The 916,287-nt window shown below is 66.5% G+C and carries 846 protein-coding genes, 5 tRNA genes, 11 pseudogenes and 2 riboswitches (1 of these 864 only partly in view); of the genes and pseudogenes, 412 read left to right on the plus strand and 450 right to left on the minus strand.

Annotated elements, in window-relative coordinates; genetic code table 11:
* Positions 1 to 554, minus strand: partial view of a hypothetical protein gene (locus G6N67_RS06105; protein WP_131524704.1) — the 5' portion only. It extends 457 nt beyond the left edge of the window; 554 of the gene's 1,011 nt are visible here — the first part of the coding sequence; the start codon lies at positions 552 to 554; its stop codon lies beyond the left edge, outside the window.
* On the opposite strand from G6N67_RS06105, the gene G6N67_RS06110 reads away from it, so the two are divergent.
* The gene (locus G6N67_RS06110; RefSeq protein ID WP_131524702.1) at positions 537 to 896 is read left to right on the plus strand and encodes a hypothetical protein; all 360 of its coding nucleotides are present in this window, start codon (positions 537 to 539) and stop codon (positions 894 to 896) included. The genes G6N67_RS06105 and G6N67_RS06110 overlap by 18 nt on opposite strands.
* Before the next feature lie 269 nt (positions 897 to 1,165).
* Here the strand turns inward: G6N67_RS06110 and G6N67_RS06115 are convergent, their stop codons facing one another.
* Positions 1,166 to 3,208 carry a hypothetical protein gene (locus G6N67_RS06115; protein WP_036433582.1) on the minus strand — a complete coding sequence of 681 codons (2,043 nt, stop codon included), beginning with the start codon at positions 3,206 to 3,208 and terminating at the stop codon, positions 1,166 to 1,168.
* Between the two features lie 369 nt (positions 3,209 to 3,577).
* Between G6N67_RS06115 and G6N67_RS06120 the strand changes: the two genes are divergently transcribed.
* From G6N67_RS06120 to G6N67_RS06135, 4 genes are read left to right on the plus strand one after another with little or no spacing between them, the layout of a single operon-like run.
* Entirely contained in the window at positions 3,578 to 3,856 is a 279-nt protein-coding gene (locus G6N67_RS06120) for a type VII secretion target (RefSeq protein ID WP_163642127.1), read from the plus strand.
* Complete coding sequence (locus G6N67_RS39090) at positions 3,853 to 5,160, plus strand: hypothetical protein (protein WP_063835123.1); 1,308 nt, start codon at positions 3,853 to 3,855, stop codon at positions 5,158 to 5,160. Before G6N67_RS06120 ends, G6N67_RS39090 begins: the two co-directional genes overlap by 4 nt.
* A gap of 57 nt (positions 5,161 to 5,217) precedes the next feature.
* Positions 5,218 to 6,273: a hypothetical protein gene (locus G6N67_RS06130; protein ID WP_036433580.1), complete on the plus strand. Its 1,056-nt coding sequence runs from the start codon at positions 5,218 to 5,220 to the stop codon at positions 6,271 to 6,273.
* Between the two features lie 10 nt (positions 6,274 to 6,283).
* Entirely contained in the window at positions 6,284 to 7,054 is a 771-nt protein-coding gene (locus tag G6N67_RS06135; RefSeq protein ID WP_036433579.1) for a DUF2185 domain-containing protein, read from the plus strand.
* Between the two features lie 19 nt (positions 7,055 to 7,073).
* On the opposite strand, the gene G6N67_RS06140 is transcribed toward G6N67_RS06135, so the two are convergent.
* The 6 genes from G6N67_RS06140 to G6N67_RS06165 form a co-directional block, all read right to left on the minus strand.
* Positions 7,074 to 8,156, minus strand: a complete 1,083-nt coding sequence (locus G6N67_RS06140; protein ID WP_051578784.1) for a hypothetical protein — start codon at positions 8,154 to 8,156, stop codon at positions 7,074 to 7,076.
* A 375-nt stretch (positions 8,157 to 8,531) separates the two neighbouring features.
* Positions 8,532 to 8,693, minus strand: a complete 162-nt coding sequence (locus G6N67_RS06145; protein ID WP_163642130.1) for a hypothetical protein — start codon at positions 8,691 to 8,693, stop codon at positions 8,532 to 8,534.
* A gap of 60 nt (positions 8,694 to 8,753) precedes the next feature.
* Positions 8,754 to 9,416: a recombinase family protein gene (locus G6N67_RS06150; protein WP_230021840.1), complete on the minus strand. Its 663-nt coding sequence runs from the start codon at positions 9,414 to 9,416 to the stop codon at positions 8,754 to 8,756.
* A 100-nt stretch (positions 9,417 to 9,516) separates the two neighbouring features.
* Positions 9,517 to 9,590 (minus strand) — tRNA-Phe (locus G6N67_RS06155).
* A 41-nt stretch (positions 9,591 to 9,631) separates the two neighbouring features.
* A tRNA-Asp gene (locus tag G6N67_RS06160) sits at positions 9,632 to 9,708 on the minus strand.
* 36 nt (positions 9,709 to 9,744) lie between these two features.
* A tRNA-Glu gene (locus tag G6N67_RS06165) sits at positions 9,745 to 9,817 on the minus strand.
* A gap of 155 nt (positions 9,818 to 9,972) precedes the next feature.
* Here G6N67_RS06165 and G6N67_RS06170 point away from each other — a divergent pair.
* Positions 9,973 to 10,048 (plus strand) — tRNA-Lys (locus tag G6N67_RS06170).
* A 19-nt stretch (positions 10,049 to 10,067) separates the two neighbouring features.
* On the opposite strand, the gene G6N67_RS06175 is transcribed toward G6N67_RS06170, so the two are convergent.
* The gene (locus G6N67_RS06175; RefSeq protein WP_036433578.1) at positions 10,068 to 10,433 is read right to left on the minus strand and encodes a group I truncated hemoglobin; all 366 of its coding nucleotides are present in this window, start codon (positions 10,431 to 10,433) and stop codon (positions 10,068 to 10,070) included.
* Between the two features lie 145 nt (positions 10,434 to 10,578).
* Between G6N67_RS06175 and G6N67_RS06180 the strand changes: the two genes are divergently transcribed.
* Positions 10,579 to 10,944: a DUF732 domain-containing protein gene (locus G6N67_RS06180; RefSeq protein WP_036433577.1), complete on the plus strand. Its 366-nt coding sequence runs from the start codon at positions 10,579 to 10,581 to the stop codon at positions 10,942 to 10,944.
* Positions 10,945 to 10,954: 10 nt separating this feature from the next.
* Here G6N67_RS06180 and G6N67_RS06185 read toward each other — a convergent pair whose 3' ends face one another.
* Positions 10,955 to 11,965 carry an oxygenase MpaB family protein gene (locus G6N67_RS06185; protein ID WP_036433576.1) on the minus strand — a complete coding sequence of 337 codons (1,011 nt, stop codon included), beginning with the start codon at positions 11,963 to 11,965 and terminating at the stop codon, positions 10,955 to 10,957.
* A gap of 80 nt (positions 11,966 to 12,045) precedes the next feature.
* Here G6N67_RS06185 and G6N67_RS06190 point away from each other — a divergent pair, with 80 nt between their 5' ends.
* Positions 12,046 to 12,630, plus strand: coding sequence for a TetR/AcrR family transcriptional regulator (locus G6N67_RS06190; RefSeq protein ID WP_036433575.1), 585 nt, complete (start codon positions 12,046 to 12,048; stop codon positions 12,628 to 12,630).
* A gap of 3 nt (positions 12,631 to 12,633) precedes the next feature.
* Here the strand turns inward: G6N67_RS06190 and G6N67_RS06195 are convergent, their stop codons facing one another.
* Together G6N67_RS06195 and G6N67_RS06200 are read right to left on the minus strand one after the other, a co-directional pair.
* Positions 12,634 to 13,059: a hypothetical protein gene (locus tag G6N67_RS06195; protein WP_036433574.1), complete on the minus strand. Its 426-nt coding sequence runs from the start codon at positions 13,057 to 13,059 to the stop codon at positions 12,634 to 12,636.
* 164 nt (positions 13,060 to 13,223) lie between these two features.
* Complete coding sequence (locus G6N67_RS06200) at positions 13,224 to 13,586, minus strand: hypothetical protein (protein WP_165572169.1); 363 nt, start codon at positions 13,584 to 13,586, stop codon at positions 13,224 to 13,226.
* Positions 13,587 to 13,847: 261 nt separating this feature from the next.
* Between G6N67_RS06200 and G6N67_RS06205 the strand changes: the two genes are divergently transcribed.
* From G6N67_RS06205 to phoU, 4 genes are all read left to right on the plus strand, one after another.
* Entirely contained in the window at positions 13,848 to 14,852 is a 1,005-nt protein-coding gene (locus G6N67_RS06205; RefSeq protein ID WP_036433572.1) for an acyl-ACP desaturase, read from the plus strand.
* Positions 14,853 to 14,881: 29 nt separating this feature from the next.
* Positions 14,882 to 16,015, plus strand: coding sequence for a tRNA dihydrouridine synthase DusB (gene dusB, locus G6N67_RS06210; protein WP_073914003.1), 1,134 nt, complete (start codon positions 14,882 to 14,884; stop codon positions 16,013 to 16,015).
* A 238-nt stretch (positions 16,016 to 16,253) separates the two neighbouring features.
* On the plus strand, positions 16,254 to 18,584 hold the full coding sequence (locus G6N67_RS06215) for an LCP family protein (protein ID WP_036433570.1): 2,331 nt from the start codon (positions 16,254 to 16,256) through the stop codon (positions 18,582 to 18,584).
* A 77-nt stretch (positions 18,585 to 18,661) separates the two neighbouring features.
* On the plus strand, positions 18,662 to 19,330 hold the full coding sequence (gene phoU, locus G6N67_RS06220) for a phosphate signaling complex protein PhoU (RefSeq protein ID WP_036433569.1): 669 nt from the start codon (positions 18,662 to 18,664) through the stop codon (positions 19,328 to 19,330).
* On the opposite strand, the gene G6N67_RS06225 is transcribed toward phoU, so the two are convergent.
* Complete coding sequence (locus G6N67_RS06225; RefSeq protein ID WP_036433568.1) at positions 19,314 to 19,847, minus strand: MarR family winged helix-turn-helix transcriptional regulator; 534 nt, start codon at positions 19,845 to 19,847, stop codon at positions 19,314 to 19,316. The two genes, phoU and G6N67_RS06225, sit on opposite strands and share 17 nt — an antisense overlap.
* 81 nt (positions 19,848 to 19,928) lie before the next feature.
* On the opposite strand from G6N67_RS06225, the gene G6N67_RS06230 reads away from it, so the two are divergent.
* Entirely contained in the window at positions 19,929 to 20,903 is a 975-nt protein-coding gene (locus G6N67_RS06230) for a quinone oxidoreductase family protein (protein ID WP_036433567.1), read from the plus strand.
* Positions 20,904 to 21,022: 119 nt separating this feature from the next.
* On the opposite strand, the gene pstB is transcribed toward G6N67_RS06230, so the two are convergent.
* From pstB to G6N67_RS06260, 6 genes are all read right to left on the minus strand, one after another.
* Positions 21,023 to 21,799, minus strand: coding sequence for a phosphate ABC transporter ATP-binding protein PstB (gene pstB / locus G6N67_RS06235; protein WP_036433566.1), 777 nt, complete (start codon positions 21,797 to 21,799; stop codon positions 21,023 to 21,025).
* 8 nt (positions 21,800 to 21,807) lie between these two features.
* Positions 21,808 to 22,725: a phosphate ABC transporter permease PstA gene (gene pstA / locus G6N67_RS06240; protein WP_036433565.1), complete on the minus strand. Its 918-nt coding sequence runs from the start codon at positions 22,723 to 22,725 to the stop codon at positions 21,808 to 21,810.
* Entirely contained in the window at positions 22,725 to 23,780 is a 1,056-nt protein-coding gene (gene pstC, locus G6N67_RS06245; RefSeq protein ID WP_036433564.1) for a phosphate ABC transporter permease subunit PstC, read from the minus strand. Before pstC ends, pstA begins: the two co-directional genes overlap by 1 nt.
* 49 nt (positions 23,781 to 23,829) lie before the next feature.
* A complete protein-coding gene (gene pstS / locus G6N67_RS06250; protein ID WP_036433563.1) occupies positions 23,830 to 24,957 on the minus strand; it encodes a phosphate ABC transporter substrate-binding protein PstS in 1,128 nt (375 codons plus the stop codon).
* A 112-nt stretch (positions 24,958 to 25,069) separates the two neighbouring features.
* A complete protein-coding gene (gene mshD / locus G6N67_RS06255) occupies positions 25,070 to 25,969 on the minus strand; it encodes a mycothiol synthase (protein ID WP_036433562.1) in 900 nt (299 codons plus the stop codon).
* A complete protein-coding gene (locus G6N67_RS06260) occupies positions 25,966 to 26,730 on the minus strand; it encodes a winged helix-turn-helix transcriptional regulator (protein WP_036435737.1) in 765 nt (254 codons plus the stop codon). The genes mshD and G6N67_RS06260 overlap by 4 nt, the downstream gene beginning before the upstream one ends.
* Positions 26,731 to 26,891: 161 nt before the next feature.
* Here G6N67_RS06260 and lmeA point away from each other — a divergent pair, with 161 nt between their 5' ends.
* The 9 genes from lmeA to G6N67_RS06300 all read left to right on the plus strand — a co-directional run bounded on the left by lmeA (position 26,892) and on the right by G6N67_RS06300 (position 31,599).
* Positions 26,892 to 27,707: a mannan chain length control protein LmeA gene (lmeA, locus tag G6N67_RS06265; protein ID WP_036433561.1), complete on the plus strand. Its 816-nt coding sequence runs from the start codon at positions 26,892 to 26,894 to the stop codon at positions 27,705 to 27,707.
* The gene (locus G6N67_RS06270) at positions 27,704 to 28,126 is read left to right on the plus strand and encodes a thioredoxin family protein (RefSeq protein WP_036433560.1); all 423 of its coding nucleotides are present in this window, start codon (positions 27,704 to 27,706) and stop codon (positions 28,124 to 28,126) included. Before lmeA ends, G6N67_RS06270 begins: the two co-directional genes overlap by 4 nt.
* Before the next feature lie 50 nt (positions 28,127 to 28,176).
* Entirely contained in the window at positions 28,177 to 28,248 is a 72-nt protein-coding gene (locus G6N67_RS39625) for a putative leader peptide (protein WP_369010607.1), read from the plus strand.
* A gap of 88 nt (positions 28,249 to 28,336) precedes the next feature.
* Positions 28,337 to 28,804 carry a DUF4395 domain-containing protein gene (locus tag G6N67_RS06275; RefSeq protein ID WP_036433559.1) on the plus strand — a complete coding sequence of 156 codons (468 nt, stop codon included), beginning with the start codon at positions 28,337 to 28,339 and terminating at the stop codon, positions 28,802 to 28,804.
* Positions 28,805 to 28,840: 36 nt separating this feature from the next.
* A complete protein-coding gene (locus tag G6N67_RS06280; protein WP_036433558.1) occupies positions 28,841 to 29,677 on the plus strand; it encodes a sulfurtransferase in 837 nt (278 codons plus the stop codon).
* Between the two features lies 1 nt (position 29,678).
* The gene (locus tag G6N67_RS06285) at positions 29,679 to 29,981 is read left to right on the plus strand and encodes a DUF1416 domain-containing protein (protein WP_036433557.1); all 303 of its coding nucleotides are present in this window, start codon (positions 29,679 to 29,681) and stop codon (positions 29,979 to 29,981) included.
* 238 nt (positions 29,982 to 30,219) lie between these two features.
* Positions 30,220 to 30,876, plus strand: a complete 657-nt coding sequence (locus G6N67_RS06290) for a heme-binding beta-barrel domain-containing protein (RefSeq protein WP_036433556.1) — start codon at positions 30,220 to 30,222, stop codon at positions 30,874 to 30,876.
* Positions 30,876 to 31,142, plus strand: coding sequence for a hypothetical protein (locus G6N67_RS06295; protein WP_036433555.1), 267 nt, complete (start codon positions 30,876 to 30,878; stop codon positions 31,140 to 31,142). Before G6N67_RS06290 ends, G6N67_RS06295 begins: the two co-directional genes overlap by 1 nt.
* Before the next feature lie 61 nt (positions 31,143 to 31,203).
* Entirely contained in the window at positions 31,204 to 31,599 is a 396-nt protein-coding gene (locus G6N67_RS06300) for a hypothetical protein (RefSeq protein ID WP_036435735.1), read from the plus strand.
* Positions 31,600 to 31,831: 232 nt separating this feature from the next.
* On the opposite strand, the gene G6N67_RS06305 is transcribed toward G6N67_RS06300, so the two are convergent.
* Positions 31,832 to 32,710, minus strand: a complete 879-nt coding sequence (locus tag G6N67_RS06305) for an aminodeoxychorismate lyase (protein WP_036433554.1) — start codon at positions 32,708 to 32,710, stop codon at positions 31,832 to 31,834.
* Between the two features lie 64 nt (positions 32,711 to 32,774).
* On the opposite strand from G6N67_RS06305, the gene ygfZ reads away from it, so the two are divergent.
* On the plus strand, positions 32,775 to 33,863 hold the full coding sequence (gene ygfZ, locus G6N67_RS06310) for a CAF17-like 4Fe-4S cluster assembly/insertion protein YgfZ (RefSeq protein ID WP_036433553.1): 1,089 nt from the start codon (positions 32,775 to 32,777) through the stop codon (positions 33,861 to 33,863).
* 140 nt (positions 33,864 to 34,003) lie between these two features.
* Positions 34,004 to 34,177: a DUF3073 domain-containing protein gene (locus G6N67_RS06315; RefSeq protein WP_073914304.1), complete on the plus strand. Its 174-nt coding sequence runs from the start codon at positions 34,004 to 34,006 to the stop codon at positions 34,175 to 34,177.
* Positions 34,178 to 34,215: 38 nt separating this feature from the next.
* Here the strand turns inward: G6N67_RS06315 and purM are convergent, their stop codons facing one another.
* Both purM and purF read right to left on the minus strand, forming a co-directional pair.
* Positions 34,216 to 35,307, minus strand: a complete 1,092-nt coding sequence (gene purM, locus G6N67_RS06320; protein ID WP_036433552.1) for a phosphoribosylformylglycinamidine cyclo-ligase — start codon at positions 35,305 to 35,307, stop codon at positions 34,216 to 34,218.
* A 50-nt stretch (positions 35,308 to 35,357) separates the two neighbouring features.
* On the minus strand, positions 35,358 to 36,890 hold the full coding sequence (gene purF / locus G6N67_RS06325) for an amidophosphoribosyltransferase (RefSeq protein ID WP_036433551.1): 1,533 nt from the start codon (positions 36,888 to 36,890) through the stop codon (positions 35,358 to 35,360).
* Between the two features lie 290 nt (positions 36,891 to 37,180).
* Here purF and G6N67_RS06330 point away from each other — a divergent pair, with 290 nt between their 5' ends.
* The gene (locus tag G6N67_RS06330; RefSeq protein WP_036435733.1) at positions 37,181 to 38,443 is read left to right on the plus strand and encodes a hypothetical protein; all 1,263 of its coding nucleotides are present in this window, start codon (positions 37,181 to 37,183) and stop codon (positions 38,441 to 38,443) included.
* A 1-nt stretch (position 38,444) separates the two neighbouring features.
* On the opposite strand, the gene G6N67_RS06335 is transcribed toward G6N67_RS06330, so the two are convergent.
* Positions 38,445 to 38,837 carry a sterol carrier family protein gene (locus G6N67_RS06335; protein ID WP_036433550.1) on the minus strand — a complete coding sequence of 131 codons (393 nt, stop codon included), beginning with the start codon at positions 38,835 to 38,837 and terminating at the stop codon, positions 38,445 to 38,447.
* Between the two features lie 16 nt (positions 38,838 to 38,853).
* Here G6N67_RS06335 and G6N67_RS06340 point away from each other — a divergent pair, with 16 nt between their 5' ends.
* From G6N67_RS06340 to G6N67_RS06350, 3 genes are read left to right on the plus strand one after another with little or no spacing between them, the layout of a single operon-like run.
* Complete coding sequence (locus G6N67_RS06340; protein WP_036433549.1) at positions 38,854 to 40,062, plus strand: MCE family protein; 1,209 nt, start codon at positions 38,854 to 38,856, stop codon at positions 40,060 to 40,062.
* Between the two features lie 39 nt (positions 40,063 to 40,101).
* Positions 40,102 to 40,524, plus strand: coding sequence for a PPOX class F420-dependent oxidoreductase (locus G6N67_RS06345; RefSeq protein WP_036433548.1), 423 nt, complete (start codon positions 40,102 to 40,104; stop codon positions 40,522 to 40,524).
* A 19-nt stretch (positions 40,525 to 40,543) separates the two neighbouring features.
* Complete coding sequence (locus G6N67_RS06350; RefSeq protein WP_036433547.1) at positions 40,544 to 40,990, plus strand: hypothetical protein; 447 nt, start codon at positions 40,544 to 40,546, stop codon at positions 40,988 to 40,990.
* A 6-nt stretch (positions 40,991 to 40,996) separates the two neighbouring features.
* On the opposite strand, the gene G6N67_RS06355 is transcribed toward G6N67_RS06350, so the two are convergent.
* From G6N67_RS06355 to G6N67_RS06375, 5 genes are read right to left on the minus strand one after another with little or no spacing between them, the layout of a single operon-like run.
* Positions 40,997 to 41,614 carry an Rv0804 family intramembrane glutamic endopeptidase gene (locus tag G6N67_RS06355; RefSeq protein WP_036433546.1) on the minus strand — a complete coding sequence of 206 codons (618 nt, stop codon included), beginning with the start codon at positions 41,612 to 41,614 and terminating at the stop codon, positions 40,997 to 40,999.
* A complete protein-coding gene (locus G6N67_RS06360) occupies positions 41,614 to 43,341 on the minus strand; it encodes an alpha/beta hydrolase (protein WP_036433545.1) in 1,728 nt (575 codons plus the stop codon). The genes G6N67_RS06355 and G6N67_RS06360 overlap by 1 nt, the downstream gene beginning before the upstream one ends.
* Positions 43,338 to 45,632 carry a phosphoribosylformylglycinamidine synthase subunit PurL gene (gene purL, locus G6N67_RS06365; RefSeq protein WP_036433544.1) on the minus strand — a complete coding sequence of 765 codons (2,295 nt, stop codon included), beginning with the start codon at positions 45,630 to 45,632 and terminating at the stop codon, positions 43,338 to 43,340. The genes G6N67_RS06360 and purL overlap by 4 nt, the downstream gene beginning before the upstream one ends.
* Positions 45,629 to 46,837 carry a cation:proton antiporter gene (locus G6N67_RS06370; protein WP_036433543.1) on the minus strand — a complete coding sequence of 403 codons (1,209 nt, stop codon included), beginning with the start codon at positions 46,835 to 46,837 and terminating at the stop codon, positions 45,629 to 45,631. The genes purL and G6N67_RS06370 overlap by 4 nt, the downstream gene beginning before the upstream one ends.
* A gap of 26 nt (positions 46,838 to 46,863) precedes the next feature.
* Positions 46,864 to 47,211 carry a VOC family protein gene (locus tag G6N67_RS06375; protein WP_036433542.1) on the minus strand — a complete coding sequence of 116 codons (348 nt, stop codon included), beginning with the start codon at positions 47,209 to 47,211 and terminating at the stop codon, positions 46,864 to 46,866.
* 79 nt (positions 47,212 to 47,290) lie between these two features.
* Between G6N67_RS06375 and G6N67_RS06380 the strand changes: the two genes are divergently transcribed.
* On the plus strand, positions 47,291 to 47,674 hold the full coding sequence (locus tag G6N67_RS06380; protein ID WP_036433541.1) for a nuclear transport factor 2 family protein: 384 nt from the start codon (positions 47,291 to 47,293) through the stop codon (positions 47,672 to 47,674).
* On the opposite strand, the gene G6N67_RS06385 is transcribed toward G6N67_RS06380, so the two are convergent.
* Positions 47,671 to 48,918, minus strand: a complete 1,248-nt coding sequence (locus G6N67_RS06385; protein ID WP_036433540.1) for a M18 family aminopeptidase — start codon at positions 48,916 to 48,918, stop codon at positions 47,671 to 47,673. The two genes, G6N67_RS06380 and G6N67_RS06385, sit on opposite strands and share 4 nt — an antisense overlap.
* Positions 48,919 to 48,967: 49 nt before the next feature.
* Here G6N67_RS06385 and G6N67_RS06390 point away from each other — a divergent pair, with 49 nt between their 5' ends.
* A complete protein-coding gene (locus G6N67_RS06390) occupies positions 48,968 to 49,996 on the plus strand; it encodes a Dyp-type peroxidase (RefSeq protein WP_036433539.1) in 1,029 nt (342 codons plus the stop codon).
* Positions 49,993 to 50,790 carry a family 1 encapsulin nanocompartment shell protein gene (locus G6N67_RS06395; protein WP_036433538.1) on the plus strand — a complete coding sequence of 266 codons (798 nt, stop codon included), beginning with the start codon at positions 49,993 to 49,995 and terminating at the stop codon, positions 50,788 to 50,790. Before G6N67_RS06390 ends, G6N67_RS06395 begins: the two co-directional genes overlap by 4 nt.
* A gap of 18 nt (positions 50,791 to 50,808) precedes the next feature.
* Here the strand turns inward: G6N67_RS06395 and G6N67_RS06400 are convergent, their stop codons facing one another.
* From G6N67_RS06400 to G6N67_RS06430, 6 genes are all read right to left on the minus strand, one after another.
* Positions 50,809 to 51,795, minus strand: a complete 987-nt coding sequence (locus G6N67_RS06400; RefSeq protein ID WP_036433537.1) for a hypothetical protein — start codon at positions 51,793 to 51,795, stop codon at positions 50,809 to 50,811.
* Positions 51,795 to 53,432, minus strand: coding sequence for a C39 family peptidase (locus G6N67_RS39095; RefSeq protein ID WP_063835122.1), 1,638 nt, complete (start codon positions 53,430 to 53,432; stop codon positions 51,795 to 51,797). Before G6N67_RS39095 ends, G6N67_RS06400 begins: the two co-directional genes overlap by 1 nt.
* A 138-nt stretch (positions 53,433 to 53,570) precedes the next feature.
* Complete coding sequence (locus tag G6N67_RS06415) at positions 53,571 to 55,340, minus strand: hypothetical protein (protein WP_131524698.1); 1,770 nt, start codon at positions 55,338 to 55,340, stop codon at positions 53,571 to 53,573.
* A gap of 61 nt (positions 55,341 to 55,401) precedes the next feature.
* Entirely contained in the window at positions 55,402 to 56,076 is a 675-nt protein-coding gene (gene purQ, locus G6N67_RS06420) for a phosphoribosylformylglycinamidine synthase subunit PurQ (RefSeq protein WP_036433536.1), read from the minus strand.
* Positions 56,073 to 56,312 (minus strand): phosphoribosylformylglycinamidine synthase subunit PurS, encoded by a 240-nt coding sequence (purS, locus tag G6N67_RS06425; protein ID WP_036435726.1) that lies wholly within the window; start codon positions 56,310 to 56,312, stop codon positions 56,073 to 56,075. Before purS ends, purQ begins: the two co-directional genes overlap by 4 nt.
* Positions 56,313 to 56,322: 10 nt before the next feature.
* On the minus strand, positions 56,323 to 56,985 hold the full coding sequence (locus G6N67_RS06430; RefSeq protein ID WP_036435725.1) for a hypothetical protein: 663 nt from the start codon (positions 56,983 to 56,985) through the stop codon (positions 56,323 to 56,325).
* Positions 56,986 to 57,016: 31 nt separating this feature from the next.
* On the opposite strand from G6N67_RS06430, the gene G6N67_RS06435 reads away from it, so the two are divergent.
* Positions 57,017 to 57,655, plus strand: a complete 639-nt coding sequence (locus tag G6N67_RS06435) for an MBL fold metallo-hydrolase (RefSeq protein ID WP_081812652.1) — start codon at positions 57,017 to 57,019, stop codon at positions 57,653 to 57,655.
* A gap of 48 nt (positions 57,656 to 57,703) precedes the next feature.
* On the opposite strand, the pseudogene G6N67_RS06440 reads toward G6N67_RS06435, so the two are convergent.
* The 4 genes and pseudogenes from G6N67_RS06440 to G6N67_RS06455 all read right to left on the minus strand — a co-directional run.
* Positions 57,704 to 59,326, minus strand: a pseudogene (locus G6N67_RS06440) (FAD-binding dehydrogenase); the annotation flags it as partial.
* Positions 59,327 to 59,347: 21 nt separating this feature from the next.
* Positions 59,348 to 60,052 carry a DUF2334 domain-containing protein gene (locus G6N67_RS06445; RefSeq protein ID WP_036433535.1) on the minus strand — a complete coding sequence of 235 codons (705 nt, stop codon included), beginning with the start codon at positions 60,050 to 60,052 and terminating at the stop codon, positions 59,348 to 59,350.
* A 67-nt stretch (positions 60,053 to 60,119) separates the two neighbouring features.
* Positions 60,120 to 60,614 carry a glutathione peroxidase gene (locus tag G6N67_RS06450; protein ID WP_036433534.1) on the minus strand — a complete coding sequence of 165 codons (495 nt, stop codon included), beginning with the start codon at positions 60,612 to 60,614 and terminating at the stop codon, positions 60,120 to 60,122.
* An 18-nt stretch (positions 60,615 to 60,632) separates the two neighbouring features.
* Entirely contained in the window at positions 60,633 to 61,178 is a 546-nt protein-coding gene (locus tag G6N67_RS06455) for a TetR/AcrR family transcriptional regulator (RefSeq protein ID WP_036433533.1), read from the minus strand.
* Positions 61,179 to 61,258: 80 nt separating this feature from the next.
* On the opposite strand from G6N67_RS06455, the gene G6N67_RS06460 reads away from it, so the two are divergent.
* A complete protein-coding gene (locus G6N67_RS06460) occupies positions 61,259 to 61,708 on the plus strand; it encodes a DoxX family protein (protein ID WP_036435722.1) in 450 nt (149 codons plus the stop codon).
* On the opposite strand, the gene G6N67_RS06465 is transcribed toward G6N67_RS06460, so the two are convergent.
* Both G6N67_RS06465 and G6N67_RS06470 read right to left on the minus strand, forming a co-directional pair.
* A complete protein-coding gene (locus tag G6N67_RS06465) occupies positions 61,634 to 63,772 on the minus strand; it encodes a S9 family peptidase (RefSeq protein WP_036433532.1) in 2,139 nt (712 codons plus the stop codon). The two genes, G6N67_RS06460 and G6N67_RS06465, sit on opposite strands and share 75 nt — an antisense overlap.
* On the minus strand, positions 63,769 to 64,656 hold the full coding sequence (locus G6N67_RS06470) for a phosphoribosylaminoimidazolesuccinocarboxamide synthase (protein WP_036433531.1): 888 nt from the start codon (positions 64,654 to 64,656) through the stop codon (positions 63,769 to 63,771). The genes G6N67_RS06465 and G6N67_RS06470 overlap by 4 nt, the downstream gene beginning before the upstream one ends.
* A 30-nt stretch (positions 64,657 to 64,686) precedes the next feature.
* Between G6N67_RS06470 and G6N67_RS06475 the strand changes: the two genes are divergently transcribed.
* Both G6N67_RS06475 and G6N67_RS06480 read left to right on the plus strand, forming a co-directional pair.
* Complete coding sequence (locus G6N67_RS06475; protein WP_036433530.1) at positions 64,687 to 65,310, plus strand: hypothetical protein; 624 nt, start codon at positions 64,687 to 64,689, stop codon at positions 65,308 to 65,310.
* 102 nt (positions 65,311 to 65,412) lie between these two features.
* On the plus strand, positions 65,413 to 66,312 hold the full coding sequence (locus G6N67_RS06480; RefSeq protein WP_036433529.1) for a type IV toxin-antitoxin system AbiEi family antitoxin domain-containing protein: 900 nt from the start codon (positions 65,413 to 65,415) through the stop codon (positions 66,310 to 66,312).
* On the opposite strand, the gene G6N67_RS06485 is transcribed toward G6N67_RS06480, so the two are convergent.
* Genes G6N67_RS06485 through purB form a run of 4 tightly spaced genes read right to left on the minus strand, consistent with a single transcriptional unit; the run spans position 66,260 to position 70,344 of the window.
* Positions 66,260 to 66,835: a DUF1707 SHOCT-like domain-containing protein gene (locus tag G6N67_RS06485; protein WP_036433528.1), complete on the minus strand. Its 576-nt coding sequence runs from the start codon at positions 66,833 to 66,835 to the stop codon at positions 66,260 to 66,262. The genes G6N67_RS06480 and G6N67_RS06485 overlap by 53 nt on opposite strands.
* On the minus strand, positions 66,816 to 67,730 hold the full coding sequence (locus G6N67_RS06490; protein WP_235684110.1) for a tellurite resistance/C4-dicarboxylate transporter family protein: 915 nt from the start codon (positions 67,728 to 67,730) through the stop codon (positions 66,816 to 66,818). Before G6N67_RS06490 ends, G6N67_RS06485 begins: the two co-directional genes overlap by 20 nt.
* Positions 67,727 to 68,929, minus strand: a complete 1,203-nt coding sequence (locus G6N67_RS06495; protein WP_036433527.1) for a cytochrome P450 — start codon at positions 68,927 to 68,929, stop codon at positions 67,727 to 67,729. Before G6N67_RS06495 ends, G6N67_RS06490 begins: the two co-directional genes overlap by 4 nt.
* Positions 68,926 to 70,344, minus strand: a complete 1,419-nt coding sequence (gene purB, locus G6N67_RS06500) for an adenylosuccinate lyase (protein ID WP_036435720.1) — start codon at positions 70,342 to 70,344, stop codon at positions 68,926 to 68,928. Before purB ends, G6N67_RS06495 begins: the two co-directional genes overlap by 4 nt.
* 50 nt (positions 70,345 to 70,394) lie before the next feature.
* On the opposite strand from purB, the gene relZ reads away from it, so the two are divergent.
* The gene (gene relZ / locus G6N67_RS06505) at positions 70,395 to 72,107 is read left to right on the plus strand and encodes a bifunctional ribonuclease/(p)ppGpp synthase (RefSeq protein WP_036433526.1); all 1,713 of its coding nucleotides are present in this window, start codon (positions 70,395 to 70,397) and stop codon (positions 72,105 to 72,107) included.
* On the opposite strand, the gene G6N67_RS06510 is transcribed toward relZ, so the two are convergent.
* Both G6N67_RS06510 and G6N67_RS06515 read right to left on the minus strand, forming a co-directional pair.
* The gene (locus G6N67_RS06510) at positions 72,104 to 73,525 is read right to left on the minus strand and encodes an APC family permease (RefSeq protein WP_036433525.1); all 1,422 of its coding nucleotides are present in this window, start codon (positions 73,523 to 73,525) and stop codon (positions 72,104 to 72,106) included. The genes relZ and G6N67_RS06510 overlap by 4 nt on opposite strands.
* An 18-nt stretch (positions 73,526 to 73,543) precedes the next feature.
* A complete protein-coding gene (locus tag G6N67_RS06515) occupies positions 73,544 to 74,173 on the minus strand; it encodes a TetR/AcrR family transcriptional regulator (RefSeq protein WP_036433524.1) in 630 nt (209 codons plus the stop codon).
* A 111-nt stretch (positions 74,174 to 74,284) separates the two neighbouring features.
* On the opposite strand from G6N67_RS06515, the gene G6N67_RS06520 reads away from it, so the two are divergent.
* Positions 74,285 to 75,175: an alpha/beta hydrolase-fold protein gene (locus G6N67_RS06520; protein ID WP_036435718.1), complete on the plus strand. Its 891-nt coding sequence runs from the start codon at positions 74,285 to 74,287 to the stop codon at positions 75,173 to 75,175.
* A 110-nt stretch (positions 75,176 to 75,285) separates the two neighbouring features.
* Here the strand turns inward: G6N67_RS06520 and purD are convergent, their stop codons facing one another.
* A complete protein-coding gene (gene purD, locus G6N67_RS06525) occupies positions 75,286 to 76,554 on the minus strand; it encodes a phosphoribosylamine--glycine ligase (RefSeq protein ID WP_036435716.1) in 1,269 nt (422 codons plus the stop codon).
* Positions 76,555 to 76,614: 60 nt separating this feature from the next.
* Between purD and G6N67_RS06530 the strand changes: the two are divergent.
* From G6N67_RS06530 to G6N67_RS06540, 3 genes and pseudogenes are all read left to right on the plus strand, one after another.
* Positions 76,615 to 76,824: pseudogene (locus tag G6N67_RS06530) on the plus strand (steroid C27-monooxygenase); the annotation flags it as partial.
* A 21-nt stretch (positions 76,825 to 76,845) separates the two neighbouring features.
* Positions 76,846 to 78,048 (plus strand): cytochrome P450, encoded by a 1,203-nt coding sequence (locus tag G6N67_RS06535; RefSeq protein WP_036433522.1) that lies wholly within the window; start codon positions 76,846 to 76,848, stop codon positions 78,046 to 78,048.
* A gap of 5 nt (positions 78,049 to 78,053) precedes the next feature.
* Positions 78,054 to 78,245, plus strand: a complete 192-nt coding sequence (locus G6N67_RS06540; protein ID WP_036433521.1) for a ferredoxin — start codon at positions 78,054 to 78,056, stop codon at positions 78,243 to 78,245.
* A gap of 76 nt (positions 78,246 to 78,321) precedes the next feature.
* Here the strand turns inward: G6N67_RS06540 and G6N67_RS06545 are convergent, their stop codons facing one another.
* The 3 genes from G6N67_RS06545 to G6N67_RS06555 are packed head-to-tail and all read right to left on the minus strand — an operon-like array spanning position 78,322 to position 80,925.
* Positions 78,322 to 78,984, minus strand: a complete 663-nt coding sequence (locus G6N67_RS06545) for a hypothetical protein (protein WP_179976806.1) — start codon at positions 78,982 to 78,984, stop codon at positions 78,322 to 78,324.
* A 19-nt stretch (positions 78,985 to 79,003) separates the two neighbouring features.
* Positions 79,004 to 79,633, minus strand: coding sequence for a PaaI family thioesterase (locus G6N67_RS06550; RefSeq protein WP_036433520.1), 630 nt, complete (start codon positions 79,631 to 79,633; stop codon positions 79,004 to 79,006).
* Positions 79,630 to 80,925 (minus strand): adenylosuccinate synthase, encoded by a 1,296-nt coding sequence (locus G6N67_RS06555; protein ID WP_036433519.1) that lies wholly within the window; start codon positions 80,923 to 80,925, stop codon positions 79,630 to 79,632. The genes G6N67_RS06550 and G6N67_RS06555 overlap by 4 nt, the downstream gene beginning before the upstream one ends.
* A gap of 84 nt (positions 80,926 to 81,009) precedes the next feature.
* Here G6N67_RS06555 and G6N67_RS06560 point away from each other — a divergent pair, with 84 nt between their 5' ends.
* Together G6N67_RS06560 and G6N67_RS06565 are read left to right on the plus strand one after the other, a co-directional pair.
* On the plus strand, positions 81,010 to 81,600 hold the full coding sequence (locus tag G6N67_RS06560) for a hypothetical protein (RefSeq protein WP_036433518.1): 591 nt from the start codon (positions 81,010 to 81,012) through the stop codon (positions 81,598 to 81,600).
* A gap of 29 nt (positions 81,601 to 81,629) precedes the next feature.
* Positions 81,630 to 82,409 (plus strand): site-2 protease family protein, encoded by a 780-nt coding sequence (locus G6N67_RS06565; protein ID WP_036433517.1) that lies wholly within the window; start codon positions 81,630 to 81,632, stop codon positions 82,407 to 82,409.
* Positions 82,410 to 82,413: 4 nt separating this feature from the next.
* Here G6N67_RS06565 and G6N67_RS06570 read toward each other — a convergent pair whose 3' ends face one another.
* Entirely contained in the window at positions 82,414 to 82,806 is a 393-nt protein-coding gene (locus G6N67_RS06570) for a hypothetical protein (protein WP_036433516.1), read from the minus strand.
* Between the two features lie 159 nt (positions 82,807 to 82,965).
* Between G6N67_RS06570 and G6N67_RS06575 the strand changes: the two genes are divergently transcribed.
* The gene (locus G6N67_RS06575) at positions 82,966 to 83,865 is read left to right on the plus strand and encodes a cation diffusion facilitator family transporter (RefSeq protein ID WP_036433515.1); all 900 of its coding nucleotides are present in this window, start codon (positions 82,966 to 82,968) and stop codon (positions 83,863 to 83,865) included.
* Here G6N67_RS06575 and G6N67_RS06580 read toward each other — a convergent pair whose 3' ends face one another.
* Complete coding sequence (locus G6N67_RS06580; protein WP_036433514.1) at positions 83,866 to 84,282, minus strand: DUF3151 domain-containing protein; 417 nt, start codon at positions 84,280 to 84,282, stop codon at positions 83,866 to 83,868. It lies immediately after the preceding gene.
* Positions 84,283 to 84,347: 65 nt separating this feature from the next.
* On the opposite strand from G6N67_RS06580, the gene G6N67_RS06585 reads away from it, so the two are divergent.
* Complete coding sequence (locus G6N67_RS06585) at positions 84,348 to 85,109, plus strand: Rv0361 family membrane protein (RefSeq protein ID WP_036433513.1); 762 nt, start codon at positions 84,348 to 84,350, stop codon at positions 85,107 to 85,109.
* Positions 85,110 to 85,133: 24 nt separating this feature from the next.
* Complete coding sequence (locus G6N67_RS06590) at positions 85,134 to 85,682, plus strand: CHAP domain-containing protein (protein ID WP_051578779.1); 549 nt, start codon at positions 85,134 to 85,136, stop codon at positions 85,680 to 85,682.
* Between the two features lie 79 nt (positions 85,683 to 85,761).
* On the opposite strand, the gene fbaA is transcribed toward G6N67_RS06590, so the two are convergent.
* Positions 85,762 to 86,799 carry a class II fructose-bisphosphate aldolase gene (gene fbaA, locus G6N67_RS06595; RefSeq protein ID WP_036433511.1) on the minus strand — a complete coding sequence of 346 codons (1,038 nt, stop codon included), beginning with the start codon at positions 86,797 to 86,799 and terminating at the stop codon, positions 85,762 to 85,764.
* 129 nt (positions 86,800 to 86,928) lie between these two features.
* On the opposite strand from fbaA, the gene G6N67_RS06600 reads away from it, so the two are divergent.
* On the plus strand, positions 86,929 to 87,582 hold the full coding sequence (locus tag G6N67_RS06600; RefSeq protein WP_179976851.1) for a DedA family protein: 654 nt from the start codon (positions 86,929 to 86,931) through the stop codon (positions 87,580 to 87,582).
* Here G6N67_RS06600 and G6N67_RS06605 read toward each other — a convergent pair.
* From G6N67_RS06605 to G6N67_RS06615, 3 genes are read right to left on the minus strand one after another with little or no spacing between them, the layout of a single operon-like run.
* Positions 87,579 to 88,481, minus strand: coding sequence for an LLM class F420-dependent oxidoreductase (locus G6N67_RS06605; RefSeq protein ID WP_036433509.1), 903 nt, complete (start codon positions 88,479 to 88,481; stop codon positions 87,579 to 87,581). The two genes, G6N67_RS06600 and G6N67_RS06605, sit on opposite strands and share 4 nt — an antisense overlap.
* Positions 88,478 to 89,638 carry an XdhC family protein gene (locus G6N67_RS06610; RefSeq protein ID WP_036433508.1) on the minus strand — a complete coding sequence of 387 codons (1,161 nt, stop codon included), beginning with the start codon at positions 89,636 to 89,638 and terminating at the stop codon, positions 88,478 to 88,480. The genes G6N67_RS06605 and G6N67_RS06610 overlap by 4 nt, the downstream gene beginning before the upstream one ends.
* A 46-nt stretch (positions 89,639 to 89,684) precedes the next feature.
* Positions 89,685 to 90,314 (minus strand): TetR/AcrR family transcriptional regulator, encoded by a 630-nt coding sequence (locus G6N67_RS06615; protein WP_036435713.1) that lies wholly within the window; start codon positions 90,312 to 90,314, stop codon positions 89,685 to 89,687.
* A gap of 247 nt (positions 90,315 to 90,561) precedes the next feature.
* Here G6N67_RS06615 and G6N67_RS06620 point away from each other — a divergent pair, with 247 nt between their 5' ends.
* From G6N67_RS06620 to G6N67_RS06645, 6 genes are read left to right on the plus strand one after another with little or no spacing between them, the layout of a single operon-like run.
* The gene (locus G6N67_RS06620) at positions 90,562 to 91,392 is read left to right on the plus strand and encodes an SDR family oxidoreductase (RefSeq protein ID WP_051578778.1); all 831 of its coding nucleotides are present in this window, start codon (positions 90,562 to 90,564) and stop codon (positions 91,390 to 91,392) included.
* On the plus strand, positions 91,389 to 93,449 hold the full coding sequence (locus G6N67_RS06625; protein WP_036433507.1) for an acetate--CoA ligase family protein: 2,061 nt from the start codon (positions 91,389 to 91,391) through the stop codon (positions 93,447 to 93,449). Before G6N67_RS06620 ends, G6N67_RS06625 begins: the two co-directional genes overlap by 4 nt.
* Positions 93,450 to 93,489: 40 nt before the next feature.
* Positions 93,490 to 94,689: an acyl-CoA dehydrogenase family protein gene (locus tag G6N67_RS06630; RefSeq protein WP_036433506.1), complete on the plus strand. Its 1,200-nt coding sequence runs from the start codon at positions 93,490 to 93,492 to the stop codon at positions 94,687 to 94,689.
* A gap of 4 nt (positions 94,690 to 94,693) precedes the next feature.
* The gene (locus G6N67_RS06635) at positions 94,694 to 95,473 is read left to right on the plus strand and encodes an enoyl-CoA hydratase/isomerase family protein (protein ID WP_051578777.1); all 780 of its coding nucleotides are present in this window, start codon (positions 94,694 to 94,696) and stop codon (positions 95,471 to 95,473) included.
* Entirely contained in the window at positions 95,470 to 96,837 is a 1,368-nt protein-coding gene (locus G6N67_RS06640) for an MFS transporter (protein WP_036433505.1), read from the plus strand. The genes G6N67_RS06635 and G6N67_RS06640 overlap by 4 nt, the downstream gene beginning before the upstream one ends.
* Positions 96,830 to 97,441 (plus strand): NUDIX hydrolase, encoded by a 612-nt coding sequence (locus G6N67_RS06645; RefSeq protein ID WP_051578776.1) that lies wholly within the window; start codon positions 96,830 to 96,832, stop codon positions 97,439 to 97,441. Before G6N67_RS06640 ends, G6N67_RS06645 begins: the two co-directional genes overlap by 8 nt.
* Before the next feature lie 10 nt (positions 97,442 to 97,451).
* Here the strand turns inward: G6N67_RS06645 and G6N67_RS06650 are convergent, their stop codons facing one another.
* Complete coding sequence (locus G6N67_RS06650; RefSeq protein ID WP_036433503.1) at positions 97,452 to 98,582, minus strand: glycoside hydrolase family 76 protein; 1,131 nt, start codon at positions 98,580 to 98,582, stop codon at positions 97,452 to 97,454.
* A 190-nt stretch (positions 98,583 to 98,772) separates the two neighbouring features.
* Here G6N67_RS06650 and G6N67_RS06655 point away from each other — a divergent pair, with 190 nt between their 5' ends.
* From G6N67_RS06655 to G6N67_RS06670, 4 genes are all read left to right on the plus strand, one after another.
* Positions 98,773 to 100,248: an NCS1 family nucleobase:cation symporter-1 gene (locus tag G6N67_RS06655; RefSeq protein WP_051578775.1), complete on the plus strand. Its 1,476-nt coding sequence runs from the start codon at positions 98,773 to 98,775 to the stop codon at positions 100,246 to 100,248.
* Between the two features lie 98 nt (positions 100,249 to 100,346).
* Complete coding sequence (locus tag G6N67_RS06660) at positions 100,347 to 101,024, plus strand: GntR family transcriptional regulator (protein WP_051578774.1); 678 nt, start codon at positions 100,347 to 100,349, stop codon at positions 101,022 to 101,024.
* 98 nt (positions 101,025 to 101,122) lie between these two features.
* On the plus strand, positions 101,123 to 102,559 hold the full coding sequence (locus G6N67_RS06665) for an amidohydrolase family protein (RefSeq protein WP_051578773.1): 1,437 nt from the start codon (positions 101,123 to 101,125) through the stop codon (positions 102,557 to 102,559).
* 43 nt (positions 102,560 to 102,602) lie between these two features.
* On the plus strand, positions 102,603 to 103,442 hold the full coding sequence (locus G6N67_RS06670; protein ID WP_036433501.1) for a bifunctional allantoicase/(S)-ureidoglycine aminohydrolase: 840 nt from the start codon (positions 102,603 to 102,605) through the stop codon (positions 103,440 to 103,442).
* 1 nt (position 103,443) lies between these two features.
* On the opposite strand, the gene G6N67_RS06675 is transcribed toward G6N67_RS06670, so the two are convergent.
* The 3 genes from G6N67_RS06675 to G6N67_RS06685 are packed head-to-tail and all read right to left on the minus strand — an operon-like array spanning position 103,444 to position 105,755.
* Complete coding sequence (locus G6N67_RS06675; RefSeq protein WP_110798542.1) at positions 103,444 to 104,088, minus strand: TrmH family RNA methyltransferase; 645 nt, start codon at positions 104,086 to 104,088, stop codon at positions 103,444 to 103,446.
* Positions 104,085 to 104,975, minus strand: a complete 891-nt coding sequence (locus G6N67_RS06680) for a hypothetical protein (RefSeq protein ID WP_036433499.1) — start codon at positions 104,973 to 104,975, stop codon at positions 104,085 to 104,087. The genes G6N67_RS06675 and G6N67_RS06680 overlap by 4 nt, the downstream gene beginning before the upstream one ends.
* A gap of 3 nt (positions 104,976 to 104,978) precedes the next feature.
* The gene (locus G6N67_RS06685) at positions 104,979 to 105,755 is read right to left on the minus strand and encodes an SDR family NAD(P)-dependent oxidoreductase (RefSeq protein WP_036433498.1); all 777 of its coding nucleotides are present in this window, start codon (positions 105,753 to 105,755) and stop codon (positions 104,979 to 104,981) included.
* Positions 105,756 to 105,848: 93 nt separating this feature from the next.
* Here G6N67_RS06685 and G6N67_RS06690 point away from each other — a divergent pair, with 93 nt between their 5' ends.
* Together G6N67_RS06690 and katG are read left to right on the plus strand one after the other, a co-directional pair.
* Entirely contained in the window at positions 105,849 to 106,301 is a 453-nt protein-coding gene (locus G6N67_RS06690; RefSeq protein ID WP_036433497.1) for a Fur family transcriptional regulator, read from the plus strand.
* Positions 106,302 to 106,334: 33 nt separating this feature from the next.
* Positions 106,335 to 108,533, plus strand: coding sequence for a catalase/peroxidase HPI (gene katG, locus G6N67_RS06695; protein ID WP_036433496.1), 2,199 nt, complete (start codon positions 106,335 to 106,337; stop codon positions 108,531 to 108,533).
* A gap of 50 nt (positions 108,534 to 108,583) precedes the next feature.
* Here the strand turns inward: katG and G6N67_RS06700 are convergent, their stop codons facing one another.
* The 6 genes from G6N67_RS06700 to clpB form a co-directional block, all read right to left on the minus strand.
* Positions 108,584 to 109,648, minus strand: coding sequence for an ABC transporter ATP-binding protein (locus tag G6N67_RS06700; RefSeq protein WP_036433495.1), 1,065 nt, complete (start codon positions 109,646 to 109,648; stop codon positions 108,584 to 108,586).
* Positions 109,645 to 110,448: a carbohydrate ABC transporter permease gene (locus G6N67_RS06705; RefSeq protein ID WP_036433494.1), complete on the minus strand. Its 804-nt coding sequence runs from the start codon at positions 110,446 to 110,448 to the stop codon at positions 109,645 to 109,647. The genes G6N67_RS06700 and G6N67_RS06705 overlap by 4 nt, the downstream gene beginning before the upstream one ends.
* On the minus strand, positions 110,445 to 111,317 hold the full coding sequence (locus tag G6N67_RS06710; RefSeq protein ID WP_036433493.1) for a carbohydrate ABC transporter permease: 873 nt from the start codon (positions 111,315 to 111,317) through the stop codon (positions 110,445 to 110,447). The genes G6N67_RS06705 and G6N67_RS06710 overlap by 4 nt, the downstream gene beginning before the upstream one ends.
* Positions 111,314 to 112,510, minus strand: a complete 1,197-nt coding sequence (locus tag G6N67_RS06715) for an ABC transporter substrate-binding protein (protein WP_230021828.1) — start codon at positions 112,508 to 112,510, stop codon at positions 111,314 to 111,316. Before G6N67_RS06715 ends, G6N67_RS06710 begins: the two co-directional genes overlap by 4 nt.
* A 288-nt stretch (positions 112,511 to 112,798) precedes the next feature.
* Entirely contained in the window at positions 112,799 to 113,659 is an 861-nt protein-coding gene (gene ttfA, locus G6N67_RS06720) for a trehalose monomycolate transport factor TtfA (RefSeq protein WP_036433492.1), read from the minus strand.
* Between the two features lie 147 nt (positions 113,660 to 113,806).
* Positions 113,807 to 116,353: an ATP-dependent chaperone ClpB gene (clpB, locus tag G6N67_RS06725; protein WP_036433491.1), complete on the minus strand. Its 2,547-nt coding sequence runs from the start codon at positions 116,351 to 116,353 to the stop codon at positions 113,807 to 113,809.
* A 109-nt stretch (positions 116,354 to 116,462) separates the two neighbouring features.
* Between clpB and G6N67_RS06730 the strand changes: the two genes are divergently transcribed.
* The 3 genes from G6N67_RS06730 (at position 116,463) to G6N67_RS06740 (ending at position 119,050) form a co-directional block, all read left to right on the plus strand.
* Complete coding sequence (locus tag G6N67_RS06730) at positions 116,463 to 117,647, plus strand: macrolide family glycosyltransferase (RefSeq protein WP_036433490.1); 1,185 nt, start codon at positions 116,463 to 116,465, stop codon at positions 117,645 to 117,647.
* Positions 117,648 to 117,696: 49 nt separating this feature from the next.
* Entirely contained in the window at positions 117,697 to 118,314 is a 618-nt protein-coding gene (locus G6N67_RS06735; protein ID WP_036433489.1) for a CYTH domain-containing protein, read from the plus strand.
* Between the two features lie 67 nt (positions 118,315 to 118,381).
* Entirely contained in the window at positions 118,382 to 119,050 is a 669-nt protein-coding gene (locus G6N67_RS06740; protein WP_036433488.1) for a GAP family protein, read from the plus strand.
* On the opposite strand, the gene G6N67_RS06745 is transcribed toward G6N67_RS06740, so the two are convergent.
* On the minus strand, positions 119,045 to 119,674 hold the full coding sequence (locus G6N67_RS06745) for a TetR/AcrR family transcriptional regulator (protein WP_073914467.1): 630 nt from the start codon (positions 119,672 to 119,674) through the stop codon (positions 119,045 to 119,047). The two genes, G6N67_RS06740 and G6N67_RS06745, sit on opposite strands and share 6 nt — an antisense overlap.
* Before the next feature lie 100 nt (positions 119,675 to 119,774).
* Here G6N67_RS06745 and G6N67_RS06750 point away from each other — a divergent pair, with 100 nt between their 5' ends.
* Genes G6N67_RS06750 through G6N67_RS06760 form a run of 3 tightly spaced genes read left to right on the plus strand, consistent with a single transcriptional unit; the run spans position 119,775 to position 122,900 of the window.
* Entirely contained in the window at positions 119,775 to 120,779 is a 1,005-nt protein-coding gene (locus G6N67_RS06750; protein WP_036433486.1) for a membrane protein, read from the plus strand.
* Between the two features lie 11 nt (positions 120,780 to 120,790).
* The gene (locus G6N67_RS06755; protein WP_036433485.1) at positions 120,791 to 121,957 is read left to right on the plus strand and encodes an FAD-binding oxidoreductase; all 1,167 of its coding nucleotides are present in this window, start codon (positions 120,791 to 120,793) and stop codon (positions 121,955 to 121,957) included.
* Positions 121,958 to 121,997: 40 nt separating this feature from the next.
* Complete coding sequence (locus G6N67_RS06760) at positions 121,998 to 122,900, plus strand: aldose 1-epimerase (protein WP_036433484.1); 903 nt, start codon at positions 121,998 to 122,000, stop codon at positions 122,898 to 122,900.
* On the opposite strand, the gene G6N67_RS06765 is transcribed toward G6N67_RS06760, so the two are convergent.
* The 6 genes from G6N67_RS06765 to dnaK form a co-directional block, all read right to left on the minus strand.
* The gene (locus G6N67_RS06765) at positions 122,897 to 124,057 is read right to left on the minus strand and encodes a PDR/VanB family oxidoreductase (protein ID WP_051578771.1); all 1,161 of its coding nucleotides are present in this window, start codon (positions 124,055 to 124,057) and stop codon (positions 122,897 to 122,899) included. The two genes, G6N67_RS06760 and G6N67_RS06765, sit on opposite strands and share 4 nt — an antisense overlap.
* Positions 124,050 to 124,991 (minus strand): metal-dependent hydrolase, encoded by a 942-nt coding sequence (locus G6N67_RS06770; protein ID WP_235684111.1) that lies wholly within the window; start codon positions 124,989 to 124,991, stop codon positions 124,050 to 124,052. Before G6N67_RS06770 ends, G6N67_RS06765 begins: the two co-directional genes overlap by 8 nt.
* 90 nt (positions 124,992 to 125,081) lie before the next feature.
* Positions 125,082 to 125,459 (minus strand): heat shock protein transcriptional repressor HspR, encoded by a 378-nt coding sequence (locus G6N67_RS06775; RefSeq protein WP_036433483.1) that lies wholly within the window; start codon positions 125,457 to 125,459, stop codon positions 125,082 to 125,084.
* On the minus strand, positions 125,456 to 126,634 hold the full coding sequence (dnaJ, locus tag G6N67_RS06780; protein WP_036433482.1) for a molecular chaperone DnaJ: 1,179 nt from the start codon (positions 126,632 to 126,634) through the stop codon (positions 125,456 to 125,458). The genes G6N67_RS06775 and dnaJ overlap by 4 nt, the downstream gene beginning before the upstream one ends.
* 40 nt (positions 126,635 to 126,674) lie before the next feature.
* The gene (gene grpE / locus G6N67_RS06785; RefSeq protein WP_036433481.1) at positions 126,675 to 127,304 is read right to left on the minus strand and encodes a nucleotide exchange factor GrpE; all 630 of its coding nucleotides are present in this window, start codon (positions 127,302 to 127,304) and stop codon (positions 126,675 to 126,677) included.
* Entirely contained in the window at positions 127,301 to 129,163 is a 1,863-nt protein-coding gene (gene dnaK, locus G6N67_RS06790; protein WP_036433480.1) for a molecular chaperone DnaK, read from the minus strand. Before dnaK ends, grpE begins: the two co-directional genes overlap by 4 nt.
* A 266-nt stretch (positions 129,164 to 129,429) precedes the next feature.
* On the opposite strand from dnaK, the gene G6N67_RS06795 reads away from it, so the two are divergent.
* Together G6N67_RS06795 and G6N67_RS06800 are read left to right on the plus strand one after the other, a co-directional pair.
* The gene (locus G6N67_RS06795; protein WP_036433479.1) at positions 129,430 to 129,657 is read left to right on the plus strand and encodes a type II toxin-antitoxin system VapB family antitoxin; all 228 of its coding nucleotides are present in this window, start codon (positions 129,430 to 129,432) and stop codon (positions 129,655 to 129,657) included.
* A complete protein-coding gene (locus tag G6N67_RS06800; RefSeq protein WP_036433478.1) occupies positions 129,654 to 130,049 on the plus strand; it encodes a PIN domain-containing protein in 396 nt (131 codons plus the stop codon). Before G6N67_RS06795 ends, G6N67_RS06800 begins: the two co-directional genes overlap by 4 nt.
* A gap of 30 nt (positions 130,050 to 130,079) precedes the next feature.
* Here G6N67_RS06800 and G6N67_RS06805 read toward each other — a convergent pair whose 3' ends face one another.
* The 11 genes from G6N67_RS06805 to G6N67_RS06855 form a co-directional block, all read right to left on the minus strand.
* Positions 130,080 to 130,379, minus strand: a complete 300-nt coding sequence (locus tag G6N67_RS06805; RefSeq protein ID WP_036433477.1) for a hypothetical protein — start codon at positions 130,377 to 130,379, stop codon at positions 130,080 to 130,082.
* 6 nt (positions 130,380 to 130,385) lie between these two features.
* Positions 130,386 to 131,912: a TFIIB-type zinc ribbon-containing protein gene (locus tag G6N67_RS06810; protein WP_230023100.1), complete on the minus strand. Its 1,527-nt coding sequence runs from the start codon at positions 131,910 to 131,912 to the stop codon at positions 130,386 to 130,388.
* A 3-nt stretch (positions 131,913 to 131,915) separates the two neighbouring features.
* Positions 131,916 to 133,211, minus strand: a complete 1,296-nt coding sequence (locus G6N67_RS06815) for an SPFH domain-containing protein (RefSeq protein ID WP_036433476.1) — start codon at positions 133,209 to 133,211, stop codon at positions 131,916 to 131,918.
* A 376-nt stretch (positions 133,212 to 133,587) separates the two neighbouring features.
* On the minus strand, positions 133,588 to 134,955 hold the full coding sequence (gene lpdA, locus G6N67_RS06820; protein WP_036433475.1) for a dihydrolipoyl dehydrogenase: 1,368 nt from the start codon (positions 134,953 to 134,955) through the stop codon (positions 133,588 to 133,590).
* On the minus strand, positions 134,952 to 135,893 hold the full coding sequence (gene lipA / locus G6N67_RS06825) for a lipoyl synthase (protein ID WP_036433474.1): 942 nt from the start codon (positions 135,891 to 135,893) through the stop codon (positions 134,952 to 134,954). Before lipA ends, lpdA (G6N67_RS06820) begins: the two co-directional genes overlap by 4 nt.
* Positions 135,894 to 135,898: 5 nt before the next feature.
* Positions 135,899 to 137,272: an L-serine ammonia-lyase gene (locus tag G6N67_RS06830; protein WP_036433473.1), complete on the minus strand. Its 1,374-nt coding sequence runs from the start codon at positions 137,270 to 137,272 to the stop codon at positions 135,899 to 135,901.
* Positions 137,273 to 137,274: 2 nt separating this feature from the next.
* Positions 137,275 to 138,543, minus strand: a complete 1,269-nt coding sequence (gene glyA / locus G6N67_RS06835; protein WP_036433472.1) for a serine hydroxymethyltransferase — start codon at positions 138,541 to 138,543, stop codon at positions 137,275 to 137,277.
* Positions 138,544 to 138,545: 2 nt separating this feature from the next.
* Complete coding sequence (gene gcvH, locus G6N67_RS06840; RefSeq protein WP_036433471.1) at positions 138,546 to 138,944, minus strand: glycine cleavage system protein GcvH; 399 nt, start codon at positions 138,942 to 138,944, stop codon at positions 138,546 to 138,548.
* Positions 138,945 to 138,954: 10 nt separating this feature from the next.
* Positions 138,955 to 140,070, minus strand: a complete 1,116-nt coding sequence (gene gcvT, locus G6N67_RS06845; protein ID WP_036433470.1) for a glycine cleavage system aminomethyltransferase GcvT — start codon at positions 140,068 to 140,070, stop codon at positions 138,955 to 138,957.
* Positions 140,067 to 142,901, minus strand: coding sequence for an aminomethyl-transferring glycine dehydrogenase (gene gcvP / locus G6N67_RS06850; protein ID WP_051578770.1), 2,835 nt, complete (start codon positions 142,899 to 142,901; stop codon positions 140,067 to 140,069). Before gcvP ends, gcvT begins: the two co-directional genes overlap by 4 nt.
* Before the next feature lie 53 nt (positions 142,902 to 142,954).
* Positions 142,955 to 143,055, minus strand: a riboswitch (glycine riboswitch).
* A gap of 292 nt (positions 143,056 to 143,347) precedes the next feature.
* Positions 143,348 to 143,521: a hypothetical protein gene (locus G6N67_RS06855; RefSeq protein WP_163642134.1), complete on the minus strand. Its 174-nt coding sequence runs from the start codon at positions 143,519 to 143,521 to the stop codon at positions 143,348 to 143,350.
* 126 nt (positions 143,522 to 143,647) lie between these two features.
* Between G6N67_RS06855 and G6N67_RS06860 the strand changes: the two genes are divergently transcribed.
* From G6N67_RS06860 to G6N67_RS06875, 4 genes are all read left to right on the plus strand, one after another.
* Positions 143,648 to 144,484, plus strand: a complete 837-nt coding sequence (locus G6N67_RS06860) for an Abi-alpha family protein (protein WP_179976807.1) — start codon at positions 143,648 to 143,650, stop codon at positions 144,482 to 144,484.
* A gap of 83 nt (positions 144,485 to 144,567) precedes the next feature.
* Positions 144,568 to 145,791: a DUF445 domain-containing protein gene (locus tag G6N67_RS06865; protein WP_235750276.1), complete on the plus strand. Its 1,224-nt coding sequence runs from the start codon at positions 144,568 to 144,570 to the stop codon at positions 145,789 to 145,791.
* Positions 145,792 to 145,887: 96 nt separating this feature from the next.
* The gene (locus tag G6N67_RS06870) at positions 145,888 to 146,727 is read left to right on the plus strand and encodes an oxidoreductase (RefSeq protein ID WP_036433469.1); all 840 of its coding nucleotides are present in this window, start codon (positions 145,888 to 145,890) and stop codon (positions 146,725 to 146,727) included.
* Positions 146,717 to 147,358, plus strand: coding sequence for a TetR/AcrR family transcriptional regulator (locus tag G6N67_RS06875; protein WP_036433468.1), 642 nt, complete (start codon positions 146,717 to 146,719; stop codon positions 147,356 to 147,358). The genes G6N67_RS06870 and G6N67_RS06875 overlap by 11 nt, the downstream gene beginning before the upstream one ends.
* A 33-nt stretch (positions 147,359 to 147,391) precedes the next feature.
* Here the strand turns inward: G6N67_RS06875 and G6N67_RS06880 are convergent, their stop codons facing one another.
* Positions 147,392 to 148,393 (minus strand): LacI family DNA-binding transcriptional regulator, encoded by a 1,002-nt coding sequence (locus G6N67_RS06880; RefSeq protein WP_230023103.1) that lies wholly within the window; start codon positions 148,391 to 148,393, stop codon positions 147,392 to 147,394.
* Between the two features lie 155 nt (positions 148,394 to 148,548).
* On the opposite strand from G6N67_RS06880, the gene G6N67_RS06885 reads away from it, so the two are divergent.
* Genes G6N67_RS06885 through G6N67_RS06900 form a run of 4 tightly spaced genes read left to right on the plus strand, consistent with a single transcriptional unit; the run spans position 148,549 to position 152,443 of the window.
* Positions 148,549 to 149,868 (plus strand): aryl-sulfate sulfotransferase, encoded by a 1,320-nt coding sequence (locus G6N67_RS06885; RefSeq protein WP_036433466.1) that lies wholly within the window; start codon positions 148,549 to 148,551, stop codon positions 149,866 to 149,868.
* Positions 149,865 to 150,701 (plus strand): ABC transporter permease, encoded by an 837-nt coding sequence (locus G6N67_RS06890; RefSeq protein ID WP_036433465.1) that lies wholly within the window; start codon positions 149,865 to 149,867, stop codon positions 150,699 to 150,701. The genes G6N67_RS06885 and G6N67_RS06890 overlap by 4 nt, the downstream gene beginning before the upstream one ends.
* 1 nt (position 150,702) lies before the next feature.
* Positions 150,703 to 151,461 (plus strand): ABC transporter ATP-binding protein, encoded by a 759-nt coding sequence (locus G6N67_RS06895; protein ID WP_036433464.1) that lies wholly within the window; start codon positions 150,703 to 150,705, stop codon positions 151,459 to 151,461.
* A gap of 16 nt (positions 151,462 to 151,477) precedes the next feature.
* Entirely contained in the window at positions 151,478 to 152,443 is a 966-nt protein-coding gene (locus tag G6N67_RS06900) for an ABC transporter substrate-binding protein (RefSeq protein WP_036433463.1), read from the plus strand.
* A gap of 8 nt (positions 152,444 to 152,451) precedes the next feature.
* Here G6N67_RS06900 and G6N67_RS06905 read toward each other — a convergent pair whose 3' ends face one another.
* Positions 152,452 to 153,258 carry a DUF3159 domain-containing protein gene (locus G6N67_RS06905; RefSeq protein ID WP_036433462.1) on the minus strand — a complete coding sequence of 269 codons (807 nt, stop codon included), beginning with the start codon at positions 153,256 to 153,258 and terminating at the stop codon, positions 152,452 to 152,454.
* Between the two features lie 76 nt (positions 153,259 to 153,334).
* Between G6N67_RS06905 and G6N67_RS06910 the strand changes: the two genes are divergently transcribed.
* From G6N67_RS06910 to G6N67_RS06950, 9 genes are all read left to right on the plus strand, one after another.
* Positions 153,335 to 154,039, plus strand: a complete 705-nt coding sequence (locus G6N67_RS06910) for a FadR/GntR family transcriptional regulator (RefSeq protein ID WP_036433461.1) — start codon at positions 153,335 to 153,337, stop codon at positions 154,037 to 154,039.
* Positions 154,040 to 154,150: 111 nt separating this feature from the next.
* Positions 154,151 to 155,650, plus strand: coding sequence for an amino acid permease (locus tag G6N67_RS06915; protein ID WP_229478528.1), 1,500 nt, complete (start codon positions 154,151 to 154,153; stop codon positions 155,648 to 155,650).
* A gap of 11 nt (positions 155,651 to 155,661) precedes the next feature.
* Complete coding sequence (locus G6N67_RS06920; RefSeq protein WP_036433460.1) at positions 155,662 to 155,844, plus strand: hypothetical protein; 183 nt, start codon at positions 155,662 to 155,664, stop codon at positions 155,842 to 155,844.
* 39 nt (positions 155,845 to 155,883) lie between these two features.
* On the plus strand, positions 155,884 to 156,606 hold the full coding sequence (locus G6N67_RS06925; protein WP_036433459.1) for an MBL fold metallo-hydrolase: 723 nt from the start codon (positions 155,884 to 155,886) through the stop codon (positions 156,604 to 156,606).
* A 38-nt stretch (positions 156,607 to 156,644) separates the two neighbouring features.
* The gene (locus G6N67_RS06930) at positions 156,645 to 157,193 is read left to right on the plus strand and encodes a hypothetical protein (protein WP_036433457.1); all 549 of its coding nucleotides are present in this window, start codon (positions 156,645 to 156,647) and stop codon (positions 157,191 to 157,193) included.
* Between the two features lie 18 nt (positions 157,194 to 157,211).
* Positions 157,212 to 157,835, plus strand: coding sequence for a TIGR03085 family metal-binding protein (locus G6N67_RS06935; RefSeq protein ID WP_036433456.1), 624 nt, complete (start codon positions 157,212 to 157,214; stop codon positions 157,833 to 157,835).
* 21 nt (positions 157,836 to 157,856) lie between these two features.
* A complete protein-coding gene (locus G6N67_RS06940; protein ID WP_036433454.1) occupies positions 157,857 to 158,786 on the plus strand; it encodes an LLM class F420-dependent oxidoreductase in 930 nt (309 codons plus the stop codon).
* A gap of 85 nt (positions 158,787 to 158,871) precedes the next feature.
* Positions 158,872 to 159,342: a hypothetical protein gene (locus tag G6N67_RS06945; protein WP_036433453.1), complete on the plus strand. Its 471-nt coding sequence runs from the start codon at positions 158,872 to 158,874 to the stop codon at positions 159,340 to 159,342.
* Between the two features lie 21 nt (positions 159,343 to 159,363).
* Positions 159,364 to 159,840, plus strand: coding sequence for a hypothetical protein (locus G6N67_RS06950; RefSeq protein ID WP_036433452.1), 477 nt, complete (start codon positions 159,364 to 159,366; stop codon positions 159,838 to 159,840).
* A 105-nt stretch (positions 159,841 to 159,945) separates the two neighbouring features.
* Here the strand turns inward: G6N67_RS06950 and G6N67_RS06955 are convergent, their stop codons facing one another.
* From G6N67_RS06955 to G6N67_RS06975, 5 genes are all read right to left on the minus strand, one after another.
* Entirely contained in the window at positions 159,946 to 161,760 is a 1,815-nt protein-coding gene (locus tag G6N67_RS06955) for an Hsp70 family protein (RefSeq protein ID WP_322790861.1), read from the minus strand.
* A 62-nt stretch (positions 161,761 to 161,822) separates the two neighbouring features.
* Positions 161,823 to 163,316: a dynamin family protein gene (locus G6N67_RS06960; RefSeq protein ID WP_036433449.1), complete on the minus strand. Its 1,494-nt coding sequence runs from the start codon at positions 163,314 to 163,316 to the stop codon at positions 161,823 to 161,825.
* Between the two features lie 24 nt (positions 163,317 to 163,340).
* On the minus strand, positions 163,341 to 165,212 hold the full coding sequence (gene iniA, locus G6N67_RS06965) for an isoniazid-induced dynamin-like GTPase IniA (protein ID WP_036433447.1): 1,872 nt from the start codon (positions 165,210 to 165,212) through the stop codon (positions 163,341 to 163,343).
* 95 nt (positions 165,213 to 165,307) lie between these two features.
* Entirely contained in the window at positions 165,308 to 166,438 is a 1,131-nt protein-coding gene (locus G6N67_RS06970) for an IniB N-terminal domain-containing protein (protein ID WP_036433446.1), read from the minus strand.
* Positions 166,439 to 166,734: 296 nt separating this feature from the next.
* The gene (locus tag G6N67_RS06975; protein ID WP_036433445.1) at positions 166,735 to 167,274 is read right to left on the minus strand and encodes an Rv0340 family IniB-related protein; all 540 of its coding nucleotides are present in this window, start codon (positions 167,272 to 167,274) and stop codon (positions 166,735 to 166,737) included.
* Positions 167,275 to 167,502: 228 nt separating this feature from the next.
* Between G6N67_RS06975 and G6N67_RS06980 the strand changes: the two genes are divergently transcribed.
* The 8 genes and pseudogenes from G6N67_RS06980 (at position 167,503) to G6N67_RS07015 (ending at position 181,496) form a co-directional block, all read left to right on the plus strand.
* On the plus strand, positions 167,503 to 169,320 hold the full coding sequence (locus G6N67_RS06980; protein WP_036433444.1) for an Hsp70 family protein: 1,818 nt from the start codon (positions 167,503 to 167,505) through the stop codon (positions 169,318 to 169,320).
* 8 nt (positions 169,321 to 169,328) lie between these two features.
* Positions 169,329 to 171,806 carry an isoniazid response ATPase/transcriptional regulator IniR gene (iniR, locus tag G6N67_RS06985; protein ID WP_036433443.1) on the plus strand — a complete coding sequence of 826 codons (2,478 nt, stop codon included), beginning with the start codon at positions 169,329 to 169,331 and terminating at the stop codon, positions 171,804 to 171,806.
* Positions 171,807 to 172,086: 280 nt separating this feature from the next.
* Positions 172,087 to 175,151, plus strand: a pseudogene (locus G6N67_RS06990) (heterodisulfide reductase-related iron-sulfur binding cluster).
* 121 nt (positions 175,152 to 175,272) lie between these two features.
* Entirely contained in the window at positions 175,273 to 176,547 is a 1,275-nt protein-coding gene (locus G6N67_RS06995; RefSeq protein WP_036433439.1) for a pyridoxal phosphate-dependent aminotransferase, read from the plus strand.
* A 58-nt stretch (positions 176,548 to 176,605) separates the two neighbouring features.
* Entirely contained in the window at positions 176,606 to 177,835 is a 1,230-nt protein-coding gene (locus G6N67_RS07000) for a YibE/F family protein (protein WP_036433438.1), read from the plus strand.
* Between the two features lie 42 nt (positions 177,836 to 177,877).
* On the plus strand, positions 177,878 to 178,399 hold the full coding sequence (locus tag G6N67_RS07005) for a 2Fe-2S iron-sulfur cluster-binding protein (protein WP_036433436.1): 522 nt from the start codon (positions 177,878 to 177,880) through the stop codon (positions 178,397 to 178,399).
* Positions 178,396 to 179,388 (plus strand): FAD binding domain-containing protein, encoded by a 993-nt coding sequence (locus G6N67_RS07010; protein WP_036433435.1) that lies wholly within the window; start codon positions 178,396 to 178,398, stop codon positions 179,386 to 179,388. The genes G6N67_RS07005 and G6N67_RS07010 overlap by 4 nt, the downstream gene beginning before the upstream one ends.
* The gene (locus G6N67_RS07015) at positions 179,385 to 181,496 is read left to right on the plus strand and encodes a xanthine dehydrogenase family protein molybdopterin-binding subunit (RefSeq protein WP_036433433.1); all 2,112 of its coding nucleotides are present in this window, start codon (positions 179,385 to 179,387) and stop codon (positions 181,494 to 181,496) included. The genes G6N67_RS07010 and G6N67_RS07015 overlap by 4 nt, the downstream gene beginning before the upstream one ends.
* Before the next feature lies 1 nt (position 181,497).
* Here G6N67_RS07015 and G6N67_RS07020 read toward each other — a convergent pair whose 3' ends face one another.
* From G6N67_RS07020 to G6N67_RS07040, 5 genes are all read right to left on the minus strand, one after another.
* Entirely contained in the window at positions 181,498 to 181,866 is a 369-nt protein-coding gene (locus tag G6N67_RS07020) for a nuclear transport factor 2 family protein (protein WP_036433432.1), read from the minus strand.
* A gap of 18 nt (positions 181,867 to 181,884) precedes the next feature.
* Positions 181,885 to 182,637, minus strand: coding sequence for a maleylpyruvate isomerase family mycothiol-dependent enzyme (locus G6N67_RS07025; protein WP_036433430.1), 753 nt, complete (start codon positions 182,635 to 182,637; stop codon positions 181,885 to 181,887).
* Between the two features lies 1 nt (position 182,638).
* Entirely contained in the window at positions 182,639 to 183,955 is a 1,317-nt protein-coding gene (locus G6N67_RS07030; protein ID WP_051578769.1) for a cytochrome P450, read from the minus strand.
* 38 nt (positions 183,956 to 183,993) lie between these two features.
* Entirely contained in the window at positions 183,994 to 185,352 is a 1,359-nt protein-coding gene (locus G6N67_RS07035) for a UDP-glucose dehydrogenase family protein (protein WP_036433428.1), read from the minus strand.
* 92 nt (positions 185,353 to 185,444) lie between these two features.
* Positions 185,445 to 185,813, minus strand: a complete 369-nt coding sequence (locus G6N67_RS07040; RefSeq protein WP_036433426.1) for a VOC family protein — start codon at positions 185,811 to 185,813, stop codon at positions 185,445 to 185,447.
* A 63-nt stretch (positions 185,814 to 185,876) separates the two neighbouring features.
* Here G6N67_RS07040 and G6N67_RS07045 point away from each other — a divergent pair, with 63 nt between their 5' ends.
* Positions 185,877 to 186,356: a MarR family winged helix-turn-helix transcriptional regulator gene (locus G6N67_RS07045; protein WP_036433423.1), complete on the plus strand. Its 480-nt coding sequence runs from the start codon at positions 185,877 to 185,879 to the stop codon at positions 186,354 to 186,356.
* Between the two features lie 33 nt (positions 186,357 to 186,389).
* Here the strand turns inward: G6N67_RS07045 and G6N67_RS07050 are convergent, their stop codons facing one another.
* The 4 genes from G6N67_RS07050 to G6N67_RS07065 all read right to left on the minus strand — a co-directional run bounded on the left by G6N67_RS07050 (position 186,390) and on the right by G6N67_RS07065 (position 191,529).
* Positions 186,390 to 188,048, minus strand: coding sequence for a DUF7159 family protein (locus tag G6N67_RS07050; RefSeq protein ID WP_036433421.1), 1,659 nt, complete (start codon positions 188,046 to 188,048; stop codon positions 186,390 to 186,392).
* A 220-nt stretch (positions 188,049 to 188,268) separates the two neighbouring features.
* Complete coding sequence (locus G6N67_RS07055) at positions 188,269 to 189,594, minus strand: ammonium transporter (protein WP_036433417.1); 1,326 nt, start codon at positions 189,592 to 189,594, stop codon at positions 188,269 to 188,271.
* A gap of 170 nt (positions 189,595 to 189,764) precedes the next feature.
* Positions 189,765 to 190,334, minus strand: coding sequence for a dCTP deaminase (gene dcd / locus G6N67_RS07060; RefSeq protein ID WP_036433415.1), 570 nt, complete (start codon positions 190,332 to 190,334; stop codon positions 189,765 to 189,767).
* Positions 190,335 to 190,350: 16 nt separating this feature from the next.
* Positions 190,351 to 191,529, minus strand: coding sequence for a DUF7159 family protein (locus tag G6N67_RS07065; protein ID WP_036433412.1), 1,179 nt, complete (start codon positions 191,527 to 191,529; stop codon positions 190,351 to 190,353).
* Positions 191,530 to 191,898: 369 nt separating this feature from the next.
* On the opposite strand from G6N67_RS07065, the gene G6N67_RS07070 reads away from it, so the two are divergent.
* Positions 191,899 to 191,972: transfer RNA gene (locus tag G6N67_RS07070), tRNA-Gly, on the plus strand.
* A gap of 144 nt (positions 191,973 to 192,116) precedes the next feature.
* Here the strand turns inward: G6N67_RS07070 and G6N67_RS39630 are convergent.
* From G6N67_RS39630 to G6N67_RS07085, 3 genes are all read right to left on the minus strand, one after another.
* Positions 192,117 to 192,548 carry a tyrosine-type recombinase/integrase gene (locus G6N67_RS39630; protein WP_081812549.1) on the minus strand — a complete coding sequence of 144 codons (432 nt, stop codon included), beginning with the start codon at positions 192,546 to 192,548 and terminating at the stop codon, positions 192,117 to 192,119.
* A 199-nt stretch (positions 192,549 to 192,747) separates the two neighbouring features.
* Positions 192,748 to 193,953 carry a PIN domain-containing protein gene (locus G6N67_RS07080; protein WP_110798420.1) on the minus strand — a complete coding sequence of 402 codons (1,206 nt, stop codon included), beginning with the start codon at positions 193,951 to 193,953 and terminating at the stop codon, positions 192,748 to 192,750.
* A 341-nt stretch (positions 193,954 to 194,294) separates the two neighbouring features.
* Positions 194,295 to 195,569 carry an IS256 family transposase gene (locus tag G6N67_RS07085; protein ID WP_036429281.1) on the minus strand — a complete coding sequence of 425 codons (1,275 nt, stop codon included), beginning with the start codon at positions 195,567 to 195,569 and terminating at the stop codon, positions 194,295 to 194,297.
* A gap of 192 nt (positions 195,570 to 195,761) precedes the next feature.
* On the opposite strand from G6N67_RS07085, the gene G6N67_RS39635 reads away from it, so the two are divergent.
* Complete coding sequence (locus G6N67_RS39635; RefSeq protein WP_407663372.1) at positions 195,762 to 195,980, plus strand: GIY-YIG nuclease family protein; 219 nt, start codon at positions 195,762 to 195,764, stop codon at positions 195,978 to 195,980.
* 349 nt (positions 195,981 to 196,329) lie between these two features.
* Here the strand turns inward: G6N67_RS39635 and G6N67_RS07090 are convergent, their stop codons facing one another.
* Positions 196,330 to 197,247: a DUF1828 domain-containing protein gene (locus G6N67_RS07090; protein ID WP_036433404.1), complete on the minus strand. Its 918-nt coding sequence runs from the start codon at positions 197,245 to 197,247 to the stop codon at positions 196,330 to 196,332.
* Positions 197,244 to 197,777 (minus strand): hypothetical protein, encoded by a 534-nt coding sequence (locus G6N67_RS07095; RefSeq protein WP_131524693.1) that lies wholly within the window; start codon positions 197,775 to 197,777, stop codon positions 197,244 to 197,246. The genes G6N67_RS07090 and G6N67_RS07095 overlap by 4 nt, the downstream gene beginning before the upstream one ends.
* Before the next feature lie 458 nt (positions 197,778 to 198,235).
* On the opposite strand from G6N67_RS07095, the gene G6N67_RS07100 reads away from it, so the two are divergent.
* Positions 198,236 to 199,150, plus strand: coding sequence for a PmeII family type II restriction endonuclease (locus G6N67_RS07100; RefSeq protein WP_036433402.1), 915 nt, complete (start codon positions 198,236 to 198,238; stop codon positions 199,148 to 199,150).
* Here the strand turns inward: G6N67_RS07100 and G6N67_RS07105 are convergent.
* Positions 199,147 to 200,442 (minus strand): DNA cytosine methyltransferase, encoded by a 1,296-nt coding sequence (locus G6N67_RS07105; RefSeq protein WP_197747952.1) that lies wholly within the window; start codon positions 200,440 to 200,442, stop codon positions 199,147 to 199,149. The genes G6N67_RS07100 and G6N67_RS07105 overlap by 4 nt on opposite strands.
* A gap of 115 nt (positions 200,443 to 200,557) precedes the next feature.
* Between G6N67_RS07105 and G6N67_RS07110 the strand changes: the two genes are divergently transcribed.
* Entirely contained in the window at positions 200,558 to 201,136 is a 579-nt protein-coding gene (locus tag G6N67_RS07110) for a maleylpyruvate isomerase family mycothiol-dependent enzyme (RefSeq protein ID WP_036433400.1), read from the plus strand.
* 4 nt (positions 201,137 to 201,140) lie between these two features.
* Here the strand turns inward: G6N67_RS07110 and G6N67_RS07115 are convergent, their stop codons facing one another.
* The 3 genes from G6N67_RS07115 to G6N67_RS07125 are packed head-to-tail and all read right to left on the minus strand — an operon-like array spanning position 201,141 to position 205,952.
* Positions 201,141 to 202,964: an ABC transporter ATP-binding protein gene (locus tag G6N67_RS07115; RefSeq protein ID WP_036433398.1), complete on the minus strand. Its 1,824-nt coding sequence runs from the start codon at positions 202,962 to 202,964 to the stop codon at positions 201,141 to 201,143.
* A gap of 27 nt (positions 202,965 to 202,991) precedes the next feature.
* The gene (locus tag G6N67_RS07120) at positions 202,992 to 203,705 is read right to left on the minus strand and encodes an SGNH/GDSL hydrolase family protein (RefSeq protein ID WP_036433396.1); all 714 of its coding nucleotides are present in this window, start codon (positions 203,703 to 203,705) and stop codon (positions 202,992 to 202,994) included.
* A gap of 3 nt (positions 203,706 to 203,708) precedes the next feature.
* Positions 203,709 to 205,952: an MMPL family transporter gene (locus G6N67_RS07125; RefSeq protein ID WP_081812548.1), complete on the minus strand. Its 2,244-nt coding sequence runs from the start codon at positions 205,950 to 205,952 to the stop codon at positions 203,709 to 203,711.
* Between the two features lie 325 nt (positions 205,953 to 206,277).
* On the opposite strand from G6N67_RS07125, the gene G6N67_RS07130 reads away from it, so the two are divergent.
* Both G6N67_RS07130 and G6N67_RS07135 read left to right on the plus strand, forming a co-directional pair.
* On the plus strand, positions 206,278 to 207,480 hold the full coding sequence (locus G6N67_RS07130) for a flavin-containing monooxygenase (RefSeq protein WP_036433395.1): 1,203 nt from the start codon (positions 206,278 to 206,280) through the stop codon (positions 207,478 to 207,480).
* A complete protein-coding gene (locus G6N67_RS07135) occupies positions 207,480 to 208,229 on the plus strand; it encodes an O-methyltransferase (RefSeq protein WP_036433394.1) in 750 nt (249 codons plus the stop codon). Before G6N67_RS07130 ends, G6N67_RS07135 begins: the two co-directional genes overlap by 1 nt.
* Before the next feature lie 9 nt (positions 208,230 to 208,238).
* Here G6N67_RS07135 and G6N67_RS07140 read toward each other — a convergent pair whose 3' ends face one another.
* The gene (locus G6N67_RS07140) at positions 208,239 to 208,916 is read right to left on the minus strand and encodes a VldE C-terminal domain-containing protein (RefSeq protein WP_036433392.1); all 678 of its coding nucleotides are present in this window, start codon (positions 208,914 to 208,916) and stop codon (positions 208,239 to 208,241) included.
* A 138-nt stretch (positions 208,917 to 209,054) separates the two neighbouring features.
* A complete protein-coding gene (locus G6N67_RS07145; protein ID WP_036433390.1) occupies positions 209,055 to 209,771 on the minus strand; it encodes a GntR family transcriptional regulator in 717 nt (238 codons plus the stop codon).
* A gap of 155 nt (positions 209,772 to 209,926) precedes the next feature.
* On the opposite strand from G6N67_RS07145, the gene G6N67_RS07150 reads away from it, so the two are divergent.
* The 4 genes from G6N67_RS07150 to G6N67_RS07165 are packed head-to-tail and all read left to right on the plus strand — an operon-like array spanning position 209,927 to position 214,284.
* Positions 209,927 to 210,895 (plus strand): phosphate/phosphite/phosphonate ABC transporter substrate-binding protein, encoded by a 969-nt coding sequence (locus tag G6N67_RS07150; RefSeq protein ID WP_036433388.1) that lies wholly within the window; start codon positions 209,927 to 209,929, stop codon positions 210,893 to 210,895.
* Position 210,896: 1 nt separating this feature from the next.
* Positions 210,897 to 211,697 (plus strand): phosphonate ABC transporter ATP-binding protein, encoded by an 801-nt coding sequence (locus G6N67_RS07155; protein WP_036433387.1) that lies wholly within the window; start codon positions 210,897 to 210,899, stop codon positions 211,695 to 211,697.
* Complete coding sequence (phnE, locus tag G6N67_RS07160) at positions 211,694 to 213,280, plus strand: phosphonate ABC transporter, permease protein PhnE (protein WP_036433385.1); 1,587 nt, start codon at positions 211,694 to 211,696, stop codon at positions 213,278 to 213,280. The genes G6N67_RS07155 and phnE overlap by 4 nt, the downstream gene beginning before the upstream one ends.
* Positions 213,256 to 214,284: a zinc-binding dehydrogenase gene (locus G6N67_RS07165; RefSeq protein ID WP_036433383.1), complete on the plus strand. Its 1,029-nt coding sequence runs from the start codon at positions 213,256 to 213,258 to the stop codon at positions 214,282 to 214,284. The genes phnE and G6N67_RS07165 overlap by 25 nt, the downstream gene beginning before the upstream one ends.
* Positions 214,285 to 214,308: 24 nt before the next feature.
* Here the strand turns inward: G6N67_RS07165 and G6N67_RS07170 are convergent, their stop codons facing one another.
* A complete protein-coding gene (locus tag G6N67_RS07170; protein WP_036433381.1) occupies positions 214,309 to 215,040 on the minus strand; it encodes a hypothetical protein in 732 nt (243 codons plus the stop codon).
* A gap of 166 nt (positions 215,041 to 215,206) precedes the next feature.
* On the opposite strand from G6N67_RS07170, the gene G6N67_RS07175 reads away from it, so the two are divergent.
* Positions 215,207 to 216,058: a helix-turn-helix transcriptional regulator gene (locus G6N67_RS07175; RefSeq protein ID WP_036433379.1), complete on the plus strand. Its 852-nt coding sequence runs from the start codon at positions 215,207 to 215,209 to the stop codon at positions 216,056 to 216,058.
* A 124-nt stretch (positions 216,059 to 216,182) separates the two neighbouring features.
* A complete protein-coding gene (locus G6N67_RS07180) occupies positions 216,183 to 217,349 on the plus strand; it encodes a hypothetical protein (RefSeq protein ID WP_036433377.1) in 1,167 nt (388 codons plus the stop codon).
* Between the two features lie 47 nt (positions 217,350 to 217,396).
* On the opposite strand, the gene G6N67_RS07185 is transcribed toward G6N67_RS07180, so the two are convergent.
* Both G6N67_RS07185 and G6N67_RS07190 read right to left on the minus strand, forming a co-directional pair.
* On the minus strand, positions 217,397 to 218,287 hold the full coding sequence (locus G6N67_RS07185) for a glycoside hydrolase family 16 protein (protein ID WP_036433376.1): 891 nt from the start codon (positions 218,285 to 218,287) through the stop codon (positions 217,397 to 217,399).
* Positions 218,288 to 218,396: 109 nt separating this feature from the next.
* A complete protein-coding gene (locus G6N67_RS07190) occupies positions 218,397 to 218,837 on the minus strand; it encodes a cupin domain-containing protein (protein ID WP_374762507.1) in 441 nt (146 codons plus the stop codon).
* A 388-nt stretch (positions 218,838 to 219,225) separates the two neighbouring features.
* On the opposite strand from G6N67_RS07190, the gene G6N67_RS07195 reads away from it, so the two are divergent.
* The 5 genes from G6N67_RS07195 to G6N67_RS07215 are packed head-to-tail and all read left to right on the plus strand — an operon-like array spanning position 219,226 to position 224,765.
* Positions 219,226 to 220,866 carry an ABC transporter substrate-binding protein gene (locus G6N67_RS07195; protein ID WP_036433372.1) on the plus strand — a complete coding sequence of 547 codons (1,641 nt, stop codon included), beginning with the start codon at positions 219,226 to 219,228 and terminating at the stop codon, positions 220,864 to 220,866.
* Positions 220,866 to 221,843 carry an ABC transporter permease gene (locus tag G6N67_RS07200; RefSeq protein WP_036433370.1) on the plus strand — a complete coding sequence of 326 codons (978 nt, stop codon included), beginning with the start codon at positions 220,866 to 220,868 and terminating at the stop codon, positions 221,841 to 221,843. The genes G6N67_RS07195 and G6N67_RS07200 overlap by 1 nt, the downstream gene beginning before the upstream one ends.
* Entirely contained in the window at positions 221,843 to 222,805 is a 963-nt protein-coding gene (locus tag G6N67_RS07205) for an ABC transporter permease (RefSeq protein ID WP_036433368.1), read from the plus strand. Before G6N67_RS07200 ends, G6N67_RS07205 begins: the two co-directional genes overlap by 1 nt.
* Complete coding sequence (locus tag G6N67_RS07210) at positions 222,802 to 223,788, plus strand: ABC transporter ATP-binding protein (RefSeq protein ID WP_036433366.1); 987 nt, start codon at positions 222,802 to 222,804, stop codon at positions 223,786 to 223,788. Before G6N67_RS07205 ends, G6N67_RS07210 begins: the two co-directional genes overlap by 4 nt.
* Entirely contained in the window at positions 223,785 to 224,765 is a 981-nt protein-coding gene (locus G6N67_RS07215) for an ABC transporter ATP-binding protein (protein WP_036433363.1), read from the plus strand. The genes G6N67_RS07210 and G6N67_RS07215 overlap by 4 nt, the downstream gene beginning before the upstream one ends.
* Before the next feature lie 250 nt (positions 224,766 to 225,015).
* Here G6N67_RS07215 and G6N67_RS07220 read toward each other — a convergent pair whose 3' ends face one another.
* Genes G6N67_RS07220 through G6N67_RS07230 form a run of 3 tightly spaced genes read right to left on the minus strand, consistent with a single transcriptional unit; the run spans position 225,016 to position 229,123 of the window.
* The gene (locus G6N67_RS07220; protein WP_036433361.1) at positions 225,016 to 226,626 is read right to left on the minus strand and encodes an amidohydrolase; all 1,611 of its coding nucleotides are present in this window, start codon (positions 226,624 to 226,626) and stop codon (positions 225,016 to 225,018) included.
* Positions 226,623 to 227,705: a C45 family autoproteolytic acyltransferase/hydrolase gene (locus tag G6N67_RS07225; RefSeq protein WP_036433359.1), complete on the minus strand. Its 1,083-nt coding sequence runs from the start codon at positions 227,703 to 227,705 to the stop codon at positions 226,623 to 226,625. Before G6N67_RS07225 ends, G6N67_RS07220 begins: the two co-directional genes overlap by 4 nt.
* Positions 227,702 to 229,123, minus strand: a complete 1,422-nt coding sequence (locus G6N67_RS07230; protein WP_230021693.1) for a purine-cytosine permease family protein — start codon at positions 229,121 to 229,123, stop codon at positions 227,702 to 227,704. The genes G6N67_RS07225 and G6N67_RS07230 overlap by 4 nt, the downstream gene beginning before the upstream one ends.
* Before the next feature lie 129 nt (positions 229,124 to 229,252).
* On the opposite strand from G6N67_RS07230, the gene G6N67_RS07235 reads away from it, so the two are divergent.
* Positions 229,253 to 230,272 carry a LacI family DNA-binding transcriptional regulator gene (locus G6N67_RS07235; protein WP_036433355.1) on the plus strand — a complete coding sequence of 340 codons (1,020 nt, stop codon included), beginning with the start codon at positions 229,253 to 229,255 and terminating at the stop codon, positions 230,270 to 230,272.
* A 74-nt stretch (positions 230,273 to 230,346) separates the two neighbouring features.
* Here G6N67_RS07235 and G6N67_RS07240 read toward each other — a convergent pair whose 3' ends face one another.
* A complete protein-coding gene (locus G6N67_RS07240; protein ID WP_036433354.1) occupies positions 230,347 to 232,176 on the minus strand; it encodes an Hsp70 family protein in 1,830 nt (609 codons plus the stop codon).
* Positions 232,177 to 232,373: 197 nt separating this feature from the next.
* Between G6N67_RS07240 and G6N67_RS07245 the strand changes: the two genes are divergently transcribed.
* A complete protein-coding gene (locus G6N67_RS07245) occupies positions 232,374 to 233,873 on the plus strand; it encodes an FAD-dependent oxidoreductase (protein WP_036433351.1) in 1,500 nt (499 codons plus the stop codon).
* Between the two features lie 53 nt (positions 233,874 to 233,926).
* On the plus strand, positions 233,927 to 234,385 hold the full coding sequence (locus tag G6N67_RS07250) for a nuclear transport factor 2 family protein (RefSeq protein ID WP_036433349.1): 459 nt from the start codon (positions 233,927 to 233,929) through the stop codon (positions 234,383 to 234,385).
* Positions 234,386 to 234,387: 2 nt separating this feature from the next.
* On the opposite strand, the gene G6N67_RS07255 is transcribed toward G6N67_RS07250, so the two are convergent.
* Entirely contained in the window at positions 234,388 to 235,041 is a 654-nt protein-coding gene (locus tag G6N67_RS07255; protein WP_036433347.1) for a L,D-transpeptidase family protein, read from the minus strand.
* A 98-nt stretch (positions 235,042 to 235,139) separates the two neighbouring features.
* Here G6N67_RS07255 and G6N67_RS07260 point away from each other — a divergent pair, with 98 nt between their 5' ends.
* A complete protein-coding gene (locus G6N67_RS07260; RefSeq protein ID WP_036433345.1) occupies positions 235,140 to 236,615 on the plus strand; it encodes a bifunctional phosphatase PAP2/diacylglycerol kinase family protein in 1,476 nt (491 codons plus the stop codon).
* Here the strand turns inward: G6N67_RS07260 and G6N67_RS07265 are convergent.
* The gene (locus tag G6N67_RS07265; RefSeq protein ID WP_036433343.1) at positions 236,569 to 237,234 is read right to left on the minus strand and encodes a phosphatase PAP2 family protein; all 666 of its coding nucleotides are present in this window, start codon (positions 237,232 to 237,234) and stop codon (positions 236,569 to 236,571) included. The genes G6N67_RS07260 and G6N67_RS07265 overlap by 47 nt on opposite strands.
* 56 nt (positions 237,235 to 237,290) lie before the next feature.
* On the opposite strand from G6N67_RS07265, the gene G6N67_RS07270 reads away from it, so the two are divergent.
* The 3 genes and pseudogenes from G6N67_RS07270 to G6N67_RS07280 all read left to right on the plus strand — a co-directional run bounded on the left by G6N67_RS07270 (position 237,291) and on the right by G6N67_RS07280 (position 240,242).
* On the plus strand, positions 237,291 to 237,773 hold the full coding sequence (locus G6N67_RS07270; RefSeq protein WP_036433341.1) for a hypothetical protein: 483 nt from the start codon (positions 237,291 to 237,293) through the stop codon (positions 237,771 to 237,773).
* Between the two features lie 44 nt (positions 237,774 to 237,817).
* Positions 237,818 to 238,812: pseudogene (locus tag G6N67_RS07275) on the plus strand (AurF N-oxygenase family protein).
* Positions 238,812 to 240,242 carry an FAD-dependent oxidoreductase gene (locus G6N67_RS07280; RefSeq protein ID WP_036433339.1) on the plus strand — a complete coding sequence of 477 codons (1,431 nt, stop codon included), beginning with the start codon at positions 238,812 to 238,814 and terminating at the stop codon, positions 240,240 to 240,242. Before G6N67_RS07275 ends, G6N67_RS07280 begins: the two are co-directional and overlap by 1 nt.
* Here G6N67_RS07280 and G6N67_RS07285 read toward each other — a convergent pair.
* Positions 240,218 to 240,952 (minus strand): TetR/AcrR family transcriptional regulator, encoded by a 735-nt coding sequence (locus G6N67_RS07285; RefSeq protein ID WP_036433337.1) that lies wholly within the window; start codon positions 240,950 to 240,952, stop codon positions 240,218 to 240,220. The two genes, G6N67_RS07280 and G6N67_RS07285, sit on opposite strands and share 25 nt — an antisense overlap.
* A 103-nt stretch (positions 240,953 to 241,055) precedes the next feature.
* Between G6N67_RS07285 and G6N67_RS07290 the strand changes: the two genes are divergently transcribed.
* From G6N67_RS07290 to cysC, 4 genes are all read left to right on the plus strand, one after another.
* Positions 241,056 to 242,435 (plus strand): sulfatase family protein, encoded by a 1,380-nt coding sequence (locus tag G6N67_RS07290; protein WP_036433335.1) that lies wholly within the window; start codon positions 241,056 to 241,058, stop codon positions 242,433 to 242,435.
* A 78-nt stretch (positions 242,436 to 242,513) separates the two neighbouring features.
* The gene (stf0, locus tag G6N67_RS07295; RefSeq protein WP_036433332.1) at positions 242,514 to 243,317 is read left to right on the plus strand and encodes a trehalose 2-sulfotransferase; all 804 of its coding nucleotides are present in this window, start codon (positions 242,514 to 242,516) and stop codon (positions 243,315 to 243,317) included.
* Positions 243,314 to 244,228 carry a sulfate adenylyltransferase subunit CysD gene (gene cysD, locus G6N67_RS07300; RefSeq protein WP_036433329.1) on the plus strand — a complete coding sequence of 305 codons (915 nt, stop codon included), beginning with the start codon at positions 243,314 to 243,316 and terminating at the stop codon, positions 244,226 to 244,228. Before stf0 ends, cysD begins: the two co-directional genes overlap by 4 nt.
* Positions 244,228 to 246,087 (plus strand): sulfate adenylyltransferase subunit CysN, encoded by a 1,860-nt coding sequence (gene cysC, locus G6N67_RS07305; RefSeq protein ID WP_036433326.1) that lies wholly within the window; start codon positions 244,228 to 244,230, stop codon positions 246,085 to 246,087. Before cysD ends, cysC begins: the two co-directional genes overlap by 1 nt.
* Here cysC and G6N67_RS07310 read toward each other — a convergent pair.
* On the minus strand, positions 246,084 to 246,926 hold the full coding sequence (locus G6N67_RS07310) for an alpha/beta fold hydrolase (protein ID WP_063835121.1): 843 nt from the start codon (positions 246,924 to 246,926) through the stop codon (positions 246,084 to 246,086). The two genes, cysC and G6N67_RS07310, sit on opposite strands and share 4 nt — an antisense overlap.
* Positions 246,927 to 246,979: 53 nt before the next feature.
* Positions 246,980 to 247,744 carry a trans-aconitate 2-methyltransferase gene (locus tag G6N67_RS07315; RefSeq protein ID WP_036433322.1) on the minus strand — a complete coding sequence of 255 codons (765 nt, stop codon included), beginning with the start codon at positions 247,742 to 247,744 and terminating at the stop codon, positions 246,980 to 246,982.
* A 56-nt stretch (positions 247,745 to 247,800) separates the two neighbouring features.
* On the opposite strand from G6N67_RS07315, the gene G6N67_RS07320 reads away from it, so the two are divergent.
* The gene (locus tag G6N67_RS07320) at positions 247,801 to 248,679 is read left to right on the plus strand and encodes an amidohydrolase family protein (RefSeq protein WP_036433319.1); all 879 of its coding nucleotides are present in this window, start codon (positions 247,801 to 247,803) and stop codon (positions 248,677 to 248,679) included.
* A gap of 24 nt (positions 248,680 to 248,703) precedes the next feature.
* Positions 248,704 to 249,903, plus strand: a complete 1,200-nt coding sequence (locus tag G6N67_RS07325; RefSeq protein WP_036433316.1) for an alpha/beta hydrolase family protein — start codon at positions 248,704 to 248,706, stop codon at positions 249,901 to 249,903.
* Here the strand turns inward: G6N67_RS07325 and eccE are convergent.
* The 13 genes from eccE to G6N67_RS07390 form a co-directional block, all read right to left on the minus strand.
* Entirely contained in the window at positions 249,859 to 250,788 is a 930-nt protein-coding gene (eccE, locus tag G6N67_RS07330; protein ID WP_036433313.1) for a type VII secretion protein EccE, read from the minus strand. The genes G6N67_RS07325 and eccE overlap by 45 nt on opposite strands.
* A complete protein-coding gene (gene mycP, locus G6N67_RS07335; RefSeq protein ID WP_036435696.1) occupies positions 250,785 to 252,170 on the minus strand; it encodes a type VII secretion-associated serine protease mycosin in 1,386 nt (461 codons plus the stop codon). The genes eccE and mycP overlap by 4 nt, the downstream gene beginning before the upstream one ends.
* A gap of 7 nt (positions 252,171 to 252,177) precedes the next feature.
* Positions 252,178 to 253,590 carry a type VII secretion integral membrane protein EccD gene (gene eccD, locus G6N67_RS07340; protein ID WP_036433311.1) on the minus strand — a complete coding sequence of 471 codons (1,413 nt, stop codon included), beginning with the start codon at positions 253,588 to 253,590 and terminating at the stop codon, positions 252,178 to 252,180.
* Entirely contained in the window at positions 253,572 to 254,453 is an 882-nt protein-coding gene (locus G6N67_RS07345) for an ESX secretion-associated protein EspG (protein WP_036433308.1), read from the minus strand. Before G6N67_RS07345 ends, eccD begins: the two co-directional genes overlap by 19 nt.
* 12 nt (positions 254,454 to 254,465) lie before the next feature.
* On the minus strand, positions 254,466 to 254,753 hold the full coding sequence (locus tag G6N67_RS07350) for a WXG100 family type VII secretion target (protein ID WP_036433306.1): 288 nt from the start codon (positions 254,751 to 254,753) through the stop codon (positions 254,466 to 254,468).
* A 35-nt stretch (positions 254,754 to 254,788) separates the two neighbouring features.
* Positions 254,789 to 255,082, minus strand: coding sequence for a type VII secretion system protein EsxG (gene esxG / locus G6N67_RS07355; protein ID WP_036433303.1), 294 nt, complete (start codon positions 255,080 to 255,082; stop codon positions 254,789 to 254,791).
* Positions 255,083 to 255,134: 52 nt separating this feature from the next.
* The gene (locus tag G6N67_RS07360) at positions 255,135 to 256,697 is read right to left on the minus strand and encodes a PPE family protein (RefSeq protein WP_036433300.1); all 1,563 of its coding nucleotides are present in this window, start codon (positions 256,695 to 256,697) and stop codon (positions 255,135 to 255,137) included.
* A 2-nt stretch (positions 256,698 to 256,699) separates the two neighbouring features.
* A complete protein-coding gene (locus G6N67_RS07365) occupies positions 256,700 to 257,011 on the minus strand; it encodes a PE family protein (protein WP_036433298.1) in 312 nt (103 codons plus the stop codon).
* On the minus strand, positions 257,011 to 260,967 hold the full coding sequence (locus G6N67_RS07370; RefSeq protein WP_036433296.1) for a type VII secretion protein EccC: 3,957 nt from the start codon (positions 260,965 to 260,967) through the stop codon (positions 257,011 to 257,013). Before G6N67_RS07370 ends, G6N67_RS07365 begins: the two co-directional genes overlap by 1 nt.
* A 28-nt stretch (positions 260,968 to 260,995) precedes the next feature.
* Positions 260,996 to 262,543, minus strand: coding sequence for a type VII secretion protein EccB (gene eccB, locus G6N67_RS07375; RefSeq protein WP_036433293.1), 1,548 nt, complete (start codon positions 262,541 to 262,543; stop codon positions 260,996 to 260,998).
* Positions 262,540 to 264,309: a type VII secretion AAA-ATPase EccA gene (eccA, locus tag G6N67_RS07380; RefSeq protein ID WP_036433291.1), complete on the minus strand. Its 1,770-nt coding sequence runs from the start codon at positions 264,307 to 264,309 to the stop codon at positions 262,540 to 262,542. Before eccA ends, eccB begins: the two co-directional genes overlap by 4 nt.
* Before the next feature lie 186 nt (positions 264,310 to 264,495).
* Entirely contained in the window at positions 264,496 to 265,389 is an 894-nt protein-coding gene (locus G6N67_RS07385; RefSeq protein WP_036433289.1) for a class I SAM-dependent methyltransferase, read from the minus strand.
* A gap of 30 nt (positions 265,390 to 265,419) precedes the next feature.
* Positions 265,420 to 266,322, minus strand: a complete 903-nt coding sequence (locus G6N67_RS07390) for an oxygenase MpaB family protein (protein WP_036435695.1) — start codon at positions 266,320 to 266,322, stop codon at positions 265,420 to 265,422.
* A gap of 81 nt (positions 266,323 to 266,403) precedes the next feature.
* On the opposite strand from G6N67_RS07390, the gene G6N67_RS07395 reads away from it, so the two are divergent.
* Genes G6N67_RS07395 through G6N67_RS07405 form a run of 3 tightly spaced genes read left to right on the plus strand, consistent with a single transcriptional unit; the run spans position 266,404 to position 268,712 of the window.
* Entirely contained in the window at positions 266,404 to 267,027 is a 624-nt protein-coding gene (locus G6N67_RS07395; RefSeq protein ID WP_036433287.1) for a TetR/AcrR family transcriptional regulator, read from the plus strand.
* On the plus strand, positions 267,024 to 267,833 hold the full coding sequence (locus G6N67_RS07400; protein ID WP_036433284.1) for a helix-turn-helix domain-containing protein: 810 nt from the start codon (positions 267,024 to 267,026) through the stop codon (positions 267,831 to 267,833). The genes G6N67_RS07395 and G6N67_RS07400 overlap by 4 nt, the downstream gene beginning before the upstream one ends.
* A 54-nt stretch (positions 267,834 to 267,887) precedes the next feature.
* Positions 267,888 to 268,712: an SAM-dependent methyltransferase gene (locus G6N67_RS07405; RefSeq protein WP_036433282.1), complete on the plus strand. Its 825-nt coding sequence runs from the start codon at positions 267,888 to 267,890 to the stop codon at positions 268,710 to 268,712.
* 7 nt (positions 268,713 to 268,719) lie between these two features.
* On the opposite strand, the gene G6N67_RS07410 is transcribed toward G6N67_RS07405, so the two are convergent.
* Together G6N67_RS07410 and G6N67_RS07415 are read right to left on the minus strand one after the other, a co-directional pair.
* Positions 268,720 to 269,373: a TetR/AcrR family transcriptional regulator gene (locus tag G6N67_RS07410; RefSeq protein ID WP_036433279.1), complete on the minus strand. Its 654-nt coding sequence runs from the start codon at positions 269,371 to 269,373 to the stop codon at positions 268,720 to 268,722.
* 36 nt (positions 269,374 to 269,409) lie between these two features.
* On the minus strand, positions 269,410 to 269,991 hold the full coding sequence (locus tag G6N67_RS07415; RefSeq protein WP_036433277.1) for a VOC family protein: 582 nt from the start codon (positions 269,989 to 269,991) through the stop codon (positions 269,410 to 269,412).
* Positions 269,992 to 270,096: 105 nt separating this feature from the next.
* Between G6N67_RS07415 and G6N67_RS07420 the strand changes: the two genes are divergently transcribed.
* From G6N67_RS07420 to G6N67_RS07445, 6 genes are all read left to right on the plus strand, one after another.
* Positions 270,097 to 270,726: a TetR/AcrR family transcriptional regulator gene (locus tag G6N67_RS07420; protein WP_036433274.1), complete on the plus strand. Its 630-nt coding sequence runs from the start codon at positions 270,097 to 270,099 to the stop codon at positions 270,724 to 270,726.
* A complete protein-coding gene (locus G6N67_RS07425) occupies positions 270,723 to 271,865 on the plus strand; it encodes an alpha/beta hydrolase (RefSeq protein ID WP_036433272.1) in 1,143 nt (380 codons plus the stop codon). The genes G6N67_RS07420 and G6N67_RS07425 overlap by 4 nt, the downstream gene beginning before the upstream one ends.
* Positions 271,841 to 272,821, plus strand: coding sequence for a 2-hydroxyacid dehydrogenase (locus tag G6N67_RS07430; RefSeq protein ID WP_051578764.1), 981 nt, complete (start codon positions 271,841 to 271,843; stop codon positions 272,819 to 272,821). Before G6N67_RS07425 ends, G6N67_RS07430 begins: the two co-directional genes overlap by 25 nt.
* An 84-nt stretch (positions 272,822 to 272,905) precedes the next feature.
* Positions 272,906 to 275,104: an acyl-CoA dehydrogenase family protein gene (locus tag G6N67_RS07435; protein ID WP_036433269.1), complete on the plus strand. Its 2,199-nt coding sequence runs from the start codon at positions 272,906 to 272,908 to the stop codon at positions 275,102 to 275,104.
* Between the two features lie 126 nt (positions 275,105 to 275,230).
* Positions 275,231 to 275,515 carry a hypothetical protein gene (locus G6N67_RS07440; RefSeq protein ID WP_308289817.1) on the plus strand — a complete coding sequence of 95 codons (285 nt, stop codon included), beginning with the start codon at positions 275,231 to 275,233 and terminating at the stop codon, positions 275,513 to 275,515.
* A 6-nt stretch (positions 275,516 to 275,521) separates the two neighbouring features.
* Positions 275,522 to 275,830, plus strand: a complete 309-nt coding sequence (locus G6N67_RS07445) for a hypothetical protein (protein ID WP_036433264.1) — start codon at positions 275,522 to 275,524, stop codon at positions 275,828 to 275,830.
* 6 nt (positions 275,831 to 275,836) lie between these two features.
* On the opposite strand, the gene G6N67_RS07450 is transcribed toward G6N67_RS07445, so the two are convergent.
* Positions 275,837 to 276,619 carry an SDR family NAD(P)-dependent oxidoreductase gene (locus G6N67_RS07450; protein WP_036433262.1) on the minus strand — a complete coding sequence of 261 codons (783 nt, stop codon included), beginning with the start codon at positions 276,617 to 276,619 and terminating at the stop codon, positions 275,837 to 275,839.
* A gap of 145 nt (positions 276,620 to 276,764) precedes the next feature.
* Positions 276,765 to 278,453, minus strand: coding sequence for a long-chain-fatty-acid--CoA ligase FadD2 (gene fadD2, locus G6N67_RS07455; protein WP_036433259.1), 1,689 nt, complete (start codon positions 278,451 to 278,453; stop codon positions 276,765 to 276,767).
* A 66-nt stretch (positions 278,454 to 278,519) separates the two neighbouring features.
* Between fadD2 and ligD the strand changes: the two genes are divergently transcribed.
* Positions 278,520 to 279,749, plus strand: a complete 1,230-nt coding sequence (ligD, locus tag G6N67_RS07460; protein WP_036433257.1) for a non-homologous end-joining DNA ligase — start codon at positions 278,520 to 278,522, stop codon at positions 279,747 to 279,749.
* A gap of 1 nt (position 279,750) precedes the next feature.
* Here ligD and G6N67_RS07465 read toward each other — a convergent pair whose 3' ends face one another.
* Both G6N67_RS07465 and G6N67_RS07470 read right to left on the minus strand, forming a co-directional pair.
* Positions 279,751 to 280,176, minus strand: a complete 426-nt coding sequence (locus G6N67_RS07465; RefSeq protein ID WP_229479887.1) for an Rv0361 family membrane protein — start codon at positions 280,174 to 280,176, stop codon at positions 279,751 to 279,753.
* Positions 280,143 to 280,871 carry a FadR/GntR family transcriptional regulator gene (locus G6N67_RS07470; protein WP_051578763.1) on the minus strand — a complete coding sequence of 243 codons (729 nt, stop codon included), beginning with the start codon at positions 280,869 to 280,871 and terminating at the stop codon, positions 280,143 to 280,145. Before G6N67_RS07470 ends, G6N67_RS07465 begins: the two co-directional genes overlap by 34 nt.
* 79 nt (positions 280,872 to 280,950) lie before the next feature.
* Here G6N67_RS07470 and G6N67_RS07475 point away from each other — a divergent pair, with 79 nt between their 5' ends.
* Genes G6N67_RS07475 through G6N67_RS07485 form a run of 3 tightly spaced genes read left to right on the plus strand, consistent with a single transcriptional unit; the run spans position 280,951 to position 283,753 of the window.
* The gene (locus G6N67_RS07475) at positions 280,951 to 281,685 is read left to right on the plus strand and encodes a (Fe-S)-binding protein (protein ID WP_036435691.1); all 735 of its coding nucleotides are present in this window, start codon (positions 280,951 to 280,953) and stop codon (positions 281,683 to 281,685) included.
* Positions 281,682 to 283,148, plus strand: coding sequence for a LutB/LldF family L-lactate oxidation iron-sulfur protein (locus G6N67_RS07480; protein ID WP_036433255.1), 1,467 nt, complete (start codon positions 281,682 to 281,684; stop codon positions 283,146 to 283,148). The genes G6N67_RS07475 and G6N67_RS07480 overlap by 4 nt, the downstream gene beginning before the upstream one ends.
* Complete coding sequence (locus G6N67_RS07485) at positions 283,145 to 283,753, plus strand: LutC/YkgG family protein (protein ID WP_036433254.1); 609 nt, start codon at positions 283,145 to 283,147, stop codon at positions 283,751 to 283,753. The genes G6N67_RS07480 and G6N67_RS07485 overlap by 4 nt, the downstream gene beginning before the upstream one ends.
* A 68-nt stretch (positions 283,754 to 283,821) precedes the next feature.
* Here G6N67_RS07485 and G6N67_RS07490 read toward each other — a convergent pair whose 3' ends face one another.
* Genes G6N67_RS07490 through G6N67_RS07510 form a run of 5 tightly spaced genes read right to left on the minus strand, consistent with a single transcriptional unit; the run spans position 283,822 to position 290,793 of the window.
* The gene (locus G6N67_RS07490) at positions 283,822 to 284,814 is read right to left on the minus strand and encodes a LacI family DNA-binding transcriptional regulator (protein ID WP_036435690.1); all 993 of its coding nucleotides are present in this window, start codon (positions 284,812 to 284,814) and stop codon (positions 283,822 to 283,824) included.
* A gap of 17 nt (positions 284,815 to 284,831) precedes the next feature.
* Positions 284,832 to 286,283: a rhamnulokinase gene (locus tag G6N67_RS07495; RefSeq protein WP_036433252.1), complete on the minus strand. Its 1,452-nt coding sequence runs from the start codon at positions 286,281 to 286,283 to the stop codon at positions 284,832 to 284,834.
* Entirely contained in the window at positions 286,280 to 288,316 is a 2,037-nt protein-coding gene (locus G6N67_RS07500; RefSeq protein ID WP_036433249.1) for a bifunctional rhamnulose-1-phosphate aldolase/short-chain dehydrogenase, read from the minus strand. Before G6N67_RS07500 ends, G6N67_RS07495 begins: the two co-directional genes overlap by 4 nt.
* Positions 288,317 to 288,319: 3 nt before the next feature.
* The gene (gene rhaI / locus G6N67_RS07505) at positions 288,320 to 289,483 is read right to left on the minus strand and encodes an L-rhamnose isomerase (protein ID WP_036433247.1); all 1,164 of its coding nucleotides are present in this window, start codon (positions 289,481 to 289,483) and stop codon (positions 288,320 to 288,322) included.
* On the minus strand, positions 289,480 to 290,793 hold the full coding sequence (locus G6N67_RS07510; protein ID WP_036433245.1) for an MFS transporter: 1,314 nt from the start codon (positions 290,791 to 290,793) through the stop codon (positions 289,480 to 289,482). Before G6N67_RS07510 ends, rhaI begins: the two co-directional genes overlap by 4 nt.
* Before the next feature lie 273 nt (positions 290,794 to 291,066).
* Here G6N67_RS07510 and G6N67_RS07515 point away from each other — a divergent pair, with 273 nt between their 5' ends.
* Positions 291,067 to 291,516, plus strand: a complete 450-nt coding sequence (locus tag G6N67_RS07515; RefSeq protein ID WP_036435689.1) for an STAS domain-containing protein — start codon at positions 291,067 to 291,069, stop codon at positions 291,514 to 291,516.
* Positions 291,517 to 291,723: 207 nt separating this feature from the next.
* Here G6N67_RS07515 and G6N67_RS07520 read toward each other — a convergent pair whose 3' ends face one another.
* From G6N67_RS07520 to G6N67_RS07580, 13 genes are all read right to left on the minus strand, one after another.
* Complete coding sequence (locus tag G6N67_RS07520; RefSeq protein WP_036435688.1) at positions 291,724 to 292,938, minus strand: CaiB/BaiF CoA transferase family protein; 1,215 nt, start codon at positions 292,936 to 292,938, stop codon at positions 291,724 to 291,726.
* A gap of 61 nt (positions 292,939 to 292,999) precedes the next feature.
* Positions 293,000 to 293,734: a FadR/GntR family transcriptional regulator gene (locus G6N67_RS39475; protein WP_051578761.1), complete on the minus strand. Its 735-nt coding sequence runs from the start codon at positions 293,732 to 293,734 to the stop codon at positions 293,000 to 293,002.
* A gap of 13 nt (positions 293,735 to 293,747) precedes the next feature.
* Positions 293,748 to 294,068 carry a putative quinol monooxygenase gene (locus tag G6N67_RS07530; RefSeq protein WP_036433243.1) on the minus strand — a complete coding sequence of 107 codons (321 nt, stop codon included), beginning with the start codon at positions 294,066 to 294,068 and terminating at the stop codon, positions 293,748 to 293,750.
* 2 nt (positions 294,069 to 294,070) lie between these two features.
* Positions 294,071 to 295,111, minus strand: a complete 1,041-nt coding sequence (locus G6N67_RS07535) for an Ldh family oxidoreductase (protein ID WP_051578760.1) — start codon at positions 295,109 to 295,111, stop codon at positions 294,071 to 294,073.
* Entirely contained in the window at positions 295,108 to 295,731 is a 624-nt protein-coding gene (gene otnC, locus G6N67_RS07540) for a 3-oxo-tetronate 4-phosphate decarboxylase (RefSeq protein ID WP_051578759.1), read from the minus strand. The genes G6N67_RS07535 and otnC overlap by 4 nt, the downstream gene beginning before the upstream one ends.
* Positions 295,728 to 296,978, minus strand: a complete 1,251-nt coding sequence (gene otnK / locus G6N67_RS07545) for a 3-oxo-tetronate kinase (protein ID WP_036433240.1) — start codon at positions 296,976 to 296,978, stop codon at positions 295,728 to 295,730. Before otnK ends, otnC begins: the two co-directional genes overlap by 4 nt.
* Complete coding sequence (locus tag G6N67_RS07550; RefSeq protein ID WP_051578758.1) at positions 296,975 to 297,625, minus strand: aspartate/glutamate racemase family protein; 651 nt, start codon at positions 297,623 to 297,625, stop codon at positions 296,975 to 296,977. Before G6N67_RS07550 ends, otnK begins: the two co-directional genes overlap by 4 nt.
* Positions 297,622 to 298,704, minus strand: coding sequence for an isocitrate/isopropylmalate dehydrogenase family protein (locus G6N67_RS07555; RefSeq protein WP_036433239.1), 1,083 nt, complete (start codon positions 298,702 to 298,704; stop codon positions 297,622 to 297,624). The genes G6N67_RS07550 and G6N67_RS07555 overlap by 4 nt, the downstream gene beginning before the upstream one ends.
* A 22-nt stretch (positions 298,705 to 298,726) precedes the next feature.
* Positions 298,727 to 299,164: a cupin domain-containing protein gene (locus G6N67_RS07560; protein WP_036433238.1), complete on the minus strand. Its 438-nt coding sequence runs from the start codon at positions 299,162 to 299,164 to the stop codon at positions 298,727 to 298,729.
* Entirely contained in the window at positions 299,161 to 300,576 is a 1,416-nt protein-coding gene (locus tag G6N67_RS07565) for an NAD-dependent succinate-semialdehyde dehydrogenase (RefSeq protein ID WP_036433236.1), read from the minus strand. The genes G6N67_RS07560 and G6N67_RS07565 overlap by 4 nt, the downstream gene beginning before the upstream one ends.
* The gene (locus G6N67_RS07570; protein ID WP_036433234.1) at positions 300,573 to 301,676 is read right to left on the minus strand and encodes an ABC transporter ATP-binding protein; all 1,104 of its coding nucleotides are present in this window, start codon (positions 301,674 to 301,676) and stop codon (positions 300,573 to 300,575) included. The genes G6N67_RS07565 and G6N67_RS07570 overlap by 4 nt, the downstream gene beginning before the upstream one ends.
* A complete protein-coding gene (locus tag G6N67_RS07575) occupies positions 301,669 to 303,438 on the minus strand; it encodes an ABC transporter permease (RefSeq protein WP_036433231.1) in 1,770 nt (589 codons plus the stop codon). The genes G6N67_RS07570 and G6N67_RS07575 overlap by 8 nt, the downstream gene beginning before the upstream one ends.
* Before the next feature lie 19 nt (positions 303,439 to 303,457).
* A complete protein-coding gene (locus G6N67_RS07580) occupies positions 303,458 to 304,615 on the minus strand; it encodes an ABC transporter substrate-binding protein (protein ID WP_036435684.1) in 1,158 nt (385 codons plus the stop codon).
* 283 nt (positions 304,616 to 304,898) lie between these two features.
* Here G6N67_RS07580 and G6N67_RS07585 point away from each other — a divergent pair, with 283 nt between their 5' ends.
* The 6 genes from G6N67_RS07585 to G6N67_RS07610 all read left to right on the plus strand — a co-directional run bounded on the left by G6N67_RS07585 (position 304,899) and on the right by G6N67_RS07610 (position 313,682).
* Entirely contained in the window at positions 304,899 to 305,822 is a 924-nt protein-coding gene (locus G6N67_RS07585; RefSeq protein ID WP_197747953.1) for a GntR family transcriptional regulator, read from the plus strand.
* 344 nt (positions 305,823 to 306,166) lie between these two features.
* Positions 306,167 to 307,237, plus strand: a complete 1,071-nt coding sequence (locus G6N67_RS07590; protein ID WP_081812401.1) for an IS110 family RNA-guided transposase — start codon at positions 306,167 to 306,169, stop codon at positions 307,235 to 307,237.
* 81 nt (positions 307,238 to 307,318) lie between these two features.
* The gene (acnA, locus tag G6N67_RS07595) at positions 307,319 to 309,961 is read left to right on the plus strand and encodes an aconitate hydratase AcnA (RefSeq protein ID WP_036433229.1); all 2,643 of its coding nucleotides are present in this window, start codon (positions 307,319 to 307,321) and stop codon (positions 309,959 to 309,961) included.
* Positions 309,962 to 310,102: 141 nt separating this feature from the next.
* The gene (locus G6N67_RS07600) at positions 310,103 to 311,506 is read left to right on the plus strand and encodes a GntP family permease (protein ID WP_036433226.1); all 1,404 of its coding nucleotides are present in this window, start codon (positions 310,103 to 310,105) and stop codon (positions 311,504 to 311,506) included.
* A 26-nt stretch (positions 311,507 to 311,532) separates the two neighbouring features.
* The gene (locus G6N67_RS07605; RefSeq protein WP_036433223.1) at positions 311,533 to 312,744 is read left to right on the plus strand and encodes a CaiB/BaiF CoA transferase family protein; all 1,212 of its coding nucleotides are present in this window, start codon (positions 311,533 to 311,535) and stop codon (positions 312,742 to 312,744) included.
* Positions 312,741 to 313,682: a hydroxymethylglutaryl-CoA lyase gene (locus tag G6N67_RS07610; RefSeq protein ID WP_036433220.1), complete on the plus strand. Its 942-nt coding sequence runs from the start codon at positions 312,741 to 312,743 to the stop codon at positions 313,680 to 313,682. Before G6N67_RS07605 ends, G6N67_RS07610 begins: the two co-directional genes overlap by 4 nt.
* Before the next feature lie 21 nt (positions 313,683 to 313,703).
* Here G6N67_RS07610 and G6N67_RS07615 read toward each other — a convergent pair whose 3' ends face one another.
* A complete protein-coding gene (locus G6N67_RS07615; protein WP_036433217.1) occupies positions 313,704 to 314,489 on the minus strand; it encodes an IclR family transcriptional regulator in 786 nt (261 codons plus the stop codon).
* A gap of 137 nt (positions 314,490 to 314,626) precedes the next feature.
* On the opposite strand from G6N67_RS07615, the gene G6N67_RS07620 reads away from it, so the two are divergent.
* Positions 314,627 to 316,516, plus strand: a complete 1,890-nt coding sequence (locus G6N67_RS07620) for an acyl-CoA dehydrogenase family protein (protein WP_036433214.1) — start codon at positions 314,627 to 314,629, stop codon at positions 316,514 to 316,516.
* Positions 316,517 to 316,670: 154 nt separating this feature from the next.
* Positions 316,671 to 316,958: a hypothetical protein gene (locus G6N67_RS07625; RefSeq protein WP_230023496.1), complete on the plus strand. Its 288-nt coding sequence runs from the start codon at positions 316,671 to 316,673 to the stop codon at positions 316,956 to 316,958.
* Here the strand turns inward: G6N67_RS07625 and G6N67_RS07630 are convergent.
* Genes G6N67_RS07630 through G6N67_RS07640 form a run of 3 tightly spaced genes read right to left on the minus strand, consistent with a single transcriptional unit; the run spans position 316,948 to position 319,891 of the window.
* Complete coding sequence (locus tag G6N67_RS07630; RefSeq protein WP_081812543.1) at positions 316,948 to 317,748, minus strand: acyl-CoA thioesterase; 801 nt, start codon at positions 317,746 to 317,748, stop codon at positions 316,948 to 316,950. The two genes, G6N67_RS07625 and G6N67_RS07630, sit on opposite strands and share 11 nt — an antisense overlap.
* Positions 317,749 to 317,800: 52 nt before the next feature.
* Positions 317,801 to 318,871, minus strand: coding sequence for an NAD(P)H-dependent amine dehydrogenase family protein (locus G6N67_RS07635; RefSeq protein ID WP_036433211.1), 1,071 nt, complete (start codon positions 318,869 to 318,871; stop codon positions 317,801 to 317,803).
* A gap of 6 nt (positions 318,872 to 318,877) precedes the next feature.
* Positions 318,878 to 319,891 carry a Rieske 2Fe-2S domain-containing protein gene (locus tag G6N67_RS07640; protein ID WP_036433208.1) on the minus strand — a complete coding sequence of 338 codons (1,014 nt, stop codon included), beginning with the start codon at positions 319,889 to 319,891 and terminating at the stop codon, positions 318,878 to 318,880.
* A 105-nt stretch (positions 319,892 to 319,996) separates the two neighbouring features.
* Between G6N67_RS07640 and G6N67_RS07645 the strand changes: the two genes are divergently transcribed.
* Positions 319,997 to 320,551: a TetR/AcrR family transcriptional regulator gene (locus G6N67_RS07645; protein WP_230023502.1), complete on the plus strand. Its 555-nt coding sequence runs from the start codon at positions 319,997 to 319,999 to the stop codon at positions 320,549 to 320,551.
* Positions 320,552 to 320,925: 374 nt separating this feature from the next.
* Here G6N67_RS07645 and G6N67_RS07650 read toward each other — a convergent pair whose 3' ends face one another.
* The 4 genes from G6N67_RS07650 to gabT all read right to left on the minus strand — a co-directional run bounded on the left by G6N67_RS07650 (position 320,926) and on the right by gabT (position 325,802).
* Positions 320,926 to 321,501 (minus strand): TetR/AcrR family transcriptional regulator, encoded by a 576-nt coding sequence (locus tag G6N67_RS07650; protein ID WP_036433203.1) that lies wholly within the window; start codon positions 321,499 to 321,501, stop codon positions 320,926 to 320,928.
* Positions 321,502 to 321,697: 196 nt separating this feature from the next.
* A complete protein-coding gene (locus G6N67_RS07655) occupies positions 321,698 to 323,152 on the minus strand; it encodes an NAD-dependent succinate-semialdehyde dehydrogenase (protein WP_036433200.1) in 1,455 nt (484 codons plus the stop codon).
* Positions 323,153 to 323,172: 20 nt separating this feature from the next.
* Entirely contained in the window at positions 323,173 to 324,465 is a 1,293-nt protein-coding gene (locus G6N67_RS07660) for a Glu/Leu/Phe/Val family dehydrogenase (protein ID WP_036433197.1), read from the minus strand.
* A complete protein-coding gene (gene gabT, locus G6N67_RS07665) occupies positions 324,462 to 325,802 on the minus strand; it encodes a 4-aminobutyrate--2-oxoglutarate transaminase (protein ID WP_036433195.1) in 1,341 nt (446 codons plus the stop codon). The genes G6N67_RS07660 and gabT overlap by 4 nt, the downstream gene beginning before the upstream one ends.
* Positions 325,803 to 325,914: 112 nt before the next feature.
* Between gabT and G6N67_RS07670 the strand changes: the two genes are divergently transcribed.
* A complete protein-coding gene (locus tag G6N67_RS07670; RefSeq protein ID WP_036433194.1) occupies positions 325,915 to 327,378 on the plus strand; it encodes a PucR family transcriptional regulator in 1,464 nt (487 codons plus the stop codon).
* A 1-nt stretch (position 327,379) separates the two neighbouring features.
* On the opposite strand, the gene G6N67_RS07675 is transcribed toward G6N67_RS07670, so the two are convergent.
* Positions 327,380 to 330,160: an aminotransferase class I/II-fold pyridoxal phosphate-dependent enzyme gene (locus G6N67_RS07675; protein WP_051578756.1), complete on the minus strand. Its 2,781-nt coding sequence runs from the start codon at positions 330,158 to 330,160 to the stop codon at positions 327,380 to 327,382.
* 185 nt (positions 330,161 to 330,345) lie between these two features.
* Here G6N67_RS07675 and G6N67_RS07680 point away from each other — a divergent pair, with 185 nt between their 5' ends.
* From G6N67_RS07680 to G6N67_RS07695, 4 genes are all read left to right on the plus strand, one after another.
* Positions 330,346 to 330,657 carry a hypothetical protein gene (locus G6N67_RS07680; protein ID WP_063835156.1) on the plus strand — a complete coding sequence of 104 codons (312 nt, stop codon included), beginning with the start codon at positions 330,346 to 330,348 and terminating at the stop codon, positions 330,655 to 330,657.
* Positions 330,641 to 331,636, plus strand: coding sequence for a CobW family GTP-binding protein (locus G6N67_RS07685; protein ID WP_036433192.1), 996 nt, complete (start codon positions 330,641 to 330,643; stop codon positions 331,634 to 331,636). Before G6N67_RS07680 ends, G6N67_RS07685 begins: the two co-directional genes overlap by 17 nt.
* Positions 331,633 to 332,640, plus strand: a complete 1,008-nt coding sequence (locus G6N67_RS07690) for a WD40 repeat domain-containing protein (RefSeq protein ID WP_051578754.1) — start codon at positions 331,633 to 331,635, stop codon at positions 332,638 to 332,640. Before G6N67_RS07685 ends, G6N67_RS07690 begins: the two co-directional genes overlap by 4 nt.
* A 114-nt stretch (positions 332,641 to 332,754) precedes the next feature.
* Positions 332,755 to 333,264 carry a hypothetical protein gene (locus G6N67_RS07695; protein WP_036433189.1) on the plus strand — a complete coding sequence of 170 codons (510 nt, stop codon included), beginning with the start codon at positions 332,755 to 332,757 and terminating at the stop codon, positions 333,262 to 333,264.
* 183 nt (positions 333,265 to 333,447) lie between these two features.
* On the opposite strand, the gene G6N67_RS07700 is transcribed toward G6N67_RS07695, so the two are convergent.
* Both G6N67_RS07700 and G6N67_RS07705 read right to left on the minus strand, forming a co-directional pair.
* Positions 333,448 to 336,333 (minus strand): MMPL/RND family transporter, encoded by a 2,886-nt coding sequence (locus G6N67_RS07700; protein ID WP_036433187.1) that lies wholly within the window; start codon positions 336,331 to 336,333, stop codon positions 333,448 to 333,450.
* Positions 336,330 to 336,761 (minus strand): MmpS family transport accessory protein, encoded by a 432-nt coding sequence (locus tag G6N67_RS07705; protein ID WP_036435670.1) that lies wholly within the window; start codon positions 336,759 to 336,761, stop codon positions 336,330 to 336,332. The genes G6N67_RS07700 and G6N67_RS07705 overlap by 4 nt, the downstream gene beginning before the upstream one ends.
* Before the next feature lie 341 nt (positions 336,762 to 337,102).
* On the opposite strand from G6N67_RS07705, the gene G6N67_RS07710 reads away from it, so the two are divergent.
* Positions 337,103 to 337,741 carry a sigma-70 family RNA polymerase sigma factor gene (locus G6N67_RS07710; RefSeq protein WP_063835120.1) on the plus strand — a complete coding sequence of 213 codons (639 nt, stop codon included), beginning with the start codon at positions 337,103 to 337,105 and terminating at the stop codon, positions 337,739 to 337,741.
* Here the strand turns inward: G6N67_RS07710 and G6N67_RS07715 are convergent.
* The gene (locus G6N67_RS07715) at positions 337,702 to 338,319 is read right to left on the minus strand and encodes a sigma-70 family RNA polymerase sigma factor (RefSeq protein WP_051578752.1); all 618 of its coding nucleotides are present in this window, start codon (positions 338,317 to 338,319) and stop codon (positions 337,702 to 337,704) included. The two genes, G6N67_RS07710 and G6N67_RS07715, sit on opposite strands and share 40 nt — an antisense overlap.
* 256 nt (positions 338,320 to 338,575) lie before the next feature.
* Between G6N67_RS07715 and G6N67_RS07720 the strand changes: the two genes are divergently transcribed.
* Positions 338,576 to 339,988 (plus strand): NCS2 family permease, encoded by a 1,413-nt coding sequence (locus G6N67_RS07720; protein ID WP_036433183.1) that lies wholly within the window; start codon positions 338,576 to 338,578, stop codon positions 339,986 to 339,988.
* Positions 339,989 to 340,001: 13 nt separating this feature from the next.
* Here the strand turns inward: G6N67_RS07720 and G6N67_RS07725 are convergent, their stop codons facing one another.
* The gene (locus G6N67_RS07725) at positions 340,002 to 340,646 is read right to left on the minus strand and encodes an FMN-dependent NADH-azoreductase (RefSeq protein ID WP_036433181.1); all 645 of its coding nucleotides are present in this window, start codon (positions 340,644 to 340,646) and stop codon (positions 340,002 to 340,004) included.
* A gap of 71 nt (positions 340,647 to 340,717) precedes the next feature.
* On the opposite strand from G6N67_RS07725, the gene G6N67_RS07730 reads away from it, so the two are divergent.
* Positions 340,718 to 341,203, plus strand: a complete 486-nt coding sequence (locus G6N67_RS07730; RefSeq protein WP_051578751.1) for a MarR family winged helix-turn-helix transcriptional regulator — start codon at positions 340,718 to 340,720, stop codon at positions 341,201 to 341,203.
* 62 nt (positions 341,204 to 341,265) lie between these two features.
* On the plus strand, positions 341,266 to 342,213 hold the full coding sequence (locus G6N67_RS07735; RefSeq protein ID WP_036433178.1) for a DUF808 domain-containing protein: 948 nt from the start codon (positions 341,266 to 341,268) through the stop codon (positions 342,211 to 342,213).
* A 62-nt stretch (positions 342,214 to 342,275) separates the two neighbouring features.
* Here the strand turns inward: G6N67_RS07735 and G6N67_RS07740 are convergent, their stop codons facing one another.
* Complete coding sequence (locus tag G6N67_RS07740) at positions 342,276 to 342,998, minus strand: hypothetical protein (RefSeq protein ID WP_230023537.1); 723 nt, start codon at positions 342,996 to 342,998, stop codon at positions 342,276 to 342,278.
* A 130-nt stretch (positions 342,999 to 343,128) separates the two neighbouring features.
* On the opposite strand from G6N67_RS07740, the gene G6N67_RS07745 reads away from it, so the two are divergent.
* Positions 343,129 to 343,863: an SDR family oxidoreductase gene (locus tag G6N67_RS07745; protein WP_229479789.1), complete on the plus strand. Its 735-nt coding sequence runs from the start codon at positions 343,129 to 343,131 to the stop codon at positions 343,861 to 343,863.
* A gap of 115 nt (positions 343,864 to 343,978) precedes the next feature.
* The gene (locus G6N67_RS07750; RefSeq protein ID WP_036433169.1) at positions 343,979 to 344,182 is read left to right on the plus strand and encodes a cold-shock protein; all 204 of its coding nucleotides are present in this window, start codon (positions 343,979 to 343,981) and stop codon (positions 344,180 to 344,182) included.
* A gap of 62 nt (positions 344,183 to 344,244) precedes the next feature.
* Here G6N67_RS07750 and G6N67_RS07755 read toward each other — a convergent pair whose 3' ends face one another.
* A complete protein-coding gene (locus G6N67_RS07755; RefSeq protein ID WP_308289878.1) occupies positions 344,245 to 344,754 on the minus strand; it encodes a DUF5994 family protein in 510 nt (169 codons plus the stop codon).
* Positions 344,755 to 345,172: 418 nt separating this feature from the next.
* Between G6N67_RS07755 and G6N67_RS07760 the strand changes: the two genes are divergently transcribed.
* The 6 genes from G6N67_RS07760 (at position 345,173) to G6N67_RS07785 (ending at position 350,261) form a co-directional block, all read left to right on the plus strand.
* Positions 345,173 to 345,430: a hypothetical protein gene (locus G6N67_RS07760; RefSeq protein WP_036433166.1), complete on the plus strand. Its 258-nt coding sequence runs from the start codon at positions 345,173 to 345,175 to the stop codon at positions 345,428 to 345,430.
* A gap of 88 nt (positions 345,431 to 345,518) precedes the next feature.
* Complete coding sequence (locus G6N67_RS07765) at positions 345,519 to 346,724, plus strand: sensor histidine kinase (protein ID WP_051578930.1); 1,206 nt, start codon at positions 345,519 to 345,521, stop codon at positions 346,722 to 346,724.
* The gene (locus G6N67_RS07770; protein WP_179976809.1) at positions 346,706 to 347,383 is read left to right on the plus strand and encodes a response regulator transcription factor; all 678 of its coding nucleotides are present in this window, start codon (positions 346,706 to 346,708) and stop codon (positions 347,381 to 347,383) included. The genes G6N67_RS07765 and G6N67_RS07770 overlap by 19 nt, the downstream gene beginning before the upstream one ends.
* A 138-nt stretch (positions 347,384 to 347,521) precedes the next feature.
* Positions 347,522 to 348,568, plus strand: coding sequence for an LLM class flavin-dependent oxidoreductase (locus G6N67_RS07775; protein ID WP_036435657.1), 1,047 nt, complete (start codon positions 347,522 to 347,524; stop codon positions 348,566 to 348,568).
* A gap of 23 nt (positions 348,569 to 348,591) precedes the next feature.
* Positions 348,592 to 349,344: a DUF1684 domain-containing protein gene (locus tag G6N67_RS07780; RefSeq protein WP_036433162.1), complete on the plus strand. Its 753-nt coding sequence runs from the start codon at positions 348,592 to 348,594 to the stop codon at positions 349,342 to 349,344.
* Positions 349,341 to 350,261, plus strand: coding sequence for a 2-hydroxyacid dehydrogenase (locus G6N67_RS07785; RefSeq protein ID WP_036433156.1), 921 nt, complete (start codon positions 349,341 to 349,343; stop codon positions 350,259 to 350,261). The genes G6N67_RS07780 and G6N67_RS07785 overlap by 4 nt, the downstream gene beginning before the upstream one ends.
* A gap of 15 nt (positions 350,262 to 350,276) precedes the next feature.
* Here G6N67_RS07785 and G6N67_RS07790 read toward each other — a convergent pair whose 3' ends face one another.
* The 6 genes and pseudogenes from G6N67_RS07790 to G6N67_RS07815 form a co-directional block, all read right to left on the minus strand.
* Positions 350,277 to 350,453, minus strand: coding sequence for a hypothetical protein (locus tag G6N67_RS07790; protein WP_163642139.1), 177 nt, complete (start codon positions 350,451 to 350,453; stop codon positions 350,277 to 350,279).
* Positions 350,454 to 350,616: 163 nt separating this feature from the next.
* On the minus strand, positions 350,617 to 351,480 hold the full coding sequence (locus tag G6N67_RS07795; RefSeq protein ID WP_036433154.1) for a LysR family transcriptional regulator ArgP: 864 nt from the start codon (positions 351,478 to 351,480) through the stop codon (positions 350,617 to 350,619).
* A gap of 125 nt (positions 351,481 to 351,605) precedes the next feature.
* Positions 351,606 to 352,040, minus strand: a complete 435-nt coding sequence (locus G6N67_RS07800; RefSeq protein ID WP_036433146.1) for a lipoprotein LpqH — start codon at positions 352,038 to 352,040, stop codon at positions 351,606 to 351,608.
* Positions 352,041 to 352,232: 192 nt separating this feature from the next.
* Positions 352,233 to 353,105: a sugar phosphate isomerase/epimerase family protein gene (locus tag G6N67_RS07805; RefSeq protein ID WP_036433143.1), complete on the minus strand. Its 873-nt coding sequence runs from the start codon at positions 353,103 to 353,105 to the stop codon at positions 352,233 to 352,235.
* A 1-nt stretch (position 353,106) separates the two neighbouring features.
* A complete protein-coding gene (locus tag G6N67_RS07810) occupies positions 353,107 to 354,126 on the minus strand; it encodes a Gfo/Idh/MocA family protein (RefSeq protein WP_036433140.1) in 1,020 nt (339 codons plus the stop codon).
* 6 nt (positions 354,127 to 354,132) lie between these two features.
* Positions 354,133 to 355,557 (minus strand): annotated as a pseudogene (locus G6N67_RS07815) (sugar porter family MFS transporter); the annotation flags it as partial.
* A gap of 141 nt (positions 355,558 to 355,698) precedes the next feature.
* Between G6N67_RS07815 and G6N67_RS07820 the strand changes: the two are divergent.
* From G6N67_RS07820 to crp, 3 genes are all read left to right on the plus strand, one after another.
* On the plus strand, positions 355,699 to 356,688 hold the full coding sequence (locus tag G6N67_RS07820; protein ID WP_081812541.1) for a LacI family DNA-binding transcriptional regulator: 990 nt from the start codon (positions 355,699 to 355,701) through the stop codon (positions 356,686 to 356,688).
* A gap of 206 nt (positions 356,689 to 356,894) precedes the next feature.
* Positions 356,895 to 357,233: an MmcQ/YjbR family DNA-binding protein gene (locus G6N67_RS07825; RefSeq protein WP_036433134.1), complete on the plus strand. Its 339-nt coding sequence runs from the start codon at positions 356,895 to 356,897 to the stop codon at positions 357,231 to 357,233.
* A 139-nt stretch (positions 357,234 to 357,372) separates the two neighbouring features.
* A complete protein-coding gene (crp, locus tag G6N67_RS07830; RefSeq protein ID WP_036433133.1) occupies positions 357,373 to 358,050 on the plus strand; it encodes a cAMP-activated global transcriptional regulator CRP in 678 nt (225 codons plus the stop codon).
* A 9-nt stretch (positions 358,051 to 358,059) separates the two neighbouring features.
* Here the strand turns inward: crp and G6N67_RS07835 are convergent, their stop codons facing one another.
* The gene (locus tag G6N67_RS07835) at positions 358,060 to 358,548 is read right to left on the minus strand and encodes a MarR family winged helix-turn-helix transcriptional regulator (RefSeq protein WP_036435655.1); all 489 of its coding nucleotides are present in this window, start codon (positions 358,546 to 358,548) and stop codon (positions 358,060 to 358,062) included.
* Positions 358,549 to 358,633: 85 nt separating this feature from the next.
* Here G6N67_RS07835 and G6N67_RS07840 point away from each other — a divergent pair, with 85 nt between their 5' ends.
* Positions 358,634 to 359,050, plus strand: coding sequence for a DUF5313 domain-containing protein (locus G6N67_RS07840; protein ID WP_036433131.1), 417 nt, complete (start codon positions 358,634 to 358,636; stop codon positions 359,048 to 359,050).
* On the opposite strand, the gene G6N67_RS07845 is transcribed toward G6N67_RS07840, so the two are convergent.
* The 5 genes from G6N67_RS07845 to G6N67_RS07865 all read right to left on the minus strand — a co-directional run bounded on the left by G6N67_RS07845 (position 359,047) and on the right by G6N67_RS07865 (position 363,972).
* Entirely contained in the window at positions 359,047 to 359,892 is an 846-nt protein-coding gene (locus tag G6N67_RS07845; RefSeq protein ID WP_036433130.1) for a hypothetical protein, read from the minus strand. The two genes, G6N67_RS07840 and G6N67_RS07845, sit on opposite strands and share 4 nt — an antisense overlap.
* 195 nt (positions 359,893 to 360,087) lie before the next feature.
* Positions 360,088 to 360,339, minus strand: a complete 252-nt coding sequence (locus G6N67_RS07850) for a CDGP domain-containing protein (RefSeq protein ID WP_036433128.1) — start codon at positions 360,337 to 360,339, stop codon at positions 360,088 to 360,090.
* Between the two features lie 89 nt (positions 360,340 to 360,428).
* The gene (locus G6N67_RS07855) at positions 360,429 to 361,364 is read right to left on the minus strand and encodes an alpha/beta hydrolase (protein WP_036435653.1); all 936 of its coding nucleotides are present in this window, start codon (positions 361,362 to 361,364) and stop codon (positions 360,429 to 360,431) included.
* 23 nt (positions 361,365 to 361,387) lie between these two features.
* Positions 361,388 to 362,410 carry an alpha/beta fold hydrolase gene (locus tag G6N67_RS07860; RefSeq protein WP_197747954.1) on the minus strand — a complete coding sequence of 341 codons (1,023 nt, stop codon included), beginning with the start codon at positions 362,408 to 362,410 and terminating at the stop codon, positions 361,388 to 361,390.
* Complete coding sequence (locus G6N67_RS07865; RefSeq protein WP_036433124.1) at positions 362,407 to 363,972, minus strand: GMC family oxidoreductase; 1,566 nt, start codon at positions 363,970 to 363,972, stop codon at positions 362,407 to 362,409. The genes G6N67_RS07860 and G6N67_RS07865 overlap by 4 nt, the downstream gene beginning before the upstream one ends.
* Positions 363,973 to 364,055: 83 nt before the next feature.
* Between G6N67_RS07865 and G6N67_RS07870 the strand changes: the two genes are divergently transcribed.
* Positions 364,056 to 364,955, plus strand: a complete 900-nt coding sequence (locus G6N67_RS07870; protein ID WP_036435649.1) for a LysR family transcriptional regulator — start codon at positions 364,056 to 364,058, stop codon at positions 364,953 to 364,955.
* Positions 364,956 to 364,965: 10 nt separating this feature from the next.
* Here G6N67_RS07870 and G6N67_RS07875 read toward each other — a convergent pair whose 3' ends face one another.
* Entirely contained in the window at positions 364,966 to 365,337 is a 372-nt protein-coding gene (locus tag G6N67_RS07875; protein WP_036433121.1) for a hypothetical protein, read from the minus strand.
* A 204-nt stretch (positions 365,338 to 365,541) separates the two neighbouring features.
* Between G6N67_RS07875 and G6N67_RS07880 the strand changes: the two genes are divergently transcribed.
* Positions 365,542 to 366,285, plus strand: a complete 744-nt coding sequence (locus G6N67_RS07880; RefSeq protein WP_036433117.1) for an SDR family oxidoreductase — start codon at positions 365,542 to 365,544, stop codon at positions 366,283 to 366,285.
* A gap of 118 nt (positions 366,286 to 366,403) precedes the next feature.
* The gene (locus G6N67_RS07885) at positions 366,404 to 369,862 is read left to right on the plus strand and encodes a serine/threonine-protein kinase (protein ID WP_036433115.1); all 3,459 of its coding nucleotides are present in this window, start codon (positions 366,404 to 366,406) and stop codon (positions 369,860 to 369,862) included.
* Positions 369,863 to 369,944: 82 nt separating this feature from the next.
* Here the strand turns inward: G6N67_RS07885 and G6N67_RS07890 are convergent, their stop codons facing one another.
* The 9 genes from G6N67_RS07890 to G6N67_RS07930 form a co-directional block, all read right to left on the minus strand.
* Positions 369,945 to 370,922, minus strand: a complete 978-nt coding sequence (locus G6N67_RS07890) for a cyclase family protein (protein ID WP_036433113.1) — start codon at positions 370,920 to 370,922, stop codon at positions 369,945 to 369,947.
* Entirely contained in the window at positions 370,919 to 371,167 is a 249-nt protein-coding gene (locus tag G6N67_RS07895; protein WP_036433111.1) for a hypothetical protein, read from the minus strand. The genes G6N67_RS07890 and G6N67_RS07895 overlap by 4 nt, the downstream gene beginning before the upstream one ends.
* A 13-nt stretch (positions 371,168 to 371,180) precedes the next feature.
* On the minus strand, positions 371,181 to 372,518 hold the full coding sequence (locus G6N67_RS07900) for a TRAP transporter large permease subunit (protein WP_036433108.1): 1,338 nt from the start codon (positions 372,516 to 372,518) through the stop codon (positions 371,181 to 371,183).
* A gap of 10 nt (positions 372,519 to 372,528) precedes the next feature.
* On the minus strand, positions 372,529 to 373,317 hold the full coding sequence (locus G6N67_RS07905) for an NAD(P)-dependent oxidoreductase (protein ID WP_036435647.1): 789 nt from the start codon (positions 373,315 to 373,317) through the stop codon (positions 372,529 to 372,531).
* A 20-nt stretch (positions 373,318 to 373,337) separates the two neighbouring features.
* Positions 373,338 to 373,967 (minus strand): RraA family protein, encoded by a 630-nt coding sequence (locus G6N67_RS07910; protein ID WP_036433102.1) that lies wholly within the window; start codon positions 373,965 to 373,967, stop codon positions 373,338 to 373,340.
* Complete coding sequence (locus G6N67_RS07915; RefSeq protein WP_197747955.1) at positions 373,967 to 374,935, minus strand: tripartite tricarboxylate transporter substrate binding protein; 969 nt, start codon at positions 374,933 to 374,935, stop codon at positions 373,967 to 373,969. Before G6N67_RS07915 ends, G6N67_RS07910 begins: the two co-directional genes overlap by 1 nt.
* 74 nt (positions 374,936 to 375,009) lie before the next feature.
* Complete coding sequence (locus tag G6N67_RS07920; RefSeq protein WP_036433097.1) at positions 375,010 to 376,509, minus strand: tripartite tricarboxylate transporter permease; 1,500 nt, start codon at positions 376,507 to 376,509, stop codon at positions 375,010 to 375,012.
* 1 nt (position 376,510) lies between these two features.
* Positions 376,511 to 377,056: a tripartite tricarboxylate transporter TctB family protein gene (locus G6N67_RS07925; RefSeq protein WP_051578750.1), complete on the minus strand. Its 546-nt coding sequence runs from the start codon at positions 377,054 to 377,056 to the stop codon at positions 376,511 to 376,513.
* Between the two features lie 203 nt (positions 377,057 to 377,259).
* The gene (locus G6N67_RS07930; protein WP_036433095.1) at positions 377,260 to 378,036 is read right to left on the minus strand and encodes an IclR family transcriptional regulator; all 777 of its coding nucleotides are present in this window, start codon (positions 378,034 to 378,036) and stop codon (positions 377,260 to 377,262) included.
* A gap of 426 nt (positions 378,037 to 378,462) precedes the next feature.
* Between G6N67_RS07930 and G6N67_RS07935 the strand changes: the two genes are divergently transcribed.
* The 3 genes from G6N67_RS07935 (at position 378,463) to G6N67_RS07945 (ending at position 381,074) form a co-directional block, all read left to right on the plus strand.
* Positions 378,463 to 379,206: a TMEM165/GDT1 family protein gene (locus tag G6N67_RS07935; protein ID WP_036435643.1), complete on the plus strand. Its 744-nt coding sequence runs from the start codon at positions 378,463 to 378,465 to the stop codon at positions 379,204 to 379,206.
* Positions 379,207 to 379,324: 118 nt separating this feature from the next.
* Entirely contained in the window at positions 379,325 to 379,975 is a 651-nt protein-coding gene (locus G6N67_RS07940) for an HD domain-containing protein (protein ID WP_036435642.1), read from the plus strand.
* A gap of 85 nt (positions 379,976 to 380,060) precedes the next feature.
* Entirely contained in the window at positions 380,061 to 381,074 is a 1,014-nt protein-coding gene (locus tag G6N67_RS07945; protein WP_036433092.1) for an alcohol dehydrogenase catalytic domain-containing protein, read from the plus strand.
* Between the two features lie 50 nt (positions 381,075 to 381,124).
* Here the strand turns inward: G6N67_RS07945 and fahA are convergent, their stop codons facing one another.
* From fahA to G6N67_RS07975, 5 genes are all read right to left on the minus strand, one after another.
* Complete coding sequence (gene fahA / locus G6N67_RS07950) at positions 381,125 to 382,417, minus strand: fumarylacetoacetase (protein ID WP_081812540.1); 1,293 nt, start codon at positions 382,415 to 382,417, stop codon at positions 381,125 to 381,127.
* Complete coding sequence (hmgA, locus tag G6N67_RS07955) at positions 382,414 to 383,715, minus strand: homogentisate 1,2-dioxygenase (protein ID WP_036433088.1); 1,302 nt, start codon at positions 383,713 to 383,715, stop codon at positions 382,414 to 382,416. The genes fahA and hmgA overlap by 4 nt, the downstream gene beginning before the upstream one ends.
* The gene (gene hppD / locus G6N67_RS07960) at positions 383,715 to 384,932 is read right to left on the minus strand and encodes a 4-hydroxyphenylpyruvate dioxygenase (protein WP_179976810.1); all 1,218 of its coding nucleotides are present in this window, start codon (positions 384,930 to 384,932) and stop codon (positions 383,715 to 383,717) included. Before hppD ends, hmgA begins: the two co-directional genes overlap by 1 nt.
* Before the next feature lie 181 nt (positions 384,933 to 385,113).
* Entirely contained in the window at positions 385,114 to 386,280 is a 1,167-nt protein-coding gene (locus G6N67_RS07970) for a metallophosphoesterase (protein WP_036433083.1), read from the minus strand.
* Positions 386,281 to 386,318: 38 nt separating this feature from the next.
* Entirely contained in the window at positions 386,319 to 386,777 is a 459-nt protein-coding gene (locus G6N67_RS07975; protein WP_235750059.1) for an Lrp/AsnC family transcriptional regulator, read from the minus strand.
* Positions 386,778 to 387,071: 294 nt separating this feature from the next.
* Here G6N67_RS07975 and G6N67_RS07980 point away from each other — a divergent pair, with 294 nt between their 5' ends.
* Genes G6N67_RS07980 through G6N67_RS07995 form a run of 4 tightly spaced genes read left to right on the plus strand, consistent with a single transcriptional unit; the run spans position 387,072 to position 391,585 of the window.
* Positions 387,072 to 389,423, plus strand: a complete 2,352-nt coding sequence (locus tag G6N67_RS07980) for a thiamine pyrophosphate-binding protein (protein WP_036433081.1) — start codon at positions 387,072 to 387,074, stop codon at positions 389,421 to 389,423.
* Positions 389,420 to 390,481: a 2-oxo acid dehydrogenase subunit E2 gene (locus G6N67_RS07985; RefSeq protein WP_036433078.1), complete on the plus strand. Its 1,062-nt coding sequence runs from the start codon at positions 389,420 to 389,422 to the stop codon at positions 390,479 to 390,481. The genes G6N67_RS07980 and G6N67_RS07985 overlap by 4 nt, the downstream gene beginning before the upstream one ends.
* Positions 390,478 to 390,801 (plus strand): hypothetical protein, encoded by a 324-nt coding sequence (locus tag G6N67_RS07990; protein WP_131524687.1) that lies wholly within the window; start codon positions 390,478 to 390,480, stop codon positions 390,799 to 390,801. Before G6N67_RS07985 ends, G6N67_RS07990 begins: the two co-directional genes overlap by 4 nt.
* 37 nt (positions 390,802 to 390,838) lie before the next feature.
* A complete protein-coding gene (locus tag G6N67_RS07995) occupies positions 390,839 to 391,585 on the plus strand; it encodes an IclR family transcriptional regulator (protein WP_036433073.1) in 747 nt (248 codons plus the stop codon).
* Between the two features lie 579 nt (positions 391,586 to 392,164).
* On the opposite strand, the gene G6N67_RS08000 is transcribed toward G6N67_RS07995, so the two are convergent.
* From G6N67_RS08000 to G6N67_RS08065, 14 genes are all read right to left on the minus strand, one after another.
* Complete coding sequence (locus G6N67_RS08000) at positions 392,165 to 392,986, minus strand: SDR family oxidoreductase (protein ID WP_036433071.1); 822 nt, start codon at positions 392,984 to 392,986, stop codon at positions 392,165 to 392,167.
* A 49-nt stretch (positions 392,987 to 393,035) separates the two neighbouring features.
* Positions 393,036 to 394,685 carry a long-chain fatty acid--CoA ligase gene (locus G6N67_RS08005; RefSeq protein ID WP_110798418.1) on the minus strand — a complete coding sequence of 550 codons (1,650 nt, stop codon included), beginning with the start codon at positions 394,683 to 394,685 and terminating at the stop codon, positions 393,036 to 393,038.
* Positions 394,686 to 394,750: 65 nt separating this feature from the next.
* Positions 394,751 to 395,866: a 3,4-dihydroxy-2-butanone-4-phosphate synthase gene (locus G6N67_RS08010; protein ID WP_051578749.1), complete on the minus strand. Its 1,116-nt coding sequence runs from the start codon at positions 395,864 to 395,866 to the stop codon at positions 394,751 to 394,753.
* Positions 395,863 to 396,384 (minus strand): flavin reductase family protein, encoded by a 522-nt coding sequence (locus G6N67_RS08015; protein ID WP_036433069.1) that lies wholly within the window; start codon positions 396,382 to 396,384, stop codon positions 395,863 to 395,865. The genes G6N67_RS08010 and G6N67_RS08015 overlap by 4 nt, the downstream gene beginning before the upstream one ends.
* A 25-nt stretch (positions 396,385 to 396,409) precedes the next feature.
* Positions 396,410 to 397,165, minus strand: a complete 756-nt coding sequence (locus G6N67_RS08020; protein ID WP_036433067.1) for a creatininase family protein — start codon at positions 397,163 to 397,165, stop codon at positions 396,410 to 396,412.
* An 8-nt stretch (positions 397,166 to 397,173) separates the two neighbouring features.
* Positions 397,174 to 399,081, minus strand: coding sequence for an AMP-dependent synthetase/ligase (locus tag G6N67_RS08025; protein WP_230022500.1), 1,908 nt, complete (start codon positions 399,079 to 399,081; stop codon positions 397,174 to 397,176).
* A 2-nt stretch (positions 399,082 to 399,083) separates the two neighbouring features.
* A complete protein-coding gene (locus G6N67_RS08030; protein ID WP_163642141.1) occupies positions 399,084 to 400,304 on the minus strand; it encodes an ABC transporter substrate-binding protein in 1,221 nt (406 codons plus the stop codon).
* 67 nt (positions 400,305 to 400,371) lie between these two features.
* The gene (locus tag G6N67_RS08035) at positions 400,372 to 401,091 is read right to left on the minus strand and encodes an ABC transporter ATP-binding protein (protein ID WP_036433063.1); all 720 of its coding nucleotides are present in this window, start codon (positions 401,089 to 401,091) and stop codon (positions 400,372 to 400,374) included.
* The gene (locus G6N67_RS08040; protein WP_051578748.1) at positions 401,078 to 401,860 is read right to left on the minus strand and encodes an ABC transporter ATP-binding protein; all 783 of its coding nucleotides are present in this window, start codon (positions 401,858 to 401,860) and stop codon (positions 401,078 to 401,080) included. The genes G6N67_RS08035 and G6N67_RS08040 overlap by 14 nt, the downstream gene beginning before the upstream one ends.
* Positions 401,860 to 402,849 (minus strand): branched-chain amino acid ABC transporter permease, encoded by a 990-nt coding sequence (locus G6N67_RS08045; RefSeq protein ID WP_036433058.1) that lies wholly within the window; start codon positions 402,847 to 402,849, stop codon positions 401,860 to 401,862. The genes G6N67_RS08040 and G6N67_RS08045 overlap by 1 nt, the downstream gene beginning before the upstream one ends.
* Positions 402,846 to 403,712: a branched-chain amino acid ABC transporter permease gene (locus tag G6N67_RS08050; RefSeq protein WP_163642143.1), complete on the minus strand. Its 867-nt coding sequence runs from the start codon at positions 403,710 to 403,712 to the stop codon at positions 402,846 to 402,848. Before G6N67_RS08050 ends, G6N67_RS08045 begins: the two co-directional genes overlap by 4 nt.
* Positions 403,706 to 404,512: an enoyl-CoA hydratase/isomerase family protein gene (locus G6N67_RS08055; RefSeq protein ID WP_036433053.1), complete on the minus strand. Its 807-nt coding sequence runs from the start codon at positions 404,510 to 404,512 to the stop codon at positions 403,706 to 403,708. Before G6N67_RS08055 ends, G6N67_RS08050 begins: the two co-directional genes overlap by 7 nt.
* Positions 404,513 to 404,515: 3 nt before the next feature.
* On the minus strand, positions 404,516 to 405,379 hold the full coding sequence (locus G6N67_RS08060) for an enoyl-CoA hydratase/isomerase family protein (protein ID WP_036433051.1): 864 nt from the start codon (positions 405,377 to 405,379) through the stop codon (positions 404,516 to 404,518).
* A complete protein-coding gene (locus tag G6N67_RS08065; RefSeq protein WP_230022502.1) occupies positions 405,376 to 406,638 on the minus strand; it encodes an LLM class flavin-dependent oxidoreductase in 1,263 nt (420 codons plus the stop codon). Before G6N67_RS08065 ends, G6N67_RS08060 begins: the two co-directional genes overlap by 4 nt.
* Positions 406,639 to 406,896: 258 nt before the next feature.
* On the opposite strand from G6N67_RS08065, the gene G6N67_RS08070 reads away from it, so the two are divergent.
* A complete protein-coding gene (locus tag G6N67_RS08070) occupies positions 406,897 to 407,496 on the plus strand; it encodes a TetR/AcrR family transcriptional regulator (RefSeq protein WP_036433049.1) in 600 nt (199 codons plus the stop codon).
* A 103-nt stretch (positions 407,497 to 407,599) separates the two neighbouring features.
* Here G6N67_RS08070 and G6N67_RS08075 read toward each other — a convergent pair whose 3' ends face one another.
* From G6N67_RS08075 to G6N67_RS08085, 3 genes are all read right to left on the minus strand, one after another.
* Positions 407,600 to 408,328 (minus strand): sulfite exporter TauE/SafE family protein, encoded by a 729-nt coding sequence (locus G6N67_RS08075; protein ID WP_036433046.1) that lies wholly within the window; start codon positions 408,326 to 408,328, stop codon positions 407,600 to 407,602.
* Between the two features lie 84 nt (positions 408,329 to 408,412).
* A complete protein-coding gene (locus tag G6N67_RS08080; protein ID WP_036433044.1) occupies positions 408,413 to 409,201 on the minus strand; it encodes an SDR family NAD(P)-dependent oxidoreductase in 789 nt (262 codons plus the stop codon).
* Between the two features lie 220 nt (positions 409,202 to 409,421).
* Entirely contained in the window at positions 409,422 to 410,138 is a 717-nt protein-coding gene (locus G6N67_RS08085) for a GntR family transcriptional regulator (protein WP_036433042.1), read from the minus strand.
* Positions 410,139 to 410,370: 232 nt separating this feature from the next.
* Between G6N67_RS08085 and G6N67_RS08090 the strand changes: the two genes are divergently transcribed.
* From G6N67_RS08090 to G6N67_RS08135, 10 genes are all read left to right on the plus strand, one after another.
* Positions 410,371 to 410,934, plus strand: a complete 564-nt coding sequence (locus G6N67_RS08090) for an HD domain-containing protein (protein WP_051578747.1) — start codon at positions 410,371 to 410,373, stop codon at positions 410,932 to 410,934.
* Positions 410,935 to 410,939: 5 nt separating this feature from the next.
* Positions 410,940 to 411,863 (plus strand): phosphate acyltransferase, encoded by a 924-nt coding sequence (locus G6N67_RS08095; RefSeq protein ID WP_230021499.1) that lies wholly within the window; start codon positions 410,940 to 410,942, stop codon positions 411,861 to 411,863.
* A gap of 77 nt (positions 411,864 to 411,940) precedes the next feature.
* The gene (locus tag G6N67_RS08100) at positions 411,941 to 413,326 is read left to right on the plus strand and encodes an MFS transporter (protein WP_051578745.1); all 1,386 of its coding nucleotides are present in this window, start codon (positions 411,941 to 411,943) and stop codon (positions 413,324 to 413,326) included.
* A 13-nt stretch (positions 413,327 to 413,339) separates the two neighbouring features.
* Positions 413,340 to 414,236 carry an oxidoreductase gene (locus tag G6N67_RS08105; RefSeq protein WP_036433040.1) on the plus strand — a complete coding sequence of 299 codons (897 nt, stop codon included), beginning with the start codon at positions 413,340 to 413,342 and terminating at the stop codon, positions 414,234 to 414,236.
* Positions 414,237 to 414,262: 26 nt separating this feature from the next.
* Positions 414,263 to 415,420, plus strand: a complete 1,158-nt coding sequence (locus G6N67_RS08110) for an alpha-D-ribose 1-methylphosphonate 5-triphosphate diphosphatase (protein ID WP_036433038.1) — start codon at positions 414,263 to 414,265, stop codon at positions 415,418 to 415,420.
* A gap of 294 nt (positions 415,421 to 415,714) precedes the next feature.
* Entirely contained in the window at positions 415,715 to 416,677 is a 963-nt protein-coding gene (locus tag G6N67_RS08115; protein WP_036433036.1) for a thiamine pyrophosphate-dependent dehydrogenase E1 component subunit alpha, read from the plus strand.
* A gap of 12 nt (positions 416,678 to 416,689) precedes the next feature.
* Complete coding sequence (locus G6N67_RS08120) at positions 416,690 to 417,721, plus strand: alpha-ketoacid dehydrogenase subunit beta (RefSeq protein ID WP_036433035.1); 1,032 nt, start codon at positions 416,690 to 416,692, stop codon at positions 417,719 to 417,721.
* A complete protein-coding gene (locus G6N67_RS08125; protein WP_036433034.1) occupies positions 417,718 to 419,238 on the plus strand; it encodes a dihydrolipoamide acetyltransferase family protein in 1,521 nt (506 codons plus the stop codon). The genes G6N67_RS08120 and G6N67_RS08125 overlap by 4 nt, the downstream gene beginning before the upstream one ends.
* Before the next feature lie 11 nt (positions 419,239 to 419,249).
* On the plus strand, positions 419,250 to 420,644 hold the full coding sequence (gene lpdA / locus G6N67_RS08130; RefSeq protein WP_036433033.1) for a dihydrolipoyl dehydrogenase: 1,395 nt from the start codon (positions 419,250 to 419,252) through the stop codon (positions 420,642 to 420,644).
* Positions 420,645 to 420,683: 39 nt separating this feature from the next.
* A complete protein-coding gene (locus G6N67_RS08135; protein ID WP_036433032.1) occupies positions 420,684 to 421,877 on the plus strand; it encodes a helix-turn-helix domain-containing protein in 1,194 nt (397 codons plus the stop codon).
* A 218-nt stretch (positions 421,878 to 422,095) separates the two neighbouring features.
* On the opposite strand, the gene G6N67_RS08140 is transcribed toward G6N67_RS08135, so the two are convergent.
* The 7 genes from G6N67_RS08140 to G6N67_RS08170 form a co-directional block, all read right to left on the minus strand.
* A complete protein-coding gene (locus G6N67_RS08140; protein WP_051578744.1) occupies positions 422,096 to 422,719 on the minus strand; it encodes a chromate resistance protein ChrB domain-containing protein in 624 nt (207 codons plus the stop codon).
* A 43-nt stretch (positions 422,720 to 422,762) separates the two neighbouring features.
* Positions 422,763 to 423,641 (minus strand): fumarylacetoacetate hydrolase family protein, encoded by an 879-nt coding sequence (locus tag G6N67_RS08145; RefSeq protein WP_036435632.1) that lies wholly within the window; start codon positions 423,639 to 423,641, stop codon positions 422,763 to 422,765.
* A 774-nt stretch (positions 423,642 to 424,415) separates the two neighbouring features.
* Positions 424,416 to 425,507: an IS630 family transposase gene (locus G6N67_RS08150; protein ID WP_036429724.1), complete on the minus strand. Its 1,092-nt coding sequence runs from the start codon at positions 425,505 to 425,507 to the stop codon at positions 424,416 to 424,418.
* Between the two features lie 508 nt (positions 425,508 to 426,015).
* Positions 426,016 to 426,591 carry a TetR/AcrR family transcriptional regulator gene (locus G6N67_RS08155; RefSeq protein WP_051578743.1) on the minus strand — a complete coding sequence of 192 codons (576 nt, stop codon included), beginning with the start codon at positions 426,589 to 426,591 and terminating at the stop codon, positions 426,016 to 426,018.
* Positions 426,592 to 426,672: 81 nt separating this feature from the next.
* Complete coding sequence (locus G6N67_RS08160) at positions 426,673 to 427,533, minus strand: alpha/beta fold hydrolase (RefSeq protein ID WP_051578742.1); 861 nt, start codon at positions 427,531 to 427,533, stop codon at positions 426,673 to 426,675.
* A complete protein-coding gene (locus G6N67_RS08165; protein ID WP_063835119.1) occupies positions 427,530 to 429,161 on the minus strand; it encodes an FAD-dependent monooxygenase in 1,632 nt (543 codons plus the stop codon). Before G6N67_RS08165 ends, G6N67_RS08160 begins: the two co-directional genes overlap by 4 nt.
* A 57-nt stretch (positions 429,162 to 429,218) precedes the next feature.
* Complete coding sequence (locus G6N67_RS08170) at positions 429,219 to 431,153, minus strand: acyl-CoA synthetase (protein WP_051578740.1); 1,935 nt, start codon at positions 431,151 to 431,153, stop codon at positions 429,219 to 429,221.
* A 394-nt stretch (positions 431,154 to 431,547) separates the two neighbouring features.
* On the opposite strand from G6N67_RS08170, the gene G6N67_RS08175 reads away from it, so the two are divergent.
* From G6N67_RS08175 to thiD, 4 genes are all read left to right on the plus strand, one after another.
* On the plus strand, positions 431,548 to 432,147 hold the full coding sequence (locus G6N67_RS08175) for a VOC family protein (protein WP_036433029.1): 600 nt from the start codon (positions 431,548 to 431,550) through the stop codon (positions 432,145 to 432,147).
* A gap of 585 nt (positions 432,148 to 432,732) precedes the next feature.
* The gene (locus G6N67_RS08180) at positions 432,733 to 433,953 is read left to right on the plus strand and encodes an MCE family protein (protein WP_036433027.1); all 1,221 of its coding nucleotides are present in this window, start codon (positions 432,733 to 432,735) and stop codon (positions 433,951 to 433,953) included.
* Positions 433,954 to 434,159: 206 nt separating this feature from the next.
* The gene (locus G6N67_RS08185; RefSeq protein ID WP_036433025.1) at positions 434,160 to 434,411 is read left to right on the plus strand and encodes a hypothetical protein; all 252 of its coding nucleotides are present in this window, start codon (positions 434,160 to 434,162) and stop codon (positions 434,409 to 434,411) included.
* Positions 434,412 to 434,583: 172 nt separating this feature from the next.
* Positions 434,584 to 435,396, plus strand: coding sequence for a bifunctional hydroxymethylpyrimidine kinase/phosphomethylpyrimidine kinase (thiD, locus tag G6N67_RS08190; protein WP_036433022.1), 813 nt, complete (start codon positions 434,584 to 434,586; stop codon positions 435,394 to 435,396).
* Here the strand turns inward: thiD and G6N67_RS08195 are convergent.
* The 3 genes from G6N67_RS08195 to ripB form a co-directional block, all read right to left on the minus strand.
* Positions 435,382 to 436,314 (minus strand): M56 family metallopeptidase, encoded by a 933-nt coding sequence (locus tag G6N67_RS08195; RefSeq protein WP_036433020.1) that lies wholly within the window; start codon positions 436,312 to 436,314, stop codon positions 435,382 to 435,384. The genes thiD and G6N67_RS08195 overlap by 15 nt on opposite strands.
* Positions 436,311 to 436,685, minus strand: coding sequence for a BlaI/MecI/CopY family transcriptional regulator (locus G6N67_RS08200; protein WP_036433017.1), 375 nt, complete (start codon positions 436,683 to 436,685; stop codon positions 436,311 to 436,313). Before G6N67_RS08200 ends, G6N67_RS08195 begins: the two co-directional genes overlap by 4 nt.
* A gap of 71 nt (positions 436,686 to 436,756) precedes the next feature.
* On the minus strand, positions 436,757 to 437,407 hold the full coding sequence (gene ripB / locus G6N67_RS08205) for an NlpC/P60 family peptidoglycan endopeptidase RipB (RefSeq protein WP_370466336.1): 651 nt from the start codon (positions 437,405 to 437,407) through the stop codon (positions 436,757 to 436,759).
* Positions 437,408 to 437,604: 197 nt separating this feature from the next.
* Here ripB and G6N67_RS08210 point away from each other — a divergent pair, with 197 nt between their 5' ends.
* Together G6N67_RS08210 and G6N67_RS08215 are read left to right on the plus strand one after the other, a co-directional pair.
* Positions 437,605 to 438,093, plus strand: coding sequence for a 2-thiouracil desulfurase family protein (locus G6N67_RS08210; protein WP_036435623.1), 489 nt, complete (start codon positions 437,605 to 437,607; stop codon positions 438,091 to 438,093).
* A 101-nt stretch (positions 438,094 to 438,194) separates the two neighbouring features.
* A complete protein-coding gene (locus G6N67_RS08215; protein ID WP_163642503.1) occupies positions 438,195 to 438,824 on the plus strand; it encodes a DsbA family protein in 630 nt (209 codons plus the stop codon).
* A gap of 10 nt (positions 438,825 to 438,834) precedes the next feature.
* On the opposite strand, the gene G6N67_RS08220 is transcribed toward G6N67_RS08215, so the two are convergent.
* Entirely contained in the window at positions 438,835 to 439,191 is a 357-nt protein-coding gene (locus G6N67_RS08220; RefSeq protein WP_036433015.1) for a heme-binding protein, read from the minus strand.
* A gap of 239 nt (positions 439,192 to 439,430) precedes the next feature.
* On the opposite strand from G6N67_RS08220, the gene G6N67_RS39110 reads away from it, so the two are divergent.
* Complete coding sequence (locus G6N67_RS39110; RefSeq protein ID WP_229479728.1) at positions 439,431 to 440,273, plus strand: SHOCT domain-containing protein; 843 nt, start codon at positions 439,431 to 439,433, stop codon at positions 440,271 to 440,273.
* Between the two features lie 70 nt (positions 440,274 to 440,343).
* Here the strand turns inward: G6N67_RS39110 and G6N67_RS08230 are convergent, their stop codons facing one another.
* A complete protein-coding gene (locus G6N67_RS08230) occupies positions 440,344 to 441,591 on the minus strand; it encodes a threonine/serine exporter family protein (protein WP_051578736.1) in 1,248 nt (415 codons plus the stop codon).
* Between the two features lie 442 nt (positions 441,592 to 442,033).
* On the opposite strand from G6N67_RS08230, the gene G6N67_RS08235 reads away from it, so the two are divergent.
* On the plus strand, positions 442,034 to 442,690 hold the full coding sequence (locus tag G6N67_RS08235; RefSeq protein WP_229479726.1) for a DUF4396 domain-containing protein: 657 nt from the start codon (positions 442,034 to 442,036) through the stop codon (positions 442,688 to 442,690).
* On the opposite strand, the gene G6N67_RS08240 is transcribed toward G6N67_RS08235, so the two are convergent.
* The gene (locus tag G6N67_RS08240) at positions 442,691 to 443,566 is read right to left on the minus strand and encodes a pyridoxamine 5'-phosphate oxidase family protein (protein WP_036433013.1); all 876 of its coding nucleotides are present in this window, start codon (positions 443,564 to 443,566) and stop codon (positions 442,691 to 442,693) included.
* A gap of 13 nt (positions 443,567 to 443,579) precedes the next feature.
* On the minus strand, positions 443,580 to 444,053 hold the full coding sequence (locus G6N67_RS08245) for a VOC family protein (RefSeq protein WP_036433011.1): 474 nt from the start codon (positions 444,051 to 444,053) through the stop codon (positions 443,580 to 443,582).
* 121 nt (positions 444,054 to 444,174) lie between these two features.
* On the opposite strand from G6N67_RS08245, the gene G6N67_RS08250 reads away from it, so the two are divergent.
* Both G6N67_RS08250 and G6N67_RS08255 read left to right on the plus strand, forming a co-directional pair.
* Positions 444,175 to 444,744, plus strand: a complete 570-nt coding sequence (locus G6N67_RS08250) for a CGNR zinc finger domain-containing protein (RefSeq protein ID WP_163642145.1) — start codon at positions 444,175 to 444,177, stop codon at positions 444,742 to 444,744.
* 71 nt (positions 444,745 to 444,815) lie between these two features.
* Positions 444,816 to 445,031: a hypothetical protein gene (locus G6N67_RS08255; protein WP_036433009.1), complete on the plus strand. Its 216-nt coding sequence runs from the start codon at positions 444,816 to 444,818 to the stop codon at positions 445,029 to 445,031.
* Between the two features lie 43 nt (positions 445,032 to 445,074).
* Here the strand turns inward: G6N67_RS08255 and G6N67_RS08260 are convergent, their stop codons facing one another.
* Positions 445,075 to 446,232: an iron-containing alcohol dehydrogenase gene (locus G6N67_RS08260; RefSeq protein WP_036433007.1), complete on the minus strand. Its 1,158-nt coding sequence runs from the start codon at positions 446,230 to 446,232 to the stop codon at positions 445,075 to 445,077.
* A 169-nt stretch (positions 446,233 to 446,401) separates the two neighbouring features.
* Between G6N67_RS08260 and G6N67_RS08265 the strand changes: the two genes are divergently transcribed.
* Complete coding sequence (locus G6N67_RS08265) at positions 446,402 to 447,295, plus strand: LysR family transcriptional regulator (RefSeq protein ID WP_036435612.1); 894 nt, start codon at positions 446,402 to 446,404, stop codon at positions 447,293 to 447,295.
* A gap of 4 nt (positions 447,296 to 447,299) precedes the next feature.
* Here the strand turns inward: G6N67_RS08265 and G6N67_RS08270 are convergent, their stop codons facing one another.
* The 6 genes from G6N67_RS08270 to G6N67_RS08295 form a co-directional block, all read right to left on the minus strand.
* The gene (locus G6N67_RS08270; RefSeq protein WP_051578734.1) at positions 447,300 to 448,715 is read right to left on the minus strand and encodes an amidase; all 1,416 of its coding nucleotides are present in this window, start codon (positions 448,713 to 448,715) and stop codon (positions 447,300 to 447,302) included.
* Positions 448,716 to 448,750: 35 nt separating this feature from the next.
* Positions 448,751 to 450,217: a purine-cytosine permease family protein gene (locus tag G6N67_RS08275; RefSeq protein WP_036433005.1), complete on the minus strand. Its 1,467-nt coding sequence runs from the start codon at positions 450,215 to 450,217 to the stop codon at positions 448,751 to 448,753.
* A gap of 489 nt (positions 450,218 to 450,706) precedes the next feature.
* On the minus strand, positions 450,707 to 451,324 hold the full coding sequence (locus tag G6N67_RS08280) for an IMPACT family protein (protein WP_036433003.1): 618 nt from the start codon (positions 451,322 to 451,324) through the stop codon (positions 450,707 to 450,709).
* Positions 451,325 to 451,373: 49 nt separating this feature from the next.
* A complete protein-coding gene (locus G6N67_RS08285; protein ID WP_036433002.1) occupies positions 451,374 to 452,552 on the minus strand; it encodes an acetyl-CoA C-acetyltransferase in 1,179 nt (392 codons plus the stop codon).
* Positions 452,552 to 453,208, minus strand: coding sequence for a 3-oxoacid CoA-transferase subunit B (locus tag G6N67_RS08290; protein ID WP_036432999.1), 657 nt, complete (start codon positions 453,206 to 453,208; stop codon positions 452,552 to 452,554). Before G6N67_RS08290 ends, G6N67_RS08285 begins: the two co-directional genes overlap by 1 nt.
* Before the next feature lie 2 nt (positions 453,209 to 453,210).
* Complete coding sequence (locus G6N67_RS08295) at positions 453,211 to 453,972, minus strand: CoA transferase subunit A (RefSeq protein ID WP_036432997.1); 762 nt, start codon at positions 453,970 to 453,972, stop codon at positions 453,211 to 453,213.
* Between the two features lie 168 nt (positions 453,973 to 454,140).
* On the opposite strand from G6N67_RS08295, the gene G6N67_RS08300 reads away from it, so the two are divergent.
* The gene (locus tag G6N67_RS08300) at positions 454,141 to 454,899 is read left to right on the plus strand and encodes an IclR family transcriptional regulator (RefSeq protein WP_036432996.1); all 759 of its coding nucleotides are present in this window, start codon (positions 454,141 to 454,143) and stop codon (positions 454,897 to 454,899) included.
* Between the two features lie 23 nt (positions 454,900 to 454,922).
* Here the strand turns inward: G6N67_RS08300 and G6N67_RS08305 are convergent, their stop codons facing one another.
* Positions 454,923 to 456,770: a sigma-54-dependent Fis family transcriptional regulator gene (locus G6N67_RS08305; protein WP_036432994.1), complete on the minus strand. Its 1,848-nt coding sequence runs from the start codon at positions 456,768 to 456,770 to the stop codon at positions 454,923 to 454,925.
* Positions 456,771 to 456,961: 191 nt separating this feature from the next.
* Here G6N67_RS08305 and G6N67_RS08310 point away from each other — a divergent pair, with 191 nt between their 5' ends.
* From G6N67_RS08310 to G6N67_RS08335, 6 genes are read left to right on the plus strand one after another with little or no spacing between them, the layout of a single operon-like run.
* Positions 456,962 to 458,866 carry a hydantoinase/oxoprolinase family protein gene (locus tag G6N67_RS08310; RefSeq protein WP_036432992.1) on the plus strand — a complete coding sequence of 635 codons (1,905 nt, stop codon included), beginning with the start codon at positions 456,962 to 456,964 and terminating at the stop codon, positions 458,864 to 458,866.
* Between the two features lie 28 nt (positions 458,867 to 458,894).
* Positions 458,895 to 459,323, plus strand: a complete 429-nt coding sequence (locus G6N67_RS08315) for an acetone carboxylase subunit gamma (protein ID WP_036432990.1) — start codon at positions 458,895 to 458,897, stop codon at positions 459,321 to 459,323.
* A 33-nt stretch (positions 459,324 to 459,356) separates the two neighbouring features.
* The gene (locus tag G6N67_RS08320) at positions 459,357 to 461,486 is read left to right on the plus strand and encodes a hydantoinase/oxoprolinase family protein (protein ID WP_036432988.1); all 2,130 of its coding nucleotides are present in this window, start codon (positions 459,357 to 459,359) and stop codon (positions 461,484 to 461,486) included.
* A 25-nt stretch (positions 461,487 to 461,511) separates the two neighbouring features.
* Positions 461,512 to 463,824, plus strand: a complete 2,313-nt coding sequence (locus tag G6N67_RS08325; RefSeq protein ID WP_036432986.1) for a hydantoinase B/oxoprolinase family protein — start codon at positions 461,512 to 461,514, stop codon at positions 463,822 to 463,824.
* 59 nt (positions 463,825 to 463,883) lie between these two features.
* Complete coding sequence (locus tag G6N67_RS08330; RefSeq protein WP_036432984.1) at positions 463,884 to 464,678, plus strand: hypothetical protein; 795 nt, start codon at positions 463,884 to 463,886, stop codon at positions 464,676 to 464,678.
* 16 nt (positions 464,679 to 464,694) lie between these two features.
* Entirely contained in the window at positions 464,695 to 465,738 is a 1,044-nt protein-coding gene (locus tag G6N67_RS08335; protein ID WP_036432982.1) for a zinc-dependent alcohol dehydrogenase family protein, read from the plus strand.
* Between the two features lie 5 nt (positions 465,739 to 465,743).
* On the opposite strand, the gene G6N67_RS08340 is transcribed toward G6N67_RS08335, so the two are convergent.
* The 20 genes and pseudogenes from G6N67_RS08340 to G6N67_RS08435 form a co-directional block, all read right to left on the minus strand.
* Positions 465,744 to 466,682: an aromatic alcohol reductase gene (locus tag G6N67_RS08340; protein ID WP_036435608.1), complete on the minus strand. Its 939-nt coding sequence runs from the start codon at positions 466,680 to 466,682 to the stop codon at positions 465,744 to 465,746.
* Positions 466,683 to 466,736: 54 nt separating this feature from the next.
* Positions 466,737 to 467,810, minus strand: a complete 1,074-nt coding sequence (locus G6N67_RS08345) for an SDR family oxidoreductase (RefSeq protein ID WP_197747956.1) — start codon at positions 467,808 to 467,810, stop codon at positions 466,737 to 466,739.
* Positions 467,807 to 470,482, minus strand: coding sequence for an excinuclease ABC subunit UvrA (locus G6N67_RS08350; RefSeq protein WP_179976811.1), 2,676 nt, complete (start codon positions 470,480 to 470,482; stop codon positions 467,807 to 467,809). Before G6N67_RS08350 ends, G6N67_RS08345 begins: the two co-directional genes overlap by 4 nt.
* Before the next feature lie 83 nt (positions 470,483 to 470,565).
* Positions 470,566 to 471,921, minus strand: a complete 1,356-nt coding sequence (locus tag G6N67_RS08355; protein WP_051578733.1) for an MFS transporter — start codon at positions 471,919 to 471,921, stop codon at positions 470,566 to 470,568.
* 33 nt (positions 471,922 to 471,954) lie between these two features.
* A pseudogene (locus G6N67_RS08360) lies at positions 471,955 to 473,099 on the minus strand (DUF993 family protein).
* A gap of 14 nt (positions 473,100 to 473,113) precedes the next feature.
* A complete protein-coding gene (locus tag G6N67_RS08365) occupies positions 473,114 to 473,836 on the minus strand; it encodes an SDR family NAD(P)-dependent oxidoreductase (protein ID WP_036432978.1) in 723 nt (240 codons plus the stop codon).
* The gene (locus G6N67_RS08370; protein WP_229480123.1) at positions 473,833 to 474,573 is read right to left on the minus strand and encodes an enoyl-CoA hydratase/isomerase family protein; all 741 of its coding nucleotides are present in this window, start codon (positions 474,571 to 474,573) and stop codon (positions 473,833 to 473,835) included. The genes G6N67_RS08365 and G6N67_RS08370 overlap by 4 nt, the downstream gene beginning before the upstream one ends.
* Positions 474,570 to 475,601, minus strand: coding sequence for an aldehyde dehydrogenase family protein (locus G6N67_RS08375; protein WP_036432976.1), 1,032 nt, complete (start codon positions 475,599 to 475,601; stop codon positions 474,570 to 474,572). Before G6N67_RS08375 ends, G6N67_RS08370 begins: the two co-directional genes overlap by 4 nt.
* Positions 475,602 to 475,642: 41 nt before the next feature.
* Positions 475,643 to 476,727, minus strand: a pseudogene (locus G6N67_RS08380) (IS630 family transposase).
* Positions 476,728 to 476,750: 23 nt separating this feature from the next.
* Positions 476,751 to 477,167, minus strand: a complete 417-nt coding sequence (locus tag G6N67_RS08385; RefSeq protein ID WP_036432974.1) for an aldehyde dehydrogenase family protein — start codon at positions 477,165 to 477,167, stop codon at positions 476,751 to 476,753.
* Between the two features lie 30 nt (positions 477,168 to 477,197).
* Complete coding sequence (locus G6N67_RS08390) at positions 477,198 to 478,352, minus strand: acyl-CoA dehydrogenase family protein (protein ID WP_036432972.1); 1,155 nt, start codon at positions 478,350 to 478,352, stop codon at positions 477,198 to 477,200.
* A complete protein-coding gene (locus G6N67_RS08395; protein ID WP_036432970.1) occupies positions 478,352 to 479,485 on the minus strand; it encodes a Zn-dependent alcohol dehydrogenase in 1,134 nt (377 codons plus the stop codon). The genes G6N67_RS08390 and G6N67_RS08395 overlap by 1 nt, the downstream gene beginning before the upstream one ends.
* A gap of 1 nt (position 479,486) precedes the next feature.
* Positions 479,487 to 481,067, minus strand: coding sequence for an acyl CoA:acetate/3-ketoacid CoA transferase (locus G6N67_RS08400; protein ID WP_036432968.1), 1,581 nt, complete (start codon positions 481,065 to 481,067; stop codon positions 479,487 to 479,489).
* A complete protein-coding gene (locus tag G6N67_RS08405; RefSeq protein WP_036432965.1) occupies positions 481,064 to 481,777 on the minus strand; it encodes an SDR family oxidoreductase in 714 nt (237 codons plus the stop codon). The genes G6N67_RS08400 and G6N67_RS08405 overlap by 4 nt, the downstream gene beginning before the upstream one ends.
* Entirely contained in the window at positions 481,770 to 483,293 is a 1,524-nt protein-coding gene (locus G6N67_RS08410; protein ID WP_036432963.1) for a sugar ABC transporter ATP-binding protein, read from the minus strand. The genes G6N67_RS08405 and G6N67_RS08410 overlap by 8 nt, the downstream gene beginning before the upstream one ends.
* Positions 483,290 to 484,315, minus strand: a complete 1,026-nt coding sequence (locus G6N67_RS08415; protein WP_036432961.1) for an ABC transporter permease — start codon at positions 484,313 to 484,315, stop codon at positions 483,290 to 483,292. Before G6N67_RS08415 ends, G6N67_RS08410 begins: the two co-directional genes overlap by 4 nt.
* 36 nt (positions 484,316 to 484,351) lie before the next feature.
* Positions 484,352 to 485,464, minus strand: a complete 1,113-nt coding sequence (locus tag G6N67_RS08420) for a substrate-binding domain-containing protein (RefSeq protein WP_036432960.1) — start codon at positions 485,462 to 485,464, stop codon at positions 484,352 to 484,354.
* Positions 485,464 to 485,865 carry a MaoC/PaaZ C-terminal domain-containing protein gene (locus G6N67_RS08425; protein WP_235684112.1) on the minus strand — a complete coding sequence of 134 codons (402 nt, stop codon included), beginning with the start codon at positions 485,863 to 485,865 and terminating at the stop codon, positions 485,464 to 485,466. Before G6N67_RS08425 ends, G6N67_RS08420 begins: the two co-directional genes overlap by 1 nt.
* A 29-nt stretch (positions 485,866 to 485,894) precedes the next feature.
* Positions 485,895 to 486,707, minus strand: coding sequence for an IclR family transcriptional regulator (locus tag G6N67_RS08430; protein WP_051578732.1), 813 nt, complete (start codon positions 486,705 to 486,707; stop codon positions 485,895 to 485,897).
* A gap of 211 nt (positions 486,708 to 486,918) precedes the next feature.
* Complete coding sequence (locus G6N67_RS08435; protein WP_131524683.1) at positions 486,919 to 487,446, minus strand: hypothetical protein; 528 nt, start codon at positions 487,444 to 487,446, stop codon at positions 486,919 to 486,921.
* An 88-nt stretch (positions 487,447 to 487,534) separates the two neighbouring features.
* Here G6N67_RS08435 and G6N67_RS08440 point away from each other — a divergent pair, with 88 nt between their 5' ends.
* The 4 genes from G6N67_RS08440 (at position 487,535) to G6N67_RS08455 (ending at position 493,916) form a co-directional block, all read left to right on the plus strand.
* Entirely contained in the window at positions 487,535 to 488,230 is a 696-nt protein-coding gene (locus G6N67_RS08440) for a response regulator transcription factor (protein ID WP_036432957.1), read from the plus strand.
* A complete protein-coding gene (locus tag G6N67_RS08445) occupies positions 488,223 to 489,332 on the plus strand; it encodes a sensor histidine kinase (RefSeq protein ID WP_036432956.1) in 1,110 nt (369 codons plus the stop codon). The genes G6N67_RS08440 and G6N67_RS08445 overlap by 8 nt, the downstream gene beginning before the upstream one ends.
* 394 nt (positions 489,333 to 489,726) lie before the next feature.
* On the plus strand, positions 489,727 to 491,760 hold the full coding sequence (locus G6N67_RS08450; RefSeq protein ID WP_036432952.1) for a toprim domain-containing protein: 2,034 nt from the start codon (positions 489,727 to 489,729) through the stop codon (positions 491,758 to 491,760).
* A gap of 11 nt (positions 491,761 to 491,771) precedes the next feature.
* Positions 491,772 to 493,916: a DNA gyrase subunit A gene (locus G6N67_RS08455; protein ID WP_036432950.1), complete on the plus strand. Its 2,145-nt coding sequence runs from the start codon at positions 491,772 to 491,774 to the stop codon at positions 493,914 to 493,916.
* Between the two features lie 102 nt (positions 493,917 to 494,018).
* Here the strand turns inward: G6N67_RS08455 and G6N67_RS08460 are convergent, their stop codons facing one another.
* Entirely contained in the window at positions 494,019 to 494,663 is a 645-nt protein-coding gene (locus G6N67_RS08460) for a TetR/AcrR family transcriptional regulator (RefSeq protein ID WP_036432948.1), read from the minus strand.
* 105 nt (positions 494,664 to 494,768) lie between these two features.
* Here G6N67_RS08460 and G6N67_RS08465 point away from each other — a divergent pair, with 105 nt between their 5' ends.
* Genes G6N67_RS08465 through G6N67_RS08485 form a run of 5 tightly spaced genes read left to right on the plus strand, consistent with a single transcriptional unit; the run spans position 494,769 to position 499,551 of the window.
* On the plus strand, positions 494,769 to 495,899 hold the full coding sequence (locus G6N67_RS08465; RefSeq protein WP_036432946.1) for a VOC family protein: 1,131 nt from the start codon (positions 494,769 to 494,771) through the stop codon (positions 495,897 to 495,899).
* Entirely contained in the window at positions 495,896 to 496,834 is a 939-nt protein-coding gene (locus tag G6N67_RS08470; protein ID WP_036432945.1) for a fumarylacetoacetate hydrolase family protein, read from the plus strand. Before G6N67_RS08465 ends, G6N67_RS08470 begins: the two co-directional genes overlap by 4 nt.
* Positions 496,831 to 497,040: a hypothetical protein gene (locus G6N67_RS08475; RefSeq protein WP_036432943.1), complete on the plus strand. Its 210-nt coding sequence runs from the start codon at positions 496,831 to 496,833 to the stop codon at positions 497,038 to 497,040. Before G6N67_RS08470 ends, G6N67_RS08475 begins: the two co-directional genes overlap by 4 nt.
* Positions 497,033 to 498,580: a bifunctional 3-(3-hydroxy-phenyl)propionate/3-hydroxycinnamic acid hydroxylase MhpA gene (mhpA, locus tag G6N67_RS08480; RefSeq protein WP_036432940.1), complete on the plus strand. Its 1,548-nt coding sequence runs from the start codon at positions 497,033 to 497,035 to the stop codon at positions 498,578 to 498,580. The genes G6N67_RS08475 and mhpA overlap by 8 nt, the downstream gene beginning before the upstream one ends.
* A complete protein-coding gene (locus G6N67_RS08485) occupies positions 498,577 to 499,551 on the plus strand; it encodes an enoyl-CoA hydratase/isomerase family protein (protein WP_051578730.1) in 975 nt (324 codons plus the stop codon). Before mhpA ends, G6N67_RS08485 begins: the two co-directional genes overlap by 4 nt.
* 123 nt (positions 499,552 to 499,674) lie before the next feature.
* Here the strand turns inward: G6N67_RS08485 and G6N67_RS08490 are convergent, their stop codons facing one another.
* Positions 499,675 to 500,502 (minus strand): helix-turn-helix transcriptional regulator, encoded by an 828-nt coding sequence (locus G6N67_RS08490; protein ID WP_230021490.1) that lies wholly within the window; start codon positions 500,500 to 500,502, stop codon positions 499,675 to 499,677.
* A gap of 157 nt (positions 500,503 to 500,659) precedes the next feature.
* On the opposite strand from G6N67_RS08490, the gene G6N67_RS08495 reads away from it, so the two are divergent.
* Positions 500,660 to 501,082, plus strand: coding sequence for a nitroreductase/quinone reductase family protein (locus tag G6N67_RS08495; RefSeq protein ID WP_374762504.1), 423 nt, complete (start codon positions 500,660 to 500,662; stop codon positions 501,080 to 501,082).
* Between the two features lie 74 nt (positions 501,083 to 501,156).
* Here the strand turns inward: G6N67_RS08495 and G6N67_RS08500 are convergent, their stop codons facing one another.
* The gene (locus G6N67_RS08500) at positions 501,157 to 501,429 is read right to left on the minus strand and encodes a hypothetical protein (protein WP_036432934.1); all 273 of its coding nucleotides are present in this window, start codon (positions 501,427 to 501,429) and stop codon (positions 501,157 to 501,159) included.
* Between the two features lie 85 nt (positions 501,430 to 501,514).
* Between G6N67_RS08500 and G6N67_RS08505 the strand changes: the two genes are divergently transcribed.
* Both G6N67_RS08505 and G6N67_RS08510 read left to right on the plus strand, forming a co-directional pair.
* Positions 501,515 to 501,961 (plus strand): MarR family winged helix-turn-helix transcriptional regulator, encoded by a 447-nt coding sequence (locus tag G6N67_RS08505; protein WP_036432932.1) that lies wholly within the window; start codon positions 501,515 to 501,517, stop codon positions 501,959 to 501,961.
* A gap of 108 nt (positions 501,962 to 502,069) precedes the next feature.
* Entirely contained in the window at positions 502,070 to 503,032 is a 963-nt protein-coding gene (locus G6N67_RS08510) for an alpha/beta hydrolase (protein ID WP_036432931.1), read from the plus strand.
* A 179-nt stretch (positions 503,033 to 503,211) separates the two neighbouring features.
* Here G6N67_RS08510 and G6N67_RS08515 read toward each other — a convergent pair whose 3' ends face one another.
* The 4 genes from G6N67_RS08515 to G6N67_RS08530 form a co-directional block, all read right to left on the minus strand.
* Positions 503,212 to 504,618 (minus strand): NAD-dependent succinate-semialdehyde dehydrogenase, encoded by a 1,407-nt coding sequence (locus tag G6N67_RS08515; protein ID WP_036432930.1) that lies wholly within the window; start codon positions 504,616 to 504,618, stop codon positions 503,212 to 503,214.
* A gap of 35 nt (positions 504,619 to 504,653) precedes the next feature.
* A complete protein-coding gene (locus G6N67_RS08520) occupies positions 504,654 to 505,133 on the minus strand; it encodes a hypothetical protein (protein WP_051578729.1) in 480 nt (159 codons plus the stop codon).
* Positions 505,130 to 506,485 carry a GMC oxidoreductase gene (locus tag G6N67_RS08525; RefSeq protein WP_338100213.1) on the minus strand — a complete coding sequence of 452 codons (1,356 nt, stop codon included), beginning with the start codon at positions 506,483 to 506,485 and terminating at the stop codon, positions 505,130 to 505,132. Before G6N67_RS08525 ends, G6N67_RS08520 begins: the two co-directional genes overlap by 4 nt.
* Before the next feature lie 405 nt (positions 506,486 to 506,890).
* Positions 506,891 to 508,048, minus strand: a complete 1,158-nt coding sequence (locus tag G6N67_RS08530) for a LacI family DNA-binding transcriptional regulator (protein WP_197747957.1) — start codon at positions 508,046 to 508,048, stop codon at positions 506,891 to 506,893.
* Between the two features lie 57 nt (positions 508,049 to 508,105).
* On the opposite strand from G6N67_RS08530, the gene G6N67_RS08535 reads away from it, so the two are divergent.
* Genes G6N67_RS08535 through G6N67_RS08560 form a run of 6 tightly spaced genes read left to right on the plus strand, consistent with a single transcriptional unit; the run spans position 508,106 to position 512,266 of the window.
* The gene (locus G6N67_RS08535) at positions 508,106 to 509,293 is read left to right on the plus strand and encodes a Gfo/Idh/MocA family protein (RefSeq protein ID WP_051578727.1); all 1,188 of its coding nucleotides are present in this window, start codon (positions 508,106 to 508,108) and stop codon (positions 509,291 to 509,293) included.
* A complete protein-coding gene (locus G6N67_RS08540; RefSeq protein ID WP_051578726.1) occupies positions 509,290 to 510,486 on the plus strand; it encodes a dihydrodipicolinate synthase family protein in 1,197 nt (398 codons plus the stop codon). The genes G6N67_RS08535 and G6N67_RS08540 overlap by 4 nt, the downstream gene beginning before the upstream one ends.
* Complete coding sequence (locus G6N67_RS08545) at positions 510,483 to 510,806, plus strand: hypothetical protein (RefSeq protein ID WP_131524681.1); 324 nt, start codon at positions 510,483 to 510,485, stop codon at positions 510,804 to 510,806. Before G6N67_RS08540 ends, G6N67_RS08545 begins: the two co-directional genes overlap by 4 nt.
* Positions 510,803 to 511,828 carry a DMT family transporter gene (locus G6N67_RS08550; RefSeq protein WP_036432926.1) on the plus strand — a complete coding sequence of 342 codons (1,026 nt, stop codon included), beginning with the start codon at positions 510,803 to 510,805 and terminating at the stop codon, positions 511,826 to 511,828. Before G6N67_RS08545 ends, G6N67_RS08550 begins: the two co-directional genes overlap by 4 nt.
* Before the next feature lie 17 nt (positions 511,829 to 511,845).
* Positions 511,846 to 512,115 carry a hypothetical protein gene (locus G6N67_RS08555; RefSeq protein WP_036432925.1) on the plus strand — a complete coding sequence of 90 codons (270 nt, stop codon included), beginning with the start codon at positions 511,846 to 511,848 and terminating at the stop codon, positions 512,113 to 512,115.
* Position 512,116: 1 nt separating this feature from the next.
* Positions 512,117 to 512,266, plus strand: coding sequence for a hypothetical protein (locus G6N67_RS08560; protein ID WP_163642147.1), 150 nt, complete (start codon positions 512,117 to 512,119; stop codon positions 512,264 to 512,266).
* Between the two features lie 297 nt (positions 512,267 to 512,563).
* Here G6N67_RS08560 and G6N67_RS08565 read toward each other — a convergent pair whose 3' ends face one another.
* The gene (locus G6N67_RS08565) at positions 512,564 to 513,592 is read right to left on the minus strand and encodes an SGNH/GDSL hydrolase family protein (protein WP_036432924.1); all 1,029 of its coding nucleotides are present in this window, start codon (positions 513,590 to 513,592) and stop codon (positions 512,564 to 512,566) included.
* A 382-nt stretch (positions 513,593 to 513,974) separates the two neighbouring features.
* Between G6N67_RS08565 and lysE the strand changes: the two genes are divergently transcribed.
* Positions 513,975 to 514,574: an L-lysine exporter gene (gene lysE / locus G6N67_RS08570; protein ID WP_036432923.1), complete on the plus strand. Its 600-nt coding sequence runs from the start codon at positions 513,975 to 513,977 to the stop codon at positions 514,572 to 514,574.
* A 75-nt stretch (positions 514,575 to 514,649) separates the two neighbouring features.
* On the plus strand, positions 514,650 to 515,528 hold the full coding sequence (locus tag G6N67_RS08575) for a crotonase/enoyl-CoA hydratase family protein (protein ID WP_036432921.1): 879 nt from the start codon (positions 514,650 to 514,652) through the stop codon (positions 515,526 to 515,528).
* Between the two features lie 56 nt (positions 515,529 to 515,584).
* Here the strand turns inward: G6N67_RS08575 and G6N67_RS08580 are convergent, their stop codons facing one another.
* A complete protein-coding gene (locus G6N67_RS08580) occupies positions 515,585 to 515,914 on the minus strand; it encodes a hypothetical protein (protein WP_163642040.1) in 330 nt (109 codons plus the stop codon).
* A gap of 242 nt (positions 515,915 to 516,156) precedes the next feature.
* Here G6N67_RS08580 and G6N67_RS08585 point away from each other — a divergent pair, with 242 nt between their 5' ends.
* The gene (locus G6N67_RS08585; RefSeq protein ID WP_051578927.1) at positions 516,157 to 518,364 is read left to right on the plus strand and encodes a S9 family peptidase; all 2,208 of its coding nucleotides are present in this window, start codon (positions 516,157 to 516,159) and stop codon (positions 518,362 to 518,364) included.
* Here G6N67_RS08585 and G6N67_RS08590 read toward each other — a convergent pair.
* The gene (locus G6N67_RS08590) at positions 518,319 to 519,083 is read right to left on the minus strand and encodes a helix-turn-helix domain-containing protein (RefSeq protein ID WP_036435591.1); all 765 of its coding nucleotides are present in this window, start codon (positions 519,081 to 519,083) and stop codon (positions 518,319 to 518,321) included. The two genes, G6N67_RS08585 and G6N67_RS08590, sit on opposite strands and share 46 nt — an antisense overlap.
* Positions 519,084 to 519,195: 112 nt before the next feature.
* Here G6N67_RS08590 and G6N67_RS08595 point away from each other — a divergent pair, with 112 nt between their 5' ends.
* Entirely contained in the window at positions 519,196 to 519,828 is a 633-nt protein-coding gene (locus G6N67_RS08595) for a DUF3159 domain-containing protein (protein WP_081812532.1), read from the plus strand.
* A gap of 4 nt (positions 519,829 to 519,832) precedes the next feature.
* On the opposite strand, the gene G6N67_RS08600 is transcribed toward G6N67_RS08595, so the two are convergent.
* From G6N67_RS08600 to G6N67_RS08635, 8 genes are all read right to left on the minus strand, one after another.
* Positions 519,833 to 520,801 carry a hypothetical protein gene (locus tag G6N67_RS08600; protein WP_051578725.1) on the minus strand — a complete coding sequence of 323 codons (969 nt, stop codon included), beginning with the start codon at positions 520,799 to 520,801 and terminating at the stop codon, positions 519,833 to 519,835.
* Positions 520,798 to 522,213, minus strand: coding sequence for a glutamine synthetase family protein (locus G6N67_RS08605; RefSeq protein ID WP_051578724.1), 1,416 nt, complete (start codon positions 522,211 to 522,213; stop codon positions 520,798 to 520,800). Before G6N67_RS08605 ends, G6N67_RS08600 begins: the two co-directional genes overlap by 4 nt.
* Positions 522,214 to 522,312: 99 nt before the next feature.
* Complete coding sequence (locus G6N67_RS08610) at positions 522,313 to 523,791, minus strand: flavin-containing monooxygenase (protein ID WP_036432915.1); 1,479 nt, start codon at positions 523,789 to 523,791, stop codon at positions 522,313 to 522,315.
* A gap of 61 nt (positions 523,792 to 523,852) precedes the next feature.
* Complete coding sequence (locus G6N67_RS08615; protein ID WP_036432913.1) at positions 523,853 to 524,593, minus strand: SDR family NAD(P)-dependent oxidoreductase; 741 nt, start codon at positions 524,591 to 524,593, stop codon at positions 523,853 to 523,855.
* Positions 524,590 to 525,543 carry an alpha/beta hydrolase gene (locus G6N67_RS08620; protein WP_036432911.1) on the minus strand — a complete coding sequence of 318 codons (954 nt, stop codon included), beginning with the start codon at positions 525,541 to 525,543 and terminating at the stop codon, positions 524,590 to 524,592. Before G6N67_RS08620 ends, G6N67_RS08615 begins: the two co-directional genes overlap by 4 nt.
* Positions 525,544 to 525,593: 50 nt before the next feature.
* Positions 525,594 to 526,352: an SDR family NAD(P)-dependent oxidoreductase gene (locus G6N67_RS08625; protein ID WP_036432907.1), complete on the minus strand. Its 759-nt coding sequence runs from the start codon at positions 526,350 to 526,352 to the stop codon at positions 525,594 to 525,596.
* Positions 526,349 to 527,617, minus strand: a complete 1,269-nt coding sequence (locus G6N67_RS08630; protein WP_235684113.1) for a YlbE family protein — start codon at positions 527,615 to 527,617, stop codon at positions 526,349 to 526,351. Before G6N67_RS08630 ends, G6N67_RS08625 begins: the two co-directional genes overlap by 4 nt.
* Complete coding sequence (locus tag G6N67_RS08635) at positions 527,614 to 528,336, minus strand: SDR family NAD(P)-dependent oxidoreductase (protein WP_036435584.1); 723 nt, start codon at positions 528,334 to 528,336, stop codon at positions 527,614 to 527,616. Before G6N67_RS08635 ends, G6N67_RS08630 begins: the two co-directional genes overlap by 4 nt.
* A 200-nt stretch (positions 528,337 to 528,536) precedes the next feature.
* Between G6N67_RS08635 and G6N67_RS08640 the strand changes: the two genes are divergently transcribed.
* The gene (locus G6N67_RS08640) at positions 528,537 to 529,280 is read left to right on the plus strand and encodes a FadR/GntR family transcriptional regulator (RefSeq protein WP_036432900.1); all 744 of its coding nucleotides are present in this window, start codon (positions 528,537 to 528,539) and stop codon (positions 529,278 to 529,280) included.
* On the opposite strand, the gene G6N67_RS08645 is transcribed toward G6N67_RS08640, so the two are convergent.
* The gene (locus G6N67_RS08645; protein WP_235684114.1) at positions 529,281 to 530,804 is read right to left on the minus strand and encodes an APC family permease; all 1,524 of its coding nucleotides are present in this window, start codon (positions 530,802 to 530,804) and stop codon (positions 529,281 to 529,283) included. It lies immediately after the preceding gene.
* A gap of 289 nt (positions 530,805 to 531,093) precedes the next feature.
* Here G6N67_RS08645 and G6N67_RS08650 point away from each other — a divergent pair, with 289 nt between their 5' ends.
* Genes G6N67_RS08650 through G6N67_RS08660 form a run of 3 tightly spaced genes read left to right on the plus strand, consistent with a single transcriptional unit; the run spans position 531,094 to position 534,605 of the window.
* Positions 531,094 to 531,840 carry a gamma-glutamyl-gamma-aminobutyrate hydrolase family protein gene (locus G6N67_RS08650; protein ID WP_163642149.1) on the plus strand — a complete coding sequence of 249 codons (747 nt, stop codon included), beginning with the start codon at positions 531,094 to 531,096 and terminating at the stop codon, positions 531,838 to 531,840.
* A 25-nt stretch (positions 531,841 to 531,865) separates the two neighbouring features.
* Positions 531,866 to 533,488, plus strand: coding sequence for an AMP-binding protein (locus G6N67_RS08655; RefSeq protein ID WP_036432898.1), 1,623 nt, complete (start codon positions 531,866 to 531,868; stop codon positions 533,486 to 533,488).
* Positions 533,489 to 533,519: 31 nt separating this feature from the next.
* A complete protein-coding gene (locus tag G6N67_RS08660) occupies positions 533,520 to 534,605 on the plus strand; it encodes an NADP-dependent oxidoreductase (protein WP_036432896.1) in 1,086 nt (361 codons plus the stop codon).
* A 137-nt stretch (positions 534,606 to 534,742) separates the two neighbouring features.
* On the opposite strand, the gene G6N67_RS38770 is transcribed toward G6N67_RS08660, so the two are convergent.
* Positions 534,743 to 534,910, minus strand: coding sequence for a hypothetical protein (locus tag G6N67_RS38770; RefSeq protein ID WP_110798527.1), 168 nt, complete (start codon positions 534,908 to 534,910; stop codon positions 534,743 to 534,745).
* 386 nt (positions 534,911 to 535,296) lie between these two features.
* Here G6N67_RS38770 and G6N67_RS08665 point away from each other — a divergent pair, with 386 nt between their 5' ends.
* The 10 genes from G6N67_RS08665 (at position 535,297) to G6N67_RS08710 (ending at position 547,127) form a co-directional block, all read left to right on the plus strand.
* Positions 535,297 to 536,199 carry a PhzF family protein gene (locus G6N67_RS08665; protein ID WP_036432892.1) on the plus strand — a complete coding sequence of 301 codons (903 nt, stop codon included), beginning with the start codon at positions 535,297 to 535,299 and terminating at the stop codon, positions 536,197 to 536,199.
* Between the two features lie 133 nt (positions 536,200 to 536,332).
* Positions 536,333 to 537,292 (plus strand): GlxA family transcriptional regulator, encoded by a 960-nt coding sequence (locus tag G6N67_RS08670; RefSeq protein ID WP_036432890.1) that lies wholly within the window; start codon positions 536,333 to 536,335, stop codon positions 537,290 to 537,292.
* A 36-nt stretch (positions 537,293 to 537,328) separates the two neighbouring features.
* Positions 537,329 to 538,024 carry a DJ-1/PfpI family protein gene (locus G6N67_RS08675; protein WP_036432888.1) on the plus strand — a complete coding sequence of 232 codons (696 nt, stop codon included), beginning with the start codon at positions 537,329 to 537,331 and terminating at the stop codon, positions 538,022 to 538,024.
* A 36-nt stretch (positions 538,025 to 538,060) separates the two neighbouring features.
* On the plus strand, positions 538,061 to 538,813 hold the full coding sequence (locus G6N67_RS08680; RefSeq protein ID WP_036432886.1) for an SDR family oxidoreductase: 753 nt from the start codon (positions 538,061 to 538,063) through the stop codon (positions 538,811 to 538,813).
* 155 nt (positions 538,814 to 538,968) lie between these two features.
* Positions 538,969 to 540,879 carry a flavin-containing monooxygenase gene (locus G6N67_RS08685; protein WP_036432884.1) on the plus strand — a complete coding sequence of 637 codons (1,911 nt, stop codon included), beginning with the start codon at positions 538,969 to 538,971 and terminating at the stop codon, positions 540,877 to 540,879.
* Between the two features lie 2 nt (positions 540,880 to 540,881).
* Positions 540,882 to 541,907 carry an alcohol dehydrogenase catalytic domain-containing protein gene (locus G6N67_RS08690; RefSeq protein WP_036432882.1) on the plus strand — a complete coding sequence of 342 codons (1,026 nt, stop codon included), beginning with the start codon at positions 540,882 to 540,884 and terminating at the stop codon, positions 541,905 to 541,907.
* Between the two features lie 217 nt (positions 541,908 to 542,124).
* Positions 542,125 to 544,140, plus strand: coding sequence for a universal stress protein (locus G6N67_RS08695; protein WP_051578721.1), 2,016 nt, complete (start codon positions 542,125 to 542,127; stop codon positions 544,138 to 544,140).
* Between the two features lie 290 nt (positions 544,141 to 544,430).
* Positions 544,431 to 545,144, plus strand: a complete 714-nt coding sequence (locus G6N67_RS08700) for a response regulator transcription factor (protein WP_051578925.1) — start codon at positions 544,431 to 544,433, stop codon at positions 545,142 to 545,144.
* Between the two features lie 5 nt (positions 545,145 to 545,149).
* On the plus strand, positions 545,150 to 546,682 hold the full coding sequence (locus G6N67_RS08705) for a sensor histidine kinase (RefSeq protein WP_374762484.1): 1,533 nt from the start codon (positions 545,150 to 545,152) through the stop codon (positions 546,680 to 546,682).
* A gap of 154 nt (positions 546,683 to 546,836) precedes the next feature.
* Entirely contained in the window at positions 546,837 to 547,127 is a 291-nt protein-coding gene (locus tag G6N67_RS08710) for a hypothetical protein (RefSeq protein ID WP_110798416.1), read from the plus strand.
* On the opposite strand, the gene G6N67_RS08715 is transcribed toward G6N67_RS08710, so the two are convergent.
* Positions 547,106 to 547,546 carry a MarR family winged helix-turn-helix transcriptional regulator gene (locus G6N67_RS08715; RefSeq protein ID WP_036432877.1) on the minus strand — a complete coding sequence of 147 codons (441 nt, stop codon included), beginning with the start codon at positions 547,544 to 547,546 and terminating at the stop codon, positions 547,106 to 547,108. The genes G6N67_RS08710 and G6N67_RS08715 overlap by 22 nt on opposite strands.
* Before the next feature lie 116 nt (positions 547,547 to 547,662).
* Here G6N67_RS08715 and G6N67_RS08720 point away from each other — a divergent pair, with 116 nt between their 5' ends.
* Entirely contained in the window at positions 547,663 to 548,082 is a 420-nt protein-coding gene (locus tag G6N67_RS08720) for an organic hydroperoxide resistance protein (RefSeq protein WP_036432875.1), read from the plus strand.
* Positions 548,083 to 548,121: 39 nt separating this feature from the next.
* Here G6N67_RS08720 and G6N67_RS08725 read toward each other — a convergent pair whose 3' ends face one another.
* The 3 genes from G6N67_RS08725 to G6N67_RS08735 form a co-directional block, all read right to left on the minus strand.
* The gene (locus G6N67_RS08725) at positions 548,122 to 549,468 is read right to left on the minus strand and encodes an APC family permease (protein ID WP_036432873.1); all 1,347 of its coding nucleotides are present in this window, start codon (positions 549,466 to 549,468) and stop codon (positions 548,122 to 548,124) included.
* A complete protein-coding gene (locus G6N67_RS08730; RefSeq protein ID WP_110798526.1) occupies positions 549,465 to 551,042 on the minus strand; it encodes an amidohydrolase in 1,578 nt (525 codons plus the stop codon). Before G6N67_RS08730 ends, G6N67_RS08725 begins: the two co-directional genes overlap by 4 nt.
* Before the next feature lie 87 nt (positions 551,043 to 551,129).
* Positions 551,130 to 552,143 (minus strand): agmatine deiminase family protein, encoded by a 1,014-nt coding sequence (locus tag G6N67_RS08735; RefSeq protein ID WP_036432871.1) that lies wholly within the window; start codon positions 552,141 to 552,143, stop codon positions 551,130 to 551,132.
* Positions 552,144 to 552,246: 103 nt separating this feature from the next.
* Between G6N67_RS08735 and G6N67_RS08740 the strand changes: the two genes are divergently transcribed.
* Positions 552,247 to 552,855, plus strand: a complete 609-nt coding sequence (locus G6N67_RS08740; RefSeq protein ID WP_036432869.1) for a TetR/AcrR family transcriptional regulator — start codon at positions 552,247 to 552,249, stop codon at positions 552,853 to 552,855.
* Between the two features lie 16 nt (positions 552,856 to 552,871).
* Entirely contained in the window at positions 552,872 to 553,573 is a 702-nt protein-coding gene (locus G6N67_RS08745; RefSeq protein WP_036432867.1) for a maleylpyruvate isomerase family mycothiol-dependent enzyme, read from the plus strand.
* Here G6N67_RS08745 and G6N67_RS08750 read toward each other — a convergent pair.
* The gene (locus G6N67_RS08750; protein ID WP_036432865.1) at positions 553,570 to 553,884 is read right to left on the minus strand and encodes a heme-binding protein; all 315 of its coding nucleotides are present in this window, start codon (positions 553,882 to 553,884) and stop codon (positions 553,570 to 553,572) included. The genes G6N67_RS08745 and G6N67_RS08750 overlap by 4 nt on opposite strands.
* A 39-nt stretch (positions 553,885 to 553,923) precedes the next feature.
* Positions 553,924 to 554,199, minus strand: coding sequence for a hypothetical protein (locus G6N67_RS08755; RefSeq protein WP_051578719.1), 276 nt, complete (start codon positions 554,197 to 554,199; stop codon positions 553,924 to 553,926).
* 210 nt (positions 554,200 to 554,409) lie between these two features.
* On the opposite strand from G6N67_RS08755, the gene G6N67_RS08760 reads away from it, so the two are divergent.
* The 10 genes from G6N67_RS08760 to G6N67_RS08805 all read left to right on the plus strand — a co-directional run bounded on the left by G6N67_RS08760 (position 554,410) and on the right by G6N67_RS08805 (position 563,846).
* On the plus strand, positions 554,410 to 555,516 hold the full coding sequence (locus G6N67_RS08760; protein ID WP_036432864.1) for a YeiH family protein: 1,107 nt from the start codon (positions 554,410 to 554,412) through the stop codon (positions 555,514 to 555,516).
* 23 nt (positions 555,517 to 555,539) lie between these two features.
* Complete coding sequence (locus G6N67_RS08765) at positions 555,540 to 556,490, plus strand: ABC transporter substrate-binding protein (protein WP_036432862.1); 951 nt, start codon at positions 555,540 to 555,542, stop codon at positions 556,488 to 556,490.
* A gap of 12 nt (positions 556,491 to 556,502) precedes the next feature.
* On the plus strand, positions 556,503 to 557,186 hold the full coding sequence (locus G6N67_RS08770) for a queuosine precursor transporter (protein ID WP_036432860.1): 684 nt from the start codon (positions 556,503 to 556,505) through the stop codon (positions 557,184 to 557,186).
* A gap of 74 nt (positions 557,187 to 557,260) precedes the next feature.
* The gene (locus G6N67_RS08775) at positions 557,261 to 557,926 is read left to right on the plus strand and encodes a 5-oxoprolinase subunit B family protein (protein ID WP_036432857.1); all 666 of its coding nucleotides are present in this window, start codon (positions 557,261 to 557,263) and stop codon (positions 557,924 to 557,926) included.
* A gap of 10 nt (positions 557,927 to 557,936) precedes the next feature.
* A complete protein-coding gene (locus G6N67_RS08780; protein WP_036432855.1) occupies positions 557,937 to 558,818 on the plus strand; it encodes a 5-oxoprolinase/urea amidolyase family protein in 882 nt (293 codons plus the stop codon).
* Positions 558,819 to 558,934: 116 nt separating this feature from the next.
* A complete protein-coding gene (locus G6N67_RS08785) occupies positions 558,935 to 559,507 on the plus strand; it encodes a GNAT family N-acetyltransferase (protein WP_063835118.1) in 573 nt (190 codons plus the stop codon).
* A 112-nt stretch (positions 559,508 to 559,619) separates the two neighbouring features.
* Positions 559,620 to 561,020 carry a nitrate/nitrite transporter gene (locus G6N67_RS08790; RefSeq protein ID WP_036432853.1) on the plus strand — a complete coding sequence of 467 codons (1,401 nt, stop codon included), beginning with the start codon at positions 559,620 to 559,622 and terminating at the stop codon, positions 561,018 to 561,020.
* A gap of 34 nt (positions 561,021 to 561,054) precedes the next feature.
* Positions 561,055 to 562,221: a uroporphyrinogen-III synthase gene (locus tag G6N67_RS08795; protein ID WP_036435571.1), complete on the plus strand. Its 1,167-nt coding sequence runs from the start codon at positions 561,055 to 561,057 to the stop codon at positions 562,219 to 562,221.
* A complete protein-coding gene (locus tag G6N67_RS08800; RefSeq protein WP_036432851.1) occupies positions 562,218 to 562,913 on the plus strand; it encodes a sirohydrochlorin chelatase in 696 nt (231 codons plus the stop codon). The genes G6N67_RS08795 and G6N67_RS08800 overlap by 4 nt, the downstream gene beginning before the upstream one ends.
* A 696-nt stretch (positions 562,914 to 563,609) precedes the next feature.
* On the plus strand, positions 563,610 to 563,846 hold the full coding sequence (locus G6N67_RS08805; RefSeq protein WP_036435570.1) for a Fur family transcriptional regulator: 237 nt from the start codon (positions 563,610 to 563,612) through the stop codon (positions 563,844 to 563,846).
* 346 nt (positions 563,847 to 564,192) lie between these two features.
* On the opposite strand, the gene nirD is transcribed toward G6N67_RS08805, so the two are convergent.
* The 3 genes from nirD to hutH form a co-directional block, all read right to left on the minus strand.
* The gene (gene nirD, locus G6N67_RS08810) at positions 564,193 to 564,564 is read right to left on the minus strand and encodes a nitrite reductase small subunit NirD (RefSeq protein ID WP_036432850.1); all 372 of its coding nucleotides are present in this window, start codon (positions 564,562 to 564,564) and stop codon (positions 564,193 to 564,195) included.
* Positions 564,561 to 567,125, minus strand: a complete 2,565-nt coding sequence (nirB, locus tag G6N67_RS08815; protein ID WP_036432847.1) for a nitrite reductase large subunit NirB — start codon at positions 567,123 to 567,125, stop codon at positions 564,561 to 564,563. Before nirB ends, nirD begins: the two co-directional genes overlap by 4 nt.
* Positions 567,126 to 567,230: 105 nt before the next feature.
* A complete protein-coding gene (hutH, locus tag G6N67_RS08820) occupies positions 567,231 to 568,808 on the minus strand; it encodes a histidine ammonia-lyase (RefSeq protein ID WP_036435568.1) in 1,578 nt (525 codons plus the stop codon).
* A 206-nt stretch (positions 568,809 to 569,014) separates the two neighbouring features.
* On the opposite strand from hutH, the gene G6N67_RS08825 reads away from it, so the two are divergent.
* From G6N67_RS08825 to G6N67_RS08850, 6 genes are read left to right on the plus strand one after another with little or no spacing between them, the layout of a single operon-like run.
* Positions 569,015 to 569,848 (plus strand): MurR/RpiR family transcriptional regulator, encoded by an 834-nt coding sequence (locus tag G6N67_RS08825; RefSeq protein ID WP_229480209.1) that lies wholly within the window; start codon positions 569,015 to 569,017, stop codon positions 569,846 to 569,848.
* Between the two features lie 41 nt (positions 569,849 to 569,889).
* Positions 569,890 to 571,548 (plus strand): urocanate hydratase, encoded by a 1,659-nt coding sequence (gene hutU / locus G6N67_RS08830; protein WP_036432843.1) that lies wholly within the window; start codon positions 569,890 to 569,892, stop codon positions 571,546 to 571,548.
* Positions 571,545 to 572,762, plus strand: coding sequence for an allantoate amidohydrolase (locus G6N67_RS08835; protein ID WP_036432841.1), 1,218 nt, complete (start codon positions 571,545 to 571,547; stop codon positions 572,760 to 572,762). The genes hutU and G6N67_RS08835 overlap by 4 nt, the downstream gene beginning before the upstream one ends.
* On the plus strand, positions 572,759 to 574,090 hold the full coding sequence (locus tag G6N67_RS08840) for a formimidoylglutamate deiminase (RefSeq protein WP_051578718.1): 1,332 nt from the start codon (positions 572,759 to 572,761) through the stop codon (positions 574,088 to 574,090). Before G6N67_RS08835 ends, G6N67_RS08840 begins: the two co-directional genes overlap by 4 nt.
* Complete coding sequence (gene hutI / locus G6N67_RS08845) at positions 574,087 to 575,277, plus strand: imidazolonepropionase (RefSeq protein WP_036432837.1); 1,191 nt, start codon at positions 574,087 to 574,089, stop codon at positions 575,275 to 575,277. Before G6N67_RS08840 ends, hutI begins: the two co-directional genes overlap by 4 nt.
* Complete coding sequence (locus G6N67_RS08850; RefSeq protein ID WP_051578717.1) at positions 575,274 to 575,864, plus strand: HutD/Ves family protein; 591 nt, start codon at positions 575,274 to 575,276, stop codon at positions 575,862 to 575,864. The genes hutI and G6N67_RS08850 overlap by 4 nt, the downstream gene beginning before the upstream one ends.
* Here the strand turns inward: G6N67_RS08850 and G6N67_RS08855 are convergent.
* On the minus strand, positions 575,830 to 577,242 hold the full coding sequence (locus G6N67_RS08855; RefSeq protein WP_051578716.1) for an aminotransferase-like domain-containing protein: 1,413 nt from the start codon (positions 577,240 to 577,242) through the stop codon (positions 575,830 to 575,832). The genes G6N67_RS08850 and G6N67_RS08855 overlap by 35 nt on opposite strands.
* Positions 577,243 to 577,270: 28 nt before the next feature.
* On the opposite strand from G6N67_RS08855, the gene G6N67_RS08860 reads away from it, so the two are divergent.
* A complete protein-coding gene (locus G6N67_RS08860; protein ID WP_230021294.1) occupies positions 577,271 to 578,155 on the plus strand; it encodes a DMT family transporter in 885 nt (294 codons plus the stop codon).
* Positions 578,156 to 578,244: 89 nt separating this feature from the next.
* On the opposite strand, the gene G6N67_RS08865 is transcribed toward G6N67_RS08860, so the two are convergent.
* Positions 578,245 to 579,018, minus strand: a complete 774-nt coding sequence (locus tag G6N67_RS08865) for an isocitrate lyase/PEP mutase family protein (protein ID WP_036432834.1) — start codon at positions 579,016 to 579,018, stop codon at positions 578,245 to 578,247.
* Between the two features lie 108 nt (positions 579,019 to 579,126).
* On the opposite strand from G6N67_RS08865, the gene G6N67_RS08870 reads away from it, so the two are divergent.
* The 5 genes from G6N67_RS08870 to G6N67_RS38775 all read left to right on the plus strand — a co-directional run bounded on the left by G6N67_RS08870 (position 579,127) and on the right by G6N67_RS38775 (position 583,278).
* A complete protein-coding gene (locus G6N67_RS08870; RefSeq protein WP_036432831.1) occupies positions 579,127 to 579,417 on the plus strand; it encodes an Rv0250c family protein in 291 nt (96 codons plus the stop codon).
* Positions 579,418 to 579,476: 59 nt separating this feature from the next.
* A complete protein-coding gene (locus G6N67_RS08875; RefSeq protein ID WP_036432829.1) occupies positions 579,477 to 580,307 on the plus strand; it encodes a succinate dehydrogenase subunit SdhC in 831 nt (276 codons plus the stop codon).
* A gap of 31 nt (positions 580,308 to 580,338) precedes the next feature.
* Positions 580,339 to 582,246 carry a fumarate reductase/succinate dehydrogenase flavoprotein subunit gene (locus tag G6N67_RS08880; RefSeq protein ID WP_036432827.1) on the plus strand — a complete coding sequence of 636 codons (1,908 nt, stop codon included), beginning with the start codon at positions 580,339 to 580,341 and terminating at the stop codon, positions 582,244 to 582,246.
* Position 582,247: 1 nt separating this feature from the next.
* A complete protein-coding gene (locus tag G6N67_RS08885; protein ID WP_036432825.1) occupies positions 582,248 to 582,997 on the plus strand; it encodes a succinate dehydrogenase/fumarate reductase iron-sulfur subunit in 750 nt (249 codons plus the stop codon).
* Positions 582,998 to 583,116: 119 nt separating this feature from the next.
* Complete coding sequence (locus tag G6N67_RS38775) at positions 583,117 to 583,278, plus strand: hypothetical protein (protein WP_110798413.1); 162 nt, start codon at positions 583,117 to 583,119, stop codon at positions 583,276 to 583,278.
* Between the two features lie 13 nt (positions 583,279 to 583,291).
* Here G6N67_RS38775 and G6N67_RS08890 read toward each other — a convergent pair whose 3' ends face one another.
* Entirely contained in the window at positions 583,292 to 583,777 is a 486-nt protein-coding gene (locus G6N67_RS08890; RefSeq protein WP_036432823.1) for a flavin reductase family protein, read from the minus strand.
* A 145-nt stretch (positions 583,778 to 583,922) separates the two neighbouring features.
* Here G6N67_RS08890 and G6N67_RS08895 point away from each other — a divergent pair, with 145 nt between their 5' ends.
* Positions 583,923 to 584,582: a GAP family protein gene (locus G6N67_RS08895; protein ID WP_036432821.1), complete on the plus strand. Its 660-nt coding sequence runs from the start codon at positions 583,923 to 583,925 to the stop codon at positions 584,580 to 584,582.
* 23 nt (positions 584,583 to 584,605) lie between these two features.
* On the opposite strand, the gene G6N67_RS08900 is transcribed toward G6N67_RS08895, so the two are convergent.
* The 4 genes from G6N67_RS08900 to G6N67_RS08915 all read right to left on the minus strand — a co-directional run bounded on the left by G6N67_RS08900 (position 584,606) and on the right by G6N67_RS08915 (position 592,071).
* Entirely contained in the window at positions 584,606 to 586,342 is a 1,737-nt protein-coding gene (locus G6N67_RS08900; RefSeq protein ID WP_081812529.1) for an AMP-binding protein, read from the minus strand.
* 47 nt (positions 586,343 to 586,389) lie between these two features.
* Entirely contained in the window at positions 586,390 to 587,514 is a 1,125-nt protein-coding gene (pe, locus tag G6N67_RS08905) for an acyltransferase PE (protein WP_036432817.1), read from the minus strand.
* A gap of 86 nt (positions 587,515 to 587,600) precedes the next feature.
* Complete coding sequence (locus tag G6N67_RS08910) at positions 587,601 to 590,579, minus strand: MMPL/RND family transporter (RefSeq protein ID WP_036432816.1); 2,979 nt, start codon at positions 590,577 to 590,579, stop codon at positions 587,601 to 587,603.
* A 70-nt stretch (positions 590,580 to 590,649) separates the two neighbouring features.
* Positions 590,650 to 592,071 (minus strand): condensation domain-containing protein, encoded by a 1,422-nt coding sequence (locus G6N67_RS08915; protein WP_036432814.1) that lies wholly within the window; start codon positions 592,069 to 592,071, stop codon positions 590,650 to 590,652.
* Between the two features lie 237 nt (positions 592,072 to 592,308).
* Between G6N67_RS08915 and G6N67_RS08920 the strand changes: the two genes are divergently transcribed.
* Positions 592,309 to 603,258, plus strand: a complete 10,950-nt coding sequence (locus tag G6N67_RS08920; RefSeq protein WP_036432812.1) for a type I polyketide synthase — start codon at positions 592,309 to 592,311, stop codon at positions 603,256 to 603,258.
* Positions 603,259 to 603,306: 48 nt separating this feature from the next.
* Here the strand turns inward: G6N67_RS08920 and G6N67_RS08925 are convergent, their stop codons facing one another.
* Positions 603,307 to 604,386, minus strand: coding sequence for an NAD(P)H-dependent amine dehydrogenase family protein (locus G6N67_RS08925; protein ID WP_036432810.1), 1,080 nt, complete (start codon positions 604,384 to 604,386; stop codon positions 603,307 to 603,309).
* 237 nt (positions 604,387 to 604,623) lie between these two features.
* Here G6N67_RS08925 and G6N67_RS08930 point away from each other — a divergent pair, with 237 nt between their 5' ends.
* Positions 604,624 to 606,459 (plus strand): acyl-CoA dehydrogenase, encoded by a 1,836-nt coding sequence (locus tag G6N67_RS08930; RefSeq protein ID WP_036432808.1) that lies wholly within the window; start codon positions 604,624 to 604,626, stop codon positions 606,457 to 606,459.
* A gap of 108 nt (positions 606,460 to 606,567) precedes the next feature.
* Here G6N67_RS08930 and G6N67_RS08935 read toward each other — a convergent pair whose 3' ends face one another.
* The 11 genes from G6N67_RS08935 to G6N67_RS08985 form a co-directional block, all read right to left on the minus strand.
* Entirely contained in the window at positions 606,568 to 607,338 is a 771-nt protein-coding gene (locus G6N67_RS08935; protein ID WP_081812528.1) for an ABC transporter ATP-binding protein, read from the minus strand.
* On the minus strand, positions 607,331 to 608,326 hold the full coding sequence (locus G6N67_RS08940) for an ABC transporter ATP-binding protein (protein ID WP_163642151.1): 996 nt from the start codon (positions 608,324 to 608,326) through the stop codon (positions 607,331 to 607,333). The genes G6N67_RS08935 and G6N67_RS08940 overlap by 8 nt, the downstream gene beginning before the upstream one ends.
* Before the next feature lie 32 nt (positions 608,327 to 608,358).
* Positions 608,359 to 609,240, minus strand: a complete 882-nt coding sequence (locus G6N67_RS08945) for an ABC transporter permease (RefSeq protein ID WP_051578714.1) — start codon at positions 609,238 to 609,240, stop codon at positions 608,359 to 608,361.
* Entirely contained in the window at positions 609,237 to 610,256 is a 1,020-nt protein-coding gene (locus G6N67_RS08950; protein WP_036432806.1) for an ABC transporter permease, read from the minus strand. Before G6N67_RS08950 ends, G6N67_RS08945 begins: the two co-directional genes overlap by 4 nt.
* Before the next feature lie 2 nt (positions 610,257 to 610,258).
* The gene (locus tag G6N67_RS08955; RefSeq protein ID WP_081812526.1) at positions 610,259 to 611,848 is read right to left on the minus strand and encodes an ABC transporter substrate-binding protein; all 1,590 of its coding nucleotides are present in this window, start codon (positions 611,846 to 611,848) and stop codon (positions 610,259 to 610,261) included.
* A gap of 175 nt (positions 611,849 to 612,023) precedes the next feature.
* Positions 612,024 to 613,598: an ABC transporter substrate-binding protein gene (locus G6N67_RS08960; protein ID WP_081812525.1), complete on the minus strand. Its 1,575-nt coding sequence runs from the start codon at positions 613,596 to 613,598 to the stop codon at positions 612,024 to 612,026.
* A gap of 52 nt (positions 613,599 to 613,650) precedes the next feature.
* The gene (locus tag G6N67_RS08965; RefSeq protein WP_051578713.1) at positions 613,651 to 615,096 is read right to left on the minus strand and encodes a serine hydrolase domain-containing protein; all 1,446 of its coding nucleotides are present in this window, start codon (positions 615,094 to 615,096) and stop codon (positions 613,651 to 613,653) included.
* Between the two features lie 14 nt (positions 615,097 to 615,110).
* Positions 615,111 to 616,532 (minus strand): aldehyde dehydrogenase family protein, encoded by a 1,422-nt coding sequence (locus G6N67_RS08970; RefSeq protein WP_163642153.1) that lies wholly within the window; start codon positions 616,530 to 616,532, stop codon positions 615,111 to 615,113.
* Positions 616,533 to 616,616: 84 nt separating this feature from the next.
* Complete coding sequence (locus tag G6N67_RS08975; RefSeq protein ID WP_036432800.1) at positions 616,617 to 617,507, minus strand: SMP-30/gluconolactonase/LRE family protein; 891 nt, start codon at positions 617,505 to 617,507, stop codon at positions 616,617 to 616,619.
* Positions 617,504 to 618,424 carry a hypothetical protein gene (locus G6N67_RS08980; protein ID WP_036435556.1) on the minus strand — a complete coding sequence of 307 codons (921 nt, stop codon included), beginning with the start codon at positions 618,422 to 618,424 and terminating at the stop codon, positions 617,504 to 617,506. The genes G6N67_RS08975 and G6N67_RS08980 overlap by 4 nt, the downstream gene beginning before the upstream one ends.
* A 47-nt stretch (positions 618,425 to 618,471) precedes the next feature.
* Positions 618,472 to 619,224 (minus strand): SDR family NAD(P)-dependent oxidoreductase, encoded by a 753-nt coding sequence (locus G6N67_RS08985; RefSeq protein ID WP_036432799.1) that lies wholly within the window; start codon positions 619,222 to 619,224, stop codon positions 618,472 to 618,474.
* Between the two features lie 98 nt (positions 619,225 to 619,322).
* Between G6N67_RS08985 and G6N67_RS08990 the strand changes: the two genes are divergently transcribed.
* Both G6N67_RS08990 and G6N67_RS08995 read left to right on the plus strand, forming a co-directional pair.
* Positions 619,323 to 620,585 (plus strand): alanine racemase, encoded by a 1,263-nt coding sequence (locus tag G6N67_RS08990; protein ID WP_036432797.1) that lies wholly within the window; start codon positions 619,323 to 619,325, stop codon positions 620,583 to 620,585.
* Between the two features lie 20 nt (positions 620,586 to 620,605).
* Entirely contained in the window at positions 620,606 to 620,980 is a 375-nt protein-coding gene (locus G6N67_RS08995; protein WP_036432795.1) for a Rid family hydrolase, read from the plus strand.
* Between the two features lie 41 nt (positions 620,981 to 621,021).
* Here the strand turns inward: G6N67_RS08995 and G6N67_RS09000 are convergent, their stop codons facing one another.
* Entirely contained in the window at positions 621,022 to 621,834 is an 813-nt protein-coding gene (locus tag G6N67_RS09000; protein WP_081812524.1) for a FadR/GntR family transcriptional regulator, read from the minus strand.
* 52 nt (positions 621,835 to 621,886) lie between these two features.
* Here G6N67_RS09000 and G6N67_RS09005 point away from each other — a divergent pair, with 52 nt between their 5' ends.
* The 3 genes from G6N67_RS09005 (at position 621,887) to G6N67_RS09015 (ending at position 624,208) form a co-directional block, all read left to right on the plus strand.
* Positions 621,887 to 622,636: an SDR family NAD(P)-dependent oxidoreductase gene (locus G6N67_RS09005; RefSeq protein ID WP_036432791.1), complete on the plus strand. Its 750-nt coding sequence runs from the start codon at positions 621,887 to 621,889 to the stop codon at positions 622,634 to 622,636.
* 147 nt (positions 622,637 to 622,783) lie between these two features.
* Positions 622,784 to 623,419 carry a DUF1361 domain-containing protein gene (locus G6N67_RS09010; protein WP_036432788.1) on the plus strand — a complete coding sequence of 212 codons (636 nt, stop codon included), beginning with the start codon at positions 622,784 to 622,786 and terminating at the stop codon, positions 623,417 to 623,419.
* A 195-nt stretch (positions 623,420 to 623,614) separates the two neighbouring features.
* Complete coding sequence (locus G6N67_RS09015; RefSeq protein ID WP_230022843.1) at positions 623,615 to 624,208, plus strand: class I SAM-dependent methyltransferase; 594 nt, start codon at positions 623,615 to 623,617, stop codon at positions 624,206 to 624,208.
* 93 nt (positions 624,209 to 624,301) lie between these two features.
* Here G6N67_RS09015 and G6N67_RS09020 read toward each other — a convergent pair whose 3' ends face one another.
* Genes G6N67_RS09020 through G6N67_RS09040 form a run of 5 tightly spaced genes read right to left on the minus strand, consistent with a single transcriptional unit; the run spans position 624,302 to position 629,316 of the window.
* Positions 624,302 to 624,664 carry a cupin domain-containing protein gene (locus tag G6N67_RS09020; RefSeq protein ID WP_036432784.1) on the minus strand — a complete coding sequence of 121 codons (363 nt, stop codon included), beginning with the start codon at positions 624,662 to 624,664 and terminating at the stop codon, positions 624,302 to 624,304.
* A 28-nt stretch (positions 624,665 to 624,692) separates the two neighbouring features.
* Complete coding sequence (locus tag G6N67_RS09025; RefSeq protein ID WP_036432782.1) at positions 624,693 to 625,901, minus strand: cytochrome P450; 1,209 nt, start codon at positions 625,899 to 625,901, stop codon at positions 624,693 to 624,695.
* Between the two features lie 44 nt (positions 625,902 to 625,945).
* The gene (locus G6N67_RS09030) at positions 625,946 to 627,457 is read right to left on the minus strand and encodes an APC family permease (protein ID WP_036435554.1); all 1,512 of its coding nucleotides are present in this window, start codon (positions 627,455 to 627,457) and stop codon (positions 625,946 to 625,948) included.
* Between the two features lie 60 nt (positions 627,458 to 627,517).
* Positions 627,518 to 627,964, minus strand: a complete 447-nt coding sequence (locus tag G6N67_RS09035; RefSeq protein ID WP_036432780.1) for a flavodoxin domain-containing protein — start codon at positions 627,962 to 627,964, stop codon at positions 627,518 to 627,520.
* Entirely contained in the window at positions 627,952 to 629,316 is a 1,365-nt protein-coding gene (locus tag G6N67_RS09040; protein WP_063835116.1) for an FAD-dependent oxidoreductase, read from the minus strand. Before G6N67_RS09040 ends, G6N67_RS09035 begins: the two co-directional genes overlap by 13 nt.
* 362 nt (positions 629,317 to 629,678) lie before the next feature.
* On the opposite strand from G6N67_RS09040, the gene G6N67_RS09045 reads away from it, so the two are divergent.
* Positions 629,679 to 630,242, plus strand: coding sequence for a TetR/AcrR family transcriptional regulator (locus G6N67_RS09045; protein ID WP_230022840.1), 564 nt, complete (start codon positions 629,679 to 629,681; stop codon positions 630,240 to 630,242).
* Between the two features lie 14 nt (positions 630,243 to 630,256).
* Here G6N67_RS09045 and G6N67_RS09050 read toward each other — a convergent pair whose 3' ends face one another.
* From G6N67_RS09050 to G6N67_RS09065, 4 genes are all read right to left on the minus strand, one after another.
* Positions 630,257 to 631,027: a FadR/GntR family transcriptional regulator gene (locus tag G6N67_RS09050; protein ID WP_051578710.1), complete on the minus strand. Its 771-nt coding sequence runs from the start codon at positions 631,025 to 631,027 to the stop codon at positions 630,257 to 630,259.
* 83 nt (positions 631,028 to 631,110) lie between these two features.
* On the minus strand, positions 631,111 to 632,520 hold the full coding sequence (locus tag G6N67_RS09055; protein ID WP_036432776.1) for an APC family permease: 1,410 nt from the start codon (positions 632,518 to 632,520) through the stop codon (positions 631,111 to 631,113).
* A complete protein-coding gene (locus G6N67_RS09060) occupies positions 632,513 to 633,715 on the minus strand; it encodes a type I glutamate--ammonia ligase (RefSeq protein ID WP_235684115.1) in 1,203 nt (400 codons plus the stop codon). The genes G6N67_RS09055 and G6N67_RS09060 overlap by 8 nt, the downstream gene beginning before the upstream one ends.
* Positions 633,716 to 633,857: 142 nt before the next feature.
* A complete protein-coding gene (locus G6N67_RS09065) occupies positions 633,858 to 634,874 on the minus strand; it encodes a phosphotriesterase family protein (RefSeq protein WP_036432774.1) in 1,017 nt (338 codons plus the stop codon).
* A gap of 178 nt (positions 634,875 to 635,052) precedes the next feature.
* Between G6N67_RS09065 and pdxS the strand changes: the two genes are divergently transcribed.
* From pdxS to G6N67_RS09085, 4 genes are read left to right on the plus strand one after another with little or no spacing between them, the layout of a single operon-like run.
* Positions 635,053 to 635,967 (plus strand): pyridoxal 5'-phosphate synthase lyase subunit PdxS, encoded by a 915-nt coding sequence (gene pdxS / locus G6N67_RS09070; RefSeq protein WP_036432772.1) that lies wholly within the window; start codon positions 635,053 to 635,055, stop codon positions 635,965 to 635,967.
* Positions 635,968 to 635,999: 32 nt separating this feature from the next.
* Positions 636,000 to 637,373: an aminotransferase family protein gene (locus G6N67_RS09075; protein ID WP_036432771.1), complete on the plus strand. Its 1,374-nt coding sequence runs from the start codon at positions 636,000 to 636,002 to the stop codon at positions 637,371 to 637,373.
* A gap of 6 nt (positions 637,374 to 637,379) precedes the next feature.
* Complete coding sequence (locus G6N67_RS09080) at positions 637,380 to 638,114, plus strand: gamma-glutamyl-gamma-aminobutyrate hydrolase family protein (protein WP_036432769.1); 735 nt, start codon at positions 637,380 to 637,382, stop codon at positions 638,112 to 638,114.
* Position 638,115: 1 nt separating this feature from the next.
* A complete protein-coding gene (locus tag G6N67_RS09085; RefSeq protein ID WP_036432767.1) occupies positions 638,116 to 639,477 on the plus strand; it encodes an aldehyde dehydrogenase family protein in 1,362 nt (453 codons plus the stop codon).
* On the opposite strand, the gene G6N67_RS09090 is transcribed toward G6N67_RS09085, so the two are convergent.
* Positions 639,435 to 639,689 (minus strand): hypothetical protein, encoded by a 255-nt coding sequence (locus G6N67_RS09090; RefSeq protein ID WP_131524677.1) that lies wholly within the window; start codon positions 639,687 to 639,689, stop codon positions 639,435 to 639,437. The genes G6N67_RS09085 and G6N67_RS09090 overlap by 43 nt on opposite strands.
* Before the next feature lie 204 nt (positions 639,690 to 639,893).
* Here G6N67_RS09090 and G6N67_RS09095 point away from each other — a divergent pair, with 204 nt between their 5' ends.
* Both G6N67_RS09095 and G6N67_RS09100 read left to right on the plus strand, forming a co-directional pair.
* On the plus strand, positions 639,894 to 640,982 hold the full coding sequence (locus G6N67_RS09095) for an S-(hydroxymethyl)mycothiol dehydrogenase (RefSeq protein WP_036432763.1): 1,089 nt from the start codon (positions 639,894 to 639,896) through the stop codon (positions 640,980 to 640,982).
* Positions 640,983 to 641,202: 220 nt separating this feature from the next.
* Complete coding sequence (locus G6N67_RS09100; protein ID WP_163642155.1) at positions 641,203 to 642,522, plus strand: APC family permease; 1,320 nt, start codon at positions 641,203 to 641,205, stop codon at positions 642,520 to 642,522.
* A gap of 116 nt (positions 642,523 to 642,638) precedes the next feature.
* Here the strand turns inward: G6N67_RS09100 and G6N67_RS09105 are convergent, their stop codons facing one another.
* The 4 genes from G6N67_RS09105 to G6N67_RS09120 form a co-directional block, all read right to left on the minus strand.
* Positions 642,639 to 643,286 carry a LuxR C-terminal-related transcriptional regulator gene (locus G6N67_RS09105; protein WP_036432759.1) on the minus strand — a complete coding sequence of 216 codons (648 nt, stop codon included), beginning with the start codon at positions 643,284 to 643,286 and terminating at the stop codon, positions 642,639 to 642,641.
* A complete protein-coding gene (locus tag G6N67_RS09110; protein WP_230021313.1) occupies positions 643,283 to 644,569 on the minus strand; it encodes a sensor histidine kinase in 1,287 nt (428 codons plus the stop codon). The genes G6N67_RS09105 and G6N67_RS09110 overlap by 4 nt, the downstream gene beginning before the upstream one ends.
* A gap of 94 nt (positions 644,570 to 644,663) precedes the next feature.
* Positions 644,664 to 645,575 carry a TIGR03564 family F420-dependent LLM class oxidoreductase gene (locus G6N67_RS09115; RefSeq protein WP_036432757.1) on the minus strand — a complete coding sequence of 304 codons (912 nt, stop codon included), beginning with the start codon at positions 645,573 to 645,575 and terminating at the stop codon, positions 644,664 to 644,666.
* Between the two features lie 323 nt (positions 645,576 to 645,898).
* A complete protein-coding gene (locus G6N67_RS09120) occupies positions 645,899 to 647,200 on the minus strand; it encodes an acetyl-CoA C-acetyltransferase (RefSeq protein ID WP_036435545.1) in 1,302 nt (433 codons plus the stop codon).
* Positions 647,201 to 647,309: 109 nt separating this feature from the next.
* Here G6N67_RS09120 and G6N67_RS09125 point away from each other — a divergent pair, with 109 nt between their 5' ends.
* Both G6N67_RS09125 and G6N67_RS09130 read left to right on the plus strand, forming a co-directional pair.
* Complete coding sequence (locus tag G6N67_RS09125) at positions 647,310 to 648,659, plus strand: 3-oxoacyl-ACP reductase (protein ID WP_036432755.1); 1,350 nt, start codon at positions 647,310 to 647,312, stop codon at positions 648,657 to 648,659.
* Positions 648,660 to 648,672: 13 nt separating this feature from the next.
* A complete protein-coding gene (locus G6N67_RS09130; protein WP_051578921.1) occupies positions 648,673 to 649,491 on the plus strand; it encodes a MaoC/PaaZ C-terminal domain-containing protein in 819 nt (272 codons plus the stop codon).
* Between the two features lie 59 nt (positions 649,492 to 649,550).
* Here G6N67_RS09130 and G6N67_RS09135 read toward each other — a convergent pair whose 3' ends face one another.
* Genes G6N67_RS09135 through G6N67_RS09150 form a run of 4 tightly spaced genes read right to left on the minus strand, consistent with a single transcriptional unit; the run spans position 649,551 to position 653,138 of the window.
* The gene (locus G6N67_RS09135; RefSeq protein WP_036432752.1) at positions 649,551 to 650,336 is read right to left on the minus strand and encodes an ABC transporter ATP-binding protein; all 786 of its coding nucleotides are present in this window, start codon (positions 650,334 to 650,336) and stop codon (positions 649,551 to 649,553) included.
* Positions 650,336 to 651,334 (minus strand): FecCD family ABC transporter permease, encoded by a 999-nt coding sequence (locus G6N67_RS09140; RefSeq protein WP_051578920.1) that lies wholly within the window; start codon positions 651,332 to 651,334, stop codon positions 650,336 to 650,338. Before G6N67_RS09140 ends, G6N67_RS09135 begins: the two co-directional genes overlap by 1 nt.
* A gap of 29 nt (positions 651,335 to 651,363) precedes the next feature.
* Positions 651,364 to 652,134: a class I SAM-dependent methyltransferase gene (locus G6N67_RS09145; RefSeq protein ID WP_036432750.1), complete on the minus strand. Its 771-nt coding sequence runs from the start codon at positions 652,132 to 652,134 to the stop codon at positions 651,364 to 651,366.
* Positions 652,131 to 653,138 (minus strand): ABC transporter substrate-binding protein, encoded by a 1,008-nt coding sequence (locus tag G6N67_RS09150; RefSeq protein WP_036435542.1) that lies wholly within the window; start codon positions 653,136 to 653,138, stop codon positions 652,131 to 652,133. Before G6N67_RS09150 ends, G6N67_RS09145 begins: the two co-directional genes overlap by 4 nt.
* Positions 653,139 to 653,207: 69 nt before the next feature.
* Positions 653,208 to 653,394: riboswitch (cobalamin riboswitch) on the minus strand.
* 102 nt (positions 653,395 to 653,496) lie between these two features.
* Here G6N67_RS09150 and G6N67_RS09155 point away from each other — a divergent pair.
* On the plus strand, positions 653,497 to 654,585 hold the full coding sequence (locus G6N67_RS09155) for a methyltransferase (RefSeq protein ID WP_036432748.1): 1,089 nt from the start codon (positions 653,497 to 653,499) through the stop codon (positions 654,583 to 654,585).
* 4 nt (positions 654,586 to 654,589) lie between these two features.
* Here G6N67_RS09155 and G6N67_RS09160 read toward each other — a convergent pair whose 3' ends face one another.
* From G6N67_RS09160 to G6N67_RS09170, 3 genes are read right to left on the minus strand one after another with little or no spacing between them, the layout of a single operon-like run.
* Entirely contained in the window at positions 654,590 to 655,228 is a 639-nt protein-coding gene (locus tag G6N67_RS09160; protein ID WP_036432746.1) for a TetR/AcrR family transcriptional regulator, read from the minus strand.
* Between the two features lie 16 nt (positions 655,229 to 655,244).
* On the minus strand, positions 655,245 to 656,120 hold the full coding sequence (locus G6N67_RS09165; protein ID WP_230021314.1) for a MurR/RpiR family transcriptional regulator: 876 nt from the start codon (positions 656,118 to 656,120) through the stop codon (positions 655,245 to 655,247).
* Positions 656,121 to 656,125: 5 nt separating this feature from the next.
* A complete protein-coding gene (locus G6N67_RS09170) occupies positions 656,126 to 656,923 on the minus strand; it encodes a class II glutamine amidotransferase (protein WP_036432744.1) in 798 nt (265 codons plus the stop codon).
* A gap of 115 nt (positions 656,924 to 657,038) precedes the next feature.
* On the opposite strand from G6N67_RS09170, the gene G6N67_RS09175 reads away from it, so the two are divergent.
* The 4 genes from G6N67_RS09175 to G6N67_RS09190 are packed head-to-tail and all read left to right on the plus strand — an operon-like array spanning position 657,039 to position 662,339.
* The gene (locus tag G6N67_RS09175; RefSeq protein ID WP_036432742.1) at positions 657,039 to 658,349 is read left to right on the plus strand and encodes a type I glutamate--ammonia ligase; all 1,311 of its coding nucleotides are present in this window, start codon (positions 657,039 to 657,041) and stop codon (positions 658,347 to 658,349) included.
* A 42-nt stretch (positions 658,350 to 658,391) separates the two neighbouring features.
* Complete coding sequence (locus G6N67_RS09180; RefSeq protein ID WP_036432740.1) at positions 658,392 to 659,888, plus strand: APC family permease; 1,497 nt, start codon at positions 658,392 to 658,394, stop codon at positions 659,886 to 659,888.
* Positions 659,885 to 661,180, plus strand: coding sequence for an aspartate aminotransferase family protein (locus tag G6N67_RS09185; RefSeq protein ID WP_036432738.1), 1,296 nt, complete (start codon positions 659,885 to 659,887; stop codon positions 661,178 to 661,180). The genes G6N67_RS09180 and G6N67_RS09185 overlap by 4 nt, the downstream gene beginning before the upstream one ends.
* Positions 661,167 to 662,339 carry an amidohydrolase family protein gene (locus tag G6N67_RS09190; RefSeq protein WP_036432736.1) on the plus strand — a complete coding sequence of 391 codons (1,173 nt, stop codon included), beginning with the start codon at positions 661,167 to 661,169 and terminating at the stop codon, positions 662,337 to 662,339. The genes G6N67_RS09185 and G6N67_RS09190 overlap by 14 nt, the downstream gene beginning before the upstream one ends.
* Positions 662,340 to 662,342: 3 nt before the next feature.
* Here G6N67_RS09190 and G6N67_RS09195 read toward each other — a convergent pair whose 3' ends face one another.
* Positions 662,343 to 663,494, minus strand: coding sequence for a glycoside hydrolase family 3 N-terminal domain-containing protein (locus G6N67_RS09195; RefSeq protein WP_396917431.1), 1,152 nt, complete (start codon positions 663,492 to 663,494; stop codon positions 662,343 to 662,345).
* 84 nt (positions 663,495 to 663,578) lie between these two features.
* On the opposite strand from G6N67_RS09195, the gene G6N67_RS09200 reads away from it, so the two are divergent.
* Positions 663,579 to 663,752, plus strand: a complete 174-nt coding sequence (locus G6N67_RS09200) for a DUF2613 domain-containing protein (RefSeq protein WP_018602702.1) — start codon at positions 663,579 to 663,581, stop codon at positions 663,750 to 663,752.
* A 48-nt stretch (positions 663,753 to 663,800) separates the two neighbouring features.
* Positions 663,801 to 668,036, plus strand: coding sequence for an alpha-(1->3)-arabinofuranosyltransferase (locus G6N67_RS09205; RefSeq protein ID WP_179976854.1), 4,236 nt, complete (start codon positions 663,801 to 663,803; stop codon positions 668,034 to 668,036).
* Positions 668,037 to 668,052: 16 nt separating this feature from the next.
* On the opposite strand, the gene G6N67_RS09210 is transcribed toward G6N67_RS09205, so the two are convergent.
* Genes G6N67_RS09210 through G6N67_RS09220 form a run of 3 tightly spaced genes read right to left on the minus strand, consistent with a single transcriptional unit; the run spans position 668,053 to position 671,327 of the window.
* The gene (locus tag G6N67_RS09210) at positions 668,053 to 668,991 is read right to left on the minus strand and encodes a R2-like ligand-binding oxidase (RefSeq protein ID WP_036432732.1); all 939 of its coding nucleotides are present in this window, start codon (positions 668,989 to 668,991) and stop codon (positions 668,053 to 668,055) included.
* A gap of 13 nt (positions 668,992 to 669,004) precedes the next feature.
* Positions 669,005 to 669,679, minus strand: coding sequence for a TetR/AcrR family transcriptional regulator (locus G6N67_RS09215; protein ID WP_036432730.1), 675 nt, complete (start codon positions 669,677 to 669,679; stop codon positions 669,005 to 669,007).
* A gap of 55 nt (positions 669,680 to 669,734) precedes the next feature.
* Positions 669,735 to 671,327: an MFS transporter gene (locus G6N67_RS09220; RefSeq protein ID WP_036432728.1), complete on the minus strand. Its 1,593-nt coding sequence runs from the start codon at positions 671,325 to 671,327 to the stop codon at positions 669,735 to 669,737.
* Between the two features lie 53 nt (positions 671,328 to 671,380).
* Between G6N67_RS09220 and G6N67_RS09225 the strand changes: the two genes are divergently transcribed.
* On the plus strand, positions 671,381 to 671,719 hold the full coding sequence (locus G6N67_RS09225) for a GNAT family N-acetyltransferase (RefSeq protein ID WP_036432726.1): 339 nt from the start codon (positions 671,381 to 671,383) through the stop codon (positions 671,717 to 671,719).
* 51 nt (positions 671,720 to 671,770) lie between these two features.
* Here the strand turns inward: G6N67_RS09225 and G6N67_RS09230 are convergent, their stop codons facing one another.
* Positions 671,771 to 672,706, minus strand: a complete 936-nt coding sequence (locus G6N67_RS09230) for an AraC family transcriptional regulator (protein WP_051578708.1) — start codon at positions 672,704 to 672,706, stop codon at positions 671,771 to 671,773.
* A gap of 197 nt (positions 672,707 to 672,903) precedes the next feature.
* Here G6N67_RS09230 and G6N67_RS09235 point away from each other — a divergent pair, with 197 nt between their 5' ends.
* Together G6N67_RS09235 and G6N67_RS09240 are read left to right on the plus strand one after the other, a co-directional pair.
* Positions 672,904 to 673,377: a nuclear transport factor 2 family protein gene (locus G6N67_RS09235; RefSeq protein ID WP_051578707.1), complete on the plus strand. Its 474-nt coding sequence runs from the start codon at positions 672,904 to 672,906 to the stop codon at positions 673,375 to 673,377.
* A 57-nt stretch (positions 673,378 to 673,434) separates the two neighbouring features.
* Positions 673,435 to 673,842, plus strand: a complete 408-nt coding sequence (locus G6N67_RS09240; RefSeq protein ID WP_036435534.1) for a pyridoxamine 5'-phosphate oxidase family protein — start codon at positions 673,435 to 673,437, stop codon at positions 673,840 to 673,842.
* 72 nt (positions 673,843 to 673,914) lie between these two features.
* Here the strand turns inward: G6N67_RS09240 and G6N67_RS09245 are convergent, their stop codons facing one another.
* The 5 genes from G6N67_RS09245 to tcuA form a co-directional block, all read right to left on the minus strand.
* The gene (locus G6N67_RS09245; RefSeq protein WP_036432725.1) at positions 673,915 to 675,417 is read right to left on the minus strand and encodes an aldehyde dehydrogenase; all 1,503 of its coding nucleotides are present in this window, start codon (positions 675,415 to 675,417) and stop codon (positions 673,915 to 673,917) included.
* Complete coding sequence (locus G6N67_RS09250) at positions 675,414 to 677,087, minus strand: GMC family oxidoreductase (RefSeq protein WP_197747958.1); 1,674 nt, start codon at positions 677,085 to 677,087, stop codon at positions 675,414 to 675,416. Before G6N67_RS09250 ends, G6N67_RS09245 begins: the two co-directional genes overlap by 4 nt.
* Positions 677,084 to 677,545 carry a hypothetical protein gene (locus G6N67_RS09255; protein WP_036432723.1) on the minus strand — a complete coding sequence of 154 codons (462 nt, stop codon included), beginning with the start codon at positions 677,543 to 677,545 and terminating at the stop codon, positions 677,084 to 677,086. Before G6N67_RS09255 ends, G6N67_RS09250 begins: the two co-directional genes overlap by 4 nt.
* A 78-nt stretch (positions 677,546 to 677,623) precedes the next feature.
* Positions 677,624 to 678,967, minus strand: coding sequence for an MFS transporter (locus G6N67_RS09260; protein ID WP_063835115.1), 1,344 nt, complete (start codon positions 678,965 to 678,967; stop codon positions 677,624 to 677,626).
* A 249-nt stretch (positions 678,968 to 679,216) separates the two neighbouring features.
* Positions 679,217 to 680,710, minus strand: a complete 1,494-nt coding sequence (gene tcuA / locus G6N67_RS09265; protein WP_036432721.1) for an FAD-dependent tricarballylate dehydrogenase TcuA — start codon at positions 680,708 to 680,710, stop codon at positions 679,217 to 679,219.
* Positions 680,711 to 680,928: 218 nt separating this feature from the next.
* Here tcuA and G6N67_RS39480 point away from each other — a divergent pair, with 218 nt between their 5' ends.
* A complete protein-coding gene (locus tag G6N67_RS39480) occupies positions 680,929 to 681,591 on the plus strand; it encodes a FadR/GntR family transcriptional regulator (protein WP_036435529.1) in 663 nt (220 codons plus the stop codon).
* 30 nt (positions 681,592 to 681,621) lie between these two features.
* Here the strand turns inward: G6N67_RS39480 and G6N67_RS09275 are convergent, their stop codons facing one another.
* Both G6N67_RS09275 and G6N67_RS09280 read right to left on the minus strand, forming a co-directional pair.
* Entirely contained in the window at positions 681,622 to 682,209 is a 588-nt protein-coding gene (locus tag G6N67_RS09275) for a hypothetical protein (RefSeq protein ID WP_036432719.1), read from the minus strand.
* Between the two features lie 64 nt (positions 682,210 to 682,273).
* Complete coding sequence (locus tag G6N67_RS09280; protein WP_073909257.1) at positions 682,274 to 683,392, minus strand: acyltransferase family protein; 1,119 nt, start codon at positions 683,390 to 683,392, stop codon at positions 682,274 to 682,276.
* A 237-nt stretch (positions 683,393 to 683,629) separates the two neighbouring features.
* Here G6N67_RS09280 and G6N67_RS09285 point away from each other — a divergent pair, with 237 nt between their 5' ends.
* Together G6N67_RS09285 and G6N67_RS09290 are read left to right on the plus strand one after the other, a co-directional pair.
* Positions 683,630 to 684,826, plus strand: coding sequence for a cell envelope lipid trafficking protein PgfA (locus tag G6N67_RS09285; protein WP_036432716.1), 1,197 nt, complete (start codon positions 683,630 to 683,632; stop codon positions 684,824 to 684,826).
* Positions 684,827 to 684,876: 50 nt separating this feature from the next.
* Positions 684,877 to 686,442, plus strand: a complete 1,566-nt coding sequence (locus G6N67_RS09290; RefSeq protein ID WP_036435527.1) for an MmpA family trehalose lipid delivery protein — start codon at positions 684,877 to 684,879, stop codon at positions 686,440 to 686,442.
* Here G6N67_RS09290 and G6N67_RS09295 read toward each other — a convergent pair.
* A complete protein-coding gene (locus G6N67_RS09295) occupies positions 686,439 to 687,440 on the minus strand; it encodes an NADP-dependent oxidoreductase (protein ID WP_230021317.1) in 1,002 nt (333 codons plus the stop codon). The genes G6N67_RS09290 and G6N67_RS09295 overlap by 4 nt on opposite strands.
* Positions 687,441 to 687,504: 64 nt before the next feature.
* Entirely contained in the window at positions 687,505 to 688,665 is a 1,161-nt protein-coding gene (locus G6N67_RS09300; protein WP_036432715.1) for a glycosyltransferase family 4 protein, read from the minus strand.
* Positions 688,666 to 688,698: 33 nt separating this feature from the next.
* Between G6N67_RS09300 and G6N67_RS09305 the strand changes: the two genes are divergently transcribed.
* From G6N67_RS09305 to G6N67_RS09315, 3 genes are all read left to right on the plus strand, one after another.
* Positions 688,699 to 689,463 (plus strand): class I SAM-dependent methyltransferase, encoded by a 765-nt coding sequence (locus tag G6N67_RS09305; protein WP_036432714.1) that lies wholly within the window; start codon positions 688,699 to 688,701, stop codon positions 689,461 to 689,463.
* Between the two features lie 55 nt (positions 689,464 to 689,518).
* Positions 689,519 to 690,994 (plus strand): aldehyde dehydrogenase, encoded by a 1,476-nt coding sequence (locus G6N67_RS09310; protein WP_036432713.1) that lies wholly within the window; start codon positions 689,519 to 689,521, stop codon positions 690,992 to 690,994.
* A 146-nt stretch (positions 690,995 to 691,140) separates the two neighbouring features.
* Positions 691,141 to 691,362: a hypothetical protein gene (locus G6N67_RS09315; RefSeq protein WP_036435523.1), complete on the plus strand. Its 222-nt coding sequence runs from the start codon at positions 691,141 to 691,143 to the stop codon at positions 691,360 to 691,362.
* Between the two features lie 78 nt (positions 691,363 to 691,440).
* On the opposite strand, the gene G6N67_RS09320 is transcribed toward G6N67_RS09315, so the two are convergent.
* Positions 691,441 to 692,244, minus strand: a complete 804-nt coding sequence (locus G6N67_RS09320; protein WP_036432712.1) for a crotonase/enoyl-CoA hydratase family protein — start codon at positions 692,242 to 692,244, stop codon at positions 691,441 to 691,443.
* A gap of 194 nt (positions 692,245 to 692,438) precedes the next feature.
* Between G6N67_RS09320 and G6N67_RS39485 the strand changes: the two genes are divergently transcribed.
* Together G6N67_RS39485 and G6N67_RS09325 are read left to right on the plus strand one after the other, a co-directional pair.
* Positions 692,439 to 692,573 carry a hypothetical protein gene (locus tag G6N67_RS39485; RefSeq protein ID WP_268951271.1) on the plus strand — a complete coding sequence of 45 codons (135 nt, stop codon included), beginning with the start codon at positions 692,439 to 692,441 and terminating at the stop codon, positions 692,571 to 692,573.
* A gap of 23 nt (positions 692,574 to 692,596) precedes the next feature.
* Positions 692,597 to 693,226, plus strand: coding sequence for a TetR/AcrR family transcriptional regulator (locus G6N67_RS09325; protein ID WP_036432711.1), 630 nt, complete (start codon positions 692,597 to 692,599; stop codon positions 693,224 to 693,226).
* On the opposite strand, the gene G6N67_RS09330 is transcribed toward G6N67_RS09325, so the two are convergent.
* The 3 genes from G6N67_RS09330 to G6N67_RS09340 are packed head-to-tail and all read right to left on the minus strand — an operon-like array spanning position 693,223 to position 695,548.
* Positions 693,223 to 693,750 (minus strand): dihydrofolate reductase family protein, encoded by a 528-nt coding sequence (locus G6N67_RS09330; protein WP_036432710.1) that lies wholly within the window; start codon positions 693,748 to 693,750, stop codon positions 693,223 to 693,225. The two genes, G6N67_RS09325 and G6N67_RS09330, sit on opposite strands and share 4 nt — an antisense overlap.
* A gap of 3 nt (positions 693,751 to 693,753) precedes the next feature.
* Positions 693,754 to 694,668, minus strand: a complete 915-nt coding sequence (locus G6N67_RS09335; RefSeq protein WP_036432708.1) for a helix-turn-helix transcriptional regulator — start codon at positions 694,666 to 694,668, stop codon at positions 693,754 to 693,756.
* Between the two features lie 49 nt (positions 694,669 to 694,717).
* Positions 694,718 to 695,548 carry an arylamine N-acetyltransferase family protein gene (locus G6N67_RS09340; RefSeq protein WP_036432706.1) on the minus strand — a complete coding sequence of 277 codons (831 nt, stop codon included), beginning with the start codon at positions 695,546 to 695,548 and terminating at the stop codon, positions 694,718 to 694,720.
* 58 nt (positions 695,549 to 695,606) lie between these two features.
* On the opposite strand from G6N67_RS09340, the gene G6N67_RS09345 reads away from it, so the two are divergent.
* The 4 genes from G6N67_RS09345 to G6N67_RS09360 all read left to right on the plus strand — a co-directional run bounded on the left by G6N67_RS09345 (position 695,607) and on the right by G6N67_RS09360 (position 700,019).
* A complete protein-coding gene (locus G6N67_RS09345) occupies positions 695,607 to 696,179 on the plus strand; it encodes an HD domain-containing protein (RefSeq protein WP_036432704.1) in 573 nt (190 codons plus the stop codon).
* 161 nt (positions 696,180 to 696,340) lie between these two features.
* Entirely contained in the window at positions 696,341 to 697,150 is an 810-nt protein-coding gene (locus G6N67_RS09350) for a 1-acyl-sn-glycerol-3-phosphate acyltransferase (RefSeq protein WP_036432702.1), read from the plus strand.
* A 54-nt stretch (positions 697,151 to 697,204) separates the two neighbouring features.
* On the plus strand, positions 697,205 to 698,773 hold the full coding sequence (gene fadD12 / locus G6N67_RS09355; protein WP_230021319.1) for an acyl-CoA ligase FadD12: 1,569 nt from the start codon (positions 697,205 to 697,207) through the stop codon (positions 698,771 to 698,773).
* Positions 698,766 to 700,019 carry an alpha/beta hydrolase gene (locus G6N67_RS09360; RefSeq protein ID WP_051578704.1) on the plus strand — a complete coding sequence of 418 codons (1,254 nt, stop codon included), beginning with the start codon at positions 698,766 to 698,768 and terminating at the stop codon, positions 700,017 to 700,019. Before fadD12 ends, G6N67_RS09360 begins: the two co-directional genes overlap by 8 nt.
* On the opposite strand, the gene G6N67_RS09365 is transcribed toward G6N67_RS09360, so the two are convergent.
* Complete coding sequence (locus G6N67_RS09365; RefSeq protein WP_036432698.1) at positions 699,984 to 701,192, minus strand: FAD-dependent monooxygenase; 1,209 nt, start codon at positions 701,190 to 701,192, stop codon at positions 699,984 to 699,986. The genes G6N67_RS09360 and G6N67_RS09365 overlap by 36 nt on opposite strands.
* A 72-nt stretch (positions 701,193 to 701,264) precedes the next feature.
* On the opposite strand from G6N67_RS09365, the gene G6N67_RS09370 reads away from it, so the two are divergent.
* The 5 genes from G6N67_RS09370 to G6N67_RS09390 all read left to right on the plus strand — a co-directional run bounded on the left by G6N67_RS09370 (position 701,265) and on the right by G6N67_RS09390 (position 709,024).
* On the plus strand, positions 701,265 to 701,846 hold the full coding sequence (locus tag G6N67_RS09370; protein WP_036432696.1) for a TetR/AcrR family transcriptional regulator: 582 nt from the start codon (positions 701,265 to 701,267) through the stop codon (positions 701,844 to 701,846).
* A 27-nt stretch (positions 701,847 to 701,873) separates the two neighbouring features.
* A complete protein-coding gene (locus tag G6N67_RS09375) occupies positions 701,874 to 702,380 on the plus strand; it encodes an Lrp/AsnC family transcriptional regulator (protein ID WP_036435521.1) in 507 nt (168 codons plus the stop codon).
* An 8-nt stretch (positions 702,381 to 702,388) separates the two neighbouring features.
* Complete coding sequence (locus G6N67_RS09380; RefSeq protein WP_036432694.1) at positions 702,389 to 703,753, plus strand: FAD-binding oxidoreductase; 1,365 nt, start codon at positions 702,389 to 702,391, stop codon at positions 703,751 to 703,753.
* A 106-nt stretch (positions 703,754 to 703,859) separates the two neighbouring features.
* Complete coding sequence (locus G6N67_RS09385; protein WP_036432691.1) at positions 703,860 to 707,324, plus strand: indolepyruvate ferredoxin oxidoreductase family protein; 3,465 nt, start codon at positions 703,860 to 703,862, stop codon at positions 707,322 to 707,324.
* A gap of 347 nt (positions 707,325 to 707,671) precedes the next feature.
* Positions 707,672 to 709,024, plus strand: coding sequence for an HNH endonuclease signature motif containing protein (locus tag G6N67_RS09390; RefSeq protein WP_163642158.1), 1,353 nt, complete (start codon positions 707,672 to 707,674; stop codon positions 709,022 to 709,024).
* A 114-nt stretch (positions 709,025 to 709,138) separates the two neighbouring features.
* On the opposite strand, the gene G6N67_RS09395 is transcribed toward G6N67_RS09390, so the two are convergent.
* A complete protein-coding gene (locus G6N67_RS09395; protein ID WP_110798409.1) occupies positions 709,139 to 710,320 on the minus strand; it encodes an ROK family transcriptional regulator in 1,182 nt (393 codons plus the stop codon).
* Between the two features lie 141 nt (positions 710,321 to 710,461).
* Here G6N67_RS09395 and zwf point away from each other — a divergent pair, with 141 nt between their 5' ends.
* The 3 genes from zwf to eda are packed head-to-tail and all read left to right on the plus strand — an operon-like array spanning position 710,462 to position 714,380.
* Positions 710,462 to 711,934, plus strand: a complete 1,473-nt coding sequence (zwf, locus tag G6N67_RS09400) for a glucose-6-phosphate dehydrogenase (RefSeq protein WP_036432688.1) — start codon at positions 710,462 to 710,464, stop codon at positions 711,932 to 711,934.
* A complete protein-coding gene (edd, locus tag G6N67_RS09405) occupies positions 711,931 to 713,760 on the plus strand; it encodes a phosphogluconate dehydratase (protein ID WP_036432686.1) in 1,830 nt (609 codons plus the stop codon). Before zwf ends, edd begins: the two co-directional genes overlap by 4 nt.
* Positions 713,757 to 714,380 carry a bifunctional 4-hydroxy-2-oxoglutarate aldolase/2-dehydro-3-deoxy-phosphogluconate aldolase gene (eda, locus tag G6N67_RS09410; RefSeq protein WP_036432683.1) on the plus strand — a complete coding sequence of 208 codons (624 nt, stop codon included), beginning with the start codon at positions 713,757 to 713,759 and terminating at the stop codon, positions 714,378 to 714,380. The genes edd and eda overlap by 4 nt, the downstream gene beginning before the upstream one ends.
* A gap of 18 nt (positions 714,381 to 714,398) precedes the next feature.
* On the opposite strand, the gene G6N67_RS09415 is transcribed toward eda, so the two are convergent.
* Positions 714,399 to 715,817 (minus strand): WS/DGAT/MGAT family O-acyltransferase, encoded by a 1,419-nt coding sequence (locus G6N67_RS09415; protein WP_036432680.1) that lies wholly within the window; start codon positions 715,815 to 715,817, stop codon positions 714,399 to 714,401.
* Positions 715,818 to 715,841: 24 nt separating this feature from the next.
* Complete coding sequence (locus G6N67_RS09420) at positions 715,842 to 717,065, minus strand: alpha/beta hydrolase (RefSeq protein ID WP_036432678.1); 1,224 nt, start codon at positions 717,063 to 717,065, stop codon at positions 715,842 to 715,844.
* 136 nt (positions 717,066 to 717,201) lie between these two features.
* Between G6N67_RS09420 and G6N67_RS09425 the strand changes: the two genes are divergently transcribed.
* Entirely contained in the window at positions 717,202 to 719,361 is a 2,160-nt protein-coding gene (locus tag G6N67_RS09425) for an acyl-CoA dehydrogenase family protein (RefSeq protein ID WP_036432676.1), read from the plus strand.
* Between the two features lie 86 nt (positions 719,362 to 719,447).
* Here G6N67_RS09425 and G6N67_RS09430 read toward each other — a convergent pair whose 3' ends face one another.
* On the minus strand, positions 719,448 to 720,026 hold the full coding sequence (locus tag G6N67_RS09430; protein ID WP_036432673.1) for a TetR/AcrR family transcriptional regulator: 579 nt from the start codon (positions 720,024 to 720,026) through the stop codon (positions 719,448 to 719,450).
* A 52-nt stretch (positions 720,027 to 720,078) separates the two neighbouring features.
* On the opposite strand from G6N67_RS09430, the gene G6N67_RS09435 reads away from it, so the two are divergent.
* Together G6N67_RS09435 and G6N67_RS09440 are read left to right on the plus strand one after the other, a co-directional pair.
* Positions 720,079 to 720,933 carry an SDR family oxidoreductase gene (locus G6N67_RS09435; RefSeq protein ID WP_036432671.1) on the plus strand — a complete coding sequence of 285 codons (855 nt, stop codon included), beginning with the start codon at positions 720,079 to 720,081 and terminating at the stop codon, positions 720,931 to 720,933.
* A 59-nt stretch (positions 720,934 to 720,992) separates the two neighbouring features.
* Positions 720,993 to 721,343: an HNH endonuclease gene (locus G6N67_RS09440; protein ID WP_036432669.1), complete on the plus strand. Its 351-nt coding sequence runs from the start codon at positions 720,993 to 720,995 to the stop codon at positions 721,341 to 721,343.
* A gap of 94 nt (positions 721,344 to 721,437) precedes the next feature.
* On the opposite strand, the gene G6N67_RS09445 is transcribed toward G6N67_RS09440, so the two are convergent.
* From G6N67_RS09445 to G6N67_RS09470, 6 genes are read right to left on the minus strand one after another with little or no spacing between them, the layout of a single operon-like run.
* The gene (locus tag G6N67_RS09445; protein ID WP_036432666.1) at positions 721,438 to 722,235 is read right to left on the minus strand and encodes an ABC transporter permease; all 798 of its coding nucleotides are present in this window, start codon (positions 722,233 to 722,235) and stop codon (positions 721,438 to 721,440) included.
* Complete coding sequence (locus G6N67_RS09450; RefSeq protein WP_036432664.1) at positions 722,210 to 723,103, minus strand: 2-aminoethylphosphonate ABC transporter permease subunit; 894 nt, start codon at positions 723,101 to 723,103, stop codon at positions 722,210 to 722,212. The genes G6N67_RS09445 and G6N67_RS09450 overlap by 26 nt, the downstream gene beginning before the upstream one ends.
* Positions 723,100 to 724,272 (minus strand): ABC transporter ATP-binding protein, encoded by a 1,173-nt coding sequence (locus G6N67_RS09455; protein WP_036432662.1) that lies wholly within the window; start codon positions 724,270 to 724,272, stop codon positions 723,100 to 723,102. The genes G6N67_RS09450 and G6N67_RS09455 overlap by 4 nt, the downstream gene beginning before the upstream one ends.
* A 1-nt stretch (position 724,273) precedes the next feature.
* On the minus strand, positions 724,274 to 725,320 hold the full coding sequence (locus G6N67_RS09460; RefSeq protein ID WP_036432659.1) for a 2-aminoethylphosphonate ABC transporter substrate-binding protein: 1,047 nt from the start codon (positions 725,318 to 725,320) through the stop codon (positions 724,274 to 724,276).
* A gap of 16 nt (positions 725,321 to 725,336) precedes the next feature.
* Positions 725,337 to 726,020: a phosphonatase-like hydrolase gene (locus G6N67_RS09465; protein ID WP_036432657.1), complete on the minus strand. Its 684-nt coding sequence runs from the start codon at positions 726,018 to 726,020 to the stop codon at positions 725,337 to 725,339.
* Between the two features lie 14 nt (positions 726,021 to 726,034).
* A complete protein-coding gene (locus G6N67_RS09470) occupies positions 726,035 to 727,150 on the minus strand; it encodes a TIGR03364 family FAD-dependent oxidoreductase (protein WP_036432655.1) in 1,116 nt (371 codons plus the stop codon).
* Positions 727,151 to 727,259: 109 nt separating this feature from the next.
* On the opposite strand from G6N67_RS09470, the gene G6N67_RS09475 reads away from it, so the two are divergent.
* The 3 genes from G6N67_RS09475 to G6N67_RS09485 all read left to right on the plus strand — a co-directional run bounded on the left by G6N67_RS09475 (position 727,260) and on the right by G6N67_RS09485 (position 729,561).
* Positions 727,260 to 727,775, plus strand: coding sequence for an HD family phosphohydrolase (locus tag G6N67_RS09475; protein ID WP_036432653.1), 516 nt, complete (start codon positions 727,260 to 727,262; stop codon positions 727,773 to 727,775).
* Positions 727,776 to 727,845: 70 nt separating this feature from the next.
* Positions 727,846 to 728,493, plus strand: coding sequence for a GntR family transcriptional regulator (locus G6N67_RS09480; protein ID WP_051578916.1), 648 nt, complete (start codon positions 727,846 to 727,848; stop codon positions 728,491 to 728,493).
* Between the two features lie 75 nt (positions 728,494 to 728,568).
* Positions 728,569 to 729,561, plus strand: coding sequence for a helix-turn-helix transcriptional regulator (locus G6N67_RS09485; RefSeq protein WP_081812519.1), 993 nt, complete (start codon positions 728,569 to 728,571; stop codon positions 729,559 to 729,561).
* Here the strand turns inward: G6N67_RS09485 and G6N67_RS09490 are convergent.
* Both G6N67_RS09490 and G6N67_RS09495 read right to left on the minus strand, forming a co-directional pair.
* Entirely contained in the window at positions 729,558 to 730,331 is a 774-nt protein-coding gene (locus tag G6N67_RS09490) for an SDR family NAD(P)-dependent oxidoreductase (RefSeq protein ID WP_036432652.1), read from the minus strand. The two genes, G6N67_RS09485 and G6N67_RS09490, sit on opposite strands and share 4 nt — an antisense overlap.
* A 30-nt stretch (positions 730,332 to 730,361) precedes the next feature.
* A complete protein-coding gene (locus G6N67_RS09495; RefSeq protein WP_036432650.1) occupies positions 730,362 to 731,699 on the minus strand; it encodes an ArgE/DapE family deacylase in 1,338 nt (445 codons plus the stop codon).
* 221 nt (positions 731,700 to 731,920) lie between these two features.
* Here G6N67_RS09495 and G6N67_RS09500 point away from each other — a divergent pair, with 221 nt between their 5' ends.
* Entirely contained in the window at positions 731,921 to 732,832 is a 912-nt protein-coding gene (locus G6N67_RS09500; protein ID WP_036432647.1) for an alpha/beta hydrolase, read from the plus strand.
* Here G6N67_RS09500 and G6N67_RS09505 read toward each other — a convergent pair.
* Together G6N67_RS09505 and G6N67_RS09510 are read right to left on the minus strand one after the other, a co-directional pair.
* The gene (locus G6N67_RS09505; protein WP_036432645.1) at positions 732,816 to 733,058 is read right to left on the minus strand and encodes a hypothetical protein; all 243 of its coding nucleotides are present in this window, start codon (positions 733,056 to 733,058) and stop codon (positions 732,816 to 732,818) included. The genes G6N67_RS09500 and G6N67_RS09505 overlap by 17 nt on opposite strands.
* A 15-nt stretch (positions 733,059 to 733,073) precedes the next feature.
* Positions 733,074 to 734,609 carry an APC family permease gene (locus G6N67_RS09510; RefSeq protein ID WP_036432643.1) on the minus strand — a complete coding sequence of 512 codons (1,536 nt, stop codon included), beginning with the start codon at positions 734,607 to 734,609 and terminating at the stop codon, positions 733,074 to 733,076.
* Positions 734,610 to 734,795: 186 nt separating this feature from the next.
* On the opposite strand from G6N67_RS09510, the gene G6N67_RS09515 reads away from it, so the two are divergent.
* From G6N67_RS09515 to G6N67_RS09560, 10 genes are read left to right on the plus strand one after another with little or no spacing between them, the layout of a single operon-like run.
* Positions 734,796 to 736,076 carry a class-III pyridoxal-phosphate-dependent aminotransferase gene (locus G6N67_RS09515; RefSeq protein ID WP_036432641.1) on the plus strand — a complete coding sequence of 427 codons (1,281 nt, stop codon included), beginning with the start codon at positions 734,796 to 734,798 and terminating at the stop codon, positions 736,074 to 736,076.
* A complete protein-coding gene (locus tag G6N67_RS09520) occupies positions 736,073 to 737,620 on the plus strand; it encodes an aldehyde dehydrogenase family protein (protein ID WP_036432638.1) in 1,548 nt (515 codons plus the stop codon). The genes G6N67_RS09515 and G6N67_RS09520 overlap by 4 nt, the downstream gene beginning before the upstream one ends.
* A gap of 4 nt (positions 737,621 to 737,624) precedes the next feature.
* Positions 737,625 to 738,224 carry a BMC domain-containing protein gene (locus G6N67_RS09525; RefSeq protein ID WP_036432637.1) on the plus strand — a complete coding sequence of 200 codons (600 nt, stop codon included), beginning with the start codon at positions 737,625 to 737,627 and terminating at the stop codon, positions 738,222 to 738,224.
* Positions 738,221 to 738,724 carry a hypothetical protein gene (locus G6N67_RS09530; protein ID WP_036432635.1) on the plus strand — a complete coding sequence of 168 codons (504 nt, stop codon included), beginning with the start codon at positions 738,221 to 738,223 and terminating at the stop codon, positions 738,722 to 738,724. The genes G6N67_RS09525 and G6N67_RS09530 overlap by 4 nt, the downstream gene beginning before the upstream one ends.
* Positions 738,725 to 738,749: 25 nt before the next feature.
* Positions 738,750 to 739,001 carry a EutN/CcmL family microcompartment protein gene (locus G6N67_RS09535; RefSeq protein ID WP_036432634.1) on the plus strand — a complete coding sequence of 84 codons (252 nt, stop codon included), beginning with the start codon at positions 738,750 to 738,752 and terminating at the stop codon, positions 738,999 to 739,001.
* Between the two features lie 12 nt (positions 739,002 to 739,013).
* A complete protein-coding gene (locus G6N67_RS09540; protein ID WP_029373255.1) occupies positions 739,014 to 739,295 on the plus strand; it encodes a BMC domain-containing protein in 282 nt (93 codons plus the stop codon).
* Between the two features lie 2 nt (positions 739,296 to 739,297).
* A complete protein-coding gene (locus G6N67_RS09545) occupies positions 739,298 to 739,969 on the plus strand; it encodes a microcompartment protein (protein ID WP_036432631.1) in 672 nt (223 codons plus the stop codon).
* Positions 739,970 to 740,956, plus strand: coding sequence for a phosphotransferase enzyme family protein (locus G6N67_RS09550; protein WP_036432629.1), 987 nt, complete (start codon positions 739,970 to 739,972; stop codon positions 740,954 to 740,956).
* A gap of 22 nt (positions 740,957 to 740,978) precedes the next feature.
* Positions 740,979 to 741,758: a 3-oxoacyl-ACP reductase FabG gene (gene fabG / locus G6N67_RS09555; RefSeq protein ID WP_036432627.1), complete on the plus strand. Its 780-nt coding sequence runs from the start codon at positions 740,979 to 740,981 to the stop codon at positions 741,756 to 741,758.
* 50 nt (positions 741,759 to 741,808) lie between these two features.
* Positions 741,809 to 742,576, plus strand: coding sequence for a GntR family transcriptional regulator (locus tag G6N67_RS09560; protein ID WP_036432625.1), 768 nt, complete (start codon positions 741,809 to 741,811; stop codon positions 742,574 to 742,576).
* Here G6N67_RS09560 and G6N67_RS09565 read toward each other — a convergent pair whose 3' ends face one another.
* From G6N67_RS09565 to G6N67_RS09575, 3 genes are read right to left on the minus strand one after another with little or no spacing between them, the layout of a single operon-like run.
* Positions 742,577 to 742,903: a hypothetical protein gene (locus tag G6N67_RS09565; protein ID WP_036432622.1), complete on the minus strand. Its 327-nt coding sequence runs from the start codon at positions 742,901 to 742,903 to the stop codon at positions 742,577 to 742,579.
* A 38-nt stretch (positions 742,904 to 742,941) separates the two neighbouring features.
* Positions 742,942 to 745,044, minus strand: a complete 2,103-nt coding sequence (locus tag G6N67_RS09570) for a catalase (RefSeq protein ID WP_036432620.1) — start codon at positions 745,042 to 745,044, stop codon at positions 742,942 to 742,944.
* 25 nt (positions 745,045 to 745,069) lie between these two features.
* On the minus strand, positions 745,070 to 746,092 hold the full coding sequence (locus tag G6N67_RS09575; RefSeq protein WP_051578700.1) for an alpha/beta hydrolase: 1,023 nt from the start codon (positions 746,090 to 746,092) through the stop codon (positions 745,070 to 745,072).
* 76 nt (positions 746,093 to 746,168) lie between these two features.
* Between G6N67_RS09575 and G6N67_RS09580 the strand changes: the two genes are divergently transcribed.
* Positions 746,169 to 746,804, plus strand: a complete 636-nt coding sequence (locus G6N67_RS09580; protein WP_036432619.1) for a UdgX family uracil-DNA binding protein — start codon at positions 746,169 to 746,171, stop codon at positions 746,802 to 746,804.
* Here G6N67_RS09580 and G6N67_RS09585 read toward each other — a convergent pair.
* On the minus strand, positions 746,801 to 747,337 hold the full coding sequence (locus G6N67_RS09585) for a MarR family winged helix-turn-helix transcriptional regulator (protein ID WP_036435511.1): 537 nt from the start codon (positions 747,335 to 747,337) through the stop codon (positions 746,801 to 746,803). The two genes, G6N67_RS09580 and G6N67_RS09585, sit on opposite strands and share 4 nt — an antisense overlap.
* Positions 747,338 to 747,416: 79 nt before the next feature.
* Here G6N67_RS09585 and G6N67_RS09590 point away from each other — a divergent pair, with 79 nt between their 5' ends.
* Complete coding sequence (locus G6N67_RS09590) at positions 747,417 to 748,139, plus strand: SDR family NAD(P)-dependent oxidoreductase (RefSeq protein ID WP_036432616.1); 723 nt, start codon at positions 747,417 to 747,419, stop codon at positions 748,137 to 748,139.
* 4 nt (positions 748,140 to 748,143) lie between these two features.
* Here G6N67_RS09590 and G6N67_RS09595 read toward each other — a convergent pair.
* Positions 748,144 to 748,905 (minus strand): annotated as a pseudogene (locus G6N67_RS09595) (Orn/Lys/Arg family decarboxylase); the annotation flags it as partial.
* A gap of 169 nt (positions 748,906 to 749,074) precedes the next feature.
* Here G6N67_RS09595 and G6N67_RS09600 point away from each other — a divergent pair.
* The 5 genes from G6N67_RS09600 to G6N67_RS09620 all read left to right on the plus strand — a co-directional run bounded on the left by G6N67_RS09600 (position 749,075) and on the right by G6N67_RS09620 (position 754,974).
* A complete protein-coding gene (locus G6N67_RS09600; protein WP_049234150.1) occupies positions 749,075 to 749,788 on the plus strand; it encodes a hypothetical protein in 714 nt (237 codons plus the stop codon).
* A 115-nt stretch (positions 749,789 to 749,903) separates the two neighbouring features.
* Positions 749,904 to 751,109 (plus strand): ImmA/IrrE family metallo-endopeptidase, encoded by a 1,206-nt coding sequence (locus G6N67_RS09605; protein ID WP_051578699.1) that lies wholly within the window; start codon positions 749,904 to 749,906, stop codon positions 751,107 to 751,109.
* 22 nt (positions 751,110 to 751,131) lie between these two features.
* Positions 751,132 to 752,337, plus strand: a complete 1,206-nt coding sequence (locus G6N67_RS09610; protein WP_036435507.1) for a tyrosine-type recombinase/integrase — start codon at positions 751,132 to 751,134, stop codon at positions 752,335 to 752,337.
* Positions 752,324 to 754,564: a tyrosine-type recombinase/integrase gene (locus G6N67_RS09615; protein ID WP_072279042.1), complete on the plus strand. Its 2,241-nt coding sequence runs from the start codon at positions 752,324 to 752,326 to the stop codon at positions 754,562 to 754,564. The genes G6N67_RS09610 and G6N67_RS09615 overlap by 14 nt, the downstream gene beginning before the upstream one ends.
* The gene (locus tag G6N67_RS09620) at positions 754,561 to 754,974 is read left to right on the plus strand and encodes a DUF6262 family protein (RefSeq protein WP_036432609.1); all 414 of its coding nucleotides are present in this window, start codon (positions 754,561 to 754,563) and stop codon (positions 754,972 to 754,974) included. The genes G6N67_RS09615 and G6N67_RS09620 overlap by 4 nt, the downstream gene beginning before the upstream one ends.
* An 80-nt stretch (positions 754,975 to 755,054) precedes the next feature.
* Here the strand turns inward: G6N67_RS09620 and G6N67_RS09625 are convergent, their stop codons facing one another.
* On the minus strand, positions 755,055 to 755,414 hold the full coding sequence (locus G6N67_RS09625) for an Rv2640c family ArsR-like transcriptional regulator (protein WP_036432606.1): 360 nt from the start codon (positions 755,412 to 755,414) through the stop codon (positions 755,055 to 755,057).
* A gap of 100 nt (positions 755,415 to 755,514) precedes the next feature.
* Here G6N67_RS09625 and G6N67_RS09630 point away from each other — a divergent pair, with 100 nt between their 5' ends.
* The 11 genes from G6N67_RS09630 (at position 755,515) to G6N67_RS09680 (ending at position 761,170) form a co-directional block, all read left to right on the plus strand.
* The gene (locus G6N67_RS09630; RefSeq protein ID WP_036432603.1) at positions 755,515 to 755,991 is read left to right on the plus strand and encodes an ArsI/CadI family heavy metal resistance metalloenzyme; all 477 of its coding nucleotides are present in this window, start codon (positions 755,515 to 755,517) and stop codon (positions 755,989 to 755,991) included.
* Between the two features lie 63 nt (positions 755,992 to 756,054).
* Positions 756,055 to 756,567, plus strand: coding sequence for a DinB family protein (locus G6N67_RS09635; RefSeq protein WP_036432600.1), 513 nt, complete (start codon positions 756,055 to 756,057; stop codon positions 756,565 to 756,567).
* Between the two features lie 42 nt (positions 756,568 to 756,609).
* Entirely contained in the window at positions 756,610 to 756,990 is a 381-nt protein-coding gene (locus G6N67_RS09640; protein WP_036432596.1) for an ArsR/SmtB family transcription factor, read from the plus strand.
* On the plus strand, positions 756,987 to 758,105 hold the full coding sequence (gene arsB / locus G6N67_RS09645; protein ID WP_036432593.1) for an ACR3 family arsenite efflux transporter: 1,119 nt from the start codon (positions 756,987 to 756,989) through the stop codon (positions 758,103 to 758,105). Before G6N67_RS09640 ends, arsB begins: the two co-directional genes overlap by 4 nt.
* The gene (locus tag G6N67_RS09650) at positions 758,098 to 758,766 is read left to right on the plus strand and encodes an arsenate reductase ArsC (protein WP_036432590.1); all 669 of its coding nucleotides are present in this window, start codon (positions 758,098 to 758,100) and stop codon (positions 758,764 to 758,766) included. Before arsB ends, G6N67_RS09650 begins: the two co-directional genes overlap by 8 nt.
* A gap of 27 nt (positions 758,767 to 758,793) precedes the next feature.
* Positions 758,794 to 759,252 (plus strand): arsenate-mycothiol transferase ArsC, encoded by a 459-nt coding sequence (locus G6N67_RS09655; protein WP_036432587.1) that lies wholly within the window; start codon positions 758,794 to 758,796, stop codon positions 759,250 to 759,252.
* Between the two features lie 73 nt (positions 759,253 to 759,325).
* On the plus strand, positions 759,326 to 759,670 hold the full coding sequence (locus G6N67_RS09660) for a hypothetical protein (RefSeq protein WP_036432584.1): 345 nt from the start codon (positions 759,326 to 759,328) through the stop codon (positions 759,668 to 759,670).
* Positions 759,667 to 760,119, plus strand: a complete 453-nt coding sequence (locus G6N67_RS09665) for a MerR family transcriptional regulator (protein ID WP_036432581.1) — start codon at positions 759,667 to 759,669, stop codon at positions 760,117 to 760,119. The genes G6N67_RS09660 and G6N67_RS09665 overlap by 4 nt, the downstream gene beginning before the upstream one ends.
* Positions 760,106 to 760,438 (plus strand): hypothetical protein, encoded by a 333-nt coding sequence (locus tag G6N67_RS09670; protein ID WP_036432580.1) that lies wholly within the window; start codon positions 760,106 to 760,108, stop codon positions 760,436 to 760,438. Before G6N67_RS09665 ends, G6N67_RS09670 begins: the two co-directional genes overlap by 14 nt.
* Before the next feature lie 10 nt (positions 760,439 to 760,448).
* Positions 760,449 to 760,781 carry a YnfA family protein gene (locus G6N67_RS09675; protein ID WP_036432578.1) on the plus strand — a complete coding sequence of 111 codons (333 nt, stop codon included), beginning with the start codon at positions 760,449 to 760,451 and terminating at the stop codon, positions 760,779 to 760,781.
* 23 nt (positions 760,782 to 760,804) lie between these two features.
* The gene (locus tag G6N67_RS09680) at positions 760,805 to 761,170 is read left to right on the plus strand and encodes a SpoIIAA family protein (RefSeq protein ID WP_036432576.1); all 366 of its coding nucleotides are present in this window, start codon (positions 760,805 to 760,807) and stop codon (positions 761,168 to 761,170) included.
* Between the two features lie 598 nt (positions 761,171 to 761,768).
* On the opposite strand, the gene G6N67_RS09685 is transcribed toward G6N67_RS09680, so the two are convergent.
* Both G6N67_RS09685 and G6N67_RS09690 read right to left on the minus strand, forming a co-directional pair.
* Complete coding sequence (locus G6N67_RS09685) at positions 761,769 to 763,745, minus strand: heavy metal translocating P-type ATPase (protein ID WP_036432573.1); 1,977 nt, start codon at positions 763,743 to 763,745, stop codon at positions 761,769 to 761,771.
* Complete coding sequence (locus tag G6N67_RS09690; protein WP_047036712.1) at positions 763,742 to 764,113, minus strand: ArsR/SmtB family transcription factor; 372 nt, start codon at positions 764,111 to 764,113, stop codon at positions 763,742 to 763,744. The genes G6N67_RS09685 and G6N67_RS09690 overlap by 4 nt, the downstream gene beginning before the upstream one ends.
* Before the next feature lie 101 nt (positions 764,114 to 764,214).
* Here G6N67_RS09690 and G6N67_RS09695 point away from each other — a divergent pair, with 101 nt between their 5' ends.
* The 4 genes from G6N67_RS09695 (at position 764,215) to G6N67_RS09710 (ending at position 766,829) form a co-directional block, all read left to right on the plus strand.
* Positions 764,215 to 764,877 (plus strand): DsbA family protein, encoded by a 663-nt coding sequence (locus tag G6N67_RS09695; RefSeq protein WP_036432571.1) that lies wholly within the window; start codon positions 764,215 to 764,217, stop codon positions 764,875 to 764,877.
* A gap of 81 nt (positions 764,878 to 764,958) precedes the next feature.
* On the plus strand, positions 764,959 to 765,570 hold the full coding sequence (locus tag G6N67_RS09700; RefSeq protein ID WP_036432568.1) for a methyltransferase family protein: 612 nt from the start codon (positions 764,959 to 764,961) through the stop codon (positions 765,568 to 765,570).
* A gap of 20 nt (positions 765,571 to 765,590) precedes the next feature.
* A complete protein-coding gene (locus tag G6N67_RS09705) occupies positions 765,591 to 766,226 on the plus strand; it encodes a class I SAM-dependent methyltransferase (RefSeq protein ID WP_036432566.1) in 636 nt (211 codons plus the stop codon).
* A gap of 54 nt (positions 766,227 to 766,280) precedes the next feature.
* Positions 766,281 to 766,829 carry a hypothetical protein gene (locus tag G6N67_RS09710; protein WP_036432564.1) on the plus strand — a complete coding sequence of 183 codons (549 nt, stop codon included), beginning with the start codon at positions 766,281 to 766,283 and terminating at the stop codon, positions 766,827 to 766,829.
* A gap of 138 nt (positions 766,830 to 766,967) precedes the next feature.
* Here the strand turns inward: G6N67_RS09710 and G6N67_RS09715 are convergent.
* From G6N67_RS09715 to G6N67_RS09750, 8 genes and pseudogenes are all read right to left on the minus strand, one after another.
* Positions 766,968 to 767,666 (minus strand): annotated as a pseudogene (locus G6N67_RS09715) (aminotransferase class I/II-fold pyridoxal phosphate-dependent enzyme); the annotation flags it as partial.
* Between the two features lie 46 nt (positions 767,667 to 767,712).
* Positions 767,713 to 768,834, minus strand: a complete 1,122-nt coding sequence (locus G6N67_RS09720; RefSeq protein ID WP_036432562.1) for an MFS transporter — start codon at positions 768,832 to 768,834, stop codon at positions 767,713 to 767,715.
* Complete coding sequence (locus tag G6N67_RS09725) at positions 768,831 to 770,102, minus strand: amidohydrolase family protein (protein ID WP_036432558.1); 1,272 nt, start codon at positions 770,100 to 770,102, stop codon at positions 768,831 to 768,833. Before G6N67_RS09725 ends, G6N67_RS09720 begins: the two co-directional genes overlap by 4 nt.
* The gene (locus G6N67_RS09730; protein ID WP_036432556.1) at positions 770,096 to 771,193 is read right to left on the minus strand and encodes a CoA transferase; all 1,098 of its coding nucleotides are present in this window, start codon (positions 771,191 to 771,193) and stop codon (positions 770,096 to 770,098) included. The genes G6N67_RS09725 and G6N67_RS09730 overlap by 7 nt, the downstream gene beginning before the upstream one ends.
* 29 nt (positions 771,194 to 771,222) lie before the next feature.
* Positions 771,223 to 772,134 carry a MaoC family dehydratase gene (locus G6N67_RS09735; RefSeq protein ID WP_230021388.1) on the minus strand — a complete coding sequence of 304 codons (912 nt, stop codon included), beginning with the start codon at positions 772,132 to 772,134 and terminating at the stop codon, positions 771,223 to 771,225.
* Positions 772,135 to 772,220: 86 nt separating this feature from the next.
* Complete coding sequence (locus G6N67_RS09740; protein ID WP_036432550.1) at positions 772,221 to 773,111, minus strand: enoyl-CoA hydratase/isomerase family protein; 891 nt, start codon at positions 773,109 to 773,111, stop codon at positions 772,221 to 772,223.
* Positions 773,108 to 774,634 carry a fatty-acid--CoA ligase FadD4 gene (gene fadD4, locus G6N67_RS39015; protein WP_036432547.1) on the minus strand — a complete coding sequence of 509 codons (1,527 nt, stop codon included), beginning with the start codon at positions 774,632 to 774,634 and terminating at the stop codon, positions 773,108 to 773,110. The genes G6N67_RS09740 and fadD4 overlap by 4 nt, the downstream gene beginning before the upstream one ends.
* A gap of 72 nt (positions 774,635 to 774,706) precedes the next feature.
* Positions 774,707 to 775,273, minus strand: coding sequence for a TetR/AcrR family transcriptional regulator (locus tag G6N67_RS09750; RefSeq protein WP_036435503.1), 567 nt, complete (start codon positions 775,271 to 775,273; stop codon positions 774,707 to 774,709).
* Positions 775,274 to 775,358: 85 nt separating this feature from the next.
* On the opposite strand from G6N67_RS09750, the gene G6N67_RS09755 reads away from it, so the two are divergent.
* A complete protein-coding gene (locus G6N67_RS09755; protein ID WP_036432544.1) occupies positions 775,359 to 778,388 on the plus strand; it encodes an MMPL family transporter in 3,030 nt (1,009 codons plus the stop codon).
* A gap of 65 nt (positions 778,389 to 778,453) precedes the next feature.
* Positions 778,454 to 778,876: a helix-turn-helix domain-containing protein gene (locus G6N67_RS09760; RefSeq protein WP_036432542.1), complete on the plus strand. Its 423-nt coding sequence runs from the start codon at positions 778,454 to 778,456 to the stop codon at positions 778,874 to 778,876.
* Here the strand turns inward: G6N67_RS09760 and G6N67_RS09765 are convergent.
* The 4 genes from G6N67_RS09765 to G6N67_RS09780 all read right to left on the minus strand — a co-directional run bounded on the left by G6N67_RS09765 (position 778,821) and on the right by G6N67_RS09780 (position 784,158).
* A complete protein-coding gene (locus G6N67_RS09765) occupies positions 778,821 to 779,699 on the minus strand; it encodes an LLM class flavin-dependent oxidoreductase (protein ID WP_036432539.1) in 879 nt (292 codons plus the stop codon). The two genes, G6N67_RS09760 and G6N67_RS09765, sit on opposite strands and share 56 nt — an antisense overlap.
* Positions 779,700 to 779,840: 141 nt before the next feature.
* On the minus strand, positions 779,841 to 781,670 hold the full coding sequence (locus tag G6N67_RS09770; protein WP_036432537.1) for a phosphoenolpyruvate carboxykinase (GTP): 1,830 nt from the start codon (positions 781,668 to 781,670) through the stop codon (positions 779,841 to 779,843).
* Between the two features lie 158 nt (positions 781,671 to 781,828).
* Positions 781,829 to 783,295 (minus strand): hypothetical protein, encoded by a 1,467-nt coding sequence (locus tag G6N67_RS09775; RefSeq protein WP_051578697.1) that lies wholly within the window; start codon positions 783,293 to 783,295, stop codon positions 781,829 to 781,831.
* Positions 783,292 to 784,158, minus strand: a complete 867-nt coding sequence (locus G6N67_RS09780) for a hypothetical protein (protein WP_230021386.1) — start codon at positions 784,156 to 784,158, stop codon at positions 783,292 to 783,294. The genes G6N67_RS09775 and G6N67_RS09780 overlap by 4 nt, the downstream gene beginning before the upstream one ends.
* 257 nt (positions 784,159 to 784,415) lie before the next feature.
* On the opposite strand from G6N67_RS09780, the gene trmB reads away from it, so the two are divergent.
* From trmB to G6N67_RS09795, 3 genes are all read left to right on the plus strand, one after another.
* The gene (trmB, locus tag G6N67_RS09785; RefSeq protein WP_036435497.1) at positions 784,416 to 785,204 is read left to right on the plus strand and encodes a tRNA (guanosine(46)-N7)-methyltransferase TrmB; all 789 of its coding nucleotides are present in this window, start codon (positions 784,416 to 784,418) and stop codon (positions 785,202 to 785,204) included.
* A gap of 14 nt (positions 785,205 to 785,218) precedes the next feature.
* Positions 785,219 to 785,887 (plus strand): NYN domain-containing protein, encoded by a 669-nt coding sequence (locus G6N67_RS09790; RefSeq protein WP_051578914.1) that lies wholly within the window; start codon positions 785,219 to 785,221, stop codon positions 785,885 to 785,887.
* A gap of 76 nt (positions 785,888 to 785,963) precedes the next feature.
* Positions 785,964 to 788,963, plus strand: coding sequence for a trehalose monomycolate exporter MmpL3 (locus tag G6N67_RS09795; RefSeq protein WP_036432532.1), 3,000 nt, complete (start codon positions 785,964 to 785,966; stop codon positions 788,961 to 788,963).
* Between the two features lie 72 nt (positions 788,964 to 789,035).
* On the opposite strand, the gene G6N67_RS09800 is transcribed toward G6N67_RS09795, so the two are convergent.
* Positions 789,036 to 790,175, minus strand: coding sequence for an AI-2E family transporter (locus G6N67_RS09800; protein WP_036432527.1), 1,140 nt, complete (start codon positions 790,173 to 790,175; stop codon positions 789,036 to 789,038).
* A gap of 72 nt (positions 790,176 to 790,247) precedes the next feature.
* Here G6N67_RS09800 and G6N67_RS09805 point away from each other — a divergent pair, with 72 nt between their 5' ends.
* The 3 genes from G6N67_RS09805 to G6N67_RS09815 are packed head-to-tail and all read left to right on the plus strand — an operon-like array spanning position 790,248 to position 792,893.
* Entirely contained in the window at positions 790,248 to 791,330 is a 1,083-nt protein-coding gene (locus G6N67_RS09805; protein ID WP_036432523.1) for a lysylphosphatidylglycerol synthase transmembrane domain-containing protein, read from the plus strand.
* Between the two features lie 8 nt (positions 791,331 to 791,338).
* Positions 791,339 to 792,538, plus strand: coding sequence for a M23 family metallopeptidase (locus G6N67_RS09810; protein WP_036432520.1), 1,200 nt, complete (start codon positions 791,339 to 791,341; stop codon positions 792,536 to 792,538).
* Complete coding sequence (locus G6N67_RS09815) at positions 792,525 to 792,893, plus strand: DUF3054 domain-containing protein (protein ID WP_036432517.1); 369 nt, start codon at positions 792,525 to 792,527, stop codon at positions 792,891 to 792,893. The genes G6N67_RS09810 and G6N67_RS09815 overlap by 14 nt, the downstream gene beginning before the upstream one ends.
* On the opposite strand, the gene G6N67_RS09820 is transcribed toward G6N67_RS09815, so the two are convergent.
* From G6N67_RS09820 to G6N67_RS09835, 4 genes are all read right to left on the minus strand, one after another.
* Positions 792,881 to 794,227, minus strand: a complete 1,347-nt coding sequence (locus G6N67_RS09820) for a HAMP domain-containing sensor histidine kinase (RefSeq protein ID WP_036432514.1) — start codon at positions 794,225 to 794,227, stop codon at positions 792,881 to 792,883. The genes G6N67_RS09815 and G6N67_RS09820 overlap by 13 nt on opposite strands.
* A gap of 7 nt (positions 794,228 to 794,234) precedes the next feature.
* Complete coding sequence (locus G6N67_RS09825) at positions 794,235 to 794,903, minus strand: response regulator transcription factor (RefSeq protein WP_036435496.1); 669 nt, start codon at positions 794,901 to 794,903, stop codon at positions 794,235 to 794,237.
* Between the two features lie 76 nt (positions 794,904 to 794,979).
* Positions 794,980 to 795,366: a heme-binding protein gene (locus G6N67_RS09830; RefSeq protein ID WP_036432512.1), complete on the minus strand. Its 387-nt coding sequence runs from the start codon at positions 795,364 to 795,366 to the stop codon at positions 794,980 to 794,982.
* A gap of 160 nt (positions 795,367 to 795,526) precedes the next feature.
* Positions 795,527 to 796,099: a hemophore gene (locus G6N67_RS09835; protein WP_036432510.1), complete on the minus strand. Its 573-nt coding sequence runs from the start codon at positions 796,097 to 796,099 to the stop codon at positions 795,527 to 795,529.
* Positions 796,100 to 796,392: 293 nt separating this feature from the next.
* On the opposite strand from G6N67_RS09835, the gene G6N67_RS09840 reads away from it, so the two are divergent.
* The 4 genes from G6N67_RS09840 (at position 796,393) to G6N67_RS09855 (ending at position 801,628) form a co-directional block, all read left to right on the plus strand.
* Positions 796,393 to 799,254, plus strand: a complete 2,862-nt coding sequence (locus tag G6N67_RS09840; RefSeq protein WP_036432508.1) for an MMPL family transporter — start codon at positions 796,393 to 796,395, stop codon at positions 799,252 to 799,254.
* On the plus strand, positions 799,251 to 799,817 hold the full coding sequence (locus G6N67_RS09845; RefSeq protein ID WP_036432506.1) for a hypothetical protein: 567 nt from the start codon (positions 799,251 to 799,253) through the stop codon (positions 799,815 to 799,817). The genes G6N67_RS09840 and G6N67_RS09845 overlap by 4 nt, the downstream gene beginning before the upstream one ends.
* A gap of 72 nt (positions 799,818 to 799,889) precedes the next feature.
* Positions 799,890 to 801,173 carry an O-acetylhomoserine aminocarboxypropyltransferase/cysteine synthase family protein gene (locus tag G6N67_RS09850; RefSeq protein ID WP_036432504.1) on the plus strand — a complete coding sequence of 428 codons (1,284 nt, stop codon included), beginning with the start codon at positions 799,890 to 799,892 and terminating at the stop codon, positions 801,171 to 801,173.
* Positions 801,170 to 801,628, plus strand: coding sequence for a CoA-binding protein (locus G6N67_RS09855; protein ID WP_036432502.1), 459 nt, complete (start codon positions 801,170 to 801,172; stop codon positions 801,626 to 801,628). The genes G6N67_RS09850 and G6N67_RS09855 overlap by 4 nt, the downstream gene beginning before the upstream one ends.
* A 31-nt stretch (positions 801,629 to 801,659) precedes the next feature.
* Here G6N67_RS09855 and G6N67_RS09860 read toward each other — a convergent pair whose 3' ends face one another.
* Together G6N67_RS09860 and G6N67_RS09865 are read right to left on the minus strand one after the other, a co-directional pair.
* Positions 801,660 to 802,349, minus strand: coding sequence for a hypothetical protein (locus G6N67_RS09860; protein WP_036432499.1), 690 nt, complete (start codon positions 802,347 to 802,349; stop codon positions 801,660 to 801,662).
* Positions 802,346 to 802,981, minus strand: coding sequence for a hypothetical protein (locus tag G6N67_RS09865; protein WP_036435494.1), 636 nt, complete (start codon positions 802,979 to 802,981; stop codon positions 802,346 to 802,348). Before G6N67_RS09865 ends, G6N67_RS09860 begins: the two co-directional genes overlap by 4 nt.
* 66 nt (positions 802,982 to 803,047) lie before the next feature.
* Here G6N67_RS09865 and G6N67_RS09870 point away from each other — a divergent pair, with 66 nt between their 5' ends.
* Positions 803,048 to 805,024: a M13 family metallopeptidase gene (locus G6N67_RS09870; RefSeq protein ID WP_036432496.1), complete on the plus strand. Its 1,977-nt coding sequence runs from the start codon at positions 803,048 to 803,050 to the stop codon at positions 805,022 to 805,024.
* Positions 805,025 to 805,102: 78 nt separating this feature from the next.
* On the opposite strand, the gene G6N67_RS09875 is transcribed toward G6N67_RS09870, so the two are convergent.
* From G6N67_RS09875 to G6N67_RS09890, 4 genes are read right to left on the minus strand one after another with little or no spacing between them, the layout of a single operon-like run.
* The gene (locus tag G6N67_RS09875) at positions 805,103 to 805,975 is read right to left on the minus strand and encodes a sugar phosphate isomerase/epimerase family protein (protein ID WP_036432494.1); all 873 of its coding nucleotides are present in this window, start codon (positions 805,973 to 805,975) and stop codon (positions 805,103 to 805,105) included.
* Positions 805,972 to 806,955 (minus strand): sugar ABC transporter substrate-binding protein, encoded by a 984-nt coding sequence (locus G6N67_RS09880; RefSeq protein WP_051578696.1) that lies wholly within the window; start codon positions 806,953 to 806,955, stop codon positions 805,972 to 805,974. Before G6N67_RS09880 ends, G6N67_RS09875 begins: the two co-directional genes overlap by 4 nt.
* Before the next feature lie 4 nt (positions 806,956 to 806,959).
* Complete coding sequence (locus G6N67_RS09885) at positions 806,960 to 807,958, minus strand: sugar phosphate isomerase/epimerase family protein (RefSeq protein ID WP_036432493.1); 999 nt, start codon at positions 807,956 to 807,958, stop codon at positions 806,960 to 806,962.
* A 17-nt stretch (positions 807,959 to 807,975) separates the two neighbouring features.
* On the minus strand, positions 807,976 to 809,154 hold the full coding sequence (locus tag G6N67_RS09890) for a Gfo/Idh/MocA family protein (protein WP_036435491.1): 1,179 nt from the start codon (positions 809,152 to 809,154) through the stop codon (positions 807,976 to 807,978).
* Between the two features lie 112 nt (positions 809,155 to 809,266).
* On the opposite strand from G6N67_RS09890, the gene G6N67_RS09895 reads away from it, so the two are divergent.
* On the plus strand, positions 809,267 to 810,262 hold the full coding sequence (locus G6N67_RS09895; RefSeq protein WP_036432492.1) for a LacI family DNA-binding transcriptional regulator: 996 nt from the start codon (positions 809,267 to 809,269) through the stop codon (positions 810,260 to 810,262).
* Positions 810,263 to 810,335: 73 nt separating this feature from the next.
* Here the strand turns inward: G6N67_RS09895 and G6N67_RS09900 are convergent, their stop codons facing one another.
* Entirely contained in the window at positions 810,336 to 811,367 is a 1,032-nt protein-coding gene (locus G6N67_RS09900) for a L,D-transpeptidase (protein WP_036432491.1), read from the minus strand.
* A 142-nt stretch (positions 811,368 to 811,509) separates the two neighbouring features.
* Complete coding sequence (locus tag G6N67_RS09905; protein ID WP_036432488.1) at positions 811,510 to 812,727, minus strand: MFS transporter; 1,218 nt, start codon at positions 812,725 to 812,727, stop codon at positions 811,510 to 811,512.
* Positions 812,728 to 812,791: 64 nt separating this feature from the next.
* Here G6N67_RS09905 and G6N67_RS09910 point away from each other — a divergent pair, with 64 nt between their 5' ends.
* Both G6N67_RS09910 and G6N67_RS09915 read left to right on the plus strand, forming a co-directional pair.
* On the plus strand, positions 812,792 to 813,181 hold the full coding sequence (locus G6N67_RS09910; protein ID WP_036432486.1) for a PPOX class F420-dependent oxidoreductase: 390 nt from the start codon (positions 812,792 to 812,794) through the stop codon (positions 813,179 to 813,181).
* Position 813,182: 1 nt separating this feature from the next.
* Positions 813,183 to 813,485 (plus strand): MTH1187 family thiamine-binding protein, encoded by a 303-nt coding sequence (locus G6N67_RS09915; RefSeq protein ID WP_036432484.1) that lies wholly within the window; start codon positions 813,183 to 813,185, stop codon positions 813,483 to 813,485.
* 13 nt (positions 813,486 to 813,498) lie between these two features.
* Here the strand turns inward: G6N67_RS09915 and ricR are convergent, their stop codons facing one another.
* Positions 813,499 to 813,798, minus strand: a complete 300-nt coding sequence (ricR, locus tag G6N67_RS09920) for a copper-sensing transcriptional repressor RicR (RefSeq protein ID WP_036432482.1) — start codon at positions 813,796 to 813,798, stop codon at positions 813,499 to 813,501.
* Positions 813,799 to 813,911: 113 nt separating this feature from the next.
* On the opposite strand from ricR, the gene ilvD reads away from it, so the two are divergent.
* Both ilvD and G6N67_RS09930 read left to right on the plus strand, forming a co-directional pair.
* Positions 813,912 to 815,612 (plus strand): dihydroxy-acid dehydratase, encoded by a 1,701-nt coding sequence (ilvD, locus tag G6N67_RS09925; RefSeq protein WP_051578695.1) that lies wholly within the window; start codon positions 813,912 to 813,914, stop codon positions 815,610 to 815,612.
* A gap of 145 nt (positions 815,613 to 815,757) precedes the next feature.
* On the plus strand, positions 815,758 to 816,981 hold the full coding sequence (locus tag G6N67_RS09930; RefSeq protein WP_036432478.1) for an ankyrin repeat domain-containing protein: 1,224 nt from the start codon (positions 815,758 to 815,760) through the stop codon (positions 816,979 to 816,981).
* 2 nt (positions 816,982 to 816,983) lie between these two features.
* Here the strand turns inward: G6N67_RS09930 and G6N67_RS09935 are convergent, their stop codons facing one another.
* Both G6N67_RS09935 and G6N67_RS09940 read right to left on the minus strand, forming a co-directional pair.
* A complete protein-coding gene (locus G6N67_RS09935; protein WP_036432476.1) occupies positions 816,984 to 819,593 on the minus strand; it encodes a helix-turn-helix transcriptional regulator in 2,610 nt (869 codons plus the stop codon).
* 186 nt (positions 819,594 to 819,779) lie between these two features.
* Positions 819,780 to 820,220 (minus strand): SPW repeat protein, encoded by a 441-nt coding sequence (locus G6N67_RS09940; RefSeq protein ID WP_036432474.1) that lies wholly within the window; start codon positions 820,218 to 820,220, stop codon positions 819,780 to 819,782.
* A gap of 113 nt (positions 820,221 to 820,333) precedes the next feature.
* Between G6N67_RS09940 and G6N67_RS09945 the strand changes: the two genes are divergently transcribed.
* Both G6N67_RS09945 and G6N67_RS09950 read left to right on the plus strand, forming a co-directional pair.
* On the plus strand, positions 820,334 to 821,761 hold the full coding sequence (locus G6N67_RS09945) for a hypothetical protein (RefSeq protein ID WP_036432473.1): 1,428 nt from the start codon (positions 820,334 to 820,336) through the stop codon (positions 821,759 to 821,761).
* 117 nt (positions 821,762 to 821,878) lie between these two features.
* Complete coding sequence (locus tag G6N67_RS09950; protein WP_036432470.1) at positions 821,879 to 822,859, plus strand: NAD(P)H-dependent flavin oxidoreductase; 981 nt, start codon at positions 821,879 to 821,881, stop codon at positions 822,857 to 822,859.
* 150 nt (positions 822,860 to 823,009) lie between these two features.
* On the opposite strand, the gene G6N67_RS09955 is transcribed toward G6N67_RS09950, so the two are convergent.
* Positions 823,010 to 823,744 (minus strand): TetR/AcrR family transcriptional regulator, encoded by a 735-nt coding sequence (locus G6N67_RS09955; protein ID WP_051578694.1) that lies wholly within the window; start codon positions 823,742 to 823,744, stop codon positions 823,010 to 823,012.
* A gap of 90 nt (positions 823,745 to 823,834) precedes the next feature.
* Between G6N67_RS09955 and G6N67_RS09960 the strand changes: the two genes are divergently transcribed.
* On the plus strand, positions 823,835 to 824,920 hold the full coding sequence (locus G6N67_RS09960) for an oxygenase MpaB family protein (protein ID WP_036435487.1): 1,086 nt from the start codon (positions 823,835 to 823,837) through the stop codon (positions 824,918 to 824,920).
* A gap of 1 nt (position 824,921) precedes the next feature.
* Positions 824,922 to 826,613 (plus strand): aldehyde dehydrogenase family protein, encoded by a 1,692-nt coding sequence (locus G6N67_RS09965; protein ID WP_036432469.1) that lies wholly within the window; start codon positions 824,922 to 824,924, stop codon positions 826,611 to 826,613.
* On the opposite strand, the gene G6N67_RS09970 is transcribed toward G6N67_RS09965, so the two are convergent.
* Positions 826,610 to 827,188: a TetR/AcrR family transcriptional regulator gene (locus tag G6N67_RS09970; protein WP_036432468.1), complete on the minus strand. Its 579-nt coding sequence runs from the start codon at positions 827,186 to 827,188 to the stop codon at positions 826,610 to 826,612. The genes G6N67_RS09965 and G6N67_RS09970 overlap by 4 nt on opposite strands.
* A 144-nt stretch (positions 827,189 to 827,332) precedes the next feature.
* Between G6N67_RS09970 and G6N67_RS39130 the strand changes: the two genes are divergently transcribed.
* The 3 genes from G6N67_RS39130 to G6N67_RS09985 are packed head-to-tail and all read left to right on the plus strand — an operon-like array spanning position 827,333 to position 831,259.
* Positions 827,333 to 828,064, plus strand: coding sequence for an SAM-dependent methyltransferase (locus G6N67_RS39130; protein WP_081812517.1), 732 nt, complete (start codon positions 827,333 to 827,335; stop codon positions 828,062 to 828,064).
* On the plus strand, positions 827,958 to 828,356 hold the full coding sequence (locus G6N67_RS09980; protein ID WP_235684117.1) for an MmpS family transport accessory protein: 399 nt from the start codon (positions 827,958 to 827,960) through the stop codon (positions 828,354 to 828,356). Before G6N67_RS39130 ends, G6N67_RS09980 begins: the two co-directional genes overlap by 107 nt.
* A complete protein-coding gene (locus tag G6N67_RS09985) occupies positions 828,353 to 831,259 on the plus strand; it encodes an MMPL/RND family transporter (RefSeq protein ID WP_036432465.1) in 2,907 nt (968 codons plus the stop codon). The genes G6N67_RS09980 and G6N67_RS09985 overlap by 4 nt, the downstream gene beginning before the upstream one ends.
* Before the next feature lie 14 nt (positions 831,260 to 831,273).
* Here G6N67_RS09985 and G6N67_RS09990 read toward each other — a convergent pair whose 3' ends face one another.
* The 7 genes from G6N67_RS09990 to G6N67_RS10020 all read right to left on the minus strand — a co-directional run bounded on the left by G6N67_RS09990 (position 831,274) and on the right by G6N67_RS10020 (position 839,431).
* Complete coding sequence (locus G6N67_RS09990) at positions 831,274 to 831,930, minus strand: O-methyltransferase (protein ID WP_036432464.1); 657 nt, start codon at positions 831,928 to 831,930, stop codon at positions 831,274 to 831,276.
* A gap of 10 nt (positions 831,931 to 831,940) precedes the next feature.
* Positions 831,941 to 833,176 carry a glycosyltransferase gene (locus G6N67_RS09995; RefSeq protein ID WP_036432462.1) on the minus strand — a complete coding sequence of 412 codons (1,236 nt, stop codon included), beginning with the start codon at positions 833,174 to 833,176 and terminating at the stop codon, positions 831,941 to 831,943.
* Positions 833,177 to 833,178: 2 nt separating this feature from the next.
* Positions 833,179 to 836,232 carry an ATP-binding protein gene (locus G6N67_RS10000; RefSeq protein ID WP_235684118.1) on the minus strand — a complete coding sequence of 1,018 codons (3,054 nt, stop codon included), beginning with the start codon at positions 836,230 to 836,232 and terminating at the stop codon, positions 833,179 to 833,181.
* A gap of 144 nt (positions 836,233 to 836,376) precedes the next feature.
* Entirely contained in the window at positions 836,377 to 836,850 is a 474-nt protein-coding gene (locus G6N67_RS10005) for a TIGR04338 family metallohydrolase (protein ID WP_036432458.1), read from the minus strand.
* Positions 836,847 to 837,590, minus strand: coding sequence for a DUF2786 domain-containing protein (locus G6N67_RS10010; protein ID WP_036432456.1), 744 nt, complete (start codon positions 837,588 to 837,590; stop codon positions 836,847 to 836,849). Before G6N67_RS10010 ends, G6N67_RS10005 begins: the two co-directional genes overlap by 4 nt.
* Positions 837,591 to 837,599: 9 nt before the next feature.
* Complete coding sequence (locus G6N67_RS10015; RefSeq protein WP_036432454.1) at positions 837,600 to 838,595, minus strand: alpha/beta fold hydrolase; 996 nt, start codon at positions 838,593 to 838,595, stop codon at positions 837,600 to 837,602.
* Positions 838,592 to 839,431 carry an alpha/beta hydrolase gene (locus G6N67_RS10020; protein WP_036432453.1) on the minus strand — a complete coding sequence of 280 codons (840 nt, stop codon included), beginning with the start codon at positions 839,429 to 839,431 and terminating at the stop codon, positions 838,592 to 838,594. Before G6N67_RS10020 ends, G6N67_RS10015 begins: the two co-directional genes overlap by 4 nt.
* 54 nt (positions 839,432 to 839,485) lie before the next feature.
* Here G6N67_RS10020 and G6N67_RS10025 point away from each other — a divergent pair, with 54 nt between their 5' ends.
* Entirely contained in the window at positions 839,486 to 840,502 is a 1,017-nt protein-coding gene (locus tag G6N67_RS10025) for a sigma-70 family RNA polymerase sigma factor (protein WP_036435484.1), read from the plus strand.
* 84 nt (positions 840,503 to 840,586) lie between these two features.
* The gene (locus tag G6N67_RS10030; RefSeq protein WP_036432451.1) at positions 840,587 to 841,615 is read left to right on the plus strand and encodes a LacI family DNA-binding transcriptional regulator; all 1,029 of its coding nucleotides are present in this window, start codon (positions 840,587 to 840,589) and stop codon (positions 841,613 to 841,615) included.
* A gap of 12 nt (positions 841,616 to 841,627) precedes the next feature.
* Here the strand turns inward: G6N67_RS10030 and G6N67_RS10035 are convergent, their stop codons facing one another.
* Both G6N67_RS10035 and G6N67_RS10040 read right to left on the minus strand, forming a co-directional pair.
* Positions 841,628 to 842,410: an enoyl-CoA hydratase/isomerase family protein gene (locus tag G6N67_RS10035; protein WP_230022997.1), complete on the minus strand. Its 783-nt coding sequence runs from the start codon at positions 842,408 to 842,410 to the stop codon at positions 841,628 to 841,630.
* On the minus strand, positions 842,407 to 843,579 hold the full coding sequence (locus tag G6N67_RS10040) for a CaiB/BaiF CoA transferase family protein (RefSeq protein ID WP_036432449.1): 1,173 nt from the start codon (positions 843,577 to 843,579) through the stop codon (positions 842,407 to 842,409). The genes G6N67_RS10035 and G6N67_RS10040 overlap by 4 nt, the downstream gene beginning before the upstream one ends.
* A 205-nt stretch (positions 843,580 to 843,784) precedes the next feature.
* On the opposite strand from G6N67_RS10040, the gene G6N67_RS10045 reads away from it, so the two are divergent.
* The 6 genes from G6N67_RS10045 (at position 843,785) to G6N67_RS10070 (ending at position 850,762) form a co-directional block, all read left to right on the plus strand.
* Entirely contained in the window at positions 843,785 to 845,167 is a 1,383-nt protein-coding gene (locus G6N67_RS10045) for an MFS transporter (RefSeq protein WP_051578691.1), read from the plus strand.
* 266 nt (positions 845,168 to 845,433) lie between these two features.
* Entirely contained in the window at positions 845,434 to 846,213 is a 780-nt protein-coding gene (locus G6N67_RS10050; RefSeq protein ID WP_036432445.1) for an ABC transporter ATP-binding protein, read from the plus strand.
* 43 nt (positions 846,214 to 846,256) lie between these two features.
* Positions 846,257 to 847,090 (plus strand): ABC transporter permease, encoded by an 834-nt coding sequence (locus tag G6N67_RS10055; RefSeq protein WP_036432443.1) that lies wholly within the window; start codon positions 846,257 to 846,259, stop codon positions 847,088 to 847,090.
* A gap of 2 nt (positions 847,091 to 847,092) precedes the next feature.
* Positions 847,093 to 848,127 (plus strand): ABC transporter substrate-binding protein, encoded by a 1,035-nt coding sequence (locus tag G6N67_RS10060; RefSeq protein ID WP_036435481.1) that lies wholly within the window; start codon positions 847,093 to 847,095, stop codon positions 848,125 to 848,127.
* 2 nt (positions 848,128 to 848,129) lie between these two features.
* Entirely contained in the window at positions 848,130 to 849,659 is a 1,530-nt protein-coding gene (locus tag G6N67_RS10065; RefSeq protein ID WP_036435479.1) for an amidase, read from the plus strand.
* Positions 849,656 to 850,762: an acetamidase/formamidase family protein gene (locus G6N67_RS10070; RefSeq protein WP_036432441.1), complete on the plus strand. Its 1,107-nt coding sequence runs from the start codon at positions 849,656 to 849,658 to the stop codon at positions 850,760 to 850,762. The genes G6N67_RS10065 and G6N67_RS10070 overlap by 4 nt, the downstream gene beginning before the upstream one ends.
* Before the next feature lie 281 nt (positions 850,763 to 851,043).
* On the opposite strand, the gene G6N67_RS10075 is transcribed toward G6N67_RS10070, so the two are convergent.
* Positions 851,044 to 851,655 carry a TetR/AcrR family transcriptional regulator gene (locus G6N67_RS10075; protein ID WP_036432439.1) on the minus strand — a complete coding sequence of 204 codons (612 nt, stop codon included), beginning with the start codon at positions 851,653 to 851,655 and terminating at the stop codon, positions 851,044 to 851,046.
* Positions 851,656 to 851,719: 64 nt separating this feature from the next.
* On the opposite strand from G6N67_RS10075, the gene G6N67_RS10080 reads away from it, so the two are divergent.
* Together G6N67_RS10080 and G6N67_RS10085 are read left to right on the plus strand one after the other, a co-directional pair.
* The gene (locus tag G6N67_RS10080; protein WP_197747959.1) at positions 851,720 to 852,940 is read left to right on the plus strand and encodes an FAD-dependent oxidoreductase; all 1,221 of its coding nucleotides are present in this window, start codon (positions 851,720 to 851,722) and stop codon (positions 852,938 to 852,940) included.
* A gap of 102 nt (positions 852,941 to 853,042) precedes the next feature.
* Entirely contained in the window at positions 853,043 to 854,500 is a 1,458-nt protein-coding gene (locus tag G6N67_RS10085) for an MFS transporter (protein ID WP_051578689.1), read from the plus strand.
* A gap of 47 nt (positions 854,501 to 854,547) precedes the next feature.
* Here the strand turns inward: G6N67_RS10085 and G6N67_RS10090 are convergent, their stop codons facing one another.
* The 3 genes from G6N67_RS10090 to G6N67_RS10100 form a co-directional block, all read right to left on the minus strand.
* The gene (locus G6N67_RS10090; protein ID WP_036432437.1) at positions 854,548 to 855,381 is read right to left on the minus strand and encodes an SDR family oxidoreductase; all 834 of its coding nucleotides are present in this window, start codon (positions 855,379 to 855,381) and stop codon (positions 854,548 to 854,550) included.
* 77 nt (positions 855,382 to 855,458) lie between these two features.
* Positions 855,459 to 856,019 (minus strand): TetR/AcrR family transcriptional regulator, encoded by a 561-nt coding sequence (locus G6N67_RS10095; RefSeq protein ID WP_230022991.1) that lies wholly within the window; start codon positions 856,017 to 856,019, stop codon positions 855,459 to 855,461.
* Positions 856,020 to 856,258: 239 nt separating this feature from the next.
* Positions 856,259 to 857,149 carry a helix-turn-helix domain-containing protein gene (locus G6N67_RS10100; protein WP_051578688.1) on the minus strand — a complete coding sequence of 297 codons (891 nt, stop codon included), beginning with the start codon at positions 857,147 to 857,149 and terminating at the stop codon, positions 856,259 to 856,261.
* Between the two features lie 127 nt (positions 857,150 to 857,276).
* Between G6N67_RS10100 and G6N67_RS10105 the strand changes: the two genes are divergently transcribed.
* Both G6N67_RS10105 and G6N67_RS10110 read left to right on the plus strand, forming a co-directional pair.
* Positions 857,277 to 858,182 (plus strand): MBL fold metallo-hydrolase, encoded by a 906-nt coding sequence (locus G6N67_RS10105; protein WP_036432433.1) that lies wholly within the window; start codon positions 857,277 to 857,279, stop codon positions 858,180 to 858,182.
* A 23-nt stretch (positions 858,183 to 858,205) separates the two neighbouring features.
* Positions 858,206 to 859,642 carry a carboxylesterase/lipase family protein gene (locus tag G6N67_RS10110; protein WP_051578687.1) on the plus strand — a complete coding sequence of 479 codons (1,437 nt, stop codon included), beginning with the start codon at positions 858,206 to 858,208 and terminating at the stop codon, positions 859,640 to 859,642.
* A gap of 48 nt (positions 859,643 to 859,690) precedes the next feature.
* On the opposite strand, the gene G6N67_RS10115 is transcribed toward G6N67_RS10110, so the two are convergent.
* Genes G6N67_RS10115 through G6N67_RS10125 form a run of 3 tightly spaced genes read right to left on the minus strand, consistent with a single transcriptional unit; the run spans position 859,691 to position 864,169 of the window.
* Entirely contained in the window at positions 859,691 to 861,034 is a 1,344-nt protein-coding gene (locus G6N67_RS10115) for an MFS transporter (RefSeq protein ID WP_036432429.1), read from the minus strand.
* A 34-nt stretch (positions 861,035 to 861,068) separates the two neighbouring features.
* The gene (locus G6N67_RS10120) at positions 861,069 to 862,760 is read right to left on the minus strand and encodes a dihydroxy-acid dehydratase (protein ID WP_036432428.1); all 1,692 of its coding nucleotides are present in this window, start codon (positions 862,758 to 862,760) and stop codon (positions 861,069 to 861,071) included.
* Positions 862,757 to 864,169 carry an FAD-dependent oxidoreductase gene (locus G6N67_RS10125; RefSeq protein ID WP_051578913.1) on the minus strand — a complete coding sequence of 471 codons (1,413 nt, stop codon included), beginning with the start codon at positions 864,167 to 864,169 and terminating at the stop codon, positions 862,757 to 862,759. Before G6N67_RS10125 ends, G6N67_RS10120 begins: the two co-directional genes overlap by 4 nt.
* Before the next feature lie 60 nt (positions 864,170 to 864,229).
* On the opposite strand from G6N67_RS10125, the gene G6N67_RS10130 reads away from it, so the two are divergent.
* Positions 864,230 to 864,886, plus strand: a complete 657-nt coding sequence (locus tag G6N67_RS10130; RefSeq protein ID WP_036432427.1) for a GntR family transcriptional regulator — start codon at positions 864,230 to 864,232, stop codon at positions 864,884 to 864,886.
* 101 nt (positions 864,887 to 864,987) lie between these two features.
* On the opposite strand, the gene G6N67_RS10135 is transcribed toward G6N67_RS10130, so the two are convergent.
* Together G6N67_RS10135 and G6N67_RS10140 are read right to left on the minus strand one after the other, a co-directional pair.
* On the minus strand, positions 864,988 to 865,446 hold the full coding sequence (locus G6N67_RS10135; protein WP_036432425.1) for a DUF3237 domain-containing protein: 459 nt from the start codon (positions 865,444 to 865,446) through the stop codon (positions 864,988 to 864,990).
* Positions 865,443 to 865,925, minus strand: a complete 483-nt coding sequence (locus G6N67_RS10140) for a nuclear transport factor 2 family protein (protein ID WP_081812515.1) — start codon at positions 865,923 to 865,925, stop codon at positions 865,443 to 865,445. The genes G6N67_RS10135 and G6N67_RS10140 overlap by 4 nt, the downstream gene beginning before the upstream one ends.
* A gap of 200 nt (positions 865,926 to 866,125) precedes the next feature.
* Between G6N67_RS10140 and G6N67_RS10145 the strand changes: the two genes are divergently transcribed.
* Positions 866,126 to 867,166: an NADP-dependent oxidoreductase gene (locus G6N67_RS10145; RefSeq protein ID WP_036432421.1), complete on the plus strand. Its 1,041-nt coding sequence runs from the start codon at positions 866,126 to 866,128 to the stop codon at positions 867,164 to 867,166.
* Positions 867,167 to 867,255: 89 nt separating this feature from the next.
* Here G6N67_RS10145 and G6N67_RS10150 read toward each other — a convergent pair whose 3' ends face one another.
* A complete protein-coding gene (locus tag G6N67_RS10150) occupies positions 867,256 to 868,740 on the minus strand; it encodes a long-chain-fatty-acid--CoA ligase (RefSeq protein WP_036432420.1) in 1,485 nt (494 codons plus the stop codon).
* Positions 868,741 to 868,968: 228 nt separating this feature from the next.
* Here G6N67_RS10150 and G6N67_RS10155 point away from each other — a divergent pair, with 228 nt between their 5' ends.
* Positions 868,969 to 869,679 carry a TetR/AcrR family transcriptional regulator gene (locus G6N67_RS10155; RefSeq protein ID WP_235684119.1) on the plus strand — a complete coding sequence of 237 codons (711 nt, stop codon included), beginning with the start codon at positions 868,969 to 868,971 and terminating at the stop codon, positions 869,677 to 869,679.
* Positions 869,680 to 869,714: 35 nt separating this feature from the next.
* Here the strand turns inward: G6N67_RS10155 and G6N67_RS10160 are convergent, their stop codons facing one another.
* The 4 genes from G6N67_RS10160 to G6N67_RS10175 all read right to left on the minus strand — a co-directional run bounded on the left by G6N67_RS10160 (position 869,715) and on the right by G6N67_RS10175 (position 873,200).
* Positions 869,715 to 870,581 carry a mycofactocin-coupled SDR family oxidoreductase gene (locus tag G6N67_RS10160; protein WP_036435471.1) on the minus strand — a complete coding sequence of 289 codons (867 nt, stop codon included), beginning with the start codon at positions 870,579 to 870,581 and terminating at the stop codon, positions 869,715 to 869,717.
* 81 nt (positions 870,582 to 870,662) lie between these two features.
* A complete protein-coding gene (locus G6N67_RS10165; protein ID WP_051578686.1) occupies positions 870,663 to 871,088 on the minus strand; it encodes a VOC family protein in 426 nt (141 codons plus the stop codon).
* A complete protein-coding gene (locus tag G6N67_RS10170) occupies positions 871,085 to 872,590 on the minus strand; it encodes a CoA-acylating methylmalonate-semialdehyde dehydrogenase (RefSeq protein WP_036432416.1) in 1,506 nt (501 codons plus the stop codon). Before G6N67_RS10170 ends, G6N67_RS10165 begins: the two co-directional genes overlap by 4 nt.
* A gap of 49 nt (positions 872,591 to 872,639) precedes the next feature.
* Positions 872,640 to 873,200: a cupin domain-containing protein gene (locus G6N67_RS10175; RefSeq protein WP_036432414.1), complete on the minus strand. Its 561-nt coding sequence runs from the start codon at positions 873,198 to 873,200 to the stop codon at positions 872,640 to 872,642.
* A gap of 239 nt (positions 873,201 to 873,439) precedes the next feature.
* Here G6N67_RS10175 and G6N67_RS10180 point away from each other — a divergent pair, with 239 nt between their 5' ends.
* The 3 genes from G6N67_RS10180 (at position 873,440) to G6N67_RS10190 (ending at position 876,426) form a co-directional block, all read left to right on the plus strand.
* Positions 873,440 to 873,898, plus strand: a complete 459-nt coding sequence (locus G6N67_RS10180; RefSeq protein ID WP_036432412.1) for a DUF3237 domain-containing protein — start codon at positions 873,440 to 873,442, stop codon at positions 873,896 to 873,898.
* A complete protein-coding gene (locus G6N67_RS10185; RefSeq protein ID WP_036432411.1) occupies positions 873,895 to 874,827 on the plus strand; it encodes an alpha/beta hydrolase in 933 nt (310 codons plus the stop codon). Before G6N67_RS10180 ends, G6N67_RS10185 begins: the two co-directional genes overlap by 4 nt.
* Before the next feature lie 309 nt (positions 874,828 to 875,136).
* Entirely contained in the window at positions 875,137 to 876,426 is a 1,290-nt protein-coding gene (locus tag G6N67_RS10190) for a lipase family protein (protein WP_036435468.1), read from the plus strand.
* 98 nt (positions 876,427 to 876,524) lie between these two features.
* Here G6N67_RS10190 and G6N67_RS10195 read toward each other — a convergent pair whose 3' ends face one another.
* On the minus strand, positions 876,525 to 877,067 hold the full coding sequence (locus tag G6N67_RS10195; protein ID WP_051578685.1) for a TetR/AcrR family transcriptional regulator: 543 nt from the start codon (positions 877,065 to 877,067) through the stop codon (positions 876,525 to 876,527).
* 84 nt (positions 877,068 to 877,151) lie between these two features.
* Between G6N67_RS10195 and G6N67_RS10200 the strand changes: the two genes are divergently transcribed.
* Together G6N67_RS10200 and G6N67_RS10205 are read left to right on the plus strand one after the other, a co-directional pair.
* A complete protein-coding gene (locus tag G6N67_RS10200; protein ID WP_036432408.1) occupies positions 877,152 to 878,069 on the plus strand; it encodes a TIGR03564 family F420-dependent LLM class oxidoreductase in 918 nt (305 codons plus the stop codon).
* Positions 878,070 to 878,106: 37 nt separating this feature from the next.
* On the plus strand, positions 878,107 to 878,952 hold the full coding sequence (locus tag G6N67_RS10205) for an LLM class F420-dependent oxidoreductase (RefSeq protein ID WP_036432406.1): 846 nt from the start codon (positions 878,107 to 878,109) through the stop codon (positions 878,950 to 878,952).
* Positions 878,953 to 879,071: 119 nt separating this feature from the next.
* Here G6N67_RS10205 and G6N67_RS10210 read toward each other — a convergent pair whose 3' ends face one another.
* From G6N67_RS10210 to G6N67_RS10220, 3 genes are all read right to left on the minus strand, one after another.
* Positions 879,072 to 879,731, minus strand: coding sequence for a DUF4241 domain-containing protein (locus G6N67_RS10210; protein ID WP_036432404.1), 660 nt, complete (start codon positions 879,729 to 879,731; stop codon positions 879,072 to 879,074).
* Positions 879,731 to 881,290 (minus strand): DUF4262 domain-containing protein, encoded by a 1,560-nt coding sequence (locus tag G6N67_RS10215; protein WP_163642161.1) that lies wholly within the window; start codon positions 881,288 to 881,290, stop codon positions 879,731 to 879,733. Before G6N67_RS10215 ends, G6N67_RS10210 begins: the two co-directional genes overlap by 1 nt.
* Positions 881,291 to 881,417: 127 nt before the next feature.
* Positions 881,418 to 881,933: a VOC family protein gene (locus G6N67_RS10220; protein WP_230022193.1), complete on the minus strand. Its 516-nt coding sequence runs from the start codon at positions 881,931 to 881,933 to the stop codon at positions 881,418 to 881,420.
* A 140-nt stretch (positions 881,934 to 882,073) separates the two neighbouring features.
* Between G6N67_RS10220 and G6N67_RS10225 the strand changes: the two genes are divergently transcribed.
* A complete protein-coding gene (locus tag G6N67_RS10225) occupies positions 882,074 to 883,198 on the plus strand; it encodes an NDMA-dependent alcohol dehydrogenase (RefSeq protein WP_036432400.1) in 1,125 nt (374 codons plus the stop codon).
* 90 nt (positions 883,199 to 883,288) lie between these two features.
* Here the strand turns inward: G6N67_RS10225 and G6N67_RS10230 are convergent, their stop codons facing one another.
* Positions 883,289 to 884,065 (minus strand): SDR family NAD(P)-dependent oxidoreductase, encoded by a 777-nt coding sequence (locus tag G6N67_RS10230; protein WP_051578684.1) that lies wholly within the window; start codon positions 884,063 to 884,065, stop codon positions 883,289 to 883,291.
* Positions 884,066 to 884,138: 73 nt separating this feature from the next.
* Here G6N67_RS10230 and G6N67_RS10235 point away from each other — a divergent pair, with 73 nt between their 5' ends.
* The 3 genes from G6N67_RS10235 (at position 884,139) to G6N67_RS10245 (ending at position 887,490) form a co-directional block, all read left to right on the plus strand.
* The gene (locus G6N67_RS10235) at positions 884,139 to 884,852 is read left to right on the plus strand and encodes a pirin family protein (RefSeq protein ID WP_036432398.1); all 714 of its coding nucleotides are present in this window, start codon (positions 884,139 to 884,141) and stop codon (positions 884,850 to 884,852) included.
* Positions 884,830 to 886,092, plus strand: coding sequence for a PQQ-dependent sugar dehydrogenase (locus G6N67_RS10240; RefSeq protein ID WP_036432396.1), 1,263 nt, complete (start codon positions 884,830 to 884,832; stop codon positions 886,090 to 886,092). Before G6N67_RS10235 ends, G6N67_RS10240 begins: the two co-directional genes overlap by 23 nt.
* 318 nt (positions 886,093 to 886,410) lie before the next feature.
* Complete coding sequence (locus tag G6N67_RS10245; RefSeq protein WP_179976814.1) at positions 886,411 to 887,490, plus strand: phosphodiester glycosidase family protein; 1,080 nt, start codon at positions 886,411 to 886,413, stop codon at positions 887,488 to 887,490.
* A gap of 2 nt (positions 887,491 to 887,492) precedes the next feature.
* Here G6N67_RS10245 and G6N67_RS10250 read toward each other — a convergent pair whose 3' ends face one another.
* The 3 genes from G6N67_RS10250 to G6N67_RS10260 all read right to left on the minus strand — a co-directional run bounded on the left by G6N67_RS10250 (position 887,493) and on the right by G6N67_RS10260 (position 888,961).
* Positions 887,493 to 888,050: a nucleotidyl cyclase domain-containing protein gene (locus G6N67_RS10250; protein ID WP_051578683.1), complete on the minus strand. Its 558-nt coding sequence runs from the start codon at positions 888,048 to 888,050 to the stop codon at positions 887,493 to 887,495.
* Between the two features lie 225 nt (positions 888,051 to 888,275).
* Entirely contained in the window at positions 888,276 to 888,554 is a 279-nt protein-coding gene (locus G6N67_RS10255) for a barstar family protein (RefSeq protein ID WP_036432394.1), read from the minus strand.
* Positions 888,551 to 888,961, minus strand: coding sequence for a guanyl-specific ribonuclease (locus G6N67_RS10260; protein ID WP_036432392.1), 411 nt, complete (start codon positions 888,959 to 888,961; stop codon positions 888,551 to 888,553). The genes G6N67_RS10255 and G6N67_RS10260 overlap by 4 nt, the downstream gene beginning before the upstream one ends.
* Positions 888,962 to 889,024: 63 nt before the next feature.
* On the opposite strand from G6N67_RS10260, the gene G6N67_RS10265 reads away from it, so the two are divergent.
* Together G6N67_RS10265 and G6N67_RS10270 are read left to right on the plus strand one after the other, a co-directional pair.
* Positions 889,025 to 891,175: an acyltransferase family protein gene (locus tag G6N67_RS10265; RefSeq protein WP_179976815.1), complete on the plus strand. Its 2,151-nt coding sequence runs from the start codon at positions 889,025 to 889,027 to the stop codon at positions 891,173 to 891,175.
* 50 nt (positions 891,176 to 891,225) lie between these two features.
* Positions 891,226 to 892,170, plus strand: coding sequence for a MerR family transcriptional regulator (locus G6N67_RS10270; RefSeq protein WP_036435459.1), 945 nt, complete (start codon positions 891,226 to 891,228; stop codon positions 892,168 to 892,170).
* Positions 892,171 to 892,178: 8 nt separating this feature from the next.
* Here the strand turns inward: G6N67_RS10270 and G6N67_RS10275 are convergent, their stop codons facing one another.
* Positions 892,179 to 893,726, minus strand: a complete 1,548-nt coding sequence (locus G6N67_RS10275) for a serine/threonine-protein kinase (RefSeq protein WP_051578680.1) — start codon at positions 893,724 to 893,726, stop codon at positions 892,179 to 892,181.
* A 155-nt stretch (positions 893,727 to 893,881) separates the two neighbouring features.
* Here G6N67_RS10275 and G6N67_RS10280 point away from each other — a divergent pair, with 155 nt between their 5' ends.
* Complete coding sequence (locus G6N67_RS10280) at positions 893,882 to 894,301, plus strand: hypothetical protein (RefSeq protein WP_036435455.1); 420 nt, start codon at positions 893,882 to 893,884, stop codon at positions 894,299 to 894,301.
* 37 nt (positions 894,302 to 894,338) lie between these two features.
* On the opposite strand, the gene G6N67_RS10285 is transcribed toward G6N67_RS10280, so the two are convergent.
* The 3 genes and pseudogenes from G6N67_RS10285 to G6N67_RS10295 all read right to left on the minus strand — a co-directional run bounded on the left by G6N67_RS10285 (position 894,339) and on the right by G6N67_RS10295 (position 897,006).
* The gene (locus G6N67_RS10285; protein ID WP_036432390.1) at positions 894,339 to 894,833 is read right to left on the minus strand and encodes an isoprenylcysteine carboxyl methyltransferase family protein; all 495 of its coding nucleotides are present in this window, start codon (positions 894,831 to 894,833) and stop codon (positions 894,339 to 894,341) included.
* Positions 894,834 to 894,838: 5 nt separating this feature from the next.
* A pseudogene (locus G6N67_RS10290) lies at positions 894,839 to 895,838 on the minus strand (type III polyketide synthase).
* Between the two features lie 817 nt (positions 895,839 to 896,655).
* Positions 896,656 to 897,006, minus strand: a complete 351-nt coding sequence (locus tag G6N67_RS10295; protein WP_036432388.1) for a nuclear transport factor 2 family protein — start codon at positions 897,004 to 897,006, stop codon at positions 896,656 to 896,658.
* Between the two features lie 89 nt (positions 897,007 to 897,095).
* On the opposite strand from G6N67_RS10295, the gene G6N67_RS10300 reads away from it, so the two are divergent.
* Complete coding sequence (locus G6N67_RS10300; protein WP_051578679.1) at positions 897,096 to 897,911, plus strand: MerR family transcriptional regulator; 816 nt, start codon at positions 897,096 to 897,098, stop codon at positions 897,909 to 897,911.
* Positions 897,908 to 898,678, plus strand: coding sequence for an SDR family oxidoreductase (locus tag G6N67_RS10305; RefSeq protein WP_036435453.1), 771 nt, complete (start codon positions 897,908 to 897,910; stop codon positions 898,676 to 898,678). The genes G6N67_RS10300 and G6N67_RS10305 overlap by 4 nt, the downstream gene beginning before the upstream one ends.
* 10 nt (positions 898,679 to 898,688) lie before the next feature.
* On the opposite strand, the gene G6N67_RS10310 is transcribed toward G6N67_RS10305, so the two are convergent.
* The 4 genes from G6N67_RS10310 to G6N67_RS10325 all read right to left on the minus strand — a co-directional run bounded on the left by G6N67_RS10310 (position 898,689) and on the right by G6N67_RS10325 (position 904,462).
* Positions 898,689 to 899,801 carry a hypothetical protein gene (locus G6N67_RS10310; RefSeq protein WP_131524675.1) on the minus strand — a complete coding sequence of 371 codons (1,113 nt, stop codon included), beginning with the start codon at positions 899,799 to 899,801 and terminating at the stop codon, positions 898,689 to 898,691.
* Between the two features lie 490 nt (positions 899,802 to 900,291).
* Positions 900,292 to 902,451 (minus strand): hypothetical protein, encoded by a 2,160-nt coding sequence (locus G6N67_RS10315; RefSeq protein ID WP_036432384.1) that lies wholly within the window; start codon positions 902,449 to 902,451, stop codon positions 900,292 to 900,294.
* 401 nt (positions 902,452 to 902,852) lie between these two features.
* A complete protein-coding gene (locus G6N67_RS10320; RefSeq protein WP_036432383.1) occupies positions 902,853 to 903,626 on the minus strand; it encodes a fructosamine kinase family protein in 774 nt (257 codons plus the stop codon).
* Complete coding sequence (locus G6N67_RS10325) at positions 903,623 to 904,462, minus strand: SDR family oxidoreductase (RefSeq protein ID WP_036432381.1); 840 nt, start codon at positions 904,460 to 904,462, stop codon at positions 903,623 to 903,625. The genes G6N67_RS10320 and G6N67_RS10325 overlap by 4 nt, the downstream gene beginning before the upstream one ends.
* Before the next feature lie 64 nt (positions 904,463 to 904,526).
* Between G6N67_RS10325 and G6N67_RS10330 the strand changes: the two genes are divergently transcribed.
* Both G6N67_RS10330 and G6N67_RS10335 read left to right on the plus strand, forming a co-directional pair.
* On the plus strand, positions 904,527 to 906,245 hold the full coding sequence (locus G6N67_RS10330) for a BamB-related PQQ repeat family beta-propellar protein (RefSeq protein ID WP_036432379.1): 1,719 nt from the start codon (positions 904,527 to 904,529) through the stop codon (positions 906,243 to 906,245).
* A complete protein-coding gene (locus G6N67_RS10335; RefSeq protein WP_308289835.1) occupies positions 906,232 to 906,717 on the plus strand; it encodes a protein-tyrosine phosphatase family protein in 486 nt (161 codons plus the stop codon). The genes G6N67_RS10330 and G6N67_RS10335 overlap by 14 nt, the downstream gene beginning before the upstream one ends.
* On the opposite strand, the gene G6N67_RS10340 is transcribed toward G6N67_RS10335, so the two are convergent.
* From G6N67_RS10340 to G6N67_RS10355, 4 genes are read right to left on the minus strand one after another with little or no spacing between them, the layout of a single operon-like run.
* Complete coding sequence (locus G6N67_RS10340) at positions 906,705 to 907,604, minus strand: EamA family transporter (protein ID WP_197747960.1); 900 nt, start codon at positions 907,602 to 907,604, stop codon at positions 906,705 to 906,707. The two genes, G6N67_RS10335 and G6N67_RS10340, sit on opposite strands and share 13 nt — an antisense overlap.
* Positions 907,601 to 908,266: an FMN-binding negative transcriptional regulator gene (locus G6N67_RS10345; RefSeq protein ID WP_036432375.1), complete on the minus strand. Its 666-nt coding sequence runs from the start codon at positions 908,264 to 908,266 to the stop codon at positions 907,601 to 907,603. The genes G6N67_RS10340 and G6N67_RS10345 overlap by 4 nt, the downstream gene beginning before the upstream one ends.
* A complete protein-coding gene (locus tag G6N67_RS10350) occupies positions 908,260 to 908,985 on the minus strand; it encodes a B3/B4 domain-containing protein (RefSeq protein WP_036435451.1) in 726 nt (241 codons plus the stop codon). Before G6N67_RS10350 ends, G6N67_RS10345 begins: the two co-directional genes overlap by 7 nt.
* Positions 908,978 to 909,586 carry a helix-turn-helix domain-containing protein gene (locus G6N67_RS10355; RefSeq protein WP_197747961.1) on the minus strand — a complete coding sequence of 203 codons (609 nt, stop codon included), beginning with the start codon at positions 909,584 to 909,586 and terminating at the stop codon, positions 908,978 to 908,980. The genes G6N67_RS10350 and G6N67_RS10355 overlap by 8 nt, the downstream gene beginning before the upstream one ends.
* Positions 909,587 to 909,680: 94 nt before the next feature.
* On the opposite strand from G6N67_RS10355, the gene G6N67_RS10360 reads away from it, so the two are divergent.
* Complete coding sequence (locus G6N67_RS10360; RefSeq protein WP_036435449.1) at positions 909,681 to 910,268, plus strand: TetR/AcrR family transcriptional regulator; 588 nt, start codon at positions 909,681 to 909,683, stop codon at positions 910,266 to 910,268.
* 32 nt (positions 910,269 to 910,300) lie between these two features.
* Here G6N67_RS10360 and nhaA read toward each other — a convergent pair whose 3' ends face one another.
* Positions 910,301 to 911,644, minus strand: coding sequence for a Na+/H+ antiporter NhaA (gene nhaA / locus G6N67_RS10365; RefSeq protein ID WP_036432373.1), 1,344 nt, complete (start codon positions 911,642 to 911,644; stop codon positions 910,301 to 910,303).
* Between the two features lie 391 nt (positions 911,645 to 912,035).
* Here nhaA and G6N67_RS10370 point away from each other — a divergent pair.
* A pseudogene (locus tag G6N67_RS10370) lies at positions 912,036 to 912,257 on the plus strand (winged helix-turn-helix domain-containing protein); the annotation flags it as partial.
* A gap of 18 nt (positions 912,258 to 912,275) precedes the next feature.
* Here the strand turns inward: G6N67_RS10370 and G6N67_RS10375 are convergent.
* The 3 genes from G6N67_RS10375 to G6N67_RS10385 are packed head-to-tail and all read right to left on the minus strand — an operon-like array spanning position 912,276 to position 914,643.
* Positions 912,276 to 913,034 (minus strand): Rv2686c family ABC transporter permease subunit, encoded by a 759-nt coding sequence (locus tag G6N67_RS10375; RefSeq protein ID WP_036432371.1) that lies wholly within the window; start codon positions 913,032 to 913,034, stop codon positions 912,276 to 912,278.
* Positions 913,031 to 913,744, minus strand: a complete 714-nt coding sequence (locus tag G6N67_RS10380) for a fluoroquinolone export ABC transporter permease subunit (RefSeq protein ID WP_036432369.1) — start codon at positions 913,742 to 913,744, stop codon at positions 913,031 to 913,033. Before G6N67_RS10380 ends, G6N67_RS10375 begins: the two co-directional genes overlap by 4 nt.
* Positions 913,741 to 914,643, minus strand: a complete 903-nt coding sequence (locus tag G6N67_RS10385) for an ABC transporter ATP-binding protein (protein ID WP_051578911.1) — start codon at positions 914,641 to 914,643, stop codon at positions 913,741 to 913,743. Before G6N67_RS10385 ends, G6N67_RS10380 begins: the two co-directional genes overlap by 4 nt.
* A gap of 237 nt (positions 914,644 to 914,880) precedes the next feature.
* On the opposite strand from G6N67_RS10385, the gene G6N67_RS10390 reads away from it, so the two are divergent.
* Together G6N67_RS10390 and G6N67_RS10395 are read left to right on the plus strand one after the other, a co-directional pair.
* Complete coding sequence (locus G6N67_RS10390) at positions 914,881 to 915,282, plus strand: GbsR/MarR family transcriptional regulator (protein WP_230022197.1); 402 nt, start codon at positions 914,881 to 914,883, stop codon at positions 915,280 to 915,282.
* A gap of 90 nt (positions 915,283 to 915,372) precedes the next feature.
* The gene (locus G6N67_RS10395; protein WP_036432365.1) at positions 915,373 to 916,236 is read left to right on the plus strand and encodes an SAM-dependent methyltransferase; all 864 of its coding nucleotides are present in this window, start codon (positions 915,373 to 915,375) and stop codon (positions 916,234 to 916,236) included.
* Positions 916,237 to 916,287 lie beyond the last annotated feature (51 nt).

Here is a 916,287-nt window from a genome sequence, read left to right on the forward strand (position 1 = left end):
CCTCCGGGACGCTCGACGCCGGAGTTACAGCCCCAACCGAGGATCTCGGTGCTGAGCGCCGTCCCCTGTGCCGTCGGGGCATCGGGCAACTCGTACCGCTGTCCATTCATCCGCACGAACTGGCGGCAGCTGTCCGTCCACCGGTACGGGACACCCGCCGCGCTCGCGGCGTCGGCGGCCACGCTGTCGAGGCCGGCCGGGATGCTCGCCGCCACGCCGCGCACGGTGCACCCGATCGTGACGCGTGCGCCGGGCGTCGTGCGGAACAGCTTCTCGCGTTCGCCGTCGCGGGTGAGCGCACCGCCTTCGCCACTCAGGCTCCACAGCGCGCGGTCTGCGGTACGCAGCCACGCACAGTCGCCGACGCTGAACGCCATCGGCACCTTGTCCTTGTCCGCAGCCTCGACCAGGGCGAGGTCGACCTCGGGCGGCACGCCGAGATCGCCGGCACGCACCAGCTTGGCCCGGTTGGCGAGTGCGACCTGGTGCTCTCCGAGGACGCCAACACCGCGGTGGTCGCCGTGTACGCCGGCCTCGTGGCAACGCTTGACCACCTGCTCGGCGGTGATGCGGACCTCGGCAGGTTCCCGGAGGACGCGGTGCTGCAGGCGGCGATCGCTGAGCTGCGGACGGAGGCGCGGGACTTCATGGTCGAGTGGCTGCTCCGGAACGCGGAGTGGGCCGAGAACGCCGCCGCGGTGCTCGACCAGATGGACGAGCTCGAGGATCCGTTCCCTCCCCTCCCCCCGGCGCCGACGCCTATCCGCAGGCGGCCGAGGAGATGGTGGCGAAGGCCGGTCACTGCTGCGCACCCGTCGTGTGGGCCGGAGTGGAAGCCGCCTACGAGTTCACGCGCCTGTACACCGCGCAGGATCCGGACCTCCACGGGCTGCTGACGCGCGATCCGGTGGCCACCGCCGCCTTCCGGAGCCTGTCTGTCCGATGACGAGCTCCGCGGGGCGCGCGCGTGGGTGCGCGAGAACTGGGAGCGGATCGACGAGGCGGCGACGCAGGTCGCTGCCTGATCCGGCGAGCGGCGGTGCGGTGCAGGCGCAGACTCTGCACCGCGACCTGTGACGGCCGACCGCTAGCGAGCTGAACAGCACCGTGCCCCTGCCCACTCGGCGGGGGCACGGTGCTATCGGAGCCGCCCCGTAGCCGAGCCTTAGCCGGAGGGCAGGCCCAGCTTGTCGAAGAAGGCGCGGTTCCGCTCAGTGGCTGCGTTGACCAGCCCGTCGAAGCTCATGACCTCGATGTACGCCCTGGCGGCATTGTTGTAGCCGAAGTAGCCGAGACCGTCATGGGTGGGCCGCAAGTCTGAGATCTCACACCGCTCGATCATCTTCTCCGTGAGGTCGGCGATGATGTAGCAGAACGCCGGCGGATCCTGAGTCGGCGGGATCGGCCTACCCGCGGCGGTCAGCACTCCTCCTGCGCGGATCCTCTTCACGTAGTCGAGGCACTGCTGGATCGGGTTCTTGTCCTCGGTGGCGTCCTTGCGCATCGGCCGCTTGATTTCGACCACGACTATCGACGGCAGCGGCAGCTTCTGCCCTTCGGCTGCGAGTACAGGCGAGTCGACGAGCCGCGTCGCGAGGATGTCGGGCTCCTTGGTCGATTCGGAGCCCGTTATCGGCATGCTTTTCAGCGTCTTGTCGGAGGCGAGGTAGTCGTGGAACGCGAGCCTCTCATCGACGATCCACAGGTTCGACCCATCGGAGGCCACGTCGTTGGACTCTGTCCGCATCGGGACGATCAGCGAGTGGATCGCGTCCTCTCGGCTGTACTTCCCCTCCTTATCAGCGCGGATCAGCCGCCCAAGCAGGTCCAGCACCGTGCGGCGGCGCGAGACATATGCCGCGAGGTCTGACTGGTTGATCTCGCTGACGGTGGCGAGGTAGGCCGCAAGACGCTCGGCGTAGTCCTCCGCCGGCTCAGAGTCGGCCTCCGCGAAGATCTCCTGCCCCTGAACGAACGCCTCGGACTCGATCTTCTGCAGGTGCCGGTGGAGTTGGAGTTCGAGCTCCTGGTCCTTGACCGACGGATCGACCGTGATGCCGCGCTGCTCGATCGTTGCGAGCACCGGCCGATACCGCGGAGCACGCTTGGTTACGAAGTCGTGGACCCTCTGCTTTCCCTGCTCGCGCGCCAACGCGAGCGGGCCCTTCAAGATCTCACCGATCTTTTCGGCGACGGCATCACGGATGTCGTCCAGCGAGAGGTCGTCGAGTAGCGGTTCCCCTGCGATGTAATCGGCGATGTCGAAGGCCGTCCGATCAGACCGGACGCGTTCATCCAGGAAGTCTGAGGTCAGATAGCAGGCGTAGACGAACTCACCTGAGGCCTCGTCTTTGAGCTTGCCGTGGAGCCCGGGCACCTTCCCGCTCAGGTTCTCCTCGATGACGACGCGGCTTGCCGCGCACCAGTGGAGGCGGGGGACAGAGTTGCGCGCGGTCGCCTTCAGTCGGAGGTTCAGCATGTCGAACTTCTGCCCCTTGACCTCGATCGTCGACGACGACATCGCCGAGTCGACGAACTCGTCCATCAGGCCGGCCAGCGACACTGACTCGTCGTCGTCCGCGATCGTCACCACGGACGCACCGCCGGGGCGGAGGAAGTACCAGATGCAGTGTTCGAACACCTCGCGCGCAATGGCGTCGATGCCCTTCGGCGCGTGCTGCTGGAACGACTTCTTGAAGCCGTCGAGGCTGACCACTGCGCCCGGGCGTACGAACCCGTCAGCGTCCCCGTCGTGCTCGACTTCGTGCTCGACCGAGAACTTGAACTGCCGCCCCCGGAGTTCGCCCTGCTCGTCGGTGTATGCGCTCCGCACAGACACCCTGTCGAAGGCCTTGAGCCAAAGAAGCCGGCCTACGCCGCGGCAGCCGAGGTCCGACTTGTAGTCGCTGTCGAGTGTCTCGAAGGAGCACATATTCTGCGGCGTGAATCCCACGCCATCATCGGCGATGGTGAAGCCGACGATTGGCTTCATGGGCGCTCGCCCAGGACCTGCGGAGCCGAAGTCCAGCTCCGCCTGGGCTTCGCGGTGCACCCTCACTTCGATCCGGCCAGGTGATTCCGGGTTCCCGGGACGCGCATCGATCGCCTGAATGCTGTTCACGATGGCCTCGAGGAGCGGCAGGAGTGCGTGGCTCTTCGGCAGGCTTGTGTTCCGGACACGGCCTGCCAGTGATGTGGTCAGAGCCATAGCGCCCCTTACTTCGATCCGACCCTGGGAGAGTATCGCCCCGCACCGTCACCGACGGCCCCGTCTCCGGTCCGAAGCTCTGGCGAATCGGCTGCCCGAAACCCTCGGCGGGGTCGATGGTCCTTGCGGCTCGATCACCTGGCGGTACGCGTCCATAAGCGTCAGCGGCCAGCAGCGTCTCAGCCCAGTCGGGCAGCCGCGGTTCGTCGAGGTGCTCGCTGTACTCGTCCGCAACAGGGTTAGACGCGCGCCGACCGTGATCGGTTCCACTCAGTTCCGAACCAGGCCCCTGCACCCAAAACTCCCGTCCGCCCCGGCCAAATCCTGAGGTAACCTCACGACCAGGGTGTACGTCGGGTGGGGGATCACGTGGCAAACGGACTGGAAGTCGATGCAGCTGGCTTGCGCACCGCAGCTGCGAACGGTGAAGGCACGGCGGCGGAGCTCGCCACCGGAACCGTGGAAGCCGGGCGGGGCACGACGCCGAGTCAGGCCGGCGTGGCTGCGATCCTCGCCGCTGCCCAGTCCGCCCGCACCCGCCAGTCCGGCCGCATCTCCGGCCAGTCCGATGATCTCTCAGTGAGCGCCACCCGCTACGACACCACGGACGACGACGGCCGCGACGCCATCACCACGGTGAGCGTGTGAGCCCTGCGGCCTCCCCTGGCGGTGCGGGCGCGCTGCCCACCCGTTCGGAGATCGAGGACTGGCCGACCCAGCACCTCGACGACGCAGCCACACAACTACGGACGCTGGGCAGCCAGTCCGTTCTCCTGTTCGACGAGCACCGTCGGGGGATCGCCGCTCCCGGCGGGACCACCTGGGCGGGCGACGGCAAGGACGCCGCGCTGAATCGGGCGGCGGCTGACGCCGCGGTGGTGGGCCGGCAGCGCGACGTTCAGGCCGAGGCCGCCGACATCGCCGAGAACGGTGGCTATGACGTGAGGGCCGCCAAGCGGGAGGTGCTCGAAGCGATCACCGCCGCCGAGGACGACGGGTTCAAGGTCGGCGAGGACTTGTCGGTGACCGACACCAAGCGGGTGGACGTGCTCGAGATGGCCGCGCGGCGGACCGCTGCCACCGAGCACGCCGAGGACATCCGCTGGTTCGCCGAGAGACTCGTCCAAGCCGACGCCTTCGCTGGCGAGCGGTTGGAAACCAAAGCCGCTGAGCTGGAAGCGATTCGGTTCGACGGCGAGGGCGAGGGCGAGGGCGACGGAAAGGGTCACGGCCCGGCGATCCACCTGGTCGACAACGAGATCAAGCTGGACCCACCACCTGATCCGGGTCTGCCGCAGCCACCCGGTGGGTGGAGTCGCGATCCCGTGATGGAGGACGCGCAACGCATCGCCTACGGCCACGCGTGGCAGAAGCACCTCAGCGACTTCAAGGGGATGACGCAAGACGAGCTGGCCCAGCTCGTGCACGGCATGCTTACTGGAGATCCTCGAGCCGATCCGTCGTTGCATGTGGGCGCGATTCCGGGCCGGTCCTCGACGGCGATCTATAAGGATGGGATCCTGGTGATCCACGACCCGCTGAGCGGTGACGGCGGCACGGTCTATCGGCCGACCGGAGGGTTCGACGAGTTCCTGCGACTGATCGGAGGCGCCGGGGGCGCTGCGCCGATCATCGGCGCACCTCCGAACCTCCCGACGACTGTGCCGCACCCGATAGAGAACCCTGTGCCGGCACCAGCCCCGCACGCGCCCGTCGCGCTACCGCCCGTGCTGCCCGCCGACCAGAGCGGGCTCCCGCCGTGGTTGGCGAATCCCGCGCCGCCCGCCACCCCGGTGTCCCCGGTGGGGCCGTTGATCCTGCCGAACACGCCGTTGGCGCCGCCCAGCCTTGGTGGGGATCTGGGCCCGGGGCAGGTGAGCGCGCCCGCGGCGGCGGCCGGTGGTCTGAGCCTCGCAGCGCTACTGGGGCTGCTGCTGTTGTCGCCGGGATGAGTGTGATCGTCGTGAAGGAGATGCGGATGCTGGAACCTGGAATCGGGGTGATGCGCGATGAGTGAGACCGCCGCGTCCGGGGATCCCCACGGGGACCAGTCCCCGTGGGGCCGTGTGCTGGGCGAGTCCTCACTGCTGGACCTCATCTCGGCCCAGGTGCGTGGGTGGGCTCCGTTGTCCCCCGCGGAGGCCTCGTGGCTGACCGACACCCCAGTACCTGCCGGGTGGCGGACGTTGACGATCCCTGACGACGCCGCCGCGCCGCTGCGAGTCGTGGGAACGACCGTCGATGGACGACCGGGATGGGCGGCACTGCAGGCGCTGAGCGCGTTCCGGTTCACCGGTGTGCCGGATCCCGCTCAACTGGTCGCCCACGCGGACAAGGGTCTTCGAAACTGGAACGCCGAGGGAATCCGGACCAGCGAGATCGTGCTGCCGAGGCTGCCGGGAGTGTGCGGAGTGCGGTCCAGCGGTTACATCGCAATGAGCGACGAGTCGTTGTGGGTCGAGTACTGCACGCACCTTCGGGGCTCGGCCGAACCCGGTCAGGGGCTGGTGGTCGAGCAGATCTTCGCGGCGGCCGCCGGACCACGGATGCGGCTCGGTCCAGGAATCGGTGCGCTGAGCACAGCCACCAGCGACGCGTTCATCGCACACATCGGGTCCACGCCGGATGAAGTCGCGACAGCGGTCACCGACCACGGCGAGCAGCTGCGACGCGACGCTGCCGCCGGCCCCGTGTTGTCGTCGGAGCAGAAGCGTTTCCTGGCCACTGCGTTGTCGGTGTGGGGCGGGATCGCCTCTGGGCGGTCGCTGCCTATCGAAGCGCTCGGCTACGCCGGCAGGGCCGACTTCGACGCCGATGTCGCCCGGCTCCGGGACCAGCTCGGCCGTGACAAGCCGGAGCTGTCGACGAGGGACTGGTCCCGTATTCAGTTCCTGGCCGAGATCAGTTGGGCCAGCGACATGTTCGGCGCCGGGGTGGAGTTCGAGTTGGTCAGCCCGTTCACCGACCCCGAAGCCCTGGTGCTGCTGCGATCCGTTCAGCGCGCACTTGCCCGCACGGTGGATCCGGCGCTGCTGTTCCCGCGCGCTGACACCGGCCGTCGTTAGCAGGTTGGGGGTGGCGAACAAGAAGTTCCGCTTGTCGGCCGAGGACATCGTGCCGGGCCTCGCTGCCGACGATGGTTGCTTCGCTACGGACCGAATCCTGGTGGACGGCAGCCCGGTCGGCTACATGTACCGCGACGGCTCGGGCTGGGTGTTCACCGCTGGGGATGAGACCCCCGAGTATTTGGCGGACTCCGGCCACGTGAACCTGTTGTCGCTCAACGAGATCGCCAACTACGACCGCGCGATCCTGCCGTACCTCCAGGCGCCGCCCGGCTCAGCGTTCGTCCGGCACGAAGACGCGTTCGTCGAAGACCCCGAGGGCGCCCCGCGTGATCCGGATGAGCCGACACCGCCGGCGCTCAACCCGCAGTTCCCCGTCGTGAACGCCTACCACGAGCTCACCGCGGACTGGGTGCTCACGGTGCCCGAACCGATGAACTTCCGCATCGACCAAGACGCGGGCTCGTCGCGCGCGGTGTTCTGGCGCCCGGGTCTGACGGCGATGCTCAGCCCGTGGGGCAACCCGAGGGGCGACGCCCCCGCCGTTCGCCTGCAACAGGTGAAGGCCCATGTGTCGCCGCGGGGGTTCGACGACGCCGAGTGGTCGGAGAACGGCGTGCACTACCTGACGTACCGCCTCGCCGAAGATGGGCGGCTGCCGGCGCTCTACGGCTTCGTGGTGAGCAGCGCCGGCCACCTGCAGGTGGCCGCGTACTTCGACAGCGGAGACGACCTGACGTCGGCGCAGGCACTGGTGCGGTCGATCACGATCAGGCGATGAACTCGGCCGGTCACGGGGTTTACCGCAGGTCGATGTAGCCGCCGTCGGCGGTGTACCCCTCGACCGGCCGCAGCACGTAGCCGTCGCCGATGGTGTCGGTCCGGTAGAACCGCTCGAACATCTCGGCGGCTTCCTCCGCGGTGAACACCTCGTGACGGCTGATCGTCTGGACGCTGCGCGGCAGCACGATGTCGACGTCGAGCTCCGCGGGTCCGGTGTGCGGGTGGCCGACGACCGAACGCACCGACACCGCGCCGATGTCGGCGCCGCCAGGACGGCAGAACTCGATCTGTATGGCGTCGGCGGTGCCGGCGGCCTGCAGGTACAGCGACGTCGAGAAGTCCGCCGGCACTCCGGTAGGAGGGCGGGCACTGAGCACGATGGCCCACGGGTCGGAACCGTTCATGCTGCGCAGGTGGTGGCCGATGATGCCTGGGTGGTGCTCGCGGATCAGATCACTCGAGATGGTGCGCTGGGTCTCGCACAGCACCTGGTAGTCGTGCGTCGGGGTCAGGCTCGCGGTGAACGCCGCGTAGGCCTCGGGGCCCTTTGCGTAGGCGGCCAGGTATTTGAGCACGTCCACCGTCGAGGACATCCCGCCACGCTCACCGCGTGCAACCGCGTCGTCGGCCATCCGGGCTGCGTCAGCGTTGCGGCCGGCGGCGATCAGCGCGGTGACGGTGCGGGTCAAGGCCCGGTTCGGGGCGATGCCGTCGGGGTGTTGCTCCACCACCGCTGCGTAGTCGTTGGCCGTCGGGTGCATGGTGATGAACTCGGCACGGATGCGGTCGAACTCATCGAGTACCGGATCCCAGTCCGGGTCGTCGGTCGCAGGGACGTCGCGGTGGCCGCTGCCGATCCGCAACGGCTGGACCTTGAAGGCCCCGTTCACGCGGCGGTTGATCCGCTTCTGCGGACCCATCACCTCATCGGGCATGAAAGCGGCCCACAGGATCTCGTCGACGGCGAGCGGCTTGATGTCGACGGTCCAGGTGATCCGCAGCCGGTCCGGATCCTTGTCCGGGTGAAACACCTGGGGATAGAAGAGCTCGGTCAGGTAAACCTTGTCGAGGACAAACCCGGTCGCAGTGACGAACCGCATCCCACGGCTGCGGCACGAAGGTTTGAAGGCATCGTTCCACGCCCGAAGGATCGGCGATCCCTTCGCCACGGTTCCCCCTCACCGCGGTCCCCCGACCGCTACCGCAGAAGTACACCAGACGGTATCGGCGCCGCGTGTCGGTGCGTCACGTGTTCGTAACTGCTGTGCCGGTTCGGGTTACGCCGCCCGGCGCTGTCCACGTCTTCGGCACGGATTAGCCACGCGCCCGGAGTCGGGGTATCAGCGCCGGCCCGCACCGTGACCTGCTGCCCCCTCTGGATCCTGACGTTCAGTGCTTGACGCGTGATGCCGAGCTCGGCGGCTGCTTCGGCCACGGACAGGTATCCGTTCTCCCGACGCCACGCCGCGGCGTCCTTACTTTTGCACGGCGGCGATCCACCCGCGCCGGGTGACGACGCGGTCATCGACCCGCTCGACCCGCAGCCTCCCGTCACCGATCATCCGGGTAACCGTGAAGCGGGCGACGCCGAGCAGCTCCATCGCGTCGGCGATGGTGAGGTAACCCGCGGCGTGCACGGCCGCTTCCTCTCGGCGGAACCGTGCACGGAGCGCTTCGGCGGCAGGGGTCGTGGGCGGTCATGCCACCTTCTCCTCTGTCTCGGGACCGTCGAGGGCAGCGTCCTTCACGATCCGGTACGCCGAAGCGCGGCTGATCCCGAATGCCTCGGCGGCCATCGCGACCGGCTCCCCGGCGCGAACCAGTCGCACGAGCTGCGCTGCCTTCGATTCGCTCAGTGCCTTGGGCCGGCCGATGGACTGGCCACGGGCTTTGCGGGCGGCCCGGCTCGCTGCGCGGCGCTCCTTGCCGTAGGCAAGCTCGATCCCGCCCACGGCGATGAGGAGGTTCAGCATCGCCTCGCCGACCGGCGTGCTGCTGTCGAGGACTTCGCGGAGTGCGCGGACGGTGATCGCCTTCTCCCGGAGCTCCCGGATCGTGTTGCTCATCTCCGGCACGTCGCGGCCGAGACGATCCGCTGCGGCGACCACGATGACGTCACCCGGGCGCGCGTGCTCGAGGCTGTCCGCCAAACTCTTCGCTGTAGACGGCCTCCACAGACAATGCCCGGCCGCCGATCCGCCAAGAGGTTCTGCACCCAGTTGCCGGGCCGCGGCCTCGGCGGCGTGGTGCGTGATGAAGTTCGACTCCCGACCGCGTTCAGTCACGGTGTACGCCACCTTCCACACCGTGGTTCCGGCCAGCGTGATCCGGATGCGGACGGCGTGCCGGGTGATAACCACGGCGGGAGGTTACGCGCGGCGAGTGACAGGGCGGTGGGACTACTTCTTCGTCCGCTTCTTAGACACAGAAAAACCCACCGTCGCCAGTGGGTTCTCTCAGTGGCCAGGGCCGGGATCGAACCGGCGACCTTCCGCTTTTCAGGCGGACGCTCGTACCAACTGAGCTACCTGGCCGGAAGGCGTCGGCTCTTGCAAACCGAAGTGCCTCGCCGTGATGGCGACCCTGACGGGACTTGAACCCGCGACCTCCGCCGTGACAGGGCGGCGCGCTAACCAACTGCGCCACAGGGCCTTGCTTTTCCTGCGTGCTCCGCGTTTCCGCGTTGCGTACCCCCAACGGGATTCGAACCCGTGCTACCGCCGTGAAAGGGCGGCGTCCTAGGCCACTAGACGATGGGGGCCTAATCCGAATCTCTCCGGGGTACTCGCGACGTTGTCCGTTGGGAGCTTCGATAGCTTAGGGTACGAATGCCCAAATCCTCAAACCCAATGGTCGCAGGCCTGTTCCGGGCGGCTGGAGACACCGCTTCGCACACCAAGTATCCTGTTTCTCCGCGCCCCTATAGCTCAGTTGGTAGAGCTACGGACTTTTAATCCGCAGGTCCCAGGTTCGAGCCCTGGTGGGGGCACCACTTCAGCCATCAGCGCAGGTCATGCGCTGCGCGCAGTCGCAATCTCGTTCGCCAGCGGTGCGATCGCACCGAGGATCTGGTCCACGATGGCTTCCGGGACGCCCACCGCCGCCAGGCTGTCGGCGAGATGCCCGGCCACCAAGTCGAAATGCCCCATGGTGATGCCGCGGCCCTGATGGACCTGACGCATCGGTGCGCCGGTGTACGGGATCGGTCCGCCAAGGGCGGCCGCGAAGAACTCCACCTGCTTGCCCTTGAGCCGGGCCATGTTGGTTCCGGTGAAGAAGCCCGCCAGGCGTTCGTCGGCCAGCACACGGTCATAGAAATCGTCGACCACCGCCTCCAACGACTCGGCCCCACCGATCTGGTCATAGATGCTCGACATGCGACCAGGTTCGGCGAACGCCGTTGCCGCGCAATTACCGCCGCGTAGCCGACCCGCAAAAGCCATCTCACGGTCGCCGCACGACGGCGGCCGGCTGGCCGTATCGTTTATCGACAGGCTCGGCAATTGAATCGAAGGAGCGACGATGCTGTCCCTGCGTTCTCCGCGGCACCTGCCCGCTCGGGTCATCGCCACAGCGCTCAGCGCGTGCGCGCTGTCCGCGGCCATGGCGTTCGGAATCGCGCCGGCACATGCCAGCACCGAGGACGACAGGTTCCTCGAGATCGTCAAGCAGCTCAACGTCCCCATGAACTCCCCCGAGGAAGCCATCCAGGCCGGCCACGGGATCTGCGACAAGGTCGCAGCGGGCAAGATCGAGCCGGCCCGCACGGTGCGCAGCATCCTGAGCCAGCTGACCTCCAACGGCCTGGAGAAGGGCGTGGCCGTCAATCTGATCTGGGGTGCGGTCGACGTCTATTGCCCGCAGTACCGCTCGCTCGTGGGCCGCTGAGCGGGCGTTCTCAAACCTTCGGGCAGTAGTGCATTCCGTTGTCGCGGTGCCCGATCGGCGGCAGATTGCGCGCGGGCGTGTGCACCAGCGGAGTGTCGGCGGGAATGCGGCCCGTGGCGCGGTCCCACCCGGCGCGGGCCCGCGGGTGCATGCGGCGTCGCACCGGCACCAGCTTGAAGATGTGACCGATCACCTTGCCGAGCAGGCGGTGCCGCCGCTCGTCGCGCTCGGACCACGTGTAGCCCATCAGTTCCCGCACCGCGGGGTCATACAGGCCGACCGTGAACCACACGAACAGCGGGTGCACGATGTAGCGGCGCTGCAGCGCCCACAGCCAGTCCGGCATCTTCGACGCGAACGGCGGCTTGGGCAACTCGGACAGGTCGAGCACGTCACGCGCGGCCTTGTTGTTCTCCAACACGTTGCGGCACATGTGGTCCCAGTAGATCTGGAAGTCCTCCCAGGTCTCCGGCACCGGCCGCATGCTCATGCCGTACATCGAGTACCACTGCTTGTGTTCTTCGAACAGCTGGCGCTTCTCGGCCTCGGTGATGCCGCCGGCCAGCCGGTCGGCCACGATGATCGTGCCGACGAAGAACGTCGAATGCGCCCAGTAGAAGACGTCGGGGTTCAGCGCGTGATAGCGGCGCCCCTGGGAATCGACACCTTTGATGTTGACGTGATAGTCGCGTACCTCGGCGCCGGTCTGCGGGGCGCGGTCGGTGTCGAACACGACACCGCCGATCGGGTACAGCGAGCGCAGCAGCCGCGGCCAGCGCTCCTGGAAGAAGATCGAGTGCTCTTCGACGGCCGCACCGAGTTGCGGGTGCATGTTCTGCATGGAGCCGGCCCACGGCCCCTGCAGCATGCCGCGCCAGTCACCGAAGTACTTCCACGTCAGCGAGTCGGGGCCGAGCGGCGTGGGCGGCGCGTCGTACCCGCCGGGGCCGACCGGGCACCCAGTCGCCAACGCAGCGGAACCGCTGGTCACCGGGCATGTCTCAGAAGTATCTTGAGTCACAGGTGCACTTTCTGCCGCAGGACGAAAATGTCCACTCGATTTTGACTACAGATGTTGTCACGAAGAGCTTAGGAGCACACGTGCCGTCCGGTCAACGCTCGCGCCGATGGTCAGGCGTCCCCCTGGGGGAACGTTCGGCCTTACGCCGCGATGAACTCATCGCCGCCGGCGTGAAATTGCTCGGCAGCGCCGAGGGCCCGGCTCTGACCGTGCGCGCGGTTTGCCGAGACGCCGAGCTCACCGAACGATACTTCTACGAGAGCTTCGCCGACCGCGACGAGTTCGTCCGCGCGGTTTACGACGACGTCTGCACCAAGGCCATGGCGGCGCTGTCGACCGCACAGACCCCGAGGGAGGCGGTGGAGCGGTTCGTGGCGCTGATGGTCGACGACCCGACGCGCGGACGCGTGCTGCTCCTGGCCCCGGAGTCCGAGCCGGTGCTCACCCGCTCAGGCGCGGAATGGATGCCGAGTTTCATCGACCTGTTGCAGCACAAGCTGACCCGCATCGCCGACCCGGTGCGACAGGCCATGGTGGCCACGAGCCTGATCGGCGCACTGACGGCGCTGTTCACCGCCTACCTCAACGATCGGTTGCCGGCCAGCCGCGAACAGTTCATCGACTACTGCGTGGATCTGCTTCTGGGCCGCGTGCCCAGCTTCTGAGAGCTACTCGTCGGGCGTGCTGGCCTCGGCGAGCTCTTCTTCCTCGGCAGCGGCGGCTTCGTCGGCCGCGGCCTTGGCCTCGCGCCCGGCCGGGCTGGCCATCGACGCACCCGGGTGCGTCGCCGTTGCATAGCCGCCGTCGCAGTTCAGCGACAGCATGACCTCACTGTCGGCGTGGGTGTACTCGTCGCCGGCGTCGCGCACGAACGGCGCGTCCCACGCGTTGGTGACCACGCACTCGTCCTGCGGCAGCTTGCTACCCACCGTCACAGCGACCTTGGGAGTGCCGCCGTCGTCTTCGATCGCCGTCGAGGCGTCGGAATACGTCTGGCCCACCACATCCGGTGCAGCGGCCGCGGTACCGGCCCCGAGCAGTGCCAACACCGTGAAAGCACCGGCACCGACGCTCGTCACCATCAGTTTCTTCACGTCGACCTCCGCGCGTAGTTCAGTTGATCGCCCACGGCACGCAGCCGCAGTCCGTAGTCCAGTGGCCAGGGACTCTCCAGGAACTCCCCAGGACACTGACGGAGTGGGTTTATCTAACCGCGGATTCCAGGCAGCTTCAACATGAACAGCACCGAACCGTTCGGTTACTCGTCGGGGGTGCTGACCTCAGCGAGCTCTTGCTCCTGAGCTGCCTGCGCCTCGTCAGCGGCCGCCTTGGCCTCGCGCCCGGCGGGGCTGGCCACCGACGCGCCAGGGGTGGTGGCCGTGGCGTGGTCGCCGTCGCAGTTCAGGGACACCATCACGACGCCACCGGTGTGCTCGAAGGTCGGTGCGTTCCAGGCGTTGGTGACGATGCAGTCGCTCTGGGACAGCTTGCTGCCGACCGTCACAGCGATCTTGGGCGTACCGCCGTCGTCTTCGATGGCCGTCGCGGCATCGGAGTAGGTCTGACCGACGACGTCGGGAGCCGCGACGGCGACACCCGCTCCCACCAGAGCCGCCGACATCGCGGCACCGGCAGCGACGACTGTCCCCCCGAAAACGACGAGCTTCTTCACTTGTGAATGACCTCCGAGTCTGAGGGGAATGCAGTGGGTGGTGAGAACTGCGCGTGAGCTGGGTCGCACGCGTCAGGGAATCGTAGCGGTCACAGCGGTTTCCGGTACCGAGTACGTGCGACATGCGCCCGACACAACTTGATGTCACCGGGATACACAGATATATTGACTGCAACCAACAGGTACAGATAACTGGGAGGCCACGGACTGATGTCGAAGGAATACACCGACCTCCAGCTCCTGCACGAGCTTGAACCCGTCGTCGAGACGGCGATCAACCGGCACATGCGGATGCGCAAGGACTGGAATCCTCACGACTACATCCCGTGGTCCGACGGCAAGAACTACTACGCGCTGGGCGGTCAGGACTGGGAGCCCGGGCAGTCGAAGCTCTCCGAGGTCGCCCAGACCGCCATGGTGCAGAACCTGCTCACCGAGGACAACCTGCCCTCGTATCACCGCGAGATCGCGATGAACATGGGTATGGACGGCGCCTGGGGACACTGGGTCAACCGCTGGACCGCCGAGGAGAACCGGCACGGCATCGCGCTGCGGGACTACCTCGTCGTCACCCGCGCGGCCGACCCGGTTCAGCTGGAAGAGCTGCGCGTCGAGCAGGTCACCCGCGGCTTCTCCCCCGGCCAGAACCAGCAGGGCGACCTGTTCGCCGAGAGCCTGTTCGACTCCGTCATCTACGTGACGTTCCAGGAGCTCGCGACGCGCGTGTCGCACCGCAACACCGGCAAGGCGTGCGACGAGCCCATCGCCGATCAGCTCTTGCAGCGCATCTCCGGTGACGAGAACCTGCACATGATCTTCTACCGCGACGTCTCTGCCGCGGGCCTGGACATCGCCCCCAACCAGGCGATGGCGTCGCTGCACCGGGTGCTCGACAACTTCAAGATGCCCGGGTTCACCGTGCCCGAGTTCCGCCGCAAGGCCGTCATCATCGCCGTCGGCGGTGTGTACGACCCGCGGATCCACCTCGACGACGTCGTGATGCCGGTGCTGAAGAAGTGGCGCATCTTCGAGCGTGAGGACTTCACCGGCGAGGGCGCGCGGCTGCGCGACGACCTCGGCCGCCTGGTCAAGGAGCTCGAGGACGCCTGCGAGAAGTTCGAGGTGGCCAAGGAACGCCGCCTGGAGCGCGAGCGCAAGGTGGCCGAGAAGAAGGCCATGAAGAACCTGTTGGTGTCGTCATCGTCGTCGCCGTAAACCCGCCGGAAGCGTCGGCCCGATCCCAGCTGCGGATCGGGCCGTTCGCGTTGCCCAGTCCCGTCGTGCTCGCCCCGATGGCCGGGGTGACCAACGTCGCGTTCCGCACGCTGTGCCGCGAACTCGAGATCGCCAGGGCCGGAACCGTGAGCGGTCTGTATGTGTGTGAGATGGTCACCGCGCGCGCCCTGGTCGAGCGCCATCCGGTGACCATGCACATGACGACGTTCGCCCCCGACGAATCGCCGCGCTCGCTGCAGCTCTACACCGTCGACCCGGAGACCACGTTCCGTGCGGCCAAGATGATCGCCGACGAGGGGTTGGCCGACCACATCGACATGAACTTCGGCTGCCCGGTGCCCAAGGTCACCAAGCGCGGCGGCGGTGCGGCCCTGCCGTACAAGCGCCGGCTGTTCGGCCAGATCGTCGCGGCCGCCGTGCGCGGCGTCGCGGGCACGGACATCCCGGTGACTGTCAAGTTCCGGGTCGGCATCGACGACGCTCACCACACGCATCTCGACGCGGGCCGCATCGCCGCCGAAGAGGGCGCAGCCGCTGTCGCGCTGCACGCCCGCACAGCGTCGCAGCGTTACTCCGGCACGGCCGACTGGAACCAGATCGCGGCGCTCAAGGCGCACGTCACGAGCGTCCCGGTGCTGGGCAACGGCGACATCTTCGAAGCCGACGACGCGCTGGCCATGATGGCTGCCACCGGGTGCGACGGCGTCGTGATCGGCCGGGGCTGCCTGGGCAGGCCGTGGCTGTTCGCCGAGCTGTCCGCGGCGTTCACCGGACGAGAAATCCCCACACCGCCGACGCTCGGCGAGGTCGCCGACATCGTCCGCCGCCACGGCGAGCTGCTCAGCGCGCACTTCGGTGAGGACAAGGGCATGCGCGACATCCGCAAGCACGTGGCCTGGTACCTGCACGGCTTCCCCGCGGGCGCCGACCTGCGCCGTGCCCTGGCGTTGGTCAAAACTTTGCGAGAACTCGACGAGTTGCTCGATCAGGTGGATCGTGACGCGCCGTTCCCGCCCGCGGCAGGTGGCCCGAGGGGCAGGCAGGGGTCTGCCGCGTCGGTGTCGCTGCCCGAAGGCTGGCTCGACGATCCCGACGATTGCGCGGTGCCCGCGGGAGCCGATGTCATGCACTCCGGCGGGTGATTGAAAACGCAATGGTGTTGACGGACGCGGTCAACGGGCCGAGACAACTTTGAGATAACCCCGTCACCTCGTCTGACTGGTTGTCGCGCAGGGTTCGTCAGTACGATGAGGATCTTGTCGCAGCGGGCTCCCGAGTGGCGCAGACACCCCGAACGCTGCTAGACAACCATGACAACAACGTCAGACGTAGACAGATGCGCGCCGACGCGCACCCCACAGAGTCGGAGGCCGGTTGGACATGAGTGACGGTGACAACGCCACTCCTGGTCGCCGACGCCACCGAGCCCCCGAGGACGAGTCGGACAACCAATGGCTTACCCGATCGCCGCAACCATTGCCAGGAGCCGCGCCGTGGGAACGTCTAGATCATCTCGATAACCTCGATTACGGGTATCCCGAGCAGCCCACAGCCACGCCCGAGCAGCCGTCGGGAAACCACACCGACGGTGTCACCGTCGCCGACCTGATCGCCAAGATGTCGGGTGACGGCGCCGAGCCCGCCCTGCGGCCCCGCCGCCGGCGCGCCGAACCTGAACCCGAACCGGAGCAGGACCCCGAGCCCGCCTACGAATACCCGTTCACACCCGAGCAGGCATTCGCGCCGGACTATTCGGAGTACGCCGCCGAGCCGGAGTACGTCACCGAGCCGGAGTCGGAACCGGAGTTCGAACCCGAGTACGTGGCCGAGACCGAACCCGAACCGGCCGAGCCGGAGTACGAGTACGAGTTCGTCGCCGCGCCCGTCCCCGAACCGACCGAGGTCATCCCCGCAGTATCGGAGCCCGACGAGGACGCGCAAGCCACCGAGGTCATCCCGGCCGTTTCGGGCATCGACGACGACGCCGACTTGGACCACGCGCGCCCGGCACACGCCGTGTGGCGGGCCGGCCGCGTGCCGCCCGCTCGTGCGGCCCGCCGCGCGCCCGCCGATCCGCCGACCGAGATCACCCCGCTGGTCGTGCCGCGCCACAGCAGGGCCATGCTCGCCGGCCGCGTCGCCGCGGCTTTGATCGCGGTGCTGACGCTCGTGCTGACCGGCAGCGCGTGGCAATGGCAGTCGTCGAAGAACAACCTGCTCAACAAGGTCTCCGCGCTCGATCCCAACTCACGTGACATCGTCGACGCCAACGCCCAGTTCGGCGACGAGAACTTCCTGATCGTCGGCGTGGACAGCCGCTTCGGCGAGAACGCGGGCATGGGCGCGGGCGGCACCGAGGACGCCGGCGGCGCCCGGTCGGACACCATCATGCTGGTGAACATCCCGGCCAACCGGGAACGCGTCGTCGCGGTGTCGTTTCCGCGCGACCTCGCGATCAATCCGATCGAGTGCGAACCGTGGAACCCTGAGACCGCGCAGTACGGCCCGCTGTACGACGAGGAGACCGGCACCTACGGCCCCGACACGGTCTACACCGAGAGCAAGCTGAACTCCGCGTTCGCGTTCGGTGGCCCGAAATGCCTGGTGAAGGTCATCCAGAAGATGTCGGGCCTGTACATCAACCGCTTCATGGCGGTCGACTTCGCCGGCTTCGCCAAGATGGTCGACGCGCTCGGCGGGGTCGAGGTGTGTTCGACGACGCCGCTGGAGGACTACGAGCTGGGCACCGTGCTGCCGAACGCCGGCAGGCAGATGGTCGACGGGCACACCGCGCTGAACTATGTGCGGGCCCGCCAGGTCACGACGGAGTTCAACGGCGACTATGGCCGCATCAAACGCCAGCAGCTGTTCCTGTCCTCTCTGTTGAGATCGCTGATCTCCAAGGACACGTTCTTCTCGCTGAACAAGCTCAACAACGTCGTCAACATGTTCATCCAGGACAGCTTCGTCGACAACATCAAGACCAAGGATCTGGTGGATCTCGGCCAGTCCGTGCAGGGCGTGAACGCGGGCCGGATCACGTTCGTGACGGTGCCGACAGTGGGGTACGCCGACGAGTACGGCAACGAGACGCCGCGCACCGATGACATGAAGGCGCTGTTCGACGCGATCATCAACGACGATCCGCTGCCGGGCGAGAAGAATGCCGACAACACCCCGGTTCCCGGAACGCCCGAGTCGACGGCGGCCTCGCCGCACGATCAGGCCGCGCAGTCGGAGAGTCCATCGACTGTCACCGAGACCCCCGCACCCGCGGAACCCGGAGCCGCCGAGCTGGTCAACGCCGTCACGACCGACCCGCAGCACATCACGGTCCAGGTGTCGAACTCGACCGGCCAGAGCGGCCTGGCCGCGACCGCGGCCACCGAGCTGCAGCAGCACGGCTTCCAGGTCTCCACGCCCGACGACTATCCCGGCCAATTGCCCGCCACCACGGTGTTCTTCTCCCCCGGCAACGAGGAGGCCGCCGCGACCGTGGCGTCGTCGTTCGCCAACCCGACCATCGAGCGGGTGAACGGCATGGGCGACACCGTGCAGGTGGTGCTCGGTTCCGATTTCAACGCGGTCAACGCGCCGACGCCGAGCGGATCACCCGTGCAGGTACACGTGGTGCACGGCTCCAGCACCCAGCCGACGCATCTGCCGGACGACCTGGCCGTCACCAACGCGGCCGACACGACCTGCGAATAAGGCACGCCGAACGGCATTCACCGTCCGTTCACCACTGGCATCGTGACTATCGGTCGGTGCATGCCTAATCTTGGTACATGCGTACCCAGTACCACGAACAATTGGATTCCCTGACGGATCAACTCGGCGCGATGTGCGAGTTGGCGGGTACCGCGATGGAGCGTGCCACCCAGGCCCTGCTGCAGGCCGACCTGGTGCTGGCCGAGCAGGTCATCACCGACCATGACCAGATGACGGCGTTGAGCTCCAAGGCCGAGGAATCCGCGTTCGTGCTGCTGGCCTTGCAGGCCCCGGTGGCCGGGGATCTGCGTTCGGTGGTCGGCTCGATCCAGATCGTGGCCGACGTGGACCGGATGGGCGCGTTGGCCCTGCATGTCGCCAAGATCGCCCGTCGTCGGCACCCGCAGCACGCGCTGCCCGAGGAAGTCAACGGCTATTTCGCCGAAATGGGCCGGGTCGCAGTCGAATTGGGCCACGCTGCGCGTGAGGTTCTGGTCACTCGGGATCCCGAGAAGGCCGCCAGGATCCAAGAAGAGGACGATGCGATGGACGATCTGCACCGTCACCTCTTCACGGTGCTCATGGACCGCGAGTGGAAGTACGGCGTCACCTCGGCGGTCGACGTGACGCTGCTGAGCCGGTTCTACGAGCGGTTCGCCGACCACGCCGTCGAGGTGGCCCGCCGGGTCATCTTCCAGGTGACCGGCCGGTACCCCGACGGCGAAACCGTCACGGCCCAGCAGTGATCGGGGCCTGATCGGCCGCCACCAACCGGATGCCGTCCTTGCTGGCGGCCGCGAGGTCACCCAAGACCTTTACCAGTACCTGTAATTCGGCGCTGCTGTAGCGCCTCAGGAAATCCCGGAAGCCGCCGTTCATCTCGTCGTGCAGCTGCCGGTGTACGTCGGCGACACGTTTGCCGTCGGGCGTGAGCACGAGCTCGACCTCTTTGCGGTTTCCGGGAATCGGGTTGCGGGAGACCAGGTTTGCCTCGACCAGGCGGTGCACGTGCTTGGACACGGTGCCCTTGAGCTGCCCGGACCTGGCGGCCAGCCCGACCACGCTCACCGGACCGTCGGCGATGGCCGCCAGCAGGTGCATCGACAGCGTCGGCAGTTCCCTCGCCGTGGCCTCCAGCCGGGCCGGCAGCCTGCCTGCGATGAAGTCGCGTTCGGCGTCACCGTCGTCGTCACCGTCGAACCTGTCTCCGACCACACCGATGAGCTCGGTGATGGCGTCGATCAGCTCGAGCTTGGTTTTCATGGAAACCATATTGCCATCCCCGCGGCGGCGTCGTACATTGTTTCCACAGAAACGATATCCACCGAAACCAAAGGAGCCGCCATGTTGGCCGCGGTCGTCAACGAGTGGGGCGCCGTCCCCGCCTACGCCGAATTCCCCGAACCACAGCCGCGCGACGGCGCCGAGGTGGCCGATGTCGAGGCCGCCGCCCTGACCAATCTCACGCGCGGCCTGGTATCAGGAAAGCACTACGCCAGCAAGGAAATTCAGCTGCCCGCCATCCCCGGCGTGGACGGTGTGGCGCGCCTCGCCGACGGCCGTCGGGTGTACACCGGAGCGTTGGGCTCACAGGGCACCATGGCGCAGCGCACGCTGGTCGATCCGGCCGGCGCGGTCGAGGTGCCCGCCGGCCTCGATTCGGTCACCGCCGCCGCGATCCCCAATCCCGGCGTCTCGGCGTGGCTGGCCCTGTCGCACGCCGCGGCCGTCACACCTGGCGCGCACGTGTTGATCCTGGGCGCCACCGGGGTCACCGGCTCGATGGCCGCCCAGCTCGCCAAGACCGAGTTCGGTGCGGGCCGCGTGGTGGTCGCGGGCCGCGACCGCGGACGGCTCGACTGGCTGCGCTCGGCGGGTGCCGACGACGTGATCGCCCTGGGCACAGAGGAATTGGGTGAGCGTGTCACCGCATTGCATGCCGAGCGCCCGTTCGACGCGGTGCTCGACTATCTGTGGGGTGAGCCCGCCGCGACGACGCTGACCGCGCTGGCGGCGAGCCACTCCGCCGCGCACTATCACGCCACCCGGTTCGTGCAGATCGGTTCGATGGCAGGCCCGACGCTGCCACTGGACGCGGGCGTGCTGCGCGGTACCGGTATCACGCTGTGCGGCGTGGGCATCGGCAGCATCCCGCCCGACGCGCTCGTGCAGGCCCGCACCGAGGGCTTGGCGCGCCTGTTCGCACTGGTGGCGGCCGGTGAGCTCGAACTCCGCACGGTGGCGCGGCCACTGGCCGAGGTCGCCGACGCGTGGACCGCCGCCGAACCCTCCGGCACCCGCGTGGTGTTGACCCCCTAGTTCCCACGCCCTAGTTCCCATGCCGAGCAGACGCCGCGGTACCCGGGAAAGCGCTTCCAGGGGTACCGCGGCGTCTGCTCGCGGGAGAAATCTCGCGGCCAAAAAGCCGGAGAGTGAACTCAGCCGAAACGGCCCGAGATGTAGTCCTCGGTCGCCTTCTTGCTGGGGTTGGAGAAGATCTTCTCGGTGTCGTCGATCTCGATCAGCCGGCCGGGCTTGCCGGTGGCTTCGAGATTGAAGAACGCGGTCTGATCGCTCACGCGCGCGGCCTGCTGCATGTTGTGCGTGACGATGACGATGGTGTAATCGAGCTTGAGCGTCGCGATGAGATCCTCGATCGCCAGCGTCGAGATCGGGTCGAGCGCGGAGCACGGCTCGTCCATCAGCAGCACGTCGGGCTGCACGGCGATGGCGCGGGCGATGCACAACCGTTGCTGCTGACCACCCGAGAGCCCGCCACCGGGCTTGTCCAGCCGGTCCTTGACCTCGTTCCACAGGTTGGCGCCCTGCAGCGAGCGCTCCGCCACCTCGTCGAGGGTCTTCTTGTTGCGCACGCCCTGCAGCTTCAGGCCCGCCACCACATTGTCCCGAATCGACATGGTGGGGAACGGGTTCGGCCGCTGGAACACCATGCCGATGGTCTTGCGCACGCCCACGGGGTCGACCCCGGCGCCGTAGATGTCCTCACCGTCGAGCAGCACCGAACCCTCGACCCGCGCACCGGGGATGACCTCGTGCATGCGGTTGAGCGTGCGCAGTACGGTCGACTTGCCGCATCCGGACGGGCCGATGAACGCCGTCACGCTGCGCGGCTGCACCGACAGCGCGACGTCGGCCACCGCGTGGAACGAGCCGTAGTAGATGTTGACGTCTTTGAGATCCAGCCGCTTGGCCATGGGAGCTCCTATACCTTCTTGGGGGCGAAGAATCGGGCGACCAGCCGCGCGCCGACATTGAGCAGCGCGATGAGCAGGATGAGCGTGAGCGCCGCACCCCACAGCCGGTCGGTGGGCACCGGGTTCGCGCCCGCGCCCGCCGAGATCTGGTCGTACATCATGCCGGGCAGCGACCCCATGAACCCGCCGAACATGTCGAAGTTCATCGCCTGGGCGTAGCCCACGAGGATCAGCAGCGGCGCGGTCTCACCCATCACGCGGGCCAGCGCCAGCATCACGCCCGTGACGATGCCCGACAGCGCCGTCGGGATCACGATGCGCAGGATGGTCTTCCACTTCGGCACGCCGAGCGCATAGCTGGCCTCACGCAGATCCATCGGCACGATGCGCAGCATCTCCTCGGTGGCGCGCACGATGACAGGGATCATCAAGAGCACCAAGGACAGTGACACCGCGAAGCCTGAGCGCTGGAAGCCCAGCGTGGCAACCCACAGCGCGTAGATGAACAGCGCGGCCACGATCGAGGGCACACCGGTGAGGATGTCGACCATGAATGTCGTGAGCCGGCCCAGCCGGGTGCCGCCGCCGTATTCGACGAGGTACACCGCGACCATCACGCCGATCGGGATCGAGATCAGCGAGCACACCAGGCCCTGCAGGACAGTACCGACGATCGCGTGGTAGACCCCGCCGCCCGGCGAGAACGCCGTCATGCCCGCCTGCGAGTTGGTGAACCACACGGGCGACGTGATCGCCGCGAAACCCTTGGTGATCACCGAGTACAGCACCCACAGCAGGGGTACCAGCGCGATCAGCACCGACAGTGTCACCAGGCCGGTCGCGAGGTTGTTGGTCAGCTTGCGGCGCAGGCTCACACCCTGGAACGTGGGCGCCTTGACCGGTTGGTCGAGCGCTGCCGTGGTCATCATGAACGTCCCTTCCCGGCAACCGCGGCGCGGGCCAGCGAGTTCACCACGAACGTGAGGATGAACAGCACCAGGCCGGCGGCGATGTAGGCACCCGCCTTGTACTGGTCGTTGAATTCGCTTGCGGTGGCGGCGATCTTGCTCGCGAACGTGTAGCCACCGTCGAACAGCGTCCAGCTGAACGCGGTTTGGGTGCCCCGCAGGATGATCAGCAGCGCGATGGTCTCACCGAGGGCACGGCCGAGGCCCAGCATGGCGCCGCTGATGTAGCCCGAGAGCCCGAACGGCAGGACCGTGGTCCGCACGACTTCCCAGCGGGTCGCGCCCAGCGCCAGGGCGGCCTCGATCTGGCCGCGCGGAGTCTGGATGAACACCTCACGGGTAACCGCGGTGATGATCGGCAGGATCATCACCGCGAGCACGATGCCCGCGGTGAAGATGGTGCCGCCGCCTGCCACCGACGCGTTGCCGGTCTTGAACAGGAACAGCCACGACATGTTGGTGTTGAGCCACACCGCGAGCGGTTTGAGCACCGGGGCCAGCACGTACAGGCCCCACACGCCGTAGACGATCGACGGCACCGCGGCGAGCAGGTCGACCATGTACGCCAGCGGGCCCGAAAGGCGTCGCGGTGCGTACTGGGTCAAAAAGATCGCGATGCCCAGCGCCACCGGCATGGCCAGCACCAGCGCGAACACCGACACGAACACGGTGACCTGCAGCAGGTCGAGGATGCCGAAGTGCATCGCCGACGTATCGGTGGTGATCCAGTTGCCGCCGTAGAGGAAGAAGTTCTCCTCGTTGCGGGCCAGCGCCGGGATGGCCCGCCAGAGCAGGAACACCCCGATCGCCGCGATCAGCGCGATGATCAGGATGCCCGCGCCCTCGGCGAGTCCCTTGAAGATGCGGTCCGCGGCGCGGACCTTGGCTCCCCTGGAGGGATTCGTTGATATCGGCTCTGGTGCGGGGAAGGGCGAAGCGAGAACTTCGCCCGACCCCGACTCAGATGGATTCGGTGTCGTCACTGTTGTCCCGTCCGGGCCCCTGTCGGTCATTTGGTCCGAATTCCATCCTCATCCAGATTCGTACTGTCTGGCTAGCTGGCTAGCTGATTGCGTTGATCGACGTGACCAGACGCTCTTTGAAGGTGTCCGGCAGCGGCACGTAGCCGGCAGCGGACAGGTTTGCCTGTCCCTGGTTGGCGGCCACCGTCAGGAACGACTTCACGGCGGCGGCGGTGTCGGCGTCGTAGCCCTTGGAGCACACGATCTCGTAGGTCGCGAGCACCAGCGGGTAGGCACCGGCCTCCTTGGTGCCGTACAGCGACTTCAGGTCCAGCGCGAGGTCGTTGCCCTCGGCGGCGAACTTGGCGGCGTCGATGGCCTTCGCGGCCGACTCGTCGGTCAGCTCGACCGCACCGGCACCGCTGTCGATCTGCGCGAACGGAAGCTTGGCCTGCTCGGCGAAGCCCTTCTCCACGTAGCCGATGGCGCCCGGCGTGGCCTGCACGGCCTGCACGACGCCCGACGACTTCTGGGCACCCTCGCCCGCGCCGCCGTTGAACTCGCTGCCGTCACCCTTGGTCCACGCCTGCGGGGCAGCCGCGGCCAGGTACTTCTGGAAGTTGTCGGTGGTGCCCGACGAATCCGAGCGGTAGATCGGCTTGATGTCGACGTCCGGCAGGGTGGTGCCTGCGTTGAGCGCGGCGATCGCCGGGTCGTTCCACTTGGTGATCTGGCCCTGGAAGATCTTCGCCAGCACCTCGCCGTTGACGACGAGCTTGTCAACGCCCTCGAGGTTGTAGGCCATCGCGACGGGACCAAACACCAGCGGCAGGTTCCATGCCGGGTTGCCACCGCAGCGGTCGGCCGCGGCCTTGACCTGGTCGCCCTTCAGGGCCGAGTCGGAGCCGGCGAAGTCGACCTGCTTGGCGATGAACTGCTCACGGCCGGCACCCGAGCCCGTGGGGTTGTACGACAGGTTCTTGCCCGAGCAGGCCTGGCCCCACGCCTTGTTGAACTCCGCGATGGCGTTCTGCTGCGCGGTCGAGCCCTCTGCGGTGACCGCACTCTTGCCACCGCACTCCGCCGACGCCGCGGCGCTGCCCGAAGCGGCCGAGCTGGAAGCGGTACCGGCGTTGTTGTCGCTGCCGCACGCGGTCAGCGTGAGGGCCGCGATCGCGGTTGCCGACAGCGCGGTCCCGACGGTCTTGCCAATGCTGTTGAGCTTCACTGATCCCACTTTCCGTTGACGGCTGCAGACTCCCCGGCAACGTATGCGGCCGCAGTGGACGGCTCGCGGATGGAAAGTGAACGGACAGTGAACAGGTTTGGCGATTTCACAGCTAGTCGGGCTGCGCGGCGGCGTACGCCACATCCGCGACAGCCACCTCGAAACCCAATTTTCGGTAGGTGTTCACCGCCGCAGAGTTATCTGCCTCGACGTAAAGCATCACCACAGGCTGTGAACTTGCTGAAAGCCGTTGCGCGAGATGGTCCAACCCGACCAACGTCAGCACCGAGCCGAGCCCGCGGCCCTGTGCGGCCGGGTCGACGCCGACGACGTAGACCTCGCCGAGATCGGGATTGTGCACCTTGGTCCAGTGGAATCCGAGCAGCCGGCCGGTGTCGTCGTCGAACGCGAGAAACAAGCCGTCGGGGTCGAACCACGGCTCGCCGCGTCGTTCGGCGATGTCGTGCTCGGTCCAGCCGCCCTGCTCAGGGTGCCACGAGAACGCCGCATTGTTGACACGGAGCAGTTCGGCGTCGTCGGCGGGCCCGCCATAGGTTCGGATGGTCACCCCGGCGACGTCGCTGAGCTCGGGCAGCCCGATGGCGGACCGGCGCATCTGCAGCAGCTCCCGTACCGGCACCAGGTTCGCCGACGCGGCCAAGGCCCGCGCGGGCTCGAGATTGCCGTGGGCCCACACCCTCGCCGTAGCACCCCCCTGCGCCAGGCCGGTGGTCAGCAGTTGTGTGCCGATGCCGCGGCGCCTGGCCTGCGGGTGGACCGCGAGTTCCGCCATCGCCGGGTCGTCGCCGTCGGCAGGGGCCAGGTTCAGGTAGCCGACCAGGTTCGCGCCATCGGCGGCCAGTAGATGACGCGTGCGGTCGCGGCCGAGCTCACGCAGCACCTGATCACCGACCGGAGCGATGCCGTCATGGTCCGTGGCCGCCGCGATGAGGTCGCGAACCTGCCGCTGGTCGGCGTCGGACAAGCCTGTGCGCCAATCGATCTGGGTCACTGACTGGTCAGCCGATCGGCCAGAGGTTCGTCGACGTCACCGAGTTCGGGGTCGTAGTCGTCCTCGTGTGCGTCGGCGGCCGGCGGCCGCCCCCGCGTCGGGCGCACCGCCTTGTATCCGACGTTGCGCACGGTGCCGATCAGTGACTCGTACTCGGTTCCGAGCTTTGCGCGCAGGCGCCGCACATGCACGTCGACGGTGCGGGTGCCGCCGAAGAAGTCGTACCCCCACACCTCCTGCAGCAACTGAGCCCTGGTGAACACGCGGCCCGCATGCTGAGCCAGATACTTCAGCAGCTCGAACTCCTTATAGGTGAGGTCGAGCGGCCGCCCGCGCAGCCGGGCCGTGTAGGTGCCTTCGTCGATCACCAATTCACCGAGCGTGATCTTGCCGACGTTCTCCTGGTTTGCGGTGCCGCCGCGGCGGCCGACCAGCAGGCGCAGCCGCGCGTCGATCTCGGCAGGCCCGGTGCTGGGCAGCAAAATCTCGTCGAGACCCCACTCGTGGTTGACGGCGACCAGGCCGCCTTCGTTGATCACAGCGACGACCGGCACCGAGGTACCCGTGGTGCCGAGCAACCGGCACAGGCCGCGGGCGGCGGCCAGATCGGTCCGCGCATCGACGATCGCCACGTCCGAGTTACCAGCCTCCAGCAGCGACGACACCTCCGTCGGCGCGGTGCGCACGACGTGGGCCAAAAGCGATAAGGAAGGCAGGACCGACTCAGGGTGTGGATCGACGGTCAGTAGCAGTAGGTCCAACTGGTCCTCCGGCGCGCCGGGAATCACCTGGCACACCGCTGGACGTCGATGTCCGGGCGGCCAAGTTTCATGACTGACATCTAGCCGTTACCGGCTATTCGCCTCCTAACGATAGCGCCTCACCTGCTGATTAGCCGCACGGAGCGGATTGCCGGCGCCCGGTGGGCAACAATGTGCCGGTGCGGAAACTGCTGATCGGAATCGTCGCGACCGTTCTAGCGCTCGTCGTCGGCGCCGTCGGGACCGATTTCGGGGCGGCCATCTACGCCGAGTACCGGCTGTCGCGCAACGTCCGCAACGCGGCCCAGCTCAGCTGGGATCCGTCGGTGGCCATCCTGGGCTTCCCGTTCATCACGCAGGCCAGGAGCCATCACTACAAGGAGATCGAGATCCGGGCCGGTGCGGTCGATCATGCCGTGGTCGGCAAGGCCTCGCTGGAGGCGACGCTGCACGACATCGACCTGACGCACACCTCATGGTTGATCCGCCCCGACGCGCCCATGCGCGTCGGCAAGCTCGAGAGCCGCATCATCATCGACTCCACGCATGTCGGCCGGTTCATGCACATCGACGACCTGCTGGTCGAGGCGCCGTCGCGGGAGACCAACGACTCGACCGGGGGCACCACCGAATCTGGTATCTCCGGCAGCCAGGGTCTGGTGTTCACCGGCACCCCGAAGGCCTCGGGCCTGGACAAGCGGGTCAGCGTCTCGGTCGATCTGTCCCTGACCGGACCCGACCAGACCACCCTGGTGCTGACCGCCACCGGCATCCTCACGGGCCCGAACACCGCCGACCAGCCCGTGCCCGACGACAAGCTGGCCGCGGTGCTCAAAGAGTTCAGCACCACGATCACCGGCCAGAAGCTGCCCTTCGGCATCGCGCCCACCAGCCAGGGCGCGCGCGGCTCCGACATCATCATCGAGGGCATCGCGCAGGGAGTAACCGTTGACCTGAACGGGTTCAGACAGTCATGAGCTCATCGATGTTCGCGGTGATCGCGGTGATCATCGCCGCACTGGGCACGGCTTACGTGATCGGCAAGGTGATCACTCTTCGCACGGGACGGCTCAAGGCGGCCGCCGAACCCGTCGAGGTCGACACCGAGGATCTGGAGTTGTCCCGCACGGGGCCCACCATCGTGCATTTCAGCGCGGTCTGGTGCGGACCGTGCGCCGGGGTGCGCCGGGTCGTGGACCAGGTATGTGCCGAGCTGCCCGCGGTGGCCCATGTCGAGATCGACATGGACGCCAATCCGGAGGCGGCCCGCCGACTTTCGGTGCTGTCGCTGCCGACGACGTTCATCTTCGACGCCGACGGACGCCAGCGCTACCGTGCCAGCGGAGTGCCCAAGGCCGCTGACCTGCGCACGGCACTCGAACCGCTGTTGGCTTGACAAGCTGGTCATTGGGTAAGCTGTCGCACGTGTCCGCCCGCCTTGAGCTTGTGCTCACCAAGCGCCGCGCAGTCGATCTGTGCCGCACCGCGGGCTGCTGTTGTTGTTGTTGTTGCTGTTGAGCGCAGCTGCGCGTTCTGACGCGCCCGCTCGGAGCTCGAGCTCCGGCCTGCCCACAACCGGCCTATCCAACAACAGGAGTTTCTTTCCATGTCAGTTGCAAAAACAGCGGCATCCGCGCAGGCCGACGTGCGCGGTCCCCGCTTCACCGCATGGGTGACCACCGCAGTCTTGATCGTCACGCTGCTGGTCTCCGGCGTCAGTAGCGCCGCCGCGGCCGCGCTGCTGGCCGCCCAGGCCGTCGTGTTCGCGATAGGCGCCGTCGGCGGTCCCCGCAGGCACCCCTACGGACGGCTGTTCGCCACGCTGGTGGCTCCGCGGCTCGGTCCCGTGACCGAACGCGAACCCGTGCCGCCGTTGAAATTCGCCCAGCTCGTCGGATTCCTCTTCGCCGTCGTCGGGGCGGCCGGATTCGCGTTCGGTGTCACGGCACTCGGCCTGACCGCCACCGCATTCGCATTGGTCGCGGCCTTCCTCAACGCCGCTTTCGGCATCTGCCTCGGCTGCCAGATCTACCCGCTCGTCACGAGGTTCCGTCGTACACCCAGTCCCGCCTGATACCTCAAATCTCAAGCAATCGAAAGGAATTCGTACATGGCACGTTCCGACGTCCTGGTCTCCACCGAGTGGGCCGGGAACAATCTCGACACTGCCGGCGTGGTGTTCGTCGAGGTCGACGAGAACACCAGCGCCTACGACGACGAGGGCCACATCCCCGGCGCCGTCAAGCTGGACTGGAAGACCGACCTGCAGGATGCCGTCAAGCGTGACTTCGTCGACCAGCAGCAGTTCTCGAAGCTGTTGAGTGACAAGGGAATCAGCAATGACGACACCGTGATCCTCTACGGCGGCAACAACAACTGGTTCGCGGCATACGCCTACTGGTACTTCAAGCTGTACGGCCACAACGACGTCAAGCTGCTCGACGGCGGCCGCAAGCGCTGGCAGCTCGACGGCCGCCCACTGGTCACCGACGCCGTCAGCCGCCCGGCGACGTCGTACTCGGCCAAGGCGCCCGACAACAACATCCGCGCCTTCCGCGACGAGGTCATCGCCGCGATCGGCGAGAAGAACCTGGTCGACGTGCGTTCGCCCGACGAGTTCTCCGGCAAGATCCTGGCCCCGGCGCACCTGCCGCAGGAGCAGAGCCAGCGGCCCGGGCATATCCCCGGCGCCATCAACGTTCCGTGGAGCAAGGCAGCCAACGAGGACGGCACCTTCAAGTCCGACGAGGAGCTGGCCAAGCTGTACGCCGAGGCCGGCCTGGACGGCGAGAAGGAGACCATCGCGTACTGCCGGATCGGTGAGCGGTCCTCGCACACCTGGTTCGTGCTGCAGGAGCTGCTCGGACACCAGAACGTCAAGAACTACGACGGCAGTTGGACGGAATACGGCTCCCTCGTGGGTGCCCCGATCGAGTTGGGAAGTTGATATGTGCTCTGCACCTAAGCAAGGTCTGACATTGCCCGCCGGCGTCGACCTGGAGAAGGAAACCGTCATCACCGGTCGTGTGGTCGACGGTTCGGGCCAGGCGGTCGGCGGTGCGTTCGTGCGCCTGCTGGACGCCAGTGACGAGTTCACCGCAGAGGTCGTGGCCTCGGCGACCGGCGATTTCCGGTTCTTCGCCGCCCCGGGCACCTGGACGCTGCGCGCCCTGTCCCCCGCGGGCAACGGCGACGCCAGCGTGGCACCGACCGGCGCGGGCATCCACGAGGTCGACGTCAAGGTCGCCTAGCGACGCCTGTTGGCACCCGGGTATCGATCGAGCATCGATACCCGGGTGCTTTCTGCTTCGAGGGCGTCCCCGAGTTCGACGACGTCCGGGGAGTTGCCCGGTGCGGTACAGGTCACACCGCCACCACCGCTAGACTGCTTGCCGTGGTGCTGTTCTTCGAGATCATGCTCGTCGCGGCCGTCGTGGTCATCACGTGGTTCGCGTTGTACGCGCTGTACCGCCTCGTCACCGACGAGTCGTGACGTCCACCGGGGACGTCCCTGAACGGGGCTCGGGTGACCGGGCCGTGGCCGACGCGGCCGAGCGCGCCAAGGAAACCGGAGCGCGCAACGTTCCGGCATTCCAAGACCTGCCGCTGCCCGCGGATACAGCTAATCTGCGCGACGGGGTCAACCTCAACGATGCGCTGCTGGCACTGCTGCCGTTGGTGGGGGTTTGGCGCGGCGAGGGTGAGGGGCGCGACGCCGACGGCGACTACCGGTTCGGTCAGCAGATCGTGGTGTCCCACGACGGTGGTGATTACCTGAACTGGGAAGCCCGGTCCTGGCGGCTCGACGAATCGGGTGACTACGCATCACCCAGCTTGCGCGAAACCGGCTACTGGCGCTTTGTGAACGATCCCGCGGATCCGTCCGAGACCCAGGCCATCGAACTGCTGCTCGCGCACTCCGCGGGCTATGTCGAGTTGTTCTACGGCCAGCCGCTCAACCAGGCGTCCTGGGAGCTGGCGACCGATGCGCTGGCACGCAGTCGCTCGGGGATTCTGGTCGGTGGCGCCAAGCGGCTCTACGGCATCGTCGAGGGCGGCGACCTGGCTTATGTCGAGGAACGCGTCGACGCGGACGGCGGCCTGGTGCCGCACCTGTCCGCCCGGCTGTCGAGGTTTGTCGGCTGATGCGGCGCATCGGGTTCGCGGTGGCAGCGGCCGCCGCGGCGCTGGCCCTCGGCGCCTGCTCGTCGGGCGAGTCCGAGCCGGCGCCCGCTTCTCCGGCTCCCGCCGAGCACGGCTCGTTCGCGCACTGCCTGTCCGAGCACGGCGTGCCGTCGGCGCCCGGCCCGGTCGCGGGCGCGCCACCAGGGGTCGACCCGCAGACCTGGCAGCAGGCCATGCAGGCATGTTCGACGCTGGCGCCCGGGCCCGAAGACTCGTCACACAGCTGACGCATAGCCGGCAACAATCGGCGGCTCATCCGGCCCGCTTACGGTCACCGGTGTGAAGCACATGATTGTTCGATCCACGGTCGCGGGCCTCGCGGCGTTCGCCCTGATCGGCTCGGTGGCGTCGTGTTCGTCGGCCGAATCGGCGAAGGAAGAGGCGCCGTCCGCAGCCACGTCGACCACGTCGTCCACGACATCCACGTCCGGTTCCGTGGCTGCGGAAGCGCCCGACGCGTACACCCAGTGCCTCGTGGAGCAGGGCATGCCCGCGCCACCCGGCGGGTTCGGCCAGCACCCGCCCGGGCCGCCACCCGAGGGTGCGCCGCCACCCGGCGCTCCGCCTGAGGGCGCGCCGCCGCTCGATGGCGCGACTCCGCCCGCACCACCCGGAGTCGACCAAAACGCCTGGGAGACTGCGCAGAAGGCGTGCGCGTCACTGGCACCCACACCGCCGCAATAGCCCGCAGACATGAAGCGGCCCCCGAGCCTTGGTTCCTTGGTTGGACTGACCGAGGGGCTCGGGGGCCGGGTGGCTGCGGGGAATTCGCCAGCGCGCGCAGGCAATTCACCCTGGCGCTGCTAGCGGGCAGCCACCTCACATGTCCATAAATCAATCAATTTGTCGGACCACCTCCTTCCCTGTGTACGAGCGACCGTACTCGCGTGTCCAGGGACCGACAAGCGATTTTCTCTCAGCGATCGCTGACAATCGCGGCGTCGACCAGGCCGGTGATCTCGGCGGCCAGCGGGGCGTCGGGCAGCCGCCGGCCGTCCAGGGTGTGCACCCGAGCAGCCAGCGTGATGCTGGAGATCAACCAAACCCCTTGTGCGGCAAAAAGATCGGCGGGCCGAAGGGCGCGGTAATCGCAGTCGTAGCCCTTGCTGCGCGCGACTTCGAACAACGCCTGCTGGGTGGTGCCCCGCAGGATCGGGTACCACGGCGGCGGGGTCAGCAACACCGGCTCACCGTCGTCGCCCTCGACCGCGATCACCACGGTCGAGCGGGGCCCTTCCAACACGAAACCGTCGGAGCTGACGAAGACGACGTCGCCCGCGCCGAGCCGGTCGGCGTGTCGCAGCGCGGCCATGTTCACCGCATAGGACAGCGTCTTGGCCCCGGCCAGCAGCCACGGCAACTCGGCCGCGTCGGCGGGCAGGCCGCGGTCCAGCGTCACGGCGGCGACGCCGTCACGCCGTGCGCCCGCCACGCGGTCGGCCAGCGCGCCGATGGTCGCGAACGACGTCGGCGGTCCACCACTTTCCCGGCCGCGCGTGTAGACCAAGCGCAATACCCCGTCACCGGTGTGACCGGCCGTCCAGCGCTGCGCACCGGCCGCGACCGCGGCGCGCCAGGCAGCCAGATCCGGTGCCGGCAGATCAAGCATCGCGGCCGAGTGGGTCAACCGCGCCAGATGAGCTTCGAGCAGGCACGGACGACCGTCACGAATCAGCAGGGTTTCGAAGATGCCGTCGCCGCGCACCGCTCCCAGCTCGTCACCGTGGAGCAGGGGTGCATTCGGATCGTGGAACTGACCGTCGAGGGTGATCAGCACTGCCGGTTGGCTCGCCATGGGGACTCAGCGTAGCCGCGGGCACACGAGCCGCTTACCCGGAGAGCGACCGTAGAGTTGACTCATGCCTGTCGTTCCGCCCGCCGTTCCCGCACCCGATCCTGGTCCCGACGCCGGCGCGGTGTGGCACTACGGCGATCCGCTGGGTGAACAGCGCGCGGCGGCGCACGACGCGGTCTGGGTCGACCGTTCCCACCGGGCCGTGCTCACGTTGACGGGCAAGGACCGGCAGAGCTGGTTGCACAACATCTCCAGCCAGCATGTGAGTGCCCTTCCGGACGGCGCCGTCACCGAGAATCTGAGCCTCGATCTGCAGGGCCGCGTCGAAGATCACTGGATCCAGACCGAACTCGACGGCGTCACGTACCTCGACACCGAGCCGTGGCGCGCCGAGCCGCTGCTGACGTACCTGCGCAAGATGGTGTTCTGGGCCGAGGTGACGGTCGAGCCCGCTGACCTGGCAGTGCTGTCACTGCTGGGCCCCGCGCTCGACGGCACCCCGGTGCTGACCGCCCTCGGGCTGGACAGCCTGCCCGCCGAACTGTCGGCCGTCGCGCTGCCCGGCGGCGGCTTCGTCCGGCGGATGCCGTCCGAAACCACCGAGCTGGCCCTCGTGGTCCCCCGCGAGCACGTCGGCGACTGGACGAATCGGCTGACCGCGGCCGGGGTGCAGCCGGCCGGGGTCTGGACGTACGAGGCGCAGCGGGTGGCGGCGCAGCGACCCCGCCTCGGGGTGGACACCGACGAACGCACCATCCCGCACGAGGTGGGCTGGATCGGTACCGCCGTGCACCTCGACAAAGGCTGCTATCGCGGCCAGGAGACCGTCGCGCGGGTCCACAACCTCGGCAAGCCGCCGCGCATGCTGGTGCTGCTGCACCTGGACGGCGGTTCGGAGCAGCGGCCGGCGACCGGCGACCCGGTGACCGCCGGTGGACGCACGGTGGGCCGCATCGGCACGGTCGTCGACCACGTCGACGAAGGTCCGATCGCATTGGCGCTGCTCAAGCGGGGTCTGCCGGTGGACACTGAGCTGGTGACGGGCGGGGAAGCCGCGGTACCTGCGGCGATCGACCCCGACTCCATGCCACCCGAGGACAGCGCGGGCGCCGGACGCCTGGCCGTGGAGCGGCTGCGCCGCGGCGCGGGTTGAGGTACATCACCTACTCCGGGGTAGGGCCTGGCAGCACTTCGCCGCCGGGCACGGTAAAGTGTTGGCAGGACAATAAAGACACTCAGATCGGAGCCGCCTAGCAATTGGGCCGCTCCGTTATTGCGCGAGGGGGTCCCCCCATGGGCCGCGGCCGGGCTAAGGCAAAGCAGACCAAGGTTGCACGTGAGCTCAAGTACAGCTCACCGCAGACCGATTTCACCCAACTCCAGCGTGAGTTGTCGGGAGCTCCCGATGCCGAGGATGTCAACGACGACGCTGACGAGTGGGCGAACGAGGACGACTGGCGGCGTTGAGCTGACCAGCGTCCCCGCGGGGGCTTCCCCAGGAAGCCCTAGAACCTCGGGTGACGGCCGACGAGCTGGGCGCGCAGGGAGTCACCGCCGCCCTTCTTGACGGTGCCCAGCGTCCAGCAGTTCAGATGGCGGGCGGTCAGGATGGCCAGTGCACGGTCGGTGTCCTCGGGAGCAACAACCGCGACCATGCCGACGCCCATGTTGAACGTCTTCTCCATCTCGGCCCGCTCGATCCGGCCGCGCTGGGCGATCATCTGAAACACCGGTGCGGGCGTCCAGGTACCCCGATCCAGTTCCGCGGTCAGTCCGTGCGGGATGACGCGTTCGAGGTTGCCTGCGAGGCCACCACCCGTGACGTGGCAGAACGTCCGGATCTGCGTTTCGGCGGCCAGCGCCAGGCAGTCCTTGGCGTAGATGCGCGTCGGCTCCAGCAGCTCTTCACCGAGCGTGCGGCCGAACTCCTCGACGTGGCCGGCCAGGTTCATGTGGTCGATCTCGAGCAGCACGTGCCGCGCCAGCGAGTAGCCGTTGGAGTGCAGCCCGCTGGACGCCATGGCGATGATCACGTCGCCCGGCTTGACGCGGTCGGGCCCCAGCACGTCGTCGGCTTCGACGACACCCACGCCGGTCGCGGAGATGTCGTAGTGGTCGGGCTCCATCAGGCCAGGATGCTCGGCGGTCTCCCCGCCCAGCAGCGCGCAGCCGGCCAGCACACAACCGTCGGCGATGCCGGACACGATGGCGCTGACGCGTTCGGGGACCGTGCGTCCCACGGCGATGTAGTCCTGCAGGAACAGCGGCTCGGCCCCGCACACCACAAGGTCGTCGACCACCATGGCGACCAGGTCGAGGCCCACGGTGTCGTGCTTGTCCATGGCCTGGGCGACCGCGAGCTTGGTGCCCACCCCGTCGGTCGACGAGGCGAGGACCGGCTCGCGATATCCGCCGCGTAACGCGAACAGGCCTGCGAACCCGCCCAGGCCGCCGCGAACCTCGGGTCGGGTCGCCTTCGCGGCGAGTGGTTTGAACAATTCGACGGCGCGGTCACCGGCTTCGATGTCCACCCCGGCCGATGCATACGAAATGCCCTTTTGTTCGGCGATGCCGTGCTGTGCGGCGCCTTTAGTCATCGCAAGTAAGGCTACCGTCCCGCCGATGGGCCGGTACAGCGCAGGAGGCGTTAAGGCCTGCGCAGGGCGGACGCGTTGTCGTTCTCGGCCTGCAGCGGGATGCCGGACCGTGCGGCGGTGGCCAGCATGTGCTCGATGACGTTCTTGCCGAGCGCGTTCTCACCCGGCAGTTCGATCGGGTAGTTGCCGTCGAAGCACGCCGAGCACAACCGGGTCGCGGGTTGTTCGGTGGCCGCGATCATGCCCTGCTGCGAGATGTAACCGAGGGTGTCGGCGCCGATGGCGTGCCGGACGGCCTCGAGCATCTCGCCCTCGTGTTCCTGGGGCGCGGCGTTGGCGATCAGCTCGGCCGGCGTCGCGAAGTCGATGCCGTAGAAGCACGGCCACTTGACCGGCGGCGAGGCGATGCGCACGTGGACCTCGACGGCGCCGGCTTCGCGCAGCATGCGGATCAGGGCACGCTGGGTGTTGCCGCGCACGATCGAATCGTCGACGACGATGAGCCGCTTGCCCCGGATGACCTCACGCAACGGGTTGAGCTTGAGCCGGATGCCGAGCTGCCGGATGGTCTGCGAGGGCTGGATGAAGGTGCGGCCCACGTAGGCGTTCTTCATCAGGCCCTGACCGAACGGGATGCCGGATTCCTGCGCATAGCCGACGGCCGCGGGCGTGCCCGATTCCGGCACGCCGATCACCAGGTCGGCGTCGATCGGATGCTCCCGGGCCAGCCTTCTGCCGATGTCGACACGCGTGGCGTGCACCGAACGGCCCACCAGAGTGCTGTCGGGGCGCGCCAGGTACACGTACTCGAAGACGCAGCCCTTGGGCTCGGGGTTGGCGAAGCGGGTGGACCGGACGCCGTCGGCGTCGATCGCGAGCAGCTCACCGGGCTCGATGTCGCGCACGAACGAGGCGCCGACGATGTCGAGGGCGGCGGTCTCGGACGCGACCACCCAGCCGCGATCCAGCCGGCCCAGCGACAGGGGCCGCACGCCGTGCGGGTCGCGCGCGGCGTACAGCGTGTTCTCGTCCATGAAGGTCAGGCAGAACGCGCCACGCACGGTCGGCAACAGGTCGAGTGCGGCCTGCTCGAGCGTGGCGTCGGCGGCACCGTGGGCGAGCAGCGCGCCCAAGATGTCGGAATCCGTCGTGGCGGCAGGCGCGCCCTTCATGTCGATCAGACCCGCTTCGCGCGCCCGGCCGGCAAGTTCGGCGGTGTTGACCAGGTTGCCGTTGTGGCCGAGCGCAACACCGGTCCCCGCCGAGGTGTTGCGGAACACGGGTTGTGCGTTCTCCCACGTGGTGGAGCCGGTGGTCGAGTAGCGGCAGTGGCCGACGGCGACGTGGCCCGGCATGGCGGCCAGGGTCTGCTCGTCGAAAACCTGGCTGACCAGGCCGAGATCCTTGAACACCAGGATCTGCGAACCGTCGGTGACCGCGATGCCCGCGGCTTCCTGACCACGGTGCTGCAGCGCGTAGAGGCCGTAGTAGGTGAGCTTGGCGACGTCCTCGCCGGGCGCCCAGACTCCGAATACGCCGCACTCTTCGCGGGGTTCGTTTTCGACGAGTTCCTGATCGGTCACGATAGGGCTGCTCCCGGGGCGGCGGTTGGTGACATGAGCGAGTCTACGGTCCAGGTGGGCCTACCACGGAATCGAATGGCCGGTCTGGTACCGCAGATTTGCAACAGCCGGCCCGCCGATCGCATTTCCGCCGGTGCCCGGCCGGTGTGGCCAGCCGTACCCCGATGTGGCGGGATAACCCCATCGACCCACCACATCTCGGACGCCACGATGGGTTTGTGACGACGCAACTGTCGGAGAAACCGACCGCCGATCCGTGCCCCGAACCCTCCCCACAGCGGTGGTCCGGAGTGACGAAAATCGCATTCCGATTCTCGTTCGTCTACTTCGGATTGTTCTGCCTGTTGTTCGCACAGATCACGTTCGCGTTCGCCGGGATCGTCGGCCGGTGGTTGCCCGAGCGGGCGGTGATGTGGCAGATGACGCTGCTCGAGCCGGTGCTCGGCTGGGTCGGGCGCGTGGTGTTCGGCACCGACGTCGTGTTGCACCGCGATTCGGGCAGCGGCGACCAGGCCGCGATCTGGGTGATGGTGTTCTGCCTGCTCGTGGTGGCGGTCGTTGCCACCGCTGTCTGGTCGGTATTGGATCGCGAACGCGCGGAGTACACGCGATTGTGGGCCTGGTTCCTGACCTTCCTCCGGCTGTGCGTGGCCGGGCAGATGTTCTTCTACGGGTTCGCCAAGCTGATCCCGGCCCAGATGCCTGCCCCGCCGTTGACGGCGTTGCTGCAGCCGTACGGCAATCTCAGCCCGGCGTCGGTGTTGTGGCTGCAGGTGGGCAGCTCGACGCCGTACGAGATGGCGCTGGGTGCCGTCGAGGTGCTCGCCGGCGTGCTGATGTTCGTGCCGCGTCTCGCGACACTGGGTGCCCTGGTCGGGCTGATCAGCATGGCCCAGGTGTTCCTGCTGAACATGACCTTCGACGTGCCGGTCAAGATCCTGTCGGGCCATCTGCTGCTGATGAGCCTGGTGCTGCTGGCACCGCAAGTCGGACGGCTCACGAATATCTTTGTGTTGCAACGGCCGTCGGAGCCCGTGAGCCAGCCCACGCTGTTCACCGGAGCCCGGGCCAACCGGATCGCCGCGACGGTGCAGGTCGCGCTGGGGATCTGGGTGATGATCGGCTGCATCTTCGACAGCTGGCAGGTCTGGCACGAATACGGTGGCGGCCGCGCCAAACCCGAGCATTACGGCATCTGGGCAGTCACCGAGTTCAGGGTCGACGGCAAGCCGGTGCCGCCGTTGACCACCGATCAGACGCGTTGGCAGCGGGTCGTTTTCGAGGCACCTGACTCGGTCACCTACCAACGGATGAACGGCGAGTTGGTCGACGCGCCGGCCAAGATCGGCATGGACTCGATCGCGTTGTCGGCGCCCGACGGCGCCCCGCTGGCCGATCTGACGGTGACGCGGCCCGCACCTCAGCGGCTGACGTTGGCCGGGCACCTCGAGGGTCGTGCGGTACAGATGTCGCTGGAGCACGTCGATGCCGACGGTTTCACGCTGCGCAGCCGCGGCTTCAACTGGGTTCAGGAGTACCCGTACTTCCGCTAGCTCAGTCCGGCTGCCCCAGCGGAACCAGCGGCAACCACTTGGCGATCTCCGCGGCGCGTGAGCCCGACATCTGCACCGCCCCGGCGGCGGCAGTGATGTCGACGAGGCCGGTCGCCAGCAGCAACCACGTGCGCGGATCTGTTTCGACGACGTTCGGTGGATTGCCGCGGGTGTGGCGTGGGCCCGGGATGCATTGCACGGCAACGAACGGCGGCACCCTGACCTCCACGCTGGCTCCCGGCGCGAGCGCGGCCAGGGTGCGGGCGGTCAGCCGCACGGCCTCGGCCAGCTCGGCACGGCCCGGCTCGGGGGCGTCCTCGTCACGCAGCCAGGCCTCCACGGCCGACACGGCGGTGCGGGTCTTCGCCGGATCGGCACTACGACGCGCTGCCATACCTTAGTGTCTCAAAGTGTTTGCCGATCGCCACAATCCGCCGTACAAGGCGGCCGGTGCGGTGTTCGCGGCGGTCCTCCTGCTGGTGTTCGCGCTGATCATCCTGCAGTTCCGGGGCACGTTCGAACCGCGCACACAGCTGACGCTGCTGGCGGCGCGCGCCGGGTTGGTGCTGGATCCCGGCTCGAAGGTGACGTACAACGGCGTGCCGATCGGACGCGTCGCGGGTGTCGGCTCCGACGACAGCCAAGGCCTGCGGGCCAGGGTGCTGCTCGACATCAAACCGCAGTACCTGAGCCTGCTGCCCGCCAACGTCGAGACCACGATTCAGGCCACCACGGTGTTCGGCAACAAGTACGTGGCCTTTCGCTCACCGCAAACCCCAACTCGGGAGCGGGTTTCCACGGTCACCCCGATCGACGTGACGGGCGTGACGACGGAGTTCAACAGCCTTTTCCAGACCATCACCGAGATCAGCGAACAGGTGGATCCGATCAAGCTGAACGAGACCCTCACCGCGGCCGCGCAGGCGTTGACCGGATTGGGCGACAAGTTCGGTGGATCGCTGACCGACGGCAACACCATCCTCGACGATCTCAATCCTCGCCTGCCGCAACTGCGTCAGGATGTCTCCGCGCTGGCCGACCTCGGCGACGTGTACAGCCAGGCCGGGCCGGACCTGTTCGACGGACTGAGCGACGCGGTGCGCAGTGCCGCGACGTTCAACGCCGAGCGCAAGAACATCGACGCGGCCCTGATGTCGGCGATCGGGTTCTCCGACACAGGTGCCGACATCATCGAGCGCGGCGGCCCGTACCTCGAACGCGGCGCGCAGGATCTGCTCCCGACGTCGAAGCTGCTCGACGACTACCGCGGGATGATCTTCTGCACCATCCGCAACTACCACGACGTCGCACCTGAGCTGAACGAGGCGCTCGGCGGGGACAACGGCTACTCGCTGGCCTCCTCCGGCACGCTCTACAGCATCGGCTCGGCCAACGCCTTCGTGTATCCCGACAACCTGCCCAGGGTGAACGCCAAGGGCGGTCCGGAGGGCCGGCCGGGTTGCTGGCAGAAGATCACCCGCGACCTGTGGCCCGCGCCTTACCTGGTCATGGACACCGGATTGTCGATCGCGCCCTACAACCACTTCGAGTTCGGCTCACCGATGTTCGTCGACTACGTGTGGGGCCGCCAGATCGGCGAGCACACGATCAACCCGTGACGTTGACATCAACAATTGTTCAGGTTCTACGTTGACGGTATGACGTTCAAACCGCACGAAATCGAGTTCCTGCGCAACGCCGACCTGGGCCGGCTGGCCACCATCCAGCCCGACGGGACGCCGCAGAACAGCCCGGTCGGGTTCACGCTCAACGAGGAGCTCGGCACCATCGACATCGCCGGCTACCGGATGTCGCAAAGTCAGAAGTTCCGCAACATCGCGACCAACGACAAGGTCGCATTCGTGGTCGATGACATCACCTCACGCAACCCCTGGCGGGTCCGCTGCCTGGAGGTTCGCGGCACGGCCGAACAGGCCGAGGTGCCCGCGGCGGTCGGCGCGGCAGGCGATGAACTCGACACCGCGATCATCCGCGTGACCCCGCGCAAGATCATCAGCTTCGGCATCGACGACCAGGAATCCGAACCGCACCAACTCATTCCCGATATCCGAAAAGTCTGATCCGCTCTACGATCGAACCGTGGGGGGAAGCCTGCGGGGCAGAGCCGCGACCGGGTCGATCGCCGTGCTGGCTGCGCTGGCCGTCGTGCTGGCCGGGTGCGGGTTGCTCGGACCTGACCCTGTCGCGGATCGCTTCGCCAAACCAGGCGCGCCGAAGGTTTCGCCGTCGGGCGGCTACACCGTCGTGGTCGACAACGGTCCAGTGCAGAACGGGGTCGAGACGTGGGTGGCGACCATCATCGACGGCACCGGCACCGAGGTGTTCCGCGACGATCACGCCTACAGCACGCGCCACGGCATCGGCATCACGTGGCTTTCCGACGGGGACCAATTGTGGCTGCTCTCAGGCGATGTCGGCACCGCCTACGTGGATCGACAACCCGACGGCCGGTGGACCAAGACCGCGCTGACGCCGGACACCCGCGGCACGGTTCCTGCCGAGATCCAGCAACTCATGGACGCCTGAGAGCCGTCAGCGGCGTTGCGCGGCCAGCACGGCCAGCGCGCCGGCCTCGTTGATCGCCAGGTGTGCCAGCATCGGTGCGGCGACGCTGCCCGAGCGCTCGGCGAGCCAACCGAACAGCCACCCGGCCACCCCGGTGACCAGCACCGTCCCGACGATGGGTGCGCCCGCCGCCCGTGCGTCGGCGATGTGGGACAGGCCGAACGCCGACGCCTGCAGCATGCGGCCCGCGGCCGGACCGAACGCGTCGGCCGCCAGGTGTCGCAGGGCCCCGCGGAACACCGCCTCTTCCGGCCACACCGTGCCGACCGGGATCCGCAGCAGCACCCAGTGCGCCGGCGCCGTCGGCAGTTGGCGCTGACGCATCGCGGCGCGGACAGCCGGGATCGCGGTCGTCGCCGCGACACCGGCCGCGACCGTGCTCGCCACCGCCGCCCCGAGTCGCACACCCGACCGCAGCGCGGGAGGGCGCAGGCCCAACCCGGGCTGAATGATCACCACCAGCGCGCCGCCCAACGCCGCCCGCAGCAGCGGCTGCCATCGCGCGGGCAGTCTCGGATCCACCAGGCCGTTCCACGCCACCACGGCGGCCGCCATGGTCAACGCACGTATCCGATTGGTGCGCATCAGTTTTCGGGGCCATCCTCGGCCGCGGTCTTCTGCAATGCGATGCGGACACGCTCGGTGTCGTCGCGTGTCCAGCCGTCGGGCGGCGCCACCGCGACCCACCCGTCGAGCATCGATTCGCCGTAGTTGTGCCCGTGTCCGGCGGGCACGCTCGACGCATTCGTGATGTCGGCGGCGACCTGCCAGAACGTGATGATCGGATACCACCGCATGGAGGCGGTGCGGTCACCGGCGGGCGGTTCCACCAACCAGTCCGGGCGGGAGAACAGCAGATCCGTCGACCACCAGATGATCGGGTCCGACGGATGCTGCAGGAACAGCACCCGCGTGCCTTCCCACGGTTGGTCGGTGTCACTGGCTATCTCGCCGGCGTCGACGGCATTGGAGAACCGCACAGTGCGGCCGTTGTCGTAACGGGGCTGCACTTCGGGTGTGCCCGGATCACGCCGGACGGTCAGACCGCGCCAGAGCTGGCTGGCGTAGGGCGGGCCCACCCACAGCACGCCGGTGAAACCCATCCGCGCAATGTCCGGCAGCCAGCCGAACGCGGCCTGCCCGGCCATCGAGCCCAGACTCTCTCCGTAGAGCAGCAGTTCCGGACGGTGTTCGGGCGGCAGTTGCTCCCAGCGCGCATGGATCGCGTTGATCATCATGCGCCCCGAGTTCATCGACTTCTCCCGGTCGCCCAAGAACGAAATCCAGCTCGGCAGATAGGAATACTGCATGCCGACCATTGCGGAGTCACCGTTGTAGATCAGTTCCAACGCGCGGGCCGCCACGGGGTTGACCCAGCCGGTGCCGGTCGTCGGCACGATCACAAGCACTTTGCGGTCGAATGCGTGGGTGCGCTGAAGTTCGCTGAGTACCACCGCGATTCGTTGTTCATCGGTGTCAGCGGTCTGCAGCCCGGCGTACACCCGGATCGGTTCCTTGGCGGGCCTGCCGTTGATCTGTGCCAGCTCTTCGGCGCTCGGCCCGGCCGCCACGAAGTTTCTGCCCTGAAACCCGAGAGTGTCCCACGGCGCGAAAGACTCTGGGCTGCCGGATCTTTCGAATTCAGTCGGCTGGCTGACGCCTTCACGGGTGGTGGTGTTCTGCGGCTGGAACACTCGGCTGGCACCGGCCAGGAAGCCGCGGTAGAGCACACCGTTGACGAGCGTGACCACCAGCACGACCACGATGGCGGTGCCGATGAACTGCGCGACCTCGCGGTGCAGGTGCCAGCGCCGGATGAAAAGGCGCGCCAGGAGCCGTACCGCATCACGCAGTACGCGGGCGGTGGCGATCAGGGCACCGCCGACCGCGATCGCGATGATCACGGTGCGCAGGTACCCGAGGGTGGCGGGGCCTTCGATGCCCATGAGGGCAGACACCTGCCGTTGCCAGGCCGCCGCGGGGATGAGCATCAGCACACACGCCGTGGCCGATCCGGTCACGGTGAGCGTCTTGAGCCAGTACAGCACGCGCCGCGGCGGCGGCCACCAGGCACGGTTGCGTAAGACGAAGCGGTGCAGCACTTTTCCCAGCAACACCCCGAGGCCGTAGCCGATGGCGGCGTTGATGCCGCCGATCAGCCCGGCGAACAACCAGTCCCGCGGCAGCAGCGACGGTGTCAGCGACACGCAGAAGAACAGCGCTCCGACGGCGATGCCGACGAAGTCGAGGCGGACCAGGCTCCACGCCCAGACCAGTAACGGGTGGCGTTCGTTTTCGGTTTCGACCCTCACCCGAACAGACCGGGCAGCACGCCTTCCGACGTACTCCGCAGCTCTTCCAGCGTGATGCTGAACTGGCCCTGGACCTCGACACTGTCGCTGCCCTGGTCGGTCACACCGATCCGGGTCACGGGCAGGCCCCTGGCCTCGCACATCGACCGGAACCGGCTCTCCTCGGTGCGCGGCACCGCCACCAGCACACGGCCCGCAGACTCCGAGAAGAGCATGACAAACGGGTCTGAACCTTCGGGAAGGATTACCCGGCAACCGGTTTCACCCGCAAGCGCGGCCTCGACCACGGCCTGGATCAACCCGCCCTCGGAGAGGTCGTGCGCCGCCGAGACCAGCCCGTCGCGCGACGCCGCGGTGAGCACCTCGGCCAGCAGCTTCTCGCGGGCCAGGTCGACCTTGGGCGGCACGCCACCGAGGTGGTCGGCCGTGACCTGAGCCCAGATGGATCCGTCGAACTCGTCGTGGGTGTCGCCGAGCAGCAACAGCGTCTCGCCGGGTTCGGTGCCGAGACCTGTGGGGATGCGGCGCTTGACGTCGTCGATCACACCGAGCACGCCCACCACCGGGGTCGGCAGGATCGCGGTGGTGCCGGTCTGGTTGTAGAAGCTCACGTTGCCGCCGGTGACCGGAATGCCAAGGGCCGCACAGCCGTCAGCGAGACCACGGACGGCCTGGCTGAACTGCCACATCACGCCGGGATCCTCGGGAGAACCGAAGTTGAGGCAGTTGGTCACCGCGACGGGGGTGGCTCCGGTGACCGCGACATTGCGGTACGCCTCGGCCAGTGCCAGCTGCGCACCGGTGTACGGGTCGAGCTGGGTGTAGCGGCCCGACGCGTCGGTGGACACCGCGATGCCGCGGCCGGTGGTCTCGTCGATGCGCAGCACACCACCGTCGGCATGCTCGGCCAGCACGGTGTTGCCGCGCACGTAGCGGTCGTACTGCTCGGTGATGAACGCCCGGCTGCACAGGTGCGGGCTGCCGATCATCGCGAGCAGCGTCGCTTTGAGCTCGTCGCCGGTCTGCGGTCGCGGCAGCTTCGCCGAGGTGTCGGCGATCAACGCGTCCTGGCTCTCGGGCCGGGCCACGGGGCGCTGGTACACCGGACCTTCGTGGGCCACGGTGCGCGGCGGCACGTCGACGACGGTCTCGCCGTGCCAGGTGATCTGCAACCGGTCGCCCTCGGTGACCTCACCGATCACGGTGGCCAGCACGTCCCACTTGCGGCACACCGCCATGAACTTCTCGACGTTGTCGGGGGTGACGACGGCGCACATGCGTTCCTGCGATTCGCTCGACAGGATCTCGGCCGGGGTCATGTTCGCGGCGCGCAGCGGCACGGTGTCCAGCTCGACGCGCATGCCGCCGTCGCCCGCGGACGCGAGTTCAGATGTGGCGCAGGACAATCCCGCGCCGCCGAGATCCTGGATGCCGACCACCAGGCCGGCCGCGTACAGCTCGAGACAACACTCGATGAGCACCTTCTCGGTGAACGGGTCGCCCACCTGGACGCTCGGCAGCTTCTTGCGGCCCGGGCCGGTCTCGTCGCCACCGAACGTGTCGGAGGCCAGCACCGAGACCCCGCCGATGCCGTCGAGGCCCGTACGGGCGCCGAACAGGATGATCTTGTTGCCCGTACCCGAGGCGAACGCGAGGTGCAGATCCTCCTTGCGCAGCGCGCCCACGCACAGCGCGTTGACCAGGGGGTTGCCTGCGTAGGACGGGTCGAAGATTGTCTCGCCGCCGATGTTGGGCAGGCCAAGCGAGTTGCCGTAGCCGCCGACGCCGCGCACCACGCCGTCGAGCACGCGGCGCGTGTCGGGTGCGTCGGCCGCCCCGAACCGCAGCTGGTCCATGACCGCGACGGGGCGGGCGCCCATGGCCATGATGTCGCGGACGATGCCGCCGACGCCGGTGGCCGCACCCTGGTACGGCTCGACGTAGGACGGGTGGTTGTGGGACTCGACCTTGAACGTGACGGCCCAACCGTCGCCGATGTCGACGACACCGGCGTTCTCACCGATGCCGGCCAGCATTCCGGCGCGCATCTCGTCGGTGGTGGTCTCGCCGAAGTAGCGCAGATGCACCTTGGAGGACTTGTACGAGCAGTGCTCGCTCCACATCACCGAGTACATCGCCAGTTCGGCATCGGTGGGGCGCCGGCCCAGGATCTCGCGGATCCGCTGGTATTCGTCGTCCTTGAGGCCGAGTTCGCGGTAAGGCTGGGGATGGTCGGGGGAAGCGGCTGCCCGTTGCACCGAGTCGATGTCGTGGGTGAGCTCAGACGTCACGGAGCCAGTTTAGTTTGTGATCGTTGATAGGCGCGGACAGCCGCGGGTGCGCCGACTCCGTGGATGACGACGCTGCCCAGCACCGCGACCACCATGACCAACGCCACGGTGTGCTCGGCCACCCCTTCCAGCGCGTTGAACGCCAGCAGACCGAACACGATCGACGTCGTCCCGCGGGGCCCCAACCAGCCCAGCAGCAGCCTTTCCCGCCAGCTCACGCGGGAGCCGAGCATGGCCAGCAGTACCGGGACCACTCGCGCAACGGTCAGCACGAGCAGGCAGAACAGCACCAGCCCGAGCGGTACCCCGAAGCCGAGCGCCACCACTGCGGTGAGGCCGAACACGAACCACATCACGGCCGCGAGCAGGAATCCGACATCGTCGACGAGCTCGAGTTCGGTGCGAAATCCGGCAGACGAGCGAAAGTAGTTGAACGCGATGCCGCACACGAAGGCCGAGACGAAGCCGTTGCCGCCGATGCCGAGGCTCGATCCGAACGCCAGCAGCGGTGCCGTCACCAGGATCAGCCGTTTGGCCTGACTCGTCATGAGCTCGTGCCGTTCGGCCGCATTGGTCAGCATCGCCAGTCCTGCGCCGACCACAACGCCCGCCAGGAGCGCCTTGAGGGCCTCCGGCACGGCATGCCCCAGCGCGTCGAGCGGGGTCTCGGCATGCGTGTGGTCGGCGGCCAACGTGACGGCGAACAGGAAGATCGGTGACACGATGCCGTCGTTGTAGCCGGCCTCGACGTTGAGCAGGCCGCGCACGCGTTCTGGGATCTGCGGATCGCGCAGCAGCGACGATGCCGGCGCGAAGTCGATCGGGATCACCACGCACGCGATGACCAGCAGCACCGCCCACGGCTGACCGGGCAGCAACCACAGACCCAGCAGCACCGATACCGCGAGGCCGATCGGCATCGCGATGAGCAGCATCCGCAGCGCCGACCGAGGATCAGCGCCGAAGAAGCCGCCGCGCACATCGGTGGCGTCGACGAACAGCAGCACCGCGAGGATGATCTCGGCCGCGTGCTGCGCGGTGTCGGTGTTCAGCGTGACTGCCAGGACGTCCTGTGTGGTGAATCCCACCGCGACCCCGGCGAGCACCAACACCATCGGTGCGGTCAACCGCAGCCGCTCGAGCCCACGCGACAGCAGTGACCATGCAGCCAGTACGACCGAAACCGCAAGGAGCGACAACAGCACGCGGCTGATCTTTCCAGCCGGGGGCGCTACTCCCCGGCGATACAGAACGCGTTGCCCGCCGGGTCGGCCAGCACCACCCAACGGAACTCGTCACCGAAGTCATGCCTGCCGGTTTCGGTGGCGCCCAAACCGACCAGCCGGGCCACTTCGGCCTCCATGTCGGCCGCATGGAAGTCGAGGTGCACGCGGTTCTTGCCCGGCGTCGGATCGGGCACCCGCTGGAAGCCGAGGTTGGGGCCGTCAGGCCGCTGCACGAGGACGAATTCGCCTGGCGCAAAAGCATTTAACGAACCGTCGACGGCCTGTGCCCACCAGCCGGCGAGCGTGTCGGGATCCGCGCAGTCGAATGTGATCATTTCCACGGAGAGCGTCATGCCTCGACCCTAGGACGGGCCACCGACAACTACCTCGCACGTAATTGAGCCGCGAAGGTCCGCCCCGCAGGCTGAACACATGACTGACACCACGCACAGAACATTCAGCGCCGAGCTGTGGGCGGCGTTCTGGGCGGCACCCGATCCGGTCCGGGTCGGTGACGTGCTCGCCCCCGACATCGTCGGCTACTGGCCCGGAGATCCCACGCCGGTACGCGGGCTGCCTGCCTACGTCGGCAAGATCGCCGAACTCGTCGCCGCCATCCCCGACCTCACGGTCACGCTGCTCGACAGCGCGACCGTTCCGGGCAACGCGCCCGGCGAAGAGCTCGTCTATCTGCACTATGTAGGCCGCGGCACAGGCCCGGACGGACCGGTCGCGATCCGCGGCCTCGACCGGGTCCGCACCCGCGACGGCCTGGTGGTCGAGAACGTCATCCGCTACGACCGCGACGAACTCTAGGCCGGCGCCAGGAAGGCCTGCAACGCCGCCGAGTACGCGGCCACGTCGTCGGCACCCATGAACTCCCGTGCCGAATGCATGGCCAGCTGAGGGGCCCCGACGTCGACGGTCGGGATGCCGGTGCGGGCCGATGTCATGGGCCCGATCGTCGACCCGCACGGCAGGTCGGCGCGGTGCTCGTAGCGCTGCAACGGCACCCCGGCCTGATCGCACGCCAGCGCGAAAGCCGCTGCGGTGCGGCCATCGGTGGCGTACCGCAGGTTGGGCTGCACCTTGAGCACCGGGCCGCCGTTGAGGGCGATCTGATGGCCGGGCTCGTGGCGGTCGGGATAGTTGGGATGCGTCGCGTGCGCCATGTCGCCCGAGGCCACCATCGACCCCGCGACCCGGCGCAGGTAGTCCTCCCGGCTGCCGCCGGCGGCAAGGACGATGCGCTCGAGGACTGTCGGCAGGAGTTCGGACTGCGCGCCGTGGTCGGAGGTCGAACCGACCTCCTCGTGGTCGAACAGCGCGAGCACCGGGGTGTGCGTGTCGGTCTCCGCGGCCAGGAAGGCCTCCAGGCCCGCGTAGCAGGTGGCCTGGTTGTCCAGCCGCGGCGCGCTGACGAACGCGCCGTCTGCACCCGTGACCGCGGACGGCGCGAGGTCGTGCGTCATGAGGTCGAACCCCAGCACGTCGGCCGCCGCGACGCCGGCCCGCTCGGCCACGAAAGCCACGAACGGCCGGGGCCGCTCGCCCAGGCCCCACACCGCGTTGACGTGCCGTTGCGGGTCGGGGGTCACGCCCTTGCGGTCCTCGGAGAGGTGGATCGCCAGTTGCGGCACGCGCAGGATCGGATCGTCGACGCGAACCAGGCGGTGCTCGACGGAGTTTCCGCTGCGCACCGAGAGCCTGCCGCTGATCCCGAGGTCGCGGTCGAGCCACGAGTTCAACCAGGCGCCGCCGTAGGGCTGCAACGCCACCACCTGCCATCCGGCGACGACCCGGTCCGGGTGCTGCTTGACGCGCAGGTTGGGGCTGTCGGTGTGGCCGCCGACGATGCGAAACGGCCCCGCGCCACCATGCCAGGCCACCAGCGAACCCGCCCGCACCGTGAAGAAGCGGCCGCTGGACGGCCATGCATCGGTTTCGTCCAGCTCGGTGAAGCCGGCATGGACCAGGTGTTGCGCAGCGGTGGCGCACACGTGGAACGGGGATGGAGACGCGTCGACGAACTCACACAGACCATGGGGGCTAGCTGCCATATCTCTATCTTGGCCTGGATTTCGGGCCGGTCCGCGTTAGGGTCCTGATGTGCCCGCACTACAGCCGCAGCCGATTCTGGCCCCGTTGACGCCTGCCGCCGTGTTCATGGTGTCGACGATCAAGCAAGGTGAGGAGGCGACGGTCCACGACGCGCTGGCCGATATCTCGGGTCTGGTACGCGCGATCGGATTCCGTGATCCGACCAAGCATTTGTCGGCGATCGTGTCGATCGGATCCGACGCATGGGACCGGTTGTTCTCCGGCCCGCGCCCCGCCGAATTACATCCGTTCATCGCGATCGACGGCCCCCGCCACCACGCGCCTGCCACGCCCGGAGACCTTTTGTTCCATCTGCGTGCCGAGTCGATGGACGTGTGCTTCGAACTCGCGACCAAGCTGGTCGACGCGATGGCCGGTGCGATCACCATCGTCGACGAGGTACACGGATTCAAGTTCTTCGACAACCGGGATCTGCTCGGATTCGTCGACGGCACCGAGAACCCGAACGGCCCCGTCGCGACCAACGCAACCCAGATCGGTGACGAGGATCCGGATTTCGCCGGCGGCTGCTACGTACACGTGCAGAAGTACGTGCACGACATGGCATCGTGGAACTCACTGTCGGTCGAGGAGCAGGAGCGGGTGATCGGACGCACCAAACTCGACGACATCGAAATGCCGGATGCGGTCAAGCCCGCGAACTCACACGTCGCCCTCAACGTCATCGAGGACGAGGACGGCAACGAGCTGAAGATCATCCGGCACAACATGCCGTTCGGTGAGATCGGCAAGGGCGAATTCGGCACGTACTACATCGGATATTCCCGCACCCCGACCGTCACCGAGCGAATGCTCGACAACATGTTCATCGGCGATCCGCCCGGGAACACCGACCGCATCCTCGACTTCTCGACGGCCATCACCGGCGGGTTGTTCTTCAGCCCCACCATCGACTTCCTGGATGATCCACCACCTCTTCCGACTTCGGCGCACCGGGAGGACGAACCGGAACCGGTTCCAGTGCGCGCAGATGACAGCTCGTTGGCGATCGGCAGTCTGAAAGGAACACCGCAATGAACAACCTCTACCGTGAGCTGGCCCCGATCACCGAGTCCGCATGGGCCGAGATCGAGACCGAGGCGACCCGGACGTTCAAGCGCCACATCGCCGGTCGCCGAGTGGTCGATGTGACGGGGCCCGGCGGTCCGGTCGAGGCCGCGGTCAGCACCGGTCACCTGCTGAACGTGGACGCGCCCGCCGACGGTGTGCACGCCAACCTGCGGGCCAGCCAGCCGCTGGTGCGGTTGCGGGTGCCGTTCACGGTGTCGCGCACCGCCATCGACGACGTCGAGCGTGGGGCACAGGATTCCGACTGGGATCCGGTCAAGGACGCCGCCAAGAAGCTTGCGTTCGTCGAGGATCGGGCGATCTTCGAGGGCTACGGCGCCGCCTCGATCGAAGGCATCCGCAGCGCGAGCTCCAACCCCGCGCTGGCCCTGCCCGACGATGCCCGAGAGATTCCCGACGTGATCGCGCAAGCCCTTTCGGAGCTGCGTCTGGCCGGTGTCGATGGCCCGTACTCGGTGCTGCTGTCGGCCGAGACCTACACCAAGGTCAGTGAGACCACCGCACACGGATATCCGATCCGCGAGCACCTCAGCCGGCTCGTCGACGGAGACATCATCTGGGCGCCCGCGATCGACGGCGCGTTCGTGTTGTCCACCCGCGGTGGGGATTTCGACCTGCACCTGGGGACCGATGTGTCGATCGGCTACCTGTCACACGACGCCGAGAGTGTCCAGCTGTACATGCAGGAGACACTGACGTTCCTGTGCTACACGGCCGAGGCCTCGGTCGCACTCACTGCCTGAGCAGCCGGAGCACCGGACTCAGGCCGCCATCCGGGCCCGGACCGACGTGCACAGCGCGTTGACGTGTCCGACCGCGTGCGCGATGTGATCGACACCGGGCACCGAATGTGTTGTGTCGTAAGTGACGTGGGGCCCGGTGCCGGAGGCGATGAACTGCAACGCCAGCACAGCGGCCTCGATCGCGTCGGCGACCGTGACGCCCTGAACCCCGCCCGTGGGCAGCGACGGCACGGCGGCCGACGTGAGCAGCTGGCCCGCCAGACCTCCGAACCCACCGAGGCCGGCCACACCGCCGAGTCCCGCCAGCGGCCCCAGTAGATCGGTGAGCAGCTGCACGATGCCTTTCGCGATCGCCTGCACCATCGGCAGCGGCGTCGGCGCAAGCCCGATGTCCACGCCCATGAGGTAGAACGTGCGGATGATCCGCCCGGCTCCGTTCAACGGCGTCGCCGTGTACAGGTCGATCCCGTTGGCGCCGTTGGCCGGACCGTTGGCTTCGTACCACCAGCGCGGGTCGGGACGCTCCACGCGGGCCGGGCTGATGCCGGCACCGCCGGGATCAGGGGCGCCCCCACCCGTGACTCCGGCGGGCCGCATCGGATCCCCCAGGCTGAATCCGCCGACGAAATCATCGAAGCGGTGCGCCAACTGGCCACCGGGGAGCAGTTCGAGGTACAGCTCGCCCGCACATTGCGCACCTTGGCTGTAACCGGCCAGCCCGAACGTCTGCCGCGGGTGCGCGTTGATCCAGTCGATGGCCCACTTTCTGCCGATGGCAACGCTCTGGTTGTAGCTCGGTGCGTTGGGATCCGGGCCGTTGACGGGACCGAAGCTCCACGGCGCGATCACCGGCACTTCGTAGACCAGGTCACGGTCGGCGTTCTGGACCACCCACGAGCAGTACCCCGTGCCCGGGGCCGCCCAGGTGCCCGAGCACGTCAACCACGCGTGCCGGACGCGACGCACCCCGCGGATGTCCGCGAGCAGGTCGCCGAACTCGGTCATCAGGCGTGCACCAGCCGCGCGGGCGCTTTCTTGGCGACCGCCTTCTTGACGGCCTTCTTGGCGGGCACCTTCTTCGCGGGGCGCTTCCTGGGCACGACGGCACCGTTGACCTCGACGAAGGCACTCGTCGGCAGGTCGTTGGCCTGCCGCCACTGAATCGCGAACTCCATCAATTCCAGCAGCACGTCGCCCGAATCACGTTCGATGCCATCGGAGAACACGTGCGTCCAGGCGATCTGCTCGTTGATGGGCACGATCTGCTCATACGCGTCGGTGTGGCCGGCGTGCTGCGAACCGTCGGGCATCACACGGCTCCACGGCCCGCGGGAAGGGTCGTCGACGATCTGGTTGAAGTCGCGGGGGTGACGCGAGTACGCCCACCTCCAGTCGAACGGCCAACCGTTGGCCGCGACTCCCGCAGTGGCATCCTTGATTTCCTGTGCTTCAGGCATCGTCAGTACTCCTGTCGTGATGGTGAGCAGTGCCGCACCCATTGCGCGGCAACGGTTCCAGCGGGCGATTCGATCCTCGATCCCATTGGCACGCCCGGTGTCCTTGTTTCTGCCGTTGACCGCGATCGAACCGCCTTCGATGTCGGCGTGGTCGGCGAAGTCGTTCATCGGCCGCTGCGTGGTCCAGTACCAGACCAGGCCCAGGAAGGCGTACTGGTCGGTGGCGAGTTGCTCGGGCTCGTCGACGAAGAACGTGGGGGTGGGCACCTTGCCTTGGCGGTGAGCCCATTTCGACAACTCGGTGTAGTTGCTGCGCCCGGTGACCTGGATGGGCCCGCGGCCCTTGAAGCGCCGGCCGTCGCCCGGTTGTAGGTTGCCGAGGTCGGCGCGCCCCTGATAGGCACTGCCGTCGGCGATCTCCTCCATGTACTTCAGGCCGCCGGACTCGTGGCCCACCTGGGCCATCCACATCGCCACGCGGTCGACCGTGTTGCACTGGCACTCTTCGAGGGATTGCGCCACCGCGGGCAGCAGGGCACGGTACCGATCGAACGGCACGCCACCGCCCATGGCCCTCAGCAGGGCCTCGATGATCTGGTCGGCGGGCGTGTCCGGCGCCTCCTGCGCGACACCGGTGTCGGCATACGCGTACGCCTTGTCCGGGATCAACGTGGCGGCCTGCTCGAAACTGATCCAGTACCCGTAGGGCCGAAAACCGCTGTCAGCGATCCACAGTGCCCGCTCGGCAGGATTGTCGTCGTAGCCCATGCATGCCACGTAGTGGTAGATCGTGTTGCCGCCACGGTATTCGGGAGTCGGCGAGCCCTTCACGCCACGCGGGAAGTTCCGCGGCGGTGCGACCCAGTTCATCACCACACCGAATCCGCCGTCGATCGACTGGACGATGTTGCGCCACAACAGATCCTTCTGGTCCTGTGTCGGCGGGTCCGTGCGCATCTCCACCGACGTGTAGCGCGCGTCGGGCACGATCACATCGAGCACCCGTTCGATCAGCCCCACATAATTCGTCCCGTTGACGGTGGTGCCGATCTTGCGGATGAGGTCGTCTTCCGTGCGGATGATGTTGCGGGAGTTCAGGACCACCTGCGCGGACGCCGGGCCGCAGTCCCAGGGCTTCTCCTGCGGAACGATCGCGTGGTCGTACGGCAAGACTTTCTCGGTCATCTCGGCACCTCTCTTGCTGCGGTGCTGTCGCCGGCATCTGGCCGGGCGACATTACGTCGGTTCGACGTAATGATCTTCCGCCGGGCTCAAGCCCAGCCGCACGAGTAGCGGACTACTCCTTTTACGCTGCTTGACATCTCAGCTCTGCGCCGCGAGAGCCACGGGCCGCATCGGTTCAGCGACGGCTTCCGGTTGGGCAGCCCGGGCGAGCTTCAACCACGGAAGCGAGCCCGGGCGCCGGCCGGCCGACCACGGATCCAACGGGACACCTTCGGCGGTCCACACCTTGTTGAGTTCGCGTTGCAGATGGAAGACCAACAGAGGCGGACAGAGCACCAGGAAGGGCGCCGCCCAAGGCGGCATCGCGCTGCCGCGACAGCCCGCTCGATGCTGAGCGCGGCGAGTGTGCGCACACGCCCGGAAGATCGCGATGAACGGTGGCAGGATCAACAACCACCCCACGGTGACCATCAGTGTTTGACTGACCGGCCCAGGGCCGTTGCCACACAACGGATATCGCCGGTTGAGGTCGCGCAGTTCCCGGTTGATCCGGTACCACCACGGCAGGTTCAGGCACAGATAGATCGCCAATACGGTGAGCATCGCCGGGATCGCCATGACCAGGACGGCGAACGCAGTCGGAACGGCGTAGCCGTACTCGCGCAAGGACACCGCGAGGAATTCCATCGCCAGTAGGGTGCCGCCGCCATACATCATGACCACCCAGGTCATGACGGCGAACCGCCAATCGACAGGACTCTGCACGCGGGCAATGGAATTCGTGCCGCGGATGTTCACCTCGTAGGGCAGGTAGGGCCCGGACTCACCGAGCCGCCGGCGACGTACCACGCGAAGTAGCCACAACCAGCGCCACGTCGTCAGCCCCAGGACGCAGACCGCCGTCAGGATCGACGAGATGCCCAGCATGCCCGAGACAGCTGACACCATCTTGGCTTCGACCTCATCGGCGACGGGGCGACCGCCGGTCAGGGCATACTCGGCGCCACCGGTGAGAGCCAGGATCGCGATCCTGGTCTGCAGCGCCACGTAGCCGAGCGGAAACGCGGTCGCCAGGGTCGACACCGCGAGGTCGAGCGGGAACTCGCGGGGTGCGTGCCCGCCGAGAGCCGCGAACATCATGCGTTCCTGCGCGTACAGGCCGGTCGACTGGGTGATGCTCCAGCGGCTGACGGCCGAGCGCCCCGCCAGTGCCTCGTCGGGTGTGCTGAGGTTGAACAGCATGCGCTTGAGCCGGAAGCCCGAAATCATCGGGCGCAGCACGACGTAGGACGACATGGCGATGCACAGCGCGGCGGCGACAAGGTGTTGCACACCCCCGCTGATCAGTGCATCGACGGCGTCACTGACCGAGGAGACGTTGGCGCTCAGCGCCGACCCCACGTCGTGCACGGTTTCCAGAAGTTGCCTGCGCAGACCGTCGCCCAGTGCGGGATCGGTTGCGTCGCGCGCGGTGAAGTTGACGACCGCCGGGCCGACGAGACCGATGACGGGACGGCAGAAGATGACGATCGCTGCGATCAGGAGAACGAGGTAGAGCTTGTTGCGGTCCGGGGTGAGCGATGCCTCGAATTCCCTTATCGCGTCTCGTTCCGACTGCTCGCCATCGTCGACCGCGCCTATGGCGGCACGGGCACTGTAGCGGCGAGACAGCGCGCCGAGCGTCCGTCGCATATGCCGCACCGCGAGATGACGTACGGGCCACTTGAGCCGAGGCAGGTAATGCAGCCGGCCCCGATGCCTGGTGAGCACCATCGGAACCGGCGACAAGCCATCGATGGTGTCGAGGACTTCCTGATAGGCCCGCAACAGTTCGCGCAGTTGAGCCCCACGAGCCGTCGCAGGCAAGGCTTGCGCCTGGTCTGCATGCGGGCTCGGGCACCCTGTCATCGCCCAAGCATGGCGCCGCCGCCGGCGCATGCGCGTGAGTAGTGGACTACCCCACGCGCGATCAGACCGAGAGCACCGCGTCCAACGCGGAGTAGAACATGCCGAGGCCGTCGTCGGAGGGCCCGGTGAGCGCTTCGGTCGCGTGTTCGGGGTGCGGCATGAGGCCGACGACGCGGCGGTTGGCCGAGCAGACGCCCGCGATGTCACGCATCGACCCGTTGAGGTTGTCGCGGTAGCGGAAGACCACGCGGTCCTCGCCCTCGAGTTCGTCGAGCACGTCCTCCGACGCCACGTAGCGGCCCTCGCCCGACTTGAGCGGCACCAGGAGGTCTGCACCAGCCTCGTAGCGTGTGGTCCACGCGGTGGTGTTGGACGCCACCTGCAGCCACACGTCGCGGCAGATGAAGTGCAGGCCGGCGTTGCGCGTCAGCGCTCCGGGCAGCAGCCCCGCCTCGCACAGCACCTGAAAGCCGTTGCAGATGCCCAGCACCGGCATGCCCTTGCCGGCCGCGTCGATCACCGAGCCCATCACGGGCGCAAATTTGGCGATGGCTCCGCAGCGCAGATAGTCGCCGTATGAGAAGCCGCCGGGAACCACCACGGCGTCCACGCCACGCAAGTCGGCGTCGGCGTGCCACAGGTTCACGGCCTCGGCCCCGGCCAGCCGCACGGCCCGGGCCGCGTCGATATCGTCGAGGGTGCCGGGGAACGTGATGACCCCGACGCGGGCGGTCACGAGTCCTCCCGGCTCACGGTGAAGTCTTCGATCACGGTGTTGGCCAGAAGTGATTCGGCGATCTCGGTGAGCGCCTCGTCGGCCACGGAATCGTCGACCTCGAGCTCAAACCGTTTGCCCTGCCGGACGTCTGAAATACCGCCATGGCCGAGGCGGCCCAGCGCCCCGACGATGGCCTGCCCCTGCGGGTCGAGAATCTCAGCCTTGGGCATCACATGCACAACCACCTTTGCCACGGCGCACACTCTACCGGCACGATCCGATGTAAGCGGTGCACAGTGGCCTGGCCATCGCATCGAAGACCTGGCTATCAGGGATCGACGGCCAGGGCACCTGCGGCGGCGTCGTTGACCACATGGCCAGCTCCACCACGGTGCTGTTGCGCACATCGGCCAGCAAATATTCGTGCAGGACGCGGTTGCCGTCGATGCTCACCACCGCGGCCAGCCGGCCCGGCGCGTCGGTGGTGATCGACGGTGAATTCTGGGGCGCGGTCAGCTGGCACGCCCGCAGCGCCTGCGCCGCGACCTGGACAGCGCCGCTGGCCAGCTGGCCGCCCCGCCACGTCTCGCCACGCCAGTGCAGCACCTGAGCCTGCAACTGCCATTGCCCCTCGGGTTGCGGTACCAGCGCCCGCGCCGTGACCGCGAAACCGCGGGCGTCCCCGGGTAGCGGCGGCGTCGCGCAGTCCTCCTCGAACCGGAACCTCGGCCCGGCCGTGCTCACGGCCTGTCCGGCCAGCTCAGGCCACCGATAGGCGCGGTGCAGCGGAATGTCGGCGGCCGCGATCCAGGCCGAGTCGGGGATCTGATCACACAGCGGCGGGCAGTCGTAGGGCTCCGCCCACGCCGGGGCGGGTCCGACAGACAGCGCGCTGACCGCGAACCCCACCGCCCAGATCATCCGCATGAATCCACCCACTGAGCGCCACAATATATCCATGCAATTGACGCATTTCGGACATTCGTGCCTTCTCGCCACAATCAACGACACCAGCGTGCTGTTCGATCCGGGCAATTTCTCGCACGGATTCGAGGGCATCACGGGATTGTCGGCGATCCTGATCACCCACCAGCACCCCGACCACGCCGACACCGCGCGGCTGCCCGCATTGCTCGACGCCAACCCGCAGGCGGCGCTGTACGCCGATCCGCAGACCGCGGCGCAACTCGGTGCACCGTGGCAGCCGGTGCACGTCGGCGACGCCTTCCGCGTCGGCTCGCTCAACGTGCGGGGCGTCGGCGGCAGGCACGCGGTGATCCATCCGGAAATCCCTGTCATCGACAACATTTCGTACTTGATCGGTGACGACGAGCATGCGGCACGGCTCATGCATCCCGGCGATGCGCTGTTCGTGCCCGGTGAGCCCGTCGACGTGCTGGCCACCCCGGCCGCCGCGCCGTGGATGAAAATCTCGGAGGCCGTGGACTTCCTGCGCGCGGTCGCACCGGCCCACGCCGTGCCGATCCATCAGGGCATCATCGAACCGAACGCCCGCGGCATCTACTACGGCCGGCTCGCCGAGATGACCAGGACCGACTTCCAGGTGCTCGAGCCGGAGAACGGCACGCAGTTCTGATCGCCTGACACGACGGCGATCTAGGCGATGTCGGCCGCCGCTCCCCGGCCCGCGGCCCGCGGCCCGCCCGGAGAATATGCAGCCGCCCAGGAATGTGCCTTCCAGCGAGCGGTATCCGTGCACGCCGCCACCGCCGAATCCGGCGGCCTCGCCTGCGGCGTAGAGCCCGCTGAACGGTGCGCCGTTGGCCTTGAGCACCCGGGAGTCCAGATCGGTCTCCAGTCCGCCCAACGACTTTCGGGTCAGGATGTGCAGCTTCACCGCAATCAACGGGCCGGCTTTCGGATCGGTGAGGCGGTGCGGCGCGACGACGCGGCTGAACCGGTCGCCGAGATAACCACGGGCCGCGCGGATCGCGGTGATCTGGCCGTCCTTGGTGAACTTGTTGACCACTTCGCGGTCACGCGCGGTGACCTCGGCCGCGACGGTGGCATAGTCGAGCGGTTCGACGTCGGGCACGGCGTTCATCGCGATGACCAGTTCGCGCAGCGAGTGCGCGCTGACGAAGTCGACGCCGCGGTCCACGAAAGCCTGCACGGGCCCGGGTGCGCCTGGCCGTACCCGCGAGAGCACGTCGCGCACGCTGCGTGAGGTCAGGTCGGGGTTCTGTTCCTGCCCCGACAACGCGAACTCCTTGGCGATGATGCGCGCGTTGAGGATGAACCACGTGTAGTCCTGGCCCGTGCGGCAGATGTGTTCGAGCGTGCCCAAGGTGTCGAACCCGGGGTACAGCGGAACGGGCAGTCGTTTTCCGTTGGCGTCCAACCACAGTGAGGACGGCCCCGGAAGGATGCGGATGCCGTGGTCGGGCCAGATCGGGTCGTAGTTGGTGATGCCTTCGGTGTAATGCCACATGCGGTCGCTGTTGATGACGCGTGCGCCTGCGGTTTCGGCGATTCCGATCATCCGCCCGTCGACGTGCGCGGGCACGCCGCTCAGCAGCTGCTCGGGTACCCGGCCCATGCGGGCAGGCCAATTCTGGCGCACCAGCTCGTGGTTGCCGCCGATGCCGCCACTGGCCACTATTACCGCCGACGCGTGAAACTCGAATTCTCCGACGACGTTTCGCGACGACGCCGCACCCCGCGGCGCATCGGACGGTTCCAACACCGAACCCCGCACGCCGGTCACCATGTTGTCGGAGACGATCAGCTCGTCGACGCGGTGGCGATGCGCGAACCGCACCAACGGGTTGTTGCGCACGCGGCGCGCGAAGACCTCGACGATCGCCGGTCCCGTGCCCCAGGTGATGTGGAACCGCGGCACCGAGTTGCCGTGGCCCAGCGCGTCATATCCGCCACGCTCGGCCCACCCGACCAGAGGAAAGGTCTGCAGGCCCCGTGCCCGCAGCCAACTGCGCTTCTCCCCCGCTGCGAAATCGACGTAGGCGTGTGCCCACTCCCGGGGCCAGTGGTCTTCGGGACGATCGAAGCCCGCGGTGCCGAGCCAGTCCTGCAGGGCCAGCTCCTGGCTGTCCCGGATGCCGAGCCTGCGCTGTTCGGGGCTGTCGACGAAGAACAGTCCCCCGAACGACCAGAAGGCCTGCCCACCCAGGTTGGCCGCGTTCTCCTGGTCCACGATGAGCACGCGGTGCCCACGCTCGACCAGTTCACATGCGGCCACCAGGCCGGCCAGACCCGCCCCAACCACGATGACATCGGCGTCTGCCATGAGACGCAAGACTAGCGCGAGTCAGGCGGCGTCGGTCAGTGCCTGATCAGGTCGCCACTGGTAGACCACCGGCACGCACCGGTGCAGCAAAGACAGATCGATCGCGTCGAGCATGGCCTGGCGCGGTCCGGGTTTACGCAGGTGCCGCGCAGCGACCGCGACGCGTACCACCCCTTCGCGCCGCGCGGTGCGTTCAGCGGCGAGCACGAGCGTGCGGCACCACCACGGTTCGGTCAGGAAGCCCTCACCGATGCCCAGCACGCGGGACCGTACAGTGCTCTGCCGGACCAGATCGGTGATGCCGCTCAGCCCGGCCAGCAACCGAAAACCGTTGCGGGGCAACACGGTCACCGTGCCGGGCGACACGGTCCAGCCGGGAGCGGCAAAAAGCCTGGTCCGCAGCCCGAGATGCTCGAGAACCCGATCGGCACCCATGAGCCTCAGATTGGCCTCGTGCGCGGGCAGGCCGGCGAACTCGCCACGACGCTTCTTGGTGGCGGCCTCGTCGTAGCCGTGCAGCACCACGGCGGCGCCCGCGGCGCGGCGCGCGATCAGCCAGTCGACCGTGGGTGCGTCGTGTTCCAGCCGGTAGCCGCCCTTGAGCCGTGGAGCCACCAAGAACGAAGCGGGCACGCCGCGCGAGTCGAGTTCGGCACAGAACGACGCGACATCGTCCAGCGTGCGATCGCTGATCTGCGATATCGAGACGATGAGTTGTCCGGTCACGCCCCCAGTGTGGCAACGTCACATGTCGCAACGGTTTCCAACACTCTGACGCAGGGTGTCCATTGGGCTATTGGGGCAGGACCGCCTCGATGGCGGCGACGACCTCGGGGGCGTCGGGTTCGGTGCGCGGCCGGAACCGGTTGACCACCTGCCCGCCCGGCGCGAGCAGAAACTTCTCGAAATTCCACTGGATGTCACCGGCTTCACCACTCGCATCGGCAGCCTTGGTCAGCTCGGCGTACAGCGGGTGCCGTTCTGGTCCGTTGACGTCGGTCTTGGCCAGCAGCGGGAAGGTGACACCGTAGGTGGTCGAGCAGAACGTCTGGATCTCCTCGGCCGTGCCGGGTTCCTGGCCCATGAACTGGTTGCACGGCACGCCGATCACGGTCAGGCCGCGGTCGCGGTAATCCTGCGCGAGCTTCTCCAACGCCGTGTATTGCGGTGTCAGGCCACATTTCGAAGCCACGTTGACCACCAGCGCGGCCCCGGAGGCCAGTTCGGCCAGCGTCGTGGCGCTGCCGTCGAGGGTGGTCAGTGGGATGGCGGTGAGGCTGGCGGTCATGGCCGCACGCTACCGCACCTATCCGTCGAACAGGATCGCCGCCAACCGTTCGACGGTCGCGACCGGATCGCCCGCGGTGTCGATCGCGTCGTTGAGCCACAACAACGAGAAGCCGTGCACCAGTGACCATGCGGCCAGCGCGGCGCCCACCGGGTCCGCCTTGGCCTTGGGGTCGACGAGTGTGCCGACGCCGCGGTTGAGTTCGGCACCTGCGGCGCTTGCCGCCGCGAGCAGGTCCGGATCGGTGTCGTCGTAGAGCGACTTGTCGAACATCACCTCGTAGTAGCCGGGGTGGTCGAGGGCGAAGCGCACATAGGCCTTGGCCGCGTCGATGAACTGGGGGCGGGCACCGGTCAGCGCGTCGGCGAGGAGCTCAAAGCCCTCGGTGGCCAGCGCGGTGAACAGACCGCGGCGATCGGTGAAATGGTGCGCCGGCGCGGCGTGCGACACACCTGCGGCCCGCGCGAGTTCGCGCAGCGAGATGCCGTCGGCGCCCCGTTCGGCGACCAGCACCGCGGCCTGCTCCAGGATCACGGCTTTCAGATCTCCGTGGTGATAACCCATGCCGGCATCCTATCCCGCCATCTTGACAGCGCCTAGATTAGGCGTACGTTGATCTAGACAATGACAAGATGGGGGTTTTCATGGCGGTCCTGCTGACGCTCGTCCTGGGTAGTGCCGCGGCCCGGGTCGCCGGGTTGTTCGGCGTCGGCTACGTCGACACCTGGCCCGAGGCCATCGCCGTCGGCCTCGCGGCGATGTTCGTGATGACCGGGGTCGCCCACTTCGTCAACCCGCTACGCCGCGACATGGTCGCCATCGTGCCGCCGCGCCTGCCGGCGCCTGCGCTGCTCGTGACGGTCACGGGCGTGCTGGAACTCGCCGGGGCCCTCGGGCTGCTGTTCCCACCCACCCGGGTGGCGGCAGCGACATGCCTGTTCGTGCTGATGCTCGCGATGTTCCCGGCCAACGTCTACGCGGCGCGCATGCCCGACCCGCCGAAGTCGATGACCTCGCGGCTAGGTGTGCGGACCGCCGAAGAGGCTGTCTACCTGGCCGCTGCCGTAGTTGTCGCGGTCGGCGGTGGCCAGTAGCCACGAGTACTGGAACGCGGCCTCCTTCCACCGCTCGTAGCGGCCGCTGATACCGCCGTGCCCGGCCACCATCTCGGTCTTCAGCAGCACGGGATGCCCGTCGGTCTTGGTATGTCGCAGTGCGGCAACCCATTTCGCCGGCTCCACGTAGAACACCCTGGTGTCGTTGAGCGACGTCATCGCCAGGATGGCCGGGTAGTCCTGCGCGGTGATGTTCTCGTAGGGCGTGTAGGACTTCATGTACCGATAGACTTCGGCGTCCTCCAACGGGTTACCCCACTCGTCCCATTCGGTGACGGTCAGGGGCAGCGACGGGTCGAGGATGGTCGTGAGCGCGTCGACGAACGGCACCTGCGCGAGAATTCCCGCGAACAGCTCGGGTGCCATGTTGGCGACCGCGCCCACCAGCAGACCGCCCGCGCTACCACCGAGCGCCACCAGGTTCTGCGGGCGGGTCAGCCCGCTGTCGACGAGATGCTTTGCCACCGCGATGAAATCGGTGAAGGTGTTCTTCTTCTCCAGCAGCTTGCCGTGCTCGTACCAGGGCCGGCCCAGTTCGCCGCCACCGCGGACGTGGGCGATGACGAACACCATGCCCCGGTCGAGCAACGACAGCCGGGCGATCGAGAACCGCGGATCCTCGCACGACTCGTAGGCCCCGTATCCGTACAGCAGCGTCGGCGCGGGGAACTGCAGGCCCGCCCGGTGGATGATCGAGATCGGCACCCGCGCGCCGTCGGGTGCGATGGCCCAATCCCGGCGCTCCACATAGTCTTCCGGCCGGTAGCCGCCCAGCACGGGCTGCTCCCGTAACAGCGTGCGTTCGCCGGTGGCCAGGTCCAGGTCGTACACGCGCGCCGGCGTGATGAACGACGTGGCCGCGATGCGCAGTTTGGGCGTCGACCAGTTGGGGTTGCCGCCAAGGCCCGCCGCGGTGAGCTCCGAATCGAACGTCAGTTCCTCGGGGCTGCTGTACCCGCCGTTGGCGTTGATCGACCACAGCTGGATCTTGGGCAGCGCCTCACTGCGGTAGCTGACCACCAGGAAACCGTCGAACGCGTCGACGGCATCCAGCCGGACGTCGTCGCGGTGCGGGATCAGCGTGTGAAAGTCGTTGGGCTCGTTGACGGGAGCCTCGACCAGCGTGAAGTTCTCGGCGCCGTCGTTGTGCAGGATCAGGAACCGGTCCTCGCCGCCGACCACCGCGTGCTCGACGGAGTACTCGACCAGATCCCGGCGCCCCCACACCGAGGTGAACTCGGCGTGCGGATCTGTCGCGTCGGCATAGCGGACCTCGGACGTGACCGCGCTGCCCGACGCGATGAACAGGTACTTGTCACTGCGGCTGCGGCCCACGGCGACCCAGAACCGCTCGTCGGGCTCGTGATACACCTTCTCCGAAGGCAATCCGGAGCCCAACCGGTGGCGCCACACGGTGTCCGGCCGCCACGCGTCGTCGACCGTGGAGTAGTACAACGTGTGACTGTCGGCCGCCCAGGTGGCACCCGCGCCGATTCCGACGATCGAGTCGTCGTACAGCATCCCGGTCCGCAAGTCCTTGAACTTCAACGTGTACCGCTCGTCGCCCTTGACGTCGACCGAGTACGCCAGCACATTGCCGTCGAGGCTCACCGAGGCCGCGCCGAGCGCGAAGTACTCGTGGCCGTCGGCTTCCGCGTTCTCGTCGAGCAGCACCTGCTCGCCGGGAATCTCGGTGTGCTCGTCGAGAACCGGCGGAACCCAGTCGTCGGGATGGCCGACCGGGCAGCGGCAGTGCACGCCGTACTGCTTACCCTCGAAACTGCGGGCGTAGTACCACCAGTCGCCGCGCCGCATCGGAACCGACAGGTCGGTCTCCTTGGTGCGGGCCTTGATCTCGTCGAAGATCTTCTGGCGCAACGGCTCCAGGTGCGCCGTAGCCTCGGCGGTGTAGGCGTTCTCGGCTTCCAGGTAGCCGATCACCTCGGGATTGTCCTTGTCGCGCAGCCACTCGTACGGGTCGACGAAAACGTCGCCGTGGAACTCCCTGCGGTGGTTTGCGCGCTTGGCGACGGGCGGTTTCATGCGCCGATCCAATCGGCGAACCGCAGACCCGAGATCCGTTCGTAAGCCTCGATGTAACGGTCCCGCGTGGCCGCGACGATCTCCTCCGGCAGCGGTGGCGGCGGGGCGTCGCCGTGGCGGTCCCAGCCGGAGTCCGGTCCGGTCAGCCAGTTGCGCACGAACTGCTTGTCGAAGCTGTTCTGCACCACGCCCTGCTGGTAGGACTCCGCGCGCCAGTACCGCGACGAGTCGGGTGTGAACACCTCGTCGGCGAGCACCACGTCGCCGTCCTTGTCGACGCCGAACTCGAATTTGGTGTCGGCGATGATGATGCCCTTGGTCAGCGCGTGGTCGGCACCCTGCAGATAGGTCTGCAGCGTGCGTTCCTTGAGCTGATTGGCCAGCACCGGGCCGACCTGCTCGATCACGTCGGCGAACGAGATGTTCTCGTCGTGCTCCCCCAGTTCGGCCTTGGTGGCCGGGGTGAACAGCGGCTCGTCGAACTTGCTGGCCTCGCCGAGCCCGGGCGGCAGCGCGATACCGCACACCGAACCGGTCTTCTCGTAGTCGATCAGGCCCGAACCGGTGAGGTAACCGCGGGCCACGCACTCCACCGGCAGCATCTTGAGCTTGCGCACCACCAGCGCACGGCCCAGCACCTCTTCGGGGATGCGCTCGTCATCCGGCGGGCCGGCCAGGTGGTTGGGCGCGCTCACCAGGTCGAAGAAGAACACGCTCATCGCGGTGAGGATGCGGCCCTTGTCGGGGATCGCCGATTCGAGGATGTGGTCGTAGGCCGAGATGCGGTCGGTTGCTACGAAGAGCAGGTGCTCGTCGTCGACGCGGTACAACTCACGGACCTTGCCACTGGCCAGGTGCTGGTAGTCGGACAGAGCGGGGCGCATCGGGCCAGCCTATGTGTTGGGATCGGTTCCATGAGATCGCGGTACCTCCCATACGCCACCCGGCCCGGTCGCTTGCTGGCCCAGTTGCTCAGCGATGTCGCCGTCGTGGTCTGGATCGCGGTTTGGGTGCTGGTCGGGTTGGCCGTGCACTCCGCGGTCGCGACCATCGCCGAGGTCGGCAGACAGGTCCAGGACGGTGCCACCGGCGTGTCCGGGAACCTGAACTCGGCGGGCGACAGCGCGGACGGAATTCCCCTGGTCGGCGACACCCTGGCCAAGCCACTGCGCGCCGCCAGCGAGGCCGCGCTCGACATCGCCGGTGCCGGCCAGAACCTCGACAACACCGCGAGCTGGCTCGCCTGGGTTTTGGCCCTGGCCGTCGCGGCCACGCCCATCTTCATCGTCGCGACGCCATGGCTGTATCTGCGGGTGAGGTTCTTCCGGCGCAAGTGGACCGCGATCACCCTGGCATCGACGGCGGCCGGCGAACAGCTGCTGGCACTGCGGGCCCTGGCCAACCGGCCGCTGAGCAAGCTGACCGCGGTGTCCGACGATCCCGTCGGGGCGTGGCGGCACGAGGATCAGCAGGCCATCCGCGGTCTGGCGGCCCTCGAACTGCGCTCGGCGGGCATGCGCCTGCGCCGCCTCGACTGATCTCGAGTGATTTGTGTGCGTTTGGCGGCGCTTACCGCCTGCAAACGCACACAAATCACTCGGGTGGGAACCGTTTGATAGCGAGACACCGTCCAAACGCATGTGCTTGACGACTACCTGCGTGACCATGACGGCGTGATAACCCTGGCCCAGGCCAAGCAAGCGGGTTTGAGCCAAGATGCCGTGAACCGTCGAGTCCGGTCTGGACGCTGGCTGCGTTGTTCGCGAGGCGTGTATTTCGCCAACGATCGACCGTTCACCGATGCTGCACGTGTGCGCGCGGCTGTGTGGTCGCTCGGTCCCCACGCGACAGCCAGCGGGCTGGCGGCGGCTTGGTGGCATGGGGTGACCACCTATTCGCCTGATCCGGTCGAAGTGACAGTACCGAGGGCCAGTCACCACCCTCACCGGCCAGGCATCCGCATGCGGCGGCGCGACCTCTGGCCCACCGACATCGTGGAACGCCGCGGCCTTCGGGTCACATCGCTACCGCTGACGGTCGTCGAGGCCGCGGTCCGGCGCGGCGGCGGTGCCAAACTCATGGACTCTGCGTTGCAGCGGCACGTCGAGCTGCGTGACCTGTGGCGGGTGCACATCCGCAACAAGGGCAGATACGGCTCGCCGGCGGCCCGCATCTTGCTGCAGGCCGCGGCCGACGGCGCCCGCTCAGCGGCTGAACGGCTGCTGGTCAAGCTGCTCAAGGAAGCACGCATCACCGGGTGGAAGGCCAACCATCCCGTCGGCCGGTACGTGGTCGACGTCGCATTCCCGCACTCGACGCTGGCGATCGAAACCGACGGCTGGGCTTTCCACCATGACCAGGAGGACTTTCAGAAGGACCGGGTCAAGCAGAACGAGATCGCGCTGTTGGGCTGGCAGGTTTTGCGGTTCACCTGGCTGGACCTCACTGAGTACCCGCAGCGGGTCATCACCGAGATCCGGTCCGCGCTCAGCTCCCGTGCAGGCGCCGCAGCCAGCTCCCCCACGCGTGCCGCACGGTGACCGACCCCATCCGGACCTTGCCGCGCACGATCAGGTGCAGCTCCCGCGACGGCGGGCTGGTGCGCACCTTGACCGTGGCGCTGCCTGCGACGGCATCGACACCGTTGAGGTCTGCGGTGGCCGACGCGGGCACGATGAGCTCGGTCGAACTGCAGTAGTCGTCGATGAGGACGGTCACCACGGGGCCCGCCAGAACGGCCGACGTGAAATCGAGCGTGGTGCTGCACAGCCGGGTGTTCAGCTGCAGGGTCGGCGCGACGTTCCACTGACCGCGCCGCACGATCGACGACATCCGGCCCCGGAGCACCTCCGGCGGCCGCGCGACCTGAGGCGAGACCAGCGGCAGGTCGGCAACCACGACACTCAACTCACCGCGCGTGCGGGCAGCCAGCGCGGCGTCATAGCGGTCGCTGAACTCGTCGAGGGTGATCATGCCTTCGGCGACCGCACGTTCCAGCAGTTGTCCTACCTTCGCGCGGTCGGCGTTCGAGACTCGAAGGTGGTCATTCGGGCCTGAGTCCATATCCCGAGGTTAGGCGAACGACCTGGCGCACCACGATGGTCATGACCAGAAGCCACGCCACCAACGCGATCCAGAAGAACACCTGGGAGACCACATCCAACGGCTGCCAACCGGTTTCGACGAAGATCGCGTAGGTGGCCGCCGAGTACATGCCCAGCGGGAACACCGCGGGCCAGTCGAGCATCTGGCGCCAGCTGGTGACGGCCAGCGGCAGTATCTGCACGGTGGCGACGCCCAGCGTCACAAGGGTCGTGCCGCGTACGGCGGCGGCGAGCGGGCCCGGATGCAGTTCGGCATGGATGTGTTCGCCGGCCAGGGTGGCGATCGCGAGGCCGCCCATCAGGATCCAGTGGTCGGGCGGAACGTTGCGGCGTGCCTCGGGCTCGCCCAGCGCGCGCCACGCGATGAGCGTCGTCATGACGCAATACAGCCCGAGCGCCAACACCCAGAAGATGAATGCCCAGAACATGATTCCGCCGGCCATGAACACGATGGACAGCCCCGACGTCGCGACGCTGGCCAACTCCCAGGTGCCGTGAGCGCGGTCGCGCAGACCGGTCAGGCCGAGTCGGCGCATGCGCATCCACAGCATCGGCATCAGGGCCGTCCAACCTTGCAGCGCCATCACCCCGAATACCCACACGACCCAACGATGCTCGGCGAATCGGGACGCCAGCACCGAGCACGCCGCCACATACGTGAACAGTCCCACCACGGTGTCGATGTCCTGCAAGTCATAGGAGCGCCATCGAACGGCCGTGAGGTACATCAGAACCGGAAGGCTCAGGACCGCCACCGCGGCCAGCGGAACGCTGAGATAGTCGAGCCCGTGGTCCGCGGCGGCGATCGACACGATGCCGGTCGCCATGACCGCCGCGAACGCCTCGGGTTTCACGCCAGCTCGACCACGAGGTGCCGGATGCCGGTATGGCGGTTGCTGCGGGTCCATTCGACGGGCCGCACCAACCGGGCCGACCCGAAACGCGTCAGTAATTCCTCGAACAGCACCCGCAGTTCAAGGCGGGCCAGATTGGCGCCGAGGCAGTAGTGGATGCCGTAGCCGAAACCCAAGTGCGGGTTCGGTTTACGGGTGATGTCGAACACCGAGGGATCGGCGAACACCAATTCGTCCCGGTTGGCCGAGCCTTCCCACACCTGAACCTTCTGTCCCGCTTCGATCGAGCAGCCGCCCAGCGTCACCGGCCGGGTTGCGGTGCGCCGCTTCGACGGGGATGGCGACGTCCAGCGCACCATCTCTTCGATCGCGGTCGGCAGCAGCGACAGATCCGAACGCAACAGCGCCAGCTGCGAAGGGTTTTCGACCAAGGCCAACAACCCGCCGGCCACCGCGTTACGCGTGGTCTCGGCGCCCGCGCTGAACAGCAGGCTGAAAAAGAGGTACAGCTCCAGGTCGCTCATCGCGGTGTCCACCGCGTTGGCGACGACCGACAGCATGTCGTCGGTCGGCTCGGCGCGCTTGGCCGCGATCAGTTCCTGTCCGTAGGTGTACATCCGCGTGCCGGCTTCCTCGGCCGACAGCTGCCCCACATGAGCGCTGCGTCCCGAGAAGTCGAACTGCGGCTCGATGGCCTCGAACAACCAATGCCGTTCGGATTCGGGAACTCCCAGCAGGATGCAGATCATCTGCATGGGGAGTTCGGCCGCGACGTCGACCAGGAAGTCGAACCCCACACCGGGTTCCACCGCATCGAGCAGCCGTCGGGCCCGCGCCCGCAGGTCGTCTTCCACGCGCCGGATCATGCGGGGCGTCAACCCCGAGCTGACCAGCCGGCGGATCTCGGCATGCCGAGGGTCGTCCATCATGTTGAGCACCTGGCCGGCGACCGCCAGATCCTGCAGCAGGGTGCCGCCGTAGGGCCGCGCGCCGCCGGTCACCGACGAGAACGTCGACGGATCCCGCAGCACCGCATGGGTTTCGGCGTGCGTGGCCACCGACCAGAAGCCCTCGCCGTCAGGAGTGTGTTCCGTCGGCGGGTGCCAGTACACGGGCGCCTCCCGGCGGTGTACCGCGAACAACTCATGGGGAAACCCCTGAGCGAAATTGTCCAGATCGGTCAGATCCGCCAAGCTCACAAGATGGCACCCGAGGTGTACTTGGCGGCCTCGGGGTACCGGCCGACGAGGGCGTCGACGGCTGCGACGACACCGTCGACCTGGGCACCGGCCGCGCCGGTGAACGCTTGCTTGTCGGCCAGTGCGGCCTCCAGCGCGACGCGGTCCAGCGGCAGCCGCGGGTCGGCGGCCAACCGGTCCAGCAGGTCGGGCTCCTGGCCTTGCTCGCGCATGGCCAGTGCCACCGCGACGGCGTGCTCCTTGATGACCTCGTGCGCGGCCTCCCGGCCAACCCCGGCGCGCACCGCGGCGATCAGGATGCGCGTCGTCGCCAGGAACGGCAGGTAGCGGTCCAGTTCACGCTGGATCACCGCGGGGTAGGCACCGAATTCGTCGAGCACGGTCAGGATGGTCTCGGTCTGCCCGTCGATCGCGAAGAACGCGTCGGGCAGCGCGACGCGACGCACCACCGAGCAGAAGACATCGCCCTCGTTCCACTGTGCGCCGGCCAGTTCGGCCGCCATCGACGCGTATCCACGGAGCACCACCTGCAGGCCGTTGACGCGCTCGCACGAGCGGGTGTTCATCTTGTGCGGCATGGCCGACGATCCGACCTGCCCCGGAGCGAAGCCCTCGGTGACCAGCTCGTGCCCGGCCATCAGCCGGATGGTGTGCGCGAGTGAAGACGGACCGGCACCGAGCTGGACCAACGCGGACACCACGTCGTGGTCGAGCGAACGCGGATACACCTGGCCGACGCTCGTGAAAACATCGGTGAAACCGAGGAATTGGGCGATCCGTCGTTCCAGTTCCGCCAGTCGCGCGGTGTCCCCGTCGAACAGGTCGAGCATGTCCTGCGCGGTGCCCATAGGGCCCTTGATGCCCCGCAGCGGATAGCGGTCGATCAGTTCGCGTACGCGCTGCAGCGCGACCAAGCTCTCTTCGGCGGCCGACGCGAAGCGCTTGCCCAGCGTCGTGGCCTGAGCCGCCACATTGTGCGAACGTCCGGCCATCACGAGATCCCGGTAGACGACGGCCCGCTCGGCGAGCCGGGCCACCACCGCGATGCCGTGCGAGAACACCAGCTCGAGCGACTGGCGGATCTGCAGCTGCTCGACGTTCTCGGTGAGGTCGCGGCTCGTCATGCCCTTGTGCACGTGCTCGTGGCCGGCCAGCGCGTTGAATTCCTCGATGCGGGCCTTGACGTCGTGGCGGGTCACGCGCTCACGCGCGGCGATGGACGCGAGGTCGACGTCTTCGAGCACGCGCTCGTAGTCTTCGATGACCCCCGCCGGCACGTCAACGCCCAGCTCTGCCTGGGCGCGCAGCACCGCGAGCCACAACCGTCTCTCGGCGATGATCTTGGCTTCGGGCGACCAGATCGCGACCATCTCGTCGCTGGCGTAGCGGTTGGCCAGAACATTCGGAATCGTCACGAACACACAGCTTACGGTCCAGGCGGGCACTCCAATGAGACAGTGGACGGATGCACTTCGTCGGGCTCGACCTCGCCTGGGGTGAGAAGAATCAGACCGGTGTCGCGGCGATCGACTCCGACGGGCGGGTTCTCCACGTCGGCGCGGCGCTGGATGACGACGAAATCGCGGCGGCAGTCAAGCCGTACGTGAGCGGGGACTGCCTGGTGGCCATCGATGCGCCCCTCATCGTCAAGAACCCGTCGGGTTACCGACCGTGCGAACGGGCGCTCAATCGCGACTTCCAACGGTTCGACGCCGGCGCCCGCCCGGCCTTCACCGAACGTCCCGAATTCAAGCACCCGCGGGCCGAACGCATCGCGTCGATGCTCGGCCTCGACGTGGATCCGGCCTCGTCGTCGGGCCGCCGCGCGATCGAGGTGTATCCACATCCGGCGACCGTCGTGCTGTTCGGGCTCGACAAGACGTTGAAGTACAAGCGCGGCGCGTTCGAGGATCGGCAGCGTGAGCTTCTGAAGCTCATGACGCACGTCGAGGATCTCGACCGGGCGACGCCGCGGCTGCGGGCCAACCGCAACGTCAGCTGGGTCGAGCTGCGCAGGCGCATCGGGGCCGCCACCCGGCCCGGCCAGCTCGACCGCGACGAAGACCCGGTCGATGCCATGATCTGCGCATACATCGGGCTCTACTGGTATCACCGGCCGGAGGACGTGACGATCTACGGCGACGTCGCGTCGGGCTACATCGTCACACCGTCCCTGCCCGCGGACCGGAGCCCGCAACCACGATCCGCACCGGCACCGGCCGCAAAGACCGCAGTCGACGAATATCGGGAGCGACGCCCGGCGCTGGTCAGCGCCACCGAGCATTATCTGAAGCACGTGACCGCGCTGCTCGACGACGCAGGCATCAACTACCTCAGCATCACCGCGCGCACCAAGAGTGTCGAGTCGTTCGCGGCCAAGGTCGAGCGCACCGTCGACGGGCGCCGGCTCTACACCGATCCGCTGGTCGAGATCACCGACCAGGTGGGCCTGCGCGTGATCACCTATCTGCGCGAGGACGTCGCGGCGGTCGCCAATCTGCTCGGCGATGAGATGCGCTTGCTCGACGACCGCGACATGGGGCTGGAGACGGCCCGCGAGGGCAGGTGGGGGTATGCCAGCCGGCACCTGCTGGTCGGCGTGGAAGGCGAGCAGCAGCCGGCGTCCATCCAGGTCCGCACGGTGCTGCAGCACGCGTGGGCGGAGTTCGAGCACGATGTGCGCTACAAGGGCTCGATTCCCGCTGCGCACGGCGCCGAACTCGACCGGCGTTTCACGCTGGCGGCCGGTTTGCTCGAGCTCGCCGACCGCGAGTTCACCGCCATCCAGGACCGCCTGCGCGCGACGATGCACAACGAGCCGAGTGACGAGGAAACCGCGTGGTCGACGGACGCGCGCATCGCCACGCCGGTCTTGGCGACCTACCTCGGCAACCGGTACGCCGACGCCGGATGGTCGCGCACCGAGCACTACCGCTGGATCTCGGGGCTGCTGCTGGAGCTCGGGATCACCTCACTGGATGCGTTGACCGTGGTGCTCGATTCGGTCGACGAGGACGCCATCAACCGTGCGATGGATTACCGCTACCCGGCCGGGGCCGTACGCCGCCTGGACGACACGCTGCTGGCCCTGTTCACCGAGCGGTATCTCGGCCTGGAAGGCAATGCGCATCGAATCGCGCTCCTGCAGAACCGGATCCAGCGGTTGCCCACGGATTAGGGCGCGTCACCCAGATGCGTCGGGTCGGTGATGCCTGCGCCCTTGATGCCGAGCTGACGGTTGATCACCATGGTGAGCAGGAACAGCAGCACGCCGACCACGATGAGGATCCCGGCCAGGATGTACTGCTGGACCGGCCGGCCCGAGAACGGCAGCACGAGGTAGGCCGACGCAATACACCCGATGATCGGCAACGCGGTCGGTGTCTTGAAGTGCCCGCCCTTCTCCCGGACGTCGCGCCGCAGCACCAGCACCGCGACGTTGACCATCGCGAAGACCGCGAGCAGCAGCAGTGACGTGGTCCCACCCAGGATCGCGACGGCGTTGCCGCTGGCGAACACCGACACGTAGATGATCAGGCCGAATGCGATGAGGGTGGTGAATCCGATTGCGACCCAAGGTGTGAGCCGCCTCGGGTGCACCGAGCCCAGCACCGGCGGCAGCACGTGTTGGCGCGACATGCCGTAGATGAGGCGGCTGGCCATGAGCATGTTGATGAGCGCGGTGTTGGACACCGCGAACATCGAGATGAACGGGAAGATGTCGTCGATCGGCAAGCCGGGGGCGCCGGCCTTCACCACGTCGATCAGCGGCGCCTTGCTGGCGGCGAGGTCACCCACCGGCACCAGAGCCACCGCGACGATGGCGACGATGACGTAGACGATGCCGGCGATGGCCAACCCCGACAGCAACACCTTGGGGAAGGTGCGGACCGGATCCTTGGTCTCCTCGGCCATGTTGACCGAATCCTCGAACCCCACCATGGCGAAGAAGGCCAGCGAGGTGGCGGTGGTGACGGCCAGGAAAACGTTCTTGTCCGATGCCGTTTCGAACGCGACCACCCGTGAGAAATCGACCTCGGCGCTGCTCGTGAATGCCCACAGCCCCACCAGGATCACGATCGCGAGGCCGGTGATCTCGACGATCGTGAGCACGACGTTGAGCTTGACGCTCTCACTGACACCACGGAAGTTCACGCTCGCGATGGCGGCCATGAACAGCAGCGCGACGAACGCGATGGCCAGTTTGCCCCAGTCGAGATGGAAGGCAATGTTGAAATTGTCGGCGAAGAACCGCGAAGCCGTTGAGGCCGAGGTGATTCCGGAACACATCACAACGAACGCCACCAGGAAGGTGACGAACTGCACGCCGAATGCCTTGTGCGCGTATAGAGCTGCACCGGCAGCCTGCGGATACTTGGTGACGAGCTCGAGATAGCTGAACGCGGTGATGGTCGCGATGGCGAAGGCCAACAGGAACGGAAGCCATGCTGCGCCACCGACTTCCTTCGCGACCTGGCCGGTCAGGGCGTACACCCCGGTGCCGAGAATGTCACCGACGACGAACAACAGAAGCAGACCCGGGCCCATCACCCGTCTCAACTCAGGCTGCTGCTCAACAGTTTCGGGTTGAGACATTCCCCCTCCTTCGCTCGGTCAGATACGTACCGCCCGTTCGTCAACCGGCGCCAGCACGTCGATGACGTCGATCAGCGTGGCGCGGGCACTGGCCCGTGGCCCGTCCCCTTCGTCCACCAGTGATGCAACCACGGCGCCGTCGACCGCGCACACCAAAGCGGTCAACAGCTCGGCCCGCACCGACCGGCCGGACCGTTCCACTACCTCTACCACGGCGTCGGTGCGTTGCTGCAGTATCCGGCGTTGCACGTCGCGCAAGCCGGGCTGACGAGCACAGGCGATGTAGCGCTCATAGCGGGAGATCAACTGCTCGGTCACCCGGGACTCCGGCGACTCGCCGACCAACAGATCGACCAGGATGTCGGCCGTCGATTCGGCACCGCGACGGCGGCGCGACAAGGCGGCGACGCCGGCCCGCAGCTGCTCGGCTTCCCTGGTGCCGATGTACTCGACGGCAGCCGCAATGAGGTCATCGAGGGAGGAGAAATAGTACGTCGTGGAGGCCAGCGGAAGGCCCGCGCGGCGCGCGACGGCGCGGTGCCGGACGGCGTCGAAGCCGCCCTCATACAGCAACTCAGCGGCCGCCCTGACCAGGGCGTACCGCCGACGCTCCCCCTTTGGAGTGACCGCTGCTGTCACCATAAACATGGTGCCAGCCGGGCCCCTGCCACATCGGGCTTTCGGCTAATCATCAGCCTTTACTCAGCTTTTGGCGCCGGGACACCGCCATTGGCCGATGTCGGTGTCCGCGATGGCAAGATGGCCCGCATGCCTACCTTGAGCCGCCGCGCCATACTGCGCCTCGGTGTGGGCGCGGCCGCGGGTGCGGCCGGAGCCTATGCGCTGGGAACCGCGCCCGCCGCGATGACGAGTCCGCCCGCCGCCCCACCAGCACCGCCACTCGCGCCGCCACCACCGCTGGAGCCGGCTCCGGCCGCGGCCCCCACGTTCGTCAACGGTTCGTTCACGTCGGCCGCCCGCGGCGGCGTCAACACCAACTGGGCGATCGCGCGCCCACCGGGCCAGACGGGCAAGCTGCGTCCGGTCATCGCCCTGCACGGCAAGGGGCAGGACGCCACCGGGGTGATGGCCGGCGGCGTGGAGCAGGGCCTGGCCGAGGCCGTCGCGTCGGGGCTGCCACCGTTCGCGGTCGTTGCGGTTGACGGAGGCGGAAGTTATTGGCACAAGCGAGCATCCGGTGAGGATTCCGGAGCCATGGTGCTCGACGAGTTGATTCCGCTGCTCGGGGAGCAAGGCCTCGACACCTCACGCGTCGCGTTCCTCGGATGGTCCATGGGCGGGTACGGCGCGTTGCTGCTCGGCGGCCGGCTGGGGCCCGCGCGTACCGCAGCGATCTGCGCTGTCAGCCCCGCACTGTGGACATCGTCGGGTGCGGCCGCGCCCGGCGCGTTCGACAGCGCCGACGACTACGCCGCCAACTCGGTGTGGGGCATGCCCGCGCTGGGTTCGATCCCGATCCGGATCGACTGCGGCAACAGCGATCCGTTCTATTCGGCGACCAAGCAGTTCATCGCACAGCTGCCCAATCCGCCGGCCGGAGGGTTCTCCCCCGGTGGTCACGACGGCGCGTTCTGGAGCTCCCAGTTGCCTGCCGAGCTGACCTGGATGGCCCCGCTCCTGGTCGCGTAATCCGCGCATCTTGCTCCGCGGTTACCTTTCCCCGCCGAGCAGACGCCAAAGTACCCGGTACGGCGCCGTTCCGGGTACCGGAGTGTCTGCTCGCGGGAGAACTCAGCCCGCTACAGCGCGATCCGGCCCTCGGCTGCGGCGAGCCCGATGTCGGTGCGGAAGTGACTGCCCGGCAAGCGAATTGACTTGAGCAACGTGTACGCGGCATCGCGGGCCGCGTCCAGGTCGGCGCCGGTGCCCACGACGGACAGCACCCGGCCGCCGGACGAGACGATCGCGCCGTCGTCGCGTCGGGTCGTGCCGGCATGCAGCACACCGTCGGCCTCCGACCCGGCGATCACATCGCCCACGCGGGGCCGTCCCGGGTAGTTCTCGGCCGCGACCACGACGGTTACGGCGTAGCCGTCGTGCCACTGCAGCGGCGGGAACTGCGCCAGCTCGCCGGTGGCCGCGGCCCGCAGCAGCTGCCCGAGCGGGGATTCCAGCAGCGCCAGCACCGACTGTGTTTCCGGATCGCCGAAGCGGCAGTTGAATTCGACCACCGCGGGCCCGTTGCTCGTGATCGCCAGGCCCGCGTAGAGCAGGCCCGAGAACGAGCTCCCCCGCGCAACCAGTTCGGCGGCAACGGGTTTGACGATTTCCTCGACGATCTGCGTCGTCACGGATTCGGGCAGCCACGGCAGCGGCGCGTAGGCGCCCATGCCACCTGTGTTGAGCCCGGTGTCGCCGTCACCTGCACGCTTGAAATCCTGTGCGGGCAGCAGCGGCACCACGGTCTCGCCGTCGACGATGCAGAACAGCGACACCTCGGGCCCGTCGAGGAACGATTCGAGCAGCACGGGGTGCCCGGAGTCCAGCAGGCTCGCGGCGTGCGCGCGTGCGTCGTCACGGTCCGCGCTGACCACCACACCTTTGCCGGCCGCCAACCCGTCGTCTTTGACCACCCAGGCGGCCTGCCCCGCGGGCGGGCCGAACCGGTCCAGCGCCGCGTCGAGGTGGGCGGGATTGTCGACGATCTCGCTGGTCGCCGTGCGCACACCCGCCGCGGTCATGACGTCTTTCGCGAATGCCTTGGAGCCCTCGATCCTGGCCGCGTCCTTCGTCGGCCCGAAGCACGCGATACCCGCGGCCCGCACCGCATCGGCGACGCCGAGCACCAACGGCACCTCGGGCCCGATCACCACCAGATCTGAGCCGATGCGCTTGGCGAGCGCGACCACGGCCTCACCGGAGGTGATGTCGACGTCGTACTGGTCGGCGATGATCGCCGTCCCGGCATTGCCGGGCGCGATGGCCAACTCCTCGACCTCGGGATCCCGGCGCAGAGCCAGGAGCAAGGCGTGTTCACGGGCACCGGATCCGATCACGAGGACGCGCACGGTCGTCAGCCTAGCGGCAACCTCGGCCATACACTTGACAAGAGAGTGTATGGTCAAACTATGACGCAGAGCACATGTCCGTTCGGCACCGGCTTCGACTTCACCGACCCGGACGTCCTGCTTCGGGGCATCCCGGTCCGTGAGTTCGCCGAGCTGCGCAAAACCGCTCCCGTCTGGTGGAACGAGCAGGGCGAATCGATCTTCGACGACGGCGGCTACTGGGTGATCAGCCGCCACGAGGACATCAAGACCATCTCCCGCGACGGCGGCGCAGTGTGGTAGCGTCGAAGCATGACTGGGCCGGCCACGATGCCGTTGTACATGCGGCGCAACAACTTCGACCCGACGGCGGAGTTGCGGGAGATCCGCGAATCCGACGGCGTCCGCACCGTGCGCAGCGTGCTCGACATGCCGGTCTACCTGGTGACCCGCCACGACGATGTCAAGACTGTGCTCGCCGATCACGAACGGTTCTCCAACAGCAGGCCCCCGGGTTTCGTGCTGCCCGGCGCGCCCGAGATGACGCCCGAAGAGGAGGCCAGCGCGCGGGCAGGCAACCTGCTCGGCCTCGATCCGCCCGAACATCAGCGGCTGCGGCGGATGCTCACCCCCGAGTTCACGATTCGCCGCATGAAGCGGCTCGAACCCCGCATCGTCGAGATCGTCGACGCGCAACTGGACGCCATGGCGGCCGCGGGGCCGCCCGCCGATGTGGTCGCCGACTTCGCGTTGCCCATCCCCTCGTTGGTGATCTGCGAGCTGCTCGGGGTGCCCTACGCGGACCGCGAAGGCTTTCAGCAGCGCTCCGCGCGGCAGCTCGATCTGTCCCGGCCGATCACGGAACGCATTGCGCTGCAACGCGAGGGCCGGGATTACATGCGCACGCTGGTCGGGCAGGCCCGGCGCGATCCCGGCGAGGACATCCTGGGCATGCTGATCCGCGAACACGGCAGCGAACTCACCGACGACGAACTCGTCGGCATCGCGGGGCTGCTGCTGCTCGCCGGGCACGAAACCACGTCCAACATGCTGGGGCTGGGCGTGCTGGCATTGCTGCGGCACCCCGATCAGCTCGCGGCCGTGCGGGACCACGACGCCGCCGTCGGCCCCGCCGTCGAGGAGCTGCTGCGCTGGTTGTCCATCGTGCAGAACGCCATCCCGCGCGTCACCACCACCGACGTCGACCTTGCCGGCGTACGAATTCCCGCCGGACAGTTGGTGTTCGCCTCACTGCCCGCCGGCAACCGGGATCCGGATTTCATCACCGATCCCGATGTTCTCGACATCCGCCGCGGCGCACCCGGACACCTGGCGTTCGGGCACGGCGTGCATCACTGCCTGGGCGCACCCCTGGCACGCATGGAGATGCGCATCGCCTTCCCGGCGCTGCTGCGCCGCTTCCCTGACCTGGCGTTGGCCGAACGGTTCGAGGATGTGCAGTTCCGGTCCTTCCACTTCATCTACGGGTTACGGTCATTGACGGTGAGGTGGTGAGTGCCATGAGGATTGAAGCCGACCACGACCTGTGCATCGCATCGGGCAACTGCGTCATGGTCTCCGATGCGCTGTTCGATCAGGACGACGACGGTGTCGTGGTGGTGCGGGTCGACGAGGTGCCCGACGCCGAAGTGGAGCATGCGCGCGAAGCGGTCCGGCTGTGCCCGGCAAGCGTGCTGAAGCTGGTCGACTGAGCCGTCAGACCCCGAGTTCGACGAAAACGTCGTAAAAGCGCTTAGGCGAGCAGCATTTTCGTCGAATTCGCGATACCTAGTCGGCGGTCCGGCTCTCCCCGATCACACCGGCCCGCACGAGCAGCAGCACGCTGACCACCAGCACCCACGCCGGGAACACCAGGGCCAGCCACAACGAGACGTCGGCGGCGATCAACAGGGCCACCGCCATCGCATACGTCGAGAAGACCAGCCAGCGCGGCATGAGCCCGGTCTTGAGCCAGATGGTGGCCAGCGAGATCATGAACACCGCACCCATCCGGATGGCGTAGGTCTTGCTCAAGGCAACCAGCAGCATGGCCGCGAACGTCACCACCTCGGTGCGGGCCGACTCGTCGGACACGTGGGCGCTGCTGTGCGCCAACGCCATTCCCACCGACGTCGAGACGAAGACCATGGCCAGGAACAGCAAGCCACTGCCGAGGAAAACCGACGCGAAAAACTTGTCCTCGAACCGGCCGAAGCCGTCGCGCACCACCCCGATGAACCACAGGAACGTGATGCCCGCGAACGGCATGAGCGTCGAGGCCAATCGGATCTTGGTGCTGCCCGTGACGGTCCACTGCGTGCCCGGCACGTCGCCCTCCGGCAGCGCCGACCAGATCATCACGACGGCGGCGCCGAACAGCAGGGCGAACAACACGCCGGCCAACGCGGCCGCGCGAGGCGTCGACAACCGGTGCAGATGCTGCTGGATCACCGCGTCATAGTGACACGGCTCAGGGCTGGCCGGGCAGCAATCTGATCATCAACCCGTTGGCCTCGGCGAGCAGGTTACCGTCCGGATCCCGCAACTCGGCGTTGACAAATGCCTTGCGCCCCTCGGCTTCGCGGACCCAGCCGCGCGCGGTGAGCACGGTGTCGATCGGAGTGACCTTGCGATAGTCGACGTGCAGGAACGCGGTCCGGCTGATCGGCCGGCCCGCGGCGTGGATGACCATGCCGAACACCGAGTCGAACAGCAGCGGCAGCACGCCGCCGTGCACGGCATAGTTGCCGCCCACGTGGTACCGGCTGAACTCGACCTTCAACTCGACACCCTCGGGCTCGAACGTCGCCACAGTGAACGGCGGCATCAGCAGACTGCCGACACCCGGCAGGGCCGGCACCCGGTTGGCCGGGCCGACACCCTCGGCAGCCTCGTACGGCGCGAGCAGCTTGACGAGCTCTTCGACTCGGTCAGCCGCGTCGTCCCAGGTGTCGGAGTCAGGGTTGGCCGACACGGCGAGATCCTGCGCCCGGCGCATCGCGGTCAGGAAACGCGCGAAACCCGGTCCGGGGTCGGCGGCCTCGAAAACCGGGAAGCCGCCGTGCTGAGAGAAGACGGACTCTCGTCGCTCGTCCGTCACTTCTCGGCCAGGATGTCGCGCCGCACGATCGTCTGGTCGCGGCCGGGACCCACGCCGATGCACGAAACATGCGCGCCGGCAAGCTCTTCGAGCCGCAGCACGTAATCCTTTGCCTTGGCGGGCAGGTCGGAGAACTCGCGGGCGGTCGAGATGTCCTCCCACCAGCCGGGCAGCTCCTCGTAGATGGGCTCGGCGCGGTGGATGTCGCTCTGCGTCATCGGCATCTCGTCGGTGCGCTTGCCGTCGACCTTGTAGCCGACGCACACGGGCACGGTCTCCAGGCTCGACAGCACGTCGAGCTTGGTCAGGAAGTAGTCGGTGATGCCGTTGACGCGGGTCGCATAGCGGGCGATCACGGCGTCGAACCAGCCGCAGCGCCGGGCGCGGCCCGTGGTCACGCCGACCTCACCACCAGTCTTGGCCAGGTAGGCACCGTGGTCGTCGAACAACTCCGTCGGGAACGGCCCGGACCCCACCCGCGTGGTGTAGGCCTTGAGGATCCCGAGCACCGTGGTGATCCGCGTTGGCCCGATGCCCGAGCCCACCGCGGCGCCGCCGGCCGTCGGGTTCGACGACGTGACGAACGGGTACGTGCCGTGGTCGACGTCGAGCAGCGTGCCCTGCGAACCCTCCAGCAGCACGGTCTCACCGTTTTCCAGGGCCTGGTTGAGCAGCAGCCGCGCGTCGGCGATGCGGTGCTTGAAGCCCTCGGCCTGCGCCAGCAGGTTCTCGACCACCTCGGCCGGCTCCAGCGCCTTGCGGTTGTAGATCTTGACCAGCACCTGGTTCTTGAATTCCAGGGCAGCCTCGATCTTTTCGGCCAGCAGCTGCTCGTCGAGCACGTCGGCCACGCGGATGCCGATGCGGGCGATCTTGTCCTGGTAGCACGGACCGATCCCGCGGCCCGTGGTGCCGATCTTCTTGCTGCCCGCGTACCGCTCGACGACCTTGTCGATCGCGACGTGGTACGGCATCAGCAAGTGCGCGTCGGCCGAGATCAACAGACCCGACGTGTCGACCGCGCGGTCCTCGAGCCCCTTGAGCTCGGTGAGCAGCACGCCCGGATCGACCACGACACCGTTGCCGATGACGTTGGTGACCCCTGGGGTCAGGATGCCCGAGGGAATGAGATGCAGGGCGAAGTTCTCCCCGGTGGGCAACACGACGGTGTGTCCCGCGTTGTTGCCGCCCTGGTAGCGAACCACCCATTGCACCCGGCCACCGAGCAGATCGGTGGCTTTACCTTTGCCCTCGTCGCCCCACTGGGCGCCGATGAGGACGATTGCCGGCATGGCGTAATCTCCCGCCTATCTCCGCGTCTAATGTGACGCAGCCGGTAGGTCACCTTATCCCAGGGCACGCGAGGAGCACACATTTTGTCCAACCGGACGCGCGACGTGCCTGGTGTCGCGGTCTTCGGCACCGGCGCGCCGGGCCCGCTGCGGGGCCTGCCGAGAGTCGAGCTCGACGACGTCGCCGATCAGCGCCGGATCGTCGTGACCGGCCCGGCCGCCGAGCTGGCGGCGGTGCTCGCGGCGTTGCTGCGGGCCGACCGGCTCGATGTCGAGGTCGCGCACGCCACCGGCGCATGGTCGGCACGCCGCGCCCTCACCGCAGCCGCGCGCCGCGTGCCGCTGATCCGCGACGAGACGGGAGCGGTGATCGTCGCGGCAGCCGAATGGCGTGGCAGCGAGGGCACGACGCTGCACGGCGAGGCCGTCGTCGACGACACCGTGCTGTTCGACGGCGAGGTGCCCGGCGTCCGCATCGAGCCGACGTCGAGCCTGCCCGGCCTGCGCGCGAGCGTGCTGTCGCCGCGTGGCCGTCCCCGTGGCTGGGTGACCGGGCGGGCTGCGCAGCTGGGCACCACGGGCGTGCTCGTGACGCGTGACGGCGTGGCCGCACCCAAGCGGCTGCGCCGCTCGACGTTCTACCGGCACACCGAAGGATGGCTGCGGGTCGGCTGAACTGCGCCGGGAGCCGGTAGCGTCGAATCGTGAACATCCGCCCGTTGCATCAGTCGGTCCGGCCGAGCCCGGTCTTCCTGGCCGTCGTCGCGCTCACCGCAGCGGGCGGGGTGATCGCCTGGCTGGCCGCCGACACCGTGAAGCCACTGTCCTACGTCGGCGTGTTCATCCTGGTGATCGCGGGCTGGTTGGTGTCGCTGTGCCTGCACGAGTTCGGCCACGCCTACACCGCGTGGAAGTTCGGTGACCACGATGTGGCCGTGCGCGGCTACCTGACGCTCAACCCGCTGAAGTACTCACACCCCATGCTGTCGCTGGGGTTGCCCGTGCTGTTCATCGCGCTCGGCGGCATCGGGTTTCCCGGTGGCGCGGTGTACGTGCGCACCTGGGGTATGACGGCGCGGCAGAAGACCCTGGTCAGCCTGGCCGGGCCGGCCGCGAACCTGGTGCTCGGGGTGGTGCTGCTCGTGGCGACGCGGTTGTTCTACGACGCCGCCCACGGCGTGTTCTGGTCCGGACTCGCGTTCTTGGGGTTCCTGCAGATCACCGCGCTGGTCCTGAACCTGCTGCCCATCCCCGGTCTGGACGGATACGGGGCCCTCGAACCGCACCTGAGCCCCGACACGCAGCGCGCGCTGGAGCCCGTCAAGCAGTGGGGGTTCCTGATCCTGCTGGTGCTCCTGATCGCGCCTGCGCTCAACCGCTGGTTCTTCGGGGCGATCTATTCGATCTGCGACCTGTCCGGCGTGTCGCCGTATCTGGTGCAGATCGGTGGTCAGCTCACCCGGTTCTGGTCGGCTTGGCTCTGAGCCGTCACAGGTCGGCGATCACGGCGCGCAGCGCACCGGCCAGATCGCCCGGCTGGTAGAACGGCCCGAGCCCGTCGGAGAGCAGCATGCGCAGGCGCGCGACGCCGTGCGCACGTACGGGCCATGGCCCTTCCAGCAGCGCAACGACGTCATCGAGCTCCGGTACGGCCTCGATGATCGTGGTCTGGTCGAGCGGGATGCGCGACGAGACCAGCCCGGGCCTGCGCTGGGCACCGGGCCGCACGAATCGCAACGTCGCGGCGAGCTGTCGCCGTTCGGCATCCGACGTCAACCGCGCGATGTGCGCGGCCAGCGCACTGCCCGGCTCGGCGATCACCCCGGCGACCAACTGCTGGTCGTACCGCCAGGCGAGCAGGCGCGCCAGCAGCCGCACCACCGGTGTGCCGGGCCGGACGGACCAGGCTGAACGCGGGACTGCGGGGGCGGTGACATCGGACCTCACACTTTGGCCAACGGGCAGGTGAGGGGCCGGATTCCAGATCGGCGGCAAAGGTGACTGTTGCAACATATGCGATTATGCGCATATATTGCTGCCATGGGCGCAGGCCACGATCACAGCCATCACAACACCGACACCCGGGTCAGTCGCATGCTCATCGCGGCCGCGATCCTGTCGGCGTTCTTCGTCATCGAGCTCGTGACCGCGCTGCTGATCAACTCCATCGCGCTGCTCGCCGATGCGGGCCACATGCTGACCGATCTGGTCGCGATGTTCATGGGGCTGACAGCGGTACTGCTCGCGCGCCGCGGCAGCTCGTCGCCGGACCGGACCTACGGCTGGCATCGCGCCGAGGTGTTCACCGCGGTGGCCAACGCCGCCCTGCTGCTCGGCGTGGCGGGATTCATCCTCTACGAGGCGTTCGAACGGCTCGGCGACGCGCCCGAGGTGCCCGGCGTGCCGATGATCGTCGTGGCCCTGGCGGGCCTGATCGCCAACGCCGTCGTCGTCCTCATGCTTCGGTCGGATTCCGAGCACAGCCTGGCCGTCAAGGGCGCCTACATGGAGGTCGTGGCCGACACGGTCGGCAGCATCGGCGTGCTGATCGCAGGCATCGTGACCGTCACCACGGGCTGGCCCTACGCCGACGTCGTGGTCGCGGTCCTGGTGGCGCTGTGGGTGCTGCCGCGGGCGTTCGCGCTGGCCCGCGCGGCCCTGCGCATCCTGAGCGAGTCCTCCCCCAGCCACATCGACGTCGAGGAGCTGCGGACGGCGCTGGGCGCGGTCGACGGCGTGACGGGCGTGCACGATCTGCACGTGTGGACGCTGGTGCCGGGCAAGGACATGGTCACGGCGCACCTGACCAGCAGCGCCGACAGTGCGCAGGTGCTCGACGATGCCAGGGCCGTGCTGACCGCGCACGGCCTGGAGCACGCGACCGTGCAGGTCGAACCGCCCGACAGCGCGGGCGACTGCAAGTGCGAAGCGAAGTGGTAGCTAGCCGAGCCCGAGCTCGGCGCGCGCCGACGGATCGCAGTCGTCGAGCAGATCCAGGCACCGCTGGAACTCGTCGGTCTCGCCGATGTCGTCGGCCGCCCGCGCCAGCGCAGCGACACAGCGCAGGAACCCCTGATTGGGCTCGTGGCTGAACGGCACCGGGCCGAAGCCCTTCCAGCCGTTGCGCCGCAACTGGTCCAGCCCGCGGTGATAGCCCGTGCGGGCGTAGGCATAGGCGGTGACGGCCTTGTCGTCGTCGAGCGCCTCCTCGGCCAGCACGGCCCAGGCGATCGACGCCGACGGGTGTGCGGCCGCCACCACAGCGGGCTTCTCACCGGAAGCGAGTTCGTCCTCGGCTGCCGGGTCACCCGGCAGACGCACCGGCTCCGGACCCAGCAGATCACCCATGCGTGTCATGGGGCCTATTGTGCACCGACCGATAAGCTCCACCGGTAGGGACGTACGGGAGGACCGCAGCAGGGATGTCGAATCCAACGGGACCGGACGAGAACAACACACCGGAGGCGGCAGACGAGCGGACCGAACACATCGAGGTCGACCCGGTATCTGAGCCCGCCACCGAGGTCATCGGCTCACCGACCGCGATCACCGAGGCAGTCGAACAGTCCGACGAACGTCGCTACACCGCACCGTCGGGCTTCGACGGATCAACTCAGAAGATCGACACGCCGCCGGACCCGGAAACCGAGGTCTTCGCGCCACCCTCCGGGAAAGGCGCGGCACCACAGGTCATTCCGGCCCGCGAGGAACCGCCGCGGCCCCCGCAACCGGCTGCGACGCGCCGCAGCTGGGGCTGGGTGGTGGCCGTCGTGCTGGTCATCGCCGCGCTGGCCGCCATCGCGGTGCTCGGCACCGTACTGCTGACCCGCAAGTCCTCGTCGGCGTCCTCGCAGGAGGACAAGGTCCGCGCGACCATCCAGGATTTCGACGGCGCGATCCAGCGCGGTGACCTGGCCGCGCTGCGCTCCATCACGTGCGGCAGCACGCGCGACAACTACGTCAACTACGACCAGAAGGCGTGGGACGAGACCCACGCGCGGGTCGCCGCGGCCAAGCAGTACCCCGTGGTCGCCAGCATCGACCAGGTCATCGTCAACGGCGACCACGCCGAGGCCAACGTCACCACCTTTATGGCCTTTGCACCGCAGACGCGGTCGACGCGCAGCTTCGACCTGCAGTTCCGCGATGATCAGTGGAAGGTCTGCCAGGCCCCCGCCGGGTAGCCTGATGCGGTGGTCACGGGGGGAATGAAGCTGTGGGCAGCGCTCTGCGCTGTGGCCGCGGTGGCGGCCGTCGGAGTGGCGGCCCTGCTGGTCCGCGATGCAGGTTCGCCACGTGACACGTTCCCACGACTCGATGCGGCTGCACTGAGCCCGTCGGCACGCAGCGTCATCGACGTGCTGCGCGTCCAGTACGACTCACAGCCGCCCGGCGAGCATTTCTCCGAAGGCGTGTCCGAGCCGTGGTGTGCCGACTTCGTCAGCTGGGTGCTCAACGAGGCGGGGCAGCCCTTGGCCAACCCGAACTCAGGGCACTGGCGCATCCCCGGCGTCTACACGCTGCAGGAGTATTTCCATGCCGCGGGCCGCTTCGCCGACGCCCGCCACCGCCCGCAAGTAGGCGATGTGGCCCTCTACGCCGAAGGCAGCCCGATGGGGTTGCACACCAATTTCGTTGTGGCCGTTGATGACAACACCATCACCACGGTCGGCGGCAACGAGGAGGGCGGGATCCGCGTGCGGTCGTTCACGCCAGGGCCCGCCGCGGGGCTCCTGGGTTACGGGCGGCTGGTTTAGCTCCCGCCGAATCTGAGCTTGTGTTCCATTTTCGGGCGGTAATTGACAAACAAGCTCAGGTTCGACGGGCTCGCGCGGACTAGCCGGCCGTCACGCTCCGGCCCGCGCTGTGCAGGTCGTTGCAGGCCTCGACCACGCGCTCGGACATCGAGGCCTCGGCCTTCTTGAGGTAGCTGCGCGGGTCGTACGTCTTCTTGTTGCCCACCTCGCCGTCAACCTTGAGCACCCCGTCGTAGTTGGTGAACATGTGCGCCGCCACGGGGCGGGTGAACGCGTACTGGGTGTCGGTGTCGACGTTCATCTTCACCACGCCGAACTTGAGCGAATCCTCGATCTCAGACTTCAGCGAGCCTGAGCCGCCATGGAAGACGAAATCGAAAGGCTTTGCACCACTGGGCAATCCGAGCTTCGCCGCAGCCACCCGCTGCCCCTCGGCAAGCACCTCGGGCTTGAGCACCACGTTGCCGGGCTTGTACACGCCGTGCACGTTGCCGAACGTCGCGGCCAACAGGTACTTGCCGTGCTCCCCCGCGCCGAGCGCGTCGATGGTCTTCTCGAAATCCTCCGGCGAGGTGTAGAGCTTCTCGTTGATCTCGGCCTCGACGCCGTCCTCCTCGCCTCCGACCACACCGATCTCGACCTCGAGAATGATCTTGGCGGCCGCGGCGGCCTTCAGCAGTTCCTGGGCAATGGTCAGGTTCTCGTCGATGGGGATCGCCGAGCCGTCCCACATGTGCGACTGGAACAGCGGGTTGCGGCCCGCGGCCACACGTTCGGCCGAGATGGCCAGCAGCGGACGCACATAGGTGTCGAGCTTGTCCTTCGGACAGTGGTCGGTGTGCAGCGCGACCGTGATCGGGTACTTCTCGGCGATCACGTGCGCGAACTCGGCGAGCGCCACGGCGCCCGTGACCATGTCCTTGACCCCGAGCCCCGAACCGAACTCCGCGCCACCCGTCGAGAACTGGATGATGCCGTCACTGCCCGCATCGGCGAAGCCCTTGATGGCCGCGTTGATGCTCTCGGACCCGACGCAGTTGATCGCCGGGAACGCAAACGAGTGCTCCTTGGCCCGGCCCAACATCTCGGCATACACCTCAGGGGTGGCAATCGGCATGGGCTCTTCTCCCTTCCAGTCCTTTACGGACGTGGATTCTCGCAGGTACGGGCCGGTGACCGGGCACAGGTACCCTTGTGAGTCGTGATCGACACCGCTGTCCCAGAGGTTACGACCAATCTCGCGCTCATGCCGGATTTCATGGATCCGCTGCACCTCATCGGATCCTTCGGCACGTGGGCCCTCGTGGGCATCCTGGTCGTCGTGTTCGTCGAGTCGGGCGTGCTGTTCCCGATCCTGCCCGGCGACTCGCTGTTGTTCGTCGCGGGCATGCTCGCGGCGGGCACGGCCGCCGAGGCCAGTGAGGCCTCGCAGGCCAACTTCGAACTCTGGCACCTGCTGGTGTTCATCCCGATCGCCGCGATCCTCGGCGGCCAGGTCGGCTACTTCGTCGGGCGGACCATCGGCACCTCGATGTTCAAACCCGACGCCCGATTCCTCAAGCAGAAGTACCTCGACGAGGCCCACGCGTTCTTCGAGCAGCGCGGGCCGTTCGCGATCGTCATCGCGCGCTTCGTGCCGATCGTGCGAACCCTGGCGCCGATCGTCGCGGGCGCGGCCCGCATGCGCTACGCGGTGTTCAGCTTCTACAACATCCTCGGTGCCGTGGTCTGGGGCGTCGGCCTGGTGCTGCTGGGCTACTGGCTGGGCAGCTTCGAGATCATCCAGAAACTGCTCGAGCCGATCTTCATCCTGATCGTGCTGGCCTCGGTCGCCCCGATGTTCATCGAGTGGTACAAGCGGCGGCGGGCGGCCAAGAAGGCCGCCGAGCCGACCCCTTAGCCGAGACCGAGCACGGCGGCCAGCTCGGTCAGCGCAGGGCGCGGATCCGCGGTCGGACCCGCTCCGAGCACCTGGACGACCACATGATCGGCACCCGCGTCGAGATGCGCGGTGACCGCGGCAGCTGCCTGTTCGGCGCCACCCATGCCCACCAGCGCGCGGGCCAGCCGGTCCGAACCCCCACGCACCAGGTCGGACTCGTCGAAGCCCTGCCGCAACCACGAGTTGCGGTAGTTCGGCAGACCGCTGTAGACCTCCAGATGGCTGTGCGCTCGCGCGAGTTGATCGGCGTCGTCACCACCGATCGCAACGGCCTGCTCCGACACCACCCAGCGGTCGGGACCGAGGATTTCGCGTGTGGTCTCGGTGTGTGCCGGCGTCACCAGATACGGGTGTGCACCGTCTGCGTGCGTACCGGAGACTTCGATCATCTTCGGGCCCAGCGCGGCCAACAGCCGTGGCGGGCGCCCGACCCCGGGCTCGACCTGCTCGGGCACCGCAGCCATGCGGTCGAGGTAGCTGCGCATGGTCGCGAGCGGCTTGTCGTACGTGCCACCGAGACCGCGTTCGACGAGCGGGCCGTGACTCACCCCGAGCCCGAGCACGAAGCGGCCGGGATACAACGCGGTCAGGGTTCGCGCGCCGGACTCCGCCGCCGACGGAACCCGCACGTGGATGTTGGCGATGCCGGTGCCGACCACCAGGCGATCGGTCGCCGCCAGAAACGCTGCCGATTGGGTCAGGGCTTCTTTGCCGACGGTTTCCGGCAGGAACAACGAGCCGTAGCCGAGGGCCTCGACATCTCGCGCCACCTTCTGGGCTTCCGGCATGGACCAGGTGTCACTGGCCCACCAAACTCCCACGCGGGCAGGGAAGTCGATGTGTGCTCGTGCGGTCAATGCGCGCTCCTCGATTCGGTCGGTTTCTGATCGTCGGCATGTTCGTGATGTATCCGTCCACCTGTTTCGGCCAGGCGCCTGCCGGTGCCGCCCCACCGCTGCGCGATGATCTCCGCGGCGATCGAGACGGCGGTTTCCTCCGGTGTGCGCGCCCCCAGGTCGAGACCGATCGGGCTCGACAAGCGCCCGATCTCGTCGTCGGTCAGGCCGGCTTCCCGCAACCGCGCAATCCGGTCGTCGTGCGTCCGCCGCGAGCCCATCGCGCCTATGTAACCGATCGCGGGCAACCGCAGCGCCACCTCGAGCAACGGCACATCGAACTTCGGGTCGTGCGTCAGCAGACAAATCACGGTACGACCGTCGATCGCCCCGGCGGCGGCTTGTTGTGCCAGGTACCGGTTCGGCCATTCGACGACCACTTCGTCGGCGGTCGGAAACCGCGCCTGCGTGGCGAACACCGGCCTCGCGTCGCACACCGTCACCCGGTAGCCCAGCAGTGAACCCTGTCTGGCGACCGCCGCGGCGAAGTCGATGGCACCGAACACCAGCATCCGGGGACGCGGCGCGAAACTCGCCACGAACACGTCCATGCCCTCGCCGCGCCGTTCACCGTCCGGGCCGAACGTCAGCACGCCGCTTCGGCCCGTGTCGAGCAGGCCACGGGCATCGTCGGTGACGGCGGCGTCGGCCCGCTCGGTGCCGAGCGTGCCGGTGACCGCATCGGACCGGATCACCAGCCGCCGGCCGACTCGCGCCGGGTCCGGATGCGCGATGACCGTCGCGATCGCCGCAGGCCGGTGTGAGTCGATGTCGGCGAGCAGCATCTCCAGTTCGGGAAAAGTCCTCTGAGACACGGCTTCGACGAATACGTCGAGCACGCCGCCGCAGGTGAGCCCGACCGCGAACGCGTCGTCGTCGCTGACCCCGTAACGCTGCAGCACGGGTGCGCCGTCCGCGACGACCTCGCCCGCCAGCTCGTAGACCGCGCCTTCGACGCAGCCGCCAGACACCGATCCGCTGACCGTTCCGTCCGGTGCCACCACCATCGCGGCGCCGGGCGGGCGTGGCGCCGACCGGAAGGTGCGCACCACTGTCGCGACTCCGGCCGTGCCGCCGGTGCGCCAGACCTCGATCAAATCGGCCAGCACATCTCTCACGCGTTCAAGGTATCCCGAGACTGTGCGGGTGCTCAGGTTGAGCCCGTCAGGCGCTCGCGCCCCGGTTCACCGCGGGCGACCGCGGGATGAGCGCGTCGTGGATGTACTCCACGAGGACTTCCTTCATGGCGCTGACCGTCATGTTCGGCGTGCCGGTGAGCACCTGGATCGCCATGCCGTCGGTCAACGCCGACAGTCGGTGCGCGATGGTCTCGGGATCGACGTCGGTACGGAACACCTGCTGACGCTGGCCGCGCTCGACGACGCGCCTGATGGTTTCGCGCCACCGCTCGTAGTACGCACCGTGGATCGGCCTGAGTTCGGGACGGATCATCGCCTCGGCCCAGAACTGGATCCACACCGACCACTCTTCGCGCACGGGCCCCACCCGGGGCAACTGCATGTCGATGAGCTTGAGCAACCTTTGATGCGCGTCGTCGATGGCCTTCAGTTCGACGCTCTGCCTGCTGAACGCATGATCGATCGAGTGCTTGAGGGCCGCGGTCAGGACGTCGTTCTTGCCGGGGAAGTAATAGTGCACGGTCCCGGTGCTGGTACCGACCACCTGCGCAATGTCCGCGATGCGGACCGCGTGATAACCCCGCTCGGCGATGAGCTGTGCCGCGGCGTCGAGGATCGCGGCTTTCCGGGAATCGTCGGCATTCTCAGCAGTCACGTCGGTCTTCTCTTCCGGGTTCGCCTGACTCAGCAATCAAACCACAACTTGCAATCTGACGCGTCAGTCAGACGGCAGGTGGGCGAGCAACCTGGAGGCAACGTTGAGGCTAGAAGGAGATTTGGACACAAACAGCCAGTTCAATGCCACTTTTACAACGACGATATCCTGTGATGTGGCTCACAAGTATTGACTGAGGTGTGGGCAGTCACGTTATAACTGATGCATCAGTCAGTCGTAAGGAGTCATGGTGGGAGAGCCGTCGACGCGCACAGCCGGCGCCCTGAGCCCTTCGTTGCACCGCGGCAACGTCGTGTTGATCACGGGCGGGGGCACCGGAATCGGCCGGGCGACCGCGCTGGAATTCGCCCGCTGCGGCGCCGATATCGTGGTGGCGGGCCGGCGGGCCGAACCGCTCAAGGACACCGTCGCCGAGATCGAGGCCATGGGTGCCCGTGCGCTGGCAGTGCCGACCGACATCCGCGACGAGGAACAGGTCGCCGAGATGGTCACCCAGACGCTTGATCGGTTCGGCCGCATCGACGTGCTGGTGAACAACGCGGGCGGACAGTTCTCGGCCCCCGCCGAGGACATCAGCCTCAAGGGTTTTCGGGCCGTGCACCGGCTGGCGGTCGACGGTTCCTGGGCCGTCACCCGCGAGGTCGCGGTGCGCGCGATGATCCCGCAGCGCAGTGGCGTGATCTTCTTCATGGCATTCTCGCCGCGCCGCGGCATCGCGTCGTTCGTGCACGCGACGTCGGCCCGCGCGGCCCTGGAGAACCTCGCCAGCGGGCTGTCGCTGGAGTGGAGCAAGTACCGGATCCGCACCATCTGCATCGCCCCCGGCACCATCGCGACGGCCGGCATGGACGCCAACTACGCCGAGGACGCCCGGGCCCAGTGGGCCGCGGCGGTCCCGCTCGGACGCCTCGGCACCGCCGAGGACATCTCGCCCACCATCGCCTTCCTCGCCTCCCCTGCCTCCTCCTACATCACCGGCACCACCGTCGTGATCGACGGCGGTGCCGACGCCTGGGGCAACGCCCAACCCGCTCCGCAATTGAAGGACGACGAATGAACCGGCCCCTGCCCCGCGATCTCACCGCGCTGTTCGACCCGCGCTCCGTCGCGATCATCGGCGCAAGCAACGACGAGACCAAATACGGCAACTGGCTCAGCGTGCAGGCGCTCCGCATGCCCGGCGACCGGGCTCTGCATCTGGTGAACCGGCGCGGTGAGCCCGTGCTGGGCCGGCAGACCGTGACAGCGCTCGCCGAGGTGTCCGATCCGGTCGACCTCGTCGCCGTTGCGGTCCCGGCTGCCGGTTTCGAGCAGGCCGTCGAAGACGCCCTGGCCGCGGGAGCCCGCGCAATCGTCGGTGTCACAGCGGGTTTCGCCGAGCTCGGCGCCGAAGGCCGGGTGCTGCAGGAACGCATCGTCAAGCGGGTCCGCGACGCGGGCGCGCTGCTGCTGGGCCCGAACTGTCTCGGCGTGCTGGACTCCACGACCCAGCTGTACCTCGCGTCGAACCCGATGCCGGCCGGACGCGTCGCACTACTGTCCCAGAGCGGCAACATGGCGCTGGAGCTGTCCGGGTTCCTGGCCGCGCGCGGTCACGGCTTCTCGCGCTTCGTATCCCTCGGCAACCAGGCAGATCTCGGCGTCGCCGACGTCATCCGCTCGTGCGCGGCGCACACCGGCACCGATGTGATCGCGGTGTACTGCGAGGACTTCGGCGACGGCCGCGCGTTCGTGGCGGCCGCCGCGGAAGCCGCCGCGGTGGGCAAGCCCGTGCTGCTGCTCACCGTCGGAGGCAGCGAAGCCTCCGTCCGCGGCGCCCAATCCCACACCGGCGCACTGACTTCCGACAGCGCCGTGATCGCCGCCGCGTGCCGCGCCGCGGGTGTCCGCCGGGTGCACTCCCCGCGTGAACTCGCCGACGCCGCGGCCGCACTGCTGAGCTTCGGGCCCACCGGGGTTCGGCGCGTCGGCGTGGTCGCCGACGGTGGTGGTCACGCCGGCGTCGGTTCGGACATCGTCGAGGCCGCGGGCCTGAGTGTGCCCGAGTTCGACGCCTCGGTGAGTGCCGCGCTGCGTGCCCTGCTGCCACCGTCGGCGGCCGTGACCAACCCGGTCGATCTGGCCGGGGCAGGCGAACAGGACATCACGTCGTTCGCCAAGGTGCTCGAGACGACGCTGTCCAACGAACACCTCGATGCCGTGCTGATCACCGGATACTTCGGCGGCTACGGGGGTTACGGCGACACGCTGGCCGCCCGCGAGATCGAGACCGCCCATGAGATGACGCGCATCGCCAAAGCCCACGGCAAGCCCGTCGTGGTGCACACCATGCACCACGGCAGCGAGGCCGCGCGGGTACTGGCCGAATCCGGTCTTCCGGTGTTCGCCGCGGTCGAGGACGCCGCCCGGACCCTGGCCGTATTCGGTGACGGGAAGACCCCGCCCCCGGTGCCGCAGCTCGCCGAAACCGCCGAGCGGGCAGCCGAATCCGACAGTTACTGGGAGGCTCGAGAGCTGTTCCGCGCGGCCGGGCTGAGCTTCCCCGGCGCGGCACTGGTGGAATCGGCCGACGCCGCCGCCGACGCCGCGGCACGCATCGGATATCCCGTCGTCGTGAAAGCCATGGGCCTGCTGCACAAGTCGGACTCCGGCGGCGTCGCGCTCGGCCTGGCCGACGAGGACCAACTCCGAGCCGCGGTGCTGGACATGCAGGAGCGCCTGCAACCGCCGGGATTCTGCGTGGAGGCGATGGCCGATCTGCGCGACGGCGTGGAACTCATCGTCGGCGTGCAGAGCGATCCGCGGTTCGGCCCGGTCGCCATGGTGGGCCTCGGCGGCATCTTCACCGAGGTGCTCAAGGACGTCGCGTTCGCGCTGGCTCCCGTCGACCAGGCGACCGCCCGCGACATGCTCGACGGCCTGCGCGCGGCTGCCCTGCTGCACGGCGTCCGCGGCCGCCCGCCCGTGGATCTGGATGCGGCAGCGGCCGCGATCGCGGCGGTCACCTCGGTGGCCGCGCACCATCCCGAGATCACCGAGCTCGAGGTCAACCCGCTGCTGGCCACGCCGACCGGCGCGCTGGGCCTCGACGCCCGCATCGTCCTGAACCCCTGATACCCCCGCGACCCACAGTTACGAAAGGAAGCATCCCACAATGGAATTCGCATACACCCCACGGCTGGCCGAACTCAAGGAACGCGCCCGCGCGCTGACCGAGAAGATCATCCCGTTCGAGCTCGAATGCGAGCACAACAACGGGCTGTCCGCCGAGTCACACGCCGTCATCAAGGCCGCGGTGCTCGACGCCGGACTGCAGGCCATCAACACCCCCGTGGAGTTCGGCGGCGCGGGCCTGAGCGTGCTGGAGCAGGTCGTCGTGCAGGACGAGCTGGGCAAGCTGACCAACGCGCTGTGGGACGCGGTGTGGCGGCCGGCCAATCCGCTGGCGCACGCCACGCCCGAACAGCGTGAGCGCTACCTGATCCCGGGTGCCCGCGGTGACCGCCGCGACGCCGTGGCCATCTCGGAGGCCGATGCCGGCTCCGACTTCTCCGCGGCCAAGACCACCGCGACGCCGGACGGCAACGGAGGCTACCGCATCAACGGCGAAAAGTGGTTCGTCACCGTCGGTGACGTCGCGGACTACCTGATCGTGCTGGCCTACGTGCAGCCCGACAACGCCCCGACGATGTTTCTGATCGACGTGCCGAGTCCCGGCGTGAGCATCACCAACGTGCCTCGCTTCACGCACACCTTCGTCTACGAGCACCCCGAGTTCACCTTCAAGGACGTCAAGGTCGGTCCGGAGGCGGTACTCGGCGGCATCGGCCAAGGCCTGGAGCTCACCCGCGACTGGTTCACCGAGGAGCGCCTGATGATCGGGGCCCGGACTATCGGTGCGGCCGAACGCGCACTGACGCTGGCCGTCGACTGGGCCCGCGAGCGCGTCCAGGGCGGCGACACGCTGATCAACCGCCAGCTGATCCAGGGCATGATCGCCGACTCGGTCGTCGACATCGCCACCAACCGGGCCCTGACCCACCAGGTCGCGTGGGAGTTCGACCAGGCCGACCCGAACGACGCCGACCAGCGGAAGACGTTGCACGCCAAGGCCGCAACAGTCAAACTGGCCGCCTCCGAGGCATCCAACCGCGTCGCCGACCGGGCCGTGCAGATCTTCGGCGGTCGCGGCTACATCCGCGACTACCCGGTCGAGCGGCTGTGGCGCGAGCTGCGGGTCGACCGGATCTGGGAAGGCACCTCCGAGATCCAGCGCCTGGTCATCGCGAACGAGACCAACAAGCGCGGCCTCGAGAAGCTGTTGTCCTTCCCCTACGCCACGGACGGGAAGTAAGACGATGGCGGCCGGGGCAACCAGCAGCGCGGAACACCAAGGCAGTGTCCAGGTCCGACGCGAAGGCGACGTCGCCGTCGTGACACTGTGTCGTGAACGTAAGCGCAACGCGCTGTCCACGCATATGGAGACCGAGCTGCTGCGCGCCCTGCGGACGGACGAGGTCACGTCGAGCCGGGCGGTCGTGGTCACCGGCGGGGACACGGTGTTCTCGGCCGGCGCAGACGTCACCGAGCTGCGCGACATGTCCCCGGCCGCCATCGCGCGCTACTACCGCGAATCCGGATCGGTCTACGAGGTCTTCGCCGCCCTCCCCCAGCCGACGGTCGCGGCCATCACCGGTTACTGCCTCGGCGGCGGGCTCGAACTGTCGCTGGCCGCCGACATCCGCGTCGCCGACCCCGCAGCGGTTTTCGGATTCCCCGAGGTCGGGATCGGCATCCTGCCGTCGTCGGGTGGCGTCACCCGCGCAACCCGGATACTCGGGCCGGGCCGAAGCCGCGACCTCATCCTGCGGGGACGCCGAATCGATGCCGCCGTCGCGGAAGCCTGGGGCCTCGTCACCGAAATCGCGCCGGCGGGTGAGCATGTCGCGACCGCACTGACCGTCGCCGCCGAGCTGGCCCGGTTCCACCCGATGACCATGTCGGTCACCAAGCAGGTACTCGACGCCAGCGTCGACGCCTCCCGATCCGCATCGCTGGTGCTCGAACAACTCGCCTACGCCCTGCTCAACAACACCGCCGGCCACGGCGCCGAACCATCCCCTGGAGAAGCTCGATGAACCCACTCGACGTCCTGGACCGGCCCACCAACCGTGGGTTCCTGACCAAACTCCTCATCGCCTGCTGCGGCGGCCCGTTCCTCGACGGATACGTCATGAGCATCATCGGGGTGGCCCTGATCGGTGTCGGTGAGGACATGAACCCCACCACCACCGAGTCCGGACTGATCGGCGCCGCATCGCTGATCGGTATCTTCTTCGGCGCCACGGTCTTCGGTGTGATCACCGACCGCGTGGGCCGCGAGAAGATGTACGCGCTCGATCTGCTGGTGCTGGTCGTCGGCTGTGGCCTGTCGGTGTTCGTCACGGCCCCTTGGCAATTGATCGTGCTGCGCTTCGTCATCGGTGCCGCGATCGGTGCCGACTATCCGATCGCGACATCGCTGCTGACCGAGTTCACGCCGTCGAAGAAGCGCGGCGCCATGGTCGGCATGTCCGCGGTGGCGTGGTCGGCCGGTGCGGTCGCCGCCTACGTCGTGGGCGCCGTCGTCGTCGGCGCCTCTGGCGGCAACCACAACTGGCGCTGGCTGCTGGCGTCGAGCGCCATCCTCGGTGTCGTCGTCATCCTGATCCGCCGGGGTATCCCGGAATCGCCCCGCTGGCTGATGAACAACGGCCGGGTCGCCGATGCCGAGGCCGTCGTGGAGCGCATCTACGGCGTCAAACTGGACCTCAGCCAGGTGACCGCCGACGTCGACGAGCCCAAGGCCAAGTTCCCGCTGTCGTCGATCCTGAAGGGCCAGTACGGCCGTCGGCTGATCATGTGCTCCGCGCTGTACCTGGCCGTCGTCACGCCGCTGTACGCGTTGCTGACCTTCCTGCCGACGATCCTGGAGGGGTTCAACATCTCCGGTGAGGGCCCCATGGGCCTCGTGGTCGAGACCGTCATCATCGGTCTGATCGTCGCAGGCTCGATCCCGGCCCTGTGGCTGGTCGAGCGCTGGGGACGCCGTCCCATCGCGGTGGTGCCGCTCGGCCTCATGGTGCTGCCGCTGGCCGGTCTGTGGCTGTGGGCCGGCGGTCCGCTGTGGTTCATCGTCGGCTGCTTCTGCGTGTACGCATTCATCTCCGGCGGGCCGAGCATCCTGGTGTGGATCTATCCCAACGAGCTCTTTCCCACCGAATTGCGGGCCACGGCAGTCGGTTTCGCGACCGGCGTGAGCCGCTTCGGCGCGGCCACCGGCACATACCTGCTGCCGCTGAGCATCTCGGCTCTTGGCACCGGCACCACGATGCTGTTCGGTGCCATCCTCACCGCGGGAGCCTTCGTGGTGTGCCTGTTCATGGCGCCCGAGACCAAGGGCAAGAGCCTGGAGGAGGTGTCGAGCCTGACACCGGAGCGCGCGAAGGTCACGCATGCCTGAGCCGATGGCCACGGCATGGACCGACATTGTTCGGCGCAACCTCGCCGGCTTCACCCGCGTGCCCGCCCGTGCGGCCGGCCGAGCGGCCGCCGTCACGGTGTGCGTCCTGGACGCCGAGCGTGATGCGACGATCCTGATGATCAAACGCGCGCCGCGCGGCCTCAACAGCGGCCAGTGGGCGTTGCCCGGCGGGCGGATCGAACCCGGCGAGACGGCCGTCGAGGCCGCGGTGCGGGAACTGCACGAGGAGGTCGGCCTGCGGCTGACCGAGCAGGACGTGGTCGGGCAGCTCGACGACTACGTCACCGATTCCGGTTTCGTGATCACACCCGTCGTCACCATGACGACGGGATCGCCCAGGCTGCAACGCAATCCGGCTGAGGTGCACTCGCTGCACCGGATTGCGTTGAGCCGGCTGGTCAGTGCCGAGCTGCCCCGCTGGACGACGACCGCTGCCGGTCCGTTGCTGCAGATGCCGTTGCGCAGCAACATGGTGGTGCACGCCCCCACCGGCGCCATCCTGCTGCAGTTCCGCGAGGTTGCGCTGCTGGGCCGGTCGATCAGCGTCGCCGATCTGCTGGAACCCGAGTTCACGCGCGTGTAGCAGCCGCGGATCAGGCTTCTGAGGATTCCTCGGCCGCGTCGTCCGCGGCCGCCAGGGTGTGCGCCGCCTCCATGAGCATCCATCCGGACAGCTGCACCGACAGGTCGCGCTCGGGTATCGCCGACGCGTTGACCGCACCCTCGACGAACTCGGCCTCCTTGCCTTCCGCGGTCGGCACCTCGGCATTGCGGTCCCAGAACGGGCCGAACAACGGCAGACCGTCGACCGTCTGGCGGTAGTCCCACGCCGACTGTGCCGACTTGAGCACGAGCGATTTCGCGGTGTCGCGGGCCGCGACATCCTCGGCCGAGTCGCCCGGCAGCGACGTGGCCACCAATGCCAGGTACCGCGCCAGGATGCTGTTGAACAGGCCGCCGTCGCCGCCACCGGCGCCTTTGATGACACCCTCGGTGGTCATCTCCTTGGCGACCGCGGAAACCAGCCTGCGCACCCGTTCGCCGTGACGAGGATCCTGGGTGCGTACCGCGAGTTCGGTTTCCAGCCCGAGCACCACCCCCTGGCAGTACGTGTACTGCGCGCGGACCATCGAGCCGGCCTTGATGCCGTCGAACACCAGGTGGGTCTCGGGGTCGATCAGCGTCTCGTCGATCCAGTCGGCCATCTGCTGCGCCCGCCGCAACCGGTCGTCGTAGCGGGCCAGGAAGATGCCGGCCGGGCCGTTGGCGGGCGCGTTGAAGAACTGGTCTTGTTTACGCCACGGGATACCGCCGCCGTCCTCGGGCACCCACGCGTTGACGAACTGCTCACACAGCTTCTTGAGCGCACCCGGCTTCTCCACCCCGGCCAGGCGCCCCGCGCGCTCCAGTGCCAGCGCCAGCCAAGCCATGTCGTCGTAGTAGTCGTTGGTCCACCCGGTGTTGCGTAGCCAGTGCGCCCGAATCTGGCGTTCGATGCGGACCTTCCGATCCGGTTGCGGATCCCGCACCTCGGCGTCGACGAGGCAGTCCAGCAGATGCGCCTGCCACCAGTAATGCCAGGTGCCGAAATGCCGGTATTTCTTGGTCGACGGCCATGCCACCACACCGAGTTGAGTGCCCGGCAGATACCAGAGTTTGGCGAGATGTCGTTGGATGATCGCAGCTTCGGCGCTGCCTGCACGGTTTGCCCATAGCTGATCCATGCCCCTGATCCTGCCTCACCAGGGCGCCGAACATCACGTAGCTCGCCCGGAAGTTCGTCCTCCCGATGCCGGCAACCGTGCGCACCAGAACCATTGACTTTCCAAAATGTGATCCGGCACACTTCACATGGGATCCCAAATTGGGATCCCATAGCTGGCCGAGCGGCACCCGACATTCACAGGAGTCACCGTGGATACAGACCACCGATCTTTGGCCGCGCTCGACCCGACAGGCCGGCTGTACAACGAGGATCTCGCCCCCGCGACAGAGCGGAAATGGAGCTCCTACAGCTTCTTCGCCGTCTGGATGTCCGCGATCCACAACATCGGCACCTACACGTTCGTCGCCGGCCTCTTCGTCATCGGCCTCACCGGCTGGCAAGTGCTCGCCGCGATCTTGATCGGCACCGGCATCCTGTTCTTCGGGATGAACTGGGCCGGCCGGATGGGGCAGCAGACGGGCGTGCCCTTCCCGGTGATGGCGAGAATCAGCTTCGGCATCTGGGGAGCCAACGTGCCCGCGCTCATCCGGGCCGTGATCGCCATCTGCTGGTACGGCATTCAGACCTATCTCGCGTCGATGGCCGTGGTGGTGCTGCTGCTGCGGACCGATCCGGACCTCGAACGCTGGCAGAACCAGAGTTTCCTGGGGTTGTCGGTGCTCGGCTGGGCCTGCTTCCTGCTGCTGTGGGTGCTGCAACTGCTGGTGATCACCCGCGGAATGGAGGCCGTGCGGCGATTCCAGGACTGGGCCGGACCCATCGTCTGGGTGGTCATGCTGGCCATGGCCGTCTGGCTGTTCGCGCTGGCCGACTGGCATCTGCCGATGAACATGTCCATCAAGCCGTTGGCCGGCGGCGACGTCTTCCGCGGAGTCCTGACCGGGGCCTTCCTGCTGGTGGCGACCTACGCCACGATGCTGCTGAACTACTGCGACTTCACGCGTTTCGCCAAGTCCGACCGCGCGGTGATCCGGGGCAACTTCTGGGGCATCCCGGTCAACTTCGCCGCGTTCGCGGCGATCAGCATCACCATGACGATCGGCACCGTCGTGGTGTTCGGCGAAGCCATCACCGACCCGGCCCTGATCCTCGCCAAGGTGCCCAACACGTTTGCCCTGGTGCTCGGCGCGATCATGTTCATCGTCGCGACGATCGGGGTGAACGTGGTGCTCAACTTCGTATCGCCCGCCTACGACCTCGCCAACGTGTGGCCCAAGCACATCACCTTCCGCCGTGGCGGCATCATCAGCGCGATCCTGGCCCTGCTGGTGATGCCGTGGAATCTGTACTCGAACCCCGTGGTGATCAACTACTTCCTCGGCGGCCTCGGCGCCTTCCTCGGCCCGCTGTTCGGAATCATGGCGGTGGACTACTACCTGATCAACCGTGGCGCCATCGCGATCAGAGATCTCTACCGCTCCGACGCAAACGGCACGTACTTCTTCCGAAAAGGCGTCAACCGCAAGGCGATTGCCGTCTTCGTCCCCACCGCGTCGCTGGCCGCGATCATGGCGCTGGTGCCCGGACTGCAAGCCGTCGCGGCTTTCTCGTGGCCCGTCGGCGTCGTGACGGCCGGACTGGCGTACTACCTGGCGATGGGCAGGCACGCCAAACGCGCCGACCTCGCCACCGAACCCGACGGCGATCTCATGCCCGTGGAATGACGCCGGGGCGACGCGCCGCGGGCCGCCAGACGCGTCCGCCGCGCGAGAAGTCGCTAGCCTGGCCTCGTCGGCTTGTGGGAAACGGAGTGCACCAGGCCATGGATCATGCGTCGAGCCGGCTGTACCGGAACGACAAGCCTCTCCGGGAGATCATCGGAGACGAGATTCGATCGCGCATCTTCGACGGCCGGTTCCAACCCGGCGACCGGCTGGTGGAACGTGATCTGGCAGAGATGTTCTCGGCTTCGCGGCACCCGGTGCGGGAGGCCTTGCGCACACTGCAGCGGGAAGGCCTTGCCGAGAGCCTGCCCTCCCGCGGCCTCGTCGTCAGCACGCTCGATCAGCGTCAGGTCACCGATCTGTTCGGCATCCGCGAAGCACTCGAGGTCCACGCGGTCCGGGAGGCCACGGTCCGGATCGCACAGGGCACGCCACACCACTTGCACGACGCGCTGGCCGATGCGCGGACGGCCATCGCCTCGGGGGATGTCGACGCCGCGCACGCCGCCAACGCCCGGTTCCACGACGAGATCATCGCGCTCTCGGGCAATGTGCTGCTCGAGGGGATCCTGGAACCGCTCATGGGGCGGCTGCACTGGCTGTTTCGCCAGATCCTCGACGTCGAGATGGTGATCGACGAGCACCAACGCCTCTGCGACGCCATGGTGGCGGGCGATCCGGAACGAGCCGCGACGCTGGCCCGGGCGCACGTGCTGACCTATCGGGCGCACACCCTCGACTACCTCTTCGGTGAGGACTCGACCCGGGCGCAGTAACCGGTCGGCGGCATTGACACTGTCTTTGGGATCCCATTATCGTCACTTGGGATCCCAATGTGACGTGGGTCGCAGTACCAGACCCGGAGGCAAGACCGATGACCTTGGACCTGCTCATCACGAACGCGACCGTCGTGAACGCAGACGGCGTCACACGTGCCCACGTCGGCGTCTCGGAAGGCACCGTCGCCGCCCTGTACGCCGTGACCACGAACGCACTGCCGGACGCGCGCCAGACGATCGACGCGACGGGAACCCTGCTCGTTCCCGGCGGAGTCGACGCGCACTGCCACGTCGAACAGATGACCGGCAGCTACATGTCGCTGGACACGTACCAGACCGCGACCATCGCCGCGCTGCACGGCGGGACCACCACCATCATCGACTTCGGCATCCCCGCCCACGCAGGCGAGAGCCCGATCGAGGCGCTGGAGAACAAGCTGCGACTCATGACGGGTGCGCGCTGCGATGTCGCGTTGCACGGCTCGGTCATCGCGTGGGACGAAACGGTGCCGGCCCAACTCGAGCAGATGGCGGCCCGCGGCGTGCGCTCGGTCAAGCTCTACACGACCAACCGCGGCACCACCATGGCCGACGAGGACACCATCCTCAACGTCATGAAGGAGATGGTGCGCCTGGACGGGCTCACCTACATCCATTGCGAGCACGACGCGATCATCGTGGACCGGACGTCGGCGTGTGCGGCCGACAACCACGTCGGCATCGCCCACCTCCCCGACACCCGGCCCGCGATCTCCGAGGACGCCTCGGTCCGGGAGATGCTCGCGATCGCCGAATACACCGGTGCGCCGGTGTATTTCGTGCACCAGACGACACAGGCAGCCGTCGACGCCGTCGAACAGGCGCGCGCCCGCGGCCAGGTCGCCTTCTCCGAGACCTGCCCGCACTACCTGCTGCTCGACGAATCGGTGTACGACTCCGCGGCACCCGAGAAGTTCGCCTGCTGCCCGCCGATGCGTCCGGCCGCCGACGTGACCGGCCTGCTCGACCACATCGCCCGCGGCCACATCGACGTCGTCGCGTCCGACCATTCCTGCTACGACCTGGCGCAGAAGCGCGAGTGCAGCCACGACGTCCGCCGCATGCCGCACGGGCTGCCGGGAGTCGAGACGCGGATGCCTGCCGCCTACACCGCGCTGGTCACGCGTCGCGGCCTCAGCGTGGAACGCTTCGTCGAGGTGTTCGCGACCGCGCCGGCCCGGATCAACGGCCTACCGACGAAGGGCGTGATCGACGTGGGGTTCGACGCCGACCTGGTCCTGTTCGATCCCCGGGAAACCCGCACGGTCGACGGTTCGGCGCTGCATCAGGGCAGCGACTTCTCGCCGTTCGACGGCATGACACTGACCGGCTGGCCGAGCACCGTCGTGAGCGGCGGGCACGTCGTGCTCCACGACGGCGAGTTCACCGACCCCGGCCCGGTCGGGCGGTTCCGGAGCCGGACCGGGTTCACCGATCGGGCCAATGTCAAAGTTCCCGACACGAAAGCCGTTACCGTAGGGGCATATTCGTGACGACATTACCCTCGCGGAATCGGCTCTCGACTGGAGGAATCTCATGAGCAGCGACACCCGGCGGTACTACGCACCGACGGGCGGGCACCCGCCGCAAAGCCAACTCACGACCGACCGCGCGGTGTTCACCGAGGCGTATGCGGTACTCCCCCGCGGCACCATGCGCGACATCGTCACGAGCAACCTGCCGTTCTGGGACAACACGCGGCTGTGGGTGATCGCGCGGCCGCTGTCCGGATTCGCCGAAACGTTCTCGCAGTACATCGTCGAGGTGGCTCCCGGCGGCGGCAGCGACCGGCCTGAACTCGATCCGGCCGCCGAAGGCGTGCTGTTCGTCGTCGACGGCGGCTGCACGGTGACGATCGAGGACGACGACCATCACCTCACGCCGGGCGGCTACGCGTTCCTGCCGCCCGGCTGCCGATGGGCGCTGCACAACAACGGCACCGAACCGGTCCGCTTCCACTGGATCCGCAAGGCTTACGAACGCGTCGACGGACTCGACATGCCCCAGCCGTTCGTCACCAACGAATCCGACGTCGACGGCGTCGAGATGCCCGGCACCGAGGGCCGGTGGAGCACACAGCGATTCGTCGATCCGCTCGACGTCCGCCACGACATGCACGTCAACATCGTCAGCTTCGAACCCGGCGGCGTCATCCCGTTCCCGGAGACCCACGTCATGGAGCACGGTCTCTACGTGCTCGAAGGCAAGGCCGTCTACCTGCTCAACAAGGACTGGGTCGAGGTGCAGGAAGGCGACTTCATGTGGCTGCGCGCATTCTGCCCGCAGGCCTGCTACGCCGGCGGGCCCGGACGCTTCCGCTACCTGCTCTACAAGGACGTCAACCGGCACGCCAAGCTGAGCAGGCAGTTCGTCTGACCTACCACGCCTTCGAAAGGTCGGCGTGCCGAGTTATCCAGGCGTGCATCGCGATTCCAGCGGCCACCCCGGCGTTGATACTGCGCGTCGAGCCGAACTGGGCGATCGACACCGTGATTGCCGCTCCTGCCTGCGCCTCCGGCGTGATGCCGGGCCCCTCCTGGCCGAAGATCAGCAGGCAGTCGCGCGGCAGTTCGGTCTCCTCGAGCCGCACCGAGCCGGGCACGTTGTCCACCGCGACGACCGTCAACCCCGCATCGGCGGCGAACTCCAGCAACTCGGCCGTGCTGTCGTGGTGGCACAACCGCTGGTAGCGGTCGGTGACCATGGCGCCGCGGCGGTTCCACCTGCGCCGCCCCACGATGTGGACGGTGTCCACCGCGAAAGCGTTGGCGGTGCGCACCACGGCGCCGATGTTGGCGTCGTTGCCGAAGTTCTCGATCGCGATGTGCAGCGGGTGCCTGCGTCGGTCGATGTCGGCAATGATCGCCTCCCGCGTCCAATACCGGTACGCGTCAACGACATTGCGGGTGTCCCCGTCGCGCAGCAGGTCCGGGTCGTACCGTGCGGCGTCGGGTCCGGACGGCGGCGGCCCCGGCCACGGACCGACGCCGGGACTCTCACCCCACTCGCTCGGGCCCGTCACCGGCTGGTCCACAGCGCGGCGTGCGTGCCGATCACGGACACCGACGGGTACAGCAGAGCCGCGTTGATCTCGCCCTGCGTGCACAGCGACGCCCGCACGTTGACGGCCTCGCGGGATTCGTCGGGCAGGATCAACAGCGATGCGCCGTACGCCGAACACGCCGGATTGAGCCCCGGGGCCGGCCGGGTCGGAGCCACCACGATCATCAGCGGACCACCACGTTTGTCCGAGTCCTCGCGATACCGCTTGGCCAGACCGTCGATCTGCAGCCCGAGCAACATGTAACCGTCGCCCGTGAAAGCTTCCGGCGCACCCAGTGCCGTCGGCGCCAACTGGGCACCATCCGCGCTGAACGCGTCCACGGTCGTGGTCTGCAGCGTCAGGCCCGTGTCGTTGGCGTTGGTGGGCATCAGCCCCACCGGAAACGCTGCCGGGTAGGCCACCGTGGTGCCCGCGATCCGGTCGCGAGCCGAATACACGTACACCCCGCGCACCTGACTCTGGTCCCGCAACGGCCCCAAACACACTGTGCCGCTGAGCTTGTCTGGCGACGGCGCGGCCAGCGGTTGCAGTGCGAGGCTGGGCACAGAACTGCACGCGCCCAAACCGTCGGCCTCGATGGGATGCGCGAGCGCACCGTATAGCCCGAACCGGAGATCCTCGGGTTTGGCGTGGGTGTCGGACGCGACCGAGGCGTCGACGTCGACGAGCACGCGCTCGGCGTCGAACCGCAGATTTGACAGCGTGACGCGCCAGCCCAGGATCTCGACGGCGTCGCCGAATGCCGCGGTCGGCGCGGCGAAGGTGTTGTCGAGAGCACGGTCGGACGAGCACGCGGTGGCGACCAGCAGAACTACCGCCACCACGGCCGCGATCAGCGCCCGCATGAGTTACGTTCTGCCACGACCCTTGCCAACCACCTTGTTCACGGCACGCACCAGATTTCGCGGAACCATCCGACCACCGGTGGTGAGCGCCTTGTACTGCATTCCCGGCACGATCACGACCTTATCCCGCGCCACATCCGCCAGACATTCGCGCACCACGTCGTCGACCTCGAGCCACAGGAACGCTGGCGTGTCTGCCATGTCGATGCCCGCACGCGCGTGGAACTCGGTCCGCACGAACCCGGGGCACAGTGCGTGGATGCCGACGCCGGTGCCTGCCAGACCGTTGGCCAGGCCTTCCGAGAATGCGATGACCCAGGCCTTGGACGCCGAGTACGTTGAACCGCGGCCGGGCAGCAGCCCGGCCACGCTGGCCACGTTGATGACCGTGCCCGCGTGGGCCGCGACCATCGACGGCAGCGCGGCGTGGGTGAGTTCCATGACGGCCGTGACGTTCACGTCCAGTTGGGCCTGCAGGGCCGCGAAGTCGGCGGTCCAGAATTCACCCGACGTGGCGAAGCCGGCGTTGTTGACCAACACCCGGACGCCGTCACGCAGCCGTGCGGCGACCTTGGCCCGGTCTGCGGCCTCTGCCAGATCGGCGGGCAGCACCTCGACGTTCGCACCCGCCTCGTCGTGCAGTTCGGCTGCGAGCTGCTCAAGCCGCGCCGTGTCCCTGGCGACCAGCACCAGGTCGTATCCCTCGCGGGCGTAGCGACGGGCGAATCCCGCTCCGAGCCCCGACGTCGGTCCGGTGATCAATGCGACGGGGCGTGGCATGCCCGACACACTACTTAACCGCGGGGACGCGCTTTATGCGCAGCACCGCATCAAAATATTTAGTGATTCCAGATAGCCCGCAATAGTGGTGCGGTGGCTTCGACGGCGGATTACGCGGATCAGCTGCGCGCCGCCCGGTTGCGGGTCACCCGGCCCCGGATCGCGGTGCTCGACGAGGTTCGCACGCATCCGCACGCCGACACCGAAACCATCTTCCTGGCGGTGCGCGACGTTCTCCCCGAGGTCTCCCGCCAGACCGTGTACGACGTACTCAACGCCTTGACCTCGGTCGGGCTCCTGCGCCGCATTCAGCCGCTCGGCTCGGTGGCCCGCTACGAGACCCGCGTCGGCGACAATCACCACCATGCCGTGTGCCGCGGTTGCGGCAGGATCGTCGACATCGACTGCGCCGTCGGCGCGGCACCGTGCCTGGCCCCATCCGACCTCGACCACGCCTTCGAAGGTTTCGCGCTCGACGAGGCGGAAGTCATCTACTGGGGCCTTTGCCCTCAGTGCTCGGCCTCAGTTTCCCGATCGCAACCGTGATCACAGCCCCATCACCAACCGGAAGGAAAAGTTGTGTCATCCGAGACGACCACTCACCCCAGCGACAGCGAGAACCCCGCAATCGCCTCGCCGACACCCAAGGCTCACGCGCCACTGACCAACCAGGATTGGTGGCCCGAGCAGATCGACGTGTCGAAACTGCACCCGCACTCACCCGCGTCCAACCCGCTCGGTGAAACATTCGACTATGCAACAGAATTCGCCAAACTCGATGTCGATGCGCTCAAAGCCGATCTGCTGTCGCTGATCACCACGTCCCAGGACTGGTGGCCCGCCGACTACGGCAGCTACGCAGGCCTGTTCATCCGGCTCAGCTGGCACGCCGCAGGCACCTACCGCATCTTCGACGGGCGCGGTGGCGGCGGCCAGGGTCTGCAACGTTTCGCACCGCTCAACAGCTGGCCCGACAATGCCAACCTGGACAAGGGCCGTCGCCTGCTCTGGCCGATCAAACAGAAGTACGGCAACAAGATCTCCTGGGCCGACCTGCTGGTGCTGGCAGGCAACGTCGCGCTCGAGTCCGCGGGCTTCGAGACCTTCGGATTCGGCTTCGGCCGCGAAGACGTGTGGGAGCCCGAAGAGGTGCTCTTCGGCGAAGAGGACACCTGGCTGGGGACCGACAGGCGCTACTCCGGCGAGCGTGAACTCGCGCAGCCCTACGGCGCCACCACCATGGGCCTGATCTACGTCAATCCTGAAGGGCCCGAGGGCAAGCCGGACCCGCTGGCCGCCGCCATCGACATTCGCGAAACTTTCGGCCGCATGGCGATGAACGACGAGGAGACCGCGGCCCTGATCGTCGGCGGGCACACCTTGGGCAAGACCCACGGCGCGGCTTCGGGAGACCTGGTCGGCCCGGAGCCCGAGGCCGCGCCGATCGAGCAGCAGGGCCTGGGCTGGAAGTGCCCGTTCGGTTCGGGCAACGCCGGCGACACGATCACCAGCGGGCTCGAAGTGGTGTGGACGCCCACCCCGACCAAGTGGAGCAACTCCTTCCTGGAGATCCTCTACGGCTACGAATGGGAGCTGACCAAGAGCCCGGCCGGGGCCTGGCAGTTCCAGGCCAAGGACGCCGAGGCGATCATCCCCGATCCGTTCGGCGGGCCGAACCGCAAACCGTCGCTGCTGGTCACCGACGTGGCGTTGCGGGAAGACCCGATCTATCGCGAGATCACCCGGCGCTGGCTCGACCACCCCGAGGAGCTCAACGAAGCGTTCGCCAAGGCCTGGTACAAGCTGCTGCACCGCGACCTCGGGCCGATCACCCGCTACCTCGGCCCGTGGATTCCCGAACCGCAGCTGTGGCAGGATCCGGTGCCCGCGGTCGAGGGCGAACTGATCGACGATGCCGACGCGGCCGCGCTCAAGGGCAAGATCCTCGACACCGGGCTCACGGTGCCGCAGCTGATCAAGACCGCGTGGGCTGCCGCGTCCACCTTCCGGCGCACGGACAAGCGCGGTGGGGCCAACGGTGCCCGGCTGCGCCTGGAGCCGCAGAAGAGCTGGGAGGCCAACGAACCGTCCGAGCTCGACAGGGTGTTGCCCGTCTTGGAGAAGATTCAGCAGGACTTCAACGCCGGCAGCGCCAAGAAGGTGTCCCTGGCCGATGTGATCGTGCTGGCCGGCAACGCGGCGATCGAAAAGGCCGCCAAGGACGGCGGCGTTTCGGTCACGGTGCCGTTCAACCCGGGCCGCACCGACGCCACCCAGGAGAACACCGACGTGGAGTCGTTCGCGGTGCTGGAGCCGCGGGCCGACGGGTTCCGCAACTATGTGCGGGCCGGCGAAAAGGCGCCGCTGGAACAGCTCCTGCTGGAGCGGGCGTACCTGCTGGGCGTCACCGGTCCGGAGCTGACGGTGCTGGCCGGTGGCCTCCGCGCGCTCGACGCGAATCACGGCGGGAGCCGGCACGGTGTGTTCACCGACCGTCCCGGCACGCTGAGCAACGACTTCTTCGTCAACCTGCTCGACATCGGCACCGAGTGGAAGCCCTCGGAGTCGGAGGAGAACGTCTACGAAGGCCGGGACCGGGTCTCGGGCGAGCTGAAGTGGACGGCGACGGCGAATGACCTGGTGTTCGGCTCGCATTCGGTGCTGAGAGCCCTTTCGGAGGTCTACGCCCAGACCGATGGCGCCGAGCGTTTCGTCAACGACTTCGTCGCCGCGTGGGTAAAGGTGGCCGAAGCCGACCGGTTCGACCTCAAGAAGTAGCGCGAATTGTGTGCGTTTACCGGCGGTGTGCGCCGGTAAACGCACACAAGTCACTGGGGCAGGCGGGCTCCGGTCACGGCATCGAAGAGGTGTTCGCGCCCCGAGCGGACGCGTACACGCACCGGATTGCCTGCTGCCGCAGCACCCTGCCAGCCCGCCACCACCGATGCCTCCACCACCGCGGTGAGCCGGCGCGCCCCGACCTTCACGATCACCACATAACGCGGGCCGAGCAGCTCGACCAGCTCAACCCGCCCCTCGCCGTCAGCCGCTGGTTCCACGATCAGATCCTCAGGCCGTACACCGAACGTCACCGGGCCGCTGACTCCGGGCGGTGCCGGCCAGGCCACCCCGTCGGCCTCGAACACACCGTCACAGACGGTGCCGTCGACGAGATTCGTGCTGGGCGAGCCGATGAACCCGGCGACGAAGGTGTTCGCCGGGGTGCGGTAGAGCTCCTCGGGAGTGCCGCGCTGCGCGATACGGCCTGCGTTGAGCACCACCAGCTGATCGGCGATGGTCATCGCCTCCTCTTGATCGTGCGTCACGTAGAGCGCGGTGATGCCGAGCTCCTGCTGCAGTCGCCGGATTTCGGAGCGCAGCTCGACGCGCAGCTTGGCATCCAGATTGCTCAGCGGCTCGTCGAACAGGAACACCGACGGGGTGCGCACGAGCGCGCGGGCAATGGCCACCCGCTGCTGCTGGCCCCCGGAGAGCTGGCGGGGTTTGCGGTCCAGCAGGTCTTCGATGCCGACCCGGGCCGCGGCCGCCCGGGCCCGTTGCACCGCCTCGCCCTTACCGACGCCGGCATTGCGCAACGGGAACGCGATATTGCCCGCGACGCTCAAATGCGGATATAGCGCGTAGTTCTGGAACACCATCGCCACATCGCGCTCCCGCGGTGTTGCCGCGGTGACGTCATGCCCACCGATGTGCACCCGTCCGCCGTCGGCAGTCTCAAGCCCGGCCGCGATGCGCAACGTCGTGGACTTGCCGCAGCCCGAAGGCCCCACCAACACGGTCAACGACCCGTCCGGCAGGGTCAGATCCAGCCCGTCGACCACGGTAGCCGTACCGTATGTCTTCGTGATGGCTTGCAGTTCAACGCCACTCACTTGGTTGCTCCCGCGGTCAGCCCGCCCACCAGAAACCGCTGCGCGACCAGCGCCAGCACGTAGACCGGCAGGATGCCCAGCAGCCCGGCTGCCGCCTGCTGACCGAACTGCACGTTGCGGTCCCCCTGGAACAGTGACAAACCGACGGTCAACGTCTGACTCTCCTTTGTGACTGCGAGATACACGGCAAACAGAAAATCGTTGTAGCTCAAGAAGAAAACGACCAGCAGCGCGGCGATGATCCCCGGCCACAACAGCGGCAGCACCGCTTTGCGGAACGCGCCTGCCACCGTGAGCCCGTCGATCACGGCCGCCTCGTCGATCTCGACGGGTATGCGGCGCACGAAACCGTCGAGCAGCCAGGCCGCCACAGGCACGTTCGCCACCCCGTTGACGACAATCAACCCGAGCACATTATTGGTCAGGCCGACATCGCGCAGCAGGAAGAACAGCGGGATGATCGCGACGATCGGCGGGGCGCAGTAGGCGGCCAGCAGCGCGGTCAGCAGTCGCTCGCCGCCGAGCCGGCGCGCGGTGAAATACGCTGCCGGCGTGGCGATCAGCACGGCCAGCACCGCTGCCCCGACGGCTGAGACCCACGAGTTCCGCAGCATGGTGCCCAGCGCGATCGTGTCGAACACCGACACGAAGTTCCGCCACGTCCACTGCGTCGGCAGCAGGCTGGAGTTCAGCACATCGCCGGGCGGGCGCACCGACAGCGAGACCAGATACCCGATCGGCACGAGCGCGACGACGAGCGCGGCGGCCAGTCCCGTCCAGACCAACCAGCGGGCTCTCATGACTGCTCGGCTTTCACCACGTGTGCCCTCACCTTGGTGAGCACTGTCGCCACCACCCCGACGACGAACGCGAACACGAGCGTTTGCGCTGCGGCGGTGCCCATGTCGAAACTGCCGCGCAGACCTGTCTGATAGATGACGTAGGGGGCCAGCGACGTGGCGAAACCCGGTCCGCCTGAGGTGATCACGACGATCAGGTCAAAGACCCTGTAGCCGATCACCAATTGCAGCACCAGCACCGCAAGTGCGGTCGGCGCGATCGCAGGCCACGTCACGGTCGTGAAGCTGCGCCATGGTCCGGCGCCGTCGATCCGAGCGGACTCGACCAGTTCCTGCCGCACCACCCCGAGAGCGGCGAACAGGATGAGCACGGCGAACGGGGTCCATTGCCAGACGTGGATGATCAGCAGCACGGCGAACGCTCCCGTGCCCGAGCCCAGCGGATTGAACCCACCCAGTCCGACCGCGGCGAAAACATCGGCCAGACCGCCGCCTACCGGTGCGAGCAACAGTTTCCACGACACACCGATCAGCACGGGTGCTGTCACCAGCGGCAGCAGTAACAACACTCCGACCGCACCGAAGCGAGTTCCCCGGCTCCGCAGCAACAGCGCCAGCGCCAGACCGACGCCGGTGGTCAGCACGGTGGCGGTACCGGCGAACAAGGTCGAGCGCCCCAGCGACGGGGCGAAAGCCGGTGCAGCGAAAGCGCTCTGGAAGTTGTCGGCGCCGCTGAACGTGCGCAGTGGGTGGGCCAATGACGAGTCGGTGAGCGCCAGCGCGACCAGATACGCGGTCGGGTAGACCAGGAACACCACCAGTCCGGCGATGGCGGGAAGGGCCAGCCAGAGCGGGACGCGTCGCGTCATGTCGCGGCGCTCTCCCAGCTCTTCTGTGCGTTCTCCAGGGATTGTTCCACGGTCTGGGTACCCGTGATGGCGAGCGCGAGCTGGTCGACCAGATCCTGCAACAGTTTCGGGGCACCCTTCGCCTTGGGCCAGACCAGTGGATCGCCGCCAAGGCCTTCCCGGATGGGTGCGATGGCCTTGGTGACGACCTTGGCGTATCCGTCCGAGTTGAGCACGTCGCCGCGCACCGGGTCGATACCGGCGCCGGCCGTCGAGGACACCTTGAGGTTCTGCGGGGTGGCGGTCGCCCAGTTGAGGAACGCCGCCGCGGCGTCCTGATGCTTGGAGGCCGTCGAGATGCCGAGCCCGAAACCGGCGTCCAGCGCGGCCCGCGGTGTGGTGTTGGAGCCGCCCACCGGCAGCGATACCGCACCCCACCGGCCGGCGATCTTGGAGGCCGACGGATCTTCGGCGCGCAGCGCCATATCGGTCCAGGTGTCCAGGAGTGCGCCCTGTCCGGTGAGGAAGGCGGTGTTGGCCTGGTCGAAGCCGATCTGCAACGGGGTGGGCAGCGCCACCGGCGCGACGTCGACGAGGTGCTTGAGCGCGGCGATCGACGCATCCGAGGTCAGCGTGGGTTTCCCGCTGCCGTCGACCAATTCGCCGCCGTAACCGGTGAGTCGGTTGATGTAGGAGCAGCCGAGGATCATCGGAACCTGCTGACCGGACACGATGGCGCCGTACGCCGCACCGCGCGAGTCCTTGGTGATCTTGGCGGCGATCGTGTCGTAGTCGTCCCAGGTTCTGGGTGGTTCGAGCTTGTGCCGTTCCAGCAGTTCGGCGTTGTAGAACAAGATGTGTACGTCACCGTCGTAGGGCAGGCCGTATCGCTTGCCGTCCAGCAGCGTATAGGGGTCGTAAATGGACTTCAGGTAGCCGTCCACCCCGATCGCGGACTTGTTCGTGTCGATCCAGTCCGAGAGATCCACCAGAGCGCCCGCATCGACGAGGTCGCCGAGACCGAAGTAGAAGTAGTCGAACACGTCGAATTCGCCTGTCCCGCTCTGCACATCGAGGATCTGCTTGCTGGTCAGCTGGTCATACGGTGCCGCCGTGACCTCGAGCGTGCCGCCGGTCGCCTGCTGCCACGCCGGTGCCAGCACATCGCGGAAGGACGTCACGTGCGGTTGGTTGACCAGCAACTTGACTGTCACGCCGTCGAATTTGCCGGACACCGCCGTATTCGAAGCCAATGCGTTACCGCCGCCGGATGAGCCACAGGCGGCCAGGTCTGGGCCTAGAAGTGCCGCTCCTCCGGCGAGTCCGAACAGTTGCAACGCACGACGGCGCGAGAGAGCGGAAGACATCACGCGGCATGACAGTAGGAAAAAGACCGGGATCCGCACGAGGGAAAAACTCACGGCGATCTTGAGCAACCGACCGGGCCCCGGAATCTTCGGCGGTTGACACCCCAACCGGCCATGCCGACGGCGCCCGTCGAACTACCGCTGGTAGTGCGGAGCCTGCCTGCCGTTGCGCGCGGGCGGCGGCATGCGGCGGATCGAGTCGGAACGGCCGGGTTCCTGACGCTGCTGGATGTACCGGTTGACGTCGTTGCGTCCCGGCGGCGCGTCCGCGCGTCCGGGCGGTAGCTCGCGACGACCGGCCGGGGCGGCTGCCAGCGGACGGCTCGGCGAACCCGCGCGGCGCGCCAGCGCGGCCTGGCTGGCCGGACCGCCGGGAGCACCGTTCTGCGGGACTGGCGGCAGCACGCGCAGCAGGTCGTTGAACTGCCGCACGGTGCGCAGCCCTTCGTCCCACTGGGCCCGTGTGCTCGTGACCGGCATGCTGACCAGCGTCCAGTTCTGCTCGTTCCACATGATCTCGGCACAGTCCGGCGCAGTGTGCGCGAACGTCACCATGCGGCGGTCACACGCACGGCGCGCGGCATCGAGGTTGGTGGAGTACACCATCCGCGGGCCGATCGCACCGAGCAGCCAGACATCGTTCTCGCGCGGCTCCTTGATGCCCTTGAGCCGGAGGTCGACGACGACGTTCGTGCCGACCTTGCGGTGCAGCGCGATCACGGTTGCGACCTCGTCGATGTCGAAGATGAACACCGCCTCGCCACGAATCTGGCCGAGCACGACGTTCTTGGCCGTGACGTCGCCGACAGTCGACATGACCCCGCGCTTCCAGCGCTTGAGGATCTCGTCCGACTCGTGCTCGTAGTCGAAGCCGTGCGACTTCGCCCACGATTTGCGGCGCCGTCCCAACCCACGCCGACGATCAATGTCGACATACAGCAGCACCGCCGCACCCACGAAACAGAGTGCGGACAGCGTGAACCAGAGCGGGACCATCGGGCATAGCCTACTTGTTAGTAGGCCGGTTGCTCGAACTCTATGAGGTCACAACCCGATTACTTGCGGTTTCTCTGATGCCGAATGGCCACTTGTTGCACAGGTTCACCAAAAAACCGTGCAGCAAGTGGCCACTCGAACGGCGAATCAACCCAGGACGAGGCTTTCGCCGTCCGCACTGACATTGACCGGCACCACGTCGCCGTCGTGCACCTCACCGGCCAGCAGCATCTTGGCGAGCTGGTCACCGATGGCCTGCTGCACCAGGCGGCGCAGCGGACGGGCCCCGTAGAGCGGGTCGAACCCGCGATGGGCGAGCCACTGCTTGGCCGGCAGCGACACCTCGAGCGTGAGCCTGCGCTGCGCGAGCCGCTTCTGCAGCTGCTGCAGCTGGATGTCGACGATGGACACCAGCTCGCCGGGTTCGAGGCCGTGGAAGATGATCACGTCGTCGAGCCGGTTGATGAACTCGGGCTTGAACGCGGCCCGCACCGCCGCCATCACCTGCTCCTCGGTGCCGCCGGCACCCAGGTTGGAGGTCAGGATCAGGATCGTGTTGCGGAAGTCGACCGTGCGGCCCTGACCGTCGGTCAACCGTCCCTCGTCGAGCACCTGCAGGAGCACGTCGAACACGTCCGGGTGGGCCTTCTCGATCTCGTCGAACAGCACCACGGTGTACGGACGCCGCCGCACCGCCTCGGTCAACTGACCACCCTGGTCGTAGCCGATGTAGCCCGGAGGCGCACCGACCAGGCGAGCCACCGAGTGCTTCTCGCCGTACTCGCTCATGTCGATGCGGACCATGGCGCGCTCGTCGTCGAAGAGGAACTCCGCCAACGCCTTGGCCAGCTCGGTCTTACCGACACCGGTCGGGCCCAGGAACATGAACGAGCCCGTGGGCCGGTTGGGGTCGGCAACACCGGCGCGTGACCGGCGCACGGCATCCGACACCGCGGTCACCGCGGCCTTCTGGCCGATGACGCGCTTGCCGAGCTCCTCTTCCATACGCAGCAGCTTGGCGGTCTCGCCCTCGAGCATGCGGCCGGCCGGGATACCGGTCCACGCCTCGACCACCTCGGCGATGTCGTCGGGGCCGACCTCTTCCTTGAGCATCACGTTTTCGCGGGCCTCGGCCACCGGCAGCGCGGCGTCGAGCTTCTTCTCGACCTCCGGAATCCGCCCGTAGCGCAGCTCGGCCGCCTTGGCCAGGTCGCCGTCGCGCTCGGCCCGGTCGGCCTCGCCGCGCAACGTGTCCAGCTGCTCCTTGAGCTCACGGACCACGTCGATGGCACCCTTCTCGTTCTGCCAACGGGTGGTGAGTTCTGCCAGTTTCTCTTTGTAGTCGGCCAGCTCGCCGCGCAGCTTCTCCAGCCGCTCCTTCGACGCGTCGTCCTCTTCTTTGGACAGCGCCATCTCTTCGATCTCGAGACGACGGACCAGCCGCTCGACCTCGTCGATCTCGACGGGCCGCGAGTCGATCTCCATGCGCAGCCGCGACGCGGCCTCGTCGACCAGGTCGATGGCCTTGTCCGGCAGGAATCGCGCGGTGATGTAGCGGTCGGACAGCGTGGCCGCCGCGACCAGCGCGGAGTCGGTGATGCGCACACCGTGGTGCACCTCGTAGCGGTCCTTGAGGCCACGCAGGATGCCGACGGTGTCCTCGACCGAGGGCTCGCCGACGAGCACCTGCTGGAAGCGCCGCTCCAGCGCGGCGTCCTTCTCGATGTACTTGCGGTACTCGTCGAGCGTGGTCGCGCCGACCAGGCGCAGCTCGCCGCGGGCCAGCATGGGCTTGATCATGTTGCCCGCGTCCATCGCGGATTCGCCGGTGGCACCGGCGCCGACGATGGTGTGCAGTTCGTCGATGAAGGTGATGACCTGCCCGGCCGAGTTCTTGATGTCGTCGAGGACGGCCTTGAGCCGTTCCTCGAACTCACCGCGGTACTTGGCTCCGGCCACCATCGAGCCCAGGTCCAGGCTGATGACGGTCTTGTCGCGCAGACTTTCCGGCACGTCACCGGCCACGATGCGCTGCGCCAGGCCCTCGACGATCGCGGTCTTGCCGACACCGGGCTCACCAATAAGCACCGGGTTGTTCTTGGTCCGCCTCGACAGCACCTGCACGACACGGCGGATCTCGTTGTCACGTCCGATGACGGGATCGAGCTTGCCTTCGCGGGCGCGCGCGGTCAGGTCGGTCGAGTACTTCTCCAGCGCCTGATAGCTGCCCTCGGGATCGGGGCTGGTGACGCGGGCGCTGCCGCGCACCTTGACGAAGGCCTCGCGCAGGGCCTGCGGCGAGGCGCCGTGGCCCGTGAGCAGCTTGGCGACCTCGGAGTCGCCCGTGGCCAGGCCGACCATGAGGTGCTCGGTGGAGACGTATTCGTCGTCCATCTCGGTAGCGAGTTGCTGTGCCGTGGTGATCGCGGCGAGCGATTCGCGGCTCAACTGCGGTTGGCTGCTGGCGCCGCTCGCGCTGGGCAGCTGGTCGAGAAGTCGCTGCGTTTCGGTGCGAATGGTCGCGGGGTCAACGCCGACGGCCTCCAACAGGGGTGCGGCAATGCCATCATTCTGGGTGAGCAGTGCCATCAATAGGTGCGCGGGCCGGATCTCCGGGTTGCCTGCGGAGCTGGCCGCCTGCAACGCTGAGGTCAGCGCCGCCTGAGTCTTGGTCGTCGGGTTGAACGAGTCCACGACACCTCCCTTTTCTGATAGAGAAAATGCTTGTCGCGATGTACAACGTAGTCAAGGTTGAGTCTGTTCCGCTCAAGTCTGGAAATTTTTCGGAGGCAGACTCGACTGCGTGCACATCGCTGTAGTTGCCGCCTCCGCACCCAGTCACATGTACCCACATCTGGCCGTCGTCCACGAGCTGGTGCGCCGCGGCCACCGGGTCAGCTACCTGGTCGGGGCCCATATGTCATGGCTGGTTCGCCCGACCGGCGCCGACATCGTGGAATGCACGTCGGTGCTGCCCGGCGCCCCGGGAGCGCCCGAAAGTTGGGGTGACGAGAACGATCCGGTAACCGGCATGCGGATGTTCCTCGACGAGGCCGTCCACGTCCTGCCGCAACTTCACGCCGCGCTGGACCACGACCGGCCCGACCTCGTGCTCTACGACATCGGCGGCATGGCCGGTCCGGTGGCCGCCGAACGGTGGGGCGTGCCGTGTGCACAGCTGTCCCCGAGTGAGGTCGCGTGGGAGGGCTACCACGACGACATGGCCGATGTCCTGGATCCGATCCTCAACAGTCCGAGCGGCCTGGCGTACCGGCAGACATTCGAAGAGTGGCTGGCGGACTCCGGGACGGGGCTGACGTTCGACGAGGTCACCGGCGCACCTCGGCGTTGCCTGGCCCTGCTGCCGCGCGTGATGCAGCGGCATGCCGACCGGGTCGGTGACCGCTACCGGTTCGTCGGGCCGTGCATCGACCCGCGCCGCGAGGATCCGCGCGACTGGACCGAGCCGCCCGGCGACGGCCCGCTCGCGCTGCTGGCCTTCGGCACCGCCTACACGCACCGCGCCGACGTCTATCGCAACGTCATTGCCGCACTCGACGGTCTGGGTTGGCGGCTCGTGATGGCGACCGGGCGCGCGCCGGTCGCGGAACTGTGCCCGGTGCCCGCGTGGGTTCAGTTGCGCGACAAGGTTCCCCAGCCCGCGGTCTTGCGGGTTGCCGACGGCTTCGTCACGCATGCGGGCATGGGTTCGTGCGCCGAAGGTCTCTGGTACGGCGTGCCCATGGTGGCCGTTCCGCAGGCCGTCGACCAACCCGCCAATGCCGCCCGGCTGGAACACATCGGCGTCGGTCGCCACCTGAAGGCACACTTGCCGACCCCCGTCGAAATCCGGGACGCACTGCTCGCGGTCACATCGGACCCGCAAGTCAGGTTGCGGGTCAACGCCGTTTGGGACGAGATCCATGCCGGCGGCGGGCCCGCACACGCCGCCGATGCCGTCGAGGACGTCGCGACCGGTCGTTGGTAATCCGCGCAGGTTCCTGCCGATTCAGGACCAGCGGGACTACGGTCTACCCATGTCCGAATCCGGGGATTTCGAATTCGAGCGGAAGTTCTTCGTCCGCGAGTTGCCCGCCGTGGCGGCGTCGGATCCCACCCCGGCCCTGATCGTCCAGGCATACCTGTTCGCATCGGACGGATACGCGGTCCGTATCCGGGTCCAGGGGCCCTCCCCCGCCGACCTGGACCGGACGCCCGGGGCCCTCGTCGAGGCGTTGGGCGACGAGTCGATCGGGACCATGACCGCCAAGGGCCCCGCGGTCGGCGGCACGCGCTATGAAGCCGAACGCGATCTCGACCCGGTGGTGGCGGGCCAGATCGTGCGCCGGGCCGAGCATGTGGTCGCCAAGGTCCGATATTCGGCGTGGCTGGGCGAGGACGGCTGGGTCATCGACCGGTTCCTCGGGGGAAACGCCCCGCTGATCCTCTCCGAGGTCGAACGCGGTGGACCCGTCGTCGACCTGGCGATACCCGCGTTCTGCGTCACCGAGGTGTCCGACGACGAGCGCTTCCGCAACGAATACCTCGCGCACCGGCCGTTCGGCGCCTGGGCCGACGCGTACCTGCACGAGCTCGACGCGACCGGTCCGGCCTTCATCGAAACCTTGGGCCGCAACCAGTTCGACGGCACCTGACCCGCGCGCCCGTCGACCAGTCGCTGCTACCTTCTGCCGTACAACATCCAGCGAGAGGGCGCACAAGATGACGGGCAGTTGGGGATCGGTGCTCACCGAACTCATCCCGCTGGCACTCGTGGTGGCGCTGTCACCGCTGTCGATCATCCCGGCGGTGCTCGTGTTGCACACGCCCCGGCCACGCCCGACCGGGCTGGCGTTCCTGGCCGGTTGGCTGATCGGCCTGGCCGCGCTGACCCTGATCTTCGTCGAGGTGTCCAATCTGCTGGGCGGACTGGACAAGCCGCCCGCCTGGGCGTCGTGGCTGCGCATCGTGCTCGGCGTGGCCCTGATCGTGTTCGGCATCTACCGATGGCTCATGCGCGCCAAGTCCGAGCACAGCCCCAAGTGGATGCAGAGCCTGAGCAAGCTCACGCCCGTGCGGGCCGGCGCGGCAGGCGCCGCGCTCACCGTGGTCAACCCCAAGGTGCTGTTCATCTGCGCCGCAGCGGGTTTGGCCATCGGCACGGCAGGGTTGGGCGAGACGCGCGTGTGGCCCGCGGTGGTGTATTTCGTGGTGTTCGCGGGTTCTACCGTGGCGCTGCCGATCCTGGCGTACGCGGCTTCCGGCGAGCGGCTCGATCCGGCGCTCGCGCGACTCAAGGACTGGATGGAGCGCAACCACGCCGTGCTGGTGGCGGGCATTCTCGTGGTGATCGGACTTCTGGTGCTGTACAAGGGCATTCACGCGCTATAGCTCGGGCAGGCCCAACTCGTCCGCGTCGGCGGTGAGATAGCGCGTCACGGTCGGCGCGATCAGTCGCACGACGTCGTCGCCCGGCAACGTCGCCAGCGGCGGCACCTCCATGACGTAGCGCAGCATCGCGGTGCCGACGAGGTTGGCGGCCGCGAGCATCGCGCGGAGCTTGGCCTGCTCACCGCCGCCGAGTACACCTGACACCGCGGCCAGCACGTAATCCTGCATGAAGTCGCGGAAAGCTTGATGCGCATCGGAATTCGAGGTGGCCGATTGCAGCATCGCGCGCATGCTGGCACCTGTCTCGGGTGATTCCCAGATGCGCAGGTAGGCCCGCACCATCCGGTCGCCGACCTCCTCGGCGGGTCCCGTCAACGCCGCGACCAGCATGCTCGGGTCGAGGATGAGCCGCAGCGACTCCCGAAACAGGTCCGCCTTGGACCCGAACAGGTACAGCACCATCGACGGATCCACGTGGGCGTCCCTGGCGATCGCACGCAGCGTCGTCTTTTCGTAGCCCTCGGCGGCGAACCGCTGCTTGGCGGCCGCCAGGACGGCGTCGCGCGACACCGGGTCACCTTGCCTCCGCCCCCGCCGCTTGCTTGTTTCCGCAGGTGAAGCCATCACCCGACATTATCATTTCAATGGCTGTTGAAATTATGCCCGCACGGCGATACGCTTCCGCCACAGGCGTAATTCAACATCGGATGAAAAGGCAGACACGATGACCGCGCTCACCACCCCCACGCACCACGCCGCCCCCGCACACGAACCACCGGCCGCACTGCGCGCCACCGGCATCATCGCCGCACTCACCGTGGCGATCGCGATCGTCGCGATCGCGTTCGCCCTACCCGCCGCGCGCTCCAAGCCGCACGATGTCCCGATCGGGGCCGCCGGGCCGCAGGCCGCCAGCAGTCAGGTCGCGCAACGCCTCGAACAACAGGCCCCGGGCGCCTTCGCGGTCACCTACTACCCCGGCGAGGCCGCCCTGCGCGAAGCCATCCGTAACCGGAACGTCTACGGCGGCATAGCCTTCGGGCCCGACGGTCCGACCCTGCTGACCGCGACCGGCGCGAGCCCGGCCGTCGCGCAGCTGCTGAGCCAGGTCGGTTCGGGCATCGCCGCGCACTCGGGCATCACCCTGCACACCGAGGATCTGGCCCCGCCCACGCCCGACGATCCCCGTGGCATGGGCCTGGCGGCGTCGGCCCTGCCGATCACCCTGGCCGGGATGCTGCCGGCCGTTGCGCTGGTGTTCGTCCTCAAGCGCGAGGTCTGGACCCGGCTGATCGCGACCATCGTGTTCGCGGCGGTCGCGGGCACCACCATCGCCGCGCTGCTCTACTACGTCTTCGGCGCCGTCACCTCCAACTTCTGGGGTGTGGCCGCCGGGCTGACGCTGGGTGTGGCCGCAGCGGCGCTGCTCATGCTGGGCCTTGGATCGGTGTTCGGGAAGGCCGGGCTGGCCGTGGGTGCGCTCGTCGCCCTGCTGCTGGGCAACCCGCTGTCTGGGCTGACCGGTGCCCCGGAACTGCTGCCGGCCGGCTGGGGTCAGCTCGGTCAGCTCCTGCCCCAGGGCGCCAACGCCACGCTGCTGCGTTCGACCGCGTTCTTCGACGGGGCAGGCGCCGCGCTGGCGATCCTGGTGCTGAGTGGCTGGGTCGTCGTCGGGGTGACTCTCGTGGTGATCAGCGCTTCGCGGCACTCGGCCAGAGCACGCGCATAGAATGCAGCCGCGTGGGACTCGAAGACCGTGACGCACTGCAGACGCTGCGTGATGCGGTCGACCTCGACAACGGGTCCGACGCCCTGATCCGCGACTTCTACACGCACTGGTTCGCCACCGACCTCTCGGCGCGTGACCTGTTCCCGCCGGACATGAGCCACCAGCGCACGGTGTTCGCCCGGGCGGTCAGCTGGCTGTTCGGGGAGCTGATCGCCCAGCGCGCCGAGGAGCCGGTGGCATTTCTCGCACAACTCGGCCGCGACCATCGCAAATACGGTGTGACACAACAGCATTACGACACCATGCAGGACGCGCTGTACAGCACGTTCCAGAAGCACCTGGCGCGGGACTGGGACGACCGGCTCGCGCAGGCCGCGCACGACGCGGTCGCGCTGATGATCGGTGTGATGCGCGGGGCCGCGGATGCCGAGCAGGCCCCGGCCTACTGTGACGGCACCGTCGTGGAGCACATCAGGGCCACGCGCGACGTGTCGGTGATCCGGCTGCAGTTGGACCAGCCGCTGTTCTATCACCCCGGGCAGTACGTCAACGTCCAGGTGCCGCAATGGCCACGGCGCTGGCGTTACCTGAGCCCCGCCATCCCCGCCGACCGCTCGGGTGCCATCGAGTTTCACGTCCGCTCGGTGACCGGTGGCATGGTCAGCACCGCGATCGTCGGCGAGACCCGGCCCGGTGACCGGTGGCGGCTGTCCAGCCCGCACGGCGGCATGCACGTGGACCGCGACGGCGAAGACGTCTTGATGGTGGCGGGTAGCACCGGGCTCGCCCCACTGCGCACACTGATCATGGACATGACGCTGTACGGCGTGAACCCACGTGTCCACCTGTTCTTCGGCGGCCGCTTCCCGTGCGATCTGTACGACCTGAAAACCCTGTGGCAGATCGCTTCCACCAACCCCTGGCTTTCGGTGACGCCGGTGTCGGAGTACAGCAGCGACCCGCCGTGGGCCGCCGACTACCCCGACGTGCAACCGCCCCGCGGCCTGCATGTGCGTCAGACCGGGCGACTGCCCGAGGTGGTGACCCGCTACGGCAACTGGGGCGACCGGCAGATACTGATCTGCGGCGGCCCCGACATGGTGGAGGCGACCAAGAGCGCGTTGATCGCCAGAGGCGCGCCGGCAGAACGCATCCAGCACGATCCGCTCACCGACTGAACGGGTATCCGACGCGGCGGCCGCATGACAGACTGGCGCCATGGCCGACTTTCAACCCGTCACGCTGCATGACCCGTCGTCGTCGCTCACCGCGACGTACGTACCCGTCGCGGGCATGGTCTGCACGTCCCTGGCCGACGACGGTGTCGAGTTCCTCGGGCAGCGCCGCGGGCTGCAGGCCTACATCAGCAGCGGCAAGACCATGGGCATCCCGATCCTGTATCCGTGGGCAAACCGGTTGAGCGCCAGCAAGTACGGCATCAACGGTGCCGTGGTCACCCTGACTCCCGGGGTGGCAGGCGTGCGCACCGACGAGCACGGCGTGCCCATTCACGGTGTACTGGCCGCCAACCCGGGATGGCTCGTGATCGAACAGACCGACAACAAACTGGTCGCGGTCCTGGACTGGGGCGGCAAGCCCCGCCTGCTCGCGACGTTCCCGTTCCCGCACATCCTGACGATGTCGGTGACGCTTGCCGACCGGACGCTCACGGTCGACACCACGGTGATGCCGTCGACGGCGGCCTCGGTGCCGCTGTGTTTCGGCTACCACCCGTACCTCAAGCTGCCCGATGTGCCGCGTGAGCAATGGCAGCTGCAGACCCCCACCATGCGGCACCTGCCGGTGGACAACTGGGGCATCCCGACGGGCGAAACCGCGGAATGGCCCGGTGGCACTGAGCTTCTCAAGACCACCGAACTCGACCACGGCTTCGATCAGGTGCGCGACGGCTCGGTGTTCGCGATCTCCGGCGGCGGCCGCCGGGTCGAGGTCACGTTCAACCGGGGTTACCAGGCCGCCCAACTGTTCGCGCCAGGCAACGACGACGTCATCGGTATCGAGCCCATGGCCGCGCCGACCGACGCATTGCGGCGCGGCAACTACCCGATGGCCGTGCCGGGAAAACCGGAGACCAGCACGTTCTCGATCAAGGTCGGCTAGAGGTCCAGGATCAGCCGTCCCCCTTCGGTTTTGGCCCTGGACACACATACCAGCATCTGACCGCTCGCACGCTGCCGATCGGTCAGGAAGCGATCGCGGTGGTCCACCTCGCCGTCGAGCACGCGTTGCACGCACGTGCCGCAAAACCCTTGCCGGCACGAGTAACTCAGATTCGGCCGGACTGCCCGCAGGGCCGTGAGGGCGCTCTGCTCCCGGCCGACCCGCACCAGCTCGGCACCGCGGGCGAGCTGCATCTCGAACGGCGAGCCGTCGACCACCGGGAGCGGGGAGAACCGCTCGAAGTGCAGCTCGGCGCCGGGCGAAACACCTTGTCGGACAGCCGCGAGCATCGGCGGCGGGCCGCACACGTACACCGCGGTCCGTACGTCGACGCCGGCCAGTAGCTCGCCGACCCCAGGCACCCCGGCCGCGTCGTCGGTGTGCACCTGCACCTTGTCGCCGAACCTCGACAGCTCGTCCAGGAACGGCATGCTGTCGCGGTGTCTGCCGCAGTAACACAGCGACCATGCGAGACCGACTCGTTCGGCAACCCGCACCATCGGCAGGATCGGCGTGATCCCGATACCGCCCGCGACGAAGCGCAGCTTTTCGGCACGCGAGCCCGACCCCGGCAACGGCATCATGAAAGCGTTTCGTGGATCGCTGATCTCGATTGTCTGTCCAACAGACAGGGCGTGCACCTCGACCGATCCCCCACCGCCCGCGGGGATCCGGCGGACCGCGATCCGATACTCCCGTTCCCGGTCCGGGTCTCCGCACAACGAGTACTGCCGGGCGCGTCCCGAGGGCAGGTACACGTCGATGTGCGCGCCTGCGTGCCAGCCCGGCAGTTTCGCGCCGTCGGGCGCAACCAGGGTCAATTGCACGACGTCGGCGTCGCGTGCGATGCGCCGCCGGTCCACGATCCGCACGGGCCTGCGGTTGACGGCTGCCGCGAGCTCGGGCAGTTCCCGGTCACCGCCGAGGCGCATCACGACCGAAAGCAGATGCGGTAGGGCCGTGCCCGCGAGCCGGACCAGCAGATCCGGGCGGCCGGCCCGGTAGAGCCCTGGCGGAGGCTCGCCGGTGTAGGGGCGCAAAAGGCTCGAGGTTCGTGCGGACAAGCGCTGGGCCCGCCCGTCGGTGCGCTCAGCCATCGAACGCGCGCGCCGCGCGTGACGTGGCCAGATATGCGACCGCCTGCGCGGTGTTCCCTTCGTGGACGGGGTGATAGTCGGGCCGCAGCAACCGCAGCCCGGAACGCACGAGAAACGTCGTGGTGGGCAGCGCGCCGGTCTTGCCGGACGCGTGGATCTTCCACCACAACCGCACGTACCCGAGGTTTGGCAACGCGTCGTCCTCGTGCACCAGGAACTTCATGCCGCGCAGGATGATCGTGAAGAACGCGAAGCTCACCAGCACGCCCGCAACGGCCTGGGCCACGTAGTCCATGCCGAAGTATTTGGCCACGTGGTAGGACACGTGGCGGTGCTCGACTTCTTCGGCACCGTGCCACCGGTAGAGGTCGGCCATCGTCGGATCCGCACCCAACGCGTCCCACGTATTGTTGAGCGCCCAATGGCCGAGCACACCGGTGAAATGTTCGGCCGCGCTCAGCGCGTGCGTGCCGGAGGCGAGCGCCTTGCGCCGGTTTCGTGGCGTGGCCGCGGCGACCCGCTGGTCGTACTGGCCGGCCAGCCATTCCAGTTGCCCGAGAAACGGTGCGGGCTCGATACCGTGCCTGCGCAGGTATTCGACAAGAACCTCGTCATGGGTCTTGGCGTGCACCGCCTCCTGCCCGATGAAGCCGATGATCTCCTCACGCAGGCGCTCGTCGCGCACGTGTTCCAGGGCGTCGGACAGCAACCGGCCGAACCAGCGCTCAGCGACCGGCAGGAAGAGGTTGAGCGCGGTCGCGGCATGGGATGCATAGGGATCCCCCGGAATCCAGTGCAGCGGGGCGGTGTCCCAACGAAAATGAACATTCCGGGGCCGGAGCGCGATTTCTTCGGGAGAGACCCGATCCGCCTCTGCCCCGGCCGCAGGATCTTCGATCGCCATACGTCCCTTCTGTTGGAAGAAGGGTGCCACAGCTGAGAGTCTGCTGTGAAGCGCAACCGTCAAAGCCGTCAGAATGTAGTTGCGTAGTCACACAACGGATGCCGGCTCGACGAAGGGCGGCTAGCGACTACCGCGCCGCGGCTGCCAGACCACGACCGCCTTGGACGCGACACTCACGTCGCGGCGCTGGTTGGCGCTGAGCTGTTCGACCTGCTGGGTCAGCTCGGAGACCCGGGCCCGGAGCGCGTCGACCTGGTTGGTGAGTTCGATGATGCGTTTGATGCCCGCCAGGTTGACGCCCTCATCCTGGGAGAGCCGCTGCACCTCGCGCAGCAGATCGACGTCACGCTCCGAATAACGCCGTCCCCCACCGGAACTGCGCTGGGGAGTGACCAGGCCGAGCCGGTCGTACGTGCGCAGGGTCTGCGCATGCATACCGGCCAGCTCGGCGGCCACCGAGATCAGGAACGTGCGGGCTTCTTCTTTCCTCTTGCTCATAGGTTGCCTGCCCATCCGGCCCGTGGATCAAATCCACTGGCCCGCTCCGCTTTCGCATAAGCTTCCAGAGCCTCGGCCGCTTCCCCTTCGAGGTTCGGCGGCACCGCGACCTTGACGGTGACGAGCAGGTCACCGTGGCCGCCTGAACGCTTCGGCACGCCACGCCCACGGACCCGCAGGATGCGGCCGTCCGAGGTGCCCTTGGGCACGCGGACGCCGACCTTGCCGTCCAGCGTCGGCACGGATAGCGTTGTACCGAGCGCCAATTCGTGGAAACTGACCGGAACTGCAACGGTCAGGTCGTCACCGTCGCGGCCGAACACCTTGTCCGGACGCACGTGCACGGTGACGTAGAGATCGCCGGACGGCGCACCGCGCAGCCCGGCTTCACCCTGGCCGGCCAGCCGGATCCGCTGCCCGTCCTCGACGCCCGGTGGGATGCGGACGTTGATGGTCCGGGTCCGGGTGGTGACGCCGGTACCTTTGCACTCGTCACACGGGTGCTCGATGATCGATCCACTGCCCCGGCATTCGGTGCACGGCTCCGAGAAACCGAACGCACCCTGGTTCCGGTTGACCACACCCGAGCCGTTGCAGTTCGGGCACACCTTCGGGCTGGTGCCCGGGCGTGCGCCGCTGCCATGGCAATTGGTGCAGGGTGCGGGGCTGGTCAGCCGCAGCGGCATGGCCACCCCCTTGGTGGCCTCGAGGAACGACAGCTCGGTCTCGGTCTCCAGGTCGTTGCCCCGCCGGGGGCGGCTCGGCCGTGGTTGCGCACCACGGCCGAACAGCCCACCGAACAGGTCGCCGATGTTGGCGCCGCCGCTTTGCCCGGCGGCGTCGAACAGGTCACCGAGATTGAATTCGGCCCCGTCGGAGCCGAATCCACCACTGAAGCCGCCGCCACCCCCGCCGTTGAACCGGCGGCCGAAGCCGCCCCCGGCAAACAGCCGCCGGGTTTCGTCGTACTCCTTGCGCTTCGCGGGGTCCGACAGAACGCTGTTGGCTTCCGAGACCGCCTTGAACCGCTCGGCCGCGCCCGGATCGGGGTTGCGGTCGGGATGCAGTTCGGCGGCCAGCTTGCGGTAGGCCTTCTTTATTTCGTCGGCGCTGGCGTCAGAGGAGACGCCAAGCTCCTTGTAGAAGTCTTTCTCGACCCATTCACGCTGGGCCATACTGCGCCACCTCCTTACCTCATCTCTCTAGTTGGACTGTCTAATTGTCTGATTCTGCGGCCTGAGTGCTCGCGCCGTCCGCGCTTTCCGCCGGGTTGGTCGCGGGCTCCGCATCCGGAACGGTGTCGACGACACCGACCATGGCGTGGCGGACCACCTGATCTCCGACCTTGTAACCGCGGCGCATCACGGTCCCGACGATCGGGTGCGTGCCCTCGCCCTCGTGCTGCACGGCTTCGTGCAGCGAGGGGTCGAACTCGTCGCCCTCTTCGCCGAATGCGGAAAGCCCCAGCCCCTCAAGGGCGCCCGCGAGCTTGTCCGCGACCGACTTGAGCGGCCCGGATTCCAGATCCCCATGGCTGCGGGCCCGGTCCAGGTCGTCGAGGACACCCAGCAGCTGGGTCACCACGGCAGCCTTGCTGCGCTCGGCGATGAGCTGCTGATCGCGCAGGGCGCGCTTGCGGTAGTTGTCGTACTCGGCCTTCACGCGTTGCAGCGTGCTCTTGAGCTCGGCGACCTCGTCGCTATCGCCCGCCGTCTCCGGTGCGCCGGCCGCGGCCGGTGCCGCCCCCTCAGGGGTCGGCACCGCCTCACGGACCTCACCGGTTTCGGGATCGATGCGCCGTTTGTCGGTGATGGTCACCGGCTCGTGCGAATCGTCCTGGCTCACTTGGTCTCCCGGTCATCGTCGACTACTTCTGCATCAACCACGTTGTCGTCCGCGCTGGACGAGCCCGCGGCTGCGTCCGATCCGCCCGCGGCCTGCTCGGCCTGGGTGGCCTCGTAGATCGCCTGGCCCAGGCCCTGGCTCTCCTGGCCCAGCTTCTCCATCGCGGCCTTGATCGCGGAGATGTCGGTGCCTTCGAGCGCCTTCTTGGCGTCGGCGATCGCGGAATCGACCTTGGTCAAGGTGTCCTCGGGAACCTTCGATCCGCCCTCGGCCTCGCGCTGCTCCTTGACGAACTTCTCCGTCTGGTAGACCAGCGACTCGGCCTGGTTGCGGACGTCGGCCTCTTCGCGACGCTTGCGGTCCTCCTCGGCGTGCGCCTCGGCGTCCTTGATCATCCGGTCGATCTCCTCCTTGGACAGGCCGGAGCCTTCCTGGATCTTGATCGTGTTTTCCTTGCCGGTGCCCTTGTCCTTGGCCGTGACGTGCACGATGCCGTTGGCGTCGATGTCGAAGGTGACCTCGATCTGCGGCACGCCGCGCGGGGCCGGCGGGATGCCGGTCAGTTCGAAGGAGCCGAGCAGCTTGTTGTGCGACGCGATTTCGCGCTCACCCTGGAACACCTGGATCTGCACCGACGGCTGGTTGTCGTCGGCGGTGGTGAAGGTCTCCGACCGCTTGGTGGGGATGGTGGTGTTGCGTTCGATGAGCTTGGTCATCACACCGCCCTTGGTCTCGATACCAAGGGACAGCGGGGTGACGTCCAGCAGCAGAACGTCTTTCACCTCGCCCTTGAGCACGCCGGCCTGCAGAGCCGCGCCGACGGCGACGACCTCGTCCGGGTTCACGCCCTTGTTGGGCTCCTTGCCACCGGTCAGTTCCTTGACCAGGTCGGTCACGGCGGGCATGCGGGTGGAACCACCCACCAGCACCACGTGGTCGATCTCGGACACCGAGATGCCGGCATCCTTGATCACCGACTGGAAGGGCTGCCGCGTGCGGTCCAGCAGATCCTGGGTGATGCGCTGGAACTCGGCGCGGGTCAGCTGCTCGTCGAGGAACAGCGGGTTCTTGTCAGCGTCGACCGTGATGTAGGGCAGGTTGATCGAGGTGCTCTGCGAGCTCGAGAGTTCGATCTTGGCCTTCTCGGCGGCCTCACGCAGCCGCTGCATGGCCATCTTGTCCTTGGTCAGGTCGATGCCAGAGGTGGCCTTGAACTTGTCGACCAGCCATTCGACGATGCGGTCGTCCCAGTCGTCGCCACCGAGGTGGTTGTCACCCGAGGTGGCCCGGACCTCGACGACGCCGTCGCCGATTTCCAGCAGCGAGACGTCGAAGGTGCCGCCACCGAGGTCGAAGACCAGGATGGTCTGTTCCTTCTCGCCCTTGTCCAGGCCATAGGCCAGGGCCGCCGCGGTCGGCTCGTTGACGATGCGCAGGACGTTCATGCCCGCGATCTGGCCGGCCTCCTTGGTGGCCTGACGCTGGGCGTCGTTGAAGTATGCGGGCACGGTGATGACGGCGTCGGTGATGTCCTCACCGAGGTAGGACTCCGCATCCCGCTTGAGCTTCATGAGCACACGCGCGCTGATCTCCTGCGCGGTGTATTTCTTGCCGTCGATCTCGACGGACCAGTCGCTGCCCATGTGGCGTTTGACCGAACGGATGGTCCGGTCGACGTTGGTCACCGCCTGGTTCTTGGCGGGCTGGCCGACCAGCACCTCGCCGTTGCGCGCAAATGCGACGACGGACGGGGTGGTCCGGGAGCCCTCGGAGTTCGCGACGACGACGGGGTCGCCACCCTCCAGAACCGCGACGACGGAGTTGGTGGTCCCGAGGTCGATGCCGACCGCACGAGCCATAGTGTTGCCTCCTGATAGACATATAGGGGTCTGAGCGGACTGCGCTCAAGCCTGCTCCGGTTGCCTATCGATTGTCAACCCAGACTTGAGTCTGTATCACTCAACTTGTTGTCGATCAGCTCAACGTGGGTTCCTGCGGATTTGTTCCCCGAGCGGTCAAATCCCGCCCAATTCGACGAAACTGCTGCTCGCCCGCCCCGACAGCGACGTTTTCGTCGAACTCGACGTCGCTCCAGTATGTACAGTGCCCCGGGTAATATGTACGTATGCCGGTCAAGCGAACCACCATCGAGCTCGACGAGGATCTCGTCAAGGCCGCTCAGCGGGTCACGGGCCAGACGGTGCGATCGACCGTCGAGGAGGGCTTGCGAAGACTGGTCGCTGCCGCCGAATTCGAACGCGAAGCCAGACGTTCGCGAGTGGCCGCCCACTTCAACGACGCACGGAACACCGTCGACGCCGATGTCCTCCAGAGGGATGAGGCCTGGCGATGACTTTGTGGGTGCTGGACAAGAGCGCCCACGTTCGGCTCTTGAACGGCTCCTCGCCACCCGCGGACATCGACCTCGCCGACCTCGTGCTGTGTGAGATCGGGGAGTTGGAGTGGCTGTACTCGACTCGCTCGGCGGCCGACTACGAGCAGCAGCGGTCCGCTCTACGTGACGTGTTTCCAGTCCTGAAGGCACCGGCCGACATCTTCGACCGGGTACGACGGCTCCAACGCGAGCTCGCACACCATCACGGCATGTGGCATCGCACGCCCATCCCAGACCTGTTCATTGCGGAAACCGCACTGTCACACGAAGCCGGGGTTCTCCACCACGATCGTGACTACGCCCGGATCGCCGAAGTCCGCCCCCGACTGGTCGAGCGTCGGTTCGACTAAGAATTCGGCACCCAGAAGCGAATTGCGGCCTTACCCGCGCACCTCCCGCTCATTGGCGCCCGACATGCGCGAGTTGCGCGAGTTGCTCACACTGTCCACGCGCTGGTCCAGCACCCGCAGATTCGCAATGTCCGAGAGCGTCTCCGTCTCGTGATGGTGACGCTTGTTCTTGTTGCGATAGCGCGTGTACTGGTACATGAAAAACGCCGGACCGGTGAGCAGGAACAGCAGGGGAATCCAGCTGCCGTCATCCGACGATGATGACGACGACGCCTGAAGACTCGCCGCGACGACGGCGTCGACAGCGGTCGACAACACTGAGAAGTCCATCGTTTCCTACCAGAAGATCAGGCCCGACACGATGGTCGCGGCTATCCCGAACACCTCGGCCACACCCGACGCCACCCACAGGCGCGTGGTGTTGATCGGCACCGAGCCCATGGTCTCGCCGGTGCGTCCGTTCACGGCGATGTAGTGCAGCAGCTCTCGGCCGTTGCCTTTCCGCTCGTAGTAGCTGTAGAGCCACACCGGCAGGTAGGCAGACACCCAGCGTTCACCGTGAACATCGATACGCTGCTGGTCCCAGCGCACGCCCCGGTCGTAGAAGTCCAAGGTCTCGACCGCGCGGAAGCGGCCGATGTCCTGAGTCTGCAGGCGAGCCGGGCCGAACATCGCGTCGACATCGAGATCGCGCCGCTGCGAGGTGAATCCCGAGAGGTAGTTGGGGTCGTAGCGTACGGCGTTCTTAGTGTCGAACGGCATGATCGAATTGATGATGTTGTTGGTGTTGCGATCGGTGTGGAAATCGCGTTTGTCGGCGGCCGATTCGATCGTGAGGTCGTCAACGTAGAGGTTGAAACTGCGGGCGACTCGATACACGTCGTAGTCGTAACGGGTTTCGGTCGTGTTGTCGTCGACGCGCACGCTGTAACTGCGGGTCGTGTGTTCGCCGACTCCGACGAACTCGACCGAGGTGTTCATGTCGATGATCAAGTAGGGCAGATAGACGCCCATGACATTCTCGGGTGCGAACTCCGCGGTGAAACGCCTGCTTGCGAAGAACTTTCGCGCTGAGACGAACGCGGAGATCCGTGCAACGGCCTCTTCCTTGGGGAGCGAGAACGGCAGCACGACATCGGGGACGGCGCCGTTGGCGATCTGCTCGTTGACGGAAAGCCTGTTGCGGCACCAGTGACAACGCGCCTGTACGGCATGGTTGGTGTCGATCGACACCTCCGCACCGCACGCGCCGCACTTGAAGCTCACGACCTCGTCGACTCCCGGCACGATGTTGCCCGTCCCCGAACCGATCTGGCGGCCGCGCAGCTCGCTGATGGGCGAGTTGAGATTGAACAGCTCGGCTGCGTTCTTCTCGCTCCACGCGAAGCGGCAGTATCGGCACACCAGGTTGCTGCTCTTGATGTCCAAGACGATGTCGGTGGCCCCACAGCGCGGGCACTTGTTGAGTCCGTCTGTGCGGTCGGACGTGGTCTGGATGACCTGCGGCCCGCCGTGCTTGTCATACGTCACGACCGGCGCCTCGCCGGGGCCGTAACCCGCGTTGCGCTCTGCCTCCCGTGCGCGGTTCACGTCGTCCCACGTGGCGTTGCCGAACTCGCCCGGTGGCGTCACCTCGACGGCCCGATCACGCGGGATGACGCCACCGGGTTGCGCATATCCGTGTGCCTGCGGCGGTGGCGCTTGCACGAACTGCTGGGGTTGGCCCGGATAGGGCGGGTACGGCCGGGGCGGGCCAGGGGCATACGGCGGTGCCGTGTGCGGATACGGCGGTGGGGGCTGACGTTGGCTCTGGTCGGGCGGGTGACCGCCAGGCCGGTTGCCCCCGTGATGCGGGCCGGTCATGGCCTACAGCCCGAGCGCCTTCGCCTTGGCGGCGTCATAATCCGCCTGCGTGATGAGGCCCTGATCGAGCATGCTCTTGAACTGCGCGAGCTTGGCCACCGGATCCTCGCCCGCAGGCGCCTGCTGGGGTGCGCCCTGAGGAGGCGGGCTCGGCGGGTAACCCTGCTGTTGCGGGTAGCTCTGGTGTGGATAGCCCTGCTGCGCATACCCCTGTTGCGGCGGATACCCCTGCGGAGGCGGCGGCACCTGCTGGTATGGCGCCGGCCCGGGAGGCTGCTGAAGGCCACCCATCGCACCACCTGCGGCGTTCATCCCCATCCCCATCATCGCGATTCCGGCGGCTCCCCCACCGCTCTCTCCCGCGGCCTGCATACCGCGCGCAACCGACTGTTGCAGGAAGGAGTTGCCCCGCGAACCGCTCAATGCGTCCGCCTTCTTGACATCCGAGAGCAGCCTGCGGGTGTCCTCGTCGTACTCGATCGACGCGATCGCGACGTTGACGATCGTGATACCCCGCCCGCTCGTCCAGCGGTACGCACTTTCGACCGCCCCCGAGAGCGACTGGGCGAAACCGATTGAGTCGCCCTGGATCCGGGCCATGCGGTTACCCTTGGCCGGATCGTTCGTGTAGTGCGAGAACGCCGGTGCGAGTGAAGACACCACCTCGGTGAAGAGTTGGCTCGCGGCAGCGTTGTCGAAGTCGGTGAAATCGAAGACCGCGCCGCCGGGTTGCAGGTATGTCAGCGGCACGAACTGGGTGGCGAACAGGATCGGGTCCACGATGCGCATCGTGTACGTGCCGCGCGTGATCGCACCCACCTGGGCGCCGAGATACGCGTCATCCCAATAGATCTCCGACTGTGTCCCGAAACGGTTGTTGGGCAGCTCCCGCAGGTTGACGTAGAAGACAAGCTGCTGGCTGCCGGGCTGGCCGCCGAACTTGAACCGCTCGAACGACTGCGTGATGAGTGGGCTCACGATGCCGTCGCCGGCGAAGATCGACTGCGAGTTCAGGTCATCGGAACGCCACACATAGCCACCGGGCTGCGCGATGAAGCCCGTGATCTTGCCGTCCTGGAATGTCAAGAGGCCCGTCCCCTCGGGCACGAGGAGCTTGGAGCCGTTGCTGATGATGTTCTGCGAGCCACGGGTGTTGGAGCCACGGCCGGCGTTCTGTCCGACCGCAACGCCGGGGAAGATCGCCGCCGTCGGGGCGACCTGCGGCGGAACGACGAAATCCTTCCACTGGTCGGCGAGTGTTCCGCCGAATGCACCCGCGAAGGCCTGGATGAATCCCACGAGTCTGCTCCTTTGACCTCGCAGCGATCCGACAGCAACCGGCCATGAATCGCATCGACGGGAGAGGACACCTGTCCTCAACTGGCAGCAAAAGCGTACTCGCGCAAACCCATGATCGGCGGCGGCAATTTCCAGTTGATCGGGCAAGTACCTGCCCGAGCGACCGTGGTCGGATGAACCGGGCGAAGGCCCCATCCGTTGCCGGCTGATCGCGCTGACTGCAGCAATGCTGAAGATCGCAGCTCAATGCTGACTGAGGTCTTCAACATTGTTGCGCATCGCGAGCGGGCAGCCGTTCCCGCCGATCCACGAAACTCGCCCGAAAGTCTGCACTTTCGTCACAGTGCGGCGGTCGGACGGCGGTGCTGCGACCTGATCAGCCGTGCAGGTGCAGCGGCGCGCCGGACACCGCCATCAGCGCCTCGCCCAGCGCTTCGTTCTGTGTCGGGTGGGCGTGCACGAACCGGGCGGCCTCGGCGGCCTTCACGCCCAGGTTGTACAGCAGCTGCGCCTCACCGATCAGCTCCGATACGCCTGCGCCGATCATGTGCACACCCACCACTGCCCCGGCGGGGTCCACCACGAGCTTAACCGCGCCGGACGCCTTGAGGATCTGGCTGCGGCCGTTGCCCGCGAGATCGTAGGTGACGGTTTCGACGCCGTCGCCGTACTGTTCGCGCGCCGCTTCCTCGGTGAGGCCGATGGACGCGATCTCGGGATGGCAGTAGGTGACGCGCGGGATGCCTGCGTCGGCGACCAGCTCGGCGTCGCGGCCCGCGATGCGCTCGGCGACGAAGATGCCGTGCTGAAACGCTCGGTGCGCCAACTGCAGTCCACCGACGATGTCGCCGATCGCATAGACGCTGGGCACGCTCGTGCGCAACTCGTCGTCGGTCACCACGAGTCCGCCGTCGACCGTCACCCCGATCTCCTCAAGGCCGAGCCCCACGGTGCGCGGTGCGCGGCCGACCGCGACCAGCAGCACGTCGGCGTTGAGCACGTCACCGGATTCCAGCGTCACCTGCACGGCCTCGTCGTCTGACTTGACCGCGGTGACGCGTGCGCCGGTTTTGGCGGTGATCCGGCGACGGCGCAACAGCCGCTCCAGGTAGGTGGAGATCGCGACGTCCTCGTTGGGCACGAGCCGGGGCAGCGCCTCGACGACGGTCACCTTGGTGCCGAACGACGCCCAGAGACTGGCGAATTCGACGCCGATGACACCGCCGCCGAGGATGATGGCCGACTCGGGGATGCGGTTGAGCTCCAAGGCCTGATCACTCGTGAGCACGCGGTCGGACATCTCGATGGCGCCGGGCACCTTGGGAGCGGATCCGGTGGCCAGCACGATCGAGCGGCCCGTGATGGTGGTGCCGTCGACCTCGACGGTCGTGGGTCCGGTGAGCCGACCCCTGCCGTTGACGACCGTGATTCCGAGCGCCGCGATCAGCCCGGAAAGCCCCTTGTGCAGGCGGGACACCACGGTGTTCTTGAAGCCGTACAGCTTCTCGGGGTCGACGCCGTCGAACGTGGCGTTGACACCGAATTGCGCTGCGGTGCGGGCGGCGTCGGCGATCTCGGCCGCGTGCAGCAGCGCCTTGGTCGGGATGCAGCCGCGGTGCAGGCACGTGCCCCCGATCTCGGCCTCGTCGATCAACACGACCGAGAGACCGAGTTGCGCCGAGCGGATCGCGGCGGCATATCCGCCCGGCCCGCCGCCGAGGATGACAACGTCTGATGAGGTCACGAAAAGCTCCTTGAGTGTTCGATGGCGGTGCGGGCTTGGTGGTAGAGGGTTCCGGCCCGATACGACGAGCGCACCAACGGTCCGGACATCACGCCGAGGAACCCGATCTCTCGGGCGATGCCGTCGAGTTCGGCGAATTCGGCTGGCGTGACCCAGCGTTCGACCGGGTGGTGACGCGGCGTGGGCCGCAGATACTGCGTGATGGTGATCAATTGGCATCCGGCGGCGTGCAGATCGCGCAGGGCAGCCACGATCTCGTCGGTGGTCTCACCCATGCCGAGGATCAGGTTCGACTTCGTGATGAGGCCTTGCGAGCGCGCGCGTTCCAGCACCCCGAGCGAACGTGTGTAGTCGAAGCCGGGCCGGATCCGACGGAAGATGCGGGGCACGGTCTCGAGGTTGTGTGCCAGCACTTCGGGCGCGGCGGCGAAGACCTCGTCGAGCTGGGCGGGGATTCCGGTGAAGTCCGGGATGAGCAGTTCCACCCCGGCGCCCGGGCAGGCCGCGTGGATCTGGCGCACGGTCTCGGCATACAACCATGCGCCGCCGTCGGGCAGGTCGTCGCGCGCGACCCCGGTGACGGTCGCGTAGCGCAACCGCATGTGCGCCACGGATTCTGCGACGCGGCGGGGCTCGTCACGGTCGAGCGGCTCCGGCCTGCCGGTGGCGATCTGGCAGAAGTCGCAGCGCCGCGTGCACTGATCGCCGCCGATCAGGAACGTCGCCTCCCGGGCTTCCCAGCATTCGAAGATGTTGGGACAGCCCGCTTCCTGGCATACCGTGTGCAGATCGTTGCTCTGCACGAGCGCGGCCAGCTCGCGGTATTCGGGTCCGGTCCGCAGCCGCGTCTTCATCCAGGACGGCTTGCGTTCGACCGGGGTCTGGGCGTTGCGGGCCTCCAGCCGAAGCAGGCGGCGGCCCTCCGGGGCGACAGTCATATCTCTCAGCATTCGACGACGTTGACGGTGACGGCGAGCCCCCCGGTCGAGGTCTCCTTGTACTTGGCGCTCATGTCCATGCCCGTGGCCCGCATGGTCTCGATGACCTGATCGAGGCTCACGCGGTGCGTGCCGTCACCCCGCAGCGCCATGCGCGCCGCGTTGATCGCCTTGCCCGCCGAGATGGCGTTGCGTTCGATGCACGGGATCTGTACCAGGCCGCCAATCGGGTCGCATGTGAGACCGAGACTGTGTTCCATCGCGATCTCGGCGGCGTTCTCCACCTGCTCCGGTGTGCCACCGAGAATTTCGGCCAGGCCACCGGCGGCCATCGACGCCGCGGAGCCGACCTCGCCTTGGCAACCGACCTCGGCTCCCGAGATCGACGCCCGCTCCTTGTACAGCGAGCCGATGGCTCCCGCGGTGAGCAGGAAGCGGACAGCGGTGTCGTCCGGATCGGCACGGCCCGCGGGCGTGTAGTGCAACGCGTAGTGCAGCACCGCCGGAATGATGCCGGCCGCACCGTTGGTCGGCGCGGTCACGATGCGGCCACCCGATGCATTCTCCTCGTTGACCGCGAGCGCCACCAGGTTCACCCAGTCCTCGGCGAAGGCCGGGTCACGGTCAGGATCCTCGGCCGCCAGACGCACATACCAGTCCCTCGCGCGCCGCCGCACCCGCAGGTTGCCGGGCAGGTAACCGTCGCGCGACATCCCGTTGGACTGGCATGCGACCATGACGTCGCGGATGTGCAGCAGGCGTTCCCGAACCTCGGTTTCGGTGCGGGACAAGCACTCCTGCCGCATCATCGCCTGGCTCACCGAAAGCCCGTCGCGGTGGGTGAGTGCCAGCAGATCGGCGGCCGAGCGGAAGCCGCCACCGGCAGCTGTCGACCCTCGCCCGGTGGGCTCGGATTCGGTGACCACGAAACCGCCGCCCACCGAGAAGTACGTCTCGCGGTAGAGCACGTCGCGCTGAGCCGAGAGTGCCGTGAGCGTCATGGCATTCGGGTGTTGCGCGAGTTGCCGGGCCGGTTCCAGGCGCATGTCGGATTCGGTCAGCGCGATGACGATCCGACCGCCCAACTGAATCTTGCCGTCGGCTCGCATCACCGCAAGCCGACGCTCCATCTCGTCGGTCTCGATGGTTTCGGGCCGGTACCCTTCGAGGCCCAGCAGAATGGCCGGCATCGTGCCGTGTCCGGCCCCGGTCGCGGCCAGCGAGCCGAAGAGGTCGACCCCGACATCCGCGACCTGATCGATCACGCCGCGGCCGGTGAGCTCGTCGACGAACATGCCCGCGGCCCGCATCGGCCCCACCGTATGGGAACTGGAAGGTCCGATGCCGACCGAGAAGAGGTCGAACACGCTGACGGCCATGCCTACAGCTCCGGATACAGCGGGAACTGCTCGGCCAGCGAACGCACCTGCGCGGCAAGCGGTTCGGTGTCGGCGTCAAGTGCGGCGATCAGCGCCGCCGCGATGACGTCGGCGACACGCGCGAACTCGTCGTCGCCGAAGCCGCGGGCCGCCAGCGCCGGGGTGCCGATGCGCAGCCCGGAGGTGACCATCGGCGGCCGGGGGTCGAACGGCACGGCGTTGCGGTTGACGGTGATGCCGACGGCATCGAGCCGGTCCTCACCCTGCTGCCCGTCGATCGCGGCGTTGCGCAGATCGACGAGCACCAGGTGCACGTCGGTTCCACCGGTGAGCACCGTGATGCCTGCGTCCTTGACATCAGGCCGGCTCAACCGCTCCGCCAGGATCTGCGCACCGCGCAGCACCCGCTGCTGGCGTTCGGCGAATTCCGGCTGGGCGGCCATCTTGAAGCCGACCGCCTTGGCGGCGACGACGTGTTCGAGCGGCCCGCCCTGCTGGCCGGGGAACACCGCCGAGTTGATCTTCTTGGCGATGTCAGCCTCGTTGGTGAGGATGACTCCACCACGCGGCCCGCCCAGGGTCTTGTGTGTCGTGGATGTGACGACATGCGCATGCGGCACCGGCGACGGATGCAGCCCGGCCGCAACCAGTCCGGCGAAATGCGCCATGTCGACCATCAGGTAGGCCCCGACCTCGTCGGCGATCTCGCGGAACCGGGCGAAGTCGAGCTGCCGCGGGTAGGCCGACCAGCCCGCGATGATCAACTGCGGCCGGTGTTCGCGGGCCGCGTCGGCCACGGCGTCCATGTCGATCAGGTAGTCCTCTTTGGACACCCCGTAGGCCGCGACGTTGTAGAGCTTGCCCGAGAAGTTCAGCCGCATGCCGTGGGTCAGATGACCACCGCAGTCCAGCGACAGCCCGAGGATCGTGTCGCCCGGCTTGATCAGCGCGTGCATCACCGCGGCGTTGGCCTGCGCACCCGAATGCGGTTGCACATTGGCGAATTCCGCGCCGAACAATGCCTTGACCCGCGTGATCGCGAGCCGCTCGATCACGTCGATGTGCTCGCAGCCGCCGTAATAGCGCCGCCCCGGATAGCCTTCGGCATACTTGTTGGTGAGCACCGAGCCTTGGGCCTGCATGACCGCGAGCGGTGCGTGGTTCTCCGAGGCGATCATCTCCAGGCCGAGGCGCTGCCGGTGCAGTTCGTCACCGATCGCGGAGGCGATCTCGGGGTCGAAGTCGGCGAGATGTCGGTCGAGGATGCTCATGTCTAGGCCTCGCTCTTCTCTGCGTATTCGGCTGCGGTCAACAGGTTTCCGGCTGCGGTGGGCTGGACCTCGAACAGCCAGCCGTTTCCGTAGGGGTCGGACGTGACGAGTGCGGGATCGTCGACGGCGGTGGTGTTGACCGCGGTGACGGTGCCGCTCACCGGTGGGTACAGCTCTGACACGGTCTTGGTGGATTCCACCTCGCCGCAGGTTTCGCCGGCCGTGATGGTGGCGCCGACCTCCGGCAGGTCGAGGAACACCAGGTCACCCAGTGCCGCGGCCGCGACCGAGGTGATGCCGACGCGGACGGGGGTGGCGGGCAGGGGGGCGCCGGGCGCGATCAGCACCCATTCGTGTTCCTCGGTGTAGCTACGGTCGTCAGGAATCGTGTTGTCTGCCATGTCAATCCTTTCAGTTGCGGCGGTAGAACGGCGCCGGGGTGACTTCGAACTGCTCTTTGTTGCCGCGGATGTCGACCTGCACCACGGTTCCCGGCTCGGCCAGCGCAGCGTCGAGATAGGCCAGGGCGATCGGATATCCGAGCGTCGGCGACAGTGCACCCGATGTCACGCTGCCGACCGCGGTCTCGTCGCCGTTGCGGTGGACGGTGTAACCCGCGCGCGCCGCGCGCCGGGTCGAGCCCTTCAGACCGACCAGCACACGGTCCGCAGGCTTTTCGGAAAGCTGCTGCAGCGCATCGCGTCCCACGAAAGGCTTGCCGAGCCGCACCATCTTGCCCAGCCCTGCTGCGTAGGGGTTGGTGTCCTGGCTGAGTTCGTGGCCGTAGAGCGCCATGCCGGCTTCGAGCCGCAGGGTGTCGCGGCAGGCCAGGCCGGCCGGCAATCCGCCGGCCTCGGTCGTGGCAGCCAGCAGCGATCGCCACAGGGCCACTGCGTGGACGTTGGGCACGTACAGTTCGAAACCGTCCTCGCCGGTGTAGCCCGTGCGGGCCAACAACACATCGATGCCGTCGACCTGCGCCTCGGTGACCGCGTAGTACTTGAGTGCGGCCACGGCCTCGGTCTGGGTCTCCGGAACCAGCGATCTCACGATGGCTTCGGACGCGGGCCCCTGCACGGCGATCAACGCGGTGGTGGTGGATTGGTCGTCGACGTGCGCGTCGAACTGTTCGGCCCGGGAATTCAGTTCACGCGCCACGGTCGGGGCGTTCGCGGCGTTGGCGACCACCAGGAAACGGTCGTCGGCCAGCCGATACACCACCAGGTCGTCGATCACGCCGCCGTCGGCGTCGCACATGAGCGAGTACTTGGCGCGCCCGACGGTGATCTTGGCTGCCTCGCCGACCAGCGCGAAGTCCAGCGCCTCTGCGGATTGCGGTCCGGTGACGTGTATTTCGCCCATGTGCGACAGGTCGAACAGGCCCGCCGCCTCGCGCACCGCCCGGTGCTCGGCGAGTTCACTGCCGTACTTGAGCGGCATGGCCCACCCGGCGAAGTCGGTGAAAGTTGCGCCCAGTGCGCGGTGTTCATCCTGCAGCGGTGATGCCGGGGTGTGTTCGGTGCTCATACGAGGGCCTCCTCGAGGAGTTCGGCGGTTTCGGTCTGGAATGCCTCGGGCGCGGGGCACGAGCACGCGAGGTTGCGGTCGCCGTGTACGCCGTCGATACGGCGGACCGGCGGCCAGTACTTGTTCTGCCGCAGGGACGCAACGGGATACACCGCGTACTGCCGGCTGTACGGCAAAGTCCACTCGGCGTCGGTGACCTGTTCGGCGGTGTGCGGGGCCTGGCGCAGCGGGCTCTGTTCGAGTGCCCACTCGCCCGCCTCGACCCGGCTGATCTCGTCGTGGATGCTGATCATTGCCGCGATGAACCGGTCCAGTTCGGCGAGGTTCTCCGATTCGGTGGGTTCGACCATGAGCGTGCCGTTGACGGGGAAGGACAGCGTCGGAGCGTGGAAGCCGTAGTCGATCAACCGCTTTGCGACGTCTTCGGCGGTCACCCCGGTCCGCTTGGTGATCTCGCGCAGGTCGAGGATGCACTCGTGCGCGACCAACCCGGATTCGCCGGTGTAGAGCACGGGGTAGTACGGGGACAGCGACGTCGCGACGTAGTTGGCTGCCAGCACTGCGGCCTTGGTGGCCGCGGTCAACCCGTCGGGCCCCATGAGCGCCAGGTACGCCCAGGTGATCGGCAGGATGCCGGCCGATCCGTAGTTGGCCGCCGAGACCGGGGCCGGACCGTCCTGCAGCGGATCACCCGGCAGGAACGGCGCCAGATGCGCGCGGACCGCGACGGGCCCGACGCCTGGGCCGCCACCGCCGTGCGGAATGCAGAACGTCTTGTGCAGGTTGAGGTGCGAGACATCGCCACCGAACTCACCGGGTTTGGCCAGGCCCACAAGGGCGTTCAGGTTGGCACCGTCGACGTAGACCTGCCCGCCCACAGCGTGGACCAGGTCGCACACCGTGCGGACGTCGGTTTCGTAGACACCGTGGGTCGACGGGTAGGTGAGCATGATCGCCGCGACCTTGCCGTCGTGGTCGGCCAGTTTGGCCCGCAGGTCGTCGAGATCGATGTTCCCGTTGGCTGCGGTCTTGACCACGACGACGCGCATGCCTGCCAAGACCGCCGACGCCGCGTTGGTGCCGTGCGCGGATTGCGGGATGAGGCACACGTCGCGGTGGTCGTCGCCGCGTGACCGGTGGTAGGCGTTGATGGCCAGCAGGCCCGCGAGCTCACCCTGGGATCCGGCGTTGGGCTGCAGGGAAACCCGGTCGTAGCCGGTGATCTCGGCCAACCACGTCTCGAGATTGCCGATCAGCTCGAGGTAGCCCGCGGTCTGTTCGGCGGGCGCGTACGGGTGGATGCCCGCGAATTCGGGCCAGCTGATCGGTTCCATCTCGGCGGCCGCATTGAGTTTCATGGTGCAGGATCCGAGCGGGATCATGGTGCGGTCCAGCGCCAGATCCTTGTCGGAGAGCTCCCGCAGGAATCGCAGCATCGCCGTTTCCGAGCGGTGCTCGTGGAACACGGGGTGCGTGAGGAATTCCGACGTGCGCAGGAGCTCGGCAGGCAACACAGAGGAGCCGGTGCCGGGTGTCGCGCCGAAAACCGCGAGCACACGCCGGATCACGTCGTCGGTTGTGCATTCGTCGCACGCGATGCCGACGTGGTCGGCGTCGACCAGCCGCAGGTTGATGCCCGCCCGCTCGGCGGCCGCGACGATCTCGCGGGCCCGGCCCGGCACCTGCACCAGCACGGTGTCGAAGAACCGCTCGTGTACGACGGTGTGGCCGGCCTGCCGTAGACCGGCCGCGAGCGATACGGCGTGACGGTGGACGCGGGTTGCGATGGCGCGCAATCCTTCCGGGCCGTGGTATGCCGCGTACATGGCGGCGACGTTGGCCAGCAGAGCCTGGGCGGTGCAGATGTTGCTGGTGGCCTTGTCCCGGCGGATGTGTTGTTCGCGGGTCTGCAGCGCCAGCCGGTAGGCCGGCTTGCCGTCCACGTCGACCGACACCCCGACCAGCCGGCCGGGCAGCATGCGCTCCAATCCGGACCGGACGGCCAGGTACCCGGCGTGCGGGCCGCCGAAGAACAGCGGAACCCCGAACCTCTGGGCCGAGCCCACCGCGATGTCGGCGCCCTGCTCGCCGGGCGCGGCAATCAAGGTCAGCGCCAGCAGATCGGCCGCGACCGTGGTGAGCGCACCGCGGTCACGGGCCGCGGCGATCACCGGCGCGAGGTTCCGCACGGCACCACTGGCACCCGGGGACTGGAAAACCACGCCGAAGGCGTCACCGTCGGGCAATCCGTCGGTGAGGTCGGCGACCACCACGTCGATGCCGACGGCTTCGGCCCGCCCACGCACCACCGCAAGCGTCTGCGGCAGGCAATCCGTATCCAGCACAACGCGTTCGGACTTCACGGTCTTGTTGGCCCGCCGCATCAGCAGCACGGCCTCCATGACCGCGGTGGCCTCGTCCAGCAGGGAGGCACCGGCCACGGGTAGTGCGGTGAGATCGGCGACGAGCGTCTGGAACGTCAGCAGCGCTTCGAGCCTGCCCTGTGAGATCTCGGGCTGGTACGGCGTGTAGGCGGTGTACCAGGCCGGCGATTCCAGCATGTTGCGCCGCAGCACGGCCGGGGTGACGGTGTCGTGATACCCCAGACCGATCATCTGGATCCGCGGCTGGTTGCGATCGGCCAGCTCGCGCAGGGCCGCGAGCACGTGCTGTTCGGACCGCGCGGCAGGCAGGCGCAGGCCGTCTGAGCAGCGGATCTGCTGCGGCACCGCGCTGTCGATCAATTCGTCGATTGAGCCGTATCCGAGCGCATCCAGCATGTGCTGCTGAGCGCTGCCGTCAGGACCGATGTGACGATCGGGGAAATCCATGAGGTGACTCCGGTTTCGGGCATCGCAGTTACGCGATGCGTCGGGTGGTGACACCTCCCCGCTCTGTCCTGAAACCTGAGAGTTTTAGCGCGCTGCGCTGTTCCCCTTCGGTAAGCGTGACCGGTGGGTCGCGCTGTTCTCCAGAGTTGCCTCGACACTGCGGTATTGGGCCTGAGAGATTCCCGGGGAGGGACTTGCTCCTACGGCACCTCCGAAATCGGAGGTTCTCCCACAGTGCGTCGTCGACGTATTGAGTTGTGTGATGCATGCTACTCGACTACCCGGCGGTTACCGCAACCCCACCGTCGACGGGCAAGCCCGGCTTCGCTGTCGCAACTATGCGCGACACGATGTCGAAAACCACCGTTGCCGCTGCTACGCAAGTGATTTCGGCGTGGTCGTGCGCAGTCGGACCCGCAGTTCGGTGCGGCCGAAGAAGCCACCGATCAGGCCCGGCCGGCGCGTTCGAGGTCGGCCTGGACCGAGTGCGCGCGCCGGATCAGCATGACCGCCTCGTCCAGGTCTGCCGCGTCCTCGGAGTACAGGTGGGTGTCACCGAGCCAGCGCGGCGGTGTCGGCGTGGTCGGCAGCCTCCGGGCCGTGACCGGCAGGCAGAGCACGCTGCAGCGAACAGACCGGTGTGGCCATCCCGTCATCCACCGGGGACTTGGGCGCCGCACCGGGTGACCAGGTACGGTGCCCACATCTCGGACACACCCGGTAGGTGGGGAGGCGATCGGTCAGCGATGTCACAGGAACTGTCGAAGAAGGGTCCGGACGACAAGGACGACCACGTGGGCGATGAGGTTCCGGTACGTCGCAAGGACATGCAGCGCCGGGCCTTCAAGCTCGCCACACCGGTCGGCGAGATCGCCATCGCGATCCGCACCCCGCGCAACCAGCGCCCGCTGCTGCCCAAGCGGTTCGACCCGTTCGGCATCGCCGACCGTGCGCTCGACGCCGCGAAGACCGGGGTCAAACTGGCCGTCTGGGGCGAGGAGCAGTTGGCCACGCTGGTGAAGAACCGGCTCGAAGCCATCGACTCGGGTCCGCAGCCGGTGCCGCTGGCCACCCCCGAGGAGCCGACGGCCGAATCGCTCAACTCCAAGATGGACCGGCTTCTCGACCGTGCCCTGGACCAGAGCACGGTCGGCAGCCAGGTCGAGTTGTACCACCGGCTGCTCGACCAGCTGGTGGCCGACGAGGCCCGGATCATCGGTGCGCTCTCCGAGGGCGCGACTTCGCCACTGGTCAACGTCCACACCTGGACGCGATCCCGCACCCCAGGTCAGGCCGTACTGGAGAACGCATGTCTGATCGGCCGCACGGCCAACGTGGCTTTGCCCAATATGGTCCCGCAGTACGTCGGCCATCTGCTATCACTGGGATTGGTTGAGACCGGTCCGGAGGATCCGTCACAGAAGGCGGACTACGAGGTGCTCATGGCCGAGCCCATGGTGTTGCGGGCGGTCAAGAACGCATCGCGTGGGCCCCTCACCGCACGGGTGGAGAAGCTGACCCTGTCCCTTTCGGGTCTGGGTCGTGGCTTGTGGGAGGCCGCGGTGAAACAGGACGGTTCGTGACCGCCAGCGAGACGATTCTCGCTATCCAGACGTGGCAGGAGATCCAGGCCGATTTCAGTGTCAACTGGCTGATCTACCTGTCCATGCCCTTTGTCGCCGCCTTCGTCGGGTGGAGCACCAAGATCGTCGCGCTGGAGATGCTCTACCGGCCGATGGAGTTCAAGGGCATCGGGCCGTTCGGCTGGCAGGGCATCGTGCCCCGCCGCGCAGGCAAGGTGGGCTCGAAGACCATCGAACTGCTCACCCAGAAGCTGCTCAAACCCGAGGAGCTGCTCGAAAAGGTCGACGCCAAGGAAGCTGTCAACGCGTTGCGGGAGCCGCTGACTCAGGCGGTCGACGAGATCTCGCGCGACATCGCCGAGCAGATCCGCCCGGGCCTGTGGGACTCACTGCCCGAGGCCGCGCGCAATGCGATCCAGGCCCGCATCCACGACCAGACCCCCAAGGTCGTGGAGAAGATGCTCAACGAGATGCGGGCCGACCTCAACCGGTTCGTCGACATCCAGTACCTCGCGGTCACCACGCTGGTCCGCAACAAGGACAAACTCAACAAGCTCATGCGTGGGCTCGGCGACAACGCCATGGCCTTCGTGCGCCGCAGCGGCATCTACTTCGGGCTCGTCATCGGTGTCGTGCAGATGTTCGCGTGGGCGCTGTTCCAGAACCCGTGGATCATGCCGGCCTTCGGCTTCGGTGTCGGTTTCATCAGTGACTACATCGCGCTCAACATGTTGTTCCGGCCCATCCATCCGACGAAGTACCTCGGCTTCATCCCGTTCCAGGGACTTCTGCACGCGCAACGCGACACCATCACCAAGGATTACGCGCGGATCCTGGCCGAGGATCTGTTCTCCCCCGAGATCCTGTTCGACGGCGTGCTCCGCGGCCCGGGCGCCGACAAGCTGTTCGCCCTCGTCGGCAAGGAGGTCGAGGCGGCCATCGACGCGCAGACTGGCATCGCGACGCCGCTGGTCAAGTTCGCGGTCGGCACGCAGCGCTACAACGCGCTCAAGGACAGCATGGTGAAGATGGTGCTGGAGCGGCTGCCCACCACGCTCGTCGAGGCGCAGGACTACGCCATGAACGCCCTGGACCTGGAGAAGACCATCATCGACAAGATGGGTCAGCTCACCAATGAGGAGTACGAGTCGATCCTGCGGCCCGTGTTCAAGGACGACGAGCCGACCATGATCGCGGTCGGTGCGATCCTCGGTGGCATCGTCGGCGAGATCCAGGTGCAGCTGATCGAGCACTTCGGGCACGAACCCGAGCCGGTCAGCGCGCTGCGCGTCTTGCTCCGTCAGTAGGCCGGAATAACCCCGCAACCCACCCGGTTACATCCAGCGTCCAACAAAACTAAACTGATCGTACAGTTCAGTTAAGCAGAGAACAGGTGGCATGACATGAGCGTTTGGTTCATCACCGGAGCATCCCGCGGATTCGGCCTGCAGATCGCCCGCGACGCGCTGGCCCGCGGCCATCAGGTCGTCGCGACCGCGCGGGACGCCGCGACCGTCACCGCCGCGCTCGGCGACGACGACAACGTCCTGGCCGTCGCGCTCGACGTGACCAACGAAGACCAGGCACACCAGGCCGCGAAGGCTGCCGTGGACCGTTTCGGCCGCATCGACGTACTGATCAACAACGCCGGGCGCGGCCTGCTCGGCGCCGTCGAGGAAGCCACCGACGCCGAGGTGCGCGCGGTCTACGAGACCAACGTATTCGGCCTGCTGACCGTCACGCGCGCGGTCGCCCCGGTGCTGCGGGCCCAGCGCTCTGGCACCATCGTCAACATCTCCTCGGTCGGCGGATTCGTCGGCTCACCCGGCTGGGGTGTCTACGCGTCGACCAAGTTCGCCGTCGAGGCGCTCACCGAGGCCCTGCACGCCGAACTGCAGCCACTGGGCGTGCACGTGATGGTCGTCGAGCCCGGCTACTTCCGCACGGACTTCCTCGACTCGTCGAGCCTGCAGACCCAGCAGAACGTCATCGCCGACTACACCGACGGCCCCGCGGGCAAGATGCGCGTCACCGCGGGCGAGCGCAACCACGACCAACCCGGCGACCCGGTCAAGGCCGCCAAGGCCATCATCGACGTCGTGGAATCCGCGCAGCCGCCGCTGCGCCTGCTGCTTGGCAACGACACCATCGCGGCGGTCGAGGGCAAGATCGCCCACGTGCAGGCCGAGCTGGCGCAGTGGCGCACCGTCGCCGAGTCCACCGACTTCGACGATGTCGCCTGAAAACGGCAGTGGGGCGGGCGAATACACCTTCGTCCGCCCCACCGGCGCGCGCAGCGACCGCATCCACCAGGCCATCCTCGACGCCACCGCGACACTGCTCGACGAGGGCGGATACCCGGCCACCACGGTCGACGCGATCGCCGCCCGGTCCGGCGCCAGCAAGGCCACCATCTACAAACACTGGCCCTCGCGAACGGCGGTGGCGGCCGAGGCATTCGGCACCATGATGGCCCAGAATCTGCCGCTGCCCGACACCGGAAGCACCACAGGCGATCTCACCGAACAGGTGGTCCGGGTCTCGGCGTTCTACGCCAGCGCGCGCGGCGAGGTGTTCACCCAGTTGCTCGCGGCATGCGTCGACGACGCGACCGGCGCGGCGTACTTCCGCGAGTACTTCCTCAACGGCCGACGGGCCGCGATCACCGAACTGTGGCAGCGCGGCGTGGCCCGCGGCGACGCCGACGCGAACATTGCGATCGACGACGTCATCGACATCCTGTTCGGCCCGCTGATCTTCCGCCGCATGACGGGTCATTACACGCTCACCGAGGAGCACGCGCGACGGCTCGCCGAGACCGCGCTGCGGGGACTGCTCCCCGAGTTCGACGAAAACGCTGCTCCAACACGATGATCACGACGTTTTCGTCGAGTTGGACGGCGCACGTCACGTGCAGCCGCAGGACTCCCCTGTTCGCAGCGACGGCACCGCGGCACCTTCGTCCGGATCGCCGAGCAACCGACCGAGCGCCCGGCGGGCCAAAGCGTCGACAGGCTGCTGCGCCGCGGTGAGCCGCGGCCGGCCATAGTCGGCGGCGCTGCCGTCGAAACCCACGACCCGAATGTCGTCGGGAACCCGCAGGCCCGCGTCGAAGACCGCCCGGACCGTCGCGGCGGCCTGCCCGAACGTCGCGACCACCAACGCTTGCGGCAGCCGCGTGCGGCCCCGCAGGAATTCCCCGACCGCCGCGTAGGCACCGGCCGGGGTGAGGTCGGTGCGGATCTGCCGGACGCCCTCGCCTGCTACCGACCGGACGCCGGCGAACCGCTGCTCGACGGTTTCCCGGTCGCCGTGGCGCACATCGGCTTCGGTGAAGCCGCCGACGAACGCGATGTCCCGGCATTCGTGCGCGTCGAGCAGGTGCCGGGTGACGAGCGCACCGGCCAGCACGTGGTCGACGCCGACGATCTCCGCGGCGACCTCGCCTCGGATGTTGTGCATCCACACCACGGGGATGCGCTCGTGGCGGCACAGTCTGGCCGTCTCGGGCGCGTTCGCGGCACCGATCACCAGCAGGCCGTCGATCCCCACCTCGGCGAACGCGGTCGCGAATTCCAGCTCACGTTCCGGGTCGTAACCGGTGTTGCCGATCACGGTGAGGTGGTCGCGCGCGCGGGCCTCCACCTCGATGCGCCCGACGAACTGCCCGAACAGCGGCAGCGTGAGGTCGGGCACGAGTAGTCCGATCTGCCGCCAGCGCCGCGGCCGGCGCAGCGCGCGGGCTCTCAGGTCGGGGCGGTAGTTCAACTCGTCGATCGCGCTGATCACCTTGGCGCGCAAGGATTCCGACACGGGCCGTGGCCCGTTGTTGAGTACGTAGCTCACCACGGCCGTCGACGTACCGGCACGGCTCGCCACGTCGGCCAACGTCGGGCGTTTTCCACTCACACCTGTTGTCCTCGCTCCTCGAAAATGCTTTCGCCACCTTTTCGATCACTGCGATTGTGACGGTTCCGCGCATGCTCGCGCTCGTTACGCTAATCGATTAGAACCGTTACGCGGAGGATCCGCGGACGTAACACGACGTTGGTGGAGTAACTCGCATGGCATATGTACGACAGTCCGGGGTGACCTACCTCGACCCTGAACTCGTTCACGACAGCTTCGTCCTGTTCACCGGCGCCGATTCGGTCACCCGCGTCATCGACCTCAACGGCACCGTCGTGCACGAATGGCCCTACGCCGGCGTGCCGCCCCGCATCCTCGACCCGGCGCTCAACGACGGCCGCATCGGCGACGTGGGCGTCCAGTTGTCCGACAGCGGCGACGCCCGCGGCGGCATCTACGCCAACGGCACAGTGGGGCAGCTCAGTTGGTCGGGCGAGCGGGTGTGGTCGTGGGGTGAGCAGGCCCCGGGTGGGGCAGCCCGGCAGAACCACGATTGGGAGCTGCTACCGAACGGCAACCGGCTGATCCTGGTGACGGTACCCCGCGTGGTACCCGCGCTGGGCGATCACGTGGTCGGCGACCAGGGCCTCTACGAGGTCACCCCGGCAGGCGAGATCGTGTGGACCTGGCTGGCCGGTGACCACCTCGACGAGTTCGGGTTCTCCGAGGCGGGGTGGGCCGCACTGCGCGAGACCGTGGCCCGCGACCCCGAGGATCCGTGGGGCTACCTGGAGATGAACAGCGCGAAATCTCTTGGCCCCAACCGCTGGAACGACGCGCAACCCGACAGCGTGTTCCGGCCCGACAACATCCTGGTGAGCTTCCGCAAGGCCAACATCATCGCGCTCATCGACAAGGCCACCGGCGCCGTCGCCTGGAAGGTCGGCCCCTACTACACCGCCGAGGCCGGGGCCCAGCACCAGCGGATCAACGCCCACAAGGTGCCGCGCGCGCTGGATCAGACCTCGGGACAACACAATCCGCACATGATCGCGCCCGGCCTGCCCGGCGCGGGCAACATCCTGGTGTTCGACAACCAGGGCGGGGCCGGCTACCCGCCCGCACCCATCGGCATCTACGCCGGGTCGCGAATCCTCGAAATCGATCCGGTCACCAGGGAAATCGTGTGGCAGTACACCGCCGAGGACTCGGGCAGGCCGTCGTGGACGTTCTTCAGTTCGTTCGTCAGCAACGCGCAGCGGCTTCCCAACGGCAACACGCTGATCACCGAGGGCATGCACGGCAGGCTGTTCCAGGTGACGTCGGACGGCGACGTCGTCTGGGAGTACCACAGCCCATACCAGGGTTACGGCGTGGCCGGAGAGCCCGAGGTCAAGCAGCCCCGCGTGCCCGGGGTCGACCGGCTCACCCTGACCGCCCTGGTGTACCGGTCGCAGGCCGTCCCGTTCGACTGGACCCCGGCCGGCACCCCACGCACGCCACTGCGGGCGGTAGGTCTCGGAGACCGGCCATGACAGCGGGATTGGCGATCCGGGCGCGGGCCGCGAGCCCGCCCCGCCCGGCACCGGCGCGCCTGAGGTCGGCACTGGCCCGGTTCGGGACGCTCGGCTGGACGGTCGCCGGCCTGGCGCTGGCGGCGGCGGTGTGGTCGCTCGCGGTGGCCACCGGCCGGTTCCCCCGGCAGCTGTTCCCCAGCGTGCCGGAGATCCTCGCAGCCGGGCACACGCTGTGGGTCGAAGGGCTGTTGCTCGATGACGTGACCGCGAGCTTACGCAGGGCCGCAGTCGGTTTCGTGATCGGCGCGGTCGTCGGCGTGGTGGTCGCGGTGCTCACCGCGACCACGGCGGCAGGCCGCAATCTGCTCCAACCGGTGCTGCGGGTCTTCTCCCCTATTCCGACGATCGGATTGGTGCCGCTGGCCATCCTGTGGTTCGGCCTTGGCGAGAACAGCAAGACCCTGGTGATCGCGCTCGGCGTGTTCGTGCCGGTGTGGATCAACAGCCACGCCGGGCTGGCAAGCACACCGGCGGACTACCTCAAGGCCGCGCGCTGCCTCGGCGCCGGCCGGTGGCAGACGCTGCGCAAAGTAGTGCTGCCCGAAGCCGCCCCGGACATCGCGTCGGGCCTGCGGGTCGGAGCCGCAATGGCGTTCGTGTTGATCGTGGTGGCCGAGATGACCGGCACCACAGCTGGTATCGGTTACCGCATCTATCAGGCGCAGCTGTTCTCACAAGCCGACCGGCTCATCTTCTGCCTGATCATCCTGGGCGTCGTGGGCGCGCTGTGCGACGTGGCCGTCAGCTCTGCCACCGCACCGTTCACCCGCTGGGCCAAGGAGGAACGCTGACATGGCACTGGAAACCCAGAATCTCGTCGTGCGGTTCGCGGGCAAGCCGGAGCCGACGCTCAAGGGCATCTCACTGACCATTCCCGACGGTGCGTTCGCGGTGCTGGTCGGCGCGTCCGGCAGCGGGAAGTCGACGCTCCTGCACTGCCTGGCGGGTTTGATCTCGCCGTCGTCGGGTACCGTGACCGACAACTGCGTCACCGTGACCGAGCCCCAGCCCCGGCGCGGCGTCGCATTCCAGCGGGATGTGCTGTTCCCCTGGATGAGCGTCGCCGACAACATCGAATTCGCCCTCGCGGCACGCAATCTCGCGAAGTCCGAGCGGCAGGCGGAAATCCGCGAACTGCTCGATCTCGTGGGCTTGCGCGCGGACGTGGCAGCGCAACGCCCCACCGAATTGTCGGGCGGCATGCGTCAGCGGGTCAGCATCGCGCGCGTGCTGGCCGGGGAACCGGCCGTGATGCTCATGGACGAACCGTTCGCCGCGCTCGACGCGCTGACCCGGCTGCGGATGCAGGATCTGCTGATCGACCTGTGGACCCGGTTGAACCGCACCATCGTGTTCGTCACACACGACATCGACGAGGCGATCCGGCTCGGAGACACCGTGAGCGTGCTGCGCGACGGGCAGATCGTCGATCACCTCACCAACCCCCTGTGTCGGCCGCGGCCCGCCGACGCGCTGGCAGATCAGCCCGGCTACAGCGAGTTCCGCAAGACCCTGCACCACCAGCTCGGCATCGACCACCCCGTGCCCTGATCACCCGAGGACCATCGTGAAGACATCCCTGCGCCGACTTTTCGCCGCCACCCTCACCGCCGCCGCGGCGCTGACGGCGGTCTCCTGCTCGAATTCTGATGCCGCACAACCTGACACCCTCACGGTCGGGTTCGTCGTCGACCCGTCCTGGGCACAGGTTCCGGTCGCGGCGGACACGGGCCTGTTCAGCAAACACGGCGTGACCGTCAAGGTGGTGAACTTCTCCTCCGGCGTCGAAGCACTGCAGGCCGCCGCGGCAGGCCAGGTCGACATCACCACGGCCGCGGATGTCCCGACGTCGGCGGCCCTGACCCGGACACCGACCCTGCGTGTCGTCGGCGACGGCTCGCGCTGGGAAGGGTCGCGGATCGTCGCCCGGCGCAACGCAGGCATCAACTCGGTCAGCGATCTGGCCGGCAAGTCGATCGGCACACCGCTGGGCACCAGCGCCGCGTACTACATCTCGAACGCACTCGCGCAGAACAAGATCGACGCCAAGCTGGTCCAGGTGTCGCCGTCGGCCATCGTCACCGCGATCACGCAGCACAACGTCGACGCGGTGTCGATCTTCCAGCCGTACCAGGCACAGTCGATCGCGGCCCTGCAGGGCGACGCCGTCGAACTCTCCGGTGGCACGTACCACCAGCACAGCCTGTTCCTGGCCACCGAATCCGCCCGCAGCGCGAAGGGCGACGCCATCACCGCGTTCTTCGCCGCACTCGCCGACGCCGGAACCGCACTGGCACAGCAGGACAACGCGGCCGTCGACGCCGTGGCCAAGGCCACGCAGCTGGACCCGCAGCTGCTGCGCACGGTGCTGGCCGAGTTCGACTTCACGCTCCAGCTCAAGCCCAACCTCGCCGCCAAGCTCACCGAGCTCGGCGAATGGGCCAAGACGCAGAAATCGATCGAACCGTCGACCACACTGCCCGACTACGCCACGTTCCTCGACAGCCAGTTCCTGCCGAAGACCACGCCGTAGAGCCGGCGTCAGATCCCCACGTTGGCCCGCAACTCACCGACGGCGTCGCGTCGGACGAGGCGATACCGGACGACGGCCGTGCCTGCGCCCCCGAGCAGCACCAGCAGCAGGCACGCGACGTCGGCCACGGCGCCGAAGACCCACCCGGCGACACCGGTCCCCAGCACGAACGGCGGAATCCAGTGCAGCACCCTCGTCCACGACGGCAGCGGATGCTCGTCTGACGCCACGGCCTTGGCCCGGGCGTACTCGGGATAGAACTCGGTGAATGCGACCGCGAACGACAGCGCGGCCAACTGAAGGATCCAGCCGGTCCAGAAGTTGTCGGTGTCCCCGTAGATCACGTCGCCCGCGAAGCCCACGGCGGCCGAGAAGCCGAAGGCGCCCGCCCACACCGCGGTGAGCACCATGTTGTTGTGCTTGAAAAGCGGTGTGTCCCACCGTTCCCGCGGTGTGACGTCTCGCGCGTAAGCCATGGTGTACGGCCTGCGGATCACCAGCGAGGCCACGGCGAACACGGCCATCGCGGCGTTGGTGATCTCACCCGACCACATCTCCAGCCACGCTTTCGTGCCACTGGACGCCGCAAGCCCGATGAGCGCGAGCAGCACGAAATACGAGACCCCGAACACCTCGAGCACGTGGACCGTGATGCCACGGTGTCTACTGAGGACCAGCACCACCAGCGATATGGCCAGCGCGCCCAGCACGGCGACCTCGTATCGACCGGGCCCGGCGAGGATGGCCATGAGCGCCCACGGCCCTATCCCGGACAGCGGCGAATCGAGGAACGCGTCGAGGGTCTTGCCGAGCACGCGACGACTGTATTGGCCCGGGCTGAGAGGAAAGCGGTCGGTTGACAGGTGACACTCAGACAGGCACCCTGACGGCATGAATCTGCCCGATAGCTGGACAGATCGCCCGGTGGCCATCGTGCGCCGAAACGCCGCGGAGACGGTGTTCGAGGATCTGTGCTCAGCTATCGAGAACGGCGACCTTCCCGTCGGGGTCAAGCTGCCGCCCGAGGCGGCCCTGGCCGAACGCTACGGCGTGAGCCGCTCGGTGATCCGCGAGGCCCTGCGGTCCTGTCAGACCCTCGGGCTGACCGAGACCAAGACCGGCTCGGGCACCGTCGTGATCTCCGCGCACGCCGCCACGCCCCATTACGGCCGCTTCTCGGCCCGCGATCTCGTCGAAGCCCGGCCCTACATCGAGGTGCCCGCGGCAGGCTGGGCCGCGCGCCGCCGCACCGAAGCCCAACTGGCAGAGCTCACAAGCATTGTCGACCGGATGGAGGGCGAGGTCGATCCCGCGCGGTGGGTGCGGCTGGACACCGAATTCCATCTCGGCATCGCGAAGGCGTCGGGCAACGAGGTGTTCGCCACCGTGGTCGCGGCGATCCGCGGTGCGTTGTCGATGCAGTCCCGCATGCTCAACGCGAGCATCCACGAGCGGCGAGCGGCCTCCAACCGCGAGCACCGCAGGATCCTCGACGCGATCGCGTCGGGCGACTTCGCCGACGCGTCCGACGCCATGCGCCAGCACCTGGACCGGGTCGAGGATGCCGTGAACAAGCTCGCCACGATCACGCCCTGATGCGCTTCGAACCCTGAACCGAAGTTCACACCGTTGACGCCGGGACGTGATGGGTGTCACACTTCCTCAGTCAAGCTGTCTGACAGCCGTACAGCTGAGATTGGACCTCCCATGCCGCCGAGCTCGCCACAGTCGGAAGCCGTCCGCCCCGGCGTATCCCATGAGCAGTTGACCCGCGAGGACGCGGGCTATCACAAGGGCCTCAAGCCTCGCCAGCTGCAGATGATCGCCATCGGCGGGGCCATCGGCACCGGATTGTTCCTCGGTGCGGGCGGCCGCCTCGCGTCGGCCGGCCCCGGCCTGTTCCTCGTGTACGCCGTGTGCGGCGTCTTCGTGTTCCTGATCCTGCGTGCCCTCGGCGAGCTGGTGTTGCACCGGCCGTCATCGGGCTCGTTCGTGTCCTACGCGCGGGAGTTCTACGGCGAGAAAGCCGCCTACGCCGTCGGCTGGCTGTACTTCCTCAACTGGGCGATGACCGCGATCGTCGACACCACCGCGATCGCCACGTACTTCCACTACTGGAAGACGTTCAACGTGATCCCACAGTGGCTGCTCGCACTGATGGCGCTCGGCATCGTGCTCGGAGTCAACCTGATCTCGGTGAAAGTGTTCGGGGAGATGGAGTTCTGGGCCGCGCTGATCAAGGTCGTGGCACTGATGACGTTCCTGGTCGTCGGCACCATCTTCCTGGCCGGCCGGTACCCGGTCGACGGCCACAGCACGGGCCTGAGCATCATCGGCCAGAACGGCGGCCTGTTCCCGACCGGTGCGCTCCCCCTGCTGATCGTCACCTCCGGAGTCGTGTTCGCTTACGCCGCAGTCGAATTGGTGGGCACCGCAGCGGGCGAGACGGCAGAACCGGAGAAGATCATGCCGCGCGCCATCAACTCGGTGGTGGCCCGCATCGCGATCTTCTACGTCGGGTCGGTCGTGCTACTGGCCCTGCTGCTGCCCTACACCGCCTACGACAAGCACGAGAGCCCGTTCGTCACGTTCTTCTCCAAGATCGGCTTCGACGGCGCGGGCGACATCATGAACGTCGTGGTGCTCACCGCCGCGTTCTCCAGCCTCAACGCGGGGCTGTATTCGACCGGCCGCATCCTGCGGTCGATGGCCATGAACGGCAGCGCCCCCAAGTTCACCGCACGCATGTCGCGCAACGGCGTGCCGTACGGCGGCATCGTGCTGACCTGCGTGATCTGCCTTTTCGGCGTGGTACTCAACGCTTTTCAGCCCGGCGAGGCCTTCGAGATCGTCCTCAACATGGCCGCGCTCGGCATCATCGCATCGTGGGGCACCATCGTCTTGTGCCAGCTGCGACTCGTCAAGATGGCCGACGCAGGCATCATGAAACGGCCCAGCTTCCGCATGCCGCTCACGCCCTACAGCGGATACGCCACACTGTTGTTCCTGTTCGCGGTGCTGGTGCTGATGGCGTTCGACGCGCCGATCGGCACCTGGACCATCGGCACCCTCGTGGTGCTCGTCCCGGCTCTGATCGGCGGCTGGTATCTGGTGCGCGGCCGGGTCATGGAAGCCGCGCGCGAACGAATGGGCTATACCGGCGAATTCCCGGTGGTGGCGAACCGTCCGGTGGATCCTGATGAGTAGGAGGTGCACCGATGACCCGTAACCGTTACGCCGCCCGTCCGCCGCTGTACGGCATGGTGATGGTCTTCCTCGCCATGGCCATCGTCGCCGTGACCGCGTACTACCACCTCGGCTGGTGGTCGATCATCGGCTACGCGATCGCCGCGGTGGTGGCCGTCACCGGCTTCGCGTTGGCGTTCCGGGATCTGTCCTGACCCTGGACGACGACCCGCCCCACGGGGCACCCTGGCGGTATGGATCTCGAAACCGAAGTCGACGAGATCGCCGACGGCATCTTCCGCTTGTCCACCTGGGTGCCCGACATCACCGAGCGTGGCTTCACGTTCAACCAGTTCCTGCTGACCGGTGACGAGCCGTTTCTGTTCCACACCGGCATGCGCCACCTGTTTCCCCTTGTCTCGCAGGCGATCGGCCGTGTCATTCCGCTGGACACGCTCCGGTGGATCTCGTTCGGCCACCTGGAGGCCGACGAATGCGGAGCGATGAATCTGCTGCTGGCTGCCGCACCCCATGCCGAGGTGGTCCACAGCCCATTGGCCATCTCGCTGTCACTGGCCGACATGTGCGACCGGGCCCCGGTCGCGGCACCCGAGGGCGGGCTCGACATCGGCGGGCACCGGTTGCGGTTCATCGCCACGCCGCACGTGCCGCACAACTGGGAATCCGGGCTGTGGTTCGACGAGACCACCGCGACCCTGCTCGCCGGCGACCTGTTCACCCACTCCGGGCGCTCTCCGGCTCTCACCGAATCCGATTGTGTGGCACCCGCGTTGGCGGCTGAAGGGCTTTTCCACGCCACGGGGTTGACGACGAACCTGGTGCCCACCATCGAACGGCTCGCCGAGCTCAAGCCCACGACGCTGGCGATCATGCACGGCTCGTCCCACCATGGTGACGGCGCAGCCCAGCTTCACGCATTGGCCAGCGGTTACACAGCCATGTTCGGCGCGTCATAACCGCACTGCCCCGCCCGTGATGCGTAGCCTTGTCGGCGATGAACGCGCGGCTTGTGCTGGCGGGCCTGCTCTTGGCCGGTGCCGCACTGGCAGGCTGCCAGAGCGCCATCGAAGGCGCCCCGGCCACCAGCCCGCAGTCGCCCACCGAACCGAGCTTCCCGACCACGCGGCCCACGCGGTCCAGTCCCCCACCTCCGCCGAGCGCTCCGCCGTCGCCGAGCACGTCGCACGCCGCACCGCCCGGCGGCGCGACAACGCTGCAACCGGAGAACGGCTACGTCTTCATCCAGACCAAGTCGGGCAAGACCCGCTGTCAGGTGTCGAAGCAGGATGTCGGGTGTGAGGCGCCGTTCACCGACTCGCCCGTCGTCGACGGGGCCCCGGCCAACGGCGTGCGGCTCACCGCCGACGGTCGAATACGTTGGGTGCTGGGCAATCTCGGCGCCATCCCGGCCGTGACACTGGACTACCGGACCTATGCGGCGCTGGGCTGGACGATCGAAGCCGGCACGTCGGGCACCCGGTTCACCAATGACGGCACCGGCCACGGAATGGTCGTCGCGGTCGAGGGCGTCGAAACCTTCTGAAGCCTTTACAGTGAAGCGATGACGGCAGCTCAGCGCGAACGTGCCTCACTTGTCGAATCCATGCGGGCCGCGGGGCCGGACGCCCCGACCCTCTGCGAAGGCTGGACCGCGCGTGATCTGGCTGCCCACCTGGTCGTGCGAGAACGGCGCCTCGACGCCGCGCCCGGGATCCTGGTGCCGCAACTGGCCGGCTACACCGCCAAGGTCCAAAAACAGGTGACCGCCGCGACCGACTGGGCTGAACTGGTCGACCAGATCGCCGCGGGGCCGCCGCTGTACTCACCGTTCAAGCTGCTCGACCCGCTGGTCAACGTCGGCGAGATGTTCATCCACAACGAGGATGTGCGTCGCGCGCAACCCGATTGGGAACCACGAGAACTCGATGCCGACACGGCGAAGGCGCTGGCCCGGATGGTGCCGAACATGGCGCGCATGGCGATGCGGCACCCGCCCGCACGGGTGTCGTTGACCACGCCGGACGGCCGGACATTGGCGACCGTGGGCAGCGGCGCCGCGGTGACGGTCACCGGCGACCCCGGAGAGCTGCTGCTGTTCGCGGCGGGGCGGGAGCCCGCGCGCGTGACGTTCTCGGGCGACGACGACGCCGTCGCGGCCGTGCGGTCATCGCGGCGCGGGCTGTGAAACTTCTCTAGGGTGGCATCCGTGGACTTCCGCGTATTCGTCGAACCTCAGCAGGGCGCTACCTACTCTGATCAGCTCGCCGTCGCGCGGGCTGCCGAAGACCTGGGGTACTCCGCGTTTTTCAGATCCGATCACTACCTGGCCATGAGCGGTGACGGGCTGCCCGGTCCCACCGACTCGTGGGTCACGTTGGCAGGCATCGCCCGCGAAACATCGACGGTCCGGCTGGGCACCATGGTCACCTCCGCGACGTTCCGCCACCCGGGGCCGCTCGCGATCTCGGTCGCGCAGGTCGACGAGATGAGCGGGGGCCGTGTCGAATTGGGTATCGGGGCGGGTTGGTTCGAGGCTGAACACCAGGCCTACGCCATCCCGTTCCCGCCGCTGGGCGAGCGGTTCGACCGGCTGACCGAACAGCTGCGGATCCTCACCGGCCTGTGGTCGACGCCCGTCGGCCAGACCTTCGACTTCACCGGCAAGCACTACACCGTGGTCGACTCACCTGCCCTGCCCAAGCCCGCGCAGGCGAACCTGCCGATCATCATCGGTGGCGGCGGCCCCAAGCGCACACCCGCTCTGGCCGCCGAGTTCGCGGCCGAGTTCAACATCCCGTTCGTGCCGATCGACACCCTCAAGACGCAGTTCGAGCGGGTGGCCGCGGCGGTCGCCGACGCCGGCCGGCCCGCGGACTCGCTGACCTATTCGGCGGCGTTCGTGTTGTGCGTCGGCCGCGACGACGCCGAGATCGCCAAGCGCGCCGCCGCGATCAACCGTGAAGTCGACGAACTGCGCAGCAATTCACCACTGGTCGGGACCCCCGCCGAGGTCGTCGACAAACTCGGTCCGTTCGTCGAGGCCGGGGTGCAGCGGGCCTACCTGCAGTTGCTCGACATGTCCGACCTCGACCACCTGGAGCTGTTCGCCAGCGAGGTCATTCCCCAGTTGAGCTGACCCAGGCGAGGTTTGCAAGGACGAACCCGCACGTAGAACGCACTCACCGGCAGCGGCATTTCGGCCGGGATTAGGATCGGAGCCCGTGACCGCTGACGACGATGACCATGGGACTCCTGAGCAGCCCTGGCATCATTCGACGCCGGCGGTACTCGGTGCCAGCGTCGCCGCATTGGCAGTGATCGCGCTGGTGGTCTGGGGTGTGGTGGCGTTGACCGGCGAGGCCGACAAGCCACAGGACGCCCCGATCAACTTCGTCGACCCCACCTTCTCGTCGACGTCGACCAAGACCACGGCGTCGACCACCCCGACCATCACGAGCACCCGCCCGCCGCTCACCTCCGAGATCATGGGACCGGCCGACCCCTCGGCGGGATCGTCGACGCCACCGTCGGACTCCACGTCGGGCAGCACCACACCGAGCACCTCGCCGCCGTGGACGTCTCATGAGCTGCCGACCACGCGCGAAACCGAGAACGGGGACGCCACCACACAGACCCGCAACCGGCCCCGCACGAACGTGACACGCACGCTGTATCCCGCACCCGGCAACTGAGCCCGCCTACCATCGGTTCGCGTGGCAAACAACTACTCCGACGACGAGCCGACCGAGTACGCGCAGAGCTACGGCGACTACGGCGGGTACCAGCAAGAGCCCGCGGCACCGGCGCCGGAACCCGTTCCGTGGTACCGCAAACCGCCGGCGCTGATCGGCCTGGGTGCGCTCGGCGCGGTCATCCTGGCACTGGTCGTCTATGCGCTGGTCAGCCTGTTCTCTTCGGACGACACCACGCCCACGCCGGTGACCACCACGACCACGACGTCGTCGACCGCGGTGACGACGACGTCGGCCGCGCAGAACCCGGCACCGGTGCCGCCGCCGACGCAGACCGTCACCGAGACCACCGCACCCACTACGACGGAGACCACGCCGTCGACCACAACCACAACGACGACCACCTCCACCACGACGACCACGACGCCGCCGTCGACCAGCACCGTGACCGAAACAGAGACGATCACGGTTCCGGTGGAGCCGCCCGGCGAGAACTAGTGGACTATGCCGAGGATTCTGGTCAGCAGGTGGCTGTGATCCTCTGCTTAGTGCAAAACGCAACACGCCTACCGGACGCGGCCCTTCGAGAACCGCGCCACCCGCTCACGGCGACGGCGGAGTCGACGTCGCGGTAGCTTCGGGCTCCGGTTGCACGGTCGCGGTGTGCGTCGGCTCGGGGGCCTGCGTGGGCTCGGGCGCGTGGGTCGGCTCCGGCGCCTGGGTCGGCTCCGGCGCCTGGGTCGGCTCGGGCGCCTGCGTGGGCTCGGGGCTTGGAGTCGGCTTGGGCGTGGGTGTCTGCGCCGGCGGTTCGAACGTCGGAATCGGCAACTGCGGCAACGGGATTTGCGGTAGCGGGAACTGCGGGACCGGGAACTGCGGCACGGGCAGAGCCGGCGGTGGGGCCGCTGGGGGCGGCGCCGCGGGCGCGGGTGCCGGACGGGGCGCTGCGGGAACCGGACGCGGGGCTGCGGGCGCAGGCGCGGCCTGCTGTCGCTGCACCACCCGCGGCGCGGCCGCCGGGCGCGGGGCCGCCTGAGGTGCCGCCTGCGGCGCGGGAGCGGAATCCTGCACCACCACTGTCCGGGTCGGCGGCGCAGGTGCGACCTGCGCGAGCGGCGACTCGGCCGGCCGCGGGACCGCCGCGGTCGCCCCGGTTGCGCCTGGGGCGTCCATCCGGTCGGCGCGGGCCGAGAAAACCAAGCCGACCGTCCCGACCACGGCGAGGAACGCCGCGGCGTACACCAGCACACCACCGCGCCGGTACCACGGCTTGGTCACGGCGGCCGTCGGTTCGGGTGCGACGTCGGTGAACACGAACGCGGGGCGCGCGGCCTCTTCCGACACGGATTCCGGGACGTACTCGGCGATCTCGGCAACGTCGTCGGCCATCGACCACGCCACCGCGGCGGGCGCCACCGCGGAGGCCGCCACCGTCCCGGTCAGCGACGCGGGCGCCATGAGTGCCTGGCGGGTCGCGGTCTCATCCTCGCCGCGGCGCGCCAGCAGGCCTGCGCCGACGGCGGCGATCACCTGAGCCTGGGGCACGGTGGTGACCGGCATCCGGAACGTCTCCGAAAGGCGTTGCGTGACAATGGGCATGCGAGCTCCCCCGCCCACGGTGACCAAAGCCGCCAGCTGCGCGGGATGTATCCCGTTGCGGCGCAACAGGTCCAGCAGGGCGTCGAGCAGTCCGTTGAGCGGGCCGGACACCACGGACTCCAGTTCGGCACGCGTCAGCCGGATCGACCGCCCGGGCAACGATGTCGCACTCTGGTAGCTCAGTTGTTCCTTGGCGATGCGGCACTGCTCGCGCAGCTGCGACAGCGCGGCTACCGCGGCCGTGCCCGACGGTTCACTGTTCAGGTTGGCCAGCACGTGCCGCAGCAGTTCCTGGTCGATCAGGTCACCGGAGAATTCGTCGTAGCGCACGGTCTCCCCGATGGGCGCGAAGCCCGCGCCGGCGTCGGCGAGGGTCAGGTTGGTGCCGGTGGCACCGAAATCGCACAGGGCGACGACGCCACGGGCCGGCAGGCCCGGATGGGCCTGGATCGCGGTCAGCGCTGCCACGGCGTCGGAGACGAGCCGCACCCCCGGCACCGTGCGCCGGAGGGCGTCGAGTGCCGGGCGCTGCCAGTGGGCGGGTACCGCGAGCACGGTGGTGTCCGGGCGGCGGGCCGGGCTCGCCGCGCGCGTCATCGCCTCCACAGCTTCGGCCAGCAGGTACTCGCCGCGATACGCCGAGCCGTCGGCCGCCACGAGCGGCACCGGATCACCGACCCGATCCACGAAGTCGGTGATGACCAGGCCGCCACCCGAGGGGGCGCCGACCTCTGGCCTGCGATCCCCGAACAGGGTGAGGACAGCAGGGCGCACGACCGGCTCCCGATCGGCGACGGCCACCAGGTTGGTCGTCCCCACGGACAATCCCAGGCAACCACGCATACCTGTTATGTCGCCGGAGCGCCCCGATTCGTTAAGCGTCAGCGACCGCGAGCGCCGAATTCAGCAACCAACGCCTCGGCACTGCGCACCGCGGCCCGGCACGCGCGGGTGGTGAACGGGTCGTTGAGCGGGTGATCAGCGCGGCGACGCCAGCGCTGCGCCGCCGCGAACGCGGCGCGGGGACCGTCGTAAGGCTGGTCGGGCTGCAGCCCGAGGCGGCTCGCCGCATCGGTGCCGGACCCACCGATGATGCGGCGCAGCGACGCCATCTCGTCCTCGTTGAGCGTCGTGGGCCGTGACCGCAGTTGACTCAGCAGCCGCAACTCCTCGAACGCGTGCGTGTCGGCGAGCAGCGGATCGATGTCGGCGAGGATGTAGGGCGTCGCGTAGATGGGGTTGACCTGCACGAACTGCCGCAGCGACAGCAGCGCGGTGTGCGCCTTGAGCAGGTCCGAGCGTTGCGCGAACTGCTGGTCGATCACGTCGCGCAGGGCGATCAGACCGCTGCGCTCCAACAGCTCGTCGGCCAGCGCGACGGAGTCGGACACCCCCGCGCGCAGCACCGCGATCGAGATGCGGATGCCGAACATGCCGAACCGGTCGAGCAGCGCCGCGCGGGTCGCCGCGTCCACCGGCAGCGAGCTGTCCTCACGCACGAACCGGTCGACCGAGAGCATCGCCTTGGCGAGCTCGCCGGCGTCGGCTCCCGCGAGTTTCTCCAGCGCGACGAACTCACTCTGCCGCAACGTACGGGCGGTCAGCGCGAGCAATCCGGACACCGGGACGACGGCCTGGCAAATTCCGGTCTTGTCCATCTCGGCCGTGAACCGCTTGGCGACGTCCTTGGCCGACATCATGGCGTCGATGCGGCCTGCACCGATCTCGTCGGCACGTGACGCGACGCCGATCACGCCCAGCGCGCCGGACGATCCGCCGACCAACTCGCCGATCTGTTTGAGCAGTGCGATGTCGGCCGCGTTGAGCGTGCGCAACAGGAACACCACCGCGTCGACACGCGGCACCCCGTCCTCGGGAACCAGCAGCCGGTGGGTGCGTTCGGAGACGTCCCGCGACAGCGACGACGTGCCGGGCGTGTCGATGATCGTGGTGTCGATGAGTTCGGCGGCGGGCCATTCGACGTCGAGATCGACCACGTCGACCGGATCAAGACCGGCGAAACTGAATGTCAGACCTCGGTCATTGGGGTCGCGCGCGATAGGCACGTTCGACCGCCTGCCCCCGCGGTGGTTGGCCGTGACCTTGGGCGTCGGCCCGTGCCGGAACCACGTGACGATGCGGGTCGCCTCGGTGGCGTCGGTGGGTGCGATGTCCTCCCCGACCAGGGCGTTGACCAGGGTGGACTTCCCAGCCTTGAGCGTGCCCGCCAGGGCGATGCGGATGGGCTGGTTGAGCCGGCGCCCGATGCGGTCGAGCTCGTTGTGGACGTCGGGCCGGTTCCGGTACGCCGGGTCGTTGCGATACGCCTGGATGGTGCCACCCAGAATCGCGCGCACCTGATCGCCCGTGCTCACCCTGCGAAGTCCTCCTGCCGACGGTTAACCCTTGGAGCCTAGTGGGGCGGGTTGAGCCAGTTTGTCGGCGTGGTCGACGACCTGTTTGAGGATGTTGAGCTGACGTTCCAGCTCCCGCACCCGGGCGTTGCGCTCGTTCTCCTCGACCTTGGCGGCCGCGATCGTGGCCTGCAGCGACTCGTTGAGTGAACGCGTGGTCTGGTTGGCGATGCCGCGGTAGTGGTCGCGCAGCTGACGCTGGATGCCCTTGAGCCGGTCGCGGGATTCCTTGCCGACCACGAACGCGACGTCGTCGACGAACTTGCGCATGTTCATCTTGGCTTCGCTGCGGACCCGCATCATGCGGTTCTCCATGTCCTCCTTGTAAGCCTTGCGGCCGAGGACCAGGCCCGCGCCCAGCGACAGCGGGTTGAACATGCCCAGCCCGGCGAAGGAGGTCAACATGCCGAACATCAGCACACCGCCGTACGAGCCGCGCATGCCGGTGATGACCTTGTGCCCGGCCTTGATGGGCTTGGCCTCAAGCCGGGCAAGCGATTTCATCTCTCCGAACCCGGCGCCCATGTCGCGCGCGTCGATCTGCGGCAGCTGCACCGCATCGAGACCGGCTTCGGTGAACGTGCGGGCCACCTCGGCGGCCAGCGCCTCGGCCCGTTGATAGGCCCACACGAAGTTGTCCCCGACCGCGGTGGCCACGGCCTCTTCGAGCTCGGCGCCGATCTCGGCCCAGTGCAGCGTCGGATCGCCCGAGTCGATCACCTTCTCGGTGTGGGTGGTGATGTTGCGGAACCGGTGGCGCAGATCGTGATCCACGTCGGCGGTCAGGTCCGAGATGCCGTCGTTGAGCACCTGTTGCCACAGCGCGGTCTGCTGCAGCGCGTCCTGCGCCTCCTGCTTGCGGCGCTCCAGGTCCGCGGTGAGCCGGTCCCGTTCGCCCGGGTCGTTGAACGCCGACAGCTCGGATTCCACCGCGAGCAGCAAATGCTCTGCCGCCGATTGGATTTCGGCCACCACCTGGTCGCGGATGCGATCGTTCTCCCGCGACAGCACGCGGTCGGACAGGAACTTCACGATCGCCGGAAAGTTCGATTCCTCGTTGAGTTCTTTGTCGTTGAGCTGGATGGCGTGGCTGCGCAGCACGCTCGAAACCGGAGTGACCGGGACGTCGAGCCCCGCGCGCTGCAGGTGCGCGACGTTGGCCCCGACGATCTGCCGCCAGTGCGGGTACAGGTCGGTCTTGGTCGCGACAATCGTTGCGACGGGGCAGATTTCGAGTGCCTGACGGATGAAGTTCAGCTCCGGCTCGGTGAACTCCTGGCTGGTGTCGCTGACCATGAGCATGGCGTCGGCGTCGGGTAGGAGACCCAGCGTCGCCGACAGGTGGGGCTGGCCGTGCCCACCGACACCAGGGGTGTCGACGAACGCCAGCCCGCCCTTGAGCAGTGGGCTCGGCGCGGTCACCTCGACGCGCAGCACCTCCCGGCCGCCGGCCTGCGGCGCGCGGCGCAGGTCGTTGGTGACTTCGGACGGCGGGATCTCGATCAGTTCGGGCTCGGCGCCGTCGGGCCGCGCCACGACCAGCCGGGCCGAGGGTTGCTCGCCGTAGGCGACGACGGTGGCCAGCACCGTGGACTCGTCGTCGCCGACGCGCGCGACGGGAATGTTGAGCAGCGAGTTGAGCAGCTGGCTCTTGCCCTGCTTGAGCTGACCTGCGATGACCACGCGGATCTGTGGATCGCTGATGCGTGCCTTCGCCAGCCGCAGCCGCTCCACCAGGTCACCGCGGTCTTTGGCGGCCGCGATCGTGCTGGTGTGGTCGATCAGTTCGACGATCACCTTGACCGGTCTGGCCGGCCCGCCCGCCGCTGCCTGGCGCTGGTCATTGGGTTGCGTCATGAAGGTTCCTCCTGCTGCCGGCTCAACGGTAGGCGCGCCAACGGAGCGGGGACCACCCGAGTATCGGATGGCCCCCGCTCCTTGTGCGTGGTCGATCAGAAGGCGTCGAAGCCCGTATCGGTCGCGTTGTGCGATGCGACGTCGGTGTGGGACTGCGACTCGTAGCTGTTGCCCGAGCCCAGCGCCGAGCTGGTGTCGTTGTGCGACCCGAACGACGTGTCGTTGTGCGACGCGACATCGTTGTTCGAGGCGAACGCGGTGTCGTTGCCCGAGCCGATGTTGGACTCGTAGCTCGACGAGTTGTCCTCGATGCTGTGCGTGGTCTCGGTCTGCACCGAGGTGTTGACCGAGTTGTCCTGCGTGTTGTCGCTGCCGTAGTCGCCGCCGACCGTGGTCTGGTTGCCGCCGACGGCGTGCGTCGAGGCGTCGGTCAGGATGATCGAGCCGCCGTTGCCACCGTCGCCGCCGGATGCGCCACCGCTGCCGATGCCGATCAGGCTGTCGCCGCCGGACGCGCCACCACCGTGGCCGCCGCTCATGTCGACGTCGCTGATCACCGGGCCGTCATTGCCCGAGATCAGGTCGCCGCCGGCGTGCTGCGAGCTGTCCTCGATGTTGTTGTCCTCACCGATCGCGACGTGCGATCCGGAGCCGGCCCAGACGTCACCGTTGTTGGTGGTGTTGCCGTCGCCGAGCACCGCGCCGTCACCGCTGACGATGTCGCCCTTGTTCTCGCCGTCGACCACCACGCCGCCGTTGGTGGCGGTGTTGGTGCTCTTGTCGCCGAGGGTGATGTCACCGAAGCCCAGGTTGAACGCACCCTGCTGGGCGTTGGCGCCGGCGTCCTGGTTGGGGCTCATGATCGGGACGTTGTTGTGGCTGGCCAGATCGGTGTCGTTGTGGCTCGCGAAATCGGTGTTGTTGCGGCTGGCCACCTCCGGCGCGAACTGCGTCTGCGGGGAGAAGGGCGAAGCCACCTGGTTCGCGAACTGCGCGGGGATGCTGTGGTGGTCGGCGACCGCACGCTGCAGGCCCAGCACCGGGTTGCCACCGCCGAGCAGCGCGCCGGCCGGGGCCGCGGTCGCGGCGACGGCGTGCAGCTGGGCCGCGGTGACGTTGGGCAGACCGGCGTCACGCAGGCTGCCGTCCGGGTCGGCGATGAACGACGCGGCCGAGGCCGGGCTGCGGAACAGGTCGAGGATGAAGTCGATCAGAGAGATTGCCATTGCTCCAACCCTTTCGGTTGTTGTCGGGAAGTCTGGTTCGAAGTCCCCCGCCGGGCTGTCCGGCGATCTGGAGACAACGTTATGGGCCCGTCGACACACCGGAAACGGGGTCGATTCCCCTCCCTGCCGCGCACCACCCCGGGGTGGCCGGGGGTACCCCGTTAGGGGGTTAGGGGATCCCCAGGGGAACATGTTGGCAAAGTGACTCACCCGTGATTGGACCGATATTTACGCAGCTAGAAACAAAAAAACGCGCACGGCCGGATGGCCGTGCGCGAATTTCCTTGTTGGAGTTGTCAGTCGAAGAGGTCGAAGCCGGCACCGCCGTCGTTGTGGTGAAGGTCGTCGATGTTGTCGACGACGGGCTGGGCCCAGTCGGTATCGATCACGTGGTCGACCGCAGCGGGTGCTTCATCAATCAGTGGCTCACTGAACTGCAGCGATGCGTCGTGGAGGGGTTCCTGGGGCAGGCCCGCATCACTGATGGTGTCCATCCCGCTCGACACCACGTGGTCGGGCTGGTCGATCACCTGCCGGGTGAGGTCGTGCGCGGTGCCGACGGGAACATGGTCATCGAACGCGTCGAACGCCGCTGTCGCGGCGCCACTGGCCCACACGTTGCCTGCCGGCTCGGCCGCGAAGCTGTCGAGCCCGCCGGTCGGCGCGGTCATCGACAGCGACTCGGACACCACCGGGATCAGATTGTTCACATCGACGCTGGTCACGTCGGTCAGATGGGCGTCTGCGATAGCCTGTGACGGATCAGCCGCATAGCGGGCCGCCGCGTCGGGATCTCGCACCAAGGACATCACGAAGTCCAACAACGAGTTAGCCATCACACACCTCCTCCGCGGCTGCTGAGATTGTCGGAACACCCATGTCGGGCTCGGTTCCGATGCTATCCACCCGTAGCTCCGCTGGGATCGGTGCCGAGCCCACCCCGCAGGCCGACCCATTAGGGGACGGACCATTAGGGGATTCGCGCCACTAGGGGATCAATGCCGGGCTTCGCAGGGCCGAGCCGCTAGGGTGAAGACCGGCCCAGACAACAGGAGTGACGCCTGATGACCGACTCACTGGGGTTGTCGATCGGGATGACCAACCTCGTGGCAGCCCGCGAAGGCCGCCCACCGGTGCTTCGCCGATCGATCCTCACGCTGTTCAATGACCGTGCGCCCGTGGTCGGCGACTACCCCGGGCACGGGTTGGCGTTGACAGGTTTCGTCGACCGCGTGGGTGATCCGGTGCCCATCGTCGCGGCCGACGGCTCCCAGCACCGCGGCGAACTGGTACTGGCCGAGGCCTTGGATGCCATGGCCCGCACGGTCGACGGTGGCGCCCCGATCACCATCGCGGTGCCCGCGTACTGGGGTCCGGGGGCGGTCGGCGCACTGCGCGGTGCGCTGCGAAACAAGCCGTCCCTGGCTCCCGACGGCGTACCGGCGACGTTGGTGCCCGATTCGTTGACCGCACTGGCCGCGCTACGTGCCAACCCCGGATTGCCCGCCGACGGCGTGGTGGTGTTGTGCGACTTCGGCGGCAGCGGTACCAATGTCACGTTGGCCGACGCAGGCGCCGACTTCGCCACCATCGGGCAGACCGTCCGCTTCCCGGAGTTCTCCGGCGATCAGATCGATCAGTCGCTGCTCAACCACGTGATCGCCGGGGTCGCCGCGGCGGGCAACGCCGACCCGGCGGGCACCGCAGCGGTCGGTTCCCTGGCACGGCTGCGCGACGAATGCCGTCAGGCCAAGGAACGGCTTTCGGCGGAGACCACCGCGGTGGTGCCCGTCGATCTGCCCGGGTTCACCTCCGATGTCCGGGTCACGCGTCCCGAGCTCGAGCAGCTGGTCGCCGAACCACTGTCCGGTCTGCTGAGCACCATCGAAGACACGTTGCAGCGCAACAACATTCCGCAGAGCAGCATCGCCGCCGTCGCGACCGTCGGCGGTGGTGCCGCGATTCCGGTGGTGACGCAACGCCTTTCGGAGCGGCTGCAGGCACCGGTGGTCACGGCGCCGCTACCGCAGTTCGTCGCGGCAGCCGGGGCCGCGGTGGTGGCCGATCGGGTCGCCGAAGCCGGCGCGCCCACCGGGATGGCGCCCGGGATCGTCGCGGCCGACGCCCCGACCGGCATGGCGCCCGGGATCACCGCGGCCGACGCGCCCACCGGGTTGGCACCGGGCCTCAGCGGCGCGGACGCCCCCACGGGCATGGCCCCCGGCGCGGACCCGTCGAACTTCAGCGCGTTGGCCTGGTCGCAGGACGACGTGCCGACCGAGGAACCCGTGCCGTACGCGGGTGCCGACTACAGCTCTGATTACGCCGACGCTGCTACGGGCGCCACCGCGGCGCGTCCGCCGATCGCGTTCACCCATGACGAGGAGACGTTCGAGGCCGAGCCGGGCCCGCTGCCCTGGTACAAGCGCCCGCCGATTCTGTTCGGCGCGGCCGCCGCGGCCGTGCTGCTCGCGGCAGGCGGGCTTGCGGTGACGCTGACCAGCGGCACCGGTGATTCCACGCCGGTGACCGAGACCAGCACCACCTATTCGATGGGTCCGTCGCCGGAAGGCCCACCGCCCGAACCGATCACGACCGTGACGGTCGGCCCGGACGGCCAGGGCACCACGACCGTCGTAGTGCCTCCGCCGCCCCCGCCGAGCAGCACCACGACCACCGAGTCGACCACGAGCCCTACCACCACGACGACGACCACAACCACGACGACCACAACGACCACCACGACGACACCGACGACCACCACGACGCGGACCACAACGACGACGACCCAGCCGCCGACCACCACGAAACCGCCGACCACGACGCAGCCGCCGGTCACCACGACGGTGGAGGTTCCGGACAACTCCGGCGAAGGCGCCTGACAGTCGCGATGGCCGAGACCGGGCCGGAGCGCCTCGCGAATCTGCCCCCGGCCGCCCGCGGGGCTGTCGGAGCCGTGTTGGACGCCCCCGCACTGCCGGTCAAGCTGCTGTTCTCCGGCGGTATCGGCACCGGCAAGAGTTCGGTGCTCAGCGTCGTTCGCACGGCGCTACGCGATGCCGGGCAGGTGGTGCTGACCCGGCCGCCACGTCCCGAAGACGCGCCCGATGCCGCGTTCGTGGTCGACGACGCGCACCTGCTCGACGACGCCGACCTCGACCTGCTCACCGAACGGGTCAGCGACCCGGCCGCGACCGTCGTCGCAGCAACGGCGCCGTTGGTGCATCGGCAGGCGTTGTCGGCGTTGATCACGGCCGCCCAGCGGGAAAACCCGGTGGTGTCGCTGGGTGCCCTACCGGCCGCGGAGGTGAATCGCATCGTCGGGGCCGCGACTCCGGAGGCCGGCAGGTCGGTGCTGGCCGCGACCGCAGGCTTGCCGTTCCTGGTCGACGCCGCGGCGAATTCGCCCGCCGCAGCCGAGGACGCCGCCCGGTACGCGTTGATCGAACGGTTGCGCGGCATCGACGACCGCACCAGGGACACCCTGCTGATCACGTCGTTGAGCCAGGATCTGGGGTCCGACGACGTCGCGGCAGCCCTGCACCTGACGGGCGCCGAGGCACTGGCGGTCGTCGACCGGGCGCGGGCCAGCGGCCTGCTCGAGCCGTCCCACGACCGTGCGTTCCTGCGCCTGGTGCACGCCTGCATCGCCCAGATCGCCGGCACCGCGCGCCATCACGAGCTCGAAACCTCGCTGCTGACTTCACAACTGGAGTTGTCGACGCTGTCGGCCGACCTTGCGGTACGGCTGGCCGAGCACGGGCTGCGCGATGACCGTCTGGCCGAGGCCCTGGCCGAGTACGCGGCACGGGCGCGCACCCGTCCGGCACAGGCCGCGCGCCTGTACCGCGCCGCGGCCAGCGCGGGCGCCACAACGCTGAGCCCGCGACTGGCCGACGCGTTGGCGCTGACGGGCGACTGCGCGACCGCCGGACGGATGACCGACGAGCTGCTCGGGTCCGACGATCCTGCCGAGCGCGCAACCGCTGTCCGCATCGCCGCGAGCATCGCGATGCACGACGGCAGCGCAGCCCAGGCCGCCGATCTGTTCCGCTGGCTGGGTCCGTATCCGGATGCCGGGGTCAGTTCGGCCGGCGCGACGGCTTTTCTCGCCGCGGGCGACCTGGCCTCGGCGCGCACCGCGCTGAGTGCCGAGGACGCCGGTCCGCCCACGTCGACCGCACGGGCCGCGCGCAGCCTGGCCGACGGCCTGGTGATGTCGCTGGATCAGCCGTTCGCACTGGCCATCGCGCGCCTGGGCCAAGCCATCACCGCCGAACAGCAGGTCACCGCGGTGTCGCCGGACACCCCCGCGGCCCTGGTGACGCTCGGCGCGTTGCACGGCGGCGACGCAGTGCGCGCACGCAGCGTGATCAGCCGGGCCGTGCGCGCACACGACGGCGATACCGCGTTTTCGCAGCACCGACATCGACTTTTGCTCGGCTGGGTGCGCATGCAGGACGGCCAGCTCGCGGCCGCTACCGCGGACGTCTCGGCGGTCGACACGGCAGCGCTGCACCGGCGCGATGCGTTGTGGGCGGCTGCGCTGCGCACCGGGATCGCGCGGCGCAGTGGTGACAGCGGGGCAGTCCAGAAGCACTGGTATGCCGCGATGGAAGTGCTCGCCGAATACTCGATCGACCTGTTCGCACTGTTGCCGCTGGGCGAGCTGTGGGTCGCCGGCGCCCGGATGCGCCAGGTCGACCGGTTGCAGCACTCCCTGAACGAGGCCTTTGCGCTGCTGGAAGCCCTGGGTAAGCCCGTGCTGTGGTCGGTTCCGCTGCACTGGGCCGGGGTACACGCCGGGATCCTGTCCAACTCCCCCGACGCCGTCGCGCCGCACGGGCAGGCGTTGACCGCAGCCGCGGGCCACAGCACATTCGCCAGGGCATTGGCACATGCCGGACGCGCGTGGCTGCGTGTGCTGGCCAACCACGTCGACACCGACGAGGTCACCGCAGCGGCGCGGTCGCTCTCGCAATTCGGCCTGACCTGGGACGGCACGCGGTTGGCGAGCCAGGCCGCGCTGCAAACCCCCGACGCCCGCATCTCGCAGGCCATGCTGCAGCTGGCCCGCGACCTCAAACAGACTTCGGCCGTCGACGAGCCCCCGGCGGGCGAGATCGTCACCGCCGCGGCACCGATGCCTGCGGCGCCCAGCGGTTCACCGGCGAAACTCTCGGATCGGGAGCGCGAGGTGGCCGAACTACTGTTGCTCGGGATGCCCTACCGCGACATCGGCGGCCAGCTGTTCATCTCGGCCAAGACCGTCGAACACCACGTGGCCAGGATCCGCAGGCGGCTCGGCGCGGAGTCCCGCTCCGAAATGCTGTCGATGTTGCGAACGATGCTCGCGGCCGAGAACTGACGGCGCGAGTCGGTGCCACGGATCGACGGCAGCGACGAAGATCACACGGGATCGTGGCGTAACTACACAGATGGCGTGTGACGAGGACCGGAGTCGATCAGGGCGAAACGCTGCCGTGCCCCGTCACCCTGCCGCTTCCCGTGCAGATAGTTAGTTAGGTCAGCCTTCGTAGCGGTCTGCGGGCCCGTGATGTAACTATGAGCAGGCATTGAGCCTAAGTTACCCACTGGTAACATAGTGCATGTTACTGACGGGTAACCGATAAAACCGGAGGCAAGCGGTGGAAAACACCCTCGAACACACCCTAGTTTTGTCGCGGCTGATTGTCGGGCTGCTGGCCACGGTGGTGGTGTTGGGTTTCGCTGCCAAGCGGGTGTGGTGGCTGACCAGGCTGATCAGCTCGGGGCAGAAGGTCGGCGATGAGCGGGGCCGCAAGGACCATCTGGTTCAGCGTTTCCTGAATCAGAACAAGGAAGTCTTCGCCCAGTCCAAGCTGCTGAAGTGGTCGATCCCGGGCCTGGCGCATTTCTTCACCATGTGGGGCTTCTTCGTGTTGGCCACGGTGTATCTGGAGGCTTACGGGGTGCTGTTCGACCCCGAGTTCCACATCCCGCTGGTCGGGCGCTGGGCGGTGCTGGGCTTCCTGCAGGACTTCTTCGCCGTCGCGGTGCTGGCCGGCATCATCGTCTTCGCGATCATCCGCATCCGCAAAAACCCCGAACAGCTGGGCCGCGAGTCGCGCTTCTACGGCTCCCACAACGGCGGCGCCTGGACCATCCTGATCATGATCTTCCTGGTCATCCTCACCTACGCGATCTTCCGCGGCGCGGCGGTCAACGTGTTGGGCGAGAACTTCCCCTACCAGTCCGGGGCGTTCTTCTCCGACGCCATGGCCGCCCTGTTGGCCCCGCTCGGGCACACCGCCAACGTGTGGATCGAAACCCTGGCGTTGATGGGCCACATCGGGGTGATGCTGGTGTTCCTGCTGATCGTGCTGCACTCCAAGCACCTGCACATCGGCCTGGCCCCGATCAACGTCACTTTCAAACGCCTGCCCGACGGGCTGGGCCCGCTGCTGCCCATGGAATACAAAGGCAACAAGATCGACTTCGACGATCCCGCCGAAGACGCGGTGTTCGGCAAGGGCCGCATCGAGGACTTCACCTGGAAAGCCAACCTCGACATGGCCACCTGCACCGAATGCGGCCGCTGCCAATCCCAATGCCCGGCCTGGAACACCGGCAAACCCTTGTCGCCCAAGCTGGTGATGATGAACCTGCGCGATCACCTGTTCGCGAAGGCCCCCTACATCATCGAAGGCACACCGATGCCCGAGGACGGCTCGGTCGACTTCGCCGCCCTGGGTGACAGCCTGCACGGCCACGGGGTACCCGAGGACGGCTACGCCCGCATCGAAGGCTCCGGGCCCGCCCAGGCGCTGCGCCCCCTGGTCGGCACCGCCGAACAGGGCGGCGTCATCGACCCCGACGTGCTGTGGTCGTGCACCAACTGCGGCGCCTGCGTCGAGCAGTGCCCGGTCGACATCGAGCACATCGACCACATCGTCGACATGCGCCGCTACCAGGTCATGGTCGAATCCGAATTCCCCGGCGAACTCGGCGTGCTGTTCAAAAACCTGGAAACCAAAGGCAACCCCTGGGGCCAGAACGCCAAAGACCGCACCACCTGGATCGACGAGGTCGACTTCGACGTCCCGGTCTACGGCCACGACGTCGAGTCCTTCGACGGGTTCAGTACCTGTTCTGGGTCGGCTGCGCCGGCGCCGAAGACCGCGCCAAAAAGACCACCAAAGCCGTCGCCGAACTGCTGGCCACCGCCGGGGTGAAATTCCTGGTGCTGGGCACCGGGGAAACCTGCACCGGCGACTCCGCCCGCCGCTCCGGCAACGAGTTCCTGTTCCAGCAGCTCGCCGCGCAAAACGTCGAGACCATCAACGAACTGTTCGAAGGTGTCGAAACCGTCGACCGCAAGATCATCGTCACCTGCCCGCACTGCTTCAACACCATCGGCCGCGAATACCCGCAGCTGGGCGCCAACTACACCGTCGTGCACCACACCCAGCTGCTCAACCGCCTGGTCCGCGACAAGAAACTCATCCCGGTCACCTCCACCGGCGGCCCCGAAGTCACCTACCACGACCCCTGCTTCCTGGGGCGGCACAACAAGGTCTACGAAGCTCCGCGCGAACTGGTCGAAGCCTCCGGGGTGACGCTCAAGGAAATGCCCCGCCACGCCGACCGCGGCCTGTGCTGCGGTGCCGGTGGCGCGCGGATGTGGATGGAAGAACACCTCGGCAAACGCGTCAACGTCGAACGCACCGAAGAAGCCATGGACACCGCCTCCACCATCGCCACCGGCTGCCCGTTCTGCCGCGTCATGATCACCGACGGTGTCGACGACGTGGCCGCCGCCCGCAACGTCGAGAAGGCCGAAGTGCTCGACGTGGCCCAGCTGCTGCTCAACTCCCTGGACAAGAGCGCCGTCACGCTGCCCGAAAAGGGCACGGCCGCAAAGGAATCCGAGAAGCGGGCCGAGGCACGTGCTGCGGCCGAGGCCAAGGCCGAAGCCGCTGCGGCTGCGGCAGCGCCGGTGGTCGAGGAACCCGCTGCCGAGACGGCGTCGGAGGCTCCGGCCGCGGAGGCCAAGCCGGTGACCGGTTTGGGCATGGCCGGCGCCGCCAAACGTCCCGGCGCCAAGAAGGCTGCTCCGGCTGCCGAGGCATCGGCACCTGCCGCGGCCCCCGTCAAGGGCCTCGGCTTGGCCGGTGGTGCGAAGCGTCCGGGGGCGAAGAAGACCGCGTCACCGGCAGCCGAGGCCGCCCCTGCCGCCGAGGCACCGGCCGCTCCCGCGGCACCGGTCAAGGGTCTGGGCATCGCCGGTGGTGCGAAGCGTCCCGGCGCGAAGAAGACCGCGGCTCCGGCAGCCGAAGCTGCCCCCGCCGCCGAGGCACCGGCCGCTCCCGCGGCACCGGTCAAGGGTCTCGGCCTGGCCGCGGGCGCCAAACGCCCCGGCGCCAAGAAGACCGCGGCCGCACCTGCCCCGGCAGCATCCGCACCCGCTGAGGCACCCGCCGCCGAGGCACCGGCCGAGCCGGCCAAGCCCGAACCGCCGGTCGTCGGGCTCGGGATCGCCGCGGGCGCACGCCGCCCCGGCGCCAAAAAGGCCGCGCCCGCCGCGCCGAAGCCCGCCGCCGAGGCACCGGCAGCCGCTGCGCCCGAGGCTCCTGCGGAGACACCTGCAGAGCCGGCGGAGCCCGCCAAGCCGGAACCGCCGGTCGTCGGCCTCGGCATCAAGCCGGGCGCTCGGCGGCCTGGCAAACGCTAGACAGGCATGGTCGAGTGGCCAGTCCTGACGCATGTTCGCCGCGAACTGTGCGTCATGGCTGGCCACTCGGTTTATGTGGGCTTCACCGCAAATTTCAAAACAATTGGACTGCGGTGAGACCATGGTGGACGTGACTACCCATCAGCTGCCGTGGCAGGGCACCGGGCACCACCCCAAGCCACGTGTGTTCGCGCAATCGACCAAGTTGCAGGACGTCCTGTACGAGATCCGCGGACCGGTACACGAGCACGCCTCGCGGCTGGAGGCAGAAGGTCACCGCATCCTCAAGCTGAACATCGGCAACCCGGCGCCGTTCGGCTTCGAGGCCCCCGACGTGATCATGCGCGACATGATCCAGGCCTTGCCGTACGCGCAGGGCTACTCCGACTCCAAGGGCATCCCGTCCGCGCGTCGCGCGGTGTTCACCCGGTACGAACTGGTCGAGGGCTTCCCCCGGTTCGACGTCGACGACGTGTTCCTCGGCAACGGTGTGTCCGAGCTGATCACCATGACGCTGCAGGCCCTGCTCGACAACGGCGATCAGGTGCTGATCCCCGCGCCCGACTACCCCCTGTGGACGGCGTCGACCTCGCTCGCGGGTGGCACCCCGGTGCACTACCTGTGCGACGAGACCCAGGGCTGGAACCCCGACATCGCCGACCTGGAGTCCAAGATCACCGACCGCACCAAGGCGATCGTCGTGATCAACCCGAACAACCCGACGGGCGCGGTGTACAGCCGCGAAACCCTCACCCAGATCGCCGATCTGGCGCGCAAGCATCAGCTGATGCTGCTGGCCGACGAGATCTACGACAAGATCCTCTACGACGACGCCAAGCACATCGCCTTGGCGTCGGTCGCACCCGATGTGCTGACCTTGACGTTCAACGGCCTGTCGAAGGCCTACCGGGTGGCCGGCTACCGCTCGGGCTGGCTCGTCATCACGGGCCCCAAGGAGCACGCGGGCAGCTTCATCGAGGGCATCAGCCTGCTGGCCAACATGCGCCTGTGCCCGAATGTCCCTGCGCAGCACGCGATTCAGGTGGCCCTCGGCGGTCATCAGAGCATCGACGATCTGGTGTTGCCTGGCGGGCGCCTGCTCGAGCAGCGCGACACCGCGTGGGCGAAGCTCAACGAGATCCCCGGCGTCTCCTGTGTGAAGCCTTCGGGTGCGCTGTACGCGTTCCCGCGGCTGGATCCCGAGGTCCACGACATCCACGACGATGAGCAGCTGGTGCTCGATCTGCTGCTGCAGGAGAAGATCCTGCTCACCCAGGGCACCGGATTCAATTGGCCCACACCGGATCACCTGCGTATCGTGACGCTGCCGTGGTCACGTGACCTGACCGCCGCGATCGAACGGCTGGGCAACTTCCTGGCCAGCTACCGGCAGTAACCCGGCGCGGTGACTGTGCGCCCAGTAGGCGGACAGCCCCACCCCATACGCTGACCACGTGACGCATTCGCATTCCCACTCACACTCGCTGAGTGGCCCGGCTCCGCTGGGCCCGCTGGCCGCGAAGATCGTCGTCGGCCTGCTGGTGGTCATCGGGGTGGCGGTGCTCGCCGGTGCGGCGCTGCTGTGGCCCAGCCAGCAGAAGGTCGACATCCCGCTGCCGTTCCAGAATGCCGCGGGCGGTGCGGTGACCACTGAGGCGGGCCATGTGCTGTCCAGCAGCCTGGCCGACTGCGGCAGCCCGTCGGCAGGCGCGGTGCTGACCGCAAATCCCGTGGCCGCGACGCCGGGCGGCGGGCAGTGCGTGCAGAACCTGGTGGCCATCGACTCGGGGCCCAACAAGGGCGCCAAGACCCTCCTGGAATTCAGTGGCGGGCCGGGCCAGCCGAATCTGGCCGCCGGTGACGACATCCGGCTCAGCCGCCAGGTCGACGACTCCGGTGCCACCAGCTACGCGTTCTTCGACTACGAGCGGACCTGGCCGCTCATCGCGCTGGCCGCGGTGTTCGCGATCGTGATCGTCGCGGTCGCCCGCTGGCGCGGATTGCGGGCCCTGGTCGGCATCGTGGTGGCGTTCGTGGTGCTGGTGGCGTTCCTACTGCCCGCGCTGCGCGACGGCGCTCCGGCCGTGCCGGTGGCCCTGGTGGCGTCGGCGGCCATCCTCTACGCGGTGATCTACCTGGCCCACGGCGTCAGCTTGCGTACCAGCGCCGCGTTGCTGGGCACCCTGACCGCACTGCTGCTGGCCGCACTACTGTCCTGGGCCGCAATCGAATTAGCACACCTGACCGGCCTGTCGGAAGATCAGAACAACGAGGTCGCGGCCTATCTGGGCAACGTGTCGATCACCGGATTGCTGTTGGCCGGGTTCATCATCGGCTCCCTCGGTGTGCTCAACGACGTGACCATCACGCAGGCCTCGGCGGTGTTCGAGCTGGCTGAGCACGGCGGAACGCGGCGGTCGATCTTCGTCGGCGCCATGCGGGTGGGCAGTGACCACATCGCCAGCACGGTCTACACCCTGGTGCTCGCCTACGCCGGTAGTGCACTGCCGCTGCTGCTGTTGTTCAGCGTGGCCAACCGCTCGCTCGGCGACGTGCTGACGGGTGAGAGCGTGGCCATCGAGATCGCCCGCTCCGCGGTGGGCGGCATCGCGCTCGCGCTGTCGGTGCCGTTGACGACGGGCATCGCCGCGGTGCTGGCCACACCGACCCCGGCCACCCGCTGACCGCTCGCGTTTGGCATCTCGCTGCCTGGGTATGCGGCGACGGTGAGCCCGCCTGACCACACCACCGACGTCACCTTCGAAGTCGACGGCACCGAGCGCCACCTGACTGTCGACAACCGGACGACGCTGCTCGACGCGCTGCGGGAACAGCTCGGCGTGACCTCACCCAAGAAGGGCTGCGACCACGGCCAGTGCGGATCGTGCACAGTGTTGATCGAAGGCCGTCGCGTGATCAGCTGCCTCGCGTTCGCGGTGACCGCCGACGGCTTGCACATCACCACGGCCGCCGGTCTCAGTCACGACGGCGAACTGCACCCGATGGCACAGTCCTTCTACGACGAAGACGCGTTCCAGTGCGGCTACTGCACGCCCGGCCAGATCTGTTCGGCGGTCGGCATGCTCGACGAGGCCAAGGCCGGCGCCCCCAGCTACGTCACCGAAGACCTGGAGCTTCCGCCCACGCTCACCGACGACGAGATCCGTGAGCGCATGAGCGGCAACCTGTGCCGGTGCGCGGCCTACCCGAACATCGTGGCAGCGATCGAGCGGGCGGCCACACAGTGAGAACCTTCGACTATCACCTGGCCACCAGCCCCGCCGACGCCGTGGCGACCATGGCGCAGCATCCGGACGCGGCGTACCTGGCCGGCGGCACCAACCTCGTCGATCACATGAAACTCGGTGTGGCAGAACCCGACATGCTCGTCGACGTGAGCCGGCTCGAGCTGACGGAGACCGTCACGACCGACGACGGCGTCCGCATCGGGGCGAACGTGCACAACAGTGATCTGGCGGCCGACCCGGTGATCCGCGCGCACTACCCGATGCTGTCGCGCGCCCTGCTGTCCGGCGCGTCGGGTCAGTTGCGCAACGCGGCGTCGACCGCCGGAAACCTGCTGCAGCGCACCAGATGTGTGTACTTCCAGGACGTCACCACGCCGTGCAACAAGCGGACTCCTGGCAGCGGCTGCTCCGCGCTGGGCGGCTATGTGCGCTACCACGCGATCCTGGGCGCCTCACCGCACTGTGTGGCCGTGCACCCGTCGGACATGGCGGTGGCGATGACCGCGCTGGACGCCGTGATCGTCGTCCAAGGTGCCGACGGCGAACGCCGCATCCCGATCGACGACTTCTATCGGCTTCCCGGCGACGAGCCGGACCGCGACACCGTGCTGCGACACGGCGAGCTGATCACCGCGGTCGACCTGCCCGCTGCCCCGCACGACGCGGTCTCGGACTACCGCAAGGTCCGCGACCGCGCGTCGTACGCATTCGCCCTGGTGTCCGTCGGCGTCGAGCTCACCTTCACCAAAACCTTCCAAATCGGTTCGGCACGAATCGCTTTGGGAGGCGTGGCGCACAAACCGTGGCGGGCGCGTCGGGCCGAGGAGATGCTGGCGGGTGATCAGCCGTCGGATGAGACCTTTGCCGCCGCGGCCGACGCCGAACTGGCCCAGGCACAACCGTTGCCCGGCAACGAGTTCAAGGTAGAGTTGGCCCGCCGCACCCTGATCGCCCAACTCCGGGCGCTGGCCGCCAGGGGGCTGCGATGACGTTGCTCGCACCGCACGCGATCGGCACTCCGGTGGCCCGTAAGGACGGGCGCGCCAAGGTCACCGGCACCGCTCCATACGCCTTCGAACAGCACGTCGTCGGGCCGGCTTACCTCCATCCGGTCCAGGCCACGATCGCGCGCGGCCGGGTGGTCGCGATGGACGTCACGGCCGCGCGGGCCGTGCCCGGTGTGCTCGATGTTCTCACGGTGTTCGACGCGCCGCGACTGGCCGACGCCTCCGACGGCGAACTCGCGATCCTGCAGGACGACCGGGTACATTTCCGCGGCCAGCTGATCGGCGGCGTGGTCGCCGAGACCGCCGAGATCGCCCGCAACGCAGCGGGTCTGGTGAGGACCGAGTATGCCGAGGAGTCCCACGACGTCGAATTGACCGGTAACCATCCCGGTCTGTACACGCCCGAATCGGTCAACCCGTCGTTCCCGCCCGACACCGACGACGGTGACGTCGACGCCGCGTCCGCCGCCGCGGACGTCGTGGTCGATGCGATCTACACGACACCGATCGAGCACAACAATCCGATGGAACCGCACGCGTGCATCGCGCAATGGGTGGTGCGGGACGGTCTGCCGGCCATCACGATGTTCGACTCGACGCAAGGCGTTCATGTGGTGCGGAAGACGCTGGCTCCGATGTTCGGCGTGGAACCCGGGCAACTGCATGTGATTTCACCTCACGTCGGCGGCGGCTTCGGGTCCAAAGGTGCGCCACATGCGCACGACGTGCTGGCCCTGATGGCCGCGCAGCGCGCCGGCGGCCGCGCGGTGAAGCTCGCGCTGACGCGCCAGCAGATGTTCGCTCTGGTCGGCTACCGCACTCCGACGATCCAACGGGTCCGGCTGGCCGCCGGCAAGGACGGCCGACTCACCGCGATCGTGCACGATGTCGTCGAACAGACTTCGACGGTCAAGGAATTCGCCGAGCAGACCGCGGTGACGTCACGCAAGATGTACGCCTCACCGAACCGGCGCACGTCGCACCGGCTGGCGGCGCTCGACGTGCCGGTTCCGTTCTGGATGCGGGCGCCCGGTGAATGTCCGGGGACGTATGCCTCCGAGGTCGCGATGGACGAGCTGGCTGTCGCGTGCGATCTCGATCCGATCGAGCTGCGGATCCGCAACGAACCCGAGGTCGACCCGGAATCCGGCAAACCCTGGTCCGGGCGTCATCTCGTCGAATGCATGCATGCCGGCGCGCAGCGCTTCGGCTGGGCGCCACGCGATTCCCGCCCCGGCGTGCGGCGCAGCGGGGACTGGCTGATCGGCACCGGCGTGGCGGCGGCCACCTATCCCGGCATGGCGATGCCGGGCAACTCCGCGAGGATCACCTACGGCGCGGCCGGTCGCTACACCGTGCAGATCGGGGCCGCCGACATCGGAACGGGCACGTGGACCGCGTTGACGCAGATCGCGGCCGACGCGCTGGACTGCGGCGTGGCGGCGGTCGACCTGCAGATCGGCGACACCGACCTGCCGCCCGCGTCGGTGGCCGGCGGCTCGTCGGGCATCACCTCGTGGGGTTCGGCGATCGTGGCCGCGGCCCGGCAGTTCCGCGGCGATCACGGTGAGAACCCAGCCGAGGGCGCGACCACTGTGGCCGAGGCGCCGGAGAATTCGGTCGCCGACAGGTTCACGGTGCAGTCGTTCGGCGCGCATTTCGTCGAGGCCCACGTCAACGCCGACACGGGCGAGATCCGTATCCCGCGCATGCTGGGAGTGTTCTCGGTCGGCCGCGCCATCAACCCGCGCACGCTGCGCTCGCAGCTGATCGGCGGGATGACCATGGGGATGTCGATGGCCTTGCATGAGGAAAGTGTCCGCGACCCACGGTTCGGCCACGTCGTCACACAAGACCTGGCGAGCTATCACATCAGCGCCCACGCGGACGTGGCCGATGTCGACGCCATCTGGCTCGATGAGGTCGACGACGAGTTCAACCCCATGGGATCGCGCGGCGCCGGTGAGATCGGCATCGTCGGCGCGGCCGCGGCCGTGGTCAACGCCGTCTACCACGCCACCGGGGTGCGGGTGCGCGATCTGCCGGTGACACTCGACAAGGTTCTTGCCGGCCTGCCGGGCCGGCACTGACTCAGCCGGCCAGATCCCGCTCGGTCAGGTCGGTGGCCGCCAGGGCGGCGGCCAGGGTGTCGTGGCGGAACACCGAGGTGACGTGATCGCGCACGACCCGAAACGCTGACGCACTCGTGCTGGTGGTGCCGTCGGGTGCGGTGATGGTCTGTTCGGCCACCACGACACCGTCATGGACGTACATCCGGCCGGGTTCGACCGTCGCCCCGAGCGCCTCGGCCCAATTCCTCAGCGCGGCATGGCCTTGGGCGGCCCCGGCGGAGTCGCCCACCTCGATGTCGTCGCTGCACAGCCGGTCCAGGGTGTCCAGATCCCGCGTGTTGAGCGCGTCATGCCAGGCCAGAACCGTCGCGATCTCCGATGTGGTCATGAACGAAAACTACGCCACTCAGAACGGTGTGCGCTCGAGCCACGCGTCCCACACCGCGGTGTCGCCCAACACTTCCACGCCGAGATCGGCCGCGGTACCCCGGCGTGTGGTCGCGAGCAGCAGGGCCTTGGCCGACCCCCGCAACGCCACGTCGCCCTTGCCGTGGGCGTGCGACCACGACACACCGTCTTCGTCGTTGACCACCGTCCACTCCCCCGTCGGCCCGAGTTCGGCGTCGGTGGCGTGCAGGTGCAGGCGCTGCCCCGGCTCGACCGGTGACCCGTGATGTTTGGTCGCTTCGACACAGACCCGGTCCAGCCACTCGCTGATCGCATCGGCCGCGAGATCGGCAGGCAGATCGAACGTGGTGCCCAACGCCAGTGCCGCGTCGGCCCGGTGCACGGTGGCCTCGTGCACGCGGCGTCTGATCCACCACCCCGCGGGTTTGGCGCCCAGGAAGGTCCACACCCGCGCGTCGGTGCCGACCTGGTCGACGGCTTTGAGGATCAGTTCTGCGCCCTCGTTGAGCCACGCGATGGCGCCGTCGGGGTCGTCGGGCGGCTTGCCGTCACGCACCTCTCGCGGATCGAGTTCGGCGACCCGCCGGTCGCCGATGATCTGTGCAGCCCAACGGTTTCCGCGGCCGACGTGCCGGAACAGCTGCTTGAGCGTCCAATCCGGACAGGTCGGGACGGGCGTGGCCGGATCGCCGGTGGCGATCAGATCCCCGAAGGCTTTGGTCTGGTCGAGCAGAGCGGCTCGGAAGTCCACATCACGAACCTACCGCTGCGCGCGCCTTCCCGAGTGCGATCGGCAGAGTCGACCACCCGCGCAGCACCCGCGTGTCGCGTCGCACCCCGGTTCCGGCGAGCCGCGCATCGGGGTACCGCTCGAAGAACGACCGCAGCCCAACCTCGCCCTCGGCGCGAGCGAGCGCCGCACCCAGGCAGAAGTGCCGGCCACCCGAGAACGACAGGTGCTTGCCTGCGTTGTCGCGTTCGATGTCGAACCGGTGCGGGTCGGTGAACACCTGGGGATCGCGGTTGGCGCCGGCCAGGTGGATGACGATGAGCTCACCGTGCCCGATGGACGTTCCTGCCACCTCGGTGTCGCGGGCGGCCACGCGCGCGCTCATCTGCACCGGTGAGTCCAGCCGCAGGATCTCTTCCACGGTGTTGGGCCACAACTCGGGCCGCGCGGCGAGCGTCTCAAGATGCTCGGGGTGGTCCAGCAGCATGCGGATCCCGTTGCCCAGCAGGTTCACCGTGGTCTCGAAGCCCGCCGCGAGCACCAGCCCGGCAAGCGCCTTGAGCTCGCGCTCGGTGAGCGGTTCACCGGCGGCACCGCCGTCGGAGGCCGCGATGAGCTGGCTCATGAGGTCGTCGCCCGGGTTTCGACGCAGGTGGCTCAGGTGGTCGGTCAGCCACCTGTCGAAACCCGCGATGCCCGCGTTGACCTGGCGGTATTGCGACCAGGTCAGGCCGATGTCGAGGCTGGGCGCGGCGAGCTCACCGAAGTGCAGGATTTGCGGCCGGTCGGCTTCGGGCACACCCAGGATGTCGCCGATGACCGCGACGGGAAGCTTCGCGCAGTACCGGTCGACCACATCGGTGGCCCCAGCCGTCTCGCCCAGCCCGTCGAGCAGCTCGATCGCGGTTTCTTCGACGCGTTCCCGCAGCCGCGCCACCGCCCGGGTGGTGAAGACCGAGGAGACGAGCTTGCGCATGCGGGTGTGGTCGGGCGGCTCGATGGACAGCAGCGACGGCGGTTCGATCGGGTGCAGCAGGCCCGTGTCGGTCTTCTCGACGACCCACCGCAGTGGTTTCGGCAGGCCGCCGCCCAGCTTGCTGACCCGGAAGTCCTCGGACCGCAGCAGCTCGTGGCCGACGGTGTGATCGAAGGTCAGAAGCACCCTGCGGCAACGGATCACCGGACCCTGGCCGCGCAGTTCGTCGGCGAACGACGCCGGGTCCGCACGGACCCGCGGATCGGAGATGAGCCTGGCCTGGGGATCTCCCTGACGCGTCCCGACCGCGGACATGCCGCGAATCACGCCGTGCAGGGCAAACCAACGGATCCGTTCCCGCATGAGCCGAGACTACGACTGCGAGCGTTGTTGGACAAGTGTCAAACAGCAGCTACCGCGCGGCCCAGCGCGTACATCCGCCAGCCGGCCTGCTGCCACCTCGCCGCATCGAGGCAATTGCGCCCGTCCACAACCACTTTGGCGCGCACCGTGCCGGCCAGCTCGGCCGGATCGAGGTCGACGAACTCGGCCCACTCGGTGAGCACCAGCACGGCATCGGCTCGTTCGCACGCCTCCACCACCGACGTCGAGTAGTTCAGCGTCGGGAACACCCGCTGCGAGTTCTCCATCGCCTTCGGGTCATAGACGTTCACGGTCGCGCCGTTGAGCTGCAGCATGCCCGCGACGTTGAGCGCGGGCGAATCGCGCACATCGTCGGATTCGGGCTTGAAGGCCGCGCCCAGCACCGCGATGTTCGCACCGAGCAGGGATCCGCCGCAGGCCCGGGTGGTGAGTTCGACCATTGCGGTGCGGCGGCGCATGTTGATGCTGTCGACCTCGCGCAGGAAGGTCAGCGCGTGGTTGGCGCCCAGCTCACCCGCGCGCGCCATGAAGGCCCGGATGTCCTTGGGCAGGCAGCCACCGCCGAAGCCCAGGCCCGCGTTGAGGAACCGGCGCCCGATGCGCGGGTCGTAGCCCAGTGCGTCGGCGAGCATCGTGACGTCGGCGCCGGCGGCCTCACACACCTCGGAGATCGCGTTGATGAACGAGATCTTGGTCGCCAGAAAGGCGTTCGCGGAAACCTTGACCAGCTCGGCGGTCTGCAGGTCGGTTACCAGGAACGGCACGCCGTCGGCGAGCAGCGGCGCGTACAGTTCCCGCACCGCGGCCTCGGCGCGTGACCCGTTTGTCCTCCTCGCGTGCGGGGCCGAGTCGTGTTGCACGCCAAGGACGATGCGGTCGGGGTGCAGCGTGTCGTGCACGGCAAATCCCTCCCGCAGGAACTCCGGGTTCCAGGCCACCTCGACGTCGACGCCTTCGGGCGCGAGGCGCCGTGCCCGCTCGGCCAGGTCAGCGGCGGTGCCGACGGGGACGGTGGACTTGCCGACGATCACGGCAGGCCGGCGCAACCGCGGCACCAACGTGTCGATCACGGCGTGCACGTGGCGCAGGTCGGCGCCGTAGTCGCCCTTCTTCTGCGGGGTTCCGACACCGAGGAAGTGCACGTCGGCGAAGTCCGCGGCGTCCTCGTAGTCGGTGGTGAACCGCAGCCGGCCCGCGGCGAGATTGTCGTTGAGCACCTTCCGCAGACCCGGTTCGTAGAACGGGATGTCGCCGGAGGCCAGCTTGGCCACCTTGCCGGGGTCGATGTCGACGCCCACGACCTCGTGACCGAGCTCGGCCATACCCGCGGCGTGAGTGGCCCCGAGGTACCCGGTTCCGAATACGGTGCATCTCATACTGCCTGGATAGGCGGCGCGTATGAGCGAGCCGCTACGTGACACTGAGCGGCAGACCAACGTCAGGTAACAGTTGGTGGCGGGGACACGGATCAGGCGCGGTCGTGCAGCGTCACCTGGTAGCCGTCGGGATCGGCGAAGGTGAATGTCCGACCGAAGGGGCCGTCGAACGGCTCGGTGACGATCGTGTGACCGTCGGCAGCGAGGGCATCGTGAATGGCCTGGACGTCGGTGGCGTGCAACCAGATCGCGGCACCGATGCCGGGCTGCGCAACGGATGAGAGATCGGTGCCGGGAATGACATCGCGGAGCGCGAACGCGATCGGCTTCGTCTCGAACACGACAGCGTGCGGCGGTCCGGCCTGCGAGCGGACCAGGCCCAGGTACCGCTCGTAGAAGGTTTGCGACGCGGCGAGGTCGCGCGCCTGCAGGGAGATGAAGTCGGGGCCGGTTGCGGGCATTTCGAAGCTCCTCCAGTTCGTGTCAGTTTTCTGACACAGGTCAATCTATGTCAGAATACTGACATGAGTCAAGACGGTGTCGACCTCCACACGTCGCTGGGATATCTACTGAAAGAGGCGTCGAGCGTCCTCCGCGCAGCCATGGAGGACGTGCTGCGGCCGCTCGGGATGAGTGTGACCCACTACGCCTGCCTCGAGCTGCTGGCTCAACGCCCGGGATTGTCGAACTCCGAGCTCGCGCGGGGCGCGTTCGTGACCCGGCAGTCGATGAACGTGCTGCTCCAGAACCTGGAGCGGGACGGCTACGTGACCAGGCCCGCGGAGGCGCCGGTCGGCAAGGTTCTTCCCACGCGGCTCACGCCCCGCGGGCGGCGGAGCCTGGAGAAGGCGTCGGCGGCCGTGCGGTCCGTCGAAGTCAGGATGCTGGCCGGCCTGACCGAGACCGAGCAGTCAGACGCGTTGCGGATCCTGCAGAGCATGATCCACTCCCTGCGCGCGGAGACTAACGCCAAATCGACGAAAGGGTCGTCGTCACACGCGTGACGCGACCCTTTCGTCGATCTCGATGCTCTCCGGCTAGTGACCGCCGCCGAACGGGAACGGCCAGATGGGCGAGCCACCATTGCCGCCGCCGGATCCACCGCGGCCACCCGAGCCGCCGCGACCGGAGTCCGAACCACCGGGGTTCCAGCCACCGGAACCACCCGAGCCGGAGCCGGGCCAGTCACCCGAGCCGCCACGGCCCGAGCTCGGCGGATCCCAATCACCCGAGCCTGAGCCATTACCGGAGCCTGAGCCCGGGAACGGCCACTGCGGTTCCTCGTGCGACGGCGGCTGCCACGGCGGCGTCTCCGGCTTGTCCCGCGGCGGGCGAGGCTGCCACGGCGGGCTCCACGGCGGATCGTCGTTCACCGGGGGCCGGAAGATCGGAATCCTCGGCGCCGGCGGCAGCACCACTAGCGGGGGGACGTACGGCGGCGAGTAGATCGGCGCAGGCGCGGGCAACACCGGCGCGGGTGCCACCGGGGCGGGCGCAGGCGGTGGTGCCGCGGGCTCGGGGGCCGGAGGCGGCGCTGCCGGCGCAGGCGCGGGAGCCTGCGGCTGCTCGACGTACACCGTCCGCGGCGGTGCCTGCGGGGCCGGAGCCTCCTGCACGACCGGAACCGGGGCCTTGATGGTCTCCGGCGGCGGTGCGGGCGGCGGCGCCTGCACCGGCTGCGCCTCGGGAGCGGGGGCCGGCGGCTTGGCCGGTGCGCTCGGGATCACCGCGCTCTGTCCTGGCGCGGGCCGCTGATCGACCGTCGGCCGGATGCTCACGGCGAGCGAAATGACCAGGGCCACAACACCAACCACGAAGATCGAGGTGAGCGCGCTGCCGACCAGCAGGAACGGCTTGCGCCCCTCGTCGGCCGGCAGGTCGTCGAAGGCCGCGTCGTCGACCACGTCGGCACTCGCGGGCGCCATCTCGGTGGCCAGACCGGCCAGCCCCGCGTACGCACTGCCCGCGGTGGTGCCGTCGGGATCCTGCGAGTAGGCCAGGCCCACGGTCGAGGCCTCGAACGCGGGCGCGTTGGCCGACGCCAGCGCCGCGCCACGGGCCAGCGCCAGTTCGGGTTCGTCGGGGGCACTCACCGGCAGCGAGACGAGATTTTCCAGATGCGCCTTGACCGAGCTGACGTCCACGCCGGAGCCGACGACGAACATGCCCTGCGGCGGCGAATCCTGCGCATCAACGGCGGCCGCCATGTCGGTCAGCACGGCCATCGCGTCAGCGCTGTGCAGCGTGCTGCTCAGCACCTTGACGACCGACCCGTCGTCGGTCTTCACCACCGACAGCGTCGCGGTGTCCCGGTCGATGAACAGCAGCGCCGTGGTGTCGTATCCGACGGCCCGGCCGACGGCTTGCGCCAAGGCCCCGGCCGCGTGACTCTCCGACACCAACATGACGTCTTCGATGCCGTTGGCGGTCAGCGCGTCGCGCAGCGCCGAAGCATCGGAATGGTCGGTCCACGTGACACCGATCGACTTGAGATGGTGCCCGCCCGCGGTCGCGCTCTCCTTGGTTCCGAGCACCGCGGCGACCACCTGATCGGCCGCACTCGAGGTAGCTGAACCGTCGCCGCCGGTGACGTCGAAGACGTCGTGATCAACCGTGATGCCGTCGGCCTTCTCCCCCTCGACCAGCACCATGCGGACCGTCGTAGGTGCCATCGACACACCTAATACGATGTCCACCAAGCCCTCCAAATTGTTTGCTGCACTGCCTTAGTCGCCTTTGGGCACACGTCCGCACGAGCCGACAACTAGAACTTTCATCGGCGCAATCAGCTCGATCGTTACATCGGTGCGCGTTAGCTGGTTGCGCTGACGTTCTGGTCGGACCGCGACGGCAGGTGCTCGCCGACGCCGGTGAGTTCGACCCTACTCGGCAATACGACAAATGGCGCCGGGCGGTTCAGCCGGGCTGCTCTCCCTCGGCCGATTCCGGCCGCTCCGTCAGCTGGCCCAGCGTGCCGCCGAACGGTCCGGGACGGCGCAGCGGCGAGTGCCCGTGCACGCCCTCGGCGTACGCGGTTTCGGCGTGCTGGGTGAAGTCGACACCCGTGGTTTCGTCCTCGGGGCTGAGCCGGAAGCCCATGAACCGGTCGATGAGTTTCGCGAGCCCGTAGGACACACCGAACGCGTACACCGCGACCACCACCGCGGCCAACAACTGCTTACCGAGCTGGGTCAGGCCGCCGCCATAGAAGAGGCCCTGCGCGCCGCCCGTCATCACCTCGGTGGCCAGCAGACCGATCAGCAGCACGCCGACCACGCCGCCGACGAAGTGCACGCCGACCACGTCGAGCGAGTCGTCATACCCGAACCGGAACTTCAGCCCGATCGCGAACGAACACACCACGCCGGCCGCGAGGCCCACCACGACCGCGCCGAGCGTGTTGACCGTGCCGCACGACGGCGTGATCGCGACCAGACCGGCCACCACACCCGAGGCCGCACCGAACGTCGTCGGCTTGCCGTCGCGGATCTGCTCGACGGTCAGCCAGCCGAGCATGCCGAGGCAGCCCGCGACGAGCGTGTTGAGGAAGATCGCGGCCGCGGTGCCGTTGGCGGCCAGCGCCGAGCCGGCGTTGAACCCGAACCAGCCGAACCACAGCAATCCGACGCCGAGCAACACGAAGGGCAGGTTGTGCGGGCGCATCGCGTCCTTCTTGAACCCGATCCGCGGGCCCAGCACCAGCGCGAGCGCCAGCGCCGACGAGCCGGACACGATCTCGACGACCAGGCCGCCCGCGTAGTCGAGCGCGCCGAGCTTGAACAGCCAGCCGCCCGGGGCCCACACCCAGTGCGCGACGACGGCGTACACCGCGATCGCCCACACCGGCACGAACACCATCCACGCCGCGAACTTGGCGCGGTCTGCGATGGCCCCGCTGACCAGGGCCGCGGTGATGATCGCGAAGGTCAGCTGGAACGTCGCGAACAACAACTCCGGCACCGAGCCGTGCGCGGTGCTCGGATCGATGCCGAGCATGCCGAAATGCTCCAGGCCGCCGATCAGCCCGCCGCCCGCGTCGTCGGAGAACGCCAGCGTGTAGCCGACCAGCAGCCAGGCCACCGTGACGAGCGGGATCGAGATGAAGCTCATCATGATCATGTTGAGCACGCCCGTGGTGCGGACCATGCCGCCGTAGAAGATGGCCAGGCCGGGGGTCATCAGCAACACCAACGCGGTGCTGGCCAGAAGCCACGCGGTGGCGGCCGGATCGATCTCGTTCAACTCGAGCTCCTTTGGTCCCGAACGAGAATGTCGACCTCGAGTTTCGGCGGCGCGGCGATCATGTTTCCGACGTGTTTCTGACTTCTCACGCCGTGCAAAAGCCGACCGTGGGTGCTATGCACGCCTTCCGGCGGAAACCGGTACACAGCGCCCACGCTCGGGCGTGTGGGCTACGACTTGATGAAGTTCAGGTGCGAGCGCGACGGCGTCGGGCCCCGCTGGCCCTGGTACTTCGAGCCCACCTTGGCGCTGCCGTACGGATGCTCGGCCGGACTGGTCAGCCGCAGCAGGCACAGCTGGCCGATCTTCATGCCCGGCCACAGGATGATCGGCAGGTTGGCGACGTTGGAGAGCTCCAGCGTGATGTGGCCCGAGAAGCCCGGGTCGATGAATCCCGCGGTCGAGTGCGTCAGCAACCCGAGCCGGCCCAGCGAGCTCTTGCCTTCGAGCCGGCCCGCCAGGTCGTCGGGCAGCGTGCACAGCTCCAGGGTGGAACCCAGCACGAACTCGCCCGGATGCAGCACGAACGGCTCGCCCGTGGCGGGCTCGACCAGGCTGGTCAGCTCGTCCTGCTGAACCGCCGGGTCGATGTGGGTGTAGCGGGTGTTGTTGAACACCCGGAACAGGCTGTCGAGCCGGACATCGACACTCGACGGTTGCACCAGCGCGTCGTCGAACGGCTCGATGCTCAGGCGGTTCGCGGCGATCTCGGCCCGGATATCGCGATCGGAGAGCAGCACCCGACGAGCGTATCGGTTAGCGACCGATCACCTGCGTCAACGGCGGCAAGGTGATGTCGGTGTGCGGCACCGTGATGGGTGTCTGGGCCGCGTGCACCGCGGGTGGCACGACCTTCTGCGCGACGGCGTTGATCCGCGGATCGCTGAGCGCGGCCGCGATCAGCGGGGGTGGCGGCTGCGGCGGCGGCGCGGCCATCGCCGGCATGGCCGCCTGCGCGGCATCGGGCGCAGGCGCGGGCGGTGGCTCGACCGGCACGGGTGACGGCGGCAGCGGGTCCGCATGGTTGGCCGGAGCCGACACCTGCACTTCCGAATCACCTTGCGCGCCATCGTTTGTCATCGCGAAGAACAACGACACCGCGAGCGTCAGCACCGCGGCGGCGACGACGGCGCTCAGCGTGCGCACCACAGGGTCGCCCTTGTGTGCGGGCGCATTGTGCTCGTCGGTTTCGACCAGCTCGGGTGCGGCCGATAGCCGGGCCGCGCGCGGCACGAACACCGACGCCGACGTGTCGACGCTCTCGCCGCGCCTGGAATCCGCGCTGGCGAGCAGCGCGCCGCGGCCCAGCAGCAGTGCCGCCTCGTCAGACCGCTTCACCGGCCGGGAGTCGGAGCTCAGCTTGTCGACGACGCGGTCCACGTCGTCGGCCGAGCCGCCGATCACGACCGACGTGACCGGCTCGGAGAAGCTGTCGCACATACCGCGTAGCGCCAGGACCGTCGTCGCCACGTCGGGAGCGTCGAGGCGCCGGCTGCGCTGCGGGCGCGTGCCGTCGACCTCGGCGCCGAGCACGGCCAGCATCGTGGTGTCGGGTTCGACGACGCACAGCGCGACGGACCCGTCGCCCGCCATGTGCTGGGCGGCCGCGTCGACCGCGTCGGACGCGCCGATCACCGCGACATTGGTGATGCCGAGTTGGTCGAGCGCCTCGATCACCAGGTCGGCCTCGATCGCCACGGCATCGGTCCAGGTCAGCGCGACCCGGGCGACCGTGTTGCCATTGGCCGAGGCCGCGGCATAGGTACCGAGGACCGCACTGACCACATGCTCGCTGAAGCCCGGTTGCTCGACGCCCACGCGCGTGTCGGCACCGAATGAGTCGTGGTCGATCACCGCACCGTCCCCGCGGCTGCCCTCGACCAGGAGGATGCGGGCATCGTGCGTGGTCATGGCAATTCCGATAACGACGTCCATGTGTTGAAACCCCTCGATTGTCGGCTCGTGAATGCGACCCTCTGCTCCACCCAGCGCTGGATGAGCCCCCGGGAATTGACGCTAACGACGGTGTTTGAGAACGGTCGCCTGAGTCATTACCGGACTCTCAGAGTCTCGCCCGCGCGGGACGGCCCGCCAATGCTGCTCTGCGGTAATCAGTTTCGCCGTGGCCGGCCGTGAGCCGCGTCGCGCCTACGTAGCCGCGACGCGACGAGTGCGGTCAGGTTCGCCACCCGCCGCTAACCGACCTCGGGCCGTCCACCCTGGTTTTTCTTAGAGTCCGGGGCCACGCGGCGCACCACGTTGACCACCGCGCCGGTCGAGTTGGTACTCTTCGTCCGCAACCATGCCGATGTAGTTCAATGGCAGAACATCAGCTTCCCAAGCTGAATACGCGGGTTCGATTCCCGTCATCGGCTCCACGATGAGCAGCGGAAACGCTGTTCGAACGTTTGACTACACCGCGTCACTTTCACGAGATATCACAACTCGGTCCAAAGTCGCACCAGCATATTTAAGCGCAGATCGTGCGAGTGGGCGTACAGCTTGATCGTGAGGCTGGTGTTCTAATGCCTAATCCAGGCGGCGATCACAGCGGCGGGAATCCTGTTGAGATGCATCAGGGTCGCGCAGGTGTGCGGCGCAGCATGCAGCTTGATGTGCCGGACGCCAGCAGCCCGCACCGTGTCACGCCAGTAGCGTGACAAACCGCAGGAGCATAAGGTCGCCCGACTTCGTTGCAGAGCACGTGGTCCCACGGACCGCTCGCAGCCCGCAGAGCTAAGCGTTCTTTCGCTTGACGGGCCTTCCGAGCGCAAGGCCACAAGCGGCCGTTCCGGCAAGGGCAGAGCGCGACGCGGGGGGACGGACTGGGAATCGTTCTCAACAGTCCGACCGTCCGCCGCCGCGCGATTATTTCTGATCGTGAGGGTGCCAGATTCCAGGTGAATGTCGACCCACCTAAGCCCCGCTACCTCGCCACGGCGCAGCCATGACAACGCAAGTTCCCAAACGTGCGCGAGCGTGAACCTTTCACCCTCCGACCTGGGCTATTGGACCGTCCTCTATAAATATCTACGGGAATTAGCCAATTGGAGGCTGTTTTAGAGAATGCTGTTCGATTCACATACTTCACTGTTCCATAAATAGTCACGACAAACGCCTCACATCTCGGTTGCTTAACAACCGATTAGGGGTTTAACCGTCCTTCGGGACGAACTCAAGCGCCAGCAGAGCTGCCGGGTTCGCAACATAGCGGAACTCAAGCTCAGTTTCGAAGCTGCCGGTCACCCTGAAATAGTGGTCGTTCCAATCGCTATCGACGAGCTGCCACTCACCATCAGAGCCGTAGTAGTCAGCCTTATGAATCAACCCCTCGTACTCGACCGTCGCTTCTACGGTGGCAGAACCGATCTCTGTTCCACTTTCGAAAGTCTCATGTTCGTCCAGAGCAACCGTCCCGAGATCGGGCAGCACCTCGTTGACGGTCGGATCCGAAATATCCGAGCTGATCTTTTCACCGAACAACAGTGGATCCCCATCGCTTTCGTGTCCATCGAATCGCAGATGTTCTCCGTAGAACCTGCGCTCGCACAGGTCGGCGATTCCATCCTGGACCAACTGGAGGATGCCTGGCGGAGACACTTCACCCGGAAAATCCTCAGCTGGTCTAGACGAGGACGCCTCACTTGCACCAGCTGGGGACTCGTCATAGCGGTTGGTGCGCACGCCTTCGTGCTCAATCGCACCGCGAATCTTCTGGGCAATTCCCACAGCGACACTGGCGCAGATCCGATGGTCAAATTCTTCCACCAGTTTTGGGTGCAGATGCTCCGCTCCTTCTTCGCGGAAGTCCTTGTCATTCGTTACCAGGACCACAACGGCACCATCGGTCGATTCAGCAGCCAGCTCGCAAACTGTTTCCCAAATCAGCGCATCTCGATAGCCTTTGTCTGTTTCGTCGAACGGGGGATGCTGGACCAGCGACTTGCGCACCATTTCCAAATGAGAACGTCCCTCAGGAACTGGCCACAGACGAATGCCGCGTTCGGCCAACTTCTTGCGCATGTCGCCGCCGACATCGTCCAGCGACATTGGCTTTAACGTCGCGAGATCAACTGACGAATCTACGATTTCAGGGATACTGACTCCTGCGTACCGGAGTGCCCCCAGCGCCTTGCTCCACTGCTTCGACAGGGCGGTGAACGACCTTTGTTGTCGATCCGCTTCCTGGCGTGCAAGTTCGAGCACTACGACTTCTGGCACGACGAACTCGACATCAGGTCGGTCCTCAGCCCAAGTCAGTAATTCTTGCCACCCGACTCCTTGCTCGAATTCACCGGAGGACCACAGGACATTGGTATCGACAACTACGAATCGCGTGCACTGGCTAGCGGCTGTCATGTGCTTAGGCTATGCCCGCCGCCCTAACCCACTTCCGAGCGGCGCGCCCCGAAGGTGCCCATCATCGCGATAAAGCGATCACCGTGAGCGCAACCGCCAAGCCGTGGGCCTACGTAAAATTGGCACATTCTTGCACTCGAGTGAAACTCGTCGTCGATGCACCTGCGTGCGATCACCCCACACCACGGATCAACACGGTATTGACAAACGATATGGAGTCGATCCTCGACACGCGCATCTACACACCTACAGAAGTCCTACGCCGTCCCTGCCGAGTACCGAAGCTGCCGGGTTCACGGGTGGTGGTTGAGATATTGTCAAGACTTGTGGATGAGCGAGTTTCAGGCGGCCTCCTCGGTGGGTGAGGTGGAGTCGGTTTCGGCGAGTTTTCCCTTCTCGAAGGTGGCGCCGTCGCGGACCAGTTTCACCAGGTGGGGTGCGTTGACCGCTCGCCATTTCGCCTGTGCGGCCTCGATCAGCTTGTAGGCCATCGCCAGACCCGCAGCGCGGGATCCGGGGCCTTTGGTGACCTTGGTCCGCAGTCGCACGGTCGCGAAGGTGGATTCGATCGGGTTAGTGGTGCGCAGGTGTATCCAGTGTTCGGCCGGGTACCGGTAGAACTCGAGCAACACGTCGGCGTCATCGATGATCTTGGCCACAACCTTGGGGTACTTGGCGCCGTAAGCCTTCTCGAAGGCCACGATCGCTTGGCGTGCGTGCGTGTCGTCTTCGGCGTTGTAGATTTCCTGCATCGCTTTGATCGCGTTGGGGTGTGCTGATTTCGGCAGTGCAGCAAGCACATTGGCTTGTTTATGGAACCAGCAGCGTTGCTCACGCGCTTGTGGGAACACCTCCCGCAGCGCGGCCCAGAACCCGAGCGCCCCGTCCCCGACCGCCAGGGCCGGCGCCGTCATGCCGCGGCGTTTGCACGAGCGCAGCAGATCGGCCCACGACTCGGTCGATTCCCGATACCCATCAGCCAGGGCGATGAGTTCCTTCTTGCCGTCGGCGCGGACCCCGATCATCACCAGCAGGCATAGTTTCTCCTGCTCCAAACGCACTTTGAGGTGGATGCCGTCGACCCACAGGTACACATAATCGGCGGTGATAGCCCGGTCGGCGAAGGCGGCGGCCTCTTTCTGCCATTGACTGGTCAGCCGGGTGATCGTGGCTGCTGACAGCCCCGCGCCCGACCCCAGGAACTGCTCCAGGGCGGGCCCGAAATCACCGGAGGACAGCCCATGCAGGTACAGCAACGGAAGCACCGCAGAGATCTCCGGGCTCTTGCGTGCCCACGCAGGCAGGATCTTCGACGAAAACTTCTGCCGCTCACCGGTTTCCGGGTCGACACGCTTGTCGTTGACCCGGGGTGCTTTCACCGCGACCGCACCGGCGGCGGTCATCACCTCACGTTCGTGGTGATACCCGTTGCGCACCACCAGCCGGTGCCCATTCTCATCGACCTGATCGACGAACTGGTCGATATAGGCGGCGACCTCAGCGCGCAGTGCCGCGGCGAGCATCTGCCGGGCCCCGTCACGCACGATCTCATCGAGGATCGAGCGGTCTTGGCCGGCCGGGTTGGAACCTTCGTTGTTGTTGACTACCGTGAGCACGAAGCGTGCCTTTCCGCCAGCGCTGCAACGCTGACTTGATCAAGTGACTACCGGGATCATATTTGCGGGAAGGCACGCCCTCCCAGATCCACAAGTCTTGATCATTCCTCGTGGTGGTTTCGCGAAATTCCCAAGAATATTGACACCGCACAGTGTCAGGGAGGGACGGACTCACTTTGGGATTACACAGGTATCAGCCCTTCGCGTCCGCCGTCCAGTGGTAAGCCGCCAAGCAGCCAGAGCCTCTACAACCGGATTCTCTACCACTACAGAGACAACGCCTACGGTTCGACATTCCGTAACACAGTTGGCGTACTGCTAGCCCACCAGTTGGGTATCCGATTGCGGCGAGTGGGTTCGGGAACCCGGCTGACTTTTACACCGAGCGGAGAGGAAGAAATACACCGCTGATGACCCACAACGCTCTCGTCTCCTTGGTTGCATGTCGCGAGCCTTAGATGCTCGAAGAGGAATTGATCGCCAGGCTTGACTTACCCCTCAACCTGCCGGGGAACAGCCATAACAATGTCTATTTATCGTTGAAACGGCTTAGAGCAGAGGCGGTCGCGGCGACACGGTCAGTCATAGTTGTTGCGAACGGTCGCAGCGTTATTTGCCGCTTCGTCTATCCCGAGTTGAGGGCGTGGGGAGAACCCCGAAGAAGACTCATACGGTTTGCCTCGAACTGCCAGCACCCCATCTCTCTCCAAACAACGGCGCATGGAGACGGCTTTTGCGGTTTGCTCGCGTTCCTAACCGTCTACTTGCCAGCGTGGGGCGGTTCGATTGCCTCAGGATCCCCGGCGTCATTAGCTCGGCTGCCGCCGATAAAGACTCCGGATAGTTGGCCCAACGATTCGAAAACAAAGTCGCGAGTCCCAGGCAGCTCCGACGCACCCAGGAACCGCTGGACCGAAAGCTGCCCCTCGAACGAGCCAACGTAGCTGGACTCAGAAATTCGGCGTACCAGGCTCCGTAACGTGTCCTCGCTCGAATTACGTCCAGGCACTGACTCAAGCAAGGTCAGGCGGTTCCCAAGCGGGTGGTCGTTCTCTCCAAGCCCTCCCATCACCCAGAACGCGTGCTCCAAAGATGACCGTAGGTCGCTCAGTTTTCGCCCACTGGCACCCTGGATGATGACTTCTCCGCGCGGGCTATCAACAACAGCAGTCACCGTTTGCGGGCTGCCGTACTTGTCAACAACGCTTGTCCTTTTGACCGTGTAGCCAGCTTCCTCTTTGAGCCACGAACGAACCTTGTCCGCGAACGTGCGCCGTTCACCCGCGGTTAGCAGATGAATACTGTCTAGGGCAATGCACGCATCGGCCAATATTGAAATTCCCGCTGCGGCTGTCTCGTGGGTCGCCTGAACGAACACACGACTGCCCGCTTCGCGGACGCCGAACTCGGCCAGGATGTCCTTCCATAGTGACTTCGCACGCGTAGATCCGAGGCCCGGCCCTGAAAGGTCCAGACGAGCACTGGCCAGCCCGCCGTCGCTGATTATGACGCGAGCACCATCGTCCGACGGACGCACAAGTAGCTCTACCGCATCCCCGTCTGAGAAAAATCGACCAGTGGTAACAATCAGCGTCGACTCATCGTGGGACAAACGGCAGCTGATGTCGCCGCGCAGCACCTGGAGAGCCGTCGCGAAGTCCATGCAGTTTGCGGTCATGGAATCACGTCTCCGTCCTCGGTTGTTGCAGTCGGCTCATCAGGGATCAAGGCCAGAGGGTCTGTCCAATCGTATGCATCACCCAATTTAACGTGAAACATCTGACAAAACATCTCAAAAATCTCCCTGAGCTGCTCAGATGTCACCTCAGTGTCATCATCCTGGAACCACGCGGGAGGCCATGGCGGGATCGGATCAATCGCATGTGCTTCCAGGCAGTCATCACGCCAGAGGTGCAGGTGTGACTGGTTAGTCCATACCTTCTGGTCTGTGCGCCTGTTGCGATGGGTTCCTCGAACGTCTAATCGACATGCATTGTTCTTGCCCGCAGCACCATCGTGGATCACGAATGTAGGGCGATGCGGCTCAAACGTCCCTACCAACGCAACGAGCGTCATTGGCACTGTCAGCACCGACCGGAGACGATGTGTCGCGCGGAGCCGCGTGCCCTTCAGTTCCCAAGCAAGTCGTTCATTGAGTTCAAGATTCGCGTCCCCTAGTCGGATTGCTTCAAAGGTTGCGAATTCCACCGCTACCTCTTCCTTCGGCGCCCTAGGTCAAGGTAGATCCTGCACGTTGACCTTGCGGTGCGAGTGGTGGGCAGCGGCACCCTTGCCTGTGCCGCTGCAGAGCGAATCTAGGTGTCTAACTGGCCAGATTAGGTCCGGATTGAGGCAGATAGGTGCATCCACCGAGCGTGTGTCTCGCCTGGCGAAGCACCTACCCCAAGGTCTCACCGCTAAACGACGCGGCGTACTGCAATAGACCGCCGGTGTCGCCGCAGTGTCACAAGGCGAGATCAGACGAGGATCCCCACGGACATCCAAGGGCGAGTTATTGCAGGTCAAACCGTATTGCGATCACACACAAACACCGGTGGCCAGCGCGGACCAGCTTCCCAAGCTGAATACGCGGGTTCGATTCCCGTCATCGGCTCCACACACGCAGGACGCCCAGCCCTGTCACACCCCACCCATACACTCCACCCGTGGACAGCTCGGACTCGGAGACAGCACGCGTCGTCACGACTGAGGGCGATGTGGTCGTGGTGCCGCCGGTCCCCGACGACGAGGCGCCGGAGGTAGCGCAGACCGCCGAGTTCGTCCGCCCGACCCCGCTGGCTGACGCGATGCCCGACGACCAGTTCCGCGAGGTTGTCAACGTCACGCGTGATTTGATCGACCGCCGGTTCCAGAAGGTCCGGGAGATGACAGACGTCAACTCGGTCGACGTCAACATCAACCCGTTCCTGATGTTGGCCATGGCGCCGGCGTACAACATCTTCTCGCCGTTCGAAGCCGCCGAGTATGTGCAGAACTCGAAGCTGCCCCACGGTGACGCCACGGCGTTCGGCAAGTTCGTGGAGGACAAGATCTTCCCAATCTTCGGAGCGAAAACCCCGCCGGAGAAGACCGTCGCCGCGACGTCGAACCTGTGGAGCCCGATCGACAAGGAGATCGAGATCGCGGGCGTGCGGTTCCTGCTCACGCTCAAGGCCGGCCCGTGGACCATGAACCAGGACCACGCGCACAACATGATCGCCCGGTTCCCCGAGATTCGCGACACCACGGGCTGCGACATCGTCATCGGCATCACCTACGGCACGCCGGGCTCCCTCAACAACAAGCCGGCCATGGTGGTCCGCGGGACGGGCGATTATGTCCACACCCTGGTGGGCAAGGAGCTGTGGGAGTTCGTCACCGGCGTCACCGACGCGCACAAGTGGGTGTTCCGCGCGATCCGGCAGGCGCAGAAGGAATTCGCGCAGGCCCACGGCGGCAAGACGTTCTTCGAGCACGTCGTCGAGGCGCGCCTGCAGCTGGCGGAGTCGTTCCGGCAGGCATTCAACTTGATTGGGGCAGAAGACGATATGTGGGAGCGGATCTTCAACGGCTCGTTCTAGGCGCGCTCGGGTTCCCGGTAGCGGCCCACCCCGGCGGCCGCGTCGAAGATCACGGCTTGTCCGTTCTTCCACCACGACCTGGTGCGCACGTGGGAGTTCACATAGACCCGCCGCATGACCTCGCGGGCCTCGGATCGGTTGCGACCCAGCGCGGGCCGGTCGAGGTGCTCGGCGATCAGCTCACCGGCGACCTCGCCGAGCTTGACCGGGACGGCGTTGCCGACTTGGGCCATCTGCTGCTGCGGGGTGCCGTCGAACACCCAGCCGTCCGGAAACTCCTGGATCCGGGCACATTCGGCGACCGAGAGCACACGGGTCTCGGTGGGGTGGCACATGCTGGTGCTCGAATGGTTGGGCAGCGTCGTGATGGTGGGGCTCGGCAGATCCCACGACAGCCGCCGCCACCAGCCCGAGCGACCGCCTTTCGCGAAGTACGCGGCGCCCATCGACGCGCGGGCCACGTCGTCGGGCAGGGACCGCCAGTTGCCGCCAGGCGGAACGAGCGACAGGAACTGCTTCTTGCGCGGCGAGAAATCCATCAGCACGGGTTCGGTGTCGACGAACCCGTCGAGCGCTTCGCCCATGGTCTTGTGCGGCGCCAGCCCGGGCTCGAATCCGTGTGTCGGGGATGGGAAATCGATGACCTTGTTGAGCCGGTTGCCGATGAAGAGCACGCGCTCACGCAGCTGGGGCGCACCGTAGTTGACCGCGTTGACTTCGAACACGTCGACGCGATACGCGCCGTTGTCGATCTTGTGCAGGTCTTCGGCCCACGCCGCGATCGCCGAACCCGGTAGCTCCTCCGGACGGAGCTCGGGACCACCCTTGTTGGGCCGGTCCTTGATCGGGCGGTGCACCAACGCCCCAGACAGGAGACCGCGCACGTTCTCCATCAGAAACATCTTGGGTTTCAGCGCATCGACGAATCGCAGGAAGTGCCAGATCAGTTGGCCCCGAGGATCGCCCACCGTGCCGCGCTTGCCTGCGGTGGACCACGACTGGCACGGCGGCCCACCGACCAGCACATCCAACTCGCCCTGCTCCAGGCCCAGCTCGTCCATGAACTCGAAGGGATCGAGCGTCGAGAGATCGGCGCACACCACGGCGGTGCCGGCATGTCCGAAGTGGCCGGCGTCCCGGTTGATCTCCAACGTCCGGCAGAACGTCGACTCCAGCTCGACCGCGCTCAGCAGCTCGAACCGGCCGGTGCGGTCCAGCCCGACGTCGAGGCCACCGGCACCGGAGAACAGCGACACCACGCGATACCGATCGCCGCCACCCTTCCCTTGCACGAACCCATCGTGCACCATGAACAACCTCGCCTTTCGAACCGCCGCGCCGCCACCTCCTCGAAGGTACGTTCGAGGACCGACAGATAGCCCTGCAGAACGACGACGAGGAGCAGCCATGGACTCTGACACGATCTGGCGCACCATCGACGAGCAGCGCAACGAACTCGCCGACCTGCTCGACACCTTCACACCGGAGCAGTGGTCGACACAGTCGCTGTGCACGGCCTGGACGGTGCGCGATGTCGCGGTCCACATCACGCAGTCGCACCTCGGGCGCAAGGAACTCGCGGTGGCCGCGCTGAAGTCGGGGTTCAACTTCGACGCCATGGTGCGCCGCGCGGCCCTCGCTGATCCGGCCACGCCGCAGGACATCACCGCGCGCCTGCGGGCCATGGCCGGTTCCCGGCGGCGGCCACCCATGACCAAGGAGGTCGACCCGTTGATGGACGTCCTGGTGCACACGCAGGACATCTGCATGCCGCTGGGGATCGACCGTCCCATGCCCGCCGACGCCGCCGTGGCGGTGGCAGAGCGGTTGTGGCACATGAAGTTTCCGATCAATCCGCAACGCGACTTGCCGGGCTACCGCTTCGTGGCCACCGATGCGGCCTTCGCCGCGGGCCCGGAGTGGGGCGCGCTGCGCGAGGAGCCCATCCGCGACATCGTCATGACGCTCGCACGCCGACGCCCCTGAACCGTCACCCCGCGACGGCGTGCTGCGCCTCGTGCAACCTCTTGTAGAGGCCGTCGACGGCCAGCAGCGATCGATGGTCGCCGACCTGGGTGATCCGGCCGTCCTCGAGAACCAGGATGCGATCGGCCACCGCGGCGATGAACGCCATGTCGTGACTGATCACCATGCACGTGCGATCCCGCGCGTAGCCGCGGATCACGCCGATCAACCGGGCCCGCTCGTCGGCGTCGAGATTCTCGGTCGGCTCGTCGAGCAGCAGCACCTCGGGCCGGCGCAAAAGGCAGCGGGCCAGTGCGATGAGCCGCTTCTGTCCACCGGAGGGCACCTGCACATCCACCACGGTGTCGTAGCCGTCGGCGAGCCTGCCGGGGTCGGTGATCACCGAGTCGATGTGCGCCTGGGCGCATGCCTCGGCGATGTCCGCGTCGTCCGCGGATGGCCGGGCCAGCCGGATGTTCTCGCGGATGGTGTCCTTGGTGAAGAACGGGAACTGGGCGAGTTTGGAGACCTGGTTCCGTAGCGATGCGATGGTGACGTGCGTGATGTCGTGGCCGTCGAGCAGGATCCGGCCGCGCTGCGGCTCGAGGAACCGCAGCATGAGGTTGAACACCGTCGACTTGCCCGACCCGATACCGCCGACCAGGGCCACCGTCTCGCCTTCCGCGACCGAGAAAGACAAGCCGTCGAGCACGGGCCGCTCCTTGGTGTAGCCGAACACCACGTCCTCGAACACCAGGTTGCCGTGCACGTCGCCGAGCGCGACGGCATCGGCCGGTTCTCGGACCGACGGCCGGGTGTCGAGTAGCTCGTAGGTCGAGGCCGCGTTCGGCGCCACCGACTGGTAGGTGGTGTAGGCGCCCAGAACACGTTGCGCCGCACCGAACATCGTCGGCACCATGCCCGCGAACACCAGGAGCCCGGCAAAGGTCAGGCCGAAGGTGGCACTGAAGCTGACGCCGACGATCAGCACCACGACGGTGCTGAGCGCGACGAAGATCTGCGATCCGTTGACGGTGGCCTGCATCCACACCACCGACGCCGCATCGCTCTTGGCCGCCGTGTCGGACGCGGCGTGGAACCGCTTGCTGCGCACCGGTTGTGCGTTGAACAACTGGATCTCGGCGATCCCGCTGACGGTCTGCTCGACCTCGGAGGCCATGGTGCGCTCGGCATTCATCACCCGCCGCATGACCGCCTGCACCTGGCGGCCCGCAAGCCTCAGGGTCAGCAAGGCCAGCGGTGTCAGCAGCAATGCCGCGACCGTCATCTGCCACGAGATCGCCACCAGATAGCTGATCACCACCGCGAGCACCACGGCGTCGATCACCGGTGGCAGCAAGCAGTCCGTCAGAAGGCGTTGCACGCCAGCGGATTCTGTGGTGACGCGCTGGATCAGTTCGCCGCTGCGCGAGCCGGTGAAGAAATCCAGCGACAAGGTCTGCATATGGTCGTGCACCCGTTGGCGGATGTCGGTCAACAGCACCCGTTCGACCTTCGCGCCGACCCACGCGTTGACGAAGTACATCAGCTGGGTCGCCACGAGTGATCCGGCCCAGACCGCGACCAGCACCGCGAACGGCACCGGACCTGCCAGCGACCGCAGCAGTCCGTCTTCCCGCGCGACCAGCGGTCCGCGTAAATCCCATACCCCGCTGAGGTTTCCGCTCTGCCCTGCGTCGGCGACCACCTGCACCATGGGTCCGAAGGCCGCGACGGTCACGTACGGCAGCGCTGCCGCGACCACTCCCAGCAGCAGGAGGGCCACGAGCAGGCCCCGCACCGCGCGGAGCATGCGCAGGCTCCGCCAGATCAGATGATGCGACTGCATTGCCACAGTCGCATCATCCTCGATGAATCAACGCAGCACGAACTCTTCGATGAGGTCGGCGATCATCGTTGCACCCCGCGAGTTTTGGTGGAGCAGGTCCGTGGTCAGTTGCAGCCCCCGGCGCCGGGAGATGTCGTCCAGCGAGCGGCGCAGCGCGAAGTGCTGGAACGCGCCGCTGCCCATCAGGACGAGGCCGTCGCGGTAGCGCGTGCCGGAGTGGTGACCGCTGGTTGTCAGGTAGGCCAGCTGACGTTCGTGCAGTGGCAGGTACGCCACCCCGTGGTCGTCGGCGATCTTCTTGAGCACCTCGCTGTACCGGCCGGACTGTCGTACCGATTCCGACTCGATGTCCTCGCCCAGGATCGGCAGCGACAGTAGCCCGATCCGCGCGGATGTTTCCGAGGCCAGCCGGTCGATGATCGCGCCGACGTTGTCGGCGAACCCTTCGATCGTCGGCGGCGCCGCGAGCTTCTGCATGCGGGTCGTCCGCGAGCTGTTCTTGGCCGACATGCTCGCGTTGGCGTCGTTGCTGCCGATCAGCACGGTCACCACGTCGGGCTGCTGGTTGATCACCGTGTCGAGGCGCCGCAGCACGTTCTCGGCGAGGTCACCGTTGACGCCGGCATTGCCGAACACGAACGGCGCCAACGCACTCCGGCCACCGAGCAGCTTCACATAGTCGACACTGAGTTGGCCCCGGGTGATGCTGTCACCGAGGCAGACGACACGACGCCGGGGCATTGGTTACGGCACCTCCTCATCCTGCTGCTGCGCCGCCACGGCCCGGTGACCGTCGCTGATGCTGATGTGTCGATGCAACCACGCCAGCGGCGCGGGCGCCCACCAGTTCCACTTGCCCATCACATGCATGAACGCCGGCACCAGCACCGTGCGCACCAGGGTGGCGTCGACCAGGATGGCCAGGGTCAGGCCGAGGCCGAACATCCGCATGAACGACACGTGCGCTGCGGTCAGCGCCGCGAACGAGATCGACATCACCAGCGCGGCCGCCGTGATCACGCGACCCGTGTGCGCGACGCCCAGGGCGATGCTCTCGTCGTTGTCGGCGCGGGTTCGCCCGGACGCCAGCCAGAATTCCCGGATCCGCGAGACGAGGAACACCTCGTAGTCCATCGACAGGCCGAACGCGATGCAGAACAGCACGACGGGCATGTTGGTGACCAGCGTGCCGGTGGCCGTGGTACCCAGCGCGCCCAGGTGGCCGTCCTGGAATATCCACACCATGGCACCGAACGCCGCGCTGAGCGACAACACGTTGAGCACCAAGGCTTGCAGCGGCAGCAGCACACTGCCGGTCAGCAGGAACAGCAGTCCGAGGGTGATGGCGGCGATCAGGCCGAGCACCATGGGCAGCCGAGACATGATCGCGTACACCGTGCCCCGGTTGGTCTGTGCGGTTCCGGTGATGTCGACCTCCCGACCGCCTGGGCCGGGGACCGCGTGCAACTGGTCGAGTTGGGTCTCGGATGCCGACGAGAACAGCGGCGCCGCGCTTGCCGCCGTGAGGAATACGCTGCCCTGCGCCTCGCCGGTCGGTGCCGACGGCGGGCCGGCGTGCACACCGTCGACGAACGACCCCGTCGGGGCGGAGACGGCGGTGATGCCGGGTACCCGCGAGACATCGGCGGCGTATCGGCTGATGTCCGAGGGCCTCAGCCCGGCCGCGTCGGGAACCACGATGGTGACCGAGGTCGCGGGGTCGGCGCCGAATTCGCTGCGGAGCCGATCACCCACCTGGTGGGCCTGCGCGGAGCTCGGTAGCACCCGATCGTCGGGGAAGCCCCACTTGACGCCGAGGAACGGCGCCCCGAGCAGCACGAGGAGTGCGACGCCCGCAAGCCCGATGGGGACGGCGTGGCGGATGACGAATACCGTTGAGCGGTACCAGAACTGTTGTTCGACGGGACGAAGGACCGGCGCGGTCCGCCGGAACGCCCGACGCACGTCCAGCGAGTCCAGGCGGGTGCCGATCGCCACCATCGCGGCAGGGGTCACCACCACTGCCACGATCGCGGCGAAGGACACCGTGGTGATTCCCGCGTAAGCCAACGATTTCAGGAAGTGCATCGGGAACAACAGCAGGGCTGACATCGACAGCGCGACAGTCGTCGCGGAGAACAGCACGGTGCGCCCGGCCGTCACCAACGTACGCTCGAGGGCGTCGTCGCGAGGTGCGCCCTGGGCCAACTCGTCGCGGAACCGGCTGATGATCAGCAGCGTGTAGTCGATCGCCAACGCGAGCCCCATCGCGGTGCTCAGGTTCAGCGCAAAGACCGACACGTCGGTGGCGAACGTGATCAGGCGCAACACCGCGAGCGATCCGGCGATCGCCATGACCGCGACCATGACCGGCAACGCCGCTGCCAGCAGGCCGCCGAAAACCCAGACCAACACCAGGAAGCTGAGCGGGATGGCGATCGACTCCATCACGAGCAGGTCGGTCTGCGTCTGCCGGGTGATCTGCGAGTTGACCATCGCGGGGCCGCCGGATCGGACGGTCACTTCGCCGTGGCCGCGCGATATCCGGTCGGCCAGCATGTTGGCGCGTTCCGGCGCGTCCCGCTCGCCACCGGTGATGCCCGCGACGATCAATCCCGATCTGCCGTCGGTGCTGATCAGCTGGGCCGCGGCCGCGGGCGGCGCGGTCCACGCCGAGGTCACGGTCGCGACATGCGGCGAGCGCCGCAGCTCGTCGACGATCGCAACGCCGGCGCCGCGGACCGCCACACTGTCGACACCGTCCTGCCCTGACAGGAGTATCACGAGCTGTTGATCGCCTTGACCGAACCGCTCGGCGAGAAGTCGTGTCGCGACGGCTGATTCGGAGTTCGGATCCTCAAACCCGGTCGGGGAAAGAAGGTTTGCCACCGGGATGCCGAAGATGGCCGCAACGACGGCCACCACCGCCGCCACGGCGATGGTCAGGCGCGGTGCCGCGATGACTAGGCGGGCAATGCGGTGCAGCAGGTTGGTGCCCTTTGCCGACGACAGTGCTAGCTACGGTGACGAATTGCGATGTTACAGCCGCACATCTCGATTCCGCGGGCGCTTGCGCCGATCCGGGCCGGACCGCCGGGACGCAGCCCGGCCGTAATTCTTTGATCAGGAAAATACCAAGGGACAGAACACATGCCAGGTGAGCACGGACATTCCCAAGGGAACGACTCCGCGATAGCGTCAATCATGGACGGCGGGCTTGCTGGGAGTTTCCTTCGGTTACGCTGTGAAGCACTGATGCCGCAGCGCCAGCTCCTCCTGGCAAACCGTGATCGCTGAGCGAACGGAGGTGTGAATGACCACGGAGGCCCGGGATCCATTCGACGCCGTCGTGATCGGCGCGGGTCCATCCGGTCTGGCAGTGGCGCGCGAACTCAAGCACCGGCACGGTGTCGGCACACTGGTGATCGATCGTGCAGCGGCACCGGCGATTTCGTGGCGGACCCGCTACGACAACTTCCGCCTCAACACCACGGGCTTCATCTCGCATCTGCCGGGCCAACGGATCCCCCTCACGGCCGGCCGGTGGCCGACGCGCGAGGACATGATCGCCTACTTCGACCGCTATGTGCAGCGCCAGAAGATCCCGCTGCAACTCGGGTGCGAGGTCCACCGCATCGACCACGCGCGGGGCAGCTGGCAGCTCGACACGTCGTCGGGCGTGATCGAGGCCCCGATAATCGTGCTCGCCACAGGTAATTACCGGACGCCGACCGTCCCGCCGTGGCCCGGGCTCGGCCGCTTCACGGGCGAGTTCGTGCATTCGGGTGACTTCGTCAGCGCCCGGCCCTATCAGGGCCGCGACGTCCTCGTCGTCGGCGCCGGGAACTCGGCGGCCGACATCGCGGTCCAACTCGCCGAGAACAACGCGGGCCGCATCTGGCTCGCGGTCCGCACTCCGCCGCATCTCGTGCGGCGCGCCATGGGCCCGATCCCGTCGGACATGTTCCTCGAGCTCTCGGCCCGGGTTCCTGCGAGCGTCATCGACCCTCTGATCTCCCGCACGCATCGACTCATGTGGCGTGCCGACCTGTCGGCCTACGGCTTTCACCGGCCGCCGTTGGGACTGAAGGCCACCGTCGAACAACGCGGACGTATCCCGACGTTGGCCGACGAGCTCGTCGGCGCGGTCCGCGCCGGGCGCATCCAGGTGGTCGCCGCGGTGGATGCGATCGAACCGGACCGCGTGGTTCTCAGCGACGGATCGTCGGTCGAGCCCGAGGTGATCATCGCCGCGACCGGCTTCAGCGCAGATCTCGACGGCCTGATCGGGCATCTCGATGTTCTTGACGACCGCGGCAATCCCCGCGGCGGTTTCGCCGGTCACGTCCGTGACGGGATGTTCGCCATCGGCTACGGCATCCCGCCCAACGGTCCACTGCGGTCGATCCGTCGGCACGCCCCGCGCCTGGCCAAGCAGATCGCCCGCTACCTCGCGACCAACCATGCGCCAACCGTTGCGCCCCAGGATGTTCCGTCGAGCGAGGGTAAACGCTGATGGCGGTGAAACGGCTCTTGGCTCCGTTGCGCTGGTCGGTGATCAACACGTTCCTGTTCCCGCGCACGTTCGCCCGCACCGGCCAGTTCGGCGACGGACGCGAGGCCGCGGTCGCCGAGTATGTCCTCACCAACGCGCGCCAGGGTGACATCGACGCCGTGCTCGACGCCATGGACCGGTTCGCGTACGACGAGACGTTCCTGATCAGCGTCGGCGATGAGAAGGGTGAACTGCTCGACGCCGCGGTACGACGGGCCGACACTCGCCTCGCCCTCGAACTCGGCACCTACTGCGGTTACGGCGCGCTGCGCATCGCCCGGGCCGCGCCCACCGCCAGGGTGTTCTCGGTCGAGTGGGCCGAGGCCAACGCCGCGATCGCGCGCCGGATCTGGGCCCACGCGGGTGTCGACGACCGGATCACCTGCGTGGTCGGCATGATCGGCGACGGTGGACGCACGCTGCGGGTGCTCGAAGAGCACGGCTTCGCCGCGGGCGCATTGGACCTGTTGTTTCTCGATCACATCAAGAGCGCGTATCTCCCGGATCTGCACAGCATCACCGAGCGAGGGTGGTTACACCCCGGGTCGATCGTGGTCGCCGACAACGTACGTATCCCGGGCGCGCCGAAGTACCGCGAGTACATGCGGCAACAGCAGGGCACGGGGTTCGACACGATCGAGCACAAAACCCACGGCGAGTACCAGACGGTGGTCCGGGATCTGATGCTCGAATCGGTCGTATTGGGCTGACGGCCGAGTTCAGCGCAGGTAGACCTCGCCGCCGGTCGGATAGCCGCCGCCGTACGTGGTGAGGTGCACGTGGTCGTAATGACCGTAGCCGCCGCTGCGCGGACCGCTCGGGGTGTAGTAGGTGCCCCGCCAGATCGCGTCCTGCAGCGCGAATCGCTCGGCGTTGCGCAGCGCGAACTGCACGATGGCGTTGCCCAGCGCGATGCCCGCCGCGCTGCTGGGGTTGGGGATCATCACGTCGATCGCGAGCCCGTCCGGGTGCCAGCGCAGCGCGTCCGGCCGCACCCCACCGATCTCCACGATCTCGGGGAAGGCCGCGCTGACGGCGCGCGCCGCGAGAATGGTCTTGACCTGCAGGCCGCGTTCGTTGGCGACGCCGACGGGCAGCGGGCGGGGTATCTGGGCCTCAGGGACGACACGCCACCGCGACGCGGAGATGACGTGGTCGGAGACCAGGCTCAATCCCGATTCGGGTGGCGGAGGTGGCGGCGCGGGCTGCGCCGGCGGTGCGGCGACGAGTTCGACGCGCGCGGGCGCCGCATCGTCGGCACCGGACAGGGTCGTGCCGTGGCCGGCGAGTGGGCACGCACTTCCGCCTACGACGAAAAAGAGGGCTGCGGGAGCGACGAGTGCAGCCATGCCGATCGACGGTTTCCGTCGCTTGGAGGCTAAGGCGTGTCGACCCACACGAGCACCATACGGGTAGCTGGCCGTCGACGCAGCAACCGAGTCAACGATCTGAGAGATTCCTCAGAGTGATGTCAACACCCAATATTCGGCGTTTCCGCAGGTCAATAGTCACAAATAGGTCACAAATGCGCATCCTTACGGCGCATGCATTACAGCGGTGAAAGTCATGCGGTCACCACGGTACAACGAGCGTCTTTGCTCGATGGCGACGCCGCGCTGGTCGTAGGACAGCCGGTTGAGCAGGAACATGGGTGTGCGGATGTCCACGGTCAGTAGTGCCGACTCCCGCGAATCCGGCAGCGTCGTCTCGATGGTGTCGACCGTGCGCTCGAATCGGATCCCACGGCTGCGGATCTCCGCGTAGAGCGAGGCCTCGTAGTCGAAGCTCTCCCGCAGCCCCGGATAACGCGCCGCGGGCAGCTTCGTGGTCTCCAGCCCGACGCGCACCCCATCCGTGATCAGCACGCGCTCCAGCTGCAGGATCGGATCACCGACCGCGATGCCCAGCTGATCGGCCAGCACGTCGTCGGCTTCCAGATCGGTCCAGCCCACCAGGACGCGGCCTGCGCTGAGGCCCTGCTCCTTGGCCGCCTCGGTGTACGAGCCCATCGCCAGCGGCTGCTGGATCTTGGGCCGGGCGACCACGGTCGTGCGGCCACGGCGTTCCACCCGGCCGGCCAGCAGCAGTTCGCGCAGGGCCTGCCGGACGGTCTCGCGGGCGACCGCGAACTTCTCGGCGATCTCACGTTCGGCAGGAAAGGGGTCTCCGACCTGCATTCCGTCGAGCATGCGATCGAGCTGTGCACGGACGACTTGGTGCTTCAGAACCCGAGGTTCTGCGCTCGCGGTCACGCGGCAACGATACCAGTCCTTGGTATAGACCAAGGCGTTCCGTGTTGTTCACCTTCCGTTTCGCGACGATGCATCTGCTGGTATAGACCAAGCGCCAGGGTGTGGGGCAGACCACGCACATCCGCTCCCCCGCTCCTTGAAAGGTTCAGCGCGCCATGAAGTTTCGCCGCATCTCGGCCGCAGCCGCGGCCGTCGCCGCCATAACCCTCACCCTCTCAGGATGTTCGGGCTCCGACTCGGGGTCCGGCACCACCACCGCGCAGGGCTTCCCCGAGACCCTCACGCTCGCGGCAATCCCCGCGGAGAACTCGTCCGACCTCAAGGCCAGCTACGACCCGTTGATCAAACTGCTGGAGAAGGAGACCGGCGCCAAGGTCGAATTCGTGCAGGCCTCCGATTACGCAGGCGTGGTCGAAGGCATGATCGCCGACAACGTCGACCTCGCGTTCTTCGGACCGTTCGCCTACGTGGTCGCCGGTGTCAACGGAGCCAAGATCACGCCGGTCGGGGCCGTCATCAAGGACCAGGGTGCGCCGCCCGGATACCAGTCGTACGGCCTGGCCCGGGCTGACGAGGCAAACATCAACGGGCTCAAGGACTTTGCCGGTAAGAAGGTGTGCTTCGTCGACCCGGGCTCGACGTCGGGATTCCTGTATCCGACAGCCGGCCTGATCGAGGCAGGGGTGCTCAAGTCGGGCTCAGAAGCCGACATCTCCGCGGCGATGTCCCCGGTGTATGCCGGTGGCCACGACTCGTCGGCGCTGGCGATCGCCAACGGCGACTGCGACGCCGGGTTCGCGTTCGACACAATGGTCGACAAGACCATGATCGCCAAAGGCGACCTCAAACCCGGCCAGCTCAAGACCGTGTGGAAGTCCGAGATGATCGCGGGCTCGGTGTTCGCAGCCAACGATTCCCTCGGCACCGAGGCCATCGACAAACTCAGATCCATCTTCACGACCAAGGCCAACGTCGCCAACTTCGAGGCAGAAGGCTTCTGCACGGGCGACGCGTGCCGCATCACCGATGAGCGGGCGTGGGGCGTCGCACCGGTCGACAACTCCGACTACGACGGCGTCCGCCACGTCTGCGACGTGACCGGCTCGGACAAGTGCAAGGGCTGACGTGGGCACCGACCATCCCGTCGCGGGCGACGACCTCGTCGTGGGCGCCCGCGACGTCACCAAACGGTTCGGGGACACACTCGCCCTCGACGAGGTGTCGCTCGACGTGCACCGCAGCGAGCTGTTGATGCTGCTCGGGCTGTCCGGGTCCGGCAAGTCCACGCTGCTGCGCTGCCTCAACGGCCTGCACCCCGTCACCTCAGGCACCGTCGACGTCGGCGGCATCCGGGTGGACCAGGCGTCGTCCGCCCAGTTGCGTCGCCTCCGGCGCCGCGTCGGCTTCGTCTTCCAGCACTTCAATCTGGTGGGCCGGCTGAGCTGCCTGGAAAACGTTCTCATCGGCGGCCTCGGACAACTGCGGCTGCCCCGCTACGGCACGCTGACCTATCCGAAGCGGATGCGCACCGAGGCGCTCGCGCATCTCGACCGGGTCGGGTTGGCCGACTTCGCCGAGCGTCGCGCCGACACGCTGTCCGGAGGCCAGCAGCAACGGGCCGCCATCGCACGCACGCTGATGCAGAAACCCGCGCTGCTGCTCGCCGACGAGCCCGTCGCATCGCTGGATCCCGAGAATGCCGGCGTCGTGATGGATCTGCTGTTCCGGGTGTGCATCGAGGAGAAGCTGACCGTGGTGTGCACGCTGCATCAGGTCGATCTCGCGCTGGGCTGGGCACACCGGATCGTCGGCCTGCGCGGCGGCCGGAAAGTGCTCGACCGTCCAGCCGTCGGGATGACACGCGAGGACGCCATGGCGATCTACCAGCGCGTCGATCCCGCAGTGTCGCGGGCTCACCCGTCATGAGCACCGGCCTCACCGAGCGCACAGCGGCCCCGGCACTGCCTCGACGCACGCTGCCGGGCCTTTTGCAGCTCATCGCGGTTGCCGCCGTCGTGGCGACGATCGGGTCGGCGTGGGCGATCGATTTCGCCCCGGCCGCGCTGCTCGACGGGCTCGACGAGGTCGTGGCGCTGTTGGAACGCATGGTCCCGCCGCGGCTGGACGATCCGGGCCGGATCGCGGGGCTGGCGGTCGAGACACTGCTGATGGCGGTCCTGGGTACGGCGCTGGCCGCCGTCGCGTCGGTGCCGCTGGCGTTCATGGCGGCCCGGAACACCACCCCGCACCCCGCGGTGTACACCATGGCCCGCGCGGTCATCACGTTCTGCCGGGCCATGCCGGATCTGCTGTTCGCAGTGCTGTTCGTGCGGGCGCTCGGGATCGGTGTGCTGCCAGGGGTTCTCGCGCTGGCGCTGCATTCGATCGGCATGCTCGGGAAGCTGTTCGCCGACGCGATCGAGCAGACCGACCCGGGACCGCGGGAAGCCGTGCGCACCACGGGCGCAGGCTACTTCCGCGAGATGCTCAACGCGGTCGTTCCCCAGGTGGTCCCGTCGTGGATCGCGACCTTCGTCTACCGCATCGACATCAACCTGCGCATGTCGGTGGTGCTGGGGTTCGTCGGGGCCGGCGGTATCGGCTTCGCGCTCCAGGATGCGTTGCGCGGCTTGATCTATCCGCGTGCCCTCGGCATCGTCTGCGTGATCCTGGCGATCATCGCGGTCATGGAGCTGCTGGCGATCCTCATTCGCAGGATGTTGCTGTCGCCCACCGACGGCCATCCGTTCCGGGACCGCGTCGTCCGGTTCACGTTGACGGGTCTGCTGCTCGGCACGTGCCTCACGGCTCTCGTGGTTCTGAAGATCAGCCCGCTGTCGCTGTTCACCTGGGTGGGGCCGTCCGTCGAGATCTTCACCCGGATGCTGCCGCCCAATTTCACCGCGCTGGGTGCCGAGTTGTTCACCGCCGCAGCGCAAACCGTAGCGATCGGCGTGGTCTCGACCGCCATCGGTGTCGTCCTGTCCATCCCGGTCGGCGTCCTGGCGGCCCGCAATGTCACGCCGCATGCCGCGGTGTACTGGGCGGCGCGGAGCTGGATCCTGGTGGTACGCGCGGTGCCCGAGTTGATTCTCGCGGTCGTGTTCGTCGCGGCGCTCGGGCTCGGGCCCGTCGCCGGAACGTGTGCGCTGGCCATCGGATCGGTGGGCTTCCTGGCGAAGCTGGTCGCCGATGCCGTCGAGGAGATCGATCCCGGCCCCATGGAAGCCGTCAGATCCGTCGGCGGCGGCTGGTGGAACACGTTGTTGTCCGCGGTGATTCCGCAATCCGTCCCCGCGATGGTGGGGGCGAGCCTGTACCTGTTCGACGTCAACATCCGCACCTCGACCATCCTCGGCATCGTCGGCGCGGGCGGCATCGGGTACCTGCTCTTCGAGTCGATCCGGACCCTGAACTTCGATGTCGCCGGGGCCATCGTGATCGTCATCTTCGTCATCGTCTACGCCATCGAAAGGTTGTCCGGGTGGATCCGTTCACGCCTCGTGTGACCATGGCCGCGGTCTGGACCGGGGGCACCGGCATCGAGTTGCGCAAAGTCGACATACCCGAGCTGGTTGACGGCGACGTGCTGGTGCGGGTGCGGCTGGCCACGGTGTGCGGCAGCGACCTGCACACCGTCACCGGACGACGGCCCGCGGCCTGCCCGTCGATCCTCGGACATGAGGCCGTGGGCGACGTGGTGGCGGCCGGCGCGGATGCGACGGTCGAGATCGGCCGGCGGGTGGTCTGGTCGGTCACCGTCGCATGCGGTGAATGTCCGCGCTGCCTTTCCGGTTTCACCGCCAAGTGCCGTTCGGTACGTAAGGTGGGCCACGAGCCGTTCGACGGAAGCTGGGCGTTGTCCGGTTCGTATGCCGAACATGTCCTGCTGCCCCGCGGTACGGCGATCGCCGCGGTTCCCGACACCTTGCCGGACGCCGTGGCGGCGCCTGCCGCGTGCGCGACCGCGACGGTCATGGCCACGCTCGAAGCCGCGGGTGCACTCGCCGGCCGCCGGGTGCTGATCGGCGGTGCCGGCATGTTGGGCCTCACCGCTGTCGCGGCGTGTGCGGATGCCGGTGCCGACGCGCAGGTGGTCGATGTCGACGCCGAACGCCTCGCGCTCACCACACGGTTCGGCGGTAGACCATCCGACGGCACCGCGGTCGACGTGGCGATCGACTACACCGGATCCACCGGCGCCGTCGCAGCCGCGCTCGATCGGCTCGACGTCGGCGGCATCCTCGTGCTTGCGGGTTCGGTGCGGCCCGGCCCCGCATTGCCCATCGACCCGGAAACCGTTGTGCGGCAGTGGCTCACCATCACCGGCGTGCACAACTACGAACCGCGCCACCTCGACCGGGCCGTGGCGTTCCTGGACCGCACCCGGGATCGCTACCCGTGGCAGTCTGTGGTGGCCGCGCCGGTCCCGCTCGCAGAGATCGCGTCGGCGCTGCGGCCGCCGCCCGCGGGCGTGCTGCGGACGGCGGTGCAGCCGTTTCAGGACTCCTGACGGTCGCTACGTCAGCCCGCCGGATCACTGCGCGCGCAGGCCGGTGACGGCGAACTTCTCCACCGTCGCGACATGCCCGCCGGTCCACACGACCAACGTGAGAGCGCCGGGCTGCGGCGGCGAGGTCATGGTGACCCGCGCCGACCAGGGTTGCGCCTCTCCGCCGGCCGCAGCGCAGCAGTCTTCCCCCAGCACGCCGGCTTGCGTGCTCTGTCGCACCTGCAGGTGCATGCTTTCGTCCACGCCGGTGATGACGCCACCCGCCTCGATGACCGAGGCCGCGGTGCTGCCGTACGGCGGGGTCTCCAGCGTCAGCACGTCGTCGCGAGTGCCGACCACCTCCCATGGCGCATCGGGCCGCGGGCCGAACCGCGCCAGGTGGATGGTCGCGACGGTCGCTGAGCGCGCATCGGGCAGCGGGTAGCCGACGCCCACCCATGCCTCGCCCGGTTCCTCTGCCACGGTGGTCGTCCGGTCGACCTCGGTGAAGCCGAGATAGTTCTGGGTGAAGAACAGCGCCGTGGCCTTGGCGTCGGCGTGCCAGGGCGAGTGACCCGCCGCGGCTTGGCCGTTCAGCCAGTCGTCGGCCTCCTGCTGCGAAGCGAACGGCCACAAGGGTTGGAAGGCAAAGGCGCTGGGCGCCGGAGACGGTGACGGTGTTGCGGTCGGAACACCGCATGCGACGAGCATGACCGCAACCAGCACCGCGCCTGCGCGGCGTACCGTGCGGCGATGGGCGCTCCGTTCCGTCGCCATCCGCAATCCCCCAGACCGAGGTCACGACCGGTTGCCGTCGGCAACGTGACCGCTCAGCGAGTCTATCGAGGGATGCCCGCAATCGACTGAAATCGATGTCCCGCTCAAACGCACTGGCTTAAACTCCTGCCCGATTGACGGAGTCGTCAACGGAGGTGTCGCGCGCATGAAACCGTGGGACGGTGATCGGCCGCTGACACCGCGCATCGTGCTCGGTGAGAAGACTGTCGCCGCTCGCGGCATGACCTTCAGGTACGCCACCGAACAGATTCGCGCCTCGACCGATTGGTGCTGTTTCGACGACAGCAGGCATCTGGTCTACGTTCACCGCCTCGGGCACCTGCGGTCGATGGAAACCGACCTCGACTGGGGCCCGTCCGGCCGGACGCTGCCGACTGCCGGCGATATCTGGGTGGTGCCCGCGGGCAATCGGTGCGCGGCCCTGGTCGAGGGTGATGCGGCCGGATACTGCGAGATCGCGATCCCGCATCGACTGCTGGGGTCGACACCGCTGATCCCCCGCATCAAACACCGCGACCCGTTGATCCATCAGTTGGTCGACAAGATCGCCGGCGCCGCAGACCGCGACGACGCGCTCGCGCGCCTGCTTCAGGACACGCTCGCCGAAACGGTCCGCCTGCTGATCACCGACAAGTACACGGTGACACCGCCCGAGCGGGCTCGCGGCGCATGCACACTGGACGCCCGTGCCCGCTCACTGCTTGTCGAATTCCTTGAGGACAGCCTGGACTCGGAGATCCACCTGGAAGCGCTTGCCGCGCTGGTCGGCATGCCCGTGAGCAAGTTCATCAAGGCGTTCCGGGCCGCATTTCACACCACGCCGTACCAGTTCGTGCTCGACCGCCGGATCGATCGCGCCAAGACGCTGCTCTTGACCACAACTCGGACGATCACCGATATCAGTGCAGCCGTCGGCTTTTCGACGCCCAATCACTTCGCGACCGCGTTCAGCCGCCGCGTCGGGGTCTCACCGCGGTCCTACCGCAACAACCACTGATCCAAACCCAGGATTTTCATAATTGGAACGTGTTACAGAATGCGAATGTTCTTCGCCGACTTCCCGGATACCTTCACGCGGTCAGTGATGGCTGACACCCTCACCTGAACCGAAGGAGACCGAGTTGCCACTCGCTCTACGACCGTACGCCACGGTCGGCATCGCCCTGGTCGGCGCCGGCGTCATCGCCGTCACTCCCGTCGCCGCTCCCCCGCCCGAAATCCAAAGCCACTCGGTGCAACTCACCGCAGCCGTCGACAACCCCGTCGACGTCTTCACCCCGGTCTTCGAGAAGGCCGCAGCGTTCATCCAGACCACGATCGCGAACGAGACCGCCAATCCGCTGCCCATCGTCAACGCCGTGATCGCCAAGGGCACGGCCGACGCCCAAACCCTCGGCGAGATCGCCGAGGCGCTCGCGCCGGTCGTCAAAGCCGTGATTCTCAATTTCCCCCCGACCGCCGCGGCTGCGCTGCAGAAGGCTGCCGCGGGTGATCTCGACGGCGCGATGTCGACCTTTGTGCCGCTGTTCATCGGGCCTGTCATCGGCGGGTTCCAGCAGTACATGAAATTGACCGATCTCGTGCGCGGCGAATTCGAGGTCGTGGCACGGCTGGCCGAGGCCACCATGTATCAGGCATGGGGAACCGCGCTGGGCACTGCGTTGGCGGGATTCACCGTTGCCACCACGACGGCCGCCGGCATCGAGGCCGTCGGCACCGCGATCGTCTCAGGGGATCCGGCGAACGTCGTCAACGCCGCACAGCACAGTGTCGCGAACATCGCCTCGGCGGGCATATCCGCTGTGGACACCACGATCAATCTCAACGTCGCGCTCGCTCGCCAGGCCTTCGCCAAGGCCATCAACCCACCACCCCCGGAACCCGAGGAACCGCTCACCGTGGGGACGGCAGAACCCCTTTCGCTGCCGGCTACCACTCCGGCCGTTGAAAAGGTCTCCGCGGCAACTGCTCCGGCCACCACCGAAACCCCTGCGGCCGCGGCCACCGACGAGCCGTCGAAGACCCCGCCACCGGAATCCGACCGGGAGACAACCAAACCGCTGGTCCGCGACAGCGCGATCGCCGTACCGGGCACGCCCGGGGTGAAAGGCAGCGCGGGCGAGCGCTCGACCAAGCCTGTGACGGCGCTCGGTGAACGAGTCTCGGCCGCGGTCAACAAGATTGGCGAAGGCATCAAGAAGGCCTTCGCCAGGCCCACCTCGAAGACATCGAGCACCACCGAGTCGTCTGCCGACAGCGGTACCGGCGCTTCGGGGGACGCCGAGTAGCGCATGAGAACGGCCCCCTCCGGCGGGAGGGGGCCGTTCGTCGTTCGTCAGCCCTGGAAGACCCTGATCCAGTCGACCAGCATCTCGGCCGGGTAGTTGCCGCCGCTCGGATCGCGCCCGCCCGAGCCGCCGACCGCGATGTTGAACACCGGCACCAAGGTGTAACCGGGATCGTTGAACGGCCAGTCCTGCAACGAGTTGGCCGGAACCTCGAAGTACGGTTCCATGCCGGGCGCGTAGTCCTTCCAGAAGTACATGCCCTGCGGCGTCCACGACATGCGCCAGGTGTGCCATCCGCTGTCGATGGGATGCGGGTCGGTGGCGAACGATTCCCCGTCCAACCGCGCGTGCACCGTGGTGCCCGACGGCCAGTCACGGTTGCCGTACCACTCGACCAGGTCGACCTCGCCACCGCGGACCGGGTCGTCGTTGAGCAACCAGAACGCGGGCCAGGCCCCGTCGGTGAGGCAGTTGAGCTTGACGCGGGCCTCCCACGTGGTGCCGATGCCGCCGCGCCAGTTGCCGACGACCTTGGCGCTGGCGTACTTCTCCTGGATCGTGGTGCCCGGGCCGCGCGTCGCGCGGATCACCAGGTTGCCCTTGCCGTCCTGGAAGGCGTGCTCGGTGTCGGTGACGTAGCGGCCCATGTTGAACGGCTTGTCCCACTCGACCGGGTTCTTGATGGTCTCGCGCTCCGGGATCAGGTGCCACCACGCCGGGTCGGGCGGAGAGCCGGCCGGGCCGTTGAACTCGTCCTGGAACAGGAACGTCGGTGCAGCATTGGCTGCCGCCGGTGTCGGCGATCCGGGGGCCGGCGCAGCCGGCCCGGGTCCGGGCGGGTTGTCCCCGATCGCGGGGTCGGCGTTGGCGACCCCGGCAGGCAACGCAGCGGCTGCCACCCCCAGACCCATCATGAACATCACACTGCGACGATCCATCTCAGGCACAGCCACACAATAGAGGGCAGGCGAGGGATACGGGGTATTTAGGTGCGGTAAACAAGGTCGTGGCCGCCGCGCGGTTCGGTTTTCCGACGCAAACCCGCAGCTACTGGCAGATTGCCGGGGCATCCTCGCGGGGTGCGGCGTCGGCCGGAAGCGTGTAGGTCACGACCACCTCGGCATCCGCGGTGCCTTCGTTGACCACCTCGTGGGCGATCCCGCCGAGGATGAACACGGCCTGCCCCTCGGTGTAGACCACGGGTGCGCAGTTGGCTGCCGTACGCAGCACCACCGCGCCCCTGGTGATCACCGATTGTTCGGGACCGGGGTGCGCATGCCAGCCGCTGCGGGCACCCGGTTTGAGCACCAGGTTCTGCACATAGAACGTGGTGGGCTGGCCCGCGGTGACGATCCAGATCGGCGAAGTCGTGGTGCCCTTGGCCAGATCGGTCCGTTCCACGTCGCCCTCCGCGGGTGTGGCCCCGGCCGAGGCGGACAGCAGGCCCGCGGCGAACAGAGTCATGGCGCCGACGGCACCAGCATGCATGCGCTTCATGAGCCCTCCCGGGGTTTTCGCAAACGTAGCGCCGACCCAACTCCCGCGCCAGCGCATTGACCAAAACCCTTACGGCAGCGCCCCGGTGGCGTCGCCGGTGGACCGTGCTACCGGATTGCCAAGCGCCGAGCCGACATTGAGGGCCCCTGCGGACCGGCGCTGTACGGACGGTGTCACAAATTCGTCATACTCACGTCAAATATACGGCCGACCACGGCAGATTCACCCCGAACTTCTGCTCACACTCTGTTACGCAGTAGAAACTTCGGTTGCCCAAGTTGCGGGCCGTGAATTTTCCCGAAAGATGCTCAACGGCGCACCGAAATGGCGTACAGCTGTATCGGGAGTCGTCCAGGACGCATTTTTCAAGGGGAGTCGCATGATCATGCCGCGCAGAGTTCTGACCATCGCCAGCATCACCGCGCTTGCGGTATTCGGTGTCGCCGCTTGCGGCGGAGGCGGGGGCTCTGGCGCCAAGGAGGGCGGCGAGATCAACGTGAGCATGACCTCGTTCCCGGACTACGTGGACCCCCAGCTGTCGTACACGCTGGAAGGCTGGGAGGTGCTGTACAACACCTACACCCCGCTGCTCACCTACAAACACGCCAAGGGTGAGGACGGCACCGACATCGTGCCGGGCCTGGCGAAGGATCTGCCCGAGGTCTCGTCGGACGGCAAGACCTACAAGCTCACGTTGCGCCCGAACATGAAGTACTCGGACGGAACACCCATCAAGGCATCCGATTTCACGTACGCCATCCAGCGGTTGTTCAAGGTCGATTCGGGCGGCTCGGTGTTCTACGGCGTCATCGCCGGCGCCAACGACTACGCCGACGGCAAGGCCGACACCATCAGCGGAATCAAGACCGACGACGCCACAGGCGACATCACGGTCACCCTGACCGAGCCGAACGGCACGTTCGACCACATTCTCGCGCTGCCGTTCGCCGCGCCGGTCCCGCCGACCACCCCGCTCGACAAGGATGCGACCAACAACCCGCCGCCCAGCAGCGGGCCGTTCACCATCACCAAGGTCGACGCGCCGCACACACTGACCATGGAACGCAATCCCCAGTTCAAGACGGTCAAGGACGCGGGCGCCGACGAGGTCGCCGATGCGCACGTCGACAAGATCATCGTGACGCAGAACAAGAGCAACAGCGCGCAGGTCACCGGCGTGCAGCAGAACAAGATCGACTTCATGACGGATCCGCCCGACGCCGACCGGCTGCCGGAGGTCAAGGCCCGGTACGGAAACCGGTTCCGGCTCGAGGATTCCATCAACACCTACTACTTCTGGATGAACACGCAGCAGGCGCCGTTCAACGACCTGCGCGTGCGCCAGGCCATCAACTACGCGATCGACCCCGAGGCCCTCAACCGCATCTTCGGCGGCCGCCTGCACCCGACCCAGCAGATCCTGCCCCCGGGCATGCCGGGCTACGAGGAGTACAAGCTGTATCCCGGGCCGGACGTGAACAAGGCCAAACAGCTGATCGCAGAGGCCAATCCGGCCGACCGCAACATCACCGTGTGGACGGACGACGAGCCGGACCGCAAGCGGATCGGCGAGTACTACCACGACGTGCTGACCCAGCTGGGCTTCAACGCGACCCTCAAAGTCATTGCCGGTGACGTCTATTGGACGACGATCGGCAACCAGACCACTCCCGATCTCGACACCGGGTTCGCCGACTGGTTTCAGGACTTCCCGCATCCCGACGACTTCTTCCGCCCGCTGATCAACGGCAAGAGCATCCTGCCGACCAACGGCAACAACTTCTCGCGGGTCAACATCCCCGAGTTGGATGCCAAGATGAACCAGCTTCTCACCCAGCAGCTTTCCGATGAGGTGAAGAAGGGTTACGCCGAGCTGGACCGGTCCTTCATGGAGCAGGCGATCTGGGCACCGTACGGCAACGAGCAGTTCACCACGTTCGTGTCGGACCGCATGGACTTCGACACCAGCTATCACCATCTGTTGTTCAACCAGGACTACACGTCGTTCGCGCTCAAGTGATGGCGGTCGCCGTACAGGGACGCAGCCCCTGGTATTTGGCGTGGATCCGGCTGCGCCGCAACAAGGTTGCCCTGGCTTGCGGTGGACTGTTCGTGGTGATCGTGCTGTGCTGCCTGGCCGCCCCGCTGTGGGCCGACCACGTGGCACACACGTCACCGAACGAGAACCACATCACCGACAAGGTGCTGATCGACGGCGAGGAGACCTACGTGGTGTCGCCGGACGGCACTCCCATCGGTCCGGGGCTGCACGGCCGGTATCTGCTGGGTGCCGACCAGAACGGCCGCGACGTCATGGTGCGGTTGCTCTACGGCGGTCGCACGTCGATCTACATCGGCCTGGCCGCGGCGCTGACCACTACGGTGCTGGCGGTGATGATCGGCCTGCTCGCCGGCTACTACCGGGGCTGGATCGACGCGCTGCTGTCGCGGGCGATGGACGTGGTGTGGGCCTTTCCCGTGCTGCTGCTCGGGATAGCGCTGGGCACCGCTCTGGCACTCGGGGGCGTCAAGCTCGGCCCGGTGCAGGTCGCCGGGGACTCACTGTGGATTCCGATCCTCATCATCGGCTGCGTGTACGTGCCGTACATGGCCCGGCCGATCCGTGGCGAGGTGCTGGCGTTGCGGCAGAAGGAGTTCGTCGAGGCCGCGGTGGCCATGGGCAAGGGACCGCTGCGCATCATGGGCTCCGAGCTGCTGCCCAACATCATCTCCACGATCATCGTGTTCTTCACGCTCAACATCGCCAACAACATGCTTTTGGAGTCGGCGCTGTCGTTCCTCGGGGCCGGGGTGCGGCCCCCGAATGCGTCGTGGGGCACGATGATCGCCGACGGGTACCAGACCATCTACACCGCGCCGCATCTGACGATCGTGCCCGGCCTGATGATCGTCATCACGGTGCTCTCGCTCAACGTGTTCGGCGACGGGTTGCGTGACGCGCTCGACCCGAAGGCCCGAATCCGGTTGGAGCACTGATGGTCAGATTCGTCGTCCGGCGGCTGCTGGGCATGGTGGCCGTGTTGTTCGCCATCTCGGTGCTGGTGTTCGTCATCTTCAACGTGATCCCGAACTCGGACCCGGCCGCGCGCATCGCGGGCAAGAACGCCAACCCGGCACTCATCGCCCGGGTCAGCCACGAGCTCGGGCTCGATCAGCCGTTGCCCGTGCAGTACCTGACCATGATGAAGCAGATCTTCACCGGCCAGCTCACCTCATACGCCAGCAATCGCAATGTCGCCGAACAGATCTGGGAAGGCCTGCCCGCGACACTTTCGCTGTGCATCGGCGCGGCGGTGTTGTGGATGGCACTGGCCATCTGGTTCGGTTACCTCAGCGCCGTGCACGCGGGCAAGTTCACCGACCGGGCCCTCACGGTGCTGTCGCTGGCCGGCATCTCGATGCCGGTGTTCTGGTTGGCCGCGATCCTGCTGTACTTCCTGAGTTACAAGCTCGAGCTGTTCCCGTCGAGCAGCTACGTGCCACTGGCGGAGGATCCTTTGCAGTGGGCGTATCACCTGATCCTGCCGTGGATCACGCTGGCCGTGCTCTACGTCGGGTTCTACAGCCGCGTGCTGCGCACCAACATGCTCGACGCGGCGCACGAGGACTACGTGCGGACCGCTCGCGCCAAGGGCATCAGTGAACGGCAGGTGCGGGTCCGGCACATCCTGCGCAATTCGCTGATCCCGATCGTGACGTTGTTCGGCCTGGATTTCGGCGCCGTGGTGGGCGGTGGCGCGATCCTCACCGAAACCGTCTTCAACATCAACGGTGTCGGGCTGTATGCGGGCGAGGCCATCCGCACGCTGGATCTGCCGCCGCTCATCGGCGTGACGATGTACGGAGCGTTCTTCATCGTGCTGTTCAACACGATCGTCGACCTGGCATACGCCTACCTCGATCCGCGGATCCGACTGGGAGAGGCGGCACCGGTATGAGTGAACTCCTTGAGGTCAAAGAACTGAGCGTCAGCTTCACCACCGACGACGGCGTCGTGCAAGCCGTCGACGGGGTGTCGTTCTCCCTGGGCAGTGGCGAAATCCTCGCGGTCGTCGGTGAATCCGGGTCGGGCAAGAGCGTGACCGCGCAGACCTTGATCGGGTTGACCCGCGGTTCCAACACGGCCATCGCGGGCTCGGTCGAGTTCGACGGACGCGACATCACGGCCCTCGACTCCGCCGCCATGCGTTCCGTGCGCGGCGAGCACATCGCGATGATCTTCCAGGATCCGATGACCTCGCTGAACCCCGTGTACCGGGTCGGTGACCAGATCATCGAGATGATCCGGGCGCATCGCGACATCTCGAAGGCGCAGGCCCGCGAACGCGCGGTGGAACTGCTCCGTTCGGTGGGCATTCCGCATCCCGAGCGCCGGGTCCGGGACTACCCGCACGAGTTCTCCGGTGGTATGCGGCAGCGCGTGATGATCGCGATGGCCCTGGCATTGGAACCCGAGCTGCTCATCGCCGACGAGCCGACGACGGCCCTCGACGTCACGGTGCAGGCCCAGATCCTGCGCCTGGTCGAAAAACTCAACGCCGACCGCGGGTTGGCGGTCGTGTTGATCACGCACGATCTGGGTGTGGTGGCCGAGGTGGCCGACCGCGTCGTCGTCATGTACGCCGGTCAGATCGTGGAGGACGGCACGCTCGACGAGATCTTCTACGATCCGCAGCATCCGTACACCTGGGGCCTGTTGGGGTCGATGACGCGGCTCGACCAGCCACGCACGGCACGGCTGACCCAGATCTCCGGGCAACCGCCGTCACTGCTCGATCCCCCGACGGGGTGCCGCTTCGCCCCGCGCTGCCCGCATGTGTTCGAGAAGTGCGCCGAGCCTCCGCCGCTCGAAGCCCGCAACGGCGGCGCACATCTGGATCGATGCTGGTTGTCCTTGGACGAGAAGAGGACTCTGCGGTGACTGCACTGTTGGAAGTGACCGATCTGGTCAAGTACTTCCCCGTCAAGGCCGGGGTGGTGATCGACCGTGAAGTGGCGCAGGTGCGGGCCGTCGACGGGGTGAGCCTGACGCTCAACGAGGGCGAAACCCTGGGCCTGGTCGGCGAATCCGGCAGTGGCAAGTCGACCCTGTGCCGTGCCATCCTGCAGCTGATCCGGCCCACGTCGGGGTCGGTCCGGTTCGACGGTGAGGAGCTCGTCGGACGGTCCCCGCGCGAGCTGCGGCCGCTGCGGCGCCAGATCCAGATGATCTTCCAGGATCCCTATGCATCGCTGAATCCCCGCAAACGCGTGGGCCAGATCATCGGCGACCCGTTGGAACTGCACGGCCTGGCCAGCGGCGCCGACCTCAAGCGCCGGGTCCAGGAGTTGCTCGACCGGGTCGGACTGCGTGCCGAGCACTACAACCGGTTTCCACACGAGTTCTCGGGCGGGCAGCGCCAGCGCATCGGGATCGCCAGAGCCGTTGCGCTGCAACCCAAGCTGGTCATCGCCGACGAGCCGGTGTCGGCGCTCGACGTTTCGGTGCAGGCGCAGATCATCAATCTGCTCAAGGAACTGCAGGAAGACTTCGGGCTGTCCTACCTGTTCGTGGCGCACGACCTCGGCGTGATCCGGCAGGTGTCGGACCGGGTCGCGGTGATGTACCTCGGCAAGGTCGTCGAAAATGCCGAGGCCGACAGCCTCTACGGCAAACCGCTGCACCCGTATTCGAACGCGCTGCTGTCAGCGGTGCCCATCCCGGACCCCAGGCGCAACGTGGAGCGTGAGCGCCTGGTCCTGGAGGGTGACGTGCCGAGCCCGATCAACCCGCCCTCGGGCTGTAGCTTCCACACGCGCTGCCCGTGGTGCACCGAGGTGTGTGTCACCGACGCCCCTCCGTTGGAGGAGCTGGAACCGCGCCATGCCGCGGCGTGTCATCATCCGCGAAATCTGTAGGCCCCCGGCTGGACGATGCGGGAGCTGCCGGTGATGTTGTGGGCTGGCACTGTGGCGAACGTGCAGGCTTGCGTGGTAATTTCGCGATTTTCGTGACAACAGGCTGCACGCTCGCCACAGTGCGCCAGAGGGGATCCACCTCGCTGGCCGGGGCCACAGAACACGACCAAGGCATCCAGGCACTTAGTTTGAAGATCGCGGTTATCAGGTAGCCACGATCTTCAACGTAAGTGCACCAGAGACGCTGCAGTCAGCCCGCGTGATGTTCCCGGCCCGCGGACACGGTCGTGCGCACTTTCGCCGTCAGCAGTGCATCGGCACCGACGGTGAACGGATCGCTGTCGAGCACCACGAAGTCGGCGGCGTGCCCGGCCATGAGGCGCCCTGTCACGCCTTCCCACCGGCACGAGTACGCGGCATCTCGGGTGGCGTGCGCTATCGCCTCGGCCAACGGCAGCGCGTAGTCCGGCAGGTTCGGCGCAAGTGCCGGGTCGCAGGCGGACCGCCGTGTGGTGGCCACGTACATGTTGGGCAGCGGCGGGTACGGCGCGGTCGGCGCATCTGAGCCGAATGCCAATGTGGCTCCGGCAGCTGTGAATTCGGGCCACGGAAAGCCGCGGTCAGCGCGGTGGTCGCCGAGCATGGCGCGCCAGTTGTCGGTGATCGCCGGATCGGCGTGCACGGGCTGCATGGATGCGACGACACCGAGGCCGGCCAAGCGCGCGACGTTGGCCTCGGTCACGGTCTCCAGATGCTCGATGCGGTGCCTGCGGTCGCGCGGCCCGTTGACCGCGATCGCGTGCTCAAGAGCCGAGAGCGCGATGTCGGAGGCTTGGTCGCCGATGGCGTGCATCGCGACCTGAAGACCCGCGGCGTCGGCGGCCGCGACCACGGGTGCAAGGGACTCGAGATCCCAGATGGGTTCGGGGTGACTGCCGTTGGCGTAGGGCTCTTTCATCGCGGCCGTGCAGCTGTCGATCACACCGTCGACGAGGATCTTGATGCCCGTGACACGCAGCCACGGCCCGGGCACGCGTCGGCTCAGCTCGGCCGCTTCATGCACCTGGGCCACGTTGTCGGCGGTCGACGCGGTCCGGTTGACCAGCCAGTGCCCCGCGATCCGCAGCGGCAACGTGCCATCGCCCGCGGCCAGCGCGCGTTCGAGCGCGGACAGATCGGCACTGTCGAGCCCCATGTCGACGGCTCCGGTCACACCGGCGGCCAGATAGTGGGCGAACGTCGCGGCCAGCGCGGCGTCGCGCTCGTCGTCGGTGACGGTGCTGTCGAGGAACGTCCGCATGAGCCCCAGTGCCGCCGTCTCGTACAACATTCCGGTGGCATTGCCGTCGCCGTCGCGTTCGATCGTGCCGCCGATGGGGTCGGGAGTGGCGGCGTCGATGCCGAGTTCGCGCAGCGCCGCGGTGTTCACCCACGCCGAGTGCACGTCGTTGGAGGCCAGGTACACGGGCCGGTCGGCAACGGCCGCGTCGAGCATGTGCCGGTCCGGCGCACGGCCCGCCAGCGGAGGGTACAGCCAACTGCGGCCCAGGATCCGCGGTGCGGACGGATCCGCCGAAGCGGCTGCCGCCAACCGGTTCTGGATGTCGGCGAGGTCGACGGCGTCGAACAGGTCGACCTGCTGGAGCGCCTGCCCCATCGACACCAGGTGGGTGTGGGCGTCGATGAAGCCCGGTAGCACCAGGGCGCCGTCGAGTTCGACTGTGCGGGTGATGCCGGGCAGCGCGTCGGCCGCCGCGGTGTCACCGACGAACATCAGCTCCGATCCCGAGACCACAAGGGATTCGGCCCATTCCGGTTGTGTCGCGGTGAAGATCCGTCCGCCCCGGTAATGCGTCGTCATCGGGCAGCCACCTGCGTGGTCTCCACGGTGTTCCAGTTGCCGTCCCGGGCCTGCAACGGCGTGCCCGCGAGGATGCGGGCCCGGCGGTGCTCGGGTTCGAGCAGTACGGTCGCCAACGTCGCCCAGCGTTGACCGAACACCGCGCCCGGCGCGGGTGTGCAGCACAGTTGCGGCTGGCCGGGATCGGACTGCAGATATGGGATCAGGTCGACGGCCTGCTCTGGTGTCGGGTAGCGCACGAGCCGGGACGTGATGAGCTGCAATCGTTCCTGCGAATCCGGGTCGTAGAGTCCGGGTTTCTCGAACGGCGTGTTGCGAGCGTCCAGGAAGTGGTTGGTGTGTGGCAGGTAGCCCCCGCGCTGCGACAGCACGGTGACTCCGCGTGGGCTCAGTTCGGCACACACCGCGGTGGTCGGATCGAGCAGGGTGAAGGCGCCCGACGTGCGGATCGGCGCCCCACGCAACACCTCCAGCGCCTCGGCCACACTGCCCGCAGTACCGAGAACCGCCGCCGCGAGCACATGCACCGGCACACCCGCCGGCGCGTCGTCACGGTGCCCGAGGATGTTGAAGAACAGCCCGAGGCCCGCGCTGTTGACCCCGATCTTGCCGAGCATGCCGTGTTCGGTGAGGCCGACGTACGCATGCGTGGTGCCCCGCACGTCGTGCAGATGCCAGAACGGGTCCAGCTCCTGGTGCCAGTCCCAGGTCTGAATACCGAAGGGCGCACCGGTTTCCGGTACGCAACCGATCGTCGAGCATTCGCCGGGCCTGCTTCCCAGCGCCTGAGCCAGGATCTCGGTGCGGGCATTGACGGCCATCACCCGCCAAGGGTCGAGACCGGCACCGTCTGCGACCCCGACGATCTCGTCCACATAGCGCGAGTCCCAGCGCCCGATGACGTCGGTGATCCGCTCGGCATCGGAACACACTGTCGCTTCATCGATTCCGACGGTCCGGAACAGGTCGAAGTACAGGTCGACGGCCGCGGGCAGGTCAGCGCGCAACGCATGCCCGCGGGCCCGGCCCCGTTCGGTGGGAGCCACGCCGTCGACGACGATGATCTCGTGCCCGGTCATGCCGGGACCGCCTTACGTCGGCCCATCAGCACGACGTACAGCACTGCAGGAACCAGGAGTCCGACGGGAAGCGAAAGATCCACGCCGCCAATCGCTTCCGCGATCGGACCGGTGTACACCGGGGCGGCCACACACAGCAGGCTCAGGCCGATGCCGATCAGCACCGCGACGGCACCGGCCCGGTTGACGCCGGCGGTGTACCAGTACGGGCTCGCCGGGGTCTGATCGGTCAGCCCCGGGCCGTCGTATGCGTTGCGCCGCCACAGCACGTCGGCCACGTACACCGCCATCACCGGCCCCATCACGGTGACCACGAGCTGCATCATATTGCTCACGGTGTCAAGAAAGTTCGAGACCAGCAGGGCGTACATGGTCATGGCGGCACCGATCGAACCGTCCAGCAGCACACTGCGCGACCGGCGCAGGCGCAAACCGACGGCCTGCAGCGCCAGGCCCGAGCTGTAGGCGGTCATGGCGTTGTTGGCCATGGTCCCGAGGATCACCGCGATCAGGAAGATCGGCACGAACCACGACGGCAACGCACCCTCGAGGGCCGTCTCCGGGTCTGCCATGTCGAGCGCGGTCGCGGCGAGCGCGCCCAGCCCGGTGATCAGGACGCTGGGCACGTACGCGCCCAGCGTGGTCCAGCCGGCCACGGCGAACGGCGAGGAGGCGGTGGGCAGGTAGCGCGCGAAGTCGGCGCTGTTGGTGTAGGACAGCGGGGCCGACGCGACGATCGCCAGTCCGGCTGCCACGGTCGCCCAGAGTTCGATCCCGTGCAGCGGCTGGCCGGGCTGGTATCCCCAGTTGGCGCTGCCGAGGACGTATGCCGCCATCACGACGAACACCGCGGTGAGGACCAGGGCGAGTGGCTGGTACAGCCGGACGATCGTGGCGTGGCCGTACACGCTGATGGCCAGCGTGATCACGGCGACGGCCAGGATCAGCCCGATCTTGACGGGCAGCGTCACCGCGACGCCGAACCGCTCGGCCAGCCGGAATGCCGTGTAGGAGGCGGCCGCCCAGTTCAGCGCCAGGTAACAGACGCTGATGAACCAGCTGGTCACCACGATGTTCACGCGATTGCCGCGGATACCGAACACCGCGCGCGTGATGACCTCGCTGGGCGTGCCCGACGCAGGCCCGCTCGCGGCCACGATGCCGGTGAGGATCGAGAAGAGATTGCCGACGACGATGACGGCCAGCGCCTGCCACAGGCTCAGGCCCATGAGGATCAGCGTCCCGCCGACCACGAGTGCCAGGTAGCCCACGTTCGGCGCGGCCCATACCGCGAACAGTTCCCGCGCCCGGCCGTGCCGCTCGCTCTCGGGGATGTAGTCGATCCCGTGGGTCTCGACGCGGCCCGCCTGGTCGGCGGCCGCCGGGAGATCGGTGGTGGCGGCGGGGTCTGCCGTCATGGGTGCCATGGCTCCTCCAGGGTGCGTGATTGCGATCACGCTACGTACCCAAATCGATTTGGACAATAACGTCTCCAAACTTTTTCAAAATCGATTTGTACGAGGTCCAGCCGTTGTTAGCCTGATCTCGTGCCCGAACGCCGCGTACGCCCGACGATCCACGACGTCGCCCGCCGCGCCGGGGTTTCCGCGACCACCGTGTCACACACGTTCAGCGGCAAAGGCGTCGTCGCCGCCGCCACCCGCGAGCACGTGCGCGAGGTCGCCAGAGAGCTGGGCTACCGGCCCGACGCGGTCGCGCGCGGGCTGCGCAACAGCAGGCTGGGGGTGCTGGCGCTGGTGCTGCGCCCGCTGGAGACCCTCGACTCGTTCCTGCCCGAAGGCGTGGACTACTTCCTGAGGTTCGCCGGGCAGGCCGCACTCGCCGCGATGCAGCTCGGATACGGGCTCATGCTCGTATCGGACCCGACGCAGGAAAGCTCACCGTCGGCCGCGCTGGCATGCGACGGCTTCCTGATCACCGAGCCCGTTCAGGGCGACCCACTGGTGCGGATGCTGATCGACGAGCGCATCCCGTTCCTGACCGTCGGGCGGGATCCGGCGAATGCCGATTACGACACCTGGATCGACACCGGCACGACGCAGATGACATACGAGGTGCTGCGCCACCTGACCGAGGCAGGCGCGTCGCGCGTCGCACTGGTCACCGGAACCGACCGCAACTCATGGAACATCGACGCCGAGAATGCGTACCGCGCGTGGGCTGCCGACCGTGGGCAGGAGCCGCTCGTCGTACATCAACCGGAGACCGCGGGCGAATCCGGAGGAAGCGCGGCAGCCCACGAATTATTGCGTGCCGCAAGCCCTCCCGATGCCGTGTACTGCCTCACCGGCAGGCACGCGGCCGGGCTGCTGCGCGCCGTGACCGAACGCGGCTACACCGTCCCCGGAGACATCAGGATCGTCGCGGGATCGGATTCCGAGCACAGCCGATCGACCACTCCCCCGATCACGTCGGTCGACCTCGGGCCGGAACTACTCGCCCGCGTCGCGGTCACCATGCTCGTCAATCGCCTTGAGTCGCTTGACCGTCCGATCCCGCCGGGCGATCTTCACGGCCGCCTCATCGTCCGGGGTTCGACCGCTTAGACGTGCACCCCGAACTCGACGAATACGCTGTTATCCGGCTGTGCGGACGACATTTTCGTCGAACTCGCGCTGGTCTACGGATACGGCTGATACGGGTACTGGGGCTGCTGCGGGTATTGCGGATACTGCGGCTGCGGCGGCCCGGTGTTCGGCACCTGGATCGGGATCGGCACGGGCACGAACGGCACGGTCACGTACGACGTGGTCATCGGGTTCGTCGTGGTGGTGGTCGTCGTGGGTGTCGTCGTGGTCGTGGTGGGCGTCGTCGTTGTCGTCGTAGTCGTCGTGGTGGTGGTGGTGGTCGTTGTCGTCGTGGTGGGCGGCGTGGTGGTCGTCGTCACGACATGCGTGGTCGTCACCGGCGGTGGCGGTGGGGGCGGCGGCGCTTCCTGGGTCACGGTGACCGGCGGAGGCGGCGCCTCGGTGACCGTCACGGGTGGTGGCGGTGGCGGCTCCATCGGACTGGGCGCGGGCTCTTCGATGAGCGGCTTCGGTTCCGCGGTACGCACTTCCGAGGTCGGTGCGGTGCCGGTCGAGCTGGTCAACGCGTAGGCCACGCCGCCGATGGCCACCAAAACCAATGCCGCGGCGACGCCGAACACCGCGAGCGGCAGCCGCTGCCACGCCGACCGCGGCGTCTCGATCGGCCCTGTCGGTGGCACGTACTGCACTGCGGGGCGGGCTGATGTTTCGCTGCCGTACGACTCCAGCGCGTCGGGACCGGTGTAGGGCACGACGTCGTCGTCGGTGTCGTCCTGCGACCAGGCCAGCGCCCGGAAGGTGGACGAACCTTCTGCGCCAGAGGGTGTTTCAGGAACCGCCGCGGCTCCGAGAGTCGGCGCGGTCGCCACGCCCAACGTGGGTGCCACGCCGGTCTGCGCGTCGGAATCGGCTGCGAACGCGGCCGACAACGCGGCCCCGATCGCCGCATCCAGTGCGGGCTGCGGCGTGGTCACGACCGCCGCGCGCGATTGTTCCGACAAGCGTTGCGTGATCAACGGGATGCTCGCGCCGCCGCCGATAGTCACCACGGCCGCCACCGATGACCAGCTGATCCTGTTGCGGTCCAACGCATTTTCGAGCGCGTCCAGTGCACCGCCGAGCGGTTGCTGCATGAGCGCTTCGAGTTCGGTGCGGGTGACGCGCACCGTGGCGGAGTATCCGGGCAGCTCGACCGGCAGGTCGGTCGCGGTCACGGCCGACAGCCGCTCCTTGGCCTGCCGGCATTCCTCCCGCAGCAGCGCCAGTGATCCGACGGCGGCGGTACCCGAAGGGTCGATTCCGCCGGCCTGCGCGGCACCGTCGAGCACGTGCGTCAGCAGGGCCTGGTCGATCTGGTCGCCCGAGAAGTCGGGGAAGCGGGTTGTCTCGTCAATCGGTTCGAACGAGGCCGCGGCGTCGGTGAGGGTGATGCTCGTGCCGCCGCCACCGAAATCGAGCAGTGCCACCACACCGGTGGCCGGCAAACCCGGGTTGGCCCGCAACGCGGTCAACGACGCGACCGCGTCCGACACCAGCCGGGCAGGCATGCCGTCGCGGGACAGGTTCGGATTGGTGCGCAGCGCGTTGCGCAACGCCCGCAAGGTCGGTGCGCCCCAATGTGCGGGCACCGCGATGGTCAGCTGGGGAGATGGTCCTCCCGCGAGGTCCACCATCGCGTCGAGCGCCTCGACGAGCAGGGTGTCCGCGGGATAGGCGGATCCGTCCGGTGCGACCAGGGGTACCGGATCCCCGACGCGTTCGACAAACCCGCCCAGCGTGACGCCGGGCGAATCGGGCACGCCGACTTGCGGCGTCCGGTCGGTCGACAAGGTCAACACCGAGCGCCGACTCACAGGTTGATTGCCGACGCGCGCCGCAACCAAGTTGGTGGTCCCGATCGACAACCCCAACGGGTCGCTCATAACGCTGCCAAGGATAGCGGTTGTCGGCACCGGCACCCGTCAGACACTCCGCGACCTGGCGAAGGTTGTTCGGCCACCGTGCTTTTGGCGCCGCAACCACTTTGCCACGGATACGTAAATTTGCAGGCCAGCCCCATTCCGCACGGCAGCAATCTTTGCGGGCGTTTGATTCGTCCGCACGCGGGTACAGATCACCCATGACGTCTCTATGGCTCGCCGACCGCGTCGAGAGGCCACTCACCCACGACCCGCTCGAGAGCGACACGGCCGACGTGGTCGTGGTCGGCGCAGGTATCACCGGACTGATCACGGCGGTGCTGCTGGCGCGGGCCGGCAAGCGCGTGGTGGTCATCGAGGCCTACACCGCGGGCGCAGGCGCCACCGGCAACACCACCGCCAAGATCAGCCTGTTACAGGGCACCAAACTGTCGAGAATCCTCGGTAAGCACGGGCCCGAGATCGCCAAACAATACGTGCAGGGCAATCTCGAAGGCCAGCAATGGCTGATCGGGCACTGCGAGGCCAATGGCATACCGGTGCAACACGAAGATGCCTTCACCTACGCCCAATCCGAAGAGGGCGTGCCGAGCGCGCGGGACGAGTTGGAGGCGTGTCAGACCGCCGGGCTCGACGCCGAGTGGGTCACCGAGGCCGACGTGCCGTTTCCGTTCCACGGCGGCGCTCGGTTGCCGAACCAGGCCCAGTTCGACCCGATGCCGTTGCTCGACAACCTGATCGACGAGCTGCACGCGCGTGATGGCCGGCTGCTTGAAGGCATCCGCGTCCATCAGGTCGCCGACGACGGCGACGCGTTGAAGCTGCATGTACGTACCGACGGCGCATCGGAATTCGACATTCGCGCACATCGATGTGTGCTGGCCACCGGGATTCCCATTCTCGATCGCGGCGGCTTCTTCGCCCGGCTCACGCCACATCGCTCGTACTGCATGGCTTTCCGCGTGCCGGGGAACATGACGCGCGGGATATACATCTCGGCAGATTCACCGACACGCTCGGTCAGATACGCGCCGACGGTCAACGGTGACCGCCTCATCGTCGGCGGTGCAGGACACCTGGTGGGGCGCGGCAGCAACGCGTCGATGTCGGTGCAGGAGCTGGCGTCGTGGGCGAAGGTGCACTGGCCCGGGGCGATACAGACGCATTACTGGTCGGCGCAGGACTATGCGCCGGTCGACGAGCTGCCGTATGTCGGCCCGATCCTGCCCGGCCACGACAAGATCTACGTGGCAACAGGTTTCGACAAATGGGGCATGACCAACGGGGCGGCCGCGGCCCTGGCGCTGTCCAGCACGATGCTGGGCGGCCGGATGGATTGGGCCGCGGCGTTCGCCAGTTGGAGTCCGCACGAGCTGTCCGGAATTCCCGCAGCCATGCGGGTCAACCTGGAGGTGGCGCTGAACCTGGCCAAGGGCTGGATCGCACCGGTCGCGCGCATGGGCAACCGCAGTCCGGACGACGGCGGTGTGGTCAGCGGGCCTCCGTGGCACATGGAGGCGTGCAGCGTGATCGACGGCGTCGAGCACCGAGTGTCCCCGGTCTGTCCGCATCTGGGCGGGATCGTCAACTGGAACGACTCCGACGAAACCTGGGAGTGCCCGCTGCACGGCTCGCGGTTCGCGCCGGACGGCACGCTGCTGGAGGGCCCGGCCACCCGTAACCTCACCGCCGCGGACTAGCCAGATGGCCGGTCTGCACCCGGAGCCCACCGGGTCTGTGCTGCAATGTCGGCATGGGTGACATCGACGAGATCAAGCGAGTCAAGTATCGGTACCTGCGGGCGCTGGACACCAAGCACTGGGACGAGTTCGCCGAAACCCTCACCGAGGATGTCAACGGCGATTACGGGCAGTCGCTCGGCGAGGCACTGCATTTCAGCGACCGCGACGCACTCGTGGAGTTCATGAAGCGCTCGCTGGGGCCGGAGATCATCACCGAACATCGCGTCGACCATCCCGAGATCGAGGTGGCCGGTGACGAGGCCACCGGCACCTGGTACCTGCAGGACCGGGTCATCGCGCCCGACTTCAACTTCATGTTGATCGGCGCGGCGTTCTACCACGACCGCTACCGGCGCACGGCCGACGGATGGAAGATCTGCGCGACGGGCTACGACCGCACCTACGATGCCACCATGACGCTCGAAGGGCTCAACTTCAAGCTGAAACCCGGTGCCGCGCTGAATATCTGACGTTATTTGGCGACCGCGATCAGTGCGCCAGGCCGGAGCCACTGCATGATCTTCACGAGCGTCGCGTCGTCGATCGACACACAGCCCGCAGTGGGGCCGCCGTCGGTGGTGTGCACGAAGAACGCGCCGCCGTTGCCAGGCACCCTGGCCTTGTTGACCCCCATCACCACGGCGTGCTTGTACTGCGGGATTTGCAGGTTCTCGGTGCCGCTGCTCGGGTCGGTGTTGAAGGGGCACTGGGCTTTCTTGCACACCTGCATGGTGTTGTACGTCGGGCTCTTCATGTCGCCGTCCCACCAGTGGTCCGGGCCCACCTGAACGTATTGCAGTCCGCTGCCCGGATTCGGCGCGGTGCCGAACGCGAAGTCGAGCGTGAAGATCCCCATCGGGGTGAGCATTTGGCCGTCGTGGGTCTCGGGCGCCATGCCGTTGGCGCCGATGTGCGCGGGGATACCGACGCCGACGGGTTGCCAGCCGGCAGGACCGCGCTGCCACACGTCCATCTTGGCGTTGGATCCACCCGTGCCGACGACGGAGATGACCTGGGTCGCGTTACCGACCGACCGGGCGAACCACGGCGGATCGACCGCGTGCGCAGCGGGAGCCGACGCCAGCGCCAGGACCGCAGCACACAGCACAATCAGCAGTCGACGCACCCGTCCATCGTCGACGGGCAGGCTATCGCTGACGTAAAGGTTCAGACACGATCAGGTCGCGGCTCACGCCGTCGAACGCGCGCCGCTACGTTCGAAGCATGAACCTTCGACGGATCGGCCGGGGCCTGGGCACATTGGACCGCGAGGTTTTCGAGGCGGTCGCGGAGTCTCCCAGCCCCCTGCTGGACACCGTGATGCCCAAGCTGACGTCAGCCGCGGACCACTCGAAACTGTGGCTCACGCTCGGCGCGGTCCTCGGTGTGTTGGGCGGCCCCGCCGTGCGTCGCGGCAGCGCCCGTGGCGTGGTGAGCCTGGCGGTCACGAGCCTGCTGACCAATCAGGTGGCCAAGCGGGTGTGGCGGCGGCCCCGCCCGGATCACCGCCTGGTGCCGCAGGTCCGCCGCTCGCGCCGCATGCCGACCTCGCACTCCCTGCCCTCGGGGCATTCCGCGAGCGCGGCCGCGTTCGCGGTCGGCGTCGGGCTCGAAAGCCCGCCCGTCGGGCTCGGTCTCGCGCTGCTGGCCGGCCTGGTCGGGCTGTCCCGGGTCGCGACGGGTGCGCACTACCCCGGCGACGTGTTCGCCGGATTCGGTATCGGCGCGGGAATCGCCATCCTCGGCGGCCGGGTGATCCCACCGATCCCCACCGCGAGCCTGCCGAGCGCCGCACCCCTGCGGTTCCACACGCCGGCGCGTCCCGACGGCGCGGGCGTCGTCCTCGTCATCAACCCGGCGTCGGGCGGCGGCACGGGCGCGAGAGTGGTCGACGAGGTGCGCGACGCGCTGCCACGCGCCGAGATCATCGAGGTGAACGAAGGCGACGACGTCGCCGAGGTGCTTCGCGCCGCGGCCGCCCGTTGCGAGGTGCTCGCAGTCGGCGGCGGCGACGGCACGGTGGCGTGTGCGGCCGGTATCGCCGTCCAGGCCGATGTCCCGCTCGCGGTGTTTCCCGGCGGCACCTTCAACCACTTCGCCAAGGACATCGGCTGCGACAGTGTGGCCCGGACCGTCAACGCGATCCGCGAGGGCAGCGCGGCGTATGTCGACCTGGTGAGCCTCAACGAGGACGACGGACAGAACACCATGGTGATCAACACCGCCAGCATCGGCGCGTATCCGAGGTACGTGCGGGTGCGGGAGAAGCTCGAGCACCGGCTCGGCAAGAAACTGGCGGGCGCGTACGCGCTCTATCACGTGCTGCGCCGCGACGAGCCGGTGCGCATCACCTACGACGACAAGACGCTGCAGACTTCGCTGTTCTTCCTCGGCAACTCGACCTACTTCCCGTCGGGCTTCGCGCCGTCGCACCGCCCGCGCCTCGATGACGGTTTGATCGACGTGCGGATCCTGGAGACCGGCAGGCGGCTGAGCCGGCTGCGGATCGCGACCGCCATCGCACTGGGCCGGCTCGAACGCAGCCCGCTCTACCACGAGCTGCAGGTGCCGAAGTTCCGGTTCACCACCGTCGACGGGCCGACGGTGCTCGCGCACGACGGCGAGGTCGGCGAGTCCTGCAGCGAGGCGAGCTTCAGCGCGCGCTATCGAGCGCTGCCGGTGTTTCGTCCGCTGCCCTGACCGGATACGGCGGCGCCAGCAGGACGCACAGCACGAAGTACGCGTAGCCGAGGGCCCAGCCCGCCATCACGTCGGAGGGGTGATGCACGTTGAGCACTACGCGGCCCACACCGATCAACACGATCACCACCGCGCCGAGCACGCACAGCCAGCCGCGCCGCGCGGACAGCACGGGCCAGGCAAAGCACAGCAGAGCCAGGACGCTGACCATGACGCCGAGCGCATGCCCGGACGGGAACGACGACGACAGCGCATAGACCATGGCCGTGTCGGGCCGCGGACGGTCGACGAGAGCCTTGACCAGTTCCGTGACGATTCCGCTGAGTTCGACGGTCAGCACGAGGAACAACGCCACGCGGTAACGCCTGCGCACCAGCGCGGCCACGATGATCGCCAGGCCGACCAGGCGGAAGCCCAACGGCCCCAAGACCGTGCAGAACACGTCCCATGCCGTCACCCACCCGGGCCGCGCGACACCGTAGGAGTACGCCGCGGCCAACGCGGTGTCGTCGAGCTCGGTCAACCAGCGCCAGTGCAGTTGGTAACCGAGCCACATCGTCGCAAACACCGCGAGCGCGAGCACGGCCGTGCCGATGAGCCAACGGTTGCGGATCGCCATCGGTCCATCTGTACCAGCTCCAACCGGTATCCAAGCTCAAGAGCTACCGTGCAGGAATGGCAGTCTTATTCCGCAAGCTGCTGCGTATCGGGGCATTGCCGGCCGAGCTGCGTGCCGACGCCGAACGCGAAGGCATCCTCTATCTGGCCGAGTACGTCCCGGTCACCCGGCGGTTCACCGGTTCCATACCTGGCAAGCGTTCGTCGGGCAGCGTCGCCAGCTACTCCGGCGCGGTGGTGCTCACCGAGCACCGCGTGCTCGCCACGATGTCCACGGTGCCCAAACTCGCGGGGCGCAGTATCGACCAGGCATGGACCGAGGGCCAACAGGGCGCCGTGAAGGCCGAGATCACCGGGTCCGGACTCACGCTGGACGTCGATGTCGCCGACGTCGATCCGCGCTGTCACGGCCACCTGTCCCTGCACTACAAGACGCCGATCGACGCCGAAACGCTGATGCGGCTGCCGCGCCGTTCGTTCGCGTTCGACGTGCCGCCGGAGTACGTCTTCCGCGCCGTGGGCGTGCCGTACCACCCGTGACCACGGGTATTTACTGGGACATGATGTCCCGGTAAATTGGCGGCATGGCTTCCACCTCGCCCGATGCCGCGCCGCTGGGTGCGGACTACCAGGATCTGTTGCAGACGCTGTCCGAGGGTTCCGTACGCCGCCGCTTCGATCCGTATCTGGACATCGCATGGGACGCCCCGACATGGTGATCGACCTCGACGATCCCCGCTGGGTGCTCTCGCCGAACGTCGATCCGCTCGGCGCCACCGCGTGGTACCAGGCCCAGCCGCTGACCCGGCAGATCGAGATCGGCCGCTGGCGCACGCTCAACTCGGTCAAGGTCGGTGCGGCGTTCGAGAGCATCCTGATCCGCGGGTTGATGGCCTTCATCATGAAGCTGCCCAACAACTCGCCCGAGTTCCGGTACGCGTTGCACGAGATGACAGAGGAGTGCAACCACATCCAGATGTTCCAGGAACTGGTCAACCGCAGCGGCGTCGACGTTCCCGGTATGCGGCCACTGTTCCGGCGGCTGTCGCCGTACATCGGCCTGGTCGGCCAGTACTCCCCCACCGCGTTCATGGCGGGCATCCTGGCCGGCGAAGAACCGATCGACCACTTTCAAAAGGGCCTGATCCGCGAGGGCGCCAACATTCCACCCGCGGTGCTGCGCACCATGCAGATCCACATCGCCGAAGAGGCCCGGCACATCTCGTGGGCCCACGAGTTCCTGAAAACGCATCTGCCGGAACGGTCCTGGCGCATGAAGGCGTTTGCGTCCGTGGCCTTCCCGCTCACCCTGCGCTGGCTCGCACACGAGATCGTGGCTCCGCCGAAGTCCTTCGGCGAGGAATTCGGAATACCGCGCGAAGTGATCAAGGATGCGTTCTGGCGCAGCCCGCAGTCCCGCAAGATCTTGTCGGGCTACTTCGGTGAGATGCGTGCGCTCAGCGAAGAACTCGGGCTGATGAACCGGGTCGGCCGGTGGGTGTGGAAACGCTGCGGCATCGACGGCGACGCCGCTCGCTACCGTGGTGTGCCGGACCGCGAAGCCGTCGCCATCGCCTGATGCCCCACGTCATCACGCAGTCCTGTTGCAGCGACGCCGCGTGCGTCTACGCCTGCCCGGTCAACTGCATCCACCCCACGCCCGACGAGCCCGACTTCCACACCGCGCAGATGCTCTACGTCGACCCCGCGGAGTGCGTCGACTGCGGCGCGTGCGTATCGGCGTGCCCGGTGGACGCGATCAAACCCCACACCAAGCTGGCCGGCGAGGAGAACGTGTTCGCCACGCTCAACGCCGACTTCTACACCACACCGCGGCCGCGCCCGATTTTGGCGCCCGTGGTCCCACCCCTCGAAGTGCGCTCCGGCAGCGATCTGCGGGTCGCGATCGTCGGGTCGGGGCCGGCCGCGATGTATGCCGCCGACGAGGTGCTGACCATCCCCGGCGCACGGGTGCGCATGTACGAACGACTCACGCAGCCATACGGTTTGGCCCGGTTCGGGGTGGCCCCCGATCACCGCCGCACGCGCGGCGTGGCCAGGCAGTTCGACCACATCACCGCCAACCCCCGGCTGGACCTGCGGCTCGGTGTCGAGGTCGGCGCCGACGTGAGTCATGACGACCTGCTGGCCGAGCACCACGCCGTCATCTACGCAGTCGGCGCTTCGACCGACCGCCGTCTCGACATCCCCGGTGCCGACCTGCCCGGAGTCACGTCGGCCACCGAATTCGTCGCCTGGTACAACGGCCACCCCGATTACGCCGGCCGGTCATTCGACCTGTCGAGCAGCCGCGTGGTCATTGTCGGCAACGGCAACGTCGCGCTCGACGTCGCACGCATCCTCACGATCGACCCGGACCGGCTCGCTGACACCGACATCGCCCCGCATGCCCTGAAAGCCCTGCGCGACAGCCGCATCGCCGAGGTGGTCGTGGTGGGCCGGCGCGGTATCGAACAGTCCGCGTTCACGGTCCCCGAACTCGTCGGGCTGTGCTCGACGCCCGGGGTCGACGTCGTCGTCCGCGACGAGGATCTTCGGACACTGCCGGACACCGATCCGCGGGCCGCGATCCTGCGGGATGTGCGGAGCCAGGTGGGCAACCGTCGGATAGCCCTCGAGTACCTGTTGTCGCCCACGACCGCGCTCGGCGAAACCGCAACGCGTGGCGTCGAATTCACCTACAACGAGCTGATTACCGCGCCCGACGGTTCGCCCCGGGTGAAATCCACCGGGCGGCAACGGGTCATCGAGGCAGGCCTGGTGCTCACCTCGATCGGCTACCGAGCCACGCCCGTGCCGGGTTTGCCGTTCGACGACAGCACCGCGACGGTTCCGCACGACGCCGGCCGGGTGCCCGGCGTCCATGGCGCGTTCGTCACCGGGTGGATCAAGCGGGGCCCTACCGGGTTCATCGGCACCAACAAGTCCTGCGCCCAGGAGACCGTGCGCAGCCTGGTGGCCGACTACAACTCGGGGCTGCTCGGCTGACGGGTGGTCAGTGCCGCGATCACCGCGGTCAGCTCGTCGTCGCGGCTGATCTCGAGCCCGATCGACCGGGCCGCGCCGTCGAGGACGTACCAGGCGAAGTCGGCCAGGTGCGTCACGATCTCCTCGCGCGACCGCTGCGGCGCCGCGCCGCGGATCCACGCCGACAGCGTGGCCTCCACCATGGTCACGACCGCGAACGGAACGGTCTTGAACGCGGTGTCGTCCATGCCGATGGTCTGCGCGATCGCGGAAATGATGCCCTCGGACTGCCGGGTCATGCGCAGCTTGAGCTCACTCACCGCGTCGAGCGAACCGTCACCGTCGAAAATGGGCCCGCGCCGGGCGAATTCGTCGAGCCGCGGGTGCTCCAGCATCCAGTCGGCGACGGCCGCCACGGTGCGGGTCAGGATTTCGCGCAGCGATCCGTTGGTGACGTCGAGTTTGGCGTCGAGAACCCCTGCGAAGTCGTCGAACACGTAGGAGCGGACCCGGCGCTCGAGCTCGTCCTTGCCTGCGAACTGGCGGTACATCACCGACTTGGCCACGCCCGCGCGTTCGGCGATCCGCACCATGGAGATCTCTGCCCCCGGCGGACTCTCTTCGAGCAACGCGACCGCGGCCTGCAGGATGTGGCCGCGGCGTTCGGCGTTGTGTTGTTCCCAGCGCGCCTCATAACCGCTGACCACGGTGGGTTCGGCGGCTGTCGGCATGGCGCCAAGCCTACCGGCTGGATAGGTTGGCTCTTGATGAGTCAAATGGTTGCGCGTCGGCAGCCAAGGCTGTTCGGTCGTCGAGGACAGGAAAGGGCGTGACGTGACCGAGCCGCAACGGCAGAACGTGCTGATCGTGCACTGGCATGACCTTGGGCGCTACCTCGGCGTCTACGGTCACGACGACGTGTCGAGCCCGCGGCTCGACCAGCTCGCGGCCGAGGGCATCGTGTTCACCCGCGCGCACGCCACCGCACCGCTGTGCTCGCCGTCGCGCGGCTCGTTGTTCACCGGCCGCTACCCACAGAGCAACGGCTTGCTCGGGCTCGCCCACCACGGGTGGGAGTACCGCGCCGGGGTACGCACGCTGGCCCACCTGATGTCCGAAACAGGTTGGTACACCGCATTGTTCGGCATGCAGCATGAGACGTCGAACCCGGCCAGGCTCGGCTTCGACGAGTTCGACGTGTCCAATTCGTACTGCGACTACGTCGTCGAGCAGGCCACGAGGTGGCTGGCCGATCCGCCCCGCGAGCCGTTCCTGCTCACCACGGGTTTCTTCGAGACGCACCGCCCCTATCCGCGGGACCGCTACGAGCCCGCCGATGCGGCGACCGTGGACGTTCCGGACTACCTGCCCGACACCGTCGATGTGCGTGACGACCTCGCCGAGTTCTACGGATCCATCGCGGTTGCCGACGCGAAGGTCGGTGAACTGCTCGACGCCCTCGGTGCTGCCGGTCTCGACGAGAACACGTGGGTGGTGTTCATGACCGACCACGGCCCGGCCCTGCCCAGGGCCAAGTCGACGCTGTACGACGCCGGGACGGGCATCGCCCTCATCGTGCGTCCCCCGCGCGCGGCCCGCATCGCGCCCCACCGTTATGACGAGCTGTTCAGCGGCGTCGACCTGCTGCCGACGCTGCTCGATCTGCTCGGCGTTCCGATCCCCGCGGAAGTCGACGGCCTGTCGCACGCCAGCAACCTTGGCAACTCCGCCGAGGCGCGGCACCAGGTGCGCTCCGAGGTTTATACGACAAAGACGTATCACGATTCTTTTGACCCCATTCGTGCCATTCGCACGAAGGAATACAGTTACATCGAGAATTACGCTGTGCGGCCATTGCTCGACCTGCCGTGGGATATCGCCGACAGCCCGCCCGGGCGCCTGGTGGGACCGCAGGCGGCCGGGCCGCGCCCGGCACGCGAACTGTACGACCTCATCGAAGACCCGACCGAGACCAACAACCTGCTCGGGCCCGATGCCACCGACAAGGCCGAGGCCATCGCCAACGAGCTCGCGCTACTGTTGAACGACTGGCGCGAGAAAACGCACGATGTCATTCCTTCCGAATTCGCAGGCACGCGAATATCGGAGCGGTACACCACGACATATCTGCGCATTCACGGCCGTCCGGCGACCAGTCGATCCGCTATCGCGGCAGAGCGCGGCATCTCCGAAAACAGCGAGACAGAACAATAGTTTTCGTCACGGTGAATTTAAACTCTTGACGAGTTCTGAAATAGGCGCCGCAAATGAATTGCGGTTAGAGTCACGCGCATGCCAGACCATCCGACCGCCTATCTGGTGCTCGCATCCCAACGCAGCGGCAGCACGCTGCTGGTGGAGTCCCTGCGCGCGACCGGCGTGGCAGGCGAACCGCAGGAGTTCTTCCAGTACCTGCCGACCACCAGCCAGTCCCCGCAACCCCGGCAGTGGTTCGCCGATGTCGAGGACGAGTCGATCCTGCGCCTGCTGGATCCGCTCGACGAAGGCAAGCCAGACCTGGCCCCACCCGCCATCTGGCGGGACTACATCCAGACCGTCGGCCGCACGCCCAACGGCGTCTGGGGCGGCAAGCTCATGTGGAACCAGACGCCGCTGCTGCTCGACCGGGCCAGCGGCCTGCCGGACCGCTCCGGCACGGGCCTGCTGTCAGCCATCCGCGACGTCGTCGGCAGCGATCCGGTCCTGATCCACGTGTACCGGCCGGACGTGGTGTCGCAGGCCGTGTCGTTCTGGCGCGCGGTCCAGACACGGGTCTGGCGCGGCAGGCCCGACCCGGTGCGCGACGCGCGAGCCGAGTACCACGCGGGCGCGATCGCGCATGTCATCAAGATGCTGCGGGCGCAAGAGGAAGGCTGGAACGCCTGGTTCGCGGAAGAGGACATCAAACCCATCGACATCTCCTACCCCTACCTGTGGCGCAACCTGACCACGGTCGTGGCCACGGTGCTCGAAGCGCTGGGGCTGGACCCTCGGCTGGCGCCGGCACCGGTGCTGGAACGCCAGGCCGACCAGCGTTCGGACGAGTGGGTGGACCGCTATCGATCCGACGCAGAGAGGGAGGGGCTGCCGCTATGACGCAGACTGACACCGTGCAGGTCGACGAGCTGCGGTTGCTGGAAGCCGAAGCCGTGCACATCATCCGCGAGGTGGTCGCCGAGCTGCAGCGGCCGGTGCTGCTGTTCTCCGCGGGCAAGGACTCGATCGTGCTGCTGCGGTTGGCCGAGAAGGCCTTTCGGCCGGCACCACTGCCCTTCCCGGTGCTGCACGTCGACACGGGCCACAATTTCGGTGAGGTGATCGAGTTCCGCGACCGGCGCACCACCGGCGAGGGCCACAAGCTCATCGTCGGCTCGGTGCAGGAGACGATCGACAGTGGCCGGGTCGCCGACCCGGGGCCGGGGGCATCGCGCAACCGGCAGCAGACCCGGACTCTGCTCGACGCACTGGAGGCCGGCGGTTTCGACGCCGCGTTCGGCGGCGCCCGGCGCGACGAGGAGCGTGCCCGCGCCAAGGAACGCATCCTGAGCTTCCGCGACGAGTTCGGGCAGTGGGATCCGCGGGCCCAGCGGCCCGAACCGTGGTCGCTGTACAACGGCCGGATCCGCAAGGGCGAACAGGTCCGGGTGTTCCCGCTGTCCAACTGGACCGAGCTCGACATCTGGCGCTACATCCAGCTGGAAAAGCTTGAGCTGCCGTCGATCTACTTCGCCCACGAGCGCGAGGTGTTCGAACGCGACGGCATCCTGCTGGCGGTCTCCGAGTACGCCCAGCCGACCGCCGACGAGACCTCCGCGGTGGAGTGGGTGCGGTACCGCACCGTCGGCGACCTCACCATCACGGGCGCGGTGCGGTCGCAGGCCACCGACATCGAGCGCGTGATCACCGAAATATCCGCCGCCACGGTGTCCGAACGCGGCGAAACCCGCGCCGACGACCGTACTTCGGTGGCGGCCATGGAGGACCGCAAGCGAGAGGGCTACTTCTGATGACTACGCGCCAGCTGCTCCGCATCACCACGGCCGGGTCGGTCGACGACGGCAAGAGCACCCTGATCGGGCGCCTGCTGCATGACACCGACAGCCTGCCACTCGACCACCTCGAAGCCGTCACCGACGCCGAGGGTGTTGCCGATCTCGCGGCGCTGTCCGACGGCCTGCGGGCCGAGCGCGAGCAGGGCATCACGATCGACGTCGCCTACCGGTTCTTCTCGACCGACACCCGCAGCTACATCCTGGCCGACACCCCGGGCCATGAGCGCTACACCCGCAACATGTTCACCGGCGCGTCCAACGCGCACGTGGCCATCCTGCTGGTGGACGCCCGTGCCGGGGTACTGCGCCAGACCCGCAGGCATGCCCGCATCGCGAAACTGCTTGGCATCAAACACTTTGTCGCGACGGTCAACAAGATCGACCTGGTCGACTTCGACAAGGGCCGGTTCGCCGAGGTGGAACGTGAGCTGCACCAGGTCGCCGACCGCCTCGGCGGTGCGGACCTCACGGTCATCCCGATCGCCGCCAAGCTCGGCGACAACGTGGTGAACCGCTCGGAGAACACGCCGTGGTACGACGGCCCCACCCTGCTCGAGTATCTCGAGGGCATCGAGCTGACGGCGCCGCACCCCGAGCCCGCGAGCCTGCGGTTGGCGGTGCAGTGGGTGTCGCGCCCGACCTCCGAGCAGCGGCGCCGCTACACCGGCCGGCTGTCCGCGGGCACGCTGAGCGTGGGCGACCCCGTGGTGAGCCTGCCCGCGGGCACGCGTTCCACGGTCACGGTCGTGGACACACTTGACGACGACCGCACCGTAGCCGTTGCACCACTGTCGGTTTCGATCGAGCTGGCCGACGACATCGACGTGGGCCGCGGAGACGTGTTCGTCAGCGGCACCGATGAGGCCGTGCTTCCGGTGCTGGCCCGCGAGATCGACGCCACCGTGTGCTGGTTCTTCGACGCGCCGCTGCGGGCCGGGGACCGGCTCGCCCTCAAGCAGGGCACGCGCACGGTCCGGGCCACGGTGCAGGAACTGCACACCAAGCTCGATCCGGAGACCCTCGACGAGCTCGACAACCCGGTCGAGTTGGCGCTCAACGACATCGGCGCTGTCACACTGCGCACGAGCTCGGTCGTCGTCGCCGACCCCTACGCCGACAACCGTGACAACGGCGCGTTCATCCTGATCGACGAGGTATCCAACGACACCGTCGGCGCGGGCATCATCGTCGAGGCCCGCGAGGTCAAGCCCAGCGGCCACAACCGCTCCGACATCAAGTGGCATCCCTCGTCGCTCGACCGCGAATACCGCTGGAACAGCACGGGGCAACGCGGTGCGACCATCTGGTTCACCGGGCTGCCCGCGTCGGGCAAGTCGACACTGGCGGTGGCCGTCGAACGTGCGCTGGTCGAATCGGGCCAGGTCGCCTACCTGCTCGACGGCGACAATCTGCGCCACGGGCTGTCCGACGACCTCGGCTTCTCGGCGGGCGACCGGACCGAGAACATCCGCCGCGTCGGGCATCTCACTCGACTGCTCGCCGATGCGGGTGTGGTCGCGCTGGCGTCGCTGGTGTCGCCGCTGCGCTCGGACCGGGAGACCGCGCGCGCCCTCAACGACGCCGCCAAACTGCCGTTCATCGAGGTGCATGTCGCGACACCTGTCGAAGAGTGCGCGCGGCGCGACCCCAAGGGGCTCTATGCGCGGGCCCGGGCCGGTGAACTCAAGGGCCTCACCGGTGTCGACGCACCTTACGAGGCGCCCGAGAACCCCGACCTCGTGGTCGACACCACGGGCGCCGACATCGACCAACTCGTCGAACAGGTCGTCGCGCTGCTCGAAACCCGCTGCTAACGAGTGATTTGTGTGCGTTCAGCGGCGGTCGGCGCCGGTGAATGCACACGAATCGCGTCGATGATGCGGTCGGCGTGCGTGACATAAAGCCCGTGGGCGGCGCCGGGGATCTCGATGAGCCGCGCGTTCGGCAACAGCGCGGCCGTGCGCCGACCCGTGAGCTCGATGGGGGCCGACACGTCGGCGTCGCCATGGATCACCACAACGGGCAGATCGAGGCCCGCGAGGTCGGCGCGGTAGTCGGTGTGGGCACCCATCCACTGGGTCGCGGCCAGGGTTTCCACGGGCACGGCCGCGACCTGGTCCACGGTGGACCCGGCCACGTCGGGTGGCACCGGGTGGTCACCGAAGAACGGCGCGAGGTTGTCGATGCACCATTGCCGCACATCACTTTTGAGTGCCGTCAACACGGCTTCGAGCATGGCCTCGTCGACACCGTCCGGATTGTCGGCGGTCTTGACCACCAGCGGCAGTTGAGGCGCCACCAACACCGCGCGGCTCACGCGTGCCGTCCCGTGCCTGCTGAGGTACCGCACGATTTCGCCGCACCCCAGGGAATGGCCGACCAGTGTCACGTCGCGCAGGTCGAGTTCGTCGAGCAGGCCTGCCAGATCGTCGGCCAGCAAATCCACTGTCCACTCGCCGGCGTAGGCGCCCGAGTCACCGTGCCCGCGCCGGTCGTAGCTCACGCAGCGGAAGCCCTTGTGCACCAACTGCTCGATGATGTCACGCCACTGTCCTGAGTTGAGCCCCCAGGAATGCGTGAACATCAGGACAGGGCCTGCACCGGCATCGGTGTAGTGGATTGGCGTGCGATCTGCGGTCAATAGCGTTGGCATGCGTCAATGGTCGGACGCGCACGTACGCATGTCGATTACGTCATAGGTAATGACTACCGCACTTGACCGACCACGAACACCCGGCGGAACGGGAAGAACGTGATGCCGTCGGGGCGGGCGGGATAGGCCTCGGCGAGCAACGGGATGATGGCCTGCCGGTACTGCTGCCATGCCTCCTCGGTCAACCTGCCCTTGACCTGGGTCAAGGCCGTCCCGGTGATCCAGTCCAAAACCGGTGTGTCACCCGTCAATTGGTGCACATAAGTGGTCTCCCAGGCATCCACGGTGCAGCCCGCGTCGGTGAGCAGCCCCGCGTACTCGGCCGGGGCGTCCACCACATGTGCCTCCCGCCAGGGCATGTCGCGCAGCGGCGTGGCGAACGGTTTCCGGCGGGCCACCTCGCGCACGGCCTGATGCGACGGCGAATCGAAGTTTCCCGGTACCTGGAAGGCGATCCACGCGCCCGCATCCAGTTGGGAGACCCACCGCGTCAACAGCTCGCGATGCTCGGGCACCCACTGCAGTGCGGCGTTGGATACCACGACGTCGGTGTCGGGCCGCGGAACCCACTCTGCGATGCCGCCGACATCGGCGTCGACGCCACGCTCACGCGCAGCGGCCACCATTTCCGGCGAGTTGTCCCAGGCCTCCAGCGCGGCGTCCGGCCAGCGCTCGGCCAGCGTGACGGTCAGGTTCCCGGGGCCGCAACCGAGGTCGACGACCCGCCGGGGTGACTGCGCGCCGACCCGCGACAGCAGGTCGAAGAACGGGCGGCCACGGTGATCGGCGAAGGCCAGGTAGGTGTCGGGATTCCACATATCTCGATCATGCCCGTGATGGACGGCCGAGATGCGGCCGATATCGTCTGAACACGATGGACGAATCGGAATCGGTACGTGCGATCTGGTCGGGACTGGGCCTGCCCGGCATGGTCGACGTGCACACCCACTTCATGCCGAAGAACGTCATGGACAAGGTGTGGCAGTACTTCGACAGCCAGGGCCCGCTGATCGGCCGCGAATGGCCGATCAACTACCGGGCCGACGAGGCGCAGCGGGTCGCGACCCTGCGGGCGTTCGGCGTGCGCCGGTTCAGCTCGCTCGTCTACCCGCACAAGCCCGGGATGGCGGCCTGGCTCAACCAGTGGGCGGTCAGCTTCGCCAGGCAGACGCCCGACTGCCTGGCCACCTCGACGTTCTATCCCGAACCCGAGGCGGCCGGCTACGTCGCCGACGCCATCGCGGCCGGAACCGAGGTGTTCAAGGCCCACGTCCAGGTGGGCAACTACGATCCGAACGACCCGTTGCTCGACGAGGTCTGGGCGCTCATCGAGGACGCCGCGGTCCCGGTGGTGATCCACTGTGGGTCCGGCCCGGTGCCCGGGGACTTCACGGGCCCGCAACGGATCGAGCGGCTGCTGCGCCGCCACCCCCGGCTGGTGCTGATCGTGGCCCACATGGGCATGCCGGAGTACAGCGAATTCCTGGACCTGGCAGAAGAATTCGACCAGGTCTGGCTCGACACCACGATGGCGTTCACGCCGTTTGTCGAGTCCACCATGCCGTTCCCGCCCGCTGACACTCAGCGATTGCACGCCATGGGTGAGCGGATCTTGTTCGGCAGCGACTTCCCGAACATTCCCTACGGCTACGTCGATGCCATCCGGACCCTGACCGTCCTGCCGGGTGTCGACGACACCTGGCTTCGCAACGTGCTGCACGACAACGCCGCGCGGTTGTTCGAACTTTCTTGACACCTGACCACTTACCATCGGGGCGTGGAGCCGTTCAGCGTTGATCCGGTCGATACCCCGATCCCCGTTCCCGACGTCCCCGGGGCTGACGCGACTGCCCGTGGCCTGCCGCGACGTGTCGATCTGACGTTGCGCCAGCGCGCGATCGTCGACGTATCGGCGGCTGCCGACATCGCATTGCGTACCGGGGTCGCATCGGTGGTGGCAGCGTCGATGGTGCCGAGGACGCTCGCGTCGATCCTGCGGCCCGCGACGTCCCGCATGGAGCACGACCACATGCGGTTCTACGCCGAACTCGCGTCCGCACAGGATCCGGCGGTCTCGTTTCCCGCTCCGACCGAGCCGCCCCGCGTCGCGGCGCGGCCGGCCAACCCGGTCGCCGAGTGGATCGCACACGGCCGCGTCGAGAACATCTCGTTCTCCAGCAGTTTCACCGCGGTCAATCCCGCGCTGCGGGAACAGTGCCGTGGGTTCACCCGCAACAACGTGGCGCGGTCCCAACATTGGCGCCACAACGACGGTCCGCACCCGACGCTGTGTGTGATCCACGGGTTCATGGGTTCGCCGTATCTGGCCAACGGACTGTTTCTGTCGCTGCCGTGGTTCTACCGGTCGGGTTACGACGTGCTGTTGTACACGTTGCCATTTCACGGTCGTCGGGCCGAAAGGTTCTCTCCGTTCAGCGGTTACGGCTACTTCGCGCACGGTTTCGCGGGGTTCGCCGAGGCCATGGCCCAAGCGGTGCACGACTTCCGGTCCGCCATCGACTATCTGGAGTACACCGGGGTGGACCGGATCGCGCTGACGGGTATCTCGCTCGGCGGTTTCACGTCGGCACTGCTGGCCAGTGTCGACGACCGTATCCAGGCGGTGATCCCGAACGTTCCCGTCGTCACCCCGGATCGCACGGTCGACGAGTGGTTCCCGGCCAACAAGCTGGTGGCGCTGGAACGGCTGGCCGCCCGGACCGATCCGGAGCTGTCGGCCGCGGCCACGGCGTACGCGTCACCGCTCAACTACCGGCCGTTGGTGCCGAAGGACCGCAGGCTCATCATCACCGGATTGGGTGACCGGCTGGCGCCGCCGCAACAGGCACAGTTGTTGTGGGAACACTGGGATCGCTGCGCGTTCCACTGGTTCCCGGGCAATCACCTGCTGCACGTGAGCCAGCCGGACTACCTACGCCGGATGACCCGCTTCCTGCGGGGTTTCATGTTCGACTGAGGTCCGGCTGAGCAGCGACTTCGGCGGTTGCGCGGGAGCGGCCTCGAGCCGGTCCACCGACAGCGGGCTCAGCGCCTCCAGCGCAGGCCGGTGCCTGCCCCGCGCCGGGGTCAACCGGGCCACGGGGGCTTTCGCCTTGGGCTTCTCCGCCGAGCGCACGGCGCAGCCCACCGAAATCCTGGGCCGGGCCGGGTCTCCCGTGAACTCCAGTGCGGTCCAGACCTCAGGGGCCGCCAGCGCCGCGATCTCGGCCAGGGTGTCGTCGAGTTTGTCGGTGACCGCGACACGGTACGCCGAGACGAAGCCCGCGTCGTCCTTCATGCCACGCCAGGTCTCCTTGGCCGGCGACGGCACCGGGGTGTCGACACCGTCGACGATGGTGACGTTCCAGCCGTCCTCACGCAGCTGGTCGGCCAGTCGGCGGCCGACCACTTCCGCGGTGCCGCGCAGGGGAATTCGTGAAGACCGAGCCTGCAGGGCCGGGAGGTTGTCGGTGGCCGCGACGGTCAGGCTGATCCAGCTGCGCCGGGAGCCGTTGGCATCGCGGTGCGTGACGCGAACCTTGTCGCACACAATGCCGTAGCGATCGAGGAAGCTGACCGCCACCGGCAACTGGGCGGGATCCGCCGGGTCGACCCGCAGCACCACGGTCTCGCGCGACGGGTCGGCCGTCTTGCTGTGGTTGCCCTTCGAGTGGTTGCGCCGCCAGATCGCCATGCGGTAGCGGAGCATCGTGGTGCAGAACAATCCGCCCCACCACGCGAGCAGCACCACGACCGCGGCGACGGACACGCCGAGAACCCAGCGTTCGAGATCGGTCTGCCAGGGCCGGGCCAGCACGGCCGCCACGACGAACAGTGATGCCAACGCGATGCGGGCGGTCATGTGGTCTTGTCCTTCCGTCGGTATGCGCCGTAACAGGCCCATGCGATGACCGCCAGCGCGAGTAGGCCGGTGCCGGCGAACGCGACGTTGCGCGGCGTGTGGTCCGGCGGGATCGGTTCCGGTGGCGCGGCAATGGGTTTGCCCTTGGGCGCGTCCGGTCCGTCGACGGGCACGTCGGAGACGTCCCACGTCAGCGCGGCGACCGGATCGACCCCGCCGGCGCCGATGATGTTCGACGGGTTCCGCGACGCACCCTGGGCCGTCGCGGTCAGCCGGTGCACCACCTGTCGCGCCGAGAGATCCGGGTACTTGCTGCGCACCAGGGCCGCAACGCCGGACACGTAGGCGGCTGCGTAGCTGGTGCCGTTGAGCGGAACCAGCTTGTCGCGGTCGCTCGTCATCGCGTTGGACAGACCGCCGTCGGGCGCGTTGCTCACCGAGGTGATGTTCTCGCCCGGCGCCGCTATACCGACCCACGGGCCCGCCATGGTGAAGCTCGAGGGTTGCCCGTTTGCGGTCAACGACCCGACCGACAGCACGTACGGCTGCCACCACGACGGGATGGACACCGTGCCCACTGCGCCCCAGTTGCGCGGATCGCTCGGGGTGCTCGCATTGGACAGCGGATTGTTCTGGCACGCGGACCCGGTTGTGACGCCGCCGCTGGTGTTGCCCGCGGCCGCAACGATCACGGCGTCCTTCTCGACGGCCGCGTATCGCAGAGCGGCGCCCAGTTCGTTCTGATCGATGGGCTTGTCGGCGGGCAGGCACGTCACGACCGAGATGTTGATGACGCGGGCGCCCATGTCGGCGGCGCGGACCACGGCCCGGGCCAGGCTCGCGACATCAGCCGCCACGCGCCCCTCGACCGCGTCGGTGCCGGGCGTGCGCGGTGCGAAGCGCGGCGAGTTCTGTCTGATCGAGATGAGCCGAGCCGCAGGCGCGACACCCGAAAACCCGTCAGGCCCAGGCTGTCCGGCGATCAGCCCGGCCACGGACGTGCCGTGGCCGTCGCAGTCGGTCAGCCCGTCGGTCGATTCGATGAAGTCGCCGCCGGGCTCGACGTTGGGCAGGCGCGGGCCGGGGTGCACACCGGTGTCGATCACGGCCACGGTCTGCCCTTCGCCGCGGCTGTGCTGCCACGCCCCGGAGAGGTTGAGCGCCAGCTGATTCGGGCTGGGTGCGCCGGGATCGGAACCGGGCAGCACACCCGTGGTGCCACACGCTGAGTTCTGCATCATCGGCTGCACCGGGCCCGCGGTTCCGGGCGGCGGGGCGACCTGCGCGTCGACCTCGGGCCGCGTGATGGCCGCCGCGGGTGGGCAGCCGATCAGGGTCACCAGGCCCGTGGCCGCGACGAGCGCCACGTGTTTGCGTATCACCGGCACCTCACCGGTCGAGCACAAAACTGAAAAGGCCCACCAGGTAGGCCATCACCGGGATCAGTGACGCGTCAAGACCCGACGCCACGAATCCCACCACGCGCCGCATGGGCAGCGAATAGCTCTCAGGGGCAGCGATTCTCGGGTTGAGCGCGACCACGACCCAGGCCAGGGTCAGTGCGGCGAGCACCGCAAGGGCAAACCATGCCGCCTGGTACCGCCCACCGAATGCGAACACCGTGAGCAGGCCGACGGTCAGCAGGTAGGGGTGCGCCAAGAGCCACGCCTTGCACGGCGCGGAGTCCCACACCCGGGCGCGCAGTGCGGCTGCGGCGGCTGCGGCGACCGCGACGTACCAGGCCCACGGCGACGCGGTCGGCGTGCCCACGAGGATCAGCGAGCCCGCGACTCCCAGCAGCACGCCCGCGGCGATCACACCGGTCTGATGGGACTGGCTGACGCGGACGCGGCGCGGCAGGTCTTCGAGGACCGACAGGGGCTGCGCGGCAGGCGTCGGATCGCCCGGCGCCGGGATCACCGGCAGCGGGAACCGGGCCCACATCGCCGACAGTTGGGCAGCCTGCACGGTGACCAGCAGGCCGATGAGGACGAGGGCGCAGCCGATGGTCGTGGCCGACAGCTCCCACAGGGCTGCCACCGCTGCGGTGAGCAGCACACCGGCCCCGGTGACCGCGGCGGCCGTGAACACCGAGATGCCGCGGTCATCAGGCGAATTGGCCATGCTGATCAGCGACCACGCGGTGACGCCTGCGGCAGCCAGCAGCACCGTGGCGGCGCCGAAATCACCGGGGACCGCGAGCGCGAACGCCGCGGCAACGGGCACCAGCGCGGTGACCGCCAGCGTGGTGGACAGCACCGGGGACCGGCCCCGGCAGGCCAGCGCGGCGATCACCGTGGCAGCGGCGATGCCGCTTACCACGAACAGTCCGAGCAGTTCACCGGTGATCACGCGGTGTGCTGCGCCGAGTCCCGTCCCGACCAGGATCAGCGCGATCAACGCGAGTGTCGCGGCCCGCGCAATGTTGGCCGGCCCCCACGGGTGTTGACGTGCGGCCGAGAAGATGACCGCGGCGTCGGCAATGTCCTCCACGATGCGTGGCGCGGGTGGCCCGGCCGGAATCGCCTGCAGCGCCAGCAGATCGCCGTCCACCACGCCGACGGTGTCGAGGGTGGCGTCCAAGCTGAACGGCGCACCGCCGACCGGGGCGAGGCTGAGCCGCACGGGGTCCGGGGCGGCGGCTTGCTCCCCCTGCGCAGGCAGCACGATGCGCTGAACCGCTGGCAGGATCTCGCGCAGCGGCAACTCCGAGGGCAGCGCCATCTCGGTCAGCCGACCGCCATCGTCGCCGGCGGCCAGCACCGCCACCCGCACGATCGGCATCACAGTGTTGTCGGACATTCGTTCTCTCTGGGTCTTTCTCGATAGGTTGCCGCGGCTTCGTCGAAGTCACGGGTGAGCGGTTGGTCGGGGAACCAGGATCCGCCGGGCAGAGCTGCGGTAAGCCGTTCGACCGCGATCGCGATCGCATCGGGCGTACCCGGGGTGAAGGTCGAAACCCACTCCCCGTCAAAAGCTTTCGTCGGAGCCACCAGTATCCGGCCCCGGACGGCGTCGACGATGCTCACGCCTACGTCGGTGCTGACGCGATGACCGTCGCGGTGCTCGCCCGCGACGATCTCGACGTAGGTGCGCCCTCCTTCGAACACCGACTCCACCACGGGCCGCGCCGAGGGTGGCACGCCGAGGAAGCCCATCACCTCGGCCGGCGACGTCCCGTTGCGGATCTGCTCGTCGGCGCGCGCACCGGCCTGCGCCGGGAGCGCGAACTCCTCGAACTGAACCGGTTTGCGTTGGGACAGACCGGCCGTCAGGACCGGAACCAGCGCCCGCGGGTGGCTGATGTCCATCTCGGTGAAGGTGACCAACTGCGCGTTGCGAAGCGCCACCACGGTGCGTCCGCGCCTGGCAATGATGCCCCGCAGCAAGTCACCTCCACTCGAGACGAACCTCAGATCAAGCCACTGTGTCGCCCGGCAGATCACCCGGATCCATTCGGCGACCGTGGGATTGACCTCGCCTGCACTGTTGAGCACACCCATCCGGGTCAGCTCGGCGGTCTGCTCCGCCACGAAGCCCGACCGCTGCGCCGGTTCGCTGTACGGCGGCGTGATCGCCAACACCCACGGGAACGGGCCGGCACCCAACACGTCGGCGAGGTACCAGGCCTGCCCGGCGGTCAGCTCGACAGCGTTAGCTCCCACTGGTTCGGGTGCTCAGCCCCACTTGGCGCCTTCGGCCTGGTCACGCGCGTTCATGGCCATGGTGTTCATCTCGTGGGTGGAGGCCATCGATCGGTAGGCCCGCACGAGCTCTTCCATGGCCATGTTCCACTGGGCCTGCCACGCCTGGTACGTCATACCCGTGTCACCCTGCCAGGCACTGGCCAGCGCCGCCTGCTCGCTGGCGATATCGGCGCCGACCGCATGCAGTGCACCCGAGTAGGCGTTCATCTCGCCGGCGTGGGCCAACATCGCCGGGTAGTTGTACATGATCTGCGACATCAAAACTCTCCTTCAAAACCCTCGGTCGTCGGATATCAGATCGCGGTGTAGCTGCTGGCCGCGGCGGCGTCCTGAGCCACGTAGCTGCTGGCTGCGTCACCGAGGTTGAGCTGCGCGATGTCAAGCAGCGCATTGACTTTCGCCGACACCTCGACGAATCGGGCGTGCGCGGCCTGGAACGCGGCCGAGGCCTCACCCTGATGGAACGCCTGCGACGACATCGCAGCCTGCTCGGCCTGCGCGTTGGTGGACCGCATCAGCGCCGCCTTGGCGCCGAACGTCGCCTCCGACGCGACCAGCTGCGGGATATGGGCATCCAACAAACTCATGAACCTTCTCCTTTTCGATCGACAACAAAAACCTTGTGGGAGTGCGGAATGTTCAGGTGCGCGGACCCCCTTCATCCCCGTCGGGGCGGTCGGCGGGATCCCAGGTTCCCGGCAGCATCGGCACCACCGGACCGTCCTGCAGGCCTTCGTTACCCAACGTGGCCAGGCCGGCGGCGGTCGTATCCGACTTGCCCGCGGTACCGGTGAAGCCCATGGGCCCGGCGCCGCGTTCCGATGCGCTCACGCGCGGCTGCGGGGCGGAATCCGAACCCGCATCGGGATCTTCGTAATCCATGTACGCGTCGGCGTAGCTGTAGTCCTGCAGTTCCGCGGAGCGCTTGCGGCGCCGCTTGCGCCGCTCGGCCACCGACGCGGCCACGCCGGACGCCGCCGCGGGAATCCCCGAAGCCGGTGCCGACGCACTCGTCTTGTCTCGCACGGTCGGGCTGAAGCCCTCCTCCGGGCCGCCGCCCGCCACCGCGTACATCAGCAGCGGCGCCGCGGGGGCTGCCGGAACAGCCGGGCCGGCAGCGCTGGCCGCGGCGCCTCCCGACGTGGCCACGCCCGCAACGCCACCCGCGCCTCCGGGCACACCCGCCAGCGAGTAGATCGACGGTTGGTCGGCCCGCGGCGTGACCGCGTCCTGCGGTTCCTCGGCCGGTGCGGGTTCCTCGGCAGGCGGTTGCATCACGTGGTCGACCAGCAGCACCAATCCGGTGATGCCCAGCGCGGCCAGCGCCGGGATCAGGAACGGGGACGCGAGGATCATGCCCCACGTCGGCCACCCCACCAGGTTGAAGAACACCTGGTAGGCCACCGCGAACAGGAACGGCCACCACGTCACCAGTGCCTGACCGGGGTTGGTGAGGAAGTCGTTGATCAACTTCATCAGGTTGCCGAGCGGATCCTTGAGGAAGTCGATGATCTCCTGGCCGCCCGGGACGCCCTGCAGGTACTGCTCGAGCAGGTCGGAAAGCCAGTCGGAAATGTTGAGCGCCGACCCGGAATCGGTCGCCTGCGCCTGCGTGGTCAGCTGTTGCGCACTGGCCGAGGCGTTACCCGCCTCTCCCACACCGGGTTTGAGCAGGAACGGCGACGGGCTGCTCACCGGCACCGCGGCCACCGCCGCGCCGGAAACCGCCTGATACGTGCTCATCGATGTCGCGGCCTGAATCCACATCCGCACGTAGTCGGCCTCGTTGAGCGCGATCGGGATCGTGTTGATGCCGAAGAAGTTGGTCCCGACCAGCACGCCGTGCATCACGTGGTTGAGCGCCAGTTCGGGCAGCGTCGGCATCATCGCGAGCGCCGACGAATACGCGGCCGCCGCCGTCTCGTGCTGAACCGCGACCGCTGCGCTGTTCGCCGACTGCTGGGCCAGCCAGGCCAGATACGGCGAGTGGGCCGCGACGTACTGCTCGGCGCTCGGGCCCTCCCAGGATCCGGCCTGCACCGCACCCAGCACACTGGTCAATTCTGCGGCCGCAGCGGCGTATTCGGTGCTCAACGACTGCCAGGCCCCCGCGGCGGCCAGCAGCGGCCCGGGGCCAGGGCCGCTGGACAGCAGCGCCGAGTGCACTTCCGGGGGCAGGGCCATCCAGATGGGGGCAGTCATGCTCAGACGCCGCGCGCGATCAGGTACGACGAAGCCGCCATGGCGTCACCGGTGACGTAGCTCGCGCCGGACTCGCCGACACCGGCGCCGGAGCGCCCGAGCTCTTCGACGCCTTGGGCCGCAACCACATTGTGCTGCGCGCCGTGAGCGCTGAAGCCGGTCGCCGTCTGCAGCGACACCGCGTCGGCGGCCGGCGGTACGACCGCCGACACCACGGGAGCCGCCGCGGCGTGTGCCGCCGCCAGCCGGGCCGTCAACGCCTCCACCGCCGAACTGGCTGCGGTCAGACCCTCAGGTACCACACGAAGTGTCATCAGTATTCCTTCCTGCCGTTCTTCGCGGACAACGCCGTCTCGCCGGCGAGCGGGTTGACCAGTTGGACGAACTCGGGTGTGTCGCTGTCAGCCAGCAACATGCCTCGGCCTGCGGGGAATCGGACGAACCGATGCCCACGGATCTTGCCGCTGTCTGTCGGGTTGCCCGACAGCATCAGCGTCGTCGCCTGCAGATCGTTGAGGCGACGCAGGAGCGGCGCGGTCATCACCGCGTGCGCCGACCCGGTGGCCCGCGCGGTCACGATGACACGCAGCCCGAGGTCGGACGCCTCGGCCAGCAGGCCGATGATGTTGGTCCACGGCCGCTGTCCGGCGAACGGGCCGCTCATGGCCGGGCCGTCCGGGATCTGGTCGACGTCGTCGATGATCAGGTAGTGCGTGTGCCCCGTATAACCCCACGCGCTGAGTTCCTGCGGGCTCAATCCGGCCGGCGGACGGCGCTTTTCGATCAGCGCCGACAGCCCGAGCATGGCCGGTAGGACGCGATCGATGTTCGCGGTGTATTCGTTGTCGGGGAACAGGGGTTCGTCGACCAGGTGCAGACGCCGATCGATCACCGTGAACGCCACCTCGTCAGGCCGCGAGTTCTCGCGGATGGTCCTGATGATGTGCCGCAGCAGCGTGGTCTTGCCGGACTTCGCGTCACCGAACACCGTGAGCAGCGGGTTGTGGGTGAAGTCGACCGCCACCGGGGCCAGGTCTTCTTCGCGCTGACCGATGACCACCTGTTCGGGTGCCGGGTACAGCGGTGCGATCGCCGCGGGCGCCAGGTCGGTCGGCAGCAGCCGCACGGGCGGTGCGCTGATGCCGGGGTAGCGCGAGTTGATGACGGCGATGTCGCTCAGCGTGGGCGCGGCGAACAGGAAATGCTCGGCGGCCATGGTGAGGCCGCGGCCCGGCTGATCAGCGGGCACCGCTTCGGCGGGCCTGCGCAGCGCGCCGACCACGCGCACGATGCTGTCGTGCGCGTCGTGCAGCTTGAGTTCCAGCCGCAGGCCCAGGCCGTCACGCATGGCCAGCGGCACCTCAAGCCAGTTCGGCGTGGTGATGACGACGTGGATGCCGTAGGCCATACCGCTGTTGACCAGCTCGGTCACCTTGGCCAGCAACGGGTTACGCGTGTTGAAGGTGTCGGTGTTGTCGCGGCTGAACGCGTACAGGTTGTCGATCACCAGGAAAACGGCACCGTAGCCGTCGGCGTAACCGCCGCGACGGCTCACCGCACCCTGCTGCTGGCGCGCCCGCAGCAGCTGCTCGAGTTCACCGAAGGTGCGGCGGATGCGCTCGGGCTCCAGCGGCGTTGCGACGCTGCCGACATGCGCGAGGTCGCCGAGATCGGCGAGCTTTCCGCCGCCGTAGTCCAGGCAGTAGAACGTCACGTCGCGAGGTGAGTGCAGTGCTGCCGCCGACAGGATGAACGTCTGCAGCGCCGTTGACTTGCCGGACCGTGGCCCACCGTGGATGAGCACGTTCGCGGCAGCCGAGTTGGCGTCGAAGACCAGCGGATCCCGGCGCATCTCGAACGGCTTGTCGATTTCGCCGAGGGGCCAGCGCAATTGGCCAGCGTCGACGTCGGAGCGGGCCAGCAGGTCGGCGAGCGGGATCGTCTCGTCAAGCGGTGGCAGCCACAGCTTCGGAGCGCGCGGGCCGTAGGTGGCCAGCTGATCGCCGATCGTGGCGATCAGCTTGCGCGGCGGCAGTACCTCGACGTCCGCGCCGTTGGTCACGATGACGGTGTCGGGCTCAGGCTCGACCCGCGACGCGGTGAACAACTGCGGCTGCGGAAGTGCCCGCACCACAATCGATTTCTCGGCGCGTGGCGGATCGTAGATGCCGTCGACGTAAGTGCTGCGGAACTTGATCGGCACGGCACCCGGCGCGGGCACCAGGAAGCCTTCACCTTTGTGCTCGCGGCCGGACTCGATGTGGTACGCGTCCTCCACGCCGATGATCTGCCGCGAGATGCTGGGGCTCGCGACCTTCAGACCGATGCGGTACGACGTGTTCTTGTCGATGTCCTTGATCCGGCCCACGTCCAGCGTCTGCGACGCGAACAGGATGTGGATGCGGAACGAACGACCTTTACGCGCAACGTAATCGAACAGGTCGGCGTACTCGGGGTGATCAGCCAGCATGAGCGTGAACTCGTCGGCGACCACGAACAGCGTCGGCATGGGCGGCAGGTCGTGCCCGGCCGCGATCGCGGCTTCGTACTCGGTGACCGAGTTGAACGCGCTGCCCTGCACGCGGCGGCCGGCTTCCTTGAGCAGTTGCTCGCGCCGGGCCACCTCACCGCGCAGCGTGTCGGCGAACCGGTCGGCCAGCGACCGCTTCTCGGCCATGTTCGAGATGACCGCCACGACCTGCGGGAAGTTGCGGAAGATGTCGGCCCCGGCCTCGCCCTTGAAGTCCGCGTAGATCACGATGAGCCGGTCGGCGGAGTGGGTGGTCAAGAGCGACAACAGGATTGACATCAGGGTCTGCGACTTGCCGGAGCCCGTCATACCGATCATCAGTCCGTGCGGGCCCATGCCGCCCTCGGCCTCGTCCTTGAGATCGAAGTACAGCGGTTCGCCGGTGGCGGTGACGCCGATGGGTACCCGCAGTTCTTCGTCACGCGGACGCGGTGCCCACAGCCCGGCCACGTCCAGTGCCGAGGCGTCGGGAATGTCGAGCAGCGTGGTGAACGTCGCGCCGCCGGTCGAGGTCGACCGCACGTAACCGGGATTGGAATCCCAGCGGGACAGCCGGCGCGCGATATGCGCGGCTTCGGCGGCAGGCATGGCGTCGGCCCGGTCGACGTAGGGCTGCCACCCGCTGCTCTGCCAGCGCACGATGCGGCCGTCGGCGACCCGCAGGATGGGCCGCTCCGGATCCGGGTACTGGTCGCTGTCGGGCAGTTTGGTGGAGTGATGGATCACCGTCACCCCGGTCAGGCCGGGCCTGCGCGCGATGTCGTCGGGATCGGCGTCCGGGTCGTCGATGATCACCAGTAGGTGCTTGAGCGCGTGATCGGGCTCGGCCGGGAACGGCGGCCGGTCGGCGAGCACCGGGTCCAGCTTGTCGCGCAGCTCGGCCACCCCGGTGGTCAGATACCTGGCCGGACCGACACCGTCAGCTTCGCCTGAGACATCCACGTGCGGAAGCCATTTGAGCCACGACCAGTCGTCGGAATCGACGCCGGGCGACGCCAGCGCGACGCCGAGCATGGTCGGGTCGTGCCATGTGACGGCCTGAGCCACCCAGGAGCGCACGGCATCACGCACGTCGTCGGCTTCCCCGAGCACCGTGATGCGGGCGAGTTTGGTGACATCGATGCCGGTCGGAGCATCGCGCACGGTGCGCTGAACGTCGAGCAGACCGCGCAATGTGCTGTGCGAGACCGGCTCCAGGTCGATCTCGTCGACGGTGTCCTTGACCCGCAGGGCCGCATCGAGCGGCACGTCGTGCAGGCCGGCACGCAGTACCAGGAAGTCACGGTCCCGCGGATCGCGTTCCCACTGCCTGCGGGTGCCGGGCACGGTGGCGAGCACCTCGGGGTCGGGATGCGACCACTCCAGTGCCGCACGCTGTTCGGCCGCGTGGGCGCGGACGTTGTCGCGGACAACGGACAAGTAGCGCAGGTAGTCGGCGCGCTCGGCGTCGACCTCTTCGGTCCGCATCTTGTTGCTGTCCCCGCGGTACAGCGCGGTGGCGGCGAGCAGCATCACGAACGGGAAGAACAGGATGGTCGGCGAGATCAGCCGCATGCCGGTGGCCACCAGGGCCACGATGATGCCGACGATCAGGATCACGATCAGGTACGGCAGCACGCGGCGCAGCAGCGACGGCGGGATCACCCGGGGCAGCTCGGGCGGCGGCTCGATGGTGATCGTGCCCTTGCGGCTCGCGGGCGGCGCCAGCCGGCGCTGGTGCTCGAAGATCAGCCTGCTCATCGGGTTTGTCTCCTCTTCGCGCAGGCGCTCATCGGGTCGCCTCCATGCGCGCAGCATTCGAATCGGGCGACAGCGCGTCGTGCGCAACCAGAGCGTCGCCTCGGGACAAGGTCGGGCCTGCGGCGAACTGCGTCAGGATCGACCATGGAACCGGCACGGCCGGTGTGGTGAGGCCAAGCGCGGCAACGGCTTTGTCGTCACCCGCGGTGTCGATGCCGTACCGCACGCCGGTATCGCTCACCCAGAACAACGACCCTGCGGTCGGCGAACCGGGCTCGGCGCCCACGGTCTGCACGAAGTATCCGCTGCCGGGCGTCAGTGCCACCCGGTTGGCGGCACCGTCCCGGCCTGCGCCCACCAGATCCACGGTGCGCAGTCCGTCGGGCAGCGGCAGCGCGGCGCCGGACAGCACGGTCAGCGAACTCTCCGTGGCGTCAGCAGGTTTCGCCCACCGGGCACACGTGACCGGGTCGGCCGACGCCGATACGAGGGTGACCGGATCACTCGGGTAGACGGTGGTGTCGATGGCGCGCGAGACGGGCATCCGGGCCACTTCGTCGACGCCGAGCCGGGGCGGCTGATCCAGGCCGTAGGAGTTGGTGTTGCGCAGGATCGAGGCCAACACGGGTGACACCGGCTGCAGGCCGTCGACCAGAACCGCGTAGTAGCGAATGGTGTTGTCGGCCTCGTAGGCCGCGACCACCGAGCCGACCGGCACCGGGGTCGACAGCCCGTAGTGCGTCGGCGCCCCCGCTTCGGCGATGGCGGGTGCTGCCAGGGCCGGGGCCTCCGGGATGGCATTGAAGAGTCCGGCCGCGACCGGACGCGGTGCCGGGATCTCGCCGCGCAGGCCGAGCGCATCGGTCACCGCGAGATTGGCCAGGTCGATCGGGCTGCGCTTGCCGTCCCACAGCAGCCAGTCCCCCGGGTTCGGGCCGACGCTGTTGTGCACGAGCACAGCGTGATTCGGGGCCAGGGCGACCGCACGCTCGCCGCCGTCGGCGAGGGGACCGGCGATGACGGTGACGCCGGCGTTGCTGCCGGACACGCTGTCGCACACGGTCCAGTCGGCATCGCGCGACGCGCTCTGCACCATCCGTTCGGGCGCACCCGGGATGCCGAGCAGGTTGCCCCGTGGATACTTGTCAATCTCACTGGTTTTCACGCTGCTCGGGTTGTCCGGCGCACCGGTGATGAGCCGGGCCGAGGTGAGGTTGAGCACCGGGTGCAGTTGGTCGCCGACCCGCACGTACAGCGCCGCGGTCGAGCGGTCGGCGAGCACCTTGTCCTCGCCCGCCACCCCGCCGGGCCGGATGAACGAGAAGACGAAACAGCCGATGAGGCCGGTGATCACGATCAACGCGCCGGTGACCACCGCCCGGCTCTGCGAGCGCAGCGGGTCGACCAGCATGCGGGTGTCGTGCAGCGCAACGCCGGATGCGATGCGGCGCATGACAAATCGCCAGCCCGACACCTGGTGGCGCGTGACGAACCCGCGGCGGTAGACCACGCGGTCGGGGTTCTCGTTGTTCGGCGTGCGGGACGTGAAGGACCGCCGATCCTCGGGACTGGTCATGCGGGCACCGACAGACCCAGGCCACGCAGCAACGGGGCGGCCGAGTTACGCACGTCACCGGCGGTGATCGTCATCATCTCCTCGTCGGTGAAATCGTCGGATTCCATATGGTCCAGCCGGTATTCGCGCTCCTCCTCGGAACGCTCGACCAGGTTGCGGACGAAGCGGCCGTTGCCTGCGATGTCGAGGCTGCGCCGCTGGACGCCGTTGGCGTCGGGCATGGTGGCCTCCGCCAGGTAGCCGAACAGCCGCTCCATGTCGTCGTGCGCGGCCTTCTCGAACGTGCTGTCGCGCTTCTCGGCCATACGCTCGGCGATCTCGACGAGTTCGGACGACGAGTACGACGGGAAGTCGATGCTGCGCGTGAATCGGGAGCGCAGACCTTCGTTGGTGTCCAGGAACATGTCGAGGTCCTTGCGGTACCCGGCGACGATCACCACGAGCCGGTCGCGGTCGTTCTCCATACGGGCCAGCAGGGTGTCGATGGCCACGAGCCCGAAGTCGTTCTTGGCGCCCGTGGACACCAGCGCGTAGGCCTCGTCGAGGAACAGCACGCCGTCGAGCGCGCTGTCGATGATGGCGTTGGTCTTGGCTTCGGTCTCGCCGATGTGCTGGCCAATGAGGTCGGCGCGGTGCACCTCGCGGACCGTCTCCTTCTTGAGAAGCCCCAGGCCGCAATAGATCTTGGCGACGACGCGCGCGATCGTGGTCTTACCCGTACCGGGTGGGCCTGCGAACACCAGGTGGTTGGCGCGCTGCGCCACGGCCAGGCCACGTTCCTGGCGCCGGATCGACATCGCGACCGAGCTCTTGAGGCGGGCGACCTGGTACTTGACTTCCTCGAGGCCGATGAACTCGGCGAGTTCGGCCTCGGCCTCGATCAGCAGGTGCGCCTTGCGTTCCTTGGCCCCCGGATCGACGAACTCCGACTCGGACGGCTCGGTCCGCGGATCCCACGGGTCGGTCCTGGCGTCGATGCGCGCCGCGGTCGTGGTCAGCATCCCGAAGGTGGGATCGAGCAGCGCCTCTTCGGCCTGAGCGTTTTCCGGGTGTGCGGCGAAGAGATCCTGCAGGACGTCGTTGGCGTCCTCATCCTCACCCTGCCCGCGCAACGTGAGCGCCTTGGCCAGCGCGCCGTCGACGGCCGCCACCGCGATCGGTCCGGCGGGCTCCTCGAGGTAGGACAGCGCGGGCCCGAACATTCCGAGCCGGGCCAGCGAGATACCAAGCGTGATCCGCACGGCGTGCGAGGTGACCTCGTCGAGAGTTTCGTCGGTGACCACGGGGGTCAACAACCGGATGACGTCGGACCAGCGCTCGGCGCGGTAGTTGATCGCCACGCGCAGCCATTTCGCGTTGAGCCAGCCGGGCCTGCGTCCGAGTACCTCGGACACGAGCGCGTCGGCCTCGGCCAGCTCCCCGGCCTGGCAGCGGTGCGCCGCGTAGGCGAGCTGGAAGTCGTCGGGTTCGGTGGCCCGGAACTGCAGGTACAGCCCGGTGTCGTAGGTGAATCCGAGGTCGCCCGCCGCGAGGTCGATCTCGCGCTGCAGCCGCCCGGCACTCGCGACCGTCCGCCACACCGCGTCGATGACCTCAGGCGACACCTCACCCGCGGCCGCCAGACCGATCCACGCGTCGCACTGGTCGTGCGCGATGTGGGTCAGCCCAGCAAACCCGGACCTGGCTGCGGTCAGGTCGGCGGGGCGTTGCCGGTCGTTGACCGTCAGGCCGAGCGCGCGACAGCAAGTGGCAAAACGGCTGACCACATCACGGTCGAGCCGGGGTGCTCCCTGAGACGGAGCTGCGAGCGTGTCACTACCCATATTTGTGCGCGGCAGCGACTCTCGCCCCCGCCTTCTCCCTTATGTATGGCTAAGCTAACTTTTGCTGAAGTTAGCATTACATAAGTTCGCTGTCGAGATGCACCCGATGGGGTCAGAACGTGAACCGGGTCACGTCTTGTTGGCGGTCACCAGGCTGATACTGCTGGTCATCTGACCGGCCTCGCTGTCCGGCCCAGGCACCGGTCGCCCGACGTCTCGCAGATAGTCCTGCAGCGGTGTGGCCTCCGCGCGCCAGCCGCGCCGCGAAAACCACTCCTCCGCGGGCGCGTGCTGCTCGTTGTAGACGAGGGAAAAGAACGCGTTCTCGTCACCGGAGGCCCGCGCCTCGGCTCGCTTGGCCTCGACCACCTCGTGCGGCCACGGCACGGATTCCTCGACCGCCACGAAGCTGCCTGGCGCGGCGAGACCGTCGATGCCAGCGAACAATTGTTCCTGCGCCGTGGCGGGCAAATAGATGAGCAGCCCCTCGGCAATCCAGGCCGAGGGCTGCGCCGGGTCGAACCCGTTTGCTCGCAGCGCCCGGGGCCAGTCGTCGCGGAGGTCGATCGCGATCTCGCGACGCTCGGCCGTCGGCTCCTCTCCGAGCGACGCCACCACATCGCGTTTGAACTGCAGGACGCGGGGCTGGTCGAGTTCGTAGACAACCGTGCCATCGGCCCATGGCAACCGGTAGGCCCGCGAGTCCAGGCCCGCCGCCAGCAATACGATCTGACGCACACCGGCCTGCGCGACCCGGCGGAAATAGTCATCGAAGTACTTGGTCCTGGCCCCTTGGAAGTTCACGAAATGTTCGCCGAACTCGGTACGCAGCGGGTGCTCGGGGTCGGTGCCGTCGAGCGCGGCGGCCCACATGCCGCCCGCGGCGCGACAGAACTCCTCGGCATACCTGTCGACGGCAAGCGGTTCCGGTTTTCGCGCTTCCAAAGCCCTTGAGGCGGCGACGAATAACGCCGTCTGCCCCACGCTCGTAGTGATGTCCCAGCTGTCGTTGTCGGTACGCACGGGCGCGAGGGTACGCCCGAAAACTGACAACTAGACCAGCGGACGCCCCGTACGCACCCGCCAGTCCAGATCCTTGAGCAGCACGTTGAACGGGAACTGCCGCACCGGTGATGGCAGCAGGTTGTTGACGGTGCGCAGCACCGCGATGAGCCGGTCGAACCGGCGCTGCCGCACCTGATCCCACGGCAGCCGCATCTCGTCGCGGAACCGCTGGGGCAGGAATCCGGTGGTGATCAGGGCCGCGACGCTCTCCGGGATCCGTCGCAGCGGGCCGGGCAGTGCCATGCCGCGCATGCGCGCCACCGCGATCGGATACAGATATTCACGCACGGCGTCGTCGATGTGCACCAGGTCGAGCGACTCCTGCCAGTACTTGTCGAACGCGGCCCGGTCGGCCGGCCACATCTCCGGCGGCACCTGCAGCGTGGTGGCCAGGGTCATGCTCTCGCGGTAGTGCCGGTCGGCGGTTTCGTCGTCGACCTCGCCGATGAACATCCGCTGCACATCGACGGCACCCTTGTAGAGGCAGGCGGCCACCCACAGCTGCAGATCCTTGTCGAACGCGTGGTACGACACCGGGCTTTCCTCGGTCGAGTACACCTGCGCGTGGGCGCCGTTGACGGCCCTGCGAAACGCCGCTTTCTGCTGGTCCGAGCCCCTGGTGGCGACGGCGAGGTAGGTGAAGGTGGTCCTGGCGCGCTTGATCGGATGCCGGTCGACGCGACCGCTCTCGACCCGGCTCTCCATCACGCCGTACCCGACACCGGGGCGCGCCAGCTGCATGATCACGTTGGCGGGCCCCGCCAGCAGGGCGACCCCCATCAGACCGTCGGCGATGCCGGCCGCCCGCGAACGACGCCGCACCGCGGCGCCCGGTCGTGCCGTATCGCTCATGGCCCGCTCAACGTGTGGGATCGATTCCCTGACCGCCATGGTCACACCCCTTGTCGCAAAACTGAGAACGTATGTTTCCTGATATTGGCCTGTACGGCTGACGGGTGTCAAGATGTTCACGTGACACCGGTGCGTCCGTATCGCGGAGTCGAGGCGGCAGCGCGTCTCGCGCAGCGGCGCAGCCAGCTCCTGGCCGCGGGCCTCGAACTGCTCGGCGGTGAATCCACCGAAGCGGGCGACCTCACGGTCCGCGCCGTCTGCAAGGAATCCGGCCTGGCCGCGCGGTACTTCTACGAAAGCTTCACCGACAAGGACCAGTTCGTCGCGTCGGTGTACGACTGGGTGATCACCGACCTCGCCGCATCGACACAGGCCGCGGTCAACGCCGCCCCGCTGCTCGAGCAGACCAGGGCCGCCATGACCACCATCGTGCGCACGATCGCCGGGGATCCCCGGGTGGGCCGGCTGCTGTTCAGCACAGAACTGTCCAACGAGATGCTGGCCCGCAAACGCGTCGAGTCGAGCGCGTTGTTCGCGATGTTGCTGAGCCGCCACGCTGGCGATGCACTCAATCTCGAACAGAACGACCGCCTCACGGCCACAGCGCATTTCGCGGTCGGCGGGGTCGCGCAGACCATCAGTGCGTGGCTCGCGGGCGAGGTCGATTTCACCCCCGATCAGCTGGCCGAGCAGCTGCGCTCGTTGCTGGACGGCCTGGCCGGCCTGGATACTCAGGGGCGATGACGCCTTCCGCACCCGCGATGTTCCGCCCGTGTGCGGCGCTGGCCGGCCACGTGGAGTTCTTCGGGTACTGGGAGCGCAGTTCCGGCACCACTCACCGCAGCCGGGCGCTGCCTCGTGGCGCGGCCACGGTGATCATCGACCTCAGCGCGCGCCAGCGGGTCGACTTCTTCGCGGCCGACGGCACGACGCGCCTGCCTGTCAGCCCGGCGTTCGTCGCCGGCGCGGGCAGCGTTTCCTACGTCACCCAGATCGACACCGCCCAGACCGTGATGACCATCCATTTCCGGCCCGGCGCCGCGGTGCTGTCGCTTCCGTTGGGCGAGTTGGAAAACCGCTGCGTGGGGCTCGCCGAGGTGTGGGGCCGCGACGGGATCCGGCTGCACGAACAGCTGATCGACGCGCCGTCGGCCGCGGCACGGATCGCGCTGGCTCAGAACTTCCTGTTGTGCCGCCTCACGCCCCGCCGGCCCGCCGTAGCGGCGGTGCTCGCCGCCGCGGAGCGGGATCCGGGGCTGCGCGTGTCCGAAGCCGCTGAGCTGACCGGTCTTTCGGCCAAACGGTTGATCACGCAGTTCCGGTCGGACGTCGGGCTGGCACCCAAGGCCTATCTGCGGGTGCGGCGGTTGCAGGCCGCGTTGCGCCGCCTCGACACCGGTACCGTGCCGGGCGCCGAGATCGCGGCCGACCTCGGATACTTCGATCAGGCGCACTTCGTGCGCGATTTCCGGTCGTTCACCGCGATGACGCCCACGCAGTACGCCGCGCGACGGATGTGGTTGCCCAGCCACGTCGGCCTCGCGTCATGACCGACGGCAAAAATATCCAAGACGCGTGCTGACCCGCACCCGCAAGATGGGGATATGCAGAATTCCGGACAGGCAGTGGCCAACACGGGCCTTCTGGTGGCAGCGATCCGCGCCGAGGAATCCCGCCGACCAGATCGGCTGTTCACCGACCCGTACGCCGAGAAGCTCGCTGGCGAGGTGGGCCGTCGGCTCCTCACCGACGCGCTCGGGACGGCCGGTGAGAAGAGCACGCTGCAGATCGTCGTGCGGACCCGCTTCTGGGACGAGGCCCTACTGCGCGCGGCAGGCCACATCAGGCAGGTCGTGGTGCTGGCCGCGGGCATGGATGCCCGGGCCTATCGCCTGCCCTGGCCCGACGGCACCACGGTCTACGAGGTGGATCAGCCCGCGGTGATCGAGGCCAAGGCGACCGTGCTGGCCGACGACCAGCCCCGCTGCCGTCGGGTACCGGTCGGCATCGACCTGGCCGACGATTGGCCGCAGGCGTTGCGATCCAACGGTTTCGACCAGAAGGCCGCGACCGTCTGGTTGATCGAGGGCTTGTTGCAGTATCTCGACGAGACCGCCGTGCGAGCCTTGTTCGCGCGCATCGACGATCTGTCCGCGCCCGGGTCGGTGTTGCTCTACGACATCGTGGGCAAGACCCTGCTGGACGCGCAGATGCTGTCCGGATTGCTCGAGTCCATGGCCAGAAGCGGCGCGCCGTGGCTGTTCGGCACCGATGCGCCCGGGGAACTCGCCGAGCGGCACGGCTGGTCGGCCGTGGTGACCGACGTGGCAGAGCCGGGCAACGCGTGGAACCGGTGGTTCGCGCCCGTGGTGCCGCTGGATGTTCCCGGCGTCCCGCGCGGTTATTTCGTGGAGGCGACCAAGCCGTAGTCCGCGGTCAGCGCCCGCCCGCGGCGCGTGCGGGATCGACCGCGCTGACAGCCTCGAACAGGGCCACCAGCACGTCGAGCAGATGGTCGCGGTCGACATCGAGATCGTCCTGCAGCACCGCGCCCATCGTGCTGACCACACCGCCGATGAGAAATTGCGATATGAGCCGGACGTCGGTGGGCAGGCTGCCGGGTTCCAGGCCTGGGTCGCCGCCGCTGGACGCGGTCGATGCGACCATGCCGGCGAATCGGCGGCTCTCCTCGAGGCTGCGGCGTCCGAGCGCGGGTGACGCGGTGGACTCGAGCGCGAGGATCCGGCCCTTGCGCGGATCGGTCAAGATCACGTCGACCACCTCGGCGAGCACGGCGCGCGTCCGCGAGTGGGCGTCGGCGGGCGCATCGGCCAGCGCCGTGACGGATCGGCGCGCGGTCTCCTCGATCACCTCGTCGTACACCGCGACGTGGAACGCCTCGATGTCGGGGAAGCTCTCGTAGAAGTACCGCAGGGCCACGCCCGACGCCTCGGTGACGCCACGCACGGTGGTTCCCGCGGTGCCGCGCGTGCCCATGAGTTCCAGCCCGGCCGCCAACAACCGCGAGCGGCGTTCTGCGACGCGGTCCACCGCGTCCTGACCGCCGTAGCGGCGGGTCACCTTGGGCATCGCCCCATCTTGGCACGTACGCCCGGGCCGCCTCCGCTACGGGGTGCCGGCCGCCGCCGGGCTGCGGTCAGCCGCGGTCCTGGGCGCCACCTTTGCGTCGTTCTCAGTGAATTCCTTGGTCCAGCAAGCAAACTCGAGGGTTATCCCGTCGGGGTCGAAGAAGTAGAAGGAGCGCACGTACACCCCCGGGTGCACGGTCGGCGACACCTGCATGTCACTCTCGTCGTGGTTGAGGATCGGGCCGACCCGCACCCCCTTGGCCTTGAGCTTCTGCCGGTACTCGTCGAACTTCTCCGCGGGCACGTGCAACGCGAGATGGTTCATCGACCCCGTGGCACTGACGATTTCGCCGATGCCGGGGATGGCGGCGGGTGCGGACACCCCGGGCACACCGTCCGGTGCGTCGCGGAACCAGAAGAACGCGACGCAGTCACCGTTGCCTGCATCGAAGAAGAAGTGCTGCCCGATCCCGCCCGGCAGGTCCAGGGACTTGATCAGCGGCATGCCCAGCACGTTGCTGTAGAAGTCGACCGTGCGCTCCATGTCCGAGCACACCAGTGCCACATGGTTGATTCCCCCGAGTTCGAACTCGTTGTTGGGATTGTTCGGCTTGATCACGTCGCGACTCCTCCGGTGCGAACCCGCCATCGACTGGCGCATCTCCAAATCTGAATCTAACATCAGATTCAGGTTTGGACAATGGCGCTGCAAGCAAGGAGCCCGATGACGATCAGCCCGCGCGAGCAGCTGCCGACCGCCCGCGGCAGGCAGACCCAGGCCGCCATCGACGCCGCGGCGCGGACGGTGATCGCCCGCAAGGGCATCCTGGCCACCACGATCGCCGACATCGCGGCGGAGTCGGGCCGGTCGGCGGCGTCGTTCTACAACTATTACGACTCGAAAGAGGCCATGGTCCGCGAGTGGGCGCTGCGGTTCCGTGACGAGGCACGGGAGCGCGCCCGCTCCGCGGCCGATCCCGGTCTCGACGACTGGGAACGCTCCTATCAGGCGGTCTCGGCGCACTGGAAGACCTATCGCCACCGGCTGGCCGAGATCATCAGCGTGTCGCAACTGGCGATGATCAGTGACGACTTCGCGCAGTACTGGGCCGAGATCTGCGAACTGCCGATCGCGCTCATCACCGGCATGGTCAAACGCGCCCAGCAGCACGGGTTCTGCGCCGGCGACGATCCGCACCTGACCGCGGTCGCCCTGGTGTCGATGCTCAACCAGTTCTGCTACACCCAGCTTTCCGGCGGAAACGCCGATGATGTCGACGACGAAGCGTGCATCATCACCCTGGCCAACATCTTTCACCGAACCATCTACCACAAGGAGACCCCGCGCACATGAGCAGAACAGCTGGGGCGTCGGCAGCGGCGGGGGTGGCCCGCGAGTTCGTCGGGGTGGAATCGCCGACCGCGCGGCGCGCGGGTGCCGGCGGTTATCCGTGCCAGGGCATCTACTACCGCGGTATCGGCCGCAAACCCAAGGTGGCGATGATCGCCACGCATTACCAGATCGATTTCTCCGAGCACTATCTCGCCGACTACATGGCGACCAGGGGCATCGGCTTCCTGGGCTGGAACACGCGGTTCCGCGGCTTCGAGAGCAGCTTCCTGCTCGACCACGCCCTTGTCGACATCGGCGTCGGCGTGCGCTGGCTGCGCGAAACGCAGCACATCGAAACCGTTGTCCTGCTGGGTAACTCCGGTGGCGGTTCGTTGATGGCGGCATACCAGGCCCAGAGCACCCACCAGCACGTCACGCCGCTGGAAGGCATGCGTCCGGCCGCGGGCCTCACCGAGCTGCCGAGCGCCGACGGATACATCGCGAGCGCTGCACATCCCGGGCGGCCCGACGTGCTGACCGCCTGGATGGACGCCGCCGTGGTCGACGAGAACGACGCCGTCGCGACCGATCCGGACCTCGACCTGTTCGACGACCGCAACGGCCCACCGTTCTCGGCGGATTTCGTCGCGCGCTACCGCGCCGCCCAGGTCGCGCGCAACCACGCAATCACCGATTGGGCCGAGCAGGAGCTCAAACACATTCAGGCGGCGGGCTATTCGGACCGCCCGTTCACCGTGATGCGCACCTGGGCCGATCCCCGCATGGTCGACCCCACGATCGAACCGACCCGGCGCCAGCCCAACCTCTGCTACGCCGGGGTTCCGGTCAAGGCCAACCGGTCGGCCCGCGGCATCGCCGCGGCAACGACGTTGCGCAACTGGCTGGGCATGTGGAGCCTGCGGCACGCCCAGACCAGGGCCGAACCACACCTCGCCAGGATCACGTGTCCCGCGCTGGTGATCAATGCCGACCAGGACACCGGCGTGTACCCCTCTGATGCGCAACGCATTTACGACGCGCTGGCCGCCACCGACAAGACCCGGTGCTCGATCGACACCGACCACTACTTCACCACGCCCGGCGCCCGCAGCGAACAGGCCGATACCATCGCACGATGGATCGCGAAACGGTGGCGGTGACCCCGGGCCCGGTCCGGGTGCTCGCACACTTCATCCCCGGTGACCAGGTGCTGGATTTTCTTGCCCCGCACAAAGATTGGCTCGACGTCCGGTTCTGCGCCGAGAACGACGACAAGACCTTCCAGCGTGAGCTGCCCGAAACCGAGGTGCTCTGGCACGTACTTCGGCCGATATCCGGCGACGACCTGCAGCGGGCCCTGCGCCTTCGGCTCGTGCACAAGATGGGCGCCGGGGTCAATACCATCGACGTGGACACCGCGACCCGGCTGGGCATCCTGGTGGCCAACATGCCGGGGGCCAATTCCGCGTCCGTGGCCGAGGGCACGATCCTGCTCATGCTCGCGACGTTGCGCCGGCTGCTCGAACTCGACCAGTACACGCGCGCGGGAGAGGGCTGGCCCGCCGATCCCACCCTGGGGGAGACGGTGCGTGACATCGGGGGCTGCACGGTCGGGTTGGTCGGCCACGGCAACGTCGCGCGCCGCGTCGAGCAGATCGTCACGGCCATGGGCGCCGACGTCGTGCACACCACCACCCGCGACACGGGTCACCCGCGCTGGCGCAGCCTGCCGGAACTGCTCGCGACCAGCGACATCGTGTCACTGCATCTCCCGCTCACCGATGCCACGCACGGCCTCCTGGACCGAGCGGCACTCGCGACGATGAAACCGGGATCGGTGATCGTCAACACCGCGCGCGGTCCGATCATCGACGAGGCGGCGCTGCTCGACGCACTCGGAACCGGACACATCGCGGCGGCCGGGCTGGACGTGTTCGAGGTCGAGCCGATCCCGGCCGGGCACCCGCTGCTCGACCTGGAGAACGTCGTGCTCACGCCGCACGTGGCCTGGTACACCGTGGACACCATGCGTCGTTATCTCACCGCGGCAGTGGAGAACTGCCGACGGATCCGCGACGGGGAACCGCTCGGGAACGTAGTAAACGAAGTTAAATAGGGCGCCGCAGTGGCGGCGATCACGTCGCGGTACCCTCGATTCAACCGACTGGTTATTCGGGAAATGCCGCCATGGAGGTAACGCATGCCTGTTGCGATCACGTCCGAGCACAACGACCTGGCCGATTCCGTTCGGTCGCTGGTGGCGCGGGTGGCGCCGTCAGAAGTGCTGCATGACGCGCTGGACGCCGATCCGGCAGCGCCCATCCCCAATCCCCCGTCCTACTGGAAAGCCGCGGCCGACCAGGGACTGCAGGGCGTGCACCTGTCCGAATCGGTTGGCGGACAAGGCTTCGGCATCCTGGAACTCGCGATCGTGCTGGCCGAGTTCGGCTACGGTGCGGTGCCGGGCCCGTTCGTCCCGTCCGCGATCGCGAGCGCGCTCATCGCCGCGAACGATCCCGACGCCAAGATCCTCGGCGAGTTGGCGTCGGGTGACGCCATCGCCGCATACGCGATCGACTCCGGGCTGACCGCGACCCGCCACGGCGACGGCCTGGTGATCCGGGGCGAGGCGCGCGCGGTGCCCGCCGCGGCGCAGGCATCGATCCTCGTGCTGCCGGTTGCGATCGACTCCGGCGAGGAATGGCTGATCCTCGACGCCGATCAGCTTGAGATCGAGCCGGTCCGCAGCGTCGACCCGCTGCGGCCGTTGGCACACGTGCGGGCCAACGCGGTCGAAGTTTCGGACGACCGCGTGCTGGCCGATCTGAGCCGCCCGCTGGCTCGCGCGCTGATCTCCACGCTGCTGTCCGCGGAGGCCGTCGGCGTGGCCCGGTGGGCCACCGACACCGCCGCCGAATACGCCAAGATCCGCGAACAGTTCGGCAGGCCCATCGGCCAGTTCCAGGCCATCAAACACAAGTGCGCAGGCATGGTCGCCGACACCGAGCGGGCGACCGCCGCGGTGTGGGACGCGGCCCGCGCACTCGACGAAGTGCGGGAAAGCGATTCGACAGCCACCCATTTCGAGTTCGCCGCGGCCGTCGCGGCAACTCTGGCGCCCGCCGCCGCACAGCACTGCACGCAGGACTGCATCCAGGTGCACGGCGGCATCGGCTTCACGTGGGAACACGACGCCAACATCTACTATCGCCGGGCGCTGGTGCTGGCGGCCGGTTTCGGCCGTTCCGCCGACTACCCGCAGGCCGTCGTGGACACCGCGACCACCACGGGCATGCGCCCGGTCGACATCGACCTCGATCCCGACACCGAGAAGCTGCGTGCGCAGATCCGCGCGGAAGTCACTGCGCTCAAAGAGCTTCCACGCGAGGAGCGCACCGTCGCCATCGCCGAGGGCGGCTGGGTGCAACCGCACCTGCCCAAGCCGTGGGGCCGTGCGGCCGAACCCGTCGAGCAGATCATCATCGCCCAGGAGTTCTCCGCGGGCCGGGTCAAACGCCCGCAGATGGGCATCGCGGCGTGGATCATCCCGTCGATCGTGGCCTACGGCACCGACGAGCAGAAGCAGCGCTTCCTGCCGCCGACGTTCCGCGGCGAGATGATCTGGTGCCAGCTGTTCTCCGAACCGGGCGCGGGCTCGGACCTGGCCAGCCTGACCACCAAGGCCACCAAGGTCGACGGCGGCTGGCGCATCACCGGCCAGAAGATCTGGACCACGGGTGCACAGTACTCGGCGTGGGGCGCATTGCTGGCCCGCACCGACCCGAAAGCGCCGAAGCACAACGGCATCACGTACTTCCTGCTGGACATGAAGGCACCCGGGGTCGAGGTCAAACCGCTGCGGGAACTGACCGGCAACGCGATGTTCAACACCGTGTTCATCGACGACGTGTTCGTACCCGACGCCTTGGTGCTGGGCGAAGTCAACCGCGGCTGGGAGGTCAGCCGCAACACCCTGACCAACGAGCGCGTCTCGATCGGCAGCAGTGAGCCGCCGTTCCTGGCCAATCTCGATCAGTTCGTGGAGTTCCTGCGGGACGGGCAATTCGACCAGATCGAGCAGAACCGGGCCGGCCAGTTGATCGCCGAAGGCCACGCCGCCAAGGTGCTCAACCTCCGGTCGACGCTGCTGACGCTGGCCGGCGGCGACGCCATGCCTGCTGCGGCGATCTCCAAGCTGCTGTCGATGAAAACCGGTCAGGGCTATGCGGAATTCGCGGTGGCGTCGTTCGGCACCGACGGTGCGATCGGCACCGGCGAACCCGGCCGCTGGGCGGACTACCTGCTGGCCAGCCGCGCCACCACGATCTACGGCGGCACGTCCGAGGTGCAGCTCAACATCATCGCCGAGCGCCTGCTCGGCCTGCCGCGCGACCCGTAGCGTCTTCCGCGCGAGCAGTCGTGTTGGTACCCGGGTAACGGCGTTCTCGGGTACCGACTTGTCTGTTCACGCCGTATTTCGGCGCGTACCGTCGAAATAGGTGACGCTCGGAAACGGTTGGCATTGATGATGAGCATTTCTAAGCAACGTTTCATCCGCCTCGCGGGCGCGGCGGCGGCGTCGTTCGCACTGATCGCCGGGCCCACCGCGGTGGTGAGCCAGACCACGCCGACCGCACATGCCGATCCATGTGTAAACGGCGTCATTCCGTGGAACCCGTATGTCGTGAACTGCAACCTGCCACCTCGAACCGGTCCCAAAGTCCGCGGCGCCGCCCCCGACGCCGGAGCCATCATCGCGTGCCGGGGCAAGCCGGGCTGTCTGTCGTGGTACGTCAACGGGCCCTGGTGAGCCGTGATGACCAACGACGTCGAGAAGCGTTGGCACGATCCCCAGATGTTCCGCTCGGCAGTGACCTATGTCGTGTGCGTCGTGGCGGTGGCCGGAGTCGCATTCGCGTCGTACGCATTCGTCGGTGATCACTCGGTGATCTCGGCGGTGCTGGTGCCGACCATCTTGTTCTTCGGTGGGGTCGGCGCATTCGTGCGCACCTACCAGGTCTGGCGAGCCGAGGGCACATGGCCGATCTGGCAGGGCGCGGGTTGGTTCCTACTCGCTCTGTCGCTCGTGTGCCTGGCCGTTCCCGGCTCCGCGATGCACTCCTGACTCCCGCTACGGCAGGATCGAGTCGACGTAACCGCCGTCGACCCGCAGCGCACCACCGGTGGTCGCCGAGGCCAACGGCGACGCGAGATATGCCACCATGTTCGCGATCTCTTCAGGCTCGATCAGGCGCTGGATCAGCGACTGCGGCCGGTACTTGATCATGAACTCGCGCTGCGCCTCGTCCCACGGCAGCGACTTGTCCACGAGCTGATAGACGAAATCCTCGACGCCTGCGGTGTGCGTCGGCCCCGCGATCACCGAGTTCACAGTCACGCCGGTACCCGCGGCCTCCTTGGCGAACCCGCGCGACACCGCCAGCAGCGCGGTCTTGGACACGCCGTAGTGGATCATCTCCGCAGGGATCACGATCGCCGAGTCGCTCGCGATCTGGATCGCCCGGCCCCAGCCACGCTCGGTCATGCCCGGCAGGTAGCTGCGGATAAGCCGAACCGCCGCAAGGACATTCACGTCGAAGTAGGCCCGCCACTGCTCATCGGTGATCTCCATCGGGGGCACCGCGCCGAAGATCCCGAGATTGTTGACCAGCACATCCACGGCAGGCAGTTGCCGCAGGAGATCGGCCGTGCCCTCCTCCGTCGCGACATCAGCCGCCACGCCGATCACGTCGAAGTCCCCCAGCTTGGCGACGGCCTCGTCGACGCGCGCGGCCGTGCGGCCGTTGACGGCGACCCGCGCGCCGCTACGGGCCAGTTGTTCGGCGATGGCCAGGCCGATGCCCTGGGTCGAGCCCGTGACGAGTGCGGTCTTTCCAGTCAGGTCGATGTTCACGAGCCAGTACTACCACCGATCAGCCCGAACTATTCCGCGTCGGCTCTCACCGTTCTCGGCGAGCAGACACTCGCGTACCCCGTAACGCCGTTACCCGGGTACCTACGCGACTGCTCGCCGGAGCGCGGCATGCGGATTACTCCACTTACTCCACTTCGATGTCGCGCAGCTCGCGCTTGAGGATCTTGCCGGTCGGGTTCCGCGGCAGCTCGTCGAGGAAGATGACCTCGCGCGGCACCTTGTACCGCGCGAGATGGTCTTTCACGTACTTCTTGATGTCGTCCTCGTCGACGCTGGCGCCCTCGGCCTTGACCACGAAGGCCCGCAGCCGCGCGCCCCACTCTTTGTCCTCGACGCCCAGTGCGGTCGCCTCGATCACCTCGGGATGTCCGCTGATGAGATCTTCGACCTCCGCGGGGAACACGTTCTCACCGCCCGAGACGATCATCTCGTCGTCACGGCCACTGACGTAGAGCAGGCCGTGCTCATCGAAGTAGCCGACGTCGCCCGACGACAACAACCCGTCGATGATCTGCTTGCCGCCCCCGCCCGTGTAGCCCTCGAACGGGAACGTGTTGCCGACGAAGATGCGGCCGACCTCCCCCTGCGGCACCTCGTTGCCGTTGTCGTCGATGATCTTGACCCGCACGCCCTTGACCACGGGCCCGACCGTCGCGGGATTGATCGACAGATCCTTGGGCCGGGCGATGGTGGCGAACGCGATCTCGGTCGAGCCGTACAGGTTGTAGATCACCGGACCCAGATCCTTGAGCGCCCGCGTGGCAAGCTCGGCGCCCAGCTGCGAGCCCGAAACGAACACGATCCGCAGCGACGACAGGTTGGGCTTGGGCACGGTCTGGTCGAGCGTGTCCAGGATCCGCGACAGCATGACCGGCACCACCACCATGGCGGTCACCTTGTGCTTCTCGATGTCCTCGAGCACCGTCGCCGGCTTGAACCGCCGGCGCAGCACCAGTGTGCTGCCCAGCATCATGGCAATCGTGCCGTGCAGGAATCCCAGCGCGTGGAACATCGGCGCGGGCAACGAGGTCACCTCGCGGGCCCGGAACGGCACATGCGACAGCACGCCACCGATCGGCGCCAGCGAGGGCGGGGTGCCGCGGTTGGCGCCCTTCGGCGTGCCCGTGGTGCCGCTGGTCAAGATGATGATCGACGAGTGCTTGGTGGCCTTGGGCGCGGGCTGGCCGCTGCTGCGCGCGATGAGGTCTGCGAGGGTTTCGTCGGTGCTGCCCGACGGTTCGTCCTTGTCAGGGTTCTTGCCGAGCGCGCGTAGCTTGCCGAGCTCGGGTTCGGCCTGCGACACGGCCGCGGCATATTCGTCGTCGTAGATGATCACCTTCGCGCCTTCGCGCTCGGCGACCTCCTTGATCTGCGGCCCGGAGAACTCGCTGTTGAGCAAGATGATGCGGGCGCCCGCGCGGGCCGCGCCGTACACCGACACCAGGAACCAGCGGTGGTTGCGGGCCAGGATCGCGACGCCGTCGCCGCCCCTCACGCCCAGCGCCAGCAGACCGTTGGCGGTCGCGTGTGCCGCGGCGTCGAGTTCGCCGAACGTCATCTCGCCGTCGTCGTCGATCACGGCCGTGCGGTTGGGGTGCCGCCGGGCGTTGAGCGCCGGGATCATCCCGAGCTCACCCCACCGTCTGATGTCGGCGAGCATGGCCGCCATGTGCTGCGGCGATTCCAGCTTGAGCGCGCCCGCTTCGAACATCTTGCGGGCGTAGTGCAATTCCGCGGCGCCGCGATCGAGGTATTGCTGAGCTTTCGCAGCTACTTGCGCCGGCAGATCGGGCAAATCGGACAGACTTGGCATGACGCCACAATATGTGACCCGGGTCGCAGCCGGGGGTAGTAACTACCGGCTCGTTAGGATGAGGTGATGGCCGGTGCACTGTCGCTGGAGTTGGACGGCCAGGAAGTGTCGGTCACCAACCCTGACAAGGTGATCTTCCCGGATGCCGGGGTCACCAAGCTCGATTTGGTGCGTTACTACGAAGCCGTCGCCGGCGGTGCGTTGCGTGGCGTCGCCGACCGTCCGATGATCCTCAAACGGTTCGTCAAGGGCATCTCGACCGAGGCCATCTTCCAGAAGCGCGCGCCGGAGAAGAGGCCGGATTACATCGCCGTCGCCGAACTCAAGTACCGGTCCGGCACGTCGGCGAAGGAAGCGGTCCTGACGACCGTCGCCGGGCTGGCATGGGCCGTGAACCTCGGGTGCGTCGACCTCAACCCTCACCCGGTACGGGCCGACGATCTCGATCATCCCGACGAGCTGCGCGTCGACCTCGATCCGATGCCGGGCGTCGACTGGCAACAGATCGTCGCGGTCGCGCAGGTGGCCCGCGAGGTGCTCACCGACCATGGCCTGACCGCGTGGCCCAAGACATCCGGTTCGCGCGGCTTCCACATCTACGCGCGGATCCACCGGCAGTGGCCGTTCCAGAAGGTCCGGTTGGCGGCCCAGACCGTCGCCCGGGAGGTGGAACGCCGCGCACCGGACCTGGCCACGGCGCACTGGTGGAAGGAGGAGCGCGAGGGCGTGTTCGTCGACTTCAACCAGAACGCCAAGGACCGCACGGTCGCGTCGGCCTACTCGGTGCGCGCGACGCCGGATGCCAGGGTGTCCACCCCGTTGCGTTGGGACGAGGTGCCGGGCTGCCGGCCGGAAGCGTTCACCATCGCCACGGTGCCCGCCCGGTTCGCCGAGCTGGGCGATCCGTGGGAGGGCATGGACGACGCCGCGGGCAGCCTCGACGAATTACTGGCGCTGGCAGACACGTTGGGCCCGGCCGAGAAAGCGCCCAAGGGGGCGTCACGCGACGGCCGCAGGCAGTCGACCATGCCACTGATCGAGATCGCCCGGACCAAGACCAAGGACGAGGCCATGGCCGCGCTCGACGTCTGGCGGGAACGTCATCCCGCGGTCGCCGAACGCCTTGAGCCCGTGGATGTTCTGGTCGACGGCATGCGCGGCCCGAGTTCGATCTGGTACCGCATCAGGATCAACCTGCAGCACGTGCCCGAAGCCGACCGGCCACCTCAGGAACAGTTGATCGCCGACTACAGCCCATGGGAGAACTACTCCGGCGCGCAGTGGCGGCGGGGCTGACCTACGGCTCGAACGGACCCGGCAGTGGGCCGAAAATGCCGTTCCCCCGGCGTATTTCGCAGATCTTCCAGCCGTCCCGATCCTCGACGGTGAACGAGATCTCCAGATCGGTGGCATTGGTGTAGTGCCCGGTGACGGTACGTTTGACACCCGGCGACTCGGGATCGACGGACAGCACGTCGGGGCCCGCCTGATACAGGCTCGCAAACTCCTGCCGGACCTCGACGTCCGAGCGCGGTTGCATCATGGCGGCCAACGCGCCGCAGGTGCCCGAGCGCAGCGCGCTGACATCGCCGGCTTTCGCGGCCGCGATATGCCGTTGCACTGCGTGCTCCGGGGAATCCTCCGACGAACCGCTGGGGCCGCAGGCCACCAGCACGCCCGCCATCGCGATCAGCGCCGACCAGTGACTTCGCCCGATGAGCATGAACCACGGTAACCGTCGACGAGCTCGACGAACCCTTGGATGTGCGCACGGGCCAGGTCCGCTGCCTTGGTGCCGTGGCCACGTGCCAACGCCGCGACGATCCCGCGGTGCTCGCAGCGCAGGTTCGACGCGACGGCCGCCCAGTCGTCGAGCTGGGGCACTCCCGCCAGGACGTAGCCCTGGATGGGACCGCGCAGCGCCGCCATCATCGCCTCGACCACCACGTTGCCGGCCAGCGCCACCAACGCCACGTGAAAGTCGGCGTCGAGCCGGTGGAACTCCTCCGGCTGCAAACCCGGATCGTCCATGGCGTCGAGCATCGCGGTGACCCCGGCCAGGTCCGGCCGCGGATCGCGGGCAGCGGCGTCACGTAATGCCGCGGTTTCCAAGAGGATTCGGGTCCGCACCAGATCCTCGATGGGCAGCGCGCGGGTCGCGGTGTGCAGCCGCAGCGCCGATCCGATCGACGTCGCGGCGTCGGCGGTGACGATGGCGCCCGCATCCGGGCCGGATCCGGCAGCCGTGCGGATCACGCCCATGGCCTCCAATACCCGGATCGCCTCACGCACCGAGGCCCGGCTCACCGACAGGCTCTCGGCCAGCGCGCGTTCGGCGGGAAGCCGGTCCCCGACCGTCAGCGTGCCCGCGACCAGATCGCGTTCGATCCGCTCCAATACGAGCTCGTGTGCGCGCATGGCGATGAGAATAGCGCGTTTGACTGGTGTGGTCAGACCTTACGCGATAGTGTGGTCAGACCACAGCCTAGGAGTGTTCATGCGAATCGCCCTGTTCGCGACCTGCCTGGCGGATGCCCTCTTCCCGCCTGCCGCAATCGCCACCGTCGAGCTCCTCGAACGGCTCGGCCATGAGGTCACCTTTCCGCAAGGTCAAACATGTTGCGGCCAAATGCACATCAACACCGGCTACCTCAAGGAGGCCGTCGCCGTCGTCCGCAACCACGTCGAGGCGTTCGAGAGCGCGAACTGCGACGCCGTGGTGGCCCCGTCGGGATCGTGTGTGGGCTCGGTGCGCCACCAGCACGCCATGGTCGCGCGGCGCGCGGGCGACCAGGAGCTGGCGACGCGCGCCGAGGCGGTCGCGGCACGGACGTACGAGCTGTCCGAGTTCCTGATCGACGTGCTCGGCGTGGACGACGTCGGCGCCTACTATCCGCACCGCGTCACCTACCACCCGACCTGCCATTCGCTGCGGATGCTCGGCGTGGGCGACAAGCCCCTGCGCCTGCTGCGCAACGTGCGCGGACTCACGCTCGTGGAACTGCCTGCCGCGCAATCCTGCTGCGGTTTCGGCGGCACCTTCGCGATCAAGAACTCGGACACCTCCACCGCGATGCTGGCCGACAAGATGGCCCACATCCTCGACACCGGCGCCGAGGTCTGCAGCGCGGGCGACTCGTCGTGCCTGATGCACATCGGTGGCGGGTTGAGCCGGTTGCGGTCCGGCGTGCGGACCGTGCACCTGGCGGAGATCCTGGCGAGCGCGTCATGACGACGTTCCTCGGCACCCCCGGAGTGGGCAATCTCCGTGGCACCGAATCGTTTCCGGCCGCGGCCCGCACCGCGCTGGCCAACTCACAGTTGCGCCGCAACATCGGTCACGCCACGCACACCATCCGCGCCAAGCGCCTCAACGCCATAGCCGAATGTCCCGACTGGGAGGATCTGCGTGCCGCGGGCAGCGCGCTCAAGCAGGACGTCATGGCGCGCCTGCCGGAGTTGCTCGAGCAGCTCGAACGCAACGTCATCGCGCAGGGTGGCGTGGTGCACTGGGCCCGCGACGCCGACGAGGCCAACCGGATCGTCACCGACCTGATCCGCGCCACGGGCTCCGACGAAGTCGTCAAGGTCAAGTCGATGGCCACCCAGGAGATCGGCCTCAACGAGCACCTGGAAGCCGAGGGCATCGCGGCGTTCGAAACCGACCTGGCCGAGCTGATCGTGCAACTCGGCCACGACAAGCCCAGCCACATCCTGGTGCCGGCGATCCATCGCAACCGCGCCGAGATCCGCGAGATCTTCGAACGCGAGATGCCCGACGCCGGCGACCTCACCGACGAGCCGAGGGTGCTGGCGATGGCGGCTCGCGCACATCTGCGGCGCAAGTTCCTCACCGCGAAAGTCGCTGTGAGCGGCGCGAATTTCGGGGTGGCCGAGACCGGCACGCTCGCGGTCGTGGAGTCCGAGGGCAATGGCCGGATGTGCCTGACGCTCCCGGAAACCCTGATCACCGTCATGGGCATCGAGAAAATCGTGCCGACGTTCGCCGATCTCGAAGTGTTCATGCAGCTGCTCCCCCGGTCGTCGACGGCCGAGCGCATGAACCCGTACACCTCGATGTGGACCGGTGTACATCCCGGCGACGGCCCACGCGAATTCCATCTGGTGCTGCTCGACAACGGCCGCACGAAGGTGCTGGCCGACGAGGTGGGCCGCGCTGCGCTGCACTGCATCCGGTGTAGTGCGTGCCTCAATGTGTGCCCCGTCTACGAGCGCACGGGCGGGCACGCCTACGGCTCGGTGTACCCCGGTCCGATAGGCGCGATCTTGAGCCCGCAGCTGACCGGGACCACCGGCCATGACGATCCCAACGCGAGTCTGCCCTACGCGTCTTCGCTGTGCGGCGCGTGCTTCGAGGCGTGCCCTGTGCGCATCGACATCCCGTCGATCCTCGTGCATCTGCGCGCCGAACAGGTGGATTCGGAACGTGACGGGATTCCCTCCGGGCAGGATCTGGCGATGAAAGCCGCCGGGTGGGCCATGGCGGGCGCACGACGCTTCTCGTTGGCCGAGAAGGCGCTCGGCGCCGGCCGGTTGCTCGCCGGCAGGGACCATCGCATCTCGACGTTGCCGTGGCCTGCGTCGAAATGGACTGCCAGTCGCGACATTCCCGAGCCACCCCGCGAAACGTTCCGGCAGTGGTGGCAGCGCACGCACGAAGGGAGCGGGCAGTGAGCGCAGCACGCACCGCGGTGCTGGACCGGATTCGCGCGGCCCTGGCCGCGGCACCGCCCGGACCCGTCGCGGTGCCGCGGAACTACGATCGCGCCCCGCTCACCGCTCCGGGCGATGTCGAGCGGTTCGCCGAGGCCGTCGCCGAATACCGTGCGCGCGTGCACCGCATCAGCGGATCGGACATCGCCACGACGGTCCGCGATCTCGTGGGAAACGGTGCTACCGTGGTGATCCCGAGCGATGTGCCCGACGAGTGGGTGACCGGTATGACGACCCTCGCAGACACGCCCACCTTGGGAGTCGACGTCCTCGACAGCACCGATGCAGTGCTCACCGGGTGCGCGGTCGGTATCGCGGCCACGGGAACCATCGTGCTCGACGCGGGCCCGACGCAGGGCCGCCGCGCTCTGACCCTCGTGCCGGACCACCACATCTGCGTCGTGCGCACCGATCAGATCGTCGACACCGTGCCGCAGGGATTCGCCGCACTCGACCCGACGCGCCCGCTGACGTTCATCTCGGGGCCCAGCGCCACCAGCGACATCGAACTCGAACGCGTGGAAGGCGTGCATGGCCCGCGCACCCTGGATGTGCTCATCGTCTAGGTCACTGACGTGAAGATTGCAGTCACCAGGTGGCTGCGATCTTCACCGTAAGCGCTTGGCAGCCAAGGTCAGACCGTCGACTCCCGGACGATCAATTCCGGTTGGAACAGCACGTGTTTGGGCATTCTGGCCGCCGATCCGTCGGCCGCCTCGATCAGCAGATCGACTGCGGTGGCGCCGATGTCGGCGGTCGGCTGCGCCACCGACGTCAGCGGAACCACGCCCGAGCGGGCGAATTCGATGTCGTCATAGCCGACCAACGCGATGTCGTCCGGCACCCGTACGCCGCCGATCACCGTCAGCGCCTGCAGCACACCGATGGCCAGCAGGTCGTTGGCGCAGAACACCGCATCCGGGCGCGCACCGGGGTTCCGCCCGAGCAGCGACTCCCCCGCTGCCCGGCCGGCCAGCACGGTGGGCGCGGGGGTGTCGATGCTCTCCAGCCGTGCGCCAGGGGTTTCCGCGACCACTGTCATGGCGCCTTGCCGCCGATCCCGGATCTGGCGCAGCGTGTCCGGGCCACCCACGAACGCGATGCGGCGCCTGCCCGTCGCACACAGATGCCGTACCGCCAGCATGGCGCCCGCGACGTCATCGACGGCCACCGAGTCGAACGGCGTACCAGTCCCGTCGCGGTCCACCAGGACCACGGGCGTGCCGCGATCCCGCAGCGCGGTCAACCGCTGCAGGTTCTCGCCGACCGGGGAGACCAACAGCCCGAACACCCGCTGCTCGTCGAACGCGTCGACGTAGGTTCGTTCCCGGTCCTCCTCCTCGTCGGACGTACCCAACAGCACCGTGAGATTGTGTTCGCCGGCGCGGCGTTCGGCGGCCCGGGCGACATCGGTGAAGAACGGGTTGCCGATGTCGAGCACCACCAACCCGATGCTGCGCGAACGGCCGGCCTTGAGTTGGCGGGCCGCATCGTTTCGGACGAAGCCCAACTCGTCGATCGCGGCCTGCACGCGGGCGACGGTCGCGGGCGCGACCTTGTCCGGGGAGTTGAGCACGTTGGAGACCGTGCCCACAGACACCGACGCCGCTGCGGCAACCTCGCGCATGCTCACCACGGTCACCATCACACCATCAGGGCGGCCCGATTCGTGCGCGGGACATAGCGTCGCGGGGAAAACCATCGCGCGGTGCGTTCGCGGAGCTCGGGCAGCCCGCCGCTCACGATGCCTTGGGCCCGGGCGGTCAGCAGGATGTTGCCCAGCGCGGTGGCCTCGACCGGCCCGGCCAGCAGCGGCAGGCCGACCCGGTCCGCGATGAGCTGGCACAGCAGTTCGTTCTGCGCGCCGCCACCGACGATGTGCACCGTGCGCACCGGGATCCCCGACAGCTCGGCCGCGGTGGTCACTGCGGACGCGAAGGCTGCCGCCAGGCTCTCCAGGATCGTGCGCACCACCGCTGCCGGACCGTGCGGCACAGGCAGGTCGCGTTCGCGGTACCACTGGGCGATCCGGTCGGGCATGTCACCGGGTGGCAGGAATCTCGGGTCGTCGGCGTCGAACACGTGGACCGGTGCGGGTTGCTCGGCGGCCTGCTCCAACAGCACGGCGAGATCGAAGGTGCGACCGTCGCGTTCGTAGTGCCGCAGGGTCTCACTGAGCAGCCACAAACCCATCACGTTGTGCAGGAATCGAATCCGGCCGTCAGCACCGACCTCGTTGGTGAAGTTGGCGGCGCGACTGGCCTCGGTGGTCACCGGCTGCGCAAGCTCCACACCCACCAAACCCCAGGTGCCGCACGATATGTAGGCCGACTGGTCGTCGTGCATGGGGATCGCGGCGACCGCCGATGCCGTATCGTGCGACGCCGCCGATGCCACCTCGGTCTGGAATCCCAGCTGCGCGGCGACCTCCGGTAGCAGCGGTCCCCGCCTGCTGCCTGCCTCGACCAGCTCGGGAAACAGTGTGTGCGGCAGTTTCAGTCGGTTCATCAGTTCGTGGTCCCACCCGCCGTCGAGGCCCAATAGGCCCGTCGTGGACGCATTGGTCCGCTCGGCCACGCGTTGACCGGTCAGCCAGTAGGTGATCAGATCCGGCACCAGGAGCACGGTGTCGGCCAGTTCGAGCAGCCCGTTGACGCGTTCGTCGGCGAGTTGGTACACCGTGTTGAACGGCAGGAACTGAATCCCGTTGCGCTGGTAGAGCTCTTGGGCGGTGATCACGTCGTGGACCAGTGCGACACCGCGCTCGGATCTGGCGTCGCGGTAATGCATGGGTAGTGACAGCAGCCGTCCGTCTCGCAGCAGACCGTAGTCGACCGCCCATGAGTCCACACCGATCCCGGCCAGGTTGTCGCAGGCGCGTCCGGCCTGGGTCAGGCCTGCGACGACGTGGCCGTACAGCCCCGGGATGTCAGCGTGCAACGCGGTGCGGCTGCCGTCCCACAGCGTAACCGGGCCGTTGGGGAACCGGGCGATCGTGCGCATCGTCAGCCCGTCGGCACCGAAGTCCCCGACGACGACCCGGCCGCTCGTAGCGCCGAGGTCGACGGCGACAACCTGGGCGCTCACCGCGCTCATCGCAGGAAGGCCGCGGCCACACCCGCGTCCACCGGCACATGCAGACCCGTCGTGTGGGAGAAGTCCGACGTGCACAGCGCGAACGCCGCGTTGGCGATGTTCTCCGGCAGCACTTCGCGTTTGAGCAGCGTGCGCTGCGCGTAGAACTTCCCGAGGTCTTCTTCGGCCACGCCGTACACCGCGGCGCGCTTGGCCCCCCAGCCGCCGGCGAAGATCCCCGAGCCGCGGACCACACCGTCGGGGTTGATGCCGTTGACCTTGACGCCGTGTTCGCCGAGTTCGGCTGCCAGCAACCGAACCTGGTGGGCCTGATCGGCTTTCGTCGCCGAGTAGGCGATGTTGTTGGGGCCCGCGAACACCGAGTTCTTGGAAGAGATGTAGAGGATGTCGCCGCCCATCTTCTGGTCGATCAGGGCCTTGGCGGCGGCCTTCGACACCAGGAAGGATCCGCGCGCCATGACGTTGTGCTGCAGGTCCCAGTCGGCTGCGGTGGTGTCGAGCAGGGATTTCGACAGCGACAGACCCGCGTTGTTGACCACGAGGTCGATGCCACCGAAGGCCAGCACCGTGGCGTCGACCGCGTGCTGCACCGCGTCCTCGTCCGTGACGTCGGCCGCGATACCGATCGCGACGTCGGCGTGGCCGATCTCTGCCGCTGCCGCAGCGGCCTTTTCGGCATCCAGGTCGGCGATCACGACGCACGCCCCTTCGGCCGCGAGCCGGGTCGCGATGGCCTTGCCGATGCCGGAGGCCGCGCCGGTGACAAGAGCGATGCGCGTGGCCAACGGCTTGGGCTTGGGCATCCGTGCCAGCTTGGCTTCTTCGAGCGCCCAGTATTCGATCCGGAACTTCTCCGATTCGTCGATGGGCGCGTACGTGGAGATGGCTTCGGCGCCACGCATGACGTTGATGGCGTTGAGGTAGAACTCGCCGGCCACTCGCGCGGTCTGCTTGTCCTTGCCGTAGCTGAACATTCCGACGCCCGGGATCAACACGATCGCCGGATCGGCGCCTCGGATCGCGGGGCTCTCGGGTGTGGCGTGCCGGTCGTAGTACGCCTGGTAGTCGGCGCGGTAGGCCTCGTGCAGTTCGGCCAACCGGGCCTTGCTGTCTTCGACGGTGGCGTCGGCGGGCAGGTCGAGCACCATGGGCTTGACCTTGGTGCGCAGGAAGTGGTCGGGGCAGCTGGTACCGAGCGCGGCCAGACGCGGATGCTCACTGCCGGCGAGGAATTCGAGCACGCGGGGATCGTCGGTGAAATGACCCACCTGCGGCTTGTCGGTCGAGGCCAGACCGCGGATGAAGGGCGCGAGTTCGGCTGCCTTGGTGCGGCGCTGCTCGTCGGGAAGGGCGCCGTGGCCCGGCAACGCCGCGCCGAACGGTTCCGGACGACCGTTCTCGGCGATGAACCGCTCGGCGGTCTCGATGATCTCCAGCGAGTGCGCTTCGGCTTCGGCCGACGTCGTGCCCCATGCCGTGATGCCGTGTCCGCCCAGGATGGTCCCGATCGCCTGCGGGTTGCGCCGTTTGATGTCGGCGATGTCGAGGCCCAACTGGAAGCCGGGGCGCCGCCACGGCACCCACACCACGCGGTCGCCGAAGATCGTCTTGGTCAGGGCTTCTCCGTCGGCCGCGGTGGCCAGCGCGATGCCCGAGTCGGGGTGCAGGTGATCGACGTGGTCGGCGTCTACCAGGCCGTGCATCGCGGTGTCGATCGACGGGGCCGCTCCACCGCGGCCGTGCAGGCAGTAGTCGAACGCGGCGACCATCTCGTCCTCACGGTCGACGCCGGGATACACGTCGACCAGCGCACGCATCCGGTCCAGCCGCAGCACCGCAAGGCCGTTCTCGGTCAACGTGCCGAGATCTCCGCCGGATCCCTTGACCCACAACAAGTCCACAGGCGCCCCGGTGACGGGGTCGGTGTCCGTGCCCTTGGCCGACGTGTTGCCGCCGGCATAGTTGGTGTTCTTCGGGTCCGCCCCGAGCCGGTTGGAGCGTGCGATCAGTTCGGCGACAGTAGGATTGGTCATGCGTCATGCTCCCCATGATGATTGCGTTCCGCCGATGCGCTCGGCGTTGATGGTGTCCTGATATCCCGATGCCGCGAATGCGGCCATCGGATCGCCGGGTAGGCCCCGGTCTTCGCGCCGGCGGGCCAGCGCGGGTCGGACGTCGGTGTAGAAGGCGTCCATGAAGATTCCGTTGGCCCCCAAGACGTCTCCGCTCTCCTGCGCTACGGCCAACGCCTGGGTGTCGACGAGCAGGGCCCGCGCGGTCATCTCCTGCACGTTGAGCACCGAGCGGATCTGCCCCGGGATCTTCGCCTCGACGTTGTGACACTGGTCGAGCATCAGCGCGACCTGAGAAGCCGGATCCAGCCCCCCGCCGCGCACCACCTCGAACATGACGCGGAACAGCTGGAACGGGTCGGCAGCTCCGACGATCAGGTCGTCGTCGGCGTAGAACCGGGAGTTGAAGTCGAACGATCCGAGTTTCCCGAGCCGCAGTAGTTGAGCGACGATGAACTCGATGTTGGTGCCCGGCGCGTGGTGTCCGGTGTCGAGGCACACCATGGCCCGCTCGCCGAGCGCACTCACCTGCGCGTACGAGGTACCCCAGTCCGGCACGTCGGTCATGTACATCGCAGGCTCGAAGAACTTGTATTCCAGCACCATTCGCTGTGCGGGACCGATGTGCTGGTAGATCGAGGCGAGGGACTCGGCCAGCCGGTCCTGACGGCCGCGGATGTCGCCCTGTCCCGGATAGTTCGTGCCGTCGGCCAACCAGATCTTCAGATCACGCGAACCGGTCTGGTTCATGATCTCGATGCACGCCAGGTGGTGGTCGATGGCCTTCTGCCGCACTGCCTTGTCGGTGTGGGTGAGGCTGCCGAACTTGTAGTCGTCGTCCTGGAAGGTGTTCGAGTTGATGGTGCCCAACCGCACGCCCTGCTCGGCGGCGTAGCGGCTCAGCGCCGCATAGTCGTCGACGGCGTCCCACGGGATGTGCAGGGCCACCGTGGGCGCCAGGCCCGTCAGGCGGTGCACGGTCGCGGCGTCGGCGATCTTCTCTTCGACGGTGCGTGGCGTGCCCGGGCTGCCGAAAACCTTGAACCGGGTGCCGGAGTTCCCGAATGCCCATGACGGCAGTTCGATGGCCAGGTTGTCCAGCATCGGGTGCAATGCGGGCGTGCTCATGCCACGCTCCTCTCAATCGGCTGGTCGGAAATCGGGGCGCCGTAGCGTTCGAGTTCAATCTGCCGCAACGTCTTGCCGCGGGTGGCGGGTGCGCCGACGGCGCCGATCACGAGCGCGACGGTCAACAGCGCGACGAGCAGGATGCCGACGGCCGTGAGGCCGGTGACCGCGAGCAGCGTCGGGAAGAAGTAGCTGAGCAACCCGGTGGCGGTGCGGACGACGAAGAACATGACGCCCTGGGCGCTCGCGCGGTACGGGGTCGCGAACAGTTCGCTGGCCCACAAGCTGTAGAACGCCTGAGCACCGATGCCGCTCGAAACGCCCCACAGCACCGCGAACGCCAGCATGGTCGGCACGCCGTTGTCGGTGAACGCCACCAGCACCACCCACGCGACGATGCCGAGCGCGGCACCGATGACGTAGAGCAGACGTTGGCTCATCCGGTCGGCGTACGGCATGAATCCGAAGTAGGTGGCGACCACGGTGCAGCCCCACACCAGAACCTGCAGCAGGTTCTGGGCGACCGGGCTGTGCAAGCCTGCGGTGTCGTACACGCGCGGCATGAAGATGCCGGCCTGCCCGGCCACGGTGTTCCAGAACAGGTAGATGCCGCCGAGGAAAAGCAGCGCGGTGATGTTGACCTTGCGCGAGAACAGCCCGCGCAAGCCACGCGTCCCGACCGTCGCGGCCAGACCCGCGGTCTCGTGGCGCCCTTCGTCGGTCCAGATCTGCGACTCGGCCAGACCCTGCCGGACCCACCACACCACCGCGGCGACGAGGAACAGGTGACCGAAGATCAGCCGCGACCCGGTCAGCCCCAATGGCGCCAGCCCCGCGGCAAGCGCGAATCCGACCAGCGGCCCGACGGACCAGGCCAGCTGAGCGGTGCCGACATGCTTGGCCCGGTCGGTCGACGGCGCCTGCTCGGCGATGTAGGTCCACGACGCGGGCACACCCGCACCCACGGCCATCCCCGTGATCACGAAGGCCGCGAGCAGCATCAGGTAGTTCACCGCGAAGGCCGCGAGCAGCACACCGGCCATGTACACCACCAGGTCGTAGGTGTAGATCGCCTTGCGCCCGAACCGATCACACAGCGGGCCACCGAGGATCGCACCGATCGCGGCACCAAAAGCGTTGGCGCTCAACGCTGCCAGCAAACCGACAGCGAAATTGCTGATGCCGAACTCGGCCTGCCAGAACGCGAGGCTCGTGGCGATCGCGATGATCGACCCGGCCTCGATGTAGTTCGACATGGCGACCGCGATGGTGGCCCGCCAACCGGTGGTGGACCGTGCTCCGATTTTCATGGGCTGCCTCTCCGGGGCCGGCGGTGGGAGTCTCGCTGCATTGAAACGTTTCAATACGTGATGCCGGTCACGTTAAGCCATGCGGGGTGGTCCAGTCAAGACGCCGCGGCGGTCAACGCACCCCTTTTGAGCTACCGGCCAGTACGAATTGGCGTTCTTAGCAAAGTATTAACGGCAGCTCCCAGCCGCCTTAGATTGCCCGCTTAGCGTGATTGTCAGGTTGACGCGACGGTGCTCGACCCCAACTCAGGAACCACCGACGGGAGGCTGGTCATGACTATCACGAGCAACACCCCCGCTTCAGATCGCGGCTTCAGGTACGTGAATCCTGCGCTGATCTGCGATGGGGCCTCGATGCGGGCACAGTGCCGTCAGCTCGCCACCGTGATCACGGTCAAGGGCGTCGTCGACGGCGGCAACATCGAGCGCGTCACGGACTTCATCAACCGCTACGTCCTGCCGGAAAAGCCGGTGGTGATCGACCTCAGCGGCGTGAACGGCTTTGCCCCGCATTGCATCTCACTGTTCTACGACGTCGATGAGCGGTGCTCGGCCCGCGGCGTGGACTGGGCCGTCATCGCCAGCCCGTCGGTGATCGCCGAGCTGCGACTCGAAGACGCCGGTGTCCCGCTCACCGCTTCGGTGCCCGAGGCGCTGCATCACTTCGCCGAAGGCATCCTGGCGCGCCGCCGGCTGCTTCCCCTGCTCACCAAGAGCGCCTGAGAGAAAGGCCCACCCCATGTTGATCGATATTCGCTGGCTGACCTCCCTGCTGGGCCGGAGGCGCCGCGCGCTGCATCCGCAGCTCGTCGCGCACTAGAGCAGCCCTACCGGCGGGTAAGCCGGCAACTTCAGCGCCGAGGCGACGGTTTTCTCGCGGAATTTCGATTTCGCACCGGGAATCGTCGCCTCGGCGTTGTGGGTCAGGGCCTACGCGATCGCGCCGGAATCCTTCAACGCCTCGATGCGGTCCCAGTCCAGCCCCAGTTCCATCAGCACCACCTCGGTGTGCTCGGAGGCCTGCGGCGCACACGTGGTCTCGAGCGGCTCGTGGTTGAACTGCACGGGCCCGCGCACGACCTTGAACGGTTTGCCACCGTCGGCCGCGTCCACCTCGACGATCATGTCGTTGGCGACGGCCTGCTCGTCGGACGCCAGGTCGACCAGGCTCTGGAACGGCGCCCACTGCCCCTTCATGGTCTTGAGGTGTTGACGCCAGTATTCGAACGGCTTGCTGCGGATCGCCTCCGAAATCAGCTCGGCCGCGGCCTCGGCGTTCTCGATGAGCGGCAGCACCTCGGAGAACCTCGGGTCGTCGGCGAGTTCGGCCAGGCCGAGATGCTCGAACGCGTCGCGGATGTAACCCGTGGGGCTGACGATGCACAGGTTGATGGTTCCGCCGTCTGACGTCAGGTAGTTGCCGAGGAACGGGTTGACGGTGGGCCCGATCGAATCCGGCATGAGCGAGCGCATCGTCTCACCGGACTCCATCCCCTGCGTCACGCTCGCGCCGGCAGCCCACCACGCGGTGCTCAACAGCGAGACGTCGACCTCCAAGGCCTCACCGGTGCGTTCGCGGTGGAACAACGCCGCCGAGATGCCGCCGGCGATGTTCATCCCGCCGATCGAGTCACCGAACGCGGGAATGCCTTGGGACAGCGCGCCTCCCAGGCCTTCTGGGGTCAGCGCGTGCCCGACGCCGCTGCGGGTCCAGAACGCCGTGCCGTCGAAACCACCGATCAGCCGCTCCGGCCCCTTGTCCCCGTAGGCACTGCCCCGCGCGTAGATGATGTCGGGGTTGGCCGCGCGGATGTGCTTGACGTCGAACTTGTTCTTCTGCCGCGCTTGCGGCAGGTAGTTGGTGAGAAACACGTCGGCAGTCTTGGCGATCTCGTAGAGCACTTCCTGGCCGTCGGGCTTCGAGACGTCGATGCCGACGCTTCGCTTGCCGCGGTTGGGATGTTCGATGAGCGGATGCCGGTTGGGATCGAGCTCGAAGCCACCCATGTTGATGAAGCCCCGCTGGGTATCGCCGCGGACCGGATGTTCGACCTTGATGACGTCGGCACCCCAGTCGGCGAGAATGGCCCCCGCGGCCGGGACGAACGTGAACTGTGCGACTTCCAGAACCCGGACGCCCTGCATGACCTTGATCAACGCGGCCCCTAACCGTTGGACTTACGGTAAGTGTAGCGAGATCTCTGGTTCAGGATTCCCGCAGGCTCTTGCCGTGTGCGGCCAGGGCGGCGTTGAGCCGGCAGGTCGCGCCCTCCATGTGGGCGGCCATCGCGGCAGCCGCCGCGTCGCCGTCGCGCACCTCGATGGCCTCGTAGACCGGGACGTGTTCCAGGTAGGACGGCTCTCGTGATTCCGCGGCGTCCACCACATTGCGGATCCACACCTTCAGCAGGGACGCGATGCTCGTGAGCATGTTCGACAGCACGGTGTTGTCGGTGGCGGCCGCGATACCGAGATGGAACGCCACGTCGGACTCGACGAAGGACTCGGTGTCGTGCGCGTCGCGCATTCCGTCGAGGTGCGTGCGGATCGTCACAAGGTCTGCGTCGGTACGCCGCTCTGCGGCCAACCGCGCGGTCACCGGCTCGAGATGCTTGCGGGTCTCGACCAGGTCACTGGTGCGTTGTTCGCCGACGAGCAGGCCCCACTCGACCACGCGTGGCAGCAGGCTCGAATCGGGGGGGCGCACGTACGTGCCGTCGCCCTGCCGGACCTCCAGCAGCCCGAGCAGGCCCAGGGATTTGAGCGCCTCGCGCACCACGAAGCGGCCGACGCCGAAGGACTCCGCGAGCTGCCGTTCGGACGGCATCCGGGTGCCCGGCTGAATCTGGCCCGAGAACACCGCCTCCAGCAGCGCCTTGGCCACCTCGGCGGACAGCGGTTCTCGCGGTGCCTGCTCGATCCGCGCAAATTGGTCGCCCACCCAACCACTGTACTCAACCCGTTGCCGCGGTACCGCCCAGATGTACCGGATGAGCGAACGTGTTGCGATGGCTGCCGTCGACCACGCAGCGCTTGGCCGCGTCCTGCCATCGGGCATAGTGCGGGGCGCCGCGATGCGCGACACGGAACGCATCCTCGTCGGCGTAGATCTCGTAAAGATAGAAACGCGTGGGGTTTTCCGCGTCGCGATGCACGTCGAAGGCCAGGCACCCTGGCTCGTCGCGCAGTGACGCGGTGGCATTGACGGTGATCGCGTCGAGGAACTCGTCGACGCGATCGGCGTGGACGTCGAGCATCACGAACAGCGTATACACGACTACTCCTCGGTCAGTCCCGGAACACCGGCCACGGCGGCCAGGGCGTTGAGTTCGGCAACAGTCGCGGGCGGCAACCCGACGACGCCGCCCGCCCGCTCGATCGCGCGGTTCTCCAACTCCCCGGGAACCAGGACCTCGGTGTCGGGCGCGGCGGGGCAGTTCTTGATGGATTCGATGTAGTCGTCCATCCGAGCACCGAACTCGTCGGGTGCCATGATCGCCCGGATGTCGATGGCCACCACCAGGTGTCCGCACCCGCTGCGATGGTCGGGCACGTACGGGCCGACGACGCCGGTGCCGTAACGGCTTCCGGTGAGGACACCGGAGAGCACATCCATCATGAACGAGATCGCGTAGCCCTTGTGGCCCGCCATCGGCAAGATCAGGCCGTCGAGCGCCGCCTGGGGGTCGGTGGTCGGCAGTCCGGACGCATCGACGGCCCAGCCTGGTGGGATCCCCGTGCCTCTTTCTTTGGCGGCGTAGATCTTGCCCCGGGCCACGCCCGTGTTGGCGATGTCGAGCACCACGGCCCCGTGAGATCCACCGGGCACCGCGATCGACCACGGATTGGCGCCGACCATCTTGCGCAGCCCGCCCCACGGCGCCATGGCGGGGCTGCCGTTGGTGGTGAGAATGCCGACGCAGCCGCGCTCGGCGAGGATCCGGGTCCAGTACGCGGCCGTGCCGAAGTGGTTGCTGTTGCGCACCGCCACCACGGCGACCCCGTGGGTTGCGGCATTGTCTGCCGCCAGCTCGACGGCGCGGGCCGTGACGATCTGGCCGACGCCGTCGCGGCCGTCGAGCACCGACACCGCGCCGAACGCGCTCACCACCTCGGGTTCGGTGACGGGGTTCATCGCGCCGGATTGCAGTCGTGCCACATACCAGGGCAGCCGCAGCATGCCGTGCGAGGGATGACCCCACAGGTCGGCGGTGACCAACGATGCGGCCACCGTGCACGCGTCGGCATCGGGCACCCGATGTGCTGTCAAAATTGCTGTGCCGCAATCTGTTACGGCATCAGCGGAGAATGTGTTCACCGGTATTTCTCCTCAAGTCGTCGGGCTTCGTCGTCGGGTACCGGTGCCACCGCACGCCCATGCAGCAACAGATACACCTTTGCGGTTTCCTCGATCTCTTCGAGCGCATCGGCAGCCTCGGCCAGGTCGGCGCCCGCGACGATCGGCCCGTGATTGGCCAGCAGCAACGCGTGGTGATCGGCGGCGACCAGTTCAGCGGTCGGGCCGAGTTCGGGATCACCGGGTGCGTAATACGGCAGCAGCGGCAACGCGCCGACGCGCATCGCGTAGTACGCCGTGAGAACCGGAAGCGCATTGCTGCGGTCGACGTCGCGCAGGCACGACACCGCTACCGAGTGCGTGCTGTGGGTGTGGACGACGGCGCGCGCCGTCGGCCGGGCCCGGTACAGCGCGAGATGCAGGAAGGCCTCCTTGGTGGGCGCGGGACCGTCCAGGTGGTCACCGCCAATGGTGATGCGCGACAACGCCTGCGGGCGCAGGCGGTCCAGTGCCACACCGGTGGGTGTGCACAGCACGGTACCGTCGGCGTCGACGGCGCTGATATTGCCCGTGCGACCGAACGTCAACCCGCGCCGAAAGAACGATGCGCCCAGTTCGGTGATCTCGGCGGCGATGCTCACGTGAGAACCTCTGCCGTCGCGGCCCGCACCAGCAGGTCGGGCGAACCGAAGTTCCCCGATTTCAGCAGCAGTGACACACCGTGATCGGTTGTGCTGCACCAGGGCACGCCGCGGTCGGCCTCGGCGTCCACCACCACCGAGCGGATGCCAAGCGCGTCGACCACCGCACCGGAGGTCTCCCCACCCGCGACGACGATGCGCCGAGCTCCCGCCTCGACCGCTGCCTGGGCCAGCGCGCCCATGGTCGCTTCGAGCTGGTCGGCGACCACAGGGTCGGCGGGGCCCCGTTCGTGGGCCGCCGCTGAGGAGTAGATCAGCACCGGCTCCGCACCGAGGTGTTCGCCGAGCCAGGCACGCGCGGGCGCCAGCAGATCCGCCGGGGACGCCACGGTGCGGGGATCGAGCCGGTGTGACGAAAAGCGTTCGCGCGCCTGCGCGACCTGGCCGAGCGTGGCCTTCGAGCAGCTTCCGGCGAGCACGACGGTCGGGCCCTCCGGGGCTCGCACGGTCGCGAACTCCACAGGCTCGCTGTCGTGTTCGTGTATCACCGCACCGAGCGCACCCGCCAAGCCGGCACCGCCGGTCACGACGCTCATCCCCTCGACCGCGCGGGCGATGACGTCGAGATCATCGTCGTCGATCGCGTCGACCACGACGTGCCTTGTGCCGTCTGCCCCGCGCACCGCATCGGCAACGGCCTCCGCACCGCGTCGGACATGGTGGCGGGACAGCAGTTTCACCGGGTGCGGCGTCTGCGCGGCCATCAGGCGCACCACATCGGATTCGGTCATAGGGGTCAGCGGGTGGTACCGCATCGACGATTCGGCAAGCAGTTGCTCACCGACGAACAGGTGGCCCTGATAGACGGTGCGGCCGTGTTCCGGTGTGGCAGGGCAGATCACCGTGGCCGGCGCGCCCGCCGCGTCGAGCAGTGCGTCGGTGACCGGACCGATGTTGCCTGCCGGGGTGGAGTCGAACGTCGAGCAGTACTTGAAGTAGACCGTCCGCACGTGCACGACGTCGACGAGCCAGCGCTGCGCGGCCAGCGACATCGCCACGGCGGTCCCGGCGTCCAACGCCCGGGTCTTGAGCGCCACCACGACCGCATCGCAGTCAGTCGCGCTGAAACCGTCGTCGGGCGGCCCGAAGAACAGCATCACCCGCAGCCCCCGCCGGCGAAGTGCCGCGGCGACGTCGGTGCCGCCGGTGTAGTCGTCGGCGATGCAGCCGAGCGCAGGGGCACTCATGCTCGCAGCCGTGCCGCGACCGCGCGCGCCGCCAAGCGGGTCGGGCTCACCACAGGCACACCGGTTTTCGTGGCCAGCTCGTCGGCTGCGGGGCTCAGCGAATACTGTGCGAGGCACAGCAGATCGAACTGGCACGTGCCGGCACCTGCGGCGAGTGCCCCGACCAGGCCGGTCAGGTCGCCCGAGGCTGCCGCCCGCGCGGCTCCCTCGCAGTACACCGGCACCACGTCCGCGTCCGGTAACACCGCTGCCACCCGGGCGGTGGTGTCGGAGGTCGCGGTGCGCAGCGATGCCAGCACCGCGACCCGGCGCGGTGCCTGCCGGACGATCTCGTCGAGCATGTCCGAGTCCGAGCTGAACACCGGTGTGGCGAAGACCTTCTCGGCAATCGCACGCACTTCGCCGTACATCGAGCACGCCATCACCACCGCGCTCGCACCACCGGTGACCGCGTGTCGGATCAGATTGAGCATGCGGTCCCGCAACTGCGGGCTCAGCTCGCCGAGGGCGTCGGCGTCGGGTCCGAGCCGGTCGTCGACCAGATTCCACAGCTTCGCATCCGGCAATTCGGTGGCGAACGCGGCGGTTATCGGTCCGATCGACGCCGGCGCCGAGTGCACGACCGCGATCAACGGACTTTCGGTCACGCCTGCCCCTTGATGGTGGCGGCGACCGCTTCACCGAACTCGCGCGTGCCGGTCGAACCACCCATGTCCGGTGTCATCGTCCCGGCCCGCACGGTCGCCTCGACACCACCTTCCACGAGCGCCGCGGCCTTGATGAGGCTCGCGTCGTCCCGCCGCGCGCCGAGCCACTGCAGCAGCATGCCCGACGACAGGATCATCGCGATGGGGTTGGCGATGTCGCGGCCGGCGATGTCGGGCGCCGAGCCGTGTGCGGCCTGTGCCATCGCCTTGTCCAGGGACGCGTTGATGGACGGCGCGATGCCAAGAGAGCCCGCGAGCTCGCCCGCGAGGTCCGAGAGGATGTCACCGAACATGTTCTCGGTGACGATGACGTCGAACTTGTCGGCGCTGCGCACGAGATGCACTGTCATGGCGTCGATGTGGTAGTCGTCGACCTCGACATCGGGATAGCCCGTGCCGATCTCGCGGCACACATCGCGGAACAGGCCGGTGGTCAGCCTGAGCACATTGGCCTTGTGCACGATGGTCAGCTTGCCGCGCCGCGCCTGCGCGAGATCGAACGCGACCTTGGCGATGCGTTCCACCGCCGAGCGCGTGATGATGCCCATCGCGATCGCGGTGTTCTCGTCAGGCATGTACTCGCCGGTCCCCGCGAACGTGTTGCGGTCGGCGTAGAACCCCTGGGTGTTCTCCCGCACGATCACCAGGTCGGCGCCGGGAACCACAGCCTTTGCCCCTTCGAAAGCCTTGGCCGGCCGGATGTTTGCGAACAAACCGAAGTGTTTGCGGATCGTGCCGCTCGGATTGAGCTGCGACTTGAACGGCTCGGGGTAGGCCGCACTGTCGTGCGGTCCGAGCAGCCAGGCGTCCATTCCGGCCAACGCATCCAGCGTCTCTGTGGGGATGTGGCTACCGTGCGTGTCGATCGCCGAGCGTCCCAGCGGCAGGGTCACCCACTCGGCGGCCGGCGCACCCGCCGCGGCGAGCGCTGCCTCGACCACCGCGACGGACGCAGGCACGATCTCCGGTCCGATGCCGTCGCCCTCCAGGAGGCCCAGGCGCAGTGTGCTGTCGGTCATGATTGTTCCCTTCTCTGAAAGCTCAGCTGATGTTGGTGCCGTGTTCTTCGTCGATGCGCGTGGTCACGCCGGTCGCGACGATGGTGCGGTTGGCGTCGACCGACGCGTAGGTCCAGAAGATGTGCAGTTCCTCGGTGTCGGAGGAGTTTCGGAAGAAATGCGGAATCCCCGCAGGGATGAACGACGTGTCGCCCATCCCCACCGGGTGCGTCTCGCCGTCGATGTGCGCGACAGCCGAGCCGCGCAGGATCAACACCGACTCGTCGCAGTTGTGGAAGTGCTCGGGTATGGCGGCGCCGGGCCCGAACATCGTGATGCCGTTGAGGAAATCCCTGGCACCCACGTGCCGGCTGACGAGCGGGATGGTGCGGGCCCCTCCGCCGCGCTGGCGCGGTTCGATCTCGGAGGGCCGCAGGATCGCTGCGGTGCGGGTGGTGTTGATCATGTCGTTCCTGTTCATTCGGACACCGGGGCGTGTGTCTGCGGTTCGGTCATGGCCCACCAGGTGCGGATGTTGACGAACTCCCGGATACCGGGAGCGGCCAGCTCGCGGCCGTAGCCACTTCGTTTGGTGCCGCCGAACGGCATCCGGGCGTCAGAGGCCACGAGTGCGTTCACGAAGCATGCGCCCGAGGTGATCCGCCGCCCAACCGCGACCGCGGCATCGACGTCGGCGCTCCATACACTCGCACCCAACCCGAACGGGGTGTCGTTGGCCACCTCGACCGCTTCGTCGGCATCGGCCACCGTGATGATGGAGGCGACCGGACCGAAGACCTCCTCGGCGTAGATCGACATGCCTGGCGTGACGTCGACGATGACGGTGGGCTGATAGAAGAACCCGTCGAGGTCGTCACGAATGTAACCGCCGCACAACACGGTTGCGCCCGCGTCGACGGCGGCCTGCACCTGCGCGGCCACGCCGTCCCGCAGGTCTTTACGCGCCATCGGCCCCACGTCCGTTCCCGGCGCTTCCGGGTCACCGACCGCCAGCGCCGCGGTGTGTTCGACGACGAGCCGCGTGAACTCCTCGGCCACAGCCGCTTCCACGATGAAGCGTTTGGGTGAGATGCAGCTCTGCCCGGCGTTGAGGAAGCGGCCCTTGACAGCAAGCGCCGCGACCCGCGGCAGGTCGGCATCGGCCAGCACGATGAATGGATCAGATCCGCCGAGTTCGAGTACCGACTTCTTGATCTCGCGACCGGCGATCGCGCCCACCGCGCTGCCTGCCCGCTCGCTGCCGGTGATCGTGACGGCCCCGACCCGCGGATCGGCGATCAGGCGTTCGGTTACGGCGGGCACATCGGGTTCGGCGACCAGCAATGTGGTGAACAGCCCGTCGGGCAGGCCCGCGTCGGTCAGGATCCGCTGACACACCAACGCTGCTCCGGTGGTGTTCGGAGAGTGCTTGAGCAGTGCGGCGTTTCCGGCCATCAGAGCCGGCGCGGCGAACCGGAACACCTGCCACAGCGGGAAGTTCCACGGCATCACCGCAAGCACGACGCCGACCGGTTCATACGACACCCAGGCGCGGTCGGCGTCGGTGTCGTAGTGCTCGTCGGCCAGGTAGGTAGCGGCGTTGTCGGCGTAATACTCCAACCCAGTGGCACACTTGTGCACCTCGGCGCGAGATTCGGCCAGCGGCTTGCCCATTTCCCGCGTGATCAGCACCGCGAGCTCCTCGTCGCGCTCGCGCAGCAATGCCGCCGCAGCGCGCAGTACCTCGCCGCGTACCTTCATATCCTCTGCGGCCCAGGCCGTTTGCGCGCTCGTCGCGGCTTCGAGTGCGGCGTCGATCTGAGCCGGGCTCATCGCGGGATAGGTGGCCAGCTCCGCGCCGGTCGCCGGATTGACGGTGACGATGTGGGTCACGAAGCACCCGCCATCTGCTTCTGCGGGTACAGGAAGATGTTCTCCGGATCGATGACCAGGTCGACCTCGCCCTGGTGCCCGGCCTTGAGGCAGTCGGCCGTGATGGTCGAATTGCCGACAGTCAAAAGGTATTCATACTTGCGGCCTACATAGAGCACGCTGCTGACCGAGGCCCGGACCACGTTGTGCCCCTCGGCGTGGGTGGTGCCCACGGCGGCGATGTTGACGCGTTCGGGTCGGACAGCGACGCTGACGGTGTCGCCGGTGTGAACATCCATCCGGCCCGTCGCGTGGACCACCTGCCCGGTGGCCTCCAACTGCACCCTGGCATCGGCGTCGCTGGCCTCGACGACCTTGCCCGCCAGAAAGTTACAGCTACCCACGAAGCCGGCGACCTCGCGCGCCGCGGGCTGTTCGTAGATCTCGGTGGGAGTGTCGATCTGGACCATCTCGCCTTTGGACATGACCGCGATCCGGTCGCTCATCGCGAGGGCTTCGTCCTGGTCGTGCGTGACGTAGATGGTCGTGATCCCGACCTCGGACTGTAGCGCCTTGAGCCAGGCCCGGGCCTGTTCACGCAGTTTGGCGTCCAGGTTGGACAGTGGCTCGTCGAGCAGCAGCAGCCGCGGCGAGTAGACCAGGGCGCGGGCCAGCGCGACACGCTGCTGTTGGCCGCCCGACATCTCATGCGGGTAGCGGTCCCGCAGGTGCAGCAGGTCGACCTTCTCCAGGGCGTCGTCGATGAGGCCGTTGCGCTTGGACTTGGTCACCTTGCGGAGTTTGAGTGGCAGGGCAAGGTTGTCGGCGATGGTCATGTGCGGCCACAGCGCGTAGGACTGGAACACCATGCCGAGGTTGCGTCCCTCGGGCGCGACGAAGGTGCCGTCGGCCCCGCTGAAGAACACTGTGTCATCGAGTTCGATGGTGCCCTCGTCGGGCCGCTCAAGGCCTGCAATGCAGGACAGCGTCGTCGACTTGCCGCATCCGCTGGGGCCGAGCAGTGTGAAGAACTCACCGTCGTGGACATCGAAGTTGATGTCTTGCAGCACTTTCGACCCGTTGAAGGTCTTGTTGACGTTGCGGACACGTAGATCAGGCATGTGAGGTCGAACCTTTCAGGAGGCGGGTGGCGACGGTGACGAAGACGAGGGTTATGGCGATCTGGATGGCCGCCAGCGCGGCCACCGATCCGGCGTTGCCCTCGGCCCAGAGCTGCAGCGCCGTGGTGCCGATGACACTGGTCTTGGAGTTGGCCGGGAACACAGCCGGGGAGTACTCCTTGATCATCGTGACGAACACCAGGACCAGGGCTCCCGCGAAGGCCGGCGCGATGAGCTTGCCCAGCACCCGCGTGAAGGTCCGGAACCAGTCGGCGCCGCTGACCCTGGCCGCGTTGTCGAGCTCGGCTCCGATCTGCATGAGCAGCGGCGATATGTTGCCGTACGCGGTCGGCAGCGCACGCAACCCGAAGGCGATCACCAGGATCCAGATGGTGCCGCTCAGCAGTCCCGAGATCCAGCCCGGCGAGTATGCCAGCGCCCAGAAGAAGCCGATGCCGACGATCAGCCCGGGCATGGCCTGCGGGGCGAGGGCCAGATACTCGACGAGCTTGCCCGCCTTCATGTTCGATCGCCGCGACACCAGCACGGCCAATGTGCCGAGCACGCTGATCACAACCGCACCCACCACGGCGATGACGATGCTGTTGACGATCGACATGTAGTAGGCGGTGTAGCTGAAGATCGGCTTGTAATTCTCGACCGTCATGGTGGAGAACGGTGATTTGAGCGGCGTGAGCACCAGGGTGAACGAGCGGAAGATGAGCGCGCCGATCGGGAGTACCGCACCGAAGATCAGGTAGACCGCGATGAAGAACACCGAAATCCATTTGATCCAGCCGAGATCGAACACCCGCGGCCGGGTCGCCTTCCCCCGCACCGAGACGAACCGCTGTGAGTCCTTGAGCAGCTTGGACTGGACGGCCACCAGCGCCACGGTCACCAGCAGGATGATCACCGAAGCCGCACCCAGCACGCCGTAGTCGGGGTCGATCGACTGCAGGCCGTTGGTGTAGAGGAACGTGGAGAACACCGTGATGTCGGCAGGCTGGCCGTACAGCAGTGGCACCGAGAGGGTTTCGATCGCCATGCTGACGATCAGCACCGAGCTGTAGACGATCGGGGGCCGCAGCATCGGCACCACGACCGACCAGATGATGCGGACAGGTCCGGCGCCGCACACCTGCGCGGCCGATTCCAGTGAGTTGTCGGACTGGTTGAGCGCGCCGACGCAGAACGTGAACGCGATCGGTGCGAGTGCGACCGCTTCGGTCAGCGCCATCCCCGGTATCGAGTACAGGTTCCACGGCACGAAGCCGAGCGCTTCCCGCAGTTGCACGCTGGCGAATCCGGCGGGACCGTACAGGATGATCCAGCCGAAGCCGAGCAACAGCGACGAGATGTAGAAGGGCCATCGCATGGATCCCGCGACCAGCCGGCCCAGCGGCAGTTTGGTGCGGGTGACGACGATCGCCATCGGTACCGCGAACAGCTGGGCCAGGATGACGGTCAGCCCCGCGAACAGGATGGTGTTCACGATGACCTGGCCGAAGCCGGCCTCGGTGAACAGCCGCCCGTAGTTGGCCAGGGTCAGAATGCCGCCTGCCTCGTACAGCGGCCGGTCGACGATCGACTGGTACAGCGTCGGGATCACCGGCGCCAGGACGAACACTGCCAGCACGATGAGCACGGCGTACTGGATGACGTTGTCCCGCCCCATGTTCCGGAAGCGTCGGTAGTGCGGGCTGCCGAGTTCGCCGGGTGCCGGGCGATCGGTGCTGAGGGTTTTCTCAATGGTGGTCATCGCGGGTCGCTATCTCGGCTCAGTCGGCTTGCAGGGACTTCCAGCGTTCGGAGAAGGCATCGATCTCCTCGTCGCCGGCTTTGGTGTAGGGCACGAAGATCAGGCTCTTGGGGCCGACGGAATCGACTACCTCCTGATAGGTGGCGACACCGTCCTCGGCGCGTTGCACACCGTCGCGGTACGCGGTCAAACCGCCTTCGGACACGGCCTTCTGGCCGGCTTCGGACAACACGAAGTCGAGGAACAGCTTCGCGGTCGCCTCATGCGGTGCCCCATGGGCGATCCCGATGCCACGACGCAGCAGCGGCGTGCCGTCGGTCGGGAAGACCGCCTTGATCAGGCCACCGGTGCGCTGCTCGGCGGTCAAAGCCGGTGAGCCCATGAAGAATCCGACCGAGTACTCACCCGAGGTGACCTTCTCGACCATGCCGCCCGTGGATGTCTCGTTCTTGCTGAACGGCAGGATCTTGGCGAAGTCCGCCCACGCGGCGTCGGGATCGTTGTTGACGAAGGCCGAGGTGACGGTGAATCCGAAGGCGCCGGCCGGGTTTCGCACCGCGATCATGCCGTTGAAATCGTCGGGGTGGGCGGTGACCTTGGCAGCGAGGTCGGCGATGCTCGTGGGCCGCTCATCCTGCGGGATCAGCGCAGTGTTGTACACCATCGAGATCGGATCCACCGACAGCGAGTACACGTTGGGCAGCGGTGATGCCCAATCCGGGAGATGGCGGAGTTCCGGCGACGCGTAGGACACGAGCGTGTCCGGGCGCTCGGCGAAGTCGGCCCACGCGTCGGCGGCGTTGCTCACCACGATGTCGGCGCTGTCCTGACCGGTCGCCTGCTCGGACAGCGCCCGCTGGAACACCTCGTCTGAGTCGAGGTTGGTGGCGTTGATACTGCCCACCCACGGGAACTTGTCCTGGAACGCGTCGATGATGGGCGCCCAGCTCTGCTGATCGGTGTTGGAGTAGATCGTCAGCTCGCCGCCCTCCTGCTTGGAAGCGTCGACCAACTGCGCGTAGCCGGCCGGGTAGTAATCCGGCAGTTCAGGCTTGACATCGGAGTAGTCCCCTCCGACACCACAGGCCGCGAGTGCGGCGACAAGTGCGGTTCCGCCCAGCATGGTCGCGATGCGGCGGCCAATCGGTGAGCGGTTCGCAATCTGGTGAGTGGACACGGTCCTGGGTGCCTCCTTGTTCTCCAACGCCCGTCTTTCGGTGTGTTGCGCATCACCTCGTGGGCGCGTCCTGAAGTCTGCGCCGAAATTGGTCGCCCTGTCAACCGGTTGACCACTCTGATGCGCCTGCGATGTTTGTACTGTTTTGCGGATTAGTACAATATGACGCACACCACATCGACCGTCAAGGCCCGAGGTAAACCGCGCTTCGCCCAGGCACAGCGGCACCCGTCCGCCTTGTACGATCACCACAGAAAGAACATCGTGGTCAGAGGAGCCCAGCGTGAGCGTCAACGGTGGCCCGCCGCCAGGCGGATTGCTGTCGACGCGCGTGTCCCCCAACTCGATGGCGATGCGCGTCGTCGATCTGATCCGTCGCCACGAACTCCAAGAGGGTGCCCACCTGACCGAGCAGTGGGTCGCTGACGCGCTGGACATCTCGCGCACGCCGGCGCGCCGCGCGCTGGCGTACCTCACGGAGATCGGACTCGTCGAGCGCACCCCGCGCCGCGGTTTCCACCTCGCGATGCCGGCCTCCGAACTGGCGCGCGTGGCGCTCGACGCCGACGACGACGAGGACGAGCAGCTCTATTTCCGCATCATCGACGACCACCTCGGCGGCCGGTTCACCGAAGACTTCACCACCACCGACCTGTGCCAGCGCTACGGCCTCACCACGCGGCAGGCCAATCTCGTGCTGTCCCGCATGGAGTCCGAGGATCTGATCCGCCGGCGCGCCGCACGCGGCTGGGAATTCGTGCGCACACTGTCGACCAAAGAGGCCCACGACCAGAGCTACCGCTTCCGGCTCATCGTCGAGCCTGCCGGGTTGCGCGAACCCGGTTATTCGGTCGATCCCGAAGCCTTCGCCCTGCATCGTCGGCAGCAGGAATCACTCCTGCACGGAAACATCGTATTGCTCTCGCGCAGTGAGCTTTTCCGCTACAACGCGACGTTTCACGAGATGCTGGCCGAATGTTCGGGCAATGCCTACCTGGCCGACGCCGTGCGGCGCGTCAACCGCATGCGGCGGATGATCGAGTACAACCACCAGGCCGACCGGTCGCGGCTCGTCACCCAGGCCCGCGAACACCTGCACCTGCTCGACCTATTGGAAGCGGGCGAGAACGACAAGGCCGCCGACTTCATGTACACGCACCTCGACGTCGTGCGCGAGCTCAAGACCGGCATCAAGTCCCGCGGCTGACTCACCCCTTCCGCACCACTTTCTCCCGCCGCACCACTTTCTCCCGCGAACAGACGTGGCGGTACCCGATTTTCACGCATATGGGGTACCTACACGTCTCAGTGTCATGGTGAGTGTGCCGGGTTTACGGCGTGTCTGCGTGACAGGCGTTGTAGCGCGGTGGTTGGTTGCGTTTCACCTGGTGTCTGGCTCGGTACGCGTCTGCCGCCCTTTGGAGTTGGCGTTGAGCAGTAGTGCCGGCACCAGGTGAGACGGACCGGCCGACCTGACTTGATAGGAGCGTGGCATCGCCCCGACTGAGATGTGTCGGCCGACCGGTCCAACCTCAACAACCTCTCCCACGCGTGAAGGAGGCATTCACCATGATTGTTGTTGGCGCCGATGTACACAAGCGCTCCCACACCTTTGTCGCCGTTGATCAGGTAGGCCGGCGCCTCGGTGAGAAGACCGTCAAGGCCACCACCGAGGGCCACCACGCGGCCCTGATGTGGGCGCGTGACCAGTTCGGCACCGAACTGGTGTGGGGTATCGAAGACTGCCGCAACATGTCCGCGCGGCTGGAACGCGACCTGCTCGGTGCCGGGCAGAAAGTGGTGCGGGTACCCACCAAACTGTCGGCCCAGACGCGCAAGTCCGCCCGCACCCGCGGCAAGTCCGACCCGATCGATGCCGAGTCGGTCGCACGGGCGGTGCTGCGCGAACCCGACCTGCCCATCGCTTCCCACGATGAGCAATCCCGGGAGCTCAAACTGCTCACCGACCGTCGCGATGTCCTTGTCCGGCAACGCACTCAGACGATCAACCAACTGCTGTGGCGTGTGCATGAACTCGACCCCGACCAGGCCCCGCCACCTCGCGCGTTGAAAACCCGCACCCATCAGCAGGCGTTGCAGACATGGCTGAACATCCAGCCGGGTCTGGTGGCTGAACTGGCCCGCGATGAGCTGGCCGACATCATCCGACTCACCGGCGAGATCGACAAGCTCGAGCAGCGTCTGGCCGCTCGGGCCCGCGAAGTGGCGCCCAGCCTGCTGGCCATCGACGGGTGCGCGGAGCTGACCGCGGCCAAGATTGTCGGCGAGGCCGCCGGCATCGACCGGTTCACCAGCGAGGCCGCCTTCGCCTGCCATTGCGGGGTCGCACCCATCCCGGCATGGTCGGGCGCCAACGCCGGCCAGATGCGGTTAAGCCGCTCAGGCAACCGCCAACTCAACGCCGCCATCCACCGCATCGCCGTCACCCAAGCCCGAATGAAAGGCAGCGACGGCCACGCCTACTACCACCGGCTCATCACCGCCGGGAAAACCAAAGCCAAAGCCCGCCGCTGCCTCAAACGCCGCATCTCCCGCCGCATTTACCAGGCCCTCCACTACGACAACCACACCCACAATCAACACCTAACCGCCGCGGCTTGACATAGGAGCTATTGCTCGCGCGGTGTGGCCGCGCCCCAATCCCACTTGTACTTTTACGCGAATTAGTACAAACTGGCCCGCATGAGTGCAGCGACCATCGCCGACGGCCGCCTCGTCGTTGCCGGGCAGACCTACCGCTATGTGCCGCTGTCGGAGGTACTGACCGAGGCCGAACTCACCACGACGCCGTACGCCCTTCGAGTGCTGATCGAGAACGTCGCCCGCCGCGCACCGGCCGCGCTGCCCGCCGTGCTCGCCCGGTTGCGCGGCGAACTCGACACGTGCGAGGTGCCGCTGCATCCGAACCGAATCATGTTGCACGACACCACATGTCTTCCGGCACTGGCGGACTTCGCCGGGATGCGCGACCGGGTGGCCGAACTCGGTGGTGATCCGGCGGCGTTGCAACCCGCGATCCCGGTCGACCTCACCGTGGACCACTCGGTGATCGCCGAACACTACGCGCGTCCGGACGCAGTCGAGGCCAATCTCGCGATCGACTTCCGGCGCAACGACGAGCGGTACCGCTTCATCAAGTGGGCTCAGAACACGCTCGACCATTTCGGCGTCATCCCGCCGGGCACCGGCATCATCCACCAGATCAACATGGAGTCGCTGGCCACTTCGGTGTGGGTCGACGCCGCGACGGAGCCGGCCACGATACACCCGGATACGTTGGTGGCCACCGACAGTCACACTCCGATGGTGAACTCGATCGGGGTGGTCGGCTGGGGCGTGGGCGGCTTGCAGGGCCAGGCCGCAATGCTCGGCGAGCCCGTCACCATCGCCTATCCGACGGTGGTCGGGGTGCGTCTGACCGGACGGCTGCAGCCGGGTGTGACGGGCACCGATCTGGCGCTCACACTGACCGCGATGCTGCGGGCGCACGGCGTCGTCGACAAGTTCGTCGAATTCCACGGCGACGGCGCCCGCAACCTGGCGTGGGCCGACCGCGCCGCGGTGTCGAACATGGCACCCGAGTACGGCGCGACCGTCGCACTCTTCCCGTCCGACGACGAAACACTGCGTTTCCTCGAGGTCACCGGCCGGCCATCCGCCCACATCGCCCTGGTCCGTGAGTATCTGGCTGCCAACCGCCTGTTGTGCACAGCCGACGCACCCGCGCCGCAGTACGACGAAAACCTGCCCCTGGCACTGGAATCCGTGCAGACCACGCTGGCCGGGCCGTCGCTGCCGCACGAGAAGGTCGCGCTGCGCGACGTGCCGGCATCGTTTCGCACCGCCGCGGGTTCGCCGAGCACTGTGACGGGCGAGACCGACCCCGTGTTCGGCGAAGTGGTGCCCGCCGGGCCCGTCGCGGTCGCGGCCATCACGAGCTGTACCAACACCGCCAATCCCGCGCTCATGCTGCAAGCCGGTCTGCTGGCGCGCAACGCGCTTCGCGCGGGTCTGACGGTCAAGCCGTGGGTCAAGACCACGCTGTCTCCGGGATCCCGGGTCACCACCGAATATCTCGACGCCGCAGGGCTTCTCGCCGACCTGGCCGAGCTGGGGTTCGCCACCGTCGGCTACGGGTGCATGACGTGCATCGGCAACTCCGGCCCGCTGCACCCGCGAATGGAGGAACTGGTCGCCCAAGGCACCGTCCCGGCCGCGGTGCTGTCCGGCAACCGGAACTTCGCGGGGCGCGTGCATCCCCGGCTGCGGTTCGGTTACCTCGCGTCACCGCCCCTGGTGATCGCCTACGCGCTGGCAGGCACGGTGCTGCACGACTTCGGCACCGAACCCCTCGGTGAAAGCCCCGACGGCACCCCGATCTATCTGCGTGACATCTGGCCCGCCGACGTCGACGTCGCAGTGATATCGGCAAAGGCGCTGCGCCCGAGCATGTTCGAGCGCAACACGGCAGCGATTCGGACCGGCACCGAAGCCTGGCGCCTGCTGGAGGGCCAGGACGGGATCCGCTTCGACTGGGATCCTGCCAGCACCTATATCCGCCGCCCGAGCTTCCTCGAGGACGTGCCCGCCGATCCGGAGCCGCTGCCTCCAGTGTTGGAGACCCGTGCACTGCTGGCGCTCGGCGACAACGTCACCACCGACCACATCTCGCCGGCAGGCGCGATTCCCGGCGACAGCGCCGCAGCCGCATACCTGCGCAGCGCCGGGGTGGCCGAGCGAGATTTCAATCAGTACTCGACGCGCCGCAGCAACTTCGAGGTCATGCTTCGAGGAGCGTTCACCAATCACGCAGTGCACAACAGGCTGCTACCCGACGGCGCGGGCGGCGACGGAGCCTGGGCGTACACCAAGGATCGCAGCCAGATCCTGCCCGTGTACGACGCCGCCGCGACCTACCGTGCCGACCGGACCCCGCTGGTCATCATCGCGGGCGCCAATTACGGTGCCGGTTCCAGCCGGGACTGGGCCGCGAAAGCGCCCGCGCTGCTGGGCGTCCGGGCCGTCATCGCCGAGAGCTTCGAGCGCATCCACCGGTCCAATCTGATCGGCATGGGCATCTTCCCGCTGGAGTTCGCGTGCGGAGAGCACGCGCCGGCCCTCGACGGCACCGAAACGCTGCGGCTGCACGGGCTGAACGACCTGACCCCGGGTACGACGAGCGTCGCGATGGAGATCGCGCGTGCCGACGGCACTACCGACCGCATGACGCTGCGGCTCCGGCTGGACACCGGCAACGAGGTCGCCTATCTGCGCCACGGCGGCACGCTGCCGTACGTCATCCGCAGGACGCTCGCGAACACCTGACAGAAGCCGGACGCTTTCTTGCTTATATTGTGAGCGTATGTTCATATAGTAAGCATGACGTGACTCGCGTCATACCCTGCCGACAATGCGGCCTGGGCCATACCCCGCACTCGGCGAGTGCGACCCGATGGAGAAAAGCGCATGTCAGACGTCGCCATCATGATCAACACCGCGGTGGCCATCCTTGCCGTCGTCGTGTTGATCGTGCGATTCAAGTTCAACCCCGTGGTCTCGCTGGTCCTCGGATCCCTGTACCTGGGGTTGGCCACCAAACTCGGGGTCGAGAAGACGGTCGAAACCGTCGCGGGCGGCTTCGGCGACATCATGGCCGAGGTAGGTCTGCTGATCGCGTTCGGCGTGCTGATGGGCGCCATGCTGCAGGAGATGGGCGCAATACAACGCCTCGTCGGCACCTTGCTGCGCATCTTCGGGCCCAACCGGATGCCGTACGCGATGTCGTTGACCATCGCCACGGCACTGCAGTCGATCTTCCTCGACGTGCTGCTGGTGATGTCGGCGCCGCTGGCCCGCAATCTCGCCGCGAAGATCGGCAAGAACGGCACCGCCCGGATGGCCACCGCGATGGCGATCGGCCTCGAGTGCGGCATCGTGCTCACGGTTCCCGGTGTCGGAGCCCTCGCGCTGGCCGGTCTACTCGAGGTGCCGCTCGGCAAGATGCTGCTGTGCGGCGTCGCGCTCGTCATCCCCACGGTCGCAATCTCCGTCGCCATCATGATCTTTCTGTTCAACCGCGGGTGGTGGAATCCTGAGCGCGACGAACAACCGTTCCTCGGCGCTGAACCGGATACCGGCGGCGCCGAGGTGACCGACGAATCCGACACGGCAGGCGGCGGTTCGGGTTCGGTCGCCGTCGCCACGAAGACCGTTCCGGTGCGCCAGCAGACACCGCTGATCGTCCTGCTCGGACCTCTGCTCGGCTCACTGCTGCTGATCGCCACCGGCGCCATCCTCGACGTCGCGGGCATCCACAACCCGATCATCGCCTTCATCTCCGAACCGATCGTCGCGTTGCTGCTCGGCCTGATCGGCACCAGCATGGTCGGTCGATATGCCTTCGGCGCCAAGCACGTCGAGCGTGCGATCGCGACCGGGTTCAAGGAAAGCGGTCAGATCCTCATCCTCACCGGCGTCGGCGGATCACTGGCGGCCACTATCAAGGCCACAGGTTTGGGCGACATCCTCGGCGAGTACTTCACCGCGAGCCACGCGGCCCCGCTGCTCATGGTGTGGGTGGTCGCGGCGATCCTGCACATCGCGGTCGGTTCGGTGACCATCTCGGCCATCACCTCAGCCGGCATCCTCGCGCCGGTCGCACCCGTGCTCGGCCTCGACCCGGTTCTGCTGGCGCTGGCCGCCGGTGCAGGCTCGCTGTTCGCAGTGCACGTCACCAGCAACACCTTCTGGCTGTTGCAGTCCCTGCTCGGACAGACCACCCGCGGAACACTCAAGACCTGCACGGTCGGCGTATCGGTCGCCTCTGTGGTGGCGATCCTGCTGATCCTGCCCGCAAGCGCGCTGTTCTGACCGATCTCGACCGCTTAGGAAAAACCATGACCGACAACGACATCCGCCCGCTCGACGGGGTCCGGGTTCTCGAGCTCGGCAACTACATCGCCGCCCCTACCGCCGGTCGCATGCTCGCCGACTTCGGCGCCGAGGTCATCAAAGTGGAACGACCGGGCACCGGTGACGAATTGCGCAACTGGCGGCTGTACGCGGGTGACACGTCGATGCTCTACCGCACGATCAACCGCAACAAGAAGTCGATCGTGCTGGACCTCAAGACGCCGGAGGGTCGCCGGCTCGTGCTGGACCTGGTGCGGCACTGCGACGTGCTGCTGGAGAACTTCCGGCCCGGAACCCTGGAGAAGTGGGGTTTGGGTCCGGAAGTCCTCAACGAGGCCAACCCCGATCTGGTGATCACGCGCATCTCGGCATTCGGGCAGACCGGCCCGCTTGCGGACCGGCCCGGATTCGCCGCGGTCGCCGAAGCCGTCGGCGGCATGCGGGAACTGGTCGGCGACCCTGACCGTGCCCCGGTGCGCGTCGGCGTCTCGATCGGTGACTCGATCGCAGGCATCTACGCCGCCTTCGGCACTGTGATGTCATTGTTCCAGCGCGAACACAACCGCACAGGCACGCCAGTTCCGTTGACACAGCGCATCATCGACGTCGCACTCAACGAATCGATCCTGTCGGTCATGGAGTCGCTGGTGCCCGATTACCTCGCCTACGGCGTGAAGCGCGAACGCGTGGGCGGCCGCATGGAGGGCATCGCGCCGAGCAATGCCTATCCGTGCAAGGACGGCACCAGCATCATCATCGCGGGCAACGGCGACGCCATCTACGGCCGCTACATGCAGACCATCGGCCGGCCCGATCTGGCCGACGACCCCGACCTGCAGACCAACGCCGGGCGCTGGCTGCGCCGCGACGAACTCGATGCCGCGATCGGTGAGTGGACCATGCAGCACACGCGCGACGAGGCACTCGCACTCCTCGATGAAGCCGGCGTGCCTTCTGGGCCCATCTACACGGCCGCCGACATCTGCGCCGACGCTCAGTATGCGGCGCGAAACATGATCCAGGACTTCACCGTCGACACCGGAGGGGACCGGCCGGCACAGGTGGGCTTCCCGGGCATCGTGCCCGTGATCGGTGGAACGTCACTGCCCATCCGCAATGTCGGCCCGGACCTCGGCGAGCACACCGAACAGGTGCTGTCCGAACTGCTCGGAGCCGACGCAGGAGACCCACGATGACCTACCCCTACGCCCCGCAACCGACCTTGCGCGACGTCACGCTGCGCGACGGCCTGCAACTGACCGGGAAGCTGCTGTCCACCGAACGCAAAGTCGAAATCGCCCGTCAACTCCTGGCATTCGGCGTCCCGGAACTGGAGATCGGGTCGATGGCCCGCGGTGACCTGGTGCCACCGATGGCCAACACGCTGGAGGTGATTGCCGAACTGACACCGGACGAGCTGCGGCGCTGCTGGGTGTGGGTGGCCACTCCCCGCCACGTCGAGAAGGCCGCGGCGGCCGGAGCCCGCAACTTCCAGTACTGCCTGTCGGCATCCGACAAGCACAACCAGGCCAACATCGGTCGAAGCACCGACGCGAGCCTGGCTGCATTTCCCGACGCCGAACAGATCAGCCGCGATGTCGGCGGCACGATCGAGCTGTGCATCGCGACGGCCTTCACGTGCCCGTTCGACGGCGAGGTTCCGATGGACCGGGTGATCTCGATCGCCGACGATCCGCGGACCGACGGCGCGGCCGACCTGGTCCTCTGCGACACGCTGGGGCAGGCGGTACCCGCGCAAGTGAGCCGACTGTTCCGCATTGCCCGAGAACGGACTCCGCAGCGGCGCATGGTGTTCCACGGCCATGACACGTGGGGCCTGGGTGTGGCCAACACCCTGGCCGCTGTGGATGCGGGGGCCGCCATGGTCGACGGGTCTCTCGGCGGGCTGGGCGGCTGCCCGTTCGCCCCTGGCGCCAGCGGTAACACGTCCACCGAGGATCTGCTGTTCGCCACTCAACCCGCCTGGTTCACGCCCGACGTGCTCGAAGCGATGATCGGCCTGACCGACAAGATGCTGGCCGAACTCGGCGAACCGAACCGGTCGAAGACCGCACAGGGCGCCCGGTCGGAGGCGCATGCGTTTCCGTGGGTGATCACCGCACCACCGAGCTGAACCGGCGCGAGAACGCCTCGGTCACACCGCTGTTCGGCCACCAAGGGTCCGCGTCACCTGCTCGGCATAGCCCACCAGCAGGTCAACCCACGCCTCACACTGCTCACGCGGCATCCGCAGGGTCGGGCCGCTGATCATCAGCGCGCCCACGATCTCGCCGGACGCGTCGAACACCGGGGCCGACAGACCCGAAGCCGAGTCCTCACGCTCGCCCGCACTGATCGCGTAGCCGTCGGCACGGGCCTGGTTGATCAAGGCCCGCAACTCGTCGGGGCTGGTGACCGTGCCGTCGGTCATGGGTTCCAACGGGCCGGCCAGGATCTCCTCGGCGAGCATCGGGTTCCAGGCCAGCAGAATGCGCCCGGCCGAGCCGGCGTGCAGGGGAATCAGTTTGCCTACGTACATGTTTCGTCGCAACGCGTGGTGCGTCTCGGCAATCGCTACACACACCCGGTAGTGCTGCTCGGCGCGAAAGAAGCACGCCGTCTCGCCGGTCTTGTCGCGCATCTCCGCGAGCACCGGCTTGAGCACCTGCAAGATGTCGATGTCTTTCATCGCCGACGACGCCCAGAACGCCATGCGGGTTCCGATGCGGATCTGATCGCCCACGCGGTCCAAGAAGCCCTGCGCCGCCATGTTGGTGACGAGCCTCTGCACCGTCGAGGTCGGCAGCCCGGTCGCCTGCTGCAACTCACCGAGGGTCATCGAGGGTTTGGCGAGCGAGAAGGCGTCCAGGATCTCGGTGATCTTGCCGAGAACCAGCAGCGGCTTGTGCTTGCTCGACCCGTTGTCGACATCTGCTGGCATCCCGACATTTTATCGTCCGCCGCCCCGGCATCCGTGCCGCAACGATCGGCCCTGGACGCATGACCGTGGTGATTGCCGGGTATCCCACCACCGAATGGAGTTACCGTCGAGTAGGGCCCGACATACGGAGGTCGGCGATGACCGTCACCAAAGAAGTCAACGAACGACAAGCCAGGCAGGTAGCCGAGGAGGCACGGGAGGCGCAGTGGCGCCAGCCCAGTTTCGGCAAAGAGCTGTTCCTGGGCCGACTACGACTGGAATTGGTGCATCCGCACCCTCGCGGCCCGGCTGCGGCAGCACAGCGCGGCGAGGCGTTCCTGGCCAAGCTCCGGGAGTTCTGTGAGACACAGATCGACGCCGCGGTGATCGAACGCGACGCGCAGATCCCCGACTCGGTGATCTTGGGCTTGAAGGAGCTCGGCGCGTTCGGCATGAAGATCTCGACCGAGTACGACGGGCTCGGGCTGTCGCAGGTGTACTACAACAAAGCGCTCGCGTTGGTCGGCTCCGTCCATCCCGCGCTCGGGGCCTTGCTGTCCGCACACCAGTCGATCGGCGTGCCGCAACCGATCTCGATGTTCGGCACCGCCGAACAGAAACGTACCTGGCTGCCGCGGTGCACCCGGGAGATCAGCGCGTTCCTGCTGACCGAGCCCGACGTCGGCAGTGACCCCGCCCGGCTGCACGCCACCGCGACCCCGGACGGTGACGACTATGTCCTCAACGGGGTCAAACTCTGGACCACCAATGGCGTCATCGCCGATCTGTTGGTGATCATGGCCCAGGTGCCTGCGAGCGAGGGACACCGGGGCGGCATCACTGCGTTCGTCGTCGAAGCGAACTCACCCGGCATCGTCGTGACCAACCGCAACGCCTTCATGGGGCTGCGCGGCATCGAGAACGGTTTGACCAAGCTGACCGATGTGCGGGTGCCGGCCGCGAACCGCATCGGCCGCGAAGGAGAAGGCCTACGGATCGCATTGACGACGCTCAACGTCGGACGGCTGTCTTTGCCTGCGGTGTGCACTGGAACGGCGAAGTGGTGCCTCAAGATCGCCAGAGAATGGTCGAAGGAGCGTGTGCAGTGGGGCCGGCCGGTCGGCGAGCACGATGCGGTGGCCGGCAAGGTGGCGTTCATCGCCGCCACCGCCTACGGCATCGAGGCGATGGTCGAACTGGCCGGCGAACTGGCCGACGCGGGCCGCACGGACATCCGGATCGAGGCCGCGCTCGCCAAGCTGTACGGCTCGGAGATGACGTGGCTGATCGCCGACGAGCTGGTGCAGATTCGGGGCGGCCGTGGCTTCGAGACGGCCGAGTCCCTGGCCGCCCGCGGTGAGCGAGGCGTGCCCGTCGAGCAGATCCTGCGCGACATGCGCATCAACCGAATCTTCGAGGGCTCCACCGAGATCATGCATCTGATGCTCGCCCGTGAGGCCGTGGACGCCCACCTGTCGGTGGCGGGCGACATCATCGACCCCGACGCCGACCTCAAGCACAAGGCCAAGGCGGCCGCGCAGGCCGGCAAGTTCTATGCCCGCTGGTTGCCCACGTTGGTCACCGGCAAAGGCCAGCTGCCGATGTCGTTCACCGAGTTCGGCCCGCTGGGCGAGCACCTGCGCTATGTCGAGCGCGCCAGCCGCAAGCTCGCGCGCAGCACCTTCTATGCGATGTCGCGGTGGCAGGGCAGGCTCGAACACAAGCAGCGTTTCCTGGGACGGATCGTCGACATCGGCGCGGAGCTCTTCGCGATCACCGCGGCCTGTGTCCGCGCGCAGCGCGACGCCCCGGAAGCCGCTGTCGAACTCGCGGACGCGTTCTGCCGTCAGGCCCGGTTGCGCGCCGACCGGCTGTTCGCCGAGCTTTGGGACAACAGCGACGATTCTGACCGTCTCCTGGCCCGTGGCGTGCTCGCGGGTCGCTACACCTGGATGGAGGACGGCATCATCGACCCGTCGATCGACGGCCCCTGGATCGCGCAGGAAGGCGGTGACGTCACCGGCGATGTGCATCGCGTCATCCGGTGACTGAAAGTTTGCTCGCGGCCTACCGGTGGCACCCGGGCCGAATTAAACTCAATGAGTTATGGCGCGTGCGAGCGCGCATCACGACGAGTGGGGATACTGGCCGCACCCGGCGTACATGCGCGATCATTGCCTCAGCCGCCGGCAAGCATGGTCCATGAGCCGGCGGTTCGCCGGTGTCGGCGTCGGTATCGGGGCGGCACGCCTTCGTGAGATCGCGAGCGGGTCGCCCGCCTCGGCCGCCGAACTGGCCGACGTCGATTTCGCTGTCGCGGCCTCAGAGTTCAAGCACCAGGAGCGGGTCGCGAAGTTCGAGCGGGGCAAGCGGCAGTGTGTGAACTGCCTCGTGATCGTACTGATGGCCCTCGTGCTGCTCGGCGCCCTGCTGTTCGTGGCGCTCACCGTACTGAGCTTGGCGTTGCACACCACACCGTTCAGCCTTTGAAGTACACCATCTGGTGCGTCGTCGCCAACAGCGTGCCGGCCCGGCCCCAGATCTGCGCCGACTGGTCGAAGTGGCCCGCCGAGAAGCGTTGTGCCCGTGCCGTGCCCAGCAGGTAGTCGTCGCCCTGCTCGGCCAGTTGAGCTTCGTCGGCGTGGAAGTACACCGTGAACGAGATGGTGCCGGCCGGGACGAATCCGCCACGGCGCAAGAACACGCGCGGGTAGAAGATGTCGCAGACCGCGGTGAGCGACGCGAAGTCCAGCGGCCAGGGCGGGTTCCCGCGAACCCACAGCGTCGTGGTCGAGGACTCGGATTCGCCGTCTCCGGGGACCGGCGCGGCACCGTCGACAAACCGTACGTCGTAGTTCTGCAACCACGTCACGTCCAGGAACCCGGGCCGCAGCGGGACATCTTCGGGTGCGGGCGCGGGCGGCGGCGCCGGTTCGGTGTCCGACCAACTGTCCCGCCGCACTCCGAATACCGCTGTGGCCGTGGCTTTCACGTCGCCGTCCTGAGCGAGCTCGACGGTCCAGTGCTGATTGGACCGGTTGGTGCGCACCACACGAGCGTCGACGTCGAACGCACCGTCGACGATCGGCGCGAGGTAGTTCACCGTGACCGCCACCGGCAGACCGAGCACGTCGGGCTGCAACTCGATCGCACGCACCATGGTCGCCGCGGTGATACCGCCGAACGGGCCGACCATGTTTGCCCATTCGGGCACCGTGCGGCCGCGCAGACGTCGGTCACCGGCGGATTCGAGCGCGATTCCGTTGTCAAAGACGTTCACAGCCCGGACTTTACCCAGGGCCGCCGGGCGGACCAGAGCCGGTCGCCCACCGTCAGGTGAAGCGGCCCGCAAAGGCCCGCAACGGAAGGTCGGCGCTCGTGAGCAGCCCCGGCGGCGCCTCGACCACCGACTTGATGGCGTTCAGCGCGGGCAGTCCGGTGACCGTCATCCCGATCGATGCGAAGCTGCTGGGGTCCGACAGGTCCACCCCGGGCTTCGGGAAGATCATGTGCTTGTTGTAGATGCACGGATCGCCCATGATCTGAGTGATATAGCAGCCCTTGATATCCCAGCTGGGATCGGTGTGCGGGGTCATCTGCCATTCCAGGTGTGTCTCGATCTTGGGCACCCCGTCCACCAGGCCCTGGTACTTGATGTAGTTGCCGCCGAGCGAGCCCTTGGGCAGGTGGTACCAGCCGAGGTCGACATCTTTGGTGCACGCCCCGAGCTCGTAGCTGAACTTCACCTCGTCGAGCCGCACATCGAAGCAGTCCGCCATCAATAGCACGCTGTCGGCGAACACCCGGGTGTACTTCTCCAGCATGCTCGGCAACCGCGGATCGTCGACCGGCAGCCCGTAGCCGACCTCCTTCCAGGTGTCGGCAGAATGGTGGCAGGACACGTCGACGGATTCGATGGTGGTGACGTTCTCGATCTCGGCCACGTCAGCCGAACACACCACGCCCAGAATCTGATTGAGGCCGGGGTTCATGCCGGTGCCATAGAACGTCGAACCGCCTTTTGCGCACGCGGCGGCGAGCACCTGGGACACCGGTTTGCCGGACGGGTGCGCGTGATTGGTGTCGCGGTGCCAGCCGGTGATCCAGTCGGCCGTGGTGACGATGTCGATACCCGCCTCAAGGACTTTCACGTACAAGTCCTCGTCGGGAAACACTCCGTGAAACGTCACGACGTCGGGCTTGGCCGCGATGATGTCGTCGACGGATCCCGTCGCGGTCACACCGTTCGGCTCGAGCCCGGCGATCTCGCCGGCATCCCGGCCGACCTTTTCCGGTGTGTAACAGTGCAACCCGATGAGCTCCAGATCGGGGTGGGCCGCAATGCGTTTGATCATCTCGGTGCCGACATTGCCGGTGGCGACCTGGAAGACGCGTATGGTCATGGGATCTCAGCCTCTCGTGGCAAGGTCTGCGGCAGAACCGCCCAGACCGTCAGGGTAAAACTGCATGGCCCACTTGCGAATTGCGGTGAAACCCTCGTACTCCGCGGTGGCCAGCGCGGGCGGGTCGGAATAGCGCTGGTGCGACCAGATGTGGATGTCCTGGGTGAACTGGCGGATCACCTCGTCACCGAACAGCCGCGCCCGGTCCGCGGTCTTCTGGTCGTCACGTCCGGGTGTGCGCCCGATGTACACCATGAACCGCACATCGGAGGTGCGGTCGTCGACCGGGGTGACCGCCGAGATCGTGCGGTTGTCGATCATGCCCCAGCTCTTGGTCACCGCGATGCCCAGACCGCCGTTGATGGCCTCGACACCGCTGTTGACGTCCTCGATCTTCTGGGCGTCGTCACCTTCGAAGGTGATCGTGAAATCGACGTAGGACCACGGTTCACCGAAGTCGTGCCGGGTGAACACGGGCACGATCGGCGTTTGGTGCACGAACTTGAAATGCGCGAAGTCCACACCGTTTTCGAGGACGTACTGGGGGTGCAGTTCGAGCTGTTCACGGAACAGGCGTTGCTGCGGGTAATAGTCGGCCGCGGTCTTGTCACCGAAATCGGCAAAGATGTCGGGTACGTCGAAGTGCGGTGCCCGCCCCTCGGCGTCGTGCCAGATGTAGACCGACGCATTGCGCTCGACCACGGGATACGTGCGCATGCGCCTGCCGCGGTTCGGCCTGTCCTGGTACGGGATGCACACGTTGCGGCCTTCGTGGTTCCACTGCCAGCCGTGGAAGGGGCACTGGATCACCTCGCCCACCACGTGGCCGCCGAAGCCCAGGTGCGCGCCGAGGTGCTCGCAGTAGGCGTCCATGACCGTCAACTGCCCGGATTGCGCACGCCACGCGATCATTTCGCGATCGAAGTACTTCATCCGGTGCACGTCGCCGACCGCGACCTCATCCGACCAGGCGACCTGAAACCAGCCTGTCGGTTTCATCGACAACGGCGGCTTTGCCATGACCCCTAGAATCACAGAGGGTTCTATCAAAGTCAATACTCGCGTAGCATCCCGGAGGTGACCGAGCGGCGCACCAACCGGCGGGGGCAGGCCAGCCGCGAGAGCATGCTGGACGCGGCGTTGCATGCGCTCGCCTCCGGCGCCCCCGGCTCGGTTTCGGGCAATCGCATCGCCAAAGATGCTGGGGCAACGTGGGGCACGGTCAAATACCAATTCGGCGACATCGACGGACTCTGGGCAGCCGTGCTGCGCTACACCGCCGAACGCCGGGGACAGATGCCGTCACACGCGGTGCCGCACGGAACCCTTCCGGAGCGTGTCGCCGGGATCCTCGACGCCATGTACCACGGGCTGACCGCTACGGATTCCCGCGCGATCGAGAACCTGCGCGCCGCGCTGCCCCGGGACAGGGCGGAATTGGAGCGCCTTTTCCCGCAGACTGCCGCGGAGCTCTCGTCGTGGCAACGGACGTGGATCGAGGCCTGCCAGAAGGCTTTTGCCGATCTCGACGTCGATCCCGACCGGGTGCGCGAGGTCGCGCTGTTCATCCCCGGCGCGATGCGCGGCATCACGTCGGAACGGCAGTTGGGCACCTACATCGACCTCGACGAGGCGAGACGCGCACTGTCCAATGCGATCGTCGCGTATCTGGAGAACTGACAGGCCCGGCGTGTCGCGCCCGGCCGGCGCCTATCGTTTCGCCCGCCTGTTAGCGACAAAGTCGCGGAGTTCGCCGCACGGGCACCATCGGCAACTGCCGTCACAGATGCGATCGACACTTGTGCCCCGTCCCGCCCTATTCGCCTCGTAGGCAACAGATTTCGGCGTGCCCGCCTACGCGCGACAAAGTCGCGGACAGCCGGGCCCGGGGCAGGTGAGCAACAACTCGATTCCTGAGGCTGGCCGGACTGGTGGGATGTTTCCCTTGGGACATAAGCGCTTCAAGTGCCTCAAGGGGCTGATTCTGCGACTTTGTCGCAAACAGGCGGGCACATCGGTAGTACGCCCGGATCTTGGGACGGGTGTGGCACCAACTACGTCGGCTCATCGAGCATTTGCTGCAACCGCTCGCCCACGCGATCCAACGGGTCGGTGCTGCGCTCGGCGCGGCACATGGCCACGGCTCCTTCCACCGCCGCGACGATCAAGGTGGCCGTCCCCGTGGCGTCGTCACGACCGGCGCCGTGGTCGCGCAACGCCGCCGCGAGGATCGAGACCCAGTTGCTGAACGCGAACACCGCCGCTTCACGTGGGGCACTGCCGTCGTCGGGCACGTCCTCGACACAGACCGCGAGCACGGGGCACCCGGCGCGGAACTCGCTGTCCACCAGGATTTCCCGCCACATCCCGAGAAACTGCCGCAAGCCTTCGCGGGGACCGGCGGCCATGGCGTCGGAAAGCGCTCGGGCCGTGAGGTCGTCGGCCCAGCGCACGGCCTCGGCAGCGAGTTGATACTTGCCGCCGGGAAAATAGTGATAGGTCGAGCCCAGCGGGGCGCCCGCATGCTTGGCCACTTCCCGCACACTGGCGGCATTCAGGCCCCGCCGCCGCAGCATGTCCGCGGTTCCCGCGACCAGGCGCCCGCGCGCGTCACCCGTGGCCTCCGGCATTCCGCCCTCCTCGCCTATAACAGTCGTCATAGTCTAGCCTGCCAGCCAGTTATGACGAGTGTTATAGAGGATGGTGCGCGAGTTGCATTTCGTCCGTAGCGGCGAGCCCGGCGTGCAGTCCGGGCTCAAGAATCGGACGTAGCTCAAGACTGAAGATTGCAGTCACTGGGTGACGGCAATCTTCAGCTCAAGCGCGTCACGCGAAATCGACGCTGAAGTACTGCGTTTCCTGGAACTCGTGCAGGCCTTCGCGGGCGCCCTCGCGGCCCAGTCCACTCTGCTTCATGCCGCCGAAGGGTGCCGAAGGATCGGACACGATGCCGCGGTTGATGCCGATCATGCCCGCGTCGAAGGACTCGGCGAGACGCAGCGCGTCCTGCAGCCGGCCTGCGTAAACATAAGCAGCCAAGCCGTATTCGGTGTCGTTGACCCAGCGCAGCAGCTCGTCCTCGGTCTCCCACACCACGACGGGCGCAACCGGGCCGAAGATCTCGTCGCTCAGGATGGCCGCATCGGGTGCAACCCCGGTCAGCAGTGTCGGCGGCACGAACCAGCCACCGGAGGGCGCGTCTGCAGAGGCGGCGACCACGGCTCCGGCCTCGACCGCGGCGGCGATCGCGGCACTCACCCGCTCGGCCGCGCGGGCGCTCACGAGCGGTCCGATCTCCGACGCGGGATCCGATGCCGGGCCGACGCGCAGCGCGGCAACCTCGGCACCGAAGGCCGCGACGAACTCGTCGACCACGGACGCGTGCACGTAGAACCGGTTGGCCGCGGTGCAGGCCTGCCCGCCGCCGCGGAACTTCGCGATCATCGCGCCCTGCACGGCCGCCGCGACATCGGCATCGGCGGTCACGACGAACGGCGCGTTGCCGCCGAGTTCCATGCTGGCGTTGACGATCCGGTCGGCGGCCTGCTTGAGCAACACCCGGCCGATCCCGGTGGACCCGGTGAACGAGATCTTGCGGACCCGCTCGTCGGCCAGCCACTCCGACACCACCGCGGCGGCATCGGTGGTGGGCACCACGTTGACCACACCGTCGGGCACCCCCGCGTCGGAGAGGATCCGGGCCACCGCCAGCGCGGTCAGCGGGGTCTCGGCGGCGGGTTTGAGCACCACGGTGCAGCCCGCGGCGAGCGCGGGAGCGATCTTGCGCGTCGCCATGGCAGCCGGGAAGTTCCACGGCGTCACCAGGGCCGCCACCCCTACCGGCTTGTGCGTCACCAGGGTTCGGGCCCCGCCCGCCGGGCTGACCCCGTAACCGCCGTCGGTACGCACCGCTTCCTCGCTGAACCAGCGGAAGAACTCGGCGGCGTACATCACCTCGGCGCGCGCGTCGGCCTGCGACTTGCCGTTCTCGGAGCAGATCAGCGCGACCAGCCGGTCGGCGTCGGCGACCATCAGATCGTATGCGCAGCGCAGGATTTCACTGCGCTTGCGCGGCGCCACCGCGGCCCAGCCGCGGAACGCCCGGTGTGCGGCGTCGACCGCCGAGCGGGCGTCGGACACGGTGCCGTCGGCGACCTCGACGATGACCTTGCCGGTGGCCGGGTCGTGGACATCGAAAGTCGAAGCGGCCCCGTGGGCCTGGCCGTCGATGAGGATGCCGTGCTTGGCGTCCAGTTCGGCGATCACGGTGTGGGTGTTCACGGTGTTCCTGTCTATCGAGATTACGGGTAGAGCCCGCGCAGCTGGGCGGCCTGCGCGACGCGTTCGACGGCCAGGCACGTGGCCGCGGTGCGCAGCGGCAGGTTCAGTTTCGCGGCGTGCGCGCTGACCTCGTCCCACGCGGTGAGCATGCGTTCGGCCAGTCGGGACTCGACCTCGTCGGCCCGCCACCAGTACGCCTGATTCGCTTGCACCCATTCGAAATACGACACGATGACGCCGCCGGCATTGGCCAGGATGTCCGGCACCACGAGTCGGCCCGCGTCGTTGAGCACCAGGTCGGCCTCCGGGGTGGTGGGGCCGTTGGCGCCCTCGACGATCACGCGAGCGCGGATGCGGTGGGCGTTGCCCTCGTGGATGACGCCTTCGATCGCGGCGGGCACCAGCAGATCGACGTCGCTCTCCAGCAGGTCGGCACCGGAGATCTCGACGCCGCCTGCGAAGCCGACCACGGATCCGGTTGCCGCGACGTGCTCTTCGAGCGCGGGCACGTCGAGACCCGCGGCGTTGGCGACCGCTCCGTACTGGTCGGAGACCGCGACGACGCGGACGCCGTTATCGAACAGGAAGCGCGCCGCGTGGCTGCCGACCTTGCCGAAACCCTGTACGGCGGCCGTGGATCCGTCGACCGTGATGCCACGCGAACGCAGCGCGGCCAGGGCCACGTGCACCACACCGCGCGACGTCGCGGTGGCACGGCCCAGTGAGCCGCCGAGGCTCACGGGCTTGCCTGTGGTGACGCCGAGGACCGTATGTCCCTTCTGCACCGAGTAGGTGTCCATGAGCCACGCCATGGTGTTCTCGTCGGTGCCGACGTCGGGCGCCGGGATGTCGTGCGCGGGCCCGATGATCGGGCTGATCTCACTGGTGTAGCGGCGCGTGACGCGTTCCAGTTCGGCGGCGCTGTACTGGCGCGGGTCGATCCGGACGCCGCCCTTGGCACCGCCGTAGGGCACGTCGAGCAGCGCACACTTCCAGGTCATCCACATCGCCAGGGCCCGCACCTCGTCGAGCGTGACGTCGGGCGAGTAGCGCAGACCGCCCTTGGCGGGGCCGCGGGACACGTTGTGCTGCACGCGATGTCCGATGAGCAACTCGATCTCACCGTTGTCCCGGCGCAGCGGGATCCCCACGGTGACCTCACGGCGCGGAGTGGCCAGCACGGTGTACACGCCATCGTCGTAGCCGAGGATCGTGGTCGCCTCGCGCAGCTGCGAGCGCGCGTCGTCGAGCGGGCTCAGCGCGACGGTCGCTTCAGACGCGACGGCCTGAGGCGCTCCGGTGGTGACGGTCATCGGATCTCTCCGAAGGTTTCGGCCAGGATGTCGAGGCCCTCGGCAAGCAGGTGGTCGGGCATCGACAGCGGCGGCAGGAAGCGCAGCACGTTGCCGTAGGTGCCACAGGTCAGCACCACGAGACCTTTCGCATGCGCGGCGGCCGCGATGCGCTTGGTCAGGTCGGCGTCGGGTTCGACGGTGCCCGGCTTGACCAGTTCGATCGCGATCATCGCACCGCGGCCACGGACGTCGCCGATACGCGGATCGTCAGCGGCCATCGCGGTGAGCCGGCCGATCATGGTCTCGCCGATCTGGGCCGCGCGGGCCACCAACTGCTCCCGCTCAATGGTGTCGATCACCGCGAGCGCCGCGGCGCACGCCAGCGGGTTGCCGCCGTACGTGCCGCCGAGCCCGCCGGCGTTCGGGGCGTCCATGATCTCGGCGCGGCCGGTGACGGCCGACAGCGGCAGACCACCGGCGATGCCCTTGGCGGTGACGATCAGATCGGGCACCACGTCCTCGTGCTCGCACGCGAACATCGCTCCGGTGCGGGCGAATCCGGTCTGCACCTCGTCGGCGACGAAGACCGCGCCGGCCTGGGTGCACCAGTTCTGCAGGTCACGCAGGAAGCCAGGGGCGGGGACGATGAAGCCACCCTCGCCGTGGATCGGCTCGATGACGACGGCGGCGACGTTGTCCGCGCCGACCTGCTTCTCGATCAGGTCGATGGCCCGCGCGGCCGCGGCTGCGCCGTCGATCTCACCGTCGCGCAACGGGAACGACGTCGGCACCCGGTACACCTCACCGGCGAACGGCCCGAAACCGTGCTTGTACGGCTGGTTCTTGGCGGTCATCGCCATGGTCAGGTTGGTGCGGCCGTGGTAGGCGTGGTCGAACACCACGACGGCCTGGCGACGGGTGTGCGCGCGGGCGATCTTGACCGCGTTCTCGACGGCCTCGGCGCCGGAGTTGAACAGCACGGTGCGCTTGTCGTGATCGCCGGGCGTGATCCGGTTGAGTTCCTCGGCCACGCGCAGGTACCCCTCGTAGGGCGTCACCATGAAGCACGTATGGGTGAACGCCGCGACCTGCTGCGTGACCGCGTCGACCACGGCAGGCGCACTGTTGCCGACGGTGGTGACGGCGATGCCGGAGCCGAAGTCGATCAGCTGGTTGCCGTCGACATCTGCCAGCACGCCGCCGGCTGCCGCGACGACGTACACAGGCAGCGTGGTTCCCACGCCGCGGGCGATCGCGGTGTCCTTGCGGGCCTGCATCTGCTGCGAGATCGGTCCGGGGATGGCGGTGACAAGTCGACGTTCCTGGGTGAGCGCCTCAAGCTCCGTGATGGTCACGTGCTCCTCCTACTGCTTGCGGTATTGCTGACCCACGCTAGGGACGACGTGACGGCAATCGCAGGGCAGGAATGCACAATCTCCATGTCGGAGACTGTGCGAAACTGTCATCGTGGTCACCATCGAGACAGTGCTTGCCGTCGAGCCCCTCGGCCTTCACGGTCTCCACACGTGCGACCCGAAAGCGGTGGTCAGGTGGGTCGCGACCAGCGAACTGCCAGATCCGGCGCCCTTTCTGGAAGGCGGCGAGATCCTGCTGACCACAGGTCTGGAGACCGGGCAGTGGGATGCCGAATGGGACGGCTACGTGCAGCGGCTGGCCGAGGCGAGGGTCTCGGCGATCGGCATGGCCGCGGGCTTGACACACGCCAAGACGCCCCCCGGCCTGGTCGCGGCCTGCCGTGCGCACGGGGTCAACGTGTTCGAGGTGCCGCGACAGACACCGTTCGTCGCGGTCAGTCGACACGTCGCGCAGTTGCTCGAAGAGCAGGAATCGACCGCCGCGCGCGAGACGCTCAAGACGCAGCGCCGCTTGATCTCGGCGGCGGCCCGGCCCGATCCCACCGCGGCCGTCATCACGGCGCTGGCTCAGGCCGTCAACGGCGCAGTGTGCCTCATGTCGCCCGATGGTCGCGTGCTCAGCGGACCCGTCGGCCCGCGCCGGGCCGACTTCCCGCTCGGCGAGGTCGCCGACGACGTCCGACGGCTGCAGGCCCACGGGTTGCGTTCGGCCGCAGTCCAGTCCCGCCCCGGTCTGTCAATTTCGGTGCACCCCATCGGCTTGCGGGGCAAGCCGTCGACCTACCTGGCGGCGATGGGCCCGATGCGGCTGTCCGACGGGCAGCGACACGCGGTCACCACGGCCGTCGCGGTACTCGGCCTGGTCGACGAGCAGCACCGCAGCCGGGCCAGGACGCGCAGGCACCTGCGCAGCCGCGCGGTCGAGCTGATCGCCGGAAACGACGCCAGGACAGCGGAGTTGGTGCTCGAGGTGGACTGGCCGAGCGCGGCACTGCCGGAGCGGATCAGGATCCTGCGGGCGGCGGGCAGCGAGTCCGAACGGGACGACGCGATCGCGGCGCTGGAGCACCGCGACATCCTGGTCGGCACACACGCCGACGAGGTGTGCGCGGTCGTCCAACCGCAACAGGCCGAAGCCATGGCCGCGGTGGCGGTCGACGCCGGGCTACAGGTTGGAGTGGGCGACGCCGTGGCGCTGAGCGACGCCGCTTCCAGTTACCGAACGGCCGGGCTGGCACTCGCGCAGGCCACGCCGACCGCAGCACTCGTCGTGTGGGACCGGGTGATCAGCGACGGCCCACTCGGCCTCATCGACCCTACGCGAGCTCGAACGTTCGCCGAATCCTGGCTTCGCGACCTGGATTCCGAACAGCTGGACACGCTGCGCTGCTTCCTGCGCCACCACGGATCCCGGCTCAAGGTCGCCGAGGAACTCGGCCTGCACCGCAACACCGTGCGCAACCGACTCGAAGCCATCGAGGCGGCGCTACCGGGTCAGCTCGACGATCCGCAGACCCGCGTCAGCGCCTGGATCGCCTTGCAGTCGCTCGACTGATTCACGAAAAGTCGTGCATCAGTTGGCCGCGCGGCAGTTCCGTGTCGGACGCTCCCAGCCGCGCCGCCGTGAGCCGGGCGACGGTCTCTTCGGTGAAGACCGACAGGCCCAGATCCGGGTTGTAACCGTGGATCTCTTTGACGTCGAGCTGAGCCAGGAAGTACAGGATCTGTTTCGAGATCACCTGGCCCGGCACCAGCACGGGGAAGCCGGGCGGATACGGCACCACGAACGTCGTCGACACCAGGGTCTTGCCCTCGGCGATCCGCCGGCCGGCCGCGCCAAGCGGGACGTACTCGCGGTCGGACTCCTCGTAGCCCGCGTAGAACGCCGACCGCATGTCCCCGAACGCGCTTGCGCCGTCGGGCCGGAACGCGATGTCGAATTCGCTGAAGTCGGGCAGCGGCGGCAGATCCTCGGTGATCTCCTCGATGCGCCGGGCCTGCAGCTCGCGGTCAGCCTTGCTGGCGGACTTGAACTTTCGGTCCAGATCGGTCGCGATGCGGCGCAACGCGTCGAGCAGATAGTGCACGCTCGACCAGGTGACGCCGATGGTGAAGATCAGCAGCACGCTGTTGATCGAGGTCTTGTTGATCTGGATGCCGAACCGCTCCATCAGCACCTTCTCGCGGAAGTCGTAGCCGTTCATGCCGGTCTTGCCGATGAACAACGTCACCCGCGTCGGGTCGAGCACGAACTCGTCGGTCTTCCACGCCTCGTTCCAGCCCTCCAAAGCACCTTGGCTGACCTGGCGGTACGACCGCACCTTGGAATCGCGGTACTCCTCGGGCACCAGGTCAGACTCGTCGAGGATCCGGAACCACTTGCTCACCAACGGGTCGATGCGCACGCGGTGGCGGAACACCAGCGACATGTTGTACGCGTAGCGGACCAGCTGGAAGCCCTCGAGGTCGACCTGGCGGCGGGCGAGGTCCAAAGACGCCAGCAACTGCTGGTTGGGCGAGGTCGAGGTGTGGGTCAAAAACGCCTCGCCGAACGCGTCGCGGTTCTTGGTGTTGAAGTCCTCGTCGCGAATGTGGATCATCGACGCCTGCCGCAGCGCCGAGAGCGACTTGTGGGTGGAATGCGTCGAGTACACCCGGATGCGGGCCTTGGCCGGGTCGGGCAGCAGCCGATGGTCGACCCACTGCTCGCGCGGCACATCCTTCATCGACTCGCGCCACGCGCGGTACTCAGCCGCGTACTCCCGCGACTCCAGCATGTTCTCCAGCCGTTCCGCGGAGATCATCGCGGTGCGCTGGCGCGACCACGGCACCGCGGTGGCGAACGCATACCACGCCTCGTCCCACAGGAAGCAGATGTCGGGCTTGATCGCGAGGATCTCCTCCATCACCCGCTGCGGGTTGTAGACCACGCCGTCGAATGTGCAGTTGGTCAACAACAGCATGCGCACCCGGTGCAGCTGCCCGGCCGCTTCGAGATCCAGCAACGCCTTCTTGATGGTGCGCAGCGACACCGCACCGTAGATCGCGAACGCTTCCAGGGGATAGGCGTCCAGATACAGCGGGCACGCCCCGGCCAGCACCAGGCCGTAATGGTGCGACTTGTGGCAGTTGCGGTCGATCAGCACGATGTCGCCGGGCCGCACGAGTGACTGCACGACGATCTTGTTCGCCGTCGACGTGCCGTTGGTGACGAAGTACGTCTGGTTCGAACCCCACGTCTTGGCGGCCTTGTCCATCGCCTTCTTCAGGTTGCCGTGCGGATCCAGCAGCGAATCCAAACCGCCCGAGGTCGACGACGTCTCGGCCATGAAGATGTTGCGGCCGTAGAACTCCCCCATGTCCTGCAACGACTTGGAGTTGAAGATGCTGGCGCCGCGGGCGACCGGCAACGCATGGAACTGCCCGACCGGCGACGCGGCATACAGCCGCAGCGCATCGAAGAACGGCGTCGCGAACCGGTTGCGCATCCCGGCCACCACCGTGCTGTACAGGTCGGTGGCGTCGTTGAGCCGGTAGAACGTGCGGTGATAGATGTCCGGTTCGTTCTCGCTCGGTGACGCGATCGACTCGTCGGTGACCAGATACCGGTCGATGTGGGGCCGCAGATCCCGGATCCACTCACCGCACTCCACCCAGTCGTGCGTGCGGTCGGTGGCCACGGTCAGGTCGTTGGCGCCCAGCAACCGCGCCATCACCGGCAGCCGGTCCTTGGCCCGCAACGGCAGATCGTGGCGGATGATCGCGGCCTGGATCTCACCGTTGAGCGCCACCGCGGTGATCGCGTCTTCGACGCTGGGCACCACCAAGAGTTCGAACTGCACGTCGTCGTCGGGACTGCGCAGCGCACGCAGGTTCTCGGCCAGGCTCTCAGGCCCCGATGACGGTGAGTCGTCGGCGAGCAGCACGGTGTAGTACTGCTGGCGCTTGGCCCGCACCTCCAGTTCCTGCTCGGGCAGCGAGGCCGACGTGTCGAACAGCGCGGCCTGGTCGCCGTACTCGGACAGCAAACGCACCGCGAGTGAGACCTCGTCGCTGAGCAGTTCGGTGGCCAGATCGGCCAGGTATCCGCGAAAGTCCTCGACCTTGTCCGCACCCGGGTAGAGCCAGTACCGCTCGTAGGCGCCGAGGCGGTCGAGCAATCGTTTCGCGCGGGTGGCCACATGCCTGGTGTCCAGGCCGGCCCGGTGGATCGCCAGCAGTTGTCTGCACGCGTCATCGAGAAGGTTCCAGGTGTCGATCCGCGAATACGACGGATTCGCGACGGCCGCCAATGAGGAGACCCGCAACCTTCTCTCACGTCCGCTTTCCCGCTCCATGTTGCGATCCTCGTCCAGCGTCCGGCTCTTGCCACCGTTTCGCGGAAAACCGATGCAATAACGTGGCCGCGCCGATGGGGGCTACCGGCGCGTACGAGGTGGCTCGTCAAGCCGGTCACGGCGCGGGTGCAGTCCGCGATCAGCGTGATACCTTGTTGAAAATCATTTTCATTAAGGTGGTGTCCATGCCCGGTTTGGTGAACCCCGGCGGCAGCACACGCTCAACCGCGCTGCCCAAGGCGACCCGCGAGCACATCGACAACCTCAAAACAGCCGTGCGGTCCGCTCTCGGAATCCCCGACCACACCACGGTGCTGGTCCAGCAGCTCGCGTGCACCGAACCGGGTTGCCCGCCGGTCGAAACGGTTGTCGCGGTCCTCTCCACCCCCAGAACAGTGTGGAAGCTGCCCAGCGCCACGCCCGACCTCACCATCGCCGCGCTGCGGCGGGCGATCGAAGAACACCCGGAAGGACACGATCATGCCGACCACGACTGACGAACGGGTACCTGTCACCGTCATCACCGGATTTCTCGGTGCAGGCAAGACCACCCTGGTCAACCGGATCCTCACCGAACAGCACGGTAGGCGGATCGCGGTGATAGAGAACGAGTTCGGGGAAGTCGGCATCGACGACGCGCTCGTACTCGACGCCGAAGAAGAGATCTTCGAGATGAACAACGGCTGCATCTGCTGCACGGTGCGCGGCGACCTCATCCGCATCCTCGGCGCACTGATGCGTCGCCGGGATCGCTTCGACCACATCCTCATCGAGACCACGGGCCTGGCCGACCCCGCACCCGTCGCCCAGACGTTCTTCGTCGACGACGAGATCCGCGGGCAGCTTCGCCTCGACGCGATCGTGACCGTCGTCGATGCGGCACACGTGCTCGACCACCTCGACGAAATCAAGCCCGACGACGTCGAGAACGAGGCCGTCGAGCAGGTGGCCTTCGCCGACCGGATGATCCTCAACAAGGTCGATCTCGTCAGCGCCGAGCGACTCGCCGCGGTCGAAACCCGCCTGCGCGGCATCAACTCCGGTGCCGACATCGTGCCTGCGCAGAACGCAAAGGTCGAGCTCGACCGCATCCTCGACGTCGGCGCATTCGATCTCCAGCGCGTGCTCACCGACGATCCCGCGTTCCTCGAGCAGCAGGACCACCAGCACGACCAGACCGTGACCTCGGTCGGAATCGAACTCGACGGCGATGTCGACGTCGAGAAACTCAACTCGTGGCTCGGAGAACTGTTGGCCACCAAGGGAATCGACATCTTCCGCAGCAAGGGCATCCTCGCCCTGGCCGACCAACCGCGGCAGTACGTCTTCCAGGGCGTGCACATGCTGTTCGACGGCACCGAGGGCAGGCCCTGGCGGGACGGGGAAGCGCGCACCAACCGACTCGTCTTCATCGGACGCCACCTGGACAGAGCCGAACTCGAATCCGGCTTCCGAGCCTGCCTGGTGAACCAGTGAGCCGATCGGTACTGGCCGGCGACACCTGGCGGCTCAGCGTCGACGATGCGGTGGCCGCGTTGGCCGCGTCACCGCAGGGCCGGATCGCCGTCGCGGGTGCGGAGGGTTCGGTCACGATTCTGGCGGCCGACGGCATCGTCGAGTCCCGGCAGGAACTCTCGCTCGGATGCCTCACCGTGGCATGGTCACCGGCAGGTGACCGGCTCGCAGTCGGATCGGTTCACGGAGTGGACGTGCTCGACGCCCACGGCAGCGTCATCGGCGGACGGCACGGAGGCTGGTGCTCGTCGGTCGCGTGGAGTTTCGACGGAGCGCGGCTGGCCGCCGCGGTGGGCCGCACCGCGATCGTCCTCGACTCGCACGGCACGGAGCTTCTCTCTGCCGAGCGGGCCAGCACTGTGACCGGCGTGGCGTGGGTCAACCGCCGGGTGGCCAGCGCCGCCTACGGTGGCGTGCGCGTCCACCCTGTCGCGCGTGATTCGGCACCGGATGTGTTGCCGTTCAAGGGATCACTGCTCGCACTCGCCGTCAGCACCGACCGAAAGTGGGCTGCCAGCGGCAATCAAGATGCGACACTGCACGTCTGGCGGATCGGCCGGCGCGGCGAGGAGCTCGGCATGTCCGGGTATCCGACGAAGATCACCGCACTGGCCTTCTCGCCCGACTCGGCGCTGCTGGCCTCGGGCGGCGGCGAGGACGTCACGGTGTGGGATTTCACCGGCCGAGGCCCGCGGGGCAGCACACCGCGGATACTGCGCGGTCATGACGACGCCGTCACCTCCATCGCGTGGTCGGCCCGCGGCGACCTGCTCGCTGCGACATCCGACGACGGCCGGGCAGCGGTGTGGTCGCCCCGCTCGGCAGTGCCGGGCCGGCCGCTCACCCCGACCGATTCGCTGAACCGGGACTCCCCGGCGACCGCCGTCACCTGGGACGCGGCGGGCCGACTGCTCGCGGGCTGGGCGGATGCCACGGTTGCGGCTCACGTGGTGGGCGGTGCCTGAGATGGCTCCGTCCGCAGACGCCGAAACCTGATCCGTCCGGGTGCGGCGGCGGTAGCGTTTGGCCATGTCCAAGGCCTGTAGCCGATCAGGATCGTTGCTCATGGGGCCGCTGTCATGACAACGGCTGCCGCGGAGGCGCCCGTCGAGCACGTTGTCGCCTTGCTCCGCGAACGCCTATACGGTGCCATCTCCTGCCTCGCGACGCTGGCGGTGCTCGCTCGGTACACCGACGAAAACACCAGTGCGTGGGCACGAATCCTCGACGTCGCGGTCGCCGCCGGCGGATTGTGGGCGGCCAGCCTACTGGCCGAGTTCGTCGCGCGACTGGGTGTCGAGGGCCGCGCCCCGCGGGGCCCCGCCGCATGGGGCATGTTGCGCTCGTCGGGCCAGATCCTCGAAGCGGCCGTCGGCCCCATCGTCATCCTGATCGTCAGCGCAATCGGTGTGCTCAAAACCCCCACGGCCGTCTGGCTTGCCATGTGGTTCCTGGTCATCGAGATGGCGCTGATCGCGTTCCTGGCGGTGCGCCGGACGAACCTGCGATGGTGGCAGCAGGCGCTGGCCGTGGTCGCCCTGTCAGCCCTCGGCGCCGCGGTGGTGGCGATCAAGATGATCGCGCACTAGTCAAGCTTGCTCAGCCAGGCACAAGGCTGAAGATCCCAGCCACCCAGTGACTGCAAACTTCAACGTAAGGGCGTGTCCCACACGGAATATCGGCGAAGCGGTCTGAACACTACTTAACTTGAAGATCCCAGCCACCCAGTGACTGCAAACTTCAACGTAAGCACCTCGAAGCCCAGCGGCGGGTCAGCTCGGCACCGGGATGGCCGCGGTGTCTTCGTCGTCATCGCGGCGTTGCGGTTGCGGTTTGCGGAACTGGTTGTCGCCGCGCGGATAGACGACCTGCGGCCACCAGAACCACCGGCCCAACAAGGTTGCGATCGACGGCATCAACAACGACCGCACGATGAGGGTGTCGAGCAACAACCCGATCGCGATGGTCGAGCCCATCTGGGCCAGCACCACCAGTTCGCTGCCCAGCATCGCCGCCATGGTCGCGGCGAACACCAAGCCCGCCGAGGTCACCACGCCGCCGGTCCCGGCCATCGACCGGACGATGCCGGTCTTGAGGCCCGCGTAGATCTCGTCCTTGAACCGGGACACCAGCAGCAGGTTGTAGTCCGATCCGACCGCCAGCAGGATGATCACCGACATCAGCATGACCAGCCAGTGCACATGGATGCCGAACAAGTCCTGCCACAACAACACCGAGATGCCGAAGGACGCGGCGATCGAGCTGGCCGCGGTGCCCACGATGACCAGCGCCGCCACCGCACTGCGGGTCAGGATGAGCATGATCATGAAGATCAGCGTGAGGGCCGACACCACGGCGATCATCAGGTCGTAGCGGGCCCCGTCGCTCATGTCCTTGTACGTGGCCGCGACGCCGCCGAGGTAGATCTTGGCGTCCGACAGCGACGACATCTTCAAGCCCTCCTGGGCCGCCGTACGCTCGGCGTTGACACGGGCGATGCCCTCGGGTGTCGCGGGATCGCTCTGGTGCGTGATGAACATGCGCGCGGATTTGCCGTCAGGTGACAGGAACATCTTCAGGCCGCGCTCGAAATCGGGATTCTGGAACGCCTCCGGCGGCAGGTAGAACAGATCGTCGTTCTTGGCTTCGTCGAAGCTCTGCCCCATGGCCAGCGCCGTGTCGTTCATCGCCTGCATCTGGTCGAGCAGGGCCTTCTGCGAGTTGTACGACGCGAGCGACAGATCCCGGCTGGTCTTCATCGAGGCGATCGTCTGTGGCAGCAGCGCGGTCAGTTTCGGTGCCAGGTCTGCCAGTTGGTCGGTGTTGACCTGTACAGAGGCCGTCTTGTCGGTCAGCTCGTCGATGCCGTCGAGCGAATCGAAGACCGACCGCGCCGCGGCGCACATGGGTATGTCGAAGCAGTGCGGTTCCCAGTAGAAATAGTTGCGCAGGGGCCGGAACTGGTCGTCGAAGTTCGCGATGCTGTCGCGCAGTTTCTTGGTGACGTCGAGGATCTCCTGCGACTTGGCGGCCGAGTCCTGGGTGAGCTTGGTCTGTTGGAGCGACAGTTGGTACTGCTCCTCCAGGATCGAGATCGAGACGTTCATCGCATCAACCATTTTCAGCTGGTTGGCCAGTTGATCGCGCTGGAACGGCAGGTTCAGGTTCTGCGTCTGCCCCTGGATGGCGGTCTGGAACGGAATCGAACTGTGCTGGATGGGGATACCCAGTGGCCGGGTGATGCTCTGCACCATCGCGATGCCCTCCGTCCGCAACACGTTCTTGGCCACGCGGTCCAGCACCAGCATGTCGGCGGGGTTGCGCATGTCGTGGTCGGCCTCGACCAGCAGGATGTCGGGGTTCATGCGGGCCTGCGTGAAATGCCGGTCGGCCGAGGCGAATCCGATGTTCACCGGGGCGTCGGCGGGCAGGTACCACCGATCGTTGTAGGCCGGCTTGTATCCCGGGACGGCCACCACGCCGATCAGCACGATGAACGAGCTGGCCACCAGGATCGGCGCGGGCCACCGCACCACCGCAGTGCCGACCTTGCGCCAGAACCGGCCTTTGGGCGGCTTTTTCGCCTCGTAGAGGCCCACCTTACTGCCGAGGAACAGCACAGCGGGGCCCATCGTCACCGACGATGCCACCACCACGATCATGCCGATCGCGACGGGCGCACCCATGGTGCTGAAGTACGGCAACCGGGCGAAGCTGAGGCAGTACGTGGCGCCGGCGATCGTCAGGCCCGAACCGATGATGACCGGCGCGACCGACTTGAACGTCGTGTAGTAGGCGTCCTCGCGTTCCTCGCCGGCGCCGCGGGCTTCGCGGTAGCGGCCGAACAGGAAGATGCCGTAGTCGGTGGCGGCCGCAATTGCCAGCATCGTGAGGATGTTCCCGGCGAAGGTGGTCAGTCCGAACACGTCGTGAGTGGCCAGGACCGAGATCAGACCGCGTGATGACAGCAGCCCGATCGCGGTGAGCAGCAACTGCACCAGGGTGGTGCGGATCGAGCGGTAGACGATCAGCAGCATCACCGCAATCGCCACGAGCGTGTAGAGCGTGATCTGGCCGAGGCTGGCGTTGCCGATGACGTGCATGTCGTCGGTGAGGGCAGCGGGTCCGGCGACGTATGCCTGCACACCCGGCGGCGCGGGCGTGTCCTTGATGATGTCGCGCACCTTCTGCACGCCTTCATTCGCCAGCGTCTGGCCTTGCTGCCCAGCCAGATTCAGCATCACGTACGAGGCTTTGCCGTCGGCGCTCTGGGCACCGGCAGCGGTCAGCGTATCGCCCCAGAAGTCCTGGATGTGCTGGATGTGCTCGGGGTCTTCGCGAAGTTTGCGGATGATCTCGTCGTAGTAGCGGTGGGCATCCGGGCCCAGGGCCTGCTGCCCCTCGACCACCACCATCACCGTGCTGTTGGAGTCGAATTCCTTGAAGTTGCCGCCCATCCGGTGCATTGCGATCATCGACGGCGCATCTTCGGGGGCCATCGGGGCGGAGTGCTCCTCGCCCACGATCTCGAGCTGCGGTGCGATGACGTTCACGACGACGGCGAACGCGACCCAGAACAGGATGACCGGGATGGCGAAGATGCGCAGGCTGTGCGCGACGAGCGGCCTGCGGGGATGTGCGTGAGTGTTCTTTGTCATGCGGACTTCACCAGGCAGTACGTCTGGGCGTTGATGCCATCGGCTGATTTCTCCTCGCGGACAATGCCGTTCACGGTGACCCGGCATCCGATTGCGTCCCCCTCTGCGCGCGCCATCAGGTTGGCGCTGACCGTGGGCAACGTGGTCTGCAGCGTGATCGACCACGGCAGGGTCGCGGTGATCTCGTGAACCTTGGCGTCGGGATCGAAATAGCTGATCTGGGCGGTTGCCCCGGCAGGACCGTATACGTCATAGACGAGGATTTTCGGGTTGAACTGGACGATCTCGATGCCGGCGCCCGCGTTCGCGTTGAGGTCTTCGGAACCGAACATCCGATGCAGTCGCGATACGACCAACCCAGAGATGGCCAGCACCACCACCAGCACCAGCGGAATCCACGCATGCTTGAACAGCCGTGCAACCGGCATGGCCTTCACCAACACCTCCCCGACATCACTCGACCACGCCCGTGGAACGCGATAACGACACTCGTTCATTTCCACGGCGAATTAGTTCGAATAACTATGTACAGCGGGGAGGAACTTTACACCGGTCGAAATGGAGACGCACCTTCAGGCAACTTCCTGTGAAGTCGCTGAAAAGTGGCTGGGCGCAGCGTCTTCAAGCTAGGCGAATGCCCAGCACCGCACCGACATTGACGATCGCCACCCCCACGCAGGCAAGCCGCAGCGGGGTAGCCCTTACGTCGGCTAACTAGCTGGGCTAGACTATATGTATAGTTTCTCTATATATAATTAGTGAGGGCGCCATGCATGACACCACATTCGATTGCAGCCGGTCGTATCCCGAGATCGATGCCCGCTTCGTGATCCAAGCGCTGCCGCACATCGACCAGATCTCCAGAGGCGCCCGTCGCCTGACCATCAACACCTACGACGCCGAGGATCTGGTGCAGGACACGTTTCTCAAGGCTTACAGCGGTTTTCGCACCTACCAGGACGGCACCAACATTCGGGCCTGGTTGTTCCGCATCATGTACAACACCTGGACCAACAACTACCGCATCCGACAACGACGGCCGCAAGAGGTGCTGTGCGAGCAGTTCACCGACTTTCAACTCTCGGCCGAGCAGAATCACACCTCAGCCGGCCTGCGATCGGCTGAGATCGAAGCCCTCGACGCACTGGGCGACGACGAAATCGCACACGCGCTCAGGGCGATACCGCCGGCCAACCGGCTCGCGGTATACCTTGCCGATGTCGAGGGCTACCAGTATCGCGAGATCGCCGCGCTCATGGGAATCCCCATCGGCACCGTGATGTCCCGACTTGCCCGGGGCCGCAGGCGATTGCGCGAACTGCTCGCCGATGTCGCCGCCGAACGCGGGATGGCACGGCGCAGTGACGGCTATGCAGCAGCGCCGTTCGCCGCACGCCGACCGAGATAGCCTCGTGCAGTGCCGAGTTCGGCGAGCAGATCACGCAGATTTCGCCGGCCACGATGCAGTCGCGACATCACCGTGCCCACGGGAATCTGCAGAATGTCGGCGATCTCCTTGTACTGGAAGCCTTCGACGTCGGCGTAGTAGACGACGATGCGCTGGAAGTCGGGCAGTTGCCCCAGGGCCTGCCGAACCTCGTCATCCCCCATGGCGTCGAGCGCGGCCAGTTCCGCGGACGCCAACTCGACCGAGGAACGTCGCGCGACAGCCGCGAGTTGGGCATCGTTGATCGCGTCGGCGAGCACCTCTTCGGGCCGCCGTTGCGCAGTGCGATACGCGTTGATCCACGTGTTGGTCAGGATGCGGAACAGCCAGGCCCGAATGTTGGTGCCGTCCCGATAGGTGTGAAAGCTCGCGTACGCCTTGACCATGGTCTCCTGCACCAGATCCTCGGCATCGGCGGCGCTGCGCGTGTACCGGCAGGCAGCCGAGTACAGCTGATCCAGCAGCGGCAACGCGTCGCGTTCGAAACGCTTTGTCAGATCGTCATTTTCGAGCACTTTTGCCCGACCGGTTGATGGCATGGCCCCGCTCCCGCCATTGGTCGTATGCCTGGTATCGGATACGTCGCTATCTGAAGCTATCTCGCACGGCCAACCGGCCCCAGGGGGTTTCCCTCCGGATTCGAGACGGTTTACCGCAGAAGTCATGTTCGGAGCATGGCACCTCAACTTAACTTGAGGTCAACTCCTCCCTCTCCCCGACGCGATAACGACCAAGAAACAAACACTCACTCCAACGCAACACGCGGAGCGCACGCTGCCTTTAGGGTCATCAGCTATGAATCGCCTCGATCGCTTCTTCGAGATCTCGGCCCGTGGCTCCACGGTCTCCTCCGAGGTCCGCGGCGGCCTGGTCACCTTCATCGCGATGGCCTACATCATCGTGCTGAATCCGGTGATCCTGTCGGGCTCTGCCGATGTCGACGGCAACAAGCTCGAATTCGCGCAGGTTTCGGCCACCACGTGCCTCGCGGCGGGCGTGATGACGATCCTGTTCGGCATCATCGCGCGCCTGCCGTTCGCGTTCGCCGCGGGTCTTGGCATCAACTCGTTCCTGGCCACCACCGTGGTGGGCTCGATCACCTGGCCCGAGGCGATGGGCCTCGTGGTCATCGACGGCCTGATCATCGTGGCATTGGCGGCCAGCGGGTTTCGCCGCCTGGTCTTCGACGCCGTCCCCATGCAGCTCAAACTGGCGATCACCGCGGGCATCGGGCTGTTCATCCTGTTCATCGGCCTTGTCGATGCCGGGTTCGTCGGCTCGACCGGGCTGCCATCTCCCCCGGTGGGGCTCGGCACCGGCGGCGTCGGCTCGATCAACACCGTGCCGACGGTGGTCTTCGTGTTCACCCTGCTGGTCACCGGAATCCTGGTGGCGCGAAAGGTGCGCGGCGGCATCCTGATCGGCCTGGTGACGGGCACCGTCGCGGCCGTCGTCGTCGAGGCGATCTGGCACCTCGGGTCAGCCCAGGAAAAGCCCGGCGGATGGGGTTTGTCGGTCCCGACACTGTCCGGCTCGCCGTTCGCGCTGCCCGATCTTTCGCTGGTCGGCGAGGTCAGCCTCGGCAGCTTCAGCCGGATCGGCGTCCTGGCCGCGATCATGCTGGTGTTCACCCTGGTGTTCGCGAACTTCTTCGACGCCATGGGAACCATGACGGGCCTGTCCCGCGAGGCCGGGCTGTCCGACGACAAGGGCAACTTTCCACGGCTCAAATCGGCACTGATCGTCGAAGGCGCCGGAGCCGTCGTCGGCGGATCCGCGTCGGCCTCGTCGAACACCGTCTTCATCGAATCCGGCGCGGGTATCGAGGAGGGTTCCCGCACCGGATTCGCCAACCTGATCACGGGCCTGCTGTTTCTGGCAGCCATGTTCGTCGCCCCACTGGCCTCGATCGTGCCCACCGAGGTGGCCGCGGCCGCCCTGGTGATCGTCGGCGCGATGATGGTGTCGCAGCTGCGCCACATCGACCTTTCCGAATTCTCGGTGGCATTGCCCGTGGTGCTCACCGTGGCGACCATGGCGTTCAGTTACTCGATCGCCAACGGCATCGGGGTCGGTTTCGTGGCATGGGCGGTGCTGCGCTCGGCCGCGGGAAAGGCCCGGGAAGTCAGCCCGTTGCTGTGGATCGTGGCCGCGGGCTTCGTGCTGTACTTCGCGCGCGGCTGGATCGAGTCCCTCATCGGGATGTAGGGCCCGGTTGCGCTCAGGCGACGTGCTCGTTGGCTTCCCACAGCCCATCGATTTCGGCGATCGCCCGCTGCAGGCTTTCCCTGGCCAGCGGTTTGAGGTCGGCCATGGCCGGATTGCTGTCGGCCATGGTGAGCTCGGCGATGATGAACCTCGGTTGCATGCCGGTAAGTGACACGGCGTGCGGCAACCACGTTTCGGCGTGATCCCACCCGTGTCGCGGGGTACCGGCCCCGTAACCGCCGCCGCGGCTTTCGATCACGACGAAGTCGGCATGCCCGAGCAGGCCCGTCCCGTCCTCGCCGATAGACAGTCCCGGGGCCACGAGGTGATCCACCCACGCCTTGACAGTGCTCGGCGGTCCGTAGTTGTACAGCGGCAGCCCGAGCAGGACCGTGTCGGCACGCTTGATCTCGTCGATGAGTTCCTCGCTCAGCGCGAACGACGCGTGCTGTGCCGGCGTGCGCTCTGCGGCAGGCACCAGACGCGCCATTCCGGTGCCGGCGTCCAGATGCGGAATCGGGTCGGCGGCCAGATCGCGGTAGGTCACCGCGCCCCCGGGATGCGTGTCGCGCCACCGCTCAACCGCATGCGCGGTCAACCGGCGGCTCACCGAGTTCGGCCCCTGAACTGACGAGTCGAGGTGCAGAAGGTGCGCCATGAGTCTCCCATCGTAGATAATGAATGCTACAACGATCATATATACACCATTGATTATTATTTCATTCCCGTATGCTGGCCGACGTGGCCAAGAGCAAGCACCGGACGCAGAACGTCCAGCTTGCGGGCCCACTCCTGGACTATCTGGCCCGCCGCATCCGCGCCGAAGCCGAGCTGGAGTTCCGCCAGTTCAACCTCCGCGCACGCCACGTCATCGCGCTGACTCTGTTGCGAGACTTCGGCGAACGCAGCCAGTCGGATCTCGCCGAGGCGTTGGGCGTCGAGCCCACCAACCTGGTCATCCTGCTCAACGAACTCGAAGCATCCGGGCTGGTGGAACGCCGACGCTCGACCGAGGACCGACGCCGCCACATCGTCCTGCTGACCGACGCCGGTGCGCGCAAGCTCTCAGACGTCGAGGACGTGGTGGCAGACATCGAGGATCGGATGTTCTCGGCGCTCGACACCGACGAGCGCGCCACCCTCTACACGTTGTTGCAGCGCGCAGCCGCGGCCGCATCAGGCGGGCCCGAGGTGCCTGCAGCCTGCTCGGGCTGAGCATGGCCGGTAATCTTCACAGGCATGGGGACGAGCCGCTTGCGCGATGAGAGAACGTACCGGTGAGCGCCGGTTTGTTCGGTTTGCTCGACGACATCGCCGCCCTGGCGCGACTCGCGGCCGCGTCGATCGATGACATCGGCGCGGCGACGGGCAAGGCGACCGCCAAGGCCGCAGGCGTGGTCATCGACGACACCGCGGTCACACCGCAATACGTGCACGGGATCACCGCCGACCGGGAACTGCCGATCATCAAGAAGATCGCGATCGGGTCGCTGCGCAACAAGATCCTCTTCATCTTGCCCGCAGCACTGCTGCTGAGTCAGTTCGTACCGTGGCTCCTGACGCCGATCCTGATGCTCGGCGCGACCTACCTCTGCTACGAGGGCGCCGAGAAGGTGCTGGGCTGGCTACCGGGACAGCACGGGCACGACGCACATGCGGCACCCACCGCGGCGGCCGGAGCCGACTCCGAGAAGTACATGGTGACCGGCGCGATCCGTACCGACTTCATCCTCTCAGCCGAGATCATGGTGATCGCGCTCAACGAAGTGGCCGACCAGTCCTTCCTGCCGCGGCTCATCATCCTGGTCATCGTCGCCCTGGTGATCACGGCCGCGGTCTACGGCGTCGTCGCGGGCATCGTGAAGATGGACGACATCGGACTGAGCCTCGCCCAGCGCACGTCGCGGATTGCGCAGACGATCGGGCGCGGGCTCGTCGCCGGAATGCCCAAGCTGCTGTCCGCGCTCTCGATCATCGGTACCGTGGCCATGTTGTGGGTCGGCGGCCACATCCTGCTCGTCGGGACGGACACCCTCGGTTGGCACACGCTCTACGGGCTCGTGCACCACGCCGAGGAGTGGGTGCACCACGCGGTTCCGGGTGTCGGCGCGGTGCTGGCGTGGCTCACGAACACGGCCGCCTCGGCCGTCATCGGGTTGATCGTCGGAGGCGTGGTGGTGGCGATCATGCATGTCCTGCCGTTCGGCAAGAAGTCCCACCGTTGAGTCCGCGCTGACGGCGTAACGCACTCGCACTTTCACGCCGTACCCGCAGAGTCAATGGGGTGCTAGCTCGCGTTCTGAACGATCCACCGCTGACCGGCTTCAGCGGCCCGTACCAGCGCGCCGAACTCGCCGAAATAGCCGGCGACGGCTCCGACCCACGGCAACATGCCGAGGTAGTGGAAAACCCCTCGCGGATGCGGTCGCTTGCCGAGTTCGTCGCCGATCGCGTTCAGAATGCCCGCAAGCTGCCAGAGCTTCCTGGGCAGCGACATCTCCGCCCAGTCGGCCGACCACTCCGGCGCGGGCACCGCACCGGGCTCATCGACCAACTCGCGCCCGCACAGCACCGAGGCCAGCAGGCGCACCTGTGTCGAGTGGTCGGTGACCCCGTATTCACGGGCCACCGCGCACAACACCAGGGCCTGGTTGGCGAATCCGAACAAGTCCTGCACAGGCAGCCGGCTCGCGAGTGCGCCGAATACCCCGGGAAAGGCCACGACCACGGTGTCCAACGCCCCCACCCGGCGAACCCACCAGTGGATGCGGGCTGCGCGGTCCTTGCGCTCCCATGCCTGTGTTCCCGGCACGTCAGCGCAGTTGAGCAGGCACGCCAGGAAATCCAGCGCCTTGCCGGTGACTCCGGTTCCAGCCCCGAGATCGTGCGAACGCCGGCGCAGTCCGAGCGGATCCACTTCGGCCAACACGTCGAGAATCACGTCGATCAGTCCCACGGCCCGCCCGAGGGCGTCGGCGACGTCGGCGTCCGTCAGGTCTGCTTTCGGCATCGGAATGACACTCACGGGCCCATCTTGGTGCACTTCGGCTCGGCGTGGGTGAAACCAAAACGCGTGGCGAGGCTCTCGTGGGCCGGTCTTGCGGCCACTTTCCGGGTGTCGCGATGGCTAACGTCGCGGCGTGACCTATCTGTCCGAGCATGCGTTTGCGAACCGCACGGTCGTCCTGATCGGAGGTGCGACCGGCATCGGCTTCAGCGTCGCACAGCTGGTCAGCCAGGCCGCCGGCACCGTGGTGCTCGGCGGGCGGACGGCTGCCAAGCTGGAGTCGGCGGCCGCCACGCTGGGCGCACGCACCAGCTGGCAGGTCGTCGACACAGCAGATCCAGCGAGCATCGACCGCTTCTTCGAGCCGGTCGACTCTGTTCACGGACTGTTCACCACTGCTGCGACGTACGTCACGGGATCTATTGCCGAATTGTCGGTCGAGGACGCCGCAACACCGTTCGAGTCGAAATTCTGGGGTCAGTACCGGGTGGTGAAGTCGGCATTGCCGAAGCTGGCCACCGACGCGTCGATCGTGCTGATGTCCGGTGCGGCCAGTGTTCGGCCGGCCGGCGACGCTCCCGCCTACGTCGCCGCCAATGCGGCGATCGAGGGCCTGGCGCGCGGCCTCGCGGTCGAACTCGCACCCGTGCGGGTCAATGCGATCGCCCCGGGCACCGTGAACGGGAACCTCTGGCACCAACGCGATTCCGACGTTCGCGCCGCAGCTTTCGAACACTTCTCAGGAGCGTCGGTGCTCGGCCGGCCGGTCTCCGAGGACGAGGTCGCCCTGGCCGCTGTGCACCTGCTGCTGAACGCCGCGACCACGGGTTCGACGGTCTTTCCTGACGGCGGATACAGCCTGCGCTAGCGATCTGCATGAAACTGCAACGAACACAATTATTTTCGGTAATCAGCGCATTCACTGCTACACTGCTGCACGGACGCTCTCTCGCGTCCACAGCACAATGAGAGAAGCAAGAAATATGGCACAGGGAACTGTGAAATGGTTTAACGGCGAAAAGGGCTTCGGCTTCATCGCTCCCGACGGTGGTGCGCCGGATGTATTCGTGCACTACTCCGAGATCACCGGAAGCGGATTTCGGTCACTCGATGAGAATCAGCGCGTCGAGTTCGAGGTCACGCAGGGAGCCAAGGGCCCCCAGGCGGTAGGCGTCACCGCCATCTGACCGACCCAAGACTCGCGAATGGGCTGGCGCGGATATATTCCGCACCAGCCCATTTCGGTATTTCACACCTCTGCCGCGCCCGTACTCGACACCGTCCCCAGCCATCTCGTGGACTCGACCTGCGCGACGCGCAGCACACCGTCGGCGGCTTCGAGCAGAGGACTGTACCGAACCTCGTCCGTGATGTGCATCGCCGCCGCACGGCGCATCACCAGCCCACCCAGGGACTGTGATGTCTTGCACGGCAATACAAGGAGTTTCACGCACTGGCTGCGCCCGGCCACCAGCATCAACCGCGGTCGCCGCGTTTGCGTTCCGATGGCCCAGCGGTTGCCGGTCGCGATCGTGTCCAGATCCAGTTGTGCATCGGCGTTAGACCAGTTGACGCGAATATCGACGATCTCGCCCAACGGTCGATGCAGGATCGACACCAGCTCAGGAAGTTCGTGAGCCAGTGAGTCCGAGTGCGGCCACCATGCACCGTCGATGCCTTCGCCGAGCCTTTCGGCGAGCGTCAGCCTGACCGGGCTCGCAAGCCGTCGCGTTCCACTCAGACCATTCACGAAGACCACGGCATATCAGCGCCTGGCTGCGAGTCCTCGCGGTCGGAGAATACTGGCATCGCCGGCAGCTGCGCCGTGCTCACGACATTCGCGGCGGGCTCCTGATGCTCGGAATGTGAAAAAAGATTGGACGAAACCATAAGTTTTCCTTGAGAATTGGCGGGACCAAACCGCACATGCAGTTTGATTGCCTGCGCTGATCGTCTGCAAGTTGAAGTAGCAGTCTGTCAACAAATCTACACCCATCCACCCGGACGGCAGCATCTGAACGGCGCAGGTCCGGATTCGCTTGCCCGAGGCGGGGTCACATTGACCGGTAGGGGATCCCTCCTGCTGCGGTTCGGCGTCGTTGTCCTACCACGGTCGTACTTCAAGATCGGACACCAGCGCGATGTGTGAAGGGCCGCCTGCTTCATAGCGTCGAGCCATGACACAAGCACAGCCCTTCCGGGCCAACCAGATGGTGGACGTGGCGCGTGCATGGCCACGAATCCCCGCCCAGACCTCACGTGCCCGTGCACGCCAACATCCGATCACGGGGCTGTGGCTCCGTACCCGGGCCGCGCTTCGCGGGATTGCGCGGGCCGCGGCGCCGCGGCCGCGTTCGGAACGGCCTTACTACCCGCCCCGACGCGAGAGTTTCATCGAAGACGCCGCGATGGCGCGTGAGATGCTGCGGCTCTGACCGCGCGATGGATTACGACCGTGGTAGGAGCCCCGACTACCGCCACGGCGGGATGCGCGCGGGCCTCAGATCCTTCTACCATGGCACGATGCGGGGTGCGATCGCGCGCTACGTGCGGGGCCAGATCCGACGGCGGGGCGAGATAATCCCGGTCGGCCACAACTGGGCGTCCGTGGTGGCGATCGATGCGACAGTGGTCGGCGCCTGCATCGTGGCGGGCCTGCAACGCCCCGCCGCGGATATTCCGGTTTCCTTCCTGGCACTCGTCATCGCCGTCGCACCGTTCGTCCAGTTCTTCGTGGCCGGTATCAAGTTCAAGGCGCCCGTGGTGTGGGCAACCTGGACTGCCGCGACCGCACTGCTACTGTTCGCGACGGCAACGCCGGTCGCCACCGATTTCGCGCCGCTGCTGCTGGTCCTGATGGTCGGTGAAGTCTCATCGAGCGCGGGCATGCTCGGCGGATTGCTGTCGACCATGTCGGCGATAGCCCTGTTGCTGGCGGCATCGAATCTGCACCGCCTCGACAACGTCGCGTTGTACCTGGGAATACTCGGAATGGGTTGGCTCGTGGGCTATCTCATGCGGATTCAGCAGCAGCTCATGGAACAGCAACAGCGGGCCCAGGCCGCCCTTGCCACCCACGCCGCCGCCGACGAACGCCGCCGCATCGCCCGCGAGGTGCACGACGTGATCGCCCACTCGCTCAGCGTGACGTTGCTGCACCTCACCGGGGCCCGCCGCGGCCTGCAGCAGGACCGCGACATCGATGATGCCGTCGAAGCCCTTGAGCAGGCCGAACGCCTTGGCAGACAGGCGATGACGGATATTCGGCGGACCGTCGGGTTGCTCGACGCGGCTCCGATGAACATGGCCCCCGAGCCGGGCATCGAGGACATTCCCGGTCTGGTGGACGACTTCGTCCAAGCCGGGCTGAACCTCACGTTCGAGGCATCCGGCAGCACCGAATCAGTCTCGGCCGGCGCGGGTCTGGCGCTGTACCGCATCGTGCAGGAGTCTCTGGCCAATGTCGCCAAACACGCGCCGGACGCCCAATCATCTGTGACACTACGGATTTCCCGCACATCGGCGACGCTGACGGTCGTGAACAAGCTTCCGGTGGCAGTAGTTGCGGCGTGCACCGAAGGCCGAGGTGTCCGTGGCATGCGCCAGCGCGTGGAGCGGCTCGGCGGGATCATCAGCATCGGTCCCTCAAGTGACGGCTGGGCCGTGCGGGCCAACATCCCGTTGAACGACTCCGGCCTGGGAGAGCGGGCATGTCCCTGGGCGCAGTGAACGACCATGCGGGCGACGTCGCCGTGCTCCTCGTCGACGATCAAGATCTCGTGCGCTCGGGCCTGCGCCGGATCCTTCGCCGCAAAGACGGCTTCGTCATCGTCGCGGAATGCGCCGACGGCGACGAGGTGCCCACGGCCGTGCATCAGCACAGCCCCGACGTGGTCGTGATGGATCTGCGGATGAAGAGAGTGGACGGGATCGAGGCGACCCGGCAGTTGGTCGCTGCCGGCGGGCCACCCGTGCTCGCATTGACCACGTTCAACGATGACGAACTGCTCTCGGGCGCCCTGCGGGCAGGCGCTGCCGGCTTCGTCCTCAAAGATTCGTCGGCCGAGGAGCTCATCCGGGCCGTGCGGGCGGTGTCGGCGGGCGACAGCTATCTCGATCCCGCCGTGACGTCACGGGTTCTCACCACCTACCGCAAGGCGGCCAAGCCACCTGATACCCATGCCGTCGGCGAACTCACCGCTCGCGAACTCGACGTCCTGGTGTTGATAGCCAGGGGGCGATCGAATTCCGAGATCGCCGAAGAGCTCAGCATTTCTGGCCTCACGGTGAAAAGTCACATCGGCCGGATCTTCCTCAAGCTCGACCTTCGCGACCGCGCGGCGGCGATCATCCACGCTTACGACCACGGCCTCGTCACGCCCAGGTGAGTTTCCGTTCAGTCGGATTCAAACCACTTCCAGCTCGTGAGCTGCGCGGCCGTCGTCCCCGGATCGGCCGGTCCGGGACTAACGCGCGCTGCGATGCGTTGATCTACACATGCGGTTGGACGTGGATGGGTGCTGCGCATGAAATTCCTGTTGCTGACGCTGATCGCCCATCAACCCGATCCCCTCACCGGCATCAAGAAAAGCCCGGCCGAGCGGCTGCGCGAGGTCGTCGACGCCGCGGTGACTGCCGAGGAGCTGGGCTTCGACGGGTTCGCGGTCGGCGAGCGGCACGAGGATCCGTTCATCTCGTCGTCCCCGCCGGTGGTGTTGAGCCACATCGCGGCGCGTACCTCCAGGATCGGGTTGTTCACCGCGGTGACGACGCTCAGCCTGCTCGATCCGGTGCGGGCGTTCGAGGACTACTCGACGCTGGACAACCTGTCGGGCGGCCGCCTCGAGCTGATCATCGGCAAAGGCAACGGCGCCGCCCAGGCCGAACTGTTCCGCGTGACCACCGAAGATCAGTGGGATCGGAACCGCGAAGGTTACGAGCTGTTCCGGGCCCTGTGGGACAGCGAGGACGTGACGTGGTCGGGCCGGTTCCGGCCGCCGTTGGCCCATGCCAAAGCCCTCCCCCGGCCCTTGCAGAAGCGCATCCGCATCTGGCACGGGAGCGCCACCAGTAGAGATTCGGTCGATCTGGCCGCGCGCCATGGCGACCCGGTTTTCTCCGCCAACGTGACCTACCCGATCGAGCCCTATGCCGAGCTGGTCCGGCACTACCGGCAACGGTGGGAGTTCTACGGCCACCGGCCCGAGGATGCCCTGGTGGGCGCGGGCACCGCCGGATTCCACGTCGCCCCGACCACGCAGCAGGCCATCGCCGAGTACCGGCTGACCTTCGACACCCGGTTGGCATTCGCACGGCGAACCGGGTTGCCCGTGGTGTTCGATTCGATCGAGGACTTCGTCCAACGCAGTTCGGCGCTGATCGGCAGCCCGCAACAGGTGATCGACAAGGTCGGCCGGTATCACGAGCAGCTGGGCCACGAGGTCATGCATCTCAGCGCCGACGCCGACGGTGTGACGGCCGTTCAGATGCGCCGCAGCCTGGAGTTGTTCTCGTCCGACGTCGCCCCGGTGCTGCGCGAAACGATTCCGAGCAGGCCGCTGGCTGCGGCCTAGCCGCAATGTCGAGAGGAGAAACCATGACAACCACCACATCGTTCGAAACCGCGTGGCAGGCCTGGCACGCGGAGCGCGAGCGCTACTACGGTGACCCGCTCGGTTGGGTGAGCATGACCGGTTTGTATTGGCTCACCGACGAATTCGAGTCGGTCGCCGATCTCCCCGGACGGTGGCGCGCGGATGCCGACGCCGTGTATGTCGAGGGCATCGACGGGACCGAGCGGCTCGAACCCGTCGAGGGCGCGCCGGGATTGCTCGTCGAAGACGGTGACCGGCGCATCGAGGTGATCCGCCGGACGGGGTCGGTGGCGCTGCGGGTCCACGATCCGAAATCGCCGACTCTTGCCCAGTACCACGGCATTCCGGTGTATCCGCCGAACGAGCGCTGGCACGTCAGGGGCATCTTCACGCCGTATCCGCAGCCGCAGACCGTGACCACGGGCGCCGTCGTCGCCGGTCTCGAGCACCATCACAACGCCGTGGGCACCATCGATTTCGAGCTGGACGGCGCGACGCATCGGCTGATCGCCTTCGGCCGCGCGACAGACGGCTTGCAGGTGCTGTTCACCGATGCCACGAGCGGAGTCACGACCTATCCCGCTGCCAGGTCTTTGGCGATTCCGGCACCGGAAGACGACGGTTCGGTCACCCTCGACTTCAACCGCGCGTCCAACCTGCCGTGCGCCTTCACCGACTACGCGACCTGCCCGGTCGCCCCTGCCGAGAACCGCCTGCCGGTCGCCGTCGAAGCGGGCGAGAAGAACCCGCGATGAAAGTCCTTGTCCCAGACGATCTCGGGGTCAAAATACTCGACGAATCGGCCGACATCGAGCCCGTCCGGTACGCGCCCGGCGACCCCTGGCCCAGCGATCATCTGGATGCCACGACCGTCGTGGTCGGTTACGAATCGGCCGCGGCGGTCGGTGCCAGGTTCGTCGAGTTGCCCAACCTACGCCTCGTACAGACCCTCAACGCCGGCTATGACCAGTGGTTGCCGCTGCTGCCCGATGGCGTCATGCTGTCCAACGGCCGCGGTGCCCACGGCGGCTCGTCAGCCGAGTGGGTCGTGGCGGTGCTGCTGGCCATCTACCGCGACCTGCAGTTGTTCAACGACCAACAGGACCAAGGTGTTTGGCGGGCGAAGTCCACTGAAACCCTGATCGGCAAGCGGGTGGTCGTGCTGGGCGCGGGCGACCTCGCGGTCAACCTCGCGTCGCGGCTTACGCCGTTCGACACCGAGGTCACGCTGGTGGGTCGGCGGGCGCGGCCCGGTGTCCACCCCGTGACCGATCTCGACGACCTGCTACCGACCGCCGATGTCGTGGTCGCCATGCTGCCCGCGCACGACTCGACCTACCACATCATCGACGCCGGTTTCCTGGCGAAACTCCGCGACGGTGCAGTGGTGGTCAACGTGGGCCGCGGTGGGGCGGTGGACACCGAAGCGCTGTTGGCGGAGCTGACGTCGGGTCGCCTGCGGGCCGCACTCGACGTCACCGAGCCCGAGCCGCTGCCAGCCGACCACCCGCTGTGGTCCGCGCCGGGCCTGGTGCTCACCCCGCATGTAGCGGGCAGCACGACGGGTGCCTGGGAACGCGCGTGGGCGATTGCCCGCGAGCAGATCGAGGTCTACGTCGCCGGCGACCGGCCCCCGAATCTCGTGGCCGGCCCTGGAGCGCCGCAAGATTGACGCCCGGTGACGTGACTACGTCACATCACCGGGGCCCACTGTCACGTGGAACCGCTTGGTTCCCCAGACATCGGACACCGCGAAGAACACGGTCTTGGGCCTGCCGAGCACCGTTGTCGCGACCACCGTGCCAGGCGTTCCCGCAGGCACCGGCGGCACATCCATCCCCTCGATCCGTCTTCGGGCGGTCACGGTATCGCCTTTTCGACAGCGCATCATCATCCCCCTTGGTAGTGAAACCGCTGGGCAGACCGCAGAATGGTTCGCGCACACAGCCATACCCGGCATTTCCGATGATGACGATTCGAAAGCCGGGGCCGCAACCGATTTTCGTGGCCGGGCGCCTCAGGCGCAGCTACTTGCGCCCTCGCAAACTCACCGCGGCCGCACGCACCGCGTCGGTGACCGCCGCGACCAGTGGGCTGTCGAGCTTCCAGCACTGCCAGAACAACGGCACATCGAGGTGGTGGCCCGTGATCGGCACGAACGACTCGTCGATGCTCTGCTCGGGATACATGCCCCATCCCAGCCCGGCCTGCACCGCGGCACCGAACCCCTCGGAAGTCGGGATGTAATGCGCCGGCCTCGCGATGTCTCTGCGGAACGCCTTGCGCACCAACTGGTCCTGCAGTGCGTCGTCGCGATTCCACGCCAATGACGGCGCCACCGCGACCGCCTCGCGGGTGAACCCGTCGGGAAAATAACGTTGCACGTACGCGGCGGTGGCCACCGGGATGTACCGCATCGCCCCGAGCGGATATACCCGGCAGCCCGGAACAGGTGCGCGCTCGGTGGTCACCGCGCCCATCACCACGCCCTCTCGCAGCAGGCGTGCCGACAGATCCTGGTCTTCGATCCGGATCTCGAAGAGCACCTCGGTCAACTCGCCGAACACCCGGGTGAACCACGTGGCCATCGAATCGGCGTTGACCGCCAAGGCAATCCGGGTCTGCTGTGAGGCGCCGCCACTCATCTCGGCGAGCGCTTCAGACTCCAACAGCGCGGTCTGCGCTGCCAGCCGAAGCAGTGGAACCCCGGCAGCCGTTGCCGTGCAGGGTTTTTCGCGCACCACCAGCACCTGGCCGACCCGCTGCTCGAGTGCCTTGATGCGCTGGCTGACCGCCGACGGTGTCACATGCAGCCGCTGCGCCGCGGCGTCGAAGCTGCCCAGCTCGATCACCGCGGCGAAGGCAGCCAGCTGCTGACCGTCGATCTGCACGTATCGAATGGTAGTGCTGCCCCCTTCTTCGCCGAGCAGACGCGTGGGTACCCGTACGCGGCCGTTCCGGGTACCTAGGTGTCTGCTCGGCGGGAGCCCGCGAGCAGGGCGGTCGTCCAGTTCCCTCAACCGATCGATTTGCAGGTGAACGACGCCGTAAAGGGCTTGAACACGGCCGGCTCGACATCCCAACTCTGCGCGACGCCTTCGATGGTGTAGCGGTCGCCATCGTGTGTCACCGACGCTTTTGTATTCGGCCGGTTATCGGCGGCGCTGTATTGCACCCCGTCAAGCTTGAACGAGAAGCTCTCAAGGGTGCGCGGTTCATCGACGGAGAGGGTCAACCCCAGCCCACCGTCTTTGACGTCGGGCCCGCTCAGAATGATTCGCTGTCCAGGCTTGTCCTGACAGGTGAACATCTTTGGGTCCAGCCCGGCCAACGGCGCGCCGTCGACCACGACTTGTGGTTCCGCATACGGGAGCCCGATCGGCTTCGGGCGGTCGTCGGCCCTACCGTCCCGTCCGCCGTCGGCGCCGCAGGCCGTAAGCAGCGTGCCCACTGCGGACAAGGTCGTGAAAGCTAGCAACGTACATCGGCGCATCAGTCTGAGACCCCCGAGTCGATGGAAAGATGCCGTCACGACGACATTACTTCAACCCCAACCCGCGGTCCGACACTTCCGCGCGAGCAGACGCGTGGGTACCCGGTACGCGGCCGTTCGGGTACCTAGGTGTCTGCTCGGCGGGGGAAGTTACCGGTACTTCTGGACGTAATCGGTCATGGTGGCCAACTGGTAGCGCGACACCTCCGCGGCGTTCTCGTTCTCCGCGAACACACTCGACACCATCACCGTGTCATCACGATCATAAAACCCCAACCCCGCCAAGCCGGCGAAGAACTCGTCCCAGTCGATGTCCCCATCACCGATCTTGAGATGCTGATGCACCCGCACCGGATTACCCGGCGGATTGGTGATGTAGCGCAACCCATGCGACGCACGATGATCCATCGTGTCGGCCACATGCACCAACCGCAGCCGCTCCCCCGCCGCGGCCATGATCTCGGCCATGTTCGCCCCCATGTGGAAAGCGTGGCACGCGACAAACACAAAGCCCACATTCGGCGAATTCAACCCCCGGATGATCCGCACGGCCTCCACACCGTCCTCGACGAAATCGTCGGGATGCGGATCGATACGCACATCGATGCCCTCACGCTCGAAGATCGGCAACAACTCCTCCATGGACCGGAAGAACGCCCGCTCAGACTCCTCGGCTTTCTCCGGACGCCCGGAGAACTCGGTGTTGATCACATTGACCCCGAGATCCACCGTGATCTCGATGACGCGCTTCCAGTACCGCACCGCCGCCTCCCGGGCATCGGGATCCGGGCTCGACCACCGCAACACCGGCAACACCGACGCGATCCCCACCCCCGCCTCGACACACGCCTTGCGGAATGACGCCACCAACGCGTCATCGGCGCGGGGATGGTTGAAGAACGGAATGAAATCCCGATGCGGCGTCAACTGCAACCACTCATACCCCAACTCCGCCACCACCCGCGGAAACTCCAACAACGAGTGCGAATGATGAAACGGCGTCGGATCCAACGCAATCCTCATGTCAAGCTCCTGGGATCGATTCGCGGGCAACGAGGTTGACATCGACCGGCAGGCCGGTCTGCAGGGATTCGACGCCGGCCGCGCATACCGCGGCGGCCGCATAGCCGTCCCACGCGGTCGGGCCGTCGACGTTCACACCGGCATGGACGGCGTCGACCCACCGCTGGATCTCGGTGTCGTAGGCGCGGCCGAACCGTTCCCGGAAGCTGGGCGTGATCTGTCCGCCCCAGATGCCGGGGCCAGTCCTGCGCACCAGTCCGACATCCAAACCGATCATCGCCGAACCCTTTTCACCGACGACCTCGGTGCGAACCTCGTACGCGACGCCGGTGTGGACGAACAGTTCCACGTCGACATGCCTGCCGCTCGCGGTGCGCAGGATCGCGATCTGGGGATCGGCGAGACCTTCGGGGCCGGACGGGTTGGGGGCCGGCTTGATGATCTGGATGGCGACGATCTCTTCGTCGAACAGGTAGCGGGTCACGTCGACCTCGTGCACAAGGGAATCCCGCACCACCATGGCACTGTCGAAACCGTGTGGCACGGCGGGATTGCGGTGCGCGCAGTGCAGCACGAGCGGCCGGCCCAGCCCGCCGTCGTCGATGAGGGCCTTCAACGCCATGTACTCGTCGTCGAAGCGGCGCATGAAACCGACCTGGATCAGGCGCTTACCGAGTTCGGCTTCGCGCCTCACGACCTCCAACGACGTCTCGACATCGGTGGTCAGCGGCTTCTCGCACATCACCGGCTTGCCGTGCTCCAGGCAGGCCAGCAGTTGCTTCTCGTGCGTTGCGCCCGGGGTTGCCAGCACGACAGCGTCGACATCGGTGTCGGCGATGGCGTCCAGCGGATCGGCGATGGCGCGGCAGCCCGGGATGCGGTCGGCGATCTCCTCTGCCTTGTCGGTCAGGTAGTCGTTGACCACCGAGACCCGGGCGCCGGAGATCCGGTCTCTGATCCGGACGACGTGGTCGGCACCCATCAGACCGACGCCGAGGACGGCTACGCGTAGATCGGACATGGTTTTTCAGATTCCTTTCGATGCGGTGGTGAGCGGCTGGGTGCCGTGGGCCTCGAAGCGCTCCTCGAGCTCCTCGAGCGTGGTGCCCTTGGTCTCGGGGACGAAGCGCCGAACGAACACCCACGATCCGATGTTGATGGCGACGAACAGGGCGAAGGTTCCGGTGGAGCCCAGTGCCGAGTTCAGCAGCGGGAACAGGAACGAGATGATCGCGTTGGTGCACCACAGCACGAAAACCGCCAGCCCCATGGCGAATCCGCGGATGCTGAGCGGAAAGATCTCCGCGAGCAGCAACCACACACACGTTCCGATGAACATCTGCACGAACGCGACGAAAGCCACCATGCAGGCCAGGATCACGTAGCTGCGGGTGGTCGACTCCGGCAGCAGGAAGACCATCGACAGTGCGGCCTGCGACCCGGCGACTCCGGCGAACCCGATCAGCAGCATGGTGCGCCGGCCGACATAGCCGAGCAGGACGATCCCGACGATCGTGGTGACCACGGACGTGACACCTACCGCGATGGTGGCGACCAGCGCCGCGCTGACGCCGAGCCCGCTCTGTTCGAGAATCGTTGGCGCGTAGTAGTTCACGGTGTTGATGCCGGTGGCCTGTTGCACGATCGCCAGGCCGCAGCCGATCAACACCACGCGGCGGATCCACGGTACGTCGCGGATCACCGACAACGACGGCGACGTGCTCTTGAGCATGTGCGCGGTGTGTTCGACGATAAGGTCGTACTCGGCGTCGGCTTCCGCAGGCGTCCGGCTCAGCCCCAACACCGACCGGGCCTCGACCATGCGCCCCTTCAACCCGTACCAGCGCGGCGAGTCCGGCAGCACCAGCATGCCCACCAGCAGTGCGACCGCCGGGATCGCCGCCACCGCCAGCATCGTGCGCCACACATGCGGGTCGTGGATGAGGCGGTCGAGCAGCGCGTTGGTGGCGAAGGCCAGCATCTGGCCCGTCACGATCATCAATTCGTTGATCGTCACCATGCGCCCACGGCGGTCGGCCGGTGCCATCTCGGCGAGGTAGAGCGGGCACGTCACCGCGGCCGCGCCCACACCGAGCCCGAGGACGATGCGCGCCGCAACCATGATCTGGACATTGGGTGCCACCGCACAACCGAGCGCGCCGGCCAGGAACAGCCCCGCGCACACCAGCAGCGTTCGCTTGCGTCCGATCCGGTCGGCGACCCGGCCGCCGAACAGCGCGCCGAACGCCGCGCCGGGAAACAGCAGGCAGCTGACCACGGTCGCCTCGCCGAACGCACTGAGCCCCAGGTCGTCCTTCATGTACAGCAGGGCGCCCGAGATGACGCCGGTGTCGTATCCGAACAACAGCCCGCCGAGGGTGGCGATAACCGTGAGTTGGGTCAGGAATCTGCCGTTCGAGCGGGCGTCCCCCGGTGTGCGAGACATGTGCGACCTCGTTTCTAGCCTCGAACTAACGCGCGTTAGTAACGCGCGTGAGGTCTACTATGGGCCTGTGGTCCAGATGTGTCAACCGTCACTTCCCGGGCGTGCGCCGTGACTCCGACGCCGCGCGCAGGACGCCGCAAACCGACCATGGCCGATGTCGCCACGGCAGCCGGGGTATCGCGCACGCTGGTGTCGTTCATCCTCGACGGCAAGCCCGGCGCCAGCGAGGAGACCCGCCAACGCGTGCTGGCGGTCGCCGAGGAGATCGGTTACCGACCCGATGCGGCAGCCCGACTCCTTGCGCAGGGGCGCAGCCGCACCATCGGCGTGCTCACCGATGTGCACCAGCTGTTCCAGGCCGAGTTGGTGACGAACATCTATCCGGCCGCCGAGCAGCGCGGCTACGACATGCTGTTGTCGGCCAACCTCCACGACCACGCCGAGGCCACATTCGTCGAATCACTACTGAGCCACCGCTGCGGCAGCCTGATCTTGTTGGGGCCCAGGTCAAGTCAAGACTATCTGCACCAACTGGCCGACCGCGTGCCGACCGTCGTGGTGGGCCGCAGGATGCCGAACATCCTTGAGGCATCCGGCACGCTCGCGACCGTCCGCACCAATGACGCCAAAGGCATGCGCCTGGCTGTCGACTACCTGGTCGGCCTCGGGCACCGCGACATCCACCATGTCGACGGCGGTGACGATCCCGGCTCGGCCGACCGCAGGCGTGCCTACCGCGCCGCGATGCGCAGCCACGGCCTGGCCGACCACATCGCCGTCATCCCCGGTGCCCACAACGAGCAGGCCGGGGCGTCGGCCGCGCGCACGATGCTCGACGCCGGGAAGCTGCCCACCGCAGTTCTGGCCGGCAACGATCGTTGCGCGCTCGGCCTGCTCGACGTGTTCACCCGCGCCGGGATCGCCATTCCCGGCGAACTGTCGCTGATGGGCTACGACGACAGCCACCTGTCGGACAACCCGCGCATCGACCTCACCACCATCCATCAGGACGCCCCCGAACTCGCCCACCATGCAGTGGATCTGGCGGTGGAAATGCTCGAGGGCCGACGCGCCGAACCGACGGACGTGGTGCTCGAGCCCAAGCTTGTCGTGCGTTCCACGACGGCTCCCGCCTGAACGCCGAAACTACGGTTTCTGGCGAGAATACGGCCGAAAGCCGTCAGAACCCGTAGTGTCGGCGAACTCGCACTTCAAAAGCACGATCTCACAATGGAACTGGGCGATCATCACATCGTGGCCGCCCGCGCCCTCCACAGCCGGGCCAGACACGTTCGACGCTCGCAGGTAGGCTTCGCTCAGGTTTTCATCGGAGGTCAACCACCGTGCTCGACGCCGACGACGTGCGCCGTATCGCACTGTCCTTTCCCGAGACCACGGAGAAGGTGCGCTGGCACCACCCCACGTTCGACGTGGCGGGCAAGATGTTCGTGACCGTCCCGGATGACGAAACCTCTTTCGCAGTCCGCTGCCCCAGGTTCGACCGCGAGGAGTTGATCGCGGCCGAGCCACACAAATTCTGGGTGCCACCTCACGAGGCGCCGTCGGCATGGGTGCGGGTTCGGTTGGCTGCGCTCGAGGATTCGCAAGAGCTGCGCGACATCCTGTATGACTCCTGGCAACAGGCCGCCCCCGGCCGGCTCACCGAGGCCGAGGATTCCTGACCCGTCGAACGCCCGTCCTCGACATTACATCGTTTGAAATGGTTGTAATGGTCTGGCACTGCCGCGCCAGCCCCCGCGCGCGGAGCCAGTAATGTGGCAGTCGACACAGTCGGGCGCGTGAGCACACAAAGGGGGGCAAATGGACGAGGTTCTGGCCCGGGCAGGCATCTTCCAAGGCGTACAACCAAGCGCTGTTGCCGCTCTCGCCAAACAGTTGGAACCCGTGTCGTTTTCCCGCGGGCAGGTTGTGTTCACCGAAGGAGAGCCCGGCGACACCCTGTTCATCATCACCACGGGCAAAGTGAAGATCGGGCGCAAGACGGCCGACGGCCGCGAGAGCCTGATCACGCTCATGGGACCGTCGGACATGTTCGGCGAACTGGCGATTTTCGATCCGGGTCCGCGCACCTCGACCGTGACGGCCCTGACCGACGTGCAGGCCGTGACGATGGATCGCAATGCGTTGCGCAGCTGGATCGCCGATGAACCCGAGATCGCCGAGCAGCTGTTGCGCGTGCTGGCGCGGCGGCTGCGCCGCACCAACGACAACCTGTCCGATCTCATCTTCACCGACGTGCCGGGCCGCGTCGCCAAGCAGTTGCTGCACCTCGCGCAGCGGTTCGGCACCCGTGAGGGCAATTCCCTGCGGGTCGACCATGAACTCACGCAGGAGGAGATCGCCCAACTGGTCGGCTCCTCGCGCGAAACGGTGAACAAGGCCCTGGCCGATTTCGCCCAGCGCGGGTGGATCCGGGTTCAGGGTAAGAGCATCCTGATCGACAACGCCGAACTGCTGGCACGCCGGGCCAAGCGCTGAACCCGACCGTCAGTCCGTTTCGGCGTCGAGCGCGCCCGCGGCCACGGCTGCCGCGTTGATCCGGGTCAGCACCTCGTGCAGGTGCTCGAGTTCGCCGAGCTCGACGCCGAGCCGTTCCACCACGGCGGGCGGGATCTTCAGCGCCTTGCGCCGCAACCTGCTCCCCTGCGCCGTCAGCGCGACATTGGTCGTGCGCTCGTCGGCCGCACTACGTGACCGGGTGATCAACCCGAGCGCCTCCAGCCGCTTGAGCATGGGAGACATGGTGGCCGAGTCCATTTGCAGCAGCGCAGCAATCTGCTTGACCGACAACGGTTCCTGACTCGATTTGGCGTTGTCCCACAAGGCCAGCATCACCAGATACTGCGGATGCGTCAGGCCGAGCGGCGCGAGCAACGGCCGGTACACCGACAGCACCGCCCGGTTGGCCACCGCGAGAGCGAAGCACACCTGCCGTTCCAGTGCGAGCGGATCGACGTCTTCGAAGACTGCGGTCATGCTCACAGCCTAACCCTTGGTTAGGGCACTAACCATATGGTCAGCGATATTGTTAGTACGCTAATGATTAGCGTACTATCTAATTATGGCCACCGACCGCCCCAGCCCGCTGCAGCACCTCGCCTACGCATACGGCAAGCGCCTGCCCGACACGATGCGCGCCTGGGTTGCCCAGGATCTCGCGGGCGACGGCGCGGTGCGCAGGCACATGATCCGCATGGCGATTCCGCCGCTGATCGTCCTCGCTCCGTTCTGGCTGTTGCCCGCGTCGCTGTACGTCCACCTCGAGATGACGGTGCCGATCTACATCTGGGCACTGCTCATGGCGCTCGCCCTCAACAAGATCTGGCGCAGGCACCGGCTGGCCCAACACAGCCTGGATCCGAATCTGGTCGACGTGATCCAGCGCCGGAAGGATGCGCAGATCCACGAGGACTACATCCGCCGGTTCGGTCCGCGTCCCGAATCCGCGGCCGCCCAGTCGAACAGCAGCCCGTTCTAAGCGGGGTGCAGCCAGGCCGCAATGTTGCGCACGTAGTCCTTGAAGACGTCGAGTCGCGCCGGATCGTCCTTGATCTGTGTGCCGGGCGCCTCCGTGACGAACGACGGTGCCCCACAGCCGAGATCCCAGTTGTAATCGGCGAAATGGTGGAACGTCGACGCAGCCAGCGCGCGGCCCATCGGCCTGCCGTCGGGCGCGAGCTCACCTTCGATCGCCACCGCGAGGTTGAACAACCGGCCGGTCGCGGTGCTGCGGCCCTGCGCCAGCACTGTGGCGAACGGTAGGTCCGCCGACACCGCGCCTTCATGCGGGTGCGCTGGGAACCATTCGATCCGTCCGCTCGCCGTCCGGCCGGTGGCGAGCAGTGCGTGCACCGGGGCACTTGCGAGCACGGGCTGGTAGTCACCGTTGGCACCCGAGTGGTAATTGGGCCACGAGATGTCGGGGTTGTCCTGGTCGTCGCACAGGGCTGCGGTGTCGACGCCCGGGTCGTGGAACTGGTTCACGGCACCGAGCGAGCCCAGCTGCAACAGGCAACACCCCAGATCCTGGTGGTCGCGCGCGGTGAGCACGCCGCCGCGGCTCTCGCGGAAACGCACGATGGCCGCAGACTCGGCGGCGGTCAGCCCGTCGCCCGTGTCGACCGCCATGAGCCACAGTTGGTCGAACTCCAACTCGTCGAGACGGCTCAGCACGGGGTCGTCGCCCGCCTTGAACAGCCGGTTTCGCGCCACCACGTCGTGGCCGGCCATGCGCAGCTCGTCAGCCAGCAGGGTGAACCGGTGGATGTCCCAATCCTCCGGATTGGCCACGATCGTCGTCTGCAGCAAGATCCTCGACACTTCACACTCCCGTTCACCCAGTCGATACCGACTTCAGATTGGCAGTGGCGCGGTCCGCGCGGACCCTTGGAAATGCGTGGTCGGATGTCCGTAGCGGCAGCTGGTTCGCCTACGTCAGCCCGTCGGCCGGGCAGGGGCCGATTGGGGAAGTCGTACCGGGACGAGATCCGGCGCACCGGACGGATTTCGCAACAACTACGCGGGCAACGGCGGCGCGGGCGGCGGGACGAGGTAGCAGTTGGTGCCGCCGAAACCGAGCACGTACACGGTGGTGCAGCGCTGGAAGCTCCCGTCGGGATAAAACGGCCCGTCGCACTGGCCGCCACCGTTGCCCCACACGACGACGTTGCCGCAGCCGTCAGCGTGCGCCGGCGGTGCCGCCGTCAACCCCGCGATTCCGAGTGTCGCCACCGCCGCGGAAGCCGCGATGGCCGCCAACGCCTTCATAGTTCATGCCAGTCCGCTCGTGAGAATTAATTAGCTCTACTAGCATTCTGGTCGCGCGCACGGGCACCGGCAAGGAAACGTCGGCCAGATCACCCTGCCGCGCAGGCTGTGTCGCAGCACAGGCTGGTGCGGTAGAACGAGACCAGTCGGCAGACGGCCACGTCGACGAATTCGGGTTTGTCGTAGAGATCGACATGGCTCGCACCGTCGATCCAGAACAACTCTTTCGGTCCGGTCACCGTCTGATAAGCCTCGACCGACATCCACGCGGTGACGGCTTCCCGGCCGGCGATCATGAGAAGCGGTCGCGGCCCGAGCATTTCGAGAGCACTGAAGGCGTCGAAGGTCGCTATCCGGTCAACGCTCGACCACGGCAGTGCCTTCGCTGAACGCGGATGGCCGGCCCGGTCGGTGCAGTAGTACTCGAAACCTTCGATACCGTGCCGCCCGCCTGCGGCCGCGGCCTCTTCGACGGTGTCGGGAAACAACCGGAAGCTCTGGACCCCCGCGCCGTGCGCCTCCCGGGTACGCGCGGCCGCCGCCGCGGACAGCATGTCCTGGAGAACCGCCGGATCCTGGGCACCGTCGGCACCGAATCGAAACTGGCGTGCGATATCGACTGCACAGACCGTGCCGATGGCCCGGATCCGCTGATCTGTGGCTGCAGCCGCCAGCCCGTATCCACCGGACGCGCAGATGCCAAGCACGGCGATCCGCTCGGGATCGACATCCTCCCGGGTGCCGAGGTAGGACACCGCCGCCTTGATGTCTTCGATCCGGTGCGCCGGATCTTCCAGACCGCGGGGCTCTCCCCCGCTCTCGCCCTGGAACGCGGCGTCGTACGCCAGCGTGACGAAGCCGTGCTCGCTGAGCCGACGGGCGTACAGGCCGGCGGCCTGTTCCTTGACACCGGTGCCGGGGTGGCCGACCACGATGGCCGGCGCCCGCGTGGCAGGCTCAGGCACATAGAGATGGCCTGCGACTGCGACGCCATCGCTGTCGAATGTGACGTCGAGTATGGTCATTTCGCCTTCACCGGACTTTCCTCTCATTTCATGCGGCTCACGTCGACGATCGCCGTGGCGAACTGGGTGGGCGCCTCCTGCGGCACGTTGTGTCCGATGCCGTCGAGGATGCGGTGTTCATATGGGCCGGTGTACTGGTTGCGGTACCCGCTGCCGTCCTTGGCCGGACCGTCGAAGTCGCTGGAGACGGTGATGGTCGGGACGGTGATCGCGGGCTTGCCGGCGAGCCTTTTCTCGTCGGCGTCGTAGCGGGCCTCGCCCGGGGCCAGGCTCTGCCGCCACCGGTAGTTGTGCAGCACGATGTCGGCATGGTCGGGGTTGTCGAACGCGGCTGCCGACAGGTCGTACGTGGAATCGTCGAAATGCCAGAGCGGCGACGCGTTCTGCCAGATGAGCCGGTTGAACTCCTTGGTGTTCTGGCGGTAGCCGAGCGCGCCGCGCGGCGTCGCGAAGTAGTACTGATACCACCACCCGTACTCGGCCTTCGGAGTCAGCGGCTGCAGGTTGGCGGCGAGGTTGACGATGATGTAACCGCTCACGGCGACGAGACCGGTGACCCGCTGCGGCCAGAGCGCGGCCACCACGTTGGCGGTCCGGCCACCCCAGTCATATCCGCCGAGAATCGCGTCGGGGATCTTCAACGCGTCCATCAGGTCGATCACGTCGTGTGCGAGGGCCGCCTGCTGGCCGTTGCGGAACGCGTCAGCGGCGAGAAATCGCGTGGAACCGAATCCGCGCGCGAACGGCACGATGACCCGGAAGCCCTGTGCGGCAAGATCAGCGGTGACGTCGGCGTAGCTGTGGATGTCGTACGGCCAGCCGTGCAGCAAGATGACAGGTTGCCCGTCGGACGGGCCGGCTTCTGCGTAACCCACGTTGAGCAGGCCGGCGTCGATCTGCTTGACGGGCCCCAGCTCGTGCTTCGGCTTGGCGGGCGGGGTGGCCGGTGGCGTTCCCGGACCAGATTCGGATGCGCATGCGGCCAGGGTCAGAGCTCCCGCGGCCACCGTGGTGATACGCCCGAAGTTTCGCCGGCTGATGTTCACAGTGCGTGCTCCGTTCTGATGAGATCGGCGGCCCGTTCGCCGATGACGACACAGGGCGCCATGGTATTGCCGGTCGTGACCCGGGGCATGATCGAACCGTCGGCGATCCGAAGCCCTTGCACTCCATAGACTTTGAGGTTCGCATCCACCACCGACATGGCGTCGCGGCCCATTTTCGCGGTGCAGGTCTGATGCCAGTAACTCGAAGCGGCATCCCGGACAAATCGTTCCAGCTCGGCACCGGTGAGGTTGCCCGGCATGACCTCTCGTTTGGCGAAAGGCCCCAGGGGCGAGGAGTTTCCGATCTCACGACACAGTTCGACCGCGGCCACCGCGGCCTTGACGTCGTCGGGATGCGACAACATGTTGGCGTGGATGTCGATCGGTTCGAGGGGGTCGGCCGAACGGAGCGTGAGGTGGCCGCGGCTCTTCGGCCGCACCACCCCGGCGAACAGTGTCCAGCCGAACTCCGGGAGGCCGAACCGGGCGATGTTCTCGGCGCTGGCCTTGGGTACCTCGGCCTGACAGGTCTGCAGGTCGGGTGCCGCCTGCCCGGCCGTGCTGCACGCGAAGAACGTGACCTCGGAACCGTTGTTGCGCGGCGCGAGTGGATCGCGGTACTCCCAGACGCAGTCGAAACCAGGGTGGTCCTGCAGGTTCTGCCCCACTCCGGGCAGGTGCACCCGCAGCGGAACACCGACGCGGCGAAGTTCGCCTTCCGGGCCGATACCGGAGTGCAGCAGCACTTTCGGAGTATTGATCGCGCCGAGCGACAAGATGACTTCCGCGCCTGCGGTGATGCGCTGCGTTCGGCCGCCGCACATGACCTCGACGCCGGTGACCCGGCTTGCGTCGAACGTCAGCCGGGCGACGAGAGCCGACCTCAGCACATCGAGATTCCGATGGTCGACGACGGGCCGCACATACGTACCGAACACGGATTGGCGTACTCCCGCGCGGGCTCTGATGTCGGTGATCGACACACCGGCCGCGACCTCCATCATCCGCCCGTTCTGGTTCTCGAACACCGGGATACCCGCAACGCGCGCGGCCTCGACGGTGGCCAGTGCGAGCGGGTTGGGATCGGGCGCGGGCTCCACGTGGACCAGCCCGCCGGTCCCGCGGTACTGCGGATCGGGCACGCCCCGGAAATCCTCGATCCGCCGATAGATCTCCAGTACCGATGCGTAGTTCCACGCCTCGTCGCCCGCTTCGAATGCGAAGTAATCCCAGTCGGCGCGGTGCCCGCGGGCCCACACCATGAGGTTGATACTCGACCCGCCACCTAACACCTTGCCCATCGACAGTGGCACCGAGCGGCCGTTGACATGGTGGGTGGGGGTGGCGGTGAAGGCCCAGTCGCGCTCACCGCCGAGGTTGGCCGGCCATTGGTCGGCGGCGGTGATGCTGGGTATCTGATCGTCTCCGCCCGCCTCGATGAGCAGCACCGAGGCAGCCGGGTTGTCCGCGATACGGCGCGCTACGACGGAACCGGACGAACCAGCGCCGCAGACGATGAAGTCATACGACGACTTCAGGTCGGAGCCGTGGATGAATGGCATGCGACCATCAGACCGCGATGAGGTCATCACGTCCAACGATTGCTTTTGATACCAGTAATCGATGATCTTGATAGGTTGAAGTGGTGGAGCTTCGTCAGATCGAACACTTCGTCGCGGTCGCCGCCGAGATGAGCTTCTCGCGCGCCGCGTCGCGCGCGCATGTCGTCCAGTCGGCGCTGTCGACGTCCATCGCGAAGCTCGAGCGCGAGCTCGGTGTGCAGTTGTTCGACCGGTCCCGTCAGCAGATCAGCCTCACCGCGGCGGGCGAGCGGTTCCGCTCCCACGCCTACGAGGTACTGCGGAGCGCCCGCGCCGCGACTGAGTCCATCTGCGAGTTCCGTGGAACACTCTCGGGCACAGTCGAATTCGGGTCACTCATCTCGTTCGGCCCACTGGACGTGGCAGCCGCCCTCGGCGACTTCCACCGCGCTCATCCGCATGTGCGGCTGCGCCTGCACCTCAGCCAGACCGGAGCGTCGACCTATCTGTCCAACCTGGTCGAAGGTTCGCTCGACCTGGCCCTGGTGTCGGTGCCCAACCGGTTTCCACCACAGCTCGACATGCGGTTGATGTTCGAAGAACCGATGGTTTACGTCTGCCCCGAGAGCCACCCGCTGGCCGCCAACACCCGCATCGAGCTGACCGACCTCGCCGACGAGGAGATCATCGGGTTCCCGCCGAACTTCGGTCTGCGCCACCTGATGGACGACGCGTTCCACGCCGCCGGTGTGCACTGCCAGACGCAGTACGAGGTACCGGCCGGATTCGCGACCATCGCCGAACTCGTCACCAACGGGCTCGGCACCGCGTTCATGCCCAGCTCGGAGGCCAGGCGCTTCCCGGACCTTCGTCCGGTGGAACTCACGAACCCGGTCACGTGGCAGGTGTACCTGGCTTCACCCCCGGTCAGCCAGATGACACCGGCGACGGCTCGACTTGCCGGCACGCTGCTCGACGCGGCCGCCCGCGTCCGCTCGGCCTGACTCCACGCACCTATTGAGCATCGCGACGTTCGACGGCCGGGTCGAGCGTGTCGGCGTGCTCCCTCAGGTTGTCGAGTTCCGCACGTGACTGCGATGCCTCACGTTGGCGGGCCGCCGCCTGTTGCTCGAGATTGGCGGCCTGCGCGGCCTTGACGTCGGCCTCGGCCTTGGCGGCACGCGCCTTGGCCGCGGTCTCGTCGGCGAGCGCCTCCCGCCGCAGCACGTCGTGCGAGTCCTGCTCTGCCTGTCCGCGAATCTGCTCGGCTTCTGCACTACGCCGTTGCCGCCGCTGCCTGCTGACCAGTGCCCACAGCAGCGCTATGAGGACCACTGCCGCGGCGACGGCGAAGCAGATGATCGCGATGGTCGTCCCTGTACTCATTTCGGGCTCCTTTGACCGGGGCGTTTCCCGTGCGAAATACCCGTGCCGAGACCGTGTGAAACCGTGCCGACGAGGCCGCTCCGACTCCAGGGACCATTGCCTTATCGTGACCTTACGTATCTCTTATTTTTCTTAATTCCGGTGTAGGGTGAGTCGCTATACCCGCCGAGACCGGCACCAACACGACCGACGGAAGGGCGCGATATGCCGTCATATGCAAGTCCGCGGATTGCCCTCGTGACCGGAGCGTCGCGTGGCATCGGCGCCGAGGTCGCCCGCCACCTCGCACATCCCGAGACCCACGTCATCGTGAACTACCGCGAGAAGACCGACCACGCCAACTCCGTCGCCGACGCCATCCGGGATGCCGGCGGAAGCGCGTCGACCGCGGCAGCCGACATCTGCGACGAAGCGGCGGTGGCCGCGATGATCGACGACATCGGTCAGCGCTTCGGCCGGCTCGACACCCTGGTGCTCAACGCGGCGGGCGGACTCGTGCACGGCGCGGACTCCGCCAGCGCGATGCGCGTCAACCGCGCCGCCCAGCGCCGCCTGGCCCAGTTGGCCCTCGAGCTCATGCCGACCGGCGGGCACATCGTGTTCGTCACGAGCCACCAGGCCCACTTCTACCCCAACAAGGCAGTCCCCAAGGGATGCGCGCCGCTGGCCGCCAGCAAGCGCGCCGGTGAAACCACCCTGCAGGCGATGCGGTCCGAATTCCACCGGCACGGAATCCACTTCACGGTGGTCTCGGGCGAGATGATCGACGAGACGTTCACTCCCCGGTGGGCCCAGCAGCGCGAGCCGGCCCACGCCCGGCACAGCTACGCGCCGCTGCCCACCATTTCCGAGTTCGCCGCCGCCGTCGCGACCGCGGCGACGGCTCCCAGCCCCGCCGGCATCGTCTACGTGGGTGGGCCCGACTGCTTGCACCGCACGTCCGCATAACCTGCGATTACCCAACCGGCGCGGCTCGCCGATTGCGACTCTCGCCGGCAGTACCGGCGCTATCCTCGGTGAGGTAGCAGCGGTGCTGCCATGACGCCACGGGAGTTCGAGGCGAACGATGGGCCGCAACGATCCGTTGCCTACGCAACGGGATCTGACCGCCGGTATCCCGGCGGAATTGGCGGCAGCCGGTTTTGAGGATCCCGAGGAGATCGGACGCGGCGGCTTCGGCGTCGTCTACCGCTGCAATCAAACCGCCCTCGGCCGCACGGTCGCGGTCAAGGTGCTGACCGCCGACCTCGAGCCCGACAACGTCGAGCGGTTCGTCCGTGAGCAGATCGCGATGGGCAAGCTGTCCGGACATCCCAACATCGTCAACATCTTTCAAGTCGGCGCCGTCGCCAGCGGGCGGCCCTACATCGTGATGCAGTACCACCCCCACGGCTCGCTCGATTCCAAGATCCTCGAGGACGGGCCCATCGGCTGGCAGGACGCGTTGCGCGTCGGCGTGAAGATGGCGGGCGCGCTCGAGACCGCACACCGCCGAGCCACGCTGCATCGGGACGTGAAGCCGGCCAACATCCTGCTCACCGAATACGGTGAACCGCAGCTGACCGACTTCGGCATCGCGCGCATCATCGGTGGATTCGAGACGTCCGACGGCGCGGTCACCGGCTCCCCCGCCTACACCGCGCCGGAAGTCCTGCTGGGCCAACCCCCGGGCGTCACCTCCGACATCTACAGCCTCGCGTCCACGCTGTTCAGTGCCGCGACCGGACACGCAGTCTTCGAGCGCCGCAAGGGTGAGCAGATGGTGGCCCAGTTCCTGCGGATCACCCGGCAACCGATGCCAAACCTCGGCGAATCGGGTTTGCCCGCCGACGTGTGCACGGCAATCGAGCAGGCCATGTCCCGCAACATCGAAGACCGTCCGGCCACGGCCGAGGAATTCGGCGAGCAGCTGCGGGAGCTGCAACGCAGGCACGGGCTGCCGGTCGACGACATGCCCGTGCCGATTCCGGCACCGGCCATCCGGATGGAACCGACGACGCCGCCAGGCACGCCGTCGAGCGGATCGCGGCTGCGAACCATGACACCACCCGCCCCCGCCACCCGCTTCCGGTTGCCGGTGTCAACCAGGTCACTGGTCGAACGCACCCGCTTGATCGACGTGCTGCGCACCCAGCAGCACAAGAAGCTCACCGTCATCCACGGCCCGACCGGGTTCGGCAAGAGCACGCTGGCCAGCCAGTGGGCCAAGGCACTGGTCGCCGACGGTGTCGTGGTGGCGTGGCTCACGGTCGACCATGACGACAACAACGTGGTCTGGTTCCTGTCCCACCTCATCGAGGCCATCCGCACCGTGACGCCCGCGCTCGCGTCCGATCTGTGCGACGTGCTCGAGGAGCACGGCGACGAAGCCGAACGTTACGTGCTGACCTCGCTGATCAACGAGATCCACCAGAACGACACCAGGATGACGCTGGTCATCGATGACTGGCACCGCGTCACCGACCCGGCCACCATCGCCGCACTGCGCTACCTCGTCGACAACGTCGCGTCGGGGCTGACCGTGGTGGTGACCAGCCGGAGCCAGAGCGGGCTTCCGATGAGCCGCATGCGAATGCAAGGCGAGCTCGTCGAAATCGACTCCACCGCTTTGCGTTTCGACGTCGCCGAATCCGAGCATTTCCTGGTGGACCTCAGCGGGCTGGACCTGGACCACACCGACGTCGAGGAACTCACCGCCAAGACCGACGGCTGGGTGGCCGCGCTCCAGCTGGCCTCGCTGTCGCTGCGCGATCGCGACGATCCTGTCGAGCTCATCGGGACGATGACGGGTCGCCACCACGCGATCAGCGAGTTCCTCGCCGAGAACGTGCTCGACACCCTCGAGCCGTCCATGCTCGACTTCCTGCTGGCCACGTCGATCACCGAACGGATCTGCGGCGGCTTGGCGGCCGCGTTGACCGGGGTGCCCGACGGGTTGGCGATGCTGGAGCGTGTCGAGGAGCGCGACCTGTTCCTGCGCAGGATCGACGAACAATGGTTCCGGTATCACCAACTGTTCCGTGACTTTCTCCGCCACCGGCTCAGTCGGGACACTCCCGAGCGCGTGACCCGCTTGCACCGGCTGGCCTCGGACTGGTGCGCCGAACACGGATTGATCAGTGAGGCAGTCGATCACGCGCTGGCGGCCGGAGACGAACAACGCGCGGTGACCATCGTCGAGAACGACGGCCTCACCATGGTGGCCAACTCCCAGATGGCCACGCTGATCGGACTGGCGGGCAAGCTGCCGCCCGCCGCCGTGCAGTCCCATCCCCGGCTGCAGCTCGCGCTGGCCTGGGCCAACATCGTGCTGCACCGCATCTCCTCCGCCGAGCAGGCTTTGGAGTTGGTGGACTCGACGTTGGACGGCTGCGGGTTGTCCGCCGACGAGATCGCCGACATCCGCGCCGAAGCCGGTGTCGTGCGCGGGGTTTCGGACCTGCGCTCCGACCGGCTCGCAGGCATCGACGGCCACATCGCCCTGTGCCTGCAACGCCGGGACCGCCTGCGGCCGTTCAGTGTTGCCTCTGCGGCCAACGTCGCCACGTTCGCCGCCGCCTACCGGTACGACCTCGACGAGGTCAACCGGATTCAGGCGTGGGCCGCACCGTTCTACGAACGCAGCGGTGACGCGTTCACAATCGTCAACGGATTGTGCTTCACCGGATTGGCATATCACCTGGTGCTCGACAACACCACGGCCGAGCAGTACTTCCGCAGGGCGCTGCGAATCGCCAAACGGTCCGGCGGCGTCCACTCCTACACCGCCCGGCTCGCGAGTTCGCTTCTGGGCGAATTGCTTTATGAACGGGGCGATCTCGACGAGGCCGAACGCCTGCTCGACGAGGGCTACAAGCTGGGCCCCGAAGGCGGCTCCGTCGACTTCAAGATCGCCCGGTACGTGATCAACGCCCGCATCAAGGCATTGCAGGGTGATCGGCTGGCGGCCGCGCAGCGACTCGACGAGGCCACCCGGGTCGCACGCAATCTGTCGTTGAACCGGCTGCGCGCATTGGCCGAGCACGAGCGCATCCGTCTCGGGCTGCCCCCGCACCCGGAATTCGGTCCGATGCCGGTGACGCCGTATGACGCGCGCAGGCAACCGGTCGACGCGATGGACGAGATCGCCGTGCAGTTCGAAGAGGCTTCGGCGATCCGCACGTTGATCAAAGCGGACGACCCGGCCAAACGCGATCTGGCCTGCCGGTGGGCGCGCGAGTGGGTGGATCGCCTGGCGCAGCAGAACCGGCCCCAGGCGATGCTGCGGGCGCGGCGGCTCCTGGGCGCGTGCTTGGCGGCCGACGGGCGGACCGCGGAGGCAAAAGCCCTGATCGCGGGCGTGGCGGCACAATGCGCACAGTTGCAGATGCTCCGTTACCTGGTTGACGGCGGCCCGCATGTCGTCGCGACCCTGTCGGCACTACGCGCCGCGCAACGGGCCGGTCGATGGGATCCGGAGTGGCCTGAGGTGCCCGCCGAGTTTCTCGACGAAGCGATCAACGCCGTGGTACCGCAACGGGTTTGAGCTCATCCCTCGCGCCGAGACTACGTGTTCTGGCGAGAAAATCGGTAATACCTGCCAATTTGCGTAGTCTCGGCGCAGACATTCACAGGATCGCCGTTGCATTGGCCGGAGACCCGGTGCCTCCGATCACGTTCAACGGTTTGACGATGAGCAGGGACTCCCAACGACCGAGTTCACGCATACGCCGGGCGAGCGGCCCGAGTTTCCAGAGTTCGCCGAGCGGGATGCCCAGCTTCGCAAGAAATTCCTGATGCATCATGCCCTTGTCGTGCGGCGCGGATTCGGCGAAGGGTGAATCGCTCAGCGGGGGAAGGCATTCGACGGCGAAATTGTCAGCCGCAAGGAGCGCCACGCCCGTGTCCCAAGCCCAGTCGAGAAGCTCCTCGCTCTGGGCCAGCCCGGACGCGCGCCCACTGGCCTGTTGGTCAAGCCGAGCACTGGGTGGAAGACCGAGAAACCACTCGCTCCACCCGGTATGGAACATTATGACGTCGCCGCGACGAGGCTCGACGGACTGCGCGGCGAGCGTCTCGCGGATCGTTTCGTAGCCGAGTGCCTGGCCCTCGCGGTGATCGACCCCCGTCCCTGTGGACTCCAGGTGGCCGGCAAGGTCAACGAGCAATCCACGTGTCACTATCGGATCGTCGGCCCACACCTGGATACCAAGGTCGGCGGTGTCTGCGGTGATGCGTTCGTCCGGCACCCCGCCGTAGAAACCCGCACCGTCTGCTCTGCGATGTCTCAGCCCATCGACCTGGGTGGAGGCCTGAAGGTAGTACCCGTCCAGATAGTCGTCGCGATGCGCGGGATGATTGGCGTATACGACATGCCTGGCCGGCTTTCTCGCCTTCGACATTCCCGGCATGAATGCGTCTATCGGGTAATCCAGACCGAACACCTCACCCCGCGTGACGGACCGGACCGCGTCGATGACGGTGTCGCTGTTGACGAACGAGGGGGCTCCCCGCCACGGATCGGGGAACAGTCCCCACGACGTGCCGCTCAACTGACCCGGCCGGCGCTTCAGTTCCTGCCGCCGGGGAAGAGAGTGCTTGGTCATCGCACCACGCCCTTTTCGTGCGCAACCGGCACTTCATGCTTCAGGTAGCCGAGCAGAAACGCGGCGATGGCGGCGACCGATCCCGCGATACACAAGATCGTCTTGGCGATTCCGTTGGGACCATCGACCAGGGCGGGTGCTCCAACGGCCAGGCCGATCGCTTGGCATCCCACGAATACGAGGCCACCGAGGAGCGCGAGCGCAGCGGAAATGACGAAGATGATTCTGGTGATCGAGTAGGCCATCGCCTGTCTCCTGTCAAACGGGAAGGATTCCGGATGCGACGAGTATTCCGATGCCGAGAAGCGGTAGGGCGTAATAGAGAAACATCGGCCGGAAGGTTCGAAGTGGGTCCACTCTGGCGATTCCGCACGCGACGTAAAGCGGTGCGCCGCCGGGAGGTACGGCCGCCTCACACGAGGAGAAGATCAGCACGGCGACTGCGGCTGTGGTCGCTGGTACCCCGGCCGCAGCGAGCGCAGCAACACCGATGGTGCCGACTGCCGCCATGGTCGCCGTGGACGACAGCGGCGCCGCGACAGCGATCACGATGATTCCGATGATCAGAGCAAGAAGCGCCACCGGGAGGTCGAGGCCGTCGAGCAGGCCGGCAAGTTCTTCGGGCAAACCGGTGGTCGCCAGACAATTGGCGCCGGCAAAAGCGAAGATCACCGTCATCCCCACCAGGCCGAACCGCGGCGCCGAATCGCACAGGAGGCCAACCCACTTCGCTGCTGTGGTGGGAAGCTGTCCACGGCCGAGCAACAGCCCCGTGGCGATCAGCAGCACGGGCATCCAGAAGATCAGGCTCACCGACTCAGTGATGTCGACGCCGACGTGGTCGCTGAGAACGCGCGCGACGGCGCCTGTGGTGAGGATGATGGGCACAGCGATGACCACGAACAACAGCAGCGTCGACCATCCGTTGCGGAACGCGTCGCCGAGGCGGACCCGCTCTGGTCGCTGCGAGTCGGCAGCCGAGGACCGCCGTACGAAGATCGTGGTCACGATCAGCCGGTGAAGCACGCACCAGAGCCCACCGGCCACCAGAGGCATGATGAGCGAGTTCAATTCGAGGGCCGCGCCACCGGCGGACGCACCCACGAGAACGAACATCGACGCGCTGAACGGGAAGGTGATGCCCATCCCGGCATTGCCGGCAACTATGGTCGCCGCCGTTGTGCGATCGACCTTCTCACGTTCCATCCAAGGGATCGTGACCGATCCGACTGTCGCGGCGATCGCTGCCTGGTTATGGACGATACTGCCGAGCCCCGCCGACGCGAGAGTCGAAACATATGCCGGCCCACCGCGACGTTGACCGATCAACGCATCCAACAGATTGATCATGCGGTAGGTCACGCCGCTGCGCTCAAGGAGGAATCCCATGAACACGAATATCACCGTGGCGTAAACGATCTCGTCGGTCAGCGCTTTGTACAAGGCCTGCCAGCCCGTGGTGAGCGCCGCGCTGCCGCCGAAGGCAGCCGCGACGATGAAGCCGAGCACCATCGCTTCGCCGACGTTTCGCCGGAGAATCGTCGTCCAGATCAGGATTGTGGCGAGATACACGCCGAGAGCCCAGAGCCCGATCATCGTCTCGCCTTTACGCCGTTCGATCCGACACGGGATGCTCCGCTGCGATACGACGCAGGGCCTGCTCGGTCGCTCGGGTCAGCTCGGCCGGTGACCCGAGTTCATCGAGATACTGCGCAGTTTCCCGCATCTCCTGCGCCCGCCGCTCGGCATGCTTGCGCGTGCCGGTCAGCAATCGATCGACGACGGCGTGTCCGTCGCCTGCAAGTTGTGCGGCGATCTGATCGCGGATCCACGTCTCGTAGCCGGCAGCTGCGCCGGCGGTCACCGCTTCGGTGACAACTCCGGCGAGACCTTTCATCAGCACACTACGCAACAGCTTGTGCGCCATCGCAGATCCCGCCGGCCCGTCGACGACCTCGAACGGAGCTTGCCAGCCCGTCGCCAACTCGGCGATGCGAGAGGCTCCGCTGCCGGCCAACATGAGGGGCGTTCGGGCACCGTGCCATGAGACCGGTCCGAGGATCGCAACGTCACAGAACTCGGCGCCGGTCTGCTCGACCAGGTCGGCGATGTCGCGCATCGCTGCCGGGGCGGAAGACGTGAAGTCGGCGTAACAGACGTCGGAGTCGAGCGCCGGTACGCAGGCTTCGGCGACGGGTCGAGCGGCCTTGGCTGCGGTCAGCACGAGTACGATCTTCGCACCGCGAACGGCGTCTGCGACATCTCCGCTGCGGTGCACACCCAACGGTGTCGGTACGGGGCTCGGGTCAAACCCGGTGACGGAGTACCCGTTGTCTACGAGCGCTGCGGCGTACTTCGCACCCGCCTCACCGAGGCCGATCACAGCGCACTGCATGGGAGAACTGTTGTGCGCGTTCATTTTCGTCCTGCCTTGATGTCGGCGCGTCGTGCGGTCTCGTCGGCGAACTTGGCTTCGGCACGAGTCAGCACCTCAGCCGCAACACCCTGTGGCACGACGACGACGCCGTCAGAGTCTCCGAGCACGATGTCACCGGGAATGACTGCCACACCGCCCACCGCGACTGTGCACGCCAGCCGCCCAGGGCCGTGCTTGTAGGGACCAGCGGGTGTGATGGCGCGAGCGAAGACCGGCACTTCGATCTCGCCGATCGTATCGGCGTCGCGGACGGCGCCGTCGATCACGAATCCGGCGATGCCTCTCGTTTTGGCGCGTTCAGCCATGAGTTCGCCGATGAGCGCGCGGGATTCGTCGGCTTCACCGTTGACGACAAGTACGTCACCGGGGGCGGCCAACCGCAGTGCCTCGTGCAAGAATTTGTTGTCCCCGGCGCGGGTCCACACGGTAAAGGCCGGGCCGACGATGGTAGCGCCTGCCCACACGGGTTTGATCCGGGAGTCCAGAGCGCCCAGGCGGTCCATGGCATCCGCAACGTTGGCCGTCGGCAACTTGGCGAAGCTCTCGAGCAGTTCGGCGGAGGGACGCCGAAAACGGTTGGCGGCGTTTTCAGTCGCAGAGATGGTCATCAGGCGCCTTCCTTGGTCACTGCGGGCATGAGGTTCTTGTAGGTGGTTTCCTGCTCTGTCCACAGGTCTTCGTACTTCTGGGAGTCGAGGTAGCGGGTTTCCAGGCCAAGGTCGGTCATTCTTCTTTTCACCGTTTCGTTCTCGATTGCCGCCTTGAGAGCGGTCTGCAGCTTGCCCGACACCGCCTCGGGCACCCCGGCGGGTGCGGAATAGCCACGCGCAGTGGCGGAGACGACGTCGAAGCCGGATTCCTGGAATGTCGGCACCTCGGGCAGAAAGGCGCTGCGCTGGGAATCCATCACACCCAGCACCCGGATCTTGTTCTGCTTCACCAGGTCGATCACATCGCTGGCACTTCCCACATAGACCGGCACATGGTTACCGAGAAAGGCGGCGACGGCTTGTGATTGACCTTCGGAGAAATGCACGGGCGCCAGTTCGGCGCCGGTCGCCTGTTTGATCTGGGCGATCGCGAAGTGTTCACCGGTTTGGATTCCGGTGGTGGTCGCGGTGATCTTGCCGGGCTGCGCCTTGGCTGCATCGATCAGTGCGGCGAGCGAGGTGTAGGGACTATCGGGTGCGACGCCGACGACGGCCGGGTCGACCACCTGCATACCCAGCGGCTGGAAGCTATCGCGCGTGAACTTTGCGCCGCGTGCTGGATCGAGCGGCGAGACGACGACTGACGGCGATCCGGTTGCCCCGATCGTGTAGCCGTCGGGCTTGGCACTCGTCAGCTCGGTGTAGCCGATCTGGCCGCCGGCCCCTGGCCGGTTGACCACCTCGACATTGGTACCGAGCTCCTTTTCCAGCTCAGGCGCGACCAGCCGCGCCGCGGTGTCGACGGCACCGCCGGGTGCGAACGCGACGACCAGCTCGATCGGCTTGTTGCCGGGCCAGCCATCGCCGGAGCTGGCGCCTTCGGTGGTGGGCCTGCCGCAACCGGCAAGCGTCAGCGACGCGATCACCGCGGTGACGGCGGCAACACGTAGTCGTCTGGGGGACATGACTTCTCCTTTGTCGATGAGTCGATGCGGACTGCTCAGGTTTCGGGGTCGTCCTGCAGCACACGAGGTTTGCGCAGTTTCAGCAGGGGGCTCAACACGATCAAGCCGGCAACCACAATGAAGACAGCACTGATCGGCCGGGTGATGAAGACCGTCGGGTCACCCTGCGACAGTTCCAACGACTCCCGCAGCGAACGCTCCATGAGGGGCCCGAGAACGAGGGTGAGAACCAGCGGCGCCAAAGGGATGTCGAGTTGGCGCATGACTAACCCGAGGACGCCTGCGCCGATCATGATGTACACGTCGAAGACCGTGAGGTTGATCGTGTACGAGCCGACGACGAGGAACAACAGGATGAAGGCGGCCAGGATCGGATAAGGCACCCGAAGAATCGACGTCCACACCTTCACGAGCGGAACGTTGAGCGCGAGCAGGATGACGTTGCCGATGAACAAGCTGGCGATAATCGCCCAGGCGACGGTGCTGTCCTCGGCGAACAACGTCGGTCCCGGTGTCAGTCCCTGCTGCAGGAATGCGCCCATGAGCACCGCAATGGTGGGCGAGGCCGGCAGACCGAGGGTGAACAGCGGTATCAGCGCGCCGTTGGCGTGCGCGTTGTTCGCTGTCTCCGGCCCCGCGACGCCTTCGATGGCGCCGTGGCCGAGTTGGTCGCGGTAGCGCGAGAACCGCTTCTCCGCACCATAGGACAGCAGCGACGACACCGATCCGGTCATGCCCGGGATCAGGCCGAGCGCCGAGCCGATGACCGTTCCGCGTCCGATCGCGGGCGCGCTGCGCCGAAAATCCTCACGCGTCGGCAGCAGCGAGCGAAAGCCGGGCGCCCTCGCCCCAGCGATCTTGGTTCGACCGGCCATCAGCAGTTCGGACAGTCCGAACAAGCCGACGACGATCGCCACGAAGCTGACGCCGTCGAGCAGGCGCTCGGAGCCGAACGTGAATCTCGGGGCGCCCGCGACGGGATCGATGCCGATCATCGCGATGATCAGGCCGAGCACCCCGGAGATCAATGCCCGCACCATGGACCGTCCGGACAACGCCACCAACAAGGACAGCCCCACCAGAACCAAGGCAAAGAACTCGGGCGGGCCGATCTTCAAGCCGAGTGAACCCAGCGGGCGGGCGGCCACCACGAGGAGGATCGTGGCGACTGTTCCCCCGACGAAGGATCCGACCGCGGCGATGGTCAACGCCGTGCCGGCGCGCCCCTGTTTGGTCATCTCGTAACCGTCGATCGTGGTGATCGCGGACGCCGCCTCACCCGGCGTGTTCAACAAGACGCTCGTGATCGTGCCGCCGTAAGTGGTTCCGTAGAAGATGGCGGCGAGCATGATGATCGCGCTGGCCGGGTCCAGGTTCATGGTCAGTGGGATCAGCAGCGCGACGCCCGCGACGGGCCCGATGCCGGGTAGCACGCCGATCAGCGTGCCCAGGAGACATCCGATCAGCGCATAGGCGAGGTTTTCCAGGGTCAGCGCTGTGGCGAAGCCGTTCGCCAGATCGAGCAGAACGTCCATGTCAGAGCCCCAAGCCGGACAGGAACGGCAGCGCGGACATGGGCAGTTGGAGTGCCAGGACTCGATCGAACAGCGCGAAGATGCCGAATCCGCCTACCGCGGCGACCCCGGCCGCAAGCCACCAGCGCTGCCGACCCAAGAACACGAGCTCGGCGAACAGGAACGCCGCCATCGAGATCTGGAAACCCAGCACCTCCATCAAGGCCGCGAGAAGGATCAGCCCGCCGACGACACCCAGGATGTACGGACGGTCGAGCCGTTCGGCCACTTCAGTGTGGTCATCACCGGCGCTGGCTGCGCGCCGCTCGGCCATCGATTGGACGGCCCACACCGCCGTGAGCCCGAAGAGGGCGACACCCAGTATCAGCGGCAACAACCCAGGGCCGGGACCGAGATTGGTCCACAAGCCGAGCGACGTTGCCTCGACAGCGACGTACGCGCCGAGTGCAGCCAGCGCGAGCTGACCAGCCGGTACGAGCACGCGCTGAGTCCGGCCAGGGTGCGGGAATCCCGCGGGTGGCGTATCGGGATCGTGGTGCGTCACCATCGGCTACTCTCTCACTCTATGATAGCTTCTATCAGTTAGTAGAGTAATGGTGGTCACACCGGGACGCTGATGTCAAGGGCGTTACAACTGAAGGCCGGCAGACCCGCGGTATCCGACCAGCCCAGAGCAGCGTGTGCGGTGATATGAAACCCGTTACTCTGCAACGAGTTTGGGTCAAAGGGCTGAGCCGCCCTGGTCTCAGATCAGCCGGCGTCAGGAATCCGCGCACCGAGCGCGGCCGCGGCGCGGCGAACCTCGGTGATCAGGCGTGCGACCTGCGAGTCACTGAGTTCGTCCGCGGGTCCGGTCACCCCAAGAACAGCAGCGAGTGCTCCGTCAGCCGAGCGCACCGGAGCCGTGATCGATGCGATGCCATAGTTGCGTTCACTGACAGAGACAGCGTGACCAGCCATTCGAATCTCCTCGAGCTGAACGAACAACTCGTCCTTGGTGATCGATTTGCCCGACGCCAGGTCGATACGTCCAGAGTCGGGGAGGATGGCCTCGATCTCTCCTCTGGCCATTTCTGCCAGAAAGATCTTTCCCGCACTCCCCAGATAGAGCGGCAGACGCTCGCCGACCGGGAGCACATAACTCAGCGGACTGCCGCTTTCCACACGTGCGACGAGTACGCGTGAATTCTCCACCCGCACATACAGAGAGGCGGTATAGCCCGTACTGGCGGCGAGTTGCTGGAGTGTGGTTTGCGCCAACAGGTTCAGCGGGCTGGTGACCATGAAGGCATGCGCCACCGCCAACGCTGCCGGCCCGGCCGTATACGCGTCGCCTGTGCGTGCCGCATATCCCCGATCGAGCAACACGTTGAGGATCCGCTGGACGGTAGCGATATGAAGACCGCACGCCCGCCCAACCTCGCTGAGCCGCAATGGCTGCTTTGCTTCCTGCAAGACGGCGAGAACATCGAAGGCACGCTCCAGCGAACGCATGTTGCTGGTCGGCTTACCGTCCGGCGTCGCCATCGCATCTCCAAAAGAGGCCTCTACGTACTGATCGGAAATATCATCCTACGAGACAGTGCCTGAGGGATGGGGACGCACGGCAACAGTGATGCCGCGGTGCGGAATACCAGATCCGGATCCCCTGCCCCGACGAATCAGGGATCCCGAACTTAATCGGCCTAGAGCCCAAACTTATTGGCAGTGAGGGGATTTCGCTCACACCGAGTTGCACGGTGGGTCGCCGGGTGGGTAACCTGGGCAACGACGAAGGGGAGTAGCCCCCGAATCGGGCAATCGACATACTGGCCGCGCGGCATCACGCCTGGCCCGGTTGCTCGAACCGGATCATCATCCGGTGGGCGAGACCTTCGGCCGAACAGACCGTATTCGGTTGCCGGCCGGAGGCTTTTCACGCCCCGAACGGCAGCCACCGAACAAGGAGTTGTGGTGTTCGCCGCCGTGCTGCTCAGCTTCGCTGTGATCTTCGTGGCCGAGCTGGGCGACAAGTCCCAGCTGATGGCCATGACGTTTGCCCTGCGTTATCGCTGGTGGGTGGTGCTCGGCGGGATCACCGCCGCGACCACCGCCGTCCACATCCTCTCCGTCGCCATCGGCCACTACCTCGGCGCGGCCCTGCCGACCCACCTCCTCGGTCTCATCGCCGGCGTCGCGTTCGTCTTCTTCGGGCTGTGGACGCTGCGCGGTGACCGGCTCACCGACGAGGAGGCCACCCGGGCTCAGCGGGCCACCGCTCCGGCGTTCTTCGTGGTCACATCCGCGTTCATGCTCGCCGAACTCGGTGACAAGACGATGCTCGCGACCATCACGCTAGCCGCGGACAACGACTGGGTGGGTGTGTGGATCGGGTCGACCGTGGGCATGGTGGCGGCCGACGCTCTCGCGATCCTGGTCGGAGCCATCGCCGGCAAGCACCTGCCCGAGCGGTTCATCCAGCTCGGCGCGGCCACGCTGTTCCTGCTGTTCGGCGCATACATGCTGCTGGAGAACATCTTCTCCGGGGCCCCGGACATACTGGTCGCCGTCGGTGCGCTGGTGGCCGTCCTGGCGTTCGGCGGCGTCCTCTACGCACTTCCGCAGCGGTGGCGTCCAGCGGTTCTCCGGCCGTCGTCGGCCGAATCCGCAGCACCCACGACAGGCCTCGAGCCGGTACCGGACCAGCGCAGCGCCTGATGGCGTGATGTCGCATTCTGTGGGATAGATGGCGCATCGGACAGGAGCAGTCGGACCGGCCGTCGCCGCAGACTGGCGGAGGTAGTCAGCCGGTCCGAATTCCGAAATGGAGCCCGCCATGTCCACCACATCCGCCGAAACCATCGCCGATATCGTCGTGCCCGACACCGAATTGGTGCGGGACGTCACCGCGTTCATCCGCGACGCGGAAGACGACCTGCTGTTCCACCACTCGCGCAGGGTGTTCCTGTTCGGCGCACTGCAGGGACGCCGGCTGGGGCTCGAACCCGACCTGGAGTTGCTCTACGCCGGAGCGATGTTCCACGACATCGGGCTCACCGAGGGCTACCGCGGATCGATGTTGCGCTTCGAGGTCGACGGCGCGAACGCCGCCCGCGACTTCCTGCGGGAGCGCGGCGTCGACGAGGAGTCCATCCGCAAGGTGTGGCTCGGCATCGCACTGCACACCACCCCGGGCGTGCCGGAGTTCCTCGATCCGGAGATCGCGCTGGTGACCGCGGGCGTCGAAACCGATGTCCTGGGCATCGGGCGTGACGCTCTCACGCCCGAAGCGCTGCAGGCCGTGACGGCCGCGCACCCGCGCCCCGATTTCAAGCGGCGCATCCTCAAGGCCTTCACCGACGGCAACGTGCACCGGCCCCGCAGCACCTTCGGCAATGTCAACGCCGACGTGTTGGAGCACTTCGACGACACGTTCGTCCGCGACGACTTCGTACAGATCATCCTCGACAACAGCTGGCCGGAATAACGTGACATTCCCGTGAATCCGCTCCCGGGCAGCCTCTGGTGGTGGCAACGTCGCTGCCAGTTCATCCGACCACAGGAGGCCAGACATGGGCATGCATCGTGCGGTACACGTCAACGCGGCTGACAGCCCGCTCGAGCTCGTCGATGTCGAGACCGCCCCGCCCCCACCCGGACATGTCCGCATCGCGGTGCGCGCGTGCGGTGTCTGCGGCACCGACCGCGAGTTCGTCCACGGCAACTTCCCCGGCATGACGTGGCCGCTGACCCTCGGCCACGAAATCGCGGGCACCATCGACGAACTCGGTGACGGCGTGGAAGGGTTCGCGGTGGGCGACCGGGTGGCGGTCGGCTGGTTCGGCGGCAATTGCAACCACTGCGAACAATGCCGCAAGGGCTGGCTCATCCATTGTGAGAACGGCCAGGTTCCCAGTTGGCATTACCCCGGCGGATACGCACAGTCGGTCACGGCCCCCGCAACGGCGCTCGCCCGGATCCCGGACGGGCTGTCGTTCACCGAGGCCGCGCCGATGGGATGCGCGGGTGTCACGACCTACCACGCGTTGCGGAGCACCGGCGCCGTCGCGGGTGACCGCGTGGCCGTTCTCGGCGTCGGCGGCCTCGGTCATCTCGGCATACAGTTCTCACGCGCCATGGGTTTCGAGACCATCGCCATCGCGCGCGGGCCCGAAAAGGCCGAAGACGCTTACCGGTTCGGAGCCCAGCACTATGTCGATTCGACCGCCGGCGACGTCAGTGCATCGTTGCGGAAGCTCAAGGGTGTCTCGGTCGTGCTTGCGACAGCGGCGAATTCGCAGGCCATCGCGCAGACCGTCGGCGGCCTGAATCCCCGTGGCGAACTGGTGGTGATCGGCGTGTCGGGCGAGCCGCTGCCGATCAGTCCCGTCCAGCTCATCACGCCGGCGCTCAGCGTGGTCGGCCACCCGAGCGGCACCGCGGCCGATGTCGAGGACACCATGAATTTCGCACTGCTCAACAACATCCGGGCGCAGATCCAGGAGTGCCCGTTGGAAGAGGCAGCCCGGGCCTACGCCGACATGGCGGAGGGCCGGGCTCGCTATCGGATGGTGCTCACGATGTAGTCCATGCCCGCCGAGACTACGGATTATTGTGGAAAATCCCTGATTTCGGGTCAAAAACCGTCCTCTCGGCGCAGTGGAGGGTGCACCACCGCGGCGCATTCGCCGAAGCCGATCGTGGCGAGACCCGGGCGGCGCGCATGTGCGGTCAGGGTGATCTCGTCACCGTCTTCGAGGAACGTGCGGGTTTCCCCGTTCGGCAGGGTGATCGAGTCTTTGCCACCGTGACTGAGCTCCATCAGGCTGCCCGCGGAGCCAGGCTCCGGCCCGGAGAGAGTGCCGCTCCCCAGCAGGTCGCCTGGCCGCAGGTCGCATCCGTTGCTGGTGTGATGGGTGATCATCTGTCCCACGCTCCAGTACATGTGCCGCGTGGAGGACCGCGCGATGATGTGCGGTGCGGCACCGGCCTGGCGCATCTGTGCGGTGCGCAGCAGCACTTCAAGTTCGAGGTCGAGTCCGCCGTGGGCACGGTGCGCCTCGCTGTCGAGATGGGCCAGCGGCTCCGGGTCGCCCGCCGGCCGCGTCACCGGGATCCGGAACGGCGCCAACGCCTCCGGGGTGATCACCCACGGTGAGACCGTGGTACCGAAGTTCTTCGAGAGAAACGGCCCCAGCGGTTGGTACTCCCAGGCTTGCACGTCGCGCGCGGACCAGTCGTTGAGCAGGCAGTAGCCGGCGACGTGGGATTCGGCCTGCGTAAGGGATATCGGCTCACCGGGCCGATTCCCCGGCCCGATCCAGACCCCCAGTTCCAGCTCGAAATCCAGCCGGCGCGTCGGCGCGAACGTGGGTGTCTCCGCGAGCTTGAGCTGGCCGTGCGGACGCATGATCGGCGTGCCGCTGACTCGAACACTCGAGGCCCTGCCGTGGTAGGCGATGGGCATCCACTTGTAGTTGGACAGCAGCGGGTCGTCGGGCCGGAACAGCGCTCCGATGTTGCGGGCATGATGAATTCCGACGTAGAAGTCGGTGTAGTCGCCGATCCGGGCAGGCAGCAGGACATCGACTTCCGATACCGGAGTGAGGAATTCAGCGACTGCACGTTGTCGTGGTGAACCTTCGATGAGCAGCGATTGGAGCGCTGCACGCAACGCGATGCGGGGTTCGGCGCCGAGTGCGAACAGCTCGTTGAGTGCGCCGCCGGCCGCGGCGTCGGCGGCAGACTGAGCCGGTTCGTCGAGCAGTCCCGAGGCCACGAGCCCCTGCAGGTGGACTACCTCGTCGCCGATGCGGACGACACCGTGCGGTTGGTCCCCCGCCCCGGCCACCACCCCGAACGGCAGGTTCTGCAAGGGGAAATCACTGCCGGGGGCCGCGGAGGCGACCCAGCTTCTCGGCAATGTCACGGCCGGCTCGGGTCGAATCGTTTGGTCAGGCCGCTCCAGCAGTCCGCATAATCGAGTTGTCGCTCCGGAACGTCGGCCGCGTAACGCGTAACCTTCTGCGGGAAGCGGGTTTCGAACATGAAAGCCAGGGTGTTCTCCTGTTTCACCGGCTTCAGCGCCACGGTGCTGGCGGCTTCGAAGGCCTGGGCATCGGGTCCGTGTGGCATCATGCCGTTGTGCAGGCTGAAGCCGCCCGGCACGAAGCCGTCGGGTTTGGCGTCGTAGACACCGCGAACGAGTCCCATGAACTCGCTCATCACGTTCATGTGGTACCAGGGGGGCCTGAAGGTGTCCTCGGCGACCATCCAGCGCTCCGGGAAGCAGACGAAGTCGATGTTGGCGGTTCCCGGGGTCTCACTCTGCGAGGTCAAGACCGTGAAGATGGACGGGTCGGCGTGATCGAACAGCACGGGCCCGACCGGTGAGAACCGTCGTAGATCGTATTTGTACGGCGCGTAATTCCCATGCCAGGCAACCACATCGAGTGGCGAATGGCCCAGTTCGGTCTGCCACAGGGTGCCGCCCCACTTGACGTAGAGGGTGGACGGGACATCGCGGTCCTCGTACGCCGCGACGGGGGTCAGGAAGTCTCGCGAATTCGCCAGACAGTTGGCACCGATCGGGCCACGCTCGGGAAGGGTGAATGCCCCGCCGTAGTTCTCGCACAGGTAGCCGCGCGCAGCACCGTCGGGCACCTCGACGCGCAATTTCACGCCTCGCGGGATGACGACGATCTCGCTGGGTTCCGCGTCGATGATGCCGAATTCGGTCCAGAACCGGACATTTCCGTGTTCCAGGACGAACAGCATCTCTGCGTCACCGTTGTAAAAGCAGCTGTCCACCATAGAGTTGGTGATGAGGTAGACGCTGCACGCGAATCCTGTGCGGGTTCCGGCGTCACCGCCGGTGGTGATGGTCCTGATCCCGGTGATGAAAGTGGCTTCGTCGGTGATCGGTAGTGCGTTCCACCGCATTTGGGCGATCGGCACGGGCGGAGCGTCGTCCGGCGCCGTACGCCAAAATGCGACCCGCTCGGTGTCCACGGCCGTGAATCGGCCCGAGTGGGCCACACTGGGGCGGATCCGATACAGCCACGACCGTTCGTTGTGAGCGCGCGGTGCGGTGAAGGGCGATCCGCTGAGCTGTTCGGCGTAGAGACCATACGCACAGCGCTGGGGCGAGTTTCGACCGACAGGAAGCGCTCCCGGCAAGGCCTCGGTTTCGAAACTGTTGCCGAAGCCGGACTGGTATTCGGTCATCAGAGGTTGCCGCGCTTTTCCTGCTCGCGCTCGATCGACTCGAACAGTGCCTTGAAGTTGCCCTTGCCGAAGCCCAGCGATCCGTGCCGCTCGATGAGCTCGAAGAAGACCGTCGGCCGGTCGCCCAGTGGTTTGGTGAAAATCTGCAGCAGGTACCCGTCGTCGTCCCGGTCGACCAGGATGCCCCGCTTGTGCAGTTCTTCCACCGGTACCCGAACTTCGCCGATACGGGCGCGCAGTTGCGGATCCTCGTAGTAGGCGTCGGGAGTGTCGAGGAATTGCACGCCCCGGCTGCGCAACTCATCGACGCTGCGCAGGATGTCGTCGGTGGCCAGCGCCAGATGCTGCGCTCCTGGGCCGCGATAGAACTCCAGGTACTCGTCGATCTGGGACTTACGTTTGGCGACGGCGGGTTCGTTGAGGGGGAACTTGACCCGGTGGTTGCCGTTGGCGACGACCTTCGACATCAGCGCCGAATAGTCGGTGGCGATGTCGTCGCCGATGAACTCCGCCATGTTCACGAACCCCATGACACGGCGGTAGAAGTCGACCCAATCGTCCATCTTGCCGAGTTCGACGTTGCCGACGATGTGATCCAGTGCCTGGAAGAGTCGCTTGGGCGCACCGGCGCGCTTGACGTAGGTGCTCGTCGTCGGCTGATAGCCCGGTAGATAGGGACCGTGGTACCGGACACCATTCACTTCGCGCTGGACGAGGGTGTGCCTCGTTTCGCCGTATGTCGCGATGGCCGCGACCCGCACGGCGCCATGTGCGTCGGACAGGTCGTGTGGTTCCTCAAGAACGGTCGCGCCGGTGCGCCGCGCATGGCGGATGCACTTGTCCACGTCAGGAACCTCTAGTGCGATGTCGACGACGCCGTCGCCGTGCTTGGCGTGGTGGGCCACGAGCGGGCTGCCGGGACTCACCGCGCCCTTCAGGACAAACCGGATCGAACCCGAGCGCAGGACGAACGCCTTGTGGTCACGGTTGCCGGTCTCCGGGCCCGAGTAGGCGACCAACTCCATGCCCCATATCGCCTGGTAGTAGCCGGCGGCCTGAGTGGCATTACCGACGACGAAAACGATGGCGTCCCAGCCGTTGACGGGAAAGGGATCGTGGCTCTGGTCGTAGTCGACCAGGCCGACAAGCTGTTTGAGCTGGTTGAGGTCGAGCTCAGCCTGCTTTTCCTGTTCGCTCAAATCGATCTGGTCGGTCATGATGCACTCCGCTCCAATCGCCATGGTAGTGCGGGATCACGTGTTGTGGGCGCAGGCTCGGCCGAGGCATGCCGACAGCGGGTTGGGTGGATGACATGAACCCGACCTAGGACTTCACAGGCCAGGTCGCGATGGTCACCGACGCCAGTTCCGGCATGGGCCTGGCCACGGCCAAAGCGATCTACTGGTCCGACCGCAATGTCAGCAGCGAGATGTCCGGTGGTGCGCCGATGCGGACCGGAGGCCCCCAGAAACCGGCACCCCGGGTGACGTAGAGCTGGGTGTGGTCCACTGTCGACAATCCGGCCAGCGTCGGCTGCGCGAGTCGGACGACGTAGTGGAATGGCCACATCTGACCACCGTGCGTGTGACCCGACAGTTGCAGGTCCACTCCCCGCGCCGCGGCTTCGTGGACCTGAACCGGTTGGTGGGCAAGCAGAATCGTCGGGCGGTCGGCGGCTACGCCGGACAGGGCGCGGTCGAAGTCCGGCGGATCAGACCGGTTCTTCCCCGCGACGTCGTTGACCCCGGCCAGGTCGAACGCCGCGGCGCCGCGCGATATCGCCGTGTTCTCGTTGCGCAGCGGCTGCAGACCGAGGCGCTCCAGCTCCCTTAGCCACGATGCCGTGTCGTCGACGAAGTACTCGTGGTTGCCGGTGACGAAGAACGTTCCTTCGCGGGAGTGCAAGTCGCGCAGAGGTTCCGCCGCCGCCCCGAGCTCCTCGACCGTGCCGTCCACCAGGTCACCGACGATCGCCACGAGGTCGGGCTCGGTCGCATTGATCATCTCGACGATGCGCTCGGTGTGCGCGCGACCGCTGAGCGGGCCCAGATGGATATCCGACACCACAGCGATCCGGAAGCCGTTGAATGCGGGGTCGAGTCGGCGCAGGTGCACGGGAACGCGCAGCAGATCAGGCGAACCGAGCGCGTTGGCCGCGCCGACCCCGACCAATCCGACCGACGCGGCACCCGCCACGACAGCGCCGGACCGCGCCAGGAACAGACGACGGTTCAGCTGCGCATCGGTGCTGTCCGACGCCGCCGGTGGTCTACCCCTCGCCCAGCGCCGCAACAGCAGCCGGACGGGCTCCAGTACAAGCAGAATCAAGAACAGGTACGAGGCCAGGCCGAACCAGACATATCCCGGCCACGCGACCCATGCGGACTCGCGCGGCCCGATCACGCGGGGCAGCACCAATGCGCCGATCAACATTGCCGCGGCCACCACCAGCGCGGCGGTAGAGAGCCAACGGGCACGTCCGGGCAGCGTCGTGTCCTTGACCAATCGCTTCCACAAGTAGGTATGGATCAACGCCAAGACCGCGCTCAGTATGACGATGAACATTCATATCCTTCGCGCGTCAGCCGACCTCGCCGCGAATTTCATCTCGCTTCCTCAGCCAGCATGGCCAGAAGCGGTGTCAGTCTGAAGTCGACCAGTTTGCGCATGACCAGCGAAGTGGTGGTCTGCTCGACACCGTCGATGTCGAGTATCCGGCCCGCCACTCGATAGAGGTCGTCGGCCTCACGCGCGACCACGTGTACCAGGAGATCGGTTGCGCCTGCGAGCCCCTGCACTTCCACCACCTCGGGAACCTGCTCCAGCGCTCGGGCGATGGCGGCGAGCTTGCGCTGCGTGACGCGGGTGAGGATGAACGCGGTCAACGGGTAGCCGAGGGTGGCTGGGTCGATGCGCCGCTCGAACGAGCGGAGTACGCCGAGCCGCTCCATCTTGTTGATCCGCGCCTGGACGGTGTTTCGCGAGAGCCGGGTCTTGTCGGCCAAGGCGATCACGGTGGCCCGAGGATCGTCGTTGAGTGCCGTGAGGATCCGAGCGTCCAAGGCGTCAACTCTCGTTTCTGTGGTCAAAATGACAACCTCCAACCGTCTGTTCGACCACCATCGTCAGCAGAATGCTCAGCCAACCGGATCGAACTTGTTCAAAGTGTAGTTCGATGGTCGACTTGACAGCGAGTTCTGCACCCCATGGAGCTCCATTGACCGTGTCACCCCGGTCAGCATCGGCTGCGCTCCCACCCGAGCCGGCTTGCCGCGACGCGTCGTCGCCGTGCTCACGACCTGAGCACGGCGAAGGCCGGTCGAACGATCTGGAACTCCCACGCAAGGAAGCCACTGATGGACCGTTTGCAATCAGCCGAGACCCGAGCCCGGGTCATCGACCCGTCAAGAGATGCTGCCCTCCGCGAAATCGAGGACCGCATTCTGTGGCTGTCGACGTCGATCATCCACCACGCCAACCGAGTTCGCCCCAACCTCACCGGGCTGAAGGTGGGCGGCCATCAGGCCTCGTGTGCCTCCATGACCTCGATCATGACATCGCTGTGGTTCGAACAGCTCCAACCAGGCGATCGGGTGTCGGTGAAGCCGCATGCCTCACCCGTGCTGCACAGCATCAACTATCTACTGGGCGAACTCGACCAGAAGTACCTGACCACCTTGCGTGAGTTCGGTGGTCTGCAATCCTATCCGAGTCGATCGAAAGACCCTGATCCCGTTGACTATTCGACCGGCTCGGTGGGAATAGGGGCGACCGCCCCGATATGGGGTGCGATCGCCCGCCGCTACGTCGACACTCAGATCGGCGCTGCGGGCAAAGGACGCCAGTACTCGCTGGTCGGCGATGCCGAACTCGACGAAGGGGCGGTGTGGGAAGCCATTCTGGACAACTCCGTCGCCGAGCTCGGAGAGATCGTCTGGATCGTCGACCTCAACCGCCAGTCCCTCGATCGCGTCGTACCGAACATCGCCGCCGGACGGTTGGAGGCGATGTTCACGGCCGCCGGCTGGCAAGTGATCAACGTGAAGTTCGGCGCCCAGCTTCAGTCATTGTTCGAACACCATGGGGGGACAGCGCTGCGCACTCGCATCCTCGAGATGCCCAACCCCGAATACCAACGCCTACTGCGCTGCTCAGCTGAGGAGCTACGGGACAGGCTGCCCGGCAAGGGAACAGGCGCCGAAGAGATTTCGGCGCTGATCCGCGACCTCGACGAGAACGCATTGCTGGCCGTGATCCGCAATCTGGGCGGCCACGATCTCGATGCATTGCGCGCGGCCTACGCCCAAATCGACGACACCCGTCCGACGGTGATCATCGCCTACACCATCAAAGGTCACCGGCTGCCGACCCAGGGCCATCCTCAGAACCATTCGTCACTGCTCACGGTCGAGCAGTATGAGCAGTTCGCCGCCGAACTCGGCATGGACCCGGCCAATCCCTGGCCGCGATTCGACATCGACAGCGCGCCCGGAGAACTCTGCACCCAGACTGCTCAGCGGCTGCAGCGCGAACCGCCGGCGCTGTCGGCTCCTCCGGCTGTTCCCGCCGACACCGGCCGCACGCCCTCGGGCACGTCGTCTACCCAGGCGGCCCTGGGCCGGGTTCTGCTCGACCTGAGCCGTCAAGCTCCTGACGCAGCCAAGCGGGTGGTGACTGTGAGCCCCGACGTCAGCTCGACGACGAACCTGGCGGGTTGGCTCAACAAGGTCGGTGTGTGGTCACCCAATGAACGCCGGAACTGGTTCGACGACGACCCGGAGACCATCATGCACTGGCGGGAAAGGCCGACGGGACAACACATGGAACTCGGCATCGCCGAGACCAACCTGGTCGGCCTGATCGGCGAACTCGGCGCGACCTGGAGTCGGTGGGGCCAGCCGCTGTTTCCTATCGGTGTGGTCTACGACCCGTTCGTGGAACGTGCCTTGGAGCCATGGTCCTACGGCATTTACGCCGGCGGACAATCGATCCTGGTCGGAACCCCCTCCGGGGTGTCACTCGCGGCCGAGGGCGGCGCGCACCAATCCATCAAGACCCCGTCGATCGGCCTGGAGCAGCCTGGCTGCATCAGCTACGAACCGGCATTTGCCATCGACGTCGAGTGGACATTGTTGTCATGCATCGGTCGATTGGGGCGGCCGGATGGCTCATCGTCGTATGTGCGGCTGTCCACACGGCCCGTCGATCAGACGCTGGCAGCGGTTCCCAGCGATCCTGCCGCCCGGGAACGCCGCAGGAAACAAGTGGTCGCCGGCGCGTACCTGCTGCGCCGCGCCGGTGGCGCACCCCAAGTCACTCTGGTCGCGATGGGAGCGATGATCACCGAATCTCTGCAGGCCACCCAACGACTAGCCGAGCAGGGCATCGATGCCGATGTCATCTGCGTGACCAGCCCCGGCCTGCTGTTCGACGCATTGCAGGCTCGCCGAGGGCTTTCCGACAGCCCCTCCTGGATCCTCGATCAGGTCTTCCCGGCCGACCGAGCCGCCCCCATGGTGACGGTGCTCGACGGACACCCGCACACATTGGCGTTCCTCACCAGTGTCAACAACGTGGCGGGAGCAGCACTCGGGGTCAGCCGCTTCGGCCAGGTCGGCTCGCTCGACGACGTCTACCGCTACCACGGAATCGACACCGACAGCATTGTCAGCGCAGCACTCGACGTTGCCGAAAAGGGCGTGAAATGACCACCAGCACAAGCATTACCAACGTGGAACTGCCTTCCCTTGGTGAGGCGGTCACCGAGGCCACCATCACCCGGTGGCTCAAAGCCGTAGGCGATGAAGTACAGCACGACGAGCCCCTGCTCGAGGTCGCCACCGACAAGGTCGACACCGAAGTCTGCTCCCCCGCAGCCGGGATCCTGACCCAGATCATCGAACCCGAGGACGCCGTCGTCGAGGTCGGCGCCATCATCGCCGTGATCAGCGCGTCCGACGCCACGCCCACTGAGGATGCAACCCCTGAGCCGGTGAGCGTTCCGCCGGTGGCCGAACCCGAGCCGGCATCCGAGCAGGCCGAAACACCAACAGGGCGAGTCGAAAAACTGCCGCGCATCCGGCGCACGATTGCCCAGCGCATGATGGCATCGCTGCAGACGTCGGCGCAGCTGACGACGGTGGTCGAAGTCGACCTGACCAATGTCGCGCTGGTGCGCAGCCGCAACAAGGCGGAATTCGAGGCACGCACCGGGCAGAAGTTGTCGTACCTGCCGTTCGTCGTCGGCGCAGCCGTGGAAGGCCTTGCTTCACACCCGATCATCAACTCCTCCGTGAACGCCGACTGCACCGAGGTCACCTATCACAATGCCGTCCATCTGGGGGTTGCTGTGGACAGCGAGAAGGGTCTGATGGTGCCGGTGATCCGCAACGCGGAGTCAATGACATTGGCCGGCTTGGCAGAAGCGATCGCGGCATCGGCCCTTGCGGTGCGATCGGGAACAGCACGACCTGACGATCTGTCCGGCGGAACTTTCACAATCACCAACACCGGTAGCCGCGGCGCGCTGTTCGACACCCCGATAATCAACCAACCGCAGTCGGCCATCCTGGGTGTCGGAACAGTGGTCGAACGACTCGTGCCCGGACGCGACGAACTCGGCAACCTCGTTGTGAAGACCAGTTCGATGGCGTATCTGTCGCTGTCCTACGACCACCGGATCATCGACGGTGCCGATGCGGCACGCTATCTCGGCACCGTGCGCCATCGCCTGGAGCGCGGCTTCGACGACGCGGACCTTCGATGATCAAGGAACCCTCAAACTCGAGGCAACCAGTGCAACGAGCTACAAACGTCAACTCGCATGCGCTTGCTGAATACGGCCGCATGCTCTCGTTCGTGGCTCGATGGGCGCCGTTCGATCACGGCGACGAGTACATCTTGCCGGAGTTCGGCATCGCACCGTCGACCTTCTATCGTCGAGTGCTGGCGTTCGTTCAAAAAGCACCACCCCAGGCGATGCGCGAATCCGATCGTGAACGTGTGCTCGGAATCTGTTCGGCGAAACTCGCCGAACTCGGCTTTTCCGATCAAACTCACGCGGCCAGTCACCCGCAGCGCTCTTGACCACCGAGGCCGAATGCCCTCTCATACGTAGGGCCGCATGGTGCTGAACACGATCGACCGCACCGGGAAGGTGCTCGATCTCTTCACGGCTGAGACACCTGAGTGGGGTGTGACAGCGGTATCCGCGAGGCTGCAACTGCCGAAGTCGACGACCTTCGACATCATGTCCAGTCTCGCGGCAATTGGTCTGTTGCAACAGACTTCAGACGACCGCTATCGACTCGGCTGGCGCGTTCTGCTCATCAGTCGCCGGCTCATGAGTTCCAGCTGTTTCGACGCCAATACAAATCGCCGGGTGGCAGCGCTCGCCCACCAGCTCTCGGCTGTGGTGACCGTAGGCGCTTGGGATGGTCGAGGCGTTGTCTGCATCACCAACGCGTCCACAGATCGGACAGACCCGATAGTTACTCGCGGAGTTCGCATTTCCGGTCACACTTCGGCACTCGGGAAGCTGCTCATGGCACACCTACCGTGGTCTACGGTTGAAGAACTCATCGACCGAAACGGATTGCCAAGGCTCACAGAGAACTCGGTGGTTGAAGTGAACATGTTGCGTGCGCAGCTCATCTCCGCACGACGCGACGACATCGCGATAGAGCACGGCGAAACCATCCAGGACCAGTCATGCATCGCCGTAGGCATCCATCAGCGTGACCACCGGGCGGTTGCGGCATTATCGATCAGCGCACCGACGGAACGCCTTCTGAACCGTAGAGAAGAGTACTGTCGCATCGCCCGCCGGACAGCGCGCAACCTCGTCCAGAACGCGGTTCCGCCGCACTGAAGCCCCAAAGTCGGCTGACCAATCCCGTTGTGCGGGAGTGAGCCGCAAGCCCGCTTGTCAGCAAGGCAAGGTGGCTCTCGCCGCACACGGTTGAGCGGTGTGGGTCGGTCGGGCGAACGAGGTTGCCAGCTCCTTCGGTGCCGTAGACCGAGTCACGGTGGCCGACGGCAGATCGTCGGTACGCGCCAAGCTGATCCCCGTGGCGTCACTTCCATGGGGGACACACATCGCACCCATCGTTACTGCTGCCGCCACACCCATCACCGCTGACAGCGCCTTGACTAGTCCAATATTGCTGGCTCCCATAGTGTTCTCCCGTCGAACGTGACCGCCGGCCGATATGCCGGAAGGCCGGTAACAGTGATGGGAGCCACACTGCACGTGAAACATGATGCATGTCATTGACCGTCCGACTATTTCGGATGAGCTTCTTCTCCGCGTATACCGGGGAATGCCTGGCCGGATTCCTCTGCACCCCAATATGTCTGACCACCAGCGTCGACGTGATCCGATGCCCGCGCAACAGCGAGACCCCCGTCTGGTCTGCTGGATTGACTGGTGTAGAGCCCTTCTCTGTCGCTAACCGTCACTCGGTGCTGCGGCACCGCCGCTCAGGGACCGCTGCAGGCGACGCATTCTCGCAATCCACCAGTCATAGTCCGCGCCCTTGCCGCGGAACATATCCAGAACCTCCGGGTGGGGTAGAACCATGAATCGCTCCGCGCGTACGGCGCCGATCGTCTCCGCCGCGACCTCTGCTGCGCTGATGACGCTGCCCGACTTGATGATCGACTGTGCGCCGATCCGGCGCGACAGGCCTGAGGAGGAGCACACTGCGGCGAGAAGGGGCGTGTCGACTCCGAGTGGACACACACAGCTCACTCCTATTCCCTCCTCGCCGTGGGTGATTGCAAGCCATTCAGCGAATCCGATCGCGGCGTGTTTGGTGACCGCGTACCCCGCCGCGCCCAGTTGCGTCAGCAGGCCGGCCGCGGATGCGACCGACACGAAGTAGCCGCTGCCGCGGCTGCGCCATCCCGGTAGCAGCAGCCCGGCGGCATTGACATGAGCGCGCAGGTTGATCGCAAGGATCTTGTCCCAGTCGGCGGAGTCACCGAGGCCCGCAGCTCCCACGATGCCGGCATTGGCGACGAAGATGTCAACGGGCCCGAAGTGCCGTTCGGCCTCGGCGATCAAGCTTGTGACGCCGTCAACGGTCGATGCATCCGCCCGGATGCTCGTCGCCGCGTCACCGATGCTCCTGACCGCTTCGGCAGCTACACGCTCGTCGAGGTCGCCGATGACGACCTGTGCGCCATTCCTGGCGAGTTCGACGGCCAGTGCCCGGCCGATTCCTGATCCACCGCCGGTGACGACAGCAACCTTGTTCTCGATCTGCATTCTGATCCCATCCCCGTCGGTTTGAGGTGCCCGCAGTGGCGATGTCGATTCAGCGGGGCAGCACGGTGACGGGAATCTCGCCGGAGTGGTATCGCCGCCGCATCAGCTTCTTGTCGTACTTGCCGACGCCGGTGCGCGCGATGTTGTCTACGATTGCCCACCGCTCGGGCAACCACCACCGCTGCACGCGTTCCTCAAGCCAGGCCTTCAGATCTTCGGCCCGCGCGGCAGAACCGGGGCGCAAGGTCACCAATGCCAATGGTCGCTCATCCCAACGGGTGTCGGGTACGCCGATCACCGCAGCTTCGACCACATCGGGATGGCTCACGAGAGTGGTTTCAAGGTGCACGGAGCTGATCCATTCGCCACCGGACTTGATCACGTCTTTGGCCCGGTCAGTGAGCGTGAGGTACCCGTCTGCGCTGATATGTCCGATGTCGCCGGTGTGGAGCCAGAGTTGCCCGTCGGGGTCGGCGGAGAAGCTCTCGGCGTCGATTCCGCCGTGATAGCTGCCGGTGATCCAGGGGCCACGCACCTGTAGTTCGCCAACTGATCGGCCGTCGCGGGGCAGAACAGTGCCTGCCTCGTCGACGACACGTCCTTTGGCGCCGAACAGGAATCGGCCCGTGCTGTTGCGCTTTCGCTGCTGATCGGTAGTGGTCGCATTGTCGGGAACATCGGCGATCGTCACGATGGGGCTGGTTTCGGTCATGCCCCACGCTTGCACCAAAGGAACTGCGAATTCGTCACGATACGCGGCGACAAGAGACGCCGGCACTGCGGCGCCGCCGCACAACACTCGACGCAACGAGTCGATGCGATGACCGGGGTTGTCGCGCAGCCATTGCAACATGTCGTTGAAAATCGTAGGGACACCCCCAGACAACGTCGCGCGGTGCTCGGCGATCATGTCCACGAGCGTGTCGGGCTTGAGGTGGCGGTCCGGCAGAATCAGTGTTGCGCCGGCCATCAGCGATGCGTACGGAATGCCCCACGCGTTGACGTGAAACATCGGGACTATGGGCAGCACCCGGTCATGGGATGAGATTCCCGCAACGTTGGCCGTGCAGACGGCAAGGGCGTGCAGATAGACCGACCGATGACTGTAGACCACGCCTTTGGGATCCCCGGTGGTTCCGCTGGTGTAGCACATCGCGGCTGCACTGCATTCGTCGAGCACGGGCCACGCGAAGCTGGTCGGCTGGCTGTTGACGAGTTGCTCATAGGCGATCGCGGTGGGTACCAGTCGTGATACGTCAGCAAGCTGAGCGTCGTCCGGGTCACCGGCGATCACCAGCGCTGCAAGTTCCGGCATGAGCGGCAACGCCGGACGCAACGTGTCGAGCAAGCTGGCGTCGACGATGATGATCTTGTCGCCGGCATGGGAGGCGACGTAGCCGAGTTGCTCCGGAGTGAGGCGAATGTTGAGTGTGTGCAGGATCGCGCCAGAACAGGGCGCGGCAAGGTATGCCTCGAGGTGCCGCTGGTTGTTCCACATGAAGGTTCCGACTCGGTCACCGGCTTCGATTCCGAGACCAGCCAGCCCGTTCGCCAGTTGAGCTGCGCGCGTGGCTATCTCGGAGAATGTGGCAGTATGTGCGCCGGTGTTCGGGCCTGTATAGGTGAGAACCTGTGAATCGCCGAAGGTGCCGTCGATTCCGTCCAGGATCGCGGTGAGCGTCAGCGGGACGTTCTGCATAGTGGCGCGGATGGCCATGGATGTGGTCTCTCCGATCGTCTATCGCGTTCAAGAAGCGTGTGGTATCAATGCGCGGCGGCGGAGAGCCTGCACGACGGGGAGGCCGCGGGAGGCCCCGAGACCACGAGGTCACACCTGGACGTCAGATACGCGTGCTGTCCGCGGTCGGCCAAAGTCACTGCCGTGTAACCGAGCTCGATCAGCATCGCGGTGACGGAACCTGCTAGCAGCTCCGTCTGCGGCGCCGAGAACCGCGGCGCTGACGTGATAGGCGGCCGCAGATACACGAGGATTCCGCCGTGTTCAGCGATACGGTCGTGACACCTCTGAAAATCGACTCTGCATTCGCAGCCAGAGGCGAGAAGGGGGTCGCCATGGACGCATTCCTTGAGGACATACACGGGTGGATCGATGTCCGGCACCGCGGCGCCAACGAACACCGTATGCCGAGCGCCCGTCAGCTGGTCTTCAAAGTCGACTGCTCTGAGCGGCCGGCCTCCCAGTTGGTCAAGCCGATTCTGAACCAGCACGACCCGTTTACGACGTCCGTCGCCATGAAAAAGCCGGTGGTGTACGACGGTGTCGATGTGCATCATCGGCAAGCGATGGTGCTGAGCGAATGCACTGACTGCGGGTTCCTGCAGCAGTTCGCCATCCTCCCCGAGTAGGGCAGCAGTCAGTCCTACCGGTGGGAGCCCTGCTATCTCACAGAGATCCACCGTCGCCTCTGCGCTCCCCGGGCGCTTGAGCACCCCGCAGCACGCAACCTTCACGGGGAGAACATGACCGGGCCGCACCAAATCACTGGGCCGGGAACTGTCGCTCGCCAGAACACGCGCAGTGCGGGCGCGGTCGGTCGCGCTGATCCCGGTGCCGATGCCGGATGCGGCGTCTACCGCGACCGCGAACGCGGGCGCTGCCACATCTGAGTCATCGTCATGGGGCATGGCCGGCAGATCCAGTTCGTCTGCTCGACGTGCGGGCATCGCAGCGCAAATCAGCCCGGACGTGAACCGCACCAGCCATGCGGTCCATTGCGGCGTGGCGCGAGCAGCCGCGATCACCACATCGGCGACCACCTGGTCATCGGCACCGCTGGCGATCACAACCGGAGTCCCGGCGCGCAGAGCCGCAACGGCGCGATCGATCGCGAGCCGAGACACACAGCTGTGCGCCGTCATGAGTCGTGTCCGACTGCGAGTGTTCGAAACCGGCTGTCGTGAAAGACAAGCGGCGACGCGTCGACGTCCGCCGCGGCGGCCTTCACTTCCAGAAGAACCACATCATGGTCACCGGCGGAAATGGACGTGGAAATCTCGCAATCGAGATGCGCCACCGCGTCCGATAACAGGACCGCGTCGGATTCAGTGGCGAACCAAGACACTCCGGCAAATCGATCCACGTTCTTTGCCGCAATCTGACGGCACGCGGCTTCATGCCGCGATGCCAAGACGGAGACGCCCAGGTGACGCCCGTCAGCCAGCTGCGGCCACGTCGTCGACGTGTGCTGCACGCAGATCGACACCAACGCCGGGTCGATGGAGACCGGCGTGAACGAGGTGGCGACAATCCCGACCGGTTGTCCATCACGCAGCGCGCACACCGCCGCGACCCCCGTCGGATAACGACCGTAAAGCCTGCGCAGTCTCGACACATCGCGGTCAGTGTTCCCAGAAGAAACGGGATCGAGGGTCATCATCGCTTGCACTCCGTTCTCGTGAAGGTCACGCGCCCCTGGCGCGGGCGTAGCCGGCAATAAGGGACGTGACCGCGTCGAGGCACGCCACCCCGATCGATTCCGAGGCACCTTCTGGGTCACCCAGAACGCCGTTGGGAGAGACTGCTCCGATTCCATCTCGAAATGCCCGATCGAGTAGCTGCTGGTCTACCTTTCCGGTGTAGCCGCGGGCGAACCGGTCGAAGCGGATTTTTTGTGGGTGAAGGGCCAGCATCACCGACGTTTCTGCGACGTCAGCGTGCCCACCTACGTTGGCGCCCAACGATGCCACGCTGTCTACCGCCCGCCGCCACGCGTTCAAGATGGCCTCGGTATCGGAGAAGACGATGACTGTCAGCGGTGCGAGTGCCGCCGCGAGTCGCGCCTCGAAGCCACGCATCACGGGATGGTTCCCGATATGCCCGGAGAACATGACGATTCGTTCGAAGCCATCCTTGGCGAGGTGCCGACAGTAGTCTTCGCACACCGATTCCAGCGTGGACGCACGAAGCGACAGGGTGCCGGTGAACCCGAGGTGGTGCGGTGAATACCCCACCCGTACGGTCGGTAGCACCAGCGCGCTCCCAAGAACGCGCGCGACCCGCACCGCGAGCTCGTCAGCATGATCGGCATCCATCGACAGCGGTAGGTGCCCACCGTGCTGTTCGACCGCGCCCAACGGCAGAACTGCTGTGCGTGCTCCGTCCGAGATCGCCGCGTTGATCTCGGCGCTTGTCATGAATTCGATCCGTACCTCGTTCATCCGATCACCTACTTCAGATCGCCGCCGGCGAACCGCGCCTGACGGGCAATCTCCCCCTGCTCACCGGCGTCGTACATTTCGTCGACAAGGTCTCTGAAAGACGCGAGAATCGCCGAGCGCCGTATGGTGCCCTTGAGTGTCAGCTCGCCGTCGGCGGCCGACAGCAGCCGTGGCAGTACCCGGAACTTCTTCAATTGCAACGGCCTTGAGAGCTCAGAGTTGACCTCGTTGATCCAGGTGGCAAGCGCGGCATCACGGTCAGCTGTGGGCATGGCCTGCGCTTCGGCACTCACGCTGACCAGCACTGTCAGATACTTGCGTCCCTCACCGACGACAATCGCCTCATCGATGAGTGGACTCGCCTTGAGGCGAAGCTCGATCGGCTGGGGGCTGACGGTTTTTCCGCCGCTGGTCTTGAGGACATCCTTGATCCTGCCGATGATCCGCACTTCCCCATCGCGATCCATCTCCACCAGATCGCCTGTGCGATACCAGCCGTGGTCCATCGCAGCGGTCGTCGCCTCAGGATCGTTGAGGTAACCCCCGAACAGGCAGGGGCTGCGCAGCTGCAGCTCACCCTCTGCTGATACGCGCGCCTCCCACCGTGGGTCGGGCATGGATTTACCGATCGTGCCGGGCGGCGGGAACGCACGATCCCACTGGGCAATAACCGACCCGCAGGTTTCCGTCGTTCCGAACAGCTCACGAAGGTCGAGTCCCCACATCTGCCACAACGCTGTTACCTCTGGCGACATGCTGCCCGAAGCGGTCCAGGCAACCCTGATGCGGTCCATGCCAACCTTTGCGCGCACCGGAATGAACACCCGACGGAGGCACGCGTTGTACAGATAGTTGAAATACCAAGGGACATTGCGATTTCTCCAGCGCATCTCGCTTACCCTGCGAGCGATCCGCATCGCTATGGCGTACCGCAACCGGAAGGCGGCGCCCGCCTCCGAGAGCTGCTGCAGCACCTCGCCGGCCAGTTTTTCGTGCATCCGCGGTGGCCACAGGACCGCTGTCGGTCGCACGCCGACGAGCGCGTCCAGACGTTGATCCATGGTGCAGTAGGTAATGACCAGTCGAGTCATGATCGGGGTGAATACGCCGATCAGCGCGGGCGCCACGTGTGAGAGGCCGAGAAACGCGACAAGGTCGTGCCTGATCTTGCCGACCTCCGGGTACGACATGGCGAAGGCGAGCACCGAGTACTGCAGCGTGCGGTGCGTGTGGATAACACCTTTGGGCGCACCGGTAGATCCAGACGTGTAGAACAGGGCCGCGGGCTGGTCAATGTCACCCGCCTCGACCAGCGCCGCAAACAGCTCAGGTTCGGTCACCCCGAGGGATCGACCACGACGACGCAGTTCTCCCCAGTGCACGGACTGCACAGATTCCGCCAGGCCCTGCGGTTGTGTGTCAAACCCGATCGTCGCACGCAGTCGTGGCAACTCGCCCGATACGGCGGCAACTTTCGCGACATCCGCCACGTTCTCCGCGAAAACAACTGTGGCCTCCGAACTCTCCAGCGCCTGTTTGACTTCGGCGACCGAACTCGTGGGGTACACGCCCACCGGGACGCCGCCGAGACTGAGTATCGCCAGGGCGGCCACAACCCACTCGTGGCGGGTTGCCGACACGATGGCGACCCGATCGCCTGGCACGGCACCGAGATCATGTAACCCGAGCGCGACCTCCCGCACCTGCCGGAGATATTCGCTCCATGTGGTCGGTCGCGCTGCGCCGCCGGCCCAGCTGCAATACGCGACGACGTCGGGTTCACGCTCAGCGCGGTCGCAGAGCATCTGAGCGAAAGTCCGATTCACTGCCTCGAACTCCGCCAGTGTTTCCAGCACTGGCACCTGATCAGGTCCGGTCGGCGAAGACGCCGGCGCACTTGAATTCTGCATCTTCATATTCAGCCCAATTCCTCAGCCAGGTCATAGAGTTCGGTGCCGGTATAGCGGCGGGTGACCTGCCACTTGCCGTCGATGACCTGGAAAACGCCATAATCGGGGGCCGCGGTGTTGGTCGAAGTGAAGTCCACCGGACCAGATGCGCCCTGGTAGTCGATTTTCTCGCCTTTGGCCAGTAATTGCAGCCCATCGTCCAGTGTGTAGACCGGCTTACCACCGGAATCAGTCACCTTGTGCAGGTTTTCGGCGATCGCGACTCCCGTTGCTTGTTCCCCGGCAGCCATCGCCAGAACAGCTGAGACGATTGCGTCGTACGTCAGGCCGGCCGTCGGCTGTTCAGCAATCTCGTTGCCTTCTTGCTCTCCGTACTCTTCGGTCAGCAGCTTCCGCATCCCTGGGTTGGCCGGGGAATCCGCGGCCATGGGCGTCTGACCGAACGCGCCTTCCAAGTATTGGGCACCCACCTCCTTGAGCAAGACCGGGTAGGTCAGCTCGGAGATGACAGACCAATTGCCGGGAAGGCGCAACCGTGCCCACTCACGCAAGATCGGCACGGCCGGCTCGACAGAGCCTGCGAGGAACACCATATCGGGCTTTGGCTCGAACGCGCTGCGGACCTCTGGGAGGTAAGAGCTTTGACCACCGTTGAACGCGACCTTCGCGACGACCTTGCCGCCGAGCTTTGTGTAGAAGTCTTCAACCCAATTAGAGGTACTACGCGCAGAGTCCACGTTCTCGTACAAGATCGACAGGGTCTTGAAACCCTGGTCCCACAGGTTCTTCGCCACGGTCAGACCGTCGAAGGTGTCCGGCCCGACGGTGCGGAAGGTGTATGGATTGGCTCGTGAGTCGAATTCGACCATGCCTGCATACGGTGACGCGATCACCACTTCGCTGCGCTCGGCCTGATCGAGGGTTGCCATGAAGGTCGCCGATGTCGGCCCGATGATGAATTGAGCGTTGTCACTGTTGATGAGCTTGGTGACGGCACGGACACCATCCTCCGCGTTGAATTTCTCGTCCTCGCTTACCACTTTGAGCTTCGTTCCGTTGATACCACCGAGCTCGTTGACATGGTTCACAACGGCGCGGGCTATCGAATCGACCGGGCCGCCCCATACCGCCGCTTCTCCGGACAGCGGTGCGGCGACACCGATCACTGCCGTCCCGTCTCCCCCGCCGCATCCGACGAGCGCCGTGCCCGTAGCCACAACCACGGCCATCGCCGACACCTTGCGCACTGCCGTAGCGAGTCTGTCCATCTGTCAAATCTCCTGTACCAGAACCAATTCAGGCGGTCGGAATTCGGGCGCCCAGGAAAATCTCGGCGAAGTTGGGGTCGGCCAGCAGTTCCGGCCCGCTCGCCTCGTGCCGTATCTGACCTGAGTCCATCAGGAACACGCTTTTGCACAAGGGCAGAATCTGGCTCGGATGCTCCTCGATAACCCAGAGGACACCAGTTCCCCCGCGCTCGATGCGACAGATCTGGTCGATGAGGGAATCGACAATCTGGGGAGCGAGCCCCGTCGTGGGTTCATCGAGAATCAATAGTTGTGGTCGCATCAATAAGGACGAGGCAATCGCGAGCTGCTGGCGCTGGCCACCCGAAAGCGTTCCCGCTCGTTGCTTGCGCCGCTCGGCAAGGATCGGAAAGGTGTCGAACGCCTCGTCGAGCCGCTCACGCGGCAATCTCATCGCGCGGGTGACAACCTCGAGGTTGTCCTCAACCGACAACGCCCCAAAGACATTGCGTAACTGAGGTGTATAGCCGAGACCGCGGCGTGCCCGCGCGCGCGCAGACATCCCTTCGAGGTTCTGCCCGTCGAGTGTCGCGGACCCGCCGCGAGCATCAACTACCCCGGCGATGGTCTGCACGAGCGTCGTCTTACCCGCCCCGTTGGGACCGATGATGGCTGTGATGGACCCGTGTTCGGCGCTGAGGGTGACGCCCCGGATGATGTTGTTGCGACCATACCCGCTGGTCAGATTCTCGACATCAAGCAGTGACATGACGCGCCCCCAGATAGGTCTCGACAACGACGGGATTGCTGATGACCTGGGCCGGCGGACCGTTCGCGATCACCCGGCCCTCGTACATGACGTACAGTGCATCGGAAATCGCGTTGAGAAACGACATGTTGTGCTCGATCACCAAAACCGTCATGTTCTCGTGGGTGCAGAGATCCCGCACAGTCATCGACAGCCGGTGCTGATCGTCGGGGTTGAGCCCAGACGACGGCTCATCGAGCATCAGCAACGACGGCGGCTCCATGAGCAGACGCCCGATCTGGAGCAGGCGTCCTTGCCCGATGGACAGGTCACCCGCGCGGGTGTTCGCCAGATGCGCCAGTCCCATCCGGTCCAGGAGTTCCCAGGCACGTTCGACCAGAGCACGTTCCCCGGCCACCACGTCCCGTGGCGACGTGAAGAGGCGCCAGAGGCGCTCGCCGGGCGCCGAGCGGGCTGACGTGAGCAGATTCTGCAGAACCGACATGTCGGTGAAATCGGCGGTGTTCTGGAATGTCCGTTTGAGACCCATCCGCGCGAGCCGATGCGGCGGCATACCCGTGATGTCACGGCCGTCGAACATCACCGCTCCCGCGTCAGGTCGGAGGAACCCGGAGATCGCGTTGAACAGCGTCGTTTTCCCGGATCCGTTTGGGCCGATCAGGCCGGTGACCACACCCGGGCTGATCTTCATCGCTACGCTGTCGAGAGCCCGCAACTGGCCGAAAGCCTTTACCAGCCCGACAACTTCGAGTGCAGGCTGCGGGGCCATCATCGGTCTCCTGCCGCGACCGTGGCCAACACAGGAGTGGAGGGGCTTGTCTGGTCGGGTCTCGGATAGCTGACCGATCGCGGCCGGAACAGACCACCTGGCCAGAACAGCAGTATCACGATCAAGACGAGCCCCTGCAGGGCATCCTGCAGACTGGCCATGATTTCAGAGGTGAGAAAGTCCGCTTCGATATAGGTAAGTCCTTCTCGTAGGCCGAGAAGCACCACCGCACCGAGCACCGCACCCGCATTGCTGCCGATCCCACCGATGATCAACGCGATGAAGACGGTGAAAGTGATGTTCACGTTGAAGAAGGACGGCGTCAATATCGACAGGTACCACACGTACATGACCCCAGCCAGGCCCATGAAAAACGACGCGAACACAAAGGCTTTGAGTTTGACCGCGTAGACGTTGATCCCGAGCGAGCGGGCAACGGCCTCGTTCTGGTTCACCGCAAGCAGACTTCGGCCGTACGCCGACCGCGTCACACGACGGAAGACCAGGAAACTGACTCCCAATACCGCCAACACAAGTGCCGCGACATACAGCGACTGGGCTCGGCCCGGGATGCTGTCAAGACCGGGCACAGGGGCGTCTAAGAGGCCGCGCGCGCCATTTGCGATCGCCGGCTGGTTGACGAAGAGCTGGCGCATCACCTCGGCCAACGCCAGCGCCACTACCGCGAGGTACTCGCCGCCGATCCTCAGCAGACCGCACCCCACCACGAGGGCGAGGAGTGCCGCGGTCAGGCCGCCTATGACGGTGCCGACCCACCACGGCAACCCCAGCCCGAGAATGTAGGTATACGAGCCGGACTGGGCGGGCATCACCGCGAGCGCGTAGGCGTACGCTCCGATTCCGAAGAACGCCGCCACGCCGAAATTGACCATGCCGCCAACACCGAACTGCAGGTTCAACGCCAGAGCCGCGACCGCGTAGATACCCATCAGGATGACCAGCCCGCCGACAATCAGCAAGGTGCTCACGCGACACGCTCCTTCGGACCGGTGAAAAGTCCCTCGGGCCGGACGAAGACGACCAGGGCGATGGCGGCAAAGACCACCATCTGGGTGTACTCCGAGGGGATTGCCAAGGTGGCCAAGCTCGACGTGAGACCGACCAGAACGGCGGCGAGCATCACACCGTAAATGCTCCCGAGCCCACCGATGATCGCAGCGGCGGAGATGACCAGCACCTGATCCCAGCCGAGTTCCGGATAGATGCGTGCCGTGAGCGCAATCAGAGTGCCCGCCAGCGCCGCCAGTGCGCTGGCGACTGCCCACGTGAGGTACTGCAGATATGTTGTGTTCACACCCCGAATCTGCGCAAGTGCCTGATTGTTCGCCATAGCCCGCAACGCCCTGCCGCTGTAGGACTTGGAAAGCCAAAAGTGCAGTGCCACAACGGCTACTGCGGCAGTGCCGATGACAGCGATCTGGTCGGCACCGGCCACCGCGACACCACCGACACTGATGGTCTTCTGCAGCGGCACATCGAGTGTCTTCACGCCGAAACCGGTGAAGAGCTCGATCATCGCATGTAGGAAGAACGCGAGCCCCACGGATGCGATCATCGGAATGTAGTGCGGGCGTTGGCGCATCGGCCAGAAGATCGCTCTTGCGGTCACCACGCCCACCAACGTCGTGACGATGATCGCCAGGACGCAGGACACGATCCAGTGCAACCCGACCAAGACGTTGAAGCCGTATGCGCTGAAGCCGCCGAGCACGATGAGCTGCGGATGCGCGATGTTCAGGAACCCCTCGACCCGGCGCAGTAGTTCGAAGCCCACTGTCGCGAGCAGCAGAACCGCACCGCTGACCAGTCCGGCGACCACGACGGTCAACACGACTGCACCTTGGCGGCGGGAGCCCTTCGGCCACTCCACCGTTGCCGCAGCTCTCGTGCGACCGGATCGTCGAAATAGGCGGCAGCGGCCCTCAGTGTGCGTTGGAGGGACGCCTCATCACGCACGTCGTCAGCGTCGTTGACGCTGCTCTTCAAGGCGCCGTAAAGCACCGGAGCCTTCGAACCGGCGGTGCGCGCCGTTGCGACGGCCACGGGGATCAGTTCCCCGGGATCGGTGACGAGTTCGTCGACGAGTCCGATGTCGAGAGCGTGCTGTGCGTCGAAAAGCTCTCCGGACAGGATGATTCGCCGGGTGACGCGCACACCGAGCACCTGGTTGGCTCGTTGGATTCCCTTGTCTGCAGGCAGCAGTCCGTGATTGATCTCCGGAAACCCGAACCGCGCCGAACTGACGGCCAACACACTGTCCGAAAAGACCGCGACCTCCATACCGCCGCCAACACAGTGCCCATTGATCGCGCTGACCACCGGACGCGGGTAGCGATCCATCGCCACGAGTAGTGCGTGGAATTCCCGCATGCGGATCTCGATCTCACCGGCGTGCGCACCCTCAAGCTCCTTGATGTCACCGCCGGCGCTGAAGAACCGCTCGCCCTGACCGGTCAACACGATCGGTGGTGCGTCTGGCCTGGCGCGGAGGTGCTCGAACAGGCCGGCAAGATCGTGGATGAGCTGGCGGTTCATCGCATTTGCCGGCGGCCTGTCCAGCGCCACCACCAGAACGCCGTCGTGGTCAGCGGTGGCGAGAGTGGCGGACTGGCCGGTCGCGAGTGGGCTCATAGGTCACCCGGCTACGTTCGCCGGTTGCGGTCCAAGGACAGAGCGCCCTTCGCCGCGTGCGGACGGATACTCCGGCGGACGGCCTTCGCGGAAGGCCTGCCGGGCCTCGAAGTAGTCTGCACCCGCGAAGCCGATGACCTCCAAAGCCGCGGAAAGCTCGTGCTGCGGCAGGGCGTTGGTGAGCCAGCCGGTGTTCAGGGACCGCTTTGTCCAGCGGATCGCCTGCTGCGAACCCTGCGCGAGTTCGTCGGCGACCTCGAGGGCGCGATCCAGCACGTTCTCCCTCGGTACGGCCAGACTCACCAAGCCGATGCGCTCGGCCTCGGCACCGGTCATGCTCGCCGAAGTCAACTGGTAGTACTTCGTTTTGGCCATCCCCACGAGCAATGGCCAGATGAGCGAGGAATGGTCGCCCGCGACCACGCCGACACGGGTGTGCCCGTCTCGAAGCAGTGCATCCTCGGCAGCGACGCTGATGTCGGCCAGAAGCGCCATCGACAGACCCCAGCCGACCGCGGGGCCGTTGATCGCCGAGATGAGCGGCTTGTCCATGTTGAGGATGGCCGTGATCCGCCTGCGCTCACTTTCCATGAGCGCCACCGCTTCGTCCAGCGTGGGCTCTGGCTGGCGTACGTCCATGCCCGTACAGAAGCCACGGCCTGCACCGGTGATGACGGCAACCCGGGTTTCCGGGTCTCGGTCGACGTCCACCCAGATGTCCGAGAGATGATCGAACATCGGCATCGTCAAGGCGTTGAGCCGGTCGGGCCTGTTGATCGTGATGAGCAGAACACCATTGGGCCTGCGCTCGATCAGGATCTCCTCGGGGTAGCGGCTGAAGATGTCATCAGCGGCCAATGTGCTCATCGCGTTTCTCCTACCTTGACTACACTTTTGTGCGAATTCGATTGGGACTTCGACTGTTCGAACGCTTCAAGCTCCGCATAGTGAGCGGGCCGTGCCGTGCGGATATCGGCCAGAATCGCGTCAGCGGGACGCACCACAGCCCGTGGGTTCTTGAACCTGGGGATGACGTATTTGCCGAAGAGTTCGATGGACTTCATCAGTTCCCGGTGCGGGAGTCCATCGATTCTCATGACGATGGCGTCCGCGCCAAGGTCGGCGAACCGCTGCACCTGTGCCGCACAGTCATCCGGGTCGCCCACGATGAATCCGGACGAGTCCTCGAACATGTACCGCTCATCGTCGAAGTCGACGTTCCGCACCGCACCCATGTACTGGTAGTCGGCCGACAACTTGGACAGGCGCTCATACGCGTCGGTCGAAAGAGCCACCGTCTCCTTGAGACTCCGTGCCCACTTGAGGGCTTCCGCACGCGTCTCGGCACAGTGCATCCCGCCTCCGACCGCGACGAGCTTCTGCGCTTGGAGCGGATAGGTATGCGTCGCGCTGTCGAGGGCCTCGTCGTAGATGCGCAACATGCTCTCGACAAAATCGAAGCCCAAGTAGAACCCACCCACGATCGCTCCGATACCTAGCTCGGCGGCTTTGCGGACCGACTCGGGACTTCCGGCCGCCATCGAGATGGGTGGATACGGATGTTGAATTGCCTTGGGCACCAAGCTTCGCGGCGGGATCTTGTAATGCTCGCCGACATACGAGAACACGTCATTGTGCAGGGCCCGGCGAATGACCTCCAGGCCTTCGATGAGCTGAGCCTTGTTCTCGCTCGGTTCAACTTCGAAGGCACGCAACGCAAGTGTCGTGTTCCCTCGGCCAACTCCGAGTTCCACTCGGCCGCTGGACAGGATGTCTTCTGTTGCCAACCGTTCGGCGACGCGAAGGGCATGGTTGATGCGCGTGGGCAAGAGGGTGACCAAGTGCATGAACCGGATGCGCTTGGTCAGCGCCATCAGGTAGGGATAGATGACCTCGGGTGCGGAGGTGGTCGCCGTACCGATCGCGACGTGCTGCTCGGATGTCCCGAACGCGTCGAACCCCACCTCCTCGGCAAGTAGGACTTCGTCCACGAGCTCGCGGTAGCGGTGCTCATGGGTATGCCCCGGGACCGTCTCGCCTTCGCTCATGAAAATGAACCGCATATTCACACCACTTTCCACTAGGTGAACGCTTATTAACGTAGGTCTGGGTCGTTCGATTGTCAACGCCGAACATCCACGCGGCCGTCAGCCCGCCTCGATATACCCCTTCACTACCTATGGACTGCTCATACACAGCCCGCAAGGGGTAGTCCTGTGGCGCCTTCAACCCACCGAGGACAGGAGTCTCTCCGTGCATGCATATTAATGATTATTAATATGATGAGTGCGCCACGTCCGGCCACCGAAGGTTCAGCGCGGTCCGGCCTCCCGACCGCTTCCCGGGCTCGGCACTGCCCAGCACCGCGGTTATCGTTGTTTGCCATGACCACTGACGCTGCAGCGCACGAGCCGTCTGCCGGCACCTCACGCCGAGATGTGTTGCTCAAGGTGGCCGCCGACCTGTTCCTGCGAAACTCCTACGACGGAGTGACCGTGGACATGATCTGCACCGCTGCCGGAATTTCCGGTCCGGGCCTGTACAACCACTTCGAAAACAAGCTGGCCCTCCTGGTCGCGGTCGTGGAGAGTCCCCTGGCAGCCCTGCACCAATTCGCCAGAGAAACCGCCGAGGCGGAGCCCGATCCACGGACCGCGCTGGAGATTCTCGTCGACTTCCACATCAGAAGCGTCATCGGCGCAGCTCCGACGACGCTGATCTTCATGAAGAACGAACATGCCTTGCCGGAGAAGGATCGGCGCCGCATCCGGCGTGAGATGAATCTCTATGCCGAGGAATGGATCTCGATCGTTTCCATACTGCGACCCGATCTCTCCGAACCGGAGGTTCGGCTACTCACCCATACGGTGTTCTCAATGCTCAATTCCGTGGCGACCCTCAACAAGGGCCTGGACCACGATTCCATCATCAAGACCATGTCGACCGCAGCAATCAAGGCGCTCACCTCGCCCAGCGGCGAATGACGTACCAGCCAGCGGAGTACTCGCGTAGATGGGCACTCTGCCCGAATCCGTTGTAGCGCTGATTTTTTCACCGTAGCGGCTGGTCGGCCGCCGCCGCTACGCGTCAATGCTGTTGCACGGCGATGAACATCCCGCCGGCAGCTGCGATCAGAACAGCATCGATGAGGTAGCCATAGGCGCGAGGGCGCAATCCCTGCACCATTCTTCGGATGATGAACGGGCCGATCATCAAGGCCGCACCGACGATCAGTCCGCGAGTGACGACGCTCATCGTCAAGGCTCCGAGTTGACCGAACGTGGCTAGTTTAGCGATGTACAGCAGCAGTGCACTGGCCGCTTCGGACCCGAGAAATGCACCACCGCTCAGGCCATATCCGGTGAAGACTGGAACACTCAGTGGCCCGGTCGACAGCACCAAGCCGGTCAGAAAGCCAACAGCCGCACCGGCGATGCCGAGGTGCCACAGTCGCACGTGCCACGCCCGAACTGCGGCGATCTTGCGAACCGGGATCATCGCCAGAAAGAACGCACCCAGGGCAGCGTCCACGACCCTAGGCGAGATGGTCAACAGCGTGTGCGCACCGAGAACGGCTGCCGGGACACCGGGCGCGGCATACGCAAACACGGGGCGCCAACGAACTTGTCGCCACCACACGACCACACGGCCTACGTTGGCCAAGACCGCCGCGATGCCCATCATCGGTACCGCTTCCCGCGGCCCATACAACAGCACCAGTACCGGCAGTAGTACCAATGACGAACCCGTTCCGACCAAGCCCCCGAGAACACCGGCCGCCACGGCGAGGGCGAAGACGCAACTGAGAGCGAGCATCCACGTCCTCCACACGCTTACTTGGTTGCCAGCGAATCCGCCGCAGCGATGGCTGCAGAGGCTCTCGCGGCCCGCGGTCGCGGTTCAGGCCGACGCTTTTGTGTAACCACCGTCGATGTTGTATGCGACGCCGGTGATCCAGGCGCCATGATCTGATGCAAGGAAGGCAGCCAACGCAGCCACTTCCGCAGGCCGACCGAATCTGGCCATCGGTACGTCACGTTTCGCGATAGCGTCCAACACGGCATCGATTGTCGGTGTCGCTGCGTCCACCAGCGGCTCGGCCATCCGCCGCCATAACGGGGTGTCGATGCGTGCTGGGCAGATGCTGTTCACCGTGATGGTAGGCGCCAGTTCGAGTGAGAGTGTCTTGGAGAACGCCAATACTGCGGCTTTTGCCGCGTTGTAGTCGACACGGCCCGCCGGCGGTTGGTGGCCGTTGACCGAGGAGATATTGATGATTCTGCCGTACTGGCTCTTGAGAAGGTACGGTATCGCAGCCCTTGAGCAGCGCACTGCACTCATGAGGGAGGTCTCTAGCATGGCCGCCCATTCAGCGTCCGATGTACGCCAGTCATGGCCCATGACCGAGTCGCCGACATTGTTGACGAGCATGTCGATCTTGCCGTAGCGACCGGCGACTGTCTCGGCCATCTTTTCGACCGTTGCCGTGACGCAAAGATCACCTTGAAAGACAAGCGGCGCCTCGCCTTCGACAGTGATTTCAGCCTCGGTCTCCTCCAGGGCTTCTCGACCACGTGCCCCGATCGCGACCCGCGCACCCAGCCGCGCAAACTCAAGCGCAACGGCGCGACCGATTCCTTTACTACCGCCGGCGACGAGAGCGACGCGACCGGTGAGATCGATGTTCAACTGGACTCCTGGCTGTCGATCGTCAAAGCTAAACTTTTCATCTTGACTAGTCAAGTAGTAGACAGCGGAAACACTCGGGGTCGATACATCAGCGCGGCTCGCAAGGTTCTCATCGTTTCATGCGATCGGCGGCATCCTGGCAGAAGTCGGCCCACCCGATATGCGATCCGAGGCCATGCGCTGTTCGATCGGGCCACCACCCGCCGCCGGTGCTGTGTTGCTAACGTCTCAGTTCGATCACCAGGTCGACCGCGTCTGGTCGCAGCCACGTCTCCCCGAACTCGATCACGCGACCCAGCCTGGGATCTTCGAGGAGCGCAGAAAGCCGATGCACCATGGGAGCACCGCGGAGCTCAAGTTGCATCGCGATATCCGCTGGAGCGGGACGCAATTCGACCTTTGCCCAGGCTCGAACCGGTTCGATTCCATAGTGCTCAGCCAGCACTTCATGTAGTGAGGCCTCGTTTGACAGGCGCGAGCGAAATCGGGGCAGTAGGTCACCTGGCATGTAACTCGTAGTGCACCCGGCGATGAGGCCGTCGACGAATCTCCGACGCACCACGACGAATACTCGCTGCCCTTTGTCGATCTTCAACTGGTCGGCAAGCCCCTGCGAGGCGGGACGCTCCCGAACGGAGACTGTGGCGATGCCCGGGGTTCCGCCGGCCGCGCGCACACTCATACTCCAACTCGGCGACGAATTCGAGCTGACCACATACGGCAGGCGACGCGCAACGAACGTCCCTTTGCCCTGACTTCGTCGCACCACGTACCGACGCTCGAGCTCCTCCAAGACTGCCTTGGCCGTAAGGCGGTTCATCCCGAACCGCTTCGCAAGTTCGTGTTCCGACGACACCTGCGTCCCCGGTTCCATCAACGCAAGCTCTTGCTGGAGCAGGTTGGCGATCGACTGATAACGCGGGCCCTCGTCAACCAAGAAGCATCCCGTCCTTTCCCAGCCGGCGCGGCGCTGCGCTCCAACGCTCGCACCGTGCTCGGAAAAACTTTACTGCACCAGCGCAGCCGGAGCCCTCGCCGACCCGCTCGCACTCCATCTGAGGCGAGGGACCACCACATCGCCACTCCTGCCGGGCCATAACCTGACTTGACTAGTCAAGTGTGCGATGTTTTAGTGGTCTGCAGCCCAGATCACAGAAAGGCCCACTGAGTTGTCCAGCCCTCACTTTTCCGTCGAAGACACCCTCGGCATCCTGCGACTCGCCGAGCAGAGCCCCTATGAGGACGAGGCGGTGAACCAGTTACAGCACGCGCTGCAAACTGCACAGCAGGCCCGAGACAATCACCGCGACGACGTCATGATCGCAGCAGCTCTTCTGCACGACATCGGCCGTGCACCAGCAGTTCTCGATTACTACGGGAGCGGTGCACATGAGGACATCGGTGCGAGGTTCTGCGCCGAACACATTTCGGAGCGGGCAGCATACTTGGTCGGCCAGCATGTTCCAGCCAAGCGCTATCTCGTCGCAACACAGCCGACGTATGCCGACACCCTTAGTCCCGCTTCTGTCAGATCGCTTGCACGCCAAGGTGGTCCGATGACGGCCGCGGAAGTTGCCGACTTCCGGGCGCACGAGTTTCATGAAGATGCAGCACAGCTGCGCTACTGGGACGATCGGGCGAAGGATTCCACCGTCACTACTGACGATCTGTCGTCCTATGCCGAAGTGTTGCAGCGGGTTTGGATACACGCGGCACGTCATGAGCGGTCGTGACACTCATGTCCGAATCAACACTCCTATACGAGCCGCCACCAGTAGATCTTGGCCCCGCACCGACTGCGGTAGTACAGCCTTCGAGCGGTACGTCGCTGCGAGCTGTCCACGGCGCATATGCCGCCGGCCTCATCGCACCTACCGTAATCGGTGACCGCCAAACAATCGTAAGGCTGGCCGCCAAGGACGAACTCACTGTTGATGGCTGGGTGTTCCACGAGGTAGACGGCGACGAGCCTGCCGCTGATCTGGCTGCCTCACTGGCAGCCGGTGGCGACGTGGCGATGATGGTCAAGGGAAACATCAAAACAGACGTCCTGATGCGAGCCGTGCTGCAGAACCGACGTGAATCAGGGGTCTCGTCCGGCCGTCTCAGCCACATTTTCGCCGTCTATCTGCCAGAAGAGATATACCACAAGCCCCTTTACGTCACTGACGGAGCCATCAACGTCGCACCGTCCCCGGATCTCAAGCAGGTCATCGCGAACAATGCAATTGATTTCGTGCAGTCGATGGGAATCCGCCGTCCCAAAGTGGTGGTGCTGTCGGCCACTGAAACGGTGAGCGCTGCCGTCCCGTCATCGATAGAAGCTGCGGACGTCGGTACACGAATCGCGGATCGGGCAGACGTATTGGGCCCCGTAGCGCTGGATATCGCACTCTCGGGCGCCGCCGCAGCCGTCAAAGGGATCACGTCGCCAGTCGCCGGTGACGCCGACGTGCTGATCTGCCCAAACATCGAAACGGCGAACGGCGTTGTGAAGATGGCGGCTCGCAATCCTCGAACGGTCATCGCTGGACTTGTGGTGGGTGGGAGCTACCCGATCGTGCTTCCGTCGCGCGGCGACTCTCATCAGTCACAGCTGGCTTCCTGCGGGCTGGGTCGCAAGTACCTCGCATGGATGCAACACAACCCGAAACCCCTCTGAGAAGCACTGCGTCAACACGTTCGTGCATTCAGTCACCTCTGTCGCCACTGATGACATACCCAGAATTGAAGGCTCCCATGGCATTGTCGCCTGATCTCCAGCACTCCAGTATCAAGCCCCTGGATCAACTTCGTCGTTGGCGCATCCAGATATTCGCCGTGACCTGGCTGGTCTACTTCGCTCTCTATTTCACTCGCCAAGCGTTCTCCACGGCGAAGGTGGGGATTCTCGATGATCCATCAATGTCAGCAATGACAGAACCGTTAATGGGCGTTCTCGATGCGACCTATCTGACGGCATACGCAGTCGGGCAGTTCGTGTGGGGCACGCTTGCCGACCGGTTCGGTCCCCGCCGTGTCCTGCTGGTCGGTCTGACCGTGTCCGCAGCTTCCGCAGCGCTGATGGGTTTCACGACCGCAATCATCGGGTTCGGGCTTCTCATGGTTGCGCAAGGTCTGGCACAGTCCTCGGGCTGGGCGCCATTGTGCAAGAACATGTCTGCGTTCTTCGCTGTCAGCGAGCGCGGACGGGTGTTCGGATGGTGGACAACCAACTACGCTCTGGGCGGGCTGGTAGCTGGACCGTTTGCAGGTTGGTGGGCATACAGCGTCTTCCATAACTGGCGGGCAGCATTCATATCAACGGCAGCTGTCGTCGCTCTTGTTCTGGTGATCACCGCTGTAGCACAACGGGATACACCGAAGGCAGTCGGTTTGGGTGATGTCGATATCGACGACTGGGCGTCCCGACGTAAGGGACAGCAGAAGTCGCAAGGCGTTGCAGATTCAGTTCAGGTTGTCGAGGGTCCTGACGAATCGGTCGTAGGCGATGCTAACCAGGCTGAGGTCGGAATCCTCCGAGGGATCCGTGACTCGTTCCTCGTCGCTGTCCGTGACCGGATGGTCCTGCGTCTCGGTCTCGCCTACTTCTTGCTGAAGCCGTCCCGCTACGCCATCCTCCTGTGGGGGCCGATAATCGTACTGAAACGCGCCCCACAGGTGACAGACCTTGAGGCAGTGATCGTCCCTGTCACATTCGGCGTTGGCGGTGTGTTGGGGCCGATTCTCATCGGGTGGGCCTCCGACCGCTTATTCCAGTCACGGCGTATTCCGGCCACCGTCATCAGCGTGGTCATCTTGGCCGTGGCGTCGGCCGCCTTCGTTCCACTCACCTCAACGGGCGACATCGCAATGATCGCAATCATTCTGGGTCTGATCGGCTTGAGCATGTACGCAGCAGATTCGGTCCTCTCCGCAACCGCGGCCGTCGATTTCGGGACGAAGGAGCATGCAGGGGCCGCCGTAGGATTCGTCAACGGCTCGGGATCCGTCGGTGCCATTCTGGGCGGACTCATCCCGGGGTTTGTCGGCCCCGAGGCACTGTTCTACTCCTTCGCTGCGCTGGCCCTGCTCACCGGTGTTCTGCTGCTCCCGTCATGGCGCTTACGTGCAGCAACGGCATAGGATCAAACGCAGGATGATGACGTCAGAAATCCCAACAGTTGCTCTGATCGGTCCGGGAGCAATCGGAACGACCATCGCGGCGGTACTTCATGAGGCCGGGCGCACGCCGACCATTTGCGGCCGCTCGATGCGCGACTATCTGGAGCTACGCGATGACGACCGTCGAGTGGTCGTTCCCGGACCCGTACGGATTGATCCCGCGGAAATCAACAACACGTTCGACCTGGTCTTCGTCGCAGTCAAATCGACGCAAGTGCAGTCGGCCGCACGTTGGCTTGCCGCACTGTGCGGTACCAAAACCGTAGTCTGCGTGCTGCAGAACGGCGTTGAGCAGAAATCGCTCTTCGCTCGGTACTCGTCCGGTGGCCCAGTCCTGCCCTCGGTGGTGTGGTTTCCCGCTCAACGCGAATCTGACGGTTCGGTGTGGCTACGCGGCGAACCACGGCTGACCTTGCCGGACGCACCCGGGGCCAGTGTGGTGCAGTCGGCTTTGCGCGGCACCCGATGCTCGGTCGATGTCGCGGTGGACTTCACGTCCCTCGCATGGCGAAAACTGCTACAGAATGCGGTCGCGGGGCTGATGGCTCTGGCAGGTCGCCGTGCGGGCATGTTCTCCCGAACTGACATCGCCAACCTGTCTCTGGCTTACTCGCAGGAGTGTCTTGAGGTTGCGCGTGCCGAGGGCGCGATATTGGACGACGGCGTACCCCAAGAGATCGTCGACAAGTTTCAGAGTTTCCCAGCCGACTTGAGCACCTCCATTCTCGCCGACCGACGGGCCGGCCTGCCCCTCGAATGGGACAGTAGGAACGGGGTCGTCCTGCGACGTGGACGTTGGCACGGTATCCCCACGCCGATCAGCGATCTGGTCGTGCCACTCTTGGCCGCCGCCAGCGACGGGCCCGGCTAGATCGTCGCGGCGGTTACTCTGGCGAAATGGAACGTCACGGCCGCTTCACTTTGCGGGCGAAGCGCGCCGCGGTCGACGGTGTGGCGATCTCGAACTGCTATGTCACGATCCACAACGGTGTAATCGAGGCGGTGAGTCAGAACGCACCGCCAGGGTCGTCGGTTATCGATCTCGGGCACGTCGATCTCATCCCGGGTCTCGTTGACCTTCACTCCGACGCGCTCAATCCTCGCAGTCAGCCGCGCCCTCGAACACGATTCCCGCTGGGCGCCACCCTTCTACAGGTCGACGCGGAAGCCGTGGCAAACGGAGTTACGACCCAATGCCTCTGCCTGACAGTCGATGACGACCTGCAAACTTCGAACGACATTGTCGATCCCACTGATTGGCTGACAACACTTCAGTTGCACAAAAAACACCTCCGCACCGACTCGATGCTCCACGTCAGATTCGAGCTGAGCGCCGAACGATGGCGTCTCAGCGAGCATTTGGCTGACCCGGCTTTAACCAAGCTCGTCTCCTACATGAACCACGCCCCTGGTGTCGGACAGTACAGCCGAGACAGTTCGGCGTGGGACGAGGCCTTTCTTCGCAGCCACGACGGAGGCCCCGAAGACCGCAAACGAATCAGCAACGCGCGGGCCCTTCGCGCGCGCGACGTGTCGTCACGACGACGAGAGACGGCCATGTTTGCAGCGGACGCCGGAATCCCGCTTGCTTCACATGACGACCTGACCCGCCAGGACGCGATGGAGGCGGCCCGAGTCGGCGCATCGATATGTGAGTTCCCGCTAACCCTCGAGGCAGCTGTCGAAGCCCGGCGCACCGGTATTCACGTTGTGATGGGTGCACCCAACGCGTGGCGCGGCAGCTCGCACCTGTCATGGCTGTCAGCCCGGGACGCAATATCGGAAGGTGTCGTCAGCGCCCTGGTGTCCGACTACCACCCAGCCTCACTGATTCACGCGGTCTACAGCCTCGCCGAGGCCGGCGATGTTCCGTGGGCGGCCGCCGTCAGGCTGGTCACCGAAGGACCCGCCGTGGTAGGTGGCTTTCACGATCGCGGCCGGATCGCGAAAGGGTTCGCTGCCGATCTCGCTGCCGTTGATTCATCTGCCGGCTTGCCGATCGTGAAGCAGACCTGGCGCTCCGGCCGACCCCTGATGGGCATTTGCACCGAATGAGTGGGCCTCGCCGGCCGCACCGCGCCGACGTCCACAAGTGGCTCCAGCTGCTCAAACAATCCGCGTCGCTCGTATTTCCACGGGCGACTCTTGCCGAGGCCAGAGGTTGACAGATCGACTATCCAGCCAGACCTAGGGCATCTGCGGTGGCGTTGCAATCCCTTGCAACGGTAGTGACCGCGCTCTCATCTCCATAGCATCTGTGACCGCGACCGGCGCCGACGAGAACCACTGCGCGGCGTCGGCATCGGGGCACCGACCAGAGCACCTCTGGTCGAATTGCGAAGGAGAGACATGGCGTTGACCAAGGCGGAGTTGCTACACGCGTATCGCAAGATGGCCGAGATCCGGGCATTCGAGGACCGGCTGCACGAAGAGAACGCAACGGGCGACATTCCGGGGTTCATCCACCTGTACTCGGGTCAAGAGGCGATCGCGGTCGGAGTATGCGAGAACCTCGGTGACCGCGACTACATCGGCTCTACGCATCGCGGGCACGGGCACTGCATTGCCAAGGGCTGCGACATCCGGGCGATGATGGCCGAGATCTTCGGCAAAGACGACGGCTTGTGTCACGGCAAGGGCGGCTCGATGCACATCGCCGACCTGTCCGTCGGCATGCTCGGCGCCAACGCGATCGTCGGCGGTGCCCCCTCGCTGGCGATCGGTGCGGCACTGACCGCCAAGACACTCGGGAACGGCGGTGTCGCAGCAAGTTTCACCGGTGACGGCGGGTCGAATCAGGGCACCGTGTTCGAGGCCATGAACATGGCGGTCGTCCTGGAGCTGCCGATCGTCTTCGTGATCGAGAACAACGGCTACGGCGAGGCCACCGGACGCGACTACGCCGTCGGGACGACCAGCATCGCCCAGCGATCGGCGTCCTTCGGCATGCCCGCGACCACCGTGGACGGGACCGACTTCTTCGCCGTGTACGACGCCACCAGCGAGGCCGTGCAGCGGGCCCGCAGCGGCGGAGGCCCCTCGACGATCGAGGCCGTCGCGCACCGATTCCACGGTCACTTCGAGGGCGACGCCCAGCTGTACCGGACGCCCGAGCAGGTCGCCGAACTGCGTACCACCGACGACCCACTGCAGAAGTTCCGCGCATCCGTCGCGAAGACCATAGGCGCTGACGAACTCGACGAGATCGACCGGGTAGCTCGTGAGCTTGTCGGCACAGCTGTGGCCGAGGCCCGCGCCGCAGCCTATCCGCCGGTATCCAGCCTGCTCACCGACGTCTACGTCGCGTACTGAGGGAGAAACACGATGAGCCTTTCGAAAATCACCTACCGCGAGGCGGTCAAGGACGCGCTGGCCCTGGAGATGCGGCGTGACCCGACGGTCGTCCAGATCGGCGAGGATCTGCGCGGCGGCCAGGGCGGCAGCAATCCGGCACTGGCCACCGAGAAGGTCGAAGCGTTCGGTGGCGTTCTCGGTGTCACCAAAGGCCTGTGGAGCGAGTTCGGGTCAGAACGCGTCATCGACACCCCCATCACCGAATCGGCCATCATCGGCATGGCGGCTGGAGCGGCGTTGACGGGTCTGCGGCCGGTCGCCGAACTGATGTTCATGGACTTCTTCGGTGTCTGCTACGACGCGCTCTACAACCAGGCCGCGAAGTTCCGATACATGTTCGGCGGTAAGGCCCGTACGCCGCTGGTGGTGCGCGGCATGATCGGTGCCGGGTTCTCCGCGGCCGCGCAGCACTCCCAGTCGCCCTACAACGTATTCGCCGCCGTGCCGGGCCTCAAAGTGGTGGCGCCGTCGAATCCGTATGACGCCAAAGGACTTCTGATTCAGTCGATTCGTGATGACGATCCGGTCGTCTTCTGCGAACACAAAACGCTGTACGACATGAAAGGTGAAGTGCCGCAGGAGTCCTACACCGTCCCCCTCGGGGTCGCCAACTACACCCGGGAGGGCAGTGACGTCACCGTGATCGCTCTCGCGGCGATGGTGAACGTGGCCAACGACGCTGCCGATGCCCTTGCCGCCGAAGGCATCTCCGTCGAGGTGGTCGACCCCCGTACGGTTTCCCCGCTCGATGAGGAGAGCATCCTGGAGTCGGTGGCGTCGACCGGTCGGGTGGTCATCGTCGACGAGTCGGCGGCGCGGTGCGGGTTCGGGCACGATGTCGCCGCGCTCATCACGACGAAGGCGTTCTGGTCGCTCAAGGCGCCGATCGAACTCGTCACGCCGCCGCACACCCCTGTGCCGTTCTCACCGGCGCTTGAGAAGGAGTGGCTACCCTCGGTCAGCCGCGTCGAGGACGCCATCCGCCGGGCGGTGTCGGCATGAGTGACCTGGCCGTCATCGAGATCCCGAAATGGGGCCTCTCGATGGAAGAAGGCACCGTCGTGGAGTGGCTCGTCACCGAGGGCACCACCTTCAACAAGGGCGATCTGCTGTGCGAGATCGAGACCAGCAAGATCACCAATCAACTCGAAGCCCCGTTCAGCGGCTTGCTGCGAAGGATCCTCGCCAAACCCGGTGACACTCTCCCGGTCAGCGCGCCCATCGCGATCTGTGCACCCCCGTCCGTCAGCGATGCCGAAGTTGACAGTTTCGCCGCCGATCTCGCAAGAACGACAGGCGTGGCGTCACCCGCACCATCGCAACCCGCGACCGCCCCAACCGCTACTTCCCCTGTCGTGCAGTCGATCCCGGCCGCAACCCCTGTGACGTCGTCGGCCACGCACGTCGCCGGCGCCACCGTCGTCCCCGACGTGCTGCGTGGCAAGACCGAGGCTGACGTGTTCGCCACCCGTCACGCCCTGCGGCTGGCCGACGAACTGTCGATCGACCTGGCACGCGTGACTCCCACTGGGCGGGGCGGCCGCATCTCGGTGACCGATGTCGAGCACGCCATCGTCGACGCGGGCGGGTCGGTCGCCGCCAAAAACCGGGCCGTCCGCAGCGGCATCCCCGGTAGGTCGACCCGCGACGATAGTGCAGTCGCGGCCACCCCCGTCGCGCGCCGGCTGGCCGGGATACTCGGAATCAATCTGCACGACTGCCGCGCAACAGGTTCGCGGGGCCGGGTCTGCGAAGCGGACGTACGGGACGCGGCACGCCGATTCAACCCGGAATCCGCTGCCGCGCCGAATGCGCCGTCAGCCACTGCCGCCGACCACGAGACGATTCCGCTGTCTGCCATGCGGAGGGCGATAGCGTCACGCTTGCAGGAGTCGAAACGCAACGCCCCTCATTTCCGGCTGACCGTGGATCTCAAGATCGACGACCTGTTGCGGCTGCGCGATGAGATTAACGCGACCGTCGCGGGGGTGAAACTGTCGGTCAACGACTTCATCGTCAAAGCCTGTGCCATGGCGCTGGTCAAGGTGCCCGATGTGAACATCCAGTATGACGAGCAGGCGCAGTCCGTGCTGCGCTGCGCATCCGCGGACGTCTCCGTCGCGGTCGCTCTCCCTACCGGGCTCATCACACCCATCGTGCGCGGTGCGGACGGCCGGTCGCTCGCCGAAATATCCGCCGAAATCGCCACATTGGTGACGAAGGCAAAAGCCGGCACGCTGCAACCCGACGAGTTCCAAGGGGGCACCTTTACCGTGTCGAACTTGGGCATGTTCGGTGTCAGGCAGTTCGATGCGATCATCAACCCGCCCCAGGGCGCGATCCTGGCCGTCGGAACCGCCACCAATCGGCCGGAGATCGCCGGCGGCGAACTTGTTTCGACAACCATTATGTCCGTGACCTTGTCGTGCGATCACCGGGTCATCGACGGCGCCACGGGAGCGAGGTTCCTCCAGCAGTTACGGGCTTACGTCGAATCCCCCGCCCTGATGTTGGTTTAGGAGATTCCGAAATGACCGACAACTTCGATGTCCTGGTGATCGGCGGCGGCCCCGGCGGCTACGTGGCCGCCATCCGGGCCGCCCAGCTGGGCCTCAACACCGCCCTCGTCGAACGTGACCGTCTCGGCGGAATCTGTCTGAACTGGGGCTGCATTCCCACCAAAGCATTGCTGCACGGCGCCGATGTCGCCCATGCCCTGGCCAATGCCCACGAGGTGGGATTCACCATCGGTGCAGTCGAATTCGACATCTCGAAGCTCGTGCAGTTCAGCCGCAACGTTTCGGCGCGACTCTCAGGCGGAGTCGAGTACCTGATGCGCAAGAACGCCGTCACTGTCATCGCCGGCACCGCGCGGTTGGCAGGCAAGGGACTCGTCGACGTCAGCACCGACGCAGGCATCCAGCGTTACCGCGCCGACCACGTGATCCTGGCAACGGGCGCCAGGCCGCGCACCGTCCCCGGACTCACTCCCGACGGTGAACGGATCTGGACGTACTTCGAAGCGTTGCAGCCGTCCACGTTGCCGCGTTCGCTTGTCGTGGTCGGCTCGGGAGCCATCGGGGTCGAGTTCGCCAGCCTCTACCGAGACCTCGGCACCGACGTGAGAATCGTGGAGATGGCGCCACGCATCATGCCCGCGGAGGATACGGCCGTATCCGAATTCGTCAGACGGCGCTTCGAGAAGCGCGGAATCGGTGTCTACACAGGATCTCGCGTGACGGCCGCGACAATCCACGACATCGGGGTCGATCTCACCGTCGACGGACCCGGCGGCCCGGAGGATGTGACTGCCGAGCGGGTTCTCGTGGCGGCGGGAATCCAGGGCAACATCGAAGGGCTGGGACTCGGGGATATCGGCGTCGAGACGTCAGGCGGCACGATCGTCACCGATGATTGGTGTCGCACAACGGCATTCGGCACGTACGCGATCGGCGACGTCGCGGGCGGCCCGTGCCTGGCCCACAAGGCGAGCCACGAAGCGGTGCTGTGCGTCGAGCACATCGCGGGCATGTCCCATACGAGACCGCTCGACACCAACCTGGTTCCCGCCTGCACGTATGCCCGCCCGCAGGTGGCGAGCCTGGGGATGACAGAAGAACAGGCAAGGTCAACCGGACGCCGCCTGCAGGTCGGCACCTTCGACCTGCAGGCTTCGGGGAAGGCCCTGGCCATCGCGGAAGCCGACGGTTTCGTCAAGACCATCTTCGATGCCGACAGCGGAGCCCTGCTCGGAGCCCACATGGTGGGCCCAGACGTCACCGAGCTGATCCAGGGTTTCGGGATCACCGCGTCGCTCGAAGCCACCGCCGATGACCTCGCGGACGTGATTTTCGCCCATCCGACGCTTTCGGAAGCCATGCACGAATCCGTGCTCGCCGCCCTCGGCAAACCGCTCAACAGCTGAGGGCGAGGCCTGCTGGAGGTTCCCGCTACTGTGAACACCATGACTCGCCCTGCAGTGACAGGAGCGTCCGTCGATCTGGTCCGGCACGCTCGATTGCTGAGTGAAATCCGCGAAGCGGTGCTGTCCGGCCAACAGCCACCCCGGCAGCCGCGCCCGCTGGTCGCCCGGTCCTGGGAGCGGCTCTGTACACACGGCATCTCTCCCGACGATTGCGGGCGGTCGACCTCGGTCACCCTGTCCGAGGTCGAGAACCGGCGCAGCCGCAGCGACTTGCGGAAGGTGCTGCCCGACCTGCGGGCAGTCCTCGGGTCCGCGGCCGCCTCTGCCGACTTCGTGGTGGTCATCGCGGACAACGACGGCGTCGTGCTCTGGCGCGACGGAGCACAGACCATCCGTCGCACCGCCGATCAACTCGGATTCGTGGAAGGCGCCAGCTGGGCAGAAAATGCCGTCGGTACCAACGCGATCGGCACCGCCCTCATCGAGAACACCGGAATCACGCTGTTCTCCGCCGAGCACTACGCCCGCCGCCAGCACAGCTGGTATTGCATCGGCGAACCTGTCCACGATCCGCGCTCGGGAGACATCCTCGGCGTGATCGACATCAGTGGGCCCGCGATGACACTGCACCCGTCGACGGCAGGGCTGGCGCAATCGGCCGCCCGGCTCGCCGAAGCCACCCTGTGGCGGCTGCATCGAGAAAGCCTCGACCGCCTGTGCGAACAGAGCGCCGCCCTGCTCGCCGGCGCGGCCCCGGCCCTGGTGGTCGACGAACACGGCTGGGTCGCCTGCGCGCGGGGTTTGGAAAATCCCGGGCGCATCGCAGCCCCGTCACCTGAGGCCGCCGTCTTCGTACCCGGGCTCGGCCTGACAGTCCCGGAACCGCTCGGCCACGGCTGGATCCTCCGCCCGCACCGGGTCGACGCGCACGTAGAACTCGAACTCGACCTCGGCGACACGCCTCGAGCGACCATTCGTGGCGACGTCACCTGGACGCGCGGACTCTCCCCCCGCCACGCCCAGATCCTGCGAATGCTCGCACAAAACACCGGGCATGGAGTCAACGCAACCGATCTCAGCATTGCGCTGTACGGCAACGCCGAACACACCGTAGCTGTTCGCTCGGAGATGTCCCGCCTGAGAAAGCGTCTCGGTGCCATCATCACCGGCCAGCCCTACCGATTCTCCGACCAAGTCGCAGTACGAGTCCTCACCGGCCTCGAGTCGGCCTGAGCCCGAGGCCAGGCGCTCATGTCGGCCGTCATCTCGGGGCGTCGGCGCTACCGGCTATCGCGATTCCGCTGGGTCACCGTGAGTAGCGCGATGTTTACGGACCGCCAATCGCAGCTCGGTGAAGTGCCGGAAGAATCCGAACGCATAACTTGGCTCTTCGAGGCACTGATACTCGAGAGGAATGGAATCGGGAACCTGGTAGTTGATGGCTAGTTGGTTCACAGGGATCCCTTCTGCTGTTGCGCACGAGCGGTCCGATACCGCTGGCTCGACGGCAGCGGACGGGGTGCGCGACTTTGACCCGCCACGTCCCATCGAGGAAGGATCTCGGCCCAGTCTGTGGCCTGCCGATAGGTGAGAATCCGCGAGACGAGGTTGTCGGAGGGGACCGCGGGTGCGGGACCATACCCAGCCCACAAGGTCTGATAAAGCGAGTCGTAATAGATGACGGAGTCGCGCAGATTCTCATGGTCGTCAGGCCGCAGAATGGTCATGGCCTCAGAAAAGGAGGCCAAGGATACCGCCAGGTGAAGCAGGTTCTCGTCGAGTCCTGGGTAGCTCTTGCCCTGGGCAAAAGCAATTCCGGCCTCGATGACCGTGGCCATCTGCTGCAGTTCCGGCGCACTGATCTCGTAGGCGTTCAGGATCTTTCGGAAGGTACTCCCCTGGTCGTCGTGCGGCCCGAGTTTGGCGCCGCTCAACGCGAAGGGCGTCGCGTCGGCCGGCACCGCCGTGTCGGCGTCCACGAATTCGAAGGTGGCCCCACAGTCGACGAACCTCCGGATCAGCCACGGTGACGCCACCCGGTCCAGATGGATGCGCCTACTGGTTACCCACAGCACGTCGTTTTCTCCTTACCGAAATCCATGTTGACGGGTGGACGCATCAAGAGTCGCTTGCCAAGGGAGGGGCGCCGGCGCGAGCGGAGAACGTGTGCCGCATCTCGCCGATCGACTCGGCATACGTCGTGAGCTCGTCACCGGGCTTTAACAGAATCTGCGGTGTGCGGGTGAAACCCACACCACTGGGAGTTCCCGTGAAGATGAGGTCACCGGGAAGTAATGAGACGGTGGCGGACAGGAATTCGATGATCGCGGGAACGGAGAAGATCATGCCGCTGGTCCGGCCCTTCTGCATCGGCATCCCATTGACGGCACACCCCAATTCAATGTCGTCAGGGTTATCGAACTCATCGGGCGTCGCCACCACTGGGCCTATCGGGGTGAATCCCGGGAAGGACTTTCCCAGGCTCATTTGTTGCGGAGCCGAACCTGCCCACTGCGTGTACCGCTCCGAGAGATCCTGCCCCACGGTGATACCGGCGACGTGCCGCCATGCCTCGTGAGCGGGAACCTGATCTGCGCGCGTGCCGATCACCACGACGAGTTCGGCCTCGAAGTCGACGGCACCCTGTGGCAGCGCGATGCAGTCGTAGGGTCCGGCGATCGACGATGGAAATTTCGCGAAGACCATGGGGATCGTCGGTGTATCAAGGCCCGATTCCTCCACATGGGACGAGTAGTTGATACCGATGGCAAAGATCTGGCGTGGACGAGGCACGGGACTGCCGATTGCCGCGTTGTCGCACATCGTTACCGGTTTCACACCACCGAGATAGTCTGCAGCCCAGAGTCGTAACTCATCCCATTGCTCATAGAGGTCTTGCGGATCTGACCCGAAGGCTCCCCCACTAGCCTGCTCGACGTCGACGGTCCCACCGTCGGTTTCGAGCGCAGCCCGCCCACCGATGTTGTATAAGCGCATCATTTTCCCTTCGAATGCCTTCGTTACCAGCGCTCGCTAGCGTCGTTCTGCCATCGCGAGAGACCATGAAACCGCCTGCCTCCATTGGAAACTGTGAGCGCCCTAGCGCTCATTTGCTCGGTTCCGTGCCGTGGAGCGCGCCCACGAATCGGCCAATCCCCTGCGCTCGTCATCTGTCGCCACGACCCCTTTCCCGTACAACGTTCCCGTCGGTTAGTGGGTTCGAGACTGGCGAGCACCAGGGAGGGGTGGGGAAGTTTCGGCCCTGACAGCGCCCGTGTTCGACTTGTCAGTTCGGCGACACTGGCTCCGTTGGCTGGTGCCTCGACCATTTTTCTCCGCGTCGAAATGTGGTCCCCAGGGGTCCGGTTCAAAGTCCGGTCCCTGGAGAGGTGCTGTGGCTTCCTCAGGGGTGGCGTAATTGTCGATCTGCAGTTCAACGAAGTTCCCATCGGGATCGCGGTAGTAGACGACGTCGTGACACCGTGTTGAACCGGCACCGTGGGCGGGCGAATTCCTACGCTGGCAAGGTGCTGGCATTGGTCCAGGAGTTCATCGAGCGTGCTGAAGGTGAAGGCCATGTGGTTCATTCCGGCAGCCTTCGGATTCTTCGGTTCCACTCCGTCGGGCAGCGCAGCGATGGTAGTGAGATGATGCTCCTCGTCCAGGTCAGGAACATCAGGCCGACGCCCGCGAGTACCACGTGCGCATTGAGGATTTCCGCGTAGAACTGCGCCAATGATTCGGGGAGACCGGTCTGCAACACGACATGCGCTAGTGTCCTGCGCCGGGAATTCGTTGAAGATATGAACCGAGTCGTTCGAAGATCTCGTCGGCGGTCTTGGTCCAGTTGAACGGGCGGGGGTTGTCGTTCCAGTCTGCGATCCACTCGCGAATGTCCTTCTCGAGGGCCTGAATTGAGCGGTGAACGCCGCGGCGCAGTTTCTGGTCGGTGAGTAACCCGAACCACCGCTCGACCTGGTTGAGCCACGACGAGTAGGTCGGGGTGAAGTGCATGTGGAATCGGGGATGGGCGGCAAGCCATTTGGTTACTGTCGGCGATTTGTGCGTCGAGTAGTTGTCGCAGATCAGATGGACGTCCAGGTCAGCGGGCACGGTGTTGTCCAACTTGGTCAAGAACTTCTTGAACTCGATCGCGCGGTGCCGGCGGTGAATCGAGCCGTAGACCTCGCCGGTGGCCACATCCAGGGCGGCGAACAAGGTGGTGATTCCGTGCCGCACGTAGTCATGGGTGCGGCGCTCGGGCATGCCGGGCATCATCGGCAGGACCGGCGCGCTGCGATCCAAGGCCTGGATCTGCGATTTTTCATCGACGCAGAGCACCAGTGCCTTCTCCGGCGGGTCCAGATACAACCCCACGACGTCACGGACCTTGTCGACGAACTGCGGGTCGTTGCTGATCTTGAAGGTGTCCACCTGATGCGGCTTGAGGCCGAACGACTTCCAGATCCGTCCGACCGTTGACTTCGACAACCCGGTCTCAGCCGCCATCGAAGACCGCGACCAGTGCGTGGCGCCTTTGGGTTGACGCTCCAACGTGGCCACGATCAGCTGCTCGACCGCCTCGTCGGTGATCTTGCGCGGCGCACCAGGACGCGGCTCATCGGCCAGACCCTCCAGTCGCGCCTCCAGGAACCGTCCACGCCATTTGCCGACCGTTTGCGGCCACACACCTTCATCAGCGGCGACTTCCTTGTTGGATTTCCCTGCCGCGCAACCCAACACGATCCGACAACGTTGGGCCAACGCCTGCGAGGACTTCGATCGACGGGCCCACCGCTGCAACGTCTCACGTTCGTCGTCGGTCAACACCAACTCGACTACCGGCCTACCCCTGGTTCCCACCCGCCAATTCTACAATTAATCAACTAATTTACGGCGCAGGACACTAGGCGCGGGCCTTGTGCGGACATATGTGGGCTCCTTCTATTCAAGCTTGACGACTCTGATACAGCAATCGGTGAGGCCGCGGGTGAAAACTGTTCCACTGCACGGCGAACGCGTTAAGCGTGTCGCGGAAACCGCGATTTCATACCAACCCCTATGAACAACATCTGTTGTCTATAGTGAAGCACAACACATGTTGTTGAGGCAAGCTCATGCTTGTCGACTGCGGCGGCCATGGAGTATCGAGGTTCCGGTGGACCTCAAGTCCGTTTGCAGACACTTTGGGTCGCAACGGTATTAATCCAGGAGCGCTTGTGCCGCACCATCTCCCGGTACGGGAGCCTCGCACGGTCCGGCTGTTACCGCGACAGATTCCGGCGGTTGTAGCTCTCTACGGCTAGAACCTACAGTCGGCCATGTGGCGCCGACAGAGCCGGGCCACCATCGGCGGACAAGTGTCCAGCCCTCAGCACTGCATCAGTAAGCGCTTGATCTGTGCAGTCAGGTGCTGCACATCGAAGGGCTTGTCGGAGTAGAGAAGTTGATCGATCAGCAGACCATCGATCATCGCGACGAGCCCCGGCGCATGATACTCAGGATCCGCGCATCCGACGGCAGTCAGAATCCGTGCGGCGGCTTTTACGAAACGTTGTCGCGCCTCAGCGATTTCGCGGCGCAACTGATGATCACGTGCCGATTGCAACAACACCTCGTGATGGGCTATGTAATGGTGGCGCATGTCGGGCAAAAAAGAACGCGTTAGGCGTTCGGCAAAAAAACTCGCGGTCCGATCTTTGCTCATCCGCCGGGCGGGAAGCTCCTCCAAGGACACGATGTCAAGTTCGAGCAGACGTTGAGTCACCGCGCGCAACAGCGCCGTGCGCGTGCTGAAATAATTCGCCGTCGACCCCAGCGGCAAGTCGAGTCGGCGATCAATGGCCCGATGCGTCAGCCCGCGCCCCCCCTCGGTCGCCAGGACTTCGATCGCGGCGTCGACGATCGCGGTGCGCCTCGCCGCTGGGGCGGGGGTGTCCACGTCCATGACGCCCAGGTTACGCAATGCCTGCTCGCCAGAACAACAGCGTTGCGATCTAATCCCGCACAACAGGTGTTGTGTTAGACATCACGCGCGTTCGGAGCTCTGTGAGGCGGCGTGCCCCGCATGGACTTCGTCCAGGAACCGGCCGATCTCACGTGCACACACCACAGGTGCGTCTGAGTTCATATGGTGTCCAGCGTGTTCGACGATGACGAGTTGGGCCGCAGGCATCGCGGCAACCATTTTCGGGCCCCAGAACGCGCGGGGATCTTCGTCTCCCCACATGATCAATGACGGGCAGGTGATCTGATTGAGCTGCGCTTCGATGCTGTTGGCGGTGCCGGGCACCTGAGCCACGAGTGGCACTGCCCTTCGATCATGCTGCAGTAACACCGACAGCTCCTGCTCCGCCGCTTGCGGATGCGCCTGAACCCAGCCCGATGCGTGGAACGCTGGCTGTATCCGGACTGCCGCCGCACGACGCCGCCCGTCATCGGCTTCCGCGAGGGCTCGGCCGAAGGCCGCCATCGCGTCCACCGCCTCTCGCGCCGGCCCATCAGGTCCGGCCCCTTGAGTCACCAAAGCACCCACGCGGGTGGGGTACTTGAGGGCGACCCGCATCGCGACCGCCCCGCCCTGTGATAGTCCGACCAGCGCGACTGGTCCTGCGTCGAACGTGGAGATCAGTGCGCCGACGCCCTCCACAACGTCCTCCAGAGTCCACCCCCCAGCATCGAAGCCGCTGCACCCGTGACCGGGCAGATCCACTGCAACACAACGGTATCGGTCGCGGAGCGTGAGTATGACATCCTGATACATCGCACCGCTGGCGAAAGTTCCGTGTAGAAACACCACCAGCGGACCCTTCCCCTGATCGGTATAGGCCCAACGGATTCCGCCGATCTCGACGGTGCTGTCCGAAGCATGGTCGTGAGCAGCGTTCACACTGACCCCTTGGTCGGGAGTGCACCCGCGCCTCGCACCGCGTCGAGCACCGCACCGACATCGGCGGGCAGGCAATCACCCCGCCACGCTATGTGCTGGTCGGGGCGAATGAGCACCAGTGCGGTTCCGTACGTTTCGCGAATCACCACTGTGCTGACAGCCAGGACATCAAGTGGCATTCCGCGGTCCTTCGCCGCGGTCTCGAATTCGGACGTATCAATGGGTTGGTCGCCGGTGACCAGGAGCGTGAATCCGACTCCGAACCGGTCATAGAGTGACGTCTGGTCGTCAATCCAGACGTGCGGGGCGCGGCACCCCGGGGTGGCACTCGGCTCGTAGATCCCCTGCGTCAGCGCCGGCGGCTCTGTGCCGTCCGAGACCACAATCGAAGACCCGTGGTAGTGCGACCCCAGTTGCGCTCCAAAGCTCTGGAATTCCGCTTGCTTAACAAGCCTGATTTCGTCGCCGATCGCTTCTCTCAGCGCCACACCCTCTGGGGTACTCGCCGAAATGTTGTCACGTGCGAACGACGCTGGGCTTCTCTCCGTGTTGACAAGGCAAGCGTCCTGGATCCAGGCGATGACCGGTCGGCGCTCCTCGGCATAGGAGTCCAGCAATGCCGGACCACCCCACCCTTGCAGCACGCCTGCCAGCTTCCAGCCGAGATCCGCCGCATCCCCAATGCCAAGGTTCATTCCGAATCCGCCCATGGGAGAGATGAGATGGGCGGCATCGCCGGCCAACAGGACTCTTCCATACCGGAAGTTCGGTGCGAGCAGGGAACGGATCGTCACAGCGCCGCCGGACACCGGGGCCGCGCCGAACTCGAACCCCACATTGCGGTAAAGGGCCTGTTGCGCGAGAGGCCAACTGTCCCCATCAGCATCCTCTACGGCGAAACCAAATTCGTAGTGATCATTGCCCTGTGGGATCAACATCGCGTAGTCGCGGTGCTCATTGACGAACAGGACGAACGAGGACTTCCCGACGTCGATCTGATCCTTGAGCTCGGGTGCATGGATGTTCCAGATGCTGAACTGAGCGAGGTCGGGGATGCCTTCCATTCGCACACCAAGTGCCTTACGGATTGTGCTACGGCTGCCGTCGGCCGCAATGAGGTAGTCCGCGAAAGCTGTCGCTGCTGCGCCGCTGCTGTCCTCATAGTTCACGCGAACGGTGTCCGCGTACTGCTCGAATCCCGTCATCGTACAACCGAATCGGATGTCGATCAGTGAGTTGCCAACGGCTGCGTCCTGGAACGTCTTCTCGATCGCATCGTTGGGCGCCCATACGGGGCGATCCGACGAGAACGGAACTCGAAAGTCGAAAGCGAGCATCTGCGTAAGGTCGAGCACGACGTGACCATTGAGTGCGGTCACGTAGGTGACACTGCGAGCGAACTCTTGTTCCACCGGATCATTGCTCCGCAGATCATCAGCGATACCCCACCGGCGGAAGTGTTCCATGGACCGCATGTTGGTCAGGTTCGTGCGGGCAAGGTTGTACTCACCCCGATTCCGGGCCTCGAGTATCACCGTGCGCACACCGTGGCGTGCCAATTCCAGTGCTGTGCCGATACCGACGGGCCCACCGCCGACGATGACCACCGGATCACTGCTCTTAGTCATAGGCGTACCTTTCGCTGCAACGTGCTGAGTCATTCTGGGAATGGAATCTGTCTTGAGTCACGCCGACCGACCGGCAGTACGAAACGCTCGACACGGCAACGGGTATCGGTCGAGGATCTCAGCGACTTTTGTCTCATCGGCAGCCTCGCCCAACTCGATGACCGAGTGGATGACGCCTCCGTCGGCGGTGGTGACGACGGACTCCACACCGGGTATGCCTGCGAGTGCGTCGACGAGTGCCCGTCGGACGGCATCTGCCCTCAGCGTGGGCTTATAGGGCTTGCCCACTGCGGTGAGCGGAAGCGCCTCCAGTACCGTCACAGACTTTGGCGCGGCAACTTGTTCTGGAACCCGGCCGGCCGCCCACGCCAGCAAGTCTTCTTCGTTGATCGACTCGCCCGCCGCCAACGTGACATAAGCAACCGGAACCTCACCGGCATGGGTGTCGGGGCGGCCGACAGCGGCAGCTGCGGTGACGCCCGGGTAGGTAGTCAAGGCTTCCTCGATGACGGCGGGGTCGATGTTGTGCCCGCCGCGAATGATCAGATCCTTCGCCCGGCCATGTAGATAGACGAATCCCTCAGCATCAAGATGTGCCAGGTCACCCGTGTTGAGCCATCCATCGATAAGAGTATTCAGGCCATCGAGCTGGTGAGCACCTGTGTCATCCTGACCCATCACGTATCCCGCGAACAGCGTTGGTCCGCTGAGCGCCAACACGCCTGTTGCGCCGGTCGGCAGATCGTGCCAGTGACCGTCTTCGTCGATCCTGACGATCTTGGTGTTCTGGTACGGAAACCGCTGACCGACCGAACCTTCCCGGACCATTCCGGGGAAGCTCAGCGCACTGGCGCACGTTGCTTCGGTGAGCCCGTAGCCTTCCACCAAGGTGACCCCGATACCGCGCTCGAACCGCTGCCGGACCGCACGAGGCAGTGGTGATGCCCCCACGATTCCATGGCGAAGGGAGCTGATATCGGCGTCTACCGGGTGCTCGGCCAGTGCCGCATATACCGTTGGAACTGCGCTCATCAGAGAGATCTGGTAGCACTCGACCAGCTTCCAAAATGACGGGTACAGCAACTGATCCCGGTAACCACGTGGGCCCGCCCATACTACGTTGTACCCCTTGAACATTGGCGCGAGAACGCTGACCACAAGCGCGTTCACATGGAAAAGCGGCAACGCCGAGAACAAGGCCGCGTATTCGCCCAAGAGCGGAGCCGCCGCGATCATCCACGCGTTCGTGACCTGACCTGAATGCCGTTGAGCCGCCAGCTTCGGGACACCGGTCGTTCCGCCGGTGTGAATCAAAGCAGCCAGATCCGATCCCACGGGCGGTTCCCCGACGAATGTGGACGGATCCTGCTCTGCTGCAAGCTCATACAGATACCCGAGGCGCACCCCCTCGATTACCGGCATCGAGTCGCACCCAGAGTTGCCCGGAGTGTGCCGCAGTGCCAGCACGGTATCCAGCAAGCCATCGCGGGCGAGCTCGATGGCGAGCTGCCACATCGAATCGGACAAGTCAGGTCCAGCCACAATGAGAACGCGAGCACCCGACCGACGTAGTAGCTCCTTGATGTGAGTCCGGGACAAACCCCCGTTGATCGGTGCCGCGATTCCGGCCACCTGAGCGGCAAGCGTTGCGGTGATCAGTTCAGCGCAGTTGGGCGCTATCAGCGCCACCGCATCGCGGCGTCGGACGCCCACCGAGTGCAAGAGATTGGCGCATCTGTGCACTTCAATGAGGAGCTGAGAGTAGCTGCACTGCATCGGTTCTCGCCACCGACTGGCATCAGGAATGACCGCCAGCGCATTCCCATGCGGCCAGAGCGCAGCAGCTCGCACCAGAAGCGAATATGTCGAATCAGGAAGACCCCGTTCGGCGAGCGGAACGGTCTCGATATCGGCGAGGTCGTCGGGACTTTCATACTTTGGCCATAACTTGTTTTCCTCAATCGCAGACGTGTCAATCGACGCGGTTGCCATCCCGCGGCCCTCGGCACTACTGGCCCTCTTGGTCATCGCTGGGCTCCTTTACCTGAGCGGGACACGGCCACCCCAAACAACGGCTGTTGTTCAACAGAAACACAACATCTGTTGTTTCCGCAAGCCTCTGCCCGCGGCCGCACGGCGATCGATCCCGCGGCGCAGGGGTGGGCCGAACGGACAGAGACTCAAGACTTCCCGCTACCCAAAGGCTTGCCTGAACAACACTTGTTGTGATTACATACAACAACAACTGTTGTTCAGTTGTTGTTGCACTGACTGAGCTGAGACATTTCCGTCTGCGTTCACAGACCAAGTGAGTCAAGAGAGATCAACTGCCACGATCGTTCTTAGGCACGGTCGGCAAAGGTTGAGGACCAGGAGTGGGACCACAATGGAACAACACGTAACGCCCGCCGCCGGCGAGCCCGCAGGCATCGCCAGTCCGGCACGCCTCGCCCACGTCGTACTCAGGACGACGCAATACGACGCAGTAGTCGCGTGGTACAAGCTCGTCTTAGGCGCCCGCGTGCAATTCGAGGCGTCGGGGAAGATTTCTTTCCTCACCTACGACGACGAACACCACCGAATTGCGGTCGTCAATGTTCCTACGTTGGCGGACCGCCCGCCGATGGCAATTGGCGTCGACCACATCGCCTTCACATACAACAGTATGTGCGACCTCGTCGACACCTACGAAAGGTTGAAAGCTGCCTCGGTGAGGCCGTATTGGACGATCAATCACGGACCTACTATCTCTTTCTACTACCGTGATCCGGACAACAACCAGATCGAGCTGCAGGTTGACAACTTCGCGACGAATGACGACGTCAACGAGTTTTTGGCGGCTGAGTTTCCAACGAACCCGATTGGTGTGGAATTTGATCCCGATGAGTTCGTGCGCATGTTTCGCGACGGTGTACCCGAAGCCGAACTCCGCAAGCGTCCCGATATCGGGCCGATCGATATTTTCGAGGCTAGTCGTACGTTGTGAATCGACAGTACGCAGCTGTACTTGCAGTGCACTGCCATCCGGCGATTGCTACGAATGGAAACGGGATCTGGCACTGTGAAACACAGTACTGTTAAGCAGATCTCACCGAGAGTATCAGTGGCCGGCCTGAAGAAGTCCGAGACGGTCGCGCGGAGGCCGGCCTGTGTCGCAGGCATTTCGCCCCGGGAGAGTGCACCGATGCGATCTGGGACGTAGCTGGAGCGGTGTTCATCTGCATCGCACCGCCGCTGTGCAGATCTAGGAAGTAGACGTGCCGTCTGCAGTGTTCCGGCCCACTCATTTCGTGAAGCCTTGATAAGGCGGAACACGTTGACAGTCAACATCTTCGAACCGCATCCTCGGTTACCGAACGAGAATGAGGAGTTGCGCGGCGAGATCCGCGGCCTACCCGTAGATAACAGCCGCCCCTTCAACGCAAGGCGTTCAAGCCCTGGTTGGTGCCATGCCATCGACAGCTGTTGCGGCGGAGCAGAAGACACGAGCACCGAGAACGCTGGCAACGCCAAAGCCTTGTGCCTGTACCTGCCTGAGGCGCGGCACGAGTGTGTTCAAAGGATCAGCACGATGCGAGAAACCCGAAACAGCGGCAGTGCGTCAAACACGCCTCCCTACAAAATGGCCGGCTTCGCTCTATGTCTTGTTGTTGCGCTGGTCGTCGCACTGGTGTGGATGCAGTTCCGTGGCGCCTTCGGCCACAACGTCGAACTGGTGGTCTACTCCGGCAGGGCAGGCCTCGCAATGGACCCCGGATCCAAAGCGACGTTCAACGGGGTGCCTATCGGCCGGCTCACCGCCGTGAACGTGGCAGACGTCGACGGCGACCAACAGGCCATGCTGACCCTGGAAGTCAAACCCAAGTACCTCAAGCTGATCCCGGCAAACGTGACCGCTGAACTGAAGGCCACCACGGTGTTCGGCAACAAGCACGTCTCGTTCCTGTCGCCGGATAACCCGTCGCCGCATCGGTTGACACCCGGTACGCCGATCCGCGCCCAGGGCGTGACGACGGAGTTCAATACGCTGTTCGAGACCATCACCGCAATTTCCCAGCAGATCGATCCGATCAAGCTCAACGAAACCCTGACCACCACCGCGCAGGCCCTCGACGGGCTGGGTGACAAGTTCGGCCAGTCGATCATCAACGGCAACGACATCCTGACCGATCTCAACCCACGTATGTCTCAGAGCCGTCGTGACATCGCCGGTCTGGCCGACCTCGGCGAGGTCTACGGCAACGCCGCCCCCGATCTGTTCGACGGTCTGACCAACGCCGTCACCACCACCCGCGCTCTCGACCAGCAGCGCGGCAACCTGGACCGGGCGCTGGTCGCCGCGGTCGGCTTCGGCAATACCGCTGGCGACATATTCGAGCGCGGCGGCCCCTACCTGGTCCGCGGCAACCAGGATCTGCTGCCGGTCAGCGCGACATTCGACCTCCAGAGCCCGGCCCTGTACTGCACCATCCGCAACTACCATAACGCCGCGCCGAAACTTGGCGACATGTTCGGCGGCAACGGCTATTCGGCCCAAACCAACTCACTGCTGCTCGGCGTGGGCAACCCCTACGTCTATCCAGATAACTTGCCTCGGGTCAACGCAAAAGGAGGGCCGGAAGGCCGACCGGGATGCTGGCAACCGATCACCCGTGACCTTTGGCCGGCGCCGTACCTGGTCATGGATACCGGTGCTTCGATCGCGCCCTACAACCACCTCGAACCCGGACAACCGATGCTGACCGAATACGTGTGGGGCCGGCAGGTCGGCGAACCGGCGATCAACCCATGAACGAAGGATCGCTCCTCTCTCACACTCCGCGGTGCCATCATCACCGGCCAGCCCTACCGGTCCTCGCCAGGTCGCAGAACGGATACTCACCGGCCTGGATGCCTCTTGAGGTCGTCTGCATCCCTGCGAAGTCGTTTCATGCGCCGCCGGGCCGGATCCGCAGCCTGACCGGTCCGGCTCGCACGAATACGGATGGAGACGTATCCATGCACGATCGACACTTCGGCAAGACAGTGGTGATTGCCCTCGGGATCGCGGCAGCTCCACTTGCTTCGGCCTGTTCCAACGGCGACGGCGGGAAAGAACCGCCCCTGTCCCCTACGTCCGAGATCTCGATTCCCACGTCACCGGTCGAGACGACCAGCCCACTGCCCGGCGGGGCCGACCCAAACCGAACAGAGCGGCAACAGCGTGAGCCCACCGGTGACACCGCCGACGACAACCCCGTCGGTCGATGAGGGGCCAGGAGATGAACCACCCGGCCTTCCGGGCAACGACAACGGCCCCGGCGGCAGCTAGCGGTTTCCATACCGCTTGGCGCGCAGCATTTTTCATATGCCGAGAAATAACGAAGAACCCGAATCCCGAGTATTCGTCTGACCGAGAGGGTGGTGTCGTACGCTCAGACACGTGGTTGACCTCGCCTACGTCATCGCCGGATCCGAAGCAACGGGCGGCGCCGGCCTGCAAGCGGACCTGCGCACCTTTCAACAGCTCGGCACATACGGCGTCGGCACCGTGACGTGCATCGTGTCGTTCGATCCGAAGGCGAACTGGGCGCACCGGTTCGTCCCCGTCGAACCACAGGTGGTCGCCGATCAGATCGAGGCGGCGACCTCGGCGTATGACCTCGACGTAGTCAAGATCGGCATGCTGGGCACCCCCGCGACCATCGACGTCGTCGCCCAGGCCCTTGCCCGCCAGTCGTGGCGGCACGTGGTCGTCGATCCCGTGTTGATCTGCAAGGGTCAGGAGCCCGGCGCCGCGCTCGACACCGACACCGCTCTGCGTCAGCAGATCCTGCCGTTGGCGACCGTCACCACCCCTAACCTGTTCGAGGCGCGCACCCTGGCCGGCATGGAGGAGATCTCGTCGGTCGACGATCTCGTCGAAGCGGCCGGGCGCATCGCCGAGCTGGGCCCGCGTTACGTCGTCGTCAAAGGTGGAGTCGAGTTTCCCGGTGATGACGCCGTCGACGTCGTCTTCGACGGCAACGACGCCGCGATCCTGCGTGCACCCAAAGTCGGCCACGCCCGTGTCGCCGGCGCGGGATGCACCCTGGCGGCAGCAATCACCGCCGCACTCGCCAAGGGAGCCGACGTCGCGGACGCCGTACGCCTGGCCAAAGAGTTCACCACCGCCGGCATCATCGATCGGGTCAGCGGCCACACGCCGTTCGACGCCGTGTGGCAGGGCGCGCAAGTCTCGTCAGTGGACACATAGCGTCAACGCGACGCTCGGTGCCGACAGCGTCGCAACGACGACGAGTGACATCAGCATCGCCTTTGGCTGCCAACGACTCTGATGCGGGGGCTGCATGAGGCGCAGCGCCCGATCCGCCACCGCAGTGCCGGCTGCCGCCAATGCGCCGTCGGGCAGGCCGTGCCGAGTGCCCAGGACGACCAGACTGGCCAACAGCGGCGCACGGCCGTGCGTGCGGATGGAGGCGTCGTCGGCACACATCTCCAGCAGCGCAGGCACCGACCGGATGGCGCCACGCATCAAGGGCAGTTGCGGTAGCGCGGCCGACAGCGCGGTGAGAACCGCCACGACGTGGTGATGGTGTCCGCGCAGGTGAGCCCGCTCGTGGGCCAGGACCGCTGCCAGCTCGGGCGGTTTCAGGAGGGCAAGTGCCGAGGTGGTGATGACGATGGCGCGTCGACGACCGCCGGAGACGCAGTAGGCCGTCGGCTGCTCGGCGGTCACGACGACGACATCGTCGTCGCCGGTCGGTCGGCCGATGATGCGGACCGCTTCTGTGTGCCGGCGATTGGCGCGCCGCACCTTGAGCATCGCGACGACCACGCGGTGTGCCGTGCGGACTGCGACCGCAGCGGTGACGGCAAGAAGCGCGCCGGTCAGAACCGTGGCAACCACCGGTGGAAACTCCACGGCCTCCGTGATGCCCAAAGTTTCCACGCAGAACGTCAGCGCGGTGTGGGTGATCAGACTGTGCGCAGCACCTACCACCAAGATCACCAACGCTGCACCCCATGCGAACAACGCCGTTGCAACTGTGGTCAGCCAGCCGGTGACCGCCAGCCGGGGGCTGACGCCGTCCGACGCCAAGCGCGAGAGCACTGTGGGTGCCAGCCAGCTCAGCGCCACCGCGTAGATGAGCAGATAGGTGACCGCGTTCATCGCGCCTCACCTTCGGTGAACCGCTGAAGTGCGTGTTTGAGCTTCGCGGAGTCATCGTCGGCGATCTGTTCCAGAAAGAAGTTGAGGATGAGCTCGCCGTCACCTCCGGTCTCGAAGACCGTGCGCATGAGCCTTGCCGAGTGTTCTTCGCGGCTCATGACGGGGCGGTAGTGGTAGGCCAGGCCGACCTTGTCTCGCAGCAGCCAGCCTTTGCGAAACAGGTTGTCCATGGTGGACAACACGGTGGTGTAGGCGATCTGGCGGCGTGCGATGAGCTCATCATGAACGCTGCGCACCGACGACGGCGCCGTGCGCAGCCACAACACATCCATCACGACGGCTTCGAGTTCGCCGAATGTTCTCAATCCCATACCGCCTGCGCGCCTCACACCCCTTAACCTACGGCCTAGGTACGTAGATTCGTTGTAGCACACGCGTCATGTCAGGTCTCGATGACGCGGGTCACGAACGGCGTCATCCCTGAGAGTCGCACCGGCGAAACCTTCACCGGCACACCGGTTTGCTGCGCCTCGATCATTCGGCCGTTGCCGAGGAAGATCGCTTCGTGTTGACTGCCGCCCGGTCCCCAGAACAAGAGGTCACCCCGCCGTGCCTGGGCCGGGGGAACATGCCTGCCCGCGGTGTACTGATCTCCGGACCACCGCGGCAGCAACACGCCGACACCGGCGAACGCATAGCGCGTCAACCCTGAACAGTCGAAGCCGACAGTGTCCGCACCAGAATCGATTCCCCGACTCGGGCCTGTCAGGCTGCCGCCTCCCCAGGAGTACGGCACACCCAATTGCGAACCCGCCCTTCGGATCACATATTCGATCGCCTGCGGGCCGTGGACCCGGCCGTTACGCACCGCGGTCACGCCTGATGGCGAAGCGTCGATGATGCCCAAACTGCCGAGAAACTGACGACCGAGGCCGAACGTGGTGTCGGCCGCGATCCGCGTTGCGTTGATTGATGCATTGGCGATCGCGACCGGATCGCCCGGTGCACCGGCACTTATACGTTGCGGCAACGTCGGATCCCACTGGGCCGGGTCCGCGCGAGCGACCCCTGCGACCAAAGGTGACAACGCCACAAGGCCGCCCAGCACGATTGCTTCCCTGCGACGCAAGGCGGCCTCCACTCGTCACGACTTATTTACGTATTTACTACGTACGTAAGTAGACAGTATTAATTGCCCGAAAGACCAGTCACGACTGCGTCTCGCTTTGATCGCCGGTTGGCCGCGGTCGCCAGTACAGTCGGGGGTGAGAGCGCAGAGTGGAGGCGGTGATGACGAGCGACCGGCGGCTGACGATCGTCAGTGCGTGCCTGAGCGGGGCACCGTGCCGATACGACGGCCGCTCACGGCCCGACCGCGGCGTGATGGACGCTGTGGCCTCCGGGCAAGCGCTGCCGCTGTGCGCCGAAGTGCTCGGTGGCCTGCCCACGCCGCGGCCCGCGGCCGAGATCGTCGGAGGGGACGGCTACGACGTGCTCGACGGACGTGCGCGAGTCGTCTCCGTCGACGGAGACGATCTCACCGCCGCGTTCATCGCCGGAGCCAAGGCGGTCGCCGATGCCGCCGTCGAATACGGGGCACACCACGCCATCCTGCAAGCCCGTAGTCCGTCATGCGGATGCGGATCGATATACGACGGAACACATTCGGGAACTCTTCAGGCCGGCGACGGTGTGGTCGCAGCAGAATTGCGCCGCCGCGGCATCCGCGTCGAAGAGCGGTCGGGCCGCAAGCCGACCGATGTCGGCGGGAATACCTGAGCCGGTCCGGCTTGCTCCCACCGCTCCGCTCCGGCGCCGCCGACGACCACGCCGTGGGTTCCGGGATGATGGAGATCATGACTGTGCGCCTGATTCGCATCATGCTCATGGCGACCGTGGTCGCGACGGTCCTGGTATGGGGTTCCGACCCCGGTCGCGCCCATGCAGCTGAGGCGTCGCCGGCCGGGGACGCTCTGTCCGTCGGCGATCCCGCGGCGCCGGGCCAGATCGAACTGTTCGTAGATCCGCTCTGCCCCTTCAGCGGGAAAATGGTGCGCGAGCAGGGCGCTGAAATCGGTCGGCGCCTCGAAGCGGGCAAGCTCCACATCGGCCTACGGTTCGTCGATTTCCTCGACAAGTACTCTGCGAGCGGCAACTACGACAGTCGCGCGATTTACTCGGCCTACACCGTCGCCGACCATTCGCGCTCGAGCGAGGTCACGTGGCGGTTCATCGAGCAGATCTATGCCGCCGACCAGCAACCGAAGGAACAGGGTTCGACGGATCTCAGCAACGATCAGCTCGCCGACCTGGCAGGCCGGGCCGGTGCGCCACCGTCGGCGCAGGACATGATCCGGCTCGGATTGCCCGTCCCGTACGACGGCCACACCGTCGCCGCGAACAACCTGCCACTGCTGAGGCAGTTCCCCGAGCCTGGGGTGCCCCTCGTGGTCATCGACGGCAAGGCGGTCGACGGAAACTCCGACTGGCTCGACCAGCTGCCGGCCTGACCGGCCGGGTTCAGGAGAGCGCGTCGAACAGCGTCGCCAGCTGACCTGGAGAGACCGACACGCCGCACTGACTGCGCAGCGATGTCAACGGACGCGCGATGGTCTGCAGATCCAGGAATTCGCCTGGGTGGGCAAGGAAGTACGCGCGGATGGCCGTCTCGGCATCGCCGGTCGACTGCGTGCCCGCCGCGGTCAGCACGTCGTTGGCCTGCGGGTGCGCGTCCAGGTACGCGCCGGCCTGGGCCAGCACCCCGCTGGCCGTGGTGGCCATCCCGCTGGCTGAGCAGGGCGGCGCAGCCGCAGCGGTCGGGACGGCGACGGTGAGAGAGGCGAACGCCCCGAGCGCGAGCATGGGAATCAGTTTCACACCCGTTATCCTCCGGCAAACACGGCGATATGGTGTGCGTTGCCCAAAACACGGGTTTCTTTTCTGACATCACGATCGCACCTCGGCGATCACCGGAACCCTGTCCTGCGGCTTGCCTGACCGCTACCGCAACAAATGCAGTTCGAGTAGCCGAGTACTCAAGCAATGCGGCCGCCTCAGCGCGACGATATGCGTTGAACCCGCCCGAATGGCGGCCCGACCGGAATGGAGGCTGCGCCATGACGACGTCACCGAAGGCCGCCTCACACTTCGACGAACGCTCTCTGGTGGGTATCAGCACGTCAGCGAGTGCCGCAGTAGCGGTCGGCTTGATATGCACCTATCTGGACAGTCCACCCGAAGTGACGGGCACTCTTGTCGCCGCCGCTGGTGGACTCCCCGCCGCAATCGAGTACAGCCTGCGAACAAGACAGAGAGATGTGGTTGACGACATCTCGTCAGTGAAGAAGGGCGAGTTGCAGCGCCCTGTAGGACTTTTGGTCGTCATGCATACCGCGACCGTGCTCCTGATTGAGGCTGCTTGTGCGTTGATGCCACTTCCACGGGGATTGAGTTTGGCCGGCATGGTGATGTTGAGCGCATCGATTTGTGCAGTGCTGGCATTCCTCGTCGCATCACGCGTTGCGCACTACCTCGGTGAGCACCCGTACCGCTGGACCGCTGTTGCTGTCACAGCGGCATATCTTATTGAGGCAATCATCTTCTTGGCGTTGAACGTCGCATTCGGTGATGGCAACAGTGGTATGCCATGGTCGGGATGGTGGCGCGACGTGTCATTCGGTTTCACGTACTACCTGCTCGCCCTCGTCGGCTCCCTCGCGGGAGCATGGTATGCCGGGCGCCGCCACGCCACATTCCTGCGGCGAAAACTACAGCGGATGGAACGCAGGGCGGGACACCGTGCTGATCAACAGATATCCGCGGTTCCGACACAATCATTCGCAGCATCCGGAGACGACCTCCTGAACCGACTCACGAAACTCGCCGAGATGCGAGATGACGGTGTACTGACCGAGGCCGAGTTCCAGGCAAAGAAGGCCGAAATCCTGGCTCGAATCTAAGCCGTTCGGAGCGTCTTCGGCGTACGACACATGACTGACGACTGAACCACCTGACGACGAATCCGCCGCGTCAGTATGCCCCGTTGTCGCGCAAGCGAATCCGGGCCGGCAGCAGTGCCCAGACGGCGCGGCCGGCTTGGAATCCGAGCGAGATCGACAGCATCGACACCAGCATCAGGATGATCGCGTTGGTGCTGTCGCCGTCGCCGCCGACGATCTCGGTGATGCCCACCAGACCGATCGAGCTCGGCACCATGAGCCAGAAGCCCGGCGCGAGCAGAACCCGTGACGACGGCGTCATGCGTAGCTCCCCCAGCGCCAACGTGCACAGCATGAGCGCCAAGCCGCCACCGAAACCGCTCGTGTACGCACCGAAAAGCTGCGCGGTCCCGAACTGGGCGGCGTAGCTGACGTAGAGGATGAGCAGCAGCCACGGCAGGAACCGGCGGGGCGGCCCGTGGTAGAGCATGATGCCCACGCCGTACACAGCGACTCCGACCCACGGCGCCCAGGCGCCGAACGTATTTCGCGGCACGTCGGTCAGTTCCCATTGGGTGATGCCGAGGGCCTGGATGGCCAGCACGATTCCCAGGGCGAGCTGAGCCAGGCGGGTGAACCCCTGAGTCAGACGAGCTGCGGCCGAGACGACTTCGCCGGTGGATGCCTCAAGTATCGCCAACGTGATTCCCACGCCCGGCAGAAACAAGGTCAACGGCGGGATGAGCACGCGCAGGCTGTCCTGGCCCATGTGCAGCCACCGCCCGATCGTGAACGCCGCGAACGTGACGATGAACGCGCAGAAGAACGGCAGGAGCCGGAGAAACGCGGCGTTGAAGCGGGCGACGATGTCGAGCGCCCCGACGAGCAGCCCGAAGCCCGTTGCCGCGACCAGCCCGGCGGGCGTCGGCTGCAAGATCAATCCGTATGCCGCACTCTGGACCGCGTACCCGATCATGTTGACCCACCAGGGAAGTGGGCGAGGTAGAGCCAGTATCCGGGTGAGTTCGGCAGTCCCGTCCGCCGGACTGATGGTGTTTCGATAGGTTCTGCGCACCAGCCCGCCGAGCTGGAACGCCTGGTCGTAGCGCAGCGCGGTGCCGACGTGCTCGATGCGGCTGTTGCAGGATTCGCCGACCTGGATGTAGTTCGGCAGGATCAGTAGGCGCGGTTCGAGGTGGTATCGGTCGCTGGCCCCGGCGAGAACCTTCCGCACGTAGTCGACCGAGTAGTCGGCCGCAAGCATCGCGGCGCCAAGACGCGCCAGGTAGTCGACGGCGGCCCAGGCTTCGTCGTCGACGTGCTCAACGGTCTCGGACACGATCGAAACTGTAGATCGTTTCCGGGTCGAGGATGCCGACATTGCGCACAGAACTTCCGGCCGGCAGCAACCCGCGATCCACCGAGCGCAGATGTGGCGGTCATCGCCGTTTGAGCTCACTGACCAGCTGGTACACCCGATCGCCGACACGTACGCAGCGATTCAATTGTCGCGAATAGCAATTTGTCGCAACGAAGACTTCGCGATGATGGGCGTCCACCGGAACACGGAATGGTGTCACGGGGTTTGAATTGTGGTGACATGGCCAATCCTGTGAGCGGTGGTGGCGCCGCGTGGGTTGCCGAGGAGCGCCGCCGCAAGGCGTATCCGGAAGGGCAACCCGGGCGTTGAGACCACAGCGTCGTTCCGGGTGTCGCCGCGGGGATGGGGATGGACCAGCAGCGGGAACTCACCATCGAAAGGTTCGAGGAGGTTCAAGCACATGAGCGTTCAACCCCACGGCCAATCCCGTCACGGCACCGACCACGCACACGACCATCACGCCGGCGGCAGTGTCAACGCCATGGCAGTCAGCGCAACGCTGCATTGCCTGACCGGCTGCGCCATCGGCGAAATCGTCGGGCTGATCATCGGCACCAGCCTCGGCCTGAGCAACGTGGCGACGATCCCCCTGGCGATCGCGTTGGCATTCGTGTTCGGCTACACCCTGTCGACGTTGCCCCTCCTGAGGGCAGGCCTGGCGATGGGCACCGCACTGAGCGTCGTGTTGGCCGCCGACACGCTGTCGATCCTGACGATGGAAATCGTCGACAACATCGTCATGGCTGTGCTGCCAGGGGCGATGAACGCGGGCTTGGTCAACTCCGTGTTCTGGATCGGCATGATCATCTCGCTGACCGCAGCGTTTTTTGCCGCCTATCCGGTGAACCGGTACCTGCTGCAGCGCGGCAAAGGACACGCCCTGACACACGAGTACCACCACGCTGCAAGCGAACCCAGCGGCGCGCGGCGGTTCATTCCCGCCTTCAGCACCGGGGCTCTGGTGGCAGCGATCACCGCATTCATGCTCGGCGGCTTGGTTGTGTCGGTGGCTGACGAGCTGGCTGCGCCCGCGGCCCCCGTCGAACACGTGCAGTGATCACGCCGCCACCAGAGGCAGACCCGTGGTGTGGATCGTTCGCCCTGGGGTGAAGCGAACTCTCCGACCGGTCGGGGACTCATCGTCTCGCAGCCGCGGGAAGTCCCAGACAAGCTGAGCCGTACCCGACATCTGCAGGCTCGTTGCGGCACGGAAGTCCAAGAAGAGCAGCGCGGCCGCAGGCTCCACGACGATGTTTCCCATGCTGTTGAACAGGTTGTTGCCGGGATAGTCCGGCCACCACAACTCGCCGTCTTCCACTCGCACGAATCCGCTGGGACCGCCACGGTGAGACGTGTCTGCGCCGCGGGACGGATGTGAGGTACCCAGGATGAATGTGTCGGCACGGGACACCTGCTCCAGGTGCACGGCCCCGACTCGGCAGTGAGTGCTGGCGACGGCGTGCGCCCCGTCAGGCACAACGGTGCGCTCAGCGGTCGGTTGCCGGATGTACTGCGGACAGTTGCCATATGCCTGGTCGGCGGCGACCTCGAACCCGTTGTCGTCGACGACACTCAAGGCTCCGTTGATACGCAGGCGCCTGCGCCGGTGAAAGTCGATGAACAGCAACCCGATCTGTGCGCCGCGCGACAACTCGTGCAGCGGGTCGCCCGGCAGGGGACGTCCCTTGACCCGCAACGTCGCGCGGTCGGCGCGGCAGAACCCGCGCTCGCCATAGACGGCCGAGGTCCAGAGCGTGCCGGCCGAATCACGAGACGTGATGAACGCGAGATCCCGATCGGCGACGAAACCGCTCATCGCATCGCTGAACTCACGAGCGCCGAGCATCCGGGTGAGACGCAGAGCTTCGTCGGCCAAGCCCGCCTGCCGCTGGACGAACAGTTCTCCTTCGTGGAAGACGCCGCTCGACGACACGCCCTGCCGCGCCCTAATCGAAGAAACCACAGGACGGCGCTGCACCCGCGATGGCGTCCTCCTTCGGAACACCGGCGGGCGCACACACCTCGAGGCGTACGCCGTCCGGGTCGACGAAGAAGATGCCCCCGGAGTCGAAGGCATCGCTGTGCGGCACGATCCGGCCGTCGTACAACAACTCGATGCCCAGACCGCGCACCCGGTCACGAACGCGTTCGACGTGGTCCACCGACTCGACGTGGAACGCCAGGTGGTGCAACCCGGGAACTCGCTCCGAGAAACGACCGTCACTCTGCTCCCACAGCGTGATGGCGAGCTTGTCGAGAAAGTCATCGGACGAGACATCGGGGTTGCCGAGGAATGCGAACCGCTGTCCCTCCTCCGTGGACTGGCCGAGTACTTCAAGGCCGAAAACGTCCTGATAGAAGGCACACGATCGGTCCAGGTCAGTGACGTTGAGTCCGATGTGACCGGTCCGCAATGCCATGATGACTCCACTCGTTCAAGTACGATAACTAACCGTCATTAAGGACTATTGCAGGTTAGCAATGGAACAGCAAGCATCGGATCCAGGCAGCGACGCGCACGCGCCGCCCCGATTCCTCTTCGTGGGCGGCGACGTCAGCATCGACTTCGTCAACACGCAGATGATCGAGAGCGGCCGGGAAGTCGACCGGATCTCCACTCCGCAGGAGCTGGCGGCGTGGGTCGCGGCGTCGAACCTCGGCACCGAGTTCGGTGTACCGACTGACATCGCGTCGACGATCTACACCCAGGCGATCCCCCTTCGGGGGGCGCTGAGAGCGTGCTACAACGCGCTGATCGACGAACAACCCATACCATCACCGGCATTGAAGTCGCTCAATGCGGTTCTCGCGTCCGCTCCGGGCACCGAAGTCCGCCGGCTGTCGACACAAGCGCTGCACCATGCACCTCGCGTAGATCTCGCGAAGGACGCGAGCCACCTGCCCTGGTTGCTGGCCGACGCCGGCGCGCAGCTGCTGTGTAGCGACAGAACCACATCGCTACGACGCTGCGCCAACCGCGAGCACTGCATGCTGATTTTCCTCGACACGTCACGCAGCCATACGCGGCGCTGGTGCAGCATGGACCTGTGTGGAAACCGCAGAAAAGTGGCGGCACACAACGCGCGGGCACGCCGGCGGCAAACCCGCTGAAATACGACTACAACTGCTGGTCAACCGATTTCGATCGGCCGGATCGGCAGAACATGACTACTGTCGCTGATATGCGAAATGTCATCGCAGTCGTGCTCGGCATCGTCGGCCTGTTCACCGCGCTGTCCGGCCTGCTGTTCGCCCTACAGGGCTTCGGCGTCGTCGGCGGTAGCCCGATGAGCAACACCACCACCTGGTCGATCCTCGGTCCGATCATCCTGCTGATCGGTGTCGGCATCGCCCTGGTTGGGTGGCGGGTGAATCGCTCACCGCGACCACGCGGCTGAGCAGGCAGCGGTGACCCCGAACGGCCACCGCTGCCGCTCGCGATCAGTAGATCTCGCGGTACAGCTCGATGATCTCGTCCTTGCTCGGAACGCGGGGGTTGTTGCCGGGTGACCCCGACGCCAGCGCCTGCTCGGCCATGATCTCCAACCGGGATTCCCAGTCGCCCTTGTCAATTCCATACGACTGCGGAGTGGGAACCTCAACGTCTTCACACAGCTGCTGGAGTTCGGCCACGAGCGCCGTGGCTGCCTGACCGCTTGCTACGGACTCTCCGACAACTCCCATCGCTTTCGCGCAGTCCGCATACCGGTCCACCGCGGACTCGATCGAGAACTTTGTCACGGCGGGTAACAGCATGGCATTCGAAAGGCCATGGGCAACATGGAAATGCCCGCCGATGGGCCGGCTCATCCCGTGAACGAGAGCGACGCTGGAGTTGGAGAACGCCATCCCGGCCTGGGTGGAGGCCAACATCATCGCCTCGCGGGCGCGCTGGTCGGCGCCGTCGGCATAGGCGCGGCGCAGGTGCTGCGATATGGATCGCATGGCTGCGAGCGCAAGCGCGTCGCTGAACGGGCTGGCGCGCCTGCTGACGTAAGCCTCGATGGCGTGGGTCAGCGCGTCGACCCCCGTGTCGGCGGTGAGACGGGCCGGCATCGAAACGGTCAGCTCGAAATCCACGACGATGGCGATCGGCAGGAACGACAAGCCGGGGCACAGCATCTTCTCATCGCTGTCGTCATCTGTGATCACTGTGAATTGCGTTGCTTCCGAACCACTTCCGGCGGTCGTCGGGACCGCGACAACGGGAAGCGCCGAACCGGTGTAGGTGTTCGGCGCTTTGTAGGACGCGATGCTGCCTCCGTTGGCGGACAACACCGCGAGCGCCTTTGCGGTGTCCATCGGGCTGCCACCGCCGAACCCGATGATGCCGTCGGCACGGTGGGCCTTGACGAGGTCGAGCCCACCCGACAGCGACGTGATCGTCGGGTCTGGCACGGTCTCGGAGAAGACCGCGGCCTCGGAGCCGGCCGCGTGCAGCGTCTTCACCAGCCGTTCGACCTGGCCGGTGTCGGTCAGGTACCGGTCGGTGACCAGCACGGGACGCCGGATGCCGAGCTGTGCGACAACCGTGCCGAGGTCGTCGACGGCGCCTGCGCCGATCTTGGCGAAGCGTGGCAGCGCGATGTTGGTGACCATGTCCCAGTCCTCAGTTGTTTTCGGGGAAGCCGAGGTTGATGCGGCCGTGGCTGGGGTCGAGTACCTGCGTGGTGTCGGTCATACTCCCATGCTCAATGGGCATTACTGCATCGGTCAACGGCCAATGCTGCACATTGCGGTGCAGATCTGCACGTGTAGGTTGGGCGTCATGCAAAGCGCGGACAACCTCCGTTTCTTTCTCGAAGTCGCCCGCACCGGTCGCCTCAACGAAGCCGCCCGCAATCTCGCGGTCGACCACACGACGGTCGGACGACGAATCACCGCGCTGGAGAAGGCATTCGGGGAACGGCTGTTCGACCGCTCCCCCGGCGGATGGCATCTGACCGAGGCCGGCGCGGATCTGCTGCCGCGTGCGGAGTCGGTGGAATCGGCGGTGATCGCGGCCTACGACGCCCGAGCCTCGGCGGCCGGGCCGCTCACCGGGACAGTGCGCATGGTGGCCACGGACGGCTTCGGGGCATTCGTGGTGGCGCCCCGACTTGTGGAACTGCGGCGCACTCATCCCCATCTCGACATCGAGCTGATCACCGCGACAGAGCACGGGTCGCTGTCGGCCCGTCAGTTCGACATCGCCGTGACACTCGAGGAGCCGCTGCCGCGCGCAGTGCAGGTGCAGCGGCTCGCCGGCTACGACCTGAGTCTTTATGCCACACCGGAATACCTAGCTTCGGCACCACCCATATCCGGACTGGCGGATCTGATCGACCACACGCTGATCTGGTACGTCGACGCGCTGCTCGACGTCGCGCCGCTGCGGATACTGGATTCGCTGCCCCACAAGCAGCGGGTGGCCGTGCAGACCAACAACATCACCGGCCACTGGACAGCGGCCCGCAGCGGATTGGGTGTCGCACCGCTCCCGCGGTACCTCGGCGAACCCGACCCGGCGTTGAAGGTGGTTCTGCCCGAATCATTCTCGGCGCGCCGCACCTACTGGCTGGTGATCCCACGCGAACTACAGCAGGTCGCGCGGGTACGGGCGGTCGCACAGTTTCTGCGCACGACTGTGACGACCAACCCGTACCTCACCCACCTGGGCTAGCGGTTCACAGATCGGGATGCTGCTTGTTCCACGGCGTGGCGGCCTGGAACGCGCCGACCACATCGACCAGTCGCCGCTCGTCGAATGCGCTGCCGACCATCTGCAGGCCGACCGGAAACGGGTTGCCGGCTTCGGTCGTGGTGAAGCCGCCGGGGAACGTGATGGTCGGCAGCTGCGACAACGTGAACGGCACGGTGAACCGGTGAACGCCCGCGGTGGTCTCGTCGTCCATCCGGATCATCTTCGCTACCGGAGGCGCGATGAACGACATCGCCGGGATCAGGACCGTGTCCACCTGCGCAAGGGCGGCCTCCATCTGGCCCTTGAAGATCAACCGTCGTAGCAGCAGCTCGTCATACTCGATGCCGGACATGGCAATTCCGCGATCGATGAGCTCGCTGAGCGCCGGGCCATAGCTGTCTTTGTGCTCCGGATACAGGCCGCGGTGCGCCCGCGCGGTCTGCACGGCACACACTCCGAACCAGTCGGTGATCGCCTCGGTGGGGTCGGGCAACGTGATGGGGGTGAGCTCGGCGCCGAGATCCCGCAGCACCTGCTCGGCTTCCCGATGTGCCTTCTCGACATCGATGCTGACGTCGCGGTAGCTCCATTCGGGGTCGATGCCGATCCGCACGCCGCTCAAGGATGCCGGTGTGGTGGCGGCGAACTCGGGAACGGGCCGCAGCGACGCCGTGGGATCCCGAGGGTCGGCGCCGGCGATCGCCCCCAGGATCAGCCCCGCGTCGCGGGCCGAACGGCAGATCGGGCCCACGTGGTCCAGCGTCGCGGCGAGCTCGACCACACCGGCCCGGCTGACCCGGCCCCATGTCGGTTTCAGGCCAGTGGCTCCGTTAGAGGCCGACGGCATGCGTATCGACCCGCCGGTATCGGAACCCAGTGCGCCATAACACAGTCCGGCCACGGGAGCGACGCCGCTGCCGCTCGACGACACGCCGACCCAGCGGTCCGCGTCCCAGGGATTCAGCGGAGCGCGGAACGGGGGTGTGTGCTCGGTGTATACGCCTTCGGTCGTGTGCACCTTGCCGACGATGACCGCACCCGCCGCGTCGAGCCGTTCGACGACTGTCGCGGTGCTGGTCGCGATCTGCCCCGACCGCACGGCCATCCCGGCCTCCGTGCGCCATCCACGCTTGTCGTAGATGTCCTTGATGGCCAGTGGAATTCCGTCGAGCGGGCCACGCGTCGCATCCGCTTTGCGGCGTTCGTCGGACTCGGCTGCCTGGGCCAGCGCCTCTTCCGGTGCGACGAACGCGTATGCGCCGAGCCGCTCGTCAACCGTGGCGATCCGGTCGAGGGTCGCCTCGGTCAGCTGCCGCGAAGTGACCTCTCCGCGGTCCAGCAGATCCACCAACTCGCAGATCTCGCGGTAATGCAGTGCGTCGCCAGGTGCATCGCTCATATCGTCAATCCTTCTGTACCGTAACTGTTTCGGTTTCACTCGAGCGCTTCGGCCACTTCGGTCCTGTTGTCGTCCGCTGTATCGTCAGCGTCCGCGGCCTGCGTGGTTGAACCATACTGTGACCCCTTGGTCAGGATCGCGAGGGGGATGTAGACGATCGGCCCCACCAGCATGGCCGCGAACGAGGCGAAGTGCATCGGGTAGGCGCCCGCAACGCCCAGCGCTCCCACGGCCAGCCCGGCCGCCAGTGCCGCCATTCCACACAGGTTCCAGTCTTTGACCCGGCCCTCGCGGTATTCGATCTGGCTGCTGGGAGCCAAGCCGAGCAGCTTGCGGCAGACGAAGTAGTCGCTGAGCAAGATGAAGATCCAGGTGTTCGTCATGATGCCGGTCACCGCGAGGAACTTGTCGGTGTACTGCAGCACGTTGATCGGATACAGCACCACGCCGAGGCCGACGAGCAGCACCATCCACCACTGCCTGCCGATCTTCTTGGGAGAAAGGACATCCCAGGCGTTGGAGAGCGCGAGCGAACCCGAATAGAGGTTCATCACATTGATCCGCACCTGTGTGAGGATCGCGAATATGACTCCGAGAACACCCATCACGACCGCAAAGATCAGCCCGGGGTCGGTGGCGGCGAGTTCCTGTTCCCCGCGCGTGCCGTCGAAGTGCGAGATCATCGTGAAACCGAGGAACACACCGAGCACCATCACGACGGAGATCATCAGCAGCTCGACGAGCATGACGCCGGCCGTCCCGGCGTAGGAAACCGATCTCTTGACGAACCGTCCGTAGTCGGTGGCGATGAGTGCCTGGAACACCACCTGGCCGTTGGCCAGGCTCAGCGCCTGCCACATCGCCGTGGCCGTCACGCCGTCCTGTACGGCCCACTCGCCCGGCCCGACCAGGACGTAGCCGTTGGCCAGCATGACCATGCCGATCACGAACAGGACCAGGAATATCGGCATGCCGAACCGCTGCAGGATGTTCATCGAGTGCATGCCCCGCCACGAGTAGTACAACGCGATGAGCGCGACGACCGCGAACACCACGCTGGCACCCGCCGAATCGATTGAGATTCCGGCGATCTCACTCAGGCCATGCGAGACGATGCTGCCTTCGAAGATGAAGTAGAAGACGTAGTTGACCGCGTAGACGAACGAAGCGATCGCCGAGCCGCGCGCCCCGAAACCCAACCCTCGCGACAGCAGGGGCAGCGACAATCCTTCCTGGCTGGCGATCCGCATGACCAACGCTCCGACCACCGTGGCGCCGATGACCATGTATGCGATCGGGATGAGCAACGCCGGCCAGCCCACCAGGAAGCCCATCTGGCCACCGAGGGCGAACCAGAACATCGCCGTCACGTTTCCCGTGAGCACGAGGAGAATGGCGGGCCGGCGCCACCGTTGGCTGTCGGGTACCCGCGTGGTCGCATAGCTCTCGATCTGGTCGTCGAGGCTCGTCGCCGGTCCATGGAAGTAACTGCTGAGGCTCAACGCGTGAGTCCTTTCCCGCCTCCGGTGCACGCGCCGATGCCTACGCACACGGGAGGTGATCGATCCGATGCAAGACCGCAGGAGCACTGGTGTCGCTGCCGGTATGTGGCCGCACATCCTTGCGATGTGAACTACATCTCAACGTGCGGGAAGATCGAAGTCAACGGACAGTGCTGCACACTGAAGTGCAAAAACGCACGCCTAACTCGCGCGATTGTGCAGACTATGAATATCCTTGGCGTCCAACAGTATCCAAGCGTGCAGCGCATCACGCCTTCAGTGCCGCCGTCCACGGCCAACATCGGCCACGGCGCCATCGGAGAACGGTGTGCCGGTTTTTCGCAATCGCCTGCATGAAATTTGGTAGCACCCTTATCGCGGGGTTTCTAGGCTACGTGCGCGCGGTCTCCGAATAGGCGGCGAGAACGCGCGAGGCCGCCCCGTCTCCGCTCCACCGGAGGCGGGGCGGCCGCTCCCGACGCTTACGGGTTACTGCCACAGATGACCGGCCGGAACGAGTTCAGCTCGGCCGGAAGTTATTTCACTCACCGCAGAGCTCAAATGCGCCGGGTCGGCACAGAGCACCCTGATTACGGCCTTCTGCCCGTACTCCACGCCGTCCACGGCGAACCTTCGCCCACGCAATTCCGCCTCGACCCAACCAGCTTCGGCATGGTCGACCGCGAGCGTGAACACCTGCAACCGCGCCCGCGGACGTAGAGTCGCGGTATCGATCGCAGCCGTGACCGTGCCGGCGTAAGCGCGGGTCAGCCCTCCGGCACCAAGTTTGATTCCCCCGTAGTAGCGCGACACCACCGCCACCACATTCACCAGTTCTCGCGCCCGCAAGGCACTCAGAATGGGTACGCCTGCTGTTCCGCTGGGTTCCCCGTCATCACTGCACCGCTCGATCCGACTCGCGACTTCGTCACCCACGATGTAGGCGTAGCAGTGGTGCCCGGCGCCGGCATCCAATTCGCGTGCCATCGAGATGAGCCCGTTTGCATCCTCTTCACTGTCGGCGCGGCGCATTCGGCCGACGAACCGCGACCTCTTGATCGTCTGCTCCGACTGAGGCCTGACCTCAGGATCCAGAGTGAACGACATACGTCGAATTGTAGGAGTTCGACTGGTCGCGGGTGCCGGTCTACGGCTGTCAGCTGCGCAGTATGAGCGCGGATCCTTGCCCACCACCGCCGCACAGGGCCGCCGCTCCCGTTCCGCCGCCGCGGCGCTGCAGTTCCAACGCGAGGTGTAGGACGATCCGTGCGCCGGACATACCCAGCGGATGGCCGATGGAGATGGCCCCTCCGTTGACGTTGACCTTCTCCGGGTCGAGACCAAGGGCGCGGGTCGATTCGATGCCCACGGCAGCGAACGCTTCGTTGATCTCCACGAGATCCAATGCCGCCGGTTCGATTCCGTCGATTGCACACGCAGCCGCGATCGCGTTGGCGGGTTGCAGCTGCAACGTCGAGTCCGGGCCCGCGACAACGCCGTGCGCGCCGATCTCGGCGATCCAGGTCAATCCGAGCTCGATGGCCTTGGCCTTGCTCATCACGACCACGGCCGCGGCACCGTCGTTCATGGTCGACGCATTGCCCGCGGTGACGGTCCCGACGGGAAGGAACGCCGGCCGCAGACGCGCGAGTGCGTCGGTGGTGGTGTCGGCACGGATTCCCTCGTCCTGCGTGACCTCGACCGGATCACCCTTGCGCTGCGGGATCGAGACAGGCACAACCTCGTCGTCGAAGATGCCGTTCTTCCAGGCCGCGGCAGCCCTCCGGTGCGACGCGGCGGCGAATTCGTCCTGCTCGGCGCGGGACAGCGTGTTCACGCTATCGGTGAGCGAGCCCATCGCCTGGTCGGTGAACACGTCCCGGAGTCCATCGACGGCAACATGGTCGCGCAGCGTCGCGTCGCCGTATTTTGTTCCGGTACGCGAGTTTTCGAGCAGATGCGGTGCCTGCGACATGGACTCTTGCCCGCCGGCGACGATGATGTCGAATGCGCCGGCGCGGATCAGCTGATCGGCCAGTGCAACGGCGTCCAATCCGGACAGGCACACCTTGTTGATCGTCAGGGCAGGCACCGTCATCGGGATTCCTCCTGCGACAGCTGCCTGCCGAGCGGGAATCTGGCCTGCGCCCGCGGTCAGTACCTGCCCCATGATCACGTACTGCACCTGCGATCCGGAAATCCCCGCCTTGGCAAGCGCCGCCGCGATGGCGACGCCGCCGAGCTCTGCACCGGAGAGGCTCGACAACGACCCCATGAATTTCCCGATCGGCGTACGCGCTCCGGCAATCAGAACGGAAGTGGTGTCCGCGGTCATCACAGCTGCACCTCCAACGCGGCGCCGGTCGCGGCGATGACGTCGTCGGCCGCAACCCCGGGAGCCAGCTCTCGCAGGACGAGGCTGCCGTCGCCCGGCACATCGATGACACCGAGATTGGTGATGATGCGGTCGACGACGCCCTGTCCGGTCAAGGGCAACGTGCATGCGTCGAGGATCTTGGGTGCGCCGCTGCGGTCGGTGTGCTCCATCACGACGATGACCCGCGCTGCGCCATGCACCAGATCCATTGCGCCGCCCATGCCTTTGACCATCTTGCCGGGCACCATCCAGTTCGCGAGGTCACCGTTGCGAGACACCTGCATGGCGCCGAGCACGGCGGTATCGATGTGGCCACCGCGGATCATCCCGAACGAGGTCGCGGAATCGAAGAACGCGGCACCGGGGTTGACGGTGACCGTCTCCTTGCCCGCGTTGATGAGGTCAGCGTCGACGGCATCGTCGTCCGGATATCCACCGGTGCCCAGAATTCCGTTCTCGGAGTGCAGGATCACCCGCACACCCGGGCTGAGGTAACTGGGGATGAGCGTGGGCAATCCGATGCCCAGGTTGACGTACTGCCCGTCGACCATCTCCGCGGCCGCGCGGGCAGCGATCTGGTCACGGGTCCAGCCGGTTGCGAGTGTCGCGGTCATCGTCAGGCTCCTTCAGCGGTACGGACAGTGCGCTTCTCGATGCGCTTGTTCTGCGGTCCGGTGTGCACGACACGTTGGACGAAGACACCCGGGAGATGCACCTGGCCGGGGTCGATCGCGCCGGGCTCGACGAGTTCCTCGACCTGCGCGATCGTGACGCGACCGGCCATCGCCGCAAGCGGGTTGAAGTTCATCGCGGTCTTCTCGAACACGAGGTTGCCGTCGGTGTCGCCGAGCCGGGCATGGACCAGAGCGAAGTCGGCGTTGATGGCCTCCTCGAGCACGTATCGCTTATCGCCGAACACACGAGTCTCCTTGGGAGGCGACGCGATTGCCACCGATCCGTCGGTCGCGTACCGCCACGGCATCCCGCCGTCGGCGACGGGGGTGCCGACTCCGGCGGGCGTAAAGAACGCCGGGATCCCGGTACCGCCCGCGCGAAGCCGCTCAGCGAGCGTGCCCTGCGGAGTCAGCTCGACTTCGAGTTCGCCGGCCAGGTACTGCCGGGCGAATTCCTTGTTCTCCCCGACGTAGGACGCGGTGACCCGACGGATCCGGCCCAGTGACAACAGGACTCCGAGCCCGTGGTCATCGACGCCACAGTTGTTGGAGAACACCTCGAGGTCGGTGGCCGACGAGTCGGCGATCGCCTCGATCAGGGCATCCGGGATCCCACACAAACCGAAGCCACCGACCGCGAGGGTCGCTCCCGTCGTTATGTCGGCAACCGCCGCCGCGGCGCTGTCGTAGACCTTCGATGGCATCGATGCACTTCCCTTCCGGCCATTCTGCAGACGCGTTCCACTGCGGTCCCGATAGTGCTTCTTCGCAGGTTGAACACGCAAGATAGTGCCGGTAGTTGGCCGAAATTGCTCGAATGATGACCACAAGTCCGTTATGCGTCCACTATGTGAACGCATAGAATCGGCTCGATGGAAGACAAGGGAACCCAGGTGCTGGCGCGTGCCGCGGCGCTGCTGCGCGCCATCGGTGGGGGTGAAGCCGCGGGGATGTCGACCACCGAGATCGCTCGCGTAGCTGCCCTACCCCGTCCCACCACGCACCGCCTGCTCACCGCACTCAATGCGGAAGGCTTGGTCGACCGCGACGCGGCGACCGGACGCTGGTCCCTCGGGCCGGAGCTCTATCTCCTGGGTGCGGGCGCCGCGCACAGGTACGACATCACCGAGCAGTCCCGAGATGTCATCGAGCGGCTGGCCCGCAACACCGGCGAGAGCGCATTCCTGTCGGCCCGCCGCGGCGACGAGACCGTGTGCATCCTCAGCAGGGAGGGCAGCTTCCCGCTGCGATCACACGTTCTCCACGAGGGCATCCGGTTTCCGCTCGGCGTCGCCTCTGCCGGGCTGGCGATCCTCAGCCACCTTCCCGACCGCGACATCGACGACTACTTCACCCGAGCTGACCTCGAACCCCGCTGGACCACAAGCCATTCCGAAGCTGCCATCCGTGAACGGATCGCCGCCACCCGGACCAACGGCTACGCGGTCAATCCTGGGCTTCTCGTCGAAGGCAGCTGGGGAATGGGCGCGGCCGTGTTCGACCGTGCGGGGCAGCCCGCCTGGGCGCTGAGCCTCACCGGTGTCGAAACCCGGTTCCGTGCCGAGCGACGAGCGGACATGGGTGCACTGCTCCTCGAACTGGCGCACGAGCTGACGCTGCGGCTTCGGTAGGTGATCTGCTGCCGATAAACGAATCAGGTGACTATGCCGTACGTCTTGACTTTCCGATACAGACTCGACCGTGACATCCCCAGATGAGCCGCTGCCGCAACACGATTCCCACCCATATCTCTCAGCGCGGCAACAATCGCATCGCGTTCAGCCGCTTCCAACGGCGTCAGCGCATGTCGCGACGCGGTCTGGCAGTACCCGGGCAGATCAGATTCTTGAATCTCACCCACCGGACGCCGCCGAAGCGCGTGAACCAGCGCCTCGCGTAGCTGAGAAATGTTGCGCGGCCACGAATACCGCGCGATCAGGCGCTGCGCCGCAGGGCTCAGTCTCACCTTTCGTTCAGGCGCGATCCCCCGCAGCAAAGCCGCGGTGAGCGCTGGAAGATCGTCGGTACGGCACCGCAGCGGCGGGATCGTTATCGACGCCTCGAAGTGGTGCAGCAGCTCGCGGAACGGCAGGTCGGTGGTCGCCGCGCAATCCGAACCCGTGGCCACCACCCACACCGGCCCATTCACCGCAGCAACCGCGGTCAGGTACGCATCCAGCCGTTCGACGCCATCAGTACTCGCCTGATCGATGTCGCGGATGATGTGCAGCGTCGGCTCGGCGGAATCACCTAGCAGCGAGCTGAGATCGGACGGCGCACCATCGACTCCCAACTGACCGGCATCCACCGAAATCGCTCGTCCCCCTGGGTACACCGAGTGGAACAACTCGGCCACCAAGGTGAACTTTCCTGACCCCGGCTCACCGACGACGAGCGCGGGCCGTCCTAGTTCGAGCGCTTGTCGCAGATCACCACATGCCCGTATCCAGGCCGGCGTAGTACCGCCGGCCAGGGAGTCACGCGAACGCCACAAGCCGCCCACGATCTGAGATGTCTGCGGCGTCGCGACCGCGACCTGAGGCAACTGCTGCTCGCTGAAATCATCCGGCGAGCCAGGCTGACTCGAGGTCACCAGATCCGCGATCACCACCATGCCGGCCACCTCGACACCTGCCAGAATCCGGGTTCCACGGACATGGACCAGACGATGCCCCGGCAGGGTGATCGTGTCGCTGACCCGATCCTTCCCCGCCATCAGAAACATCGCGTGCTCACGCATGATGCGCTGTTCTTCGGCGTCGAACATCTGCTGCGCGGCGGCGCTGGCCACGAAGACCGAGTCTCCGAACGCGAACACGGCCTGGCGCGCCGAGCGTGCGACGACCTTGAGATAAGTCTCGAAGATAGCTCGCTGTGCTTGACCGCGGTCGAGCAGAAAGTTTCGCCCGATGTCCTTCGCGGCACTCTTCACCAGCGTATGCATCAACGGACTCCACGAGGACGACAGCGTCGAGATGTCCAGCACTCCCTCGACACGTCCGGTCACAGGATCGATGACCGGGGCGCCGGTGCACGCGAACAGGTGCAGATTCTCACTGAAGTGCTCCGGGCCTACCACGCTGATCGGCTGTCCCGCTTCGAACACCGTGCCGATTCCGTTGGTGCCCATCGACGACTCGGCATAGCTGAATCCGGGGGCCAGATGTACCCGATCCAGCAGCCGGGCCACCGCCGGCGAGCTGTCGATGCGCTGTACGACCCTGGCTCGTTTGTCGGTCAGCGCGATCACCAGTGGCATGTCCGCGGTGTCGACCTGTAGCTGCTGCAACACCGGCTGCGCGCACCGCACTAGCAGCGAGGCTGCGTCGATCTCATCGGTGAACTGCGCGTTCGGGCGCGAAATGTCGACGCCTGCGGCTTGGCTGCGTTCCCACGATGCGACGACGACGTCTGAGACCCCAGCAGCACCGCTGCCGCCGTACTCCAGGAAATCCGCACGCGCGGCCGCCACCCGCAGCATGCGGGCGGAGCTGTCGGACATGGCTCACCTCCTGAGGTCATGTCCAGTCTGAACGAGACGCGCATCACAGCCAAGGCGATCGGTGTCCGATCTTGGGACACCTGCGGTGGCTGGGACATGGACGACGCTTTGTCGAGCGGTGTGGCGCACAGCACAACATGCCACCCCCACTCCACGCATTCACCTATGCGAATTTCCACGAACGGAGCGCCATGGGCACCCTCATAAACATCGACAACGGCGGCACGCTGACTGACATCTGCGTGTGGGACGGGAACGCGTTCACCTTCACCAAGACGCTGACGACCCCGCACGACCTGTCGGAATGCCTGTTCACTGGCATCGAGAAAGCGTCGAACGCGCTGTACGGCGAGGCTGACATCACCAAGCTGTTGCACGCCACCGAACACATCCGGTACTCCACGACGCAAGGCACCAACGCGCTGGTGGAACGTCGCGGCCCGATGATCGGCATTCTCACCACCATCGGCGGCCTCGCTACCGGCATGCAGCGCGATGACGCCGAGAAGAAGCTGTTCACCGGATTGGTCGGCGACCGCTTCCTGACCGTCGCCACCGAGGGCGATCTCGAGTTCGATGCCGTACAGAAGATCAACCGGCTCACCACCCTCGGCGCCGCCCGCGTCGTAGTCGCCGCGGCCACTCCCGAGGAGGAACGGCAACTGCGGCATGTGCTGCTGCGCAAGTTCCCCCGCCACCTACTCGGTTCGGTGCCGCTGATCTACAGCTGGGAACTAGCCGGCGACCGCAACGACGCCCGACGGGTGTGGTCCTGCGTGGTCAACGCATTCCTGCATCCCACGATGGAACGGTTTCTCTACAGCGCCGAACGACGGCTGCAGACCTACAAGGTGGTCAACCCGCTGCTGGTCTACCGCAACGACGGCGCTTCCTCCCGGGTCGCGAAATCGATCGCGCTCAAGACCTACTCGTCGGGTCCGCGCGGCGGACTGGAAGGTACCGCGGCGCTGGCGCAGGTCTACGGCCTTCCGCACGCGCTGATGATGGACATCGGTGGCACGACCACCGATGTCGGCGTGGTCGAAGGTGGTGCGGTCGCCGTCGCCGAACGCGGTGGCATCGAGGGCGTGTCCATCTCCTACCCGATGAGTGACGTGACCTCCTCGGGCGTCGGAGGATCGTCGGTGATCCAGGTAATCGATGGCAAGCTCACCGTCGGCCCGCAGTCAGTGGGCGCCGCGCCCGGTCCGGCCTGCTTCGGCTTCGGCGGCAAACGGGCCACCATCACAGACGTCAACCTGCTGCTGGGCATCCTCGACCCCGACACCTACCTCGACGGCACATTCACCCTCGATCCCAGTCGATCTCGTGCGGTGATCACCGAGACGATCGCGCAGCCCCTCGGAGTCTCGTTGGAAGAGGCCCTGATCCAGATGGAGCACGCGTACTTCCAGGCGCTGTCGGAATCGTTCGCCGCTCTGGTCAACGAGAACACCACGCTGCTCGCGTTCGGCGGCGCCGGACCGATGAGCGCCACCGGCGCGGCCCGGCTGGCAGGCGTCAAACAAGTTCTCGTCCCACGCACCGCGGCGGTGTTCTCGGCATTCGGCATCTCGTTTTCGGACATCGGCAAGACCTACGAGGTCATCGTCGCCGAACCCACCACCACGGCAGCTACCGAGACCCATGACTTGCTGCTGGCCCGCGCTGAACGTGACATGTTCCAGGAAGGCTACGCTCTGGCCGACTGCGAGACGTCCTGGCAGCTGCTGGTCGAGAACCTCGACGACGGCTCGGTATCGCGACTGCCGTACCAACCCGGCGACGACGTGGACTACCCCGGTGCCGTCGTGTCACTGCAGCTGAATGCCACTGCGCCACTCACGCATCCGCATCTCACTGCTGACGCCGCGGTGGCCGCCATCACAGCACCAGCTGCGGGCACCCGGCAGGTCCGGTCGTCGCCCGTCCGCGTCGACGACGTCGCCGTCTATGTGCTGGACGACCTGAGCCCCGGTGCCGCGGGCGAAGGGCCCGCAATCATCGAGGGCCCGTTCTTCACCGCCCGCGTGCTGCCCGGCTGGTCATTCCGCCGCACTGCCGCCGGTGACCTGCTCCTCAACGACAAGTCCTGATACCAGACCGCAAGAAAGGAGACTTGCCATGCGAGTCCCAATGACCGAATACCTAGTCATCGACCTCGACACCGAACGCTGGGTATGTCGGGTGTGCACGCACGACATGGGTTCGGCGCACGACACCTACAAGGCGGGAACCCTGGTGTACGACCGCGATCCGCGTGAGATCCATCAGCCGATCATCGATCCGGAGCGCTACGAGTACACCTTCAGCCCAGACCCGACGTACTGCCGGATTCTGGAGTATTACTGCCCGGGCTGCGGCACACAGATCGAATGTGAGTACCTGCCACCGGGACACCCACCGGCCGTGGACATGCTCATCGACGTCGCGGCGCTGCGCAAGCAGTGGGCGGACCGCGGCCAGGACGCCGAAGCCGTCTTCAACTACGGACCGGGCGAAGACGCCCAGAAGTACACCGCCGCCCTCAAGGCCGCCGGCCAGCTGCATTGATCTTTCAACTGACCTAACAGGAGAACACCAGACATGAAACGCATTTCGGTCGACATCGGTGGCACCTTCACCGACTGCTTCTTCGTGTGGGACGACATCTACGTCGATGCCAAAGCGCTGACTACGCACCACAATCTGGCCGTCGGGTTCAACGATGCTCTGGACCTCGCGTGCAAACGCGCCGGACTGGACCGCTCCACCGTTCTCTCGGAAGTGGACTCGGTCCGCTACGCCACCACTCTGGGCACCAACGCGCTCATCGAGCGCAACGGACCCAAGGTGGCGGCCATCGTCACCCATGGGTTCGAGGACACCATCCCGCTCTCTCGCGGCCGGGGGTACGGCGAGGGCTTGGATTACGGTATGCAGCAGAATCTTCCGGCTGCCGAGCGGCCCGAACCACTGGTGCCGCGCGCGATGATCCGCTCAGTCAAGGAGCGGATCAACTCCGCAGGCAAGATCGTGGCACGCCTGGATTCCGACGATGTCCGCACCGTGGTGCGCGAACTCGTGGACGCAGGCGCCGAGGCGATCGTGGTGTCGCTGGTCAACTCCACCGAGAATCCGGAGCACGAGCTGGCGATCCAGGAGATCATCCTCGACGAGTTCCCGCCGCACGAGCTGGGTGCCATCCCGGTGCTGCTCGGCCACCAGGTGTCAGGCCGCAAGGGCGAATACGTGCGTGCGACGTCGACGATCATCGACGGCTATCTGCACGAGATCATGTTCCATGCGCTGGCGCAGCTGTCGAGCAATCTGCGCGATTTCGGTTACGACAAACCGATGCTGGTGATCCACAACTCCGGTGGCATGGCGCAAATGAACTCCACCGATGCGCTGCAGACCATCCACTCCGGCCCAATCGCCGGTGTGGGTGCGGCCGAGCACCTTTCGAACGAAACAGGGATCGGTCACGTCATCGCCACCGACATGGGTGGCACCTCCTTCGACATCGGCCTGGTGCCAGAGGGCGGGGTCAAGCACTACGACTTCCTGCCCACGATCGACCGCTGGCTGGTGTCGGTGCCCATGGTGCATCTCGACACCCTCGGCGCCGGCGGCGGATCGATCGCCAGTTATGACCGCATCCACAACTCGGTCAAGATCGGCCCGAAATCGGCCGGTTCCAACCCTGGTCCGGCGTGCTATGACCGGGGTGGACTGAAACCCACCGTCACCGATGCTGACCTGCTGCTCGGCTACCTCGACCCGGACAACTATGCCAACGGCTACATCAAGCTCAACCCCAAGCGGTCGCTGTTCGCCATCGAAGAAGAGTTGAGCGACGCACTCGACATGGATCCGATCGACGTAGCCCGGGTGATCAAGGACGGCGTCGATGAGCAGATGGCCATCGGCATAGGCAAGGAGTTGCGCGTGCGCGGTTACCTGCCGGAGGACTTCACGATGCTGGCATACGGCGGCAACGGCCCGTTGCACGCCTGCGGCGTCGCCCGCCACGCCGGGATCAAACGTGTTCTGGCTCCGCCGTTCTCGTCAGTGTTCTCCGCGTGCGGCGCCGGCAACATGAAACAGCTGCACTTCCACGAACGCGGTGTGCACGTGACGATGTACAACGCCACCACACGGGCGCTGTTCGAGGACTACGACGAGTTCAACGCCGTGGTCTCGGAACTGGAGGCCCGCGGCTGCGAAGACCTCGTCCGGCAGGGCTTCTCAGCGGAGGACGTCAAGTTCCGGCTGGAACTGGACATGCGCTACGGCAATCAGCTGCTGACCCAGGCGGTGGCGCTCTCGGATATCAACCGCATCAATGGTGTTGGCGACGTGCTGGCGATCATCAAGACCTTCGGTGACGTGTACAGCCACCGGTTCGGTGCGTCCTCGGCCGCACCTGAGGCAGGGATCCGCTGTAACACCGTGCGGGTCGCGTCCTACGTAGACGGCGACGTGGTGAACTTCGAGTCGCTCGAGCACGGTGGGCTCCGCACCGCCGCTGCGCCCGTGGGCAGCCGCAAGGCCTACTTCATCGGAGTCGACGATCCCATCGAGACCCCCGTCTACGACGAGGAAGCCCTCACCCCCGACAGCGTCATCGCCGGTCCGGCGATCGTGACGACCGAGAACACCACATTTCTCGTCGAACCCGGCTGGCGCCTGGAACCGACCGCCCAGGGCGCCGTCTGGTTCCTGCAGGACTGACCCACACTCCAAGTAAGGACAAGACATGACCACAGTCAACGAACGCCCGTCCGGCAAGCTCACCGCAGAGGAACAGCGGTGGGTCGACCAGTTCATGGACGAAACCACGCTGTTCCTCGGACCTGACCCGGAAATCATGCGCAGTCACAGCATCTCGGAACGATCGCTGCACGAGGAGGTGGCGATCGCGGCCGGCGTGGACCGGCTGCAAGTGGAGCGCATCCGAAAGCGCATCGCAGGCGCGCTGGACGAAGGCTACGAGATGTGCGAGGCACAAGGTGCGGCACCCGGGGCCAAATGGGGTGACCTGACAACCGCCATCTACACGGCGTCCGGCGATGTCTCCTACCTGTCGTGCCACGGCGTGATCGCGTTCAGCGCGATCCTGCACCACCCGATCCGCTACATCATGAAGTACTGGAAGGACGAGCCGACGGTCGGGATCAACCCCGGCGATGGCTTCATCCACAACGACGCCCGATTCGGCAACGTGCACAACACCGACCAGTCGATGATCATGCCCATCATCCGCGACGACGAGATCATCGCGTGGGTGGCGGCGACCATCCACGAGGGCGAGAACGGGGCGTGCGAACCAGGCGGCATGCCCTCGGGTTCGGAGACGGCGTTCGATGACGGACTGCGGATGAGCCCGTTCAAGATCGTCGAGCGCGGTGAACTGCGCCGGGATCTCCTGACGTTCCTGCAGCATTCGGTCCGCGATCCGAAACTCCAGCTGGCCGACCTGAAGGTGAAGATCACCGCGGTGCGCAAGATCATGGAACGCATCGACAAGGTGATCGACGAGGTGGGGGTCGACACCTTCGTGGCCGCACTGCGCACCACGGTCGAGGACGTCGACGCCGAAGTCCGCCGCCGCATCGCTGAACTTCCCGACGGGACATACCGTTTCGACCAGTTCATGGACAGCACGCTCAAGGAGAACATCCTCATCAAGTTCGCGTGCAAGATCACCGTCAAGGGCGATCACATGACGGTGGATCTGCGCGGAACCGGACCCGAGATCCTCAACCGCGCCATCAATTCTCCGCTGTGTTCGGTGAAATCGATGATGATGCAGGCGATCCTGGCGTTTTGGTGGCCAGATCTGCCGCGGTGCACGGCCGCGATGAGCTGCATCGACATCATCTCCGATGAAGGCACCTGGGCCGATGCGTCCTACGACGCGCCGATGGGCCAATCACTGCAGGCCTCGTTCCGCGGCTTCTCCTGCATGCAGGCGCTCTACAGCCGGATGTCGTTCTCCACCCCACACAAGTACTCCAACGTGGTGGCCAACTGGTTCAACCAGATCAACACGTTCCTGTGGGGCGGCATCACCCAACATGGCGACATGGTGGGCAACCTGTGTGCCGACCTCAACGGGATGCCCGGCGGCGCAAAGCCGTTCCGGGACGGCGAAGACGCCGTCTCCCCGCTGTTCTGTGCGATGGCCGACACGGCCGAGCAGGAGGTGATGGAGGAGGAAGTGCCGTTCATGCAGCTGGTCGCCAAGCGACTGGTGCGCGACAACATGGGCTTCGGCAAGTTCACCGGAGGAATGGGCTACGAAATGATCGTGGCCGCCGAAGGCACACCGCAGTGGGGATTCATGACGGTTACCTCGGGCGCCAAGTTCTCGTCGATCTACGGCATGTACGGCGGATACGGCTGCGGCACGTACCCGTTGGCGATGGTCAAGGGCACCAATGTCTACGAGCATTTTCGGCGGGACAACAAGACATTCGACCTCTCGATCGAAAAGGTGATGAACGAGCGGCCCTTCCCCGACGGCCGCTACTCCACGTATCACATGGGATTGCAGTTCGACCTGGCCAAGGACGGCGAGCTGTACATGATCAGCCAGGGTGCCGGCGGGGGTTACGGCGATCCGTTGGAGCGCTCGCCGGAGTCGGTGGTCCGCGACGCCGAGCTCGGGCGGATCAGCCAGAAGGTCGCCGAAGACATCTTCGGAGTCCGCTATGAGCCCACGACGTTTCGTCTCGACGTAGCCGGGACCGAGGCGGCACGCGCTGCGGCCCGCAGGAACCGGCTGCAACGGGGCAAGCCGTTCGCCGAGTTCTGCAAGGAGTTCGTCACGCCCGAACCACCGAAAGACCTTCCTTACTACGGCTCGTGGGGCACCTGGACCGAGGACAACCAGGACATCACCGCGACCGTGTACTCGATCGACGGTCCCGAACGAGTGTGCGCACCGTTGACGGAACTTCCGATCGTGATGGTTCCGGACCGCCGGGAAGTCAAGATCGGCAAGCTCGAAGCCCGCATTGCCGAACTCGAGGCCAAGCACGGCGAACACGTCACCCGACTCACCTGAGATCGGTGGCGGCCCCGGGCAGCACCCCGGGGCCGCCACCACCCCAGAAAGGCAGTTCCATGAGTGTGAAATCGTTGATAGCCGCCACGCCGAGTGGGCGAAGCCGACCACTGCTGATCGACGACGCCGATTACTCCACCGCGGTCGTCCGCCAGGGCATGCCGATACCGTGGACCGACACCACGCTGGCGGCCGGGCACTTCGTCAAGGTCAGGGCATTACTCGATCCAGACGCGCTCTGGATCGACGTCGAACGGCTGCTCACCGCGCACACCGATGCACGCCCCGACCTCGTCACTGCGATGGGTGCACGCACCCGCACCGGCTACCCACTGCGTACCCTGCTGACGGATGCCGAAGTCCTGTCAGCCTCCCGCGAGACGCTCGAGACGGTCGCGAGGACGGCACAGCGCCAGTTGCTCCTCCATGTGCCCTCGCCGGCAGCCTGGCTCGCCTCAGCACATCGGCTTGCAGGCAATCCACTGGACGCGGTCGACGCCGACCGGGCCGACAGCGCGTCGATGTACATCGCCGAATGGCTGGGGCAGCTCGGATCGCTGCCGATCGCGCTGATACTGCTCGACGCTCGCGACGCCTTGTTCGCGGAGTCGCTGGCGCCCTACTCGGCAGTCGCCAACGTCGCGTCGCACTTCGACTGGACGTTGGCGATGTGGAATGCCGACGGAATCGGCACCGCCGCCTGCGATCTCACCATCGGGGTGCTCGGCCCCCAGTTCTGGACCGACGCTGCACAGAACGCCAACGCCGTTCCGGAATCCGATGTACTGGTCACCTCCATTCCCGCTTCGGCATCACCAGAACACGTCCTCGACCAACTGACGAAGCTCACCTGAACTGAGGAATACAACAATGAAAGCAATGGTGTACCACGGCGATGGAACGGCGTCATGGGACGACGTGCCTGACGCTGAGATCGTCGATCCGACCGACGCGATCGTCCGAGTCGACGCCGTCACGATCTGCGGGACCGACCTGCACATCCTGCGTGGCCACGTCCCCACCGTGGGTACAGGACGAATCCTGGGCCACGAGGCGGTGGGAACCGTAACCGCCGTAGGTTCGAACGTGCGTCGCCTCGCAATCGGCGACCGCGTCTTGATCTCCTGTGTCAGTTCCTGCGGAAGTTGCCGATACTGCCGTCGTGCGAGCTATGGCCAGTGCACCGGAGGGGGCGGGTGGATCCTGGGAAACCGCGTCGACGGCACCCAGGCCGAGTTCGTGCGAGTTCCGTTTGCGGACAACTCAACACACAGGGTTCCCGATGGCGTGAGCGATGACAACATGATCACCCTGGCTGACCTGCTTCCCACCGGGTATGAGGTCGGTGCCATCAACGGCAGGGTCCGGCCGGCGGACACCGTTGCCGTCGTGGGCGCCGGGCCGATTGGCCTCGCCGCGATCATGACCTCCCAGTTGTTCAGCCCGAGCCGCATCGTCGCCATCGACCTTGCCGATACTCGGCTGGAAGCTGCGCGCAAGTTCGGAGCGGACGTGGTCATCAACCCAAGCCGGCAAGACCCGCTCGCGGTGATCGCAGACTTGACCGGCGGTTTGGGTGCGGACGTGGCCATGGAAGCAGTCGGGACCGCCGCGACGTTCGAAACGGCTGTGCGACTGGTCCGCCCGGGCGGACACGTCGCCAATATCGGCGTGCACGGGGGCCCGGCAACACTGCATCTCGAGGAGATCTGGATCAAGAACCTCACCATCACCACAGGCCTGGTCGACACCTATTCGACGCCGGACCTCGTCGGGCTGGTCGCCGCAGGTCGGCTCGATACGTCCGCCATGGTGACGCATCGCTACCGCTTTGACGAATTCGAGACCGCCTACTCGGAATTCGCCAACGCCGGTGACACAGGAGCACTCAAAGTCCTACTCACCCCGAACTGACACTGTCACACCAGGTTGGCCCGGGCCCAGTCCTCGGCGGTCATGGTCGTAATGCCCCGAAGCACGTTGTACGACTGTGCTTTCGGCCAGGCCACGCCAGTGGGACGCGCAAAGACCGCACGGTACCTGCGCATCGTGTCCTCGGGTTTCTGCCGTAGCTGATCGCCGAGGTAGTCGGTGGTCCACTCGGTGCGGGTCACGGTGCTGTTGCGAACCCGGTCGACGATGTCGGCGAGTTCGCGGTAGCTGATGGTGTCGCCGGCGAGATAGACCACGGTGTTGCGGATGCGAGGTTCCGCGAAAATAATGTCGGCCGTGAGCACACCGATGTCTTCGGGCGTGGTGAGGGTGACTTCGGTGTCCCAGCTTCCCAATGCATGCACGGTGTTGGACGCCAGATCGACGACGCCGAAGGCGGGTTCGAACAGGAAGCTGGTGAACATCCCCGTGGAGACGATGACCCATTCGGTGGCCCGCTGGCGGCGCAACATGTCGCGCACGTCGAGCTGCTCGTCGAAGAGCGGTTGTGCGCTACCGCGACCGATCTCGTCGTAGTCGACACCGAACTGCCACGGGAAGTACCGCGGCACTCCGGCGGTGAGGGCGGCCTCGGCGAGTTTGCGCTGCGTACCGGGCCCGGCCGCGAAGCCGATACAGCTGACGACCGTGTCGTACCCCGTCATGATGGCTGCGAGGTCGGCTACCGACGCGGTCGCGACGTCCGCGCGCTCGACGGCAATACCCATCTTGGTCAGCTCCTCGGTGCGCGGGTCACTTTGCGCTCCGGCGTCCGGTGCTGACGGTCGCAACAACACACCCACGGTCGCGGCGCCGGGATGCTGGCCGACGTGCCGGGCGAGAGCGGCCAAGACACTGGCGCCGAGCTCGCCTGCACCGATGACGAGAATGCCTGGGCGGTCTGCCGATTGCGTCGATGAGGGCATGATCGCTTCAACTGACGGGTGGGCGATGGCCATTCCCGGCCATCCGGTTCCCGATCAACGAGCTCCCGGCCGGCGTGGGATCAGCCCGTCGTCGAGCATCTGCCGGAAGTGATCGGTCACGGTCTGCTCGACCGGCCGGTACACCAGCCCCAGCTCGTCTCGGCTGCGGTGATTGTCGAACACCAGCGGGTAACCCACGTTGCGGTCGACGAACTTCCGGGTCAGCCCGGCGACTGGAGCGATGGCCTTCACCACGATCTTCGGCGTTGTCGTCCACGGGAACGGGTACAGCGGGCCGAATTTGCGACGCAGGATCTTGCCGATCTGCAGCAGTGTCAGCGAGTCCGCGTTGACGATGTACCGACCGTGGGCCTCGGGGGTGAAGCCTGCACGCAGATGGGCGTCGGCAACCTCGCGGACGTCCACCACGCCCATGGTCAACGCCGGAGCGCCGGCCAGCAGGGTGCCGTCGGTGAACTGCTTCATCGTGCTCAGGCTGGCCGAGTCGCTGGCGCTGGTCAGCGAAGGGCCGAGCACCAGACCCGGGTGGATGGTGACCAGATCCCACCGGTCCTGTGCCTTCTGATACCGCCAGGCCTCCTGCTCGGCCACGGTCTTGGAGTACGAATATGGTTGGTGCTCCACACTGCTGGTGGTGTTCCAGTGCTCGTCGGTGAACACGCCGCCGGGGACATCGCGCGACTCGCAGGTGTCGCCGTAGATGGCGACCACGCTGCTGGTCAGTACCACGCGCTTGACGGTCTGCGTGCGGTTGACCGCGTCCAGCACGTTGCGGGTGCCTTCCAGTGCCGGGCGTACCAGCGCTTCCTGCGCATCGGTGTAGCCGGAGAGCAGGAACGGCGATGCGGTGTGCATGACGAGTTCGCATCCGGCCATCGCCTCGTCGAAGCTGCCGGGCTCGAGGAGGTCCGCTTTGAACAGCTTCAGTCGCCCGGGATGATCTGCCGAGAGCTTGTGCAGATGCTCGAGCCCCGTGGCCTTCTGCGGGTTGCGCACCGTGCCGTGCACGGTGTATCCCGCCTCGAGCAGGTACCGGACAATCCAACTGCCGATGTAGCCGCTGGCGCCCGTCACGAACACGGGTGCTGCGGGATCGATCGTGGTCATGAGTTGATCTTCTCCTGCGGGTCGGGGATGGCGGCGGCGAGGTAGGGAGCACTCACGCTGTCCGCGTGGGTCGACACCTCAGCCGGTGTTCCGGTCGTGACGACGCGACCGCCGTCGCCACCGGCACCCGGACCGAGGTCGACGACGTAATCGGCCTGAGCCACCACCCGCATGTCGAGTTCGACGACCACGACCGTGTTACCCGCGTCCACCAGCTTCTGTAGGTGCAGCATCAGCCGGTCGGTGTCGGCGGGATGCAGCCCCGCGCTCGGTTCGTCGAGCAGATAGAGCGCGTCTCCGCGGTGGGCCCGCTGCAGTTCGGTGGCCAGCTTCACGCGTTGGGCTTCGCCGCCGGACAGCTCGGTCGCCGGCTGCCCCAGCCGCAGGTAGCCCAGTCCGACGTCGCACAGCACGGTCAACGATCGCAGCACTTCTGCGTCGCCTTCGAAGAAGTCGCGCGCCTCCTCCACACCCATCTGCAGAATCTCGGCGATGTTGCGATCGCGCCAGGTGATCTCCAACGTGCTTGCCTTGTAACGCGTTCCGTGACAGTCCGGGCACGGGGTGTACACGCTGGGCAGGAACAGTAGCTCGACCATCACCCACCCTTCACCCTCGCAGGTCGGGCACCGTCCGGACGCGACGTTGAACGAGAACCGCCCGGCCTTGTAGCCGCGGCGGCGCGCTTCCGGTGTCTCGGCGAACCGACGGCGGATGTGGTCGAACATGCCGGTATAGGTGGCGACGTTCGACCGCGGCGTGCGGCCGATGGGCTTCTGGTCGATACACACCACGCGACGCAGGCCGCCGATGTCGCCGACGATCCTGCCGTCGACCGGCGCGGAATCGCCCGCCAGCAGCAGGTCGTCGTCAGACGCGTCGTCGGCCGACCCGCTCACCGGCGCGCCCAGATGCTCGGCGACCAGCGTCGGCAGGGCCTGGCTGACCAGGCTCGACTTTCCCGAGCCGGAGACCCCCGTCACCGCGGTCAGACATTTCAGCGGGAACGACACCGCCACATCGTGAAGATTGTTGCGGCTCACGTGTTCCAGGCGTAGCCAGCCGCTGGGCTCCCGCGGGGCGCGGACCACCGGCGGCGCCAGGCCGAACAGGTATCGGCGCGTGGCTGATTCGGCGATCTTCGCGAGGCCCTTCGGCGGGCCGCTGTAGAGAATCTGGCCGCCGTTCTCACCGGCGTCGGGTCCGATGTCGACCAACCAGTCGGCGGCGCCGATGATGTCGAGCGAATGCTCGACCACGAAGACGCTGTTTCCGCGTCGCTTCAGGCCGTCAAGAATGCCCAGCAGCGCGTCCCGATCGCGGGGGTGAAGCCCGGCCGAAGGTTCGTCGAGCACATACACCACCCCGAACAGCTGCGATGACAGCTGCGTCGCCAACCGCAGCCGCTGCAGTTCGCCCGGCGACAGCGTCGGGGTGCTGCGGTCCAACGACAGGTAGCCGAGACCCAGATCCATGATCGGTTGCAGCCGCTCAAGGAGTTCGCTCACCAAACGACCGGCGGCAGCGCGTTTTTCGACGGACATGTTCGGGGTGTGCCGAACATCGGGCGCCGCCTTGTGCGCTGACCCACCGGCCTCCACCCGATGTTGGACCGCCGCGCGCCGCGAGGACTCGTCGAGGATGCCGTCGGACCCTACATCGGTCGGTGTCCAGTTCTTGCCGACCACGGGTTCCAGCACCTGCGCCAGCCGGATCAGCGAGAGGCTGCACAGCTCACCGATGTCGAATCCCTCGAAGGTGACCGAAAGGGCTTCAGGTTTGAGCAGCTTGCCACGGCAGGTCGGACACACCGCGCTGCTGACGAACTGGGAAACCCGCTTCTTCACCAGCGCGCTCTTGGTGTTGGCGAACGTGTCCAGAACGTAGCGGCGCGCCCCGGTGAAGGTGCCTTGGTAACTGGGCTCCATGCCCTGCTTCAGGGCCCGACGGGTCTGCGCTGGCGTGAACCCCGCATACACCGGCACCGTCGGGTGCTCCTCGGTGTAGAGGATCCAGTCGCGGTCCTTCTTCGGCAGCTCCTGCCACGGCTTGTCGACGTCGTAACCCAGGGACACCAGGATGTCGCGCAGGTTCTGCCCGTGCCACGCGGGCGGCCACGACGCGATGGCCCGGTCCCGGATGGTCAACGACGGATCGGGCACCATGAGCGCTTCGGGCACCTCGTACACCCGGCCGATACCGTGGCACGTCGGACACGCACCCTGCACGGTGTTGGGCGAGAAATCCTCCGCGAACAGCATGGGCTGGTCGGCCGGATAGTTCCCGGCACGCGAATAGAGCATCCGGACCAGGCTCGACAACGTCGTCACACTGCCCACCGACGACCGCGCACTGCCCGCACCGCGCTGCTGCTGCAACGCGACCGCGGGCGGCATCCCCTCGATCGAGTCGACGTCGGGCACACCCACCTGCTCGATCAGTCGACGCGCGTACGGAGCCACCGACTCCAGATACCGGCGCTGCGACTCGGCGAACAACGTGCCGAACGCCAGCGACGACTTGCCCGATCCCGAGACGCCCGTGAACACCACGAGCGCATCCCGCGGCACGTCCACGTCGACGTTCTTGAGGTTGTGCTCCCGCGCGCCGCGCACCCGGACATCGGCCGGTATGTCCACCGGCCGCTCAGACGACCTCGATCCTGACGGCATAGCGCGACACTAGCCGGAGCAGCGCCCGACTCGGACACCGATGAACCCCACGCCATCCGTTCCCTATTCCGGGCTCTTGACAATTAGGGCTGGCCTGCCGAATCCCCTGGAGGAGGGACGTCGGGATTGCCGAGCTGGTCAAGCGGGGTGCGGTAGGTCTCTCGGGCAGAGAGCCCCGCCACCGCCGCGATCAGCGACATCACCGCGGACATGACTGCGACCGGCATCCAGTTGCTGTGCTCGTCACCCACCAGCATCTGCGCGATCGCCGGCGAGAAGCCCGACACGATCAAACCCACTTGGAGCCCGACTGCCATTCCGGTGGTACGCACCCGCAACGAGAACATCTCGGTGAAGAATGCGGGGTAGATCGCGTTGACAGCGCCATAGGTGACGCCGATCAGTGCGGATGCCACGAGGGTGACCAGAATGATGTTGCCACTGCTAATCGCGCTGAAATACGCAAAGATCAGCACCGCGGAACCTATGCAGCCGGTGACGAATATCGGTTTACGTCCGACCTTGTCGCACACCACGGCGATGAACGGCTGGAAAACCAGACCGACTGCATTGGCGATCACCGAAACCCACAGCATCGTCGATCCGCTGAAGCCACCGTCTTTCGCGTAGGCCAGGCCGAACACCCCGATCACGGTGCTGACCGCAAATGCCAGCGAGCACAGCGTGACTCGTAGGACGCTCGCCCAATGTGTCCGGAAGGTCTCTACGAGCGGCACTTTGGCCAGTTGTTGCTCGACGGAAGCCTCCCGGAAGGCACTCGGCTCGTCAAGGCGGCGGCGGATCACGTAGCCGATCGCCACCACGGCAATACTCGCCCAGAACGGTACCCGCCAACCCCAGCTCAGCAGTTGGTCTTCGGGGAGCATGGCGACGCCGACGAAGACGATGCTCGCCAACAGGAACCCGGCGACGATACCGTTGGGTGCCCACACCGTATACGTTGCGCGCTTGCCGAACGGCGCCACTTCAGCCGTCAACGAACTCGCGGTGGCCGTCTCGCCGCCCGCTGAGAGCCCCTGGCAGATCCGCAGGATCACCAACAATATCGGCGCTGCCACCCCTGCGGTCTCGTAGTCCGGAAGGAAGCCGATCAACACTGTCGACAGGCCCATGGCCAGCAGCGTGATCAACAGCGCGCGTTTGCGGCCGAAACGATCTGCCAAGTGGCCCAGGATGATTGCGCCCAGTGGACGTGCCACATACGCCACGGCGAACGTGGCCAGAGCTGCCAGTGTTCCGGCAGCGCCGATGGCTGGGAAGAAGATCTCTTTGAAGACCAACGCGGCGGCGGACGCGTAGATGTAGAGGTCGTAGTACTCCAGCGTGCCGCCGAAGAACGCCGCGGCAGCCGCTCGACGTGCTTCGGCGATGTCAGTGTGCGGCTGTGACGCCGTCACAGCGGTGGCGTGGGTAGACATTGTTTGCTCCTGGATTGCGGGGAATCACAGAGGTCACCGGGCACCGTAGGGCGCAAAGAATGCCTCTACCCGTGTAGCCGTGAACTCAGGGTCTGTGAAGAGGCCGATTTCTCCTGCGGCGCGCACAAGTTCGGCCAGGTGCAGGATGCTACGTCCCGTTTCGAAGCCACCGATCATCTTGAAATGATCCTGGTGGCCGTCTAGATAGGCCAGCCATGCCACGCCGACCTTGTAGTACTGCGTCGGCGCGGTGAACACCAGCCGGCTCAGCTTTACCGTGGGTTGCAGGATCTCACGGAATCCGGCCGGGTCACCTTCGTCGAGCCGGCCGAAGGCTGCCGAAGCGAACCGGGGAACGGCGGCGAACGCGCCGAGCAGAGCCTCACTGTGAGTGCTGCCGTCCCCGGCGATCATGTCGACGTAGTTGAAATCGTCGCCGGTGTAGACCCGGGCCGGTGCATCCGAGAGCATTTCGCGCAGTTGGATTTCAGCGCGGCGTCCAGAAGTGAGACCTTGATCCCCCGCACTTTGTTGCCATGGTCGGCGATCAGGCTCGCCACGGTGGGCATTGCTGCTTTGGGTTCGTCGAAACCCCAATAGCCGGAAAGCTGAGGATCGAACGCAGCTCCCAGCCAATGCAGGATCACCGGCCGGGTCGCATCACCGAGAACTGCGTCGTAGACGGTGCGGTAGTCGTCGACGCTGGTCGCGGTGCGTGCGAGGTGGCGGCTGGCCATCATCACCACGTCGCCTCCAGCGGATTCGACGGCGTCGATCTGTTCCCGGTAGGCGTCGATGATCTGGTCCAGAGTGGGTGCGGAAGCATCGAGTTGATCCGTGCTCACACCGACGACCACACGGCCACCGACAGTCGCGGCTTCGGCCAGGGTGCGCAACGCCAGTTCCCTGGCGTGGCCCCACGTCAGCCCCATACCTCGTTGGGCAGTGTCCATGGATTCGGCGACTCCGAGGCCGAGTGCCCACAGGTCATGGCGTAGCCGCAGCGTGGCGTCCCAGTCGATTTGGGGGACCGATAGATCCGCGCAGGCCCGTAGCGGGTCGGCGACCACGTGGACCGCAGCGTACACGTCGCGACTGCGCGGCGCATCGGACCGCACAGGTAACGCCGCTGGGCTGGCGAGCGTGACGGTGGTGGTCGCGTGGTGCGCGGCGGGCATGGTCACGGTTGTGGTCATCGCGCATCCAATCCACCATCGGCAAGGATGGTTTGTCCGGTAATGAAACTGGCCCCGTCACTGACCAGGAAGCAGAGCAGGGCAGCGATCTCTTCGGGCTGGGCGGCACGGCCGAGCAAGTTGGCAGACACTTCCTTGCGGACTTCGTCCGACCAGGTACCGGCCATGTCTGTCAGGACGAATCCCGGCGCGACGGCGTTGACAGTTATGGCAGGCGCCAACGCTTTTGCAAACGAAGCGGTGACGTTCTCCAGCGCAGCTTTTGCCGCAGAGTAGCCGGTCACTTCGGGGCTGGCCAGGTTGTCGCGGCCGCGGATGGACGACACCGTGGCGATACGGCCCTTGCCGTTGGCCAGCATTGAAGGCGCTACGGCACGGATGAAGTTCACCGGGCCCAGAACGTTGGCACGGTATTCTGCGACCCAGACTTCGGTGTCACCGGCCAATGCGTCGGTCGCGGTGACCGTGCCCAGCGTACAGATCAGCGCATCGATGGGATCTTCTTGGGTGACAACGCTGTTGACGAGCTCCTCGACAGCGTCGCGATCTTGCCCGTCGCAGTGGTAGGCGGGGGCAGCCAATTCGGCGGCGAGTTCTTTGAGCGCCGGGGAATCACTACGACCGTGCAAGATCACCCGTGACCCTGATTGCGATTCCATCCGTGCCGCCGCGGCACCGATGCCGCGCGAGGATCCGGCGATGAGCACGGTTCTGGTCACTGTGTCCTCCTCGTGGGAGTGGTCTCGCCGGACGCGGCCAGATAGGCGCCGGCGAGGGAATCGATGAGCTCCGCCGACACCACCGTGCTGGAAAGGGCTCGCTTGAGAACGGCCTGGGCGACGGGTGTGGTTCGCAAGATGTCGGCGACGAGTTCGGCTGTGGCATCAACGACGTCGTCGGCGACAATGTCGATGATCCCGAGTTCGTGGGCGTCATCGGCGCTGTAGCGGCGGCCGGTAAGTGCCAGCATGCGCGCCGCGCTCAGTCCTGCAATCCCGGCCACGCGCTCCACGCCTGACCACCCCGGAGCGGTGCCCAAGGTCGCTTCGGGTAACGCGACCTGGACGCCGCGTGCCGCCACCCTGAAGTCGCAATGCATGGCGAGCTCCAAGCCTCCGCCGAACGCACTTCCGCTCAGTACCGCGATCGTGGTTTGCGGCAGCTCGGCGAGTTCAGCAAAGACTCGCTGTCCCAGCCGCGTCCATGGCCCGAGGATGAGTTCAGGTGTGGTGTTACTGAATTCGCTTGTGTCGGCACCGGCACAGAACACCGGACCTTCGGATTCGATCGTGACCACCCGTACATCGGCGTCAGCTGCCGCGTCGTCAAGTCGCCTCCGGAGTTCGGTGAGCATGTGGGTGTTCAGCGCGTTGCGCTTGGCGGGCCGGTCCAACACGATTCGGGCGACTGGGCCGTCGCGGTCCAGTCGTATTTCCCCGCGTAGCTCTGGGGTCACGATGCGGACCGCCGCTGCAGGCTGGTCCAGCGGCGCTCGGTGAGCAGGTCGATATTGGACCGGCCCCCGAGATCGTCACCGAGACCGGACGCGGCGGTTCCACCGAAAGGCACCTGCGATTCGTGCAGGGCTGTGCCGTCGTTGACATGCACCATGCCCGTACGGATCCGGTCGGCGACAGTCCACGCAGTGTCGAGGTCACGGCCAAACACTGAAGTCGACAAACCGAACCGCGTGCCGTTGACGATCGCCACGGCATCATCGACCGAATCGACAACCGTAACAGGCGCGATGGGGGCGAACACCTCCTCGTCATGCAACGGCATTCCCGGGTGTACCCGATCGACGACAGTGGGCCGCAGGAAAACTCCATCAGCGGTGCCGCCTTCGACAAGACGTGCCCCCTGGGCAACACTGGTGTGCAGCATCCCCAACGCCTTGTCGACTTGTCTCGTCGAAACCATGGGGCCCAGGTCGACGTCGGACACGAACGGATCGCCTATCGTCAACGCGGCCGCATGCTCACTCACCTTGGCGACGTACTGTTCGGCCACATCGGCAAGGACGATGTGACGCCCCGTGGCAATGCACACCTGGCCCTGGTGGCCGAACGACGACGCGGCACCGCAGCTGGCAGCCAGGTCGACATCAGCGTCGGCGAGTACGATGGTGGCGTTGTTGCCGCCGAGTTCCAACGCGACCCGTTTGAGGAGTGGCGCCGCGGCGACGTTGATGCGTCGTCCGGTCTCCTCGGATCCCGTGAAGTGAATCATGTCGACCTGCGAATGCTCAACCAGCGCAGGCCCCGCCGGGCCGCCCGGGAGAACCTGCACCACGCCGCCGGGCACACCAGCCTCGGCCAGAACCTCGGCAAGCATCAAGCCGCCGGTGAACGGCGTTTCGGGCGCCGGCTTGAGCACGACCGCGTTGCCCAACGCGATCGCCGGTGCGAGAACGCGCATGGCGATGTGCACCGGGGCGTTCCATGCGGTGATGAGGCCGACGACGCCCACCGGCCGGCGCTCCACGAGGTTGACCCGGCCCCGCTGTCCGGACGGGATGACCTCACCTAGTGTCCTGCGCCGGGAATTCGTTGAAGATATGAACCGAGTCGTTCGAAGATCTCGTCGGCGGTCTTGGTCCAGTTGAACGGGCGGGGGTTGTCGTTCCAGTCTGCGATCCACTCGCGAATGTCCTTCTCGAGGGCCTGAATTGAGCGGTGAACGCCGCGGCGCAGTTTCTGGTCGGTGAGTAACCCGAACCACCGCTCGACCTGGTTGAGCCACGACGAGTAGGTCGGGGTGAAGTGCATGGAATCGGGGATGGGCGGCAAGCCATTTGGTTACTGTCGGCGATTTGTGCGTCGAGTAGTTGTCGCAGATCAGATGGACGTCCAGGTCAGCGGGCACGGTGTTGTCCAACTTGGTCAAGAACTTCTGAACTCGATCGCGCGGTGCCGGCGGTGAATCGAGCCGTAGACCTCGCCGGTTGACACATCCAGGGCGGCGAACAAGGTGGTGATTCCGTGCCGCACGTAGTCATGGGTGCGGCGCTCGGGCATGCCGGGCATCATCGGCAGGACCGGCGCGCTGCGATCAAGGCCTGGATCTGCGATTTTCATCGACGCAGAGCACCAGTGCCTTCTCCGGCGGGTCCAGATACAACCCCACGACGTCACGGACCTTGTCGACGAACTGCGGGTCGTTGCTGATCTTGAAGGTGTCCACCTGATGCGGCTTGAGGCCGAACGACTTCCAGATCCGTCCGACCGTTGACTTCGACAACCCGGTCTCAGCCGCCATCGAAGACCGCGACCAGTGCGTGGCGCCTTTGGGTTGACGCTCCAACGTGGCCACGATCAGCTGCTCGACCGCCTCGTCGGTGATCTTGCGCGGCGCACCAGGACGCGGCTCATCGGCCAGACCCTCCAGTCGCGCCTCCAGGAACCGTCCACGCCATTTGCCGACCGTTTGCGGCCACACCTTCATCAGCGGCGACTTCCTTGTTGGATTTCCCTGCCGCGCAACCCAACACGATCCGACAACGTTGGGCCAACGCCTGCGAGGACTTCGATCGACGGGCCCACCGCTGCAACGTCTCACGTTCGTCGTCGGTCAACACCAACTCGACTACCGGCCTACCCCTGGTTCCCACCCGCCAATTCTACAATTAATCAACTAATTTACGGCGCAGGACACTAGCGGCGTGGTCGCGAGCTCCGCCGCTTGATAGAACTCGATCACGCTGGCCGCGATCTCCCCTTCGGCTTTCGGGCCGGTAGCACCACCTTCACGCACCAACACGTCTTTGAAACGAGCGGCCTCGCGGGTCAGGATTTCACCGCCGCGACGCAGGATCGCGGCTCGCTCGGTAGCCGGGGTCCGATACCAATCCCGTTGTGCAGAAGCCGCACCCGTGACCGCACGGTCGATGTCGACGGAAGTGGCGATGGCCGCATGGCCGAGAACTTCTCCGGTGGCCTTGTCGGTGACCGGAAGTGGTGCACCGTCTGAAGGCTGAAAGCGGCCGTCGATGAACACTGCTCGCTGCAGAGATTCGGCCAGCGGCGCGAACGCATGGGAGAGAATCGTCATCAGGAACTCCTTTGGTGAAGGCGTGGTCGGCTAGGACCAGTCGGCACGTGCAGCCGCTCTACCGAGCATGAGTGCGTGAATTTCGCTTGTGCCATCTATGATTTGGGTGATCTTCGCGTCTCGCATCAAGCGCTGCACCGGATAGTGCAGATGGGCCCCGTAGCCGCCGTGCAGTTGCACGGCCTCTACCGCGTGGCGCATCGCCGCGTCGCTGGCCACCATCTTCGCGGCGGAGATCAGATGAGCATCCCCGCCGCCGCCCGCCGCGAAGCTGGCTACCCCCTCCCGTAGCAGACTGCGGGCGGCCAGATAGTCGGCGTGGAGGTGGCCAAGCTTCTCCTGCACGATCTGCAGGTCGGCCAGCGTCTTCCCGAAAGCCTGCCGATCACGGACATACGCACTGGTCTCACGCAGCGCTGCGCGCATGAAACCCACTCCGTAGCAGCCCGCGTCGAGGCGCGCGAGATTGAGACCTTCGAGCATGCCGCGGAAACCATCAACGTCGAGCCGCCAACTCGCGGGGATCCGGCAATCGTCGAAATGCACATTCGCCATGGGCATCCCGCGGAAGCCTGACATCGGTTCGTCGGCCCCGACGGTGACACCCTCGGTGTCGAGCGGCACAACGAACGCAGCCGTCTCCGCGTCACGATCGGGCGATCCCAGCTTGGTCAGCACGATGCAGAAGTGCGCAACAGGCGACTGGGTGATCCAGGCTTTCTCACCGGTGATGCTTACGGTCACGGGGTCGACAACGCGGGCCACTGTTCGGCCGGCCCTGATGTCGGTCCCCGAGTGCGGTTCACTCAGCGCGAAGCTGCCGCGCACGGTTCCGTCGATCAGACCTGGCAGCCAGCGGTCCCGCAAATGTGGCGGCGCGTATGCGGCCAGCAGGTAGCCGTGCAGGCGGGAGATCGAGATACCCAGTGCGACAGCGCCAGAATAGGACGCCACCAGTTCAGTGGTCTCGTGCGCCAATGCGAACATGGTCGGATCGATATTGCCGTCTTCGGTGAAAATGAGTCCCTGCAAACCTATTTCGGCAGCAGCAGCTAGCAGGTCGGGAAAGAACTCGCCCGTCAGGTCGATCTCTTGGGCCCGGGGTGCTACTTGGGAGACGCAGAAGTCGTTGACGACTCCCAGGAACTCCTCGGCGTCGGCGTCGAGCTGGGAGGTGAGTGTCATCAGTGATCGACCCCGTTGTCGGCCCACTCATAGCGGATCACCCCGCGCAGGTTCTTGCCGGCCAACAGATCGTCGTAGGCCTCGTTGATCTGTTCGATGCGGTACTCGCGGGTGACGAGGTCATCGAGGTTCAGTTGACCCGAGTCCCAGAGCTTGAGCATCTTGGGGATGTCGTTGCGGGGATTACAGCCACCGTTGAGTGATCCGGTGAGGGTCTTCTGCCACAGCACGAAGTCCGACGGGTTGATCGGAATCTCTGGTTGGTCATGACGGGTCAAGCCCACGACGGCGGCGACGCCACCCTTACGCACCGAGCGAACCGCCTGACCGATGGTCTCGGGCGTCGCAATTGCCTCGAAGGCCTTGTCCGCGCCCACTCCCCACGTCAATTCAGTGACGAATCCAACGGGGTCGGTGACGTTCGGGTTGACTGTGTGGGTAGCACCAAAGATCTTGGCTTGCTCCAACTTCCAGTCATTGGTGTCGCAGGCGATGATGCGTTTGGCGCCGGCGATCCTGGCCCCCTGCACGATGTTCATGCCGATGCCGCCCACGCCGTACACCATGACATCGTCACCAGGTTCGACACCACCGCGATAAATGGCGGTTCCGACGCCGGTGGTGACACCGCAGGCGACGAGGCAGGCACGTTCGAGCCGGTAGTGCGTGCCGACCTTGACGACCGATTGAGCGGGGACCACAGTCCACTCGCTGAACGTCGAGACGAGGCAGAACTGGCCCAGCTGTACGCCGTCGTCGTCGCGGAAACGATAGGTGCCATCAAGCTGCGGCCCCTGCACGGTGTACGCGCCCAGATCACACAGATTCGTCTGACCGTTGGTGCACCACCGGCACGTTCCACACGAGGGAAGGTAGGACATGACGACGTGGTCGCCCGGTGCCACGTGCGTGACATTGGCGCCGACCTGCTCGACAATGCCGGCACCTTCATGGCCGAAAATCATCGGCAGTTGGGCGATTTGATCGCCTGTGACATGGTGCATGTCGGAATGGCAGATCCCGGAGGCGACCAGGTGCACCATCACCTCGTTGGGTGCGGGCTCGCCCAGCTCGACCTCTTTGACGTCGAACGGTGTGTTGAGTCCGTATGTCACTGCGGCGCGGGTACGCATGTTAGTTCTCCTTCTTCGCGGCGGAATCGACGCAATCTCGATGTTGGACAAACAGACCCGGCGACATCACCTTGATTTCGTCGGCGAGCTTGGGCCGGAAGTCCATCAGCGCCACTATTTGGTCGGCAGTCCATCCCGGGGCGACCTCCACCAGCACCGGGCCGTCTTCACCCAGCACGAACACGGCGCGCTCGGTTACGTAGATGACTTCCTGCCCGCGTTCCCGGGCCAATTGGGCATTGAAAGTGATCTGGCGGACCCGGTCGATGAACTTGCAGTGCCGGCCCTCCGCGACAACTCGGGGGCGTCCCTCGGACAGGTCGATCCGCAGTCCACCGGCGGTCAGCGTTCCACAGAACACCACTTTTCGGGCGGCCTGGCTGATGTTGATGAACCCACCGGCACCGAAGATGCGACCGTCAACCAGGGACGAGTTAACGTTCCCGTCCTTGTCGACTTCGGCGAACCCGAGGCACGCGACGTCGAGGCCGCCGCCGTCGTAGAAATCGAACTGCGAGGCATGTTCGATGACCGCTTCGGGGTTCCACGAGACCCCGAAGATGACACCTCGCTCGGGCACGCCACCCACCAAGCCCTGCTCGACCGTCAGGGTGATGTCAGACAGGCGGCCTTCCTCCAAGGCCGTGGTGGCCACACCGTCGGCCATTCCGACGCCGAGATTGACCACCGAGGCAGGTTCGATTTCATCGAGTGCGCGGCGGGCCACCACTTTTCGTTCGCTCAGAGGCATCATGGGCGACTGCCCGAACGGCACGTACACCTCTCCGGAGAAGGCCGGATTGTATTGGGTGATCGCGGTTTGCCACTGGTCTTCCTGGACGACGACGATGTCGACCAGGTGCCCCGGAACCACCACGCTCTTCGGGTTGAGGGTGTGCGGGGCCGCGAGGCGCTTGACTTGTGCAATCACGATTCCACCGCTGTTGCGCGCGGCCGTCGCGGCCGCCAGGACACCGAGTTTGGCGGTCTCGTGTTCGAGCGTGAGGTTGCCGTGTTCGTCGGCGGTAGTGCCGCGGATGAACGCGACATCGAATGCGGGGCTGGGATAGAAGAGGTACTCCTCCCCACGTAACTCCAGGAGTTCGACCAGGTCGGCCGTGGTAGCGGCGTTGAGTTTGCCGCCACCCTGGCGCGGGTCGCAGAACGTGCCGAGACCAACTTTGGTGACAAGCCCTGGCCGTTTAGCCGCGCTTTCCCGAAGGAGCTGGGCGAGCACCCCTTGGGGCAGGTTGTAGCCTTCGATCTCGCCGTCGTGCGCCATCTTCGACAAGGTGGGCGTCATCGCCCAGTGCCCGGCGACTGCGCTGCGGATGAGGCCCGGGATGGCAAGGATGTCCATGCCGGCGCCGGCTCGATCTCCGATGCCGCTGCAGAAGTAGGCCGACAGTTCCGATGGTGTGGCGGTTGCTCGGTACCTGTCGGCGAGCGCATGCAGCAGTCCCGAAGGTTCGATGACGCCACCTCCGGAGGCCTCGATCAGCAGCCGGGCTCGATCCGGGATGCGATCAACGGCATCACGTGCGCTGAGGATCTCGGGCTTCGTTAACTGACTGACTCTCATGGCATTGCTCCTCCGCCATTCACATGGATCGTTTGGCCGGTCACGTACGAGGCTTCGTCGCCTACCAGCCAGGACACGGCCGACGCGACTTCGTCGGGAACTCCGAACCGGCCCATGACAAGTTGTCGCGTCTTCTGTGCGACCCATTCCGGCGTCGCGTGCTCAGCCGTCATCGGCGTGGTGATCGGTCCGGGTGCAACGCAATTGACGCGCACCTCTGGTCCGAGTTCCCGTGCCAGCGCACGCGTCAACCCTGAGACCCCGGCTTTGGACGCCGTGTAGGCAGCACAGTTGATACCGCCTGTGTAGCCGAGTTGGCTGCCGATGGTGACCACGGTGCCTGCCGCTTTCCGCAACTCCTCGGCGGCGGCCTTGATGCACAGAAAGGTGCCGGTCAGGTTGACAGCGAGCGTCTGATTCCACGTCGCCAGGTCCAATCCGTCGATCAGCGTCTGCTCCATCACTCCGGCCAGGGTGACCACGGCATCGATGCGCCCGAAACTTTCGACGGCTGTGGTGATGAGCTGAGCCACATCGTCTTCACGGGTCACATCGGTGGCAACGGCGATCTGCCGGTCGGCGCACCGGACCGGATCACTGCCCGGGTGATACCCGAGCGTCAGTGAGAATCCGTCCTTGCTCAACCGCTCGGCAACAGCTCTGCCAAGTCCACCGTCAGCGCCCGTCAGCACGGCTACCCGCTCAGTCATCGGACACCCCGCCCTGGAACGCCAACATCATCACGGCCTCTTCGCTGGCCTCAGCCCGAGTCAGCTCACCAACCGTTTTGCCGGCACGCATCACGACGACACGGTCCGACGCACCGAGCAGTTCAGGCAGCACTGAGGACACCATGATGATCGCCATGCCTTCGTCGGCGAGTTGGCGGATCAGCCGATGCACTTCAGCCTTTGCGCCCACGTCGATACCGCGGGTGGGTTCGTCGAGCAGCAGGATCCGTGGTTTGGTCGCGAGGACTTTGGCCAGCGCGACCTTCTGTTGGTTACCTCCCGAAAGTGCTCCGACCGGCATAGTGGGAGTTGCGGCTTTGATGCGTAGTTCGGAGAAGAAGCGCTCGACCATCTTGGCACCACGTTTCCGGCGGACCCACGGGCCCGAACTCATCGCGGCCAGGCTCGCCAGTTCGATGTTCGTGTTGATCGGAAGACGCAGATGCAGCCCTTGGTTCTTGCGGTCTTCGGGCACAAGAGCGACCCCGGCATCGAGTGCCTCACGGGGATGGGTTGGCCGGTATGGCTTTCCGTTCAACATCATCGAGCCTGCGTCGAGTTGGGTTGCGCCGAAGATCGCGGCGAGCGTCTCGGTGCGGCCGCTGCCTACCAGTCCGCCGATACCGAGGATTTCGCCGGGGCCGACCTGAAGTGATGCCGACACCACCCCCGGAGCGGTGATTCCGTCCACTGTCAGCACCGGTTGCACCGCGGATTCCGCGGGGTCACTGTGGCCGTGGTACAGGACGTCGAGTTTCCGTCCGATCATGTGTTTGATCAGCGATTCTTCGGTGAAGTCCGCGGCAGCGCCGGTAACGATGTGCGTGCCGTCACGCAGCACGGTCACTGTGTCGGCATATTCGAGCACCTCGGGCAAGTCGTGGCTGATCAGCACCACGGCGGTCCCCGCGTCCCGCAATTCACGCAGCAACCTCAACAATCGCAGCGAATCATCCTGCGGCAGAGATGAGGTCGGTTCGTCGAAGAACACGATACGCGCGTCCTGAGCAAGGATGCGCGCGATCTCGATCAGCTGTTGCTCGGCGATGGAGAAGTCGCCGGCAGGTCGGCGAGGATCGATGTCGAGACCGACGCGGGACAGGTAGGTTTCTGCGTTTTGCGCCAACACCTTTCGATCGATGACACCCCAACGGGAAGGTTCGGCCCCGACGAGAACGTTCTCGGCGACCGAGATCGTTTCGATCACCGACAGCTCTTGGTGGACCATTGCGATGCCCAGTGCCGCTGCATGCGCCGGGTTCTTGGGGTCGACCGGATCTCCGTCGAGGGACACCGTTCCAGAATCCGCAGACTCAAAGCCCGACAAGATCTTCGACAGCGTGGATTTACCCGCGCCGTTCTCGCCGACCAGGGCATGAATCTTGCCCTGCTCCAGGGTGATCGACACTCCATCGAGGGCCGCAACCCCTGCGTAGCGCTTGGAGATGTCACTCGCGTGCAGGGTGCGGGTGCGCGGGGGCGAGGACACGGTCATTCGCCCGGCTCCCCTCGGGTAACCCGGTCGAGCACCACCGCACCCACCACGACGGCCCCGGTGACGATCTGCTGCCAGTAGAACGGGACGTTCATCAATGTCAAGCCGTTGCCGAGCACAGCGATAATCAGTGCCCCCAGGAAGGTGCCGGTCAGTCGACCCCGCCCGCCGAAGAGGCTGGTGCCCCCGACCACAACGGCTGCGATGACATCCAGCTCGAATCCCACCGCGCCTGCGGGCTGCCCCGAGGACAGTTTGGCGGTCAGAATCACCGATGCCACACCGGCGCACAGACCGGCGAAGGTAAAGGCGAACAACAAGACCCTCGAAACGCGGATACCGGACAGGCGCGCTGCCTCACGGTTGCCGCCGACGGCATAGATTCGGCGCCCGATCTTGAGGCGGTGCAGAATCACATATCCGACAGCGAACGTGACGGCCATGATGATCACCGGTATGGGAACCGCCCCGATCTTGCCGATACCGATGTCGGTGAATGCGGGGTTCTTGATCGAGATCGGGTAGCTGTTGGTGACGAGCAGGGCGATCCCGCGCAACGCGGTCAGCGTAGCGAGGGTGGCAATGAACGCAGGCACCTTGGCCACGGTGACGAGAAGCCCGTTGAGAAACCCGCACGCGGTGCCGACCACCAGGCTGACGAGTACCGCGACCGCGGCTGAGGCGCCGGTGGACAGGATCGCGTGCTGAAGATAGAGCGCAGCGATGCTCCCCGTAAGAGCCACGATCGAGCCGACCGACAAGTCGATGCCGGCCACGAGAATGACAACAGTCGCTCCGACCGCAGCCACCGCCGTGATCGACACCTGCTGCAGCACGTTCGTGAGGTTGCTGCCGGTGGTGAAGTTGGGTGCCGCGATGGCGAAGAACACCGCGAGCGCCAGCAGCGCCACCACGGGTCCGAGCTGGGCGAGTTGACGAAGGTTGTAGCCACCGAGTGTGCGGCGCCGCGGAACAGGCGCCGCGGTGACATCCGGCTGCGGTTGCGTTGAGGTGGTGATCATTTCGTTCTCCGTGGTATCGGATGAGACGGCATGCGGTCAGAACGCTGGTTGCGCGCCGGCATCGACCGTCTCTTTGGTCACGAGATCCTCGGGAAGCACCTTGAATTCTGGCACCGGCTCGCCGCGCAGATAGTTCGCGATCTCCTCGACGACGATCCCGGCCGTCGGCTTGTGAATGACCGTCGCCAGCGCCTGGCCATTGCGGATCGCAGTGAACATGTCCGATTCGCCGTCCAATCCGACGACGTCGACACCTTTCCGGCCACTGGAACTCAACGCGGCGATACCGCCCAGTGCGGCTTCATCGTTGGCTCCGAACAGGAGATCGACCTTCGGGTTGGCCGCCAGCATGTTCTGCGCCGCCTTCTCAGAGTCACCGCGGCGATAGTTGCCCGGCTGGTTGGCCACGACGTTGAATGTGCAAGCCCGCAACAGCGGCAGCAGGAACGCGTTCACCCGCGCATCGCTCGACTGATCTCCTGGGATACCGGAAATCACTGCGACATTGATGTTCTCACGGCCCTGATAGTGCTGCACCACCCATTCGCCGAGCTGCTTTCCTTCGGTGGCATACGGTGCCAGCACCTGTGATACCGGGGAGATGCCGAGCATGCCTTTCTGGGTGAAGAAGTACGGAATCTGCTTGGTCTCGGCCTGCGCCAAGACTGCGTCCAACCCCTGAGTGGTGGCCGGCATCATCATCAACGCGTCCGTACCCCGGGCGATAGCGGTCTGAATATCGTTGAACTGTTGATTGACATCGTCATTGGCGCTGACCACGTTCAGTTCGATGTTGTGCTGACGTGCCGCCGCTTCGGCGAGTTCCTTCTGTTTGACCAGGAACGGATGGCTGAGCCCTTCGATCGAGAAGGTGACCCTGATCGGATCACCGGCTGGGGCCGGATTCGGGTTGGTCTTCGCGCCCTTGTCGGAGTTCTCCGCGGCGATACCGTACAGATTGTTGGCCAACTCTTGCTGAGTCTTGGCGATCTGATCGTGGTTCTTGGCGCAGCCACCGTCGTCGACCGCCACGCTGGACGCCGGCGCCGCTGAAGGATCGGCGTTGTTGTTCACGCTCGTACTGCACGACGAGATCGCCGCGGCACTCGTCACACACACCATCGCCGATATCCAGGCTCGGGTCTTCATCATTGATCTCCTCGGGGGAAGGCGACGACAGCGGTTCCGCGGATCAATGTGGTCCGAGTGGTGTCGTCGACGACAGTGACGCCGAACGTCGCTCTGCTCCGATCGGAATCGAGAGCAGTGCAGTCGACGTGGGCGGTGACTTTGGCGTCCGCAAATGCCGGCGCGATCAGATCGATCTCGTACCTCACGGAAACTCCGCCAGGTGCAACCAGTTTCGTCAGCGCGGACTGGACGAACGATGCAACCAGCAGGCCATGGGCGACGGGGCGTCCGAACCGAGTCCCCGACGCGTAATCGGCGTCTTCGTGGATCGGGTTGTGGTCGCCACTCAATGCCGCATACGCCGCGATCGTCTTCGCATCCAGGACCGCGCTGTACGACGTCGTCAGCCCGACTCGCATGTCAGTGAATTGTTTGACGGTGACTGATGTCATCGCGTCTTTCCCTCGCCAGTCGTATCAAGCGCCGCGGGCGTCACGGGATTGGACCGACGCAACAGCTCCGCGCTGATTGCCTGCGCGGTCTCACAGGTCAGCTCGGCGAACTTTCCGCGCAGATCGTCCTCGGTGACGCGGAAGATCGGACCGCCGACGCATACCGACGCCACGACGTTGCCCGACGGATCCAACACTGGCGCCGCGACGGACAGCACGCCCATTTCACGTTCCTGCAAGTTGAGCGCATAGCCGTCGCGACGGATGTCGAACATGGCCTCGTGCAGCTCGGCTGCGGTGGTGAGCGTTGCCGGCGTGTAGCGCGGCATCTCGAGCTGATCGATGATCCGGTCTCCGACGCCGCTCGGCAGGAACGCGAGTACGACCTTGCCTTGGCTGGTCGCGTGCAACGGAATGAGCTGGCCCACCTCGCCGTACATCTGCACCGAATGCGACGACGTCAACACAATCAGATAAGCCAGCTGCAACCCCTCCCGAACGGCGAGAAACACCGTTTCGGTGGTCTTGTCGCGCAGCTGTGCCAGCAGCGGCCGCCCGATCTCTTCGAGGGCCGCATGGTCGACCCGGTCGCCCACGAGCACTCGCATCTGCGGGCCAGGGATGTACTTGCCCGCCTCGTTCTGTACGGCGAATCCGCGGTCACAGAGGACTCGCAGCAGGCGGTGCGCGGTCGGGGTGGTCAGGTTCGTCGCAGCGGCGACCTCGCTCGCGGTCGCCCCAGGATTCAGCGATACCTCGGTCAGAACATCGAGCACACGGTAGGCGCTCTGCGCTCCCGAGACCTCCATAATATGGATCTCCAATTCATAATGTGGATGTGACGTAGACCATAATGGCCCCCGACACATGCGTCAAGACACAAAGGACGGGCACCCACGGCGGGTGCCCGTCCTTTTCTGGCGGTGACTCTGCGTCCAGGGCGTTGAAGTGCGGGTGGCACGCGCCGCTGCCGCAGGATGAATCGATCAATCAGTCAGGCAAATGCCTCGACTCCCCTTTTCAGCCCGGCCGTCCGGTTCCCAGCGGTGGCAACGCGGCGGTGAAGAAGTCGTGGCATGCCTCCACCGCCGGCTTCAGCTCAGGAATGCTGCTCGCGCTCACGTCGCCCCGCATCTTGGAGGTGTCGATGAGCGGATCAGTTGCGGTGGCCGGGTTGGGGAAGTCGGGCACGCCGTGCTCACGCACGCATTGCGCGAATTTGAGTGCCGCGTCCTGCTGCGCGGGAGTGCGTCCGGCGTCGGTTGACCAGCCCGACGGCTGCAGGTTCGCGCATGCGCCGACCGCGTTCTGCCACGTGGCTTTCGACACCGAGACGCCCCCGTAGGGGAATTGACCGTCCGCGTTGGGGTTTGGGAAGTCCGCAACGCCGTTGGCTCGCATGCACTCGGAGTACTTCACCGCCCGCTCTTGGCTGTCGGGTTCGGCGAGGGCCTGGGCGGCGATGGCCACACCGGCAGAGCCGATCAAGGCGGCCATGGCGAGCGTGACGAGCGGTCGGCGGGTATGTGCTGAGTTGTGGTTTGTCATGGCAGCCAGTCAAGGCCTGACGGTGTTGCCGGCGCGTATGCGATTTTCGATATGCCGACGATATGCGGCAGCTCGTAGCTTGGAGAGCATGCGTGTGTTGGTGGTCGAGGACGAGCCCTACATGGCGACGGCCATCCGCGATGGCTTGCGCCTGGAGGCGATCGCCGCCGACATCGCCGGTGACGGGGACACCGCGCTGGAGTTGTTGAGCATCAACACCTACGACATCGCCGTCCTCGACCGTGACATCCCCGGGCCCTCTGGCGACGAGATCGCCCAACGGATCGTCGCATCCGGCAGCGGGATGCCGATTCTGATGCTGACCGCCGCGGACCGGCTCGACGACAAGGCTTCGGGGTTCGAACTCGGCGCCGACGACTATCTGACCAAACCGTTCGAATTGCGCGAGCTCGTGCTGCGCCTACGGGCACTCGACCGCAGGCGCGTCCAGCGCAGGCCGCCGGTTCGAGAAGTCGCGGGGCTGCGGCTGGATCCGTTCCGCCGGGAGGTCTACCGCGACGGCCGATATGTGGCACTCACCCGCAAGCAGTTCGCGGTCCTCGAGGTTCTCGTCGCCGCCGAAGGTGGTGTCGTGAGCGCCGAAGAGCTCCTGGAGCGGGCGTGGGACGAGAACGCAGACCCGTTCACCAATGCCGTGCGCATCACGGTTTCCGCGTTGCGCAAACGCCTGGGCGAACCCTGGCTCATCACCACCGTGCCCGGTGTCGGCTACCGCATCGACACCGCCGCCGATTCCGGATGTGAGGGACGAAACCGTGGATAGAGCACCAGGATTGAGCCTTCGCCTCAAACTCACCCTGAGCTACGCCGGATTCCTCATGCTCGCCGGTGCCCTGCTGCTGGCAGCCGTCTGGGTGTTTCTGCTGCGCTATGTGCCGGACCGGATGATGATCATCCCGGGCAGCACCGACATCACCTTTCCCAATGATGTGTTTCCCATCCGGTCCAGGCTCCTACATGTTTTCGCGCCGAGAGCCGCCGTCGTGATGGCGTTCCTGCTGGTGTTCGGTCTGGTGGGCGGGTGGCTGCTGGCCGGCCGGATGCTCGCGCCCCTGACGCGCATCACGGCCGCCACCCGCATGGCGTCGAAAGGGTCACTGTCGCACCGGATCCGGTTGCCGGGCCGCCGAGATGAGCTGAGAGAACTCGCCGACGCCTTCGACACCATGCTCGAACGGCTCGAAGCACACGTCGCCGAACAACAGAGATTCGCCGCCAACGCCTCCCACGAGTTGCGCACCCCGCTGGCCATCACGCAGACGCTGCTCGACGTGGCCCGCAAGGACCGCAACCGCGACACCGGTGAACTGCTCGAACGCCTTCACGTCGTCAACACGCGCGCCATCGACCTCACCGAAGCCCTGCTACTGCTCAGCCGCGCGGATCAACGGTCCTTCGCTCATGAACGCGTCGACCTGTCCCTGGTCGCCGAAGAGGCAACGGAAACTCTTCTGCCGCTGGCAGAAAAACATGGTGTCGCCCTGGAGATCTCGGGCGACGTGGCGCCGACCACGGGCTCAGCCGCGCTGCTGCGCCAGATGACGACGAACCTGGTGCACAACGCGATCGTTCACAACCTGTCCGACGACGGCGCCGCATGGGTCAGCACCAGTGTTCGCCCCGACGGCGTGGTTCTCACGGTCGAGAACACCGGCGAAAAGCTCACGCCACAACTGGTTTCCACCCTTGTCGAGCCGTTTCAGCGCGGCTCGGAACGCGTCCGTACGCATCATGCGGGCGTGGGACTCGGCCTGGCGATCGTCGACAGCATCGTGCGGGCGCACGACGGAACGCTCGCCCTCGCGCCCCGTCCCGCGGGCGGGCTGTGCATCACGGTGCGATTGCCCGCGCACGCGGTTGGATGAGTCTTCACGACGGTGCGGCCGTCTCGATCGGCACGCCGGACCGCCGGGCACGCCAGATCCCGGCTCTGACAATGGCACCACCGAACACGCGCCACATCCATGGCGACTGGGCGCCACAGGCGCATGGCACCACCGTCACTCCCCAGGCGTGATCGCCACTGCGTGCGTGAACTTCACCGAGAGCATCGTTCTCGCATGCGGTCAGCACCGCTCTGCCCGATCGGTAACTGTGTTTGAAAACACCCTGCTCGGACCGGAATTTGGCCCAATCACCGAGTGGGATACCAACAGCTGTCGGCCCAGGCGCCTACCATTTCTCCGGCACGCCTTGTCGACGAGAGGACTCTTCGCGTTCGGTCCTTCCCGCAGTCGGGCCTGATGGAAAGGATCAGCAGTGAGCTACAACGCTGCAGACATCACCGAACTCGACGATGTCCAGCACACCCGCCTGCGCCCGGCGGTGAACCTGGGCCTCGACGTGCTCAACACCGCGCTGCGCGAGCTGGTGGACAACGCGATCGAAGAGGTCGCCGATCCCAGCCACGGCGGGTCCACCGTCACCATCACGCTGCACGCCGACGGCTCGGTCAGCGTGGCCGATGACGGTCGCGGCCTTCCCGTCGACTCCGACCCGGCGACCGGCAAGAACGGCATCGTCAAGACGCTCGGCACCGCGCGGGCCGGCGGCAAGTTCTCCGCTCATGCCGACGCGGCCAGCACCGGTGCCGGTCTGAACGGGATCGGCGCCGCGGCAGCGGTGTTCATCTCCGCGCGGACCGATGTGACGGTACGCCGGGCCGGCAAGACCTACGTGCAGAGTTTCGGCCGTGGCTACCCCGGGACGTTCGAGGGCAAGGAGTTCGATCCGGAGGCGCCGTTCACCCGAGCCGACACGCAGAAGCTGCGCGGTGCCGGCAATCGCAAGCCGGACGCGCACGGCACCACGGTGCGCATCCTGTTCGACGCGACCGTGGTGCCGGATTCCACCGTCGACGTCGGGGAGGTGCTGCTGCGGGCGCACGCCGCCGCGCGGATGTCCCCCGGCGTGCAGCTGGTCGTCGTCGACGAAGGTTGGCCCGGTGACCCCGTTCCAGCCGCGCTGCTCGAGCCGTTCAACGGCCCCTGGGGCACCGACACCTTGCTGGACCTGATGTGCACCGCCGCGGGCACTCCCCTTCCCGAGGTGCGGGCAGCCGTCGAAGGTCGTGGCGAATACACCACCGGCCGTGGGCCGACCCCGTTCCGCTGGTCGCTGACTGCGGGCCCGGCCGAACCGGCGACGGTTTCCGCGTTCTGCAACACCGTCCGCACCCCGGGCGGCGGATCTCACCTGACGGCCGCGATGAAGGGACTGTCCGAGGCGCTGGCCGACCGCGCGTCCCGGATCCGGGATCTGGGTCTGGCAAAGGGCGAGGACGGCCCGGAGCCACAGGATTTCGCCTCCGTCACCGCACTGGCCGTGGACACCCGCGCCCCCGACGTCGCATGGGATTCGCAGGCCAAGACCGCGGTGTCGTCGCGGTCGCTGAATGTGGCGATGGCCCCCGACGTTGCGCGCAGCGTCACCATCTGGGCGGCCAACCCCGCCAACGGCGACGCGGTGACCCTGTGGACCAAGCTGGCGCTGGAATCGGCCCGCGCGCGACGCAGCGCCGAGGGTGCCAAGGCCCGGTCCCGTGCCGCGTCGAAAGCCAAAGGGCTCGGGACGAATCTGTCTCTTCCGCCGAAGCTGCTGCCCAGCCGGGAGACCGGCCGCGGCTCGGGCGCCGAATTGTTCTTGTGCGAGGGTGATTCCGCGCTCGGCACGATCAAGGCGGCGCGCGACGCCACGTTCCAGGCGGCGTTCCCGCTGAAAGGCAAGCCGCCCAACGTCTACGGATTCACCGTGAGCAAGGCACGCGTCAAGGACGAGTTCGATGCGATCGAACGCATCCTGGGCTGCGGCGTGCGTGATCACTGCGACCCCGAGTTGTGCCGGTACGACCGCATCCTGTTCGCCTCCGACGCCGACCCCGACGGCGGCAACATCAACTCCAGCCTCATCTCGATGTTCCTGGACTTCTACCGCCCGCTCGTCGAGGCCGGCATGGTGTACGTGACACTGCCGCCGCTGTTCGTGGTCAAGGACGGCAACGAGCGGATCTACTGCCAGGACGAGTCCGAGCGCGACGCCGCGGTGGCCCAGTTGAAAGCAACCTCCAAACGCAAGGTCGAGGTGCAGCGCAACAAGGGCCTCGGCGAAATGGACGCCGACGACTTCTGGAACACCGTGCTGGATCCCCAGCGCCGCACGGTGATTCGGGTGAACCTCGACGACGGTGAAGCCAAGCTGCACCACACATTGTTCGGTGGGCCGCCGGAAGGCAGGCGCACGTGGATGGCCGATGTCGCATCCCGTGTCGATACCTCCGCGCTGGACCTGACCTAGGAAGAAGCACCGTGACCGCGACCTTGGACATTCCGGAACAGAACCCGGATCTGGTGCTCGACCAGAGTGCCGACGACTACTGGAACCACTACCAGCTGACCTTCGCGCTCTACAGCGTCAGCGACCGCGCCATCCCGTCGGCGTTCGACGGGCTCAAACCGGGTCAGCGTCGGTTGCTGTATCAAATGCACGAGTCCGGGCTCCAACCCGGGAACAAGCCGCAGAAGTCCTCGAAGATCTGCTCTGCCGTCACCGGCAATCTGCATCCGCACGGCGGTGCGTCTATGTACGGGGCGGCGGCGCTCATGGCGGCCGAGTTCCAGCGAGTGAAAGTCATTGACGGACAAGGTGCGTTCCCCCGCATCCAAGGTGACATCCCGGCCGCGGACCGCTACACCGAGATGCGGCTGTCGGCCCCCGGCGCCGCGCTGACCGCCGAACTCAACGACCACGCGGTCCCGATGGTGCAGACGTTCGACGGCGAATGGACCGAGCCGACCATGTTGCCTGCGCAATGGCCGGTGCTTCTGTGCAACGGTGCCGTCGGGATCGCCGAGGGCTGGGCCACCAAGGTGCCCGCGCACAATCCGCGTGAGGTCATGGCGGCCTGCCGGGCGCTGCTGAAAACCCCGAACATGACCGACGACCGGCTGGTGAAGCTCATTCCGGGCCCCGACTGGGGCTGCGGGGCCACCGTGGTCGGCACGGCCGGACTGCGCGAGTACATCACCACCGGCCGGGGTCAGCTCACCGTGCGCGGCACGGTCTCCGTCGACGGCAAGAACTGCATAATCACCGAGTTGCCACCCGGAGTCGCGAGCAACACTGTGCAGGACCGGATCCGGGCACTGGTCGAATCCGGCGAGCTGTCCGGTGTCGCGGACATGTCGGACCTGACCGACCGTCGCAACGGCCTGCGCATCGTGGTCACCGCCAAACGTGGGCACAGCGCCGAGACCATCCGCGAGCAACTGCTGGCGCTCACCCCGCTGGAGTCGACGTTCGCGGCGAGCCTGGTGGCACTCGATGAGGACCGGGTACCGCGCTGGTGGAACGTTCGTGAGCTGATCGGCGCATTCCTGCATCTGCGCGATTCCGTGGTGCTGCACCGCAGCGAGTACCGGCTCGAAAAAGTCACCGCACGCAGGCATCTGGTGGCCGGCCTGATGAAGATCCATCTCGACATCGATGCTGCCGTCGCGATCATCCGAGCGTCCGACACCGTCGACGACGCCCGCAGGGGCCTGCAGGAACGGTTCGAGATCGACGAAGAGCGGGCCAATTACGTTCTGGCACTCCAACTTCGAAGGCTCACCAAGCTCGACGTGATCGAGCTGCAGGCCGAAGCGGAGAAGTTGGACGCCGAGTTCGCGGAGCTCACCGAGCTGGTGACCAATCCCGATGCACGGCGGGTGGTGATCGACAAGGAGCTGGTGGAGACCGCAAAGCTGTTCAAAGGCCCCGAATTCGACCGCCGCACCGTGCTGGACTTCGAGGCCACACCCGTGTCGGCCGGCGCGGACGACGACGGGCCACGCGAGCGGAAGGTCAACGCCGCCTGGCGCCTCGACGACCGCGGTGTCTTCTCCGACAGCCACGGTGACCTGCTCACCTCAGGTTTGGGCTGGGCCGTGTGGACCGACGGCCGGGTCAAGTTCACCACCGGCAACGGTCTGCCGTTCAAGATCCGCGACATTCCGGTGGCACCCGACATCACCGGGCTGCTGCGCTCCGGCGTGCTGACCGAGGGCTACCACCTGGCGCTGGTGACGCGTCGCGGGAAGATCCTGCGGATCGACCCCGCCGCGGTGAACCCGCAAGGTGTCGCCGGTAACGGCGTGGCAGGCGTGAAGCTCGCCGCCGACGGCGATGAAGTGATTGCCGCGCTGCCGGTTTCATGCGCCAACGGCGAGGCGATCCTGTCGTTGTCAGAGAAGAGCTGGAAGGTCACCGAAGTCGCGGATATCCCCGTCAAGGGCCGCGGCGGCGCCGGCGTCGGATTTCATCCCTTCGTCAAGGGCGAGGATGCCCTCCTGGCGGCGTCGATCTCGGCGACGGGTTATGTGCGCGGCAGGAAGGCCGTGCGCGCCGAGAAGCGCGCGAAGGCCTCCGTGAAGGGATCGGGTAGCGACGTGTCAGCTGCGCCGGCGGACTAGTTCATCCATCAGGCGGCCGAAGCACCCTCCCACTCCGGTGTGCTGAAAGGCACTGTAGGACAGAGTCACATCCCGTACGGCAGCGATTAGTGCTGTCCACCGTCAGGCCGCGGTCACGGCGTTGTCCAGATCCGGCAACGGACGAGTGCAGATTTCGTGCGCTTCGTCGGCGGACAGTCCGAACAACCGGAGCACGTCCTCAGTCACTTTGTCGGCAGCTGCGGCGTCGTCGCGGTCTGGCTCGTCCTGCAACAGCTTGCCCAGACCCATCAGTGCGCCCCCGGCGACCGACAGCGCCAACCGCGCGTCATCGACTTCGAACCGTCCGGCCGCCGCGGCCGCGGTGATATCGCGCAATGCGCGGGGCGCGAGTCCACGATCCGATGACATCAAGGTGAGCGCATTGGCCAGCAGGATGCGGCTCTCCTGCGGACGGCGGCGAAACAGCCGGCCGGTGAGCCGGAAGCTGCAAGCGAAGGTTTCGGCCGGATCCTCGATCGACTCTGTGAGCTGATCCAGCAGCGCGCCATGCGCGTCGAGGACGTCCTCGACGGCGGCGTCGAAGAGCTCTTCTTTGGTCTTGAAGTGGTTGTAGAAGGATCCCATGCCGACATCGGCTGCCTGGGTGATCTCCAGCACCGGCACATTGAGCGTGCCCGCGGCGATGAAGCCTTGCGCGGCCCGGACCAACGCACTGCGGGTGCGCTGTTTGCGCCTTTCCAACCGGTTGACGGGCTCGTCGCTCACGCCACCACCGTAGCAGAACCAGTCAGTTCTGATGGAATCGTCATAAATAATTGACTGACGATTGGATCGTATGTGATGATTTCGTCAGTTAGAAAGGAGGTCGGCATGAACGACCTGATGGGAGCCCATAACGGGCTACACAGCGAACAGGGCGGCCGCAAGGGTGAGCATCCGGGCCGCTCCCGCAATCCGGTGATCAAGGTGCACGATCTCGCATGGCTGGAGTTCAGCAAGCCAGACCTGACGCGCGCGGAAGCCTTCGCCAGCACGTTCGGGTTCGCCACGGTGCTACGCACCGATCAAGAGCTGCATCTGCGCGGCACCGACGCCGGCACACCGTGTGTCATCATCCGCCGCGGCGCCCGCACGCGTTTCCTCGGCGCCGCCTTCAAGGCCGCCGATGAGGCCGACGTGCTGCGTCTGGCGAAGGCAACCGGCGCGCACACCCGGCCGTTACCCGAAACGATCGGAGGGGTGGCGGTCGACCTGGTCGACCCGAGCGGTACCCCGGTGCGTGTCGTCGCGGGCACCCATGAGCTCGCGGCGCTGCCGGCGCAGGCGACGCACGCCTTCAACTTCGGCCACGAACTGCATCGCGTCAATGCCCCTCAGTGCCCACCTCGTGAGCCCGCCAAGGTGCAGCGGCTCGGGCATGTGGTCCTGCAATCCACGAAGTACGTCGAGGCGCTGGACTGGTACCTCAACAACCTCGGCATGATCGTCAGCGACTTCCTGTACTTCCCCGGTCAGCGCAACCGCGGGCCGACGATGAGCTTCATCCGCTGCGACCGCGGCACGACACCGGCTGACCACCACACCCTGGCGATGGCCCTCGGCCCGGCGAACCGTTACGTTCACTCGGCCTACCAGGTCTGCGATCTCGACGCGCTGGCCGCCGGCGGCGAATACCTCAAGGCCCGCGGCTACAACCGGTCCTGGGGCATCGGCCGTCACATCCAGGGCAGCCAAATCTTCGACTATTGGCGCGACCCCGACGGTTTCCTGGTCGAGCACTTCGCCGACGGCGACATGTTCGACAACACCTTGGAGCCCGGCTGGGCCCCGTTCACCGCGTCCGGGCTGGCCCAGTGGGGGCCACCCGCGAGCGCGGATTTCCTCGGCACCAACCCCAGAGCGCTTCCCCACGAAGCGCGTTCGATGTTCGACGCGCTGCGCGCCGACAACGAATTCTCTATCAACCGCCTCATCGGCCTTCTGAAAGTAGCCAACTCATGACCACTTCTGTCCTGCGCACCACCGACGCCTGGTGGGTTCAAACCCCCACCGGCGCAGCCAAAATTGCCACTGCGGCAACCACCACCGGTGAGCTGTTGGCTGACCGGGCCGCCATCGATGCCGCCGCGCACAGCGGGGACGTCATCGCAGTCGACTCCCTCGAATTGCTCTCCCCGGTGACCGCGCCGTGCCGTGTGGTTGCGCAGATGACCAACTTCGCCTCCCATGTCAAGGACTCCGGCATGGATCCCAAGACCATCCCGCTGACTTTCTTCCGAAAGACCTCCGGGTCTATCAGCGGCCCCTTGGACGACATCGTCAAGCCGCAACACGTCAAGTTCTTGGACTACGAGGTGGAGATCGGCCTGGTGATCGCCCGAGAGATCCCGGTCGGCACCGAGATCACCGAGGCCAACTTGGCCGAGTACATTGCCGGACTCGTTGTCACCAACGATGTTTCGGCCCGCGACATCCAGTTGCCGCAGACCCAGTTCTACGAGGCCAAGTCCTATCCCACGTTCACCCCGGTCGGCCCGGCGCTGGTCCTGCTGGACGCCGACGAACTCAAGCGGTTCGGCGACCTGCGGCTGCAATTGCGCGTCAGCGGTGAGGTGCGCCAGAACGCGCTTGTCGACGGCGACATGATCTACCAGCCCGTGTATGCGTTGCAGTCGTTGACGCGGTTTCAGCGGTTGGACGCCGGCGACCTGGTCATGACGGGAACTCCGGTGGGCACCGCGCTGAGCGCCCCGCCGAAACCGATCGAGATCATCGGCTCGCTACTGCCACCGGCGCTCAAGTGGAAGGCCTTCTTCAACCGCCAGGCGAACAATCCGAAGTACCTGCAGCATGGCGATGTCGTGGAGGTGTCGGTGGCCACCGACGACGGTGCCATCGACCTCGGTATCCAGCGCACCGCGGTGAGGTTCGCATGAACGATCTGCTGTGGAACCGTTGTAGCGGCCCGGCCGACCTGGCCGTCATCGAGTCGATCCCGCTGGCTGAGCGTGGCCGTCCCGAATCGACGTACTGGGACATCAAAGGTGCGGCCATGACGGGCACATCGTCAACATTGCTCTCGGCCGCCGCCGACCGCAAGCCAGTTGTCGGTTGCCCCCTGTTGAGGACATCCCATGCCTGATCCTGATGTGGAATCCGTGCCGGTCATCGTCGTCGGCGCCGGTCCGACTGGCGTAACCGTCGCCACTTTGCTTGCCGACTATGGCATTTCGTGCCTGGTCCTGGACCGCTGGGAGGGCGTGTATCCGCAACCGCGCGCGGTGCACCTCGACGACGAGATCAACCGGATCGTCGCCCGGCTCGGCGTCGCCGAGGAGTTCGCGGCGATTTCGCGGCCGGCGCTGGGCTTGCAGTTGCTCGACCAGAATCTGCGCGTGCTGGCGCAGTTCGACCGCGACGTAACCGAGAGCAGGCACGGCTTCCCGCAAGCGAATATGTTCGACCAACCCGAGTTCGAAGCGCTGCTGCGCGCCAACCTGGAGAAGCGTTCGTGCGTGCATATCCGGGGCAACGCCGAGGTCACCGACATCACCCAGCACCCCGGTCGCGTCCGGTTGACCTTCACCGATCGTCTCACCGGTGAGGACCACATCATCGACACCACATATGTGCTCGGCTGCGACGGCGCCAACAGCGTGGTGCGAAGCTCGATCGGCGCCACGATGGACGACCTGCGGTTCGAGCAGCGCTGGCTGGTGGCCGACGTCATCACCGCCGCGGAACTGAACCAGTGGGACGGCGTGCATCAAGTGTGCAACCCCGTCCGGGCCGCCACCTACATGCGGATCGGACCGGCCCGTTACCGCTGGGAGTTTCGGCTGCTGCCTGGTGAAACCGCCGACGACTACAACACACTCGAAACCCTTCGCGGCCTGATTGCACCGTGGGTCAACGACATTCCCAACGATGAACTCGAGTTGGTGCGGGTGGCCGAGTACACCTTCCGCGCCCAGATCGCCAACCGGTGGCGTGATCGCAATGTGTTCCTTCTCGGGGACGCCGCGCATTTGACACCGCCGTTCATCGGTCAAGGTATGGGCGCGGGGATTCGCGACGCGATGAACCTGGCCTGGAAGCTGGCCGGCGTCCTTTCCGGAGACTTCCCGGCCAGCCTGTTGGATTCCTACGAGCAGGAGCGCAAACTTCACGCGCGCATCATGATTGGTCTCGCACTGGGCATGGGGTGGGCCATGACTGCGGGTGGGCGCGCCGGCAACCTGCTGCGGCGGGCCATCGCTCCGCGGTTGCACCTGATCCCCGGGATACGCGACAGGCTGGTCAACAGCAAGACACCGGCACTGCGCAGTTCCGCGTTGGTGATCAAGGGCCGCGGGCCTCGGCAGTTGGCAGGCACGTTGTGCCCCAATCCCATTCTGGCGGACGGCAGTCGTCTCGACTCCGAACTCGGGGACCGATTCGCCCTCATCACAACCGCGCGTCCGCCTGCCTTCCAACACGAATTGCTCGAGGAGCGAGGTGCCGTCGTGCACATCGCAGAACCCGGCAGCGAGCTTGCGCGCTGGCTACGTCGCGGACGCGCCACCGCTGCGATCGTCAGGCCCGATCGGACGGTGATGTGCGCCGGGCGAGAACTGAGCGCCCTGTGCGCTGTCGCGCCCCACTTCGTTCCGCGATCCCCGGCCGATCAGGAGACACAATGACCGAGCGCGCTCGCGACCTTCGGTTGCAGACGCTGACCGTAGAGCAGGACGGGCGCGTCCTCACGGTCCGCGTGGTCGCACCGCCCTACAACTTCATGACCGAGCAGATGCACCGCGACTTCGACGCACTGACCCGCGTCGTCGACGACGACGAAACCGTCGGCGCGGTCGTCGTCACAGGTGGCGTGGAGAAGCGCTACATCACCCACTTCGATATCGCGGACATTCTCGCGGCCGCGCGACGCAGCGAACGACCTCTGTCTGAGCGCACACTGCGAACGGTGGCACGCGGCGTCGACGTGCTGAGCACACTGCCGGGCGGTCAAGAGGCACTGGAACAGTCACCGTTGACCGGGCTCCTCGGTGTTAACAGGTTCGCCAATCTGGTGCTGCGGATCATGCGCTCACCCGCGGTCTACATCGCGGCAATCGGCGGGCCGTGCGGCGGTGGCGGATTGGAGATGTCGGTGGCCTTCGACGTGCGCCTTGCCGCCGATGACGACGCCGTCGGCTTCGTATTGCCTGAGCTGCTCATCGGGCTCACCACCACCGTCGGCGGACAGCGTCTGGCTCAGTTGATCGGACCTGACCGCGCATTGGAGATGCTGCTCGAAGGCAGAATGTACTCGCGGCAGGAAGCGTTGGAGATGGGACTGATTCGTCGCTTGGTGCCACCCGAAGAGCTACTCACCGAAGCCCAGTCACTCGGTGCGCGCTATGCGAAACGCAACCGCGACACCGTCGCGGTCCAGAAGCGCATCTTCAACGAGGACTATCTGCTGTCCCCGGCCGAAAGCCTGCGCCGCGAAAGCGCAGCCAACGTGGCGGGCATTCTGTCGGGATCCGCACCCCACGCCATGAGCGCGTGGGTAGACATGCAGCAGAAGGGAACTGGTGACTCGGTTTTCCTCACCGACCTCGAATGCTGGGTCCAAGGTGACGTCGTCGATCTCAACGCCTCCGGCGCCTGACACCAGTTCGGCAGCCATGATCAGGCCCGACCGGACCGTCATGTGCGCGGGCCGAGACCTAGGACGTCTGTGCGCAGTCCTGCCCACGGCCTCACCGGCCGTTCCGTCCCGCCGAGCGCAGCGTTACGCGTTCGTGGCGGACATCGATCCGAGAAGGCGCAGAGCCTCCTCCGACGGTGAGCCCGGTTCAGGCGTGTAGGTGACAAGCATCTGGTTCGGTGACGCCGGTGTTGTCCACGTGACGAACGTGAGATCGAGGTCTCCCACTTCAGGATGGCGAAGCAGCGTCAGGCCACAGGACTTCTCGTATACGTGGTGTTTTGCCCAGAAGTGCCGAAACGTCGCGCTGTGCATGGACAGTTCGCCGACCAAGGCGGCCAAACCAGCATCATCCGGCGCCTTACCCGCCGCCATCCGGAGCATGCCGACGGTATCGCGTGCAGAGCTCTCCCAATTCCGGTGCCGTGCCGCGACCTCCTCATCCCGGAACAGCAACCATGCGGTGTTGCGTTCCCGCGGGGGCCGCGCGTCGAAGTCGGTGAACAGCGCACACGCGAGGCTGTTCCATCCGAGAACTTGAGTGTCACTGGCCAAGACGAGCGCCGGCACCGTCAAGGTATCGAGGAACATGCGCGTCGGCTTCGCAATGCGTGGCCGTCGCGCGGCCGACCTCCGGTGCGGCGGATGTGCCAGGCGATACAAGTGCTCCCGTTGCGTAGCGTCGAGCAACAGCGCGGCTGCGATCGCATCCAACACCGATTCGGACGGACGACCACCACGCCCCTGCTCCAGCCGAACGTAGTAGTCGGTGGACAGGCCCACGAGCGCAGCGACCTCCTCACGCCGCAGCCCGGGAACTCGACGTCGCCCCGAAGCGGGTATTCCCACGGAGGCCGGCGTCACCGCAGCCCTGCGTGCCTGCAGGAACTCTCCCAGCTCCGATTTGCCCACACTTCCATCCTGCCGCACGGTGCCCATCGGCACCCTGGGTGTGTCAGTACCCCGGTAGCGCGGTACCCCCGTGAGTCCGACCCTGGACCGACTCCCCGGGCACAGCAACAGTGGGCTGATGACCACTGACATCCCGCCCATTCCCACCTACACCGAAGTGGAGAGCAATCCGGACACGCTACAGAGCTTCAACGGGCACATCATCGACGAGTTCCGCGGCAACGGCGGAACTGTCGGCGGACCCTTCCAAGGGGCAAATGTATTGCTGCTGACCGTGACCGGTGCCAAGTCGGGCCGGCCGCGGGTGACTCCGCTTGAGTACTTCACGGTCGACGGACGCCTCTATGTGATCGGCACCTTCGGCGGTGCACCGAAGAATCCGGCCTGGATCCACAATCTCCGCGCCAACCCACAAGCCCATCTCGAGGTCGGCACCCAGTCCTACGACGTCATCGCACACGAGCTACCTCGGCCTGAAGCGGCCGCGATGCTTGCCGACATTGCCTCACGTCACCCCCGCCTCGCGGGCTACCCCAAGCCCGAACGCGCGATACCAGTCTTCGAACTGCGCAGGGCGTGAACGCATTCCAGCTCAGCTCGGGATGCTCCCGATCACGGATGGATCACCGCTGCCGGCAACCGCCGCGCCGACCCCTATGCCGATTCGTCCAACAATGCCGCCACCTCGGCCGAGCGCGGCACAAACACGTCGAGCACTCCGACGGCCCGCAGCGCCGGGGCCAACGCCCGAAGTTGCGCCTCGATCGCCGCGCGGTTCGGGTCGGTAGCAGGCAGGTCCGCTAATTGCTTGGCGTTGAGAACAAATGCAGCGATCGTGCCCTTGCGCACATCTACCCCGCCGAATGTCGTCGCGCTGTCCGCGTCGGCCAGCACATCCTCCGGTCGGACCGGGAGCTTTTCACTCATGACTAACCCCACTCTCCATATGTGTGCAATTTACACGCATATGACGTTACCTCAGGTGCGTGCAAAAGTCACGTAAACTGGGTCGATGCCCGATACTCCCGGTGATCGCGTTGCCACCCAGCTCGGCCGACTGCTGCTGCGCAGTACCCGCCAACACCTCTACCGGCGCCTCACGGCCGACGTCGCGGGCGTCGATGCGACCACGTATCCGGTGCTGTCCGGAATCGCGCGCCTCGGCCCGACCACCGCCACCCGGCTCGCGCCCGCGATCGGCATCGACCGCTCTGCGACAACCCGATACGCCTCGAAACTGGAGGACTCCGGACTCCTCGCACGGCAACAGGATCCGAACGACGCTCGCGCGGCACAGCTGACACTGACCGCGGCAGGTGCCGCCGCCGTCAGTGCCATGCGCGCTGAGCTCGCCGCCACCGCGAGTGAAATCCTTTCGGAGTGGGAGCCTGCCGAAGCGGAAGCGTTTGCCGGCGCACTCGAACGCTTCACCGACCGGTTCGCAGACACACCCGACTGAGGGCTGTCAGGAATCATCGGACGTCTGCCCGCGTTGCCGGTGACGGACCGATGTAACCCGATGACAGCGGACGCGGAAGGTCGCCTCCGCGATTCGAGGAGGCACCACGTGACCTTGCGCATTGACCCCGAGATCGCATCGGCGATCCTTGCACTGAGCGGGCCCGAGCCTGCGCCGCGCCCGCCGGTAGGCGACATCGCGACCCGACGGACCAACATCGAGGCGATGTTCAGCGCGGTCTCGGCCACCTGGCCGCGGTCCGAACGGGTGGACGTCGAAGAACACACGCTGGTGACCGATGACAACACTGCGCTGCCATTGCGGTGGTACCGCCCCGCCGCGGGATCCCTGCCCGGCAGCGCCGTGCTGTACCTGCACGGTGGGGGAATGATTTTCGGGTTGAATGTGGTCGCCGAGTTCTACGACAAACTGGTACGCGCATACGTCGCTGCCTCGGGCGTCCCGGCGCTCATCGTGGACTACCGGGTCGCGCCCGAGAACCCCGACCCGACTCCGGTGCAGGACTGCTATGCCGCGCTCAACTGGCTGGCCGGCCACGCCAAAGAACTCGGAGTCGATCCGGGCCGCATCGGCGTCGTCGGCGACAGCGCCGGAGGCGGACTCGCGGCCGGGGTGGCCTTGATGGCTCGCGACCTCGGCGGTCCGGCCATCGCGTTGCAGCTGCTCATCTATCCCATGCTCGACGACCGCACCACTGATCCCGATCCGCAACTGCCGCAGGAGACGTTGGTCTGGGATTACAACGACAACGTCACCGGCTGGTCTGCCCTGCTCGGCGACAGCGCCGGCGGCGCGGAGGTCTCCCCGTATGCGGCAGCTGCCCGCGCGAGCGACGTCGCCGGCCTACCGCCCACCTACCTCGACACGGGTGACCTCGACATCTTCCGAGACGAAATCACGGTCTACGCGCGACGTCTCGCGCAGGCCGGCGTTCCGACCGAGCTGCACATCTACCCCGGGTGCCCCCACGGATTCGAGGTCGTCGCCCCACAGTCGACGCAGGCACAGCAAGCGATGGCGGCCCGGATCCGCCGCCTCCAGCAGCTGTAGTGGTTTGCTGCAGTGAGGCGCTGGTATCGGGGAACACACGGCTCACCAGCCGGGAGAACGAAGAGCACCCAAGCCATCACCGGAGCGACGACGATCATCGCCAGGCCCACCCCGGGCAGCGGCGACGGGATGGTGCATCGTGCAGGCGAATGCTCTTGCACCCGCACGACGATGCTCGGCTATGCGTCTGCTTGCGCAATCCAGATGGTGCGGAGGTTGGTGAACTCGCGGACTCCGGCGGCGCCGAGTTCGCGGCCGTAGCCGCTGCGTTTGATCCCACCGAACGGCACGCGTGGATCCGACATCACCAATGAGTTGACGAACAGGACACCCGATTCGATGCGGCTGCCCACGGACACCGCGTGCTCGATGTCTCGACTCCAAACACTCGCGGCCAGACCGTATTCAGTGGAGTTGGCCACTGTGACTGCCTGATCATCGTCGTCGACTCGGATGAGAGCGACCACGGGCCCGAACGTTTCTTCGGCGAGTACTGGCATGTCGTGCGTGACATCGGTGAGCACGGTTGGGGCATAGAAGTTCCCGTCACGGTCCAGCCGTCGGCCCCCGGTCAGGACGGTGGCGCCTTGAGCCACAGACTTTTCGACCTGCCGCTGCACCTGCTCGAGGATGTCGGGTCGCGCCAGCGGGCCGACGGTGGTGGCGGCGTCGGTGGGATCACCCACGGTCAAGGACTCGACGGCCTCGACGAGTTTCTTCTGGAATCGATCGGCTATATCCTTGTGCACCACAATCCGTTTGGCTGCAATGCAGGTTTGGCCGCTGCACATGAACCGAGATTTGACCGCGTGTACCGCCGCGGCGTCTATGTCAGCGTCGGCGAGCACTACGAAGGGATCGGACCCGCCCAGTTCGAGGACGCTCTTCTTCAGGGCCCGCCCGGCAGCAGAAGCGACATGCGCTCCCGCGCGAGTGGACCCGGTCAAGGTGACTGCGGCGACCCGGGAGTCGGAAATGAGGCGCTCGGCCACGGCGGCAACATCGGCCTCGTCCACGACCAGTGTCCGCAGCACGCCGCCGGGCAGAGCGGAGGCCTCGATCACTGCCTCGATCGCCAGTGCGCTACCTGTCACGTTGGATGCATGTTTGAGGAGCACCGTGTTGCCGGCAAGTAGCGCCGGTATGGCGAATCGGAAGACCTGCCACAGCGGGAAGTTCCAGGGCATCACGGCCAGAATCACACCGAGCGGCTCATAGACGAGTCGGCAGGATTGTGCGGGCACTGCAATGGATTCCGGCTGCAGGTAGCTGGCACCGTCTTCGGCGTACTGCCGGCATTGCCACACGCACTTGTCCACCTCGGCAGCCGCCTCCGCCACTGGTTTCCCCATCTCTGCGGTGACCAGCGCCGCCAACTCTAGCCGGCGCGCGTCGAGCGCGTCGGCGACAGTGCCGAGCAGGCGAGCCCGTTCCTCGACTGCAACACGGCGCCACATCAGGCCCGTCGCATGGGTTTCCGCGAGTGCCTGCTCGATATCGGCATCGGTGAGAACGGGATAGTGATGTAGGGGCTCGTCGGTCGCGGGGTTGATCGTGACGACGGTACGGGTATCCGTGGATGTCATGGCTCTCCTGGTAATCGAATGTCGTTGGGCAGCAGTCAGGCTTGGCGATATCGGGGGCCGCGTTCGACAACGCGCATCAGCAACTCCTCGTCGATGTCTCCGCCGATTTGAGCGGTGCGAGGCTGCTGCCCGGTGTAGCCGAGTCGCTTGATCACGTCGCGGTGCGTGTAATAGCCGCCCGCAACGATCAAACAAACTGCCTGATAGCGAACGGGATCAGTGGTGCGCAGACGGTCGAGGGCTACGGCAGGCGACAGTCCGCGGGTGGCTGACCACGCGAGCCGCAACTCGTCGATGAGATCGGGGCGGGCTTTGAGGACAACGTCGAGTTGACCGGTGCTCACGTCCGCATCACTTGCCGCAGGCATCGTTTCCGAGGCGGGGATGAGCAGGTTTGCGATGCCGCTGAGCCAGTGACGGCATTCGTCGGTGACGCCTGAATCACGGCTCTGAGCGGACGGGTGTGACGTTGCGATGAAGGGCATCGGAAGCTCCTGGACCGTGGGCGCGTTCATGCGGGAACCTTCTGGTCGCGGCGGTTGGCGATGAGGTGTTCGGTCGATCGCAGAGCCAGCGCGCTGATGGTGCTGGTCGGGTTAACTCCTCCCGAGGTGACGAAGACGCTGCCGTCGACGATGTAGAGATTGGGGATGTCATGTGAGCGCCCATACTGGTCGACGACCGAAGTTCGAGGGTCGTCACCCATGCGCGCGGTGCCGAGAAGATGCCAGCCCGAGTAGCGCATCAGCGATTCGACCGCGGTGTCGTACGCGCCGGCGGCCTGCATGGATTCCACGGCGCGAGCGATGTGGAAATCGAGCAGCTTGCGCGAGTTATCGCTCACCGCATAGGCGATCTTCGGTGCGGGAATGCCAGACGAATCCGTCAACGACCCGTCCACCGTCACACGGTTGTTCTCGTCAGGCAAGTCCTCGCCGAAAATGCCCCAGCTGATCGTGCGGCCGAGGTGTCGGCAGACGTGGTCATGATGCGCTTGCCCCCAGACGTCCTGCCCCGCGCGTGTCGGCATCGCTGCGTTCAGCGGTCCCCCGGTGGGTGCCAGACTCCATTTGGCTCCGCGCACGAAGTCGCGGTCGGGTGAGGTCTCATAGAATTCGTAACACGCAATCTTGGCTCCTACGTGGCCATTCCAGCTGGCCAGGTCTTCATCGAAGTAGCCCGTCACATTGGCGAACGGGTGGACCATCAGGCGACGTCCGAGCATTCCACTGGAGTTCGCCAGGCCGTCGGGGTGGCCCGAGGTTGCGGAGTTGAGCAGAATACGCGGAGTCCCAATGGCATTGGCGGCGAGGATGACAACGTCAGCGTGGACGGCATCCCATGACCCGTCAAGGCGCACGAACTCGGCCCCGGCAGCCAAACCGTTCGACGACATGAGAATTCGGGATACCCGTGCACCCGTCAGCAGGCGGACGCCGTTGGCAGTCGCATCGGGCCAGTGCGTCAGGTCGGTAGAGGCCTTGGCCCCTTCCGGGCACCCTTGCATGCACGCACCGAACTGCACGCAGGGACGCCGTCCCCGATACGGCGCGGACAGCACCGCCTGTGCGGCGGGCCACCAGTGCCAGCCGAGTTTGTCATGCGCTTGCGCCATCCGTGCCCCGATTGCGCCGATGGGAAGTGGGGGAAGCGGCGGACCCGCCCCGTCGGGATAAGCGGGATCGCCTTCGACACCGGACACCCCGAACGCCTCATCGGTGCGCTGATAAAACGGTTGCAGGTCGGAGTAGCGCAGCGGCCAATCGTCGGCGACACCATCGAGGGTGCGGACCCGAAAATCGGAGGGCAGCAGGCGGGGCCAATCTCCGGCGTAGAGGATCATGCTGCCGCCGACACCGGCGAACATCAACGGCGCAATGTCAGACGCGCTGTCGTCGATTGGATAGTCCGCGGGATTGCCCCGCACGTTGGGACTACCTGACCACTGCTTGCGCGCTTCCAATTCGTACGTGCTTCGTTGCGCCGGATAGTCAGCGCGTTGTGGCCAGTTCCCCTGTTCCAGACAGACCACGTCGAAGCCTGCGGCCGACAGTGCCCCAGCTGCGACACCGCCCGACGCGCCGGCGCCGATGATCAGGACGTCAGCGTGTTCCATCACGATCCTTTCCAGCGCTTGGAGGCTTTAACCGTAGGTAAGCGCTTTCCTCACGACCATAGGCGCTGAGGTCATCGTGTGGCAAGCGTCACGTGAGGACGGGTTGGCTGCGGCAGCGTCGACCGCAGCCGAATCGCGCGCTCCGGCCCGGTGGGTCTACCGGTGCCGAGCGGGGGCTGTGCTTGACCGAACCACCAGATCAGTCGATACGTGGATGTTCCGAGGCCGGCCGGTGCCGGCGTCATCAGCGCTGAGGATCATCTCCATCGCCTGCGCCCCCATCTCCTCCAACGGCAGACGCACCGTGGTCAACGGTGTGCGCAGATCTGCCGCGAACCACAGGTCGTCGAAGCCGACCACCGACACGTCGGTCGGCACCCGACGGCCGAGGTGTTCGGTCAAAGCGGCCAGGGCACCCGCCGCCATCAGGTCATTGAGTGCAAACACCGCGGTGATCTCGGGGTCGCGATCGAACAACTCCAGTGCCGCAGAAAACCCTCCGTCGCGGCTGAAGCCACCGCCTGCCACCGGAATCTGTTCGGCCGGAAGCCCAAATGCCGACCACGCATCCATGAATCCGGCCAAACGGTCACGCACCGAGAACAGAAATGAGGGGCCGGCGATGAGGCCTACCTTGCGGTGGCCGAGGTCATACAGATGTCGGGCCACCTGTGCGCCGCCACGCGTATTGGCAGGCAGCACAGTGGGATACGGCAAGCCATAGTCGCTCACAAGCGCGACTCGACCGCCGCTGCGTTCAAACCCCGCCAGTGCCTCGCCGAGCGCTTCTGTGTGTCCCTCGCGCATCACCCCGCTACCGGCGAGAAGCAGGGCGCGAACACGCTGAGCCCGAAGCCGCTTGACGTAGTCGATCTCCCGGTCCGGGTCGTGAAAGGTATTGGCCAGGGTGGTCAGCAATGCGTGGCGGGCAGCCACCGTCATGACGCCGCGAGCGATCGCCGCGAAGTAGGGGTCATCGACCTCGTGCACGATCAGGCCCACGACTGAGGTGGTCGAACGCGCAAGCGCCTGGGCGGGACCGTTGGAGACATAGCCGAGATCGTCGGCGGCACGACGAATCCGGGCAGCGGTCGCGTCACTGACGACGCGATTGCTGCCGTTGAGCACTCGCGACGCGGTGGCCAGCGACAACCCTGCCCGGTCTGCCACGTCCTGCAGAGTCACAACACTGCCGTCCACCACCATCCTCCGTCGTAGCCGCCTCATCAGGCACTCTAGTCGCCCTCGAGGGCTAACCGACCTGAGCCGGCTGTGTCCCAGAACCAAAAACCGCCCCATGGTTGCGCCGGTCACGCTGACCGTGCTTCGATGGAAAGCGCTTACCTTTTGAGTCCAAAAACGGAGGAACATATGCCGCCCGCACGCATCGGAATCATCATGAACGGGGCTTCTGGCCGCATGGGTTATCGCCAACACTTGACGCGGTCGATCCTGCCGATCCGCGATGCAGGCGGCGTGTTGCTCTCGGATAACCGGACGCGGGTGCAGGTCGAGCCGATCTTGGTCGGCCGCGACCTCAAGAAGCTGAACGAGATCGCCGATCGCCACGACATTTCGCACATCTCCACCGACCTCGACGCGTGTCTGGCCGATCCGCAATGGGACATCTACGCGGATTTCCTCGTCACGAAGGCACGAGTTCCCGCGCTGCGCAAGGCCATCGACGCCGGCAAGGCGATCTACACCGAGAAGCCCACCGCCGAGACTTTCGACGAAGCGCTCGACCTGGCCCGCCGCGCCCAGCGTGCCGGTGTGAAGAACGGAGTGGTGCACGACAAACTGTTCCTGCCCGGCCTGGTCAAGCTCAAACAGCTGATCGACTCCGGCTTCTTCGGACGAATCCTCTCGGTGCGCGGTGAGTTCGGGTACTGGGTCTTCGAAGGCGACTGGCAATCCGCGCAGCGGCCCAGCTGGAACTACCGCACCGAAGACGGCGGCGGAATCGTGGTCGACATGTTCCCCCACTGGAACTATGTACTCGAATACCTTTTCGGGACCGTGGAATCGGTCTACACCCAGACTGCCACCCATATCCCCGTCCGCGTCGACGAGGCCGGTAATCCTTATGCCGCAACGGCAGACGACGCGGCCTATGCGGTGTTCGAGTTGGCCGGTGGAATCATCGCGCAACTAAACTCGAGCTGGACGGTCCGCGTCAACCGTCGGGAACTCGTGGAGTTCCAAGTCGACGGCACTCACGGCAGCGCAGTTGCCGGGCTGTTCGACTGCAGAGTTCAGCACCGCAACACCACGCCCCGCCCGGTCTGGAACCCCGACCTACCCGACGCCCACGATTACCCAGCCGATTGGGTCGCAGTGCCCGACAACTGCCCCGTCGACAACGGCTTCAAGGCCCAGTGGGAGCAATTCATCCGCCATGTCGTCGAAGATGCACCACATCCCTACGACTTCTTGTCTGGCGCCAGGGGTGTACGCCTGGCCGAGGCCGGTTTGGAAAGCGCACGCACCGGCAACCGGATTCAGCTCACGCACCTGGCCGCCGACCACCCCGACGACCTGGCAGTGAGGCTGCGATGACCGAGATTTCGCTGATCGACGAGTCGGGCACGCTCACCACACACCAGCTCCGTGACAACGACCTCCGTCCACCGGCCTCGGTGCCACCGACGGCGCGGATCGCCTACGCCGCAGCCCACGTGATCCCCCGAGCGACAGGCAACAATGTGCCCGGTGCCCCAGCCGATATCGACTGGGACGCCACCATGGAGTTTCGCCACCACCTGTGGTCGTGGCATCTAGGCGTAGCCGACGCGATGGATACCGCCCAACGCAACATGGGTCTCGACGCTGTCGCGGTCCGTGAGCTGATCAGACGCAGCGCGACAGAGGCGCAGTCTGTCGGTGGAGCGCTGGTGGTCGGCATCAACACCGACCACGTCGCGACGACCTACATTTCACTCGACGAAGTAATCAGCGCGTATGTCGAGCAACTCCATCAGGCCGAAGACGTTGGAGCACAAGCTGTGATGATGGCCAGCCGCCATCTCGCACGGGTCGCCGACGGGCCCGCCGACTACAGCCGCGTATACGACGCTGTACTGTCTCGCGCGGGAAGGCCTGTCATCCTGCACTGGCTGGGAACACCATTCGATGCCGCGCTGGCAGGCTACTTCGGATCAGATGACCTCGCTTCGGCACGTCGCACAGTGCGTACCATCATCGAAGACAACATCGACCGGGTCGCCGGCATCAAAGTAAGCCTTCTCGACGGCACAACAGAGATTGCACTTCGACGCGAACTTCCAGACTCGGTACGTGTTTTCACCGGCGACGACTACAACTACGTCGACCTCATCGCCGGTGGCACCGAAGGCCACTGCGATGCCCTGCTCGGCGCTTTCGCCACCTGTGCGCCTATCGCATCAGCCGCACTGTCAGCGCTCGATGCCGGCGACATGTGCGGCTTTCGCGCGCTGCTGCAACCCACCCAGGCACTGGCACGTCACGTCTTCGCCAGTCCCACCGAGTATTACAAGACCGGCGTGACGTTTCTGTCGTGGCTCAACGGTCACCAACCGGCCTTCGCGATGGTCAACGGTCTGCATTCGGCACGAAGCCTGCCGCATCTGTCGCGACTGGTGCAGCTCGCCGACGCCGCGGGCGCGCTCGAACAACCCGAGCTGGCCGCACAACGCTGGACTGATCTGCTGACCGTCTACGGTGTCCGGTCGACCGTCCGATCCTTAATGACCACCGGAGACAGAACATGAAACCAGCACCGAAATATCAAGCCGCAATGACCCTCTATCACTTAGGGCATCAAGGAATCTGGGAACACCACCTGTTTTCGCTCATGCGTCAGCACTATCGCGACAGTGAATTGAGCGGTCTGCGGGAAGATCTCATCGGACTCAGCACCGTGGGATGGGTCGACGTTGTCGACCAACGCGAGCATCGCAGGCAGATACTGCGCCAATACCGCCTCGCCGCGTCGGCAAGGCCACTCATCGAATACCAGCTCAATCTGGACACCTACCTTCCCACCGACCTCGACGCCGTGGCGCTATCACGCAAGGACGCATCGCGATGACTCATCTGCAACCTGCAGCACCCACCGACCTTGCCGAACGGTCCCGGCTGGCCGACGGCAAGAAAACGCGGATGGGAATGATCTATGCCGTCCTCGCCGCACCAGCACTAGGACTCGCATTCGGCTTGCTTGGCTCGATCGTCGGCGCGCCTCCCTTCAACATCGAAGCCCCCACGGGGGCCTTCGCACTCGTTGCCGTACTCCAGGTGCCATTCGGCGTGCTGGGTGTGGCGGTGTTCCTCGCAGTCAGTGGGACGTGGCGCGACGTACTGCGAGTCCTGGGACATCGGGTCAGTTGGTGGAACCTGTTCGTCGCCGTCGGCGGATTCGTCGGCGACCTGTGTTTCGCAGCTGCATCGGGCCTCATCGGCGGCGCACTCGCAGGAGCCGTGGGCGGACTCGCCGGCGTCGTCGGCGCAATCGTCGGCGCCGCGCTCTACCGCGAACGCATCCTGCGGCCCTCGACGCTCCTCGGACTCGGTGCCCTGGCCATCGGTATCTGGCTGGCCGTCTCGGGCGGCCAGATCGGTGCTCCGACCCACGGACTGCACTTCGCGGTCGGCCTGCTGATCATCGTCGTCGCCGTATTGACCTGGGGTTTCGAAAGTTTCGCCATCGCAGCCGGAACAGACCTGATGCCCGCGGAGGGATTCCTCTGGTGGCGAGCCTTCCTCGAACTTGTCATCGCCAACGCGTTGTTGTTCCTGCTGTTTCCATCCGGACGCGAAATCGCCGAACTTGCCTGGGCAGACCCGCGTCTGATCGCGATGGGCGCTGTCATCGGCCTCGGCTGGGCCATCTGGATGATCATGGGCTACTACATCGGGATCTCCTATGCCGGCGCTGTGCGCGGTGGAGTACTGACCAACACCCTCGCCTTCTTCTTCATCGCGTTCTTCTCACTGACCGTCTACGGCGCCCCCTTCAGCGTGATCGTCATCATCGGCTCGATATGCACTGTCCTCGGTGCGATGTTCATCGTCACCGAACCCAAGTCCTACATCGCGCGGCAGCGCGGATAGACCGGCAAGGAGCACTCATGACCCAGCAGCCAATCCTCGATCCAGACACCGAATCCGCACTCATGGACATCTATCTCGCCGGTGCACGCACCGCCAAAATTCGACGCCTTTCGGCACTGATTGTCTTGTGCGCGTTGTTGCTCGGCGTTCTTGTCCTCATCTACATCAACGACTGGTACGCACAATCAGGCGGTGGCGGCGCAGGCTGGGTGTTCTGCGGCATCGTCGTGGCGCTGTGCGCGATTGGCGGGGTACTGATCGACATCTTCTACCGAAAGGATCTCTGACGTGGAGAGTAACCAACAACCCGAGGCGCAGTCGGCAGCGCTTCCTCTTCTCGACGCCCGAGCCTGGGCACTCGGTTTTCTCGTCTTCTCCGTCATCGTCGCGGTGATCTTCTCCCAGTACCTCATCGATTTCATCGCCAGCGCCCACTGAAGCGACCAGCACCGGTCCATCTCAGAAATCACGAAAACGGCGAAGCCAAGATCCTGGCGCCCAAGTAGACCCGCTCCCCCGTATGGCGTCACCGCACGATCGGTGTCACTTGGCGTCGGCGCTCGCGGGATTGGCGAAGGAAGTCGCCGGCCAGACCACGAGCGGTGCGTAGCGGACTGCGGCCACTGCGGTGTGCCGATTCGTCTGCGAGCAACCCATATTCACCGCGGGTGGAGCGATCGCGGCACCGTAGCTAGCTTCCCGAAAAGGGTGGGCTGTTTGGTCCCCTGGGGTTAGCTAGTGTCCGTCGGGGATGCCGACCTGGTTCATCACATAGTCGGCCAGCAGCTCGTTGGCGTGCGTGGTGAGGTGTTCGGCCGCGGCGAATACATAGGTGCGATCGGCGTCGGGAGACTTCCACGCGTCGGCACCGCAGAAGTCCTGGCCGGGCTGCGCGCAAGCGTCCTCGTTGGCCCCGTGAGTGAACCCGTACGTGTTCGCATTCTTCAGCAGGTCATCGATGAACGCGCCGGTGTCGAGTATTTGGACTTTCGGATCCTTGGGCAGCGAATCCACCAGGTGCGTGTTGTAGACGTCGGTCAGCTCGCTGACGTAGCGGCGCGACGCGTCGGACTCGAACCAGGGAAGAACCTTGAGGTCGGCGAGCTTGAATACGAGCAGGTGCTGGGCGCCCTTGTCGAGGATTGCCGCGGCAGTCTTCGCCTCGTCCTCCGCAGCCTTTTGCACCCGCGCTCGCTCGGTTGCCATCACTTCCGGCGTCGGACTGTGGTTGTCGCGGAGAGCTTGGGCCAACGCCTGGTCTTTCGTCAGATCATAGTTGTACGCAACGTCATTCGTACCGATGTACAGAGTGACCAGTTGGTCCGGTTTGAAGGAGCCGTGCTGGTTCAGGAAGTGCTGAAGTTGGACCGCGGTGGATATCGGGGTGCCCTCCGGATTTTGCGAGACCGTCGAATAGGCACTGTTGGCCCGGGCGCCGCCTTCGGCGTAGTTCAGCCCACCGGGGCCACTGAGTCCCGGCTTCCCTTGGTAGACATCGCTGTAGCTGACGACGTGCTCATTCGGTTCCGTCGATTGGCCGAGGCGTTCGGCGACATGTTGCGCCCAGGTCATGCCGGGATTGGTAGTGAATCGAATTCCGTAGGTGCCAGCATCGGTGAGGCTGTCACCGAAGAACACGGCTTCGCGGAGCTTCGTAGGCGCCGCGGTGGTGTCTGATGAGGTGCCAGAAGAACCGCACGCCGTGAGCGCGCTGACCGTGACCGCCGCGGCAACCGCTGCGCGGACATGGACTGACATCGGCATTGTGAATTCCTTTACGGTTGGCTAGTTTCCCCGACTGGTTGTGCTGGATGGCGGCGATCAGTGCACGATGGCCTTCTCGGCACCGACCCCGATCAGCGACCGCACCTCCATTCCGGCGTTGGAGAATCGAACCTAGATGCGATGTGGGTCACAAGCGAGGCGATGCGCCGAAGCCGGGCGCGCCTGCGCCGAGTGGTCGGTCGGACACGGTGAGCGGTGGTGGTCATTCCCGACATGAAGGCTTCGGAGAAGGCGAACCTGACCGTAGTAGTACCAATAACTACTCGATCTGGGCGCGCCCATGATGCATCATCAACTTCTCTAATGCATCTGAAGAATCATTAGCTGTACTGAATCGTTGAGACTCCCTAGCGTCGACCGCATGGCCTCCCCTGTCCTGATCGGTTTCCTGACCACGATGACGCTCATCGCCGCGATCGGCGCACAGAACGCGTTCGTGCTGCGTCAGGGCATCCGCGGTGAGCATGTGGTGCCGGTCATCGCCCTGTGCACGGTCTCGGATCTGATCCTGATCGCGGCGGGTATCGCGGGTGTCGGCGCGCTCATAACCGCCCATCCCGACGCGGTTATGGTCGCCAAGTTCGGCGGTGCGGCCTTCCTCATCGGGTACGCCGCGCTGGCGGCCAAGCGGGCGTTCACCCCGTCGGCGCTGAACCCGTCGGAGAAGGCGCCGGCCCGCCTGGCCGAGGTGCTCATCACGTGTGCCGCACTGACCTGGCTCAACCCACACGTGTACCTCGACACCGTGGTCCTGCTCGGTTCGCTGGCCAACGAACAACATGACCAGCGTTGGCTTTTCGGCGCAGGTGCGGTCGCAGCCAGCGCGGTGTGGTTCATCAGCCTGGGACTGGGCGCCCGACGCCTGGCCGGTCTCTTCGCCACCCCACTGACGTGGCGCGTCCTCGACGGCGTCATCGCGGTGACGATGGCCGCGCTAGGTGTGTGGATGGTGGTGTCCTGACCGATTCGGGGGGGCCGCGCCGACCCCACATCCCCTGTTGGGCAAGCTGAGTAGCAACCCAACCGAGGAGGAGCAGTGGACTTCACAACGATTCGGCACGACCTCGACGACGGGATCCTCACCGTCGTGCTCGATCGGCCGGACAACCTCAACGCCTTTACCGTCGAGATGGCTGACGAGCTGGAACGCACATTTGTGGCAGTCAACGATGACGACGCGGTGAGGGCCGTCATCGTCACGGGCGAGGGCCGGGCGTTCTGCGCCGGCATGGACTTGTCGAGCGAGGGCAACGTCTTCGGACTCGACGAGTCCAAGTCGCCGACCTTGGCCGACATGAGCGACCTCGACAACCCCGAACTTCAGCGGGTCCGCGACACGGGTGGTCGGGTGACGGTGGCGATCTACGCGTGCCGCAAGCCGGTGATCGCGGCCATCAACGGTGCCGCCGTCGGCATCGGCGCGACCATGACGCTGGCGATGGACGCCCGGCTCATGTCGACCAAGGCCCGGTTCGGTTTGGTGTTCGGAAAGCTCGGCATCACGCCGGAGGCGTGTTCGACGTGGTTCCTACCTCGGATCGTCAGCATGCCAACGGCTTTGGACCTGGTGTACCGCTCCGACATTCTGACCGCCTCCGCTGCCTATGAGATCGGGCTCGCGCAGGCGGTCCACGAGCCTGTCGCACTGATCGCCGAGGCTCGAACATTGGCCGACGCGTGGACGCGCAACCGCTCGCCCATCTCGGTCGCCCTCATGCGACAGATGCTGTACCGCAACGCGGCCCAACCCCACCCGGTCGACGCACACCGGGTGGACTCGCTGGCGATGTTCTACACCAGCATCGGCGACGGCAACGACGGCGTGCGAGCCTTCTTGGAGAAGCGCCCGCCAGAGTTTTCCGGCCGGGCATCAGACATGCCGCCGTTCTACGAAGAGTGGACTCAGGGCGGATAGTCGACGCACAAAAGGGACGGGCACCCGCTGCGGGTGCCCGTCCATTCAGTTGTGGGTCAGCGTCCGTTGCCGAACACCGGGGTGACGCTGCCGACGCTGGCGTGCTGCTGGATGTCGTGCACCCACTGGTGATGAACCACGTCGGCCTGGGCCGGGGCAGCCAGCCCGAAGACGGCGGCGGCGAATCCGGCGGCGATGGCGCTGGCAAACCCAAACTTCTTCATGTCGAAGCCCTTCTGTTTCGGAGTTCGAGCCGTGGCGGTGAGGTCGCGGTTCGGATGTTTGTCCACCGGTTCGGGGTTTCCTACCCGGTCTGACTGCGACAACGTCGAGGTCAGCGGCTTAATTCCGCTGGCAGAAATTGACCGCCAGATGGCAGCAATCAACCGTCTGAATGCCAGCGGCTGTGACCGCGGACACGCGGAGGGCGGGTACGTTTGGCAAACGGCTCGCGATTCATCCTGCCGTCACGGCGTGAGCCACTCGCACTTCCACGCCCAGTGCGCAGTACCAACGCAACCTGCACGGCCGCGAGCTTGACCATGCCGCTACGTCCGGGTGTTGCATCGAAGTCGTGACCTCTGCTGACTCGACGCTGACCGATTCGGACTACGCACGCGCCGAACAGATGCTGGCCCCATACCGTGCGCGCAAAGTGCCGGGCAGTTCGTTGGCCCCGCAGTGGTTCGCCGGCGGCAAGCGCTTCTGGTACCGGGTCGGGGCACGCTACATCGTGGTGACTCCCGGCAACCGCAGCCGCCGCGATGCATTCGACCACGACAGGCTGGCCGCGGCGCTGTCCGTGGCGACGGGGCACGCGGTGACGGCGCAGGATCTGCCGTTGAGCGCAATCGAGATCGGTGACGACGACACCGTGCGGTTCACCGCGTTCGACACACGGTGGGAGTGGTCGGATGCCTCCGGCACGTGCGCTCGTGCGGACGGCCACGCTGCACCCAAACCCGGCGAGGCGACGTCACCTGACGGTGCGTGGATCGCTTTCCGACGCGACGGCAACATCTGGGTCCGAACCCCAGACGGCGAGCAGGAATTCGCACTCACCGACGACGCCGAACCGCAGTTCGACTACGGCGGACTGCCTGAGACCACCGGAGGGCGCGCACTGATGCGAATCCTCGGCCTGCCGCCGTTGTCGCTCTTCCATTGGTCACCCGACTCCACCCGAATCCTGGTGCAGCGCATCGATCAACGCCACGTACCCGAGCTCGTGCTCATCGAATCTGCACCTGCCGACGGCGGTCGCCCCGTCGAACACCGCACTCGGTACACGATGCCCGGCGAAGAGCGGGTGGCGACGATGACGTGGAACGTCCTCGACGTCGCCGAGCGCCGCGTGATTCGACAGCAGGCCGAGGCCACGCCGATCATGCACAACACCGCGCTCGTGTACGCATGGTGGACAGACAAATCGGAAGAAAGCGCCGTGCACTTCCTGCAGCACTCCCGCGACGCGCGGAAGCTGGAGCTGTGCCGTCTCGACCCGGCCACCGGCGCGGTCACCACACTGATCACCGAGACCGGCGAAACCCGCGTCGACCCGGCGCCCCAGCTGGGTGAGCCGCACCTCGTGCACATCTTGGAATCCGGCGAGATCCTCTGGTGGTCACAGCGCGACGGGTGGGGACACCTCTACCTCTACTCGGCCGACCGGCAGCGGGTCACACAGGTCACGCGCGGGCCGTGGCTGGTGCGCCACCTGCTGTGGGTCGACGAGGACACCCGGCAGGTGTGGTTCGTCGCGGGTGGCCTGGTCGAACGCGATCCGTATGTGCGCCAGATCTGCCGGGTCGACCTGGACGGTACTGGGTTCACCCGGCTCACCGACGACGAACTCGACCACGACGCGATCAGCCCCGCCGAGGGCGGCTATCTCGTGGATCGGGCGTCGTCGTCCAGCGTGCCGCCACGCTCCGCTGTCCTCGACAGCGACGGACGGGTGCTCGTCGAGCTCGAGTCACCGAACACCGATGCGTTGGAGGCACTCGGTTGGAGTCCGCCGGAACGCTTCCGCACGACGGCTGCCGACGGCCACACACCGATCTACGGACTGCTGTGGCGCCCACACGATTTCGACCCGAACCGGCGCTACCCGATCATCGAGCACATCTACCCCGGTCCCCAGATCTACCGTGCCGGGCCGTCGTTCGATCCGCCGCACCAGGGCGAGCCGGAAGCGTTCGCTGCGCTGGGCTTTGCGGTGGTCGCGATCGACGGCCGTGGAACGGCCGGGCGCAGCAAGGCCTTTCACGATCATTCCTACGGCGACCTCGGCAACGCCGGCGCGTTAGACGACCACGTGGCCGCGATCCGCGAACTCGGGCACCGGTATGCGTGGCTCGACACCAGCCGCGTCGGGATCACCGGTCAGTCCGCCGGTGCGTTCGCCGCCGCCCGCGCGGTGCTGATGTACCCCGACTTGTACAAGGTCGCGGTCGCCACGTCGGGTAACCACGACAACGCCGTCAACCTGGCGATGTGGGCCGAGCATTACCACGGTGACATCAGTGCCGAAGGTATGCAGGCGATCTCCAACTCCCCGTTGGCCGCCAACTTGACGGGCAGGTTGCTGCTGATCCACGGCGAACTCGACGACAACGCCCACCCCTACATGACCTTGCGGTTGGCCGACGCTCTCATCAAGGAAGACAAAGACTTCGACCTGATCATGATTCCCGGGGCCGAACACGCCCTGATCGGCCGCCAGCACTACTTCCTGCGGCGCACCTGGGACTACTTCGTGCGGCACTTGCACGGCACCGAACCGCCGAGCTACCGGCTTTCGCCGTTGCCGCTGCCCGGCGTCTTCTCGGACTGAGACTGCAGGATCTCCCGAGCCCGGCGCAAGACGTCGAGTTGCGCGGGGTTGTACAGGTCTGCCATCGCGCCGCTGATCGTCTTGTCCGCGAACGATTTCCCACGCGGAGCATCCGATCGGGACTCGGCAAGCCCGGGATGCGCCTGGTTTACCGCCCGGATGTAGGGCGCAAGCCGTTTCGCGAGATCTTCCCGCGTCGCCTCATCGACGTCTGCCGGCAGATTGTCGAATTCTGTCGAAGCGGGGTCATCGGGCGCGTCCCGCATCATGTCGGTGTAGACCCGCATCCCACGAGGCCCCAGAACGCGGCTCAGCACGACGACAAAGGCGCGATCGGCGGCGGTCATCTTGGCCGCCGCGGCCGGAGGAACGAAGTCGTGCGGCAGGTCCGTCGGCGCCGCGTGCTCCAACAGCACGGCGAGTTCGGCACGGGCGCGCTGCAGCCGTTCGATCGTCGCGGCGAGTTCTGCATCAAGCTCTTGTAGCGCCTGCTCAGGGTGCTCGTCGGCATCACCCATCGCGGCTATCTGCGGGAGCGAAAACCCAAGCTCCGTCAGCCTTTTGATGCGCACCAACTTGACCAGATGCGCAACACCGTACTGTTTGTAGCCATTGGAGCGGCGTTCCGGCTCGGCCAGCAGCCCGACGGCATGATAGTGCCGCACCGCGCGCAGACTGACGCCCGCGAGATCGGCGATTTCACGTGTGCTCCAAGCCATCATCCCCAACCCTGCCACAGCTGCCGCTTGACTATGACGTTACGTCCGAGTGTGCGATGTAGGCGTGACGACTGAACCGACTGAGCAGCGGAACCCGACGCTCCTCGAGCGCATGGGCGGCGTGTCCGGGCTGGTGTACGCCAGTGTGCCCACGTTCACCTACGTAATCGTCAACGCGATCGCAGGACTGAACGCGGCGGTTGTGGTCGCCGTCGCAGCCAGTATCGGCCTGATCCTGCTCAGGCGCCTGCGAAAAGAGCCCATTCAACCGGCCGTGTCCGGGCTCCTCGGAGTCGTCGTCGCCGGGCTCATCGCGTACTACACCGGGTCCGCCGAAAGCTACTTTCTGCCGGGAATCTGGCTCAGCCTGGTAATGGCTGCGGCGTTCACCGCGTCGCTCCTGGTGCGCCGCCCGTTGGTCGGTGTGATCTGGAATCTGATGCGCAGCAGCGATCCCGACCCGGCGTGGCGCGCCGACAAGGTCGTGCTGCGCGGGTTCGATCTGGCGACACTGGTTTTCGTCGCCGTGTTCGCCTCACGATTCATTGTCCAGCAGTGGCTTTACGATGCCGGCTCCACCGGATGGTTGGCCGTCGCACGGATCGCAATGGGTTATCCGCTACTCGGCCTAGCGCTTGTGGTGGTGTCCTGGGCCGTCCGCCGCGCGAACCGGCGTCCCGGCGTGCAACTCGCGCCTACACACGAGCCAGCGCCTTCAGACCCGTCTCCGTCGCGACGGGTCTGAGCACCTACTCAGACCTCGCCGGAGCCTCGAATCCGACGCTGGTGTAGGCCTCAGCAGGAATCGCCGCGCGATCCTTGTATATCGACCACGTGCACACTGGCGCCGCCTGTCCACGGATCGGTGGGCTGATCACCCGCAGCGGAAAGCCCAGTCGTTGAATGGGGGCGCGTTGCTGCAGTTGGCAGCAGTGTGCGCAGTACAGGCACACGCCGGTGGTGTTCCACGCCCAGTCGTGGCGCCCGGAAGTGACCGCGAACTGCGGTGCGCCGGAACCGGATTCGTAGGTGCGCCCACCCGAACCGCACGGCGCGAAGGTGATGATCCAGCGGTCACACTCCTCGACGATAGAGAAGGAACCATCGCGACGCGAACCACTGAGGTGGCCGCGGGTCGCCTCGAAGATGTCGAGCAGCAGACGCTCTGTCGACTGACTCCACGTCATGGCGTCTGGGTGATAGATCCGCGCCGACCGCTCGTACATCTCCGACAGCAACGTGTCCCACAGCTCGCCGATGAACGCCTCACCGAATGCACTGGACGCGAGGTCGAACAGCTCGCAGATGGCTTCACACGCCGCATCGTGATGCTCCTGCCAGACCCCCCGCGCCCGGGACAGCAGGCGCAGCGCCGCGTCGGGTTCGGCCGACTGGCAGGCCTGCCCGAACTCGCCGATCAAGCCGAGATATTCGCGCCAGCCGTCGTCGAGTTCCGTCCCACCGGATTGACCACCATCCGCGGACGGCGCACCGCGGGCGGCCAGTACGCGTGGGATCTCGGTCAGCCACGCACCGAACAGGTCGTACGCCTCCTGCGCCTCCTGCACGGTGATGCGCCCGTACTCCTCAGCTGCGGCGAAATCGGCCTCGGAGAGCGCTTCCCGGGCTCGCGCGTAGCTGGACCGCCCCTGCTCCAGCCACTCATCGGCCCTCACCAGATGGCCGAGCAAGTCGCTGTGGACTACGGCGCGGCTCATGTCCGCTCGAAGTAGCGGTGGCGTTCCCAGTCGGTGACCGCCTGCGTGAGAAAGGCTTTCATCTCTCCGCGGCCGACCGTCAACAGATGTGCGTGCACCTCGGCGCCCAGCGACGACTTGGCCGTGTCACTGCCCGCGAACAGATCGATCGCCTCGGTCAGCGACGTCGGTAGTTGGGGCAGATCGGTGCGTGCGTAGCCGTCGCCGTCGATCAATTCAGGGGTCGGGAGGCGACGTTCGATCCCGTCGACACCGGCGGCGATGGCCGCGGCGATGGCGACGTAGGGGTTGACGTCAGCCCCGGGGATTCGATTCTCCACCCGGCGGTGGGAACCCTCGCCGACCACCCGGAACGACAATGTTCGATTGTCGTTACCACAGGCGACTGTGGTCGGGGCGAACGAGTTCGGCTGGAATCGTCTGTACGAGTTGAGGTTCGGCGCGTACAGCAGACACATCTCCCGGGCCGCGTCAACCAGTCCGGCGAGGAAGCCGTCGAACAGTGCGTCGTCACCGAGCGGGGTCGTGCCGTCAGCAGACCACAGGCTGGTATGGATGTGGCACGAGCTCCCGATGCCTGCGGCGTCCCACTTGGCCATGAACGTGGCGGATTTACCCATGCGCGTCGCGATCGCCTTGACCCCGAACTTGTAGATGAAGTGGCGGTCGGCCATCTCCAGGGCCTCGGTGTGGGTCAGGTTGATCTCTTGCTGGCCGAGCCCGTATTCGCACGACAGCGCCTCGATCGGCACGCCGGCCAACTCCATCTGTTCGACCACGGCGTCGATGAACGATTCGTTCGAGATGGCGACGAGCGGGTCGTAGGCCCCCTGGTACCGCGACGCCGGAGACAGCTCCTGGTAACGCGATTGCCAGCCGTCCTCGTAACTCTCCTCGAACAAAAAGAACTCCAGTTCGGAAGCGCACTGGACGGTGGCCCCGTGCTCGGCCAGCCGGGCCAGCTGACGCTTGAGGATCTGCCGCGGCGCGATTTCGAGCAACGCGCCGTCCGCCAGCACGGGGTCGCAGACCACGAACGCGGTATCGGTCATCCACGGCAAGACCCGCAGCGTGCTCAGATCAGGTTTCAGATAGCAGTCCGGGCCGCCGTTGCTGAGGCCACCGACGTGCTCGAGGTCGGGGTTCAGGTTCTGCTCGATGTCGAGCTGCCAGACCATCAGCGGGATGCGGAATGCCGTGTGGTCGCCCACGTGCTCCAAAAAGCGCCGCGCAGGCAGATGCTCACCGAGCGGTCGCCCAATATTGTCGGCTGCGGCCAGGAAAACCTTGGTTATCCGGCCCGCGTCGACGGCCTCCCGCAGCGCCTGCAGCGACCAGATACCTGCAGGATGCGAAACGCCGTTGGCGCTGAGGCCCGCGGGGGTGAGCGGCCGGTTGGCGTGAACTGTCATGGTGTTCTCCAAACTAAAGCGCTATTGGTCTACTTTATATTTCTTTTATGAGATGGGTCAAGCGTTCACGCGGTTGCAGGCGCCCGCGATATCGGCCTGTCATGTCCGCGAAATGGCGATCCGCCGTAACAATTTGGTGGCCAGGATGTAGGTGCTCGGGCTGGCCGGCCATTGTGAGATGACCTTTCCGGCGCGGTTGCTGCCGGCCCGGAAGTAGCTTTCGGTGACCGCCCACACAGTCTTGGCCAGGCGGCTCTGGACCCAGTCGTTGTAGATGTAGAAGGCCGATCGGCGGACCTCTACACGCCGCTTCCCTTCGCGGGCGGCCCGCGCGACCGCAGCTGCGGCGAAGTCGGCCTGCGCCTCGTAGAACGCTACCAGCGGAACGACGTTGGTGTTCGGCCCGAACATGATGAAGAAGTTCGGGAAACCGGGCACCATCATGCCCAGGAAGGCCTCGGCGCCATCCGTCCAGGCGTCGTGCAGATCGGCGCCGTTCTCTCCGATGACCTGGTAGGTACTCAGGTACTTGTGCGCCTGGAACCCGGTGGCCAGCACGATCATGTCAAGTTGGTGCTCCTCGCCGTTGGCATCGATGGCGCCGCGGGCGGACAGCCCCTTCACCGCATGCGGAACCAGCCTGACGGTGGAGCTCTTGAGCGCCTGGTAGTAGGTGTCGCTGATCACGGTCCGACGGCCTTCCATGGGAAAGTCGGGTGTCAGCACGTCGAGCAGATCTGGCCGGTCGGCCATCTCCTGATGCAGATAGGCCAGTGCCGCATTGCGGCGTTTTCCGTTGAGATGCCGGTCTTCCCGGGCATGACGAGCCTGGTGCTGGCGCAGGTCGTATTGCAGCCACAGCCGCAGGCGCCTATACGCATACACCGGCGCAAGCTTGTTGAGCCGGCGCTCGAGCGGAGTGAAATCCCTTGCCTGCTTGGGCAGCATCCAGTTGGGCTCGATCTGGAACACGGTGACCGCGGAGGCCACCTTCTCAGCCTCGGTGACCACCTGAACGGCAGACGAGCCGGTGCCCAAGATCCCGACCGATTTGCCGGCCATGTCCAGACCGTCCCGCCACTCCGAGGTGTGGCAGATCGGGCCGCCGAAGTCGTGGTTCTCCCGGACGAACGCCGGTTTCGCCGGGGTGTTCAGGAACCCGACGGCGCTGATGACGTAGTCGAATCGCCCGTGGTCAACCTGGGATCCAGTCGACACGGTGTAATCCTGCCGTTCGTCGGACCACTGCACATATCGGACCTCCTCGTTGAAGAGCATGTGCGGCACCAGGTTCCACTTGTTCGCCACATAGTGCAGGTAGCCGAGCAACTCGCTCCAGCCGGCGTGGGTACGGGTCCAGTCATACCGCTCGAACGAGAACGAGTAGATGTGGGATTCGAGGTCGACCTCGGCCCCGGGATAGGTGTTGTGCCGCCACGTCCCGCCCAGCCCTCGGGACCGTTCGAAGATGACGAAGTCGTCGATACCACGCTTCTTGAGCGCGACTGCCGCCGCGATCCCGCTGAAACCGGCACCGATGACTGCCACCCGGGGACGGAACTTCCGATTCACATTCATGCAGATCACCTGCCTTCGATAGTTGTTGTCGACTAAAGGATTCCGGACCGCCTTGTCCGATTCATCTGAGCTGGGCCGACCATCCGCCGTCGACGACGAGTTCGGTTGCGGTGATGAATCCCGCGTCGCCCGACAGCAGGAATGCCGTGGCGTTGGCGACATCAACGGGCATTCCCAAACGGCCCAACGGTGTTCGTTGCTCCATGCTTGATCGCCGCTCCGGCGAGCGCTCGTAGAGCGGGGATATCATCGGCGTCAGAACCGCTCCTGGGCACACCGTGTTGCACCGAATCCCCTCGGGCGCAAGCTGTACCGCCATCGACCGCACCAATGACACAACGGCGGCCTTGCTCGCCTGATAGGCATCCAGCGGCGAGTCCATGGTGCGCAGGCCTGCCAGGCTGGCGATGTTGACGATGCTCCTGCCCCGCCCGTTGCGCAGGTGCGGCAACGCAGCGACGGTGAGGCGGCGCAGCGCGTGCAGGTTGACACCCATGGTCATGTGCCATGCCTCTTCGTCATTGCTGTCGAATATCGATCCGTCGCGGTCGAAGAACGCCATGCCCGCGGCATTCACCAGATAATCGAGGCCGGTCTCGCCGAGCGGGGTGAACAGCGGGTCGAAGCCCGAGTCGGCGGCGAGCAAATCCAAACGCACATAGGTCACGTTGGCGGCAGGGGTGTGATCCGTATCCGAAGCGACGTCGGTCGCCACGACCCGAACGCCATCGGCCAACAGCCGAGCCACTATGGCGCTGCCGATGCCACCGTTCGCTCCAGTGACGAGAGCTGTCGGCCTCATGTCGGCGTCCCGAGGTGAGGCCGCAGGGCATGGGCGAGACGGTCCGCGGCGAACTGCATGGCTTCGGTTGCAAGCGGGAAGATCTCGTCGAGCCCAAAGAATCCGTGGATCATTCCCGCGTATTCCCGCGTCGTCGTCGGCACGTCCGCGGCACTTAGGGCCTCCGCGAGCAGCAGGCCTTGCGGCTTGATCGGATCGCACTCGGCGAGAATCACGGTTGCCTCGGGCAGGCCGGCCAGGTCGGCGTTCAGCAGTGTCATCCGCGGATCCGCATGATCCGCCTGGGCGGTGAGGTAATTGGCTTGGTGCCAGAGACATTCGTCGCGTTCCAGCATCACGCCCTGGTAGCGATCGTCGAATCCGATAGTGAGATCGGTCGTCGATGCCGGATACACCAGCAACTGGTGGCGCACGGCGGGGGCCAGCTCGGCATCCCTCGCATGGATTGCGACCGCACAGGCCAAGTTGCCGCCCGCGCTGTCCCCGGCCACAGCGACCCGCTGGGTATCGATGCCGAGGTCCGCGACGGTAGGTGTGTCAAGGGCCCACAGCAGCGCGTCAATCGCGTCGTCGACGGCGACCGGGAATCGGTGTTCGGGCCCGCGCCGATAATCCACCGACAGCACAGCCGAGCCTGCGGCATTGGCCAGCAGTCGCGTTGTGACGTCGTGGGAGTCGATGCTGCCCATCAACCAGCCGCCACCGTGGTAGTACACGGTCAGCGGGAGCTCTCCGGCGGAATCCGGCAGATACACCCGGCCACGGATCCGTGCACCGTCACGCGTCGGGATCGTCACGTCGACGTCGTGTGCAACGGTCGGCTTGGCCAGGCCCGCGAAGGCCGCTTCGAAGTTCTCCCGGGCGATGGCGACGGGCAGCAGGTGAGCATTGGGACGGCCGGACGCGCGAGCGTCGTCGAGCATCTTCTGCGCTGTCGGATCGATGGGCATCGGATGAGTCCTTTCTTTCGGGGCATGGTGTCGGCGTGGTGCGGCAACGATCAGGTGAGCGCCAATCCCCCGTCGACACACAGCTCCGAGCCGGTGAGATAGGCGGCTTGGTCGCTGAGCAGAAAGCCCACCGCGGAAGCGATCTCAGCGGGTTGAGCCCACCTGCCGGCGACCGTTCGGGCCGCCAACTGCGAGGGGAGCGTCGAGGTGTCGCCGTGTTCCGCGGCCATCGGGGTGGCGACGAATCCCGGTGCGACGCTGTTCACCCGGACGCGCGGACCCAACGCCCTGGCCGCGGTGCGGGTCAGCATCGCAAGCGCCGCCTTCGACGCCGCATAGTGCGGATTCGGGTCCGGGTTGGTGAGCGCAATAACCCGGTTCGCCTCCATCGAGGTGATGTTGACGACGGCGGCCGGATCGCTTGCGGCCAGCAGGTCGGTGCTCGCATCGATCACGTTGTAGGCACCGACAAGGTTGACCTCCAGAACCGACCGCCACTGATCGACGCCGACCCCGCGAAACCCGGTGTGCGCCGGAATGCCCGCGCAGTTGACCACATAGCTCAGCCGGCCGTCCGGAAAGGCGCGGTGCAGCGCCGCCCGCACCGCCGCGCGGTCACGCACGTCGACGGCTTCCCGGACCGTCAGTGGGTCCGCACCGGGAGAACGGTCGTCTCGCAGATCCAATGCGAGCGTGCGGATTCCGGCCTGCACGAGCAGGTCGACGGTCGCCGCTCCGATGCCGGACGCGGCCCCCGTCACCACCGCGTTGGTGCCGCCGTACGTCAATGTCGTCGATCGTGCGGTCATGATGCCCCGTATCGGCGCGTGTGTTCGGTCATGGCGTCGGTGAAGCATTCCTGGGGTGCGCGGATCACCCCGGCGCCGATCTGGCCGCCGTCGCGTCCGGCGAGGCCGACGTCCATGACGGGCAGGATGCCGGTGTCGAGGACTTTGCGGGCGTCGATGCCGGTGGGGGTGCCGCGGAATCCGAACAGCGGGATGCGGTAGGTGCTGTTCTCGCCGTGGGTGATGGCATACATCTCGCGGTTGCGTTCGATCATGATCTCCGGGGAACCGCCCTGGTATTCCTGCAGTGACAGTGCGCAGGCTTGGGCGAAGCCGCCGAGTCCGATGGTTTCGGTGATCGGGGATTCCCCGCCCATCCAGGTGATCTCGTCCTCGGTGTGCCCGGCGAACAGTTTGCCCTGGTGGATGGGTGGTGGTCCCTGGAACCAGGTGTCGCCGAGCCCGGCGAGTTTGATGGCAAAACCGCGGCAGGAGAACGCCATGGCCGAGACCAGGGTGGAGCCCGGCTCGACCATCGCATCGGCGCAGGCCTTGGCCGCGGCCATCGACAACCGCAGGAAGAAGTAGTCGTTGTCGGCCAGGTGCAGCAGTGTCTCGCGGACACCGGGCACCCGGGCTTCGACCATGTCCAGGATCGCGGGCAGGATCTCGCGGTTGAACAGGATCGAGGCGGCCGCGTTGCGGCTGTGCACCTCGTCGCCCATGCGCAGGGCGCGCGCGATCAACGGTTTGAGCGCGATGCCGCCGTGGCGGCGGATCGCCTCGCCCACCACCGGGGCCAGCACGGTGTTGACATGCAGCAGCCGCTCGCGCACGCCGTCGTCGTAGCAGCCGTAGTTGAGCCGGCGGGGTTCCTTGCCTTCGTAGAAGTTGCAGAACCCGAGGTTGCCGTGGGTGCGGTTCTCGACGACGAACACCGGCATCGACGCGGTGTAGATCCCGGCCAGCGAGCCCACCGCACTGTAGTCGTGGCAGCCCCCGACCGCGATCTCCCCGGACGCGAAACCCGCGATGGCGTCGTCGCGGGTGCCGGCCAGGCCCTCGAACAGGGCGCCGCCGATGAGGGCTTCGCGTTGCCCGCCGGTGTAGGCCGACCACGGCATCGGCGCCCCCGAGGTCAGCACCAGGTTGTCGCGAAACCCGGGCAGGACCTCGCGCGCCGGTGCCACGTCGATGACCCAGGGGTCGGCCGCGTCGAGGCGGGCGAACGCGGTCGCATTGGCGGCGTCGACGTCGAGTGCGGTGGTGTCGAGGTGGGTGCTCACCAGGCCACCACGCCGCCGTCGACGAGCAGGGTCTGGGCGGTGATGAACGACGCCCGCGGGGACAGCATGAACTCGACGGCCTCGGCGACCTCTTCGGGTTCGCCGATGCGTTTGAGCATGGCGTAGCTCGCGCTGATCTCCTCGCCGCCGGAGACCCGGGCCATCGACGGGCTCATCGGGGCGCGGATCACTCCCGGGGCGATGTTGTTGACCCGGATACCGCGCGGGGCCAGTTCCTCGGCCAGATACCGGGTGTAGGCCGCGATGCCGGCCTTGGTGGCGCCGTACACCGACGCACCCCGGAACCGGCCGAAGTGTCCGGTCAACGACCCGATGTTGACGATCGCGCTGCCCTCGCCCAACAACGGCGCCACCACATCGGTCACCCGCGCCATCCCGGCGATGTTCACCTGGAACATCAACTCCAGCTTCGCCTCATCCAACTCACCGAGAAACGAATCCCTAAGAATCCCAGCACAGTTCACCAACCCGGCCAGCGTCTCACCATCAGCCACCACCGAACCCACCGCACTTTGCACACTCTCCCGATCAGCCACGTCCATGGCGACGACATCCATATGGCCGTCACTGAAATCATTGGCTCGCAAGGCATCAGGAAGGTCCGCGGCGATCGGCCGGTAGCCACTGCCGACCAGTCGTCGACAGATGGCCTGGCCTATTACACCGGCTCCACCGGTGACAATGACCTTGTCTCCCATCGTCATCTCCTCTCGAATCGTGCTGCGGTGCGAATCAGTTTGCGCCCTAAACAGCTAAAGGTCAACTCTTTAACCCTTATCTGCTGCGATTCCGGACGGCTCCAGGCTTTCGACCATGTGGTCCATTGAGTGGTTCAAATGCGGTTTTGCCCGGCCCCGTCGGCTAAAGTCGAGGTAGGAGACAGAAAGCAGGTCTGAAAATGACAAGCTCGGCAGGCATAGAACTGACCCGTGTACGGCAGATTCCTGCCCACGAACTGGTGGTCGAACAGATACGCCGGGCCCTCGAACTCGGCAGGTTCAAGCCGGGCGACAAGCTTCCGACCGAACGGGAACTCTCGGAGATGCTCGACGTCTCCCGCACCGTGTTACGTGCGGCGATGACGATTCTCGACCGCGAAGGCCTGGTGTCGGTGCGCCGCGGGCGCAACGGCGGTGTCACGGCCCTGGCGCCGCGCCGGGACGACGCGGCCGCCCGGCAGGCACTGCGCGAGAACCGCGTCTCGCTGGGCAACGCCTTCGACTACCGCGTCGTCGTCGAATCAGGAGCGGCCAGGCTGGCTGCCCAGCGCCGACGCACTGCCGATGTCACCCAGTTGCGCAAGATGCTGGCCGCGATGGACGCTCACATCGCCCGGGCGCAAGAGGACGACCAGTCACCGCACCTGGTCACCGAGTGGCAGTCACTGGATTCGGCATTTCATCTCAAGATCGCCGAATCCTGCCGCAACGAGTACTTCTTCGATGCTGTCGCCCAAGCGCGCCGCGCGATGTGGTTACCAGTCGGTGCGATCTTTCATCACGTCGAACCGAACGCCAACGACTACCACGATTCGATCGTCGACGCGATCGAGGACCGGGACGAGGACCGCGCGGCCGCGATGATGACCGAACACATCAACTCGACCCGCCACACTCTCGAATCGTGGCTGCGCCGGCGGTAGTCACAGACGCCCGTCGGACTCCGTCGCGAAGGCTGTCGGCTGGTGCCTGGCTTCGGTGATCAGCTCATCCGTACCGTCACCACCGCGTTCGTCGAACACGGTCCTGCCGATGCGCTCGTACATCGTCGGCTTGACAGCGCGCAGGTACCAGGCGAGCGCCATGGAACCGAGCAGCAGTGTCGCCACGATCCATGGAATCGCCCTGAACAGTGGCGATTCGGCGGCAACGCCCGCCGCTGCGGCCATGTTGGTAGCCATCAGATAGATCACGAACATCATCCCGAGGCCACCGACGACCGGGCAGGCCAGGGTGCGCCACCATGTTGCCGTCTCCGGGTGCTGTCGCTTGACATGGAAATACGTGATGACCGCGATCGAGCACATCACCTGGACGACCAGCAGGCACAGCGTGGCCAGGATCGCCACCAGGGTGAACAGGATCAGATAGGGATCCGACCTCGTCGCGATCGTGATGGCCAGCAACAACACCGTGAAGCCCGATTGCACGAGGGAGGCGATCCACGGCGAGCCGTGACGCGGGTGTGCAGCACCGAGCCGGCGCCACAACAGACGATCACGGCCGAATGCGAACAGGTAGCGGCTGGCCGCATTGTGGATGGCCAACGCACACGCGAAGGTGCCACCTAGCACCAGAAGTTCGAAAACCGTTACGGCCCAACTACCAACGTACTCTCGCGCCGGTGCGTACAACAACTCGAACGGACTGTCGCCTGAGGCGAGCGCGATCGATCGCGCCCGCCCGTTGGCGCTGATCACCGCCCACGCAATGAAGGTGTAGAACACACCGATGCCGATCACGGCGATCAACGTGGCCCTCGGCACGACGCGCTTGGGGTCGGTGGACTCCTCACCGTAGATCGCGGAGGCCTCGAATCCCACCCAGGACCAGAACGCCATCAGCAGCCCCAGGCCGACGGATCCGCCCGTCACCCCGTTGGCATGCAGCGCCGCAGTGGGCATCAGCGACCCCCATTCGGGTCCGCCACCCCGCGCCAGCCCGCATACCGCCGTGAGCGTCAGGATGGCGATCTCGGCCACCAGCGCGACGCCAAGTACCTTGGCCGCCAGGGACACATCCTTGTGCGACAGCAATCCGATGGCCGCGACCGCGAAGAACCCGAACCACCACCATGGAATGTCTACCGCCAAAAACCCGGATGCCGCCTGGTGGGCGAATGCCGAGAACACACCGATGACGCCCGCCTCCATGATCATGTAGACGAACATCGACATGACCCCGGCCGCCAGGCCGGGGATGCGCGACCACCCGCGCGAGACGAACGTATAGAACGCGCCGGCAGCCGTGATGTGGCGGGCCAACGCCACGAAGCCAATGCTGAAGATGGTCAGAACCACTGTGGCGATGATGAAGCCCGCCGGGGCCCCCGCTCCGTTGCCGAAACCTACCGCGACCGGGAGGTTGGCCGTCATGGCGGAGATAGGCGCCGAGAAGGCGACCACCATGAACACCACCCCCACCACGCCCACCGCTCCCCGCTTCAAGGTATGGGGATTTCCATGCAGCGAAACCGTTGTCCTAGAACTTTTCTTGTCTCCGCTCACATCGACCCTCTCTTCATGTATCCATGTTTGGGTTAAAGAGATGCTCATTAGACCATAAAAGTGACGCGATGCACATGACCCCACAGACGCGACCGGCAGCACATCCCCTCGCCGAGCCCCACTCCTTAAAGTGCTATTGACTAGTCCTTTAATGGTTATCTATCGTGAAACATGTATCCGCGCTTCGCATCCGCGACGAGCGTCTGGCTGCCGCAAGGAAGGAACCGGAGTGATCGATTCTCCTCAGCCCGCCGTAGCAGTCACGATGGACTTCGAGGTGTTCCAGCACTACCACCATTGGCGGGCCATGCTGGGCGGAATCGTCGCCGCAGGCGCCACCCCGCTGACCATCGACTGCCGACAACCGCGAACCGACCTCGAGCAGCTCATCGGGATGGTCGACGGGTTGATCTTGCTCGGCGGCGCCGACGTCAATCCCGAACTGTACGGGGGCCCCAGTGCCGATCCGCTGATCTCACCCGGGCCGCGCGCATTGGACGACAACGAAGTCTCCGCGCTTGAGATCGCGCTGCGGCGGGGCATGCCGATACTGGGCGTGTGCCGCGGAGCGCAGCTTGCCAACGTCGCCCTCGGTGGGACACTGTTCGCCGACCTGGCCCGCGACCGCCCGGGCTCGGCGGTACACCGCACCACCGCAGCCGACCTCGACGGCGCCACGCATACCGTAGACGTCCGGCCCGACACCTTGTTGGCGTCCTGGATCGGCACGGCAGGCCGCATCCCGGTCAATAGCTATCACCATCAGGGCTTCGACACCCTCGCCCCGAGTGTCCGTGCGTCGGCGACAGCCGAGGACGGCCTCGTCGAGGCGTTCGAGATCGCCACCGCCCAACTGGTCGCGGTCCAGTGGCATCCTGAGATCCTCTGGCCCACCGATGAATACTCCGCCGGGCTGATGCGTGGTTTCGTCAGCAGCTGCGCTGACCGATCGCCCGCCGCGGGCGCACGCTGTTGATCCCGCGCAGAAAGGAACAACAATCATGACCGGACTCGATGTCGCTCTGAGCCCCCTGCGGTTCCTCGACCGCTCCGCTTCGGTGTTCCCCGACAAGGTCGCCGCGATCGACGGCGACCGACACGTCACCTACGCCGACCTTGCGGCACACGCGACCCGATTGGCGCACGCGGTGCGGGCTACCGGTGTGCAGCCAGGCGAACGGGTCGCCTACCTCGCCACCAACTCCGTCGAGATGCTCACCGCGCACTTCGCAATCCCCTTGGCCGGCGGTATCCTCGTTGCGATCAATACCCGCCTGGCACCACCGGAAATCCAGTACATCTGCGACCATTCCGGAGCCAAGATGCTCATCGCGGACGGCGCTCAACTACAACGAATCCACATGCACAAGAACGATTTCCAAAGTGTGAACGAAATCGTCGAACTGCCCGGCGCCGACGGCTCCGATACCGGCTGCTGGGCTGCCACACCGTACTCAGAGCTGCTCGACCGAGGCGCCGACGAGCCACTGCCCTGGCAGGTGACCGATGAAACCGCCACCATCGCCATCAACTACACGTCCGGAACGACCGGACGCCCCAAAGGGGTGATGTACACCCACCGCGGCGCCTACCTGAACGCACTCAACCAGGTCGTGCACAACGGCTTCACTGCGGACACCCACTATCTGTGGACGCTGCCGATGTTCCACTGCAACGGATGGTGCCACCCCTGGGCCGTCACGGCGTCGGCCGGAACCCACGTGAGTCTACGAGCGGTGCGTGCCGATGCGATGTGGCAGGCAATCGACAAGCATGGCGTCACCCACCTCAGCGGAGCGCCGATCGTGCTGAGCACGTTGACCAACGCATCCGAAGCACATCAATTGAACCGCGGACTCACCATCACCACGGCCGGGGCCCCGCCAAGCCCGGCCATCATCGAAGCCGTACGTGCCCTCGGCGCGACGGTGAAGCACGTCTATGGGCTCACCGAAACCTACGGCCCCTACACGATCTGCGAGATGCAATCCGACTGGGCGCAGTTGGGTTCGGCCGAGCTATCCGCGCGGCTGGCCCGCCAAGGCGTCGGCATGCTCTGTTCCGAGGATGTACGCGTAGTGCGCCCGACGTCCACCCCCGGAGAGCCGTTGGTCGACGTGTGCGCTGACGGAACCGAGATGGGCGAGATCGTCATGCGCGGCAACATCGTCATGAAGGGCTACTACTTGGAGCCTGAACTCACCGAGAAGGCCTTTGCTGGAGGTTGGTTCCATTCCGGTGACCTCGGTGTCCGACACCCCGACGGTTACGTCCAACTGTTCGACCGCGCAAAGGATGTCATCATTTCCGGCGGCGAAAACATCTCTTCGGTCGAGGTCGAGCAGGCATTGATGTCCCACCCCGCGGTGCTCGACGTCGCCGTCGTCGGTGTACCAGACCCGACGTGGGGCGAGCGACCCAAGGCGTTCGTCGTCACCGTTCCGCCCACCGAGGTCACCCCCACCGAACTGATCGAACACGTCAAGCGCCGGTTGGCCGCCTACAAGGCACCCCGCGAGATCCAGATCGTCGACGAGATCCCGAAGACCTCGACGGGCAAGACGCTCAAGACCGCACTGCGCGCCAACGAATGGGGCGAAGTCACCGCCAAGATCCGCGGCTAACCCGAACATCACTCCGAGAGAAGGACTCGCCATGACTCATACACAAAACCGCCGAATGTTGCTGACCAGCCGGCCGGTGTGGACCCTGAAGCAATCCGATTTCACCGTCGACACCACACCGGTGCCCGAACCCGGGCCATGCGAGGTCATCGTCAAAGTGCTGTGGTTGGCCTTCGACCCCGCCCAGCGCGGATGGATGAACGACGGGCCCTCGTACGCTCCTCCCGTCGCACTCGGCGACGTCATGCGCGCACACGCGGTCGGCGAGGTCGTCGAAAGCGCCGACGCCGAATTCCCGGTCGGCACACTGGTGCACGGAAACTTTGGCTGGCAGGACTACGCGGTGTGCGCCACCGCGGCAGGCACTATCGGAACCCTCGAGCACGTGAGCGGCAACACGGGCACGTTGCCCAGGGCACACAAAGTTCCCGAGGGCATCGCGCCGACGGCGGCGCTCGGCGTGCTGGGAACCACCGGCCTCACCGCCTACTTCGGAATGGTCGAGATCGGCCACGTCCGACCCGGCGATGTCGTACTCGTGTCCGGTGCAGCCGGCGCGACCGGATCGGTGGCGGGCCAGATCGCGCGGCTGGGCGGCGCCCACACCATCGGACTTGCCGGTGGACCCGACAAGGCCCGATGGCTCACCGAGACTGCGAGGTTCGATGCCGCGATCGACTACAAGGTCGAGGATGTCGTCGACCGCATCGCCGAGCTGGCCCCCCACGGTGTGAACCTGTTCTACGACAACGTCGCCGGCAAGATCCTGGAGGCCGGCATCCGAAACATCGCCCAGCGGGGCCGAGTCGTGTTGTGCGGCGGCATCTCCAGCGGCTATTCCGACGAGGCTACCGCGTACGGCCCGACAAACCTGTCGACCATCACAGTCCGCAGCGCCAGCATGGCGGGGTTCATCGTGACCGACTTCCTGGACCGTTTCGACGAGGCTGCGCACAGACTTGCCGAGTGGATCCGCAACGGCGACATCGTCTGGGCCGAAGATATCCAGAAGGGAACAGTCGACGACGCCGTCGACACCCTCAACCGCCTGTTCGCCGGTAAGAACTTCGGCAAGCAGCTCCTGCAGATCGCTGAGCCCACTGGCGGAAATTCCTGACACCGACACGCAGCCGCCTCCATCTCCGGTTCATCCTGCGGTGATGGCGCGGGCTACTCGCGCTTCTGCGCCGAGGATGCAGAGTCGACGCAAAAGGACGGGCACCCGATGTGGGTACCCGTCCTTTCAGTTGTGGGTCAGCGGCCGTTGCCGAACACCGGTGTGACGCTGCCGACGGTGGCCTGGTGCTGGATGTCATGCACCCACTGGTTGTGGGTGACGTCGGCCTGGGCCGGGGCAGCCAGCCCGAAAACGGCGGCGGCGAAACCTGCGGCGATGGCGCTGGCAAATCCAAACTTCTTCATGTCGAAGCCCTTCTGTTTCGGAGTTCGAGCCGTGGCGGCGAGGTCGCGGTTCGGATGTTTGTCCACCGGTTCGGGGGTTTCCTACCCGGTCTGACTGCCACAACACGCTGCTCAACGCACTTAATTCCGCTGGCAGAAATTGACCGCCCGATGGCAGCAATCAACCGCCTGAACGCCGCCGGCTGTGACCGCGAACACGCGCCACACACATACACCGGCAAATAGCTCGGCATTCATCCTGCGCAACGCCGCGCTGCTGCTCGTCGTGCTACACCCGCAACCGATCGACGCAACGTCATGAGCCGCCGACAGGGCTCTCCCGGCTGGAAGGTCGACGCGGTGCATGCTGGGATGTGCCGGCCACAACGAGAATGATGGGAGCGTCTATGCTGCGCCGCTATGTCACGGCCGATGTATTCGCCGACCGGCCCTTCGGCGGAAACCCCGTGGCCGTGGTGCTGGATGCCGACGGTCTGACCGACCCACAGATGCAGGCTTTGGCGGCCGAGTTCAACTACATCGAGACGACATTCGTCCTGCCTGCACGCAAACCGGACCACACCGCCCATGTCCGCATCTTCACTCCCGACCGTGAAGTGCCGTTCGCCGGTCATCCCAACATCGGCACGGCGTTCCTGTTGGCACGCCACCGAATTGCCGAGGGTGGTTCGGCACCGCGACGGTTCCAGTTCGAGGAAGCAGCAGGCCTCGTCGAGATTGAGCTGATGGTCGAAAACGACGAGGTCGTCGGCGCCGAGCTTCTCGCTCCCGAGGCTTTGTCGCGCGCAACGATCGTTGCACCCGATGCCGCGGCCGCGTGTATCGGCCTTGACGGTCAAGACGTCCGCACGGTCATCCATGGTCCGCAGGTCATCTCGGTGGGTCTGCCGTTTCTCACTGTCGAGCTGCATTCCCGGGACGCTTTGCGCCGCGCTCGTCCGGACCGACGAGCTTACGATGACCTGTTCCCCCTGGACGGCGCGAAGGCGGTGTACCTCTACACACGCGACGACGCAACTCGCAGTGCCACAACGGATATGGACTTGTCGGCGCGGATGTTCACATTCCGTTTGGTGGAGGATCCGGCCACCGGCAGCGCGGCAGCAGCCCTCGCAGCGCTGTTGTCAGACGTTCAGGGCACCGACGTTGCGCTGCGGATTCGGCAGGGCGAAGACATGGGCCGGCCGTCCACGGTGGTTTCGCGAAGTGTGCGAGACGGCAGCGCCGTCCGGGCAAAGATCCGGGGCCGCTGCGCCGAGATGTTCACCGGGACATTCGACTTGGATTGAACGGCAACAGATTCAGAGCACGGGGCCATAGCGCGGACTTCTGTTCCGACATCACGACCCCAGGTCAGTTATGGCCAAAAATGTGGGATACGTGTCGTTGACGCCACACGGTTGGCCGTGAAGGCTGGAAGCCATGAAGGCAGTCACCGTCGTAGGGTTCCGCGGCGTTCAGGCCCTGGATATCGTCGGCCCCTTCGAGACGTTCACCAGCGCCGCTCGGTTCGTCGACGACGAAGCTTGGCAAAGCACAGGATACGAGGTCGCCCTCGCCTCGGTTGGCGGTGAACCGGTAGCCGCCAGTACAGGATTGGTGCTGTCCGCACGCCCACTGCCAGAACCCGACCAGGTGGATACCGTGGTGATCCCGGGTGGAGTTGGTATATCGAGAAATTCAGACCCCGCACTCATCGAGTGGGTGAAGGAGACGGCCAGGCATGCACGCCGAATCGTCAGCGTCTGCACCGGAGCGTTTCTGCTCGCCGAGGCCGGTCTGTTGGACGGCCGTCAGGCGACCACCCATTGGGCATTCGCCGAGCGGCTGGCGCAACGCTATCCAGAAGTACGGGTCGATCCGAACCTCATGTTCGTCAGGAGTTCGCAGCAGGTGTGGACCGCTGCCGGAGTGAGTGCAGGCATCGACCTCTCCCTGGCTCTTGTGGAGCTCGACCACGGTACCGAGGTCGCCAAAGCGGTTGCGCGCTGGTTGGTTCTGTATCTTCGCCGACCCGGTGGCCAAGGCCAGTTCGCCGCGCCGGTCTGGACGCCCCGCGCCCGGCGGGACGAGATTCGGCACGTGCAAGAGGCCATCGAGGCAGACCCGGCGGCCCCGCACACCATGGGTACCCTCGCTGCGGCCGCAGCCATGAGCGTTCGCCACTTCACCCGCGTGTTCACCAGTGAAATCGGCGAGGGGCCAGGGGCATACGTCGACCGGGTCCGAACACAGGCAGCGCGTCGCCAGCTCGAGGAGACCGCCGACCCCGTGTCGGCCATTGCGGCTCGATGTGGTTTCGGCACCGCAGAGACCATGCGCAGAAACTTCATCCGGCAACTCGGCGTCTCGCCGGACGCATACCGCAAGGCGTTCACCTGACATCGCCATACCTGAACATTCAGAAGGACAACGCAAATGACTGATGCAAGCGCGCCCACCCGGATCGCTATGCTGATCTATCCCGGGTTCACCACGTTGGACCTCGTCGGTCCACAACAGGTGCTCTCGGCGCTGCCCGACACGACGGTCCACCTTGTGGCCAAGACCGCTGATCCGGTGACCACCGACTCCGGTATCACGATTGCGCCGGACCGCAGCTTCGCCGACTGCGAGCCGCAGTACGACCTACTGTTCATCCCCGGTGGGCGCGGCACCGAGATCATGGTTCGAGACGATGCCACACTGGCTTTCGTCCGGACAATCGCCACCAACGCCAGGTATCTCACCAGTGTGTGTACCGGGTCGCTGATCCTCGCCGCCGCCGGTCTGCTCGACGGCTACCGCGCGGCCTCACACTGGGCCTTTCGGGAGTTCCTCGCCGCGTACGGAGCCATTCCCGACGATCGACGCGTCGTGGTCGACCGCGACCGCATGACCGGTGGCGGCGTGACGGCCGGTATCGATTTCGCTCTGCAACTCGCCGCGGTGCTCACCGACGAGAAGTTCGCCAGGACACTGCAACTCGTGTTGGAATACGATCCAGCACCGCCGTTCGACTGCGGTACACCCGAGCGTGCCGACAAGGCCACCCTCGACGCTGCCATTGCCCGGTTGGAAGCCGGCGTAGGCGCCATGCGCCGGGTTGCCGGCGAGCGCGTCGCGATGCACTGACCCGCCCCGTTGGATGAACCGAAAAATGGAGTAGTCGTGTCCGACAAGAGACTCGCGGGGAAGACCGCACTGATCACCGGTGGAACCAGCGGCATCGGCCTGGCCACCGCACGCCTGTTCGCCGCCGAGGGTGCCAGGGTGGCGGTGACCGGCCGCGATGACGGCAAGATAGCGGCCACACAGGACGAACTCGGCGAAGGATCACTGGCCATGCAGTCCGACGTCACCTCAGCAGAAGACATGGCGGCAGTGGCCCGACGACTCAAAGACGCGTTCGGTGGCCTCGACATCTTCTTCGCCAATGCCGGGATCGCCTATGCGACACCGCTACCCGATACCGACGAAGAACGCTACGACACAATCATGGACATCAACGTCAAGGGCGTTTTCTTCTCCATGCAGGCGGTGGTTCCGATCATCCGCGATGGCGGATCGGTCATCCTGAACACTTCGTTCCTCAATCAGGTCGGCAGGCCCGGGCTTTCGCTGTTGTCTGCATCCAAAGCCGCGGTGCGCTCGTTCGCCCGCACCTGGTCGGCCGAACTACTGGACCGCCGGATCCGCGTCAACGCCATATCGCCCGGAGCCATCGACACCCCGCTGCAGCGCCGGGGACGCACACCCGAAGAGGCACAGGCAGTCTTGGCCGGTCTCGTGGCGCGCACCCCCGCCGGTCGTGCGGGCGCCGCCGACGACATCGCCCAAGCCGCGTTGTACTTGGCCGGCGACGAGTCGACCTTTATTCTCGGCTCCGAACTCGTGGTAGACGGCGGTATTTCGCAGTTGTGAGGTCCGGCGGCGCTTGGCGACCGCGTCGATGCGGACCATCCATTGGTAGACGCTCCGTTTTTCGGTTCACCCGCTCGAATGCGGGCGTGTTGTGCGGTGCCCATTCGACGGTGAACCCTTGCCCCATATCGCTACGATGAGTAGCGTAACTCGATGTGACGCGAAGCTTCCACGTCGGCCAACCGTTTACGGCGTCGACCGCAGACATCGTGGCGGCGCTGAAAGACGTCAGCATTCCGACGCTGCTGCTGTCGCTCGTGCACATCACGGGTGATCCGCGATTCATCCGCGAGTTCAAACAGGCCGGGCTGTTCCTCAACGAGGTCCAGGGCTTCATGAGCGAGGACGACAGGGCTCGGGCGCGCGAGGCGGCGCTGCCGGTGATCGCCGACTACCGCGACCGCGGTTGCCCGGTCCCCGACCCGCTGCCGGCAGACCTGGTCAAAGAAATGCTCGACTGGGCAGCGTGCGAACCGGTCGACGACGACAACCTGCCGCTGGTGCTGGAGGAGTTGGATCTCGCGGGTGTCGACCCGCGTCGGCCGAACAGGCTCGACGACGCACACGGCTTCCACGTGGTCGTGATCGGCTGCGGGGAATCCGGCGTGCTCGCCGGGGTGCGGCTCAAGCAGGCCGGGATCGACTTCACCATCGTCGAGAAGAACGCCGGACCGGGCGGAACGTGGTGGGAGAACAGCTATCCCGGCGCGCGGGTCGACGTGGCCAACCACTTCTACTGCTACAGCTTCGAACCCAGCAACCACTGGGACCACTTCTTCGCCGAACAACCCGAGCTGCGCCGGTACTTCCGGGGCGTGGTCGACCGCCACGGCCTGGAACCCCACATTCGGTGGAACACCGAAGTCGTCTCGGCCGCGTGGCAGAACGACAGGTGGAATGTCACGGTGCGAAACGCGAACGGCACCGCCATGATCGAGGCCAACGCCGTAATCACCGCGGTCGGCCAGCTCAACCGACCGCAGATCCCCGATTTCCCTGGCGCGGAAACCTTTGCGGGACCGGCGTTTCACTCCGCGGCGTGGGACCACGACGTCGACGTCACCGGCAAGCGGGTGGCCCTGATCGGTGCTGGCGCGAGCGGCTTCCAGATCGCCCCGGCCATCGCCGACAAGGTCGAACACCTGACGGTGTTCCAACGCACCGCGCAATGGATGTTCCCGAACCCGATGTACCACGAGCCCGTCGCGCCCGGGGTCCGGTGGGCGATGGAACATCTGCCGTTCTACGGCCGCTGGTACCGGTTCCTGCTCATGTGGCCAGGCGCCGACAAGGGCCTGGACGCTGCTCGCGTCGACCCGGACTACACCGACCAGACCAACGCCGTCAGCGAGATCAACGCCATCGCCCGGATCATGTTCACCGACTGGATCACCACCCAGGTCGGCGACGATCCGGAACTGCTGACGAAGGTGCTGCCCGATTACCCGGCCACCGGCAAGCGCACACTGCAGGACAACGGCAGCTGGCTCGGCACCCTCAAGCGCGACAACGTCGAGCTGATCCGCACCCCGATCGAGCGGATCACCCCGACGGGGATCGTCACGGCCGGCGGCGATACCCATGACGTCGACATCATCGTGTACGCCACCGGCTTTCGGGCGACCGACGTGCTGTTCCCGATGACCATCACGGGCCGCGACGGCGTCGATCTGCACACCGTCTGGGGTCAACGGCCGTATGCGTACCGCGGCATCACGGTGCCCGGCTTTCCCAACTTCTTCATGACCTACGGACCGGGAACGCACCTCGCGCACGGCGGCAGCCTGATCCTCAACTCGGAACTGCAGATGCGCTATATCAACCAATGCCTGGAGCATCTGATCACCAACGGCCTCAAGACAATGGAGCCGCGGCCGGAACCGACAGCGGCCTGGCACAGCCGGTCACAAGAACAGATCCGACAGACCGTGTGGGCACACCCCGCGATCAAGCACTCGTACTTCAAGAACGCCGACGGCGAGATCCACACCGTCAGTCCATGGCGGTTGAGCGAATACCGTTCCGCCATCGACGAACCCGTCTGGTCCGACTTTCAGGAGGCCTGAGCATGCGCGCAGTCGTCGTCGACAGCTCGAATCAGATTCGTGTCGACAGCCGCCCCGACCCGGCGCTCCCGGGGCCGGACGGCGCGATCGTCAAGGTTGAAGCCGCGTCGATCTGCGGCTCGGATCTGCACTTCCTGGAAGGCCACTACCCCATTGTCGACCCGATCTCCGTCGGCCATGAGGCCGTCGGCACCATCGTCGAAACCGGTTCGGAGGTAAGTGGATTCCGTAAAGGAGACCGGGTTCTGGTGTCCTCGGTGGCCGGTTGTGGCCGCTGCGCGGGGTGCGCGACGCATGACCCGATCCGGTGCGTACGTGGCCCGCAGATCTTCGGCGCCGGAGCCCTCGGCGGCGCACAGGCCGAGCTGCTCGCGGTACCGGCCGCCGACTTCCAGCTGCTGGCCATGCCCGAGGGCATCAGCACCGAGCAGGCCCTGCTGCTGACCGACAACCTGGCGACCGGGTGGGCCGCAGCCAAACGCGCCGACATCCCGATCGGCGGCACCGTCGCGGTGATCGGCCTGGGCGCGGTGGGGATGTGCGCGCTGCGTAGTGCGTTGACACTCGGTGCAGCACAGGTATTCGCGGTCGACCCCGTCGAGGCCCGACGCAAACGTGCCGAAGCGTGGGGCGCGGTCGGGCTCACTCCGCCATCAGCGCAACCGATCCGGGAGGCCACCGGCGGACTCGGGGTCGATGCGGTGATCGACGCAGTCGGCAGTGACGCGTCCATCAACGATGCGATCGACGCGGTCCGCACCGGAGGCACGGTGTCGATCGTCGGCGTACACGACCTGCAGCCCTATCCACTGCCCGCCCTGGCATGCCTGATCCGCAGCCTCACCATCCGACTCACCACGGCGCCGGTGCAGCAGACCTGGCCCGAGCTGATCCCGTTGCTGCAGGCCGGGCGGATGGACGTCGACGGAATCTTCACCACCACAATGGCATTGGACGACGCGGCAGCCGTCTATACCGCGGCATTATCACGCGACGGAGAGCATCTCAAGATTCAGCTGACACCGTAGTCACTGCGAATTCGCTGTGGGTTTCCTGAAAGGCCTTCGTAGGGTGGCATTTCCGTGACGGCTCCCACATGGCGGGAATAATTTTGTCGGACGTGGAATAAAGTCCGCGCCGGGGATGGTTCCACGGACACGTGCGCGAACCGAACCCAACAGTCGATTGCCCGATCCCGACGCGACATCACCAAGCGCCTTCCACCACCCTTGACGGGCGCATCTGATGCGCCAGGGCCCGCTCGCCGGACGGTATCCCGCGGTGGCCGCCATGGTCACGCTCGCCTTGATCCCGTACCTGGCGCTTTCCGCTGCGATCGACCCACTGGTGCCGATCATCTCCGAGCAGCTACACATGTCCGCGCAGGCCATGAGCCTGAGCTCGGGACTGGGCAACGCGGCCTATGCGGTGGGCACCGTGCTCGCGGTCCAGTTCGCCCAACACCTACCGCAGCGCCGGATGATGCTGGGCTACGCCGTGCTGCTGGTCGTCGGTTCGGTGATCGCTGCGTCGGCGCAGAACGGCGGCATGTTCGTCTGCGGCCATGTCCTGCAAGGTCTGGCCACCAGCATGCTGCTGATAGCCGCGGCTCCCCCGCTGACCATCGGGTTCCCGCGCCAGAAGCTGCGCCACACCGCCGTGATCATGAACATGTGCGTCTTCGGGGCCGTCGCCCTGGGCCCGTTCATCGGAGGTGTGCAGGCCGAGTCGAACGCCTGGCGGCCGCTGTTCTGGATCGTCGCGGCGATCGCGCTGGTCGCGCTGATCATGGCGGCGTTGACGTTCGAGGATGCACCGCCCGCAGACCTTGACGCACCGCGCGACCTGACCGCGATCGCGCTGGCGTCGGTCGGCTGCGCCGCGGCGTTCATAGGTGCCTCACAGCTGACCACACACGGTTTCACCGACGCGGCCGTGACCGTGCCCATGCTCGGCGGACTGGCGTTGATCGTGGTCCTCATCGTCTATCAGTTCCGGGCGCGCAGGCCGCTGCTGACCATCCGCACGATGCTCACCAGCTCGATCCCCGTCGCGGGCGTGGGTGTCGCGTTGTTCGCGGCGGCCGCATCCATCGCGGCGACCGCGCTGACCGCCGAGGTGTTCCTGCAGTCCCTCAGCCCCGTGCGGGTCGGACTGCTGTACCTCCCTGAACTCGGCGGCGCCGTCGTGATGGCATTCGTGTTCGGTGTCGTCATCACCCGGCGGGCTATGCACTACCTGCCCCTGGTCGGCATGGCCCTGCTCGCCGCAGGCATCGTGGTGTTCCGGCTCGCCCTGCCGGCCAATCAACCGCTGGCGCTGCTCGGCTCCGCACTGACGGGCCTCGCACTCGGCGCGACCGTGGCACCCGCATTGTTCGTCGCGGGCTTCTCCTTGCAGTCCAACAGCCTGCAGCGGGTCTTCGCGATCATCGAATTGTTGCGGGCGGTGGCCGCTTTCATGGTCGCGCCGATCTTCGCGCATTTCGCGGCGACGGCATCGGGTGGCCTGACCGCGGGCACCGGTGATGCGCTGTGGATCGGATTCGGTCTCGCAATCGGCGGCGCCGCGTTCGGCGTGGCCATCTACGCGCTCAGCGGGGCCAGGCCGCAGACACCCGACCTCGACCGGTTCCTCGACGGCGAATCCCCGGCCTGGTACTCGCCGCCCCTGCTCGCGCGACTCCGGCGTGACGTGGCGGTGCCGCCGCTCCCGGCTGACCGGGCCGCAGCCACCGTCGCACCCGAGCGCCACGACGCGTCGATGTCCGGCGGACCCGTACTGTTCGCCTACGACGGCTCCGAGCGCGCCGCGTTCGCGATCCGACAGGCCGCCGCGCAACTCTCCGCGCTGCGCGACGCCCTCGTGGTGTGCGTGTGGCAGCCGGCAGATGTCGGATTCACCCCCACCGGATCCAAGCGTTTCGATGCCGATCAGGCCACGGAGGTGCGCCACGCGGCCGAACAGACTGCGGCACACGGCGCCTCGCTGGCGACCGCGGCGGGATTCACCGCGCGCAGCGTGGCCGTCGAGGCCGCCCCGACGTGGAAGGGCATCGTGGAAACCGCCGACGCGTACGGCGCGAGCCTGATCGTGATCGGCCCGCACCGGCGCAGTGGTCTGCTGGGCCATCTGGAGGGCAGCGTGGCGACGGCGGTGATCACCCACGCGACCACACCGGTCCTGGTCATCCCCGAGGGCGCGCGTTCATCCTGCGTTGACGGCGTCGGTTACTCGGACTTTCACGCCGTGAACGCATAGTCAACAGGACGTCGAGGCAATCCAGGATTCATCCTGCGCTGAGGGCGTGCGTCACTCGAACTTTTACGCCGTAGACGCAGAGTCAGCGCCCACCTCAGCGCGCTCGCGGTCTAGGGATTCACCGCTCGGCCCCAATGCGAGTCTGTGGAATTCTTATGAGTTCGATCATCGACCGGCCTCCCCGCGGTCAGACTGGTTGCGTGGCTGCTTTGTTGCTGGAGGGGACCGTATTGCTTGACGAGGAGGGTGGGCGCGCACGCCGTAAGGCGATCGTCGGGAAGCTGCCGAAGATGACCAGACCCGACGGATCCCCGATCCGGGTCTTGCTGGTCGATGACGAACGCGCCCTGACGGGTCTGATCAGCCGTGCGCTCCAGTACGAGGGCTGGCAGATCGACGCTGCGCACGACGCAACCGACGCCGTTGAGCAATACCAGCGGCATGCCCCCGACGTGGTCGTGCTCGACATCATGATGCCCGGTGGGGACGGCTTCAGCGTGCTCGAGCAGATCCGCGCACCGAGTGAACTCGCGCGCTATACCCCGGTGCTGTTCCTGACCGCGCGCGATTCCGTCGTCGACCGCGTCGCCGGGCTCACGGCCGGCGGCGACGACTACCTGACCAAACCGTTCAGCCTCGAAGAGTTGGTTGCGCGGTTACGGGGATTGCTGCGTCGCATGGCCTACACGACTCCCGAGGCCGACGAGGTTCTGTTCGTCGGCGACCTCGAGTTACGGGCCGCGAGCCGCGAAGTGCTGCGCGACGGCAGCCTGCTGTCGTTGACGTCCACCGAGTTCGATCTGCTGCGCTACATGATGCGCAATCCGTACCGCGCGCTCAGTCGCGAGGAGTTGCTGCAGCGAGTGTGGGGGTATGACTTCGTGGCCCGCTCCAGCGTGGTCGAACTGTATGTGTCCTATCTCCGAAAGAAGATCGACGCCGGCCGCGCCCCGATGATCCAGACCGTACGCGGCGTCGGGTATCTGATCCGGCCGGCCCAATGAACCCCGTGACGCGCCGGTGGCGCACCTGGACGCTGCGCAGGCAACTCGTCGTCGCCGTCTCGACCATGGTGCTGTCGGTCGTCGCCGTGTTGGGCGTGCTGTCGACAGCGACCCTCAGCAGGTCCGTCGACGGCATGGTGGACAGCCAGCTCGACGCTGCCGCTGAGGGATTCGGCGCCTCGGTGGTCAAATTCCGGTCCAGTCCCACGCCTTCGGGGGAACTGCCCGCTCCCGGAACGATGAAACCGCTCACCCACCTGGTGGGTCAGGCCCCGGGCAACATCGTGGTGCTGATCCGCGACGGCGTCGTCATGGACTCTGCGCTGTTCGGTGACGGCGAGGCCCAACGCGCACCCTCCTCGGCGACCGACGTCATCCGCGACCGAACCCGCGACGCCGCGGGCAACAGCACCGTCCACCTGCCCGGGGTCGGCAATTACCGGATCCAGACGCGAAACGGTGGCCCCGGTGAATTGCTCGTCACCGGTGTATCGAATCGCGCCGCCGAGCATGCCGTCACCCAGCAGAACATCGTCGTCTCCTCGCTCACCGCGCTGACGCTTCTGGTCACCGGACTGGGCACGTTCCTCATCGTCCGACACGCTCTGCGCCCGCTGGGACGCGTCGCTGCTGCCGCGGCCGAGGTGGTGAAGCTGCCATTGGACCGCGACAACTACGCCATCACCGTGCGGGTACCTGAAGAGGCGGCCGACCGGCGCACCGAAGTCGGGCTGGTCGGCCATACGCTCAACACCCTGCTGGCCCACGTCGGGGGCGCGCTGGCGGAGGTCGCGGCATCGGACAGGCGGATGCGCCGATTCATCACCGACGCCAGTCATGAACTGCGCACACCGCTGGCCGCGGTTCTCGGCCATGCGGAACTGACCCGCCAGGACAGCGACGCGCTCCCCGAAACCACCGAGTACGCACTGGCGCGCATCGAATCCGAATCCAAGCGAATGAACGCCCTGGTATCCGACCTCCTGCTGCTCGCGCGCCTCGACGAAGGTCACGACATCGAAAACACCCTGGTCAACCTGGCCGACATCGTGCGCGACGCGGTCAACGATGCGGCCGTGATCGCCCCGTCACACCATTGGCGCTGCGAGACGCCCACCGGAGCCCTGTGGTGCCGCGGCGACCAGGCCCAACTGCATCAGACGGTCGCGAACCTGTTGTCCAACGCCCGTACGCACACACCACCGGGGACGACCGTTGCCGTCGTGGCCCGCGCGGTTGCCGACGCCAAGGGGCCGCACGTGGAGGTCACCATCGCCGATGACGGCCCCGGGATCGCGGCCGACCTGGTGCCTCATCTGTTCGAGCGGTTCGTGCGTGCCGACACCTCACGGTCGCGCCAAGCCGGCAGCACTGGGCTGGGCCTGGCCATCGTCGCCTCGATCGTCGAGGCTCACCACGGCACCGTAACCGCCGAATCCCGGCCCGGTCAGACCACATTCCGCATCCGCCTCCCGCAAGCGACCGTGCCACATGCGGCGGACACGCACGAGGCAAAGCAACCGCTCGCGGCTGTCTGATGCGCCCTCGGCGGGCTCACACAGCACACCGCCCCCGGCCGAGTCTATGAAATTCCTATCGAAGATATGGGTTGTCTATCGGTAAATACCCAAGGCGCACAACGGTTTCTAGCGTTGAAGGAGTAATCGACAACGCACTCAGGGAGCCGTCATCATGAAGTATCAACTCGCAGTCGGTGCCGCAGTCCTCGCAGCCCTCACCGTGGGCGGCGGGCAGGCCGGCGCCGCACCCTCCGGCCCGTCCTCAGTCGAACGAACGGTCAACGACCTCAAAGCTCAGGGGTACAACGTCATCGTCAACCGGGTCGGCGGCGCACCGCTCGAACAATGCGCGGTGCGCGGCGTGCGGGCCGGACAGCAGCACGTCACGCGCGACTCTCGCGGTGGAGGTTCGATCAACACCACGGTGATATCGCAGACCGTCTATGTCGACGTGACGTGCTGACGCAGGTTGTCGCGTAGCTTCGCGACGCCGCGCTGCATGGTCTTGAGTTCATCGATCGACAATCCGGTGGCCGCGAGAAGGTCCATCTCAAGCGCTTCTTCCCGAAGCTTGCGTCCGGCGTCGGTCAGGCTGACCACCACCTGACGTTCATCGTTCGGATCGCGTTGCCGGGTAACGTAACCGAGCGATTCGAGCTTCTTGAGGATCGGGGTCAGGGTGTTGGACTCCAGGAAGAGCTTTTCGCCGAGGCTGCTGACCGTCTGATGGTCCTGTTCCGACAACGCGACGATGGCGATGTACTGCGTGTAGGTGATGCCCTTCTTGTCCAGGATCGTCTTGTAGGCCTTGCCGTACGCGAGGTTGGCCGAGTAGATCGCGAAGCACATGAAGTCGGCGAGGCGTGGGCTCTTGCGGGGCATACGCACATTCTATCGGATCCGATTCAATCGGATGGGATTGATTTCCGCCATCGCCGTGTTAATCTCTAACGCATCCGATTGAATCGGATCCGATACATCATCGAAGGAGAACTTCAGTGTCCACTCAGACCGAGAACGTGCTGTACACCGCCAAGACCCACACCACGGGCGGACGCCAGGGCGAGTCCTACAGTGCGGACGGCAATCTCGACATCCAGCTGACCCCGCCGGGCGGCAACGGTGCAGGCACCAACCCTGAGCAGCTGTTCGCGGCGGGCTGGTCGGCGTGCTTCCTGAGCGCCATGGGCCTGACCGCGGGCAAGCACAACGTGAAGCTGCCCGCCGACACCGCGGTGGACGCCGAGGTGGACCTGGTCAACACCGATGGCGCGTTCTCGCTGCAGGCCCGGCTCAACGTCAGCATCCCGGGCGTCGATCGCGAGACCGCCCAGGCCATCGCCGACGACGCACACCAGGTGTGCCCCTACTCCAAGGCCACGCGCGGCAACATCCCCGTCACCATCGCCGTCGTGTGAGACCGGTGAGGGCGGCCGCTCACGGGCGGCCGCCCTTGCTCATTCCTTCATGTCCAAGGTCGGGGTGGGACGCGTGAAGAACCGCGTCACCCCGAGCAGCCAGACGAAACCGACTGCCAGCCATACCAACCCGATGATCAGGGCCGTTCCGGACAGGCTCGTCCACAACCAGATGGTCAACGCGAAACCGATGAGCGGCAGGATCAGGTTATTGACGAACGCCATCCCACCGCGTTCCTTGAGGTCACCGAAGTAGTGCTTGATCACCGACAGGTTCACCGCCGAGAACGCCACCAGCGCACCGAAACTGATCAGCGACGCGAGCGTCGCCAGGTCGATCACGGCGGCCAGCAGGGACACCGCCGAAACGACGAGAATCGCGTATGCCGGGGTGAGGAAGCGGCGGTGCAACTGCCCGAAGATCGGCCTTGGCAGGATGCCGTCACGCCCCATGGCATAGAGGATGCGGGCCACCGAGGCCTGCGATGTGATGGCCGAGCCGAGCGCGCCCGCGACGTAGGCCGCGGTGAAGAAAACCACCAGGAACTTGCCGCCCGCGGTCGTCATCACGTCCAGCGCACCGGAATCCACGTTGGCGAACACGTTCGACGGATAGACCAGCTGAGCCAGGTACGAGAGCACGATGAAGATCAAGCCTGACAGCACCGTGGCGATCATGATGGCCTGCGGGACAGTCCGTTTGGGGTCTTTGGCCTCTTCGGACAGGGTCGACACGGCGTCGAATCCCAGGAACGACAGGCACAGGATCGCGGCGCCGGCGAACACCGGGACGGCGCCCGGGGCCGTGTTGTCGCCATGGAACGGGGCCAGCAGATCCACCGACCCGCTGCCCGTGATGGACACAAAGCTCAACACCACGAAGACCACGATGAAGATCGCCTGGACCGCGACGATCACGATGTTGGCGCGGGCCACCGAAACGATGCCGATGATGTTGAGGAACGTCACGATCGCGATGGCCACCACCGCGAACACCCACGCGGGAACGGCCGGGATCGCCTCGTGCAGGTAGATCCCTATCACCAGGTAGTTGATCATCGGCAGGAACAGGTAATCGAGCAGCAGCGACCAGCCGCCGAGAAAACCGATCGGCGCACCGAAAGACTTCTGCGCGTACGTATATGCCGAGCCGGCGACCGGATAGGCCACCGACATCCGGGCATAGGACCGTGCGGTGAACACCATGGCCGCCAACGTCACCAGATACGCCAGCGGAACCCGGCCGCCGGTTTCCTGCGTGACGATGCCGTACGTGGTGAACACGGTCAGCGGCACCATGTACACCAGGCCGAACATCACCAGAGCGGGCAGCCCGAGGACTCGCCGTAGATGGCCGCTGTCGGTTGCGGTCTCGGTCGTGGTCATCGCGGTCCTTTCACCAACGTGGCCGAATACACCGGCCGGCCTTGCAGATAGGTGGCGCGGACCTCCAGCGCCGGCAGTTCGAGTGGCGGGACCAACCGCGGGTCGCGGTCCAGCCACACCAGATCCGCGCTCGCGCCGGGCGTGATGCGGCCCCAATCCGCTTCCGCGAACGCCTGATACGCCACCGCGCCGGTGTAGGACGCCAGGGCCGGTTCGATCGGCAGGATCTCCTCTGGTGTCCAGCCACCGGCCGGTTCGCCGTCGGAGGTGCACCGTGACACCGCGACCGCGATGCCGTCGAGCGGAGCGCCCGAGGACACCGGCCAGTCCGATCCGAATGCCAGCGCCGCGCCGGAGTTCTCCAGCGTGCGCATGCGGTACTGCTTGTCCGAACGCTCGTGCCCCAGCCGCGGGATGGTCAGCACCGTCATGAGGGCATCCATCTGCGCCCACAGCGGCTGCATGTTCGGGATGACGCCCAGTTCCGCGAACCGGCCGAGATCATCGTCGTCCACGAGCTGCGCGTGCGCGATGACGGGCCGCCGGTCCCGCGGACCGTTTTGCCGCGCAACGTATTCGATGGCGTCGAGGGCTTGACGCACCGCGGCGTCGCCGATCGCGTGGATGTGGATCTGCAGGCCCAGCTCGTCCACCCGGCGTGCGGCCTCGGCCAGCGAGTCTCCTTCCCACAGCTGCATACCGTGGTTGTGCAGGCCCGAACAGTACGGCTGTAGCAGCGCCCCGGTTTCGTTCTCCACCACGCCGTCGGCGAAAAACTTCACGGTCTGCGCGGTCAGCAGCGGCGACCCAACGGCCTCCACCCGTTCGCGCGCCGTGGCGTAGTGCGCGACCTGCGAGTCGAAGTGCCGGGGATCGGCGTAGAACGCCAGGTTGAACCGCATCCGCAAGGCGTCCTGCTTGGCTGCCCGAATGTAGGTTTCGACGTCGGCGGGCTCGACCCACGCGTCCTGCACCCAGGTCACGCCGCGCGCCAGGTAGTAGTCCGCCGCGGTGTCCAGGGCCGCGATCCGCACGGCCTCGTCGCGCGCAGGCATGACCGCGGCCATCAGATCGGTGGCGCCCCATTCCCGCAACGTCCCCAAGGGGGAACCGTCCTCGCGGCGGGGAATCTCACCGAGCACCGGCTCGGGCGTCTCCGCGGTGATACCGGCCCGCTCCAGCGCCACCGAGTTGACCCAGAACGTGTGATAGTCCCAGGCCCGCAGCACAACAGGACGGTCGGGCACAGCGGCGTCGAGCCAGCGCGCGTCGAACAGCCCACCATCGGCCAGGCTGCCGTCGTAGGACGCCCCGACGATCCACTCTTGATCGGGATTGTCGGCGGCAAACGCCTTGACGGCTGCGACGATCTCGTCCACCGAGCGGCAGGGCCGCACCGGCGGGCCGGCCGATTCGAGGCCACCGTACAGCGGATGGGCGTGCCCGTCGCCGAACGACGGCATCAGGAATCCGCCCTCCAGGTCGACCCGTTCATCGGACTGCTCAGCCCGGGCCTGCTCCCCGATGGCGCGCACCTTGCCGTCGACGACCAGCAACGCGTCGGTCGTCGTCATGCCGGTCCAGATCACGCCACCGTCGAAGAGCGTCGATGTCTCCTTGTCCGCAGACCCAGCCACGGACGGCACACTACGCGGGGACACCTACGTGCGCGGGGTTATCGGGGACGGCTGTTGCTGAGTGATGCAGTGGATGCCGCCGCCACGTTCGAAGAGCGGCCGCGCATCGACCGTGACGACGGTCCGGCCCGGGTACTGCTCGGCCAGGATCGCGACCGCGTCGGCATCGTGCGGGTCGTCGAAGCTGCACGCGATCACGCCGCCGTTGACGACGAGGTGGTTGATGTAGCTGTAGTCGACGTAGCCCTCGGCGTCGGTGAGGGTCGCGGGCGCGGGCAGCTCGACGATGTCGAAACGCCCGTCGAGAGCGGCCCGAATCTCCTTGCACACCACGTTGTCCGGATGAGACTCGGCGGCCTGCGTGTGCAGCAGCAGCCGGCCCGGGGACGTGAACGCAGCCACGATGTCGACGTGCCCCCGGGTGCCGAACCGCTCGCTGTCACGGACCAGCCCGCGGGGCAGCCACACCACGTCGGTCGCGCCGATGGTGCGCGCCAGCTCGGCTTCCACCTCGGCTTTCGCGATACCGGGATTGCGGCCGGGATCGAGTTGCACCGTCTCGGTCACCAGCACGGTGCCCTGCCCGTCGACCTGAATGCCGCCACCCTCGTTGACCAGTGCCGAATCCACCACCGGGACGCCGGCCAGCCGCGCCACCGTGGCGCCGATCTTCTCGTCGCGGTCCCAGCGGGCCCAGTCCTGGGCGCCCCAGCCGTTGAACGTCCAGTCCACGGCGGCCACCGAACCGTCGGCCGCGTGCACGAACGTCGGCCCGATGTCGCGCATCCAGGCGTCGTCGAGAGGTGCCTCGACGATCTCGATGTCCTGTGACACATACCTTTTCGCGATGGCGAGTTCGACAGGGTCGACGAGCATGGTCACGGGCTCGAATTGCGCGACAGCGTGCGCGACCGCAGCCCACGTCGAGCGGGCTTCATGGCGCGCGGCCTCGGTGTCGCCGAGGGAGTAGCCCTCGCACGGGAACGCCATCCACACCCGATCCTGGGCGACGCCCTCGGCGGGCATCAGGTACTGCATCCAGCACTCCTAAAACGAATAGATTTCGTTTATTGTGTGATACGGGCCACGATGTTGTAAAGAGTTCTGGAGAGAATTCGGAGCACGTTCCAGGGGGGTATGTATGGGGAGACCACCGGTCCCGATCCTGTCCATCGATCGGATCGCCAGTGCAGCAATGGATCTGGTCACCACAACAGGCGGATTCACCATCCCCGAGCTGGCGCGCAAGCTCAAGGTCAGCCCGTCGTCGCTGTACAACCATGTGTCCGGACGGGAACAGATCGTCGAACTCCTGCGCGAGCGCGCGATGTCCGAGGTCGCCCTGCCCGACACCGACACCGAGCGCCCGTGGGCCGAGGTCGTCGCCGACATCATGCGGTCCTACCGGCGTAGCTTCGCCCGCTACCCCCGGCTCATCCCCCTGTTGACCGCGTACGCCGTCAACAGCAGCCACGCCTTCAGGATGTACAACGCGCTGGCCGTCACCCTGGCCCGAGCCGGCTTCGACGCGGCCGACACGCTGCGGATCATCACGTTGTTCGACAACTACGTGCTCGGCTCGGCACTGGACCTCGCCGCCCCGGAAGAACCGTGGGAGTCGGGCACCGAAGTCGGCCAGGAACTGGCCGCTGCGCTGGCCACCGGCACCACACAGCCTGCGCGCGCCGACGACGCATTCGAATTCGGTTTGGCCGTGGTGCTGCGCGGGCTGGGCGAACCGGTTGCGTGAACCATATTCTGCTCCAGTGGATGACGACGCCCTGCTCGGCCAGCTTCAAACCGACCTGATCGCGATCCAATCGGTGGCACTGGCGGGCGGCCCCGACCTGTCCAGGCCCGTGCCGACCTGTCCCGGCTGGACCGTCGCAGACCTGCTCGCACACCTGTGGGTGATCCAGGGCTGGGTTCGGGAGATTCTGCGCACCCGCGAGGTTGCCGAGGAGCGCCGACCCGACGACGACCTGTCCCGGGCGGTCGCCGACTTCATCGACGGCATATCGAGCTACCTGATCGCGATGCGCGCCATCACCCCCGACGAGCCGTGCTGGAACTTCGGCCCGCCACCACGGCTGGCCGGATTCTGGATCCGCCGCCAGGCGCACGAACACGCCGTGCACCGCTTCGATCTCGAGTCCGTGTTCGGCGCCACACCGGCTTTCGCTCCGGCGTTCGCGGCCGACGGCGTCGATGAGCTCTTGACGGTGTTCTATCCGCGCCAAGTGAGGCTGGGCCGGACCGAACCGGTCGGCGACGCCATCCGGTTCGAATCCACCGACACGGGCGACGCATGGCACCTCGGCGACGGCGAACCAGCCGCCACCGTCACGGCTGACGCCAACACGCTGTACCTGGGCCTGTGGAAACGCGTTGACCTGATAGCGAATTCACGCATCGAGGGCGAGCCCGACGCGGTGCAGAGCGCGCTCAGCCTCGCCCTGACGCCTTAACCGCAGCGGTTACGGAAGTCGACCGACGGCTGGCGGATGCCCTGCAGTTCGTCCCGCACCTGAGGATTGCCGTCCAGATACGTCCGCACCTGATCACGGATCTGATCCTTGGGCTGCCCCTTGAGCGACGTGAAGAACGCATTCACGTCGGGGTGGGTGAACAGGTACGCCGACGTCGACGCACTGACCCCGGCCATGACGCCGGCCAGATCGGCGGCCGTGCAGTTCGGCTCGTCGGCGGCGGCAGTCGCAACGCTTCCGGCCAACAGCGACAAGCTGATTGCTCCGGTGGCGATCACACGGGAAAACATCGTGGCTCCTTGTTCGAAGTTGAGTCGAAGTTGAACTGTCTACCGGCCCGGGCGGCCCGGGCGACCCCAGTCGATGTCCCCGCCCCCGATGATGATGTCGAGACCACCTCCCTGGCAGTACCAGTCGTATTCGCAGGGATACGGCACATACGGTCCGGCGGTCGGCGGCTCCGGACCACCACCACGCACCGTGCCCTGAGCACACACCGTGGAGCCACCGGCATTGACGCACTCGGCCGCGGCGGGCGGGGCCGTGCTCACGGCGAACGGGATGGCCAGTCCCAGCAAGCCGAACAATGACAAGCGCCTGATCATGTGTAAAACGATATTCTCGGCCCCGCAAAATTATGCGTTAACGACAATAGTGGCACCGCAGACTTTGCATTCGCAGTGATCACAACCGTTCTCGGGGGACCGGCGGCTGGCTACCGTGGCGCGCGTGAACGAGGACTGGCTGGCCGTGATCGTCGGCCTGGCACTGCTGGCACTGGTACTGGTCGGCGCGATCCCCGGCAGCGTGATCCCGTGACCGAAACCGAGGAACAGCAACGGTCGTCGGGGGTCGGCTACGCCGTCGCCGGGGTCGTCGTCGTCATCGTCCTCGGCGCCGCGACGCGATTCCTGGAAGCCCAGGTACCGCAGTGGGCCGCAGGTACACCTTTCGCCAAAGTCGCGAAGTCGATCGAATTCCCGGTCTACGCAATCGCTCTGGGCCTGATCGGCAACGCCGTCCTGACCAAACTGGCCGTGCGCGACGCGCTGTCGAACGGCTTCCGCACCGAGTTCTTCATCAAAACCGGCCTGGTGCTGCTCGGCGCATCCATCAATCTCAAGGTGCTCGTGACCGCGGCGGGACCGGCAATCATCCAGGCCCTGCTGCTGATCTCGATCGTGTTCGGCTTCACGTGGTGGCTCGGCGGCAAACTGGGACTGGAGGACAAGCTACGCGCGCTGCTGGCGTCGGCCGTCTCGATCTGCGGAGTCAGCGCCGCGATCGCCGCGGCAGGCGCCGTGCAGGCCAAGAAGGAACAGCTGGCGTACGCGGCGTCACTGGTCATCGCGTTCGCACTGCCTTCGATCTTCCTGTTGCCGTGGCTGGCCGACGTGTTCGGGCTGTCCGACGCGGTGGCGGGCGCGTGGATCGGCGGCAACATCGACACCACCGCCGCGGTCGCGGCATCCGGCGCGATCGCAGGCGAGCAGGCCTTGCAGATCGCGACGATCGTCAAGACCACCCAGAACGCCCTCATCGGCATCGTCGCGATCGCGCTCACGGCTTACTTCGCACTGAAAGTCGAGCGCAAGAGCGCCGCCGACGCGCGCCCGTCCGTTCGCGAATTCTGGGACCGGTTCCCGAAATTCGTGCTCGGCTTCATCGCCGCGTCGATCATCGGGACGCTGTATCTGCAGTACGCCGGCAAAGCGGGCACCCCGGCCATCGCGACCGTCAACGACCTGCGCACCTGGTTCCTCATCTTCGCGTTCGTCTCGATCGGCCTGGAGTTCTCCCTGAAGGGCCTGCGCGAGGCGGGCTGGCGGCCGGTCGCGGTGTTCGCGTCGGCAACAGTGGTCAACATCGTGGTGGCGCTCGGACTCGCCGCCGTACTGTTCGGCAACTTCACCATCGGGTAACAGTTAACAGTTACCCTGGCTAAGTGCCGACAACCGTGTCCCGGCGTGGATTCCTGGCGATCACCGCCGGGATGGCGCTGGTCGCCGCATGCAGCTCGGAAAAGCCGGGAGAGGTCGCCAAGGACGGGTCGGTCACCATCCGGCACGTGTTCGGCGAGACCAAGATCCCCGGCCCACCACAACGCGTCGTGAGCGCGGGCTTCACCGAGCAGGACGATCTCCTGGCGCTCGGGGTCGTGCCGGTCGCGGTCACCGAATGGTTCGGTGGTGAACCGTTCGCGGTGTGGCCGTGGGCGCAGCCCAGACTCGCGGGGGCGCAGCCCGCGGTGCTGAGCCTGGCCGACGGCATCCAGATCGATCCGATCGCCGCACTCAAACCCGACCTCATCGTCGCCACCAACGCGGGCCTCGACGCCGACACCTACGCCAAGCTGTCGGAGATCGCGCCCACCGTGGCGCAATCCGGACAGGACGCCTTCTTCGAGCCCTGGCGCGATCAGGCCAGGGTCATCGGCCAGGCTGTGTTCAAGAACGACGAGATGACCGGTCTGATCACCGGTGTCGACGACAAGTTCAAGGCGGCCGCGACCAACAACCCGCAGTTCTCCGGGAGGAAAGCCCTGCTGCTGTCCGGCACGCTGTTCCGCGACAGCGTGCAGACCAGAACGGGGTGGCGCACCGAATTCCTGACACAACTCGGTTTCACCGTTCCCGATGCGCCCGCGCTGATCCCGCGCGATCAGATGGCGTCGGTGCTCGACGGCGCCGACGTGCTGATCTGGACCACCGAGAGCGACGAGGAACGCGACCGGCTGCTGGCCGACCCGGCCATCGCGCAACTGCGCGCGACCACGACCAACCGCAACGTGTTCACCACCAAGGAACTCGCAGGCGCCATCGCGTTCGCGTCGCCGCTGTCCTACCCGGTGGTCGCCGATCAACTGCCACCGCTGCTGGCCCGCGCACTCTCCTGACAAAATGACCGGGTGACAGACACCCAGGAGCACGAGCACCGCGGCACCGCGACGGTCGGCTCGGCCTACTATCCGATCCTGGTCGCGGTTTTCACGGCCTTGGTGATCATCTCGAACGTCACCGCGACCAAAGGGGTCGCCTTCGGCCCCATCATCACCGACGGCGGCTTCATCGTCTTCCCGCTCACGTACGTGATCGGTGATGTGCTCTCGGAGGTGTACGGGTTCAAGGCCGCACGCCGCGCGATCTTCCTCGGGTTTGCGATGAACATCTTGGCGGCGTTCATGTTCTGGGTGACCGTGTATCTGCCCGCCGCGGATTTCTACACCAATCAGGCTCACTTCGAGAACATCGTGCACGCCTACACGCAGTTGATCGTGGCCGGCCTGGCCGGGTTCATCGTCGGGCAGACCATCAACGCGTGGGTCGTGGTGGCGATCAAGGAACGCACCAAGGAGAAGCACCTGTGGGCGCGCCTGGTCGGCTCCACGTTCGCCGGTCAGTTGGGCGACACCCTGGTGTTCTGTGCCATCGCGGCCAGCGCGATCGGGATCAGCACGTTCCGCGATTTCGTCGTCTACACGGCGCTGGGCTGGTTCTACAAGACCGCGGTCGAGGTCGTCATGCTGCCGATCACTTACCGCGTCATCGCCATCATCAAGCGTCGCGAACCCACATATCAGCTCGCGGTTTGAGGCTTCGGTAAGGCAGCTCTGGCAAGGCTCATAAACCTCGGGCGTTCTTAGCTACTCGCGGGTAGTTTCGGGGCATGAGTGTGGCATCAGATGTCATGGACAGGAGCCTGGTACCGGGCGTGGTCCATGAATACGGAGATCAGGCGCTGCTGCTCGAATTCGACAGCACCGCCGAAGTTTTGGCATGGACAGAGACACTGCGCTCGGCCGATCTGCTCGGCGTGGTCGACATCGTCCCGGCGTCGCGTACGGTCCTGATCAAGCTCGCGGGGCCGCGCTATCAGGCACCCACCCGGCAACGGCTCGGCAAGCTGCGGGTGGCGCCTGAGGCGGTCCCGACCGAACCCGCAGGCGGCAGGGTCGACGTGACCATCGACGTGGTCTACGACGGTGCCGACCTGCACGAGGTCGCCGAGCGCACGGGGCTCAGCCCGGCGCAGGTCGTCGCGGCGCACACCGGCACCCCCTGGCGGGTCGGATTCGGTGGATTCGCACCGGGTTTCGCCTACCTGGTGGGCGGCGACGAACGCCTGCGGGTGCCGCGCCGGGCCGAACCGCGCACGAGTGTCCCCGCCGGGGCCGTGGCGCTGGCCGGTGAGTTCAGCGGCATCTATCCACGGCAGTCCCCGGGCGGCTGGCAGTTGATCGGGCACACCGACGCCGTGATGTTCGACGTCGAGCGCGAAAAACCCGCACTTCTCACCCCCGGCATGTGGGTGCAGTTCCGAGCGATCGGCTAGGAGGGCTCCGATGACCACCACTCTGGAAGTTCTGCGCACCGGCCCGTTGGCGCTGCTCGAGGATCTCGGCAGAGCCGGCATGGCGCATCTCGGTGTGACCCGCTCCGGCGCCGCCGACCGCCGGTCACACACCCTGGCCAACCGCCTGGTGGCCAATCCTGGCGAGCACGCCACCATCGAGGTGACGTTCGGTGGGTTCTCCGCGCGCGTGTGCGGCGGCGACGTCGCCATCGCCGTCACGGGCGCCGACACCGACCCGGCTGTCAACGGAATTCCATTCGGCACCAACAGCATCCATCACGTACGTGACGGTGAGGTGATATCGCTGGGCGCCCCGCACTCCGGGCTGCGCAGCTACCTGGCGGTCCGCGGCGGCATCGACGTCGAGCCGGTGCTGGGCTCCCGCAGCTACGACGTGATGTCGGCGATCGGCCCGACCCCGCTGCAACCGGGCGACATCCTGCCGGTCGGTGAGCACACCGACGAGTTCCCCGAACTCGAGCAGGCGCCGGTCGCGGCGATCACCGACGACATCGTGGAGCTGCAGGTGGTGCCCGGGCCACGGGATGACTGGTTCGTCGACCCAGACGTGCTGATCCGGACCAACTGGCTGGTGACCAACCGCAGCGACAGGGTCGGCATGCGCCTGGTGGGCATGCCGCTGGACTACCGCTGGCCGGACCGGCAACTGCCCAGTGAAGGCGCGACCCGCGGGGCAATCCAGATCCCGCCCAACGGTTTTCCGGTGATCCTCGGGCCTGACCATCCGGTCACCGGCGGATATCCGGTGATCGGCGTCGTCACCGACGAGGACATCGACAAACTGGGCCAGGTGCGCCCCGGACAGACCGTCCGGTTGCACTGGGCACATCCGCGCCGCCCGTTCGACTGAACCTGCCGCGGTCCGCGAATTCGACGAAACGGTCGTCCACCTGCGCCCGGGGCAGCCTTTTCGTCGAATTCGACGGTGCGATCGCCATCGGCGCACTGCGCTGGTAGAAACATGGTGTGTTAACGCAGGATCTCAGTGCTGCCCGCGTCCGGGAGATCCACACCGCACGACTGGTCCACACGTCCGATCTCGACCAGGAGACCCGTGAGGGCGCGCGGCGCATGGTCATCGAGGCGTTCGGTGGCGACTTCACCGATGCCGACTGGGAGCACGCACTCGGCGGCATGCACGCGTTGATCTGTCATCACGGAGCGCTCATCGCGCACGCCGCGGTGGTGCAGCGCCGGCTGCTCTACCGCGACACCGCGCTGCGCTGCGGGTACGTCGAAGGCGTGGCGGTCCGGGAGGATTGGCGCGGCCAGGGCCTGGGCACCGCGGTCATGGACGCCGTCGAACAGGTGCTGCGCGGTGCCTATCAGCTCGGTGCGCTCAGCGCGTCCGACGAGGGCAGGCACATGTACACCGCGCGGGGCTGGCTGGCCTGGCAGGGCCCGACGTCGGTGCTCAAGCCGGCCGGGGTGACGCGCACGCCCGACGACGACCGGTCGCTGTTCGTGCTGCCGATAGGCGTGGAACTGGACACCACGGCCGAGATCACGTGCGACTGGCGCGACGGAGACGTCTGGTAACCACCGTGGTAACGGAGGCTCACACGCCACCGGCCGAAGAGGTGAGCGGAATTTCACGGCCGGGTCATCGCGGGCAGCCTTTGGGCAATAAACGCTTTCTAGCGTTGCGCGCATGCCGAATCGCATCACGAACTGGGATCCCGAAGACACGGTGGCCTGGGAAGCCGGAAACAAGTTCATCGCGCGTCGCAACCTGATCTGGTCCGTGTTCGCCGAACACGTAGGCTTCTCCATCTGGTCGATCTGGTCGGTGATGGTGCTGTTCATGCCGGAGTCGGTGTACGGCTTCTCGGCCGGGGACAAGTTCCTGCTCGGCGCCACCGCCACCCTGGTCGGCGCCTGCCTGCGTATCCCGTACACGCTGGCCACGGCGACCTTCGGGGGCCGCAACTGGACCGTGTTCTCGGCCTTCGTGCTCCTGATCCCCACGATCGGCACCATGGTGCTGCTGGCCAATCCGGGCCTGCCGCTGTGGCCGTACCTGGTGTGTGCGGCGCTGGCCGGCTTCGGCGGCGGCAACTTCGCGTCGTCGATGACCAACATCAACGCGTTCTACCCACAGCGGCTCAAGGGCTGGGCCCTCGGCCTCAACGCGGGCGGTGGCAACATCGGCGTGCCGATGATCCAGTTGGTGGGTCTGCTGGTGATCGCCACGGCGGGCAACCGTGCGCCGTACTGGGTGTGTGCGATCTACCTGGTGGCGCTGGCCGTCGCAGGTATCGGCGCTGCGCTCTACATGGACAACCTCGAGCAGCACAAGATCGACCTCGGTGCCATGAAAGCGATTCTCGCCCAACGTGATACCTGGGTGATCTCGCTGCTCTACATCGGCACCTTCGGCTCGTTCATCGGCTTCGCGTTCGCATTCGGCCAGGTGCTGCAGATCAACTTCGCCGCGGGCGGGCAGAGCCCGGCGCAGGCCTCGCTGCACGCCGCGCAGATCGCCTTCATCGGACCGCTGCTCGGATCGCTGTCCCGCGTCTACGGCGGCAAGCTCGCCGACCGCATCGGCGGCGGACGTGTCACGCTCGCGGTGTTCGGCGGCATGATCTTGGCCGCGGGACTGTTGGTGGCGATCAGCGTCTTCGACGATCACAGCGCGGGCGCGGCGACCGGCCTGATGATGGGCGGCTACGTCGTCGGGTTCATCGCGCTGTTCCTGCTCAGCGGGCTCGGCAACGGCTCGGTGTACAAGATGATCCCGTCGATCTTCGAGGCGCGTAGCCACTCGCTGCAGGTCAGCGAGGAGGAGCGGCAGCGGTGGTCGCTGTCGATGTCAGGCGCCCTGATCGGATTCGCCGGCGCCGTCGGTGCGCTGGGCGGCGTGGGCATCAACCTGGCCCTGCGCCAGTCCTACCTGTCCAGCGGGTCTGCCACCACCGCGTTCTGGATCTTCCTGGCCTTCTACATCCTGGCTTCGGCCGTGACCTGGTTCCGCTACGTCAGGCGGCCGGCTGCGACCGGCGTCACAGTCGCACCCGCCGACCGACACGCCTCGGCAATGGCTGGGTAATCCAGTGGAAACACGCCCTGCGTTCACTGAGAACATGAGTGAGCCTGACTGGGCACCGCTCACCGGGTTCCGGGTGGCGGTGACCTCCTCCCGACGCGCCGATGAGCTCAGCGCGCTGCTGACCCGCCGCGGCGCCACGGTGACCAGCGCTGCCGCGATCACCATGGTGCCGCTGCCCGACGACGACGAGCTGCGGGCTCACACCGCGTCGCTGATCGACCTGCCGCCCGACATCGTGGTCGCCACCACCGGCATCGGCTTCCGCGGCTGGATCGCCGCCGCCGACGGCTGGGGTCTGGCAGCCGAGTTGACCAGCGCACTGGGCAGGGCCCGGGTGGTGTCGCGCGGCCCCAAGGCCACCGGGGCACTGCGCGCGGCAGGGTTACCCGAGGAATGGTCGCCCGAGTCCGAATCGTCGCGCGAGGTACTGCGCTATCTGGTCGAGGGCGGCGTGGCCGGCCGCCGCATCGCCGTTCAGCTGCACGGCGCCACCGACGAGTGGGATCCTTTCCCCGAGTTCCTCGATGAGCTGCGCGCGGCCGGGGCCGACGTGGTGCCCATCCGGGTGTACCGCTGGCATCCCGCGCCGCGCGACGGCGAGTTCGATCAGCTCGTCACCGGCATAGCCGAACGTCGTTTCGACGCAGTCAGTTTCACGTCCGCACCGGCCGTGGCATCGGTGCTCATGCGGGCCACCGAACTGGGGATCGCCGATGCGGTGTTGTCGGCGATGCGGACCGACGTGCACGCGATGTGCGTCGGCCCGGTCACGGCCCGTCCGCTCGTGCGGCTCGGCGTGCCGACGTCGTCGCCCGAACGTATGCGGTTGGGCGCGCTGGCCCGGCACATCACCGACGAGCTGCCGCTGCTGCAGGCCCGCACCGTTCGGGTGGCCGGCCACGTGCTGGAGATCCGCGGCACGTGTGTCATGGTCGACGGCGTCGTCAAGTCCCTGTCGCCTGCCGCGATGGCGACCATTCGCGCGTTGTCCAACCGGCCTGGCGCGGTGGTGTCCCGGTTCGATCTGCTCGGTGCGCTGCCGGGCAGCGGCACCGACACCCACGCCGTCGAGACCGCGGTACTGCGGCTGCGAACGGCGCTGGGCGACAAGAACATCGTGTCGACAGTGGTCAAACGGGGTTACCGGCTCGCGGTCGACGAGCCAATTGGCGCCGGCGGCGATTTGGCGCACGCGTTATGAGTCTCGTCCTCGTCGCGCACGGCACCCGCAAGCCCGGAGGCGTCGCCATGATCGGAGACCTCGCCGACCGGGTGTCGCACCTGCTCGGCCGCACTGTCCACGTGTCGTTCGTCGACGTCGTCGGGCCGACCCCCAGCGAGGTGATCGCGGGCCTGCCGACCGATGCGCCCGTCGTCGTGGTGCCCGCATTTCTCGCCAGCGGTTATCACGTTCGGGCCGACGTGCCTGCCCATGTGGCCGCGAGCGGACACCCGGCCGTCACGGTCACCGCACCGTTGGGACCGTGTCACGGCACCGTCCGGGTGCTGGCCGACCGGCTGCGCGAATCCGGCTGGCGACCAGGAGATTCCGTCATCCTCGCGGCAGCAGGGACGTCGGACCCCGGCGCCCAGTCCGACCTGCGCCGCACTGCGGCGCTGCTGTCAGCTGTGACCGGCGATCGCGTAGAACTGGCCTATGCCGCCACCGGCTCCCCCGGTGTTGCCGATGCCGTCGCCACGCAACGCCGCCGCGGCAACCGCCGCATAGCTGTGGCGTCCTACCTGCTTGCCGACGGACTCTTCCAGGATCGGCTGCGTGATTCCGGTGCCGACCTCGTCAGCGCCCCGCTGGGCACGCACAGCGGCATGGTGCGGCTGATAGCGAACCGCTTCCGCCGCGCCGGCGTGCTGAGCCTTCCTGCCGCGGCGTGAGGCCCGTACCGCCGACAGCCTGCGCGCCACGTGCGGCGCGCAGCACCCCGCCAGCACCAGCGCCACGCCCGCGCCGCCGACCGACGCCGCAACGGTGCGTCGCTCGGTGATCAGCGCCGTGCACTGCGCGGTGTAATCGCTCACCACGTACGCCGGCCCGGCCAGTGTGGCCTGGTCCAGATTGAGCTGGTCCTGCTTCGCCGCAACCTCATAACTCGGGCGAAGCCCGTTGCCACAGGGAATCGGTGCACCGGCACGGTCCACCGCATTCAGTCCCATCGGCATGGCAGCCGCGATCAGCGCGCCGAGCACGGCCGACGCGCCGAGCAGATTCACTATCGAACGCCCAAACATTGATGCAATCCCCTCCGAGAGGCTCACCCCGAAAGCGATACTAGCCGCGTCCAGCGAACTTTTCTAGTTAGCTGGGCACCTAGTGGGCTACCCCACCGCAGCAGTTCAACCACCGTTCACCTTTGCGGCGCGATGGATCAAAACGGTTTGTACGCTGGACGTTGACCTTGGTAAGCTCCCCCGCTGGCATTCCAGCAGGTCGCGATGAGCAGATTTGCCGATCTGTACTCAGCTATCGTTGGTGCATCGACAGATCGTGGTACGTGGGGAAGTACGGATAAATGGTAACGGCACAGGTAACGACGCTGCGCGACGCCGCATGTGCGAACGGTGACGGCCGTCGTGCCAGCAACTGACCCCACGCCGGCCGAGCGGTTACGGCAACGGTTGCTCGGTGCGCTGGAAGGTTGCCGAGGGTCGATGACCACCGCGCAACTCCGTGATCACGTCCACGAACGTTTCCGGGAACCCGTCGTCATCGAGGCGGTGTACCGCAATCTGACGGTGCTCGAACGCCGCGGCGACGTGCGCCGCTGCAAACAGCCCGGGCGCGACGCGCACTGGACGCTGGACAGCTGAGCAAGGGCAGGTCCGGTCAGCGCGAACCGGTGCACCGCGCGGTCGTGTCCGTTGGCGGGAGCGGCGCATCTGCCTGCCAATAACTGGCCGTACGTTCGGCTGTCTGGTTGTCTCGGCCGGTGTAGTCCTGTTCCAGACGCTGTGGCGAGCGTGCAGCTTTTCGGGTGAGATCCGTGAAAACCGGCCTGAAAAGCTGCACACTCGCCACAGTATTCAGAAGACATCATGCCGGAGCCTTCAGATAATGGTGTCGCCGATCACCACCAGGGACGACGCGACGTTGCGGCCATCGGAGCCGGCACGCCCAATCGATTCGCGCACGTAACGCTCGTTGCACTGCCTGGTGCTAGCCGGCGATCTGAACGAAACCGTCAGGCGTGAGCCGGGTCCGGTAGACGGGTACCGACACCGCGGGGTCGTCGAGGCAGCTGCCGTCGTCCAACGCGAACGCCTGCTTCTTGATCGGCGACTGGACGACCGCCCGGCCACCACGGTCACCGACGATGCCACGCGAGAGCACCGCCGCACCGGAAAACGGGTCGATGTTGCCGATCGCATGCAGCGAGCCGTCGTCGAGGCGGAAGAGCGCGGCCTGCGAACCGTCGGGCAGCAGGACGGCCGCCCCGCGGCACGGCATCAGAAAATCGAACCGGCATGCCGTGGTCCACTCGTGCGACGTCGGTGCGTCGATGCCTTGGTGATCGTCGAGCAGTGTCATTTCGCCTCCTGGACGACGGTGGGCATCCCCAGCGCGGTGACCGGCACCTTGCGCCCAGCCCGGTCGGTGAACGCCACGGTGGGATCGGCGACATCGGGTGCGTTGACGAACGACACGAACCGCGCGAGCTTGTCGGGATCCTCCAGGACGCCCTTCCATTCGCACGCGTAACCGTCGACGTGGCGTAGCATCGCTGCCTCGAATTCGGCTGCCAGACCCAAAGAGTCGTTGCACACCACGTCACGCAGGTGATCCAGCCCGCCGTCGAGGCTCTCCAGCCACGGCGCGGTGCGCTGCAACCGGTCGGCGGTACGGATGTAGAACATCAGGAACCGGTCGATGTAGCGGATCAGCGTCTCATCGTCGAGGTCACCGGCCAGCAGCTGGGCGTGCTTGGGCGTCATACCACCGTTGCCGCACACGTAGAGGTTCCAGCCGGTTTCGGTGGCGATGACGCCGACGTCCTTGCCGCGGGCCTCGGCGCATTCCCTGGCACAGCCCGAGACACCCATCTTGAGTTTGTGCGGCGAGCGCAGGCCGCGGTAGCGCAGCTCGAGGTTGATGGCCATCTGAACCGAGTCCTGCTGGCCGTACCGGCACCAGTCACTGCCCACGCAACTCTTCACGGTGCGCAGCGACTTCCCGTATGCCTGACCGGATTCCATGCCGCCCTCGACCAGCCTGCGCCAGATCTCGGGCAGCTGTTCCACCCGAGCACCGAACATGTCGATGCGCTGACCGCCGGTGATCTTGGTGTACAGGTCGAAGTCCCTGGCGATCTCGCCGATGAGGATCAGCTGCTCGGGCGTGATGTCGCCGCCGGGCACCCGGGGCACCACCGAGTAGCTGCCGTTGCGCTGAATGTTGGCCAGGAAGTGATCGTTGGAATCCTGCAGTGAGGCCTGCTCGCCCTCCAGGATGTGGTCCGAGCTGGTGGACGCCAAGATGGAGGCAACCGTGGGTTTGCAGATGTCGCAACCCTTTCCGGTGCCGAACTGCTCGATCAGACCGGAGAACGTGCGGATCTCGGTGGCGCTGATGATCTCGAACAGCTCAGCCCGCGACTGGCTGAAGTGCTCGCACAGTGCCTTGGACTGCTCGACGCCCTCGGCCTCGAGCAGCTGCTTGAGCAGCGGCACACACGACCCACACGAGGTGCCCGCCAGCGTGCACTTCTTCAGGCCGGGAACATCGGTGCAGCCTCCGCAGATCGCTTCCTTGAGATCACCTTTGGTGACGTTGTTGCACGAGCAGATCTGTGCGATGTCGGGTAGCGCGCCCACGCCCAGCCCGGACGACTCACCGTCGGTCGCGGGGGCGATCAACGCCAACGGGTCGCCGGGCAGTTCACTTGCCACCATGGGCCGCAGCACGCCGTAGGACGAGGCGTCGCCGACCAGAATGCCGCCGAGCAGGGTCTTGGCATCGTCGGACAGCACCAGTTTGGCGTAGGTCTGCTTGACCGGGTCGTTGACCACGACCTCCAGGCAGTTCGGCGTAAGCCCTTTCGCGTCACCGAAACTTGCGACGTCGACGCCGAGCAGCTTGAGCTTGGTCGACATGTCCGCGCCGGGGAACTCGGCCGCGCCGCCGAGCAGGCGGTCGGCCACCACCTCCGCGGTGGTGTATCCCGGAGCCACCAGGCCGTAGCAGCGGCCCTCGATGGCGGCCACCTCGCCGATCGCATAGATGTTGGGATCGCTTGTCACACAAGTCAGATCGGTGAGCACACCGCCACGCTGCGCCATGTCCAGACCGGCGTCACGGGCCAACTCATCGCGCGGACGCACGCCGGCGGCGAAGATCACCACTCCGGCGTCGATCGCGGTGCCGTCGTTGAGTGACACTCGCAGCGAGTCGTCGATCGCGGAGCGCCGCAGCGGCTTGTGCTTCTGCGCAGGCTGGATGCTCTCGGTGCTGACCGCGGTGTGCACCTCGATGCCGAGGCCCCGCATCATGCGGTTCAGCAGCACGCCGCCGGCCTCGTCGAGCTGAGCCGCCATCAGGTGCGGTGACATCTCCAGAACGTGTGTGCTCAACCCGAACTGCCGCAACGCGTTTGCCGCTTCCAGGCCGAGCAGACCACCACCGATCACCACGCCGACCGGCGACTTCGAGCCCAACGCGGTCTGGGCGCTCGCGCGGATGGCGTCAAGGTCGTCCAGTGTGCGGTAGACATGGCAGCCGGGCAGGTCGCGCCCCGGCACGGGCGGCACGAAGGCGTACGACCCGGTGGCGAGTACCAACGTGTCGTAGGCAAAGGTCTCGCCGGCCGCGGTGCGCACGGTACGTGCGTCCCGGTCGATCTCGACGACCGCGCTGCCCAGCCTCAGGTCGACCAGGTCATCGCCCGCGTAGTCGTTACCCGGCAGCGCCACCTGCGCGCGGTCCCAGTGCTCGGTGTACGCGGTGAGCCCGACGCGGTCGTAGGCCGCGTCGGCCTCCTCGGCGAGGATCGTGACCCGCCACTCGCCTGCGGTGTCCCTGGCCCGCAACGCCTCGACAAAGCGGTGCCCCACCATGCCGTGACCGACGACCACGACGCTTCGTGTTCCAGACATGCCCCGAGGTTAGGAAGCCGATATTGCCGAAATGTCGCACTGTGTGAAGCGCCCATCACGGTGTGCTCACGATCCCGCCGGACTGCATGTGAGGCGGCGGCTACGTCAACGTTCGGCCGATACCGACTGCAACGGCTGCGCGAGCGCCGAGTTCGCGGCGTCCACCGCGGCGCCGCTACGGACGAACTCGACGGTGGCCTCGACCTCCTGCGAAAGGAATCGGTCCTGGCCGGGCCCGGCGACCCGCTCGCGCAGCGCGGCCACGACGGCGCCCGTGGCAGGGCCCGGCAGCAGCGGCGCGCGCAGGTCGATGGCGCGGGCCGCGGTCAGCAGTTCGATCGCGAGCACCCGCGTGAGGCCGTCGATCGCCAGGCGCAGTTTGCGCGCGGCCGACCACCCCATCGACACGTGGTCCTCCTGCATCGCGCTCGACGGGATCGAGTCGACGCTGGCCGGGACGGCCAGCCGCTTGAGCTCCGACACGATCGCGGCCTGGGTGTACTGCGCGATCATGTGCCCCGAATCGACGCCGGCGTCGTGCGCGAGGAACGGCGGCAGACCACGCGACCGCGCCACGTCGAGCATGCGGTCGGTGCGGCGTTCGCTCATCGACGCCACATCGGCCACCGGAATGGCGAGGAAGTCCAGCACGTAGGCCACGGGTGCGCCGTGGAAGTTGCCGTTGGATTCGACGCGGCCGTCCAGCGTGACCACCGGGTTGTCGACCGCCGACGCCAGCTCGTAGCCCGCGATGGTCCGCGCGTGCGCGAGGGTGTCCCGGGCAGCGCCCGCGACCTGCGGCGCGCACCGCATCGAGTATGCGTCCTGAACGTAGGTGCAGTCTGGGCCGACATGGCTTGCGACGATCGGTGAATCCGCCAGCAGTGCACGCATATTCGCGGCCGCCACGGCCTGGCCCGGCTGGGGCCGCAGGGCCTGCAGATCGGCCGCGAACACCCGGTCCGTGCCGAGCATGGCCTCGACGCTCATCGAGGCGGTGATGTCGGCGCAGCGCAGCAGCATGTCGAGGTCGTGGCACGCCAGCAGCAGCATGCCGAGCATGCCGTCGGTGCCGTTGATCAGCGCCAGGCCGTCCTTCTCCGCGGGATGGATCGGCTCGATGCCGGCCGCCCGCATCGCCTCGGCCGACGGGCGCAGTTCGCCTGCGGCGTCGCGCACCTCGCCCTCGCCGAGCAATGACAGCGCGACGTGCGCCAGCGGAGCCAGATCCCCCGAACAGCCCAGCGAACCGTACTCGCGCACCACCGGGGTGATCCCGGAATCGAGCAGTGCGCACAGGGTTTTCGCGGTTTCCGTCCGCACCCCGGTGCGCCCGGTGGCCAGGGTGGACAGCCGCAGCAGCATCAATGCGCGGACGACCTCGCGCTCGACCTCGGGTCCGGAGCCCGCGGCGTGCGACCGGATCAGCGAGCGCTGCAGCTGCACGCGCTGCTCATTCGGGATGTGCACGCTGGCCAGCGCGCCGAATCCGGTCGAGACTCCATAATGCGGTTTGACGTCGTGCGCGAGTGCGTCGACGACCTCGCGGGCGGCCGCGATCGCGGCGAGCGCGTCGGCACCCAGTTCGACACCCGCGCCGTGCCGGGCAACGGCGACGACATCGGCTTCGGTGACCGGGCCCTGCCCGACGGTGACCCGAAGCTGCGTACTGGAGGTCGTCATGTGGTTCTTCTCCCTGCTTGTGGTGCGGACCACGGTACCGCTGCATGAATGAAATCATCAAGTAGTCATCTTCCGATTAGCATGACTATTCATTTGATATTGATGACGCGACTTGACAGATTTTCATTCAGGGAGCACATTCTGGGCTAACTCCGGCGAATCGAGGGCTGATGCCGACAGGGCAGACACCAGCAGCTGCCGCCAGCGTGCGACGTTGGCTGAACATGCTGCTCGAAGGCCGTCAACTGTCGCCGGCGCAACGGCGCGTGGCCGCGTTTCTGCTCGAACATCCCGACGAAGCGGTGTGGCTCAGCGCCGAGGAGCTGGGCAGGCGATCAGGGGTCAGTCAGCCGACCGTCAGCCGCTTCGCGACCGCGCTGGGCTTCGACGGCTACCCCGAACTGCGCGAACAGGCCAGGTCGCAGGTGCAGGAACAGCTGCGCGGCAGCGGTGCGGATCCCGACGCCGTCAGTGCCCTGCGCCGCCTGGTGGCCGCCGAAACCACGAACCTGACGGAGCTCGCATCCAGCCCGTGGGCCGGCGAACGGGTCGAAAGGATCGGCGGTTTCCTGGCCGAATCCCGGCCCCTGCCGGTGCTCGGGCTGCGGGTGTCCAAGCCGTTCGCCGACCTGTTCGTGCATTTCGCGGCGAAGGTCCATCCGGACGTGCGTTCGGTCCCGGAGGGATCCTCGGGTGACGACGCCCTGGTCAGCGCCCGCGTCGCAGGTGCCACGTGGCTTCTGGTCTTCGGCCTGCCGCGTTATCCCCGTGCGCTGCTGGATTCGATCCACTTCGCCCGCAGCCTCGGGTTGCGCGTCGCACTGGTCACCGACAGCCCGTTGTGCCCGCTGGCCAACGAGGTCGACGATCTGTTGGCCGCACCGGTGGCCTCGACCCTGACCTTCGATTCCGCCGTCGCGCCCATGGCCCTGACGATGAGCCTGCTGCATGCGCTCACCGAAGCCCTTCCCGAGCATGGCCAGCGCCGGCTCGAAGAGTTCGACCAGCGGGCTGCGGATCGCAACCTGTTTATCGATTAACCCATCCGCCAATCCTTTTCGATATTCAAGGGAGAGTTCCAATGGAAGGTGCCCGTCCGGTACGCGCTCCCCGCGGCACAACCCTGACCGCCCGCAGCTGGTACACCGAAGCGCCGCTGCGCATGTTGATGAACAACCTGGACCCGGAGAACGCCGAACGACCCGACGATCTCGTGGTCTACGGCGGCACCGGCCGGGCCGCGCGCAACTGGGCGAGCTTCGACGCCATGGTGCGCACGCTCGAAACCCTCGCGCCCGACGAGACCATGCTGGTGCAGTCCGGCAAACCGGTCGGCGTGTGGCAGACCCACGAGTGGGCGCCGCGGGTGCTGATCGCCAACTCGAATCTGGTCGGCGACTGGGCCACCTGGCCCGAGTTCCGGCGGCTCGAGCAGCTCGGGTTGACCATGTACGGCCAGATGACCGCGGGCTCCTGGATCTACATCGGCACCCAGGGCATCGTGCAGGGCACCTACGAAACCTTCGCTGCCGCAGCGGAAAAGCGGTTCGGCGGCACGCTGGCCGGCACCCTGACGCTCACCGGCGGCTGCGGCGGCATGGGCGGGGCGCAGCCGCTGGCCGTGACCCTCAACGGTGGCGCGTGCCTGATCGTGGACGTCGACGAGGCCCGGCTGCGTCGCCGCGTCGAGCATCGCTACCTCGACGAGGTCGCCGACGACCTCGAAGACGCCATCACCAAGGCCGTCGACGCCCGGACCAACAAGCGGGCCTGGTCGATCGGCGTCGTCGGCAACGCCGCCCAGGTATTCCCCGAGCTGCTGCGCCGCGGCGTGCCGATCGACCTGGTCACCGACCAGACCAGCGCGCACGACCCGCTGTCCTATCTGCCCGCGGACGTCGACATCGACGACTGGCACGACTACGCGGCCAAGAAGCCCGACGAATTCACCGACCGCGCACGGGAATCCATGGCCGAGCAGGTCAAGGCCATGGTCGAGTTCCAGGACGGCGGAGCCGAGGTGTTCGACTATGGCAACTCGATCCGCGACGAGGCCCGCCAGGGCGGCTACGAGCGCGCATTCGAATTCCCCGGTTTTGTGCCCGCCTACATTCGGCCACTGTTCTGCGAGGGCAAGGGGCCGTTCCGCTGGGCCGCGCTTTCGGGCGATCCCGAGGACATCTACACGACCGACCAGGCGATCATGGACCTGTTCCCCGACGACGATCGGTTACACAAGTGGATGCGCGGCGCGCGGGAGCGGATCGCGTTCCAGGGCCTGCCCGCCCGCATCTGTTGGCTGGGTTACGGCGAACGCGACAAGGCAGGCGTGCTGTTCAACGACCTGGTCGCGAGCGGCAAGGTCTCGGCACCGATCGTGATCGGCCGCGACCACCTGGACTGCGGTTCGGTGGCCAGCCCCTACCGCGAGACCGAGGCGATGGCCGACGGGTCCGACGCGATCGCCGACTGGCCGCTGCTCAACGCGTTGACCGCTACGTCGTCAGGCGCGGCATGGGTGTCGATCCACCACGGCGGCGGCGTCGGCATCGGCCGCTCGATCCACGCCGGCCAGGTCGGTGTCGCCGACGGCAGCGAACTTGCGGCCCAGAAGCTTTCGCGGTTGCTGACCAACGACCCTGGGATGGGCGTGATCCGCCACGTGGACGCCGGTTACGAGCGTGCCGAGGAAGTCGCCAAGGAACGCGGCGTCCGGATTCCGATGTGGGAGGGCCAGTGACCGGATCCCTCTCGGAGCGGTTCGTGTCGCTGTGGGCGTCGCTCACGCCGATCGGCCGCGACCCGGAGACCGGCGGTTACCGCCGGTTCGCCTGGAACGCGGCCGACCGCGAGGTGCGGGCCTGGTTCGTCGACCAGGCCGAGCAGCGTGGCCTGTCGTATCGCGAGGATCGCAACGGCAACCAGTGGGCGTGGTGGGGCGAGCCGGGACCGGATGCGGTGGTCACCGGCAGCCACCTCGACAGCGTGCCCGACGGCGGTGCCTACGACGGCCCGCTCGGTGTGGTCTCGGCCTTCCTGGCCGTCGACGAGCTTCGCGCACAAGGGATTGAGCCCGCGCGCCCGTTCGCGGTGACCAACTTCGCCGACGAGGAGGGCGCCCGGTTCGGTGTCGCCTGCATGGGCAGCCGGCTGCTGACCGGCGCGATCGAGCCAGACCGGGCTCGTGCGCTGCGCGATGCCGACGGCGTGACACTGGCCGACGCGATGCGTGCGGCGGGTGTGGACCCGGACGGGCTGGGCCGCGACGAGCAGGCGCTCGAACACATCGGAGTCTTCGTCGAACTGCATGTCGAACAGGGCCGGGCGCTCGTGGACATGGATGCCGCGGTGGGAGTCGCGACCGCCATCTGGCCGCACGGCCGCTGGCGATTCGAGTTCCGCGGCGAGGCGAACCACGCGGGCACCACGCGCGTGGACGACCGCGTCGACCCCATGCTGCCGTTCGCGGTCAGTGTGCTGGCCGCGCGGGAAACCGCCGCCGCCACCGGTGCCATGGCCACATTCGGGAAGGTCCTCGTGATCCCCAACGGCGTCAACGCGATTCCGTCGGCCGTCCACGGCTGGTTGGACGCTCGCGCGGCCGACGACACCGTGCTGGAGAAGCTGGTCTCGGAGGTCACGGCGGCCGGTGAGGCTGCGGCCGCCGAGCACGGCGCAACCCTGACCGTGACCCGCGAATCGTATTCACCCGTGGTCGGTTTCGACGACGAGCTACGGGACCGGATCAGCACGCTGCTCGACGACGCACCCCAGTTGCCGACCGGCGCGGGCCACGACGCCGGGATCCTGTCGGCGCACGTACCGACCGCGATGCTGTTCGTGCGCAATCCGACCGGCGTGAGCCACAGCCCGGTGGAATACGCTTCCGACGAGGACTGCGTCGCCGGGGTGGTGGCGCTGACCAGGGTCTTGCGGGAGTTGGTGTGTCAGTGACGCGGTACTTCGCCGACTACGCGTGGCTCGGCGGCGACCAGGTCAGCGATCGCGTGCTGATCGAGGTCGACGGCGAGCGGATCACCGCGGTGTCGGCCGGCCAGGACCGCCCGGCCGACGCGATCCACCTGGCCGGTGTCACAGTCCCCGGTCTGGCAAACGCGCACAGTCACGCGTTCCACCGCGCGCTGCGCGGCCGTACCCACCGCGGCGGCGGAACCTTCTGGACGTGGCGTGAGGACATGTACACCGTGGCGGGCCGGCTGGACCCGGACTCGTACCACGCACTGGCCCGGGCGACGTATGCCGAGATGGCCCTGGCCGGCATCACGTGTGTCGGCGAGTTCCACTACGTGCACCACACCCCGGACGGGACACCGTACCCGGAATCGAACGCCTTGGGCGAGGCGCTCATCGCCGCGGCCGCCGATGCCGGGATCCGGATCACCCTGCTCGACACGTGTTATCTGACAGGCGGTTTCGGTGTCGACCTGAAGGGCCCGCAGGTGCGGTTCACCGACGGATCCGCGGCCAACTGGGCCGAGCGCGTGGACCGGCTGACCGCGCCGGCACATGCCCGCATCGGCGCGGCGATCCACTCGGTCCGCGCCGTGCCTGCCGATCAGCTGAGCACGGTCGCCTCGTGGGCGCACGAACACGGGACGCCACTGCATTTCCACATGTCCGAACAACGAGCCGAGAATGAGGCCTGCCTGGCCGCCCACGGTTGCACGCCGACGCAGCTGCTGGCCGATCACGGTGCCCTCGGCGCGCTGTCGACTGCGGTGCACTCCACGCATCTCACCGACGGCGACGTCGCCGCGCTGGCCGGTTCCCACACCTACGTGTGCATGACCCCGACCACCGAGCGGGATCTCGCCGACGGCATCGGCCGGGCCCGGGATCTGGCCGATGCCGGTGGGCCGCTGACGCTGGGCAGCGACAGCAACGCCGTCATCGACCTCTTCGAAGAAGCCCGCGGCATGGAACTCGACGAGCGGCTGCGCACCGAGCGACGCGGGCACTGGCTCGCCTCGGATCTGATGCGCGCCGCGACCTCCGACGGACACGCTTCGCTGGGCTGGGCCGAGGCGGGCAGAATCCAGCCCGGTGCGCTGGCCGACTTCGTCACGGTCGGGCTCGACTCAGTCCGCATGGCCGGCTGGGATTCGGTAAGCCTGCTGGAGACCCTCGTGTTCGCCGCCAACGCACCCGACGTGACCCACGTCGTGGTCGGCGGACGGCGCGTCGTCGACGGTGGGCGGCACACCTCTGTGGCAGACGTCCCTGCGGCACTACATGATTCGATTAGGGCGGTGGTCTCGTGAGCAGTCTTCTGATCGACAACATCGGCGCGTTGGTGACCAACGACCCGGCGCAGCAGACCGGCCTGGCCGGATTGATCACCGACGCCGCACTGGTTTTCGACGACGGCGTGGTGGCGTGGGTAGGCCCTCGCGGCGCGGCACCCGATGCCGACGACCGCGTCGACGCCGACGGCCGGGCCGTCATCCCCGGATTCGTCGACAGCCACAGTCACCTGGTGTTCAGCGGTGACCGCTCGGCCGAGTTCGCCGCGCGGATGGCGGGAAAACCGTACAGCGCAGGCGGAATCAACACGACCGTGAACGCTACCCGCGCGGCAAGCAGCGACGAGCTGCGCGCCAACGCGGACCGCCTGATCGCGGAGTCACGGCGCTCGGGCACCACCACCAACGAATGCAAGTCCGGCTATGGGCTCACGGTCGAGACCGAGCTGGAGAGCCTTCGGCTGGCCGCCGAGTTCACCGACGAGGTCACGTTCCTCGGGGCACATCTGGTGCCGCCGGAGTACGCCGACCGGCCCGACGATTACGTCGATCTGGTGTGTACGGCCATGGTTGATGCGTGCGCGCCGGCCGCCAAATGGATCGACGTGTTCTGTGAGCGCGGCGCGTTCGACGGGGACCAGACCCGGAAGATCCTCACGGCCGGGGTTGAGCGGGGTCTGATCCCGCGCGTGCACGCCAACCAACTCGGGCCGGGCCCGGGCGTGCAGATCGCGGTCGAATTCGGTGCGGCGTCGGCCGATCACGCGACGTTCCTGGACGACGACGACATCGCGGCGCTCGCCTCGGGCAACACCGTGGCGACGCTGCTGCCCGCCACCGAATTTGCAACGCGCCAGCCCTATCCCGATGCGCGGCGGCTGCTCGACGCGGGTGCCACCGTGGCGCTGGCGAGCAATTGCAATCCCGGCTCGGGTTTCACCAACAACGTGCCGTTCTGCATCGCGCTGGCCGTGCGGGACATGAACATGACGGTGGACGAGGCGCTGTGGTCGGCGACCATGGGCGGGGCGCGCGCGCTGCGTCGCACCGATGTCGGGCATCTGAGCGTCGGGGCCCGCGCGGATGCCGTGCTGTTGGACGCGAATTCGCATGTGCACCTGGCGTATCGGCCAGGAGTTCCGCTGGTCGGAGCGGTCTGGCGGGGCGGCGAGCTGATCGCGGGCAATGCCGGGGCCCCTGCGTGACATTGCGCGTGCAGCGGTTCGCCACGCACCGACGGATGCCGTGGCGTAACGGCGGTGGGGTCACCTACGAGATCGCCCGCCGACCGGATCACGGCGAATTCGACTGGCGCATCAGCATTGCCGAGGTGGCCGCGTCGGGAGCGTTCTCGTCGTTCCCCGGCATCGACCGCGTCATCATGCTGGTCGACGGCACCGAGATGGTGCTGACCGTGAACGGTGACCGGCACCGGCTGCACCCGTTGGAACCGTTCGCGTTCGACGGGGGCGCAGACACCGTCGGCGAAGTCGCGGCACCGATGCGCGACCTCAACGTGATGACCCGCAGGGGCCGGGCCACGGCCGAATTCGGTGTGCTGCGGACGGCCGAGGACACACCCGTACAGATCGACCGTGCCGACCCGCTCGTGCTCGTGGGGCTGACCGGCACCGTCGCGGTGTCCGCGGTGCACGAACGCGCCGAGCTGACCCCGTTGGACGCCGTGTGCTGGTCTGATTCCCCGCTCACGGTGCGCGGAGCGGGGACGGTGGCCGTGGTACGGATCCGCCGCCAGGTCAGCCCCGCTGACGCGCCAGCGCCGCCGCGATGACCCGCGCTGCCTCGCCGAACCGGTCGGGGTCGGGACCGGAGTAGTTGAGCCGCAGGTACGGGCCCGCGGGCTCGGCGGGGAACCATTCGGTGCCCGCCGCGATCAGCACACCGTCGACCTCGCAGTCCCGTACCAGCCGGTCCAGGTTCGTCGCGTCGGGCAGCCGGACCCATACGTGGAGCCCGCCGCGGGGCACCAGTTCGAGGTGCGCCTCGGGCACATGCGTGGCGAGGCTCTCGATGAGCAGATCGCGGCGCACGCGGAGCTGCTGCCGCAGGCCGCGCAGGTGGGACTGCCACGCGGGCTGCGTCACCACGTCGAGGGCAGCGGCCTGCAGCAGCCCGCTCACATACATCGACTCGGCACCGCGGTCGGCGAGGATGCGGTCGTGTGCCGGGCCGCGGGCCACCACTGCGGCGACCCGCATCGACGGCGACACCGACTTGGTCAACGACCGCAGATAGATCACCTGCCCCGAATCATCGGCCGCGACAACCGGTCGCGACGTGGCGTCGATGCCGAAGTCGTGCGCCCAATCGTCCTCCACCAGGAACGCACCGTGATCGCGTACGACGGCGAGGATCCGGCGCGCGAGGTCGTCAGACCATTGGGCGCCAGTGGGATTGGCGAAGTTCGGTTGGGCGTAGAACACCCGGGCCCCGGATTCGGCGAAGGCGCGGGCCAGCTCATCGGGATCCGGACCGTCGGGTCCGCTCGGCACGGGCACCATCCGAACGCCGGCCTGCGCCGCGGCCAGCAGCGCGCCCCAGTAGCTCGGCGATTCGATCAGCAGCGGCTGTCCGAATCCGACGAGCGCCCGGAACACCGAACTCAGACCACTTTGGCTGCCGGGCAACACGATAACGTCACGCGCCGCCGGAACCGGGATACCTGCAGGCACTGCCTGGGCCAACTCCTGGGCGAACCAGGCCTGCAGCTCGGGCAGCCCCGCGGCAGGCGACCGGGTGAGCGCGGCATCCGTGCGCGCCGCGCGGGCCAACGCGGCGCGGACCAGCCGCTGCGGCAGCAGTTCCCGCTCGGGGTAGCCCGAATGCAAACCGATAGTGCCAGGCGCTCCACTGCGCATGGGCGTGGACAGTGTCGGGATGGGCGCCTGCGGGGACCGCAACGCCGCGGTCTGCCAACCGTAATCGGGCGGCCGGGCCGTGCGGACCGTCCGGACGAATGTGCCTACGCCGGGCCGGCTTTCGACCAGACCGAGGCCGCGTAGCGTACGCATGGCCTTCTGCACGGTGACCGGACTGGCGCTGTAGCGCGCGGTGAGCGCGCGGTTCGACGGCAGCTGCGCACCCGCGGGCGCGGTGGCGATCCAATCCCGCAGCCCGGCCACGATGCGCTCGGTGCTATCGTTATCCATGTCGGAACAGAGTAGCGCTACTGCAATTATGGCGCCTGCGTTATCGTCCTCCCGCACCGGGTTGTGGTGGGGACTGCTGGGCGTGGTCGCCTTCTCGTTCACCATGGTCTTCACCAGGGTCGCCGTCGGCGGGCTTTCTCCGCTGTTCATCGGCGCGGGCCGGGCAGTGGTCGCCGCGGCACTGGCCGCCACCGCACTGACCGTGACCCGCCAGGCCCTTCCCCGCGGCAGGCAATGGCTGCGGCTGGGCGTCGTCGCGGCGGGCGTCGTCGCGGGCTTCCCGCTGCTCACCTCGTACGCGCTGACCACGGTCGACGCGAGCCACGGTGCCGTCGTCATCGCACTACTGCCTGCCGCCACCGCGGTCATGGCCGTGCTCCGCGGACACGAACGTCCGCCCGCGACCTTCTGGGTGATGGCCGGAATCGGCGCCACGGCCGCGGTGATGTTCGCGATGCTGAACGGCGGCGGCCTCGGACACCTGCGCTGGCCCGACCTGCTGCTGTTCGCCGCCGTCATCGCGTGCGCGATCGGCTACGCCGAAGGCGGCCTGCTGGCCCGCGAACTCGGGGCCTGGCAGACCGTGTCCTGGGCGCTGGTCGTGGCCGCGCCCGTGATGGCGGGCCTCACGGTGTTCACCGTCGCCCAGCAGCCACCGCACGCGTCCGCGACACAGTGGGCCGCGTTCGGATATCTCGCTGTCGTGAGCATGTTTCTTGGGTTCTTCGCGTGGTACCGCGGGCTGGCCATCGGACCGATGGCTCAGGTCAGCCAGGTCCAGTTGGTGCAGCCGGTGCTGACCCTGGCCTGGGCCGCGGCATTGCTGCACGAGCACTTGACCTGGGTGACGCTGCTCGGCGGCGCCGCCGTCATCGGGTGTGCGGGCCTGGCGGTGCGAATCCGGCTGCAGTGAAACCACTTTCCCCGGCAGTTTCCCCCGCGAGTTCCCCCGCGAGCTGGGGACACCTCTCGCTTGCGGGGGACTGCTCGGCAGAAACGGGGCTAGCGCCAGCGGGCGAGGATCTCGTTCGCGGTCCCGCTCAGCGCGCGCTGCAGGAACGGCCCGAAGCTGATCCGGCCGACGCCGAGCGGCCCGAACGAGGCCGGATCGTCGGCCTCCGGCACCGCGATGGCGTTGATCGGCAGCGGAAGCTCAGATGCCAGCAGCCGCAAGGTATCCGGATCGTGGCGCCCCACCGGGTAGAGGCAGTCGGCGCCCTGGTCGGCCGCCAGCTTGAGCCGGGCGATCGCGCGCTGCACGCGGTCGGACTCGTCACCGTCCTGGCGCAGGAACAGATCCGTGCGCGCGTTGAGCACCACGTGCACGCCGCTGGCGTCGGCCGCCTTGCGCAGCGCGCCGACCAACTCGGCGTGCTCCTCGGCGCCACGCAGCCGCTTGCCCTCCCGGTGCACGGTGTCTTCGATGTTGAGACCCACTGCGCCCGCACCCAACAACCCGTCGATGATTCGTTGCGGCGGCTCGCCGTATCCCGACTCGATGTCGACCGAGACGGGCACGTCCACGGCCGCGGTGATCTGCGCGACGCGGGTGGTCACGTCGTCGTACGACATCCCCTCACCGTCGGCCTTGCCGACGGAATCCGCCATCGGGTGGCTGCCGACGGTCAGTGCGGCGAAGCCCGCATCGACGGCCAGTTTCGCCGACCAGGCGTCCCACACGGTGGGTAGCACCACGGGATTTCCCGGTTGATGCAACGCCAGCAGCGCGGCCGCCCGCTGCTGCAGAACCTCTTGCGACAAAGCCTGTTGCGACATGCTCAAACCTCCACACTCAACGTGATCCGCGTCACTCTCAACTCGTGATGTGGCTAGCATCGGTTGTCGTAATGTGATTCATGACACCCTTCAGCCCAAGGAGGTCACTTGTCCACCACCACCGAATTCGCCGAACTGCACAAACTGATCGGCGATATGCGTCGTTGCGTCACCACTCTCGCGGCGAAGTACGGGGATTCCCCGGCCACCCGCCGCATCGTCAATGATGCCGAACGCATCCTCAACGACATCGAACGCCTCGACATCGACGCCGAAGAACTCGAGATGCGACACGGTGTGACGCGGCAGAAGACCGACCGCGAGAAGATCGCCATCCCGGACACCCAGTACGACCGGGAGTTCTGGGGAGACATCGAAGACGGTGGCGTCAGCGGCTAGCGGCACGCGCCGCGGGCTGTGCGACGCCCTTGCAAAAACTGAACCGACGAAAGGGAACCGTGAGCGCACCCACCGCTGACCGCCGTGCGACCGGGGTCTTCTCCGCCACCCGCGCCGAGATCCCCGAGCGCACCCTCCGGACCGATCGGTGGTGGGAGTCGCCGCTGATCGTCGACCTGGGCTTCGCCGCGTTCGTCATCTACGCGACGGTGCGCGCGTTCCTGCAGAACAACTACTACGTGCCGCAGTACCACTATCTGACACCGTTCTATTCGCCGTGTGTCAGCAAGGGCTGCACACCTGAGGCCAGTCACTTCTGGCCGCAGATCTTCCCCGACGTGTGGTGGCTGCCGTACGCGGCGCTGTCGCTGCCGTTCCTGCTGCTGTTCCGGCTCACGTGCTACTACTACCGCGGCGCCTACTACCGCTCGGTCTGGCAGTCGCCCACCGCATGCGCGGTCGCCGAACCACACGCGCGCTACACCGGCGAGACCCGGCTACCGCTGATCATCCAGAACACCCACCGCTACTTCTTCTACATCGCCGGGCTCATCTCGATTATCAACACCTACGACGCGATCATCGCGTTCCACTCCGACAAGACCGCCAGCGGCTTCGGTTTCGGACTCGGCAACCTGATCCTGCTCGGCAACGTGATCATGCTGTGGGTCTACACGCTGTCCTGCCATTCCTGCCGGCACGTCGCGGGCGGGCGTCTCAAGCACTTCTCCAAACACCCTGTGCGGTATTGGATGTGGACGCAGATCAGCAAGCTCAACGTCCGACACAAGCTGTACGCGTGGATCACGCTCGGCACGCTCATGGTGACGGACTTCTACATCATGCTGGTCGCCAGCGGCACCATCTCCGACCTGAGATTCATCGGCTGACAACGTAATTCAACGATAGTGGGGCTTTTGCATGGCTGAACTCGAACGGCACTCCTACGACGTGGTCGTGATCGGTGCCGGTGGAGCTGGACTGCGCGCCGTGATCGAGGCACGCGAACGCGGCCTGCGTGTGGCGGTGGTGACCAAATCACTGTTCGGCAAGGCCCATACCGTGATGGCCGAAGGCGGCTGCGCCGCCGCCATGCGCAACGTCAACACCAAGGACTCGTGGCAGGTGCACTTCGGTGACACCATGCGCGGCGGCAAGTTCCTCAACAACTGGCGCATGGCCGAACTGCACGCGCAGGAAGCGCCCGACCGGGTGTGGGAACTGGAGACCTACGGCGCGCTGTTCGACCGCACCAAGGACGGCAAGATCAGCCAGCGCAACTTCGGCGGGCACACCTACCCGAGGCTCGCGCACGTCGGTGACCGCACGGGCCTGGAGATCATCCGCACCCTGCAGCAGAAGATCGTGTCGTTGCAGCAGGAGGACAAGAAGGAGCTCGGCGACTACGAGGCCCGCATCAAGGTCTTCCACGAAACGTCGATCACCGAGCTGATCAAAGACGGCGACCGGATCGCCGGCGCATTCGGCTATTACCGCGAGAGCGGCAATTTCGTGCTGTTCGAAGCCCCGGCGATCGTGTTGGCCACCGGCGGCATCGGCAAGTCGTTCAAGGTGTCGTCGAACTCGTGGGAGTACACGGGCGACGGGCACGCGCTGGCCCTGCGCGCAGGCTCCACGCTGATCAACATGGAGTTCATCCAGTTCCACCCGACCGGCATGGTCTGGCCGTTGTCGGTCAAGGGCATCCTGGTCACCGAGGGTGTGCGTGGCGACGGCGGTGTGCTCAAGAACTCCGAGGGCAAGCGGTTCATGTTCGACTACATCCCCGCGGTGTTCAAGGGTCAGTACGCCGAGACCGAGGAAGAAGCCGACCAGTGGCTCAAGGACAACGACTCCGCCCGCCGCACGCCTGACCTGCTCCCCCGCGACGAAGTGGCGCGCGCGATCAACTCCGAGGTCAAGGCCGGCCGCGGATCACCGCACGGCGGCGTCTACCTCGACATCGCGTCGCGCATGCCCACCGAGGAGATCAAACGCCGGCTGCCTTCGATGTACCACCAGTTCATGGAGCTGGCCGAGGTCGACATCACCAAGGACGAGATGGAGGTCGGGCCGACCTGCCACTACGTGATGGGCGGCATCGAGGTCGACCCGGACACCGGCGGCGCCATCACCCCCGGGCTGTTCGCGGCCGGTGAGTGTTCGGGCGGCATGCACGGATCCAACCGGCTGGGCGGCAACTCGCTCTCGGATCTGCTGGTGTTCGGCCGTCGCGCCGGGCTCGGTGCGGCCGACTATGTACGCGCCCTGGCCGACCGGCCCAAGGTCACCGACGCCGCGATCGAGGACGCCACTCGGATGGCGCTGTCGCCGTTCGACAAGCATGAGAACCCCGAGAACCCGTACACCCTGCATGCCGAACTGCAGCAGTCGATGAACGATCTCGTCGGCATCATCCGCAAGGAAGCCGAGATCGAGGAGGCGCTCGCCAAGCTCGCCGAACTGCGCGAGCGCGTGCACAACGTCAGCGTCGAGGGCGGCCGGATCTTCAACCCCGGCTGGCACCTCGCGATCGATCTGCGCAACATGCTGCTGGTCAGCGAATGCGTCGCGAAGGCCGCGCTACAGCGCACCGAGAGCCGGGGCGGCCACACCCGCGATGACTACCCGGACATGGACGCCAACTGGCGCAACACGCTGCTGGTGTGCCGCGCCGAAGGAGGCGACCCGGTGGTCCCGGATGTGTCGGTGGTCCCGGAGGCGCAGGCCCCGATGCGGGCCGATCTGCTGGCCACGTTCGAGCTGTCGGAACTGGAGAAGTACTACACCCAGCAGGAACTGGCCGAGCACCCCGATTGGAAGGGCTGAGATGGCGACCTACGAAGCGAACCTGCGGGTCTGGCGCGGTGACGAGTCTGGCGGCGATCTGCAGGACTACACCGTCGAGGTCAACGACGGCGAAGTGGTGCTCGACATCATCCACCGGCTGCAGGCCACCCAGACACCCGATCTCGCGGTGCGGTGGAACTGCAAGGCAGGCAAGTGCGGGTCGTGCTCGGCGGAGATCAACGGCCGCCCGCGGCTGATGTGCATGACGCGGATGTCGACGTTCGACCCGGCGGAGACGGTGACCGTGACGCCGCTGCGCACGTTCCCGGTGATGCGTGACCTGGTGACCGATGTGTCGTTCAACTACGAGAAGGCCCGCCAGATCCCGTCGTTCACGCCGCCCAAGGATCTGCAACCGGGCGAGTACCGGATGCAGCAGGAGGACGTGAACCGCAGCCAGGAATTCCGCAAGTGCATCGAATGCTTCCTGTGCCAGAACGTCTGCCACGTGATCCGTGACCACGAGGAGAACAAGAAGTCGTTCGCGGGCCCGCGGTTCCACATGAGGATCGCCGAGCTCGACATGCATCCGCTCGACACCGTCGACCGCCAGGAGATGGCGCAGGACGAGTTCGGCCTCGGCTACTGCAACATCACCAAGTGCTGCACCGAGGTGTGCCCCGAGAACATCAAGATCACCGACAACGCGCTGATCCCGATGAAGGAGCGCGTGGCCGACCGTAAGTACGACCCGATCGTGTGGCTGGGCAACAAACTGTTCAGGCGATAACGATCCTGCGTTGATTCTGCGGCGACGGTGCGAAAGTCCGAGTAGACCCCGCCCTCACCGCAGAATCAGCGCGTAGGCTCGTCGTAAGCAGCCAATCCGATAACCGAGGAAGGCAGCCGATGACAATGGGCCATACCCACAGCATCAACGACATTCGCACCGCGATCCGGGAACTGTCCGCCCGGGCCGAGTTGGCTCGCAAAGAAGGACGCCCGGCCGACGCCAGTGAGATCGAGCAGCGCATCGCGGGGTATCGCGAGGAGCTCGCCCAGCGGCCGTGACGCCGCCCGCTACTCAGCCGTCGAGGCGATGAAACGTGCTGCGGTGGAACACAATTGGTGCGACATCCGCATGCACGGTGATCTCGCTGACCCGCAGCACGACGATGGTGTGATCCCCGGCCGGTACCAACTGCTCGATGGCACTCTCCAGCCACACGCTGGTGCCGTGGATGAACACCGCCCCGTTCTCGCGTGACTCGGTCTGCAGGCCCGCGAAGCGGTCGCCGGTCTTGGCGGCCAGGGTGCGCGCGGCCTCGTCGTGCGACTCGCCGAGCACGCTGATCCCCAGATACGGCAGATCCTTGAGCTTGGGCCACGTGGTCGAGGTGTTCTGCACACAGAACGACACCAGCGGCGGGTCCAGTGACACGGGCACGAAGGTGCTGGCCGCCAGCCCGACCCGCGTCCCGTCGACCTCGGCCGCGATGGCGATGACACCGGACGGGAAGTGACCGAACGCTTCGCGCAGCGACGTGGGGCTCAGATCTGTTGCGCTCATAACAAATCCATCTTGACACGTCGTCGCGTCCAGCGGCCACGTCAGGGCGCCGCGCCCGCCAGTGGCCAGGTCGGCGGTGTGCGGCGCCAGAATCATCGTGAACGCAACTCACGGGCCGGCGCTCCGGCCGGTAGCGTGGCTCGGCATGTGGATCCCGCTCCTGGTGATGGCTGCTGCCGTCAGCCTGGAGCCGTTCCGAATCGGCATGACGGTGCTCATGCTCAACCGGCCCAGGCCACTGCTGCAGCTGATGGCATTCCTGGCGGGTGGTTTCGCGATGGGCACCGCGGTCGGCGTCGTCGTGCTGTTCATCTTGCGACCGGCGTTGGGGTCGGCCCATTTCACGCTGCCCAGGGTTCAGGTCGGGGTGGGCGTGCTGGTCCTGGTGGCCGCGGCCATCCTCGCGGCGAGCAAGGTGAAGCCGCCGGACTGGTCAGCCGACGGGCCACCCGGTGCGCTGGCGACGCGCGTCCGGCAACTGGTGCGCGGGCAGTCGCTGTGGACCGCGGGCGTCGCGGGTCTCGGCATCGCACTGCCGTCCATCGACTACCTCGCCGCGCTCACGCTCATCGTCGCGTCCGGCGCGGCGGTGACCCACCAGGTGGGCGCGCTGCTGCTGTTCAACATCGTGGCGTTCGCGCTCGTGGAGATCCCGCTGATCTCCTACCTGGTGGCCCCCGACCGCACGCGCGCGATACTCACGAAACTGCACGACTGGCTGCGGGCCCGTGGCCGCCTCGGCGTCGCCGCGATGCTGGCCGTGGTCGGCTGCGTGCTCCTCGGCGCGGGCGCCGTCGGCCTGTAGCGCACCAAATCAACGCGAAGGAATCAGGCGTCCAACCGGACGAACTCGTCCTGCCGGTACTGCTCGGCACACGCCGCGCGCCGAATCTTGCCGCTCGTCGTGGTGGGGATCGACCCGGGCGGCACCAGCACCAGATCCCCCACGTTCAAGCCGTGCGCGTTGGAGATCGCCGACGTGACGTCACTCTTGACCGCACTGAGCCAGCGGCCCGCGTCGACCGCCGACCCGCCGCGCTTCTTCACCTCGACGACGGTGACCAGCTTCTCGGTGCTGTTCACCGGCACCGCGATGGCCGCGACCCGGCCACCGGTGATCTGCTGGACCGTGGCCTCGATGTCCTCGGGATAGTGGTTGCGCCCGCGGATGATCAGCAGATCCTTGATTCGGCCGACGATGAACAGATCGCCGTCGGAGACGAAGCCGAGATCGCCGGTCTTGAGCCACGGCCCGGTCGCGGTGCCTGGCGTCGGGTCGGCCAGCGTCGCGCCGAAGCACTGCTGTTCCTCGGGCGACCTGCTCCAGTAGCCGACCGACACGTTGTCGCCGTGCACCCAGATCTCTCCCACCACGTCCGGTGGGCATTCCCGGTTGGTGTCGACGTCGACGATGCGGACCGACGGTGATTGCGGCAGCCGGTATCTGACGAGCGCCGAACCGGACCGGGACCGCCGCACAAGGCCCTGCGCCAGTGCGTCGACCTCGAAGCGGTCGAGCTCGGACGCTTCACTCCACACGCCGGTGGCGACGAACACGGTCGCCTCGGCCAGGCCGTACGACGGCCGCAGCATGTGATCGCGAAAATTGAAGTGCGCGAAGCGGTCTGCAAAGCGTTCCAGAGTTGCCGGTTCGACACGCTCGGCGCCGTTGATGATGCCTTGCACCCCGCCGAGATCAAGTCCGGCGAGGTCCGCGTCCTTGGTCTTGCGGGCCGCCAGGTCGAATGCGAAGTTGGGTGCCGCGGAGAAGGCCACCGGGTTCTCGGCGAGCGCCCGGACCCACCTGGCCGGCTTCTCCAGGAACGCCACCGGGCTGGTCAACGCCGCGGGGAAGCCGCCCAGGATGGGTGCGCAGACACCCAGCACCAAACCCATGTCGTGGTAGAAGGGCAGCCACGACACGATGGTCTTCTCGGCCGAGGACTTGACACCCGAATCCGCGAACAGGCCGCGCATGAGCTGCTCGAAATTCGCCTGGAGATTGCGGTGCGAGATCATGACCCCGGTCGGCAGGCGCGTCGAACCCGAGCTGTACTGCAGATACGCCGTGCTGGGGAACTCGGCGGTGACGAGCTCGGGGCCGCCTTGAGCCTCCAGGTTCAACACGTCGACCGCGACGATCTTCGGCGCCGTCTCCATCTCCGACTGATCGACGTAGTCACCGACATCCTGGGCGACCGCCGACGTCGTGAGGACGACCGCGGGCTTCGTATCCGCGACGACCGCGCTCACGCGGTCATGGCTCGAGCCGCGATGCGGCAACGGCAGCGGAACCGCGATGAGCCCCGCCTGCATGGCACCCAGGAAGGCCAGGATGTAATCCAGGCCTTGCGGGGCCAAGATCACCGCCCGGTCCCCGACCTCGCCGTGCAGCCGGATCTCCCGCGCCACGTTCATGGTCTGGCGGGACAGCTGCGACCACGTCAGTGTCTCGGCGATGCCCGCCGGGTCACGGTCGTAATCGGTGAACGTGAAGGCCACGTCGTCGGGACGCATGCTGGCACGGCCGTGCAGCATCGAGAGAATGGATGATTGGGAAGACATCACATCAGGTTCCGTAACTAGTCGAATCCGTCGGATCGGTGTCGCAGTCAGCCTGCGCCCTTGGGGTTCAGCACGGACATCGCGGCGTTGACGATCTCCGACATGGGATCGGCGCCGCCACCGAACGTCGCCTCGTTGGCCGGTGCCGTGACTTCCGCGGGATCGAAACCGTGCACCGGATCCACCGTGACCGGAGCGGTCGCCGGGTCGTCGTTGCGCGAGTAACCCGCATCGACCATGGGCTGCAGAACCCGGTCCAGCTCGTTGAGCGTGTGCTGGTCGTATCCGAGGTACTTGAACGGCAACACCAAGGGCAGGTGTTCCTCGGGAACCAGGTACGTCGTCGTCGTCGCGCCCTTGGAGTTGACCGTCGTCCTGATGTTCTGCGGCGGAACATTGCTCGGATTGGTGAACGCGATCGCCGTGTGGCCGGTGGCCAACCCCGCGATGGCGTTGATGACGCTCATCCAGTTGTCCGGCCGGTCCGGCCAGTCGGCGATGCTGTCGTACGCCGAGATGAACTGGTCGGTGTGGTACTGGCTCTCCACCGGAGCCGGGATGCGGTAGTCCATGAACGGCACGACGCTGCCGACGGGAAAGTTCTGGGTCAGGAAGCTCTCGCCGAACGGGTGCTTGGCGATCGGGTCGCCGAACGTCGCGAAGGTCAGCTGGTCGGGCGCGGGAGCGGTCGGATCGTTGGCCAGCCGCGCCTTCACCGCATTGAGCACGAGCGCTCCCTCGGAAAGCCCCATCGCTGTGCCCTTGCCGCCTTTGCGGATGGCGGCGTCGAGGTTTCCTTCACCCTCGTCGACAGACTCCCCGATGCTCGGCCCGTCGAGCCCGATACCCGGATAGATCTGCTCCCCGAGCGCGCCGATCCCGGGGATGAAGCGTTCCAGCGTGTGCCCCTGGACCTGGCCTGCCGGGTAGTCGACCTTGACCCGCTTCATGCCGGGGAACCACTGCTCGCCCGTCATCCGGATGTACTCGTCGTACGGAATACCGAGAACGTGAGCCCCGCCAAGGGCGTACGCGGTACCGCGGTCCGGGTTGCCGGGTGCGGGCGGTCTGGGCGCGGGCGGTTCGTCGGCCCGCGCGCTGCCGACGATGCCGAAGGATCCGGTGACACTGGTGGTCACCAGCAATGCAAGTCCAGCAAGGAGTTTCTTCATCTCCACTCCCATCGCCCCGCCTCGGTTCGTAGTTTCACATACATCACGTGTGCGCGCTTGTCCCGCCGCGCCCGGAAATTTGCTCGTCATGTGCGCAGCAACTTCGACTTGATCACGCGCGAAGGCCAGAAGTTCGCCTGCCCGACCAATGTTGCAATGGCGGGCACCGTGACGGTGCGCACCACGAAGGTGTCCAGCAGGATTCCCACACCGATCACGAAGCCACCCTGGACCACGATGCCGATGCTGGAGAACAGCAGGCCCGCCATCGAGGCCGCGAAGATCAGGCCCGCCGCGGTGATCACGCCGCCCGTCGAACTCAAGGTGCGGATGACCCCGTAGCGCATGCTGTGCAGGGACTCGTCGCGCATTCGCGACACCAGGAGCATGTTGTAGTCGGCGCCCACCGCGACCAGCACCACGAACGCCAATGGCGGCACACTCCAGTGCAATGGCTGGTGGAGTATGTGCTGGAAGAACAGGACACTGATGCCCATCGCCGCGAAGTACGACACCACGACGGAGCCGACGAGGTAGAGCGGCGCGACGATCGACCGCAACAGCAACATCAGGGTCAGCAGCACGACGATGATGGTCGCGACGATGATGTAGCGGATGTCCTGCTGGTAGTAGTCACGCGTGTCCCGCAGTGCGGCCGGGAAACCGCCCATCGAGATCGTGGCGTCGGCCAGCGCGGTGTTCGGCTGGGCGCCCCTGGCCACGTCCTGGATCTCGTTGACCTGGTCCATCGCCTCCGAGCTGAACGGGTTCAGCTTGGTCTGCACGAGGTAGCGCACCGAGCGCCCGTCCGGTGAGACGTACGCCGCGGATGCCTTCTTGAAGTCGGGCAGGCCCAGCACTTCGGCCGGGATGTTGAACCCGGCCTGCGACGCGTCCGCGGCATTGCTCCGCATGGTCAGCAGGAATGCCGAAGCCTGGTTCAGCCCGTCGGCGATCACCTTGACCTGTTTGACGAGTTCGTCGACGCCGCCTGCCACTTCCCGGCTTCCGCCGGCCAGCCGGTCGGCGCCTTGCTGCAGCTGCCGCATGCCCGCCTGCGGTCCCCCGGGTTTGTCCAGACCCATGGCCTTGACGGCCTTGGATACGCCTGCGAGCGCGGAGTTCAGCTTGTTCACCGTCGCGGTGAGGGTCTGCTTGTCGTCGACGCCCTGGAGCTGGTGCGCGAGATCGTTGATCTGGTCCAGGTTTCCGTCGCCGCGCGCGTCGACGAGCTTCTGGAACTGCGCCCGGGTCTCGCTGCAGGACGGGTTGGAGTCGCAGACCGCGTTGTTCTGCAGCGCCGCCAGGACCGGATCGATCCAGGCGAAGATGTTCTTGACCGCGGACAGGTTGTAGCCCATCGAGTTGGCGAGCGCGTTGATGCTCTGGACGAGCTTGGCCGCGGTTTCGACGTCCTTCACCAGCTTGTCGCCGCCGTATTCGGTGCGCACCGACGTCATCGTGTCGACCAGGCCCTGGATGCTGGGCGCCACCTGACGGATCTGGGCGCGCACGTCGGCGAGGCTGTCGGCCAATGTGTTGGCGCCGTCGGCCAGCCGGTTCAGGTCGCCGCTGCGCTGGCCGATCTGGTCGGAGCCGTTCGCCAGCCGGTCGCCGACGAGGCCCGCCTGGTAGGTGGCCCGGAACTCGGGCGGCACTTCGCCGAGCGGCCGGGTGATGCCGCTGACCATGCCGACATCCGGCAACTGGGCGACCCGCGAGGCCATCTGTTCCAGGTCCGCCAGGCCCCGTGCGGTGCGCAGGTCGTGCGGCGACTGGATGAGGATGTATTCGGGGATGGACTGGGCGATGGGGAAATGCCGCTCCAGCGCGGCATAGCCGATCGAACTCGGCGCCGACGCCGCCACCACCTTGCGATCGTCGTAGTTGTAGTTCGCGAAGATCGCGCAGCCGGCCAGCAGCGCCAGCACCAGCAGGCTCGCGACCAGGTGCGGCACGGGCCTGCGCACGATCCGGATGCCGGAGCGCCGCCAGAATCGCGCGGTCAGCTCACGCCGCGGCTTCACCCAACCGCGCGGCCCGGCCAGTACCAGGATCGCGGGCAACAGCGTCAGCCCGGCAAGGAACGCGACGGCGATACCGATCGCCGACGACACTCCGACCGTCTTGAACACCCCCATCTTGGAGAAGCTCAGCAACAGGAACGTGAGGCCCACCGTGGTGGCCGACGCCGTGATCACCTTCCCGATCGAGATCATGGCCTTCTTGACGGCCTGGTCCGAATCGGCGCCCGTGCGCAGATAGTCGTGATAGCGGCTGATCAGGAAGACCGCGTAGTCAGTTCCGGCCCCGGCCATGATCGCGCTGAGGAACACGATGGACTGGTTCGACACCCCCGAACCGGTCAGCTCCGAGAAACCGGCCACCAGCGACTGCGCGATCAGCAGCGACGATCCGATGGTCACGAGCGGCAGCAGCATCGTGACCGCACTGCGGTACACCAGCAACAGCACGAGCAGAACCAGCACGGCGATCGCGATCTCGATCGGCAGGCGATCGCGTTCACCCGCGACCGTGAGGTCGGCCGCGGTCGCCGCGGGGCCGGTGAGATGAACCTCCAGCGGGCTGCCCGCGACGTTGGTCTTGATCACCTCGGAGACGCGGTTGAACGAATCGAAGGCGCGCGGCGTGCCCAGCTCACCCGCGAGGCCCACCGGGAGCACCCAGGTGGTCTTGTCCTCACTGGTGAGGAACTGTCGCAGCGGTGGCGTGCTGATGAAATCCTGCACGCTCACGACATCGGCCTGATCGTCGTGCAGTGCGTCGACGAGTTTGCGGTACGTCGCCTCGTCGGCCGGGCCCAGGCCCTTCTCGTTGATCAACGCCACGATCAGCAAGTCGTCGTTGCCCGATTCGTGGAACGCCTCGGTCATCTTCTTCGCGGTGACGCTCGACGGGGCGTCGTCGGGCAGGATCGCCAGCGGATGCTTTGCGGCCATTTCCCCCAGCGACGGGAACGTCAGCGGTAGCGCGATCAACATCGCGACCCAGACGCCGATCACCGCCCACGGCCATCGCACCACGAGATCGGCTAACCGTCGCATGTCGTCCTCACCTTCGCCCCGGCATCAGGGCCCAGCGGAAAATCAATGGCCATTCCACCCCTGCTCCTCGCTAGGCGACTCGGCCCCAGTGCCCGCTGTCAGCAACCCGCCCCGACACCGACTTCATGGCGTCCATGTAACGCGTCACCGATTTCTTGGCCACCGGATTGTCGGGGTGCATGATCGCCATGACCGTGCCCTCGCCGTACCGGAATATGTAGATGGTCAATTGGTAGGAAAACCGATTGTCCGGATACATTCCGATATTGTTCGCAAGGCCGAGATCGCCCGCGGCGAGGATGGCGTTGAGCGGGGCCGCGCCGCCGTGAAGGAAGTTCGACACCGGGAAGTTCGGGCGTGGCCAGTTCAACCACGGCGCCAACTCCAGCACGCGGTAATAAGGAACTCGCGCCATGTCAAGGCCAGAATCGAAAGACTGCTGCGCGGCCCATGCGGCGTCGCTGAAAGACGTCGCGGCGACCGGCACGGTGATCGGGATCAGGCCCGTGAACCAGCCTTGCGTCATGAAATTGTCGCTCGCGGTGCGCGAATCCCTCGGGGTGAGCCCGTAATAGGTCAGTGCACCGGTGAACTCGTGCTCCACCAGGGCCAGACAGGCAAACAAGCCACCGACGAACCGCGCGCCCGCGCCCGTGCACGCCGCTTCGAAGCGTTCGGTCTGCGCCGGATCCATCAGCACCTGAGAGCTCCAGGCACTGCTCAACGACTCATCCGGGTTGCCCAGCGGCAGCGGGAATTCCGGGAAGCCGTCACTGTTGTTCGCGGCGAAGTCGATCCACGCGCGCACCCCGGGCGAGTCCTGGGTCAACGCCGACGTGTACTCCCCTTCGCGGACACAGAAGTCGTCGAAGCTACCGGCCTCGGGCAGCGCGAGAGCCTGACCGCTCCCACTCATCGCCGAATACATGCCGTTGGCTTCCATCATGGTCGTGCCGATCAGCGTCGCGTCCCCGTGAACGTGGTCCATGGCCGCGAAGAACGTGAAGTGGCTTTCGTTCTGAACGATGCCGAAAGTGAAGCAACCCCATTCCAGCGGATTCGGAATGTCGACGACATGCGCACGAATTTCGTCGGCCGTCATGTGGCCGTGGTCCACCGGCACGAATTCGATGTCGGCCGGATCGGTGAGGGCATGCCGGATGAACTCGCCTTCACCCGTTTCTTCGAACCAGCTGCGGAATGTGTCGTGCCGGCGCAGGTAGGTGTTGACGGCGTGGTCCATGGCCGAGATATCGCATTGACCGGCCACGTCGCAGCTCGCGATGATCTGCCGCGAGAAGTTCAACCCCGCACCTGTGCGTTGGCTGTAGTTACGAAGATGTTGGCGCTGCATGTAGCTAACCGGAACCGGACTCACCGGAGCTTGACGCGCCTTTTCCTGCGCCGCGGCAGTCGGGTGCCACGAGGTGACCGAGCCCTGGCTCAACGACCATTCATCAAGTGCGCCAACAGTTATCTTCCCGATGCGCAAACCTCGTCCCCTCTCAGGACTCCCCGTTGAAGCCGACTCACAGGCCGGCGGAACTCATGGCGGCATCAACATACTCAAGTCGCGACCGCGGCCGTCCCGCACAGGTTCGTGCGAGGACAGCGAAGCACGCACGCCAGGGTACGCACGCATATAGTGTGCGTCGAAGTTGATCTTCTGGCGCTTTTGGGGGGGCGCAGAGGTGTAAATCTGCACGCCGATGCAAGGAGGCCAACGGCCATGGGATCCGTTGAACATCCGATCGAACCGGCCCGATTTGCCATAGTCGGCTACGCGGCGCGTTTTCCCGGGGCACCGGACGCCGAAGCGTTCTGGGACGTGTTGGCCGAGGGCCGCGACGCGATCTCGGAGGTGCCCAAGGACCGCTGGGACGCCGACGAGTTCTTCGACCCCGAGCCCGGTGCGGCCGGCAAGGTGGTGACCCGCCGCGCGGGTTTCGTCGACGACGTGACGGGATTCGACGCACCGTTCTTCGGCATGTCGACACGCGAGGTCCGGTTGATGGATCCGCAGCATCGGCTCCTGCTGGAAACGGCGTGGCGTGCGATCGAGCATGCGGGCATCGCGCCGACCGAACTGGCCGAGACCAACACGGGCGTGTTCGTCGGCCTGGCCACGCACGACTACCTCGGCATGGCGTCCGACGAGCTGACCTATCCCGAGATCGAGGCCTATATGGCCATCGGGACGTCCAACGCCGCGGCGGCGGGTCGGATCAGCTTCCGCTTGGGCCTGCAGGGCCCCTCGGTCGCGGTCGACACGGCGTGCAGCTCGTCGCTGGTGGCCATCCATCAGGCGTGCCAGGCACTTCGCTTGGGAGAATGCGACCTCGCGTTGGCGGGCGGGGCGAACGTGCTGCTCACGCCCGCAACCATGATCACGTTCTCCAACGCGCACATGCTCGCGCCGGACGGCCGGTGCAAGACGTTCGACGCGGCCGCCGACGGCTATGTGCGCGGCGAGGGGTGCGGCGTCATCGCCATCAAACGCCTCGAGGACGCCATTCGCGACGGTGACCGGATCCGGGCTGTCATCCGCGGGAGCGCGATCAACCAGGACGGCGCGTCGGGTGGTCTGACGGTGCCCAACGGCGTCGCCCAGCAGCGCGTCATCTCCGACGCGCTCAAGCGCGCGAACCTCGAACCCCGCGATGTCGGGTACCTGGAAGCGCACGGCACCGGAACCTCGCTGGGCGACCCGATCGAGGCGCAGGCAGCGGGTGCCGTGTACGGCACCGGGCGCGCGCCTGACGACCCGCTGCTGATCGGCTCGGCCAAGACCAACATCGGCCACCTCGAGGCCGCAGCGGGGATCGCAGGCGTCATCAAGGTCGTGCTGGCACTGGAGAACGAGGCGCTGCCCAAACACCTCCACTTCGAGAACCCGTCGCCGCACATTCCGTGGGACCGGCTTGCCGTGGAGGTCGTGAAGGAGACCATCCCGTGGGAGCGCACTGACCGCCCCCGGATCGCCGGGGTCAGCTCGTTCGGGTTCGCCGGCACCAACGCACACGTCATCCTCGAAGAGGCGCCGGTCGTCGAGCCGGCACCTGCTGCGATCGAACAGCCCGGCGACCGCCGGTTCAGCATCCTTCCGCTGTCGGCCAAGACACCGGCCGCACTGGCACAGCTCGCCGACCGGTACCGCAACTGGTTGAGCGTGCACCCCGAGGCCACCCTGGCCGACGTCTGCTTCACGGCAGGGGCGGGCCGCGCGCACCTGGAGCACCGGGCCGCGCTGGTGGTCAACTCGCGCGCAGCCGCCGTCGAGTTGCTCGGCGCGCTCGCCGACGACCGTCCGGCACCCGGCCTGGTTCGCGGCGAATCCCATGACACCCCCAAGACCGCGTGGCTGTTCACGGGGCAGGGCAGCCAGTACCCAGGCATGGCCCGCGAGTTGTACGACACCGAACCCGTGTTCGCCGAGACCCTCGACGAGTGCGCGGCAGCAGTCGCCGATGCGCTCGAAAAGCCGTTGCTGGACGTGATTTTCGATCTCGACAGCCCTGCTGCCGAAGAGACGCTGCGACAGACCTCCTACGCACAGCCCGCCCTGTTCGCGCTCGAGATGGGCTTGGCACGGCTCTGGCAGTCCTGGGGCTTCGAGCCCGACGTGGTGTTGGGCCACAGTGTGGGCCAGTACTCGGCGGCATGCGTCGCGGGCGTGTTCAGCCTCACCGACGGCGCCCAGCTCATGGCCGAGCGCGGCCGCCTGTTCGGCAGCCTGCCCGCCGGCGGCCGGATGGTCGCGGTGTTCGCCCCCGCCGAGCGGGTCGAGCGGCTGACCGACGAGTTCCCCACCCTCTCGGTCGCGGCCTACAACGGTGCCAACACCGTATTGTCCGGGCCCGCAACGGATCTGGAGCAGGCTGTGGCCGGGCTGACGGCTGACGGCGTCCGGTGCGACTGGCTCGACACCAGCCACGCGTTTCACTCGGCACTGCTCGAACCGATCCTCGACGAGTTCGAGGCGTACGCGAATCGGTTCACCTTCAAGGCACCGCAACGGATCCTGATCGACAACCGTACGGGCGCGGCGCTGGGCCGCAGCGTCAAGATGGACGGCGCCTACTGGCGCAGGCACGCACGCCAACCCGTCGAGTTCGCCAAGAGTGTGCGCACCCTCGCCGACATGAACTGCAAGGTGTTGCTCGAGATCGGCCCGCGCCCGGTGCTCACCGCGACAGCGCTCGGAGCCTGGCCCGACCCGGCCACGACACCGCGGGTGATCACGTCGCTGCGGCGCAACATCGCCGACCACCGGCAGATCACCGAAGCGGTCGCCGACGCCTACGTGCTGGGCCACCAGCCCGATTTCAAGGCCTTCCGGCGCGCACACGCACGCAAGCTCGACCTGCCCACCTATCCGTTCGAGCATCGCGAGTACTGGTACCGCGACAACCGGGACCAGCCCAATCAGCAGCAGCACGTCGCCGCGCGCACCCAGGCGGTCCAGCTGCTGGAGGACGGCCGGATCGAAGAACTCGCGGCGCTGCTCGACGGTACAGGTGGCGACCAACAGACGCTGGCGGTGTTGACCAAGCTTGCGGCACAACACAATCAACAACGCACCACGCAGTCCATCGCCGACGACCGCTACGAATTCCGCTGGGAGAAATCCCCAGCACCACTCGGCGGCGCCGACGCCGGCGAGAACGCCACGTGGATTCTCATCGGTGACGAGACGTCGTCGGTACAACCGCTGGTCGACTCGCTGACCGCGCGCGGGCAGCAGTACCGATTCCTGGCCCTGCCGGCCTCCGACGCCGACGAGGCTCAACTCGCCGACGCGTTGCGCACCGCGGCCGCAGGCGATTCGACGCTGCGGATACTGCACGTCGCGGCCCTCGACACCGAGGGTGCACCCTCGATGCGGTCACTGCTGCGGATGCAACACCATGTCCTGGCCGGAACGCGGCGACTCTTCCGTGCCACGGCCGCCGCCGAGCTGAGGGCGCCCACCTGGCTGATCACCCGCGGCGCCCAGCACGTCACCGATGCGGACACCGTGGCGCCCGAGCAGAGTGCCCTGTGGGGATTCGGACGCGCTGCGGCGCTGGAGCTGCCCCAGGTGTGGGGCGGACTCGCCGATCTGACAGATGCCGGTGCGGACGCATGGGCTGGGCTGCTCGACCGCGTCGCCGCGGCCGCTGCCACCCGGGAAGACCAGATCGCGCTGCGCGGTCACGAGGTCTACGTGCCGCGGTTGGTCCGGCGCGAGGAACTGCCGAGCGGTGCGTCGCTCGAACTACGCGATGACGCAACCTATCTGGTGACCGGCGGGCTCGGTTCCATCGGGCTGGAGATCGCCGCGTACCTGGCCGCCCACGGCGCCAAGCATGTGGTGCTGACCAGCAGGCGCGAGCCCAGCGATGCGGCCGCACAGCGGATCGAAGCGCTGCGCGAACAGCACGGCACTGACATCCGGGCTGTCACCGCCGATGTCGCCGACGCGCACGATGTCGCGCGGCTGCTGGCCGGCGTGCGGGCCGACATGCCGCCGCTGGCGGGCATCGTCCACGCCGCCGGCGAGATCGGCACCACGCCGCTGGGCGAGCTCGACTCTGCCGAAGTTGATCGCGTCTTCGCCGGAAAGGTTTGGGGCGCTTGGAATTTGAGCGAAGCAGCGGCTGATCTCAAGCTCGACTTCTTCATCAACACCTCGTCGATCGCCTCGGTGTGGGGCGGATTCGGCCAGACCGCATACAGCGCGGCCAACGCGTTCCTGGACGGGCTGGCCTGGCACCTACGGGAACAGGGCGTGGCCGGCGTCAGCGTCAACTTCGGCCCTTGGTCGACGGGCATGGCCGACGCCGAATCCCGCAGGCGCCTGGAACAGCGCGGGATCCGGACTCTTTCGCCGGCCGATGCGCTTGCGGGCCTGGCCGATGTGGTTACGGCGTCGCGTGCGCAGGGTGTCGTAGCCCGCATCGACTGGGCCCGTTTCCTGCCGCTCTACCAGCAGGCCGGCCGCCGCGGATTCCTCACGGAGCTGGAGCGCGAGGTTCCCCAGTCGGCGGCTGCAGCGCCGGTCGTGACGGCATCGGGGAAGACCGAACTGGTCGAGCGACTCACCAATGCGCCCGTGCAGCAACGCAAGAAGCTCCTGACCACGTACCTGCGCGACGCCGTGGCCGACGTGACCCGCGTGGACTCCTCGGAGATTCGCGAGGATGCCGGATTCTTCGACCTGGGCATGGATTCGCTCATGGCCGTCGAGCTGCGACGCCGCCTCGAGCAAGGCGTGGGCCACGAGATTCCGGTGACCCTCGTGATGGATCACCCTCGGCTGTCCGATGCGGCCGACTATCTGCTCGGCGACGTGCTCGGGCTGAGCGAGCAGGCCAAGCCCGACACGCAGGCGTCGGTACGGGCATCGGACGCGGACGAGCCGATCGCGATCGTCGCGGTGTCGTGCCGCTTCCCCGGCGCACCCGATCCGGAGGCCTTCTGGGAGCTGCTGTCCGGCGGTGTCGATGCGATCCGGGAAGTCCCGGAGGACCGCTTCGACATCGACGAGTTCTACGACCCGGATCCGGAGACGGCGGGAAAGACCTACACGCGCTTCGGCGGATTCCTCGACGGAATCGACGGATTCGATCCCGAGTTCTTCGGCATCTCGCCGCGTGAGGCGGTGTGGATCGAGCCGCAGCAGCGCCTGATGCTCGAAACGGTCTGGGAGGGCCTGGAAAGAGCGGGCTATTCGCCGGCCGCGTTGCGCGGCAGCCGCACCGGCATCTTCGCGGGCGTTGCCGCCAACGAGTACGCACATCTGCTGTCGTCGGAGTCGGTCGACAAGATCGAGCCCTACTTCATCACCGGCAATGCGCTCAACGCCATTTCGGGTCGAGTCGCCTTCGCGCTGGGCCTCGAAGGCCCGGCGATGGCGGTCGACACCGCCTGCAGCTCGGCGCTGGTGGCGGTCCATCAAGCCTGCCAGGCATTGCACTCGGGTGACTGCGATCTCGCGGTGGCCGGCGGTGTGAACGTACTGCTGAGCCCCGTGACGGTGATCGCCGCATCCCGCGCCCGCATGCTCTCCCCCGTCGGCCGGTGCAAGACGTTCGACGCCTCGGCCGACGGCTACGTGCGCAGCGAGGGTTGCGGCGTCCTAGTGCTCAAGCGGCTGAGCGACGCGCAGCGTGACGGCGACCGGATCTGCGCGGTCATCAGCAGCAGCGCCGTGAACCAGGACGGCGCGTCGAGCGGTCTCACGGTGCCCAATGGTGGTGCCCAGCAGCGGCTCATCGGTACGGCGCTGGCACGTGCCGGGTGGAGCGGCGGCGACGTCGACTATCTCGAGGCGCACGGGACTGGTACGCCGCTGGGCGATCCGATCGAGGTCCAGGCGGCCGCGGCCGCCTACGGCGAGTCCCGCGACGCGGCCCGGCCGTTGCTGATGGGATCGGTGAAGACCAACATCGGCCACACCGAATCTGCCTCGGGCGCGGCCGGCCTGATCAAGGTCGTGCTGTCACTGCTGCACGAAACACTGCCGCAGAGCCTGCATTTCGAGCAGCCGTCACCGCACATCCCGTGGGATTCGCTGCCGGTACAGGTCGTCGACAAGCCCACGCCGTGGCACGCCAACGGCAGGCCTCGACGCGCAGGCGTGAGCTCGTTCGGGTTCACCGGCACCAACGCGCACGTGCTGATCGAAGAAGCACCGGCAGCACCCGTTGTGGATTCAGCGGAGCCGACGCCGGAGAGCCCGGCCGAGAAGCCCGGTACGAACGTGCTGACGCTGTCCGCGCGGTCGCCGGAGGCCCTGGTGGCGTTGGCGCAGCGCTACGCGACGTGGTTGGACGCCCACCCCGACGCCGACCTCACCGACGTATGCCTGACGGCAGGCACGGGCCGTTCGCACTTCGAGCATCGCGCCGCGCTGGTCGTGGATTCGATCGCCGACGCACGCATGGGCCTTGCCGATCTGGCCGAGAACCGCACGCGCCCCGGCGTGCTCCGCGGCGAGCACATCAACCACCCGACGACGGCCTGGCTGTTCACCGGGCAGGGCAGCCAGTACCCGGGGATGGCACGCGAATTGTTCGACGCCGAACCGGTTTTCGCCGATACCGTGAAGCGCTGCGCGGACGCGGTCGACGACATCCTGCCGCATCCGTTGCTCGAGGTCATGTTCGCGACAGACGGTGAGGCCGCATCGCGGTTGCGGAACACCGCGTTTGCGCAACCGGCGCTCTTCGCCGTCGAGATGGGCCTGGCGCGGCTCTGGCAGTCGTGGGGCATCGAGCCCGACGTGGTGCTGGGGCACAGCGTCGGTCAGTACGCGGCGGCGTGTGTTGCCGGAGTGTTCAGCCTCGAAGACGGTGCGCGGCTGATCGCTCACCGCGGCCGGCTGTTCGGCAGCCTGCCCACGGGCGGGCGGATGGTGGCGGTGTTCACCGACCCCAAACACGTCGAGCAGGTCGCGAGTGAGTTCCCGCGCGTGTCGGTCGGCGCGTACAACGGCCCCAACACCGTGCTTTCGGGCCCGGGCAAGGATCTCGAGCAGATCGTCGCCCGATTCGAGGACGACGGCATCCGCTGCACGTGGCTGGAGACCAGCCACGCGTTCCATTCGGAACTGCTCGATCCCGTGCTCGACGAGTTCGAATCGTTCGCTGCGCAGGTGCAATTCGCTGCGCCGACGTTGCCGCTGGTGTGCAACCGCACCGGTGCGGTGCTCACGGCTCAGACTCCGCTCGACGCGCAGTACTGGCGGCGGCATTCGCGCCAGCCGGTGCAGTTCTCCGAGAGCGTGCGCACGGTGGCGGCCCTGGGTTGCTCGGTGTTGATGGAGATCGGTCCGCAGCCGGTACTGACCGGCGCTGCGGTGCAGGTCTGGCCGGAGCACCTGGCCGCGCCGCGGGCCATCGTCTCGTTGCGCAAGGGGGTCGGCGACCGGCGCCAGATCGCTGACGCGCTGGCCGCGGCCTACGTCGGTGGCCACCGGCCGAATTTCGCTGCGCTCAACGCTCAGCCGCACCGCAAGGTGGAACTGCCCACCTATCCGTTCCAGCACCGCCGCTTCTGGCCCAAGACCTCGGCGATCACGGTCGACGGTCCCGTCGGCTCCGGAATCCTGGGCAGCGCCAAGGAACTCGCGTCCGGCGACTCGGTCTACACCAGCAGGCTGTCCGTCAAGTCGCAGCCGTGGCTGGCCGATCACGTCATCTACGGCACCGTCGTCGTCCCCGGTGCGACGTACGCCGCGATGGCACTGGCCGCGGTCGGCACCCCGGCGCATGCGAAAGACGTGTTCTTCTACGAGCCGATCATTCTGCCCGAGAAGAGTTCTCGCGAAGTGCAGCTGACCTTGCATCCCGCGGGAGGCGGCGGTGAGTGGAAGTTCCAGGTGCACAGCCGCCCGTTCGGGGTCAGCGACACCGAATGGTCGTTGAATGCCGAGGGCACCGTGGTGAGCGGCGCGTCCGAGGAGCCGGTATCCGAGGACGATCCGGTCGACGAGGCCATCGAGCGCATGAACCGCATGCGTCCGCAGGAGTTGTTCGAGACCTTCGCCGACCTGGAGCTGTCGTGGGGGCCGAACTGGTCCGGATCCCTGAAGTCGTTGTGGCTCGGCGAGGGTGAGGCGATCGGCGACGTCCTGGTCGGTGAAGAACTCGCCGAACAACTCGGAACAGAACCGATGCACCCGGTACTGATGGACCTGTGCACGGGTGTCGCCTTCCCTGCGTTCCCGGCGCTGCTTGCGGCCGAACAGGGTGTCAACGACTTGTTCCTGCCCTTGCGGTACGGCCAGGTGACGCTCAAGGAGAAGATGCCTCGCCGCTTCTACTGCCGCGCCAAGTGGCACGAGAGCGCCCTCGACAGCGAAACCCAGGTCTTCGATCTGGAGTATCTCGATCGAGATGGCCGTCACCTCGGCGGAATTCGCGAGTTCACGGTCAAGCGGGCACCACGTGAAGCACTGCTGCGCGGCCTCGGCGGCGACGCCACCCGGCTGCTGTACACGCTCGGCTGGCATGAGGTTCCGACACCGCCGTCCGACGACGAAGCCGCCCAGATCAGCGGAACCTGGCTGATCGCCGGGTTCGACGAGTTGGCGGCCAAGGTGCCGGGCTGCATCCCGTTCGACCGGAACACCGATCCGGAACTCCTGGGGCAGCTGCTGGTTCAGGCCCACGAGCGGGGCATGGGGTTCTCAGGCGTGGTGTGGCGCAGCAGCGGCGCGGCCTCGTCGACCGATGCCGAGGCTCGGCTCGAAGACGAGATCGCCAACCTGCTCAGCGCCGTGCACACGGTCCAGGGCGGCCAGGTCAAGCTGCCCGGCGGACTGTGGATCGTCACCGAACGGGCTGTCGCCACCGAGTCCGGCGAGCCGGTCGATCCGGTACAGGCCGCGCTGTGGGGCTTCGGGCGCACCACCATCAACGAAGAACCGGCGTTGCGCGCCAAGCTGATCGACTGCGACGGGTCGGACGAGGCCGTGCAGGCCCTGGCCAACCTGTTGGCCGCGCCGGTGGACGAACCGGAACTCGCTCTGCGGCAAGGAAAGTTGCTGGCATCGCGCTTGTTGCCGTGGGCCCGCAGCGGTCATCTGACGGTGCCGCGCGGCGGCGATTTCGTCCTGGCGCCGACCGAACGCGGCGCGATCGACAACCTGCGGCTGACCGAGAAGGACGTGCCGCCGCCCGACGAGGGTTACGTGCAGGTGCGGGTCGAGGCCGCGGGCCTCAACTTCCGCGATGTGCTCAACGTCCTCGGGCTCTACCCGGGCGACCCGGGACCGATCGGTGGTGACTTCGCAGGCGTCGTCACGCAACTGGGTGAGGGCGTCACGGGAGTCGAGGTCGGGCAGCGGGTCTACGGCTCGATGCAGGGCGCGTTCGCGAGCCGGTTCAACGTGCCCGCGCAGTTCCTCGCGCCGATCCCGGACGGGGTGAGCGCGGTGGAGGCCGCGACGATTCCCGCTGCGGCACTCACCGTGCGGCTGTCGTTCGACTGGGCGCAGCTCAAGCCGGGCGACAAGGTGCTCATCCACGCCGCCAGCGGTGGCGTGGGGCTGGCCGCGGTTCAGATGGCCCAGCAGTGCGGTGCGGAGGTGTTCGCCACGGCCAGCACGTTCAAGCGCGCGACCCTGCGCAAGCTCGGCGTGAAGTACGTCTACGACTCGCGGACAACGGATTTCGCCGATCAGATCCTGGCGGACACCGACGGCCAGGGGGTGGACGTGGTGCTCAACAGCCTGACGAGCGAGGGCTTCATCGAGGCGACGCTCAAGGCCACCGCCAAGAACGGCCGCTTCGCCGAGATCGCCAAGCGCGACATCTGGTCACCGGAGCGGATGGCCGAGGCCCGGCCCGACATCGCCTACGAGATCGTCGCGTTGGACACGGTGATGTTCACCGAACCCGATCGCATTCGCGACCTGCTCATTGAAATTTCGGAGGGACTCGCCGAAGGCGACTGGAAGCCACTGCCCGCCGAGATCTACCCGCTGACCGAGGCCCGGGCCGCGTTCCGCCGCATGCAGCAGGCGCGCCACATCGGCAAGATCGTGGTGCAGATCCCGAACCCGCTGCAGCCCAAGGCTGATCGCACGTACCTGATCACCGGCGGTCTCGGCGCGATCGGCCTGCACACCGCGGCGTACCTGGCCCAGCTCGGCGCCGGCGATCTCGTGTTGACCAGCCGGCGCGCGCCCGACGCGGACACGCAGAAGGCGATCGACGAGATCACCGAGCGGTACAAGACCCGTGTCCACGTCTTCGCGGCCGATGTCGGCGACGAAGCCGAGGTCGCGAAACTCTTGGAACGGATCCGCGCGGAACTGCCCCCGCTGGCAGGCGTGGCGCACCTGGCCGGTGTGCTCGACGACGCGCTGCTGGGCCAGCAGAGCGTCGAACGGTTCCGGACCACGTTGGCGCCCAAAGCCTTCGGCGCCTGCCACCTGGACCGTTTGACGAAGGACGACGATCTCGACTTCTTCATCGTGTCCTCGTCGGTGTCCGCTCTGTTCGGGTCACCCGGGCAGTCGAACTATGCGACCGCCAACGCGTTGCTCGACGGTCTCGTCGCGCAACGGAGGTCGCGGGGCCTGCCCGCCACCGGTGTCAACTTCGGCCCCTGGGCCGAGGGCGGCATGGCGTCGTCGGAGGCGGCGACCGCCAACATCAGCGCGCAGGGCCTGATTCCGCTGCCACCGTCGGCCGCGCTCGCGGCCCTCGCCGAGGTCATCGCCAACGGCACCGGCCAGGCCACGATCCTCAAGGCCAACTGGCAGCGGGCCGCGAAGGTGCTGGGGAGTTCACGTCCTCCGATCCTCGATCTGGTGTTGCCGAGTGCCGCCGGAGAGGTGACCGGGGACAGCGAATTGCTCAAGCAGCTGATGGAGATCCCGGTGCCGCAGCGCGCCGGGTTCGTGACCGAGTTCCTTCAGCGCGAGGTGCAGAACTTCCTGCGCCTGGCACAGCCGCCGGCCGCGACCAGCCGGTTCCTGGACCTCGGCACGGATTCGCTGATGGCGATCGAGCTCCGCAACCGGCTGCACAGCCAGTTCGGCGGCAAGTTCACCATCAACGCGACCGCGGTGTTCGACTATCCGACGATCGGCGGGCTGGCCGAGTATCTCGTGGGTCAGCTGCCCGACGCCGAAGGCTCGGAATCGGCGGAGGCACCGGCCGAATCGCAGGAGGCGGCGGAGTAAGTCCCGCGAACAGTCCCCCGCAAGCGGGGGACTGTTCGGCGGGAAAACTCAGGCCCAGCGAGTCGCCTCGACCTCGGCGGGCCGGCTGGTCTGCAGCGGCACGTCGAGGCCGTCGTAGATGCCGGGCTTCTGGGTGGCCAGCCAGTCGATCGCGCCGAGCAGCCGGTTGGCCGCGGTGGTGTTGCCGCCGTCGGCGCGGGTGCCGCCCGGTACGTCGGCGCGCACCACGATGCTCAGCTGCGGATCGCCGTCGATGATCACGCGGTGGTCGCCGACGCCCTCGTCGGGTTGCGGCCACTCCGGAGCGCATGACGGGTCGATGCGGGTGATGTGCTCGATGACGACGCGCTCGACACCACCCGACCATCCGATGACCTGGAGCCGGAACGCGCCCTGGGTGCCCGCCTCGAAGCGGCCCATGACGTTGTCGACGTCCTGGGTGAGCGGCAGCCGTTCCACCTTCTCGGTGATGTCGTCGATTTCCAGCCCGAGTCCGCGGCCGATCAACCGGACGTTGCCGCCCCACACCATGGTCGGGATGGACGGCAGCAGCATCATCGGCACCTCGTCCATCGAGCCGCCGAAACCGCACAGCACCCGGACCGAATGCGGTTGGTTGTAGGTCGAGTAGTCGAAGATCTCCTGGCAGCGGATGGTCTTGATGCGCGTGCACAGGCCCGCGGCGATCACCGCGAGCGCGTCGTTGCCCCAGCCGGGGTCGACGCCGGACACCAGCAGGCCTGCGCTGCCCTCCTCGGCGGCCGCGCGCAACCGGTCGACCCATTCCGTCGGGGCCGAGGCCGGGTCGTACAAGGAGTACAGCGACGGCGTCACCACATGTTTGCCGGCGCGCAGGCACCGCTCGATGTCGGCGAGGGCCTCTTCCGGACGGATGTCCCCAGACGCCATGTACGCGACGGCATCGCTGGCCTCGAGTGCCGCATCGACGTCGGTGGTCGCGGTGACACCCGACTGAGCATCGAGTTTGGCGAACTCGGCGGCGTCGCGACCAGCCTTGTCCGGCGACGATGTGATGACTGCCGACAGTTTCAGTCCGGGAAACCCCACCGCCGATCGGATCGCCGTCGACCCCATGTTGCCTGTGCCCCACACCGCGATTCGCTGCATCGGAACACCCTAGCGGGCAGTTTCGTGACGATCCTCACATCGCCACAAAGCCGCAGCTAAACGCCATTTTCGTGGTGCTGTTGGCACTTCGATCAACTACTGGGTTGGTTAGACCGGGGAAATTGCTCGCGATCGCTTTGCGTTGAAGTTACTGGACGGTATAGTTGGCCACAGTTACTGGTGGGTAACTTATCCGGAGTACCCAACCTCAAGTGGCATTCTCATCGAGGAGGAAATGTGAGCCACTACAAGAGCAATGTCCGTGACCAGGCTTTTAACCTGTTCGACATCTTCGGTTTGGACAAGGCACTGGGTGCAGGCTCCTACAGCGACCTGGACGCCGACACTGCCCGCGAGATGCTCAACGAGATGGCTCGCCTGGCCGAGGGCCCGATCGCCGATTCGTTCGCCGACGGTGACCGCAACCCGCCGGTGTTCGATCCCAAGACCCACACCGTGACGCTGCCCGAGTCCTTCAAGAAGTCGGTGCGCGCTGCGATCGAAGGCGGCTGGGACAAGGTCGGCCTCGACGAGGAGCTGGGCGGCGTGCCCGCCCCCAAGGCGCTGCTGTGGGCGCTCAACGAGCACATCCTCGGCGCCAACCCGGCCGTGTGGATGTACGCCGGCGGTGCCGCGTTCGCGCAGATCTTCTACAACAACGCCACTGAAGAACAGAAGAAGTGGGCCGTGCTCGCTTCCGAGCGTGGCTGGGGCGCCACCATGGTGCTCACCGAGCCCGACGCCGGTTCGGACGTCGGCGCCGGCCGCACCAAGGCCACCCAGCAGGAAGACGGCTCGTGGCACATCGACGGCGTGAAGCGGTTCATCACCTCCGCCGACTCCGATGACCTGTTCGAGAACATCTTCCACCTGGTGCTGGCCCGCCCCGAGGGCGCAGGCCCGGGCACCAAGGGTCTCTCGCTGTTCTTCGTGCCGAAGTTCCTGTTCGACTTCGAGACCGGCGAGCTGGGCGAGCGCAACGGCGTGTACGTCACCAACGTCGAGCACAAGATGGGCCTGAAGGTTTCGGCCACCTGTGAGCTGACCTTCGGCCAGCACGACAAGCCTGCCAAGGGCTGGCTGGTCGGCGAGGTGCACAACGGCATCGCGCAGATGTTCGACGTCATCGAGCAGGCCCGAATGATGGTGGGCACCAAGGCCATCGCGACGCTGTCGACCGGTTACCTCAACGCGCTCGAGTACGCCAAGGAGCGTGTCCAGGGCGCGGACCTGACCCAGATGATGGACAAGACCGCCCCGCGCGTCACCATCACGCACCACCCCGACGTGCGTCGCAGCCTCATGACCCAGAAGGCCTACGCCGAGGGCATGCGTGCGCTGTACCTGTACACCGCGACGTTCCAGGACGTCGAGGTCGCCAAGGCCGTCCACGGCATCGAGGGCGAGCTGGCCCACAAGGTCAACGACCTGCTGCTGCCGGTCGTCAAGGGCTTCGGCTCCGAGCAGGCCTACGCCAAGCTCACCGAGAGCCTGCAGACGCTGGGTGGTTCGGGCTTCCTGCAGGATTACCCGATCGAGCAGTACATCCGCGACGCCAAGATCGACTCGCTGTACGAGGGCACCACCGCCATCCAGGCGCAGGACTTCTTCTTCCGCAAGATCGTCCGCGACAAGGGTCAGGCGCTGGCCTTCGTCGCCGGTGAGATCGAGCAGTTCATCAAGAACGAGTCGGGCAACGGCCGGCTGAAGACCGAGCGCGCTCTGCTCGCCACCGCGCTGGAGGACGTCCAGGGCATGGCCGCCACCCTGACCGGCTACCTGATGGCCGCGCAGGAGGATGCCGCGAGCATCTACAAGGTCGGTCTCGGTTCGGTGCGCTTCCTGCTCTCGGTCGGTGACCTGCTGCTCGGCTGGCTGCTGCTGCGCCAGGCCGCGGTGGCGATCGAGAAGCTCGACGCCGGCGCCTCGGGTGACGATCGCGCGTTCCTCGACGGCAAGATCGCGGCCGGGTCGTTCTTCGCCAAGAACTACCTGCCGCTGCTGACCAGCACCCGCCAGGTGCTCGAGACCATCGACAACGACGTGATGGAGCTCGACGAGGCGGCGTTCTAAAAGACCGCACAATGAGATCGCCCCCGGGGAGTCTTCCCCGGGGGCGATCTTGCTCACGGCCCAATGTCAACTCGATTACGAGTTTCGGTCAACTACCGCAAATGGAATTCACGTTCGGCCACCCAAACCACTTCCCGGTATGGAATCGACCAGTAGCGCTGTGTATGGGTGTTGTGGTCGGGTGAAAAGGTCGCTGCTGGTGCCCTGTTCGACGATTCGGCCGCGGTACATGACCGCGGCCCGTTCGGTCATGTAGCGGACGACAGCCAGATCATGGCTTATGAGCAGTAGCGACAAGCCGCGCTCCTCCTGCAACGTACGCATCAGATTGAGAATCTGTGCCTGCACCGAAACGTCCAGTGACGAGGTCGGTTCGTCGGCCACGAGAAGGTCGGGGCCGCAGGCCAGGGCCCGGGCGATGCCGACGCGTTGGCATTGGCCACCACTGAGTCGTGCTGTTCGCGATTGCAACGCTCGCGTCGGCATCCCCACTTCATCGAGCAGGCGGCGGGCTTGCTCGAGTGCACTGCGGCGTGAGCCCCGATTCCAGCGATGAAACGAGTCGGCGACGACTTCCTCAGCGGTGAGCTTGGGATTCAGCGATCCGTACGGATCCTGAAAGACCATCTGTACCCTTCGCCGCATCGGATCGCGGGCGGGCCGCTTACCCCATTCTCGATCGCAGATCCGCATGGAACCCGAGCGGAGGGCCACCAAACCCATGATGACTTTCGCCAATGTCGTTTTCCCACTGCCGCTTTCCCCGACGAGGCCGACCGACTCGCCCACTCCGATGGTCAAGGAAACACCATGAAGAGTGAGCTCGTGCGGCCCGTATCCGGCGCTCACTTCGGACACTTCAACGAGTTGCTCAGGCATCGATACCCTCCTCGTAGTGAAGGACGCAGCGAACATGATGTCCAGGTTCGACCTCGACGATGGCGGGCGGTTCGCCTGTGCATTGGTCGGTGGAAAACTGGCAACGGCCGGCGAACCGACAACCTGGTGGCCAGGCGCCGACGGCCGGCGGGCGCCCGGGCAGCCCTCTCAACCGGAAGTCCGCTGCGTCGGCCATTGACGGGCGGGCCTGCACCAGCGCGGCGGTGTAGGGATGCCGCGACCTGCCGAATAGTGATTCGGTGGAGCCGGTTTCCATGGCTTGACCGGCGTACATGACCAGAACGCTGTCGCACACATCGCTGACCACGCCAAGGTCGTGAGTCACGAGTATCAGGGCCATACCCGTGGACTCGCACAGGCCGGTGAGCAGTTCCAACAGCCGACGCTGGACCGTCACGTCCAAGGCCGTGGTGGGCTCGTCGGCCACGAGCAGACGCGGCTCGCCTGCGATGCCCAGTGCGATCATGACGCGCTGCCGCATCCCTCCAGACAACTCGTGTGGGTACTTGGCGAGTACGCCTTTGGGGTCCGGCATTTGGACCGCGGCCATCAACTCCTCAGCACGCTGGGGAGCGTCGTTCTTGGCGACGCCGAAGAGTCGCACGGTCTCGATCAGCTGTTGGCCCACCCGCATGACCGGGTTGAGTGAGTTCAGCGAGCTTTGCGGGATGAAGCCGATTTCACGGCCACGGATCTGCCGCCATTGCCGATCGTCGAGTGCCAGAAGGTTCTTGTCCCGGTAGTGAAGTTCGCCGGACGCCGTCATCCCCTTGCGCCGCAACGCGCCAAGAACCGCTCGGCACGTGATCGACTTGCCCGATCCCGTCTCGCCGACGATGCCCAGTCGCTCCCCCTGTGCGACGGTGAAACTCACAGAGTCCACGATGGGCAGACTTCCAGCGCGGATCACTAGTTCACGGGCCGACAGCAGTACGTCGCTGCCCGCATCGATGGGAACGTTGGGCATTGAATTCTCCAGAGTGGCCGACGCACGAATGGTCATTTCGCGTCCTCGGAAAGGACACGGGATCCCTGGCCCATCAACCGAACCGCGATACCGGTCAGCACTATGAAGGCGCCCGGCCCCAAACATACCCACGGCGCGTCGCTGAGCACTGAGCGGCCGTCGTAGATGATGCTGCCCCATTCCGGTGTGGGTGGCTGTACACCTGCCCCGAGGAATGGCAGGGCGGCAATAACGCCGATCACAAGGACGGCATCGGACAGCGCATAGGTCAAAGTGGCGGGCAGAACGTTGGGATAGATGTGACGACGCACGATAGTCCACCAACTCAGTCCGCTCACCTGAGCGGCCACCAAGAAGTCACGTTGGCGGATGGACAACGTCTCGCCACGTGCGATGCGCGCGTACACACTCCAACTGGTCAAGAACAGCGCGACGAGGATCCCGGGCACCCCCGCGGGCAGGAACCAGAAGGTGGTCGACTGGCCCATTACCACCGCCAGCGCCAGGATCAGGATGTTGAACGGGAACGCGAGGATCGCATCGACCGTGCGCATGATGGCCCGGTCCAACAGTGACCCGGCGACCAGTCCTGACGCGATCCCGATCAGTGTGCCAACCAATAGCGGCACGACCACACCCACGAAGGCCACGCCCAGGTCGAGCCTGCCGCCGGCCAAAGTGCGGATGAAGACGTCGCGTCCGAACGCGTCGGTGCCGAACGGGTGCACGGTACTCGGGCTTGACAGCGGCACCCCGACGAAATCCGTGGTCGACGTGGCGATCAGCAGCGGGCCGACCACACATATCGCGACGATGACGCCCAGTAAGACGGCGCCGGCCAGGAACAGGTGATTGACGCGTGTCGAAATGCGCCGTATGCGACTGGTTTTGGCGGACTGTGCGAGGTCTGTCATGAGCGTGCCCTTGGGTCGACAACAGCGTGTAAGAGATCTGCGATGAGGTTGCCGAACAAGACGATGAGTGCGGTGATGACCGCGGCGCCTTGAATGGTCGGATAGTCGCGCTGCGACACCGCGTTGACCAACTGTGTCCCGATGCCGGGGAGGTCGAAGACAGCCTCGATCACGGCCGCTCCGCCGATCAGCGTGCCGATGTTCATGCCGACCACCGAAATAGTGGGCATCAGACTGTTCGGCAGCACGTGACGCAGAGCTACGCGAAGGGGACTGTGTCCACGCAGGACGGCGGCTTCGATGAAATCCTCGTTGATCACGTGCCGGGCGCTGGTCCACACGGCGCGATGCACGAGAGCGCCAAGATAGGCACTGAGCGCCAGTGCCGGCAGCCAGGCGAATTGCGCGTTGGCGGGCCAACTTCCGGCCCATCCGCCGGCAGGCGCGAGGCCCCAGCGCACCGCGACGAATACCAGCATCACAAGCCCGAGCAGGAACGGTGGCGTTGCCAACGACGCGGTCGACACAACTTCGAGGCTGTTGCGGAGCAGCGCTGACCTCGACAGCGCCGCGACAAGTCCACTGAACGATCCGACGACCAGGGAGATGACAACGGTGATCGCGATGACCGACAGGGTGACTCCCAACGGCGGTAACAGCAAGCTCTCCACCGACTGCCCGGGATGTGCGACGGACTCTCCGAAATTCCCCCGAACGACATCACCGATGTATCTCAGGAACTGAACGAACAAGGGTTGGTCGAGTCCGAGGGACTTGTGCAGTGCCACGACTTTGTCAGGTGATGCGTGGAATCCCAGAATTGTTCTGGCCGGATCGCCCGGGACGAGGTGTACCAGCAGAAAGCTCAGGATCACCACGATCATGGTCACGATGATCGAGTCGAAGAGCCGTTTACCCGCGGCGATCGCGATACTCCTGGCGCGACGCGCGCGCCTGGACGATCCGCCTTCGGAGCCGCCTGATTGGCCGTCCGGAGCCTCCACTTCCACTGTCACGCTCACAGGCCCGGACCCCGCTGGCTGGTACCAACCCGGTAGACGCCACTGGGCGTCAAGGCCACCAGGCGCGGCGAGATTCGAGATGCCCAGGTGGTGGCGAAGTCGGTCAACGGCACGTAGGGCAGATCCTGCTGAAAGGTCATGTTGATCTGATCGAGGAGCGCTTTGCGCTGACCCGGGTCGGAGGTGGCGGACAAGTCGTCGATCAAACTCGTCATCGTCGGCGAATCGTAGCCAGACCACAGCGAATTGATGCCGCCCTTAGGGGTCAGCCCGTACCGCAGCATGACCAACTCCGGCGAGTTGACGACATCCCACAGATCGTTGGACTGCAACTGGAAGTTGCCGTTCTGCTCGTTGGCAGCCAGGGTCGATGCATCGATCGTGTTGATGTTCACCTTGATTCCAACAGCCGCCAGATTCTGTTGGATGACCTGGGCGACGGCGTCATACGGAGGAAACCCGGCCTTTTGCATGATCTCCAATGTGCAGCCATCCTCACATTCCGTGCCCCGAAGCAGTTCCTTCGCTCGTGGAAGGTCTTGTGCGGTAGGCGCATTCGGATCATGCCCTTCCATGCTGGAGGGCAGGAACCCGCCGAGTGGCTTGTTTCGCCCCAGGTAAGCAATGTCGTTGATCTGGTCCCGATTGATGGCCGCCGAAATTGCCTTTCGCACCTTGACGTCTCGCAGCGGCCCAGACTTGTTGTTCATTTCCAGAAAGACGCTGCCGTAGCGGCTCGCGACATACGCCTCGGCGGGTCGAGTCACCTGAGCAGCCAGGTTCGCAGGCAGTTGGTGAGCGATGTCGAGCTGCCCGGTCTGCAGCTGCATCAGCCGTGTGTTGGCATCGACAACGACCCGGAACATGATCCTGCCGATCACCGGAGCCGATTCACTCGGGTACTCGGCGTTCTTGGTGAACGTGATCTCCGAGTTCCCCGCGCGGTCGAGACGGTATGCACCCGCGGATACGGGATTGACGAAGAAGCCGGGCGTGTCCATCCGCCCTGCCGGGTAGATGCCGAGCAGCGGTTCGGACAAGGCCAGCGGAAAGCTGGCCGCAGGGTATTTGAGGTGAAACACGACCGCGGACTCGCCTGCCGTCGTCACACGTGACAGCGGGGCGATGAGTCCCGCGTTGGCGTTCGCCTCATCGGCGAGGGCCCTGCTGAACGTCGCGACAACGTCGGCGCCTGTCAGTGGGCTACCGTCGGAGAACTTCAAGCCCGGCCGCAGCTCGCATGCGTAGGACAGCCCGTCGCCTGCGAGGGTGCACTCCTTGGCCAGCGATGGCCGTACCCCACCCTCCGGGGATTGCTCGACGAGCGTGCCGGCGATCAACGACAGCGCCATGACGTCTACGTCGGCGACAGCACGGTTAGGGTCAAGGGTGCCCAACGGCGCCCCGACACCTATCGACACTGCAGAGGGTACGTCTGCCGGTAGGGCGCCGTCGACACTGGCCGTGCTGGACGCCGAATCCTGGCTTGGCGCACCGCCTCCGCACGCGGCAACCAGCGCCGCCGCGCACACGACAATCGGCCAGTCCACGATCCGTGTACCACGACGCCGTCGGCCGTCAGTCATATAAATATCCTGTCATCAACTGATACTATCTCTAGTAGTGAACTACAGCACACCCGAAGTGTCAACGAAAATGTTTGGCGCACTTCACAAGCCGCCGAGAGCGCACATCGCCCTCGCACCCTCGCTCTCAGCACGTGACGCCGGTGGTGATGGTGGGCGAACGCGGCGCTGGAACCTATTGCCCGGGACCGGTTTTGGCAGTGCCGACCTGATACACCCCGGCCGGGGTGAACGCCACAATCCGCGGCGACAGGGACGACGCCCAGATGTTGGCCTGGTCGACGAGCGGGACGAACGGCAGATCCCGAGCGAACAGCTCGTTCACCTTCGCGAGAACCTCGGCACGCGCAGCCGGGTCCGCGGCCGCCGACAGCTGACCAACCAACGTGTTCATCTCCGGTGACGCGTAGGACGAGTACAACGAGTTGATACCACCCTCACGGGTCAAACCGATTGGCAGCATCACCAATTCAGGCGCATTCACGAGGTCGAAGAGGTTGCCTACCTCCATCTGGAAATTGCCGTTCTGTTCGTTCGTGTCGGCCGTTGCCTGATCTACCAATTGCGTCGACACCTTGATGCCGACTTCGGCCAGGTTCTGTTGAACGACGGTGGCGATGGCGTCATAGGGCGCGAAGCCCGATCGGACCATGATGCTGAGGTTGCAACCACTTTCGCAGGCTGTCCCGGCCAGCAACGCGCTGGCCTTCTCGACGTCGCGACCGGTCGGCGCACCCGCGTCATGTCCCTCCATTGACGAGGGCAGGAAGCTGCCGAGCACCTTGTTCTGCCCGAGATAGGCGATATCGTTGATCTGGTTGCGATCGATGGCAGCCGAAATAGCCTGGCGAACTTTGGGATCGTCGAGCGGCTTGCTCAGGTTGTTGAGGTACAGGTAGACGCCACCGTACTGGGGTGTCGCGTAGGCCTTCGCGGGTGGTTTCACCTGTTTGGCCAACGACGCCGACAGCTGATTCGCGATGTCGATTTGGCCTGTGTTCAGCTGCGCCAGGCGGGTATTGGTGTCGACGATGACCTTGAATTCGACGTTGGACACCACGGGCTGCAGCTCCATGGGATAGTTGCCGTTCTTCGCGAACACCACTTCGTTGGAGTTGTTCGACACCATCACGTAGGGCCCGGCCGATACTGGGCCGTTCCAGAAGCGCGGATTCGTCGCGGCTGCGGCAGGGAATATCCCGACCGGAGCTTCTGTCAGTGCCAGGGGAAAGCTCGCGGTCGGCTGCCGCAGGGTGAAAATGGCCTTGGCGGGGTTTGGCGCCGCCACCGATTCGAGGGAGTCGATGATGCCGGCGTTCGCGTTGGCGGGGTCATGGAGTGCACGCTCGAAGGACGCGACGACATCCGCACTCGTGAGCGGGCTTCCATCGGAGAACTTCAGCCCGTCTCGCAATGTGCAGGTGTAGTTGAGCTGCGACTTGTCGAATTCGCACCCACTCGCCAAGCCGGGCACCGCTTTTCCGCCGCTCTGAATCAGCAGCGTGCCGGAGATCATCGCGAGTGCCATCACGTCGACTTCCTGCGTGGCGCGATTGGGGTCGATCGACACGGTCGACGCTCCCACACCGATGCGGATGGTGTCCGGTATGTCCGTCGGCAGAGCACCGGTGGTTTCGGCGGTGCCGGCGTTCGACGCGCCCTGCTGGTCCCCGGCGCCACAGCCGGAGAGCGCTGCACAACTCGCTGCCACGATCGCGACAAACCGCGCGGAAGCACGTCTTATTTGCATGATCTCATCCTGTCATCCACTCGATCTGTTGATTGCGAAGCTGACCGGGCGGTCAACATCGTCCCGTTCGACCCTGTTGTCCGTAAATCTCTTTGGACAACAACGTCATCGACTGCACTTTCGGCGGATTTCCAGAGGTGAGGGTCACCGCGCAGCGCAACTCGCCGCGACGTCCGCGTACTGTCCACTCCAAGTTTGCCGGCGACGTACTGGTGGGCTCGCAAAGCGGAAGGTGGCGATGTCTGTGATCATCGTCGAACCCGATATCCGTTGCCGCGCGGATGACCTCGGAACGGCGCTGCGGTCTCGGCATGTCCATGTCGACGTTGTCGGTGAACAGCCGATCGGCTATGGCGTCGTCCCACCGGGCCAACAGCCTTTCGACCTCGTCGCGGGCCGCGATCGTGGCGGGCCAGATTTCGGGCCGGGTCGGCACCCCCTCGGCGGCCAGCACGTGCCGCAGTGCCGTGACGGCCGGTGTCCGCGCATATGATGCGTTCTCGAGGATGACGATTCCGAGTTGCGTCTGCGGGTGCCAAGCCATTTGGGCGCTGAAGCCCGGATAACCACCGCGGTGCGACACCACGACTCCGCAGTCGTGAAGTTCGACCTCTAGTCCGTAGCCATAGCCGCCCGGGACGACTTGATCTTGTGCGCGTGCCGCGTCATGTTGGTGCAGCCGCTGCATTTCCCGCCGGCTGCGCGCGGCCAGGACGTCATCACCGGTCGCGCCCCACGGGTGGCCGGCCGCCAGCCAGCCACACCACGTCGCTAGCTCGTTGGCGGTCATGTACAGGCCACCGATCGACGAGAACGCGCCGGGCGTGCTGACAGCGGCCTGCCGCCACTGGTTGCCGACCCGGTGAAAACCGACGGCGACGCCTCCCGCAGCCCTGCACTGCGTCGCGTCGAATACGGTGTGCGACAACCCGAGCGGCCGGAGCAGGTTGTCGGTGACGTACTCCCGGTAACCTATCCCGCTGGCCTGGCTGATGACTCGACCGAGCATTGCGTAGCCCAGGTTCGAGTATTCAAAGCGGGTTCCTGGAGCGCTGGTGAGTGTGAAACCGCGCCGGCACAATGCGGTGAATTCATCTTCCGGCATCGACTCCTGGCGGTCCGCCCAAGGGTTGTCGCTGGCGAAACCGCCTGACATGCTCAGTAGCGCACCGAGAGTCGCCGCCTGAGGCGCCGTCTGCGTCCCGGGCAGTTCGCAGGGCCCGATGTCGATGAACTTGGCAACCGGGTCGTCGAGCGAAAGCACTCCAGCATCACGGAGCTGCAGAACCGCTGCCGCGGTAAAGCTCTTGGTGCACGACGCGATACGAAAAGCAGTGTCGAGGCCCGGAAGACGACCATCGTCCCCGGCGACACCGGCCGAACCGCTGAACGCGGGGCCATCCGCGGTGAACACCACATACACCGCGCCAGGCACTGTCTCCGACGTCACCCGACCGCTGACCAGGCTGTGTACTGCCGACTGCGCGTCCGCCAGCATATTGGCCCCCGGCGCTATCGTTGCGCCTCAGGCGGCAACAGGTCGAGAGGCAGATTCTGAAAAGTGATCGGCCGCAGGAAACGCATGATCGCGTCGGGCCCAACGGAAGTGACAAATGGGTTGGAGGTGGCGGGCACAGGCCCGCCGTGGTGTTGCCCTGTCGCGACCGCGACCCCGGTGGGCCACGAATTCCAGACAACGCGCCCCGAAAGCCGGGACGCCTCACGGATCACCTCGCGCAAGAAGGTGGAATCGGTACCGGCGTGGATCGACGAGACAAGGCAGCCTTTCAAACCCGCGCACAGTGCCAGTAACTCGTCGGCGTCCTCGTACTCGACGACCACACCGGCGGGGCCGAAGACTTCCTGTTCGAGCAGCGCACGGTCGTGCGTGGCCGTATGCCTGCCGGCAGTGAGGACAACCGGGCGAACGTGGAATCCGGCCGCGGGAACGGGTGCCTGCGACTCATGAACGGTAACACCCGGGATGGTCCGCAATTGATCGACCTTCGCTGTGAACGCGGCCTGGATGCCGGCGTGCAGCAGCGCCGCAGCGGGCCGCTGCGTGATCTGCCGCGCAATTTCCGGCAGCAGATCAAGCTGTCGGGGTACGATGAGCAGGCCCGGATTGGTGCAGAATTGGCCGCCACCGAGAGTCAGCGAATCAAGGTAGTCGGTGACGAATCCAGGAACGTCCGCGACTGCTTCAGGTAGCACGAAAACCGGGTTGACACTGCCGAATTCGCCATAGAACGGAATCGGATCAGGTCTGGCTGCGGCAAGGTCGGCAAGCGAGCGACCTCCCTCGGAAGAGCCAGTGAATGCGGCTGCGCGGATCACCGGATCCTGTACCAACCGTGTTCCTTCTTCCATACCGGAGACCAGTGCGAAGACGCCGGGGTCAACCCCCGCCGTCGACACTGCGTCGTCGATGATGCGCGCGGTGCGCAATGAGAGCTCTGGATGCGCAGGGTGAGCCTTGACCACGACCGGGCAGCCCGCGGCCAATGCCGACGCGGTGTCGCCTCCAGCGACACTGAATGCGAACGGGAAGTTGCTGGCGGCATATACAGCGACGGGCCCCACGGGCAGGTGACAGCGGCGGAGTTCTGGCCCGGTCGGTTCGCCGTCTGTATGGCCGGGGACGGTCACGCCAGGTTGAACGACATGAGCGCCGTGCTCGATCACTTCAGCGAACATCCGCAGCTGCGCCGTGGTCCTGACGACCTCGCCAGTCAGTCGTGTTGTCCCTAGCCAGGTTTCGACATCCGCGATCTCGACCAGGTGCGCCTTCTCACGGTCGAGGGCTTCGGCGATGCCACGGAGCACGTTGGCGCGGCGGTAACCCGGTGTGGCAGCCCAGCTATGGCTGGCCTGCACCGCCCGCTCCATGAGCTCACCATGCTCGATTGGTGAAGTATCGACGAGCCCGCCCACGTGCGTCGTTCGCGGCCCTTGGCCCTCAGGGTCTGATGTCATAGATATGCCCTCTCATCGTGACGGTTTGCAACTCGCAGTGCCCTAGCCTGCGAACCGGTGCGGCACGATGCCGCGACCGGCTCCTGGCGAGGCCAGCACATGGCCCGCGCAGGGTTCGCCGACGTCGCCACGCGCCGTGGTGACGTACAACGTTCGGAGGTCGCCACCCCCGAATGCCGGACACGTGGGACGGCTGACCGGAACGTCGATTACATCGCGCAACTGCCCGTCCGGCGCGTACCTGTGCAACCGACCGCCATCCCAGATGGCCACCCACACGTTGCCGGCCTCATCGACTGTCAGGCCGTCGAGGTATCCGAGCTCGGGGTCGATCCTCGCGAACTCCTTGCATTCTCCGAGACGGCCACTGCCTACGTCATAGTCGAAGACATACATCACGGGACGTCCGGAATCGACGAAGTACATGCTCCGGCCGTCGGGCGACCATCCAATGCCGTTGGCCTCGGTGAGATCTCCGAGCAGACGGCACACCCTGCCGTCGGCGTCGACAGAGAACAACTCTCCCAATCCGTCGACATTGCCTCCGGTCGTGCCCACGAGTAGCCGCCCGACGGGATCGCAAGAGCCGTCGTTGAACCTGACAGCCGCGGTGTCGATCGGCAGCTCGATCGGGGCGCGGTCGGCCCGGCCATCGTTGTCGAGCAACACGACGTGCGCGCGTGTGGCGATCGCAAGCCCGCCACACGCGCGCAGCAGCGCTACCCCGACGGGCGCACCGTCCGGCGCGGACCAGACGACGGTGTCATGGGACAGATCGGTGCAATGCACTGTGCCTGCCGCGCAGTCGGTCCAGAAGAGTCGTTGTCGCCGAACGTCCCACAGCGGGTGCTCCCCCAACTCCACCGCGGCCGGCACCGCAACATGCCACGGTGAATTGGCCTGCGGGGTGCAGTGTTTGACCGACACGGTCATCGCACGGGAATGCCAAGGTCGGCGGCAGCACCGACGGTCTGCGTGAAACCACCACTACAACGGTCCGCCCACTCCAGCGCCACAGCGGCTCGGCGCACTTTCTCACGGGCGATGGCGGATGCCTGGTCGACGATGTGTAAGCCACTCGGGTACAGCCCAACCGAATTCCGGAGGCCGAATTTCGCGTACAAGGGCCTGCTGACGCGCACCAGGTCGGCGAGTTGTTCACCCCGCACGATTCCGCCCATCGAGTCGGGAGCCTCCACATAAAGATCGAGCGGGGCTGTCGTGACGGCACGCATCTCGGCGAGTTCGTGGATAGACATGTCCGTCGGGAGGTTGACCGTGGTGGCGCCAAGGCGCTCCAGCAGTGCCAGGGACGCCGGATTGGACGGCGCGCACAGGACCGAACCCTTCCACACCACATCACCGGGGATCGCGCCGGCTCGCTGCGCGCCGACAAGGACGTCGAGCAGTCCGAGATCCGCGATCAAGAAGCTCCGAATGCCGCATTCGATCGAACGGAACACATCCTCGACGGCGTAGCGCAGCTGCCTCAAACCACGAACCGATCCGTGCATGGCGCCTCCGTCGTCGGCGCGCGCCATCGCCGCTATCCCCCATTCCTCGCGGGGACCGACGAACAGGCACACCTCTATCGCCCGATCTGCCCCGATATGGGCCATCTCGGTCTGCTCGGCGACGCTCAAGGTCATCGCCCCGCTGCCCTGTGAGACTCGGTTGACAGTCACGCCGCGCAGGTCCGCCTCGTCGAGCAGGGCTCGCAACACCTGCGGCCCCTCGACAGATGGAATTTCGACGCGGAAATCGGCGCCGTCGCTGAAACGTCGAATGCTCTGCGCAGGCATCAGTTCGGCAGGTATGCCCGATTCGCTCAGAATCGCGTCTGCGCGCAATGTCGTCTCAATGCCGGCTTGCGAGACACTTTGGTTCACAGGTCAACTCAGCCTTCCTGGTGAACGGGGTTGAGGTCAGACTCGCCACGCAGACTGATTCCGCCGTCGACAGAGATCAGCTGGCCGGTGATCCACGATGCGTCGGGGGAAAGCAGCATGCGCACGGCTGCCCCGATATCAGAGGGATAACCGATGCGGCCGAGCGGCGTACGCCGGACGATCTCCCGCATCTCGTCCTCGTCTTCGAGCGCCTCATGGGTCATCGGAGTGTCGGTCTCGCCGGGAGCCACGACATTGACGCGGATTTGGTGCTCGCCGAGTTCGGACGCTGCAGTCTTTCCCAGCATCGTCACGGCCGCCTTCGACGCGCAGTATTGACTGATACTGCGGCACGGCCAGAATGCGTTGTTCGATGCGATCAGAATGGCCGCTCCGCCGCCGCCTGCAGCAACGCGGTTACGGGCGAAGGCCCGCAGCACGCGCACCGAACCCATCAGGTTGATGTCCATGACCGTGTTCCAGTCCTCATCGGTGGAATCGATGAGGTATTCACCGGCGCAGATTCCCGCAGAGTTGACCAGGGCGACGGCACCCTGGTGTGAATTCGCCCAAGCGTCAACGGAAGCGGTGTCCCGTACGTCGAGGACCGTCCCCACCGCACCCATTTCCGAGGCGACGTGTTCCACGGCGGGATCGCGGTCGGCCAAGGCCACCTGCCACCCTGCCTCGACGAGGGCCTGCACACTGGCGCGGCCAATCCCGGAGGCGGCGCCGGTGACGAGGGCAAGTCGGTCGGCCATGTATGTGAACTCCTTCGGCTAAGCTTGTTGGACAAAGAGATACTATATGATGATGATAATGAAAGCTACTGTGACTACTAAACGAAGCTGAGGGAGCCTTGACAGCACAACCATCGAGCGATGCCGACATCGCCAACGTCGGCGCCGACATGCTGTACAAAGGACTGCCCGACAACGCTTCTCACCTCAATGCCGCGCCAGTGAGCGCGCTGGCCAGCGGGTTCATGTGGCCCGTCGCAGTGATTCACGATTCCGCGTTGCGCGCCAACGCCGAGCTTATGGCCGAGGTCTGCAAGCGCTTCGGGATCGAGCATGCACCGCACCTGAAGACCGCGATGTCACCGGAGCTCGCGCAGCTGCAAGCGTCCCATGGGGCATGGGGATTCACGGTCGGGTCACCATCGCAGGTGCGCCACGCGCGGGCCTGGGGCACTCGCCGGCTCGTTTTGGCCACGGAGTCACTGGACAGCGAGTTCCTGCGGTGGATATGCGGCCAGCTCCAGGACGATCCGCAGTTCGAGTTCTATCTGTTCATCGACTCCGTCGCGGGAGCCGAGGTGGCCGGACGACATCTGGCCGGAGTCGGAAGCCAAGTCGGAATGCTCATCGAGATCGGCCATCTCGGCGGCCGAGCGGGCGTGCGGGACGCGGAGTCGGCACACACGGTCGCGCGCGCTGCGGTCGACGCGGGACTGTCCGTTGCCGGCGTCGCGGGATATGAAGGGACAGTCGGCGCGCAGCGGACGACTGAAGTCGAAACCGCGGTGACGGCCTATCTGCGCCGATTACGCGCAACCGCCGAAGAACTGGATGCAGCCGGCATGCTTGATTGCGACCGTGATTCCTTTGTCGTCAGCTGTGGCGGGAGCACGTTCTTCGATCTTGTGGCCGAAGAACTCAGCCACGGCTGGGCGTTGACGCGACCGGTCACGACCGTGCTGCGCAGTGGTTGTTACCTGCTGCACGATCACGAGTTCTACGCCTCGAGTTCGCCCAGCTTCTCGTGGAGTACAGGCCTGCGGCCTGCGTTGGAGGTTTGGGCGCAGGTGATTTCGCGTCCCGAAGCCCAGCTGGCCATCCTCAATGCTGGACGCCGTGACATCGGGTTCGATCTGGGACTGCCGATCCCATTACGCATCATCGACCCCCATTCAGGTACCGAGCGCACCGCGTCGGGCACCATAACAGAACTCAACGATCAACACGCCTACCTGGAGATACGCCCCGACTTTCGCCTTTCGGTCGGGGATGTTGTCGCACTGGGCCTTTCACATCCCTGTACCACCATGGACAAATGGCGGGCCCTGCCCGTCATCGACGCCGAGAACCGCGTCGTCAGGTACGTCCACACGTACTTCTAACCCCACCGAAAGGATCATCGATGGACATCATCAGCACCCCGCTCGCACCCCGCCCAGCTGGCGCATATGGACAGGCCGTCGTCGCGTCAGGTTTCGTCTTCACCGCTGGCATGGCTCCCGTCGACCCGCAGACTGGCGATGTCATCGGCACCGGTATCGGTGAGCAGACACGACGCACCCTGGACAACTTGCATGCCGTGCTCCAAGCCGCCGGTTCGGACCTCGACAAAGTCGTCAAGGTCACGGTCCACCTCGAAGACGTCGAACGGGATTGGGCGGAATTCGATTCCGTTTTCGGCGAGCGCTTCGGCGCTCATCGCCCCGCGCGTACGACGGTGGGCTCGCGCCTCGGCGACATCCTGGTCGAGATCGACGCCATCGCTCTGGCCCCGTAGCGACTCTGCGCTTCACCGCCCCCGGCAACGGTCTCCTTGAGCTACCGTTGCCGGGGCTTTTTGGTCGTCCGCCAATCCGGCCGCCAGCGGTCGTCTACCGTTTCGAGTTGCTCCGCGCTCAGTGCGCGACGCAGCGTTGTCCCGATCGACCAATCCAGATGCCGTGCCATTTCGCGGCGAGCCGCCGCCACGTCCCTGTTACGCAACGCCTTGGCGATGGTCAGGTGCGCGTCGTGCACATCGCGGACCTCACTCAGGTCCAGTTGGTCCACAGCCCAAGTGGGGACCAGTTCGCGTCGGATGTCCGCGACAAGCCGTGCCAGGACCAAGTTGCCCGAACCGTCAGCGATGGCTCCGTGGAACTCAAGATCCTCAGCGACCCTGCGACGGAGGTCGAGAGGCCCGTCTTCGTCGTCAGCCTCGTCATGCATGCGCTGCGCGAGGCCCACGATGTGGTCGAGCTGTTCGTCGCTAGCGCGCGCCGCGCACATCTCGGTGGCCGCGATCTCGACCAGGCGGCGCACCTCGTAAAGGTCGGCGGCCAACGAGCCTGCCAATTGCTCGCGTGAGATGGCCTGCTGCACAAGGTCTTCCAGAAAGCGCCATTCTTTGGCGGGCGCGACCGTCGACTTGCGTCCGTGTTTGACGTCGATCAGGCCCGCGGCGGACAACGCTTGCAAAACTTCGCGGCCGACAGTGCGTGACACCGCGAACTTCTGCGCGATCACTTCAGCAGGAGGCACGATGTCGCCCTCTTGCATCCGGCCAGACACGATGTCGCGAGCCATCCTGCGGGCCACCCGCTCGTGCAATCGTTCCTGCTCTATAGCTTCATCGTCCCAGGAAATCGACATTTGCCCCTCCGGACCGGTCAGTCCCAGTCCAGTCCACAGATATTATGAGTGTATGTTCTGCAGTGATTATTCTAACCTAACCTCCGACGTCGCCCTCGTCACGGGATCCAGCGGCGGAATCGGCTCCGCCATCGTCACAGAGCTCAAGGGCCTCGGAATGACGGTCGTCGGCGTTGACAACACCAGCACTGAGTTGGGCGCCGAAGACCATCTGATCACCGCAGACCTCGTCGCGGCAGACATGGATCAGCTGGTGAACGAAGCCGAGGCGGCGTGCGGCAAGCCATTCGGCGTGCTCGTCAACTGCGCCGGAGTGAGCGTCGATACCCCTGCAGAGAACCTGAGACGTCCCGAAATCGAGCGAGTGCTCGCGGTCAACCTCGTGGCGCCCCTCGAACTCTCAATTGCTGTGGGGCGGCGCATGCTTGAGCGCGGATACGGCCGCATCGTGAACATCACATCAATACACGGGCGCGCCGGCGCAATCGGCTGCCTGCCCTACGACGCGTCAAAGGCCGGTCTCGACAACGCGACTCGCACCATGGCCGCGGAATGGTCGCGGCGCGGCGTACTCGTCAACGCCGTAGCGCCCGGTTTCGTCCGCACGGCCATGTGCACCGACGAGCGCCTGGCGCAACCATGGTTCACCGACGGGTACGTTTCCAGCGGCCGTCTGCCGCTGGGCCGGGCCGCCACTCCGGATGAGATCGCGCGGCCCGTCGCCTGGCTCGCCAGCCGCCAGAACACCTACATCACGGGTCAAGTTGTCTACGCCGACGGAGGCCTGTACAGCACCTTTTGAGCCTGTTACCTCTTCCGGGCGCCCAATGTCCGCGGACGGTGCTGCTGATCAATTCCAATCAACCAGCGGACACCAGACACCAGCACCTCACGGCGTGATCACGGGTAGGGCGCCGGCCGTGCTCACACACCCGGCAAACTGGACGGCATGACCGAAGCTCGGGGGATTCTGCTGATCGTCTCGCTGATGGCGACGACCGCGTTGACACTCGCACTCGGGATCACCGATCCCGCCGCACCGATGTCCTATCCGACCAAGTTCCTGGTGTGGAATCTGTTCCTCGCCTGGGTCCCGATGTTCTTCGCCGTGGGATTCGACCTGGTCGAACGGCGCTGGTTGCTGCTGCCACTGGGTCTGGGTTGGCTGGCGTTTCTGCCGAACTCGCCGTACCTGGTGACCGACCTGGTCCATCTCGGCGAAGGCTACGAGCTGTGGCGGCACGTGCTGCAGTACGGATTCGCCGCGTGGACCGGCATCCTGCTGGGCGTCGTGTCACTTCTGCTCGTCCACAGCCGGATCGAGCGCACGTTCGGCATCGTCTGGGGCTGGCTGGTGGTCATAATGTCGGTGGGACTGTGTGCGGTCGGCGTGGTGATCGGCCGGTTCCAGCGGTGGAATTCATGGGATCTGGTGACCCGGCCCGACGCCGTCGTCGCGGCCACGTTCGAATGGGTGCGCTCTCCACTGTCCTACGTGCAGTCGACCGGAGTGGCGTTGGCCGTCGCGGCGTTCTTCGGGCTGGCCTACTTGACGGTGTGGTCGTTGCGTGGGCTCGCGCTCTAGGCCTCTGCGCGAGTCCTTCTTGCCTTATCGGCAAATCTCCTTGCCAGTCTGCTGACGCGTCGCCAGCATCGGTGACATCGAGTCAGACGACAGTGGGGAGACACCGCCGTGAATCCGTTCACCGATGCGAATTCCGTTGCAACATATGCCGACCGACCACCCCGAGTTGTTCCCGGATACGACGCGATGCAACGCATGACGGCGATCCTGTTGGCCGAGCACGTACCGGACGACGGAAGAGTACTGGTACTCGGTGCCGGCGGCGGCCTGGAACTCAAAACGTTCGCGCAGGCTCATCCCGCATGGTCATTCGACGGCGTCGACCCGGCGCGCGAGATGCTGCAACTGGCAGAGGAGACGCTGGGCCCGCTGTTGTCGCGGGTCCGACTCCACCAGGGCTACATCGACGACGCACCCACCACCCCATTCGACGGGGCGACCAGCCTCCTGACACTGCACTTTCTCGATGCCGACGAGCGGAGGCGAACTGTCGAGCAAGTACGCCGGCGGCTGCGGCCAGGAGCCCCGTTTGTCGTCGCGCACTTCAGCATTCCCCACCGCAACGAAGACGACCGCGCGGTGTGGCTGTCCAGATATATGGCCTTTGCACGGGCAGGCGGGATCGATGCTTCGACCATCGCGTCCGCCCGCGCAGCGATCGACACGCAACTGCACATCCTCACACCCGACGAAGACATGCAGGTGCTACGGGACGCGGGATTCACCGACATCAGCCAGTTCTATGCCGGATTCACCTTTCGCGGTTGGGTTGGGTACGCGGCGCGCTAACACGTTGCGCGAGCAGACGTGGACGACGGCGAGCCCGGGCAGCTATCCGGCGGATGCGGATAGCTGCCCGCAGGCTAAGCGGCCGAAGCCTTTTCAGAAGACCGTATAGATCTTCAGCACGGTCTCATGGATGTCCCACGTGCCGGTCCAGCCTTTGGGGAAAACTGCGTTGTCGCCGATTTTCACTTCGTGTGGCTCGCCGCCTTCCTCGGTGACGGTCATCCGGCCACCCAGCATGGTGATGGTTTCGTTGGTTTCGAACACCCAGCGCGAGGGACCGGGGGCACACTGCCATATCCCGACCTCGCGGATGCCCTCGCCGGTCCACAGTTTCTTGCCGGCAGTCGCCATCGGCTCGCCGGTCGCCTCGGGCAGCGGGCCCCAGTCCTCGAGCTCCACTGAGCTGACGTCACCGAGGATCACCGCGGTCTCCGATGCAGTGCTTGACGTGGTCATTGATACCTTCCTTGTTGATGTGAATCCGCTACGGGTGCAGACGAAGTGGCAATGTGTGGTAGTGCCGTGACGCGTCGGTGTTCTTGATGACGGGCGGCGCGGCAAGTTCGATACGGGAGTAGCGCGCAGCGATGCGTTCCCACACCACGCGGACCTCGGCTTCGGCCAGCAGCCGTCCCTGGCAGCTGTGGCTGCCGAAGCTGAACGTCAGATTGCGCGATTGCTCTGGCGGACGCCTGAAGTCGAATTCGTGCGGATTGTCGAACACATCCGGGTCGCGGTTCGCCGCGCCCATCACCAAACGCAGAACGCTGCCGGCGGGGATAAGGACACCCCGGATGACCAAGTCTTCGGTCGTCGTTCGGGTGATCACCGGTTCCGGCGCATCGAAGCGGACGAGCTCGGTGACGATGGCCTGCCGCACGTCAGGTTCGGCGCGGAACGCGTCGAAGATGTCCTGCCTGCGGGTGAAGAGATGCAGGCCGGACGAGATCAGATAGCTGGCGTCCATGTGCCCGACGAAGTAGAAGAACAGTGTCGTGGCAAAGACTTCGGCCTCGGTCATCTCGCCGCGATCCTGCAGATCCAGCAGATAGTCGAGCAGCCCGGTCCCCGGATTCGCCCGGCTGTGCTCGATCAGGAAGGCCGTGCGCGCCCGCAGGTATTCGTGCGCCCGTTCACAAGCTGCGAAGTCGTCGGCGTCGGGAACGGCACTGAGCACGGGCATGGCGTTGCGCATCTCTCGGCGGACCGAGTCGATCTCGTCTTCGGGAACCTGCAGTAACCGGCACACCGTGACATGGGTGGCCTCGACGGCGAGGTCGGATCCGTCGACGAGACCGTCTTCGCCGATGCGATCGAGGATCTCGTCGGTGACCGACGCTGTGATCTTGACCCAGTCCTGGATCCGCTTGGGGGTCAACCACTTACTGGTCAATCGACGTAGCCGGGTGTGATCGGGTTCGTCATGCCCAAGGGCCATGTCCTTGAGAATGCGCCAGGCCCCCGCCTTCTCCCACTCCGGTGCGATGATCACCGACGGGAGACGACCGTAGTGCATGAGATCTTCGAACTTGGTGAGGACGAAGGTGCCGTCTTCATCCCTGGAAACCGGTGCCTCGGCCTGCGCTCGGGCGTAGAAGGGGTAGGGGTCGATGCGAAGCGCCGGATCCTTCCACGGGAGATAGTCCCGGGTCGCCGGACAGTCGCTCGCCGGTCGCGTCTCGGTCACTGTCATGCCGAAATCCTTTCGAATATTGTGAATACCTTGATGTTTCGTGATCACATGCGAGTGGGGACGACGGCGTCGAGGTGCTCGGCCTCACCGGTGTCGGCCCGCCCCAGACGGGCGAACACCTGCGGTTTGGCGGACCGGAAGTACAGGGCGAGGCCCGCACCTATCACCAGCGAGGCGGCGAGCACCAACAGGAGCCCGAGGTTCTGGCCCGGAGCGCCACCCACGACCAGATCGAAGTGCAGTACCGCGAGCACGACCGTCGGGCCGAGCGCGGCGATCGCCAGGGCCGGTGCAACGAAACACTTGAACCGGTTGGCGCCCGGCGGGACTCCCTTACGGGTGAACCATGCGATCACGGCTGCGCTGACGAGGGTCATCAGCACCAAGACGCCTACGGTGCCCAATCCGAACAGTTGGGCGTCCAACCCTTCGCCCGCACGGTTGGCCAATCCGAGCGGCACGACCAGCACCGCGACGATCACCGCGACAGCGACCGCCGCGCGCGCGGGTGAGCCGTGCCGTGGGTGGACCCGCGCGAAGGCGGCGGGCAGAGCTCGGTCGACACCGAGGTTGTAGATGTAGCGTGCGGTGACGTTATGCACCGAGATGGCGGCGGCAAGTTCGGAGGTGATGATGAACGCGAACGTCAGCTGGGTGAATACGGGCGCGGCGAAATGACCTATCGCGCTCGGGAACATCGTCTTGGGGTCGTCGGTGGCGGCCTGCACGGCGCCCGTTCCATAGGCCGTCGTCAATAGGTAGCACGACACCGTGTACAGCGCGCCCACGAAAAGCACAGCACCGTATGTCGCTCGCGGAATCGTCTTATCGGGGGTTCGCACCTCGTCCCGGAACAACGCCGTGGCCTCGAACCCGAGGAAGATCATGATCGCGAACAGCAGCGCGATTCCGAAGTCACCGTGTGACAGGTTGGCCGGGTTGATCGGCGCGGCCGAGTATCCGGTGGCGCCACCGCCACGAAGCACCACGGCCACGTTGAACACCATCACGATCGCCACCTCCAAAACCATGGCGACACTGAGGATCTTGGCGGACACCTCGATATGGAAGTAACACAGTGTGCTGACGATGAGCCAGGAGATGATCGCCCACAGCCACCACGGACTCGCGGTTCCCCCCGTGCTGGATACCAGCTCCGTCACGGTCAGACCGATGAACACAAAACAGCCACTGAGTATCAACAGGTAGGACACGACCGCCAGGAATGCGCCTCCCAGTCCGGTCACCTTTCCGATACCCGCGCTGATGAATGCGTAGAACGATCCGGGCTTGGGCAGCCATCGTGTCATCGTCACGTAGCCGACCGCGAACAACAGCATGCTGATGGTCGCGATGGCGAACACGAGAGTCGCGCCCTCGCCGCCGAACATGATGGCGAACGGGATGAAGCCGGCGACGGCGGCGATGGGGGCAGAGAACGCCAGAACGGTGAGCATCAGCGAGCTCACCCCCATGTTTCCTGAGAGGCCGGTTTCAGAAGTGCCGCCGCCGGCCGGCGCCACGGGCGGATCGGCCGCCATCTGGTTTTCGGTCATGTCCTTGTCTTTCATGTGAAGTGTTGACGGGATGCGGAATCGGAGGGATTGGGGTCAGGCTCAGGCAGTCGCGAAGAGGTCGTTGGCCCAGAGGACGGCGACGTCAGATGCGTCGAGTCCGCTGTCGGCGTCGTGTCGGCCCGTCTCTCCGACTTGCGTTGCACCCAGATCGATGAATGCAGAGACGAGGGTCGCGATACCGCGGTTGTAGGTGTCATAGGTGCTGTCACCGAGCCCGAATGCGGCGAACCGGGTCGACGACAAATCGGGCTTGACGTCGTTGAGTGCGTTGAAGAACGGCAGCGCAGTTTGGGGCAGATCCCCTTCGCCGTACGTTGACGAGACGATGATGACCATGCTCTGCGTACCGAGATCGCCGACGTCGTAGCCCTCCATGTCGAAGACTTCGTTCTTGATCCCATTGTCTTCCAGAGACTTCGAGATGTCATCGGCCACCATCTCCGAGTTCCCAGATTCCGTGCCGAAGAGAATCGTCACCGTGTCCATGCGTTGGCCTTCCTGTCGGATTGTTCGTGTTCGAGGATTGTGGGGTTTGTCGTCGCCGCGATCTCGATCATCTGCTCGAGGTCAACGACCTTGCGGCGACAACGACCGGCGTGTGCAGACCGACGCTCGTAGGCCTCGATGCGTTGCCAGCCGGTAAAGCTGATCGCACGGCCGCTGACGGCCGGTTTGATCGCTCGAAATCCGATACTCCCCAAACGGATTCGTCGCGATTCGACATCCTTGACGATTTCGGCGACGAGCCGCTGCGCGTCCTTGCGGTTTTCCGGAATGGTCCCTCGCGCGCCGCGGCTCAGCCAGCCGACGCGATAGACGTTCGCACCTGTCCAGGTCTCCGATGGGCAGCATTGATCATCGGGGCGGCCGCCCGTGAATCCGACTGCAGTGATCACCGTGTCGACAGCGAAGCCCACCGGTTGGCGGTCCCCGTATCGGCGCCGGGCATGCAATAGCGTGCAGCCGTGGCTGTTCTCGATGCGTTCGGGCGTGACGCCGAAATGCAGGCGCAACCGCGTGCGCCCGGGATCGACACCCGGCTGCGCCGCACATCCCGTATACCTGTACGGACGCAACAAATCTGCCACGGCGCCACCGTCGTCGTCGCGGAGCCCGCTCACACCGATGTCGACGTTGCTCAACGACACCACTTCGCGCAGCATCGCGAGGTCACATTTGGCCTCGGTCACCGGCGATCGGCTGATGACGTCGATGGTTTCGGGCGGCGTCGGGCGCAGTTGCCTCAGCATCTCGTCGTCGATGTCAGACCCGACGAAGCCGTCATGACCTTTCGACAGCAACCGCACGACATCGACGGCTACGTTGCCCATGCCGACGACCGCCAGCCGGCGCCCCAGCGAGACATGAGCGCCCGTCTCGTCCCGAGGCAGCTGCCGGACCGGAAAACCGTTGAGTGCGCGCAGAAGTGCGCCTGCGCCGACTACGCGAATCCCCGACGCTTGAGGGATGTCCAACGTCTTGTCCTCCGGGAGACCGGTTGCCAGGACAACGATGTCGAAGTTGCGCGTCAACTGCTCGAACTCGATGTCACGTCCAACCGACACGTTGCCGACGAACCGCACCCCGCCCTTGGTGAACATCCGATCAAACTGGCGCGCTACCCCTTTCGCGCCCTGGTGGTCAGCTGCGACGCCGTAGCGGATGAGGCCATACGGGGCGGGCAGCGATTCGAAGATCGTGATCTCGGAATGCGGCCACTGTTTGGCCATGAACTGAGCGACGTAGCAGCCAGAAGGCCCGCTGCCGACGACAGCGATTGCCGGACGTGGCGGGTCCGGTGGCAACGCTCGGGCGGCGACAAGGGTGGCGTCATACATTGGTTCACCTCGGAAGGGAGGGCGAATGCCGGAGATATGAAACTTGAACTAGAGACGCGACTCCAGTCGCGTATGTCACAAATATAGTTCCGTCAATGGCACATGTCCATAGGTGGAAACCTCATTTACACACCGGTTACGCGCGAACAGATGCAAACCGTGAGACCCTGTCAACTGACCGGTAACACGACTGGGATCGCGACCTGGTTACACTCGCGTTACCGACGCCACATGGGCGCAGAGAGAGCGATGAACTGGGGGCACAGGTGACACAGTCCGTGAGTCCGACGGTCAGCACCGCCTGGCATCACGAACTTGCCGGCGGATTACGAAAGCGGCCGCTTCAAGAACGGTCCAGGGCGATGATTCAGCGGATCCTCGACACGGCGGCGGAGCTTGTCGAAGAGGTCGGCTACGAAGCGGTCGTCGGATCCCCGACGCTGTTGCTGGACAAGTCGGGAGTCAGCCGCGGTTCGTTCTACGCCTTCTTCGAGACGCCGGAACGGGTGCTCGACGAACTCTCATACCAGCGCATCCAACAGTCGGCCGTCGCTTTCGAGGAGGCGCTTCGCAACCGGCCCGGTGACAGGTGGATCGAGATCGTCGATGCCGTCATCGACTTCTACACTGCCGAGCACCGGATTCCGTTGATCCGGGAGCTGTGGGTGCGCCAGAACCTCACGCATCGGGTCAGACATCTCGACCACCTGGCGATAGACGACTTCGCGAACATCGTGCTGGCCGAATTCAGAAGGCACACACCACTGTTCGACTCGCTTACCGCGTTGCAGTGCAGGGTTGCCATGCACGCCGTCGAAAGGCTGTTCCAGTTGGCATTCACCGACCACCCCGAAGGTGATCCCGCCACCATCGCCGAGGCCAGGAGAATGCTCGTCGACTACTTTGCCGGCTACTCCGGAGAGTGACACAGAGCGCGTCATCACTGCACCGAAGATTCGGTGTGCCGATCCTTGAGCGTCGCGAGCAGCTTTTGCACACTCCACATGCTGCGTTGGACGTGGGCGCTCATCGCGCGCTCGGCGTCATCGGGTTTTCGCGCATGCACAGCCTCCAACACCTCTTGGTGCTCGACGATGGTGGCCTCATGGAACGTGCCGCCTTCGGGCAACAGCGCCAACGCGGGATGGCAACACTGCCGGGATTCTTCGATGCCGCGTATCAGGAACGGGTTCGCGGTGATATGAGCCAGGGTGAGGTGGAAGACCGCGTCACTTCTCATGAATGACGCATCGTCAGACGCCTCCTGCAGCAACGAATGCGCGGCCTCCAACTCGTTGAGTTCGGTCGCCGTGCGACGTTCACTCGCGAGCCGTGACACCGCAGGTTCGACCAGGCACCGATATTCCATTGCCAGACGGATCTCGTCGCGGTTCTTGATGGCTTCCATGATGACGTCGTGGAAACGCGACTCGTCCTCGCCGGCGCCGCGAACAAACGCCCCGCCATTGCGTCCGCGGCGCCGCTCGATGAGACCTTCCGCGTGCAGCTGACGGAAGGCGAGTTGAACAGGAGTTCTGCCTACGCCGAGCATCTCGGCAAAATCACGTTCTGACGGCAACGCCGAGCCGGGGGGCAGCAGTCCGAGGCGGATCTCCCGGCGGACGAGATCGGCCACGTACCGGTTGACGTCGACGTGGCTGGGCGGCAGTGAAACCGTCCCGCTCGATATCCCGCTGATCACGAGACTCATGTGCTCAGCCGATCCATTCGGCTGCGATGGCTCATCGCACAATGCTACCCAGCCGCCACTGCTCGACATGTCCGCTGGGCTCCTCAGTCGGCCTCGGCCGGGTCCAGCAATTTCATGTGCGTCGCCTTCCGCGGCCGGAGGTAGCAGGCGTAGTACAGCAGCGATACCACGACGATGACGGCCGCGGTGAGCTGGTCTTTTCGGGTCTGCTCGACGAGTACGACGATAGCCAGCGCGATCGCCGACACCGGCGCGACCGGCCACAGCGGCATGCGATACGGACGGACCAGTTCAGGAAAGCGAACCCTGCTGACGGTCGCCGACAGCGCAACGAGAATCATCTCAAGGGCGATCACGGTCCCGATCACAGTCGCCATGGCCTCGACATCCATCGTCAAGATCAGGATGACGCCGGCGACTCCGATGACAAGCGTTGCCACCCAGGGTGTCTCGAACCGCGGGTGCACTCTTGCCAGCGCCCGGCTGACAGGCGCCGGCCACATCATGTCGCGCCCCGAGCTGTAGATCACCCGAGCGAAGTACGGGGTCAGCGCCATGACTCCGTTGACCACGGCCAGTGCGATACCGAGGCTGACGATCGTGTTGAACAGCTCGCCTCCGGTATCGGTGAGGAACTGCTGCCACGGTGTCGGTGACGTGGTGAATTCTGCGAGCGACCGGGCGCCCAGAAGGCCGCCGAGAACCGGGATGACACCGAACGATACGGCCACGGCCAGCGAGATGAACACCGAGCGGGCAATGTTGCGTCCGCCGCCGGATGTCTCCTCGGAGAACAGAAGTGCGCCTTGAAAACCGTTGTAAGTGAATGCCGCGACGGCCACCGCCGCCAGAAGTGCGCCCACGGCCAAGGACTGAGGTCCGTCGGGGCCGAACACGGTGGGCGTCAGTACCTCGGCCAGTGAATGCTGCGTCCTCGCGAAGCCCAGGGCGGTCACGAAGACTACGACCAGCAGTTCGACCGCGAGCAGCAGACCGACGAGCCGCGCACTCAACCGGACTCCGAGAATGGCGATCACGGTTCCGACGGCGATCACCGCCGCGCCGACCCAGCGTGCGTCCAGCGGTACGACGACGTTGAGATAGGTGGCGATGGTCAACGCGACCACCGCGGGTATCAAGAACGCGCACACCGGTCCGGTAAAGATCAGGGACACAAAGCCTGCCGCGTTCCCGAGTGTCCGGGACACGACGGAATAGTCTCCACCGGCGATCGGATAGGCGCTGCCAAGCTCCCCGTAACACGCTGCCATCGACAGGCCGAGAAAGCCCGCGACAACCAGGGCCCATACCGCACCGGTTCCTGCCATGTTCAGCAGGATCGGGGCGATCGCGAAGACGCCGACCGCCGGTGTGATCGCCGCGACGCACAACGCCACGTTCCCCCACAGGCCGAGGCTGCGGCTCAGTTCCTGTTCATAGCGTTCGGCTTTGGCTGCGGCCTCAGTTGTCGTCTTCGACGAGCGATCAGGCATAGCGCTGCCTCTCCCATTCCGTGACGGAGTTCTGCCATGCGTGCAGTTCCCATTCCCGGGTGTGCAGGTAGTGCGTGCAGAACTCGGTTCCGAGAACCTGGTCCAAACGCCCATCCCGCCTGCGGAATTCAATGATCGCGCCCTCGAGGCTCGTGGGCAGGACGCCGTCGTGCCGGTCGAGTTGGCCACGGTCAGGCACAGACCGGTCCAGCAAGCCGAGATGCACCGACGCTGCGATGGCTGCCAGGGTCAGGTACGGGTTGCAGTCTGCGCCGGGGCGCCTGAGTTCGAATCGGCTCGCTGCCGGACTCTTCAAGAGCGCGCGGAGCGCAAACGAACGGTCGTCGGGTCCGCAGGCCGCACTGACAGGTGCGAAGTAACCTGGGACGAGCCGCTTGTAGGAATTGATCGTGGGGTTGTAGATCAGGCTGAGCGCGGGCAGATGGACGAGCATTCCCCAGGCTGCGCGCCGGTAGAACTCGTCGTCCGGATCCTGCGCGGCCGAACTCAGCGCGTTGCCTCCGACTTCGTCCCACATCGAGAAGTGCACATGTGCACTCGAACCTTCCTCGTGGGCAACTGGTTTCGCCATGAAGTTGGCGGACAGCCCGTGACGGCGAGCGGCCTCCGTTGCGGCCAGCCGCAGCAGCGCCGCGGTGTCTGCGGCAGCCAGACCGTCCTGTGGGTCGACGTTGACCTCGATCAGCCCCGGTGCACCCTCGCTGTGCACCACGGACAGGCCAAGCTGCAGGTCGCCGGCATACCGCCGGAGCGTGCCGATGAACTCGGCAACGTGCGACAGTGTCAGTGGGCTGTAACTCAGGCCGGCGGTGGCCGGCTCCCACGTACCTTCTCGGAACAGCCTGAACTCGAATTCGAAGGCGGCCTTCAGTTTCAGTCCATGACTCGCGAGCGCGTCAAGGGCGTTGCGGAGAACCTGGCGCGGACTGGCGGCGCACGGCGCCCCGCTGGTCTCGTGGAGATCTCCCAGCAGGAGATACGCGGCCGGGAACCACGGCAACGGCCGAAGCGTGGTGAGATCGGGGCGCAGAAGCAGGTCTTTCGCACCGGCTTTGAGCCCCATGGTGGCGAGCGTGGTGATCGGCTCGTCAAGCGGATCGACCGCCAGCAGCAGGTCCGTTGTCGGAATACCCTTGGTGAGCGCCTGGCCAGAACTGATAATCCTGGGATCCACGAGCTTCCCACGAAGGTTGCCGTGAATGTCCGGGAACAGGGGCACTACTGAATGTGCGTCGGCTGGAAGGCCGTTCACGACGTCGGCACTCGCCGAGTCGGCATAGGTTGTGGACAAACTGTTTTCCTCCAGGTCGACGGGTTCAGGGCCGATCAAGCAATCGGCGGGGGTTTTCGACCATCATTTGGGTGATCGTGTCGTCACTGACGCCGTGTTCGTCACGCAGTAGCGGCAAGATGCGGCGGTGCAGATGGTCGTAGCCGTATCCGCCGTAGTTCTTGAGATTTGCCTTCGTCCACACATCACAGGCCAGCACGAGCTGGCCGGCGTGGCCTTCGTACAGCAGGGGTAGGAGGTGTTCGATTCGTTCGAGATCGGTGGGATCCTTGAACAATCCGCTGTAATAGAAGTCTGATCCGAATGTGTCGAATGCCATGGCCACTCCGGATTGCGCAACATCGGCGTGATAGCCCTTGTCGAGGTGTTCATCGAGATGCCCCATGATCACGCGGTCGGTCGACATACCTTGAGCAAGAAGTATTTTCAGGACATTGAGCGCTTCGGCGCCACGCGGCTCAAGATGGATGCTCACTGCTGCTCCGGTCTCCACCGCGGCAGTTCCCGCCGCGGCGATCACCTTCTTCTCCCGCTCGGTGACCGGCGAACTGGTGCCGATCTCACCGATGAGGGCTGCTTTGATGCCGGTCCCGTCCACGCCTTCGCGAAGCTCCGCGATCAACAGTTCGGCCAATTGATCCACGCTCCACTGTTCGACGTAGTCGGGGTGAGAATCATGGATGTAGAAGCCACATCCGCTCATGACGTGTACACCGGCGCGTTTGGAGATGGTCACGAGGTCTTCGATCCGGCGGCCGAGGCCGATGTTGGTGAGATCAACCAGCCCCGCATTCGGCACGGTCGCCAGATGATCGAGTTCTCGCACAGCCAAATCGACATCGTCGATCAGCAGATTGTCCTCGAGGCTGACTAGGTTCCAGTGCACGAAACCCAAGCTTTCGAGGCTGACCTCCGGCGGCTCCGGCACAGGTTCGCGTGCTGGTTCGTACCAGACACGGCCGTCGATCAGCAGGTGCTCGTGCATGCTTGTCTCGCCCAGTTCGGACGGTTTGATCGGCCCAAGGACTGTGTGGATCGGCATCGCAACATCCTTAAATGGAGTTTGGTGAGCGCCTTTTTATCAGACCGTTCGCAGCTTGGCAATACCCGGGCCTCCGCGGTGTGCCCATGCAGGGACGAAACATCCTGGCAATGAACGCGTTTTGAGCGAGCAGCGCCACATCTTGACGAGCCGCCGGCGCCAGGGTAGAAAATGGATCGTGTCGCAATCCAATCAATCCAACTCGTCACCACTCGCGGTCGGTACCGCGCGGGTGAAGCGCGGGATGGCTGAGATGCTCAAGGGCGGCGTGATCATGGACGTCGTCACGCCTGAGCAGGCCCGCATCGCCGAAGGGGCGGGTGCGGTGGCGGTGATGGCCCTGGAGCGGGTTCCTGCCGACATCCGCGCCCAGGGCGGGGTGTCGCGCATGAGCGATCCCGACATGATCGAGGGCATCATCGATGCGGTGACCATCCCGGTGATGGCCAAGGCCCGAATCGGGCATTTCGTCGAGGCGCAGATCCTGCAGAGCCTGGGCGTGGACTACATCGACGAGTCGGAGGTGCTGACCCCGGCCGACTACACCAACCACATCGACAAGTGGCGCTTCACGGTGCCGTTCGTGTGCGGCGCGACCAACCTGGGGGAGGCGCTGCGCCGGATCACCGAAGGCGCGGCGATGATCCGTTCCAAGGGTGAGGCCGGCACCGGCGACGTCTCCAATGCGACCACCCACATGCGCAAGATCGGTGGCGAGATCCGCCGGTTGACCTCGATGAGCGAGGACGAGCTCTACGTGGCGGCCAAGGAACTGCAGGCCCCGTATGACCTGGTGGTGGAGGTGGCGCGGGCCGGAAAGCTGCCCGTCACGCTGTTCACCGCCGGTGGTATCGCGACGCCCGCCGACGCGGCGATGATGATGCAGCTCGGCGCCGAGGGCGTGTTCGTCGGATCCGGGATCTTCAAGTCGGGCAACCCGGCCGAGCGGGCGGCAGCGATCGTCAAGGCCACCACGTTCTACGACGACGCCGACGTGCTGGCCAAGGTGTCCCGCGGCCTCGGCGAAGCCATGGTCGGCATTAACGTCGACGACATCCCCATCCCCCACCGACTCGCCCAACGCGGCTGGTAATGGGACTGAAACCCCAAGGAAAGGAACAGATTATGACGTTGGTCCAGAATCGGCACCCGCTCGAATCCGCCGCGCTCGACCACCTTTGGCTGCACAGCAATGACCTGGAATGGGATGAACTGATCCAGGGCGGACTGCGGGTGTTCGTCGAAGGCCGCGGCGCGACGTTGATCGACGTGCACGGCAAGGAATACATCGACGGTCTGGCCGGACTCTTCGTGGTCGCGGCCGGTCATGGCCGCACCGAGATCGGCGAAGCCATGGCCGAGCAGGCCCGCAAGATCGCCTACACCGCAGCGTCCAACGCAGCGAATCCGGCGGCAATCGCGCTGGCTGACAAGATCGCCTCCCTCACCCCCGGCGACCTCGACCGGGTGTTCCTGTGCTCGGGTGGGTCCGAAGCCGTGGAAAGTGCGATGAAGATCGCCAAGCAGGTGCAAGTGATGCGAGGATTCGGCAAGCGCTACAAGATCATTGCGCGTCGCGGCTCGTACCACGGCACCACGTTCGGTGCCGCGAGCCTCACCGGCAGCGCCAGTGAGAAGTACTTCGGACCGTTCATGGCCGGAGTAAGCAAAGTGCCGAACCCCAACCACTATCGCAACGATTTCGGGCTCGAGGGCGAGGCCGGCGACATCATGTGCGCACGTTACGTCGAGCAGGAGATCCTGATCCAAGGCCCCGAACATGTGGCCGCGGTGATCGGCGAACCGATCTCCGTCGCCAACGGCACTCATCTGCCCAGCCCCGTGTACTGGCAGATGCTGCGCGAAATCTGCGACCGCTACGGCGTTTTGCTCATCATGGACGAGGTCATCACCGGGTGGGGACGCACCGGCAAGGTGTTCGCCGCCGAGCACTATGGCGTGGTTCCCGACATCATGACGATGGCCAAAGGCCTTTCCAGTGGCTACGCACCTGTCGCAGCGGTGGCGGTGCGGTCGTCGATCTTCGACGATTTCCGCCCCGACGGCAACGCGCTGGGCCATCTGATCACGTTCGGCGGCCACGCTGTGGCAGCTGCCGCCGCGCTGAAGAACATCGAGATCCTAGAGCGCGAAAACCTGGTCGACCGTTCGGCGGAAATGGGCGACTACTTGTTCGAGTTGGCCCAGCAGTTGCGCAGCCATCCCACCGTCGGTGATGTCAGGGGCGGCAAGGGGCTGCTGTGCGCAATCGACTTCGTCAAGAGCAAGTCGACGCGAGAGGCGTGGGGCACGTCGCATCGCTTCATCAAGCATCTGGCCCTGCGGACCCAGGAAGAGGGGCTCGTGACGCGGGTATGGGACGTTCTGCACCTCGCGCCACCGTTCGTTCTGACCCGTGCCGAAGCCGAGCGCGCCATCGAGATCGTCGACCGCTGCCTCACCGAAGCAGAGGCCAAGTTCGCCGATGAGATCGGCTGATGTGACATGACGGCACCTGTCATCGGCGTCTGCACGGCGTTCGAAAACGCCAGCTGGGGCTTCTGGAGCCAGCAGGCGGTGATCATTCCCGCGACATACCTCGCCAAGATCCATGCCGCAGGCGGGATCCCACTCGGCCTGGTACCCGACACCCGGGCGATCGAGAAGCCCGGGACGATCGTCGACCGCATCGACGGCCTGCTGTTGATCGGTGGCGTCGATGTCGAGCCGTCCTCGTATGGCGCGACGGACACCGGCCGCACCGAGGCAACCGAACCATTGCGTGACGAATTCGAACTGGTGCTGGCACGGGAGGCGATGCGACGTGACATGCCGGTATTGGGCGTGTGCCGTGGCATGCAAATTCTCAACGTCGCGGCAGGCGGAACCTTGCATCAACACCTACTCGACGCCGGGTACGCCGAACACCGGCCGAGCCCGGGACGGCTCGATCACCAGACCTTCCACGAAGTAGAGGTGGATTGCGACACCCACGCGGCCAAGTTGTGCGGCAGCGGCATTCAGACCGTGAACTCACACCATCACCAGGGCGTGGACCGGCTCGGGCACGGTGCCGTGGTCACCGCACGATCGCTACCCGACCAGCTACCCGAAGCAATCGAATGGCCGGGCCATCGGTACGCGCTTGGCGTGCAATGGCATCCAGAGGTCGACGAATTGCAACACGCTCTCACCGATTTCATCAGCACCGCAGCACATGCCCTCGGAGGAAACCACTGACATGGCCGTCATCGACGTAATCGAGCCCGCGACCGAGAACGTTCTGGAATCGCTCGAGCAGATCACGCCCGCCGAGTTGGACGACGTGATCGCCCGCGCCGCCGTCGCACAGCGGCAATGGGCCGCGCAGGCACCGCAATTCCGTGCCGAGGTGCTGCTGTCCATCGCCGCCGCGATCGACCACAACCAGGAAGACCTGGCCCGACTCGAAGCGCGGAACGTGGGCATGCCGATCAGCGACGCGCGTGGCGCGGTGGCGGGGGTCGCGGCGACGTTCCGCTATTACGCGGCCGCCCCGGAACGCCTACTGGGACACACCATCCCGGTGGCGGGCGGCGTGGATATGACGTTCCGCGAGCCCATCGGTGTGGTCGGCCTCATCACTCCGTGGAACTACCCGCTGTCGATCGCCTCCTGGAAAGTGGCGCCCGCACTGGCCGCAGGCAATGCAGTCGTGCTGAAGCCCGCTGAGCTCACGCCCTTGACTTCGCTGAGGCTCGGCGAGCTCGCCGTCGAGGCGGGGCTGCCGGCGAACCTGCTCAATGTCGTCGTCGGACCGGGCCGCACCATAGGGAGCCAACTGGTCGAGCATCCCGGCGTCGGCAAGATCGCGTTCACCGGATCTACCAGTGTCGGCAAGGACATCGCACGGCGGGCCGCCGACGGCATCAAGCGCGTCACGCTCGAATTAGGTGGTAAGTCAGCGGCACTCGTCTTCGCCGACGCCGATCTCGACGCGGCGGCCGAGGGCCTCACCGGCGCCGTTTTCGGCAACTCGGGCCAGGACTGCTGCGCCAGATCCCGCGTGTTCGTCGAACGGCCTGCTCTGGAACTGTTCTTGGAGAAACTCGAGAAGGTTGTCGCCAACATCGTGGTCGGTGATCCTCTCGCGGACAGCACTCAGATGGGGCCGCTGATCTCCGCGGGACATGCGTTGAGTGTCCAGAGTTATGTCGATGACGCGCCTGTGCTGTTCCGCGGTTCGACTCCTCCCGGACCTGGCTACTGGTTTGCGCCCACTGTGCTCCACCCGATCGATGACGGTCATCGCTCCGCGCGTGAGGAAATCTTCGGACCGGTCGTCTCGGTACTTGTCTTCGACAGCGAGGACGAGGTGGTTGCCCGGGCCAATGACACCATCTACGGGTTGGCCGGCTCCATCTGGACCTCGAACGGCGCGCGGTCGTTGCGCGTTGCTCGCGCGGTGGCCGCGGGCGCACTGGCAGTGAATTCCTATACGTCCGTGCGGATCACCACACCGTTCGGCGGGTTCAAGCAGTCGGGTATGGGGCGTGAGCTCGGACCCGATGCGCTCGACGCCTACACCGAGGTCAAGAACGTCTTCTTCAACACCACGCCGTAGAACGGCAGCCAGCGATGGCAAACAGGTCGCCCTTCGATGAATTCGATTGGGAAATCCTCCGATACGTGGTCGATTGGGCGCCGTACGGTGGACCTCACGAGGAAGACATCCTGCCGCGATTCGGGATGGATGCGCAGCGGCTCAATACTCGATTCGTCGAACTGGTCACGGCGCTGTCCCACCACCACAGCATCGTGCTCACCGAGCGACAACAGCGCCTACTCGCCCGCGCCCGGGAGCTTGTCCCGTCCACAAGCTCGCGGACCCGCTCGCACACCAGAGGTATCGCCGGTTCGGCACGCAACGCAGGTGTCGCTTTCGGACTGTCACCGGACGACGGGCGATGGACCATGCGCCACGGGCTCTGGTTCTGGAAACAACAAGCGAAGCATCGAAGCTAGAAGAAAGGACTCGCCATGCCGCAGACGGTGCGTGGTGTGATTTCGCGGAGTAAGAAGCAGCCGGTCGAGTTGGTCGACATCGTCATTCCCGATCCGGGGCCCGGTGAAGTGGTGGTCGAGGTGATCGCGTGTGGGGTGTGCCATACCGATCTGACCTACCGCGAGGGTGGCATCAACGACGAGTTCCCGTTCCTGCTCGGGCATGAAGCCGCCGGCACGGTCGAATCGGTCGGCGAGGGCGTAACCCACGTCGAACCCGGTGATTTCGTGATCCTGAACTGGCGCGCGGTGTGCGGCGAATGCCGATCCTGCAAGCGCGGTCGCCCGCACCTGTGCTTCGACACGCACAACGCCAAGCAGAAGATGACGTTGACCGACGGCACCGAGCTGACCCCCGCGCTGGGGATCGGCGCGTTCGCCGACAAGACCCTGGTGCACGAAGGTCAATGCACCAAGGTCGACCCCGAGGCCGACCCGGCCGTCGCCGGACTGCTGGGCTGCGGCGTGATGGCAGGCATCGGGGCGGCGATCAACACCGGTGCGGTCGGCCGCGACGACACCGTCGCGGTCATCGGCTGCGGCGGCGTGGGTGACGCCGCCATCGCCGGCGCCGCGCTGGTGGGCGCCAAGAAGATCATCGCCGTCGATCTCAATGAGCGGAAATTGCTGCAGGCTCGTGAGTTTGGCGCCACCCACACGGTGAATGCGGCTGAGGCCGATGTGGTGAAGTCCATCCAGGATCTCACCGACGGCAACGGCGCCGATGTCGTGATCGACGCGGTGGGGCGGCCGGTGACCTACGAGCAGGCCTTCTACGCGCGTGATCTGGCCGGCACCGTGGTGCTCGTCGGTGTGCCCACCCCGGACATGACATTGGAGATGCCGCTCATCGACTTCTTCTCCCGCGGTGGATCGTTGAAGTCCTCGTGGTACGGCGACTGCCTGCCCGAACGTGACTTCCCCACCCTCATTTCGCTGTATCTGCAAGGCCGCCTACCCCTGGAGAAGTTCGTCTCCGAACGCATCGGCCTCGACCAGATCGAAGCGGCCTTCAAAAAGATGCACGGCGGCGAGGTGCTGCGCTCGGTGGCGGTCCTCAAGTGAGCTCGGCATCGAACATCGAACGGGCGGTAGCCCGCGGACACCGACGCGCACCGATGCCGAAAATTCGTCGCGCCCCTTAGGAGCCCCCATGTCGGTCAAACAGCCCTCGACGCCCGACGAACGCCGCGAAAACCACACAGCTTGGCCGTCGGCACCCACCGGTGACGCTCCGACTCTGAAGAAGAGTGCGATCGGGCTCAGAGAAAGCACAATCATCAGCATGGCCGGAGCGGCGCCCGGCCAGGTGGTCGCGGTCTCACTGGCACCGTTGATCGTGGCCAGCAGCTACGGTTTCATCCCATCCATCATCGTGGCCTCGATTGCGATGCTCTGCATCGCTGTGGCATTTCAGCGAATGAACCTGTGGGACCAGGACTGTGGTGGACCGTATTCATGGGTGGGACGCGCGGTCAGCCCGGGCGCCGGGTTCGGGGTCGGATGGATCTTGGTGGTGACCTTCGCCGTCTCGCTGATCATCAACTTCGTCAGCATCGGTCCCGCCGTGCTGGCGCTGCTCGGCCTCGACCCGTCCAGCCAGTGGGGAACAGTCGTCGCCGCAACTGTCCTCGGTGCATTCCTGACTGCCTTTGCGGTCATCGGCGTGCAGCTCACCGGAAGGCTCCAGCTCTCCCTGGCGATCGCCGAGTACGCGGTGTTGCTCCTGTTCGCGGCGATCGCCTTCTGGGCGCTGTTCGTCAACCACCGTCCCAATTCTGTTGAGCCGACCTGGGAGTGGCTCAGCCCGCAGGGCGTGGGCGGCGCCGGAGGCTTCGTGGCGACGATGCTTCTGGTGATCTTCATGATCGCGCAGTGGGACACGTCGATCTACCTGAGTGAGGAGACCGAACGAGCCGAGACCAACCCAGGTAAGGCCGTGATCATCGCGGTCATCGTGTTGGGGGTCATGTACACGCTTATCTGCTTTGCCTTCGCCACGGTTGCACCACCTGAGGCGATGGAGCAGCATTCGACCAATGCCGCAGTGTTCGTCGCTGAAGAGTTGACCGGCACCGGTTGGGCCAAGGCGATGGCGCTGGCGGTCGTGGCCTCGGTCCTGGCGGCAACCCAGGCCACGATCGTCGGCCTGGCCCGCATCATGCTGGCAATGGGACGCGACAGGGTCTTGCCATCGGTTTTCGGCAAGGTGCACCGTAGATTCCAGACGCCGGCCACCAGCACGCTGCTGATCGGCGGTCTGGGCATCGTGGCGACCTGGGTGTACATCCTCGCCTCCAGCGTTTCGCACACGCTGGATCTCCTGATCGCCACGATCGGGTTCCTGTTCGCCTGCTATTACGCGCTGACCGCGTTGGCGGCGGCTTGGGCCCTGCGCGATCGGGTCGTATCGAACTGGCGCGACGCGATTCTCGGCGGTCTCCTGCCGGTCATCGGCGCAGGCCTGCTCGGGTGGGTCGCCGTCACGTGCGCCATCGATTTCGACGGTGCGGAGTGGGCTGCGCTGGCGGTACTGGCTGCCCTCGGTGTGGTGATGTACCTGGTCGCCAAATACCGCTACCGCGCACCGATCCTGACGCAATGACGAGACTCGACGAGCGCGATTCATACCGCGCTCTATCCCGCGAGCAGACGTGGCGGTGCCCCGGCAAGCGCATTCCCGGGTACCGGCGCGTCTGCTCGCGCTGAAAAATCTCGTGCTCAGGAGTTGAGGTACGTCACGACGGCGAGCACGCGGCGATGGTGGGCCGCGGACGGCGGCAGGTCGAGCTTGGTGAAGATGCTGCCGACGTGTTTCTCGACGGCCCGTTCGGAGATCGAAAGATGTTCGGCCAGTGCGCTGTTGGAGTGTCCTTCGGCCATGAGCCCGAGCACCTCGCGCTCGCGGGCGGTCAGTCTGTCGAGCGTGCTCACACCGCGCCGGCTGCCCATGAGCTGACGTACGACCTCGGGATCGAGCGCGGTGCCACCCTCCGCGACGCGCCGCACTGCCGCGTCGAACTCGCCGATGTCGGCCACCCGATCCTTGAGCAGGTAGCCGACACCGGCCGGGTTTCCGGCCAATAGTTCTGCGGCGTAACGCGTCTCGACCCACTGTGAGAACACAAGCACGCCGACGTCGGGATGTGACCGCCGCAGGGACACGGCCGCGACGAGCCCTTCGTCGGTGAACGTCGGTGGCATGCGGATGTCGACGACGATCACCTCGGGCCGCAGCGTCTCGGCAATCTCCCGCAACTCCTCTGCGGTACCGACCTTGGCCACCACCTCGTGGCCACGTTCGACGAGCAGCTGCGTCAGCCCGTCGCGCAGGATTGCGTTGTCCTCGGCGATGGCCAGCCGAGTCATCGGTCGGCGCCCGACGGGACGACGACAGTCACCGTGGTGGGACCACCGGCCGGACTGACGATGTCGATGCTGCCGTCGACCATGCGCAGCCGGTCGGCCAGCCCGGTCAGGCCCGAGCCGTTGGCGGGATCGACACCCCCGGAACCGTTGTCCGACACGATGATCTGTAGCTCGTCGGTATCGCTGCGCAGCCGGACCGTGGCCTTGGTCGCCCCGGAGTGCCGGGACACATTGGCCAGCAACTCCGCGACACAGAAGTACGCGAGCGTCTCGACCCCGAGCGACGGGCGCACCGCAATGTCGTCGACCAGCTCGACAGGAATCGGGTTACGCGCCGCGAGCGTCTGCACCGCTGGGCCCAGGCCGAGATCCAAAGCGGGAGGCCGGATTCCGCGGACCAGGTCACGCAGCTCGGCCAGCGTCTCCCTGGTGTTGGCCAAAGCGTCGGAGACCAGAACGCGGGCCCCGTCGGTCTTGTCGGCGTCGGCCAGCTGCTCCTCGGCGCGTGCCAGCGTCATGGCCACGGTGATGAGCCGGGCCTGGGTGCCGTCGTGCAGATCGCGTTCCACCCGGCGCAGCGTCGCGGCCGAGTCGTCGACCACGTCGGCACGCGCCTTCTCGAGCTCGGCGACCCTGCGCTCCCGCGCGGGCGGGGCGAGCAGGGCCCGGGCCAGCCACACGTGTCCACGCCCGATCGCGATCATCAGCCAGCCCAGCAGGTACAACGCGACCACTCCCGCGACCGACAACAGCAGATAGGCGCCGAGAGAATCGACGGGCTCGCCGATGCTGACGACGGATTCGCCGGTGATCGCCCAGATCGCGGGTGACGCCACCAGGCTCACCGACATCACGACCCCGACCAGCACGAGGTATCCGACAGGCGTCATCACGACGCTCTGCAAGAGGAGAAACCCCAGGCTGCGCCAGCCGACTGCGTCGGTCAGCGCGGCCGCCACGATCTGTGGCAGGCCACGCGGCCGGATGAACGGCGCGGGCGCCTCGATGGTGACGCCGACGAGCCGCGCCAGCGATCGGTACAGCTTGTTCCACTGGCGGCCCGTCATCACCACGAGTGCCAGCAGCGGTATGCCGATCAGTGTCACGAGCAGCACACCCGACGCGAAGCCGGTCGCGAACAGGTAGGCGACGCCGACCACGGCGAGAACGCTGATCAGCAAGAAGTACAGATATGCGCGCCAGGCCAGCGCGGTCACTGGAGTACGCAGGGTCTGGCGCCAGTCATCGGAGGTCGAGGTCGGGGCGATCGCGGTCGTGGTCACGTCACCATGGTCGCCGGACGCGGCGGTGTCGTGCGATGGTGGTGCCCGGCCAATCCGGGGTGTGGCTGGCCACACCGGCACTCACGGGCAGGGTTCAGTCGTCGAGCTCGCGCAGCAACGCCCGGGTGCGGGCCCTGGTCTCGGCGGATGCGTCGAACACCACGCCGACGTACTCGTCGACCCCGACCTTGCCGAGTGCGCGGATACGTTCGGCCACCTCGGCTTCGTCGCCGATGATCGCGGCGTCCTCGGGCCCTGCGTAGCCTTCACGGTCGAGCATGGCCCGATACGACGGCAGGTGGCCGTACATCGCGAACTGCTTGGCGGCCTGCGCGCGGGCACCGTCGACGTCGTCGGTGACGCTGACCGGGAGCGCGGCGACGACGCGAACCGGCCGGCCCTCGGCAGCCCCGCGCAGCGTCGGGACCACGTGTTCGGCAAGCGTGGTGGGGCCGGTCATCCAGGTGACGGTCCCGGAGGAGCGGCGCCCCGCCAGCTTCAGCAACTGTGGGCCCAACGCGGCGATGTAGATGTCGGGTGCCGGCGCGCCGGGAATCTGGAGGGATCCGCGCGTCGTGACGGTCTCCCCCGACGCGTCGGCCGGCTCACCGGCCAGCAGCGGCTGCAGGCCGTCAAGGTATTCACGCAGCCGTCGTACGGGCTTGTCCCACGGAATGCCCCACATGCCCTCGGTGACCGCCGCATGGGTCATGCCGAGGCCGAGGATGAACCGGCCGTTGCCGATCAAGTTGAGGGTCAGCGCACGCTGCGCCAGCAGCATGGGGTGCTGATTCTGGATCGGGATCACGCCGGTGCCGACCTCGATACCGTCGACTTCGCGGAAGGCGACCGCCAGCACTGTCAGCAGGTCCGGCTCGTACGGCATCTGGGTCATCCACACGCGCCGGAAACCCTCGTCACGCAGCTGCGCGAGGTTCTCCACGGTGGCATCGACGGGCGAACGACCGCCGGTGTCGCTGAGGGAGCCGAGGACGCTGATCTGCATGCGTCAAAGCTAGGCGCTTCGGCACAAAAAAGGGCGGGTTCGGGAGGACATTGGGGGCGTCTCCATTAATCTCGCGCCGCCGGTTTTTCACCCCTTAAACCGACTCTTCGGATCAGTCACTCCCGAACCCGTCGTACGGTCGACTGTACGCCTCGAGTACCCCTCAGACCAGAGGAAATTCGACCGAAATTCACCCGAAATTTGAAGGTGGCCCCGTGTTGCCGTCGGGTCGGGGGGTCAGACGGCAACACGGAGCTACCCGTGTATCGACGCCTTGGGACCAGCCGTTACAACTTGCCGAAAAAAACTTTTCGGATGTTTTTTCAGGCCTCGAGAATCGCCGCTACGCCCTGCCCGCCAGCTGCGCAGATGGAGATCAGACCGCGCACGGGCCGGCCGGTCTCCTTCTTCTTCTGCGCCAGCTGCTTGGCGAGCTGCGCCACGATCCGGCCGCCGGTGGCCGCGAACGGGTGACCCGCCGCGAGCGACGATCCGTTGACGTTGAGCTTGGCGCGGTCGATGCTGCCGAGCGCGGAGTCCAGGCCCAGGCGCTCCTTGCAGTACTCGTCGGACTCCCAGGCCGCCAGCGTGGCCAGCACCACCGACGCGAACGCCTCGTGGATCTCGTAGAAGTCGAAGTCCTGCAGCGTCAGGTCATTGCGGGCGAGCAGCCGCGGCACCGCATAGGTGGGCGCCATCAGCAGGCCGTCGGGGCCGTTGACGTAGTCGACCGCAGCGGTCTCACCGTCGACGAAGTACGCCAGCGGTTCGTGTCCGTGGGCCTGCGCCCAGTCCTCACTGGCCAGCAGCGCCACCGAGGCGCCGTCGGTCAGCGGGGTCGAGTTGCCCGCGGTCATGGTCGCGTCACCGGCCTTGACGCCGAACACCGGCTTGAGCTTGGCCAGCTTCTCCGGCGTCGAATCCGCACGCAGGTTGTTGTCCCGGTAGAGGCCGAGGAACGGCGTGACCAGATCGTCGAAGAAGCCGCTGTCGTAGGCCGCGGCCATGTTGCGGTGGCTCGCGGCGGCCAGTTCGTCCTGGTCGACGCGCTTGATGCCCATTTCCTTGGCGGTGACCGCGGCGTGTTCGCCCATCGACTTGCCGGTCCGCGGCTCGCTGTTGACGGGGATCTCGACGCCGACGGCAGCCGGCAGCTTGCCGACGAGCTTGAGCCGGTCGAGGTTGGACTTGGCGCGGCGCAGGCCGAGCAGCACGTGGCGCAGGTCGTCACCGAACGCGATCGGCGCGTCCGACGCGGTGTCCACACCACCGGTTGCGGCCGACTCGTACTGGCCCAGCGCGATGCTGTTGGCGCCCGCGATGGTGGCCTGCAGGCCCGTGCCGCACGCCTGCTGGATGTCGAAGGCAGGCGTGTACGGCGACAACGCGCTGCCCAGCACGCATTCGCGCATGAGGTTGAAGTCCCGGCTGTGCTTGAGCACCGCCCCGCCGATCACCGCGCCGAGTCGCTCCCCGGCCAGGCCGAACCGGTCGATCAGACCGTCCAGGGCTGCGGTGAACATGTCCTGGTTGGAGGCGTTGGCGTAGGCACCGTCAGACCGTGCGAACGGAATCCTGTTGCCGCCCAATACGGCAACGCGCCGCCGAGTTGTGTTGTTGGCCATCTGTTTGCCTCCCACTGTCGGGTTGTCCGGGGCCATATTACCCACTGTTCTTACTCTGGAGTAAGTTCGGTGTAGACAACGCAGTACTGCGAAGCGAAAGGCAGCTGAAGTGGCCGACCTGTTATCCCAAGTGGTCAATTCCGGGCCGGGCTCGTTCCTGGCGAAACAGCTCGGTGTGCCGCAGCCCGAGACGCTGCGTCGCTACCGTCCGGGCGATCCGCCGCTGGCCGGATCCCTGCTGATCGGAGGCTCCGGACGCGTCGTCGAGCCCCTGCGCGCCGCGCTGGCCGACGACTACGACGTGGTCTCCAACAACATCGGCGGCCGGTGGGCCGACTCGTTCGGCGGCGTGGTGCTCGACGCCACCGGTATCACCGAACCCACGGGCCTCAAAGAGCTGTACAAGTTCTTCACGCCGCTGCTGCGCAATCTCGCGCCGTGCGCCCGCGTCGTGGTGGTCGGCACCACGCCGGACCAGGCGGCCGGCGTGCACGAGCAGATCGTGCAACGCTCGCTTGAAGGCTTCACCCGGTCGCTGGGCAAGGAGCTGCGCCGCGGGGCCACCGTCTCCCTGGTGTACCTGGCTGCCGACGCCAAGCCCGGCGCGACCGGCCTGGAGTCCACCATGCGGTTCATCCTGTCGGCCAAGTCCGCGTATGTGGACGGTCAGGTGTACCGGGTGGGCGCGGCCGATTCCACCCCGCCTGCCGACTGGGACAAGCCGCTCGCAGGCAAGGTCGCCGTGGTGACCGGTGCGGCTCGCGGCATCGGCGCGACCATCGCCGAGGTGTTCGCGCGGGACGGCGCGGCCGTCGTGGCCGTCGACGTCGAACAGGCCGCGGAGGATCTGCAGAAGGTGGCCGAGAAGGTCGGTGGGACCGCGCTGACGCTCGACGTCACGGCCGACGACGCGGTCGACAAGATCACCGCGCACGTCGCCGAGCACCATGGCGGCAAGGTCGACGTGCTGGTCAACAACGCAGGCATCACGCGCGACAAGCTGTTGGCCAACATGGACGAGGCCCGCTGGGATTCCGTCATCGCAGTCAATCTGCTGGCCCCGCAGCGCCTCACCGAGGGGTTGGTGGCCAACGGCACCATCGGTGAAGGCGGCCGGGTGATCGGCCTTTCGTCGATGGCGGGTATCGCGGGCAACCGCGGCCAGACCAACTACGCCACCACCAAGGCCGGAATGATCGGGCTCACCGAGGCGCTGGCCCCGGTGCTGGCCGAGAAGGGCATCACCATCAACGCCGTGGCGCCCGGCTTCATCGAGACCAAGATGACCGAGGCGATCCCGCTGGCGACCCGCGAGGTGGGCCGCCGGCTCAACTCGCTGTTCCAGGGCGGGCAACCGGTCGACGTGGCCGAGCTCATCGCCTACTTCGCCAGCCCGGCGTCGAATGCCGTGACCGGCAACACGATCCGCGTCTGCGGCCAGGCCATGTTGGGGGCGTGACGGCGTGAACAACATGCTGCGGGCCGTCGTGGGGGCCTTGCCGTTCATCCCGCGCGACGACACCCTGCCTGCTCGCACCATCACGGTCGACGACGTCAAGATCGACCCGACCAACGTCGCCGAGTACGCACAGGTGACCGGGTTGCGGTTCGGTGACACGTTGCCGCTGACCTATCCGTTCGCGCTGACGTTCCCGACCGTGATGTCGCTGGTGACGGGATTCGACTTCCCGTTCGCGGCAATGGGTTCGGTGCACATCGAGAACCACATCACGCAGTACCGGCCGATCGCGGTGACCGACACGGTCGGTGTGGCGGTGCATGCCGAGAACCTTCGTGAGCATCGCCGCGGTCTCCTCGTGGACATCGTGACCGACGTGAAGGTCGGCAACGAGCCGGCCTGGCACCAGGTGACCACGTTTTTGCACCAGCAGCGCACGAGCCTGTCCGGCGAGCCGAAACCCGAGCCGCAGAAGCAGCCCAAGCTTCCGCCGCCCAACGCGGTGCTGAGCATCTCGGCAGGGCAGATCCGGCGTTACGCGTCGGTGGGCGGCGACCTCAACCCCATCCACACCAATCCGATCGCCGCCAAGCTGTTCGGCTTCCCGACCGTGATCGCGCACGGAATGTTCAGTGCCGCAGCGGTCCTGGCCAACATCGAAGGGCAGCTGCCGGACGCGGTGAGGTACTCGGTGCGGTTCGCCAAGCCGGTGGTGCTGCCGGCCAAGGCCGGGCTGTACGTCGAACGCGACGCCGACGGCTGGGAGCTGACGCTGCGTCACCTGTCCAAGGGCTACCCGCACCTGACCGCTGAGATTCGGCCGCCAAAGTGAACAAGATGGCGAGATTCGTCGAGAATCTCGCCATCTTCTTCACATTCGGCGGCGTACGCTCAAGGTGGCAGCAGCTGGATCGAGGGCCGGCCAGGGCCCGCACCACCGGCGATGACGCGGGCCTGCACGCCGTAGACAGTCGAGATCAGTTCGGGCGTCAACACTTCCGCGGGCGAGCCCGCGGCGATAACGCGCCCGCCGGCGAGCACGACGAGCCGGTCGCAGAACAGCGCGGCGAGGGTCAGGTCGTGCAGCGTCACCACCGATGTCACGGGCAGCTCACGAATCAGCGCGAGCAGCTCGAACTGGTGCCGGATGTCGAGGTGGTTGGTGGGCTCGTCGAGCAGCAACTCACGCGGCTCCTGGGCGAGCGCGCGGGCGATCTGGACGCGCTGCTGCTCGCCACCGGAGAGCGTCCGCCAATCCCGGTGCCGCATGGTCGCTGTGCCGGTCTGGTCGAGCGCACGCTCGACCGCCCGGTCATCGGCCTCGGTGACGCCGGACCAGACGCCGCGGTGCGGGATCCTGCCGAGCCGCACGATCTGCTCGACCGTGAGCTCGATGTCGGTGCTGACCTGTTGCTCGACCACCGCGATGCGTTGCGCGACGTCGCGGCGGCGGTGCTGGGCCAGCGATCTCCCGTTGAGCAGCACGGCCCCACCGGTCGGACGCCGCAACCCCGCCAGCAGTCGCAGCAGCGATGACTTGCCCGCGCCGTTGGGGCCGAGCAACCCCAGGGTCTCCCCCTCGTGCACCAGCAGCGAAACCCCGTCGACGACAAGGGCTCCGCCTACCGACCAACTGACCGTGTCGGCGGCGATCGGGCCCGGTTGCCGTTCCAGCATCAGGTGTACCGCTTCCGCCGCGCGAGAATCAGCACGAATATCGGAACGCCGACGAGCGCGGTGACCACGCCGACCGGCAGTTCCTGGGGCGCAAACAGTGTGCGCGCCACGGTGTCGACCCAGACCAGGAAGATCGCACCTGTCAACGCGGTGACGAGCAGAAGCCTGCGGTGGGTCGGGCCCACGATGAGGCGCGCGGCGTGCGGCAACACGAGGCCGACGAATCCGATTGCGCCCGCGGCACTCACCAGCACCGCGGTCAGCAACGCCGTCGTCACCATCAGCAAAACCCGCACCCTCGTGACAGCGACACCGAGCGAGGCCGCGGCGTCATGACCGAATGCGAATGCGTCCAAGGCATCCGACTGCATCCAGCAGATCACCAAGCCGGCCGCGCAGACCACGCCACACAGCGCCACCTGATTCCAGTTCGCGCCGCCCAGGGAGCCGAGCAACCAGAACAGCACCCCCCGCGTCTGCTGGGCGTCGGCCGACGAGAACACCACGAAAGCCGTCATCGCCGAAAACAGTTGCGTGCCTGCGACTCCCGCCAGCACCACACGATCCTGGCCGCCGCCCGACGCGGTCGCGAGGATCAGCACCAGGACGAACGCGATCAGTGCTCCCACGAAGGCACCGGCCGACAGGCTCAGCGCGCCACCGACTCCGGTCACCACGACCAGCACGGCACCCGTGGAGGCACCCGACGAGATGCCGAGCATGAACGGGTCGGCGAGCGGATTGCGCATCAACGACTGCAGAATGGCGCCGCAGATCGCGAGGCCCGCACCGCAGATCGCGGCCAGCACGGCACGGGGCAACCGCAGTTCCCAGACAATGCCGTCGTCGATGGGCGTGACGATGGTGCCGCCGCCCCACATGCGCTGGGCGATCACGGCGTACACGTCACCGACACCCAGGTCCGCGGGCCCGATGATGATCGCCGCCGCGATCGACACCAGCAGGGCCCCAAGGCCGACGGGGATGAGCAGTGTCATCCCGGTGTTCTGCAGTGTTCGCGGTGCGGTCACTTCACGCCGAGCACGACGTAGTCGTCGAGCAGCTGCCACACCGTGCCGACTCCGGTGAAGCCGGCCTGCGCGAGGGCCGCGAGGTGAAAGTCCACCGCGGTGGGCGGTGGAGCGGGCCGGTCGGCGAACCGGGCGTCACGAAGCGCAGCCAGGGAGGCCGCACCGGGTTGTGCCCGCGCCGTGTCCCACCACGCTTCCCAGGTCGGCGCACCGGCCGTGTGGGCGCGCCGCTGCGTTTCGTCGTCATGCGCGGCCGCCAGGCGCCGTAGTACCGGGTTTCGGCCGTCGAAGCGGAAATGGTCACCGTTGAGCAGGATTCCGCCCTCACCGAGCAGTGCGGCTGCCCCGGCGTATACCCGCACCAGTGCATCGGGCGTGAGCCAGTGCAGGGCCGTGGTCGAGATGAACGCGTCGGGTGTGCGGCCCCCGAGCGCGTCGGCCACGAGTTCGGGCCAGCTCTCGTCGGCGAGATCGGCGTCCAGGGTCGTGAACCGGTCCCCGTGCACGGGTCGCAGTGCTCGAGTCGCGATGTCGAGCAGCAGCGGGTCGTGATCGACGGCGAGCACTGTGGCCTGCGGCAGGGCGTCGAGCGCGCGTGTGCTCAAAGAGCCTGGCCCACAAGCGAGGTCGACTACGAGCGGCGCATCACCGCACGCCAACCGCAACACCTCGACCATGATGCGGAACCGCGCTTCGCGGTCGGCGATGTATGCGGCCTGTTGGCCGTCCCAGGACGTGAGCAGCGTGGCGGGATCGACGGCGCTCATTTGTCCGCCAGCCCGAAGGAGCGCAGGCCGGATGCGACGGTCTCGACCGCGTCGACGTTACGCAGTGACGGGTCCATCGCGGTGCCCGGTAGCACGATCCACCGGCGTTCCCGCACCGCCGTCAACCGTTGTGCGGCCGGGTCGGATTCGAGGAAGCGGATCTTGGCGGCCACGCTGTCCCCGTCGTCGCCACGTGTCAGATCGGCCAGGACCAGCACATCGGGGTCGCGTTCCAGGATGGCCTCCCACGAGATCTCGGGCCACAGTTGCCGACTGTCGGCGAACGCGTTGCGGGCCCCGACCGCGTTGGTGATGATGCCGGGCGCACCGCAGCAGCCCGCGATGTAGGGCGCCTTGGTGCCCGCATACCACCACATCAACGTGACGTCGTCGGCCTTGAGACCGTCGGCCGCGGTGGACATCCGCGTCCGCAGCGACGAGACCAGCTGCTCCCCGCGGTCTTCGACGCCGAATATCTTGGCGACATCCCCGATCTCGGCGTACATGTCGTCGAGGGTGAGGGGACGCTGCTGGGCGGCGTCCTGGCCACCGCATTCGCTCGAGGATTGGTAGGTCGGCACGCCCAGGCGCTCGAACCGGTCCCGCGGAGCGACGCCCTCGTCGGTGAACGACCAGTCGAACGTCGCGTACACGAAGTCGGGCTTTTCCTTGAGCACCCGTTCGAAGGACGGAAAATCCCGGCTCAGCACGGGCACCTTGGCGTTCTCGGCGGCGAGCTCGGGCCTGACTTCGTCGCTCCAGGACGCGCTGCCGACCATCCGGTCGGCCAGCCCTAGGGTCAGCAACAGTTCGGTGGCCGGCTGATTGATCGACACCGCGCGTTGCGGTGGTGATTTCACGGTCACCGCACGCCCGCAGTTCTCCAAGGTGACGGGATACCCGGGAGGTCCGGCAGTGGTGGCCGTGTCGGCCGGCGAACTGCACCCGGTGATCAGCGACACAGTAAGTGCGACAAGGGTTATGGTGCGGGTTCCGTTATGCAGGGCGACGCCTTTCGATCCTGGACCCAATCGCGGAGTCCGTCCGATGGTCGGACCTCACGCCACACGGCGGCAGCGAGGCCCGAGCCAGCAGGTCTTCGGACTCGGGATCATCCAGCCGGAGCGCCTTCCCAGCCCCGTGATGGGACCAGTGGCCGTTGCTCCGCCTGTCCTCCACACCGCTGCGCGTCAGCTCCGGATTCGCACCGGATTCCCTGACCCAACCTGATTGGGTTCGACTGGCTCGAACGGACCATACCAGCGCGGCAGGCAGCAATGGCGTCATCACCCGCTTAATGATAATGGTTTTCATTAAGCACCTTGTCGGCGCCCCTGCTCACTCTGCCCCTAGAGTCATTCGATGACTACCGCCAAGGTGCCCCCGGTCCGAGCAGCCCGCGCCGCCGAACGTCTGCGCCATCTGCTGCGCCGGCTGCATCAGCGCAGCGCACCACCCGCCGCGGTGATGCTGGAGATGATCCTCAATGCCTGGGTGGCGCAAGGGATTACCGTCGCAGCCCAACTCGGTGTGGCCGACGCGCTCGCGGGCGGCCCGCTGCGGGCCGAAGAACTTGCCCGCCGCGTGAACGCCGACGCCGACGCGACCGACAGGTTGATGCGGGCCCTGGTGAGCGAGGGGATCTTCCGCCGGACCCGCGACGGGCGGTATGCCCTCAATCCGCTGGGCGACGCGCTGCGTTCCGATGCACCGGTATCGGTGGCCGGGATGGCCCGCTTCGTCGGATCCCCGCAGCACCGCGAACACTGGAGCCACCTGGGCGATGCGGTCCGCAGCGGCGAGGCCGTTATCCCCCGATTGCGCGGCATGGGGGCGTTCGAGTACATCGCATCCGAGCCGGACCTGGGCGAGATCTTCAACGACGCGATGACGAGCGTGTCGGAGCTGGCGATCGCGCCCGTCGTGGCGGCGTACGACTTCACACCGTTCGCCACGATCGCCGATGTCGGTGGTGGCCACGGCCGGCTGCTGTCCGCCATCCTCGATGCCGCGCCTGCGGCCCGCGGGGTGCTCTACGACCTGCAGCAGGTCGTCGACGGGGCACCAGAGTTGTTGGGCAAGTACGGAACCGCCGACCGCGTCGAGATCGTCGCCGGATCGTTCTTCGACCGAGTGCCCGCCGGCGCCGATGCGTACGTGCTGAAGAACATCATCCACGACTGGCCGGATGAGCAGGCCTTGACCATCCTGCGCAACATCCGAACGGCCGCGACGCCCGGGACCACGCTGCTGCTGATCGAGGCCGTCATCCCCGATCACAATCGGGAGTTCCTGGGCAAGTGGACCGATCTCGAGATGCTCGTCGGCATCGCGGCCCGCGAGCGCACCGAAGCCGAGTACCGCTCGCTTTACGAGCAGGCCGGGTTCCGGCTCACGCGCGTGGTGCCGACCGCGTCACCGTTCAGCCTCGTGGAGGGCCGCGCCGTCTAGCGCGTCACTCGGCCTTCTGCGCCGTCAGCGCGGACTCACCGTGTGCCGCATCCGACGGCTTGCCCCGCAGCCCGCGCCAGAACAGGTTGATCATCAGCTCGGTCGCCTCGTCCACATCGGCGTCGCCCGAGCTGACCCGGGTGGCGATCGCCTCACCTGCCCCCACGAGCGCAACCGCCATCATCTCGAAGTCACTGTCCGGCGCGGGGTTACGCGTGCCGGTGCTCAGCAGCCGGGCCACCAGGTCGATGATCTTCTCCCGGCCTTCCCGCACGGTGTGCGCGAACGCCTGCGAACTCGTGGCCTGGGTGTAGAGCACCATCCACGACGCGCGGTTGGCGTCGATGTAGGTGAGGAACGCCAGCACCGCGTTGCGCAGCAGATCCTTGGGGCTCTGGGTGAAATCGATCTGCCCGCGGACGACGTCGACGAACCGCGTCAGTTCGCGGTTGAGGCACGCGCCGAACAGTTCCTCTTTGGACCCGTAATAGAGGTACAGCATCGGCTTGGAGATCTCGGCTTCGGCCGCGATGGCGTCCATCGACGTCTCGTGATAGCCGTTGACCGAGAAGATCTGCACCGCGGCGTCGAGCATCTGTTGTTCGCGGACGGCACGCGGCAGCCGCTTGGTTCCACCTGCCATCCGACCAGGGTAACTGTCATGGCAGAAGCTCAGCGCGCCGTTGCTCCTCCCACAACGCCATGCGGGTCCGTGCCGGCTCTCCGATCGCGTCCATGACCAACGGGATGAGCAGTTCGGTCAGCAGAAATCCGGCCGCCATGCTCTGGTACGTGGTACCGACCGTGCTCGAGGCGGCCAGCACGACTTCGGCGTCCGGTGCCACCGGGCAGCTCAGATCGTCGGTGATGAGCAGGACGGTCGCGCCCGCGCGGTGCACGCGTTGCGCCAGCTCGGCTGCGCTGCGCTGATACCTGTGATAGTCGAACAGCACCACGACGTCATGGCGTGACAGTTCGAGCAGCGCACCTAAATCCCCGCCCGTCGGGTCGCCCAGCACCCGGGTGCCCGGGCGCAGTTGTTCCAGGTGGGCGGCCAGGTGCATCGCCAGCAGGTGCGAGAAGCGACCACCGTGCAGATACACCGTGCGACCGACGTCCGCCAACAGCGCCACCGCGGCTTCCAGCGCGGGTTCCGTAAGCAGCGCCAACGTCTGCGCCGCGCGCTCGTTCTGCGCGCGCGCCTGCTGCAACAACCGGTCGAGCAGACTGCCTGCCGCCGGCGCATCGGGCAACCTGGTGATCGGCCCACTCGATCGCGCGGACAACTCGGCGCGCAACGCGACCTGCAGATCGGCGAATCCGTCGTAGCCGAGGGACTGCGCGAACCGTAGCACGGTCGGGGGGCTCACCTCGGCACGTTCGGCGAGCCTGGCGGCGCTGGCCAACCCGGCGCTCGGATAGTCGCCGAGCAACGCTCGCCCTACCCGCCGCTCAGCCTTGCTGAGCGTGGGCAGTGCGGCGGTGGCCCTGGCCTCCACCGTCGAGATCTTCGCCACCGGCTCGTCCTCTGACACGGTTCTCAATCTGCCATGACAGGCACCGAATTCATCGACAGGTCGGCCATCGAGATCGCGGTGACGCTCTCGGGCGGCAACGCCTGCCAGTCCAGATCACCGAATCCGGTGGAGCCGATCACCACTGCGCTGTCACTGGGCCGGGCCCACCGCAGCGCAAAGTAGTCCTCGAGATGCTCGGTGGGCAGATCGGCGGCGGTGATCTCCTCGATGTCCTCGGCGGGCAGTTGACTGCGCGCGTGCGCGTGTACGGCGATCAGTTGGCCTTCGCCGAGCACCAGTGCATTGAGGCACGCCTCCGGATACAGGGCCCGTAGCTGGGCCACCGCCCGACGGACCGCCTCGGCCAGATCAGGTGCGGTCCGGCGATGTTGCCGGATCACGCCGAAGTAGCGCTCGCTGTCGGTGGTCCCACGCAGGGCGGCGGCAGTCGCCGGTTCGATGAGCTCGTCGAGCGGGCCGGTCGGTTTGATGGATCCGTTGTGCGCCATGGCAACACCGTCGGCGACGAATGGGTGCGAGTTCTGCGGTTGCACGGCCAGGCCGTTGGTTGCCCAGCGCAAGTGGACCATACCGGCGGTCAACGGCCGGCTCTCGACTGCCGCCGCGAAGGCCGGGTCGTCGAGTGCGCTGCCCGCCGAGACCTCAACCCGTGGGGCGCCACCGGTCTCGTCGACATGAGCCATGCCCCAACCGTCGCCGTGCACCTTGGTGAGCGCCACGAAATCCTTCAACACGTGCCCACCGACGGCGTCCGAGACCGAGATCGGCGCAGTCGACACGACTCCCAGCAAGCGACACATGGCTCCAACCCCTCCGAAGCAAAATTTAATGAATCGAACCTCTAGCGGTCATATTAAAGAATATGAAACATTTATGACATAGCGTGCTCGCAGACTTGGGAAGCCAGGAGGAGCCATGACGCTGGAGATCGACGACCTACGCGCTGCCGGCGTGGAGATCGTGGCCGGATCGCTGACCGACCTGGCGGGTGTGACCCGCGCCAAGTACGTGCCGCTACGTCGCCTCCCGTCGTTTCACAGCGCCGGAATGGGCGTCTCGCCCTCGTGGAGCGTGTTCTGTGTCGACAGCGGGATCGCCTTCACGCCGGACATCGGGGTGGTCGGCGACCTGCGGATCCGCATCGACCCGGCCGATCTTCAGGTGGTCGAAGACGGCGTGGCGTGGGCACCTGCCAGCCTGTACGACCAGTACGGCGAACCCGCTCCGCTGTGTACTCGCACACTGCTGGCCCACGCCGAGCAGGCCGCGGCCTCGTCCGGGCTGACCGCCTTGATCGGTGCGGAGCTCGAGTGCACGATGCTGGCGCCCGACACCCAGCATGCATCCACCGAACCGTGGTCGCCCTACGGCATGCGCACATCCCTGGACCGCTCGGCGTTCCTGGTCGACCTCATGGGCGCGGCAGAACGCGCGGGGCTGGTCATCGACCAACTCCACACCGAGTACGGGCACGACCAACTCGAAGTGGCGCTGGCCCCCACGACGCCGGTCGCCGCGGCCGACGCGGTCATCCTGGCGCGGATCGTGATCGGCCGGGCCGCGGCCCGGCACGGCCTGAAGATCTCGTTCTCCCCTGTGCCGTTCGCCGGCGAGGCGGGCAACGGCGCGCACCTGCACCTGTCCCTTGCGGACGACGACGGCCCGGTGCTGTCAGGTGGCGGCGGCCCACACGGGATGCGGCCGGCCGGCCAATCGGCCATTGCCGGAGTGCTCGCGACCCTGCCGGACCTCCTCGGTCTCTACGCGGGCTCAGCCCTTTCCGCCGAGCGGCTCAAACCTGGCAACTGGGCAGGCGCAGCCCAATGCTGGGGCCTGGAAAACCGGGAGGCGGCCGTCAGGTTCATCGCGGCCACACCGGGAAACCCACACGGCGCCAACGTCGAACTGAAACTCATCGACCCCAGCGCCAACCCTTACCTCGCGGCGGCAGCATTCCTGCGCAGCGCGCTGCGTGGCATCGAACTCGGCATGCAACTGCCCGCCGAGGTCTCGGGCGATCCCGCGCAGACCGCCAACCTGCAACCGCTGCCGACCGATCAACGCACGGTACTCAAGACCCTGCAAACCTCGGCGGTCGCCGCTGAACTGCTGACGCCGGCGGTCATCGAAGGTGTGGCCGCCGTGCGCCATCACGAACTCGTCACCTACGGCGACCTGCCGACCGACGAGATCTGCCGGGCCCTGCGCCTGGCGTGGAGCTGCTGACCCGATCCTCGCGATGAGCACAGATATCCAAAGGAGACATCGATGACCACCAGCGCCCCCACCGATACCGACCAATTACCGCACCGGCGCCTGCCGTTCTGGGTGGCGCTGGCACTGTCGGTGGCGACGGTCGGCCCGACCCTCGCCATGTCCGGTAACGGCCAAGGTCTCATCGGCACCGTGGGCAAGGCCATACCCCTGGTGTTCCTGATCGGCCTCGTCGGCGTCGCACTGGTCGGCTACAGCTTCGTGCGGCTGACGCGTCACCTCAACCACGCCGGCTCGGCTTATGCACTGGTCGGCGGTACCGTCGGCCCCAGGGCCGGGTTCTTCTCCGGCTTCGCGATGCTCGGCGCCTACGTCGGATTCTCCATCGGCACACTCGCTTTGACCGCGGCGTTCACGAATGCGTTCATCGCACAACTGCAACCGGGCAGCGATCAGCCGTATCAGCTGCCGTGGCTGGCGGTCGTGGTGGTGGGCGCGGTCATTTCGTTCGCTTTGGCCGGTCGTGACATCAGACTCCTGGCGAAGATCCTGCTCGGCATCGAAGGTATCGGCATCGTGGCGATGATCGTGCTCGTCATCGCGATATTCGCCCGTGGCGGGGCCGCATCCACGGGATTCGACCTCAGCGTCTTCTCGTTCTCCGGAGGCGTCTCGGCATCCGCGGTGCTCAGCGGCGTGGTGGCAGCGTTTCTGTCCTGGGCGGGTTTCGAAGCCTGCGCATCGATGGGCGAGGAGACCGACAATCCGGGCCGCAACATTCCCCGGGCCCTGGGCGGAACGCTGATCCTCACCGGTGTGCTGTTCGTCGTGGTGATGTTCGCGCAGGTCATCGGGTTCGGCACCGACGAGGCCGGGCTCGCGGCATTCCAAGGTTCGGGAAACACCCTGGGCGACTTGGGGAACCAATACATCGGTCAGTGGTTCTCGCTGATCATCATCTTCACCGCGACCGTCGCGGCGTTCGGTTGTCACATGGCCACCGCGGCGACGTCGGGCCGCATGCTCTACGCGTTTGGCCGGGACGGGTTCGGGCCGAAAGCGCTGGCACACGTCCACGAGGCCACCGGCGGCCCGCGCCGGGCTACCTGGCTGGTGGTGGCCCTGGCCCTGGTGGTCGACCTGATCTGCGGTGCCACCGGCTGGCCGGTGATGGGCACCGGCAACGCGGCCATCGACACGTATTTCCTGTTCGCCGTGGCCGGTTCGGTGTGCCTCATGGTGTGCTACCTGTTGGTCGAGGTGGCCGCGGCGTGGTTCGTCGGCGCACCCAAGTTCATCGGCGTGCACGGCGGCCACGGCAAGGTGCCGGGCCTGGCGCTGCCGTTGCTCGGCGCCGTGGTGATCCTGGTGGTGCTGTGGTTCAACGTCAAGGACGCCGAAACCTGGCTGGCTGCCCCACTTTTGGGGTTGTACTGGTGTGCCGTCGGCCTGGTCATCGCACTCGCGGCATCGGGTATCGCCAAACGCGTCGGCGAATCGCTCACGCGAGAACTGGATCTCACGCCACCGGTGCAGGCGGAGGCCAAATGAGCACGCTCTACGAACGCGACGAAGCGGTCATCGCCGGAATCGAGAAACTGCGGTTCTTCCCGCTTGAGGTGGTCTCCGGCCACGGCTGCACCCTGGTCACGCCGGACGGCCGTGAGCTACTGGACCTTTCGGCCACCTGGACCGCATGTGGGCTCGGGCACGGGCATCCGGCGATCGCCGATGCGGTCAGCCGGGCAGTGCGTACCGCGCCAGGGGCAGGCGGCCTCTCGGCCGTGCATCCCGATTCGGTGGGCCTGGCCGAAGACCTGCTGGCGCTGGTTCCCGGCGGCGGCGAGCGGCGCGTGTACCTGGGGCATGCCGGTTCGGACGCCAACGACGTCGCGCTGCGCGCGTGCCGGCACGCCACCGGGCGACGCACGGTGATGGCATTCGAGCACAGTTACCACGGTGGTGTCGGGGTCGCCATGGGCGTGTCCGGGGTACATGTCGACGCGGGTGCCGCACCCGACCCCGACGCGGTATTCCTGCCCTACCCCAATCCTTTTCGGCCGACGAGCGCCGGTATCGAGGGCGACGTCAGCGCGTGCCTTGCCCTCGCCGAACGGCATCTGGCCACCGGCTCCATCGCCTGCCTGATCGTCGAACCCATTCTGTCCGACGGCGGTCTGGTGGTCCCGCCCGACGGCTTCCTGGGCCGGTTGCACGAGGTGTGTCACCGGCACGGCGTGCCGATGATCTGCGACGAGGTCAAGATGGGGCTGGGCAGGCCTGGCACCCTGCACGCGTTCGAACACGACGGCGTGGTGCCCGAGATCGTCACCTTCGGCAAGGTGCTCGGTGGCGGCCTGCCGTTGTCCGCGGCGGTCGGACCTGCCGAGTTGCTCGACAACCCGCCTGGCGCGGCGCTGCTGACGACCGCGGGCAATCCCGTGTGTACGGCGGCCGGCCGCGCGGTGCTGGCCACCATCGTCGGCGACGGTCTACCCGAGCGGGCCGCAAAAGTCGGTGCGGTGCTGCAGGATGCGTTACGCGCACTGGATTCGGATGTGATCGGCGAGGTGCGCGGACGCGGACTGGCCATCGGTCTGGAACTGGTCGACCCGGCCACCGGCGATCGCGATCCCCGACTCGCCGCGCAGGTCGTGTACCGCGCCTGGGAACTGGGCGCGGTGGTGTACTACGTCGGTGGCAACGTTCTGGAGATCACGCCGCCGCTGATCTTGAGCGAGGCCGAAGCGGTCCGGGCCGCCGAGATCCTCGGCGCGGCAATCGCCGACGCCGCCGCAGGACGGGTCGACGCCGAGGAGGTCGCACGCTATGCCGGATGGTGAACTCGCTGACGTGTTCGACGGTGTGGATGCCGAGGTACCCGACGGACTCGCCGAGCACCTGCGCACGGTCCGGTTGATCGACCATCATGTGCACGGCACCTTCGACAAACCTGTCGACCGCGCCGGATTCGAAGCGTCGATCAACGAGGGATCCACCGATCCCATACCGGATTTCATGACGCAATTCGATTCGCCGCTCGGCCTGTCCATCCGGCGTTGGTGTGCGCCGGTGCTCGGGCTGCCCGCGCACGCGGACGCCGACGAGTACTGGAAGCGGCGCAGCGAATTCACGCCCGATGAACTGGCTTCGCTCATGTTGCCGCCGGCACGTGTCGAACGCTGGGTCGTCGACACCGGTTTCCAGGGGGATCTCATCACGACGCCCGAGCGGCTCACCGAACTCAGCGGGAGCCCGTCGTCGTCGATCTTGCGCCTGGAGCGCCTGGCCGAGGATCTCCTCGAATCCGGCACGGCGCCCGAGGACTTTCCGGATGCGTTCCGGACCGCGCTGCAGGGCGCTGCCGCTGCCCCGGACACCGTGGGCACCAAGACGATCGCGGCCTACCGGACCGGGTTCGTCATCGACTGGTCCCGGCCGGACGATGCCCAGGTGATCGAGCATGCGCGGACGCTGGCCGCCCGGCCGTCGCAGCGCGTGGACAGCCCCGTGTTGATCGCCTTCGGCGTGCACGAGGCCGCGGCCCACGGGCTGCCCATCCAGGTACACGTCGGCTTCGGCGACCGTGATCTGGATCTGCACCGCACCGACCCGATGCTGCTGCTGCCGCTACTGCGGACAATGACCCCGGTTCCCGTGTTGCTGCTGCACTGTTACCCGTTCCACCGGCAGTCCGGTTATCTGGCGCAGGCCTTCGACCATGTGAATTTCGATGTGGGCCTTGGCATCAACTATCTGGGGGTGCGGTCGACCGGTCTGGTCGCCGAAGCGATGGAGACCGCACCGTTCGCCAAGCAACTGTTCTCGTCGGACGCGTTCGGGCCACCCGAGTTGCATCTGCTCGGTTCAGTGCTGTGGCGGCGGGCGATGGGACTGGTTCTCGGCCGATGGATCCGGTCCGGCGACTGCAGCGAGGCCGACGCGATCAGGATCGTCGACATGATCGGGGTGCACAACGCCACCCGGGTCTACTCGCTGTGAGGCTCAGCCGCCGCAGCGCACCGGGCCCTTGGCCGCCGAGTTCCGCTGCAGCGCGGCATCGACGCTGCCCATCGACAGCTCGCCGTCTTCGACGGCCTTCACCAGGCCGTCGAGCACCGCGGGCACCTCGTCGGTGGTGATCCACAGCGCGTTGTCGGCGCCGGCCTGCAAGGCCTTGAGCACGGCCGCGGACACGCCGTAGCGCTGGTTGATCGCGGCCATGCTGGACAGGTCGTCGGTGTAGACCAGACCGTTGAATCCGGGACCGCCGTATCCGCCGGACCGCAGCAGGCCATAGGCCGCAGGGCTGAGGCTCGCGGGATCTGAACCGGTCAGCCCGGGCACCTCCAGATGGCCGACCATCACGGCGACCGGCGCCTCGGTGGTCAACGTCCGGTACGGCACCAGGTCGTTGGTCTGCAGGTCGGCCAGCGGCGGGCTGGTGACGGAATTGGTGTGCGAATCACCCGAGCCGTGGCCGTGGCCCGGGAAGTGCTTGAGCACGGGCAGCACCCCGGCGTCGCGCAGACCGCGCGCGTAGGCACCCGCGTACTCGGTGACCTTGGCGGGGTCTGCGCTGAACGACCGGTCGCCGATGACGGTGTCGTCGGGTTGGTCGCTGACATCGACGACGGGCGCGAAGTCGACGGTGATGCCCAGGCCACGCATCTTGTGGCCCCGGTCGAGCGCGATCCCGTACACCTCGTCGGCGGTGTGGTTCTGGGCGAGCTCGCGCGCGGAGGGCTGCGCGCCGATCAACGACGACAGCCGCGACACCCGGCCGCCTTCTTCGTCGACGGTCACGGCGAGCGGCAGCGGTCCGGCAGATGCCGCGATATCGGTGAGCGAGCCGTCGGTGAGCATCGACAGATCCGTCCAGCTGCCGATCATGATGCCGCCGACGTGCTGGTTGGCGACGACCGCACGGGCGTCGTCGGCGCCGGTGACCCCGACAGTGAGCAGCTGGGCGAGCTTGTCCCGCGTCGGCCAGCTGAGGGGATCGCAACTCTGCGGAGCGGGGGCGGCGGGCAGCGGACTGCTTGTGCTCATGGGTTGCATCGACGACGACGATTTCGATTCCGACGGTGTCGTCGACGTCGAACAGGCCAGCAACAGTCCAGAGGCCGCAACCAGCACGCTCAAAACCCGGGGCATGTGCATGTGTTCTGAGAGTAGTCATAGGCCTGACCGGCACGTCGGTGGCCACGTCCACCAATGTTGCCGTGCTAGGTTGGCCGGGTGAATCGGTTCGTCGTACCCTCTGCCGCCAGCATCGTGGTCGGCCTGCTGCTGGGCGCGGCCGCCGTCTTCGGAGTGACGCTCATGGTGCAGCAGGACACAAAGCCTCCGCTGCAGGCGGGTGATCCGGCGTCATCGGTGCTCAACCGGGTCGAGTACGGCGACCGTACGTGATCCACTCCGGTCCTGCCTGCTATTTCTGACACGCGCGCCGCTTCGCTCCTGCCCGCCGAGCGTGACCCCGCTGCGCCGCTCTCCCGGCGCTGGTTGTGGGTCGTCGCCGCGGTGTCACTGGTTCTGACGTTCGCGCAGTCACCCGGACAGATCTCACCTGACACCAAGCTCGACCTCACCGCCAATCCGCTGCGGTTCCTGACCCGCGCCTTCAACCTGTGGAACAGCGATCTGCCGTTCGGGCAGGCACAGAACCAGGCCTACGGCTACCTGTTCCCGCACGGCACGTTCTTCCTGCTCGGCGACGTCCTCGGACTCCCCGGCTGGATCACGCAGCGATTGTGGTGGGCAATCCTGCTCACGATCGGTTTCTGGGGCGTGCTGCGGGTCGCCGAGGCGCTGGGCATCGGCAGCACGGGGTCGCGGGTGCTCGGGGCGCTGGCGTTCGCGCTGTGTCCGCGGGTGCTGACGACGCTGGGCGCGATCTCGTCGGAGACGTTGCCGATGATGCTCGCGCCGTGGGTGCTGCTGCCGGTCATCCTCGCGTTGCGCGGCAGGCATTCCGTGCGGCTCATGGCCGCGCGTTCGGCCGGCGCCATCGCGCTCATGGGTGCGGTCAACGCGGTCGCGACGCTGACCGGCTGCCTGGCCGCGGTGATCTGGTGGGCCTGTCATCGACCGAACCGGCTGTGGTGGCGATTCACCGCGTGGTGGTTCGCGTGCGCGGCCCTCGCTGTCACGTGGTGGGTGGTTGCCCTGCTCATGCTGGGCCGGATCAGCCCGCCCTTCCTGGACTACATCGAATCCTCGGGCGTCACGACGCAGTGGACATCGCTGACGGAGATGCTGCGCGGCACCGACAGCTGGACCCCGTTCGTCGCGCCCAACGCCACCGCGGCGGCCTCGCTCGTGACGAGCACGGTCGCGGTACTGGCCACCACGCTCATCGCGGCGGCCGGGCTGGCGGGCCTGGCGCTGCGGTCGATGCCCGCACGCGGCCGGTTGATCACGATGCTGCTCGTCGGCGTGGTGCTGTTGGGCCTCGGCTACTCGGGTGGCCTGGGTTCCCCGATCGCCCTGCAGGTGCAGGCGTTCCTCGACGGCGCGGGCACGCCGCTGCGCAATCTGCACAAGCTCGAACCCGTCATCCGGCTGCCGCTCGCGCTGGGTCTCGCGCACCTGCTGGGGCGGATCCCGTTGCCCGGCAGCGCGCCGCGCCCGGTATGGCTCAGCGCGTTCGCGCACCCCGAACGCGACAAACGTGTCGCCGTGGCGATCGTGGTGCTGTCCGCACTGGCCGCGGGCACCGCGATCGCGTGGACGGGCCGGCTGGCCCCGCCCGGCACGTTCAGCGCCATCCCGCAGTACTGGCACCAGACGGCCGATTGGCTCGATGAGCACAACACCTCGCGTGGCCGCGTTCTGGTGGCGCCCGGGGCACCGTTCGCGACACAGGTCTGGGGCAACAGCCATGACGAACCCCTTCAGGTGCTCGGCAACAGTCCGTGGGGCGTGCGGGATTCGATTCCCCTGACGCCGCCCGAGACCATCCGTGCCCTCGACTCGGTGCAACGGCTCTTCGCGGCGGGCCGGCCCTCCCCTGGGCTCGCCGACACCCTTGCCCGGCAAGGAATCTCGTATGTGGTGGTCCGGAACGACCTGGACCCGGACACGTCCCGCTCGGCCCGTCCGGTGCTGGTGCACCGCTCGATCGAGGGTTCGCCGGGGCTGACGAAGGTCGCCGAGTTCGGTGACCCGGTGGGCCCGGGCACGTTGGAAGGTTTCATCGCCGACAGCGGCTTGCGGCCGCGCTATCCCGCCGTGCAGATCTACCGCGTCGACGGCGCCGCCGAGGCCGGCAATCCGTACCTGGTGGACACCGACAGCATGGCGCGCGTGGCGGGCGCACCAGAATCCCTGCTTCGCCTCGACGAACGCCGTCACCTGACCGGCAAGCCGCCGCTCGGCCCGATGCTGCTGACGTCGGACGCCCAGCGCGCCGGGCTGCCGGTGCACGACGTGATCGTCACCGACACCCCGCAGGCCCGCGAGATCGACTACGGCCGCGTCGACGATCACGCATCGTCGGTCCGCACACCCGACGATCCGCGCCACACCTACAACCGGGTGCCCGACTATCCGGCGGGCGGCGCCGATCCCGTGCACGGCAAATGGACCGGAGGCCGGTTGTCGGTGTCGAGTTCGGCAGCCGATTCCACCGCGCTGCCCAACGTGGCCCCCGCGACCGGTCCCGCGGCCGCGATCGACGCCGACTCGTCGACGGCGTGGGTGTCCAACGCGCTGCAGGCCGCGGTGGGTCAGTGGCTGCAGGTCGACTTCGATCACCCGGTCACCAACGCGACGCTGACCATCACACCGAGCGCCACCGCGGTCGGAGCCCAGGTCCGCCGGATCGAGATCGCCACCGCGACCGGCACCAGCAGCCTGCGGTTCGACACCGCGGGCAAACCGCTGACCGTGCCCCTACCGGTCGGTGAGACGCCGTGGGTGCGGATCACCGCAACCGCCACCGACGACGGCTCCGCAGGCGTGCAGTTCGGCATCACCGATCTGGCCGTCACACAGTACGACGCGTCGGGTTTCGCCCACCCGGTCACGCTGCGCCACACCCTCGAAGTGCCCGGACCGCCGCCGGGATCGGTTGTCTCGCAATGGGATCTGGGCACAGAACTGCTGGGCCGGACCGGTTGCGCGGAGAGCCCGGTGGGCGTGCGCTGCGCCGCGGCCATGGCGCTGGCCTCCGAGGAACCCGTCAATCTGAGCCGCACGCTCACGGTGCCGCAACCGATCGAGGTGCAGCCCACCGTGTGGGTGCGGCCGCGGCAGGGGCCCAAGCTGGCCGACCTGCTCGCTCAACCAGGGACCACGCGGGCGTCGGGTGATGCCGATCCGATCGACGTGCTTGGATCGTCGTTCGCGGCGACCGACGGCGACCCCCGGACGTCGTGGACCGCTCCACAACGCGTCGTGCAGCACCAGACCCCACCAACCCTGACGCTCAAGTTGCCGAAGCCCGCCGAGGTGGCGGCGCTGCGGCTGACCCCGGGTTCGACTGAGCCGCCCGCACATCCGACGCTGGTCGCGATCGACCTCGGTGACGGCCCGCAGATGCACAGGCTGCCCGGCAACGCCAAGGCGCAGACCCTGCGCCTCAAACCACGCGTGACCGACACCGTGACGGTGTCGCTGCTGAGCTGGAACGACATCATCGACCGCACGTCGCTGGGCTTCGATCAGCTCAAACCGCCGGGCCTGGCCGAACTCGCGGTGCTCGACAAGTTCAACAACCCGATCGCCGCGGCCGACGCCGCGGTCAATCGTGCTCGCACGGTGTCGATTCCGTGCGGACAGGGCCCGATCATCGGTGTCGCGGGCCAGTTCATCCAGACGTCGGTGAAGACCACGGTCGGCGCGCTGCTCGACGGCAATCCGGTGCCCGCCAGCCCGTGCCGGACGGACCCGGTCACGCTGCCGGCCGGCCAACAGGAGCTGCTGGTGAGCCCCGGTGCCGCGTTCGTCGTCGACGGCGTGGTGCTGTCCGGTCCTGATGCACGCCAGATACCCACCGCCACAACATCTCCCGCCGAGATAACGCAATGGGGACCGGATCACCGCGAACTCGCCGTGACGGCCGCCCCGCAACAGCGCATCGTCGTCGTGCCCGAGAGCATCAACCCCGGGTGGACCGCGCGCGACGCCGAAGGCACCCGGTTGACGCCCGTGACCGTCAACGGATGGCAGCAGGGCTGGGTCGTCCCGCCCGGCACAGAAGGCACCATCACGCTGTCGTTCGCGTCGAACACGCCGTATCGCGTCGGGCTGATCGGCGGCCTGACGCTGCTGCCTCTGCTGGCCTTGCTGGCGCTGTGGCCGGCCCGCCGGGTGCCACGCTCGCCTGCGGCACGCCCATGGCAGCCGGGGCCGGTTCTCGTCGGCGCCGCCGTGCTGGCCGTCGGCGCGGCCCTGTCCGGGCTCGTCGGGGCACTGGTCGTCGGCGCGGCACTCGGCCTGCGTTATGCGTTGCGCAACCACGAATCGTGGCGTGACAAGACCACTCTCGTCGGCGCATCCGGCGGGCTCATCCTCGCGGGGGCCGCGCTGAGCCAATATCCGTGGCGCTCGGTCGACGGCTATGTCGGGCATTCCCCGTGGATTCAGTTGCTGGCGCTGACGTCGGTGGCGTTTGTCGCGGCGTCGGTGGTGAACTCCGCCGAGGCTACGGGTTTTGACGCACTTCGCGGTGAAACCCGCCAAGAACCGTAGTTTGGACGCGAGGGGTTCAGGCCGACGCCAAGGCCCGCGAATCCTCGTCGGCGAAGCTGTCTTCCAGCGTCAACGGTGAGTAGTCGAGGTCGATCTCGCCGAGCGGGCGTCCGCGTGCACTGCTGATGGTGCCGAACCGGCGCATACCCTTGTCGGTCGAGTACTGCAGGAACTCGTCCTCGGCGAGCCCGAACGGGATGTTCGGCGCGTACAGGGCGAACCCTTCTTCGGTGAGCCGAAGGGCCTGTGGGATCAGCTCGTTCATCTTCGATTCGAACACGGCCCAGTTGGCGTCGTCTGCGGCGACGTGGCGCCGGCAGGTGAACGTGCCCCAGGCCATGTGGCGGCGCTCGTCGTCCCCGATGTGCCGTACGAGTGCCTGCATGCCGGGCAGGATGCCGCGGGCCACGCAGATCTTATGCCACGCAAAGTATCCCGTGAGCGCCAGCATGCCTTCGACGACGTGGTTGTACACCACCGAGGCACGCACTTGAGCCGCCGGTGACGGATCCGAGGTCAACGCGTTGAGTGATTCCGGCAGTTCATCGCAGAAGATGTGCCGGTAGGCCGGGAGCTCGTCGAGATAGTTGTGCAGATCCTCCGTCATCCCAACGGCATCAAGCCACATCCGGAAAACCTGAGTGTGTTTGGCCTCTTCGAAAGCGAACTGCGTCAGGTACATCTCGTCGCCGAGCCGGCCTTCTGCCCGCATCGCGCTCATGAACGGCTGGATGTCCTTGGTCACCGCCTCCTCGCCGGCGATGAACTGCGCACACAACCGGGTGGCGTACTCGCGTTCGCGTTCCGTCAGCGATTCCCAGTCTTCCCTGTCGCGGGAGAAGTCGATGTCGGCCGGATTCCAGAATTTTGCGTTGCCACCGGCAAACAGCTTGAGCGGCAGGCTGTCCCAGTTGAGACCACCCGCGTTGAGCGAGCTGAATGGTGTTCGTGTCATGTGAGGAGCCTCCTCAGATTTGGGCTGTGTTGACGGCCGGATGCCCGGCCGACGAAAAGGCCGCCGCGAGGACGGCGACGAGCCGGCGCACCGCCAGCGCCGGCTGCTCGGGGGTGGGCTCGTCGAGCCCGAGCACCGGATCCATCCCGCGGACGTAGGGCGCGAGCGCCAGGTGCGGGAAGATCATCAGGAACAGCGAAAGCATGGCGTCGACGTCGCAGTCGGGGCGTAGGTCGCCGCGCTCCTGCGCGTCGCGAACGAGGGGACGCAGCACTTCGAGATAGTGGCGGTGGACCACGGCCCGAACACTCACGCGGGCGTCGGCGTCGACCTCGAAGCTGGCGGCGGCGTGCAGCGAGCGTTCCTGGGGATGTTCGGCGAAGTAGGCCACCCAGTCGTCGAGCAGATCGGTGAGAAACTCGAAGAAGGGCCGGCTCGGGTCGAGCTCACGGATCCGGTCCTCCATGTAGGCCCGCACGCGTTGGCTGGCTTCGTCGGCGATGAAGGCATAGAGGTCGCGTTTGTCGGCGAAGTATTGGAACAGACTGCCTTTCGCCACGCCGGCCCGGCGCGCGATCACGTTGAGACTGCCACGCGAGTAACCGTGCGCACCGAATTCCGCCTCGGCAGCCGCTATCACCGCGGCCCGGCGAGCAGGGTCGACGCGACCCCAGGTGACCGTTGGCATCTGGCTCTCCAAACTCCGATGACCACTGGTCATACTACTGTGAGGCGCCTCACAGTCAAGGCCTGTGCACGGCGATCAGATGCTGTGAGACCGGTTCGCCCTGCACGTACTGCTCGACAGCCTGCTCGATCAGCAGATCCTGCCCGGTGAGGCGGGTCTGGTGCTGGCGCACATGCTCACCCCACGACCGCACGACGAACGCCTCGACGAATGTCGCCTGCTGCTCGCCACTGCGGAACAGCTGCCACTGCGACGCCCCGGTGCGTTGGCGCGAACGGCCGAGAACGGCCATGGCCGCGAGGAATTCGGCCTCGTCTTCCGGCTTCACGTGATACGACGTCAACACCACGACCGGGCCGTCCGGCGGTTCTGGTTCGAAGACCAGCACCGGTTCCGGCCAGTGCGCCGACGGTGTCAGATCGAGATCGCCCGTCCGCGCATAAAGTGGCCACCACACGACCGACATCGCGCAGGTCACCAGGACACCGGCACTGATCACCAGCGCCGTGACCGTGCTCGTGGCGCCCGCGACCAGGCCCCAGATCAGCGATCCGACAGCCTGCCCGCCCATGAACGCCAGTTGATAAACCGACAGGCCGCGGGCCCGCACCCAGCCGGGCAAGCTCAGCTGCATCGACGCGTTGAGCGTCGACAACGCAAGCAGCCACGCCACGCCACCGACGACCAACCCGGCCAGCACCGCACCGAGATGCGGCACCAGCGCGGAAACAGCTGTGGCCCCGGCGAACCCGAGCGCGGCGACGATCAGCAGCATGTTCTGCCCGAACACCGCCCGGACGGCCGACAGCGACAATGCACCCACCACCGCGCCCACCCCGAGCGCACCGAGCAGCAGCCCATACCCCGACGAGGTCAGCCCCAGCCTGTCCTTGGCCACCACCGGCAGCAGACCCCACAGCGCACTGCCGGGCAGGATGAACAACACCGACCGCAGCAGGATCCGCCGGACGATCGGCGAACTGCGGATGAATCGCCCACCGGCCGTCAACGCGGCCAGCGGCCGCTCGGCGGGCAGCACCGATTCGGTCACCGGCCGCCGCCACCACACCAGCACCACCACGATACCGATGAAGGACACCGCGTTGAGCGCGAACACCAGCGTGGGACCGGACACCGCGACCAGCGCACCGGCCACGGCAGGACCGATCGCGCGCGCCCCGTTCATGCTCATGCTCGTCAGGGCCGCGGCCGCCGGGATCTGTTCACGCGGGACAAGCTCAGGCTGGATGGCCTGCCAGGCCGGCGTGGTCAGCGCCTGACCGCAGCCGATCACGAACAACAGCATCAACAGGACCGTCGGCGTGGTGAGCCCGGCCCCGGTCAACACCGCAAGCGCCGACACGGCCGCGGCCATCGCGGACTGCGTCGCGATCAGCAATCTGCGCCGGTCCATGAGATCGGCCACCACACCCGACGGCAGAGCCAGCAGCATCACGGGCAGCGTCGTCGCGGTCTGCACGAGCGGCACCAACACCGCCGCGCCGGGATCGGAGACCAGCATCCACTGGGCACCCACGGTCTGCATCCAGGTGCCGAGGTTCGAGACGAACTGCGCGATCCACAGCGCCCGGTACACCGGCGAGGCGAACGGAGCCCACGTCGAGATCCTGTCGTGCGTCGTGGTCATGTGCGCCCTCCGCTCCTCGCCGCAAAAGCGTATCGAGGTGCATAGTGGGGGCCATGCCAGAAACTCCCGACGGAACCAATGTCCGCCACGTTGCCGAGGCCAACCACTACGAGATCACCGTCGCCGGCGAGCATGCGGGACTCGAGGCCTACGTCGACGCGGGCGACCAGCGGATCTTCTACCACACCGAGATCGACGACAAGTTCGGTGGACGCGGGCTGGCCGGAGTGCTGGTGTCGGCGGCGCTCACCGACGCCAGGGCCGCGGGCAAGCGCATCGTCCCGGTGTGCCCGTACGTCGCCAAGTACGTCAAGACCCACCACGACTTCGACGACATCCTCGATCCGGTCACCCCGGACGCGCTCGCTGCGGTCGAAGCCCAGCAGAAGTAGGCGCCGAAAGCCCCACGGAGAACCGAGATCCCACCCGGGGCCCTCGTGATATCAGGCGTTGAACGCCTCGTCACCGGGAACGGCCGGTGTGGTGTCCGCGAGAAGCGTCGCGCGGTAGTCGGTGGGACTGACCCCGCGGGCACGTTTGAAGGCCGTACTGAATCCGAAGGCGTCGGCATAGCCGACGCGGCGTGCCGCACGCGCAACGGTCATGGACGGCTCGGCCAACAAGTCCGCCGCGACATCCATGCGCCACTGCGTCAGGTACGACAAGGGTGGCTCGCCGATCAGGTCCGTGAAACGGGTCGCGAAGGTTGTGCGTGACACGCCGGCTTCCGCGGCCAACGACGCAACTGTCCACTGCGCGGCGGGCGCCGCATGCATCGCGCGCAACGCCGAGCCCACGATGTCGTCGGCGAGCGCGTGGTACCACGCAGGAGGGGTGGCCTGCGGCTGGTCGAACCAGTCGCGCAGAGTGCAGACAAGAAGCCAGTCGAGCAGGCGATCCATGACGATCTGTCTGCCCGGGCGTTGCCGGCTGAGCTGGGCATCGAGATAGTCACGCATCGCCGCGCAATCGTGATCGTCGGGAACTGTGAGCACCGGCGGCAGCACCTGCAGCAGTCGATTGGGCACTTCGCCGTCGACCTGATAGGTGCCGACCAGCAAGACGGTTGGGCCGCTGGCGTCACGTTCGTGCGCCGCGCCGTCGACACCTGTGTGCGGCTCCCCGCAGCCGCGCGCGCCGGCACGTTCGCCGGCGAACACAGCCCGGCGAGGACCACGCACGATCGCCGCGGCACCGGTGGGGAGCCGGTGGGGAACGTCGCCCACCGGACAGATCCAGCCGTCGTTGCGTAACGGTATGCACAACGTCAACGCCGCTTCACCGGGAAGGTCGATCGCGCTGTCGGGGCCGAATTCGGAGCGCGTCAGCACTGCCCCGTGTGCCCGCACGCGTCGAAGCAGGTCATCGAACACGTCCACGGAGTCATGGTAGGCCCCCGGACGATGACGCATGCCCCGCGAACGACCAGCCATGGCTCGGCAGCCTGGGGCTGCGGTTGAGTGAATCCGTCGATGACAGACGGTCATCCGCGAACTCTCGGAGGGAATGTTCTCCCATGCTCACCACGCACCGACTGCCGGCCCGGACGTTTTTGCTTGCTGCCTGTGCTGTCGCAGTGACGGTGCAGTTCGCATTTTCCGCACACGCTGAGCCATCTTCGGCCGACCGCACAACCGGCACAGCCGACGAGTCGGTGCTCGACGTGCTGCAGAGATACAACTCGGCCGAGGTGGAGTATCTCGAGAACGGGAACTTCGCACCGGTCCGAGCGGTGTTCGCACCCGACGCCGTGGTGTACCAGGCGGCCGGGCTTCCCTATGGCGGCGAGCACCGCGGACACGCCGAGTTGGAGGCGGCGCTCGCGGGAGTTCGCGAAACCTGGTCGGAAATCGAAGTCTTGGAAGCGAATTCGGTCGAGGACGGACCTGTCGCGGCGGTGTGGGAACGCGTGCGGTTCGTCTCGCGGCATACCGGGCGCGAGCTCACCACCGAAGTGTTCGCCCGCGTCACGGTCAAAGACGGCCTGATCGTGGAAAGCCGCCCGTTCTACCTCGACACCGCGGCAGTGCAGCGGGCGATCACGCCCTAGACCGAGCGCCAGAGGATGATTCGCACCAACGAACGAACGGAGGACACTGTGCCCACGATGTCGGAATCGGAACGGCAGAAGTACCTGGCGGCACTGCATGTCGGGGTGATCGCGATCGAACGCCCCGACCGCGCGCCCTTGGCGGTGCCGATCTGGTACGGATACGAGCCCGGCGGCGATGTCCTGGTGTGGACCGAGGCCGGGTCAGTGAAGGAGAAGCTGATCCGCACCGCCGGCCGGTTCTCGATCACCGTACAAGACGAGCAACCGCCCTACCGCTACGTCACGGCAGAGGGAGACGTAACGGCCATCGCACCCGCCCAGGACTCCGAAGTTCGAGCCATCGCGATCCGCTATCTCGGTGAGACCGAAGGCAATACGTTCACCGACGAGAACTTCACGGACACGTCGGTGGTCATCCGGATGCGTCCCGCGCGGTGGTTGAGCACCGACTATTCCAAGTGAGCTCGCGGCGAGAGCAGAAGGACGATGACGACCGCGAGTGCGTGCGAAACCGCGCCGCACCGTTGCACATCGTCATCCCATCCGGAACGGATCCTGGGAGGCACCCGAGGTTTCGATCCACACCGACTTGGTTTCGGTGAATTCATGAAGTGAGTCGAGGCCTAGTTCGCGGCCGATCCCACTGCCCTTGAAACCACCGAAAGGTGCCGCCCAGGACAATGTTCGGTACGCGTTGACCCAGACGGTGCCGGCCCGCAGTGCCCGCGCCATCCGGTGCGCTCGTTGCACATTGAGAGTCCACACCCCCGCACCGAGCCCGAACGGTGTGGCATTGGCGATGCGGACGGCATCCTCTTCTGTGTCGAACGGGATCATGCACAGCACTGGGCCGAAGATCTCTTCCTGAGCGATCCTCATCGTGTTGTCGACGCCGGTGAAGATCGTCGGGCTGACGAACAGTCCGTTGCCGAGTTCCGGTGCCGTGGGCCGATCTCCTCCTGTCGCGAGTACCGCACCCTCGGCCTGGCCGACGCGCACGTACTCGAGGATCTTGTCCAATTGGGCCCGAAACGCCACGGGGCCCATCTCGCTGGCTGGGTCGAGGGGGTCACCGAGGCGAATATCCTTGGCCCGCTCCACCAGTCGCCGTGCCAGGCCGTCGTAGATGTCGCGCTGCACCAGGAGGCGGGATCCTGCGACACAGGTCTGGCCGGTCGCGGCGAAGATTCCGGCCAGCACGCCGTTGGTCACAGCGTCGAGATCGGCGTCCGCGAACACGATGTTGGGAGACTTCCCGCCCAGCTCAAGTGTCACGCGGGTGATGTTGTCGGCCGCGTTTTTCATCACCTGGATGCCGGTCGCGTTGGATCCCGTGAAGCAGATCCGGTCCACCTCGGGATGACTGACCAACGCCGCTCCGGTGGTGGGGCCGTCACCGGTGACCACGTTGAAGACACCAGGGGGAAAGCCCGCTTCTTCGAACAGTGCTCCGAATCTCAACACGGACGCCGGTGTTTGATCAGCGGCCTTGGCGACCACCGTGCACCCGGCGGCCAGCGCAGGGGCCAACTTCCACGTGAGGAGAAGCAGCGGTGAGTTCCACGGCAGGATGGCACCGACTACCCCCAGCGGCTCGCGGGTTGTGTACGTGAAGAAGTTCGGTTTCTCAGTCGGTATCGTCTCGCCGTGGATCTTGTCGGCATAACCCGCGAAGTACCGGTAGTAACCGGGTAGCGCCTTCATCTGGGCGCCCATCTCGCGAATCAGCTTGCCGTTGTCGGTCGATTCGATCACTGCGAGTTCTTCGGCCCGCCGCTCCAGTAGATCGGCGAAGCGCAGCAGCATTTTCGCCCGATCGGCGCCTGTCATCGAACCCCACGGGCCGTCAAACGCCGAACGTGCTGCCCGCACCGCGGCATCAACGTCGGCGGCGCCGGCGAACGGGGCGGTCGCCCAAACCTCTCCGGTGAAAGGATTGACGCTGTCGGTACGCCGCTCGTCCTTTGCGTCAACCCATGATCCGCCGATCAGCATTCGCAGGGTTTCGACTGCGGATGCTTCGGACAGTGTTGTCATCGAACAGTTTCCATTCTCTCGTCGGCCAGTTGCGGCCGGTCACCGCCGAGAAGACAGTTGCCTTCCCGGACCAGGAAGTCGGCGAGGCGAACCGCCATCGCGCCGATGGTCGGAGTGGGGTTCACACCCGCGCTCGTCGGCATCGAACTGCCGTCGCAGACAAACAGATTGGGAATGTCCCAGGCTTGATGCCAGCGATTGGTCACCGAGTCAGCAGGGTCGGTTCCCATCCGCGCGGTACCGAGCAGGTGGTATCCCGGTGGGGGGTCGAGGAGTCCGGAATCCGTGACGTCATACGCCCCGGCCGCCGTCATGACCTCGCGGCAGCGTGCGATACCGAACTCGACCAGTTTTCGGTCGTTGGGATGGACGCGATACTCGACTCTTGGCGCGGGCATACCCGTTGAATCTGTCAGTACAGGGTCGAGTGTCACGCGGTTGGTGGGTGACGGCAGTTCTTCGGCCATCACGATGATCCAGGCATGATGGCCGAACAACCTGGCGAACTCCTTGTGATGGTCGCTGCCCCACGGCACCGGCTGGCGAGTCCAATATCCGTTTGCGGCAACACCCGCGCCAGGAGCTCGCACCACCAATGCCGTGAAGCCGTTCACGAACCCGCGGCTGGCGTCTGTCTCGTAGAACTGCTGGCTGAACAGAGGCGCACCACGCGCCCCTTTGTAGCCGTCCAGGAACTCTTCGAAGATGCCTTCGACAAAGGCCTGCGGGTGATACATCAGGTTACGCCCGACCTGTCCGCTGCTGTTGGCCAAGCCGTCGGGATGGTCGGAGTTGGCCGACACCAGTAGCAGCCGCGGCGTGCCGATACCGTTGCCGGCGATGATGACAGCTTTGGCATCTTGCCGATGCCGTTGTCCCGTCTCGATATCCACGTAGATGACGCCTCGAGCCGTATCGCCATCGACGATGATCTGTTCGACGCGGCATCCCGTCCGCAGTTGAGCTCCGTTGGCAAGCGCCCGGGGCAGATACCCGGTGGCAGAGGTGGAGATCGAGGACCGCGGACAGCCGAGGATGCACTGCCCGCAATGGTTGCACGGAAGCCGTCCGTCAAGCGGCTTGGTGATGATGGCATTATCCATCCACCACCAGTGCCATCCGAGCTTCTCGAAGCCACGAGCCATCGTCCGGCCGAAGGTTCCCAGAGGAATCGGCGGAGTCGTGTGCGTCGTGCGCGGCGGGTAGGCAGGATCCCCGGCTCGACCCGAGATACCCATCTCTCGATCGTTGATGTCGTAATACGGCTCGAGATCCTCGTAGGTGATGGGCCAGTCGGGAGCCAAACCGTGTTCGGTGCCCTTTCGGAAATCCACCGGTTTGAACCTGGGCCAGTGCGCCGACCAGTGGTTGAGGCTGCCGCCTACATCGTTCCTGTTACGGATGCTGTGCGGCTCTCCTCCGATCGGATAGTCCTGGGGCAGCCTGCGGACATTCGGGTGCACGTTCCATTCCCGTTGCTTGTCCCACTCCCACGTGTCCGAGAAGTGTCGAAGCTCTGCGGGGTGCAGCGGTTTCCCCTGTTCAAGGCAGACGACGCGGAGGCCACCGTCGCTGAGCCGCTTGGCCAGCGCTCCTCCGGCCATTCCGGATCCGACGATCACGACGTCCACGTCGCCGGTAGGAGTCTTCGAGGACGTTACGAGCATCATGATGCGGTCTCCCGGTGCACGCTGCGAACTTGGCTGGTAGGGGTGTAGTGACCGATCCGGGGCGGGACGATGACCTCGTCCAGATCCATCACATAGCCCTGCGGTTGGGGTGGGCTGTGATAGTCGCAGTCCAGTTCGCTCCGCAGAACTCGGACCACCTCTGGCTGGGCGTAATAGCCGAGGTAACAGATCTGCCGGAACAGTGCGAAAGCTGAGGGGATCATTCGTTCCACCCCGCGCGCTGCTTCGATCGGACTGCCGAGCGAGCTTTTCACCCAGGCCACATGCAGCGTTTCCAGTTCCAGCTGATCCTCGGGGATTCTGACGGCCTCGACCAGATAGTCGACGAGCGCAGTCGATGAAGGTGCCGGCCACGGCTCCTGCCCGGGTATCAGGACGTCAGCGAGCGACATCAATCCCTCGGCCACCGATCTGTTCAGCCGGTTGTCGTTGATCATGGTAGGTGCTCCTTTAACTCTTCGGCGGGCTGCCGACAGCTCTCGATGGCAGAGATCTGTGCGAATGATGGCTGACCACTATGGATTCCGGGCCTGATCGACAGATTCGACGCCACGGAATCCGTGGTCATCCCGATAGGTTTCACGAGTGGAAGCCGCTGCCAACAAGGTGACGGCCGCAGTCGCGATGACGTAAACACATACGGGCCACGGCGATCCGCCTGCTGCGGCCATCAGTGCGGTGGCGATCAGCGGTGTCGGGCCACCTGCGAAAGTCGAAGCAAGTTGACTGCCCAGAGACATCCCACTGTAGCGGTGCCGCGCGCTGAACATCTCCGCGAAGAAACCTGCCTGCGGACCGTACATGGCGGCCCACGGCGCAGCCATGAGCACCGCAGCGAGACAAAGCAGGCCGCTGTTTCCGGTCTGGACCAGCCAGAAGAACGGGAAGATGACCACGGCGACCCCGATCGCACCGGACATGTAGACCGCGCGGCGGCCCACCCGATCCGAGAGAGCCGCGAAGAAGGGGATGACAAAGATGCCGAACGCACCGGCGACGGTGACAGCCACCAGCGCAGAGGTACGTGAGAATCCGACTTCCTTTGTCGCGAAACTGATCAGGAGCGTCGCGAAGATGTAGAACGAGATGTTCTCGGCCCAACGCATGCCCAATGCCTGCAGCACTTCTTTCTTCTGGGTGCGAAGCACCTCCAGAATCGGCATGCGCGCCACCTGATCCTCGTGCTTGACGCGCTGGAACGAAGGCGTTTCTGCGATACGCGTCCGGATCACAAGACCCACGACGATCAACACGACACTGAACAGAAATGGCACTCGCCAACCCCAGGCGGCGAACTGTTCTTCGGGCAGGAAACCGAGGATCGCGAATGTTCCGGTGGCCAGTAGCAGCCCAATGGGCGCCCCGACCTGCGGGAAGCTCCCGTTGAGGCCGCGCCGGCCGGACGGGGCATGCTCGACCGCGAGCAGTACCGCGCCACCCCATTCACCCCCGAGACCGAGTCCCTGGATGAACCGCAACACCACCAGCAGCGCTGGTGCCCACATTCCGATGCTCTCGTACGTCGGCAGCATGCCGATGAGAAACGTCGCGCCACCCATCATCGACAAGGTGATGACCAAGGTCTTCTTGCGGCCGATCCGATCCCCGAAGTGGCCGAAGACCACGCCACCGATCGGGCGGGCGAGGTAACCCACGGCAAAAGTCGCGAATGACGCCATCAATCCCGCGGTCGGACTGGCCTGCGGGAAAAAGAGATGGCCGAAGACGAGCGCCGCGGCTGTCGAGTAGATGAAGAAGTCGTACCACTCGACAACGGTGCCGACGAGGCTCGCCAGCGCTGCGTGCGCCGGCGTCTTCCGGTTGATCTGGTGGGCCTGCCCCACCAACGTTCCGTCCATTACCTGCGCGCTCCTTCTGTGATGTGTGCCACTCGGGCCGGACGTGAGAATGTCATCAGATGGTCTGATGTTTGTCAACCGGATTACTTTAGAAAAATGACGCCAAACCTGTTCTGCTGCAATCTATTTAAATGAACATGCGAAGCCTTGCCGGCGGTCTCTCCCAATTCGACGGCAAGGCTTCGGCACCGCCCTACTGTCGTTCAGAGGGCGAGAATGTCACTGTCCACGGACAGGTGACAGCATTGTTCACACGACAGCCGCCGCATGGACTTCACCGAGTGCTGCTGCAGCCGCGGCGAATCCCGCCGCGCGGCCCGTGATCGACCCACACACAAGACCCGACCCCGCCGGATAGCTGTGGTAAAAGAAGCCGCCGGTCATCTCACCGATCGCGTACAGGCCGGGTATCGGATTTCCCGTGCCGGCATCGAGCACGCGGGATCCCCGGTCGATACGCAAACCACCAAACGTGAAGGTGATGCCGCCGGTGAACGGATAAAGCCGGTACGGCGGTGCATCGATTCTCTGAGCCCAGTTGCTCTTCGGCGGCTCAATTCCCCTCGTTGCCTTACCGTCCTTGGTAGTGCTGTCGAACGGCGTGGTGTCATCGACAGCCTTGTTGTACGAGTCGACCGTGCGCGCAAGCTTCGCCGGGTCGAGGCCGGCCATACGCGCCAACTCCTCAAGAGTATCGGCCTGATACACCGTTGCGTCGTCGTAGCGGGGGTCCAGAAGTTGGGCAACCTTGGCGTCGAACAGCTGGAACCCAACACCATTGGGTTGTTTGAGAACAGTCTTCCCGACTGCGACGTAGTTCTGCGGAGCCCAGTCTCGGCCCTCGTCTATGAACCGTTCGGCGTTTTCGTTGACGGCGATCCCGAAGAGAAAACTCGTTCGGTTCGTCCGTTCCCCCGTGTCGAGACTGCCCTGCTTCGGTGAATTCGCATCGATCGGGGCGGCGTGACAGTCAGCCCAGTGGCCGTAGGTTGCGGCTCCGACCCGCAAGGCGGCGTCGAGCAGCTCACCGGTGTTGTACGGGACGCCACGCACTTTCACCAGATTCCACTCGGGCCCTAAGTAGCGTGTCCGCATCTCCGGATTCGCCTCGAATCCCCCACAGCCCAGGATCACTTCGCCCAACAGATCTTCTGTGCGCCCCGCCTCATCCCTGACGCGTACCCCGGCCACACCGCCCAGATCGTCTGTGATCAGATCCACTGCTGCAGTGCCATATCGAATTTCGCATCCGGCCCGCTCGACAGCAGCGAACTCCATGGCGGTCAGCCCCTCTCCGCCGCCGGCGGTCTGCAGCACCAACCCGTTGCGGTAGACGGTCTTGCCGCCTTCGGCCGTGGTCAGATACTGGGCGAACTCGAAGTCGATTCCGTGTTCCTTCATCCAGCGCAGCACGTCCTGGCTCTCCGATACCAGCCACTCGGTGAGGTCAGGATCGGCCTCACCCCGAGATGTCGACATGAGTGCGTTGGTAAACGTCTGAGCCGTGTACGGCTCTACGGTCGCGGCACCGCTGGTGGCGGCATCATTGCCGAGGAGTTCGTCGACGGTGGTCAGCTCGTCGAATGCAAATCTGACGAGACCCGCTGTGTAGCGGGTGTTTCCGCCACGTTGATCACGCGGAGCCTTCTCCAAAATCGTGACTCGGGCACCGGCATCCGACGCCGCAAGCGCAGCGACCAGCGCGGCGTTGCCCGCACCGACAACGATGACATGTTTTGTCATCCCACATCCTTTCTATCCAGCAGATCAGCAGACGTCTGATCATTGCTGTGCGCCGTGCCACTGTCAACCCCCGACCCGCAACCGGTGGTGCTGTATCGTGCAGTTGAAACGTCAGACCATCACCTCATTCGCGGGGAGGCGCTCTCGTGGCAATTAGTGCCGGCCAAGGCACCGGCAAGGCCAGCAAGGCCGACTCGGTTCTCCCCAGCGTCAACCGCGTGAGCCGACAGCGCCTGGCCGACCAGATCATCAGCGAACTCCAAACCGCGATCACCAGCGGGGAACTCAAAGTCGGAGATAAACTCCCACCCGAACCGGTCCTGATGGAACGGTTTGGCGTGGGCCGATCCACTGTGCGTGAAGCCGTACGAGCGCTGGTCCACAGTGGTGTGCTGCGCGTCCAGGTCGGCGACGGCACGTACGTATCCGCGACGCCCAGCGCCGGCGACACGTTGACGGACAAGATCGGCCGCGCAAGCGTTGCCGAACTGTTCGATGTACGACGCGCCTTCGAAATGTCCGTTGCCAGCTTGGCCGCCCGCAACCGATCCGACAAGGATATGAAACGCCTCCGTGAAGCCGCTTCAGCCTGCGAGGACGCCGCCGAGCACGACGACCCGGAGGCGTTTGTGGAGGCCGATTATCGCTTCCACATGGAGGTGGCCGCCGCCACGAAGAACACCCTGCTGGTCGACCTCTACGGCGAGTTACGCGGCGCCGTCCGAACGATGATGCGCGAACAGCCCGATGTCACCGACGTCATCTCCCATCACGCTCTCGCTCTGCACACCAAGCTCTTGAAAGCCCTGCAGGACAAGGACAGTCGCGCCGCCGAACGTATCTGGGCAGCGACGCCCAACCCGTACACAGTCAACCGCTGACGCACAAGCCACACCGTCATCGCCAGCCTGTCACCGCAAAACGTCGAACAGCCGGAAGATCCACAACACCTGATAGAGGATGGTCAGCGTCACGAAGGTGAGCTGGTAGCGCTTGTCGGCCACGAACACCGCGATCAACGAGCAGACGATGAGCACGACCTGCTTGACCACGTATTCGGCGCCCAGCGCGTGGAAGTAGTCCGCGCCCTTGATCGCGGTGTCGATCAGATCGATCGAGAACATGACCGCCAGCAGGCTGTAGAACCACTTCCGCCTGGATTCGAAATAGTCCTGGAATCCGTCGTAGTCATCCATCTTGTCGGGATAGAGCAGTGATGCGATCGCGACGAAGAGCGTGGCGTAGAGCAGGACGAAGAAGTACATCTCGAACGTCCAGACCTGGATCCGCGACAGCCCGAACTCGTACCACCAGAAGTGGACGATCGCCGACAGCATGAACACCGTCCAGCCGATGTGGACGGAGTAGATCTGGTCGCGCTTGGGGTGCTGGATGAACCGGGTCATGCCGTTGACCAGTCGTGCGAGGCTCAGTCCGAGCACCATCCCGACGATGATGCGGATATGGATGAACACGTCGGCCGCCGCCGAACTCGGCACGCCGGCAAGCCTAATCACCGAACCACGCGCGAGAGTCCTTTACCACCGGCGTGTTTGGTTGACGTCAGCGTGAAATAGGTTCGGGCTCGGGGTCGGGAGTGATCGCGCTGTCCAGCGGCGGCACGGGCTTCTCGTTGCGGTACTCCCAGCGGCGCAGCGCCTCCCGGCACGGAGATTCCACGAGCGCGTAGCTGACCGCCGCAAGCGCGAAGCCGAACACGAGCGTCAGAACCAGCACGGCCGGCATGCCGCCGTTGAACAGGAACTCACCGATCATCGGGAACACCATGGCCAGCGCGGCCAGGTGCCACACGAACAACCCGTAGGACCACCGGCCCAGCGTCACCATCACGCGGCTGCCCAGGATGCGGTGCGGCGTGTCGGGGTGGTCGAGCACGAGCGGGGCCAGCAGAGCTCCCGCGACGACGGCGCCCATCGCGGTCTTGAGAGTGACCTGGCCGACCGAACCCGGGTGCAGGCCTTCCAGCCCGGCCAGCGGTGACGCCGCGATGCCGAACGCCGCGACGGCGACGACAGCCATCAGGACACGGTTGCGGCCCAGCCGGTGCACCCAGCCGAACGGACTCACGGTGAGTTCGGCGAGCACCATGCCCGCGGCGAACCACGAGAAGAACGCAGGCGGCCAGTTCCACTGGTTGAGCCCACTGCTGCCGTCGAACGGGATGCGCACCCACAGCAGGCTCAGCGCGGCGACGGCGACGATGACACCGATGCGGGCCCGCACCGGCAGGCGGCGCGCCAGCAGCGCCAGCACCGGCAGCACGAGATAGAAGGTCACCTCGACCGAAAGGCTCCACATCTGGGTCAGGCCCGGGCTCAGCGTCAAGGGCACGTAAATCTGGGTGAGGCTCAGATTCGCCAGCCACACCGTCAGGTCCGCGTTCGCCTCGGGCAACAGCAGCAGGATCACGACCACCGCGACCACGTAGCCGGGCATGATGCGCACGACGCGGGACCGCAGGTAGTGCCCGGTCCGGGGGCGCGGTCGCAATCCACGAGCGGCCGCGGCATGGCCGCGCCACAGCAGGAAGCCCGACAGCGCGAAGAACACCGCGACTGCCAGGTCGAATCGGCCGAAGATACGGCCCATGACCCCGCCGGTGTGCCCGGTCTGGAATGCGACGTGGGTCAGCACCACGCCCATGGCCGCGCAGGCACGCATGCCTTCGACGGCCGGGAGAAAACTCCGTGTTCCCCCGACCGGCTCCGGACCGGTCTCCGGGTCCGACGCTGCGCTGGCCACGCCGACCAGTGTGCCGGGACGACCGGGACAGGCCAAACGGCGGGTGAACTGCCCGGCCAGGATGCCGCCGTAGTAAGTAATGGCCTTAGATAGTGCTGTTAGGGTCGAACGGGTTTGCCTGGAGGACGAGTTGGCCCACACCGAAGGAGGCCCGGTTTGAACCGCGCTGTGGCGCTGCGTATCGCGGCGTGCGGACTCATGGGGCTCGGCGCTGCCCTGTTGATCGCCGCACTGTTGCTGACGACGTACACCAAAGGCAAGATCGCCAAAGTTCCGCTGGACTTGGACACCACCCTGGTCAGCGACGGCACCGCCACCGCGTTCGACCCGGCGTCGCTGACCGCGGAGAAGTTCGCCGTCGACCGCAACGTCCCGGTGGCGCTGCAGCAGCAGATCAGCGTGGAATCGCCGTCGAACGCCGAGGTGGTGACGTTGCAGGTGGGGACGTCCCTGCGGCGCACCGACCGCCAGCAGGACAACGGCCTGCTGCTCGCGATGGTCGACACCGTGACGATGAACCGCAGCTCGGCGCTCGCGGTGTCCAGCGAGAGCAACCCGGGTGGCGCGGTGCAGAAGCCCCGAGCGATCGAGGACGACAAACCGCCGACCAACATCGCGCTGCCGCACGAGGGCCTGACCTACCGGTTCCCGTTCGACACCGAGAAGAAGACCTACCCGTTCTTCGACCCGATCGCGCAGAAGGCGTTCGACGCCAACTACGACGGTGAGGAAGACATCAACGGGCTGACCACCTACCGGTTCACCCAGAACGTGGGCTACGACGCGGACGGGAAGCTGGTCGAGCCGGTCAAGTACTCGTCGCTGTACGAGGACGACGCGGACAGCTCGGTCACCGCGAGTGCGGCCATGTGGGGCGTGCCCGGCGAACCCGACGAGCGGATCACGATGGACCGCTACTACGCCGCGCAGCGCACCTTCTGGGTCGACCCGGTGTCCGGCACGATCGTCAAGGCCCAGGACCACGGCTACCAGTACTACGCGCGTGACGCCCTCAAGCCCGAGGTGACCTACGTCGACTACAAGGTCACCTACAACGAGGAGACCGTCGAAGCCCAGGTCGCAACCGCCCAGGACGAACGGGACCGGATCGGGCTGTGGTCGAACATCCTGCCGATCACGTTCACCGCTCTCGGCCTGATCACGCTGGTCGGCGGCGCGGTGTTGGCGTCGTTCGCGCTGCGGGCCGAGTCGACGCTGATCGACCCGGGCCTCGACGAGGCAGACCACGGCTTCTTCGACACCCAGGGCTTCCAGGTGCCCGGGGCCGAGGCCAAGACCGAGAAGCTGCCCGCACAACGGCCCACCGACCTCCCACCGGACCGAGGGGTCTGATCCTCCGGAGGTTCTGGACGCCGGCGTATGCGCTGGCGCTGTCCTTGCTGGTGACGGCGCCGCTGCTGGCGCCTGGGTATGTGCTGCTGCGCGATGCCGTGTCGACTCCGCGGTCGTATCTGACCGACGCGGCGCTGGGGCTGTCGCAAGCGGCCCCACGCGCATTGCCGCAGGATTTCTTTCTCGCGGTGACGTCGAGCGTGCTCGACGGCGGCGTGGTGGTGAAGATCCTGCTGATCGCCGGACTGTGGCTGGCCGGCTGGGGTGCCGCGGTGCTGGTCGGCGAGGTGCTGGCTTCCGAGGCGGGCCTACCTGGTCAGTTCGTCGCCACGACGCTGGCCATCTGGAATCCCTACGTGGCCGAACGCCTGCTGCAGGGCCACTGGAGCCTGCTGGTCGGTTACGGCTGCCTGCCGTGGGTGGCCGCCGGTGTGCTGCGGTTACGGACGAATTCCGGTTCAGTGTGGGCGCTGCTGTTCTGGATCGCGCTGGCGGGGCTGACCCCGACGGGCCTCATGCTGGCCACCGTGGTCGCGCTGGTGTGTGTCGCGGCACCCGGCGACGGATGGCCGCGGTGGCGGGTCGCGGGCGTCGGGTTGGGCGCCGCAGTGCTCGCCGCGGCGCCGTGGCTGGTGGCTGCGGCGGTCGGCGGTTCGGTGTCCGCGACCGCCGCGGAGGGTGTGCCCGCGTTTGCTGCCCGCGCCGAACCCGGATTGGGCACGCTCGGCAGCCTGGCCGCTCTCGGCGGTATCTGGAACGGGGATGCGGTGCCGGCCTCTCGGACCACACTTTTCGCGGTCGTGGCGACCGTGGTGCTGCTCGGCGTGGTGGTGGCGGGGTTGCCGGTCGTGGCCCGCAGGCCCGCCGCGGTTCCGCTGCTGGTGCTTGCGGCCGTCGCGGTGATCGCGCCGGCAGTGACTGCGACGGGACCAGGGATGGCCGCGGTCGAGGCGATGATCCGGACTGTGCCGGGCCTCGGGGTGCTGCGGGACGGGCAGAAATGGGTCGCCTTGGCCATGCCCGGATACGTCCTCGCGGCGGCCGCTGCGCCGGCGGCCCTCCAGCGGCTGCGTGTTCCGGCCCCCGCTGCCGCGGCGGTGTGCTGTGCCGCGCTGATCGCGGTGCTGCCCGATCTCGCCTGGGGCGTCGGGGGGCAGCTGCGGTCCGTGCAGTACCCGCACTCCTGGGCGTCGGCGGCCGCGACCATCAATGCCGATCCCCGACCCGTGGCGGTACTACCGCCCGACAGCATGCGTGAGTTCTCTTGGGCGGCACCGGTTCTCGATCCGTTGCCGCGTTGGCTGCGAGCCGAGGTGCTGACCACCGGAGACCTGTCGATCGGGGGACGGACGGTTCCCGGTGAGGGTGAACACGCCCGCGCAGTGCAGAACCTGCTGCTCTCCGGCGCATCCCCGCAACAGCTCGCCGAAGCCGGCGTGGGTTGGGTGGTGCACGAGTCCGACGACGACGTCACGGTGCAACGGATCGGCGGCACCGCGCCGGCGTCGCCGCATCGGGGGCTGTTGATCGCCGCTCATCTGGTGTGGCTTGGCCTGCTGGTCGGGGCCGGTGTGGGCCTGGCGGTACGACTGCTCCGGCGCCGCTCGGCCGACTAGATGCCCGCATCCACCTCGAGCAGGATCTTGCCCCGGACGTGGCCGGCCGCGACGCGGCGGTGCGCTTCAGCGGCCTGATCGAGCGGCAGGATCTCCAGCTGCGGCGCGCGGATCTTCCCGGCGCCGAGCGCGGCAACCAACGCGTTGAGCTGGCGTTCTTGATTGGCGTAGTTGGACATGGTGGGGACGACCGATACGCCGAGTTCGGCGGCACGTGCCGGGTCGGGCATCGGCTCGTCGGCGATCAGCGTGGCGATCGGCGTCACGGTGCCGCCACGCCGGACCAGCTCGATCGAGTCCAGCAGGGTGCCCTGGCCGACGGTGTCCACCACGAGATCGACCCCGTCGGGTGCCCACCGCCGCACCGCGTCAGCGACACCGCCCGCACGGTAGTCGATCGCCAGATCGGCACCGAGGGCCCGCACATAGTCGAGATTGGCCGGGCCGCACGTCGCCGCCACCTTGGCACCGGCCATGCGCGCGAGCTGGATCGCGTAGCTGCCCATGCCGCCGGCACCGCCGTTGATCAGCACCGTGGACCCGGCGCCCGTGCCGCCGACGTCGAAGAGCGCCTCCCAACAGGTGACCCCGGCGGTCGGCAGGGCCGCGGCGTCGGGGAACGGCACGGTGTCGGGCAACTTGACGACGCGCCCGCGGTCGGAGGCCACGTACTGCGCGTACGTGCCGCGCTCGCCGCGCCCCATGTTGGACGCCGTGACGACGCGGTCGCCCACCGCAAGATCCGTCACCTGCTCACCGACCTCGGCGACCACGCCGGCCGCGTCGAATCCGAGCACGAACGGGAACCGGTACTCGAAGAACGGCGCCAGCCATCCTTCGCGCGTCTTCCAGTCGGCCGGGTTGACCCCGGCATATGCCACGCGCACGATCACACCGCAGGCCGCGGCCTGGGGGCGCTCGATGTCGGCCACGTGCAGCACCTCGGGGCCACCGAACTCGTCGAGCACCATCGCGCGCATCATCGCCTGCGGATTCATGAGCCGACGGTATGGCCGACCCGCAGTCGCTCGGGCCGGAGGTTCCGCTCACCGGGACAGCGAGCTAAACCAAGCCGCTCACATAGCGGCCGTCGCGCACCGATTCCAGCACGCTGCGCATGGCGTCGGCGCTTTGCGCCCAAGAGAATTCGTCGCTGCGGGCCTGCGCCTTGCTGCCCAGTTGCACGCGCAGCACGGGATCCGCCAACAGCTGCCGCAGCCCCGATACCAGGCCGTCGCAGTCGTCGACCAGCAGGCCGGTCACGCCGTCGACGATCGAATCCGTGAGCCCGCCCGAGGAGCGGTAGCCGATCGTGGGCACGCCGTGCTGCGCGGCCTCGGTCACGGCCAAACCCCAGCCTTCTTTGCGCGACGGCAGCACATGCACCCAGCTCTGCTGCAGCACACGGTGTTTGGTCACATCGTCGACGTGGCCGTGGAATGTCACCAGGTCGGAGATGCCCAGCAGTTCGGCATGGTCGACCAGCCGCTGCTGCCACCAGCCGCCGCCGAGGATGTCCAAATGCAGATCGGGTACCTCGTCGCGCAGGGCGGCAACGGCTTCCAGTGCGTCCTCGATCTGCTTGTGCGGCACCAGGCGCGAAAGCACCACGAGACGCGGGGTCTGCGAGCGCGCGAGCTCCAACGTCTCCGCGGGCGCCTGGTCAAGGCCGTTGCGCACCACGGCGATTCGTCCCGAGTCCACCCCGAGCTCGTTGAGGTCGCGTGCCGAGGGCAGTGACACCGTGACGTATTGATTGCGCCGGTGCAGCCGTGGCGAGAGCCTCGACTCCACGAACCACCCGACGCGGCCCATCACCGGCCCGGCCACGGGCCAGAGCTCGCGGTGACAGTGATGCACCAGCACCGCGACCCGCTTGCCGAACGCCAGGCGGGCCAGGAACGGCAGACCGTTCTGGGTGTCGATCACGACGTCGGGCCGGACCCGCCGCAGCGGACCGAGGCCGATCCTGGCCGCGACCATCGCCAGCCCGGCCCAGATGTACACCGAGTAGGGGCCACCGCCGCGGCTGATGCGCACGCCGTCGACGACCTCGTCGCGTGCCGCACCGGGATAGCGCGCGGTGCGCAGCGTGACGTCGATGCCTTCCTTTGCCCACTGCGCGCCGATGCGCTGCACGTAGGCCTCGCTGCCGCCGCCTTGCGGATGCCCGGTATCCCGCCAGCACAGCAGCAGGATCGAGCTCACGGGACGGGCAGACATCGTGTTGAGCGTACCGGTGAGTAGTTTGGGCGGGTGAATCCGACCGACCGCTTTGCCCGCCGGGCCACGCTGAGCCGGTCGGTGCGGCTGCTGAGCGAGTTCCGGTTCGAGCAGACCGATCCGGCCCGGTTCTACGGCGCGCTGGCCGACGACACCGTCGCGATGGTCACCGACCTGTGGACCGGCACCACGGGTCGCTCGGCCTCCGGACACACGGTGCTGGACGTCGGCGGCGGCCCCGGTTACTTCGCGTCCGCATTCGAAGCCACGGGAATGCCCTACATCGGCGTCGAGCCCGACCCGCGCGAGATGCACGCGGGCCCAGCCGGCGGCACGTCGGCAGGCACGTTCGTCCGGGCGTCGGGCATGGCGCTGCCGTTCGCCGACGACAGTGTGGACATCTGCCTGTCATCGAACGTCGCCGAGCACGTGCGCCACCCGTGGCGGATGGGCAACGAGATGCTGCGGGTGACCCGTCCCGGGGGCCTCGTGGTGCTGTCGTACACCGTGTGGCTCGGGCCGTTCGGCGGCCACGAGATGGGGCTCACGCACTATCTGGGCGGGGTCCGCGCGGCCGAGCGGTACACGCGCAAACACGGCCACCGACCCAAGAACGACTACGGCTCGTCGTTGTTCGCCGTGTCAGCGGCCGACGGCCTGCAGTGGGCGGCGAGCACCGGCGCGCTCGTTCAAGCTTTTCCCCGCTACCACCCACGATGGGCGTGGTGGATGACGTCGGTGCCGGGGTTTCGGGAAGTCGCGGTGAGCAATCTGGTGCTGGTCCTGCAGCCGCGGTAAATCCGTCAACTGGAACAGGTTCTCGTTTTACCGAATTCTGGGTAGTGTGACGCTCATGACACAGAGCGTTCAGGCGGCCAAGACCGATTACGACAAGTTGTTCATCGGTGGCCACTGGGTCGAACCGTCGACCGCAGAGGTGATCGAGGTCTTCTCCCCCGCGACCGGCGAGAAGGTCGGTCAGGTTCCGTTGGCGGCGGAGGCTGACGTCAACGCCGCGTGCGCCGCGGCCCGCAAGGCGTTCGACGACGGCCCGTGGCCGCGCATGTCGCCACACGAGCGGCAGGCCGTGCTGGCCAAGGCCGTCGAACTGGTCAACGCGCGGGCCGACGAGTTCAAGCACCTGCTCAAGCTGGAGACGGGCCAGCCGCCGACCATCGTCGACATGATGCAGTTCGGCGCGGGGGTGTCAGGCCTGCAGTACTACGCGGGTGCGGCCGACAAGTTCGCCTGGAAGGACATCCGCGACGGCATCTACGGCCAGACCCTGGTGGTCAAGGAGCCCATCGGCGTCGTCGGCGCCGTCATCGCATGGAACGTGCCGTTCTTCCTGGCGTGTAACAAGCTGGGCCCGGCCCTGCTGGCCGGATGCACCGTGGTGCTCAAGCCCGCCGCCGAGACCCCGCTGACCACCAACCTGTTCGCCGAGGTGTTCGCCGAGGCCGGCCTGCCCGAGGGCGTGCTGTCGGTGGTCCCGGGCGGCCCCGAGACCGGCCGTGCGCTGACCAACAATCCCGAGCTGGACAAGTTCACGTTCACCGGGTCGAGTGCGGTCGGCAAGGAGATCGGCAAGCTCGCCGCCGAGAAGCTCAAGCCGTGCACGCTCGAGCTGGGCGGCAAGTCCGCGGCCATCATCCTGGAGGACGCGGACCTGGACTCGACGCTGCCCATGCTCGTGTTCTCGGGCCTGATGAACTGCGGGCAGGCGTGCGTCGGGCAGACCCGCATCCTGGCGCCGCGGTCGCGCTACGACGAGGTTGTGGAAAAACTCGCGGGCGCCGTCGCAGCGATGCAGGTCGGCCTGCCCGACGACCCCGCGGCGATGATCGGGCCGTTGATCAGCGAGAAGCAGCGCGAGCGCGTCGAGGGATACATCCGCAAGGGTGTCGAGGAAGGAGCCCGGCTCGTGACCGGCGGCGGCCGCCCCGAGGGCCTGGATTCCGGGTGGTTCGTGCAGCCGACCGTGTTCGCCGACGTCGACAACTCGATGACCATCGCGCAGGAGGAGATATTCGGACCGGTGCTCGCGGTGATCCCGTACGACACCGAGGACGACGCCGTGCGCATCGCCAACGACTCGCCGTACGGCCTTGCAGGCAGCGTCTACACGACCGATTTCCCCAAGGCCATCGAGATCGCGTCGAAGATCCGCACCGGCACCTACGCGGTGAACATGTACGCGTTCGATCCCGGCGCACCGTTCGGTGGCTACAAGAATTCGGGCATCGGTCGGGAGAACGGGCCCGAGGGCATCGAGGCCTACACACAGGCCAAGAGTGTGCTGCTGCCCTTTGGATACACGCCCGAGTAGAACTCGCGCGAATATCGCAAAACGGCCCCTTTTCCTGGGAAAAGGGGCCGTCTTGCGTCGTGTCTGCCAAGGAAGTGGACAGCTCCCGTACAACTTCGCCAGCTAGGGTGGGCACCCCATCCATGCCCAACAATGAGGGAGGCACTGTGGCAGTTTCGGTCGATCTGGCAAAGTCGCTCGACAAGGCTTACGAGGACAAGTCGCTCAAGGAGATCCTGGATGCGTCTCCGGCCGCACTGGCCGGCGTCAGCGACTCCGACGCCGAGCATCTCGCAGCGGCGTTCAACATCAAGACCGTCCGACAGCTGGGCTCCAACAAGTTCTTCGCGGTGGCCGCCGGCCTGGTCGCGCTGGAGAACGCGGGCTAGTTTCTTACGCCGAGCAGACGCGCAGGTACCCCATTTCGCATGATTTGGGGTACCTACGTGTCTGTTGGGCGAAAGACGTCACCGGCCCTGGAACACCGCGTCCCGGCGTTCGACGAACGACTGCACGCCCTCGGCGGCGTCCGCGGTCGCGAACAGTTCGGTGACGGTGGGCCGCAGCCGGGCGATGGCCGCGGCGTCGCCCTGCGAATGTGCGGTGTGTGCCGAGGCCAGTGTGGCCTTGACTCCGAGCGGTGCGGCCCGGTCGGCGATCGTGTGCGCGATCGCGCGGGCCCTGGCGATCGCATTCTCACCGTCCGGCGCGATTTCCTGCACCAACCCGATCCGGTTGGCCTCGGCCGCGTCGAACTCGTCACCGGTGAGCAGCCAGCGCATCGCGTTGCCCCACCCCGTCAGCCGCGGCAGCCGCAGCGTCGCCCCGCCGAACGGGTAGATCCCCCGCAAAACCTCGATCTGGGCGAACCGAGTGTCCTGTGCGGCCACCCTGATGTCGGCGGCAAGCAACAACTCGATGCCCAGAGTCAGACACCGGCCCTGTGCCGCGGCCACGACGGGTTTGGTCCAGTCGCCGTCCAGGCGCCAGGGATCGCGGCCATCGGCGGGTACCGGCAGTTCGCCGGACGCGATCCGCGGTGCGACGTCCGCCAGGTCAAGGCCCGCCGTGAAATGGTCGCCGTGTGCGAACAGCACTCCGGCACGCAGGCTTTCGTCGGACTCCAGCAGCCCGTACGCGCGGGAGAGGTCGGTCAGCATCGCCATGTTGAAGGCGTTGCGCTTGTGCGGCCGGTTCAGGCCGATCATGAGTACGTACCCGTCCCGCTCCACCGAAACGGTTTCGAGGGTCAACCCGGTTGTGCTGGTCATACCCGGCAGTCAACTCCGGTTCACGCAATTATGCAACCCATCATAATTTGCTGCGGAGCGAAATTTATTTAGCAAACTAGTCACACTGGTGTTCACCTGCTATTATTGGAACCGCCAGCACACTGGTCGGCAATCCGTCACCAGGAGACGGTTGCCTCGGTTTTATGATCGATCGCATAGAAGGGCGGTGCACGATGTGGGTCATTGAACTCAACGTCGCCGGTCACCGATTCACGCACCGGGTTCGAACTCCGCACAGCCACGTACTGCCCATCAGCCCGCGCAGCCTGCTGCGTCGGCCGTCGCAGCTGCTGGAGCGCGTGGCATAACCCTTCGCTACGCTCGCCCCACCATGTCCAACCCCGTCAAGCCCCGCAACAAACGCGGCTCGACCCGCACCCGCATGCTGGTCAGCGCGGTCGAAGTGTTGCGTGAGCGCGGCGCCGCCGGTGTCACGATCGACGAGGTTCTGACCCGAAGCGGCGCTCCGCGCGGTTCGGTGTACCACCACTTCCCCGGTGGCCGTCATCAGATCCTGACCGAGGCACTGCTGTTCGCCGGGGACTCGATCGGCAGCCTGATCGACGAGAGCGCACAGGACGGCGGCCTGGCGCTGGTTCGCAGGTTCGTCACGTTCTGGGAGAACCTGCTGGCAGATAGCGACTACACCGCAGGCTGCCCCGTGGTCGCCGCGGCGATCGGTGCCGCCGACGAACCTCAGCTCAGCAGCATCGCCGGCGACATCTTCGGGCGCTGGCGCGAATCCCTGGGCCGGGCATTCGCCGCCGACGGCTTCGAGGAATCCGACGCGCAGTCCCTCGCCGTCATGTGCATCTCCGCGCTCGAAGGTGCGGTCGTGTTGTGCCGGTCCTCGCGCAGCACCAACGCTTTGCGCGAAGTCGCGCTGCAGCTCGAATTCCTCATCAAGTCACGTGAATTCGTGCTGCGCAACGGTGTACCGCGAGTCGGGCGCCGGCCCTAGGCGGCCGGTTTGGTCCAACGGGCACACACGAAATCGCCGTTGACCGCGGATTCGGTCAGCGCCCACTCCGAGCGCAACGGCAGCACCGGTGCGCCTCCGCCCAGTGTGCACGGCGCATAGCTCACGATCATCTCGTCGATCAGGCCTTCCGTCACGAATTGTGCGGCCACCTCACCACCGCCCACGATCCAGACGTCCTTACCCGCTGCCGCCGCGACGAGTTGGCGATGCAATTCCGGTACGGCTCCGGCGAAGACCTGGACGGGATGTTCGGGCAGCACGATGCCCGGCCGATGGGTGAGCACCCACGTCGGCTGGTCGTACATCCACTCACCTGGGTGATTCTTGACGATCCACTCATAGGTGGCCGCGCCCATCGCAAGCGCCCCAATGGTTTTGATGAACTCGTCATACCCGAACGGGCCGTCGGCGTCGATGGCACGCGTGATCAGCCAGTCGAGGCTTCCCTCGGTGTCGACGATGAAGCCGTCGAGGCTCGATGCGGTGTAGTAGACGGTTGACACTGCTCAGTCCCTCCTCATCCATTCCAGGGGATCTCCCTGATCGGTTTCGATGCCATGGCGCGCCAACATGGCGCGGACCAGTCCCCTGCGGTGCGCCGAGTACGTGAGAACATGCGCGACGATGCCGTACAGCTGAAAGGACTCCGGTGGATCACAGAGCGCGTCGATCACCGTGTCGGCGAGCCTGCCCGCGGCCGAGTACTCGGAAATCACCGTGGTCCAACGCTTTCCGATCTCATCGTGGTGCGCCGCCAGTTCCGCGGCGGTGGCCGCGAGCTCGCGCTCCGGGAAATCCCGGCCTTCGATGGTGGCCAGCCACACCTGTTTGGTCCACACGATCGCGCTGAGCACCGCAGCCACGCTGGGTTCCGGACCATCCCAGGACAACACCACCTGGCCGGGTGAAACCTCCTGGGACCATTGGCTTTGCGTGAGCTGCCGGGCCTGCTCGATGAGATAGGCGGTGTCGGCGACGTCGTGCACAAGCATGAACTGTGCGATATCGGGGCCACCGCCGGAACTCGACCCGTCGACCCACAAGGAGTGCGGCGGGTGGAAATGCACGCCGTTCGGCGCGGGCAGCCGGAATGCGACGTCACCCGCACGAGACGGTGGCACGCCGAACCCGCGCCGGAAAGCCCGGGAAAACACTTCGGCGGACGACCACCCCTCGGCAGCAGCCACCTCGGCGACGCCCTCACCGTGCTGTAACCGCCAGGCCGCCCGTTCGAGCATGACGCGTCGCCGCAACGCCGCGGGCGGCTCGCCGGTCAACCGGCGTACCTCGCGCGAGAAGTGGAATTCCGATGCGTAACTGCTGCGGGCCATTTCGCCGACACCGTTGTTGTCCTCGTCGACGACGGCGTCGAGCAGCTCCCGTAGTCGGTCCCGGCCGTTCGGTTGGTCGCTCACATCCACCGAGTATGGTCGGCGACCGCGCGCAGGCACATGACTTTTCTTGCTGCGCTCAGGTGTCGAGCACCGCGGCGACGCGCGCTTCGACGTCGACGTCGGCGAGGTCTGCCAGGTTGATGCCGAACCTTTCGGTCAGCGCGTCGAGCACCTGCGCCGCGGTGTCGAAGCGAACCCGTTCGGTCCCACCCCGGCGGTGGATCGCCAGGTTGCGGCCTCGCAGATTGAAGCGGGCCTCGTCGGTGATCAGGGCCGCGGTCAGCCCGGTCACGAATATCCCGCCGGGATGCGTTGACACATACCAACTTCCGACTTCGAGGTCGATGCGGGGTTGCGGACGCGTGCTGAATCGGTACAACGGCAGCCACTGGTCGCGAATCTGAGCCTGCAGCACCAACCCGTCCTCGTGATCGAGGAGCCGGTACGGCTCGTGCCGCGTCTCCTGCACAGGGCCGGCCTCCAGCCGGATCGGCGACGACAGCGTCTGCCCACCGAAACCGACGTCCACCAGATACCGCCCGTCGACGCCGGGAATCGTCACGCCGAGCACGTTGTGCGTCTGCGCCGGCAACGGGGCACCGGGCTCCTGCATCCACACCACGCGCCCGGCGAACCGCTCGACCCCGAAACCGACCTGCTCGAGCACATACCCGAGCAGCCCGTTGTGCTCGTAGCAATACCCGCCACGCCGCCGGGCAACGAGCTTGTCGGACAGTGCGGCGGCACCGAGATCGGCGACCGGGATGCCCAGCAGCGGATCCAGGTTCTCGAACGGGATCGACCGGCCGTGCGCTGTCACGATGCCCTGCAGAGTGGCCAGGTCCGGTTGTGCCGGACCCTGATAGCCGATCCGGTTGAAGTATGCCGCGAGGTCGAGTGCGCCCATGACTGCCAATGATGCTTCCTCAACAGCGGTTCAGGTCAAACCGGAGGACACTGGCGTCATGGCAGCGCATCTCACCGAGCGACTGCGGGAGGATCTGCTCGCCCGCTGGTCGGAATCTCACCGCAAGCACCACAACGTCGCGCATCTGCACGAGATGTTGGATGCGATCCAGGCGCTGGCCGACGACGGTCTGCACTTCGACCGCGAGGCCGTCGAGTTGGCCGCCTGGTTCCACGACGCCATCTACGACATCGGCCGCGACGACAACGAGGACCGTTCGGCCGAGCTGGCGCGCGAGCTCCTGTCCACTTCCCCGGTGCGTGACGAGGTGGCCCGGCTCGTGCTGGCCACCAAGACCCACAAGGTCTCGGCGGGCGACATCAACGGGGCCGTGCTCAGCGATGCCGACCTTTCGGTGCTCGGCGCACCCGCGGCCCGCTACCAGCGCTACGCGGCCGCGGTGCGCGAGGAGTACCACGCGATCCCCGACGACGTGTTCAAACCGGCCCGGGCGCGTGTGCTCGCCGAGCTGCTCGACGGGGCGATGTTCCACACCGGGCCCGGGCGCGACCGTTGGGAGGATCAGGCGCGCCGCAACGTCGCAACCGAGATCGAGGCGCTGACCAGCTGAGCCGCACGCGCTCGATATGGCCTGACCTGCAGTTTTGGCCTGGCGAAGGCTGGTTACCCAAAGGGACAGGTGCCGGATCCGGAAGCGAATGGGTTTTTACCCCGCGACCTGGGTACCATATTGAAACTAGAACACGTTCCAATTTACTCCAGGGGGAACCCGTGGCCTCGACCGACATCGACCCGTCCGAAATCACCAAGTGGGATCCGGGCCTGACCGAGAAGGTCATGGGCTGGCTGCGGCCGCTCACCAAGGGCTACCACCGCTCGGAGGTCCGCGGCCTGGAGAACTTCCCGCACGGCGGCGCGCTGGTGGTGTCGAACCACTCGGGCGGGCTGTTCGCGATGGACGTGCCGGTGTTCGCGACGGGGTTCTACGAGAAGTTCGGCTACGAGCGGCCCGTGTACACCCTCAGCCACGACATGCTGATGACCGGACCGACCGCGGCGTTCTTCAAGAAGACCGGCTTCATCCGGGCCAACCACGAGAACGCCGACGAGGCGCTGCGCTCGGGCGGTGTCGTGGTGGTGTTCCCCGGCGGTGACTACGACGTGTACCGGCCTACCTTCAGTGCCAACAAGATCGACTTCGGCGGGCGGACCGGCTATGTGAAGGCCGCGATCAACGCCGGCGTGCCGATCGTTCCGATGGTCGGCATCGGTGGCCAGGAGGCTCAGCTGTTCCTGTCCCGCGGCACGGGTGTCGCCAAGGCGCTGGGACCGATCGCACGCCTGGCCCGCACCAAGATCGTGCCCGTGTCGTTCGGCTTCCCGTTCGGACTGTCGGCCGTGCTGCCGCTCAACGTGCCACTGCCGACCAAGATCGTGATGGAGACGCTGCCGCCGATCGACATCGCTGCGGAGTTCGGTGAGGATCCCGACATCGACGAGGTCGACACGCACGTCCGCCGCGTCATGCAGCGGGCCATCGACAAGCTCGCCGAGGAACGCCGCTTCCCGGTGATCGGCTGATCCGGGGTGGGGCCGCTCGACCGCCTGGCCGGTGCCGCCGGCCTGGTCAACACCATGCGCCGGTCCGGGTTGATCACCGTGTTACGCCCGGACAAGTACGTGCGGATCGCCGCCGCGATGGCCCGCGAGAACATGAGCGTCACATCGGGTTTCGCGAGCGCGGCTCAGCGCTGCCCGGACCGCGCGGGGCTCGTCGACGAGCGGGGCACCCTGACGTGGCGGCAGCTCGACGAGCGGGCAGACGCGCTGGCCGCGGCCCTGCAGGCGTTGCCGTCGGGTGCACCGCAGGTCGTGGGCATCATGGCCCGCAATCACCGGGGCTTCGTGCTGTCGCTGATCGCGGCCAACCGCATCGGCGCCGATGTGCTGCTGCTGAACACGTCGTTCGCTGGGCCGGCCCTGGCCGAGGTGGTCACCCGCGAAGAGGTCGACGCCGTCATCTACGACGAGGAGTTCAGCGAGACGGTGGACCGCGCATTGGTCGACCGACCCGGCGCCGCAAGGATTCTGGCCTGGACCAACTCGAACGTGCACGAGACCACGGTCGACCGGCTCGTCGACGAGTTCGAGCGCAAGCAGCCGCGGCGCGCCGGCGGCAAGAGCCGGGTGATCCTGCTGACGTCGGGCACCACGGGAACTCCCAAGGGCGCCAAGCACTCCGGTGGCGGACCTGACGTGCTCAAGTCGATCCTCGACCGCACCCCGTGGCGTGCAGAAGAACCCGTGGTGATCGTGGCACCCATGTTCCATGCCTGGGGCTTCTCGCAACTGGCGTTCGCCGCGTCGATGGCGTGCACGATCATCACGCGACGCAAGTTCGACCCCGAGGCCACGCTCGAACTCATCGACCGGCACCGGGCCACGGGCCTGTGCGTGGTGCCGGTGATGTTCGACCGCATCATGGATCTGCCCGACAACGTGCTGCGGCGCTATGACGGGCGCTCGTTGCGGTTCGCCGCGGCGTCCGGCTCACGGATGCGGCCCGACGTGGTGATCAAGTTCATGGACCGGTTCGGCGATGTCATCTACAACAACTACAACGCGACCGAGGCAGGCATGATCGCCACCGCCACCCCGGCCGACCTGCGCGCCGCGCCGGACACCGCGGGTAAACCCGCCGAGGGCACCGATATTCGGATTCTCGACAACGACTTCAACGAGCTTCCGACCGGCGAGGTCGGCACCATCTACGTGCGCAACTCGACGCAGTTCGACGGGTACACCTCGGGCACCACCAAAGACTTTCACGACGGCTACATGTGTTCGGGCGACGTGGGTTATCTCGATGCGGCCGGCCGGCTGTTCGTGGTCGGCCGAGACGACGAGATGATCGTGTCGGGCGGTGAAAACGTGTACCCCATCGAGGTGGAGAAGGTACTCGCCGGCCATCCCGATGTCGCAGAGGCCGCGGTGCTCGGCGTGGACGACGAACAGTTCGGCCAGCGGCTGGCCGGTTTCGTGGTGCTCGCCAATCCCGTGACGCCCGACGAGCTCAAGGCCTATGTCCGCGAAAACCTCGCCAATTACAAAGTGCCACGGGAGATCACAGTGCTCGATGAGCTACCCCGCAACAGCACGGGCAAGATCGCCCGCCGCGACCTGCAGGATCTTGCCAATGGGTAAGCGCGAACCGCTCCTGGCCGCGCTCGCCGAGCTGGCCAACGCAGCCAACGCGGTCAGGCCTCTCGTCCGTAAAGGAAACGCGACGGTGCTCGCGTTCGCCTACGGCTGGCCCACGTCCGAGAACGCGCCGCTGGTGACGACCGTTTCCGTGCTCGATGCGCTGAGGCGTGCGGTGCGCGGCGACTACCGGACCGCCGGAGGACGAATCTCCCTGTTGGTCAAGATGTTCTCGTGGGCCCTGCTGGTGCTGGTGCACCGGCGCGGCGTGCAGTCCCGGCCGTATTTCGAGGAACCGCTGCGTGAGGCACTCGGCCCGGACTACCGCGACGTGGCCCGGGCCGGCAGGCCGAGAGGGGTGTTCGCCACGTCGCAGATCCGCCGCCGCTACGTCGAGAAAACCGTGCGCTACGGCCCGCACGCGGCCAATCTCGCGGACATCTGGCGACGCGCCGACCTGCCCCGGGACGGCAAGGCCCCGGTGTTGCTTCAGGTTCCCGGCGGGGCGTGGATGATCGGGATGCGCAGGCCACAGGGATATCCGCTGATGAGCCAGCTCGCCGAAAAGGGCTGGATCTGTGTGTCGATCGGCTACCGCGTCAGTCCGAAGCACCCGTGGCCGGATCACATCGTCGACGTCAAGCAGGCCCTGGCATGGGTGAAGGCCAACATCGCCGAGTACGGCGGCGACCCGGACACCGTGTGCATCACCGGCGGATCGGCAGGCGGACACCTCGCCGCCCTGGCGGCATTGACGCCCAACGACCCGAAATGGCAGCCCGGATTCGAAGACGCGGATACGTCGGTGGTTGCGGCCGTGCCGGTCTACGGACGCTACGACTGGTTCAGCCGAACCGGCAACGGCCGCAGCCAGTTCGTCGATGCCCTGCAACGGATCATCGTCAAGCTACCGTTCACCGGCAACGAGCAGCTGTACCACGACGCTTCGCCGATCTCGCTCGTGCATCCCGACGCGCCACCGTTCTTCGTGCTGCACGGCACCAACGACTCGCTGATCCCGGTGCAGGAAGGCCGCGACTTCGTGGCGGCGCTTCGCGAGGTCGCGACGGCACCGGTGGTCTACGCCGAGATCCCGCACGCCCAGCACGCATTCGACGTCTTCGGCTCACCACACGGGCATTACACCGCCGACGCGGTCGAGAAGTTCTTGGACTGGGTACGCGCGAAACAGCTGACGTTGACGAGCGTCGGGTCAGGCGCCGACGGTCAGTCCGGCGTAATCGGGTAGCTCGATTCCGTTGATCACCTTGAACATTCCGCGCAGCATGAGCTTCTTGCCGGGCAGGTAGGGCAGCGCGCGGAGTATCTGGTTCTGCAGCCACAGCTCGAACCGGTTGTCGGCCGCGAACCGTTTGATGTTGTCGCGGCCCATCTTCTGGTTGGCCGCAACCCAGGGCCGCATGCGGCGCTCGTACGCGGTGAACGCCGCGCGATGGTCACCCCTGGCGGCCGCCAGCTCGCCGGCCAGGATGTAGGCGCCGACGACCGCGAGGCTCGTGCCCTGGCCCGAGCTCGGTGACGAGCAGAACGCTGCGTCACCGAGCAGCACCACCCGGCCACGGGACCAGGTGTCCATCTCGACCTGACTCGACGAGTCGAAGTAGAAGTCGTCGGCACCGTCCAGCTTTTCCAGCAGCCAGGGCACCTCCCACCCCACGTGGGAAAGCTCTTGTCGCAGCATGGCTTTCTGACCGGCTGTGTCGCGATAGTCGTAGTCGGCCCTGGTTCCAGGAATCGACACGGTGGCCATGGCGGCCTGGTTGTCTCGGACACTGCGCAAGGTCGCGCTGCACTTGGGCTCGCTGTAGACGAGCATCCAGTTGTCCAGGTCGAGCCGGTTGGGCACCGTGAAGAAGGCGCCGAGCCGGCCGAGATCGCGCAGGAACTCCGACTCCGGCCCGAACACGAGGGCCCGGACGCCGGAGTGCAATCCGTCGGCGCCGACGACGATGTCGAATGTCCTTACGGCACCGGAGGCAAACGTCACTTCGACGCACTCGCCGGTCTCGTGAATCGCAGTGATCTGGTCGCCGAAGAGATATTCGACCTCGCCCTCAGTTGCCCGGTAGAACACCTCGGAGATGTCGCCACGCAGAATCTCGATCTCGGCGATCAGACCGTCCCCGCCGAGCATGTCCGCACGCATCTCACCGATCCGCTTGTTGTTGCGGTCGACGATCGACATCCCTCTGGTGTTGGTCCGCGCCGCGCGCACCTGCGCCTCGAGGCCCATCCTGCGCACCGCCTCTTTGGAGACGCCCCTCAGGTCAACAGCCTGGCCGCCGGGCCGCAGCGCGGGTGCCCGTTCGACGACGGTCACCGCGAATCCGTAGCGGCGCAGGCAATGCGCCAGCGCCGGCCCGGCGATGCTTGCCCCGGAGATCAGCACGTTGGTGACCATGGCGGTAACGGTACAGACGTGTAAGACAATTGTGCAAGACATTTGTGTCAGGAACTGCGCTAGCTTGTGACCATGGGAAATCGCGAAGCGTTGCTGGCCGGGGCGTTGGCGTGCATCTACGAAAAGGGCTATGCCCGCACGACGGCGCGTGACGTCGCCACCGCGGCCGGCACGAGCCTCGCGGCCATCGGCTACCACTTCGGCACCACGCAGGAACTGCTCAACCAGGCGGTGTACGCCACAGTGGAGCGTTGGGGCGACGAAATGCAGGAGCGGATCAAGGCCGGCGCAAGCCCGGATCGCGGTTACCTGGACCGGCTCACGGCCATCATCGACGACACCATCGGCTCGATCCGCGACGACCGGCCGGTGTGGGAGTCGACTCTCGACATGCTGGCCCAGATCAAGCACGTGCCCGAGATCCACGCGATGCTGCGCACCGGAATACACCAGGCCCGCACCGGCAATGTCGCGATGTTCGACGCCGTCGACGAGGACACCGTCGACGCCCACCAGGAGCGCACGCTCGGCGCGTTCTATTACTGCCTGATCATCGGACTCGTCGTGCAATGGCTCATCGATCCCGACACCGCGCCGCGCGGGGAGGACATCGCCGAGGCGCTGCGCACGATCGCAGCGAAGGTCGACCGGTAACTCGCCGGCAACCTACAGTTGGTGATCATGGTCCACCTGGATCGACTTGACGCGGATCTGATCGGTCTGCTGGAACGCAACGGGCGCATGGGCGTCGCCGAGTTGGCGTCGTCGCTCGGCGTCGCGCGCAACACGATTCAATCCCGGTTGCGCCGGCTGGAGGAATCAGGCCTGCTACGCGGCTTCCGTCCCGACATCGACCTGGATGCCGCCGGCGTCGCAGTGCAGGCGTTCATCGCGCTGGAGGTCGAGCAGGGCCGCCTGCTGAAGATCGCCGAACTGCTCACGGCCATGCCCGAGATCCTGGAGATCCACGTCACCACGGGCCGCGAGGATCTCCTTGCGCGGGTGGCGACGGAATCGCAGGCCGGGCTGCAACAACTCATCGAGCACATCGTCAGCATTCCCGGCGTCGTGCATTCGGCCACCACGCTGACCCTCACCACGCCCTTGCTCTACCGCATAGAACCGTTGTTGGACAAGCTGACTCGCAGCCGAGGCTGGGGCAGGTCGACACCCGCGCCGAAGGATTGACGGTCCCGATGCGCGACGCTCTGGAATCGCTGGCCGCAAAGCTGCCCGCCGGCGCAGTGATCACCGACCCCGACGTGGTCGAGGCATATCGGCACGATGCGGCGGCGCATCCGGGCGCCGGATCGCCGCTGGCGGTGGTGCGCGCCACGAGCACCGCCGACGTCCAGCAGGTGCTGCGCTGGGCCGGCGCGCACAGGGTCGCGGTGGTGCCACGCGGTGCGGGTTCCGGACTTTCCGGCGGTGCCGACGCGATCGACGACGCCGTGGTGCTCTCGACCGAACGGATGCGCGACATCCGGATCGACGTCGAAACCCGCACCGCGGTGGTGCAGCCCGGGCTGACCAACTCCGAAGTGAAGGCCGCCGCGGCCGAACACGACCTGTGGTACCCGCCTGATCCGGCGTCGATCGACATCTCCTCGATCGGCGGCAACGCCGCCACCAACGCAGGTGGCCTGTGCTGCGTGAAATACGGTGTCACAGGCGATTACGTGCTCGGCTTGGAGGTGGTGCTGGCCGACGGAACGGCCGTGCGCCTCGGCGGGCCCCGACTCAAGGACGTCGCCGGGCTGTCGTTGACCAAGCTGTTCATCGGTTCGGAAGGCATCCTCGGCGTCATCACCGAGCTCACCCTGCGCCTCATCCCGGCCCAGCCAGCGGCCTCCACAGTGGTGGCGGTGTTCGACTCGGTCGAGGACGCCGCGAACGCGGTCGTGGCCATCACCGGGACCATCCGGCCGGCGATGCTGGAGTTCATGGACCACGCGAGCATCAACGCGGTGGAAGATCATGTGCGCATGGGTCTGAACCGCTCGGCTCGCGCCATGCTGCTCGCGCAGTCCGACGCGCCGGGCGCCGCGGCCGCCGAAGTGGCGACCATGATCGCCGAATGCGAGAAATGCGGTGCGACAGAGGTGTTCGCTACCGACGATCCGGCGGAAGGCCAGGCGTTCACGGCCGCACGGCGCGCGGTGTTCCCGGCCGTGGAACGCCTCGGCAGCCTGCTGCTGGAAGACGTCGGGGTGCCGATTCCGCAGCTGCCCGCGATGATCACCGGCGTCGAGGCCATCGCCGCGGACTGCGACGTGCTGATCTGCGTGGTGGCCCACGCCGGCGACGGCAACACCCATCCCGTCATCGTGTTCGACCCGCACGATCCCGACGCCGCCGAGCGCGCCCACGTGGCGTTCGCCCGCATCATGGAGCTCGCGATCGCGCTCGGCGGCACCATCACCGGCGAGCACGGCGTGGGCCGGCTCAAGCGCGACTGGCTGCCCGATCAGCTGGGTGACGACGTGATGGCGCTGACCCGCCGCATCAAGGATGCGCTCGACCCGCTCGGCATCCTCAATCCTGGAGCGGTGCTGCGCTGAGCAAAACGGTCAACTGCGGGGTGTGACGGGGCGCACAGATTGACCATATCGCTCAGTTGCGAGCCTTCATATTGACCATAATGTTGCGCTGCATAATCGTTGTGACGTGACCCAACTCGATGATCGCCCAAGGGTTTCGGTAAATCTGGCCGCCCGGTACCGCGTGGACTCCGGCCCGATCGTGATGACCGGTGTCCAGGCCGTCGCACGCCAGATCGTCGAACAACACGAACGTGATCGACGCGCGGGCCACCGTGTGGCGACGTTCATCTCCGGGTATCCGGGCAGCCCGCTGGCCGGGCTGGACAAGCTGCTGGCGGGGATCGACTCGCTGGCCTCCGAGCACGAGGTCCGGCTGGTTCCCGGCATGAACGAGGAGCTCGCGGCCACGTCCGTGTGGGGCAGCCAGCTCGACGTGCCGGGCACCACACGCACACACGACGGCGTCGTGGGCATGTGGTACGGCAAGGGCCCCGGCCTGGACCGGGCCACCGACGCGCTGCGCCACTTGACGGTCTACGGCGTGCATCCCGACGGCGGCGTGCTGGTCCTGGTGGGTGACGACCCGGCGGCGAAGTCGTCGACCGTGCCCGCCGCCAGCGAGCGGTCCCTGGCCGCGATGAACATGCCGATCCTGTTCCCGCGCAACGCCGAAGAGATCATCGCGTTCGGCCTGTACGGCGTAGCGCTGTCCCGGGCCTCCGGATGCCCGGTGTCGATGAAGCTCAATGCCGATGTGGCAGATGGGGTCTGGACCCTCGACCGGAATTTCACCGACCTCGCGATCACGGTTCCCGAACTCGACTGGCAGGGCAGGCGCTGGAGCTACCGGCAGCGGGCGATGGCTTCTCCGCCCGAGAGCGTGCTGGCCGAGGCCGACCTGTACGGCCCACGCTGGGCCATGGTGCAGGCCTTCAACGCCGCCAATCCGCTCGACCGCATCGAGGTCAACCCGCAGCAAGCCTGGCTCGGCATCGTCGCAGTCGGTACGGCCTACGACTCCGTCCGTCAAGCACTGACCGAACTCGGCCTGTCCGACGACGACCTCCTTCGGCACGGCATCCGCATCCTGCGCGTCGGTATGCCGTACCCCGTCGACACCGACCGGATCCGGACGCTGGCCCACGGCACCGAGACCGTGCTGGTGGTCGAGGACAAGACCCCGTTCGTGGAAACGCAAGTGGTGCAGGCACTGTACGGCGGTGACCAGCGACCGGACGTGCTCGGGAAGTACGACGGCTCACGCCCGCTCATCCCCGCCGACGGAGAGTTGACCGCGGCGCGTCTGCTCACACCGCTCTACCGTGTGCTGCGGTCGCGGGTTCCGGTGCAGTCGCCCCCTCCGCCGCGGCTCGAGTTGACGCCGCTGAGCACGCCGCGTACCCCGTTCTTCTGCTCGGGTTGCCCGCACAACCGCTCGACCGTGGTGCCCGAGGGCTCGCTGGCGGCTGGCGGCATCGGCTGCCACACCCTGGTGACGATGTCGCCGCGCGCCGAATCCGCGGTCACCGGGCTGACGCAGATGGGTGGCGAAGGCGCACAGTGGATCGGCCAGGCCCCGTTCACCGACGTCAAGCACATCTTCCAGAACGTCGGTGACGGAACCTATTTCCACTCCGGGCAATTGGCGATCCAGGCCTGCGTGGCCGCCGGGGTCAACATCACCTACAAGCTGCTGTACAACTCCGCGGTCGCGATGACCGGTGCCCAGGACGCCCAGGGCGCGTTGAGCGTTCCCGAGCTCACCCACAAGCTGGCCACCGAGGGCGTCCGCCAGATCGTGGTGTGCTCCGACGACCCGACGCGCCACACCGTGGACAGCCTGGCCGCGGGAACCCTGCTGTGGCACCGTGATCGGCTCGACGAGGCCCAGCGCATGCTGCGCGACGTCGAAGGCGTCACGGTGTTGATCTACGACCAGCAGTGCGCGGCCGACGCGCGCCGTCAGCGCAAACGCGGCCAGCTCCCGGTGCGCCGCACCCGCGTCATCATCAACGAGGCCGTGTGTGAGGGCTGCGGTGACTGCGGCGTCAAGAGCAACTGCCTGTCGGTGCAGCCCGTACAGACCGAGTTCGGCCGCAAGACCCGCATCGACCAGACCAGCTGCAACACCGACTACAGCTGCCTCGACGGCGACTGCCCGTCGTTCGTCACGGTCGAACTGGCCGACGACGCCACGGATTCGGCTCGGCCCGTGCCGGCTCCACCGGCCGTGCCTGCCCCTGTGGTAGGTGCGCCGTCGACGTGCAACGTGTTCCTCGCCGGGATCGGTGGCACGGGCATCGTGACGGTCAACCAGGTGCTCGGCGTGGCCGGGCTGCGGGCGGGGCTGTACGTCCAGGGCCTCGACCAGATCGGCCTGAGCCAGAAGGCCGGCCCCGTCACGTCACATCTGCGGCTGAGCCGCGAAGCCGCAGACTCGTCCAACCGGGTGAGCCCGGGCACCGCAGACTGCCTGCTCGCGTTCGACCTGTTGACCGCGGCCGACACCAAGAACCTCGGCTACGCGCACGCGGACCGCACGGTCGCGGTGGCGTCCACCAGCCGCACCGCCACGGGCGCGATGGTGTGCGGTACCGATGTCGAATATCCCGAGGATCGCGAACTGCTCGACCGGCTGGAGCCAATGACGCGGCAGCTCATGAGCTTCGACGCGCTCGCGACTTCCGAGGCGCTGTTCGGCACGACCGCGCCCGCGAACTTCATGCTGGTCGGCGCCGCCTACCAGCTCGGTGCGCTGCCGATCCCCGCCGACGCGATCGAGGCGGCCATCGAGCTCAACGGTGTTGCGGTGGAGGCGAATCTGGCCGCATTCGGCTGGGGCCGGGTCGCGGTCGCGGCGCCGGACCGCTTCGCCGAGGCGCTGGGTCCGACAGCCGGCCCGACCGCGCGGACCATCCCCGACCTTCCCGACGACCTCGCGGCTTCAATCACGTTAGGCGAACCGGTGCGAGCTGTGGCCATGCGCCGGGCCGCTGAGCTGATCGGCTATCAGGGCCGCAGCGCCGCGACCAGCTATCTCGAAGTGGTTCAGGCGGTTTGGGAGGCCGAGCGTAGGCTCGGCGACCGCACCGAGTTCAGCCAGGCCGTCGCCGAAGGCCTGTTCAAGCTCATGGCCTACAAGGACGAGTACGAGGTGGCGCGCCTGCTGACCGATCCGGCCTTCGCGGCTTCGGTGCAGTCGACCTTCGCAGGTTCGACCGGGATGAGCTACAACCTGCACCCGCCCGCACTGCGGTCCCTGGGCCGCACCAAGAAGCTGCGTTTCGGACCCCGCAGTCATACCGTGTTGCGCGGGCTCGCCAAGGCGAAGTTCTTGCGCGGCACGGTATTCGATCCGTTCGGCCACACCGCGCTGCGCAAGGCCGAGCGTGCGCTCGTCGCGCACTATCGGACCATGGTGCTCACCGCGGCAAGCCGGCTCACCACTGAGCACTACGAAACCGCGACGCAGGCCGCCGCGGCGCCGGACCTGGTCCGGGGCTACGAGTCGGTCAAGATCGGCAATATCGCCCGGTACCAGGATCGCTTGCGGGAGCTGGGTTTCGAACCTCCGGAACTGGATCTCTGACCAACCACCGCGAGCGAGCGCGTCTGTTGGTGCGCTCAACTTTGCGGTCGGTCGGACGGTCGGTCCTGGCGTGGTTGGGCACTCCTAGGACGACAATGTCACCACAAAGACGGCCTGAACTTTCACCAATGTCCTGAGGCATCGCACTTGCGAGAGGCCGTTACGTCGCGTAAGATCGAACATATGTTCGAATAGAAGCTCTCCCCCGGAAGGCACGCGAGAGCTTCGCCCGCGCCACGTTACTGCTGGCTCGATGGTTCTGGGGATGCTCGGGACTGTCGGCGCCGTGTGTTTGTCGTACCGCACGCTGATGTGTGCGACTGTTGTTGAAAGCCTGGGTATCTGTGATGGACGCTCGGTATCTGGACACCGTCATCAATGAGCTGATTGATGAGCTCACCCCGTCGCCTGAACCTGAGGATGGCGCGGATCGCCGGCTGTGTCATCTGTTGGACAGTCCGCGTCGGGTGGTGGATGACGGGCCGTTGTTGGCGGTGTTGGCGGCCGCGGTGACGTTGGGCAACCTGTGTGACTATGTGATCGCCCAGGCGGTCGCGGCCGCTGAGCGTGCCGGGATTCCGACGCGTAAGCGGTTGCGGTCGGGGGCGCAGGTGTTGACCGCGCTGGGGGTGGCGCCCGCGGCGGCGTATCGGGCTGTGCGGGTGGGGCGCGCTGCGCAGGGTCTGCCCGCGTTGACCCGGCAGCAGCGTCTCGGGGCAGTGGGGATCGAGTTCGCTGATGCGGTCGGTAAAGGCGTCGCACACGTGGGTGCCCGGGTGGCGTTGTCCGATGAGGAACGGGCACAGGTGGTGCGCACGCTGATGATTCAGACCACGCCGGCAGGGGTGGATACGAAGGCCCGCGAGATCGCGATCGCCCACACCGCAGCCCAAGGCGAGGGGGCAGAGCCGGGGGTGGCGGTCGCGGAAAACACTGACCTCAACGAGATGACCCTGACCCAGAACGACGAAGGACGAGTCAACGCCACCCTGGATCTGGATGCACTCACCGGGGAAGAACTGTTCGCCGCACTGGACCCGTTGTGCCGACCGGTCCCACTGCCCGACGGGTCACCCGATCCCCGCTCGACGCAGCAGCGTCGCGCCGATGCGTTCGGACAACTGGTCCGTACCTACCTGTCCGGTTCGCGGCGCCCCACCTCCGGCGGAGTCCTCCCGCACGTCACCCTGATCCGGCCCGCGACCGCCGCAATGACGCCCACGGACGTAGGGGTGTTCGGTGCCGGGCACGTGGTGGACATGCTGGGGTTCACCGGGCCGATCAGCACCTCCACCGCCGACCTCGCCTCGTGCGACAGCACCACGGGAACCGTGCTGGTTGATCCCGACGGTGCACCGCTGGATGTGGGGCGCAGTGAGCGGTTATTCCCGCCGCACATTCGCAAAGCGTTGGCGATCCGTGACCAGGGATGTGCCTTCCCCGGCTGCGGCAGACCCGTGTCCTGGTGCGATGCCCACCACATAAACCCATGGGGCACAGGAGGAGCCACCTGTGTCGACAACGGCGTGCTGTTCTGCCGGTGTCACCACACCATGATCCACCACAGCGACTGGCAGGTCTATCTCGGCGCTGATCGCCACCCCTGGTTCATCCCACCGTATGACCGGGCTGGGCCCGAACCGCCACACCTGCGGTCACACGCCCGACGCACCCTGACCTCGATGCCCACCGCCGCATAACCACCAACCCACTAACGCACCTTGACAACTCCACAGCGAAAAGCCGCCGCACACGTGGCGGGTCCGGCGGACACCGCGCCGCCGAACCCGCCACGGTCGAACGGGTGCGGCACACTAGTCGGCCAGCGCAGCATCCACGGCGGCCGGGCCCAGCACGTGGTCGAGTGCGGTGGTCGCGCAACCGACCATGCTGGAGCGCTCCTGATGGATCGACGGCACGATCTGCAACGTGCGGGTGGCCAGGGCGGTGGCGTTGCCGTACAAGCTCTCTCGCAGACCCGCGACGAACACGTCATAAGCGCCGACCATGTCGCCGGCGACCACGAGCACCGCCGGGTTGAGCAGGTTGACGGCAGCCGCGAGGACTTCGCCGATGTGGCGTCCACTGTCCCGGATCATGCGCCGCGCCTCGGCATCTCCACTGTGCGCGAGCGCGACGACGTCACGCAGGTGGCTCACCGGGCGGCCGGCTTGCTGCAGATCGCGGACCAGTGCCCAGCCGCCGGCGACCGCTTCCAAGCAACCCGTGTCGCCGCACCGGCACGGCACTCCGGCCGCGGCGGGAGTCTTGCTGTGACCGAATTCGCCTGCCGCCTGAACGGCGCCGCGCTGCAATTGACCACCCATGACGATCCCGGCGCCCAGACCGGTCGATGCCTTGACCACCAGCATGTCGTCGAATTCGCCTAAGCCACCGCGCCTTTCGGCCAGCGCGATGACATTGGCGTCGTTGTCCATGAGCACGGGCGCGTCGGTGAGGCTCCGGAAGTACGGCGTCAGCGGCACGCCGTCCCAGCCACTCATGTTCGGTGAGTCCAGGCTGGCACCGGCCTGCTGATCGACCGTGCCGGGCAGGCTCAGCCCCACGCCGAAGATTCGGGCGCCACGGCGGCCGGCATCGTCGAGCAGAGCGTCGAGCCGCTTGACGAGGTCGGGCATGAGCTCGCCGGGACCGATGCCGGGCTCTTGGTCGACGTCCGTGGTGGCCAGGATGTCGCCGCCGAGGTTGCACAACGCGAGCTGCGTGCGGCTGCGTCCGATGGCGGCCGCGAACACCACGCCCGCGTCGACGTTGAACATCAATTGCGCGGCCGGGCGCCCGCCCGTCGACGCGGCCTGCTCGGGCTCGATGACGAGTCCGAGCGCTTCGAGCGCGGCCACCCGAGCGGTCACAGCGGTCCGCGACAGGCCGGTAATCCGACCGATCTCGGCGCGGGTCACGGCGTGACGATCCCTGATCACCGCAAAGACTTCGCCGGCGGTAGGAGGTACCGCGGGAAGTGCCATGACCTCCATTGAAGCAACACGACCGATTGCAGAGCAAACGTAAGCCTCGCCTCATTAGGTACTCCAAATGCTTAAGTCGGTTTGCGAAAGCCCTAAGCCGTGGGTACGTTGCTTACTGAACCGATCAAGCTCCATTGAGGAGGATCAGTGATGCGAACACCGCGACCCGTTGACCCGTGCGACTTCGTGATCTTCGGCGGCACCGGCGACCTGGCGGTCCGCAAGCTGCTGCCAGCCCTGTACCTACGTGACCGTGACGGCCAGTTGACCGAGGGCACCCGAATCATCGGGGTGGCCAAAGCGGGGCTCGACGAGCCCGGCTATCGCGACAAGATCCAGGCCGAGCTGGCCAGATTCGTCCCCGCCGAGCTGCTCGACGCCGAAATCGTCGAGCGCTTTCTGGCCCGGCTGCGATTCGTCAGCATCGACCTGACCGAACCGTCCGACTACGCGGCCGTCGCCGACCTGCTGGCGTCCTCGACCGTCGAGATCCGGGTCTTCTACCTGGCGTGCGCTCCCGCACTCTTCGGCCCGATCTGCGCCGCGCTCGGTGCGCACAATCTGGCGACCGAAACCTCGCGGGTCGTGCTGGAAAAGCCGATCGGCCGCGACCTGGCCTCGGCGCGCGAGATCAACGACGCCGTTGGCTCCGTCTTCGACGAGCACCAGATCTTCCGGATCGACCACTACCTCGGCAAGGAAAGCGTGCAGAACCTGCTCGTCACGAGGTTCGCCAACACCTTGCTCGAACCGCTGTGGAACTCCAGCCGCATCGACCACGTCCAGATCACCGCGGCCGAATCGCTCGGCGTCGGCAGCCGCGGCGACTACTACGACCGCTCCGGTGCGCTGCGGGACATGCTGCAGAACCACCTGCTGCAGGTGCTGTGCCTGGTGGCGATGGAACCCCCGACGCACGTCAACCGCGAGTCGGTGCGCGACGAGAAGCGCAAGGTTTTGCAGGCCCTGGCCCCACTGTCGGCCGACGACATCAAGCGCGACACCGTGACGGGCCAGTACGGTCCCGGCCTGGTCAACGGCGAAGTCGTCGGCAGCTATTGCCAGGACTGCGAGAACCCGGACAGCCGCACCGAGACCTTCGTCGCGGTCAAGGCGGAGGTCAGGAACTGGCGCTGGGCCGGGGTTCCGTTCTATCTGCGCACCGGAAAGCGCATGTCGCAACGGTTCTCGGAGATCGTCGTCCAGTTCAAACCCGTTCCGTTGCCGATGTTCCCGGGCATCGAGGGGGCCTCCGAACCGAACCGGCTGATCATCTCACTGCAACCCGACGAGGAGATCCGCCTCGAGATGACGGCGAAAGAGCCGGGCTCGGGCGGGCGGCTGCGGCCGGTTTCCCTCGCGCTCAACTACACCGAGGCCTTCCAGGACCGCTCCCCCGACGCCTACGAACGGCTGCTCATGGACGTCGTGCGCGGAGATCCGACGCTGTTCATGCGCCGTGACGAGGTCGAGGCGGCGTGGGCCTGGGCCGAGCCGATCCTGCACCACTGGCACGACTCCGGCCGCGTGCCGCGTACCTACCCCGCAGGCACCGATGGACCCGTTGATGCGGCCACGCTCATCGAGCGCGACGGCCGCCGCTGGCACGAAGGAGCGGCATGACCACCCTCAATTCCGTTGTCGCGCAAGTGACGCACCGGATCATCGACCGCAGTGCCACAACCCGCGGCGCATACCGGGACCGCATGGCCGCTGAGACACAACGCGGCCCGGCCCGCGGCCGGCTCGCCTGCGCCAACCTGGCCCACGGCTTTGCCGCCGCGGAGGCACCCGACAAGGAAGCCCTGCGCCGAATCGTCAAACCCAACATCGCGATCGTGTCGTCGTATAACGACATGCTCTCGGCGCACAAGCCTTTCGAGGACTACCCGGCCCAGCTCAAGGCGGCGGCACTGGGCGCCGGCGCCATCGCACAGTTCGCCGGCGGCGTGCCCGCGATGTGCGACGGCATCACGCAGGGGCGGGCGGGAATGCAGCTGTCGCTGTTCTCGCGCGACGTCATCGCCATGTCGACGGCAATCGCCTTGTCCCACGACATGTTCGACGCTGCCCTGCTGCTCGGGGTGTGCGACAAGATCGTGCCCGGCATGTTGATCGGGGCCCTGAGCTTCGGGCATCTGCCCGCCATCTTCGTGCCCGCCGGCCCGATGACGTCCGGCCTGCCCAACGGTGAAAAGGCCAGGGTCCGACAGCTTTACGCCGAGGGCAAGGTGGACCGCGAGGCGCTGCTCGACGCCGAGGCCGCGTCGTACCACGGCAGGGGGACGTGCACGTTCTACGGCACCGCGAACTCAAACCAGTTGTTGATGGAGGCCATGGGTCTGCATCTGCCCGGCTCCAGCCTGGTCAGTCCCGACACCCCGCTGCGCGACGCGCTGACCGCCGCGGCGGGCAAGCGGGTCGGCGCGCTGACGGCGCTTGGCGACGAGTACACGCCGATCGGTGAAGTGGTCGACGAGCGTGCCGTCGTCAACGGGGCCGTCGCGCTGCTGGCCACCGGCGGCTCCACCAACCACACCATGCACCTGGTCGCGATTGCCCGCGCCGCAGGAATCATCTTGACCTGGAACGACATTGCCGAGCTGTCGGCCGTCGTTCCGCTGCTGGCCCGGATCTACCCCAACGGCAAGGCCGACGTCAACCACTTCCAGGCAGCGGGTGGCATGGGTTTCCTGATCGGCTCCCTGCTCGATGCCGGTCTGATGCACGACGATGTCCGCACGGTCGCCGGATACGGATTGCGGCTGTACACCAACGAACCTCGCCTGACCGACGGATCGCTGCACTGGACCCGAGGCGTGCGCGAGAGCCTCGACACATCCGTGCTGCGCGGTGTGAAAGACCCGTTCGCCCCCGATGGCGGGCTCAAGACACTGACCGGCAATCTCGGCACGAGCGTCATCAAGACGTCGGCGGTCGACGCCCCGCATCGCACCGTGACCGCACCGGCTCTGGTGTTCGACAGCCAGGAGGAGTTCCTGGAGGCGTTCGGCTCGGGTGCGCTCGACCGCGATTTCATCGGCGTGGTGCGCTATCAGGGCCCGCAAGGTCTCGGCATGCCCGAGTTGCACAAGCTGACGCCCGCGATGGGCGTGCTGCAGGACCGCGGGTACAAGGTCGCGCTGGTGACCGACGGCCGCATGTCCGGTGCGTCGGGCAAGGTTCCGGCCGCCATTCACCTGACTCCGGAGGCGGCCGCCGGAGGCCCCATCGGCCGACTGCGCGACGGCGACGTGATCACGCTCGACGCCACGACCGGCACACTTTCGGTGGATGTTGTCGCCGAGGAATTCGACTCCCGCCCGCACACCGGGCAGGCCCCGTCCGCCGACGAATGGATCGGTACCGGCCGGGAACTCTTTGCGAGCATGCGTGCCGGCGTCGGTCCCGCCGACGAGGGCGCCACGATCTTCAGGAGCGCTGTATGAATCTGCTCGACGTAGTTCCCGTCATCCCGGTGGTCGTGGTGCACAACGCCGCTGACGCGGTGCCGATCGCCAAGGCGCTCGTCGACGGCGGCCTGCCGGTGATCGAGTTGACGCTGCGTACACCCGCCGCGCTCGAGGCCATCAAACGCATCGCCAACGAGGTACCCGAGATCTTCGTCGGCGCAGGCACAGTCGTCGACACGCATCAACCGCAGCAGGCCGTGGCCAACGGAGCACAGTTCCTGGTGTCGCCGGGCAGTACGCCCGCGCTGCGAGGAGCCATGCGCGACAGTGGATTACCGCATCTGCCTGGCGTCTCCACGGTGTCGGAGGTGCTCAAGCTCCTGGAGTACGGCTACTCCGAGATGAAGTTCTTCCCGGCCGAACCGGCTGGGGGCGCGCCGTTCCTGCGCGCCATCCACTCACCCGTTCCGGCCGCCCGCTTCTGCCCCACCGGTGGCATCACACCGGCCAACATGGGCGACTACCTCGCGAGCCCCAACGTGGGATGCGTCGGCGGCAGCTGGCTGACACCGGCCGACGTCGTGGCCCGCCAGGACTGGGCCACCATCACGCACCTGGCGCGTACGGCGCGTGAGCTCGCGAACGTGACCGACTGAGGTATCGCAACGCACCGGCTATTGCGGCATGGCACTCTCGACGACGGTCAGCTTTTCCGAAAGTCCCGCGGCCCGGCGGATGTCGCGGAATTCCTCGACCATCGCGTCGGTGACCTCGTGCGGATCGTCGACCGTGGCGGTATCGGAGATGACCGAGATGTTGAGCTGGTCGACGTAGCTCCACACCGTGATGTTCAAACCGCTGGCCGCCGTCAGCGGGCCCACGGAGTAGATCTCGGTAACGGTCGCCCCGCCGACCTTGCCCCGCTCCCGAGGGCCCGGCACGTTCGAGATGTTCAGATTGAGCACCTTGTTCTGGCCGTCCTTGTCGGACAGCCGTTTGAACGCGGCCTCCACCGGCGCGGGCGGCATGTAGGCCGCCCACCGGGCGACCAGTTCCGGACCGATCAGGTTGTGGCTCTCCTTGGCCGCCGTGGCGGCCGCACTCGACTGCCGCACGCGCTCGAGCGTGTCGTCCACATCGACCGGTAGCGCCACCAGCACGCCGCTGAACCGGTTGCCCGAGATCCGGTCAGGTGAGAAGTCGAAGCTCATCGGCACCGAGGCCAGCAGCGGATGGTCGGCCTTGCCGTCGTAGTGCAGCGCGAGCTTGCGCAACGCACCGGCCGACATCGCAAGCACCATGTCGTTGATGGTCGCGCCCAGTTGTTTGCCGGTCTGCTTGACGTCGGCAAGGGCCAGCGTGGCAGTGGCGAACCGGCGTTCCGGGGTGAGCCTGTGGTTCATGAAGCTCAGCGGCGGGGTGAACGGCCGCGTGAGTTCGGGACCGAACTTGCGGCTGCTGCGCCGCACGCGGCCCACGCCTTGTGCCGTGTACCGCACGAGGCCCGGCACCCGGCCGATCTGGCGCAGGTGGTCGCGGAACGCCGACCGCACCAGTTCGCTGCGGGACGGTGCCGGGTCGGTGGCATAGGAATCGCGGTCACGCTGCGGCCCCTCCTGCAGATCCATGCCCCGCGCCAGCAGGTTGGCCGACGCGACCCCATCGGCGAGCGCGTGGTGGATCTTGCCGACGACGGCGATCCGGCCGTTGGCGAGACCTTCGACGAAGTACATCTCCCACAGCGGCCTGCTGCGGTCGAGCGGGGTGCTGGCGATCTCACCGATGGCCTCGTCCAGTTCGCGCCGGCCTCCGGGGGCGCGCACGCGCCACGGCCTGACGTGGTACTCGAGATCGACATCGCAGTTCTCGCGCCACATCGGGTGATGGAATTTGAACGGTATGTCGACCAGCTGGTACCGGAAGGGCTCCAGCTTGTACAGCCGGCCGTGCAGCACTTGACGGAATTCCTCGACACCGAACGTGCGGTCGCCGAGATCGTCCAGCGCGATGACCGCGATCTTCAACGTGTGCATGTGCACGTTGGGTGTTTCGGAATACAGCAGGAACGCGTCCCACCCGCTCAACCGCTTCACGTCAGACCTCCCGTGTGGAGGCGTCTATATAACCGCTTTAGCCTGCTCAAGCGTCCGGTTTCGGTGGATGTGGTTGAGGAACAAACCAATTGCGGTGGCCATCGAGCCGGTCCGGGCACCGTCGGTCATGTCGAAGGCGTGCCCGGCGCCGGGCAGTTCGAGATAGCTGACCGGTGCACGCGACACGGCCTTGAGCCGGTCGACGAAACTGCGGGCCTGCTCGACCGGGATGACGGTGTCGCCCGTGCCGTGGATGACCAGGAACGGCGGTGCGTCGCGATGGATCTGCGCGATGGGCGAGGCCAGCCGGTAGATCTCGGGATGACGGTCGATGCGTCGGCCCACCACAACCCGCTCGAGGAAGTCGACGAACCGGACCCGCTCCTCGGTCGAACGGTCCTCCCAGTCGTAGCGGCCGTAGATGCCGACCACCGCGTCGACCGAGGTGTCCGAGCCGTCGGGGAGGTCGCCCTGCAGGTCCGGATGATTCGGGGTGAGGCCGGCGAGGGCGGCCAGGTGGCCCCCGGCTGAGCAACCGGCGATCGCGACGAAGTTGCGGTCACCTCCGAACTTGTCGACGTTGGCGCGGGCCCAGGCGATGGCTGCTTTGACGTCGGTGATGTGCCGCGGCCAGCGATGGTGCGGCGCCACCCGGTAATCGATCGACAGGCACACCCAACCGCGTTCGGCGAGGTGCGACATCAACGCGTACCCCTGCAGCATGCGGCTGCCGTGCACCCACGCGCCACCCGGCACGAACAGCAGTACCGGGGCGGGTTCGACGGGCAACTCCTTGGGCCGCCACACGTCGAGCAGTTGCGACGGGTGATCGCCGTAGCGCACCGAACTGCGGTACACGTTGCGCCGGTATTCAAGCGTGTTCCACAGCGGGGGCACGTTCTGCGGAGCAGGCCAGTCGATGGCCAGGTTCGCTGCGGGCACGACGCCGCGCAGCGCGTCCTTGGCGACCGAATGCGTCAATTCCCGCTCGGCCTTGCGGACCTGGGCGTTCCCGGGCGTGATCCAGGATTTCGCGGATGCGGTGAAGAAGTCGGGTATGTGCCGGAAGCCCCATACGCCCATCGCGGCCATGGCGCCCAACGGTTCCAGGTGCTTGCCGACGACTGGCAGCGAAGCCGATGCCACGCTCAATGCCAGCATATGGTCAGCAGGCGTGGCGCGCAGCAACCATCGCGCCCGGCTGGCGAGGCTCGGGGCGGGGTGCCGGGCATCCGGTCGTGCCGTCATTGCGCGAGCGTACCCCGAGCCCGTCACCACCAGACGACAACTTCGCCAACTTGTTCACTTCGCGTCACGTTTGCATCTTCAGTGTGACTTGGATCACCTATACGGACGCGGGTGATTCCCGTTAGCTTCGCTAACCATGAGCAAGTCAGCGCTGGCCATCACCGAAGAACACCAAGACCTCGCCGATGCGGCGTTCGGGCAGCTGAACCGGCTCGGCAGCCGCGCGGCAGCCCGCGCAACCCTGGACAAACCCGGCAGCTACCCGGCCGAAATCTGGTCGGCGGGAGCCGATCTCGGCTGGCATGGGCTCGCGATTCCCGAGGAGCACGGAGGTTCCGGATTCGGCCTGCCGGAGCTCGCCGTGGTGGCCGAAGCTACCGGACGCGAACTGTGCCCCGGTCCGTTCCTGCCCAGCGTGGCGGCGGCCGTGATCATTGATCGGTGCGCACCGGAATCGGTTCGGGCAGAACTCCTTCCAGGCCTCGCGGGTGGGGCGTCGGTCGGCGCTGTCGGGCTCAGTGGATCGTTGGCGATCGGCACCGACGGGCTCGGCGGAGAGGTGTCCGCGGTGCTCGGCGCACCCGATGCCGACGTGCTGGTGCTGACCGCGGGCGATGACGTCGTGGTGGTCGACGCGACCGCCGATGGCCTGACCGTGACGGCCGGCGAGGGTTTGGATCCCACCCGCAGTATCGGCACGGTGACGCTGCGCGCTGTCGCGCTCCCCGACGACCGGGTTTTGCGTGGCGCGGCCCGGCAGGCGCGCACCGTGTTCCGCATCCTGGCTTCGGCAGAGGCCGTCGGGGTGGCGTGGGCCGCGCTCGACATGGCGGTCGAATACGCCAAAGTCCGTGAACAATTCGGCCGCACCATCGGCACGTTCCAGGCCGTCAAGCATCACGCGGCGAACATGCTCGTCGCGGTCGAGCAGGCCACCGCCGCGGTGTGGGATGCCGCGAGGGCCGACGATCTCGACGGTGCGTGGTTCGCGGCGTCCGTCGCGGCAACGCATGCGATTCACGCCGTGGTGTTCAACGCGGAGAACAACATTCAGCTGCACGGCGGTATCGGGTTCACGTGGGAGCACGACGCCCACCTGTACCTGCGCCGCGCCCGGACGCTGGCGGCGCTGCTCTCCGACGGCGCCGATCCGCTGCTCGACGTCGTCGAGGCGCAGCGCGCCGGGCAGGCCCACGGCGCATCGTTCACACTGCCCGCCGAAGCCGAGGCCTACCGGGAAGCCGCGCGGGACGCCGTCGAAGCCGTGCGGGCGCTGCCGGCCGAGCAGCGCCGCGACTACCTCGTCGACTCGGGATATCTGGTACCGCATTGGCCCAAACCGTGGGGACGCGGCGCGGATGTGCTGGAGCAGTTGGTGATCGAAGAAGAGTTCCGCGACATCGAGCGGGCCGACATGGGCATCACCGGCTGGGTGACCCTGACCATCGCGCAGGCCGGAACCGACGATCAGCGCGAACGCTGGGTCGAGCCGGTGCTGCGCGGTGAGGTGATGTGGTGCCAGCTGTTCTCCGAACCGGGTGCGGGTTCGGATGCGGCGGCGGTCCGAACGTCGGCCAAGAAGGTCGACGGCGGATGGCGCGTCACGGGCCAGAAGGTGTGGACCAGCCTGGCGCAACTGTGCGACTGGGGGCTGGCGACCGTGCGCACCGATCCCGACGCATCCAAACACGCCGGGGTCACCATGATGGCCATCGACATGAAAGCGCCTGGCGTGACGGTCAATCCGCTGAAGGGTTTGACCGGCGACGCGCATTTCAATGAGGTTTTCTTCGATGACGTGTTCGTGCCGGACGCCGATGTGGTGGGCGACGTGAACAAGGGCTGGCTGGTGGCGCGGGCCACGCTGGGCAACGAGCGGATCTCGATCGGCGGCGGGTCCGCGGCGCCCACAGGGTTCACGGTCGACGGCCTGGTGAAGCTGCTCGACGCACATCCCGACGGCGGCCGGTACGTGCGGCGCGCCGGTGAGGTCATCGCGGCCGGCCATACGCTGCGTCTGCTCAACCTGCGCCGGGTGTCACGCGCCATCGCCGGCACCGAACCCGGACCGGAAGGCAACGTGACCAAGCTGCTGGTGGCCGAGCACTCACAGTGGCTGACCGAGTTGGGCATGGATCTCGCAGGGGCAGCAGCCGTCTCGGGCGGCACACCTAAACTCACGCGCGCCTACCTGGGCAACCGCGCCATGACCATCGCCGGCGGCACCTCCGAGATCACCCGCAATACGATCGCCGAACGGATCCTCGGCCTGCCCCGTGACCCGCTGTTGAAGTAGCGCCGTGTAGGTGCTGCACCGCGGCACCGCGAGAGTGCGGGTCTGCTGACCGACACGCAGTGCAGCGCAACGGTTTCGTCGGCATTTCACGCGCGCTCGTCGGCCGTGACCGTCGCGATAAGGGCGTCGATGAGTTCGTCGGCAGTGGTGTGCCACTTGTCGGTGTGCAGAAGGCCGCTCGTTTCGAGGCCGGCCGCCCCGTGCGCGCCGGTCAGCAGGATGGCGCTGCAACTCTGAGCGCGCTGCTCGCCGACGACGACGGCGACGATCGCCGAGAACTCGTCACAACCGCGTTGCGCGGCCCGGACCACCGCGGTCGGATCCCCTTCCGGTGCACTGAACATCAGTCGGTATAGGTGTGGCTGCTCGCGGCTGACGGTGATGAGGACGAGGAGCGCCGCACGCAACGTGTCGACGGGTGATGCCGCTGAATCCGTTCGCAGCGTGTGCATTTGGTCGCCAATGCGCTCCCAGCCTTCGGCCGCGACGGCGGTGAGCAGGCTCTCTTTGTTGATGAAGTGCCGATAGGGCGCGCCGCGGCTGACCCCGGACCGGGCGCCGACCTCACGCAGCGTGACCGCATCGGGCCCGCCGGCGTCGAGCAGGGCGGCGGCGTCGTCGAGCAGGGCGCGCCGTGTGGCGGCGGCGGATTCGATGCGGCTCATGATCCGCCCATCATATGTTGACATCGTCAACTGAAGAGGTAGCGTTGCTCAGATGACAGCGTCATCTGAAACGCGGGAACTGGTCGTCGTCACCGGTACGTCCAGCGGCATGGGCGCGGCGACCGCACGCGAACTGGCCCGGCGCGGATTCCACGTCCTCGCCGGGGTCCGACGCGACCACGATGCCGACGCGATCCGCGGGCCGGGTATCGAACCCGTGATCATCGACATCACCCGGTCGGACCACATCCAGGCGCTGACCACCCGGCTGCACGACGACCCACGGCCCCTGCGGGCGCTGGTGAACAACGCGGCCATTCAAGCCAATGCGCCGGTCGAGGCCTTTTCCCTCGAGGAGTGGCGAAACATGTTCGAGGTCAACCTCTTCGGCCAGATTGCCGTCACCCAGGCGCTGCTGCCCGCGCTGATCGACAGCTCGGGTCGCGTGGTGAACATCAGTTCCGTGGGCGGCAAGGTCGCCATGGCTGCGTACGGCCCGTACGCGGGAACCAAATTCGCGCTCGAGGCGGTCAGCGATTCGTTGCGACGCGAACTCGCCCCGTTGTGCGTGGATGTGGTGGTGGTCGAACCGGGCGCTGTGCGAACGGAAATGCTCAGCCGCGCCGGCACCGCTCGCGTGCTCACGTCCGAACAAGCCGGGCGCTATGGCGGACTGGTCCACGCCGTGACCGCGCAGGCCGCAGCATCCACGAAGGTGGGGCTGTCTGCTGACGACGCGGCCACCGTGATCGCCAAGGCAGTGACTGCACGCAAGCCGCGCACGCGATACACGATCGGCCACGACGCAGCTTTGATCACCCGCTTGGTGCGCGTCGTCGGCGACCGGACACTCGACCGCATCCTCGCCGCGGCCCTACGTCGCCACTTTCCGCAACCGAGCACTTGACAAACGACACGCCGGTTCGCCCGCGTCTCAGGCGCGCTCACCGCGCTTACCCTCGTCTGATGGCGGTCAGTCGAACCCGCAGGGCCCGTGCCGCCCGCAAGCGCAAGCGCCGCATGGACAGCGTCGTCAACGATCTGACCGACGAGCAGTGGGCCGCGATCAAGGACGCGTGGGACGGCTGCGCGTACTGCGGTGCGACGGGTACTGCGCTGCAGCGCGACTGCGTGATGGCGATATCGCGAGGCGGCCGCTACACGATCGACAACGTGGTGCCCGCATGCGCGTCGTGCAACGCCAGCAAGTGCAACGACGAGGTCACCGGCTGGATGCGACGCAAGCGACTCGATGAGCGTCGCTTCCTCGAGCGCTATGTGGAAATCCGGGCTGTGCTGGTGGCTTCCGCACCCTGACGACGCCGCGAACGTGCGCAAAATGCCCACCCGAGCTTGCGCTTCGCTGCGTGTCGCGCCAGCAGACACGCACGCTCGCGGTGCCAGCCAAGTCTCAACGCAACGCCGCGCGGCCCCGGATGCGGCCCAGCGCGATGAGCGCGAGCAGGGTGACGAGCAGCAGCACCGTCGTACACGCCGCCGCCTGGAACGCCTGGCCGCGGTCAGTCAGCCCGAAGATGGTCACGGGCAGGGTTTTCCACATCGCGGGGTACACCATGACGGTCGCGCCGAGCTCACCCATCGACAGTGCGACGGCCAGACCGGACGCGGCCCCCAGCGCAGGCATCAGCAGCGGCAGCGTCACCCGGGTCAGCACCCGCACCGGGCCGGCTCCCAGCGATTCCGCGGCCTGCCGGTAGGCCGGGTCGAGCCGGTCCAGCGCCGCCGACACCGCACTGAACGCGAACGCGAGCACCAGCACGGTGTGCGCGAGGATCACCATCCACCGGGTGCCGCCGAGCAACAGCGGCTGCGAGTTGAACGCGATGAGCAGCCCGAGGCCGATGGCCACCGACGGCACGGCGATGGGCAAGTGGAACACCGCGTCGGTGACTTTTCTCAGCCACGACGGGCATTCGCGGGCCGCCAGGGCCGCCCACGTTCCGAGCACCAGCGCGATGGCCCCCGCGACGAACGCGGTCTGCAGGCTCACCGACAGGCTGGCCAGGTTCTCGCCCGAGAGCGCCGCGTCGAAATGCGTGAGGCCGAGATTCGACGGCAGCGCCGACGTCCACGATCCCGCGAGCCCCGCCAGGAGCACGGTACCCAGCGGCGCCACGAACACGATCAGCACCACCGCGGCGAACACCGCAAGGACGATGGCTTTACTTCGCCGGTCCCACAACAGCATCCGCGGACTCCTTTCCGGACATCATGCGCGCGAAGATCATTCGGTACGCGACGTACAGCGCGAGCGACAACACGACCTGGACGGTCGCGATCACCGCGGCGCCCGGCAGATCGAACGTGACGATGCCGCGCGTGTAGATCAGCACCGGCAGCGTGATGACGCCTTTGGCCCCGGTGAACAAGACGATGCCGAACTCGTTGAGCGTCAACAGCAATACCAGGCTGCCGCCTGCCATGAGGGCCGGCCAGGCTTCGGGCATGATCACCGAACGCAGCACCCGCAGCGGCGATGCGCCGAGGCTGGCCGCCACATCGAGCTGGGCGCGCGGCATCAACGCGAACGCCGCGAGCAGCGGCCGCACCACGAACGGCGTGAAGAACGTGATCTCGGCGGCGATCACCCCGGCCGGCGTATAGAGGAAGTTGAGCACCGGCGAGTCACCACCGGTGATGCTCATGATCGCGGCGTTGACCGCGCCTGCCGTGCCGTACAGGAACGTGAAGGCCAGCGTGATGAGGAACGACGGCAGCGACAGCACGGTGTCGATCAGCCGGCCGACCACGTGCGAACCCGGGAACGGCACAAACGCGAGCACGATGGCCAGGAACGTGCCGAGGATCAGGCAGCCGACCGTCGAGGTTGCCGCGATGGCGACGGTGCGCCACAGCGCATCCCGGAAGGCTTCCGAACCGAGCACCTCGGCCCACGTGTCGGTGTCGGCGGATTCCCCGAACACCCGAAGCAGCGGGTACAGCGCAATCAGCACGACCAGCAGGAGGGGCGGCAGAACCCAGAGCGCGGCCCGCGACCGTGGCGGTGCCGGGCGAGCGGGCGCGTCGCCGACCGGCTGTTCCAGCAGCGCGGTCACCGCGGCGCCTGCACAAGGACTCCGGCCGGCTCGGGGATGCGGATGCCGACCTCGCTGCCGACCTCGAATTGTGCGTGGCCGGGCACGTCGACCTCGACGAGCTGATCGGGCAGACCGTTGACCGAGACCACCAGGCGCGTGGTCGCACCCCGCCACACGGCCGCGTTGACATTGGCGCGCATGGCATCCCGGTTGCCCAGCGACACCACCTGCACGGCGTGCGGGCGGATGCACAACAGCGCGTCGGAGCCCGGCGCCCAGTCGATCTTGCCGACCGCGGGTTGCGGGGCCTCGGCGCTGACCGTCTTGTTGGCGACCGTCACGAGTGCCGAGGTGCCGATCACCCGGCCGACCGTGCACGGGATCAGGTTGGCGCCGCCCAGGAACGCCGCGGTGAAGCTGGTCGGCGGCCGCTTCCACAGGTTCTCGGCGGTGTCGACGTCCATGAGCCTGGCGTTGTTCATCACGACGATGCGGTCGGCCAACGCCAGCGCCTCGGCCTGGTCGTGGGTGACGTAGAGCATCGCGGTGTCGGGCAGTGACTCCTTGAGCTGCTGCAGCTCCGCCAGCATCGACTGCCGCAGCTGGGCGTCGAGCGCGGCGAGCGGCTCATCGAGGAGCAGCACCTTGGGCCGGATCGCCAGGGCCCGCGCGATCGCGACGCGCTGCTGTTGGCCACCGGAAAGCTCACGGGGCAGGCGCTTTCCAAACGCGGCCATGCCGACCATGTCGAGCGCCTCGGTAACGCGGGATCCGATCTCGGACCGGGGGACGCGCTGCGCCTTGAGCCCGAACGCCACGTTGTCGGCGACCCGCATGTGCGGGAACAACGCGTATGACTGCAACACCACACCGATGCCGCGCTTGGCCGGCGGCAGGTCCGTGATGTCGCGGCCCGCCAGCCGGACGGTGCCCGACGTCGGCCGCACGAAACCGGCGAGCGCATTGAGCGCCGTGGACTTGCCCGAGCCGCTGGGCCCCAGCAGCGCAACGGTTTCACCTGCGGCCACCCGCAGGTTGAAGTCCACCAGAGCCTGGGTCACGCGCTTGCCGCGTCCGTAGGACACCCCGACGCGGTCGAACGTGATCGCCGGTGTCTGAGATTCCTGCTTTTCGTCCCGCTTCGACGCAGTGGCCGGTTGTGCCCGACCCACTCCGATCTCGGTCATGTCAGTTACCGGTGGCCTTCTGATAGGCCGCGACGTCGGCGTCGAGATCGGCCAACACCGCGTTCCAATCGGGCGCCCACAGCTCGACCCCGTTGAGCACACCGGCCGGTGTGTTCGGTTGCGGCTCAGCGGAAGACACCAGGTTCTCGCGCACCGGGATGCCCAACGCGTCGGACGCCACGGTCTTCTGCACATCCTCGGACAGCAGGTAGGTCAACAGCTTCTTGGCGTCGTCGGCGTGCGGTGCGCCCTTGGTCACACCCGCGACGTAGGGCAGCGACACCGTGGTCCGCTTGCCGTCGTGGGCCGGGATGAAGATCGTGAACTTGGATCCGTCATCCTTGATGGAGCCCAGGTTCATCTGCACGTCGCCGTTGGCCACCAACAGCTCGCCGTTGCTCACCTTGGGTTGCAGCTTGCCGGTCGACGACGACGGCCCGACATTGTTGGCCTGCAACTTCGTCAGGTATTCCAGCGCACCGTCCTTGCCCCGCAGGTGCTGCAGCAGCACCAGCACCGCTGTGCCGTCACCGGCCTGCCCGGGCGTCGAGTACTGCAGCTTGCCCTTGAACCGCGGGTCGAGAAGGTCGTCCCAGCTGGCCGGGGCCGGTTGCGCGCTCGGGTTGGCGATGAAACTCAACGCATTGTCGACGATCGGGATGTAACGCCCGTCCGGGCCGACCTGACCCTCGGCAATCCCGGCGGTATCGGCGCCGCTGGCCACCAAAAGGCCTGACTCGTCGGCCTTCTGGATGAACGGCGGCAGCGTCACCAGCAGATCGGCCTGCGGGTTGGACTGCTCCTTCTCGACACGGGAGACCACCTCGCCCGAACCTGCCTCGACCAGATTGACCGCGATTCCGGTGTCCTGCGTGAACTTGTCGAACGTGGTCTTGTACCACGAGCCCAGGCCGTCTGCGCTGTACACCGTGATGGTGTTCGCGCCGGCGGAACCGGTCGACCCGGTGCCACCGCACGCCGCAGTCAGGGCCGTGGTCAGCGCGGTGACCACGATCGCGGTGGTACGCAGGAATTTACGGGGTTTCATGGGTTCCCTTCTCTGTTCAGCCATGTAGCAGAAGATCGGCGAAGTCGGTGATGGAGCCGACGACGTGGGTGGCACCGGCGCCGCGGAGTTGCTCCTCGTCGTGCGCTCCGGTGAGTGTTCCGGCGGCGATGGCAACCCCGGCGCGCCGGGCACTTTCGACGTCGCTGGTGGTATCGCCAAGTGCGGCGACGTTGGCCACACCGTCGGCCTGCAACCGGATCAGCGCGGCCAGGATCAGATCGGGGTAGGGCCTGCCCCGAACCCCGTCGCCGGGAGCCAGCACCAGATCTGCCAGGCCGTGCCAGCCCAGCGCCGCCAGCAGCTTGTCCTGCGTTGCCCCGCTGAACCCGGTGGTCAGCGCGACCCTGATGCCCGCGTCGCGCAGTTCGGTGATCGAATCGGCCGCACCGTCGATCGGTGCGGCCTGGCCGTTGGCGATCAGGTCGGCGTAAGCGCGCTCGAACTCGGTGTTGGCCCGTTGCGCCAGTTCCTCGGTGCCGAACAGGGCCCGGAACACCACGATCTTGGACTGCCCCATGGTGTCGAGCACGTACTGGCGGGCCTGCTCTCGGTCGGGGCCATCCTCGGGCAGGCCCGCAGCGGTCGCGGCCGCATCGAATGCGCTGACCACCAGCCCGTCGTCGGCGACCGTGGTGCCGGCCATGTCGATGACCGCGAGTTGAATCTTGGGTTTCCGCATGGTTTTTCCTTGTTCTACAGGGCGATGAGATCGGCGGTCTGCTCGGCGATGGCGGGCCCCAGGGTCATGCCGCGGCCGCCGGGTCCGGTGACCACCCAGACGTCGTCCTCGGGCTGGGCCCGGCACACGAGTTGGTGCGGGTCGAGACACTGGCTGTAGACGCCGGCCCACCGTTGCCGCACCGGGGGCAGCGCGCGGCCGAGGAATTCCTCGACCACGTCGACCAGGTACGCGTACGGGGCCTCGTGGACGTCGAATCCGAACGGTTCGTCGTACTCGTGGGTGTCGCCGATGGTCAGGCCGCCGTGCAGGCGTTGCACGCAAAGCAGCTGCATGTGCTCTCGCTCGGCGACCGGGTGCTGAGATTCGTTGCTGCGCAACGTCTCCAGCGCGGGGCCTGCGAAGCCCGGGTAGTAGCGGAAGCTGTCGGCGTCGGCGATCGCGGTGGTCAGCGGTTCGTCGAGCGGTTCGGTCTGCATCATCTGCAGCCGTACGCGGCGCACGGGCAGTTCACCGGCCAGGTCGCGCACGAGCCCGCCGTGGGCCGCACCGGCGCACACGAGCACCAGGTCTGCCTCGTAGCGGTTGCCGTGATCGTCGCGCACCGTGCGGTTCTCCACCGAGCGGGCCTCTGCGCCCGCGACGAACTGGTACCTACCGGTGGCGGCGAGGTACTCGCGGATCGCAGGCAACGCCTGGCGGGATTCCACGGCGGCGTCGAGCGCGCAGTGCAGGCCGCCGACGAAGCGCCCCCGCAGCGCCGGGTTGAGCTCGCGGACCTGATCAGGTTCCAGCAGTGTGAACCCACGGTGCCCCGCGTCGGCGCGGGCCGCCGCTTCTTCGGCCACCGCGAGTTCGCCTGGCGTGCGCAGCAGTGTGATCGATCCGGCCGCGCGGAAGCCGACGCCGGGGACGTCGGCCCCGAGCTTCTCCCACAGCTCGCGGGACCGCAGCGCGGCATCGAGTTCGGCCGTCGACCGGCCCGAAACCCACACCAGGCCGAAGTTCCGCACGGTGGCACCACGTGCCTCGAGTTCGCGTTCCAGCTGCACGACGTGGTGCCCGCGCCGGACGGCTTCGACGGCATGCGAGGTGCCCAGGATTCCGCCACCGACAATCGTCACCCGCATGATGCTCGACCTTGTCGACCGATCGCGAAGGCCTCCCGACCTGCGGGTGTTGCTGCGCCGAACATCAGGTTAAGAAATGGTATAGACCAAACGGAGGTACGCTGTCGGCATGCATGAGGTGGAAGACGTCGAACGCTTGTTGCGGTCGCTGCGCGGGGTATGGGACGAGGAAGCGGTCGACGAGTTGGATCACGCACTGCAATCGGCGGCCCGGGCCCGTGAGGACGGCGCCGACGACGAGCTGATACTCGCCGCGGCCCTCCACGACCTGGCGCACAGCCCGTTGATCGGCGGGCCGGGAACTCACCGGCACGACGAGGTGGCGCGGGACTGGCTCACGCCGCGCTTCGGTGACCGGGTGGGCTGGCTGGCCGGCGCGCACGTGGCAGCCAAGCGCTATCTGGCCGCGACCGATCCGGCCTACGCGCTCTCGGAGGTCTCAGAGGAGTCGCTGCGCAGGCAGGGCGGGCCCGCGGTCGACCCCGAGTTCGTGGACCACCCGTGGTGGCCGGATGCCCTGCGGCTGCGCCGCTACGACGATGCCGCGAAAGATCCGCAGGCCACCGGCGCCACGGTCGGCGACGTGCTCGCTGTCGCTGAACGGGTTGCGCGGCAAGGGCATTAACGTGGCATCCGCCGAGCCCGGCGCCAAACCGCTGCCGAAACCGTATCTGATCCGCACCGCGCTGGACGCCATGCTGGCCGACCTCGCCGAGGGCGATCCGGTGCCCGCCGAGCGCGAACTCGCGGTGCGCTTCGGCGTGGCCCGCGAGACCGTCCGCCAAGCGCTGCACGAACTGCTGGTGGCCGGGCGCATAGAGCGACGCGGCCGCGGGACCGTGGTGTCGCGCCCCAAGCTCACGCAGCCGCTGAGCCTGAAGTCCTACACAGAAGGCGCGGTGGCGATGGGCCGCACGCCTGGCCGACTGCTGGTGACGTGGGAGACCATTGGTGCCACCACGGAACTGGCTTCAGCCCTTGATGTTTCGATCGGTGACGCCGTCATGCATCTGGAACGCGTGCTGCTGGCCGACGATCAGCGCATCGGCCTGGAGAGCACCTACCTGCCCTCGGCGCGGTTCGGTGGGCTGAAGACCACGTTCGATCCGGTGACGTCGCTGTATGCGGCGATCCGCGCCGGCGGCGTCGAATTCGGCTCGGCCACCGAACGCATCGAGACCGCGCTGGCCTCACCGCGCGAAGCCGCGCTGCTCGAATCGACGACGGCAATGCCGATGCTGCTGCTCAACCGGCGGTCACTGGACACCGAAGGGGTGCCGATCGAGGTGGTCCGCGCGTTGTACCGCGGCGACCGGGTGGCGTTCGAGACGCTCTTGACGTGAGCATCCACCCACGGTGCGCACCGTCCGCGATACCCTTGCCCAGGGCACTGTCGGGTGGAACACCGTGGAGGCCGGATGAGTACACGTCCTTCGCCATTGGAGTTCGTCGCCGACATCGCCAGCATCTGCGCCGAGCCGGCGCCCGCCGCGGCATGCGCCACTGCCGTGCTCGACCAGCTGGCACAGTACATTCCGCTCGAGGCAGCTGCCCTTTCGATGTTCGATCCTGTCGAGGGCCGCCATGTCACCGTCGCCCAGCGGGGCTACCCATCGACCGTGTTGGAATACCTCAACACCGGCTTCGCCGCCGACGACCCGGCGTTCCACACCATGCGGTTTCGCAACCCCACCCCGTTGCGCTGGTGTGACGTCCCGAATTACCGGGGCATGTTCAGCGCACACGAGGTGTTCATCCCCGGTGGCTTCCACGAAGGCGTCACCAGCTGTCTGTTCACCAGGGACGGCCGTTACACCGGAGCGCTGCACCTGAGTTCCGACGCGCCCCTGCCGATCAGCGACAGTGCTGTCGACACGTTGACCGCGCTACAGCGAGTCATCGCACCACTCGTCGATGCCATGCGGACGCCCGCCGGCCACGGTGTAACCGAACTGCTCGGCAACGCAGACGAAGCGGCGATGATGACCACCGACGGCCGTCTGGCCGCGGTGGCCGGTGTTCGCCGGGACCGCTGGCTGACGGACGGCTCGCCGCTGACCGCCGAACTGGCTTCGCGCCCAGCCGAACACGTCCCGCAACGGTTCACCTGGGTGTGCCCCGATGGCCGATGTCACGCGATCCGCACCACGAAACTGATGTCGGGCACCCTCGTGACCGTCAGAGAATCCCCTGCGCCCTATCGCCTTTCGCCGCGCGAAGTCGAAGTGCTCACCCTTTTGGCCCGCGGCCTCGCCAACCCCGGAATCGGCGCTGCGCTCACGTTGAGCCCGCGGACCGTGGCAACTCACGTCGAACACATCTTGGCCAAACTGGGCTGCGCCACCCGCGTCGCGGCGGCAGGCAAGGCCGTGGCCGAGGGCATCGTCCCGGCCGCGGCTCCCACCGGCTAGACGCTCACCGGCGTCCCAATGGTCCAGCCTCCGTCGACCAGGACGTTCTCGCCACAGATGTGGTCGGCCAGCGACGAGCTGAGAAACAGCACGGCATTGGCCACATCCTGCGGTGACGCCCATGTGCCGCGTGGGGTTTGGCCGGCCAGCGCGTCGTGGGTGGCTCGGTCATAGAGAGCGGTCATCTGGGTGGTGACGAACCCCGGCGCCACCGCATTCACGTTGATGCCCTGCGCGGCATAGTCGAGCGCGACCTGGCGGGTGAAGTTCACGATCGCCCCCTTGCTCGCGCAGTAGGCCGCGAACCCGGGATTGCCCCGGAAACCGCTGATCGAGCTGATGTTGACGATCTTGCCGGGGCGGCGCGCTCGCAACAACGCCCGCACCATCTCCCGAGTGCAATGGAACGTGCCGTCGACATTCACCGAGAACTGAACCCGCCATGTCTCGTCGTCGGTGTCTGCGACACTGCCCTCTCGCAGCACGCCGGCGTTGTTGACCAGGATGTCGACGCCGCCGAGGCGCTCGTCGAGCTCACTGAACACTGCAGCGACATGCGCGGATTCGGTCACGTCCAACGTCACGAACTCCGCCGAACCGCCGTGTGCGGCGATGCGGGCCGCCGTCGGTTCTCCGCCCTCCCTTGCCGCTTCGGTGATGTCGGCGACGCAAACGTGAGCGCCCGCTCTTGCCAGCGTCTCGGCGATCGCACGTCCGATACCCGATGAGCCACCGGTGACAAGGGCCTTCTTGCCCGCAAGATCGATCATGATGTCTTTTCCCTTCTCCCCGTGGAAATCTCAGTCGCCGGCCGCAACACCGCACCAGTCCAGGGCCAGTGACGCGTAGGTGCGGGCGGCGATCCGGACTTCTTCGATGAGGCAGTACTCGTCGTCGGCGTGGGCCACTCTCAGATCACCCGGTCCGTAGCTGATCGACGGAATCCCCGCGGCTGTGAGGAAACTGCTGTCTTCCACCGCGCAGAAACCGGCGACCGTCGGCGGCCCCTGGTAAGGCGTCGCACCGGCGACTCGTTCGTGCGCGGCGGAGATCGCCGCGGTGATGTCGGCCGCAGCCGGGCCTGGGTCGTTGGCCGGCCAATTGAGCTTCCATTCCACGGCGGGCGGGTTCTCGCGCAGCCAGCCGTCGGTTTGTGCGATCGCCTGGATCTGCGCTTCGACCTCGGCTTTCACAGCCTCGGGATCGTCCTGCGGCGGATACCAGATGCAGTATTCGATCGTCATGTACTCCGAGAGGATGAACGGCACGAGCACACCGTGCGGGCCGCCCTGAACGACACCGGGATGGATGGTGAAATGCCCGGGCGCGAACAGCGGGTGTTTCTTGGTGAACGCCCACTCGTCCTCCAGTCTCCGCATCGCCTCGAAGACCAACATGCCTTTGTCGATGGCGTTGACCCCGACGGCTGAGCCACCGCCACCGGCGCGGATCGTCTGCCCGCGCATCGACGAGTGCGTGGCCTTGCCGCGCACTGTGACCGAGAACCACAGGAGCCCGGGTGTGACCGGGATGACGCCGAGATTGGTCGGGCCGCTCGGCTCGGCGACCACGGCCGCGTCGGCGCGGTAACCGTGCTCGACCGTCGAGCTGACACCACATTCATGGTCCATGACCTCCTCACCGACGACTGCCTGGATGATGAGGTCGCCCCGCAGCGAAATACCGGCCCGGCGAAGCGCTTTGACGGCGAACGCCTGCGCCACGAGCCCCGCCTTCATGTCGCTGGCACCGCGGCCCCACACTCGGTCGTCATCGATGCGCCCGGAGAACGGGTCGGCAGTCCACCGGTCCGGGTTTCCCGGCGGGACGACGTCGACGTGGCCGTTGAAGATCAGCGACCTCCCGCCGCCGCTGCCCTTTATGGTGCCGACGGCGTTGTCCCGCCCGGGTTCGACGGCCCACGTCTCGACGTCGGCACCCGCGTCGACGTACACCTCCGCCATCATCGACGACACTCGGCCTTCCAAGCCGACCACGTCGTCGTACACCTGCCCGGGATATTTTGGGTTGACGCTGGGAACCGCGATCACTTCCGACAGCGTGGAGATCATCTCGTCGGCGAGCGCGTCCACGGCCGTCATGGCCCTGGTGTGCGTGTCGGTGCTCGTACTGGTCATCGTTTCTCCTTCACTTGGCGCGCGGAACGTAGCGTGAGAATGCCGCCGGGCCCATCTGAGAACGAGGGCTCACCTGCGCGGATGCGCCAAATCTAGGTGACGGCGGTCACGTTGGGCATCGGGCGCGATACCGAATTCAGCGGCCCGGTCAGGGCACCGCCATCCGTCAGTTGACGGATGCGCGCGTTCGACGGAGTCGTGCGCGCGGTAGAACAGTTGTTGTGACTGCGACCACAGACGGCAGGCCTGCGTTCCATCCCGATCTGGCACGGCTGGCCCGGTTCATCCCGCGCGAGCTCGTGACAAGCCGCTCGCTGCCGCTGTTGCAGCGTCTGACCAGCTGGCAGAACCGGCGCGCACCCAAGGACGTGGAGGTGCTGACCCTGACGTCGGGCTCCGGGGTACGGCTCTTCCGTCCCAGCGGCGTCACCGAACCCACGCCCGCGCTGCTGTGGATCCACGGCGGTGGCTACGTACTCGGCAGCCCCGCACAGGACGACGCCCTGTGCCGCCGCTTCGCCGCCGAACTCGGCGCCACAGTCGCCGCGGTGAAATACCGCCTGGCCCCGCAGCATCCGTACCCAGCCGGGCTCGAAGACTGCTACGCGGCCCTGCAATGGCTCGCGGCGCTGCCCGCGGTGGATCCGGCCCGGGTCGCCGTTGCCGGCGCGAGCGCGGGCGGCGGATTGACCGCGGCGCTTGCCCTACTGGCGCGTGATCGCGGCGAAATACCGCTTGCCGCCCAGATTCTCGTCTACCCCATGCTCGACGACCGTTCCGTCGGTGAGCATCTCGACGACGCGGGCCACCGGTTGTGGACGCAGGGCAGCAACCGGTTCGGCTGGTCGGCCTACCTGCGCGACGCCGACCCTGCCGCCGCGGTCCCGGCCCGCCGGGAAGATCTGTCGGGCCTGCCACCCGCTTGGGTGGGCGTCGGAACCCTCGACCTGTTCCATGACGAGGATGTCGCTTACGCCGAGCGCCTGCGCGCCGCCGGGGTGCCGTGCGACGTGGAGATCGTCGACGGGGCGTTTCACGGATTCGATCAGCTCGCGCCCAAGACCGCAGTGGCACGGTCGTTCTTCGCCAGCCAGATCGCCACGCTGCGAAAGGCTTTCAGCCCCGAGCACTGAGTGCACGCTGCCTGCGCAGCTGCACACAGGCCCGTTCCAAGAGGCTGCGGTCCGGCGACGGCAGGGCGCGGACGCGCGGCACCAGGTCGGCGACGATGCCGGCGAACCGGACGGCCAGCTGCTCGGCCGTCATGCCGAACTGCAACCAGACATCGTCCTCGCGTGGGCCACCGTACGGCGCCCACGCGAGGACGAACTGCAGGATGAGACGATCGAACGAGTCCATCGCCCGCGCGGCCTTTCAGTCGCGTTCGACGGTGTCTTCGTACACGATCCGGCCGATCAGCTCATATCGGCGTGGATCCCGCAGCTTGAAGTAGGTCGCCAAGGCCGCACCGAAGATGAACAGCCCCACCACGATCCACGGGGTCAGCGTGAACAGCAGCGTGCCCGATGCAGTACCCGCAGCCGCGTCTTTGTGCTCCCACAGCAGGTAGACCACGTAGAGCATGCCGATACCGCCGAGACCGGGAGCGATCAGGGTCTTGAACCAGTGCTTGGACACCGGGTGGTTCTTGCGGATGTGGAAGTAGCTGATCACCGAGAACGCGCAGAGCGACTGCACGATCAGGATCGCCATGGTGCCGAGGATGGCCAGCAGCGTGTACATGTGCACGTACGGATCCATGCCGGCGAACAGGAACGCCAAGATGATCACCAACGTGATACCGCTCTGCACGAACGATGCGATGTGCGGCGAGCCGTGTGTGGGATGCGTTGCGCCCAGGGTCTTCTGCAGCCCCTTGGACAGCCCTTCGCGGCCCAGTGCATAGAGGTACCGCGAGGCACAGTTATGGAAGGCCATGCCGCACGCGAACGAGCCGGTCACCAGCAGGATGTTGAAAACCGTGATGGCCCACTCGCCATAGGTGTTGCGCACCGGGCCGAAGAAGATCTCCGAGGACGTCGAGGCGTCCTGCGCGAGTTCGACTGAATGCTGCGGGCCGGTCCCTGCGATCGCCATCCAGGACACGAAGACGTAGAACAGGCCGACGCCGATCACGCTGAGCATGGTCGCCCGCGGGATGATGCGCTTGGGATCGCGGGATTCCTCGCCGTACATCGCGGTGGATTCGAATCCGACCCACGACCAGAATGCGAAGAACAGGCCCAGACCTGCACTGGCACCGGCGATTCCGGCCGCAGGCGAGAACGCACCCAACGGGTTGAGCGTCTCGGCCACCGCGAAGCCGTCCGGTCCGCCGCCCTTGAACAGCACCGCCAGCGCACCGAGCGCCAGCATCACGATCTCGGTCACCAGGAACACCCCGAGCACCTTGGCCGTGAGGTTGACGTCGAAGTACGTCAGGATCGCATTGGCGGTCAGCATGAGCAGGGCCGGGATGATCCAGTGGATGTGGATGCCCAGCTGTGAGGACAGCAGGTTCTGGAAGAAGAACGAGAAGATGCCGATCAGCGAAGCCTCGAACACCACATACGCCATGGTGATCAGGGCGCCGCTGGCCATGCCGACGATGCGGCCCAGACCGTGCGAGATGTAGCCGTAGAAGGCCCCGGTCGCGGTGATGTGCTTGGCCATCGTGGCGTAGCCGACGGCAAACAGACCCAGCACGACCGTGGCCACGATGTAACCGGCCGGAGCGTGCGAACCATTTCCAAAGCCGACAGCGATGGGAACATTGCCGACCATTGCCGTGATCGGCGCGGCCGTTGCGACCGCCATGAAGATGACGCCGATGGTGCCGACGGCGTTTCGTTTTAGTCGCTGTACGTCATGAGCTGTGTTTTCGCTACCAGCGACAGCTTGTTCGGTCATGTACTGGTGTACCTTCCGGGCTTACAGTAGGGGTCCGGCTGTGGCCTGGGCCACATCACGAACGCTACGTATATTGGCACTACCAAAAGCCATTGGCAAGGGGCAACCGCAACCATTGACAGAAATGGTTGCAACCGTTTACGGTGAGGGCCATCACAGCTACCGGGTAGCTCAAGAGGGAGCCGCATGTACGACTACGGCACGTTCACGTTCGAGTCCAAGGCCGAGGTGCTTGACCGGGCGAAAACGTTCTGGAATCCAGACAAGACGCAATTCTGGACGGACACCGGTGTCGATCTGGTGATCGACCGCCGCGAGGGATATTTCCTGTGGGACATGAGCGGACGCCGCCTGATCGACCTGCATCTCAACGGTGGCACCTACAACATCGGTCACCGCAATCCCGAAGTGATGCAGGCGATTACCGAAGGAATGCAGCACTTCGACGTCGGAAACCACCACTTCCCTTCGGTGGCACGCACCGCCCTCGCACAGCGCCTCGTCGAGACCGCGCCGGCGTCGATCAAGAAGGTGGCATACGGGTCCGGAGGCGGTGAGGCCATCGACATCGCCCTCAAGAGCGCCCGGCACGCCACCAAGCGCCGAAAGATCGTCTCGATCGTCAAGGCCTACCACGGCCACACGGGCCTGGCCGTGGCCACCGGGGACGACCGATTCGCCAAGTTCTTCCTGGCCGACCAGCCCGACGAGTTCCTGCAGGTGCCGTTCAACGACCTCGAAGCGATGGAACGGGTGCTGGCCCCAGGCGACGTCGCCGCGGTGATCATGGAGACCATTCCGGCCACGTACGGGTTCCCGCTTCCCGCACCGGGTTACCTCGAAGCCGTCAAGGCTCTCACCGAGAAGCACGGAACGCTCTACATCGCCGACGAGGTGCAGACCGGCCTGATGCGCACGGGTGAACTGTGGTGCATCACCAAACACGGCATCGAGCCCGACATCCTCGTCACCGGTAAGGGCCTGTCCGGCGGCATGTACCCGATCACCGCTGCGCTGCTCAGCGATCGGGCCGCGCAGTGGCTCGACGAGGACGGCTTCGGCCACATCTCCACGTTCGGCGGCGCCGAGCTGGGCTGCGTGGCCGCCCTCAAGACGCTGGAGATCTGCACGCGTCCCGAGGTGCGCTCGATGGTGCACTACATCGCGGACCTCTTCGATCACGGGCTGCGCCGGATCCAGGCCGACCATCCCGACTGGTTCGTCGGCATCCGGCAGAACGGCGTGGTGATCGGGCTCGAGTTCGACCATCCCGAAGGCGCCAAGTTCGTCATGCGAGAGCTCTACGAGAACGGGGTGTGGGCGATCTTCTCGACGCTGGATCCCCGTGTGCTGCAGTTCAAACCGGGTCTTCTGCTCTCGCGTGAGCTGTGCGAGGACGTCCTGGACCGCCTCGCTGTCGCGGTGTCCAGGGCCGAGACCGTCGTGAGAGGACGTAAAGCGTCATGACCAATACCGCACAGGCCGGTCACATGCTCGAGCGCGCCCGCTGGGCCGCGGCGGCATACGCCGACTACGACGCATCCGCGGTGACCACAATCGTCAACGCCGTTGCCGAGGCCGGCTACGCCGAGGCCGAACGGTTCGCCACCGAGGCGGTCGCCGAGACCGGCATGGGCGTCGCGGCCGACAAGGTGACCAAGAACCGCGCCTGCTCACGCGGCATCGTCGACTTCTATCGCGGAGAAGACTATGTCTCCCCGCGGATCGATGAAGCCCGCAAGATCGTGGAGCTGCCGCGGCCCGCAGGCGTCGTGCTGGCCCTGACCCCGACCACCAATCCCGTTGCCACGGTGTACTTCAAGGTGATCTTGGCACTCATGACGCGCAACGCCGTTGTGGTCGCGCCACACCCGCGGGCCAAGCGGTGCTCGGCCGACGCGGCCCGCGTGCTGGCCGAGGCCGCCGTCGCCGCGGGCGCACCGGACGGCATCGTGCAGGTGGTCGACGAGCCGTCCATCCCGCTCGTGCAGGCGCTGATGGCCGACGAACGCACCGACGTCATCGTCGCGACGGGCGGCACCGGCGTCGTCCGGGCCGCGTACTCGTCGGGCAATCCGGCGCTCGGCGTCGGCCCGGGCAACGTGCCGGTGTTCGTCGACGCCAGTGCGGACATCAATGCCGCGGCCAAGCGCATCGTCGACAGCAAGGCTTTCGACAATTCGGTGCTGTGCACCAATGAGTCGGTGCTCATCGTGGAGGAAGTCGTCGCCGACAAGCTGCGTGCGGCCCTGACCCGCGCGGGTGCACACATCCTCGACGAGGACGGCGCCCGCCGGTTGCGGGACTACATGTTCACCGACGGACACCTCAATACCGACGTGGTCGGGCGCGACGCCGCGTGGATCGCGGGGCAGGCCGGGCTTCGGGTGACCCCCAAGACGCGGGTGCTCATCGCGCCGTTCAGCGACGTGATCACCGAAGAGATGCTGGCCCACGAGAAACTGTCGCCGGTGCTCGGCATGACGACCGTGGCCGACGCCGCGCGTGGCATCCGGGCCGCCCGGGCGGTGGTGCGGATCGGTGGTGCGGGACATTCCGCCGCCATCCACAGCGAGAACCCCGCCGTGATCACCGATTTCGCGGCTCAGGTACCCGTGCTGCGGGTCTCGGTCAACGTCGGGAACTCGACCGGCAGCTCCGGGCTGGACACCAACCTGGCACCGTCGATGACCATCGGCACGGGATTCGTCGGGCGCAGCTCGATCGGTGAGAACCTGCAGCCGCAGAACCTCATCAACTGGGCCCGCGTCGCCTACAACAGCGAACCCGGCGTGGTCATGGGCAATTTCGCGGGCATCAACCCATGGCGCTCACCGGCCGCGCCGGTGCCCGAGTATCCCCGCGCGTCCAACGACCGTGACGGTGTCCCGGTTGCGCCGCGCCGCTCGTACCCAGCCGTCAGCCGGTCGTCCGATCCGGGACTGGACGCGCTGCGGGCCGAACTGCGCGCACTGGTCGTCGAAGAACTCGCACAACTGATCAAGAGGTAGGGCTGTGGCTGAACTGCGTTCGTTCATCTTCATCGACCGGCTGCAACCGCAGACCATGTCGTATCTGGGCACCTGGATCAAGGGGGCCCTGCCCCGGGCCAATCAGGCGGCCCAGATCATCGAGGTAGCCCCCGGTCTCGACATCGAGGGCGTCACCGACGTCGCTCTCAAGCACGCCGAGGTCAAGGCCGGAATCCTGGTGGTCGAACGGCAATTCGGCTACCTGGAGTTCCACGGCGAGACCGGCGCGGTCAAGGCCGCGGCCGACGCGGCCCTCGATTCGCTGGGCGGCGACGACAGCGCGGCCGTGCGGCCCAACGTGCTGGCGTCACGCATCATCTCCAGCGTCGACCACCAGCACGCGTTCCTGATCAACCGCAACAAGATCGGGTCGATGGTGCTGCCCGGCGAATCGCTGTTCGTCCTCGAGGTCCAGCCCGCGTCGTACGCGATCCTGGCCACCAACGAGGCCGAGAAGGCCGCCGACATCAAGGTCGTCGACTTCCGGATGATCGGTGCGACCGGTCGGGTGTACCTGTCGGGCGCCGAGGCCGACGTCCGCCAGGCCGCCGACGCCGCAAGGGATGCGTTGGCGCGAGCATGAACGTCGACCGTAACGAGTTGCGCGCCCTGGTCCGAGAGGTTGTGCGCGAAGCGGTTTCCGGTCTGCGACCGGCCGCACCCCAGACTCCGGAGCCGGTGGCTGTCCCTTCGCCCCCGGCTCCGGCATCCAGCATCGCCGACCAGATGGGCCTCACCCCCACCGGCCCGCTTGCCGCCAACGAGAAGTCCCGGGTCGAGACCGTTCGGCTCGGCAGCGACGCAGACCTCGACGGATTCGTGCGAAAGCTGCTGCGGCTGTTCGAGAACCCCAAGAACCGCGCTGATCTCAAGGCCGGCAGGCTCAGCTTCCGGCTGGCCGGTGGTGCCGGACCGCGCGGCGCCGGCGCCATCCACCGCATCGACAGTGGCGCGGTCACCGAACGGCACATCGCCGACATGGCAGGCGGCACCCTGGTGCTCGGCCGCCGGGCGGTGCTCACGCCGCTGGCCCGGGAGAAGGCCCGGGCCCTCGGGGTCACGATTCAGAAGGAGCGCAGATGATCGCCAGAGCGACGAAGGAGCGCAAATGATTTCAGCGACTGTGACCGGCAACGTGTGGTCGAGCAGGCGCATCGAAGGCATTCCGGCCGGCGCCTTCCTCGAAGTCGAGATCGACGGCACCGGATCCCGGATGATCGCGTTCGACGTGCTCGGCAGCGGAGTCGGTGAGCACGTCCTCATCGCGCAGGGTTCGGTCGCCGCGAGCTGGTTCACCGGAACCCCGCCCCCGGTCGACGCACTCATCATCGGATCCATCGATTCCAACCCCAACAAATAAGGAGAAACACCCATGTCCAGCAACGCAATCGGACTGATCGAGACCAAGGGCTTCGTGGCTGCGCTGGCCGCCGCCGACGCCATGGTGAAAGCCGCCAACGTCACCATCACCGACCGTCAGCAGGTCGGCGACGGCCTGGTGGCCGTCATCGTCACGGGCGAGGTCGGTGCCGTGAAGGCCGCCACCGAGGCCGGCGCCGAAACCGCCTCGCAGGTCGGCGAGCTGGTGAGCGTGCACGTGATCCCGCGGCCGCACAACGAGCTCGGCGCCCACTTCTCGGTGTCCAGCAAGTAGCCATGCAGGCCACCGAAACGGACACCGAAGCAGGCACGGGGATCAAAACCCAGATCCGCGTGTACCTGCTGGTGGAGGATCTGCAACGGCAGTTCGCCGCCTACCTCGGCACCCCGACCCGCGCCCGCGGCTACCCGCCGTACGAAGGCGAGCACGCCCTGATCGTCGAGGTTTCGCCCGCCTTGGCGATCGAGCGCGTAATCGATCTGGCGTTACGTGAGGTTCCCGGCATCCAGCCGGGAATTCTGTACGTGGAACGGCAGTTCGGGGTTCTGGAGATCCACTCGGCCAATCTGTCCGACGTGCAGCGAGCCGGCGAGGCGATCCTCGCGGGCACCGGCAACCGTCCGGAGGACCAGCTCCGGCCGCGCGTGCTCTACCACGACATCATCGAAGACATCACCGATCAGCACGCGGTGATCCTCAACCGCAACCGGCAGGCTTCGATGATCCTGCCCGGGCAGTCGCTGCTGGTCTACGAGATGACGCCGGCTCTGTTCGCGGCGGTCGCGGCCAACGAAGCCGAACGGGCCGCGCCTGGGCTTACGGTGGTCGACGTGCAGATGATCGGAGCAGCCGGAAGACTGTACATCGGTGGCAGCGTCGAGGACGTCACGGTGGCGCGCGACCGGATCACGGAGGTGCTGGCAGGTATCGACGGCAGGGAGCACTAGATGGTCGTCGTGGACGATATTGCGGTCGCCCGGGCGGCGCTGGACCAGTACGACATCAGCGCCGAGGCCACCCTGCGGCTGCTGAACCTGTCGGAGAACGCCACCTATCTGGTGGAAGACCGCGGAACCCAGTCGATCCTGCGGGTGCATCGGGAGAACTACCACCGCCCGCACGAGATCGAGTCCGAACTGGACTGGCTGGCCGCGCTGCGGGCCGACAGTGACGTCACGGTCCCGACGGTGCTGCCTGCCCGGGACGGCAGCCGTCTGGTCACGGTCGAGGTCAACGGAAATCCACGGCACATCGTGCATTTCGACATGGTCGCGGGTTCCGAGCCGGACGAGAATGCGCTCACGCTCGACGACTTTCATCTGCTGGGCCGGATCACCGCTGCGCTGCACGAACATTCGCAACGCTGGACTCGGCCCGCAGGTTTCGGCCGGTTCTCGTGGGATTGGGAGCACAGCCTGGGTGACCAGCCCCGGTGGGGCCGCTGGCTCGACGCGGAAGGTGTCGGCGACTCCGAACGCCAGGTTCTCGAGCGGGCGCAGGATCTGCTGCACCGCCGCCTCGTCGAATACGGCACCGGGCCGGAGCGGTTCGGTCTCATCCACGCCGATCTGCGACTGGCCAACCTGCTGGTCGACCCGGTGAGCTCGGGGATCACCGTCATCGATTTCGACGACTGCGGGTTCGGTTGGTATTTCTACGATTTCGGAACCGCGGTGTCCTTCATCGAGGATGACCCGAAGCTGCCCGAATGGCAGGAATCCTGGGTGTCCGGCTACCGCAGTCGCCGGGAGCTGCCCACCGAGGACGAGGACATGCTGGCCTCGTTCGTGCTGCTACGCCGGCTGTTGCTGCTGGCCTGGATGGGCAGCCACAGCCACTCCAAGGAATCGGCCACCAAGGCGATCAGCTACGCCGCAGGCAGCTGCGCGCTGGCCGACCGCTATCTCAGTTCGAACGGCCGTTCCCTGACCTAACCCTCAAACCAGAAGGACACCTATGTTCACCTCGCTCTCAGGTCGCTCAGCCATCGTCACCGGTGGTAGCAAGGGCATCGGCCGCGGCATCGCCGCAACCCTGGCCGGGGCCGGTATCAACGTCGTGATCACCGGCCGCAATCAGGCCGACCTGGACCAGGCCGTCGAGGCCCTGGCAGGCGCACCCGGCAAGGTCAGCGCCGTGAGCGCCGACGTGTCCAACCCCGAAGACTCCCGCCGCGCGGTAGCCGAGGCGGTCGCCCGGCACGGCGGCCTGGACATCGTGTGTGCCAATGCCGGCATCTTCCCCTCGGGCCGGCTGGCGGATCTGACGCCGGACGACCTCGAGCAGGTGCTCGCGGTCAACTTCAAGGGCACGGTGTTCATCGTGCAGGCCGCTCTCGACGCGCTGACCGAGAGTGGACACGGCCGCGTCGTGATCACGTCCTCGATCACCGGGCCGATCACGGGTTACCCGGGATGGTCGCACTACGGCGCCAGCAAGGCGGCTCAGCTCGGCTTCTTGCGTACTGCCGCAATGGAACTCGCGCCCAAGAAGATCACCATCAACGCGGTTCTGCCCGGCAACATCATCACCGAGGGCCTCGAAGAAATGGGCCAGGAATACCTCGACCAAATGTCGTCGGCGGTGCCGGCCGGCCGGCTCGGTTCGGTTGCCGACATCGGCAACGCCGCGCTGTTCTTCGCGACCGACGAGGCCGCCTACATCACCGGCCAGTCCCTGGTGGTGGACGGTGGACAGATCCTTCCGGAATCTCATTTGGCTATCGCCGAACTGTGAATCCGGTCCGGCTAGAATTGGCTGGACCAATAAGCGGTGAGGGGGACCGGATGGCGGCGCAGAGCGAAGAGTTGAGGCGGCGGATCGTCGCCGACATCAACGCGGGCGCTCCGGGTGCCAAGCTTGGCAGCGAACGCGATCTTGCCGAACGCTACGGAACCAGCCGGTCCAGCCTCCGCCAGGTGCTGTCGGCGTTGGAGGAGGCCGGCCTGGTCCATCGGGTGATCGGCCGTTCCGGCGGCATCTTCATCAGCCACGGCCAGGTCGAGCGCAACCTCTCCGATGTCGTCGGGGTGCCCGCGTTTCTGGCCAATCAGGGCTATGTCGCAGGCACCCGGGTCTTGTCGACCCGCATCACCACACCGGACCAGGCCACCCAGACCGCGCTGCGGCTCGGGCCGGGCGACTATGTGGTGGAGATCCACCGGGTCCGACTGGCCGACGGCTCCCCCATCTCGCTCGAACACGCGCAGTTCCCGGCCGAACGGTTCCCCGGACTGCTCGAACAACAGCTCGGCGGCTCGCTGTACGAGGTTCTGCAGTCCAAATACGGGCTGGAGACCATGCGTGCCGACGAGCGGATCGAGGCAGTCACCGCCACCAGCAACGAGGCAACCCTGCTCGGCATCAAGCCGAAATCCGCGCTGCTGATGATCACCCGCGTCGCCTACGACCAGGACGGGTCGCCGTGCGAGTTCTCCCGCGACCTGTTCCGCGGTGACCGCACCGCGCTCGCGGTCACCGCGCAGGGCCGCGGCATCGCCGCGCAGTCCGACACCAACACCGCATCGGTCACCTTGCAGCGGCAGGCGGGCTGATCACCGTACGACGGGGAACAGCGAGTCACCGTCGTCGGGCTCGTCCCGGGTGTCGTCGGGGTGCACGACTTCCACATCCTCGGCTTCGGCCACCCTCTCGTCGACGTCGCGCCGCGGCGGCTCGTCGCTGGTCACGTCGGGTTCTTCCGCATCGAGCTTGCGGTCGAGTGATTCCGACGGCCCTGGCGGCTCGTCGGCCGCCTGCCAGTCCTCGGGCGGATCCACGACCTCGTCGCCGTCGACATTGGCTACCTCGTCGGAATCCGTCGCCTCACTCGGCGGCAACGTGTCCGACGGGCCGGTTTCGTCGTTGCTGCTCTCGGTCATCTTCGTTGAATGCCCCAGGGAAGACGGTCGAAAACACGTCAGGCCGGGACCGCGTCGGTCTCGCGGTCCCACACGCGATGCTGCGCCAGCGCCGCCACGAAGGACTCGATGAACTCGGCGGGCAGCTCCTCGGCTGCGGTGGTCACCACGCCACGCTCGGCAGCCACCTCGGCGCTGTCGGACAGCCGCTCGAACACCCCGGCGGCACGCAACAATTCGCGGCCGCCACCTTGCGCCGCAACCGGTTTGAGGTGTTTGTAGGCCTCCGTGACGAAGTGCACCGCGTAACCGTCGGCGGCAAGGCTCTGCACCGACTCGGTGCCGCCGGGCACGACCACCGCGTCGTAGAGAACCGACGACATCGTCGTCATGCCCCGGTCGACCGGAAGCTCGCCGCCATCGGCTCCGCGCAACGTACCGCCTCCGATGGGCGCCAGCACCTCGACGATCGCACCGCGGTCGCGCATCGCCGCGACGAACTGTTCTACCGCCGCGACGTCGACCCCGTTGTCGGCAAGCAGCGCGATCTTGCGCGACTCGATGGTGTCGGTGGCCGTGTTGAGTTGCGACAACGCCGGTGACGCAGGGAGATCGAGCTCGACCGGCACCTCGGCGGGGGCCGGCAGGCCGAGCTTGGCCGCGACCCGGGCGGCAAGGTCGTTGTCCACGATGTTGAGTTGTTCGACCACCCGCTCGCGGATACCGGCCGTGGCGTCGACCTTTCCGAGCTCGAATGCGAACGCCGCGACGATGTGGCGGGCTTCCACCTCGGACATGCTCTTCCAGAACAGGCGCGCCTGGCTGTAGTGATCCTTGAAGCTCTCCGCGCGCTGCCGCATGGCCTGACCGTCGATGCGTTGCGTGTAGTGCCGAAAGACGTCCTCGTCGGCCAGCGCGGGACAACCCCCGCCGAGGCTGTTCTTGAAATAGCTGGTCTTGCCTTTGGGAATGGTCTGCTGGCCATAGCCGTCGCGCTGGTTGTTGTGCACCTCGGCCACCGGACGGTTCACCGCCAGCTGCGCGAAGTTCGGCCCGCCCAACCTGATCAGCTGGGTGTCCAGATACGAGAAGTTGCGGAACTGCAGCAGCGGATCGTTGGTGAAATCGATTCCGGGCACCACGTTGGCCGTGTGGAACGCGACCTGTTCGGTTTCGGCGAAGAAGTTGTCCGGGTTGCGGTTGAGCACCATCCGCCCGACCGGCCGCACGGGAACCGTCTCCTCGGGAATGATCTTGGTGGCGTCGAGCAGATCGAAGGGGTAGGCGAACTCGTCGGACTCGGGCACCAACTGCACGCCGAGTTCCCATTCCGGATACTGCCCGGATTCGATGCTGTCCCAGAGATCTCGGCGGTTGAAGTCGGGATCCTTGCCTGCGATCGTCTGGCACTCCTCCCAGAGCAGGGAATGCACTCCGAGGCGCGGCTTCCAGTGGAACTTCACGAAAGTTCCTTCGCCAGAAGCGTTCACCAGCCGGAAGGTGTGCACACCGAACCCCTGCATCATGCGGTAACTGCGGGGCAACGCCCGATCCGACATCAACCACATGATGGTGTGCAGGGTTTCGGGCTGCAGGCCCACGAAATCCCACAAGGTGTCGTGGGCCGACGCGGCTTGCGGGATCTCGTTGTGCGGCTCGGGTTTGACCGCGTGCACGAAGTCGGGGAACTTGATGCCGTCCTGGATGAAGAACACCGGGAAGTTGTTGCCGACCAGATCGTAATTGCCTTGTGCGGTATAGAACTTGGTTGCGAAGCCACGCACGTCGCGCACTGTGTCGGCCGATCCACGCGAGCCGGCCACGGTCGAGAATCGCACGAACACCGGCGTCTGGGTGCCCGGCGTGGTGAGGAACTTGGCGGCGGTGTACTCCGCCAGCCAGCTGTCGTATGGCTCGAAGTAGCCGTAGGCGCCCGCGCCGCGAGCATGGACCACGCGCTCCGGGATCCGCTCATGGTCGAAGTGCGTGATCTTTTCCCGGGCGTGGAAATCTTCCAAGAGGGTGGGTCCGCGGTCACCCGCGGACAGCGCGTCGTCGGTGTGGTCGACCCGGACGCCCTGCTGCGTGGTCAGGTATCCGGTGGCTGCGTCGACCCGGACGTCATCGAGTTGCTGTTGCTTGGGATTTGCTTCGTCGTCCACAGTGTCTCCTCGTCAGGTCAGAGCATCAGGCCGGATACCCCGCACTGACGGGCGATAAACGACGGCGACCGCTGGTCACCTCCTTGACGAAGTCACCCAGATTCCGGATCGCGCTGCGGCCTTCCGGGAGGACGTCGGCCGCCAATGGGAAATCATGGATCTGCCCTTGCCACACATGCAGGTCGCACCGTGTTTGCGCGGCGCCGAGCCGGGCTGCCATCAACTCCGAATCAGCCAGCAGCGACTCGTCGGCACTGACGTGGATCGCCACCGGCGGCATGTTCGACAAATCGGCCACCGCGGGGTCGACCACGGGACGTTCGCCGCGGCGATCGGTCTGCCGCAGATATCGCGCGAACGACGAGAGCGCCGCCCCGGTGAACATCGAGCACCGCCGCGCGTTGCGGTGCGCCAGCTTACGGGCCGGGTCCAGGTCGATCAGCGGCGAGATCGCCGCGAGTCCGGCAGCCGGAGTCAGGCCTCGGGCGATCAACTTCAGGGCCGCCGCGAAGGCCAGGTAGCCGCCGGCCGAATCACCGGCGATGACAACCCGATCCGGGCCATAGCCGCTCGCCCGCAACCAGTGCAGACCCGCGAGCGCGTCGTCGAGGGCATCGGACAGACCGGAGGCCGGCAACAGGCGATATCCCACGTTGAGCACCACCGCGTCCGCCGCCCGCGAAAGCCGGGCGACAAGCGAGCGGTGAGTGTTGAGCCCGCACGTCATGAACGCGCCGCCGTGCAGATAGAGGATCGCGTTGCGGGCCGAAGCGCCTGTTGCACGCACCAATTCGGCCGGGCAGGTGGGCAACTCGACCGTTTGCACCGACGCAGGGGTACGACGCGGAAGATATCCGACGACGCGGTCGATCGAGCCCAGCGGCCACGCCAAATTGGGCTGTAGCGCCCATACCCGGACTGCATTCTTCACAGCGACCCGGCAGCCGGTTCCCAGAGCAACCGCTTCGAGGCTGCGGCGGCGATGCAGGATGCGGTTGCTGGCCGATGGCCGAAACCCGTAATCTGCTGAGCGCGCAGCGCTGGTCATGTCATCATCTCCTGTTGCTGTCCGACGGGTACCCGGACCATGCGCGGCCAAACCGCAAAGTGGGTATCCCCTTGTCATGCCCGGAGCAGAGGAGTTTGTGCCACCCACACACGAACTGGCCGAGCTCGCGACCGCAGCCCGCACGTGCGAAGGTTGCGCGCTCTACCGCGACGCCAGTCAAACCGTGTTCGGCGCGGGCCGGTCGAGCGCCCGAATGATGTTGGTAGGTGAGCAACCCGGCGACCAGGAGGATCGCGCGGGCGCACCGTTCGTCGGGCCCGCGGGCCGGGTGCTCGACAAGGCCCTGCTCGAAGCCCACATCGAGCGCGAGCGCGTTTACCTGACCAACGCGGTCAAGCACTTCAAGTTCAGCCGTGCGGCAGGCAGCAAGCGCCGTATCCACAAGACACCGAGCCGTACCGAGGTGGTCGCGTGCCGCCCGTGGCTGCTCGCCGAGTTGGACGCCGTCGAACCGGAAGTCGTGGTGCTGCTCGGTGCGACCGCGGCGAAATCCCTGTTGGGCGACGACTTCCGCGTGACGCAGCATCGCGGCGAGATGCTGCACCTGCCCGCCGAACTGGCGCCGCACGATCCCGCGACCTTCGCAACCGTGCATCCGTCGTCACTGCTGCGCGGCCCGAAAGAGGATCGCGACAACGCTTTCGCCGCGCTGGTCGACGACTTGCGCGTGGCCGGGGAACAGCTCGGCTAGTCGCCGACCTGGCCGATCTTGCGCTTGCCGAGTTTGTGGTCGAGCCCGTCGAGCAAGCGGCGCAGCAGCTGCGCAAGCTGTTGCTGCTCAACGGCATCGAGGTGGCCGACGAGTTCGGCTTCGCGTCCCAGCACCCGATCGACGAGTTCTTCGACGAGCGCGTGGCCCGCGGGCGTGAGTTCCACGTCGACCCGGCGAGAGCCGTCGTCACGCGCGGTGCGGACGACCAGCCCGTCACGTTCGGCACGGGCGACGCGCTGAGAGATCGCCCCCGCCGTGACCATGGTCGCGTCAGCGAGTTCCCGCGTGGTCAGCCGGTACGGTGCGCCGCTGCGGCGCAACACCGACAGCAGATCGAGAACTGCCGTGTCGGCGCCGGCCGCGGCCAACGTCCGTCGCCGGTCCTCGCCGAGGAGTTTCGCGGCATGCCAGACGCGCGTGACGATGCCGATCGACCCGACTTCGGTCCCTGGACGCTCCTCGGCCCACGCCAGTGCGATCGCATCGACGGGGTCTTGCGGATCAAGCGACATCGCCACCTCGTTTAGATCTAAACAGTCTGCTATGTTTAGGCCTAAATAACATACCTCGCGATTCGATCAAGGAGGGACAATGGGACGCCTCGTCGTTGTCACCGGCGGTGGGACCGGAATCGGTACGGCAATCGCACGACGCTTCGCAGCGGCCGGGGATGCGGTCGTCATCACCGGCCGCCGCCGCGATGCGCTCGAGCGAACGGCGGGCGACCTGCCGGGGGACGTCACCCCCGCGTGTTTCGACGCCACCGACCTGGAAGCCGTCGAAACCTTCGCCGCATCTCTCGACCACGTCGACGTGCTGGTCAACAACGCCGGCGGCAACCGCGACTTCGACGCAGATGCCCAGCAGTCCCTGCGTGCGGTAGCCGACGCGTGGCTGTCGAACTTCACCGCCAACGTGCTGTCGGCAGTCGTGATGACCACCGCACTGCACGCCAAGTTCACCGACGGCGGCGCGGTCGTCACGATCGGTTCGATTGCCGCCGACCAGGGTTCGGGTTCCTACGGCGCGGCGAAGGCCGCGGTCGCCTCGTGGAACGTGGACCTGTCACGACAACTCGGATCGCGTGGTGTCACCGCCAACGTGGTCTCACCCGGGTACATCGCCGACACCGAGTTCTTTCGAGACCGACTGTCCGGTGCGCGACGGGCGGACCTGATCGCGGCCACCGCGACCGGACGTGCCGGTACACCTGGCGATATCGCGGAGACTGTGGCATTCCTGGCGTCGGCGGGCGCGCGGCACATCACCGGCCAGGTCATCGCGGTCAACGGCGGCGCCAGGACGACGCGGTGAGCCGCTACGCCGTGACCCGCACTGTACGGAGTTGTGGATCAGCCGCGTCCGGCACATTCATCCCGGCCTCGACTCCCGTGCGCAGGTAATCCAGCACGGCCTCGTTGATCAGTTCACCGGGCACCACCGCGGGGATCCCCGGCGGGTACGGCGTGAGTTGCTCGGCCGAGATCCGGCCCGCGGCCTGCTCGGCGGGCACCTTCTCGACGGGACCGAAGAATGCGTCGCGTGGCGAGGCCACCGTCTCCAGTTCCAGTTCGGCAGGCGTCGGAAGCTCGACCCGGGGCGGCCGCTCGAAATCGGCTGCCGCCTTGCGCCACAGCGACAGCGCATGGAGCAGGCGACCCGCGGTATCCGCGCCGTCGGCGAACGACATGGTCGCCAGAATCCTGCGATGATCGGTCATCCCCATGTCGACCTGGCAGTACTCGCGCAACCAATCCCCAGCCTGATAACCCGACGTGCCGGTCGCCGAAACGTCCATCATGATCTGCAACCGGTCCAGGTCGTGTGAGGCCTGCACGCCGAGAAGTTCGTCGTCGAGCACCTCGATACCGTCGATCTGCTGCTCGATGTCGCGCCTGGTGCGGTCGGCCAATTCGAGTGCGGCACCCATCAATTCGTGGCCGTGCTGCACCATCTGCCGGCGCCAACCGTCAATCGCGGTGTATACCAACACGTTCGGACTGGTCGTCATCAACAGATCGGCGCATGCGGAGAGCCGGTCCTGGTCCACCAGGTCGCCTTGGAGGTGGAAGACCGAACCCAGTCGTTATCAGGCGTTAAATTCTCAAAACACGCCTTAAAGGTGTGTTGAAGTGCAGTTTTATCCACGCATACATGTAACCTATTAGGTATGAGCAGCCAAAATTTTGCCGACCGGCAGCGGCGTGGCGCGAGGTTGAGTGTGGGATACCGGGGTAAATGTTTACCCCATGGAACTACACGACGATCCTCAGCAGTTGGTGGAGGAACTCGTCCGGCAGCATGCTCAGGTTTTGGGCGAGGCGCATGGGGATCTGGCTGCGCGGCATCCGGAAGTCCCAGATCGTTTTGTCGATCAGGGCAGCAATGTGCGACCGATCACGGTGTCGTGCTCGGTGTTGGAAACGTTTCTGCTATCGCGGTTACGGCGGGAGACTCCCGATTCGACTCTAAAAGTCAAGGCGGGCAACGGGATGGGAGTTCTTCTGCTCGACGGGAAGGGCTCGCGGATTTATGTGCGCAAGCATCCGCGCAATCGGCGGACTGGTCAGCTGATCGAGACTGTGCCGTTTGTGCCGGGTGGGGAGCAGTACAGCATCGAGGAGGTGCTGGGTCACCCGATCGGTGGCGAAGAGGGTATTCCCGAGCCGCAGAAGTATCGGGAATACCTGTTGTGGTGGCCGGACGGTCGCGGGTTTTTCGGCGGCGCGGTCCTCGCGGCGGGACTACTCCTCGACAATGTGGAGGTTCTTTACGGTCGGACACCGTTGCCGCCGCCGATCATGGAGGACCGCTCATTCAATGTTGGTCTCGGCGGGAGCCGTCGGGAGGGCGCGGGACCGGGGACTTTCGGGACACGGCGCCGCGACGACGACTTCGCCGAGGTCGACGAGGACGCTGCGAGCGATCAGGACGAGGAGGACGGTCCGCCGAAATCGTCGTAGCCATCGTGCACAGTGTTGGGTGCATGTGGGTTTCCCAACCCGGTGACGTTGAATTGAGCGCACGATGATTGAGGTTTTTGGTGCACGGGTCCGGCAGGCCCGGTTGTTGAGGCGGATGACGGCACGGTCGGTGGTGGAAGCCACAGGCTGGAGTACGTCACGGCAGTCCCAGATTGAGAAGTCGCTGACGGTGCGGCTCGACGACGGCGATGTTGCGTTGCTGGCGGGGTTGTTCCGGTTTCCTGCAGCGTTTTTCAGCTCGGAGCCGCGGACACGGATCACCGCGAACGAGTTGCTGTTTCGGGCGCCGAAGTCAATGACGTTGGGTGAGCAGGAGTTTCTGGCGACGTTCGCGTCGTTGGCAGGCGATTTTCTCGGTGAGCTCGATGGCCGGTCGAAGCTGCCTCCGGTGAAGGTTCCGACGGTCAGTCCCGATGAGCTGGCACACAGTTCGATCACGGTGGCCGCAGCACGTCTGCGTGAGGCGATGGGACTGGAACCCGATGAGCCGCTTGACGATTTGATGTATGAGGCCGAGCGGCTGGGTGCTCCGGTGATTGTCCGGCGCCGGGTCGCCGGTGAATGGGAAAGCGAATTCGCCGCTACCGGTGGGCGTTCTCGTGATGAGCGGCATTTGGGGTATTCGAGTTGGGTGGGCCGGTTACGGGACCGGCCGCTGCTGGTGTTGAGGGATAGCGACTCGTGGGAGCGGACCCGGTTCACGGTCGCCCATGAGCTCGGTCATTTGGTGTTGCACAGTCACGCCTATTGCTCGGTCAGTGCCGCCGACGAGTTGGAGGCAAACCGGTTCGCGACCGAGTTGTTGGCCCCGGCAGGGGTCATCGCCGGTGAGTTGCCGCGGGTGATGTCGCTGTTGAATCTGCGTCCGCTCAAAGCCAAGTGGGGTCTGTCGTTGGGGTCGTTGATCATGCATCTGCGGGATTCGGGGCTGATCGCGCCGGATCGGGCGAAAATGTTGACCACCCAGCTGCATTCACGGATCAACCCGGATACCGGGCACACGTGGGGTATGACGGAACCGGGGTGGGCTGACCGCGTCCCGGAGCGGCCCCGGCTGCTGCGTAAGTGGGTGGAGCGCTGCTACGGCGGCGCGTCGGTGCGGATGCTGAGCGCCCGGGATTCGATGATCTATCCCGCTGATGTGCTGGATTGGTTTTTGGCCACGCAGCGGCCGGCGCCGGCGGCCGAGCATAATCCGGTCGCGGCCAGTGTCGGCCATGGCCGCACCGCGGCCCCACCGGCCGATGGCGGCTCCCAGGTGATCCGGTTGGACGATTTCCGTAAGGGCAGGCCATCGTGAATGTGGTGGGGTGCGGCTGACGGTGGCACAGGTGCAGCGGGTGCGCTTTGAGGACCGGCCACCCACCTACACGGTGGTCGGCGTCGACAAGCTGCCCGTGGCCCCGGCGCGCGAGTACCTGACGTTTCTGCGCAACCAAGGGGGCTCACCGAACACGCTGCGCGCCTATGCCTATGGGCTGGCGGCGTGGTGGACGGTGCTGGAGGGTACCGGTACCGCGTGGGATGACTTCCCCACCAGTCTGTTTGGCCAGTTCCTGGCTTATCTGCGCACCGGGGATCTGCCTGGGGTGGCCCGTATCGGTGAACCGGAGCAGAGATTGGCCGAATCCTCGCTGCTGCCGCGCAGTGCGGCGGTGTTGTCGATGTACCGGTATTTCGCCAATGCCCATGACCTGGTGCGCCCCTACCGGCGGTTGTACGCCAGTCATGCTCGTACGTCCCGGCGGGGCCGCTATGCACCGTTTCTGGCCGGGGTCGGCCCGAAACGCGAGCAGGACGGGCCGATTCACCGGCTCCGCGGCCTGCAGCGCGCCGAAACACCGGTGCTGCTGCCGGTGCAGGTCAACGCCATCTTGGATGCGTGCAGTGTCCAGACGGTCTCGGGTGAATGGTCGGGCGGCGGGGCGGGGCTGCGTGACCGGTTGTTCTTCGCGGTGTTGGCCGAAACCGGGATGCGGCTCGGTGAGGCGTTGTCGTTGCGCCACAGTGATTTTGATATTGCCGGTGGCGGTACCCCATCGGTGATGGTGGCGGGCCGTGATGATCATCCGCACGGGGTGCGCGCGAAATCGGGCCCGCGCCGGATTTACATCGGCGACGATCTGGTCGCCCTCTACACCGAGTACGTGTGGCAGTTGGTGGCCGCCGGCGCGGATGTCACGGTCGGCGATCTGGCGTCGTGTTTCGTGTTTGTCAACCTGGTGCGAGGCGTGCGCTATGCCCCGCTGCGACCGGAAACCATCTACGACAAGGTGGATCTGATCACCGCGCGCCGAACCGGCGTGCTGCCTGAGCAGTGGACGCCGCACTGGCTGCGCCACACCCACGCCACCGCGTTGTTGCTGGCTGGGGTGGATGTGCATGTGGTGATGCGTCGTCTCGGTCACGCCGACGTGCAGACCACGTTGTCGACCTACGGGTGGGTGACCGCCGACGCCGAGATGCGCACGCTGGCCGAATGGAAGAACTATGTCGCTGGGTGGAAGGTGAACCGTGACGGGCAATGACAGTCCTGCACCAGCGCATACCCCACCGACGCGCGGTGCCGCCGGGGATCGGTGGACACAGCAGTGGCAACAAGTGCCGCCGCAGTGGCGCAGGCTGGTCTATCACCTGGATACCGGCCCGGCCAACACGGTCTTTCAGCGCAACCCGCGCTACCGGCCCACCCCGGACGGCCACGACTTCACCCCGCAGGGTGTGCCGCAACGGTTGTGCGAGGAGCTCGCGTGGTGGGTGTGGCTGTGTGGACACGAAGAACGTCGCAAGATCGAACCGTCGCTGCTGAAATGGACCAGCGGTGCACTGAGCATCGCCGCCGCCGACTACCACCAACGGCACCGGCGTTACCCGGTCAGTGTCGCTGATCTGAGCGCCGAGGCCATCGTGCGTCACGGGGTACGCGAGTTCGAGCGCCGCACCGGTCGGCTGCCCTCGGCCGGGTTTCGGCGCAACGTGGCCAGTTTCATCGAGCACCTGCACCTGTACGTGTCGGTCCGCTGCACCGACCGGCCATGGTGGGCTCATGACATCTGGGATCTGGACGCTGATCCCCGCATCCCGCAGCGTGAGCACGAACCCTGCCATGACCAGGTTGCCCGCCTCGGAGGGATCGAACCGGTCTGGCTGCGTGAAGGGGTGCGGTTCTGGCTGCGCACCTGTTTGACGGCTGAACTGCTGCGCTGGTCGTCGGTGATCGGCCGCACCCGCGGCATCACCCGCCATCTGGGTCCATTCTTGGTCGAACGCGGGATCGATGATCCGGTGATCAGCACCGACCGGGCGGCGCTGCGGCTGGTGTTCACCGAGTTCACCGAATACCTCAAATCACCTGCCGCGCGGGCCAAACCGGAGCGTCCGCTGTCGGCGGCGACGATCGCGGTCGTCCAGTCCAAGATTCAGATGTTCTACACGTTCATGGTGGACCATGCCGAGGAAGCCGCGGCAGCGACCGGAGATCCTCGCTGGAGCCGGTTGACCGACACCCATACCCGGTTGTGGGGTGCGGCGTTTCGCAGCCGACGCCCTACCGGCGGCCGGGAGCTGACCTGGTTTTCGACCGCCGAGCTGCAGCGGATGCTGTGCTATCTCGACGTGCTGGCCGCCGATGCGGGCAAACCGGTGGTCATCACCCATCCCGATTCCACCATCTCGGTCGTGGCTGGTCTCGGCGATCCGCAAGCGGCCCGGATCTGGCTGCTGCAAGCGTTGACCGGGCGCCGGGCCTCGGAGATTCTGATGCTCGATTTCGACCCGCTGCAGCCGATCCCGGGGCATGACCGCCCCGCGGGAGCCACCGACGTTCCCGATGGGTTCGTGGCCAAACTGCGTTACCAGCAGACCAAAGTCGACGGGGTGGTGCCCACCATTCTGGTCGAGCAGGCCGTGGTCAACGTGATCAGCGAACAGCAAGACTGGATCCGGCGGCGTTACCCGGATTTGGAGACGAAGTACCTGTTCCTCGGGGTGCGCTACCAGCACCAGGGCCAACGACCACGCAGCTATGACTCCTACAGCCGGATCCTCAATCGGCTCGACAACATCCACGGTCTCACCGACACCGCCGGCCACCCGCTGCGGTTCTCCCAGACCCACCGGCTGCGCCACACCCGGGCCACCGAGCTGCTCAACGACGGCGTCCCGATCCATGTGGTGCAGCGCTATCTCGGACACGCCTCCCCGGCGATGACCCTGCGCTATGCCGCCACCCTGCAAGCGACCGCCGAAGCGGAGTTCCTGCGGCACAAAAAGATCGGCGCCCATGGCACCGATATCACCATCAGCCCGTCCGACATCTACGACATGACCCAGCTCTCGGCCCGCACCGACCGGGTGCTGCCCAACGGGGTATGCCTGCTGCCACCGGTAGCCACCTGCGACAAAGGCAACGCCTGCTTGTCATGCGGGCATTTCGCCACCGACGCCACCCACCTCGACGAACTGGTCGACCAACGCGCCAGGACCCTGAAACTGATCGACGTCCGCCGCGAACAGTACCGTGCCCGCACCGGGCGCGAGCTCACCGACGACAACGTGTGGATCCATGAGCGTCGACGCGAAATCGCCTCCCTGGACGCCATCCTCGACCGGCTCCACCGCGACGACGTGACCGATGACGGCGCAAACAGCGTCGCCGGTGCGGGTACCGCCAACCGGGCACCCACGATGCAGACTGCTGCCCGCGGAAGCCACGAATCAGTGTTGCGCAAGGCTGACCCGGACACGCCGCGATGAGTCGCCCCAAGCCGCCGCCACCCACCCAGAAAGCACTGAATGCGCTGGCCGAATACCGCGACGGCCGCAGCGATGAGAAGCGGCGTGCCGTCGAAAAAGCGATCGCCTACCTGCGCAAGACCAACGCCGACATCAACTTCTCCACCGTGTCCCGCCGCGCCAAGGTGTCCCGCAAGACCATCTACAAACACGACGACCTGGTGGCCCTCATCAAGCAGTACCGCGACCGCCCCGCCGCCCGCCAGCCAGCACCGGCCGGCCGCGAAACCAGCATCGACGCTGCGCTGCGCCACCGGCTCGCCGCCAAAGACAAAGAGATCGCCGCACTCAAAGCCACCGTGGCAGAACAACAATCAACGATCGAGCTGCTCTACGGCCAACTCGACACCCTTCACGAACAGATCACCTGATCATCTCACCGTGGGGCGGTCATTCCGGAGCATCCCAGCTGACCCGCGCGCGCGGCGACGGTGTCCAGCTCACCTGTCGGCTAAGTGCAGCAGTCGGGGTCGAGCACCACGCAGAGTGCTTGGAGCGCTTCGGGTTTGACGCGGTGAAAGACGTTCATGCCGCGACGGTCGGAGATCACCAGCCCGGCTTTGCGGAGTTGGCCCAGGTGGTGGCTGACGGTGGATTCGCTCAAGTCGAGCGCCCCGGCCAGTTCCCCGCTGGTCTCCTCGCCGGGGCGCGAACTGAACAGTAGAGACATGATTTTGACCCGCATCGGGTCGGCGAGCGCCTTCAGGCGCATCGCCACCGCCAGGGCGTCGTCGTCGCTGATCGGGCCCGCGGCTACCGGGGCGCAGCATACCGGCGCGGACATGTCGATCACGGGCAGCGCTTTGGGCATGACCCCATCCTGCCACCAATCTTGACATATATCAAAAAGGTGGCATCCTGAGGTCGACGCGTCAATTCGATATATGCCTCAGCCCTAGAGGAGGCGGATTATGTCCCGTGTTCAACTCGCCCTCAATGTTGATGATCTCGATGAGGCGATCACGTTCTACTCCAAGCTGTTCAACACCACTCCGGCGAAGGTGAAGCCGGGCTATGCCAACTTCGCCGTCACCGAGCCGCCGCTGAAGCTGGTGCTGCTGGAAAACCCCGGTAAGGGCGGCACCATCAACCACCTCGGCGTCGAGGTGGAGTCCAGGGAAGCCGTCCATGCCGAGATCGCCCGGCTGACCGGCGAGGGGCTGTTCACCGACGAGGAGATCGGCACCACCTGTTGCTTCGCCACCCAGGACAAGGTCTGGGTGACCGGCCCGGCCGGGGAGAAATGGGAGGTCTACACCGTGCTGGCCGACTCCGACACATTCGGCGCCAGCCCACAGCACCTCGACGAATCCAGTGAGGGTGACGGTGATGTGTGCTGCGGCGGCGCATCCAAGGAGTCAGATCAAGCCGCAGCATCCTGCTGCTAGCCGACCGTTCGCGACCTGCCGCGGCCGTGGCCACACGGGCCGCGGTAGGCGCATGATCGGGGCATGGACCGCGACGCCATCGCTGCCGATCTGGAGCGCGCGCGTGTCACGTTTCACCAGCTACTGGCGGCCGCCGGTCCCGACGACTGGGGCGCCCCGACGCGCGGAACCCGTTGGACCAACGAGCAATTGCTGTTCCACATGGTGTTCGGCTACATGGTCGTGCAGCGACTGCTGCCCCTGGTGCGGGTGATGGGCCGACTGCCTGACCGCGTCAGCGTCACCTACGCCCGGGTGCTCAACGCCGCGACCACGCCGTTTCATCACGTCAACTACTACGGATCGTGTGCCGCCGCCCTGGTTTACAACCGGGTCAGGATGGGCGCCAAACTCGACCGGGTCATCGCCGCGCTGCAACAACGACTCGCCCGAGAAACCGACGACTCCCTGCGCCGCGGCATGCACTTCCCGCCGGGATGGGATCCGTTCTTCTCCGATTACATGACGCTCGAAGACGTCTACCGCTACCCAGGGCGCCATTTCGACTTCCACGCGGCCCAGCTCATCTTCACCTGACGTTCATTTGCCATCTGATTCGATAGCTGTCAATATCGATGTATGTCGAAGTCCCGGGAGATGTTGGCCGATCAAGTGTGTTGCCCTCCGGGCGCCCTGCTGCACGAACCCATATCGGCGGCGGTGGCGGCGGATATGGCGGTCAAGCTCAAGGCGCTGGCCGATCCGGTGCGGCTGCAGCTGTTCTCGGCGATCGCCAGCCACGCCGGCAGCGAGGCCTGCGTCTGTGACATCTCACCCGGGCTGGAAGTCTCCCAGCCGACCATCAGCCATCACCTCAAAGTGCTGCGGGACGCTGGATTGCTGACCTCGCAGCGCCGGGCGTCGTGGGTGTATTACGCCGTGGTGCCCGAAGCGCTGGCCAGCCTGGCCGTGCTCCTCGGCGCGACCACCGCCCACACCGTGGCGGGAGTATCGGCATGACCGACACCACCACATCCCCTCCAGCGGTCGTCGGCAAGCTCTCCACCCTCGACCGGTTCCTGCCCTTATGGATCGGCGCGGCCATGGTCGCAGGGCTGCTGCTGGGCCGCTGGATCCCCGGCCTGAACACCGCTCTGGAAAAGGTTCAGATCGACGGGATTTCGCTGCCGATCGCCCTGGGCCTGTTGATCATGATGTATCCGGTGCTGGCGAAAGTCCGCTACGACCGCCTCGACACCGTCACCGGCGACCGCAAACTCCTGCTCTCCTCACTGGTCCTGAACTGGGTGCTCGGACCCGCGCTGATGTTCGCACTCGCCTGGCTGCTACTGCCCGACCTGCCCGAATACCGCACCGGCCTGATCATCGTCGGACTGGCCCGCTGCATCGCCATGGTCATCATCTGGAACGACCTGGCCTGCGGAGACCGCGAAGCCGCCGCCGTCCTCGTCGCGCTCAACTCGATCTTCCAAGTCATCATGTTCGCCGTGCTGGGCTGGTTCTACTTGTCGGTGTTGCCCGGCTGGCTCGGCCTGGAACAAACCACCATCGACACCTCACCGTGGCAGATCGCCAAATCCGTACTCATCTTCCTCGGCATCCCGCTATTGGCCGGCTACCTGTCCCGCCGCATCGGCGAGAAAACCAAGGGCCGCGACTGGTATGAGGCCAAGTTCCTACCGACGATCGGCCCATGGGCCCTCTACGGTCTGCTGTTCACCATCGTGATTCTCTTTGCCCTGCAAGGCGATCAGATCACCCACCAACCCTGGGACGTCGCCCGCATCGCCCTACCTCTGTTGGCGTACTTCGCCGTCATGTGGGGCGGGGGCTACCTGCTCGGCACGCTGTTGGATCTGGGTTATGAGCGCACCACCACCCTGGCGTTCACCGCCGCCGGCAACAACTTCGAACTGGCCATCGCCGTGGCGATCGCCACCTACGGCGCCACCTCCGGCCAAGCGCTGGCCGGGGTCGTCGGCCCGCTCATCGAAGTCCCGGTCCTGGTCGGATTGGTCTACGTCTCGCTGGCGCTACGTAATCGGTTCAGCCACCACACCTCCCAACACCTGCCCACCGGCTCGACGACGAGAACGGAACCAGCCGATGACTGACAGCCCCGTCACCCACCAACTGCGCCACGACCTCTCCATCGACCAACAACTCGCCCTGAAAACCGCGGCGAGCCGTCTGCACGGCGAGTTCGACGGCACCTTCGGCACCGAAACCATCGAACGGTTCCTCTGCTCGTCCTACGACCAGTTCGCCGGCCGCGCCACCATTCCCAACTTCCTGCCGCTGCTGGCCGAACGGTTCGCCCGCCAGCGCCTCCACGCCCTGGCCCGGGTGGAAGGCAAGATCAGCGACGGCAAACCGACCGTCCTGTTCCTATGCACCCACAACGCCGGCCGCTCCCAGATGGCCCTCGGCTTCTTCACCCACCTGGCCGGCGACAACGCGATCGCCTGGTCCGGAGGGTCAGAACCCGGCAACGAGATCAACCCCGCCGCCATCGAGGCCATGCACGAAGTCGGGATCGACATCACCGGCGAATACCCCAAACCCTGGACCGACGAAATCGTGCAAGCCGCCGACGTCGTCATCACCATGGGCTGCGGCGACGCCTGCCCCATCTTCCCCGGAAAACGCTACGAAAACTGGGAACTCCCCGACCCCGCCGGCCAAGGCCTCGACGCGGTCCGCCCGATCCGCGACGACATCGAAGAACGCATCCACCGACTCCTGACCGATCTGAACGTGCCCATCACCCGCTAATCGCGAAAACCCAAGGAAAACACCGATATGGCCGACAGATCCGTGTTGTTCGTCTGCGTCAGTAACGCCGGCAAGTCGGTAATGGCCGCCGGGCTCATGCGGCAGATCGCCGGCCCGCACATCCGCGTGACCTCGGCGGGCACCCACGCCAAGGGTGCAGTCAACCAACAATCGGTGCAGGCATTGGCCGAAGTCGGCGTCGACATCAGCGACCATCAGCCCACCCAACTCACCGAGCAGATGCTCGACGAGGCCGATCTGGTCGTCATCGTCGGCACCCAAGCCCAACTCGAGGACCATCCCGGCACCACCATCCAACGGTGGGACACCGACGAACCCTCCCTGCGCGGCATCGACGGCATCGACCGCATGCGAATCATCCGCGACGACATCACCACGCGCGTCCAGGCCCTGGCCGCCAACTTGTCCACCGCGGCCGCACCACCCGCCGGCCAGTCAACACAATCCGACCGCCGAGACGGTTGAGGGCCACCCCGCTGCCGTTCGCCACCGATTGAGGGTTGCATTCCGTACCTAGGTACGGGTTTATCGTCGACGTATGGCCAGCGAGGAAACTACGGGTTGGGTGCCCGATTCGTGCTCGTTACCCACGGTTGATCGGCCGTTGCGGGTGGCCGAGTTCGACGGGCTATTCGGTCAATCGGTGCTGCGGTCGGTACGGGTGAGTGCCACACGGTTGGATCTTGTGCTGGCCGCCGACGCCGAGGCCGCTGCCCGCGACCTGGCGGCACGCGAAGTCGGCTGCTGCTCGTTTTTCCGCTTCGACTTCGACACGGCCGGTTCGGATGTGGTGATAAGCATCGGCGTTCCCCCGTCGCACACCGACGTGCTCGACGCCCTCGCACAGCGGATCGGTGACATGACGACGGGGCAGACGCGGTGAGCGACAGCGGATTGCGCAGCGGGCAGGTCGCGGCCGCAGCCGGGGTCAACACCGAGACGCTGCGCTACTACGAGCGACGCGGCCTGCTGCGCCAGCCGCAGCGATCACTGGGTGGACACCGCCTATACCCACCGGAAACCGTGACCATGATGCGGGTGATCAAGGCCGCGCAACGGTTGGGCTTCACCCTCGACGAAGTCGCCGACCTGTTGGCCGCCACCCGACTCGGTAGCCGCTCCGAGGCCGGACTACACACCCGGGCGGCCACCAAACTGGCCGAGGTCGACCAGAAGCTCGCCGAACTTACCGCCGTGCGCGACACGCTGCGTGCTGCGCTCGCCGCGGGCTGTGACGACCTCCTCGCCTGCGCCGAAAGCCCCTGCTGCCCACTACCATTCACCGCAGAACCCGACAACGAGACGAAAGGCGGCACCGGTGGCTGCTGCTGACGACCGCGCCCGCAAGGCGTGGTGGGCATCGATCGGCGTCGGGGCGCTGGCATGTGTGGGCTGCTGTGTGGTCGTGCCACTGCTGGCCGCGGCCGGCATCGCCGGCGGTGGCATGCTGCTCGTCGGTTCCCGGTGGCTAGAGCCACTCGGATTCGCGCTCATCGCCGTCGGAGTCGTCGGGGTGGTCGTGTCACAGATCCGCGCCTACCGCCGACGCGGAGCCGACACCTGCCAGTGCACTCGTCCGAACACGAACACCAGTTGCCGGTGCCGACGATCACAGCCGGCAGCGGCCCCAGTGCCCGGCCAGGTCTCCTAGGGTCATCACCATGGTGATCCGTTCAATCCTGTTGTTCGTGTTGGCCGCGGTCGCCGAAATCGGAGGCGCGTGGCTGATCTGGCAAGGTGTGCGCGAGCAACGCGGCTGGCTATGGGCCGGGCTCGGCGTCATCGCACTCGGAATCTACGGGTTTGTCGCCACCCTGCAGCCGGATGCGCATTTCGGCCGGATCCTGGCCGCCTACGGCGGCGTGTTCGTCGCCGGCTCACTGGCCTGGGGCATGGCGCTGGACGGGTTTCGACCCGACCGCTGGGACATCATCGGCGCCCTGGTCTGCCTGGCCGGCGTCGCCGTGATCATGTACGGCCCACGCGCGCACTGACACTTCCCCAGGAGGGGCATGCTGTGATCGAGTTCCTGTCCTGCAGCACCGGCAATGTCGTCGGAATCCGGTTCAGCGGCAAGCTGAACCGGCAAACCTACCGCGACGTGCTCGGCCCACGAATCGACTCCCTTCTGGAGCAGTACACCACGTTGCGGGTGCTGATCCTGATCGACGAATCCTTTGAAGGCTGGACCCTTCCCGCGGCCTGGGCCAACACGATCTTCGACCTCAAACATCGACGTCACTTCGACAAGATCGCCATGCTGGGCGCCCCGAAATGGGAAGAATGGTGCGTCAAAATACCCGCGGCACTGCTCATCCGCGGTCAACTGAAGACGTTTCCACGCGATCAACTCGAACCCGCATGGGACTGGCTTCGCGCATAGCGCCCGCTGAGCGGTCAGGCCAGCGTCAGCCAGCAGCGCCACCACTGGTGGTGGGCCTATGTGTGCGTTGCAGCCGCCGTCGGCGCTTCGGTCGTGGCACCAGCGGCCAGTGGTGTGGTGCGTCCGGCGCGCACACCGTTGGCGATGACGACGATTTCGTGCACCGTGCCTATGTCAACCTAAATTGGCTCCGCCTGGGCGGTGTCAGTTGGCCCCGCCTGGAGGCGTGCAGAACTCGCGCGGGTTGAGCGAAGCTGGATGTATGCGTGTGGAGCTTCTCACGAGCCCGGGGTGTCCGAATGCGGCGGCGGCTCGGCGCTTGCTCGCCGAGTGTCTGTCTGAGGTGGGTATCGCTGACGATGTGGTGGTGGAAAGGGTCGGTGCATATCCATCGCCGACGGTGCTCGTTGATGGTGTGGATATCATGAAGCCGGGCACTGAGTTGGCAGCTGATGCATGCCGATTGGACCTTCCGACCAGGGATCGCGTGCTGGCGGCGCTGCGGAGTGCGACACCGTTGACCTGATCGATCCGGGGTTTCACCCCGTTGCTCGGCCGACCCCTCTTGGCTGTGACGTGATCCTGTTGCGCCCCGAGTTCAACTGGCTGTCGTGGTTTCCTGGGTGCGGGTGTGTGCCAGCCGGTGGGAGTCGGTTCCGGTTTCGATGATGGCGCCCCGGAGGGGTTTGGTGCGTCCGGCGCGGACCCCGTTGGCGATGACGACGATTTCGGCGAGTTCGTGCACGGCGACGACCGCGGCCAACCCCAGCATCCCGGTGAGGGCGAGCGGAATGAGTACCGTGATCAGGCCCAGTGAGAGGCCGACGTTTTGCAGCATGATGCGCCGGGCACGGCGGGCGTGGGCGAAGGCTTGGGTGAGGTGGCGCAGGTCTTCACCCATGAGGGCGACGTCGGCGGTTTCGATCGCCACGTCGGTGCCCATTGCGCCCATGGCGATGCCGAGGTCTGCGGTGGCCAGGGCGGGGGCGTCGTTGACGCCGTCACCGACCATGGCCGTCGAGGAATGTTGGCGCAGTTGACTAATCAGCGCGGCCTTGTCTTCGGGCCGCAGATCAGCATGCACCGTATCGATCCCCACCTGCTTGGCCAGGGCGGTCGCGGTCGCTTGGTTGTCACCGGTCAGCATCGCCACCTGATAACCCCCACGGCGTAACGCCTCGACGACCCGGGCGGCTTCGGGCCGTAGTTCGTCACGCACCGCGACCGCCCCAATGACCTGACCGTTGTCTTCGACCAGCACCGCGGTCGCCCCGGCGGCCTGCATCTTGGCGACCTGTTCGGCCAGCGGGCCGGGATCGAGCCAGCCGGGCCGACCGAGCCGCAACCGGCGGCCGTCGCGATACCCGGTGAGGCCGGCGCCGGTGACCGCCTCCACCTCCTCGGCGGGTCGGACCGGGCCCTCGGCGGCGGCGAGGATCGCTGCAGCCAGGGGGTGTTCGCTGCGGGCCTCCAACGCCGCCGCGACCTCCAGCACATGCTCGCGGGTGGCGCCGTTGGTGGTGGCGACGTCGATGACGGTGGGCTTGTTGGCAGTCAATGTGCCGGTCTTATCCAGCGCCACGGTGCGGACCGCGCCCAGGGCTTCCAGCGCCGCGCCGCCCTTGACCAGGACGCCGAGCTTGCTGGCCGCGCCGATCGCGGCGACCACGGTGACCGGCACCGAGATCGCCAGCGCGCATGGGGAGGCCGCCACCAGCACCACCAGGGCGCGTTCGATCCACACCAGCGGATCACCCAACACGCTGCCGATGGCCGCGATGAGGACGCCGGCGATCATGATCGTCGGGACCAGGGGTTTGGCGATGCGGTCGGCCAGGCGCTGGGCTTCGCCCTTGCGGGACTGCTCGGCCTCCACGATGGCCACAATGCGGGCCAGCGAGTTGTCGGCGGCGCTGCTGGTGACCTCGACCTCGAGCACCCCGGTGCCGTTGATCGACCCGGCGAACACCTCATCACCGGGCCCGGCCTCCACCGGCACGGATTCGCCGGTGATCGCCGAAACATCCAGCGCGGTACGGCCTGAGACGATGACCCCGTCGGTGGCGACGCGTTCACCGGGTTTGACCAGCATCCGGTCACCCACCCGCAATTCGCTTGGCGGGATGATGGTTTCGGCGCCGTCGCGCAGGACGGTGGCCTCATCGGGCACCAGCGACAACAGGGCGCGCAGGCCGCGGCGGGTGCGGGCCAGCGAGTATTCTTCGAGACCTTCGCTGATGGAGAACAGGAACGCCAGCATGGCGGCCTCGCCGACCTCGCCGAGGATCACTGCGCCGACCGCGGCGATCGTCATCAGCGTGCCGACCCCGATCTTGCCTTGGGTCAGCCGGCGCAGCGTCGAGGGCACGAACGTGTAGGCCCCGATCGCCAACGCCAGCGCATACAACCCGATTTCGACCGGGCGGGGCCCGCCGGCCCCGCCGACCACATACCCGGCCAGCAGCACCACACCCGCCACCGCGGCGGCGCGCAGTTCGGTGATCTCCCAGAGCCGTTCGGGTTCGTGCTCGTCGTCGCTACGTTCGTCGCTGCCGCAGCCACACGCCTCACTCATCGAGCAACCTTCTTCCGCTGATCGGGGAGGCCGTAGTTGGGGCACAACGCCACCGCGTTGCCGGTGGCCTCCAGCACCGCCTCGGCCGCGCGCAACATCTCCAGCAGCTCCGGGCGGGCCAGCCGATACACCGAGGCGCGGCCCTGCGGCCGGAAATCCACCAACCCGCAGTCACGCAGGCAGGCCAGATGCGCCGACACCGTCGACTGCGCCAACCCCAACTCGCCCGTCAGATCCACCACCCGGGCCTCACCACCCGCCAGGCGGCGCAGGATCGCCAACCGGGTCGCATCCGAGAGGCTGTGAAACAACGCCGTCGCCGCATCCACATTCCCGCACACCGCGGGATCGACCGAACCACTTTTCATCGCCACATAACGATGATAGCGTCCAATGCTATTGATCGGTCAACCTCGCCAACATCGATGCCATGCGATATAGCCGCCGATCCCACGAAAGAGGTATCTGAATGGCGCGCGCCAGCCGCATGTTGCTCACCGCGTTCGTCATCGCCGCGATGGCGATCGGTGCGCTGGTCTACCTGTCGGTGCGCGACCGTGACTCGACCGCCCCAGCGCAGTCCGATACCAGCGAGATCGGGCAGGTGGTGCGGGAGAACAGTCACCGGCTCAACTCGGTGCCTGAGAGCAAGGTGACGTTCGTGGAGTTTCTCGACTTCGAATGTGAGGGTTGCCGCGCGGTTTACCCGGAGATCGAAAAGTTGCGGGCTGAATACGGGGACCGGGTGAATTTCGTGATCCGCCACTTCCCGCTGCCAGCGCACGTCAACGCCGAGCGGGCCGCCCGGGCCGTGGAAGCCGCCGCCCAGCAGGGCCAGCTGGAGGCGGTGTATCGCAAAATGTATGACACCCAGGCTCAGTGGGGTGAAAAGCAAACCCCGGCCGATGACGTATTCCGTGGATTCGCAGCAGAACTCGGCCTGGATATGGCCGCTTTCGACGCGGCCTACGCCGATCCCGCCACGCTGGAGCGCATCCGGCTCGACATGGCCGACGGCCGGGCCTTGGGGGTGCAGGGCACGCCGACGTTTTTCCTCAACGGCACCCGCATCCAACCGCACAGCTATGAAGACCTCGCCAAGGCCCTTGATCAAGCGCTCGCCGAGAACTAACCGCGCCGTCCCACGTCCATCGGCTTTAACGCCCATCTCCACATCGGCACCTATCCCAGTCCCGGCCAGGAGGTTTCACCCATGCCCGCCACCGCGCTCATCTTCTACGTGATCTTTGCCGTCTTAGGGTTCGGCTGGCGCAGTTGGACCCAATACCGCCACACCGGATCCACCGGATTCCGCGGCATCCACGGTCGGCCCGGGTCGCTGCAATGGTTGGCCGGTGTCGGATTCATCGCCGCCATCCTCGCCGGGGCGGCCGCGCCCCTGCTGCAACTGCTCGACATCCTCACCCCGATGGCCGTGCTTGATGCGCCGTGGATCCAGACCACCGGCATAGTGCTGGCCGTCGCCGGGATCGCCGCCACCGTCCACGCCCAACGCGACATGGGCCCATCGTGGCGCATCGGAGTGGACCCCAGCGAAACAACCACATTGGTGCGCCACGGCGTGTTCGCGCTGGTACGCAACCCCATCTTCACCGCCATGCTGATCTTCGCCGCCGGCATCACCCTGATCACCCCAAACCCGCTTGCCCTGGCCGCCTTCGCCGTCTTGTGGGCCACGATCGAACTGCAGGTACGAGTGGTCGAAGAGCCCTACCTCAACACCATCCACGGCCAGGCCTACCGGGACTACTGTGGGGCTGTCGGCCGGTTCGTTCCCTACATCGGACGCCGCCTGACCGTCTGACCGCCGACGCGAGGTGAACCATGCCCACCGATGATCGCACCGCCCGCTGGAACCGGTACTGGGACAAGAAATCTCGCACCTATGACCGTGAGATCGGGTTCTTCGACCGCCACCTGTTCGGCGACTCCCGCCAATGGGTCTGCAGCCAAGCCACCGGCGACGTCCTGGAGGTCGCGATCGGCACCGGACTCAACCTTGCCTTCTACCCCGAGAACGTCACCCTGACCGGGATCGACTGGAGCCAGCAGATGCTCGACATCGCCCGCCAACGCGCCGCCGACCTCGGTCACCCCGCCACCCTGCAACAAGCCGACGCGCATCACCTGCCGTTCGACGATGCCAGCTTCGACACCGTCGTCTGCACCTTCGGGCTCTGCGCCATCCCCGACCACACCCAAGCCCTCACCGAAATGACCCGAGTCCTGCGCCCCGGCGGAAAACTCATCCTCGTCGACCACATCCGCAGCAGCACCGCCCCAGTCCGAGCCGTGCAGCGGGGCCTCGAACTATTCACCATTCCCCTCGGCGGCGAACACTTCCTACGTCGCCCCCTAGAGCACCTGCGGGCCGCGACCGACCTCGCGATCGACCATCGTGAGCGGTTCACACTCGGCCTCGTCGAACGCGTCGTCGCCCACAAAACCCCTGCCACCTGACCTGCCCTGCAGCCAAGGGGTCCGAGCGGGACACCATCACGAAAGCAGCCGCACATGACCGAATTCACCAGACGCGCCGCACTTGCCCTACTCAGTGGGGCAGGGGCGATCGCCGCACTGGGATACCTGTTGCGCACCAACAGTATTCGCATGCCCACCGGGAACGCCAACGGTCCCGGCATGATGGGCGGAGTCTCCGGCACCGACATGGATCGCTACATGACCATGTTCGCCCGCCACACCGAACTGCGCCGCACCGTGGAAAACATCCCCGGAGGCATCCGTACCACCACCGAATCCGACGCCCCCGATCTCGTCGCGCAACTGCACGCCCACGTCTCCTCGATGTATCAGCATCTCGACCAAGGCGCCGAAGTGAGCTGCATGAGTCAAAGCCTGCCCACCCTGTTCCGCCATGCAACCGACTACCAGCGGCGAATCACACTGACACCTAACGGAGTTATCGCCACCGAGACCTCCTCCGACCCCGAGCTCACCAACACCATCCGCGCCCACGCACACGAAGTCACCGGCTTCGTCACCGACGGCATGCCCGCCATGATGGGCCCGATGATGGGCGGCCGCGGAATGATGGGCTCCTGAATCGTCGCGTCAACCAGAACGCACCAACCAACCCCTAACCGGAAACACCAACAGCCTAACCTGTTTCCGATCAGGCCCGACTAGATCAGATCGCCTCAGCGGGAACAACAGTAAACATCAGAATCTGACCCCAGATAACTGCTCGAACCCTGCGCCCATCTTGTGAACACTGACCACGCACACATCTGCGCCCGCGTTCATCGCCCACGTCGGCAGATCTTCGTGGAACGGCAGGTGCGCGCCCCACGCCTCGTCGACGATCAACGGCTTACCGCGGGCGTGGCAGATCTCCGCGATGCGCTCCAGATCGGCACACGTGCCATACGGGCTGGGGCTCACCACAAGAGCACCCGCAGCGTCGGGATAACGCTGCCAGGCCTCTTCGACCTGCTCGGGCGACGGCGGATGCGAAAGGTGCCGCTCGGCGTCCCAACGCGGCGTGATCCAGCGTGGCACCACACCCGAGAAGATCAACCCGGCCACCACCGACTTGTGGCTGTCGCGGCTCAGCAGCAGGCTGCCGTCACCACCGGCGACCGCCATCATCGCGGCCTTGACCGACAGCGAGCTGCCGCACGTGGAGAACCACGCCACCTCCGCACCGACGGCCTCGGCCATGAGATCCTCCGCGCGTTTGAGGTACCCGCCTCTGCTGCGCCGGTCGTCGAGGCCACCGTTGGCGAGGACATCACTGCGGAACGGATCCCGGCCGAGCACGCGCAACACTCGTTCGTCGACGCCACGCCCCTGTCGGTGCCCCGGTGGAGTGAACCCGTACCGGTGGGACAGATGGTGGTCGTGCAGTGCGTCCAGCAGCGGCGCCTCGGATTGATCCATGGCCTTCATGGCTTGGGCATACCCGGCCGCAGGCGCTTCTATGCCGTTACCTGCCGCGGGTAAAAGGCCAGGCCAGACCGACGAGTGCGCACCCGACCGCCATCACCACGAACGCAGCTGGGAACGAGGCGCCCGCGGCGAGGGCACCGACCGCGAACGACCCGAGGCTCGTGCCCGCGTCGAAGCCGACGTTCCACACCACGCTCACCGCGCCGTGGGCACGTGTATCCGTGACTGCGTACGCCTCGACGAGCGTCAAGCTCTGCAGGGCCCCGTACGCGGTGCCGATCAGCAGCGCACCCGCGATGACGGCCGCACCGCTGTGCGGGATCCCGAATGCGATCAAGCCCAGGCCGCCCGCGGCCACGTACAGCATCGGCGCGATGAAGCGGCCCGCACCGTGCCGGTCGGCGATACCGCCGATCCGCCAGCGACTCAACGCCGACATCCCCGTCATGACCAACAACGCCGCGAAGCCCGTCGCCGGACCCGAGAACTGCGGCGTGAACGTGAGAATCGCGCCGCCGGACGCGGTCACGACCACCAAGGCACCGATCGTGATGACCAGGCCGCGGGTCGCGACGACGTGATCGCGAGGCCGGGTGGCGGGACGCGGGATCGGGCTCCCGAACATCAGCACGAGCGGCACCCCCAACAGCGGCGCACCCGCGAGCAGGAATACCAGGTCGAAGCTGACCTGCTCTGCGAGCCAGGGCGCCACTGGAACCAGCACGAACTGGGGTCCGGCGATCGCGAGACCGTACGCGCCGACCGCACGGCCGCGGTGCTCCTGCGGAACCAGGCCCGCGATGCCGTCGACACCGCACACCGTGAGAATGCCGAACCCGAACCCGCGCAACGCCGCCAGCAACAACACGGCCCACAAGGTTTCGGCGAACATGTGCACGAGAGCGGGCGCGCCCAGCAGCACGAGACCGATCGCCAACGTGACCGCCCAGCCGACGCGCCGCATCAGCCGGCCCACCAAGAGCTGCGCCACCACCGTGCACGCCATCAGGACCGCGTTGACCAGACCCGCTCCGAACGAATCGGTGCCCAGGCGCACGGCCCACATCGGCGCGGTCGGCAGCAGCAGCGCAAAGCCCGTGAAACCGAGGGCCGCCGACGCCAAGAGTGCGGGCATACCCGCGGTGCGCCACACATTCATCGGCGGAACACCACGCCCCCGCCGACGATGGTGGCCGCGACCAGCCCGGCGTCCAGTTCTGCCAGGACCGTGCCCGGCGGCGCCGACAGCACGCACAGGTCTCCCGGCTGTCCCGGCGCGATCCGCCGGGGCCGGGCTGGATGCACGGCGCCGCCGAGGAACAGCGTCAACGCGGTTCTCGGCAGGATCCGTTCAGCCGGCCCGAGCACGACACCCGACGGCGTGCGGCGGTGCACGGCCGCGCGCATCGCCGCCCAGGGGTCGCTGCGGCCGAACGGCGCGTCGGTCGACAACGCCACGGGCACGCCGGCTCGCAACAGCGACGCGACGCGCCACAACTGATCGTGTTCGTCGGCGGGCACATCGGTGCGGTACTCGTCGCCGCGTTCGGCGACGAAGTTCGGCTGGGTCACCACGGTCACGCCGAGGCCCACGAGGTCGGACAGGCAGTCGCCGGGAGCCATGGCCGCGTGCTCGATGCGGTCGCCGGGCGCGGTGCCCGCCGCGCGCAGCGCGGCCATGGTGACGACGAGCTGCGCGGTGGTCACACAGTGCACGGCGACGGAGCGCCCGGCGTGATGCCGGTCGGCGATCCATCTGGTGAGCGCATCGAGGTCGAGATCGTCGTCGTGCAGGATCTTCTTGCCGGACCCCAGCACATGCACGCGCTGACGCAGCCCGGTGATCGGGACGTCGCCGCCCGGAGTGGCGTCTGTGACACCGGTGACGCCGTAGCCACACAACAGGTCGCTGAAGGCGGCGAGCCGGGTTTGCCTGCGCGGCAACGTTTTCTGCCACAAAGGGTCCGCACTGCGCAACCGGCCGTCTGGGTGCTCCGGCCGGCCGATCGCCGCCAGCCCTGCTGAGTTGAGGGTCCACAGCACGCCGCTGCGGTCCTGCACGCGCACCGGGTGCGGTGGTGTCACGGCATCGAGCGTTTCGCGGTCGAGTGGGCCCGCCACGCTCTCGTGGTAACCGACCGCTCGGATCCACCCGTCGGCACCGGGCACCGCCGCGGTCAGGATGCGCGCCAGCTCTTCGCGGCCGTGGACCTCGGTTGCATGGATCCGCACCGAATCCTTCTCCGCTGCAGCGGAGTACAAATGCATATGGTGGTCATGCAGGCCCGGGATGACGGTGCCGAGCCCCGCGTCGAGCACATCTTCCCCGGGCTGCGCCGCGAGCGTGTCGGCGATCTGCTCGATGCGGTCTCCCACCCGGATGTCGACGACCGCGCCGTCCAGCATGGCTGCATGTTGGATCAGCATGTCGCTCTTCCGGATACCATGCGCCGCACGGTCTCGTTGTCGGCACCCAGCGCGGCGGCGGCCAGCGACGGGGAGACTGCAGTTGCCGTAATCGGTTCTCCGCCAGGGCTTCCAGCGTACGTGGCGGCGACCGAGGCCATCACACATTCGATCAGTTCGGCGCCACCGCCCGCCAGGGATGCGGTGACCGCTCGGGCGGCCTCGAGGCCCGTGAGCGGGTCGGCGATCGCGTCACCGACGAAAACCGGTGCACCGTCGTGATATCCGACCAATCCCCCGGACACCGCCGCATCGTCGCCGAACGCCACCCAGTCGGCATGCTGGTCGGCACCGTGGCCGGTGATGCGCAGCCACACGCGGCCGGGCCGCGTCGCTGTTTCGGGTCCGAGCCCGCGGCGGGCCAGGGCGCCCGGCCGTGACGACTCGATCACCACGTCGGCCACGGACAGCAGCTGTGCGAGCCCGGCATCATCGAAAGTCACCGCATACGACAGCTTTCCGCTGTTCATCCAGTCGAAGAATGCGCGCGGGCCGGCCCGGGTGCCGTCGGGCCTGGCCGGGTGTTCGACCTTCACCACGGTGGCACCGGCCTGCGCCAGCAGCTGAGCGCACAGCGGACCGGCCCACATCGAGGACAGATCCGCGACGAGCAGGTCCGCGATCGGCCGGGCCCGGCGGCCCCCGGCCAGTGGGCGGATACGCGGCGGCGCCGCGGGTGTTTCGGCCAAGATCGCGGCAGGCATGCCCAGCAGTCGCGCGCGCTCGACCAGTTCTGCGACGCTGTGCTCGCGGGTCCACGCCTCGACGGCCGGCCAGGGGTCAGGCGTCACGGTGTCGCTGTGCAACAAGGCCGGCACCGCGGCGATGTCGTCGGGCCGCGACAACGTCAGGGCGCCCCAGCCGTCGTCTCCCGCCAGCAGTCGCGTCGCACCGCCCGCGGACACCCGCCGCCGCGGCGCGATGCCGAGCAGCGCGGCGCGGCCGGTGAGTATCTCGGCGGCGTCGACCCTGACCCCGGTGTGTGCGGTGAATCCGTCGGCCACCTGTTGCGCGCGCGTGAGTACGCCCGCGGTGATCCCCAACGAACCCATCGGTTCATTGTGCTGTGCGGCCAGGGCGGTCAGAACTGCAGGGCACTGAACCGCCAGTCGAGCACCTGGCGATCCGCGCCGCCATCGGGCCCGCCCGCGGCATAGACCGACGATCGCAGGTTGAGCACGCCGCCGTCGGCCCGCGGCTCGACCGATTCGATGTGCAGTTCGCTGTAGACCGTGTCGTTCTCGTGCACCGGGCCGGTGTGGTCACACGATTCCCAGCGCAACACCGTGATCAGGTTGGGCAGCAGGCGGCTCGCCTGCGCGAGGGCCAGGCCGATGGTGTGCCCGCCATACACCAGACGCTGGCCACCGGAGCGCCAGTCATGGTGCGTGGCCGCGATGTTCAGGGTGAGTCGGGCCAGCTCGGGCGCACCGCTGACCACATCGGCCGTACTGCGCAGCACCGTGCCGGTCACACCGGGGTCGAAGTACGGCCCGGGTACGCGGGCTCGGAATGCGCCGGCGTTCCAGCCCGTGGTGGGGTCCGGCGCGGGGGCGGCGCCGATCGCAGACAGGTCGTCGGCGTGCCCGGTCTCGATGTCACCCGACAGCGGGAGCATCGCACAGCGGTAGAAATCGAGCACCGGACGGTCCCGCTGGTCAACGGTTGTCATGCGCAATGCCGCGAGCCCGGTCGGGGCCCTCCCGGGCCTGGTTGAATTCTGTTTCAATCCAACGACTTCGGTACGGGTGTACAGGGTGTCGCCGATCACCGGATAGCGGTGGAAGGCCAGCCCACGGTAGAACAGGTTGGCCTTGACCCGCTGGGTCACCAACGTGCTCTGCCCGATCGCCACATCGCACACCAACCCCGGATGGGCCAGGGCGCCCGGAGCACCGGTGACCGCGCTCGCGAGCTCGGCGTCCAGTGCCAGCCGGAGCCGATCGCCCAGGATCGACTGATGAACCGCCGCGGCGCCGTCGGTCAGCGTCATCGACGGGGCGGAATCGAAGACCTGTCCGACCTGCAGGTCGTCGAAGAATGGGCCACCAGACACACTTGGCACTGTAAACCGGTCGGCTAGATCGTGGTCGTCTCGTCGACCAGGCCCCAGGCCAGTGCCGTCGCCGCATCGATCGGCTGCCCCGAGAGCACCAGGTAGGCCGTGCGCCACCGGCCGATGCGGCGCGTGACGCTCACGGTGCCGCCCGCACCGGGGATCAAGCCCAAAGCCAACTCCGGGAGTCCGAGGGTGGCGTGCGGATCGCACCGGATGCGCCCGCAGTAGGCGGCCATCTCCAACCCGCTGCCGAGCACCTGGCCGTGTACGTCGGCCCGGCACCGCAGGCCCAGCCGAGCGGTCAGCTCGTCGAGCATCAAGGCCGGGCTGTGCCGGGTGCGGGCCAGGTGTGCACTGGCCGGGTCGTCGAATGTGCCGAACTCGGCGAGATCGCCTCCGCTGCAGAAAGATCTGCCGTTGCCGCTCAGCACCACCTCGTCGACCGACGGGTCCAACCGGGCCACCTCGAGGGCTTCCAGCAGTGCCGCACGGGCGTCGGTGGAGAACGCGTTGTGCCGTTGGGGGCGGTTAAACCGGACGTAGAGCGTGTTGCCGTCGCGTTCGGCCTGAACGGGTTCGGGAAGGCGCGGCGCGACGGCGGGCCCGCGTTCGGCGAGCCACCGCGCGAATTCGGGACCGGCCTGCAGCGTGGAGTACGCGAGGGATTCGGTGATGACTCCCGGCCTGGTCGGTCCTGCCGGATCGACGCTGCGCAGCACGTCGTCACACACCGCGGCGGCCTGCGGCCAACTGGTGCAGCGCGCGGTGAGGTCTGCGAGGGCTGTGGAGATCGAAGGCACCGTGACCTTGCGGCGGTCGCCGGTGGGGGCTTCGGTCAGGGTGAACGTCGCGTCGTCATCGGCGTTTTCGACGGCGACGCGGATGCCGGCCGGTAACTCGTGAACCGTCACGAGTACTTGTTTATCAGCTCCTGCTTGAACAGCTTGCCGGTATCGGTGCGGGGCAGCTGGGCCTCGAACGAGATCGACCGGGGGCACTTGTAGTGCGACAGCCGGTCGCGCAACCATGCCAGCAGTTCCTCGGCGAACTCCGGCGTGGCGTCGGCTGGGTCGACGGTCTGCACCACACCTTTGACGGCCTGACCCATCTCGTCGTCGGGGACACCGAACACCGCGGCGTCCATGACCTTCGGATGGACCACGAGCATGTTCTCGGCTTCCTGCGGATAGATGTTCACCCCACCCGAGATGATCATGTGGTGGCGCCGGTCGGTGAGGTACAGGTAGCCGTCGTCGTCGAGATAGCCGATGTCCCCCACCGTTTTCCAGCCGTGTGAATCGCGGGACGACTTGGTTTTCTCGGCATCGTTGAGGTATTCGAAATCGGCACCGCCCTCGAAGAAGATCTCCCCGGCCCGGCCTGCGGGCAGCTCGTTGCCGTCCTCGTCGAGGATGTGCACGATGCCGGTCATCGCCCGGCCGACCGAACCGGGGTGCGTGAGCCATTCTTCGGCGGTGATCAGGGTCGCGCCGATGGCCTCGGACGACGCGTAGTACTCGTCGACGATCGGCCCCCACCAGTCGATCATCTGCTTCTTGATCTCCACGGGACAGGGTGCGGCGGCGTGCATGACCCGCTGCAGGCTCGACACGTCGTACGAAATGCGCACGTCCTCAGGGAGTTTGAGCAAGCGCGTGAACATCACCGGGACGAACTGGCCGTGGGTCACCTTGTGCTTCTGGATCGCTTCGAGGCAGCCTTCTGCGTCGAACTTCTCCAGCACCACGGTCGTGATGCCCGCGGCCTGCGTCTGCATCGACCACACCGACGGCGCCGTGTGGTAGAGCGGTGCGGGGCTGAGATAGACCGAGTCGGGCTGCATCCAGAAGCCGACCAGGGCAGCCATCAGGCCGGGGTGCTCGGCCGGAGGAACGTGTGGGAGTTCGCGTTTGATGCCCTTGGGCCGGCCCGTGGTACCCGACGAATACTGCAGCAGATCGCCCTCGATCTCGTCGTCGATGGGGGTATCCGGTTGCTCCGCAACGACTTCCGGGTACCGCAGCCAGCCGTCCAGCTCGCCGTCGGCGATCAGCAGGATATCGGGTAGTCCATTGGGCAGTTCCTTGTCGAGCCCGGTCAAGACATCCTTGAGCGCGGCCGAGCCGACGATCGCCTTGGCGCCGCTGTTGTCGACGATGTAGGCGGCTTCGGCGGCGGTGAGGTGCGTGTTGATCGGCACGTAGTAGAGGCCGCTGCGGCGCGCGGCCCACATCACGGCATGGATGTGCTCGTTGTTCTCCATGAGGATCGCGACGACATCGCCCTCGCGCAGCCCGCGATCACGGAAGTAATGCGCCAGCCGGTTCGCCCGCGCCTCGAGCTCGTCGAACGTCACGACGGTGCCCGACGGGTGGAGGATGATCGCCGGCTTGGTCCCATTGTTCTCGGGGCCGACGTGCTCGCGGATCTGCATGAAGGCACTGTAACCGGCGCCACTTGACAGGTGTCAAGTGGCGCCGGTTTCTCGCCGCCCACGCACCCGGAGTCAGTCTGCGCCGACACCGCGCAGCAGCAACATCAGGCCTGCGCTGGCATCGTCGAGCGGCTGCAGCGAACGCGCGCTCCGGCATTGGATGATGGCGCCTTCGAGCGAGCTGACGATGAAGCTGCCGAGCGTGCTGGCCGTCGCGGGATCTACGCCCTTCGATGTGATCGATTCCGCGATCACTCGTGCCCAGTCAGCAAACACTTGCGCCGACGCGTCACGCACCGCGAGCGCGTCCGGTCCGGCTTGCGCGGCCGCCATGATGGGGCATCCGGCAGCGAATGAGCTCTCGGTGAGGCTCTGTTTCCACCCGGCCACGAACGCCTGTATCACGTCTTCCGCAGGCAGCGAGCGGGTCAACTCCTCGATCTTGGCGGTGATCATGCGCCCTGCGTCGAGTGTCGCCTGTGCCATCAGCTCAGTCTTTCCGGCGGGAAAATGCTGGTAGATGGATCCGCGAGCGGTGCGGCTGTGCTCGAGCAACTCGGTGAGGCCCGTGGCGTGCACGCCCTGCTCACGCATGAGTTGAATGGCGCTGCGAATCAGCCGTTCTCGCGGGCCTGCCATCTCCACCCACACTCCACATCACCACATAGACCGGTTGGTCCATCCTACTCGAGCTCCCATAGACTGATTGGTCTATGCTGCCGGAATGCATGATCTTGCGATCTTCGGCAAACTCGCGCGCACCTGTGCGAAACATGCGTGGTGGGTGCTCGGGCTGTGGCTGGTGCTCGCCGGCGCGCTCAACCTGGCAGTTCCGCAACTCGAACGCACGGTGGCCGAGCACTCGGCGCCCTTCACCCCCGAGAGTCCGACCACCGAAACCCTGCGGCAGATGTCGCGCGACTTCGGTGTCCCCGACACCACCGCGATCGGCAGCATCGTGGTGTCGAGCGACCGTGAACTCGGGCCTGCCGATTCGGCGTACTACCGCGATCTGGTAGCCCGCCTGGTGGCCGACCACGACGACGTCGCCTACGTGCTCGACACCTATGGCACACCGGGGTTGGAAAGCCTCGGCATGAGCCCGGACGGCAAGGCCATCCACCTCATCGTGGCGACCACGGGAGATGTCGGATCGACCCGTGCACACCGGTCGACCGAGAACGTGCGCGCCGCCGTCGAGGCACTGCCGCGCCCGCCGGGCGTGGACGTCCACTTCACCGGTGCCGCGCCGACGCTGTCGGATCTGTTCTCCGCGATCGACACCTCACTGGCCATCATCACCGTGGTCTCGGTCGTGCTGATCACGCTTTTGCTGCTGGCCGTGTACCGCTCGTTGCTGACCGCGATGATCCCGCTGCTCACCGTCGGCATCTCACTGGGTGTCGCACGTCCGGTCGTCTCGTGGCTGGGCGGTCACGAGCTGCTGTCGGTCTCGAACTTCACGATCGCCCTGGTGACCGCCATGGTGCTCGGCGCGGGCACCGACTACGGCATCTTCCTGCTCGCGAACTACCACGAGGGCCGGCGCCGCGGAAAGTCCGTCGACGACTCGGTCACGCGGTCCGGCGCGCACACTGCGGGAATCGTGATCGCGTCGGCGTTGACCATCGCCGGAGCGGGAATGGCCATGGTATTCACCAAGATCGGGATGTTCCGTACCGCTGGCCCACCGATCGCACTGGCGATCGGGATCACCATGGCGGTGAGTCTCACGCTCACGCCCGCGATCATGGCACTGTGGGGCCGGCGTGGCTATGCCGAGCCACGTCCGCTCGACGAGCGGCGGTGGCGCAGGCGCGGTGCGGCCATCGTGCGCCGCGCTCCCGCACTCGTCGCGGCATCGCTGGCATTCCTGCTGGCGACCAGCGCGGTGCTGTTCACGTTCCAACCGAACATCGACGAAAACGCCATGCAACTGCGGGCCACCGACAGCAAGCAGGGTTACGACGCCGTCTACCGGCACTGGGGCGTCAACGAGGCTGCGCCCGAATTCGTCACGATCCGAGCCGATCACGACATGCGCAACACCAACGACCTGGCCGCGCTGGATCTCATCGCGATGGCCATAGGCAACCTGCCGCAGGTCGCTTATGTCCGCTCGATCACCCGGCCCGACGGGAAACCGTTGCCCGAGACGGCAATCGGCTCACAGACCGCTCAGGTCGGCGCCGGCCTGGCCGATGCGCACGAGCGCGTCGAGCAGGCCATCCCACAACTCAGGCAACTCGCGGCCGGCGTCAACCAGCTTCACGACGGATCCGCGAACGCGTCCACCCGGCTGCCCGAGCTGGCCAGGGGCGCGCGTGAGCTCGTCGACCTCACCCGCAACCTGCTCGACACCCTGGAATCCGCGGACCGCGTCGCCAACACGCTGTCAGACGGCTCCCTCGACGTCGCGACCGTGGTCCGCACGATGTCGAGCACAACTGACGCGCTCACCCGGGCCGTCGACGAAATCAGCGCCACCCGCGACAAATTGGCTGCCCCGACTGCCGCGGTGCATGCGGTATTCGACCCGCTCACCGCTGCCGAACCCGGGCCGGGCTGTGCCGCGGACTGCATGCGGGCCAGGCAGGCGTTCGCCGACCTCGATGCGGCCACCGGTGGACGCGCATTGCTCGCGATCAACGGGCTCACGCTCGCAGCGCCGCTGGTTCCCGAACGCCCCGTCGCCACCGCGCTGGACGCCCTGCCGGATCTGCGGGCCGGCATCAAAGGGCTGCGAGCTATGCTCGACCAGCTCGGCACCCGCACCCCGGAACAGACGCGGCGGCAGCTCACCCGGCTGACGGCCGGAATCACCGAACTGACAACGGGTCTCGCTCAGCTCACCACAGGTCTGGGCCAGGTCAAGACCGGCACCGACACCATGGTGGCGCTGACCACCGAGCTCAGCGCGGGGCTCGACCGGGCCCAGGACTTCCTGCGCCGGCTGTCGGCCGACACCTCGGGCGGCGCGGGCCGGGGGTTCTATCTGCCCGAGGAGGGGCGCACCGACCCCAGGTTCACTGCCGGTCAGCGGCTGCTCATCTCACCGGACGGCCGCAGCGCGCGCATGATGGTGGTGTGGGCGGTGAACCCGTACGGTGCCGAGGCGATGGGCGCGGTGCCCGACGTCATCGCCGCCGCTGACAATGCCGCGACCGGGACCGTGTTGGAACACGCCACCATCTCCTCGACCGGCCTGGCCTCACTGTCCCAGCGTCATCTCGACCAAACCTGGCACGATTTCGCGCTTTTCGGTGTCGTGGCGGTGGTGGCCGTGCTGCTCGTGCTGATCGTGATGCTGCGCAGCCTGGTCGCGCCCGTGCTGATGATCGCCGCCGTGGTGTTGTCGTTCGGTGCCGCGGCGGGCATGTCCACCCTGATCTGGCAGCACATCATCGGCATCAGTCTGGATTGGTCGGTGTTCCCGGTGTCGTTCATGGCGCTGGTCGCGGTCGGCGCCGACTACAGCATGCTGTTCGCGGCGCGCATCCGGGAGGAGTCGCACAGCGGGGTGATCAGCGGCATCATCCGGGGGTTCGGCAGTACCGGCAGCGTGATCACCACGGCGGGTGTCGTTTTCGCGATCACGATGTTCGCGCTCACCAGTGGGACGGTGCTCAACCTCGTGCAGATCGGTTCCACGATCGGCATCGGCCTGCTGCTCGACATCACCGTGGTGCGTACCTATCTGGTGCCTGCCGCGATGAGCCTGCTGGGGAACCGGATGTGGTGGCCGGCCCACTGACCCGCGCCGAGCGGGAGAAGACAGGGACGGCACACGGCCGGGGGCAAATGCGGTCCAATTGAGTGATGACCGAGTACGCGACCATCCGCGAAGTCGCCGACCATTTCGACCTACCACTGTCGACGCTGCACTATTGGGAGCGATGCGGCCTCGTGGTGCCCGGTCGGCGGGCCGGACAGCGGATCTACGACGTCGAACAGGTGTACCGCGTCGCACTGATCTGCCTGTGGCGCCACGACGGACGGCTGTCGATCGAGGACATCGCCGAACTTCTGGCACACCGGCAACATTGGCAGCACACCGTCATTCGCCGGATCGGTGATATCGAGAACCGTATCGACGAGCTCACGCGGGCCCGCGACTACCTGAGCCGCCTGCGCGACTGCAGACACGGCCCCGACTTGGTGCGATGCCCCGATTTCCGGGGCGGTGTCAGCGTGCCGCGTTCGTTGCAGCGATCTGCGCGACCGCATCGTACTGTGCCATGAGGTTCTGCGTTCCCGCGTTGACGACCACGTGCGAGACCCCGGCCTCGGCGTAACTCCCCAGCCGGTCTTCGAATTCGCGTGCTGAACCGATCATCATCCGGTCCGCGACCTCCCGCGGAACGAGCAGGCTCTCCAGCCAGCGCACGGCCCGCGCTCGGTCAGCACCCAGTGCGGTGAACAGCGTGGTGCCGATCCGCGGGATCGCGGCGCTGCCGGCCATCTCGGCCAGCCGGGTGCGTAGCCGGTCGATCTGCTCGGGAGTCAACAGCGAAGCAAGCCAACCGGTCCCGTGCCGGACCGCGCGGCGCAGCGCGGCGTCCGACGCACCACCGATCCACACCGGCGGCGTCGGCACGGCGGGTTCCAGGGTGAGCGTCGGCTCCCCGGTTTCTGTCCGTAGCGCAGTTGTCTTGCCGGCCAAAAGGTCTGGTAACGCCTGCAGCATCAGGTCGGTGCGTCGGCCCCGTTCGTGAAGCAGTGCTCCCGCTGCGGCCCACTCGGCGGCAGGTGCACCGCCCACTCCGACACCGAGCAGCACACGCCCACCCGAGAGCAATTGCAGCGAGGCGATCTGCTTGGCAATCCAGGCCTCTGATCGCAAGCCCAGCAGTAGAACACCGAACCCGAGCTGCAGCCGTTCGGTCACCGCAGCCGCTGCGCTGAGGGCGACGACGCTTTCCAGAAACGGCGCACCGGTGCTCAAATGGTCGCCGGCCCATGCCCCGTCGAACCCGAGCGCCTCGGCATGCCGGGCTGTCGAAACGACGTCGGGGATCGGGGTATCGGGGGCGCTGAACGTCGGAAGCGCGATGCTGATCTCCATGGCCGCGAGTGTTGCGGCTCAAGTGCGGTTGAACGCAACCCGCGCAGAACATTCACCAAGACAACTGAAAGGCCGGTTGTCGCACGCAAACCGGAAAAAAAGCGTGCAACAACCGGCCAGTCGGCAGTGCTGGGTGAGGGTTTATCCCTCTTCGTCCAAGCGGTGCTTGAGGGCGTCGAACTCGTCCTTGATGCCGGTCGGCAGCTTCTCACCGACGAACTCGAACCACTCCTCGATCAGCGGCAGCTCGGCCCGCCACTCGTCGACGTTTACGGCGAGGGCCTCGTCGACGTCGGCCGGGTCGACGTCCAGACCGGACAGGTCGAGGTCGGCCGCGGTCGGCACGATACCGATCGGGGTCGAGCGGCCGTCGGCCTTGTGCTCGATGCGCTCGATGGCCCACTTCAGCACGCGGCTGTTCTCACCGAATCCGGGCCACAGGAACCGGCCGTCGGCGCCGCGGCGGAACCAGTTGACGAAGAACACCTTCGGCATCTTCGACTCGTCGGCGTTCTTGCCGATGTTGATCCAGTGCTGGAAGTAGTCACCCACGTTGTAGCCGAGGAACGGCAGCATCGCCATCGGATCGCGGCGGACGGTGCCGACCTTGCCCTCGGCGGCCGCGGTCTGCTCGGAGCCGAGCGTGGCGCCGATGAAGACGCCGTGCTGCCAGTCGCGGGCCTCGGTGATCAGCGGCACCGTGGTCTTGCGGCGGCCACCGAACAGGATCGCCGAGATCGGCACGCCCTGCGGGTCGTCCCACTCGGGCGCCAGCGTCGGGCACTGCGAGATCGGGGTGCAGTAACGCGAGTTCGGGTGCGCGGCCTTGGACTCCGTCTCGCGGAGGATCCAGTCGTTGCCCTTCCAGTCGATGAGATGGTCGGGCTCGCCTTCCAGACCCTCCCACCACACGGTGTTGTCGTCGGTCAGGGCCACGTTGGTGAAGACGGTGTTGCCCGCCTCGATGGTCTTCATGGCGTTGGGGTTCGACGACCAATTGGTGCCCGGCGCGACGCCGAAGAACCCGAACTCGGGGTTGACGGCGTAGAGCCGGCCGTCCTTGCCGAAGCGCATCCACGCGATGTCGTCGCCGACGGTCTCGGCGCGCCAGCCCGGGATGGTGGGCTGGATCATCGCGAGGTTGGTCTTGCCGCATGCCGACGGGAACGCGGCCGCGATGAAGTACGCCTTGTTCTCCGGGGAGATCAGCTTGACGATCAGCATGTGCTCGGCGAGCCAGCCCTCGTCGTGCGCCATGGCCGACGCGATACGCAGCGAATAGCACTTCTTACCCAGCAGCGCGTTGCCGCCGTAGCCCGAACCGAAGCTCCAGATCTCGCGGGTCTCGGGAAAGTGCGTGATGTATTTGGTGTCGTTGCACGGCCACGGGACGTCAGCCTGGCCGGGCTCAAGCGGCGCACCGATCGAGTGCAGCGCCTTGACGAAGAAGCCGTCGTCGCCGAGCTTGTCGAGCGCGGCCTGGCCCATGCGGGTCATGGTGCGCATCGAGACGACGACGTACTCCGAGTCGGTGATCTCGACGCCGAGCTTGGGATCCTCCGCACCCAGCGGCCCCATGCAGAACGGCACCACGTACATGGTGCGGCCGCGCATCGAGCCGCGGTAGAGGTCGGTCATGATGCCGCGCATCTCGGCCGGGTCCATCCAGTTGTTGGTCGGACCGGCGTCGATTTCACGCTCGGTGCAGATGAAGGTGCGGGACTCGACACGGGCGACGTCGGACGGGTCCGACAGGGCCAGGTAGGAGTTGGGCAGCTTCGCGTCGTCGAGCCGTTTGAAGGTTCCCGCCTCGACCAGGTGCGCCGAGAGGCGGTTGAACTCCTCCTCCGAACCGTCGGCGAAAACCACCCGTTCCGGCTGAGTCAGTTCCGCGACCTCCTGAACCCAGGCCAGGAGGCCCTGATGCTTGGTCGGTGCGGTATCCAGCCCCGGAATGGTCGCTGAGGTCATCAATATCTCCTGCGTCGAATTTTTTGGAACTCAAGCCGCATCACAACGCGGTCACGGTCGCTCCTTTGGTAGAGGTTAACGCGGGTGACATACCCGCGGTTAACCAGTGCTATGTCCGATGACTCACAAGAACGATTCAGATTTGCGTTCTTGATCGATTACTCGCCAGTAGGGCCTGAGCTGGCATAAAGATCGTCCCGAACGGCGTCCAGTGCGCGCTGCAGTACCGGTATCCGGCGGTCGCGTTGTGCGGCTGCGCGCGCGGTCGCGATCGCGTGTTCGCGGAGCTCTGCGTCGATGGCCGCGACGCGTTCCGCGGCGGCCGCGCCCTCGGCTTCGTCCCGTGCGGCGAGCTCGGAGGTCAACGCGGTTTCCACGGCCAGCACCCGGGTGGCGACGAGTTCCTCGACCGTCGAGCGCAGCGTCGTCGTGGCATCGACGACCCAGCGGTCGAGCACCACGCGGTCGTGCAGCAGCCCGCGGGTACTGACCACCCAGACCGTCAGCAGCAGGCCCACGACCGCGCCGACCACCAGGCCCGCGACCGCGAGCTTGGGCGCCGCCCCGGCCAGCAGCCGGCTGACCGTCACCGCCACCCCGAGCCCGAAGCCGATACCCAGCACCACCATGAGGCGGCTCTCCAGGGTCCGGGATTTCAGGGCGGGCCTGCCGATGTCGGGCAGCGGCGGCGGCCCGGGGCTCGGTGGGGCCGTGAACCCGAGTTCGGCCGCGACGTCGCCGAGATGTTTGGTGACGCCCTCGTCGACCTCGTCGACCACGTCGGCGGCGCGTCGCGCGGCGTAGGACTCGAACGCCGCGATCCGGCGTCTGCCGATGCCCGCGACGTCCTCCTGCAGTTCGGTGCGAACGGAGTTACAGCGGTTACGCGCGAAATAGCCGAGCTGGACGCGGGCCTGCTGCAGCTGGCTGCGCAGCGCGATACTGCGCTCAGTCTTGGCGAGCCTGCGGGCTCGCGTGGTCTCGTCGCGGCGTTCCCGCAAGGCAGCCACGCGGGCCTTGCGGTCGGCGCCGGAACCGTCGGCCTCATATCTGCCGATGACCGATTCCAGCCGGGTCTCCCACGCCCGCAACCGGTTTCGACGTGGCACGTCCGGATCGCCCAAGCGCTCCGTGAGCAGGTCGACGAGCTCACCGAGCTGCGGTTCGCCCAGGTCGGGTGCGGCCGCGACGCCCACCCACGGCATGCGTTCGTAACGGGTGGCGCGCTCGGCCAGGATCGCCGCGTCGGCGTCGCGCACCTCACGCCAGTTGCGGTGCGCATCGATCTTGGACAGCACCCCCACCACGAGGTCGGTGTGCGCCGCCGCCAAATCGATGAGCGCACAATCTGATTCGGTCACCGGGGCGGCCGCCGAGACGACGAACACGACGGCGGCAGGCGCCTCGCCGGCACGCAGATCCGTCGACTCGATGAACGTGTGCCCCGGCATCAGTTCGCGCAGCGCCGCGAGCACGCTGGTCGCGCCCGCGAGCCACGGGCCGACCACGAGCACCGCGTCGCGGACCTCGATCCCCGGCGCGGTCAACCGGGGATCGACCGCGGCCACCACGGCGTCGGCTTCGGCGATGGAATCGCGCATCGACCCGGCGATCGGATCTGTCATCGGCTCAACCCGTGCAGCCGCAGCGAGCCGCGCGCGATGTCGGCGCCGCAGCTGCGGTGCAGCGCGTTGACGGGTCCACGGCTGTAATGCCGCCAATGCCGGGCCCGGCGCAGGTGCGCATCGCCGTCGCGACCGCGGTCCACCTCGAGACCGGCCGCCTCGACGACGTCGACCGCGGCGGCCATCACCGCGATCACGGTGTCGTCGGCAGCCAGGAACCGGCCGACGCGGTCGTCGGCCATCGCGCGCAACTGCGTCAAGGCCCGCCGAGCCCTTCGGTAACGCACGGGCGCAGCCACCGCGTCGAGCGCCGCCACCACCCGATCGAGCTCGCTGAGCTCCCGCAGCCGGGCCGTGACCGTGGCAGCGTCGGCGCCGCGGCTCGATGCGAGCACCGCGTGCGCGATGCCGAACCGGTCGAACGTCACCAGCAGTTCCGCGCGCGCCGCGACGGACAGCGGGTGCTGCGCGGAGAGGAACGCATCCGGTGACGTCAGCTCGCAGGGTTCGGCGGCCAGCACCCGGAAGGCGTCCAGGTCATGCGCCGAGGGCGCGGCGTCGGCGAGCAGCGCGACCATCGGGGCCACGGGCACGCCCGTCAGCGCGCGCAGTTCGCCTGCGCGCCGACGCGCGGTGGCCACCGGACCGCCCGGCCCGGATCCCGCCAGGTCCGCCTTGTTGAGGACCATGAGCACCGGCTGGTCCGCGGCCTGCAAACGGGCGATCTCCGCCCGGTCCTCGGGCTTGGCGACCTCGGTCACCACGAGCACCGCGACGTCGGCGCGACCGTCGACCACCCGCATGCCGCAGCCCGTCAACGCGTGCGCGACGGTGCGCGCCCCCACCCCGCGACGTCCCTGCACGGCAACACTCAATGGCTGCGACACCTGTGCGCTGATCTGCCGCAGCTGTGACCGGCCATCACGGTCAGCGAACCGCTTCAGCTCGTCTGCGAAAATCGGGTGGCCTTTCCTACCTCGGTCCGGGCCACACGTCGGGCCCCCACCGAAATCGTGGCACGCCCCGGACAGGCCCGCGAACGGTTGTTTGTGCGGCACCTAACAGCTGAAGGCAACTGTTGGGTATCAATCTGTACCACGATGCGGGCACTTCGCCGTCGATGCGCCACCATGGACAAATGCACGCGCGCAGGTCCGATGTCGCCGGCGGACCGGCTCCGGTGTCAGACACTGCCGGCGATCCGGCCCCCGAGCCCCACCGCCTGCCCCGGGTGACCAGCTTCCGCACCCGGCGCTCGACGCTGTCCGCAGGACAACAGGAGACCTGGGACCGCCGTTGGCCCGAGCTGGGCATGCAGGCCCGCGACGACGACTCCAAACCCGTCGTGAACCTCGACACCACGGCGTGGTTCGGCCGGTCGGCGCCCGTGGTGCTCGAGATCGGCTCAGGAACCGGGACTTCGACGCTGGCGATGGCGATGGCCGAACCAGATGTCGACGTCGTGGCCGTCGAGGTCTACCGCAAGGGCCTGGCTCAACTGCTCAGCGCCATCGACCGCGCCGGTGTCACCAACATCCGCTTGGTCCGAGGTGACGGGGTCGACGTGCTCGAGCACATGTTCGGCAGCGAGTCGTTGACCGGCGTGCGGGTGTTCTTCCCCGACCCGTGGCCCAAGGCCCGCCACCACAAGCGCCGACTGCTGCAACCGGCGACCGTCGCGCTCATCGCCGACCGGCTCCGGCCCGGCGGCATCCTGCACGCCGCCACCGACCACGCCGGCTACGCCGAACACATCGCCGAGGTCGGTGACGCCGAACCGCTGCTGCGCCGCGTCACACAAGACACCGACGGGCTGCCGATCTCGTTGCAGCGGCCCGTCACCAAATACGAGCAGAAGGCGCTCGCCGGACCCGACGTCACCGAATTGATCTGGGAGAAACGGGCGTGAGTGTGACCGAGGCGATCCAACACGACGAACAGGCCGACGAGATCGGTGTGTCCGCGGCCAGCCCGCACCGCGTGCTGCTGGTCTGGGACGCCCCCAACCTGGACATGGGTCTCGGATCCATCCTCGGCGGCAGGCCGACCGCGGCGCACCGGCCCCGGTTCGACGCGCTGGGCCGCTGGCTGCTGTCCTACACCGCCGAGCTGTCCGCCCATCAACCCGACGTGTCGCTCGAGCCCGAAGCCACCGTCTTCACCAACATCGCCCCAGGTAGCGCCGATGTCGTTCGACCGTGGGTGGAGGCGTTGCGTAACGTGGGGTTCGCCGTCTTCGCAAAACCGAAGATCGATGACGACAGCGACGTCGACAGCGACATGCTCGACCACATTGCCCTGCGCAGAAGCGAAGGACTCGCGGCGGTGTTGGTCGCGTCGGCCGACGGACAGGCCTTCCGGCAACCGCTGGAGGACATCGCCCGCGAAGGCACGCCCGTGCAGGTGCTCGGATTTCGCGAACATGCAAGCTGGGCGCTAGCGTCGGATACCTTGGAGTTTGTCGATCTGGAGGATATTCCTGGTGTTTTCCGGGAACCGCTGCCACGGATCGGCCTGGACTCGCTACCCGAGCAGGGGGCATGGCTGCAGCCGTTCCGGCCGCTGTCATCGCTGCTGACCTCGCGTGTGTAACAACTGCAGAAGGCCGTAAAGCTCGCCTGATAACGCGAAGTGCGGGTCATCACAAGTTTTTCAGTTAGGAGCGTAAGTGTTCGCCTGGTGGGGTCGAACGGTGTACCGGTTCAGGTACATCGTCATCGGTGTCATGGTGGCGCTTTGCCTCGGTGGCGGCATCTACGGGGCCGACCTGGGTAAGCACGTCACGCAAAGCGGCTTTTACGACGAGGGCAGCCAGTCGGTGCAGGCGTCGCTGATCGGCGACGAGGTGTACGGCCGCGACAGAACCAGCCACATCGTGGCGATCCTGACGCCGCCCGATGACAAGAAGGTCACCGACAAGGCGTGGCAGAAGGACGTCACGGCGGAGCTCGACAAGGTGGTCAAGGATCACCCGGACCAGATCGAGGGCTGGGTCGGCTGGCTGAAGGCTCCTGACGTCGCATCGCTCGCCGCGATGAAGACCGAGGACGGCCGCCACACCTTCATCAGCGTCCCGCTCAAGGGCGACGACGACGACGCGATCCTGAAGAACTACCAGACCATCGAACCCGATCTGCAGCAGGTCAACGGCGGCGACATCAAGCTGGCCGGCCTCAACCCGCTGGCCAGTGAGCTGACCGGCACGATCGGCACCGACCAGAAGCGCGCCGAGTTGGCGATCGTCCCGCTGGTCGCCGTCGTGCTGTTCTTCGTGTTCGGCGGTGCGGTCGCGGCCGCGCTGCCGGCCATCATCGGCGGCCTGACCATCGCGGGCGCGTTGGGCATCCTACGGTTCACCGCCGAGTTCGGGCCCGTGCACTTCTTCGCCCAGCCCGTCGTGACCATGATGGGCTTCGGTATCGCGATCGACTACGGCCTGTTCATCGTGAGCCGGTTCCGAGAAGAACTCGCCGAGGGCTACGACACCGAAGCCGCGGTCCGAAGATCGGTGATGACATCGGGCCGCACCGTGGCCTTCTCCGCCGTCATCATCGTGGCGTCGTCGCTGCCACTGCTGCTGATCCCGCTCGGCTTCCTGAAATCGATCACGTACGCGATCATCGCGTCGGTCATGTTGGCGGCGTTCCTGTCCATCACGGTCCTGCCGGCAACTCTGGGCATCTTGGGCGCCAACGTCGACGCGCTCGGCGTACGCACACTGCTGCGGGTGCCGTTCCTGGCCAACTGGCCTTTCTCGCGCCGGATCATCGACTGGTTCGCCGAGAAGACGCAGAAGACCAAGACCCGCGAAGAAGTCGAGCAGGGCTTCTGGGGCCGGCTGGTCAACGTCGTGATGAAGCGGCCGATCGCGTTCGCGGCGCCGATCCTCATCGTGATGACGCTGCTGGTGCTGCCCATCGGCTCGCTCGCGCTTGCCGGCATCAGTGAGAAGTACCTGCCGCCCGACAACCCGGTCCGGCAGTCTCAGGAGGAGTTCGACAGGCTCTTCCCCGGCTTCCGCACCGAGCAGATCACCCTGGTGATGAAGCGCGATGACGGCGAGAAGATCACCGATTCGCAGATCGCCGACATGCGCGCCAAGGCGCTGACGGTTTCGGGCTTCACCGATCCGGACAACAATCCGGACGCCATGTGGAAGGAACGCCCGGCCACCGACAGCGGGTCGAAGGATCCAGCGGTGCGGGTGATCCAGAACGGTCTGATCAGCCGGGGTGATGCCGCGCAGAAGGTCGACGAGCTGCGCGCGCTGCAGCCGCCACGCGGTATCTCGGTGTACGTGGGTGGTACGCCCGCGCTCGAACAGGACTCGATCCACAGCCTGTTCTCTCGGCTGCCGCTCATGGTGACGATCCTGGTCATCACCACCACGGTGCTGATGTTCCTGGCGTTCGGATCGATCGTGCTGCCGGTCAAGGCCGCGTTGATGAGCGCGCTCACCCTTGGCTCGACCATGGGCATCTTGACGTGGATGTTCATCGACGGGCACGGGTCGGGCGTGCTGAACTACACGCCGCAGCCGCTGATGGCACCGATGATCGGCCTGATCATCGCGGTGATCTGGGGCTTGTCGACCGACTACGAGGTGTTCCTGGTCTCCCGCATGGTCGAGGCCCGGGAGCGCGGCATGTCGACCGCGGAGTCCATCCGCATCGGCACCGCCACCACGGGCCGCCTGATCACCGGTGCGGCCCTGGTGCTTGCCGTCGTCGCGGGCGCGTTCGCGTTCTCCGACCTGGTGATGATGAAGTACCTGGCCTTCGGTCTGCTCATCGCGTTGCTGCTGGACGCCACGGTCATCCGAATGTTCCTGGTGCCCGCCATCATGAAGCTGCTCGGCGACGACTGCTGGTGGGCGCCGCGCTGGATGAAGCGCGTGCAGGAGGCCATCGGCCTCGGCGAGACCGAGCTGCCCGACGAGCGCAAGCGTCCCACCGTGCGGGAACCCGCCGAGGACGAGCGCGCGCTGGTCGGCGTCGGCTCACCGCCGCCCCGGCCGCTGCCGCCGCACGACCCGACCCATCCCGCGGTCGATACCCGCAACCAGCCGCCGCCACCGCGCACCAACGCGCCGTCGGCCGCAGGCACCACGCGCATGGCGCCGCCACCGCCGCCGCCCCCACCGGGGCAGCCGCCGCAGGCGCAGGACGAAGAGCCTGCCACCACGCGATTGGCCATGGCGCGCAACGCCGTTCGCAACGCGGTGAGCAATGCCGTGAACAGCGCGACGGGCAACGCCAACGCGGCCACCCAGCGCACGCCGATGCCGACCGCGCAGCCGCAGAAGCAGCCGCCGCCACCGCCGCCCACGCCTCCGCAGCGCGAGGAACGCGAGATCGAGTCGTGGCTCGGCGCGCTGCGCGGCGGCCCGTCGGGCTCGGGTGGCGCCACTGGGCCCAAGCCCCGGCTGTCATCTGAGCCGACGACCGCGATGCCGCAGGCCCGCCCCGAGGAGAACCTGCCGACGACGGCGTTCAGCGCCCAGCGGGATCCCAACGCCCCGGATCCCACGACGGCCATCCCGAAGCCGCCCCGTCAGCGCGACGCGGACCCCTCGACCGAGAAGCTCAACACCCGCGACGAAGAGCCCAAGCGCCGTGGTGGCGGAATGAGCGCTCAGGATCTGCTGCGCCGCGAGGGCCGGCTGTAGTTCGCTCCGCCCAGCGTTGGCTCGTGTTCGACGATTTGTCGAAATGTCGAACACGAGCCGACATTCGGCGGGTTACTCCTCGGGTTCGTCCGGTTCGGCGTCGATGATCACGCCCGCGCCGGCCTGAGCCTCCTGCCGGGCCTCCTCGGCGGACGGGTTCTCGGCCAGGAGCACGCGCACCGCGCTGTTGATCACGGCCACGGCGGGCACCGCCAACAGCGCGCCCACGATGCCTGCCAACACACCACCACCGGCGATCGCGAGCACCACGGCCAGCGGATGGATCGACACCGCGCGGCCCATCACGAGCGGCTGCAGCACATGGCCCTCCAGCTGCTGCACGGCGATGATCAGGCCCAGCGTGATCAAGGCGTAGATGAAGCCCTTGGCCAGCAGCGCCACCACGACCGCCAGGAAGCCCGCGATGACGGCACCGACCAGCGGGATGAACGCACCCATGAAGACCAGGGAGGCCAGCGGCAGGGCCAGGGGAATGCCCATGATCGCCAGGCCCGTGCCGATGCCGACGGCGTCGACGAGGGCCACCAGGAACGTGGCCCGCACGTAGCCGACGAGGGAGTGGAACCCGGCCCGGCCCGCGTCGCGCACCCGTTCCCGCACGTCGACCGGGAACACCTTGGACACGAACCCGAAGATGTTCCGGCCGCCGTGCAGCAGGAAGATCAGCGTGAACAGCATCAGCAGGGCGCCGGTGACCAGCTCGGTGAGCGTGCCCGCGGTGGACAGCGCCCCGGTGGTCAGCTTTTCCTGGTTGTTGCGCAGCGCATCGATCGCGGTGTTGCCCGCCTGGTCGATCTGTTCCTTGCTGAGGTGCGGCGGGCCGTTGATCAGCCAGTGCCGGACGCCGTCGATGCTGCGGGTCATCTGCTCGACCAGGGCCGGCGCGCCCTCGATGAACTGGCTGACCACGAAGGTCAGGATGCCGCCGACGACCGCGATCCCGGCGAGCAGCACGAGCGCCACGGCCGCGCCGCGCGGAAATCCGTACCGGTCCATGAAGTCCACGGCGGGCAACAGCAACGCGGTGACCATGGTGGCCAGCGCCACGGGAACCACGAGCACTTCCAACCGTTTGATCAACCACAGCACGGCGATTACGGCGGCCAGGATGATCAGCAACCGCCACGACCACGCGGCGGCCTTACGGACAAGGGGCGTTACCGATTCATAAGCAACAGAATCCGATGGCATGCCGGTAGCGTAGCCGCGGCGCGCCGCAACAAGGCTGATCTGAGCGCGACCTGCGCGGTTACCCTGTAGGGCGTGTCACACGACGCGCCGGCACAAGCCGCCCGCGACCGGGCAGGCTCCACGCGCGGCAAGTACTGGTGGCTGCGCTGGCTGATCATCGGCATCGCGGTCACCGTGCTGGCGGTCGAGTTGGCCCTGGTGTGGGACCAGCTGGCCAAGGCCTGGAAGAGCCTGCTGTCAGCCAACTGGTGGTGGGTTTTCGCCGCGGTGCTGGCCGCGATGGCCTCGATGCACAGCTTCGCCCAGATTCAGCGCACGCTGTTGAAGTCGGCCGGTGTCCCCGTCAGGCAGTGGCGCTCGGAGGCCGCGTTCTACGCAGGCAACGCGCTGTCCACCACGATGCCGGGCGGCCCGGTGCTCTCGGCCACCTTCGTCTACCGCCAGCAGCGGATCTGGGGCGCGTCGCCGTTGGTCGCGTCGTGGCAGCTGGTGATGTCCGGCGTGCTCCAGGTGGTCGGCCTGGCCCTGCTCGGTCTCGGCGGCGCCCTGATGCTCGGCGCCAGCAAAAACCCACTGTCCCTTATCTTTTCGCTGGGCGGCCTGCTCGCCATCATCCTGCTGGCGCAGGCCGTGGCCACCAGGCCCGAGCTGATCGACGGGATCGGCGCGAAAGTGCTGTCGTGGGCCAACTCCGTGCGCGGCAAACCCGCCGAAACCGGGCTGGGCAAGTGGCGCGAGATCCTGCAGCAACTCGAGTCGGTCAACCTGGGCCGCCGCGACCTCGGGGTGGCGTTCAGTTGGTCCTTGTTCAACTGGATCGCCGACGTGGGCTGCCTGGCCTTCGCGTGCTACGCGGCCGGCGGGCACCCGTCGCTGGCCGGTGTCACGGTCGCGTACGCCGCCGCGCGCGCCGTCGGATCGATCCCGTTGATGCCGGGCGGCCTGCTCGTGGTCGAGGCCGTGCTGGTGCCGGGCCTGGTGTCCAGCGGTATGACGTTGGCCTCGGCGATCTCGGCGATGCTCATCTACCGCCTGGTGAGCTGGATCTTCATCTCCGCGATCGGATGGGTGGTGTTCTTCTTCATGTTCCGCACCGAGAAGGACATCGACCCGGACGCAAGCGAACCAACAGACGACACCCCACCCGAGCCCTAGGGAGCGCCATGCGGTCACCGATCCTCGTCGCGGCGCTCGCGGTCGTCCTGACGGCCTGCTCGTCGGCACGCACCCCCGAGTCGGAGTCGACCACCGCGACCTCGCCGCCACCGGCGCCGACGCCCGTGATCGCGTCGGTGGTCGCGGATCCGGTCCCGGTGCCCGCCACCGACGGCCGCACTCACCTGGCCTACGAACTCATGCTCACCAACACGATGTCGGGCAACGTCACCGTCAACTCGGTCAGCGCCATGGACGGGGACCGGGCGTTGCTGCGGCTGTCCGGGGACAGCCTCAAGTACTGGACCCGCCAGTTGGGCAACCCGGCCACCGGCACCAACGTGCTCGGGCCCGGGCAGAGCGCGTTCGTCTGGCTCGACGTCGTGGCGGCCGATCCGGAACAGCTACCCACCGGGCTGACGCACTCCGTCGACGTCACGGTCGCCAAACCGATGCCGCCGCTGATCCCGGCCAACCTCACGGAATCGGTGGGCCCGGTGTCGGTGCAGACCCGTAAGCCGGTGTCGATCTCGCCACCGCTGGCCGGTGAGGACTGGCTCGACGCCAACAGCTGCTGCGACATGACCGCGCACCGCATGGCCCTCAATCCCATCAACGGAAAGATCTGGGCCGCAGAGCGGTTCGCGATCGATTATGTGCAGCTCGACGCCCAGAACCGGCTGTTCACCGGCGAGGCGGCCAAGGTCGAGAGCTACCCGTACTTCGGCGCCGAGATCCACGCGGTCGCCGACGGACCGGTCGTCGCCGTGGTCGACGGGCTGCCCGAGCAGACCCCCGGCGTCACGCCCAGCGGGCTGACGCTGGAGCAGTACGGCGGCAATCACATCGTGCAGGATCTCGGCGACGGCAACTACGCGTTCTACGCACACCTGCAGCCGCAGAGCCTCAAGGTCAAGGTGGGCGATCAGCTCAAGACCGGCCAGGTCATCGCCGCGCTGGGCAACTCCGGCAACTCCGATGCGCCGCACCTGCACTTCCACGTGATGGACGGGCCGGATCCGTTGGCGTCCAACGGGTTACCATTCGTCCTGAAAACCTTCCGACTGGACACCCGGTTGGCCTCGGACACCGCTGTCGAAGCCGCGCTGAACGGCAAGCCGGCAGCGTTGCAGCCCGGCTTCGCCGCGCGGGACCAAACCGAGGTCAGCCCACTGGTATTGGACGTGATGACATATGCGACGAGCTAGCGCCCTGGCGCTGCTGACCGACCTGGTCTGCGTGGTGGTGTTCTGCACCATCGGGCGACGCAGCCACGCCGAGGGGCTGACCGTGAGCGGGATCGCCGAGACGGCCTGGCCGTTCTTGACCGGCACGCTGGTCGGCTGGCTCGTGTCCCGCGGCTGGCGCAAACCGACGTCGTTGGCGCCCACGGGGATTGCGGTGTGGGTCGCGACCGTCGCGGTCGGCATGCTGTTGCGCAAGGCCACGTCGGCCACCGTGGCGGGCAGTTTCATCGTGGTCGCGTCGTTGGTCACCGCGGCGCTGCTGCTGGGCTGGCGGGCGGCGTTCGCCCGCGTGGGCCGGCGCTCTCAGGCGAACTGATCCGACTCCTCGACCGGGTCGGGCATCGTCCGCACGGTCAGCGTCGCCCGTAACCCGCCGAGCGGACCGTCGGACAGTTTGATGTCGCCGCCGTGCAGTTCGGCCTGCTGCACCACGAGCGCCAACCCGAGCCCGGATCCGCCCGCTCCTGCGGTGCTGCCGCGCCGGAACCGGCCGAGCACGGTTTCGTGTTCCTCGGCGGGCAACCCGCGCCCGTTGTCGTCGACGACGATGGTCAGCACCCGGCCACGGCGCTGTGCGGTCAACACGATTCGGCTGGCCTCGCCGTGGGTGATCGCGTTGCGGACGAGGTTGTCCACGGCCAGCCGCAGCCCGGCGGGCCAGCCGAGCACTGTGCCCACGTCACCGCCGGCCTGCACGTCGATCTCGACCGCCCCGCCCGGGCGCATGTTCTCCCGCGCGACGCGGTAGAGCATCTCGGTGACGTCGATCAGTTCGCGGTCCTCATCCTGCGCGAGCTGGCCCGAGGCGAGCTGACCGAGTGCGGTGATGATGGCCTCCACCCGCCGCTGCGTGCGGGACAGGTCGGCCACCACCTCGTCGCGTTCGGCCTCGGGCAGATTGTGAATGCGCAGCGTGTCGAGGTCGGCCCGCATCGCGGTCAGCGGTGTACGCAGCTCGTGCGCGGCGTTGGCCGCGAAATCCTGTGCGGCCTGAAGCGAATTCGTGGTCGCCCGCTGCGCGGCCGCGAGCCGGATCAGCATCTCCCCCATGGCCTCGGAGAGGTCTTCGGCTTCGCGGACACCGCGCACCTCGGGCATCGGCTCCGTGCCGGAGCCGAGCTTCGAGGTGTGTTCGGTCAGCTTGCGCAGCGGCCGCACCGCCGGGCCCGCCAGCAGCCACCCGAGCCCGCCCGCGATCAGCACCGTGACCACCCCGATCACGACATACAGCGGAATCCGGTTGGAGCTCAACAGGATACTGTCGGCGCGGATACCGATCGACATGAGCAGCCCGCCGTCCTGCTCCAATTCGATGGTGCGGACCCGGTATTCGGCACCGTTGACCTCCACGGTCGACGTGCCGGGCGGCAATTCCGGCAACTGGGCGCCGCGCTGGAACACCAACTCGCCGGTCGCGCGGGCCCGTCCCGTGGTGAGCACGCCGCGGCGGGGATCCTGGAACTGCTCGGGATTGAAGCTGGCGTCGATGATCGAATCGAGCCTGCGGTCGAGCTGTGCCGCATCGTTGTTGGCCAGCACCACCGAGGTCAGGATCGCGAACACCGCCACCACGGCCGAGGCCGCGATCGCGCTGGCGATCGCCACCCTGGTCCGCAGCGACGTCGACCGGAACAGCCGGGATGACCGCATCCGCAGCCTAGGATTCGTCGCGCAGCACGTATCCGATGCCACGCACGGTGTGGATGACCCGGGGGATGTCGTCGCGCTCCAACTTGCGCCGCAGGTACGAGATGAAGACGTCGGCCACGTTGGTGTCGACGTCGAAGTCGTAGCCCCACACCAGCTCCAGCAGGCGCTGCCGGGACAGCACCACGCCGGCATTCTCGGCGAGCACCGCCAGCAGATCGAACTCGCGTTTGGTCAGATCCACCCGGTCGCCCGCCACGAACACCAGCCTGCGCGCGGTGTCGATGGTCAGCGGCCCGACGGTCATGCTGTCGGACTGCCGGTCCGTGTGGCTGACCCGACGCAGCAGCGCGTTCAACCGCGCGACCAGCTCACCGAGATCGAAAGGTTTGGTCAGGTAGTCGTCCGCGCCCGCCTCGAGACCGGCGATACGGTCGTTGACGGTGTCGCGCGCGGACAACACACAGATCGGAATGTCATTGCCCAAGGCCCGCAACGCAGTGACCACAGCGACACCGTCGAGTTCGGGCATCTGGACGTCCAGCACCAACGCGTCGTGCGTTTCGCTGGACAGCAGCCGCAGTGCTTCCTTGCCGCTGGCCGCGACCCGGACGTCGAAGCCCGAGTGCCGCAATCCGCGGGCCACCGAGGTTCGAACGTCCGGGTCGTCGTCGACCATCAGCACGGTACGGTTCACGCCTTCCGGCGCGAGTGGTCCTTCGCCGCTGGCGGGGGTTGCTCCCTCCCGCACGCGGTTACGGGATGGCCGGAGCAGGTGCCGATCCGCAGCGGTTCTTCAGGTCGACCAACGGCTGGCGAATGCCGGTCAGCTCGGCCTTGGTCTGCGGGTTCTGCTCCAGGTAGTCGTTGACCTTGGTGCGCACCTGTTCCCGTGGCAGGCCCTCGAGGCTCGTGAAGAACCAGTTCACGTCGGGATGCGTGAACAGGTAGGCCGAGGTCGATGCCGAGACGCCCGAGGCCACACCGGCCAGGTCGGCTGCGGTGCAGTTGGGCGGATTCTGTGCCGGATCCTCATCGGCAAGCGCCGACGGGACCGCGCCGAACAAAATCGCACCGGCTACTGCGCCGGCGCCGGCGACGCCAGCTACCACGCGCCGCGCGTTACGGGCCGAGAGCAACATGGTCAAGCTCCTTCATCGGATGAGGGGTTGCCGCAACCTGAACGGTTGTCGGCTTAGGAAAGCTAAGCAGAATCTGTGGACAGTTTCTTGCCTTGCGCCCAACCAATCACGAGAACCTGAGAAACCGCAGCTCACCGCCGATGTTGGCGACCCGCCCGAACTATCGTGCAGTGGTCGACGCAGGGCCGGGCAGTGGTCCCGTACCCCCGGTCACCGACGACGCCGGCGTGGACTGGGCCGGCACCGCCGCACTCGGCACCCCGACTTGCTGCGCGGTCGACTGCGCACCTGGCAAACCGCCGGGCAGCGCGGCGCCCTGCTGCTGCGCGGCCTGCATCAACCCCATCAACTGCGGCAAGGTGACCGGCAGCTTGCACGTCGACCCGAGGCTCTGCAACGGCTGCTGCAGCTGCTGCAGATCCTTGGCGACCTGAGGGTTGGCGTCCAGATAGGTCTTGATCGCGGCAAGCGACTGCGGCCCGGGCTGCTGTTGGCTGATGGTGGTCAGCGCCTGGTTGGTCTGCGGGTGGGCGTCGAGGTAGTTGCCGGTGTTGGTGGCAACCCGGCCGACCGTGCGCGCGACCTCACTGGCCGCGCAGGGATCGGTTGCGGCGGTCGCCGAGGGCCCCATGAGAAGGGTCGCAGCCGCGCCTCCGGCAGCGGTGGCCACCAAGGCGGCGGCAAGGCCGCGACGCAGCCGATGGGCGGTCAGGCCGGTTTCGGCGCAGGTCATGGCAACTCCTTACGGTTTGCGAACGTCCAGCTGCCTCGCAAACGCTGCGATCGGCGGCATGCGCAACCCCCGACGCATATGGATCGGGGGTCATCTTGCCACCTGTATCGCCAGGCCGGCCAAATCCGTTAGCCGATCCACAGTGTGGTCCCGACCACCGACCCCAACATCTCGGACCGATCTCAGTAGGATCTGAGCGGCGGGTCACTCTACTTCAGTGGAGGTACGCTCACGCTGGCGCAACGCCGAGTCACGCCCGGGGGAGAAAGAAGGGGCCTCGCATCCAGCAGTTCATGATGCGCTTGAGCAGCAATCTGCGCAGATTCCGCTGGGCGGTGTTCGCGGCATGGTTGCTCCTTCTGGTGCCTTCGATCTACCTCGCCCTCAACCAGTCGTCGAACCTGACCGGCGGCGGTTTCGAGGTCGAGGGCTCCCAGTCCCTGCACGTGCAGCGCCAGCTCGAAGAGCATTTCCCTGACCAGGGCGCTTCTCCGCTGGCACTGGTCGCCGCGCCGCGCGCGGACGCCTCGTTCGCCGACATGAACGCGGCGGTCGTGCGACTCGAGAAGATCGCGGCCGAGGTGCCCAGCGTCAAGATCGTCCCCAACCCTCAGCAGCCCGCACCTCAGCCGGACCGGCCCTACGTCATCACACTGCAACTCGACTTCAACAACTCCGGCGCGGTCGACGTGGCCAAGCAGCTGCGTCAGAAGGTCGGCATCCACGGTGAGGATCCCGGCCAGACCGAGGACGGCAAGGTCAAGTTCTACGTGATCGGCCAGGGAGCGCTCGGTGCGGCGGCCACGCAGGCCACCAAGCACGACATCGCCGCGGCCGAGAAGTGGAATCTGCCGATCGTCCTGATCGTGCTCCTCGCGGTGTTCGGATCGCTGGCCGCTGCGGCGTTGCCGCTGGTCCTCGGCATCTGCACGGTCGTGGTGACCATGGGGCTGGTCTACGCGTTGTCGATGGTCACCACGATGAGCGTGTTCGTGACGTCGACGGTGTCGATGTTCGGTATCGCGCTGGCCATCGACTACTCGCTGTTCATCCTCATGCGGTTCCGCGAGGAGCTGCGGGCCGGTCGCGAGGCGCCCGAGGCCGCCGACGCCGCCATGGCCACGTCGGGTCTCGCGGTCGCGCTGTCGGGTGCGACCGTCATCGCGTCGGTGACGGGCATCTACCTGATCGGCACGCCAGTGCTGCGGTCGATGGCCACCGGCGCGATCCTCGCGGTCGCCGTCGCGGTGCTGACGTCGACGACGCTGACGCCCGCGGTGCTCGCGACGTTCGGCCACGCCGCCGCCAAACGATCGTCGTATCTGCACTGGTCCCGCCGGGTGGAGGCGTCGCAATCGAAGTTCTGGACGCGCTGGACGGGCGCCGTGATGGCCCGCCCGTGGGCGTCGGCCCTGGCCGCCGCCGTGCTGCTGCTGACCCTGGCGGCGCCCGCGTTCGGCATGGTGCTCGGCAACAGCATGCAGCGCCAGTTCGAGCCGACGCACGAGATCCGCGGCGGCGTGAACGCGGCCGCCGATGCGCTCGGCCCTGGGGCACTCGGTCCGGTGCGCGTGCTCGTGACGTTCCCCAAGGGTGACGCGTCGGGTCCGGCAGGCACCGCGACGCTCGACGCGGTGCGCCAGGAAATGGCCAAGGCGCCCAACGTCGTGATGGTGCAGCCGCCGGTGTTCGCCGACGACGGCAACAGTGCTCTGCTGTCGGCGATCCTGTCCGTCGATCCCGAGGACATGGCCGCGCGTGAGGCCGTCGACTGGATGCGCGAGAAGCTGCCGCCGCAGGCCGGTTCCGAAGCCCGCATCGACGTCGGCGGCCCGACCGCGCTGATTAAGGACTTCGACGACCAGGTCTCGGCCACCCAGCCCTACGTCTTCCTGTTCGTCGCGACCATCGCATTCGTGATGCTGCTGGTGTCCATCCGGTCGCTGTTCCTGGCGCTCAAGGGCGTGCTGATGACGGTGCTGTCGGTCGCGGCGGCCTACGGCAGCCTGGTCGCGGTGTTCCAGTGGGGCTGGTTCGAGAAGCTGGGCTTCGAGAAGATCTCGTCGCTCGACAGCACCATCCCGCCGCTCGTACTGGCCATGACGTTCGGTCTGTCGATGGACTACGAGATCTTCCTGCTGACCCGGATCAGGGAACGGTTCCTGCAGACCAACAACACGCGTGACGCCGTGGCCTACGGCGTCAGCACGAGCGCGCGCACCATCACCAGCGCCGCGCTCATCATGATCGCGGTGTTCATCGGGTTCGCGTTCGCGGGCATGCCGCTGGTCGCCCAGCTCGGGGTCGCGTGCGCGGTGGCCATCGCGGTCGACGCGACGGTGGTCCGGCTGGTGCTGGTGCCCGCGTTGATGGCCATGTTCGACGAGTGGAACTGGTGGCTGCCGCGCTGGCTCGACCGTCTGCTCCCCGAGGTCGATTTCGAGAAGCCGCTGCCCCAGGTCGAGCTCAGCGATCTGGTGATCATCCCCGACGACATCTCCGCGCTGGGCCCCACAGGCGCAGACCTGCGCATGATGGTCCGCTCCGCGGCCCGCATGAAGAGCCTGGCCCCGCAGACGATCTCGGTGGCCGATCCGTTGGCGTTCAGCGGCTGCAGGCAGGCCGCCACGAGGCTGGCCGCGCAGCGCCCCGGCCGCACGCCACCCTGCCCGCCCGGCGTACACCCGGTCACGATGTGGCGCGGCAGGCTGTCGGTCGCGGTGGACGCGCTGGAGACCGAGGCCGGCACCGAGCGGCCGCCCGTCGAGCGCCGCGGCCCGGTCGAGACCACCAACGTGCAACTGCCGACCGGTGACCGGCTGCAGATCCCCACCGGAGCCGAGACGTTGCGGTTGAAGGGCTATCTGATCATGTGCCGGAACAGCACCAAGGACTACGCCGATTTCGCCGACCTTGTGGATTCGATGGAAACTCTAACCGCAGCACAGGTGTTGTCCGGAATGGATCGGTACTACTGTGGGCAGCGCCCGAGGAATCGGGGGGTGGCCACTGCACTGGTGCGCCGCCTCGCCGACCCGCAGCCGTCCGACGAACACGACATCAGGATGTCGGGGCCCGAGGCAGCTGCGGAATGGGAGAAAGTCAGGCAGCGCTGCCTGTCGGTAGCTGTGGCCATGCTCGAGGAGGCGAAGTGACGTTGGCCCCTGATGTTCGGGACACGCGCAATGCACGGCGCGACAACGTCCCGCAACGTCAACGCCCCCAGGCTCCCCGGCAGCGGCCCGCGCCGTCCGCGGCGCAGCGCCGGCCGGCCTTCGACGACCGGCCGGTCGAATACTGGCCGACCGCGGCGATCCGGGCCGCACTCGAGACCGACGACCTCACGGTGTGGCAGCGCATCGTTGCCGCCATCAAGCGCGATCCCTACGGCCGGACCGCGCGCCAGGTCGAGGAAGTGCTGGAAACCGCGCGCCCGTACGGGGTTTCGAAGGCCCTCGCCGAGGTGCTGACCCGCACGCGCGAACACCTGGAAGCCACCGAGCGGGCCGAGGTGGCCCGCCAGGTGCAAGGGCTGCTGCGCCGGTCCGGTCTGGAGCCGCAGGAGTTCGCGTCGCGCATCGGTGCGTCCAACGAGGCCCTCGCGACCTATCTGGAAGGCACGGACAGCCCTCCGGCCTCGCTGCTGCTGCGCATGCAGCGCCTCTCGGACCGCTTCGCCAAGATCGCCGCGCAGCGCTCCGCCAAACCCTCCAAGTAGTAGCTCCGCCTTAAAATCTGGCCGCGGCTATGGCTTCCCGGCCGGCTCGCGGACTGGTATCGATGGATACCCGTGACTGACCGCACCTTCGGCCTGGCCACCCGTGCCATCCATGCGGGCCAACGGCCCGACGCCGCGACCGGCGCCCGCGTGACCCCGATCTACGCCAACGCCGGTTTCGTGTTCACCGATACCGACGACGCCGCCAACCTGTTCGCGCTACAGAAGTACGGCAACATCTACAGCCGGATCGCCAACCCCACTGTCGCGGCGTTCGAGGAGTGCATCGCCAGCCTGGAGGGCGGACTCGGTGCGGTGGCCACCGCGAGCGGACTGGCCGCACAGTTCGCGGTGTTCGCGGCGCTGACCGGGGCGGGCGACCACATCGTGTCGGCCGCAAGCCTCTACGGCGGCACTGTCACCCAACTCGACGTGTCGCTGCGCCGGTTCGGCGTGGACACCACATTCGTCGCGGGCACCGATCGTGCCGATTACGCGGCGGCCATCACCGAGCGCACCCGACTGGTGTACGCAGAGGTGATCGCCAACCCGTCCGGCGAGATCGCCGACCTGGCGGGGCTCGCCGCCGTCGCGCACGACGCGGGGCTGCCGCTCGTGGTCGACGCCACGGTCGCCACACCGGCGCTGTGCCGGCCCATCGAACACGGCGCCGACATCGTGGTCCATTCCGCCACGAAGTTTCTCGGCGGCCACGGCACCACGTTGGGCGGCGTGGTGGTCGATGCCGGTCGATTCGATTGGGGCTCAGGCAAATTCCCTCAGCTGACCGAGCCGGTCGCGTCGTACGGCGGGTTGAGCTGGTGGGGCAACTTCGGCGAGTACGGTTTTCTCACCAAGCTGCGCAGTGAACAACTGCGCGATCTCGGTGCCACGCTGGCACCGCAGTCGGCGTTCCAGCTGTTGCAGGGCGTGCAGACACTGCCGCAGCGGATGGCCGCGCACATCGCCAACACCCGGGCCGTCGCGCAGTGGCTGGAGGCCGATCCTCGCGTGAGCTACGTGCGCTGGGCAGGCCTGCCGTCGCACCCGCATCACGACCGCGCCGCGCGCTACCTGCCCGACGGGCCGGGTGCGGTGTTCGCTTTCGGCGTCGAGGGTGGCCGCGCCGCGGACGAGCGGTTCATCAACTCGGTACAACTGGCGAGCCACCTGGCCAACATCGGCGACGTCCGCACCCTGGTGATCCACCCGGCCAGCACCACGCACCGGCAGCTCACCGACGGCCAGTTGCACACCGCGGGCGTCGGCCCGGAGCTGGTGCGGATCAGCGTGGGCATCGAGGATGCCGACGACATCATCTGGGATCTGGACCAGGCCCTCGGAGGCAGCGAATGACTGACGCCCTGACCCGCCAGCGCATCCTGCGCGAGACCCGCTCGGTCGCGATCGTGGGGGCCTCGGCCAACCCGTCACGAGCCAGCTACTTCGTCTGGACGTACCTCAAGTCGACCACCGACTACGACATCTATCTGGTGAACCCGACCATCAGCGCCATCGAGGGCACCGCGGTCTATCCGAGCCTGGCCGAGCTGCCCGTGGTGCCGGACCTGGTCGACGTGTTCCGCCGCCATGACGATCTGCCCGGGGTGCTCGACGAGACCCTCGCGGTCGGGGCCAAGACGCTGTGGTTGCAGCTGGGCCTGCGCCACGACCAAGTGGTGCGCGACGGCCAATCGGCGGGCCTGCAGGTGGTGGCCGACCGCTGCCTCAAGATCGAGCACGCACGTTTCGCCGGCGGCCTGCACCTGGCCGGCTTCAACACCGGGGTGATCGACTCGCGTCGGCCCTGACCGCGACCCGCGCGTCAGGCGTCGGCGAGCCTTACCGCGAATGCAGCGGGCTCACGTTGTCGACCAGCCAGCGGCCGTCGGTCTTGCTCAGCGTGACCCGCAGTGCCAGCACGGCGTTGTCGGTCGGCTTGCCCGGGACGCTCTGGGTGCCGCGCAACACCACCGCGACACTGGCGGCCTGCGGCCCGAGCGCCTCCACGCCCGCCGAGATCGTGGTGGCCTGGGCGGAGACGTTCTTGGCCGTCAGATCCTTTGCCACACCGGCGAATTCGTTCTTGAACGCATCCGCCCGTTCGGGGGTCATCTGGCTGGTGGCCCGGTCGATCGAAGCCGTCGGGCTCTGCGGCGTGAACGTCGCGGTCGCCTCCGACACGCTGCTGGCGATTCGCACGACCTCGGCGCTGTCCTTGTTGAAGGCCCGGTCGGGCAGGGTCCATCGCAGGTAGCCCACGACCACCGCAGCCACCAACGCGACCGCGGCCACACCCACCACCGCCAGCCGCAGGCCGGGCCCGTCGTCGTCGGTGCCGACGGTCACGCCGTCGCGCCGGGCCAGCACCACGTTGACGATCACACCCTGCACGATCAGCAGGCACAGCACCGAGCACACCGAGACCCACCACAGCGGCCAGTCCAGCGCCAGGCCGATGAACACCAGCGCGAGGATCGCCGCGACCGGCGCGGCGATGTCGAACGCGGCGACCCGCAGCCGGTTCCTCATCGGATGGGCTCCAGCCGCGAGATCATCAGTTGGCCGTCGACGTCGGAGACGTCGAGCCGCAGCGTCCACCGCACGGTCTGCGGCTTGTCGGTGCCCGCGTTCTGGCTGATGGACGTGGCGACCACGAGCACGGTGTCGATGCGCGACACCATCCCGGACAGTTCGGGTTGTTCACGTTTGACCGGATTGCCGTTCGGCCCGGGCGGCGGGTGGTACAGCGACTCGATGGACACCGAGTCGATCTGGCCGGTCGTGCTGGACTGCAGGCGTTGCACCAGGTCGCGGTACGGCTGCACGGCCGAGTCGAAGTCGGCGTTGAGCTGGCCGACGGTCCCTTCGTGCAGCTTCTGCATGCCGGCCGTCACGGTGTCCTTGTTCATGTTGATCAGGACGTTGGTCCAATCGGCAGCGGTTTGCAGTACGCGGGTCTGATACGCGCGTTCGGAGACCTCGCCGCGGTGTCCGGACCAGATCATCGCGCCCAGCACCACCGCGGCCACGGCGATCACCCCGAGAACGGCCGACGCGATGCCGTAGCTGGTGAGGCCGCCCGATGACTCGTCGGCGCTGTCGTCGGTGCTGTCCTTGTCGGCCTTGCTGTCCTTGCTGTCCTTGCTGGGCGCATCGGGCATGGCCGTGAGGGTACCGGTGCGCCGCAAGCCCCAGAGCACCGCCGAGGCGTCTGGAAGAATGTCGGGGTGACGGTAGAAGCTCTCCGCTCGGGCATTGACCTGAGCCATGTCGACTCCCACGCCCGCCCCCAGGACGACCTGTTCGGCCACGTGAACGGCCGTTGGTTGACCGACTACGAGATCCCCGCCGACCGCGCGACCGACGGCGCCTTCCGGTCTCTCTACGACCGCGCCGAAGAGCAGATCCGCGACCTGATCACCCAGGCCGCTGCCGCGGGCGCCGCCAAGGGCACCGACGAGCAGCGCATCGGCGACCTGTACGCCAGCTTCATGGACGAGGCCACGGTTGCCGCGCGGGGCCTGCAACCCCTGCTCGACGAGTTGAGTCTCATCGATGCGGCCGAGACGCCGGATGCGCTGGCCGCGGTGCTCGGCGGCCTGCAGCGCACCGGTGTGGGCGGCGGGGCCGGTGTCTACGTCGACACCGATTCCAAGAACTCGTCGCGCTACCTGCTGCACGTCGGCCAGTCCGGCATCGGGCTGCCCGACGAGTCGTACTACCGCGACGAGCAGCACGCAGAGATCCTCGCCGAGTACCCCAAGCACATCGCGCGGATGTTCGCGCTCGTCTACGGCGGGGACCAGGCCGAGACCGCGGAACGGATCGTGGCGCTGGAGGCCAAGCTGGCCGCCGCGCACTGGGACGTCGTGAAGCGGCGCGACGCCGACCTGACCTACAACCTGCGCACGTTCGCCGACCTGCCCGCCGACGCCCCCGGCTTCGACTGGACCGGATGGGTGCACGCGCTGGGCACGACGCCCGAGACCGTGGCCGAACTCGTGGTCCGCCAACCCGACTACCTGAGCGCGTTCGCGGCCCTGTGGTCGAGCGAGGATCTCGAGGACTGGAAGGCCTGGGCCAGGTGGCGCGTCATCCACTCCCGCGCCGGCCTGCTCACCGACGACCTGGTCGCCGAGGATTTCGCGTTCTACGGCCGCACGCTGTCGGGCACCGAGCAGATCCGCGACCGCTGGAAGCGCGCGGTGTCGGTCGTCGAGAACCTCATGGGCGATGCGCTGGGCAAACTCTATGTCGCACAGTATTTCCCGCCCGAGGCCAAGGCCCGCATGGACGAGCTGGTCGCCAACCTGCGCGAGGCCTACCGGGTCAGCATCAACAAGCTCGACTGGATGACCCCGGAGACCCGGGCCAAGGCGCTGGCCAAGCTGGACAAGTTCACGCCGAAGATCGGCTATCCGGCACGCTGGCGTGATTACTCGGCGTTGGAGATCGAGCGCGACGATCTGTACGGCAACTACCGCCGCGGTCATGTCGTGAGCTCTGACCGCGAGCTGGACAAGCTCGGCGGCCCCGTCGACCGCGACGAATGGTTCATGACGCCGCAGACCGTCAACGCCTACTACAACCCGGGGATGAACGAAATCGTGTTCCCCGCAGCTATTCTGCAGCCGCCATTCTTCGACGCGAACGCCGACGACGCTGCCAACTACGGCGGCATCGGCGCGGTGATCGGCCATGAGATCGGGCACGGTTTCGATGATCAGGGCGCAAAGTACGATGGCGACGGCAACCTGGTGGATTGGTGGACCGACGCCGACCGGGCCGAATTCGGGCTGCGCACAAAGGCTCTCATCGACCAGTATGAGAAGTTCACGCCGCGTGGGCTCGACCCGTCACACCACGTGAACGGCGCCTTCACGGTGGGTGAGAACATCGGCGATCTCGGTGGGTTGTCCATCGCACTGCTGGCCTATGAGCTCTCACTCAAGGGCGAGGAAGCGCCGGTGATCGACGGGCTGACCGGCGTGCAGCGGGTCTACTTCGGCTGGGCTCAGGTGTGGCGCACCAAATCCCGCGAGGCAGAGGCGATCCGGCGACTGGCCGTCGATCCGCATTCGCCGCCGGAGTTCCGGTGCAACGGCGTGATCCGCAACATCGACTCCTTCTACGAGGCGTTCGACGTGTCGGAGTCCGACGAGCTGTACCTGGAACCCGAGCAACGCGTGCGCATCTGGAACTGACGATCTCCCGCGAGCAGACACTTAGGTACCCGGTTTGGCGCGTTTTCGGGTACCTATGTGTCTGCTGGGCAGGGGAAGCTAGCGGTACTTCGTCACGTAATCGGTCATGGTGGCCAACTGGTAACGCGACACCTCCGCGGCGTTCTCGTTCTCCGCGAACACACTCGACACCATCACCGTGTCATCACGATCATAAAACCCCAACCCCGCCAAGCCGGCGAAGAACTCGTCCCAGTCGATGTCCCCATCACCGATCTTGAGATGCTGATGCACCCGCACCGGATTACCCGGCGGATTGGTGATGTAGCGCAACCCATGCGACGCACGATGATCCATCGTGTCGGCCACATGCACCAACCGCAACCGCTCCCCCGCCGCGGCCATGATCTCGGCCATGTTCGCCCCCATGTGGAAAGCGTGGCACGCGACAAACACAAAGCCCACATTCGGCGAATTCAACCCCCGGATGATCCGCACGGCCTCCACACCGTCCTCGACGAAATCGTCGGGATGCGGATCGATACGCACATCGATGCCCTCACGCTCGAAGATCGGCAACAACTCCTCCATGGACCGGAAGAACGCCCGCTCAGACTCCTCGGCCTGCTCCGGGCGCCCCGAGAACTCGGTGTTGATCACATTGACCCCGAGATCCACCGTAATCTCGATGACGCGCTTCCAGTAACGCACCGCCGCCTCCCGGGCATCCGGATCCGGACTCGACCACCGCAACACCGGCAACACCGACGCGATCCCCACCCCCGCCTCGACACACGCCTTACGGAACGCCGCCACCAGAGCATCATCGGCGCGGGGATGGTTGAAGAACGGAATGAAATCCCGATGCGGCGTCAACTGCAACCACTCATACCCCAACTCCGCCACCACCCGCGGAAACTCCAACAACGAATGCGAATGATGAAACGGCGTCGGATCCAACGCAATCTTCATCGTGTCCCTCTCTTTGCGTAGTCGGCAACAGCGTCGATGTTGGTCACGTCGATGAATGCGGGCCCGGTGAGCGTGGGCTCGCCGCCACCGATCACGTTGCCGTTGTTGAGGTAGAGCCAGAGTGCGTCGATGGCGAGATATCCCTGCAGGAACGGTTGTTGGTCGATGGCCCATTGCACCTTGCCGCCCTTGATGGCGTCGACCAATGCGGCATTGGTGTCGAACGTGGCGACTTTCGCGGTGCTGCCCGCGGTCGCGATGGCATCCGTGGCGGTGATCGCGATCGGCGCGCCCAACGTGACGACGTAGTCGACGGACGGATCCTGCCGCAGCTTGGCGGTGATCGTCGATTGCACCGACGGCATGTCGGTTCCGTTGACGTTGAGCGTCTCGATGTGCCCTCCGTAGCCGGAAGCCACACCCGCACACCGGGATTCGAGAGCGATGTTGCCCTGGTCCTGGATGACGCAGACGACGTTCTTGGCGCCGTCCGCCGCGAGTCGCTTACCTGCCGCGATCCCGGAGACCTTCTCGTCCTGACCGAAGAAGGCCCTGGCGCCGGCAGCCTTCCAAGCGTCGATGCCGGCGTTCAAGGCAACCACCGGGATGCCGTCGGCGACCGCTCGCTGTACCGCCCCGGTCAAGGCCTCAGGCCGTGCGAGCGTCACCGCGATCGCGTCGACCTTACTGTCGACCGCGTTCTGCACGAGGTTTGCTTGATCGGGGCCCTGCAGTTCGGCCGAGTACTTGAGCTCGATGTTGTCCTTGGCGGCCGCGGTTTCGGCGCCCTTGCGCACGAGATCCCAGAACGTGTCGCCGGGCGGGCCGTGCGTGACCATGGCGACGGTGAACCGCGGGGTGTCGGCTTGTCCCGCGGACATACCGTCGCCGGAGGTGCGGGGTTTGCCGCCGGTCGACGAGCAAGCGCTCAGCACGATGACGACGGCGGCCAGAGCAGCTGCGAACCTTGGAGCTTTCATGATCTCAGCCGACGATCGTGGAGTTGGCGGCCTTGAGGGTTTCGGCGGCGACCTGCAACCCCTCCAGAGGGCCGAACCCGACGTCTTCGTGCTCGATGTTGACCCACATGTCGGGGTCCACCCGCTCCAGCGCCTGCAGGAACCGCGCCCAGAAGTCAGTGTCGTGGCCGCGCCCGACAGCCACGAAGTCCCATGCCGAGTCTTCAGGCCACTTGTTGACCACGTGCTTGCCGCCGAGCCCAGTAGGGTTTTGGTCCAACGGAATTCGCGCGAACCGCTCATCGAGGACACCGTAGATCCTGCAGTTGTCGTTGATCCGGGTGTCCTTGGCCGCCGCGTGGAACACCAGCGGACCGAGCCAGTCGATTGCGGCGATCGGGTCGATGCCCTGCCAGAACAGGTGCGATGGATCCATCTCGGCACCTACGTTGGTGGCGCCGGTGCGCTCGACGAGACGCTTGAGCGTCGGCGGATTGAACACCAGGTTCTGCGGGTGCATCTCGATGGCGACCTTGACACCGTTCTCCCGGGCGAGCGCGTCGATCTCGGTCCAGAACGGGACCGCGACTTCATCCCACTGGTAGTCCAGCGAGTCGAGGTAGCCGGAGTCCCATGTGTTGACGTGCCACGCGGGCCACTGACCACCCGGATGCGCTTGGGGCAGACCGGACATCGTGACCACGCGGTCCACCCCGAGCAGCCCCGCGACCCGGATGGCGTTGCGCAGGTCTTTGGCGTCCTCGGGTCCGACCTCAGGGTCAGGGTGCAACGGGTTGCCGTTGCAGTTCAGCCCGGCGATCGAGACACCGGTGCCGTCGAACTCGGACAGGTACCGCTGAGGGGTCACCGCACCGGACAGCAGGTCGGCCACGGGCAGGTGCGGCGCAGGCAGGAAGCCGCCCGCGTTGATCTCGGCCCCGGTCAGCCCGAGCGATGCGATGGTCTCCAACGTTTCACGCAGAGGCAGGGCATGCAGGATGGCAGTATAGACACCCAGTTTCATGGTGAATTCCTTTCTGATCAAACGACTTTGACAGTGTTGCCGCCCGAACGGGCAGATTCGGCGACGGCGGAGACGACGCGCAACCCGTGCAGGCCTGCGTCGAAGCCGGGCAGTGGACCAAGGTCGCCGATCCCGGCGATCTGGTCCAAGAAGGCGCGAGTCTGGTACGCGAACAGGTCGGCGACTCCGTGCCCGACACCACCGGCGTCCATCGGCAGACCGCCGCGGATATACGGGTGGCCGGGTCCGACGATGATCCGTCGCGGCCCGGCCAGTTCGGCACGACTTTCGGCGGTCGAGATGCCGAATTCGCCGGGGCGGTGCAGGTTCCACGACGCCGACCCCGCCGAGGCGAACAGTTCGAAGCCCAGCCCGTCGGGCAGGTCGTGCGCGACACGCGAGGCCGAGAAGGTACCGACCGCGCCGTTGGCGAACGTGGCCGTGAAGGTGGCGACGTCCTCGTTCTCCACCCGAGCCATCTCGTCGGTCACGACGGCCTTGGTGTGCCCGTAGGTGACCCCGATCGGCACAGGACGTTCCGTGACCAGTGTGGCGAACACAGCACCAGCAACCTCGACGACTGGCCCGCACAGGAATTCGCTCAAGTCGATCAGGTGGCTGCCCACGTCGGCGAGCGCTCCACTGCCAGGCCCGCCGCGGTACCGCCAGGTGATCGGGGCAGTCGGGTCCAGCGCGTAGTCGCACCAGTAGTGGCCGTTGAAATGCACGAGCTCGCCCAGAGTTCCCGCGGCAAGCTCGCGGCGGATCTGCTCGACCGCAGGCGAGCGGCGGTAGGTGTAACCGACCGCGGTGACCCGGTCCGACCGTTCGGCCGCCGCGACCATGGCCTCTGCATCGGCAAGGCTTCCCGCCAAAGGCTTTTCGCACAGCACATGCTTGCCCGCAGCCAGGAGACCTTCGACGATCTCGCGGTGCAGGTGGTTGGCGACCACCACGCTCACCGCATCGATGTCGGGCGCCTCGGCGATCGCGCGCCAGTCGTACTCGGCCCGGTCATAGCCGAAGCGCTTCGCGGTGTCGTCGGCCACCGCGATGTTGGTGTCAGCGATCGCCACCAGCCGCACCTCCGGCCGGTCGGTTCCGAACAGCGTTGACGCGGTGCGATACCCGGCGGCGTGCGCCCGCCCGGCCATACCGCCACCGATCACGGCGACACCGATCGGCTGATAGGTCACAGTCACATTCACACCCCTTGGCTCGAACTCCTTAAACCGATCTATTTGACCGGTCTAAGTCAGCTACTATGATCGTCATCACACGGCGCTGTCAAGCCCCGAAAGGAGTCGCATGCCCACCAACCGCGACCGGCCGACCATGCAGGACGTCGCCGACCGGGTCGGCGTCTCGAAAGCGTTGGTGTCGCTGGTGTTCCGCAACGCACAGGGGCCCAGCGCCGAGACGCGGCAGCGCGTGCTGGCCGCGGCCGACGAGCTGGGCTATCAGGTCAACCGGGCGGCCGCGCTCATGACGGCGAAGCGCACACACCTCATCGGCGTCGTCGCCAATATCCGCAGCCCATTTCATACTGAGCTGGTCGAGGACATCGTCGCCGAGGCCGACGCCGCCGGCTACGAAGTCGTGCTCGGGGCGGTCACGCCGACCCACCCGGAATCGGCCGTCCTGGAAACGCTGCTCAGTTTCCGGTGTGAGGCGTTGATCCTGCTCGGGCCCGAACTCGGCGAGACCAAGCTCGCTGATCTGGCCGAGCGAGTGCCCGTTGTGGTGGTGGGCCGGCGTACCTCATGCCCCGCGGTGGACGTGGTCCGCACCGCCGACGCCCGCGGCATCGGCAAGGTGGTGGATCATCTGGTGACACTAGGGCACCGCCGCATCAGTCACCTGGGCGGCGGGTCGGGCACCATCCCCGCCGACCGCAAAGCCGGGTACCTGCGGGCCATGAAACGGCACGGGCTAACCGACGAGAGCGACGTCATCGACGGGGATCTCACCGAGAACTCCGGTATTGCAGCGGCGCGCCTGCTGCTGGAGCGCGCGCGACGACCCACAGCAGTCGTCGCGGCCAACGACCAGAGCGCCATCGGACTACTCGACCAGTTGCTGCGCGCCGGAATTCAGGTGCCCCGCGACATCTCGGTCGCCGGCTACGACGACAGCGTGCTGGCCCGGCTGGCCCACATCGACATGACAACCGTCAGCCAGGAACCCAGACAGCAGGCTGAAAGCGCCGTCAAAGCTGTTGTGGGACGGCTCGACAACGGCCGCACCGAGCGGCTCGACGTGGTGCTCGAACCACGGCTGGTGCTGCGCCGCACCACCGGATAACGCGAGACACAAAGAGACAGAAAGGTGCCCCCCTTCCGTGGAAGAGGGGCACCTTGCCGACGAGTAGAACGGCTTAGAACATCTGCCAGTCCGACGCGCCGTCCGGCGCGTTGTAGAGACCGACGGAGTTCTTGATCACCACGGGATCGCCGCTGCCGAAGTTGTCGTAGAACCACTGGGCGTTGGCGGGACTGAGGTTGATACAGCCGTGGCTGACGTTCCGTTTGCCTTGATCACCCACCGACCACGGCGCGCTGTGGACGAAGATGCCGCTGTTGTCGATCCGGACGGCGTCCTGAACCTTGAGCTTGTAGCCCTCGGGCGACGTGTTGGGCACGCCGTAGGTCGCCGAATCCATGATGATGTCCGGGAACTTCTCCAGCACGTAGTACGTGCCGTTCTTGGTCTCGTGCTTGCCGTCGGGCTTACCCATCGACACCGGGAAGGTCTTCTCCAGCTTCCCGTTACGCATGATCTCCATCTGGTGGGTCTTGTCATCGACCGTGGCCACCAGGTAGTCGCCCACCCGGAAGCTGGACTTAGTGCCCGCGGCGTCGATGTTCACCACGGTGTTGGACGGCCAGAAGTCCTGCGGGCGCCAGCGCACCTGGGTGTCGGTGACCCAGTAGAACCGGCCCGGAACCGGCGGGTTGGACGAAATGTGGATCGCGTCCTCGGCCATTTTGCGGTTGGCGATGGGCCGCTGGAACTCGATGTAGATGGGCTTGGCGACGCCGACCATCGACCCGTTGACCGGGTTGATGAATTTCGGCGGCAGGAACGGCGGTTCGCCCGTGAACGGGGTCGGGTTCTGCCCCGCCGGGGTGCCCTCGGGGATGACTGCGGGCGCGCCATAGTTGACGACGGGCGCCGGCGTGGCAGGATCCGCGGCGGGCGGAGCGAGTGGGTCAGCCACCGGCGGCAGGGCCACCGGATCCTGTGGCATCGGGGGTGCCAGTGGATCGGGGGCGGCCGGGTCGACGGGCACCGGTGGCGGCGGCACGTCAGGGTCCGCGAAGGCGGACGGGCTGGTCAGCACCATTCCGCCGAGCAATCCGGCCGTCATCAAGACGGTGATCAGCCTGCGTTTTGCCGGTTTCGGCATGCGTTACCTCCAGACAACACAACTCGGTCCAGTGTCGCACAGCGCGGAGACCAGCTACTCCCGTGAGAGGCCGCCACACCCCGACTTCGGCCGCGTCCACGGCGCTGAACTGCACTGTTAGTCGGTGCGCGGGTGTCAAGCGTTACTTCTCGCTGGTTGCCCAGGGAACGGCGAACAGCCCCCGACTGGACAACACTCCGCTCAAGGCCGCGACGATCAGTCCGGCTGCGGCCGCGATCATGGCAGCAATGCCCCAGTTGTCATAGATCCCGCCACCGATGAGTGCGCCTGCCATGATCCCGATCTGAAACGCCGCGACGTACAGCCCGGATGCGCCGTCGGGGTCGGCGGGCGACGTGCGCATGGCTGTCGCCTGCAGCATCGGCGGCAACGCGGTCGACGCGGCTCCCCACGCCACCACCGCGGCCACCCCCACGACCACGGTGACCAACCCGGCTCCCGCGTATGCCAGCACCGCGAGCGTCGTCAATGCCGCCGCCAGCACCACCAGACACCCCGCGACCGACGCCTTGGGCCAGTGGTCCAGCGGACGCGCCATCGCCGCCATCGCGGCGAGCCCGGCGATGCCGTATCCGGCAAGCAGCCACGCCAGGTGCGGGCCGTGCACACCGACCACGTCGCGGATGATCGCCACGATGAACGTGTAGGCCATGAAGTGGCCGGTCACCCCGATGAGTGTCAGCACCGACAGCGTCACCAACCGCGAGTTGCTCCGGTGCCGGCGCGGCGGCGCGTCGGGTTCGGACGTCACCGGCATGGCCGGCAACATGAGCCATGCGGCCACCGAAACGGCCGCGGCGGCCACGGCTACCGCCGTCACCGCCATGCGCCAGCCCCACAGCTCGCTCAGCGCGGCCGTCAGGGGGTTTCCCACCACCAGCGCAAGACCGGTGCCGACGTACACCGCGGCGGTCGCGCGCCCGGCGTAGTTGGGCGGGACCAACCGCGCGCCGATCGGCGCGATCACCGACCACATCAACCCGTGCGTCAACGCGCACAGCACGCGGCCGCCGGCCAGCACCGCGAAGTTCGGTGCGGCTGCCGAAATGACTTGGGAGACAGTCAAAGACACCAACGTGACGAGCAGGGTCGTGCGGCGCGGCCACCGCGCGGTGAGCCGCACGAGGGCGACCGTGGTCACGGCGGCCACCAGCGCGTAGCTCGCCATGAGCGTGCCCACCAGCCCCTCGCTGACGTCGAGGTCGTCGGCGATCACGGCCAGCGCGCCGACCGGGAGCACTTCGGCGGTGACGTAGACGAAGGCCGCCGACGCCAGCACGGTGAGCTGCACCCAGACCCGCAGGGTCCAGGGACGTGCCTGCAGCGGTTTCACGGTCATGCTGGGATGACACGGTAGTGCGTGGAAGTTGCAGTTCTGGATAACCGAACCGAAAGGATGCGTGATGGTTGCTGTTCCGGATGGCTTTGAAGACCTGCTCGACCGGCCGCTGTTCGGCCACTTGGCCACGACCCGGCCCGATGGCACGCCGCAGGTCAACCCGATGTGGTTCGACTGGGACGGCAAGCACCTGCGCTTCACGCACACCACCAAGCGGCAGAAGTACCGCAACGTGACCGCACATCCCGAGGTCGCGATGTCCATCCACGACCCGGACAACCCGTATCGCTACCTGGAGGTGCGCGGCGTGGTGGACGAGATCGTGCCCGACCCGACTGCCGCGTTCTTCCTTCACCTCAACGACCGCTACAGCGGGTCGCTGAACGAGGTGCCCGCCGACGCGGCCGACCGTGTGATCCTCGTGGTCCGCCCGACGTACTACGGCAAGCACTGACATGCTCGTCGCATTCAGTGTCAGCCCGTCCGGTGGCGACGAGACCGGCGGCGTGAGCGAAGCCGTCGCCGCGGCGGTGCGGGTGGTGCGCGAGTCGGGCCTGCCCAACGAGACCAACGCGATGTTCACCAACATCGAAGGCGAATGGGACGAGGTGATGGCCGTGGTCAAGAAAGCCGTAGAAGCGGTGGCCGCAGCATCGCCGCGCGTCAGCCTGGTCCTCAAGGCCGACATCCGCCCCGGCTACACGGGGCAGCTCACCGCGAAGGTGGAACGGATCGAGCGCGAACTCGGCGGCGGTTAGAAAAGACCGCGCGTCAGGATCGCACCAGGCGCGCGATCGCGGCCGACGCCTCGGCCAGTTTGGCGTCGGCCTGCTCGCCGCCCTCGGCGACCGCTTGCGTGACGCAGTGCCCGAGGTGTTCGTCGAGCAGTCCCAGCGCGACCGATTGCAGCGCACTGTTGACGGCACTGATCTGGGTGAGGACGTCGATGCAGTACTTGTCCTCGTCGATCATCTTCGCGATGCCACGGACCTGCCCCTCGATCCGGCGCAGCCGCTTGGCGTAGTTCTCCTTCTGCGGTGAGTAGCCGTGCACCGCCGTCTCGTCAACCACTTCCCACCATCCGCATCGTCCGTCGCTGCCGTTACCACACCAGCATACCGGTACCCCACCGGGGTATGCATATCGGTTTGGCCGGGAGAAACACCGCGGGCATACTTGCAGCCATGCCCTCAGACTCCCCTGACATCAAACCCCGCAGCCGCGACGTCACAGACGGCCTGGAGAAGGCCGCAGCCCGGGGAATGCTTCGGGCGGTAGGCATGGGCGATGACGACTGGGTGAAGCCGCAGATCGGCGTCGGGTCGTCGTGGAACGAGATCACGCCGTGCAACATGTCGCTGCAACGGCTGGCGCAGGCGGTCAAGAACGGTGTGCACGAAGCCGGCGGGTACCCGCTGGAGTTCGGCACCATCTCGGTGTCCGACGGTATCTCGATGGGCCACGAGGGCATGCACTTCTCGCTGGTGTCGCGTGAGGTGATCGCCGACAGCGTCGAGACCGTCGTGCAGGCCGAGCGCCTCGACGGCACCGTGCTGCTGGCGGGTTGCGACAAGTCGATTCCCGGCATGCTCATGGCCGCAGCCCGCTTGGACCTCGCGAGCGTCTTCTTCTACAACGGCTCGATCATGCCGGGTGTCGCGAAGCTGACCGACGGCACCGAGAAGGAAGTCACCATCATCGACGCCTTCGAGGCAGTCGGCGCATGCGCGCGCGGGCTGATGTCTCGCGAGGACGTCGACATCATCGAGCGCGCGATCTGTCCGGGCGAGGGCGCGTGCGGCGGCATGTACACCGCCAACACCATGGCGTCGGCCGCCGAGGCGCTGGGCATGTCGCTGCCCGGCAGCGCATCGCCGGTGGCCATCGACAAGCGTCGCGACGAGTACGCCCGCAAGTCCGGTGAGGCCGTCGTCGAGTTGCTGCGCCGCGGCATCACCGCGCGCGACATCCTCACCAAGGAAGCATTCGAGAACGCCATCGCGGTGGTCATGGCCTTCGGCGGATCCACCAACGCGGTGCTGCACCTGCTGGCCATCGCGCGCGAGGCCGAGGTCGAGTTGACGCTGGACGATTTCACCCGCATCGGCAGCAAGGTGCCGCACCTGGCCGACGTGAAGCCGTTCGGTCGTCACGTGATGAAGGACGTCGACGAGATCGGCGGTGTGCCGGTCGTGATGCGCGCGCTGTTGGATGCCGGTCTGCTGCACGGCGATTGCCTGACCATCACGGGCAAGACCATGGCCGAGAACCTCGCCCACATCGCCCCGCCCGACCCGGACGGCAAGGTGCTGCGCGCCATGAACAACCCGATCCACCCCACGGGCGGCATCACGATCCTGCACGGCTCGCTGGCCCCCGAGGGTGCCGTGGTGAAGTCGGCCGGCTTCGATTCCGATGTGTTCGAAGGCACCGCAAGGGTTTTCGAGCGCGAGCGGGCCGCCCTCGATGCGCTGGAGGACGGCACCATCACGCACGGCGACGTCGTCGTCATCCGCTATGAGGGCCCCAAGGGCGGCCCCGGTATGCGCGAGATGCTGGCCATCACGGGCGCCATCAAGGGTGCCGGGCTGGGCAAGGACGTGCTGCTGATGACCGACGGCCGGTTCTCCGGCGGGACGACGGGCCTGTGCGTCGGCCACATCGCCCCCGAGGCCGTCGACGGCGGGCCCATCGCGTTCGTGCGCGACGGGGACCGGATCCGGCTCGACGTCGCCAACGGCACGCTCGACGTGCTGGTCGACGAAGCCGAGTTCGAGGCCCGCAAAGCCGGGTTCGAGCCACTGCCGCCGCGCTACAAGACCGGTGTGCTGGCCAAGTACACCAAGCTGGTGCAGTCGGCGGCCGTCGGAGCTATCTGCACGTAGGCGTCTGCGCGGTAGAGTGACGTCGGGCGCGCAGGATCGCCCGACGTCCGCTCGAAGAGGCTCAGCCTCCCTGCTGGTTAGTTGCCATGTGACCGACCTCTTCTCGGCCCGATTCGCGGACGCGGGCATGTGAGAGGAGGCCGTCATGGCCAGCTGTCTGCCCAACAACCCTTCGCTCGACCGGCTGCGCGCGGATGCCCGCAAGCTGCAACGCGCCGTCACCGCATACGATCCGGAGGCCGAGGATCTCGTCCGTCGGCATCACCCGCAGCCCGACATCGCGCTCGCACGGGACCGGTTCGCGCTGCACGACGCACAACTGACCGTGGCCCGCGGCTACGGGTTCACCGGCTGGCCCGCGCTGGTGCACTACCTCGAGTTGGCGGCCGGCCTCAGCGTCGACCCGGGTGCGCTCGACGAGACCGCCCTGAGCACCGCCGACCGGTTCTGCTCGTTGGCGTCGTTGCGCTACAACGAAACCGACGCACCACCACGTCGGCAGGCCGCCGCGGACCTGCTGGCCAACCGGCCCAACCTGGTGGCCGAGAGCATCTGGGCCGCCGCGTCCGCCGCGGACCCGCACGCGGTGTCCCGCCACCTCACCGATCGGCCCGCACTGGCGACGCGCGCGGGTGGACCGTTCGGCTGGGCACCGCTGATGTATCTGTGCTACTCACGGGTTCCGTTGCGCCGCAACGTCGATGACGTGCTCACGTCGGCAACCCTGCTGCTCGACGCCGGCGCCGACGCCAACGCGGGCTACCTGTGGTGTGGGCTGTCGACACCGTTCACGGCTCTGACCGGGGTGTTCGGCGAGGGCGAGCAGGGCCCGCGGCGTCAGCCCCGGCATCCGTTCGCGACCGAGCTGGCCACCCTCCTGCTGACGCGCGGTGCACATCCGGTCGACCAGCAGACGCTCTACAACCGCATGTTCCGGCCCGACGATTCGCATCTGGATCTATTGTTCGCGCACGGCCTGGCCGACGCCGGACCCAGCCCGTGGGAGCAGCGGCTGGGTGAGGCGATGGAGACCCGTGAGCAGATGTGGCGCCGCCAGGTGGCGTGGGCCGCCGAGCACGGGTTCACCGATCGGCTCGAACTGTTGGCACGCAACGGAATCGATGTCACCGGAGTGGCCGTGGCAATGCCCGGTTTTCCCGACGACCCGAATGCCAGGGATGACGACGGCGCCACGCCGCTGCACCAGGCCGCCTGGGACGGTGACGTCGCGATGATCGACCGGCTGCTCACCGCGGGCGCCGATCCGACCCTCACCGATACGCGATTCGGCTCGACCCCGCTGGACTGGGCCGAGCACGCGTACCAGACCGAGGCCGCCGAGCTCCTGCGCAGGCACACCCCGGAGTGAGGTCAGCCCAACGCTTTCGGGCCGGCCCGCAGGATCGCCGCGAGCTCTTCGCGCGTGCTGGCGCCGACCCGTTGGCAGGCCCGATACAGGTGACCTTCGACGCTGCGCACCGACACCACGAGGCGGTCGGCGATCTGCCGGTTGGACAGTCCCGCGACGACGAGTTCGGCGATCTCCCGTTGCCTGCGGGTCAGCGGCTGGCCGGCCGGGTTCCGCAGCGCGGGGGTGCACAGCCCGCCGCACTCCTCTGCGATCTCCTGCGCGACGGCCGCGGCATACGTGCTGCGTTTGCGCTGCCCGCTCGCGCTGAACGCGACGGCGGCCTGGGCCGTGGCATCGGCGGCAGTGGCCCGATCGCCGATGGCGCCGTAGCCCGCAGCGGCCGCGAGCAGGCCGTCGCCGTCGCCGGCGGCCAGCGCCTCGAGATGACGAGCCACGGTTTCTGCCAAGGGAAAGTGCAGCTGCTCAGCCAGTTCTTTGGCGCGCGCGACGCGCGACGTGTCGCCCCACTGCGCCGCGGCCTGCAGGCACGCCAGTTCGTGCGTCGGCTGATCGCGCTCGGCGGCGTCGCGGGCCGCGGCGAGGACTACGTCAACCGCTTCAGTCAGCGCGCCCCCGGCGGCCAGCACCCATCCGGTGACCAGCGACAGGTTGGTCTGCATGTAGATGTAATCATCGGGTACCCGAACCTGGGCGAGCGCGAGCGCCTCCTCGGCCTCGGCCGTCTGGCCCAGTTTGGCATGCGCCTCGGCCAGCGAGAAGCAGCTCGCCGCACGCAAACCTGTTGTCACTGCGTGACTTTCCGCACCCGCCAACGCCTCGTGCAGGTGCTTGACCGCGTCGGTGACCGCCGCCCTGGTGAGTTCTGCGTGCCCCAGCAGATAAGCCAGGTTGGCGTAGGCCAGCCCTGGCACGTCACGGGACGACACGTCCAGTCGCGCTGCCGTTTTCACACATTCGTCGATGCGTCCGGTCAGCCGGCAGGCCCTGCCGTGCACGGCCCCGAACCAGAAGCGGATCGGCGACGATTCGAACGATGTGGTGGCGCGTTGGATGGCCTGTTCGGCCACGGTCGTGATGTCGTCGACATTGCCCAGTGCGCCCAGCGCCATCATCAGCGCCAGGGAGGCCATCATGGCGTGAAAGTCCGGCAGCGCACCGGAGTTCAGTGCCTCCCTAGCTTTGGCTGCCGCGGCGCGGCATCGGCCGAGCACCGCGTCGGCACACGCCTCGACAGCCATGCGCTCCATGCGTTGCGCATCGGATTCGGGTGCGGCAGCGAGGTTCTCGAGAATGTCCACCGCATCACGCGGCCTGCCGAGCATGAAGATCAGATTGAGCGCGCGCACCGTCGCCCAGTGGTGGCTGTCGGGTCTGCTGCCGGTGCTGATCTCCCGCAGGACCGCTTCGGCGTCGTCCCCGCGGCTCAACAGCACCAGGGTCATCGCACGCATCGGGGCCGCCTCGGGCGCACCGCATTCCGCGGCCGCCGCGGCGAACCGGTCCGCGGCGTCGGGATCGAGCAGCGCGGTCGCACATCGAGCCGCGGTCAGGTACAACTCCGGGTCGGGCGGCAGATTCGAATTCAGGGCGAGCAGGGCCCGGCGCACCGTCGCGCGCATGTCGCCGTCGGGCACCCGCGCGAGCCGTTGGGCCAGGCTGCCCCGGATCCGCGACAGATACATCTCGCCCGCGGTGGCGCGGCGCAGCTCACCGTAGAGCGGATGCGCCAACCGCGCGACGAGCTCCCGGCCCGCGCGTTCGACCGAGATGAGATGCATCTGTTCGGCGGCCTCGAGATCGGGCGGATGCACCAGGTCACTCAGCACATCGACGCTGAGCGGCTCGCACTGCGACAGCGTGTCGAGCACGAGCGCCAGGCCGGGCGTGAGCTGGCCGAGCCGCTCCTCGACCATGTCGGTGATGCTCTGGGACACCGCGACGTCACCGTCCCAGATCCACACCCCGGCAGACTGCCGCAGGCGGCCCGCGGCCAGCTGGTCCTTCACGAGCTGCAGCAGGTACAGCGCGTTGCCGCCGGTGAGCTTCCAGAACCGTTTCGCGCTGCGGCTGTCCACCGGACCCGCGACCGTGGACTCGATCAGCGTCGTCGCCGCGCCCACAGACAACGGTTCGAGGTCGATGCGGTCGAGCAGGCTGTCCTTCCACAGCGCGGTCACCGCGTCGGGCTCAGCGCCGCCGGCCCTGGCGGTGACGACGAGGCGCACGCCCTGGGTCTGGGCAAGTTGATGCACGACGTGCGCGGACAGCCCGTCGAGCAGGTGGGCGTCATCGACGCCGATGACCACCCGGCCTTGCCGCTGCTGCGCCACGAACGAGTCGATGACGCGACGCACGTTGGGCAGCGGATCGCACATGTTCTCGGTGATGGATCCCGTGAACGCGCCGAGCGGGATCTCCCGCGCGGATTCGGTGGCGACGAACCAGTTGGTGCGGTGCCCGGCGGCCGCGGCATGGTCGAGCGCCTCTCGGGCCAGCCGCGTCTTGCCGACCCCGGCGCTGCCGACGATCAGCACACCATGGCGGCTTCCCGGCCCGCCCAAGGCGCGGCGGATCGCCGCCAGCTCTGCTTCTCGTCCCGCCAGCTTCATCTCAGCAGTTCGTACCCGTCATCGCCTGTCCTGCCGATTGCTCAGGATATGGCGCAGATGCCCGCCTGGGACCGGAATTGACGCAACATTGCCCTTCCGGGCGACGGACAGTGGTCCGGCGCCCGGTGCGGGTTTGCTGCCGGCCGGCGTTCGCGGCCGGCCGGTCAGCGTCGGCGCGTCAGCAGATCACGCGTGCTTGGCTTCGGAATTGCGTAGGCGCATCCCGAAGTACGCGGCATCGAGACCCAGCACCGTCACGATCACACCGCTCACGACGTGCGACCAGATCATGCCTGCGGTCGGCCCGCTGACGAACAGCCACGGCGAGATGATGAGCCACAGCCCGAAGATCGGCAGGGTCCAGGTCATCCCGTGGGTGCGGTCCAGCGCGAAGCTGAAACACATTGCCAGGAGCGTGATCATGCCACCGATGAGCAGATCGTTGACGGTCAGTCGGGTGAACGCGTCGTAGTTGACGATCCATGGCGACAACGCGACATAGACGCCCGCGAGCAACGTCAGCCCGAAACTGAGATGCGCGCCCATCGACTCCGCGATGCGGTCATAGCCTGCCCGCAGCGCCATGATGTCGGGGTGCTGATCGATTGATGAATGGACCGATGTCATTTCTTATCCTTTCCGTTACGCGGCAAGGATTTTGGGCCTTACCGCACCCATCCATCACTTGTCAGATTACGCCGCTCCGACTGCCCTCGTAGTGGCCAAGTACAGTGCTGTCAATGCAGTGGCGCGGCAACGCCCGGATGGGCGAAACGACCGGCGCGCGTCGACAACTCGGCTGGTTCGGCACGCTCTTCGCGATGGCGTTGGCGTTCCACTACTCCGACAGCCAACCCCTCGAGGTCGCGCCCGTCCTGCTGGCCGGCCTGCCGATTCTGCTGTTTCCCGGCTCGGCCGCGGCCGCAGGCCTGGTCGTGGTCGCCGGTGCGGTGGTGGCCGTGCAGAATCTGCCCGCCGCATCCAACCACTTGGTGACGAGTCTGTTGATCGCTCTCGCGCTCGGGACCGCGGCCGCGTGGGCACTCGCCGTCCGGAATCGGGAGGGCGATTTCGTCGAGCGCTGGTTGGATGCCGCGCGCACGCCCGTCGGCCTCGTGCTGCTGGTGATCTATCTCTTCACGGTCTTCGACAAACTCAACGGTGCCTATTTCTCGCCCACAACCTCGTGTGGCGGCGAACTGTTCAGCCAACTGATCTGGCTCAATGGATTCGATGATGTGGTGCCCGGCCCCGTGGTCGGGCAATTCGTCGCCGTCGCCGCGGTGGTGACGGAGGCCGCCATCCTCGGGCTGCTGGCGGTGCCGCGGCTGCGGTATTGGGGCGTGCTGCTCGGTGTGTGCTTCCACTCGGTTCTGGCGCTGGCCTCGTTCTACGACTTCGCCACGATCGTCTTCGCGGTGTACGTGCTGCTCGTGCCCACCGAGGTGTTCGACAACTTGCCGCCGCGCACGGTGCTGTTGCGCCGGCTCGCGCTCGCCGGTTTCGCGGCGCATGTGCTGCTAAGTGTCGTTTCGAATTCCGCCGATTCACCGCGCAGCCCGATCGGTGTGCCGTGGCATACCCTGCTCGTGGCCACGTGGTTCGTCGCGGTCGCGCCGCTCATGTTCGCCATGCTTCGCGGCTACCGCGCCGTGCGTGAGATGCCCGCCCCGGGCTGGCGCCTGCGGCCCGTGGTGCTGCTCGTGGTTCCGTTGTTGGCATTCGTCAACGGCGCGACGTCTTACGTGGGGCTCAAGACCGTCGCGAACTATTCGATGTTCAGCAACCTACGGACCGAGGAAGGCACCACCAACCACCTGCTGCCGGGCATCACCGCGGTCCAGCTGGCGGACTTCCAGCACGACACCGTCACGGTGTTCGGCCTGGAGTTCCCCGGCCGTCCGGGCGACAGCCGTCAGTCCCGCTGGATGGCCGAAGACCCGCCGGTGCGCATCCCCTGGCTCGAACTACGGCGCACGGTGCTGCTCTGGCAGGACGCAGGCCTCACCGGCGTCCGGATCGCGTATCTGCGCGACGGCCTGCCCCATGTGGTCGACGACGCGACGGCAGATCCCGTTCTCGCAGCACCGCTGCCGTGGTGGCAGCGGCACCTGCTCGCGTTCCGCGCCGTCGACTCGGGCTGGGGTGCCGACGCCTGCCGGTGGTAGTCACCCAGGCACCGCTCACCCAGGCACCGCGAGCGCGCGTGTCTGTCCCCAGACACACCGCGTCGCGCCGGCTGTATGCGCACACCCACGTCGGCTCGAATGACGCAGAATCGCGGAATGGACGTCGCGGATCGGCTGAAGATCGATGTGCCGGTATGTCAGGCCGGCATGGGCGGCGGCATCGCGGGCGCCCCGCTGGCCGCCGCGGTCTCAGCAGCGGGCGGCCTTGGCACGGTGGGACTCCAACCGCCGCGTCAGCTGAAGTCGGCGATCACCGCGGTCCGCGAACAGGTGCCCGGGCGAGCGGTGGCGGTGAACCTGCTGATGCCGTTCACCCGCCGCCCGCATGTCGACGTATGCCTCGAAGCCAAGATCGACATCGCAGTGATGGCCTTCGCGATCGACCGCGCGTTGATCCAACGACTCTCGGAGAGCGGTGTTTTCGTGCTGGTGATGGTTGGCACGGAAGCTCAGGCCGTCGAGGCAGTCGCCTGCGGCGCCGACGGGTTGATCGCTCAGGGCCGTGAAGCGGGCGGGCATCTCGTCGGCACCGTGGCGCAGGCGGATTTTCTCCCGAAGGCTTTGGTGCTGGCCGGTTCTCGCCCTGTATTCGCCGCGGGTGGCATCGCCACGGCGAGCGATACGCGTGCGGCGCTTGCCACGGGCGCGGCCGGTGTCGTGGCGGGCACGCGTTTCCTGCTCACCCACGAGTCCGGCGCCCACCGGGTCTACCGGCAGCGGATCATCGATGCGGACAGAACCATTGAGACGACGCTGTTCGGTCTGTCGTGGCCGTTGCGCCACCGGGTCGTCCCGAACTCCGCGACCCGCAGGTGGTGCCACCCCGACGGGAGCGCACGCTGGGTGCCGGCAGCGATCAACAGGTTCAGTGCACCACTGTCGCGGATTCCCGACCGTGGCGACGGCGCGCTGCTGCGCCTGCAACGACCGGCGCTGCCGTTCCTCACACCCATAGCCCTCACCGCAGACATGCCCGCCGAGTGGGCAGACCGGGCCGCGCTCTACGCCGGTGAAACGGCGCTGCGGCTCAACGCGGTCACGTCGGCGGCCCAAGCCGTCGCGGACCTCACGCCATGACGCCACAGTGCACCGAGACTCACACCAGGGACAAATGAGCGTCGAATCTTGTCCCTGACGTCAGTCTCGATGTAGGGACCGTTGCGAAGACCTCGACCCGTAACTGCACGCACCGTCGCGCGCCGCGAGCGCGCACAAGATGCCGACGAGTTACGGCGTGTCGGCCAGCAGACCCGCACGTTCGCGGGGCAAGGTTGCGAGCCGGTCAGGCGAGCGGTAACGCTGCGCGTCCGCGGCGATCACGTCGGGTGTCGGCAGCGGTTCGGCGCTGTCGACGTAGACGCCACCGGCGCGCAGGGTGTCGTCGACCAGCAACCAGATCCAGCGCACGAGGTCGGCGACGAGTCGGTCCTGCTCGGTCGAGCCGGGCTGATCGAGCCACCGCCCGGTCGTCGACTCGACCAGTCCCACGATCGCGAACGCCAGCGGCTGCGGATCCGTGGCAACGCCAAAGGCGTCGAGATACACCGCGAACAGCGCACCCAGCTGGGTGCCGATGGTGAGCCGGATGTCGGTGATCGCGTCGGGTGCGGCGCTGTCTTCGCCGAGTGAACACCGCGCCAGGTAGCGATACAGGTTGCGGTGGTCGACGAGGAATCTGACGTGGGCGCCGACGCTCGCCTCGATGATCTGGGCCATCGAGCCGTGCGGTGTCCACAGCGGCGCGAGTTCGGCGTTGAGCATCTCGGCCGCCCGCTGCGCGATCGCGCGCTGCAGGTCGGCCGCGCCTGCGAAATGCCGGTACAGCTTGGTGCGCGTCACGCCGACGTACGCGGCGATCTGCTCGGTCGACGTCTGCGGGCCGTGTTCGGCGATCGCCGCCAGCGCCGCGTCGACGAATTCAGCGCGGCGACGCTCGCGCTGACCGGCCCACCTGGTACTCACGCACTCACCCTAGCCAATCAACTGGTACATGACGTACCATACGTCAACTGGTACAGCTCGTACCACTTGATTTCGAAGGGAACGACGCAGATGGATGCGGTTATCGCGCTTCGCAAGGCCGCGGGGCTCCCGGCACTCTCCGAGCCGCTCGCACCCGCGGAGGACTACGGGTTCTTCGGCCCGGGTTCGGTGACCTGGAAGGTGTGGAGTTACCCCACCTCGATGCTGCTGGGCTTCTCCCGCGCCGTGACCATCGAGCACCTCGACCCGTTCCTGGCCGCCGCGGTCGACGCGACCGGGCAGGTCTACGCCCGCACCCGGCTGCGGTACGACCGCACCATGCAGTACTTCGCGCTGGTCGCGTTCGGCGACGCCAAGTCGGTGCTCGACGCGTCGGAGATCCTGGTCAAGATCCACTCGAAGGCCGTCGGGACCGAACCCATCACCAAGCGCCCGTTCGACGCCAACGATCCGCATTCGCAGCTGTGGATCCACCTCACCGCGTGGCACTCGATCCTCTACACGTACGAGATGTTCGGCCCGGGCAAGCTGTCGGAGGCCGAGGAGAACCAGTACTGGGAGGAATGCGCACGCGCCGCGGAATTCCAGACCATCAACCCCGACGACGTGCCGCGCAGCCGCGAGGGCATCCGGGAGTACTTCGAGAACACCCGGGCCGACCTGGTGGGCTCCGAGGTCGCGCAGCGGATGATGGACTACCTGGTCGACCTGGGCTATCACATCCTGCCCGAGCGCATGCCGCACTGGTTGCGCAAGGCCATCAACATCCCGATGCGCCGCGCCATCATCGCCACCATGCCGCAGTGGATGCGGCTGCTCGGTGGCATCCCGCAGCACCGGTTCGTCGACGTCGCTGCCCGCGCCGTGGTGCGCCCGTTCCTCAGGGCGATCGCCGCAAACCCGCGCCTGGAGCTCGCGATCCTGGACTTCACCACGCCGCACACCACACCGATCGTGGGTCCGACACTGCTGAGCATTCCGGCCAAGAACACCGTGACGTATACGCCTGCCGAAGCTCGCGCGAAGTGGGGCAAGCAGACGCCGTTCGAGCAGTACGCTGCGATCGTGGCCAAACGCGAGATCGGCGAGGGGCCGACGCCGTATGCCCACAATCATCACGACGCACTGCTGGAATTCGACAAGAGCGCGAGCTGACATGACCGAATCGCAGATCGACGAAGCCCTCGAGCAACTCGTCGAGGGTGAAAAGACTTGGGCCTCATTGTCGTTGGCGGCCAGACGCGGCCTGCTCGACGAGGTCCGCAGCCTTACGGTGCGCCACGCCGCCGAGTGGGTCGACGCGGCCGTCGGGATCAAGCAGCTCGACCCGGCGTCGCCACTGGTCGGCGAGGAGTGGATGTCCGGTCCGTACTCGCTGGCCGCGGGCCTGGGTGCGCTGTCGGACAGCCTCGCGAAGCTCGAAGCTGGTAAGAGCCCACTGGACGGCGCCGAGTTCGGTTACGCCCCCGGCGGCCGCACCACCGTGAAAGCGCTGCCGCTCAACACTTTCGATCAGCTGTTGCTGTCCGGCTTCAGCGCCGAGGTGTGGCTGCAGCCGGGCATCGAGCGCGCGGAGGCCAAAGAGCACGCCGGCCTGGCGCAACGCGATCCGAGCCGCACGCACGGCGTGGGCGCGGTCCTCGGTGCGGGCAACATCTTCTCGATCGCGCCGCTGGACACCATCTACGAGCTGTACGCCAACAACCGCGTGGTGGCGCTCAAGCTCAACCCGATCACCGATCCCCTGCTGCCGGTCTTCACCAAGGTGCTGGCCCCGTTCATCGCGATCGGCGCGGTGCGGATCCTGACGGGCGGCGCCGAGGCGGGCACGTATCTGGTGCGCCACAAGCTCGTTGACCACGTCCACATGACGGGCAGTGCGCTGACGTACGACGCGATCGTGTTCGGCACCGGCGAGGACGGTGCCCGACGCAAGGCCGCCGACGAACCGGTGTTGGACAAGGAGATGACCGCCGAACTCGGCGGGGTGTCCCCGACCATCGTGCTGCCCGGCAAGTGGAGCAAGTCCGACATCGAGTTCCAGGCCAATCACGTTGCCACGCAACGCCTGCACAACAACGGCTACAACTGTGTGGCCGCGCAGGTGGTCGTGCTGTCCAAGCACTGGCCGCAACGCGACGAGTTCATCGCGGCGCTGCGCAAGGCCGTCAACGACGCGCCGGCCCGCCCGGCCTACTATCCCGGGTCCGATGCCCGGGTCGCCGGCGCGGACGCGTCGTATCCGGACGCACAGCACCTGGGCGCCGGCGGTTCCCGGGTTCTGGTGGTCGCCCCGGCCGACCGGCAAGCCTTGCTGCGCACCGAGTACTTCGGCCCTGTGCTCGGGATCATCGAACTCGACTCCAGCGGTGAGCAATTCGCCGCCGAGGCGGTTCGCGTCGCCAACGACGAGTTCGTCGGCACGCTCGGCGTCAACATCATCGCCCACCCGGATTCCATCTCGGGGCTCGGCGCGAAGTTCGACCTCCTGGTGGAGCAGTTGCGCTACGGCACCATTGCGATCAACGCGTGGACCGGTGTCGGCTACCTCACGCCGACCGCCACCTGGGGTGCGTTCCCCGGGCACAAGCGCAACGACATCCAGAGCGGAATCGGCGTGGTGCACAACGCCTTCCTGCTCGACCGCCCGGAGCGCACCGTGGTCCGAGGGCCGTTCCGGCCCGCACCCCGCTCGGTGCTGAAAGGCGAGTGGTCGTTGTCGCCCAAGCCGCCGTGGTTCGTCAACAACCGCACCGCGGCGACGACGGGCCGGCTGCTGGTCGACTTCGCCGGGGCACCGGGCTGGAACAAGCTGCCGGCGATCTTCGCGTCCGCGCTGCGGGGTTAGTACACGACGGGCGTGATCGGCGCCCGCAACAAGCGCTGCGTGCAGTCCAACAGCACGCGGTGCAGATCCTCGTCGGAGACGTCGTTGAGCTCGGGGTCGGTGGCACTGCCGTAGACGCCCGAGGCCAGCATCGAGATGACGATCCGGTTGGCGACGTCGGGCTCGGGGCCGAGCAGGATCGCGGTGAGCCGCTCGATCGTGGCCTCCAGCTCGGCGCGCGAGTGGACGATCGTGTCGATGACGGGATCGCCGTGGAAGACCGCGGTCACCCGGCGGTGCCGCACCGCGAGCTCGACCATGCCGCTGATGGCGGCTTCCCGCCGGGCTTCCGGCGTCGACATGGCCTCGGCGATGCGGACCAGCCGCAACATGTCGTCGAACACCGGCTGGATGACGGCCAGCACGATGTCGTCCTTGGAATGGAACTGGTAGTAGACGGCGGCCTTGCTCACCCCGAGCCGGTCGGCGATCATCTGCAACGACGTGCCCTTGACCCCGTGTTCGGCAAAGAGGCTCAGCGCCGCCTCAAGCACCCGCTCGCGCGCAAAACCGCGCGGCGACACCGCCTTCGCCACAGCCGTCCCTTCGTCGCGCCGAGCTTATCCGAGCGCGGGCTAGATCACACTGTCAATTGGCCAACTGACTTGATTGAGGTTAGCCGACTGTATAGGTTTCATTTGACATACGGCAAGGACACCTGCGGGGAGGAGCGTCACCGAATGCTCGTTAGCGCGTCGTCGTACGCCCCGGCCCGCATCGCCGATCGACTGTTCGACACGTTTCTCTCCGATGCCGCAGCGAGCGGTGTCCGCCAGGCGGTGTTTCTGGCCTCCGACCTCGATCCCCGCCCGTATCAACTGCCCTGGCCCGCCGACATGACCGTGTATGTGGTCGACACTCCGGAGATCCTCGCCGTCAAGACCTCGGCCCTCACCGGTGTCACACCCAGCGCCGCCGTGCGACCCGTGGCTGCCGAGCTCGGCGAGGACTGGCCGACCGCACTCGTCGACGCGGGGTTCGACCCCGACCGCCCCGCGGTCTGGAGTGTGGAAGGGGCACTGCCGTTCCTGCCGCTACCCGACCAGCGGCAGCTGGTCAGCGCCATCACCGCACTGAGCACCGTCGGCAGTAGGCTCATCTCCGAGGTTCATTCGGAAGTGTGGGTCAACCCGTTCGACGACGCCGACATTCTCGACAGCCATATCCGTTGGCGAGAATCCGCCACTCCCGCAATGATCATGCATTGGCACTGGCGTATCGCCGGCGGACGGTACGTGACTGCTCACCTCTCATCCGAAAGGCCGACGGGCGAATATGAGGTTCTTGAAACGGTTCTGGATCCCGGTGCTGATCCTGGCAGTCGTCGGCGTTGCGACGTTCACCGTCATGCGGGTACGGACCTTCTTCGGGGCCGGCGACGGTTCGGGCATCGCCAGCGCCAAGGTCGATGACACCAAACCGTTCGACCCGAAAGTCGTGGTCTACGAGATCTACGGCGAACCCGGCGCCTACGCCGACGTGAACTACCTCGACCTCGACGCCCAACCCCAGCGCATCGACGGCGTCACCCTGCCCTGGACCCTGCGCCTGGAATCCACCGCCCCCTCGGTCTTCCCCAACATCGTCGCCCAGGGCAACGGCGACACCATCACCTGCCGCATCACCGTCGATGACGAACTCAAAGACGAACGCACCTCCACCGGCGTCAACGCCCAGACCTTCTGCTTGGTGAAATCTGCATGAGCACCCCCAGCCACGACGCCCCGACCGACGCGTTCCCCGCAACGCCGGCTCCGCGCCATTCCGATCACAGCGGTCTCGCCAAATGGATCCGCCGCCTGGCCCTGCCGATCATCATCGGCTGGATCGCGATCATCGCCGTGCTGAATGTGATCGTGCCCCAGCTCGAAGAGGTGGGGAAGATGCGGTCGGTGTCGATGAGCCCCGACGACGCCCCGTCGATGATCGCGATGAAGCGCGTCGGCGAGGTGTTCCAGGAGTTCGACTCCAACAGCTCGGTGATGATCGTCATCGAGGGTGACCAGCCGCTGGGCGACGACGCGCACAAGTACTACGACCAGATCGTCGACAAGCTCGAAGCCGACAAGAAACACATCGAGCACGTCCAGGACTTCTGGGGCGACCCGCTGACCGCCTCGGGCGCACAGAGTTCCGACGGCAAGGCCGCGTACGTGCAGGTCTACACATCGGGCAACCAGGGCGAGGCACTGGCCAACGAATCGGTGGAAGCCGCCCAGAGCATCGTCGACAGCGTGCAGGCACCGCCGGGTGTCAAGGCCTACGTGACGGGCCCGGCGGCCATGTCGGCCGATCAGGAGATCGCCGGTAACCGCAGCCTGGAGATGATCACCGCGCTGACGTTCGTGGTCATCGTCATCATGCTGCTGATGGTCTACCGCTCGATCATCACCGTGGTGCTGACCCTGCTGCTGGTGGTGTTGTCGCTCTCGGCATCCCGCGGCCTGGTGGCATTCCTGGGCTACTACAACATCATCGGGCTCTCGACCTTCGCCACCAACCTGCTGGTCATGTTGGCCATCGCGGCGTCGACCGACTACGCGATCTTCCTCATAGGCCGATACCAAGAGGCCCGCAGCGTCGGTGAGGACAAGGAACAGGCCTATTACACGATGTTCCACGGCACCGCCCACGTGGTGCTGGGCTCGGGTCTGACCATCGCCGGTGCGACGTTCTGTCTGCATTTCACCCGGCTGCCGTACTTTCAGTCGCTCGGCATCCCACTGGCCATCGGCATGGTGACGGTGGTGGTCGCGGCACTCACGCTGGGGCCCGCGATCATCTCGGTGGTCACCAGGTTCGGCAAGATCTTGGAGCCCAAGCGCGCCATGCGGACCCGCGGCTGGCGCAAAATCGGTGCGGCCGTAGTGCGGTGGCCCGGCCCGATCCTCATCGCGACGATCGCGCTCGCGCTGGTCGGGCTACTGACCCTGCCCGGCTACCGGACCAACTACAACGACCGCAAGTACCTGCCCCAGGATCTCCCGGCCAACACCGGTTACGCCGCGGCCGACCGGCACTTCTCGCAGGCCCGGATGAACCCCGAGCTGCTGCTCATCGAAAGCGACCACGACCTGCGCAACTCGGCCGACTTCCTGGTGATCGAGCGGATCGCCAAGCGGGTCGTGGGAGTTCCCGGTGTCTCTCGCGTGCAGGCCATCACGCGTCCGCAGGGCACGCCGATCGAGCACACCTCGATCCCGTTCAACATCAGCATGCAGGGCACCACGCAGACGATGAATCAGAAGTACATGCAGGACCGCATGGCTGACATGTTGAAGCAGGCCGACGACATGCAGATCACGGTCGACCAGATGACCAAGATGATCGCGCTGATGGAGCAGATGCGCGACATCATGAACAGCATGGTCGGCAAGATGCACGGCATGGTCGACGACATCAAGGAATTGCGCGACCACATCTCGGATTTCGACGATTTCTTCCGGCCCATCCGCAACTACCTGTACTGGGAACCGCACTGCTTCGACATCCCCTTGTGCTGGTCGATGCGGTCGGTGTTCGACGCGCTCGACGGAGTCGACACGATGACAGCGGATTTCGAGCAGATCGTGCCCGATATGGACCGCATGAACGCGTTGATCCCGCAGATGGTCGCCACCATGGTCCCGATGATCGAAACCATGAAGTCGATGAAGACCATGATGCTGACCATGCAGGCCACACAGGGCGGCATGCAGGATCAGATGGCGGCCATGCAGGACAACTCCACCGCCATGGGTGAAGCGTTCGACAAGGCCAAGAACGACGACTCGTTCTATCTGCCGCCGGAGACGTTCGACAACCCGGACTTCAAACGCGGCATGAAGATGTTCCTGTCCCCCGACGGGCACGCCGTACGGTTCATCATCAGCCACGAAGGCGATCCGATGAGCCCCGAAGGGGTTTCGCATGTCGAACCGATCAAGCAGGCCGCCAAGGAAGCCATCAAGGGCACACCGTTGGAAGGATCGAAGATCTACCTCGGCGGCACCGCAGCCATGTTCAAGGACATGCAGGAAGGCGCCAACTACGACCTGCTGATCGCCGGAATCGCCTCGCTCTGCCTGATTTTCATCATCATGCTGATCATCACCCGCAGTGTCGTGGCGGCCGCGGTCATCGTCGGCACGGTGGTGATCTCGCTGGGTGCGTCGTTCGGTCTGTCGGTGCTCATCTGGCAGCACCTGATCGGCCTGGAGCTGCACTGGATGGTGCTCGCGATGTCGGTGATCATCCTGTTGGCCGTCGGCGCCGACTACAACCTGCTGTTGGTGTCCCGGTTCAAAGAGGAGATCCATGCCGGGCTCAACACCGGCATCATCCGTGCCATGGGCGGCACCGGATCGGTGGTCACCTCGGCAGGTCTGGTGTTCGCGTTCACCATGATGTCAATGGCCGTCAGCGAACTGGCCGTGATCGGTCAGGTCGGCACCACCATCGGCCTTGGCCTGCTGTTCGACACCATCGTGGTGCGCTCGTTCATGACGCCGTCGATCGCCGCCCTGCTCGGAAAGTGGTTCTGGTGGCCACAATTGGTGCGCCAACGGCCCAAGCCCGAGCCGTGGCCCAAGCCGGTCCAGAAGCAGCCCGAGGACGCCCTCACCTAGCACCGCGCGCGACGTCACACGACGCGCGCGACCGCGAATCCGTCCCAGCCCTTGGTGCCGACCGTCTGGATCGCGGCGGCGTCCAGCCGGGGATCATCGCCCATCATCTCCAGCATGTCGCGCACCGCGCGCGCCTGAAGATCGTCGGCGGCGGGGTTCAGCACGCGGCCCATCCGGGTTACGTTGTCCACCACGATGACCGACCCCGGATGGCCCAGTTTGATCGCCCATTCGACATAGGCGACGTTGTTCTCCTTGTCGGCGTCGATGAACACCAGGTCGAACACGTCGCCACGCTCGGCGAGCTTGGGCAGGGTGTCGAGGGCCGCGCCGACGAGGATCTCGACGCGGCCGGCCACGCCGGCACGCTCGAGGTTGGCGCGCGCCACCTCGGCATGCCGGGGCTCGTATTCGCACGTGACGACGCTGCCGTCGGCGCCGACGCCGCGCGCCAGGTTGATCGTGCTGTACCCGGCCAGCGTGCCGATCTCGAGCACGCGACGCGCCCCGGAGATGCCGGCCAACAGCGACAACAGCTTTCCGTGCTGCGCCGACACCTCGATCGCGGGCATGTCTGCGGCCTGCGCCGAGGCCCGCGCCTCCCGCAGCGCGTCGTCCTCGGTGTGCAGAACGTCGGTGAACATTGCGTCGACATCACGGGGTTCCGTCATATGCGCCAGGCTAACCGCCTCTGCCGATTAGCCGCTGCTCGACGAGGTCGGCCCCGCGCGATACCCCACCGGTCGCGACAAACCCGTCGGCGACCCGGCGCGCGCCGTCGACCATGCCCATGGCCTCCTGCACCTTGTCCCTCAGCCGGCCCGGGGTCAGGCGCCGCGCGGGCAACCGGGTTCCGCAACGGGCCACCTCGACCCGGCGCGCCACCTCGAGCTGATCGCGACCGTACGGCACGACGCACACCGGGATGCCGCGGGCCAGCGCCTTCTGCGTCGCACCCATGCCGCCATGCGTCACGGCGCATACGGCTCGATCCAATACGGCGCCGTGTGGAACGAACTGGCACACAGTGGCATTCGTGGTCGAGGTGATGCCGGGCTGCGGTCCGGCCGGCATGGTGGCCACCACGTGCACCGGTTCGTCGGCGAGGGCCTGCAGCGCGGCTGTCACCAGATTGGAGTCGGCCTGACGCTCCGATGACGTCGTCACCAGGACAATGGGCCGGTCGATCGCGTCCAGCCAGTCCGGCACGTCGCCAATCCCGGGTTCCAGCACGCACGGACCGATCATCTGCACGGCATCGCCCCAGTCACTGACCGGATACTGGAACGGTTTACCGCTGGCCAGCAACATCAACGGAGCTCGGCGCAGAAACTCGTCCATCGAATCCACCTGTGGCACTTGCACTTGCGCGCGCACCCGGTTGATCGGTGGCAGCATGATCCGCTCCAGCTGACGGATCACGGCAAACCGCACCGCACCGTCCCGCGCGCGGCCCAACGGTCCGGTCCACGGTGGCAAACCCAAACCGAACGGCGGCACCCCGTCGGCCCGCAGCGGCGGCGTGTACGGCGAAAAGCACACCCAGGGCACGTCACCCGCATCGGCCACCGACTGTGCGCCCCAACAGTTCACGTCGACGACCAGGACATCGGGGCGGACCTGCGCGACCGCGCCGGTCAGGTCGGCGATCTCGTAGCCTGCGCGGTCTCCGAAGGCGACCACACCCAGCCTGAGCGCCTCGCGTGGGTTGGTGGCCCGCCAGTCGTCGATCTCGACCTGTTCGATCCGGGCGTCGATGGGTTCGGTGTCGAATCCGAGTCGCACACCCAGGTCTACGCCGCCGGCCAGCGTGCGCAGGTGCACGGCGTGCCCGCGCCGCGACAGCTCCGAGAGCAGGGCGGCGATCGGTAACAGATGGCCCAGTGCCGGGGACGTGTACGCCAGGATCGTCGCCATCGCTAAACCATCGCCCGGGCGCCGTCGAGTCTGCCCCGCGCATCGAGCTTTTCGCACAGCGCGAGGTATTCGGCCGACAACTCGGCATATCCGACCTCATCGCCCGACGCCCGCGCCAGCAGCGCGCGCGACCGATACCACCACAGATCCAGCCCGGGGATGCCGGGGCGCACCTGCTGCCAGTGCGCGATGACCTGCCGCGCCTCTGCGAGACCCTCGGCGGATCCCTGTTCGACGAGTATCTCGACCAGCGCCTCACCCAGGCATCCGGCGAAAACCCGTGAGCCGCGGCGCATGCACTCGGCATAGTTCGCGCGGAGATCATTCATCGCCTTGTCGCGATGCCCGGTGCGGACCTCTTCAGCACCGAGGATCGCGATGACGGTCGGCAACACGAATGCCATCGAATTCTGCGAACAGATGTCCGGCAGCAACGGTCGCAGGATCTCGGTGGCCTGCGCGCGCAGGTCAGGTCCGGAGTGCGCCAGCGCCATGCCGTAGGTCCACCGGGTGCAGAGGACACTGCTGACGTCACCCAGGGCCTCTGCCGTGCGCAGCGCGGCACGCGCATCGTCGACGAATTCTTCAGACTCGCAGATACCGAGCGCCACAACGGTTCCCGCATACATCACCAGGTGGGTGATGACCAGCGATGTCGATGCGCGCGACAGTTCGATCCCGTCCCTCAGGTGACGACGGCCCTCCACACCGCGGCCCAGGCACAGCTCGATGACTCCGCGCAGTGCGAGGGCGGGTGCCAGTTCGTCGGCGGGCGCCTGGTCGGCTGAAAGCAGATCGATGGCTCGCAGCGCCGCGTCGAACTCACAGTTGGCGAATTTCACGAACGCCACTGCATTGACGACGATGCCGAGCGTCTCGGCGTCCCAGTCTGCGCGGGCAGCCATGTCGTGCAGTTCTGATGCGAGCACCGCGGCTTCTCGGACATGTTGATCGTTGACCGACATCGCCCACAGTTGCCCGGCCATGCCGATCCCGAGCGACCGGGTATCACCGGTCTGTGTTGCAAGGACGCGGAATTCGCGGTAGCGGCGATCCGTGTCGGCGTCATTGCCGACGTACAGCGACGTCGACACCAGCAGGGTGCGGGGCGCGACACGCATCGCCGTCACATCGGGCCGGTCCTCGGGCAGTTGATCGGCGATGTCGCGGGCGCGCTCCCACTGCTCACGAGCGGCGGGAATATCGCGGTTCCGAAGCCATTTCGCCGCCCGCATATGCCAGCGGTAGGCGTCGATGCTCGCTCCGGCCGCCGCGAAATGCGTGGCGATCAGCGCCGCGTTCTCGTCGGCGCTCTCAGGATCACCGCGCTCGATGGCCGTCGCGAGCCTGCGGTGGGCTCGTGCCCGGTCGTGGCTCAGTTGCGACTCGTAGGCGACGGTGCGTACCAACGGATGGTGAAAGCAATAGCGTTGCCGTGGAACGAATTCCGTCTGGTCGATCAGCTCGGCAGACACCAGCTCGGAGAGCCCGGCCGTTTCGGCATCCGGCTGCAGCACGCGCAGGGACTCGGTGTCGAATTGGGCACCGATGACCGCGGCCGCGTTCAGGACCGACTTGGCCCCGGCCGGCAACCGGTCGATACGCGCCGCCAACACCGCCTGAATCGTGGCAGGGACGGCGATGCGGTCGAAATCGCCTGACCTCCGGTAGCTTCCCCGACTCCCCGTGAGCACACCGCGGCCCGCGAGGTCGCGGACGATCTCCTCCGCGAAGTACGGGTTTCCCACTGCCACAGCGGTGATCTCGCCGGCAAGTCCTGTCAGCGACGCATCCTCACCGAGTAGTTGACCGACCAGCCGCATCGATTCGGCATCGGTCAATGGCTGCAGCCTGATCATCTGGGGCGCCCCGCGGTGCAGCGCGCCGACGAACTCCGGCCGGTAGGTGACGACGATGGTGGCGGCCCCGACATCGGCGATCGCTGCCGCGAAATCGGCCAGAATCTCGTCACTCGGTGCGTCGATCCAATGCGCGTCCTCGAGCACGAAGACCGTCCGCGCATGGTATGCCCGGACCGCGGTGGCCATGAGTTCGACCAGCCTGCGCCTGCGACCGTCGGCTGCGACCTGAACCGCAGGCTCATCCGCATCGCCGATTCCCATGGCCTCGAACAGCACGTGGGCGTCGGGGGATCCCGCCGCCACGCGGCCGTCGAATTGGGTCAGGACGTGCGCCCGCGCGTCGGCCGGGTTGCGCTCATCGATGTCGAACATCGCCCGCAGCAACGATGCCAGCATCCGGAAGGCCAGCGCGGTCGCGTGTGCCTCACCGCGCGCCACCACCACCCGGGCGCCTTGCCGTTCGGCCCGCGCGGCGAACTCGCTGACCAACCGGCTCTTGCCCAGGCCCGGCTCCCCGACCACACCGATCAGCTCGCATCGATCCGCGGCGAAGGCCTCTTGCAGCGTTTTCAGATCCGCTTCGCGGCCCAGCAGGACACCTTCGCTGCGGCCCAGGATCACACCGCGGGTCTCGACCGAGAGCAGTTGCCGCGCGGACACGGGCTTGTCGAATCCCTTGATGGCGACGTGTTCGACGGGGCCCAGCCGCGCGGCGCCCTCGACCAGCCGCGCCGTTTGCAGTGAGCACATGACGCCGCCTGCCGGCGCCGCCGACTCCATGCGCTGCGCCATCCCGACCGGATGCCCCACGGCGGTGTATCTGCCCACACCCGAGCCGATCTCCCCGGCGATGACATCACCGGAATTGAGCCCAACCCGCAGGCTCAGGCCAACCCCGTCGCGGCGGGCCACCTCGGCGGCCAGCACCTTGGTCACCGCCTGGATCTCCAGCGCGGCGATGCAGGCCCGCAGCGCGTGGTCTTCGAGCGCCACCGGCGCGCCGAACAGTGCCATCAGGCCGTCGCCGGTGAACTTGTCGACGGTGCCGCGGTAGCGCTGGACCACGGCAGCGGCGCGGTTGAACAACTCGTTCATGATTTCCCGGAGTCGTTCGGTGTCCAGCGCCGCGGCGAGTTTCATCGAACCGACGACGTCGACGAACAGCACGGTCACCTGCTTGTGCTCGCCGGTCACCGCCCGCGGTGTGATCGCGGCGCCGCACATGTCGCAGAAGCGGGCCCGCGGCCTCAGGTCGTTGCCGCACGACGGACACCGACCGGCCCGACCATTTGCCATTCCTTCTAGACCGTCAATATGGCAATGATGGCGCACTCCGGGTTAGCCGACACCTTCTTTCGCATACACCATCCGCAACACCAGGCCTACCTCCGGACCCATGACCGTCTCGCACAGTTCGCAGTAGGTCGAGACGAAGCCCGGGCCGTGCGCCGGCCCGTCTTGGCACAGGTGATGGGCCAGCTCGTGCAGCACGACCAGCTCGCGCAACGCCCAGGTGCCCGACCCCTCGGGCACCGCGATCACGGCGGCACCGGCAACGTTCTCATAGTGTGCTGCGGCCGCACCGCGGCGCGCCCGCACGGTGACCGGTGCGGCCCCCACGCGGGCGAGCACATCGTCGACGTATCGCTGAACCGACTCCACCGAACCGAACTTGGCCTCGGGCGGCAGGGTCAGTTGGGTGCCGAAGAAATCGATGGCCCGGGAGCTGTGCTGGGCCGCCCGGTCGAACATGGTGCGCACGAACTGTTCCGCGGCGTACACCCGGGCACGCTGGGTGTCGCGGGCCGTCATTTCTCCAATGCGCCGCGCGCGCCGGACAGTTCGGGGTTGGGTCCGAGCCGGGCCCGTTTGCCCGCGCGGTCGCCGGCGCGACGGGCGGCCGACGAGTAGCCCGCCGACGCGCTGGTCGCGCGCCAGGTACCGCGCGCCTGCGACGCCTGCCGGTAGAAGCTCTTGAGTTCGATGTCCTTGTCCCGCAGGGCGATAGCTGTCCCCGGGCGGTCGTTGCGGTCGGCTTCCTGCTGCGCTTCCTCCTTGGCCTCGGCAAGCCGCTGCCCGATACGGGCCCCGAACGCCAACTGGAAGTTGAGCCGCGCGGTGATGGTCGGGGTCGGCCGGTGCGCGCCGGAGGCGATGTAGCTCTCGGAGGCCTTCACCATCTGCAACACCAGGCTCGTGTAGAGCGCGTGGGTGGCGTCGATGTCCTCGGCGAAGCCGTAGGCGTAGACGAACGTCGAGTTCGACGCGACATCGCATTTCACGTCGTTGGCCATGCCGATCACCACGAACAACTGGACGTACGTGCGCAGCCCCTTGGTACCCGCCTCACCGATGGTGATGGTGCGCTGCACGGGCATCTGGGCCTTGGTGCGTTCGGCCGAGTGCGATCGGGCCAGCGCCAGGTCGATCGAGGTGGCCGTGGCCAGGCGCTGCGCGGCCGCCATGAACGCCTCGGCCTCGTGGGCGTTGTCGGTGCCCTCGGCCTGACGGAGCAGCGCCGCGATGCGGGCCAGCATCTTGTCGTCAGTCACGGCACAAACCTAGCCACCCGCACTGACAAACTTGGTCAACGCGTCGAGCAGCTGCGGTGACAGCGGACCGGGCTTGCCGTAATTGGCGATGCTGTCGGTGGGGTCGTCACGCAGGACGTGGTTGACGCCCTTGAGGTCGACGACCGTCAGCGCGGTGTGCCTGAGCGCGTCGATCAGCGGCTGTTCGGCCGCGCAGGTGGCCTGCTTGTCGGCGTCGGAACACGTCAACAGCACCGGCATGCCTGCGGGCAGGGCCGCGGCGAGCTTCACCGGGTCGATCGCGTCGGCCTCGATGATGGCCTTCAGATTGGCCGGGTTGACCATGGCGCTCAGCCCCTCGGGGAGCTTGGCGGGCAGGGTTCCCGTGGTCCGGATCTGCTCGACGGCGGCCTGCCATTGCGCGAGCACGTCGGGTGTGGCGGAGGCCTGCACCCGGCTGGTGATGAGGTCGAGGTAGCGGTTGGGCAGCGGTTGCAGCAACGCGAGGGAGTGGACCTTCGGCTCACCCGCACCGGCCAGGGTCATCGCCCGCACGGCGCCCTCGCCGACCGCGTAGATCGAGAGCCGATTGTCGTCGGTGGCGGGCTGATCGGCCAGGAATCGCAGCGCCGCGGTCGCTTCGGTGGTGTACACCGTGCCCGTGACGTCGGTCGGCTTCTGCTGGTAATGCCCCAACCCGGTCTTTCCGGTGCCCACCTTGTCATAGCGCAGGCTCGCGACACCGTTGTCCGACAAAGCGTCTGCGAGGTGCCGCATGTTTCCGACGGGCCCCACGACGGTGTTGTCGCCGTTGCGGTCGTTTGGGCCGCTCTCGGTGAGCAACAGCGCGGCCGGACCGGGCTGCCCGTTGGTGCGATAACTCGCCTGCACGGTCAGCCCGTTGGCGTCGAAGCTGACGTCGGTGTCCTTCCAGGTCGGCGCCTGGGCCGCTTCCTTCGGCGCTTCCTTCGAGCCGCAACCCGCCAGGAGGACCACGGAAAGCAATACCGCCGCAACCCGTTTCACAGGTGCGCCTCGATCCACGAGGTCACGTCGTCGAGAACCAGTGCCTGCTCGGGCTCGTTGAACACCTCGTGGAACAAGCCCGGGTAGACCTTGAGGTGAACGTCCTCGGACGCCACGCATTCGACGAGCCTGCGGCTGCCGTCGACGTTGACCAGGCGGTCCTTCTCGCCGTGGACCACCAGCAGCGGCGCGGTCAGGGCCGACGCGCGCTGCGGCATGGTCTCCCCCACGCCGATCAGCGCCCTGGCGATACCCGCAGGCACCTTGCCGTGCCACACCAGCGGGTCGGCCTTGTAAGCCGCGACGACCTCGGGGTCACGCGACACCGCGTCGGCGTCGAGTTCCTCGACCCCCAGCCCCGGCGCGATCTTGCCGAGCAGCTTCGCGGCGACCACGAGCACCGGCGACAGCCCGGTTTGAGCCGATACCGCGGGGCCGGACAGCACCATCGCGGCGTATTCGTCGGGGTACTCGACGCCGTAGCTGAACACGATGCCGCCGCCCATGCTGTGGCCGAGCACGATCCGGGTGAGGTCGGGATGCTCGGCCGCGGCGATGGCGACCAGGGTGTGGAAGTCGCCCACGTACTCCGACATGTCCCGCAGGTACACCCGCTTGCCGCCGGAGCGCCCGTGCCCGCGGTGGTCGAGCGCGTACACCAGGAGTCCGGCGTCGCCGAACCGCTGCGCGACGTGGTGGTAACGCCCCGCGTGTTCGCCCAGACCATGTGAGAGCACGACGACGCCGCGCGGCGCCACGTCGGGCGTCCACACGTCATAGACGATCCGAACGCCACCGACTCCGTCGAAGGTCTGTTCGCTGCGGGTACTGGTCATTCTGGCGAGCGTAGTGGCGTGCCCTTGATGCAGCATCGCGTCGCCCCGCCCCACTTGTCGGTGGCGCTGCGTAAGCTCGCGAATGTGACCGTCCTCGCACCCGCCCTAGACGACGACAGTCCGGCCGATGCCTTCCTGGCCGACGCCCAGCGGTACCGGCGTGAGCTGCTCGCCCACTGCTACCGAATGACCGGCTCGTTGCACGACGCCGAGGATCTCGTGCAGGAGACCTACCTGCGCGCCTGGAAGTCCTATCAGGGCTTTCAGGGCAAATCCTCGGTGCGCACGTGGCTGTACCGGATCGCCACCAATACGTGCCTGACCGCGCTCGAAGGCCGCCAGCGCAGACCGTTGCCGTCGGGGCTGGGGACGCCGAGTTCCGCGGGCACCGACGAGATCGCCGAGCACCACGAGGTGCCGTGGCTGGAACCGCTGCCGGACGAGTCGGCAGATCCCGGCAACATCGTCGGCTCGCGCGAATCCGTGCGCCTCGCGTTCGTCGCCGCGCTGCAGCACCTGTCACCACGGCAACGCGCGGTGCTCGTGTTGCGTGAGGTGCTGCAGTGGAAAGCCGCCGAGGTCGGTGAGGCCATCGGTTCGTCGACCGCCGCGGTGAACAGCCTGCTGCAGCGGGCCCGGGCACAACTCGACGCGGTCGGCCCGAGTGAGGACGACAACGTCGTCCCGCCCGAGTCACCCGAGGCGCAGGATCTGCTGAGCCGCTACATCGCGGCCTTCGAGGCGTACGACATCGACAAACTCGTCGAGTTGTTCACCGCCGAGGCCATCTGGGAAATGCCGCCGTTCGACAGCTGGTACCAGGGTCCGCACGCCATCGGCGAGCTGTCCCGGCACAAGTGCCCCGCAGAAGGCCCGGGCGACATGCGTTTCATCCCGACGACCGCCAACGGCCAACCCGCTGCGGCGCTCTACATGCGCAATCCCGAGACAGGTGTGCACGAGGCGTTCCAGCTGCAGGTGCTCGACATCGGCAAGAACGGCATCTTCCACGTGGTGGCGTTCATGGAGCAGTCGCTGTTCGAGAAGTTCGGGCTGCCTGCGACGCTGTAGGCAGGCAACCGCCACTGCGTCAGTGTCATGACAGGGAACAGCCGCGTCGCTCGCCCTGATCGGTGCCAAATTAGGATCGGATTCATGGGCACCCTCGATGACGTGGCGCGAGCTGCGGGCGTGTCGAAGTCAGTCGCCTCTCGGGCTCTGACGGGTGACGTCAGGGCGCGCATGAGCGAAGCCACTCGGGCGCGGGTGCTCGCGGCGGCAGCCGAACTCGATTACGTGCCGAATGCGCGCGCCCGCGCCTTGCGCCAGTCCCGCTCGGGCGCAATCGGATTGATCGTGCCTGACGTCAACAACGCGGTGTTCGCAGACATGCTGGCAGGAGTGCAGCAGGCGACCGCCCGCCACGGCACCGATGTACTGCTCGGCCAGGTCGATCCGCCACCGCAAGGGGCCCAACAGTTATCCCGCCTGGTGCGGGAGGGCCGGGTCGACGGATTGCTGATCCAGCGGCGCGAGGATTTCGACGACGCCATGCTGGCCGCGGTACTGCACTCGGGGGTGCCGGCGATCACCGTCAACTCGCGGCTCCCCGGCAGGGCCGGATCGGTGATCCTGGAGGATGAGCGCGGGGCGGGGCTGGCCACCGGACACCTGATCGCGTTGGGTCACCAGCGAATTGCGTTCATCTCCGGTACCCGTACGCACGACACCGCGGGCCGGCGTAAGAGCGGCTATCTGCGGGCAATGACCGATGCCGGCCTGACACCCGACCCGGCCTGGGTGATCGACGCCGGCTGGGAGTCCGACGCGGGGGCGCGGGCGCTGACCACGCTGCATCACGATGTCGGATTGGGAAAACCGAACGGCCCCAGCGCCGTCGTGGTCGCGAGCGTCAACGCTGCCGTGGGCGCCCTGTTCGCCGCGCTACGGCTCGGCGTGCGGGTTCCGGACGAGCTGTCGATCGTCGGCATCAACACGACATGGGTCGCTCACACGGTGTATCCGGCGATCACCACGGTGAAGCTGCCGCTGCACCGGCTCGGAGACGTCGCCGCCACGATGCTGCTGGAGCACCTGGGCGGAGCCGAGCTCACCGATGTGGTGGTCGACGATCCGGCACCCGAATTGGTGGCGAAGGAGACCACAGCCGCCCCCAATTCGTGATGCAGTACGTTCTCAGCGCCTGAAGTCGGCGGGGCGCTTCTGTACAAAGGCCGCGACCCCTGCCACGCCGTCCTCGGAGGTGAACAACTCCATCAGCACGGCACGTTCATCGCTGTAGGCCAACGCGCGCTCGGCACCCGACACCAGATCCTTGGTGGCGGCCAGCGCCGAGGCCGACGAGCCGGTCAGAACCGCAGCCAACTCGAGTGCACGGTCCCGGCTGGCTCCCGCCGCAACCACCTCGTTCACCAGGCCGAGTCCGTGGGCTTCGGCCGCTGAAAGCCGTTGCCCGAACATGATGAGCTGCTTGGCTTTACGGCCACCCACCTGTGCCGTCAAACGCTGCGTCCCACCCCAGCCCGGGATCAGTCCGAGGGACGCCTCGGGAAGCCCGAACTCGGCGGTGTCGCCCGCTACCACGAGGTCGGCGGCCAGCGCGACCTCGAATCCGCCTCCGAGGGCCATCCCTTCGACCGCCGCAACGACCGGGACTGGCACTGTGGCGATGGTTTCGACCAAAACACCCGCAGCGCGCGTGAGTTCGCCGATCTCACCCAGATCGCCACGCCCGTACACCGAGATATCCGCTCCGGCACAGAAAAAGGAGCCGCCGCTGAGCACGATCACCCGGGTGTCAGCCGGGCGCGCATCGATCGCCTTGGTCAGCGACCGCACCATGTCTAGATCGAAAGCGTTGCGTTTTCTCGGACGGTTCAGCACGACGTGTAACACGCCTGCCGCGGCCTCTGCATCGACGCTCACCGACTCGCCGATCACCAGCGTCTCAGCCATCATTTACCCACCTTTGCTTGAAGTCGATCGATATCTTTTGTGTCGTAGCCCAATTCAGCAAGAACAGCGCAGTTGGAGCTGCCCAGCCCGGGTGGCAGGCTGCGCACCCCCGGGCGCTGCCCGTCGTAGAGCACCGGGTGCCCGAGGAGTTTGACGGCGCCCGCCGTCGGATGGTCGATCTCGATCACCGACCTGTTGTGCTGCACTTGCGGATCCTCGATGATGTCGGCGTAGGTGTTCACCGGCGCGAACCAGACTCTGGCTGCCGCGAACACCGCACTCCATTCGTCAGTGCTGCGTTGCCCCATGTGCTTGGCAATCCGCTCATTGACGTCTTCACGCCTTTCGTAAGAAGCGTCTTCACCGACACCGAGGAACCAGTCGTCCTCGAAGACGGCAGCCAGCACCGTCAGCGCATTGAGTGAAAGCGTGAGATGACCGTCCGCGGTGGCGAAAACACCATATGGCGCTTTGTAATACGGTGACGACACGCCGCTGCTGCTGCGCTGACCGGTGTACCCGTTCAAGAAGTACGACAGCGGTTCGATCTGGAGATCGAGTGCGGCACTGAGCAGATTGCTCTCCACCCGGACGCCACGTCCGGTGCGTTCGCGCCCATGCAAGGCCGCCAGAATCCCGAACGCTCCCAACACCGCGCCATGCTGGTCGACAATCGAAGCGCCGACCGGCGTCGGCGGGCCATCGGCCGTACCGGTCGCTGCAGCAATTCCCGACAGGGACTGCAGTAGCACGTCCTGCCCCGGCCGGTCCTTGTACGGTCCGTCGCTGCCGTAACCCGACAGCGAGCAGTACACCAACCGGGCATTGCGGTGGTGCAGCCGCTCCCACCCCAGGCCGAGCCGCTCCATCACGCCGGGCCGGAAACTCTCGATCAGTACGTCCGCCTCGTCGATAAGGCGGAGTACGACGTCCACCCACTCCGGATCCTTGAGATCCACCACGAGGCTGCTGACGTTCCGGTTGCCCAGCAGGAAGAAGACACTCTCCCCGTTGAGATAGGCGTCGGGGCCTGACCACGATCGCTCGAACGCACCCGCCGGTGGCTCGACCTTCACCACGTGTGCACCCAGATCGGCGAGCAACTGCGTGGCCGACGGGCCTTGCAGGAAATGCGTGAAACTCACGACGCGAATCCCGTCGAGCATGGACATCGGTGCCTCCTTGAGCGATTCCCAGGCGGGTTGGCGCGCTTCGCCACCGGATCATTCAACCAAGAAGAACAATCGATTGTCCAGATTTCACGGGATTTTGCGCAATCGGTTGCTTACTGCACATTTGCCGTGATTCACTGTGGCAGCCGTGACCTGGGACACGGGTGGCGGTTGCCCCATTCGATGCGTGCCGACAGGAGCCGCCATGGTCAACTCATCGCCCCAGCAATCTCGCGCCGCCACTCCGCACACCGCCGGCCCTCCGACAAGCGGGCTACGGAGAGTCGTCGCGGCGTCGATGGCCGGCACCGTCATCGAGTGGTACGAGTTCCTGCTGTACTCGGCGGCCTCGGCCCTCGTCTTCGGCACACTGTTCTTCCCGAACACCGACAACGCACTCGACGGAGTCGTCAACGCTCTGCTCGTCTATGCCGTCGGCTTCCTCGCCCGCCCACTCGGCGGACTGGTCTTCGGTTACTTCGGTGACCGCGTGGGACGCAAGAAGCTGCTCCAGGTGAGCCTGCTACTGGTCGGAGCCTCGACATTCGCGATCGGCTGCATCCCGGGGTACGCCACCATCGGGATGGCTGCTCCACTGCTACTGGTCCTGATGCGCTTCATCCAGGGTGTCGGTGTCGGCGGCGAGTGGGGCGGCGCGGTGCTGCTGATCGCCGAACACAGCCCGAACAAGAGCCGCGCCTTCTGGACCAGTTGGCCGCAGGCCGCGCTTCCGCTCGGCAATTTCGTTGCGACACTTGTCCTCACCGGCCTGGCGTTCGCGATGACCGAGGACGCCTTCCTGGCCTACGGCTGGCGCATCGCGTTCTGGTTGTCGGCCGTGATCGTGATCGTCGGCTACTACATCCGGGCCCGCGTCGATGAGGCGCCGCTGTTTCTGGAAGCGCGCGAGGCGGCCGAGAAGGCCAATGATCCGACCCCCTCCGCACTGCAGGTCATCAGGGCCTACCCCCGTCAGGTGCTGATCGCCATGGGCGCCCGGGTCGCCGAGAACATCATGTACCAGATGGTCGTCACGTTCTCGATCACCTATCTGGCGTTCACGATCGGAGCCACCACCACCGAGATCTTGCTCCTCATCCTCGGTGCGCATGCGATCCACTTCCTCGTGGTGCCGTACTACGGCCGAATCGCCGATACTTGGGGTCGCAAACCGGTCTTCCTGCTGGGATCCGTGCTGGCCATCGGTTGGGGTTTTGTCGGTTATCCGTTGCTGTCCACCGGAAACGATGTCCTCATCTTCCTCGGCATCACCCTCGGTCTCCTGGTCCACGGTCTGATGTACGCCCCGCAACCGGCCTTGATGGCCGAGATGTTCCCCACCCGCATGCGCTACACCGGTGTCTCACTCGGCTACCAGGTGACCTCGATCTTCGCTGGATCGCTGGCCCCCTTCATCAGCACCTCGCTGCTGCGCTCATATGAATCCTGGGTGCCGATCGCCTGCTACCTCGCAGTGGCAGCGATCATCTCGACGGTGGCGGTGAGTTTCCTGACGGAGACCAAGGGCATCGACCTGGCCGACCTCGACACCGCCGCCCCCGCACCTCGGGCCACCTCATGGCAATAGCCGGCCCGGGCGAACCGTGGGCCGCATGGCTGGGGCTCAACTTCGTGAACCATGCAAGAACAATCCATTGTTCAATGCTCCGCGGATATTGCACAATCGGTTGCTCAACGCATGAGTGTGTGCTTCGCTATGTGCACCACCGGGCGTGACCGCCCGACTTTCCTTCAACCACTCACGAATTTCGAGAATGGGATCAGTCACTACATGGGCGATATATCAGTTATTGATCGGTTCACCGGCTCGAAACCGGCGCGGGGCGTACACCGATGACCCGCCGACTGGAAGTCATCGGGATCGACAAGGAGTATGCGACGTCCCACGGCGTGACTCGGGTTCTGCAGCGGCTGACCCTGCACGCCGACCGCGGCGAGTTCGTCTCCATCGTCGGCCCGAGCGGATGCGGCAAGTCGACCCTGTTCAACATCATCACCGGCCTGGTGGCGCCCACCGCAGGGTCGATCGTGGTGAACGGCGTCGATGTCACCGGCAGCACCTCGGAACACATCGGCTATGTCCTGCAGAAAGACCTGCTGTTCCCGTGGCGGACGGTTCTTGAGAACGTCATCCTCGGACTGGAAGTCCGCGGCACGCGCAGGAAAGAAGCCCGCGAACGCGCCCGCCACCTGTTCGCGGCCTACAAGCTCGAGGGCTACGAGGACAACTACCCCGCCGATCTCTCTGGAGGCATGCGGCAGCGGGCGGCACTCATGCGCACCATGGTGACAGATCCGGACATCATCCTGATGGACGAGGCGTATAAGGCACTCGACTATCCCCTCAAGATCGCGCTGGAGGGCGAGCTGCTCGAAACCGCCAGAGCCACAGGGAAAACCGTTGTCGCTGTCACGCACGACATCGAGGAAGCGGTCACGATGTCCGACCGCGTGTACATCCTCAAAGCCCACCCCGGAGAGATCGTCGACGAACTCGACGTCGATCTCGGCACCACGAGCACCGATATCAACGAGCGGCGACTCGCGCCCCGATTCAACGAGTTCTACGAAAAGATCTGGCGCGGAATCGGACAGTCGGCGGACGTCGCATGAACCCCACCGGCCGCCCATTTCCTCACCTCACCCAGGAGGACAGATGACCACCGTGCTGACCGAGCCGTCGGCCGCCCCCACACGACCGGTCCGGCGGCGGACGGCGACCGCATCGCCGCGCAGCCGGCGGATCATCCTGCACACCATGCAAGTACTGATCGTCGTAACCGCGTTGTCCGCATGGGAGTTCGGCGCCCGTAGCGGTGCCATCAGTTCATTCCTCTTCGGCAGCCCCAGTGCGGTGTGGAACGTACTACAGACCCGCGCGGTCTCCGGTGAGCTGTGGTCCGACATCGGCATCACCAGCACGGAGGTCATCCTCGGATTCCTGATCGGCGCCGTCGGTGGATCCGTCCTCGGCCTGCTGCTGTGGTACTCGCAATTCGTCGCGGATCTGACGTCACCGTTCATCGCGGCCGTCGGGTCGATCCCGGTTCTGGCGGTCGCGCCATTGACAATCATCTGGTTCGGCACCGAGATGACATCCAAGGTCGTGATCGTCGCGTTCTCGTGTGTGGTCGTGTCATTGACCACCTCCTACCGCGGCGCCCGACGCACCGATCCCGACCTGATCAACCTGATGAAGTCGTTCGGCGCCTCCCGCTCCCAGATCTTCCGCAAACTCGTTGTGCCGTCAGCGATGACATGGGTGGTATCGGGTTTGAAGCTCAACATCGGCTTCGCACTGGTCGGCGCAATCGTCGGCGAATACATCAGTTCCGACGCCGGTGTTGGTCACATGATCCTGCTCGGCAGCTCCAATTTCACCATCAGCCTCGTCATCGCCGGCATCGCCATCGTCATGGTCATGGTGCTGGTCTTCAACCTCCTCGTCAGCGCTGTGGAGCGCTTTCTTGGTCATTGGGAAAGGTCATGATCATGAACACTCGAAAGTTGCTCCGACAGTTCGCCGTTACCGCCACATCGGCGACAGTCCTGCTGGCCGCGGCCTGCGGAAGCGAGCCCGCGCAGGCCACGGACGGTACCACCACGGTGCGAATCAGCCAGGCCTTCCAGTCGCTGCTCTATCTCCCGCTCTACGTCGCGCACGAGAACGGCTACTTCCAGGAACAGGGGGTCACGGTCGACATCGCCACCGGCGGCGGTGGCACCCAGTCCTGGACCGCGGTGCTCAGCGGATCCGCCGACTTCTCCATCCAGGATCCGGTTTTCGTGCCGAAGTCACACGAGAACGGCGGTCCCGGTGTGGTGGTGGCGGCCATCCAGAACGCTCCCTCGGTGTTCGTCATCGGGCGCAATGGCGGCAACGCCACCCTGAACGACCCCTCGGTGTTCGAAGGCAAGAAGGTCGTGGTGAGCCCGGAGCCGGACACCAGTTGGGCCTTCATGAAATATCTGATCGACCAGAAGGGGCTGAAGGACGTCACGATGGTCAACGTCGCGCTCGGCAGTGAACTCGCCGCCGTGGCAGGTGGACAGGCCGACCTGGCACTGTCCTTCGAGCCGACCGTCAGCCAGGCAGTGGTGGACCAGGGCCTTGCGGTCGTCTATTCCTTCCCCGCCAATCCGGACTGGTACCCCTTCGCCTTCTCCAGTCTCACCACCACGGAGAAGTACCTGCAAGACAACCCCGAACCCGCCCAAGGGGTCGTCACCGCCATCGCAAAGGCATCGAAGTTCATCTACGCCGACCCGGAGGCCACCATCGACATCGCCGCAAAGTACTTCCCGGATCTGCCCCGCGAGGTCGTCGCGGCCGCCGTCGAACGGGAGATCGACGCCAAGGGTTACGCAGAGGACATCACAGTGACCAAGGAGTCATGGGACCGCAACATGGAGATCTCGTTGTTCACCAAGAACATCGCGGCCTACCCCTCGGATGCCACGTCGTATGAGAACAACGTCAATACCGAACTGACCACCCGGGCCCGCGACGCACTCGAGGCAGGATGAACATGACCGTGCATCCTCCAGAACCCGCAAATCTCGAACAAGCCTCTGCTGCATACGATCTCGGTCTGTCCACACGCGAATTGGCTGAGTTCGCCCCGCACGTCGAAGACATGCTGGCCTCCTGGGATGTGGTCGCCGAATTGCACAGGGAGATCGAGCCACCCACCGTCACACGTGCCTGGGCGAAGCCGGCGCACAACCCTTTTGGCGCCTGGTACGTCACATGCGACATCACCTCGACCGGCGCGGGCCTGTTGGCGGGCCGGACGGTGGCTATCAAGGACAACATCGCCGTGGCCGGTGTGCCGATGATGAACGGCTCAGCGTTGGTCGAAGGCTACCTCCCTAACCAGGATGCCACCGTGGTGACCCGGCTGCTGGCCGCCGGCGCAACCATCACCGGCAAGGCCGTCTGCGAGGATCTCTGCTTCTCCGGTGCGTCGCACACCGCCGCCACCGGTCCGGTTCGCAATCCCTGGGACCACACCCGGACAACGGGTGGATCCTCCAGCGGCAGTGCCGCTCTGGTCGCGGCCGGGGTGGTCGATCTCGCGATCGGCGGTGACCAGGGCGGCTCGGTTCGACTGCCTGCCGCGTTCACCGGGATCGTCGGGCACAAGCCGACACACGGGCTGGTCCCCTACACCGGCGCGTTCCCCATCGAGCAGACCCTCGACCACCTCGGTCCGATGACCCGCACCGTCGCCGACGCGGCGCTGGTTCTCGACGTGATCGCCGGACCTGATGGCCTGGATCCCCGACAGCGCGATGGGCGCGACGGGCCCACGTTCACCGACGAGCTGACCCGGCCCACAGCAGGGCTGCGGGTGGGTGTGCTGACCGAGGGCTTCGGGCACCCGGAGTCGGCGCCGGGCGTCGACGCCGCCGTCCGCGGCGCCGTCGACGTCCTACGCGCCGAAGGGTTGCTCTGCGAGGAGGTTTCGATACCCTGGCACCACCACGGCAAGCGGATCTGGGATGTGATCGCGGTCGAGGGTGGTACCGCCCAGATGGTCGACGGCAACGCCTACGGCAGAAACTGGCAGGGTCGGTACGACCCCGCGCTCATCGAGCACTACGGAAGCCGACGCCGCGCCGATGGCTCCTCCTTCCCGGACACCGTGAAGCTCGTGCTGCTGGCCGGCCGCCACACCCTCGATCGGCACCACGGCGTGCACTATGCGATGGCCCGCAACCTCGTTCCGCGCCTGCGAGCCGCCTACGACGAGGCCTTGTCGCGCTTCGACCTCCTCGTCATGCCCACCACGCCCATCCTTGCCAGCCCGATACCGGGAAGCGATGCGCCACTGGAGGAATACCTGGCGCGGGCATTGGAGATGATGGCCAATACCGCCACTTTCGACGTGACGGGCCATCCTGCGTGCAGCGTCCCGGCCGGCTTGGTCGACGGACTGCCGGTCGGGATGATGATCGTGGGCCGCCACCTCGACGATGCCACGGTCCTGCGGGTTGCGCACACCTTCGAGCACGCCTGCGGGGGCTTTCCCACTGCGCCGGATGGGGCATCATGAGCGACGTGCACGAGATCGAACTGGACCTCACCAAATCACTGGTGGACGACCCGCGGGCGGGTCACAACCGCTGGCATCCAGACATTCCCGCGGTGCTGCGATGCGCGCCGGGCGACACGGTGGCGATGCGTGCGCGCGACGGTTACGACGGTCAGATCACCCGGGATTCGACCGCGGCGGACGTGTTGGCCATGGATACCGCCCGCATCCACCCGTTGACCGGACCCGTGTACGTCGAGGACGCCGAACCCGGTGATCTCCTGGTGGTCGATGTGTTATCGGTGGAGACCGGCGACTTCGGTGCCACCCTGAACATTCCCGGATTCGGTTTCCTGCGTGACGAATTCACCGAACCACACGTCGTGCGCTGGGAGATCGCCGACGGGTTCGCCCGGTCGGCGGACCTGCCAGGCGTACGGTTGCCTGCGGCCCCCTTCATGGGGGTGATGGGGGTAGCGCCGTCACGAGAGTTGTTCGAGCGCAGCAGATCCGCCGAACAACAGGTCGCCCGGGAGGGCGGTCTGGTCGAACTTCCGAATCCCGCCTCGGCGGTGCCACCGGACCTCCCGGGGGATCCGGGGCGGCGCACCATCTGCCCCACCGAGGCCGGCGGCAACATCGACATCAAACACCTGACCGCGGGTAGCCGGGTGTACCTGCCGGTGTGGGTCACGGGCGCATTGTTCTCCGTCGGCGACGGTCATTTCGCCCAGGGCGACGGCGAGTCCTGCGGTGCCGCAGTGGAAACCACCACCAGAGTGGTGCTGCGATTCGACCTGCGCAAGCGGGCAGCGACGTCGGGCGGCGTCCGCTACCTGCGCTTCGAGCGCCTCACCGGCGAGCCACCGGAGGTGGCCGCCCGTCCGCACTTCGCGGTCACCGGTGTACCGGTAGACGACGGCCGGATCCACCCGGAGAATCTCAACCTGGCCACACGAAACGCACTGCGCCTGATGGTCGATCACCTGGCCGATGAGCGCGGGTTCACCCGTCAGCAGGCGTATGCGCTGTGCAGCGTCGCCGTCGACCTGCGCATCAGCCAGATCGTCGACGTGCCCAACGTGTTGGTGTCGGCCATGGTGCCCACCGACATCTTCGAGTGAGCCTCCGGCGCGTGACTTTTCGGGCCGCCCACGGTCACCTCGGCCACGGGTCGACGTACGGGCCTGGGATGTCCGGCGTTGCGCTCTCTTCTGCATGGCTCCTTTCTCTCCGACGACGCTTGAGCAGCGAACGGCTCAATCCAGCACGACGACGGTGCGGCTGCGGGAACCGCAGCATGCCTTAACAGCGTTGAGGAGCCAACTCCGTCCAGGCGTCACCCGGGATGGATCGCCACAACAGCAAGCGGGACTCTGAAGTCACCGAACTGCATTGATCCGAGTCACTGCTGATGATCGGATCGCTGTGATCGGATGCCGGCAAGCACAACGTCGACGATTCTCTCCGCGTCCGCAGGGGTGAACATACGCATTCCCCGGTTGACGATGAGATGCACTGGGCCGGAGATCATCTCGCCCAGGAAAGAGCTGTCGACCGGGGGAAGTTCGCCTCGGTCGACCGCGGTGTCCACCCGCTGTCGCATGGCGGCCACCCGGGCGTCGAGCACCCTGGTCAGCGCGCGCAAGGTAGCGTCGTTACGAGTGGGTTGGATGGCCCTTTCGAGGGTGCGCCCAAACGGTGTTTCGAGCCCGGCCGCAAGGGCCACCAGAAAATCCACCAAATCTCGGCGTATGTCGCCGGTGTCTGCAATCGAGGCGAGGCCTTCGGCATACCGCAACAACGCCTCGGCGACCAGCTCCTCGCGATCAGGCCAGTTACGGTAAACGCTGGCCTTGTGCACGCCTGCCGCCGCGGCAACATCCTCATACCGGAACCCGGCGATGCCATCACGCGCCACGAGTTCTGCGGTGGCGGCGAGGATTTGCGCCTTGACCCGCGCACTACGGCCGCCGGGACGCCGCGCTGGCGGAGGGTCGGTAGTCCCCTTCCTCATCACCACCCTCACCTTCTGCCTTGTTGACGATTGTTGCCAAGTGGAGCGTTGCGGTGCAACCCGGATGCATATACGCTCGCTAAAGCGACAAATTATCGCTTTAAGTAGGACGGCCGCAGCCGGCGGCCGTTCACCCGTCGCCCACCACCCCTTCGTGATCCATGGAGCGCTGTTGAAAATTCTTGTGTCTGGCGGCGGCATAGCCGGATTGGCGTGTGCGCTGGAATTCGGCCGCCGCGGCCACGATGTCACGGTGATCGAACGCGCTCCCCACCTCCGGCTCACAGGCACCCCGATCGACATCCGCGGGGATGCCATCGAAGCCGTGGAAAAGATGGGACTGCTCACGCGAATTCAGGCACGCCGCGTCCGGATGTCTGAGCAAACACAGTTTCTCGACATACACGGCGAACCGATCGCCCGGATGCCCATCGCAGAGATCGGCGACTCCGATGACGACATCGAGATCCTGCGCGAGGATCTCGTAGGCATCCTGGCCGATGCTGTTTCGGACGCAGCGACCATCCGCTTCGATGACTCCATCAAGGTCTTGGCCCACAGCGACGACCACGTCGACGCACAATTCGCATCGGGCCGGACCGCGCGGTACGACCTCGTTGTCGGCGCCGACGGCCAGTACTCCGCGGTCCGCCGACTGGTGTTCGGGCCCGACGAGCACTGCCTGAGACACCTCGGCGTGTACTTCGCCCTCGCCCATCTTCCCGATGAGCCTCACACTGAGGGCGCGAACTCGATATACAACGTTCCCGGCCGAATGGCAGGTGTGTTCCGATACGGGGGTAAGACGGTCGCAGTTTTCGAGTTCCGCTCGGAATCAGTCGATTATGATCCCGACGACGTGGACGGCAAGAAGCAGATCCTGTTCGACGCTTTTGCCGACTACCGGTCGTGGCGTATCCCAGAGCTGCTCGAGGCAGCACGCGTCGATCCTGCCTTCTACTTCTCTGCCGCGAGTCAAGTTCACCTGACCTCTTGGCACCGTGGTCGCGTCGTGCTCGTCGGGGACGCCGGCTACTGCGCGGCGTTCCTGTCCGGCCGGGGCACTTCGCTGGCCCTCACCGGTGCGCGGTTCCTCGCCGAAGAACTGGATCGAGATCGCGACCACACCACGGCATTCGCGCGGTACGAAGCCCGGCAACGCCCGTATGTGACGTTCGCTCAGGGCCGAGTGGCCAGTGGCCGCGATCGCGTCCTTCCTGCAACCTGGGCCGACATTGCCGCCCGCAATCAAGCCCTGAAAGCGGCCAGCACCCGAATACTTTGACTGCGAACTGTTTTCAATACCCGACCACCGGAACGGATCGGCCGACCGTCTCACGCCGCTTACCCAAACAACGTAATTCCCAGTTCATTTGAACGAAAGTACATGGTGAAACAGCTTCAAGATGATTCAGTCGGAGGCGACCAAGCGCACAGCTGGAGCGCCAGGCTCGTCCTCTGGGCAGCGGTTCTGACTCTCGCCAACGTTCTGGCTGATCTGGTCATCGGATCGCCCATGATGGTCTTGCCGCAGTTGATGGAGCATTTCGACACCGATCAGGCGGCCTGGCTCAACGCCGGGGGGATGCTGGCCGGGGCCATCTGGTCACCGCTGCTGGCCAAGAGTTCCGACATCTTCGGTAAGCGCCGGCTACTTCTCATCACCCTTCTCCTTGCCTGCGCAGGGGCCGTGATCTGCCTGCTGGCCACTACCCTGTGGATCTTTCTGGTAGGACGTTTTTTCCAAGGAGCTGCATTCGCCGCGGTCTTCCTCACGGTGGCGCTCACACAGCAGATCTGCAAGCCGACAGTGGCCATGACACTGGTCGGCATTCTGACGTCGGGTTCGTCCATTGTCGGGATCATCGAGCCATTTGTGATGCAGCCTGTCATCGAGTCATTCGGGTTTCGGGGCGTGTTCGTCGCCGCGGCCTTGCTCGCTGCAACCGCCGCGGTCTGTGTGCGCTTGTTCATCCCCGAGTCGCCGATCCGCACCGGCGGCAGGATCGATGTGGCCGGGGCGCTACTTCTCGGTTGCGGCCTCGGCGCGACCCTTGCCTACATCAGCCTCGGCAGTGACGCCGGCTGGTTGTCCGGGGGCATGGTTGCGCTGTTGACTGCCGGTGTCACGGCATTGGCAGGCTGGGTGTTCCTCGCGCTGCGAATCGATGAACCCATCATCGACATCCGGGCATTGTCCCGTCCTGTTCTGCTCACACTGTTGGCACTGGTGTTGGCTGCGGGCTCCTTTCGCAGCATGCTGCAACTGACCGGTATCACCGCCCAGGTCTCCCCTGCACTCGGTCTCGGTTACGGGCTGGGCGGCAGTCAAGCGCTCGCCGCGCTGCTCGGTACGGCCAATCTCGGCATCGTTGTCGGCGGAGTCGGCGCCGGATGGATCGCGGGCCGAGTCGGCTCGGCGCTCCCGCTTCTGGGCGGTATCTCCGTGGGCACCGCTGCGACCTTCGGGATGCTGGCAGGGGTAGCACTGCTGCCGCTGGCGATGGCCTGCGCCGCCATGCTCGGTGTTGCCGCCGGTGCAATAGGCGCCTCGGGCTACAACTTGGCCACCAGCCTCGAAGACCCCGAACGGCAAGGCATGACAGCCGGCCTGGTGTCGGTTGTGCTCGCCCTCGGCTCGGTCGTGGTCAATATCGCCGGCGGGGAGGTACTCAAAGCCACCCAGCTACCGGGCCTCAGCGCAGGTGGAGCCGCGGTCAGCACCGCGTCCGGCGTTTATCTGTACATCACGTTGGCGGGAGTGCTCTTTGCATTGGCAGCGGTGCCGGTCATCGCGGTGTTACGCACCACCTTTCGACAAAGCTTGGAGAATCTGTCCGAATAGCGACGCCCGCAGCTCAGCTTCCTGGTCCTGCGTCATTCCCTCGGCGATCAGCGGAACGCATCGAGCCGCTCGCTGGCCCACTGCCGGAACGTGCGTCCGGGCCGTCCGGTGATGCGCTCGACCGATCGCCGCGCCTCGTGGTCGTGCCGCGGCAGCTGCGACCAGTAGTCCAGGATAGCGTCGACCAGAGGTAGCGGAGCGTGCCGCGAAAGGTGTTGCACGGCTTGTTCTCTGTTCGGCTCGCGCCAGTCCAGTTCTCGTGAGAGCAGGCTCGCCAGAGTGTCGCGTTGCTGATGGAAGCTGAGCACCTCAGGGCCGCCGAGGGGCAGGACGAGGCCCTCCAGATCGTCGTCGGTGAGCGCGCGCTCGGCCACGTCGGCGATGTCCTCGGGATGGATGACGTCGAGACAGGCTCCCCAGAAGGGCTGCTCGACCGGGACTCCGGCGCGGATGAAGGATGCCCAATCGAGCGTCATGGTGGCGAACGTTCCCGGCCGCAGCACCGTGGTGCTGAAAGACGCACCACCAAGGGACTTTTCGACGTGGGCATGATGTCGCGCCAACGCGTTGTGTTCCGCGTTGCCCATTTCCACCGAGTCCGAGGAGAGCAGGACGACCCGCCGCACACCTGCGCGCTCTGCACAGTCGACGAAGTCCTCGATGGCAGCGGGTTCCGCGTAGAGGAAGATGCGGTCGACACCCGCCAATGCCTCGTCGAAGGTTTTCGGCGCGGCGAGATCCAGTTCGACGATGTCGGCGCCCAGCCCTGCCGCCTTGCGGGGATCGCGACTGCCCGCTCTGACGGCATGGTCGGCCGAAGCCAACCGTCTGACCAGGCTCGCTCCGATTGCACCCGTGGCGCCGGTGATGAGTGTGGTCACCGTTGAAACCCTACGAGCGAATTCGCGACGAAGCAAGACTTGAGTCCGGCTTCATGACATAGCAGCAGGTAGAGCAACTATGTGAGTGCGCCCGGCTGAGCGCCCGACAGCACCAGGTCCAGCAAAGCGCTCAGTTCGGCTCCCAGATCGATCACCGGCGGTTCCTCCTGGACCCACCGCGCCATCGCAGAGACGTAGCCCAACGCGAGCAGCCGCCCGACCTGTTCGGGTCGCACGGACGGTCGAAGAACAGCCTCGGTTTCCACGATCAGGGCGGAGAGATCCACCCCGACTGGATGGTCGACCAGCATCGTCGTGTGCAGGAGCGCGGGCGGGACCAACGCGCGCATCTCCGCACGGGCAGCGGAGTTCGCGGTGGCCAGGGTGTCCAAGTAGGCGCCGAGCACGTCCCGAAGTGGCCGACCCGCCACCCCGTCAGTTCGCGCCGACTTCCTGGCCTCGTCCCGTCGTCGCCGCATCCATTCCTCCAGGAAAAGCGTCTTGCGGGGAAAGTGTGTGAAGACGGTGCTGCGCGACAGCCCCGACCGGTCGGCGATCTCGTCCATCGAAGACGCCTCGAATCCACGCTCCACGAACAACGCGATAGCGGCTTCGTAGACCCGGTCGTGCCGTTCCACTCGCTTCAGCGTCCGCCGGGTCGGCCCCTGCCGCACACCCCGCCCGCGCGTTCGCCCGGTCACTGTCTCAGAGCGCTCTGGATCCATCGCCCCAGTGAAGCACGGCGGGGCGCACCCAGAACCGGATGATGATCGGGATGCTTTTGATTCCAGCGCTTGTCGTCAGACTTCTACGAGAGCCAGACTGTCGACGCGCTGCTGGTGCCGGCCTCGGCGCCGACCGGTATCCCGAGAAAGCCTCAGAGTCGGGCTCTCTCGGACGACGCGCGGTCGTGCACGGGTGTGCCCAGAGTTCGCAGCAGCGCCAGCGCCCGTTCCGAGGGTGACCCCGCGACGGTGGTGACCACGATCAGACTCTGACCAGGCGAGCGCGCAATGGCCAGCGTCTGCTGGGTGACAGTCAGCGCACCGACCACGGGATGGTGCAGGTCGTAGGACGCGGCGTCGCAGGGAGTGATCCGATGATCGCCCCAAATCGTGACGAACTCCGGGCTGTTCATCGTCAGCTCACCGATGAGAGCGGCAAGATCACGGTCGTCCGGATACCGCCCCACGGCGATGCGCAGATTGCCCACCACTGCCCTGGCCTTGCGCCGCCAGTCCGCATAGAGCTCGCGCTTGTGTCCGTCCAGGAACACCATTTTGCTCATGTTGGGCCGGTTCACCACATCGTCCACGGCGGCCCGGTCCACGTGTCCGGCCAGCAGGGCGTGCCCCAGCTGATTCCACGCCAGCACATCGGTGCGCCGGCCCAGCACCAGCGCCGGCACCCCGTCGAGGGCACGCAGCAGATCCCGCGTCTCGGCGCTCACCTTTTCCGGCCGCGGGCGCCGCGGCCGAGGTGCCCGCCGCGCAGCCCCGGCCAACCGTTCGAGGTGTTCACGCTCGTGCGTATCGAGTTGTAGCGCACCGGCAATCGCTTCCAGAACCTCGGCTGACGCGCCACGGGAGATGCCCTGCTCGAGCCGCGTGTAGTAAGACACGCTGACTCCCGCCAGGTGCGCGACCTCGTCGCGACGCAGACCCTGCACCCGTCGGCGCCCACCGAAGTCCGGCACACCGATGTCCTCGGGCCGGGTACGTGCACGCCGCGCCTGTAGAAATTCTCCCAGCGGCCCAGGTCCGTCCATCTCCTCAGTATCCGTGCGCGGTGGGATCCCAGCCACCCCCTGCCAGGGTTAGGACCGACAAGGTGTGGTTGCCCACCGCGCACCTCGACAGGCTCGTGTGAGAACCGCCGATGGCCGAGGGAGTCACATGGATCAGATCGAGTTGGGCGACGTCACCGTCACCCGCGTCAAGGAGTACTACGGCTCCGTGCAAATGGGGCCCGCCGACTTCTTCCCGGACAGCACCAATCACGATTGGGAAGCAAACAAACACTGGCTGGCCCCTGATTTCTGGGATCCCGGCACCGATCAGTGCATTTCGGCGATCCAGACCTGGGTGCTGCGCAGCGAGGGACGCACCATCCTGGTCGACACCGGTGTCGGCAACCACAAGGAACGGCCCTATGTCCCGGTGTGGAACCACCTCGACACCGCGTTCCTCGACAACCTGGCCGCCGCAGGCGTTTCTCCCGATGACGTCGACCTGGTGATCAACACCCATCTGCACATCGACCACGTCGGCTGGAACACCCGCCTGGACGGTTCGACGTGGGTGCCCACCTTCCCGAACGCGACCTACCTGATGCCACAACGCGATTTCGACTTCTGGAACCCGGCCAATGGCCACAAACCAGCCGCCAGCCGCGGAAGTCTGAATGTGTTCGAGGACAGCGTCGCCCCGGTCCACCAAGCCGGGTTGACCCATCTGTGGGACGAGACCTACCAGATCGACAAGAACCTGCGGCTGGACCTCGCGCCCGGACATACCCCCGGCTCGTCGGTCCTGACATTGGAATCCGGCGGAGACCGTGCAGTGTTCGTCGGCGATCTCATCCACACCCCGCTGCAGATCGTCACGCCTAACACCAACAGTTGCTTCTGCGAAGACCCCGCGGAATCACGCAACACCAGGCACAAGCTGCTGGGTCGGGTCAGCGACGACAATGCGCTGCTGTTCCCGGCACACCTCGGTGGACACGGCGCTGTCGAAGTGGTCCGCGACGGCTCCCGTTTCGCCATCAAGGGCTGGGCCGGCTTCGCCCGTATCAGCTGATACCAATCACTACAGGAGAACCCTTGTCTCAGAACAACACAACCGTCGTCCGAACCCCGTACGGAGCGGTGTGCGGTATCCGCGACCAGAGCGGCGAGCGTTACCTCGCCATCCCCTATGCCGCCACCCCGACGGGAGCCGCCCGCTTCGCTCCACCGGCACCGCACCCGGGTTGGGACGGCGTCCGGGACGCGACACGTCACGGGGCGACGGCGCCGCAGCCGGTCCGCGACTTCGGCGCACTGGACATGCGGCCGTATTTCGGCCCCGGGTGGGTGCGCGGCGCGGACTACCTGACGCTCGATGTGCACACTCCCGGCGCCGACGATGCGGCGCGACCGGTGATGGTGTTCGTCCACGGCGGCGGATTCGTCACCGGGTCGTCGCAGGCCGCGCTGTACGACAGCGGGGCCTTCACCCGTGACGGCGTCGTGCTCGTTACCCTCAACTATCGCTTGGGGATCGCCGGATTTCTCGATGTCTCCGGAGCGCCCCGCAACCGCGGACTGCTCGACGTGCTGGCCGCGCTGCGCTGGGTCCGCGACACGATCAGTACCTTCGGCGGAGACCCCGGAAACATAACGCTGTTCGGCCAGTCCGCCGGCGCCACTTTGGTGGGAGCCCTGCTCGCCACATCCGAGGCCACCGGCTTGTTCCACCGGGCTGTCATGCAGAGCGGTAGCGGCACAGGTGCGTTCACACCTGAGCAGGCGGCCCGAGTCACGCGGGCTGCAGCAGCCGAGCTGGGCGTGCAACCCACCGCGGACGGGTTCGCAGACGTTCCCGATGAACAGTTCGTGGCCGTGCTGCCCGCGCTGGCAGGACTTGACCTGCGAACCGCTACCGCCACCGACCCACTCGTGGGCCTGAGTCCGTTCAGCCTCGTCCTGGACAGGCAGCCCGCCGATGCATTGGCGGACAGTCCGGCGGCCGACGTCGCTCTGCTCATCGGCACCAACACCGAAGAGGGCAACCTCTATCTCGTCCCCCAGGGCACCTTCGATACGTCACAGCACGCTGATGTCGTGGCCGTTGCAGCCCAGACACATTCGGACCCGCACGCCGCGGCGGCGGCTGTGGCCGCCGACCGTCCACATGCCACTCACGGCGAACTACGCTCGACCCTGCTCGGCGAGGCGCTTTTCGGTGTCGGCTCCGCTCGGATGGCGCAGGCCCACTCGTCGATTTCACAGCGCGGAACCTACGTCTATCGTTTCGGATTCCGATCGACAGCGCTTGGCGGCAAGCTCGGTGCGGCACACACCGTGGAGCTTCCCTTTGTCTTCGACATTGCCGATTCCCCGTGGCTGCACGGGGATACGGGCCTGCTGGGGCCCGATCCGGTTCCGGACGGTCTGGCCCGGCGGATGCACGCCTCGTGGGTGGCGTTCGCCCGTAACGGTTCTCCTGGCTGGAACGGCTATCGCAGCGATGACGTTGCAGTGCAGCACTTCGAGTAGCCGCCGGGCCCGCGATGGTCGGGACTCGACTGCGAAGCCGCCAGCCCGTCAAGCTGTCGTGGTTGCCTGTGGTTGCGGCGCCTTCGCCGCGCCGGCCTGGATGATCTCCCTGCGGCTGGTCTCCGGGCCGTAAGCCAGTGCGACAAGCGTCAGGGCGGTCAAGAGGCCGAGGTAAACCACGATCACCCACCAGTGGCCGAACGCAGCGATCAACGCGGTGGCGATGAGCGGCAGAAAACCACCGGCCAGCACCGACCCGATCTCCCGGGCGAATGCGAAACCGGACAGCCTGGTCCGGGTATCGAAAAGCTCGGCGAAGTAAGCCGCCTGCGGCGCAAGCATCGCTGGATACAGAATTCCCAGTCCCACAACGAAACCCAGGATCAGCAGCGGGGAACTCAGGGTCTGGAGCAGCATGAAGAACGGCACCAACCACAGTACGGACAGCAGCGCGCCGCCCGCGTACACCGGCCGACGACCGATCCGGTCGCTCAGGTGCGCCCAGATCGGGATGAACACCACCTGGATCGCGGACGCGATCACCACCGCCAGCAGGGTGGTGCTGCGCTCCACTCCGAGGTTGTTGACGGCGAATCCCACCGCGAAGACCGGGAACAGATACGCAAACCCGTTCTCCGCCATGCGGGCTCCGACCACGACGAGGAAGTTGCGCGGGCTGCGGCGAATGGACTCCAGGACCGGGATCTTGGTCTCCTGCGCAATCCCGGCCGCCTCGGCCTGCACTGCATTCTCGTACGCTTCGGTCTCGTCGATGCTGCGACGGATGAAGTAACCGACGGCCAGCAGAACAGCGCCCAGCAGGAACGGCACCCGCCAACCCCAACTCTGGAACGCGTCCTCCGGCAGCAGCGTGGCGAGTTGGTACACCCCGGTCGAGAGCAAGGTGGCCAGCGCGAAGCCGGTCGGCGCCCAGGCACCGGCCAGGCCGCGGCGCTGCTGATCTCCGTGCTCGACGGAAAGCACTACGGCGCCGGCATACTCGCCGCCGGCCCCGAAACCCTGCAACAGCCGAAGCAGGATCAGCAGGAGCGGCGCCCATACACCGATGGCGCCGTAGTTGGGCAGCACACCGATAAATGTGGTGGCCAGACCCATCAACACGATGGTGAAGATCAACATCTTCTTGCGACCCAGTTTGTCGCCCATGTTGCCCAGCACGATGCCGCCGAGCGGACGCGCCAGGAACCCCACGGCGTAGGTGGCGAAGGCCGCGAGCGTGCCGACGGTGGGGTCGGCGTTGGGGAAGAAGTGGCTGTTGAGCACCAGCGCCGCCGCGGTGCCGTAGATGAGGAAGTCGTACCACTCCAGGGTGGTGCCGACCAGGGCGGCGATGCCCGCCTTGCGGGCCTGGTTGGGTGCGGCGGTTGCCATACTACGTGTCCTTTGTGAGGTGAAAGGTGTTGTGTCAGCGAGTGGGTCGGCGCAACACGGCGCCACCTTGAATGGGGCCGACCAGTGCGGCGTACTGGCCGAGCCATCCGCGTTCGGGAACTTCCCCCGCCGCACGCACCGGCCCGCCGTCACGCACCGGGTGCGTGTCGACCCGGCGGGCGTCGAGGTCGATTCTGATGATGTCACCGTCCTGCAGTCCCGCCAGCGGGCCGCCGTCGGCCGCCTCGGGCATCACCTGACCGACGACGAGACCGTGGTTGAGTCCGGACAGCTCACCGTCGGTGACCACCGCAACCTCCCCGCCCAGTCCGGCACCGTTGAGTGCGGCGACGAAGCTGGCCGCGAACACGGTGCCCGGCCCGCCGCGCGGACCCATACCGCGGAGCACGATCACGTCACCGCGCTGAATCCTGTTGTTTCCCAGTGCCGTAATGGCGGCGTCCTCGCCCACGAACACCTTGGCCGGCCCGGCGAACTGGCGGCGAGTGGCCTTGCCCACGCCGGCGACCTTGACGATGGATCCGTCCGGAGCCAGTGAACCGCGCAGGATGATCAGGCCTGGCTCGTCGTTGATCGGATCGTCGAGGTCATGCAGGACGTCACCGTCGGCGGGGCGGGCGTGCACGGCCCGTTGGGCGACGCTGCGGCCGTCGACGGTCATCGCGTCACCGTGTAACCGTGGCAGCAGTGTTCTCATCACCGTCTGAACGCCACCGATCCCATCGAGATCCCACACCTGGTGGCTGCCGTTGGGCCGGATCGCGGCCAGCTGCACCGCGTCTCGTCCGAGCTTCTCGAACAGTCCCACCACGTCGATGTCCAGATCGGCCTCGGCGGCGATGGCCGTCAGGTGCCGGATGCAGTTCACCGAACCACCCAGTGCCAGCGCCACTTCGATGGCGTTCTCAATCGAGTCTGCCGTGATGACCTGGCGGGCGGTCAGATTCTCCTCGACCATCGTCACAATCCGCCGGCCCGCGGCGGCGGCGCTGTCCAGCATGGCTGCCGAGTTGGCGCGGGTCGGCGCAGAACCGGCCACCGTCATACCCAGCGCCTCGGCCATACAGTGCATGGTGTTCGCCGTCGCCAGACCGGCGCACACCCCCGGCCCCTCGATCGCCTCGTCGGCGAGCTCGCCCAGCTGATCGATGGTCATGGTGCCGGCGGCGAGGGCGCCCACCGATTCGTAGACCGTGTCGATGTCGACCGAGCAGCCGCTGTACCGGCCGCCCTTCTGATAGCCGCCGATCACCACGATCGAGGGCAGGTCCAGGCGGGCCGCCGCCATCAGGTGCGCCGGGGTGGTCTTGTCGCACGACGACAGGAACACGATGCCGTCCAGGACCGCGCCCTCGACCGCGGCCTCCACGTCGTTGACGATCAGATCCCGGGTGGGCATGAGATACCGCGCCTTGCGGCCGGCGCTGGTGACGAAATCGCTGGGGGCCGTGGTGCGTATCTCAAATGGCAGCCCGCCGGCCTCGCGGATGGCGTCGGCCACCCGCAGCGCCACATCGTCGAGATGGGCGAAGCACACTGACAGTTTGGACGACGTGTTGACGATCGCGATCTTCGGTTTCTGTTGATCCTCAACGCTGATGCCCATCGCGCTCCACTGAGCGCGGCGGACCGCCCACCTGGTGCTGCCCGGGGTGAAGTTGCTGCGCAAACCGCCGCCGGGGGCACGCTCGAAGTTGTCGGTCACAGTTCCTGCCTTTCCGAGTATGCCGCGGCAGCGGTCACGGGTTCGAGTGCACTGCCGTTGGCGATCATCCGGGTCTGGATGTCGCGCACGTCGAGATCGCGGTACGCGGCACCGGACTCCAGCGACACGATGGTGGCCACCGCCGCCGCGTGGCCGTATTCGAAGCACTGCGCCGTGACGCGGGCCGAGGCCAGCGCCTGGTGTTCGGCACTCAGGCACCGGCCCGCGACGATGACGTCCTCACCGCGTTCAGGCACCAGCGCACCGAACGGCACGTCGTAGTAGTCGTCCAACAACCAGTGCAGCCGCGGCTTTTCGCCGTCGTGCAGTTCGATCGGCCAGGGGGAACGGCAGATCGAGTCCGCCCGTTTGGTTCCGTCCACCACGTCGCTGTCGCGCAAGGTCTGGACCCCGGCCACCGTCCGGGTCTGCCGAATTCCGGCTTCCACGCCGGTGTCGACGACAAACGCGTCAGCACATCCGGGCACAGTTCCGCAGAGAAAGCGGGCATAGTCGCGAACCTGTCGGCGGCCGCCGATCTCGGCAAGAGTGAAGTCGGCGGGGTCGATGACGTTGAGCATCCGGCCGTCAGGCGCCGTCAGCCTGGTGGCGTTGACCAGCAACTCCCTCGGCCGGCTGGTCGCGAAGATCCAGATCTTGTTGCGCGGCAGGTCAACACCGCCGGCACGGGCGTCGTCGATCGCCTCAGTCACCCACGCCGGACTGATGGTGTCATCGCCCCACGCCGCCCAGAATCTCTCCGTGTCGACGTTGCCCAGCCGGAAGAACATGGTCGGATTCTGGATACGTCCGTCGGCACCGAAGCGGTAGTCGCCGCCGCCGCGCGCCACGACCGCGCCGTCGCCGGACGCGTCGATGATTCGAGCGGCCCGTATCACGCCGACTCCGGCGTTGGATGCCACCAGCAGACCGCGGTAGTAGCCGTCCTCGACCAGGACATCGATTACCTGGGTGTGGAACAGGATGCGCGCGCCGGCGCCGGTCAGCAGCCCGTCGGCGGACTCGCGCCACATCAGGGGGTCGTGTGCCGCGGTGAAGGTTTTGCCGTATCGCTGTGGTTCGGTGAGACCACCGCGCGAGGTGAGCTCTGCAGCAAAACGCTCGGTGAAACCGTGGACCACCTGCTCAGGACGACGGGCGTCCTCGGACGCCAGGTACATCCCGCAGATCGTCCCCGACAACCCGGCCACTGCCGCCCCGCCGGCGAACCCGTACTTCTCGATCACCAGCACGTGCGCGCCCGCTTCGGCGGCGATCGTAGCTGCGGCAACTCCCGCCGCCCCGGCGCCGACCACCGCGACATCCACCTCGTCGAGCAGCGGAAAACGTCTGATCGCAGCCCCGCCGAGACCGAGATTCAACCGCCATTCAACCGATATATCAGTCATGGATGGACCGTACATTGGTGGTCGCGATATTGTCTACCCCGTGACAGTGGGCACCCAACGATGACCGGCACCATGCCCAACAAGGCCGACCAGGCGTTCCTTCAGATAGAGCGCTTGATCGTGCTGCAGGAGCTTGCGCCTGGCACGTTGGTGTCGGAGAAACAACTCATGGAGCTCACCGGGCTCGGGCGTACGCCGGTCCGCGAGGCGCTGCAACGCCTGGCGCGCGAGCGGCTCGTCGAGATACATGCGAATCGGGGCGTGCTGGTGTCCGCAGCCTCGATCGAGGCACAACTCAAACTGCTCGAACTGCGCCGGACATTGGAGCCGTTCGCCGTCCGGCTCGCGGCGCAGCGGGCCAACGCACAGCAGCGTCGCAGTGCGGCCGCACTCGCCGAGCAGGTTCTCGCCGCCACCACGTCGGTGGACGATTTCGCAACGTTCCTGCGGGACGCGCACGCGCTGGTGGTCAGCGCGACGCACAACGAATTCGTCGAGGTGGCGATGGCGCCACTGCAGGGATTGTCCAGGCGGTTCTGGTTCGCCAATCTCACCGACCCGCAACAAGATCTAACCGAAGCCGGCAAATTGCACACCGCGATCCTCGCCGCCATCGCGGCCGGAGACGCCGAAGCCGCTGAAGCGGCGTCGCTCGCGCTCAGCGACTACCTGTTGGCCTTCGCCTATGCCACACTGCCGCCCCGCGAACAGAGCTGACCAACAGCGCCCACCCGGTAACCCTGGTGAGCGCTGATCAACTCCAGGACTACCGAGAGAGCCGGGTCTCGGTCGGCCGCGAACACCGAAGCCCCGGCCTTCTAAGTGACGACTCGGAAGACTTGGAATTCGACGACGGGTCCGGGTTGGATGCGTCCTTGTCCGACGAAGATGGTTTGGTTGACCCAGGTGTATCGGGGGTCGCCGGATTCCAGGCGTGGGGTGGTGACGAAGTAGTGCTCGCCGAAGTCGGTGCCGGTGGCAGCGCCGCCGAGCGCGGCTGCGGCGGCGTCGTTGACCTCGACGAGGCCTTGGTAGCTCATGTAGATGACGGCGCCGTCGTCGGTGTAGAACTGGGCGCGCACGTCGAGTCGGCCGTAGCCGTCGTCGCCGGCCAGTAGCCAGTCGCCGCCGCCGGGGGCGGCGGTGCCGCTGAATCGGTTTCCGGTGACTTTGCCTCCGGTGACGGCGAGCACCTGGCGTAGTCCGTAGGGGCCCGGGCCGACGATCTGCGGTTCGGCCAGTTCGGCGGTGTAGGAGAACTCCGGCTCCAACTTCACTGGGCCACCCCCACTCCGGCGGCCGCCATCACAGCCGACATACCCTCTGCGATCACATCGCGCCCAAAGGCCTCGACCACAACGTTGGGGTTGAAGTACTCGCGGATCAGCACAACCTTGCCGTCCCGGATCCGCATGTGGGTGCAATAGGTGTTGGCGTAGATCTTGCCGGTTTGCGTGACCGTCGCCTTTCCGTGCAATTCCAGAACGAAGAGTTCGGGGTCGGTCGTGTCGTGCACGGTCAGCGAATCGATCCGAAGGTCCGGCACGGAGTAGAAAAACCAGTCGATGAAATGACCGATCAGGTGCCGGCCGGGGACGGTATCGGCGAGTGGCTCTGGTGCGAAAGGCATTTCCCAGACGGCATCCTCGGCGAAGATGTCCTTCCAAGCCTCTAACGCCTCGCCGCGAGGTGGACCGTCATCAAGGGCTGACCAGAATCGCTCAACCGTCGCGCGGTTGTCCGCTTGTACGCTCATGCGCCGCCTCCATCGTTTGGGTCGGCTGCTGTCTCAGCCGAGTGACCAAATCGACATTGCACGATCTGTCGTGAATAGTCAACAGTGTGTCGATGCTGTTTTCGACGGAGCGTTGATTACCACCGACTCCTCGTCTACTCTCGCTGGTGGACCTGCCGCCGTTCCGCGGCACTCGCGTACCCCACAAAAGAGGAATCGCCATGAAACCCACCAACAATCGCCTCTTCCGCCTGCAGCGGCGGCCGCAAGGTCAGGTCACCGAGAACGATCTCGAGTGGGTTGAGGAGTCCATCGGTGAACTTGCCGCAGGGCAGGCGCTGATCCGCACTCTGTACCTGTCGCTCGACCCCACGAACCGGGTTTGGATGAGCCAGTTACGTTCCTACATACCGCCGGTCGAGTTGGGCGCGGTGATGCGCGGCCTCGGTGTCGGGCAGGTTGTCGAAAGCCGGCGAGACGATCTCCCGGTCGGCGCATTCGTGCTCGGCTTCACCGGGTGGCAAGAGTATTGTGTCGCAGACGATTCCATCCTGGAGTTCCCGTTCACCGTTCTTCCCGACCCGCTGCCTGCGCCGCTGCCCGCATTCCTCGGGGTGCTTGGCCACACCGGCATTTCCGCGTTCATCGGTATCGAACTGGGCGATCCTGCACCGGACGAAACGGTTGTTGTCTCAGCAGCAGCGGGCGCCGTCGGTTCTATCGCCGGTCAGCTCGCAAAGCAGCGTGGTGCTCGGGTCGTCGGTATCGCCGGCGGCGCCGACAAGTGCCGACATCTGGTGGAAGAACTGGGCTTTGACGCATGCGTCGACCGGCACTCGGACGACTGGCGCGAGCAACTCGACGCCGCGACGCCCGACGGCGTCGACGTCGACTTCGAGAACGTCGGCGGCCCGATCATGGATCACGTCTTGGGGCGGCTGAACATCGGCGCGCGCGTGACACTGTGTGGTCTGATCTCGGAGTACGACACCTACAGCGAAAACGGCGAAGTACCGGGTCTGCGCAACGCCAACCAGTTGCTCATGCAGCGAGCCACGTTGCGGGGCTTCATCGTCACCGACCACATCGACCGCTACGCCGAAATCATCGGAAAGCTGGCCGCGGCACTGGGCGAAGGCTCGTTGACATACGACGAGACCATTGTCGAAGGCCTGGAAAACGCACGAGAAACCCTCAACGACGCACTGTCCGGCGGCACCCGAGGGAAAGCGGTTATCCAGGTCGCATCGCCCGTCGGCTGACGACGCGGCGCGTCATAGCACCAACACCCCAGCGCTGCGGGCCACCGCAGCACTGGGGTGAAAGCCGTTGCAAATCAGCCGATCTCGGTCTATTGAGGTGGCCGCACCTCACGCCGGAGGATCTTGCCGGTCGGGCCTTTGGGCACAGCCTCGACGAACCAGATTTCACGCGGGTATTTGTACGCGGCGATTCGGCCTCGAACAAAGGTCTTCAGTTCGTCGGCTTCGACATGCGCGCCACGTTTGAGTGCCACGGCCGCGCCGATCTCCTCCCCGAGTTCTGCGTGCTTGATGCCGATCACCGCTGCTTCCGCGACAGCAGGATGCTCGTAGAGCACTTCCTCGACTTCGCGCGGGTAGACGTTGTACCCACCGCGGATGATCAGATCCTTCTTCCGATCGACGATGGTGTAGTACCCGTCACCGTCGCGCGTGGCGATGTCCCCGGTTCGGAACCACCCGTCGGGGATGGCCTCGGCTGTTGCGTCAGGGCGGTTCCAGTATCCCTTCATCAGATTCTCGCCCTGAATGGCGATCTCGCCAGGTACGCCATCGGGAACGTCTGCGCCGTCATCACCGACGATCCGCAGCGCGCAACCCCGTACGGGTATTCCGATGGTGCCGGGTTTGCGCGGGTGCCCGGGTTGGTTGAAACAGGCGATCGGCGCCGTCTCGGAGAGTCCATATCCTTCGTAGACCTCGCAGTCGAACTTCCGCTCGAACGCTTTGAGAATTTCGACGGGCATGGGTGCGCCACCGGTGATACACGTGCGGAGCGAGGACATGTCGGTGCCGTCTGCATCAGGGCAGTGCATCATCGCGGCGTACATGGTGGGCACGCCCTCGAGGACCGTCACTCGATCGCGGGCCACCACCTTCAGGGCCTTCGCCGCGTCGAAGCGGGGTACCAGGGTGAGGAGGGCAGCGGCTTTGACCGCCGCGTTGAGTCCGCACGTGAGACCGAAGACGTGGAACAAGGGCAGGCAGCCGAGGATCACGTCTTCGGGCCCCACGTTGATCAAGGTGTCCACTGTCGTCGCGGCGTTGGTCGACATGTTCCGGTGAGTGAGTTCTGCGCCCTTGGGCCTTCCGGTGGTCCCGGAGGTGTAGAGAATGACAGCGGTATCGTCGTCAGCTCGATCAGTGGCTTCATGGATTGGGCTGCCGGACACGTCCATTGCACCGGTCGCGGGAACCAGTACCGAGCGAATCCCGACCTTCGCCGCCGCGGCTGACACGACGGCATCATTGCCATCCAAGCCGTACACCACCGTCATCCCCGAGTCGGTGAGGTAGTACTCGACCTCACGCGCGCTGAGCAACGGATTCATGGGTACGACCACCGCGCCGGCCAGCAGGGCCCCGTAGAACAACACCGGGTATGCGGGGACGTTCGGAAGTACCAGCCCGACCCGATCGCCTGGGAGGACGCCGTTGGCCCGCAGGTCGCCGGCGACAGCCGCGGCGCGGTGATACAGCTCTCGATAGGACAGGACGCACTCGTCCAGCTTCACGACGGGCCTGTCCCCGTGTTCGTGGGCTGTTGCGACCAGATTGCAGGCGAGATTGGACACGGTTGACTCCTGCTTCGACTAGAGAGCATGTCATTGCGCGGCCGGCGCGCGAAACCTGTTTGGGCCCAAGCACAGCACCGGACTTCACAGGTCAGGCCGACACCACCTTCACAGTATGTACGATATGTGCAGTATTATCAACACTGTGTTGATAATCTGGGGTGCCTCTCGGCCGTATGCCCGTCCTGCTGCGCTCGGTCTCCGCCCCGCGGGTTGTGCTGACTTATCATGTTGCGTATGGCGTCCACTTCACCTTTCAGCCTGAGCGCAGCGGAAACACGGGTGGGCCGACGAAACATCAAGGGCGACAGGCGCGAACAAGCCATTCTCGAAGGCGCTTACGACCTGTTACGCACCGTCCCACTGCGCAACATCTCGATCGATGACCTCACCAAGCGCGCGGGGCTGTCTCGGTCATCGTTCTACTTCTACTTCGAGTCCAAATGGCAGGTGCTCTCCGCGCTGCTCTCGCGGGTCACAGCCGATGTGTTCCAAGCGTCGCAGCTGATTTTTGAGCGCCCGGCAGGCATGCCGCCGGAGGCGGCCATCGCGCATGCCGTCAACGAGGTCATCCAGGTGTGGGAGCGGCACGGTCACGTTCTTCGTGAGGTGGGTGACGCCGCAGCGGCCGAGCCGGACCTGCAGACGCAATGGGACGCGATCCTCGGTCGCTTCATCGACGCGTCGGCTGCCAGCATCGAACGAGACAGAGCTGCCGGCGTGGCCATCGACGGGCCACCTGCCAGATCGTTGGCTGCCGCGTTGATGTGGATGGGCGAACGCAATCTTTCGTTGATGAGTCTGCGCAGCGAGAACGCAATTCCGTTGGAGAGCATGGCCGAAACGGTGACCACCATTTGGCTCCGGACGGTCTATGGCCTCGACTGGAAGCCTGCTGAAAAATCCACCAAACGGCGCAAGCCCTCCGCGAAGGCGTGATCGACGCCTTTCGCAGAGGGCTCACTCGTCTGACGCTATTGGTTGTCCAGGGCCATTTTTGTCATGTTCAGCCCAGGCAAGAGCATGTGGCCGCCCTCGACCAGCATCTCGAGGCCTGTCGTCCATCGTGATTCGTCGGAGGCCAGCCACAGCACCGCCTCGCTCATGGCCTGCGGCGGCAGCAGGCCCACGTCCCGCAGAACCGCCCAGTACTTCGCGCCCTGTAGATCCTCTTTGACGCCGTTTCCGGGGCCCTTGCCCGCGCAAAGATCATAACCGCCTTGCCAATCCAGGGCGGGCGTATCGGTGGGCCCGGGCAGCAGCGAGTTGACGCGGATGCCGTACTGGCCGAATTCGAGTGCTGCGCTCTTGGCCAATCCGAGTACGCCGTGCTTCGACGCAACGTAGTGCACGTAGTGGGGAGAGCCTTCGACGCCATTGCCCGACGAGGTGATGATCACCGAGCCACCTCCGCGTGCCTTCATGGCGGGAGTTACCGCCTTGAGGGTGCGCCAGGGGCCCATGATGTTGATATTGAGCACGTCCAGGAACTCGTCCTCGGGAATGTCCGCGAACGGGTGCACCGTCCAGATGCCCGCGTTGGCCACGGCGACGTCGAGTCCGCCGAAGGCCTGCACGCCCTCGGCGACCAACCGGTCCAGCGGGGCCTGCTCACGGACATCGCCCTGGTGTGCGATGATTCGCCGGCCCAGCGCCTCGACTTCCTTGACCGTGATCTCGAGATCGGCAGCCGTGGCGACGGGATAGGGAACCCTTCCGTCGGCCGGGCAGTCGAAGGCGAGGATGTCTGCGCCTTCCTGGGCGAGGCGGATGGCGTGTGCCCGTCCCTGACCTCGGGCCGCACCGGTGACCAGCGCGACCTTTCCTTCCATGCGTCCCATGTTCACTCCTTAGTTGGTGATTTGTTTACGGCCGGCCTGCCGGTGAGACCGCGTGTGGTGCAACGGGTATAGATCGAGGCCTCACCCGGCCGGCCTGATCAACTGGAGCAGGACATCGATTCCGGGCGGCTCGGTCCAGACATGTGTGGCGTCTCCCATCAGAATCGGTTCTGCGATCGGATCCGCGCGCCCGGGCCCCCGGATCGCGCAACCGACGAGTTCGGGGCCATCGGCGCGGTGTAGCCGTAGGGCCACGTGGTCAAGCTTTGCCGGTGCTCCGCCGAGAGCTGCATCAAGCGCGTCCTCGTCGTGGACCGTGTACAACTCGACCTCCGCCCCGGAAACGTTGAGGAACGCCGCGCTGAGGCTCATGGCCGGAACATCAACCGTGCGAGCAACTTCGACGCCAAACCGGTCACACCAATGTGTTCGGGCCGAATCCAGATCGCGCACGAGGATTCCGACGTGGTCGAGTCGAACAGGGCCAGCCGCCAGTGGCGAGGTCACTGACGGCCCGCCGCGACAAAGTGCGGAGCAAGGCCCGGCGTCGGCTCAGTCCAGCGCTGCGTGACGACCTTGGACCTCGTGTAGAAGCGGTAGCCGTCGTAGTTGAGCCCGTCATCTCCGAAGCGGGAGTCTCCCCATCCACCGAAGCCGAACCACGAAATCGGCACGGGGATAGGCACGTTGATCCCGACGCTGCCTGCCAACACGCCCCGGCTGAACCGACGTGCCGCCGTGCCACTGCCGGTGAAGATGATGGCACCATTCCCGTAGGGGTTGTCGTTGACGATCTGCAGGGCCTGCTCGAGATCGTCGGCCCGCACGACACTGAGGACCGGTCCGAACACCTCGTCGCGGTACAGGTCGCTCTCGACGCTGACGCGGTCGACCAGGCTCGGGCCGATGAAGTAGCCGTCACCTGCCGCAGGCCGGTCACGGCCGTCGACGATCAGTCGACCACCCTGCTCGACAGATCGTTCCAGTGCCGCACGGACCCGATCGAGGGCACCCGCTGAGATCAACGGCCCCATGTCGATACCCGACGCCGCGCCGTCGCCCACCCTGAACGCCCTTGCGCGGTCGGCAATCTTGTCCACCAGCGCGTCGGCCGCCGAGCCGACGGCGACCGCGACCGTCACGGCCATGCATCGCTGACCCGCGGCACCGTACGCCGCCGACACCAGTGCATCGGCGGCGGCGTCGAGGTCAGCGTCGGGCATCACCACAAGGTGGTTCTTGGCGCCCCCGAGAGCCTGCACCTTCTTGCCTGCCTCGGCCGAGCGCCGGTAAATCGCACGAGCTACCGGGGTGGACCCGACGAACGACACTGCCGCGACATCGGGGTGGTCGATGAGCGCCTCGGCTGCCTCTACGCCGCCGTGCACCACGTTGAGCACACCGTCGGGCAGTCCTGCCTGGCTCATGATCTGCGCCAACCGCACCGATGCCGAGGGCACCTGTTCACTCGGCTTGAGCACGAACGCGTTCCCGCAGGCAATCGCAGCCGCAAACATCGACACCGGCACCATGACCGGAAAGTTGAACGGTGTGATGCCGGCGCACACCCCGAGAGGTTGCCGGAAGGAATACGTGTCAACCCCGTTGGCAACCTGCTCGGCGTACTCGCCCTTGAGTTGCTGCACAACCGAAAGCGATACGTCGACGGCTTCGATCGAGCGCGCCAATTCTCCCCGGGCGTCCGCGAGGGTCTTGCCCTGTTCGGCCGTGATGATCGACGCCAAGTCGTCGATCTGCTCATGTAGCAGCACCCTGAAGCGGTGCAGCACCGATGCACGGACGGGGCCGGGAGTGTCGGCCCATGCCGCAGCGGCATTTCGCGCACTGACGACAGCTTCGTCGACGGCGTCGGCACCGCCCAATACGACCGTGCCGATCACGCGCCCCGTCGCGGGATCATGGATCTCGGCGCGTGGCCCCTCCACCGAGGCCACGGCGGCGCCGCCTATCCAATGCGGCACGGTGTCAAGAGATATATCGATGGTCACAGCAACTCCAATGCTCGGTGAGGCCAAATATCTGAAACGAGAACCAGACTCAGGCCTTCTGCTCGCGCGGATGCGGCAGGTCGGGGAACATCTCCAGGCCGTAGTTGACCTTCAGGTTCTCCACCTCTGCCTGCAGCTGCTCTGGCGTGCGAAGTTCACGGTTGCGTGCCTCGTAGAAGTACTTGTCGATGCCGCCGTTGGGCTCAAAACCGCTGCTGTCGGGCCCGGGCACAAACACCACGAGAATCCGGGCTTCGTCACCGACCACCTCATAGGTGTGCCGTTGATCCTTGCGCCCCCACACGAATTGGCCTTTCTTGGCACTGTACGAACCGGCCTCGGTGTGGATCTTGATCTCGCCGTCCATCACGAAGAACCCCTCCTCTTCGCGGTGGTGGATGTGCCACACCGGTTCGGTACCGCGCACCCAGTTGGTCTCGATGACAATCAGCTGGCCGCTGGTGGTCTCACCGGTCGCGTGGATCCAGAAGTCCACGCCCGTCATGAAGTCACCGGTCATCTTGAAGTGGATGTCTTCGCGGTGCGAGACATAGCTCTCGTCGCGTGTATTTGACGGTTGGATCTGGTCGACGTCCGACGTGGTGGCCATGTCAATCCCTCTTTTTCGGTGTGACGCCGTGCGCCGGTGTTCGGCGTCACGGCCTAGCGAGGTTGAGACTAGACTCACAGTCGAAGCTAGTCAACACACTGTCGATTTTGTAGCGACCACGTCGGCCAGCCGTGGTCAATCGATTACTCGACAATGTGTTGACTATCACCGACTCATGGTGCACTCTCAGATCCACCGCGGAGCTGAAGGCAGCTCTGCCCGAAAAAGGAGTGCAGTCAATGAAATTGGAGCTGGAGTTCTCTTACACCGCCGAACTGGCCGAACCGCAGATCGTCGGCCCGGGCCCCTACGGACTACGCCAGGTGCTCGCCGTCACCGGAGGCAAAGTCACCGGAAACCGATTCAGCGGCACCGCCGCCCCCGGCGGCGGCGACTGGCTACTGGCCGGCGACGACGGCTACGGCCGACTCGACGTGCGCGCCCAGTTCTACACCGACGACGGCGCCGTCATCTACATGAGCTACCAAGGCCTCGTCGAGGTCAACGACGCCGCCGCAGCCGCGCTCGGCGGCGCTGCCACCGGCACCGACTTCGGCGAGCACTACTTCGTCACCACCCCACGCCTGGAATCCGGCGACCCCCGATACACCTGGGTCAACCAAACCATCTTCGTCGGACAAGGACGCATCCAACCCGGACCCGTCGTCGAATTCCAAGTCTTCCGAGTCGTCGCGTGAATGTCCTGCATCCGCAGGTCCAGCAGCTTTTGCAGTCCCTTTCCGGGCGCCCTGCTCCGCAGCCGTGGGAGATACCGATCACGGCGTACCGGGAGGCCGGCGAGAAGTTGATCGCATTGGCCGGTGACATTGACAAGCGGTGCACGGTAAATGATTTCACGATCCCCGTCCGCCAGGGTTCGGTCACGGCGCGCAGCTACCGCCCGCCCGTGGCCGGCCCGGTGCTGCCGGGCGTTGTCTATCTTCATGGCGGGGCATTCGTCCGCGGAAGCCTAGACACTCACGATCGGCTCTGCCGAAAACTCTGCGTGCGGGGCGGGTTCGTCGTGATTTCCGTTGCCTACCGCCTGGCTCCGGAAGCCCGGTTTCCCGCTGCTCACCACGACGCCGCCGACGCCACAGCCTGGGTGAGTGAGCATGCCGACGAACTGGGCATCGACGCCGAAGCTCTTGCAGTCGCGGGCGATTCATCGGGGGGCGCATTAGCGGCAAGCGTTGCGCTCGCCTCGCGAGAACAGGGCCCTCCAGTCAGGGCCCAGGGCCTGCTGTGTCCCGCACTCGATGCCACCATGAGCAGTGACTCCGTTCAGAAATACAAGGACGGCCCGTTGCTGACCCGGGCAGCACTTGAATGGGCCTACGGCATGTACATACCTGAGTTCGACGACCGTGATTCGAGCCTCGCATCACCGCTGCTGACGCAGAACCTCAAGGGCGCCCCGCCTGCCGTGATCGTCAGCGCCCAAGTGGATCCCGTCGCCGACGACGCCCAACGCTACGGTGAAAAGCTCACTGCGGCGGGGGTAAACGCAGAATTCCATGAGTACGAGGGCATGCCCCATAGCTTCCCGTTACTGGCAGGCGTACTCGACGATGGCGATCACGCCATCACGGTATTCGCGACGGAACTCGCCGCGCTGCTCAGATAGATGTCCGGCGCGACCCTCTGGAAGCACGCGCTCTATCAAATATCCATCGGCACAACATATTACCGACGCACCGGGACGCCAACGCAGCGATTCATCGTCGGATGCCAACTGCCCCTTAAACCGTGGCTGATTGCGATCCGGTGTGAAATCCGTGCTCTGCTACCAACTTTTGCCCTGAGGCGCGTAACCCATCGGTCCATCCAGTCCAACCAGAGGAAACCAACGATGATTCCCTTTCCGGGTGACGAGTTTGCGCACCTGCCAAAACGCCGACATCTCGTCCGCTCGACCGGAATCTGGGTCCGCGCGATGATCGTCACCATGTGTGTCGCTGCGGCAGCATTGATTTCGTCCACCGCGCCGATTGCTCGAGCTGACGAATCCCGGTACCTGGCGTTCTATACGCCACCGAGTCCACTGCCGCCGGGCGCGCCGGGCGACATCATTCGCACGGAGCCTTCCAGGCTGGTGCTGGAGCCTTCGGGGCAACTTGGCTCATTCGTGGGGACCGGAACGCGAATCATGTATCGCAGCACCGATGCTCAAGGGCATGCCGTGGCGGTGACCGGGACGTACATCGAACCTCACGTCCCATGGCCCGGCAGCGGACCCCGCCCGTTGCTCGCCTACGCAACCGCCCCGTACGGGATGGGAGAGCAGTGCGCTCCGTCTCGCCTGTTCAACCAAGGCATCCATGCCTCTTTGGACACGGGTTTCGACCTGATGTTCAATGTCGAGGAGGGATTCATCGCTACCCTGTTGGCGCGGGGCTTCGCGATAGTGGTGACCGACGGTGTCGGACTGGGAGTTCACGGTCAGATGGCGCCACAGTTTCTGAACCGGGTAGCCGGCGGGGCTGCACTCAACGACGCCGCGCGGGCAGCGATGAAATTGCCCGACACCTCGTTGAAGGCCGGTGGGCCCGTAGCCTTCTGGGGCTGGCTGGCGGGCGGCGGGCATTCGGCGTTGGCAGCGGCCGAGTTGGCCGGCACGTATGCACCCGAACTCAACGTTGTCGGAACCTACGCCAATGGAGCGACGACCGACCTGCCCAGCATGTTGCCGCCGCTTGACGGGAACCAGCTCGCCGGGTCGCTCGGTTGGGTGCTGCGAGGTATCCAAGAGGCGTATCCCGATATGACACAACCTATTGCGGATTCCCTTACGCCGCGCGGTGCGGAAATGCTGGCCAACACCAGTCGGCAGTGCATGATCCAAACCGGCATCGACTACGCATTCCGGCATCTCCAGCCATGGTTCAAGAAGGATCTCTACCAATCGGTGCGGGAGGAGCCGCTCGCCTCGATCCTGGCGATGCAGCGGATCGGGAACGTGAAACCCGCCGGACCGGTTTACCTTTCACACAATCGGTGGGACTCCTTCGCACCGTATGAGTCGGTCGTGGCCACCGCGCGAGATTGGTGCGCGCTCGGAGCCGACGTCACGTTGTGGACAAATGAACAACCACCGTTTCTCAACAAAATGAACACCAATGCACTGCTGACGGCCTTCGTCGACGGCGAGCGGAGCATGGCGTGGATCGCCGACCGCTTCAACGGGGTGTCCACCACACCCACCTGCGACCAACTGTTGCGGTGACCGCCCAAGCCACCGGAGCCGGTCAGGTTGGTGCCGGCGATGTAGGGCGGCCACCGAGTTGCCGGTGTGCGCGGCTTACCGATCTCGGCACAGCGTTCTTACGGGCGAAGGCCATCGACCAGAATCCGCACCAACCGACCCCGCTGATCCTCATCCCGATCCGGCTGCTCCCCTATCCACGCGATGGCCGCGGCCATATCGAGCACATCATCGATGTCGGCATCATCCCGCACCGCGCCCGTATCCACCGCCCTGGCAAGCAACGCAGCGCCGGCCGCCCGCGACGCCCGGCAGGCATCCTTGCCGTCGTCATCATCGTCTGGTGGGGCCACCAAGCTCCGCGCCAACCCGTCGAACACACCGGCCTGCCCGATGTAGACCGTCAACCACTGCGCAAGAGCGGCAACCGGATCGGGGTGGTCGGTCAATTTGACGCCCAGCGCGGCGATTTCGCGCAGCCCGTCTTCGATGACCGCGAGAACCAGCCGATCCCGGGTGGGGAAATGGCGGTACAGAGTTCCGGGCCCGACTCCGGCGCTGCGGGCGATGTCGTCCAAGGACGTCGCGACACCAGAGCGCAGGAACGCCGCATACGCCGCGTCGAGCACCTTGCGTCGGTTGCGCGCCGCATCGGCCCGCATGGGAACCCCCTCTCGACAAGCGGAGACTGTCTCCATATAGTGAGTGGAGACTGTCTCCGGATAATACTCATCCCCAAGGAAACCATGCGAATCACCGGCACCGCCTTAACCGAACCCGGTCACCTTTCCAGTCTGCTCACCGCCGTCAGCGATGCCGAACAGGCTGGATTCAGCCGGGCCTGGTTACCGCAGATGCCCACACTCGCCGGTACCGCACCGTGGGATGCACTCACCACGTTGGCACTGGCCGGCCAGCGGGCCACCCGGATCGAGTTGGGCACCGGCGTCGCGATCGCCTACCACCAGCACCCGCTGACGCTGGCGCGTCAGGCATTGACGACCAACGCCGCCGTCGGTGGCCGATTGACGCTCGGTCTCGGCGTGAGTCATCCCTCGATGATCGAAGCTCTCGGGTACTCCTATGAGCGCCCTGCGCAATATCTGCGGGAGTACCTCGAGATCTTGATCCCTGCGCTGGCCGGAGAACCCGTCGACTACCACGGCACCCGGCTCACCGCTGTCGGCCAGGTGGATCTGCCCACGGCGCCGGCACCCACCGTCGTGCTCGCGGCGCTCGGACCACGGATGCTCGACCTCGCAGGCTCGATGAGCGACGGCACGATAACCACCTGGACCGGCCCTAAGACCTTGGAACACAGCATCGTTCCCCGCATCACCGCGGCGGCTGCCGCAGCTGGGCGTCCGGCACCACAGGTGGTCGCAGGCCTGCCGGTGATGGTGACACCCGATCCAGAGGCGGGCCGGGCCTCCATCGCGACTGCCTTCGCGATCGCCGGGCAAGTGCCTGCCTACCGGACGGTGCTGGACGCCGAGGGCGTCAGCGGCGTCGCAGACGTCAGCATCGTGGGCGACGAGGAACACGTTGTCGCGCAATTGCGTCGGTTCGCCGAAGCCGGCGTGACCGAATTCGCCGCCATGCCCTACGGCAACCCTGACACCGTCAAGCGCACCACCGCACTGCTGGCCGGAACGCGGTTGTGACGCACCATATGCACCGCCAAGGAAGGTTGACTGAACCATGACTGATCCGACCCTGGGCACCTTCGGCGTTTTCGGACTCTTCGAGCAGTGGAAACAACTCACCGCTGCGCAATTGAGGGATATCGAGGCGCTCGGCTATGGCGCGATCTGGGGAGGCGGCTCGCCGCCTGCCGACCTCGGCTGGGCCCAGTCAGTCCTGGAGGTGACCGAAAATCTGAAGGTGGCAACGGGAATCGTCAACATCTGGTCGTCCGCCGCCGGCCCCGTCGCCGAATCGTTCCACCGCGTCGAGGCAGCCCACCCTGGACGGTTCCTGCTCGGGATCGGGGCCGGGCACCCCGAGCTGATCGCCGAATACAAGAAGCCCTACGACGCGCTCAACGAGTACCTCGACAAGCTCGACGAGTACGGCGTGCCCAGGCATCAGCGCGTCGTCGCCGCGTTAGGCCCACAGGTGCTCAAACTGGCAGCACGCCGCAGCGCGGGGGCCCATCCCTACCTGACCACCCCGGAGCACACCGCCCGGGCGCGTGCCTTGATCGGACCCGATGCGTTCATCGCTCCCGAACACAAGGTGGTGCTGACCACCGACGCTGCGCAGGCGCGCGCTGTCGGGCGCGACCATCTCGGCGCGTACCTCAAAGGGACCAACTACGTGAACAACTGGAAGCGGTTGGGGTTCACCGACTCCGACGTCGCCGCGCCCGGTAGCGACGCCCTGATCGACGCCCTCGTCGCGTACGGCAGCACCGATGCAATCGCGGGCAGGCTCAAGGAGCACCTGGCCGCCGGTGCGAACCATATACCTGTGCAGATCCTCACCGATCCTGACGAGCTGGTGCCTGCGCTCGCCGAGCTGGCCGGACCACTGGGCGTCAGCTGATCCCGATCCGCTACGCCCCGCGGTAAGCGGCCTGCAACTCGGCGATGTCGAACTTGCCCATGGCGGCCATCACGGCAGCCATCAGCCGCCTTCGCCCCCGACACTGTAGGCCGCGCGGTCTACTCCGCGTCGTAGTCGGCGGTGCGGTCGTAGACCACCTCGAAGTCGACGTGGACGCCGCACAGCGCACCGTCGGTGTTGCGCGTCGCGAAGACCGTGTAGCGCCCGTCGCCCCAGCCGGACCAGCAGGTCACATAGTTCTCACCGGCGGCTTCGAACAACGGAATGTCGTACGGCGCAACATGGTCTTCGGCGGTCTCGTAGGCATGCTCGGCGAAGACCACTTCGTCGAACCACCCCGAGGTCTGCTCGTACGGCAGTGCGTGGATGCGTTTCGTCTCGGCCGCGTCGGCCACGCCCACGGTGGCGCAGTCGACGGGCACGCAATACATCCGGCCGGGTTCCGGGGCGGGTTTGCCGGTGGGTACGACGCCCTCGATGCTCGCCGGTGGATCGTCGCGCACACTCACGCTGAGGTAAGCCACCCGCAGGTGACTACGGTCGAGTCGTTCCGACACGTCGGCAATGGTGAGCCGTACCGGATGTACCCCGACGGGGAATTCGGTGACGAAACCCTGCCCGAAGTTGATCGGGTCGGCGATCTCGATCTGGCCGGACGTCACCGTGAGCATCCCGGCATCGCGGATGGACAGTATGCACGCCCGTTCAGCGAGCGGCGCCACGCCGGTACGCAGCGCGTAGAAATCACGCAGCCGCATCAGCGCACCAGTTTGCTCGCAGTGCGGCCGAACTCGATGAGCCGCACCATCTGCTCAGACCCGCCGTCGCCCTCCGACTTGGTGAAGGTGAGCTGCTCCGGATAGAGCTCGGTCTTCTTGGATCCGCGAATTCGCTTGGCGTAGTCGTTGATACCGACGTAAAGCCGCAACTCGACGCTGTGCAGGACTCGTCGCCCTGCCTCGGTGCGGTAGCGCTCGTCGAGCGAGACGTCGTAGAGCCAGGACAACGGGATCACGCGTAGCTCCGACTCGAAGAGCGGCAGCCCGGTTTCTTGCGCCCGCACGTCGTCACCCATCCACAGGATCAGCCGATCGCCGTCGATCACGGCGACCTCCTGGTAGAGCGCGCGGCCCCAGTTCCGCTGTCTGACAAAGCGTTCGACCGTGAATGCCTGCACCGCTTCGAATTCGACGACGCCGCGCAGCACCTCGAGGGCAACCGCAGCATCACGCAGGTGCGCAGGGAGCGCCCCTTCGAGAGTGCGGAACGGGGCCCAGTCCCCGTACGGTTCCAGGTCGGTGATCAATTGCGTCACCACCGATTGCACCTCGGGCTCACACCCGGACTCGGCCCACAGCTGGGCCCATTCCGAGTCCGGCCGGGCCACTTCACGCAACGCGGCGACCGCCAGGATGCGTAGGTCTTCGGAAACCTCGAATTCCTGGTCGTTCTCAAGTGATTCGGGCCCCATGCTGGTATCGATGACCGGCCCGCCCGGCATCAACGCGGCAACGACCGCGGCTGCGGCGACGACCTCTTCGCATTCGCGGTTGTCGAGGACGTCAGCGCCACGCACCTGCTCAAAGGTTCGTTCGAGGAATGCCAGACGTGCGCCCGGGGCGATGTCGTCGAAGTCGTTGGCCCAGTCGCCTGCCGTGTCGTTGTCGAACGGTCCGGTGCCCCATGCTCCCACTTTGCGAAATCCCTTATCTGTGTCGAGGATTGCGTCGTCCACCGAACGCATGTCGTCGCGCACCCACACGCTCGGCGGGTGATCGGCGACCGGAAGCCACATGAGAGGTTGCCGGTCGGCGAAGTACGCATCGAAACCCGGTTCACCCGGATAGCGGCCGGCGCCGTCGGGCCATACCACTTGCAGGAAATCCACCGTGTTGACGCCGTTGAAGAACAACGAAATGCCGAACTGGCTCTGGTGCCAGCTCGGGTGGATGGGCATGAGCTTCACCCAGTAGTCGTCGGCGTCGACATCGCGCAGTCCCATGGCCCCGGAGAACCGGTCATGGGGAGCCAGCCGATGGCCGCAGGCCTGCGCACGGTCCACGATCTGATTGAGCACGGCGGCCATCAGATCGAATTCGCCGACACCGTAGATCGCGAGTTCGGGTTGCCGGTGGGTATGCCACAGCCCCGCGGTGAACGCGTGAGGCGGAGGTTCGTCGGGTGTGGTGGGCCCGATCCCGACACAGTGGTGGCCGTGCCGGTGCACGTCGGCGATCAGCTTGCGGTCGGAGTCGTCGTACCTGTCGCGGTTCCCGTAGTCGACGCAGACGATGCAGAGGCATTCGTTACGCGACACCGCAGCCACCAGCGATCACATCGTCGCGGCATCCACGTTTGCCATACATGACATCAATGCATATCACACAGCGCTTAGCGCAGTCACCGCGATTTGCCTCACGCGCAGCATGGCAAACTTCTACACGCTAGCCGGCGTTGTTGTAGGCAGCCTCCAACTTGGCGATGTCGAACTTGCCCATGGTGGCCATCACGGCAGCCATCAGCCGCTCTTCGCCTTTCGAGTCCCCCTTGGCGAGCAGGTCGTAGTACTCGGTCGGGGTGATCTGCCACGCCAGCCCGTACTTGTCCTTGAGCCAGCCGCAGGGCAGCTCTTCACCACCCTCGCTCAGTGCGGCCCAGATTCGGTCCAACTCGTCCTGACCGGTCACCCGGACCTCCAGGGAGATGGCTTCGGTGAACTTGAACTGCGGCCCACCGTTGATACCGACGAATCGCTGCCCGTCGAGTTCGAACTCGACAACCAGCGGCACGTCCTGTGCCGGCTGCGAGGCGATGGTGCCGACGATCCTGCCGTTGCCGCCGAAGGCCGCGATGTAGTGTTCGGCGGCCTCTTCGGCCTCACGGTCGAACCAGAGGTTGGGAATGATGCTCGCGCTGATTGAGGTCATGCCGGGTAGACCCGTGGCGGGTGAGGAACTCATCGCCGAGTGGCCAATTATGCCCGCAAACCTGCCTGAACGTGTGTCATAAGTGGCCGCTCGACGACGAAGACAAGCCAACAAACTCCCATTTCACAGACCGCACCTGGACAAATTTGCAACGTGTTCTATTATCGCAATTCATGAAGACCAAGGGCGCCCTGCTGTGGGAACTCAATTCGCCGTTCAAGGTCGACGAGATCGATCTCGGTGACCCCGTCGCCGACGAGGTGCAGATCCGGATGCACGCGGCCGGCATGTGCCACTCCGACTACCACATCACCACGGGTGCGACGCCGATCGGCCTGCCCGCACTCGGCGGCCATGAGGGCGCCGGCGTGGTCACCAAGGTCGGCAAGAACGTCACCGGCATCGAGGAGGGCGATCACGTCATCCTCGCCTTCATCCCGGCGTGCGGCACCTGTCCGCCGTGCCTGAAGGGTTTCCGCTCGCTGTGCGACCGCGGTGCCGTGCTGCTGGGCGGCAAGGCCATCGCCGACGGCACCAGCCGCATCCACGCCGGCGACCGCGAGGTGTCGCCGATGAACCTGCTCGGCACCTTCGCCCCGTACATGACGGTGCACAAGGATTCGGTCGTCAAGATCGACAAGGACATCCCGTTCGAGACCGCGGCCATCATGGGCTGCGCGGTGCCGACCGGTTTCGGCTCGGCCACCAACGTCGCCGAGGTCAAGCCCGGCGAGACCGTCATCATCGTCGGGGTCGGCGGGATCGGCATGAGCGCGCTGCAGGGCGCGGTGATCTCGGGCGCCAAGCACGTCATCGCGATCGACCCCAACGAGTGGAAGCGTGAGCAGGCCATCAAGTTCGGCGCCACGCACGTCTACCCGTCGATGGCCGAGGCCATCGCGCCGATCATCGACGTGACCTACGGCCTGATGGGCGACAAGGTGATCATCGCGGTCGGCGAGATGAAGGGCGAGTACATCGAAGAGGCCCTGATCCTCACCGCCAAGACCGGCACGTGTGTGGTGACGGGCATGGGCTCGATGATGGACGCCGACGTCAAGCTCAACCTGTTCCTGTTCACCATGTTGCAGAAGACGTTGAAGGGCAACATCTTCGGTGGTGGCAGCTCGCATGTGGAGACCCCGCGGCTGGTGGCGCTGTACAAGTCGGGCCTGCTCAACATCGACGACATGATCACCCGCACCTACAAGCTCGAGGACATCAACCAGGGCTACCAGGACATGTTGGACGGCAACAACATTCGCGGCGTCATCAAGTTCGACGAGTCGGACTGGTAACTTTTCCGCCCAACTTTGCCTGCCCAGCAGACGTGAAAGTCCCCCGGAAATCGCTTTCCGGGGGACTTTGGCGTCTGCTCGGCAGAGAGGTTACTTGGGTGGCATCCGGATGCCGCCGTCGACGCGGACCACTTCGGCGTTCATGTAGGAGTTGGTGATCAGCTCGATCACCATCGAGGCAAGTTCTTCGGGCTTGCCCAGGCGGTGCGGGAACAGCACCGACTCACCGAGCTTGGCCTTGAACGCCTCCGACGCCTCGCCCTCGCCATAGATCGGGGTGTCGATCAGGCCTGGCGCCACGGTGTTGACGCGGATACCGACGGCCGACAGGTCACGCGCGACGGGCAGGGTCAGGCCCACGACGCCGCCCTTCGACGACGAGTACGCGGCCTGGCCGATCTGACCGTCGAAGGCCGCGACGCTGGTCATGTTGACGATCGCGCCGCGCTCGCCGGTGTCGGTGAGCTCGTTGCGGCTCATCGCGGTGGCGGCCAGGCGGATGGCGTCGAAGGTGCCCACCAGGTTGATCGCGAGCACCTTCTTGTAGGCGTCGAGGTTGTGCGCCGACGCGAACTCGCCGTCCTTGCCGATGGTGCGTTGGGCCCAGCCGATGCCGGCCGAGTTCACCAGGGCGCGCAGCGGGCCGAGCTCGACGGCCTTGTTGACCGCGGCCTCGATCTGGGCGGTGTCGGTGACGTCGACGCTGACGAACGCGCCGCCGATCTCTTTGGCGAGGGCCTCGCCCTTCTCAGCCTGCAGGTCAGCGACGACGACGCGTGCTCCCTTGGCAGCCAACTGGCGGGCTGTTGCCGCGCCGATACCTGATGCGCCACCGGTGACGATTGCGCTAGCTCCGTTGATATCCACGATCGACAGACTAAGCCCCTGGCCAGTGCCTCGATCCACCGGTCGGTTGGCCACCGGTCGCTAGGCTGGGCCCATGTCCCCGATCGTCGACATCCGCCGCGCCGACGACCGTGGCGCTTCCACGACCGACTGGCTGCAGTCGCGGCATTCGTTCTCGTTCGGCGATTACTACGATCCGTCCAACACCCATCACGGGCTACTGCTGGTCAACAACGACGACATCGTCGCGCCGGCTGCCGGATTTGACACCCACCCCCACCGAGACATGGAGATCGTCACGTGGGTGCTGGAGGGCGAACTGGCCCACAAGGATTCGATGGGCAATTCCGGTGTCATCTATCCGGGCCTGGCACAACGCATGTCGGCGGGCACCGGGGTGCAGCACTCCGAGAAGAACGGATCCGACTCCGCGCCGGTGCATTTCGTGCAGATGTGGGTGCTGCCCGACGAGACCGGGGTGACTCCGGGCTATGAGCAGCAGGAGCTCCAACTCGGCAGCGCCCTGACGCCCATCGCGTCAGGCGCCGTCGATGCGGCCGTCTCTCTGCATAACCGCAACGCCACGTTGTTCGGTGCGCACCTGCGCCCCGGGGACACCGTCCAACTGCCTCAGGCCAAGTATGTGCACCTGTTCGTGGCGCGGGGCGCGCTGACGCTCGAAGACGCCGGCGAGTTGACGACGGGCGACGCGGCCCGACTGACCGACAGCGGAGGACAACGGGTGACGGCGGCGACGGACGCTGAAATCCTGGTGTGGGAGATGCATGCGGGCCTGGGCGGCGCGTAGCGCAATCGCAGCGGTCATGGTCGCGGCGGCGGCCTGCAGCCCCCAACCCGAAGAATCCAGCCCGGCCCAGCCGCTACAGCCCACCCGGTCCGACTCACCCGCCGGAACGAACACGATCACGCTGCGGGTGCCCGCCGACTTGGCGCAGGCACCGTTCGACCGGCCGCGGCAGGTCGAGATCCCCGCAGGCTGGACCATGGAGGTAGTCGCCCGGATCCCGCGGGCCCGGATGGCCGCGTGGGCCCCGGACGGCCGGCTGCTCATCTCACTGCCCGGCTCGGGTCAGGTGGTGCAGGTGCTGCCCACCCGGGAGGTGCTGCTCGACGGCCTCGACCAACCGCACGGGCTCGCGTTCGTCGGCTCCACGCTCTACGTGGCCGAGAGCGACCAGATCGACGTCTACGACTATGCCGATGGTCGCGCCGGCAATCCTCGGACGGTCGCCGGTGATCTCCCCGACGCCAAGAGCCCCGACTTGCACGGCGCCTACGCCCACGCACTCAAGAGTGTCGCGGTGGGGCGCGACGGCGCGGTGTACTTCTCGATCGGGTCGACAGGCAACATCTCGGCCGAGGATCGTACGGCCGATCCGCCGCGAGCCACCATCATGCGCGTGCCGCCCGGGGGCGGCCCGGCCGAACCGTTCGCGACGGGTGTGCGCAACGGCACGGGGCTGGCATTCGCACCCGACGGGACGTTGTGGACCGCGGTGAACAACCGGGACAACGTCGCCGATCCGGACGGCCGGGTGAACCAGGACTACGTCGACGACCATCCGCCCGAGTCGGTGGCCAAACTGACACCGGGGCGCGAATTGGGTTGGCCCTACTGCAATCCCGACGGTCCCGCGCCCGCGGCGTTCATCCGTGACGTGCAGACCAACGCGGACGGGAGCAAGCTGGACTGTGCGGCCCTGCCACCGGTGGAACAGACGCTGGCTGCGCACGCCGCCCCGCTCGGCATGAGCTTCACCGAGCTCCCGCGGTTCGGGCCCGGCGCCCTGGTGGGCGTGCACGGGTCGTGGAACCGCGAGCGGCCACAGCCACCGGAGGTATCGTTCTTCGCTTGGCGCGACGGCACATTGGGCCCGCAACAGACCTTGGTCGGCGGATTCCAGAGTGACAACGGCACAAGGTGGGGCAGACCGGTCGCCGCCGTCTTGGGGCCCGACGACGCGGTGTACATCACCGACGACTACGCCGACGCGGTGTATCGGTTGGTACCCGCGCCGGGCTCATGACACTCCGAAGCTCACTGGCGCTGCTGTACCGGCTCCACACGCTGTGACGAGCGTGCAGGCTTTCGAGGCGCAACGGCCGAGATCACCACGAAAACCTACACATTCGTCACAGTGTTCCGGAAGGGACATATGCCACGAGCCGACTACCCGCAGAGCCGTCACAGCTAACTGCAGTCTGCGGCACCGGTCAGCCCGCTGCGGCCACACTCACCACCGGGAAACAACCAGGTTCCACCGCAAAGTCGCACGTCCGGTACCCAATCGTGACCCTGTTGTGACGAATGTTGACAGAGTTACCTGTGTGGTTATTGTGTATTCGTGCCTGAGCTGGCAAAACTGATACGGCGCGTGGTAGCGGGTGCAGCCACCTTCGCGCTGTGCGCTGCCATCGGCACGACCGGGACACCGACGGCAACGGCCGAAGACGCGAAAGCCCTTCTGCTGGGTGCGATTGCCAATACCAAAGGCTCGTACCTGGTGTACAACTTCGGCGGGCAGTTCGCCGCCCCGTTCCAGAGCGCCGACGGCAACCAGTACACGATGAACAACGGTGGTCATCTGATGACCATCAAGAGCGCGTCGAGCCGGCTGAATCCCCGCTTGCTCGTCGACACCCATCAGGGCTATCAGTCCCGCTGTGAACGCACTCCGGGCGCACGCACCAACGAGGGCCTCATGCAGGCGTCGGAAACCTATGCGCCCCTGCAGGCTTGGCAGGCCCTCGGAGCACCCACCATCGCCATCAACGCCAACTTCTTCGACGTCCGGGGTCAGAAGGGTGGCTCCTGGCGCAACACCGGGTGCAGTTCACCGTTGGGCGCCTACGTCGACAACACGCGCGGGCAGGGCCGGGCCAACGCCGCGGTCACCGGGACGCTGGCCTATGCGGGCAAGCAAGCGCTGTCGGGCGGCGACGAAGTCTGGTCGGCGCTGGCGACCATGATCCTCCCGGTGGGCGGTGCGCCGTACGTCGTGATGCCCAAGGGGCCCGATGATTACGACTCGGCGAGCCCGGTGATCCAGCGGCTGCTCGACCAGAACGCCCGATTCGTCGCGGTCGCCGGAATCGGCCTGCTCGCGCCGGGCGACACCGGCCAGCTCAACGACAACGGTCCCAGCGCGGCCCGCACCGCGATCGGCTACAACCGGGCCAGCGACCAGCTCTACGTCTTCCAGGGCGGCAGCTACACGCCGGACAACATGCAGGATCTGTTCCGCGCGTTGGGCGCCGACAACGCAGTGCTGCTCGACGGCGGCGGCTCCTCGGCCATCGTGTTGCGCCGCGACACCGGCGGTATGTGGAGCGGTGCCGGTTCACCGCGAGGCAGCTGCGATACGCGTCAGGTGCTGTGCGACTCCCGCGAACGCGCCCTGCCCAGCTGGCTCGCGTTCAACTGAGCCTAGTTCGAAAGATGATGGGCACCAACGACACTGGGTGCTCGCAGCAGCTCGACGTGATTGCGCAGGCCGGGGTGGCCGAGTTGGAACAGCGGCTCGTGCCACTGCCGGTCGCCCAGCGGGTGGCTGCCCAGCGGCTTGAGCGTCGCGTAGGCAGGCAGGCGGTTGGCGGCCAGCGCCGCCGTGGTACCCGAGACCAGCGTCTGACCGCCGTGGGCCAGGTCGCGGAGCCGCGCGGCACCGTCCGTGCCGGCGAGGTCGGTGTACTCGACGGTGTGCAGCCCGATGCACAACGCGAAGGGCTCCAGCGGCGCCAGCTGGAGATCCAGCGCGCACGCCACCGCGTCCGACGCACGGCCGAACGTGGCCACGAAGCTGTCGCAGGCATCGTGACCGGCCCGCAACGCGCCGTCGTTGAGCGCGGTCAGATGAGTCATCGACGCGCGCAACCACGGGAGCGCGGCAGCCGTTTCGTCAGGTTCGGTTTGCCACAGCCGTTCCGAGCCTTCGACGCGCGCCATGAGCAACGTCACCGTTCCGGTTGGCAACTTCTCGGTCACGCGTCGCTCCAGTCAATGTCGTAAAGTCCGTCGGGTCAGGCAGCATGCTGCAGAATCCCAGCGTAACCACTTGCAAAACGACGTGCGGCCGATGCATCACCTGGCGGCTCATCCGTCACCCACCGTGCAAATAAGTCTGTTGCTGGCTTGGCCGTACCGCGAACTTGGCCGCGTGGACGCGCATCAGCTGGCGCGCCCGCGATTTGCCGGCTCTCAGCCGCCCGCTCAGGCCTCGAGCCAGAGGTCGACGCGCTCGCGGGCGAAGATGAACAGCACCGTGCTCCAGGTGTCCTCCCCGAGCGCGGCTTTCACGTGCTTGTAGTCGGTCAGCACGAACCGGAAGCTGCCGTTGTCAGGAGTGCCGTAGCCGCCGCGCAGGCAGTCGGCCAGGGCGTCGAGGTTCGACCCGAAGTAGCCGCCGTCGCCGTTGACCGCCCGGCCGATCTCGGTGAAGAAGTCCGCCTTCGACCCGACCTTCGAGCCGTCGATCCGATAAGTCTTCACAACCCTCCGATCAAGCAGAACGATTCGTAGTGATTGCCGGTGTAGAAGAACTCGGGCGGATCGTTCAATGGTTTCCCGCCGGTGACGATGCGTCGCGCACCGCGGTTCTTCGCACCCGGCGTAGGCACGGTGTACTCGTGGTAATAACCGCGCTCGTGTTTGGGCAGGCGGCCCTCGAAGTTGCCGAACACGACGCCGTCGTTGCGCGGATACGGGAATGGGCCACCCGATTCGATCAGGTCAACGGTGTCGGACACTTCCGGTGGCAGGCTGTCGAGTGCGCAGGTGCCCTCGGCCTGGGTCGAGCTCGATACCGGAGCGGAGGCGGGCTGCGGCTTGGTCGCCGTGCCGCAGCCGGCCAGCAGACCGCACAGCAGTGCCGCCACGGCAAGGCGCGTTCGTCCCACCGGCACGACGCTAGCAACAAATCCCCGGGAACCGCGGGATCCCGTGGGACGATCGGTACTCGAGTGAACAGTGTGACCCCGCCCGAGCAGTCCCCCACCCGCCGCGTCTCCCCCGCGAGTGATCGGCAAGCTGTGTCCCGCAAGCAGTTTCGTCCCGACATCGAGGGCCTGCGCGCGGTTGCCGTGCTCGCGGTGGTGCTGTACCACGCCGGGGTGCCCGGGCTGGGCGGCGGGTTCATCGGTGTCGACGTGTTTTTCGTCGTGTCGGGCTTCCTGATCACCGGGATGCTCTGGCGCGAAGCCGCACACACCGGCACCGTGCGGATGGCCTCGTTCTATGCGGGACGGGCCCGGCGGTTGTTGCCGGCCGCGGCGGTGGTGCTCGTCGCGACGTCCGCGGCGGCCGCAGCGCTCCTGCCGCCGCTGCAGGCCCGAAATGTGTTGGGCGACGCGATCGCCAGTGCGCTCTACCTCGGCAACTACCGGTTCGCGGTCGAGGGCACCGACTATCTGGCGGCCGACACGCCGCCGTCACCGCTGCAGCACTACTGGTCGCTGGGCGTCGAGGAACAGTTCTACCTGCTGTGGCCCGCGCTGATCCTGGGCATCGTATGGGCGCTGACGCGGTGGGGTCGAGGCACGAAATCGGCGGTCCCGTATGCCGTCGTCCTCGCCGTGGTGGCGGGCGCGTCGCTGGCACTGTCGGTGACCTGGACCCGCACGCTGCCCTCGTGGGCGTTCTTCTCGCTACCGACTCGGGCCTGGGAACTGGCGGTGGGCGGCCTGATCGCGTTGACCGCGTCGCAGTGGCACAAGCTGCCCGGTGTGAGTGCCGCAGTGGTCGGCTGGGGCGGGTTGGCCCTCGTGGTCGCGACGTGCACGCAGATCGGCGGAACCACACCGTATCCGGGAACGGCGGCGCTACTGCCCGTGCTGGGCACCGCGCTGGTGATCGGCGCAGGCTGTTCGATACCGGACCTCGGGGTGGGACGCTTCCTGTCGAAGCCGCTGATGCGGGCCACCGGGCGCGTCTCGTATTCGTGGTACCTGTGGCACTGGCCGGCGCTGTTACTCGCACCCGCACTCTTCGGTGGCCCGCTGGGACTGGGCGGACGGCTGGCGATGGTGGCGATGTCGCTGGGCTTGGCGATCCTCACGCTGCACCTCATCGAGAACCCCGCACGGTTCGCCGAAGCACTGCGATCGTCGGCCTGGCGCAGCCTTGCGGTCGGCGCGACCGCGACCGGTGTCGCCGTATGTGCGGGCCTCGCGCTGCTGGCAGTTCGCCCGGTGCCGACGGGCTCCGGTCCTGCCGCCGTTCCGGTGGCGGCCATCGAGGCACCGCCGACGACCACGAAACCGCGCGCGCTCACGCCGCAGGAACAGCTCACGGCGGCGGTCGCCGCGTCTGCCGATCTCCGGGCGGTGCCGTCGAATCTGTCGCCGGCGCTCGACAACATCGCCAAACCAGAGGTGTTCGTCAACGGCTGCGTGCTGTCCTGGAAGGACGTCACACAGCCCGAATGCGCGTCGGGCGCCCCCGATTCGGACACCACGGTGGCGCTGATCGGCGACTCCCATGCGGCGATGTGGGAGCCCGCGCTGGAACCGGTTGCCCAACAGCGCGGTTGGCGGCTCGAGACCATGGCCAAGGTCACCTGCCCGCTGCTGAAGCTCCCGATCGTCAGCCCGTACCTGGGTCGCGAGTTCACCGAGTGCAAGCAGTGGCGCGCGGACGTGCTCACCCGCGTGGCCAAGGAACGCCCCGCGCTTATCGTGCTGGACATGGTGCGCCGGTACGGCGCCGATTTCGGGTTCGTCAGCTATGACCAGACCTGGCTGGACAGCCTGACACGACTGGTTGGTCAATTGCGTGGTACCGGTGCCAGAGTCGTGGTCTTGGGGCCCGTACCCGATCCGCACACCACTGTGCCGACGTGCCTGTCGGGCCACATGAACGATGTCGGCGCCTGCACCCCGCAACGGTCAGTGGCGTTGAACGACAACGGGATAGCCGCAGAGGCCGCAGCAGTCCGAGCCGCCGGCGGGCAGTACGCCAACCTCGACGAGTTTTTCTGCACAGATCAGCGGTGCCCCGTGATCATCGGCAACACGCTGGTGTTCCGCGATGACAACCACATCACCGGCGAGTACGCCCAGTTGATGGCACCGGTGCTCGGCGGATTGGCCGAAAGCGCGTTGGCGCGGAACTGATCCTTGACCTTGCCCTCAAGGGCAAGGTTTAGCGTGGTCGCATGAGTGACATGACGATCGGCGAACTGGCCCGCCACACCGGCGTCACCATCAAGGCTGTTCGTTACTACGAATCCCTGGGTCTGATCACGCCCGGCCGATTGCCCAACGGCTACCGCCGCTACGACGTCGACGACGTCCGCCTGGTCCAGGAGATCAAGTCGCTGCACCGGCTGGGAATCCCCGTCGAGCGGACCCGGCCGTTCCTGGAGTGTCTGTCGGCGGGGCGGCTGCACTCCGACGAGTGCCCCTCGTCGTTGGCGAGCTACCGCGACGTCATCGACGATCTCACCGAGCGTATCGAGGAGCTGTCCTCGAAACGCTCGGCGCTGATCTCAGCGCTTCATGCAGCGGCATCGCGCGGCGGCCAATCATCGAGTGCAGCTGACGAATCCGACTACTTGACGTTGCCTGCCGACTTACCGATCCCCCATGACGACCACGCGGCCGACCATCTCACCGGTAGCACCGTGCCGCAGATCGCTCTGGAAAGCACCTCCGGCAGGACGATCCGCCTGGACCTGCTGGGCGACCGCCGCACGGTGATCTACATCTATCCCCTGACAGGCAGGCCGGGAACCGACATCCCGGACGGATGGGATGCGATTCCCGGCGCACGCGGCTGCACACCCGAATCGTGCGGCTTCCGTGACCACTTCCGAGATCTGCTGGAAGCGGGCGCGGGACGGGTCTTCGGGTTGTCCAGTCAGGACACCGACTATCAGAGCGAAGTCGTCGAGCGGCTCTCACTGCCGTTCGACATACTTTCTGATCCCGGCTTTCTCGTGGCCGACGCGCTCCGCCTGCCGACATTCGAAGCCGGCGGCGCCCGGCTGTACAAGCGGCTGACGATGGTCGTGCGCGGCGGCGTCATCGAGCATGTCTTCTATCCGATCTTTCCTCCGAACGAGCACGCCGGGCAGGTGCTGACTTGGCTGCGTGAACATCCGCAGTAGCGTCAGCGCTAGTACAGATACACGCGCGCGTTCTTGCCACCCGTGCAGGTGATCCAACCGTCGCGGCCCAGCACGGCGCAGTGCATCACGAACTTGTCGCCCGCGCATTCGCCCTCGGTGGTGGTGCACGGAACCGAGCCGGCGGCCTGGACCGTCCGGCTCTCCGTGCTCGGCGAGGGGTATTCAGCCCAGTAGGCCTCCAGCACACTGCGGGCGAAGAAGCAGGACGTTTCCGCGCTGCCGCGACCGGCTCGGCTGGCCCACCCGCTGGTGCCGGGCAGTTGGATTCCGTCGGCGCAGTTCTCGTTGCGCGGATCCGCGCCGACGATCACCGGCGGTTTCGCGGTTGCCGTCGGGGTGCGCACCGTGGTGGTCGTGGTGGTGTCGGATTCTGATTCCGACGTGACCGGCGTGAGCGCCTCGGATGTGACGACCGACGGCGCATCCCCGCCAGTGATGTTGACGGCCAGCACCACCGCGACGACGATCACCGCCAACGCGACCGCCGAGAACAACCACAGCAGTCGGCTGCGCGACGATTTCTCCTGGGGCGCAGCGGCTGTGAGCGGTGGTGGTCTGTCGTCGCCGGGGACGCGCGGCGTCGTCCAGCCCGACACCATCACCGGCGGTGGCGCAACATTGCGCGGCACAGGCGGCGGTCCCGGCATGCGCGCAGCGACCGGGACCGTGGGCGGTTCACGCTCCGGAACGTCAGGGTGCGCCGCGCGCGTCGCGAACGCTTCGGCGAACTCCGAACACGAATTGAACCGGCCCCGCGGATCTCTCGCCATACCTCGGGCCATGACGGCGTCCAATCCGCGCAGGCGTGGGTGAGTCTCGGACATGACCGGCGGCGGGCTGCTCAGCCGTTTGGCGATCACCACGGCAGGATTGGTGTGCGCGAACGGTGGTGCCCCGGTCAACAGGTGATAGGCGGTGGCCGCCAACGCGTACTGGTCCGCGCGGGCATCGAGTGGTGCGCTCGTGAGCTGTTCCGGAGCGATGTAGGCCACCGAGCCGACCGCGGTGTTGGTGGTGGTCAATCCGCTGTCGTCGGTGGTGAGGCGGGCAACACCGAAGTCGGCCAGCATGATTCGTCGCGGGCCGCGCTCCGGCTGGGTCAGCAGGATGTTGGATGGTTTGACGTCGCGGTGCAGCAGGTGGCTGCTGTGCGCGTAATCCAGCGCGGACGCGACGGCGTTGAGGATCGGGACGACCTCGGCCGGTGGCATGCCCGACGGATACCGCTCGCGTTGCATCCGGGCCGCGTCGGTGCCGTCGACGTAATCCATCGCGATCCACAACCGGCCTTCGGATTCGCCCCGGTCGTGCACGCCGACGATGTGCGGGTGCCACAGCCCGGCGGCCACATCCGCCTCGCGGGTGAACCGGGCGCGGTACCCCTCGTCGGAGCTCATCTCAGCCGGCAGCACCTTCAGCGCGTCCTGCCGCGGCAACCGGGGATGGCTCACGAGATAGACCTCGCCCATGCCGCCGGAACCCAGAAGCCGCAGGACGGTATATCCCGCGAACTTCTCACCGGTCCCCAACGGCATGTCTATGAGACTATTCGCCGACGCAAGTATCTAGCTGCCGGTTACCTGCTCCGACACGTCACCTGGGTGGAACCTCAAGCTTCAAGAAATGTTCGCCCGTTGGTCGGACGTCGACGGTGTCTGCCGAGCAGCGGCAATCCTATTCTGAGACCACGATGACCACCGCAGACCAGGCGTCCGACTCGCTTCTCGCGGCGCTGTCGAAGGCAGGGATTCCGGCCGAGAACCACGAGTTCGTCCGGCGATTGGTCATGGCCGTCGGCATCCGCGAGTACCGCGCGGTGACCCAGTCAGGCAAGCCGTACATCATCGCCAGCAGAGCTGACGGGCTCCCCGATCTGCACATCTATTACGGCTACACAACAGGATTCACCACCGAGGACGAGATCATCCGGGTCGCGGGAGCCGGGGCAGGGCGCGCTCCCAGTTCGCGGAAGGGCACCTGGTACGTGAAACACCCCCTCAACCAGGTGCACACCCGTGGCCAACGTTCACGCGACGTCCGGCGCGAAGCGGCATTCTGTTCGTGCGGTCTGCAGCTGTCATTGACCGGGATATGTAGCAGTTGCGACTGATGACCGGCCATGATCCGGGTCCGCGACGATCGGATAATCACGATAGGTTCTGCAATGCCGCGTTCTCTACGCGGATCCGGGTGCGCAGCAGTGCCGCGTTGGCCACCGAGAACACCAATGCCGTGATCCAGGCACCCCCGGCCAAGGGTAGCGCCGCACCCTCGAGTACCACTGCCACGTAATTCGGGTGGCGCACATAGCGATACGGCCCGCCGATGACACGCGCAGCGCCGGGCACGACAACTACCCGGGTGTTCCACTGGCGCCCCAGTGTGGTGATACACCACCAGCGCAATCCCTGGGCGACCGCCACAAACACGAGCATCGGCCAGAACCGGCGCCTGCGCACCGATGCCTCGCACACCGCGCCGATCAGCAGCCCGGTGTGCAGCGCCACCATCACCGGATAGTGGCCGGCGCCAAATTCCTTGCCGCCGTCGGCCTTACTCCACTCCAAGTTGCGGCTGGACACCACCAGTTCGGCGATCCGCTCGGCGGCGACCAACAAGATCAACGCAAGAAATGCCTTCATATCGATCAGCGCCAGCGCAGCAGGACGAGTTCGGAGCAGAAGCCCGGACCCATCGCCATCAGGACGCCCGGCGTGCCGGGGGTAGGCCGTTGACTGATGGTGTCGCGCAACACATGCAGCACCGAGGAGGACGACAGGTTGCCGACCTCGGCCAGCGACTGCCAAGTCACGTCGAGCGCGTCCGGCGCCAAACCGAGGGTGTCGACGATCGCCTCGATGACCTTGGGCCCGCCGGGGTGGCTCACCCAGGTGCCGACCTCCTCGACGGTGAGGTCGTGTGTGCGGAGAAATCCCGTGACGTCGTCGCCGAGGTAGCGCTCGACGAACCCGGGAACCTCTGCGCTGAGCACGATTTCGAAGCCGTCGGTGCCGATGTCCCAGCCCATGGCATGCAGGGAATCTGGATACAGGTGGCTGCGCGAGTCGAGCACGTCGGGACCGGTGGCGTCGAGATGCTCGGCCCGGTCTCGCCCCACGGCGACCACGGCCGCGGCGCCGTCACCGAACAGCGCACCGGCAACCAGGGTCGGGACGGACGGATTGCGCTTCTGCGCAAGGGAGCACACTTCCACCGATACCAGGACCGCGACCTTGTCCGGGGCGCCCCGCAGAAAGTCGTTGAGCCGCGCGATCCCAGCGGCACCTGCCACACAACCCAACCCGAAGATCGGAACACGGCGCACATCCGGACGCAGGCCAAGCTTGCCAGGCGATCCGTGCCTCCAGGGACGGCACCATCGCACCTGTCACGGTGGTGGACACGATCAGATCCACGTCTTGAGGCAGCAACCCCGCCTCATCGAGCGCACCGGATACCGCCGCACATCCAAGTTCGGTTGCGTGCTCGATAAAGGCGTTATTCGTGTCACTGAAATCGTTGAGATGTACATAGTCTTCGATTGGGCGCACCAAGTGCCTAGTGTGCACTTTCGCGCTTTTGTGCAGTGCGCGGACAGTATCCTCGACACCTTCGTAACCCGGCAGACGGAGCAGCGTTTCGGTCATTTCGTCTTGGGTGTAACGGTGTGGCGGTAGCACTCCGTGGACACTGGCAATGGTGCTGTAACTGGACACTTCAGCAAGATTAGATTCCGTCCAACGTCGCGTCCAATCGGGCGCATCGGCAGTCAAAACCAAATATCCGGCGCGGACACATGGTTGACCGTATTTAGCGCATAAACAGCTCCGCATCATCGAAATCGCCACTGGCGATCCCACCTCACCCGGCGCCATCCTGACCGGCGGCGACCACAAAAACCCCAGGTCAACGCAGATATTCTCGACACACTCAGCTCCGCTGGGCGAAGTCAAATATCGCTAGAATCCGTCAAAAACATTTGTTGGTTTCTCACTTCCTCAGCGAATCGCCGTGAAGCCGAGTCACGGCGGACCGGCCGAATTAAACCCAATCGGCCAATCTTGATTGCCACACGTTTCAGTCGGCCGATGCAATTTTCGGAGGTCGTGAAAAGGAATTCACAATCATGAAGGCATCGCTGATTCGAGACATGGCGACTGCAATTTCTATCCCCCTAGAACGGTCCGCCGTGTCCGCGCGAGGCCGGCACGCGTAGGCCACATTGCACAGCAACTTCATCAGCAGGACGCACGACTCGAATATCCGAAACTTCTCTCGGCGGCATCGCATGCGGGCAAATCAAGCTGCTCGTTCGGCAGAGCTTCCCGAATGAAACGCGCTGTCCCTGCCGTGACACCCGCCTCTACCTCAACGAGTTTCCCGGCCAAGGCAAGCTCGACGTAGGGGCTAACCCGAGATGGGACGCATTAATGGGCGTAGTTGGACTGCCTGTCGGAGAGCCCTCTATCCGTTGTTGAAGATGATGAACAGTCCGGCGATCCGGTCCCCGTCAAGCACCAGGTAGTTGGTCAGGACGAGCTCGTCGGGCAGGTTGGTCTTGTCGTAGTCGCCGTCATAGCGGGCGCGCAGAACCGTGAGCCCCGGCCGGTCGACGGTCTCGGTGACCTCCATGGTCACGCGGTCTCCGACGATCTCGGTCGCCACCCACGCGCGAATCGATTCCGGGTCGGCGAATTCGCGGTGATTGTCGTTGACCACGGCGTCGGAGGTGAAGGTCGCCATGATGGCGTCGGTGTCGAAGGCGTTGACCGCGTCGACATAGCGCTGGACGGCAGGAAGCAGTGTTTGAGTCATGCGCCCACCGTGGAGCCTCGGGTTGCTGGAGGGTCAAGTCCCAGTGCCGACCTTGACTCTCCGGTGACGGGAGACTTCAGACTGAGCGGGTGAGTACGACATTGTCGATCGGCGACTTTTCCCGGATGACGCAGTTGTCGGTCAAGACGCTGCGCCACTACCACGACGTGCGCTTGCTCGAGCCGCATCACGTCGATCCCAGCACCGGCTACCGCTACTACACGGTCGATCAAGTGCCGACCGTGCAGGTCGTCCGACGGCTCCGTGACCTGGGTATGCCGGTGGCCGACGTGCGCGCGGTGCTGACCTGTGCGCCGGGCGAGCGCAACGAGTTGATCAGTGAACATCTCAAACGGCTGGAAGACCAGCTTGACGCGACCCGCAGTGCGGTCGAATCGCTGCGGGCGATCCTCGCACCGCCTGCCGAGTCCTCCAGAATCGAACATCGCACTGTCGCAGCGACTCCGGCCGCCGCGATCAGCGCGACCGTCGATCGCGACGACCTGTTGCCCTGGTGGCAGGGCGCGGTGGGAGAACTGCAGGCAATCGTCGCCGCCGACCGGCTCACCGTGACCGGCGCGCCCGCCGCGTTGTTCGGGTTCGGTATCTTCGCCGACGACCGCGGTGACGCCACGGTTTTCATCCCGGTTTCCGGCGACGTCCGCCCCGTCGGCCGGGTCCGGCCCGCCGTGATTCCGGCGGCTGAGTTGGCCGTGATCGTCCACCAGGGCCCGCATGACCACGTCGACGTCGACTACAGCGCGCTCGGCGCGTACGCGACCAGTCACGAGATCAGCGTCGAGGGTCCGCTGCGCGAATACTACGACAGATTCTCCTGGGACACAACCGATTCCACGCAGTGGCGCACTCAGCTGTGCTGGCCGATCTTCCGGGCAGTCGCATGAAGTCGCTGCAGGGCCGGCGCGCCGTTGTCACGGGCGGCACCAAGGGGACCGGCGCCGCGATCGTGGCCCTACTCCGATCCCGGGGTGCCTATGTGACGGCCGTGGCGCGTCATCGCCCCGATCTCGAGGACTTCGCCGACGACTTCATCTCGGCCGACATCACCACACCGGCCGGTGTGGACACGGTTGCCGATCATGTGCGCAGGAACGGCGGGCTCGAGATTCTCGTGCATGTGGCGGGCGGGTCCGGTGCACCGGCGGGCGGGTTTGCCGCGCTTACGGACGATGATTGGGCCGACGAACTCAACCTCAACCTACTGGCCGCGGTACGACTGGACCGGGCCTTGCTGCCCATGGCGATCGAGGCAGCCACAGGAGCCGTCGTGCACGTCGGCTCCATCCAGAGCCGGATGCCGCTGTACGACGGAACCCTCGGATACGCCGCCGCGAAGGCCGCTCTGCGCGCGTACAGCAAGGGACTGGCCAATGAACTGGCTCCCAAAGGCATTCGCGTCAACACCGTATCGCCGGGGTTCATCCAGACCGATGCCGCTGAAGCACTCATCGACCGGATCGCGCAGGCCGGCGACGGAGACCGGCACACGGCACTGCGATCGTTGATGGCCGCGCTGGGTGGGATCCCGCTCGGCAGACCGGCCCGGCCGGCGGAGATCGCCGCCACAGTCGGGTTCCTGGTGTCCGACGATGCAGCGTCGGTGGTCGGCGCCGACCTGATCGTCGACGGAGGCACGGTGCCGACGATCTGACGACTGGCGGTCAGTGATGACAGATTTCGTACTGAGCGATCAGCGCCTGCTCGGCGGGCGGCGGCCGATAGAGGGCGTTGTCGCGGTCGGTGCAGCCGCCGGTGGTGATGGCGACGGGGCCGGTGGCCCGCCCGTCGCCGTTGATGTAGCCCTGGATCTGGTCGCTCGCGGTGTAGAGCACCGGCGCCGGTAACCGGGTGACGATCGGCAGATGCCGTTGCGCCAGTTGGACCGCGACGCCGGGATCGTGGGACCGAACCTCCTCGGCCGGCCACACCGGGGCTTTGACCCGGCCGTTGATCGTCATCTTGTCGACGTGCGCGATGGCCTGATCGGCGTTGAGGGCGTTCCAGACATCCAGTTCCGCGGCACTCGGAAATCGCAGCGATGTCTTGATGTCGGCCGGGTGCTGCTTACCCGCGCTGACGGTCCACGTGAGGCGCGCCAGCTGCGGAAACTTGGTGCTCAACGTGGTGAACACCGCGGACACGTCTGAGTGGTTCGCGGGGTCCGCCAGCCGGATGCCGGCGACGTTGGAGCGGCCCCATTCCTGGATCGGCGCCTGACCACCCGGATGAGTGATCGTGGCCCGTAAACGTATTGTCGCCGTGGGAAATTCGTGGCGCAGGGTCACCCAGTCGCCGGCCTGGCGGACGACCTCCGGGCCGTTGGTGATGGGTAGGTTGCCGCTGTCGACCGCAAAAGTGCTCCAGCCTTGGCCCGCGTCGAGCTCCGCCCGGTATCCGGCGAAGGCACCCGTGGCGAGGGCCTGAAGGTAGCGCGAGGTGATGTCAGAGAGCTGGGCGCTGGTGATGCCGGGCGCCGTGTCGACGCGAATGACGAAGTAGACCAGATCCCTGGCCGTGCTGTTGACTGTCCTGCTGCTGGCGGCCAGCACCCCTGGCAGCTCGCGGATCATGTCGGTGAGCTCGTCGACGTTCGAGCTCCGATCCGGCGTCTTCACCTGACAGGCCGTCAAGGCGACCGCCACCGCCATGATCAGCGCGCCGACCGGCCAGCGGAGGCCGGCGACGACTCCCATCGCCACGGTGAGGAACGCAACCAAGCGGGTGCTTCCGCAGCTCAGGCGTCGTCGCAACCGCACATCAGCTGAGCTCGGCACGTTCTATTTCCTCCAACGCTCCGTGGACGACAGACATGATGGCACGGCATCCTGGGAGGCTCGTTTGGGCACGAACACGCGGTCGGGGCGACCATGGAGGCACATGTGTCACAGCTGCCACTGCTGTCACTGCTCCGGCTCGGGGTGTCGGTCTGCCCGGCTGTTTGCGACAAAGTCGCAGAATCCGCCACTTGGAGCACTTGAATCGCTTTGGTCCCACGGGAAACATCCCACCCGCCCGATCAGCCTCACAAGCTGAACTGTTGCTCACCTGTCCCGTGCCCGACTGTTAGCGACTCTGTCGCGCTAAGCCGGGCATGGTGCTGATGAGGCCAAAGGTGCGCAGATGGCCAAGTGTGTCAGAAGTGCCTGTTACCAATAGGGTTGGTGAGCTTGGAGAGACCAGCGTGGCGATTTGCGCGACTTTGTCGCAAACAGCCGGGCAGAACGACACCACCGCCGGAATCTGTGACTGGTGTGACGAATCGGACTAGGCGGCGTCCTTGCTCTCCGACTTGGCGTCGCTGTCCTTGCTGTCGGCCTTTTTCTTAGGGGTGGTCGCGTTCTTCACCTTGTCCGTAGTGTCCTTGACCGCCTTCTCGACGCCCTTCACCGCGTTCTCGACCTGCTTGCGGCCGTTCTCAGCGACCTTGTTCACCCGATCCTGGGCGTCCTTGATCGCCTTCTCGGTCTGCGCGCGGGCCTTCTCCGCCGAGGACTTGACCCGAGTGGTCGCGTCGGTCACCGACTTCTCAACCTGACCGCGGGCCTCATCGGCGGCTTCCTTGATCGTCTTGGTGCTGCCCTGCGGTGTCGAATCCGATTCATTCTCAGTGCTACTCAGCTGCTTGGCCGTGTCGCCGGCGTCCTTTGTCGAACCGGTGAGATCCGGCAAGTTGTCGGTGACGGCGTTGAGGTTCACCGTAGGTGTTGACGTGTTGTCCTCCGCGGCAAGCGTGGTGGCAGCGGGTTCAACCTCTGGGGTATTGGCATTGGGCAGGTTGTACGACAGGTTCGCGATGAACGCCGTCAACTGCTCGGTGGCATCCGCGAGTCCGTTCGCCCACGATCCCCAGTTTTCGTTGAGGTAGTTGGTGATCTGGGCACCGATGGGTGCCGCAGTCGCGTTGAACAACGGAGTCAAAATCGTCGACGAAAGCTCCCCGCCTACATCCGGGAGACCGAGCAAAGACGCGAGATTGGTGGTCTGCGTCGGAAGATTCAGGAAGGTATTCGGAACAGCCGCAGGGATGAGACCGTCGTCAGACTCCTGGACTGGCGCCGTGCCGACCTGGAAGGACGGCAACAGGCCGACTGTGAACAGTGACGGGAGAGTGAAACCGAACCCCGTGGAGCCCGCATTTACGGAGCCCAGCGAGTAGACGATTGGCAGAGCCCCCAGCGGCGTGGTCAGAATTCCGATCGTCTGACCGCTGTTGAAGTTGAATCCGTTGGTTCCGACGTAGCTCGCCTGCAACGTATTCAGGCTCGTATAACTCACACCGATCAGCGGAATGGCAAACGTCTGCAGATTGGTGCCGAGGATCGTGGAAACGCCTGTGGCAGTGGGCAGAACGAGACCAGGAGTCGCGACCGTACCGAACGATGCAAGGCCGAGCGGCAATACGGCACCGCCCGCGAAGATCGGGATCGCGACCACCGTTTCACTGGCTGGCACGGATACGCCACCGACATCGATGGTGCCGACAGCCAGCGTCGGCATGGTCGCCAACCATCCAACAGCACCACCAAGCGGCAGAGTGTAGTTGCCCGAACCTGATGGCGCCCAAACTGTCACGGACGGCGTGTTGATGATGTTCAACGGCGAGAGGATCGTGTTGACGGTGCCTTGAATCAAGGGGAAGTCACTCAGGGGTTTCTTGTCGGGCCCCACCGTTAGTCCGCCAAGAATACCGCTAACGAGTGTTGAGGCCGTCAGCCCAGGTATCTGCGCGAAGAGATTGCTGACATTTGTTTGTCCGCTGAGACCGAGTAGCGACCAATCGTATTCAGAGTGGAAGACGGTGTCTGTCACCTGCAGACCTGGTATCAAGTCGCCAAGTCCTGGCACTCCGTTGAGCAACGGCACCGCGTCAAGCCCACTTAGGACGGTATCGACGAGCGCGACGGCCCCGCCACCCAAAGCCAGGGCTGGCGCAGTGAGCACCGCTGCCGGCGCAAGCACAAGGCCCAGCGCCGCATTGATCGCCGTCAGCTCAGTCGGCGAGAGTCCCGACAGTCCGGGAATCGTCGTCAGGTCGGGTGATTCAAAGCTCTCCAAAGTCGTGGTCAGCGCACCGAGCAGACCATCAAGCGTCAGAAGATCGAACTGCTCGGTCTCCGCGTCAAACGTCGGCAGCAGCCCAGCTGGCAACGCGCCCGCGATCGGGTTCCAGAAGTCCGCCGCAGCTCCACCGAAGTTCCCGGCTGCGAAGAGGATGTTGTTGAGACTGTTCGACGAACTGGTGATGAGGTCGGTGTAGTTCGGCCCGGATGCGGCGCTGAGCGCCACGTCCCGCTTCACCGCTGCCGCATTTGCCACCGGAAGAGGGGCAACCCCGGCGGTGAGTGCGGTGACTGTCGCAGTTGCCGCGCCGAGGGTTGCGATCTTCTTTGCGCGCGCACGCGTCTTCCGGTGTTTGACGGCCATCTGACCAGTCCTTTCAGTCACCATCTCAGGTTGCTCTCAGGCAACCTAGCACCTCCGTGATCTAGATCACTAGATTGCTGAAAAATTTCTTTCGGCGTCAGATTTTCGAGCGTGCAAATTCCTGGCAACGCTTCTTTTAGTTGGGTTGCGCTGGGAAGACGCCGCACTTACCCGATCAAGGACCAACTGGCAGACACTGACAGATCTACTGCAGCGTAAGTTGCTGCGTTCGATCACGAAGCGATATCGCAAATTTCGTTGCCTATGCGTGTGCAAACATCGCCTGCCACGGATTCCGTCCCGCCCGCATGGCGCCACTGACCTGGGTTTATGGCACACATCGGCCCGCTGTTGTAACCGCATTGGCCAATGGCATTTACTTACGGCAACGTCATCCGGGATTAGCTGGACAACCGTAGCGCAGACGTTGCCGCAGCCTCGGTCTCACCGACATACCCGCCGCCGAACAGCACCACATGGGCCAGCAGGGGATAGAGCTGGTGCAGCGCGATGCGATCCTGCCAACCGTCCCGCAGTGGTCGCACCGACTGGTAGCCGCGCACGATCTCCTGCAGGTACGGGCAACCGAACAACGCCAGCATCGCCAAATCGGTCTCGCGATGCCCGCCATGGGCGGCAGGATCGATCAACACCACACCGTCAGGCGTCCACATCACGTTGCCGCTCCACAAATCACCGTGTAGCCGGGCCGGCACGTCGTCGTCATCGAACTGCCCCGACCGGCACAGCGCGATCACCTCATCGACCGATGCCCGCCCGGCACCGCTGAGCCGATCTGCCGCGAGGACCGCCATCGGCCCCAACCGTTCGTCGGCGTAGAACTCGCCCCAGGAGGCGTGTGACTTCAGTGACATCGGCAGCGGCTGGGTGAGCGGCCCGAAAAACCCTGGGCCGCTGTGCCCGTCGGGCCCAGACCCGAAGGCCGTAGCTCCGGCGGCGTGCGTGACGGCCAGCCGTTCGCCGAATTCGCGCGCTGCGCCGGCCGAGGGGCCAGCGGACGTCAGCCGCTGCAGCGTCAGCGACGACGCGTCGTGCGCGATCACCGGGACGCACCGCACCCCGCCGGCCGCGGCAAGCCACCGCAGCCCGGCGGCCTCGGCCGCGAAGAATCCGGGCGGCGCATGCGGGTGACGTTTGACGAACTCTCCCGTCACGGCCGGCGCGGCACCCCGACGACCTTCGCCAGAATCCGATCCCGAACGGCGGCAGGGGTGTTCGTCATCAGTGCGACCTGCGCCCGGTTGCCCAGCCCGACCAGGTAGCGCGCCTTGGGTCGACGCGCGGTGAGTGCTTCGACGACGACGGCGACCACCTTGGACGTCGGCACCGCCATCTTTCGCGCCACCGGGACGAACCTCTTCATGCCCGCAACGTGTTTGGCGTACAGGGCGCGATGCTCGGCGGACAACCCGGACTCCACGTCGGCCACCATGTCGTCGGCGGTCCGCCACATGTCGGTGTCGGTCTGTGACGGCTCCACCACCACAACGCGAATCCCCCACGGCCGCAGTTCGATCCGCAACGCGTCCGCGCCGGCCTCGAGCGCGAACTTCGACGCCGCATAGGCGCCCAGCAGCGGCACCGACAGCTGCCCGTTGACGCTGGAGATGAACACCACTCGGCCGCCGGACTCCCGCAGCTTTGGCAGCACCGCGCGTGTCACAGCGAATTGTCCAAAGACGTTGACATCGAACTGCTTACGCCAGTCCTCGGTGTCGAGTGTTTCGACGGGCCCGGCGACGGCGATGCCCGCGTTGTTCACCACCGCGTCCAACCGCGTCGGCAACGCGTCGGGCAACGCTGCGACGTGGTCGGCGTTGGTGACGTCGAGGATCACCGACGAGATGCGGTCTGGGTGCACCGCCGTCACGGCATCGGCGTCGGCTTGCGACCGCACCCCCGCGATCACATCCCACCCGGTCGCCGCGAGGTGCTCGGCAACGGCCCTGCCGATCCCCCGAGCGGCTCCGGTGACAAGAACTGAGGGCATAGGCGTGAGCGTACTTGGCACCGATGTGGGCCTCATCCGTTCACAGCGATGTGAGAATCGACTGATGTCGTGGGGGCAAGGAGCGTGGGGGTACGCGAAACGGCTCGGTCCCGTGCTGTCGGCTGTCTGCGCGGGGCTGGCTGCGGTGCTGCTGGTGTGGTCGATGGGCCTTGCGTTGTGGAGTTGGCTGCTGGCGGCGCCCTCACCTGCGCTGGGAGCGTGGGAGAGGTACCACTACAGCCCCTGGGGTTCGGATTCCCTCGGCGGGCAGACACCCCAGATGATCGCGGTGACCGTATGTGCCATCTCGGCGGTGCTGCTGATGTGTGTCCTGGTCGCATGGCGGTTGCGCCGCACTGAACTGGCCGTGTGGGCGCTGCCGGCACTCGTGGCCGTGGTGGCGCTCGGTCTGATGTATCTGCGCAGCCGCGGGCTGGCCGAATTCGTCGGCTGGCTGCAGGGCTACCCGCACACCGCCCAGATGCCCGCGGCGCTGGCCGCGTGGCGGCTGGAGGCGCTTGCAGTCATCGCGCTGATCGTCGGCTGTCCGGCCTACGTGCGGCTCGCGCGACGTTCCTGGCGGCGGCGGGCGGTCGCGGGCACCGTGCTCGGGCTGGTGCTCGGGATCTCCGCGACGACGCTGGCGTTGTATGCCGGTGACGACCGGCGGTTCGTCGACGCGTCGGTGACCACCGCGCCGGTCCCGGAGCTCGCGGTGCCGCCCGCACTGGGGACGAAACACTTCACGGTGCAGATCGCCGCGGTCAGTGAACATCACCGGCGCTGGTTCGTCCAACCGGTCGTCGGTGGCTTCGTCACGCTCGGGGACGGCCGCATAACGGCCTTCGACGGCAAGGGCAACGAGCGGTGGCACTACCGCCGGTACGGGCCGGGCGAATCACAGGTCTCCTCGGTGCAGGTTTTCGACGACGGGCGCACGGTCGTCGCAGGCCTCGGCTCCCACCCGTCAGTGCTGATCGGGTTCGACGCCGCGTCAGGCAGGCAGCTGTGGTGGTCCTCGGACCAGGCGTTGATCGGCACCTATCGCGCGGTATCCGACCGAACCGTCGTCGTACCACGCCCTTATCTGCTCGACTACAACGTCAAGGCACAGACCTGGACGCGGTTCGACACCCGCACCGGCAGGCCCATGTGGACGTCTCCGGTGCCGGAACCGCAGTGCCAGTACCGTTTCGACGCGGCAGGACGCTCGCCGCAGGCGCTGCTGTGGTGCCCCGACGGCGGACACGACACCGTCCGGTTCACCTCGGTCAACCCCGATACCGGCGAAACCGCCTGGGAGACCACGTTCTCCCCCGAACCGCCGTTCAAAGGTGTCAGCGCGGCGCTGGCCGGGCGCGAAGGCAACGTGGTGTGGGTCTACCGAGGCAACGAGCAGAGCACGAGCTTCTACATCAACGCGGCGACCAAGCAGGCCCATCAGCTGGCGTCCGCGGTGCGTCCAATTGTCACGGTGGACGACGCCGACGATTTTCTTGCGCTCGTCGGCAACCGGCTGTCCCTGCGCGGCGCCGACGGCATCGAACAGTGCGCATTCTCCGATGGCCCACCGCTACTTCATGTCGACGGCAAGGCGATCATCCTCAAGGAGCAGACCGTCTTCGGGATGAGCCCGGGCCTGCAGACCTACTATCCCAACACGTGTGCGCCGCTCAGTTCCATCACCCTGCCGTCGATACCGGAGGCTCTCGTGGCAGCACCCGGCGTGGTGTTGGTGGTCCGGACCGACGCCACCGGAACCTGGATCGATGGCTACGCCTGAGGGCAGGATGGATGCCGTGCCTCAGTGGGATCCGGATGTCGCAGGTGTCGTGGTCTTTCCCGGCGGCCACCGGGTGCGAGGCCGAGGACTGCGCGCGGGACCGCCGCCTGAGCCCGCCGATTTCGGCGTGTATCTCACCGGAACCGAGCATCTGGAGAACGCCTGGGAATCCCGGTGGGTGCGGTGGCCGGACTTCTGGCTGCCGCATTCCACCAGTGAGGCGGTGTCCGCGGTGCGGGAGGCCTTCGCGCGAGCGGGTTCCGAGCGGGTCGAAATCGCCTGCAAGGGCGGGACCGGACGCACCGGCACCGCATTGGCTTTGATGGCATGTATGAGCGGTGTGCCGCCGCGCGAGGCCGTGACATGGGTCCGGCAGCACTATCGACCGCGGGCTGTCGAAACACCGTGGCAGCGCCGGTGGATCATCAAGACCGCGCCGACCGCTGTGAATCACGACCACTACGGCGGATAGGGCAACACCGCCTGGCTTTCGGCGATGTCGGGGTCGCGCCGGCCGCGGTACTGCGCCCCGGGCCCGGCGCCGATCACCAGCAGCACCCCGAGCGCCTGGAGAATTGTCGGCTTCTGGTGCAGGACAAGCAGTCCGATCACCACACCGAACGCAGGCTCGAGGGCCATCAAGGTACCGAAGGCCGTGTGGGTCATACGGCGCAGTGACAACATCTCCAGCGCGAACGGAAGGATGGGGAAGAGCACTGCCAACCCGATCGACGCCGCGATCACGGTGAGGGTCAGATGTCCTGCCGCTTGCGGGATCCCGACGACGGCGGTGGTCGCCGCGGCGATGGGCACGGTCAGCGCCAGACCTTTGATGCCGCTGAACCGGTCCCCGATGCGCTGCGTCAGCATGATGTAGACACCCCAGCCCACGGCGGCAGTGGCCGCGAACCCGATCCCGGCGAGATTGATTGTGCCGTGCCAGGGTTCGGTGAGCAGCACGACGCCGGCCAGCGCCAGCACCGGCCAGGTGAGTGCCTTCTTGTCGTGGCCGCGCAACGCCGCGACGGTGAGCGGACCGAGGAACTCGATTGCCACGGCGGTGCCGAGGGGAATACGTTCGATGGCTGCCAGGAACATCACGCTCATGAGCCCGCTCGCGACGCCCAGCCCCAGCAGGGCAGGCAGATCCGCGCGGCGGATCTCACGCAACGGCGGCCGGGTCAACGCGAGGAAAACCAGGGCGCCCGCGGTGAGCCTGAGCCAGGCCGTACCCGCGGCCCCGACTGCGGCGATCACGTCGACCGACAACGCCGCACCCAGCTGCACCGACAACATCGCTGCGACGGCCAGGCTCCACGGCGGCACGGCGGTGACGCGGGAAGTGGATGTAGTTGTCACGATCGGTTTCTGAAGGACTTCCAGTCACCGATCGCGGCCAGGCGGCGACGCTGCTGCGCGGCGGCGCCGGCATCCAACGCGTGGTTGCGCTCTTCGAGATTGCCGATGACACGGCGACGGTGATCGACCGGATTGTGGTCGTCGTACTTGAATTTCGCGTCGACGCGGTGCACCGCGAGGCGCAAACCGCGGATGCCGGGGAGCATGCGCGCGTACGGGCCGTCGTCGACCGCGACAGCGGCGTATCCGCCCTCGGGCTGGAAGTCACCCAGTTGCGCGGTCAGGATCTCGACCTTGCCTTCGGCGTCGTCGATCACCGTCGGCCGGCAGACGAACTGCAGAGCGGTGTAGTAACTCGTCGGCACACCGTCCTCGTCGGGTCCGCCCGCCTTGGCCCGCCAATACGTCGGGATGTAGGCATAGTCCCCGATCACCGCGAGCCGCACCTCGGTGGCGGCTTCCAGGTGGGGCCAAACCGGGTTCGGCCGTGCCAGATGGACCAAGAGCTCCTCACCCGCGACGGTGAAGTGGGTGGGCACCACGCTCGGGGCGTGTGCGGGGTCGACATTGTTGACCACGAGCATCCCGAAGTGGTCGGTATGGGCAAGCCACTCTTGCCATTCGGTGGTGCTCAACGCGGAATCCCACGGGTGGATCAGCATGTTCGGTCTCCATTGCTCAGGATGCGGCGCGCGACACGGACATCCGGGCCCAGACGGCGCAGCTCAGTCGTCAGCTCCTCGGCCGCCGCGGCGAGTTGCTCGTCGGTCATCGCGCCGAGCACGTCGAGGATGAACAGCGCGCTGGTGGTGTCGTCACGCAGCTGGGTGCGACGCGCCTGTCGCCAGTTCCACCGGCGACAGGTCACGCCGGCGTCGTCGCACCAGACCACCTCCCCGGGCTCGGGGTGTTCGACGACCGACTCCCCAGCGGCGGTGGTGTCGAACTGCTCGGTGCCGGTGGCGCGGATCAACTGTGGCGCACCGCGATACCGGGAAAGATCCTCGCCACCGACGGGCAGCTGATGCAGCACCGAGATGGCGTTGTAGATGTCGGTGAGCCGGTTGACCCGGGGCAGACCGGATTCAGCGCGGCGGGTCAGTGCCTCCACACTGTTGCGGGTGCGCTGAGGCTTGGCGCCGAACGCGCGGTACGCCTCACGCCACGCCGCCACGTGCGGCAGTTGATCCACCGGCTGTACGGAAAGGGCTTGGCGGGCGGAGGATTCGGCGCGTTGCAGCAGCGCATCGCTGGCCTCGTCGCTGGGGCCGGGCACCAGGCCGTCGACCGCTAGCAGCAGGGCCCGGTAGTCGGGGCGCAGGTCGTAGACCGCGGAGTCGACGCGGGCGCCGTCGAGGAACACGTCCAGAGTCTCAGCCATGGTGACCTTCCGATGGCGCCGGAGCACTGCCGACGCCTGGTTCGAACACCGCGAGCGCGAAACGAGCGGGCTTCTTGTGGGAGTTTGTATAGGAGTGGTCGACGTCGCCGGGGAACGCGACGGCATCCCCGATGCCGAGCTCGATCTTCTGGCCGTCGACGTCGACCGTGATCGCGCCGTCGAGCACATGCACCAGTTCTTTGGTGCCCGCGGCGTGCGCTTCACTGGCGTGCTGGTCCCCCGGCCCCAAGGACCAGTCCCACAACTCGACGACGTTCGGCGGCGTGGTGCCGGCCACCAGCACACCGCGCCCGCCGGCCGCACCGCTCCACAACTCGGCGCCGCCGCCGCTGCGGGTAACCTTGACGGCCTTCGGTTCCGGCGGCTCCACCAGTGCGGGCAATCCGACACCGAGCGCATCACTGAGCCGAAGAAGCGTCCCCACACTGGGATTGACCGCACCCTGTTCGACACTGACCACCATGCGCCGGCTCACCGACGCCGCGTCGGCGAGCTGGTCCAATGTCCAGCCCCGCGCCTGGCGCTCCTGCTTGACCCGTGCGCCGATCGCGCTCGCGAGCTTGGCAGCCTCGATGTCCACGTAGTGCACTATAACGCACTATTGGTGCACTGCATACCTCGCTTCCGACACAGTGATCTCGCGGCGGGGAGCGTCTGCGCAGTACGGTGGTGTCGTGACCCGTTTTGCCGATCATGCAGTGAGATGGTCGCCGCGGGAGGCCGAACTGCTGGCGGTGACGCTGCAACTGCTGCAAGAGCACGGCTACGACGGCTTGACACTGGATGCCGTGGCCGCAACGGCGCGCGCCAGCAAGGCAACGGTGTACCGCCGCTGGCCCACCAAGGCCGAACTGGTGTTGGCCGCGTTCATCGAAGGCATCCGCCAGGTCGCGGTGGCGCCCGAGACCGGCACCCTGCGCGGAGATCTCCTGCAGATCGGCGCCGTCATCTGCGAGCAGGCACAGACTCATGCCGGCACCATCCGCGCTGTGCTGGTTGAGGTTTCACGCAATCCGGCGCTCAACGAGGTCATGCAGCACCAGTTCCTGGATCAGCGCAGGGCCGTGATCCAGCACATCCTGGGACAGGCGGTCGACCGCGGCGAGATCGAGGCCACCGCGGTTAGCGAAGACCTGTGGGATCTGTTCCCCGGCTATCTGATCTTCCGGACGATCTTGTCGAATCGCGCTCCGAGCGAACACACTGTGCGCGCCCTCGTCGATGACGTGATGATCCCGAGCCTCACTCGACCCATGGGCTAGCGGATGACCATCAATCAGATCCCGAATCGTTTCTATGTTCCTCTTCTGGATCCGCCGGACTCCTCGAATACATCGGGCATGCCGTCGCGATTGTGATCGAGCGCTTCCTGCGCACATACCTTGCGATAGTGCCGGTTTCGCATCATCAATACGATTGAGGCGAGTAACGTCGAAACCACCGAACCGGTCAGTACGCCGACCTTGACGTGCGCATCGCGCTCGGTCCCGGCACCGAAGGCAAGATCGCCAATCAGCAGGGACACGGTGAATCCGATCCCTGCCAGCAAGGCCATGCCGAACACGTCGATCCAGCGCAAGTCACTGTCCAGCCTTGCTCGAGTCACAGCGGACAGCACCCAGGTGGTGCCGAACACCCCAACGGCCTTACCCACCACAAGGCCTACCACTATGCCCATCGCAACCGAATCACTTAGTGCGGTGGAGAAACCGGTAAAGCCGCCGACCGTCACTCCGGCGGCAAACAACGCGAAAACTGGTACGGCGACCCCAGCCGAGATCGGGCGGATACGGCGCTCGAAATACTCTGCCAGTCCCGGGCCCGCGTCGGGGCCGCCCGCGGCTTGGCTGCGCAAAACCGGCACGGTGAATCCCAACAGCACCCCCGCGACGGTGGCATGGATACCGGACTCGTGAACGAACGCCCACGTCGTGACCGCGAGCGGCAGCAGTATCCACCAGGACCGGACCCTCCGTTGGACACAGACTGCGAACAACGCCAACGGGATAAGTGCGAACCCCAATGCGGCGAGATCCACGGTGTCGGTGTAGAACACAGCGATCACAGTGATTGCCAACAGGTCATCGACAACAGCCAAGGTCAACAGGAACGTCCGCAGCGCGGCAGGCAAGTGCGTCGAGATCACCGCCAATACCGCGACCGCGAAGGCAATGTCGGTGGCGGTTGGGATCGCCCATCCACGTGTCGCCCCTTCACCGGCGGCCGCATTGAACGCTAGAAAGATCATAGCGGGCACGACCATTCCACCGAGCGCGGCGGCGACAGGAAGCGCTGCGCGAGCGGGGTCGCGCAGGTCTCCCGCGACGAACTCGCGTTTCAGTTCCAGACCGACGACGAAGAAGAAGATCGCCAGCAATCCGTCTGCAGACCAGGTCGCCAACGTGAGGTCAAGATGCAGCCCGAGCCGGTCGGTCCCGAGCCGTAGCTGTCCCAGTTTGTCGTAGTACTCTGCCCACGGCGAATTGGCCCATATCAAGGCTATAGCGGTAGCCAGCAGCAGCAATGCCCCGCCGACAGTTTCTTTGCGCAGGATGTCAGAAATGCGCGAAGTTTCCGACCACGATCCACGAGCGAACAACGCACGCTTCGTCGCAAACTGTGATCGGTTGTCGGACAAGCAAACACCTCGTCTGGTCAATTCCTACGAAGCACACGCGTTCTATGCTGACGCCCGTGCTGCCGACCAGACTTCCCGGCACACCTGTAGGACAACCCTACCGCGCTCGCGAGCAGGTCGCGACCGTCGTGTGCACGCATACTGCACACAACAGCCTGCGCTCAGAGCCGTGCATGCCGGTCGGGTCATGGGCGATCTATCGAGTACATCCTGCCGCACCAATGCCGACCACCGCCGCATGTGTCGACATTTGAGACCGCGACGGCAACGCGGCACCTCGGCAAGACAGGACAACGCAAGTACACCCTGGTCGTTAACTTGCGATCGGGACACCGGGCCCGTTTTTACGGAATCTTGACGGGCACACGATCCGCGCCGAAATCCACATGACCCAACCGAGTGGGGCATGCTCGAGATTCTGGTGCGCAATCGTGGGAGGCTCGTCGGACGCGAAGAGTTGTTGCGCGAGCTGTGGGGTACAGCCGCCCGACCGAACCAGATCCATCACCTTCGGGTGTACCTTGCACAGCTACGACGCAAACTCGAGGACGACCCGTCACGCCCTGTTCACCTGCTCACCGAATCCGGTATGGGCTATCGATTCGAGGTGTAACCCTCTTCGCCGTTCGCGTCAGGTGTTCTTCGCAATGAACCGGCGAAACAGTGGCCACGCGATCACCAGGTTGTAGATGAGGCCGCCGAGCAGATACGGCCACCACACACCATGGTCAGACGCCACCCAGAATGCCTTGGCTGCCCAATAAGGAGGCAGGACACCGAAGGCCAGGTTCCACGCCGAATCGATGAACCACGGCAGACAGGGCAGGCCGGCGATCAGCATGCCCAAGGCCCGCACCATCGCGATGCCTTGAATCTTGTTGCCCGCCACCGCGACGATCGCCAACAGGGTGACCACGGCGGACAATCCTGCGACCAGGCCGATCGGCAGCAGGGCCGGAATCAGCCCTGGTTCGAGGATGCCGCTGAGCGACATGGTGGCGACCACGTAGGCTGTGGTGACGAGCATGACCGTGCCGGCGCGGTAGCCGAAGAAGACCGAGAGCGGCACCGGGGTGACACGCAACGCGCTCAGCGTGCCCGCGTCGACCTCGTCGAGCACCAGAAAAGCCGCGAGTGCGCCCGCGATGATGATGCTGGTCAGTAGGAGGAACGCGGTGAGCACCAACGGGTAGTACGGCACCAGGTCGAAGTCGTAGCGCCGGGATAAGAGGTCGGTCACCCGTGGGGTGAGCACCGCGACGCCGGTTGTCCAAATCACCGGCGCCACAACGAGCATCACCAACAGCGGGTCGCGATACGCTCCCCGGAGGTCGTTGAGGCCGAACGCGGCGACCGCTTTGCCGACACGGACGGGAAGGACGCTGGTCACAGCACACCTGACCTTTCGATGACGTACCGGTCGAACATCACGCGGGCCACCCGGCCCAGCACCCCCAGACACACCAGCGGATAGACCAAGGCGTAGGTGATCTGACCGGTGGTCAGATTCACCTGGTCGAACGCGGCGCCCAGCAGCAGAAGTGGTCCCTGCGTGGGAATCACATAGAGCATCGGGTTCGGCCACAGGCCTGAGTAGAAGATCAACGGCGGGACGAGCATGATCGCCAAGGGGATGGTTGCCGTGAGAAACCAGTCGGTCACCGAGCTGAACGGCAGCGAGCTGAGGAATCCGACCACCAGCATCAGCAGGGTTCCCAAGATCACCCCGAGAACCAACGGCGCCGGACGGTAGTTCAGTCCGTCGGCGATGGTCGTCACCGCGACGGCCACGAACAGCGAAATGGCAACCAGCACAATAAGTTTGGCGGCCAGGTATTCCCAGAACCGCAACGGCGTGCAGATGACGGCCCCGAGCGTGCGTTCCTGTTTCTCGAAGAACACCGTGGCGCCCACAAAAAAGAACCCGATGATCGCGATGTCGCCGACAAGCACATAGGGCTCGGCAACCGGACGCAGGTTGTGCGGCATCGGCAACAGCACGGCCAGCCAGATCAACCCCGAGAAGATCCCGGCGTGCAGGAATTTCTGCCGGAACTGCAGCGTCAACTCCAACCGCAGCGCGGTAGCCAGCCTGGTCATGTGAGCCGCCGTCCCGTCACCTCGACGAAGACGTCGTCGAGGCTGGCTTCGCAACTGTGCATGGTCTCGATGTGATGCCGGCGCAGGACAGCGCGGAACTCTGGGTCATCGGCGAGCCCATCCATCGCGAACTCGACGGTGTCGAGCCTGCCCTCATCGTCGCGGTATTGCACCCGTACACGGCGCTTGCTGCGCGCGATCTTCAACTCGGCGGGGGTGTCGAGGGCGACGATGGCACCGTCGACGACAAACGCCACCCGGTCACAGAGCTCCTCGGCGGTGGACATGTCGTGTGTGGTGAGGAATATGGTGCGCCCCTGGGCTTTCAGATCCAAGACGATGTCTTTGACGTTGCGGGCGTTGACCGGGTCCAGGCCTGATGTGGGCTCGTCGAGAAACAGCAGTTCCGGGTTGTTGATCAGCGACCGCGCAAACGTCAGCCGCATCTGCATACCTTTGGAGTACTTGCCGACTCGCGTGTGCGCGGCATCGGTCAAGCCGACCGAATCGAGTAGCGCCATAGGGTCCGCGGTAGGCCCGTCATAGAGCGCGGCAAAGAACTGTAGATTCTCCAGCCCGGTCAGCTTTTGGTAGTGGTTGGGCAGTTCGAAGGACACGCCGACACGCTGGTAGTAGTCCGGCCCCCAGTCCAATGGGTCACGGCCCCACACGGTGGCCTGACCACCGTGCCCACGTAGCAGTCCTATCAGCAGCTTCTGCGTGGTGGATTTCCCGGCGCCGCTCGGCCCCAGGAAACCGAAGATCTCCCCGCGCCCAACGGTGAAGTCCATGCCCCTGATCGCGGGTTCGGTCCCCTTTGGATACGTGAAGGTCAGGTCGCGTACGCAGATGACTTCGGTTGCGGTCTCTGAACGGACCACTGTCGGCACAATTGCCATGGGTGCCTCGGTCGCCTTTCGGTCAGCGCGGGCCGCCGACAATGCGACGGGCACCGCGAACAGCGGTTTACACCTTTTCCGACCAGGCTTCCCGGAACACCACATACGACCGTACTAAACTTTCAGTAATTTGTGAAGATAATTGGCATGGAGGAAATCCCGGTGTCGAAACCATCAGACGCGCAGCACGCCGCCGAACAACTCGCCTTGGTGCTCTCCAACAACGGATTACAGCGCATGACCGCCCGTGTACTGGCCACGTTGCTGTTCGCCGACCAACCCAGCGTGACCATGGGCGAGCTCACCGAAACGCTCACCGCCAGCGCCGGGGCGGTGTCAGGTGCTCTCAAGGTGCTGACCTCCGTGGGGCTCGCCGAACGGGTGCCCGTGCCGGGCAGCCGTCGTGATCACTTCCGGCTGCGCGACAACGCCTGGGCGCTGCTGTTCACGAACCAGAACGACACCATCGCGGCCATGCAGGCTGCCGCCGACGCCGGGATCGCCGCCACCAACCGTGACGGTCCCGCCCGCCAACGGCTGACCCAGATGCGCGACTTCTATGCCTTCCTGATGGCTGAGATTCCGGCGATCTTGGACCGCTGGTACCAACACGGCAGCGATACCGAGCAGGGCCGCTGATCCGACGCGCTGGGTGTTAGGTTAGACGACGGTGCGCCGGGAAGCCTGGTCGGCAACGTCGTCATTCCTACGAAACCCGGAGCTTTCCGTATGAACCGACCCGCCGCTCAGACCGCCATCGGGCCCATGGTGATTGTCGCCGCCGACCAGTACGAGCCTTCACCGTTGATCCGCGACCCGTGGGCCCGGCGCATGCTGCCCACCGGTGCACGGATGGCGGCAGGCGCCGCGCGGTTGTCCGTGGTGCGCCGTTCACTCATGGCGGCCACCGACAAGAAGTTCCACGGCGGCTGGGCCGGCTTCCTGTGTCGAAAGCGCTTCATCGACGACTGCCTCCGAGCTGCCGTCGGCGAAGGAATATCTGCTGTCGTCATCCTCGGCGCCGGTTATGACACACGCGCCTACCGCATGCCGGAACTGGCCGACATGCCCGTGTGCGAGGTCGATCTCCCGGACAACATCGCCGCCAAAACGGCCGCCGTGCAACGCTGTTTCGGTCGCGTGCCGACCACCGTCACGCTGCTGCCCATGGACTTCGAAACCGCCGATCTGACCGCGCGGTTATCGAACACCGGCTTCAGCCGGGCCCAACCCATCTTCTATGTCTGGGAGGCTGTCACGCAGTACCTCACCGAGTCTGCGGTGCGTACCATCATGGACCACCTTGCCGGAGCGGCACCGGGCAGCGCTCTGGCGTTCACCTACGTGCGCAGGGACTTTCTCGACGGTCGCACGATGTACGGCGCCGAGAACGGCTATCACGACTTCGTGGTGAAACAGCAGTTGTGGAAGTTCGGCCTGGATCCCGACGACGTTGCGGAGTTTCTGGCCGAATACGGATGGCACCAACGCGAACAAGCCGGTTCGGACGAGTACACGGACCGCTATCTGGCCCCGGCCGGAAGGAATCTGCCTGTGTCTCCGATCGAACGGGCGGTCTACGCCCTGTGCTGACACGCAGACCCGTACCCCTTACCGCTCTCGGCGAGAAGCCTTGTGGGAGTA

This window comes from Mycolicibacterium mageritense (assembly GCF_010727475.1).
Lineage (GTDB): Bacteria > Actinomycetota > Actinomycetes > Mycobacteriales > Mycobacteriaceae > Mycobacterium > Mycobacterium mageritense.

Excerpts from the sequence above, each read along its gene's own strand:
- G6N67_RS06115 (WP_036433582.1), bottom strand. The coding sequence starts at position 3,208 with ATGGCTCTGACCACATCACTGGCAGGCCGTGTCCGGAACACAAGCCTG.
- G6N67_RS06130 (WP_036433580.1), top strand. The coding sequence starts at position 5,218 with ATGAGTGAGACCGCCGCGTCCGGGGATCCCCACGGGGACCAGTCCCCG.
- G6N67_RS06140 (WP_051578784.1), bottom strand. The coding sequence starts at position 8,156 with ATGCGGTTCGTCACTGCGACCGGGTTTGTCCTCGACAAGGTTTACCTG.
- G6N67_RS06175 (WP_036433578.1), bottom strand. The coding sequence starts at position 10,433 with ATGTCGAGCATCTATGACCAGATCGGTGGGGCCGAGTCGTTGGAGGCG.
- G6N67_RS06180 (WP_036433577.1), top strand. The coding sequence starts at position 10,579 with ATGCTGTCCCTGCGTTCTCCGCGGCACCTGCCCGCTCGGGTCATCGCC.
- G6N67_RS06200 (WP_165572169.1), bottom strand. The coding sequence starts at position 13,586 with ATGTCGGCGGCTCTGGTGGGAGCGGGTGTCGCCGTCGCGGCTCCCGAC.
- G6N67_RS06205 (WP_036433572.1), top strand. The coding sequence starts at position 13,848 with ATGTCGAAGGAATACACCGACCTCCAGCTCCTGCACGAGCTTGAACCC.
- G6N67_RS06215 (WP_036433570.1), top strand. The coding sequence starts at position 16,254 with ATGAGTGACGGTGACAACGCCACTCCTGGTCGCCGACGCCACCGAGCC.
- phoU (WP_036433569.1), top strand. The coding sequence starts at position 18,662 with ATGCGTACCCAGTACCACGAACAATTGGATTCCCTGACGGATCAACTC.
- G6N67_RS06225 (WP_036433568.1), bottom strand. The coding sequence starts at position 19,847 with ATGAAAACCAAGCTCGAGCTGATCGACGCCATCACCGAGCTCATCGGT.
- G6N67_RS06230 (WP_036433567.1), top strand. The coding sequence starts at position 19,929 with ATGTTGGCCGCGGTCGTCAACGAGTGGGGCGCCGTCCCCGCCTACGCC.
- pstB (WP_036433566.1), bottom strand. The coding sequence starts at position 21,799 with ATGGCCAAGCGGCTGGATCTCAAAGACGTCAACATCTACTACGGCTCG.
- pstA (WP_036433565.1), bottom strand. The coding sequence starts at position 22,725 with ATGACCACGGCAGCGCTCGACCAACCGGTCAAGGCGCCCACGTTCCAG.
- pstC (WP_036433564.1), bottom strand. The coding sequence starts at position 23,780 with ATGACCGACAGGGGCCCGGACGGGACAACAGTGACGACACCGAATCCA.
- G6N67_RS06270 (WP_036433560.1), top strand. The coding sequence starts at position 27,704 with ATGAGCTCATCGATGTTCGCGGTGATCGCGGTGATCATCGCCGCACTG.
- G6N67_RS06275 (WP_036433559.1), top strand. The coding sequence starts at position 28,337 with ATGTCAGTTGCAAAAACAGCGGCATCCGCGCAGGCCGACGTGCGCGGT.
- G6N67_RS06280 (WP_036433558.1), top strand. The coding sequence starts at position 28,841 with ATGGCACGTTCCGACGTCCTGGTCTCCACCGAGTGGGCCGGGAACAAT.
- G6N67_RS06285 (WP_036433557.1), top strand. The coding sequence starts at position 29,679 with ATGTGCTCTGCACCTAAGCAAGGTCTGACATTGCCCGCCGGCGTCGAC.
- G6N67_RS06295 (WP_036433555.1), top strand. The coding sequence starts at position 30,876 with ATGCGGCGCATCGGGTTCGCGGTGGCAGCGGCCGCCGCGGCGCTGGCC.
- G6N67_RS06300 (WP_036435735.1), top strand. The coding sequence starts at position 31,204 with ATGATTGTTCGATCCACGGTCGCGGGCCTCGCGGCGTTCGCCCTGATC.
- G6N67_RS06305 (WP_036433554.1), bottom strand. The coding sequence starts at position 32,710 with ATGGCGAGCCAACCGGCAGTGCTGATCACCCTCGACGGTCAGTTCCAC.
- ygfZ (WP_036433553.1), top strand. The coding sequence starts at position 32,775 with ATGCCTGTCGTTCCGCCCGCCGTTCCCGCACCCGATCCTGGTCCCGAC.
- G6N67_RS06315 (WP_073914304.1), top strand. The coding sequence starts at position 34,004 with ATGGGCCGCGGCCGGGCTAAGGCAAAGCAGACCAAGGTTGCACGTGAG.
- purM (WP_036433552.1), bottom strand. The coding sequence starts at position 35,307 with ATGACTAAAGGCGCCGCACAGCACGGCATCGCCGAACAAAAGGGCATT.
- G6N67_RS06335 (WP_036433550.1), bottom strand. The coding sequence starts at position 38,837 with ATGGCAGCGCGTCGTAGTGCCGATCCGGCGAAGACCCGCACCGCCGTG.
- G6N67_RS06345 (WP_036433548.1), top strand. The coding sequence starts at position 40,102 with ATGACGTTCAAACCGCACGAAATCGAGTTCCTGCGCAACGCCGACCTG.
- G6N67_RS06355 (WP_036433546.1), bottom strand. The coding sequence starts at position 41,614 with ATGCGCACCAATCGGATACGTGCGTTGACCATGGCGGCCGCCGTGGTG.
- G6N67_RS06375 (WP_036433542.1), bottom strand. The coding sequence starts at position 47,211 with ATGACGCTCTCCGTGGAAATGATCACATTCGACTGCGCGGATCCCGAC.
- G6N67_RS06380 (WP_036433541.1), top strand. The coding sequence starts at position 47,291 with ATGACTGACACCACGCACAGAACATTCAGCGCCGAGCTGTGGGCGGCG.
- G6N67_RS06385 (WP_036433540.1), bottom strand. The coding sequence starts at position 48,918 with ATGGCAGCTAGCCCCCATGGTCTGTGTGAGTTCGTCGACGCGTCTCCA.
- G6N67_RS06395 (WP_036433538.1), top strand. The coding sequence starts at position 49,993 with ATGAACAACCTCTACCGTGAGCTGGCCCCGATCACCGAGTCCGCATGG.
- G6N67_RS06400 (WP_036433537.1), bottom strand. The coding sequence starts at position 51,795 with ATGACCGAGTTCGGCGACCTGCTCGCGGACATCCGCGGGGTGCGTCGC.
- G6N67_RS39095 (WP_063835122.1), bottom strand. The coding sequence starts at position 53,432 with ATGACCGAGAAAGTCTTGCCGTACGACCACGCGATCGTTCCGCAGGAG.
- G6N67_RS06415 (WP_131524698.1), bottom strand. The coding sequence starts at position 55,340 with ATGACAGGGTGCCCGAGCCCGCATGCAGACCAGGCGCAAGCCTTGCCT.
- G6N67_RS06430 (WP_036435725.1), bottom strand. The coding sequence starts at position 56,985 with ATGCGGATGATCTGGGCGGTGGGGTTCGCGGTCAGCGCGCTGTCTGTC.
- G6N67_RS06435 (WP_081812652.1), top strand. The coding sequence starts at position 57,017 with ATGCAATTGACGCATTTCGGACATTCGTGCCTTCTCGCCACAATCAAC.
- G6N67_RS06450 (WP_036433534.1), bottom strand. The coding sequence starts at position 60,614 with ATGACCGCCAGCCTCACCGCCATCCCACTGACCACCCTCGACGGCAGC.
- G6N67_RS06455 (WP_036433533.1), bottom strand. The coding sequence starts at position 61,178 with ATGGGTTATCACCACGGAGATCTGAAAGCCGTGATCCTGGAGCAGGCC.
- G6N67_RS06460 (WP_036435722.1), top strand. The coding sequence starts at position 61,259 with ATGGCGGTCCTGCTGACGCTCGTCCTGGGTAGTGCCGCGGCCCGGGTC.
- G6N67_RS06465 (WP_036433532.1), bottom strand. The coding sequence starts at position 63,772 with ATGAAACCGCCCGTCGCCAAGCGCGCAAACCACCGCAGGGAGTTCCAC.
- G6N67_RS06470 (WP_036433531.1), bottom strand. The coding sequence starts at position 64,656 with ATGCGCCCCGCTCTGTCCGACTACCAGCACCTGGCCAGTGGCAAGGTC.
- G6N67_RS06475 (WP_036433530.1), top strand. The coding sequence starts at position 64,687 with ATGAGATCGCGGTACCTCCCATACGCCACCCGGCCCGGTCGCTTGCTG.
- G6N67_RS06485 (WP_036433528.1), bottom strand. The coding sequence starts at position 66,835 with ATGGACTCAGGCCCGAATGACCACCTTCGAGTCTCGAACGCCGACCGC.
- relZ (WP_036433526.1), top strand. The coding sequence starts at position 70,395 with ATGCACTTCGTCGGGCTCGACCTCGCCTGGGGTGAGAAGAATCAGACC.
- G6N67_RS06510 (WP_036433525.1), bottom strand. The coding sequence starts at position 73,525 with ATGTCTCAACCCGAAACTGTTGAGCAGCAGCCTGAGTTGAGACGGGTG.
- G6N67_RS06515 (WP_036433524.1), bottom strand. The coding sequence starts at position 74,173 with ATGTTTATGGTGACAGCAGCGGTCACTCCAAAGGGGGAGCGTCGGCGG.
- G6N67_RS06520 (WP_036435718.1), top strand. The coding sequence starts at position 74,285 with ATGGCCCGCATGCCTACCTTGAGCCGCCGCGCCATACTGCGCCTCGGT.
- G6N67_RS06535 (WP_036433522.1), top strand. The coding sequence starts at position 76,846 with ATGACTGGGCCGGCCACGATGCCGTTGTACATGCGGCGCAACAACTTC.
- G6N67_RS06540 (WP_036433521.1), top strand. The coding sequence starts at position 78,054 with ATGAGGATTGAAGCCGACCACGACCTGTGCATCGCATCGGGCAACTGC.
- G6N67_RS06555 (WP_036433519.1), bottom strand. The coding sequence starts at position 80,925 with ATGCCGGCAATCGTCCTCATCGGCGCCCAGTGGGGCGACGAGGGCAAA.
- G6N67_RS06575 (WP_036433515.1), top strand. The coding sequence starts at position 82,966 with ATGGGCGCAGGCCACGATCACAGCCATCACAACACCGACACCCGGGTC.
- G6N67_RS06580 (WP_036433514.1), bottom strand. The coding sequence starts at position 84,282 with ATGACACGCATGGGTGATCTGCTGGGTCCGGAGCCGGTGCGTCTGCCG.
- G6N67_RS06585 (WP_036433513.1), top strand. The coding sequence starts at position 84,348 with ATGTCGAATCCAACGGGACCGGACGAGAACAACACACCGGAGGCGGCA.
- G6N67_RS06590 (WP_051578779.1), top strand. The coding sequence starts at position 85,134 with ATGAAGCTGTGGGCAGCGCTCTGCGCTGTGGCCGCGGTGGCGGCCGTC.
- fbaA (WP_036433511.1), bottom strand. The coding sequence starts at position 86,799 with ATGCCGATTGCCACCCCTGAGGTGTATGCCGAGATGTTGGGCCGGGCC.
- G6N67_RS06600 (WP_179976851.1), top strand. The coding sequence starts at position 86,929 with ATGCCGGATTTCATGGATCCGCTGCACCTCATCGGATCCTTCGGCACG.
- G6N67_RS06620 (WP_051578778.1), top strand. The coding sequence starts at position 90,562 with ATGGTGGGAGAGCCGTCGACGCGCACAGCCGGCGCCCTGAGCCCTTCG.
- G6N67_RS06625 (WP_036433507.1), top strand. The coding sequence starts at position 91,389 with ATGAACCGGCCCCTGCCCCGCGATCTCACCGCGCTGTTCGACCCGCGC.
- G6N67_RS06630 (WP_036433506.1), top strand. The coding sequence starts at position 93,490 with ATGGAATTCGCATACACCCCACGGCTGGCCGAACTCAAGGAACGCGCC.
- G6N67_RS06635 (WP_051578777.1), top strand. The coding sequence starts at position 94,694 with ATGGCGGCCGGGGCAACCAGCAGCGCGGAACACCAAGGCAGTGTCCAG.
- G6N67_RS06640 (WP_036433505.1), top strand. The coding sequence starts at position 95,470 with ATGAACCCACTCGACGTCCTGGACCGGCCCACCAACCGTGGGTTCCTG.
- G6N67_RS06645 (WP_051578776.1), top strand. The coding sequence starts at position 96,830 with ATGCCTGAGCCGATGGCCACGGCATGGACCGACATTGTTCGGCGCAAC.
- G6N67_RS06650 (WP_036433503.1), bottom strand. The coding sequence starts at position 98,582 with ATGGATCAGCTATGGGCAAACCGTGCAGGCAGCGCCGAAGCTGCGATC.
- G6N67_RS06660 (WP_051578774.1), top strand. The coding sequence starts at position 100,347 with ATGGATCATGCGTCGAGCCGGCTGTACCGGAACGACAAGCCTCTCCGG.
- G6N67_RS06665 (WP_051578773.1), top strand. The coding sequence starts at position 101,123 with ATGACCTTGGACCTGCTCATCACGAACGCGACCGTCGTGAACGCAGAC.
- G6N67_RS06670 (WP_036433501.1), top strand. The coding sequence starts at position 102,603 with ATGAGCAGCGACACCCGGCGGTACTACGCACCGACGGGCGGGCACCCG.
- G6N67_RS06680 (WP_036433499.1), bottom strand. The coding sequence starts at position 104,975 with ATGCGGGCGCTGATCGCGGCCGTGGTGGCGGTAGTTCTGCTGGTCGCC.
- G6N67_RS06685 (WP_036433498.1), bottom strand. The coding sequence starts at position 105,755 with ATGCCACGCCCCGTCGCATTGATCACCGGACCGACGTCGGGGCTCGGA.
- G6N67_RS06705 (WP_036433494.1), bottom strand. The coding sequence starts at position 110,448 with ATGAGAGCCCGCTGGTTGGTCTGGACGGGACTGGCCGCCGCGCTCGTC.
- G6N67_RS06710 (WP_036433493.1), bottom strand. The coding sequence starts at position 111,317 with ATGACGCGACGCGTCCCGCTCTGGCTGGCCCTTCCCGCCATCGCCGGA.
- ttfA (WP_036433492.1), bottom strand. The coding sequence starts at position 113,659 with ATGGTCCCGCTCTGGTTCACGCTGTCCGCACTCTGTTTCGTGGGTGCG.
- G6N67_RS06735 (WP_036433489.1), top strand. The coding sequence starts at position 117,697 with ATGTCCGAATCCGGGGATTTCGAATTCGAGCGGAAGTTCTTCGTCCGC.
- G6N67_RS06740 (WP_036433488.1), top strand. The coding sequence starts at position 118,382 with ATGACGGGCAGTTGGGGATCGGTGCTCACCGAACTCATCCCGCTGGCA.
- G6N67_RS06745 (WP_073914467.1), bottom strand. The coding sequence starts at position 119,674 with ATGGCTTCACCTGCGGAAACAAGCAAGCGGCGGGGGCGGAGGCAAGGT.
- G6N67_RS06750 (WP_036433486.1), top strand. The coding sequence starts at position 119,775 with ATGACCGCGCTCACCACCCCCACGCACCACGCCGCCCCCGCACACGAA.
- G6N67_RS06760 (WP_036433484.1), top strand. The coding sequence starts at position 121,998 with ATGGCCGACTTTCAACCCGTCACGCTGCATGACCCGTCGTCGTCGCTC.
- G6N67_RS06765 (WP_051578771.1), bottom strand. The coding sequence starts at position 124,057 with ATGGCTGAGCGCACCGACGGGCGGGCCCAGCGCTTGTCCGCACGAACC.
- G6N67_RS06775 (WP_036433483.1), bottom strand. The coding sequence starts at position 125,459 with ATGAGCAAGAGGAAAGAAGAAGCCCGCACGTTCCTGATCTCGGTGGCC.
- dnaJ (WP_036433482.1), bottom strand. The coding sequence starts at position 126,634 with ATGGCCCAGCGTGAATGGGTCGAGAAAGACTTCTACAAGGAGCTTGGC.
- dnaK (WP_036433480.1), bottom strand. The coding sequence starts at position 129,163 with ATGGCTCGTGCGGTCGGCATCGACCTCGGGACCACCAACTCCGTCGTC.
- G6N67_RS06795 (WP_036433479.1), top strand. The coding sequence starts at position 129,430 with ATGCCGGTCAAGCGAACCACCATCGAGCTCGACGAGGATCTCGTCAAG.
- G6N67_RS06800 (WP_036433478.1), top strand. The coding sequence starts at position 129,654 with ATGACTTTGTGGGTGCTGGACAAGAGCGCCCACGTTCGGCTCTTGAAC.
- G6N67_RS06805 (WP_036433477.1), bottom strand. The coding sequence starts at position 130,379 with ATGGACTTCTCAGTGTTGTCGACCGCTGTCGACGCCGTCGTCGCGGCG.
- G6N67_RS06810 (WP_230023100.1), bottom strand. The coding sequence starts at position 131,912 with ATGACCGGCCCGCATCACGGGGGCAACCGGCCTGGCGGTCACCCGCCC.
- lipA (WP_036433474.1), bottom strand. The coding sequence starts at position 135,893 with ATGACTGTCGCCCCGGAGGGCCGCCGCCTGCTTCGGCTGGAGGCCCGC.
- G6N67_RS06830 (WP_036433473.1), bottom strand. The coding sequence starts at position 137,272 with ATGGCCGTCAGCGTGTTCGACCTCTTCTCGGTCGGCATCGGACCTTCC.
- glyA (WP_036433472.1), bottom strand. The coding sequence starts at position 138,543 with ATGAGCATCCTCGACCGACATCTCGCCGACTTCGACCCCGAGATCGCC.
- gcvH (WP_036433471.1), bottom strand. The coding sequence starts at position 138,944 with ATGGCAGACAACACGATTCCTGACGACCGTAGCTACACCGAGGAACAC.
- gcvT (WP_036433470.1), bottom strand. The coding sequence starts at position 140,070 with ATGAGCACCGAACACACCCCGGCATCACCGCTGCAGGATGAACACCGC.
- gcvP (WP_051578770.1), bottom strand. The coding sequence starts at position 142,901 with ATGGATTTCCCCGATCGTCACATCGGTCCTGACGGCAGCGCTCAGCAG.
- G6N67_RS06860 (WP_179976807.1), top strand. The coding sequence starts at position 143,648 with ATGTCACAGGAACTGTCGAAGAAGGGTCCGGACGACAAGGACGACCAC.
- G6N67_RS06865 (WP_235750276.1), top strand. The coding sequence starts at position 144,568 with ATGCCCTTTGTCGCCGCCTTCGTCGGGTGGAGCACCAAGATCGTCGCG.
- G6N67_RS06870 (WP_036433469.1), top strand. The coding sequence starts at position 145,888 with ATGAGCGTTTGGTTCATCACCGGAGCATCCCGCGGATTCGGCCTGCAG.
- G6N67_RS06875 (WP_036433468.1), top strand. The coding sequence starts at position 146,717 with ATGTCGCCTGAAAACGGCAGTGGGGCGGGCGAATACACCTTCGTCCGC.
- G6N67_RS06885 (WP_036433466.1), top strand. The coding sequence starts at position 148,549 with ATGGCATATGTACGACAGTCCGGGGTGACCTACCTCGACCCTGAACTC.
- G6N67_RS06890 (WP_036433465.1), top strand. The coding sequence starts at position 149,865 with ATGACAGCGGGATTGGCGATCCGGGCGCGGGCCGCGAGCCCGCCCCGC.
- G6N67_RS06895 (WP_036433464.1), top strand. The coding sequence starts at position 150,703 with ATGGCACTGGAAACCCAGAATCTCGTCGTGCGGTTCGCGGGCAAGCCG.
- G6N67_RS06910 (WP_036433461.1), top strand. The coding sequence starts at position 153,335 with ATGAATCTGCCCGATAGCTGGACAGATCGCCCGGTGGCCATCGTGCGC.
- G6N67_RS06915 (WP_229478528.1), top strand. The coding sequence starts at position 154,151 with ATGCCGCCGAGCTCGCCACAGTCGGAAGCCGTCCGCCCCGGCGTATCC.
- G6N67_RS06920 (WP_036433460.1), top strand. The coding sequence starts at position 155,662 with ATGACCCGTAACCGTTACGCCGCCCGTCCGCCGCTGTACGGCATGGTG.
- G6N67_RS06925 (WP_036433459.1), top strand. The coding sequence starts at position 155,884 with ATGGATCTCGAAACCGAAGTCGACGAGATCGCCGACGGCATCTTCCGC.
- G6N67_RS06930 (WP_036433457.1), top strand. The coding sequence starts at position 156,645 with ATGAACGCGCGGCTTGTGCTGGCGGGCCTGCTCTTGGCCGGTGCCGCA.
- G6N67_RS06935 (WP_036433456.1), top strand. The coding sequence starts at position 157,212 with ATGACGGCAGCTCAGCGCGAACGTGCCTCACTTGTCGAATCCATGCGG.
- iniA (WP_036433447.1), bottom strand. The coding sequence starts at position 165,212 with ATGACGCAACCCAATGACCAGCGCCAGGCAGCGGCGGGCGGGCCGGCC.
- G6N67_RS06970 (WP_036433446.1), bottom strand. The coding sequence starts at position 166,438 with ATGGCAATCTCTCTGATCGACTTCATCCTCGACCTGTTCCGCAGCCCG.
- G6N67_RS06975 (WP_036433445.1), bottom strand. The coding sequence starts at position 167,274 with ATGGCTAACTCGTTGTTGGACTTCGTGATGTCCTTGGTGCGAGATCCC.
- G6N67_RS06980 (WP_036433444.1), top strand. The coding sequence starts at position 167,503 with ATGACCGACTCACTGGGGTTGTCGATCGGGATGACCAACCTCGTGGCA.
- iniR (WP_036433443.1), top strand. The coding sequence starts at position 169,329 with ATGGCCGAGACCGGGCCGGAGCGCCTCGCGAATCTGCCCCCGGCCGCC.
- G6N67_RS06995 (WP_036433439.1), top strand. The coding sequence starts at position 175,273 with ATGGTGGACGTGACTACCCATCAGCTGCCGTGGCAGGGCACCGGGCAC.
- G6N67_RS07015 (WP_036433433.1), top strand. The coding sequence starts at position 179,385 with ATGACGTTGCTCGCACCGCACGCGATCGGCACTCCGGTGGCCCGTAAG.
- G6N67_RS07020 (WP_036433432.1), bottom strand. The coding sequence starts at position 181,866 with ATGACCACATCGGAGATCGCGACGGTTCTGGCCTGGCATGACGCGCTC.
- G6N67_RS07030 (WP_051578769.1), bottom strand. The coding sequence starts at position 183,955 with ATGCGGGAACGGATCCGTTGGTTTGCCCTGCACGGCGTGATTCGCGGC.
- G6N67_RS07035 (WP_036433428.1), bottom strand. The coding sequence starts at position 185,352 with ATGAGATGCACCGTATTCGGAACCGGGTACCTCGGGGCCACTCACGCC.
- G6N67_RS07040 (WP_036433426.1), bottom strand. The coding sequence starts at position 185,813 with ATGCCCGCAACCGGCCCCGACTTCATCTCCCTGCAGGCGCGCGACCTC.
- G6N67_RS07045 (WP_036433423.1), top strand. The coding sequence starts at position 185,877 with ATGAGTCAAGACGGTGTCGACCTCCACACGTCGCTGGGATATCTACTG.
- G6N67_RS07065 (WP_036433412.1), bottom strand. The coding sequence starts at position 191,529 with ATGGACGTCGTTATCGGAATTGCCATGACCACGCACGATGCCCGCATC.
- G6N67_RS07080 (WP_110798420.1), bottom strand. The coding sequence starts at position 193,953 with ATGACAGCCGCTAGCCAGTGCACGCGATTCGTAGTTGTCGATACCAAT.
- G6N67_RS07090 (WP_036433404.1), bottom strand. The coding sequence starts at position 197,247 with ATGACCGCAAACTGCATGGACTTCGCGACGGCTCTCCAGGTGCTGCGC.
- G6N67_RS07110 (WP_036433400.1), top strand. The coding sequence starts at position 200,558 with ATGGACTCTGACACGATCTGGCGCACCATCGACGAGCAGCGCAACGAA.
- G6N67_RS07115 (WP_036433398.1), bottom strand. The coding sequence starts at position 202,964 with ATGCAGTCGCATCATCTGATCTGGCGGAGCCTGCGCATGCTCCGCGCG.
- G6N67_RS07120 (WP_036433396.1), bottom strand. The coding sequence starts at position 203,705 with ATGCCCCGGCGTCGTGTCGTCTGCCTCGGTGACAGCATCACCCGGGGC.
- G6N67_RS07130 (WP_036433395.1), top strand. The coding sequence starts at position 206,278 with ATGACCACGGAGGCCCGGGATCCATTCGACGCCGTCGTGATCGGCGCG.
- G6N67_RS07135 (WP_036433394.1), top strand. The coding sequence starts at position 207,480 with ATGGCGGTGAAACGGCTCTTGGCTCCGTTGCGCTGGTCGGTGATCAAC.
- G6N67_RS07150 (WP_036433388.1), top strand. The coding sequence starts at position 209,927 with ATGAAGTTTCGCCGCATCTCGGCCGCAGCCGCGGCCGTCGCCGCCATA.
- phnE (WP_036433385.1), top strand. The coding sequence starts at position 211,694 with ATGAGCACCGGCCTCACCGAGCGCACAGCGGCCCCGGCACTGCCTCGA.
- G6N67_RS07170 (WP_036433381.1), bottom strand. The coding sequence starts at position 215,040 with ATGGCGACGGAACGGAGCGCCCATCGCCGCACGGTACGCCGCGCAGGC.
- G6N67_RS07175 (WP_036433379.1), top strand. The coding sequence starts at position 215,207 with ATGAAACCGTGGGACGGTGATCGGCCGCTGACACCGCGCATCGTGCTC.
- G6N67_RS07185 (WP_036433376.1), bottom strand. The coding sequence starts at position 218,287 with ATGGATCGTCGCAGTGTGATGTTCATGATGGGTCTGGGGGTGGCAGCC.
- G6N67_RS07190 (WP_374762507.1), bottom strand. The coding sequence starts at position 218,837 with ATGCATGCTGGTGCCGTCGGCGCCATGACTCTGTTCGCCGCGGGCCTG.
- G6N67_RS07195 (WP_036433372.1), top strand. The coding sequence starts at position 219,226 with ATGATCATGCCGCGCAGAGTTCTGACCATCGCCAGCATCACCGCGCTT.
- G6N67_RS07200 (WP_036433370.1), top strand. The coding sequence starts at position 220,866 with ATGGCGGTCGCCGTACAGGGACGCAGCCCCTGGTATTTGGCGTGGATC.
- G6N67_RS07205 (WP_036433368.1), top strand. The coding sequence starts at position 221,843 with ATGGTCAGATTCGTCGTCCGGCGGCTGCTGGGCATGGTGGCCGTGTTG.
- G6N67_RS07210 (WP_036433366.1), top strand. The coding sequence starts at position 222,802 with ATGAGTGAACTCCTTGAGGTCAAAGAACTGAGCGTCAGCTTCACCACC.
- G6N67_RS07220 (WP_036433361.1), bottom strand. The coding sequence starts at position 226,626 with ATGACGACGCATTACCGGGGCGGACGGATCTTCACCGCGACACAACCG.
- G6N67_RS07225 (WP_036433359.1), bottom strand. The coding sequence starts at position 227,705 with ATGACCGGGCACGAGATCATCGTCGTCGACGGCGTGGCTCCCACCGAA.
- G6N67_RS07230 (WP_230021693.1), bottom strand. The coding sequence starts at position 229,123 with ATGACGGCAGACCCCGCCGCCACCACCGATCTCCCGGCGGCCGCCGAC.
- G6N67_RS07240 (WP_036433354.1), bottom strand. The coding sequence starts at position 232,176 with ATGAGCGACCCGTTGGGGTTGTCGATCGGGACCACCAACTTGGTTGCG.
- G6N67_RS07245 (WP_036433351.1), top strand. The coding sequence starts at position 232,374 with ATGACGTCTCTATGGCTCGCCGACCGCGTCGAGAGGCCACTCACCCAC.
- G6N67_RS07250 (WP_036433349.1), top strand. The coding sequence starts at position 233,927 with ATGGGTGACATCGACGAGATCAAGCGAGTCAAGTATCGGTACCTGCGG.
- G6N67_RS07260 (WP_036433345.1), top strand. The coding sequence starts at position 235,140 with ATGAACCTTCGACGGATCGGCCGGGGCCTGGGCACATTGGACCGCGAG.
- G6N67_RS07265 (WP_036433343.1), bottom strand. The coding sequence starts at position 237,234 with ATGGCGATCCGCAACCGTTGGCTCATCGGCACGGCCGTGCTCGCGCTC.
- G6N67_RS07270 (WP_036433341.1), top strand. The coding sequence starts at position 237,291 with ATGGCAGTCTTATTCCGCAAGCTGCTGCGTATCGGGGCATTGCCGGCC.
- G6N67_RS07280 (WP_036433339.1), top strand. The coding sequence starts at position 238,812 with ATGCCCCACGTCATCACGCAGTCCTGTTGCAGCGACGCCGCGTGCGTC.
- G6N67_RS07285 (WP_036433337.1), bottom strand. The coding sequence starts at position 240,952 with ATGCCGACAGCCGCCGAACCCACCGTGGTCAGCGGTTATGAGGCGCGC.
- stf0 (WP_036433332.1), top strand. The coding sequence starts at position 242,514 with ATGCCAGACCATCCGACCGCCTATCTGGTGCTCGCATCCCAACGCAGC.
- cysD (WP_036433329.1), top strand. The coding sequence starts at position 243,314 with ATGACGCAGACTGACACCGTGCAGGTCGACGAGCTGCGGTTGCTGGAA.
- cysC (WP_036433326.1), top strand. The coding sequence starts at position 244,228 with ATGACTACGCGCCAGCTGCTCCGCATCACCACGGCCGGGTCGGTCGAC.
- G6N67_RS07310 (WP_063835121.1), bottom strand. The coding sequence starts at position 246,926 with ATGCCAACGCTATTGACCGCAGATCGCACGCCAATCCACTACACCGAT.
- G6N67_RS07315 (WP_036433322.1), bottom strand. The coding sequence starts at position 247,744 with ATGTGGAATCCCGACACCTACCTGGCCTTCGCCGATCACCGTGGCCGC.
- G6N67_RS07320 (WP_036433319.1), top strand. The coding sequence starts at position 247,801 with ATGGACGAATCGGAATCGGTACGTGCGATCTGGTCGGGACTGGGCCTG.
- eccE (WP_036433313.1), bottom strand. The coding sequence starts at position 250,788 with ATGACCGCCCGCATCGCGTTGGCATCACTGTTCGTCGTGGCGGCCGTG.
- eccD (WP_036433311.1), bottom strand. The coding sequence starts at position 253,590 with ATGTCCGACAACACTGTGATGCCGATCGTGCGGGTGGCGGTGCTGGCC.
- G6N67_RS07350 (WP_036433306.1), bottom strand. The coding sequence starts at position 254,753 with ATGTCGCAGATCATGTACAACTACCCGGCGATGTTGGCCCACGCCGGC.
- esxG (WP_036433303.1), bottom strand. The coding sequence starts at position 255,082 with ATGAGTTTGTTGGATGCCCATATCCCGCAGCTGGTCGCGTCGGAGGCG.
- G6N67_RS07360 (WP_036433300.1), bottom strand. The coding sequence starts at position 256,697 with ATGACTGCCCCCATCTGGATGGCCCTGCCCCCGGAAGTGCACTCGGCG.
- G6N67_RS07365 (WP_036433298.1), bottom strand. The coding sequence starts at position 257,011 with ATGACACTTCGTGTGGTACCTGAGGGTCTGACCGCAGCCAGTTCGGCG.
- G6N67_RS07370 (WP_036433296.1), bottom strand. The coding sequence starts at position 260,967 with ATGAGCAGGCTGATCTTCGAGCACCAGCGCCGGCTGGCGCCGCCCGCG.
- eccB (WP_036433293.1), bottom strand. The coding sequence starts at position 262,543 with ATGACCAGTCCCGAGGATCGGCGGTCCTTCACGTCCCGCACGCCGAAC.
- G6N67_RS07390 (WP_036435695.1), bottom strand. The coding sequence starts at position 266,322 with ATGGCGGTCAGGGAATCGATCCCACACGTTGAGCGGGCCATGAGCGAT.
- G6N67_RS07400 (WP_036433284.1), top strand. The coding sequence starts at position 267,024 with ATGACGCCTTCCGCACCCGCGATGTTCCGCCCGTGTGCGGCGCTGGCC.
- G6N67_RS07405 (WP_036433282.1), top strand. The coding sequence starts at position 267,888 with ATGCAGAATTCCGGACAGGCAGTGGCCAACACGGGCCTTCTGGTGGCA.
- G6N67_RS07410 (WP_036433279.1), bottom strand. The coding sequence starts at position 269,373 with ATGCCCAAGGTGACCCGCCGCTACGGCGGTCAGGACGCGGTGGACCGC.
- G6N67_RS07420 (WP_036433274.1), top strand. The coding sequence starts at position 270,097 with ATGACGATCAGCCCGCGCGAGCAGCTGCCGACCGCCCGCGGCAGGCAG.
- G6N67_RS07425 (WP_036433272.1), top strand. The coding sequence starts at position 270,723 with ATGAGCAGAACAGCTGGGGCGTCGGCAGCGGCGGGGGTGGCCCGCGAG.
- G6N67_RS07430 (WP_051578764.1), top strand. The coding sequence starts at position 271,841 with ATGGATCGCGAAACGGTGGCGGTGACCCCGGGCCCGGTCCGGGTGCTC.
- G6N67_RS07435 (WP_036433269.1), top strand. The coding sequence starts at position 272,906 with ATGCCTGTTGCGATCACGTCCGAGCACAACGACCTGGCCGATTCCGTT.
- G6N67_RS07440 (WP_308289817.1), top strand. The coding sequence starts at position 275,231 with ATGATGAGCATTTCTAAGCAACGTTTCATCCGCCTCGCGGGCGCGGCG.
- G6N67_RS07445 (WP_036433264.1), top strand. The coding sequence starts at position 275,522 with ATGACCAACGACGTCGAGAAGCGTTGGCACGATCCCCAGATGTTCCGC.
- fadD2 (WP_036433259.1), bottom strand. The coding sequence starts at position 278,453 with ATGCCAAGTCTGTCCGATTTGCCCGATCTGCCGGCGCAAGTAGCTGCG.
- ligD (WP_036433257.1), top strand. The coding sequence starts at position 278,520 with ATGGCCGGTGCACTGTCGCTGGAGTTGGACGGCCAGGAAGTGTCGGTC.
- G6N67_RS07465 (WP_229479887.1), bottom strand. The coding sequence starts at position 280,176 with ATGCTCATCGGGCGAAGTCACTGGTCGGCGCTGATCGCGATGGCGGGC.
- G6N67_RS07470 (WP_051578763.1), bottom strand. The coding sequence starts at position 280,871 with ATGCGCGCACACGAGCTCGTATTGGAGCGGATCGAACGCGATCTGGTC.
- G6N67_RS07475 (WP_036435691.1), top strand. The coding sequence starts at position 280,951 with ATGCGAATCGCCCTGTTCGCGACCTGCCTGGCGGATGCCCTCTTCCCG.
- G6N67_RS07480 (WP_036433255.1), top strand. The coding sequence starts at position 281,682 with ATGACGACGTTCCTCGGCACCCCCGGAGTGGGCAATCTCCGTGGCACC.
- G6N67_RS07490 (WP_036435690.1), bottom strand. The coding sequence starts at position 284,814 with ATGCGCGAGGTTGCCGCAGCGGCGTCGGTGTCTGTGGGCACGGTCTCC.
- G6N67_RS07495 (WP_036433252.1), bottom strand. The coding sequence starts at position 286,283 with ATGAGCGCGGTGAGCGCCCAGGTTGTCGCCGTCGACCTCGGCGCTACG.
- G6N67_RS07500 (WP_036433249.1), bottom strand. The coding sequence starts at position 288,316 with ATGACCAATCCTACTGTCGCCGAACTGATCGCACGCTCCAACCGGCTC.
- rhaI (WP_036433247.1), bottom strand. The coding sequence starts at position 289,483 with ATGAGCACGCCCGCATTGCACCCGATGCTGGACAACCTGGCCATCGAA.
- G6N67_RS07510 (WP_036433245.1), bottom strand. The coding sequence starts at position 290,793 with ATGAAAATCGGAGCACGGTCCACCACCGGTTGGCGGGCCACCATCGCG.
- G6N67_RS07515 (WP_036435689.1), top strand. The coding sequence starts at position 291,067 with ATGACTATCACGAGCAACACCCCCGCTTCAGATCGCGGCTTCAGGTAC.
- G6N67_RS07520 (WP_036435688.1), bottom strand. The coding sequence starts at position 292,938 with ATGCAGGGCGTCCGGGTTCTGGAAGTCGCACAGTTCACGTTCGTCCCG.
- otnK (WP_036433240.1), bottom strand. The coding sequence starts at position 296,978 with ATGAGTGCCCCTGCGCTCGGCTGCATCGCCGACGACTACACCGGCGGC.
- G6N67_RS07555 (WP_036433239.1), bottom strand. The coding sequence starts at position 298,704 with ATGACCGACAGCACACTGCGCCTGGGCCTCCTGGAGGGCGACGGCATC.
- G6N67_RS07560 (WP_036433238.1), bottom strand. The coding sequence starts at position 299,164 with ATGAACAGGAACGACATGATCAACACCACCCGCACCGCAGCGATCCTG.
- G6N67_RS07570 (WP_036433234.1), bottom strand. The coding sequence starts at position 301,676 with ATGCCTGATCTACGTGTCCGCAACGTCAACAAGACCTTCAACGGGTCG.
- G6N67_RS07575 (WP_036433231.1), bottom strand. The coding sequence starts at position 303,438 with ATGACCACCATTGAGAAAACCCTCAGCACCGATCGCCCGGCACCCGGC.
- acnA (WP_036433229.1), top strand. The coding sequence starts at position 307,319 with ATGAGTGCAGCGACCATCGCCGACGGCCGCCTCGTCGTTGCCGGGCAG.
- G6N67_RS07600 (WP_036433226.1), top strand. The coding sequence starts at position 310,103 with ATGTCAGACGTCGCCATCATGATCAACACCGCGGTGGCCATCCTTGCC.
- G6N67_RS07605 (WP_036433223.1), top strand. The coding sequence starts at position 311,533 with ATGACCGACAACGACATCCGCCCGCTCGACGGGGTCCGGGTTCTCGAG.
- G6N67_RS07610 (WP_036433220.1), top strand. The coding sequence starts at position 312,741 with ATGACCTACCCCTACGCCCCGCAACCGACCTTGCGCGACGTCACGCTG.
- G6N67_RS07615 (WP_036433217.1), bottom strand. The coding sequence starts at position 314,489 with ATGCCAGCAGATGTCGACAACGGGTCGAGCAAGCACAAGCCGCTGCTG.
- G6N67_RS07620 (WP_036433214.1), top strand. The coding sequence starts at position 314,627 with ATGACCGTCACCAAAGAAGTCAACGAACGACAAGCCAGGCAGGTAGCC.
- G6N67_RS07625 (WP_230023496.1), top strand. The coding sequence starts at position 316,671 with ATGAGCCGGCGGTTCGCCGGTGTCGGCGTCGGTATCGGGGCGGCACGC.
- G6N67_RS07635 (WP_036433211.1), bottom strand. The coding sequence starts at position 318,871 with ATGACCATACGCGTCTTCCAGGTCGCCACCGGCAATGTCGGCACCGAG.
- G6N67_RS07640 (WP_036433208.1), bottom strand. The coding sequence starts at position 319,891 with ATGGCAAAGCCGCCGTTGTCGATGAAACCGACAGGCTGGTTTCAGGTC.
- G6N67_RS07645 (WP_230023502.1), top strand. The coding sequence starts at position 319,997 with ATGCTGGACGCGGCGTTGCATGCGCTCGCCTCCGGCGCCCCCGGCTCG.
- G6N67_RS07650 (WP_036433203.1), bottom strand. The coding sequence starts at position 321,501 with ATGCCGGAGGCCACGGGTGACGCGCGCGGGCGCCTGGTCGCGGGAACC.
- G6N67_RS07660 (WP_036433197.1), bottom strand. The coding sequence starts at position 324,465 with ATGACCGTCACCACCGGAGCGCCTCAGGCCGTCGCGTCTGAAGCGACC.
- G6N67_RS07675 (WP_051578756.1), bottom strand. The coding sequence starts at position 330,160 with ATGGAGCGGGAAAGCGGACGTGAGAGAAGGTTGCGGGTCTCCTCATTG.
- G6N67_RS07680 (WP_063835156.1), top strand. The coding sequence starts at position 330,346 with ATGCCCGGTTTGGTGAACCCCGGCGGCAGCACACGCTCAACCGCGCTG.
- G6N67_RS07685 (WP_036433192.1), top strand. The coding sequence starts at position 330,641 with ATGCCGACCACGACTGACGAACGGGTACCTGTCACCGTCATCACCGGA.
- G6N67_RS07695 (WP_036433189.1), top strand. The coding sequence starts at position 332,755 with ATGACAACGGCTGCCGCGGAGGCGCCCGTCGAGCACGTTGTCGCCTTG.
- G6N67_RS07700 (WP_036433187.1), bottom strand. The coding sequence starts at position 336,333 with ATGACAAAGAACACTCACGCACATCCCCGCAGGCCGCTCGTCGCGCAC.
- G6N67_RS07705 (WP_036435670.1), bottom strand. The coding sequence starts at position 336,761 with ATGCCGGTTGCACGGCTGTTCAAGCATGCGTGGATTCCGCTGGTGCTG.
- G6N67_RS07710 (WP_063835120.1), top strand. The coding sequence starts at position 337,103 with ATGCATGACACCACATTCGATTGCAGCCGGTCGTATCCCGAGATCGAT.
- G6N67_RS07715 (WP_051578752.1), bottom strand. The coding sequence starts at position 338,319 with ATGCCATCAACCGGTCGGGCAAAAGTGCTCGAAAATGACGATCTGACA.
- G6N67_RS07720 (WP_036433183.1), top strand. The coding sequence starts at position 338,576 with ATGAATCGCCTCGATCGCTTCTTCGAGATCTCGGCCCGTGGCTCCACG.
- G6N67_RS07725 (WP_036433181.1), bottom strand. The coding sequence starts at position 340,646 with ATGGCGCACCTTCTGCACCTCGACTCGTCAGTTCAGGGGCCGAACTCG.
- G6N67_RS07730 (WP_051578751.1), top strand. The coding sequence starts at position 340,718 with ATGCTGGCCGACGTGGCCAAGAGCAAGCACCGGACGCAGAACGTCCAG.
- G6N67_RS07740 (WP_230023537.1), bottom strand. The coding sequence starts at position 342,998 with ATGCCGAAAGCAGACCTGACGGACGCCGACGTCGCCGACGCCCTCGGG.
- G6N67_RS07750 (WP_036433169.1), top strand. The coding sequence starts at position 343,979 with ATGGCACAGGGAACTGTGAAATGGTTTAACGGCGAAAAGGGCTTCGGC.
- G6N67_RS07760 (WP_036433166.1), top strand. The coding sequence starts at position 345,173 with ATGACACAAGCACAGCCCTTCCGGGCCAACCAGATGGTGGACGTGGCG.
- G6N67_RS07765 (WP_051578930.1), top strand. The coding sequence starts at position 345,519 with ATGCGGGGTGCGATCGCGCGCTACGTGCGGGGCCAGATCCGACGGCGG.
- G6N67_RS07770 (WP_179976809.1), top strand. The coding sequence starts at position 346,706 with ATGTCCCTGGGCGCAGTGAACGACCATGCGGGCGACGTCGCCGTGCTC.
- G6N67_RS07775 (WP_036435657.1), top strand. The coding sequence starts at position 347,522 with ATGAAATTCCTGTTGCTGACGCTGATCGCCCATCAACCCGATCCCCTC.
- G6N67_RS07780 (WP_036433162.1), top strand. The coding sequence starts at position 348,592 with ATGACAACCACCACATCGTTCGAAACCGCGTGGCAGGCCTGGCACGCG.
- G6N67_RS07785 (WP_036433156.1), top strand. The coding sequence starts at position 349,341 with ATGAAAGTCCTTGTCCCAGACGATCTCGGGGTCAAAATACTCGACGAA.
- G6N67_RS07805 (WP_036433143.1), bottom strand. The coding sequence starts at position 353,105 with ATGAGGATTGCGTTGGATCCGACGCCGTTTCATCATTCGCACTCGTTG.
- G6N67_RS07810 (WP_036433140.1), bottom strand. The coding sequence starts at position 354,126 with ATGTCCGATCTACGCGTAGCCGTCCTCGGCGTCGGTCTGATGGGTGCC.
- G6N67_RS07820 (WP_081812541.1), top strand. The coding sequence starts at position 355,699 with ATGGCCGATGTCGCCACGGCAGCCGGGGTATCGCGCACGCTGGTGTCG.
- crp (WP_036433133.1), top strand. The coding sequence starts at position 357,373 with ATGGACGAGGTTCTGGCCCGGGCAGGCATCTTCCAAGGCGTACAACCA.
- G6N67_RS07835 (WP_036435655.1), bottom strand. The coding sequence starts at position 358,548 with ATGACCGCAGTCTTCGAAGACGTCGATCCGCTCGCACTGGAACGGCAG.
- G6N67_RS07840 (WP_036433131.1), top strand. The coding sequence starts at position 358,634 with ATGGCCACCGACCGCCCCAGCCCGCTGCAGCACCTCGCCTACGCATAC.
- G6N67_RS07850 (WP_036433128.1), bottom strand. The coding sequence starts at position 360,339 with ATGAAGGCGTTGGCGGCCATCGCGGCTTCCGCGGCGGTGGCGACACTC.
- G6N67_RS07855 (WP_036435653.1), bottom strand. The coding sequence starts at position 361,364 with ATGACCATACTCGACGTCACATTCGACAGCGATGGCGTCGCAGTCGCA.
- G6N67_RS07865 (WP_036433124.1), bottom strand. The coding sequence starts at position 363,972 with ATGCCATTCATCCACGGCTCCGACCTGAAGTCGTCGTATGACTTCATC.
- G6N67_RS07875 (WP_036433121.1), bottom strand. The coding sequence starts at position 365,337 with ATGAGTACAGGGACGACCATCGCGATCATCTGCTTCGCCGTCGCCGCG.
- G6N67_RS07880 (WP_036433117.1), top strand. The coding sequence starts at position 365,542 with ATGCCGTCATATGCAAGTCCGCGGATTGCCCTCGTGACCGGAGCGTCG.
- G6N67_RS07885 (WP_036433115.1), top strand. The coding sequence starts at position 366,404 with ATGGGCCGCAACGATCCGTTGCCTACGCAACGGGATCTGACCGCCGGT.
- G6N67_RS07890 (WP_036433113.1), bottom strand. The coding sequence starts at position 370,922 with ATGACCAAGCACTCTCTTCCCCGGCGGCAGGAACTGAAGCGCCGGCCG.
- G6N67_RS07895 (WP_036433111.1), bottom strand. The coding sequence starts at position 371,167 with ATGGCCTACTCGATCACCAGAATCATCTTCGTCATTTCCGCTGCGCTC.
- G6N67_RS07900 (WP_036433108.1), bottom strand. The coding sequence starts at position 372,518 with ATGATCGGGCTCTGGGCTCTCGGCGTGTATCTCGCCACAATCCTGATC.
- G6N67_RS07905 (WP_036435647.1), bottom strand. The coding sequence starts at position 373,317 with ATGCAGTGCGCTGTGATCGGCCTCGGTGAGGCGGGTGCGAAGTACGCC.
- G6N67_RS07910 (WP_036433102.1), bottom strand. The coding sequence starts at position 373,967 with ATGACCATCTCTGCGACTGAAAACGCCGCCAACCGTTTTCGGCGTCCC.
- G6N67_RS07920 (WP_036433097.1), bottom strand. The coding sequence starts at position 376,509 with ATGGACGTTCTGCTCGATCTGGCGAACGGCTTCGCCACAGCGCTGACC.
- G6N67_RS07925 (WP_051578750.1), bottom strand. The coding sequence starts at position 377,056 with ATGGTGACGCACCACGATCCCGATACGCCACCCGCGGGATTCCCGCAC.
- G6N67_RS07930 (WP_036433095.1), bottom strand. The coding sequence starts at position 378,036 with ATGGCGACGCCGGACGGTAAGCCGACCAGCAACATGCGTTCGCTGGAG.
- G6N67_RS07940 (WP_036435642.1), top strand. The coding sequence starts at position 379,325 with ATGTCCACCACATCCGCCGAAACCATCGCCGATATCGTCGTGCCCGAC.
- G6N67_RS07945 (WP_036433092.1), top strand. The coding sequence starts at position 380,061 with ATGGGCATGCATCGTGCGGTACACGTCAACGCGGCTGACAGCCCGCTC.
- hmgA (WP_036433088.1), bottom strand. The coding sequence starts at position 383,715 with ATGACCGAATACCAGTCCGGCTTCGGCAACAGTTTCGAAACCGAGGCC.
- hppD (WP_179976810.1), bottom strand. The coding sequence starts at position 384,932 with ATGACCGACCAGATCGATTTGAGCGAACAGGAAAAGCAGGCTGAGCTC.
- G6N67_RS07970 (WP_036433083.1), bottom strand. The coding sequence starts at position 386,280 with ATGTTCATCGTCATACTGAGCGCGGTCTTGGCGTTGATCCATACCTAC.
- G6N67_RS07980 (WP_036433081.1), top strand. The coding sequence starts at position 387,072 with ATGGACCGTTTGCAATCAGCCGAGACCCGAGCCCGGGTCATCGACCCG.
- G6N67_RS07985 (WP_036433078.1), top strand. The coding sequence starts at position 389,420 with ATGACCACCAGCACAAGCATTACCAACGTGGAACTGCCTTCCCTTGGT.
- G6N67_RS07990 (WP_131524687.1), top strand. The coding sequence starts at position 390,478 with ATGATCAAGGAACCCTCAAACTCGAGGCAACCAGTGCAACGAGCTACA.
- G6N67_RS07995 (WP_036433073.1), top strand. The coding sequence starts at position 390,839 with ATGGTGCTGAACACGATCGACCGCACCGGGAAGGTGCTCGATCTCTTC.
- G6N67_RS08000 (WP_036433071.1), bottom strand. The coding sequence starts at position 392,986 with ATGCAGATCGAGAACAAGGTTGCTGTCGTCACCGGCGGTGGATCAGGA.
- G6N67_RS08005 (WP_110798418.1), bottom strand. The coding sequence starts at position 394,685 with ATGCAGAACGTCCCGCTGACGCTCACCGCGATCCTGGACGGAATCGAC.
- G6N67_RS08010 (WP_051578749.1), bottom strand. The coding sequence starts at position 395,866 with ATGACGGCGCACAGCTGTGTGTCTCGGCTCGCGATCGATCGCGCCGTT.
- G6N67_RS08015 (WP_036433069.1), bottom strand. The coding sequence starts at position 396,384 with ATGATGACCCTCGATCCCGTTTCTTCTGGGAACACTGACCGCGATGTG.
- G6N67_RS08020 (WP_036433067.1), bottom strand. The coding sequence starts at position 397,165 with ATGAACGAGGTACGGATCGAATTCATGACAAGCGCCGAGATCAACGCG.
- G6N67_RS08025 (WP_230022500.1), bottom strand. The coding sequence starts at position 399,081 with ATGAAGATGCAGAATTCAAGTGCGCCGGCGTCTTCGCCGACCGGACCT.
- G6N67_RS08030 (WP_163642141.1), bottom strand. The coding sequence starts at position 400,304 with ATGGCCGTGGTTGTGGCTACGGGCACGGCGCTCGTCGGATGCGGCGGG.
- G6N67_RS08035 (WP_036433063.1), bottom strand. The coding sequence starts at position 401,091 with ATGTCACTGCTTGATGTCGAGAATCTGACCAGCGGGTATGGTCGCAAC.
- G6N67_RS08040 (WP_051578748.1), bottom strand. The coding sequence starts at position 401,860 with ATGGCCCCGCAGCCTGCACTCGAAGTTGTCGGGCTGGTAAAGGCTTTC.
- G6N67_RS08055 (WP_036433053.1), bottom strand. The coding sequence starts at position 404,512 with ATGAGCCCACTCGCGACCGGCCAGTCCGCCACTCTCGCCACCGCTGAC.
- G6N67_RS08060 (WP_036433051.1), bottom strand. The coding sequence starts at position 405,379 with ATGAGCACATTGGCCGCTGATGACATCTTCAGCCGCTACCCCGAGGAG.
- G6N67_RS08070 (WP_036433049.1), top strand. The coding sequence starts at position 406,897 with ATGACCACTGACGCTGCAGCGCACGAGCCGTCTGCCGGCACCTCACGC.
- G6N67_RS08075 (WP_036433046.1), bottom strand. The coding sequence starts at position 408,328 with ATGCTCGCTCTCAGTTGCGTCTTCGCCCTCGCCGTGGCGGCCGGTGTT.
- G6N67_RS08095 (WP_230021499.1), top strand. The coding sequence starts at position 410,940 with ATGTCCGAATCAACACTCCTATACGAGCCGCCACCAGTAGATCTTGGC.
- G6N67_RS08100 (WP_051578745.1), top strand. The coding sequence starts at position 411,941 with ATGGCATTGTCGCCTGATCTCCAGCACTCCAGTATCAAGCCCCTGGAT.
- G6N67_RS08105 (WP_036433040.1), top strand. The coding sequence starts at position 413,340 with ATGATGACGTCAGAAATCCCAACAGTTGCTCTGATCGGTCCGGGAGCA.
- G6N67_RS08110 (WP_036433038.1), top strand. The coding sequence starts at position 414,263 with ATGGAACGTCACGGCCGCTTCACTTTGCGGGCGAAGCGCGCCGCGGTC.
- G6N67_RS08115 (WP_036433036.1), top strand. The coding sequence starts at position 415,715 with ATGGCGTTGACCAAGGCGGAGTTGCTACACGCGTATCGCAAGATGGCC.
- G6N67_RS08120 (WP_036433035.1), top strand. The coding sequence starts at position 416,690 with ATGAGCCTTTCGAAAATCACCTACCGCGAGGCGGTCAAGGACGCGCTG.
- G6N67_RS08125 (WP_036433034.1), top strand. The coding sequence starts at position 417,718 with ATGAGTGACCTGGCCGTCATCGAGATCCCGAAATGGGGCCTCTCGATG.
- lpdA (WP_036433033.1), top strand. The coding sequence starts at position 419,250 with ATGACCGACAACTTCGATGTCCTGGTGATCGGCGGCGGCCCCGGCGGC.
- G6N67_RS08135 (WP_036433032.1), top strand. The coding sequence starts at position 420,684 with ATGACTCGCCCTGCAGTGACAGGAGCGTCCGTCGATCTGGTCCGGCAC.
- G6N67_RS08145 (WP_036435632.1), bottom strand. The coding sequence starts at position 423,641 with ATGCGCTTATACAACATCGGTGGGCGGGCTGCGCTCGAAACCGACGGT.
- G6N67_RS08155 (WP_051578743.1), bottom strand. The coding sequence starts at position 426,591 with ATGGACGTGGACACCCCCGCCCCAGCGGCGAGGCGCACCGCGATCGTC.
- G6N67_RS08165 (WP_063835119.1), bottom strand. The coding sequence starts at position 429,161 with ATGACTAAGAGCAGTGATCCGGTGGTCATCGTCGGCGGTGGGCCCGTC.
- G6N67_RS08170 (WP_051578740.1), bottom strand. The coding sequence starts at position 431,153 with ATGGCAACCGCGTCGATTGACACGTCTGCGATTGAGGAAAACAAGTTA.
- G6N67_RS08175 (WP_036433029.1), top strand. The coding sequence starts at position 431,548 with ATGGAACAACACGTAACGCCCGCCGCCGGCGAGCCCGCAGGCATCGCC.
- G6N67_RS08180 (WP_036433027.1), top strand. The coding sequence starts at position 432,733 with ATGCGAGAAACCCGAAACAGCGGCAGTGCGTCAAACACGCCTCCCTAC.
- G6N67_RS08185 (WP_036433025.1), top strand. The coding sequence starts at position 434,160 with ATGCACGATCGACACTTCGGCAAGACAGTGGTGATTGCCCTCGGGATC.
- G6N67_RS08195 (WP_036433020.1), bottom strand. The coding sequence starts at position 436,314 with ATGAACGCGGTCACCTATCTGCTCATCTACGCGGTGGCGCTGAGCTGG.
- G6N67_RS08200 (WP_036433017.1), bottom strand. The coding sequence starts at position 436,685 with ATGGGATTGAGAACATTCGGCGAACTCGAAGCCGTCGTGATGGATGTG.
- G6N67_RS08210 (WP_036435623.1), top strand. The coding sequence starts at position 437,605 with ATGACGAGCGACCGGCGGCTGACGATCGTCAGTGCGTGCCTGAGCGGG.
- G6N67_RS08215 (WP_163642503.1), top strand. The coding sequence starts at position 438,195 with ATGCTCATGGCGACCGTGGTCGCGACGGTCCTGGTATGGGGTTCCGAC.
- G6N67_RS39110 (WP_229479728.1), top strand. The coding sequence starts at position 439,431 with ATGACGACGTCACCGAAGGCCGCCTCACACTTCGACGAACGCTCTCTG.
- G6N67_RS08235 (WP_229479726.1), top strand. The coding sequence starts at position 442,034 with ATGAGCGTTCAACCCCACGGCCAATCCCGTCACGGCACCGACCACGCA.
- G6N67_RS08245 (WP_036433011.1), bottom strand. The coding sequence starts at position 444,053 with ATGGCATTGCGGACCGGTCACATCGGACTCAACGTCACTGACCTGGAC.
- G6N67_RS08255 (WP_036433009.1), top strand. The coding sequence starts at position 444,816 with ATGCGAAATGTCATCGCAGTCGTGCTCGGCATCGTCGGCCTGTTCACC.
- G6N67_RS08260 (WP_036433007.1), bottom strand. The coding sequence starts at position 446,232 with ATGGTCACCAACATCGCGCTGCCACGCTTCGCCAAGATCGGCGCAGGC.
- G6N67_RS08265 (WP_036435612.1), top strand. The coding sequence starts at position 446,402 with ATGCAAAGCGCGGACAACCTCCGTTTCTTTCTCGAAGTCGCCCGCACC.
- G6N67_RS08270 (WP_051578734.1), bottom strand. The coding sequence starts at position 448,715 with ATGAGCGATGCACCTGGCGACGCACTGCATTACCGCGAGATCTGCGAG.
- G6N67_RS08280 (WP_036433003.1), bottom strand. The coding sequence starts at position 451,324 with ATGTCGTTCACTCTGGATCCTGAGGTCAGGCCTCAGTCGGAGCAGACG.
- G6N67_RS08285 (WP_036433002.1), bottom strand. The coding sequence starts at position 452,552 with ATGACCGCGGACACCACTTCCGTTCTGATTGCCGGAGCGCGTACGCCG.
- G6N67_RS08290 (WP_036432999.1), bottom strand. The coding sequence starts at position 453,208 with ATGACCGCGACACTCGCAACCGGCTGGACCCGTGACCAGATCGCTGCC.
- G6N67_RS08295 (WP_036432997.1), bottom strand. The coding sequence starts at position 453,972 with ATGCCATCGAAGGTCTACGACAGCGCCGCGGCGGCGGTTGCCGACATA.
- G6N67_RS08300 (WP_036432996.1), top strand. The coding sequence starts at position 454,141 with ATGGAAGACAAGGGAACCCAGGTGCTGGCGCGTGCCGCGGCGCTGCTG.
- G6N67_RS08305 (WP_036432994.1), bottom strand. The coding sequence starts at position 456,770 with ATGTCCGACAGCTCCGCCCGCATGCTGCGGGTGGCGGCCGCGCGTGCG.
- G6N67_RS08310 (WP_036432992.1), top strand. The coding sequence starts at position 456,962 with ATGGGCACCCTCATAAACATCGACAACGGCGGCACGCTGACTGACATC.
- G6N67_RS08315 (WP_036432990.1), top strand. The coding sequence starts at position 458,895 with ATGCGAGTCCCAATGACCGAATACCTAGTCATCGACCTCGACACCGAA.
- G6N67_RS08320 (WP_036432988.1), top strand. The coding sequence starts at position 459,357 with ATGAAACGCATTTCGGTCGACATCGGTGGCACCTTCACCGACTGCTTC.
- G6N67_RS08325 (WP_036432986.1), top strand. The coding sequence starts at position 461,512 with ATGACCACAGTCAACGAACGCCCGTCCGGCAAGCTCACCGCAGAGGAA.
- G6N67_RS08330 (WP_036432984.1), top strand. The coding sequence starts at position 463,884 with ATGAGTGTGAAATCGTTGATAGCCGCCACGCCGAGTGGGCGAAGCCGA.
- G6N67_RS08335 (WP_036432982.1), top strand. The coding sequence starts at position 464,695 with ATGAAAGCAATGGTGTACCACGGCGATGGAACGGCGTCATGGGACGAC.
- G6N67_RS08340 (WP_036435608.1), bottom strand. The coding sequence starts at position 466,682 with ATGCCCTCATCGACGCAATCGGCAGACCGCCCAGGCATTCTCGTCATC.
- G6N67_RS08345 (WP_197747956.1), bottom strand. The coding sequence starts at position 467,810 with ATGACCACGATCGATCCCGCAGCACCCGTGTTCGTGACGGGCGCCAGC.
- G6N67_RS08350 (WP_179976811.1), bottom strand. The coding sequence starts at position 470,482 with ATGCCGTCAGGATCGAGGTCGTCTGAGCGGCCGGTGGACATACCGGCC.
- G6N67_RS08355 (WP_051578733.1), bottom strand. The coding sequence starts at position 471,921 with ATGTCTACCCACGCCACCGCTGTGACGGCGTCACAGCCGCACACTGAC.
- G6N67_RS08385 (WP_036432974.1), bottom strand. The coding sequence starts at position 477,167 with ATGACGATTCTCTCCCATGCGTTCGCGCCGCTGGCCGAATCTCTGCAG.
- G6N67_RS08390 (WP_036432972.1), bottom strand. The coding sequence starts at position 478,352 with ATGACACTCACCTCCCAGCTCGACGCCGACGCCGAGGAGTTCCTGGGA.
- G6N67_RS08395 (WP_036432970.1), bottom strand. The coding sequence starts at position 479,485 with ATGCGTACCCGCGCCGCAGTGACATACGGACTCAACACACCGTTCGAC.
- G6N67_RS08400 (WP_036432968.1), bottom strand. The coding sequence starts at position 481,067 with ATGAGAGTCAGTCAGTTAACGAAGCCCGAGATCCTCAGCGCACGTGAT.
- G6N67_RS08405 (WP_036432965.1), bottom strand. The coding sequence starts at position 481,777 with ATGACTGAGCGGGTAGCCGTGCTGACGGGCGCTGACGGTGGACTTGGC.
- G6N67_RS08410 (WP_036432963.1), bottom strand. The coding sequence starts at position 483,293 with ATGACCGTGTCCTCGCCCCCGCGCACCCGCACCCTGCACGCGAGTGAC.
- G6N67_RS08415 (WP_036432961.1), bottom strand. The coding sequence starts at position 484,315 with ATGATCACCACCTCAACGCAACCGCAGCCGGATGTCACCGCGGCGCCT.
- G6N67_RS08420 (WP_036432960.1), bottom strand. The coding sequence starts at position 485,464 with ATGAAGACCCGAGCCTGGATATCGGCGATGGTGTGTGTGACGAGTGCC.
- G6N67_RS08425 (WP_235684112.1), bottom strand. The coding sequence starts at position 485,865 with ATGCGAGTCGGGCTGACGACGTCGTACAGCGCGGTCCTGGATGCGAAG.
- G6N67_RS08430 (WP_051578732.1), bottom strand. The coding sequence starts at position 486,707 with ATGGAGGTCTCGGGAGCGCAGAGCGCCTACCGTGTGCTCGATGTTCTG.
- G6N67_RS08435 (WP_131524683.1), bottom strand. The coding sequence starts at position 487,446 with ATGACAAACCACAACTCAGCACATACCCGCCGACCGCTCGTCACGCTC.
- G6N67_RS08440 (WP_036432957.1), top strand. The coding sequence starts at position 487,535 with ATGCGTGTGTTGGTGGTCGAGGACGAGCCCTACATGGCGACGGCCATC.
- G6N67_RS08465 (WP_036432946.1), top strand. The coding sequence starts at position 494,769 with ATGAACGACCTGATGGGAGCCCATAACGGGCTACACAGCGAACAGGGC.
- G6N67_RS08470 (WP_036432945.1), top strand. The coding sequence starts at position 495,896 with ATGACCACTTCTGTCCTGCGCACCACCGACGCCTGGTGGGTTCAAACC.
- G6N67_RS08475 (WP_036432943.1), top strand. The coding sequence starts at position 496,831 with ATGAACGATCTGCTGTGGAACCGTTGTAGCGGCCCGGCCGACCTGGCC.
- mhpA (WP_036432940.1), top strand. The coding sequence starts at position 497,033 with ATGCCTGATCCTGATGTGGAATCCGTGCCGGTCATCGTCGTCGGCGCC.
- G6N67_RS08485 (WP_051578730.1), top strand. The coding sequence starts at position 498,577 with ATGACCGAGCGCGCTCGCGACCTTCGGTTGCAGACGCTGACCGTAGAG.
- G6N67_RS08500 (WP_036432934.1), bottom strand. The coding sequence starts at position 501,429 with ATGAGTGAAAAGCTCCCGGTCCGACCGGAGGATGTGCTGGCCGACGCG.
- G6N67_RS08505 (WP_036432932.1), top strand. The coding sequence starts at position 501,515 with ATGCCCGATACTCCCGGTGATCGCGTTGCCACCCAGCTCGGCCGACTG.
- G6N67_RS08515 (WP_036432930.1), bottom strand. The coding sequence starts at position 504,618 with ATGACATCCACGGATACCCGTACCGTCGTCACGATCAACCCCGCGACC.
- G6N67_RS08520 (WP_051578729.1), bottom strand. The coding sequence starts at position 505,133 with ATGAACGCGCCCACGGTCCAGGAGCTTCCGATGCCCTTCATCGCAACG.
- G6N67_RS08525 (WP_338100213.1), bottom strand. The coding sequence starts at position 506,485 with ATGTTCGCCGGTGTCGGCGGCAGCATGATCCTCTACGCCGGAGATTGG.
- G6N67_RS08535 (WP_051578727.1), top strand. The coding sequence starts at position 508,106 with ATGCCGCCCGCACGCATCGGAATCATCATGAACGGGGCTTCTGGCCGC.
- G6N67_RS08540 (WP_051578726.1), top strand. The coding sequence starts at position 509,290 with ATGACCGAGATTTCGCTGATCGACGAGTCGGGCACGCTCACCACACAC.
- G6N67_RS08545 (WP_131524681.1), top strand. The coding sequence starts at position 510,483 with ATGAAACCAGCACCGAAATATCAAGCCGCAATGACCCTCTATCACTTA.
- G6N67_RS08550 (WP_036432926.1), top strand. The coding sequence starts at position 510,803 with ATGACTCATCTGCAACCTGCAGCACCCACCGACCTTGCCGAACGGTCC.
- G6N67_RS08555 (WP_036432925.1), top strand. The coding sequence starts at position 511,846 with ATGACCCAGCAGCCAATCCTCGATCCAGACACCGAATCCGCACTCATG.
- G6N67_RS08565 (WP_036432924.1), bottom strand. The coding sequence starts at position 513,592 with ATGCCGATGTCAGTCCATGTCCGCGCAGCGGTTGCCGCGGCGGTCACG.
- lysE (WP_036432923.1), top strand. The coding sequence starts at position 513,975 with ATGGCCTCCCCTGTCCTGATCGGTTTCCTGACCACGATGACGCTCATC.
- G6N67_RS08585 (WP_051578927.1), top strand. The coding sequence starts at position 516,157 with ATGCTGGCCCCATACCGTGCGCGCAAAGTGCCGGGCAGTTCGTTGGCC.
- G6N67_RS08590 (WP_036435591.1), bottom strand. The coding sequence starts at position 519,083 with ATGGCTTGGAGCACACGTGAAATCGCCGATCTCGCGGGCGTCAGTCTG.
- G6N67_RS08595 (WP_081812532.1), top strand. The coding sequence starts at position 519,196 with ATGGGCGGCGTGTCCGGGCTGGTGTACGCCAGTGTGCCCACGTTCACC.
- G6N67_RS08600 (WP_051578725.1), bottom strand. The coding sequence starts at position 520,801 with ATGAGCCGCGCCGTAGTCCACAGCGACTTGCTCGGCCATCTGGTGAGG.
- G6N67_RS08605 (WP_051578724.1), bottom strand. The coding sequence starts at position 522,213 with ATGACAGTTCACGCCAACCGGCCGCTCACCCCCGCGGGCCTCAGCGCC.
- G6N67_RS08610 (WP_036432915.1), bottom strand. The coding sequence starts at position 523,791 with ATGAATGTGAATCGGAAGTTCCGTCCCCGGGTGGCAGTCATCGGTGCC.
- G6N67_RS08615 (WP_036432913.1), bottom strand. The coding sequence starts at position 524,593 with ATGAGGCCGACAGCTCTCGTCACTGGAGCGAACGGTGGCATCGGCAGC.
- G6N67_RS08620 (WP_036432911.1), bottom strand. The coding sequence starts at position 525,543 with ATGCCCATCGATCCGACAGCGCAGAAGATGCTCGACGACGCTCGCGCG.
- G6N67_RS08625 (WP_036432907.1), bottom strand. The coding sequence starts at position 526,352 with ATGACCGCACGATCGACGACATTGACGTACGGCGGCACCAACGCGGTG.
- G6N67_RS08635 (WP_036435584.1), bottom strand. The coding sequence starts at position 528,336 with ATGGGAGACAAGGTCATTGTCACCGGTGGAGCCGGTGTAATAGGCCAG.
- G6N67_RS08640 (WP_036432900.1), top strand. The coding sequence starts at position 528,537 with ATGACAAGCTCGGCAGGCATAGAACTGACCCGTGTACGGCAGATTCCT.
- G6N67_RS08655 (WP_036432898.1), top strand. The coding sequence starts at position 531,866 with ATGACCGGACTCGATGTCGCTCTGAGCCCCCTGCGGTTCCTCGACCGC.
- G6N67_RS08660 (WP_036432896.1), top strand. The coding sequence starts at position 533,520 with ATGACTCATACACAAAACCGCCGAATGTTGCTGACCAGCCGGCCGGTG.
- G6N67_RS38770 (WP_110798527.1), bottom strand. The coding sequence starts at position 534,910 with ATGAAGAAGTTTGGATTTGCCAGCGCCATCGCCGCAGGTTTCGCCGCC.
- G6N67_RS08665 (WP_036432892.1), top strand. The coding sequence starts at position 535,297 with ATGCTGCGCCGCTATGTCACGGCCGATGTATTCGCCGACCGGCCCTTC.
- G6N67_RS08670 (WP_036432890.1), top strand. The coding sequence starts at position 536,333 with ATGAAGGCAGTCACCGTCGTAGGGTTCCGCGGCGTTCAGGCCCTGGAT.
- G6N67_RS08675 (WP_036432888.1), top strand. The coding sequence starts at position 537,329 with ATGACTGATGCAAGCGCGCCCACCCGGATCGCTATGCTGATCTATCCC.
- G6N67_RS08690 (WP_036432882.1), top strand. The coding sequence starts at position 540,882 with ATGCGCGCAGTCGTCGTCGACAGCTCGAATCAGATTCGTGTCGACAGC.
- G6N67_RS08695 (WP_051578721.1), top strand. The coding sequence starts at position 542,125 with ATGCGCCAGGGCCCGCTCGCCGGACGGTATCCCGCGGTGGCCGCCATG.
- G6N67_RS08700 (WP_051578925.1), top strand. The coding sequence starts at position 544,431 with ATGACCAGACCCGACGGATCCCCGATCCGGGTCTTGCTGGTCGATGAC.
- G6N67_RS08710 (WP_110798416.1), top strand. The coding sequence starts at position 546,837 with ATGAAGTATCAACTCGCAGTCGGTGCCGCAGTCCTCGCAGCCCTCACC.
- G6N67_RS08715 (WP_036432877.1), bottom strand. The coding sequence starts at position 547,546 with ATGCCCCGCAAGAGCCCACGCCTCGCCGACTTCATGTGCTTCGCGATC.
- G6N67_RS08725 (WP_036432873.1), bottom strand. The coding sequence starts at position 549,468 with ATGACCACGACCGAGACCGCAACCGACAGCGGCCATCTACGGCGAGTC.
- G6N67_RS08730 (WP_110798526.1), bottom strand. The coding sequence starts at position 551,042 with ATGACGACGACCGACGCGTTGCTGGTCGTCGACGGCAAGGTGCGCGCC.
- G6N67_RS08735 (WP_036432871.1), bottom strand. The coding sequence starts at position 552,143 with ATGCAGTACCTGATGCCCGCCGAGGGCGTCGCCCAGGATCGGGTGTGG.
- G6N67_RS08740 (WP_036432869.1), top strand. The coding sequence starts at position 552,247 with ATGGGGAGACCACCGGTCCCGATCCTGTCCATCGATCGGATCGCCAGT.
- G6N67_RS08750 (WP_036432865.1), bottom strand. The coding sequence starts at position 553,884 with ATGTTTTCCCGTGTGATCGCCACCGGAGCAATCAGCTTGTCGCTGTTG.
- G6N67_RS08755 (WP_051578719.1), bottom strand. The coding sequence starts at position 554,199 with ATGATCAGGCGCTTGTCATTGTTCGGCTTGCTGGGACTGGCCATCCCG.
- G6N67_RS08775 (WP_036432857.1), top strand. The coding sequence starts at position 557,261 with ATGAGTGTGGCATCAGATGTCATGGACAGGAGCCTGGTACCGGGCGTG.
- G6N67_RS08780 (WP_036432855.1), top strand. The coding sequence starts at position 557,937 with ATGACCACCACTCTGGAAGTTCTGCGCACCGGCCCGTTGGCGCTGCTC.
- G6N67_RS08790 (WP_036432853.1), top strand. The coding sequence starts at position 559,620 with ATGCCGAATCGCATCACGAACTGGGATCCCGAAGACACGGTGGCCTGG.
- G6N67_RS08795 (WP_036435571.1), top strand. The coding sequence starts at position 561,055 with ATGAGTGAGCCTGACTGGGCACCGCTCACCGGGTTCCGGGTGGCGGTG.
- G6N67_RS08800 (WP_036432851.1), top strand. The coding sequence starts at position 562,218 with ATGAGTCTCGTCCTCGTCGCGCACGGCACCCGCAAGCCCGGAGGCGTC.
- nirD (WP_036432850.1), bottom strand. The coding sequence starts at position 564,564 with ATGACACTGCTCGACGATCACCAAGGCATCGACGCACCGACGTCGCAC.
- nirB (WP_036432847.1), bottom strand. The coding sequence starts at position 567,125 with ATGTCTGGAACACGAAGCGTCGTGGTCGTCGGTCACGGCATGGTGGGG.
- hutH (WP_036435568.1), bottom strand. The coding sequence starts at position 568,808 with ATGACGACCTCCAGTACGCAGCTTCGGGTCACCGTCGGGCAGGGCCCG.
- hutU (WP_036432843.1), top strand. The coding sequence starts at position 569,890 with ATGGAAGGTGCCCGTCCGGTACGCGCTCCCCGCGGCACAACCCTGACC.
- G6N67_RS08855 (WP_051578716.1), bottom strand. The coding sequence starts at position 577,242 with ATGGATAACGATAGCACCGAGCGCATCGTGGCCGGGCTGCGGGATTGG.
- G6N67_RS08860 (WP_230021294.1), top strand. The coding sequence starts at position 577,271 with ATGGCGCCTGCGTTATCGTCCTCCCGCACCGGGTTGTGGTGGGGACTG.
- G6N67_RS08865 (WP_036432834.1), bottom strand. The coding sequence starts at position 579,018 with ATGTCGCAACAGGCTTTGTCGCAAGAGGTTCTGCAGCAGCGGGCGGCC.
- G6N67_RS08880 (WP_036432827.1), top strand. The coding sequence starts at position 580,339 with ATGGCTGAACTCGAACGGCACTCCTACGACGTGGTCGTGATCGGTGCC.
- G6N67_RS08885 (WP_036432825.1), top strand. The coding sequence starts at position 582,248 with ATGGCGACCTACGAAGCGAACCTGCGGGTCTGGCGCGGTGACGAGTCT.
- G6N67_RS38775 (WP_110798413.1), top strand. The coding sequence starts at position 583,117 with ATGACAATGGGCCATACCCACAGCATCAACGACATTCGCACCGCGATC.
- G6N67_RS08890 (WP_036432823.1), bottom strand. The coding sequence starts at position 583,777 with ATGAGCGCAACAGATCTGAGCCCCACGTCGCTGCGCGAAGCGTTCGGT.
- G6N67_RS08895 (WP_036432821.1), top strand. The coding sequence starts at position 583,923 with ATGTGGATCCCGCTCCTGGTGATGGCTGCTGCCGTCAGCCTGGAGCCG.
- G6N67_RS08900 (WP_081812529.1), bottom strand. The coding sequence starts at position 586,342 with ATGTCTTCCCAATCATCCATTCTCTCGATGCTGCACGGCCGTGCCAGC.
- pe (WP_036432817.1), bottom strand. The coding sequence starts at position 587,514 with ATGAAGAAACTCCTTGCTGGACTTGCATTGCTGGTGACCACCAGTGTC.
- G6N67_RS08910 (WP_036432816.1), bottom strand. The coding sequence starts at position 590,579 with ATGCGACGGTTAGCCGATCTCGTGGTGCGATGGCCGTGGGCGGTGATC.
- G6N67_RS08920 (WP_036432812.1), top strand. The coding sequence starts at position 592,309 with ATGGGATCCGTTGAACATCCGATCGAACCGGCCCGATTTGCCATAGTC.
- G6N67_RS08925 (WP_036432810.1), bottom strand. The coding sequence starts at position 604,386 with ATGCAGCGAATCGCGGTGTGGGGCACAGGCAACATGGGGTCGACGGCG.
- G6N67_RS08935 (WP_081812528.1), bottom strand. The coding sequence starts at position 607,338 with ATGCCTGAGCAACTCGTTGAAGTGTCCGAAGTGAGCGCCGGATACGGG.
- G6N67_RS08940 (WP_163642151.1), bottom strand. The coding sequence starts at position 608,326 with ATGCCCAACGTTCCCATCGATGCGGGCAGCGACGTACTGCTGTCGGCC.
- G6N67_RS08945 (WP_051578714.1), bottom strand. The coding sequence starts at position 609,240 with ATGACAGACCTCGCACAGTCCGCCAAAACCAGTCGCATACGGCGCATT.
- G6N67_RS08955 (WP_081812526.1), bottom strand. The coding sequence starts at position 611,848 with ATGACTGACGGCCGACGGCGTCGTGGTACACGGATCGTGGACTGGCCG.
- G6N67_RS08960 (WP_081812525.1), bottom strand. The coding sequence starts at position 613,598 with ATGCAAATAAGACGTGCTTCCGCGCGGTTTGTCGCGATCGTGGCAGCG.
- G6N67_RS08965 (WP_051578713.1), bottom strand. The coding sequence starts at position 615,096 with ATGCTGGCGGACGCGCAGTCGGCAGTACACAGCCTGGTCAGCGGTCGG.
- G6N67_RS08975 (WP_036432800.1), bottom strand. The coding sequence starts at position 617,507 with ATGACCGTGTCGGTCAAACACTGCACCCCGCAGGCCAATTCACCGTGG.
- G6N67_RS08985 (WP_036432799.1), bottom strand. The coding sequence starts at position 619,224 with ATGGCCGACCGACTTGCCCTCGTCACCGGCGCCGCCTCCGGGATTGGC.
- G6N67_RS08995 (WP_036432795.1), top strand. The coding sequence starts at position 620,606 with ATGGACATCATCAGCACCCCGCTCGCACCCCGCCCAGCTGGCGCATAT.
- G6N67_RS09000 (WP_081812524.1), bottom strand. The coding sequence starts at position 621,834 with ATGTCGATTTCCTGGGACGATGAAGCTATAGAGCAGGAACGATTGCAC.
- G6N67_RS09005 (WP_036432791.1), top strand. The coding sequence starts at position 621,887 with ATGTTCTGCAGTGATTATTCTAACCTAACCTCCGACGTCGCCCTCGTC.
- G6N67_RS09010 (WP_036432788.1), top strand. The coding sequence starts at position 622,784 with ATGACCGAAGCTCGGGGGATTCTGCTGATCGTCTCGCTGATGGCGACG.
- G6N67_RS09015 (WP_230022843.1), top strand. The coding sequence starts at position 623,615 with ATGACGGCGATCCTGTTGGCCGAGCACGTACCGGACGACGGAAGAGTA.
- G6N67_RS09020 (WP_036432784.1), bottom strand. The coding sequence starts at position 624,664 with ATGACCACGTCAAGCACTGCATCGGAGACCGCGGTGATCCTCGGTGAC.
- G6N67_RS09025 (WP_036432782.1), bottom strand. The coding sequence starts at position 625,901 with ATGACAGTGACCGAGACGCGACCGGCGAGCGACTGTCCGGCGACCCGG.
- G6N67_RS09030 (WP_036435554.1), bottom strand. The coding sequence starts at position 627,457 with ATGACCGAAAACCAGATGGCGGCCGATCCGCCCGTGGCGCCGGCCGGC.
- G6N67_RS09035 (WP_036432780.1), bottom strand. The coding sequence starts at position 627,964 with ATGGACACGGTGACGATTCTCTTCGGCACGGAATCTGGGAACTCGGAG.
- G6N67_RS09040 (WP_063835116.1), bottom strand. The coding sequence starts at position 629,316 with ATGTATGACGCCACCCTTGTCGCCGCCCGAGCGTTGCCACCGGACCCG.
- G6N67_RS09045 (WP_230022840.1), top strand. The coding sequence starts at position 629,679 with ATGATTCAGCGGATCCTCGACACGGCGGCGGAGCTTGTCGAAGAGGTC.
- G6N67_RS09050 (WP_051578710.1), bottom strand. The coding sequence starts at position 631,027 with ATGAGTCTCGTGATCAGCGGGATATCGAGCGGGACGGTTTCACTGCCG.
- G6N67_RS09055 (WP_036432776.1), bottom strand. The coding sequence starts at position 632,520 with ATGCCTGATCGCTCGTCGAAGACGACAACTGAGGCCGCAGCCAAAGCC.
- G6N67_RS09065 (WP_036432774.1), bottom strand. The coding sequence starts at position 634,874 with ATGCCGATCCACACAGTCCTTGGGCCGATCAAACCGTCCGAACTGGGC.
- G6N67_RS09075 (WP_036432771.1), top strand. The coding sequence starts at position 636,000 with ATGACGTTGGTCCAGAATCGGCACCCGCTCGAATCCGCCGCGCTCGAC.
- G6N67_RS09080 (WP_036432769.1), top strand. The coding sequence starts at position 637,380 with ATGACGGCACCTGTCATCGGCGTCTGCACGGCGTTCGAAAACGCCAGC.
- G6N67_RS09085 (WP_036432767.1), top strand. The coding sequence starts at position 638,116 with ATGGCCGTCATCGACGTAATCGAGCCCGCGACCGAGAACGTTCTGGAA.
- G6N67_RS09095 (WP_036432763.1), top strand. The coding sequence starts at position 639,894 with ATGCCGCAGACGGTGCGTGGTGTGATTTCGCGGAGTAAGAAGCAGCCG.
- G6N67_RS09100 (WP_163642155.1), top strand. The coding sequence starts at position 641,203 with ATGGCCGGAGCGGCGCCCGGCCAGGTGGTCGCGGTCTCACTGGCACCG.
- G6N67_RS09105 (WP_036432759.1), bottom strand. The coding sequence starts at position 643,286 with ATGACTCGGCTGGCCATCGCCGAGGACAACGCAATCCTGCGCGACGGG.
- G6N67_RS09115 (WP_036432757.1), bottom strand. The coding sequence starts at position 645,575 with ATGCAGATCAGCGTCCTCGGCTCCCTCAGCGACACCGGCGGTCGTTCG.
- G6N67_RS09120 (WP_036435545.1), bottom strand. The coding sequence starts at position 647,200 with ATGGCCAACAACACAACTCGGCGGCGCGTTGCCGTATTGGGCGGCAAC.
- G6N67_RS09130 (WP_051578921.1), top strand. The coding sequence starts at position 648,673 with ATGCTGCGGGCCGTCGTGGGGGCCTTGCCGTTCATCCCGCGCGACGAC.
- G6N67_RS09135 (WP_036432752.1), bottom strand. The coding sequence starts at position 650,336 with ATGCTGGAACGGCAACCGGGCCCGATCGCCGCCGACACGGTCAGTTGG.
- G6N67_RS09140 (WP_051578920.1), bottom strand. The coding sequence starts at position 651,334 with ATGACACTGCTCATCCCCGTCGGCCTTGGGGCCCTGCTGGTGTCGATC.
- G6N67_RS09145 (WP_036432750.1), bottom strand. The coding sequence starts at position 652,134 with ATGAGCGCCGTCGATCCCGCCACGCTGCTCACGTCCTGGGACGGCCAA.
- G6N67_RS09155 (WP_036432748.1), top strand. The coding sequence starts at position 653,497 with ATGACTACCGCCAAGGTGCCCCCGGTCCGAGCAGCCCGCGCCGCCGAA.
- G6N67_RS09160 (WP_036432746.1), bottom strand. The coding sequence starts at position 655,228 with ATGGCAGGTGGAACCAAGCGGCTGCCGCGTGCCGTCCGCGAACAACAG.
- G6N67_RS09170 (WP_036432744.1), bottom strand. The coding sequence starts at position 656,923 with ATGTGTCGCTTGCTGGGAGTCGTGTCGACTGCGCCGATCTCGGTCTCG.
- G6N67_RS09175 (WP_036432742.1), top strand. The coding sequence starts at position 657,039 with ATGACGCTGGAGATCGACGACCTACGCGCTGCCGGCGTGGAGATCGTG.
- G6N67_RS09180 (WP_036432740.1), top strand. The coding sequence starts at position 658,392 with ATGACCACCAGCGCCCCCACCGATACCGACCAATTACCGCACCGGCGC.
- G6N67_RS09185 (WP_036432738.1), top strand. The coding sequence starts at position 659,885 with ATGAGCACGCTCTACGAACGCGACGAAGCGGTCATCGCCGGAATCGAG.
- G6N67_RS09190 (WP_036432736.1), top strand. The coding sequence starts at position 661,167 with ATGCCGGATGGTGAACTCGCTGACGTGTTCGACGGTGTGGATGCCGAG.
- G6N67_RS09195 (WP_396917431.1), bottom strand. The coding sequence starts at position 663,494 with ATGCCCCGGGTTTTGAGCGTGCTGGTTGCGGCCTCTGGACTGTTGCTG.
- G6N67_RS09210 (WP_036432732.1), bottom strand. The coding sequence starts at position 668,991 with ATGACACGAACACCATTCAGCTCGCTCAACGCGGGTGGTCTCAACTGG.
- G6N67_RS09215 (WP_036432730.1), bottom strand. The coding sequence starts at position 669,679 with ATGCCAACGGTCACCTGGGGTCGCGTCGACCCTGCTCGCCGGGCCGCG.
- G6N67_RS09220 (WP_036432728.1), bottom strand. The coding sequence starts at position 671,327 with ATGACCACGACGCACGACAGGATCTCGACGTGGGCTCCGTTCGCCTCG.
- G6N67_RS09225 (WP_036432726.1), top strand. The coding sequence starts at position 671,381 with ATGCCAGAAACTCCCGACGGAACCAATGTCCGCCACGTTGCCGAGGCC.
- G6N67_RS09240 (WP_036435534.1), top strand. The coding sequence starts at position 673,435 with ATGTCGGAATCGGAACGGCAGAAGTACCTGGCGGCACTGCATGTCGGG.
- G6N67_RS09245 (WP_036432725.1), bottom strand. The coding sequence starts at position 675,417 with ATGACAACACTGTCCGAAGCATCCGCAGTCGAAACCCTGCGAATGCTG.
- G6N67_RS09250 (WP_197747958.1), bottom strand. The coding sequence starts at position 677,087 with ATGATGCTCGTAACGTCCTCGAAGACTCCTACCGGCGACGTGGACGTC.
- G6N67_RS09255 (WP_036432723.1), bottom strand. The coding sequence starts at position 677,545 with ATGATCAACGACAACCGGCTGAACAGATCGGTGGCCGAGGGATTGATG.
- G6N67_RS09260 (WP_063835115.1), bottom strand. The coding sequence starts at position 678,967 with ATGGACGGAACGTTGGTGGGGCAGGCCCACCAGATCAACCGGAAGACG.
- tcuA (WP_036432721.1), bottom strand. The coding sequence starts at position 680,710 with ATGACAAAACATGTCATCGTTGTCGGTGCGGGCAACGCCGCGCTGGTC.
- G6N67_RS09280 (WP_073909257.1), bottom strand. The coding sequence starts at position 683,392 with ATGCGTGCCTGCGCGGCCATGGGCGTGGTGCTGACCCACGTCGCATTC.
- G6N67_RS09295 (WP_230021317.1), bottom strand. The coding sequence starts at position 687,440 with ATGAATCCGCAGGCGATGATGCGCGCGATGGTGCTCGACGAGTTCGGT.
- G6N67_RS09300 (WP_036432715.1), bottom strand. The coding sequence starts at position 688,665 with ATGTCTGCCCGTCCCGTGAGCTCGATCCTGCTGCTGTGCTGGCGGGAT.
- G6N67_RS09310 (WP_036432713.1), top strand. The coding sequence starts at position 689,519 with ATGACACAGAGCGTTCAGGCGGCCAAGACCGATTACGACAAGTTGTTC.
- G6N67_RS09320 (WP_036432712.1), bottom strand. The coding sequence starts at position 692,244 with ATGACCAGCACAACCGGGTTGACCCTCGAAACCGTTTCGGTGGAGCGG.
- G6N67_RS39485 (WP_268951271.1), top strand. The coding sequence starts at position 692,439 with ATGTGGGTCATTGAACTCAACGTCGCCGGTCACCGATTCACGCACCGG.
- G6N67_RS09325 (WP_036432711.1), top strand. The coding sequence starts at position 692,597 with ATGTCCAACCCCGTCAAGCCCCGCAACAAACGCGGCTCGACCCGCACC.
- G6N67_RS09340 (WP_036432706.1), bottom strand. The coding sequence starts at position 695,548 with ATGGGCGCACTCGACCTCGCGGCATACTTCAACCGGATCGGCTATCAG.
- G6N67_RS09345 (WP_036432704.1), top strand. The coding sequence starts at position 695,607 with ATGGCAGCGCATCTCACCGAGCGACTGCGGGAGGATCTGCTCGCCCGC.
- fadD12 (WP_230021319.1), top strand. The coding sequence starts at position 697,205 with ATGCGCCGGTCCGGGTTGATCACCGTGTTACGCCCGGACAAGTACGTG.
- G6N67_RS09360 (WP_051578704.1), top strand. The coding sequence starts at position 698,766 with ATGGGTAAGCGCGAACCGCTCCTGGCCGCGCTCGCCGAGCTGGCCAAC.
- G6N67_RS09365 (WP_036432698.1), bottom strand. The coding sequence starts at position 701,192 with ATGGTCACCAACGTGCTGATCTCCGGGGCAAGCATCGCCGGGCCGGCG.
- G6N67_RS09370 (WP_036432696.1), top strand. The coding sequence starts at position 701,265 with ATGGGAAATCGCGAAGCGTTGCTGGCCGGGGCGTTGGCGTGCATCTAC.
- G6N67_RS09375 (WP_036435521.1), top strand. The coding sequence starts at position 701,874 with ATGGTCCACCTGGATCGACTTGACGCGGATCTGATCGGTCTGCTGGAA.
- G6N67_RS09380 (WP_036432694.1), top strand. The coding sequence starts at position 702,389 with ATGCGCGACGCTCTGGAATCGCTGGCCGCAAAGCTGCCCGCCGGCGCA.
- G6N67_RS09390 (WP_163642158.1), top strand. The coding sequence starts at position 707,672 with ATGGACGCTCGGTATCTGGACACCGTCATCAATGAGCTGATTGATGAG.
- G6N67_RS09395 (WP_110798409.1), bottom strand. The coding sequence starts at position 710,320 with ATGGAGGTCATGGCACTTCCCGCGGTACCTCCTACCGCCGGCGAAGTC.
- zwf (WP_036432688.1), top strand. The coding sequence starts at position 710,462 with ATGCGAACACCGCGACCCGTTGACCCGTGCGACTTCGTGATCTTCGGC.
- edd (WP_036432686.1), top strand. The coding sequence starts at position 711,931 with ATGACCACCCTCAATTCCGTTGTCGCGCAAGTGACGCACCGGATCATC.
- eda (WP_036432683.1), top strand. The coding sequence starts at position 713,757 with ATGAATCTGCTCGACGTAGTTCCCGTCATCCCGGTGGTCGTGGTGCAC.
- G6N67_RS09420 (WP_036432678.1), bottom strand. The coding sequence starts at position 717,065 with ATGACGGCACGACCGGATGCCCGGCACCCCGCCCCGAGCCTCGCCAGC.
- G6N67_RS09425 (WP_036432676.1), top strand. The coding sequence starts at position 717,202 with ATGAGCAAGTCAGCGCTGGCCATCACCGAAGAACACCAAGACCTCGCC.
- G6N67_RS09430 (WP_036432673.1), bottom strand. The coding sequence starts at position 720,026 with ATGAGCCGCATCGAATCCGCCGCCGCCACACGGCGCGCCCTGCTCGAC.
- G6N67_RS09435 (WP_036432671.1), top strand. The coding sequence starts at position 720,079 with ATGACAGCGTCATCTGAAACGCGGGAACTGGTCGTCGTCACCGGTACG.
- G6N67_RS09440 (WP_036432669.1), top strand. The coding sequence starts at position 720,993 with ATGGCGGTCAGTCGAACCCGCAGGGCCCGTGCCGCCCGCAAGCGCAAG.
- G6N67_RS09445 (WP_036432666.1), bottom strand. The coding sequence starts at position 722,235 with ATGCTGTTGTGGGACCGGCGAAGTAAAGCCATCGTCCTTGCGGTGTTC.
- G6N67_RS09455 (WP_036432662.1), bottom strand. The coding sequence starts at position 724,272 with ATGACCGAGATCGGAGTGGGTCGGGCACAACCGGCCACTGCGTCGAAG.
- G6N67_RS09460 (WP_036432659.1), bottom strand. The coding sequence starts at position 725,320 with ATGAAACCCCGTAAATTCCTGCGTACCACCGCGATCGTGGTCACCGCG.
- G6N67_RS09465 (WP_036432657.1), bottom strand. The coding sequence starts at position 726,020 with ATGCGGAAACCCAAGATTCAACTCGCGGTCATCGACATGGCCGGCACC.
- G6N67_RS09470 (WP_036432655.1), bottom strand. The coding sequence starts at position 727,150 with ATGCGGGTGACGATTGTCGGTGGCGGAATCCTGGGCACCTCGCATGCC.
- G6N67_RS09475 (WP_036432653.1), top strand. The coding sequence starts at position 727,260 with ATGCATGAGGTGGAAGACGTCGAACGCTTGTTGCGGTCGCTGCGCGGG.
- G6N67_RS09480 (WP_051578916.1), top strand. The coding sequence starts at position 727,846 with ATGCTGGCCGACCTCGCCGAGGGCGATCCGGTGCCCGCCGAGCGCGAA.
- G6N67_RS09485 (WP_081812519.1), top strand. The coding sequence starts at position 728,569 with ATGAGTACACGTCCTTCGCCATTGGAGTTCGTCGCCGACATCGCCAGC.
- G6N67_RS09490 (WP_036432652.1), bottom strand. The coding sequence starts at position 730,331 with ATGATCGATCTTGCGGGCAAGAAGGCCCTTGTCACCGGTGGCTCATCG.
- G6N67_RS09495 (WP_036432650.1), bottom strand. The coding sequence starts at position 731,699 with ATGACCAGTACGAGCACCGACACGCACACCAGGGCCATGACGGCCGTG.
- G6N67_RS09505 (WP_036432645.1), bottom strand. The coding sequence starts at position 733,058 with ATGGACTCGTTCGATCGTCTCATCCTGCAGTTCGTCCTCGCGTGGGCG.
- G6N67_RS09510 (WP_036432643.1), bottom strand. The coding sequence starts at position 734,609 with ATGACCGAACAAGCTGTCGCTGGTAGCGAAAACACAGCTCATGACGTA.
- G6N67_RS09515 (WP_036432641.1), top strand. The coding sequence starts at position 734,796 with ATGTACGACTACGGCACGTTCACGTTCGAGTCCAAGGCCGAGGTGCTT.
- G6N67_RS09520 (WP_036432638.1), top strand. The coding sequence starts at position 736,073 with ATGACCAATACCGCACAGGCCGGTCACATGCTCGAGCGCGCCCGCTGG.
- G6N67_RS09530 (WP_036432635.1), top strand. The coding sequence starts at position 738,221 with ATGAACGTCGACCGTAACGAGTTGCGCGCCCTGGTCCGAGAGGTTGTG.
- G6N67_RS09535 (WP_036432634.1), top strand. The coding sequence starts at position 738,750 with ATGATTTCAGCGACTGTGACCGGCAACGTGTGGTCGAGCAGGCGCATC.
- G6N67_RS09540 (WP_029373255.1), top strand. The coding sequence starts at position 739,014 with ATGTCCAGCAACGCAATCGGACTGATCGAGACCAAGGGCTTCGTGGCT.
- G6N67_RS09545 (WP_036432631.1), top strand. The coding sequence starts at position 739,298 with ATGCAGGCCACCGAAACGGACACCGAAGCAGGCACGGGGATCAAAACC.
- G6N67_RS09550 (WP_036432629.1), top strand. The coding sequence starts at position 739,970 with ATGGTCGTCGTGGACGATATTGCGGTCGCCCGGGCGGCGCTGGACCAG.
- fabG (WP_036432627.1), top strand. The coding sequence starts at position 740,979 with ATGTTCACCTCGCTCTCAGGTCGCTCAGCCATCGTCACCGGTGGTAGC.
- G6N67_RS09560 (WP_036432625.1), top strand. The coding sequence starts at position 741,809 with ATGGCGGCGCAGAGCGAAGAGTTGAGGCGGCGGATCGTCGCCGACATC.
- G6N67_RS09565 (WP_036432622.1), bottom strand. The coding sequence starts at position 742,903 with ATGACCGAGAGCAGCAACGACGAAACCGGCCCGTCGGACACGTTGCCG.
- G6N67_RS09575 (WP_051578700.1), bottom strand. The coding sequence starts at position 746,092 with ATGACCAGCGCTGCGCGCTCAGCAGATTACGGGTTTCGGCCATCGGCC.
- G6N67_RS09580 (WP_036432619.1), top strand. The coding sequence starts at position 746,169 with ATGCCCGGAGCAGAGGAGTTTGTGCCACCCACACACGAACTGGCCGAG.
- G6N67_RS09585 (WP_036435511.1), bottom strand. The coding sequence starts at position 747,337 with ATGTCGCTTGATCCGCAAGACCCCGTCGATGCGATCGCACTGGCGTGG.
- G6N67_RS09590 (WP_036432616.1), top strand. The coding sequence starts at position 747,417 with ATGGGACGCCTCGTCGTTGTCACCGGCGGTGGGACCGGAATCGGTACG.
- G6N67_RS09600 (WP_049234150.1), top strand. The coding sequence starts at position 749,075 with ATGGAACTACACGACGATCCTCAGCAGTTGGTGGAGGAACTCGTCCGG.
- G6N67_RS09605 (WP_051578699.1), top strand. The coding sequence starts at position 749,904 with ATGACGGCACGGTCGGTGGTGGAAGCCACAGGCTGGAGTACGTCACGG.
- G6N67_RS09620 (WP_036432609.1), top strand. The coding sequence starts at position 754,561 with ATGAGTCGCCCCAAGCCGCCGCCACCCACCCAGAAAGCACTGAATGCG.
- G6N67_RS09625 (WP_036432606.1), bottom strand. The coding sequence starts at position 755,414 with ATGCCCAAAGCGCTGCCCGTGATCGACATGTCCGCGCCGGTATGCTGC.
- G6N67_RS09630 (WP_036432603.1), top strand. The coding sequence starts at position 755,515 with ATGTCCCGTGTTCAACTCGCCCTCAATGTTGATGATCTCGATGAGGCG.
- G6N67_RS09635 (WP_036432600.1), top strand. The coding sequence starts at position 756,055 with ATGGACCGCGACGCCATCGCTGCCGATCTGGAGCGCGCGCGTGTCACG.
- G6N67_RS09640 (WP_036432596.1), top strand. The coding sequence starts at position 756,610 with ATGTCGAAGTCCCGGGAGATGTTGGCCGATCAAGTGTGTTGCCCTCCG.
- arsB (WP_036432593.1), top strand. The coding sequence starts at position 756,987 with ATGACCGACACCACCACATCCCCTCCAGCGGTCGTCGGCAAGCTCTCC.
- G6N67_RS09650 (WP_036432590.1), top strand. The coding sequence starts at position 758,098 with ATGACTGACAGCCCCGTCACCCACCAACTGCGCCACGACCTCTCCATC.
- G6N67_RS09655 (WP_036432587.1), top strand. The coding sequence starts at position 758,794 with ATGGCCGACAGATCCGTGTTGTTCGTCTGCGTCAGTAACGCCGGCAAG.
- G6N67_RS09660 (WP_036432584.1), top strand. The coding sequence starts at position 759,326 with ATGGCCAGCGAGGAAACTACGGGTTGGGTGCCCGATTCGTGCTCGTTA.
- G6N67_RS09675 (WP_036432578.1), top strand. The coding sequence starts at position 760,449 with ATGGTGATCCGTTCAATCCTGTTGTTCGTGTTGGCCGCGGTCGCCGAA.
- G6N67_RS09685 (WP_036432573.1), bottom strand. The coding sequence starts at position 763,745 with ATGAGTGAGGCGTGTGGCTGCGGCAGCGACGAACGTAGCGACGACGAG.
- G6N67_RS09690 (WP_047036712.1), bottom strand. The coding sequence starts at position 764,113 with ATGAAAAGTGGTTCGGTCGATCCCGCGGTGTGCGGGAATGTGGATGCG.
- G6N67_RS09695 (WP_036432571.1), top strand. The coding sequence starts at position 764,215 with ATGGCGCGCGCCAGCCGCATGTTGCTCACCGCGTTCGTCATCGCCGCG.
- G6N67_RS09700 (WP_036432568.1), top strand. The coding sequence starts at position 764,959 with ATGCCCGCCACCGCGCTCATCTTCTACGTGATCTTTGCCGTCTTAGGG.
- G6N67_RS09705 (WP_036432566.1), top strand. The coding sequence starts at position 765,591 with ATGCCCACCGATGATCGCACCGCCCGCTGGAACCGGTACTGGGACAAG.
- G6N67_RS09710 (WP_036432564.1), top strand. The coding sequence starts at position 766,281 with ATGACCGAATTCACCAGACGCGCCGCACTTGCCCTACTCAGTGGGGCA.
- G6N67_RS09720 (WP_036432562.1), bottom strand. The coding sequence starts at position 768,834 with ATGAATGTGTGGCGCACCGCGGGTATGCCCGCACTCTTGGCGTCGGCG.
- G6N67_RS09725 (WP_036432558.1), bottom strand. The coding sequence starts at position 770,102 with ATGCTGATCCAACATGCAGCCATGCTGGACGGCGCGGTCGTCGACATC.
- G6N67_RS09730 (WP_036432556.1), bottom strand. The coding sequence starts at position 771,193 with ATGGGTTCGTTGGGGATCACCGCGGGCGTACTCACGCGCGCGCAACAG.
- G6N67_RS09735 (WP_230021388.1), bottom strand. The coding sequence starts at position 772,134 with ATGACGCTGACCGACGGCGCCGCGGCGGTTCATCAGTCGATCCTGGGC.
- fadD4 (WP_036432547.1), bottom strand. The coding sequence starts at position 774,634 with ATGCAGATCCGCGAGCACGTCGGCCCCGAGAACAATGGGACCAAGCCG.
- G6N67_RS09750 (WP_036435503.1), bottom strand. The coding sequence starts at position 775,273 with ATGGCAGGCCCGCGAGAACGGCTGATTCGCAGCGCCATTCAACTCATG.
- G6N67_RS09755 (WP_036432544.1), top strand. The coding sequence starts at position 775,359 with ATGCATGATCTTGCGATCTTCGGCAAACTCGCGCGCACCTGTGCGAAA.
- G6N67_RS09760 (WP_036432542.1), top strand. The coding sequence starts at position 778,454 with ATGACCGAGTACGCGACCATCCGCGAAGTCGCCGACCATTTCGACCTA.
- G6N67_RS09765 (WP_036432539.1), bottom strand. The coding sequence starts at position 779,699 with ATGGAGATCAGCATCGCGCTTCCGACGTTCAGCGCCCCCGATACCCCG.
- G6N67_RS09770 (WP_036432537.1), bottom strand. The coding sequence starts at position 781,670 with ATGACCTCAGCGACCATTCCGGGGCTGGATACCGCACCGACCAAGCAT.
- G6N67_RS09775 (WP_051578697.1), bottom strand. The coding sequence starts at position 783,295 with ATGACAGATCCGATCGCCGGGTCGATGCGCGATTCCATCGCCGAAGCC.
- trmB (WP_036435497.1), top strand. The coding sequence starts at position 784,416 with ATGCGCCACCATGGACAAATGCACGCGCGCAGGTCCGATGTCGCCGGC.
- G6N67_RS09800 (WP_036432527.1), bottom strand. The coding sequence starts at position 790,175 with ATGCCATCGGATTCTGTTGCTTATGAATCGGTAACGCCCCTTGTCCGT.
- G6N67_RS09810 (WP_036432520.1), top strand. The coding sequence starts at position 791,339 with ATGCGGTCACCGATCCTCGTCGCGGCGCTCGCGGTCGTCCTGACGGCC.
- G6N67_RS09815 (WP_036432517.1), top strand. The coding sequence starts at position 792,525 with ATGCGACGAGCTAGCGCCCTGGCGCTGCTGACCGACCTGGTCTGCGTG.
- G6N67_RS09820 (WP_036432514.1), bottom strand. The coding sequence starts at position 794,227 with ATGCGGTCATCCCGGCTGTTCCGGTCGACGTCGCTGCGGACCAGGGTG.
- G6N67_RS09825 (WP_036435496.1), bottom strand. The coding sequence starts at position 794,903 with ATGGTCGACGACGACCCGGACGTTCGAACCTCGGTGGCCCGCGGATTG.
- G6N67_RS09830 (WP_036432512.1), bottom strand. The coding sequence starts at position 795,366 with ATGTTGCTCTCGGCCCGTAACGCGCGGCGCGTGGTAGCTGGCGTCGCC.
- G6N67_RS09835 (WP_036432510.1), bottom strand. The coding sequence starts at position 796,099 with ATGACCTGCGCCGAAACCGGCCTGACCGCCCATCGGCTGCGTCGCGGC.
- G6N67_RS09840 (WP_036432508.1), top strand. The coding sequence starts at position 796,393 with ATGATGCGCTTGAGCAGCAATCTGCGCAGATTCCGCTGGGCGGTGTTC.
- G6N67_RS09855 (WP_036432502.1), top strand. The coding sequence starts at position 801,170 with ATGACTGACGCCCTGACCCGCCAGCGCATCCTGCGCGAGACCCGCTCG.
- G6N67_RS09860 (WP_036432499.1), bottom strand. The coding sequence starts at position 802,349 with ATGAGGAACCGGCTGCGGGTCGCCGCGTTCGACATCGCCGCGCCGGTC.
- G6N67_RS09865 (WP_036435494.1), bottom strand. The coding sequence starts at position 802,981 with ATGCCCGATGCGCCCAGCAAGGACAGCAAGGACAGCAAGGCCGACAAG.
- G6N67_RS09875 (WP_036432494.1), bottom strand. The coding sequence starts at position 805,975 with ATGAAGATTGCGTTGGATCCGACGCCGTTTCATCATTCGCATTCGTTG.
- G6N67_RS09880 (WP_051578696.1), bottom strand. The coding sequence starts at position 806,955 with ATGAAAGCTCCAAGGTTCGCAGCTGCTCTGGCCGCCGTCGTCATCGTG.
- G6N67_RS09885 (WP_036432493.1), bottom strand. The coding sequence starts at position 807,958 with ATGAAACTGGGTGTCTATACTGCCATCCTGCATGCCCTGCCTCTGCGT.
- G6N67_RS09895 (WP_036432492.1), top strand. The coding sequence starts at position 809,267 with ATGCCCACCAACCGCGACCGGCCGACCATGCAGGACGTCGCCGACCGG.
- G6N67_RS09900 (WP_036432491.1), bottom strand. The coding sequence starts at position 811,367 with ATGCCGAAACCGGCAAAACGCAGGCTGATCACCGTCTTGATGACGGCC.
- G6N67_RS09905 (WP_036432488.1), bottom strand. The coding sequence starts at position 812,727 with ATGACCGTGAAACCGCTGCAGGCACGTCCCTGGACCCTGCGGGTCTGG.
- G6N67_RS09910 (WP_036432486.1), top strand. The coding sequence starts at position 812,792 with ATGGTTGCTGTTCCGGATGGCTTTGAAGACCTGCTCGACCGGCCGCTG.
- G6N67_RS09915 (WP_036432484.1), top strand. The coding sequence starts at position 813,183 with ATGCTCGTCGCATTCAGTGTCAGCCCGTCCGGTGGCGACGAGACCGGC.
- ilvD (WP_051578695.1), top strand. The coding sequence starts at position 813,912 with ATGCCCTCAGACTCCCCTGACATCAAACCCCGCAGCCGCGACGTCACA.
- G6N67_RS09930 (WP_036432478.1), top strand. The coding sequence starts at position 815,758 with ATGGCCAGCTGTCTGCCCAACAACCCTTCGCTCGACCGGCTGCGCGCG.
- G6N67_RS09935 (WP_036432476.1), bottom strand. The coding sequence starts at position 819,593 with ATGAAGCTGGCGGGACGAGAAGCAGAGCTGGCGGCGATCCGCCGCGCC.
- G6N67_RS09940 (WP_036432474.1), bottom strand. The coding sequence starts at position 820,220 with ATGACATCGGTCCATTCATCAATCGATCAGCACCCCGACATCATGGCG.
- G6N67_RS09945 (WP_036432473.1), top strand. The coding sequence starts at position 820,334 with ATGCAGTGGCGCGGCAACGCCCGGATGGGCGAAACGACCGGCGCGCGT.
- G6N67_RS09950 (WP_036432470.1), top strand. The coding sequence starts at position 821,879 with ATGGACGTCGCGGATCGGCTGAAGATCGATGTGCCGGTATGTCAGGCC.
- G6N67_RS09960 (WP_036435487.1), top strand. The coding sequence starts at position 823,835 with ATGGATGCGGTTATCGCGCTTCGCAAGGCCGCGGGGCTCCCGGCACTC.
- G6N67_RS09965 (WP_036432469.1), top strand. The coding sequence starts at position 824,922 with ATGACCGAATCGCAGATCGACGAAGCCCTCGAGCAACTCGTCGAGGGT.
- G6N67_RS39130 (WP_081812517.1), top strand. The coding sequence starts at position 827,333 with ATGCTCGTTAGCGCGTCGTCGTACGCCCCGGCCCGCATCGCCGATCGA.
- G6N67_RS09985 (WP_036432465.1), top strand. The coding sequence starts at position 828,353 with ATGAGCACCCCCAGCCACGACGCCCCGACCGACGCGTTCCCCGCAACG.
- G6N67_RS09990 (WP_036432464.1), bottom strand. The coding sequence starts at position 831,930 with ATGACGGAACCCCGTGATGTCGACGCAATGTTCACCGACGTTCTGCAC.
- G6N67_RS09995 (WP_036432462.1), bottom strand. The coding sequence starts at position 833,176 with ATGGCGACGATCCTGGCGTACACGTCCCCGGCACTGGGCCATCTGTTA.
- G6N67_RS10005 (WP_036432458.1), bottom strand. The coding sequence starts at position 836,850 with ATGACGGCCCGCGACACCCAGCGTGCCCGGGTGTACGCCGCGGAACAG.
- G6N67_RS10020 (WP_036432453.1), bottom strand. The coding sequence starts at position 839,431 with ATGACCAGTACCCGCAGCGAACAGACCTTCGACGGAGTCGGTGGCGTT.
- G6N67_RS10030 (WP_036432451.1), top strand. The coding sequence starts at position 840,587 with ATGGGCACCCTCGATGACGTGGCGCGAGCTGCGGGCGTGTCGAAGTCA.
- G6N67_RS10035 (WP_230022997.1), bottom strand. The coding sequence starts at position 842,410 with ATGATGGCTGAGACGCTGGTGATCGGCGAGTCGGTGAGCGTCGATGCA.
- G6N67_RS10040 (WP_036432449.1), bottom strand. The coding sequence starts at position 843,579 with ATGTCCATGCTCGACGGGATTCGCGTCGTGAGTTTCACGCATTTCCTG.
- G6N67_RS10045 (WP_051578691.1), top strand. The coding sequence starts at position 843,785 with ATGGTCAACTCATCGCCCCAGCAATCTCGCGCCGCCACTCCGCACACC.
- G6N67_RS10050 (WP_036432445.1), top strand. The coding sequence starts at position 845,434 with ATGACCCGCCGACTGGAAGTCATCGGGATCGACAAGGAGTATGCGACG.
- G6N67_RS10055 (WP_036432443.1), top strand. The coding sequence starts at position 846,257 with ATGACCACCGTGCTGACCGAGCCGTCGGCCGCCCCCACACGACCGGTC.
- G6N67_RS10060 (WP_036435481.1), top strand. The coding sequence starts at position 847,093 with ATGAACACTCGAAAGTTGCTCCGACAGTTCGCCGTTACCGCCACATCG.
- G6N67_RS10065 (WP_036435479.1), top strand. The coding sequence starts at position 848,130 with ATGACCGTGCATCCTCCAGAACCCGCAAATCTCGAACAAGCCTCTGCT.
- G6N67_RS10070 (WP_036432441.1), top strand. The coding sequence starts at position 849,656 with ATGAGCGACGTGCACGAGATCGAACTGGACCTCACCAAATCACTGGTG.
- G6N67_RS10075 (WP_036432439.1), bottom strand. The coding sequence starts at position 851,655 with ATGAGGAAGGGGACTACCGACCCTCCGCCAGCGCGGCGTCCCGGCGGC.
- G6N67_RS10080 (WP_197747959.1), top strand. The coding sequence starts at position 851,720 with ATGCATATACGCTCGCTAAAGCGACAAATTATCGCTTTAAGTAGGACG.
- G6N67_RS10085 (WP_051578689.1), top strand. The coding sequence starts at position 853,043 with ATGGTGAAACAGCTTCAAGATGATTCAGTCGGAGGCGACCAAGCGCAC.
- G6N67_RS10100 (WP_051578688.1), bottom strand. The coding sequence starts at position 857,149 with ATGGACGGACCTGGGCCGCTGGGAGAATTTCTACAGGCGCGGCGTGCA.
- G6N67_RS10105 (WP_036432433.1), top strand. The coding sequence starts at position 857,277 with ATGGATCAGATCGAGTTGGGCGACGTCACCGTCACCCGCGTCAAGGAG.
- G6N67_RS10115 (WP_036432429.1), bottom strand. The coding sequence starts at position 861,034 with ATGGCAACCGCCGCACCCAACCAGGCCCGCAAGGCGGGCATCGCCGCC.
- G6N67_RS10125 (WP_051578913.1), bottom strand. The coding sequence starts at position 864,169 with ATGACTGATATATCGGTTGAATGGCGGTTGAATCTCGGTCTCGGCGGG.
- G6N67_RS10130 (WP_036432427.1), top strand. The coding sequence starts at position 864,230 with ATGACCGGCACCATGCCCAACAAGGCCGACCAGGCGTTCCTTCAGATA.
- G6N67_RS10140 (WP_081812515.1), bottom strand. The coding sequence starts at position 865,925 with ATGAGCGTACAAGCGGACAACCGCGCGACGGTTGAGCGATTCTGGTCA.
- G6N67_RS10145 (WP_036432421.1), top strand. The coding sequence starts at position 866,126 with ATGAAACCCACCAACAATCGCCTCTTCCGCCTGCAGCGGCGGCCGCAA.
- G6N67_RS10155 (WP_235684119.1), top strand. The coding sequence starts at position 868,969 with ATGTTGCGTATGGCGTCCACTTCACCTTTCAGCCTGAGCGCAGCGGAA.
- G6N67_RS10160 (WP_036435471.1), bottom strand. The coding sequence starts at position 870,581 with ATGGGACGCATGGAAGGAAAGGTCGCGCTGGTCACCGGTGCGGCCCGA.
- G6N67_RS10175 (WP_036432414.1), bottom strand. The coding sequence starts at position 873,200 with ATGGCCACCACGTCGGACGTCGACCAGATCCAACCGTCAAATACACGC.
- G6N67_RS10180 (WP_036432412.1), top strand. The coding sequence starts at position 873,440 with ATGAAATTGGAGCTGGAGTTCTCTTACACCGCCGAACTGGCCGAACCG.
- G6N67_RS10190 (WP_036435468.1), top strand. The coding sequence starts at position 875,137 with ATGATCGTCACCATGTGTGTCGCTGCGGCAGCATTGATTTCGTCCACC.
- G6N67_RS10195 (WP_051578685.1), bottom strand. The coding sequence starts at position 877,067 with ATGCGGGCCGATGCGGCGCGCAACCGACGCAAGGTGCTCGACGCGGCG.
- G6N67_RS10200 (WP_036432408.1), top strand. The coding sequence starts at position 877,152 with ATGCGAATCACCGGCACCGCCTTAACCGAACCCGGTCACCTTTCCAGT.
- G6N67_RS10205 (WP_036432406.1), top strand. The coding sequence starts at position 878,107 with ATGACTGATCCGACCCTGGGCACCTTCGGCGTTTTCGGACTCTTCGAG.
- G6N67_RS10210 (WP_036432404.1), bottom strand. The coding sequence starts at position 879,731 with ATGCGGCTGCGTGATTTCTACGCGCTGCGTACCGGCGTGGCGCCGCTC.
- G6N67_RS10220 (WP_230022193.1), bottom strand. The coding sequence starts at position 881,933 with ATGAGTTCCTCACCCGCCACGGGTCTACCCGGCATGACCTCAATCAGC.
- G6N67_RS10225 (WP_036432400.1), top strand. The coding sequence starts at position 882,074 with ATGAAGACCAAGGGCGCCCTGCTGTGGGAACTCAATTCGCCGTTCAAG.
- G6N67_RS10235 (WP_036432398.1), top strand. The coding sequence starts at position 884,139 with ATGTCCCCGATCGTCGACATCCGCCGCGCCGACGACCGTGGCGCTTCC.
- G6N67_RS10240 (WP_036432396.1), top strand. The coding sequence starts at position 884,830 with ATGCGGGCCTGGGCGGCGCGTAGCGCAATCGCAGCGGTCATGGTCGCG.
- G6N67_RS10270 (WP_036435459.1), top strand. The coding sequence starts at position 891,226 with ATGACGATCGGCGAACTGGCCCGCCACACCGGCGTCACCATCAAGGCT.
- G6N67_RS10275 (WP_051578680.1), bottom strand. The coding sequence starts at position 893,726 with ATGCCGTTGGGGACCGGTGAGAAGTTCGCGGGATATACCGTCCTGCGG.
- G6N67_RS10280 (WP_036435455.1), top strand. The coding sequence starts at position 893,882 with ATGACCACCGCAGACCAGGCGTCCGACTCGCTTCTCGCGGCGCTGTCG.
- G6N67_RS10285 (WP_036432390.1), bottom strand. The coding sequence starts at position 894,833 with ATGAAGGCATTTCTTGCGTTGATCTTGTTGGTCGCCGCCGAGCGGATC.
- G6N67_RS10295 (WP_036432388.1), bottom strand. The coding sequence starts at position 897,006 with ATGACTCAAACACTGCTTCCTGCCGTCCAGCGCTATGTCGACGCGGTC.
- G6N67_RS10305 (WP_036435453.1), top strand. The coding sequence starts at position 897,908 with ATGAAGTCGCTGCAGGGCCGGCGCGCCGTTGTCACGGGCGGCACCAAG.
- G6N67_RS10315 (WP_036432384.1), bottom strand. The coding sequence starts at position 902,451 with ATGGCCGTCAAACACCGGAAGACGCGTGCGCGCGCAAAGAAGATCGCA.
- G6N67_RS10325 (WP_036432381.1), bottom strand. The coding sequence starts at position 904,462 with ATGCCCTCAGTTCTTGTCACCGGAGCCGCTCGGGGGATCGGCAGGGCC.
- G6N67_RS10330 (WP_036432379.1), top strand. The coding sequence starts at position 904,527 with ATGTCGTGGGGGCAAGGAGCGTGGGGGTACGCGAAACGGCTCGGTCCC.
- G6N67_RS10335 (WP_308289835.1), top strand. The coding sequence starts at position 906,232 with ATGGCTACGCCTGAGGGCAGGATGGATGCCGTGCCTCAGTGGGATCCG.
- G6N67_RS10345 (WP_036432375.1), bottom strand. The coding sequence starts at position 908,266 with ATGCTGATCCACCCGTGGGATTCCGCGTTGAGCACCACCGAATGGCAA.
- G6N67_RS10350 (WP_036435451.1), bottom strand. The coding sequence starts at position 908,985 with ATGGCTGAGACTCTGGACGTGTTCCTCGACGGCGCCCGCGTCGACTCC.
- G6N67_RS10380 (WP_036432369.1), bottom strand. The coding sequence starts at position 913,744 with ATGACCAGGCTGGCTACCGCGCTGCGGTTGGAGTTGACGCTGCAGTTC.
- G6N67_RS10385 (WP_051578911.1), bottom strand. The coding sequence starts at position 914,643 with ATGGCAATTGTGCCGACAGTGGTCCGTTCAGAGACCGCAACCGAAGTC.
- G6N67_RS10390 (WP_230022197.1), top strand. The coding sequence starts at position 914,881 with ATGACCGCCCGTGTACTGGCCACGTTGCTGTTCGCCGACCAACCCAGC.
- G6N67_RS10395 (WP_036432365.1), top strand. The coding sequence starts at position 915,373 with ATGAACCGACCCGCCGCTCAGACCGCCATCGGGCCCATGGTGATTGTC.